This is a genomic window from Microbacterium sp. NPDC091382 (genome assembly GCF_044757025.1).
Taxonomy (GTDB): domain Bacteria; phylum Actinomycetota; class Actinomycetes; order Actinomycetales; family Microbacteriaceae; genus Microbacterium.
The window spans coordinates 281291-1179138 of record NZ_JBIVUD010000001.1 but is presented as its reverse complement, the minus strand read 5'-3'; the positions used below and the strand labels follow the sequence as shown (position 1 = coordinate 1179138).

Here is an 897848-nt window from a genome sequence, read left to right as displayed (position 1 = left end):
CCCTACCTTGTTCCGATGGAAGACGGCTCCTTCAAAATCCTGGACGACGAGGATCGATACGTCGTAGATCTCGGCGCGCCGTGGGCAGTCGACGCAACGGGCAAGTACCTGGAGACTTCCTACACTCTGGACAATTCAGTACTTACCCAGAAGATCGACTACACGGATGCGGTCTTTCCCGTAGTCTCTGATCCCGCTTGGAACTACTACCTGGATCATGGGCTGAACGGCGTCGTGGCTCACGGCAAAGAGAAGGCAACCCCGAAGCGGGTGATGGCTGAACTTCGGCGATGCTTCAACTGCAGCTTTCCCGTCGCAGGAGCTCCGAAAGCGTTCCCGAAAGTCGGGCAGTTGATCCCCCTGGACGCCAGCCCCTTCACATGCATCGTGAAGATCAACGCTGCCGTGAAGATGAACTACGTTACCTCGACCACCTTCGCCTTCATTGCCGCCCCGGGGCATTTCGATGGCGCGGGGTCGACCATCTCTTTTACTTTCTACAACGACAAATCTGGGTATCTCCATCTGGCGGTGGGAGCGCACATCCTGAAGGACAACGGGGCTGTTGCGAACGAGGTAAATAAGCGAGTCGCTAGCCAAACATGGCTCAACTTCCTCGGAAATCTCATCCGCCGGAACTCGCTCTGACCGGCGTATCGTGAAGTCGTGATAGCAACCTCGATTCGTCGATTCGTCCTCGCCGGCGTGACCGGCGCTGCGACCGGTGTCGTGTTGGCGGCGGTGACGATCGCGAGCGTCTATGCCTCAGAGCCCATTCCCTGGGGCTTGATGGTTTACGGCGCACCCTACGGTGCTGGGGTCGGGGCCGCCTGTGGCCTGGCGGTGTGGCTACTTACTCGGCAGGCAGTCGCGACGGGCCGGCGATTCGGATATATGCGAGCGCTCGTTGTGGTGGCATCAGTTCTCGCGGCCACAGGTTGCGCTGTACTCGGTTACGTCACCCTCGAGGCGGGCTTACCCACAGTGACTATATGCGGCACGGTTGCACTGGGATTGCTGGCGGGTGCGGGGTCTCTTGCTGAATCGTCGAGGCGCGCCAAAAGCGACGTCCCCGGCCGGACCTCCTCCCCGAACCGAGCGGCGGCCAGTCAATAGTGCGAGTGTCCCGCGCACGGCACCGCGGGACACTCGCCAACCGACGAACCCGGAACCGTCGCTCGCGGACCTTTGCCGTGCAGTGCAGTGCAGCGACCCGGCGCTTCCAGGGTCTCTCCGAGATCCGGCAGGCGGATCGGGATGTGCCGCGCGAAAGCGTCAGACAACTCGCCAAGGGCAGCCAAGCGCTGCGTCTCGGCTTCGGTGATACCTTGAACCACCGCGTTCCCTACGGCGGCAAACTGTTCGCGTGCGTCCGTTGGCTCGCGAATCATTCGATCGCTTCGAAGGAAGTCAGGATCACCAGGAGGCAACGGATAGTTGACTCGTCGAGCTCGTGCGTGGCGGAGATCCTCGTGATCGTCTCCGCGGATGGTCTGCCGGCGAACCTCGCGAGCGCCCTTGCGAGCTCGGGGCGCTCAGGGAGGAGAACGTTGAGTGCGGCCTCGCAGCGTTCCGCTCTCTCGGCCCGTTGACGTTGGCGTCGCCGGCGGGTGGCAGCGAGCTGTAGCTCTGCCCTGCGACGGCGGCGGAGGTTTGTCTGACCGTCGGGCGTTGATACAAGTGCGAGCCACGCGTCGAGCTCGTTGACCTCCCGCTGCACAAGTCCGCGCCAGGATGATGCCACACGGTGCGACAACGTGATGGCCTTGTCCCTCGGGCGGCGGGCGCGTTCTACCCCCCCAGCCGAGAGGAGTGTCGTCGTCCACCCACACCAGCGGACGTCCCGCCCACCGCGGGTCCTCGCCGAGCTGCGCGACCTCCCACTCCGACGGCTCACGAAAGAAGGAACCGTTGTCGACGACCGCAATAGGCAGTTCCGGAAACCCGAGGACAGGACTGAAGTAGGTGTTGGCGTGGTGCTGCCATGTCGTGGCCCACACAACCTCGATACCGCGACGGATGAGGTCGTGGACCCATGCCACTCCAACACCCGAGAACTCTTCGCCATCCTCATCGCTGAACTCATCGACCTCATCCCAAGGCGGCTGAGAGTGATGCAGGGTGGGATAGGCCTCGCGGCGGTAGGTGATCTGCGCGGAGATGATGCCCTCGCGCACAGGATTTCCTTCGCGAGTGGGGGGTACGCGGAGTACGCCGTCGAGGTCGATCGCAACCACGGGCCGGAATCGCTGGACGTTCACAGCCGGGTGCCGCCTTCTCCAGTCGCGCGGCAGGACTCAGAACCGTATTTCATTTTTGTCATTCCGTCCTCACGCGCGTCAGCGTTCTCGCGAACCGTCCCTCGAGAACTCGATAGTCGACCCGCGAAGTCGTGACCGGGGGTAGCCGGGGTGGACGCGGACGCGTCGGGCTCGACGATGCGAGAGTCGCTCCGGCGAAGCGTTCGCGCGATCCATGGCTGTTGGTCATGACGACCAGGACGTCGCTGTGTGTCGTGCTTCTCGGACGATCGACGCGGTGTTCCCCGCGGCGAGCTCGTCGATACGCCGGCGGGGCGCTCCCCCCGGTCGCATGATCGGCGCGTTGAGCCATTGCGCCCACATCCACGGAGCCTGAGGGCCTCTCGCGAGCTCCTGGAGGACTGGGTGAAGGCCGGTGATTAGTCGGCCCGCTCGAGTCTGGAACGCTGGGTACAGATCGACGCCATCCGAGGTAGTAAGACAGATAAGCCGTAGCTCGCGCACCGCGACCTCGACCTCCGCCGGCGTCATGTCCAGCTCGCGTTGCAGCGACTCGGCGATGTAGCACGGACCGACTACCTTCGCCCACGGGTTCGCGCCCGACGATTCAGTCATCGCTGCTCTGCTGGTCATCGTCGCTGCGTTGAACCGCACCCTTTTTGGCGCGATCGACGCTCCGCTGGACGGCTCCGGTGATGTCACGGGTCCGGAGAAGATCGATCTTGAACCATGCGTCGAGACGGTCGCCGAGTCCCTGCCGAAGCACTTCGGCGATCACGTTGTAGGTCACGATCTGATCGGCACTGAGGCCGCTGCTCGCGGCGAGACGGTCCTCTTCGGTCGGGCGCCGACCTGCGTCCAACCACGGGTGCTCCTCACCGTGGAATGTTCGCGCGCGCATCGCTCTGAGGTGCTCCCTGCCGCGCCGTTTGTGGTGCTGGCGAAGGCGGGCGAGCTCCTTCTGGCCTTCCAGGGTCGTCGTCATTTGGAGCCACTCCGTGACCTCGGCGAGGTCCTCGGGCATCGCGGGGGCATACCAGGGGAAGGCCGCGACCATGGTGATCGACCGATCGCGAGGATGACGAGCCATTCCGAGCGCGTCTCCACCCTCGGGCGCCGGGTCGTCCAAGGTCAGCAGGATGGGCCTTCCCGGGTACCGCCTCGCAAGGGTCGCGATAGAAGCATCGGCGGCCGACGTCGTCGCGGCCATGGAAGGGTCATAGACGTTCTCGAAGCGTGGGAGGCCGAGGCGCTCACCGAAGTACGTGTTGACGTGCTCCAACCACACCGAGCTCCACACCACCTCGTAGCCCCGTGCGACCATCACCTTCACCCACTCCACGCCCGGCCGGTTGAAGCAGTACGCCTTGACGCTCCGGCCGTGCTCGTCCCACTCAGGCTCATCGAGTGTTTGCGGCCACCTCTGTTTGGAGAACTCCACCTCAGCAACGACGGGGTTCGGGAACAGCGGGTTGCCGTCGGGGTCGTTGGCATGCGAGGTCAGCAGCCCGGACACCTCGATCGCCACGACCGGCCGGTACCGAGGGTCACTCACCATCGTCGATGCCTCACCAGCCACGGATAGTCTTGAGGGATGGGAACTCAACGGAGAGGTCCCTGAGGTCGAGGATGCCGAGGCTTCCCTCCTGCTCATTGCATCCGAACGAGATCACCCGGCGCCCGTCCTCGGTCTGACCAGCCCCCGGGGCGTGCATATGCCCGTTGCAGAGGAGGTCGGGGCGCACCGCGTCCCATACTTTGCCGAGTCGGACGCGTGACGCGGCTGACTCGATGATCGATTCTCGAGGGAACCCGTGCGGGTTCGTGCGGAGTATTTGCCGAACAGCCTTTACCGGGGACTTCGCCGGGCTCTCGTGCGTGAGCATGATGTCGGCTGGCCCGCCAGCGATCGCCGCCGCAACCTGCTCGTCAGTGATGGTCTCCTCGGGGAACCACTCGGCCGGCGTCCGCCAGTACCGGTCGACCGACGTCGCGCCCCCGAACGCGAGGATGTCCCTCCCCATCCCCCGGATGCGGAATGGTCTCGGGAAGATCCACGTGGACTTGCTCACTTGGACGGCCTTCCCCGGGTGCGCGTCGAGCAGATGCTGAAAGGCGGGATATGGGTCGTGGTTACCTGGGACCACCCCCACACGCTCGATATCGAACTCGGACGCGAGCTCGTCGGATGCGTCCAGGTCCATCCACCAGTCCCCGAGCTGGAGGATTGTCGTCACATCTGGCGCCTCAGACCGGACTGTTCGCATAACGTTCCGCAGCCATGACTCCGACCCATGTAAGTCACCAGCTACAGCGACCCGGGGCATCTCGAGCTCCCACGTGGCTGCCGTCGCGTACGTCTTCACCAATGACCTCCGCTCGTTCCAGGGACCCGGTCCCGGCATACCGGGATTCTGCCCGAATAGTTGACGCGGCGCAACGCTCATGCCCATGCGATCCACCGCCCTGAACCGGTCCCGTCCATTCACGGTTGGGAGCCGACTCGCTGCCATTCGTGAAGCCAGGGCGGGCGCCGGGACAGACGGTACAGTCGGGCTGCGGCCACCACACGTGCCACCGCATATGACTGTTTGAAAGCGAAGCCATGGTGAACCTGCTTCCCGGTGTCCGGGCGAATATCGCTGCGCAGCAAATCTCGGCGGCACGTCAGGAGGCAGGGGATCTCCTCACCTCCGGCAGGCTCTTCGCGAATCCCGTCAGTCTCTATACCGAGTGGGTATATCGCCAGGTCGCGGCGCTGCGTGACACGTTGGACGATGGCGATATCCGGGCGATCTTCCTTACCCACGAGTTCGACCTTGCGCGAGTTCAAACCGATCTTGGGCAGCGCAGTACTCACGACGCGGTCGACCATGCCATTCGCACCACAGTGCAGCACCTCGACGCGGCGTATACCTCTGTTGAGGCCGCGAGAGGCCTGTGGCGTGACAAGCAGGTCGTTGTCCTCGACACGAACGTGCTCCTCCGCCACTCCGCCGAGCTAGTCGAAATCAAGTGGGCGGGGCGACTGAACTGGGATCCGGATGAGCCGATCACACTTGGTGTCCCACTCGTCGTCGTTTCTGAGCTTGACAGCCTCAAATTGAGCAACTCTTCCCACGTTGCGGCGGATGGAACGAAGCAGCCGCAGAGGATGCTCGCCCGCAACGCGCTTCGACGCCTGTCGGAGCTCTTCCCAGGCAGCCACCTCCGGGACAACGACGTCGTAGACGGGCGCCTCAGTGCAGTGTTGATGATGGACGACCTTCGTCACATAAGGCTTCCGTCGAACGACGCGGCGATCGTTGACCGCGCACTGGCGGTGCTCCCGTATGTCGAAAAGGTCGCGGTCGCCAGCTACGACCTGTCCCTGCGCTTTCTCGCGGAGAAGCTCGGCTTGGCGACGCTCGTTCCTACCGACGCAGACTGAATGGTGGTCGTGCTGTCGTTCGCTGACGTCGGCCACACATCACGCGAAACATGGCCTTACCGTGGTCAGGTGACATCCGTTCAGCGGCCGCAGAGATGGATGGCGAAACGACCAGGTGGCGTCTGGTTGCCGGCCCATCAAGAGCACGTCCTTTACTCGCTCGCCCACATCGACGCGACGGTAGAGAGCCTGACGCTGGCCTTGGAAGGCTATCTCGCTCTCGACCCACTGCAACTGAAAGCGCGCTACACCAGCACTCACGAGGAGGTAGTCCTCGTCGGGACGCTTCCGTTGCCCGAAGCGGTGCCTCGCTTGCTCGCTGATGCTCTGAATCAGATGCGCAATGTGCTGGAGCACACCCTGTACGCCGAGGTACTACTACGGGTCGGTCGTGATCTGACAGAGGCGGAGGCGCGTGCACTTGAGGTGCCTGCTGCTGAGAAGGAGGAGGACTTCCACGGGTGGACGCGCCGGAAGGACAGGGTGTCGCTCGGGCTCTTCGACCTTGGCAGCGAACTGCGTGAGCGCCTGCATAGGCTGCAACCGCTGCATCGGCGAGACTCCGCGTCGCATCCGCTTCGCGCTCTCGTGGGACACACTAATTTCGCGAAGCACCGGGAGCCGGCTGTGGCTCTGACGCGTGTTGGTCGCGTCGATCTGGACTCCGATGTCGTCCGCAAACCCCTTGGACACCGAGACCACGTCCAGGTTGGCGACGTGCTGGCCTCCGTACCCCTCGGTGTGCGCGAAGGGGTGTCAGTGTGGCCGGATGTCGTCGTTCAACGCCCGAGCAGCGGCGAGTGGATCACCTTGATGAAGGAAGTCACCTACATCGAGGAATGGGTGCGGAAGCAGGCGATTCCAATCCTCATCGCCGGAACCACCGAGGGCCCTCCGATTCCGCCGCACCTCGACACTCTTGTTGGCTATGCGAACATACAATCCGCGTGGAGCGCGGCGGGCCCGTCATCTGCCACCCAGCGCATGGTGCGGCGGATGAGTGGCGAGGGGCTCCGGCGTGACCTATTGGAGATGTTGGCTGGTCAGTACGGGGAGGAGCATCGAGCGGCTTTCGAAGCGTGGCTGAGAAGCATGGACTCGGGGACCGTCTTGGATAGGTTCAAACCCGTGATCAGTGCTGTCTCTCGCGGGAACGAGGAAGCCTGGGACCGCGCAGTCTCAGAGTGGCTCGCGGAAGCTGGCGTGATTGCGTAGACCTCCAGTCGCTGCCGTGGCGAGAAGTGTCTCCGCGCGAAGGCCCGCCCGGCGCCCCCGCGGTGAACTATCTCGACATCACCTTCGGCCGCATACGCCGGTTCTCCGCTCGCTTCTGCCAAGGAAATGCAACGCAACCGCGCGATGCGTCGCGGCCCGAAACTGTGATCCATCATGGTGGCTCCTCGGCGGGCGCGGCGGAGGGGACATCTGATGGGGTTGGGATTCATTGCGCCCGACTTCGAGACCGCGAATCGATCGCATGCATCTAAGCATCGAGGCTCTGACTGCCGCTAGCACGACCCGATGAGGTCGGACCTAGCGCCGAGCCTGATGTTCTGAGCGCGCTATGCGTCGGCGACGCCGCCGCGGACGATCCAGATCCGATAACGATCCTGCGATGCGCTCCTCGAACGTGCGCGGCGTCACCCCCCTCGCAGCGCTCTACCCCGAGGAACGAGCGGCCATCACCTTCGCCAAGCTGATTCCAGCGTGCGCCTATGGCACGCGCTGTCGAGGCGAGGTCACTGCGCCGACCTCATCAACCGCACCCACCCATACCCAGCAACGGTGCTCGACCCCGTCTACCGTGAACACGATTCCCACGGCATCCGGCGTCCACCGGGCGGCGGTCGCATCGACTCGTATCGGGGTGTCGCCGAATCGCACCCAGGCCCGGACCTTCCTTCGCGGCCGCGGGTCGATCGTCAGGGGCCGCTCGTCGAGACGCAGCTCAGCCGCAGAAAGCGACCGTAGCGCACCCTTCGCGGCGACGCCCTGAAGGATCCGATCGTCCATGCGTGCATCGATGGAGGTGGAATAGCGCCTGTTCGTGCCCATCGACCGGTATCCCCTTCTCATGACGAGGATGTCAGGGTGCGCCGACACTGCAGCGGCGCCGTCTGATTGCGCCTGTTTACACTCGCCGCATGCCTTACGCGTCAGACGAGTTCGATGTCGGCGAGCAGCCGAACTGCCCAATGTGCGGGACCGTCATGTATGTTGCCGACGGAGGCTATGTGTGCCGGGCGGATTCTTCCGCCCGGTTGCATGGGCCGAACGGCCCGATGCCGGTGACGAGATCCCCAGCATCCGGGGCGGATGATCCTGACGGAGCTCGCACCGGATCGCCTCAGCCTTCGCTAGACCTCGGCGCGTGCGAGGACATCCGCCACCGAGAGGTCAAACACCGCGCAGAGTCTCGCCAGTGTTGCCATGCGGGGGTTCGAGGGCGCGGCGTGCTCACCAGCTTCAGCACGCCCCGCCTCAATGAGCTGGATCTGGTTCTTCGTGACGCCCGCTCGGTCCGAGAGCCCCTGCTGAGTCAGTCCCATGGACAGTCGGAGTTCTCGAAGCACGCCCCCGAGGCGCGCCGCGGACTTCGAGTCCCAGGTCACCGAGTCGCTCCCCGATCGGCACAGCAAGCGGCATCGACATATTGACTATCCAAGAAAACCGGGATTACGCTCCGGTGGCATGCTGAAGCTGAGCGGGAAACGACGTGCCTACTGATTGCGGCGCGTGTCACGGTTGGCGCCGTTCGCGCTCGTGGTCCGATAGCCGCCTTTGGTCCTGGACCCACCAGTCGAAGTACTCGCGCAGCCGCTCGACCACTTCGGGGAAATGCTCAGCCCAGAACGCCAGGTCCGCCATCGTCGCAAGCTGCTCGCCTCGGAGCACTCTGCCTACTCGGCCGATACTCAGACTGCGAACGTCAGCGTATGGCGCGAGGAATTCTTTCCGATGCCGGCCACGCAACTTAAGGCCGTCGTTGACAGTCCGAGAAAAGCGATGCTGCACTACGGCGGCGCGGTACCGCCAGTCATCGGCGCGCACTCCATCAGCAGGCGATGGAGTCGCGTTCACCACGCCGAAAGCTTTCGGCTGCGCGAACATATCGCGTGGCTCGAATCCCACCTCGGTCATCTCGCGCGGCATTCTGCGTCCTCCATCTGAGGACAGACTGCGTCACCCGGTTTACGACATTCAAATACAGTTGCCGTTATTTCGATTTGAATGCGTATATCGCTATCTGTGTCCGCGCGGCATGTCCACGTCGCCACGTTGTGGCAGGCGATGACGCGCGAGTACACGCCGACGTTCGCGGAGAACGAATGGCGACAGCTGAAGCCGTTTGTGTCGGATGTCGCCTCGCGGGTTGCGGAGCACGTGCGATATCCCGAAGCGGCGATTCTGCACTCGGTGGCGCACCACGCTCATTGGGCGCACCTCGTAGCAGGCATGCCATTGCGAGCGGAGGTGCTCTTTAGCCGAGATGTCATCGCCTACTCCGTGTCGATGATCCCCACCTCGCGGCCCTCCACCATGGCTCGGCACCGATCGATTCTCCTTCGAGTTGGCGAGGCCCTAGGAATCATCGACACTGACCGGCCACTGCCGCGATTGCGCGCTGCCGATCCTTCCGCGCCGTACTCGGCCGCGCAGATCCAAGAGCTACGAACGTGGGCAACATTGCAGCGCGACCCGGCGTCACGAAGATCCGCTCACGCTCTCATCACGCTCGGCATCGGCGCCGGTCTCCCAACGAGGGATCTCTCGCGAGTGCGCGCGGCGGATATCGATCTCGACTTTTCGCACCTCACGGTGATCAGTGGGAACAGCCCCCGCACGGTCAGAGTCGCGCGGGAATGGACCGAGGACCTGCGCGCCGTTGCCAGGCGCGCCGAGCATTGGGACGCATCGCTATTTCGGCCCGGCATCGAATTCCACAAGAACGTCGTGCACACTTTTGTGCAGCGGAGCGTCGCCCAGGAAATTGGGCCGACCACGCAACGCATGAGGGCGACCTGGTTAGTGCGAAACCTCAGCGTCGGAGTCCCGATGCAAGATCTTCTGCATTGGGCGGGACTCAAGTCGATGGATGCGCTCGTGCGTTATCAGCAATTCTTGCCTGCACCTGAGACAGCTGATGCTCGAGATACCCCTGCAAGTACTGCAGATTCTCCTTGCCCGACTCCCGGATCAACCCTGCGGCCGTAGCGGCCGCCAAGAAGCTCGCGCCGCTCACCGTGGACAGCAACAGGAGATCCTCCACGGACACCGGCGCCGCGCCGGACATTGCTCGCGAGAGCCTGCCAGAACTCCAGCCGAGTTCCCTTGCGAGACCCTCCTGGCTAACCCGTCTCGCTCGGAGAGAAGCGCGGAGACCCATCGCGATGTGGTGCTGGAGCATCGCGGCTGAGCGCCGCGACTCCGCCGCCGGCGACGCGTGGGCTACGGCCCAGGTAGTGCTGCGGCGGCCGAAGGCACCTGGTTGGTCGCAGAGATCTGCCGGGCTGTACTTCGCGACTCCCACCATCCTATTCTGCGCCTTCTCGACGATAAGCGACGACATATTGCGAGAATTGCAACACTCGCCCGAAATCGGCGCTCATTTAGCCGTCTGGCGCATAGCCCCACACATGACGGAGATTTCGGACCACATCACGAGCTACCGCGGCGACACACCAGCCGACCATTGGGATGCCATTGGGACGCTTGTTCGTACCCTCGCGACCGATTACGCCGCGAACCGCACCATCAACGTCGCGCGGAGCAGCATCATCGCCCTCGCCGGGTTCTTTGACTGGCTGTACTCGACAGGCGCGGCACCCGTTTCGCGGACGAGCCTTCGCGAAGACCTCGTGTTCGGATACGAGCTCTATCGGGCCACGGAGGTGTCGAGCCGAGTAGCGATTCAAGAGCGCAACCTGCTCCGCGCTGTCGCCGGACTCCCGAAAGCGACCCTTGGTAACGGCGTACGCAGCACCACCCCGACGAACCCGTTCCGTGTCTACGACCTGAAAGCGCTCATGCAGATTCGGGACTGGGCGACCTGGCAGCCGAACCACCTTTCGGGCATAACGGCCAACGGCTTCGCCGGCCTCACCCTCGGGTGCGGCTTGAGCGCGAGCGAGGTCGCTCAGGTTCACAAGGACCACGTCAGCGCCGCCGGTGACGCGGTCATCGTCAACATCCCCGGCACCCGCGCCCGCCAGGTACACGCAGACCCGGAGTGGAGAGAGCTTCTCGTGGCAGCGGCCGAGGTCACGCCCGGCTACCTCGTCTCCCCCACTGGTGGCCTTCGCACCACCGTCGCTGTCCTGGACGCGGTTCGCAACACGCACGGCGCGAGTCCCACAGCGGGACGCGCCCGGAACACCTGGCTGGTCGCGCGCATCAACGAAGGTCACAGCCCGCAGGCCCTCGCACAAATGGCAGGTCTCACGAACGTGCGGAGCCTCGCCCGCATCATCCGGACCCACGCCCCCCACCGTAAAGACCTCCTCGCCGTCTGCGACCCCGCATGAGCCGCAAAGCAGACTCGCTCGCGCTGCACGACGAGACGAAGCGCCCGCCCATCGACACTCTGACCATCAAGAAGGCTGCACACATCATCGACCAGTCGGACCTCCCCCGACTTTTGACACTTTGGCAGTCGCAGGACCGCAGCTATAAGGGCGGCCGTGAGGCGTTCATCTCCATGCGGACGGTTCTCATCGTCTGGCTCATCCTCGCGATGGAACAGCAGCCGATGCATTGCACACGCGTCACACTGGTCCTCCTAGAACGGCTCACACCGAAGACCGCCGCCATCCTCGGCTACGAGATGAACGCCTTCACCCGCCCCGAGGCCATCTACGACCGGGCACGGAGCGCAACCACCCGCATCTTCGACCTCGTCGATGCCGAGCCCCTTAGGAACCGGCACCGCCGCCTCACCGTCGCCGAGTACCGCGACGAACTGAAATGGCGAGAAGACAACGCGGACATCATCGAGAAGCGTCGCCGGCGCCGGGAGATTCTTCAGAACTCGATTCTCGAAGCGACCTACAAGATGCTGCCGGTCAAGTACCGGCCGAAGAAGATCTCCCTCGCCATCGACGCGACCAGGCTCAAGACCCACGCGCGCGGCATCGGCAAGGAACGCCTAGCTGCGCTCCCGGACAACGCCCGCGTCTCATCCGAGCCCGACGCTGGCTTCTACCTGCGCACCAAGAAGGGAACCCTCCCGAAGCAGGGGGAGCAGGTCCGCATCATCGAGTACGCCCAGGAGGCAGAGTTCGCCGTCACCGGCAGCAACGGCGGGAAAGTAACTGCGGGCGACGTCCCGAATTTGGTGGTGGGCTTCACGATGCATATCCCGAGCGCCGAACCAGCCGCCAACGCGCGACGACTCGTCGACAACCTCTGGGAACGCGGTCACACCATCGAGCACCTCGCCACCGACCGCGCTTACATGCCCGCAGGCGACGCCGAGCTCCTCCAGATCCCGCTCCGCCGCGCTGGTGTCAAACTCCTCATGGACTACCCCAAGGACGAACTCGGCATCCAGGGGTACAAGCACGGCGCGATCCTCATCGAAGGCACCTGGTACGACCCGCACACGCCAGAGGACGCCATCCACGCAACGAAGTACTACCGCGAAGGAATCGAGAACCTCGACAAGCTGCCGCTGACGAAAGACGAGCGCAAACAACGAGAGCGAGACCTCGAATCCCTCTGGAGAGCCCGCCTCGCAACTCGAAGCACCTACCGGTTCCGTGAGAAGGGTGCGATGAAACCCAATGGCAACATCCCTTTCAAGTGCGGGGCCGCCGGTCCCAACCCGCTCCTCAAATGCACACTCAAACCCGATGTCGTCGACACACGCAAAGACGGGCGTGCGCTGCTCCAGCTGGCACCCGACCCGAAGCACATGCCCGCGGTCTGCCAAAACCTGCACTCCACGACCTTCAACGTCGCGGACTCCGGCCGCCACGGACAGCACTACGAATACCAGAGCGACGAGTGGGCCAACCACTACCACCATCTACGCAACAACGTGGAATCAGTGAACGGCTTCGTGAAGAACGCCTCCGGATACAGCCTCGCTGAGCCAGCACGCTTCCGTATGCGCGGCGCGACCGCGAAGTCGATCCTCGTCGTCATCGCGGTTGCCGCAGCGAACCTCACGAAGATTCGCCAGTTCCTCGAGCACAAGGCCGAGCAGGCATTGGAGGGACAAGACGAGGTTACTGTCATCGACGAACGCAGCCGGCGCCAGCGCAAGACTCCCGCCCGCACCCGCCTGACGCACCGTCAGACTCGACGGCGCAACTCGGGTGACCGCGATGCCCCACCCAAGTCGAAGACCCAACTGCGCATTTAGCCGCACCGCGTCCCTGAACTGAATACCTGAACATCAGCTCTCCAGCCTCACGACTGGAGAGCTATTCGCCGTGTCTGAGGTCCAGTCTCGAGCGCCGATCATTACTACGAACACTCGCAGGGCTTGCTGAGAGCGGCCCTCAGAGCCCGAGAACGAGGAAGAGGACCACGGTTTTCACCGCGATCCTCTTCGCTCTGTTAGTTGTCCGAATAAATTTTGCGAGAAGGTCGAACAACCCATGGTGGCGAGTGAGGGATTCGAACCCCCGAATGCAATGCAGTCTGATTTACAGTCAGATCCCTTTGGCCGCTTGGGTAACTCGCCAAGTGCGCACCCGCCCGGCTTTCTCAGTCGACCGGAGGCGCGATCACCGATACTACCCTCCCGGAGGGCTTGTCGAAAACCGAGCCGTCAGGCGGCGGTCGCGACCCGCTCCACGAAGGACTCGAGACGGTGTCGAGTGCCGTCGATCCGTCGATCGACGCTCGCGCGGATCTCACTCGGCGCGAGCGGAGCGGCGATACGGACATTGTCGTGGCAGGTCAGATCCGCGCACACGTAGGTGCCGACGCTGTCACCGCGATCACCGGCGTCTCCCGCGCGGCGCGCGGTGAACATGGTCACCTGATTGCCCGGCTGCATCGTGTGGCAGATGTTGCACATCGCGGATCGGGCGTGGGCGGCGCCGTTCGCGGCCCGCAGCACGATGCCCGTGGGTTCGCCGCCGATCTCGGCGACGACGTAGCCCCGGCTGCGTGTCGTGGGGTCTCGCCAGGCGAGGAAGTCGAGGTGATCCCACTCGAGGATCGGAAAGTCGTGGGGCAGTTCGAGACGTTCCCGCTCGTCTCTCGTCGCATTGACGAGCACGTCGCGCAACTGGTCCTCTGTCAGCGGCCGCATCCCTCCAGTCTACGAAGCATGGGATGCCGCGGCTCCGTCGTCAGCGGCCGACCGCCAGGATGATCGAGGCGGCGCCGACGAGTCCGATCCCGAGGACCGTTCCGATCGCCGGCCAGAGGAAGCCGCTCCGTCGGATGGCGGCGAAGACGACCCCGACGAGGCCCGCGAGCATCGCCGCCGACCCGCCCGCGACGAGCAACGCGAAGGTGACGATGAGGAGCCAGCCGTACTGCTCGTCGACCGTCGCGACGAGCAGGAGGACCAGGAAGGTCGGCAGGACCGACAGGACGACGATGACGACGGCGGCGATGCCCCAGGCGCGCTGCGCGAGCCGAGGGGGTGCGGGCGTGCTCACCTGGTCAGGGTAGAGGCGCGAGCCGCGTGGTCACCGTCGGCGCGCGGCGGTCATCCCTTCGATTCGATCGATCGGCTCGTCGGGCGCAGCTGAACGCGGTCTCCGGGCTGGAGGACGCGCTCCGGCCCGCCTGCCTCATTGAGGTGCTGCACGGTGATCGCGTCGACGCAGAAACGGTCGCCGATGCCGCGGTAGGTGTCGCCCGGCTGAACCGTATAGACGGTCGGCGCACCGTCGACCTTCTCGACCGGACCCTCGGCGTACTCGCCCACACCGGTGTCGACGAGCTTTCCCGTCATGCTCACGGCTATCCGACCGGACGAATCCGGCTCGGACAGTTCGATCCGGGCGATCCCGTCGCAGTCCTGATGGGTGCGGTAGCCGCCCTTCTTCGCCTCGTTGAGTGCCACCGCAGTCTCCATGCCCTCGGAGAGGATCGCGAGGTAGTCGCCCTCGTAGATGTCTCCCGGCCCATCGAGTGCGTTCGCGGCGTTGAAGTCGCCGCTGTCGAGGCAGAAGCGCTCGACGATCGCCCAGTACGAGTCATTCGACACGACGCGGTAGACGGTGGCGAGCCCCTTCGCGTTCGACCGCTCCACGACTCCCGTCGCACCCGGCGAGATCGACCCGCGATCCTTTCCGGGCGCCACCCCGAGGCATTTGCTCTCGGGCGGGGCGGGAGTGGTTTCGACCGGAGCGGGCTGGGTCGGCTCAGGAATCCGCGTCGGTTCGGGCGTCGGCGTCACGACGAGCTCCGGGGTGGCAGACGGCGACGGCGCCTCCGCCACGACCTCGTCGGTCGGGATCATGCCGATGACCGCCGGCGCCGCGAGCGCCAGCAATCCCGCCACAGCCCCCACGGCGATACCGAGCATGATCTTCCCCCGACGATCCATGTCTCGACGCTAGCGGCCGGGGATCACGGGCGCGCAACGATATGGATGCCGGGACCCGCGGCATCCGCTCGGTGCAGCGGTACCCTCGAACGCATGGCATCAGACTCTTCGTTCGACGTGGTCAGCAAGGTGGATCGTCAGGAGGCGGACAACGCCCTCAACCAGGCGCGCAAGGAGGTCGAGCAGCGCTACGACTTCAAGGGCACCGGCGCCTCGATCGAGTGGAGCGGCGAGTCGATCCTCATCAAGGCGAACAGCGATGAGCGCGCGAAGGCCGTTCTCGACGTGTTCCAGTCGAAGCTGATCAAGCGCGGCATCTCGCTGAAGAGCCTCGAGTCCGAGGACCCGCAGCCGTCCGGCAAGGAGTTCCGCCTCGTTTCCACGCTGAAGGAGGGCATCTCCTCCGAGGACGCGAAGAAGATCAGCAAGCTGATCCGCGACGAGGGGCCCAAGTCCGTCAAGGCGCAGATCCAGGGCGACGAGCTGCGCGTGCAGTCGAAGTCCCGCGACGACCTGCAGGAGGTGCAGCGGATGCTGAAGGCAGCCGATCTCGACGTCGACCTCCAGTTCATCAACTACCGCTGACGCGAGGGTAAGTACCTCTGCGGGTTGTCAAGCCCGCGCGGGTGTCGGACCCCTCGCCTAGCGTGGTCGTTCAGCACCACGAGCAAGTGAGGTCCCCGTGCCCGAGCACCACTCATCCCCAGGCACGGTCTGGGCCCGCGTCGAAGACGGCTTCCACGTCGGTAGCCGTGATGGCAATTTCCTCGGCTACATCGAGCGACGCAAAGACGGACGATACGTCGCGTTCGACATGCGGTCCGCGGCGGTCGGCACCTTCGCCGATCTGGTCTCGGCGATGCGGACGCTCTCGTCCGCTCCGATCCCCGAGCCGGGCGTGAACGGCATCCTCACGATCCGGGAGAACCGATGACCACCACCGATGACACCGTGTTCTCCGTCGTGTATTCGAGCACCGCGACCGAGCCGTTCAGCGACGAAGCGTTGGGGGAGCTGCTGCAGCAGTGTCGGGCGGCGAATGCCGAGCGGGACATCACCGGGATGCTGCTCTATCGCAACGGGCGCTTCATCCAGATCCTCGAAGGCCCGGAGCAGGCGGTCCGCGAGACGATGGGCAAGATCGAGCGGGATCCTCGTCACGACCACCTGCGGGTCCTCATCGATGAGTTCACCGAGGAACGGAATTTCGCCGAGTGGACGATGGGCTTCGAGCCGATCGAGATGCCCCAGAACGCCGCCCCCGAGGGCTTCCGCGACACCTTCGACGACCTCGAGTCCCACGACGACCCGTCGGCCACCCTGCGCGCGGCGCGTGAGTTGAGTCTCTGGTTCCGCGTCCGCGCCAACCAGCCGCGCTGACCTGACACACCGACGGCCCGGACCCTGCGGGGGTCCGGGCCGTCGGTGTGTCAGCGGGTCAGAGCGTGCTGGCGAAGGGGTCGAAGTCGACCGGCACCGGCGGGACCGGTGCGACGGTGCTGTCGATCTCGAGGTACTGGCCGGTTTCAGCCGAGTCCTGCGCCGACAGCAGCACGTCGAGCACGTGGAAGCCGAGCTCGCCGGTAGCGACGTGGGTGCGGTTCTCCGCGATGGCGCGGACCATGTCGAGGACTCCGAGACCACGACCGACGACGGTGCCCTGCTGCTCCACGTCGATCCACTCCTGCTCGGTCTTCATCCCGTCGCGGAACACGCCCAGCGGCTTCACGTACCGGGTCGGGCCGTCGAAGCGGTTGGGGTCGGGCAGCACGATCGATCCCTCGGTGCCGTGAATCTCCACGACGCCGTGACGCTCGAGCGCCGAGTCGAAGCTCAGCAGGTGGGTGCCGTGCTGGCCGCCCTCGAAGGTCGACAGCACCTGCACCGACGAGGGGACCTCGACGGGGAAGGTCTCGCCGGCGCGGGGTCCGGTGTGGATGTGACGCTCCGTGCGGAAGCGCGAACCACGGGCCGCGACCCCCGCGATGGGCCCCAGCAGACTGACCAGCGCCGAGAAGTAGTACGGCCCCATGTCGAGGAGCGGGCCCGCACCCTTCGCGAACAGGAACGCGGGCTCGGGGTGCCAGAGGTCGGGCCCCTGGGTCTGGAACGCCGTCTGCACGAACAGCGGGGTGCCGATGACGCCGTCGGCGATCGCGCGCTTCGCGGATTGGAACCCGGGGCCGAGGATCGTGTCGGGCGCCGAGCCGACGCGGACACCCGCCGCCTCGGCATCCTTCAACAGCTGACGCGCCCCCTCGCGGTCGAGACCCAGCGGCTTCTCGGTCCACACGTGCTTGCCTGCGGCGACCGCCTGCGACGAGACCGCGATGTGCGACTCGGGGATCGTGAGGTTCACGACGAGTTCCACGTCGGGATCGGCGAGGACGTCCTCGAGCGTGCCCCAGGAGGGAACGCCGTGCTCCTCGGCTTTCGCCTTCGCGCGCTCGGGGATCAGGTCGCCGATCGCGACGACCCTCACATCGGGGAAGGATGTCAGGTTCTCGAGGTAGGTCTGGCTGATGACGCCGGCACCGACGATGCCGACTCCGACGGGGCCGGTCATGCGATGAACCCGCCGTCCTTCAGGAAGGCGTACGACGCAGCGATGTCCTCGAACACCTCGCCCGGAGCCTTGTCGTACTCGATGACGGCGTACTTGATCCCGGTGCCGGCGTTGAGCGAGGCGGCGAGCGGGACGTCACCGGTGCCGGCGCGCAGCTGCTCGAGCGAGTCGGAACCGAACGAGTCCGAACCGGGCGCCCAGGGGTTGGATGCCGGCGCGATGCCGTCCTTCACGTGCACCGCGACGAGGCGGTCGCCCAGCTTCTCGACGAGCGCGGGGACGTCCTGGCCGCCGGTGAGCGCCCAGAACAGGTCGAGCTCGATCTGGACGCGGTCGTCGGTGAGTTCGAGGAAGCGCTCGTAGGCGGTCTGCCCGTCGAAGGACTTCACGAACTCCTGCGCGTGGTTGTGGTAGCCGACGGTCATGCCGAAGCCGGCGGCCGTCTCGACGAGACCGTTGAGGCGCTCGGCGATGTCGGCGACACCCTCCTCGGTGAACCAGCGCTCGGCGGGCACGAACGGGTCGATGACCGTGGTCATGCCGATCTTCGCGGCCGCCTCGAAGACGATCTCGGGAGCGGGAGTGGGGATCGAGCCGTCCGGCGTCCAGAGCTCGTCCGACAGCAGCGGTGCGTGGCCGGTGGGTGACGCGAGACCGCTGGCGTCCAGGGCCGCGCGGATCTCGTCGGGACGGCGGACGAAGTCGAACGCCTCGACGTTGCGCAGACCGAGAGCGGCCAGCTTGTCGAGCGATCCGGACATGTCCTCGCTGAACTCTTTGGCGAGCGTGTAGAGCTGAACTGAGGCGAGTGGCAGAGCCATGGACCATCCTTCGTAACGTCGTTGTCGGATGCCGCGGGGCGGCGTGGCCCCGACGATATCAGAATTAACCTCCAGGTGGAGGTTTTGGTCTCGCCGCCCTACTCTGTCCCCATGGGCCAGGACGAGGACGAGGTGATCGGCCGTCGTGGATCGCGGCCGAAGGGCGTCGCGAGACGGCAGGAGATCCTCGACCGCGCCATCGAGGTGTTCCGCGAGCGCGGCGCCAGCGGCACGTCGCTCCGCAGGATCGCCGAGGCCATCGGGGTGTCGCACGCGGCGCTGCTGCACTACTTCGACTCTCGCGAGCAGCTCCTCGTCGCCGTCTACGCCCAGGCCGAGCAGAACCATGAGAATCCGCCGGACCTTCGACCCGGCATCGACACGATGATCCACGCGGCCCGGCGCAACGTCGGGATCCCCGGGCTCGTGACCCTCTACTCCACACTCCTCGCCGCGTCGCTCGAGAGCGAGGAGAGCGTCGGCCGGGACTTCTTCTCCGCACGATTCGAGGTCCTCCGCAGGACGATCACCGAAAGCATCCGGCAGCAGCAGGAAGAAGGTCTCGTGCGCGACGACGTGTCGGCTGAGCACCTGTCCGCTCTCCTCATCGCGGCATCCGACGGTCTGCAGATCCAGTGGCTCCTCGACCCCGCCGTAGGGCTCGAGTCGACTCTTCAGACACTCGGCACGCTGTTGCGCCCGCGGGCATGATGCCGCCGACGGCGCACCTCGAGCCGCTCGCAGGGTAGCGGTCAGCCTGACGCTCGGGCTCGCCGCGAGCCGCGCGAGCGGCCGAGCGCACCCCGTGTGAGCCACCGTTCGAGCGCCTCGTAAGCGTGGTGACGCGGCGTCGGTCGCGACAGGAAGATGTCGTGGATGCCGCCCTCGATGCGCACGAGCGTCACGTCTCGACCGATCCGGGGCGCAGCCCTGGCGATGTCGTCGACGACGAGCACGGAGTCGCTTCCCGTCATCTCCGCGTTCCACGCGAAAGGGTTCGTCGATTTCATCGAGAGCAGCACGATGGTCGGGCAGCCGACATCCACTCCCGCCGACACCCGCCGGTGCCCCTCGACGATCGCCGCCAACCAGCCGGGGTGGGTCGGGAAGCCGCGTTCGGGTCGCCACTCGCGCCGGTACCCGCGCACCGGCAGAGCCCCGACCTCGGTCTGCGCCCGCGTGTAGAACCCGAGATCGACGACGGGGTGGGCACCCAATGGGTCCACTCGTGCGCGCATCTGGACGAGTGGCGACAACGCCTGCCTGCCCAGCGTCCCGAGCTGCAGTTCCAGCCACGGACTGTTGAGGACGAGCGCATCGAGCCGGCCGTGATGACGGGACGCCCACAGCGTGGCCGTCAGACCTCCGGTCGAGTGGCCCATCATCGCGAGGCGACGACGCGTGCGCGGGCGGTCGAGCGGATGCCCCATGGCCTCGAGCGCCGCGGCGATGTCGGCGTCGTACACGTCGAGCGAGGTGACGAAGCCGGGGGTGTGACCGGGCCGCAGACTCCGACCGTACTTGCGGAGGTCCAGCGCGTGGAACCGCGCGCCGAGCGATGCCCAGAACCGCGCGAGCTCGACCTGGAAGAAGTAGTCCGACCAGCCGTGAAGGTAGAGCACGTCGACGTCGCGCAGCGGACCGGTGAAGCTCGCCAGCGTCGGCGGACCGAGCCGGACGAGCGTCGCAACGACCTCACCCTCGTGATCGCTGCCCAACGGCAGGGTGAGGCGCTCGAACGGACGCCCGAGGACGTCCCGTTCCCAGACGCCCGTCATCGCGGAATCACTCGCCGCGCGAGACCCGCACCATCTCGTCGCGGTCGACGACCTTGATGCGCTCGCGCTCGTGCGGAGCACCCAGCGAGACCTCGTGCTCGTCGAGCCGGTGCCAGCCGTCCAGGTCGGTCCAGGCGACCTGCCGCTCGGCCAGCAGGGCGACGATCGCGTCGTCGGACGGGTCCTCCGGGTTCCACCACGACGCCTGGTCGTTGATGAGGTGACGGATGGTCTCCATCGCGTCGGACTTGGTGTGACCGATGAGGCCGACCGGGCCGCGCTTGATCCACCCCGTCGCGTAGACACCCGGCACGCGCTCGTTCGAGCCTTTCTTCAGCACCTGGCCCTCGTGGTTCGGGATCACCCCGTGGCGCTTGTCGAACGGCACGTCCGGCAGCGGCGAACCGAAATACCCGACTGCGCGGTAGACCTGACCGACCTCGACTTCGCGGAGCTCGCCGGTGCCCTCGACCCCGCCGGAGCCGTCGGGGCGCGTGCGCTCGGTCACGATCGCCGCGACACGGCCGTCGGCATCCTTCTTGATCTCCACGGGACGCGCCCAGAAGTGCAAGTGCAGTCGGCGGCTCGCCTCGCCCCCTGCGTTGTTGACGCTCGGCCGCGTGCGCCACGACTGCAGGACGCGATCGATGACCATGACCTGCTTGTTGGAGGCGATGGCCGCCTTCGATGCCTCGTCGTAGTCGAAGTCCTCGTCGTAGACGACCATGTCGACGTCGCGCAGCTCGCCGAGCTCTCGGAGCTCGAGCGGGGTGAACTTCACCTGCGCCGGACCGCGGCGGCCGAAGACGTGCACGTCCGTGACCGGAGAGGCCTTGAGCCCCTCATACACGTTCGCGGGGATCTCGGTCGGCAGCAGGTCGTCGGCGTGCTTGGCGAGCACGCGAGCGACGTCGAGCGCGACGTTGCCGTTGCCGAGGACCGCAACGGATGCCGCCTCGAGCGGCCATTCGCGCGGGAAGTCCGGGTGCCCGTCGTACCAGCTGACGAAATCCGCCGCACCGTAGGAGCCCTCGGCGTCGATGCCCGGGATGTCGAGATCGGCGTCCTTGATCGCACCGGTCGCGAAGATGACCGCGTTGTAGTGCTTCTTGAGGTCGGCGAGGGTGATGTCGGTGCCGAAGCGGACGTTGCCGAAGATCCGGATGTCACCGCGGTCCAGCACGTCGCGAAGCGCGTTGATGATGCCCTTGATCCGCGGGTGGTCGGGGGCGACGCCGTAGCGGACGAGTCCGTACGGAGCGGGCAGGTGGTCGAACAGATCGATCGAGACGTCGAATTTTCGCTCTGCCTTGAGGAGGATGTCCGCCGCGTAGATGCCGGCGGGTCCCGCGCCGACGATGGCCAGCCGAAGCTTGGTCATGGGTGTCCTTTCCGAGAGCCCGCGCGCGGGCGTGACGACGCAGCGGCGAATCCGCCGGGTTTCAGCTGGAGCGGTCGACGACGACCTGGGCGAAGCGCGTCAGCGCCTCGCGTACCTGACCATCGGGCAGGGGCGCGAGAGCCGCGACGGCGCGGTCGGACCACTCGTGGGCGAGCCGACGGGTGGCCTCGGTCGCGGGGTGCTCGCGCAGCTGCGCGAGCGGCTCGTCGAGGATCGCGGGATCGGCGCCGTCCGAGATGCGGGCGACACCCTCGTCGATCGTGACCTTCAGCGACTGCGACGCCGGGTCGGCCGCGCGGCCGAGGAGGAGGTAGGGCATGGTCGGGACGCCCGCGCGCAGGTCGGTCCCCGGTACCTTCCCGGTCTCGGCGGCGTCCGCGGAGAGGTCGATGACGTCGTCGAGCAGCTGGAAGGCGACGCCCACCCGCTCGCCGAATTCGCGGACGGGAGCCGCGTACTCGTCGGACGCGTCGGAGAAGACGACGCCGGTCTCAGCGGCGGCGGCGATGAGCGAACCGGTCTTGTCGCTGAGGACCTGCAGGTAGAAGTCCACCGGATCATCGCCCGGCTGCGCGCCGACCGTCTCGTGCATCTGGCCCAGGACGAGGCGCTCGAACGTGTCGGCCTGCAACCGGATCGCCCGCTCTCCGACTTGCGCCATGAGCTGGCTGGCACGCGAGAACAGGAGGTCGCCCGTGAGGATCGCGACGCTGTTGCCCCACACGGCGTGAGCACTGGGGACGCCGCGCCGGCGATCCGCCTCATCCATGACGTCGTCGTGGTACAGCGACCCGAGGTGGGTCATCTCGAGGGCCGTGGCACCGGCGAGGACGTCGTCGGTGATCCCGGATCCGAGCTGCGCCGTGAGGATCGCGAGCATCGGCCGCATCCGCTTTCCGCCGGCCTCGTAGAGGTAGCGGGACGTGACGTCGGCGAGCGAGTCGCCGACCTTCAGCTCACCGGCGAGCCGGGCTTCGACGAGGTCGAGCCCTTCTTCGACCGTGGTGAGGAGCTTCCGCATCCGCGGTCCCACGAAGATGCGTTCGGTGACGCCGAGGCGGCTCGCGATCTGCGAGCCCGGAGTACCGGGTCGGGGGGTCATGGCTCCAGCGTACCCGTCGCGCTCTAGGCCTGGTTCGGGGTTGCGGGCTTGTGCGCGCGGTGCAGTGCGACGATCCCGAAGCTCAGGTCGCGCCAGGCCACCTGCTCCCAGCCCGCCTCGCGCATGCGTCCGGCGAGCGCACGCTGGTTCGGCCAGTCGCGGATCGACTCGTTGAGATAGTCGTAGGCGGCCGCGTTCGAGCTGAAAGCGCGGGCGACGACGGGCAGGATGCGGTCGTTGTAGAAGCGGTAGAGACTGCGCATGAGCGCTGCCGGCGGATGCGAGAACTCGCAGATCACGAGCGTGCCACCGGGCTTGGTGACGCGCAGCATCTCGCGCAGAGCCGTGTCGGGGTCGTTGACGTTGCGCAGACCGAACGAGATCGTCACGGTGTCGAACTCCTCATCGGCGAACGGCAGCGCCGTCGCGTCCGCCTCGACGAAGGACAGATTCGGGGTGCCGCCGTGCCGCCGCTTCCCCTCCGCGATCATCCCCGCCGAGAAGTCGCCCGCGACGACGTCGGCTCCGGAACGGGCGAGCGAGACCGAGCTCGCCCCGGTGCCCGCTGCCAGGTCGAGGATGCGCTGACCGCGGCGCGGTGCCACGGCGCGCGTCGTCGCGATGCGCCACAGCTTGTCGTTGCCCAGGCTCAGCACCGTGTTGGTGCGGTCGTAGGCCGGCGCGACCTCGTCGAACATGCCGCTGACGCGGGCGGGATCCTTGCCGAGGTCCGCGCGGGTGGACGGGGTGCGGGAGGGCTGTTCGGTCACATACCGAGCCTAATCGGGGCGGGATGCCGTCGGGCTGGGAGGCGCGGCCTGCCGCTCCGCGGCCGGATTAGGCTGGCGGAGTGACCACGTCTGCGCTCGGCATCCCGCGGCTGCGTGCCGTCACCCGCCGGATCGAACCGGTCGACGAGCCGCTCGTCTACGCCTCCCCCGACGACCCGACCGTGTGGTCGCGCCGCGGCGACCTCCTCGTCGGCGTCGGTCGTGCGGCCGAGCTCCCCGCCGGTGCGCCCGCGGCGCGGTGGTGGCGCGATGTGGCCGCCGTCGCGGAAGTCGACGACAAGGTGAGGATGCCGGGGTCCGGCCTCGTCGCCTTCGGCGCCCTGCCGTTCGACCCGGCGAACAGCTCCGCGACCGCCGCCCTGGCCGTGCCCCGCATGATCATCGGCCGCCGCGGAGACACGAGTTGGGTCACCCACGTCTTCGTCGAGGGCGAACCCGAGCGCGACGAACCGCAGGCGGTCACGCTCGGCCCGCACTGGTCCGCGACGGTCGGTCCCGGCGCATGCACGCCCGACGGTTATCAGAGCGAGGTTCGCGCCGGCCTCGACGCCATCGCCTCCGGCGAGGTCGCGAAAGTCGTCCTGGCCCGCGACCTCGTGGGCACCGTTCCGGCCGGCTCCGATCTGCGCCGCCTGGTGCGAGCGCTCGCGTCGGCCTACCCCGACACCTGGACGTTCGCCGTCGACGGCACGATCGGGGCGAGCCCCGAGACCCTGGTGACCGTTTCGGGCGGCACCGTGACCGCGCGGGTGCTGGCGGGGACCGCCGCGCGCGGGGCCGACGCCGATGCGGACACCGCAGCATCCGTCGCCCTCGCGACGAGCTCGAAGGACCTCGACGAGCACCGATACGCCGTGCAGAGTGTGCTGACGGCGCTGCGCGACCACACGACGGCGCTGGTCGCCGAGCCCGAGCCGTTCATGCTGAAGCTGCCGAACGTCTGGCACCTGGCGACCGATGTCGAGGGCTCACTGTCGGGCCACGCGTCGTCGCTCGACCTCGTCGAGGTGCTGCACCCGACTGCAGCCGTGGCCGGCACACCGACGCAGGCCGCCCTCGAGGTCATCCGCAGGGTCGAGCCGTTCGATCGCGGCCGATACGCCGGCCCCGTCGGCTGGATCGACGCCGCAGGTGACGGCGAGTGGGCGATCGCCCTGCGCTGCGCGCAGTTCGACGTGCACACGGATGCCGGCGCCGACATCCCGCTCATCGCCCATGCGGGCGCGGGAATCGTCGCGGGGAGCGACCCCGAGACGGAGATGCTCGAGACCCGGGTCAAGTTCCGCCCGATCGTCGACGCGCTCGCCTGACGGGCGCGTCGCTCACTCCCCGGCCGTCAGCTTCGACAGCAGCTCGGCGAGGGTGTCCCGCTCGTCGCGTGAGAGCGGTGCGAGGATCTGCCGCTCGGTCGCCAGGTGATCGGGCAGTACCGCGTCGAGGAGCTCCCGGCCGGCGTCGGTCAGGCGCACGAACTTTCCGCGGCCGTCGCCGGGATTCGGCTCGCGGACCACGAGGCCCAACCGGTCGAGGCGATTGAGTCGCTGGGCGACCGCACTCGAGGTGATCATGGCGTCCGCGGCGAGCTCCGCCGGGGTGATCCGGAAGGGAGCCCCCTGGCGCGCGAGCGTCGCGAGGACGTCGAACGTCCCGGCGTCGATTCCGTGCGACGCGAACGTCGCAGCGAGCCTCGCGTCGACGACGGCGGCCGCGCGGCTCAATCGACCGATCACGGCCATCGGACTCACGTCGAGGCCCGGGCGGGCGCTGTGCCATTGGGTGATGACGCGATCGACGTGATCCATGGTGCGACCATATCGCTAAGTGGTGAGCTATATTTGCTTAGTGCTTAGCAAAACGATGAGGGCCGTTGCAGCGACGGCGGTCGCACCGATCCTCTGGGGCACGACGTACATCACGTCGACGACTCTCCTCCTCGCGGACCACCCGCTTCTCACCGCGACCGTGCGCGCGCTGCCCGCCGGCATCCTGCTCCTGCTCATCGGGCGGCGACTCCCCCACGGGTCGTGGTGGTGGAAGGCCGCGGTCCTCGGCGCGCTCAACATCGCCGGGTTCTTCGCCTTCCTGTTCATCGCCGCAGATCGATTGCCCGGTGGCGTTGCGGCGGTCGTCGGCGGGATCCAGCCCCTGCTGGTCGCCGTACTGGCCTCGCGCTTGCTCGCCGAGAAGCTGACGGGGCGGGTCGTCGCCGCGGGGGCCGCCGGGGTGACCGGCGTCGCGCTCATCGTCCTGCGGGCTGCGGGCGGCCTCGATGCGATCGGCGTCGCCGCCGCCCTGCTGGGTGCCGTGTCGATGGCGCTCGGCGTCGTATTGACGAAGGCGTGGTCGCACGATCACCCACCCCTCGTGGTCACCGCCTGGCAGCTCATCGCCGGCGGTCTCATCCTCGCCGCACTCGTCGCCGTCTTCGAGCCTCTCCCCGAGCAGCCGCCCACGCTCACCAACATCGCCGGTTACGCCTACCTCACGCTCATCGGTACCGCGCTCGCCTACGCCGTGTGGTTCCGCGGGGTCGCCGCACTGCCGGCACGGGTCCCTGCCTTCCTCGGGCTCCTGAGTCCGGTCGTCGCGCTCACGATCGGCGGTCTCATCTCGCGAGAGACCCTCACCCCGACGCAGGTCTGCGGCGTCGTGCTGGTGTTCGTCGCCGTCGCGGCCGTCCTCGCCGGAGAGGTGCCGCGTGGCTCCCGGCGCGCGCTGGTCTCAGCCGAGCGGTCTGGAATCGACCGCGGACGCATCGGGAACCGAGACGTCTGAGCCGAGCCACGTCGCATCGGCGAAGATGTCCCGGAGCGCTTCGATGAGCCGGGCGGTGTGGAAGCCGTCCGCCGCCGCGTGGTGGACCTGCACAGCGAGCGGAAGGAAGGTCCTCCCGTCGCGCTCGACGTAACGGCCGAGCGTGAAGATCGGGGCGAGGTGATCCCACGCGCCATCGATGTTCAGGGTGAAGCCGGTGAAGCTGGTCCACGGCAGGCTCGAGATGTCGAAGGTGTTCGCCGGCGGCGCTCCCTGCGGGAAGAGCTCGGTCGCGTGCGCAAGGTCGGCGATGACCTGAACGGCGGCATCGTGGAACGCCGCGAAGTCGTCGTCGTAGCCCACCCACACGCTCGCGAAGGTCTCGCGGTCCGGATCGAAGACCGTGAAGGCCGGGTGCACACGCGACCACACAGCCGGCGCGCCGGCCTCGTCGAGCGTCAGCCGGAACTCCTCGTACCGGTTCACGGTGGTCGCGATCGCCCACACCTGCGCGACGTACGTGCGGCGCCGGGCGGAACGGACGCGGCGGACGAAGTCGGTCACATCGATCTCGACGGTGATCGCGTACGTGCAGGGCACGCGGCGGCGATAGTGCTCGAAGTGCGAGCGGCGCGGCCAGGAGTCGAGGTCGATCGGCACGGCGGTGTCCATCGTTCCATCCTCCGTCACGGCACCGCCTCGAGGAACTCGTCGACGACGACCGCCCGCCGTAGTCTCACGGGTATGCACGACGACACCTGCAGCTTCTGTCGGAACATCGCCGAGGGCAGCTTCGACGTCGTGGCCCGCGGCGAGCGCGTTCTCGCAGTCCTCGACCGGCATCCGATCAATCGCGGGCACGTCCTGGTCATCCCGCTCCGGCACGCGCCCGACTTCGCGTCGCTGACGTCCGATGAGGTGACCGAACTCGCGCTCGTCGCGCAGGCCGCGGACCGCGCCATCCGGGACGTCCTCGCGACGACGACCGGAACGAACCTCGTGATGTCGAACGGAGAGGATGCCGACCAGGGCACCCTGCACGCGCACCTCCACGTCATCCCCCGCCAGCCGGACGACGGCTACGAGTTCCGCGAGGATGCCACCCGCTACCCGCTCGAGCCTCTGAGCGACGGGGAGCGCGACGCATTTCGATCGGCCATGGGATCACGCACCCCAGGCTGACCCTGTGATCATGACCTTGCCCGTGGGCGATACCGAGAAGCACATTGTCGTCTTCTCCTTCGACAAGTTCTGGGGTCGGCTGACCATCACCGTCGACGGGCAGAGCGTCGTCGACACCGTCCGCGGATTCTCCGCGAGCACGGTGAAGACGTGGGCGTTCGAGGTCGGTCGATAGGAACGGCACGCTGTGCGCGTCGAGAAGCATCGCGCGACCTTCTTCGCGGGGTTCCGTCCGCAGCCCGTTTACGCCTTGGTCGACGACACCCTCGTCGCTCAGGGCGTGGCCTGACCCGCCGGACTCCCGTCGCCCTCCGACAGGGCGATCAGTTCCGCGATGACGCGGGGGTCCGCGAGCACCCGGAAGTGCCCGCCGGAGTCCAACCGGACGTTCTTCGCGGCGCCCGGCAGCTCGCTCCCCTCGGGGATGTGAGGGTCGAACCGTCCGTAGACCGAGACGATGCGGCCGTTGACCTCGTGCTCCTCCGAGAGGGCGACGATCGTGGCGCTGCGGGGTGAGAAGATCCGCAGCGAGGGGAGGACCATGACGCGCCCGTAGCGGGAACCCCCGAAGGGCGTCGCGACCGCGAGCATGCTCGCGATCCGATCCTGTGCGGCGTCCACGACCATGGCGCGCTTCCCGACGAGACCCCCCTTGCTGTGCGCCAGCAGCACGCAACCACGCAGGTCGTTGTGCGCGATGTACTCGACGACACTCGCTGCCGCCTCGTCGACGGGACGCCGGTTGCGTCGCAGGACCGGCAGGACATGGACGGGATGCCCCCGGTCGTGCATCGCGGTGATGAGCGGAATCATGAACCGCCAGGTCTCGTACACGCCCGGCAGGATCAGCACGGGCGTCAGATTCCCCGTCGCGAACTCTCGCGGATCGGTGCGGCTGAGTGCGGCATTCACCTGCCATCGGAGCGCGTAGAGGTAATCGCGGGCCCACCAGGCGGCGTTGCGGAGGAGCCGGCTCATCGGGAGACCCGGGGAACCGGTGGCGTCCGCGCCGCTACGAAGGCGCGGATGGCGTCCGCGGCATCCTTCGACGATCTGTCCTGGACGACATGGAAACCCCTCGGGATCTCGGCGACGGCCGCATCCGGGGCAGCGGCAGCCAACCTGCGGCACCACGGTCCACCGGCCACGGGATCGCGCGCTCCTCGGAGGACGAGCAGGGGCTGCGAGAGGGACCGGACGCGCTCGTCCAACGGGTAGGCGAGCATGTGCCGCAGCTGCCGCGAGTACCAGGGGATGCCGCATCGGAGGTAGTCGGTGAGCACGAGCCAGTTCGCCCTGGGCGACTCGCCGAACATGTCCACCGCGAGCGCACGGGCCTGCGCGAAGGCCGTCCGGTGTCGGTCGTCGGCCACCGGTCCCATCGCGATCGTGTGAGTGATGAGGTCGGGACGTTGCAGCGCCACCTCGACGACCCATTGGCTCCCCATCGAATGACCGACGGCGGTGACGTCCTGCAGGCCGAGGCGGTCGAGCAGTCCCGCGATCAACTCGGCCATTCCTGGGACATCGAGGTCCTGCCCGGGCTTGGGTGTCCCTCCGAATCCGGGCAGATCGATGGAGACGACCGCGTCCTCACGCGCGAGTTCGGTGTGCATCCGACGCAGATAGCGATGCGACATCCCGATCCCGTGCACGAGGAGGAACGTGCGCGTCGCGGCGGCGGGCCCTGAGCGCACGACGCGGAAGACCCGTCCGTCGACCGCCACGTCGTCCGCGATCGCACCGTGGGGTTCTCTCACGCGTTCCCTCTCGCCTGCCCGGTCCGCCGGGACGCCTCACGCTAGCCGCCGCAGCGGCAGGGATGCCGGGGGTTGACCTACCGCAGGCGACGCGTCAGGTGGACGGTGACCGTATCGCCGATGTCCTTCCCGAGCTTCTTGCGGACCGCAGCATTCAGGGACACCATGTGACCGCCGGTGCCCGTCACCATCAATCCGACGTTCGGCATCTCGACGTCATCGACGCGCAGGTCGACCCTCACCGAGCGACCGGTGCCGAAGAACTCGGCCGATCCCGGCATCTCGACGCAGGCCCATGTCTCGCCCTTCGCCTCCACTCCGATCGGAGCGGTGAAAGTGTGGTCGAGGGCGACGGGTTCGAAGGGCATGGTGTCTCCTCGGCTCAGCGGGCGGGCGACCGCAGCTCGACGCCGACGAGCGTGAGTCCTGCCGCGATCGCGGCCGTCCCGATGGCCGCGATGATGAGCCCGCCCCCGAGAGGCGCGAGGATGCCGAAGGCCGCCATGGCGACACCGAGGATGAGCAGGAGCGCGATGTAGGCCTTGATCATGCCTTCAACCTAGCCTCGACCTATGACTGTCGTCCTCCTCCACGGCTGGCCCGGACTCCCCTCGGACTACGACCGTGTGGTGGCGGATCTGAGCGGGGAGCGGGTGATCGTTCCTGACCTCGCGGGCTTCGGTGCGGGGTTCACCCGCGCGACGACCGCGTTCGACGCGACAGCGGCGGCGCACGCCGGGCGCCTCCTCTCCCTCCTCGACGACGCCGGGGTCGCGGACGGCGTCGTCATCGCCGGGTACGACATCGGCAGCCGGATCGCCCAGGCCGCCCTCCGCGCCGACCCCGGCCGATTCGTCGGTGCTGTGCTGACGCCCGCTTATCCCGGGATCGGCGACCGGACGGCATCCCCCGCCTTGGCCTCGACCTTCTGGTACCAGCACTTCCACCGCGAACCCGTGGCCGCCGCGCTCATCGACGGCGACGAACGCGCCGTTCGGACCTACCTCACCTACATCTGGGAGACATGGCGGGCGGGGGCCGCCCCTCCCCCGCACCTCGACGAGATCGTCGCCGCGTACGCGCGGCCCGGCGCCTTCGCCGCGAGCCTGCAGTGGTACGCCGCGAATCGCGGATACGCCGCGGGCGAGAACCCGGTCACGGTCCCGACGACGATGCTGTGGGCCGACCGCGACCCCCTCTTCCCGGTGGAATGGGCGGACGAGCTTCCGAAGCATTTCTCGGACGTCCGTCTCGAGATCGTCACCGACTGCGGGCACTTCGTTCCGGTGGAACGACCGGATGCCGTCGCCCGCGCGGTCCGCTCCCACCTGCCCTGACCGGCTCGAGTCGATGTCGGAGGTCGGTGGCAGAGTGCAGGTATGACGGACGCAGAGGAAACGCCCGGTAGCGAGGATTATCTTGCCGCCATCGCGGGGATCGTTGCGGACGTCGAGGACGCGGGCCGTGTCATCGCTTCGGGGCAGATCGCGGAGTTGCGTACGCTCGCCGCGGCGGGTCGGTTGGCGGAGGCACAGAGCCCTCGCGCGGACGCGAACGTCCTCCTGCACGACATGGCGCTGCGGTCGATCGCCGCGGAGGTCGCCGGGGCGATGCGGATGACCGACCGGACCGTGCAACGACGCATCGGCGAAGCCCGAGTGACCATCGAAGGGTTCCCCGCCGCAGTTGACGCGTGGGCGGCGGGACGGATCGTCCGCGGACACGTCTCGGCGATCGTGGATACCGGGGTGAACCTGCCCGCAGAGATGTGGGCGGAGTTCGAGAAGGTCGCGATCGAACGCTGCGAAGGCCAAACGCCAAACCGGGTGCGAGGCGAGCTGGAGATCCTTGCGCACCGTATGCACCCGCGCTCGTTCGCGGAACGACACGAAGAGGCGGCCGCGGGGCGGTGTGTGCGGCTCGTGCCGGGGCGGGATGGGATGAGCGACTTGATCGCGACCCTCCCGACGGTGATCGCCGAGGGCATCCACGATCGGCTCACGCAGCAGGCGCGAGCGATCGTCGACACCCGCGGCGAGCGCTCGGCGATCTCAGATGCGATCGCGACCGATGCGCGCTCGACGGACCAGGTCCGAGCGGACGTGTTCGCCGACCTGCTCCTCGCGGGAACGCCGTCGTTGGATGACACGCGGGACACGACCGCCGGGCCGCTCGGCGCGATCCGCGCCCGCGTACAGGTGCTGGTCCCCGCGGCGACGTTGTCGGGTGGCGACGACGGGCCGTGCGATCTCATCGGCCGCTCGCCCATCGATCCCGCGACCACCCGCACGCTTGCTGGCGACACCGGAGTCTGGGAACGCCTGTTCCACGACCCCACTACCGGGGTCACCGTGTCGACGGATTCATACCGTGTGCCGTCCGGGATGCGCCGATTCCTGCAAGCGAGGGACCAGCATTGCCGGTTCCCCGGATGCCGGGTCGCCGCCATCCGCTGCGAGGTGGATCACACGCATGATCACGCTCTCGGCGGGCGGACAGAACTGTCCAACCTCGCGCATCTGTGCCAACGGCATCATTCGATGAAGCAATTCACGGCCTGGCGGGTCCGACAACTGTCGGGTGGAGTCCTCGAATGGACCTCACCCCTCGGCAGGACCTACAGAGAAGACGCACCCGTCCCGGCCGTCGCCTTCACTCCTGCCGAAACGCACCCCGGAGACCCGGCACCCTTCTGACTCGTCATGTTTCGGCGAGTCGCGCCTTCTCGGCTTCAACGTCGAAGTCAGCCGCCGGCCACCGCGGATCGATGCGCTCCAGCACGTCGATGAGGAGCGCCTGCACGGCGAGTCGTGCGTACCATTTCGCGTTGGCGGGGACGACGTACCACGGCGCCTGATCCGTCGAGGTCCGCTCGAAGAGCGTCTGGTACGCCTCCATGTACGCGGGCCAGAGCTCGCGCTCATCGACGTCGCCGGGGTTGTACTTCCAGTGCTTGTCGGGACGATCCAGCCGCTCCGCCAACCGTGACTTCTGCTCGGCGGCGGAGATGTGGAGCATCACCTTCACGATGTGCACCCCACGCCCGACCAGGCGCTCCTCGAAGTCGACGATCGCTCCGTAGCGACGCTCGATCTCGTCCGCCGGTGCGAGCTCACGGACCCGACCGATCAGAACGTCCTCGTAGTGCGAGCGATCGAAGACGCCGATGTACCCCGGCTCGGGGACCTCCTTCTCGACCCGCCACAAGAAGTCGTGCGTAAGTTCCTCCGGTGTCGGTTTCTTGAACGCCTTCAGGTGCACACCCTGCGGGTCGGTCGCACCGATCACGTGCCGAACGATGCCGCCCTTGCCCGCCGAGTCCATCGCCTGCAGCACGAGCAGGACCGCCGGGGACTCCGGCTGCGTCCGGCTCTGCGCATACAGCCGCTCCTGCAGTTGGTCGAACTGCCCGGCAGCCGCGGCGAGGTCGGCCTGGCCCGCTTTCTTGCCGCCGTCGTACCCGGGCGTCGCATCGGGATCGACGTCCGCCAGTCGGAACCCCGGACCGACGCGGAGGAGCGTCGTCGGCGAATCGGTCCAATGGCCGCTGGAGGAGTGGTGCGTCGCAGTCATGCGCCTCATCCTGCCGCGGGACGGCGCGTCACGCGATGGACTTGCGGACACCGCCGCTATCGCTCGAGCGGGACTTCGATGATCTGGCGTCCGCCGACCGGCGCCGTCAACGCCTGATCCAGTGCCCCCCGCGTCGTGACACGGCGGTACTCCCAGCCGTACGCGGTCGCGAGCTCTTCGATGCGCGCGGTCTGCGGCGTGTACTGGACCCGATCGAAGGCGTCCGTTCCTGCGACTCCCGCGACCTCGAGCCCGTCGAAGATGGTGCCGCCGCCGTCGTTGCCCACGATGACCTGGATGCGAGGTTCCTCCTCCGCGGACGGATGAAGGAGCGCTCCGACGTCGTGCAGGAAAGCGAGGTCGCCGAGCAGCACCCGCGTGAGGCCGGGAGTCGCGCCCCGCTGAGACGCCGCTGCGATGCCGAGGCCCGTCGCGACCGTCCCGTCGATTCCGGCGAGCCCGCGGTTCGCGTGGACGGGAACCTTCTTCCCGCCCAGGACCTCGTCGGCCACGCGGACGAGACGCGACGAGCCGAACATCAGCCGGTCGTGCGGCCACGTCGCTCGCCAGACGGCGTCGACGAGAGCCGCCCGGTCGAGGGGTGCGCGGATCGCGCCGAGCTCTGCCGAGATCGCCCCCAGGCGCTCGGCGGGAACCGCGGACGATAGAGCATCGGCATCCGGTGCGGCAGGGCTGAGATCGACGATCCGGTCGCGCGACGCTCGCATCCACGCCGCCAGCCACTCGCGATCGCCCTTCGTGGCGGTGACCGCGTCGACCGGGACCGTCGCACCGTTGAGGTTGAGGTTCTCCCCCGTGCCGCGCACCGCCAGGACCTCGATGTCGTCTCGACTGAGCAGGCGCGCCACCTCGCGGCTCAAGGTGGGGTGCCCGAAGACGACGACGCGTTCGATCCGCCCGCCGAGGTCGGGGTCGGAGAGCAGATGGCGGTACCCGTGCACGAGATGCCGCCCGAAGCGCGCGCCACTGACGATCTCTGCGATGAGCGGGAATCCGCCCTCGTGGGCGAGCTGTTCGGCATCCGCTCCGGCATCGGCACCCGCGACGACGACCGTCCGTGGACCGGCCTCGAGGACGACCGCCTCCGACCCGACGGGCTCGACCGCCGCGCCCACACCGCCGCCACCCTGGTAGTGCGCTCCCCATTCCGCCTCGGCGGCCTCGTCTGCGGCAGCAGGTTCGGATGCCGGGACGTCGCCCGGCGCTGACGGGAGCCACCCGGGCACTTCGCCGGCGAGCGGCTCGCGGGAGGGGACGTTGAGGTGCACGGGACCGGCGACGCGGGAACCCGCGCCGACCGCGGCATCCCATCCGTCGTCGGCGGCAGCCCGGAAGGCGGCGACCTCATCAGCGTCGAAGGAGTCGGCGACGCCCTCGGCCACCGGTAGATCGGATTCGAGGCGGACGAAGCCGGAGAACATACCGGGCTGACGGGTGGCCTGGTTCGCGCCGATGCCGCGCAGCTCCGGCGGACGGTCCGCCGTGAGGAGGAGGAGCGGCACGCCGGAGTGGTGTGCTTCAAGAACAGCGGGGAGGAGGTTCGCGACCGCCGTCCCCGACGTGCAGACGACGGCCGCCGGCATCCTGTCCTCGCGGCCGATACCGAGCGCCGTGAAGCCCGCGACGCGCTCGTCGATGCGGACGTGGAGGCGGACGAGACCGCGGGCCTCGAGCTCTGCCGCGACGAGGGCGAGTGCCTGCGACCGCGATCCGGGCGAGACGACGATGTGGCGAAGTCCCCGCTCGACGAGACGAGTGAGCAGCGCCGCTGCGGCGTCGGTCGCCGGTGCGCGTCCGGGTCCGGCAGTCGTCATGTCAGGAACGCGAACCGCGGGACTGCTCGTCCGTGTCGTCGTCGGACCGGGGATCGGCGAGCGGCGGCTCAGCAGGTCGATCGCGCGGGTCGGGAGACTCGGAGTCGAGCGCGGCCAGCTCCTCTTCGAGGCGACGGATGCGCTCGTCCTGGTCGCTCGAGGTGCTGATGCGACCGAGGAAGTCGGGATCGTCGTCAGGGGCTCGGAACGTCACGCGCTGCGACGACGCACGTGCGCGACCGATGACGAACCAGAGGACACCGCCGACGACGGGCAGCAAGATCACGATGAGCAGCCAGATCGGCTTGCTCACCCCGCGATGGCGGGTCGGCGGCTGAAGCGCGCAGTCGACGATGCTGTAGACCCAGAAAGCGGCGAACAGCAGCGCCAGAACGAGGTACACGCGCGCCATTCCTCCATCCTAGGCGCGCGGTCGCACCCCGAGGCGGCGCGGCTGCCGCTCAGCCTGGCCGCCGTAGAATGTGAGGATGCGTGCCCGGTCCGCCCTCGTCTACGCGCTGCTGCGGCTGCTCGCCTTCTTCGTCCCGTTCGGGGTCATGATGCTGTTCCCCGTGCTGCGGGAGCAGTACTGGCTCGCCGCGATCTTCGCCGCGTTGATCGGCCTCAGCCTGTCGATACTGTTCCTGCGCCGCCCGCTCGACGACGTGTCGATGGGTATCGCCGAACGCCGCGAGGCGCGCCGTCGCGACAACAGTGACGAGGCTGTCGAGGACGCGTTCCGCGATGAGGATGCCGCGGCTGACGACAGCCCCCGCTGATCATCAGACCGCGACGTACGCCCAGAGGATGAACCCGCTCCACGCGAGCGATGCGATCGAACTGAGCTGCAGCGCGACGATCAGCTCGCGCGGCGTCCGATACGTCCAGACGATGAGGGTGGCCGACAGCGTCACCAGCAGCACGAGCAGCGACAGCCACGCGACCGGGTAGACGACGCCGAGCACCGGCACCACGGCGAACGGCACGAGCATGAACAGCGTGTAGAGCACCTGCGATGCGCGCTTGCCGATGAGCACGGTCAGTGTGCGCTTGCCGGCGACACGATCCTGGGCGATGTCGCGCAGGTTGTTCGTGATCAAGACGCCGCAGGCCAGGGCGCCGACAGCGATCGACGGCAGCCAGGACTCCTGCGGCACGGAGCCCGCCTGCACGTAGGTCGTGCCGATCGTGGCGACGGGGCCGAAGAACACGAAGACGAACAGCTCCCCCAGGCCGAAGTAGCCATAAGGGCGTTTGCCGCCGGTGTAGAACCAGGCGGCGACGATGCAGACCGCGCCGACCGCCAGCATCCACCAGAACTGCGTGCGGATGACGACCGCGATCCCGACCAGGGCCGCGATCGCGAAGAAGATCAGGGCTGCGGTCAGCACGGCGCGAGGCGTGACCCGGCCCGACGCGGTCAGGCGCGTCGGACCGACGCGGTGGTCATCGGTGCCGCGGATGCCGTCGCTGTAGTCGTTCGCGAAGTTCACCGCGATCTGCAGCGAGACGGCCACGACCAGGCAGCACAGGGCGAGGACCCAGTGGAACCCGGCGCCGACGGCGATCGCCGCACCCGTTCCGACCAGGATCGGGCTGATCGCGAGCGGCAACGTCCGAAGGCGCGCCGCACCGATCCAGTCGCGGGCCGTCACCGGCGCGGGCTTGGGCGGCGCCGACGAGACGCGCGCCTTCGCCGGGTTGCCGCGCGGCGCGGTGCGCTTGGCGGCAGGCTTGCGGGAGGTCTTTCGGGATGCGGCCACGAGCAAGGATCCTATTCCCCGCGCGGCCCGGGCTCCCCGTCGTCTGCGAGCAACGAGCGGAGGAGCGCTCGGTCGGGCTTGCCGGTCGAGGTCATCGGCACCTCATCGAGCACGAGCAGCTCGCGGGGGCGCGCGGGCGCACCCGCGGCTTCGGCGACGACGCGGCGCAGGTCGTCGAGGAGATCGGGCTCGGCGTGGTTCCCGAGCGCTCGGCGCGAGAGGACGACGACGGATGCCTCGCCCCACCGCTCGTCGCGCGTCGGCACGACGACGGCGCCTTCGAGCCCCTCGATCGCACGAACGGTCTGCTCGACGCGATCGAGCGAGACGTTCACACCACCCGACACGATGACGTTGTCGCGGCGGCCCGAGATGCGCAGGACCCCGTCGTCGAACGACCCGGAATCGCCGGTCCGGTACCAGCGCGCACCGTCCACGCCGCGGACGAACGTCTCGGCCGTCCGTTCGGGATCGCCGAGGTACCCGTCGGCGAGCGTCGGGCCGCCGACCTGGACCTCGCCGTCCTCGACGCGAAGCCGCACCCCCTCCAGCGGGACGCCGTCATAGACGCACCCTCCGCTCGTCTCGGTCGACCCGTAGGTGCGGACGATGCGGGCGCCGAGAGCGGCGGCGCGCTCGGCGAGCGCGGGCGGCAGCGCCTGACCGCCGACGAGCACGGCGTCGAACGAGGCGAACGCGCGGGCGACCGCGGCATCCGTCTCCCCCGCCTCGACCAGGGTCTGCACCTGGGCGGGGACGAGGGACGTGTACGTCGGGACGCGGTGTCCGCCCTCGCTCGCCGCCATCGCGGAGGCGGCGGCGGTGAACGTCTGCGCCGTGAACGAGCCGGCCAGGATCGCCGGGTCGCGACCGGCCACGAGCGCCCGCACCATGACCTGCACGCCGGCGACGTAGGTCGCGGGGAGAGCGAGCAGCCACGAGCCGCTGCCGATACGGTCCGCCGTCGCGAGCGCCGACGAGGTCAGCGCCGACCGGCTGAGCGCGACGGACTTCGGGTACCCGGTCGATCCGCTCGTCGTGACGACGACGGCCGTCCCCGCGGGCACGTCGGCCGGAAGATCGGACGCCGCGCCGAGACCGACCGCGGGTCCCGCGCCGAGCACCGCGGCACGGAGCGCGCGGAGGACGTCACGCGGATCCGCGGAATCGAGGCGGCTCAGCTGCATGGTGCGGACTCAGTAGTGGTACGGGTACGGCGACCAGTCCGGATCGCGCTTCTCGAGGAAGGCGTCGCGTCCTTCGACGGCCTCGTCGGTGCCGTAAGCGAGACGGGTCGCCTCACCCGCGAACACCTGCTGGCCGACCATGCCGTCGTCGATCGCATTGAAGGCGAACTTCAGCATGCGGATCGCCGTCGGGGATTTGCCGAGGATCGTCCGCGCCATCGAGATCGCCTCGCGCTCGAGATCGGCGTGCGGGACGACGCGGTTCACGGCGCCCATCTCGTACGCGCGCTGCGCCGAGTACTCCTCGGCCAGGAAGAAGACCTCTCGCGCGACCTTCTGGCCGACCTGGCGAGCCATGTAGGCCGAGCCGTATCCGGCGTCGAACGAGCCGACGTCGGCATCGGTCTGCTTGAACCTGCCATGCTCGGCGCTCGCGATCGACAGGTCGCAGACGATGTGCAGCGAGTGCCCGCCGCCGGCCGCCCAGCCCGGGATGACAGCGATGACGACCTTGGGCATGAAGCGGATCAGGCGCTGCACCTCGAGGATGTGGAGCCGCCCCGCGCGGGCCGGATCGGGGGTCGTCGCGTCGTCGGCGGCGTACGTGTAGCCGTCGCGGCCACGGATGCGCTGGTCGCCGCCGGAGCAGAACGCCCAGCCGCCGTCCTTCGCGCTCGGGCCGTTGCCGGTGAGCAGCACGACGCCGATCCTCGGGTCCTGCCGGGCGATGTCGAGAGCGCGGTACAGCTCGTCGACGGTGTGCGGCCGGAAGGCGTTCCGCACCTCGGGACGGTCGAACGCGATGCGGGCGATCCGCCCGTCTGTCGAGACGTGCGCGGTGATGTCGGTGTAGCCCTGGGCGCCGGGCGCCTCGGTCCACTCCGACGGGTCGAAGAGCTCGGAGACGGTCACCCGGCCAGCCTACGCGCGAGGCCCGCGCGGGCTCCGATCGTGCGAAGCTTGTAGGGCGGCTCTCACCCCCGACGAGGGCTGCAGAGAGACCCCCGCATGAAGATCACGAGATCATCCGACTGGCGGGACGCTCTTCCGTTCGAGGTCCCCGTCCTCGCCGCCGACGCCGTGCCCGGCGAGCCGACGCGCTGCGTGAGCTGCCCCGCGGGCAGCGAGCCGCGGGAGCGGACCGAACTGTGGGCCGTCAAGCACCGGCATCCCAACAATCACGCCGGATTCGTGCGCTACTACTGCGCCGAGCACGCCCCCAAGACCGCGCCGCCGCCCCCGCCGTCGGTCGCCCGCCCGGGCAAGGCCCGCGGCACCGCACCGAAGCCGCGTCCCGAGCGGACCGTGGCACCCAAGCGCCCTGGAGCCTCGCTCGACGTCGTCCGCGCCATGTGCCCGAACTGCTTCGTCGAGGTCTCCGCCACCGGTGAGTGCGGGATGTGCGGCCAGCAGGTCGCCTGAGCCGGATTCAGGGCTCGGTCGGCTCGATGTCCGTACCGTGGAGGCGCCACCACTGCTCGATGTGATCGACCGCGACCACCGGAAGCAGGCCGGACGACGTCGAGCGCAGCCCGGGTGCGTCTGACAGACGGAGACTCTGGAACGCGAAGATCCGATCCCCTTCCACATCCAGCCGGAGGTACGGCTCGTCGCCGTCACGCAGTTCGAGCCGCTGTCCTTCGTCGGTGACGGCGGAGAGGACGCCGTCGCACGCGGTGACGGCGTCGACGAATGGGGCCTCCTGCGCTGCGGCGGGTGAGTCGAAGCGCCAGACCGACATGCGGTAGAGGAATTGCTCATCCCTCGTGCTGCGTCCCGATACCGAGGCCTGGATCTGCGACGTCGCTCCCGCCGCGAACATGTGCTCGGTCGGTGCGAGATACGCGGAGACGCCGTCCCGCGCGACCTGCAGGGCACACAGCGCGTTGACGGCCTCCGTTCCGGCGGGCACGCAGGCGCCGTCGCCGCGTTCGAAGAGAGCGACGCCGGCGGTGTACTCGGGACCGCGATCGACCCCCGGCATCCCGTCGATCGACTCCTCGACCGGCAGGGTCGTATCGCCCCCTCGTGTGCAGGACGGGTCGTCCGTCTCGCCATCGACGATCACGCGCGTCGGGCGCGGTGACGGCGAGGGCGACTGCTCCGATTCGAGGCTCGCGGTCGAGACGCAACCGGTCAGCCCGGCGACGAGCGCGGCGACGAGGACGACGGATCGAAGGGCACGCATCTCCGCAGTATGCCGTGTCCGAGCCCCCGCTTAGCGTCGGCACCGTGACGGAACCGGTGCGGTGGTGGTGGGAGCGGCGGCAGTTCTCGCGCGGCACCGACGTCCCGTACGCCGTCGGGACCTACCGATCCGCGTGGGCCGCATACCCGGAACTCGTCCGGCAGTACCACCCCGACCTCAACGGCGGCATCGTCCTGTCGCAGATCCCGCCGGCCGCCGACGTCCTGCTGTGCTGGGAATGCTCCGCCGGCCATCGGTTCGCCGCGACGCCGACCGAGCAGCGTGAACGCCCGGGACGCGTGCGACGCCGGTCGGCCTGGTGCCCGGAGTGCTCTGCGCTCGCGGCGCCCCGCCCCGTGAGGGTCGTCGAACGCATCGACGCGGGCGCGGCTCTCGCAGCCGTGCAGCAGGCGAAGGCGGTGCGGACGCCGGTGGCCCCCGCTCCGGCTCCGGCACGGAGGCGCGCCGCTCCGGCCGTCTGCGAGAAGACCCCGAACCTCCCGGCGGGCGAGCCGTTCGTCAGCGCGTGCGCTCCGCCACCGGCATCCGCCGCCGAAGCGCGGCTGCGCGCGGATCTGACCTCGGCGATCCTCTTCACCGAAGGGATGACGGCGGTCCGGGTGGCGCGGCCGTTCTTCCGCCATCGCGAGGTGTGGCCGGACATGCTTCTGCCCGAACTGCGCGTGGCGGTCGAGTACGACACTCCGGGTCGGCACGGACTCGAGCACGTGGGAAAGCGGGAGGCATCCGACCGACGCAAGGATGCGCTGCTGCGCGCGGCCGGCTGGGAGGTCGTTCGGGTCCGCACCGGAGGACTCGAACCGCTCGGACCGCACGACGTCGTCCTCCGGACGGCGGGGACGCGAACCGTTCCCGCGATCGTCGACGCGCTCCGCCGGATCCGGGGCGACCTCGTGATCGACGCGTACCTGCGGTGAGATCAGGTGTACGCGCGGTGCACGTGCCAATGGTCGCCGTCGTCGTAGATGTCGAAGACGAAGGCCTCCCCGGCGCGGTCGGTCGCCTGGAACCGCCACGCCCGGTCGGCGGACGCGGGCAACGGCGGCCACGTCCCTCGACCGAGGCGGGTGGGGGTGTCGGTCACGCTCCACCGCCGACCGCCGAAGAACATGCGGGCGGGCACGTCGTCGACGAACCACAGCGTCAGATCGTGTTCGAATGCCCGGGCTTCCATGAGGTCCAGACTAGAACATGTGTTCTTATCCGTCGAGTCCGACATTCGAATCAATGTCCTGCTCCCAGCCGATCACGTGGGCCCGGTGGAGCGGCACCGCTCCCGGCGCGAGGACGTGGGGGATGCCGTGGAACCACGCCCCGCTGACGCCGCGGCGCACCATCTCCTCGAGCCAGGCACGGTTCGCCGCGGGCACCTCCATGGCCGACGTGAACGATGCCGGATCGAACGGTGCGACCTCTGCCGACTCGATCGGGTCGCCGACCGCCGAGACCGTCCGGTCGAGGACGACCGTCCCGTGCGGCAGGTCGTCCGCCGGGATAGCCCAGAACTCCGCCCGCGGCAGCTCTCTGCCTCGGATCTCGCGCCACGCCCGCCAGATCGCGTGAGGGTGGACGGGACTCAAGAACACGACCTCGGTCCACCCCCTGCCGAGGCCCGGGATGACCGTGTCACGCAGTCGTCGGCGCTCCGGGGTGTCGTCGTACTTCGACATCGCCCGCCCGTACGCCGCGGGGTCGATGTCCGCCAGATCGGATGCCGGGACGAGCACCTCGCCCACGAGATCGGCACGCTGGTGGAAGACGAACCTCACGTCGCCGGCCGAACACCGTCGAACGGCGTGATCGTCCGCCACGTGCCTCCCTCGTCGTAGAGGAACAGGCGAAGCGGACCCGAGTCGAGCATCGGGTCGCCGTCGGCATCGCCGTACGGAGCGCCGCAGGCATCCGCGGTAGAGGCGACGCGGATCCGGTCGCCGGCCGCGATGTTGCCCTTCTCCGCCACGTCCACGGTGACGAGATACACGTTCGTGTCGTATTCCATGATCCGCGTCATGCCGTCCGGCTCGACCGAGCTCGTCACCACGACCGCCTGCGATCCGGCGGCGCGCTCCTCGTCGGTCTCGTACGACACCCACGATGCACAGGCCTGGACCTCCACGAAAGGGAGCCGGACACCGTCGCATCCGGCGAGCGCGACCCCCAGCACCACCAGCCCGACCGCGATCGTCATTCGTCGCCGCATCCCGCACCCCCTGCCGAGGAGTGTCCCATCCTGGGACATCGTCTCGCCAGGGTGCGGAACGCCAGGACTCAGCCGAGCGCGACCGCCGTCCACGACACCGGCGGGAGCGTGATCGTGAGGGTTCCGTCCTCGACGCGGGCCGACGCGTTCGGCCGCGGGGCGACGCGCTCGCGGTCGGCGAGGGTGTTCTTCGCGTAGACGTCATCGTCCGACAGCGTGTGCGTCTCGACGATGGAGCCGGCGCCGAGCCCCGACACGTCGACGGTGACCTCGATCGCCTCGGTGGTGCTGCGGTTCACGAGGAAGACGGCGCTCTGACCGGCCGCCTCGTCGCGCGTCGCGACGGCGTCGACGAGGGGCACCTCACCGAAGACGGCCGTCTCGTACGACGGAGCATCGACCAGGACGCGCATCGCCGTTCCCTGCGCGAGGCGCGACGTGAGCGAGAACGGGAAGAACGTCGTCTGGCGCCAGGCGGGACCGCCGGGCTCGGTCATGATCGGCGCGATCACGTTGACCAGCTGGGCGAGCGAGGCGCTCGCCACACGGTCGGCGTGCTTGAGCAGCGAGATCATGAGGCTGCCGAAGACCACGGCATCCACCACGGAGTACACGTCCTCGAGCAGGCGAGGCGCGACGGGCCAGTTGTCGATGCCGTCGATCTTCTCGACGTTCTCCCACCGCGACAGGTACCAGACGTTCCATTCGTCGAACGAGATGTCGATCTTCTTGGGCGACCGCTTCACGGCTGCGACGTGATCCGCGGTCGCGACGACGGTCTCGATGAAGCGGTCCATGTCGACGGCCGAAGCGAGGAAGCTGTCGATGTCGCCGTCCTTCTCCTCGTAGTACGCGTGGCACGAGATGAGGTCGACGTCGTCGTAGGTGTGCGTCAGGACGACGCGCTCCCACTCGCCGAACGTCGGCATGGTCGCGCCCGACGACCCGCACACCACGAGCTGGATCGACGGGTCGAGCTGCCGCATCCCCTTCGCGGTCCGCGAGGCGAGCTTGCCGTAGTCCTCGGCCGAGCGGTGCCCGAGCTGCCACGGACCGTCCATCTCGTTGCCGAGGCACCACATGCGGATGCCGAACGGGTCCGTCGCGCCGTTGGCGACGCGCTGGTCGCTGAGCGCGGTGCCCGAGCGGATGTTGCAGTACTCGAGCAGGTCGATCGCCTCGAGAGTCCCGCGGGTGCCGAGGTTGACCGCCATCATGAGGTCGCTGCCGACCTTGTCGAGCCACGATGAGAACTCATGCAGACCGACCTCGTTCGTCTCGGTCGAGTGCCAGGCGAGGTCGAGTCGCCGCGGGCGCTCGGCGACGGGGCCGACCGAGTCCTCCCAGCGGAATCCCGACACGAAGTTGCCGCCGGGGTAGCGGATCGTGTCGACCCCGAGCTCCTTGACGAGGTCGATGACGTCGGTGCGGAAACCCTCGGCATCCGCCGTCTCGTGACCGGGCTCGAAGATGCCGTCGTAGATGTGCCGGCCGAGGTGCTCGACGAACCCGCCGAAGATCTTGCGGCGGACCTCCCCGATGGGCGATGCGGCGTCGACGATGAGGCGTGCGGAGGTCATGAGCGTCCTTGTCCGAGGAAGGTAAACGTTGTAATTCATGATGGCGAGCGGGATGCCGGGCGTCAAGGTCCCGGACATGCCCGCACGCCGGGGCGTCGACTGCGGCGGGAAGCAGATGCGGTGGCGGATGCAATAAATCGGCCGCGACACGCCGGTACTGACCCCCGGTGCACGGGATGTCGCCCAGGATCCCTTCCATCCGCGAACAGGGACGGATGCCGAGGCCCGCGATCAGCCCCGCGTCGGACCCGGTGCCGACTCCCTCACTCGCAGCACGAACTCGGCCGACAGCACCCGGGAGTCACCGACCGATGCGCCGCCGACCCGCTCGAGCAACGAGTCGACGGCGGCCTGGGCGATCCATCGGCGGCCGGGATCGATCGTCGTGAGCGAGGGAATCGAGTAGCGCGCTTCGTCGAGGTCGTCGAATCCCACGACGGCGACGTCGTCGGGCACCCGCCGCCGCGCCTCCTGCAGGGCGCGGATCGCCCCCAGAGCGAGGGTGTCGTTGAGCCCGAAGACGGCGTCGAACTCAACACCCCGGGCGACGAGGTCGCGCACGGCATCGGCACCGCCCGAGCGGTCCCAGAAACGCGTCGCCACGACGAGCGCAGGATCGAAGGGGACACCCGCGGCGGCGAGCGCAGCACGGTGCCCCTGCAGACGCAGCCCCGCGGCACCGTCGGCGGCCCCCTCGTGCGCGCCGAGCACGGCGACCCGGCGGCGCCCCGACGCCAGCAGATGGCTGGTCGCGGCCCGCGCCGCCTCGGCATTGCGCATGGTGACGTGATCCAGAGGGGCGTCGAACACCCGCTCGCCGAGGAGCACCGTCGGGTACGAACCGGGTCGCGCGGCGAGGTCGGCCGCGTCGAGACCGAGCGGGCTCAGGATCAGACCGTCGGTCAGGCCGAGACGGGGACTGCGCAGCAGTTCGCGCTCGCGCTCCCGCTCGCCACCGGTCTGCTCGACGAGGACGACGACGCCGCGCTCCTCGGCGCGCGCGATGACCATGCCGGCCAGCTCGGCGAAGTAGCTGAGGGCGAGGTCCGGAACCGCGAGGGCGATGGCCCCCGTGCGGCCGCTGCGCAGGTTCCGCGCCGTCAGGTTCGGCGTGTACCCCAGCTCCGCGACGGCCCGCTCCACGGCGTCGCGCGTCGAAGGACGCACGTGCGGGTGCCCGTTGACCACGTTCGAGACGGTCTTGATCGACACGCCCGCCAGCCGCGCGACGTCGTGCAGTGTCGGTGTCATCCGCCCTCCCGGGCGTCACTGTACCGTCCGCGCAACCCCCGCGCGGATGCGCGCCGCCCTCACTACGCTCTCGGGATGACCTCCTCGGCCACCAGCGCGGCGCACAGCGCGAAGAACAGCAGAGCAGTCCATCTCCTCGCACGCGCAGGCTTCGCCGCCAGCGGAGTGGTGCACATCATCGTCGGCGTCATCGCCATCGCCCTCGCGTTCGGCCAGGCCGGCGGCGAGCAGGCGGACCAGTCCGGCGCACTGGCCCAGCTCGCGGCGGCGCCGGGCGGTGTGTTCCTGCTCTGGGCCGCGGCCCTCGGTCTTGCCGCGCTCGGCCTATGGCACCTGCTGAGCGCCGTCCTCGACCGGAGCGCCGACTCCGGCAAGGACCGCATCGTGCACATCGTCAAGAACGGCGCGAAGGGCGTCGTCTACCTCGTGATCGCCTTCTCTGCGGCGACCTTCGCCGCCGGCGGGTCCACGAGTTCGGCGGGGTCGACGCGCTCTCTCACCGCCGATCTGATGTCCACCCCGGGCGGGGTCTTCCTCGTCGTCGCGATCGGAATCGTCGTCATCGCCATCGCGGCGTACCTCGTCTTCAAGGGTGCGACCCGCCGCTTCGAGCGCGACCTCTCCACCCCCTCCGGCTCGACGGGTCGGATCGTGCGCACCCTCGGAACGGTGGGCTACATCGCCCGCGGCGTGGCTTTCGCCGGCGTCGGCATCCTCTTCATCGTCGGCGCAGCGACGAACGACCCCGACAAGTCCACGGGACTCGACGGGGCGCTGCGGTCGTTCGCCGAGCTCCCCGCCGGCAAGATCCTCCTCGTCGTCATCGGCCTCGGCTGGATCGCGTACGGGGTCTACGCGTTCTTCCGCGCCCGCTACACGCGGCTCTGACGTGCGATCGGCGCACCTGCCGCGCAACGGTCCGCGGGCGGGCCAGGATGGGGTCATGCCCCTGCCCTCGCTCACCGATCTCCGCGCGACGGCGCGCGTCGTGTCGCTCCCCCTCCACACCCGGTTCCGCGGCATCGATGTCCGCGAGGCGATGCTCCTGGAAGGACCCGAGGGCTGGACCGAGTTCTCCCCGTTCACGGAGTACGACGACGTGGAGTCCGCCGCCTGGCTGACGGCCGCGATCGAGTACGGCTGGCAGCCGACTCCCCCGGGCGTCCGCGACGCGATCCCGGTGAACGCGACGGTGCCGGCGGTGGCCGCGGCATCCGTTCCCGAGGTCCTCGCCCGCTTCGACGGATGCCGCACGGCCAAGGTGAAGGTCGCCGAAGCCGGTCAGGTGCTCGCCGAGGATGTCGCGCGCGTGCGAGCCGTCAGAGAGGCGATGGGCCCCGAGGGCCGCATCCGCATCGATGCGAACGGCGGCTGGAACCTCGACGAGGCCGAGCACGCCGTCCACGCCCTGGCCGAGTTCGACCTCGAGTACGTCGAGCAGCCCTGCGCGACCGTGGCCGAGCTCGCCGAATTGCGCGCCCGCATCCGCTACTTGGACATCCCCATCGCCGCCGACGAGAGCGTTCGGAAGGCCGATGACCCCATCGCCGTCGCGAGGGCCGGGGCGGCGGATCTGCTGGTGATCAAAGCGCAGCCGCTCGGCGGGGTGCGGCGGGCCCTGTCGGTCGTCGCCGACGCCGGGCTCCCCGCCGTCGTCTCGAGCGCCCTCGACACCTCGGTCGGCCTGGCGATGGGCGTTGCCCTGGCGGCATCCCTCCCCGATCTCGATTACGACTGCGGACTGGGGACGGCGTCACTGCTCGCAGCAGACGTCACCGACGCGCCGCTGCGGCCGCAGGGCGGCATGCTCCCCACCGGCCGGGTGGGGGTGGATGCCGCACTGCTCGACGCGCACGCGGCGTCGGCCGAGCGGACGCGGTGGTGGCTCGAACGACTCGATCGGTGCCACGCGCTCCTGTCGGCGAGGTCGTAGCGATCAGGAGGACGCGATGAGCAACGGCACGATCTGCTCGAGCCGCGACTGCATCGCCCTGTTCGCCTGACGCTCCGTCAGCCGCTCGAGCGCGGACTGCACGCTGCACTGCTCGGAGACGTCCAGAAGCAACGCCGCCGCGTCCGCGACCGGCATCCGCAACGGCAGCCCGTGGAGCTCGCTCACCTCGCGGATGATCGTCTCGACCCGGCCGAGCATCTGCGCGCGCCAGGCGAGGAACGCCTCCGCCAGGCGCGGATCGCGAAGAGCCTGAGTCCGCACCTCGCTGAGCAGCTCGGGCTCCATCCGCTCGGCCAGCGACATGTCGGCGATCTGGCGCACGAGGTCGATCGGATCCTCGGTGCCCGAGAGTCGCTTCACGCGCACCGAGACCTCATCGAGCTTGTCCTCGGACAGCTGCGTGATGAGGGCGAGGAAGAGCTCGTCCTTCGACTCGAAGTTGGAGTAGAACGCACCGCGGGTGAAGCCGGCGCGCTCGCAGATGGTCTCGACGGATGCCGCGTCGAGCCCGACCTCGGCGAAGACCTCGTGTGCGGCTTCGAGCAGGCGAGCCCGCGTGTTCTCGCGACTTCTCGCCATCTCACACCCATCCTTCAGACTCGGCACCCGCGTGCGGGTCTACGATACACATGTGTATCGGATACAGCGCTGTATCGAACCCGTCCGACTCTGATCCAGGAGCGCCTGTGTCCACCATCCTCTTCACGCTCGGCCGATGGGCCTACCGCCACTCGTGGCGCGTGCTCATCGCCTGGATCCTGCTGCTCGGAATCGTCGGCGGTGGCGTCGCGCTCTTCATGAAGGGCACCGACAACTCCTTCGCGATCCCCGGCACAGAGGCCCAGCAGGGCCTCGAACTGCTGAACCGCACGTTCCCGCAGGCCAGCGGCGCGAGCGCGCAGCTCATCGTCGTCGCCCCGGAGGGCGACAAGGTGACGGACCAGCCCCTTCGCGGCGAGATCGACGAGCTCGTCACGAAACTCGGCGACATCGATGGCGTGACGTCGGCGACCTCCCCTTTCGACGAGATGGTGACCGGGCTCGTCTCGGACGACGACCGCGCGGCCCTCGTGCAGATGCAGTTCGACGGCACGTCCACGGAGGTCAGCGACACGACGATCGATGCGGTCGAGAAGACCGCTGCCGATTTCCACGACGCGCTCCCCGCCGGCGCGCAGTCCGCCCTCGGCGGTGACCTGTTCGCGGCATCCATCCCCGCGCTGTCGATCGTCGAGGTCATCGGGGTCCTCGTGGCGCTGTTCGTCCTGATCGTGACGTTCCGCTCGTTCGCCGTCGCCTGGTTCCCGCTCGTCAGCGCGCTCATCGGGGTCGCCCTCGCGATCGCGCTCATCTTCCTCGCGACGGCGGTGACCACGATCTCGTCGACGACGCCCATGCTCGCCGTCATGCTGGGTCTCGCCGTCGGCATCGACTACGCGCTGTTCATCGTGTCGCGACATCAGGATCAGGTGCGCGGCGGCATGGATCCCGAGGAGTCCGCGGCCCGCGCCGTCGGCACGGCCGGCTCGGCCGTCGTCTTCGCCGGCGTGACGGTCATGATCGCTCTGGTCGGGCTCAGCATCGCCGGCATCCCGTTCCTCTCCACGATGGGCATCGCCGCCGCCGTCGCCGTCGCGGTCGCGGTCGCGGTCGCCGTCAGCCTGACGCCGGCGCTGCTCGGCTTCGCGAAGGGTCGCGTCGTCGGCTGGGGCGGACGGATGCTGCAGCGCGGCGTTTCGACCCGTCGCCGCCGCCGCGGGCCCGACGCGGACGCGGCCGAGGACGCGGAGGACGGGCCCGCGCCCGTCGCCGGTCCGGTTCCGCCGGCTCGCCCCAACCGCTGGGTGACGGTCGTGACGCGGCATCCGATCATCGCGACGGTCGCCGTCGTCGTCGGGCTCGGCGTCATGGCTATCCCGTCGGCGAACCTGCACCTCGCCCTGCCGAATGCGGGCGTCCAGCCGCCGTCGAGCCAGGCGCGTCAGGCCTACGACCTGAACGCGGACTATTTCGGCGCCGGCTCGAACGGGCCGCTCGTCATGACGGGCACGATCGTCACGTCGACCGATCCGCTCGGACTCATGGACGACCTCAAGAAGGAGGTCGAGGCGATTCCCGGCGTCGAGCGCGTGGCCCTCGCCACCCCCAACGAGACCGCCGACACGGGACTCATCCAGATCGTGCCGACGACGGCGCCGGACGACCCCGCGACCGCCGATCTCGTGCGCGAACTGCGCTCTCACCACGACGAGTGGCAGAAGGAGTACGGCGTCGACCTCAAGGTGACCGGCTTCACGGCCGTCGGCATCGACGTGTCCGACCGGCTCGGCGCCGCCCTGCTGCCCTTCGGCATCTTCGTCGTCGGCCTGTCGTTCATCCTGCTGATGATCGTCTTCCGCTCGATCTGGGTGCCGCTCAAGGCGACGCTCGGCTACCTGCTGTCGATCCTCGCCGCGTTCGGTGCCGTCGCCGCAGTGTTCGAGTGGGGCTGGCTCGCCGACCTCCTGCACGTCACCCGCACGGGACCGGTGATCAGCTTCATGCCGATCATCCTCATGGGTGTGCTGTTCGGACTCGCGATGGACTACGAGGTCTTCCTCGTCTCGCGCATGCGCGAGGACTTCGTCCACGCCGTTCGTGCCCGCGGCGGACGCGCGAACCGCGAGACCGCGATCGCCGCCGTCCGTTCCGGCTTCACCGCCTCGGCGCGCGTCGTGGTAGCCGCGGCCGTCATCATGTTCGCCGTCTTCGCCGCGTTCGTCCCCGAGGGTGACAGCTCGATCAAACCGATCGCCCTGGGCCTCGCCGTCGGCATCGCCGTCGACGCCTTCCTCGTGCGCATGACCCTGACCCCCGCGGTCATGGCCCTGCTGGGTGACAAGGCGTGGTGGATGCCGCGCTGGCTCGAGCGGCTCCTGCCGAAAGTCGACATCGAGGGTGAGGCGGTCGAGCACGAGCGGGCCCACGCTGAGTGGCCCGAGCCCGATTGGAACGGAGCGCTCGCTGCGGAAGACCTCGAGGTGCGCGCCGAGTCGACCGGCACCGACGTCGTCCTCTTCTCGGGTGCGAGCGCACGCGTCGCGGACGGCGGCACACTCCTCGTGACGGCCGCCGACCCGCACGCCTCCCGGGCGTTCCTGCTCACCGTCGCGGGGCGCATCGCGCCGACCGCCGGCCTGCTGCGCGTGTCGGGGCACCTACTCCCGGGCCGTGCCGCGTGGGTACGAGCCCATGTGGCCGTCGCCGATCTCGCCGGCGCCGACGCTCCGCTCACCGACCTCCGCCGCGCCCTCGCCGGTCGCACGCGGTTCGTCGTGATCATCGGCCTCGACGCTCTCACCGGCGCCGCCCGCGACCAGGCCGCCGCGCTCCTGCGCGACGCGACCAACGCTGTCGCGGCGAAGGCGGGCGCGCTCACGGTCGTCGCTTCTGCCCGCGACGCGGAATCGGCGCGCGGCATCCTCACCGATGCCTATCGACCCGACCCCGGCGTCCTGCGGCTCGCCGCCTCCACCCCCCGCACCGTCGACACCCCCACACAGGTGACACCCTCATGACTCTTTTCATCGAACGCGCGCAGACCCGGCGCCCCATCTCGTGGCTCACGCTCCTGGGCGTGCTCCTGCTGCCCGCCGTCATCGGCGGCCTCCTGGTGGCAGCGCTGTACAACCCCACCGAGCGCCTCGATGCGCTGAACACCGCGATCGTCAACAACGATGAGCCGGTCGAGGTGGACGGGCAGACGACGCCGCTCGGGCGCCTGCTGACCGCGGGGCTCGTGGAAGGGTCGAAGGACCTCGAGAGCAACCTCACCTGGACGATCTCCAACACGGCGGACGCGAAGGAGGGTCTCGAGGACGGCACCTACGACGCGATCGTCACCATCCCGAAGAACTTCTCGGCGGCCGCGACCTCCACGGCTCCCGGGAAGACCCCGGAGCGGGCCACGATCGAGCTGACCTCCTCACCCGACGCCCGAATCGTCGACGACGCCATCACGACACAGGTGACGTCGACCGCCGCATCCGTCCTCGGTCAGCAGCTCACCACCGGCTACCTCGAGAACGTGTTCCTCGGCTTCACGACCCTGAACGAACAGCTCGGCGAGGCGGCCGACGGGGCGACCCAGCTCGCCGACGGCGCGAAGGGGGCGGCCGACGGCGCCGCGAAGCTCGCGGACGGCGCCTCGAGCGCCGCCGACGGCGGGTATTCGCTCGCCGACGGCCTGCGCAAACTGCAGAGCGGAGCGAATCAGCTCGCCGGCGGCGCCGCAGCCACGTCGAAGGGGCTCTCGGAATGGTCGGCCGGCGCGCGTCCCATCGCCACCGGAACGCAGCAGCTCGCCGACGGGCTGAGCCAGGCCGCCGAGCAGACCTCGGCGATCCCGGCGATCCCCTCCGACGTCGTGGACGGCATCAAGGCACTCACTGCGGACGGCGAGCAGAACCGCGAAGCGGTGACCGGGATCGTCGACACGCTCTCCGCCGCCGCGAAGGCATGCGATCCCGCGCAGGCCGGTGCGGAGCTCTGCAACCAACTCACGGATGCCGCGGCCGACGCGACGTCCGCTCTCCCGGCCCTGCAGGCCACTGTCGGCGATTCGAAGAAGCTCGCCGAGAACATCGACGCGCTCGCGAACTTCGGCCCGAGTCTCACCGAAGGGCTGCGCACCTCGGCCGCCGCCGCCGAGAAGCTCGCCGGCGGCATGGGCCAGCTCGCGGACGGTGCTGACAAGCTTTCGTCCGGCGCGGGCCAGCTCTCGACCGGCGCCCGGGCGCTCGCGACAGGGGCGGGCTCCGCCGCCGACGGCGGTGATGAGCTCGCGGCCGGTGTCGACGCGCTCGCGAGCGGTGCCGGAGAACTCTCGACCGGTGTGGGCAAGCTCGCCACCGGCACGGACGACCTCGCCGGCGGACTCGACAAGGCAGTGGACGGAATCCCGTCGTACACGAAGAACGAGGCGAAGGACCTCGCCTCGATCGTCGCCGAGCCGGTGGTGGCCGACGGCGCGAACACGTCGCTGTTCGGCGCATCGGCCGTGCCGCTGCTGGCCGCCCTCGCGCTCTGGTTCGGCGGCCTCGCATCATTCGTGGTGCTGCGCGCGGTCCCGCGGACGGCACTGTCATCGCGCCGATCCTCGGCCGCCCTCGCGCTCCGTGCGCTCGCACCGGGCGCCGTGATCGGCGCATTGCAGGGCGTTCTCGTGGCCACGGTCGTCCAGCTCGCGGCCGGGTACGACGCCGACAAGTGGTGGCTTTTCGCGGCCATGTGCGTGCTCGCCGGTGTCGCGTTCGCCGCCGTCAACCACGCGCTGGTGGCGCTGTTCGGGGGCGTCGGCCGCTGGATCTCGGTGCTCGTCGGTGTGATGGCCCTGGCGACCGGGATCGTCTCCACCGTGCCGGGCACCCTGCTCGATGTCGCCGGCCTCCTGCCCACGGCACCGGCCTACACCTCGATGCTCGCGGCGCTGACGGATGCCGGGGGCGGCGCGACCGCAGCCGTCGGCCTCGTGCTCTGGACGCTCCTCGCCGTGGGCGCCGGCATCCTCGCCGTCGCACGGCACCGCTCGACCTCGGCCCGGGCCGTGCTCACGCAGCCGGCCTGACCCCGCGGCGGTGCGGGCGCGCCCGTGCGGCGCGCCCGTGCGGCGGGGTCAGCCGGTGAGATTGATCGACGTCGTCATCGTGAGCTGGATGCCGCCGGGCACCTCGCTCGCCTCGACGGCGACCGTCAGTCGCTCGATCCGCGCGAGGGACGTGAGGTGCGTCCCGCCGCACGGCAGCTCGACGACGCCCTCGGGCAGCTCGCAGCGCCACGATCGGCGACCGGCGAGCGTGTGGTCGTCGCGATGGATGCCGATGGCGCCCGCCGACCCCGCCCAACGCGCCAGCGTCGTCTCGATGCGCGTCTCGAGGGCCCCCAGGTCGTCGAGAGAGCCCGGGTCGAACCCTTTCTTCCGCAGCGATTTGCCGACGCGGTAGACGTCGACCGAGCCGTACGGCGTGATGCGGGACGTCTGGATCGCGAGCATGTCGAACGCGGGGTGCCCGGCGGCATCCGTCGGCACCTCTTTCGTCCAGGCGTCCGCGAGCGCGGCGTCGAGGGCGAGGGATGCCAGATGGCAGGCGGTGTGCCCGGCGGACAGGCCACGGCGAAGGTCGGCGTCGACGTGCGCTTCGACGTTCTCCCCGACGGCGGGCGGCGGACCGTCGACGACATGCACGACGACGAAGGTCCACCCCACGGTTCCCATGCGCACCGGCAGGTCCGCGCCGACGACGAGATCGCCCTCGTGGGCTCCCCCGGTCAGGGTGGTGACCACCGGGACCTCCCCGTCTGCGGTGCGCAGCACGCCGACATCGGCGGGCTGGTCCGGCCACGCGGTGTCGACGGGGTGGAACGGGGTGCGATCGAGCAGCACGCCCGTCCGGCCGCCCTCGAGCGGCACGGTGCGGACCACGGTCGCCGTCCCTGCGACCTCCCCATCAGGGTAGGTCACGACGGTCGCGGGGAGCTGCGCCACGGTATTCAGCTGGACAGGCCGCTGTACGAGTGCAGACCCTGGAAGAACTGATTCACGATCGTGAAGTTGAACAGCACGGCGGTGAAGCCGACGATCGACAGCCAGGCCGAGCGCGTCCCGCGCCACCCGCGGGTCGCCCGGGCGTGGATGTAGCCGGCGTAGACCACCCAGATCACGAACGTCCACACTTCCTTCGTGTCGAAGCCCCAGTAGCGGCCCCACGCGTCGTTCGCCCAGATGGCGCCGGCGATCAGGGTGAAGGTCCACAGCACGAAGCCGATGATCGCGAAGCGGTAGGCGAGTGACTCGAGGACCTCGGCGCTGGGCAGCGTCCGCAGGAACGGCAGACGCGTGCGGGGAGCGGCATCCGTTCCCACCGCGGCCAGCGCGCGGCGCTCCCGTCGGGACTGCAGCAGCTGCACGACCGACAGCGCGAACGCGAGCGCGTAGAACGCCGAGGCGAGCGAGGCGACGAACACGTGGATGACGAGCCAGACGCTCTTCAGCGGATCGGACAGCGGCACGACCTCGACGTAATACGCCAGCGCTGCTCCGCCGAGGAGGACGACGATGAGTCCGTTGATGAACGCACCGAGGAAGCGCAGGTCGTACTTGACCAGCACGGTGAGGAAGACCATCACGACGAGCATCGTGCCGGTGAGGGCGAACTCGTAGTTGTTCGACCAGGGAACGCGGCCCGCCGCGATCCCGCGCGTGACGTCGGCTCCCACGTGGAAGAGGAACGCGATGGTCGTGAGCACGACGCCGAGTCGCGCGAACAGGTACCGACCGCGCTGGGACGGAGCGGCCTCGAGGGCGACCTTCGCCGCCGCCTCCTCCGCACGGATGTCCTCGATGGTCTGCCCGCCGCCGGCGGCGACGAGCGTGCGCGCCTGCGTCTTGGCGTCCTGCGCCTTGATGGCGAGCTCGGAGCGACGAGCGAGGTCGACGGTGAAGGCGAGGAAGCCGAGCGTGTAGATCGCGATCGCGGTCCACAGCAGCAGCACGGAGATGTCATCGAACGACATGGAGGTCCTCCGGAGGAGATCGGTGAGTTCAGTTTACGTTCGCTGCGGGAGCGGGGGCGGATGCCGCAGGCTCGCCCAGCGCGCTTGCGTGCCGCTTCGCGAGGTCGGCCACCGCGACGCCGATCGCGGGGTCCTCACCGCGCGCGAGGCCCGCGTACTCGAGGCGCACGTGGTCGCCCTCGGGCGTCGCCTTGACCCACATGCGGCGACGCGGGACGAACAGCGCGGTGAACAGGCCCAGCATCGCCAGAACCGCGAACACCAGCACCCAGGTGGCGCTCGAGTCGTTGTGGATCGACAGTGAGACGTAGCGCTTGACGGACTCCGGTGCGCCGGTGCGCGTCTCGTCCTCGAAGGTGACCGTGCCGCGTCCCCCCGGAAGGTCGACGGTCTGCCCCGGCGAGAGCTCCAACGACGGAGACGGTGCGTTTCGGCCGGCGATCTCGGTCATGCCGTCGGTGTCGAGCGCATAGACCGAGCGCGGGGTGCCGTCATCTATCCCGAGGTCGCCCTCGTAGACGAAGAAGGTGAGGCGCGGGTCGAGCAGGTCTCCGTAGCGAGAGGTCAGGGCACCGCTCGGGAGCTGTGCGACCGTCGGGTAGAAGAAGCCCACGAGACCGAGCTGCTCGCCCCCCGTGTCGGGGATCTTCACGACGCCCTGCGAGGTCATCGTGGGGCTCTGCGGCAGGAACGGGACCGACTCGCTGAACACGACGTCGCCCTTGCCGTTGCGCACCGTGATCGTCGGGGCGTATCCGTTGCCCATCAGGTAGACCCGGTCGCCCGCCATCGTGATCGGGTGGTTCACCTCGATCACCTGGTCCTCGGCCTTCTGCCCGGGGAAGCGGGTCGTGACATGGGCCTCGAAGCCACCGGCCTGTCCCGACGGCGGAGCGTAGGTGACGTCGAAGCGGTCGAGGGTGATCGAGTACGGCGTCAGCGCCTCGGTGTCGACGAAGCGTCCCGGATTGAAGGACGTGTAGCCGAGGCCGAGCGAGTTCACGAATCCGTCGCCCTCGGTGATGACGGTCTGACCGGTGTAGGTGAACCCGCCGCCGATCCCCACCGAGATGAGGACGCCGACGAGCGCGCCGTGGAAGAGCAGGTTCCCCGTCTCGCGGAGGTAGCCGCGCTCGGCCGACACGGAGGCGACGCCGTTCCGGTCGTAGCGCTCGACGCGGTACCGGGCGGAGCGCAGCTGCGCCTCGGCGAGGTCGACCGCGTGCGCCGCGTGACCGTCGGCATCCTCCCCCGCCGGCACCGCGATGGTCGTCTCCGCGTGGTCCGACAGCCGCGACAGGCGGGCCGGCGTCCGCGGCGGACGGGCGCGCAGCGCCTTCCAGTGGTGCTTGGTCCGCGGCAGGACGCAGCCGATCAGCGAGATGAACAGGAGGATGTAGATGGCCGAGAACCACACCGACGTATAGACGTCGAAGAGCTGGAACGCGTCGAACGTGGGGTACAGATCGGGGTTCGTGACCCGCCACTGCGAGACGCCGTTCGGGTCGGCGCTGCGCTGCGGCACGAGCGATCCGGGGATCGCCGCGATCGCGAGGAGCAGGAGCAGCACGAGGGCCGTCCGCATGCTCGTGAGCTGGCGCCACCCCCAACGAAGCCACCCGACGACGCCCAGCGCCGGCTGGGCACCCGAGAAGACGGGCTCGTCGTCGCCGGTCTTGTCGAGGTGGTCGCTCGGTCGCAGCGGTCCGTCGACCGTCTGCGCGTCGTCAGAGGAACGTCGGGACACCGGAGACCACCCCCTGGAACGCGGACATGAGAGAGGTCCACACCCCGGTGACCATCAGAGCGCCGAGCGCGATCAGGAGCGCGCCGCCCACGATGTTCACGACCCGGATGTGTCGACGCACGAAGGCGACCGAGCGGGTCGCCCAGCCTGCGCCGAGGGCGAGGAGGACGAACGGGATGCCGAGGCCCAAGGAGTACGCCAGGGCGAGCACGCCCGCGCGAAGCGGGTCGGCCTGACTGTAGGCCATCGAGAGGATCGCCGCGTAGGTGGGGCCGATGCACGGCGCCCAGCCCACGCCCATCGCGACGCCCAGAAGCGGAGCACCGATGAGGCCGGCGTTCTGCTTCAGCTGCGGCCGGTAGATCTTCTGCGCGAAGCCGAAGACACCGATGAAGACGAGGCCGAGGGCGATGACGATGAGACCGAGAACCCGCGTGATGAGGTCCTGGTACTCGATGTACACCCGGCCCAGCACCCCGGTGAAGACCCCGAAGGTCAGGAAGACGGCCGTGAACCCGGCGATGAACAGGGCGACACCCAGGAGCAGGCGACCACGAGGGGGAGCCTCCGCGCCAATCGCGGTGCGCGTGCCACCGCCGACACCGCCGGCATCCTTCGACGTCCTCGGCTCGCGCGGCGCGACGGCGCCGCCCAGGAAGCCGAGGTAGCCGGGAACGAGCGGGAGCACGCAGGGCGAGAGGAACGAGGCGAGCCCCGCGAGCGCTGCGATCGGGATCGCGATCCACAGCGACCCGCCCACGACGATCGACCCGGGGTTCATCCCTTCTCCGCGAGAGCGTCGTCGACGAGGTCGCGCAGCGTCGTGGCATCGGGCAGCTGGCCGAACAGACGGGCCGCCACCCGGCCCTCCCGGTCGACGACGAGTGTCGTGGGGGCGGCCTGGAGCGACGTCCAGTCGGCGAACGCGAGCTTCAGGTCGACGTCGCCCCGGGCGAGGATCGACGGGTACGTGATCTTGTACGTCTCGTCGAACGAGGTCGCCTGCTCGGGACCGTCGTAGATGTTGACTCCCAGGAAGTGAGCGCCCTCGCCCTTCGTGTCCTGATAGGTCTGCTCGAGGACGGGGGCCTCGGCCCGGCACGGCCCGCACGCGGCGTACCAGAAGTTGAGGACCAACACGTCGCCGGTGAAGTCCGTGCTCGAGACCTTCGCCCCGTCGACGTCGGTGCCGGTGAAGGACAGGGCCTCGCCGCGCTGCGCGGCCGGGATCGTCTCGACGCGGCCGTCGCTGGAGATGAAGCCCTGCGTGTTGCCTTCGCGATACAGGTCCGACAGGTTGTCGTTCTCGCTCGAGCACGCGGCGAGTCCGGCGACGAGGGTCACCGCCGCGAGGGCGGCGAGGATGCGGCGTCTCATACGGCCCCCACGTCCACGGCGCCGGACGTCGCGGCCGGCTCGGCGTACTCGACCTCGCGCCACACATCGCCCTCGAGCTCGAAGCTCGTGATGCTCGACAGGTCGCAGCGGCGACGGCGCGGATCGTGGCGGAGCGGAAGGCCCGCGACCGACAGGTGCGTGATCCAGATCGGGAGCTGATGCGAGACGATGACCGCATCCCCGGAGGGCGTGCGGTTCCACGCGTCGAGCATCGCCGCCTGCATGCGCTCGACGACCTCGAGGTAGGCCTCGCCCCAGCTGGGCAGCGCGGGGGTGCGCAGGTGCCACCAGTTGAACGGGTTGCGCAGTGCGCTCCGCATCCGCTTGCCCTCGAAGACGTTGGTCGGCTCGAGGACGCGGGCATCGATGACCGGGGTCAGCCCGTACAGTTCCGCGATGGGAGCCGCGGACTCCCGTGCGCGCTCGAGCGGTGACGAGACCAGCGAGCGGACCGGGCGCCCCTGCGCCTTGAGGTGCTCGGCGGCCGCGCGGGCCATGCCGCGACCACCGTCGCTCAGGTGGAAGCCCGGAAGTCGCCCGTAGAGCACGCGACCGGGGTTGTGGACCTCCCCATGGCGCACGAGATGGAGGCGGGCGGCAGGCACCCCTTCAGTCTACGTGAGGGGGTCCTATGCGGGGCCTGAGCGCGATCTGCGAGCGGGGCCTCAGCCCGCGGCATCCTCCGTCGACTCGCGGCGATGCCGGACGACGGCGCGGATGCGGACGAACAGGAACCACGCGACGAGGGCGACGACGACCACGATGACGATGTTCTGGAACACCCCGGCGTACTCCTCGACGATGTGCCAGTTCTCGCCGAGGAAGAAGCCTGCCAAGACGAAGATCGAGTTCCAGAGCAGGCTGCCCGCGGTCGTGAGCAACCCGAACTTCCACCAGTGCATCTTCGAGACCCCCGCCGGGATCGAGATGAGGCTTCGGAACAGCGGCACCATCCGCCCGAAGAAGACCGCGATCGACCCGTGGCGCTCGAACCAGCGGACGGTCTTGGTGATGTCCTCGCCCTTCATGAGCGGGAGCTTCTCGGCGATGCGCGTCAGACGATCGGCCCCGAGGACGCGGCCCAGCACATATAGGATGTACGCGCCGAACACCGAGCCGAAGGTGGTCCAGCCGATCGCCTCGGCCAGTGTGAAGGATCCGCGCGACGCGGCGAGACCCGCGAGCGGCAGCACGACTTCGCTCGGGATGGGCGGGAAGAGGTTGTCGAGGCCGACGGCCACGGCCGCACCCGCCGGACCGATGGTGTCCATCAGCGAGACGACCCAGTCGGCGAGCGCCGAGAGCCAGGATCCGTCTCCGGAGGAGGTGGCGGCAGTGTTCATGACGGTCATCGGGTGCTCTCTCGCGCTCGGTGACGGATGCCCGGCCGGGCCCCCCGTCGCGCCAGCCTACGGGGCCGCGATCCGCGCAACCTGGGTGCCGCGTAGACTCGTCCCTCGTGAGTGAACGCACCCTCGTCCAGCAGCTGCAGTCCCGTGAAGACGGTCCCGTCTCGGTCTCCGGATGGGTCGAGACCGTCCGTGATCAGAAGAAGGTGCAGTTCGTCATCCTCCGCGACGAGACGGGTGCGGTGCAGCTGGTGAACCCGGCGACGCGTCCTGCCGAGGACGGCAGTGAGCAGGATGCCGCGGCCCTGGCGCTCACGGACCTGATCTCGAACCTGTCCACCGGCACCTTCCTGACCGCCACCGGTGAGCTCAAGCACGATGAGCGCGTCAAGCTCGGCGGCGTCGAGATCAAGATCGGCGGCCTCGACATCGCCGCCGCTGCCCTGCCCGAGACGCCCATCGCCGCGGATTCCGGGCTCGACAAGCGCATGGACTGGCGTTTCATCGATCTGCGTCAGCGCCGCAACAACCTCGTCTTCCGCATCCAGACCACCCTCGAGCACGCCATGCGCACCTACTGGGTCGAGCGCGACTACATCGAGGTCCACTCCCCCAAGCTCATGGCCTCGCCGTCGGAGTCGAACGCCGAGCTGTTCGAAGTGCCCTACTTCGAGGACAAGACCGCCTACCTCGCGCAGAGCCCGCAGTTCTTCAAGCAGATGGCACAGGTCGCCGGCTTCGGCAAGATCTTCGAGATCGCCCCGGCGTTCCGCGCCGACCCGTCGTTCACCTCGCGCCACGCGACCGAGTTCACCTCGATCGACGCCGAGATCAGCTGGATCGACTCGCACGAGGACGTCGCCCGGATGCAGGAGGAGCTGCTCCAGACCGCGATCCGCGCCGTCGCAGACAAGCACGGCGACGAGATCAAGGCCCTCTTCGACATCGACGTGGTCGTCCCCGAGCTGCCGTTCCCGCGCATCCCCCTCTCCGAGGCTCGCGACATCGTCGCCGCGCGCGGCTACGAGATCCCCCGCACCGACGGCGACCTCGACCCCGAGGGCGAGCGTCAGATCGCCGCTCACGTCCAGGAGACCTACGGTCACCAGTTCGTCTTCATCACGGACTACCACCCCGAGATCCGCGCGTTCTACCACATGCGCGACGAGGAGACCGGGCTGACCAAGTCGTACGACCTGCTCTTCAACGGTGTCGAGATCACCACGGGCGCCCAGCGCGAGCATCGCGTCGACGTCCTCATCGAGCAGGCGAAGGAGAAGGGCCTCGACCCCGAGCACCTCGACTTCTACCTCGACTTCTTCCGTTTCGGCGCCCCGCCGCACGGCGGCTTCGGCATGGGCCTGGCCCGCGTGCTGATGCTGCTGCTCGGGCAGGACTCGATCCGCGAGGTCACCTACCTCTTCCGCGGGCCCACGCGCCTGGCCCCCTGACACGACGCCCCGTCGTCTCGGCAACCGCTCGGCTCCGGCCGGGCGGTTGTCGTATGGTGGCTGATCCCCCGATGGAAGGATCAGCTGCATGTGGGATGGATGGGTCGATTTCGGCGTGGCGGCATCGATCGGTATCGGCGTCGCGGTCGTCGTCGCCGTCGTCGCGACGATCGTGCTGGCGATCATCGCGCGCCGCCGCAGGTGGGCGGGAGTCCTCAGCCGGCAGTCCCGCGCGCCCTTCCGGATGCTGCTGCTCGTCGTCGCGCTCTGGGTCGCCGTTCGGGTGGCGTTCCCGGATGACACGTGGCGCGGCATCCTGGGTCAGATCCTGACGATCCTCATCATCGCGGCCAGCGCGTGGCTGCTCGCCTCGCTCGTCGTCGTGGCGACCGACATCGCCCTCGGTCGCTACCGCATCGACGTGCCCGACAACCGGGTGGCCCGCCGCATCCGCACGCAGACGTTGGTCGTACGGCGCCTGGCGATCGCGATCATCGTCATCATCGGGATCGGGGCGGTCCTGCTGACCTTCGACTCGGTCAGGGCGATCGGCGCGAGCGTGCTCGCATCGGCGGGCATCGCGTCGATCGTCGCAGGCCTCGCCGCGCAGTCCGTGCTCGCCAACGTGTTCGCCGGGCTGCAGATCGTCTTCAGCGACGCCCTGCGCGTCGATGACGTCGTGGTCGCGGACGGCGAATGGGGGCGGGTCGGCGAGATCACCCTGAGCTACGTCGTGCTCGACCTGTGGGACGACAGGCGCCTCGTCCTGCCGTGCACGTACTTCACGACGACCCCCTTCGAGAACTGGACCCGCAAGGGATCCGAGCTCCTCGGCGCGGTCGAGATGGACCTCGACTGGAACGTCTCGCCCACGCTCATGCGCGCCCACCTGCGCGAGGTCCTCGAGCGCACCGACCTGTGGGACGGACGGACCTCGGTCCTGCAGGTGACGGATGCCGTCGCCGGCTACGTGCGCGTCCGCATCCTCGTCACGGCGAAGGACGCGCCGACTCTCTTCGACCTGCGCTGCCTCGTCCGCGAGGCCATGGTCGCGTGGGTGCAGGAGTCGATGCCGCAGGCCCTTCCCGTTCAGCGCGTGCTGATGACGGATGCCGCGGCCCCGGCCGTGCGGACCGTCACCGATCCGACCCCGACCGGTGACGGCCTGTTCACCGGCAGCGCCGACGCGGAGCGCCGCGCGAGCACCTTCACGAACGCGATCCCGATCCTGCGCGAAGACGATCCGCAGCCGTCGCAGTGACGCGGTGGGATTCGTCAGACCTCGAAGTCGACGGCCATCCGGCCGCCCGTGACGCTGCGGATGTACCCGGCTACCTCCTGGTGCGCGGGGTGGGCCTGGTAGGCGTCGAGCGCGTCCAGGTCGTCGAGGTCGATCACGAGAGCGACGTCGGCATTGCTCTCCGGAGCGGCGACGTTCACGCCGACGCTGAGCGAGCGGATGACGGGCACGACCCCGACCAGTCCCTCGAGCAGGCGCGCGACCTCGGCAGCGTGCGCAGAGCGCGTCTCGGCATCCTCGGCGGCCATCTTCCACATGACGACGTGGCGGATCATGCGCGGCCCCTCTCCACCAGAGCAGTGCGGAGTCGATCGGCCGACACACGCCAGTGTGTGTGCAGGTCGCCATCGATCAACACGACCGGGATCTTCTCCCACCACGTCGCGTACAGCTCCGCGTCGTCGGCGATCGACAGCTCCTCGACGTCGACCTGACCTTCGGGAAGGTCCGAGACGACGGTGTCGACGATCTCGCGTGCGACGTCGCAGAGATGGCAGTCGGGTTTGGAGATGAGGGTCAGTGCGGTCACGGCATCCATTCTCACCTGGGAATGGACGCCGCGGACGCAACACGAAGCGCCCCGACGACCGGCGAGCCGGTCGGGGGCGCTTGGTGTGCGATGCCGCTTACTTCTTGTTGCGGCGCTGGTGGCGAGTCTTGCGAAGCAGCTTGCGGTGCTTCTTCTTCGCCATGCGCTTGCGGCGCTTCTTGATGACTGAACCCACGGTAAACCTCACTAAGTCGGGGTCTGGACGCGAAGTGTCGACGTCCGGGAACGGCAAGACGGAAAAATGCCTCGGATCAGTCTAGCCGACGTCGGCGATAGGACGTTGCAAAGCCGCCGAGACCGCTGTCTCGGGGACGCGATAGCTCCGCCCGAAGCGGACGGCCGGGAGTTCGCCGGAGTGCACGAGGCGATAGACCGTCATCTTCGACACACGCATGAGGTCTGCTACCTCAGCGACAGTGAGAAACCGCACATCCGAGATGTCCGACATGTCTGTCCCCTTATGAATTTGCGATCCCCCGCAGATTTCTCCCACATTAGGGGTTCTGCGGGACGCGTGTAAACCTGTGTGGCTCGTGGGACTCGAGGGGCTCAACGACCGGGCAGCTTGTTGAAGACGCTGGTGACCGCGTGCTTCGCCGAAGCGGCCGCCCGCCCCACCACCTCTGCGGCATGCGCGGCGCTCTCAGTCAGAGCGTGCGGGGCCGTTGCGTCGTCGTCATCCACGGCGAAGAAGGGGAACAGCCAGTCATCGACGGCGTCCAGCGGTGCCGGGGAAAGGCTGTAATAGCGATGCTGGCCGTCTTCGCGGACGGAGACGAGGGATGCCTCCCGCAGCACCTTCAAGTGCTTGGAGACCGTCGGCTGGCTCACACCCAGGGCCGACACGATCTGGGAGACGCTCGTCCCGTTCTCCCCCGACGCCCCTCGTTCACGGAGCAGCTGGAGGATGTCCCGACGGGTTCCGTCGGCGATCACGTCGAAGATGTCCGCCATGGCATTAGGTTAGCCCGCCCGCGCGCGGGAGTACCATGACAACGATCCGAACGAGGAAGGGGCGCTGATGACGGGCCTGGCCGTCGACGAGCGCGCGCCCCGGCGCGGACCGGCGTGGCATCGCCGCGCGTTCTCCGCGATGCGCGACCTCGCGACCGCATCGCCGTCCCGCTTCGCCGTCCTCATCTTCTCGACGCTCATCCTGGTCTTCACGGCGGTCTTCTCCCTGCCCGTCATGGCCTCGGACGGACAGGTCACGCCACTGCCCGATGCGCTCTTCACCGCGGTCTCCACGATCTGCGTCACGGGATTGGCCACGGTCGACATGGCGACCCACTGGTCACCCCTCGGCCACGTCGTGGTGTTCATCGGCGTCAACGTGGGCGCGCTCGGCGTGCTGACGCTCGCCTCGATCCTCGGCCTCGTCATATCGAAGCGACTGGGCCTGCGGGCGAAGCTCCTCGCCGCCGGCGACAGCAACCCCATGCGCGCTCACGGCGGGCCCGTCAACGAGGGTCAGGCCGTCCGCCTCGGCGAGGTCGGCCAGCTGCTGTCGACCGTCGCCCTGTCGACCCTCGTGATCGAGGGCGCTCTAGCGGTCCTGCTCTACCCGCTATTGCTGTCGAGCGGTGTCGACGCCCTCACAGCCCTGTGGGAGGCGCCGTACTACGCCGCGATGGCCTTCACGAACACGGGCTTCTCGCCCAATGCCGAGGGGCTCACGCCGTTCGCGCAGAACTACCTCCTGCTGAGTGTGCTCATGATCGGCGTCTTCCTCGGCTCGATCGGATTCCCCGTCATCTACGCCCTGTGGAAGCACCACTGGCACGTGCGCAAGTGGTCGATCCACGTGAAGCTCACGCTCATCACGACCGTCGTCCTGTTCATCGCGGGGGCGATCGCCTTCGTCATCCTCGAGTACGGGAACCCGAAGACCTTCGGCACGATGGATGCCTGGGACACGACCTTCCAGGCGCTGTTCCTGTCGGCGATGACCCGCTCGGGAGGGTTCTCGATCATCGATATCGGCGAACTGCACGAGTCGTCGATCGTCGTCGGATCCATGCTCATGTTCGTCGGCGGCGGATCGGCCTCGACCGCGGGGGGCATCAAGGTCACGACCCTCGCCGTCCTCGCCCTCGCGGTGTGGTCGGAGGCGAAGGGACGTCCCAGCGTCTCGGCCTTCGGCCGCCGCATCCCGAGCGACGTTCAGCGCGTCGCGCTGTCGGTCGTCGCCTGGGGCGCGACGATCGTGGCCCTGTCGACCATCACCATCGCGCACCTGACCAAAGCTCCTCTCGACGAGGTGCTCTTCGACGTCGTCTCGGGGTTCGCGACGGTGGGCCTGTCGACCGGCCTCACTCAGGACCTCCCCGACCCCGCCGTCTTCGTCATGGCCCTGACGATGTTCATGGGCCGCGTTGGTACAGTCACACTCGCGGCCGCCGTGGCCGCGACCAGCCGAACGCAGCATTACGCGCTGCCCGTGGAAAGGCCCATCGTTGGTTGAGCAGCTCCGCAGCGATTCGCCCGTCCTCGTCATCGGTCTCGGTCGCTTCGGTGCCGCCTGCGCCGGCGAGCTCGATCGACTCGACCGCGACGTGCTCGCGATCGACGACAGCCTCGATCTCGTCCAGAAATGGTCGGAGCGAGTCACCCACGCCGTCCAGGCCGACGCCCGCAACATCGAGGCGCTGAAGCAGATCGGCGCGCAGGACTTCCAGGTCGCCGTCGTCGCAGTGGGCTCCTCGATCGAGGCATCCGTCCTCATCACCGCGAACCTCGTCGATCTGAAGGTCCCGCAGATCTGGGCGAAGGCCGTCTCGCAGTCGCACGGCAAGATCCTCGCCCGCGTCGGGGCGAACCACGTCATCTACCCCGAGCGCGAGGCCGGCGAGCGCGTCGCCCACCTCGTGAGCGGCCGGATGCTCGACTTCATCCGCTTCGACGACGATTTCGTGCTGGCCAAGATGTACCCGCCGCGCTTCATCCGCGGCGTCGGCCTCAACGAGTCGGGCGTCCGCTCGAAGTACAACGTGACCGTGGTGGGCGTGAAAAGCCCGGGCAAGCCGTTCCGGTACGCGGAGGCGACCACCGTCGTCACGAACCACGACCTCATCATCGTCTCGGGGACGAACTCCGACATCGAACGGTTCGCCTCGCTCGACCGCTGACGCCGCGTGCCTCAGATCTCCCGCTGCGCGTTGGCGAGGAGGCGCGCGAGCATGGCTGCCAGCGCCTGCCGCTCACTGCCGCTGAACCCGTCGAGCAGCCGCTCGTCGTGTGCCAGTGCGCGGGGCATCTCGCGCTCGACGACGGCGCGCCCGGCATCCGTCAGCGACAGCTGCACCGCCCGCCCGTCGCGCTCGGAGCGCTCGCGACGCAGCAGGCCGGCGGACTCGAGCCGTGTCGTGAGTTTCGTGGTGGCGGCACCGCTGAGGAGGGTCTCGGCGGTGACCTCGCTCGCGCGCAACGGACGGTCCATCCGGGCGAGGACGCAGAGGACGTCGAACTCCGACCGCGAGACACCGCTGTCGGCGAGCAGCCGTTCGATCTGAGCCGTGGCGAGGGCGCTCGTCCGGTTGAGCCGGCCCCACACGTCGATGGGCGACGTGTCCATCGACGGCATCGACGCCGCCCACGCAGCGCGGATGCGGTCGATCAGATCGTCGGTCACGACTCCACTGTATCCGTCGGCGTGAATTAGTTCACTAGTAAATTATCGGTGTACAATGGGACGAATGACCGCCCTCGACACCGGAACCGCAGCGATCCCCTCAGTCACCGAGACCCCGTCCAGCGCCGGGACCACCGCGCCGCGCCTCTTCTCGCAGCCGCCCGCGGTGTGGGCCATCGCGTTCGCCGCGATGATCGCCTTCATGGGGATCGGCCTCGTCGGCCCGATCCTGCCGACGGTCGCCGCCACCCTGCACGCGGCCCCGGTCGAGACGTCGTTCCTGTTCACGAGCTATCTGGCCGTGACCGCATCGGCGATGTTCTTCACGAGCTGGCTGTCCACCCGCATCGGGACGCGCGCGGTCATGATCCTGGGCCTCTCCGTCATCGCCCTCGCCGCCGTCGGCTGCGCCCTGTCACCGACGATCGGCGCCCTCATCGCATGCCGCGCCGTGTGGGGCCTCGGCAACGCCCTGTTCCTCTCGACCGCGCTCGCGTCGATCGTCTCGGCATCCGGAGGGCGCAGCGAGCACGCCGTCATCTTCTACGAGGCCGCACTCGGGATCGGGCTGGCCGTCGGCCCGCTCGTGGGTGGCCTGCTCGGCGAGATCGGCTGGTTCGCCGCGTTCTGGGGCACCGCCTCCCTCCTCGCCGTCGGCGTCGTCGCCCTTCTCACCCTCGTCCGCGACCCCGGGCACGCCGCGCAGCGCAGCTCGATCGGCGCACCTTTCCGGGCCTTCGCCGACAAGGGACTGCTCGCCATCAGCGTCGTCGCCTTCCTCTACAACGCCGGCTTCTTCGTCACCCTGTCGTACACGCCGTACGCCCTCGAGCTGCCGGCCGTGGGCATCGGCCTGGTCATGATGGGCTTCGGCATCGGTCTCGCGATCGCCGGCGTGCTCATCGCCCCTCGACTGACGAAGCGGTACTCGGTCGTCTGGGTGCTTTTCTGGTTCCTCGTCGCCTTCGCCGCGACGCACCTCGCCGCATCGCTCGCCGCCGGCTCGCGCCCGCTGCTCATCGTCTGCGTCGTGCTCCTGGGTGTCGAGATCGGGGCGGTGAACACGATCCTCACCGAAGCGGCGATGGAGGCGACCACGCTGCCGCGCACCGTCGCGAGCTCGGCGTACTCCGGATTCCGCTTCTTCGGCGGAGCGATCGGCGCCCCCGTCGGCACCGCCCTCGCGGTGTACGGCGTCGGCGCCCCCTATGCGGCCGCTGCGGCGTCAGCTGCGGTGGGCGCCATGATCCTGTTCGCCGTGCGTCGCGTCGTGGGCCGAGCCGACCACTCGGCGGTGCTCAGCGAGCGCACGACTGCCGAGGATCTCACCCTCGGCGACGCCTGAGCGCCGGCGTCAGACCCCGGTCGCGAGCTCGCGCGCGCGGGCGAGCGCCGCGTCCGTCGCCTGAGAGAAGAGCCCGTCGAGGTTCCCCGTCTGCAGGACACCGATCGCGCGCTCCGTCGTCCCCTTCGGGCTCGTGACGCGTCGGCGCAGTTCCGCGGGATCCTCTCCGGATGCCGCGAGCAGGGCGGTCGCGCCGATGAAAGTCTGCTCGGCCATGAGGCGCGCGTCTGACTCGTCGAACCCCTTACCCCGCGCGGCCTCGGTGAGGGCCTCCACGAGGAGGAAGACGTAGGCGGGACCCGAGCCCGAGATCGTCGACAGCGCGTCGATCTGCGCTTCGGGAACCTCGATGACGACACCGCACGTCTCAAAGAGCCGCCGCACGAGAGCGACGTGCTCCGGCGTCGCGGTGGTTCCGGCCGCGAGCCCGGTGACCGCCTTGCCCACGACCGCCGGGGTGTTCGGCATCGAGCGGACGACGGGGATCTGCGGCCCGACGATCGCTTCGAACGTCTCGATGGTGACCCCCGCCGCAAGGCTCACCACGATCGTCCCGGGACGCAGCGCGCCCGCGATCTCGCGCAGCACATCGGGGACCATGGCCGGCTTCACGCCGATCAGGACGATGTCGGCGGATGCCGCGGCATCCGTGTTCGCGGTCGGCTCGTCGGCCAGCGCGAGGCTCGTCACCGCGTCGAGCTCGTCGAGCTCGCGCGCCTTGGCGGCGCTCCGGTTGGTCACGACGACCGACGACGCCTCCCCGGAGCGCGAGATGCCCTGGGCGATCGCGCCTCCCATCGAACCTGCTCCGAGAATGGCGACGGGCGGGAGGTGGTGCGTCATGCCCCCATCCTGTCATCGACCGTGCGCCGCGCGCCGGATGCAAGACGCTGGGACCCTCCGAGGAGCCCGGCCTATCATCGGGTCATGACCCTCCTCGACGGAATCTCGTCCCGCATCATCGACACGGACCGCCTGGGCGTCAACATCCTCGAGCGCATCGGCGACGCCCCCGACACGGCGCCCGACCGGACCGTCGTCCTCCTGCACGGAGCGCTCTCATCCGCCCTCGTGTGGCAGGAGCTCATGCAGGACCTGCCGGCCGAGTTCCGCGTCGTCGCGATCGATCTGCGGGGCTTCGGCGGAACCGAGCACATGCCCGTCGACGCGAGCCGCGGCGTCCGCGATCTCAGCGACGATGTCGCGGTGACGCTGTCCGCGCTCGGCATCGAGGCGCCGCATCTGGTCGGCTGGGACCTCGGCGGAGTTGTCGCGCTGCAGTACGCGCTCGATCACCCGGCCCGGACCATCCTGCTGGAGTCCCCCGTCTCCCCCTACGGCCTCGGCGGTACGCGCCTGGACGGCACACGACTGACCGACGACGACGCCGGCTGCGGCGCGGGCATGGCGAATCCGGACTTCGTGCGTCGACTCAACGCCCGGGAGTCCCGCGACGAGGCCCCCACCTCCCCGCGCAGTGTCTTCCGCGCCTCGTTCGTGGCGGAGGATTTCACCACCGAGCACGAGGACCTCTGGGTCGAGGCGATGCTGTCCACCTCGACATCCACCGGCAACTACCCCGGTGAGTCCGTCGCGAGCCCGCACTGGCCGGGCTACGCGCCCGGCCGATTCGGCGTGCTGAATGCGCTCGCGCCGTCGAACTTCGACGTGTCCACGATCGTCGAGCTGCCTGCGAAGCCTCCGATCCTGTGGGTGCGCGGCGTCCTCGACCCGATCGTCTCGGACACGTCCTTCTCCGACCCGAATCACCTCGGCGCGCTCGGGATCCTGCCCGACTGGCCCGGCGCCGACGTCGCCCCCGCTCAGCCGATGGTCTCGCAGACCCGCGAGGTCCTCCGTCGCTACACGGATGCCGGGGGCACCGCGACCGAGCTCGGCCTGCCCGGCGTCGGCCACACGCCCCATCTCGAGCGCCCCGCCGTCTTCCGGCGTGCGCTGCTCGAGCTGACGGGCTACATCGGATCTCCGGCATCCCCCGCACCGCCGACCGAGGCGATCATCCTCAGCTCGTCGGACTGAGGCGGGACCTCACCGCTTCGCGTCGAAGAAGGCGCGCAGCAGGGCGGCCGACTCCCCCGCCCGCACCCCGCCGAGGACCTCGGCGCGGTGCGGCATCCGTCGATCGCGCAACAGGTCGTGCACGGACCCGGCAGCGCCCGCCTTCTCGTCCCACGCTCCGAACACGACCCGGCCGACGCGCGTCTGCAGGATGGCGCCCGCGCACATGACGCATGGTTCGAGGGTGACGACGAGGGTGCAGTCCTCGAGGTTCCACGATCCGAGAGCCGATGCCGCGGCCCGCAGTGCGACGATCTCGGCGTGCGCGAGCGGGTCGCCGTCACGCTCGCGCAGATTGCGTCCCTCGCCGATGACGCCGCCCGCTCGCGTCACGACGGCGCCGACCGGGACGTCGCCGTGAGCCGGGGCGCATGCCGCGAGTTCCAGGGCCCGGGCCATCGCCGCATCATCGGCGGCGGGAACGGGCAGACTCACGAGGTCAGCGTAGCCCCGGTACCCTTGGGCTCATGCGTGTGCACGTCGCCGACCACCCCCTCATCACCCACAAGCTCACGGTTCTGCGCGACAAGCGCACCACCTCGCCGGTCTTCCGCCAGCTGACCGAGGAGCTCATCACACTTCTCGCTTACGAGGCGACCCGCGGCGTCCGCGTCGAGGAGATCGAGATCGACACCCCGGTCACCCGGACGACGGGTCTCAAGATCAGCGAACCCCGGCCGCTCGTCGTGCCGATCCTCCGCGCCGGCCTCGGCATGCTCGAGGGGATGACGACCCTGCTGCCGACGGCCGAGGTCGGCTTCCTCGGCATGGCGCGCAACGAGGAGACGTTCGAGCCGTACACCTACGCCGAGCGCCTTCCCGACGACCTGAGCGACCGTCAGTGCTTCGTGCTCGACCCGATGCTCGCGACGGGCGGCTCGCTCGGTGCGGCGATCGACTTCCTCTTCGCGCGCGGCGCGCAGGACGTCACCGCGGTCTGCATCCTCGCCGCCCCCGAGGGCGTGGCGGCCATCGAGAAGCAGGTCGGCGATCGCGATGTGACGCTCGTCCTGGGCGCGATGGACGAACGCCTCAACGAGAAGGGGTACATCGTCCCCGGTCTCGGCGACGCGGGCGACCGTCTCTACGGCACGGTCTGAGGCGACACGGTCTGAGCCTCGTCCTGCGCGGTCGCTGACGTGGTGTCGACCAGTCGCGCGAACGCGCTGAGCCTGGCCACCCCGTCGGGCGTCCGCGGGAGGTCGTCGAGCAGGCCCGTGCTGTACACGAGGTACGCCGTGTGCATCGCCCGCGAGACGGCCACGTTGATGCGGTTCTGCAGCAGCAGGAACTCCAGTCCGCGTGGCGCGTCGCGCCCCGACGAGGCCGCGAGCGACACGATGACGACGGCCGCCTCCTGCCCCTGGAACCGGTCGACCGTGCCGACCCGCACGCCCGGGAACCCGGCCGCGACGAGTGCCTCCTCCACGAGCACCTGCTGCGCGTTGTAAGGCGTCACGACGATGACATCCTCAAGCGCGAGCGGACGGATGGTGTCGCCGTCCGACCAGGGGATGCCGCTCAGCTCCCCGACGATGCGCACGACCTCGTCTGCCTCTTCGGGCGACTGCGTGGCATTGCGGGTGTGCGTGAGCGGCACCGGGATCACGCCGGCGCGCACGCCCTCCAGCCGCCGCAGCGCGGTGTCGGGGTGCGCCTCGAGCTGCCCCTCATAGGCGAGTTGCGAGACGGGCTCGGCGACCTCAGGTCGCATCCGCCGCGTACGGGCGAGGAAGTACCCCCGGTCGGCAGGGATGACGGCGTGACCGTCCATGACCCACCCGAGAGCGGACGTGTCGACCGGCTCGGGATGGGTCCCCTGGCTCACCTGCGGCAACTGCTGCGGGTCGCCGAGCAGCAGCAGGCGCTTCGCGGCTGCCGAGACGGCGATCGTGGAGGCGAGCGAGAACTGGCCGGCCTCGTCGATCACGAGAAGGTCGAGCGAGCGGCGGGTGACGCGCCCCGAATGGGTGAGGTCCCAGGCGGTGCCGCCGACCACGAAGCCGGCAGGCTGCGCATCGATGAAGGCGGCGAGCTGGTTCTTCGCGATGACGGTGAAGCGCTCCCGGCCCGTCGCAGGCCCCTTCGGCGCTTTGGCGACCTGCGCGCCATCCACTCCGGCCTCGACGATGCGGTCCAGCATGTGCTCGACGACGTTGTGCGACTGCGCGACGACGCCGACGCGGAACCCGCGTTCGCGGACGAGGCGCGTCACGACGTGCGATCCGACGTAGGTCTTACCCGTTCCGGGCGGGCCCTGGACGGCGAGATATCCCTCGGACAGGCCCGCGAGGGCGGCGGCGATGTCGGCGACGTCGTCACCCGTGCGAGGCAATGGCTCCTGCAGCCGAGGCGGACGACGCACCAGCAGATCGGTCGCGGGATCCGTGGGCAGTGCCGGGGCTGCGGCCAGAACGGCATCGGCCCATTCGTCGATGGCGGCCTGCTGGCTTCCTGCGCGCGGCGGAGCAGGCGGTGTGAGCGCGACGGGCAGTTCCTGCCAGGTGAACCCCTGGTAGGCGTTCTCCTCGATCACCACGCCGTCTTCGAGCACATCGACCACCGAGACGGACCGCGCCGCATGGATCCAGCGCGGGCTCGTCTCGATGGGGAAGGGGGCAGGCAGCTCGTACAGGCCGTACGGATTCTGACCGACCGTGATCCGCGTACCCGGCGCGAACTCGCCGCGGATCTCGACGACGCGGCGAACGGCGGTGAGGCCCTCCGGTCGATGCCAGTCGGTGAGCACGCGACACCGGTCGCGGTCGATCACGACGACGTCGCGCGTGTCCTCCCACACCGACACCGGTTCGCGCAGGCGCAGGAAGTGCGTGGCCCAGAAGGTCTTCGCCTCGCGCGGGTAGTAGTCGATCGCCGCCGCCCCGAGCCGGAGCGCCTGGGCGACCGCGTCGTCCTCGGCGTCGTCGGCGAAGCGCGAGAGGGCCTCGGCCCGCGGCGAGGGCTCGTACACGGCTTCGCCCGCGTCGGGCTCGCGTGAGGGCACGAGCTTCGCCTCACGGGCACGATCCACGAGCCAGTCGCGCAGGCGCCGCGTCGACACGCAGTCGTAGCGGTTGTAGTCGGCGAGGTCGTCGAGGATCACGCCCGCGGCCGCCTCATCGCCGGCATCCTGCAGAGCGCGCGCCTCGACGTACCGGACGATGGAATCGTCGCCGCGCTGCACGTCGCTCGTGCGGACCTCGTCGCCCATGTAGAGCGGTTCGAGTTTCTTGATGGAGTACGACCGCGATCCGACCCGCAGCGCGCGCCGCACGATCGGATAGAGGTCGACGAAGACGCCGTCGCGGAGCAGCCGGTCGACCGCGGCCTCGCCCGTGCCGTGGCGTGCCGCCATCGCGAGCAGGTGCGTGGGCTCGTACGGCGCGTAGTGGTAGATGTGCAGGCCGGGATGCGCCCGACGCCGGACCGCCACGAACTCGAGGAAGTCCTCGAGAGCGCGCTTCTCGTCGGCGAACGAGTGAGCCCAGAGGGCGGAATACTGCTCCGTCTCGTCGACCCAGCCGAACAGGTAGTCGATCCCCCAGTGCACAGCCGCACCCTCGGTGTACAGCGGATCGCCCTCGAAGTCGAAGAACAGATCGCCGTGATCCGGTCGGGGCAGGGCCCCGAGCGCCTTGGGGAAGACGACGTCGAAGGTCGGAACGGCCGGTCCGGTCGCGGCAGGCGAGTCGTCGACGCCGCCGGCGGGGCTCTCGAGCTGCAGCCGCGCCTGCGTGCGGAGTCCCGAGAAGGTGTCCCACGACATCCGAGGCGGCGCCTCGCGGGATGCCGCGAGGTCGTCGATCGTCGTGATGCCCGCCGCGCGCAGACGGTCCCGCTGAACGGGACGCATCCCGGCGACCAGGAGCAGATCGCGGTGAGCCACGACCTCGAGATCGCACGTCGCGCAGCGTCCGCAGGCGATCACTCGGAGCTCGCCGCGGTCATCGCCCCACGGGATGGGTTCGCCGGCCGCGCCGGCGGCCAGGTCGCGGTCGGCGATCAGCGCGCGGAGGCGGTCGCGGCGGAGCGAGAAGACGGGCATCAGGTCACGGACGGCGTGGGTAGAGACCGATCCGTCGCCGAGCAGCAGCTGGACCTCGTCGGCCCGCGGGGCCCCGAGCCGGTCAAGCTGATCCACGTATGCCGCGAGCTGCATGAGCGCGGTGACGCGAGCGTGACGCGCGAGCTTGGTGTCCTGCACGATCCACCGCTGGTCGTCGTCCCGGACGAGGAAGTCGGCGAAGCCGACGAACTCCTCGGTCGAGAAGGCCGCCTGGTAGACGACGTGGACAGCGGGGTCCGCGAGCGCCGCATCCGTGGCGGCGACCGCGGCCGCGAGACCCGCGGCATCCGACGACCTCGTCTCGGGGATCTCGACGACCGCACCCGGGTACGCGGCGCGGTAGGCCTCGTAGACGCGTCGCTCGTGCTGGGTCCCCAGTCGCCCCGCCCGCTCGAGGGTCAGGTCTTCGGGGTCCTCGACGGGCGCGATCCGGCCGAGCTTCGCGTCGATCGCCCGCAGCCAGGCGAATTCGCACTCGGCCGCAGCCTTCAGGTCGCTCGCGCTCCAGACGATCCGGCCGTCGTCTTCGATGTATCGCATGATCCCCTTTCGGGAATCGACACTATCCGCGGTCTCCGACACTCTCGCCGAGCATGCCGCGACGCCAGGAGTCCATGCGCCGCTGAGCGAACGTCGTCCCGAGCTCGTGGCGCGCCTCGGGGTGCTCGGCCCAGAACCGGATGGACGCGTAGATCAGCCACGCGTGGGCCCGGAAGCCGCTGATGTTCAGGTCGAGCAGGAGCTCGTCGTCGGCGGTCCGGAGTTCCACCGAAGGCGTGAAGTCCCCCGTCTTCTCGTCGACGGCGGACACCGTGGGAGCGACGCGCGCGATTCGGGACCAGTCGATGTCGTCGGTGTCGTCGAGGTAGTAGCGGGTCACGCCCGATGGTCCGATCCCGACACCGATCGGCAGGCGTCCGAACGATGCCGCGCGCCAGGTCGAGACGATCGCGAGGACACCGGCCAGCACCAGGACGAGGGCGAGAAGGAGGAGCGGGATCAGCCAGATGAGCGCGAAGGCCGCATCCACCATGACGGAGCGGACGACCGCCCACCCGAAGGCGCAGGCGCCGATCGCTCCCGCGGCGGTGAAGCAGCCGCTGAGCCACGCGCCGGCACCCCGCTCGCGGAAGAAGTGCACCCACGAATCGCGCGGCCGCTCCTTCGCCCGGGTGAGGGCGACCGCGTTGAGGAGCTCGGGCAGGTCGCGTTCCCCGCCCGCACGCTCGAAGTGGACGCCGAAGCCTGCGGTCGCGGCCAGGAAGACGAACGCCCGCCAGGTCGCCGAGCCGACGTCGTCGGCCAGCACGGCGAAGACGACCGAAACCCCGCTGGCGAGCACCACGACCGAGTAGGCGACGACTGTCCACGCGCGGATGCGGGCGGGGGTGCCGACCCGCCAGTCCTCCGGCAGCGGATACGGCGGTGGGAGCACGGGACGTCCGGCGGCGCGGGTGGGCACCAGACGATGAAAGCACAGGCTGACGCGCGCGGGCGGGCACCTGACAGACTGGAGCCGTGACCCAGGACCTCCCCTTCGAGAACCCCTATCGGCACGGGTTCGCACGCGTCGCCGCGTGCACGGTGCCGGTCGCGATCGCCGACCCCGCGACCAACGCCGAGGCGGTCCTCGAAAGTGCGCGCGCCTGCCACGACGAGGGTGTCGCCGTGGCCGTGTTCCCCGAGCTCTGCCTCTCGGGGTACGCGATCGAGGACCTCGTCATGCAGGACGTCGTGCTCGACGCCGTCCTCGCGGCCATCGAGCGGCTGACCGCGGCATCCGTCGACCTCGCGCCCCTCCTCGTCGTCGGAGCGCCGCTGCGGATGCAGAACCGGCTCTACAACTGCGCCGTCGTGATCCACCGCGGACGCGTTCTCGGCGTGGCTCCGAAGTCGCACCTGCCCACCTACCGCGAATTCTACGAATCCCGCTGGTACGCCCGCGGCGACGGCGCCCCGGACACCGTGACCCTCGCGGGCGACGAGGTGCCCGTGGGCACCGGCCTGCTCTTCGAGGCGACCGACGTTCCCGGGCTCGTCGTCCACGCCGAGATCTGCGAGGACTTCTGGGTGCCCGTGCCGCCCTCCTCGCACGCGGCCCTCGCCGGCGCGACCGTCCTCCTCAACCTCTCGGGCAGCCCGATCACGATCGCCCGCGCCGAGGACCGTCGCATCCTCGTGCAGTCGCAGTCCTTCCGGTGTCTCGCCGCCTACGTCTATGCCGCCGCAGGGCAGGGCGAATCGACGAACGACGTCTCGTGGGACGGTCAGACGATCATCTACGAGAACGGCACGCTCCTCGCCGAGACCGAGCGCTTCCCCGACGGGCCGCGGCACGCGATCGCCGACGTCGACCTCGACCGCCTGCGCCAGGACCGCCTGCGCCAGGGCACGTTCGAGGACAACGCGCGCAGCGAAGCCTCGTGGCCGACCCGCATCCCGTTCACGGTCGACCCGGCAGTCTCCGTCCGCGGGCTGCGGCGCCCCCTGGACCGCTTCCCCTTCGTGCCGGACGACCCCGCCCGACTCGACCTCGACTGCTACGAGGCGTTCAACATCCAGGTGTCCGGCCTCGAGCAGCGGCTGCGGGCGATCGGGCAGCCCAAGCCCGTCATCGGCGTCTCGGGTGGCCTCGACTCGACGCACGCCCTGCTCGTCGTCGCCCGAGCCATGGACCGGATGGGCCGGCCGCGAAGCGACATCCTCGCCTTCACGATGCCCGGCTTCGCGACCGGCGAGCACACGAAATCGAACGCCATCGCCCTGGCCGAGGCGATCGGCGCCACGATCGAGACGATCGACATCCGTCCGATGGCGACGGAGCTGCTGACCGGGCTCGGGCATCCGTTCGCGCAGGGCGAGCCCGTCTACGACGTCACCTTCGAGAACGTGCAGGCCGGTGCCCGCACCGACTTCCTCTTCCGCCTCGCCAACCAGCGCGGCGGCGTCGTCATCGGCACGTCCGACCTCTCCGAGCTCGCCCTCGGCTGGGCCACGTACGGCGTCGGCGACCACATGGCGCACTACGGCGTCAACGCGGGTGTGCCGAAGACCCTCATCCAGCACCTCATCCGCTGGGTCATCGCGAACAGCGACGAGTCGGGCGCGACCCTCACCGACCGCGCCAAGGAGGTGCTGCAGGCCGTCCTGGACACCGAGATCAGCCCCGAGCTCGTTCCGGCCGGACAGGACGGCAAGGTGCAGTCCACCGAGAGCACGATCGGGCCGTACGCCTTGCACGACTTCACGCTCTTCCACGTCCTCCGCTACGGCTTCCGTCCGTCGAAGATCGTCTTCCTCGCCGAGCACGCCTGGGCGGATGCGGATGCCGGTGCGTGGCCTCCCGGCTTCCCCGTCGACGACCGGTTCGCCTACGACCGCGGGACGATCGTGCGATGGATGCGGGTGTTCCTGACGCGCTACTTCGGGTTCGCGCAGTTCAAGCGCAGTGCCGTCCCGAACGCGCCGAAAGTCTCGCCCGCGGGCTCGCTGTCGCCGCGCGGCGACTGGCGGGCACCGTCCGACGGGAACGCGACGGCGTGGCTCGCCGAACTCGATGCGGCCTTCCCCGGCGAAGCGTCCTGACCCAGGGGTGGGATGATGGTTCGGTGAAGCTCCTCGTCGCTGCCCTCGATTCCGAACTCGTCGCCTTCCCCGAGGAGCTCCCGGGCTTCGACCGGCTCGTCACCGGCCCCGGCAAGATGCAGGCGACGTACGCATTGACACGTGCTCTCGACCGCGCGACCTACGAGGAGATCGTCGTCGTGGGCACAGCCGGGTCGGTGGATACCGAGACGGTGGGCGTTCACGAGGTGACCACGGCACTGCAGCACGATGTCGCGGACGTCGACGGCGTCGCCGGCCAGCACGTCTCGCTGCCCACGACCGTGTCGATCGCCGGCCGCGAAGGCACGACGATCGCAACGGGAGACCACTTCGTCGACGATGCGGACACCGTGGAGCTGATCCGCTCGCTGGGCGGCACGCTCGTCGACATGGAGGCCTACGCCTACATCTGGGTGGCGCAGCAGTTCGGGGTGCCGATCCGCATCCTGAAGGCGGTCTCCGACAATGCGCAGGATGATGCGATCACCGATTGGCGGGACACCGTCGCGATCTGCAGCGGTCAGCTGCGCGAGCGGATCGCAGCACTCTACGGCGTCTGACGTCCGCGGAGATGCTCAGGCGTCTCGGCGGCTGAACAGCGAGCGCAGCACGAAGAAGACGATCAGCGCCACGACGGCGACGAGCAGCAGCTTCCCGACCAGGAAGATCGCCTTGAGCGCGATGTCGACGACGATCCATGCGATGATCACCGCGACGACGACGCCGAGGATGGTCCAGATCGTGCCTTTTCTCATGCTCTCAGCCTAGGGGCTGTGTCACGACGTCCTGGCGGACGATGCTCGGCCCTTCGGGTGTCGCCTCGACGACGAGCTGTGCAGGGATCTGTTCCTTCATCGCCTCGACGTGGCTGATGACGCCGACGATCCTGCCTCCGGCGCGCAGCTCGTCGAGAGTGCGCATGGCGAGCTCCAGTGTCTCGGGATCGAGGGAGCCGAACCCCTCGTCGATGAACAGCGTGTCGAGCCGGATGCCGCCGGCGCGGGAGGTGACCACCTCGGCGAGCCCCAGGGCGAGCGCGAGCGAGGCCAGGAAGGTCTCACCTCCCGAGAGCGACTGCGGCGAGCGGAGTCTGCCGGTGTGCGCGTCGAGGACCTCGATCGACAGACCGGATGCCGCGCCTCGAGCCTGCTTCGCGTCGGAGTGGCGCAGGGTGTAGCGGCCCGACGACATCTCGGCCAGCCGCAGGTTCGCGGCGGCCACGATCTCCTCGAGCTCGGCCGCGAGGACGAAGGTCTCGAGATCCATCTTCATCGTGTTGGGTGCTCTACCCGCGACGGTGTCGGCCAGGCGCGTGACCGCGGCGGCGTCCTCGGCCTGCGTCGCGACCGCGCCGGCGGCGGCGTCGATGCGCTCGACGAGGTCGCGCAGGCTCTTCGCGAGGTTCGCGGCATCCGCTTCTGCGGAGATCGCGGCGGAACGGGCATCATCCGCCTCTGTCGCGGCGCGGGCTGCGGCGTCCACGGCCCCGGGTTCGACCTGCTGATCGACGGTCTCGAGCTCGAGCTCGAGCGTGCGCGCGCGTGCGGCGGTGACCGCAGCAGCGTGCTCCTCTACGCGGGCCGCGAGCAGGCCGGCCTCGTCGACCGGCAGGAGCGCCGCGAGGACGTCGTCGGGGGTCTCGAATGCCGTGTCCGCGATACGTGTGTCCCGGTCGCCGTCGGCGGCGGCCGCAGCGTCTCGACGAGTCTGCTCGTTCCGGCGAGCGTCGAGGAGCCGTGTGGCGAGCCGGCGCAGATCCTCATCGGCGGCGATGCGCGCCGCGACGCTCTCGTGCTCGCCTCGAGCGGCATCCACCGCTCGCTGCGCGGTCTGCAGTGCGCCCTCGACGGTTGCCAGCTCCTCGCGCACGGCCCCGGCACGCTCGCGCAGGGCGGCCGCCTCGCGGACGGCATCGGCCTCGAGTGCATCGATCTGTTCCGCATCGCGCGTCAGGTCGTCGACGCGGGAGCGCGCGGCCTCGGCGGCGGCGAGCTGGTCGTCGAGGTCCGCGAGCGCGGCCGCCAACTCACCGGTCTCACGGCCACCCGCCGTGGCAACAGCGGCAGCGACGGCCTCCCTCGCCGCGGCGGCTGCCCGCCCGGCATCCTTCTCGGCGACGGCGGCGGCGTCACGCGCCTTCTCAGCGGCGGCGAGGTCGTCATCGGTCACCGGTTCGTCGTCGTGCACCGCCGGACGGGGATGCGACGTCGATCCGCACACCGCGCACGGTTCCCCATCGACGAGGGATGCCGCGAGTTCCCCCGCGTAGCCGCGCAATCGCCGCCGGAGCAGCTCTCCGACACGCGCGGATGCGGCAGCGGCGCCCGCGTTGGCTTCGGCGTACGCCGCGTCGGCCTCGACCAGGCGAGGGATGAGCCGCTCGAGCGATCGAGCGGCATCGAGCCGCGTCGCGAGGTCGGTGCGCGACGCGGCGAGGTCGTCGTGGCGGCCGGCGACGGCGCGCGCTTCGGCCAACCGGCGCGCGGCGTCCTGGCGGCGCTCGGGGACTGTCTCGAGGACCGCCTCCAGGTCGAGGAGCGCCTCGTCGAGGCCGGCCAGCTCCTCGCGGCGCAGATGCTGCGCGTCGCCCAGCGCAGCGGCATCCCGCTCCGCCTCCGCGGCAGCCTGGGCACGGGCGATCCGCCCGGTCAGATCGTCGATCACGGTGGCGAGATCATCGTCGGCGGAGCCGCCGGCCTCGACCCAGGCGTCCTCCGCGACGCGGCCCTCGTCCCGCGACGCGACCCACTCGGCGCTCGCGCGGATCGCGTTCTCGACGGGAGCCCTCAGGGCCTCTGCCGCGCGTGCGCGTTCGACGCGCCCGCGGAGCTCCTCGATCGCGGTCGCCTCCGCCTCGCGTGCGGCGAGCTCAGCGCGGGCCCTCTGGAGGTCGGCGAGACGCTCGGCGATCTGGACGAGCCGTCGATGCTCCGCAGCCGCCCCCTCGGCCCGCGAGGTCGCGACGGCCCGTTCGTTCCCGCGCGCATCGACGCGGTACAGCGCCCGCGCGAGGGCGCGCTCGACGGCCTCCTTGCGCCCGAGCACGTCCGCCTCGAGGGGCGCGTCGCCGGTGTCGGCACCGTGGAGGTCGTGCGCGGAGATCTCGCGCTCGGCGACCTCGAGCAGCGCGCGAACGCGTGCACCGGTCTCGTCGAGCCGCCTCTGCGCGTCCTTCCGACGTTCGTCGAGGGCGTCTTTGTAGACCTCGAACCGCTTCGTCCCGAAGAGGGTGCGCAGCAGCTGCTGACGCTCGGCGTTGGCCGCGAGCAGGAACCGCGAGAACTTGTTCTGCGCGAGCAGGATGACCTGCTGGAACTGTTGAGCGCTGAGCCCGAGCACCTCGTCGAGGGCGATTCCGACCTCGCGCTGCTTGGCTGCGCGGCCGACCCACCGGTCGCCTACCCGCTCCTCGAGCTCGGCTCGCGCCGGTTCGAGTGTGAGGCCCCCGCCGCGCTTGGCGGGGCGCTCGTACTCGGGCGCGCGGGTCACCCGCCAGCGCGTGCCGCCGACGGTGAACTCGAGACGCACCTCGGTCGGATCGGTGAGGAAGCTGTGGTCGCTGCGCAGCCTCCGGTCACCCCCCTCGTACCGGGGCACCGAGCCGTAGAGGGCGAAGCTGACGCCGTCCAGGATGCTCGACTTGCCCGCACCGGTGCGCCCGGAGATGAGGAAGAGCCCGTCGTCGTCGAAGGCATCGAAGTCGACGATCTGCCGTTCGCGGAAAGGCCCGAAACCCGTCAGCTCGAGCCGGTGCAGCTTCACGCGAGGGCCTCCTGGCGCACGCGATCGTCGAGTACCTCGTCGATGAGGTCCGTCTCGCGGTCGGTCGCCCCCTGCCCCTCGCGCACATGGACGAGGAAGGCCTCGACGAGCTCGCGGTCGGAGCGGGCGGCGCGGACCCGCTCGACGTAGGTCGCCGCGTCGCCGGTGCGGACGGTCGACGGTGCGTGCACGACCTTCGCGCAGAAGGGGAACCGCTGCTGCAGCCGACGGAGCGGATCCGCCTCGGGCAGGTCGTCGGTGTACTCGACGCAGACCCAGGCATCCTCGTGGACTGCGTAAGCCTCGTCGGACAGGATCTGGGCGAACGGGCCGCGAAGGGTCACGAGACGGCGCGGTACGGGCAGGTCGAGCCATGCGACGGCGGCGAGTCCGTCGGCATCCAGGTCGATGAGCCAGGACCCGCGGGGCTTGTCGCCCTCGCCGAAGCTGTAGTGCAGCGGCGCGCCGGCGTAGCGCACGTTCTCGGACAGTCGCTGTCGCCCGTGGATGTGACCGAGTGCCATGTAGTCGACGCCGTCGAAGGTCGACAGCGGCACCACATCGAGACCGCCCTGCTGGATGTCGCGCTCGAGGTGCGGGGTGGGCTCGACCCCCGCGGCGAAGCAGTGCGCGATGGCGACGGACCGGCCGCCGCGCTCGGCGAGGTCCGCGCGGACGAGGTCCATGGCGCGGCCCAGCACCGCCGCCTGGGTGCGCACGCCCTCCCACCGGTGCCGCAGCAGCGCCGGCTCGAGGTACGGGATGCCGTAGAAGTGGACGGGCCCGTCGGCGTCGTCGATCGTGAGGGGCGTACCCACGGCATCCGGATCGGTCAGGACGTGGATGCCGTCGCGCAGCAGCCCTGCCTGGAACCCGAGCCGCGCCGCGGAGTCGTGGTTGCCGCTCGTGACCAGGACGCGTGCGCCCGCGTCGGCGATGCCGCGCAGCGCGTCGGACAGGAGCGTGTAGCAGGCGGCGGCCGGCGTCGCCGAGTCGAACACGTCACCCGCGACGATGACGACGTCGACGCCGTGCTCGCGGACCTGGGCGATCAGTTCATCCAGCACACCGCGGAGCGCATCGAGCGTGGAGTGACCGTGGAAGGTCCGCCCGATGTGCCAGTCGGAGGTGTGCAGGATGCGCATGCTCACACGGTAGATCGGGGCTCCGACATCGCCGACGAGGCATGCCGGGCGGGCGTCACTCGGCGATCGGTGACACCGCTCCCCGACGCCGCAGGTTGATCAGGTCGACGACCGAGATGAGGGTCGCAAGCGCCAGGAAGACGCCGACCGCGGCCATCCCGTAGGCGTACGCGTCGTGGAAGATCGCGAGGGATTCGAGCCCGGCATCCGACTCGCGGTAGATCGTCGCGTAGAACAGGGACAGTCCGATGGCCGTCCCGACCGCGGTTCCCACGCGCTGGCCGAGCTGGCCGACCGATCCCGCGAGTCCGCCTTCGCGGACGGGGATCTCGGAGAGCGTGAGGGTCTGGTTCGGCGAGACGACGAGGCCACCGCCGGCGCCGGCGACCAGGAGGGCGGCGGCCATGCCGTAGACGACCGTCTCGGGCGGCATCGTGTACGCGACGATCGTGAGAGCGACGACGCTGACGAGGACGGTCAGCAGCCCGATCGTCACCAACTGACGGCCGAACCGGTGCACGAGCAGTCCGCCGTAGTACGACGACACGGCGCTGGCGACCGCGAAGCCGATCGACACCATCCCCGCGAACACCGGCTCGAGGCCGATCCCGATCTGCAGGAACAGGGTGCCCAGCAGGAACATCGGCGGGATCGCCGTGAAGTACGCCACGACCACGAACGTGCCGTTGCGATAGGAGGAGATGCGGAACATCCGGAAGGGGATGAGAGGCTGACGACCGGACGCCGCGTACCGCCGCTCCCACCAGAAGAACAGGGTCGCGAACAGGACGAAAGCCGTCAGCAGCCACCAGCGGTTGGGGTCGTCGTCCGGCGAGCCTGTGGTGAACAGGAACGGCCACATCAGCGAGACGATCGTGAGCCCGAACAGCACGATGCCGATCGGGTCGAGTTGCAGCGGCTGGCCGGTCGCCTTCCGTGTCTGCGGCAGCAGCCAGATGACACCCGCGAGCACGAGCAGGCAGAGAGGCACGTTGAACCAGAAGATGCCGCGCCACCCGTCAGCCTCGCCGCCCAGGGCGATCATGAGACCGCCGAGGGTGGGCCCGAATGCGGTGGCGATGCCGATCGTCGCGCCGAACATACCGAAGGCGCGGCCGCGCTCCTTGCCTGTGAAGAGCTGCTGGATCGTGCCCATCACCTGGGGCATCTGAATGCCGGCCGCGATGCCCTGCACCAGCCGGGCGGCCATCAGGATCTCGATGCTCGGAGCGAGCGCGCACACGGCGCTCATGACGGTGAACAGGCTGAGCCCGATGATGAAGAGCATCTTGCGGGATCGCTGATCACCGAGGCGGCCGAACGGGACGAGTGCGAGACCGAAGGTGAGGATGTACCCCGAGACGACCAGCTGCAGCTGAGTCGAGGTCGCATCGAGCGATTTCTCGATCGCCGGCAGTCCCACGTTCACCTTGCTGAGGTCGAGGATCGTGAAGGCGGCGACCGATACGCAGACCCAGAACGCCCGCCAGCGCTGAGAAGAGGAGAGAGGGATGCTGGCGGTCACAGGCGATGTCATGGCCGTCCCACGTTAGCGGCAGCCCTGCGGAGGAGGGTCACTCGGCCCGGCGGTCCGCCTGCTCGTCCGTGAGCACGTCGGGATCGAGGCCCTGCTGGATCTCGGCGCTCTCGACGAACGGGTCGGGCGCGGCATCCGGCATCGGAGCACCCTCGCCCCGACCGCGGTCGGCGTCGTCCTCGGCCTCCTTCTGCTCGTTCGTCACCCCGCCGGAGGCGACGATGGAGCTGTCTTCCTCCGACCACCCGCCGGCTGCCGCCGCTTCACTCGTCCGGTCTTCTGCGTGGTCGTCCATGGCCGTCTCCTCGTCGTGGTCGTGCGTTCATGGTGGCCCCCCGGCACCGTCAGACGCACGGGCTTGACCGCATCGGTGCGGCACGACTACGAACGAGGAGGACGCCACGAAGGGAAGAGGATGTCGGGACACGGTCGGGACACGGCGAGCGGGCCGTTCGTGGTGACGCTCGTCGTCGATCTGCCCATCACCAAACCCGACGCGCTCGAGACGATCGCGTTCGCCTGCGACGGCGTCGTCGAGCACGCGCGCACCGCGTACCCGCGTGTGAGCCTCTCCCCCGGCGCCTGGGCGGAGGTCCAGATCCCCAAGTTCGCCGACCCGCCGCCGCTGGCCATCGACGTGTGCTCAGACGAGTCGACGGACACCGCCCGCGCAGCGGCCGACCGGCTCAGGGGCGCTCTCGAGAAGCTCGGCTGGAGGATCCGGGATCCGCGTCCCGGTGAGGCCTAGGCGGTCCGCCGCTCCTTCAGCAACGCCTCGTGGCCGGGGTTCGCGTCGAACCAATCGGCGACGTACCAGCAGACCGGGATGACGCGGCGATCGCCGCGGCGCTCGAGATCGGCGACCGCACGGCGCACGAGCTCCCCCGCGTACCCCGACCCGCGGAAGGTGGGGATCGTGTACGCCCGGGTCAGCGCGATCGTCGTGCCGTCGTCGTTGTAGTCGAGGATGCTGACGAGGTCCTTGCCGCGGTGCAGGCTGTACCGCGCGGCATCCTTCTCGTCGGTGAAGATCAGCTCGCTCATGCGTTCACGGTACGCCGCTCGCGGGACGTCGCACACGATCCCCGGCGGATTGAGCAATCTGTCACATTCCGTCATGCACACGCCGCCGGGCGCGGGCGGTTTGACACATCCCGACGCGGTTCGTCATAATCGGCCACATGACTGACTTCGCACGCACTCTGTCCGCCCGGGAGGCGAACGGAACTGCCGGCATCATGATGCCGCAGCGTGTTGTCATGTGTTGCCGAATGTGTCGCTGACACGGTGATCCCCGCCGGGTCGCGCCGCCGTTTCTGAACACAGCGATCCGACCCCCGAGACTCCAGCACGCCCGCCCACAACGCGGATGCCGGTTTCTCGCACATCGGCCTATCGAGGCCACCCGCGCAACACTCTCGAACCCGCGTCCCGCTCCGGGTTCCCCTTCGAAGGACATCGCCATGTCGACCTCCGCTCTCCTCTCCGCACCCGCCGCTCCCCGTCACCTCCGCGCTGTCGAGGACATCCCCACCCCGCCTGCGACCGAGCGCCCCGCACCCAAGGGCCTGCCCGCCGGCACCGCCCCGCGCGGCTTCGCCCTCTACGTCGGTCTCGACGAGCTCAAGGCCGCCGCCGACGGCGTCAGCCTCTCGGTCATCGTCGACGCCCTCCGCCGCACGATCGCCGACCTCGCCCCCTCCGCCGAGACCCACGCGACGGTCGCCCTCGCTCCGGTCGGCACCGGCGGCCGCGACGTCGACGTCGTCCGTCTAGCCCTGCACGAGCCCGCTGCCGTCGCCCGCACGAAGCCCGAGGAGCCCCTCGACGAGCACGTTCCCGGCGGCGTCACGATCGACATCTCCCGCCGCCGTGTGCACATCGACGGCGAGACCGCGTCGCTCACCTTCAAGGAGTTCGAGCTGCTGCAGTACCTCGTCCTGCGCGAGGGCCGCACGATCGAACGCACCGAGCTCGTCTCTTCGCTGTGGAGCCACGCCGACGACGGCGAGGCCCCCGGCGAGCGCACGATCGACGTGCACGTCCGGCGTCTGCGCTCCAAGCTCGGCCGCTACGAGGACATCGTCCGCACGGTCCGCGGCATCGGCTACCGCTTCGACCGGCACGCCGACGTCGTCATCCGTTACGGTCACGGCACCCCCTCGCCCGACCGCTTCTGATCAGCGGACTGTCGGCACCCGGACGTAGGGTGTCGGCATGAGATCGGGACTGCGTGAACGGATGCCGCATCCGTCGCCGTCCCCGCATCTGAAACCACTCGAGGCGGAGTACCACCCGAAGGCCCCGACCGACGTGCGGGGGGCCATCCGGTACCAGCAGCGCGGCGCGCACGACCCGTCGCAGACCACCGCGGACGGCGTGATCTGGCGCGCGACCCGCACCCCCGAGGGCGTCGCGACCATCGCGATCCGTCCCGGGCTGCGCACCGTCCGGGCGGCCGCCTGGGGACCGGGGGCGGCGCGGACGCTCGATCAGCTCCCGCGGCTGTGCGGCGCGGACGATGACCCGGGCGAGTTCGACGCGTCGCGGCATCCCCTCATCGAGGACGTGCACCGGCGCCACCCGGACCTGCGGATGGGTGCGACGGACCTCGTCTTCGATGCGCTCGTCAGCAGCATCTTCGAGCAGAAGGTCACCGGGTTGCAGGCGTTCGGGGCGTGGCGCTGGATTCTCACCCACCACGGCGAGCCGGCTCCCGGACCGACGCCGCGACCGATGTACGCTCCGCCGGCCGACTGGCGGATGATCCCGAGCTGGTCGTGGCATCGCGCCGGTCTCGAACCGCCGCAGTCGCGGACGATCGTCGACGCCGCGCGCCGCCGCCCGTCGATCGAACGTGCCGCGGTCGCAGCGACGACCGGGGACGACCGTGATCGGGTCTTCATGAGCCTGCCGGGTGTCGGGATCTGGACGAGCGCCGAGGCCCGCATCCGCGCCTTCGGCGACCCCGACGCGGTCAGCTTCGGGGACTACCACGTCGCCCATCAGGTCGGGTACGCGCTGACCGGCTCGCGCGTCGACGACGACGGCATGGCGGAGCTCCTCGAGCCGTGGCGGGGGCAGCGGCAGCGCGTCATCCGCCTCATCTGGGCGAGCGGTGTCGTGGAGCCCCGCCGCGGACCGCGCCTCGCGCCGGAGGACCACCGGAACCGCTGAGGTCAGAGGCCGCGGAGCGCAGCGAGCGCCGTCGACAGATGGTCGAGGACCGCGACGTGTCCGACGGCGGGGATCCGCAGGAGCGTCGCATTCGGGATGCCGTCGGCGATCGCCGTCGCGTGCGACGGCGGGATGACGCGATCGAGCTCACCTTGCACGACCATCACCGGAGCGACGACGTCGGCGAGCGCGAACCCCCAGGGCCGCGTGAAGGCGATGTCGTCGTCGACCAAGCCGTCCGACCCCCACTGCGCGGACGCCGCGACGTCCTCACCCAGCGAGGCCCACGTCTCGTCGAGCGCGCGGTAGTCCGCCTCGACGAAGCTGGTCGGATCGAACTGCTCGACCTCGAGGTGGGCCGTGCGCGACGCGATCCCCGACGTGGCGGATCGAAGAGCGGACGGATCGGCCATGCCCGAGAACCACGAGGCGTCCCCGGGACGGAACGGAGCGATGGACGCGAGGGTGACGACGCCGACGACGCGCTCGGGTGAGAGCGCGGCGACGCCGAGCGCATGGGGGCCGCCCCCGGAGGCTCCCACCGACACGACGTCCCGAAGATCGAGGGCGTCGAGCACGTCAGCGGCCCGCGCGGCCGCGTCCCGTACCGACCGCTCGCGCAGGCGAGGCGCTCCCCCGTAGGCCGGCCGGGCGATCGAGACGACGTCGAGACCCGCGGCATCCGCCATCGCGACCACCGGCGGAAGGACGGCCCCGGTCTGCGGGGAGCCGTGATGCCACAGGAGCACGGGGCGCTCCACCCCGGGCTGTTCGACGCTGGCGTGAACGACATGGTCGGCCAGCTCCGGACGAATGAGCCTCATGCGCGTCACGGTAACGCCCTACGGTCCGATGCGCGAGCGCCGGGCGACGGTAACCGTAGGCTGGCCGCATGGCTCAGCGACAGCGGGGACGCGGGTTCTGGATCCTCGGGACGGTTCTGCTGTTCGCCGGCGGCATCGTGTTCGGGGTGATTCTGCAGAACGTGTGGGTCGGGCTCGTCCTGGCGGCGGCGATCTCGATCGGGTGGCTCATCGCCTACGAGTCGCGCCGCGGGCGGAATCAGGGCATCTACGACCGCGACGACGACGGCGCACAGCTCTGACGTGGACGCGCGAAAGGATCCGCCCGTGGAGTTCCGACCGCTGCGCGAGAGGGACCTGACCTCCATTCCTGCGTGGCTGGCGGGGCATGAGCTACGACCGGATCTGTGGCGCGGCGAGCACACCCGCGCCGCGGTCGCCGAGACCGATGAGATCGTCGCGGTCGGGATCATGTGGACGAGCCGCGTGCACGGCGACCGCTACTGGGTGGATGTCGTGGTGCACCCGGGGCATCGTCGCCGAGGGATCGGGACGGCGATGGCTCATCACCTCGCGGCGCTCCGCGCGGCGCCGCTGGCCCTGATGACACGCGGGTATGTGGACGACCCGGGGCTCGCCTTCGCCGATGCGCTCGGTGCGCGGACGATCCAGATCGTGCCGCCCGCGAAGACGACGACGGCGGCGCGGACCGCGCTGCGCGCAGGTCCGGCGACGATCGCCGTCGGTTCCGTCGACCGCGCGGTGATCGAGGCAGCCAACGCCCGGATCTACGAGTGGACGCACGCGTCCTGGAGCCCGGTCGCCACCGGGTTCGCCGACGCGCTCAACGAGGACCTGTGGGACGAGATCGACCCCGAGGCATCCTCCGTCGTGATGGATTCGACCGGCCGTGTCCTCGCACTGGCCCTCGTCTACCTTGACGGCGAGACCCCGCTGCTGACGGCCGAGACGACGGATGCCGCGACCCCCGACGGCGAGCGCCTCGTCGAAGCCTGCATCCTCCGCTCGCTCGACGTCCTGTCGGACCGTGGCGTCGTCGACGTGGAGTTCGACGGGCACGTCAGTGACCCGCACTTCCTTCCGGTTCTCGCGCGCGTGAAGCCGACCGGTCGTTGGTTCCGCCTCGTCGAGATCCCGGTGCTGTGATCAGGATTCCGCTCGACCTGGACGCCGATCCGGACCTGCCCGACGCGATCGCCGTGCGGGTGGTCGCCGAGATCGACGGCACGATCCACGGCCTCATCGTCGACACGGGCGGCGCGCGCAGCGGCCTCGCCGACGGGCCTCTGACGGAGACGCTCGAGCGGCTCGCCCCGCAGGATCCGGGCGGCGGCGGGGTGTTCTCCTGCGCCGGCTCGACGGAGCGCGTCACCGCGCGTGAACTGCGGATCGGCGACCTCGTGATCGACCGGCCGGTGTTCGACCTCGAACCGAATCCCGCCGCGCCCTCGCTGCTGGGGCTCGACGTTCTCCGCCACCACCGGCTCGACTTCAACTTCAGCGACGCGCAACTCGTCCTCGACGTCGAGTCGCCCGTGGACGAGCGGCGCGCGCTGGTGCAGTCCTCGCGCGGGCATCCGTACGTCGAGGTCGCCTGGGCGGATGGCGCGTGGCCGGCCATCTGGGACTCGGGCGCGAGCGTGAGCGTCATCGACCGGGGTGTCGTGGCGCGGCATCCGGAACACTTCCACCCTGCGGGCGAGGCGGCGGGGACGGATGCCTCGGGTGCCGTGGACGAGCTTCCGCTCGTCCTGCTGCCGGAGGTGAGCATCGAAGGTCGCCGGTTCGCTCCGTCGATCGCCGCCGTGGCCGACATCGCCGGGCTCGCCCGCCCCGGCGACCCGCCGTTCGAGCTCATCCTCGGGATGCCGGTGCTCCGCCACGCGGATTGGGCGCTCGACCTGCGCGACGGCTGGTGGGGCTACCTCGTCTGACCCTCAGCCCACGCGGGAGCGGCGGTCAGCGGCGTCCTCGCCGCCGTGCCGCGCGGCGAGCCGCACGATCCAGTAGATCCCCCAGACGAGCAGCGCGATCATCGCGACGACTCCGAGGAGGATCAGCAGATGCCAGCCGACGAGTCCACCCATGCTCACATCTCCTCGTGGGTGTCGGGGTCGCCGTCCCACAGCCGGCCACGCTCGAGGGCGGAGATCGCGGCCACCTCACCATCCGTCAGCGAGAACTCGAACACGTCGGCGTTCTCGGCCTGGCGGGCGGGGTCGGCGGACTTCGGGATCGGGGTGGTCCCCAGCTGCACGTGCCAGCGCAGCACGACCTGGGTGGGCGTGACGCCGTGGGCGGCGGCGGCATCCGTCACCACCTGCTCGCTCAGGAGCTCCGACCGGCGCGCGAGCGGGCTCCAGCTCTCGGTGCGGATGCCCTGCGAGGCGTGGAAAGCCCGCAGGTGCGCCTGCGGGAAGTAGGGGTGGAGCTCGACCTGGTTCACCGCGGGAACGACGCCGGTCGCCTCGATGATGCGGGCGAGCATCGGCTCGGTGAAGTTGGAGACGCCGACCGATCCGACACGTCCCTCCTTCTGCAGGTCGACCATGGCGCGGTAGGTGTCGACGTACTTGTCGACGCTCGGGTTCGGCCAGTGGATGAGGTACAGGTCGATGCGCTCGAGCCCGAGGCGCTCCAGCGACCCCTCGGCGCTACGACGCGTCTCGTCGTACCCGTGGTCGCGTCCGGGCACCTTCGTCGTGACAAGGAGGTCATCACGGATGCCGCTGCGCCGGACGGCCTCGCCGACCTCGCGCTCGTTCTCGTAGTTCACCGCCGAATCGAGCAGGCGGTAGCCGCCTTCGATCGCGGTCACGATCGACTGCGTCCCCTCCTCGCCGCGCAGGTTGTAGGTGCCGAGACCGAGCTGCGGGAACGCGGTGCCGTCGTTGAGGGAGACCGTGGGGATGCTGACCATTCCGCCACCGTACGCCCGATCCGGACCCTTGGGGGATAACCCGAACCGAGGTCTCCGGACGGCCCGGATGTGGGGCGCGGACCTCGCCCCTAGCGTGGGTGACATGACTTCCGACACCTCCTCGCCACCGCGACGGCTCCGGCCGTTGCAACGGCTCGGCGCGCTCGCGCAGCTCGCCGCCGTCGCCCTGGTGGGCATCGGCATCCTGACCACCGTCGTCACCCTCTTCGGCACCGGTGTGGGGCTCGCGCTCGTCTTCGGCATCGGCATCCCCCTGATGATCGCCGCGGTCTACCTCGCCTGGGCCGGCGCCTGGCTCGAGCACGAGCGGGCCGAGGGTCTGTACGGGCATGGCATCCCGCCGCTGGCGATCCGTACGAGCGGCGAGCCGGGCTTCCGCGGATTCCTCCGCACGCTGTGGCTCCAGTTCATCGACGGGGCGATGTGGCGGGGCATCGGCAGCTTCGCGATCGCGACGGTCCTCGGCTGGATCGTCATCGGCGCCGCGTCGGCCGTCGTCACCGGCATCGGGCTCGCCGTCTCGCCCCTCGGCAACGCCGCGGGCGGGCGGCTGCCCATCTTCGGCATACCCGTCGCCGACGGCTGGGCGGTCGCGGGCGGCATCCTCACGGTCCTGGTGAGCCTCGGCATCCTGTTCGGCATCTCGCTCCTCGACGACCTGTTGACCCGGTCGATCCTCGTCCCCTCGCGGGAGGCCGTCCTCGCCGAACAGGCACGCACCGCGGGAGCCCAGCGGGCCGGCGCCGTGCGGGCCAGCGAGGTCGAGCGCACCCGCATCGAACGCGATCTGCACGACGGCGTCCAGCCGCGGCTCGTCTCGGTCGGGATGACCCTCGGCATGGCGCAGCAGAAGATCGACTCCGACCCGGTCGCGGCCAAGGCGCTGATCGACGAGGCGCACACCTCGACGAAGGCGGCCATCACCGAGCTGCGCCAGCTAGCCCGCGGCATTCACGCCTCGGTCCTCGACGACCGGGGACTGGATGCCGCCCTCTCGGCCCTCGCGGCACGATCGCACGTCCCCGTCGCACTCGACGTCCGCCTCGACGAACGCTGCAGCGCGACCTCGGAGGCCGCCGTGTACTTCGTCATCGCCGAGTCGCTCACGAACGCCGCCAAGCACGCCCGCGCCACCGAGGTGCGCGTCGTGGCCCGCAGCCGCGGCGACGCCGCCACCGGGCGCCTCATCTGGGCGCGCGTCGAGGACAACGGCATCGGCGGCGCCCGGGTGCTCCCCGGTGGTGGTCTCGACGGGATCATGAACCGGGTGCTCGCCGCCGGCGGCACCGCCACGCTCGACAGCCCGGCCGGTGGGCCGACGGCTCTGGAGGTGACGGTCCCGTGCGCATCCTGATCTGCGAGGACTCGACGCTGCTGCGCGAAGGCCTGGTCCGCGTGCTGGAGGACGCCGGCCACTCCGTCGTCGCCGCGCTGCCGAACGCCGACGGGATCGTCGAGACGGTCACCGAGACCGCCCCGGAGCTCTGCATCCTCGACGTGCGACTGCCGCCGACGTTCACCGACGAGGGCATCCGGGCGGCGCTGACGCTGCGGGCGCAGCATCCGTCTCTCCCCGTCCTGGTGCTCAGTCAGTACGTCGAGGAGCGCTACGCGAGCGACCTCATCACCGGGCAGAACGCGGCCCTCGGGTACCTGCTGAAGGACCGCGTGGCCGATGTGAAGGACTTCCTCGACTCGATCGACCGGATCGCCGCCGGCGCCACGGTCCTCGACCCCGAGGTCGTCGCCCAGCTGCTGACCCGACGGGCGCGGGACGAGCGGATGTCGCGCCTCACCGACCGGGAACGCTCCGTCCTCGCGCTCATCGCCGAGGGCAAGAGCAACGCGGCCATCGCCGTCGCGCTCTTCGTCTCGGAGGCGAGCGTCGAGAAGTACATCACCTCGCTCTTCTCGAAGCTCGGCCTCGAACAGGACGAGCACGGCAACCGACGGGTGCTGGCCGCACTCGTCCACCTCGAACACGGCACACCACCCGCCACCGGCCATCCCGATCAGAACGGAACGCTCCGATGAGCATCGACCTCACTCCCCCTCCCACGCCGTCGCCGACCCCCGACGCGCAGCCGCCGCAGCAGCCGCGGCGTGCGTCCGCGCAGATCGTCTCGATCATCGCCATGTCGCTCGGCGGCCTGCTGCTGCTCGGGACGCTGGTGTCGGGCATCGGCTCGATCGCCTACGCGACCGCGGATCGCGGCGAGGGTGAACGTTCGGCCGATGTGGCAGGCGTCACGGGCCTGTCGCTCGATGTCTCGGCCGGCCACGTCGTCGTCGAATACGCGGACGTCGATCAGGCGATCCTCGCCGTCGACGGGAATCGCGACTGGAAGCTCGAGCGACGCGGCGAGACGCTGTCACTTTCCAACTCGCGCCCGTGGTGGATGCTGCAGGTGGGCTTCGACGCGACCGATAACCGAGCGACGTTGACCCTCCCCGAGGAGATGGCGGACCAGAAGCTGAATGCCGACGTCAACGTCGCGGCAGGATCGGTCACGGCAGACGGCACCTACGGGCTCCTCGACGTGTCGGTCGGTGCGGGCGACGCGACGGTGACCGGCACCGCGGACGACGTCCGGGTCGATGTCAGCGCCGGTGATGCCGACGTCGCAGTCGACGGGGTGCAGCGCGCGAATCTCACCATCGGCGCGGGTCAGATCACTGCCGACCTCCGCGGCGAGGCCCTCGATGACGTCCGTGTCGACGTCAGCGCGGGCACCCTCGTGGCGTCCCTCCCTGACGAGGCGTACCGCGTGAGGTCCGACGTCTCCATCGGCACGTTCGACAACCGTCTGCAGACCTCGACGAGCGCCACCCGCACCATCGACGCCACCGTCTCGGCCGGCACGGTCACCCTCCGCCCCGGCGTTTAGCCCCGCTGCACGCGGCGAGCCGTCGCAGATGGTCGCCCCCGGAACGGGGAAGCGACCATCCGCGACGGCTCGTGATGTGTGAGGCGTCAGCCGACAGCGGCGATCTCGTTCGGGACGTGGTCGAGCTTGACGGTCTTCGCGATCGTGTCGGCGTCGAGGTCGACGACGACGATCTCCCTGTCGGCCGGGTCGGTCACGTAGGCGAAGGAACCCGCGACCTTCACTGACGGGTGCGGATCCTGCCACTCGGCCGGCCCCTCCCACGGGTCCACGACGGCAAGCGACGAGACGACCTCGCCCGTGGCCGGGTCGATCGTGTGCAGCTTGCCGTCCGTCCCGATCAGCACAGCCTCGGCATCCGGGCCGCGACCGACGCCGCGGTAGGTGTACTCGACGCCCTCGGGCAGCGCGACCTTCTCGAGCGTGTTCGCCTCGGTGTCGATCAGGGTGATGTTGCGCAGGAGGTACCCCTCGGCGTCCGGGTCGTCCTTGTAGTCCATGACCACGAGAGGGCTCTTCTCGGAGACGTACGCGTTGCCCATGCGGCCGTACACGTCGGGCGAGGTGAGCTTCGTGATCTCGCCGCGCTTCACGACGAGAGCGCCGTTCTCGCAGCCGAACACGACGACCTCGTCCTTCGCGGTTCCCTCGCCGTGGACGCCGGGGCATTCGTCGTTGGTCGCGATCTCGTTGCGGTCCTCGTCGAGGACGCGGATGCCGGTGCGCCCCGAGTCGTCGCCGACGGTCGTCAGCAGGGTGCCGTCCTCGAGCTCGACCGAGACGCCGTGGTGTGCCGTGACGCCGGGGATGACCTCGGCCTCCGGGAGGGCGTCGCCGGTCTTCGCCAGCTCGGCGGAGTCGAAGATCGTCGTGTCGCTCGTCGCGTCGTCGTACAGCACCGTCTTCCCGGCGTGCGAGACGACGTGACCCGCGGTGTCCGCGGGAACGACCAGGTCGGTCAGCTCGGGCTCCTGCACGTCGAGCAGCTGGAAGCCCTTCGATGTGGTGACCATCACATGCCGACCATCGCCGGCCGGATTGAGACGGATGAAGTCCTCGGAATCGAACTCGCCGAGGTTCTCGTAGTCGTCACCGCCGAGGACGAGCACGCCGCCCTCGTAGGCGACCGCGATGCGGGGTCCGGCGGGCGCTGTCTGCGCGGCGCTGTCGGCCGGGTCGGATGCCGGCCGCTCGGCGGACGCGCAGCCCGCGAGGATCAGGGCAGCGCCACCCGCCAGGGCGGCGAACTGCAGGGTCTTCTTCATGGGTTTCCTTTCCAGGGAATGCCTCATGGAGTGAGGCCGTCGGCGATGCTCTGCAGGTTGCGTCGCATCATGTCGAGGTATGTGCCGCCCGGCGAGCCTTCGGGGGCGAGCGATTCGGTGAACAGCGAGACGACGTCGACGTCGCGGCCCGCCTCGTCGGCGAGCACTTGCATGAGCCGGTCAGGCTGCGAGGAGTCGGCGAAGATGGTCGTCACCCCGGCCTCGTCGATCGCGTCGACGAGGCCTTGCAGGTCGGACGCGCTGGGCGCGGCGAGGGTCGTCCCGCCGGGGATCGCGGCGCCCAGGATCCGCACGTCGTAGCGTCGCGCGAGGTAGCCGAACACGTGATGGTTCGTGACGAGCGCGCGGTGCTCAGCGGGAATCGCACCGAGGGTGTCAGCCATCTCGGCATCCAGCGTGGCCAGCTCGTCGAGGTAGGTCGCGGCCGCCTTCTCGACGACGGATGCCTCGACCCCGTCGATCTGCGCGAGCCGCGGCGCGAGCGCCTCGACGACGCGGGCGGTCTGCGTGGGGTCGGTCCAGAAGTGCGGGTCGACGGCGTCCGAGTCGGCGTAGTCGAGCGGCTCGATGTGGTCGCCGGCCACGAACGAGGCGACACCGTCGGCGGTCGCCGCGTCGACGTGGTTCTGCACTCCCTCCTCCAGCCCGAGGCCGTTCGAGACGAGGAGGTCAGCGGTGCGCATGCGAGCGGCCTCGCGGGCCGACAGTTCGAAGGAGTGCGGGTCACTGCCCCGCGGCATGAGCGTGACGACGTCGACCTCCTCGCCCACGAGATTCGCGGTGATGTCGCCGAGCAGGTCGGTCGTCACGACGACGGTCGGGCGGTCGGGTCCGGCGGCGGCGCACCCGGCGAGCGCCGCGACGGCCGCGACCACGACCGCGGCGAGCGCGCGCCTCATCGGCCCGTCTCCGCGACGAAGGCGGGGGCGTCGGCGTCGAACGTGCGCGCGATGCGTGCGGAATCGGCGTGGTCGATCTCGAACATGACGTTCTCGGCGGGTCCGTTCAGGTAGGTGCGGTTCGCATCGATCTGCAGGGTGACGCCCGCCGCGAGAGTGGGATCGGCGAGGGATGCCGCCACGAGCGGTTTCGAGCGGGCGAGCGTCTTCCCGCTCTCGCCGTCGATCACGAGCACCTCGCCCTTCTCCGTGAGAGCGACCACGTGCTGGTCGGCGTCGTCGACCGCGGCGACCCGCGCGAGCGGCTCGCCGGCGTCGATGCGGCTCCACGCCCGTTCGCGGGTGTCGAGCAGCCAGAACGCCCCGCCGCCCGTCGCACCGGCGACGGTCGGTCGGCTCTCGCGCGCCGCGAACGACAGGGCGCGCCCCTCGGCGCCGTCGGGGTACGGGATCCGCTCGAAGGTGGTGCCGTCGGCATCCGTCACCGCCATGACCGCGCCGCCGGCGCATCCGACGACGACGCCGACGTTGGTGGCGATCGAGCCGGCCGGGTCGTCGCAGGCGATGGTCTCGATGTCGGTGCCCGTCGCATCGACGTATCGAAGACCGTCGGCATCCGTCACGAGGGCACCCGTCGGGAGGGGGACGACCATGCCGGCGCCGGCGGGCACGTCGAGCCGGAAGCGCTCCTCGATGCGGCCCTTCTTGAGCGCGTCGAGGTCGAGGAGCATCGCCTCTCCGCCATCGAAGGACACACCGGCACCGAGGTCGCTTGCGACGACGGTCGGTTCGCCGTCACCGGAGAGCTCCCCCAGCACGGCCGCGGGAGCCTCGTAGTAGTGGAAGTGGTCGACGTGGTTCCACGTCCAGACGCCGCTGTCGACGATCCCGACACCGCCGTCGCGGCCCGCGTAGAGGAACCGTCCGTCCGTCTGCAGCGAGGTCGGCGGAGTGATCTCGCCGAGGGTCTCGCTCGTCTCGTCGAGGAGGTCGAGGTGGTGCACGTCTCCGGTCGGGGTGACGCTCGTGAGGTGCAGCGCCGGCTCGGCGAGCTCGGTCGCACCGGCGATGGCGCCGTGACCGCCACGGGTCGGTTCGGGGGCGGCTGCCGGCGCGGACTGACAGCCGGCGAGCACAAGGGCGAGAACGGGCACGAGGGCGAGAGGGGCGCGACGGTTCATGCGGTCCTTTCGTCGAGGGCGGGGCGGGTGGTACGGATGAGCGCGCGGATGCCGGTGGACACCGCGCCCGAGCAGATGGCGGTGAAGGCGACGGTGGCTCCCGCGGCGGTGCCGAGGTGCCAGGACAGGACCAGACCCACCGCGACGGCGACGGTGCCGATGAGGGCGGCGAGCGCCATGGTCGGCACGATGCGGCGCGTCCAGGATCCGGCGGCGACGGCGGGGCCGAGGAGCATGCCGACCACGAGCAGCGATCCGACGGCCTGGTAGGCAGAGACGACGGCGAGGGTGACGAGACCGACGAGCAGGATGTGGGCGAGGCGGGGTCGGAGGCCGAGCAGCTGCGCCTGCCGCGGATCGACGGCGAGCGCGACGAAGGAGCGGTGCCCCGCGGCGGCGACCAGCAGGGTCACGGCCGCGGCGAGGGCGAGGAGCACGAGGTCGCCCCGCTCGATCGCCAGGATGTCGCCGAAGAGGATGGCCGAGGCATCCGTCGCGAAACTGCGCGAGGCGGAGATGACGATGACGCCGAGCGACAGACTCGCGACGAAGAGCAGGCCGATGCTGGTGTCGGCCGAGAGCCGGCCGCGGCGCTGCAGCGCTCCGACGCCGACCGACATCGCGGCGGCGCTGACGGCGGCCCCCGCGACGGGCGGGACGCCGGTGAGGGTGGCGATCGCGATTCCGGGGAGCATGCCGTGGGCCATCGCCTCGCCGAGGAAGGCCATGCCTCGAAGGACGACCCACGTGCCGACGACGGCGCAGACGACGGCGACGAGGGCGCCTCCCACGAGGGCGCGCTGCACGAAGGCGACGGCGAAGGGGTCGAGGAGAAGGGACACGGTGCCTGACTGTACACGTAATTGAGAACGGTTTTCATTTGCAATACTGGTCGGATGCTCAGGGATCCGGTCATCCGCCTCCGCGGCGTTCGCGTCGACATCGAGGATCATCGCGCCCTCGACGGCGTCGACCTGGACGTCGCCGCCGGGGCGCTGACCGCGGTGGTGGGCGCGAACGGGTCCGGCAAATCGACCCTCATGTCCGTCCTCTCCGGGTTGCGCGCTCCGACGTCCGGCACCGTCGAGGTGCGCCGGGGCACCGCGATCGCGCTCGTGCCGCAGCACACCGCCGACAGCGCGCGGCTGCCCCTGACGGTGACGGATCTGGTGTCGATGGGGCGATGGCGCGAGCGCGGCGCCTTCCGTCCGCTGCGGCGGAGCGACCGGGCGATCGTCGCCGAGGCGATCGACGCGGTCGGGCTGACGCCCCATGCGGCGCGTCCGCTCGGCGCCCTGTCGGGGGGCCAGCGTCAGCGGGCCTTCCTCGGCCAGGCCCTCGCGCAGCAGGCGGATCTCCTGCTGCTCGACGAGCCGACGAGCGGTCTCGATGACACGTCCCGACGAGCCGCGGCATCCGCTCTGCGCGTCGCGACCGACCGCGGTGCGGCGGTCGTCGTGGTGACGCATGACCTCGGCGAGCTCGGCGACGTCGACGACGTCGTGACGCTCGCGGCAGGCCGGATCGTGGATGCGACGACCACGGACGACACGCGGGGGCGGAGGGGCCGGAACGTGAGTAGCGTTGAGGCGTGACCAACGCTCCGATCGATGCCACCACCACGTCCGCCTGGGCTGAACTCGAGTCGCTGAAAGCCGGCTTCACCCCTGATCTGCGCGGCTGGTTCGCGGCAGACCCGGAGCGCGTCGCCAAGCTGACGCACGACGTCGCCGACCTTCACGTCGATCTGTCGAAGAACCTCGTGACCGACGAGATCGTCGCCGCCCTCGTGCGCCTCGCCGAGCAGACCGGCGTCGCCGAGCGGTACGCGGCGATGCTCGCGGGCGAGCACATCAACACGACCGAGGATCGCGCGGTGCTCCACACGGCGCTTCGCCGACCCGCCGACGCGACGCCGTCGCTGACGGTCGACGGCCAGGACGTCGATGCCGACGTGCAGGGCGTGCTCGACGCGATGGCGGAGTTCGCCGGTCGGGTGCGGTCGGGCGAGTTCACCGGCATCACGGGTAAGAAGGTCGAGACGGTCGTCAACATCGGCATCGGCGGCTCGGACCTCGGCCCGGTGATGATCTCGGCGGCCCTGGAGCCGTATGCGGATGCCGGCATCTCGGCGCGCTTCGTCTCGAACATCGACCCGTTCGACATCGCGTCGAAGACGAAGGACCTCGACCCCGAGACGACGCTGTTCATCGTCGCGTCGAAGACCTTCACGACGCTCGAGACGCTGACGAACGCGCGCCTCGCGCGGGACTGGCTGTGGGAGGGTCTCGCGTCGGCGGGCGCCATCGACGGCAGCGACGAGCAGAAGAAGGATGCCGTCGCCCACCACTTCGTCGCCGTCTCCACCGCACTCGACAAGGTCGCGGACTTCGGCATCGACACCGCGAACGCGTTCGGCTTCTGGGACTGGGTGGGTGGCCGGTACTCGGTCGACTCCGCGATCGGGCTGTCGCTCGTGATCGAGTTCGGGCCCGACACGTTCCGCGAGCTGCTCGCCGGCTTCCACGCTGTCGACGAGCACGTGCGGACGACGCCGCTCGCGCAGAACGTGCCGGTCCTGATGGGCCTGCTGAACGTCTGGTACACGAACTTCCTCGGCGCGCAGTCGCACGCCGTGCTGCCCTATGCGCAGCAGCTGAGCCGGTTCGCCGCGTACCTGCAGCAGCTGACGATGGAGTCGAACGGCAAGTCGGTGCGGTGGGACGGCTCCCCCGTCACGACCGACACCGGCGAGGTGTTCTGGGGCGAGCCCGGCACTAATGGGCAGCACGCGTTCTACCAGCTGATCCACCAGGGCACACGGCTGATCCCGGCGGACTTCATCGCATTCGCGAACCCCGCCTACGCACTGACCGATGGGGACCGTGACGTGCACGGGCTGTTCCTGGCGAACTTCCTGGCGCAGACGAAGGCGCTCGCGTTCGGCAAGACGGCCGAGGAGGTCGAGGCTGAGGGCACGACCGGCGCGCTCGTCGCGGCGCGGACGTTCCCCGGCAATCGTCCGACGACGTCGATCTTCGCGCCGTCCCTGACCCCAGCCGTGCTGGGTCAGCTCGTCGCGCTCTACGAGCACATCACGTTCACGCAGGGCGCGATCTGGGGCATCAACTCGTTCGATCAGTGGGGCGTCGAGCTCGGCAAGCAGCTCGCCATGCAGATCGCGCCCGCGATCGAGGGCGACAGCGACGCGTTCGATTCGCAGGACGCTTCGACCAGGGCGCTGCTCGAGTACTACCGCGACCACCGCGCCTGAGGGTCAGTCGACGAACTCCGCCCGGATCTCGGCGACGCCGTGAAGCTCAGTGCGGAGACGCCGGACGAGCTCGTGTCCCCGCGCGCGCCAGCGTGGCTCGTGATCGGTGGAGTTCTCCCAGAGCGGGAGGTCGGTGCCGTCCTCCGAAAAGACCCGGATCAGACGCCGACCGTCAGCGAGGCGCGGCGGCTTGCGGTTCCTCACCTGCCGATCCTGCTTCGCCCACAGCGCTCGCCTGCGCGCTTCTGTCTCGTTCCCCACGGAGCCACCGTACCGACCGCTAGAACGGTGGTGGGTCGGTGGTGAACCGCGGGACCCGGCGTTCGGGGTGGACGAGGTAGACCCGGCCTGCGGGTGAGGTCCATTCGAGCGCGCCGCCCGGTTGGGCTGTGACCTGCCAGTCGGTGTGGTGCTTGAGAGTGTGGTGCCCACGGCAGAGGGGTGCGAGGTTGCTGGCGTCGGTGTGGCCACCGTGGTGCCAGTCGACGGTGTGGTCGATGTCGCACCGATCCGCCGGGATCCCGCAGCCGGGGGCCATGCACCGGGCGGCCCGCCAGCTGACGAGGCGGCGAAGGTCTGCGGGTGGCCGGTAGTGCTCACGGCCGACGGTGAGGACGACTCCGGTGTCGGGGTGGGTGAGGACCCGCATCCACCCGGATGCCGCCCCGCACAGTTCGCGGGCACGGTCGAGCGGGATCGGCCCGACGCCGTCGACCTGCGCGGCCGGGCCGTCACTGGTCAGGAGCGTGAGAGCGGGCACCGTGACCGCGACCGTCGGGCGGATCCCGCGCACGATGTCGGGAAGGGATTCGGTTTCCCCGTCGATCAGCAGGTCTCCGAACACGTCGGCGCGCTTCTGATCGAGCGACCGTTCGTCGTCGAGGGTCTTCGCGATCGCGGTGAGCCTGCCGTGGATCGCGTGCGCTTCGACCGCGGGGAGGTGCGCGGTCAGCCACGCCATCCCGTCCACGCCGGGTTCGACGCGCACGTGCCGGTGGGTGAGGGCATCCGCGTGACGTTCCGCGATGGTCGCTTTACGTTCCCGGTCGACGATGCGCCGCAGTGCGCGGCGGAACGGTCCGGTCGGCATCTCCTCCGCCAGCGTCAGCACCTCGGTCACCAGCTCTCCCCGGACCGTCTCGAGCTCATCGAGCCCGTCGACGATGAGCGTCGCGTGGGTGTCGGTGATGTCCGCGTGGCTCATCGCCTCCCACACCGCCGGATACCGCGTCACCAACGCGCGCCCGACCCCCATCAACCGTCCCGCGGCGTGCTCGGTGATCCGCAACGCCGACGCGACTTCGAGGCGCACCGACCGTTCCACGAGCACCGACGCACCCTCACCCCGGGTCGCCGCGCGGATCGCGTCATCCCACAACTCGACGATGCACGCATACCGCTGCGCCGCGTGGATCGTCGCCATGTCCGCGCTCAACACAACCCAGTCCAGGGTCGTCGGGATCCCCTCGGGGACCTCATCGACGTACGGGGAAGGGCTGGACATACTCCCAGACTAGAAGGGGGTTCCGACATCGGTTCCGACACCGGCCCGACCCCGCATCCACCCCTTCCCCTGTCGCAACCGACCGCATCCCACGGCACGTTGCGACGGGCGAGCTTCGCCCGCAGCCCGGCCGCCTGACCACCGCCCGCCGACCTCACCCGGTAGCGTGCAGGCATGCGCGGACGCAGACTCACCTGGACCATCGGCGGCGCCGGACTGATCGCGTGCGGGGTGGCCGGCATCCTGCTCAGTGCCACCCTGGGCTCTTCGCTGACCGACGTCCTGGCATCCTCCGTCGACCTGCTCTGGGCGGCTGCGGTTCTCGTTTTCGCGATCGGCACGTCACCCCGCGACAGCGTGGTCGCTCGTCGCCCCCTCGGGATGATCACGCTCGCGCTCGTCGCCCTCTGGCCCCTGGCGTTGCGGATCGTCGGCCTGTTCCAGGACCCCATGAACCCCATCCCGCTCATCCCGTGGGAGGTATCCACCTTCGTTCCGCTCGCTCTGAGCCTCGTCGCCGTCGTGCAGATCGGCCGCGCGTCCGTCGCGCCGCGCGCGTGGCGGTGGGCGCCGGCGATCGCCCTCGCCGTCTCGGTCGCATGCGACGCGCTCAGCCTGGTGGTCGTCGCGGGTGCCGACCAGGCCACGGCCATCCAGTTCGTCGGTCTCTCGTCGGCGCTCGGCGTGATCGGATTCCTCGTCCGCACACTGGGACTCGGGATCGTGGCACTCCTCGCCGTCGCGTCGGAGCGACCGGCATCCGTCCCGGTCTACTCGTCGCCCTCGGAGCCCGCGCCGGGCTCCTGACCGTGCGCCGCCCGCCGCCGTGCGGAGATCTGCGTTCGCGCGGACGTTCGGGGCGCGGAGCCTCCGCGGGAGCGCAGATCTCCGCGCGAGCGCAGAGGAACGGCACCCTCTCCCTGGACAACTCCCGCGCAGAGCGCGACCCTGGTCGCATCCCCGGACGAAGGAGACGACCATGTTCCAGAACGACGCCGCGTACAGCGGGTTCGCGGTCGACGACCTCGACGTCGCACGAGCGTTCTACGCCGACACCCTCGGCCTCGACGTGTCGACGCTCGACAGCGGCTTCCTCCACCTGAACCTCGCGTCAGGCGGCACGGTGCTCATCTACGGCAAGCCGCACCACGAGCCCGCGAGCTTCACGATCCTGAACTTCCCCGTCGACGATGTCGACGCCGCTGTCGACGATCTCAACGCGAAGGGTGTGCAGACCGCGATCTACGACGACATGCCCACCGATTCGAAGGGCATCATGCGAGGCCACGGCCCGACGATCGCATGGTTCCGCGATCCCGCCGGCAATGTCCTCGCCGTCCACGAACGCTGATGCTCAGGGCTCCCAGTACCCCACGGCGCAGAGCAGCCGCGTCTCATCGTCGGCGTCGGCCGGCGGCTCGATCGCGGGTGGGAACACACCCCACTGCCGCCACTCGTCGGCGTTCGGGACGACGTTCTCGTTCAGCCCCGCGATGAGCTCGGGAGACAGGTGGAACGGGATGCCGAGATGTTTGGCGATCAGCCACGCCTGGAACGCGCGATACGTCGCCAGGTGCGCGAACCCCTCTTCGGCGGAGTAGTCGCCGTACTGGAACCGGAACATCGTCGCCGCAGAGCCCTCCCGAACCGCAGCCGTCGCGGTGTCGTTCAGGCGGTCGTAGGACCCGATCGGGTCGTCTCCGAGCAGGTCGGCGTTCCGGAATTCGTCACCGTCGGCGGGCGACTTCCCGGCGAGCACGTCGGGGACCCAGGCCTCGTCGTAGGCGTGCGCGAAGACGATGTCGCGGAAGGTGGGATCGGGAGTGGACGTCCACTCCTTCGGAGCCGGCTTCGCCAGGTCGGCCGGATCGATGCGATCGATGACGGAGCGCAACGCGGCATCCGCTTCGAGAAACAGTTCGTCGGTTCTCATGGCGACACCGTACGACCGGCCGCCGACACGGTCACGAGCCGTGGACGTGGATGCGCTCGCCCGACGCACTGAAGATGCTCACCACCTCGGCCGGCCCGTCCTCCGATGCACTGATGCTGTGCGGCAGACGGGTGTCGAACTCCGCTGCCTCGCCCACGCCGATCCGGTGCTCCTCACCATCCAGCGTCAGCCGGATCGTGCCGCTCAGCACGTAGAACCACTCGACGCCGTCGTGCACCTTCGGCGGCGGAGCAGCGGAGGCCGCGGCGTACCGGATCTTGTAGGTCTGCACCGGCGAGTGCTCCAGGGTCAGCGGAGCGACGACCATGCCGTGCCGGCGCTCGGTCGCGCGGCGCACCCGCGGATCGACGGGCTCCCCGCGCACGAGGTCGTCGAGACGCAGGTCGAGGACCGAGACGAGCGGCAGCAGCAGTTCGAGGGATGCCTGCCGTCGCCCCGCCTCGAGGCGCGACAGCGTGCTGATCGACATCCCCGCCTTCTGTGCGAGATCGGCCAGCGTCCACCCGCGCTGCTGCCGCGCCGCCCGAAGTCGCGGTCCCACCCGGGTCAGATCCGTCGCCATGCCCCCGAGTTTGCCACTTTCGCAAACGATGTTGCAGGAACCGCACGAATCGAGGGACCGTAAAGGCATGACAGACACCCTCTATGACGCCGTCATCGTGGGCGGCGGCACCGCCGGGCTCAGCGCTGCGCAGATGCTCGGACGCGCCCGCCGCCGCGTGCTCGTGATCGACGCCGGCTCCCCCCGCAACCGCTTCGCCGCGCACATGCACGGCGTGCTCGGTCACGATGGGCTTTCCCCCGCCGAGCTCCTGCGCGTCGGCCGGGCAGAAGCCGAGGCGTACGGTGTCGAATTCCTCGACACCACCGTGGCCTCGATCGACGACGCTGGCGACCATCTCACCGTTGCATACGACGGCGGCACGCTCGCCGCGCGCGGCGCGGTCCTCACCACGGGGGTCATCGACGACCTTCCCGACGTCCCGGGCCTGCGTGAGCAGTGGGGCCGCGGCGTGATCCACTGCCCGTACTGTCACGGGTACGAGGTCGCCGGACGCCGCCTGGGCGTCCTCGCCACCTCGCCCGCGAGCCTGCACCAGATCGAGCTCGTCCGGCAGTGGAGCGACGACGTCACGGCGTTCACGGCGGGTCTCGGCACGATCGACGACGCAGCCGCGGTCCGCCTCACGGCCCGCAGCATCCGCCTCGTCGACAGCGAGGTCGTCGAACTCCGCACCGAGGACGACGTCGTGACCGGGGCGGTCACGACGGACGGCACCGCCCACCCGATCGATGCGCTCTTCGTCGCGCCGACGCCGCGCCTGCACCTGGACTACGCAGCGAACCTCGATCTCGCCGTCTCTACCGAGCCCGGCGAGGGCCTGCGTGTCGACATGCGCGGCGCGACGAGCCACCCCCGCGTATTCGCCGCAGGCAACGTCGTGACCCCGTTCGGCAACGTCCCGCTCTCGATGGGCCAGGGCTCGATGGCCGGGGCCGGTCTCAACGCGGCGCTCGTGATGGAGGACGCCGCTGCGGCCTCACTCCTGCGCAGCTGAGGCGGCCGCGGCGGCGCGGGCCAGCCACGCCGGCGGTTCACCGTACCGCTGGAACGGCACGAGCCTGCCCGCCGCGCAATCCTCGACCAGCGTCGCGAGCCGGTCGACGCGGGTCTGCTCGCGCTTCGCGCTCTGCAGCCAGTTCGCCACGGCCCGCCGGTACGACGGGGTCGCTTCGTCCCAGAACGCCTGGGCGGCCGGGTTCGCGGCGAGGGATGCCGCCTGCTCCGGCGTGAGCTCATTCCGCTGCTCGTGCGAGTAGACGCCTGACAACTCCGGGGTCCGCCGCTCGAACGCGGCGAGCCCTGCAGGATGCATCCGCCCCTCGGCCTGCAGCCGCTCGATGTGCGCGATGTTGACGGCGCTCCAGATCGACCGCGGCTTGCGCGGCGTCCACCGCTGGATGCGCGCGCCATCGTCGATGCCGCGGCTGACCGAGTCGATCCACCCGAACCGGAGCGCCTCGGGCACCGCGTCGGCCCAGGTCAGACCCTGCCGCGGATCGCCCTTCTTGTAGAAGATCGTCCACACCTCGGCGGCCGTCTCATGATGGGTCTCGAGCCAGTCGCCGAACTCCGTCGCCGAGGCGAAGAAGATCGGGTCGGATGCCGGTTCCACCATGGTCGCGACGGTACCACCGGCATCCGACGCGGTCAGCGCAGCTGGAGGCTGTTCCAGGCGCCCGGCTCGTCGAACTCGCCGTACACGACCTCGGCGCCGCTCGTGGAGACCGTTGCCGCGCAGACGAGGAGCGACAGCGTCGGGTAGCCGTGCGGGCGGTTGTCGCGGATGATGGCGCGGTCGTCGGTGGGAGGCAGTGCGGTCGTGCGCTCGAGGGCGCCGAGCCACTCGGCGATCCAGTCGTCGCCGGACGGTGCCGGGAAGGCGTCGTGCCACGCGACGATGCGCGCGGTCCGGGGGTCGTCGACGTCGTCGTGCGCGATCATGTGGACGCCCGGGGCGAGATCGACCGCGCGCACCGACTCGCCGTCCCACATCGCGACGCGGGCGCGACCCGGAGTGACCGTCAGCAGGTTGAAGCCGTGCGTCGGCGGCACCTCGGGCAGCCCGCGTCCGGCCGCGGCGTCGAGCACCATGTGCCCGCGCGAGCCGGTCGCGAGCGAGTCGTCGATCAGGTCCGCACGGTTGAGCACGACCACGAGGCGCGAGGACGGCGGATCGGCCGCGAGCCAGGCGCCGCCCGCGCGGGTGTCGCGCACGCCGATGACGCCGGGGAGGTCAGGCCACCACTCGCCGAGCGGATCCCATGCACGGGCGGGATCCTCGTCGCGGACGGCCAGAACGCGGATCGCCGCCGCGGGGTCGTCGGGCACGTGGACGATCACGGTGCACATCGTTGCGGCCTTTCGCGTCCGACCCCGTGGGAGGATCGGACCATGTTCGTCGTCGTGGGCGTCTCAGGCGGCATCGCCGCCTACAAGACGGTGCAGGTGGTCCGTGCATTGGTGACGAACGGGCACGAGGTGCACGTTGTTCCCACCGAGGACTCGCTGCGGTTCGTGGGGACCGCCACCTGGGAGGCGATCAGCCGCCATCCTGTCACGACGAGCGTGCACGACGACGTCGCCGAGGTGCGCCACGTCGCCCTCGGCACGAGCGCCGACCTCGTGATCGTCGCCCCCGCGACCGCGAACACCCTCGCCAAGATGGCCGCCGGGATCTCCGACAACCTCCTCGGCGTCACGCTCCTCGCCACGACCGCCCCGGTCGTCGTCGCCCCCGCGATGCACACCGCGATGTGGGACCACGCCGCGACGCAGGCGAACATCGCGACCCTCCGCGGGCGCGGGGTGCACATCGTCGGGCCGGCCGACGGCCCGCTGACCGGTGGCGACAGCGGTCCCGGACGCATGGTCGAGCCCGACGAGATCGTTACCGCGGCGCTGGACGCGGCCGGGGCGCCGGCATTCGAACTCGCGGACCTTCGCGTCGCGGTCTCGACCGGCGGCACGCGCGAGCCGATCGACCCGGTACGCTTCCTCGGCAACCGCTCCAGCGGAAAGCAGGGGGTGGCCGTCGCCCTCGCCGCCGCCGACCGTGGCGCGTACGTCCACCTCGTCGCCGCGCACGTCGACGAGGGCGTCCTCGAGAAGGCCCTGCACCACCCGCGGATCGCCGTCGAGCGCGCCCTCACCGCTGTCGAGATGGATGCCGCGATGCGCGCCGCGAGTGCCGAGGCCGACGTCGTCGTCATGGCCGCCGCGGTCGCCGACTTCTCGGTGCCCGAGGTCTCGGACGTCAAGATCCGCAAGGAGGACGGCACCGTCACCCTCGACCTCGTCGAGAACCCCGACATCCTCGTCGGGCTCGTGCAGGAGCGGCGCCCGGGCCAGACGATCGTCGGGTTCGCTGCCGAGACGGCCGCCGACGACGCGGAGCTGCGCGAGCGCGGCATCCGCAAGCGCTCCCGGAAGGGTGTCGACCTGCTCGCCGTGAACCGGGTCGGCTGGCAGGAGGGCTTCGAGACGGCCGACAACCGGGTGCTGTTCGTCGACACCTCTGACGAGGTCGCCTCGCAGGCCGCGGGGACCAAGCGGGTCGTCGCCGACGCGCTCTGGGATGCGGTGCTGCGGCTGCGCTGAACCTCCGGCGCTCGCGCGCAAGATAGCGGCATCCGATTCGGTTCGGGCTCCGAATCACCTGAGTGCCGCAGATACACACTCCTCTTCTCGCGCCCGTGGACGGGCATCGCAACGTCACGGACCTGCTCGTCCGCCGTGCCGAGGAGGCTCCCCACCATGCTGCGTTCGACGTCGCCGTCGGCGACGGCACGTGGCGGCAGGTCTCCACCGTCCGATTCCTCGGCGAGGTCCGCCGACTCGCGAAGGGTTTCATCGCCGCCGGCGTCGCACCGGGTGACGCTCTCGCGATCATGGCCTCGACGCGATACGAGTGGGCCGTCACCGATCTCGCCGCCTGGTTCGCCGGCGCGGTGGTCGTGCCGGTCTACGAGACCTCGTCCCCCGTCCAGGTCGCCGGGATCGTCGCCGACGCCGACGTGGTCCTCGGCGTCGGCGGCACCGACGCGCAGACCCGCCGTCTCGCCGACGCGTTCGCCGAGACAGGCGCCGGGCGCCTCGGCGCGTACGCGATGGACCCGGCCGACCGGGTGACCGGCGGCATCCGCACCCTGGACGACCTGCGCTCGCGGGGCGACGACGTGACGGATGCCGACCTCGAGCGACACCGCACGGCGGCCGACCTCGACGCGGCCGCGACGATCGTCTACACATCGGGCACCACCGGCGAGCCCAAGGGCGCCGTGCTCACGCACCGGAACTTCCTCGGTCAGGTGCTCAACATCGCCGCCGCCTACGGCGAGGTCGTCCACGAGCAGGGCAACACGATCATCTTCCTGCCCCTCGCCCACGTGCTGGCTCGCGGGCTGCAGCTCATCTGCCTCGCGAACGGCATGCGCATCGCGCACCTGAGCGACCCGAGCACTGTCGTCGAGACGCTGTCGGTCCTCCGCCCGACGTTCCTCGTCGTCGTGCCGCGCGTGCTCGAGAGGATCCAGGCGGCCGCGGCGCAGAAGGCCGAGGCCGCGCACCTGACAAGGGTGTGGCGCGCGGCGGTGGCGACTGCCGTCTCGGGCGGACGCGCGGCCGAGCGGAGCGCGGACGGGCGGGCACCGGCATCCGTTCGGCAGCGCCTGTTCGAGGCACTGTTCTTCCGCAGGCTGCGCGCCGTGATGGGCGGACGCGTCGATTACATCCTTTCGGGCGGCGCCCGGCTCGACCCCGAGGTGTCGCTCTTCTTCCGCGGCATCGGGGTGCCCGTCATCGAGGGGTACGGCCTCACCGAGACGACGGCACCTCTCACCGGCAACCTGCCCGGCGACATCCGCGCCGGAACGGTCGGGCGCCCGCTGCCGGGCTCCACCGTCCGCATCGGCGACGACGGCGAGATCCTGGCGAAGGGGATCGGCGTCTTCCGCGGCTACCGCGACCCCGCGCACGACGCCGAGGCGTTCATCGACGGGTTCTTCCGCACCGGGGACCTCGGACGCTTCGACGCCGACGGACGCCTGATCATCGAGGGCCGTTCGAAGGACGTCATCGTCACCTCGACCGGCAAGACCGTCGTCCCCGCCCCGTGGGAGTTCGCCGTCGAGGCGGACCCGCTCGTCTCGCACGCCGTCATGGTCGGCGAGGGACGGTCCTACCTGAGCGCGCTCATCATCCTCGACCCCGAGGAGGTCGCGAGGCGCGGCGATGCGCCCACCGCCGGTCAGCTGCGAGAGATCCCCGACGAGGATCTGCGCACACGCATCCAGCGGAGCATCGACGCCGCCAACGCGCTCGTCTCGCGCAGCGAGCAGGTGCGGCGATTCGTGCTCATCGCCGCCGACCTCGCCGACACCACCATCATCACGCCGACGCTCAAGATCAAGCGCCGCGTCCTGCTCGAGCGCGGCTCCGACGTCGTCGCCGCCCTCTACCGCTGACTCCCCTTCCGAAAGGCCATCATGTCTTCGCAGAACCGTTCCGCCGTCATCACCGTCATCGTGGGGCTCGTCATCGGAGCGCTGGTCGCGCTCGCGGGCAGCCAGGGAGGCGCGACCGTCGGCGGCATCCCGGTGTTCGCCCTCGCCGTCGCCGCCGCGTTCGCCGTGCAGGTGCTCGTCTACATCCCGTCGGCGATCGCCCGTACCGAGCGCTTCTTCGATGCCACCGGCAGCGCGACCTTCATCCTCGTCACGCTCGGCGTGGTGCTGCTGTCGCCCTCGCCCGACGCGCGCTCCATCGCCCTGGCGGCGATGGTGATCATCTGGGCCGTCCGACTCGGCTCGTTCCTCTTCATCCGCATCCACCGGTCCGGCAGCGACGACCGATTCGACGACATCAAGGTCAACCCGCTCTCGTTCCTGCGCGTCTGGATCATGCAGGGCCTCTGGGTGAGCATCACCGCCGCGGCCGCCTGGATCGCGATGGCGACGGAGCCGGCGGACCGCGTCTCGTTCGACGTCTTCGCCGGCATCGGCATCGTCGTGTGGATCGTCGGCATGCTGTTCGAGGTCGTCGCCGACCTGCAGAAGAACGCGTTCAAGGCCGACCCCGCCAACAAGGGACGTTTCATTCGGACCGGCCTGTGGTCCCGTTCGCGCCACCCCAACTACTTCGGCGAGATCCTCGCCTGGGTCGGCGTCGCGATCGTCGCCGCACCGGTCTTCGAGGGCTGGCAGTGGATCGGCCTGCTGTCGCCGGTGTTCGTGATCCTGCTGCTGACCCGGGTCAGCGGCATCCCCCTGCTCGAGAAGAAGGCCGACAAGCGGTGGGGCGGAGACGCCGACTACGAGGCGTACAAGACCGCGACGCCGGTGCTCGTGCCGACGCTCGGACGCACGAAGGTCGCCGCGCCCTGACGCCGGCGAGCCGGGCTCGCCTCAGCCGAGCCCGGCGACCTTCGGCGCGGGCCTGCCGTGCACGTGCTCGCCGAGGAAGCCGAACACCGTCTCGTACCAGACGACGGCGTGCTGCGGCTTGAGCACCCAGTGGTTCTCGTCGGGGAAGTACAGGAACCGGTGCACGGTCGAGCCGTCCTCCTCGCCGAAGTGCTCGTTGAGCTCCGACCACAGCCGCAGGCTCTCACCGATCGGCACGCGGTAATCGCGGTCGCCGTGGATGACCAGCATCGGGGTCGAGATATCGGTCACGGAGCGGTGCGGTGAGTTCTCGGCCATCGCCTCGGGCGTGAAGATCTCCTGCCAGTACGACGAGCTGTCGGTCGTCCCGGCGAACTGGTCGAGCGCCCACAGGCTCGCGTGGGTCACGATCGCGCGGAACCGGTCGGTGTGACCGGCGACCCAGTTCGCCATGTACCCGCCGAACGAGCCGCCCATCGCGGCCGTCCTCGTCTCATCGATGTCCTCGCGCGCAACGACCTCGTCGGTGATCGACATGAGGTCGGTGTACGGCTTCTCACCCCAGCTGTTCCACCCGCGGGCGATGAACTCGAGCCCGTAGCCGGTCGACAGCGCGGGATCAGGAAGCAGCACCGCGTAGCCGCGGGCGAGCGCGAGCTGCGGGCTCCACCGCCAGCTCCAGGCGTTCCAGCTGTTCAGCGGCCCGCCGTGGATCCAGAGCAGCAGGGGTGCGGGGGATGCCGCATCCGCCCCCTCCGGCAGCAGCAGCCAGCCGCGCACCCGGGCGCCGTCCTCGGCCGTCGTCTCGACCTCGGTCATCGTGCCGGCGGGCGTCGGCAGCGGAGCCGGCGTCGCGAGCGCGGTCACGGTACCGTCGGGGTCGATGCGGACCGGGTGCGGCGGCACCATCCACGACGAGCGGAGCGCGACGAGCGCGCCCGTCGCGGGGTCGACCGACACGTTCGAGTACGCGTGGTCGTCGGTCGTCAGCTGGACGGGTGCGCCGCCGTCGAGCGGTACGCGGAACACCGGGCCTCGGCCGTCCTGGTCGGCCGTCACGATGAGCGCCGTGTCGTCGTGCGCGAAGGCGATGCTCGTCGGCCAGCGATCCCAGCCCTCGGCGAGCCGGCGCGGCGCGGAGCCGTCGATCCCGGCGACCCACAGCTCCTGATCTGCGGGGCCCGTCGGGTCCGAGAACGTTGCCCGCCCGTACGCGATCAGACGGCCGTCATGACTGATCGCCGGGGACTCGAAGTAGGTCGAGCGCTCCTCGAACAGGGTCGTGCGCTCGCCCGAAGCGACGTCGATCGACACGATCGCGAAGCGCTCGGCGCGGCCCTGCGGGAAGCGCATCGCGGCGATGAGCGTGCGTCCGTCGGGGGTGAGGGCCGCACCGGCGGTGTCGGCCGTGCGGCCGGGGGCGGGCGTCAGGTCGCGCGGACGCGGGAGCGATGCCGGGTAGGGGGTCGTGGCATCCGGTTCGTCCTCCGCCGTGTCGGACGCGGCGAACGACCCGATCGTGTCGGCGAGAGCATCGAGGTCGAGCGAGAGCAGGTGGGGCTCGGCGGGTCCGAGGTCGTGGTCCCAGTAGCGGACCGGGTAGGTCGAGTGCAGGATCGCCGAGAGCTTGCGCTTCTTGCGCTCGGCGCGCAGCGTCGCGTCGGCCTCGAGCGAGTCCGCCGACGGCAGCAGGTCGGCTGCGAGAACGGCGACGGATGCCGCGTCCGCGACGGCGGCGATCCCCGACGCTCCCCCGGCCAGACGCGTGATCGCTCGCGCGTCACCGCCCCCGGCTGGCAGCAGCCAGAGTTGCGCCGCCTCGTCCTCACCGTCCCCTTCGGCATCGGGCCGCGCGCTCACGAACAGCAGGTCGCCGTTGGCCGTGAAGGCGGCGCCCTGCTCGCCCTTCGCGGAGCGGGTCAGCCGCCGGGGCGTGCCACCGCCGCTCGCGGGGACCTCCCACAGCGCCCGGTCGTACCCGGTCTTGTCCTTGTTCAGCGTCGCGACAGTGAGGACGGCGCGGGTGCCGTCGGGCGAGAGGGCGACGGCGTCGATGCGGGGCAGGGCGATGTAGTCCTCGAGCGAGGCGAAAGGGTTCTGCGGCATCCCTCCACGCTAACCGGGCACCCCGCCGGGGCAACAGGGCGGGTTCAGCCCAGCAGGTCGGCGGTCGAGCAGACGGTGGCGAACTCGCCGTCGAGGTTCGTCGCGGTGACCGCTGCAAGGGTCGCCGCGGTGATCACGGTGCCGTCGGGCGCAGTCCGGTCGAACGAGTGGGTGGCGTCGAGGGCGAAGTACACGGCGTAGCCGAGGTTGCCGCCCACGCGGGCGGTCGTCTCGCAGCAGTGGTTCGTCGAGATGCCCGTGACGACGATCTGGTCGATCCCGTTCTCGCGCAGCCACGCGTCGAGGTCGGGCGCGCCGTGGAACGACGAGTTCACGCTCTTCGTGACCAGGAGGTCCGGGATGCCGGTGATCGAGTCCTTGAGGTCGTTACCCGGCTGACCGGGTCGCAGCGGCGACACCGGCGACGTCGAGTCGTGCCGGACGAAGACGACCGGCCACGCGCGCTCGCGCCAACGGGCCAGGAGCGACGCGATGTTCGCCTCGCAGAGGGGGTTGTCGCGCTCGCCCCAGTACGCGGTGTCGTCAAACCCGCGCTGCACGTCGATGACGACGAGGGCAGCGCGGTCGAGGGTGAGGTGTCGCGGCGGGATCTGCACGCATCGAGCCTGGCACGGGGCGCGCGCCCGGGTCGGCCAGGATGCAGCGGGATCCTGCCAGGCGCTGTCAGTGACCGGACGGATGCCGCGACAGCAGGTCGCGATGAGCGTTAACGAAATCGCTGGTGAGGCGCGTGTAGCCGACGATGAGAGGAAAGACCACACGGACGACCCTACGAGGCACGATCAAAGATCCGTGCAGTCGGGCGGTGACAGGTCGCGATGAGCATCTACGAACTCGTCCCGCTCTCGGGATGACCCGAAGATGATGTCGACGCCGTACCAGAAGGGGCAGAACGCCCACGAGACTTCGGCATCCGTCAAGACGAAGTAGCCCTCCTCCAGCGCCGCCTTCACCAAGACCGCCTCGATCACATTCCTGTCGTGGATTGTGCCCGCCCAGTAGTAGGCGGTTCCGGCGCGGTACTCATCGCGAGGTATCCGCCGCCATGCGAAGAGGTCGGTGGGCAGCGCCTTGGACCACCCGCCCGACAAGTCGTTGATGCCATATTCCTCGACGATGAGGCGCATCGGTTCGCCGCGCTTCTCAGGAAGGTCGCGGAGCAGCGCGCGGAGGTTCTCAAAGGCCTCCAGATCCGAAGCAGTGGCCCCCGGTCCCCGGACGTGGAATCGCGCCCACCGGTCGGGGAATTGCCAGCGAAGGTCCATGTTCGGGCGATCATTCCCGAAGGTGCGCGACCACTTCACCTCCAACTGTTCGCGCCGCGCGCTCTCCTCTGGCCGAACGAAGCCGCGATGCTTACCTCGGACGATGCTCATCGCGCGGCTCGCGAGGTATGAGGGTCGAAGGAAGTGCACGCCCCGACTTTAGGGCGGCGATCATCACTCGGCCGAAATTGTGCCGGACAACGGTTTACCGACGCACGCGAGCCGTGGCCGCGCTGGACCGAGAATGCGTGGCGTACCCGCTCTTGCTGCCCGTCACCTTCACCGAGATCTTGTCCCCGACGAGGCCGGAGGTGAGCGTCAGCGACGAGCGAGTCGCCCCCTTGATTCGCACTCCGTCGGCATACCACTGGTACGTGAGCGACGTCCCACGCGTCCAAGCGCCGGGCTGGACGGTCAACGTCTTGCCGCGAGCGGTCACCCCGGTGATCCGCGGGGTCGACGAGGTCAGGGTGCCGTGACCGACCGCCTTCGCCGCGCTCGTGCGCGACGCAGTGGCGTAGCCCGCCTTCTTCCCTGTCACCGTGACGGTCAGCTTCGCACCACGGTCGGCAGCGACCGGCGTGTAGGACGACTTCGTCGCCGAGGCGATCGGCTTCCCGTTCCGGCGCCATTGATACGTGACGGTTGTCCCGGACGTCCAGCCGGTGGTCCTCGCGGTCACGGAGCGACCGACGGCCGGCGCCGTGGAAAGGGTCGGTGCCGGCGTCGCGAGCACTCGCGTGAGGGCCACCTCGTGCGTCGAGATGCGCCCGTTGGCAACGGTTACTGGCGCTGCATACCTGGTCGTCGTGGATCGCGCGGCGATCTCGACCGTCGCGGTCTGGTTGCCGTCGACCCATGCCTCGAACCGGCCGGACGAGTCCGTGCGCACGGTGGACTCGTTGCTTCTCCCCCGAAGCGTCACGACAGCGCCCGCGACCGGCTTGCCCCCCTCACGGACGACCCCGCGAACCGTCGCGTGATGAGGTTGCCCCGTCACGTTCGGCATCTTCTCGTTGACCCGGACGGTCTGCCCCTCGGCGAGGGTGAACACGCGCGAGCTGCTCCAGTCACCCTCCGAAGCCAGCCACACGGGGGCCACACCGTCCTTCCAGCGGGGATGATCGTCCATCTGCAGGTGGTAGCGCCCGGGAAGCAGACCGACTATCTCGAAGTGTCCCTTGGCATCGACGACGCCTGTGCCGGCCCGTGCGACGGTGTTCCTGGTCTCCGCCCACGCTATGACGCGTGCGCCGTTGAACAATTCAGGCAGCTTCGACGAGAGGGTGCCGACGATCGTTGCCGACTCCGGCGGGAGTGTGCGCGCGAGCGTCGGCCTGACAGCCGTTGTCTTGCCGGCGTCGACGTGGATGAGGGTGGCATCCGTGAGGTCACTGCCGCCCAACCAGGTCGTCGTGTAAGGGTGACGATATTCCCACTTGCTCTCCGCGAAGCGCAGCCGGTAGTCGCCGGGCGGGAGTGAGGGGAAGGTGACCGGGTCGACCTGCAGAAGGTCGTACCCGCGGACGAGACCGTCCGCGTCGTACAGCCAGACAGCCGAGTCGGTCACCGGTTCTCCCTGTGGTCCGACCGCGGCGACGGAGATGCTCCCGCTGTTGGCCGCAGTCGCACGGCGCAGCCGATAGTCGACAGGCGTACTCGTTCCTGGCGCAACGGTCACGGCTCGCGCTCCCGCGCTCGTCGATGCGCCGTCGTACCAGCCGCCCAGGACGGCGCCGTTACCGTCAACCTCAACGAGATACTCGCCGACATTGAGGTCATCGAAGATCACTTTCTCGGACTTCCCGCGCTCGACGAGCTGGCGAGAGGTGACCAACTTCAAGGCTTTGTCGTAGACGGACACTCTCTGGCCAACGACCATCTCCGGAGAGGTGACGGTCACGGTCAGACCGCCGAGCAACGGGAGCTGAAGATCCAACCGGGTCGTCACACCGAGTTCGACGGCAGCGGTGGTCGAGAACTTCGAATGGCGTGGCCCGGACGAGACCACCGTGTACTCCCCCGTGCGGAGAGACGCGATCCGGTAGTGACCCTCACCGTCAGCCTGAGACCATCCTGCCTCGACACCCGCGTCCGTGTACGCAGTGACGAAGGCCTCCGGGACGGGTGTGCGCGTTCCCGCTGAGACGACCGTCCCCTCCAGGACCCCACCTGGGGCGAGGTTCGCAGCGATGACGGTCGTCTGACCTGATCGGATTGTGATCGCTTCCGCCTCCGCCCGCGTTCGGCCGGCCGGCCACCAGGTCTCGACGAAGTCGTGCATGCCGCGGTTAGGGCTGATGCGCAGGAGATAGTCGCCCGGCGGCACGTTCTCTACGAGGATGTCGCGGCCGTCGGTTGACGCATAGATCTCCCGTTGTTCACCCACGGGGGAAAGATAGGCCTGCACCGAAGAGGACTGGCCTGTAGTAACGCGCAGAGTGCCCATGGGCTCGAGGGCGATGGACCACTCCGCGAAATCGTCCGCCACGGTGATTGAGGAGGTCGCGACGGCATACCTGCCGCCCCCTGGGAAATCGACTCTGATCTCGTACTCCCCAGGAGGAAGCAACGAGAATCGGTACCGACCGTCGCGATTGGTGTAGCGCGAGGGACTCCCCGGCTCTTCGAGCGAAACAGTCGCGCCCACCACGGGACGCCCCGTGACCGCATCGCTGATGACCCCGGTGATACCCGGTCCACGAGTCCCCAACCGCCATGATGCGTCGATCGTCCGTCCCGCCGGCAGCGAGATGATCTGCGCCTCTTCCGCGGTCCCCACACCCGGATACCAGAGGTCGTCATACGTGGCGAACGCCGAAGTAGGGTTCGAGGACAAGGACACCCGATACGCACCCGCGGGCAGGTCGCTGCCGAATTTTCCATCGACATCGAGAGGGGCGATCCAGGCTCGGCCCGTGTCGACGCTTTCGAATCGGATAGTCCCGTACCGGACCACGTCGCCGTCGACGTCGGTGAGCACCCCGGTGATACGCGTCGGTGCAACCTCGGCGGCCTGTGCGGGGAGACCGGTGAACACGAGCGCCACGACGGCGATCAGCGCGCCGACGAACCGAAACCGAAACCGAAACCGCATGCGTCCCCCAGGATGACGTGCCGAACCCCTCGACCGGCATCTGAATACTACGGGCGTGTCAAGGGTGTCCGCGGATGCAGATTCCTCGACGACCGTGGAGGGATGTCACGCCGCTCCACCCCTGCATCGTCCGCCCCCGACCGCGCCGAGGTGGAGCGCGTCGCCGCCGAGCGGTTCGGACTGACGCACCTACGGCCTGCGCAGCTCGACGCGATCGAGGCGGCCGCCGGCGGACGCGACGTGCTCGTCGTCTGGGCGACGGGGTCGGGCAAGTCCGCGGTCTACCAGGTGACCGCCGCGCTGCGCCCGGGCGTGACCGTCGTGGTGTCGCCACTCATCGCCCTGCAGGAGGATCAGCTCGCCGGCCTTGAGCACGCCCCCGACGCGCCGCGGGCCGTTGCGCTCCACTCCGGGCGAGGCGAAAAGGCCCGCGCCGAGGCGTGGCGCCGCCTGCGCGAGGGGGAGGCGACTTACGTCCTCCTTGCACCCGAGCAACTAGCCAACGACGAGGTCGTCGCCGAGCTGGCCACTTTCGACATCGCCCTCCTCGCCGTCGATGAGGCGCACTGCATCGCCTCGTGGGGGCACGACTTCCGCCCCGACTACCTCGGTCTCGGCGAGGTCGCCGAGCGGCTCGGACGGCCGCCGATCCTCGCGCTGACCGCGACGGCATCCACCCCCGTCCGCGAGGAGATCTCGGCCCGCCTCGGACTCGACGACCCCTCCATCCACATCGGCGACGTCGACCGACCATCGATCCGACTCGGCGTCCGTCGGCACGGCGACGACCGCGAGAAGCGCGCCGCCGTCGTCGACGAGGTCGCCTCGCTGCCGGTTCCCGGATTGCTCTACACCTCGACCCGCCGCTCGGCCGAGCAGTACGCCGATGACCTCATCGAACGCGGACGGCGTGCGCGGGCGTACCACGCGGGGTTGCCTGCCAAAGAGCGCGCCGAGGTGCACCGGCAGTTCCTCTGCGACGAGCTCGACGTCGTCGTCGCGACGAGCGCATTCGGCATGGGCATCGACAAGGAGAACGTGCGCTTCGTCATCCACGCCGACGTCCCCGAATCGATCGACGCCTACTTCCAGGAGCTCGGGCGCGCCGGCCGCGACGGCGAGGAGGCCCACGGCACGCTGCACTACCGTGCCGAGGACCTCGCGCTGCGGCGCTACTTCGCGACGAAGAATCCGGATGCCGCCGAGCTCCGCCGCCTCATGCGGGCGATGTCGACGCGGGCACGCCTGAAGTCCGCTCTCGCGAAAGAGTCCGGACTCTCGCCGCGCCGCGTCACGGGACTGCTCACCCTGCTGATCGACACCGGGTCGGCGCGCGCATCGAAGTCGGGAGTGTCGCTGCGGCGCAACCTCGACGAGCGCGCGGCGGTCAAGGCGGCGCTGGAGCGGGTCGAGGAACGCGAGCGCATCGAGCGCTCCCGCATCGAGACGATGCGGGAGTACGCCGAGACGCGGCGCTGCCGGCGCCAGGTGCTGCTCGGCTACTTCGGGCAGGACCTCGACGAGCCCTGCGGCAACTGCGACACCTGCGCGGCGGGGGCAGCCGACGCTGGGCGGCACGCGGCGTCCGTCTCGGATTCGGGTTTCGAGATCGACGAGAAGGTGTCGCACCGCGAATGGGGCCCGGGCACGGTGGTCTCGATCGACGACGACCGCATGCGGGTGTTCTTCGACAGCGAGGGCTACAAAGTGCTCTCGCTCGAGATCGTCGAGCGGGAGCACCTGCTCAAGGCCGGCTGACCTCGCCCTCGGATTCGGACGAGGCCGCCGGATTCGGACCGGGGAACGCTTCCCGGTCCGAATCCGTGGCGCATCCCCGAATCCGGCCCGGGTTCAGACCTCGATGCCGACGGCAGCCGAGCAGCGGGCGAGCTCGTCGGCCGAGAGCTCGAGGTCCCGCGCCTGGAACGAGTCGGTGATGGATGCCGGGCGGCTCGCTCCGGGGATGGGGATGACGGTCTCGCCGAGCGACAGCTCCCACGCCAGGACGACCTGCTGCGGGCTGACGCCGTGCGCCCGGCCGATCTCGGCGAACACGCTGAACCGCTCGCCGATCGAGCCGGCGCCGCCGATGCCCCCGAGCGGGCTCCACGGCAGGAACGCGATGCCGTTCTCGGCGCAGTAGGTCAGTTCGCCGTAGCTGCCGGGATGCCGCGGCGAGAACTCGTTCTGCACGCTCACGAGGTTGCCCTCACCCAAGACCTCCTGCGCGATCTGGATCTCTTCGACGCTCGCGTTCGAGATGCCGACCGAGCGGACGAGACCCTCTTCCTGCAGCGTCTTGAGGTTCTGCATGATGTCGCCGTAGACCATCCAGCGGTCGGGACGGTGGTACTGGTACACGTCGATGACGTCGACCTGCAGGTTCTTCAGCGACTTCTGTACCGCACTGCGGAGGTACTCGAGCGAACCGTCACGGCCGAAGTCCTTCTCCTGCGTGCGCGTGATACCGCCCTTCGTGGCGACGACGATCGACGACCGGTCGCCGTCCCAGCCGGCGAGCGCGTCGGCGACGATCCGCTCGTTGTGGCCCATCTCGTCCCAGCTGGGGGCGTAGATGTCGGCGGTGTCGATGAGCGTCACGCCCGCGTCGAGCGCCGCGCGCACCGTCGCGACCGCGTCGTCGTGCGAGGGCAGGCCGTTACCGTTCATCGACACCGGCATCGCGCCGAGTCCGATGGCCGAGACGGTGAAGGGTCCGAGGGTGCGCTGCGTCATGAGTCTCCTTCGACGGGGTGGGGTGCGGCATCCACCCTGCCAGTCGACGCCGGACGGCGCGACGACCCTTGACAGATCAGCTCAGGGAGGTCAGCGCGCGGTCAGCTGCTCCCGCACCTGCCGCCGCAGGACCTTGCCGATCTGCGAGCGCGGCAGATCATCCAGCTGTACGACCTTGCGCGGCACCTTGTACGACGCGAGGTGCGACCGGGCGAAGTCCTTGAGGGCGGATGCCTCGAACGCGGTCCCCTCCTTCATCACGACGGCGGCGACCACGTCCTCGCCGCCCGTCGGCCGAGGGACGCCGACGACCGCGGCGGACTCGACGTCGGGGTGCAGGGTCAGCACATGCTCGACCTCGCTCGGGCTCACGTTGAACCCGCCCGTGATGATGAGCTCCTTGACGCGGTCGACGACGGTGACGAAGCCGTCCTCCGAGACCGTGACGATGTCGCCGGTGCGCAGCCACCCGCCGTCGAGCAGCACCGCAGCCGTGTCTTCGGGGCGTCGCCAATAGCCCTGGAACACCTGCGGACCGCGGATGAGCAGCTCACCCGCCTCACCGGCGGGCCGGTCGACAGCTGGATCGTCGGGGTCCACCACCCGGATGTCGGTGCTCGGGAACGGCACGCCGACGGTGCCGGGGCGCCGCGTCGGTCCGATCGGGTTGCCGAGTGCGACCGGGGAGGTCTCGGTCATGCCGTACCCCTCGACGAGCAGGCCGCCCGTGACCTCCTCCCACCGCGTGACGGTGGGCACCGGCAGGCTCATCGCGCCCGAGATCGCGAAGCGGATGCTGGACAGGTCGACGCCCTTGCGGGTGCTCGCCCGCGACAGAGCGTCGTAGATGGGCGGCACACCGGGCAGGAAGGTCGGCGGCGACTTCTTCAGCGCTCCCACCACGAGGTCGACGTCGAACTTCGGGAAGAGCACGATCCGCGCACCGATCGACACCGCGAAGGTGAGGCAGAGAGTGAGCCCGTAGGCGTGGAACATCGGCAGGACGGCGTAGAAGGTCTCGGCGCCTTCCGTGAGCCCCGGCACCCAGGCGCGCCCCTGCTCGGCGTTCGAGCGGAGGTTCCGGTGTGAGAGGACGGCAGCCTTCGGCATCCCGGTCGTTCCGCTTGTCAGCTGCAGGAGAGCGGTGTCGTCGAGGACGGGCCGGGCGTACTTGCGCGGCAACCGGCGTGTGTTCGTGAACTGCGACCACCGGATGACGCCGCGGGCGGTGGGCTTCGAGGTCATCGCCTCGCGTCGCTCCCGGAGTGCGGGCACAGGCACGCGCAGCGCGGTGCGCATCGCCCACGGCAGGGCCTCGGTCATGTCGACGGCGACGATCGCGGCGGGGGCCACGTCGCTCGGGAACTCGGCGACCATGTCGGCGACCTTGTCCCACACAATCGCCACGACCGCCTCGTGCACCTCGAACTGGTGGCGCAGTTCACGCGCCGTGTAGGTCGGGTTGTGCTCGACGACGATCGCGCCGATCCGCAGCGCGGCGTAGAACGCGACGATGTGCTGCGGGCAGTTCGGGAGGACGAGGGCGACGCGGTCACCGGCGGTGACGCCGAGCTTGCGCAGGGCGTTCGCTGCGCGCGAGACCTGCTCGCCGAGTTCCGCGTAGGTGGTCTCGGCACCGAAGAACTCCGTCGCCACCTTCGAGCCGTAGCGGGCGACCGAGTGGTCGAGCAGATCGACCAGCGTCTCGTCGACCGGGTCGATGTCGGTCGGGACGCCGGGCGCGTAGGCGGCCCGCCAGGGACGGTCCTGCAGATCGGATGCCGGCGGTGTCGAAGTCATCGTCGTGTCCTCCTCGGTGTTCCGCCAGCGTAGGGCGGGTTTCCGATGGGTCTCCTGTGCGTCTGCTACGCGCGTTCGAGTCCGACGAGCCCGGTCGAGAACGCCCGGACGACGTCGTCGACGTGCTCGTCGTCGCCGGTCGCGAGCCACCACGCGGCGAGCCCCTCGGCAGCCGCGTGGATGATCGCCACCAGGCTCGTCGTCGGAACGGTCAGCTCGGTCTTGCGGGCCGCCGCCCACGCCTCGACCAGGCGCTCGATCTCGCCGCGCACCGCGTCGATCTCGGCGCGCGCCGCACCGACGAGAGCGTCGGAGGAGCGAGCCATCGCGGTGAGTTCGGCCAGCCGCTCGTGGCGTACCCGGTCGAGGCGCAGCTCATCGACGAAGGTGTGCAGCGCTGCGCCGACGGCATCGACGAGAGGGGCCGGGGCGAGCGGCTCGGCCCAGAGTCTGCGGGTCAGGAGTTCAGACTCCCGCTGCAGCAGGGCGGTCACGAGTTCGCCCTTCGAGCCGAAAGCGTAGCTGACGACACGGTGGGCGACGCCGGCGCGTTGAGCCACGGAGCGCAGCGAGAGCGCGGCCACGCCGTCGTGCACCATCACCTGCACCGCCGCATCGAGCAGTTGCCGACGTCGGTCGTCGACGTCGAGGTATGTCCGGCGAGGTGAGGGTTCGTTCACAGCGATCTCCGAGCGTGCGGCGCGTGGGCACCGTCCATACTAGTTTTATCCACTTGGACCAATTGAGGAGACATCATGATCAGCGTGACCCCCGCCCGCGTCAGCGACCTCGTCCCGGCCGCCGGGATCCTCGCCGAGGCTTTCGCGCAGGACCCGGTGATGTCGTCCATCGTCCCCGGACCGACGCGTCGACGAGACCGGCTCACCGACCTCTTCCACGCACTCCTCGCCAGCGGTCCGTATGCGACCGGCACGGTCGACCTCGCCCGCGACGCCGAGGGCACGATCCTCGGCGTCGCCGCGTGGGAGGGCCCCCACTCCGGGCAGGGTTCCCTGGCGCGGCAGGCTGCCGAGCTACCCCGCTTCGCCCGTGCGCTCGGTTGGCTCGGGATGCCGCGGGCCGTTGTCCTGCTCTCGCGCCTCGCGCGCCACCGGCCGCGCGCTCCGCACTGGTACCTCGCGGAGATCGGCGTGATCGACGCGGCGCGCGGCAGCGGCGTCGGCAAGGCGCTGCTGTCGGCTCAGCTCGACACTCTCGACACGACGCGTCAGACCGCGTACCTGGAGTCGTCCACTCCCGACAATCGGCGGCTCTACCGTCGCCTCGGATTCGAGGAGATCAGCCCGATCGAGGGCGTGCCGGGAGCGCAGCCGGTCGCCATGCTGAGGCTGCCCGCGCCGCGATAGCGTGCTGGGATGGCGCGATCGAACGACGACCAGTGGCGACCGCTCATCGCGGCGCTCGCGAACGACCGCGCCCGTGAGGTGTTCGCCCGGCTGACGCTCGGTGCCGACGCGGACGACGCCCTCCAGGACTTATCGCCGTCCCGCCGGCGCCACGTCGTCGAGACGCTGCGACGCGCCGGTCTCATCACGGACGACCTGCGTGCAGACGGCGGTGCGTTCGGCCGCGTGCTCGCCTCCGCACCCGCGGCGCCGAGGCCGACGGGCGTCGAGCGGTACCTCTCACGCGACGGCCGCCTCACCGGGTATCCGTCGAGCCCGAACCAACGCCGCGAGCTGCTGACCCTCCTCGCCCACCGCGCGCTGGAACCCGGGGAGGTGCTCGACGAGCGCGGGCTCAACCAGCGGCTCGCAGCGCTCACCGACGACGTCGCCGCGCTCCGGCGGCACCTCGTCGACCACGAGCTCGTCGAACGCACGCGCTCCGGTACCGAGTACGCGCTGGCCGCGGAGCAGACTCCGTCCGAGTAGACGTCCGCAGCGCGTCGTCAACCGCTGTGCCGATCACACGCTCCGGGTGTGCACTGGTGCGGTGAACTCGCTTCCGTTCTGGCTGGTCGTCATCGTCTTCGTCGCGGCCGCCGCCGTCGTGTGGGTCGCCGGCATCCAACTCTCGAAGACCACCGACGTGCTCGACGCGCGCTGGCACATCGGCAGCGCCTTCGGCGGGCTGATCATCCTCGCTGTCGCGACGAACCTGCCCGAGATCGCCATCACGGTCAGCGCCGCCGCGGCGGGCAATCTCGGGGTCGCCGTCGGGAACATCCTCGGCGGCATCGCGCTGCAGACCGTCGTCCTCGTCGTGCTCGACGCGTTCGGCCGCCGGGGCCGCGGGGTGAAGCCGTTGACCTACCGGGCGGCATCCCTCGTCCTCGTGCTCGAGGGGCTCGTCGTGGTGGCCGTGCTCGCCGCCGTCGTGGCCGGCAGCCAGCTGCCGCAGGGGCTCGTCGCCCTCCGCCTCACGCCGGACGTGGTTCTCATCACCGCGCTCTGGATCGGCGGTCTGCTGCTCGTGCAGCGCGCCGGCCGCCACCTGCCCTGGAGCGGCAACGGAACCGCCGACGGCGCCTCGCCGCACACCCCGGGCCACCGGCGCTCGAAGCCGCAGCATCCCCACAAGAGCCGGCCGACGTGGCTCGTCGTCACGATCTTCCTCGTCGCCGCGGCCGCGACCCTCGGCGCCGGCGTCGTCCTCGAGCGCGCCGGCGACGCGATCGCGGAGGACATCGGACTCTCGGGCGTCCTGTTCGGCGCCACGTTCCTGGCTCTCGCGACCGCGCTCCCTGAGATCTCGACCGGCCTGCAGGCCATCCGCCAGGGCGACGACAACCTCGCGATGAGCGACATCTTCGGCGGCAACGCGTTCCTCCCGGTCCTCTTCCTCATCGCGACGGTCATCTCGGGGCAGGCGGTCCTGCCGCGCGCGGGCGCGACGGACGTCTACCTCACCGCCCTCGCCGCCCTCTTGACCCTGGTCTACGTCGTCGGGCTCATCTTCCGTCCCTCGCGGCGGGTGCTGGGGATGGGCGTCGATTCGCTGGCGGTCCTCGTGCTCTACGCCGTGGGGATCGCCGGGCTGTTCGCCGTCGCCTCGGGCTGACCCAGGCTCAGTCGTACGACGCGAACACGCGCCGCTCGACGCCGTCGAGGCGCATCGTCCCGCCGTACGGCACGATCCACTGGGGACGCGTGTGCCCGAACGGCACGCCGACGCAGACGACGGCGTCGGGGTTGTACCGGGCGACCAGCCTGGTGACCACCTCGCGCTGCGCCTCGCGGCGCGCGCGGCGCGTCTCGGCATCCGGCTCGTCGCCGAACGTGCTCACGGGCGGACGCGCGACGAGGACACCGGCAACCGCGTCCAGGACTCCGCGCTCCCCCAGCGCACGTACCCAGCGCGAGACGAGACGGGGCGAGGGCAGTTCCTCGCTCGTCTCGAGCAACAGGATGCCGCCGCGCAGGTCGTCGAGCTCCGGCATCCGTCCCGCCAGCCCGATCTCGTCGAGCACGTCGAGGCACCCGCCCCACGTGCGCCCCTCGACGACTCGCGCCGGGCCGGACCACGACCACGGCTCGGTCGGGCCGCGATCGCCGTACGAGGTCAGCGCCCGCGGGTCGAGCCAGTCGACGCCGGTGTCCTCGGACTCGCCCGGCTCGGTCAGCTCGAGTTCGCCGCCGTCGAACAGCGCGGCGCGCAGCGACTGCAGATGGATGCCGTCGATTCCCGGTCCTGCGCCGATGTGCACCTGCGTCGACCCGCCGTAGAAGCCAGGGACGCCCGACTGCCACAGCGCGTTGAGCAGGTGCGTGTTGTCGCTGTACCCGACGAAGGGCTTCGGGTGGGCGAGCGCGCCCGCGAGGTCGACGTGCGGCACGACCGTGATCTGGTCGTCGCCGCCGATGCTCGCAAACACGGCACGGACGTCGGATGCCGCGAACGCCGCCATGACGTCGGCCGCGCGGGTGCGCGGGTCGGCGCCCAGCATCCGCGTCGTCGAGAACTCGAGGGGCTCGAGTTCCAGCTCGTCTCGGATTCGGCGGAGCGCCTGCTCGTGCACTGCGGGCGCGAAGCCGGGGGCGGCGAACGACGGCGACAGTACAGCGACGCGGTCGCCTCGGCGCAGTTTCGGGAGGGGCCGGAACGAGGCGGGCATGACCTCATCGTGGCATCCGCGCGACCGTCACCCGGTGTTCACCGGCGATTCACTCCGACGCAGGGACGCCGACGCATCCTGGAACGGATCTGCACGAGAGGACCCCCTGTGACCACTGTGGAACCCCCCACCACCCGCACGACGCTCCCCCTCGCGGCCCACGCCGTCGGCAAGCGCTCGGCGGTGACCTGCCAGTTCAAATGCGCGAACGCGTGCCTCGGCCCGGAATGCAACGGGTCCGACAACCCGACGTTCCGCAGCATCGCCGAGATCGCGCTGTCGCGTCGCATGCTGATCGGCGCCGCCGCCGCGAGCGCGGTCGTCCTCGCCGCCGACGCGTTCGGCGTCGTCAGCCCCTCCTCCGCCTCGGCGCACCCCGGCGGACCTGTCGAGTCGACGTGGGGCTGGGGACACCACAGCCTGCCGTTCCAGCCGATCGCCCCCGTCGCGGCATCCGTGGACGCCCTCACCGTGCCGAAGGGCTACACGTGGTCGCCGATCATCCGCTGGGGCGACCCGCTGTTCTCGGACGCGCCGACGTTCTCGCTCGAGGGACAGAGCCGCGCCGCACAGGAGCGGCAGTTCGGCTACAACAGCGACTACCTCGACATCCTCGCCGACCGCAGCGGCAAGACGGGCGTGCTCGTCAACAACCACGAGTACGTGAACCCGAACATCATGTTCCCGCCGTCGACGGACGCCGCCGAGCTCCGCCGCCGCGGCGAGGTCTACAAGGCCGCGCAGGGGATGTCCGTCGTCGAGATCACGCGGCGTCGACGGGGCGCTCCCTGGCGCTACACGATCGACGGTCGCCGTAACCGCCGCATCACGGTCGAGACGGTCTTCGAGCTGACCGGCCCCGCCGCCGGCTCGGATCTGGTGAAGACGGCCGCCGACCCCGAGGGCCGCTGGGTTCACGGAACGCTCGGCAACTGCTCCGGCGGCACCACCCCGTGGGGCACGATCCTCTCGGGCGAGGAGAACTTCACCGGGTACTTCGCGTGGGCGGCGGACACCGCCGGCCAGAAGCGCTATCAGGCGAGCGCGTCTCGGACGACCTCCACCGGGTGGGAGCAGTACGACCCTCGGTTCGACTCGTTCGACCCCGGGTACGTCAACGAGCCCAACCGCTTCGGCTATATCGTCGAGATCGACCCCGAAGACCCCACATCGACGCCCAAGAAGCACACCGCGATGGGCCGCTTCAAGCACGAGGGAGCGAACGTGATCGTCGCCGAGGACCGCCGGGTCGTCGCGTACATGGGCGACGACGAGCGCAACGACTACCTCTACAAGTTCGTCTCGAAGAACCGCATCAGCTCATCACGCAAGAAGAACATGACGCTGCTGTCGGAGGGCGACCTGTTCGTCGCGCGATTCCGCGGCGACTCCCCCGTGAGCCAGATCGACGGCTCCGGCAGACTCCCCGCCGACGGTGCGTTCGACGGGACCGGCGAGTGGATCGCCCTCACCAGGAACGGCAAGAGCGTCGTGCCGGGCATGACGACCGAAGAGGTCCTCGTCTACACGCGCCTCGCCGCCGACAAGATGGGCGCGACGAAGATGGACCGCCCCGAGGACGTGCAGCCGAGTCTGCGTACCGGCAAGATCTACGTCGCCCTGACGAACAACTCCGACCGCGGCAAGACCTCGATGGTGGATGAGGCGAACCCCCGCACCGGCAACCGCTTCGGACACGTGCTCGAGATGACCGAGCGTCGCGGGCAGGCGGGCACGTCGTTCGGCTGGAGCATCCTGCTGCAGTGCGGCAACCCGTCCGATCCGAGCACCTACTTCGCAGGCTACCCGAAGGACAAGGTGTCGCCGATCTCGTGCCCCGACAACCTCGCGTTCGACGAGGACGGCAACCTCTGGATCTCGACGGACGGGGCGCCCAGCACCATCGGGTTCAACGACGGCCTGTTCCGGGTGCCGCTCACGGGGCGCGAGCGCGGACACGTGCAGCAGTTCCTCGCCGTCCCGCGCGAGGCCGAGACCTGCGGTCCCGTGATCCACGCGCGCGAAAAGCTCGTGTTCGTCGCCGTGCAGCATCCGGGCGAGAACGGCACCGTCGCAGCGCCGAGCTCGCTCTTTCCCGACTACGGCTCGACGCGTCGCGGCGACGTGCCGAACGCGCCGCGCCCATCGGTCGTGCAGGTCTACCCGGCCTGATCAGGCGGAAGGGAGGGGGTCGACGTCCGGTCGACCCCCTCCCTTCGTCAGCGCGCGCCCTTCGTCAGCGCGCGACGCTGATCGGATCGCCCGTACGTGCCAGGTCGGCTTCGAGCTCGCGGACGATCGGGATGACCTTCTCGCCGAACGCCTCGAGCTCCTCCTGGAAGTGCAGGAAGCCGAGCAGGAAGAGGTCGACCCCGCGCTTCTTGTAGGCGACGATGCGCTCGGCGACCTGCTCGGGCGGACCGAAGAGCTGGGTGCGGAAGCCGTCGTTGTACTGCACGAGATCCTCGAACGTGGAGTCGGCCCACATCCCCTTGCGGTCCGCGGTGGATGCCCCGGCCTGCTGCACGGACCCGCGGAACCCCTCCACCGACGCGCGATCCGCCTGCGCGATGATCTCACGCAGCTGCTCGCGCGCCTCCGCCTCGGTGTCGCGGACGATCGCGAAGCCGTTGAGCCCGAATCGCACCGTCCGGCCGTGCTCGGCGGCGACCCGCGTGACGTCGTCGTACTGCTCGGTGAAGCCGTCGAAGTCCTTGCCGTTGGAGAAGTACCAGTCGGCGTGCGCACCACCGTTGAAGCGGGCGGCCGTCGAGTTTCCGCCCTGGAAGATGTCCGGGTGCGGGCGGCCGGGCACCGGGTACGGACCGGGGCGCAACGTGAAGTCGTTCACCCGGTAGAAGTCGCCCCGGAACTGCACGTTCTCTTCGGTCCAGAGCTTGCGCAGCACCTCGATGAACTCGGCTGAGCGACGGTAGCGCTCGTCGTGCTCGAGCCAGGGAAGGCCGAGCTTCGTGTACTCGTCCTTGAACCAGCCCGAGACCACGTTCACGGCGGCGCGCCCCTTCGAGAACTGGTCGGCGGTGAGGATGAACTTCGCGAGCACCGCCGGCTCCCAGAGGCCGGGGTGCACCGCGGCGATGACCTTCAGCTTCTCGGTCGCGAGGAGCAGCGCGAGGCTGATCGACGTCGACTCGTGCTGCTGCGCGGCGCCGTAGCTCGACAGGTAGCGCACCTGGCTCAGCGCGTACTCGAACCCGACGCGCTCGGCCGTCTGGGCGAGCTTCACGTTGTAGTCGTAGTCCCAGTACGTCCGCTGCTCGATGTTCGAGACCACGAGCCCGCCGCTGACGTTGGGGACCCAGTAAGCGAACTTCAGGGGCTCGTGGGACGAGGCCGGATCGTGCGAGGACGTCTGCTCGGTCATGAGATCTCCGGAAAGTGGGCTGCGCCGCGAGACGGCGGTATCGGATGCGTTCCCGGGAACCTTCCGCCTGAGGCGATAGGGGTGTCAATCGATGTGAACCCATGTGTCGCACCGTGACGTATTGCGTCCATGAGGCGACCTGCTGAACGCGCTGCGTCGATCGGTGGTGCAGCCCGGCTCTCGTACGTCAGGGCACGCCCGGCCACCACGCAGGCATGAGCCGGAACAGGCGCCCCTCGGCGGCATCGACATCGATGTCGTCCTCGTGGATCCACTCTTCGAGGAGTCCGGCGATCCCCCCGGCGAGGTACGCGGCGGCCTCCTCTTGATCCCGCTCCCCTCGAGGCGCTCCCATGACGCCGGCCGCGGCGACGTCGTCGAGTGCGATCCTGGCGCGCTCGCGAATTCGGTGACGCAGAGCGGCGTTCAACGCGCCTGCCGCCGACGAGGCGAACAGTGCACGGTAGATGTCCCGGTGCTCGACGAGGGCGGCCATCAATCGACGCGTCGCGGAGTGATAGGCCCGCGCCGCACGCTCGCCGGAGGACACGTCGTCATCGACGGTGGCCAGCCGGTCGATCTCCTCGGCGAGGATGCCCACCGCGAAGGCATCCACCCGGTCGGCGTGCTTGTAGAACGTCGTCCGATGAACTCCCGCCTCACGGCAGAGCTGTGAGACCGTGATCGACTCGAGCGGCTGCGCGGAGAGCAATCGCACGAGCGCCGCGCGGAGAGCGGCGCTCGTGCGGGCTTGCCTCGGGTCGACCGTCACGCGCCGTAGTGGGCCAGGCCGGCGGTCTCACCACCGTCGGCGACGAATTCAGCACCGGTCGAGAAGCTGGACTCGTCGCTCGCGAGGAACAACACGAGTCGCGACAGCTCGACAGCTTCGCCCATGCGGTGAAGCGCGACGTGGCTCTGTGATGCGTCCAAGCCCTCCGTCATGGGCGTGCGGATCGCACCCGGGTGCACCGAGTTGACCCGAATGTTGTACCGCCCCAGGTCGAGCGCCGCGTTCTTCGTGAGGCCACGAACCCCGAACTTCGACGCGTTGTATCCGGGCAGCGCCTCGTATCCCTGCAGCCCGGCCGTCGAGGACACGTTGATGATCGACCCGGCGCCACTGCGCTTCAGCGGCTCGATCGCCGCCTTGATGCCGTGGAAGACCCCCGTGAGGTTGATGCCGATGATCCGATGCCACTGATCGATCGAGTAGTCCTCGATCGGTGCGAAATCCGCGATGCCGGCGTTGTTGACGACGATGTCGAGCCGACCGAACTCCTGCTCGGCGACGGCGACGGCCTTCTCCCAGTCGTCGTAGTTCGTGACGTCGAGGTGCACGTAGCGCACGGCATCACCGAGGTCGGCGGCGAGCGCCTGCCCCTCCTCGTCCAGCAGGTCTCCGATGACCACCTGCGCACCCTCCTCGACGAAGAGTCGTGCGTGCTCGGCACCCATGCCTCGCGCGCCTCCGCTGATCAGGGCGACCTTTCCGCTGATTCGTTCCATGGGGAACTCCTTTCGATACACCTAATCTACATCTGTCGATTAGATGTGTCTCCGGCGTAGAGGAGACGCAACGCGGGCTCATCACAAATTGATAACAGGAATCTCTTGCCACCGTTATCTCGTCGTTATACAGTCATTGCACGGTAGATGTTTTGCTGTGGCAGCTACCGACATGTGATTGCAGGACACTCTTGGTGCAAAGGGACAAGGGCCGGCTGGATGCCTCTCCAGCCGGCCCTTACTGCGTGACGCGTCAGACGGTTCCGCTCCGGCGGCGGCGCATCAGCAGCACCACACCGAGGGCGAGGAGGGCCGTTCCCGCGCTTCCCGCGATCCACAGCGGAGCCGACTGGCCGCCCGCCGACGCCAGCTCCCGATCGTCGATCGCGGCGGCCTCGCCATCGGCGACCGTCACCGTGGCCCAGCCGACGAGATCGCCGGACTCATCGACGACGGCGACGCGGTGCGTTCCCCCTTCGAGGTCGGCCGGGAGCGCGAAGGTCGCCGAACCTGCGGCATCCGCCGTCACCTGTCCGAGCGCGGTCGGGGTCGAGTAGATGAACCCGTAGTACTGCTGCCCGGCCGTCAGACCCGAGACCACGATGCGGTCGCCGCGGACGGATGCCTGGATCTTTCCCTGCGCTGCAGCGGGGAGGTCGTCACCGTTGGCGACGGGTGCACCCGGTGCGCCCCCCGTCGACGGGAGCGTGGGCTGGGGAGCCGGAGTCGGCTCCGGAGCCGGAGTGGGCTCGGGGTCGGGAGTCGGCTCAGGGTTCGGAGTCGGCTCCGGGTCGGGCGTGGGCTCGGGGTCCGGAGTGGGTTCGGGGTCGGGCGTGGGCGCGCCGATCACGACGGACCCGTCCTCGCGGACGGTGACCTTCGCGGCCATGGCGGCCGCGAGGTTCATGCGCTGCCAGCTCTCCTGCTCCCCCACGTCCAGCGGGTTGCCGGAGTCCGTCGCCGTCACGGCGAGCACCTGACGGCGCTGCTGGGGCGTCAGTTCGGGGTGAGCCGAGACGAGCAGCTCCTCCGCGCCCGCAGGCACGACGACGGGAACGCCCTTCGGGCCGGTGGCGGGGAACCCGTAGCCCAGGTGCTCCTGGTAGTACGCGAGCGCCTTGTCCGTCGTCAGGTACGGGACGTCCTTCTCGATGCAGTTCTCGAGGGTGTCGCCGCAGCCGCGCTCGAGGACACCGCGGAGCTCGGCGGCGGCCTCGTCCACGAGCTTGCGCATAGAGGGATCGGCGAGCCGGAGTGCGATGATCTTCTGGCCCATCATGCGGCCGCTGATGACGTCGAGCGGATAGTGAGCCGCCATCACGATGCGGTTGTTGCCGGCCTCGGCCGTGCGCGCGAGGATCTGCGGCGCGAGCTCGGGCAGCATCTCGGCGAGCGCCGTGCCCTGCCAGTACGCCTGGGACGTGTGCCCCGACGGGAACGACCCGCTCTTGGAGCCCCACGCGTCGCCGCCTTCCTTGTCCCGGTAGACGAGGTCCTTCGTGGTGTCGAGCCGCAGATAGGGACGCTTGTAGTCGAAGTAGTTCTTCGGCGGGTTGCTCGACGAGGTCGACCCGAGCTTGCCGCCTTCCTTGTTCAGGAGCCACGTCAGCTTCGGCAGCTCGCCGTCGGCGACGGCGCCGGCGTAGATCGCCCCGAGCTTCTCGCCGAAGGCGTCGCCCATGCTGACGGACATGTCCTGGTACTGGTCGACGATGGCGCGCTCCACCTGAGCATCGGATGCGGTGAGGTTGATCTCGCTCGTCAGCTCGTCGTTGTAATCCATGACGGCTGCGTTGCCGCCCTCGCCGCGATCCGTGCGGAGATCCTCGAAGACGTCCATCATCTGCACCGACCAGTTGTCGGCGCTGGGTGCCTTCGAGTCGCCGGTCGACGCGGTGGCGTCCGACGCGTAGGTCGCGGTCATCTGCTCCTCGGTGAAGCCGGCGGCCGCGAAAGCGGGCCCGGCCGTCAGGGTGCAGGCGACGAGGACTCCGAGTCCGCCGATCGCCATACGGGCACGAGTGCCTCGTCGTCTTGTCTGTGTCATCACGCTCACGGGCGCGCCTCACTTCCATTGGTTGCGGGAGTCGTCGCAGACTATCGATGACGAGGATATTTGTCAGGACATAGCGACAACCAGGTCCATGAGAATGCTCTCCTGAAGGGGGAAACACCGCGTGACGTGCGGGTGACCGCAAGGCGACCGATCGCGCTCGTCGTGGAGGCACGCGGCGATACAGTGGACGCCATGACCGACCGACGCCTCGCCATCGCCGCATGGGAGAGCCTCTTCCGCGCGCAGCACGAGGTCATGGCCGAGATCTCGCAGGACTTCGACGACGACGAGCTCTCGAGCGCCGAATACGACGTCCTCCTCACGGTGACCCGGTGCGACGAGCACACCGCGCGCCTGCGCGACGTGACCGCCAACATGCTGATCAGCCAGCCCAGCGTCTCGCGCCTGGTCGATCGGATGGTCGCGCGCGGCCTCGTCTCGAAGTGCCCCGACCCGCAGGACGGACGCGGCGCGATCCTGCGCGCGACGGACAAGGGCGCCTCGACGTTCCGGCGCGTCGCGACCATCCACGGGCGCACGATCGCCGAGCGGATGTCGGTGCTCACCGACGACGAACTCTCGCAGCTCGAACAGCTCACCGCCCGGCTGCGCGGGTTCTGACCGCAGACGAATCGCCCCGCATCCGGCACGGGATGCAGGGCGATTCGTCACTGCGGGACCGGCGATCCGGTCACTGGTCGATCGGCTGCGGCTCGCTCTCGCGGGTGGCGATCGTCGGGGCCGAACCCTCGGCGACGACCTCGACCTTGCGCGGCTTGGCCTTCTCGCTCACCGGGATGGTGACGGTCAAGACGCCGTTGTTGTAGGTCGCGGTGATCGCCTCGGTGTCAATTCCCTGGCCGAGGTTGAGCTGGCGGAGGAAGCTCGCGGTCTCGCGCTCGCGCGTGATCCACTTCACTCCGTCGGCCGCCCCCACGGTGCGCTCAGCGCGGATGGTGAGCAGCTGGCCGTCGACGTCGATGTCGACCGAGCCCGGGTCGATGCCCGGAAGGTCGGCGTTGAGGACGTAGTGGTCGCCGTCGCGGTACAGATCCATCGGCATCCGTCGCGGGCCGCGGCGCGTGTCGAAGAGGGTCGACGCGATGCGGTCGAGGTCACGGAACGGGTCGTAGGTCGCCATGATTCTCTCCTTCGGTGATGTGGTCTCAAAGTTGAGCCTCGGCGGCTCAAGTACGTTCAGATTAGCACTCTCGATATGCGAGTGCCAACGGTTCTCGCACGGCGAACGCACCCCGCGGACCGCCCCGTAGGCTGGCGGCATGAGCGCCCCTGAGATCGCCCCCGAGCCCGCCGATCCCTTCCTCTGGCTGGAGGTCATCGACGGATCCGAGGCCCGCGCGTGGGCCGCCGAGCAGACGGCCGAGACCGAATCGGCCTTCGCCGGAAACGCCCGGACGTCGCTCGAGAGCCGGCTGACCGGCATCCTGCAGGACCCCGATCGGCTCGTCGTCCCGAGTCGGCACGGCGATCTCATGTACGACCTGTGGCGGGATGCCGAGAACCCCCGCGGCCTGTGGCGTCGCACCTTGCGCGCCTCGTTCACGGCGGGTACCCCGGCCTGGGAGGTCCTGCTCGACATCGATGCTCTCGGCCGCGAGGAGGGCACGGCTTGGGCGTTCGCGGGCGCGGCCCACGGTCCGGCAGGCAGCGGCCGGGCCCTCGTGCGGCTGAGCCCCGACGGCGGCGACGCCTCCGTCGTGCGCGAATTCGACCTCGAGACGCGTCGCTTCGTCGACGACACCCCGTTCGCTCTCGACGCCGAGAAGACGATGATCGCGTGGATCGACCGCGACACCCTGCTCGTCGCGACCGCCCTGCACGGCGGCGGCGTCACCGACTCGGGCTACCCGATCAATGCCCGCGCATGGCGCCGCGGCGAGTCGCTCGAGGACGCGCCGCCCATCGTCACGGGTGTCGCGTCGGACGTCGGCGTGTTCGCGCACGTCGACCACACCGGCGGCACGGCGACCCCGATGGTGATCATCGCCCACGACTTCTTCCACTCGGAGGCCTGGGTGTGGGACGGCGGCGAACCGCGCCTCATCGCCGTGCCTCAGGACGCGAACGTCGACGTGCACGGCGAGATCGTCACCGTCCGCACGACGACACCGTGGCAGATCGGCGACACGACGCATCCCGCCGGCACCCTGCTGATCGGACCTCTCGACACCGTCACAGAGGGGGATGGCTCGGACCTTCGCGTCGCGTTCGCCCCGACCGACACCGCCGTCCTCGAGACGTGGACCTGGACGCGGAACCGGCTCGTCCTGACGGTGCTCGACCGGGTGCAGAGCCGGCTCGTGTCGCTGGACCCCGACACACTCGTCGGGAGCGACATCGACCTGGGAATGGGCGACGCCGACCTCTTCAGCGCGAACATCGCGACCGCCGACGACGACGAGGACGACGAGCTGTGGGTGGTCGCGCGCGGCTTCCTCACGCCGCCGACCCTGCTCGTCCTCGAGCCGGGTGCGGAACCGCGTGTCGTCGATCGCAGTCGCGCCACCTTCGATGCGTCCGGCCTCGTGGCCGAGCAGCACTGGGCGACGTCGGCCGACGGCACCCGCGTGCCGTACTTCGAGGTCGGTCCGCGCGAGCGCTCGGGCGCCCTTCCCGTGCTCATGAACGGCTACGGCGGGTTCGAGCACGCGCTGACGCCCGAGTATCCGACGATCGTCGGTCCCGCCTGGCTCGAGCAGGGTCGTGTCTACGTCGTCGCGAACATCCGCGGCGGCGGCGAGTTCGGTCCCGAATGGCACCTCGCCGCCCTGCGCGAGAACCGCCATCGCGCCTACGAGGACTTCGCCGCCGTCGCACGTGACCTCGTCCGCCGCGGCGTCTCGACCTCCGACCGGATCGCCTGCCACGGCCGCAGCAATGGTGGCCTGCTCGTCGGCAACATGCTGACCCAGTATCCCGACGACTTCGGGGCGATCGTCTGCGGCGTGCCTCTTCTCGACATGAGGCGGTACACGCGGCTGTCGGCCGGTGCCAGTTGGATCGCGGAGTACGGCGACCCCGACGACCCGGCCGAGTGGGAGTTCGTGAAGACCTTCTCGCCGTATCACCTCATCGAGCCCGGGCGGCGGTACCCGGCATCCCTCATCTACGCGGCCGCGAGCGACGACCGGGTCGGCCCCGTGCAGGCGCGCAAGATGGCGGCGCGGTTGGCGGACGAGACGGATGCCGAAGTGCACTACCTCGAGCCGATCGAGGGCGGTCACTCCGGAGCGATCGACGCGGCCTCCACCGCGGCGCTGCACGCGACGATCCACGCGTTCCTCGACCGCACGGTGGCGCGCGCCGACTGAGACAGCGCCGGCCCGCCCTCTACGCTGGGGGCGGGAGGTCCACCGCATGAGCACCATCGGGGCCGCCGAGGATGACCTCGCGGCGACGCTGTCGGCCGTCGCCGATCGCGTCCGCGTCGACGATGCGGCGGCGGAGCGGATCCGCGCGAACCTCCCGACGCTGCTCGCGGCGCTGGCCCGACGCGGAACGGCCGCGGATGAGCTCGACCTCGTGACGGCGGCGGTCGTCGCGGCGAACGGACGCTCGCTCGACCTCAAGGTGCACGGCGAGCAGCGTGCCGCGAACTCCGCCCGGACGAGTTCGCGATTCGCCCTCGGCGCCGCCTGCTACGCCGACAGGTACGCCGGGAACCTGGCCGGCCTCCGCGACGAGATCCCCGCCCTGCGCGACCTGGGTGCGAGCGTGCTCCACGTGCAATCCCCGTTCGCCCGTCGCGAGGACGGCACCGTCGACCTGCGGCGCGGCGACCCGGGCCTCGGTTCGATCGACCGCCTGTCGGACCTGGCGGCCCAGCTCCGACTGTCGGGCATCTCGCTCGCGGTCGACGTCCCCGCGCGCGACGATCTGGCGGGGCTGATCGACGACCTGCTCTTCCTCGCCGGGCGCGGCGTCGAGGTCTTCCTCCTCCCGCATCGTGACGCGGTGGACGTCATCGCCGCCGTGCTGGCGATCGGTGCACCGGGGGTCGATGTGCTCCCGGCATCCCCCGGTTCCGCTCCGCTGTGGCACGCCCTCGCCACCGGCGACGCCGCGCCCCTGCAGCGTGCTCTCGAGGCGCGCGCCGGCAGCATCGATGTGGCCGCCGTGCGGGACGCGGATGCCGTCGTGTGGCAGACGGATGCCGCCGAGCTCACCGCTCGCTACACGGACGGCTCGTCGTTCGGCCGCGGCCTGCCGACGGCCGGCGGCGTGGCCGGGACGACCGCATCCCTCGCCGGGGTCGAGGCCGGCGATCCGCTCGGCGAGGCGCGCGTCGTCCTCGCGCACGCGCTCGCACTGAGCGTGCCGGGCCTTCCCATGCTGTGGCTGGGCGACGAGGTCGGGCAGCTGAACGACCCCACGTTCCGCGACGATCCGGAGCGTCAAGACGACCCGCGCTGGACGCACCGCGGTCAGAAGCCGCGCGACCGCTACGCGCAGAGGACGGATGCCGCCACCTCGGCCGGCCGCATCCACCGCGACCTCACCAAGCTCATCGCCGTCCGGCACACGACGCCCGAGTTCGACGGGACGCGCCTGATCGGTTTCGGCGTGCCCGCGGCATCCGTCGTCGGGTATCAGCGTCCCGGAGACGACACCGTCGTGCTCGTGCTCGCGAACGTGTCGTCCGAGCCGGCGCACGTCCCTGCGGAGACGCTGTCAGGATTCGCCCCGACGGCACTCGATCTGATCGAGGGCGTGGAGCTCGGAATCGACGAAGGGCTCACGCTGCCCGCCTGCGGTTTCCGCTGGCTGCGCGTGAGCCCTGTCGTCTGAGTGCGGCCCTCTGAGACCGGCCGAGGTCAGTCCTCGACGACCGTGACCGTGACCTCGATGTTGCCGCGCGTGGCGTTCGAGTAGGGGCACACCTGGTGTGCGGCGTCGGCGAGAGCCTGCGCCTGGTCGTGCGGCAGGTTCGGGATGACGACCTCGAGCTGCACGGCGAGACCGAAGCCGCCCTCGCCGTTGGCGCCGATGCTGACGCGCGAGCCGACGCTGGTGTCCTCGAGGGTCACCTTCTGAGCGCGGGCGACGGACTGCAGGGCGCTGTGGAAGCACGCGGCGTAGCCGGCGGCGAAGAACACCTCGGGGTTCGGAGCGCCACCGGCGCCGCCCATCTCCTTGGGGACGCGGACGTCGGTGTCGACGAGGCCGTCCAGGGAGCGGACGTGGCCGTTGCGGCCGCCTCCGGTCGCGAGTGCTTCTGCGGTGTAGAGAGCTTCCATGATGTCCTTCGGGTCAGGAGGCGATCGCCTCGTCGGTGGTACGCATGACGCGGTTCAGGTCGTGGACCACGTCGAGCAGCATCCGCGCCTTCTCTTCGTCCAGTCCGGTGCAGCGCGCGATCTCCGCGCCGACGACGGAGAGCTCCGAGCGGAGCGCACGGCCGTCGTCCGTCAGCGAGACCTCGACGACACGGTCGTCGTGAGGGCTGCGCGAACGGGAGACGATGCCGCGCGCTTCGAGGCGGCGGATGAGCGGCGACAGTGTGCCCGAGTCGAGGAAGAGCTCTGCGCCCAACTCCTTGACCGACCGGGGCTCCTGATCGCCGAGAGCGACGATGACGAGGTACTGCGGGTACGTCAGCTTCCACGGCGCGAGCACGCGCCGATACGCCTGCCCGAAGGCGTGGCTGGCCGAGTACACCCCGAAGCACACCATCTGATCGGTCGCTCTCATACCGATATGGTTGCACGCAATCGAGTTGTGCACAACTTAACTGAGGGTGAACGACGGTCGCGGCCATACTGAGGTAATGGGGACGACGGATGCCGCGATGGCCGACGCATTCGACCGGGCGGCGGTCGTCGGCACCGGACGCGCTGCCCGGCCGTTGCGGTCCGCCCTCGAACGCGACCCTCACGACGCCGACCTGAGAACCGCGCTGGTGGTGCTCTACCGCGCCGGCGGAGCGCGCGAGCAGGCCGGTCGATACTCCGTCGCCGCGCCCGACGCGGACCCCGACGAGGTGTCCGCCTACCTGCGCTGGGCGATCGCGCAGGGAGCCGACGAGGCGCGCGTCCGGCGCCTCAGCCTCCTCGATGACAGCCAGCCGCTGCCGGACGGCTTCGTCGCGGATCTCGCGGCCGGCAGGGCGCGACGCACGCCCGCCGAGGCGTGGGAGACGCGGGGCGGTACCGCGATGTTCGTTTTCGGTGCGCTGATCGTCATCACGCTCGTCGCGACATTCGCGGCCGTGATCTTCTGGGCACCGGCCGCGCCGTTCATCGCTCATCTGGGGTCGCGCCTGGTCGCGCTGGCGTGGGCCGTCGCTTTCGCCTGCTTCACTGTCGCCGATGCCCTCCGACACCGGAGTAAGAATGCCGCGTTCAAAGGCGTCGTATCCGCGGTGCTGTTCACCTTCGGCTCGGCGGGTCTGGTGAGCCTGTTCACCGGCGGGGCCTGAATGAACCGAGTACTGCTCTTCTCGGGCGGAGCGGATTACGCCGACCCGTGGCATCCGTTCGCCGAAACCAGTGCGATCGTCGCGCAGGTGCTCCGCGAGGAGGGTGACGTCACGGTCGTCGACACGCTCGACGACCTCGCCGCGCGGATCGACGCTACGGACCTGCTCGTGATCAACGCCGGCGGAGGCACCGCGCCGCATCCGCTCGACGCGCGCCTCGCCGAGATCCTCACGGGATACCGCGGTCCGCTGCTCGTCCTGCACGTCGCCGCAACGCTGCTTCCGGAGCACACGGCGTGGGAGGCGCGCCTCGGCGGGCGCTGGGTGCGCGACGTGACGTTCCACCCCGAGCGCGGCCCGCTGCGCGTGCGTGCCGTCTCGGCATCTGTGGCGGATCTGGCCGACCTCAACACAGTGGACGAGGCGTACACGGCACTGAGGGTCTCCCCCGGGGCCGACGTCCTGCTTGTGCACGACGACGCCGACGGGGTCGCGCATCCGCTCGTCTGGACGCACGAGAACGACGGATGCCGCGCCGCGTACAGCGCGCTCGGCCACGACGCGGAGGCCTACGCGTCGCCGCTCGCATCGGAGCTCGTACGCCGACTCACCCGCTGGCTGCTCGCCCGACGGGTGGAGAACGAGAGATCATACGCGTGAAGCAGCGGCCCGTAATCGGAGTATCGGTACTCAGAGAGGACGAATCGGCGACGTCTCCCGTCAGGTCCGGCAGCGACCGGCGAGCGCTCACCGCTTTCGCCGCGTTGACAGTGCTCGCCGTGGTCGCGTTGCCTGGTTGCGCCTCTCATCTGCCTGCGCCGGGCGCAGCCCCTTCCCCTCGAGAGTCGGCGTGCGCGATCGCCGAGAACCCACATGGGGAGCCGCCGCCCGAGGGTTGCGTCGTCTACGACCCCGAGCAGAACATGGCGGACAACCAGCGCTGGCGTGATCGCGTCGCGATCTCGAATGACGCTGACACCGCGGGAGGCGCGTACGTCGAATCGGTGACGCGCGGCCTTACCGATCTGCGAAACTCCGGCACAGTCACCGCGGAGTCAGTTCGACAAGTCTTTCTCGACGAAGGGTTCCCCGCCCGATCCATTGAGACGCTCGGGGATCTGGGGAACGTAGGTTTCGGAGTGACCGTCGGTTCCCCCAGGAGCCAGGAGTTCACCGCATGCCTCTTCGGTGCGGTCGGACCGGACGGCGTCAACGTCGATGTCGGCGGCCCCATCATGGACGGTGGCTGCCTCGAGGGCTTAGGAGGGCACTAGGTCGCGGAGTCACGGTCCGACCGACGCGCGCCAGCCCCGACCGAGCGCACGGTTGCATGCTCACCCTCCGGAGCTCGCGATCGAGCTGATCCGTCTGTGGCATGGGCATTGGCGATGGATGCCGCACCTGACAGCCGAGGCAGAACGAACGGCGGGCGCAGTCCGGAAGACAAGAAAAGCCCCGCCGAAGCGGGGCCGTTCTCAGACTGTCTCAACACAGTGTGCGCCCGAAGGGACTCGAACCCCTAACCTTCTGATCCGTAGTCAGATGCTCTATCCATTGAGCTACGGGCGCATGGCCTGTTTCCGGGCCGAGGAACAGCATACTTCACGACTGGCCCCAATCCGAAATCGAGCCGCTACTCCAGCTCGCCCGGGTCGATTCCGGCGGGGTCGGACTCGAGGATGGGCTCGGGTTCGACGCCGCCGTCGCGGAGCGCCTGCTGCTTCGCGACGCTCCGGCGGTGGGCACGAAGCTTCGGCAGATCGACGAGGCGCAGCGCCTGCATGCGGGCCACCCGCATCCGCTCGTAGTCGGCGTCCAGGTCGGGACGGGCGGCGGCGATCCGCAGCGAGCGGTCGATGTTCTTCGACACCTCGGCCCAGGCGGCATCGCGCGCATCGGCGATGAGCTTGCGCAGCTCCTCCTGGTCCTCCGACCGGGCGCGCAGCTCCTTCGCGACGTGAAGCGACTGCTTGCGGCGTCGGCGCAGGTTGCGGACATCGCGACTGCGGTAGTCGTGCGTGCCGCTCGAGTCGGAGTACCGGTTGCGGGCGGCCTTGCGCTCGCGCTCGGTGCGGGCGGCATCCGCTTCTGCTTCTTCGGCGAGCGAGATCAGGATGTCGCGGGCATCACCGAGGAAGCGGTCCGAATCGAAGTCGTCGCCGTCGACGAGGATGTCGACCAGGATGCGGTTCTTCAACGCCAAACGTGTCGCCGCGGACGCGATGTAGAGCCCCTCGGCGACGACCTCTCGGGTCTTGACCCGTTCGTTGTCCGTCACGCTCACCCCTCGACTCACAGTCTACCGAGACAGGGGTGTCGGATGCCGGTCAGCCGAGCGACGGCAGCGCGTGACCGACCGGACCGTCACCGCGCAGCGGCGGGAACCGCCATGCGAGCGACGTCCTGCCGCCGGGAGCGATGTCGACGTGCAGGGTGTGCGGCGTCTGGATCATGCGCAGACGTGCGTGCCACGCACCGTCCTCCCCCACGCCGGCGACGGATCGGAACGGCACCTCGTCGAGGCCCTCGGCGGGTGCGGGCCACTCCCCTGCGGCCCACTCCCTGCGCCCGACGGGCAGCGTGACGTCGACGCCGCGGCCCGTGAAGCGGATGTTCCAGCCGCGGTCGGTCCCGGTCACCTCGACGCGCTCGGCACCCGGCACGGGGCCGTTGCTCGTGAACGGTCCCGGAGGGTAAACGGTCGCATCCACGTCGAACACGCCCGAGAAGTCCGCGCCGCTGTCGTCCGGCAGAGGGAGGGCCAGCGACGACAGCTTCTCGGCGAGGGCGGCATCCGCTTCTGCCGTTCCGGGCGCCGCCATCGCGGGACGCAGGTGGTCGGTGATGAGGCTCAGCAGGGTCTGCATGTCGATGGTCTCGGCCGTCGTGATGATCACGGCGTCCTCCTCGGGCCACACGATGATGAACTGCCCGTACGCGCCGTCGCCGCGGAACCCGTGCCGGTTCATCCAGTACTGGAAGCCGTACCCCTGCTGCCAATCGATCGGGTCGGGGGCTCCGGGACCGCGGTGGGCGGTGTCGTTGTCCATCTGCTTGGAAGTCGCCGCAGCGACCCACTTGTGGTCGAGGATCTGCTCGCCCCGCCAGCGGCCGCCGTCGAGCATGAGCTGACCGGTCTTGGCGAGGGATTCGGTGAAGACATGGATGCCGCTGAAGCCCATCTCGACATCGCCGATCATCATCCACTGCGCCTCATCGATGCCGAGGGGCTCGAGCAGCCGCGGGCGCAGGTAGTCGAGGATCGTGCCGCCGGTCGTCTTCGCGACCAGGCGCCCGACGCCGTAGATGGTCGGCTGGCTGTAGGCGAAGACCGCGCCGGGCTCGCGGTCGGGCGCGACGCGGAAGAACCCGCCCAGCACGTCGCCGCCGACCGCGCGCGAGGCGGCCGCCGCACGGTCGAGCGCCTCGGACTCGTGGCCGCTCGCCATCGTCAGCGCGTGCCGTACGAGGTATCGGCGGTACTTCTCGTCGAGGTCGTCGGGGACGAGCTCGGGGAAGTGATCGACCATGACGTCGTCCAGCCCGAAACGCCCCTCCGAGATCGCCAGACCCGCCGCGGCTGAGGTGAACGTCTTCGACAGCGAGTAGACGAGGTGCTTCAGGTCGGGGGCGAACGGCGCCCACCAGCCCTCGGCGATGACGTGTCCGTGGCGCAGCACCATCAGGCTGTGCATCTCGGTGTCGGTCTGCCCGATGGCGTCGATCAGGCGGTCGACACCGGCGGCATCCACCCCCTGCGCTGACGGAGTGGACCGGGGCAGGGAGGAGGACGTCGGCGTCATGCCGCCATCCTAGGGACGGCCGCTATCAGAGGGCCGAGATGCGCCAGGATGCCGCGAACGTCGCGCCGGGCGACAGCACGAGCAGTCCCGCGTCGTAGTCGTAGGCGCCCGCGTTGAAGGCGTCGGGCGCGCACGTCATCGGCTCGACGGCGAGGCCCTTCCGGTGGCCCGGGTGAGCTGCTCCGGACGGCTTGTCGGCGGTGTGCACCTGCACCCACGGGCACTCGGCGCCCCAGGTGACCGCGACGCCGACACCCGACGGGTCGGTGACGCGGACCGTGGCGGTGCCGTCGGCATCCGTCTCGATCCCGGTGAACGCGTGGTCGAGCTCGACGTCGCCGAGGACCCGCGGCGCGCGTCGGTCGAAGCGGTCGGGCTCGTAGTCGGTGACCGCGTGCACGGCGACGGGACTGAGCCGGTCGGGGGTGACCTCGAGGACGGATGCCGCGGGCAGCGCGAGCGTCCATTCATCCAGCGGCGCGGGGCCGGCGACGACGTAGGGGTGAGGACCGGTGCCGAAGGGCGCCGGCCTGGTGCCGAGGTTGCGCGCCCGGACGGTCTGGGTCAGGCCGTCGGCGGCGAGCACGTACGTCGTCTCGACGCGGACCCGCCACGGGTACCCGGTCTGGGGCTCGATGACCGCGGCGAGCGTCACACTGTCGTCGGAGCGCTCGACCTCGGCGAATTCGAGCCACGCGACGAGTCCGTGGAGCGCGTGCGACCGGTTCGGCTCGGTGAGCGCGGTGACCAACTCCTCGCCGTCGAAGGCGTAGGTGCCGTCGACGATGCGGTTGGGCCACGGGGCGAGGGTCGCTCCGCGGTAGTCGGGACGCACCTGATCGGCCTCGAACGGGACGACGAGGTCGCGCCCGTCGTGGCGCAGCTCGCGCAGCGTCGCCCCCACCGAGGCGATGATGGCGTCGTACGCGCCGGAGCGCAGCGCGAACTGGACGCCCGAGAGCGGGGCGGGGGCTGAGGTCACGGGCGGAGCATCACTTTCAGGGCGGCGCGGTCATCCATCAGGCGGTAGCCGTCGGCGGCCTCGCCGAGGCCCAGCTCGCGATCGAAGACGGCCCCGGGGTCGACTGTACCGTCGAGCACGCCCGGCAGGAGACGGTCGATGCACGCGCGGACGGGAGCCACGCCGCCCGTGACGGTGACGTTTTTCTCGAACTGCTTCCGCTGGAGCGGAGCGTCGGTGTACTGCGGAGCGCCGACGCGCGACATCGTGCCGCCCGGGCGGACCGCACCGAGGGCCTGCTCGTAGGCCGGGAGGTGGCCGACGGCGTCGATGACGACGTGCGCGCCGAACCCGCCGGTGAGGTCGCGGACGGCGGCGACGCCCTCGTCGCCCCGCTCCGCGACGACGTCCGTCGCGCCGTATCGGCGGCCGAGGTCGGTGCGCGCCTCGTGGCGCCCCATCAGGATGATGCGCTCCGCGCCGAGCTGTCGCGCCGACAGGACGGCGAGCAGGCCCACCGCGCCGTCACCGATGACCACCACGTCCTTGCCGGCCGCAGCGCCGCCGGTCACGGCGGCGTGCCAGCCCGTGCCGTACACGTCGCTCAGGGTGAGGAGTCCCGGCATCCGCTCGTCGTCTTCGGCGACGTCCACGCGGTACAGCGTGCCGTCGGCGAAGGGGGCGCGGCGGCGTTCGGCCTGCGCGCCGCCGGCGCCCGTGGGCTTCGTGGTCCCCGCATTCACGCACGAGGTCTGGAGGCCCGCACGGCAGAACTCGCACTCGCCGCACGAGAAGACGAACGGAACGATGACGACGTCTCCGGGCTTGACGGTGCGGACGTCCGCGCCGACCTCCTCGACGACACCGATCATCTCGTGCCCCATCGAACGGCCCTCGTCGCTGGGCTTCATCGAGTGGTACGGGTGCAGGTCGCTGCCGCACACGCACGCCACGACGGTGCGGAGCACCGCGTCGGTGGGCTGTTCGATCCGGGGTTCGGGTGCGTCGACCACGCGAACGTCGCCGGGGCCGTACATGTAAGCAGCTCGCATCCTTCGATTCAACTACGGATGCCGCGTCCGTGCGCTGTGCGAGTCTGTCGCCATGACCGCTGTCCACGATGTCGCGATCGTCGGTGCGGGCCTCGCCGGGCTGCGCGCCGCGACCCTGCTCGCCCGCGCGGGACGCGACGTCGTCGTGGTCGAGGCGCAGGACGAGGTCGGCGGGCGGCAGCGGACCGACGTCGTCGACGGGTTCCGTCTCGATCGCGGGTTCCAGGTGCTGAACCCGCGCTATGACGCACTGGCGCGGGCGGTGGACCTCGCCGACCTCGACCTGCGGCCGTTCCCCGTCGGCGTCCGGGTCGTGCGCGGTGCGCGCTCGGATGTCCTCGCGCATCCTGTGCGGCACCCGGGGATGCTCCCTGCCACCCTCGCGGGCGCCCTGTCAGGTCTCGTATCGCCCGCGGATGCCGCGGGCGCGGCGCGGTGGCTGCTGCCCGCGCTCGTCCGTCCGGCATCCGTCGCGAACGGACCGGATGCGACGCTGCACGAGGCGTGGGACCGCGCCCGGCTCAGGGGGCCCCTGCGCCGGTCGGTGCTCGAGCCGTTCCTCACCGGGGTGCTGGCCGACGACGGCGCCGGTACCTCCGCTGTGTACGCGACGCTGCTCGCACGGCTGTTCGCCCTCGGCCGGCCGGGAGTCCCGGCGGACGGGATCGCGGCGCTGCCGCAACGGCTGGCGGCACTCGCACGTTCTGCGGGGGCGGACATCCGCCTGTCGCAACCGGTGCGCGGCATCGACGTCCGCGCAGACCGCGTCGAGATCGGCGTGGCCGGCGGAGACGCCGTCTCGGCCCGCGAGGTGGTCGTCGCGGTCGGCGGCGAGGCCGTGGCCGGGCTGATCGACGCGCCGGCGCCCGCGATGCGCGGGCTGCAGACATGGTGGTTCGGGGCGGATGCCGGGGCCCCGGCATCCGCTCTGCTCGCCGTCGACGGCGAGCGCTCGGGCCCCATCGTGAACAGCGTGGTGATCTCGCGGACCGCTCCGGGATATGCGCCGTCGGGCCGACATCTCGTGGCGGCGAGCTGCCTGCTGCGGGATGGCGCCGACGAGGCGGCCGTGCGCGCGCAACTCGCGCGGATGTGGGGCGGCGAGGCGGCGGCGTGGGAGCTCGCGCGACGCGACGACATCCCGCACGCGCTGCCCGCGCTGGGGCCGCCCATGCGGCATCCGTCGCCGGTCAGACTGTCGGAGCGCGTCGTCGTCGCGGGCGATCACCGCGAGACGCCGTCGATCGCCGGGGCGCTCGTGTCAGGTGAGCGCGCGGCAGCCGCGGTGCTCGGTCAGGGCTGATCGCCGGTCGCGACCGGGCGGTCGGCGTGATTCGACCACTGACTCCACGAGCCGCCGTAGAGAGCCGCGTCGATGCCCGCGAGGCTCAGCGCTAACGCCGCCTGCGCGGCCGACACCCCCGAGCCGCAGCTCACGCCGACGGTCGTGTCGTCGGTGACCCCGAGCGTCTCGTAGCGCGCGCGCAGTTCCTCCGGCGAGCGGAACCGCCCGTGCTCGTCGACGTTGCCGCCGGTGGGGGCGTTCACCGCGCCGGGGATGTGACCGGCGCGCGGGTCCATCGGCTCGACGTCGCCGCGGTAGCGCTCCGGTGCACGCACGTCGAACAGGATGCCGGTGGTCGGCAGCTCCGCGGCCTCGTCGATGCTGAGGCGGGCCAGGTGGCTGGGCGTGAGGGCGACGTCGCCGCGCGCGGCGTGCACCGGGCCCGACTCGAGCGGCAGACCGGCATCGCGCCAGGCCTGCAGACCGCCGTCGAGGACGCGGACGTCGGAGACACCGGCATCCACCAGAACCCACCAGGCACGAGCGGCACCGAACGTCTGCCAGTCGTCGTAGACGACGACGGTGTCGCCCCTGTCGATCCCCCAGCGCCTCGCCGCCGTCTGCAGGTCGGCGATCTCGGGAAGCGGATGCCGCCCGTCCTCCGGTCCGCCGTGGGCGGCCAGTTCGTCGTCGAGACTGACGTAGACGGCCGTCGGGATGTGACCCGCCTCGTAGTCCGCGCGGCCGTCGGGCTCGTCGAGACGCCATCGGACATCGAGGACCGTGAGCGGACCGGCATCCCGGATCAGGTCGTCGAGCTCGGCGGGGGTGATCAGTCGCGCACGCGTCATGCCCCGACCCTACGTCGGCGGCGGGTGCCCGCGCTCCGGTGCCCCGAGCCGTCGCGGATGGTCGGTCCCTGTCACCCGCGGCGGCCATCTGCGACGTCTCGGGGACAAGACGATGCCGGGACCCCGATAGCGGGGCCCCGGCATGAGTCAGGGGTGCGGGGTCACCGCATGCGGACGATCAGCGGCCCAGGACGCCGTCGACCAGGTCGTTGACGCTCGAGGACACGTCGCCGACGGTGCTGTCGACGTCGCTCGTGATGTCCTTCACGAGGTCGCCGGTCTTCGACGAGACGTCGGTCTGGGGAGCGACGTCCGTGTTCGGCGAGACGTTCGTGTCGTTGCCCGAACCGACGTCGTTGCCGTTGCCGACCTCGTTGCCCGAGCCGACGGGGGCGTCGACCGAGGTGTCGTTGCCGGAGCCGATCGGTGCGTCGACGCTGTTGCCGGAGCCGATCGGCGCGTCGTTGCCCGAGCCGATGTCGCCGACGGACAGGTCGCCGGTCGACACGTCGCCGATCAGCTGGCTGTCGAGCAGCGACGAGACGGACGCCGCGAGCGTGTCGTTCGCGTCGAGGAAGTCAGTGAACCCCTCGGCTGCCGTCGTGGTGTTGGTGGTGGTGTCCTCGCTCTGCGCAGCGTTCGCCGGAAGGGCGAATCCCGCGGTGAGGGCGACGGCCGCGAGGCCGGTCGATCCGAGGACGATGGTCCGCTTCAGGTTGGTACGCATGATCTGTTTTCCTTCCTTGAGTGCGGCTTTCGCACGGTGGGTTGTCCGGAAACACCCCTCGAATCGGATTGGACCGGATGCCGCTGGAGCCGCCGCCCGGAGGGTGATCAGCTCGTGTCTCCCGCGTGTTTCCGGGCGACGATCGGCATCCTGAACGTTTCTTATGAGGACCGCCGCGACGCCACCGAGCCGACGCGAACTGCGGCTCCGGATGCCGGTTGGCAGCGCATCCCGCCGGATCGTGCAAGTCTTCATGCGGGAGGTTCCGTGACCACGCCGACGCACATCATCCAGGAGAACGGCTCGAGCAGATTCCCGCTGATCGACAACCTGCGGTCGTTCGAGGAACAGATCCGGTTCACCGTGGCGCAGATGGACGGCTCCTCCTTTTGGGCACTCAGCCTGTGGCGCGCGCCCGAGGGAGCCAACCTGCGCGCGAGCCTGCCTCGCTCAGAGGACTACATCCAATGCGCCGGTGACGCCGGAGGCGTGACGATCGAGGTCCGTTCCACCGACGCCACCGGCACGGCGCACCACTACACCGTCGGCAAGCCCGGTACCCACGCAACGGGAGAACCAACCGAGACGATCCGCTGGGACAGCGGGCGACGCGGCACGCAGGTCCATACGAACGAAGTGTTCACCATCGACGAGGCCGCAGAGCTGGTCATTGCCTACTACCGCGACGACCGCCTGCCCGCCGAGTACACCCTTCGGGAGCTCCGCGCGGTCTGACACCCGCCGACCCGACGCTACCGGCATCCATTTCTCGCGGATGGCCGCCGTTCCGGTCGGCTCGAGGCGTCTCGGATGGTCGTCTCGCGAGAGGCGGGGCGACCATCGGCGACGGCTCGGCGTCGGGTCAAGCGCGCAGCGCGTCGGGCGTGACGCCCAGGAGCGCGGCGAGCGCGCGGCGGGTGAGGTCGGTCCGGGACGGATCGGCGCGCCAGCGGACGAGACCCTGCGCGCCGAGGCCGTCGATGATCGCGAGCAGGTGCCAGGCGATCGCGTCGGCGTTGACGGCGCCGAACTCCCCGCGCGCGCGGCCGCGGTCGATCTCGGCGGCGAGCGCGCGCTGCCACGCATCCATCTCGGCGCGCACCCGCACGGCCAGCTCCTCGTTGCGGGTACCCAGCGCCCACCCCTGCACCCAGACGAGCGTGACGTCGTTCGGCTCCTCACCGAACACGGTGTCGAGCAGGATGCCGAGACGCGTCGTCGCGGCATCCGTCACCCGCATCGCGGCCAGCACCGCGCGCAGCTCCTCGGCGACGACGGCACCGAAGGCCTCGGCCACGAGCGCGTCCATGCCGTCCGCGTGATGCGCGACGAGCCCGGGCGCCACACCGACGCGGGCGGCGACGGCGCGCAGCGTGACGGCGTCGAGACCGTCGGCGAGCGCGATCTCGCGAGCGGCGAGGGCGATTTCCTCGCGCCTCTCGGCGGGGGTCTTCCGCGCTCGGCGGACGGTTGACGTCTCGGTCATCTCCTCGGTAGCCTCCCCTGTTGATCAAACGATCAATAAGCTACCCGACACCCGAGGGAGACGCCATGGGCTGGCGCATGCCGAGCGAGACCGCAGCACACGAGCGCACCTGGATGGCCTTCCCTCGCGAGGGGTTCACCCTCGGCGACACCGACGCGGAGCGCGAGGAGGGCTACGCCACCTGGACGGCCGTCGCCGCCGCCGTCGCCCGCTTCGAACCGGTCACGATGGTCGTCGACCCCACCGAGGTCTCCCGCGCGCGCCGCATGCTCCCCTCCGACGTGACCGTCGTCGAGGCTCCCGTCGACGAATTCTGGATGCGGGACCACGGCCCCACCTTCGTCGTCGACGATGAGCGGCCTGGCGTCCTGGGCGCCGTCGACTGGATCTTCAACGGCTGGGGAGCGCCCGACTGGGCCGAGTGGAAGGACTCTGCAGAGCACGCCCGCATCATCGCGGCCGAGGTGGGCGCCGAACTGGTCTCGTCCACGCTCGTCAACGAAGGCGGCGGCATCCACGTCGACGGCGAGGGCACCGTCCTCCTGACGCAGACGGTGCAGCTCGACCCGCGACGCAACCCCTTCGCCGACCGGGCACGCATCGAGGCGGAGATGGCCCGGACGCTCGGCGCGACCCGCGCCGTCTGGTTGAGCCGGGGGCTCACGCGCGACTACGACGACCTGGGCACGAATGGCCACGTCGACATCGTCGCGACGATCACCTCGCCCGGACGCCTGCTGCTGCACGATCAGCGCAACGCGTCGCACCCCGATCACGCGGTCACCGCGACACTGCGCGCCGAGCTCGACGGGCAGACGGATGCCGCCGGCCGCCGCTTCGAGATCGTCTCCCTGCCCGCGCCTGAGACCCTCGCCGACGCCCATGGCCCCCTCGACTGGAGCTACGTGAACCACCTCGTCGTGAACGGCGGCGTCATCGCCTGCGGCTTCGGCGAGGAGCGCGCCGACGCGCAGGCGCGGGCGATCCTCGCCGAGGCCTACCCGGGCCGAGAGGTCGTCACCGTGGACGCCCGTCCGCTGTTCGATCGCGGCGGCGGCATCCACTGCATCACGCAGCAGCAGCCGAAGGTCACCCGATGATCGACGTCGTCGAGGCGACGATCGCCGGCCTGAGGGCGGCGCTCGAGTCGGGCGCCGCGACGGCGGTCGACCTCGTCGACGCCTACCTCGCACGCATCGACGCGTACGACGGACCGGAGACCGAGACGGCGCTGAACGCCGTCGTGGTGCGGAACCCCGACGCGCGCGCCGAGGCTGCGGCATCCGATGCCCGCCGCGCCCGCGGCGAGACGCTCGGTCCGCTCGACGGCATCCCGTACACCGCGAAGGACAGCTTCCTGGTGCGAGGGCTCACCGCGGCGGCCGGGTCGCCCGCTTTCGCGGACCTCGTCGCGCAGCGTGACGCCTTCACGATCGAGCGCCTGCGCGCCGGCGGCGCGATCTGCCTCGGCCTGACGAACATGCCGCCGATGGCGAACGGCGGCATGCAGCGCGGCGTGTACGGCCGCGCCGAGAGCCCGTACAACGCCGAGTGGCTCACGGCGCCCTTTGCCAGCGGCTCGTCGAATGGATCGGGCACCGCGACGGCGGCGAGCTTCGCGGCCTTCGGCCTCGGCGAGGAGACCTGGTCATCAGGCCGCGGCCCCGCCTCGAACAACGCCCTGTGCGCGTACACGCCCTCGCGCGGCGTGATCTCGGTGCGCGGCAACTGGCCGCTCGTCCCGACGATGGACGTCGTCGTGCCGCACACGCGGACGACAGCCGATCTGCTGGAACTCCTCGACGTGGTCGTCGCCGACGATCCCGAGACGCGCGGGGATTTCTGGCGGGTGCAGCGGTGGGTCGAGCTTCCCGCCTCCTCGACCGTGAGGCCGGCGTCGTACCCGGCGCTCGCGCAGGGCGCCTCGCTCGAGGGGGTCCGTCTCGGCATCCCCCGCATGTACATCAACGCCGACCCGGATGCCGGAACCGGCACGGGCATCGGCGGTCCGACCGGCCGGCGAATCGAGACCCGGGAGTCCATCCTCGAGCTGTGGCGCGCGGCGCGTGCCGACCTCGAGGCCGCCGGAGCGACGGTCCTCGAGGTCGACTTCCCCGTCGTGAGCGACTACGAGGGCGACCGAGCCGGCGCTTCGACCATCGCCGAGCGAGTCCCCGAAGGATACCTGCACCGCGAGATTCTGGACCTGTCGGCATGGGCCTGGGACGACTTCCTCGCCGCCAACGGCGATCCGGCACTCTCGACCCTCGCCGACGTGGACGGCGCGACGATCTTCCCGTATCCGCCCGGCGCCCTCCCCGACCGCTACACCGGCTTCGACGACGACATCGCCGAGTATCCGGGCTGGGTGCGCGAGAACCCCGGCGCGACGCTCGACGACATGCCCGAACTCGCCGAGGGTCTGCGTGCTCTCGAACAGTTGCGTCGCACCGACCTCGAGGAGTGGATGGATGCCGCCGGCCTCGACGCGGTCGTCTTCCCCGCCGTCGCCGACGTGGGACCCGCCGACATGGACGTGAATGCCGCGTCGGCAGACCTCGGATGGCGCAACGGCGTGTGGATCGCCAACGGCAACCTCGCGATCCGACACCTCGGCATCCCCACCGTCACCGTTCCGATGGGCACGATGAGCGACACCCGGATGCCGGTGGGCCTCACCTTCGCCGGTCGCGCCTATGACGACACCGCCCTGCTGCGCCTCGGCGTAGCCTTCGAACGTCTGGGTACCCGCCGGACGCCACCGCCGCGCACACCCGCGCTCCCCCGCACCACCCCGGAGACCCGATGACCCAGCCCGCCCGCATGCACGACGTGACCGACGAGACCCGCCAGATCGTCGATCTCGTCCTCGATTACTCCCGGCAGCGCCTCCTCACCGACGACAATCCGCTCGACAAGCCGCTGCCCCCGGCAGAGCTGGCGCGCCTGGCGGGCGTGACCATCAGCGAACAGGGCATCGGCGCGCGCAAGGCGCTGGGGATCTTCGAGCACGTGCTGGCGCCGGCCTGCATCACGACCGATGACCCTCGATACCTGTCGTTCATCCCGAGCGCGCCGTCGAAGGCCGCTGCCGCGTTCGATCTCGTCGTCTCGGCGAGCGCGCTGTACGGCGGCTCCTGGCTCGAGGGCGCGGGCGCCGTCCACGCTGAGAACGAGGTGCTCCGGTGGCTCGGGAACGAGTTCGGACTCCCGGCGACCGCGGGTGGGGTGTTCGTGCAGGGCGGGACGCTCGGCAACCTGTCGGCGCTCGTCGCCGCGCGCGAGACGGCGCGGGAGCGCGGCATCCGTCCAGACCGGTGGCGCGTGGTCTGCTCGGCCGAGGCGCACTCCTCGATCGCGTCGGCGGCCCGCGTCATGGACGTCGAGGTCGTCACGGTCGCGCCCGATGCCGGCGGAGTGCTGCACGGCGACGCGGTGCGCGCGGCTCTCGAGGAGCACGGCGACAGCGTGTTCGCGGTCGTCGCGACCGCGGGCTCGACGAACTTCGGCATCGTCGACGACATCGCCTCCGTCGCCGAGGCGACGCGGGAGCTCGGCGTGTGGCTGCACGTCGACGGTGCATACGGGCTCGCCGGTGCCCTCTCGCCCGAGGCGCGGCACTTCTTCGCCGGGGTGGAGCACGCGGACTCGCTCATCGTCGATCCGCACAAGTGGTTGTTCGCGCCGTTCGACGCATGCGCGCTGCTCTACCGCGACCCGGAGCTCGGGCGCCGCGCGCACACGCAGCACGCCGAGTACCTCGACACGCTGACCGAGACGAGCGACTGGAGCCCGTCGGACTTCGCCGCGCACCTCACGCGCCGCGCACGGGGTCTGCCGCTGTGGTTCTCGCTCGCGACGTACGGCGCCGAGGTCTACCGCGAGGCGATCACGTCCTCCATCACGCTCGCTGAGCGCATCGCCGCCGAGATCGAGTCACGCGACGAGTTCGAGCTCGTCCGTCGTCCGCAGCTCAGCGTCGTCGTCTTCGAACGGCGTGGCTGGTCGAAGGACGACTACACGGCGTGGTCGAACCGCCTGCTCGACGACCAGCACGCCTTCGTCACGCCGTCGAGCCACGCCGGTCGCACGAACGCGCGGTTCGCGATCCTGAACCCCCGCACCACGTTCGAGGACCTGGTGGGGATCCTGGACACGATGCGCTGAGCGGGTCGCCCCGGCTCAGGCGATGACGTTGCGCCGCGTGAGCTCGGGCTCCCGCGGCGGCACGAGCCAGTTCACGGCGGCGATGCCGACCGGCAGAGCTACGGCGAGGGCGGCGAGCAGCCACCACGGAATATCGGCGAGACTCATCGGCTCGAAGGACGTCTGCGACTGCAGCCAGAACCCGATGGGCGGAAGGATGCCGGCGGTCGCCCCCGCGAAGGTGCCGAACCCCGCGATCACGAGTCCCTGCCACAGACCGATCCGGCGCCGAAGCCCCGGCGTGCCGCCGACCGCGGCGAGCGTCGCATCATCGGGCCGCCGCTCGAACCGAGCGAGGCCCAGCGCGACGGCGCTCGCGCCGAGGACGAGGACGGCGACCGCGGCGAGAAGGGGGACGAGCCAGACGGACGGATCGGCCGGACCGGTCTCACGATAGATCCAGACGCCGTACGTGTCCGTGCTCATCGACTCCGAGAGCGCGTTGAGCCGGTCGGTGGTCGCGACGTCGACGTCACCGGGGAACGCGGCGTAGACGCCGGAGACGGCGACGCGCAGCCCCCATTCCTTGGCGGTGGCCGGCGCGATCGCGACGGCGACTCCCTGCTCACGGGCGTCGATGCCGATCGCGGGGACCTGCCGTCGCCACGACGGCTCGTCCAGGTCCTGCCCCGAGGCCGGTACATACGCATTGTCCGGGACGCGACCGGACCGCCAGGCCCGTTCCGGCCAGGATGCGACCTCGATCGCACCTTCGACGATGAGCCGTTCGTCGGCGACGAGAGCGGCGCCATCGAGGTACGCTGCCCGATCGGACGCGGACAGACTGATCCCCATGACGATCGGGAGGTCGTCCGGGGCGATGATCTGAAGGTTGTTGCTCGGGTCGCCGAAGTGAGTCCAGCCGCCCTCCAGGTCATTCTGACCGATGAGGAAGGACGCCGGCGTGACGGCAACGGCTCGCTCGGCGTCCGCGGGGATGTCGTTCTCGTTCTCCGCCCACACCGCCGTCTGTCGTTGGACCAGGGCGGTCTCCGTCGCACCCGATGTGCGCAGCGCGCTCTCGATCTCGCCGGTTGCGGAGGCCACCTCATCCGCGGTGAGCGGCGTTTCGGTCATGGAGGAGATGTCGGCGTAAGCCGACCCCAGCGGGGCTGTGTAGGAATAGGTCCGCTCCGATTGACCCGCCGCCATCATTCCAAGGCCGACGGCGAAGACCCCGACGAAGACCGTCGCACCTATCGCGGCGAATGCCGGCACGGTCCGCGCGCCGTTGGCCACCGCGTCCCTCGCGGCGATGCGCGCCGCGATCCCGAGACGCGACAGCAGCCGCGAGGCGAGCCAGAGCAGCCACCGGCCCGAGATGAGGATGCCGACCTGCGCGAGCACGGGGCCTGCGATGATCCCGATCGTGGGCAGCCAGCGCAACGGCGAGTCCCAGGCCAGGCTGATGTCGGTGGCGACCGCTGCGGCAGCCAGGCCGCAGAGGACTGTGACGGTCGCGCCGATGAGGATGAGGAGCGAACCCCAGAGGGGACGAGACGCGCCTACCCGCTGCGGGCGCCGCGCCCCGCGGAGCGCGCTGATCGTGTCGGACCGGCCCACCGAGCGCGCTGGGACGAAGGCGGATGCGGTGCCGACCAGCATCGCGAAGACGAGGATGCCGACCAGCAGGGCCCAGGGAACATGGAACCCCCAGAACTGCGTGGCGGAACCGTTGTCGGCGATCTGCATGACCATGGCGGCGAGTCCGATCCCGGCGAGCATGCCGATGAGCCCGCCCACCAACCCGAGGACCGTGCCTTGGAGCAGGACGACGCTGCGCAGATCACGCGGCTCGGCCCCGACGCTCGCCGCGATCGCGAGCGCCCGCTGCTGACGCCGCGCGCTCACCGCGAACGCCGCACCCGCCAGCATCACGACCATGTATCCCGCCGCGAGGCCACCCGCAGCGAGCGCACTGGCGAGCGCGAGGAGTCCCTGCGTCGCCCCGGTCTCAGCGGTCCACGGCTCGCTGCCGTCGGGATAGGTGAAGCTCGGCGGATCGAGCACGACCTCGCGCGAGTAGACGCCCAGACCGTCCATGTTGAGCGCCTGGATCTGCGACCACGAGACCGGGGTCTCGGGGAGGTACCACTTCGCTTCCTCGAAACGGTCAGCGTCGGCGAACGCCACAGCACTGTCGGCGTCGGGGCGCGTCGCGTCGTCGAACGTGCCGACGATGGTGACCGTCTCGGCGGAGTCGACGAGTTCGAGTCGACCACCGAGCGACACCCCGACCCGCTCGAGCGTCGCGGGAGTGACCATGACCTCATCTGCGGCCTTCGGCGCCGAGCCCGAGGTCACCTCGAAGCGACCGGCGAACCGAGGGTCGCCGACGTCGCCGGCCCATGCGGGGACGGCAGCGATCCCCGTCGCTGTCGCGATGCGTTCGCGCCCCTCCGAGACCTTCACGATCTCCGTTCCGGCCGGCAGCGCCGAGGCCGGGTCGACAGCGGTGATCTGCTCTTGCCCGGTCGCCCAGCTGCTGCCGTATCCGGACGAATACGGGTCGGTCGGGACCTGCCAGAACCCCGCGTCCGCGGTACCGAGCGGCGCGACCCAGGCCTCCATCCGCCCGAGTTCGACATCCACCCGCTCGGCGGCGGTCGAAAACGTGCTCGAGACGAACACCGCCACCCCCGCCATCCCGGCGATCGGTAGCGCGATGAGCGCCATGATCAGCAACGACGACACCCACGTGCGCCGCACCTGACGCCGCGCGATGCGCACGGACACCCGCATGCGCGCGGTGCGCGAGGACTTCGGCTGCTCGGCGCGACGCCGCGCCCCGGCATCCGCTCGGGGTCGGTCCTGCACCGCGGTCATCGCGCGTCCGACAGGAGCGCGTCGGCGCCGCGGCGCTGAGACTCGTCGATGATGCGGCCGTCTCGAAGGAACACGATCCGGTCGGCCCACGCGGCGTGCCGCGGCTCATGGGTGACGAGGATGCCGGCAGCCCCCTGGTCGACGCGGTGCCGGATCATCTTCATGACCGCCTCCCCCGTCACCGAGTCGAGCGCGCCGGTCGGTTCGTCGGCGAGGATCAGCCGGCGCCCGCCGACCACGGCACGGGCGATCGCCACGCGCTGCTGCTGACCTCCCGACAGGTCGTCGGGGTAGGAATCGAGCTTGTCCTCGAGCCCCACCGAGGCGAGGGCATCCCGACCCGCACGGCGCGCCACCCGGGCTCGGAAGCCGTCGAGCTCGAGCGGCAGCGTCACGTTCTCGACGGCCGTGAGGGTCGGGATGAGATTGAAGTCCTGGAAGACGAAACCCAGGGAGCGCCGCCGAAGCTGCGCGAGGTCGCGACGTGTCGCCGTCGAGAGGTAGGTCCCCTCGACGACGACTTCGCCGCTGGTGGGCTTCTGCAACCCGCCCGCGATCGACAGGAGCGTGGATTTGCCCGAACCGGACGCTCCCATGATCGCGACGAGCTCACCCTTGTCGACCGTCAGATCGACGCCTGACAGTGCTGAGACGCTCGTCTCGCCCTCGCCGTACTGCTGCGTGACCCCCACCAGCTGCAGAACGGCGGCGCTCATCCGACGACCGCCTCGGTGTCGCTCGCCTCGGATTTGGCGGGCCTCCCCCGTTTGGGAGTCTCTGTGGACAGCTCGAGCCCCATCGTACGATGCGGATGCCGCGCGAGCCGCTGCTCGGTGTGATCGAGCCATCGGGTCTCGGCCTCGGCCGCGAAGATCATCGAATCGACGACGAGCGACCAGGCGAGCTCCTCGGGACCGTCGGGATTGGACCCGGCGTACTTCGCCCGATTGAGTTCCTGAAGCTGACGCAGCGACGCCGAACGCTGTCGCTGGATGACGGCGCCGAGGTCGACGCCGGGCAGGGTCGCGGCGACCGCGAGCTTGATCGCGAGTTCGTCGCGCGTTCCCTGCGCACGCTCGACGGGAGCGTCGAGCCAGGCCTGCACCTCGGCTGATCCGGCATCCGTGATCTGCCAGTAAACGTGGCCCTGCTCGTCGACGTCGCCTTTCTCCACGAGGCCGTCGCGCTCGAGCCGGTCGAGCGTGTTGTAGATCTGACCCACGTTGAGGGGCCACGTCGACCCGGTGCGGCGGTCGAACTCCGCCCGCAGCTGGTAGCCGTAGCAGGGACCCTGATCCAGGATCGCCAGCAGGCTCTGTCGTACCGACATCGGAACTCCTCGCTGCATACCGGGTATGTGTTTTCTGAGTATATGCATACCGGGCAACATCCACACAACGCCGTCCCGACCTACGCTGGAGGCATGGCCGATGACCGCGCCGCGAGCGAAGACCCCCGCCTCCGTGCGGCACGGTATCGCGTCGAGCAGGTGGCACAGGAGAACGGTGACGAATCTCCCACCGAACCGGAGCGCCATGCCGGCACCCCGACCGGCGCGGAGCGGGCGATGTACGTCGAGACCGCGATCCAACAAGCGATCCGCCGCGGCGAATTCGACGATCTCCCCGGCGCCGGCAAGCCCCTTGAAGGCCTCGGCGGCTCGCATGACCCGGACTGGTGGATCAAGCGCAAGATCCAGACGGAACAGCTGAGCGGGCTCGGTCCGCCGGCGCTGCGGCTGCGCATCGAGCACGCCGAGTTCGACGAACGCGTCGACGCTCTCCACCGCGAAGAGGACGTCCGCGAGTACACCGCCGACTTCTCCCGCCGCGTCGTCGAGGCGCGGCGGCAGCTGCAGGGCGGACCGCCCGTCGTGACCCCGACGCGCGACCCCGAGACCGAAGTCGCGGCGTGGCGGGAACGGCGCGCAGCGCGGGCCGCGGCATCCGCTCCTTCCGAAGAAGCGCCGAAGCGGCGCCGTCGCTGGCGGCGCCGGTAGACCTCAGCCGAACGCCGCGCGCCACTCGGCGAGCAGTCGCGCGATCGTCTGCGTCTCGGCCCACGGGACCTCGGGCGCTTCGGTCCGCCCCTCTCGGAGCGCGCGGATCGTCGCGTCCGCCTCGGCCGCCATCGGCTGCACGGTCGACACCTCGATCTCCTCGCGGGTGCCGTCGGTCCGGATGAGGATCGCGGCCTCGGTGCTGTCGGTGCGGCTCCCCCACACGTTCGGGATCTCGAGCGTCGCATCCCGTCCGACGATGCGCGTCAGCCGCGGCAGGTCGTGCACGATCGCGGTGCGGATGTTCGCCGACGCGCCGCCCAGATCGATGGATGCTGCCGCGCTCACATCGACGCCGGTCTCGCCGATCGTGCCCGCCGCCGCCTGCACGGCCAGCGCCGAGAGGTCCCGTCCCGTCCAGGCTGCAACGCCGACGACGAGCGACAACGGATAGCAGCCGACGTCGAGGATCGCGCCGCCCGCCGTCGCGGGGTCGAACAGCCTGCCCGTGTGCGAGCCGTCGGCGAAGCCGAGCGACGACTCGATCTCGACGAGGTCGCCGAGGGCGCCGCCGCCGACGATGCCCCGCAGACGGTCGGCGAACGGGCCGAAGCGGTATTTGAACGCCTCGACGAGCGGGAGGCCCGCTTCGCGGGCGGCTCGGACCGCGGCATCCGCCTCCTCGAGCGAGACGCCGAGCGGCTTCTCGCAGAGCACGGCCTTGCCGGCGGCGAGCGCCTGCTGCACCAGGGCGGTGTGAGTGGTGTGGACGGTGCCGATGTAGACCGCATCGATGTCGTCCCGGTCGAGGATCTCGTCGTAGGTGCCGATGACGGCCGCGCCGTGCGCCGCGGCGAACTCCTCCGCCCGCGACACGTCGCGCGCAGCGACGGCGTGCAGGCGTCCGAGCTCCGAGTCGGGGAGCGCGTGGGCGAAGTCGCCGCTGATCGCTCCGGCACCGAGGATTGCCCAACGCGCGTGTGTCATCCGGCCACGCTATCGCCCGAGGGGCGGACGGGCGGGTTCAGCCGACGTTTCGGCGCCTTCGGCGGTCCGACGGAGTCGACCTCCCTGCACTCGGCACGAATCGCCGCCGTCAGGCCTCAAGCGCCTGTGCGATGTCGGCCCGCAGGTCGTCGATGTCCTCGATCCCGACCGACAGACGGACGACCTCGACGGGTACGGCCGCCTCGGTCCCGCGGACCGAGGCGTGGGTCATCGCGTCCGGGTAGTTCACGAGCGATTCGACGCCGCCGAGCGACTCGGCGAGAGTGAACAGCCGCAGCGACTCAGCGAAGCGCCGCGCCGCCTCGCCCGATTCGAGCGCGAGCGACACGATTCCGCCGAAACCCGACATCTGCCGCGCGGCGAGCTCGTGGCCGGGGTGCGACGCCAGGCCCGGGTAGTAGACCTTCGCGACCCGGTCGTGTCCGTCGAGGAAGGATGCCACGGCCAGCCCGTTCTCACTGTGCCGCTGCATGCGCACCGCGAGCGTCTTGATGCCGCGCGTCGTGAGCCAGGCGTCGAGCGGACCCGAGACGGCTCCGACGGCGAACTGGATGAAACCGATCTTCTCAGCGAGTGCGTCGTCGTTCATCACGAGCGCACCGCCGACGACGTCCGAGTGGCCGCCGAGGTACTTCGTGGTCGAGTGCACGACGACGTCGGCACCGAACGAGAGGGGACGCTGCAGCGCGGGCGTCGCGAACGTGTTGTCGACGACGACGAGCGCCCCGGCCGAGTGGCCGACCTCGGCGAGGCCGGCGATGTCGGTGATGCGCAGCAGCGGGTTCGACGGCGTCTCCACCCACAGGATGCGGGGCGCCCGCTCCGCCACCGCGGCGCGGACGGCGTCGAGGTCGCTCATGTCGACGACGCGGAGCTTCACGCCCCAGTCGCCGAGCACCCGCGAGATGAGGCGGAACGTGCCGCCGTAGACGTCGTTGCCGAGGAGCACCTCGTCCCCCGGCCGCAGCACGGCGCGCAGCAGCGCGTCCTCCGCCGCGAGGCCCGAGGCGAACGACAGTGCGTGCGCGCCGCCCTCGATCGCCGCGAGCTGCGTCTGCAACGCCGTGCGGGTCGGGTTGCCGCTGCGGCCGTACTCGTAGCCGCCGCGGAGCCCCCCGATGCCGTCCTGGGCGTAGGTCGTGGAGAAGTGGACCGGGGGGATGACGGCGCCGGTTGCCTCATCGGGCTCCTGACCGGCGTGGACGGCGAGGCTCGCGAATCCGCGGGCGGAGGACTGTGCACTCATGCGGGGCTCCCGGTGGTCTCGGTGTCGGTGGCGATGGAGAAACCGTGCTCGGTCATCCATTCGTCGTTGTAGATCTTGCTCAGGTAGCCGCGGCCGTGGTCGGGCAGGAGGACGACGATGACGGCGTCGGCGGGCAGCTTACGGGCGACACGGAGTGCCGCGACGACCGCCATCCCCGACGAACCACCGACCATGAGCCCCTCTTCGCGGGCCAGCCGGCGCGTCATGGCGAACGCCTCGGCATCCCCCACTCGCTCGTATGCGTCGACGACCGTCGGATCGAAGGTCGCGGGCATGAAGTCCTCGCCGACGCCCTCGACGAGGTAGCCGTGGATGTCCCCGCCGGAGTAGATCGATCCCTCCGGATCTGCTCCCACGACGGTGACCCGACCCGACGACGCCTCTTTGAGGAACCGGCCGGTGCCGCTGATGGTCCCGCCCGTGCCGACGCCGGCGACGAAGTGGGTCACCGCGCCATCGGTGTCGCGCCAGATCTCGGGCCCGGTCGTCTCGTAGTGACCGCGCGGCCCGTTGGAGTTCGCGAACTGGTTCGGCTTGAATGCGCCGGGAATGGTCGCTGCGAGCCGGTCCGACACGCTGTAGTAGGAGTCGGGATGCTCCGGCGGGACACTCGTCGCGGTCATGACGACCTCGGCGCCGTACGCCTTCAGGACGGCGACCTTCTCGCCGGCGAACTTGTCGGGGACGACGAAGATCATGCGGTAGCCGCGCTGCTGCGCGATCAGGACGAGACCGACGCCCGTGTTGCCGCTGGTCGGCTCGACGATCGTGCCGCCGGGCTTCAGGTGGCCGTCGCGCTCCGCGGCGTCGATGATGTTCCGCGCGATGCGATCCTTCGCGGAGCTACCGGGATTGAAGTACTCGACCTTCGCGAGGACCGTGGCGGCGATGCCCTCGGTGACGGTGTTCAGGCGGACGAGCGGAGTGTTGCCGACGAGATCGGCGATCGAGGTTGCGTAACGCACGTGATTCTTCCTGACGGGATGCCGCACGCTCAGAGGTGCGGTCGCTGTGTGGGGTCGCGGATGTCGCCGGGGAACCGGCGGTCAGCGACGACAACAGCGAAGGGTCAGCACCCGACCAGAGTAGCGGACCCCCGGCATCCGCGGCGGGCGTCATCCGGCGCAACAGAACGAAAGCTTCGGACACATGGCCCTCGCCCCTCCCGCGCGAACGTAGGTTCGTCGTATGACTTCCGCCGCATCTGCCGCATCGGACGACCGAGCCGCCTCCGGGTTCACGGAGTCGCTCTCGGCCGAGGAGTTCAAGGCCGTCTTCCGCGGGCACCCGGGCGGCGTCGCCGTCATCACCGCCGACGCGGGAGAAGGACCGGTCGCCCTCACGGCGACCTCGGTATCGTCCGTCAGCGCAGATCCGCCCCTGCTGATCTTCTCGGTGTCCGCACAGTCGTCGGCCGCGCCCGTGCTGGCCGCAGCGGAGACGCTGGTCGTCCACCTGCTCGATGCCGACGACCTCCGGGTCGCCGAGGTGGGCGCGACGAGCGGGATCGATCGCTTCACGGAACTGCCGTGGTCGCGCCTGGTGACCGGGGAGCCGGTGTATCACGGCGTCCGCGCGTGGGTTCGGTGCGCCGTCATCGACCGGATGGATGCTGGTGGCTCCACCGTCATCGCCGCGCACGCCATCCAGGCGAACATCTCTCGCGAGTCGTCGACGCCGCTGGTCTACCACAACCGGACCTGGCACCGGCTCGGGCCCGACACCGCTATCTGATCGGGCACACCGCCATCTGATCGGGCACCGCCATCTGATCGGGCACCCGTTCGGTCTCACGACCGGCGGGCGAGCTCCTCGAGAGCCCCGGCGATCCGCCGGATCGTCTCCGCGGTCGTCGCCGCGTCCTTCTCGTCGAGGCTGTCGATCACCGACACGACGGCCGCATGGTGAGCGCCGTACACCTCGTCGACGAGATCGTTCGCCGATTCGGTCGGTAGAAGGTAGTGGGCACGCCGATCGGTGGGGTGCTGCTCGCGCAGGACATAGCCCTTGCCGACGAGTCGCTCGATGACGTTGGTGACCGTCGCGCTGGAGGTGCCGAGCATCACGATCAGGTCCTTCGGACTGATCTCCCGCTCCTCGCGGCGGGCCTGCACCAGATAGCGGAGCGCAGTGAGGTCGATGCCACCAAGGCCGGAGATCCGCTGCGACCGGTCGGCCTGCACCTGCTCGGCGTGACGGAGCTCGAGGATCGCGCTGCTGAGAAGCCGGCCGGCTTCGGTCTGAGGCTCTGCGGCGTAAAGGTGGGTGTGCTCGTGTCTAACGATCGACTGAGGCATGTCAACTCCTCGGCTCGTGACGGGTCGTGAAGGTCATCCGATCGCCGCCCGAGCCTCGGCCGCATCCGGAAACTTCCCCACGAGTCGCGCGGCGTGATCTCGGGCGATCCAGCCGGTGCGATCCTTCTCGACGGTTCCTACGAACCGCCCGTGGGTGTTGCCAACCCAGAAGCCCGCCTCCACCTCGTGCCACGTCGCGATCTCCTCACTGACGTCCACGGAGCTGAACAAGTCGAGCACCTCCATCGGCTTCACCACCTTACATGTCTAGATCTGTGACATTTCGTGTCCTTGTCGAAATCAATGATAGACATGACTTGTGAAATCTACTAGATGTATTGTTTAGCTAGTAATTCAGGAACGGATCGATGACACCTACACCCGCACACCCCATCCCGGCACCCTTCGCGGCGCTCGGCGTCGCACTCATCCCCGAGCAGCGCACGGGCCTGCGGGCGCGCATCCTCGATGCGCTCTCACGACAGCGTCCGCACCGCACAACGGCCCGCGCCGTCGGCCACTGACCGCATTCACCCCGCACCCACACCAGGAGAACGTCATGGGAAGCCTCTACTACGGGAACGTCGAATCCCCCATCGTCATGCCCGACCGCATCCTCGCCCACCTCGCGGCGATCGCGACGACCAAGTTGCGCCGCAGCGAGAGCTTCGTCGTCTCCTGGAAGGGAACCGGTGAGGATGGCGAGGGCCGCACCACGCTCTGGTTCCAGCCGGCGATCCCCCTGCGGTTCGTCTACGAGCAGTCGGCCGCGATCGCGCTGAACCCGGCGACGCTGCGCGAGATGGCCGACCAGGCCACCTCCAACGGCGGTCTGGTCCTCGACGCCGACCTGGACATCCCCGAGATCTCCGCGGCGCGTGCCGAGACGCGGCGCGCGGTGGTGGCCGCGTGAGCCACCCCGACCTCATCGACGAGGCCGACGCCTACGAAGACGCGCTGGCCGCCGATTTCACCGAGCGATTCGGGACCCCGCCCCTGCTGGTCTGATCGCGCCGACCCGCTACCTGCTCGTGCCGCCCCATCCGCCGCCCCCCACGGTGTCGATGGGGCGGCATCTTGCTGTGGAGCGGATGCCGCGCCTCAGGCGCCGGCGTCAGCATCGCCCGCGTCGGCGGGCTCGGGGACGAGGTGGAGACCCGCAGGCGAGTTCGCCGCGTACATAAGAGCCTCGGACCATGCGCGGTTGATGCGCGACTGACGGCTGCCGTAGTACTTGAACACGAGTGACGCGTGCGGGTGGAGCCACACGGAAGTTCGCCCCTCGCCGATGCTCTTGTCATCGCGCCAGGTGAAGTGGAACGACTCACCGCGACGGAGCTTGTTGCCGATCACCTGCTGCAGGTGCGCCAACGTGCGGTCCTCGAAGTCCACCTTGATGGAATCCTCATAGATGAACTTGCCCACAACGGCTCCTCGTCTCGTCATCCCGGTCTCGAGAAGACGTCCTCCCATTATGGTGTCCCCATGGGCCTGATCTACTACGGCGGCACGGCGATGCCCATCCGCATCAACGACCGGGCGCTCGCTCACCTGAAAGTCGTAGTCGCGACCAAGCTCCGTCGCGCGGAGAGCTTCACGCTGTCCTGGCAGCACCCGGACGATTCGCCGGCCGGACGGACGACCGTGTGGCTGCACCCGGCGATCCCGCTCCGATTCGTCTTCGATGAGGCGGAACCGCCGACGCTCGACAGGGAGTGGATCGAGGAACTCGCGGCGTCGGCCAGTTCCTCCGGGGGGATCCAGCTGACATCGCGGATGTTCGACGCTGAGGTGGACGGCGGTCACACGGAGTGACGGAACGCCATCGCGGCGAGCCCCACGTGGGGCTCGCCGCGATGTGAGTGCTACGAGGTGCGCGATCCGGATGTCACCGGGGCGTGCGGTTCTCGGCGCTGATCATCCACGCGAACTGCTCAAGGCTCTCGAGGATGCTGTGCAGGATGTCCGCGCTCGTGGGGTCCTCGTCGTCGACCTCGTCGTGGACCTCACGGCACGTACCGATGACGGCTTCGAGCCGCTCCGTCACCAGGTCGATGACGTCGGCGGTGAGGACTTCGCCATGGGGGAACTCGGGGAGCGTGGTCGTCTCGGCGACCGTGTCGCTGCGACCGTCGGGAACGGCGTGGAGAGCCCGCATCCGCTCGGCGATCGTGTCGCTGAACTCGCGCGCCGCATCGATGATCTCGTCCAGCTGCAGGTGCGTGTCACGGAAGTTCTTGCCGACCACGTTCCAGTGCGCCTGCTTGCCCTGGATCGAGAGCTCGAGGAGGTCGACGAGGACAGCCTGCAAGTTGTCACTCAGCTTCTTCGACGCCGTGAAGCCGCGCTCGGCGTTCTGCTCGTCGGTCAGCTGCGCACCCGACTTCGCGGGGCGGCGCTTGTTGCGGGTGGCGGGCTTCGTCTGCGTGGTCGTCATGGGACAACACCCTTCTGTCGCGGAACGTGATGGTGCCACGGTAGATCGGGAATACGGAGGTCGTCAGCGGGTTGCGTGGCCCCTGCGGCGGTGATAACCCGACGTGCGGATCAGGCGTGGACCCGGGCTACCGCCGCGGCCATCTCGTCGTCGGTGAGGTCGATGCCGGCGTCACTCAGCCGTCGAGCGAGCACACTCGCGCCGTCGACCCCGTCCTGACCCGCGAGGTCCGCGCGCGTCTGGACCACGATGCCGTCGACCTTCTGCGCCACGTCGGCGGGATTCTGCGACATGGCGGGCTCGGATTGGATCGGTTCGCCGGGACGACCGGCATCCTGTGGATCGCTCATGAGCCCCAGTGTCTCCTCAACCAGGCGCGACATCAGCCCCTTGACCGGCTTGCGGGGTGCGGGTAGCCCTCAGTGGCGACGGGGCCGATCCGGGTGGATCGTCGGGCCGTTCCACAGCGGGGCGAGGCCCTCGTGCTCGTTGTCTTCGAAGGCGCCGGTGTGTTCCTCGATCTGGGTGTCGCGGGGCTCCGGCACGGGGATCACGGCGATCGGCACACCCGGGGTGATGAAGAGATAAGCCGGGCTGGCGCTGCCTTCGCCGTCGTTCACGGCGAGCCAGTACTCGCCCCCGCGGGCACCCTCCTGTATCTCCCGATGGACGTCCTCGAGGGTGCGGTCGCCGACGCTGTACCACTGGCCGCCGTAGGAGATGTCGATGCGGCTCATCGCGTCCTCTCGACTGCGGTCGGATTAGATGGTTCAGCTTGAGACCGTGCGCGGCAGCCTGTCACCTTCTTGACACGTCGCCGGACTCGGGCTTAAAGCAGGGTCAGAGGGCGGCGAGGGGCGGCCGATGTGCGATCGGCTTGGGCTTCCTGCGCCGGGAGGCGCAGGCGGCGAGATGGTGGGCCGCACCCACCAGCAGCTCGTCCATGCCGCGGAACCACGCGGTTCCCGCCCCTCCGTGCACCCAGGTGACGTCGTAGCCACCGCGTTCGGACTCCTCCACGTAGGCGAGGACACTCGCGGCGTCGGATCGGGGAACACGGGTGTCGCAGAGACGCCATGTCGTCGGCGACAGCGGCTCCAGCGACAGATGAGGGACGGGGTCCGCGCTCATGATGCACCTCCGAGGTGACGCGAGCGGCAGTCGACGATGACCGCCGCGGGGCGAGGCTTGTTGTGGTCCTCACCATCTCCCCGGGAACGCCGGATATTGAGGGGCTTGACACCGCGCAGAAGCGGAGTTAGCGGTGACGAATGATCTACCAGACAGCGAGCTCCCGAGTCAATGGCCCCGTCCCGATTCCCCGACGCACGTACGGTGGTGACCGCAAGGTAAGTAGGCGAACGGTCGAGACGTGAGGTGTTCGGGTCACCGATCCTCTCCCACGCTTATGACAGGCCCCGGCGATCGGGCTTATCGCCGGGGCCTCCCCTTTGCAAGGCCCTCCGTACCGAATGCTCCGGCGCTTACGTTCGGAGCAACGAGAGGAGCTCTCATGACCGATCACCAGCCCGGCCCGGAGTCGGACGCCCCCACCACCGGCGGGGACCTGCCCGACGAGGATCCCATCGAGGCGGTGTCGCACGCAGCGGCGAACGATGACGCGGTTCCGATCGAGCACATCGAGCCGGGAGTCGACCCGGATTCCGCGGACTCGAGTCGGTCGCTGAAGCGCACCGACGACTGACCACGGACCCGAGGGCCGTGCCGTGAGGCACGGCCCTCGTCGCGTCAGCTGACGGCCACGCTCTGGGCGTACTGGTTTGCGCGGGTCGCCACGTCGTCGATGTAGCGGGTCAGCGGGTTGTACGTGAACACGGCATCCCGCCACGCGGTCTCGGTCACCATCGGACCGCGACGGCAGAGATAGCGCGCCGCCGCGAGTGCCGCGTCGTCGATCTGGTTCGGATCCCGCACGCCGTCGGCGTTGCCGTCCGCGCCCCATCGGCGCCAGGTCTCGGGAATGAACTGCAGCGGACCGACGGCCCGATCCCACTGGTCGTCGCCGTCGAGGTCGCCGCCGTCGGTGTCGTCGATCGCCGCCACGCCGTCACCCGTCAGGCGCGGTCCGAGGATCCGCGGCGACACCAGGCCGTCCTCTCCGAGGCGCGCACCGCCGTAGAACCCGTGGCGGGATTCCACCGACCCGATTCCGGCGAGGGTGTTCCAGGCGATGGCGCACGAGGGCTGTTCGTGTGCGACGGTGAGGTCGGCCGCCGCGTAGGCGATGACGGCACGACGCGGGATGCCGGTGGCATCGGCCACTCGCGTCGCCCACGCACCGTCGACGAGGTCGACAGCCGGCGCGCGCGACGGATCGGCGCCCGTGACGGCAACGGCCGGCGGAGGGGCGTCGGCCCACCGCGACGACACCGGGGGCAGCGGCGTCCCCTGCGGCTCGGACGGGGTCCCCACCGCGGGCAGACAGGCCGCGAGAAGAACGACGACCGCGGCGGGTACGACGCCGATCCCGACGGTGAGAGCCGCGAGTCGTCGCCCCTCCGTGCGTGCCGAGGGCCGCGTGCGCCGTCGAGCCATGCGCGTCCTCCCCCGGTTCGATGCCCGGTCCACGCTAACCGCATCCGGTTGCGCGCGTGGCACGGGGCGGTCAGCTCGTCAAGGCCCCCCACCGGCCACGCGGCGGGCGCCTACGGTCCCCGAACGCGACGCCGATGCATCCGGCATCCTTCCCCGTCGCTCGGATCGGACAGGAGAAACGATGTTCTTCCACAGGCAGGAACTGCAATTCACCGCGACACCCGACAAGCCGGACGCGATCTTCGCGCGGCGGATGCAGGAGGTTCTCGGCGGGCAGTACGGAGAGATCACCGTCGCCATGCAGTACGGCTTCCCAGTGGATCCGGGCCGCGCAGGAACTCCGCGAGGAGGGTGTCGAGGACATCCCCGTGCCCCTGAACTTCCCGCTCTCCAACGAAGCCCGTGAGCACTCGTACCAGTACATCAACTTCTCGGACGGGCAGGCTGCCGCGGAAGGCTCATGGGCGAGCGGCCCGACCCCCGACGGCAAGGGCGAATTCACCTATCTGAACGGTCCCGACACGTCGGTGCCGATGCCGCCGCCGACGCAGCCGGACCCGCGCTTCTATGGGACGGACGCGAAGCCGAACCTCATCGACAAGGCCGAGGGCGTGATCAAGGACAAGCTCTCCTGAGCGAGCGGGGATGCCGGGCGGCGAGACCCGGCATCCCCTCCTCATATCGTCTCGATGGCGCCCGTGCCTTCGTCATGCGGCTCGGACATGATGAACAGCCCGCCCGTCGAATTGGCGGCGTGCGCCAGCTTCTCGAGCCACGTCCTGTTCATCGCAGGCGCCCGGGACCCGTAGTACTTGAAGTCGAGGTCGGCGGCCGGGTGGATCCAGACGGATCGTCGCCCGTCGCCGATGCTCGCATCGTCTCGCCACGTGAAGAAGAAGGACTCGCCGCGGCGCAGCTTGTTTCCGATGGCGACCTGCACGTGGGCGAGCGCCCTGTCCTCGACCTCGGTCTTCACCTGACTGCTGTAGTTGAATCGGCCCACGAGTCGGCCCTCCGAACGAGGAGCCCGCTACCCACCGTGGACACACCGTGGGAACGGCGCTGCGGATCCGCGGGGTGGCGCTCCTCCGTTGAACAGCCACGTTCCTCGCGTCACGCGCACACGGCAACCCCCGGCGCGTTGCGCGCCGGGGGTTGATGTCGGCCCGGGCGTGTCGCTCCCGCCGATATCAGCGGCGGGATGCCGGCACGAATGGCGCGCGCACGAGGCGGAACACGACCACGGCAGCCACGACCCACGGTCCCACGACGAGGAGCGGGTCGATCCAGGTGTGCTTCACGTCGACGCGGCCTCGGCCGAACCTCGACGCGATCGGGCGCCGTCCACGTTCGCCGAACACCCCGGACTGAGTGACGGGGTCGTCGGGATGCCGCGAGAACAAAGATCTGACGTGCGCACCGGATGACTCGACACGATCGCCGAGGATCAGCAGCATCCAGTGCGGAGTCTGGCCCTCGCTGTAGCGCGCGTAAGCGATGCGGCGGATGAGGCCCGAGAGCCCGTGGAGGGGCTGGGCCGTACCGAAGACCGGCGTGAGGCGCTGGTGCTCGATCGAACGTTCGCGTCCGGCGCCTCCCGGCTGCTGCTCGGGGATCTCCCAGTGCGCGCCCGTCTCGATCCCGGGCTGCTCACGCGGGAAGGCGGGGCGGTCCTCCGGATCGAGGTCTGCGCCCCACCCGGGGATGCGGCCGCGGAGCTCATCGGGATCGGGGGTCTGGCCGGGCTTGTCTGCGGTGTAGGGCATGGTTCCTCCTCGGTCAGGCACCGAACGTGACGACGGGCTTGACGATGCCGTCGAGCTTGGACGAGAACACGTGGTAACCCTCGGCGATGTCGTCGAGGTCGAAGCGGTGGGTGATGAGTCCGCGCGGGGCGATGCGACCCGCGCGGATGTGCTCTAGCAGGCGCGGCCACTGACGCTTCACCGGCGCCTGATTGGCGCGGATCGTGAGCCCCTTGTTCATCGCATCGCCGAACTTGACGGCGCTGAACAGCGGTCCGTAGGCACCCATGACCGAGACGGTGCCGCCCTTGCGGACCGCGTCGATCGCCCAGTTGAGCGCGATCGGCGAACCGCCCTGGAGCTTGAGCTTGGCTGCGGTGACGTGCTGCAGCACGTGACCATCCGCCTCGGCGCCGACGGCGTCGATCACGGAGTCCGCGCCGAGCCCGTCGGTCATCTTCTTCAGCGTCAGCACGATGTCGGCGACCTCGCCGAAGTGAACGGTCTCGGCGAACGCGAACTCCCGCGCCTTCTGGAGGCGGTAGTCGAGGTGATCGACGACGATGACGCGTCCGGCGCCCATCAGCCAGCACGACCGGGCGGCGGCGAGCCCGACCGGGCCCGCACCGAGCACGACGACGGTGTCGCCCTCGACGATGTCGGCGAGCTGCGAACCGAAGTACCCGGTCGAGAACGCGTCGGTGAGCAGCAGAGCGTCTTCCGAGGCGATGTCGTCGGGGATCACCTGCGGGCCGACGTCGGCGAAGGGCACGCGCACGAGCTCGGCCTGTCCACCGTCGAATCCGCCGGTCGAATGGGAGTACCCGTAGATCCCGCCGATCGCCGTCGCATTGGCGTTGACGTTGTGGCAGTTGGAGTACAGCCCCCGTGCGCAGAAGAAGCAGGACCCGCAGTAGATGTTGAACGGGACCATGACGCGGTCGCCGGGCTTCAGATTCCGCACCGACGGGCCGACCTTCTCGACCCACCCGATGAACTCGTGTCCGAAGGTGTGCCCCACCCGGGTGTCGGGCATCATGCCGTGATACAGGTGCAGGTCGGAGCCGCAGATCGACGCCAGTTCGACGCGCACGATGGCGTCGTTCGGGTGCGCGATCACGGGGTCGGGCTTGCTGTCGACGCGGATCTTGTACGGGCCGCGATAGGTCATCGCCTTCATCGATCCTCCTCAGGTTCCGGGCGAGCCTGGTCGCCGCGTCACCGGGGAGGGAGGGGGTTGCGCCGTTCGTGCGAACGTGTCAGGCCGAGGAGGACGCGCCGAGCTCGAAGCGGTATCCCATGCCCGCTTCGGTCAGGATGTGCCGGGGCTGCGTCGGGTCCTCCTCGAGCTTGCGTCGCAGCTGCGACACGTACAGGCGGAGGTAACCGGTGTCGCTCACGTGCTCGCTCCCCCAGATGGACGTGAGGATGGTCTGGCGGGTCACGAGTTTGCCGGGGTTGCGCAGCAGGATCTCGAGCAGCTGCCACTCGGTCGGCGTCAACCGGACGCGCTCGGTGTGCTCGCCCGCCGTCTTCGTGACGCTGCGCGCGGCGAGATCGACCGAGATGTCACCGAACTGCGTGATCGGGTCGGGTTCCTGCTGCGGCGCACGACGCGTCAGCGCGCGGATGCGCGCGAGCAGCTCCTCGATCGAGAAGGGCTTCGTCACGTAGTCGTCCGCGCCGGCGTCGAGCGCGTCGACCTTGTCGGCCGCTCCTGTCCGTCCCGACACGACGAGGATCGGCGCCTCGGACCAGCCGCGGATCGCATGGATCACTTCGATGCCGTCGAGCTGCGGCATCCCGAGGTCGAGCAGGAAGATGTCGGGGTGGTGGTCCACGGCGGCAGAGATGGCCTGCGCGCCGTCGGCCGCGGTGAACACCTCGTACCCGCGAGCCGAGAGGGTGATGCGGAGCGCCCGGACGATCTGCGGGTCGTCATCGGCGATGAGGATCCTCATGCGCTCTTCTCTCCCTCGGCGACGGGCAGGGACACGACCATGGTCAAGCCTCCGCCCGGGGTGTCTTCGGGGGTGAGCGTACCGCCCATCCCCTCGACGAACCCCTTCGACAGCGCGAGCCCCAGCCCGAGCCCGGTGCTGTTGTCGGTGTCGCCGAGACGCTGGAACGGGACGAAGACGTCGTCGCGTCGCTCGGGCGGGATGCCGGGGCCGTGGTCGATGATCCGGATCTCGACGACCCCGCCGAAGCTGCTCGTCGCGACGCGGACCTTCTCCCCCTCGGGAGAGTGACGCAGCGCATTGGCGAGCAGATTCACCACGACGCGCTGCAAGAGGACCGGGTCGGCCAGGACGGCTGCATCCGGTTGGAGGTGGATGTCGACGGATGCCGGACCCGCATCGAGCTCCTCGAGGGCCGGGAGGATCGCGTCCGCGGGATCGATCGCCAACAGCGACACGGCGAGCGCGCCGGCCTGAAGTCGGCTGACGTCGAGAAGGTCCGTGACGAGCGAGGCGAGCGTGCCGAGGGATTCGTCGGCGGTCTGCAGGAGCTCGTCGCGATCACGGTCGCTGTAGGTGCCGCTGCGGAGCCCGCCCACTGCAGCCGTCGCCGCCGCGAGCGGCCGTCGCAGGTCGTGGCTCAGGGCGGACAGCAGGGCACTCCGCACGCGGTCGGAGGCCTCGAGGGGAGCGAGACCGCTCGCGACCTCGACGAGATCCTGGCGCTGCAGCGCGGCGTCGAGCTGGGAGACGATTGCGGCGAGGATGCGGCGCTCGGACGCCGGCAGGTCGTGGCCGTGGAGTTCGAGCACCGCCCGATCACCGACGGGCATCGCGGTGTGTCGCCCGTCGCGCAGCGGTTCGCCGCTCGAGGCGAGCGTCGTCTCACCCACCACCAGGCGGACGCCGGCCAGCCGGAACGCCTCGCGAGTCCACTCCACGAGCGCCTCGATCGCACCACCGCCGCGCAGGACGCTGCCGGCGACCGTCTGCAGGAGCTCCGCCTCGGCTGCGGCCCGCCGCGCGACGCGGGTGGTCCGGGCGGCGCGGTCGACGACGACGCTCACGAGGATGCCGATGATGACGTAGAGGGCGAGTGCGAGCACCTCGCGCGGGGACTTGACCTGCACGGTGTAGAGCGGTTCGACGAAGAAGAAGTTGAGGGTCACCCCGCTGAGGACGGCGGCCCACAGAGCCGGCCACATCCCGCCGATGAGAGCGACCACGACGACGAGCAGCTGGTAGCTGAGGACGTCGCTCGTGATCGACTCGGTCGAACGGAACGTCACCAGCAGCCACGTCAGCAGCGGCCCTCCCAGGAAGGCGAGCGCGAAGCCCGCGACCTGGCGGCGCATCGAGAGCGCGCCGCCGAGCCGGGGCAGGGCGAACCGGCCTCCCGCGGCGGAGTGCGTCACGATGTGGACGTCGATGTCGCCGGACTCGCGGATCACGGTCGCGCCGATCCCCGGTCCGGCGACGAGTGCCGCGAGGCGGCTGCGACGGCTGACGCCGAGCACGAGCTGCGTCGCGTTCACGGAACGCGCGAACTCGACGAGCGCGGTGGGGACGTCGTCACCCACCACCTGATGGAACGTCCCGCCGAGCTTCTCGACCAGGGCTCGCTGCTCGGCGAGCGCACTCGGATCGGCGCTGCGCAGGCCGTCGTTGCTCGTCACGTGCACGGCGAGCAACTGGCCACCGGCCGACCTCGCCGCGATACGGGCGCCGCGCCGGAGCAGCGTCTCCCCCTCCGACCCTCCGGCGAGCGTGACGACCACCCGCTCGCGCGCCTCCCAGCGTCTGTCGATGCCGTGCTCGGCTCGATAGGACGTCAGCGCCTGATCGACCTCGTCGGCCAGCCAGAGGAGAGCGAGCTCGCGAAGGGCCGTGAGATTGCCGAGCCGGAAGTAGTTCGAGAGGGCGGCATCCACCCGCTCCGCCGGGTAGACGAGTCCGCCCGCGAGCCGATCGCGCAGCGCCTGTGGAGCGAGGTCGACCACCTCGACCTGGTCGGCTCGGCGCAGGACTTCGTCGGGGACCGTCTCGCGCTGGGGAGCGCCGGTGATCTCCTCGACGACGTCGTTCAGCGACTCGATGTGCTGAATGTTCACGGTGGAGATGACCGAGATCCCGGCATCCAGCAGCAGCTGCACGTCCTCCCATCGCTTGTCGTTCGCGGAGCCGGGCGCGTTGGTGTGGGCGAGCTCGTCGACGAGCGCGACGTCGGGACGCCGGGCGATGACGGCCGCGAGGTCCATCTCGGTGAGGGTCACGCCCCGGTGGGTGATCTCGCGACGGGGAACCTGGTCCAGGCCCTCGGTCATTCTCGCGGTGGCCGCGCGGCCGTGGGTCTCGACGACGGCGATGACGACGTCGGTCCCCTCGCCCGCCAGTCGCCGGCCCTCCTCGAGCATCGCGTAGGTCTTGCCGACACCGGGGGCCGCGCCCAGCAGTACGCGCAAGCGTCCCCGTCCACCCACTGTCAGCCTCCTAGCCGGTCGAGGGCGAGATTGAGCTCCACGACGTTGACGGTCGGTTCGCCGAGGTATCCGAGATCGGGTCCCCGGGTGTACTCCGCGACGAGGTCGCGGACCTTCGACACCGGGAGCTCCCGGGAGGTGGCCACGCGCTCGACCTGGATCGAAGCGTACGCGGGGCTGATGTCGGGGTCGAGTCCGGATGCCGAGGCCGTCACAGCGTCGGCGGGGACCGCCGATTCTGCGACTCCCTCGCGCTCGGCGATGACTTGCTTGCGCTCCGCGATAGCGGCGATGAGGTCGGCGTTCTCGGGACCGAGGTTCGACCCCGACGAGGCCCCGGCGTCGTAGCCGTCGCCCGCCGCCGACGGCCGGGGCTGGAAGTACTGCGCGAGCGCGGCACCATCGGCATCCGTGAAGGACTGACCGATCAGCGACGAGCCGACGACCCGACCCGAGGCATCGTGCAGGAGGGACCCGTTGGCCTGTGCCGGAAGGGCGACCTGCCCGACCAGGGTGATGAGGGCCGTGTAGCCGACGCCGAGGACGACGGTGAGGACGACCATGGCGCGGACGGCGACGAGGACGGTGCGCCCGGTGGCGCGGGAGGAGGTGTTCATGACGGACGGTCCTTGGTTCAGAAGCCGGGGATGAGTCGGATGAGGAGGTCGATGAGCCAGATCCCGACGAAGGGTGCCACGACGCCGCCGAGACCGTAGACGGCGAGGTTGCGTCCGAGGATCGACGAGGCACCACCGGGCCGGTACCGGACGCCCCGGAGGGCGAGCGGGATGAGGACGACGATGATGAGCGCGTTGAAGATGATCGCCGACAGGACCGCGGATGCCGGTGAGTGCAGGCCCATGATGTTGAGCGCCCCGAGCTGGGGGAAGACGCCCATGAACATGGCCGGGATGATGGCGAAGTACTTGGCGATGTCGTTCGCGATAGAGAACGTCGTGAGCGCGCCGCGCGTGATGAGCAGCTGCTTTCCGATGCGCACGATGTCGATGAGCTTCGTTGGATCGGAGTCGAGGTCGACCATGTTGCCGGCTTCCTTCGCCGCCGACGTCCCCGAGTTCATCGCGACGCCCACGTCCGCCTGCGCCAGCGCGGGAGCATCGTTCGTGCCGTCACCTGTCATGGCGACGAGGTTGCCGCCCTCCTGCTCCTTTCGGATGTAGGCGAGCTTGTCCTCGGGCGTGGCCTCGGCGAGGAAGTCGTCGACGCCGGCCTCCTTCGCGATCGCCGCCGCAGTCAGCGGGTTGTCGCCCGTGATCATGACGGTGCGGATCCCCATGGCGCGGAGCTCGGCGAAACGCTCGCTGAGCCCGTCCTTCACGACGTCCTTCAGGTGGACCACGCCGAGCACGCGCCCCGCGCCGGCGGCGTCCTTCGTCGCCACCACCAGGGGCGTGCCACCGGACTGCGAGATCTCCTCGGTGCGCGCGGTCAGGTCGCTCCGGACTCCGGCGGGCAGCGGGTCGCCGCTCTGCTCGAGCCAGCCGATGATCGCCGAGCCGGCACCCTTGCGGATCGACGAGCCGTCCGGCAGGTCGAGACCGCTCATGCGGGTCTGCGCCGTGAACGGCACGATGACGCCCTGCGCGTCCCCGGTGACATCGATGCCGCGGCGGGAGGCGAGATCGACGATCGAGCTGCCCTCCGGCGTCGGGTCGGCGAGCGACGACAGGGCCGCCGCACGCGTGAGCTCGGCCTGAGCCATCCCGTCGAGCGGGACGAACTCGGACGCCTGGCGGTTGCCGTAGGTGATGGTGCCGGTCTTGTCCAGGAGCAGCGTCGTCACGTCGCCGGCGGCCTCGACCGCGCGACCGGACATCGCGAGGACGTTCCGCTGCACGAGGCGGTCCATACCCGCGATGCCGATCGCCGAGAGCAGGGCGCCGATGGTCGTCGGGATGAGGCAGACGAGGAGAGCGACGAGGACCGGGATGCTGACGGGCGCCGCCGCGTACGAGGCGACCGGATTCAGGATGAGAGCCACGACGACGAAGATGATCGTGAGGCTCGCGAGCAGGATGTTGAGCGCGATCTCGTTCGGCGTCTTCTGCCTGGCGGCACCCTCGACGAGTGCGATCATCCGGTCGACGAAGGTCTCTCCGGGCTTCGACGTGATGCGCACGACGATGCGGTCCGACAGCACACGCGTGCCGCCGGTGACGGCGCTGCGGTCACCACCGGATTCGCGGATGACGGGGGCCGACTCGCCGGTGATGGCCGACTCGTCGACCGACGCGATGCCGTTCACGACGTCGCCGTCGCCCGGGATGAGATCGCCCGCCGCGACGACGACGACATCGCCGAGGGAGAGGTCTGCCGACGAGACGTCGTCGATCGTGACGCGCTCGGCCGCGGCATCCGTCTGCTCGTCGTAGTCGGCGACGCGATGGGCCACCGTGCTGGTGCGGGTCTTGCGGAGCGTCTCGGCCTGCGCCTTGCCGCGACCTTCGGCGACCGACTCCGCGACGTTCGCGAACAGGACCGTCAGCCAGAGCCAGACCGCGATGATCGCGGTGAACGAGACCGGCACGGGTGTGCCGCCGGATTCACCCGGCCCGCCGAGGAAGGGTTCGGCGATCGCGAGCACCGTGGTCAGCGCGGCGCCCAGCCAGACGACGAACATGACGGGGTTCCGCCACTGCGCCCGCGGGTCGAGCTTGCGCAGCGCTCCGGGAAGGGCGGCCGCAATGGCAGCGCCGTCGATGCCGCGCCGGGGGCCGGCGCCGGTCGCCGGGGCGGTGGTCTGCGGTTCGGGAGTGATGAGTGTGGACATGGGTCAGATCAGTCCTTCTGCCAGGGGACCCAGCGCGAGTACGGGGAAGTAGGTGAGGGCCGTGACGATGACGATCACACCGACGAGGAGGCCGATGAACAGCGGCCGATGAGTCGGGAGCGTGCCCGCCGTCGCCGGGACGCGATCCTGCGCGGCGAACGAGCCGGCGAGGGCGAGGACGAGCACGATCGGCACGAAGCGACCGAGCAGCATCGCGACGCCGAGAGCCGTGTTGAGCCACGGGGTGTTCGCCGTGAGCCCGGCGAACGCGGAGCCGTTGTTGTTCGCCGCCGAGGTGAACGCGTACAGCACCTCGCTGAAGCCGTGGATGCCGGGATTCCAGATCGAGGTCGACGTGACGTCCTCGCGGACTCCGGGGATCGCGAAGCTGAGCGCGGTGCCGGTGAGGACGAGGATCGGGGTCACGAGGATGTAGATGCTCGCGAGCTTGATCTCGCGCGGACCGATCTTCTTGCCGAGGTACTCGGGGGTGCGACCCACGAGAAGGCCGGCGATGAAGACCGCGATGACGGCCATCACGAGGATGCCGTAAAGCCCGGACCCGACGCCGCCGGGAGCCAGCTCGCCGAGCATCATGTTGAGCATCGGCATCATCCCGCCGAGCGCTGTGTACGAGTCGTGCATCGAATCGACGGCACCGGTCGAGGTGAGGGTGCTGGTCGAGCCGAAGATCGTGGACCCCACGATGCCGAATCGCGCTTCCTTGCCCTCCATCGCCGCCCCTGCGAGCTGCGGCGCTGTGCCGCGACCGCCGAGTTCGAAGGCGGTCAGGGCGAGCGTCGAGGCGAGGAACAGCACGCCCATCGCACCGAGGATCGCGTAGCCCTGGCGCTTGTCGCCGAGCATCGTGCCGAACGTCCGCGGCAGCGAGAACGGGATGACGAGCATGAGGACGATCTCGAAGAGGTTCGTCCAGCCGGTCGGGTTCTCGAACGGGTGGGCCGAGTTCGCGTTGAAGAAGCCTCCGCCGTTGGTCCCGAGCAGCTTGATCGCTTCCTGCGACGCGACGGGGCCGCCGGGGATGCTCTGGGTCGTCCCGGCGACGGTCGTGACGTCGATGAAGCCGGCGACGTTCTGGATGACGCCGCCCGCGAGCAGCACGATCGCCGCGATCACCGAGAGGGGCAGGAGCAGGCGGAAGGTGCCGCGGGTCAGGTCGACCCAGAAGTTGCCGATCGTGCCGCTGAGACGGAACGCGAGACCGCGGACGAGGGCGACGGCGACGGCGAGACCGACGGCGGCCGACACGAAGTTCTGCACCGCGAGGGCGGCGAACTGCACCGTGTAGCCGAGGGTCACCTCGGGCGAGTACGACTGCCAGTTCGTGTTGGTCACGAACGACACCGCGGTGTTGAACGAGAGCGCCTCGCTGGGAGCGGGCAGCCCGAGCGACCAGGGCAGCCACTGCTGAATGCGCTGCAGCCCGAAGACGAGGAGCACTCCGATCGCCGAGAACGCGAGGACGCTGCGGGCGTAGGCCTGCCAGGTCTGTCCGGATGCCGGGTCGACACCGATCAGCCGGTACAGGCCGCGTTCCGCCGCGGCATCCTTCGGCGCACTGTAGACCCACGCCATGTAGTCACCGAGCGGGCGATAGGCGACCGCGAGGATGAGGACGAGCGTGGCGAGGGTGAGGACTGCGGGGAGCCACGCCATCAGAACTTCTCCGGCTTCACGAGAGCGACGAAGAGATAGGCGAGGACGGCGACGCCCAGCACGGCGGCGCCGATGTCGAAGGCGCTCACAGCCGGTCCACCGCCTTGGCGAACAGACCGATGATCACGAACAGGGCGAGGACGCCCAGGACGTAGACGATGTCGAGCACGAGTGAGGCTCCGTTTCGAGGACCGCAGGCCCTGCAGGGGCCGTCACGCCGACGTGGCGCATCCCCGATGGAACACCCCGGCCGAGGCCGCTCCCCCGGTCCTCACGGAATCCATACGCCCCCGAGCGCGCTCCTCACGGGATCCTCATGCGTGCCCGTCCGGATCGCGGCTCAGTGCAGATCGGCGTCGGCGACGCCCCGCCGCCAGGCGGCGAACGGCACCGTCAGCCCCGCACGGGAGGGAGCGCACACGAAGGGCCCGGCGGACGCTTCGAGGTCCGCCGCGAACGGGACGACCCGCACGAGCCGCAGCTCCTCTCCCGCCGCGCCCGCACGCACTGTGAGCGCGGTCCCGTCCCGGCTGACCCGCACGGTGATGCGTCGACCGCTCCAGTCGGGGACGGGCGCGAGCGACCAGTCCGACATCCCGTCCGTCACGACCGCTCCGAGCTGCAGCGCGCCGTCGGCGTACTCGATCCCCGCCTTGACCCAGCGGGCGTCGTCGACGCGGACGAACAGCCCCGCCTGGTCGAACTGCGCTTCGAAGGGGATCTCGAACTCGACCTCCATCGCGGATCCGTCCGGCAGCGGTGCGACCAGAGCGTGCTCCGTGTCGTGCACGAAGCCGTAGGAGGTGAGCCGCCAGGCATCGCTTCCCTCGGCGGCGGTGACGAGCAGCATCCCGTCCCGTTCCTCGGCGGCCACCGGCGGTGTCGTCCACGTGCCTTCGGACCAGTCGACGGATGCGGCGGCGCGGACGATCTCGCTCATCCCGCCAGGCTAGCGGTGCGGCTCAGCCGAGGCGGATGCCGGCCGAATCCCGCGCGCGGACGGCGACCTCGAGCACCGCCGCGCTGTGATCGAGCCGACGGTCGCGCTCGTCGGGATCGGGCTCGTCGATCATGCGGGCGAAGGCGCGGAACTCCGCCACCATCCGGTGCGGTTCGTCGTCGAGCGCGAATCGCTCGTGGGTCCCGTCGCGCAGCTGCAGCTCGACGGCGGCGATCTCGTTGGGCGGACCGTCGAACACCATCACGCCGTCGACCCCCTGGATCTTGGTGCGGGAGGGGCCCGGCGAGTCCTTCGCGCACACGCAGACCGCCGTGAGGTCGCCGTAGCCGAGGACTGCCACCCCCGACGTGTCGACGCCGCGCTCCATGCGGGGCGTGTACCCGACAGTGTCGGGAGCGCCCAGCAGGCCGATGACGAGGTGCAGCGTGTAGATACCGAGGTCCGTCAGGGCCCCGCCGCCCGCCGCCGGATCGAAGGCCGGCGCGATCGTTCCGGCGCGGAACGCGTCGTAGCGGGACGAGTACTGCGAGTACTCGCACTGCACGAGTCGCAGGTCGCCGAGACGAGGCAGGTTCTCGCGCATCCAGACCATGCTCGCGAGGTACTGGTTGTTGATCGCTTCGACGAGGATGAGCCCCCGCTCGGCTGCCAGGGCGCGGAGCTCCGCGAGCTCCTCGGTCCGCAAGACGAACGGCTTCTCGCAGATCACGTGCTTGCCCGCCCGCAGCGCACGGCGGGCGACGTCCGCGTGCAGCACGTTCGGGAGCGCGATCCACACGGTGTCGACACGGCTGTCGGCGAGGCACTCGTCGAGGTCGGTGAAGACGAGGGGGATGCCGTGGGCCGCCGCCAGCTCGTCGAGCTTGCCGCGGCTGGACTCGCGTCCGACGATCGCCCCGAGGGTCAGGCCGGGGACGCCGGAGGCGTGGGGAAGGAACTCGGCGACGATCTTCCCCGCCCCGACGACGGCGAGCTTCACGTCAGACGGCCAGCCCGATGGCCAGGAGCACGACCCCGATGAGAGGCGCGGTGAGCTGGATCAGCGCCGCACGCGCCTTCGATCGGTCGGACAGCAGCAGGACCAGACCCGCGGCGAGCATCGAGCCCGCGCCGACGAACACGAGGGTCGCGCCGACGGCCGTTGCTCCGGTGGCGACGAAGACGATGCCGAGGAACACGGCGATCGCGAGGAACAGGTTGTAGAAGCCCTGATTGAACGCGAAGGGCTTCGTGATGTCGACCGTCGCGTCGGTCGTGCCGAAGGTGCGCCGCGCTGCGGGCCCGGTCCACGCGATCGACTCGAGGAAGAAGATGTAGACGTGAATGGCGGCGCCGAGCGCCGCGAACACCAACCCGGCGATGATCATGGCGTCATCTTCGCAGATGACGGTCGCGGATGCCGCCTGCCGCGTCAAGCGACGGGGCGGAGGCCGCGAGCAGAGCCCGCGCCGGAAGCGGGTCGGTGATCCCCGCCGGCTCCGCGCCTGCCCCGGGCGACCCGACGAAGGCCAGCACGACGGGCTCGCCCGCTCGATCATGGACGATGCGGCCGGCGTAGTGCGGCGCGGCGAGCAGCAGGCTCGCATCGTCGACCGCGGCGTCCCGGGGCACGGCATCCGCTCGGACGATCCAGACACCCTCGGTCCCACCCGTCGTCCGCGGGGCGCTGAAGAGGAGGACGGAAACACCGTCGACCTCCGCCACTTGGAAGACCTCGAGGTGAGCGAACGTCCGCGACGGATCGTTGAGCGGGGGCTGAACCGTCCACGTGTCAAGGTCCGGCGACCAGGCGTGCCCGACGACGCCACCGGCGGTCATCGTCCCGGCTGCGCCGCGGGCGGTGATCAGCATGTGCCAGCCGTCGCCGGCGGGGTCGCGGAACACCCACGGGTCGCGCCACGCTTCCTCGTGCCACGCGGTGTCGCCGAGCTTCTCGTAGTACTCCTCCGCTGCCCGCAGGACGAAACCGTCGCGCTTGTCCCATCGGTGCAGATCGGCGGAGGTGGCCATCCCGATCGACTCGACGTTGCGAGCCGACCCCTGCTCGAGGAAGACCGACCCGGTGTAGAACATCCGCCAGAGTCCGTCGTCGCCCCGGATGACGGATCCCGTCCAGGTGGCGGTCGCATCGAAGTCGCCGGGTGCGCCTGGGCCGAGCACCTCGCCGTGGTCGGTCCATACGGCGAGATCCGTCGACGTCGCGTGGCCGATGCGCGCGTGCCGGTGGCGCAGCTCCGGATCACCCAGCGACTTTGGCGCGCGCAGGTAGAAGAGATGGAACATCTCCCCGTCGTCGGCCACCCAGAAGTCCCACACCCAATGGGTGTCCAGCGCGAAGGCCATCTCAGCCCTTGAGCGAGCCCTGCAGCAGCGCCGAGACGAAGTGCCGCTGGAAGACGAGGAAGATGATCAGCGTCGGCGTCAGGATGAGAAGGGACCCGGCGCACAGCAGCGGGATGTCGGTCCCGTACTGGCCCTGGAAAGCTCCCAGTGCGCCCGCCATCGTCCGCTTCTCGGGGTCGTTGACGAGCACGATCGCGAGCAGGAACTGGTTCCAGGTCCACAGGAACAGCAGGATCGCGAGCGAGGACAGCGCCGGCACCGACAGCGGGATGTGGATGCGCCAGAAGAGCTGCCACGTCGTTGCACCGTCCATACGGGCGGCCTCGGAGAGGTCCTGCGGCATCGTGATGAAGTGCGCGCGCATCCACATGACCGCGAACGGCATGAACAGGCCGATGAGGGGCAGGATGATCGCCCACCGGGTGTTCAGCAGACCCATCTCGCGGATCTGGAAGTAGAGCGGCGTGATGATCCCCTCGAACGGCAGGGTCAGGCCGAGGATGAAGGCGACGAACACGATCCGGCCGCCCGCGGGGCGCAGCTGACCGAGGGCGAACCCGGCGAGCGTCGCGAAGAGGACCGCCGCGGGGACAACCGCGATCTCGATGAGGAAGCTCGAGCCCAGGAGCGCCGCCATGTTCGCGGATTGGAAGGCGGTGACGAAGTTGTCCCACCGCGGCTCGGCCGGCCACTCCAGACCGCTCGGGTACGTCCCAGGCGCGTGGAGCGCCGTCACGAACAGGCTGATGAACGGCATGACGGTGACGAGCATCAGGACGACCAGCAGGATGCGGCCGACCCACTTCTCACGGGCGCGGACGATCACGATTCTTTCCCTCGGAGGATGCGCTGGAGCGGCAGGACGATGAGCAGGACGAGGGCCATGAGGACGATGGCGAACGCCGACGCCGTGCCGACCTCGCGCTGGTAGAACGCGAGGTAGAAGATCTGGAGGCCGGGGACGAGCGTGCTGTCGCCGGGACCGCCCTGCGTCGCGATGTAGATGATGTCGAAGCTGGCGAGCGCCGCGATGACGGTGACCGTGACGCAGACGGCGACCTCCTGGCGGACGCCGGGCAGCGTCACGCTGAAGAACTCTCGGAGGGGTCCGGCGCCGTCGATGCGCGCCGCTTCGTAGAGGGCGGGGTCGATCTTCGTCATGCCCGCGAGGATCAGGACGAGGCAGAGCCCCACTTGGACCCACGCCCCGATGACGCCGACGGCCGGGAGCGCGGTCGAGAAGTCGCCGAGCCAGGCGCGTGTCACCTCGCCGAGGCCGAAGAGCCGGAGGAACTGGTTGACCACGCCGTTGGTCGACAGCTGCCAGCTCCACATGATGCCGGCCGCGACGAGCGGGATGACCTGCGGCAGGAAGAGGACGGTGCGCGAGATACCGGCCAGTCGGCTCGCGGCGATCGCGCGGATCATGTTGGCCGCGATCAGCGCGATGCCGACGGGGATGACGCTGAAGTAGATGATCAGCTCGAAGGCGTTGAGGATCGCGCCGGTGAGCTTGGGGTTGCTGAACACCTCGACGTAGTTGGCGAATCCGACCCACGTGGCGGGGCCGATCCCGTTCCAGTCGTAGAACGAGTACTGCGCCGACAGCGCGATGGGGCGCAGCACGAAGAAGACGTAGAAGCCTGCAGCGGGCAGCACCAGAAGGTACGCCGCGAGACTCGCCCGGAGCTTGCGCCGGCGGCGGCGCTGCGCCGCCGCCGGGTCGAGCGCTGCTGCGCCGGTGGCGACCACCGGCGCAGCAGCGGGAGGAGCAGAGACCATCACTCAGTTCCCGATTTGGCTTTCGTAGTCCGACTGCACCGACGACAGGAGCCCTTCCGGGGTCTGCTCACCGGCGACCAGCTTCTGCAGGTTCGGCGTCCAGCTCTGCGCGTAGATGGCACCGGTCGCGTTGGCGATGAAGTCCATCGCGCCGTTTGCCTTGCTGAGCTCCGCCCCGGCCGCGAGGGTCGCGGCGGTCGTGGAGCCCTCCTCGACAGGGGGCATGAACGCGTCGGCAGGGCCCATCGGGTGCGAGCCGCCGACCTCGACGCCGATCGTGCGTGCCTTCTCGTTGGTCGCGGTCCAGTTGAGGAAGAACGCGGCGCAGTCGGGGTGCTCGGCCGTCGCAGCGACTCCGAAGGTCAGCGGAGCCGACATCGCGCCGATCTGACCGCCCTCTTCACGCGGGGGCATGAGGAAGAACCCGGCCTCACCCGGCATCTGGGTGTCGAGGTTGCCCGACTCCCAGTCGCCGTCGAACATGAAGAGGGACTCGCCGCCGATGAAGCGGCTCATCATCTGCGAGTAGTCGAGCGAGTTGATGTCATCGGCGAAGAAGCCCTCGTCGATCCACTTCTTGAGGTGCTTCGCGGCCTCGAGGTTCTCGGGGGTGTCGATCGTCGCGTCCGGCTGCTGGAAGATCCAGTCGTTGATCTTGGCGGGGTCGCCGTACGAGGCCATCAGCGCCTGCAGGGGGAAGGCGAGACCGCCCGTGGCGCCGCCGTTGAACTGGGTGATCGGCGTGATACCGGCATCCTTCGCAGCCTTCAGGTCCGCGTCGAACTCATCGAGCGTCTTCGGCGCCTCGGTCATGCCGATCTTCTTGGCGAGGGTCTTGTTGTAGAAGACGCCCGTCATCGAATAGTTGAGACCGAGCGCATACAGCGGCCCGTTGCCGCGACGGCCGTCAGCGTCCACACGCAGCTGCTGCAGCTGCGAGGCTGGCCAGTCCGTCCACCCGAACGCCTCTGCGTACGGGTCGAGGTTCAGGAGCAGACCGTCCTTGGCGAGTTCGGACATCTGCGGCAGACGCATGAGGTCCGGCGGCGAGTCCTGCAGGACGCGCGGCGCGTTCTGGGTGATGACGGCGAACTGGTCCTCGCGGATGTCGAAGGTCACGTTCGGGAACTGCTTCGTGAACTCGGCGGTCAGGTCCTTCGGGAGGGGGAACCCGGTCTCGAAGTACCCGCTGAGGACGACGTCCTCGTCACCGCACGTCGGTCCGTTCGCGCCGAAATCGGCCGTGGAGGATGCCTGCGGTGCGGCGGTTCCGCCGGGAGGGGCGCATGCGGTGACGGCCACCGCGAGCGAGGTGAGGACCCCGGCGAGGATCAGCGGGCGAAGGGGGCGCTGTGTGAGGCGAGACATCACTGTCTCCTTTCGGAAAACCACGGTGTTCGGGACCGAGGCTCCGTGGAGTCTCGGTGCTAAATCGCGTTAGCAAGGTCATGATGCGTCACGTCACCGCACCGTGTCAATGGGCGCCGCCCGGGGATCACCGCGGCCGGACGGTCGATCTCGACACCCCGTTAGGATCGCGGGAGACAGGAGGCCCACGTGACGAAGAACCGGGTGACGCTCGCCGACGTCGCCCGCGCCGCAGGGATGTCGCGGACGACGGCGTCGCTCGTCCTGTCGGGGCGCGGCGACGAGATGCGGATCGCGGAAGCCTCGCAGGAGCGCGTGCGCCTCGTCGCCGCCGAGCTCGGCTACCGGCCCAACATGATCTCGGCCGGACTGCGCAGCGGGACGAGCCGGACGCTGGGGTTCATCTCGGACTCGGTCGCCACGTCCCAGCTCGCGGGCGACATGATCAAGGGCGCGCTCGAAGGAGCCCGCCGGCACGGGCACATGCTCTTCATCGGCGAGTACGAGGGCGACGAGTCCGAGGGAGAACGCCTCGTCCACGCGATGCTCGATCGCCAGGTCGACGGCGTGATCATGGCGTCGATGTTCACCCGGAAGCGGTCCGTCCCGGCGGCCCTCGCCAACCGGAACGTCGTCCTGCTCAACACCCTCCCCGACGGGCCCACGAACCACGCGCACGCGATCCTGCCGGACGAACTGGATGCCGGTCGTCGCGCGGCGCGTCTGTTGCTCGATCGCGGCCATCGCGACATCCACCTCATCGGCGCCGGCCCGACGACGGCGGAGGTCCCCCGCGAGACGGTGGCGGGACGCGAGCGGCTGGAGGGGATCCTCGCGGAACTCGCCACGGCGGGCGTCTCGCCCGCATCGGGACGCATGCTGAGCATCTGGCTGCCCGTCGATGGATGGAAGGCGACCGCGGACCTCATCTCCTCGGGTGTGCGCTCGGGTGCGATCATCGCGTTCAACGACCGCATCGCCTTCGGCGCATACCAGGCGATCGCGGAAGCGGGCCTCACGGTGCCGGACGACTTCTCGATCGTCTCCTTCGACGACCATCAGCTGGCGAGCTGGGTCCACCCGGGTCTCACGACGTTCGCGATCCCCCATTTCGAGCTGGGGCTCCACTCGGTCGAGACGCTGTTGACGACGTCGCCTGATGCCCCCACCTCGGTCGAGCGGATCGCGATGCCCCTGCGCAGCCGCGGATCCGTGCGCGCCGTGTCGGCCGGCGACTGAACGGGCTGCGACCCGCGAGATCGGCTATTCTCTCGGCTAACGCGATTTAGCACCGGGGTGCTCACATCGCGTCGAGGAGACCACATGGAGCAATGGAGCCCCCGCGCGACCGGCGCCCTGCCTGCGCGACCGCCCTTCGATCCCGACATCCGGCGAGCGCTCGTCGAACGGGACGACGTCGTGACGGGCCTCGCGCCCGAGGACATCCCCGCCCTCCGCGCGAGTGCCGTCCAGCCGCCGAGGGACGCGTGGACCCTCGGCGGCCGATTCGACGATCGCGAGGTCGAGACCGTAGCCGCCGACGGCGCCGGTGTGCACCTCGTCGTCCTCACCCCCGCGGACCGCCGCGGACCGTTCCCGGTGCTCCTGCACGTCCACGGGGGCGGGATGATCGTCGGCAGCGCCTACGACGTGCTCCCCGACCTCGGCATCCCGGCTCTCGAGCTCGGTCTCGCCATCGTCTCCGTCGAGTACCGGCTCGCCCCCGAGCACCCCTACCCGGCAGCCCTCGACGACGTCTTCGCCGGCTGGGAGTGGATCATCCGGGAAGGGGCGGCGTACGGGCTCGATCCCGCCCGCATCATCGTCCAGGGGGTGAGCGCCGGAGGCGGCCTCGCCGCCGGCGCGGTCCTGCTCGCCCGAGACCGCGGCGGGCCCGCGGCGCTCGGCCAGATGCTCGTCTACCCGATGCTCGATCACCGCAACGACTCGGCATCCTCCCACCAGATGGACGGCGTCGGCGCCTGGGACCGTCGCGCGAACGCGACCGGCTGGGCGGCCTATCTCGGGCGCATGGACCGGGACACCGTGCCGGTGTACGCCTCCCCCGCTCTCGCCGAGGACCTCGGAGGACTCCCGCCGACCTTCCTCGACGTCGGTTCGGCCGAGACCTTCCGCGACGAGGACGTGGACTACGCCCGCCGCATCTGGGCGGCGGGCGGCGACGCGGAACTCCACGTCTGGCCGGGCGGGGCGCATGCCTTCGACGCCCTGTCCCCCGACGCCGCCCTGTCGCGCGATGCGCGCGATGCCCGAGTGAGGTGGCTGCGGCGCCTGCTCGCGCGGTGAGCAGCGGCATCCGGCACCGCGGAACGGGGAAGTGATCAGCTGCCGGGGACCAGAACCCGGTCGATCGTGTGCATGACGCCGTTCGACGCCGGGATGTTGATGGCGCGGAGCACGAGCTTGGGGTTCTTCAGCTCGGGCGACTCATCGCGCAGGACGATGCCGCGCGGCTTGATCGTGCCGCCGTTCGCCATGTCGATCGACCGCGCGAAGAGCACCTTCAGGGGCGACAGCTTCTTGCCTGCGACCACGTGATACAGCAGCACGTCGCTGATCTCCTCCGTGGTGAAGGTCGAGGTGATGGCCTCGAGCGCCGCCTGCTCGGAGGCGGGTGCCGTCCCCGTCAGGTCCGTCACGAGCCGCTCGAAGGCACGGTCGTTCGGGGCGAACACCGTGAACGTCGCCTTCGTGTCGTCGAGGGTCTTGTCCAGACCGGTCGCGACCAGCGCCTGCACGAGGATGTCGTAATCCGACCCGTTCGCGTCGGGGGTGCCGCCGCCGGATGCCGCGACGGCGACGTCGACGATCGTCCCGGTCGACTTCGGTGCCTGGTGCGCGGATGCGGGGGATGCCGTCAGTGCGAGCGCACCCGCGACCACGGTGGCGAGCGCGATTCCCAGCTTCTTGTTCATCACGTTGCTCCTTCGATGAGAAGGGTGACGCCCGGCGGACGTGCCGGGCGCCACTGATGTATTCCGCCCGAGTCGCGCCTGCGGATGCACCTGGCGGGAATCACCGAACGACGAGCCTGACGACCCGCGCCGCGAGGGACGGATCGTCCGTGCCGACCTCGAGAACGCCGTCCGCGCTCGACCAGGTCGAGTCCCACGCCGACCCGGCGTCCGGGAAGAGCACCTCGAGATCGAGGTCGACACCGGCGAATGCGGGCAGGGGGATCCGAACCGTCGGCGGAGCGCCCTCCTGCCGCCACAGCGTCAGGACGGTCACGGCCGAGTCGCGGAGCGCCAGAGCCTGCCAGGGCTCGTTTCGCTGATCCAGACCCAGCGGCCATGACGGTGTCGCGGCGCGGATGAACGGCCGGAGGTCCTTGTGGACGCGGACGGCTGCGGCGACGAGTGCGGTCTGCTCGTCGTCGAGCCGGTCGAGGAAGCCGGAGAGGTAGAACCTGCCGAGGATGCCCGTCGCCAGCGTGAACGCCGTCTTCTCGAGGGACATGTCCGCGGCGGGGTACGCCCAGTTCGCCGCCTGCTCGGGAAGCATCGAGAACGGGGCGGATGCCGCGATCGCCGAGTAGTACTCCGCCTCCTGCTGGTCGCTCGTGGACTGCAGCTGCGTCACGCCGAGGAGCGCCCAATCGGCACGCATCGCTCCGGAGCCGCAGTTCTCCAGCGTGACGCCGGGGTGACGGTCCAGGACGCCGGCGAGCCAACCGACGTGCGCGCGGTTGGCGGCGAGCAGACCCGCACCCGAGCTGTCGGCATCGCGATCGGTGCCGAGGCTCATGTTCACGTTGTAGTCGAGCTTGAAATAGGTGATCCCGAACTCGCCCACCAGCCGGTCGACCACCTCGTCGAGGTGCTGCCGGGCGGCGGGGTGACGCAGATCCAGGTGCAGCCGCTCGCTTTCGACTCGCGGCTGCGATCGGAACTGGAAGAACGCTTCCGGGGGGAGCGTCTTCGCGAGAGGCGAGTCGACGCCGACGAACTCGGGCTCGAGCCAGATCCCGGGTCGCATACCGCGCTCGCGAATGCGATCGAAGACGACGCCCATGCCATCGCGGAACCGGACGTCGGACGGTGTCCACTCGCCGACCGTCGTCCACCAGTCATCGTCGTCGGCGTACCACCCGGCATCCATCACGAAGGTCTCGGCGCCGGCATCGGCTGCGGCGTCGATGAGAGGGAGCAGCTTCTCGGTCGTCGGGTCGCCCATGAGCGTGTTCATGTAGTCGTTGTAGACGACCGGGAGTTCGACGTTGTCGGGATGCGGTCTGCGGCTGAGGCGGCGGAGGCCGGTCATCGCCCCGATAGCCTCATCGAGGTCGCGTCCGACGGCGAGCGAGACGGGCACCGTCGTGAAGCTCTCGGCGGGCTCGAGGACGGCGATCCAATGATGGTCGTCGTCGGTGGGGCCACCGAGGGCGAGGGAGGTGCCCTGGGCATTCTCGGCGAGATCGAACCGCCACCCGCCGTTGTGCTCGATCTGCCACGTCAGCGCCGAACCGTCGGCGGTGTTCCACGCAGCGCCGGCGGGAAGGTAGGTCCCCGTCGACCAGGTACCGGACGAGGCGAACGTGACGTGGCCCCGACTGCCGATGTCCCGGTAGCTCAATCCCAGATCCTCGAGGCCCGCAGTCCGCAACGGGGCGACGCTCCACCGGGACTCGCCCATCCAGTCGTTCCGGGCCGTGGCGAGGGTGAACGCATCCGGCATGGCCTCACCACTCGGCCCGAGCGAGAGGTGCAGGGCGAGGCTCGCCACCGACGTCAGTGTGCGTGCACCACGGGCGTCCGGAGCGTTCGTCACGGTCACCGTCGAGCGCAGCGCCGCCCCGCGCGGAGGGATGCTGATGCGCAGGACGGCCTCGATGCCGCGGCCCTCGACGAGGCCGAGACGTTGCGCCGGGCCGTCGACCTCTTCAGACGTCGTCAGAACCAGCTCCGTCCACCCGCGGTCTCGCTCGTGGATCTCGTGGCCGACATAGCGAAGACGGCCGCTGAGTTCCCCGTACGTGATCCGCGTGGTCGACGGGGCGTGACCCGAGTCGGTCGTGACGATCTCGATGAGCGGCTGCCCCGGGGGGATGTCAGCCGTGGCACCCCTCGGACCGCAGCGGAGGAGCCGGGGCGCCGCATCCTCTTCTGCGACGATGACGACCTCGATGTCCGGGTTGCCGGTCTCGATTCGAGTGCTCACGAGGATGCCTCCAGTCGCCGCCCGGGTGAATACATATGACCGGACATATTGTCATGCCAACTCTAGGACGTCACCCGAACAGCGGCGCCACCGGAACGTCGAGATTCGCGCCGCCTCGGTACCGCGCGGCGATGTGGCTGGTGGGCAGCAGCGGCCCGCGGTCGAACAGCCGCTCGCGCAGCGTCGGACCGCCCTCCCGCAATCGGCCGCGTCGACGCAGCTCGGGTACGACGAGCTCGGCGAAATCGCGGGCGGTGTCGAAGGAGTGGTACTGCCGGAGGTTGATGCCGTCGATGCCGTCCTCGTCGAGCCACCGCTCGATCTCGTCGGCGACGACCGTGGGCGTCCCCGCGACGAAGAAGCGCCCTTCGCGGCCTGTCGCGATCCCGTCGAGGAGCTCGCCGATCGTGGTGTCGGGACCCGCCGTCGGCACGGAATTCGCGGCGACACCCACCTCGGCCAGGGCATCGCCGACGAGGGTCTCGCGAGGGAACGCGGTCGGGTCGAACGGGAATCCGGCGTGGGCGAGGATGCCGTCGACGCTCGTGTTCTCGCGGTAGGTCCGCCACTTGTCGGCCGCCTCCTCCTCGGTGCGACCGACGACGACTCCCGCCTGCACGATGAAGCGCAAGTCGTCCGCTTCGCGGCCGTGCCGGGCGGCTGCGGAGCGCATCTGCTCGACGTTGCGGATGAAGTCCGCCGTCGTGCGCCCGCCCGTGAAGACCAGTTCCGCGTGGCGTCCGGCGAACTCGATGCCGGCGGGCGACCCCGTGGCCTGATAGAGCACGGGGGTCCGCTGCGGCGACGGCTGGCTCAGGTGGGGACCCGCGACACGGAAGTTCTCGCCCACGTGGTCGATGTATCGGACCTTGGACGGATCCGTGTACGTGCGGGTCGCGGCATCCGCGATGACCGCGTCGTCGTCCCAGGAGCCCTCCCAGAGTTTGTAGACGACGTCCAGGAACTCGTCGGCGATCGCGTAGCGGCGGTCGTGCGGGATCTCATCCGCCAGACCGAAGTTGCGAGCGGCGTTCGGCAGGTACGAGGTCACGATGTTCCAGCCCACCCGGCCCCGGGTGAGGTGGTCGAGGGTGGACATGCGGCGCGCGAACGAGAACGGCGGCTCGTAACTCGTCGAGAAGGTGACGCCGAATCCGAGACGCTCCGTCACGGCGGCCATCGCGGGGATGACCAGCAGCGGATCGTTCGACGGGATCTGCAGCCCCTCGCGGATCGCGGTCTCGGGCCCGCCCCGGAACACGTCGTACGCACCGACGACGTCAGCGAGGAAGACCCCGTCGAACCCGCCGTGCTCGAGGATCTGCGCAAGCTCGAGCCAATAGGAGATGTCGTTGATGCGGTGCCGGTTGTTGCCCGGCAATGACCACAGCCCGTGGGTGATGTGGCTCACCGTGTTCATCTCGAACAGGTTGAGGATGAGCTTCTTGGGCTCCGCCATGCGGGTCCTTTCTCGGCGTGCGTCTTCAGGGACGGCTCAGGCTTCGCCCGTGCTCCACCACCCGGGTACGGGCGTGTCGTTGAGCAGGAGGTCGCCGAGAGCGCGCGCCTTGTAGGCGACGGGGTTGTGGGATGCCAGGGTCCGAGCATTCCGCCAGTGTCGGTCGAGTGCGAGGTCGGCGTCGACGGCGCTCGCGCCCCCGACCTCGAAGAGCAGGGTGGCAGCCTCGAGTACGGCGGGGAGTACCACGAGCTGCGCGCGGGCGGTGGCCGCCTCGACGGGGGCGATCACTTCGCGCAGGGCCTCGCCCGAGAGACCGGCCGACTGAGCGGCGACCGATGCGTCGAGCCCGGCGACAGCGGCGGCGAGAGCGGCATCCGCCGTGAAAGAGAGTGCCGACAGCCGACCGATCGTCTCCTGGACGAGCGGATCCTCGCGGGCCGTCGCGGCCGCGGCATGGCTATAGGTCCGGGTGCGCTTCTGCACGAAGGCGACCGCATCATCGACGATCGCGCGCCCGATTCCCGCGGCGGCGGCCAGCAGGACGAGCTGGACGAATGCCCCGCCGTGCGACGGGCCGCCGATGACGCGGCGGGCGACGGCATCCTCGTCGACGACGACCGATCGGAAGACCGTGGTCCCGCTGCCGGTGAGACGCTGCCCGAACCCACGCCAATCGTCGACGACGTCGACGCCCTCAGCCGTGGTCGGCACGAGCGCTGCGACGAGCGCGCCCTCGTCGTCCTGCGCGGCGACCGAGACGAGATCGGCGAAGAGGGTACCGGTGCTGTAGTACTTCGTGCCGTCGAGTCTCAGGCCGCCGTCCGACGCCGTCAGCGTCGTGGACAGGGCACCGACCTTGGCTGCGGAGCGCTCGTGAGTGGCGTTGCCGATGATGGCCCCGTCCGCGACGAGGCCGAGCCTCCGGGAACGCTCACCGGACGGCGGCGCGAGGACCGTCCGATCGACGAACGAGAAGTGGGAGCGGAGCAGCTGCGCGAGGTTCGGATCGCGCCGTGCCAGTTCGGCGAGCAGGGCGAACAGCACCGACGGCGGCTCACCGCCGCCCCCGAACTCCTCCGGCACCGTCACCCGGGTGAATCCCGCGTCTCGGAGCAGGGCGACCTCCTCGTGCGGCAGCCTCCGCGAGAGTTCGCGGGCGACGGCATCCCGGCCTACCTCGTCGAAGACGGGTGCGAAGCGTGCGACGGCGTCGGTGATGCGGGTCATGCGAGCGCAGCCTCGGCGGGCCGTGAGGCCTCGGCTCCCGGCGCCTGCCGCTCCGGCAGGGTCCCAGTGAGTGCCACCTGACCGAGCGCACGCGTGCGCTGGATCACCGGGTTGTGGGACGCGATCGTGCGGACGTTGCGCCAGTGCCGGTCGAGTCCGCGGCCCGCGCCGACAGCCGACGCGCCCCCGACCTCGAAGAGGCGGGTCGTGGCGTCGAGGACGAGCCGGGGTACGAGCTCCTGCAGCCGGAAGACCTCGAACTGGATCTCGCGCATCTCCGCCGCGCTCGCACGACGGTCGGATGCCGCGCCGAGGGCCGCTGCGACCGAGAGCACCAGCCGTCGCGTCGTCGCCGCCACGACGTCGAGCTCGCCCACGACGAGCTGCACGAGTGGGTCTTCGCGCGGGAGGGTCTCGCCCGCGAACCCGAAGGTCCGCCGCCGCGGGACCACGAAGTCGACGGCGTCGTCGAGGGCGCGTTGCGCGATGCCGGCGACGACGGCGAGCAGGGTGAGTTGAAGGATCGACCCGAGGTGGTGCCCGCGCGCGTCGGCGCCCTCTTCGGGCGAGACGAGAATGCCGCCCTTCCCCACCGGCGCGCGGTCGAACACCGTCGTCCCGCTGCCTGTCAGCAGCTGCCCGAATCCGTCCCAGTCGTCGGTCGATCGGACGCCCGGATGATGAGCCGACACCGTGACGGCCACCCGCTCGTCGCCGTCGAGGGCAGCCAGGTGTATCCAGTCCGCGTAGATGCTGCCGGTCGTGTAGTACTTCGTCCCCGACAGCAACGGCTCCCCGCTCGTTCGGTCGATCCGGGTCTCGAGGTGCGCGGTGTCGTGCCGTTCGGACTGGGCGTTGCCCACGAAGTCCCCTCCGAGGATCCGCGCGAACCACGGCTCCGCCTGCGCGGCCGGCAGCAGCCGGAGCGACTCGACGAAGGCGAGGTGCCCGCGCCAGACGTGGCCGAGGCTCGCATCCGCCGCAGACAGTCGGATGAGGCGGGCGAACTGCTCCTCCAACGGGATGGGCGACCCACCGAATGCTTCCGGCACCCGCCACGTGCCGAAGCCGATCTCGCGCAGTTCGGCCAGTTCCGCGGTCAAGAGACGCCGCTCGCGCTCGCGCTGTGGCGCGTCGACCGCGACGCGGGCGAGGAAGTCGTCGAAGCGCCCGGTCACCGGTGCATCACCTTCCGCGCGACCGTGTTGCCGAGCAGTTGCGCGAGCTGGACGAGGACGATGAGGGCGAGGACGACGATGCCGACCGAGATCCAGTCGAAGCGCTGGTACCCGTAGTTCATGGCGAGCGACCCGAGCCCGCCGCCGCCGAGCACCCCCGCGACCGCTGTCGCGTCGACGAGCGCGACCAGGATGTAGGTGAGCCCGAGGGTGAGCGGGCCGAGCGCTTCGGGTACGACGATGGTGAACAGCACGCGGGCGGGGCTCGCACCCATCGCGGCGCCCGCCTCGATCGATCCCGGGCTGACGGCGACGAGGTTCGACTCCGACACCCGGGCGATGGCGACGCACGCGACGATGATCAGCGGGATGGTCTGCGGCAGCGGGCCGAGGCCGGTACCGAAGAGGAAGCGCGTCAGGGGGATCAGGGCGATGGCCACGATGAGGAACGGGATGGGCCGGATCACGTTGATGATCAGGTTCAGCACCGAGAAGATCACGCGGTTCTGCAGCAGGTTGCCGGGCCTGCTCGCGTAGAGCAGGAGGCCGAGGAGCACACCGATGACGGCGGCGCCTGCGAATGCCACCACCACCATGAGACCGGTCTCGCCGATCGCATTCCAGAAGCGGGGGAAGAATGCGGCCGGATCGAACTCACGCATGGACGACCTCCTTCGGAGCCCTATCGGCCCCGGGTATCTCGGAGACGGTGGCCGTCCGCCGAAGCCCCTCGATCGCGGCATCCACTGCGGCATCCGTTCCGAGCAGTTCCACCGTCAGACTGCCGAACAGGCGTCCCTGAAGCTCGTCGACGCCGCCGAAGACCACGTTGACGTCCACGTCGTGTTCGCGGGCGACCCGCGAGAGGAACGGGTGGTTGGTGTCCCGGTCCTCGACGTGCAGCTGAACCAGCCGACCGTGATGGACGGCGCGTATCTTCTGCAGCGCCGCAGCCGACGGCAGGTGGTGTAGCACCGACGACACGAACCGCTGGGTCGTGGGATGCCGCGGCGAGGAGAAGACGTCGTAGATCGACCCGTGCTCGACCACCTCCCCGTTCTCCATGACCGCGACCTTGTCTGCGAGTTCACGCACCACGTCGATCTCGTGCGTGACGAGGAGGATCGTGACTCCGTACTCCTCATTCACACGCCGCAGGAGATTCAGAACCTCCCCCGTCGTCTGCGGGTCGAGTGCGCTCGTCGCCTCGTCGGAGATGAGGACGTCGGGCCGGGTGGCCAGCGCGCGGGCGATGCCGACGCGTTGCTTCTGGCCGCCCGACAGCTGCGACGGGTACGCCAGGGCCTTGTCGGTGAGGCCGACGAAACGCAGCAGCTCCTCGACGCGATCGAGGGTCTCCGCCTCGGACAGGCCCGCGAGTCGCAACGGATACGCGATGTTCTTGTAGACGTTCCGCGACTCGAGCAGGTTGAACTGTTGGAAGACCATCCCGATGCGCTGCCGGGCCGCGTAGAGCTCGCGCCCCCGCAGGGCCGAGATCTCGCGACCGTCGACGACCACCCGGCCGCTCGTCGGCCGCTCCAGCGCATTCACGGTGCGCAGCAGCGTCGACTTGCCGGCGCCCGAGAAGCCGACGATTCCGAAGATCTCCCCCTTCTCGACCGTCAGGCTGACGTCGCGGAGGGCGTCGACCGTGCGGCCCTTCGACCTGAAGGACTTGGAGACGTTCTCGAAGGCGATGGCGGTGCTCATGGATTCCTCATCTCGGGCCGGGTGCAGTCGCGAGTAGCCGCGGTCAGTTCTTCGCGGCCTGCTTCTCGAGGTCGGCGAGCTTGGTCCGGAGCTGCTCCACCGGCACGTCAACGAGCACCACGGAGCCCTGGTTCTCTTTCTCGTTGGCGGCCGCGACGCGCTCATCGGCGTAGACGTCCTTGAGGATCTTCCACGCGGGGTTGTCCTTGTTGTCCTCGCGGGTCGCGATGACGTTGACGTAAGGCAGGTTCTGCTCGGAGAGCGCCTTGTCGAGGAAGAGCGCGTCGTCGGAGCCGATGTTCTGGCTCGGGTCGAAGTACGACGTGCCGACGACGACCGCAGCCAGGCTCGGGTCGGTGAACTGCTGAGCGATCGACGTCGCCGGGATCTCCGCGAACTGCAGCTTCTTCGGGTTGGCGGTGATGTCCTCGACCGCCGGGAAGTCGCCCTTGTCTGCCGAGAGGGTGATGAGACCGGCGGCTTCGAGGATGTTCAGCGCGCGGCCGCCGTTGGAGGGGTCGTCGGGGATGGCGATCTTCGCACCGTCGGCGATGTCGTCGAGGGACGTGGCCGTCGCGGAGAAGATCCCCCACTGCGTGATGAGCGTCGAGAAGACGGGGGTGAGGTCCGCGCCGTTCTCGGTGTTGAAGGCGCTGAGGTACAGGATGTGCTGGAAGGCGTTGGCGTCGACCGTGCCGGCGGCGAGCTCGGTGTTCGGCAGCACCCAGTCCTCGACGTTGACCCACTCAATGTTGAGGCCCTTCTCGGCGGCGACCTCCTTGACGGCGTCTTGGAACGGGCTGTCCTCGGACACGGCGATCTTGACGCTGATCGGCTTCGCGGGGGCGTCACCGCCGGACGCGGCGGCATCGGCGGGGCGGAGCGCGGGAATCAGGAGCGCGGCCCCGCCGACGATCGCGGCGATCGCCACGACGGCGATGGCGACGGTCCAGCCGATGCGGGTGCGCTTCTTGTCTCCCGCAACGGCGGCACGGAGGTCGCTGGGCGGAGTCTGGTTCTGGTCGGACATGGGGTGGTCTCCTCGGGGTGCGCTGAGCGTGGATGTTCGCTGTGACTGCGACCTTCCTAGCCCGACACCCTGTCGAGGACGACTTTCGAGACGCTCCGTGACCGGGCGTTACCTTCCTTGACGTGAACCGACGAAACGGGTCGAGATCCGATCCCGAACCGTGGTAGTCGCGTGCGCGGAGCGCTGCTACAGCGACAGATCGACCTCGAGCCGGTCGAGGAGGACCTCGAGAGCGGTGTCGAACTCCTCCGCACTGTGGTCCTCGCTCAACAGGGGTCGAAGGCGACGCACTTCGGGAGCGTCATCCAGAGACGAGCTCTGCGCGCCGTCGGCGGCGACCGGCCCGGTCTCCGCCTGACCCACGACGGTTCCACCGACGTCAGCGCCGCGGACGGCGGCCTCCAGCAGCAGCTGACCGATGAGGAAGCTGCTGAAGCCTCGATAGGCGACGACCGCCTGCTCGTCGGTGAAGCCCTGCGCCAGAAGCACCCGCAGGAAGATGTCGACGGCCTCGATGCTGCGCAGCGGCGGACGGAGCCACGGGGCTGCGGGATGCCGCGTCGCGATCAGTGGGAAGGCCCGAGGATGCGCGACGGCGATGTCGCGAACCTCGTGAGCGACGTTCTGCAGGAACGTCTGCCAGTGCGCCTCGGCCTCACGCTCCATGACGACGACGAGTTCGGCGGTCAGCTCGTCCACGATGCCTTCGAGCAGGTCCTCCTTGCCGTGAACATGACGGTAGAGCGACATCGCCTCGACGCCCAGCTCGGCCCCCAGGGCGCGCATGGAGAGCCCCGATGGGCCTTTGCGGTCGACGAGACCCAGTGCGGCCTCGATGATCACAGCGCGACTGAGCCGCGACCAGGAAGATCGGTCGATCTGATTGCTCATGGGAGCCTCCACGTCGATCCTGCCCCTTAGCACTCCCCCGTGTCTGCTTACGCCGTAAGCTTGGTGGAATGGGACGCTTGGCCTTCGGCAGCGAGACGGTCACCCTCGACGACCGCCTCCTCAGTCATCTCGAGGTCGTGATGGTGACGAAACTCCGACGACGTGAACCGTTCATCCTCACGTGGACGGTCGACCCCAGCCTCGGCAGCGGGCGCGTCTCGCGCTGGATCGGGGTGTCGACGAGCTGGGACATCCGGTATCACTCGCGTGCGACCGGGCCGCTCAATCCGGCGTGGATCGAGGCACTCATGTCGACGGCGAACTCGCCGGGCGGACTGCGGATCGTGCCCGAGCCCGATCAGGACGACGCGGCTACCGGTTGACGCCGGCGCACCCCGCGCAGTCATGAGAAAAGCCCCGGATGTCCGGGGCTTTTCTCGTGGCGGAGACGGAGGGATTTGAACCCTCGGTCCCCGTGAGGGGACTCCACCTTAGCAGGGTGGTGCACTAGGCCTGACTATGCGACGTCTCCAGGCATCCGACCGCGAACGGCGCGGACGCACCAGCCAAGCATAACGGGTGCGGGACGCCGATCCGAACCGACCGTCACTGCTGGGCGACGGTGCAGGTCACCTCGTTCGCCGACTGACCGGTGATCTGGGTCGGAAGGTCGACGGTTCCGGCCTCGCTCTGATCGGGCGCATCGGTCTTGTCGGGCGTCGCCTCTCCCGTGGCCTCGCCGGTGGCCTTCGGGGTATCGGTCGGCTTCGCACCGCCGGGCTCGCCGGCCTCACCGACGACCTCGACACCGCCGCCGCCGCTGGCTTCGCCTGTGACACGGATCGGCTTGTTCTCGGACAGTGCCGTGAACAGCACGTCCGCCGCCGACGTGACGGGCAGCACACGTCCGCCGCCGGGCGCGTAGACCGTCGGATACTGCACGAAGACGATGTCCTTGTAGGGGACGTCCGCGACGGCCATCGCGATCTGGACCATGCGCTGCGGGTTGGCGAGGGACTCGCTGAGGACCAACTGCTTCTCGTTCACCTGGCGCACGGCGGTGTTCGCGAGGTTCAGCAACGCGGGGTAGTCCGAGAGCACCGCGCCGGACTGCAGCTTGCGCACGAGCGAGCTCATGAACTGCTGCTGGTTCGAGATGCGACCCAGGTCGGAGCCGTCGCCGATGCCGTGCCGGATGCGCAGGAACTGCAGGGCCTGCGCGCCGACGAGGTTCTGCTCGCCCTTCTTCAGGTGCAGTCCCGTGTGCCGGTCGTTGATGTCGGCGCTGAGGCAGACGTTCACGCCGCCGATCGCGTCGGACATGTTGATGACGCCCGTCCACCTGATGGCGCCCGCGAACTGGATGTCGACTCCCGTCAGGGCTTCGACCGTCGCTACCGTGCAGCCGAGCCCGCCGTAGCCGTAGGAGGCGTTGATCATCTGGGCGCTCATCGCCGAGTACGAGCCGCCCTCGGGGTTCTTGCACGAGGGGATCGGCACGATCATGTCGCGCGGGAACGAGACGACGGTGACCCGGCGGGGCGCGTCGCTGATGTGCACGAGCATCGTGACGTCGTTGCGCTCGCCGCCCTCGTCGTGCGCGCATCGGGGGAAGAGCTTGAGGTCCTGCCCCTCGCACGAGTCGGTGCCGACGATGAGCATATTGACGCCGCCCTCGATCTCGCCGATGTGCGGCGGGAGGGCCTTGCCCTCATCCCCGATCGAGACGCCGTTGTCGCTCAGGCTGCGCGCGGCATCCCACACGTAGAACCCACCGATCGCCGCGGTGCTGACCAGCACCACGGCTACGACCGCGGCCAGGATCGTGAAGACCTGACGAAGCGGATGCGGAGAACTCAGCGCTCCGTGACGGGCCACGGGTTGGCGGCGGAACTTCGTCGCCTTCGCGTCTCGCCTTGCGCTCACGGATCACCTTTCGGACTATGCGGAGGGTGTGGGATTCGAACCCACGGGACATTGCTGCCCACCGGTTTTCAAGACCGGATCCTTCGGCCGCTCGGACAACCCTCCCGACCGCACCGAGTGGCACCGGTCGAACAGGCCGAGTCTAGCCGACCCCAGAACCCGTCCATTGTGGCGGGATCGCCTGGATGAGCCCTGAATGAGCCGGTCAGAGGCCCTTCAGCACCGTCGTGACACCGCCCTCGGTGACGGATGCCGTGAGTTCAGACGCCTCCGACAGCACCTCGTCGGGACCCTGGCCCATGGCGATCGCGCGACCGCCGTGGGCGCGTGCCCACCGGAACATGCCGATGTCGTTGCGCCCGTCCCCGATGACGACGACGTTCTGCGGCTCGACGCCGAGCCAGCTGCGGACGAGTTCCAGCCCGGTCGCCTTGTCGACGCCCTGCGGGGCGATGTCGAGCCACGCCGACCACCCGACGGCGTAGGACACCTTGTTCAGACCGATGCGCGATACGAGGTCGACGAAGTCCTCGTCGGTGTTCTGCTCGGAGACCACGACGACGCGTGAGACGGGGTTCGCCGACAGCTCCTCGAAGTCGACCCGATCGGCCTTGGCGAGGCTCCAGTCGTCCATGTGGTGCGTGAAGAGGCGGCGGCCGCTCGGGAGCTCGACCATGTAGCGCGCCGTCGGAAGGTGGTCGCGCAGGAGGGTGAGGACCTCGGTCGCGTCGAACTGCTCGGTGTGGAACCGCTCGTACATCGGCGACTCCACCGGTCCTGTGCGCTTGAGGATCACCGCTCCGTTCGAGCAGACGACGTACTCGGGCGTGATCGCGAGGTGCTCGACGATGCGCCCGGTGCTCTCCCATGAGCGCCCGGTGGCGAGCATGACCTCGTGGCCGGCGCGCTGGGCGTCGGCGATCGCCTCGACCACGCCGGGGCTGTAGGTCTCGTCCTCGAGCAGGATCGTCCCGTCGACGTCGAGCGCGATGAGCAGGCGCTCGCGCGGGGGCTCGGCGGCATCCGTCGCGATCTCTTCGACGACCTCGGCCGCCTCGTCCGCGGAGAGACTCACGCGATCGGCTCCGCCACCTCGAGGCCGCCCAGGTAGGGGCGCAGGACCTCGGGGATGACGACCGAGCCGTCTTCTCGCTGGTGGGTCTCGAGCAGGGCGACGATCCACCGGGTCGTCGCGAGGGTGCCGTTCAGGGTCGCCACCGGAGCCGTGCGACCGCCCTCGGGACGGTGGCGGATGTCGAGACGACGCGCCTGGTACGTGGTGCAGTTCGACGTCGAGGTGAGCTCGCGGTAGGCGCCCTGCGTCGGCACCCACGCCTCGACGTCGTACTTGCGCGCGGCGGACGAGCCGAGGTCGCCGGCGGCAACGTCGATCACGCGGTACGCGAGCCCGAGATCCTGCAGCATCCGCTCCTGCATCTCGACGAGGCGCAGGTGCTCCGCCTCGGCGTCCTCGGGCGTCGTGTAGACGAACATCTCGAGCTTGTTGAACTGGTGCAGCCGGATGATGCCGCGGGTGTCCTTGCCGTAGGACCCCGCCTCGCGGCGATAGCAGGTCGACCAGCCGGCATAGCGCTTCGCGCCGCCGTCCAGGTCGAGGATCTCGTCCATGTGGTAACCGGCGAGGGGCACCTCGCTCGTGCCGACCAGATACAGGTCGTCGTCGTCGAGGTGGTAGACCTCGTCGGCGTGCTGGCCGAGGAATCCGGTGCCGCGCATGACCTCTGCGCGCACGAGGGTCGGCGGGATCATCGGGATGAAGCCGGCCTCGAGTGCGCGCTGCATGCCGAGGTTCATGAGGGCCAGCTCGAGCCGAGCGCCGATGCCGGTGAGGAAGGTGAAGCGCGCGCCCGAGACCTTCGCGCCACGCTCGGTGTCGATCGCACCGAGCATCTCGCCGAGGGCGAGGTGATCGCGCGGCTCGAAGTCGAAGGCGGCGGGCTCCCCGTGCGTGCGCAGCGTGATGAAGTCGTCCTCGCCGCCGGCGGGGACGCCGTCGATGACGATGTTCTCGATGCGCGCGAGGGCTGCCGACGCGGCATCCTCCGCGATGGTCACGGCCTGCTGCGCGGCCTTCACCCGCTCACTGAGATCCTTCGCCTCAGCGACCAGCGCGGCCTTCTCGTCCTTCGGCGCCTTGGCGACGCGCTTGCCGTGCGCGTTCTGCTCGGCGCGGAGCTCCTCGAACGTCGTGATGGCGGTACGACGTTCGCGATCGGCCGCGAGGGCCTCGTCTACCGTGTCAGGCGACTCGCCGCGGGCCTCCTGCGAGCGCTTCACGAGGGCGGGGTCGTCACGAAGGAGGGCGAGATCGATCACCTCTCGAGTCTAGTCGCGGCCTCCCGGCCCCCGCCCTGGTGCGGATGCGCCGAGAGCGCAAGGGGGCGTGGCAGGCCGGATGCCGAGCCCTATCCTGTACGCATGGCGACCGACCCCGGCACGACGCACCGCTCCGACGACGCGCAGGACCCGGCCACCGCAGCCGAACCCGACGGGGTGATCCGCGAGCCCGAGGACATCGCACCCGACACGCAGGACGGCGGGACCGGCGAGGCGCGCCGCGTCGACCGCAGCGGGTCTACCGAGCCGATGCCCGACGAGGACGGCCGTCCGAGCCCCAAGGCGGCTCTCGTCTACAACCCGGTCAAGGTGGACGGCGACGAGCTGCGCGAGCAGGTGGCTCAGGCGGCCAAGGATGCCGGCTGGTCCGAACCCCTCTTCTACGAGACGACGGTCGACGACCTCGGCGACGACGTCGCGCGTCAGGCGCTCGCGGAGGGCGTCGACGCGGTGCTCGTGGCGGGCGGCGACGGCACCGTCCGCGCCGTCAGCGAGGCGATGACCGGTTCGAGCGTTCCTCTCACGATCGTCCCGAGCGGCACCGGGAACCTCCTCGCCCGCAACCTGCGGCTCCCCCTCACCGACCCCGCGGCGATGATCGCCGCGACCTTCGACGGTGACACCCTCGCGATCGACGTGGGCCTCGCGCAGCTGCGCCGGCCCGATGGCGAGACCGCCGAGCACGCCTTCGTCGTCATGGGCGGCATGGGTCTCGACGCCGCGATGATCGCCAACACGAACAGCGACCTCAAGAAGAAGGTCGGCTGGGTCGCCTACGTCGACGGCGCCGCCCGCTCGATCGCGCAGGCGAAGCCGTTCCCCGTCGTGTATCAGGTGCCCGGGCACCGCATCCACCGCGCCGACGTGCAGAGCGTCCTGTTCGCCAACTGCGGGTCGCTGCAGGCGGGACTCGAGCTCATCCCGGAGGCATCCATCACCGACGGCGAACTCGACGTCGCCATCCTGCAGCCGCGCTCCGCCTTCGGCTGGCTGCTGGTCTGGCGACGCCTCGCCTGGGACAACAGTGTGCTGCGCAAGTTCCGCGCCGGCCGAAAGATCCTCTCGGTGCGGACGGCAGACAACTCGGTCCGCTATTCGCGCGGCGAGGGCATCGATCTGGCTGCAGAGGAGGCGCATCCCGTCCAGCTCGACGGCGACGAGTTCGGCGAAGCGACCCGCATCGCCGTGCGCGTCGTCGCCGGAGGCCTGACCCTCGCGATCCCCCGCGGGCATTCGGTCGACGCCGTCTGACCCGACCCGCAGAGCGATCCGACGGCGGATTGCAAGGGGCGGATTCGCGACGCCCCGACGGTCAGGATGAGGGGATGCCGTCCCCTTCGATCGTCTGGTTCCGCGACGACCTCCGCCTCGCCGACCATCCGGCGCTCCGCGCCGCCCTGGATCGCGACGAGCCGATCATCGGGCTGTACGTGCTCGACGAGGAGAGCGACGGCATCCGTCCTCTCGGCGGCGCCGCCCGATGGTGGCTGCACCATTCCCTCGCGTCCCTCGCTGAGCGGCTCGCCGACCGCGGTTCGCGCTTGATCCTCCGTCGCGGACCCGCCCACCGAGTGGTGCAGGACGTCGTCGACGACACCGGGGCGGGTGCGGTGTTCTGGAACCGAAGGTACGGCGGGCCCGAGCGGGAGATCGATGCGGCGCTCAAGTCCGACCTGCGCGAGGGCGACGTCGAGGTCGCGTCGTTCGCGGCATCCCTCCTCTTCGAACCGTGGACCATCACGACCGGAGCGGGGAAGCACTTCTCGGTGTACAGCCCGTTCTGGCGAGCCTGCCGCGCCCAACCGGCGCCGCGTGCTCCGCTGCCCGAACCTCGCGAGGTCCCCGGCCCGTCGCGCTACCCGGCCTCGGACGATCTCGACGACTGGGGGCTGCTGCCCACCGAGCCCGACTGGGCGCAGGGCCTGCGCGACACGTGGGAGCCCGGCGAACCCGCGGCGCAGCGGCGGCTGAAGCAGTTCCTCGAGGAGGACCTCGGGCACTACGACGACGCCCGCGACCGGCCGTCGGCCGGCGCGACGTCGCTGCTGTCACCGCGGCTGCGCTGGGGCGAGCTGAGCCCGTACACGGTGTGGCACGCCGCAGTCGAGACCCCCGGTGCCTCGGGCTTCCTGTCCGAGATCGGCTGGCGCGAATTCGCCTGGCACACGCTGTACCACTTCCCCGATCTGGCGACGAAGAACCTCCGCCCGGAGTTCGATGCGTTCCCGTGGCCGCGCCTCAAACCGACCGCCCTGCGTGCCTGGCAGAAGGGGCGGACCGGCTACGCGATGGTGGATGCCGGGATGCGGGAACTCTGGGAGACCGGGTACATGCACAACCGCGTGCGGATGATCACGGCATCCTTCCTCATCAAGAACCTCCTCATCGACTGGCGCCGCGGCGAGGAATGGTTCTGGGACTGCCTCGTCGACGCCGACGGAGCGAGCAACACCTTCAACTGGCAGTGGGTGGCCGGCTCCGGCGCGGACGCGGCGCCGTACTTCCGGGTCTTCAACCCCGAGCTGCAGGCCGAGAAGTTCGACAAGCGCCGCGAGTACATCCGGCAATGGGCGCCCGAGTACACGGATGCCGACGGCCAGCCCCCCATGCCGATGGTCGATCTGAAGGCGACGCGGCAGAACGCCCTCGCCGCCTACGAGAAGGTCAAGCAGGCCTCGCGTCAGGACTGACCCCGCACACACGACCGCGCCGCGGACCGGAGCCCGAAGGCCCGACCCGCGGCGCGGATGCGTTTTGTCAGCGAGTGATCACTCGGCGACGGGGATGGACTGCGCCTTGAGGGCGTCGACCGTCTTGGTCTGCGCGGACTCCAGTGCCTCGAGCAGCGTTCCCTGACCGCTGGCGGCCTTCTGGAAGCCGTCGGAGACGTCGGCGTAGGTCTGCGTCATGGTCGGGCCCCAGACGAAGTCGGGGTTGACCTCGGCGGCTGCCTGGGCGAAGACGTCGTAGATCTTCTGACCGCCGTAGAACTCGACACCCTCCTGCAGCGAGGGGAGCTTCAGTCCTTCGGTGGTGGCGGGGTAGATGTTCGCCGACTTGTTGAGAGCAGTGAGAGCCTCTTCGGACGTGTTCAGCCACAGCGCGAACTTCGCAGCCTCATACGGGTGCTTCGTGCCCTTGAAGACGGCGACGGACGAACCGCCCCAGTTACCGGAGGCCTTCTCGCCTGCGGCCCACTGCGGGGAGGGCGCGACCGACCACTTGCCGGCGGTGTCGGGAGCACCGGACGAGATGGAGTTGGCGCCCCACACGGCCGAGTTCCAGCTCCAGACCTTGCCGGAGTTGTAGGCGTTGTTCCACTCCTCGGTCCAGGCCGGGTAGGTGGAGACGAGGTCCTCGTCGATCAGGTCCTGCCAGTAGTCGGCGACCTTCTTGGACTCGTCGCCCGTCAGGTTGACCTTCCACTCCTTGCCGTCGTTGGCGAACCAGTCGCCGCCGGTCTGCCAGACGAGGCCGGCGAACTGGTTGATGTCGGCGGTGGAGAAGTTGGTGATGTAGCCACCGGCCTTGCGGACCTCCTTGGCGGCTTCCTTGTACTCGTCCCACGTGGTGGGAACGGCGATGTTGTTCTCCTTGAACAGGTCCGAGCGGTAGAACAGGGCCATGGGGCCCGAGTCCTGCGGGATGCCGTACACGCCGTCGGAGCCGAGGGTGACCTGGTTCCAGGTCCACGGGATGAACTCGTCCTTCGCGGCGACGACGTCCTTGCATGCGGACAGGTCCTCGAGGCCGTCCTGCACGCGGAAGCTCGACAGGGCGTCGTACTCGATCTGGCCGAGGTCGGGGGCGTTGCCGGCCTCGAGCTGGCTGAAGAAGCTCGCGTAGGTGCCGGAGTTGCCGTTGGGGCCGGTCTGGACCTTCACCTGGATGTCGGGGTTCTCCTCGTTCCACATCTTCGCGGCGTCCTCGATGCCCGGGATCCACGACGTGAAGTCGAGGGTCACCTTGCCGTCAGAGGGGGCGCACGCGGCGGGGTCTGCTGCCCCGTCGCCGCTGCCGCCGCCGTTGCCGCCGGCGCAGCCGGCGAGGGTGAACGCAGTGAGCAGTGCGACGCCGGCGACGACTGCCTTCTTGGTGTGCTGCATGGGTTTTCCAATCTGATCGTTGATCGGGTGACAGGTAGTGGTACTGCAGGGATGCCGAGGGGTCCGCCCGCGGCAGGAGCTCACTTCACGGAACCGGTGCCGAGTCCGTTGCGCCAGAAGCGCTGAAGCAAGAGGAAGGCGATGATGAGGGGCACGATCGACAGGAACGCGCCGACGAGGACGTAGGTGCGCAGCTCGGGGATCTGGTTGAGCTGGGTGTTCCACGTGTAGAGGCCGTAGGTGACCGGGAACAGATCCTGGCTGCGGAGCATGATCAGCGGCAGGAAGAAGTTGTTCCAGATGGACACGAACTGGAAGAGGAAGACCGTGACCAGCGCCGGGGCCATGAGCCGCGACGAGACCGTGAAGAAGGTGCGGACCTCGCCCGACCCGTCGAGGCGCGCAGCCTCGATGAGCTCGTCCGGCACCGACGACGCCGCGTAGATGCGGGCGAGGTAGACGCCGAAGGGGCTCACGATGCTCGGCAGGAGGACGGACCAGAACGTGTTGGTCAGGTTCACCTGGCTGAACAGCAGGAACAGCGGCAGGGCCAGCGCGGTCGCGGGGACGAGCACGCCGCCGAGGACGATGTTGAAGAACGCCTCGCGGCCGCGGAACCGGTACTTGCCGAGGGCGTAGCCCGCCATACCGGCGAACACGGTCGCCAGGAGAGCTCCGAGGCCCGCGTAGCCCAGGCTGTTGAGCAGCCAGCGGAAGTAGATGCCGTGGTTGTACGAGATCAGATCGCCGATGTTGGCGAAGAGGTTCCAGTCGGCGAACCACAGCGGGTTGGTCGTCAGCAACTGTCCGCGGTCCTTCGAGGACGCGACGAACAGCCACCAGATGGGAACGAGGAAGTAGAGCGTGAAGACGCCCATGATGAGGAAGGCAGCGGTGCGCGACATGATCGACTCGCGCGGTCCGCGCGTCGTCGGCAGATCGGTCGCGGTGGCGCCGCGGGTACGGGTGAGGAGGCTCATTGCTCGGCCTTCCGCTGGGTGAGCTTCAAGAACGCGAACGACAGGACGCACGTGGCCAGGGCCAGCACGACCGAGAAGGCCGCCGCGAGGTAGGGGTTCGGCACCGAGCTGGTCGCGTAGATCGTCATGTTCGGCGTGAACGTGGAGGAGACGGCCGTGCTGAACGAGCGGAAGACCTGCGGTTCGGCCAGCAGCTGCAGCGTTCCGATGATCGAGAACACCGCGGTGAGAATGATGGCCGGAGCCACCATGGGGATCTTGATCGACCACGCGATGCGGATCTGACCGGCACCGTCCAGCCGCGCGGCCTCGTACACCTCTGCGGGGATCGCGAGGAGCGCCGAGTAGATGATGAGCATGTTGTAGCCCACGAAGACCCAGGTCACGACGTTCGCGATCGACCAGAGGACCATCTCGGGCGAGAGGAAGTCGACCGCGTTCGTCAGGCCGGTGAACGGCGACAGGTTCGGCGAGTAGAGGAAGCCCCACATGATCGCGGCGATCACGCCGGGAACGGCGTAGGGAGCGAAGAAGGCCAGCCGGAAGAACCGCTTGCCCTTCAGGACCGGCGAGTCCAGCAGCAGCGCGAACAGGAGCGCGAGGCCGAGCATGATCGGCACCTGCACGACGCCGAACAGCAGGACGCGGCCGACCGACTCCCAGAACGGCGCGTTCTGGAAGACCTGGATGTACTGCGTCAGCCCGCCGAAGACCTCGGTCGGCTCGCCGTACAGCCCGTCGCGCTGGACCACCAGCAGCGATTGCCAGATGGCGTAGCCGATGGGCACCAGGTAGAAGAGCAGGAAGAGGATGCCGAACGGTCCGGTGAAGACCGCGATCGCCCCCTTGTGCGGGGTCTTGGCCCGCGGGATTCGCTTCGCGCGCGGCGGCTTGGCCGACGAACGCGTCACGAGGACTTCCGTGGCGGTCATGCTGCCGCCTCCTCTCTGATGATGCGCACCGCGCCGGCGGGCACGGTGGCGCGACCGGCGACGGGTGCGCCGGTCACGAGGTCCACGCCGTCGGACTCGACGTGGACCTCGGTCTCGCCGTGGTTGATCACGAAGAGATAGGACGAGAGCTCGCCGCGTCGGCGGACGATCTCGAGATCGCGCGAGCGGGGCTCGACGACGGCAGCGGGAGCCGCTCCCGCCGCGTCGGCGACACGCGCGACGAGGTCACGGTAGTCGGCTTCGCTGGGAAGAGTCGCGAGGTACCACGCGGCACCCTGCCCCCACTCGTTGCGGGTGAGGGCGGGCATTCCCGCGGCGGGACCGTCTGTGAAGGATGCCGCCACCTCGGCCGTGACCGTGCGCGACCGCTCGGACCACAGCCGCGCGGTCGACCCGTCGCTCAGGGTCAGCGAGACCTCGGGGGCGACTGGGGCGAACTCCTCGATGTGGAGTCCGAGCGCCTCGCGGAGCGGGCCGGCGTAGCCGCCGGTGTACACCCGGTCGTTCTCGTCGACGATGGCGCTCGAGAAGGTGACGAGCGCGGTGCCGCCGGCGGCGATCCACCCGGTCAGGACCGCGGCGTCGGCTTCGCTCATGAGGTGAAGGCCCGGGACGACGACCATGCGGTAGTCCGAGAGGTCGGCGCCGGGCGCCACGACGTCGACGGTGAGGCCGTTCGCGTGAAGGGCGCGGTACGCGGCGTGCACCTGGTCGAGGTAGCCGAGCGCCTGGCTCGGCCGGGTCTCGCTCTGGGTGGCCCACCAGGACTCCCACGAGAAGAGGACGGCGACGTCGGACACGACGCGGGATCCTGCGACCTCGCCGAGCCGGTCGACGATTCCGCCCAGCTCGACGACCTCGCGCCAGACGGCCGAGTCGGTGCCGGCGTGGGGAAGCATCGCGGAGTGGAACTTCTCGCTCCCCTGCACCGACGCGCGCCACTGGAAGAAGCACACGCCGTCCGCGCCGCGCGCGACGTGCGTGAGGGAGTTGCGGATCATCTCGCCGGCGGCCTTGGGCTTGTTGAGCGGCTGCCAGTTGACGGCACCGGTCGAGTGCTCCATGAGGATCCACGGGGACCCCTGCGCGAGCCCGCGTGAGAGGTCCGCGGCGAACGCGAGCTCGGACCGCGGGTCGCCGAGGCGGTGATCGAGGTAGTGGTCGTTCGCGATGACGTCCATGTCGCCCGCCCACGACCAGTAGTCGAGGTTCTCGATGTGGGCGGTGACCATGAAGTTCGTGGTGATCGCGACATCGCTGTGAGCGCGAATCGCTGTCGCCTCGGCGCGGTAGTGCGCGAGGAGGGCGTCGCTGCTGAAGCGGTGGTAGTCGAGCATCTGCCCCGGGTTACGGCTGGACAGTGTCGCCTTCGGGGTGAGGATCTCGTCCCACTCGTAGTAGGTCTGGCTCCAGAACGCGGTGCCCCACGCCCGGTTGACGGCGTCGACGGTGCCGTAGCGCGACTGCAGCCAGGTGCGGAAGGCCGCGGCGCTCTCGTCGCAATGGCAGAGCGCGTTGTGGCAGCCGAGCTCGTTCGAGACGTGCCACAGGGCGATGGCGGGGTGCGTGCCGTAGCGGGCGGCGACGGCGTCCACGAGCGCGAGGGCGGCTTCGCGGTAGACGGGAGAGCTCGGGCACCAGGCCTGGCGCCCGCCCGGGTAACGGCGCGTGCCGTCCTCGACGACGGGGAGGATCTCGGGGTGGGCGGTCGTGAGCCACGCAGGGGTGGAGGCGGTGCCGGTGCCGAGGTTCACCCGGATGCCGGCGGCGTGCAGCCGTCCGATGATGTCGTCCAGGCGGGCGAAGTCGTATTCGCCGGCGCGGGGCTCGATGTGCGCCCAGCCGAAGATGTTGATCGCGACCAGGTCGACTCCGGCTTCACCCATGAGGGCGATGTCCTCATCCCAGACGTCGGGCGTCCACTGTTCGGGGTTGTAATCGCAACCGAACGCGATGCCATCGTGCGCGAAGGGGCGGGCGGGGACCGACATGTTCTCCTCTGAATCCTGTGAACGTGCACAGGATCAAGCGGTGTTCCTCCGCGTTGAGGCTCTGTGAACGTGTACAGAGTAGGCCGAGCGAATCTCGGATGTCAACACGGCCGGGGCAACACCCCCTCGACCCGCGGAATCACGGGAGTCGCGGCATCCATTCGCCACCGACTCGCGGATCGTTCAGCGCACGCGACGTGTGTGCGTGCACATACGATGAACGCGTGAGCAGCGACCGCACGGATGTCATCGGCCGGCGCCGTCGCGCGACCGTCAAGGATGTGGCCAACGAGGCCGGCGTCTCGCGGGGCACCGTCAGTCGCGTGCTGAACGGTCAGCCCTACGTCTCGGACGAGGCGCGCGAGGCCATCGAGGCGGCCATCGCGAAGGTGGGCTTCGTCCCGAATCGCGCCGCACGCAGCCTCGTCATGCAGAGCTCGCAGGCGATCGGTCTGATCGTCCACGAGCCCCACTCGCTCTTCGTCGAGGACCCGAACATCGGCTCCATCCTCCTCGGCGCGAACGCCGCCCTGTCCGAAGCGGACTACCAGCTGTCGTTCATGATCGCCGACACCACCCGCGACATCGAGCGCCTGGCCCGTTACCTGAGCGGTGGCCTGATCGACGGCGTCATCATCGTGTCGGCGCGCGTGGGTGACCCCATCACCCGCGCGGTCGCCGAACTGGGCCTGCCCGCCGCGTTCGTCGGGCACCCCCGCGACATCGGCGATGCCGCCTACGTCGCGATCGACAACCGCGGCGCTGCGCGCGAGATCACCAACCGTCTCGCCGCCACGGGACGTCGCCGGATCGGGATGATCGCCTCCGCCCTCGACCGCGACTCGGGATCGGACCGGCTCGCCGGCTTCGTCGACGCCCTCGGCAACCGCTTCGACCCGCAGCTGGTGGAGCGCGTGCCGCTGTACTCCTACTCCGACGGACAGGAGGGCATGCGCGCGCTGCTCGAACGCGCACCCGACATCGACGGCGTCTTCGCGTCCAGTGACGCGGTCGCGGCCGGCGCGTTGGACGTCCTGCAGGCGGCCGGGCGGGTCGTGCCGGACGACGTCGGCATCGTCGGGTTCGACGACAGCTCGTGGGCCCTCCGGTGCGATCCGCCCCTGTCGACCGTGCATCAGCCCGCTGGCGAACTCGGCCGAGCGGCGGCGGAATCGGTGCTTCGCCAGCTTCGCGGCGAGGATCCCGGCACGAGCGGACGCGTGCTCGAATGCCCCGTGGTCTGGCGCGCTTCCGCCTGACGAGCGGCGACTGACGCCCTATGCGTGCACATATGCGCACGCCGTTCCCTTCGCGTTGACATCACGGCCCCGGCGATGCCACTCTCTGTGTGCACGTTCACAGCGGACTCATCACCGATTCCGTGAACGTGCACAGTCACACCGGGCGTCGATGCCCGGCATCCCACAAGGAAGTAGGAGCCCGTGAATCCTCACGTCCCTCGACGGCGCCGTCTGGTCGCCGTCACCGCTGCGGCCGCGGTCGCCGCATCGCTGTGCATCGCCACCCCCGCACTGGCCGCCCCGGTCGCTCAGCCGACGTCCGCCGACACCTCGGCCGCAGCAGGCCCGAGCGTCTCGCTCGACCTCGGCGGCACCTGGAAGTTCGCGAAGGGCGACGACCCGTCCTACGCCTCACCCGACTTCGACGACTCCTCCTGGCAGGACATCACCGTGCCGGGCGACGGCACTCCGTTCGACGACTACGACGGGTTCGGCTGGTATCGCCTGACGTTCACCCTCCCGGCCGACGCCTCGGGCACGAACCTCGTCGCCTCGCTCGGCTTCCTCGACGACGTCGACGAGGCTTTCCTCAACGGACAGCGCATCGGCGGTTCCGGCACGATGCCGCCGGCTGCCAGCAGCCAGTGGTTCGAGAAGCGGCTCTACCCCGTCCCCGCCGACGCCCCCAACTTCGGCGGCGAGAACACCCTCGCGGTGCGCCTGTACGACATGAACGGCGGCGGCGGCTGGTACGAGGGCCCCGTCGGGATCTACTCGAAGGATGCCGTCCGCGCGAACGTCTACGGCATCACCGGGCCCCGCGCCTCGGCCACTCAGTCAGCCGCCGTCGCCGACGTCCTCGAGACGCAGCGGAAGGCCCTCGCCGACGGTGACGTCGACGCCTACCTGAAGACGCTGGACAAGACGTACTTCCACGACGGCCGGTCGAAGGACCGTCGCGCCCGCGAGATCCGCGAGTGGATGAAGGAGTCGGGCACCCTGACCCTCACCGACAGCGAGGTCGAGGTCGTCACCGGCGAGAACGGCGCCCTCATCGTCGACACGAACCGGACGATCACCGGCACGCGCGACGGCAAGGCATACACCTTCCAGCCCGCATCGCAGCAGTTCCTGCACATCGACGGCACGTCGCTGCGCGAGACCGGCAACGACTCGCGGTTCTTCCGCGAGACGGTCGACTCCGACCTCGAGGGCCAGCCGCGCGAGTTCGCGACCTATCTGCCCCCGTCCTACCTGACGGAACCGAACCGCGAGTACCCCGTCGTCTACCTGCTGCACGGCATCAACGGCGGCAGCCGCGAGTGGGAGCCGCGCGACATCGACGACGTCCTCGACGGCCTGTGGAAGCAGGGCCTCGCCGAGTCGATCGTCATCATGCCCGACGGCGAATCGCTCTGGTACTCCGACCAGCCCAACGGCGGCACGCCGTGGCGCAGCATGTTCCTCACCGAGATGGTGCCCCTCGTCGACAAGGAGTACCGCACCCTCGAGAGCCGCGACTTCCGCGCCCTGACGGGTGTCTCGATGGGCGGGTTCGGCGCGTGGTCGCTGGGACTGTCGAACCCCGGCATGTTCTCGTCGATCGCCTCGCACATCGGTTCGCTCAGCTACTCCGGCTCGGCTCTGCCCACGCCGCTGAAGCAGGCGGGCGACATGACGGCGAAGCAGCTGAAGAAGTTCGATCTCTACTTCGACGCGTGCGAGTTCGACGAGTACCGCTTCGACGACGCCGCTCGATCGATGGACACGATCCTCACCGGCAAGGACGTGCCGCACACCTGGGCCGTCTACCCCGAGGGCCGCCACAACGACGCCTGCTGGATGCCGCACCTGAAGGACTCATTCGGCATGCACTCGACGCACTTCCGCGAGGCGGGCCTGCGCGAGGACTTCGTGAAGCCCGAGATCAGCGTCCCGGCATCCACCGTCGTCCGCTTCGGATCGGCCTTCGACGCTCTCGCCGGTGTGACCGCGCGCGATGCGGTCGACGGCGACCTCACGGCGAACCTGTCGGTCCGCGGCACGGTGGACACCAGGAAGCTCGGCACCTACACCCTGCGGTACGTCGTGAAAGATGCTGCGGGCAACCGTGCCCGCGTCGACCGCGAGGTCACGGTGGCCCCCGCCGCTCTGACCGTCGGCACGCCTACGGTCTCGGGGACGGCGAAGGTCGGGTCCACCCTCACGGCGAAGCCCGGCACATGGACGAAGGGAACGGCGCTCGCGTACCAGTGGATGCGCGACGGCTCGCCCATCCGGGGCGCCGTCACCGCGACGCACCGACTGACCGCCTCCGACGCAGGGGCGCGCATCTCGGTGCGCGTGACCGGCACCCTCTCCGGGTACGCGACCGCGGCGAAGACCTCGGCTCCGACGGCCAAGGTCGCGAAGGGGACCCTCCGCACCGCCGCGCCGATCATCACCGGCACGGCCAAGGTCGGCAGGATCCTCACCGCCCGGCCGGGCTCGTGGACCGAGGGGACGCGGCTCAGCTACCAGTGGCTGAACAACGGCACGGCGATCCCGGGAGCGACGAAGGCGACCTACACGGTCGCACGCGGCGACCGCGGTGACCGCATCTCGGTGCGCGTGACGGGCAGCCTCGGCGGCTACGACACGGCGAGCCGGACCTCCGGAACCGCGCGGATCGCCCGCTGAATCGGCGGCGGCGCGGAATGCGCCGCCCGTGGCCGGGGTTGCAGTGTTCGTTATGAGCACCGCGACCCCGGCCCTTTCCGTTCTCGACCTCGTCCCCGTCCGCACGGGGCAGACCAGTAGCCAGGCGATCTCCGCGTCGATCGCGGTCGCGCAGCGAGCCGATGAGCTCGGCTATCGCCGGTACTGGTTCGCGGAGCACCACAACATGCCGGCCGTCGCCTCCACGACGCCGCCCGTGCTGATCGCGGCGACCGCCGCTCGGACCCACCGCATCCGCGTCGGCTCCGGCGGCGTCATGCTCCCGAACCACTCGCCGCTCGTCGTCGCGGAGCAGTTCGCGGCGCTCGAAGCCCTCGCGCCGGGACGCATCGACCTCGGCATCGGGCGCGCGCCGGGCTCGGACCCGGTCATCACCCAGCTGCTCCGGCAGTCGGGGACCACGAGCGACGTGGAGCGCTTCCCGAACCACGTCACCGACATCCGGTCGCTGGTCTCCTCCGAGGGCGCGACCCTGCGCTTCACGTCGGGCGGCACCTACGACGTGCACGCGACACCCGCCTCGACCAGCGCCCCCGAGGTGTGGTTGCTCGGATCGAGCGACTACTCCGCCCAACTCGCCGCGGGGATGGGCCTTCCCTACGTCTTCGCCAACCACTTCTCGGGCGATGGCCTCGAGCGTGCGCTCGACCTCTACCGCGGACAGTTCCAGCCGTCGGAGACTCTCGACGCGCCCCGGACCTTCGTCACGGCCAACGCGGTCGTCGCCGACACCGAGGACCAGGCTCGCGCCGCCGCCCTGCCCCAGGCCCGCATGATGGCCCGACTGCGCGGCGGAAAGCCGCTCACGGCCCTCGAGACCGTCGAGCAGGCCGCGGCGGCCGAGGCATCCGACTCCCTCGCCGCCCCCGTCTTCGACGCGATGATGTCGCGCTGGTTCGTCGGAACCGGGCCCGAGGTCCGCGCGCGTCTCGCCGAGTTCGCGGCGCGCCACGGCGTGGACGAGGTCATGGTCTCGCCCGTCGCCGGAGCGACCGACGCCGAACCGATGGATGCCGCCCCGTCCCGCATCCGGACGCTGGAGCTCTTGGCCGCCTGAGGCGCAGCTCGCGGGCGGGCGGCAACGACCGAGGAGATCCGTCACTGAAGCGCGGTGGTAACCGGTTCCAGCCGCCCGGCGCCCCCCGATCTCCGCGATCGTTGCCGCGCGGGACCGGACTGCCGAGCGGGACCAGATCGCCGCGCGGGACCGGATTGCTCCACGACAGGGTTTCGCGCGGACCGGGTCAGGCCTCGGGCTCGCCCGAGACGAGGCCTCGGAGCCAGTCGCGGGCCTCGACGAAGACCTCGTCGGAGTATCGCTCGGGGTAGCGGACGATCGCACGGTCGGCACGCGGATAGGAGCCGAGGTAGAGCACGCGCGGCGAGAAGCGACGCAGGCCCAGGAGCGCATCGGCCATCCGCTCGTCCTCGATGTGCCCGTCGGCGTCGATGACGAACCGGTACCGGCCGAGCTCATCGCCGATCGGGCGCGAGGCCAGCAGCGACAGGTTGATCCCCCGAGTCGCGAATTGCTCGAGGAGCTCGAGCAGGGCGCCCGGGTGGTCCTCGGGGAGTTCGACGATGAGAGACGTCTTGTCGGCCCCGGTCGGTGCGGGCGGCGGCGCGGTGCGACTCACGAGCACGAATCGCGTCACGGCGTGCGCGTTGTCGCCGATCTTGTCGGCGAGCAGCTCGAGGTCGTGGAGCTTCAGGATGCCGGGCGGGGCGATCGCGGCATCCGCGTCGATCACGCCGTCGACGATGCCGACAGCGGCGGCCACGTTGCTCGCGGCGGGGATGTGCGAGTGTTCGGGGAGCGCCTGGGTCAGCCACGTGAGGCACTGCGCATAGGCGACGGGGTGGGCGGCGACCACGGAGACGTCCTCGAGGCGCACGCCGGGCTTCGCGACGAGCACGAACTCGACGGGGACGAGGTACTCCCCCACGATCCGCAGGCCCGGGACGGTCGCGAGGGCGTCCTGCGTCGTCGAGACACCGCCGTCGACCGAGTTCTCGATCGCGATCATCGCGGCATCCGACCGGCCCTCGATGACGTCGGCGAGCGCCTCGCCCACGTTGCGGACGGGGCGCCAGTTCTGGTCGCGCGCTTCGGGGACCTGCGCGAGGGCGGCCTCGGTGAAGGTGCCTGCGGGTCCGAGGAAGCTGTACGTGCGACGGGTGGGGGAAGCCGGGGGCTCGGATGTCACGCGGACAGCCTAGTGGGCACCCCCATGACGTCTGCGAGCTCGACGGCTTGCGCCGCCCGCTGCCGACGGCGGATGCCGCTGACCAGCACGCCCGCGACGAGCACCGCTCCGCCGACCACCTCTCCGACGCTCGGGCTCTCGCCGCGGAGCAGCGCGGCCGAGGCCATGGCGACGACGGGGGCGAGCAGGATCCACGGGACGACGGCCGCCGACGGATTGCGGCCGAGCAGCCCGTTGAAGACGGCGTAGGCGAACAGCGTGCACAGACCCGCGGTGTAGAGCGTGGAGACGATCGCCTGCGGGCCGATCGCGGCGAGTCCTGCGCCGATCGCGACGGGACCGTCGACCACGAAGGACAGCGCGAGCGCCGGCACCGGGACCACGAGCGACGACCAGACCGTCAGCGACAGCGTGCCCCCGCGACCGATTCCGGTGACGACGCCGGCGCGGCGCGAGACGACGTTGCCGACCGCCCACGACAGCGCCGCGGCGAGCGCGAGGCAGACGGCGAGGACGGGCGCGTCACCGCCGCGGAAGACCGCGACGATCGCGAGTCCGACGATCCCGAGACCCACCCCGACGACCTGCATCGCGGAGGGACGCTCGCGGAGCGCGATCGCCGCGATCACGATGGTGAAGACGGCCTGCGCCTGCATCAGGAGCGCGGCGAGACCGGGGCTGAGGCCCAGCGCGAGCGAGGTGTAGAGCAGGGCGAACTGGCCGAGGCTCATGAACAGTCCCACTCCGACGATCACGCGCCAGCCGGTCTGCGGGCGCGGCACCACGACGACGGCGAGCGCGACGACGGCGAACCGGATCGCGGCGAACAGCAGAGGCGGGATGCCGCTCATCCCCCAGTCGATGACGACGAAGTTCAGCCCCCACAACGAGGCGACGAGGGCGGCGAGGAGCATGTCACGGCGGGTCACGGGACCAGTCCACCCGCGGCATCCATGAAGGACAAGCAATCATTCGGCGAGGCGAATCGGTAGCATCGCTTCATGATCGATCTCGAGGCCGTCGTCTCCCTGCGTGCCGTCGCGACGGAGGGGAGCGTCGCCGCCGCCGCCACGGCCCTGGGATTCACGCCCTCGGCGGTCTCGCAGCAGATCAAGCGACTCGAGCGCGATACGGGCGTGGCCCTGCTCGAGCGAGTCGGGCGAGGAGTGGTGCTCACCGAGTCCGCGACGCGCCTCGTCGTGTCGGCCACGCCGATCCTCGCCGACCTCGAGCGGGTCCGCGCGGATCTCCACGGAGGCGGCGAGCCCGACCGTGTCGCCGGCGAGATCCGCATCGGGGCGTTCTCGACGGTCGTGCGCGGCGTCATGGTGCCCCTGCTCGCGGACCTCGGCCAGCGGCATCCGGATCTTCGGCTGCCGCTGCGCGAGAGCGAGCCCTGGGAGACGGTCGCCCTCGTCGCCTCCGGTCAGCGCGACCTGGGGATCGTGCACCGCTGGGGGAACGTCGCCCTCTCGATCCCGGACCACCTCGTCGAGGTGCCACTGTTCACGGACGTCGCCGACGTGATCCTCCACCGCGAGCACCCGCTCGCGGATTGCGCCGAGCTGCGGCCTGAGGAGATCGGCGGCGAGCCGTGGGTCGCGACCTTCGAATCGACCATCTGCCGCCAATGGCTGCGACGCCTCTTCGACGGCGTGGGCGGCGCACCTCGGATCGCGCACGAGTCCATGGAGTTCGAGAATCACCTCGAGATCGCACGGGCAGGCCTCGCCCTCGCCCTCGTGCCGCGGCTCGGCCGCCCTCCCCTCGGGCCGGACCTCGTCGCGATCCCGACCGTCTCGCCGGAGTCGATCCGCGAGGTCTCGGCGATCCACCGGCGGACGATGTCGGACTCCCCCGCGCTTCGGACGGTTCTCGACGCCCTGGCCGAGCGTGCCGAGGGCATGACGACGGATGCGGGGCGGCTCCCCGCCTGAACAACCGTCGCGGATCCGCGACACGCAGGCGCCGACGCCCGTGTTCCCTGGCAGACTGGGCGGATGAGCCGCGCAGGACAGCCAGCCGAAGCCTCTGACCTCGTCGATGTGGACGCCCTCATCGGCGCGTACTACGACCTGAAGCCCGACCCCTCCGTCGCGGCGCAGCGGGTCGCCTTCGGGACGAGCGGCCATCGCGGCTCCTCGCTCTCACGCAGCTTCAATGAGGACCACATCCTCGCCACGACCCAGGCCATCGTCGACCACCGCGCGGCGCAGGGCATCACCGGTCCGCTGTTCCTCGGCCGCGACACGCACGGACTCTCGCTGCCCGCCGAGCACACCGCGATCGAGGTCCTCGTCGCTAACGGGGTCGACGTGCGCGTCGACAGCCGCGACTCGTGGGTGCCCACCCCGGCCCTCAGCCACGCGATCCTCGCCTACAACAGGGGGCGCGACGAGACGGATGCCGGTCGCGCCGACGGCATCGTCGTCACCCCGTCGCACAACCCGCCGCGCGACGGTGGCTTCAAGTACAACCCCCCGCACGGCGGCCCGGCCGACACCGACGCCACCGGCTGGATCGCCGACCGCGCGAACGCGCTCATCGAGGCGGGCCTGGAGGGCGTGAAGCGTGTGCGCCACGCCGACATCGACGACGCGACGCTCGGCCAGTACGATTTCCGCGAGGGGTACGTCGCCGACCTCGCGTCGATCATCGACGTCGAGGCGATCGCGCGTTCGGGCGTCCGGATCGGCGCCGACCCGCTGGGCGGTGCGTCGGTCGAGTACTGGGCCCTCATCGGCGAGCGCTACGGACTCGACCTCACGGTCGTGAATCCCGAGGTCGACCCGACCTGGAGGTTCATGACCCTCGACTGGGACGAGAAGATCCGCATGGATCCCTCCTCCCCCTCGGCGATGGCCGCGCTCGTCGCCCGTCGCGACGAATTCGACATCCTGACGGGCAACGACGCCGACGCCGACCGGCACGGCATCGTGACGCCCGATGCGGGCCTCATGAACCCGAACCACTTCCTCGCCGTCGCGATCGACTACCTCTACCGCCACCGCGAGGGGTGGCCGCAGGATGCCGCGGTCGGCAAGACGCTCGTGTCGTCGATGATCATCGACCGGGTCGCCGCCTCGCTCGACCGCACCCTCCTCGAGGTGCCCGTCGGATTCAAGTGGTTCGTGCCGGGCCTGCTCGACGGATCGGTCGCCTTCGGCGGCGAGGAGTCGGCCGGCGCGTCGTTCCTCCGCAAGGACGGCACGGTCTGGACGACGGACAAGGACGGCATCCTCCTCTGCCTCCTCGCCTCCGAGATCCTCGCCGTCACCGGCAAGACCCCCTCGCAGCGCTACGCCGAGCTCGAGGCGGAGTTCGGGGCATCCGCCTATCAGCGCGTCGACGCTCCCGCCTCGCCCGAGCAGAAAGCGGCCCTGTCGAAGCTGTCGGGCGACGCCGTCTCGGCGACCGAACTCGCGGGCGACCCGGTCACCGCCAAGCTGTCGCACGCGCCGGGCAACGGCGCGGCGATCGGCGGCCTCAAGGTGCAGACCGAGTACGCCTGGTTCGCCGCGCGCCCATCGGGCACCGAGGACGTCTACAAGCTGTACGCCGAGAGCCTCAAGGGTCCCGAGCACCTCGCGCAGGTGCAGGAGCAGGCCCGCAAGGTCGTCGCCGCCGCACTGGGATCTTGAGGCTCGTAGCGCCGGGATCATGCGGCTCGCAGCGCCGGGATCCTGAGGCTCGCAACGCTGGGTTCCTGAGATCCGCGGCGGTCGGGTGACGCGCGCCCGCGCCAGTAGGCTCGGACGCATGAGTTGGCTCGTCACCGGAGGCGCCGGGTACATCGGCGCGCACATCGTCCGCGCTCTCGCCGAGGCGGGTCTCGACCCCGTCGCCCTCGACGACGTCTCGAGCGGCCACGAGTCGTTCATCCCCGAGGGCGTGCCGTTCGTCCGCGGCACGATCCTCGATCAGGATCTCGTCGCCCGCACCCTTCGCGAGCACGGCGCCGAGGGCGTCATCCACGTCGCCGGATTCAAGTACGCGGGCGTCTCGGTGCAGCGCCCCCTGCACACCTACGAGCAGAACGTCGAGGGCACGCGCGTCGTCCTCGCAGCGATGGCGGATGCCGGCGTCTTGAACATCGTGTTCTCCTCCAGCGCCGCCGTCTACGGCACCCCCGACGTGCCCCTCGTGACCGAGGACCTGCCCAAGCGCCCCGCGTCACCGTACGGCGAGTCCAAGCTCATCGGCGAGTGGCTGATCGCGGCGCAGGGCGTCGCGACCGCGGCATCCGACTCGCCCCTGCGCCACACGGCGCTGCGGTACTTCAACGTCGTCGGCTCGGGCGACCCCGCCGTCTACGACACGAGCCCGCACAACCTCTTCCCGATCGTGTTCGAGATGCTCCTCGACGGAAAGACCCCGCGCATCAACGGCGACGACTACGACACCCCCGACGGCACGAATGTCCGCGACTACGTCCACGTGTCGGACATCGCCGCCGCGCACGTCGTCGCCGCGCAGCGCCTGAGCGCCGGCGAAACGGTCGAGCCGGCCTACAACCTCGGGTCGAAGAACGGTCTGTCGGTCCGCGAGATCATGGACGCCGTCGCCCGCGTCACGGGCATCGATTTCACACCCGAGATCGCCCCGCGCCGCGCCGGCGACCCGGACCGCATCGTCGCGACCGGCGAGCTCGCTGCGCGCGACCTCGACTGGCAGATGCGGTACACCCTCGACGAGATGGTGCGCAGCGGCTGGGAGGCCCGCCGCAACGCCGGCTGACCCCGTTCCGTCCTTCCGGCCCCACCCCCTCCGCGCCGCGTGGACAGGGTGGGGTCGTTCGTGCAGGCCGGTTCGGCGTCAGCCCGACGCGCGGGCGACCAGCGTGGTCGGCACGACCGTACGCGTCACAGGAGTGCCGTCGAGCGTGGCCGCGAGCGCCGCGACGGCCGCCTCGCCGAGCGCGTCGAAATCCTGCCGGACGGTCGTGAGGGGCGGACGATAGTCGGCGGCGTCGGCCACGTCGTCGAATCCGATGACGGCGACGTCGTTGCGGTCCGCCTCGGCGAGGGCCCGCAGGACGCCGAGCGCCATCTGGTCGTTCGCAGCGAACACGGCGTCCACCGCGGGGTCGGCGGCGAGGACCTTCCCCGCCTCGTGACCGGATGCCGCTCCCCAGTCCCCCCGCAGCGGTTCGAGCCCCGGCGGCCCATCGTGCGCGGCGCGCCAGCCGCGCTCGCGTTCGGCCGCCGCGTACGACCCGGCGGGACCGGCGACGTGCGCGACACTGCGACGCCCGGCATCCCGCAGCCGGCGCGTCGCGGCCTCGGCTCCGCCCGCGTGGTCGGACTGGACCGTCGCGAAGGCTCCGCCGGGAGAATCCACCGCGACCAGGGCGAGTCCCTCGGGCGGGGTGACGCCCTGAGCGATCGCGGTCGCCTCGTTGAGGACGATCGCCCCGTCGACGCCGAGGTCGTGCAGCCGGTCGAACGCCGCGGCGATGTCGACGCGCCCGGTGAGCGCGATGAGGGTGACCGCGAGATCGCGCTGCGCGGCAGCGGATGCCACAGCCTCGAGCATCCGCGAATTGCCGACGGTCGCAAGGGTCGCCACGATCACGCCGATCGTGCCGGAGCGCCCGGTACGCAGGGCCCGGGCAGCACGGTGGGGACGGTAGCCGAGGTCCGCCATCGCTGCCTCGATGCGGGCACGCGTCTCGGGGTCGACTCGCGGACTGCCGTTGACGACCCGCGAGACGGTCTGCCCTGAGACGCCGGCGGCGGCGGCCACGTCGGCCATCGAGACGCGTCGTTGCACGGCAACCTCCCCCGCGGCGTCGGACCCAACTCCTCAGATCCGCGTGATGTTGACGATAACACGGCCCTCGAGTACCGTGTTGACGTGAACATGACGGAGTTCGAGCCCACCCCCGCCGAGACCAGCGACCTCGGCGCCGGCGTCGTCAAGCGCAGCACCCGCCTGGCCGACGGCCGCGAGCTGATCTACTTCGACGACCCGGGTACGACCCTGGGCGAAGACCGCGCCGTCGACACCCGCGACCTCGGGGCCCGACCCGAGACCGCGACCATGCGGCAGGACGTCCTGACCGGCGACTGGGTCTCGATCGCCGCCAACCGCCAGAACCGCGCCTTCCTGCCTCCTGCCGAGCTCGACCCGCTCGCGCCGCAGACGGCGACCAACCCCTCCGAGATCCCCTCGGTCTACGACGTCGCCGTCTTCGAGAACAAATCGCCGTCGTTCGGCCCCGCCCTCGCCGAAGCGACCGACGACGTTCCGGAGGGGATCGACCCGCCGCGCGGGCTCGACGACCTCGCCCACCTCGGGCTCGGCCGCACCCGCACGAGCGTCGGGCGCACCGAGGTCGTCTGCTTCTCGCCCGAGCGCACGGGCTCGTTCGGCACTCAGACCGTCCCTCGGGCCCGCACGGTCATCGAGGCGTGGGCGGATCGCACCGCAGCCCTGTCGGCACTGCCCGGCATCGAGCAGGTCTTCCCGTTCGAGAACCGCGGCGAGGCCATCGGCGTCACCCTGCAGCACCCGCACGGGCAGATCTACGCCTACCCGTACATCACGCCGCGGACCACCCGCCTGCTCGACTCGATCGACCGCACCGCCCCCGACCTGTTCCAGCGCATCCTCGAGTTCGAGCAGGCCGGGCCCCGCGTCCTCCTGCGCGGCGAGCACTGGACGGCATTCGTCCCGTTCGCGGCGCGGTGGCCGCTCGAGATCCACATGCTCCCCCACCGCCACGTCGCCGACTTCGCAGGGCTCTCCGAGGCGGAGAAGGACGAGCTCGCCCCGCTGTACCTGCGCCTGCTCCGCGGGGTCGATGCGCTCTACGAGTCCGAGACGCCGTACATCGCCGCCTGGCACCAGGCCCCGGTCCGCGTCGGCCGCGACACCGTGCGCCTCAGCCTCCAGCTGACGAGCCCGCGCCGCGCCGCCGACAAGCTCAAGTTCCTCGCCGGGTCCGAGGCCGCCATGGGCGCCTGGATCGGCGACGTCCCGCCCGAAGACGCCGCTGCGCGCCTCCGCACCGCCATCGAAGGAGTCACGCTGTGACCGCTGCCACCGAGGCTCAGAGCCTCTTCGCCACCCTCACCGACGCCGAGCCGGCCGGACTCTGGTCTGCGCCCGGCCGGGTCAACCTGATCGGCGAGCACACCGACTACAACGACGGGTTCGTGTTCCCGTTCGCGACTCCGCACCGCACGCACGTCGCGCTCGGCCGCCGCACGGACGGTCGCATCCGCGTCGTGTCGACCTTCGACACCGCACCCGTCGAGGTCGCGCTCGACGAGCTCGAGGCGCTCTTCCCCGAGCGTCGCGACGAGATCGTCGAGTGGGCACGCTACCCTCTCGGCGTCGCGTGGGCGCTGCTGCAGGCGACCGGGATGGATGCGGCATCCGTCCCGGGTGTCGACCTCGCGTTCGCCTCGGATGTCCCCGTCGGCGCCGGGCTGTCCTCGTCGGCGGCCATCGAGGGCGCCACCGGCTCGGCCCTGAACGACGTGTGGGAGCTCGGCCTCGACCGGGTCGCGCTCGCGCAGGCGGGACGCCGCGCCGAGAACGAGGCCGTCGGCGCTCCGACCGGGATCATGGATCAGATGGCGTCGATGCTCGGTGAGACGGACGCCGGCACCTTCCTCGACTGCCGGAGCCTCGACGCCCAGGTGGTCGAGCTCGGCTTCGACGCGGCGGGCCTCGAGCTCATGGTGATCGACACGCGCGTCGCCCACGCTCACTCGACGGGCGGCTACGGCGAGCGCCGTGCCGCCTGCGAGCGCGGCGCCGAGGCGATGAACGTGCCCGCACTCCGGGACGTGCGTGTCGACCAGCTGGACCGCGTCGCGGAGCTCGTCGACGAGCAGACCTACCGGCGCGTGCGTCACGTCGTGACCGAGAACCAGCGCGTGCTCGACACCGTCCGCACCCTGCGCGAGCAGGGGCCGCGCGCGATCGGCGACCTGCTCTACGCATCGCACGCCTCGATGCGCGACGACTTCGAGATCTCGGTCCCCGAGCTCGATCTCGCCGTCGAGACCGCACGCGCGAACGGGGCGATCGGCGCCCGCATGACCGGCGGCGGCTTCGGCGGCTCGGCGATCGCCCTCATCGAGCGCGAGGCGGTGTCCGCGGTGCGCGACGCGATGCTGGCGGCCTTCGCCGAGGCGGGGCACACCGAGCCCCACGTCTTCACGGTCCGCCCCTCCGAGGGCGCCCGCCGCGACAGCTGAGGCACCCGGGTCGTTACGGCTGGGTAAAGCCGGGCGATCCACTCGTGCGCGGACGGCGGGCGGAGGGCAGGATGGGGGAATGCCCTTCGAGACCTCCCCCGCCCCCGGCGCGCCCCTCCTGCAGGTCCGCGACCTCGCCGTCGAGTTCCAGACCATCGACGGTCCCGTGCGGGCGGTCGAGGGCGTCGACCTCGATCTCGCCGCCGGCGAGACGGTCGCGATCGTCGGCGAGTCCGGCTCGGGGAAGTCGACGACGGCGATGGCCGTCATCGGACTCCTCGCCGGCAACGGCCGCGTCGCACAGGGCAGCATCCGTCTCGACGGGCAGGAGCTCGTCGGCGCGACCGAGTCCACGATGCGCGGCATCCGCGGTGCGCAGATCGGACTCGTCCCGCAGGATCCGATGTCGAACCTGAATCCGACGTCGAAGATCGGCACGCAAGTCGCCGAGACGCTCCTCGCCCATGGCCTGGCGACGAAGAAGGACGTCGATCGGAAGGTCGTCGAGACCCTCGCCGCCGCGGGTCTGCCGAACGCCGAGGACCGGGCGAAGCAGTACCCGCACGAGTTCTCGGGTGGTATGCGCCAGCGCGCGCTCATCGCGATCGGCCTCGCCTGCAACCCGCGCCTCCTCATCGCCGACGAGCCCACGAGCGCGCTCGACGTCACGGTGCAGAAGACGATCCTGGATCAACTCGGCCGCATGACGACCGAGCTCGGCACCTCCGTCCTCCTCATCACGCACGATCTGGGGCTCGCCGCCGAGCGCGCCGCCCGTGTCGTCGTCATGCACCGCGGCCGGATCGTCGAGCAGGGCCCCGCGCGGCAGATCCTCGAGGATCCGCAGCATCCCTACACCCAGTCCCTTGTGCAGGCGGCGCCTTCGGTCGCCGTCGCGCGGTTGCGTCCCGAGGCGTTCACCGCGCCGACTCCGGATGCCGCGCCCAAGCCGGTCGACAACATCGTCGAGGTCGAGGGGCTCACCAAGCTCTACAACGTCCGCGGGCAGAAGGAGGACTTCGCCGCCGTCAGGGACGTGTCGTTCGCGATCCCGCGCGGCGAGACCGTCGCGATCGTGGGCGAGTCCGGCTCGGGCAAGACGACGACGGCACGGATGCTGCTGAAGGTCGTCGATCCCACGGAAGGTGTCATCCGCTACGACGGCGTGGACGTGGCATCCCTCAAGGGACGTCAGCTTCGCGAGTTCCGTCAGAAGGTGCAGCCGATCTTCCAGGACCCGTACTCGTCGCTGAACCCGATGTTCACGATCGAGCGCATCGTCCAGGAGCCGCTCGACTTCTACAACCGCGGCTCGGCGAAGGATCGTGCCGCCCGCGTGCGGAAGCTCCTCGACGACGTCGCCCTTCCCGAGTCGACGCTGCGGCGGTACCCGTCGGAGCTCTCGGGCGGCCAGCGCCAGCGCGTCGCGATCGCCCGCGCCCTCGCCCTCTCGCCGGAGCTCATCGTCTGCGACGAGCCGGTGTCGGCGCTCGATGTGCTCGTCCAGGACCAGATCCTGACGCTCCTGCGCGACCTGCAGACCGAGTACGGCCTCAGCTACCTCTTCATCTCGCACGACCTGGCCGTCGTGCGCCTGATCAGCGACTACGTCTGCGTCATGAAGGACGGCGCGCTCGTCGAGGCCGCCTCGAGCGAGGAGATCTTCACCAACCCGCGCGACCCGTACACGCGCAACCTGCTCTCCTCGATCCCCGGCAACGAGCTCGACATCGCCGTCTGACCCGCCGCCCTGACCCTCGCTGCACGCGTCCGCGCTGCGCACGCGTTCCGTATTCAGTCTCGCGAGGGCCTTTCACGACACCAGCGCGCGGAATCAGGCACGCAGCACGCGCTCCGCACCCCACGCGGACTGGATTCGGGACACCGCCGCCGCCCGCTCGCCCGGGCAGCGAAGCGCTCCTGGTGGGTCGGGGAAGAGGCCCCGTTGTCCCCCTCGCCGGGGTCCCGCAGCGGTAGGCCGAACCGCCCGGGAGCGACTCAGCGCCCGCGCGTCCGCGGGTCCATCGCCTCGCGCAGGGCTTCACCGAAGAGCGTGAACCCCAGCGCGGTGACGGCGATGCAGATACCGGGGAGGAACGCCAACCACGGCGCGATGGCGAGCTCCGCCTGCGCGTAGGTCAGCATGCGGCCCCACTCCGCCGTCTCGGGGCGCCCGCCGCCGAGGCCGAGGAACGACAGCGCCGCGGCGTCGATGACAGCCGTCGCGAGCGACAGCGTCCCCTGCACGATGACCGGCCCGACCGCGTTCGGCAGGACGTGGGTCATCGTGATGCGACCGCGGCCGAGGCCGAGGGTCTGCGCCGACAGCACATAGTCCGCGGAGCGCTGCTGCAGCATCGAGGCGCGGAGCAGGCGCGCGAAGATCGGCACCTGGGCGACACCGATGGCGATCATGACCGAGTTCTGGTTCTGACCGAGGATCGCGGCGATCGAGACGGCGAGCAGCAGGCTCGGCACGGAGAGCAGGATGTCGACCAGTCGCATGATGACGTTGTCGACCCAGCCGCCGAAGGTTCCGGCGATCAGGCCCAGCAGCATCCCGCCTATGAGGCCGTAGGCGGTCGAGACGACTCCGATGAGAAGGGATGCCTGGGCTCCCCAGATGAGCTTCGACACCACGTCTCCGCCGAAGCGGTCGAGGCCCAGCGGGAATGCGGCGATCTCGCCGGGCCCGGGGATGTACGTCGGGGTGATCTCGCGGGCGCCGGGCAGGGCCGTCTCGGGATAGGGCGCCAACAGGGGCGCGAGGAGGGCGACCACGACGAACAGCAGCACGATCGCGAGGCCCGCCCAGGCGGTGGGACTGCGACGGAGGCGGCGGAAGACGTCGTGCCAGAAGCCGCCGCGCGGGGCCCCGCCGGTGCCCGCGGTGAGGACGGCGACGGTCGAGTCGTCGGCGGCGCTGCCGCCGGCGGCAGGGGGAAGGACGGTGCTCATGAGACCCTCACTCTCGGGTCGATCAGGCTGTACGAGACGTCGACGAGCAGGTTGATGAGCGCGTAGACGATCGCGATGAAGATGATGAAGCCCTGCAGGACCGCGAAGTCGCGGTTGAAGATCGCGCCCGAGAGGAACGATCCGATGCCCGGGAAGGCGAAGACGGTCTCGGTGAGGATCGCGCCGGAGAGCAGCAGACCCGCCTGCAGGCCGATCGTGGTGATGACCGGGAGCATGGCGTTCCGGAGGATGAAACGGTTGCGCAGCAGGGCGCCGGGGACTCCCTTGGCCTTGCCGGTGCGGACGTAGTCGGCGTTCTGCACTTCGAGGACGGACGCCCGGGTGATGCGCACGATGATCGCGAGGGGGATCGTGCCGAGGGCGACGGCCGGCAGGATCAGGTGCAGGATCGCATCCCATGCGGCGTCGAATTCGCCGGTGATGAGGCCGTCGAGCACGTAGAAGTTCGTGTAGTGGGTGGCCTCGATGCGAGGGTCCTGACGTCCGTCCGACGGAAGCCAGCCGAGCTGGACCGCGAACACGTACTTGAGGATGAAGGCCAGGAAGAAGACCGGCACGACGATGCCGAGCAGGCTGAAGACGACGGCAGTGCTGTCCGCCGCCTTGCCGTGCCGCCGCGCGGCCCAGTAGCCGAGAGGCACACCGACGCCGACGGCGATGATGAGGGCCGCGACCGAGAGCTCGATCGTCGCCGGAAAGCGGCGGAGGAACTCGTCGAGCACCGGCTGGCTGGTGCGCAGCGATGTGCCGAAGTCACCCGAGAGCAGTCGGCCGATCCAGGTGAAGTACTGCTCGATCAGGGGGCGGTTGAAACCGTAGAGCTCGTTGATCCGAGCCACGGCTTCGGGGGTGGCCTTCTCGCCCAGGAGAGCCTGGGCGGGACCGCCGGGTAGGGTTCGGACCCACCAGAAGAGCAGGATGCTCAGGCCCAGGAGAGTGGGGATCAGCAGCAGGAGCCTCCTGCCGATTGTTCGCAGCACGGGTGTCGCTTTCGTGGAGGTCGGTGCGGGGCGGGAGGTCATCCCGCCCCGCACCGGTCAGACGGCCGGAGCCGCCTCGATCGGCTTACTTCGTGAGGACGATCTGGTTGAACACCTCATCGTTCACGGGGCTCGCCGGGTAGCTCTCGACGCGGGAGTCGAAGGCCAGCGTGGGAGCCGGGTGGGCGAGCGGGACGCCGGGGATGAACTTCGCGACCTCTTCGTTGATCTCCGAGTAGAGCTTCGTCTGCTCGTCGAGGTCCGCGACGCCACGGGCGTCGGTGAGGTCCTGGAACAGCTGGGGGTTGTCGAAGCCCCACTCAGCCGACTTCTGACCGAAGAAGACGCCGAGGAAGTTGTCGGTGTCGTTGTAGTCACCGGTCCAGCCCAGCAGGTGGATGCCGTGGTCCGTGCCGCCCGTGATGAGGTCGAGGTACTCGCCCCACTCGTTCGACTTCGGCGTGGCCTCGACTCCGACGGCCTTCAGCTGCGACGACAGCACCGTGAAGATCTGCTCGGGGTCCGGCATGTAGGGACGCGAGACGTTGACCGGGTAGTTGAAGGTCAGCTTCAGCGGGTTGGCCTCGGTGTAGCCGGCCTCGGCGAGGAGCGACTTCGCCTTCTCGGGGTCGTAGTCGTAGGTCGTGACGTCGGCGTTCCAGCCGTTGACGCTCGGCGGCATGAACTGGGTCGCCTTCTCGGTGCCCTCGGGGAGGACCTGCGAGATGAGGGCGTCCTTGTCGACGGCGTACGAGAGCGCCTCGCGGACCTTCGGGTCCTGCAGTTCCTTGACCGCCTGGTTGAAGGCGAGGTACAGGATCGTGAAGGGCGGACGCGAGACCATCGTGAAGCCGGCCTCGTCGAGCGCGCCCGTGTCGGCGGGACCGACCAGGTCGTAGCCGTCGATCGAGCCGGACTCGAGCGCCTGGCGGCGAGCAGTCGGGTCGTCGATCGTGCGGAAGATGATCTTGTCGATCTGGCCCTTGTCGCCCCAGTAGTCGGCGTACGAGCTCAGCGTGACCTGCTCGCCCCGGGACCACTCGTCGAACTTGTAGGGGCCGGTGCCGACCGGGTGCCCGGTGGCGTACTCGCTGAGGGTCGGAGCCTCGGCGGTGCCGCCGACCTCGTCCGCCTTGTACTCCTCGAGCGCCTTCGGCGACTGCATCCCGAAGGCGGGCAGCGACAACGCTGCGACGAAACCGGCGAACGGCTTCTTCAGAGCGATGGTGACGGACGAGTCGCCGTCGGGCGTGCACGAGTCGTACACGGCCGAGTCGGGGCTCGACGCGTAGCCCTTGAAGAGCTTGTTGTAGTAGTAGCCGAGCGCTTCGCTGGCTGCCAGGCCCTCCCAGTTGTACCAACGGTCGAAGTTGACGCAGACGGCCTCGGCGTTGAACGGGGTGCCGTCCTGGAAGGTGACGTCCTTCTTGAGCGCGAACGTGTAGCTCAGCCCGTCGTCCGACGGCTCCCACGACTCCGCCAGGAGCGGAGCCGGGTCGGCCGTTCCGGGCTTGGTGCCGACGAGGCCCTCGAAGATCTGGCGCGAGACGCGGAACGTCTCACCGTCCTGGGCGAAGGCGGGGTCGAGGCTGGCGGGGTCGGACGAGGCCGCGAAGACGAACGTGCCGTCGACGTCGGCGGGTCCTTCCGCGTTGTCGTCGCCGCCTCGCTGACTGGCGCACGCGCTGAGCGCGAGCGCACCGATGACGAGGGCCGCGGCGCCCGCGACCACCCGCTTCCGGGAAATGGGGAGCATTGCTGTGCACCTTCCGATGTGGCTCGTCGGCGGCGCGGCGGGAGGCGGCGCTGCCGAAGGGATGCGGCTGACGCTACCGTCCACACTGCCGGTAAGCGGTTACAGCTGTATCTCGATCGTGTTTCTTCCTGCGGGCTACCGTAGTCGGATGGCCCGCTCCCGCGCCCCCCTCGACCCGCCTGTCGCCAGACTGTCCGACGGGAGGCAGGCACGCATCATCCCGGGCCGGTTCGCCGGCGGCTGGGAGCTGGTCGTCGAGACCACCCCGCAGTCGCACGTCGATCTCGACGATCCGTCGCACCTCCACTTCGAGTACGTCGCCCGCATGGGGGCCGTCATCGACCAGATGGGGATGCCGGGGGAACCTCTGACCGCCGTGCACCTCGGCGCGGGCGCGATGACCCTCCCCCGCTACGTCGAGCACACCCGACCGGGGTCGCGGCAGCAGGTCATCGAGCTCGAGCAGGCCCTCGTCGACCTCGTGCGGGAGCACCTGCCGCTGCCGCGCACCGGCCAGCTGCGCGTCCGGATCGGCGACGCGCGCGACGTCGCCGCGCGCCTGCCTGCGGGCATCGTCGGCCAGGTGGACCTCGTGGTCTCGGACGTGTTCGCCGGCGCACAGACGCCCGCGCACCTCACGAGCGTCGAGTACTACCGGATCCTTGCGGGACTCCTCGCGCCGACCGGCATCCTGCTGGTCAACATCGCCGACGGCAGCGGGCTCGCCTTCGCCCGCCGGCAGGTCGCGACCGTGCGCTCGGTCCTCGAGCACGTCGTCGTCCTGGCCGAGGTGCGGACGCTCAAGAGCGGGCGGTTCGGCAACATCGTCATCGCGGCGTCTCCCTCCGAGCTGCCGATGGACTGGCTCCCGCGTCTGATGGCGGCGGGCCCCCACCCGGCGAAGGTCGCGCACGGTGCGGAACTGGAGGCGTTCGCGCGCGATGCGCGGATCATGACGGATGCCGATTCCACCCCGTCGCCGAAACCTGCGGCATCCGTCTTCGACCGCTGAGGCCACGACGCACGGCGCGCCCTCAGCGCATTCCGGGCGAGCCGCGGCGACACTGGATGCACACGTTGCAGGGTCGGAAGGAACAGCTGTGGGCTTCATCAAGGGATACGACCCGGAGACTCTCCGAGAGATCGTCGACCTCGACGAATGCCAGGCTCGCCTCGTCGAGCTCGGCGAGCAGCGGAGCCTCGCCGCGATGCTCGAGAAGGTGTGGCTCCTGAAGGTCCTCGGTCGCCTCGACGACGCGCTCGTCGTCTCGGAGGAGTCGGTGCGGGTGGCCCGCATGGCCGGCACCCGCAAGGATCTGCTGCGTGCCCGGATGCTCCACGCGACCGTGCAGCAGTTCCGCGGCGCGTACGCCGCCGCGATCCACGAGCTGAACACGTGCGTCGAGGAGGCCGAGGGCCAGGGCTGGTCGGCGGTCGCCGCCTTCGGGTGCCAGCACCGCGGCAAGGTCCACTTCGACGCGGGCGACGACGCCGCGGCGCGCGCCGACTTCAAGAAAGCGCTGTTCCTGCGGCAGGAGGCAGGCGCTCCCGAAGATCAGCTCGAGTCGACGCTGCTCGCGATCGACGCCGTCGACCGCCGTCGCAACAGCACGACGGTCGCCGGCTAGGGCCTTCGACCCGAGTGTCGTACCTGGGTTCTATCGTGCTGGCATGAGCGACCTCATCGACGTACGCCGCGAGGCGGAGTCGCTGCTACGGCAGCTTCTCGACGACTCGTGGAGCTTCGCATTCGACAACGCCAAACGCCGCGCCGGTGCGTGCGACTACCTGCGCAAGCGCATCACGCTGTCGCGATACCTGGCCGCGCGCTACGACGCCGAGACGAACCGCCAGACGATCCTGCACGAGATCGCCCACGCGATCGCCGGGTCCGCCGCCGGGCACGGCGCGGAGTGGAAGCGCATCGCGCGATCACTCGGATACACCGGTGGCGTCACCCACCGCGGCGAGACGGCGACGGAGCTCGCGCCGTGGGTCGGCGAGTGCCCCGCCGGTCACGTCGCCTACCGGCACCGCGCGGCGACGCGGGCCACCTCGTGCGCGCGGTGCGCGCCGACGTTCGACGAGCGCTACCTGATCACCTGGCGGCGACGCGAGATCACCGCTGCCACCCGACGCGAGGCCCTCACGCCGCGCTGATCGCCTCGTAGGCGCGCCACACGCCGTCACGGAGGACGGGAACCGTCTCGTCCGCGTCATGGACCGCGGCGGCGAGCACCTCGTCGCGACGGCCGGCGTCGAGGAGCTCTTGGCCCGAGCCGCTCGCCGTGAGGAGGTGGCGGACGGCGGACCGAAGCCCACGGAACGCCTCGGATGCCGCTGCCGCCTCCGGCGACGAGTGGTCGAGACCGATCGTCTCGAGAGCGGCGAACACCGCGCCGGCGCCGAGCTGGTCCTCGACGGAGAAGCGGAGGACCGCGGCATCCCCCGGTCCGTCCAGTTCGCCGGCGGCGACAATGCTCACGCTCGTGCGCGCCGCGCGGCGGTTCTGCTCGGCGAGGACTGCCTGCGCGACCGCGGTCGCATTCCGGAGGCTTCCGAGGAAGACGGTCGCGCCCGTTTCCACCGCAGCCGACGCGACGGCAGCGCCGTTACGCGACACGGCACGAGCGGCGTCGTCGTGCGGCACCGTCTCACCGGCGGCGACGCGCGCCGAGACCGTCGACGAGAACCGCAGCACATCGACGACGACGATCACGTCCGCGGGCGCGAGCCGGGTCAGCCCGTCCCGCCCCCAGTCGAAGCGCAGCTGGTAGCGGGACTGATCGAACGGGCTCGCGGTCATCCCTCCAGCGTACGAGCGTCGACGACCGGCTTCAGCGAGATGACGAGGCCGAGGACGTTCCGTGCGGTCCGCTGGAGTTCGCCGCGCGTGATCCCGTCCTCTCGGGCGAGCGAGTCGAGGATCGTCGTGTCGGCCTGCGCCTGGGGCGCGGCATCCCGTTTCACACCGCCGGGCATGAGGACGTCGACCTGCGCACGGACGCGGTAGGCGTTGTCCTCGAGGGCGGGGAAGTCGGGATCGACGGCGTTCTCGATCCACCAGTCGGTGATGACGACGCCCTCGTAGCCCCACTCGTCGCGCAGGACGACCGTCGCGAGGTCGTCGTGGTAGTGCGCCCACACGCCGTTGATCTGGTTGTACGACGTCATGATCGTGCGGGGTGCCGCCTCGCGGACGCAGATCTCGAACCCGCGCAGGTAGATCTCGCGCAGAGCCCGCTCGGAGACACGCGAGTCGTTCCGCGTGCGGTTGGTCTCCTGATTGTTCGCGGCGAAGTGCTTGGGGCAGGCCGAGAGTCCCGTGCTCTGCACCCCGCGCACGACGGCTGCGGCGATCCGCCCCGTCACGACCGGGTCCTCGCTGAAGTACTCGAAGTTCCGCCCGCACAGCGGGTCGCGGTGGATGTTCATGCCCGGGCTCAGCAGGACGTCGGACCCCTTCCGCAGCATCTCCTCGCCGTGGAGCGCGGCGAGCTCCTCGATGAGGGCCGTATTCCAGGTCGAGGCGAGCGCCGTCCCCGAGGGAAGCAGCGACGCGTACGCCGAGAGACGGATGCCGCTGGGTCCGTCCGTCGTCGTGACGGGCGACACGCCCCTCGCGCGGAGCGACTCCGAGACCCCGCCGAGTACGCCGGCGTTGCCGGGCGCGCCCAGCGGGCTGTCCATCGTCACGTCGCCGCGGGCGAGGAGCGAGAGCTCCTCGTCGGTGAGCTGAGCGACGAAGTCGTCGAGGGATGCCGCGCCGCGAGCGACGTCGGCCAGGTCGATGCCGCGGTCCCCGGTCTGCCGAATCTCGGACGGCAGCGCGCCGAGGATGCGCTCCGCCCGGGAGACGGTGCGGGTCGGGACCGGCTCGTGCGAGACGACGGCGGAGCCGTCTGCATCGCGGGCAACGGTGAGGCGCTCGAACGCGTGGACGGGGGCCGCCACCTCGGTGGCGGTGCGGACGACGCGCGTCTCGGGCACCTCGAAGGCGGCGACGCGCGACGCCGAGCGGACGTCCGTCCCGATGTACACGGGGTACTCGCCCGCTTCCAGGACCCAGGCGCTCCGGGTGCCGGTCGCGCCGCCGTCGTCGTACGAGGCGAGCTCGTCGAGGCGGACCTCGAGCCGCACGGTCTCACTCTCGCCGGGGGCGAGGAGACCGGTCTTGGCGAACGCCGCGAGATGGCGAGCGGGCTTGCCGAGGGCGCCGTCGGGAGCGCCCGTGTAAACCTGCACGACCTCCTTGCCGGCGCGGTCGCCGGTGTTGGTCACGACGACCTCGAGCCGGATCGTCTCGGCATCCGTCGTCGCCTCGGAGACGAGGTCGAACGTCGTGTACGAGAGGCCGTGTCCGAAGGGGAAGAGCACACGGTCGGGAGCGAAGGTCTCGAAGTAGCGGTAGCCGACGAAGACGTCCTCGGCGTACACGTTGACGTGGAGGTCGCCGAAGTTCGGCGCGCTCGGGTAGTCCTCGTAGCTCAGGGCGATCGTGTCGGTGAGTTTGCCGCTCGGGGCCGACTCGCCCGCCAGCACGTCGGCCACGGCGCGCGCACCCTCCATCCCGCCCTGCCACGCGAACAGCACGGCGCCGATCCGGTCGCCGTAGTCGACGACCCAGGACAGGTCCATGACGTTGCCCGCGTCGATCACCACGACGGTGCGGGCGAAGTGCGAGGTCACCGAGTCGAGCAGCGTCCGCTCGTCTGCTGTGAGGTAGTAGCTGCCGGCTTCGAGGATGCTGTCGCGCGCCTCACCCGCGGCGCGTCCGATGGCGACGACGGCGGTGTCGGCACGGGATGCCGCGGCGGCGACGTCCGCGTCGTCGATCGTCATCTCGGGGAAGTGGTGCGGCCATTCGCCCCACGTCGCGGCGAAGGAGGGACGGTTCGCAGCGCACCACGTGGAGTACTGCGTCGCCAGCTCGTCGTCGACGCGGATGCCCGCGTCGCGCAGGCCCGCGAGCAGATTCCAGATGTAGGGGACCTTCACGTCGCCGCCGGAGCCGTAGCCGACAGCGAACCAGTCGATCTGCACGCGCCCGAAGACGGCGACGGCGCGCTCGCCCAGCGGGAGCGTCCCGTCGTTCGTGAGCAGGACCACTCCCTCGGTGGCCGCGACCCGAGCCGCCTCGGCGAGCGCCGGGTCGAGGGTCGGATCGGTGTCGAGCAGCATCGAGGAGATCTGCGCGACCGACTCGACGGGGGCGAGGGTGTGCGAGCGGTCGCCGGATTCGATGGCGGGTTCGAGAGGCATAGCGGTCTTTCCGGAGGGTCGACGATGACGCCGAGAGAATGGGAGCGCTCCCAACGTATCGAGTGCCGCCGCGGAATGCGAGAGTGGTCCGATGCGGATCCTCCTGAAGCTCGAACTCGACTGCACCGCGGATGCCGCCTGGCGGGCCCTGCACTCGCCCCGCGCCGTCACCGAGCTCTACGGGCCGCTGCTCGCCATGGCGCCGATGGCCGGCGAACTCCCGACCACGTTCGAGCCCGGGACCGACGTGCCGGTCGAGATCCGTGCTCTCGGCGTGATCCCCGCCGGCCAGCAGCTCATCCACGCGAGCGACCGGTACACCGAGGACGCGAACGGCCCGGTACGGATCTTCCGGGACAGCGGCATCCCACTCACCGGCGCTCTGGCCGCTCTCGACGTCTGGGACCACCAGATGGCGGTGAGCCCCCTGCCGGGCGATCGGACGAAGACGCTCTGGCGGGACCGCCTGACGATCGGCGGCCCCGCGGCCTTGCCGCTGTGGCCCGCACTGTGGGCCGCGTGGCAATACCGGGGGCTCCGCCTGCACGCACTCGCACCCACGTGGTCCTACGACCCGCCTGCCGCCGAGACCGACTGACGAACGGATGCCCCCACCGCACCCATCGAGGGCGGGAGGGGGCGGCAGGGCGTCACTCCGAGAGCGCCTCGACGGGCGCGGTACGCGTCGCGATCCGCGTCGGCGCGACCGCTGCCGTGAGGGTCAGCGCCGCGGTCGCGACGATCACGATCGCGACCGGCAGCAGCGGGATCGCGGGGGCGACGAAGGTCGGCGACATCCACAGCGGCGGCATCGCGACGGATCCGAGGAGCGACTGGGCCGCGACCCAGCCGTAGAGGACGCCGAGCGTCAGACCGAACAGCAGCGCCGTGACGGTGACGTGCGCCGCCTCGATGAGGACCATCCGGCGGATCTGCGCGGAGGTGAGACCCAGGGCCCGCAGCAGACCGAGCTCCCGCTTGCGCTGCACGACGCCGATCGTGAGGAGGTTCACGAGGCCGACGGCGGCGATCACGGCGCTCACGGCGACGAGGCACATCATGACCGTCGAGAACACGTCCATCATCTCGTTGAAGCCGGCGTCGGGTACCCCACCCGCGGACGCCGCCACGAGGGACTTGGCCGACTCCGCAGCGACGGCGAACATCACGACGAGCGCGACACCCATGACCACGCCGATCGCCATGCGGCTCGAACGCTCGGGGTAGCGGACCGCGTTCTGCGCGGCCAGGCGCGCGGTCACGGACTTCCCGAACAGTCGCCCGGTCGCCTTCAGGAGCGGCGGCATGATCGACACCGCACTGATGGACACGGCCGTGAAGGAGAAGAGACCGCCGAAGAACGCGACGAGCACGCCGAGGGGGTGCAGCAGGCCGAGGAGCAGGCCCCCGACCAGGAGTGCGACTCCGATCGCCCCGAGGACGACGCCACCCGCCCGCCGGCCGCGCTTCGCGGCGATCTCCTCGCGCGAGCGCTCGACCGAGCCGCCGAGCGCCTCGAGCGGCGTGACGGCGAGCACCCGGCGCGACCCCGACCAGGCGGCGATCCACGTGGTCAGGGCGACGGCGGCGGCGGGCACGAGCAGCACGGGCTGCACAGGCGACCAGTCGGAGGTGATCTCGAGGGCGCGGTTCAGCAAGGGGACGGCCACGACCATCCCGATCGTGGACAGCACGAGTCCGATGACCGCGCCGATCGCGCCCACGACGAGCCCCTGCGTCGCGACCTCGCTGCGCTGCGACCGCGCGGTCGCGCCGATGAGACGCATGAGGGCGATGCGGCGGGTGCGCCCCGCGATGATCGTGGAGAAGGTGTTGGCGGTGACGATCGCGGCGACGTAGACGGCGACGCCGAGCAGGATGCCGCTCAGCAGCGCGAGCACGAAGATCATCGTGTCGGACGACCCGTAGTCCGGATTGGACCCCAGCGCGACGGCGAGGTACCCGGTCGCCGAGAGCAGGACGACGCCGAACGCCGTCGAGATGGCCGAGACGAGGATCGTCGCGCCCATGCCGCGCTCACGCAGCCACGCGAGCCGGGGCGTGCGGGCAGCCTCGGGGACGATGGTGTCCACGACCGACGGAGCGAGGGCGGTCACGCGGTCACCTCCGTGCTGAGCATGTGAGCGGAGATCTGCTCGGCGGTCTGACGGGGCTTGTCGGCGACGATGCGACCGTCGCCGAGGAACAGGACACGGTCGGCGTACGAGGCGGCGACGGGATCGTGGGTGACCATGGCGATCGACTGACCGTGCTCGCGGCTGGCGGCGGCGAGGAGTGACAGGACTTCACGGCCCGACCGGGAGTCGAGGTTGCCGGTGGGTTCGTCGGCGAAGACGAGGTCGGGCGCGGTCGCGAGGGCGCGGGCGATGGCGACGCGCTGCTGCTGGCCGCCAGACAGCTGGTGCGGGCGGTGCCCGAGCCGCGGCCCCAGGCCGAGGGTCGCGACGAGGCCGTCGATCCGAGCCTTCTCCTGCGACGTGGGGCGGCGTCCGTCGAGGTCGAAGGGCAGCGTGATGTTGCCGATCGCGTCGAGGGTCGGGACCAGGTTGAAGGACTGGAAGACGAAGCCGACGCGGCGGCGGCGCAGGATGGTGAGCTCGACATCGGAGAGCCCGGTGATCTCGGTGTCGCCGATCCAGACCGAGCCGGAGGCGGGCGCGTCGAGGCCCGCCATGATGTGCATGAGCGTCGACTTGCCCGAGCCCGACGGTCCCATGATGGCGGTGAACTCGCCACGACGGATGCCGACGGTGACGTCGTCGAGCGCGCGGACGGCGTTCTCGCCGCCGCCGTAGGTCTTGGTGAGGTTCTGGACGCGGGCGGCGAGGCCCATCTCGGTGGTCGTGATCTGCATGTCTCCGACGCTACGGACGACCCCCGGGACGCCGCGTCGGTCGCTCGTCTCGCCCGACTACATCGGGAGGATGATCCCGCGTGCGCCGATCAGGCGAGCCCGTGCTCGAACGCGAAGACGACCAGCTGCACCCGGTCGCGGAGAGCGAGCTTCGCGAGGATGCGCGAGACGTGCGTCTTCACGGTCGCCTCCGATAAGAACTCGCGCGCCGCGATCTCGGCGTTCGAGAGCCCGCGCGCGGCGAGCGCGAAGATCTCGCGCTCGCGTTCGGTGAGCTCGCCGAACGCCGGCGGGACGGCACGGACGGGCTCGTTCAGCTGCGCGAAGAGCTCCCGCGTCGCGGCCGCCGCGATGACCGACGATCCCGCGTGCACCGTGCGGATCGCGGCGAGCAGGAATTCGGGGTCGGCGTCCTTCAGCAGGAACCCGCTGGCGCCGCGTTGGATCGCACGGGCGGCGGCCTCGTCGAGGTCGAAGGTCGTCAGCATGACGACCTTCGGCGGATCGGCGTCGGCGAGCAGGGCCTCGGTCGCGGCGAGCCCGTCCATCACCGGCATCCGGATGTCCATGAGGACGACGTCGGGGCGCGTCTGACGGACCACCTCGATCGCCTGTGCTCCGTCGGAGGCCTCGCCGACGACCTCGAGGTCCGGTTGCGAGGCGACCACCATCCGGATGCCGGCGCGGAACAGGGCCTGGTCGTCGACGAGGACGACGCGGATGACGCTCACCGAGCGCTCCTCTCGAGGGGGTCGGGATTCTCGGACGCGGAGCCGGTCGGCAGCGACGCCTCGACGGTGAAGACGCCGTCCGCGGCAGCGGCATCCAATCGGCCGCCGATCAGCTGCGCGCGCTCGCGCATGCCGATCAGGCCGTGACCGCCGCCGCGTCGCTCGGCACCCTCCGGGACGGGGGCGATGTCGTTTCGGACGTGCAGATCGACACGATCCGGGTGCCACTCCAGCGAGACGTCGACGCCCGCGGGGGTGCCGTGACGGAGCGCGTTCGTGAGGGCTTCCTGCAGGATGCGGTAGACCGAGAGCTGCACGGATGCCGCGACCTCGCCGCGCGGAGCGGGGTCGACGTCCACGCGGAGTTCGACGCCCGCCGCGCGCACCTGGGCGTAGAGCTGTTCCAGGTCGGCGAGGGTCGGCTGCGGCCCCTCGGCCTGCGAGTGGCGCAACTGAGTGAGGAGCAGGCGGACGTCCGAGAGCGCCGAGCGCGCGGTGGACGAGATGGTGCCGAGCGCCGCCGCCTGCGCCTCGGGGTCGGATGCCGCGGCGTACCGCGCCCCGTCGGACTGGGCGATGATCACCGCGAGCGAGTGCGCGACGATGTCGTGCATGTCGCGGGCGATGCGGGTGCGCTCCTGCTCGGCGACCGTCTGCTCCTCGGCGCGCGCCTGCGCGGCACGGTTGGCACGGGCGCGCATCGCCGTCCGGACGAGCGCACCGGCGGTCCACGAGAGTCCGAGGGCGAACAGCGCCGCCAGCAGGACGAAGATCAGCGTCGGGACATCGGAGAGGGAACCGCTCCCCAGGAACGCCCACCGGAACAGGTAGACCGTGATGGTTCCGGATCCGACGACGACGGAGGCGAGCCCCAGCCAGAACACCAGGCGCGTGCCGTAAGCCGCCGTCGCGTAAAGGACCGCGAAGATCGCGATGTCGGCGAAACCCGGGCCGCGCCCGAGCCCCATCTGCACGATCGCTCCGCCCCACGCCACCGCGAGCGCAAGACCTGGCGAGAATCGGCGGATCCCGAGTGCGGTGGAGAGGAGCAGGATGACCGGGATCGCTCCCCAGGCGCCGATGCCGTAGCCGTCGACGCGGGTCGTCAGCTCGTACGGCAGCGATACCAGCGCGAACAGCACCGCCAAGGCCGCGTCGACGGCGACCTGATAGGGGCGGAGCGAGCGGAACACCCTTGAACGCTACGCGGTCACGGCGCGGCGAGGCATCCGTCTCGGGATGTATCCCTCAGCCCGCAGGAAGGTAGACCCGCAGTCCGTCCGGGATCGCGCGGACCCGCAATCGGAAGCCGTCCTGACCCACCTCCTCGAGCTCGCCGTCGTGGACCCAGATGTCGGGGGCGCTGCCGGCGCGGACGTGGATCTCGAAGTCGTCGTCGAGGATGCGTTCGATGTCGGATGCCGGGGGCATGACGCGGAGCGCCCGGAGGACGGTGATGGTCCTCTCGCCGAAGGCGAGCGACGCGATGGCCCGCGCCCGCGTTCCCCGCGCGTGGTGCACGCGGACGTCGATGATCGGGTCGCCGAGTGTCGCACGCTGCATCGTGGCGATGCGGTCGGGATCGTTGCGCCCGACACCGGCGAACACCGACCAGACCGAGGCGCGCCTGCCGTTTCTCACGATGTCGACGGCATGGGCGTCGTGCATCTCGCGCCACGCGGCGACGGCACCGCCCCACCACTTGCCGAGGCTCGTACGCCGCTCGCGCTCGGCGAGGAACTCGGGGTAGGCGCCGAGCGACACGGCATTGAGCACGGTGATGGGCTCCGCGTCGTTCACCGTCGCCTCGGCGACCGCGACGGGCCGGATGTTCGCCGCCGCGTAGGCGTCGAGGCCGGCATCGACGTCGGGGATGCCGGCCGATCGTGCGAAGTGGTTGAAGGTGCCGTGAGGCAGGACGAGCAGCGTGAGGTCGTGCCGCCGGGCGAGATGCGCCGCACGCGAGACGGACCCGTCACCGCCGAGGATCGCCAGCACGCTCGGCGGGTCCTCCCCGGCCATCGCGTCGGCCACGACGTCGTCGAGGGTCTCGGTCTCGGCGAGTTCGTGGACGGTGGCCCCCGGCATCCGCCGGCGCACGTCGGGAACCCGGTCGGGCCGTCCCAGCGAGGCGCCAGACCGACCGTTGGCGACGACGAGAACCTCGCGGCCGATGGGGGTGTCGCTCATGCCTCCACGCTACGCAGGGCGGGCGGGGCGCGCCGCCCCTTGACACCCCTCGGCCGCGGGCGGTCAGGCGGGCGAGATCGGGCGGTGCTCGAAGAAGGTCTGCAGCACGACGGTCGTGCGGGTGTTGACCGATGCGGCGGAACGGATGTCGCGGATGAGCCGCTCGAGGTCGCGGGGCGTCGCGACGCGCACGAACAGCATGTAGGCCGCATCACCCGCGATCGAGTGGCATGCCTCGATCTCGTCGAGGTGCGCGATGAGTTCGGGGGCGTTGTCGGGCTGGCCGGGATCGAGGGGGGTGATCTCGACGAACGCCGCGAGCGGCTTGCCGGCCACCTCCGGATCGATGACGGCGCGGTACCCGGCGATCAGCCCCCTCGCCTCGAGCCGTCGGACGCGCGCCTGCGTGGCCGAGACGGACAGGCCCGCAACGGCCGACAGCTCCGCGAGCGTCGCCCGCGCGTTGCTCGACAGCGCGGCGATGATCGCGGAATCGGCGGGGTCGGTCTCGTCTGCGGGCACGCTCCGACGCTACCGCAGGCAGGTTGCACACGATATCCTTACGGCCTTACGCTGAAATGACAGGAAATCTTCCCGCGTTGTCGCGAGGAGACCGTGAGGAACCGATAGGAGGTCCACCATGAGCACCGTCACCACATCGACGATCATCGGAATGCCCGAGGTCGTCGAAGACGCCCGCCGGGCCGAGACTTCCGCTGCCTGGGCGATGCTGCGGGATGCCGCGACCGCCCTGCAGGACCTGCAGGCCAGTGACGGCTCGGTGCCCGACACGGCCGACCACGAGGCCGCGCGCGAGCACGTCGAGACGATCACCGCCGGCATCCGCGCCCTGTCGCCCGCGTTCCCGCACGATGCCGCGTACCTCGAGGCGAGCGTCGCCGACTTCGATCGCTGGGTCTCGGGGGGCTTCGGCGTGCCGGACTTCCTCGACTCGCTCATGGCGTTCCAGCCGCAGGAGAACCGCGTCGACGGCCTGCGGCACCTCGTCGTGTTCCCGATGTACACGCAGAACGGCACACGCGACCGCAAGGTCGAGGCCGTCCTCGTCGAGACCATCTGGCCGGAATTCATCGCAGAGCTCGAGCAGACCTACACGAACCGGCTGTTCGTGTCGTTCCGCCTGCTCGACTTCACGCCGGGATACGACACCAACTCGGCCGTCCTCTTCCCCGAGACGGTCGCGATGCGCGAGGTGCCGACCTTCACGTGGGGCGCGATCTTCCAGGACCGCGAGGCCGCACGCTACCGCCGCGTCGTGCGCGCGGCATCCGAGATCACCCGTCTCGACCTGCCCGAGGACGCCGCGCGTCTGCTCGACGACCAGCGCCTGGCCGAGAAGACGTTCGTCATGTGGGACCTCATCCACGATCGGACGCACATGCGGGGCGATCTGCCGTTCGACCCGTTCATGATCAAGCAGCGGATGCCGTTCTTCCTCTACTCGCTCGAGGAGCTCCGCTGCGACCTCACCGCGTTCCGCGAGTGCGTGGCGATCGAGAAGGACCTGTCGGCGAAGGTGTCGCTGACGGATGCCGAGGGCGAGATGCTCGAGCATGCCGGCCTCGTGCAGTACGCGGTGCTCTTCGACCGCATCTTCCGCTTCGCGATCACCGGCACCCGCGTCCGCAACTACGACGGGCTGGGCGGTCAGCTGCTGTTCGCCTGGCTGCACCAGCGCGGCGTGCTGCACTGGACCGACACGTCGCTCGCATTCGAATGGGACCGCGTCGCCGACGCCGTCATCGCCTTGAGCGACGCGATCGACCGTCTCTATTGGGAGTCGATCGACCGCCCCAAGGTCGCGCACTGGCTCGCCGCGTACGACCTCGTGCGCACGACCGTGACGCCGCACCCCGCGTCGCAGTGGGCCCGCGGGCTGTCCGACGAGATCCTCGCCGGCCCGCCCAAGGGATACACCGACGCGGTCCTCGACGACGAGTTCCCGCTGTCGATGTTCTTCGAGGCGCTCGAGAAGAAGATGCGTCCCGTCATCGCCGGCGTAGCCGGCATCCGCGCCTCCGACGCCTGACGTCGGAACGCCACTTCGGCGCCTGGGGTTCTGGGGGACTCAGGCGCCGAAGCTGCGTCCGCCGCGGTGTCAGTCGCCGGCGACACCTCCTGCCGCTTCGCGCGACGACGAGGGGATGCCGGGGGCCGGGTCCGGCACAGCGGCATCCGCTTCGCTCGCCTGCGGTGCCTCGCGGTACTCGTCCGAGAGCGTGCGGTACGCCCGCGTGAGGAACGCGGCGAGCGCTGCCGCGACCATGATGAGACCACCGACGAGGAAGATCAGAGCGATACCGCGCATCTCGCCCTCGCCGAGCAGCCACGACCACGTCCGCTCCCCCTCCTCGGTGCGGAGGTACGGGATGACCCAGAACTCGGCGATCGGGGCGATCGCGAACGACGTGATCGGACCGGTGGAGACCTCGAGAGCCGTCGCCGCGCCGAAGACCCGACCCTGCCGCTCGAAGGGGACGACCCTCTGGATGACCGTCTGCTCCGCGGACTCGATGACGGGCACGAGCGTCATGTACGCCCAGATGCCAACGGCGTAGAGCCACCACCACTCCCGCAGCGTGAAGACGGCACCGAGGAGGCCCATGACCGCGACCGCGAGCAACAGCGTACGGATGGGGTTCTTGCCCAGGCCCTTCGCGGCGACGATGCCGCCTCCGATGAGGAAGCCCGTGGCCGTCACCGCGAGGACGACGCCCCACATCTTGACGTCGAACAGTTCCAGGCCGTACGGATCCATCAGCGCCATGTACAGCCCGCCGATGAGGTTGTTGAACGTCGAGAAGAGGATGAGCGCGAAAAGGCCCGGGACGGCTCGGATCGCCGCCGCCGCCCCTCGGATGTCGAGGATCTTCGACCCGGGATCGGGGGTCGGCGCGTCCTCGGGGATCCGCACGAACAGCAGATGGACGAGCGGCACGGCGGTGAAGGCGATCGCGACGGCGAGCGTCCACCCCATGCCGACGAGCCCGATGGCGAGGCCCGAGAGCGCGCTCGTCACGATGAAGGCGATGCCCTGCACCGTGCCCACCAGCCCGTTGGCGTTCGCGTGACGCTCGGTCGGCACGAGGAGGGTGACCGTCGTCGACAGGGCGATGTTGCGCAGGTTCTCGACGACGGCGCCGGTCAGGACGATGCCGGAGAAGAGCCAGAACCACGGCCCGCCGAGGTCGAGGATCGCGGACTCCGGCTGCGACACGTAGATCGCTCCGGCCGCGAGGAAGGCCGCGAGCGTGAAGACCCCGGAGAACACCATGACGGCGTGCTTGCGGAAGCGGTCGACGAGCGTGCCGAAGACCATGCCGAAGACCGCCAGCAGCAGCATGTAGGCGCCGCCGATGATGCCCGTCGCGAGGACCGACTTCGTCTCGAGGTACACCCAGAAGGTGAGGGCGAACCACAGGAAGCTCGTCGTCACGTTCGCGACGGCCGTGTTCACCAGGACATGCAGGAACGTGCGCATCCCGCCCGGAGGAACGGTGCGCGACGACGGTGTCGCTCCACTCATGCGGCGAGGGTATCGCCGGGCTCCGACACGGGAAAGAGGGGCCGCGCGCGACCTAGGCTTAGGGGGTGACGACGCTCCACGACCCGACGATCCGTTCCTTCGCCAGCGACAACTACTCCGGGGTGCACCCCGAGGTGCTCGCGGCCATCGCGGCCGCCAACGACGGCCACCAGATCGCCTACGGCGAGGACGTGTACACCGCACGCCTTCAGGAGGTGTTCGCACGCCACTTCGGCGAGGATGCACAGGCGTTCCCCGTCTTCAACGGCACCGGCGCGAACGTAACCGGCCTGCAGTCGATGCTCCCCCGCTGGGGCGCGGTGGTCGCGGCATCCACCGCCCACATCAACGTCGACGAGGGCGGCGCTCCCGAGAAGGTCGCGGGCATCAAGATCCTGAACGTGCCGACCGACGACGGCAAGCTGACGCCCGAGCTCGTCGACATGGAGGCGTGGGGCTGGGGCGACGAGCACCGCGCGCAGCCGCTCGTCGTCTCGATCACGCAGTCGACCGAGCTCGGCACGCTCTACACGCCCGACGAGATCCGTGCCCTCGCCGACCACGCCCACTCGCGCGGCATGCGGCTGCACCTCGACGGCGCGCGCCTGTCGAACGCCGCCGCGGCCCTCGACCTGCCGATCCGGTCCTTCACGAAGGATGCCGGTGTCGACCTCGTGAGCGCCGGAGGCACGAAGAACGGCGCGCTCGCGGCCGAGGCGATCGTCGTGCTCGACCCGGCGGCATCCCAGGGACTGCCCTACCTCCGCAAGCTCAACATGCAGCTCTCGTCGAAGATGCGCTTCGTCTCGGCGCAGCTCGTCGCGCTGTACGAGGGCGATCTGTACCTCCGCAACGCCCGCCACGCGAACGCCATGGCTGCGCGACTGCGCGCGGCCATCGAGTCGGGGCTCGCGGACGGGTCGATCTCAGGCGTGGGCTTCAGCCAGCCGACGCAGGCCAACGGCGTGTTCGCGACCCTGCCCGACGGCGTCGCCGACCGCCTGCGCGAGTCGTTCCGCTTCTACGACTGGGATGCCTCGAAGAACGAAGTGCGCTGGATGTGCTCGTTCGACACGACCGAGTCCGACGTGGACGCGTTCGTCGCGGCGCTCTCGCGCCTCACGCACGACTGACGCGGAGCCGCGCCGGCTCAGCGCAGCGCGCCGACCGAGGCGAGGGCCTGGCGCACGAGTGTCGAGCGGCCGCCCTCCATCTCGGCGGCGAGGGCGTCGGAGGAGGCCTCCTCGGGCGACATCCAGGTGACCTCGAGGGCGTCCTGACGCGGTTCGCAGGTCCCCGTCACGGGCACGACGAACGCGAGCGAGACCGCGTGCTGCCGGTCGTCGTGGAACGCGCTGACACCGGGGATCGGGAAGTACTCCGCAACGGTGAAGGGCGCCGGCTGCGGCGGCAGCAGCGGGAAGGCCATCGGCCCGAGGTCGTTCTCGAGATGACGGAACAGCGCATCGCGGACGGTCTCGCCGTAGCGCACGCGACCGGACACGATCGTGCGGGAGATCTCACCCATCGGCGTCGCCCGCAGCAGGATGCCGACCTCGGTCACCGCACCCATGCCGTCGAGGCGCACCGGCACGGCCTCGACGTACAGCATCGGCAGGCGGCGCCGCGCCTCGGCGAGCTCGACGTCGCTCAGCCAGGCAGGGTTGCCCGCGGAGCCGGGACGGCCCATCGACGACCCCAGCCCCCGGAGCGGATCTCGCGAGGCGCCCTCGTCGCCCTGCTCGTTCGGGTCGGGGTCGGGAGTGCGGACGGCCATGCCTCATGTATACCCGAGCCGATGCCGGGGTGCCCCGCCCGCGGCCCCTCGCCCGCGTCCGAGGGCTGGGGCAGGATGGACGCATGGTGGCCGCCTCTCCGCTCGATCCCGACGCCGTCCTGTGGTCCGCACCCGCCGAGGAGCGGGGCGACCGTCCGCTGCTGGTGCTGCTGCACGGCTACGGATCGAACGAGGCCGACCTCTTCGGCCTCGTTCCGCACCTTCCCGAGGAGTTCGTCGTGGCAGCGGTCCGCGCGCCGCTCGCGCCGCGCTTCCCGATGCCCGGGTACTCGTGGTTCACGATCGACGGCGTCGAGAGCCGCGACCACGGCGAAGTCGTGGCATCGACCGAGGCGGTCTGGGAGTGGGTGGACGACGTCCGGAAAGGCGCGGCATCCGTCGGTCTTCTCGGCTTCTCGCAGGGCGCGGTCATCGCCCTCCAGATGCTGCGGACGCGGCCGCAGGGCGCCGCCTTCGCTGTGAACCTCGCCGGCTATGCGTTCCCCGAACCCGCGGACGGGGACGCCGAGCTCGCCGACGTGCGTCCGCCGGTGTTCTGGGGACGCGGCGCGCGCGACGAGGTGATCCCGCCCCGCTTCGTCGAGCACACCGCGCAGTGGCTGCCGAGCCACGTCGACCTGAGCGGGCGCGTCTACCCGGATCTCGCGCACAGCGTCTCGACCGAGGAACTCGGCGACGTACGTGTGTTCCTCGAGAAGCAGCTGACCGGGTCGAAGGGCTGAGACTCAACCTCGTGCCGCGAGGGCGACGAGAAAAGCCGCGCGACCCCGCGTCTCGAGCGGGCTCAGGCCTGTCAGCGACTCGATGCGACCGACCCGCTTGCGCACGGTGTTCACGTGGACGAAGAGTTCCTGGGCGGTCGACTGCACCGAGCCGTCGTGGTGGCAGAGACGCTCCAGAGTCTCGACGAGATCCGTTCGGTGGCGGGCGTCGTAATCGACGACGGGAGCGAGCAACCGGTCCCGAAACGGTGCGAGCTGCTCGGGCGTGAGTCGTTCGATCAGCCCGTCCCACGTCGCGAGATCCTTCGGACCGCGCGGCGCACCGTGTCGGGACGCGAGGGATGCCGCAGCCACCGCTTCCCGGAGCGCGCCGGCGAGCGCGCCGGGCTCGACGGGTCCGCTCCAACCGACGTCGCCGCCGAGAAGATCCCCCGGGGGCGGACCCGGCTGGGTCGCCGGAACGATCGCGATCGAGTGCCCGCCGGTCGTGCCGACGAGAGACCGCCCTCCGGGACGCAGGACGCGTCCCCGTGCGGCGAGGACCCAGACCCCGGGCACCTCGCCCACCGCCGCCTCGAGCGGCTCCCGAAGGACGATCGAGCTGGCGTGGCCACGTCGGACCATGTCGAAGATGGCCCCCACGGATTCACGGGCGAGTTCCTCGGCATCGTGACGCTGCTGCTCATGCGCGATCCGTCGGGTGATCTCGAGAAAAGGGACGTCGGGCGGCACGGAGAGCACCGCGAGCCCCGCCGCGTTGGCCGCCGCGACAAGAGCCGTGGGGACGGTGGACTCCACGACACCGAGGGCGTACCCGATGGCAGCGGGGCGAGTGCGCCGCACCGACGTGACGAACGCGCGCTGCGACGCGGCATCCCGCATCGAGATCCCCGACGTCAGCACGAGCTCGCCGCCGCGCAGGTACGGCGAGGGGTCGAGCAGATCGGTCGGCAGTCCCCACCGGACCGTTCGGTCCAACCCCACGGGCTCGCCGACGAGGTCCACGCGCGGCTCCCCCCAGTGGATGAGGTCGGACACCCGCAGGACGTCGACGTCAGCGGACGCGAGGCGCGGGTCGACGGTGGGCACGCCGTCACGCTACGACCGGCCCGTTTCCCTGTGATGACACGGTGATTTCGGGCAGGTGGAGATTGCCACACCGACGGCCGCGCCGCCCTGTCATGGGGTCCACTCTTCGAGGCTGCGCAACGGCGCCGAAACATGCGGCGCGTTCGATGTGACCACTCGGAAAGGAGTGCTCATGACCTCGACCACAGCGGCATCCGCCGCCCCGGCGCGCGTCGACCGCGACTACCCGCTCGGCCGCGTCCCCCAGAGCGCCCGGCAGGGCTGGTTCGCCATCCTCGTCGTCGTCGCTGGCTTCATCTTCTTCACCCCCACGATGGTCACCGGCGGCCAGGTCGCCGGTGCGTTCGGTTTCGCCGCCTTCGTCGGCCTCGCCGCCGTCGCCTCGGTGGTGCTCGCCCTCTACATCGCCACGCTGGGCGCCACCAGCGCCGCGACGGGACTCTCGACGGTCCTCCTCGCCCGCTTGGCGCTCGGCCGCGTGGGGGGCAAGTGGGCCTCGATCGTCCTCGGCGGCACCCAGGTCGGCTGGTACGGCATCACGGTCGGGATCTTCGCCGACCTCCTCGCCTCAGCGATGGGATGGGACGTCTCGTGGCCGCTCGCGATCCTCGGCGGCGTGCTGATGGCGACCACCGCCTACTGGGGCTTCAAAGGCATCGAGATCCTGTCGTGGGTCTCCGTCCCCCTCATGTTCGCGCTCTGCATCTGGATCACCGTCGTCTCCGTTGACGAGGTCGGCGGGTGGACCTCGATGTTCGCGACGAGCGGGGACGGCTCGCTCTCGCCGGGCCTGGCTCTCACGATGATGATCGGCACATTCATCTCGGGCGGCACCCAGGTGGGCAACTGGACCCGGTTCGCGAAGAGCCCGCGTACGGCGTTCCTCATCTGCCTCGGTGTGCTGCTCGTCATCGAGACGGCCATGCTCGTCTTCGGCGGGATCGGCGCCATCGCCTTCGGGGAATCCGACTTCACCGCCCTGCTGTTCACCATGGGGCTCGCGGTCATGGGTGTGCTGCTGCTGACCTTCAATCTCTGGACCACGAACGACAACACCGCTTACGCCTTCGGCGTCGCCGGTGCCGAGTTGGCGAACCGAAACGACAAGCGGCCGTTCATCGTGATCGGCGTGATCGTCGGCATCGCCCTCGCCGTCACCGGTGTCGCGAATGCGCTGACGGGGTTCCTCGTCACCCTCGGCACCGTCATCCCGCCCCTCGGCGGCGTCATCATCGGCACCTACCTCTTCGTCTGGCGCCGCCGCGACCCCGGCACCGACGTGACCCGCGTCAGCGCGTTCATCTGGCCCGGCGTCATCGCGTACCTGCTCGGCACGGCGGCCGCCGCGTTCGGCGCATTCACGGGCATCGGCAGCCCCGCCGTCCAGGGGATCATCGTGGCGATCATCGCCGCGCCCGTCTGCCATGTCCTCGCGCGTCGCTCCGCGAACACGCCGACGGATGCCGGGCGCACCGACGAGGCATCCGTTCCCGCCGCGAGCGAGGTCGGCGCATGACCGGCACCCTCATCCGCGGCGCCCAGGTGATCACGATGGACCTCGCGACCGCATCCACCCCCGTGACGCGCGACCTGCGGATCGAGGACGGCGTCTTCACCGAGATCGGCATCGAGCTCGAGCCGCGTCCCGGGGACGAGCTGATCGATGCCGCGGGCCTCCTGGTCACACCCGGATTCGTGAACGCCCACACCCACTCGTGGGAGTACCTCTACAAGGGCCGTTACGACAACATGCCCCTCGAGCTCTGGATGCTCTACGCCTATCCGATCCTGGGCGGGACGCCTACCAGCCCCGACATCGTGCGCCTGCGGACTCTCATGTTCGCGATGGAGTCGATGAAGAACGGCGTCACGACCCTCGTCGACGACGTGCTCGAGACCCCGGGGCAGGACCTCGACCAGCTCGCGGCCGTCGCGGGAGCCTACGAGAGCATCGGCATCCGGGCCAACGTGTCGGGGCACGTCATCAACCGCCCCTTCGTCGACACGCTCCCCTTCGTGACGGACTGGCTGCCCGACGACCTGGTCCGGCGGGTGCGGGCGCAGCCCGTGCTGTCGGCGGACGAGTACCTCGACTACTCGCGGACCGCGTTCGAACGTCACCATGCGACCGCCGGCGGACGGATCCGATACATGCTGGCCCCCTCCGGTCCGCAGCGATGCACGGACGATCTCCTCGTCGGCGCCACCCGGTTGGCGGCGGAGTTCGACGCCGAGGTGCACATCCACGTCCTCGAGACGAAGACCCAGGCCGTGACGGGCGACGAGCTCTACGGCGGGCAGACCCTCGTCGAGCACCTCGACGGGATCGGCGCGATGAGCGAGCGGACGACCTTCGCGCACGGCATCTGGGTGACCGACGAGGATATCGAGCGCATCGCGCGGCGCGGGACGTCCGTCTCGCACAACGCGATCTCGAATCTGAAGCTCGGCTCCGGGGTGCTGCCGTGGCGGAAATACCACGACGCCGGCGTCAACCTCGGCCTGGGCACCGACGGGTGCTCGTCGAGCGACACCCCGCGCCTCATGGAGGTGATGAAGACCGCGGCCCTGCTGCACAAGGTGACCGAGCCCGACATCGCACGCTGGTCGACCGTCGATGAGGTGCTCCGCGCGGCGACGATCGGCGGCGCACGGAGCGCCGTCCTCGACCGGTCCGTCGGCTCGATCGAGGTCGGCAAGCGTGCGGACCTCGTGATGTTCGACACCGAGACGCTCGCCTTCCTCCCGACGAACAAGCTCGAGAACCACCTCGTCTACAGCGAGAACGGATCCTCCATCGTCCGCGTGATGGTGGACGGGGTCACCACCGTGCGGGACGGCCGCCTCACACTCATCGACGAGGACGCCGTCATCGCCGCATTCCGCTCCGAGATGCCCGGCATCCGGGAGGAACAGGATCGCCTCGACCGCGTGAATGACGCTTTCGCGCCGGCCTTCTCGCGGATGTACGAAAAGGCAGCCGGTCGCTCGACCGCGGTCAACAGGTGGACGGGCGACGAGCGGACCTGGGTGCGCCAGACCGTGTGACCCGTGCCGACGAGCGGATGCCGGACCCCTGGCATCCGCTCGTGGACGCCGCTAGCATGGTCGGCGTCCTGTCCCGAGTGTGAGGAAGAGCCGTTGAAGGCAATCGACGCGATCGCGCTGTGATCCCGCGCTGACCCGTCGACCCTCCTCGAGGACGATTCGACGGTCCGCCCGGTGATCGATTCACCGACCGGCGCGGACCGTCCCCTTCGACGCAGCACATCGTGCTGCCCGGCCGCACCGAGCGCTGCGGACCGGGTCGTCGACGCCGGCGTCCGCGCACCCCGAACAGGGAGGCGCACATGCCCACCGCACTCACCTCAGCGGTCACACTCGACCGCGTCACCTTCGCCTGGCCCGACGGCACCGTCGCGCTCAGCGATGTCAACGGAGCCTTCGGCGGCGGCCGCACCGGACTCGTCGGCCGTAACGGCTCGGGCAAGTCCACACTGCTGAAGCTCATCGCCGGGTCTCTCGAACCGGCATCCGGATCGATCTGGACGGCGGGACGCGTCGATCTGCTGCCCCAGCAGCTCACGCTCGACACGGCGCGGCGCGTCGCGGACCTCCTCGGAATCGGCGAGATCCTCGACGCGGTACGCGCGATCGAAGGCGGCGACGTCGCCGAGCGCCACTTCGACACGGTCGGCGACGATTGGGACGTCGAGGCGCGCGCGACGGCGGCCCTCGCCGACGTCGGCCTGCCCGACGGCGCCCTCGACCGCTCGGTCGGGGAGCTCTCGGGAGGCGAGGCGGTCCTCGCGGCGCTCGTCGGCGTGCGCCTGCGCGGCGCCGAGATCGCCCTGCTGGACGAGCCGACGAACAACCTCGACCGAGACGCGCGCGCCCGCGTGCACGAGCTCGTTCGCGCGTGGCGCGGCACCCTGATCGTGGTCAGTCACGACACCGCGCTCCTCGAAGAGCTCGACGACACCGCAGAGCTCTACGGTTCGGAGCTGTCGGTGTTCGGAGGACCGTACTCGGCCTGGAAGGCGTGGCTCGACACCGAGCAGGCCGCTGCGGTGCAGGCGGAGACGGCGGCCCGGCAGGTGCTCAAACGCGAGCGGCGGGACCGGCAGCAGATCGAGTCGGCGATCGCCTCGCGCGATGCGCACGGCAGGAAGCTCGCCGCGCGCAAGGCGGCGCCGAAGATCGTGCTGGGGGCCATGAAGCGGTCCGCGCAGGTGACGGCGGGCAAGCTGCGCGTCGAGGCGAACGAGAAGGTGGATGCCGCGCGTGCCGCGGTCGACACCGCCGGACGACGCGTGCGCGACGATGACTCGGTCCGCATCGACCTGCCCGACCCGGACGTCGGCACGGGCCGCCGGATCGCGACGATCGGCGACGGCGAACGCTCGTGGATCATCCGGGGGCCGGAGCGCGTCGCGCTGATCGGACCGAACGGCGCCGGCAAGACGACGCTGCTCGAGCGACTCGCAGCGTCGGCCGACGGCAGGGTTGTTCCGAATTCAGTCTCCGCGGGCGCCGTGCCCGTGGAAAATACCGGAACGGCGCGGGCTGCGAGCGATGCCCAGTCAGCGGGACTGAATTCGAAACGCGGGGCAACGGTATCCGCGGCGCCGCTCTCCGGCGAGGAAGCGACCGATCCTGCCGAGGGGGGTCCGGAGCCGGCATTCTTCCGGAGTCCGGTGCGCGCCGAGGCGCACACCGACCGGATCGGTTACCTGTCGCAGCGAGTCGACGGCCTGGACGAGGAGACCTCGGTGCTCGAGAACATCCGCGCCGCGGCACCCGGGGCGGGTGATGTGGACCTGCGGAACCGGCTGGCGCGATTCCTCATCCGGGGCGACACCGTGCACCGCCCCGTCTCGGCGCTCTCCGGTGGGGAGCGGTTCCGCGTGGCACTTGCCCGCCTGCTGCTCGCCGACCCGCCGCCGCACGTGCTCGTGCTCGACGAACCGACGAACAACCTCGACCTCGACACGGTCGACCAGCTCGTCGCGGCGCTGTCGGCGTACCGTGGCGCGGTGCTGGTCGTCAGCCACGACGACGCGTTCCTCGCACGCATCGGCGCGGGCCTGACGCTGGAACTGCGCGACGGACGGATGACGGAGCTCTGACCGTCGGGCCGGGGCGCAAGCCCCGGCCCGATGTCGGTGGTCCGCGCGATGATAAGAGGATGGCGGATGTCCTCGAGCGGTTCAGTCCTGCGACGCAGGACTGGTTCCGCAGCGCCTTCCACGCCCCCACCGCCGCGCAGGCGGGTGCGTGGCAGGCGATCTCGGCCGGCAAGCACGCGCTCGTGGTCGCCCCGACCGGCTCGGGTAAGACACTGTCGGCATTCCTCTGGGCGCTCGACCGCATCTTCCGCGACCGTGCCGCCGAGAAGCCGGCCGCCGAAGGGGAGAAGCCGGCACGGGGCAGGAAGAAGCGAGCGGATGCCGCGCCTCCCCGCACGCGCGTCCTGTACGTCTCGCCGCTGAAGGCCCTCGGCGTCGACGTCGAGCGCAACCTCCGGTCCCCGCTCGTGGGCATCGGGCAGTCCGCCCGCCGACTCGGGCTGCCGGCGCCCGACGTGACCGTCGGGGTCCGCTCCGGCGACACCCCGTCCGGAGATCGTCGCCGTCTGCTCGCCGACCCGCCGGACATCCTCATCACGACGCCCGAGTCGCTCTATCTGATGCTGACCTCGCAGGCGGCCGAGACGCTCCGCGGCATCCACACGGTCATCGTCGACGAGGTCCATGCGGTCGCGGCGACCAAGCGCGGCGCGCACCTCGCCGTCAGCCTCGAGCGGCTCGACGCTCTCCTCGACACCCCGGCGCAGCGCATCGGCCTCTCGGCGACGGTGCGTCCGATCGACGAGGTGGCGCGGTTCCTCGGCGGGGCGGCTCCGGTCGACATCGTGGCGCCGAAGGCGACGAAGGCGTTCGACCTGTCCGTGGTCGTGCCGATCGACGACCTCACCAACCCGCCTCCCCCTCCCGGCGCACCGGAAGATGAGCAGCCCGCCGCCGTCGATGTGGACGACGACGACGGCGATGGGGGCAACTGGTATACGCCGCCACAGTCGTCGGAGATGACCGGATCGGTCTGGCCGCACGTCGAGGAGGCGATCGTCGACCGCATCCTCGCCCACCGGTCCACGATCGTGTTCTCGAACTCGCGCCGCCTCGCCGAGCGTCTCACCGGCCGGCTCAATGAGATCTACGCCGAGCGGGTCGGCATCGAGGTACCCGATCAGACGGTGCCGGCGGCAATGATGGCGCAGGCGGGAGCATCTGCGGGGGTCGAGGCGATCCTCGCGAAGGCGCACCACGGCTCGGTGTCGAAGGAGCAGCGCGCGCAGGTCGAGGACGAGCTGAAGTCCGGTGCGCTCCGCTGCGTCGTCGCGACGAGCAGTCTCGAGCTCGGCATCGACATGGGCGCCGTCGACCTCGTGATCCAGGTCGAGGCGCCGCCCTCGGCGGCATCCGGTCTGCAGCGGGTCGGTCGCGCCGGGCACCAGGTCGGCGAGGTCAGCCGTGCGGCGCTTTTTCCCAAGCATCGCGGCGACGTCCTGCACACGGCCGTGGTGACCGAGCGGATGCTCGCGGGTCAGATCGAGGCGATCTCGGTCCCCCAGAACCCGCTCGACATCCTCGCGCAGCACACGATCGCGGCCTCCGCGGTCGCCGTGCTCGACGTCGAGGGCTGGTTCGAGACGATCAAACGCTCGGCTCCGTTCCGCTCACTCCCCCGATCCGCGTACGAGGCGACGCTGGACCTGCTCGCGGGCCGCTACCCCTCCGATGCGTTCGCCGAGCTGCGGCCGCGCGTCGTCTGGGATCGGGATGCCGGGACCATCACCGGGCGGCCGGGTGCGCAGCGCATCGCGGTCACCAGCGGCGGAACGATCCCCGATCGCGGGCTGTTCGGCGTCTTCATCTCGGGAGAGGCCCGGAACGCCCGCGTCGGCGAGCTCGACGAGGAGATGGTCTACGAGTCCCGCGTGGGTGATGTCTTCACCCTCGGCACGACGAGCTGGCGCATCGTCGAGATCACCCACGACCGGGTGAACGTCCTCCCCGCCTACGGCCAGCCCGGCAAGCTCCCGTTCTGGCACGGCGACGGTCTCGGCCGTCCCGCCGAGCTCGGGGAGGCCCTGGGCAGGTTCTCGCGCGAACTGTCGACGTCGAAGCCCGAGAAAGCGACCGCGCGACTGCGCGAGTCCGGCCTCGATGACAACGCGATCGGCAACCTGCTGGCCTACATCGGCGAGCAGCGCGAGACCACCGGGAGCCTTCCGACCGACAAGACCCTGACCGTCGAGCGCTCGCGCGACGAGGTCGGCGACTGGCGTGTCATCCTCCATTCCCCCTACGGCATGCACGTCCACGCGCCGTGGGCCCTGGCCGTCAACGCCCGGATCCGCGAGCGTCTCGGCGTCGAGGGCGCAGCCGTCGCGAGCGACGACGGCATCATCGCCCGCGTGCCCGACACCGACGCGGAGCCACCGGGCGCCGAGCTGTTCGTCTTCGACGCCGACGAGCTAGAACAGCTCGTCACCTCGGAAGTCGGCGGGTCGGCTCTGTTCGCGTCGCGGTTCCGCGAGTGCGCGGCGCGCGCACTGCTCCTTCCCCGGCTCAACCCGAACAAGCGCTCGCCCCTGTGGCAACAGCGACAGCGTTCCGCGCAGCTGCTCGAGGTCGCGAAGGAGCACCCGACCTTCCCGATCATCCTCGAGACCCTTCGCGAAGTCCTGCAGGACGTCTACGACCTCCCGGCTCTGCTGCGCATCGCTCGGAGCATCGCGGACCGCCGCATCCGCCTCGTCGAGACCACGACGAGCTCGCCCTCGCCCTACGCCCGCGACCTGCTCTTCGGGTATGTCGGCGCGTTCATGTACGAGGGGGACTCCCCCCTCGCCGAGCGGCGGGCGGCGGCGCTGTCGGTCGACCCGGCGCTGCTGAGCGAGCTGCTCGGCAAGATCGAGATGCGCGAGCTGCTCGATCCCGGGGTCATCGAGCAGTACGAGCGCGAGCTCCAGCGCCTCGACCCCACGCGCCGCGTGCGCGGGGTCGAGGGTGTCGCCGACCTGCTCCGCCTTCTCGGCCCCCTGTCGGTCGCCGAGGTCGCCGAACGTCTCGAGGGGGCGACGACCGATACGGACGCGCCGGCACCCGCCGCGACGGGGGCGGATGCCGCGGATCTGCTCGACGAGCTCGTCGACACGCGTCGCGCCATCCGCGTCACCTTCGGCGGCGTCGCCCGCGTCGCGGGGATCGAGGATGCGGGCCGCCTGCGCGACGCGCTCGGAGCGGCGCTGCCCGTCGGCATCCCGACCGCCTTCCTCGAACCGGTCGCCGATCCGCTCGCCGACCTCGTCGCCCGATACGCGCGCACGCACGGACCGTTCCGGACCTCCGACGTGGCGACCCGGCTCGGCGTCGGAGGCGCCGTCGCCCGCCAGACGCTGCAACGACTCGAAGCCCAGGGCCGGCTCGCAAGCGGATTCTTCCTGCCGGCGGACTCGGCGCACCCGGACGATCTCGAGTGGTGCGACAGCGAGGTGCTTCGCCGCATCCGCATGCGCTCGCTCGCCGCGATCCGCGGGAGTGTCGAGCCCGTCGAACCCGAGGCGCTCGGGCGGTTCCTGCCGGTCTGGCAGCATCTGACGCGTCCGCTCGAAGGGGTCGACGGCGTCCTCGCCGTTATCGAGCAGCTGGCCGGAGTCCCCCTTCCCGCGAGCGCCTGGGAATCGCTCATCCTCCCGTCGCGTGTGCGCAACTACTCCTCCGCCCTGCTCGACGAACTGACCGCGACCGGCGAGGTGCTGTGGTCCGGACACGGGTCGCTGCCCGGACGCGACGGCTGGATCGCGCTGCACCCCGCGGACGTCGCGACCCTCACCCTGCCGACGCCCGAAGACGAGCCCACGCCGTTCGAGCAGTCGATCCTCGACGCGCTCGGGGTCGGCGGCGCGTACTTCGCGGGCCAGCTCGCCGGCATGGTCGACGCGCCGAACGAGCAGTCCGTCATCGAGGCGCTCTGGAATCTGACCTGGTCGGGGCGCGTCACGAACGACACGTTCGCCCCGGTCCGCGGCCTCCTCGCCGGCGGGTCCCAGGCGCACCGCGTCACGCGGCGGACCCCGCGAACCCGGATGTTCCGCGGCACGCCGATCGCCGCCGCCGCGCGTCCCGCCCCGCAGCGGCCTGCGATGGTCGGTGGGCGCTGGTCGCTGCTGCCGGTCCCCGACGACGACGCGACCCTCCAGGCGACCGCGACAGCCGGCATGCTGCTCGAGCGCTACGGCGTCGTCACCCGCGGGTCGGTGCAGTCCGAAGGCGTGCCCGGCGGCTTCGCGCAGGTGTACCGGATCCTCGCAGGGTTCGAGGATGCCGGGCACTGCCGGCGCGGCTATTTCGTCGAGAAGCTGGGCGCCGCCCAGTTCGCCACCTCGGCGACCGTCGACCGGCTGCGCGAGTTCGCGTCGGTGTCCGAGCCGGCGCCGCTCACGGCTCGCACGCTCGCAGCGACCGACCCCGCCAACCCGTACGGCGCGGCGCTGAACTGGCCGTCCATCGAGGGGGTCAGCCACCGTCCGGGCCGAAAGGCCGGCGGACTCGTGGTGCTCGTCGACGGCAGACTCGTCCTCTACCTCGAGCGCGGCGGACGCACCGCGCTCGCCTTCACGGACGACGAGGACGTCCTCGCCGCCGCCGCGAGGAGCCTGGTCGAGACCTCGCGCGCCCGAGGGCTCGACACCCTCACGATCGAGCAGGTGAGCGGTGCCTTCGTCTACACGACCGCCGCCGGCCGCGCCCTCCGCGACGCCGGCTTCGTGGAGTCGCCGAAGGGCCTCACCCTGCGGCGCGGCGCACGGGAGCCGCAGCATGCATGAGCCGGAGGCCGCCGATGCCTGAGCCGGAGGCGACCGATGCCTGAGCCGAAGGCGACCTATGCCTGAGCCGGAGGCGACCTATGCCCGAGGGTGACACCGTGTTCCGCGCCGCGCGGAAGCTCCACGAGGCCCTCGCAGGACACGAGGTGACGCGCTTCGAGGTCCGCGTGCCGCGCAGCGCCACCGTCGATCTGCGCGGCGAGACCGTGCGCGAGGTCGTCCCGCGCGGCAAGCACCTGCTGATGCGGATCGGCACGCAGACGCTCCACTCGCACCTCAAGATGGAGGGCCGCTGGCACGTCTACCGGCCGGGTCAGAAGTGGCGCGCCCCCGCGTTCCAAGCCCGTGCCATCGTCGGCACGCGACCGGCGGATGCCGTCGGCTTCGAGCTCGCGATGGTCGAGGTCCTGCCCACCGCCGACGAGAGCCGGGTGGTCGGTCACCTGGGACCCGACCCGCTGGCCGCCGACTGGGACGCGGCGACAGCCGTCGCGAACGTCGCGGCGGACGAGCGCGCGATCCACGTGGCGCTCCTGGACCAGCGGAACGTCGCCGGGTTCGGGAACGAGTACGCCAACGAGCTGCTGTTCGTGCGCGGCATCCGTCCCACCGCGCTCGCAAGAGAGGTCGACGTCGCGGGACTCATCGAGACGGGCGTCCGCATGATCCGTGCGAACCGGGATCGGCAGGGTCGCACGTTCACGGGAGACAACCGCCCTGGGCAGCAGACGTGGGTCTACGGACGAGGCGGCAAGCCCTGCCGACGATGCGGAACCCTCATCCAGGGGTCGGAGCTCGGTGCGCGCGCCACGAGCGAGCGCATCGTGTTCTGGTGCCCCGTCTGCCAGCCGTGAGTCGATCGGCAGGTCATTCCTCGGGCGGAAGCCCTTCGACCTTGTAGCGGCGCTCGATCCCCGCCGTCGCGCGACCCCACTCGCTGTCCGCGGCGCGGCGCTGATGCTCCCGGAACGCCGGCGCGTCGGTCCACAGCTCCTCGACCGACCACGCACGCCCACCGCCGAGCGGCGTGATCTCGAACAGGAGGCAGCCGTCCTCGGCCCGCGTGCGCGCGATGTGCGCGTCGAGGTGGCGACGCACGGCGTCCGCTTCGTCTTTCGTCGCGCAGATCATGCGTCCCGACAGGCGCACTCCTCCGATGTCGACCATCATCAGTGGCCGATGTACCGGCCGGGCCGGTGGTTGAGAGCGAGCACGAGATTCAGCACGACGGCTCCGGCTGCGCTGAGCAGAACGAACTGCCAGGGCACGACGAGGAGTGCGAGGAGGATGACGAGGACATCGAAGACCATCATGGTCCACCCCACGCGGATGCCGGTCGCATCCTGGATGACGAGGGCGACGACGTTGATCCCGCCGAGGCTTGCGCCATGGCGGAACACGATGAGAAGACCGATGCCGGCAAGGAGGTTCCCCGCGACCGTTCCGAAGATCGGATCGATCCGTTCCACGAGGAAGAGGTGCTCGATGAGGACCGAGAAGCCCGACACCGCCCCGATGCAGACGAGGGTGCGAAGAGCGAAATTCCACCCGCGCTTCCACACGGCGAGCACGCCGAACGGCAGATTGACCACGGCGAACAGCGCCCAGAACGGCCACTCGAGCGCATAGTTCAACAGCAGCGAAAGGCCGGCGGTGCCTCCCGTGACGGCCATGCTCATGTGCAGCAGGAACAGGCCGAGCGAGACGGTGAAGGTGCCCGTGGCGAGTCCGACGATGTCGTCCAGCCACGAATGCGGCGCGGCTTTCTCCTCGAAGACGAGCGATGGCCCCGTCTCGGGTGCGGCGGGGTCGGCCGTCTCTTCGTGCGCTGTCACCGAATCAGGTTACAGAGCCGCGGTCAACCCCGTGATTTGCACGCGGAATCGGGAATGAAATGCCTTGTGGGACGTTGTATCCGTCAAGGAGGACCCGTGGGCAAGAACTACATCGACATCGAGAACGACCGAGGCGAGACGCTGCGCTACCGCAAGCACGCCAACGGGCGTGGCTTGATCGCGAACGGCGCCAAGGTGCACCCGAGCGCGATCGTCGAAGCAGGCACCTACGTCGAACCCGGGGCGCAGATCGCGGCGGGAGCCCGAATCGGCCGCGGCGTGTGGATCGAACCGGATGCCGTCATCGGCCCGAACGTCGAGATCGCCCCGCACGCGCACATCGGCCCCGGAGCGGCGATCGGCGCCGGCGCGAAGATCGGCGTCCGCTGCTTCGTCGGCGCAGGAGCACGCGTCGCCAGCGAATCGCTGATCGGCGACGACGAGAGCATCCCCGACGGCGAACGCGTCGCGACCGATCGACGCGGATTGCGTCTGGCGGCCTGATCGCACCCCCAGCACGACATCGAGGCCCGACCCCTTTCCGGGGCCGGGCTTTCGTCTGTGGTCGAGGCTAGCCTCGGCGGATGATCACGTCCCGCCGCCCGACCCGAGCCGCCGTCGCCGGATTCGTCGGTGCGCTGCTGCTCGCCGGGATCTGGGTGGCGGCATCCGCTCTGCAGCGGGCGCCGCGCGACGGCATCCCCGCAGACGCGATCGTGGTCACGGTCGGACGCGTGGTCGACGGAGACACGCTCGTGACGGCGGAGGGAGCACGGGTCCGGCTGATCGGCATCGACGCTCCCGAGGTGCGGCCGGAGACCGAATGCGGAGCGGATGCCGCGACCGCCCGCCTGCGCGAGCTCGCACCCGAGGGGGGACGCGCCTGGGTCCTCGCCGACAGTGAGGGTCTCGATCGCTTCGACCGCGACCTGCGATACCTGTGGACCGAGGACGGAATATTCGTCAACGAGGCGCTCGTGGCGGAAGGGCGCGCCCGGACGCTCCGCATCGCACCGAACGTCCGGTACGCGGACCGGTTCGCTGCCGCCGAATCCGACGCTCGGACGAACGGGGTGGGCCTGTGGGGCGTCTGCTGAATTGCGCCGTCCCGCGGCGACCCGAGGCGCGCGGCTACGCTGGCAGCCATGGCGACACGCGGCGGACCCCAGCGCAAGGGCGGCCGTCCGACGCCGGGAAAGGCCCGCGCGGGGGGTGCCAAAGCGGCACCGAAGCGGAAGGCCGCCCCGGCACCGATGCCGCCGCCTCCGTCCGGCCCGTTCCGCCTCGGCGCGATCCCGGGCGCGACGCCGGGGAAATGGATCGACATCTGGAAGACGCGGATGCCGCGCAACCCGCTCGAGCTTGTGCCGGTGACCGTGGCGGGTCAGCGCGACGCGGTCACCGGTGACGTCGTGGACGCCGCGATCGTCCGGCTGCCGATCAAGCGTGACGGGCTGAATGTCATCGCGCTCTACGAAGAGCAGACGGTCGTCGTATGCGCCGCCGACTCCCACCTGACCGCGGCGGACGAGCTGGCCGCCGACGACCTCGTCGGAGAGGTCCGGATCGTGCCCGGCGACGACGTCCTGTCGTTCGAGGTCCCGGGAACGGAGCCACCGCGCTTCGCCGCGCCGGCGACGACGGGCGACGCGATCGAGACCGTCGCCGCGGGCATCGGGATCGTCCTCGTCCCGATGTCGCTCGCGCGGCTGCACCACCGCAAGGACGTCGCCTTCCGCCCGCTCGCCGAGGCGCCGACGTCCGCGGTCGCAATCGCGTGGCCCGCGGAGGGTGCAAGTGAGCTCGTCGACACGTTCGTGGGCATCGTGCGCGGCCGCACCTCGAACTCGTCGCGCTGACGCACGGCGTTGGCCCTCCGACCGGGCATTTAGACTCGAAGAATGGCTCCGCTCGTCTACCTGTGCGTTCGCCCGCAGGTGGATGCCGCGGACGGCGAGTACGCGTCCTTCCATCAGGCGATGGGCGTCGGCGAGATCGGCCTGGAACGCTGGGACCTCGTCGATCACGACCTGCCCGCGGATGCGTTCGATCGCTGGCGAGGATTCGTCGTCGGCGGCAGCCCGTTCAACACCACCGACCCCGACGACACCAAGCCGGTCGAGCAGGCCCGGATCGAATCCGGGCTCCGAGCCGTGGCACAGGCCGCGGCCACGGGTCGGACGACGGCGCTGTTCACGTGCTTCGGGATCGGGGTAGCCTCACGCGCCCTCGGCGGCGAGGTCACACGCGACTACCCGGAAGGGACGGGGCCCACCGGCATCCGTCTCACTGACGCCGGTCGCGAGGATCGGCTTTTCAGCGGGCTGACGGCGGAATTCACCGCTCTGACAGCGCACAAGGAAGCGATAGAGCGGCTGCCCGAGGGCGCCGTACTCCTGGCGACGAACGATGACTGTCCCGTTCAGGCGTACCGGTTCGGTGATCGGCTGTACGCGACGCAGTTCCATCCCGAGCCGACAGGGATCGCGTTCACGGAGCGGATGACGATCTATCGCAATCACGGGTATTTCGACGCCGACGAGTACGACACGGTGGCGGCCCGGGTTCTCGCCGCCGACCTCGACGAACCGCAGCTGCTCCTGCGCCGATTCGCCGAGATCTTCTGACCGTTCAGCGGCGCGCGAGGGCGAGTTCGCCTCGGCGCCCGCGTGCCCACAGGACGAGCGGTACGACGACGACGACCGCCGCGGCGATCCACGCCGTGATGGCGATCGGGGTCGATTGGGGCTCGGTCGCGAAACGACCGATGCCGATCCACAGCAGGCCCCATGCCGAGGCGAGGGCGGGGGCGAGGCGGCCCCGCGTGCCGATGGCACTCGAGGCGGCGATGAGGACGACCACGACGATGACGGCGATCCCCCATGCGGTCGCCGCGGTACCCCACGACCGCGGGGCGACCTCGGCCGTGAGCCACGCCGTCGTGTTCGCGACCGTCGCGAGAGTGACCCAGCCGAGGTGGAGACCGACGGTGACGTCGGTGAAGAACGACTCGGCGAACGTGCGGGGCGGGTTGAGCACGAGGATGCGGATCGTCCATCCGAGCGCGACGAGAAGTGCCGCGATCGTCAGGACGGTGACCAGAAGCGTCGTGTACTGGGCGGCGAGCAGCCACAGTCCGTTGAGGACGGCGGTCACCGCGATGGGATACCCCGCCTTGCGCTGACGATCACTGTCACGCTGTGACGGCAACGCCTGCCAGACCGTGTAGGCGATCATGAACAGGTAGATGACGCTCCAGATCGAGAACGCCTGAGCCGCGGGGGCGAGCACCGTCGACGTGGCGGAGAGTGCGCCGCCCTGGAGGTCCTGCACCGGCGTCCCACCGAGCACGCCCGCGCCGAACAGCGCGGCGATCAGCATGAAAGTCACTGCCGAGATCACGACGATCTGACGGGTGAGATCCGAGGAACGGGATGCGGTGGAGCTCATCATGTCGTCACGGTACGTTTCGCCGAGGTGCGGCGGCGAGCTCTTGACAGGTCTGGGGCTGAGGATCGAGAGAGCTTTCCGGCACCCCCGCGAGCCCGCCGTCGGATGAGAGCCTTCTCACCTCCGGGTCGGTCCACAACGTGTGTATTCGACGATTCTCGGGGTCTGAATGTCGGAGGTTGGTGCGAGAGTGCAGGTATGACGAACACCGCGAAAACCCCCGATGGCGAGGCGTATCTCGCCGCCATCGCGGGGATCGTTGCGGACGTGGAAAACGTGGGCATCGAGTTGGCGCGCGTGCAGATCCGGGAGCTTCGCGTGCTCGCCGCAGCCGGATGGCTCGCGGATGAGCAGACCGCCCCTCGGAACGCCAGAGTCCAGATGCACGACATGGTGCTGCGCTCGATCTCCGCTGAGGTCGCTGGTGTGATGCGGATGACCGACCGGACCGTGCAACGACGGATCGGGGAAGCTCGACTCATCATCGAGGGGTTCCCCGCCGCGGTCGCCGCGTGGGAGGCCGGGCGGATCGTGCGCGGTCATGTGCTGGCAATCGTGGATGCGGGATCGAACCTCCCCTCAGAACTGTGGGGCGAGTTCGAGACCATCGCGATCGAACGCTGCGACGGTCAGACACCGAACCGGGTTCGAGGTGAGCTCGAGATCCTCGCCCACCGGATGCACCCCCGATCCTTCGCGGAACGACATGAAGAGGCTGCCGCGGGGCGGTGCGTGCGCCTCGTGCCCGGGCGGGACGGGATGTCGGATCTGATCGCCACGCTGCCGACGGTGATCGCCGAGGGCATCCACGACCGGTTGACGCACCAGGCACGGGCGATCATCGACACCCGCGAGGAACGAGCCCCGGAATCGGTGGTCGTTGCGACCGACGCTCGCTCCACCGATCAGGTCCGCGCGGACGTGTTCGCCGACCTGCTCCTCGCCGGCGCACCCGCCCTCGACGACACCCGCGACACCACCGCCGGACCGCTGGGGGCGATCCGCGCACGGGTGCAGGTGCTCGTTCCCGCGGCGACGCTCACCGGGGCCGACGACGGACCCTGCGACCTCGCCGGACGCTCCCCCATCGATCCCGCCACCGCGCGAACGCTCGCCGGCGGCACGGGGGTCTGGGAGCGCCTCTTCCACGACCCGGTCACCGGGGTCACCGTGTCGACCGACTCGTACCGGGTCCCGTCCGGCATGCGACGTTTCCTACAAGTGCGGGACCAGCACTGCCGGTTCCCCGGATGCCGCGTCGCCGCCATCCGCTGCGAAGTCGACCACACCCACGACCATGCGCTCGGCGGGAAGACGGAACTCTCGAACCTCGCTCACCTGTGCCAACGGCATCACTCGATGAAGCAGTTCACCGCCTGGAGAGTCCGACAACTGAAGGGTGGAGTCCTCGAATGGACCTCACCCCTTGGCAGAACGTATCGCGAAGACGCACCCACCCCGGCCGTCGCCTTCACCCCTGCCACCACGCACTCCGGAGACCCGGCGCCCTTCTGAGGCCTGCGCGCGGGTCGCGAGACGCGGGTTAGGGCGTGGTCAGATGGCTGCAAATTCGAGACCTGACCGAGGCGAACTGTGAACAACCCACGACTCCCTCTCCGCTGTCGCAAAATACGACGACTTGAGGCGCATTGCGACAGGGGAACGACGAGCGGGTCAGCCGACGACCACCGCCGACTCCGGCGCGACGACCACACGGTCCCCGGCAGACGTCGGCTCGACCGACGCGATCCAGACATCGCCGCCGACGACCTCCCACGGCTCGGACGACAGATTCACGAGCACCCGCGCCGCGCCGCGGTGCAGCACGTACCGCGGACCGGTCGACGTCGGGTGCACCTCGGCATCCCGCCCACCAGGGCCGGGATGCGTCAGCTCGGGGCGCGAGCGACGCAGCTTCGCCAGCCGCCGGTACAGGTCGAGCAGCCGCGCGTGATCGCCGGCACCGAGTTCCGACCAGTCGAGCTTCGATCGCTCGAAGGTCGCGGGGTCGTTCGGATGCGGCACGATGCTCTCGTCCCACCCCATCTTGACGAACTCCTCGATGCGGCCCTTCGCGGTCGCCTCGGCCAGCTCGGGCTCGGGGTGCGAGGTGAAGAACTGCCACGGCGTCGACGCGCCCCACTCCTCGCCCATGAACAGCATCGGCGTCCCCGGCGCGGTCAGCGTCAGCACCGCTGCGACCGCCAGACGGTCCGCCGACAGCGTCGCGGTCAGACGATCGCCCGCCGCACGGTTGCCGATTTGGTCGTGATCCTGTGCGTACGTCACGAGCCGCCAGGATGCCGCCTCCTCGGGCACCGGCTTGCCGTGATCCCGCTCGCGGAACGACGAGTACGTCCCGTCGTGGAAGAAGCCCTTCGTCCACACCTTCGGCAGCGCCTCCGGATCGGCGAAGTCCTCGTAGTAGCCGACCGCCTCGCCGGTCAGCGCGACGTGCACCGCATGGTGCCAGTCATCCGACCACTGCGCCGTCAGTCCGTATCCGCCCGCTTCGCGCGGCAGGAACATCACCGGATCGTTCATGTCGCTTTCTGCGATCAGCGTCAGCGGACGCCCGACGTGCGCGCTCAGCGCGTCGGTCCGCTCCGCGATCTCCTGCAGGATGTGCACCGGCTGCGTCCCGGACTCGTGCAGGGCGTGCACGGCATCCAGCCGCAGCCCGTCGACGTGGAAGTCCCGCATCCACATGAGCGCGTTCTCCACGATGAACGACCGCACCGCCGCCTCATCGAGATTGAGGCTGTCGCCCCACGTGTTCCGTGACCCGTCACGCAGGTACGGACCATACTCGGGCAGGTAGTTCCCGCTCGGGCCCAGGTGGTTGTAGACCACGTCCTGGATCACCGCGAGGCCTGCCGCGTGCGCGGCGTCCACGAACCGCTGATACGCCTCCGGCCCGCCATAGGTCTCCTGAACGGCGTACCAGAGCACACCGTCGTAGCCCCAGTTGTGGGTGCCGTTGAAGGCGTTCACCGGCAGCAGCTCGATGTGCGTCACGCCGATGTCGATCAGGTGGCCGAACCGCTCGATCGCCGCGTCGAGCGTGCCCTCGGGCGTGAACGTGCCGAGGTGCAGCTCGTAGATCAGCCCGCCGGCGAGCTGCCGCCCGGTCCACTCCTCGTCGGTCCACGCGAAGGATGCCGCGTCAAACCACGCCGACGCCTCGTGGACTCCGCGCGGCTGCCGCCGTGAGCGCGGATCCGGACGCAGATCGTCGCCGTCACCCAGGACGAAGCCGTACTCGTCGCCGTCCGCGAGCGCGACATCGGCCGCCCACCAGCCGTCGCCCGCCGCGGTCATCGCGACGTCATCCGTACCGGGACGACGCAGCCGCACCCGCTCGACCCGCGGAGCCCAGACCTCGATCACGATGCATTCCCCTCGATGACGTCCGCCGGCGCCAGCAGCGCGACGGGATAGGTGTCCAGCAGATCGGCGAGACGAAGGCGTCCGCCCTCGAAGCGGCGCCCGGTCAGCACGTCCACCGTCGGACCGACGTGCGTGAGGAGCTCGGCGTCGCCCCAGCCGCCGCGGTCGACGAGCCCGGCGGGCAGCCGCGTCGCCACCGCGACGACGCCGCCGCGGTCGAAGGCGACCGCGTGATCCGCGGCCGCGCCCACGACCGTCGTCGGCGTGTATCGCGTGAACAGCTCCGGGTGGTCCCGCTTCAGCCGCAGCGCCCGCGACACCACGAGCAGCTTCGCGGCGCCCGACGCGTCGACCGGCGGCATCCACCCCTCGTCGAGACGTGCGAGCAGCCGTCGACGTTCCGCGAAGTCGACCTCGCGACGGTTGTCGGGGTCGACGAGCGAGTGGTCCCACAACTCGGTGCCCTGGTAGACGTCGGGAACGCCCGGTCCCGTCAGCTGCAGGAGCTTCAGCGACAGCGAGTTCGACCGGCCGAGCGGCGTGATCTCGTCCACGAACCCCTCGACGAGCCACCGCGCATCGCCGAAGGCGGCGTCGACGAGACGATGCATCTTCTCCTCGAAAGCCTCGTCGGGGTCCGACCACGTCGTGCTGTTCCCGGCCTCGCGCGACGCCTTCTCGGCGTAGGCGTGCAGGCGCTCGCGCGACGCGGGCCACGCACCGATGATCGCCTGCCAGAGCAGGTTGTCGAACGGTCCATCGCCGGTGGAGGCGACCGCGCGCAGCTCGCCGAGCACCTCGGCCCAGCGCTCGGGCATCTCGGCCAGCACCGACAGGCGCGTGCGGACGTCCTCGCTGCGCTTCGTGTCATGCGTCGACAGCGACGTCATCGCCGCCGGCCACGAGGCCTGACGATGAGCGGATGCCGCGTGGAACCCGTCGACGTCGACCGCGAACTCCGTCGGGTCGCCGCCCACCTCGGTGAGCGTGCCGAGCCGGGTCCAGCGGTAGAACGTCGTGTCCTCGACGCCCTTCGCCATGACGGGACCCGTCGACTGCATGAACCGACGCGTGAACTCGCTGTCGGGGCCGGTGACCAGGCGCCCGGCGATCGTCGCGAACGCGTCGGCCAGCTCGGGCCGGCGCGATGACGCCAGCGCGACCGCGGAATGGACCTCCTCCGCACCCGCCGGCAGGTAGGCGCGGTACACCGGGAACGCCGCGAGCATCTCGGCGAGTGCATCGAGCCACTGGTCGTCGGGCGCGCCGCCCCGCTCTCCCACGGGAACGAGCGCCGCGAGGCGCAGCACCTCGGCGTGGAGCCCGTCGGTCGCCCACGAGAGCTTCGCCTCGTGCATCATGTCGGCGTAGTCGGCGGCATCGCCGCCGCGCAGCTGCGTGTCGAGCGCGGTGAGTCCCGCCTCGCCGGCCGGATCGATCAGCACGCGGTCGAGGACCGCCATCGCGTCGTACCCGGTCGTGCCCTCGGTCGCCCACCACGACGGCAGTTCTTCGCCGTGCTCGAGGATCTTCTCCACCAGCACGTACGCGCCGCCTGTGGCGTCCGCCAACAGGTCGAGGTAGCCGCCCGGATCGGCGAGACCGTCCGGGTGGTCGACACGAAGGCCGTCGGCGAGTCCCTCGTCGATCCAGCGCACGATCTCGCCGTGGCTCGCATCGAAGACCGCCGGGTCCTCGACGCGCACACCCGCGAGGGTCGTCACGGCGAAGAAGCGCCGGTAGTTGAGCTCCGCGTCGCCGCGGCGCCAGAACAGCAGCTCGTAGTGCTGCCGCTGGAGCACGTCGCGCACGTCGCCCTCACCCGTGCCGTCCGCGAGCGGGAACTCGTGGTCGAAGTACCGCACGACGCCCGCGTCGGTGTCGACCGTGATCTCGCCCGCGTCGATCGCCGCGTCGAGCTCCGACCCGAGGACAGGGAGCCGCAGCCGCCCGCCGAGCGCCCAGTTGACGTCGAAGGCCGCCGCATGCGGCGACGCCTGGCCCTGGCGGAGCACGTCCCTCCACCACGGGTTCTGTCGGGGGTCCGACACGCCCTGGTGGTTGGGCACGATGTCGATCAGGACGCCGAGGCCCGCCTCGCGCGCCGCAGCGGCGAATCTCGAGAGGCCCTCGGGACCGCCGCGCTCGGGGTCCACGACCGTCGGATCGACGACGTCGTAGCCATGATCCGATCCGCTGGTGGCGGCAAGGATCGGCGACAGGTAGGCCCAGTCCACGCCGAGGTCGCGCAGGTAGTCGGTGAGCTCGGCCGCGGCATCCAGATCGAAGCCGGCGCGGATCTGCAGCCGGTACGTCGAGCGCGGCGTCTTGTGCGCGTCGGTCATGAGTGGGGCAGCTCGATCTGCGGCGCCTCGGCGGGGATCACGTCGATCGTCCCCGTCATCGCGGCGAGCGATGCCGCCACCGACGGATCGGGTTCGACGGTCTCCTCCTCGTGGTCGCGGAGGACGACGAGCGCGCGACCTCCGACCGACACCGTGCCGCCCGGGTCGACGATCGGCGCGTCCGCGGCACCGCCGGCGGTGTCGACGATGATCTCCCACTTCGGGCTCGCCGACGCCGTCGGCACCGTGAAGTCGATCGTCTCGTCGCCCGCGTTGAAGAAGACGAAGAAGTGCCGATCGTGGATCTCCTCGCCGCGGCGATCGCGCTCGCGGATGCCGTCGCCGTTGAGGAACACACCGACCGCGCGGCCGAAGCCGGAGTCCCAGTCCTCCGGCTGCATCTCGGAGCCGTCGGGGCGGATCCAGGCGATGTCGGGCAGCGGCGCCCCCTCTTCGCGGCGCACCGGGCGACCGTCGAAGAAGCGGCGACGACGGAACGTGGGGTGGTCACGACGCAGGCGGGCGAGCACCGAGGTGAACTCGATGAGCGGCTGGTCGATGGAGCTCCAGTCGATCCAGGTCAGCTCGTTGTCCTGCGCGTACCCGTTGTTGTTGCCGTTCTGCGTGCGGCCGAGCTCGTCGCCGTGCGAGATCATCGGCACGCCCTGGCTCAGCAGCATCGTCGCGAGGAAGTTGCGCTGCTGCCGTGCCCGCACCCGCAGGATGTCCGGATCATCCGTCGGACCCTCGACGCCGTGGTTGTACGAGCGGTTGTGCGATTCGCCGTCGTTGCCTTCCTCGCCGTTGGCCTCGTTGTGCTTCTCGTTGTATGAGACGAGGTCGCGCAGGGTGAACCCGTCGTGCGCCGTGACGAAGTTGATGGATGCCACCGGCCAGCGCCCGTCCTGCTCGTACAGGTCCGCAGAGCCCGTGAGGCGCAGGGCGAACTCGCCGAGGGTCGACGGCTCACCGCGCCAGAAGTCGCGGACCGTGTCGCGGTACTTGCCGTTCCACTCGGTCCACTGCGGCGGGAAGTTGCCGACCTGGTAGCCGCCGGGGCCGATGTCCCACGGCTCGGCGATGAGCTTGACCTGGCTGACGATCGGGTCCTGCTGCACGAGCTCGAAGAACGCCGACAGGCGGTCGACGTCGTAGAACTCGCGGGCGAGGGTCGAAGCGAGGTCGAAGCGGAAGCCGTCGACGTGCATCTCGAGCACCCAGTACCGCAGCGAGTCCATGATCAGCTGCAGCGTGTGCGGGTTGCCGACGTTGAGGCTGTTGCCCGTGCCGGTGTAGTCCGTGTAGTAGCGCTTGTCGTCGTCCTCGAGCCGGTAGTACGCGAGGTTGTCGATACCGCGCATCGAGAGCGTCGGGCCCATGTGATTGCCCTCGGCGGTGTGGTTGTAGACGACGTCGAGGATGACCTCGATGCCCGCGGCGTGGAGCGCGCGCACCATCGCCTTGAACTCCTGCACCTGCTGGCCGACGCCACCGGCGGACGAGTACGTGTTCTGCGGGGCGAAGAAGGCGATCGTGTTGTAGCCCCAGTAGTTGGAGAGGTCCTTCTCCTGCAGCGTCGAGTCGTTCACGAACTGGTGCACCGGCATGAGCTCGAGAGCCGTCACGCCGATCTTCTTCAAGTGCTCGATGACGACCGGGTGCGCGATCGCACTGTACGTGCCGCGGATGTCGTCGGGGATGTCGGGGTGCGTCATCGTGAGGCCCTTGACGTGGGCTTCGTAGATGACGGTCTCGGCGTACGGCGTCTTCGGCTGGCGATCGCCCTGCCAGTCGAAGTACGGGTTCACGACGACGCCCTTCATCATGGCGCCGGCGGAGTCGTCGTCGTTCGTCGAGTCGGGGTCGCCGAACGTGTAGCTGAAGACGGACTGGTCCCACTCGATCTGGCCGTCGACGGCCTTCGCGTACGGATCGAGGAGCAGCTTGTTCGGGTTGAACCGCTGACCGTTCTCGGGATCGTACGAACCGTGGACGCGGTAGCCGTAGCGCTGGCCCGGCTGCACGGACGGCAGATACGCGTGCCAGACGAAGGCATCCACGTCGATGAGCTCGACGCGCGTCTCCTCGCCGTTCTCGTCGAACAGGCAGAGCTCGACTTTCTCAGCGCATTCGCTGAACAGGGCGAAGTTCGTCCCATTGCCGTCGAAGGTCGCTCCCAAGGGGTAAGCGGAACCGGGCCAAACCTGCATGCGAACTCCCGTGATAGGTGGAAGGCCACAGTACCCAGGCGGGGTTTCCGACCCCCGGCCCTTGACAGGTCACCGCAACGACAGCATGTCGTCGAGGTAGCCCGCGAGCGGCCTGGGCGGGCCGGTGTGGCTCCAGGCCACGTGCGGCACGCCGTCCCTGAGCGAGAGGATGCCGGAGCTCCCGCCGCTGTCGACGGCGGCGGCATCCATCTCGGTCCAGCCCAGGTGGAGAACCTCCCCCTCGGCGAATCCCCCGCGGAAGGCGGCCGCGGCCCGCTCGGACCGCGCACGCTGCGCCTCGGCGGTGTAGCCGCGGACTGCTTCATGGCGCGCACGGAGGACCTCGCCGGTCGCGAACACCCGGTCCTCACCGATCAGCAACGCGCCCACGTGCCACGCCTCCGTCACCGGAACGATGCGGGGAGCGCGTCCGATGCCGAGGATGCGGCGGTTCGCCGCCCACTCCCCCAGTCGCTCGCGCGGCGAGCCCGCCAGTCGCTCCCGCGCCGCCTGCAGCAGGCCGATGACGGTCGACACCGTCAGACGAGGCGCGTCGGCGCGGCCGCCCCGGCACCGCGGATCTGCTGGTGCAGGCGGGTCATGCGGGCGTCGAGCTCGGCGGCCGCATCGGCGGCATCCTTCAACTGCCCCAGCAGGGAGTCGGGGACCTGTCGCTCGTACTTGTAGTAGATCTTGTGCTCCAGGCTCGCCCAGAAATCCATCGCGATCGTGCGGAACTGCACCTCCACCGGGACGTCGACGCGGCCGGTCGACAGGTAGACGGGCACCTCGAGGATCGCATGCAGGCTCTTGTAGCCGTTGCCCTTGGGTGTCGCGATGTAGTCCTCCACCTCGCGCACGGTGATGTCGTCCTGCGCGCTCAGCAGATCGAACAGGCGGTACACGTCGTTCACGAAACTGCACGTGATGCGGATGCCGGCGATGTCGGTGATGTGCGCGCGCACCGACTCGAAGTCGGGGTCGATGCCGCGTCGCTGGATCTTCTCGACGAGACTGTCGGGCGACTTCACACGGCTCGAGACGTGCTCGATCGGGTTGTAGTCGTGCATCTCATGGAACTCCTCGCGGAGGATCGAGATCTTCGTCTCGATCTCCTGCAGCCCGAACCGGTACTCCATGAGGAACCGCTGGAACTCGTCGCGCATGCTGCGAAGGGAGGAGGCCGACACCGTGATCTGCTGCTCGTCGAGCGGAGTGGACATGAGGCGACGCTACCGGGAACCACTCCGAGCGCGCTGAGAAGGATGTCTCATCCCGCCGTGGGTGGGGCGGTCGTCGCCCGGGGCACGAGTGCCGTCGGCAGTCGCAGGTGGGTCGCGGCCGGACGGCCCCCGCCCATGAGCTCGAGCAGCATCGTGACCGCCTCGGCCCCGAGGCGCTGCATCGGCTGGCGGACGGTCGACAGCGCGGGAACCGACTGCGAGGCGTCCGGCACGTCGTCGAACCCGATCACGGAGAGGTCCTCCGGCACCGACAGGCCGTGTTCGTGCGCGACGCGGATCACCGTGAGCGCCGAGACGTCGTTGGCCGCGAACACGGCGGTGGGCCGGTCGGTGCGCCGCAGCAACCGCGTCGCCGCCTCGCGCGAGATGTCCTCCACATAGCGTCCGACGCCGACGAGACCCGGATCGAACGGGATGCGGGCGTCTTCGAGAGCCCGTCGGTAGCCGCCCTCGCGCAGCATCGAGGAGCGGAGGTCGGGGCGGCCCGCGACGAATCCGATGCGCCGGTGCCCGAGCGAGACGAGGTAGGCGACCGCGTGCCGCGCGCCGGCGAAACTGTCGGACTCGACCGTCGGGAGGTCGGCGGGCCCCGTGTGCGGGTCGATCGCGACGACGGGGACGTCCGCCGTGACGTTCACGACCGTGGGGGTGACCATGATCACCCCGTCGACGAGCGTGCCGCTCAGCCGGCTCAGCGACCGCCGCTCCCATCCCTCGCTCGAGACGGCCCGCGACCCGCTGTAGGCGAGCAGATCCAGTCGCGAGTCGCGCAGAGCCGCGCCCACCCCTTTGAGCACCTCGGCCGAGAACGGCTCGAAGTCGGCGACGAGGACGCCGACGACGCCGGTCTGGCGCGCGCGCATGCTGCTCGCGACGAGGCTCGACTCGTAGCCGAGTTCCTCGACGGCGCTCAGCACGCGCTGCACGGTCGCAGGTGCCACGCCGTACCGTCCGTTGACGGCTTTGGACACGGTGGCCACCGAGACGCCCGCCGCAGCGGCGACGTCGTGGATGGTGGCGCGGCTTCGCATGCGTCGAAGCGTAGCGGTATGGAAAACATTTTCGAAAACGTTTGACGTGGGCGGCAACAATTCCGACACTGGGGACCGAACTCCTGGCACGCACCGCCGGGACCACCCGCACCTCGAGGACCGAGCGTGCACTCAATGAGGAGATTGGTGATCACATGAGGACCAGAAGGATCATGGCGGGGCTCGCGGCAGTGGCCGCGGCGACACTCGCACTCAGCGCCTGTTCCGGCGGCAACGGCGGCGGCAGCGGCGACGGAACCGTCGAGATGACGCTGTGGCAGAACTCGACCACCGGCCCCGGCCAGCAGTTCTGGAAGGACGCGATCGCGGCCTTCGAGAAGGAGAACGACGGCGTCACCATCAAGATGCAGTCCGTCCAGAACGAGGACATGGACGGCAAGCTGCAGACCGCGCTCAACGCGGGAGACCCGCCCGACATCTTCCTGCAGCGCGGCGGCGGCAAGATGACCGCGATGGTCAACGCCGGCCAGCTGATGGATCTCACGGACATGATCTCGGACGACATCCGCGGCGAGATCTCGGAAGGCTCGTTCGCCGCGGAGACCTACCAGGACAAGGTGTGGGCGATGCCGCTCTCCGTCCTGCCCGGCGGCTTCTTCTACAGCCAGGACGCCTTCGACGAGGCGGGCATCTCCGACACCCCCGCGACGATCGACGACCTCAAGAGCGACGTCGAGGCGCTCAAGGGCACTGGCATCGCCCCCATCGCCCTCGGCGCGAAGGATGCGTGGCCCGCCGCGCACTGGTACTACTTCTTCGCCATCCGCGAGTGCAGCCCGAAGGTGATCGAGGAGACCGGCGACTCGAAGGACTTCAGCGACGACTGCTGGACCCGCGCCGCTCAGGACCTCACGGACTTCGCGGCGATCAAGCCGTTCAATGACGGCTTCCTCACCACCGCCGCCCAGCAGGGCGCGGGAAGCTCGGCCGGTCTGGTCGCCAACCGCAAGGCCGCGATGGAGCTCATGGGCGCGTGGGACCCGGGCGTGATCGCCTCGCTCACCCCCGACGAGAAGCCCCTCCCCGACCTGGCCTGGTTCCCATTCCCCGAGATCTCGGGCGGTGACGGCGAGCCGGGTTCGATGATGGGCGGCGTCGACGGGTACTCGTGCGCCGCGCAGGCACCCAAGGAGTGCGCCGACTTCCTGAACTTCATCGCCGGGTCCGAGCAGCAGACGAAGTACTACGAGGCGTTCCAGTCGCCGCCGGTCAACTCGGTTGCTCAGAAGTCGGTGAAGGAGCCCTACCTGCAGCAGATCCTCGAGGCCTACAACAGCGCCCCGTTCGTCTCGCAGTGGCTCGACACCGTCCTCGGTCAGAACGTCGGCAACGCGCTGAACGTCGCCGTCGTCGACATGCTCGCCGGTGGCAGCGACCCGAAGAAGTTCATCGACGCCGTCAACGCCGCAGGCGCGCAGGGCTGACCATGACCGTTCGCGAGATGTCCGTCTCGGACGCTTCCGGTCTCGCGGCGCACGCCGGGGGCGGCGACACGCCGCCCCCGGCTCGGCCGCGGTCCCGCCGTCGGCGGGGCCTCGGCTGGTCGGGGCGACTGGAGGTCCTCCTCCTCGCCGGACCCGCCGTGATCTTCTTCGTCGGGTTCGTCATCGTGCCGGTCCTGATGGCCGCCTACTACGGCTTCTTCCGGTGGTCCGGTTTCGGTCCCGCCACCGACTTCGTCGGACTCAAGAACTACATCACGATCTTCAGCGACCCGAACTTCCAGAGCGCCCTGCTGCACAACGCCTTCATCGTCGTCATGTCGCTCGTGCTGCAAGGACCGATCGCGATCCTGTTGGCGCTGCTGCTGAACCGCAAGATGCGGGGACAGTCCGTCATCCGCGTCCTCATCTTCGTGCCGTACGTCATCGCCGAGGTCGTCGTCGGCACCGGGTTCAGCCTGCTGCTGTCGACCAACGGTGCCGCCAACGGGATGCTGGAGAACCTCGGCCTGGGCGGTCTGACCCAGGACTGGCTCGCCGACCCGTCGATCGCCATCTGGACCCTCATGGCGATCCTCACCTGGAAGTACGTCGGCTTCGCCGTCATCCTCTTCCTCGCGGGGCTGCAGGGGATCCCGGAGGAGCTCTACGAGGCCGCCGCCATCGACGGCGCGTCGTACTGGCAGATCCAGCGACAGATCGCCCTGCCTCTGCTCGCACCGACCCTGCGCATCTGGGCGTTCCTGTCGATCATCGGTGCCCTGCAGCTGTTCGACCTGGTCTACATCATCTGGGGCCAGTACGTCTCGTCGGTCGCCGGGACCAACACGATGGCGATCTACATGGTCGTGACCGGCCGCAACGCCGGCAACTTCGGCTACGGCAACGCGGTCGCGGTCGTCATCTTCGTCATCTCGCTCATCGTCGCGCTGTTCTATCAGCGCTTCGTGCTCCGCCGCGACACCGCGGGAGCCATCACAGAGAGGGGCGTGCAGTGAGCGCCACCATGACCCTCGTCACCGCGCCGTCGGTCGAGACCCGCGCACGACGCGCGCCGAAGCCGAAGCTCCCGTGGGGTTCGCCCGTCGTCTACTTCGTCGCCCTCGCCGTCATCGCTCTCATGCTCGGCCCGGTGATCTACATCATCATCGGCGGCTTCCGCTCGAACTCGGCGATCACCGTCGATCCGGCGGGCTTCCCGAACCCGTGGAACGTCGAGAACTACGTCGGCGTCATCTCGAGCGGGCAGTTCTGGGGGCAGGTGGGCAATTCGACCTTCGTCGCCCTCGCCACCACGGTCGGCGCGGTGGCCCTCGGCATCGCTGCGAGCTACGTGATCGCCCGGTACAGCTTCCGGGGGCGCGGGTTCCTCTACGCCCTCTTCGCGTCAGGACTCATGTTCCCGATCACGGTCGCGATCACGCCGCTGTACATCGTGATCCGCTCGCTCGGGCTGATGAACACCCTGCCGGGCATCATCCTCCCGCAGATCGCCTTCGCCCTGCCGACGACCGTCATCATCCTCGTCCCGTTCCTTCGGGCGATCCCCGACGAGATCCAGGAGGCCGCGTCGATCGACGGCTGCAGTCGGCTCGGGTTCTTCTGGCGGATGGTGCTGCCGCTCGCCGTGCCCGGTGTCATCACCGTCGGCATCCTGGCTTTCATCGGCAGCTGGAACGCGTATCTCCTCCCCCTGTTCATCCTCAACAACGAGGCGTCCTTCACGCTCCCGCTCGGAGTGCAGGCCTTCTCGTCGCAGTACTCCGTCGACACGGCGCGCGTGCTCGCGTTCACCTCGCTCTCGATGCTCCCCGCACTGCTGTTCTTCAGCCTGTTCGAGCGTCGCATCGTGGGCGGTCTCACCGGAGCCGTGAAGGGCTGACATGACCGACCTCCACCCGCAGGCTTCGGCCCGCGTGCACGATCTGCTCGCGCAGATGACCCTCGAAGAGAAGGCGGCGCAGCTCGTCGGCTACTGGGTCGACCAGGGCGGCGAGGTCGTCGCTCCGCTGGCCGACGAGATGGTGACGACCACGAAGTACGCGGATGCCACGGCTCACGGCCTCGGCCATCTCACCCGCGTCTACGGCACGCGCCCCGTCGATCCGATCGAGCGGGCCGAGTGGCTCTGGGCGGAGCAGCGACGTCTGCGCGCCGAGACCCGGCTCGGGATCCCGGCGATCGTCCACGAGGAGTGCCTCACCGGCCTCGCCGCGTGGAAGGCGGCGACGTATCCGACCCCGCTCGCGTGGGGCGCCTCGTTCGACCCCGAGCTCGTCGCCGAGATGGGCGCCGCGATCGGCGACTCCATGCGCGAACTCGGCATCCACCAGGGTCTCGCTCCCGTGCTCGACGTCATCCGCGACCCCCGCTGGGGACGCGTCGACGAATGCATCGGCGAAGACCCGTACCTCGTCGGGACCGTGGGGACGGCCTATGTGCGCGGTGTCCAGTCGGCAGGGGTCGATGCGACCCTCAAGCACTTCGTCGGGTACTCGGGGTCGCAGGCGGCGCGCAACCACGCGCCCGTGCACGCCGGTCCCCGCGAGGTCGCGGATGTGCTGCTGCCGCCGTTCGAGATGGCGGTCCGCGACGGCGGCGCCGCATCCGTCATGAACTCCTACGCCGAGATCGACGGCGAGCCCGTCGGAGCGAGCTCCCACTACCTGGACGAGGTGCTGCGCGGCCGGCTCGGCTTCACGGGTCCGGTCGTGTCGGACTACTTCTCGGTCGCCTTCCTGCAGACCACGCACGGCGTGGCAGGGGATCTGGGCGAGGCCGCCGAGCTCGCCCTGCGCGCCGGCATCGACGTCGAGCTGCCCACGGGCGACGCGTTCGCCGCACCGATGCTCGAGCGAATCCGCTCCGGCCGGATGGATGCCGCGCTGCTGGACGCCGCCGTGCTCCGCGTCCTGGCGCAGAAGGAGCGCCTCGGGCTGCTCGACGAGACCTTCGAGGCGCCGCCGACCGAGGTCGACCTCGACAGCCCGCGACACCGCGACCTCGCCCGGCGCCTCGCCGCCGAGTCGGTCGTCCTGGTGAGCAACGACGGGACGCTGCCGGCGGCATCCGCTCGTCGCATCGCCCTCATCGGGCCGAACGCCGACTCGTCCGAGGCGCTGATGGGCTGCTACTCGTTCGTCAACCACGTGCTCGCGCACCACCCGGGTACGTCTCACGGGATCGAGCTGCCGACCGTCCGTGAGGCCTTCGGCGCGGAGTACCCGGATGCCGAGATCACGTACGCGCGTGGCTGCGGCGTCGAGGACGACGACGAGTCCGGCATCGGCGACGCGGTGGACGCGGCGGCTGCGGCCGAGATCGCCGTCGTCGTCGTCGGGGACCGAGCGGGTCTCTTCGGACGCGGCACCGTCGGCGAGGGCAACGACGTCGACGACCTCGAACTGCCGGGCCGGCAGCGGCAGCTCGTCGAGCGGGTCGTCGCGACGGGCACCCCCGTCGTGCTCGTGGTCCTGTCGGGCCGCCCGTACGCGATCGGCTGGGCCCTCGACGGCGAGCGCCGCGTCGCTGCCGCGCTGCAGTCGTTCTTTCCCGGCGAGGAGGGCGCCGACCCGATCGCTGGCATCGTCTCGGGGCGGCTCTCGCCCTCGGGCCGCCTCCCCGTCACCCTGCCGCGGTCGGCCGGCGCGCAGCCCTACAGCTACCTGCACCCGCGCCTGGGCGGACCCATCGACGTGACGAGCGCCGACCCGACCCCGGTACGGCCGTTCGGGCACGGGCTGACGTACACGACGTTCGTGCACGAGGACCTGCAGGGTCCCGGCTCGGTCACGGCGGGCGAGACCCTCGAGGTGTCGGTCGTCGTCCGCAACACGGGTGAACGCGCCGGCGCCGACGTCGTGCAGCTCTACGCACACGATCCGGTCGCATCGCTCACCCGGCCGGTCGCACAGCTGATGGCCTACCACCGGATCGAGCTCGCGCCGGGCGAGAGCGCCCGTGTCGTCTTCGCTCTGCCCACGGCCCGCTTCGCCTTCACGGGGCGGGACGGCCGCAAGGTCGTCGAGCCGGGACGGATCGGCCTCTGGGTGGGTTCGTCGTGCGACGACCGCGAGACCGTCGCCGCCGTCGAGGTCGCCGGCGAGCACGTCGTCACGGCCGACGACGCCCGGATCGTGCCCGTCCGCGTCGTGGCCGACGCCGAACTCGTCAGTCCGTGACGGTGAGCGTCGTGCTCACCCCGAGCGCGTCGGCCGAGGCACCCGCCGCGAGGCGGTAGTCCCCCGGTTGCACCCGCAGCGCCTCGCCGTCCCAGACGGCGAGGCGCTCGACGCTGAAGCGGATCCCGGCCGTGCGGGTCTCACCCGGCTCGACGCGGACGCGCGCGTACCCGAGCAGCAGACGGCGCGGCGCGGCGATCGGCAGCTCCGGCGCGACGGAGTAGAGCTGCACGAGTTCCTCCACCGCGCGCTCGGACGGGTTCGCGAGCGTCACCGTCGCGGTCATGACGCGCTCGTCGCCCCGAGGGTCGAGGGCGGGATGCCGGAGGGTGGGCGCGGGGGCCGTCACCCGCGCCGCATCCACCTCGACGGCCTCGTACACGACGTGGCCATAGCCGAGCCCGTGCCCGAACGCGAAGGCGTACGGGGCTGGCTGGTGACGGTAGGTCGCCTGCTGGCGCCGCGTGTCGTAGTCGAAGAGGTCGCCCGCCTGGTCGGGGTGCGCGGGCCAGGACTGCGCGAGGCGGCCGGTCGGCTCGCGGTCGCCGCTCAGGACGTCGAGCAGTCCGTGGCCGAGCTCCTGCCCGGCGTGACTCGACCAGACGACGGTCGCCGCGTCGGCGGCATCCGCCAGCACGTAGGGGAAGCTCGAGACGATCGTGAGGATCGCGCACGGGTTCGCCGAGCGCGCCGCTCGCCACAGATCGGTCGCCGCGCCCGGCAGCAGCAAGTGCGGGCGGTCCGCGGTCTCGCGGCCCGACAGGTGCGGGTCGTTGCCGACGGCGACGAGGACGACGTCGGCGGATGCCGCGGCCCGGGCCACCTCGTCGAGGCCCGACCTCACCGTCTCGGCCTCGAACCGCGCCGCGTCGTCGAGGGTCACCCCCTCGGCCACCAGCAGCCCCACGTCGCGGACGACGCGGACCCAGCGGCCCGAGCCGAGGTGCAGCAGCGACCATGAGCCGTCGTCGTGGACGTGGCGGCGGAAGCTCTCCTGCACGACCCAGCCGCCCACTCGCTCGGCGTCGGCGCGCATGGGCCAGGCCCCGCCCGTGAGCAGTCGCCCGCTCGCGTGGGAGCGGAGGGTCAGGATGCCGTCGCCCCAGTCCGTGACATCGAAGAGGGCGGCGTCCGTCCGGGTGTCCGCCACCGCATCGACGGCTCCCTCGGCCGTCGCGGCGACGTAGCCCGACGGGGCCAGGAGGGCGACGGTGTCGGCGCCGGTGACCACCTCGACGGACGCCGACGGGTATCGGTCGCGGACGCCCTGGGCGAGGCCGACGGCGTACGGAGGCGTGCCGGAGTACCAGTCGGTGAGGACGACGTCGCCGAGCGGACCGACCACCGCGACGCGGGCGGGTTCGGTCAGCGGCAGGATGCCGTCGTCGTTCCGCAACAGCACGACCTGTCGGGCGACCGCCTCACGGGCGAGCTCGCGGGCGGCGGCGGTGTCGATCTCATCCGCCCCGATCGCGGCGTACGGATCGTCGTCGCCGTCGAACTCCCCGGTGCGGATGCGCATCTCGAGGAGTCGCAGGACCGCGGCATCCACGTCGTCCTCGGTGAGCAGCTCCTGCGCGAGTGCCGCGCGGACGGCCTCGAGGCTCGGCGCCGGGTCGGGGCCGTCGTCGGTGAACGAGTCCATGCCGCTGCGCACGAGCGCCGCGGCGCCGTGGACCTTGTCGGGCTGCGCGCGCTGGATCGACACGAGGAAGGTGGGAGCCCCGGCATCCGAGACGACGGCGATGGACTCGTCGCTCCAGCTGCGGGCTTCGGCCACGAGCTCGGGCTGCGTGTGCGCCGGCACGCCGTTCACGCGGTTGTAGGCGAGCATCATGCTGCCGGCGACCTTCTGCTCGATCGCCGGACGGAACGCGGGCAGCTCCTCTTCGTGCAGCGCGCGCAGCGACATCTCGGACGAGGTCGCGGACCGGTCGGTCTCGTTGCTGTAGGCGAGGAAGTGCTTGAGGGACGGGACCGTCTTCCACACGCGCGGGTGGTCGCCGCGAAGGCCGCGGCTGTAGGCCGCGCCGAGCTGGCCCGTGTAGTGCGGGTCCTCGGAGTACCCCTCCTCGTTGCGACCCCACGCGGGGTGGCGGAGCGTGTTGACGACCGGCGCCCACACGTTGAGGTCGACGTCGGTCCCCGACGCCCGTTTGGCCCGGACCTCGGTCGCGACGAGGTCGCCGACGCGCGTCACGAACTCGGGGTCCCACGTCGCCGCGAGCCCCACCGGCTGCGGGAACACCGTCGCGATCCCCACCCAGGCGAGCCCGTGCAGCGCCTCGCACCCGGTGTGGAACGGACGCATGCCGAGACGCTCCACCGCCGGCATGGCCTGGTGCAGCATGGCGATGCGCTCGTCCGGGGTCAGCCGATCGAGCAGATCGCGCGAGCGCTCGGGCAGCGGCAGGTCGACGCGGCGGAACGCCTCGGTCGCCATCAGTCGACCTCCAGCGAGACCGTCCCGGGGCCCACGACCGATGCCGTCCGGTCGCCGACCTGCAGGCTCCAGGGCGCACGCGCGTCCGACGACTCCGCGACGATCCGTCCACCCTCGCGCCGCACGCGGAACACCGTCGCCGCCGCACCGTCGTGCCCCGGGATGACCGTCTCGGCGTCGTACCCGTCGGGCAGCTCGAAGCACCGGAGCGTCACGCCGTCGGCCCAGTCGTAGTCCGGCCGGTCCTCGCGGGCACCCCACGGCAGCACCGTGCCGGGGCGCACGCGCAGGGGCACGGAGTCGTAGCCGTGGCGCTCCGCGTGCCACGTCCGCCCCTCCGCGACGTCATGGGTCAGGAGCGAGGTCCACCGCCCTTCGGGCAGGTAGTACTCGACGCTGCCGTCCTCGGCGAACACGGGCGCCACCATGAGGGAGTCGCCCAGCATGTACTGGACGTCGGCGTCGTGCGTCGACCGGTCGCCGGGGAACTCGAGCACCAGGGGGCGCATCATCGGGATGCCGCTCGTGTGCGCCTCCTCCGCGATCCGGGCGAGGTACGGCATGAGCCGCAGCTTCAGCCGCGTGAACCGGCGGGTCACCTCGACCGCCTCGTCGTCGAACGCCCACGGCACCCGCACGGTGCCCGACCCGTGCAGGCGCGAGTGCGACGAGAGCAGACCGAACGCGAGCCAGCGCTTGAAGACACCGGCATCCGGTGTCCCCTCGAAACCTCCGATGTCGTGGCTCCAGTAGCCGAACCCGCTCATCGCGAGCGAGAGGCCGCCGCGGAGCGTCTCGGCCATCGACAGGAGCGTCGAGTCGTTGTCGCCGCCCCAGTGCACCGGGAATTGCTGTCCCCCCGCCGTCGCCGAGCGGGCGTAGAGGACCGCCTCGCCGACCCCGCGCTCCTCTTCGAGCACCCGGAAGACGATCTCGTTGTACAGCTGCGGGTAGTAGTTGTGCATGCGCTGCGGATCGGAGCCGTCGTGCCACACGACACCCTCCGACGGAATGCGCTCGCCGAAGTCGGTCTTGAAGCTGTCCGCTCCCTGTCGCACGAGGCGGCGCAGATGCTCGGCGTACCACTCGGCGGCCTCGGGGTTCGTGAAGTCGACGATCGCCATGCCGGCCTGCCACATGTCCCACTGCCAGACTCCGCCGTCGGTCGTCTTGAGCAGGAACCCGCGCTCGGCCGCCTCGGCGAAGATCGCGGAGCGCTGCGCGATGTACGGGTTGATCCACAGCGAGACCTTCAGCCCTCGCTCCCGCAGCCGCGCGAGCTGCCCGTCGGGGTCGGGGAACATGCGCGGGTCCCACGTGAAGTCGGTCCACTGGAACTCGCGCATCCAGAAGCAGTCGAAGTGGAACACCGACAGCGGCAGGTCGCGCGCGGCCATCCCGTCGACGAATTCGGTGACGCTCGCCTCGTCGTAAGCGGCCGTGAAGGACGTCGTCAGCCAGAGCCCGAACGACCAGGCCGGTACGCGAGCGGGCCGGCCGGTGAGCGCCGTGTACCGACGGAGCACGTCCTTGGGCTCGGGGCCTGCGATCACGTAATAGTCGAGGGTCTCGCCGGGGACGGAGAACTGCACACGCGAGTTGATCTCGGACCCGACCTCGAACGAGACCGCGTCGGGGCTGTCGACGAGGACGCCGTAGCCGCGACTGGTCAGGTAGAACGGCACCGACTTGTAGGCCTGCTCGCTCGAGGTGCCGCCGTCCGCGTTCCACGTCTCGATCGACTGCCCGTTCTTCGTGAAGGCGCCGAAGCGCTCGCCGAAGCCGTAGACGCGCTCGCCCGGTTCGATCGACAGCTGCTGGTGCACGAAGGTGCCGTCGGGCCCCGTCATGTGGCCGATCGAGCGGGGCAGCGACGTCGTGAGAACCCGGCCGCCCTGTTCGAACGCCACCCGCCACGCTCCCTCGCGCGAGACGCGGACACGGAGGTCACCGGCATCCAGCACCGCCTCCGCGTCGTCGACCGAGACGGTCGGTCGGTAGCCCTCCTCACGGGTCACGGCGAAGTCCGGACCGCGGTGACGCGCGCCGGCGTGACGCTGCACCCGCACCTTGACGACTCCGGGAGCGGGAGCCGAGAACGTCGTCGTGATCATGGCGCGGTTGAGCGTGTCACCGCGGTGGCGGATGACGGCGGTCGGCGCGAAGACGGTGAGGCTGCCCGCGTCGGCGTCCACGCGCACGTCGTCCACGGTGCTCGCGTACAGACCGGTCACTCCCGGCCTCATGAGCCAGTAGCCGTCGGTGAACTTCATGTCCTTCGCCTTTCTGTCACGACGCGCGCGTCCCCCCGGGGGATCGTCACGCGGTCGTCGATCTCGTCATCCGTCAGCAGGTCGACCCAGGCTCCCGAGAGCGGTATCGTCACGTCGTCGTCGCCACGGTTCAGCAGGAACAGCGCGTCGCCTCGGCGTACGGCCTCGACCCCGTCGACCGGGTCGGCGAGATCGCCGACGACACCCGCGGCATCCAGGACGTCGGCGAGCACCGCGTCGATCAGGTCGTCGGCGAGCACCGCCCCCACGTACCAGGCCGAGCCGTTCCGCGTGACGACCGGGAGCCCCGCGAGGTCGCCCGACGCGAAGCTCGCCAGCACGTCGGCGCCGTCGGTGCGGAGCTTCTCGCCGAGGGTGTGAGCGAGCGATGCCGCCCACCGCCCGTCAGCAGAGGCGACGGCGACGCCGTCGTCGGGGAGCCCGGCCCACTCCTCGCCGCTGACGCCGAGCATCTCGCGCAGGAGCGCGGGCGAGCGACCCGCCAGGATGTGCCCGCGCTCGTCGGCGACGCCGCTGAACGGGCCGACGACGACCTGCGCACCGCGCGCCGCCGCCTCGCCGAGGCAGGCGGTGTCCTCGGGACGCAGGACGTATCCGTGGGGCAGGAGCACGACGTCGTAGGCCGACAGGTCCGCGCCGAAAGGAACGACGTCGACCGGGATGCCGCGCCGCCACAGCGGGCGATAGAACCGTCGCATCTGCTCGAGGCCGTCGAAGCGCGACGTCGGCCGGGCAGGCTCGTCCGACGCCCACCACGACGGCCAGTCGAAGAGCACCGCCGTCCGCGCGGCGACGCGGCCGCCCACCGCGGGACGGAGCCGCTCCAGGTCCCGCCCCTGACGGCAGACACCCTCGAAGACCTCGGTGTCGGCCCCCGCGTGCGGCAGCATCGCGGAGTGGAACCGCTCCGCTCCCGCGGTCGACTGCCGCCACTGGAAGAAGCAGATCCCGTCGGCCCCTCGCGCCACCGCCTGCAGCGTGTCGAGCCGCGCTCGCGCGGGCGTCTTCGGGAGGTTGTGCGGCCGCCACTGGACGGCGCTGATCGCCTGCTCCATGAGCACCCAGGGCCGCCCGCCGCCGAGGCCGCGCATGAGGTCCTGCACAAAAGCCATGTCGAGCGGGCTGTCGGGGTCGGCGGGGTCGGGATACTGATCGTCGCTCACGACGTCGACGTGGTCCGCCCACGACCAGTAGTCGACGTGCGCGAAGGCCCCCATGAAGTTCGTCGTGATGGGCTGCGTCGCACCCGCCTCGCGGATGGTGTCACGGAGCTCGCGGTAGCAGTCGCGCAGCTCGTCGGAGGTGAACCGACGGAAATCGAGCGATTGCGTCGGGTTGATCAGGTACGGCGCACGCCGGGGCGGCAGGATCTCGGCGACGTCGGAGTAGCGCTGCGCCCAGAACGCCGTGCCCCACGCGCGATTGATCTCGTCGACCGAGCCGTAGCGTCGCAGCAGCCAGGCGCGGAACGCGCGTGCCGCCTCGTCGCCGTGGTCGACCTGCCCGTACTCGTTGCCGACGTGCCACATCCGGACGGCGGGATGCCGCGCGTAGCGCGCCGCGATGTCCGCCGTGATCGCGCGCGCGGCCTCGCGATACACCCGTGACGACGGGGAGAACTGGTTGCGCGACCCGGCGACGAGCCGCACGCCGTCACGGTCGACGGGGAGGGTCTCAGGATGCCGGATCCCGAGCCACGGCGGCGGCGAGGCCGTCGGCGTGGCGAGGTCGACCGCGATCCCGCCTTCGTGCAGCAGATCGAGCACCTCGTCGAGCCACGCGAACTCCCGCGCCCCCGGGGTGGGCTCGATCTCGGCCCAGCTGAACACGCCGACGGTGACGAGGTTCACGCCGGCGCGCTGCATGAGCTCGACATCCTCGCGCCAGACGTCACGCGGCCACTGCTCGGGGTTGTAGTCGCCGCCGAAGAGGATGCCGCGCTCAGCCGTCAGGGCTGCGAAGGCCGAATCGGGGGCGGAGTTCATGACCGGGAAAGGCCTTTCAGCGAATGTAGACGACGGTGTCGAAGCGCTTCAACGATCTCAACCTATACTAGCGATCACGGCCGTGTCCATCGGCCCGCGGGGGCCGCTTCGGAGCGGCCGGGCGAGCCGATACGCTCGACCCGTCCGCGGTGTCGAGGTCGATGCCGCTGGAGAAGGAGGGGTCCATGACCACGATCGCCGACGTCGCTCAGGCCGCGGGGGTCTCGATCTCGACGGTGTCGTACGTGATGAGCGGCAAGCGCGCGATCTCGCAGGAGACGCGCGAGCGCGTGGAACAGGCGATGGCCGACCTCTCCTACAGTCCCCAGGCCAGCGCACGCTCGCTCGCCTCGCGCTCTACGAGCGTCCTCGGCCTGCAGGCGCCGATCCGCGCGGGCGTCGACGTGCACGTCGTCATGCAGATCGTCGCCGGGGCCCTCAAGGAGGCACGCGCGCATCACCACGACGTCCTCCTGCTGACCAGCGACGACGCCGCGGGGGTGGAACGCGCCGCGCGGGCGGGCATGGTCGACGGCGTCCTCATTCTCGACGTCGAGACGAGCGACCCGCGCGTCGGTGCGCTGGCCGAGCTCAGCATCCCAGCCGTGCTCATCGGCCTCCCCGCCGCGGCCGACCAGCTCATCTGCGTCGACTTCGATTTCGAGGCCGCCGGCCGCCTCGCCGCCGAACGTCTCGCCGAACGAGGACACCGCACGGTCGCCCTCCTGGGCGCCCCTCCCCAGGTGCAGGCGCGGCACACCTCGTACTCCGACCGCTTGACCCGGGGCTTCCTCGCCCGCAGCCGCGAGGTGGGCCTCGCCGCGACCGTGCATCCGTGCCCCGCCGGCCCCGGGGCGACGGAGGTCGTCGACAGCCTGCTGACGGATGCCCCCGGGACGACGGCGCTCTTCGTTCACAACGAGGCGGCGCTGCCGTTCATCGCGGCACGACTGATGAGCACCGCCTCGGCGCCGCCGATCGAGATCGTCGCCCTGAGCCCGGCCGAACTCGCCCTGCACGTGCCAGGGGTCTCCGACGTCATCGACCTCCCCGCCGAGGAGCTCGGCGCAGCCGGGGCCCGCGCCCTGCTCGCCGCGATCCGGGGCGACAGGCCGCTCGGCCCGGAACTGCTCGCCCCTCGATTCGCCCATGCACCGGCGGAACCGGCGACGGTCTGAGACATGAGGATCGACCCGGAGAACCGCGCCGTCCAGGGCCTGTCGTCATTCCTCGAATTCGTCGCCCTCAACATCGTGTTCCTGCTCTGCTGCGTGCCGATCGTGACGATCGGTGCGGCCACGAGCGCTCTGCTGGAGGTCACGCGACGGTACGCCGACGAGGAGGGCGGCCGTCCGCTGCGCGACTTCCTGCCCGCCCTGGCGCGGAACTTCCTGCCCGCAACGGGCCTCAGCCTCATCCTGCTGACGGCCGGCGTCGCGCTCGCCTTCAGCGGGGTGTTCTGGCTGTCGGCGCCCGAGCCGCTTCTCACGGGTCTCGCCGCCCTCGCCTTCGCCGCGGCCGCCTACTCCGTCGCGGCCTTCATCCACGCGATGGGGCTCGTCGCGGCATACCGCGCGCCGTTCCGTCAGACCCTGAAGAACGCCGTGCTGCTCCCGGCCGCTGAGCCGCTGCGCACCCTCGCGCTCCTCGTGATCCCCGTCACCGTCGCGTGCCTGGTCGTCGTCTTCCCGCCCACGATGTTCCTCGTCGCCACGATCGGATTCTCCGTCGGCGCCTATGGCTGCGCGTTCCTGTTCCGGAGCATCTACCGCCGCCGTTCCAGCACAGTCACCTGACTCCTCGCCGCACTCAGCACCGCCGTCGCCCTCGAGGATGGTTGCCGCGCGGGGAGCTGACGGGGGACTCCTCCTGCAACAAGCGACTCTGACACAACGCCGATTATCGGTGTATGCGAAAAGGGACGGCGCGGAGCGGCGTTCGTTCGGAGTCGACAGCCGCAGCCGCAGCCGCAGCCGCAGCCGAGGTCAATCTACTGGCCCGGCTCCCACTGTCGGCAAGCGCTCTCACCAGCGGGCCGGCCGTTCCGCGGCCCTCCTGGGCGAGGCCGGCGAGGAGATCCTGACCGGCGCTGTCGAAGTAGGCATCCCCGCAACGGTCTCCAACGCGGGGGCCCGCGACCGGCCACCGAGAAGGGCCCCGCCGAAGCTCGGCAGGGCCCTTCCCTGAGTGTCGGTGTGCGGTCAGTCGCCGAACTCCTCCGCGACCGCCTTGCGGGCGGCATCCTGCGCTTCGGCGTTGGCCATGTCGACCTCGAGCACCTTGTCGTACCCGAGGCCTTTCGCGGTCTCCTGCATCGAGGCCAGCAGCGAGTCGAACTGCGCATCGCTCTCGGCGAAGACCATCTGCCACGAGGTCTGCACGATCGTGGCCTTGACCTGATTGCGGAGCGTCTCGATCTCGGAGGAGTCGGTCGGAGCGGTGAAGCTCGCGCCGGCGCCGACCATGAGCTGGTCGTTGTCGCGCAGGTAGTCCATCGTCGTCGGAGCACCCATCTTCGCGGTCCAGTCATCGGTGAGCGGGTTGCTCGTCTCGGCCTGGTAGCTCGGCCACATCTTGTAGCTGTACGGGAAGCCGGTGTTCGGGTCGGTGTCGATCGGCAGGACGGCGCTGATGTTCAGCTGCGACGCACCGTCGATGTAGCTGCCGCCACCCCATTCGGCCGGAACCTCGGCGTCGCCCTCGAAGAAGACCTTGTGGCCCAGGTCGGTGAGCGCAGGCTCCTTGTCGGCGTTCAGCTCCCACGTCAGCCCCTCGGGGCCGGCGGCCCCCTGGGTCTGACTGTTGTTGGCGAGCGCACCCTCTGGCGAGAACAGCCAGTCGATGAACGCCGCGATGCGCTCGGGGTCCTCGGCCTTCGCACCGATCGCGAACACCTGCTTGCCGCCGTAGGCCTCGGCGCCGTACGAGAAGACGTTCATGTCGTTCATGGGAGCCATCATGAAGCCGCGACCCTCGTCGACGTTCTTGTCCGTGTTGTACGCGGCCTGTCCCAGCCACGGCCAGAACGAGAAGAGCACCTGACCGTTCTGGTACTTGTTCCACAGGGTGTCGTAGTTCTGCGTCGTCGAGTCGGGGTCGAGGATGCCGAGCTCGTTCGCCTCGTGGAAGAAGCGCAGCGCGCGGACGTACTGCCCGTCCTCGTCGAGGATGCCCTGGAACTCCGAGCCGTCGCCCTTGGCGAGTGCGAAGCCGACCTCGTCGAACCCGAAGTAGGTGGTGGGCTGCTTGGCGTTGTTCAGCATGTTGCCGTCCCAGTCCTTGAACAGCGAGACCGCGTAGGTCTTCTGCCCGTTGGGGGCCGTGGGCTCGGCATCCTGCATCTTCTTCAGCACGGGCAGGAGATCTTCGAGCGTGCCGATCTCGGGGTAGCCGGCCTCTTTGTAGAGATCCCAGCGCAGGTACGGCCCGAACGTCGGGTCGAGACCCTCGGAAGGCTCGGTGGGCTTCAGCGACGAGACCTGCGACGGGAAGGCGTACGTGCCGTCGGCGCCCTCGTTGATCTTGTCGACCGCGGCGTCGAACCGACCGACGTTCTTCATGGCCGGGTAGAAGCTCGCCGAGTCGAGCAGCAGGCCGCCCTCTCGGAGCTCCTCGAGGCGCTGACCCTTGTCGGTGATGATGAGGTCGCCGAGGTCGCCCGCCGTGACGCGCGTGTTGAACAGCGTGTCGCCGCCGCCGGCGACGTTGGGGGCGATGATGTTCAGCTTCATGTTGAACTTCTTCTCGACGAGGTCGCCGAACCACCCCTCCTGCATCCCCATGTAATTGGCGAGGCCGTCGAAGACGTCGATCGTGATGGGCTCTTCCCACGATGTCGGGAACGCGGTGATCTCCTCGCGTTTCTCGGGGGCAGCCGGGCCGGTGCAGGCGCTCAGCAGCCCGACCATCGCCACAGCGGCGACGGCGCCGATGGCCTTGCGTGATAGCTTCATTGCTTTCCTCTCGGTGGTGTGACCGTGCTGGTCGGGTGTCAGCCCTTGACTGCGCCGAGCATGATGCCCTTGACGAAGAAGCGCTGGAACAGCGGGTAGACGAAGATGATGGGCAGGATGACGATGACCGAGATCGTCATCCGGATCGACGTCGGCGTCTGACTCGTGGCCGCGTCGACGATCGAGCTGATATTGCCGCCGTTCTGCATGGCCTGAGCCAGACTGTTCGCCTGATTGATGAACATGTAGAGCAGGTACTGCAGGGTGTAGAGGCTCTGGTCGGTGATGTAGATGAGGGTGTCCTGGAAGCTGTTCCACTGCGCGACGGCCGAGAAGATGGCCACGGTCGCGAGGATCGGCGTCATATTCGGCAGGTAGACCCGGAAGAAGATCTGCAGGATGTTCGCCCCGTCCATCTCGGCGGCTTCCTGCAGTTCGCTGGGCATCGCCTCGACGTAGGTCTTGACGAGGATGATGAAGAACGGCTGCACGACGAAGGGCAGCACGTAGACCCAGAAGTTGTTCGTCAGCCCGAGGTTGCGGATGATGATGAACACCGGGATGAGGCCTGCGCTGAAGTACATCGTGATGATGACGAAGCGGTACCAGAACCGGCGCCCCCACATCCGACTCTGGGTGAACATGAACCCGAGGAAGGCGGACGCGAGGACGGCTGCGACCGTGCCGAGGACCGTGCGGCCGACCGAGACGATCGCGGCCTGCGTGAGCCCGCCGAGCTGGAAGACCTGCTCGTAGTTGGACAGGTGGATGCCGGTGGGCAGCCACCGGACCTGGCCGAGGGCGGCGAGGTCGTTCGAGCTGATCGAGTTGATGATCAGGTAGTAGAACGGGTACGCGCAGACGAAGGCGAGCGCCAGGAACACCGAGTAGTTGACGATCGCGAAGACGACGCGACCCGACAGATCGGCGTCGCGCCGCACGGCACGGCGGCGGGTGGGAGTCGTGGTGACCATGTGCGGGGCTCCTGCCTCAGACGATGGATTCGCCGCGGACGCGCTTGGCGATGCCGTTGACGGTGAACAGGAGGATGACGGAGATGAGGCTCTTCAACATGCCGATCGCCGTCGCCATCGAGAGGTTGTTGCCCGTCATTCCGATGTTGTAGACGTACAGGTCGAGGACCTGGATGTACTCCTTGTTGAAGGCGTTCTGGAAGACGAAGTACTGCTCCATGCCGTTGTTGAGCAGATTCGCGATCGACAGCAGCAGAAGCACCAGGTAGGTCGGCATGAGCTGGGGCACCGTGATGTACCACATCTTCTGGAAGCGTCCGGCGCCGTCGATCTCGGCCGACTCGTAGAGCGACTGGTCGATGCCGGCGATCGCGGCGAGGTAGATGATCGCACCCCAGCCGAGCCCCTTCCACACCGACCACAGGGTCATCGTGAGCCAGACGTTCTGATCGGTGTCGAGGAACTTCACCGGCGTCGTGATGAGCCCCGCGTCGCTCAGCACGCCGTTGACGAGTCCCGAGCTCGAGAACAGCGAGAAGGCGATCATGTAGACGAGCACCCACGAGATGAAGTTCGGCAGCGTCGTCAGCGTCTGCACCGCGTTGCGGAACCACGGCGCCCGGATCTCGTTGAGGAAGATCGCGAACGCCAGCGGCAGGACCGAGGTGGCGATGCCGAGGAAGCTGATCGCGAGCGTGTTGGTGAGCACCTGCCCGACCTGCGCGACCTGGGTCGGCGAGCTCACGAGGAGCTGGAACCACTGCAGGCCGACGAAGTCGCTGCCGGCGAGCCCGAGCGCGGGGCGGTAGTCGTACAGCGAGTAGATCCACCCGTAGAGAGGGAAGTACGAGAAGAGGAACACCAGCACCAGGAACGGCACGATGCACAGGAACATCCGGAACGAGCGACGGCTCTTTGATGCCCGGCGCTCGGCGCGAGGGGGCGTCTTGTCTTCGATCGTCGTGGCCGCGACCTCGGTGACGATCGCCTGCTGCGTCATCGGTCGCGCCGTTCGAGGCGCTCGCACGTGTGCCGGGTCATCTCACTCCTTTGTGATCGAAGCGCTTCCGCGAACAGCAGTCGAACCGCTTCGATATGAAGATAACGCCCCGGGGTGAGGGCGTCAAACATCACGTTCCGGTCACACGAGAACGCCGCCCCGGCCGGTGGGCGGGGCGGCGTTCTCGAGACGGCGGGCGGGTCAGCCGCCGATGTGCGCCCACTCCGCGGCAGCGGAGAAGGGCACCAGCGGCGGCCGCTCCACCGTCGTGTCGATCGCGAGACGGCGCCCCTCGGCCGAGGAGCGCAGCAGGCTCTCCATGACATCGAGCACGTGGAGCGCGACGGCGCCGCCGGCCCGACCCGCACCGCCGGACGAGACGGCATCGATCAGGCCGATGCCCCGGCCGGAGCCGTCGTAGCCCGCGGATGCCGGGACGGACTGCCACCCCTGCCCGCCGAGCGCCGCGAGGCGGACCTCGCCGTCGAACATGTTCGGATCGGGCACCGCCAGCGAGCCCTGCTCCCCGTGCACCTCGATCGGCGGAGCGGACGTCGCGACGGCGTCGAAGCTCGTGACGATCGTCGACACCGCGCCGTTCGCGTGCTCGAGGAGCCCGCTCGCGTGCGTGTCGACCTCGACGTCGATCCGTTCGCCGGCGCGCGGACCCGTCGCGATCGTCCGCTCGGCGCGGGCGCGGCGGGTAGCCCCCGTGACGGCGACGATCGGCCCCAGCAGGTGGACGAGACTCGTGAGGTAGTACGGCCCCATGTCGAACAGCGGTCCCCCGCCGGGCGCGTAGTAGAACCCGGGAGCGGGATGCCACAGCTCGTGACCCGGCGACACCCACGTCGCGCTCGCGGCGATCGGCCGCCCGATCGCCCCCTCATCGACGAGGCGACGTGCGGTCTGGATGCCGGTGCCCAGCACCGTGTCGGGGGCGGCCGAGACGTGCACGCCGGCCGCGGCCGCGGCATCCATCACCGTCTGCCCTTCCGCCACGGTCAGCGCCAGCGGCTTCTCGCCGTGGACGGACTTGCCGGCGGCGATCGCGGCGTGGGCGACCTCCGCGTGCGCGGCCGGGACGGTGAGGTTCAGGACGGTCTGCACCTCGGGGTCGGCCATGAGCTCGTCGACCGTCAGCGCTCGCGCGCCTGGAATGCCCGCGGCGACCTCCGCTGCCCGGCCGGGCATCAGGTCGGCGACCGCGGCGACCCGTATCGAGGAGCTCCGTGCGAACAGGTCGAGGTACTGGCGCGAGATGACACCGAGCCCGACGATCCCTATGGCGTGCGGGCTGCCCACAGCAGTCCCCTCTCGACGATGGTGCGGACGTTCGGATCGGCGAGGACCTCGGGCGCGTGCCCCGGCGTTGCGACGAAGACCCGACCGGCACCCCAGAGCCGGGTCCAGACGGCCGGACTCACGACCGGCCGGTGCCAGGGGTGGTACTCCTGCGTCGGGTGCGTCGTGGTCGCCAGCACGTCGATGAGGTCGTCGTGCAGGACCCAGTACTGCTCGGTGTGCAGGACGAAGTCGTCGATGCCGGCCGTGATCTCGTGCGTCCGGCCGAGCTCGCTGATCTCGACCGTGTAGTCGAGGTAGTTGTCGCGCTCGTCGCCGGGGCGGTCGTCGGGACGGCGTCCCGGGTGGGTCGCGAACTGACCGCCGACCAGCTGCAGGTAGTCCGAGCTGTTCCGGTACGAGTCCGCGATGCCGCCGTGCCACCCGGCGAGCCCCGTGCCCGCTTCGACCGCCGCTCGCAGACCCCGGAGGGCCTCGTCCGAGATCGACGACATCGTCACGGCCTGCACGATGAGGTCGACCCCCGGCATCCGCTCGGCGTCGGCGTAGACCTCGTTCGAGTCCTCGACCTCGACCTCGAAGCCGTTCCGCTCGAGGAACGGGACGAACATGTCGGTCGCCGCGATCGGATGGTGGCCGTCCCACCCGCCCCGCACGATGAGCGCGCGGCGGGTCATCGGGCCTCCTCCGCTCGCCGCGCGGCCACGGCGTCGTAGCGCTCGCGGACCTCGGGACGGGGGTCGGACGCCGCCTCCCGATCCATCGCGACGGACCAGTCCGGCCACGTCCCGGCGAGCACCGCGGCCGCCTGACGCGCAGCGCCCTGCGCGACGTACTCGCCCGGCGCGGGGACCGCCACCGGCGCGGCGAACACCTGCGCGGCGACCGCGGCGACCGCGGCATTGCGCGCCGCGCCGCCGACCAGCAGCACGCGCTCCGCGGTGACGCCGAGACCGCGGATCGCGTCGAGGCCTGTCGCAAGACCTGCCAGCATGCCCTCGATCGCGGCGCGGGCGAGGTTCTCACGGGTGGTGTTGCCGAGCGAGAGTCCGTCGATCGACGCGCGCGCTGTGGGCAGGTTGGGGGTGCGCTCGCCTTCGAACCACGGCACGAGCACCACACCGCCGGCTCCGGGCTCGGCCGCCGCGGCGAGCTCGGTGAGCCCGTCGTGGTCGACGCCGAGCAGACGCGCGGTCGCATCCAGGACGCGGGCGGCGTTCAGGGTCGCGACCAGCGGCAGGAACCGTCCCGTCGCGTCCGCGAAACCGGCTGCCGTGCCGGTCGGGTCGATCGTGCGGGTGTCGCTGACGGCGAAGACCGTGCCCGACGTGCCGATCGACACGACGACGTCGCCCGCCGTCGCACCGACCCCGAGCGCGGCGCCCGCGTTGTCGCCCGCGCCCGGCCCGACGCGGCGACCGGCGGCATCCGTCACCGATTCGAGCGGACCGAGCACGCGCGGCACGATCGCATCGTGACCGAGCGCAGACACGAGCAGCTCGCGGTCGTACCCGCCCGTCTCGGGGTCCCAGTAGCCGGTACCGGACGCGTCGGAGCGATCGGTGATCAACTCCTCGAGGGCGGCGTTGTCGGGTCCGAAGCCGCGGAGCCGCCACGTCAGCCAATCGTGCGGCAGTGCCACCGCAGCTACCCGCGCGGCGTTCTCGGGCTCGGCATCGCGCAGCCACCGGAGCTTGGTGATCGTGAACGACGCGACCGGGACGAGTCCCGTGCGCTGCGCCAGTTCTTGGGCGCCGAACTCGATCGTGAGATCGGATGCCGCCTGCCCCGAGCGCGTGTCGTTCCACAGCAGTGCGTCGCGCACCACCTCGCCCGAGGCGTCGAGCGCGACCATGCCGTGCTGCTGGCCTCCGATCGACCACGCCTCGACGTCATCGAGACCCCCGGCATCCGCGATCGCACTCTGCAGCGCGATCCACCACGCCTCGGGGTCGACCGACGTGCCGTCCGGGTGCGACGCGCGACCGGAGCGGACGACCGCTCCGGTCGCGGCGTCGACGATGACGACCTTGCAGGACTGCGTCGACGAGTCGACGCCCATCACGAGGGTCACGTCAGCGCGCGCCCAGCAGGTGCTCGGTCGCCAGCTGCTGCAGACGGACGAACCCGGCGCCCTTGCCGCCGAGGTAGGCGCCGGCGTCGAAGTCCTCGTATGCCGACCGGTCGGCGAGGAAGTCGTCGTAGCTCTCGCCCGGGTTCAGGGTCGGGGTGGCGAGCTCGTCCACCTTCGCGGCGGCGAGCGCCTCCTGCACCTCGGGGTCGGCGCGGAACGCCTGCGCGCGCTCCTTGAGGAGCAGGTACGTGCGCATGTTCGCGGCGGCCGAGTCCCAGACGCCGGTCTCGTCCTCGGTGCGGCTCGGCTTGTAGTCGAAGTGACGGGGACCGTCGTAGGCGGGGACGCCGTCGGGGCCGCCGTTCTCGAGCAGATCGACGAGCGAGAACGCGTTGTGCAGGTCGCCGTGACCGAACACGAGGTCCTGGTCGTACTTGATGCCGCGCTGACCGTTGAGGTCGATGTGGAAGAGCTTGCCGTGGTACAGCGCCTGAGCGATGCCGGCGGTGAAGTTCAGCCCGGCCATCTGCTCGTGGCCGACCTCGGGGTTCACACCGAACAGCTCGGGACGCTCGAGCGAATCGATGAAGGCGATCGCGTGCCCGAGGGTGGGCAGCAGGATGTCGCCGCGCGGCTCGTTCGGCTTCGGCTCGATCGCGAAGCGGATGTCGTAGCCCTTGTCGGTGACGTACTGACCGAGGAGGTTGACGGCCTCGCGGTAGCGCTCGAGCGCCTGGCGGACGTCCTTGGCCGAGTCGTACTCGGCGCCCTCGCGGCCGCCCCACATGACGAACGTCTTGGCGCCGAGCTCGGCACCGAGGTCGAGCTGGCGGAACACCTTGCGCAGGGCGAACCGGCGCACGTCGCGGTCGTTGGCGGTGAAGCCGCCGTCCTTGAAGACCGGGGCGCTGAAGAGATTGGTCGTCACCATCGGGATGATCATCCCGGTCGACTCGAGCGCACCCTTCAGGCGGTCGATCTCGCGTTGACGGTCGGAGTCGCTCGAGCCGAAGGCGAACAGGTCGTCGTCGTGGAACGTGAGACCGTACGCGCCGAGCTCGGCGAGCTTCTCGACGGCGTGGACGACGTCGAGCGGGGGACGGGTGGGGCCGCCGAACGGGTCGGTGCCGTTGTAGCCGACGGTCCACAGACCGAAGCTGAACTTGTCTGCGGGGGTGGGGGTGACCATGACGCTCCTTCGCGAGCCGGACAAAATGTTGTTATCAGCAACGTATACCAGGCGCGGCGCCCCGACAAACCCCTTGCGGTGGCTATGGTGGGGTCGTGAGCGAGCAGGGGCGAACCGTCGAATCCGTGCGGCGCGCGAACCTGGGGAGCATCCTCGGCATCGTGCACCGTGAAGGTCCGCAGTCGCGCGCCGCCCTCACCGAGTCGACCGGCCTCAACCGCTCGACGGTCGCCGACCTCGTCGGCTCGCTCGTCTCGTTCGGGCTCGTCATCGAACGCGCGCCCGACCCCTCGCGCCGCGTCGGACGCCCCTCCCCCGTGGTCGCCGTCGACCCCGCCGTGGTCGCCATCGCCGTGAACCCCGAGGTCGACGCCCTCGAGATCGCCGCCGTCGGCCTCGACCGCGAACTCCGCGCAGTAGTGGTCCTCCCGCAGGACCACCTCCTCACCCCCGAACGGACCGCGGAGCTCATCGCCGAGCAGATCTCCGCGTGGCGTGCCACCGAGCTGGCGGACGCCCGCCTCCTCGGCGTCGGCCTCGCGGTGCCCGGCCTCGTCCGCATCGAGGACGGCCTCGTCCGCGACGCGCCACACCTCGGGTGGGTCGACGCTCCCCTGCGCGACCTCGTCGCGGCGGCCACCGGCATCCCCGTCGTCCTCGGCAACGACGCGACGCTCGGCACCATCGCCGAGCACCTGTTCGGGGCGGCCCGCGGCATCGACCACGCGGTCTACCTCAACGGCGGCGCGAGCGGCATCGGCGGCGGGATCATCGTGAACGGGATGCCGGTGGCCGGCGCCGGCGGCTACGCCGGCGAGTTCGGGCAGAACCGCCCCGGCATCGCGACCCTCGCCGACCGCCGCGCGCGCGACGGCGTGCTCGAGGACGAGGTCAGCCGTGCACGCCTCCTGTCGGTCGTGGGGCTGACCCGCGGCGACGACCGCGAACTCGCCGAGGCGCTCGCGGCGGATCGCGACACCCCGTCGGTCGCGGGAGAGGTCGACCGGCAGCGCCGCATCCTCGCCACCGCTCTGGCCAACGCGGTCAATGTCCTCAACCCGTCGGCCATCGTGCTGGGCGGATTCCTCGCCGTGCTCGCAGGGCTCGACGTCGCCGCGCTCGAGCATGCCGTCCGCGCCCAGGCGATGCCCGCCTGCGGCGAGGACCTGCAGATCCTGCCCGCCGCCCTTGCCGAGCACCGGCTGCTCATCGGCGCCGCCGAGGCCGTCTTCGAGGGTGTGCTCGCGAACCCGCAGGCCGTCTGAGCGGGGCTCGGCTGCGCGCGGCGTGCGGCCGTGTTCGGTATTCAGTCCCGATCGATGCTGCGGGCGCGAGGACCCGCCGATCTACGCCATCGGAGCGAGCACGACGCGCTTCACGGACTGAATGCGGAACGCGGGCCGATCCAGGGATCGGCGGCCGTCAGACCTCGAGACGCCAGGTGACGAAGGGGATGCCGGCGACGCCGTCGCGCGTGCGGTCGGTCGCCCGCCAGCCGCGCGCCGCGTAGAACGCCTTCGCGCGCGCGTTGCCGTCCCACACTTCGAGCTCCGCAGGACGACCGGCGCGGATCTCGTCGAACCGCTCGTGCAGGGCCGAGCCGATCCCCTGTCCGAACAGGGCCGGAGCGACGTACAGGCTCACCAGCTCGAGGGTCTTCCCCAGTCGCACGTGCAGAAACCCGGTCAGCGCGTCGGCTTCGGCGACGAACGTGAGCCGCCCGTCCTCGGCGACGAGTCGACGCCACATCGGCTCGCGGTCACGCGCCGCGTCGGTCAGGTCCAGATGCTCGCCGTAGTACGCGGCGCGCGCAGCGACGTGGATCGCAGCGATGTCCCGCGCATCCTCGAGAGTCGCTGCGCGGATCACGGTCAGCGCGGGCCGGGCTTGACCGACACGTCGGTGATGGCGGCGTCGCGCGGCAGATCGAGGGCGGTGAGCACGGCGGTCACGACGGATGCCGGCTGGATCCAGGCATCCGCGTCGTAGTCCCTGCCCTCCTGCGCGTGCACCTGCGCCTGCATGGGCGTTGCTGTCCGGCCGGGGTAGACGGTCGTGACGCGCACGCCGTGCTCGGCCTCCTCGCCGCGGAGCGCATCGGCGAGCGCCTTGAGCCCGTGCTTCGACGCGGCGTACGCCGCCCACTGCGGATGCGCTGTCAGCCCGGCGCCGGAGTTGACGAAGAGCACCTGTCCGCGCGCGGCGCGTACTCGCGGCAGCAGCAGCCGCGTCAGCTCGGCGGGGGCGACGAGGTTCACGGCGAGCTGGTCCTGCCAGGACTCCACCGTCAGGTCGGCGACGTGCCCGAGGTCGACGACCCCCGCGCCGTGGACGACCGCATCGATCCCGTCGGGAAGATCGGATGCCGCGACCGCCGCAGCCAGCGATTCCGGCCGTGCGAGGTCGGCGACGACCATCGCGGCCCCGGGGTGCTCGGCCCCGAGGTCCCCGGCCCGGTCGGCGTCGCGAGCGACGAGGACGAGCCGGTCCCCGCGCTCGGTCAGACGGTGGGCGAGGAGTTGCCCGATGCCCGATCCGGCACCGGTGAGGACGATGGTGTGCGGCATCCACTCATCCTGTCATCGCGGTCCGCGTCAGTCGCCCAGCAGCGCGCGCCGCGCCATTCCCGCGAGGATGCCGCCCGCTCGCTGGCCGCTGGGCGCAGCCGAGTGCGGGGTCGAGTTCAGCAGGCCGAAAGCGGCGAGCAGGCGCGTCTCGCGCTCGTCGGCCGCGAGGTCGGGGCGGAGGGCGGCGAGCGGTCGATCCCACTCCTGCACGTACGCGCGTTGCAGCCGGCGGACCTGCTGGTTGACGTCCGCGGGAAGGTTGGCGAGCTCGCGGTCCTGCACCCGGATGACGTCGGCGTCGCTCGTCGCGAACTCGAGATGGAAGGCGATGAGCGCGTCGAAGATCGCGCCCGGCTCGTCGCCTGTCGCCGCGATCGCCCGGCCGCCCTCGAGGAGCCGCTCGCTCGCATCGAGCAGCAGGTCGCAGAGCAGCGCCTCCTTGCTCGCGAAGTGACGGTACAGAGCGGGCCCGCTCATCCCGACCGCGTCGCCGAGGTCGGCGGTGGACACGGCGGCGAACCCGCGTTCGGCGAACAGGCGTGCCGCCGAGGTCATGAGCTCCGCGCGTCGGTTCGCCTTCTGCGTCGCCCGCCAGGTGGTCATCGCGACAGCGCCCGGCGCGCCTGCCGCAGCACCGGCTCGTCGATCATCCGTCCGCGGAACCGGAACACCCCCGGCTGCCTGGTCGCTTCGTCGAGGACCGCCTCGGCCCACTCGAGCTCCTCGGGCGTCGCCGCGTACGCCCGCCGAATGGTCTCGACCTGCGAGGGATGGATGCAGGCCGTCGCCGCGAACCCCGAGGCCGCGGCATCCGTCGCCTCGGCGAGAAGGCCCGCGGTGTCGGCGATGTCGAGGTGCACGGTGTCGATCGCGTCTATCCCCGCCGCAGCAGCGGCGATCAGCACGCGCGACCGGGCGTAGCGCGCGACGTCGCGATAGCGGCCGTCGCCCGTCCGGCTGGAGCGCCCGCCGATCCCCGCGACGAGGTCTTCGGCGCCCCACATGAGTCCGTCGACGAGCGGATGCCGCGCCAGGGCGCCCGCGTTCTCGACCCCTCCCGGCGTCTCGCAGAGCGCGACGACCCGGTACCCGTCGAGCGCATCGACCTCCCCGGCCTCTTCGGCCTTCGCCAGCATCAACCGGCGGAACGGCGTTCCGCGGAGCGCGTCGAGATCGCGGTCGAGTTCGAGAGTGGATGCCGGGTTGACCCGCACGATCACGCGTGAGGCGTCGACCTCGGCCGTCGCGAGCGACTCGCGCGCCCCGGCTTTGTCGGCGGGCGCGACAGCGTCCTCGAGGTCGAGGATCACGGCATCGGCGGCGGCGAGCGCTTTCGCGTACCGCTCGGGCCGGTCGGCCGGGCAGAACAGGAGCGCCGGACCGAGGCTCATGACGGGGCCCCCGGCGCCATGCGCATGAGCGTCGAGCGTCGCGCCGTGGCGACCACCTGGTCGTGCTGGTTGCGCATCGTGTGCACGAACTCGACGACGCCCTGGCCGGGCCGCGAGCGCGATTCGCGCTTCGACGCGACGACGGTCTCGGCGTAGAGCGTGTCGCCGTGACGGACGGGCGCGGGGAAGGACACCTCGGAGAACCCGAGGTTGGCGACGATCGTCCCCTGCGTGAGCTGCGCGACCGAGAGCCCGACGAGCGTCGACAGGGTGAACATGCTGTTGACCAGCCGCTCGCCGAACTCGGTCTGCTCCGACCACGCGGCATCCAGGTGCAGCGACTGCGTGTTCATCGTCAGCGTCGTGAACAGCACGTTGTCCGCCTCCGTGACGGTGCGGCCCGGACTGTGGACGTAGACCGCGCCCTCCTCGAGCTCGTCGAAGTACAGTCCGCGCTGCACGATGCGCCGCGGGGTGTCCTCGCTCATGCGTCCTCCTCCGGGATCGGGGTCACGACGGCCAGGGTCTGCCCGCGGCCGACGCTGTCGCCGGTCGCGACGCGCAGCGCCACGGTACCCGCGACCTCCGCTCTCACCACATGTTCCATCTTCATCGCTTCGACGACCACCACCGCGTCACCTGCGGCGACCTCGTCTCCCTCGGCCACCGAGGTCATCACGACCACCCCGGGCATGGGCGAGACGAGCTCGGGCGCCGCCGACGCATCCGCATCCCGGCGATGGTCGAGCCGCACCCGTCTCACTTCGTGCGCACGTCCGCCCGCCGCGAGCCAGACGACGTCGCCGTCGACGGCCGCGACGACCGTGAGGCTCCGGTCCGCGATCCGCACGATCGACCGCTCGCCGGAGGGACGGACGGATGCCGGGACCTCCGCGCCGTCGACGATCACCCGGTCGCCGACCAGCTCGACGGTCCGCTCCTCACCTCGCGCTTCGAGCCGGTACCGCCGAACGGCAGGCGGACCGAGGCGCCACCCGTCCGCGCGCCGCCACGGATCCCCGGTCCGCGGCGCCGCGGCATCCATCAGCAGCGCGGCCTCGACGAACACGTCGGAGTGACCGGAACTGACGAGCCCGTCGAGCTCGCGGGCGATGAGCCCCGTGTCGAGGTCACCGGCCGCGACGGCGGGCAGGTCGAGCAGCGCCCGCAGGAAGGGCACGTTCGTCTCGAACCCGAGCACGACCGTGTCACCGAGCGCGGCGATGAGCCGTCGCCGCGCCTCGTCGCGGGTCGCGCCCGTCGCGATGACCTTGGCGAGCATCGGGTCGTAGTCGAGCGAGACGTCGAGTCCGTCCGCGAGAGCGCTGTCGACGCGTACGCCGGGGGTGGCCGGGTGCACGACACGCAGGACGCGCCCGCCCGTCGGCAGGAAGCCCGCACGCGGGTCCTCGGCGTAGACCCGCGCTTCGATGCTGTGGCCGGTCAGCACGACATCGCCCTGCTCGAATCCGAGGGGCTCGCCGGCCGCGATGCGCAGCTGCGCCGCGACCAGGTCGACACCGGTGACCTCCTCGGTGACGGGGTGCTCGACCTGGAGTCGGGTGTTCATCTCCATGAAGAAGAACTCGTCGGGGCGGTCAGCAGCGACGATGAACTCGACCGTCCCGGCACCGCGGTAGTCGACGCTTCGCGCCGTTTCGCATGCGGCCTGTCCGATGCGGGCGCGGGTCGCCTCGTCGAGGAGGGGCGACGGCGCCTCTTCGACGACCTTCTGGTGCCGGCGCTGCAGCGAGCACTCCCGCTCGCCCAGGTGCACGACGTTCCCGTGCGCGTCGGCGAGCACCTGCACCTCGATGTGCCGCGGCGTGTGCACGTAGCGCTCGAGGAACAGCGTGTCGTCTCCGAAGCTCGCGCCCGCCTCGCGCCGGGCGGCCGTCAGCGCCGAGGGCAGGTCCGCGGCATCCGTCACGACGTGCATGCCCTTGCCGCCGCCGCCGGCGGACGGCTTGATGAGCAGCGGATAGCCGACCTCGGGAGCGGCGGCGATCAACTCGTCGTCGGTCATCCCCGCTCGGGCGACCCCCGGCACGGTCGGCACGCCGCGGGCCTCGACCGCGTGCTTCGCGGCGATCTTGTCGCCCATGACGCGGATGGCGTCCGCGCTCGGCCCGATGAAGACGATGCCCGCCTCCTCGCACGCGGCGGCGAAGGCGGTGTTCTCGGAGAGGAACCCGTATCCGGGGTGGATCGCCTCGGCGCCGGTGGAGCGAGCCGCGGTGATCACCGCGTCGATGTCGAGGTAGCTCCGCGCAGCGGGCGCGGGACCGAGGCGCACGGCGTCGTCGGCGAGCGCGACGTGGCGGGCACCGGCATCCGCATCGCTGTAGACGGCGACGGAGCGGATGCCGAGCTCTCGCAGCGTGCGGATGACACGGCAGGCGATCTCGCCGCGATTCGCGACCAGGACGGTGGAGAACATGCGCATCACATCCGGAAGACGCCGTAGCCCGGCGCGTCGTAGGGAGCTCGCAGGCAGACATCGAGCGCCAGCCCCAGGGCGTCGCGGGTCTCTTCGGGTGCGAGGATGCCGTCGTCCCACAGGCGCGCCGTCGAGTAGTACGGGCTCCCCTGCTCCTCGTACTGCTCACGGATGGGCGCCTGGAACGCCGCCTCGTCCTCGGCGGACCATTCGTCGCCGCGCGCCTCGATCTGCTCACGGCGCACGGTGGAGAGGACGGATGCCGCCTGCGGACCGCCCATGACCGACACCCGCGCTCCGGGCCAGAGCCACAGGAACCGCGGCGAGTACGCCCGACCGCACATCGAGTACGTCCCCGCGCCGAAGGATCCGCCGACGACGACGGTGAGCTTCGGGACCGACGCGCACGCGACCGCGTTCACCATCTTCGCGCCGTGCTTTGCGATGCCCGACGACTCGTACTCTCGGCCGACCATGAACCCCGTGATGTTCTGCAGGAAGACGAGGGGGATGCCGCGCTGATCGCACAGCTCGATGAAGTGCGCGCCCTTGAGCGCCGACTCCCCGAACAGGACGCCGTTGTTCGCGACGATGCCCACGCGGTGCCCGTGCAGGCGGGCGAAGCCGGTCACGAGCGTCTCGCCGTACTCGCGCTTGAACTCGTGCCAGGTGCCACCGTCGACGATCCGGTCGACGATCTCGCGCGCGTCGTAGGGCGTCGTCAGCTCGACAGGCACCACCTCGACGAGCGTCGCAGGGTCGGCGGCGGGAGCGACCGCAGGCTCGGGCTGCTCGCGCAACGGAGCCGGCGCCGGCAGGGTCGCGACGATGTCGCGCACGATCTGCAGCGCATGCTCGTCGCTTTCGGCGAGATGGTCGGTGACGCCCGAGACCTTCGTGTGCAGGTCGCCGCCGCCGAGGTCCTCCGCCGAGACGACCTCCCCGGTCGCGGCCTTCACGAGCGGGGGTCCGCCGAGGAAGATCGTGCCCTGGTTCCGGACGATCACGGTCTCGTCGCTCATCGCCGGCACGTACGCCCCGCCGGCTGTCGACGAGCCGAGGACAGCCGCGATCTGCGGGATGCCGTCCCGTGACATCCGGGCCTGGTTGTAGAAGATGCGCCCGAAGTGGTCACGGTCCGGGAAGACCTCGTCCTGCATCGGCAGGAACGCGCCGCCGGAATCGACGAGGTAGATGCAGGGCAGCCGATTCTCGGCGGCGATCTCCTGCGCGCGCAGGTGCTTCTTGACCGTGATCGGGTAGTAGGTGCCGCCCTTGACCGTCGCGTCGTTCGCGACGACCATGACGTGCCGGCCGTGGATCAGGCCGACGCCGGCGACGACACCGCCGGCGGGGCAGTCGTCGTCGTACAGATCGAGTCCCGCGAGCGCGCCGACCTCCAGGAAGGGACTGCCGACGTCGAGCAGGGTGTCGACGCGGTCGCGGGCGAGGAGCTTGCCGCGCGCGGTGTGCCGCTCGCGCGCCCGCTCAGGACCGCCGAGCGCGGCGTCGGCGCGACGTCGCTCGAGGTCGGCGATCAGGTCGGGATACGTCGTGGGGGCTGTCATCGTCGACCGCACCTCCGAAAGAGTGCTTCAGTTATCGATTGATAACTCAGACGAACGATAACACCGCCGCCCCGTCCCGGGAAGGCCTCGGTCAGCCCTCGAGGATCGCGCGCAGGGCCTCCAGGTCCGCCTCGATCGCCGCGGCATCGTCGGCGAACTCGGCGTCCGTGACTCCGTCGCGGCGGAACAGGGTGAAGACGACCTCGCTGCCGGCGTCGTTGCGCAGCACCCGCAGCGGGTTGTGCACGACCGTGCCGTCGGGAAGACGGACGTCGTGGTCGAGCACGCCCGCCTCGACCGGCCCCGGGAACGCCACCTCGATGTCCCCCGAGGGCGAGTCCGCGAGCCAGCGTCCATCCTCGTTCCGGATGCCGGTGCTGAGCCCCGCCGCCCAACGCGGCAGGTTCGCGGGGTCGCCGGCGAACGCGATCACGTCGCGTGGCGCACGATCGATCGTGCGGGTCAGGTGCACGGCGGGCCACGTCATGACCGGGACGCTACTCCGCCTCGACGACACCCGCCTCGGAAGCGGCGAGGATGGAGGGATGACGACGTTCGACGATCCGGTCCTGCAGGCGATGGCGACACGGCGATCGCTCGCGAAGGTCGGCCCGGGCGCCCCGTCCGACGACGAGCTGCGCGATCTGCTCGCGGCGATCACGCCCGTTGCTGACCACAAGGCCCTCCGCCCGTGGCGCCTGCTCACTCTGCGCGGCGACGACCGCGCGCGGCTCGGCAGGGCTCTCGACGCCGCCGCCGGAACGGAGCGCGAGCCCGGTGACGCCAACAAGAAGCCCTTCCGCGCCGACCTGCTGATCGCGGTCGTCGCGAGCCCGAAGGAGCACCCGGCCGTCCCTGTGTGGGAGCAGCACGCGACCGCCGCGGGCGCCGCTCACCTGTTGGAGCTCGCCCTTTGGCGCGCCGGATGGGGCGTCATGTGGCGCACGGGCCTTGCCGTGAATTCACCCGAGGTCCGTGCGCTGCACGGTCTCGCCGACCACGAACTGCTCATGGGGTGGCTCTACGTGGGAAGCGTCGACGCAGACCTCCGCGCGCGGATCGAGGAAGCACCGAGGAAGACGCTCGATCCCGCACCTTTCCTCAGCGCCCTCCCCGACTGATATCCGGCCGGTCAGCCGCGGCGCATCGTCGCGGTCATCGGGCAATCGAACGGATCGCGAGCCGCCAGGCCCACCCGGTTCAGGTAGTCGATGACGATCGCGTACGACCGGCCGAGGCTCGTCTCGGTGTAGGGGACACCGAGGGTCGCGCAGTGCTCCCGAACGATCTCGCGGGCTTTCGACAGGTGGGGGCGGGGCATGTTCGGGAACAGGTGGTGCTCCACCTGGTAGTTCAGGCCACCCATGAGCCAGGTGGCCCACCAGCCGCCGCGGATGTTGCGGGAGGTGCGGACCTGCTTGCTGAAGAAGTCGAGCTTTGCGTCAGGGGCGATGACCGGCATTCCCTTGTGGTTCGGCGCGAAGGACGCACCCATGTACACGCCGAAGACGGCGAGCTGAACGCCGACGAACGCGAACGCCATCCCGAGGGGCAGGAGCAGGAACACCGGGACGAGCACGACGGCCAGACGCAGGGCGATCATGCCGATCTCGAGCCAGCGCGCCTTCACGTCCTTCTCGGTGAACAGGAACTTCAGCCCCAGGAAGTGCAGGTTCAGACCCTCGAGGGTGAGGAGGGGGAAGAAGAGCCAGCCCTGACGCTTCGTGATCGCACGGCGCAGGCCGCGGGCGGAGGCGGCATCGGTCTCGATGAACGAGATCGTGTCGATCTCGATGTCAGGGTCCTTACCGACCCGGTTCGGGTTCGCGTGGTGACGCGTGTGCTTGCCCGTCCACCAGGCGTAGCTGATGCCGACGACACCTGCTGCGAGGATGCGGGCGAGGCGATCGTTGGCCGGCCCCGAACTCAGGATCTGCCGATGCGCGGCCTCGTGGGCGAGGAAGGCGACCTGCGTGAAGATGATGCCGAGGGCGCCGGCGATGAGCAGCTGGAACCAGCTGTCGCCGAGCAGGATGAAGCCCGTCACCGCGCCACCGAAGGCCAGCGTGAGCGCGATGCCGACCAAGAGGTAGAAGGCGTGGGTCCGGTGCAGCAGCCCGGTTTCACGGACGATGCGAGAGACGTCGGTGAACGCTTTCGCCATCGGGGGGAACTGCGCTGTTCCGGCGTATGTCTGGCGAACGGGACCGAGACGCGACTCGGTGGCGGTTGAAGCGATGAAAGCACCTGCTCGAAATCGGGTGTCCGCCTGCGGCGGAGATGAGCGAGCAGCGGATGCCGATCACGTGTGGGCCACGCTACGGTGCGACGCATCGCCGCGACGGCATGCATCGGCGATGCCCACGGGACTGCCAGGCCCCGCCCAGGCTCGGGCCTAGCTGTCACCCGATCGCGCGGACGCCGTCTCGGGGAACTCGCGCACCGGGATGACGACGACGTCGTGCATCTTCCAGTCCAGTCGGCCGCATTCGACCCTCGCCCGTTCGAGCTGGGCGAGGCGCGGCATCCGGCCCCTGCGAGGCCTGACGAATGCCTCGACGTGGAAGAACTGGCCCTGGTCGCGCGTGCGGGTGCGGACCTCATCGACCCAGCGGAGCGACGACAGGTGATCGTGGATCCGATCGATGTCCGGATGCGGCTCGGCGTCGTCGAAGGTCGTGGCGCGGGTGTCCATGAGGTCGGTGATCGCCCCCTTCGTGTTCTTCACGCCGTCCCACAGGATGCTGCCGGAGATGAAGATCGCGGCCGCGGCATCCGCCCACCAGAGCCCCACGCCGATGCCGCCGACACCGACGATCGAGCCGACCGCCGTCATCCAATCGGCCTTGTTCATGTCCGCGTCGGCGTACAGCACCTTGTTGTGCAGCTGCCGCGCCAACCGCATCTTCACCCGGCCGAACCAAATGGGGAGCGGAATCGTCGCCGCCATGACGGCCATCATGAACCAGCCGAGCCACACCGACTGTCCGAAGAGCTCGACCGAACCGATCGGCGGACGCTCCCCCCGCAGGAGCGTCGTCGCGGACTCGACGAGCAGGAAGGCGCCCATGGTGAGCAGCGCGACTCCCGCCACGAGATGGGCGACACCGACGGAACGGAAGTAGCCGTAGGGATAGCGAGGGTTCGCCGCACGGGACATCACGCGGACGGCGACGAGGAAAGCGATCGGCGGGGCGAGCGAGAGCATGTCTTCGATCCACGCAGCGCGCATCGCCTGCGAACTGCCGGTGACGATGCCGACGACCGGGATGGTGACGGCGAGAAAGGCGATCGTCGCCCACTCCATCCGCACGGCTCGGCGCAGCGCCTTCCGCCCAGCTCCGTCGAGTCCCTGCTGCAACGCGGTCCGCGTCATCGGCTCCCCTCCTCGCGCAGGAAGACCTCGAGGTCCATGGGGAATCCGTTCTCACCGGCGCGGGCGAGCATGACGTGCTTCTCGGTCTCGCCGGACGCGTTCGTCACCTCGCGATACACGTCGGTGACCGCGGCCTCGTCGACCCACGGCGTCGTGTCGGTGAGGCCGCCCACGACGATGTCGAGCTCGCCTGCACGCAGAGCGTCGACGAGGACCTCCTCGGTCCCCTCCCGCCATCGGACCTCGGCGCCGTGCCCGGCTGCGAACTCCTCGACGAGCGCCACCTCTGTGCCCGATGGCTGCTCGCGGAGCTCGGTCCACGGCGGATTCTCGGTCACGCCCACCCGGAGGACACCGCCTTCCGAGATGCGTTCGAGGGTGCTGTCGGCATCGGCGGGGCGGACTCCGCAACCAGCCAACGTGAGTCCGACGATGAGGGATGCGGCCGCGGCCGCGCGCACACGACGTGACATGGGAACCTCCACCGGCACCCTACGAACCGGACGTCGCCTCCCCCGCCGGGGTTGACAGTCCCCCGTCGTCGCGTCAGCCCACCCGCTGCTCCGCGATCGGCGAGGACGACGAACGCCCGTTCAGGTCGAGGTACAGCTGGCGCTCGGTGACCGAGACCGTGACCTCGTTACGCCGTTCCAGAGCGGATGCCGCATCCTCGACGAAGTCCCGGTCGAAGCTGAACACCGGGATGTCGGCCGCGCGGTGGATGGTCTTGCCCGCCCACGCCTGAGCGAGCCGGTTCGGTTCGCGCTGCGTGTACACGGCCACGCGGTCGGCCGCCTTGCTGCCGGCGTGCAGACGCGCGGCATCCGGCGCACCCACCTCGATCCACGCCGTGAGCCGACCCGTCGCGTCGCGGACGAGGACGGCGGGCTCGTCGGTCGCCGAGATGCCCTCGCTGAACGCGATGCCCTCCTCGTACTCGAGGGCGTACGCGAGCACGCGCAGGAGGACGTTCGCCGCCGTCTCGGACGCGTGTCGCGCGAGGCGGAGGGAGAGCTGCTCGTACACGCCGCGATCGACGTCGGCGACGTGCACGGTGAAGGTGTGCATCGTGGATCCGATGGCCATCCCCCGAGCCTAGGCGGGCGATGCCGCATCCAGACGCACGGGTCATAATGGTGGCACCCATCCGGCACGCTCAGTCAGGGAGTCCTGTCATGCCCTTCCACAGCAAGGAGATGCTCGAGCAGTGGCTCGAGGAGTTCGCCGCGCTGGGCTACTCCATCAGCGACCGAGTGAGGGTCATCCCGCAGGACGGCGCCGATGGACTCGACACCGGGCTCATCTCGCTGAACCTGCTCGACTCGATGACCCTCACCTACATCCAGCCCGAACCCCTGGGCTCCATCCACTGGGGCATCACGTTCGAGGCGCGCGACATCGACCTGAAGATGAACCCCGGACGCACCCTCGAACTCTCGGGAGAGCTCGCGATGGTGTCGATCCTCTGCACCTTCCTCCAGACCAAGTCGCTCGCCGAAGTCGAAGCGGTGGCCGGCACGGTCGAGCCCGAATCGCTCGGTCTCTGATGGACGACGACCTGCGGGGCGAGCTGCGAGCACTGCAGGCGAGGGCGTACGGTCCCGGCGGCGGCCTCGATGACGACCCGGGTGCGCGACGACGTCTGATCGAGCTGGAGGCCCGCGCTCGTGACGATCGACGGCGACCTCCGATCGTCGACCAGGTCCCCCCTCCTTCCGCCCCGCCGGCGCACCTGCCGCCGCCCCCGACCCCGAGCGTGCCCGCCGCCGTCGCCGCCACCGCGCGAGCCGCGCAGCCGCAGGCGGCGCCCGCCGACGCGAGTCCGCGGAAACGCCGGCTCCTGACGGGTATCGCCTGGGCCGGATCGCTGGCGATGGTCGCAACGGTGGCCGTCGGCATCACCGCGGCGGCGAGCGCGCGGGTCAGCGGAGCGGGTGCTCCGACCACATCGGACGCAGCCGTGACCCACGTGGCGACACTTGGGCTCGACGCCGACCGGGCCTGGCCGGAGGTGCTCAGCGCCCGCCCCGAGGATGGGCGCATCTTCACGACCCTCGCCGGAATGACCCCGATCGTGGCGCAGTACGACACCGGATACGGGGACAAGGCACGGTGCATCCAGATCCTCCCGGACGAGGCGTGGAGCGCCTCCCCCGAGGACGGGTGGTCCGGCGCGTGGTACACCAGTTGCGCCGCCGAGCCGTTCGCTCCGGCATCGAGCGTCATCGTCTCGGAGGCCGCGCCGTCCGGACTCCGCGAGCGCTTCCCTGACGGCACGCGTCTGCAGTTCGTCCTCGGCGACGGGGTCGTCGAGGTCTATTCGGCCGAGGCCCCCACCGGAGAAGCAGCGGACTGATCGACGGGCACGGGCGTCAGGCGCGGCACCCAGCACCTCACCTGGTCGCGATAGCGGCGGAACGGCTCTCCGAACCGCGCCTCGAGATCGCGCTCTTCGTGCGGTCGGATCGCCGCGTTCCACACCACCGACCCGCAGACCGCGTACAGCACGACGATCCACGACGAGAGCATCAACCCGACGGCGATGCCCTGCGTGATTCCCGCGACGGCCATCGGATTGCGGACGAAGCGATACGGACCGCGGACCACCAGTCGCCGCGCCGTCGCGATCGGAAGCGGCGTGCCGTCACCGTACGCGGACATGACCGCACCGGACCAGAGACCGATCGCGCTGGCGGCGACGAACAGGACCGCCCCCGTGATCCGCACCCCGGCGGGAACCGACAGGTGCAGCATCCACATCGTCTCGACCCACGCCAGCAGCGCCGGGACGACCCCGAGCGCGAGCCCCCAGAACACGACGATCTGAGCCGCCGTCGCGCCGACATGTCGCCTGGCCGATGCACCGGCGACCGCCGGGCGGATGCGGAACGGGCCGATCATGAGCCAGTGCGTCGGCACCGTGCCCCGCAGGATGACGAGGCCGGCCAGTACCGATGCCGCCGCTGCCGCCGTCATGAGCACCGCTCCCCACCCCGCGGTGGCGGTGAGGAGAGCGAAGACACCGAGGGATGCGGTGACGAGGATCGTCCACACGGTCGCGACGATCACCGCGATGCGCTGGCCCGTTGCCGCGATCGCCGACGCGACGACGAAAAGGGGAACGTCCCACGCCGCCATCGCGACGGGGTCGATGGTCGCGAGCGTCGCCTCGCGGACGACGGGCACCGTGAAGACGAGGGCCCACCAGAGAGCTCCGGCCGCCGCCTGCAGGGCGAAGTAGACGCGCGCGACGGCGGGTGTCAGGCGGCCTGGTAGGTGAGGCAGTCTGCCGACTCCGCTCCGGGCCCGACGCGCACCGTGGCCGCGGTGCATTCGAGCGACGAATTGAAGACGCACTCCGACCGCTGGCAGGCGCCGACGTGGCTGACGACCTTGTCGAGACCGCCTTTCGTGCCGAGCGGGATGAAGGTCGCGCATTCGGCGTCGCCCGGCGTTCCACCGATGGTGACGGCAGCCGCATGGCAGTGCGAGTGGTCGTTGTACGAGCATCCGAGGGCATTGCACTCGGACACGCGGGGCAGATCGTCGAGAGTCATGCTCATGAGAGCCTCCTTCAGTGGTCGTGGCACGAGGTTAACGCCGCACCCCCGGGGATTGGACAGCCTTAGTTCGCGATTTTCTCCCAGATCAGAGGCGCCATCCAGGTTAGGTGAGCCTGGCCTGCAGACGCGGCCTACCACACGCGTTCAGTTATCAACAAGCCAGGGAGCATCAGGGAGCGCCACCCTGGTATATTCCGTGCAATCCGTCCCGGACCGGCCGCCACAGGAACCCGAACCGCACGTGGCCGAAGGGGACGTCGATGAGCACGTCGACAAGAAGGGGGATCCGATGACGCATCCCGGGCTTGCCGACGACGCGCCTCGCGGGCTCCATCTCTGGCCTCGACTCGCGCTGTCGCACGTCGACGAGGCACTGCAAAATGAGGACGCTCCGCTGCGGCTCGTCGTGGTCGGTCCGGCCGGTTCCGAGAAGACCCCGCTCCTCGCGGAGATCCGACGTCGCGCGAGCGACCCGGAGCGGACACTCATCGTCGACGACGCCCACCTCCTGCCCGATACCGAGATCACCATCCTCGATGCGCACCTGGACGACCCGAGGGCCGGCCTGGTGCTCGCCTGTAGGCCATGGCCGTGGAGCGACGCCCTGGTCCGACTCATCCGTCGCCTGGAACGCACTCGTCCGATCCTGGCGCTCGGGCACGTGGATGCGCAGGACGTGACCCTGGCTCTCGAGCGCGCGGAGTCCACGATCACCCCCCGGTGCGTCGAGTCGCTCGTGGATGTCGCGTCCTCGGTGACCTGGCTGACGAAGGAGCTTCTCACCGCCCACGGCACGGGTTACTGCCCCGACCCCGCGCACGGAGCTCAGCTCCGTGCGGTCGGTGAAGTCATCTCCGTGCGCCTGGACACCCTTCCACCCGAGACGGCCACTGTCGTCCGGCAGACGAGCCTGGGCAGCGACGGCGATGAATCCTGGTTCGCCGCCGACGCCCTCGCCGGCGGCTACGCGTCAGGCCTGCTCCTCCGCGGCGGACACGCCATCCCGATCGTGCGCGACACGGTCCGGCGCATCACGCCGATCGGCGAGATGATGGATCTCCTGCAGCGCACGCCACGGGGATCCCTCGATGTGGACCTCCTCGCATCTCTCGGCGATCGCCATGACGAGCGGATCGCCCTCGCGCTCCGCGCACACGCAGACGACGCGGCTCTTCACGATTCCGATCGTGCGATCGCACTCTACGACGCAGCCGTCGCGGCCGGCGCCGATCCCACCGCGGTCGCGGTTCGGAAGGCGCGACTGGCCTGGGCTCGCGGGGACGTCGACGAGGCCGCTGCATTGATCGACGGGATCGGGGTCGATGCCGACGGCAGAGACCGGGATGACGCCGTTCGGATCCTCGGCTCGGCGTGGAGTGCGCGTGGATTCCTGCGAGCGAGCTCCGTCGCCTATCGCACGCACGTCGGCGACGATCCGGTCCTGCGCGCCCAGGGCGCGATCGTCGCGCTGGGCATCGGTGATCCGGCGCCCCTCCTCGCGGCGGTGCGTGCGGACGACTTCGGGACGACGGGGCTGCCCACGACGGTGCGTATCGCGCACGCGACGATGCTGCGAGGGCTGGCGGCATCTCTGGGCTCTCCCGCGAGCGGCGCCCTCGACGACCTCGTACGAGCCAGCGACACCTACGGCGACTCCGATGACACCGGTCCGATGCCCGAACTGCCGGCGGTGATCGCGGCCACCGTCGCCCTCAACCTCGGCGAGATCGACACGGCCGCGAACATCATGAGCGACGCACTGATGGAGGAACATGGTGGACCGTGGGCGCGTTCCCGACTGCTGCTCTGGTCCGCCTGGATCGCAGTGCACCGCCAGAACCCCGACGAGGCCGCCGCTCGACTCGCAGATGTCGACGCGTCCATCCTCCCGCTGAGCGGGCGTGAGGTCCTGATCCGCGACGCCGTGGTGCTGGCGCACGTGAGACGGTATGGAACTCCGGAGGAGTTGCAGGCCGTATGGGAACGCGTGCGCGACTCGGTGCGTCAGGTCGAGCCCGACCTCTACATCCTTCATCCCCTGCGCGACTTCATCGAGACCTCGGCGGCGGTCGGCGACGGAGAGCGGGTAGCCCCGGCGATCGACGCGCTGAGGGGGATCCTGGCCGGTCTGGGTGATCCCCCGCTCTGGCGCGTCCCGTTGCTCTGGTCCCGGTATCACCGCGCGATACTCGCCGGCGACTCCCACGGGGCGTCGCACGTCAGCCGTGCCCTCAGCACCGCAGCACGGGACTCACGGGTCGCCGCGGCCATGACCGCCGCCGCCACCGAGTGGTCGCGGACGCGCGTGGACGAGGGCGACATCGAGAGGGTCGAGCGGACGGCCTCGCGGCTCGCATCGCTGGGGTACGCCTGGGACGCCGCCCGGCTGGCGGTGGTCCTGTCGGAGCGCGTCCGGGATCGACGCGCGGGCACCAGGCTCGCGGCGGTCGCCCGACAGATCCATCCCCATGCCGCCCCGGTCAGCACAGCGCAGTCGGATGCCTCCTTCGACGAGCGCGGTCTGCTCAGTGCGCGCGAACGCGAGGTCGCTCGGCTGGTGCTGAGCGGCATGACCTACGCGGAGATCGGCGAAACGATCTTCATCTCCCCCCGCACGGCCGAACATCACATCGCGCGCATCCGCCGGCGCTTGGGCGCGACGTCCCGCACCGATCTGATCGCCAAGCTGCGGTCGATCGTCGGGCCTGACGACGGTCGGGAATGAGGGATCGGGGCGCACTGACCCCTGACCGCTCGCCCGAGGCCGCCGCACATAAGAGAGCGGACCCTCTCGGGCCTGTTCAGTGGGGACTGAGGCGTGAGAGGGTCCGCAGAGCCATCCGGACACCCGGGGACAGACAGAGTTTGGGGACAGTGCACGTCCATGCCGCTTGGGGAACGGTCGGAGTCCGTTGGGGATGGCTATCCCATGCTAACGGAAAGGCCTCTCCCCCGACAGACGCTGAGCCCGATCTCCCCCGACAGATCTCCGGAGCGCCGCCGGCGATCAGCCCCGGACGGGACGGCGGCGACGAGCGACGAGGAACGTGCCCGCGACGACGGCCGCAGCCCCGCCGAGCGCTGCGGCGATCGGCAGCTGCCCGCCGGTGTATGCGAGGCTGCCGCCTCCGGTACCCGTCGAGGCGACACCCGCCGGCGTCGCGCAGCCGTCGACGTAGCCAGGGTAGGTCACAGGAACGCTGCGCATCTCATCCCCGACCCGCAGCTGGGCCGTGATGTCACCGGTCGTCCAGGCGGCCGCATCGTCCCTGGGCTCCCACTGATCGCCGACGCGCTTCCATCCGGGGAGCGCGGTGACCGCGCCGTCACCGGACACCACGACGCCGGGCCACAGCACGCTGCCCGATCCGCTACCCGCGGCATCCGTCGGCAGCGGGACGACGATCTGCCGCCCGCCCCCCGACAGCACGAGCTCGGGCGACGCGACGCGCTGCGCCGATGCGGTGCGTGCAGTCGCCGCACCGTCCATGCGATCGATCGAGTACTCGATCGACGGTGCCTCATGAATGCACGACGACTGCACGACCAGCCCGCCCAGTCCCGGCTCCGGGGTGCTCGGGACGTAGGTCCCCTCCGATGCGAACGCCGGCGTCGAACCGGCACCCGCGGCAACTGCCACCACGATCGTGGCGCGCCAAACAATCCCCCACATATCAGCCTCCCCAATGGCTTCAGAGTCGCGCTTCGAGTCAGCGCGCTCGTGGTTGACGTTACATCTCGCCGCCGGCGCACGACCTCCCCGAAGGTCTTTCTGAGCCCCTAATCACACCCCTATTCTGTCCCCCGATTGGGGGACACGAGATTAGGTTTGTTCCCCTATTGGTGGACCCGACGCGCGCCGGTACCTTTCAGTTATCGCCACCGAGAAGGCTTTGGGGAGTCGAACGGCATCAGGCGGCTGCAGAGGAAGTGGGGGCGTGCTTGGGGGCCGCAACCATGTCTGCCTGGGCTCTTCGTACGGCCTCGTTCGCGCAACGAGTTCGTACGAAGAGACTCAGAAACCTCACGACCGGCAGGGGGCCGGACGTGGAGGCCGAAGTGGCCAGGAGAGGGAAGGAACAACGGAGCGCCGTGGGGTCGGCGCACCGGGACGACGTCCTGGGGACGGGCGTCGTGAAGGAAGGTCGCGGATCCGATCCGCACTTCGGGCACATGCAGGTTGGGGCCTGCGTTCATGTGGGGGGACAACACGTTCATGGGGACAGAACGGAAGACGGGTGCGCGCCCTCGTGGCCGCGCCCGCGGCGCAGAGCCCATCTGCGTCACGACGGATGCGCGATTCATGCCGACGGGCCCGAACCCGAAGGCACAGGAGTCGCGTCACCCCCTCGTGCCGAAGCTGCAGCGCGCAGCCGGTGCACTCCGTCACCAGCGTCCGTGCCGTCGGAGCATCGCGTTCAGCGCGGCCTCCGACGGCACGACGCGGGAGGGGAATCCCGCTGAACTCCCGCGCCGCCCGCGGCGTGGTATCTCTCTTCTCGGTTCGGGTCCGGCGCGCACGTCATCGGCGACGTCGCGCGAGACCCGATGGAACGTGGCGGCTCATGCTCGAGCCGGCTCGATCGGCGAATCGGTGCCTCGTCGAGGCACCCGCGGCCTCACTGGCCGTCCGCTGATCCTCGGCTCGTCACACAGCTAGATCCGTCACCCGCACGCGGGCACGGCCGGACCTCCCCCCGTCCGTCCGTGCCCGCCTGGTGGTCCGTGAGGCTTACGCCGCCACCCCACCCGCGCGAAGCTGGTCGGGGAGGGGCTGAGGCGCACCGAACGCCGCGAGGCTGTGTGCGGCGGCATCCAGGACAGACAGCACCCGGAGACCCGCGGCACCGCTCGTCCGAGCATCTCTGTGCCCGTGGATGGCTGCGGCGAACTCGGCGACGACGGCAGCGAGAGCTTCACGCTCTTCCGCGGCCGAGGCGCGGGCCTCCCCGCTCCGGTACGGGACGTTGGCCGCGCGACGGTCCTTCGCGGTGGCGTGCGAGATCGACGAGAGATCGACGCCGCGGTCGTAGACACTCAGCCGTTGCTGAGGGTTCAGGTCGTCCCAGACCAGGGTGTGACGGGTGCCTCCGATGACGATGCGGCGGGTCCTGGTCGGGTTCAGCCAATTGACGTGCAGGTGAGCCATGACCCCATCGGCGAGGGGCATCGACAGATGACCGATCGACGACGTGCCGGAACTCAGCGGGTCCGACCCGTGCGCTGCGACCGACGTCGCGCGCAGGCCCCCCGGAAGGATGAAGTCGAGGATCGACAGGTCGTGGGGAGCGAGATCCCAGAAGACGTCGATGTCGGGTTGGATGAGTCCGAAGTTGACACGAAGGCTGTCGACGAAGAGCACATCCCCGATCTCCCCCGCCGCGATCAACTCTCGCATCTTGAGCACAGCCGGCGTGTAGCACGAGGTGTGGTCGGCCATGAGGACGAGTCCGCGCTCGGCCGCACGAACCACCATCTCGAGTCCGTGCTCCGGCGTGTCGGCGAGCGGCTTCTCGACCATGACGTGCTTGCCGGCCTCGAGAGCCGCCATCGCTATCTCGTGGTGGGTCTTCGCCGGCGTGGCGATCGCGATCGCATCGATGAGCGGGTCGGACAGCACGGACTGCAGATCCGCCGTCACCGATGCGCCCCCCACGGCGTCGGCGACGCGACGGGCGCGGTCGATGTCGAGATCGCAGATGGCGGCGAGGTTCCACTCGCGGCTCGCGCGCAGATTCCGCCCGAGGTGCGGTCCCCAGTACCCCGCACCGACGACGGCGACATTGAGTCGTTTCTTCACTTCTTCCCCAGATTCCCCAAATTCCCCAAGTTCCCCAGAGCGGAGGAACCCCCCACGGGCACCATCCGGACCCGCCCACCGCCGTTCGGGCAACGGCGAGCACGCCACTTCGCATGGCGTTCGGAGCGACCCACCGGTCGGATGGAGCCCTCTGGGGAGGAGTCAGCCGACTCCCAGGGAGCGGCGCCTGCGCGCGATGTCGCAGCGGCGCGTACGCGCGCGGCGGCGTGTACGGCGAATGCCCTCGGTGTCCCCACGCTCTTCCCCCGTCGCACGCACCCCGAGCAAGAGATGCGGGCCGTAGACCGGCGCGGTCGACGATCCCACTCGTCGCCGTTGCGCGCGCCTCCCCAGGCGGGCGCGACCGGTGTCCCCGCCGCCATGAAACCAGATCCGGGCGGCCGATACAACACGACCCCGCGGCGAATGCCGCGTCGACGGCGGCGAGGGGGTCTCAGCCCCAGCCGCCCAGGTACGCAGCGACGTCGGGCTCCTCGTCGAGGGGCCGGATGCCGTCAGCGCGTTCCGAGACGCGGCGGAAGAGGTCGTTCCGCCCCCATCGAGCCTCGCGAGCCACCGCACGCAGTGCACGGACCCGCAGCAGCGTCCTGTCGGCGTCGTCGAGGACGGTGAGCGTGCCGAGGCCCTCGCGTCCGACGCGTTCGACGAGTGGTCGCAGACCCTCTCCCACTCGGATCGGCCGCACGATCTCGACGTGGATCCGCACTCGATCGAGCGACGCGCTCCCGACGCTCAGCTCCGCTGCGGGCACGGATACCGAACCCGGCACATCCGCGATGACCGAGTCGACGCTCACGAACGAGGCCGCCGGCGACGCATCCGCCGGCGGTGTGACGGCGATGTCGACGTGCGACGTGGGGAGCCCTCGCGGCCGGGTGCCCGGGACGGGGATGAGGTCGGCGAGGAGGACGGCCTCCGCGTTCCGGGTGACGCGGTCGTGGTCGTCGCGAGCCCCGGCATCCGGTCCGTCATGCCAGGCGACCGCCTCCGGCACGTGAGCGAGCAGCGCGCCCCGCAGCCATGCACGGTAGGTCCACTCCCAGTCCTCGCCGCCGTAGCTGCGGAACGTCTCGTCGAATCCGCCGGTCGCATCGAAGATGAGGCGGCTACAGGCCAGGACCGCGCCGATCGTGTGCCGGTAGCTCCGATCGTCCGCGTCCAGCAGGTTGCGCGAGCGTCCGTATGCCTCGGCCAACCATGCGGGCTCGGCCAGTTCGCGTCCCGCGACCACGGTGCGGACGTCCGCGACAGGGGGAACGCCTGCCAGGTCGGCGTGGCGCCGCCGTCCGACCGCGACCACGTCGGGGGCGAGCCCCGGCATCCGTGTCAGCTCGCCGACGAAACCGGGTTCGGGAACCGTGTCGGCGTCGAGGAACACCAGGACCTCGCCGGTCGCGTGCGCCGCACCCAGGTTGCGCACCGCCGCGAGCCGGAACCCCTCGTCCGGTTGGCGGACGAGGCGGACCCCGGCCGGGACCACCGGCTCGCTCACCGAGCCGTCGTCGGCGACGATCACCTCGAGGCGGTCTGCGGGGTGGTCCTGCCCTGCCAGCGCCGCGAGGCATCTCGCAAGCTGCTCGGGCTGCTCGTAGTGCGCGACGATGACCGAGACCGCCGGCGCGACGTCCGGCGCGCGCCCGGCCAGGAGGTCCCAGCGGTTCCCGGGCAGTGCGATGCCCGGCGGCGTCATGCGCCCCACCAGTCGAGGTAGGCGGCGGCGACGTCCTGGAGCGTCGGGGCGAGCGAGGCTCTCGCCGCCAGTCGGGTGGATGCCGGGTCGCGCCACGCCTCGACGAGCCGGTCGGCGAGGTCCTCGGCCGTGTACCGGGCGAGCGTCCCGGGACGCAACTCGTCCATCTCCGCGGCGTAGCGGGAGTCGACGACGAGCGGGCGCCGCCCCGCTTCGACCCAGTCGAGCATCGAGCGCGACGCCGAGACGTGTTCGTGCGCCGCGAGCGGGATGCCGGGGGCGGCGAGCTCCCGCGCGAAGGCGGCGTCGCTCAGGAATCCGGTGACCTCGAGGGCGACACCGAGGGCGACGGCTTCTTCACGCAGCTGTTCGACGTCTGCCTCGTGACCGCGCGAGGGCGCGCCGATGACGCGGACGGCGACCATCTCCGGCGCCTCGCCGCTCTTCCGCAACGCCTCGGCGGCGCGAGCGGCGGCGAGGACCGCCGGACGATGCCCTTTGCCGGGGTAGAAGAAGCCGGCGATGAGGACACGCAGGTCGCGGTCGGCAGCGACGGGCGTCACGGGCGGGATGCCGGTGCGCGCCCCCAGGGCGATGGCGTGCGCGCCGGCAGTGCCCGGCAGGAACTCCTCCAGCAGGCGCTGCTCGTGACGGCTGTTGACGACGACGCGGTCCGAGGCGGCGATCATGCGCGCGTAGGCGGCACGGCGTCGATCGAACATGGTGCCGTCGGAGGGCTGCGGCACGTCGTGGAGCGTCAGGGTGAGGCGGCATCGCCGAGCCCATCGCTCGACGACCTCGGCGGCGTCCTCGGGCCGGGAGCCGAACAGGCGATCCGTCGCGTGCAGATGGACGCGGGTCGCGGCATCCATGCCCTCGAGCTCCCGATCGCCGGTGTCGACGTCGGCGACGCGGACGGTCGTCGCATCAGGGCGCGCGGCCGTCACCGCCACGGCGACGTCGTCCCCGTAGCGGGTGACCCCGTGCCCCTGCGGACCGAGGACGAGCAGGAGGGGAGGCGCAGAGATCACCCGGCATGGTTATCCGTCCGTGACGGCGAGGTCAAGCCCCCCTGTCCTTCGCCGCTCCAAAGCGTACGGTCGGGGCGTTCAGGCGCACCCATTCCACACTGGTCGGCGCGTTCCCCTCTGCTCGGCGCGATGGCGTCGGAAGGAGCCACGTGGATACGACCATGCACATCGATCTGCCGACGGATGCAGGATCCGCGGCGGTCGTGACGATCGTCTCGGTGCCCGCAGGGCACCCGTATGTGCAGCAGGCCACTGCGGACCCGCGCGTGGCGGTCCTCGACGACCCGATCGCGCCCGGTTCGGATCCCGCGGTCTGGTGGCCGCCGGCGGCCCTCGATCCGGCATGGATCCGTGCCTACGCCGATGAGGCGTCGCTCCTCCACATCCACTTCGGCACGGAGTCGTTCCCCGCCGGGCACCTGACCGCGTGCCTCGACGCGGCCCACGCCGCCGGGTGGCCGGTGGTGTTCACCCTGCACGACCTCGAGCACCCGCAGCTCGGCGACAGCTCGGACTACCTGGCCCAGCTCGATGAGATCATGGCGGGCGCCGACGCCGTCACGACGCTGACAGTGGGCGCCGCCCACGCGGTGCGCGATCGGTGGGGTCGCCAGGCGACCGTCATCCCGCACCCCTCGGTCCTCCCCCGCGACGCGGCGATCGAACCGGCCGTCGGCGCGGGACGCGTCGTCGGCGTCCACCTCAAGGACCTCCGGCCGAGCGTCGACGGGCCGGGAACGGTGCGGACCCTCGATGCGGCGCTCACCGCGCTCCGCGACGCAGGCCACGACGTCCGCGGCGAGGTCCGTCTGCACCCGCGCGTTCGCGACGCAGATGCCGCCGCCCAGGTCCGCGCGTTATGCGAGGCATCCGACACCCTCGACCTCGTCGAGCACGAGCGGCTCGACGACGCGGAGCTCTTCGCGGCCCTGTCGCGGCTGGACGCGTGCGTCCTGCCCTACCGGCACGGCACGCACTCGGGATGGCTCGAACTGTGCTGGGACCTGGGCGTCCCCGTCGCCGCGCCGACCGTGGGATTCCTCGCCGAGCAGCACGACGACGGCACGGTCGCATCGTTCTCGCGCGGGAGCGCGCCCTCGCTCGCGGACGCACTGTCGATGCTCTGGACGGCGCCGGCGTCGCGTCCGGCGAGCCCGGCACGCGATGCGCTGGTCGAGCAGCGTCGCGGCGTCCGATCCGTCATGGATGCCGCGATCGCCGAGCGCCACGCGGAGCTGTACCTCTCGCTGCTCGAAAGCCGCACCGCGTGAGTGCCCGTCCGCTCCGCATCGTCGTGATCGCACCGCTGCGCTTTCCGATCCGCCGTCCGCACGCCGGCGGTCTCGAGTCGGCCGTCTGGGCCGAGGTCGACGCCCTCCGCCGTCGGGGGCACGAGGTGACCTTCATCGCTCCGGAGGGGTCGGACTTCCTCCCCGACGCGAACGTGTTCCGTCTGCCGCCGGTGGTGTGGCCCGAGGGGGCGCGCCCCACCGACAAGACCTGGCCCGAGAGCTACCACCGCGACAGCGCACCGGCGCTCGGCCGCGCCCTGGACGAGGTCGCGTCTCACCCCGAGCGGTACGACGTGATCTCCAACCACTGCCTCGATGCCCTGCCGCTGCGGCGCGCGCCGCAGCTCGGTGTGCCCATGGTCACGACCCTGCACACGCCGGTCGACGGGTTCGCGGTCGCCGCGCACACCGCGGCGGGCGGAGCCGGATCGCACTTCCTGTCCGTGAGCACGCACACGAAGACGCAGTGGGATGCCGCCGGTGTCCCCTCCACCCTGCTGCCCAACGGCGTCGACCCTCGTGCGTGGCCGCTGGGCCCCGGCGGTGACGACCTGGTGTGGTTCGGACGGATCGTTCCCGAGAAGGCGCCGCACATCGCGGTGGAGGTCGCTCGGCGTCTCGGCCGTCGTCTCGTGATCGCCGGCAGGATCGGCGACGAGGAGTACGCCCGCGATGTCGTGTTCCCCCTGCTCGGCAGGGACGTCGACTACGCCGGGGAGCTGGCGCCCGAGCCCCTGGCCGACATCGTCGGCCGCAGCGGCCTCGCGCTGGCGACGCCGGCGTGGGCCGAGCCGTTCGGGCTCGTCGGCCCCGAGGCTCTCATGTGCGGTACCCCCGTCGTCGGCTTCGCCGTCGGGGGCGTCCCCGAGATCGCCGCCGCGACGATGGGCATGCAGCTGGTCGCGGCGGACGACGTCGACACGATGACGGAGCGCGCGGCCGCCATGCTGCCGAGTGGAAAGGATGCCGCGTTCCGGGCCGTCGTCCGCGAGACGGCCGAGCGCCGATTCTCGCTCGACCTGCGCATCGACGCCCTCGAGGCGAGCTTCGCGCGGCTGCTCGCGACGGAGAGCGCGGCGTGAGCGGCGGCGCTCCCCGCCTCGGGTGGTACGTCCACCACCACGGCCGCGGACATCTCACCCGACTGCTGGCGATCGCTCCTCACCTGGACGCCCGGGTCGACTGCCTCAGCAGCCTCCCCGCGCCTCCCGACCTGCCCGCGGGATGGACCTGGACCGTCCTGGAACGGGACGACGACGGAGGCGAACCCGTCGATCCCACCGTGAGCGGGCTCCTGCACTGGGCCCCCATCGGGCACGTCGGGCACCGCTCTCGACTCTCGGTCATCGCCGCCGCGGCGACCGACCGCCGGTGGGACGGAATGGTGGTCGACACGTCCGTCGAGGTGACGCTCCTGGCACGCCTGCTGGGGCTCCGCACCGTCGTCGTCACCCAGCCCGGCCACCGGGTCGACCGCCCGCACCTGCTCGGCTTCGCCGCCGCCGACACGGTGCTCGCGCCGTGGGCGCGCGGCATCCTGTCACCCCCGCACCTCGAGGTTCTCGGCGACAAAGTCGTGCACACCGGCGGGATCAGCCGCTTCTCCGGCCGTTCGCCGGTGGGCGACCGGACCGACGAGGTGGTGCTGCTCTCAGGCGCGGGCGGGTCCGCCGTGGGTCCGGCGGCGATCCGGGATGCCGAGAAGGCGACGGGTCGACCCTGGCGGGTTCTCGGCGCGGGCGGCACCTGGGCAGACGACCCCTGGGAGGCGCTGACGTCGGCGGCCGTCGTCGTCTCGTACGCCGGCCAGAACGCGGTCGCCGATCTCGCCGCCGCACGCGCACCCGCCATCGTCGTTCCGCAGGATCGACCGTTCGACGAGCAGCGCGAGACCGGACGCGCCCTGCGCCGCGCCGACCTCGCGCAGGTCTCGGACGAGTGGCCGGGCACCGCGGCGTGGCCGGAGCTCGTCGAGCGCGCGTCGAGCGCCCGACCGGAGTGGGAGCGGTGGGAGGTCGCCGGCGCGCCGCAGCGCGCGGCTGCGGCGATCATCGAGACGGTGCGGGGCGACCGGTGAACGTCGCCGTCGTGAGCATGTGCTCGCTGCCGCGTGTCGGGCACCTGCGCGCGCAGTTGCGGGCGCTGGCCGGTGCGCCGGACGTCCGGCGCGTTGTCGTCTGGATCGGCGACGACGATCCGCCTCCACTCGAGGCCGAGACGGTCGTGCGGGTCCCCCCTGGCCCCGCCGGCCTGCGGCTGGCCGCCGGGCGCAACGCGGGGGCCGCCGCGGCCGACGGCGTCGACCTGCTCGTCTTCCTCGACGCGGACTGCATCCCCGGACCCGACCTGTTGCGCCGCTACCGCGAGGCCGCCGAGCGCCATACGGGTGCCGTGCTGTGCGGACCGGTCACCTACCTCGCTGAAGGGGTCGCGGCATCCGATCCCGTCGAACTCGTCGCCCACACTTCGCCGCACGCGGCTCGTCCGATGCCCCCCGACGGCGCGGAACGGATCGCCGCCGCCACGGAATACGCGCTGTTCTGGTCGCTGTCGTTCGCCCTCACACCCGAGACCTGGCGGTGCATCGGCGGGTTCGACGAGGCCTATGAGGGGTACGGCGGCGAGGACACCGACTTCGCGTTCCGGATGCGGTCCCGCGGAGTCCCGCTCGTGTGGACGGGCGGAGCGCACGCGTACCACCAGTACCACCCGACGACATCGCCTCCCTGGCAGCACGTCGACGACATCCTCCGCAACGGAGCCCTTTTCCACCGGCGCTGGGACGAGTGGCCGATGACCGGATGGCTCGAGGCCTTCGAGCGCGGGGGCGTGGTCGTGAAGGATGCCGCCGGCTGGCGTCGTGCCGACGGCATCCGCTCATAGGTGGTTTTTGATCTTCGCAACGGGATGACCCGCCGAGCACCGCAGGTCGTATCCTTCGCTCATGACAGACACGGGGGCGAAGAGATGGTCCCGGGGCCAGCGCACCCGGGAGCTGACGCGCGTGCTGCGACCGGCCGGCTTCGAACGTCGAGGCGACGAGTGGGTCAGGGACACTCCCGAGCTCCGGTGGTGGGTCCATCTCGCTACCGCGAAGTGGGATCCTCACGAGCATCAGCTGGCCGTCGGCTCTCTGATCCTCCGGGACGGCGAGCCCGACTACGATGCCCCTCAGCCGGCGACCTTCGGTCTTCACGACCTGCCCGGCGCATCCCGCCGTGTGTACGTCGACACGGACGACGCTGAGCGGGACCCCCTCGTCCTCGACACCGAGGCACTGCTCATCCCGTTGCTCGCACGGCTGCAGACGATCGATTCCGTGATCGAGATGTGGCTCGCCGGCGAGGTCGCGGCCGGAACCGTCTCGGACAATCGCCCCCTGCAGATCTGGCACGCCTGGATACTGGCGTCGAGGACGGACCGGCGGGCGCTCGCCGACCGAGCGCTCGCAATGGCCGAGACCGTGCGATGGACACCCGACGCGCGGCGGATCCTGGCCGACCTGGGGATGCCCATCACCCGGCCGGCGGGGGACGTCACGCACCTGACCGTCGTGGACCGTCTCGTCCAACGGGCTTACGTCCGCAGGTTCAGCCCCTACGCCGACGCAAAGCGCCTGCCGCTGTAGTGCGGGACCGCTCACCCCCGCGAAAATCGTCCGACTGCCGCTCGGAGATCGGCGGCGACGGGTTCGGGCGCGAAGCGACCGACGCCGGCTGCGGCGCGACGGGCGCGGGTGCGGGCAGCGTCGGGATCGTCCAGGACGCGTGACACCGCCTCGGCGAGGGCTTCCGGGTCCGCCGGAGCCACCTTGAGGCAGTCCGCACCATCGGTGCAGAAGTCGTCGAATCCGCTGCCGGAGGTCACGATCAGCGGCGTCCCGGTCGCCATCACCTCGACGGCCACGTTGCCGAACCCTTCCCACCGCGAGGGACACAGGACGACGTCGGCCGCGGCTATCGCTCCGTAGAGGTCGTCGCCGGCGACGTGCCCGAGGAAGGTCACACGACCTCGAGCCGGCGGCGGCACCCGCTCGAGCAGCTCCTCCCGCGACGGCTCGAACCGGTCGTCACCACCCGCGCCGGCGAGGACGAACCGCGCCGACGGATGCCACGTCCACATCCGCGCGAAGGCCTCCACCCCGTCGACCACGCCCTTCCGCCTTTCCGCCCGCCCGAGGAAGAGGATGATCGGGCCGTCCTCGGCATCGGGCCACCCCCGTGGCAGCTCGGATCGCCCCGCCGCGCGTCGGATCACCCCGACGTCCACGCAGTTGCGGACGATCTCGACGGGGGGAAGGCGCCCCCAGATCCGCTCCGACCGTTCGGCCATCGCTCTCGAGATCGCCACCAGCCCCGCCGACCGCCTGACCTGTCTCGCCTCCAGGGTCTCCTGCAGCCGCACGACCGGACGGCTCCAGACCGGCAGGTCCGCCGATCGCAGCCCCGACACCTCATTCGCGAGCCGCACGCCGGTCGCGAGGTTCGTCACGAGCGGCGCGCCCTGGGGAAGCAGCGAGCCGAGGCCCATCCACTCCGGAAGGAAGACACGGTCGTACGACGCTCGTCCGTACGCTCGGCGGACGATGACGGCCCGGTGGAGCAGGGCGGGCAGGCGCGGCATCCCGTCGGTCCGGTGGACGAAGAGCCGACGGATGCCGGGAGTCGCCCGCACGTCGACGGGACCGTCCGTGAGGACGACCAGATCGATCTCGGCACCCTGGGCGGCAAGGGCGGGGAGCAGTGCGGCGTAGTGCCGTCCGATGCCGCCGGTGTAGGCGGTCACTCCGGCGTACTCGGTCACGGCGACCAGCCAGCGCTCGGCCATCGGGACCGCTTCGGCGCGTTCCGGTGACGGCCGGTTCAGAACGACTCCTCGAACCAGGGGTCGTCCTCCTCGTAGGGATATTCGCCGACCGATGCCGGCGGATGGACGAGCCGATCGTTGCGGCTGAGGAGATCCATGACGGCCGACTCGTCGTCCAGGCGCACAGAGAACCCGGTGTGCGGCGTCGTATAGAGCTGACTCGCGGGCCCGATGAGCATCGACGAGGTCGCAGCGCCCTCAGTGGTCGAGATCGGAACGGTGATGAGGTCGGAGGCCTTCTGCTCCGCGAGGGTCTTCGCATACCGCATCACCGCGTCCGCGACCGCGTCCGTCGTCACGACGTAGCCATCGGAATAGTGAAGCTCGAGCATTGCTCGATGGTGCGCGACGGTCGGGCCACGCGAATGGGGGTCGCGCCCCCGGCATCCGTCTCCTACACTGCGGCGTCGGCGGGCCGCGTCATCGGCACGTGCGGGATGCGGTCCTCGACGTAGGACGGACCGCTGATCGCGAACCCGAACCGGCCGTACCAGTCGGCGAGGTGCTCCTGCGCGTCGAGGACGAACGGCCGCGACGCGTCCTGAGCGATCGCGTGATCGATCGCGCGGCGCATGAGGTCCGCGCCTACGCCGCGGCCGCGGGCGGCGGCACTCGTGACGACGCGTCCGATCCGCCACCGTGAGCTCTCGTCCAGCAGGCGGAGCGTTCCGAGCACGTCGCCGTCCTCCTCCGCCCATGCGATGAGGGCACCGGGCTCGATGTCCCGGCCGTCGAGCTCGGGGTAGGCGGCCTCCTGCTCGACGACGAACACGCCGACCCTCAGCCACAGGATCCGGTAGAGGGTCGTCGCCGGGATCTCGGCGAGTGGAGACAGATGGATGCCGACGGTCACCGTTTCACGCTACGCGACCCGGGACACGGCTCAGGCCCGGTGGAAGGGACAGCGCGTGCCGCTTCCTGCCGATCCGGCCACCCGGACGCGACCGCCGGCTCGGGGCTTGGTCGGCATGCGGCGCTCGTTCACGTCGAGACCCGTCGGAAGGATCGTGAGTCGCGGGTCGCTCATCGCGCTGATGGATGCCGCGAGCCCGGCGATCGCGAGCTTCTCACCCGGGCACCGGTGCCCCGTCGCGACGTCGGCACCGCCGTGCGGGACGAAGGCGGCGATCGCCTCGTAGTCGTCGACGCCGACGAAACGCGCGGGGTCGAAGGTCTCGGCGTCCTCCCACGACCGCTCGTCGGTGTCGGTCCCGAGGATGTCGAGCACGATGCGTCCCCCGGCGCGCACGATGCGGCCGTCGACCTCGATGTCCTGCGTCGCGAACGCGGGAAGCATCGGGACGAACGGCGACGTGCGGCGGATCTCCTGCGCGAACGCGGTCGCGAGCGGACCGCCCCCGAGCGAGCCGCGCTCGGCGACCTCCGCCGCGATCCGCTCCCGCCACTCGGGATGCTCCTGCAGACGCTTCGCCGCGAAGGCCGTGAACCTGGCGACGGCGATCATGGGTCGAAAGCTGTTCTGCAGCTCGATGCCGGCGAGGCGTGCAGGCAGCAGCCGACCGCCGCGGTCGCGGTGCCACGCCCAGGCGTTCAGCGCCGTCCCGGGCTGTGCATCGAGGCGTCCCGCGCGCACCGCCCGGATCAGCCGCTCCGCGTGACGGTCGGACCAGCGTCGGTTCGCGAACGCGAGCAGGTACTCGGGCGAGTACGGCACCCCGAACCCGTCGACGATCTGCGCCTGCCGACGAGCCCACCTCGTCTTGGCGTCGCCGGTTCCCGGCAGACCTGCCCACCGCATGACGGCGCGTCCGAGCGCACCGACCGCCGCGTCGTACGCCGTGTGCTCACCACCGGCGATCCATTCGCCGACCTCGTGCCGCCACTCGCGTTCGAGGTGGGGACGCAGCCGCGCGACCTGCTCGTCCTCGTAGAGCGCCGAGACGAACGTGGCCTTGCGGTGCCGGTGCTCGTCACCGTCGAGGCTGTGCACCGAGTCGTGCCCGAAGAGGGTCTCCTGGATGAAGGGCGGCATGGCCCCGTGCCGCGCGACGCGCTCGTCGTCGTAGAACGCCGCCACGCCCTCGGCGCCGCGGACCAGCAGAGCATCCGAGAACAGCAGCCGCATCGGCGCCGATCGGGCACCCCGCGGGGTGCGCTGCCAGATTCGCTCACCGAATCGGTAGCCGCGGGTCAGGAGCGACGCGGAGTCATCGCGCCAGGCGGGGCGGGAGACGACACCGAGCGTCGGGTCCGTAGAGCGCTCCGCGCGGATCAAGGGGATGGAGGTCGAGGGCTCATCGATGGTCGACATGCCCCGACGCTCTCAGCGAGCAGCGGCCCCGGCCAGGGGTGTGCGTCCGCGGATGCCGTGTGGTACCGGGTTTCAGTCGCAGCCCGCGCGTGCGCCTGAGTAGTACCCGATCGCGGCATCCTCGGGGGATGCGACGGTCCTCTCCACCCCGAGCGCCGACACGGTCACCCGCGGCGCCCTCGGGATGAACCCCGAGCACGCCTCGTATCCGTCGGCGTCCTCGGGGTTCGCCTCCAGGACGACGGTGAACGACTGCTGCCCAGCGGCCGGCACCGGCATCCCCTCGATCGCGAAGACCGCGCCGTCCTCGGCGTCGACGAGCCTCGTCTGACCGTTCGGATTGACCATGGTCGGGCGGACCAGAGAAACGAACTCCTCCTGCATGCCGGGGAGTTCGACCCGCACCGCATCCACGTTCGCCCAGCCGTCGTTCACGACGAAGAACCGCAGTCCGCACGTCATCCCCGCCTCCACCCCCACGACGGGTGCGTAGAACGTCTCGTCCCAGCGGACGTCGCCCGCGCCGAACCAGTCGGACTCCCCCGACGGATCGAGGGTCACCTCGGCGCCCTCACACACGATCGGACGCGCGTCGTACACGATGCGGACCGACCCCACCGCCGTCCACGCCGCGATCTGCCACCCGGCGATCACCACCGCGATGACGCCGACGGCGAGCGCTGTGATCAGAACGGCGCGACGGCTCAGCGTCCATCGCGTCTTCTCCGGCGCCGTCTCGATCCGCGCCGCGAGCATCGTCTCCCCCATGCGCCCATCATGGCAGGCGGATCCCCTAACCTGCGAACGAATCCCCGTCCACCCCTTCCGCGATCCCGCTTCGCCGCGCCACAGTGAGCGTGTGCGATTCGACGACGACCTCGGCGCCTGGGTGGCGCGACAGCGCTGGTACGCGGGCAAGAGTCACGATCCGCGGTTCCGCATCCTCGATGCGCAGCCGGGGCCCGGCGGTGCCACGAGATATCTCCTCATGGACGACGCCGGCGCCCTGCCGACGCTCTACAACGTGCCCCTCGCGGAGGCCGCCCACGCGCCGGACGAGGAGGTCGTCACCACGACCGAGGACGGGCACCGGCTGATCGATGCGACGCGGCATCCGGGGTTCACCGTCGGGCTCCTCGCGCAGATGGGCGTCGACACGAGTCGCGTCACCGGCTCCCGCGTCCTGACCGGCGAGCAATCGAACACGTCGATCGTGTACGAGGTCGACGGATCGCCCACGATCATCCTCAAGCTCTTCCGGACGCTCCACCACGGCGAGAACCCCGACGTGACTGTCCAGCGCGTGCTCAGCGATGCGGGATCGCCGTACGTTCCGACGTTCTACGGCAGCGCGGATGCCGACTGGCCGGACGTCGGCCGCGAGTCCGGCACTGCGCACGGCACCCTCGGGTTCGCGCAGGAGTTCCTGCCGGGCGTCCGCGACGGGTGGGCGATCGCCCTCGACGCGGCTCGGGAGGGACGCGATTTCACCGACGCCGCACGCGATCTCGGTGTCGCCGTCGCCGGGGTCCACGGCGCACTCGGCGAGGCTCTCGAATCCGCCGACGCCACGACCGACGAGGCCGCCGCCGTGGGCCGCGCGTGGCGCCGGCGCCTGGCGATCGCCTCGGCCGAGGTGCCCGCCGTCGCCGATCGTCTCGCCGCCATCGACGCCGTCTACACCGAGGCCCTCGCGCGTCCGTGGCCGCGCCTGCAACGCATCCACGGCGACCTGCACCTGGGGCAGGTGCTCGCCGTACCGAACGGCGGCTGGCGCATCGTCGACTTCGAGGGCGAGCCGCTCCGCCCGATGGCCGAGCGCGCGGTCCCCGATCTGCCGCCGCGCGACGTGGCCGGCATGCTGCGGTCGTTCGACTACGCGGGGGCCGTGGGAGCGGGACCGGATGCCGCGGCGTGGGCGGCCTCGTGCCGAGACGCCTTCCTGTCGGCGTATGACGCTGCGCCGGGCGCGATCGAGCCCGACCCCGTCCTCCTGCGCGCACTCGTGCTCGACAAGGCCGTCTACGAGTCGATCTACGAGGCACGGAACCGCCCGGACTGGCTGCCCGTGCCGCTCGCCGGCATCGACGCCGCGCTCGTCTGATCCGGCGAGCGCGACGTCGGTCGCGTCAGTTCGAGGCGCCGCGGCCCGTCGCCTGCTGCAGGCGATCGATGTGCTCGGAGGCCTCGGCCTTGGTCAGATTCGCGGGGATCTCTTCACCGGCCTCGCGCGCGAGGGTGTCGAGGTAGCTGCGCTGCGCGCCGGTCATCGGCTCGTCGCCGGTGACCCACTCCTCCGGGTCCTTCACGGCGGTGTCGCCGCTCGGTCCGCCCAGCATCTCGGGCGCGTCGGCGTCGGCGGGGTCGTTCTCGGGAAGACTGCTCTGATCGGTCATGACCCGACGGTACGCACGGTCTCCGACATCGCGCGGGGGCTTGCGCTCGGTCCCGTCAGTCCTCCTCGACCTGCGGCTGCAGGAGGAGGAATCGCGCTCCGTAGGGGGGCAGCGACACCGAGAAGCTCTGCAGGTCGTCGACCCGACCGACGACCTCGCCCTGCGCCGCGTCGAAGACGTCGCTCTGCGGCGTCAGGTGCTCGGAGCGCACCGTACCCTCGATCGGCTCGGCCGTGAAGTTCAAGACGGTCACCTGCAGAGGAGCGTCGCCCTCCGGCATCCCCTCGTCGAGACGGTGGACGAGCACGAGCATGCCCGCGTGCGCGACCTCGGGGATGTCGACGGCCGTCGCGGTCGCGATGCCGTACTCGCGGCGCAGGTCGAGGATCGCCGACAGCTTCGAGGCGAACGACTCCGGGTCCTCGAGCTGGGCGGGAAGCGGTCCGTACAGCGCGCGGCCGCGGGGCATGCCCGACGTGGAACGGGTCGCCTCGGGGGCGACATCGAGCAGGTCGTGCGCACCGCGCTCGATCCAGCGCGTGTCGCCGACGCGGATCAGGTCGGCCACCTCGTCGCCGGGGAGCGTCAGCATGCCGACGAGATCCCAGCCCGACAGGGCGAACACCCCCGGCTGCCACGCGTTGTAGGCCGAGAGCAGCAGGTGCGCGTCGCGGATGGCGGGGATCTCGGCCTCGGTGATGTCGTCGAGGGTCGGGATGCCGCGGGTCGCCGCGATGAGCGACGTCGTCGTGCAGGCGATGCCGTTCTGCGTGAAGACGCGGTTGTAGTCACCGGCATCCACCAGCTTCTCGGTCAGCTCCGCGCGGACGACCTCGGCGAGGTCGGCGCCCGTGATGGTGTCGCCGCGGAAGGCGTACTCCTCGTCGGCGTGGCGGGTGGCCCAGTGGACGAGCTCGTATGTGAGCTCGTCGTGGTTCTGCAGACCGTGCACGAGCTGCACCGGCGCGACGCCGAGCGCGAGCGACGACGTGAGCGCGAGGCGCAGGAACTCGGTCTGGCCGGTCGCGAGGGCGTGGTGGTAGCCGGGGCGCCCGATGAAGTCGTACGACAGGTCGGCGCCGACGGCACCGGTGTCGCGGATGTCCTCCATCGTGAGGTTCAGCTCCTGGAACGTGAACCCGCCGACCTTGCGCACCATGCCCGCGATGATGTGGTTGGCAGCGTGCGAGAGCGGGTGACCCTCGGACCACGCCGGCAGCCCCTCGGCGCTCTTCTCCACGCCCAGAAAGCCGTTCGCGTCGAGGCGCAGGGCGCTCGTGCCGAGCTCGCCGAGCGAGTGCAGCGCGTCGCCGATGACGAGGCGCATGCCCGCGAAGGTCGGGTCGAGCCAGTTGATCGAGGGCTGGCCCTGCTTGAAGTAGTGCAGGTACACCCAGCGGCGGGTGACGCCGTCGGGCCCGATCGCGGGCGCCGTCGCGCTCCAGTTGGTCTCCTTCACGCCCGGCGTGTAGAAGATGACGCGCTGCAGGGCGCCGATGATGTACCCGTGCTCGGCGAGAGTGTGCTCGGTCGCGGGGTCGAGGTTGACGCTGTCGTACCCCTCGGGGACCTCGGGCAGCAGGTGCCAGTCCTCGGGCGGGATCGCGACCATGTGGTAGATCCCGGGATAGTCCTTGAACCCCATCTCGGCCAGGCGGAAGTCCGCTCCTTTGCCGGTGTGACCGGGGACGATGTCGTCGATGATGCTGCCGCCGTGCGTGTCGGCCACGTCGCACAGGGCGCGGAACTCGTCCTCCGTGCCGAAGGTCGCGTCGATCGCGGTGCTGATGCGGTCGAAGTGGCCGTCGACGCTGGGCGTCTCGCCCCAGCCCTCGATGCCGCCGGCCCGCTTGACGGGGCCGGTATGGACGGCGGTGATGCCGATCCGCTCGAACACCGACCACAGCTCCTCGTCGCCGAGCGCCGAGAGGAACGACTGCCCGGGTCGCGTGATGAGCGAGATCGGGTACGCCGTGAACCAGACGTCACTGGTCGCGATGGCGCGACGCGCATCGGGCCGCGCGTAGGCATTCCGCCACATGGTCGGCTGGCCGGACAGCTGACGGGCGAGGACGTCGGCATCCTTCAGCATCGACTGCCGCACCAGCCACTCGACGTACGACGGGTTCGTCCCGTTCGCGGTGCGAGGGTCGGTGCGTATGCGGCGCACGCTGCTGCCGCGCAGGTTGTCGCGGGGGCGCAGGCGGCGGGGACGGGCCGGGTAGCGCTGCTCGTCGTAACTGATCTCGGGCATCTCGAGATCGCCGTCCTCGGCCGCGGCGAGCGCCGACAGGTCGATGGGTCCGGTGTAGAGATCCTCGGGTCGGTCGTCCTCATGCGCCATGGAGACCACGCTACGAACTCGCGCGGGTCGGCCGGAAGGGGTGGTGCCGAGTTTCTCGCCGCGATATGGGATGCCTCACTGCCACGCGACCGGCGGCGGGTCAACGGGCGGCCCGGGGATGGATTCACGTGCATAGGCTGGAGGCATCCCTACGGCCACATCGCCGCACGGGCGCGTATCGAAAGGACCATCACCCATGACCACGACCGCCCACGCCGCCGTCCTCCACGACAAGGACGCTCCGTTCACCTTCGAGGACGTCACACTCGACGACATCCGCCCGAGCGAGATGCTCGTCAAGGTCGCCGCGACCGGCCTCTGCCACACCGACCTCGCGATCCAGCACGGCGACATCCCCGCGCCCTTCCCCTACGTCCTCGGCCACGAGGGCGCCGGGATCGTCGAGCAGGTCGGCGACGCCGTCACGGGGTACGCCGTCGGCGACAAGGTCGCCGTCTCGTTCGCCTCGTGCGGCCACTGCGCCAAGTGCGTGAGCGGCCAGGAGGCCTACTGCCGCAACTTCATGGCCCTCAACTTCGCCGGTGCGCGCGAGGACGGATCGTCGACGATAACCGCAGCCGACGGCTCGGCCGTCCACGGCTCGTTCTTCGGACAGTCCTCCTTCGCGAGCCACCTCATCGTCGAGGCGCGCAACGCCGTGAAGCTGCCCGAGGACGCCGACGTCGAGATCGCCGGCCCCCTCGGATGCGGTGTCCAGACCGGAGCGGGCACCGTCCTGAACTCGCTCGACGTCCCCGCCGGCGCCTCGATCATCGTCAGCGGGACCGGCGCCGTGGGCCTCTCGGCCATCATGGGCGCGAAGGTCGCCGGCGCGACGACCATCATCGCGGTCGACATCCTGCCCGAGCGTCTCGCGTTCGCCGAGAAGCTCGGCGCGACCCACACGGTCAACAGCAAGGACGAGGACGCGGTCGCCCGCATCCACGAGATCACCGGCGGCATCGGGGCGGACTACGCCGTCGACACGACCGCCGTGCCCGCGGTCGTCGAGACGCTCGCCGCCGCGACCGCCTTCGGCGCGAAGATCGCCCTCGTCGGCGTCCCGAAGCCCGGCGTCACGATCCCGCTCGGCTCGGTCTCGGGCGCCGGCAAGAGCTACATCGGTGCGATCGAAGGCGACGCCGTGCCGCAGACCTTCATCCCCGAGATGCTCGCCCTGCACGCTGCGGGCCGGTTCCCGTTCGACGAGCTCATCACGAAGTACGCGTTCGCCGACATCGAGAAGGCGATCGCCGACACCCAGTCCGGCAAGGCCGTCAAGGCCGTCCTCGTGATGCCCTGACACCCGCCCTCGTGCGCCGAAGCGTCGCAGATGGTCGCCTACCCGGTCGAGACGCGACCACCTGCGACGGCTCGACGTCGTCTCCGGCCTATAGGCGTGGGTCGATCGGGTCGGACTCCAGGGCGAGCACGCCGAACACCGCCTCGTGCACGCGCCAGAGCGGCTCGCCGGCGGTGAAGCGGTGCAGGGATTCGATCCCGAGGGCGTACTCCCGGGCGGCGAGCGAGCGCTTGTGCCCGACGTTGCGGTCCCGCAGGCGCGCGAGGTTCGCGGGGTCGGTGTAGTCCGGCCCGTAGATGATCCGCAGGTACTCACGCCCGCGCACCTTGATGCCCGGCTGCACGAGCCCCTTCTCGGTGCGCGTGAGGTTGGCGAACGGCTTCACGACCATCCCCTCCCCGCCGACCGCGGTGAGCTCCTCCCACCAGTGGACGGCCGCGGTGACGGATGCCTCGTCTCCGAGGTCGATCCGTCGTCGCCGCGTCGGCGTCACGAGATCGGGCGCGGCCGCGACGAGGCGGTCGGCGACTCCGAGGTGCCAGCCGTGGTCGCGCGTCTCGAACGTCACCTCACCCGCGGCGAGCACCTGGAACGGTGCGACGCGCGCGTCGGACTCGTCGCCGACGTACCGGCGATAGGCCGCGCGGAATCCGCGCGCGCCCTCGGCCCGTACCCGGTTCCGCGCAGCGAGGGCGCTGACGTCGATTCCGGATGCCGCGGCCCGGGCCAGCACGGTGGACGCGGCATCCGTGGCGGTCTCGGCCGCCGCAGCCACCGAGGCGTACAGATCGCGGATGAGGTCACCGGCTTTGAGCGACCAGGGCAGGATCTCCGCGTCGAGGAGAATCCACGACGAGCCGAACTCGTCCCACAGTCCGGCGCGCTCGATCGCCGCGTCCAGGCGGCCGAGCAGGTCGGCTTCGACGTCGGGCGCGAAGAAGGGACGACCGGTCCGCGTGTGGATCGCGCCGCGCCACCCCTCGGGCGCCGAGAACCGGGCCGGATCGCGCGAGACGAGCACGAGGGCGCGCGAGCCCATGTGCTTCTCCTCGGCGATGAGATCGGTCGCGCCGTTCGCGCGGTACGTCGCGAACGCCTCGTCGGGGTGCTCGAGGTATCCCTCGCGCGCCGACGTGTTGGGCGGTGACATGGTCGGCGGCAGGTGGATGAGCCAACGCGGGTCGGTCGCCCACCGGCTGATCGTCTCGAGCCCTCCGGCGGCCTGCTCCTCCTGGATGCCGACACGGCCGTGGAGGCTCGTCTGCACGATGATCTTGCCCTGCACATCGGCGAGGTCGAGCACGCCGGGGGCGCGCTGGGGCGCAGCGGGGGCGAGCGGACGGATCGGCTCGTACCAGACCTGCTCGGCCGGCACCGAGACGACCTCGCGCTCGGGGTACCGCATCGCCGAGAGCGCCCCGCCGAACACGCACCCGGTGTCGAGGCAGGCGGTGTTGTTCACCCACTCCACGGTCGGCACCGGCGTGTGCCCGTAGAGGACGACGGCCTTGCCGCGGTAGTCCTGCGCCCACGGATGCCGGACGGGCAGCCCGTACTCGTCGGTCTCACCGGTCGTCTCGCCGTAGAGCGCGAAGGCGCGCACCCGTCCGGACGCGCGACCGTGGTACTGCTCCTTGAGCCCGGCGTGGGCGACGACGAGGCGCCCCTCGTCGAGGATCAGGTGCGACACGAGGTCGTAGCAGAACGCCGCGACCTGCTCGCGGAACTCGGCGCTCTCGCCCGCCAGCTGGGCGAGAGTCTCCTCGAGTCCGTGCGAAACGGTCACCTTCGCGCCGCGGAGCGCGCGGACGAGCTTCGCCTCATGATTGCCCGGCACGGCGAGCGCGCTCCCCGAGGCGACCATCCCCATCGCGAGGCGCAGCACGCCGACGACGTCCGGGCCGCGGTCGACGAGGTCGCCGACGAAGACGACACGACGCCGCTCGGGATGCCGCGCGTCGACCGCGCGGCCCTGCTCGTCGCGCACGAGCTCGTAGCCGAGCTCGCCGAGCAGGGTCTCGAGCTCGCTGCGGCATCCGTGCACGTCTCCGATGACATCGAACGGGCCGCGCTCGTCGGTACGGTCGGTGAGCAGGCGCGCGCGTTCGATCGTGGCGCCGGCGACCTCCTCGGGGCTGCGGAGCACGTGCACCTTGCGGAATCCCTCGCGACCGAGGTGGCGGAGCCCGCGGCGCAGTTGATCGTTCTGCCGCTTCACGACGCCGGCGGGGATGTGCCGGTCGCTGCGCGCCGCGTTGCGTTCGACGGAGACCGCTTCGGGCACGTCGAAGACGATCGCGACCGGCAGCACGTCGTGCGCCTTCGCGAGCTCGACGAGCTTGCGTCTCGCCTCGGGCTGCACGCTCGTCGCGTCGACGACCGTGAGCAGGCCCGCGTCGAGGCGCTTGCCCGCGACGTACTGCAGCGCGTCGAAGGCGGCAGCGGTCACGGACTGGTCGGACTCGTCGTTACCGACCATGCCGCGGAAGGCGTCGCTCGAGAGCGTCTCGTACGGACCGAAGTGCTCCCGTGCGAAGGTCGATTTGCCCGAACCGGATGCCCCGACGAGGATGACGAGCGACAGGGCGGGGATGTCGAGGACGGTCATGCCGCGACCTCCTTCCGGAACAGGGCGAGCTGCGTGGGAGCGCCGCGGTCGGCATCCGCCTCACCCACCGGGCGGAACTCCACCGCGTACCCGTGGCGGGCCCCGACCGCCTCGGCCCACGCGCGGAACTCCTCGCGTGTCCACTCGAACCGGTGATCGTCGTGGCGGAATGCACCCGCGGGCAGGTCGGCGTAGAGGACGTTGTAGTCGGCGTTGGGGGTCGTGACGACGACGGCACCGGGCGCGGCGGAGGCGAACACCGCATCCTCGAGCGCGCCGAGCCGTGACGGATCGACGTGCTCGACGACCTCCATGAGAACCATCGCGTCGAAGCCGCGCAGGCGCTCGTCGCGGTAGACGACCGAGCCGTGGAGCAACTCGATGCGCTCGCGTTCGGCATCGGATGCCTCGGGCAGACGCAGCATCCGTGCCGCCTGATCCAGCGAGCGCGCCGAGACGTCGACGCCGACGATCTTCGTGAAGGAGCGGTCCTTCGCGAATCGGGCGAGGAGTGCTCCGGGACCGCACCCCATGTCGACGACGCGGTGCGCCCCGACGTCGGCGAGCGCGGCGAGAACCGCCTCGGCCCGGTGCTCGCGCAGCGGTGTCGGGCGGTCCGCCGGGGCGGACTCATCGAGCAGCGCGCGCTGGTGCACGAGGTAGCGCCGCGTGATGAGGTCGCGCTCGGGGTGGTCGGCGAGCCATCCCTCGCCGGCGCGCTCGAGCTTGCCGACCTCGTCGTCACCGACCCAGTAGTGCTTCGCGTCGTCGAGAACGGGGAGGAGGACGTAGAGCTGGCGGAGAGCCGCGGCGAGCCGGACCTCCCCAGTCAGCACGACCGAGCTGTAGCGCGAGTCGCCCCACTCGGGGTGGTCGCCGTCGAGCACGATGCGGGCCTGTTCGACCGTCCACCCGCAGGGTTCGAACAGCCGCCGCACGAGGCCCTCGTCACCGCGGGCCGATACGACCGGGATCTCGATCCGCAGGGGCAGGGCGGATGCCGCCAGCTCGGGGTACGTGTCGCTGCGCCCGGTCATCGCGGTGCGGAAGACCGTCCCGATCGCGACAGCGAGCATGCTCGAGGCGACGTACGGACGGTCGTTGACATAGTGCCCGAGAGCCCCGGCATCCCCTCGAAACCGCTTGTTGCGGACGAGCGCGATCGGATCGACCTCGAGCATCACCGCGACGGTGCAGCGCTCGGGAGTCGCCTCGGGGTAGAAGACGTGGATGTCGCCGACGGGCGCCGAGAAGGTCTGCACCTTGGCGGGGTGTTTGTGCACGAGGAATCCGAGCGCGGTCGCGTCCTGACCGTCGGTCGGCGCATAGGTCACCGTCACGAGCATCGTCGCCTCCCCCGTCGTGGCATCCGCCCCACTCTAGGGCGGCGGGGTTCGCTCGAGACGTCGCAGATGGTCGCCGTCGCCCGCGTCGCGCGACCATCTGCGACGGCTCGGCGGGGTTCAGACGGCCAGGAAATCGGCGACGCCGGTGAGCGCGCCGGGCTGAAGGCGGTAATACGCCCACGTGCCGCGCTTGGAGCGGGAGAGGAAGCCGGCCTCGGTCAGCACCTTGAGGTGGTGCGACACGGTGGGCTGCGAGAGGCCCACCGGCTCGATGAGGTCGCAGACGCAGGCCTCCTGGTCGGCGGACGAGGCGACGATCGAGAGGAGCCGCAACCGCGCCGGGTCGGCGAGTGCCTTCATCCTCGCCGCGAGACGCTCCGCCTCCGCCTGCCCGATCGGCTCCTTCACGAGCGGCGCGCAGCACACGGCGTCGCCGGTCACAGGACTCGGGATCACGGGAAGGATCGTCACCATGCATCGATGCTAATCGATATTGACAGTCATCGATAGATAACCGCATACTTTCATCGACATCCATCGATACGGAGGACCGGATGACGCTTCTCGACCTGACGCCCCGCGCGACGACGACGCCGCGGCTCGACACCCTGCCGGTCGTCGTCATCGGCGCCGGCCCCGTCGGGCTCGCCTCCGCCGCCAACCTCGTCGAGCGAGGGATCGATGTCATAGTCCTCGAAGCGGGTGACACGCCCGCCGCCGCCGTCCGGCGATGGGGCCACATCCGCCTCTTCTCACCGTGGCGGCATCTGATCGACCCGGCATCCCGTCGACTGCTCGCGGCCGCGGGGTGGACAGAGCCCGACACGGATGCCGCGCCCACCGGACGCGAGCTGGTCGAGTCGTACGTGACCCCCCTGGCCGAGCTCGACGCGCTGCGCCCCCGCATCCGCTACGGCTCCCGAGTGGTCGCCGTCGCTCGAGAAGGCATGGACCGGACTCGCAGCACCGGACGCGAGACGACCCCGTTCCTCGTCCGCTACGTCACCGCCGACGGGGCCGCCGAGCTCACGGCGCGGGCGGTCATCGACGCCTCCGGCACCTACAACTCCCCGAATCCACTGGGCTCGACCGGCCTCGCCCCGCTCGGCGGCTCGGGTCTCGGCGACCGACTCGTCCACCCACTGCCCGACGTCCTCGGCGTCGACCGTGCGCGCTTCGCGGGACGGCACACGACCGTTGTCGGCGCGGGACACTCCGCCGCGAACACGCTCCTCTCCCTCGCGACGCTCGCCGAGTCCGAACCCGGCACCCGCATCACCTGGCTCATCCGCAACGCATCCGCGATGCGCGTGTCGTCGTCTGCGGACGACGAGCTCGCCGATCGCGCCGCGCTCGGATCACGCCTGGACGCTCTCGTGCGCCGCGGCACGATCGAGAAGATCGACTCGTTCGAGATCGGCTCCGTCGAACGACACGGCGACGGAGTCCGGCTGTGCGGGATGCGGCGGGGCGCGGCATCCGTCCATGACGCCGACCTCGTCGTCGCGGCGACGGGGTTCCGACCCGATCTGTCGATGCTGCGCGAGATCCGTCTCGGCCTCGACGACATCGTCGAGGCGCCGGTCCGGCTCGCGCCGCTCATCGACCCGAACGTCCACTCGTGCGGGACGGTGGAACCGCACGGGTTCGACGAGCTGCGGCATCCCAAACACGGCTTCTTCATCGTCGGCATGAAGTCCTACGGACGCGCACCCACGTTCCTGCTGGCGACCGGCTACGAGCAGGTGCGCTCGGTCGCGGCATGGATCGACGGCGACATGCGCGCCGCGACGCAGGTCCGCCTCACGCTGCCGGCGACGGGCGTCTGCTCAACGGACCTGGGCGGGTGCTGCTGATGATCCGGGTGCGTCCGATGATGGCGCTCGACTGGCCGGACGTGGAGCGCATCCTCGCCTCAGGGATCGCGGGAGGGGAGGCGACCTTCGAGACGGCGACCCCGACGTGGGAGGCGTTCGACGCAGGAAAGGTGACGGACGCGCGCCTCGTCGCCGTCGACACCGACGACCGCACTGTCGGATGGGTCGCGGCATCCCGCGTCTCCGCTCGCGAGGTCTACCGCGGCGTCATCGAGCACTCGGTGTACGTCGACCCGGCGCACACCGGCCGGGGCGTGGGGCGCGCCCTGCTCGACGCGTTCATCGACGCCGCCGAGGCCGCCGGGTACTGGACGATACAGTCGAGCGTCTTCCCCGAGAACGACGTGAGCCTGCGCCTGCACGAGAGCGCCGGCTTCCGTGTCGTCGGGCGCCGCGAACGGATCGCCCGCTCGATGCTCGGAGCCCACGCCGGACGGTGGCGCGACACCCTCCTCCTCGAACGCCGATCGACCCGGAACGGACACGACACCCCATGACCGACACCCCCACCGTCCTGTTCGTCTGCGTCCACAACGCGGGGCGCTCGCAGATGGCCGCCGGCTACCTGCAGCACCTCGCGGGCGACCGCGTCGAGGTGCTGTCGGCCGGCTCCGAGCCGAAGGACGCGATCAACCCCGTCGCGATCGAGGCGATGGCCGAGGAGGGCATCGACATCGCGGCGAACACCCCGAAGCTGCTGACCGTCGATGCGGTCCGCGAGTCCGACGTCGTCATCACGATGGGATGCGGCGACGCCTGCCCGATCTTCCCCGGCAAGCGCTACGAGGACTGGCAGCTCGACGACCCCGCGGGCCAGGGCATCGCCGACGTCCGCCGCATCCGCGACGACATCCGCACCCGCGTCGGGGCGCTCCTGACCGAGCTGCTCCCCTGACTCACCTCGAGCGACGGCGGATGCCGCGGCTCGGTGCGCATGAAAGCGAAAACCCCCGCATCAGCGGGGGTTTTCAGAGCGGTGACGGTGGGATTTGAACCCACGGTAGGGGGTTACCCTACACAACTTTTCGAGAGTTGCACCTTCGGCCGCTCGGACACGTCACCGTCGTCCAGCTTACGACACGAGAGCGGATGCCGCGAACCGAGCGTCGTCCCGCCTCGCCGACGCGTCGCAGGTGGTCGCTTTCCGCCCGGGATCGCGACCATCCGCGACGTCTCGACGAGCGTGCGGACGGGTAGCGTCGCCGTGTGATCACCACCGGGGTCGACCTCGCCGCGCAGCCGGCGCGCACGGCGGTCGCGGTCGTCGACTGGCGCGCGGAGGGCGCCCGCCTCACGACGCTCCGGCTCGACAACACCGACGACGACATCGTCAGGCTCGCGGCGGGCGCGACGCGCATCGGCGTCGACTGCGCCTTCGGCTGGCCCGACGAGTTCGTCGCCTACGTCGCGGCGAACGCGCGAGGCGAGGGTCCCCACACGGACCTACGCGGCATCGCGGGACGCCGCCGACTCGCCTACCGCGCGACCGACCGCGTCGCGCACCGGATCACCGGCCGCCTTCCGCTCAGCGTCTCGACCGATCGCCTGGGGCTCACCGCGATGCGCTGCGCCGACCTGCTGGCGACATTCGCCGACGCCGGCGACGACGTCGACCGATCCGGCGCAACGGGACGACTCGTCGAGGTCTACCCCGCGGCATCCCTCCGACTCTGGGGAGTCGACGTCTCCGGATACAAGACGGATGCCGCGGCCCGGCAGACCGCGACGGCGAATCTCCTCACCGCGGCACCGTGGCTCACCGTCTCGCCCGATCAGCGCGCCCTGATGTCGACATCCGACGACGCGATCGACGCCGTCGTCGCCGCGCTCATCGCTCGGGCTCATGCGCTGCGCGCCACGCACCCCGTCCCGCCCGCCGAACTGGATCGCGCCCGCCGCGAGGGCTGGATCGCCCTGCCCGCCACCCCGCTCGCCGACCTCGACCCGACGTGACCCGTCGCTTCCCTCTCGGAATGTCGCCAGTTCCCGTCGGCTCGACTCTCCCCCGCCCCGAGCCGGGCCCGGGGCGTAACGTGAGCCTGTGAGCGTGCCTACGACATCCCCCCGTTTCGGGCTGATCGTCGCGATCGCCGCCCTCGCGTCGGCCGTCGCATTCCTCGACGGCACCGTCGTGAACGTCGCGCTCCCCGCCATCCGCGACGAGTTGGGCGGAGGGCTGTCCACCCAGCAGTGGGCGGTGGATGCCTACCTCCTCACCCTGAGCTCGCTCATCCTGTTCGCGGGGTCGGTGAGCGACGCGTTCGGGCGCGTGCTCGTCCTGCGCATCGGGCTGATCGGCTTCGGCATCGCCTCGATCGGTGTCGGGCTCGCGCCGGATCCGGTCGTGCTGATCATCGCCCGGGCGCTGCAGGGGGCCGCCGGCGCGTTCCTCGTGCCGAGTTCGCTCGCTCTCATCACGTCGCTCCTGAACGGCCCCGCCCAAGCGCGGGCGATCGGCCAGTGGACCGCGTGGACCACGGGCGCGAATCTCGCCGGCCCCCTCATCGGCGGGCTGTTCGTCGACCTGTTGTCGTGGCGCTTCGCCTTCCTCGTCAACATCCTCCCGATCGCGGTGACGTTCGTCCTCCTGACCCGCCTCGGCGATGTCGACCGTCGGCGCGACGACGCGCACATCGACCTCGTCAGTGCGGCCCTGTGCACACTGGGCCTCGGCGGCATCGTCTTCGCGCTCATCGAACAGCCCAACCTGGGGTGGGGGCATCCGGCGATCTGGATGCCGCTGGTCGCCGGCATCCTCCTGTTCACGGCGTTCCTGCTGCGTCAGCGCACGGTCCGCTCACCCATCCTCCCGCTCGGGATCTTCCGTGTCCGGAACTTCTGGACCGGCAACCTCGCCACCTTCTTCATCTACGCGGCACTCTCGTTGAACGGCTTCGTCGTCGGGGTCTACCTGCAGCAGGGCGCGGGACTGAGCGCGACCTTCGCGGGCCTCGCGAGCCTGCCCACGACCCTCGCCCTGATCGCGCTCAGCTCCGTCGTCGGCGGTTGGGTGAACAGGTTCGGTCCGCGCCTGTTCATGACCGTCGGTCCGCTCGTCATGGCGGTCGGGGCGCTCATGCTCCTCGCCGTCCGCGAGGACTTCGACTACTGGACGCAGGTCCTCCCGGGTCTCGTCGTCTTCGGCCTGGGACTCGGCATCACGGTGTCGCCGCTGACCTCGACGATCCTGGGGGCGATCGGCGGCGAACGCTCCGGCATCGCGTCGGCGACGAACAACGCCGTCTCGCGCATCGCCGGGCTCGTCGTCATCGCGATCCTCGCCGTCATCATCGGCGGGGCGCTCGATCTCGACGGGTTCCACCGGGCCGCCATCGTCACCGCCGTGCTGATGGCGGCCGGTGCGGTGGTCTCTTTCCTCGGCATCCGCAGGCCGGCCACGGCCGACGAGCCGGCTCCCTGATTTCCACGGCCGGATCCGGGCCTGCGGCATCCGTCGACTGCCACACTGGCGGTATGAGCGTCATCGAGAACTCGAAACTGACCGTCGTCGGCGCGGGCGCCGTCGGATCGAGCGTCGCCTACGCCGCCCTCATCCGCGGATCGGCGCGGCACGTCGCGCTGTACGACATCGCGGCCGAGAAGGTCGAGGCGGAAGTGCTCGACCTCGCCCACGGCGCGCAGTTCACCGGGTCGAGCGACATCTCCGGCGGGTCGGACGTCTCGGTCGCCGCCGGTTCGCACGTCGTCGTCATCACCGCCGGAGCGAAGCAGAACCCGGGCCAGACCCGCACCGAGCTGGCCGGGGTGAACGCCGGCATCCTGAGGCGGATGCTGCCCGAGCTGCTCGAGGTCGCTCCGAACGCCGTCTACGTCATCGTCACGAACCCGTGCGACGTGCTCACCGTCATCGGGCAGGAGGTCACCGGGCTGCCACCCGAGCGGATCTTCGCCTCGGGCACCGTGCTCGACACGTCGCGACTGCGGTGGAAGCTGGCGCAGCGCGCCGGGGTGTCGACCTCGAGCGTTCACGCATACATCGTCGGCGAGCACGGCGACACCGAGTTCCCGCACTGGTCTCGTGCCACGATCGGCACCGTCCCGATCCTCGACTGGCAGCCGCTCGACGGCCAGCCGCCCTTCACGACCGAGGAGCTCGACCGGATCGCTGTCGACGTGCGGGATGCCGCCTACACGGTGATCCGCGGAAAGGGAGCCACCAACTACGCGATCGGCCTCTCGAGCGCCCGCATCGTCGAGGCGATCCTCGGCGATCAGCACGCGGTGATGCCGGTGTCGACCGTCCTGAGCGACTTCCAGGGGGTCGACGGGGTGGCGCTCTCGGTGCCTTCCGTCGTCAGCAGCGCGGGTGCACGCCCCATCCTCGAGACCTCGTTCTCTGACGACGAACTGGCGCTCTTCCACCGTTCTGCCGATGCCCTGAGGACGGTCGCGGCGTCGTTGCGCTGAGCTCGTCGGGTCAGCGCCGGGAGCCTGCGGCGTCGGCGATGACCTTCGCGACCGTGTCGGCCTGCGAGATGAACAGCGCGTGGCTGCCGGGAACGTTCGTGATCTGCGCTCCGACGCGCGAGGCCATGTGCTGCAGCATCGCCTGGTCGAACGCCTTGTCCTCCGTGGCGATGACGGCCCAGCTCGGCTTGTCGCGCCATGCCGCTGCGGTGACGGGCTCGGCGAAGACCGACATGTTGACGGGCACCTGGCTGTCGGCGAGGAAGGCGGCATCCGCTTCGTCGATGTCGGCGGCGAACCCGGCGCGGAAGTGCTCGCGTGCGAGGTAACCGTACCCGTCCTCGCGGACGTCGATGACGAACTCCGGCGTCGCGGCGAAGCCCTCGTACTGCTGCCCGGACGACTCCCCCACGTCGGGGATCAGCGCCGAGACGTAGACGAGCCCGGCGACGTTCGGGTGGGTCCCCGCCTGCGTGATGACGGTGCCACCCCACGAGTGGCCGACGAGGATGGCCGGTCCGTCCTGCTGGTCGAGGACGCGCGTGGTCGCGGCGACGTCGGCCTCGAGAGAGGTCAGCGGGTTCTGGACGATCGATACGCGGAATCCGCGGGCCGTGAGGAGGTCGTACACCCGGCGCCAGCCGGAGCCGTCGGCGAAGGCTCCGTGGACGAGGACGACGTTCGTGATGTCTGCGATGTTCATGAATCTCTTCCTTTGCTGTCGTGGTCCCCCGATGGGGGTGTGGGGTGCAACGCTTCCGATACGCAATATATTGCATGCTAAGTACACGCACAAGAGCGGCTCAGAGAGGATGTCGGATGCCGCGATTAGCCTGAGGACATGGCTTCACGACGACCCGCCCCGACCGCGGCGTTCCGCTGCACAGAGTGCGGGTGGACGACCGCCAAGTGGGTCGGTCGGTGCGGCGAATGCCAGCAGTGGGGCACCGTGGTCGAGGCAGCGACGCAGACCGGGATCACGGCGTCCGTCACCCCCGTCAGCCCGACGCGCAGCGCGCGCCGCATCACCGAGATCGATACGCGCGAGACGCCGCGACGCTCGAGCGGCGTCGGCGAGTTCGATCGCGTCCTCGGCGGGGGAATCGTCCCCGGCGCGGCGATCCTGCTCTCCGGCGAGCCGGGCGTGGGCAAATCGACCCTGCTCCTCGAGGTGGCCGCGCAGAGCGCGCGCGCTGGACGACGCGTCCTCTACGTGAGCGCGGAGGAGTCCCTCAGCCAGGTCCGACTGCGCGCCGAACGCACCGGCGCCCTGCACGACGAGCTCTACCTCGCGAGCGAGACGGACCTCGCGACGACCCTCGGGCACGTCGACGACGTACGGCCCGACCTCCTCATCGTCGACTCCGTGCAGACGGTGTCATCGAGTCTGATCGACGGCGCGGCCGGACAGCCGAGCCAGGTGCGGGAGGTGGCATCCACCCTCATCCGCGTCGCGAAGGAACGCGACCTCCCCGTCGTGATCGTCGGACACGTCACGAAGGACGGCCAGGTCGCCGGACCCCGCATCCTCGAGCACCTCGTCGACGTCGTCTGTCACTTCGAAGGAGATCGTCAGACCTCCCTGCGGTTCGTGCGAGCCCTCAAGAACCGGTTCGGCGCGACCGATGAGGTCGGATGCTTCGACATGGCCGGCGACGGCATCGCCGAGGTACCCGACCCCAGCGCGCTCTTCCTCAGCAACCGTCCGAGCGAGCCCGGAACGTGCGTGACGGTCGCCCTTGAGGGGCGGCGTGCACTGCCCGTCGAGGTGCAGGCCCTGACGTTGCACACGTCGGCTCCGAACCCGCGGCGGATCGTGAGCGGTGTCGACGGCGCGCGCGTCGCGATGGTGCTCGCCGTACTCGAGAAGCGAGCCGGCATCAAGCTGTCGGATCAGGACGTGTACGTTTCGACCGTCGGCGGGGTGCGCCTCACCGAGCCGGCCGCCGATCTCGCCATCGCCCTCGCCATCGCGAGCGCCGCGGCCGAGCGCCCGAACCCGCCGAAGCTCGCGGCCATCGGGGAGCTGAGCCTGTCCGGTGAGATCCGTCGGGTCACCCAGCACGACCAGCGGCGGTCCGAAGCGGCGAGGCTCGGCTACCGCGCCGTCATCGACGCCGGCGCCGGCACTCTCCGGGACGCTCTCGCCCAGCGCTCACGCCACCACGCGCCCCGACCCGACGACCGGCCCGACTTCTGAGCGGATCAGGCATCCAGAGCGGCGATCAGGTCCGCCGGCGCTGCCTGCATGGGGTGGGGACCGGCGATGTCGAAGAAGACGGTGGTGATCTCCTCGCCGTACGTGCCGAGGAAGGCGCGCAGCCAGGCGGGAGACTGCAGCCCCACGCCCGGCGGAAGCGTCGCAGGCTTGTTGGCCGCGTCGCTGAAGAGAAGCAAAGCGACGTCGCCGGTGGCGGGGTCCCGGTACGTCCAGACTTCGCCCGAGTCCCGAGGATCGTCTCGCGCACCCGGACCCAGGAGCGGCACGACGGTCGGACCGTGGCGCAGCGCGAACGCGAGCGCCGCCATGTCCTGCGTCTGAAGGGCATCGGCCAGAGCCGTGTTGCGGAACTCGAGCGGCTTCTTCTCGCGCTTCTTCCCAGCCATCCCCACAGCCTAGGCGGGATGCCGCGCATCACCGCGCCGAGCCCGAGAACGTAAGGGGGCCCCCTCGAACTCCCCATTGGGGACTGGAGAAGTCGAGAGGGCCCATCGCTCGCCGGCAGCCGGGGGATCCGAAGTCCCGCTTCTGGGGGGTGGCGGGACTCCGTCGCTGGGGACGACGGGGGGGGGTGACCGCCGGGAGCTGAACCCCAGGGTACGCGCCGACTGTTGCCGCGGGACAGCCCGAGACGGCCCCGGGAGATGAGAATGTTCTCAGAAAGTTCGATGCGTCAGGTGCGTCAGCGAATCGTGAACGACGCCGGCTCGGCAGAGCCGATTCCACCGATGCTGACGGCGAGGTTGTACCAGCCGGGCAGCGCCTTCTGCCGGTCGCCATCGCACGTGTCGACCGAGGACCGGGTGCGATCCCAGACGATGGGGCTCGCGCTCGTGACCGTCTTGCCGGCGTCCAGCTGAACGACCTGATCGCTCGGCTCCGTCTGACAGTCGGTCGAGCGCCACCACGTGTCGGTGCCGCTCGTGATCTCGAACGTCTGCGCCGCCGTACCGACGTTGATGAGGCAGGGCTCTTCGGTGTCGTTGACGAGGGTGATCGAGAGCTTCGGCATCTCACCCGCGCCGTACGAGGTCTTGTCGACGTTCGCGGTCACCGTCACGTCGCCGGTCGTGCAGACGGGCACATCGCTCGGCTTCGCTTCGTCGGCATCTCCGGTGTCACCGGTGTCGCCGTCCGCTGACGTCGTCACGCGGGGGCTGGGCGTTCCCGAGGGCGTCGCAAGGTCGTCACCTGGACTCGGCGTCGGCGTCTGCGTCGAGGGCGCGGATGCCGGGGCTCCCCCGGTCGATGGGGAGGCGGCATCCGTCATCGCACGCCAGGGCTGCCAGATGACGAGCGCGACGATGCCGCCGACGATGAGGACCGCGAGCAGCAGCACCGCCAGTCGGCGACGGCGGTACACGGCCGGCGACGGCCGGCGGCGCGGGGAGTTGCTGCTCACGGGTCCAGGGTATGCGCGGGCTCCGAGCTCACCGGCCCGGCGCGCCTACAACTGCTTGAGCATGCGGGTGTTGCCCAGGGTGTTGGGCTTCACGTGCGCCAGGTCGAGGAACTCGGCGACGCCCTCGTCGGGGCTGCGGAGCAGCTGCGAGTAGACGTCGGGGGCGACGACCTGCTCGCCGATCTCGGCGAAGCCGCGGCGCGAGAAGAAGGGCACCTCGAAGGTGAGGCAGAACAGCCGGCTGAGTCCGAGGGTGCGGGCGTTCTCCTCCAGCAGGTCGACGACGGCTCCGCCGACACCGCGGTGCAGCCAGTCATCGGCGACGATGAGGGTGCGCACCTCACCGAGGTCCTCCCACATCACGTGCAGGGCACCGCATCCGACGAGTCGGTCTCCGGCTTCGGCGACGACGAACTCCTGCACGGTCTCGTACAGGGTGACGCGCTCCTTGCCGAGGAGGATGCGTCGCTGCACCCACGGCTCGAGAAGCTCCTGGATGCGGGGGACGTCCGAGGTCCGCGCGGGGCGCACGGTGTAGGTCGCGTCCGGTCCCGTCATGCGTTCCACTGTATTCGCCCCGCACCCGCCCCGACGCGCGGAGCCGGGGGTGCGGTGCCCCTACGCTGGACGCAGGGAGGGGACCCCGTGAGTGTGCTCCGTGACTACGCCGCGGCCGTGTCGCAACCGACGCTGCCGTTCGCGTCGACGACGTCGCGCTACGACGAGGTCGTCGACCCCGACGGCTCGTTGCGCCCCGCATGGCAGGGTCTCGCCTCGCTCGCCCTGGGATTGACGCGCGACGAGCTCGACCGCGTCGACGGCGAGATCTCGCGCTTCCTCGCCGACGACGGCGTCTCGTACGCCCGCGCCGGCGATGACCTGCAGCCGTGGCAGCTCGACCCGATGCCGTTCGTCCTCGATGCCGCCGGATGGGCACGCCTCGACGTCGGCCTCGCGCAGCGGGCCGAGCTCCTCGGCGCCCTCCTCGCAGACCTGTACGGACCGCAGGTCGTGATCCGCGAGCGGATCGTCCCCGCCGCGGTCGTGCTCGGCCACGCCGGGTTCCTGCGCGCGATGGCGCGAAGAGGCGACGAGAGCCAGGCGCCCGACCTGCTGCTCTCGGCCACCGACCTGGGTCGCGACGCCGCGGGCGAGTGGCACGTCCTCGCCGACCGCGTGCAGGCCCCGTCGGGTCTCGGCTACGCCGCCGAGAACCGTCGCGTCATCTCGCAGGTGCTGCCCGATCTCCTCGACGAGGGCGCCCTGCACCGCATGGACCCCTACTTCGCCGCTCTCCGCGCGGCGCTCATCGCAGCCGCCCCCGACGAGACGAGTACTCCGCGGATCGTCGTCCTCTCGCCCGGACCGTTGTCCGAGACGGCGTTCGACCAGGCGTTCATCGCGAACGCGCTCGGTTTCCCCCTCGTCCAGGGCAGCGACCTCGTCGTCCGGGACGGCGCCGTGTGGATGAAGCCCGCGGGGTGGCCGCAGCGTCGACCCCGGGAGCGCGTCGACGTCATCCTCCGTCGGGTGGATGCCGAGTGGTGCGACCCGCTGGAGCTCCGCTCCGGATCGCGACTCGGCATCGCGGGCCTCGCCGAGGCCGTCCGCCGCGGACGCGTACGGGTCGTGAACGGGCTCGGCGCGGGCGTCCTCGAGAACCCTGCGCTGCTCCCCTACCTTCCGGCGGTGTGCGAGCGGCTCCTCGGCGAGCAGCTGCGCCTCCCCTCCGTCCCCGCGTGGTGGCTGGGCGACGCCGTGGCGCGCGCCGAGGTGCTGCCGCGGCTCACCGCCGGCGACCCGACGCTCGCTGTCGGGCTGATCGACGATCCCCGCCGCCGCCTCGTCCCCGCCGATGCGACGCTCCTCGCGCGAGTCGACCGCGAGCCGCACCGCTTCGCCGCGGTCGAGCAGCTGCCCCTCTCGCAGGTTCCGGTGTGGGATGCCGGGGGCGCGGCATCCGCTCTTCCCGTCACCCTGCGGGGTTTCACGATCCGCTTCGGCTCGACCTACCGGCCGCTCGTCGGCGGCCTCGCGACGATCCGCACCGCATCCGACGCGGCGCCGCGCACGAAGGACGTGTGGGTGCTGAAGTCGGACGAGGCGGAACCCGACCAGGGGATCGCAGACGTGGCGTCCTCGCCGTCGACCCGGAGCGATCCGACGCTCGCGCCGCGCGCGCTGTCGGACCTCTACTGGACGGGGCGGTACGCCGAGCGCGCGGAGGATCTGCTGCGGCTCGTGATCGCGACGCAGGCGGCGCTCGACCAGCCCGGCGCGCACACCGCCGCGCGCGCGAGTGACAGCGTGCGAGTGCTGCTCGCGGCGCTGCACACACTCGCCGGCACGCGGGCGAGCGATCCCGAGGCGGAGTTCCGCTCGCTGCTGCTGGATTCCGCCCGTCCCGGCTCGGCGGCGCACTCGATCGCACGACTGCGCGACGCGATGGAGGGGGTCCGCGACCAGCTCTCCGGTGACACGTGGCGCGTGTTCTCGAACATCGAGCGCGCGGTGCGGGCGCTTCGCACCTCGGCGCATGCGCACCGAACGGCTGAGTCGGCCGGGCGCATGCTCGCGTCGATGCTGTCGCTGTACGGGGTGACGGCCAACATGATCCGCGACCCCGGCTTGCACATGATGGAGGCAGGGCGCTACCTGGAGCGCGGGCTCCAGCTGACGACACTCCTGTCATCCGCGCTGTCGGCCAGCCGCAACCCGCGCACCGACCGCGAGGTGCTCGAGTCGCTGCTGCTGTCGGCCGAGAGCGTGGTCACGCACCGTCGCCGCTACCGCGGGGCGATGCGCGCGGCTGACGTCGCCGAGCTGCTGCTGCTCGATCGCGGCAATCCGCGCTCGCTCGCATTCTCGTTGCAGACCCTCCGCGAGCATCTCGCGGCGATGCCCGCGTCGACGGGCTCCTCCCGGGCCGAGCGTCTGCTCGACCAGCTCGAGACCGAGCTCGCCGAGGTCGAGGTACTCGAGATGACAGCCGTCGTCGGCGGCCGCCGCGACCGGCTCGTCGAGGGTCTCGACGGGGTGCGCAGCCAGCTCGAGCAGCTGTCGGACGCCATCGGCGACCTGCACTTCGAGGCCGGGCCGCCCGCGGTGTCGATGACCGAGCTGTCGCTCGTCGAGCTGATGGGTGCACGCGCATGACCCGGTACCGCGTGTGGCATCGCACGGCGTACACCTACAGCGATGCCGTGCAGGACAGCGTCGGCCAGTTCCACCTGCGGCCGCGCGAGCTGCCGTGGCAGGCCGTCAGCGCATCCGAGGTGACGGTCGACCCGATTCCCGGCGACGTGTCACCGCGAACGGACTGGTTCGGCAATTCCTCGACCTACTTCCACGTCACCGACCCGCACGAGGCGCTGACGATCGAAGCCACGAGCGAGGTGACGGTCGCGGTGCCCGACTACGACGCCGAGGCGCTCGCGCAGCCGTGGGAGCTCGCGCGGCCGCTGCGGCATCCCGATCTGCCCGGTGCCGTCGAGGCCACGGAGTACGCACTCGAGTCGGCTCGGGTCGCGCACGACGAGGCGGCTGTCGCCTATGGTGCGGAGTCCCTGACACCGGGGCGCCCGATCGGCGAGGCCGCGACGGATCTGATGCAGCGGATCTTCCGCGACTTCGACTACGACAAGACGGCGACGACCGTGACGAGCACGGTGGGCGACGCGATGGCGAAGCGTGCGGGCGTCTGCCAGGACTTCGCTCATGTCGCGATCGCGTGCCTGCGCGGCCACGGCGTCGCCGCCCGCTACGTCTCGGGATACCTCGCGACGCAGCCGCCGCCCGGCAAGGAACGCGTGTTCGGTGCGGATGCCTCGCACGCGTGGCTCGCCGTCTGGCTGCCGGGCACCGACCAGTGGCTCGCGATCGACCCGACGAACAACCAGTGGGCGAACGACCGCTACGTCACGGTCGCGTGGGGTCGCGATTACGGCGACGTCTCGCCGGTAACGGGCATCATCTTCACCGAGGCGAAGACCTCGACCCTGCGCGTGCAGGTCGACGTCGCCCCGATCGACTAGGTCCCGGGCAGCGTTCGCGGATGCATTGGTTCAGCCCCGACGCGCCGTCGCCGGGCGAGCGGATGCCGCATGGCGCCCGGCATCCCTTGCATCCGCCACCGGGTGGGTCACGCGCTAGTGTGCAGCCATGGACACCGGACGCCGGCGGCTCGTGACATGGATCGTGGTCGTCGGGGCGGCCGCGGCGGTTCTGCTCGTCGCGCTCGTCGGCGCGACCGTGACCGCAACGGTCCTCGTCGACAGCGTTCCCGGAGCGGATGCGGGCATCGCGTCGTCGCCCGCATTGGACGCCGCTTACGCGACCATGGCCTGGACGTTCCCGGCCCTGCTCGCCGTCGTGCTCATCGGCGTCGCGATGCCCGCGATCGCGCGCCGCCGTTCGCGGATGCAATAGTTCGGCCCCGACACGCCGTCGACGGGCGTGTGGATGCCGCGTGTCGCCCGGCATCCCTTGCATCCGCTGACGCCGGCCCGATGCCCTCCGGGCCCTCAGCTCCGAGGTTCGCCCAGCGGCAGCACGCGCGAGCCGAAGTCGAGGATCGTGTACCGCCCGCACTCCACCCTGTCCGCAGCGACCGCACCGGCGGGCAGCACGAACGGGACGGAGGCGGCATCCTGCAGCAGGAAGGTCACCGGCCCCCGACCCTCCGCGCGATTGATGAGCCAGTCGTACGGGCGCAGGGTGTTGTCGACCTGGATCAGCTGCGACGGATCGGCGAGCGTCAGCTTCGGCGCGCGCACGGTCCAGAACTGGCCGGCGCCGGTCCGTCCGGACTGCTCCACCCACCGCGTCACGCAGGCGAGGTCGGCGTCGCCGCGTCCGGCTGCGGCAATCGCGAGAGGCACGGCGACGACCCCGCCGACGGCGAGCGCGCCCGCGACGACGGCGCTCACCGCGCGCGGCAGGGAGAGGACCGGCGGGCGGACGGCCAGCACGAGGATCGGCAGGAACGCCCACGGCTGCAGGTAGCGGTCGGCATCCGTTCCCGCGATGACGACGAGAGCCGTCGATGCGGCAGGGCCTGTCACCGCCACCGCACACACCGCGATGGTGACAGCGTCGTGTCGGCGCCACGCCCGCAGCCCCACGACGACGCACGCGGCGAGAAGTGCCAGGAGGGCCGCGGTCCAGAGCACTCCGTTCCACCTCGACACGGTCGCGCCGCTCACCTCGGCGAGGTGGCCGACCGCGGCACCGGCCCGATCGGGGCGCAGGTAGTTCCCCCCGGCCGCGACGATGTTCGCCGCGAACGGCGCCCGCACGAGGTAGCCGGCCGCCGCCGAACCCGCGACCGCCAGCACCGTCACGAACGCGAGACGCGGCGCGATGCGGCGACCGAGGAGCAGGATGCCGAAGACTCCGACGACCGGCAGGACGCACCACACGACGAACAGCGGGTTCGTGAGCGTCGACACAGCGGCGACGATGACGACTCCCGGGATCCCGCGCACCGCCGGCGCACCGTCGAGCATCCGCCGCAACAGACCGACGATCACCAGCGTGCCGACCACCGTCGCCGAGTAGTAGGTCGTCGTCGCTGTCAGCAGCGCGAGGTGGAACCCCGGCATCCCACTCGGTCCTTCGAGCAGGGTCAACGCGACGAATGCGGCGAACGCGAGGACGCTCCCGCGCACGGGACGCGCGCCGGGTCTGAAGCGCCCCGCGACCAGGCGGAGGCCGCCGTAGACGGCGAGCAGGTTGACGACGGCGTTGAGCGTGAGGGTGCCGGTCGTGCCGAGTCCGAGGAATGACAGCACCGTGTAGACCGCGGTCTCGGGGAGGAACAGCACCGGCGACAGTGCCCAGTCCTGCGGATCGCCGCGCCGCAACGAGTCCGCCATGAGCGCGACGACGACCGAGTCTCCGTCGCGGTACAGCAGCCACGAGCTCGTCGAGGCGACGACGGCCACGGCGATGAGCGCGAGCGCGAGCGCCGCACCCCATCCGGCCGCCTCGGCCGCAGGTCGACGCATCACCACGGCCACCGCATCACCACAGGCCGCTGCATCACCACAGGCCGCTGCATCACCACGGGCCGCTTCATCACCGCTCAGCACACCAGATTCCCCGAGGCGGCACCAGTCGGATGCGCGGCCGCCGGTTGCGCACCCCCGCACGCGGATGCGAGGAATCCGATGCGACACGCCGGTGACGGCACCGCGGATCCCGCGTGTCGCCCGGCATCCCTTGCATCCGACGACGCCGCACACCCACCCGCCGGCCGGCGCCCGCGATCTCAGCCCAAGAAGCCCCGCAGCAGGGCCTCGGACCCTGCGAGATGATCGAGCACGGCGGCCTCGGCGGCATCCGGCTTGCCCGCCAGGATCGCGGCGACGATCCGCTCGTGCTGCGCGTCGGAATGCTCGATGTTGCGCGGCAGCAGCGGGAACGTGTCGAGCCAGGCGTTGATCCGAGCCCGGTTCTCGACGACCAGCGGCAGCAGTGACGGGATGCCGCTGGCCTCCGCGATCGCCAGGTGCAGCAGCGAGTCGAGCCGACGGTACTCCCCCTCGTCGGCGCCGACGGTCGCTCGGTGGCGTTCCTCGAGCGCGGAGCGGGCGGCATCCGTCAACTCGTGAGACGCCGCGGCGCGCGCTGCCCCCGCCTCGAGCACGCGGCGCAGGCCCAGGATGTCGTCGAGTTCGGTCGCATCCACGGGGCCGGTCGGCACGGGCAGCGGATCGGCCACGAATGTGCCGCCGTACCGACCGCGGCGACGCTCGACGTACCCGGCGTCGGCGAGCTCGCCGATCGCCTGCCGCACGGTGTCGCGGCTGACGCCGTACCGCTCGGCGAGGTCGCGCTCCGAGGGGAGCGACTCCCCCGGCGCGACGACGCCGAGCCGGACGGTCTGCACGAGCCGCGCGACGGTGTCCTCGAGCGCGTTGCCGCCGCGCACCGGCCGGTAGACGGTGCGGCCGAGGCCCGGCGACGACGCGGCGCGGGTCACAGCGGCGTCACGTAGGCGTTGGTGATGCCGCCGTCGACGACGAAGGCGTTCGCGGTGATGAACGAGGCATCGTCCGAGGCGAGGAACGCGACGGCAGCGGCCAGCTCCTCGGGCTCGGCGAAGCGTCCCATCGGAACGTGCACGAGGCGGCGCTGCGCGCGCTCGGCGTCCTTCGCGAACAGCTCGCGCAGCAGCGGGGTGTTCACCGGCCCCGGGCAGAGGGCATTGACGCGGATGCCCTGCCGGGCGAACTGCACGCCGAGCTCGCGGGTCATCGCGAGCACGCCGCCCTTCGAGGCGGTGTAGGAGATCTGCGAGGTGGCCGAGCCCAGCAGCGCGACGAACGATGCGGTGTTGATGATCGACCCCCTGCCGGTCGGCACCATGTGGCGGAGCGCCGCGCGGGAGCAGAGGTACACGCTCTTGAGGTTGACGTCCTGCACCTTGTCCCACGCGGGCAGCTCGGTCGTCTCGATCGAGTCGTCGTCGGCGGGCGAGATGCCGGCGTTGTTGAACGCGATGTCGACCGAGCCGAGGTCGGCGGCGACGCCGTCGAAGAGCGCGTCGACGGATGCCTGGTCTGCGACGTTCACCTGGCGGAAGACGCCGCCCACCTCGTCGGCGGCCTTCTGGCCGGTCACGGGGTCCAGGTCGGCGATGACGACGCGGGCGCCCTCGGCGGCGAACCGGCGGGCGGTCGCGAGACCGATGCCGCTGGCACCGCCGGTGATGATGGCGACGCGGTCGCGCAGGCGCTGGGTGAGGTCCATTCGGGGGGGTCCTTCCGGGTCAGGAGGTGGCGTAGAAGACGTTCTTGGTCTGGGTGAAGTGCTCGGCCGCATCGGGTCCGAGTTCGCGACCGAGGCCCGAGGCCTTCATGCCGCCGAAGGGGGTCGTGTAGCGGACCGACGAGTGCGAGTTGACCGAGAGCACGCCGCTCTGCACGCCGCGGGAGACGCGGATGCCGCGGCCCAGGTCGCGCGTCCAGATCGAGCCCGCGAGGCCATAGACGGTGTCGTTCGCGAGCGCGATCGCGTCGGCCTCGTCGTCGAACGGCAGCGCCGCGACGACGGGTCCGAAGACCTCCTCGGTCGCGATGCGGTCGCCGCGTCCGGCGAGGACGACGGTCGGCGCGAACCAGAACCCGTCGCCGTCGGGCGCGGAGCCGCGGAACGCGACGTCAGCGCCGTCGACGTAGCCCGCGACCCGGTCGCGCTGGCCGGCGGAGATGAGCGGTCCCATCTCGGTGCTCTCGTCGTTCGGGTCGCCGACGCGCCACGCGGCGACGGCGGGCTCGACGAGCTCGAGGAACCGGTCGAACACCGAGCGCTCGACGAGCAGGCGGCTGCGAGCGCAGCAGTCCTGCCCGGCGTTGTCGAAGACCGAGCCGGGGACGGCGGCGGCGGCCGCCTCGAGGTCGGCGTCGGCGAAGACGATGTTGGCGCTCTTGCCGCCGAGTTCGAGCGTCACGGGCTTGAGCTCGCGCGCGCAGCCAGCGGCGACCTCGGTCCCGACGCGCGTCGATCCGGTGAAGACGACCTTGCGCACGTCCGGATGCGTCACGAATCGCTCGCCGACGACGGGGCCAGCGCCCGGGATGACGGTGAAGACGCCGTCCGGCAGCCCCGCCTCGAGCGCGAGGTCGCCGAGGCGCATCGCGGTCAGCGGGGTCATCTCGGCGGGCTTCAGCACGACGACGTTGCCGGCGGCGAGCGCAGGTGCGAACCCCCACGCCGCGATCGTCATCGGGAAGTTCCACGGCACGATGATGCCCACCACGCCGTACGGCTCGTGGTAGGTCACGTCGAGTCCACCGGCGACGGGGATCTGGCTGCCGATCAGGCGTTCCGGCGCCCCCGCGTAGTAGTTCAGGACCTGCGCGACGTGCGACGCCTCCCACCGCGCAGACGAGATCGGATGCCCCGCCTCGAGCACCTCGAGCTGGGCGAGCTCCTCGACGTGCTCCTCGACGACGCGCGCGAAGTTCCGGAGCGCATCGGCGCGGGCGACGGGGGCGAGCTCGGCCCAGGCGCGCTGCGCCCGGACGGCGCGGGCGATCGCGGCATCCGTCTCCGCCACGGAGGCGAGGTCGATCTCGCGCACCGCGGCGCCGGTGGCGGGGTTCAGGACGGTGAAGACGCTCATGCGGCGACCCCCCGGTGCGAGGCGGCGTACGCGTCGGCGGCGGCGACCAGGCCGAGGAAGAGGCGCCGGTCGGCGGAGTTCTCCTCGGGGTGCCATTGCACCGCGACGAGGTAGTCGTCGCCCGGCGTCTCGAACGCCTGCACGAGGCCGTCGTCGGTGCGCGCGGTCACGACGAGCCCCTCGCCGAGGCGGTCGATGCCCTGGTGGTGGTAGCTGTGGACGCCGTACGGACCGGCGCCGATCAAGCCCGCGAGCGTCGTCTCGGCATCCACCTCGACGGTGTTCTCGGCGAACACGCCCCCGCCGATCTTGTAGCGCTCGGTGCCGAGGGCCTCGGGCAGGTGCTGGTGCAGCGTGCCGCCGTAGGCGACGTTGATCAGCTGCAGCCCGCGGCAGATGCCGAAGACCGGGATGCCGCGTTCGCGGGCTCCGGCGAGCAGGGCGAGCTCCCACTCGTCGCGGTCCGCGCGAGCCGGGTCGGTGAGCGGATGCCGCTCCGCACCGTACAGCTCGGGTTGCACGTCGAGCCCTCCCGTGAGAATCAGCCCGTCGAGCCCGTCGAGGACGACGTCGGCCGCCGCCTGCGCCGACGGCTGGGGCGGCAGGAGGACCGCGACGCCGCCCGACGCGGTCACGGCGTCGAAGTACTGCTGCGGCAAGAAGCTCGCGCGCACGTCCCACACCCCCTGCACCGCACGCTCCAAGTAGGTGGTGAGTCCGATGACGGGGCGGCGGCCGCCCGCGGAATCAGAGACGTTCGAAGCCACGGATGCGCTCCCAGTCGGTCACGGCCGCGTCGTAGGCGAGAACCTCGACGCGCGCCTGGTGCAGGTAATGGGCGACGACCTCGTCGCCGAAGGCGGCGCGGGCGATCTCGGACCTCTCGAAGAGGTCGGCCGCCTCCCGCAGCGTCGTCGGCAGGTGGTCGACGTCGGAATCGTAGGCGTTGCCGGTGAGCGGCGCGGGCAGCTCGAGCTCGTTCTCGATGCCGTGCAGGCCGCCCGCGATGATCGCCGAGATGGCGAGGTACGGGTTCACGTCGCCGCCGGGCACGCGGTTCTCGACGCGGAGCGACGAGCCCGTGCCGACGACACGCAGCGCGCACGTGCGATTGTCGACGCCCCACGCGATGCCGGTGGGAGCGAACGAGCCCTTCGCGAAGCGCTTGTACGAGTTGATCGTCGGCGCGTAGAGGAGCGTGAACTCCTTGAGCGTGGCGAGGATGCCGGCGATCCAGTGCTCCATCAGCGGGCTGAACCCGTGCTCGCCGTCGCCCGCCATGACGGCTTCGCCGTCCTCACCCCGGACCGACAGGTGGATGTGGCAGCTGTTGCCCTCGCGCTGGTCGAACTTCGCCATGAAGGTCAGCGACTTGCCGTGCGCGTCGGCGATCTCCTTCGCGCCGTTCTTGTAGATCGTGTGCTGGTCGGCGGTTTCGAGCACCTCGGCGAACCGGAACGCGATCTCCTGCTGGCCGTCGTGGCACTCGCCTTTGACGCCCTCGCAGTAGAGACCGGCGCCCTCCATGCCGCGGCGGATGTCGCGCAGCAGCGGCTCGAGGCGGGTCGTGGCGAGCAGGTTGTAGTCGACGTTGTAGTCGGTGGATGCCTGCAGGCCGACGTAACGCTTGGCCCAGGCATCCCGGAACGAATCGTCGAAGACGATGAACTCGAGCTCCGTGCCCGAGTAGGCGACGAGGCCCCGGTCGGCGAGGCGCTGACGCTGGACGTTCAGGATGCCGCGCGGCGACTGGATCACGGCGCCGCCGCGTACGTACTCGAGGTCGGCCATGACGAGCGCGGTCGCCGGCTGCCACGGGATGCGGCGGAGGGTCGCCATGTCGGGGCGGAGGACGAGGTCGCCGTAGCCCTTGTCCCAGCCCGACATCTCGTAGCCGTCGATCGTGTTGACGTCGACGTCGACCGACAGCAGGTAGTCGCAGACCTCGGCGCCATGCCCGGCGACCTCGTCGAGCCAGAACCGACCGGCGACGCGCTTGCCGACGAGGCGCCCCTGCGCGTCGGGGAAGGCGACGATCACCGTGTCGATCTCGTTGGCCGCGATCGCATCGGCGAGGTCGTCCACCGTCAGGTTTCCGGGCATCCGTGGTCCTTCCGTCGTTGCACTGTGCGGGATCGCCGTGGGTCTGTAACGAGAACGCTACATCCCAAAGGTAGACACGGCATACCAATAGACGCCACACTCTTCCGCAAGGCGTGAGCCAGCGCGTCCGACCCGAACGGCGCGCTGAGCGCCGACCCGCAGCCAGGAGGTCTCATGACGAATCCGAGCACCACCCCCACCACGACCGGCGGCGTCCGCTACGCCCGAGCCGAGGACGGCTACTTCGAGAAACGCACGCTGAAGCGGTCCGCCGGCGTCTGGGGGCTCTGGGGCCTCGCCGTCGCCGCCGTCATCTCGGGCGACTTCTCGGGCTGGAACTTCGGCATCGGGTTCGCCGGCTTCGGCGGCATGCTGATCGCCTTCGCCGTGCTGGTGCTCATGTACTACGGCCTCACCTTCTCGATCGGCGAGATGGCGGCGGCCATGCCGCACACGGGCGGCGCCTACTCGTTCTCTCGCTCGGCGATGGGGCCCTGGGGAGGGCTCGCGACGGGTCTCGCTGAGACGATCGAGTACGTCGCCACCACCGCGGTGGTCGTGTACTTCTCGGGCCAGTACGCCGACAAGGCGCTGTCGCTGCTCACCGGAGCGAGCCTGCCGCCGTGGCTGTGGTGGGTCATCCTGTACGCGCTGTTCATCGGCCTCAACGCGGCAGGCGCTGCGGTGTCGTTCGGCTTCGCGATCGTCGTCTCGATCATCTCGATCGGCATCATCGTCGTCTTCGGCGTGATGGCCCTCGCCTCGGGCGCGTTCCACTGGAACGCACTGTGGAACATCGCGCCGGACCCGGCCGCGTTCGGCGCATCGGAGTTCCTGCCGCACGGGATCGGCGCCGTGCTGCTCGCGCTGCCGTTCGCGATGTGGTTCTTCCTCGGCATCGAGGAGCTCCCGCTGGCGGCCGAGGAATCGCACAACCCCGCCCGCGACATCCCCCGCGCCGGCCTTTGGGCCCGCGGAACGCTGATCGTGACGGGACTCATCGTCCTCTTCCTCAACACCGGCGTGCTGGGCGCCGAGGCCACCGCGCCGTCGACGGAACCGCTGCTGGAAGGATTCCAGGCGTTCCTGCCCGACCAGGCCGCCGCCATCCTGTCGCTGCTGGCGCTCATCGGCCTCTTCGCCTCGCTCATGGGCATCATGTTCGCGTACGGGCGCAACATGTACTCGCTCTCCCGCGCGGGCTACTACCCGCGCTGGCTGTCGCTCACAGGCAAGCGTCAGACCCCGTGGGTCGCGCTGACGTTCGGCGCCGTGCTCGGATTCATCGCGCTCGTCATCCTGCAGGCCGCCGGCGGCGACACGAGCCCGGCCGGAGCGATCGTCCTGAACATCGCGGTGTGGGGCGCGGTGCTCGCGTACTTCCTGCAGATGGTGTCGTTCATCATCCTGCGCCGGAAGTTCCCGAACGCCGAGCGGCCCTACAAGAGCCCGTGGGGACTGTTCGGCGCCTACTCGGCCGGCATCATCGCCGCGATCGTGTTCGTCGGACTGCTGTTCAACCCGTCGTATCTGCTGGCGATCGTGGCGATCATCATCGTCTACGTCGTGATCTTCATCGGGTTCGCCGTGTACGGCCGCAAGCGCCTCATCCTCTCGCCCGAGGAGGAGTATGCCCTCTCCGGCGGCCTGCACGGCGACCCGCAGCGAGAGGGTTATGACGCGATGGAGAAGGACGTCTTCGGCGGCCACCGCTCCTGACGGACCCGGACGGGCCGGGCGCTGCTGAGGGCGCGCCCGGTCCGTTCGCACGTGCGGCCGCCGCTGTCCACGAAGAGGCCCTGCTCTCGGCTCGAATCTCTGCCGGCTGGAGAAAACCTGCCGTTCGGACACCCGTGCCGTTACGGTGTGGGGATGAGCCACGCCGGAGCGGGGATGCCCCTGCGCGACTATCGCGTCCATCGATACGTGAACGCATTCTGCCCGACCTGCCACGAGGAGGACCCGGACCGCCCGCTCAGCGAGGTGCGGCGATTGTCGGGATGGCTCGCCGACCGTGAGGGGACCGTCTGGCTCGAACGCGGATGCCCCGACCACGGCCTCGTCCGCACCCTGTACGACGAATCGGCGGAGATCCTCTCCTACCTCGAGCAGTGGACCGCGCCGACGAAGGTGCACGGGCCCGACACGATGGGCAACTTCAAGCCGGTTCCGTCGGCCTACGAAGACGGCCTGCCGCAGATGCAGACCCAGCACACCTGCATCCTGCTCGAGGACCTGCTCGACCACTGCAACCTGAAATGCCCGACGTGCTTCGCGGAGTCGAGCCCCGCCGCATCCGCGATCGCGCCGCTCGCCGAGGTGCTCGCGTCGGTCGATGCGCGTCTCGCCAGGGAGAACAACCGCATCGACGTGCTCATGCTGTCGGGGGGCGAGCCCACCCTCTATCCGTGGCTCGAGCAGCTGCTCGAGCACCTCGTCGCGCGCCCCGTCGTCCGCATCCTCCTGAACTCCAACGGCCTCCGCATCGCACAGGACGACGCCTTCGTCGAGGTGCTGAAGAAGCACCGCGAGCGGGTCGAGGTGTACCTGCAGTTCGACGGCGTGACGGCCGAGGCATCCGCTTTCCACCGGGGCGCCGACATCCGCCGGTTCAAGGAACGCGCGATCGGGCGGCTGTCGGATGCCGGGGTCTTCACGACCTTGACGATGACGGCGACCCTCGGCGTCAACGACGGCGAGATCGGCGCGGTCATCCGGAAGGCGATGGAGACGCCGTTCGTCGGCGGCGTCACCGTCCAGCCGGTCTTCGGGTCGGGCCGCTCGTCGGGCATCGACCCGAACGACAGACTCACCCACACCGGGGTGCTGAACCGGCTCGGCCCGCAGACCGATGGTGAGGTCACCTGGCGCGACCTCACCGCACTGCCGTGCAGCCACCCGCACTGCTGCTCGGTCGGCTATCTCCTGAAGGACGACGCGGGCGACTGGAAGTCTCTCGTCGGGCTCATCGGCCACGAGCGGCTGAAGGACTTCCTGGATCTGCAGCCCGACATGATCGCCAATCGCATCGCGGACAGCAACGTCAACAAGGCGATCCGCGAGGTCGTGAAGGGGTCGCTCCTCGATCTGCTCAGCGAGCAGTCGTCGCTGTCGCACCCGTCGATGAGCTCGATCTGGCGCGACATCTGCCAGAACTGCGACCTCGGCATCGGGACGCTGGCGACGCTCGCCGCCTCGAAGCTTCCCGGCCAGCACGCTCGGCTTCGCAAAATGATGGGCGAGCGGGTCCTCCGGATCACCGTGAAGCCGTTCATGGACATCAACACGATGATCGAGGAACGTCTCACGCAGTGCTGCGTGCACGTCGCGACGGTCAACGAGTCGACCGACGCGCACCAGTGCGCACCGTTCTGCGCGGTTCAGGCGTGGGCACCCCTCGGCCGCACCCGGCTGTCGACCGCGACGGGCGGTCGGCGGCAGATCCCGGTGAGCGTCTCGTGAGTACCGCCGGATTCGGGCACCTCAACCAGCGTGACGAGAGCGTCGCCGATCCGGTCGCGCCGTTCGACCCCCTCCGGCTGTGCGTCTTCGCGACGATCGCCGCGATCGCGGCCGTGACGGGGCCTCTCGCGGTCGCCGTCTTCGCCGGTGTCGCGATCGCGGGGTACGCGCGCGCGCGGCGCGCGGGGCTGCTCCGCTCGCGTTGCAAGCTCGGCGACACCCGGCTCGTCCTGGCCTACCTGTGCGTGCTCGAGGTGATCGCCCTTGCGGCGATCCCCCTGTGGGTCATGCTCTGGATGCGGCTGCTGGGCTGACCGTGTTCCCACTGCTGAGCGACCTCGCCCCCTGGCTGCCGCCGATCGACACCCACGCCGTGTTCGTGGGCCTCGGGCTGCTCGCTGCGGGGGTCGTCTTCCTCATCGAGAAGCGCCGACGCGGCGTCAGCGACCCGCGGATCGCCTATCTCGTGCTCGGCGCACTCGTCGGCGCGGCCGTGCTCTCGCGGCTCGGGACATGGGCGCAGCACCTCGACCCGTCGAAGAACCTGTCGCTCATCGATCAGCTGGCCTACGGCAACGCGTCGATGTTGTCGGCGCTCGTCGGCGCCTGGCTCGGGGTGCACGTCGCCAAGCGGATCGCGCGCTACCCGGACCGGTCCGGCGACCTCTTCGCGCCTGCCGTCGCGCTGGCCATGGCGATCGGACGGATCGGATGCCTCCTCACCGAGCAACCCGGAACCCCGACCGGCGCCGGGTGGGGCATCGTCCTCGACCCGGCCGCGGCCGCGCGCGTCGGGGCGCCCGCGGGCGTGCCGCTGCACCCGAGCTTCGTGTACGAGATCGTCTTCCACGCCGCGGCCTTCGCCGTGCTGTGGTTCTGGTTGCGGCACCGGCCCATCGCGCCGGGCGAGACCCTGACGCTGTACATCGCGGCGTACGCCGTGTTCCGCTTCGCCGTCGAGTTCGTCCGCGGCAACGAGGTCGCCTGGCTCGGCCTCACCCGGCCGCAGCTCTTCCTCGCCGTGACGATCCCCCTGCTGTTCGCCCGCCTCGCCTGGATGGCCGCGCGCGGGCGCCTCCGCCTCAGTGAGACCCCACCGATCGGAAGGATGGCCGCCGATGTCCCCCGAACCTGACCGTCCCGAGGACGCCGACCCGACGCCTCCCCCGCGCGAGGGCGCGCCAGCCGTGCCCCCGGGCCCGCCGGTCGGCGGGCAAGAAGGTCCGCCGCACCCGACACCGCCGCCGCCCGGTGCGCCCGGGATCTCGCCGGAACCACCGGGCTACGCACAGCCTCCGAGGCCGCGACCCCGGAGCTTCGGCGCCGGCGTGGGGATCGGAGCCGGCATCGGGTGCGGCGCCTACGTCCTCGGGGGTCTGCTCGCGATCGGGCTGATCTCCGTCGGCCTGATCGGCTTTCTCGCCCCGTTCGTGATCATCGCCGTCGTCGGCATCGCGCTCATGTTCTCCGCTCGCACCCGCGGCATCGGCACCGGCATACTGATCGTCACCGCCGCCGCGTGGATCCTCGTCCTCGGCCCCTGCGTCGCGCTCCTGTCGCCCGGCGGCTTCGCCTGACCCTGCCCCGCTCGCGGATGCTGGACTTCGGGCGCGACACGCCGACGATCGCATCACGGATGCCGCGTGTCGTCGGGATTCCGTTGCATCCGCCACCGGCGACACCGGGTTGAATGGACGAATGCCCTGGACCACCCGCCCCTCGACGCCCGACGACGCGACGTGGATCGCCGAGCTCCGAGCCGTGGTCTTGCGCCCCGACCTCGAGCGCCTCGGCCGGTATGACGAGGTCCGCATCCGACAGCGCTTCCTCGACGCATTCGATCCCGCGCTCACCCGGGTGATCGTCGTCGACGGAGCGGATGCCGGTTCGGTCGTCGTGCGCCCGGCGCACGACGGCACCTGGCTCGAGCACTTCTACCTCGACGAGGGAGTGCAGGGCCACGGCGTGGGCACGCAGATCCTGCAGTCGGTTCTCGCTGAGCGGCACCCCGGCCCGTGGCGCCTCAACGTCCTGCAGGGCAGTCCCGCCCGCCGCCTGTACGAGCGGCACGGCTTCACGCTCGACAGCGAGGACGAGGTCGACGTCTTCCTCGTACGCGGGGACTGAACGACGAAGGGGTCGGACACCTCTCGGCATCCGACCCCTGTCACTCCGGTCGTTACGACCCGGCGATGATGTCCGGGCTCGCGGTGATCTCGCCCGCGGCTCCCACGCCGACCGCTTCGCGGGCTTCCTGGCGCGTGGTCTCGAAGACGAATGCGTTGTTCTCGACGTCGACCGCGACGTGGTCGCCGGCGTTCAGCTCGCCCCGGAGGATCCGCTCGGAGAGCTGGTCCTCGACCTCGCGCTGCATGGCGCGGCGCAGGGGCCGGGCACCGAGGGTCGGGTCGAACCCGATCTCGATGAGGCGGTCCTTGGCGGCATCCGTCAGCGCGACCGTCATGTCACGGTCGAGCAGACGCTCGCTGAGGCGCTTCGTGAAGAGCGTCACGATCTGACGCAGCTCCTCCTTGTTGAGCTGCGGGAAGACGATGACGTCGTCGACGCGGTTGAGGAACTCCGGCTTGAAGTGACGCTTCAGCTCCTCGTCGACCTTGCCCTTCATCCGCTCGTAGGTGGTCTGCGAGTTGCCCTCGACCTGGAAGCCGACCGGTCCACCGGCGATCGCCGACGAACCGAGGTTCGTCGTCATGATGATCACGGTGTTCTTGAAGTCGACCACGCGGCCCTGACCGTCGGTCAGGCGACCCTCTTCGAGGATCTGCAGCAGCGAGTTGAAGATGTCGGGGTGGGCCTTCTCGATCTCGTCGAACAGGACCACGGAGAACGGCTTGCGGCGCACCTTCTCGGTGAGCTGACCGCCCTCTTCGAAGCCGACGAATCCGGGAGGGGCACCGAACAGTCGCGAGACCGTGTGCTTCTCGCCGAACTCCGACATGTCGAGGGAGATCAGCGCGCCCTCGTCGTCGAAGAGGAACTCGGCGAGCGCCTTGGCGAGCTCGGTCTTTCCGACACCCGTGGGGCCGGCGAAGATGAACGAGCCCGACGGGCGGTTCGGATCCTTGAGCCCGGCACGCTGGCGACGGATCGTGCGGGAAAGGGCCGCGATGGCCTCCTCCTGACCGATGACGCGCTGGTGCAGGGCCTTCTCCATGAAGACGAGACGGCTGGTCTCCTCCTCCGTGAGCTTGAACACCGGGATGCCGGTGGCCTGAGCCAGGACCTCGGCGATCAGGCCCTCGTCGACGACCGCGTGCGACGCGACGTCACCCGAGCGCCACTGCTTCTCGAGGCGCAGACGCTCGGCCAGGAGCGACTTCTCCTCGTCGCGCAGGGCGGCGGCCTTCTCGAAGTCCTGCTCCTCGCTGGCTGCTTCCTTGTCCTCGCGGACCTTGGCGATTTTGTCGTCGAACTCGCGCAGCTCCGGCGGGCTCGAAAGGATCGACAGGCGCAGGCGGGCGCCGGCCTCGTCGATCAGGTCGATGGCCTTGTCGGGCAGGAAGCGGTCCGAGACGTACCGGTCGGAGAGGTTCGCCGCGGCGACGATGGCACCGTCGGTGATCTGCACCTTGTGGTGCGCCTCGTAGCGGTCGCGCAGGCCCTTCAGGATGTTGATCGCGTGGGGCAGGCTCGGCTCGGCCACCTGGATCGGCTGGAAGCGGCGTTCCAGCGCGGCATCCTTCTCGAAGTGCTTGCGGTACTCGTCGAGCGTCGTCGCACCGATCGTCTGCAGCTCACCGCGGGCGAGCAGCGGCTTCAGGATGCTGGCGGCGTCGATGGCACCCTCGGCGGCACCCGCACCCACGAGGGTGTGGATCTCGTCGATGAAGACGATGATGTCGCCGCGCGTGCGGATCTCCTTGGTGACCTTCTTCAGTCGCTCCTCGAAGTCGCCGCGGTAGCGGGAACCGGCGATGAGCGATCCGAGGTCGAGCGAGTAGACCTGCTTGTCCTTCAGCGTCTCGGGCACCTCGCCCTTGACGATCGCCTGCGCGAGGCCTTCGACGACGGCGGTCTTGCCGACGCCGGGCTCACCGATGAGGACGGGGTTGTTCTTCGAGCGGCGCGACAGGATCTGCATCACGCGCTCGATCTCCTTCTCGCGCCCGATGACGGGGTCGAGCTTGTTGTCGCGCGCGGCCTGCGTCAGGTTGCGGCCGAACTGGTCGAGGACGGCCGAACCGCCCTGCGCCGTGGCCTGGGCCTGCTCGCCGGCACCGGCGGAGACGCCGGCGGGCTCCTTGCCCTGGTAACCGCTGAGCAGCTGGATGACCTGCTGGCGGACCTTGTTCAGGTCGGCGCCCAGCTTGACGAGCACCTGAGCGGCGACGCCCTCGCCCTCGCGGATGAGCCCGAGCAGGATGTGCTCGGTGCCGATGTAGTTGTGGCCCAGCTGCAGCGCTTCGCGCAGTGACAGCTCGAGCACCTTCTTGGCACGCGGCGTGAACGGGATGTGACCCGTCGGCTGCTGCTGCCCCTGCCCGATGATGTCCTGGACCTGCTCGCGCACTGCGTCGAGCGAGATGCCCAGGCTCTCGAGGGCCTTGGCGGCGACGCCTTCGCCCTCGTGGATCAGGCCGAGGAGGATGTGCTCCGTGCCGATGTAGTTGTGGTTCAGCATCTTCGCCTCTTCTTGGGCGAGCACCACCACACGACGTGCACGGTCTGTGAATCTCTCGAACATCGTCTCCACCTCCACTCGACGCACTGGCGGCGTCTTACGTAGAGGCTAACGACGGCGGGATGCCGGTATGCCCGTGTTCGCCGTGGGCATACGGGATGCCGGGGCTTGCGGCCGCGGTCCCCGTGGGCATAACGTTTGTCGATAACAACGAAAGTCGTTATGGGGGCGGGAATGGTTTCAGGGACGGATCTGCCGACCGTGCTGCTGTGGAGTGGTGTCGGACTCGCGATCATCGGGGCGCTGATCGCGTTGATGGTGTGGGACGCGCGGCGGCGGAAGTCGCCGTCGGTCCTCCTCGACGTGATTGCAATGATGGCCCGCGTGTGGGTCGCGATCGTGCTGCTCGGGGTCGGGCTCTTGATCGTCCGCGGTTTCACCACCGCGCCGTACGACATCGCCGCAATGCCGATCTCACTGGTATGGCCGACGGACCTACCGTGTCAGACGAGCCGCGACGACTCCGCCGGTGCCGTCGAGTTGTACTGCACGTCGGCGGACACCGCCAGGGCCACGATCACCGGACTCAGCGGTGGGCTGCGCGCCCTCCTCGTCGCGGGGGATGCCATATCGCTGCTCGTGGCCGGCATTCCGGGCCTCGTGGTCGCAGTACTGAGCCAGCGCGCAATAACGGGACCCGCTTTCGCGACCAGAACGTCCCGGTGGCTGCTCGGCAGCGCGATAGTGGTGCTCATTGCGGGGACGCTCGGCCCGCTCCTGACGGACATCGGAGCCGCCCTCGTCGCGCAGGAGGTGCTCCCGGCCGCGGGAGCGGACGCGGCGGTGACCGCGGGCCGGACTTTCGCCATCGCCCCGCCTGCGTGGCCGCTGGGCGTGGCGCTGGGACTCGCGGCCTTGAGTGTGATCTTCCGACAGGGCGCACGACTGCAGCGCGAGACAGAAGGGTTGGTGTGACGTGGCACGGTGGATGTTGATCGTCGGGGCGGTTCTCGTCGTCGTCCTGATCGTGGGGACGATCGTGGTGTTCGCCCTGGCGACCGCGAGGAAGCCGCGATCGGGGCAGGACGCCACGAGCCTCGTGCGAGTTACTCGCGTCGTCGCCGTCGTCTGGACGGGCGTCGCCGCCATCGGAGCGGTCATCGCCCTGTTGACCTCGTTGCTGGCGCCGGGCGTCGCCATCACGATGCCAATCCGCGAGTTCTGGCCGCAGCTGCCCGACACCGTGACCCTCGATGTGGATACGGCTCGACGGGTGTCGGGAGGCTTTACCGAGGTGACTCTGACGCTCGAGGGACTCGACCCGACCGCTCGCGTGCTCTGGGCGCTGAGCCAAGCGCTCGCGTGGGGCATTCCCGGCTTCGTCGCCGTGTTCGTCGCCATCGCCTGCTCTCGACTGCTCGTCGGCGCCGCCTTCGCCCCCGTCGTCGCGAAGATGGCGGTCACCACGGGCGCGGTCATCATGCTCGGCGGCATCGCCGCTCAGGTGACGGGCGACATCGCGGGAACCATCGCTTCCATGCAGTTCTTCGGAGCGCGAAGCGGCTCGTGGTCGGGGGACTTCCCGGGCATCGACAACGCCTTCGACGCGTGGTTCCCTTTTCCCACCGTGCTTGTCACGTTGCCCTTCTGGCCGATCGCGGTCGGCCTCGCGTTCGCCGCCCTGGGGGCGATCCTCCGCTACGGCTCTCGCCTGCAGAACGACGTGAAGGGGCTTGTGTGATGGCGGCGCCATCCCGGACCGCCGGCGCACTCGACCTCATCGTCTACGGCGTCGCCGCCTCCCTCACGGCACTGGCCGTCGCGGTCTATCGGATCACCGAGATCGTGAGCCCGGCGGGCCCCGCTGTGACGGTCGGGGCCGACGCGGCATCCGCGGCGCTCAGGCTCTCACCGGGCGCGGCGGTGGACGCGGTCGTCGTCCGCGCACCCGACCTCGGCGCGGGCGGTCGGGCCTGGATGATCGCCGCGGTCCTGATCGCCGCCGTCGCCGCGATCATCGTGGCCGCAGCGCTCATGCGCGTCGCCTTCGCCGTACGCCGCGGTCGTGTGTTCACGGGCGGCGCGACACGTGCGCTCACGGTGATCGCCGCGACCCTGACGATCGCGGCGTTCGCCTGGCCGATCGTCGACGGGATGGGGCGACAGCACGCCGTGCAATCACTCGGCATCCGATTCGAGACGCTGTCGATGCTCGATCTGCTGCCCCTGCTGCCCGTCATTCTCGTCGCCGTCGCCGCGGCGGTGCTGGCCGGTGCCTTCGCGCAGGGCGAGCGTCTGCAGCGCGACACCGAGGGGCTCGTGTGAGTCCCGCCGAGGAGGACGAGCTCACCGGCATCCACTGTCGCCTGGACGAACTGCTCGCGGAGCGGAACATGACGCTGACCCGCCTGTCTGAGATCGTCGGCGTCTCGGTCGTGAATCTGTCGATCCTCAAGAACGACCGCGCCCGTGCGATCCGATACTCGACGCTGTCCGCGATCTGCCGCGCGCTCGACTGCGAAGTCGGCGAGCTGCTGGTGCGCGCGGACTGAGCCGCGGCGTTCCAGGGACCCAACCCGCCGCCCGGACCGCGCACGCGCGACACATCGGGTCCCTGGAACCCGGCCGCCCCCCTCAGCGGATCGGCACCGTCTCGTCCGAGCCGGTCACGCCGAAGCTCAGCGTCGCGTCACGGTCCACGACGGCATCGGGATCGAGCTGGACCACCGTCAGCTGCGGCGCCACGTCTGCCGTGCAGGCGCGATCGGCATCCAGCTTCGCGAAACTGACGATGACGGATGCCGGTGACTCCTCCCTCGTGTCCGCGACGATCGGCGGGCACGTCGACGACCCCCAGGTGCGGAGCGCGATCGTGCGGTCGCCGACCCACGCCGCCTCAGGGGTGAACTCCTCGACCTGCCCGCCCGCGTGCGCGGCGAGGTCGACGTCGGCACGCGACGGGCCGAGGGACACTCGCAGCGAGAGCCCGTCCGCGGGGTCGACACCTTGCGGCACCGGCACCTCGAGCCCGCGGGCGACCAGATCGTCCGTGCACGGCCCCGGCTCGGGTCCGCGGAGCGAGACGATGAACGTCGAACCGTCGAGGCGCGTCTCGTCCACCGCCGGCACGCACGACGAGCTGCCCCACGTCACAAGCGCGATCGTCCGCCCGCCGTCGAGCCAGCCCGCACCCACGGCCCACGCCGGAGCCGTCTCGCCCGCTACGGTACCGGGATCCGCATCGCCCGCCCCAGGCGTCGCACAGGCGGCCAATGCCAGGGCGACGAGGGCGGTGCCGGCGAGCGCGGACAGTAAGCGGGTGCGCATCGGGGTCTCCTCCACAGCGGCGGACACCCGGGGAGTGTCACCGCCCGCCGGATCGTCTCACTGCAGCGCCGACGTGAGGCGCGCCAGGTTGTCGAGGACGACGGAGCGGATGGGGCGCTGCTCCCACTCCTCGATCGTCAGCTCGCGCGACATGCCGCGGTACTGATCCTCGACGGTGCGCAACTGGTCGACGAACTCGGACCCTCGGACGAGCATCGTCACTTCGAGGTTGAGGCCGAAGGAGCGCATGTCCATGTTGCTCGATCCGACGACGGCGACCTCGTCGTCGATCGACATGGACTTGGAGTGCAGGATGTAGGGCCGCTTGTACATCCAGATCTTCACGCCGGTGGCCAGCAGCTGCTCGTAGTAGCTCCGCTGCGCGTGGTAGACCATCGCCTGGTCGCCCTCTTCCGAGACGAACAGCTCGACCTCTACGCCCCGGTGGCAGGCGGTCTGGATCGCGAGGAGCAGTCCCTCATCGGGCACGAAATACGGGCTGACCATGACGATCTTCTTCTTCGCGCCGAAGATGAGGCTGAGGAAGAGTTTGAGGTTGTTCTCGTATTCGAACCCGGGACCGCTCGGGACGATCTGGCAGTCGAGGTCGCCGGTCCCGGCATCCGTCGAGAAGTCGGACTCCACCGCGAACACCTCGCCGGTCTCGCCATACCAATCGGACACGAAGACTGCGGAGAGGGATGCCACGACCGGGCCGTCGACGCGCACCATGAGATCCACCCACTGCAGTCCGCGCCGCAGGTTCGTCTTCAGGTTGTAGCTGCGGTCGGTCACATTCTGCGACCCGACGAAGCCCACGACGCCGTCGATCACGAGGAGCTTGCGGTGGTTGCGCAGATCGGGCCGCTGGTACTTGCCCTTCAACGGCTGCACCGGAAGCATCAGATGCCACTGCGCGCCCATGCGCTCAAGGCGTGAGATCGTCGCGTGGTAGTTCGGCTTCCACCGGTTGGCCCAGTGGTCGAGGAGTACGCGGACCGTCACCCCGCGCGCCGTCGCGCGCTCGAGTGCCTCGAAGAACCCGTCGGTCGCCCCGTCGGACTGCAGGATGTAGAACTCGACGTGCACGTACCGGGTGGCGCGATCGATCTCGGACGCCATCGTGTCGAGGCTGCCCTGATAGTCCGAGATGATCTGGGCGCCGTTGTCGCCGGCCATCGGAAGGGCGCCGAGCTTGCGGTTGAGTCCGACGAGCTGCTCGAACCACTCCGGCGCATCGGGGCGGAGGGTGCCGAAGTCGAGCCCCTCACTCGCCTCGCGGAACGCGTCGTTGATCGACTGCTGCTCCTTGCGGCGTTTGCGCGGAAGGCGCGGGTTCCCGATGAGGAGGAACAGCAGGATGCCGATGATCGGGATGAAGTAGATCGCCAACAGCCACGCCATCGCCGCTGTCGGGCGACGGTTCCGCGGGATGATGAACACCGCCATGATGCGCACCGAGATGTCGAACGCCAGGACGAGGACGATCCACCACGTCCACGTCCAGTCGACGCTGATGCTGATCACGCGGCCCCCAGAGAGTGTGGGGTCAGCCTATCCTTTGGCGGGTCGACCGGCGGTTTCGTCGCGCGGGGGCAGACCTCGCTTGCGGCGTTCCTCCGCCTCGACGCGCGCATAGAGCTTGCGTTCGGTGCGGTCCATGCGCAGGATGCTGCGGATCACGAAGGCGAAGAGGCCCGCGACGACGATCGTGGGGATCAACCCCCAGATGACCGCGGTCCAGATCTCACCCATGCGTCCATCGTAATCCGCTCGCGATACCCCGAAGCCTTCTCCACCGAGGCGCCCGCGTCGATGCCTCTCCGCAGACCCTCACGCTCACGCCTGTGCGGGCAACGACGCCGCGAGGGTGAGGCGATGTCCACCATCATCACCGTCGCGGATTCCGCGCACTTCCTCGCCCTCGTCCCCCGCCTGCTCGGCTTCACACCCACCGAGAGTCTCGTCGTGGTCCCCATGGCCCGCGGCCGCAGCCTCGGCGCTCTGCGGGTCGACCTGCCGCCCGCCGACACCCCGCTCGACGCGGTCGCGTCCACCGTCATCGGCATGCTCTGCCGGGTGTCGGATGCCGATGGCTTCGCCGGCGTGGTCTTCACCGCGGCATCCGCTCTCGACGGCCTGCCGGGAGCGGACCTCGCCGTCGCGCTCGAACAGTCGGCGGACGCGTGCGGGCTCGAGGTCGTCGACATCCTGACGGTGGCGGGCACCGGATGGGGGTCGCACTACGACGAGCGGATGCCGCCGGGCGGGCGACCGCTCGCCGAACTCGAGCGGCATCTCCCGCCGCTGGAGGGCGACCAGCTCGAGGGGGCGTCCCTGCCCGCCGCCGAGCCGGCTGCGACGGCGAGCGTCGAGGTCGCGCTGCGATCGCTCGAATCCGCTCTCGCCGTCCTGTGCGGCATCCCGGCCGTCGACGAAGCCGCCGAGCGCATCGATCCGGCGGCGCTCGAGGCGGGATGCGCGCTCGACGACCTTCCAGGGCTGTACGAAGGATGCCTCGCCTGGAACCCGGTGGACCTCGATCCGATGCGCACGGCGGTCCTGGCGTGGTGCCTCGCCCGCCCGTCACTCCGGGACGTCGCGCTCGTGCAGTGGGCGACCGACCGAGCCGGCGGCGACACGGCGCTCGACGCGCAGCGCCGCTGGGAGGACGGCGAGGACTACCCCGCCGACCTGGCTTCGGTGATGTGGGGAGAAGGGCGACGCCCCGATCCGAGGCGACTCGAGGCCGCGCTCGTCCTCGCGCGCCGCGTCGCGTCGACGACGTCCGATGCGCATCGCGCGGGGAGTCTCGCCACCGCGGCATGGCTCGCCTGGTCACTCGGCCGGTCCACGCACGCCGACCGTTATGCGGCAGATGCCCTGCGGGTCGAACCGGAGCACGGCCTGGCCGAGATCGTCCGGTCGTTCGTCGCGCACGCGCACCTGCCCGATTGGGCGTTCCGGCGCTGACCGGGCCGCGGCGCCCATCGCGGCCCGGTCGGCGTCGTCACCGTTCGACGATCGCGAAACCACCGGCGGGAAGGGTCACAGCACCGGAGCGGTCCTTCGTCACACGGACCTCGCGGCCGCGGTCGTCGTAGACCGCGAGAGCGCCTGCCCCCACCGCGACCCTCTGCGGCGAGCGCGCCGCGGAGTGTACGAGCTCGGTGCGGGCACCGCCGTCGCCCTCGAGGACGAGGCGCGAGACGAACGGCCGGATGAGGATGCCGTCGAGCTGCAGGTCCCCTCGGGTCGACACGACGCGGACCTCTCCGCTCGACCGCGGCAGCGCCTTCTGCAGCGTGTGAGGGTGCATGGCGCCCGGGGCCGGCGAGATCCCCTGCCGCGGCCCCGTCAGCTGCAGCGCCCCCAATCGGGCGCGGCCGCCCGTCCAGGTGGAGGAGGTCCGTTCGCCGGTCTCCGACCAGACCACCGGCTCGACCCACCGATCGGATGCGGCCGTGTCGACGTCGAACACAGCGATGTCCCCCCTCGACAGGGTGAGCTTGTCGCCCGACCAGCTCGATTCGCCCGTCCATGACTCAGGGGTCGAGATCTCGCCCGTCGTGTTCACCGCGTCCTCGGCTTCGATCCACGACAGACCCTCTCGGTCCGTGACCTCGGTCAGGGCGACCGCCTGACGCCTGACCGCCGGGTTCGCATCGAGCGCGAGAGCGGTGAGCAGCCCGTGGATGGTGGACTCCGCGCCGCTGTTGCGGTTGACGGTGCCATCCGGCTGCAGGCCGTCGAAGGTCACTCCGGTCGCCGGGTCGTACATCCGCTGCCCCGCGTGGTTCGCACCGAAGAACCAGGCAGCCTGCATCGCGGCGAGGCTCTCGAACCCGTCCGAACCGGTCGCCTTCGTGACACCCAGCAGCGACTGCACCCGTGAGTCCGCGCCGTAGGCGATCTGCACCCGATCGACGGGACTCGGGTTCCACCCGTTGTCGGGTCCACCGGCGGTGAGGAGGGTCGGCGTGAAGGTGGACGCGTCCGCGATCGCGGGGCGAGCGAGCGCCCGATCCTTCAGCGCGACGGATGCCGCGGCCAGCGCGGCGGGCATCTGCGAGCCCCAGGCGTGCCAGATCGCCGGGGATTCGGCCCATGGCAGCACGGCGTCGTAGGGCCACTCCCGGGCGGAACCGTCGGACATCGCGGCGATGCCCGTAGCGAGCTGGCGCAGCGCCTTCGCGGCCGCTCGGTCAGGGCCCGCTCCGACACGTGCCGCCAACCCGAGCACGGCCTCTGCCGAGGCATCCGCTCCGTTCGTGATGAGCCACGTCGGGACGCGTTTGCCGTCCGAGACCGTCCACGTGCCGTATCTCGAGAGGACCTGACGGTTCAACGCGCCGAGGGAGAGGTCGAACCGGTCGTCGAGGAAGGCGGCGAAAGCGGGGTCCTCGTCCTTGAACGCGGCGTAGCCCTCGCCGAGAGCCCAGAGGGTGCGGGCGAGCCAATAGCTCGGTCCGCTGTCCGACGGGTCGGGGAGCTCGACCGGTTCGGGCGAAGGGTTGAAGGTGCCGTCGGGCTGCATCCACAGGACGACGTTGCCGGCATCCGGTCCCTCGGTGGTCTGGAAGTACGCGACCGAACGGAGCAGCTCGTAGGCGGTGTCGCGGCTGTCTTCGTCGCCCGTGAGCTCCCAGTGGCGGATGTAGACCACGGCGGCGCGGGTGATGTCGTCGGCGTTGTACGCCCCCTGCCCCCAGTACCCGGTCTCGGGATCGAGGGGTCCGCCGCCCACCCGCTCGAAGGTCCCGCCGTCGCGGGCGTCGGCGTAGGTCCACGGCATGACGAGGGCGGGCTCGTCGGACTGCCGGTAGGTGCTGTGCCCCTCGACGTCGGCGGGCGGCGTCGCTTCGTCGAGCAGGAAATCGAGGTGCGCGAGGTTCGTGACCGGCGGATCGGCAGGCGCGGCGGCGGCGGAAGTGACGCCGAGCGGGACGGTGAGGGCGAGCGCGGCCACCGCGGTGAGGCCGACGGTCCTCGCACGACGGTGTGCAGAGGTGTTCACGGAAGGTTCCTTTCGGGTGCGGTGCCGTTCTCCGGATCAGTCGTCCGTTCGCCGCCCGGGGCGGGTGGAGCGAGCGATCTCTCCGGAGAACGGCACGCGATCAGTCGGTGCGCTCCAGCAGGGCGACGCCGATCTTGGAGTCGGCCATGCCGTAGAACACGAACAGGCGACCGTCGACCTCTTCGATCGCGGTCGGGAAGACGACGTTCGGCACGATGCCGCTCCGCTCGTCGTCTGTCTCCGGGGCGAGCAGCGGCTCCGGAGTGCGGGCGACGACCTTCGAGGGGTCGTCGGCGTCGAGGATGATGGCGCCTGCGGCGTAGTTGACCTTCTGCTGCTGCGCGAACGCGCTCTCGAGGACGCCGGTCACACCGTGGTGGAGCACGAGCCATCCCTCGGGAATCCGTCGCGGCGGCGGCCCGCCGCCGATCTTGAGCGCCTCGAACGGGAACTCCGGGCCGGCGACGAAGCGGTGCTGCTCCCACAGGGTCAGCGCGGCGAGGTCCTCGCGCACGGCGTCGAGCGGGATGTAGCTGATCCAGATCGACTGCCGCTCGTCGTCGACGCCTGCGGGCACGCGCACACCCTGTCCGGGCTTCGTCTCGCCGAGGTCCCACATGGGGCGGTGCAGGACGGCGAGCGCCTCGCGTCCGTCGGGTGCGGTGACCGACTCGGGGAAGAACACGGTGTCCTTGTTGTGGAACAGGTTCAGATCCATATCGAGGTCGTCCTGATAGCGGAACAGCGCCGGCCCCAGTCGGCGCCACTCCCTCAGGTCGCTCGACACCGCGACCGCCGTTCGGGGGCCGAGCGGCCCGTACGCGACGTAGGTCATGACGTGCAACCCCAGGGTTTCGACCCAGGTGACCCGGGGGTCTTCGACGCCCGCGTTGCCGACCCCGCGTTCCCACCCGCGGTCGGGTTCGAGGACCACGCCCTCGCGCTCGACACCGGTCGGCACGCCGTCCTCGACGACGACGCGGGCGAGGCCTACGCGCGAGACGTTGCCGTCGGCGACGAGTCGGGGCAGCAGGTACAGCTCCCCGTCGGGGCCGCGGCCGGAACCGGGGTTCAGCACCCCCTCGACTTCGTTCGGATCGCCCGCGGCGGGGGTCATCACGACCCCCACGCGGGTGAGTCGGTAGGGCACGTGGGTCTCGGTGGGCATGGTCAACCTTTCACTCCGGATCCGAGGTCGTTGGACGTGAAGTAACGCTGGAACACGAGGAACAGCGCCACGGCGGGCGCGGCCAGCACGACGGCGCCGGCCATCATCGCCCCGAACGGGTTCGCGGTGGATGCCGCGATGTTCGAGATGAAGTTGGCGAGGGACACCGCGAGCGGCTGCATGCCGGCATCCTTCGTGATGAGGAACGGCCAGAGGAACTCGTTCCACGGACCGATGAAGGTCAGCAGCACGACCGTCAGGAGGGCCGGTCTCACCAGGGGCAGCGCCACGCTCCACAGCAGACGGAACTCGTTCGAGCCGTCGATGCGAGCGGCGTCAAAGAGCTCCTTGGGGAGCTGCAGGAAGTACTGCCGGAAGATCACGACCGCGGTCGAGTTGATGAAGAACGGCAGGATCATTCCGAGGTAGCTGTCGGCCAGGCCGTAGTCGCGGGCGATCATGACGTAGAGCGGGATCATGAGCAGCTGGAACGGCACGACCTGAACCAGGAGCGCCAGCGCGAACGTCGCCCCCCGTCCCCGCCAGCGCAGGATCGCCAGGGCGTACCCGGCCAGGACGCCGAAGACGACCGTGCCGAGGATCACCCCGCCGGTGAAGATCCCGGAGTTGACGAGCCCCTGCAGCAGGTCGATGCGGCCGTTGATGGCGGCGTAGTTGTCGAGGGTCAGGTTCGCCGGGTTCGGGAACGCGCCCGCCGGCGACGGGTCGACGTTCGTCTGCAGCGAGCCGACGATCATGTAGAAGAAGGGGAACAGGAACGCCAGCGCGCCGATCGACAGCGCCGTGTACATCGCGATCTTCGAACCGAGCGCACGCTTCATCGCTCCTCGCCTCCCACGAGCTTGCGCTGCACGGCAGCGATGACGAGCACGAAGACGATGAGCACGACCCCGATCGCCGCGGCGACATCGGGATTCTGCTGCTCGATCCCGCGCTGATACATGAGCAGCACCGGCGAGGTCGAGGCCCCGTTGGGACCGCCGCCACCGGTGAGAAGGTACGGCTCGGTGAAGAGGTTCGCCCCGGTGATCGTGGCGAGGAGCACGACCAGCAGGGTCGCCGGACGGACGCTCGGAACGGTCACCGAGAAGAACTGGCGAAGCCTGCCGCCGCCGTCCATCGACACCGATTCGTACAGCTCACGGGGCACGTTCTGCAACGCCGCGAGGTACAGCAGGATGTAGAACCCGAGCCCCTTCCACGTCACGAAGAACGCGATCGTCGGCATCGCGAGCGCCGAGTTCACAAGCCAGGACGGATCCGGGGCGAGCGGCCCGAGCAGGTTGTTGACGAGCCCGCCCCGAGCGAAGAGGAAGAGCCACACCGCGACGACGGCGACGGATGCCGTGACGTACGGCACGTAGTAGCTCACCCGGAAGAACGTCCGCGCCTTCGTGACCCGGTCGAGCGCCGTCGCCAGCAGGATCGACAGCACGACCGTCAGCGGCACGTTGATGACCAGGAAGATGCCGACGTTGCCGAACGACCGCCAGACCTCGGGGTCGCTGAGCGCCGTGACATAGTTCGCGAAGCCGACGAACGGGCGATCGACGACCGCGCCGGGAGCGGCGAAGAAGTAGTCCTGGAACGACATCCATACGGCGAACACGACCGGGTAGGCGAAGACCACCAGGACGAAGACGATGTACGGCGCCGAGAAGAGCAGCCCGTGCGGCTGAGCGCCGAAGAGCCGGTGGAGGATGCCGCGGCGAGGCGCGGCATCCTTCCCGCTCTTCTCGGGGGCGGGACCGCGGGCCGCGCCGGGATCGGACCCGGCGCGACCCGGGACGACGGCAGTCATCTCAGCCCGCCGACGCCAGCTTGTCGACCTCTGCCGCCGTGTCGGAGAGGAACTGATCGACCGGCGTCTCGCCGAAGATGACCGACTTCGAGTAGCCGTCACGGAAGGCCTGCCAGATCTCCACCGACCCGATGACGTTCGGGACCTCGACCGTGCGCGCTGCCTGGTCGCCGAACTGCTCGTAGGCGGGGTTGTCGGCGAAGTAGTCCGGGTACGTTCCGGTCAGGTCCTTGCGCAGCGGCATCTGGCCGGTGGCCTTCAGCCACTCGCCGTCCTGTTCCTCGCTCGTGGCGAACTTCAGCAGGTCCCACGCCGTGCCCCTGTTCTTGCAGGCGGTGAACATGCCGACGTTCTTCGCGTCGCTGAAGGTCCAGGTGTCGCCGGCCGACGTGCCGTCCTTCGTCGGCACGGGAACCGCTCCCCAGTCGATGGAGTCGCCGTACACGCTGATCGCCCAGGGCCCGACGATCGCCATGGCGGCGTACGCGTCGGCGAACGCGTCGCCCTGGTACTGCTCATTGCCGGCGAGCTGCTCTTCGTAGAGGGTCCGCCAGAAGTCGGCGACCGCCTTGCCGTTGTCGTCGTCGAAGGTGGCCTTGCCGTCCTCGAGCAGCGGAGTCCCACCCGTCTGCGCGGCGTACAGCGGATAGAAATCGAACCAGGACTGGAAGAACTCGCTCGTCGGCGCCGGGTTGATCGCGTACTCCGAGACGCCCTTCTCCTTGAGCGTCCGGGCGGTGTCGAGGAACTCGTCGTAGGTGGACAGCTTCGGGTTCTCCGGGTCGAGCCCCGCCTTCTCGAAGAGGGTCTTGTTGTAGAAGATCATCACCGGGTTCGACTTCCACGGCAGCTGGTAGAAGTCGCCGTCGTCGGAGCGGTACTGATCCGCGAGGTCGCCGCTGCGCGCGGTGATGTAGTCGTCGCCGTCCTCGAACGTCGAGAGGTCGACGAGTCCGCCCTGACGCTGGAAGCCAGGCACGGCCGCCGGGGAGGTGTTGAACACGAGACAGGGTGCGTTTCCGGCGGTGATCGCGGCACCGATGACCTCTTCGCTCGACGCGCCGGCGGGGATCTCCTGCGCCGTGACCTGTTCGTCGGGGTGGTCGGCGTTCCATGCCTCGACCATCTTCTTGCCCCAGCCGATCTCGGCCTCGTTGTTGGAGTACCAGATGGTGATGTCGCCGCGGCTCTCGAGGTCGCCGCCACCACCTCCCCCGCCACCGCCGCACGCGGTGAGGGCGAGCACACCGGCTGCGCCGGCTGCCGTGATGAGGATGCGTCGTTGCATGTCCTGCTCCTTCGTTCGTGTCCTGTCGTGCTCTCTTGCTGTCGGCGGGCGCGCGTCACGCGGCCGCGGGAGGTGCCGTCGAACCCCGGACGGCGAGGGTGGGATCTGGCAGGTCGATGTGGGCGGGCGCGTCGCCGGCGATCGCGGCGAGGAGCGTCCGCGCGGCGACGACGCCCCATCCGCGGGCGTCCGTCGCCACGCTCGTGAGGGCGGGGTGCACCCACCGCCCGATCTCGGTGTCGTCGAACCCCGTGATCGCGAGGTCCTCGGGCACGCGCAATCCGCGCCGGTGGGCGACGCCCATCCCGGCGACCGCCATGCTGTCGTTCGCGTAAATGATCCCCGTCGGTGGAGCGGCCCCGTCCAGAAGGGATGCCGTGGCCCGGGCGCCGTCGGCGGCGCTGAAGTCGGTCTCCACGACGGCGACGTCGAGACCGGCGACATCCGCAGACTCGAGGAACGCGTCGCGACGGTGCTGAGCGTGGAGCATGCCGGCGGGGCCCGCGACGTGAGCGACGCGGCGGTGCCCGAGGCCGGCGAGATGCTCGACGGCGAGGCGAATGCCGGCGCCGTCGTCCGACGAGACCGAGGCGAAGGGCGAGTCGATGTCGGGGACGCCGAGGGTGACCGCAGGGATGGACAGCTCGGCGAGGAGCGCGATACGCGGGTCGGACACGCGGATGTCGGTGAGGATGACGCCGTCCACCCGGCGGTCGGCGGCGAGCGACCGGTAGGTGTCCGCCTCATGCCGACCCGGGTTCGCGACGGCGAGCACGAGAGCCTGCCCTGTGACGGAGAACTCGTCCTCGAGCCCCGCGATGAAGGACGGGAAGAAGGGGTCGGCGGCGATGACGTCGGGGCTGCGACCGATGACGAGCCCGCACGCGAATGCGCGACCGACGCTGAGGGAGCGGGCGCTCAGGCTCGGGGTCCACCCGAGGTGGGCGGCTGCCTCCATGATGCGCTGCCGCGTGTCGGCGGCGACGCCGGGACGGCCGTTCAGCGCAAAGGAGACGAGGCCCTTGCTGACGCCCGCCGCGCGCGCGACATCCGCGATCGTGGGACGGGTCTCCGGCGGCATCGGTCACTCCTTCGTGGCGAACCCGTTCTACTAAACCGGTTCAGGCGACGAAAAAGCAAGACCTTGACTTTCGAGGGAGGCGCGCGAGTGCGCCCGCGATCACCGCGGGCGCACCGCGACCACGCCCGCATCGCCCCGCATCGCCCCGTGCAGCGCACCAGGTGGCCCGCCATGCCCGTCGGCCACATCATGTGCGCCGGACGAGACCCCATCTTCCGCACCGCGCACGACGTGTGGTCTCGTCGCGAGCACATGATGTGGACCGAGGAAGACCCGGCCGGGACACGCGGGACCTGCGCACGCGCGGACGTGCCGCGACCGCTACTTGACGAGCGGGAAGAGGATCGTCTCGCGGATGCCGAGTCCGGTGATCGCCATGAGCAGTCGGTCGATGCCCATGCCCATGCCGCCGGTGGGAGGCATGCCGTGCTCGAGGGCGCGCAGGAACTCCTCGTCCACGCGCATCGCCTCGTCGTCACCGCGCGCGGCGAGCTTCGCCTGCTCGACGAAGCGTTCGCGCTGGATGACGGGGTCGACGAGCTCGGAATAGCCGGTCGCGAGCTCGAAGCCGCGGACGTAGAGGTCCCACTTCTCGACGACGCCCGGGATGCTGCGGTGCTCGCGCACGAGCGGAGAGGTGTCGAGCGGGAAGTCCATGACGAACGTCGGACGCTCGAGGCCGCCCTTCACGAAGTGCTCCCACAGCTCCTCGACGAGCTTGCCGTGGGTCGCGATCTTCTCGGGCACCTCGACGCCCGCCTCGGTGGCGAGTGCCTGCAGGTCCTCGAACGACGTCTCGGGCGTGACCGTGCGACCGGCGGCATCCGACAGCGACTCGTACATCGAGATGCGGTCCCACTGACCGCCGAGGTCGTACTCGGTGCCGTCGGCCCACGTGACGGTGGTCGAGCCGGCGACCGCGATCGCGGCGTTCTGGATCAGCTCCTGGGTCAGGTCGGCGATCCCGTTGTAGTCGCTGTAGGACTGGTACGCCTCGAGCATCGCGAACTCGGGGCTGTGCGTGGAGTCGGCGCCCTCGTTGCGGAAGTTGCGGTTGATCTCGTAGACGCGGTCGATGCCGCCGACGACGGCGCGCTTGAGGAAGAGCTCCGGCGCGATGCGGAGGTACAGCTCGGTGTCGAACGCGTTCGAGTGCGTGACGAACGGGCGAGCCGCGGCGCCGCCGTGCTGCACCTGCAGCATCGGGGTCTCGACCTCGAGGAAGCCGTGCGCGTCGAACGTGCGACGCAGCGACGCGTTGACCTTGGCACGCGCGACGACGGTCTCGCGGGCGGTGTCGCGCACGATCAGGTCGAGGAAGCGCGAGCGTACGCGGCTCTCCTCGCTCAGCTCGGAGTGCAGGTTCGGGAGGGGCAGCAGCGCCTTCGCCGCGATGGTCCAGTCGGTGACCATGATCGACAGCTCGCCGCGCCGGCTCGAGATGACCTGGCCGGTCACCGAGAGGTGGTCTCCGAGGTCGACGAGCTCCTTCCACGCCTGCAGCGACTCGTCGCCCACCTCGGCGAGGGAGACCATGGCCTGGATGCGGCTGCCGTCGCCCGCCTGGAGCGCGGCGAAACAGAGCTTGCCGGTGTTGCGGCTGAAGACGATACGCCCGGCGACCGACGCGGTCTCACCGGTCTCGTCGCCCGCCTCGAGCGAGGCGAACCGCTCACGCAGGGCCGAGATCGTGTCGGTGACGGGCACCGAGACCGGGTAGGCACCGCCGGCGGCATCCGTTCGTTCGCTCAGCAGCCGGTCCCGCTTGGCGAGACGGACCGCCTTCTGCTCGATGACGTCCTCTTCGGTCGTCTCTGCGGGCGTGGGCGCGGACGCGTCGGTCATGTTCGGGGGCTCCTCGGGGATTCGACCCTTCAGTCTATCGGCGGGGTCCCGTGCGGTTTCCGAGCGGATGCCGGTCGCCGCCGCGCCCGCACCCCGGACTCAGCGGCGCGGGGTCCAGCCGGGCGGACGGGGATCGCCGCCGGCCGCGCGCTCGGCGTCGAACGCGGCCGACCAGCCCTGTGCGGCATCCACCGCGTCGAAGCCGCCCCGCGCGACGCGGAACCCGACGTCGTCATGCGTCATGCGCGGGCCGCCGCCCCGGCGCGTTCCAGCTCGGACGCTCCAGGCATCGTCGGCGAAACCGCCGCCGCGGAAGACCCGGTAATCGTCGTAGCGCTCGGTGTCGAGGAAGTCCCAGCACCACTCCCAGACGTTCCCGAGGGTGTCGAACAGGCCGTTCAGGTTCGGGAGCTTGCCGCCGACCGGCTGCGGCGACGTCACACCGTCGCCCGCCGTCCACGCGACCTCGGCGAGCGGACCGTAGTGCGGTCCGGTCGAACCCGCACGGCACGCGTACTCCCACTCGGCCTCAGTCGGCAGCCGGAAGCCGTCGCTGTCGACGTGCCACCGCACCTCTTCGCCGTCCACGGCATAGGCAGGGTCGACCCCCTCCCACTCGGACAGCGCGTTGCAGAATCGGACGGCACGCAGCCAGCTCACCCCGACGGCGGGACGGCGGGGGTGGGATGCCGAGACCCCGATCACCTCGGAGAGCTGCTCCTCCGTGACGGGGTAGACGCCGATCTCGAACGGCTCGAGCGCGACGCTCCAGCGTCGGCGGCGGCGGGCGTCATGGAGTTCCACGCTGCCCGCCGGGATGCGGGCGAGCTCGACGTCGCTCACGGCAGCGGCGGTCCGTCACCGAGCGACGGGGCCGCAGCACTCAGCGCCCGGTCGATCGTCGTGTGGACGAGGGCAGACAGGTATCGAGACGGATCGTCGACGCCTGCCCCGCGCAGCAGATCGGCCGCCTGCTGGACGATGGAGGACGAGAACGCGGTCGCCGTCGAGATCGCCTCGCCGTACGCGGCCCGGTCGGCGTCGGCGACGACGACCGGCTCGCACCCCATCTCGACGGCGAGCGCCTGCGCGATCGGGAGGACGGCGGCGGGCGCCGTCACCGCGGCGTACGCGTCCTTGAGGGCCCGCAGGTCGGTCGAGGTGCCCGTGAAGGCGATGGCGGGATGAATGGCGACGGGAATCGCCCCTCGTCCCGCCGCCGGGGCGAGCACCTGAGTGCCGTGCGCGGCATCCGTGTGCATCACGATCTGCCCCACCTGCCAGGCGCCGAGCTCGGCGAGGCCCGACACGAGGCCGGGCAGTTCATCGTGCGGGACAGCGAGGACAACGAGCTCGCTGCGACGGATCACCTCTTCGGCGCTGACGCGCGGCACGTCGGGGAGGATCGCCTCGACCCGGTCGTCGTCGGAGCCCGCGGTGATCCCGGTGAGCGCGTGCCCTGCCCCCGCCAGCGCCGCAGCCACGACGGGACCGACGCGACCGGCGCCGATGACACCGACACCGAGGCGTCCCTCCCGGGTCACCGGTCCACCGCAGGTGGCGCCGGTGGCGCAGACGGCGCCCACGCCGACGGCGCGGACGAGCCGGGCGCCTCGGGCGGCGTGAGGGACGGCGCGGCTTCCGGCCACTCCACCTCCACCGCTTTCCGCTCGCCCCCGTCCGTCGACGACGAGCTCTCGGCGGATGCCTCGGCCACCGCGGCGGCCGTGATCGCGTTCCACTGGGCATAGGCCTGCTCGTGGTCGAGCGACTCGATCGTCCCCGAGACCGGTCCCATCACGGTGTGGCCGGTGATGGCGGCGAGCCCCAGACGTCGAGCGAGTGGCCCCTGCGAGATGCGCACCGACTGCAGCCGCGCGAGCGGCAGGATCGTGAGCTTCGGCCAAAGGCGCCCCGTGCGCATGAGCACCGCCTGCGGCAGGACGAGGATGCCGTTGCGCCGCCACGTGAGCGGATCGATGACACGCGCCCGAGCGGGCGATGTGAGGTACCCGTCACCGTCACGCGGACCGTGCAGGCCCGCGTCGAGGAGCGCCGCGTCGATGGGCAGCGAGGGCAGGAGCAGCCGCAGGACGCGCTCGACGTCGGTCTGCGTGCCGATGGGCAGCACATCGCCCATCTGCGCGGCCGACGCGTCACTGGCGGAGCGCCCCGACAGCTTGTTGACACGGATGCGGTACCAGCCGCCCCACCGCCACAGCAGCGGCTGGCGGATGTCCACGGCGTGCACCCGCCCCGGCGGCAGGGTCTCGGTGACGGTGGTCAGGAGTCCGAACGTGATGCGCACCCCCGCCGACGACGGCGCGATCGAGTACCGCACCGTCTTGATGAACTGGCGGATCGCGTACGTCCCGAAGCCGATCGCGGCCGGAATGGAGGCACCGAGGGCCGGGATGATCCAGACCGGCTGTAGAACCAGGCCGACGATCACGGCGACCACGATCAGCACGAACCAGATTGTCGACCCCGACAGAAGTCCCGCCAGGATGAGGCGCGACATCGGCACACGCACGATCGATTCGGGCGCCGTTCCGTCGTCGTCGACGCCGTCCACGATCTCGCTGAGACCGGCGCTGACCCGTGAGCTCAGGCGGCCGCCCGCAGCGGCGGGACGGGTCTCGGCATCCTTCGCCCGATGCCCCGACGCGAGACGGAGGATGTCGCCGCGCACGGTCTCGGCGTTGCGGGTCGACAGGTACTCGAGCTTGACGTTCGCGTCGAGGCCCGCGCCGACGACCTCGAGCTTCGCGAGCCCGACGAGACGGGCGAGGGCCGGACGGGTCAGGTTGACGCCCTGCACGCGGTCGAGCGGCGCGCGGCGATGCGTGCGGAACAGCACGCCGCTGCGCACCTCGACCTCGTCGCCCGTGATGCGGAAGGTATGGAACCGCCACGCCATCCAGAAGATCGCCACGAGGACGACGAGTCCGACGACGACCACGACGATCGCCTGCACGGCGATGCCGTTCTGCAAGACGAAGTCGACGGGATCCTCCTCGTCGTACCTGAAGTTCTCGGGCAGGAAGAAGGCGATGAGGCGGTCGCGCAGGTTGGCGACCAGGATGCCGATGATGACGATGAGCGTCAGTCCGCCGCGCAGGAGGGGCGACAGCGGATGCATCCGGTGCCACTCGCCGTCGCTCATGTCGGAGTTCACCGCAGCAGGCGGCGGTGCCGACGCGTACTCCGCGGGCGGGAGCTGCGGGTCGAGATCGCTCACAGACCGGTCCGCCGGGTCTCAGCCACCTCGATGAGCGTGTCGCGCAGCTGCTCCGCATCGGCCTGCGGCAGGCCGGGGATCGTGACGCCGGTCGATGCCGCTGCGGTGACGAGCTTCAGCTGGGCGATGCCCAGCATCCGATCGAGAGGACCGTGGGTGATGTCGACGAGCTGGAGACGACCGTACGGGACCGACACCATGCGCTGCCAGAGGATGCCGCGACGGAAGACCAGGTCGTCCTCCCGCAGCTGGTACCCGATCGACCGCGCCTGGCGTGGCGTGACGATGAGGGCGACGAGCGCGACGGCGAACATGATGGCGCCGGGGATGAAGGGCCACGTCGCCTCGAACATGAGCCAGAGGGTGAGGACCGCAGCGGCCGCCAGCACCATCAGCACGAGATAGCCGACGATCTGCCCGATCACGTACTTGCGTGACAGCTGTCGCCACTCGCCGTCGCCCAGCGGCAACCGGGACGCCCCGCGAGGCTCGAGGATGGAGGTGAAGGTCTCGTCAGTCGGAGTGGGAGAGCCCGTAGCCGGGTTCCTCGGGTCCGGGCTGGTCGTCATCATCGTCCTTCCGGATGGTGCACAGGTGTTCGGCGACGAGGGCGGCGCCGACGAGGAGCAGCCCGCCCCCCAGCGCGGCGACCACCGCACCCGTCGAGCCTAACGACGGCGACACCGGTCGTGTGAGAACGAAGACGAGAAGTCCCCCGGCGAAGCCGGCGACGAGCGCCCCGACGATGCTCGACGCCTTCGCCATCATGGCGATGCGGAGCGCTTGAAAGGGGTCCACCGGAGCCGCCGCGCCCACCGTCGCGCGGCGAACGGGGATGGCGGCGATGACCACGGCAGCCCCCAGGGCGACCAGCAGGATGGGCAGCAGGGGCGACGGCGTGAAGCTCGGATGCCCCATCCCGGTGAGGATCTGGTCGACGAAGAAGCCGGCGATACCGGCGACGACGGCGACCGCGATCAGCAGGAGCGGCTTCGTGCGGGTCATGCGGTCCCCCCGGGCAGCACGGCCCGCAGGTCGGCCACCCTGCCGACGCCAGGCAGAACCGCATCCGGGTCGATGCTCAGCCACGGGTCGAGCACGAAATCCCGCTCCGCGGCGCGAGGGTGCGGCAGCACGAGCGCCGGATCGTCGGAGCGCACGTCCCCGTACGCGATGAGGTCGAGGTCCAGGGTGCGGCTCCCCCACCGCTCCCGGCGTTCCCGCCCGTGACGCCCTTCGATCGCGTGCAGATACCCGAGCAGCAGGCTCGGAGCGAGCCTCGTGTCGACCAGCGCGACCGTGTTCAGGTATCGGGGGGCGTCGGCGTCCGGCCCTCCGAGGGTGATCGCGACGGACTCGATCGGATCGGCGGCGGCGACCAGGGTCGTCAGCGGCAGCCGGCCGAGGTCGGCGATCGCCTCGTCGATGGTGCCGGCGCGGTCACCCAGGTTCGCCCCCAGCGCGATGACGGCGCGGTGGGCGGGACCCGCCGCGCGCGGTTCCCGCGGCGGCATGCCTTCAGCCAGTCGGCGATTCATGCGCGGGACCTCCGCACCGTGACGGCGACGTCGCCGAACGGGACCGGGATCGGTGCGGCCGGCTTGTGCACCGTCACCGCGACGGCGTCGACCAGCGACCAGCCCGATAGCACGGCGGTCGCGATGCGCTCGGCGACGGTCTCGATGAGATCGACCGGGTCGCCCGCGAGGATCGCGGCTACCCGCTCGGCGACCTCGCCGTAGTGGACGGTGTCGGTGACGTCGTCGGTGGCGGCGGCTCGAGCCAGCGACAGCGAGAGGGTCAGGTCGGCGACGAACTCCTGCCCGTCACGGCGCTCGTGCTCGTAGACGCCGTGGAACCCGGTGGCGCGGATGCCGGTGATCGCGATCTCGTCGGTCGTCATCCTTCACCCTCCCACGCCGTCCGCACCGCGAGGGCGAGGCGCGTCGCGGCGACGTCGTGCACGCGCACCGCCCAGGCTCCGGCCTGCGCGGCGAGGACGCTGGTGACGGCCGTGGCGAGGTCGAGGTCGCCCTCGCCGGTGAGGTCGATGCCCGCGCCGGATGCGGCGACCGCCAGCATCCGTTTGCGACTCGTCCCGACGAGCACTCGGTGTCCACCGCCCACGAGACGACCGAGGCCGCGGACGACCTGCCAGTTCTGCTCGGGCGTCTTGCCGAAGCCGAAGCCCGGGTCGACGATGATGCGCTGATCCGGGATGCCGGCCGCCCGAGCGGCGGCGACGCGCTCACCGAGCTCACCGATCACCTCGGCGACGATGTCGTCGTAGACGGCGGTGCCGTACATGTCGGCGGAGTGCCCGCGCCAGTGCTGCAGGACGACATCCGCGTCGGTGCCGGCCACCGCCGTGAGCATGTCGGGATCGGCGAGTCCGCCCGAGACGTCGTTGACGATGTGCGCACCGGCGGAGACCGCAGCGACCGCTGTCGCGGCGTTCATCGTGTCGACGCTGATCGTCGCGCCATCGGCGGCGAGAGCCTCGATGACGGGCAGGATGCGTGCCTGTTCGTCGGCGGGTGCCACCCGGGTCGCACCGGGGCGCGTCGATTCCCCGCCGATGTCGAGCAGGTCCGCCCCACCGGCGAGGAGCGCACGGCCGTGGGCGACCGCGGCGTCGTGGGACGCATACCGTCCGCCGTCGCTGAAGGAGTCCGGCGTGACGTTCACGACCCCCATGACGAGGGTCACGTCCGGCCGCCCGTCAGCAGCGCGATCGCCTCGGCGCGCTCGGCCGGCTCGGTGAAGCGCCCGCGGGCCGCGACGGTGACGGTGGATGCCGACGGCTGCCGTCCCCCGCGCATCGTGACGCACTCGTGCACGGCGTCGAGCACGACGAGCACTCCGCGGGTGTCGATCGATCCGGCGATCGCATCGGCGATCTGCTCCCCCAGGCGCTCCTGCACCTGCGGACGCGCCGCGAGGATGTCGATCACCTTCGGCAGTGCGCCGAGCCCGACCACCTGCTCGCCGGGGAGGTAGGCGACGTGCGCGTACCCCGCGAACGGGAGGAGATGGTGCTCGCACATGGACCGGAACCGGATGTCGCGCAGCATGACCGCACCCGACGGCAATGTGTCAGGGGCCGGGCCGCGGCTGACCGAGATGGTGTGCGCGAGCGGCTCTGCGGCATCCTCACCCACACCCGAGAAGAACTCCGCGTACGCATCGGCGACACGCTGCGGAGTGAGCTTCAGGCCGGGACGTTCCGGGTCCTCGCCGATGGCGACGAGGAGTTCCCGCACCAGTTCGGAGACGCGCTCGCGGTCGACCGCCATGCGCGCCGCCTCAGGCCGTCGCGGGTCGAGCCTGCCCGGTCGCGTGACGCGCCGGCGAGGTCTCGGGTGCCGTCTGCTCTGCCTCGGTGTTCGCCGCGACCGGAGCCTCGGCCCGACGCGGCACCTCGACCGGCGGAAGCGTCGAGACGGGACGCTCGCTGCTCGAGAGCCACTGCGGGCGCGGGGGCAGGCGCTTGACGTCCTTGAAGATCTCGGCGAGCTCGATGTGGTCGAGCGTCTCCTTCTCGAGCAGGGCGAGGGCGAGGCGGTCGAGGACCTCGCGGTTCTCGTTGATCACCTGGTACGCCTCGTTGTGCGCCTGCTCGATGAGGCCGCGCACCTGGGAGTCGACGCGCTCCGCGATCCGCTCGCTGAAGTCGCGGCCGTGACCCATGTCGCGACCCATGAAGACCTCACCCGACGACGAGCCGAGCTTCACCGGTCCGACCTCGGTGGTCATGCCGTACTCGGTGACCATCTTGCGGGCGATGCCGGTCGCCTTCTCGATGTCGTTCGAGGCGCCCGTGGTCGGGTCGTGGAAGACGATCTCCTCGGCGACGCGGCCGCCCATCGCGTACGTCAGCTGGTCCTGCAACTCGTTGCGGGTGACGGAGTACTTGTCGTCCAGCGGCAGCACCATGGTGTATCCGAGGGCCTTGCCGCGCGGGAGGATCGTGACCTTCGTGACGGGGTCGGTGTGGTTCATCGCCGCGGCGGCGAGGGCGTGGCCGCCCTCGTGATACGCCGTGATCAGCTTCTCCTTGTCCTTCATGACGCGCGTGCGCCGCTGCGGACCGGCGATGACGCGGTCGATCGCCTCGTCGAGTGCGCGCATGTCGATGAGCTGAGCGTTCGAGCGCGCCGTCAGGAGAGCGGCTTCGTTCAGGACGTTCGCGAGGTCGGCACCGGTGAAGCCGGGCGTCTTCCGCGCGATGACGGCGAGATCGACCGAGGGCGAGAGCGGCTTGCCGCGGCCGTGCACCTCGAGGATGCGCTGGCGGCCCTTCAGGTCGGGCGCATCGACACCGATCTGACGGTCGAAGCGGCCCGGGCGCAGGAGCGCAGGGTCGAGGATGTCGGGACGGTTCGTGGCGGCGATGACGAGCACCGACACCTTCGGGTCGAAGCCGTCCATCTCGACGAGCATCTGGTTAAGGGTCTGCTCGCGCTCATCGTGCCCGCCGCCCATGCCGGCGCCGCGGTGGCGACCGACGGCGTCGATCTCGTCGATGAAGATGATGGCCGGAGCGTTCTCCTTGGCCTCCTTGAAGAGGTCGCGGACGCGGCTCGCGCCGACACCCACGAACATCTCGACGAAGTCCGAACCCGAGATCGAGTAGAACGGGACGCCTGCCTCGCCGGCGACGGCGCGCGCGAGCAGGGTCTTGCCGGTTCCGGGAGGGCCGTAGAGCAGGACGCCCTTCGGAATGCGGGCACCGACGGCCTGGAACTTCGCCGGGTCCTTCAGGAAGTCCTTGATCTCCTGCATCTCCTCGATGGCCTCGTCCGAGCCGGCCACGTCGGCGAAGGTGACCGTCGGGGTCTCCTTCGTCACGAGCTTGGCGCGCGACTTGCCGAACTGCATGACCTTGCTGCCGCCGCCCTGGGCGCTCGAGAGCAGCCACCAGAACAGCAGACCGAGGATGAGGATGGGGAGGAGGATCGAGATCAGGCTGCCAAACCAGCTGGTCTGCGGCACGACGTCGTTGTAGCCGTCCTTCGGGGCGGCGGAGTTGACGGCCTGCACCACGGCGTCGGCGCGCTCGGTCACGTAGTAGAACTGGACGTTCGTGGAACCCTCGAACGCCTTGTCCAGCGTGAGGTCGACACGGTTGTCGCCGTCGGTGATGACCGCCTTGCTCACGGTCGTCCCGTCGAGAAGCTTCAGACCCTCCTGCGTCGTGATGCTCTTGGCGCCGGTGAGGTTCGAGATCAGCGTCATGCCGATGATCAAGAGCACGCCGATGAGCACCACGTAGACGAACGGGTTGCGGGAGAGCTTCTTGACGTTCATGGTGCGTTCAGGCTACCCCCGCGGCGCTATGCGAGGTCTGTGCGTTCGTTTTGGGCGTATCAGGAGTACACGTGCGGCGCGAGGACCGCCACGTCGCGGAGGTTCCGGTACTTCTCCGCGAAGTCCAGCCCGTAACCGACGACGAACTCGACGGGGATGTCGAAACCGACGTAACGGCAGTCGATCTCGACCTTCGCAGCCTCCGGCTTGCGCAGCAGCGCGAGCACCTCGATCGAGGCCGCGCCGCGCGAGGCGAAGTTCTCGAGCAGCCAGCTCAGAGTGAGACCGGAGTCGATGATGTCCTCGACGATCAGGACGTGCTTGCCCGAGATGTCGGTGTCGAGGTCCTTCCGGATCTGGACGACACCACTCGACTTGGTACCGGCGCCGTAGGACGACACGGCCATCCAGTCCATTTCCATGGGGCGCTTCAGCGACCGTGCGAAGTCGGCCATCACCATGACGGCACCCTTCAGCACTCCGACGAGCAGCAGATCCTTGCCCTCGTAGTCCGCTTCGACCCGACGGGCGAGCTCTTCGAGCTTGGCCTGGATCTCCTCCTCGGTGACGAGGACATCGGTGAGCTGGTCGGCGATCTCGGCTGCGCGCATTGCAGAAGTCTAAAGACCGAGATCGGATGCCGGTGCCGCGGCGTCCGCTCCGACGCCCGTGAACTCGATCATCGCGCCCGTGCGGCGGGCGCGGCATCCGGGCAGGTCGATCGGGCCCTGGCCCGCCCAGTCGGTGACCAGGCGCGCCACCTCGAGGGTCTGCGTGCGTGTGAGCGAGACGTGGAACTCGCTCGAGACGACGTGGCGGATGATGCGGTGCCGGAGGGCGGGCGGGTTCGCAGCGAGAGCGGCGACCGAGACGGCGATCCCCGCCTCGGCGTGCTCGACGATGTCCTCGATGGTCTCGTCGATCATCTCGTCGAAGGCCGCGGCGTCCTCGCGCAGCTGCGCCGCGGTGCGCACCAGCGCCTCGGCGATGCCTGGCCCGAGCTCCGCCTCGAGCATCGGGAGCACCGTCTCGCGGACGCGGACGCGGGTGTACTTCGGGTCGCGGTTGTGCGGGTCGTCCCACGGCTCGAGTCCCTGCGCGGCGCAGGCTTCTTGTGTGATCGCGCGACGCACGTCGAGCAGGGGGCGCAGCAGGGCGATGCCGCCCAGATCGGATGCCGTCGCCATCCCCTGCAGGCTCCCCGCGCCGGATCCGCGGGCCAACCCCAGGAGCACCGTCTCGGCCTGGTCGTCCAGCGTGTGGCCGACCAGGATCGCCGCGGCCCGGACGTCGTGCGCGGCATCCCTCAGCACGCGGTACCGCGCGTCACGCGCCGCCGCTTCGGGCCCGCCCTCGGTCCCCACCTCGACCCGCACGATCAGCGGGTCGAGTCCGAGCGTCGCCGCGGCACGCCCCGCGGCCGAGGCGACCTCGGCGGAATGCGGCTGCAGGCCGTGATCGACGGTCACGGATGCCGCACGCAGACCGAGCTTCGGCGCCTCGAAGCCGACGGCGGCGGCCAGGGCGAGCGAATCGGCGCCTCCCGAGAGCCCGACGATGACGACGGACCCCTCGGCCAGACCGCTCAGAGCGGCGCGGACGGCGCGGCGGACCTCGGCGACAGCGGGATGCAGTGACGGCACGGCTCCACCGTAGCTTCCGCCGCAGGCCTCTCCCCCGGGGCGGCGTGCCGTTCTCCGGATGAATCACCCGAACAGGAGTCAGGAAGCACGGCGGCCGGCGGTTCTTCCGGAGTTCGGCCCGGCGACGCGCGCCAGTAGGCTGGTCGGCGCATCCCACCGGACTTTCAAAGGAGCACAGGCATGGGCGCGTACGACGCCGTCATCGAGATCCCGCGCGGCAGCCGCGTGAAGTACGAGGTCGACCACGGCACGGGCCGCGTCTTCCTCGACCGCGTTCTGTTCACCCCCATGGGGTACCCCGCGAACTACGGCTTCTTCGAGAACACCCTCGGCGAGGACGGCGACCCGCTCGACGTGCTGGTCCTCCTCGACCGCGAGATCTACCCCGGTGTGCTCGCCAAGGTCCGTCCCGTCGCCGTCCTCAAGATGAGCGACGAGGCGGGCGGTGACGACAAGGTCGTCGCGGTCCTGGCGAAGGACCCGCGCTGGGCGCACATCCAGGACGTCGACGACATCGACGAGTGGACCAAGGGCGAGATCGGCCACTTCTTCGAGCGCTATAAGGACCTCGAGCCCGGCAAGTGGGTCAAGGTCGACGAGTGGGCGAACGCGGCCGAGGCCGAGCGTCTCGTCGCCGAGGCGTTCACGCGCTTCGACGAGCACGAGGGCGAGACCCGTACGCAGGGTGAGGGCGAAGCTCCCAACAGCCTCTGAGGCTCGCAGACGAGAAGGTCGGATGCCGCGCGGCATCCGACCTTCTCGTTTCGGGCACCGCGTCAGACGCTGATGCCGCGTGCGCGCAGGAACGGCGCGGGGTCGATGCGGATTCCGCCGCGGTAGACCTCGAAGTGCAGGTGGCAGCCGGTCGATGCTCCGGTGCTGCCGATGTAGGCGATGGTCTGACCGGCGCGGACGTAGTCGCCGATGCTCACGGCGTATCCGCCGTCGATGATGTGCGCGTAGCCGGTGATGGTGCCGTCGCTGTGGCGGACCTTCACGAAGTTGCCCCATCCGCCGCTGTAGCCGGCGAAGACGACGGTGCCGGGAGCGGCCGCGTAGATGGGCGATCCGCAGGAGCTGGCGAAGTCGATGCCTCGGTGACCGCTCGCCGTGCAGCCGCTCGGGGTGCAGATGCTGCCGCGGACGCCGAACCAGGAACTGATGTAGCCGTGCGCGGGGCGCACCCAGCCCGAGGGCTGGACGACGCCGCCGGTGCTGCCGCCACCGCCGCCACCGCCGCCACCGCTGGATGACCCACCGCCACCGCCGCCGGACGAACCGCCACCGCTGTTGTTCTTGGCTTCTTCCTCGCGCCGACGCTTCTCTTCGGCGAGTCGGCGCTGCTCCGCGAGCTTCGCCCGGCGAAGGGCCTCGGCACGAGCCTTGCGGGCGGCCTCTTCGCGGCGCTTGCGCTCGGCCTCGACGCCGGCCTTGTAGCCGGCGACGGTCTTCGCGGTCGTGTCCCGCAGCGCCTGGAGCTGCGCCTCGAGGACTTCGCGGTGCTCGTTCTGCGCGGCCAGCGCGGCCTGGGCGGCTTCGGCGGCATCCTGTGCTGCCTGCATCTTCTGCTCGGCCTCGGCCTTGCGCTTGTCCCGCTCGTCGCGGGCGACCTGCGCCTGCGCAGCGAGGCTCTTGGCGCTGTCGCGCGCACCGACCGCGTCGGCGTAGACGTCACGGTTGGCCTCGACGAGGCGATCCATCGTCCCGAGGCGACCGAGGAGGTCGTCGGCGGTCGCGGACGAGTCCGAGAAGAACAGGTCGAGGGTCGCGTCGCCCTTGCCCGAGCGGTACTGCTGCGCGGCGAGCACTCCGAGCTTCGACGCGGCCTTCTTGGCCCGTTCCTCTTCGGCGTCGGCCTGAGCCTGGCGCTGATCAGCGAGCGCGGCCGCGTCCTCGTAGGCGATGAGGGCGTCCTGGTACTCGACACCGAGGCGCTCGGCCTCGGCCTGTTTGACGACGACGTCGTTCTCGAGCGAGGAGATGAGGTTCTGGATGCGGGTGATCTCGGCGCCCTTGGCGGACTCGTTCTTGCGCGCCTTCTCGACGTCGTCCCAACTCGGGTAGGACGTGGCGGCGAACGCGGGGAGGGCGAAGCCGATGCCGGTGGATGCCGCAGCCACGCCGAGCGCTCCGAGCCCCAGGACGTTGCGACGGCTGATGCGCGACGAGATCGATCGCATCTCGTCGGCGGTGGGCGCGCAGCCGCAGTCGACGTCGGTCGCTTCGGGTAGGTCGGTCACTGCACACACCCTTCCCTCTGCCAGATGGCGTGGTGATCCGCCCATCACAGTAGCAACACTGGTCACATTCGTCACAGGAAAGCTCGCCGGGGGCGTCGCCATCCTGCCCTCGTCTCGGGCCTCGGAGAGGTCGGCGCGCCCTCGATTCGCACATTCGCGAGGGATCGCATATGCTTGACCCTCGGTAAGCGTGATCCCCCCGGGGTCGCTCGGCCCCATCGTTTAGCGGCCTAGGACGCCGCCCTTTCACGGCGGTAGCACGGGTTCGAATCCCGTTGGGGTCACTCCCACAATTTAATAAGCATGGCCCTGTAGCGCAGTTGGTTAGCGTGCCGCCCTGTCACGGCGGAGGTCGCGGGTTCAAGTCCCGTCAGGGTCGCTCCGAGCGACAGGCCCTTGTCTTCAGCTTCTGTTGAATTCACGGGCCTTTCGTCTAGGACATGGCACCTCTGATGCCATGCGGCTCTGTAGCTCAGTTGGTAGAGCGCACGACTGAAAATCGTGAGGTCACGGGATCGACGCCCGTCGGAGCCACACGGACCGTCGTTACAACGGTCCCAGAAACCCTCGCCTAGCTTCTACATGGCGGGGGTTTTGCTTTGCCCTGGTGAGGGGCTATTTCCACGGACACACAGCGGGCGTCTCCCCGGTCGTTGAGCGAGCGAAGCGAGTCGAAACGGTCCCTCCCGAGGGAGCCGATCCGCGGGCCCCGTCGGCGACTTGGGCCGGTCTGGGGCCGGTTGACGCTCCGATACGGTGCAAACATGGACGCCTCATCGCCTACTGTTCGACAGCTCGCCGACGAACTCGACGTCGACCCGAGGGCTGTTCGCGCGTGGATGCGGCGACAGAACTGGCGGCACCCGGTGGAAGCCGGCACGGCTTGGGCGATGACTGATGGGCAGGCTGAACTCGTTCGCCAGCACTTCGCGCACAGCGACGTTCAATCACCGATAGCAATCCCGACCGATGTCAGCGACGAGCTCGCCGAGATCACCGTGGGTCAGCTGCTCCGCCGCTATGCCGACATCCTGGCGGAGCTCCGCCACCGCGGGCTCGTCCGCACCAACAACGCACCGATTGGCGACCTGGCCGAGTACTGCGCCGCGATGGTGTACGACGGGCTCCTCGCGCCGAATTCCGAGAAGTCCTACGACCTCGTCGCCGATGACGGACGCAAAGTTCAGGTGAAGGTGCGCGCGATTCGTTCAGACACCAGCCCGTCCGCGGTGTTCTCGCCGATTCGCTCCTTCGGCTTCGATGTGTGCATCTTCCTGCTCGTAGACGGCGACAACGACGGAATCATCGCCGCACGCGAGTGGACAGCCAGCGAGGTCCAAGAAGCTGGCAAGCACCGCGCCCACACGAACGGCGTGGTGGTGCGCGTGGGTCAGGTGAGATCCGCCTCCGCTCGCGGGCTCGATCGCATCAGCGAGTTCCAGCGAGCTTGGCAGAAGCTAACCGAGCAGACCCGCTGACCCATCCTCTGCGAGCGTCGCTGTCGCGGATGTCAGTTCAAGTTCATGCCGTGAGCGCGTGAGTCGAGCGCCTGCTTCCAGAAGGCCTCGCGTTTGAGGATGACCTCGTCCTTTGTCTTCGGATCGAAGATCTCGAGAATCGAATACTGGAAGTTGCCGACGATATGGCCGTCTCCGAGATCGAGTCGCATCCTCTCGAGTTCGCGATTGCCACCCGTGAGGTTCTTCAGGTGCGCGTATGCCGCCCAACGCTGCCATAGACCGTTCGCCTCGCCCGAGGCGGATCCAACGTAGAGGCGGCCGTCACTGAGATCAGTAATCACGTACACGCCCTTGACGCTCGAGAGCGCGTCACGCCAGCTCGGCTCGTCATTGGCGATGATTCTCTGGAGCTCGTGATGCCGGAGTCTGACGTTCTGGTAGCCAGGGAACGTTCCAAGCTTCGTGTCTGGTGCGAGTTCGTACACCTCCGGGCCCAGTTGATCCTGAACACTCTCGTACTTGCGGAGATAGACATCTCGGCCGATCGGACGCTCGAGCTTGATGATCAATCGCTTGATGAACTCCGAATGCAGAGGCAGGGCTTCAAGCTCGTACCCATACGCGTTGATCGCCGCCGGAACAATCGGTGTGACTTTGAAGAAGCCGCCGAAGATGAAGTACTGCGGGCCGTAGGGGTAGTACTGCGCCCAAGCGAGCAGGTACCGGGAATTCCCGAGATTGTTGTTCGCCTGCTTCGTGCGCCAACGACTCATGTTGAGCCATTCCTCGTGGTCGTCCATGAGGAGGTCCCACGCTTCGCCGCCACCACCCCCCGCTCGCATGTTGAACTTCAGCTTGGTCGAGGAGGGCTCGGGCACCGGCAGGAAATCGGTCAGTCTGATCATCGTCACCTCGTTGAGCGTCTACGACCGAAGGCTATCGGCGACGCCTGGAGGACGGGGGTCAAAATGCGCAATCAGCCGTTCGCACTCGATGCAGCGGGCGCTGCCTCCACAATGGCGGCGTAATCCTCGTCTGTGAGCAGATCGGAGATGTACGCGTGCTTGACCGCGTCGAAGCTGTTCGGCACCGACTCCCAGTCATCGGCGAGCCCGGTTGTCTTGTACTGCGGCTCGTAACGCCAGGTCTTGAGGATGCGCACCAGCTCGTCGTGATCGATCTCGCCCTCGGCAGCTCGCCTCACGATGTCCATCGCGGTTTCCATGACGACCTCCTCACTCTTCACATTCGCGTGAACGGAGGACACGGCGTAGCGATCGAATAATCGATCTGCGCCGGCTGGCTGAAAGGCGCTTACGTCCGGTCACGGATCGACGTCATCCGCGATGGCCCGCTCGAGGAACGCTTCGACGTCTGCATCCGTCTCGCGAGGCAAAGGCAACATGTCGATCGGGCAGTAGTCTTCCGGCTCGGCGCGCTTCGCGAGGGCCGCGTAGAACCGTTGCATGTTCTCGTCCACCTCGGACACTCCTTCCACGTTCTGCCCGCGCAGAACGCACCAGGGTACGCGCAGATTGCACGCACCTACACGGAACCTCGATCGCCCGAGGGTGCTACAAGCTCGTTCGCCCAACGCACGAGCGCCTCGAGTTCTACGCGGTCGAGCTCCACAGACGCCTCGCCGCCGTGCGCCCGTCGGACTCATCGCTCTACTCTCCGCTGCGAGCTGCGAGGATCGACCCCGGACACGAACGCCGCGAGGATCCGCCGGTCAGTCGCCGAGTCGCCGGAGACGACACTCTCACCGACGTAGTAGAGCGTGAAGAAATCGCGGCCCAGCCGATCGTCATACCGCGCCGACGTGGGGCGTTGTCCCCGACCCGGTTCGCAACGTCCTTCAGCGACTCAAGGAGCGAGCCGCTGCCGGGGTCGAGGCAATGGACACTCAGAAGATCAGCGGCGAGACCCCGCAGAACCACGACGAAGCGTTCCTGCAGATGTCGTGGGCAGCCGAAGCCGCCGATCGAGCCACGCGGGACTATCGCAGCGTCTTCAACGCCTACACGCACAAGTTCCACCAACCGAAGCCGCCGATCGGCGAACTCGCTGCAATGCAGGGAGCGATCACACAGTCATTCGCGAAGCGGTACACGCCGAAGACCGTCGAGGCGATCGAGGCATTGCTCTCGTAGGAACCCAACCTTGACGCGATCCGTTCGGGCATCCGCGCCCTCGGCTTCGAGGATCTCCGCAGTAACTCCGACGCGCTCGACCGAGCGATGGCAGCCGCCGAGTCTGAGCCTGGCTTTCACCCATGGCTGCCGGCTGCCGGCTGCCGACAAGGCTCGTGCCGCGAGCCGCGCCCTACAAGACCTCGGCGACGACGAGCTGTGAGAACTTTCTTTACTCGTTCAAGGCCGGCCTCCGGCCGGCAAGGTGCATCACCCCTGCGGTGCGTCCGGTCCTCGCTCCGCTGCGGTCCGGGCGCTCCTCGGGGCGCTGCACAGCCCCACCACTGGGCCGACTACTCTTTGGGAACCTCTGCGAGTTGACGTCGCTTCTTGCGTAACGCGCCGACTGCGAACTGATGCAATTCTGCTCTGAGCCCTGCTGGACCTTTCGCACGGTAGTTCGCCAGCGAATCGCCATCGAGTAGCACGATCTGAATCGCAGTCGCCTCGGCTGCCTCACGCGCATAAGCGATGACCGACTTGGCAAAGACGCCGGTGGTGAGAATCACGACAACCTGTGCACGTAAGAGCGTGGCCATGCCGATCTCCTTCGCAAGCACAGTGAGCGACACGGGCGCCACCTGGTTCTTGCATTGGAAGAGCCACCTGGAGAAGTGGAGATGCGCGCCCTCAGCGACGAGGTCGACCTCCGCGCCGCCGGTCTGTGCACTGCGGAGCCTCATTTCGGCGGGCATCAGGCCCACGTCAGCAGCGACTCGCAGTGCGAGCAATTCAAGCGCGACACCCTTGACTCCGGTGTCGACTGAGCCGAGGTCCCCCAGGATGCTATCGGTCGAGCGATTCAACTCCGCCTGGAGATCTGCCGGAACGTCTCCCAGTTCGAGACCATCGATGAGCACGACATCGAGGTCTAGGGCCTGCCGGGTGAGTTGAACGGTTCCGCCCTTGCCTCCCCTGCCAGCCTCCTTCAACGTTCGTTCGATGAAGCCTGCGGCGACTAGGGGCTCATAGATCTGCTTGCCGACGAGCCCCGCGTTGAACTCGATACCTCGCTGGCGAAGGAGCTCCAGCAACTCAGCCGATTGAATCGGCGTCCGGTTACCCAGACCCCTTACTCTCAGCACTTCAACGACTGCTCGCTGTGGAGGCGTGAGCCCTCGCCAGCTTCGAATCTCTTCTGGAGTCGCGCCACCTAACTCGAGAAGAATCTGATGATCGACGTTCCAGTACATATCGACCACACCAGAGGGCTCGAGCCACTGCCGAAGCTTCCCCGCGTACGAACTGTTGGTCGATACCTGGTACCCGCGGGCACGCAGTTCATCGTCAACCTGCTTCTTCGTCACAGCACCATCGCGCGCCCGAACATCGACGGCAATCTGCAGCAACTCCATCCCATGACGTTCGCGAAGCAAGAAGCTCGAGAACAACCGGTGTCCTTCGGCGGGCCGACTCGCCAAGTCGAGCAGTTTGAGACCCAGCTCTGTCGGCACCAACGGGTCGCGTGATGGGTGAAGGAGGCCGTACTGCTGCATGCCAGTAACAACGTTGCTCGCCCGCTTACGCTGCTGATCGAGCTGCGCAGCCGGGTCGTGCGCTCGCTTCTCGGCAGACGTCGCGAACCATCTGCCGCGTATCCACTCGACCACCCGCGTGCGATCGCCCCCGACCTGCTGAATGTGCGCGAGGATCTCGAACACTGCATCAGGAGAACCCAACTGACCCGGCGTGAACTCGTTTGGTGCAGGAAGCTTGGGCACTTATCAGGCAGCCCTTCGCTCTGAAGCCACCGCCCGGAGGTGGGCCGCTAGTTCGGTTCCGAGGGCGTTCGCCAGCTTGGGAGGCACAGCATTTCCGACCTGACGCCACTGCTGCTCGACGTTTCCTGCGAGATACCAGTCGTCGGGGAAGGTCTGGATACGCTTCACTTCCTCAATACGCAGGATCCGACTCCGCCAATGGAAGGGACCCATGTTGTTCGAGCGGCGTGCCTGAATCGTCCATGCCGGCATGTCAGGACTGAGCTTCAGAAGAAACGACCAGTAACGCTTTCGCCACTCGAACTGTGGGTCAGGGTGGCCGCGTTTGGCGGTGAAGTAGAGATAGTTATCCCCGGGTGGAATCTGCTCCAGGAGATCGTGGTGCTTGCCTCCGGCGACATGACCTTCGTCTGACGCATTGGCTTCCGTGTCAAGATCTCTGAGGACTGAGCCTGCTGTCTCCCACGGAGGCAGCACGTCGCTAGTTCCTGATTCCGCGTGCGTTGCGGCGGGCCACGCGAACTCGCCCTCGAGCGTTCCGACGATGAAGAATCGCTGACGAATCTGCGGTACTCCGAAGTCGGCTGCGTTAAGAACCCGGTACTGGCAGCGATACCCATAGCTCTCTGCTGTAGCGAGGATGTGATCGAGAGTTTCCCGATGCACTTTAAACGCCATACCCGCAACATTCTCAAGGAGAAAGGTCTTGGGGCGGAGCCAGCGAAGTGTCTCGAGATATCCGGAGATCGTAACTTCGCCGACCGGATCCTCCATCGCGCGTGGCTTATCCGTGCGGTAGAACCTGCTCTTCGAGAACGGAGGACACGGTGGGCCGCCCACGAGCAAATCGACATCCTCGAGCCGCGCCGCACCCACCAACTCCGTCACTTTCTGCTGAGTGAAGTCCGAGATGCTCCCGTTGAAGAACGCGGTCTCAGGGAAGTTCCGCTCGTGGCTGCGCGCGGCGTAGCGATCAGTATCCACCGCCGCAATGATCTCGAACCCGGCCTCCCTCATGCCGAGATCGAGCCCCCCTGCACCCGAAAAGAGACTCACAGCGCGCATAGACGCGCTCATGCGGCTACCTCAGAGCGCGATACCGACGCAATGACTGAGGCGACCATCGCTTCGGCCATCACCGACGGCACAGCGTTGCCGATCTGTCGCACCTGCTCGCGTCGAGGGCCCGCAAACGTGTACCCAGCCGGGAACGACTGCAGCGCAGCAAGCTCATCGACCGACAGGCGACGGCTGTCCCAGTGAAACGGCCCAGTCCACGGACCGGGGCTGGCGGGAATTGTCCAGGACGGACGGTCCGGCGAAAGCTTGAGCAAGAAGTTCCAGTAGCGCGTCTCCGCCTCGAACGTCGGGTTCGGGTGTCCCGCCCATGCCGAATGAAACTTGTAATTCATGCCCGGTGGTATTTCACGGAGATGCTGAGCCCAACGACCCTCGACTGCCACCGCGTCGCGTGAAACGAGAAGTGGGTCGACCTCGGCGAGAGCGTCCCCAGCCGTGCGCCACTTCAACAAGCCGATCGACGGAACCTCTGCGTGGGTGACCGTCGGCTCGGCGGGCGTCTGCTCAAGCGAGCCCAGCAAGAACACTCGCTGCCGCGACTGAGGCGCGCCGTAGTTTGTTGCAGTAGCAACCACTGTCCGAGTGAAGTAGCCTGCGGCCTCCGCGTCCGCGCGCAGCGCTTCGAAGATGTGCTTGTTGCGCGGATGAAGAATGCTCGGAACGTTCTCAAATACGAACGCAGACGCATCGGTTTCGAGCACGAGACGCAGGAACTCATGGACCAGCGTGCGCCTACTGTCCGGACGGGCAGCGGGCGTCTCCTTGGGCCGGTCCGCGGACTCTCCGCGAGCTCGTGCGCGTCGGTACGCAGCCTCTTCACCCTTGTCGACCCAGTAAGCCGCCTTGCTGAACGGCTGACAAGGCGCGCCCCCGATAACGACTACATCCTCGCTCGTGCGCAACCCTGCGTCGGCTCGAAGCTGACGACCGGTCAAAGCAGTCACGTCTCCGACCATCGAGCGCCCGGCGTGAAGTGTCGGATTCTGCGCCATCGTTTCGCACGAATAGGAGTCGTTGTCGACGGAGAGTCGCAGATCAGCGCCGGCGCGCTGCGCGCCTATGCCAAGGCCGCCCGCACCTGCGAAAAGATCGATCACAGGAAGCTCTTTGATCACGGGATACCTTTCGTACTGACCGGCGAGAATGCTGTGACGGTACGCGGAAGCTCCGACATCGCCCGCCAGCCACATCCGAGCGTACCTTCGGTCGCGGCGCGTACCCGGGAGCGTCGCCAGCGGGTCGACGACGAGGCGCGATAGGGTCAGCGCCGTGGCCCCCGATGAGTCGTCCCGTCTGCTGTCGCCGCGCCAGTTGCACGAGTGGGTCGAGAAGAGTCTCGTCGCGTCCGGCCTCCCGATCACCGCGTTGCCACAGGAGGCCGCGAAGCCCTTTCGATACGCAATCGGAGGGAACCGCCTGGCTGAACCAGCGCTCATCCGGATCTACGCGTGGAATGCAACGCACGGAGGTGGCCACGTACGTGCACCGGATGAGTTCCGCATCCAGTTGACCACCTACCTGCCCACACCTCGGGCAGGTGAAGTCCTGATCATCATCGGCTGGAGCGAGCAACATCGCGTGTTCGTTGGATGGGACCCGACGATCCACGATCATCGCAACTCGTACTCTCCTTCCCTCCAGGTGCGAGAGGAAGTCATGAACCGCGCAGCCGAGCGTGGATTCGCCGCGGGAACACGAGCGAGTGGGGACGTAGTAGTCGCGTTCCGGCCCCAACTGCTGGCCGCCTATTGCCTCAATGTCCGGGAACTCCATGAGAGCCAGGAATCGGCGAGCGAGTGGACAGCATCAACCCACGACGCAGTGTCGGCGACATCGCCCGATGTTGAAGAACAAGTTCGCACGACCGTCGAGCGCAGACTGAAACTAGCGTTTCGGGCGTGGGACTTCAGTCATCGCATTCGCACGGCGTATCAGCATCGGTGCGCAATCTGTGGACTTGGCCTCGACCTGATCGAGGGCGCCCACATCGTTCCCGTCGCTTGGCCGGGCAGTTCTGACGAGACCGACAATGGTCTGGCGCTGTGCAGGAACCATCACGCTGCGTACGACCGCGGGATCATCTCGGTGTCGCCTGAGTACGAAGTCCAAGTCGCCAACGGTGTGCGCAGTCGTGACCGTCTGAACGCGCTCGACAGAACTTGGATAGACGATCTCGACGGGCGTTTGCTGAGAATCATTCCCGCCGACGATCAAGAGCGACCGAGCCCGCAGAACCTTGCGATCGGGAGACAAGCGCGCCGCTGGGGGAGCTAACAGACCCACCCTTGACGCGCTGGACTTGGCATAGCAGAAGCCCTCATCGGGGCCACGGTCACCAGAGGGCGATCTGTTGCACACCGTCCGCTGAGATCAGCTAGGGAAAGAGATGAGAGTCAAATGACCGCAAGCACGATCGATTTCGGCCTCGCTGGGATCGGCGCCCAACTGAAGCAGCGATTGCTGAAGGTGCCGATCTATCAGCGCTCCTACGCCTGGGAGAAGGACCAAGTGGAGGAGTTCTGCGCTGACATTCGCGGCGCATTTAACAGCGAGCCGCGCGAGCACTTCATGGGGACCATCGTCCTCAGCGAGGATGCCTCACGCGCGACGATCATCGACGGACAGCAGCGTCTGGCAACGACGGCGCTTCTACTTTGTGCGCTGCGCGACCACTATCGCGAGCAGCAGGAAACGAACCGCGCCGACAGCATCAATCGCGACTTCCTGAACTCCTACTCTGATGACGAGGACGACTTCATCCCACGTTTGACTCTCAACTCTGAGGATGACGAATTTTTCCGCCAGTTCGTCGTCGAGGGATCCGCGCCGGTGGCACCGACACGTGCCTCGCATCCCCTCATCGGGGCTGCGTACCGGCGACTTCGAGAGTTCGTGGCGGAGGAGGCTACGAATGCCGGCTCTGGGTGGGTGAGCCGCCTCGTTGCGTGGCGAAAGTTCATCGAGGAAGGCCTCAACGTGATTCACGTCTCGGTGGCGACCGAGTCGGACGCATTCCTCATCTTCGAGACGCTGAACGACCGCGGGGCGAAGCTCACACTTGCCGATCTGCTAAAGAGCTACCTCTTCGGACGAGCCTCGCAGACGCACGGCGGTTTGGATCAAGTGCGAGAGCGCTGGCTTATCGCGCTGGGCGCACTGGACACAGATCAAGACCTCTTCATCACGTTCCTACGCCAGTACTGGAGTTCCATGCATGGAGCGACCAGAGAACGCGACCTGTACAGACGAATCAAGGAGAGTGTGACGACGTCCGCTCAAGCGATCTCTTTCGCGGGTGAGCTAGAGAATGCGTCGGTGCTGTATGCGGCACTGCTTGACCCGGGTCACGGGTACTGGCAGGGGTGGGGAACCGAGACGAAGGCCAACATAGAAACTCTGAATCGTCTCGGGCTTGAGCAGAACCGCCCTCTTCTTCTCGCCGTCCTCCAGCACTTCGGCCGGAGCGAAGCGCAGAAGGCGCTGCGCTTGGCGGTCAATTGGGGCGTCCGCGGTCTGGTAGTTGGCGGCATCGGCGGCGGCACGGCGGAAAAGGCGTACTGCGAAGCCGCGATCAACATCCGCCAGGGCACGGCGAAGCAGGCGTCTGAACTGTTGCCATCCTTGAGCGCGATTGTTGCCACCGATGAAGAGTTCGAGAATGCGTTCAGCACGATCCGCGTGCCCAGGACGAACATCGGACGGTACTACCTGCTCGCTCTCGAGCGAGAGTCGCAGGGGCAGGCGGAGCCGGAGCTCGTGCCGAACGCTGACGAGAATGCCGTCAACCTCGAACACGTGTTGCCAAAGCGAGCAACCGCGTCGGAGTGGCCGAGCTTCACAGGCGATCTCCGAGCCGATTGGGTGGATCGCCTGGGCAATCATTGCCTCTTGAGGAAGTCCGAGAACGACGCGATTGGCAATCAGGCTTTCACTGTTAAGAAGCCTGTGCTGCTCGCCTCCACGCTCAGTCTCACATCGGAGATCGGCGAAGAGGACGATTGGACGCCGGCATCGATTGCCGATCGGCAGCGCCGGCTCGCGAGTCTCGCTGTTCAGGTATGGAAGCGAAGCCTCTGAGGCTACTTGCGGGCCGGTCCTGGGCCGGGAACCCGGCTGACACCACCCACGACCAGCCATCACCATCGAGCACAACTTCCGCGGAACCACGCGGCGAACGAGCGCTCGTGAGCACCCACGAACCCCGCGCATACAACTGAAAATCGTGAGGTCACGGGATCGACGCCCGTCGGAGCCACACAAACCGTCGTTACAACGGTTCTAGGAACCCTCGCGAAGCTTCTATTCGCGGGGGTTTCGCCTTTTCCCGGTGAGAGGCGCGTCAGTCGCTCAGCCCGCGTCGACTCGCTGGCTCTCCGCCGCCAGACGCGCCTCCTGGATGCCGTGCGCGACGGCCTTACGGATGGTCCAGTAGAGGACGTACGAGCCGGCGGCGAACACGGCGACGAAAAGCACGGCGCTCGTCAGGGGATCCATGTGACCAGTGTGGCCGCCACCGACGCGTCTGTCGACCGTCGCTACTCGCAGCCGACGCCGTCGCCGTCCCGGTCGAGGTGCGTCGCGTAGCCGGGGTCGCCGACGTGCACGGGAGCTGCTCCCGCCTCGCGGGCGGCGGTGCAGTTCTTGTAGTACACGTCCGCGGGCGGCGCAGGCTTCGCGGGAGCAGGAGCCGGTGCGGGCTTCGACTCCTGCGTCGGCTGGGGCTTCGGCGCCGGCGCGACGCTCGGGCTGGGCTTCGACGCGGGGTCCGCCGCGATCGCCATGGCGTCGGCGGCGTACTCCGACGTCAGCAGCGGCTCGGCCGGGCATTCCGTCAGGATCCGCTCGATGGCATCGCGTTCCGCCTGGGTCACCCAGAGCTCGTAGGCGACCTTCACCGACACCTGGCGGGCGACATAGGTGCACCGGAAATCCTTGTTCTTCGGCAGCCACGTCGCAGCGTCACTGTCGCTCTTCTGCGCATTCGCGGCACCGTCGACGGCGAGCAGGTTCAGCGGGTCGTTCCCCAACGTCTCGCGCTGGTGCGCGGTGAGTTGCTGCGCGCCCTTCTGCCAGGCATCCGACAGCGGAACGATGTGATCGATCTGCACGAGGGCAGAGGTGTTCTGGCCGCGCACGAACTCGATGCGGTCACCCGTGAACGGATCATTCAGGATGCCGGAGGTCACGACGCATCGGCCGTCCTTCTGCACGGCTGTGAGATCACGCGCGAGGACGTCGTCCCGCTGTCCGCACCCGTTGCGGTCGATGTCCTTCCAGCGCTGTCCGAACTCGTCGCGGTCGTAGCCCGTCTTCGGTGCGCGACCCTTCACCTCGAGGGTCGCGAGAGCCGCCAGAGCAGTACTCGCGTCGGCCGTCTCGGGCGTGACGGTCTCGGTCGGCGTCGGGGACGCCTGCGGACCTTCACCGACCGCGACCGTGTCGTCGGCGGCCGGGGATGCCGACGCGAAGGCGACGGGCGCCTCATCCACCGTGTCCGCCCGCGGCAGCACGAGGTTCGCCATGCCGGCCGACAGCAACGCGACGACGACGGAGAGGATCAGCGCGCGCGTGGCGGCGGCCGGTGTCGTGAATCGCAGGAACGTCGGCGTCTTCTTGCCGAGTGAGACTCCTGCGGTGATCGCGACGGCGAGCGCGAGGGTGCAGATGATCGGCGAGAGGACGATGATCGCGATCACCAGGACCAATGCGAGAGCGATCCACCAGAGCTTCTTGTGGCGCCCCGCCTTCCCGGGCGTGGTGTCGGGGGCCGGGCGGGGCGGGGTCAGCGAGGGCATGGTGGTGCTCCTTCGAGCGAGGAAAGACCGCACGAAGGCGCGCGATTGCTGAGCGGACTGGCCACGGATCCGTGGCAGTGGCAGATGCCGGAGCGTCGTCGGGAGGGACGGTCGGGCATGGCCGGGAGCGGGCTGGAGTAGCCCGTCATCCTCGACCGTATCCCGACGTTCGGGCGCCCCGTTGATCAGACCGTCAGCGTGTCGCCGTCCTCCGGAACGAGGACGGATGCCGAGATCCCGTGAGCCGCCGCGACCGCGCGCACATCGGCGCGGGTCACGGTGCAGTGATCGAGCGACTCCATGTGAACCGCGACGATGCGCGCGTCGGGAGCGAGACCGTGCACGCGCACGACGTCCTCGGCTCCCATCAGGATCGGATCCAGCCCCGGGAGAACGGCTTCACCGGTGTTCAGGACGACGACATCCGGACTGTGCGCGTCGAGCGCTGCCTCGACGGCCGGGTGGTAGACGGTGTCGCCCGCGACGTACAGGGTCGGCTCTGCGGAGTGCGCGATGACCACACCCATGACCTCGCCGAGTCGCGGGGCCGCGGCGAGCGTCGCATCCGAGCCGTGCTGTCCGCCCGTGCGCGTGAAAGTCACGCCGCGCACCGTTGTCGGCTCATCGAGGACGATGACGCCCGTGAAGCCGGCCTCGGCGACCTTGACGGCGTCCTCATCGTGCTGGACGAGCACGGCAACGTCCCTCGGCAGGAGCGCGGCCGCGGCGGCATCCCAATGATCGGAATGCGTGTGCGTCACCACCACGACGTCGGGCTCGAGCAGGTCAGCGAGCGGCACGACCAGGTCGACCAGCGGATTGCGGCGCTCGCTGGCGAAGCCCGGCTGCGACGCCTTCGCCCCCAGCATCGGATCGACGAGGATGCGGATGCCGCCGACCTCGAGCAGCAGGGTGGCGTTTCGCACCTGGGTGATCTTCACTCCGGGATCGTCTCACGCCCACGGCGGTCGATAGCCTCGCAGGGTGACCCGCACGACCGCCGCCTACTCGCACCGGGCGGCGGAGTACGTCGACGCGCTCGGGTCCCTCAGCGCGATGCACCACGCCGATCGCCACCTCATCGAGACGTGGGGAGCAGCGGCATCCGGTCGGCTCATCGACGCAGGCTGCGGTCCGGGGCACTGGACACAGCATCTCGCGGAGCGCGGTGCTGACATCCGCGGCATCGATCTCGTGCCGGAGTTCATCGACCACGCCCGCGCGACCCACCCGGGTATCCGATTCCATGTCGAGAGCATCGAGTCGATCGACGAACCGGATGCCGCGATCGGCGGCATCCTCGCCTGGTTCTCGACGATCCACCACGAGCCGTCGACGATCGCAGTTCCGCTCAGCGAGTTCGCGCGCGTGCTGCGGCCCGGCGGTTCGCTGCTCCTCGGTTACTTCGACGCGGACGAGACGGAGGCGTTCGACCACGCCGTCGTGCTTGCCTACCGCTGGAACACGCGCGACCTGCAGCGGGTCCTCGAGTCCGCGGGCTTCGACGTCGTCGCCGTCCACCGCCGCGCCGAGCGCGGAGCCCGAGCTGTCGCAGCGATCATCGCCGAGCGCCGGAGCTGATCAGCGTGGCTCCGTCACGCGCACCAACCCGCAGTTCAGGCACGACCACGCGACGGTGAACCGCTCGTCGTCGAGGATCTCGAACCGCAGCGGATCGCCGCAGGTGGGGCACATGACCGCCGGACGCTCGCTCACGCAACGAGCCTAGGCGCGCCACGGCACCCGGTTACCCTGAGCGCATGCCGCAGTTGCTCAGCGCCGAACGACGGTCGCTCCTGATCGAGATGCTCGCCGAATCCGGCAGCGTCCGGCTCGAGCCGGCTGCTGAGGCGCTCGGGGTCTCGGCGATGACCGTCCGCCGCGATCTCGACGACCTCGTCCGCGAGGGTCTCGCGCGACGCGTCCGCGGCGGTGCGGTCGCCGCCATCGTGCCGCAGGATTTCACCGCTCGCATCGCTGCGCGCGGCGGCGCCAAGGCCGAGATCGCCCGCAAGGCGCACCATCTGCTCCCCCACGGCGGTGCCGCGGCGATGGACGCCTCTTCCACCGTCGGCGCGCTCATCTCGACCCTCGACGACACCGACGAACTCCTGGTCGTCACGAACTCGTACGACAACCTCCGCGCAGCCCAGGGACGACCCGCCGTCGACGCGATCCTCCTCGGCGGACACCTCGAACCGCGCACCGGCAGCTTCGTCGGCGCGCAGGCATGCGAGAGCGCCGGGCGCTTCCACTACGACCGCTTCTTCACGAGCGCCGCCGCCCTCGATCCGTCGTTCGGCACGAGCGAGACGACCCTCGAAGAAGCCGAGGTCAAGCGCGTCCTCTCGACCCACGCCGACGAGACCGTCGTGCTCGCGGACTCCTCCAAGCTCGATCGCCTCGCCGTTGCCCGCGCCCTCACCTGGGCCCACGTCGACCTGCTCGTCACCGAGCTCGACCCCGCCGACGACCGGCTCGACGCCTTCCGGGGACTGGTCGACATCCGCTGATCCTGTTAGATTGTGAAAGGTTTCACAATATCTTTCACGTCTGAGCCTCGCAGGAGAGTCGATGTCCCCCACGCCCACGGCCGCCGCCGAACTCATCGCGCGCAGCAACCGCCTCGGCTCCGACCCCAAGGTCACCAACTACGCGGGCGGCAACACGTCTGCGAAGGGCACTGACACCGACCCCGTCACCGGCGAGCCCGTCGAGCTCCTCTGGGTCAAGGGCTCCGGCGGCGACCTCGGCACGCTGACGCCCGAGGGCCTCGCCGTCCTCCGCCTCGACCGCATGCGCGCGCTCGTCGACGTCTACCCGGGCGTCGAGCGTGAGGACGAGATGGTCGCCGCCTTCGACTACTGCCTGCACGGCAAGGGCGGCGCGGCGCCCTCGATCGACACCGCCATGCACGGACTGGTGGATGCCGCCCACGTCGACCACCTGCACCCCGACGCCGGCATCGCCATCGCGACCGCCGCCGACGGCGAGAAGCTCACCGCCGAGATCTTCGGCGACAAGGTCGCCTGGGTGCCGTGGCGTCGCCCCGGCTTCCAGCTCGGCCTCGACATCGCGGCGATCAAGGCCGAGAACCCCGACGCGATCGGCTGCATCCTCGGCGGACACGGCATCACCGCGTGGGGCGACACCTCCGAGGAGTCCGAGCGCAACAGCCTCTGGATCATCGAGACCGCCCAGGCCTACATCGACCAGCACGGTGCGGCCCGGCCCTTCGGCGAGATCCGCGCGGGCTTCGACGCACTGCCCGAGGCTGAGCGCCGCGCGAAGGCCGCCGCCCTCGCGCCCACGATCCGCGGCCTCGCCTCGACCGACAAGCCGATGGTCGGCCACTACACCGACAGCGACGTCGTCCTCGACTTCCTCGCCGCCGAGAAGGCTCCGGCACTCGCGGAGCTCGGCACGAGCTGCCCCGACCACTTCCTGCGCACGAAGGTCAAGCCGCTCATCCTCGACCTGCCGGCATCCGCCTCTGTCGAGGACTCGATCGCGCGCCTGCGCGACCTGCACGAGGCTTACCGCGCCGACTACCAGGCGTACTACGACGCGCACGCGACGGCGGACTCCCCCGCCATCCGCGGCGCCGACCCGCTCATCGTGCTCGTCCCGGGTGTCGGCATGTTCAGCTACGGCGCGAACAAGCAGACCGCGCGGGTCGCGGGCGAGTTCTACGTCAACGCGATCAACGTGATGCGCGGCGCCGAGGCGCTCTCGACCTACTCCCCCATCTCGGACGCTGAGAAGTTCCGCATCGAGTACTGGGCTCTCGAAGAGGCGAAACTGCAGCGGATGCCGAAGCCCAAAACGCATCAGGGTCGCATCGCGTTCGTGACCGGCGCTGCATCCGGTATCGGCAAGGCCATCGCCACGCGGCTCGCCGCCGAGGGCGCGTGCATCGTCGTCGCCGACCTCGACCTCGAGAAGGCCCAGGCTGCCGCGGCCGAGCTCGGCGGCACGGACGTCGCGATCGGCGTCGCGGCGAACGTGGCGGATGCCGCGGGGGTGCAGGCCGCGATCGACGCGACCGTCCTCGCCTTCGGCGGCGTCGACCTCGTCGTCAACAACGCGGGCCTGTCACTGTCGAAGCCGCTGCTCGAGACCACCGAGAAGGACTGGGACCTGCAGCACGACGTCATGGCGAAGGGCTCGTTCCTCGTCGCCAAGGCCGCCGCGAAGGCGCTCATCGAGCAGAACATGGGCGGCGACGTCATCTACATCTCGTCGAAGAACTCGGTCTTCGCCGGCCCGAACAACATCGCGTACTCGGCGACCAAGGCCGACCAAGCCCATCAGGTGCGCCTGCTGGCCGTGGAGCTCGGCGAGCACGGCGTGCGCGTCAACGGCATCAACCCCGACGGCGTCGTGCGCGGGTCGGGCATCTTCGCCGCCGGCTGGGGCGCCAACCGTGCAGCGACCTACGGCGTCGAGGAGAAGGACCTCGGCCAGTTCTACGCGAACCGCACGATCCTCAAGCGCGAGGTCGTGCCCGAGAACGTCGCCGACGCCGTCTACGTGCTGACCGGCCCGGAGCTCTCGCGCACGACGGGACTCCACATTCCCGTCGACTCCGGCGTCGCCGCCGCGTTCCTGCGTTAATCCCGGCCCGCGTCGGATCACTCCAGAGGAGGATGGTTGCCATGGTGCAGCGTCAATTCCCGAAGCCGGTCGAGCTGCTCGAGCTCATGCAGTTCAAGAAGCCCGAGCTGAACGGCACGAAGCGACGGCTGGATGCCGCGTACACGATCGCCGACCTGCGGAAGATCGCGAAGCGTCGCACCCCGAAGGCCGCGTTCGACTACACCGACGGCGCCGCGGAGGGCGAGACCTCGCTGGCACGCGCGCGTCAGGCGTTCGAGGACGTCGAGTTCCACCCCGACGTGCTCCGACCCGCCGCGGACGTCGACACGTCGGTGGAGATCCTCGGCGGACCGTCGGCGCTCCCCTTCGGCATCGCGCCGACCGGCTTCACCCGGCTCATGCAGACCGAGGGCGAGACCGCGGGCGCCGGAGCGGCGGGGGCCGCCGGCATCCCGTTCACCCTCTCGACGCTCGGCACGACCTCGATCGAGGGCGTGAAGGCGGCCAACCCACACGGGCGCAACTGGTTCCAGCTGTACGTCATGCGCGACCGGGAGATCTCGTACGGTCTCGCGAAGCGCGCCGCCGAGGCCGGCTTCGACACCCTGCAGTTCACCGTCGACACCCCCGTCGCCGGCGCACGCCTGCGCGACAAGCGCAACGGCTTCTCGATCCCCCCGCAGCTCACCCTCGGCACGATCGTCAACGCGATCCCGCGGCCGTGGTGGTGGATCGACTTCCTCACCACCCCGAAGCTCGAGTTCGCCTCGCTCTCGGCCACCGGCGGCACCGTCGGCGACCTGCTCAACGCGGCGATGGACCCGACGATCAGCTACGAGGACCTGAAGGTCGTCCGCGAGATCTGGCCGGGGAAGATCGTCATCAAGGGCGTGCAGAACGTCGAGGACTCCAAACGCCTCATCGACCACGGCGTCGACGGCATCATCCTGTCCAACCACGGCGGACGTCAGCTCGATCGCGCTCCGATCCCCTTCCACCTGCTGCCCACCGTCGTGCGCGAGGTCGGCAAGGACGCGACGGTCATGGTCGACACCGGCATCATGAACGGCGCCGACATCGTCGCGGCGATGGCGCTCGGCGCGAAGTTCACCCTCATCGGCCGCGCCTATCTTTACGGCCTCATGGCCGGCGGGCGGGCGGGCGTCGACAAGACGATCGAAATCCTCCGCAGCGAGATCGAGCGCACCATGAAGCTGCTCGGCGTCGCCTCGATCGCCGAGCTCGAGCCGAGGCACGTCACGCAGCTCACGCGCCTCGCGCCGGTGCCCCGTTCCGACGCCTGACCGCGATCGTCGTCCGATGAGCGACGTCGTCCGCTTCTGCCGCAGTCGCAGCGCTGGCCGCCGATGCACGCGCCCCCTCGACCACCCCGGACTGCACCGCCACCGCACGATCATGTGGACGGATGCCGCGGCCGACCCGTCGCGGTGCCCCGGCTCCGGCGAATACGGCACCCCGGCCGCCGCACTCTCCGATGGATGGCCCCACGGCCGAGCCCTCTGCCCCGTCTGCCATCGCTTCGTCCCGCTCGAGAACGCCGTGCTCGCGGAGCACGAGACCTCGGATGAGGGCGAGACGGATGCCGAGGCATCCCGTCGTCGGGAATGGCTCAACACCCACGGGTGGTGACGGCCCCCGCTGTCCGGGACGCGTGCCATGCTGACGGGATGCGCATCGCCGTCACCGGTTCGTCCGGAAAACTCGGGTCCGTCGTCGTCCGCGAACTCGCCGCCGCCGGCCACGAGGTGATCGGCCTCGACCAGCACGGCACTCGCGGCCCGGGCTTCGTGCAGATCGACCTCACCGACCACGGCCAGGTCGTCGACGCACTGACCGGAGTCGGCGATCAGCACGACGGCCTCGACGCGCTCGTCCACCTCGCCGCGATCCCGGCACCCGGCATCCGCCCCGACGTCGCGACCTTCCACAACAACATCACGACCACCTTCAACGTGTTCTGGGCCGCGCTCCGCCTCGGGATCACGAAGATCGTCTACGCCTCGAGCGAGACCGTCCAGGGACTCCCGTTCGACGTACCGCCGCCCTACATCCCGGTCGACGAGGACTACCCGGCGCGACCCGAATCGGTCTACTCCCTCGTGAAGCACCTCGAGGAGCAGATGGCGATCGAGCTGACGCGGTGGTACCCGGAGGCATCCATCACCGCCCTGCGGTTCTCGAACGTCATGTGGCCCGAGGACTACGCCGAGTTCCCGTCGTTCGACGCCGACGCGTGGCAGCGCAAGTGGAACCTGTGGAGCTACATCGACGCGCGCGACGGCGCTCAGGCCATCGATCGCGCCCTCGAGGTCGCAGGCCCCGGGTTCGATCACTTCCTCATCGCGGCGGCCGACACCGTGATGAGCCGCCCGAACGACGAGCTCGTCGCCGAGGTGTTCCCCGACGTCGAGCTACGCGGCGACCTGGGCGTCAACGACTCCCTCTTCTCGACCGCGAAGGCGCAGCGCCTGCTCGGCTACCGCCCGCAGCACTCCTGGCGCGACGCCGTCGACTGAGGTCAGCCGCCGAACTCGGCGAGGACGTAGACCTCGCTGTGGTTGACCGCGCAGAGCTGGGCGATCGGGTTCTGAGCGTCCCAGAACTCCTGCACCTCGGTCATTCCGCCGGGGATCGGCGAGCGCTCCGCGAGAACCGTGTGAAGCGACCGGAGATAGGGCGCGAGGGCCGTCGACGACGACGCGGCGAGCATGTCCGCCGCGTCGGCCGCGGCATCCAGTCGGCGGTTCCATTCGTCTGCGCCGAAAGCCGCGTAGAAGCCGTAGCCCTCGTCCGCGTTCGTGACCTGGCTGTATACGCCCGAGAACAGCTCGCACTCCTCGGCGAGCACGGCATCCTGCGGGAACGGTTCGGACGAATACGAGACGGATGCCGACCACTCGACCTCCGGGGTCAGCCCGAGCGTGAGGTCGGGAGCCGACCGGGCCTCCCACGGCCAGGAGAGCACGCGCTCCGGGTCGCACGGCCCGGACTGCGGCGCCTGCCCGAGCATCATCGAGTCGCCGAGCTCCGCCGTGAAGCGCTCCGCGGGATCGCACGTCAGCTGGATCTGCACCGAGCGCGTGCCAGCCGGCACATCGAGGGTGACGGCGCCGGGACCCGAGCCCGCGATCTCCTGCGTCGCGATGACCGACGAGGACGCCGGGGAGGGCTCGGCCGTCGGCGAGGGGGACGGCGACGGTGCCGCAGCGATCACCGGCACCTCCGCGGTCGGGGAGGCGCCGGCCGCGGGGTCGACGGCCGTCGACGCGCATCCCGTCGAGAGCATCACCAGCGCGGTCGCGAGGACGCTCGCCTTCGCGCGCCGGCGCGTGCGCGGCGCAGCGGCATCCCCCCAGATCATGTGATCTGTCTATCAGACCGCCCGAGACACCGTCAGCGGATACCTGACGTTCGCCGGGGACATCCCCAGTCGACGCCGCCACCGCACGGCTAGGCTGAGACGTCCCCGAGCCCGCCGCCGAGCATCGCGAGCCCCGCCATGGATCTGTCGATCATCGTTCCGACCTTCAACGAAGGTCCGAACGTCGATGAGCTGCTGCGGCGCATCGGCGACGCCCTCGAGGGACGCGTGTTCGAAGTCGTCTTCGTCGACGACTCGACCGACGACACCCCGCAGATCATCACCGCGGCGGCCGCGCGGGCGGGCTTCCCCGTGCGGCTGATCCACCGGGAGCACCCCGTCGCAGGCCTCGGCGGCGCGGTCGTCGCGGGGTTCCAGGCGGCGACCTCGCGCTGGTGCCTCGTCATGGACGGCGATCTGCAGCATCCCCCCGAGGACATCCCCCGACTGATCGACCGCGCCGACCGCGGCGACGTCGACGTCGTCGTCGCGTCCCGCTACGCCTCGGGCGGGACCTCCAAGGGCCTCGCCGACGCAACGCGTACCGCTGTCTCACGGGCCTCGACGGCGCTGACCAAGGCGATGTTCCCCCGCAAGCTGGCGAACTGCTCCGACCCGATGACCGGGTTCTTCCTCGTCGACACCCACGCCGTCGACGTCGACTCGCTCCGACCCCGCGGCTTCAAGATCCTGCTCGAGATCCTCGCTCGGCGTCAGCTGCGCGTCGACGAAGTCCCCTTCGACTTCGCCTCGCGCCACGCGGGAACCTCCAAGGCGACCTTCACTCAGGGCGTGCGCTTCCTGACGCAGCTCGCGATGCTGCGCTTCGGCCGGATGTCGGCGTTCGCCCTCGTCGGCGGGTTCGGCGCCATTGCGAACCTCGTCATCATGTGGGGGCTGATCCGGTTCGGGATGGACTACGTCCCCGCCGCGATCATCGCGAGCGTGATCACGATCGTCACGAACTTCCTGCTCCTGGAATACCTCGTCTTCGCCGACATGCGCTCCGAATCCGGGCGGATGCTCACACGGTTCGTCAAATCGTTCACCTTCAACGGGCTCGAGGCGATCGTCCGCATCCCGATCCTGTCGATCCTCGTCGAGGGCGCCCACATCCCGGCCGTCCTCGCGGCTGCGCTCACCCTCGTCGCGGCGTTCGTGCTGCGCTTCGTCTTCCACGCGCTCGTCGTCTACGCGCCGCGCCGCCAGGGCGCGCCCTCCGCGGCGACGGAGCCGGCGCCCGCCCCGGCAGGCAGGCGTACCCTGGAGTGATGACCGACACGTCCGCTCAGATCACGATGTTCGGCGCCGAATGGTGCCGCGACTGCCGCCGCACCAAGGCGCAGCTCGACAGCCTCGGGGTCGACTACCGCTACGTCGACCTGGAAGCGGAACCCGACGCCGCCGAGGTCGCCCGCGAGATCTCGGGACGCACGAACATCCCCGTCGTCGTCTACCCCGACGCGACCCACCACGTGGAGCCGAGCAACGACGATGTCGCCGCGAAGCTCCGCGAGCTGTCGCTCATCTGAGCCCACGGGCACAGCGACGATGACGACGACGTCACCGGCCCCACCGCACGAAACCCGGGAACGGCTCGACGCAGCGCTCACCCGCCTGCGCGCCGGCGCCACCGACTGGACGGCGCTCACCGCCGCCGGTCGACGTGACCTGCTCCGCCGGGTCCGCGCGGCCGTCGCCGACTGCGCCGACGACTGGGCCCGGATCGCGGCCGCCGGCAAGGGCCTCAGCGCGCGGCATCCGCTCGCCGGCGAAGAGTGGCTCGCCGGCCCCTACGCCGCGATCGTCGCCCTGGACGCCTACGCCGACACTCTCGACGCCCTCGCCCGAGGCCGCAGCCCGCTCGGCGGCATCCGCACGGGAACGGCACCCGATGGACGCACCGTCGTCCACACCTCGCCGCTGCGCCTCTCGGACCGGATCCTGCTGTCGGGCTACACGACCGAGGTGTGGTTGCAGCCCGGTGTCACGTCGCACGCGGCCCGGGATGCCGCGGGTCTCGGTTCGCGGCATCCGCTCCGGAGCACCGGTGTCGGACTCGTCCTCGGGGCGGGGAACGTGACCTCGATCCCGTTCCTGGACGTGCTGTACGAACTGCTGGCGCAGGGACGGGTCGCTCTGCTGAAGGTGAACCCGACGCAGGATGCGCTCGTCCCGGTCTTCGAGCGGGTGTTCGCTCCGCTCATCGACGCCGGGTTCGTCGCCGTGGTCAGCGGAGGCGGTGACGTCGGGGCCTACCTGACGCGCCACCCCGAGGTCGACCACGTGCACATCACCGGGTCGGAGGCGACCTTCCGCGCCATCGTCGGCTCGGACGATGACCGCCTGCGCGTCCCCATCACCGCCGAACTCGGCGGGGTGTCCCCGATCATCGTGGTGCCGGGCCGCTGGTCGAGAGCCGACCTCCGCTTCCAGGCCGAGCACGTCGCCACGATGCGACTGCACAACAGCGGGCACAACTGCATCGCCGGACAGGTCGTCCTGCTCAGCCGCGACTGGGACCAGCGCGAGGACTTCGAGCGCGAACTGCGACGCGCTTTCGCGCGGACCCCGAAGCGCCCGGTCTGGTACCCGAATGCGCCTGCTCGGCTGCAGCAGGTGAGCCGGACCTACCCCGACGCCGACTGGTTCGCGGGCGGCACGCGCGCGATCGCCGTCGGCGGCGGGGAGATCGAGACGACGGAATACTTCGCGCCGGTGCTGGGGATCGTCGATCTCCCGGGCACGGGGGCGACCTTCCTCGATGCGGCGATCGATCACGCGAACGACCGGCTGACCGGAACGCTCGGCGCGAACGTGCTCGTCGACCCGGTCACGGCGCGCGCACTCGGCACCGCGTTCGAGCGGTCGATCGCGCGCCTGCGCTATGGCACCGTCGCCATCAACGCGTGGACGGCCTTCGGCTTCCTCACGCCGACCGCCACGTGGGGGGCGTTCCCCGGCGGCTCGGTCGACGATGCGCCCAGCGGGATCGGGATCGTCCACAACGCGCTGCTGCTCGACGACGTCGAGCGGACCGTCGTACGCGGACCGTTCCGCCCCTTCCCGCGTTCGCTGACCGGCGGGAGGTTCTCCGTGCTCCCGAAGCCGCCGTGGTTCGTGACCTCGCGCACCGGCCGCGCCGTGTCCGAGGGGTTCACCCGCTTCCGCATCGACGGGCGGATCGCCCCCCTGCTGGCCACTCTCGCACGGGCCTTCCGCGCCTGAGTCGCCCCCCGCAGGGGGATGCACCGGGGACGGATGCCGGGCCGCGGCATCCGTCGACGTGAACAGCGGTTTACATCGAGTTAACGTCGCGTGCTCGCACGACCGCCCGTCGCGCGCTACAGTTGCCCACGAGCGGAACGTGCGGCCGGGGGGTCGCGCGGAGGTCCTTGGGGGACCGTGACGCTCGCTTTGGGGAAACATGCATCCGCCGTGGGGGCGGGTGCAGTGACGCACAGTGCTTGGGGGCATGATGCGGCGGCTGTCCGTTGTCTGTGGGGGCGCTCGGTGAGCGCAGTCGAGGGCCTGTCACCCTCGTTCACCTTGTCGGGGCTCGGCCCGCTGACCGCTGTCCGCGACCTGGCCGGCGCCGCACCGCGCGCGTCCGCCGCCCTCGTGAGTCGTCAGCAGTGGGAGCGCCGCTTCCGCGTGCGGCTGCGTGCCAGCGACACCGCCATCGTCGCACTGGCGTGCGCCTTCGCGACCGCCGCCTCGGTGCCCGTCACCGCCGCCGGCACGATCGGCACGATCCCTTACAGCGCGGCCGCCATCGCCGTCGCGACCGGGACGCTCTGGCTCGCCGCACTGCTCCTGTTCAACACCCGATCGTCGAGCATCATCGGGTCGGGCGCGGTCGAGTACGCCCGCGTCGCCCACGCCACCGGGCTCGCGTTCGGACTGCTCGCCATCCTGTTCGTCGTGTTCGAGTGGGACGGCATCCGTGCTCAGCTCTTCACGGCGCTCCCCCTCGGCACGCTGGCCCTTCTGCTGTCGCGGTGGGCCTGGCGGAGGTGGCTCATCGGTCAGCGCGCCGAGGGCCGGTTCGCCTCGCGCACCGTCGTCGTGGGTTCGCGGGACGACGTCGAGTACGCCATCCGCACCCTCGGTCCCGCCGGACAGCTCGGCTACCTCGTCGTCGGCGTCGCCCTTCTCGAGGACTCGAACGAGTGCGTGCGGGTCGACGGCGTCGAATACCCGGTTCTCCACGGCGAGGACGCCGTCCTCCGCGCGGCGGAGATCTACGGCAGCGACACCATCGTCGTCGCCAGCCAGCCCGCCGGTGACCCGACGTACGTCAAGCGACTCTCCTGGTCGCTCGAGGGCACGGCCGCCGAGCTCGTCATCTCGAGCCGGCTCGCCGACGTGGCCGGCCCGCGCATGTCGCTGCGGCCGGTCGAGGGCATGCCCCTCATCCACGTCAAGATCCCGACCTTCGAAGGGGCGTCCTACTACGTCAAGCGCGCGCTGGACATCCTGGTCTCGTCCGGCGCACTGCTGGCCTTCGCGCCCGTCGCACTGGTCATCGCCCTCGCTATCAAGACGAACGACGGCGGGCCGGTGTTCTTCCGCCAGTCCCGCGTCGGCCGTGACGGCCGCGAGTTCGCGATGCTCAAGTTCCGCACCATGAGGGTGGATGCCGAAGCACAGCTGGCCGCACTCCTCGAGCAGAACGAGGGCTCGGGCCCGTTGTTCAAGCTGAAGCGCGACCCCCGGGTGACCCGGGTCGGGCAGGTCCTGCGCAAGTTCTCGCTCGACGAGGTGCCGCAGTTCTGGAACGTGCTGCGCGGCGACATGAGCGTCGTGGGCCCGCGTCCGCCGCTCCCCGCAGAAGTCACCGCATACGACGGCACCGTCTTCCGCCGGCTCTACATCAAGCCGGGCATCACCGGTCCGTGGCAGGTCGGCGGGCGGAGCGACCTCTCCTGGGAGGAGAGCGTCCGCCTGGACCTCCGTTACGTCGAGAACTGGACGGTCATGACGGACCTCGTCCTCATGTGGCGCACCGCGAAGGTCATGATCGCACCGCAGGGGGCCTACTGATGACGCTCTACTCGAATGGGCGGGTGGATGCGGCGGGCAACCCTGTCGCCGCCGATGCGCACGACCATGCGACGCGCACGCTCCAGATCGCGATGATCGGCACGCGCGGCGTGCCCGCCTCGTACGGCGGGTTCGAGACGGCGGTCGAGGAGATCGGACGCCGGCTCGTCGAGCGCGGCCACGAGATCACCGTGTACACGCGCGGATCCGAGAGTCGCGAGCGGGAGTACCTCGGCATGAGGGTGGTCCACCTGCCCGCTGTTCCGGTGAAGCAACTCGAGACCCTCAGCCACACGGGCCTCTCCGCCGTCCACGCACTGTTCCGGCGTCGGCCCGACGCCGCCTTCGTGTTCAACGCCGCGAACTCGCCGTTCCTGCCACTGCTGCGCGCCCGCGGCATCCCGACCGCGCTTCACATGGACGGCCTCGAATGGAAGCGCTCGAAGTGGGGGCGGCGCGGCAAGGCGTACTACCGATGGGCGGAAGAGTTCGGGGTGCGAACGGCCGATGCGCTCATCGCGGACGCACCCGGCATCGGGGAGTACTACGACCGCGAATTCGGCGTGCCGACAGAGCTGATCCGCTACGGAGCGCCCCTCCTCGAAAGCGCGCCGGCCGACGGCATCCGCACCCTCGATCTGGAACCCGGTGGCTACCACCTCGTCGTCGCCCGGTTCGAGCCCGAGAACCACGTTCTCGAGATCGTCGAAGGGTACCGAGCCAGCGCGGCCGCGAAACCGCTGGTGGTCGTCGGTTCGGCTCCGTACGCCGCCGAGTACACGGAACGGATCCGCGCTGCGGCCGGCGACGATCCCCGCATCCGCTTCCTCGGCGGCGTCTACGATCAGGATCTGCTCGACGCCCTCTACTTCCACGCGTTCACCTACGTGCACGGTCACTCCGTCGGCGGGACGAACCCCTCGCTCCTTCGGGCGATGGGGGCGGGCACGGCCGTCCTCGCGTACGACGTCGGTTTCAACCACGAGACCCTCGATGATCACGGGCTCTTCTTCGCGGACGCCGCGGAGTCGACGCAGCGCTTCACCGCCATGGAGCGGGACCCCGATCGCACCGTGGCCTCGGGGGTACGGGTGCGAGCGCGAGCCGCAGTGGCCTTCCGCTGGGATGACGTGGCGCTCGCCTACGAAGACCTCGCGCTGCGACTGGCGCTCCGGGAATCCATGCACGAACTCGGACGCCGTGCGCGGCGACGGTCCGGCTCAGAACGGAGCGCCGGATGACGGCATCCCATACCGCCCCGACCGCCGACGTCGACGCGATCGACGAGGTAGAGAGGGACGTCGACGCGGGCCTCGAGCGGCGGCTCGCCACGCGACGAGGGATGCTCGCGTCGGTCGGCGGCAGCGCGGTGGCGCGACTGCTGGTGATGCCGGTGAGTGCGCTTCTCGGCATCGTCGTCACCCGACTCATCCTCGACACCTACGGTGAGGCGACGTACGCCCAGTACACGCTCCTGGTCGGCATCGCCGCCCTCCTGCCCTTCGCGGACCTCGGGCTGTCGGCGGCTATCCTCAATGCCGTGTCTGCAGCGGGTAACCCCCGGACCGATTCGAGGCTTCGCGGCGTTCTGGTCTCCTGTATGCGCCTGCTGGCGTGCTGCGCGATCACCCTTCTCACGGTCGCAGGCGCCATCTACGCGCTCGGGTACTGGGACACGCTGCTCGGCGATGGATTGAGTCTGGGATCGGGCGCGCTCGCAGCGACGCTCTGCCTTGCGATCTTCGGGCTCAACCTGCTCATCTCCTTCGGCCAGCGCATCCTGATCGCTCTCGGGCTCAACACGCTCGTCGTCATCCTCGGCGCGCTGCAGACTCCGCTGGTGCTCGTGGCGCTCTGGCTGACGATCTCGCTCGGGGCAGACGGCGGATACATTGCCGTCGCGTCCTATGCGAGCACGTTCCTGATCAGCGCCATCGCTCTCACCATCGCAGTGAGGCGCATCTCGCCCGCGTTCGGCGTGGCGCTTCGCCGGAGCCTCAACCCGCGCGTGCGCGGAGAGCGGGTCTTCAACGTCGCCTGGCCGATGCTCGTGCAGATGATCGCTCTCCCGATCGCCATGTCCTCGGACCGACTCGTCCTCAGTCACCTCGGCTCACTCGACGACCTGACCGAGTACAGCCTCGCCATGCAGATGTTCACGCCCGCCCTCGGCGTCCTCGCCACCGCCGGCATGTCGCTGTGGCCGGTCTTCGCTCGCGCGCGTGCGGCGGGCACGGCCACACCATTCTCACCGCACGCCATGGCCGGGATGTTCGCGGCACTCGCGTTCGCCGGCAGCGTCCTCATCTTCATGCTGTCGGGCTGGCTCGCCGACCTCGCATCGGGCGGCCGGATCGAACTGGGCTGGCCCATCCTCGTGGCGGGTGGCGTCTTCATCGTCGTTCAGGCGGTGAAGCAGCCCTACGGCATGGCGCTCACCGATGCCCGCGGGCTCACCTTCCAGGCTGCGTGCGCGATCGTGTTGCTCCCTGTGAGCCTCGGTCTCACGATCGCGCTCACTCCCGGTCTCGGAGCACCCGGTCCGCTCATCGGCTCGATCGTCGCCGTCGTCACGTGCCAGCTCGTTCCCAACATCCTCCTCGTCCGGCACCGCAGGCGCCGCGCTGCCCTCACGGATGAGGCCCTCGAGTCAGGAGCGCATCATCGGTGACGTGTCTGCAGTCAGGACAACGGCGCGGACGACAGCCGTGCAGCTCGCCCAAGTCGGCGACTCCTCCGCGTCCAACTGGGGCGACCAGTTGTATCCGCGGGTCACGAGCCACCTCCTCCGGCTGATAGGGCTGAAGGCCGCGGTCACCCACTTCGCACCTCTCGCAGGCACCACTCTCGACGGGGAGCCGATCCGGCCGATCCGAGAGATCCGGAGAACTAATCCGGACGCCGTTCTCGTGGGAGGTGGGGACCTCGTCCGCTTCGACACGACCACCGTGGCTCTCGACCACATGGCCATTCCGGAGGATCAGCGGCACGGTCGTCTCGTTCGGCTGCGGGCCGCATTGTTCGCGCGGCGGCATCTCCTGAGGGGTCCCGGAGCCTGGCTGCCGGAAGAGGACTGGGTGCCCGGTGCGCCGACCGTGCTGGTGTCCGTCGGCGCTCGCCGGGTGACTCACGATGCTCGCACCCGCGCGGCGGTGAGTCGTCTGAAGGGAGTCTGGGTCCGCTCGTCCCACGCCGGCCGCCAGCTCGCGGACATCGGCGTCGAATCCGAACGCATCGTCCGCGCACCCGACATGGTCTTCGCCCATCCCGCGCTTGCGGACCAGCCGGGATCGAGTCAGCGCGGTCGCGAGATCGTGCGGGACCGGCTGGGCCTGGACGAGCCGCTCGTCGTCTTCCACGCAGCGACGTTCCACGGCTGGCCGGAGGCCCGCGTCGAGGCCGCACTTCGCTCCCTGGCGGGTCTGCCGGTCGCCGTCCTGTCGCTCGGGACACGCTCGGGTGAGGACCGCGCGCTCGCGGCGGCTGCTCAGCGAACGGCGACTCACGCTCTCATCGGACTGGGGGCGGACGAGATCGTCTGCGTCCTTGCAGCCGCAGGTGTCGTGTTCACGACGAGCATGCACGTCGCCATCGTCGCCGGGTCGTTCGGCACACCCGTGCTCACCCCGGCCGTCGCGAAGACAGCCGAATCGTTCGAAGCCTGCCCTGCTCCACCCCAGGTCGAAGGTGTCAGCGACGAAGATCTCGCCGACACCGTCCGTGCCCGCAGCGGAAAACGCACCCACCACGACCCGGCTCCCAACGCGGTCGCGGCAGCGGAGGCCCTGAGGTCCGTCCTGACGATGGCCGGTGTGCCGTGACCGCGGCGCAGACGGTTCTCGCCGCACACCCGGGGGCCGAGTTGTTCGGATCGGACCGGATGTTCCGCGAATCCGTCGCGGGACTGATCGAGGGTGGAGCCCGGGTCGTCGTCGCGGTTCCCGCGGCCGGTCCGCTGATCTCGGAGCTTCGCTCGCTCGGCGCTGAGGTGGTCATCGCGCCCGGGCTCGTGCTGCGCAAAGCGCTGCTTCGTCCCTCCGGGTGGATGCGGCTCATCAGGGAGACCTTCCGCGGGCTCGGTTCAGCCTGGCGCATCATGCGTCGAGCCCGCCCGGACGCGGTGTACGTGAGCACCATCACCATTCCCCTCTGGCCGTTCGTTGCGCGGTTGCGACACGTGCCGGTGATCAGTCACGTGCACGAGGCGGAGGCCTCGGGGAGCGACTTGCTCAACCGGCTCCTGTACCTGCCGCACATGCTCTCGGACGAGATCCTGGTGAACAGTCGGTTCAGCCAGGCGACCATCCGACAGGTCCTGCCGAGGCTCGCGTCGCGGACGGAGGTCGTCCTCAACGGCGTCGTGGGACCCGCGACCCCGACCCCGTTGCGAGCCGGCCCGGACGGCGCACTCCGCGTGCTCTACATGGGTCGACTGTCACCTCGGAAGGGACCGGACCTGGTCATCTCCGCAGCCGCGCTCCTTGCCCGCGAGGGCGTGCCCGTCGAGGTCACCCTCGTCGGCGACACCTTCCCCGGATACGAGTGGTTCGGCGAGCAGTTGAGACGACAGGCCGAATCGGCGTCAGACCACGTGTCTGTCACATTCGCCGGGTTTCAGCCCGACGTCTGGGCCTTCGTCGCCGACGCGGACGTCGTGGTGGTGCCGTCTCGCATTGACGAGCCCTTCGGCAACACCGCCGTCGAAGCTGTACTCGGCCTCCGACCCGTTGTGGTCGCCGACACCAGCGGTCTCCGAGAGGCGGCGGGCAGCTACGCCACCGCGCGCATGGTTCCGGTCGACGAGCCTTCCGCCATCTCCGACCAGCTACGGGCGCTCAAGGAGTCCTGGACGTCCCTGCGAGCGGACGTCGTGGACAGTCGCGCTGAGGCTCTGCATCGGCATGCTCCCGAGTCCTACCGCGCCGCCGTGCGCCGTCATGTCGAGCGGGCCGTGGTCTCCGGATCGTCGACGCGGGCGGCCTCGTTTCGCCGCCGGGGCAGCAGCCGGTAGGTGCGCAATCCGCGACCCTTCGCGACGTCATTCGGAAGATGGTCTACGCCGCGAAGATACTCGCGTCCTTCCTCCTGCGCGGCATCCCAGGAATAGGTGCTCGCGACCTTCCGGCTTGCGTGCACGACGGCCGCGGCGTCGATGACACCCATCCGCAGACCGGCCCGCTCCACGAGATGCGCCCACTGGAAGTCCAAACCCCAGCCCCACCGGAGGTCGGGCGGGAAGGGCAGAAGCAGTCTGGCCGCGTCCGCTCGGATCAGAGTGACGGGTCCGATTTCGACGAACCTCGTCCTTCTGGCGACACTCAGCAGTCGCCGTTTCGCAACGGTCCAGTTGGCGTTGCTGAACCGCGTCTGCGCCGGCTGAGCGAGGGCGAGGTCGAGCCGCTCGCACACCTCGATGGCGAGGTCGAGGAAGCCGTCGGGGAGGACGACGTCGTCGTCGATGATCACCAGCCAGTCCACTGTGGGCAGATCCCGTACGAGGACGTTGAGGTTCTGGAACTTTCCGGCCGTCAGGTGGCCCGCGCCCGTGTCCGCAGCCATCTCGGCGGGGATCTCACCCATCGCTCCGACATTGACGATCACGTCGTGATGCGAGGCTCTGAGTCGAGCGACAGCCGAACGGATGGGCTCGGTCTCCCGGTAGATCCCGACTACTCCGACAGACCGTCGCGGTCCGGTGCGCAGGGCCCGGAGACGTCGCGCGTACAGGGTGTCCAGAGTTTCGGCTACTCGGCGTCCCGCCCGCTTGATGCCATAACCGCTCGTTCGCATACGACTCCCCCAGTCTGCGTGTCCCCGATCCGAGGATACCGGTCGTCGAGTCGATTCGCCCATCCCTGGCACGGAGAGCGCGGGATACGGCATAGAATGCCGGAAACAGAAGCGCCTGCCGGAGTCGTTGGGGGCGGACCGGGTGCTGTGGGGGGGACCTGTCATCGTGAATGACGTCGAACGTGCGCTGAACGTGCTCGCAACTGAGTCGGGGTTCGGTTCGTGAGCCTGAACGACTACTTCCTGGCTCTTCGCAAACAGTGGGCCGCCATCGTTGCACTCGTCATCCTCGGCGCCGCCATCGCTTACGGCTACGCGCAGACACAACCGGACGTGTACCGCGCACAAGCATCGGTCGTCGTCCTGCCGGCGCGCGGTGACAGCACGGCCGAGCTGGTGCAGGGCTCGAGCTACGTCCAGAGCCTCGTGAGCACGTATGCGCTCGTCGCAACGTCGCCAGTCGTGCTCGAGCCTGTGATCGACCGCCTGGGGCTGACGACCACCCCGCGCGCCCTCGCCGGCCAGGTCGTCGTCGAAACGCCCTTGGACTCGGCGGTACTCAACATCTCGGTGACCGGAGGGTCCTCGAAGGGCACGGCGAACATCGCGAACGCGATCGCCGACGAACTCGCCGATGCAGTGGAGGGCCTGTCTCCGCAGACGAGCACGTCCGGTCCTGCTGTGCGTATCGAGACGATCAGCCCTGCTGCCGAATCCCGGAACCCCATCGCACCCAACACGCGCCTGCTGATCGTCGTGGGGGCGCTCGTCGGTCTGGCCATCGGGATGGTTTACGCCTGGCTGCGACGGCTGCTCGCCACGCGACTGCAATCCCGAGAGGACGTCGCCGCGCTGACGGAGACGCCGGTACTGGGTGAAGTCGCCAACGTCTCGCACGGGGCCACCCTGCCCGACGCCGTGCGCCGCGCTGAGACCGGCCTGGCCGCCGAGTCGATCCGGGGTGTGGCCGCCGGGCTCCGGTTCGCGAACGTCGACGGCGACACGAGCGTGATCCTCGTCACGTCGGCGACGTCGAACGAGGGGAAGTCGTCGGTCGCTCTGTCGACCGCCCTGATCCTCGCGGAACAAGGCCAGCGTGTCCTCCTCATCGACGCCGACCTGAGGCGTGGGTCCATCGCGAAGATGACCGGGCTGGAGGGCGGCGTCGGTGTCACGACGATCCTCGTGGGGGACATCGATTTCGCCGACGCGATTCAACACTGGGGAACCAGCAATCTGAGCGTCCTCCCCAGCGGAACGATCCCACCGAACCCGGGCCAGCTGCTCACATCGGACCACCTGCGAGACCTGGTCGGGGAAGCGCGCAAGCGATTCGACGTCGTCGTCATCGACAGTCCGCCGGTTCTGGCTGTCAGCGATCCGCTGTGGCTGGCCCCTGTGGCGGACGGCATCCTCGTGGTCGCGCGCTATCGGTTCACTAAGCGGCACGCGCTCCGTCGCACGCTGGATGAACTCGAGTCGACCCGAACGAGGATCCTCGGCGTCGTCCTCAACGCCGTCAAGCGGATCGACTCCAGCCCCTACCACGACAACACCGCGTCGGTGACTCAGCCGTGGCGGTGGCGCATGAGCGATCGCCGGGGTGGGAGATCGAAGCCGCGGCCATGAGTCCGCGGACGACGATGACCGGTGGCGTGGACATCCTCCGCCGGAAGTGGACAGCGGAACCGGTGTTCGCGATCGCTCTGTGCGTCGTCGTCGGCCTGCGCCTTGCACTCCCGTTCAACGTGCCGGTGGGGGGTGTCCTCGGACTGGTCCTGGTGCCCCTCTGGCTGCCCCTGTTGCAGCGAGCCCGCCTGTTCATCACCCTCGCGAGCCTCCTGGTCGCAGCGACGATCACGGGCGTCCTCCTCACGTGGTGGATGTCGGCCGAGCGACTCTTCCTCCCCTCCAGCCTGGTCGAACGCAGCGCACTCGCGCTGGGTCTGCTCGGCGCCGTCGGCGCGCTCCTCTGGGCCCGAACCGTCATCGGGCTCTCCGCGGTGTCGATCGCGTATGGGACGGGAATGACCCTCGGCATCCTCGGGGAGATCGATGCGACCTCGACGTGGCGGTTCACTTTCTCGATACCGCTCACGATCCTCCTTATGGCCATAGCCGCCCGGGGCGACCGTCTCATGCCGCAACTGGTCATCGTGGTTCTGCTTGCCGCGGTCGGGGCCGTGAACGACGCGCGCTCGAACACCGCGATGCTGCTCCTGGCGGGCGTGGTCCTGATCTGGCAGCGGATAGGTCGGGGCGCTGGTTCCGCCCGGCGCCGGGCGGGCAACATCGTCGGCGTCGTCCTCTTCGGCGTCGCCGTCTTCTTCGTCGCGCAGGCGGCGATCCTCGAGGGCTTCTTCGGTGAGGCCACGAAGGATCGAACCCAGGCGCAGATCAGCACATCGGGCTCGCTCCTGCTCGGGGGCCGCCCCGAGATCGCGGCATCGGAGGCCCTGGTCCGCCTGCACCCCTGGGGCATGGGATCGGGCATCATCGCCTCCCCCGCCGACATCGCTGCGGCCAAATCCTCGATGGCGGCAATCGGCTACGACCCGCACAACAATTACGTCGACAGGTTCATGTTCGGCGGTGGCATCGAGGTCCACTCGATGGCAGGCGACTTCTGGCTCTGGTTCGGACTTCCCGGGCTCGCGTCGTGCGCCATCATCGCGGTCATCGCTGGCATGGGACTGGACCGCTCGTTGCGCGAGGGGGCATGCACCGCGCTCGCGGTCTACCTCGCCACACGACTGGTGTGGGACCTCGCCTTCAGTCCTGCGGTGTCGGCGATGAAGACGCTCCCGCTGGCACTGATCGTGCTGGCTGTGCCCGTGTCTGCCATCATCGCGCAGCGCTCGTCGGCCCGGCCGGGGACGCTACCAGAAGCCGCGGCGGCGGATCGAAGAGCCACCTGAGCGGTCCTCGTCGCGAGATCCGGTGAAGACCGAGCGAAAGTCCGATCGCGGCGAGCGCGGCCGCCGGGGGCAGCGCTGGGGCCGCGGTGCGGACCACGGCGTGGTCTGCCAACAGCGAGACAGCGGCGGCGAGCAGGATGACGATCGGCGTGTGCGCGAGGTAGACCGGCAACGTCCGAGAGCCGAGGCTCACGATCCAGGCGGCCCGCTGCAGGACCTGGCTGATGGCAATGCCCGCGAGCACCCCCAGGCACGCGAGGGCGGGGTACACCCCGGGGACCTGTCCCAGATCGAACACGGTGACGGCCCACGCCGCCGCGGCCCAGGACGCGAACACGAGGGTGCGGAGAACCCATCCGCTGCGCGCCGCGTACGCGAATAACGCACGCCGCCACGTCATCCCGATGAGGAAGAACACGTAGTACTTGCAGACACCCGTCCAGCTCGGCGAGGGCAGCGGGAGGATGCCGGTGAACCCGATGATCGAGATCAGCGCGGCAACGGAGAGCGTGACGACAGCGGGCACCGCGCGCAACGCCCTGTTGAGGAGGAAGAACAGCGCCAGCGCCCAGATGAACCAGAGCTCGAAGCGAGGGATGAGGGGGGAGATCGCGGTGTCGAAGATCTCCCTCCGTGGATTGATCTCGACCCCATGAGCCGCCTGACCGAGGAGATACGGACCGAGACCGAGCACCTCCCAGAGGAGGAAGACCCATACGAACAGGCGGAGCTTGGCGTTCCAAAGCCGGCCGAGTGACGCCGTCGCCCACTTGGCGGCGAACAACCCGGCCAACGTGAAGAACAGCGGCATCCGCATGGTGGCGAGCAGGTCATTGACCCACAGCCAACCTGAGACATCGCCCGCCACGCCCGCGAACCATCGCGCCGAATGGAACAGGACGACGAGCGCGATCGCCAGACCTTTGCCGGCATCCACCCATTCGACCCGACCGCCGTGCCCCACCTGGTCCGGTCGCCACAGCGAACCCCACACGATGACCCCCCATCATCAGCGCGGACCAAGCCCCGTCCGCAACGCTGTGCACCCCTGCACAGATGAAAAGTGTCTCATGGCTGACGGCGGAGAGCACGCCCCGTGTTCTGATGGGCATCCGTCCGCGCCACCCCACCCGAAGGCGACCCGCTGATATGTCATATACCCCTGCCCTCACGCGCGCCCGATTCCGCGCCCGGGTGATCGCCACCGCCGTGGCCGTCACCCTCATCGCTGCAGGATCGGCCGCGACATCGCCGGCAGCGATGGCTGCCACTCATGTCCAAGACTCCTTCAGCCGGACCGTGGCGGAGGGATGGGGGACGTCGACCTCCGGAGACGCCTGGACCGCCTCGGCCCCGCGCTCCACGAGCGTCCGCGACGGCGCCGCCGCGATCGCGCTGACGCCTGGTGCATCGACGGAACAGTCGATTCGGTCGACCTCACTCACCGACGCGGTCCTGGCGGCTACCGTCTGGCCCGAGAGGCCGACGACGGCAGGGAACGGCTCGACCGTCTCGTTCGCCCTTCGATCCGATGGCAAATTCTCCTACCAAGCCCGGGTCGGGTTCGGAAAGACGGGCGTCAACCTTTGGATCAGCCGGTTCGACGGCAGCAGCGGCCGCGAAGTCGTGTTGCGCTCGATGAAGCCGATCTCGAGCCTCCCCGCCGGAACGCGGGTCAACGTCGAGTTCTCCGCGACCGGTACCTCGCCGGTTCAGCTGCGCGCCCGCATCTGGCCACAAGGAGCGACCAAGCCCGCGTGGCAGGCGACCTACGATGACGCCAGCTCCCAGCGCATATCTCGAGCAGGGTACCCGGCCATCACGTCCTACCTCTCGGGGAGCTCACCGTCGACGACCGTGCGCCTCGACGAGGTCGGGATCGCAGATCCCCCCTCCACCACCTCTCCCACGCCGACGACTCCCCCCTCTGACGACGGCGAGACGGTGGGCAGCGCTCCCGTCGGCACGACGACCTATCCCGTCCCGACCCGCGCGATCTTCGTCGCCCCGAAGGGCACCCAGACCGGATCCGGCACCGCAGGCGACCCTTACGGAAGCGCCGCGTACGCCGTATCGAGAGCGCCGTCCGGATCGATCATCATTCTCCGGGGCGGCACGTACCGCGAGTACGTTCACGTCGACTTCAACAAGGCTCTGACGATCCAGGCCTATCCGGGAGAAGCGGTGTGGTTCGACGGGAGCTCACCGGTGACCGGCTGGGTCAAATCGGGCAACGTCTGGGTCAAGTCCGGCTGGACCCACCGATTCGACCACACGGTGTCGTTCACCGCCGGCAAGGACGAAACCCGCCGGTTCGTCGACGGTGCAAACCCGCTCGCCGGCTATCCGGATCAGGTGTGGATCAACGACAAGGCCCTCACCCAGGTCGGCTCTGCGGCGGCGGTGACGGCCGGCACGTTCTACGTCGATGAGAGTGGGAAACGCCTGCTGGTCGGCTCGGACCCTACGGGCAAGCGGGTGGAGGCCAGCACTCTCGCGCGTGCCTTCAAAGTCCAGGGCAAGCACACGACGCTGCGCGGATTCGGAGTCAAACGCTACGCGACGACTCTCTCGATGATGGGGGCGGTCACTGCGGAGGTCGACGACATCACCCTCGAGAACATGGTCGTCCGCGACAACGCCACGGTCGGTGTCTTCGCCTGGAACGACGTCAAGAAGTTCCACCGCGTCACTCTGCAGGACAACGGCTTGATGGGCCTCGGTGCCAACAAGGTCGCTGACTTCGCTCTGACCGACTCCATCGTCAGAGGTAACAACACGCAGAGCTTCAAACCCGCACCGGTCTCGGGAGGGGTGAAGATCACCGACTCGAGCGATCTCCGCATCGATGGCAACATCATCGACGACAACCACAGCGCCGGTGTCTGGTTCGACATCAACTCGCGCAACATCAGAGTCACGAGCAACACCGTGGCGACCAACAAGACCGCCGGTGTCCAGCTCGAACTCAGCCAACGGGCCGTCGTCGCGGACAACGTATTCTCGCGGAACGGGGCCGACGTGCACGTGATGAACAGCGGCGACGTCCGGATCTGGAACAACACCATCGATGCGGCCGGACGAGCCATCCTGTTCTGGCAGGACGAACGTCGGCAGACGAACTCGGCGTTGACATCCCTCGTCCCGTGGATTCTCGACGACGTCGTCGTTCGGAACAACGTGATCTCCTACAGCACGGGATCGGGTTCGTGCCCGATCCTCGCCCAGGACACCGAACGCCGCCTCGTCGGAGCGGGCGTCGGAGCCTGGATGGAGAACAACGTGTACTACCGGCGCGACTCGGCGACGCCCGCGAACCTCGCCTGCTGGGCGAACGGATCCTCCGGAACCAAGAGCCTGAAGACCCTCTCGGATGTGGTGGCTTTCACAGGGAACGACAGGATCTCCGCGCTGTGGACGGGCAGCCCGATCCTCACCTCGTCGCTCGCGCTGCGCAGTGACGTGCTCGCCTCCCCGCGCGCGTCCCTCGGCGGACTGCCGTCGGACATCGCCGCGACTCTCGGCGTCGCTGCGGGCACCAAACGGCCCGGCGCGTTCACCGCCCCGTTGGACCGATGAGCCAGCTCCGTAGCCACGCGTCTGTCGCGACGCATACGATGTGACCGTGGCTACGGGGGGTGGTGCGGGCGTCGTCGTCTTCTATCCCGCCGGCCGGGACCTCCCCGCATGGCGTGAGCGCCATACGGCCGGGGCAGCACCTGATCGGTGGCCGTACGGACTGGACCGACTCGACCGTTTCCTCCCCGTGGTCACCGCTCGGAACCTGCCGAATGTGTCATCCGCGGGCCGCGCCGCCCGCCGCCTGAAAGCCCTCCTGCCCCCCGGGCGTCGACCGGGTCGCCCTGTGGGCGTCACCTGGGACGAGAACGCGGGGGTGTTCCTGTCGACGACCGGGGCGCTGAGTGCGCGTTACTCGGGTGTCGTGTGGCTCACCGACAGCGTCGCACGACAAGGGGGATCAGCATTCCATGGGATGCGGCGCGCGATGCGACGGATGGATGGGCTCTGGGTTCTCTCGGATGCTCAGGTCGCTCCTCTCACCGACTTCCTCGGCTCGGGGGCACCGCCCGTCCACTACGTCCGTTTCGGGGTGGACCACGACTTCTTCCGGCACGTGACATACCCCGCGCGCCCACTCGTCGTCAGCGTGGGCGGTGACCGCGACCGCGATCCGGAGACCCTGCTCCGAGCGATGACGGCAGTGCGCCGCGCGCGTCCGGATGTCGACATCGTGGTGCAGAGCAAGACGAGCATCGATCCACCTGAGGGGGTGACCGTCATCCCGTATCTCACGCACGCCGAACTCCGCGACCTGTACGCGCGCGCATCAGTGGTCGCCATAGCGACCCGCCCGAACCTCCACGTCTCAGGCATGACAGTCGGCCTGGAGGCCCTGTCCACGGGGCGTCCGCTGGTGATCACGCGCACACCCGGTATGGATGACTATTTCGGAGGTACCACAGCAGCGCGCATGATCGATGTCGGTGACGCCGACGGGCTTGCTCGGGAAACCCTGGCCATGCTTGACGACCCGGTGTCGGCGTCCGTCGCGGGAACTGCGGGGCGCGCCCACGTCGAGGCGGGTTTCACCACGGCACAGCTCGCCGGTCGCATAGCCGACGTCATCCGATCGCGGTAGATTCGCCGGCCCGATGCATCCACTCGTGCGCCGCCTGCCGCCCATCGACGGGAGGGAGGTCCGAACGCACGTCGCCGGGTTCGCGAGAGCTGTTGACGGCCTCAATGAGCGCCGCCCCGAGGGCGGCCGAGACCTCCCGCTCCGGGATCACCCAATGGCCGTGGCGCGCGAGCCATTCCGAGATGCCGGTCTCCGTGGTCGTGACGACCAGGCATCCGGCCGCCAAGCCCTCGACGATCGGCAGCCCCACCTGCTCCCGCCACAGGGGCCGGCGGCGGGACGGCAGGACGAGGACCTTCGCGTTGCGGAGCAGCCGCGCGATGTCCGCCCGAGGAGGATCGATGACGGCGGTGACCCTGTCATCGGCTGAGGCAAGAGTCACCGCTTCCTCTGCACCGGGGCCGCGGCCGACGATCACAAGACGGGCATCGGGAAGAGCAGCCCTCACCTGAGGCCATGCAGCGATGACATCGGGGAACCCCTTCCGTTCCGAAAGATCCCCGAGGAAGAGGATGACCGGGTGACGGGCGGCATCTGCTCCATCCACCGGCGCCGGGAGCGCCTCGATCAGCGTGCTCACGGGCTGGCGCCCTGTCGTGCCGAAGGCCTTGCCGTAAACCACTCGCGCTTCCGAGGTGCCGTAGACGATCCGGTCCAGCGACCGCCACAGCACCGGCGTCGCGAGGTGCCTCAGGCGGTGACGCATCCTTGCCTTCAGCGGGAGGTTCCGCACCAGCACGTCGGGATCGAAGTTCTCGATGGCGTAGGAGACGGCCAGGGGGCGCGGTCGTCGTCGGAGCATTGCTCGGAACCGTGCCGCGGCGATGAACGACACGCTCGGCAGCGATGAATCGCCCGAGAGCGGCTCGTTCACCTCGACGATGTCGACGTCTGTGGACAGGGCATAGACGACCGACCGCCACAGGTTCCGGCGCTGCGCGTCGGATGCCGCGACGAGAGCCGGGTCGAAGTCGTATCTGTTGCGGCGGTACAGGATGACGGGCCGCGGCTCGACGGCCGCGGCCCGCTCCAGATGCGCGCTCCGCACGACCTCGTAGAGCTGGACGACACGGAGGTCCCGAGCGGTCGGATTCACTCGGCCCGCTCGCCTTCCACGGTCACGGTGCCGTCACGACCTCGACGTCGTCGAAGGTCAGCGCGACCGGCACATTGACCGTGGCGCTCGGAAGATAGCCGTAGAACCCGACGGATCCCGCCCCCTGCAGCGCAGCGGTCGCGTCAGTGCGCTCGATTTGCCAGGCCGTCGGCTCTGCGTCACCGGCCTTCCAGAACTTCGCGGCGATCGTCGTCGTCGTCGTCGTCTTGGTGTCGATCTCGAAGCGGTAGGTCTGCCCTGGGGCGATCGTCAAGCCCGCCGGTGATACGGCCGCTCCGACCGAGGTGCTGTCACCGCGGAGGACGTTGAGCTTGACGGTTCCGTCGGCCGCGACCCGAACCCGCACCAGCCACTGGGTGGTGCCCACTCGTCGAGCGATGACGCCGACGTACATGCCCTCATTTACCTTGTCGACGGAGAACGCCCCGGTCAGCGACGTGGACGTGCTGTCGATCACGGGCGTGTCGGCGAAGAGGGACGTCCCCGCCCCGACGGACATCTTGCCCACACCATCGGCAACCGAGAAGCGGTTCGCCGTACCGCGCGTCGTCCACGCTGCCCCGCTGTCCGACGTCCCCCAGCCTCCTGTCGTCGAACGACCGAAGGCATCGGCGAAGAGGACACCGGCTGCGGGCGCCGTCACCGTCACCTGCTGCGTCTTCGTGTCCGTCGCCCCGTCATCGTCGGTCACGGTCAGGCTGATCGTGTAGGTGCCGGCGGCTCGATATGTGTACGACGCCGTGGCACCTGTCGCGGTGCCCGCGTCGGAATCTCCGAACTGCCAGGCGTACGACGCGATCGTCCCATCGGAATCACTCGATGTCCTCCCGTCCACGGCGACCGTGAGACCCGTCGGCGTCCGAGTGAACGCCGCCGTCGGCGCCGCGTTGAGTGCGGGAGCGGCAACCGTCACATCGTGGGTGACCGTGGCCGTCGCCCCGTCGTCGTCCGTCACGGTGAGCCGGACGGTGTAGGTACCCGCCTCCGTGTACGTGTGCGACGCGGTGGATCCAGTGCCGGTGGCCCCTGCCGGGTCGCCGAAATTCCAGGCGTACGACGCGATGGAACCGTCGGAGTCAGATGAGCCGGTGCCGTCGACATCGACCTTGAGCCCTGCCTTGGTGTGCGTGAATGCGGCCATGGGTGCCGAGTTGCCCGTCGGGGGCACCGCGGCATCCGGGTCGACAGCCACGATGCGGTCGAAGGACACGGTCACCGGATCATTCGTCACCGCAGAAGGAAGGAATCCGAAGACCCCGATCCGGCCGGGTGCCTGCAGCGCTGCCGTCGTGTCGGTCACTTCGCGCTGCCACGTCGGTTCGGTGCCGGTAGCCGGCCACACCTTCGCCTTGAGCGCGGTCGGCGACGTTCCGGCGACCTCGAACATGGCGTGGTACTTCGGGCCGGCCTGAATGGTGAACGGCAGCAGGAGCGAGGAACCGATCGCCGTCGATCCGTTGCGCAGAACGTAGAGGCGGGCAGCGCCGTCGGCGCTGATCCTCACCCGGAGCACATAGCTGTCGGAACCGATCTGACGTCCGGTGACGGCGACGTACGTGCCCTCGGCCAGCTTGTCGACGGAGAAGACGGTGTCGACACGGACCCGGTCGGTGTTCACCGACGTCGCGTCGGCGTACACGGTGGTCGCCTTCGGCAGAATCAGGTTCCCGCTTCCGTTCGCGACCGAGTACCGGCTCGCCACCGAGCGAAGCGACCAGTTGCCCCCGATGTCGGCGGTGCCCCACCCCGAGCCCGCCGTCCGCGAGAACTCGTCCAGGAACAAGGGGGTCGTCGTCGAGGGTGCGGTCACCGTCACGGTTGCGGTCTTCGAATCCGTCGCCCCGTCGTCGTCCGTCACCGTGAGCGTGATCGTGTACTCGCCTGCGCTCTTGTACTCGTGCGACGCCGTCGCGCCGGTGGCGGTGCCGCCGTCACCGAACGCCCACGCGTACGAGGCGATGGAGCCATCGGTGTCGGTGGACGCCGCGCCGGTGACGGCGACGGACAGATCGGACACGGTCGAGGTGAAGGCTGCCGTCGGCGCCGCGTTGGCGGGTGCCGCGACGACGACATCGAGGGTCGCCTTGGCTGTTGCACCGTCGTCGTCGGCGACCGTCAGTGTGACGGTGTATGAACCCGCCTCGGCGTAGGTGTGGCTCGGCGAGGGTGAGGTGTCGGTGCGCCCGTCGCCGAAGTCCCACGCGAAGGAGGCGATCGAGCCGTCGCTGTCGGTCGAACCCGATGACGAGAACGTCGCATCGAGGCCGACAGCGCTCCAGAAGGCCTGGGCGGTCGGCGGCTGATTCGCCACCACCGTGATCGGCACCTGCATCGTGTTCGTGGCGCCGTCATCGTCGGTCACCTTCAGAGTGACGGTGTAGTCCCCCCCCGACTGATAGCGGTGCGACGGATCGATGTCGGTCGACGTGCCACCGTCGCCGAAGTCCCAGGCGTAGGAGGCGATGGTGCCGTCGGGGTCCGATGACCCCGACCCCTGGAAGGATGCCGCGAGGTGGTCAAGCGAGTAGGTGAACTGAGCGGTCGGAGCCAGATTCGGCGTCTGTCCCGTCGAGCCGACGGAGTAATGCTGTGACACCTCGGCCGCCGTGAGTGCGCGACTGTAGATCGCGGTCTCGTCGTAGCTCCCGGCGAGGAACGGCGACGACGAGCCCCAGGTGGTGTCACCTCCCACCCGCCAGTAGCCGTTGTACCCCTGCGCCTGGGTCTGCGGATTCGTCCCCACAGAGACACCGTCGACGTACATCGCCATGCCGGCGGGTCCCTGCGTGGCGACCAGGTGGTGCCACTGACCGTTGTTGTACGCGTTCTGCGAGGTGATCGTGTTCGCCTGACCCGTCCACGTACCGAACACCAGCTGCCCGTTGTCCTGCATGTAGACGTGTCGGTCGTAGTTCGACGACGTCCCTGACTGGGCATCCCCGAAGCCGACGATCTTGCCGCCCTGCGTGGAGGTCGTCTTGAACCAGGTCTCCGCGGTGAAGGCGCCAGGGGACCCGAACTGGGCGACCGAGTAGACGTTGGACCACCCCGAGAGCGAGATGCCGGGGTCCGACGTCCCCGAGATCGCACCGGGGACGTCGCGCGTCACCGTGCCCGCGATGGCGCCGGCGTATCCCGAGGTGCCGCTGTCCGCCACGCTGGTGCCCGACGTCTCGCTGTAGCGCCAGTAGAGGTCCGGTTCGGAGCTGTAGACGACTGCGCCATAGGCGTCCGTCGGAGCCTCCGGCACGTCCAACATCCGGCCCGACTTGCGGTAGTGCGACTGCACCTCGGCGAGCGTCAGCGCTTGTCCGTAGACCGCCACATCGTCGATGGTGCCCGTGAGGCGCGAAGAAGACGGCTGGTTCGGCCATCCGCCGATGTTGTCGCCTCCCACACGCCAGAATCCGGAGTACGCCTGACCCGAGGTCGTGTCCGCGCGCTGCGCGACGCGTTTTCCGTCGAGGTACAGCTTCATCCCGTCGGTGCTCAGGCTCGCCACGATGTGGTGCCACTGACCGTCGTTGTACCCCGCACCGGAGTTCACCGTCCGCACACCGCCGGGATAGACACCGAACCAGATGCGGCCATCGTTGTCCATGTAGACGTGCCGGTCGTAGCTGCTCGAATCCCCACTCGAGCTGTTGCCGAACCCGATGATCTTGCCGCCGGCGGTCGAGGTCGTCTTCACCCAGCTCTCGACCGTGAAGACGTCGGACCCCTCGATCGAGTCCGTCGTCGCGGCGAACGCCCCGTTCGCGAAGGACTTGGCGGTGTCGGGATCGGAGCCGATCGCGCCTGCCGACGACTCGACGGTGCCGCTGATGGTCAGGTCGGACGTGCCCGCCCAGTCGCTGGAGGTGGAGGAATCCGGGTCGGAGAGACGCCAGAAGTGCTCGGCGTCGTCCTTGAAGACCTCTTTCGCATAGTCACCAAGGGTGGCGTCCGACACGGTGAGTGTGACCCAGCTCGACTTCGCGACGTTCCCGTAGGGATCGGTCGCGACCACGCGGTAACGGTGCGAACTGCCCGGCTGCAGACCGGTGTCGGTGAGGGTCTCGGTCTGCGGCTTCCAGAAAACCGTCGAGATGGTCTTCTCCGAGATGGGCGCGGATGCCTCGGAGTCCCGGTAGACCCGGTACGTCAGGGTCGTGTCGTCCCGATCCCAGTTCGTCGGGTACTTCACGCGGACCTCGCCCGCCGAGAAGGACTTCGCAGAGAAGTTCCACGCGTCGCCCGACAGACGCGGGCCCTGTTTGTTCGGCGCGATCGCGCGGGTTCCGTACCGGACGAGGCCCTGCTGCCGAGTGCCGTTGACCACCGGGAACTCGCCGCCGTAGATGACGTAATCGGAGTTGCCCGTGACGGTCCACACCGCCTGTCCGGTGCCGGTGAAAGTGCCCGGCGTCGTCTGCGGGAACCAGTTCAGGAGCTCGGGTCGCGGGGTTCCCGGGTGGTCGGGATAGCCGTAGATGTCACGTGTGTTGGTGCCTCGTGCATCGGTGGTCCAGGCGGTGGAGTGGTAGAAGCTCCACGGATCCGTCTGGGGGAAACCGCCGCTGTTCCCGCAGTAGTGCTTGTGGCTGGCCGAGTAGGCGATGTCGTTGACGATCGCGATGTCGTAGGTGTCACCGTGGCAATCCTCGATCCAGGCGATCGCACCGTCCGCCCAGTTCACGGCGAAAGTGCCCTCGGTATTGCCGGTGCCGTTGAAGTGCCACCCGGCTCCGTAGAACTTCGTTCCATCGGTGTCGAGGCTCATGAAACCCGCAGTCTCACCTGCGTTGCGCACCTGGGTGTTGGCGGGAAGCGGCAGTCCCGCGCCGCTGGATCCGTCGGCGAGGTAGAGCCCGAACCCGGGGTTGTCGCCACCGCCGACGGACGTGAAGTTCCCCGAGATGGCGACACGGTCACCGGTGGGGTTCACGGCGATGCTCTGCACCTGGCCGTTGTCGATGGGCACCGCGAAGGGCTGCACGGCGGTGCCGGCGGCGTTCAGCTTCACGATGCGCTGGCGCGCCTGGCCGGCGACGGAGGTGAAGTACCCGCCGACGTACACGCCGGTGGACGTCGCGTAGACCGTCTTGCCGATGTTGTTGAGCCCAACGGTTCCCGACACGAGGCTGCCGCTGGGGATGTCGAGCACAGCGAAGCGCTGCCGGCTCTGGCCGTTGACCTGGCTGAAGGAGCCGGTGACGTAGAGCTTCTTGCCATCCGGAGAAGCGGCGAGCTCATTGATCCGGTTGTTGAAGCTCGGGGCGAACGAGGTGATCAATGCACCCGTCGTCAGGTTGTAGGCGAGGATGTTGCCTCGCGCCGAGAGGTTGGTCCCGGGTGCGGCGCCTGCCGGCCTCGCGTTCGAGAACTGCCCTGCTGCGTAGACCGTGTTGCCCACGATCACCTGCGACCACACGACGCCGCCGTCGATCTGAACGGTGGGCAGCGCATCGGCAGTCACCGTCTCGGGCAATGCCGCAGCCGCGGCCGCCGCCGGCGGATCTGCCGCCACTGCCGCTGAGGGCACCAGTCCGAACGTGAGTCCGGCCGCGACGACAGTCGCGATCATCATTGACAGAGCCGCTCGGCCCGCAGAAATCGTCCCCACGATTTGCATCCCCTATATACGCGCCTGCACGCACGCAGAGCGCGCGATGCCGACGGGTCCCCAGAAATCCCCCCAAAGGATTTCTCGCACAACATACGCCATAACGAGTGTTCTGCGCGAACTGTTTTCGAGAATTGCTTCTCAGCGATCAGCCGATATCGCCCTCGAAGGCGATAAGGGGGTCTGAAACGGACAGATCGACTTCGATCCTGACGTCCGTTCGTTGGCTCTCGGGCAGCTCGAAGACGAAGGCTCCCTCGACTGTCTTGCCCGGCCCGACCTCGGAGGGGAAGGCCCGGCCCGCCGGCTTCGTGATCGGGCTCGCCTGGAGGTCCGTCGACCCCGCATACAAGGTGACGGCAGCCGTGGTCAGATCGATCGACTTCTCGGAACCGTTCTTCACCTCGACGGTGACGCGGACCGCTGGACCGCTCACCTCCCCGGGGAGGACGGCTTCGCCCCGGACGCTCTCGATGCGGCTCACCGACACCGTCGGCCCCCCGGCGACCGCAGCGGGGGCGTCGAAGTCAACCGGCGGAAGAGTCTCGCGGGCATCCGGCGTCGCCCTGCCGGGAGCCGACGATCCGTTCCCGTCGGCGACGGGCGTCGCTGTCGACCCGCCGGGAGCCGAGCTCTCACTCGGCGTGGGCCTCGCAGACGCGTCGTCAGCCGTCGGCGAGGAGCTGGAACCCGCGACTCCCGGCGACTCGGACCCTCCGCCGCCGCTCAGGCCCACCGCGAGCGCGATGCCGGCCCCGACCACCACCGCGGCGGCCACCGCGATCGCGACGATCGCCTTTCGCGGAGCGCGGCGCGGCTCCTCTCGGAGTAGTTCCTCGAACTCGTCGCGGTCTCGCGCGAACGCTTCGTCGTCCTTCATCCTGACTTCGTCCTCCCCCATGAACGTGCCGTCCTCCCCAGTGGACGCGCCGCACGATTCGCACAGATACTAGCCCCTGGCGGCCGCCCTCACACGGCCGAAATCGGCTCCCAACCGCTCGTCCGCGATACGACGCGCGTCGCGCACACCGCGGAAGTAGGCCCGCCATGGTGCCGACGACCTGAGCAGTTGTGCGCGCCCGCCACGGAGGATCACCTCACGAGCGGATGCCGTGACACCGGCTCGCCAGCGACGGATCCCTTCCTCGTCGAGGAAGCGCGTGGCGAAGAGCATCCGATTGCGGATGTTGAAGTAGTAATACGTCTCGGACTTGGCGCGGTTCGGCTGGCGACGCGATCGATGCGTCGCGCCCTCGTCGTGCACGGCGACCGAGTCCGTCACCACCTTCACCGTTCCGCCCGCGAGCACGACCCTGCGGGAGAAGTCGACATCCTCCCAGTACAGGAAGTAGTCCTCGTCGAAGCCACCCGTCGCATGCCAGAGCGCTGCCGTGAACCACAGGCAGGCGCCCGTCAACCACTCCCACGTCGCCTCGCCCGGATGCTGTGCACGCTTGGCGTGACTGCGGGTGCGGCCATCGACGAGCGAGACGTCCGATCCCGCGAACCAGACGGCGCCGGCGGGCGTGACGATCCGCGGCGCGCACAGGACGAGCGGTGCGTCGGCGGTCGCCTTACGGAGAACGTCGATGGAGTCTCCTCCCATCTGCGCGTCGGGGTTGAGAAGGAGCAGGCCGCGTGCTCCCGCTTCGAGAGCGGCCGCCACGCCGAGATTGACTCCGCCGCCGAAACCGGTGTTCGTGTCCGGCTCGACGAGCGTCCAGCCTTGCCGATGAGCGAGATCGCGCATGCGTTCGCGCTCCGCAGAAGTCGTGGGGTTGTCGACCACGACGACGATGTCGGGCGTCGCCTCCGCGACGGTCGCGGCGAGATTCACCTCGAGGAGCGCGCTGGAGCCGTAGTTGACGACTACGACAGCCCATTCGCCGCCGTCAGCCGACACGGCGCATCTCGCGGAACCACTTGACCGCCGCGGCGACCAGGAAGAGCACGTTCACCGTGAACAGCGCGGCATAGACCACCAGGAACAGCGGCGACACCCCCCAGAGGAGGAAGACGAGACAGACCGCCCCGAAGTCGGTCGGCAGGAGCAGCAGCGACCGACCGAGTGTGCCACCGGCACGCTCGTGAGTCGATGCCACGCCCCGCGCACCCTTCAGAAGATCGTTCAGGATCATCCCGAAGAAGGTGACGGTCGCGACGATCGAGTAGCCGATCGGTACGAGCAGAGCGGCCTCGTCGAGGCCGCCGAATCGGTAGAGCCCGATGAGGACGGCGAGATGAAGACTCGCGATCTTCAGCGCATCCACGAAATGGTCGAGCCACTCGCCGGCGACCGTTCCGCCGCCGAGCAGCCGAGCGACCTGACCGTCGGCAGAGTCCCAGGCGTAGCCGGCCACCAGCAGAGCGGCGATGAGGATCCCGGACCACCAGGTCGCCGGCACCGAAGCGGCGAGCGCGATGCCGACGAAGGTGTGAGCGGCACTGACCAGAGTGACCTGATTGGGCGTGAGGCCGAACCGGTACGCGATGGCGGCGAACAGACGGCCGATCCGGCGGTTGACGTACACGGAGTAGGCCGGTGCTCCGCGGGCATGTCCCTTCTGCGCCCCGCGCAGTCTCGCCATCGTCTCGGCGAGACTGGTCGCGGCGGAGTCCGTGGTCGTCATCTGAGTGCTCCTCGCAGGTGTCGTGCGCGTGGGTTGCGAAGGGGTGCCGGAGCACGGACCGGCACCGCTGTCCTGGCGTCGAAACGGCGTTCCCGAGTGCACCCGTCGAAGGGCGTCCGCACCGGTGCGGTGACGCGCGACAGTGCCTTCCTCGCGCTCGTGTCCCCTACGAGCGAAGTCATTCGCGCCACCCCCAGCAGCTCGACATTCGCGGGCGCCGGAGGCGCCCATCCCCACGGACAGTATGACGTGCGAACCCGATGTTGTCTCGCGCGTGTGCCAGCAGTGTCCGGTGGGATGCGGAAGGGGAGGCTGAAATCGGGTGGAGCCGCCGGGCTCCCCCGACCTGCCAGACTGTCCGCTATGTCGACCGGCGACCGCCTGCGCGTGATGCAATCTTTTGGAGCACCGCGACCCACGTCCAATCCCTACATCCATATGCTGGATGCCGCGTTGGAGTCCGAACCCGGAATCGAGCACCTGCGATTCGACCGTAGGACCGCGTTGCTCGGACGCTACGACGTCCTGCATCTCCACTGGCCGGAGACTCTTTTCGGCGGAGCGACGCCGACCAAGCGGGTCGCCCGACGCCTGTTCGGCACCATGCTCGTCGCCCGTCTCCGACTCACCCGGGTCGCGATCGTCCGCACGATGCACAACGTCGAACTCCCCGACGTCGATTCGCGCTGGGAGCGGCTGCTCCTGCAGTGGATCGACCGTCGCGCCGACTTCCACATCCGCCTCAACGAGTCGACACCGGTGCGCAGCGGCATCCCGTCGGCAGTGATCCCGCACGGCCATTACCGCGACTGGTTCGCCGACGTCGATCCCGTCCCCACGGCGACGCGATCGCTCGGTTTCGTCGGTCTGGTGCGCCGTTACAAGGGGGTCGAGACGCTCATCGAACGGTTCCGGGGGACGGCATCCCGCCTCCCGGATTGGACCCTGCGGATCTCGGGGAGCCCGTCGACCCCGCAGCTCGCCGCCGAGATCCGGGAGCTCGCGTCGCCGGATGATCGCGTCTCAGTGGACCTGCGCTACCTGTCGGAGGACGACTTCGCCCGCGCGGTCATGTCCGCGGCGGGCATCGTCCTGCCGTACCGCTTCATGCACAACTCGGGCACCGCCCTCGCGGCGCTCTCGCTGGACCGTCCCGTCCTCGTCCCCCGCAACGAGGTGAACGAGGCGCTCGCCCTCGAGGTGGGCGAGGAGTGGGTGACGATGTTCGACGGCGACCTGACGGCGGACGCACTGACGGCCTTCGCGGAAGCGAGGAGCGACGTCCCCGCGGCCGGGCCCGATCTGAGCGACCGCGGATGGTCACTCGTCGGCGCCCGCCATCGGGAGGCGTACGCAGACGCAGTGCGGGCGCGGCGGGGGCACCCGTGAGCTCATGGGCGCGGGTGCTGATCGCGGTGCCGTCGTACCGCCGGCCCGAGCGCCTCGCCCGCCTGCTCGCCGCTCTCGCTGCTCAGCGGGAGGACGTCATCCCTCACCGCGCAGAGGTGATCGTGATCGACAACGATCCGGCGGGGAGTGCCGAGAAACCCGCTCAGACGGCGTCGGTGCATTACCGGCTCGAGCCCCGCCCCGGACTCGCCGCGGTCCGGAACACCGCGCTCGACGAGGCCCTGTCGAGAGACGTCGACGCCCTCGTCTTCATCGACGACGACGAGGTCCCCGCCCCCGGATGGCTGCGGGCACTGATCTCGCCGTGGGCGGCGGGGACGGCGGATCTGGTCTCGGGCCGCGTGGAATCCGAATTCGACGTCGCCCCCGACGAGTGGATCGTCGCCGGAGGGTTCTTCCGACGCGTCCGGTTCGCCGACGGTGAGCGGATGCCGGCGGCCCCGACGAACAACCTGTTGATCGACGTGTCCGTGCTCCGCACGACAGAGGTCCGCTTCGACGAGGAGTTCGGGCGCACCGGCGGTGAGGACATCCACTTCACGTCCGCGCTCGCCCGGCGCGGCGCGCGCATCGTGGCAGCTCCGCAGGCCGTCGTGACGGACCACGTCCCGGCGGACCGGGCGACGGCCTCGTGGGTCCTGCGCCGCGCCTTCCGCGTCGGGACGACGACTGCCCGCAGCGACATCCGGCTCACCGACGGCGCCGCGCGCACCTTCCGGCGCCGCCTCCGCTGGCTCGCGGTCGGGCTGGCTCGCGCTCTCGCCGGCACCGGTCGCTGGCTCCTCGGCGTCGTCACGCGTTCCACGGTGCACCGGGCCCGCGGTGCGCGGCTGGCGGCGCGCGGGGCCGGGATGGCCGCGGGCGGCGCGGGGTTCCGCTACCTCGAGTACCGGCCGCGGAAGGCCCCGTGACGCTCACGACCGCCGTGGTGTAGTGTCCAGGCATCGGGCTTTGGGGGCCCGGTTCGAGTTGGGGCTCGATTTAGCTGGCTGGGGAGCTTGCTATGACTGTGCGTATCGGATACGCCGCGGGGGCGTTCGATCTGTTCCACGTGGGACACCTGAACATCCTTCGACACGCGAGGGAGCACTGCGACCTGCTCATCGCGGGCGTCGTCAGCGACGAGATGCTGCGCGAGGTGAAGGGCGTCGACCCGTTCATCCCGACGGCCGAGCGGGCAGACATCGTCCGCGGCATCCGCTTCGTCGACCACGTCCACGTCGAGCGCGTACCCGACAAGCTGGCCGTCTGGCGCGAGGTCGGGTTCACGCACTTCTTCAAGGGCGACGACTGGCGCGGGACCGAGAAGGGGAACCGTCTCGAGCGCGAGTTCGGCGAGGTCGGTGTCGAGGTCGTCTACTTCCCGTACACCGCGCACACCTCGAGCACACAGCTCCGTCGCGCCCTCGAGGTCGCCTCTGCCGAGACGCTGTACGAACAGCGCCGTTCCGAGCCGGCGTGACCGCCGCGCCTGGCGACGCCTCGCGCTCGTCGGACTCCGACGGCGTCATCGAGCTGTTCGTCGGGCAGGTGCTCGCCCTCTACCCGGTGCGCATCAAGCACGGACCGACCGCGCGGATCCCGCCGCCGACGCTGCCTCGCATCTTCCCGCGTTCACCCGAGCCGGGCACGCCGATCGGCGACGGGAGCGCGCGGTCGATGCGCACGCGGACGTACACCGTCTTCGTGGACGCGCCGGGCCACGGCATCCTCACGGTCGGCGAATTCCAGATCGAGGTCGTCCTGCTCCCCCTCGACACCGAGACCCCGATGCAGGCCACGGTCTTCCGCGTCGCGACCATCACGGGTCGGATCATCGAAGTCACCGGAGTGGTCATCGACCCGCAACTGGATGCCGCCGGCTGAGTCGTCGACCTTTCGAGACCTGTCCCGCCCACCGTCGTGCGGGGCAGACGGCGAGAGCCGCACCCCTGTGGACGGGGTGCGGCTCTCGACCTGGATGCTGCGGCTCAGCGGCCGCCGCGGCGACCTGCACCGTTCTGACGGACCACCGATCCGACGGTGAGCGCACCGCCGCCGGTCGCCCGACGGCCGGTGCGACGGGTGCCACCGGTCGGAGCGGCCTTCGGGGTGCCGTGCGTCGTGGGCTGGCCGGCCGAACGCGCGGCCTGGCCGTCGCGGCGCGGCGCGTCGGAGGAGCGACGCGAGGCGTCGGACGTGCGGCCCTGACCGCGTCCGCGACCACCCTCACCGCGTCCGCCGCCCTGCCCGCGGCCGCCGCCCTGGCCCTCGCGGGCGGCGCGCTTGCGCTGCGCGTTCGCGCCCTGACTCTGCCCACCACCGCGGACCTGCGGCTGCTCGGGTGCCGGGGTCACGTGCGGGGCGATCTCGCCGACGAGCTCGACGACCGACGCGGATGCCGCGGTCACGGTCTCGGGCGTGACGGAGATCGACGCCTTGCGCAGCAGCTGGTCGACGTCGCGACGCTGCTCGGGCAGGACCACTGTGACGACGGCGCCCTCGGCACCGGCCCGGGCGGTACGGCCCGAGCGGTGCAGGTACGCCTTGTGCTCCATGGGCGGGTCGACGTGGACGACGAGTTCCACATTGTCGACGTGCACACCTCGTGCGGCGACGTCGGTCGCGACGAGCACGCGGGCGGAGCCGTCCGAGAACGCGGCCAGGTTCCGGTCGCGCTGCGGCTGCGAGAGGTTCCCGTGCAGGTCGACCGAGGGGATGCCCTGCGACGTCAGCTGTTTGGCGAGCTTCTTCGCGGCGTGCTTGGTGCGCAGGAACAGGATGCGGCGACCGGTGCCCGAGGCGAGGAAGCGAACGAGCTCCTTCTTCTCATCGGAGCCGGGCACGTGGAAGACGTGATGAGTCATCGCGGCGACGGGCGAGTGCGCCTCGTCGACCGAGTGCAGCACCTCGTTCTGCAGGAAGCGGTTCACGAGCTTGTCGACGCCGTTGTCCAGCGTCGCGCTGAACAGCATACGCTGCGCGCCCTGCGGGGTCGCGTTCAGGATGCGGGTGACGCCGGGCAGGAAGCCGAGGTCGGCCATGTGGTCGGCCTCGTCGATGACGGTGATCTCGACGGCATCCAGGCTCACGAGCTTCTGCTGCATGAGGTCCTCGAGGCGGCCGGGGCAGGCCACGATGATGTCGGCGCCGGCGCGGATCGCCTCGACCTGACGGTTCTGGTTCACGCCGCCGAAGACGGTGGCGGTCTTCATGCCGTAGGCCGCGGCGAGCGGTGCGAGGGTGCGGTCGATCTGCGTCGCGAGCTCACGGGTGGGCGCGAGGACGAGACCCAGGATGCGTCCGCGGCGACGCGTGCCGCCGGCGAGGCCCTGCCCGAGACGGGCGACCATGGGGATCGAGAAGGCGAGGGTCTTTCCCGAGCCGGTGCGACCGCGGCCGAGCACGTCGCGACCGGCGAGCGTGTCGGGCAGGGTGTCGACCTGGATCGGGAACGGGCTGGTCTTGCCCTCCGCGGCGAGCGCGGTGATGAGGGGGGCGGGCACGCCGAGCGTGCCGAACGTGGGTTCAGTCATGACAGAGCTAACTCGGGCGTGTTCGCCCGGATCGGTGTCCCGAGTGCGGATGCGCAGACGGGTGCGCCGTGAGAAGGAGTCGCCAGCGACGATCAGAGGATCGGCAGCGGATGATGCGTTCTACGACGCGAGGGGCACCAGGAAAGGCGCCGCAACCCGTTCAGCCTATCAGGCGCCTCGGGGAAGGGCCTCTCAGAGGTCTCGGCTCGAGACGGCGAACGTGTCGCACGCTGACGGGCCGCCCTCGTATCCGGCCATGAACCAGCGTTGACGCTGCTCGCTCGAGCCGTGGGTCCAGCTCTCCGGGTTCACGCGCCCGGACTGCGCCTGGATGTGGTCGTCGCCGACGGCCGCGGCAGCGGAGAGCGCGTCGTCGATCTGCGCGCGCGTCGGTTCGAGCAGGTAGGGCTGGCCGGCGGCATCCGTCTGCTCCGGGGCGTCGGCCGCCCAGGCTCCCGCGTAGCAGTCGGCCTGCAGCTCGGTGCGGACGGCGTTGCTGTCTTGGCCCGTGCCGTCCCGGGGGTGGTCGTCGAAGACGCCCGTCAGATGCTGGACGTGGTGGCCGTACTCGTGGGCGAGCACGTAGAGCTGGGCGAAGTCGCCGCCCTCGGCGCCGAGCTGTCCGCGGAGGATGGACCAGAAGGTCGGGTCGATGTAGACGGTCTCGTCGGTCGGGCAGTAGAACGGGCCCGTCTGATTGGATGCCGTGCCGCACGGCGTCTGCGTCTGCTGATCGACGATGACGAGGCTCGGCGCCCGGTAGTCACCGCCGAACTGACCCTCCCAGTAGGAGTTGATGACCTCTTCTCCGGCGTCGAGCCGGCATGCATCGTCGTTGTTGGCGTCGCTGCCGGTCTGGCAGTTCGTCAGTGCGGTCCCCTGCTCCTGGCCGCCGCCGCCCGGCGAGCCACCGAGCAGGCCGCTGAAGTCCTGGCCCGTGAAGAGGGAGAACAGCAGGACGGCGATGCCGATCACCCCGACCCCGGCGCCACCGGCGATCATCGGACCGCGGCCGCCGCGACGGGTCGCGCTCTTGCCCCGCACATCCGCGTTCGGGTTGAAGGTCATGCGGCGACGGTACTCCCGGCGCTGCGTCGGACGACACGGGTTGCGTCCGCGGCCGGAACCGTACTCGCACCTCCGCGGCACCGGCTATCGGACACAATGGGGCGATCGGACACAATGGAGTGCGACGGCGCTGATCGCGTCGTCGCACGCGGAGGAGATCACAGTGGACGCACGCGCGGACGAACCGGCGCCCGGGGACTACGCGGAGTCTCGCCTCATCGCGATCCCCGACGATCCCACGACGGATGCCCCCGGCTTCGCCGCCCTGCACCCCAACCCCGAATGGTGGCTGGCCCTCCCCGCCGGCTCGCGGCTCGTGGGTCTCGTCGTCTCACGCCCGGACATGCCGAGCGTCGTCGCGCAGCGTGAGGCGCTCGCGCAGTTCGGCGTGCCGATCGAAGGGTTCCGGCATCCCGCCCCGGACATCGGCGAGACGTGGGAGGAACGGCTCACGCGCCTGTTCGGGCGCCTCGGCGCCGGAGACGTGCTCGTCGTGACCGACGTGAAGGCGCTCGGCCGCGACACGCACGAGGAGACGCGGACGGTCGCGGAGCTGCGCCGCCGCTCGGTCATCGTGAAGGTGCTCGACCGGGCCTGATCCGTCGGGTCAGGACGTCGCGCAGATGCGGAGCGGGTCGCTCGTCGAGCCGTTCTCGCGGCGCACGCTGACGTCGATGCAGACCTGCGTGTCGTTGCCCAGGGAGACCGTGACGCTCGTCTCGGGCACGTTCGCGGCCGTCGCCTCGCCGCCGTCGAGTCGGACCTGCTGCCACAGGTAGGTGTCGCCCTCCTGCGGATCGGGGTTGATCCACCGGAACGTCGCCTTGCCCCCGGCCACCGAGCTCTCACCCTCGGTGGGCGGCGCGATGTACTCCGAGACCGGGTCCTGGGGGATCGGTGCGGCCGAGGGCGACGTCGACGGTGCCGCCTCGTCGGCGGGCGGCGTCAGCAGCGACGCGACGATGACCGCCCCCACCACCACGATGGCGACCACCGCCGCGGCGATCAGTCCGATCCACAGCCCCTTGCGGGACGGCGCCGGAGCGGAGGGTGTGACAGCGGGCGGAGCCGTCGTCTGGGGCGACCCGGTGTCCATCGGCGGGACCGGCGCCGTCGGCGCCGTGGCTGCGGGGATGCGCTGGGGTCCCCGCACGATCGTCCCCTCGTCCGCCGCGGTGGTGACCGGAGCCGACGGCGGGATCGCGGTCGGCGGGCGCAGCATGGTCGCGTCCGAGCCGGTGTTCGTTCCCGTGTCGGCAGGAGCCCAGGCCGACGTGTCACGGCGAGCCGTGGCATCCATCCCTGCGGCGAGTCCACCCGCGAGAGCGGAACGCTCCCAGGTGGGCCCCGCGGCCGGAGCCGTGTGCGGATCGATGCTGACGATGCCGCGGACGCGGGTGAGCTCGCCGTCCTCCTCCTCGTCCTCGACAGGAGGGGCGTCGTCGAGGATGTCGATCGGGGTGACGGAGTGCGCCAGTTCGATCTGCACCTTCTGCAGCGCGCGAGCGAAGGCCACGGCGGACTCGTATCGGTCGCCGGGCCGCTTCGCCATCGAGCGTTCCAGCACGTGGAACAGGGACGCAGGCACGTCCGCGCGCTCGAGGCGCGCGAGCGGCTCGGACTCGATCCGGCGGATCAGGTCCGCACCGCCGTTGCGGCCTCCGGGGACCTCGAACGGAGACCGACCCGCGAGCAGGTTGTAGACGGTGGCGCCCAGGGCCCAGACGTCCGAGCGCACGGTGAAGTCCGGCGCGTCGGCGAACGACTCCGGCGGGGACCACGGGATCGACATCCCCGCCGAGGGGTCGGTCCCCTCCGCGGTCGTCGCGATGCCGAAGTCGGTGAGCGCGGGGCGGTTGTACTCCGTGACGAGGATGTTCGCCGGCTTGATGTCGCGGTGGAGGATGCCGGCTCGGTGGGCCGTCTCGACGGCGGCGGCGACCTGGATGCCGACGCGCAGCGACTCCGCGACCGAGATGGGCGCCGACCGGGCCCGGACTTGCAGGTTCGGCTTGGAGCAGTACTCCATCACGAGGTACGACCGGCCGTCGTCCGAGACGCCGGCCTGGTAGATCGTGACGATGGCGGGATGCGTCGACAGCATCGCCATGACGTTGGCTTCGGCCTGGAACTGCTCGGCCACGCCGCTGGTCATCTTGTCTGCGAGGAGGACCTTGACCGCGACCCGACGCCGCGGCAGCGCCTGCTCGTACAGGTAGACGTCGGCGAAGCCCCCGGATCCGAGGACCTGGACGTACGAGAAGCCGGGGAGTTGGGGCGGCGGTGCGGGCGCGCGCTTGGAGCTCACGGAAGATCCTCGAAGGTGAGGGTGACGCCGTCACCGAGATCGAGCACATCGGCGTCGATCACCATGGTCGGCTCGTTCGGATGCAGGCGGACGGGGTCGTGACCGCCGCGCAGGAGCACGGTGCCGTTCGTGCTCGCGAGGTCGACGGCGAGCACGTGCTCACCCTCGGCTCGGATCTCCACGTGGTTGCGGGAGATGTCGTGCTGCGGCCCGTCGACCGCCACGAGCGTGGGGAGGTCGTTCTCGGCCGGCCGCGTGGAACGGGGACGGCGCCCGACGATGACGGTGCGCTCGAGCTCGACCACACGCCCGTCGGCGAGGCGGATGCGTCCGCGAGAGGGGCTGCGCGGCGGCACGTCCTCGATCGGGTCGTACGAGGCGGATGCCGCGCGCATCGCGCGGGCCTCGGCGACCGACACCGTCGCGCCGTCATGATCGCCGAGAGACTCGGCGCCGGTCGTCTCGTCCGGCAGGGGCGGCATCGGCGGTACGGGCGGCGCCGGGTGCGGCGGGACGAACGGCGGGAGGGCGGGCACGGGCGCCGTGCCCTTCGCGGCTGTGCGCGGGCTCACGATGGTCGCACCCATCTCCGGGTCGTCGTGGACGCCGGAGATGGTCTCGGAGTGGTCCGCGGGGCTGTGCGACTCGGGCTCGGACGACGGCGTCGACACCGGCGATCCGCCGAGAGTGTTCAGGGGCGGCACGCCGGTGACGAGACCGGGCGGGGACGAGGCGACCTCGGAGTCACTCGCTCGAGCGCGCGGCGAGGCGATGGTCTCGCCGAGATCGTCCGCGTCAGCGGCGTCCGGGGCAGCGGCGTCCGGGGCAGCGGACTCGGGGGCAGCGGATTCGGGGGCGGAGGGCGATTCGGGGGCAGCGGGCTCGGGGGCGGAGGGCGACCCGGGAGTCGAGGGCGGCTGCGCTGCGGACGTGGGCTCCGACGGGGCTGCCGGCTGCCGGCCGGCGATGGGCTCTGACTCGGCCGCAGGCTCCGGCTCAGGTGCGGACTCGGGCTCGGGCTCGGGCACGACCGCAGGCTCAGGCGCGGGCTCCAGCACGGCCGCAACGGCAGCAGCGGACGCCGACGGCACCGCGACGGCGGCGGGCGTGGACGCGTCGCCTCCCGTCAGGTCGAAGACGACCTCGGCCGCGAGCACCACTCCCGATCCGATCGGCAGCAGGTCGGCATCCGTCCCCCTCCCGAGGTCGACGCTCACGCGGCGGACGCCGGGCAGGAATCGCTCGGTCCAGGTGGCGACGCCGGCTCCCGAGATCGCGTCGGTGCCGTCGGCCGTCTCGACGACGAGTGTCACCGGGCCGCGGACGGCGACGCGAACGCCGTCGCCTTCCGCGACCGCGAGACCGAACGGCGGGATCGCCGCGAGGGAGGTCCCGAACGCACCGGTGAGCGACTCGAGCACGGCACCGATGCCGCCGCTGTCCAGCCGACGCCAGACGCCCTCGACCGCGTGCGGGGTGACCGCGGGAGGCAGGACGGCGAGCGCGGATCCGGTCACGGCCGCACGCCACGCCTCGGCGTTGCCGTCGGGCCGGTATCGCACAGAGCGCATCAGGCGTCTCCTCCTGCCGCTGCACGCGGCCGTGTGTCCTCGTCGGCATGCGACACGCCCCCGGCAGGCGACGTGTCGTACGCATCATCATCCTGCCCTGACACGCGGACGGCATCGACCACGACAGCCGTGATGTTGTCGCGCCCGCCGTGGAGCATCGCCTCGTGCACGAGGCGGGTCGCCGCTTCGCCGGGGTCGCTGACGTCCCGCAGGATGCCGCTGATCCGCTCCTCGGGAACCTCACCCGACAGGCCGTCCGAGCAGATGAGCATGCGGTCTCCGGGCTCGGCCGCGACGAGCCAGAAGTCGGCCTCTCCGCCGCTTCCCGCGCCGATCGCCCGGGTGATCTCGTTGCGGCGGGAGTCGCGGGAGGCGGCGTCGCCGGTCAGCTCACCCGCGTCGATCAACTCCTGGACGACGGAGTGGTCGACGCTGATCTGCTCGAGCTCGCCCTCGGCGTATCTGTATGTGCGCGAGTCGCCGACATTGATCGCGAGCCAGTAGCCGTGTCCGCCGACCTCGGTGACCCCGACGCCGGTGAGCGTCGTCCCGGCCGCACGTCCTTCATGGCTGATGCGGAGCACGGCGGCACGCGCGCGGGCGAGCGCATCCCGCATCCCCTCGATGCCGACGGACTCGAGGCCGACGAGGGTGCGGAACTCGGCGACGACGGCGGAGCTCGCGGCAGCGCCCGCATCGTGGCCGCCCATACCGTCGGCGACCAGGAACAGCGGATACTCCGCGAGGTGGGAATCCTCATTGACTCGTCGCCGCAGACCCGGATGCGTCGCCGCCCCGACCTCCACCTCGATCGCGCTCATCGGGCGCTCTCCACGGTGAGGCGTCGATCGCCCAGTTCGAGGACGTCGCCCGACCAGATGCGCGCGGACTCGCCGGGGACGAGCCGCTGCGGCTGACCGCCGCGGACGATGACGACACCGTTCAGCGAGTGCCGGTCGACGACCCAGGACCCGGCCGCATCGACGCCGATCTCGAAATGGGTCTTCGACATGGAGAGGGTCTCGTCCCGCACGGCGACGCTGCGCCGACCATCCTGCTGCCCCGGGCCGCGTCCGAAGAGACTCGGCTCGTAGACGTTGTGGCGAGTGCCGTCATCCCACCGGAGGATCGCGATGACCGGCGGGTTCGCGTGCTCCACTGCCCCGGGCTGGGCCTCGCGGTGTGGAACGCCCGGGACCGTCGAGATGACGTCGACAGGCAGGGTCCGCGGGATGCGTCGGTTCGCCGGAGGGGATGCCGGGGCCCAGGCGGGTGCGCGCAGAGCCGCGCCCCGCGGAGCGAGATCGGCAGGAGCGGGGGCGACCACGGGGGCGAGCGCGGGCGTGCTCACGGGAACGGACGCGACCGCGAGCGACGGCTCCGGCGCGGGAGCCGCCGACGGTGCGACGACCGGTGACGGTGCGACGACCGGTGGCGATGCGACGACCGGCGCCGAGGCGACCATCGGCGCGGAGGACGGCACCGTCGCGACCCGCTCACGCCCTCCGACGCGGGAGGACTCGACCACGACCGCTCCGGAGGCGATGTCGTGCCATCCGCGCCGCCACCGCGACGCATCGAAAAGGGGCGAGAACACCCCGACGATGACGCTGCCGGTCAGACCCCAGATCAGGTTGCGTCCCAGCGCGCGTCCGAAACCGAGGTCGGCGTCGTCCGCGGCGTGGGCGAGCCGGATACCGAAGAGTCTCATGCCGAGGGAGCCCCGTCCGCCCTGCATCGCGGTGTGGACCAGGAACCACGCGATCGACGCGAGGGCGACCGCGGGAGCGAGCGAGAGAAGCACCACCCGGCTGCCTGCGAGGACGGATGCGGTCGCGACTACACCCGATACGAGCGCGATGACGACGCCCGCGATCACGGAGTCGATGACGACGGCGAGGATGCGGTGAGGCATCGTCGCCGGGTGACGCTCGTTCATCTCCGACGCATCCGAGCCATCGCCGAGAGACTCGCCCACAGGTTCTTCCGGTCGCGTCGCAGCGATCGCAGACTCAATCGCGCCCGCAGCCGCTGCCAGAACGTCGCGCCGCCGGCCATGCCCGCGACGATCTCGTCCACCTCGCGCCAGAAGGCGTCGACGTCCTCGGGGCTGGGGTCGCCGGGCCCGTAGACGTCGGCGTCGGCGCGATGCGCGAGCGTGGTGACCCGGGCGCCGTCGAAGCTCTCGCCGACGACCGCGGCGCTCTCGGCACGCGTCGCGCCCGGGGGCACGCTGATGCGGTAGTCCACGGCGCGGTCGACGAGCTCGTCCCATCCGCCCGACACGCGGTCCGCGGTCCGCTCCGCGTGCAGTCGGCGCGTGCGCCGTGCGGCCTTGATCCCACCGATGACGAGGAAGGGCGACAGGAGCAGGAGGATGCCGCCGAGGCCGACACCCGTCCATAGCAGAGCGGACAGCAGCCATCCCAGATCGGACTCGGGCTGTTCGTCCTGATCGCGCTCCTCCGCCAGGGCGGGCGGGAGCTCGGCGGGCTCCTGCGCAGGCGGAGGCGGCTGCAGCACCTGCGGCTTGGGGTTCGCCCGCGGCTTCGTGTTCTGCTGGCTCGGCTCGTTGTCCTCGTCGGGGGTGGGGTCGAACGGCACCCACCCGACACCCTCGAATGCGATCTCCACCCACGCGTGGATGTTCTCGCCCGTCGCGGTGAAGACGCCACCGGCATCCTTCTCGCCCTGGTCGGGATGCCAGCCCATCACGACGCGCGCGGGCATACCGAGCTGGGTCGCCATGAGCGCCATGGTCACGGCGTACTGCTCGTCGTCGCCAATCATCTGCTCGTTAGAGACGAGCATCGAGATCCGCGCGGCACCGTGGCCCGACGGCGAGTACACGTCGCTGGCGAGGCCGTGGCTGAAGTATCCGTCGGTCTTCAGGTACGTCTCGAGCGCGCGCGCCCGATCGATGGGCGTCTCGGCGTCCTCGGTGGCGTCCGACGCGATCTCGCTGAGAGCCTGCGGGATGCCGGACTGCTTGGGCATCTTCAGCGAGGCGAAGGGCGTGTCCGCGAGCTGCTCGTCCTTGATGACCGGGGGGACGACGGTGTCGATCGTGTACGCGTCGCCCGAGCGGACACCCGCCGTGGTGACGGCCGTGCCGGTTCCGTCGTTGAAGTGCGCGCCCCGTCGCAGATCGGTCGCACGGGACCCGGCGAAATCGAACTCGCGGGCGGCGCCCACGGTGGGCAGCCAGACGCCCGAGAGGTTCTCGATGTCGACGCGCACCGTCGTCTCGGTGCCGGTCACCTCGGGGGACATATTCGAGCGGATCGAGGTGAAGGCGCTCGACGATCCCGCGCCGTCCTCGGCGACGTTGTAGACGACTCCGTCGTAGGAGTCCATCGTCGCCAGGCGCACCCGGCCGTCCTTCGGCAGGCCCGAGACGGTGAACAGCGGGTCGGTCGTGTAGTCGCGGACGTACTTGCGCCAGGCCTGCAGCGGACTCGCGTAATCGCGGATGTCGAAGGGCGGGACGACGAAATCCCGCAGGATGTAGCGCTGCGTCGGGGGCGCGGCCGTCGCCGCGACCGCGGCACCCGCGCCCGTCGCGAGAGCAAGGACGACACCACCCGAGATGAGCCGACGCAGCCGCGCGGCGCGCGAGGCATCCGCTCCCGGCGTCGCCGCTTCGACAGCGGGGCGCTCCGGGCTCCACATCGTGCGCAGGGCGAGCCAGACGACCGCGACGACGGTGAACATGACACCCTGGACGATCGGGACGATGGCCTGCGCCGTCCCGAGGAGGATCTCACCCGCGATGTACAGGGACGCGGGGATCAGCGCCCAGGCCGCGCGCTGCAGTCGGAGCGCGAGCGAGGCGGTCAGCACCGACGCGACGAGCGTCATGAGGAACGGCACGATGAGGTGACCGTCGCCGGGGTCGACGGGCGGCACCGTCGTGAGCAGGTCCTTCCACGAGGTCACGACGCCGACCGCGAGCTGCCGCCACGTCTCGAGCGTCGGAACGACCCCGAGGAACGTGGTCCGGGGCAGGGCGAGCGCGCCGCCGAAGAGGAAGTAGACCGCGATCGTCGCACCCGTGAGGGTGAGCACCCCCCAGCGCCAGCGAGCCCCGACCCACGCGAGCACGAGCCCCAGCAGGAGCGCACCGATCGCGGCGACGAGGTACGACGCCCCGTCGAAGGTGGCGGCGAAGCCGATGATGCCCACAGCCAGGAGGAGGATCACGGCGCCGACGTCGGCGACGACACGGCGCCAGGTCATGCCCGGGAGCATCAGGGAGGCGAGACGATTCACGAGAGGACCTTGCGGAGGGCGTTCGGGAGCTGGTCGAGGTGGCCGAGAGCGACGACGTCGGCGTCGCCCACGCGGCGCAGCTCAGGCGAGTCGAGACGGCCGTCCGCGATCACCGCGATGGTGCGCACACCGAACGGCACACGCGAGCAGGCCAATCGGATCTGGCCCGCGTCGACCGTGGACCCGCAGATGAGGACGGCCACGGCGGCATCCGGCGAATGGGCGGCGAGGATGCCGGCGAGCGCGACGATGCCGCCGTCGCGGGGCTTGGTGGTCTCGAGCGCAGACAGCGAGTCGAGGAACCGGCGGCCGGTCTCGGCGCGGATCTTGCCCTCGGACGTGCGCACGTCGAGGGAACGCGAATCACGGAGCGCACGAAGACCGACGGAGCCGGTGACGGAGATCGCCGTCTCGAATTCCTCGGCGTCCCGGTACTCGCCCGGGTGCGTCGACAGCGCGACGACGAAGTGGGACCTGCGGGTCTGCTCGTACTCGCGGACCATGAGCGTGCCCGTGCGCGCCGTGGACTTCCAGTGGACGTGCCGGAGGTCGTCGCCCGGCTGGTAGTCGCGCAGGGCGTGGAACGACACGTCGTCGCGGGCCAGGTGCTGGTCGGGAAGTCCCTCGAGGTCGCGCATCTGGCCCAGCGAGAGGCCCTCGAGCGGAAGGGTCCGCGGGTGGACGAACAGATCGACCGCCTGACGGCGATCGTGCGTGCGCTCGAACAGGCCCAGCGGGTCCCCCCGGAGCACGCTCACGGGGCCTACGGACAGGACCGACCTGTGCGTCGTGGGGATCGCGAAGAGTTCCTCGTGCTCGCCGCCCGCCGGCAGACGCGGCACCTGGAAGACGCCGCGTCCTGATCCGACCGGCAGCACGATCTCGGACGGCAGCAGAGCGCGGGAGGTGCGGTTGGCCAGTGTGAGTGCGCCGACGGCCCGCTCCCCCACCACGACGCGGGTGCGCGTCAGGTCGAGGTCCACGTCGTACGCCGTGCGCCCGAACAGGAAGGCGACGCATAGAAGTGCGAGGACCGTGGCCACGATGGCGGCGACGAACGCCTCCTGCCAGCCGAGCGTGAGAGCGGTCACCCACAGGACGATCGCGACGGCGATCACGACCCAGCCGGTGACCTGGATCACCCCGGCGACGACGGCGATCTGCGCGCCGGCACGCCGCCCCCACACCGCAGCGCCTTCGCGCAGCCTCTCGAGGGTCGTCGCCTGTCGCGGCGCGAATGCGGGAGCGTCGTCGGCGGTGTCGGCGGGCGCGCCGGAGGGGCCGGGCGCGTCCGGCGCGGCGACCGTCTCCGGCGTCATCGTCATCAGGCCGACGCCCTCGCGAGGGGCGCCTCGACCTGCGTGAGGGCACGTTCGATGACCGACTCGGACGTCGTGCCCGAGAACTCGGCCTCGGGGTCGAGGACGAGGCGGTGGGTCCATACCGGAGCCGCGAGAGCCTTGACGTCGTCGGGGATGACGTAGTGACGACCTTGGGATGCCGCGACGACGCGTGCGATGCGCATCATCGAGATCGCGCCACGGACCGAGACGCCGAGCTTGGTGGCATCCGACTCGCGCGTCGCTTCGACCAACTGCGCCGCGTAGCGGGCCACGGCCGGGTCGACGTGGACGGTGGCGGCGAGGTCGGCCATGTCGGCGACGGCCTTCGTCGTGATGACCGGGCTGAGCTTCGACGACGGGTTGCGCTCGACGTCCCCGGCGAGGATCCGCTCCGCCACGGCGAGCGAGGGGTAACCGATGGAGGTCTTGATCATGAAGCGGTCGAGCTGCGCCTCGGGAAGCTTGTACGTACCCGCCTGCTCGATCGGGTTCTGCGTGGCGATGACGAGGAACGGGCGACCCACCTCGTGCGCGACACCGTCGACCGTCACCCGCGACTCCTCCATCACTTCCAGCAGGGCCGACTGCGTCTTCGGCGAGGCGCGGTTGATCTCGTCGGCGAGGACGATCGAAGAGAAGACGGGTCCCTTGTGGAACTCGAACTTGTGGTTCTGCTGGTCGTAGATCGTGACACCGGTGACGTCGGAGGGCAGCAGGTCGGGCGTGAACTGGATGCGGGTGGACGTTCCCTGCACGCTCGCGGCGAGCGCCTTCGCGAGGCTGGTCTTGCCCGTACCGGGAGCGTCCTCGAGGAGGACGTGGCCCTCGGCGAGCATCGCGGCCAGTACGAGGCCCACGATCTCGCGCTTGCCCATCAGGGCCTGGTCGACGTTGTCGACGAGGCGCGTGAAGGTGTCACGGAACCAGGCCGCCTGTTCGGGGGTCATGCTCATTCGTTCAGTCCTTGCTCTCGAAAACTCTTCACCGACTCATCCACGTGGCCACCACTGCTTCTCCGTATCGACGGCACCACCCCAACCCTGGATGTCCACCCAGACGTCGTAGCCGTCGGCACCGAGCCAGCACTCGATCTGCTTCGAGCCGTTGGCCGGGAGGTCGTAGGCATAGGCGTTGTTGCTGACGTTGCCGCTGCCGCCGCTGTACTTGCAGGCGACGTTGTACCGGCCGGCCGGGAAGTCCCGGGTGTTGACGACGAACTTGTAGCAGCCGTTGGCACAGCTCTGCGGAGCGCGATCTCCACGCGTGACCCACACCCGGGGCTGCGGCGGCGGCGGCGCATCCACGCTGCGCGCACTCGCCTGGGCGGTCGTGGTCGCGCTCCCGTCCGCGCTGGTGCGGACCTCGATGGTGCGCGTCGTGCTGTAGTCCACGCGGTAGTCCTCCGTGCCGGACGCGGCGACCTTGCGCCACCCGTTGCCGTCGCCGGTGCGGATCTCCGTCGTGACCGGACGGCCGTTCGCGGCAGGCGAGGACCAGCTCATTCTGATGGTCCTGCCGTCGCCGACGGTCGATGCGCTCGCAGACGGGTTCCCAATCTGACCGTAGGGCCGGACCTGGTTGGATGCCGCCGACGCCGCACCCTCGTAGGTCGTCCCGTCGGCGGTCGCCACGGCGCGGATCTGCACCGTGTAAGCGCCGTTGTTGTTCACGACGCCGTTGCCGATCGTGCCCGACGTGCCGGAGCCGCCACCGGAGACCCAGTCCGCACGCCAGCCGCCGCCGTTGACGTTGTACTGGTACTGGATCTCGCTCGCGCTGGCGCCGTTCGATGCGCCCGGCTGCCACTGGACGGTGACCCGGTTGTCACCCTCGCGAGCCGACACGCCGGTCGGCGCGCCCGGGGGCGTGAAGGCACGACGCGGCGCCGACTGCGCGCTCCACTCCGCCCATCCGGCCTTGTTGCGCGCACGGACGCTGTACGTGTAGTCGGTCTCGGACGTGTCGACGACGACCGCCTGGCTGGTCTCGCCTGCAGAGATCGACAGCGTGTCGACGACGTTGCCGCCGCGGATGACACGGAGCTCGTACCCCGAGATCGCGTCGCCGTTGTCGGCCGGCGCGTTCCACGAGACGCGCATCTGCGCGCGATTGCCCACCGGCTCCATGCGCGCCACGGTGGGCGCGGCGGCAGCCGACGGCGGCGCCGCCGGGATCTCGCCGGCGGACCACTGCGAGAAGTCGGACGGCTCCGGCGCCCGGTTGTGGGCGCGGACGCGGACCTGGTACTCGGTGCCGTTCTGCAGGCCGTCCCACGTCACGCGCGTCGCGGCGATACCGGTCTTCTGCGCGACACCGGACGGCGGCGCCGGCGAGATCTCGAGCGTGTAGCTCTCCACCGGGGACCCTTCGGTGCGCGGCGCCGTCCAGCTGACGTCGAGGCTGCGGTCGCCGAACTTGAGGGTCGGCGGGGCGGGCTGATCGGGCCGCACGTCGGGCCGAGCGGTCTCGGACGGGACCGACGGGTCGGACTCGCCGACGCTGTTGGTCGCGGTCACGACGAAGTTGTACTCGACGTTGTTCGTCAGGCCGTCGAGGGTGCACGTCGTCGACGGGCAGTCGCGCGTGTAGCCGCCGGCGGTCGAGGTGACCGTGTACTTCTCGATCCGGCGTCCGTTGTCGACCGGGGGCGTCCAGCTGAGCACCACGGTTCGGCTCTCGACCGTCGTGACCGTCGGCTTGCCGGGGGCATCGGGGCGTCCCTGGACGGTGATGCGGATGCGGCCATCGACACGCCGATCGGGGTCGCCCGTGGCATCCTGCACCGTGTAACGGACCACCACGTTGCCGACGAAGTCCTTGTCGGTGGTGACACGGACCGTCCCGCCGGACTGATCCACGCTCGTCACGTCGCCGGTCTCGATCTGGGTGTTGACGATCTCGAGCGGCTTCTCGGGGAAGGGGTTGACGTCGTTCTTCAGGACGTCGATCGACACGGTCTCACCCTGATCGGCCTGGGCGACGACGTCGTCGTTCACCGACGGGAGCTCGCGAGTCGAGGCCGTCACCGTCACCTGGATGGTGGCCTCGACCGGTTCGGTCTGGCCGTCGGTGGCGCGCACCGTGAGCGAGAACCGCGTGCCCTTCTGGACATCCGCCTGCGCGGACACACGCAGGGTCTGACCGTCGATCGAGGCGTCGACTCCGGCGGGCGCGTCGGACGCGAGCGAGAACTGCAGCTTCTCCATGTCACCCGGGTCGGGGTCGGAGGCCAGCTCGCGCAGGCCGAGAGTCGTCGGGTCCTCTCCCGGTGCGACGGAGATCGACGCGCCCGTCATGGTCGGCGGAACGTTGTCGGGCGGAAGAACCGTGATCGGGATCGAAAGGGTCGACTTGCGCCCCTCCGGGTCGTCTGGACCGTTGCCGTCGGTGACCTCGAAGGTGAGGGCGTCGGAGCCGAAGTAGCGCTCCGCCGACGTGTAGGTCAGCGTCGACTCGTCCTTGACGAGGTTCGCACCGTTGCTGTGCGCCGCGGCGACCTTCTCGGCCTCGGTGATGACGACATCGCCGCCGCCGGAGGCGCGGACGTATTCGGACAGCGGCAGGTCGATCGTCTCGCCGCTCTTGACCGTCACGGGCTCGGTGGAGATGAGCGTCGGGGGCAGGTCCTGGAACGACGGTACGTGGATGAACGCCGCCGCGACCTGGTCGTCCTCGTCGGTGACGAAGTAGGTGATGAGCTGGCGGTCGTCGGTGATCTTCAGACTGACCCTGCCACCCGAGCCGACGCGGGCGTTCTCGCCGCCGGCACCGAGCGACACTCTCAGCGCGGACCGCGTGCCGTCGGGATCGTCGTCGTTCGCCAGCACGTCGACGACGGCGCTGCCGTCCTCCTCGACCTGCTCGGGGAGGACGCGGTCGTCGCGTGCGATGGGGCGGGCGAGGGGAACGTCGGGGTCGACCGTGATCTGCACGGAGGTCGTCGCGCTCAGGCCGCGCTCGTCGGCGATCGTGTAGAGCACGCTCGTCTGCATCGGCTCGTCGGGGGCGGTGATCAGCAGCTGCTGCCCCGAGACCTTCGCGCCGAGACCCGGGACGTCCGGCACCTGGACGGCGTTCTCGGCGAAGCCGAACTTGTCACCGTCAGGGTCCGAATCGTTCTTCAGGACGTCGACCGCGACGGTGCGCCCCGGGCGCATGGTGATCGTGTCGCGCACGGCGTAGGGAGCCTGATTGGTGCTGGGCGAGGGCGCGATGCCCACCTCGACGGTGGCGGTCGCCTCCTTGCCGAGCGCGTCGCGGACCCGGTACTGGAATCGGTCGACACCCACGGCGTCCTCGAACGCGGTGTAGGTGAAGGAGTCGGCCTCGATCGCCGACACCTGGCCCTTCTTCGGCGCCGAGGCGAGACCGACGAGCTCGACCGAGTCGCCGTCCGCGTCGATGCCGTTCAGGTCGATGGGCACCGTGACGGCGGAATTGCTGAGCGTACGGACGGTCACGTCGCGCGGACGCGGAGCGGCGTTCGCCTTGTCGTCGCGGGGAAGGATGCGGATGGTGACGTAGCCGGCATCCCGCTGCCCGCCCTCGTCGACGACCTCGTAGGTCGCATTGACCGTCTTCGCCTCGGGCCCGGCGCGGAAGCGGAGCGTGTCCTCCGAGACGAACAGGTCGCCGTCGGCTTCGTCGATCAGCGGGGGCACGAGGGTCGGCGAGACATGGATCTCGCTGTTGCTCGGGCTGTAGTCGTTGTCCATCACGGGGATGGTCACGACGTCGCCGGCGCGCACGACGACCTCGTCGTCCCCGGCGATCGGCGGCCGGAGCTTCTCGGGTGCGGGCACCGGGATGACGATGATCTCGCCCTCCGCGGACTGCTCCCCGTTCGAGATCGTGTACGTCAGCCGGACCTGCGTGTCGAGCGAGGCCTGGTCGCTCACGCGCACCGTCTCATGCCCGAGCACGGCTGCAGCGACGCCCGCGTCGTCGTCGACCGAGACGGATTGGACGACCAGGATGCCGCCCTGCGGATCGGTGTCGTTGCCGAGCACGTTGACGAGCACGTCCCCACCGGCCGGGAGGAGCGCGACATCGCGCACCGCGATCGGCGCGGCATCGGCATCCTCCTCGGGCAGGACGTCGATGCGGACGATGCCTGGAGCCGAGTTGGGACCCGCCGAGGCGAGGTAGGTCGCGTAGTAAGTGCCGACCTTGGACGACTGGAACGTGAAGGACTTGTCAGGGTAGTCGCGAGTGACGGTACCGCCCTCGACGTCGTCGACGCGCGTGAGGCGGAGCGGCTCGGAGCCGGTGCTCGTGTCGTTCGTCAGCGGACGGACCATGACCGGACGGTCGGGACGCGTCACGACGTGGTCCGCGTTCGTGACCGGGAGCGTCGTGCCGAGGGGACGGATGTCGAAGCGCGCGACACCGGTGGTGCTCTCGCTTCCGTCCGAGACGGAGATGGCGACGTCCTTGCGCCCCTGGGTGCCGCCGATGGCGCGGTAGGTGATCTGGCCGTCAGGAGTGAATTCGGCCTCATCTCCGCCGTCCGTGGTCACGGACTGGAGGAAGATGTCGTCACCGTCGGGGTCGACCCAGTCGCTGAGGACGTTGTACGAGACGACGCCGTTCGTCTCGACCGTGATGGCCGTCTTGCGCTTCTGCACGGGCGGGGAGTTCTCGGAGAGCGGCTTCACCGTCAGCGAGACCCGGGCGGTGTCCTTTCCGCCGCGGCCGTCCGAGACCTCGTAGGTGAAGTTCGTCGTCCCCGTCGCATCCTCGGGCATGGCGATCTGCAGGGCGGTGCCGTTGTAGATGGGGATGACCTTGCCGGTCGACGGCGGTGTGACGACCTTCGCGACGAGCACGTCGCCGTCGGCGTCGAGGTCGTTCTCGAGCACAGGGAGGACCGTGGTGCGGCCCGGACGGACGCCGTAGCGGTCGTCCTCGGCGATCGGCGGAGTGTTCTGCTCGCTGCGCTCGGGGAGAGTCGTCTGGATCGTCTCCTCGGTCGTCTCCTCCTCTTCCTCGCCCTCGCCCTCGGGAGGCGTGAGGTCCTCCCAGTTGTCGACCTGCTGGAGCGCGTCGCTGGCCATCCACGCGCCGCCTCCGAAGACGTCGTTGAGGACCACGACGTCGCGGTTCACGCGGAAGCGAAGGTCGCTCTTGCCGTCGACACCCTTGATTGTCTTGGTGAGGTCGTTCTCGTCGCCCGCGCAGTCACGGATGAACGCGCCCGTGCCCGACCAGGCGCCGTAGGCGCAGCCGGCGACGTACACGGGCTGGGCAGGGTTTCCTCCGCCGGCGTCGGCATCCGTCACGACCGGGTCGCCGCCGGCGAGCGGGACGCGCACCAGCTGCGTCGGCGTCGCGAGCGTGACGGTGTCGGTGACGTTGGACGGCTGCTGGAGGACGGCCTCCGTGGGGACCTCGGTCTGGAGACCGTCGCTCGAATAGAGCACCGAGGTGGTCCGGTCGAGGACGACGCTGACGCCTCCGACGGCGCTGATCGCGAGCTCGTCGCCCTTGTCGATGCCCTCGAGGTCGCGCTCCGCCGTCTGGACGAAGCTGCCGTCCGCACTGGGGCCGTACGCGAAGAGCTTGCCCTTCGTCGGAGAGACGGCATACACGATGCCGGCGGTGCTGACGGTGACGACCGCGCCCTTGCCGAGTTTCGCGATCGGATCGCCCGCTTCTTTGCCCACCGCGGCGATCGACGTGAACGGCGCCGCGCGGAGTCCTCCGTCAGCGTCCACCGTGGCCACCGTCGGACCGCCGAGAACCGTCGTCGCGCCGGAGGCGAGGTCGGCGCTGTCGGAGAGGACCACGCGGGCGGGGTCGACGGCCGTCGCGGTGTTCTCGGTCTGGTCCGTGACGAGGACGCGATTGCCTGCCTGCTGGATGTCGTAGTCGGGCGAGAGCGTCCGGAGTCCGTTGTCGAGGACCCGGGACTCGTTGTTGAAGTGCCCGACGAGCAGACTCGTCTGCTTCGTCAGCCACACGCCGCCGTCGTTGAGCTCGACCTCGGTCGTCGGCTCGCCGTCGTAGGTGAGGGCCAGGACGCTGATGGCGACGACCGCCGCGGTCACGGCGCTGATGGACGCGAACGTCTTGGGGCGTGATCGCAACCAGCCGAATGACATCATGAGTGCTCTGACTTCCCCCCAGGCAGACGCGCATGCAGTACCGACGGCGCGCGGCTGTACGGGCCCCGTGCGGCGGTGTTGTGGACGGGAATAAGGATAAATGAGTGAGGAATATAGGGCGAGCGCGTGACGTGGGGAGTTCTCCCCATCTATGCTTCTGGGCCCGATCCGATCCCGGAGTCAGACCGTCCCGACGTACCGGGCCAGATGCTCCCCCGTCAGCGTCGATCGGGCATCGACCAGCTGGGCGGGAGTCCCCTCGAAGACGATGCGACCACCCTCTCGTCCCGCTCCGGGCCCCAGGTCGATGATGTGGTCTGCGTGAGCCATGACCGCTTGATGGTGCTCGATGACGATGACGGAGTTGCCGGCATCCACCAGCCGATCCAGCAGCGCCAGCAGGTTGTCGATATCGGCGAGGTGCAGGCCGGTGGTCGGCTCGTCGAGGACGTAGATCGCCCCCTTCTTCGCCATGGCGATCGCGAGCTTGAGACGCTGCCGCTCGCCGCCCGAGAGGGTGTTCAGCGCCTGTCCGAGAGTGATGTACCCCAGGCCGACGTCGATCATGCGCGCGAGGGTGGTCTTCGCCGGCCCCGTCGTGAAGCCGTGGGCCTCTTCGGCCGACATCGCGAGGACCTCGGCGATGTTCTTGCCGTCGAGGGTGTATTCCAGGACCGCGTCGCTGAACCCGGACCCGTCGCACACCTCGCATCGCGTCTCGACGCTCTGCGTGTACCCGAGGTTCGTGATGATGACGCCGAGCCCCTTGCACGCGGGGCATGCGCCCTCGGAGTTCGCGCTGAACAGGGACGGCTTGACACCGTTGGCCTTGGCGAAGGCGGTACGGATGCCGTCCAGGACGCCCGTGTAGGTGGCGGGGCTCGATCGGCGCGATCCCTTGATCGGCGACTGGTCGACGACCACGACATCGTCGAAGGCCGGCACGTTCCCGTGGATGAGCGACGACTTGCCCGAGCCGGCGACGCCGGTGACGACCGTCAGCACTCCGAGCGGGATGTCGACGTCGACACCGACGAGATTGTGCTGGGTCGCGCCGCGGATCGGCAGGGAGCCGGTCGCCGTGCGCGTGCTCGTCGTGAGCGCGGCCCGGTGGTCGAGGTGCCGCCCGGTGAGGGTGTCGGAGGCGCGCAGGCCGTCGACATCCCCCTCGTACATGACCCGGCCCCCGCGCGATCCCGCCTGCGGGCCGAGATCGACGACGTGATCGGCGATCGCGATGACCTCGGGCTTGTGCTCGACGACGAGGACCGTGTTCCCCTTGTCGCGCAGCAGCAGGAGCAGATCGTTCATGCGCTGGATGTCGTGCGGGTGCAGTCCGGCGGTCGGCTCGTCGAAGACGTAGGTGACGTCGGTGAGCGCCGAGCCGAGGTGACGGATCATCTTCGTGCGCTGCGCCTCACCGCCCGAGAGCGTTCCCGACGAACGGTCGAGCGACAGATACCCGAGGCCGATGTCGATGAACGAGGCGATGACACGCTTGAGCGACGACAGCAGCGGACCGATCGAGGTCGGGTCGACGGTGTCGAGCCACGCCGAGAGGTCGGTGATCTGCATCGCGGAGACCTGGGCGATGTCGACGCCGGCGATCTTCGAGGAGCGCGCGCCGTCGTTGAGGCGACTGCCGCCGCAGTCCGGGCACGACAGGAACTTCACCGCGCGGTCGACGAACGCGCGGATGTGCGGCTGGAGGGCTTCACGATCCTTCTGCAGGAACGACTTCGTGATCTTCGGGACGAGACCCTCGTAGGTCATGTTCATGTTCTGGAGCTTCACCTTGGTGGGCTCCTTGTAGAGGAAGTCCGCGCGTTCCTCCGCCGAGTAGTCGGCGATCGGCTTGGCGGCATCCAGGAAACCGGACTCGGTGAAGATGCGTACCATCCAGCCGTCCACGTTGTAGCCGGGAACGGTGATGGCACCCTGCGACAGCGACTTCGAGGTGTCGAAGAGTTCGTCGAGGTCGACGTCGCTCACCTCGCCGAGTCCTTCGCAGCGCGGGCACATGCCGCCGGTCACCGTGTCGGCGCCCGGTGCGGAGGGGATGTTGAACGAGAAGGCCTGCGGCGACCCGATGTGCGGTTCGCCCAGCCTGCTGAACAGCAGACGGAGCATCGCATACGCATCGGTCACCGTCCCGACCGTCGAGCGCGCGTTCGCCCCCATCCGCTCCTGGTCGACGATGATCGCGGGGCTGATGTTCTCGAGGCCGTCGACGTCGGGTCGGCTCAGCTGCGCCATGAACTGCTGCACGAAGGTGGGGTAGGTCTCGTTGATGAGACGTTGCGACTCGACGGCGATGGTCCCGAAGACGAGCGACGACTTGCCCGACCCGCTCACCCCGGTGAACACGGTGAGGCGTCGCTTGGGGATCTCGACGTCGACCCCCTGGAGGTTGTTCTCACGCGCGCCGATCACGCGGATGACGTCGTGTGCGTCGGCGACGGGCGAATCGGATGCCACGGCTCAGGCCTCCGGCGCGGACCACGGCATCGGCCGCTCGTCGCGCGTGGCATCCGAGGGGACCTCGGGCAGCTCCTCGCCGCCGGCTCGGATGCACAGCCACCGCAGCTGACCCGGGCTCTCGGGATGGGCGCGCCATGTCCGCCACACCCCCTGGCCGACCCGGACCACCGAGCCGGGGCCGACGTCGACGAGGTCGTCGTCGAGCCCCATCTGGCCGCGACCCTCGAGGAAGACGTAGAGCTCCTCGACCCGGGAGTGGGTGTGCCAGTAGCCCGCTTCCTCCCCGGGCTCGAGAGCGTTGGCGGTCAGCCCGATGTACTGCATCCCGAGCTCGTGGTCGACGACGCGTCGACCGTCGCGCGAGCGTGCGGGGGCGAACCCTCCGAAGTGGTCGCGCCAACGATCGAGTCCGCCGATCTCAGTGATCTCGTAGTCCGCCATGCTCACCCTTCCGCCGTCGTTTCCACATGATCGCGGGAACGGGAGCCCCCGGACAAGGGGCCTCCCGACGCGGATCCCTCCGACGAAGAGGACTCCGCGCGGTGGCATCCGACGACGTGATCGTCGACCATGCCCGACGACTGCATGAGCGCGTACATCGTGGTCGACCCCACGAACCGGAACCCTCGCTTGCGCAGCGCCTTCGACATCGCGTCGGACTCGGGAGTCGTCGCGGGCACCTCCGCGAAGGACGAAGGACGACGGTGGGATGCCGGTGCGAACGACCACATGAACGCGTCGAGCTCTGCCGGTTCCATCTCGGTGACCAGACGCGCGTTCCCGATCGTGGCGAGGATCTTCGCACGGTTGCGGATGATCCCGGCATCCCCCATGAGCCGCTCGACGTCGGATTCGTCGAATGCAGCGACGGCCTCCGGCTCGAAGGCGGCGAACACCTCGCGGAAGCGGGGGCGTTTGCGGAGGATCGTGATCCACGAGAGCCCTGCCTGGAACCCCTCGAGACTCATCTTCTCGAAGAGGGCCCGGTCACCGTGCAGGGGCCGGCCCCACTCCTCGTCGTGATACCGGCGGTACTCGGCGTCGTCGCCGACCCAGCCGCAACGAAGGAGGCCGTCGGGCCCGAGGCGTGTATCCACGCGTTCAGGCTACCGACGGCCTCCGACGCTCACTTCTTCTTGAGCGACTTCTCGGGCACGGGCGCCTCACCGCGTGCGGCGAGGTCGGCGTAGTGGGCACGGGCCTCGTCCTGGCGCTGCCGCTCGACGCCCGACGCGATGGGGGCGCGCACGTGCTCGGGCGCGAACCCGAAGGCGTCGACGAGGTCCTGCGCGTGGGGACGAAGTCGCGCGCAGAGACGGTCGATGTACTTCGACACCGCCGCGCCGCGCTGGGTCGACAGACGCCCGTTGATGAGGTGCCACGCGAGGTGCTTCTCGATGAGGTGCAGACCGAAGAGATCGCGCAGCCACGTGAGGACCTGTCGGGTGCTCTCATCCGTCGTCGCCTTCACGGCGTCCGAGAACGCCTCCCACTGCAGCAGCTCACCGTGCGCGCGCGCCGCCTCGATGAGCTCCGCCTGGTGCTGGTTGAAGAGCGCCGCCGCCTGATCCGCGGGCAGCTTGGATGCCGGGCGCAGCGCCCCGGCGATGTCGGCGACCATCTGCTCGACGCGACCGGCGAGCAGTTCGTGCTGCTGCTCGGCGCGGAGGCCGAGCTCGACCGAACGGGCGGTCGACCCGAAGTCGGCGACCGTCTGGCCGAGGCTTCGCAGGCCGGCGCCGTGGAACACCTTGCCCGCTGTCTGGCCGACGGCGAACTTGGCAAGGGTCGCGGCATCCGCTCCCTTGAACTGCTTGGCGAAGTCGGCGAGCAGACGCTTGCCGACGAGCTGGAGGAGGACGTTGTTGTCGCCCTCGAAGGTGACGTAGACGTCGAGGTCGGAGCGGAGCCCGACGAGACGGTTCTCGGCCATGAAGCCCGATCCGCCGCAGGCCTCGCGGGCCTCCTGGATCGTGTTCAGCGCGTTCCAGGTGCTGAGGGGCTTAAGCGCCGCGGCGAGGGTCTCGAGGTTCTCGCGCTCGGCCGGGGTGTCGGCCTTTCCGCCGAAGACGCCGTCGAAGGTGCGGAGGAGCTCGTCGTGCGCGAAGTACTGCGCGTAGTTCTGGGCGAGGAGGGGCAGGAGGCGCCGCTGGTGCTTGCCGTAGTCGAGCAGCACGACCTCGTCGGTTCCGGTGCCGGAGTCGAACTGGCGGCGCTGGTTCGCGTACGTCAGAGAGATGTACATCGCCAGGGACGACGCGATCGTCGCCGCACCGTCGAGCGACACACGGCCCTGCACGAGAGCGCCGAGCATCGTGAAGAACCGGCGACCCGTGCTCGCGATCGGGCTCGAGTACGTGCCGTCCGGGGCGACGTCGCCGTAGCGGTTGAGGAGATTCGTGCGCGGCACGCGGACGTGGTCGAAGGCGAGGCGGCCGTTGTCGATGCCGTTGAGGCCGCCCTTGACGCCGTCGTCCTCGCTCTGGACTCCCGGGAGCAGCTCGCCGTCGGTCGTACGGATGGGTACGAAGAAGCAGTGCACGCCGTGGTTCACGCCGTTCGTGATGAGCTGCGCGAAGACCGTGGCAGCCTGCCCGTGGACCGCGGCGTTGCCGAGGTAGTCCTTCCACGCCGCGCGGAACGGGGTGTTGATCACGAACTCTTCGGTCTCGGGGTCGTAGGTCGCCGTCGTCCCGATGGCCGCGACATCCGATCCGTGACCGATCTCGGTCATGGCGAAGGCGCCGGGAAGCTTCGCGTCGCGGATGTCGGGGATCCAGCGATCGTGGTGCTCCTTGGTGCCCAGCTGCAGGACGGCCGAGCCGAAGAGCCCCCACTGCACGCCGGACTTGATCTGCATGCTCGGGTCGGCGAGGACGAGCTCCTCGAATCCGGCGAGGTTCGCGCCGTTGTCCTCCTCGCCGCCGTACTCCTCGGGCAGTGCGCGGGTGGAGCCGCCGTTCTTCGCCAGCAGGCGGACCTGGCCCATGACGCGCTCACGGTGGTCGGCGACGCTCTGGCCGTCGATGCGCCAGTAGGCCGGGTCCTTGATGAGCTCGCGAACGGTGAGTCGCGTCTCGCCCCAGGTGCCGCGCAGCATCGCACCCACGGCGCCGATGTCGATGCGGGGCTCGTGCGCCTCGTCGGCGGTGTGCGGCGCGGTCGGAGCGCCGCCGGCGGGGGTGCGCTTGTCGGCGGCGGGAGTGGAGGAGCGGACGACGGTGTCGGTCATCACTGGCCTTTCTGAGGACGCCGGGGTACGGCGACGGGACAGGGAAGTTCGACAATCACGGTAGGAGTCCTCCAACGCCGCACCAAGTTGCTTGTGCCCTCGCGACAATCCCCGCCGCCGACGTCCTCTCGTCGGGTTGTGCAGCGCCTACACGCGCAGGGTGCCGGGAGCCCGCGGGACCCGCCACGACACGAGATGTGTGCACGTTCACGGAAGCCGGCTGACAGACTTGAGGGATGCCCGTTCTCCCCTCCGACCCGAGCGTCGTCCACCTCCGTTCCGGCGGCACCAGCGTCGTCGTCGACCTGGAGCCCGGCTCCGTTCCCGTGATCGTCCACTGGGGTGCCGATCTCGGCGACGCCGCGCACGACACGCTCGTCTCGCTCGCGACGGCCTCGCGCCTGCAGCGGATCTCTGGCGGGCTCGACCGCACCGTGCGACTCGGCGTCGTCGGTACCGCGGCATCCGGCTGGGCGGGAACACCGACCCTCGAGGGCCACCGCGATGGCGAGGACGTGGGCGCCCTCTTCACGCTGACCGACTTGCAGGCAACCGAGGACACCCTCGAACTGCACTTCACGGATGCCGAGATGCAGCTGTCGGCTCGGTACGTGTTGCGGGTGACGGGATCGGGTTTGGTGCGGGCGCGGACGACGGTGCGTAACGATGGTGCGGGCGACTACACCGTGCAGGCTCTCCACACGACCCTGCCGCTGCCGTGGGACGCGACCGAGATCCTCGATACGACGGGGCGTCACCTGCGGGAGCGGTCCGCGCAGCGGCATGAGCTGACGTTCGGCACGCATGTGCGGGAGTCGCGTCGTGGCCGTCCGGGCGCGGATTTCACCCTGCTGCTGGCTGCCGGCACCCCCGGGTTCGGTTTTGAGCGCGGCACGGTCCACGGCGCCCACCTCGCGTGGAGTGGGAACTCCCGGATCTTCGCGGAGCGGACCCCGACGGGGGAGTCGTTCCTGGGGGCGGGCGAGCTGTATCTGCCGGGGGAGATCCGTCTCGCGCCGGGTGAGGAGGTCTCCTCGCCCGAGCTGCTGGGCTCGTGGGGCGACGGTCTCGACGAACTCGCGGGGCGGTTCCATGGGGAGTGGCGTGCTCGTCCGCAGCACCCGACCCGCCCCCGCCCGATCACCCTCAACACGTGGGAGGCGGTCTACTTCGACCACCGTCTGCCGAAGCTGATCGCCCTGGCCGATGCGGCGGCGGAGATCGGGGTGGAACGGTACGTGCTCGATGATGGCTGGTTCCGTCACCGTCGCGATGACACCGCGGGCTTGGGCGACTGGTATGTGGATGACACGGTCTGGCCGGACGGCCTGCACCCGATCGCCGACCACGTGGTGGCGAAGGGGATGGAGTTCGGCCTGTGGTTCGAACCCGAGATGGTCAACCCGAACAGCGACCTCGCCCGCTCCCACCCGGACTGGATCCTCCGCGGTCGCACCGACCTTCCCCCCTCGGCCCGGCAGCAGCAGGTGTTGAACCTCGCCCACCCCGACGCGTACGCGTACATCCGCCAGGTCATCTCGGACATCATCGCCGCGTACCCGATCTCGTACATCAAGTGGGATCACAACCGGGACCTCGTCGACGCGGCCGCCGGCCCCGGCGGCGCGGCTCGCGTCCACGCGCAGACCCTCGCCGTGTACCGCCTGATCGACGAACTCAAGACCGCCCACCCGGGCCTGGAGATCGAAAGCTGCGCCTCCGGCGGAGCACGCGTCGACCTCGGCATCCTCGACCGCACCGACCGCATCTGGACCAGCGACTGCCTCGACCCCATCGAACGCCTCGAGAACCAGCGCTACACCGCCCTGGTCGTCCCGCCCGAGATGATGGGCATGCACCTCACGACCCCGCACGTGCACTCCACCGGCCGCACCGTGACCCTCACCCTCAGCGGCGCCGTCGCCCTCTTCGGCCACTTCGGCATCGAATGGGACGTCACGACTCTGTCCGACACGGATGCCGCCACGGTCGGCGCGTGGGTCGCCCTCGCCAAACGGGTCCGCCCCCTCGTCGCAACGGGTCGCCTGGTGAACGCGGACGTCGCCGACCCCGGGCTCGACGTCCGCGGCGTCGTCGCAGCAGATGCGGCATCCGCGTTCTTCACGATCACGCAGACCCAGACCCTCATCTCGTCGCCGGCCGGTCGCGTGCGCCTGCCGGGGCTCGACGCGGACCGCGTCTACCGCGTGCAGCTCGTCACGCCGGGCGGGATCGTCGACACCCCCGCGCAGTCGCCGCTCGAGTGGGCGCACCACGACACGGTGCTGACCGGGCGTCAGCTCGCCGTCGTCGGCCTGCGTCCGCCCGTGCAGAACCCGCAGCAGTCGGTCGTCGTGGAGGTCACCGCGATCTGAGAGCCGTCAGATGCGTTCGAGCTGGTCGAGGAACTCGTCGGCCATCTCGACCTGACGGCGGAGCTTCTCGCGCCGAGCCGCAGCCTCGGCGCGGACGCCGTCGAGGCGGGCACGGCTCTGCGGGTCGTCGGCATCCTCAGCCATCGCGTCGACGACCTCGAGGAGTTCGCGCATCTCGTCGAGGGTGAACCCGAGCGGCTTCATGCGCCGGATGAGCAGGATGCGGGCGACGTCACCCTCGGTGTAGAGCCGGAACCCGCCGTCGGTGCGCGCCGACGGGGTGACGAGGCCGATCTCGTCGTAGTGACGAAGGGTGCGGAACGAGAGCCCGGTCCGCTCGGCGACCTCGCCGATGCGCATCGTGTCGTCGGTCATGCGGTTCCCTCCGGGTGGACAGCAAACCTCACGTTACGTTAGGTTTGGTCGTGCGCGATCTGCGCGCCCCCATTCTTCCGCGCCGCCCCCGGGCCTGTGCGCACCCCTCCCCCGACGGAGTCATCATGACCACCACCACTCCCGTGCGCCCGCGCATCGAACCGACGGTGCTGCAGGCTCTCCGCAGCCCGCGCCTGCTGACCCGAGAGGTCCTCGCCGGTCTCGTCGTCGCGCTCGCCCTCATCCCCGAGGCGATCGCGTTCTCGATCATCGCGGGCGTCGACCCGCGCGTCGGACTCTTCTCGTCGTTCATCATGGCCGTCGCGATCGCCTTCCTCGGCGGTCGCCCCGCGATGATCACCGCGGCGACCGGCGCTGTCGCCCTCGTCATCGCGCCCGTCGTCCGCGAGTACGGGATGGACTACTTCATCGCGACCGTCCTCCTCGGCGGGGCGATCCAGATCGTCCTCGGACTCGTGGGCGTCGCGAAGCTCATGCGCTTCATCCCCCGGAGCGTCATGGTCGGCTTCGTCAACGCGCTCGCGATCCTGATCTTCGTCGCGCAGCTGCCGCAGCTGTTCGGTGACGGCATCCCCTGGCTCGTCTGGCCGCTGCTGGCCGTCGGGCTGGTCATCCTCTACGCGATGCCGCGGCTCACTAAGGCCGTCCCGGCTCCCCTGGTCACCATCGTGCTGCTGACCGCGGCCGTCGTCGTCTTCGCGTGGAACGTTCCGACCGTCGGCGACCAGGGTGAACTCCCCGAAAGCCTGCCGTCTCTGTTCATCCCGAACGTGCCGCTCACGCTCGAGACGCTGCAGATCATCGGCCCGTTCGCCCTCGCGATGGCGGTCGTGGGGCTCCTCGAGTCGCTCATGACCGCCAAGCTCGTCGACGACATCACCGACACGCACTCCTCGAAGACCCGCGAATCGCTCGGCCAGGGCGCCGCGAACATCCTCTCGGGGGCGTTCGGCGGGATGGGCGGCTGCGCGATGATCGGCCAGACGATGATCAACGTGAAGGCCTCCGGGGCCCGCACGCGCATCTCGACGTTCCTCGCCGGCGTGTTCCTGCTCATCCTCGTGCTGGCGCTCGGCGACATCGTTGCGATCATCCCGATGGCGGCCCTCGTCGCCGTCATGATCATGGTCTGCATCGGCACGTTCGACTGGCACAGCATCCGCCCGGCCACGCTCCGCCGCATGCCCAAGAGCGAGACCGCCGTGATGCTCATCACCGTCGTCGCGACCGTCTGGACCCACAACCTCGCGATCGGCGTCATCCTCGGCGTCCTCGCCGCGATGGTCATGTTCGCCCGCCGGGTCGCGCACGTCGTGACCGTCACGCGAACAGTGGACGCCGCGGCATCCACCGCCCATTACACCGTCGACGGCGAGCTGTTCTTCGCCTCGAGCAACGACCTGACGACGCAATTCTCGTACCCGGACGACCCGGCGAACGTCGTGATCGACATGTCGCGCTCGCACGTGTGGGACGCCTCCACCGTCGCAGCCCTCGATGCGATCACGAGCAAGTACGAGCGGATGGGCACGACGGTGACGATCGTCGGGTTGAACGACACGGCATCCGCGTTCCACAGTCGCCTCAGCGGCCAGCTCGGCGCCGGCGAGTGACGGACCGGGGGTGACCGCGCACCGGGGTTGACCGTCGTGCGGGATGCCTGAAGGATGCCGGGGGCGCCCTGCTTCGGCGCGTCACGACGAGGGGGTCCCATGGCAGAGCCGGCACGATTCGCGATCATCGGCACGGGGTGGCGCTCGGAGTTCTTCCTGCGCATCGCCGCGGCGGCTCCGGACCGACTGCAGGCGGTCGGCGTGCTCGCCCGGTCCGACGCCTCGGCGGCACGGGTCGCCGGCTGGAACGTGCCGATCCACCGCTCGCTCGACGACCTGCTGGCCGCGCGACCGGACTTCGTGATCGCGTCGGTGAGCTGGCCCGCGATGCCGGGGGTGATCACCGAGCTCGTGGAGCGCGGCGTGCGCGTGCTCGCCGAGACGCCGCCCGCTCCCGACGCGGACGGACTGCGCAGGCTGTGGCGCGACGTCGGCACGAGCCGCCTCGTGCAGGTCGCCGAGCAGTACATGCTCATGCCGGGACACGCCGCCCGACTCGAAGTGGTTCGCTCCGGCGCACTCGGCACCGTCGGCGGGGTGCAGGTCTCGTCGACGCATCTGTACCACGCGACCTCGATGATCCGAACGTTCCTGGATGCCGGCAGGGCCGAGGCGACCGTGTCGGCCCGGACCTTCACCGCACCGCTCGTCGATCCGTTGACGCCGGCCGGATGGTCGAACGACCTCTCACCGAAAGAGCGGACGACGACGATCGCGACGCTCGACTTCGGCGACGGGCGGATGGGCCTGTACGACTTCGTCGACAACCAGTGGTGGAACCCGATCCTGTCACGGCGGATCGTCATCCGCGGCTCGCACGGCGAGCTCACCGACGACACCGTGCGCCGGTTCGAGGGTGCCGAGGTGATCACCTCGCCGATCACGTACCGCCGCACGGGTGTCGATCTGAACCTCGAAGGCAACGACGTCGTGTCGGCTGCCTTCGAGGGCCGGATCGTCTACCGGAATCCCTGGGTCGGAACGCGGCTGTCGGAGGACGACATCGCCGTCGCGTCGCTGCTCGAGCTCACGGGACGGTGGTCCCGCGGCGATGGACCGGAGCCCTACCCGCTGGCCGACGCCTGCCAGGACCACCTGCTCGGGCTGGCGATCGGCGAATCAGCCCGGACGGGGGCCGACGTTCGGGTCGCCCACGACGTCTGGACCTGACAGGGCTCAGGCCTTGTCGTGCAGGGTGATCCGGTAACCGTCGGGGTCGGCGAAGGTGAACGTCCGGCCGAAGGGGCCGTCGATGGGCGCGGCGACGATCTCGTGACCATCCGCGGAGAGCGCGTCGTGGATGTCCTGGACATCGGTCGCACGTAGCCAGATCGCGGCGCCGATCCCGGGGTGCGCGGCGGACGCGAGATCCGTCCCGGGCACGATGTCGCGGAGCGCGAAGGCGATCGGGGCGGTGTCGAAGACGACGGCATGCGGGGGGCCGGCTGGCGAGCGGACGAGGCCGAGGTAGCGCTCGTAGAAGCGCTGCGAGGCGACGAGGTCGCTCACCTGCAGGGAGATGAAGTCGGGTCCGATGGCGGGCATGAGGCATCCTTTCGATTGTCAGTTATCTGACACTTCTGATCGTATGTCAGAATACTGACATGGGCCAATCCGGCGAGATCGATCTGCCGACGTCGCTCGGCTACCTGCTGAAAGAAGCGGCGACCGCGCTGCGGGTCGCAATGGAGGACGCCCTCCGTCCGCTCGAGCTGACCGTGACCGCGTACTCGTGCCTCGAGATCCTGGCGCAGCGTCCCGGGTCGTCGAACTCGGATCTCGCTCGGGGCGCCTTCGTGACGCGGCAGAGCATGAACGTCCTGCTGCAGACACTGGAGCGCGAGGGGCTCGTCGCCAGGCCGGCGACCGCGGCGGAGGGTCGTGTGCTGCCGGTCACGCTGACCGACGCCGGAGCGCGGCGGCGGGAGCAGGCGAGCGCCGTGGTCAGAGCGGTGGAGGATCGGATGCTCAACGAGTTGTCGGCCGCGGAACGGGCTCAAGCGTTCGACGTGCTCACCCGCATGACGCGGGCGCTGCAGGAGAACTGATGCGGGCTGCCCCGCGAAGGCTCAGGCGTTCGCGATGACGGCGACGACAGCCTCGCCGTAAGCCTCACGCTTCTTCGCACCGATGCCGGTGATGCCGTCGAGTGCTGCGACCGACGTCGGACGGTGCTCGGCGAGCGCGCGGAGGGTCGCGTCGCCGAAGACGATGTACGCGGGGACGCCCTGCTCGCGCGCCTGCTCGGCGCGCCACGCGCGGAGCGCCTCGAAGAGGTCGCGGTCACCCTCGGGCAGCGAATCCGCCGTCGACGACCTCTTCGCGCGAGTCGGTCCGCCGCCGGTGCGACCGAGGACGTCGCGCCGGAGCGGCACGGGCTCCTCGCCGCGGAGCACCGGCATGCCCGCCTCGCCGACGGCGAGGACGCCGTACTCGCCCTGTGCGACCAGGATGCCGCGCGCCAGAAGCTGGCGGACGACCGAACGCCAGTCCTGCTCCGACAGGTCATTGCCGATCCCGTAGGTCGAAAGCTTGTCGTGTCCCTGCTGACGGATGCGCTCGGTCGATCCGCCGCGGAGGATGTCGATGAGGTGCCCGGCGCCGAAGGCCTGGTTGCGCTCGCGCTGCAGGCGAACGATCGTCGAGAGGAGCTTCTGCGCCGCGACGAGTCCGTCCCAGGTGTCGGGCTGGGTGAGGCAGGTGTCGCAGTTGCCACAGGCATCCGACGACTGTCCGAAGTAGCCGAGCAGGTTCTGCCTGCGGCACGAGACCGTTTCGCACAGGGCGAGCATCGCGTCGAGGTGCTGCCCCATGCGCATCTTGTAGGTGCGGTCGCCGGGCGACTGGTCGATGAGGCGGCGCTGCTGCACGACATCGCCGAGGCCGTAGGCCATCCAGGCGACGGCGGGCTCGCCGTCGCGGCCGGCGCGACCGGTCTCCTGGTAGTAGCCCTCGACGGACTTCGGCAAATCGATGTGGGCGACGAAGCGGACGTCGGGCTTGTCGATGCCCATGCCGAATGCGATCGTGGCGACCATGACGACGCCGTCCTCCCGCAGGAAGCGCGACTGGTGCCGGGCGCGGATCGAGGCATCCAACCCCGCGTGATACGCGAGGGCGTCGATACCCTGCGTGCGCAGGTACTCCGCCGTCTGCTCGACCGACTTGCGGCTGAGCGCATAGACGATGCCGGCCGAACCCTCGGGCTGCGACCGCACGAACTGGACGAGCTGACGCCGCATGTCGACCTTGGGCTCGATGCGGTACTGGATGTTCGGACGGTCGAAGCTCGCGACGAAGTGCCGGGCGTCCGGAAGGTGGAGGCGCTCGGTGAGCTCGGTGTGCGTCGCGCGGGTCGCGGTCGCGGTGAGCGCCATGCGGGGAACGCCCGGGAACCGCTCGGCCAGGTCGCCGAGCGCGAGGTAGTCGGGGCGGAAGTCGTGCCCCCACTGCGACACGCAGTGCGCCTCGTCGATCGCGATGACGCTGAGCTGCGCACGCTGCAGGAGCGCGGTCGTCGCAGGGACCGACAGGCGCTCGGGCGCGACGTAGAGCAGGTCGAGTTCGCCGTCGAGGAGCGCCTGTTCGACGCCCGCACGCTCGGCGGGGGTCTGCGTCGAGTTGAGGAAGGCGGCGCGGACGCCGTTGGCGATGAGCGCGTCGACCTGGTCGTGCATCAGCGCGATGAGAGGGCTGACGACGAGGCCCGTGCCGGGACGCACGAGCGCGGGCACCTGGTACGTGATCGACTTGCCGCCACCGGTCGGCATGAGCACGACCGCGTCGCCGCCCGCGATGACGTGCGAGACGATGTCGCCCTGATCGCCGCGGAACGCCGTGTAGCCGAAGACCTCGGTGAGCACCTTCACCGGGTCGTCGCCGACGTGGTCGCGCCGCTCGAGGCGGAGGACGGATGCCGGCGGCGCGGCGGGGCGCTGGTGCGCGGCTCGTGCGGCCTGGGTGCGTGTCGCGCGGGCGGGGCCGGCGAGTGCGGGGTCGGCGCGCGTGGCGCGAGCGACGGACGCGGCGTAGTCGTCGTACCGCGGGTCGGGCGGGGGCGGCGAGTCGTCGTCGTCCGGCGGCGGAACGTCGTCGGGATCCCACACGAGATCGGCGTAGGGGTCGTTCTGCCATCCGCCGTCACTCACCCGGTCAACCCTAGCCGCGGCATCCGACACGGTCTGCGGATGTGGAGGGTCTCAGCGCGCTTGAGAGGATGGGGAGGAGGAGCGCGCCTGTCCGCGAGACTGCACCGGCGCGCCGAGGATGCGGCGCGACGGCACGGTCTCGGTGCAGGCGTGCAGTCTCGGTGGCGTCGGGGCGCTGTCGAGGAGAGCCATGGAACCGACCAGGTACACGACGGCGGATGCCGGTGAGCTCGAGGCGTTCCTGCGCGAGGTCGACCTGACGGTGACCGGGCTGGACTCGCCGGCGGTGCGCCTGTGGGTCGCGCGCGATGGCTCGGGGCGAATCGTCGGGAGCACGGGGTACGAGCTGAGCGGCGATGGGAAGCACGCGCTGATCCGCAGCGTCGCGGTGACACCTGCATCGCGCACCCGCGGTCGCGGAACCGAGCTCGCGAGGTTCGCCCTCGATCGCGCTGCAGACGAAGGCGCGTCGACCGCGTGGCTGTTCAGCCGTCGCTCGGGCCGGTTCTGGCAGTCGCTCGGGTTCGTCGGCGCGGATGTGTCGGAGCTCGCGCACGTACTGGGAGAAACGCACCAGGTGAGGACCTTCGTCGCGACGGGACAGATCACGCGCGAGGTCGCGTGGATGCGGGGGCTCGGCGCGGTCTGACGGGTAGCGCCGAGACGTCGCAGATGGTCGACACGCGACGTCGGAAGGGACCATCTGCGACCTTTCGACAGAGGTCGGCGGATGCCGGGGGGCAAGGCGGCGACACCGCCGGTCCCACGTTGCGTCAGGCCCGGACCATCCGCGCTTCGACGATCCCCGGCGTTCCCGGGTCCGTCTGCTCTGCGCCGTCGACGATGAAGGCGTTGCGACGGTAGAACGCGATTGCCCGCGGGTTCTCCTTCGCGACCCACAGGACTGCGGGACCCGGCGGGAGCACCCCGTCGAACAGCCTCTGCCCGACTCCGGTCCCGTGGTGCTCCGCCGCGACGTACAGCATGTAGAGCTGCGGCATCCCACCGTCGGTGATCCCCGACATCGCGAAACCGACCAGTTCGCCGTCGGCCTCCGCCACTCGGACGACATCCTCCCGGCGCGGCTTCGTGAGGATCTGCGTCCACATCCGTCGACGGCGGCCCACGACCTCGTCGCCGAAGAAGTCGTCGGACAGCAGGTGCCCGTACGTCTCGCGCCACGTCGCGACATGCAACGCCGCGATCGTCTCGGCATCCGCCGGCCGCGGCTCACGGATCACCGCGATCACTCGCCGCACCACTTCTCGGCCAGAGTCAGGACCACGCTCGCGTTCCGGTTCGTCGCGACGCCCAGCAACGACGCGGCTCCCAGCGGGTCGACGGTCCCGTCCTGATATCCCGGTTCGAGCAGCGCGTGCGCGGCCCGGCCCCGCACCACCATCCGCCCCTTGTCCGACGCCCTCGACTCGACCTGCCGGATCTGCGCCGCCGTCAGCTCGTCCTTCAGCAGGTAGACGTAGTGCCGTGCGAGCCCGGGATTCGCGTCGTCCAACCGGCGGGTCTCCCCTGCCAGCGCGGCGAACTCCTTCGCGGAGTACACGATCGTCGGCACCTCGAACCCACGGTCCGCCAGGAACGCGGTCTCCAGCGTGCGCTCGATCCGATCGCGCGACCGCATCCGCGACTCGAAACGGACGTTGCCGGTGTTGATGTGGGTCACGACCTCCTCGAAGCCGACGCTCTCGACGGCTCGACGGATGTCCTCCTTCGGGAAGACGCGCTTCGCGCCGAGATTGATCGCCCGCAGGAACGCCAGGTACGTCGTCATCCGCCCAGTCTGCCCGTCACGCCCGACACCGCAGAAGGAGCAGGATGAAGACATGAACGAGCTCACGCGTTGGCTCCGCGACCGGCCCTCCCTGATGGGAACCCCACCGCCGCTCGAACCCGACTTCCCCACCGACCCGCACGACCTCTTCGACCGCTGGATCCGCCACGCCGCCGATGCCGGTATCCCCGAAGTACGTGCAGCCACCCTGGCGACAGCGGATGCCGCGGGCCGCCCCGACGCGCGCACGTTGATCCTCAAGGGCGTCGATGCGAGCGGCTGGCAGTTCTCCGGCCTGCGGTCATCGGCGAAGGGGCGCCACCTCGCCGAGAACCCCGCTGCTGCGATGAACTTCTGGTGGCAGCCGATCATGCGCGCGGTGCGCGTGCGCGGGATCGTGCGGGAGGCGACGCCCGACGAGAGCGCGGCGGACTTCGGAGCGCGACCCGCATCCGCCGATGCGGCGCCGACCGACTGGGTCCTCTGGCGCCTCGTCCCCGAGCGCATCGAATTCTGGCAGGGCTCAGCCGACCGCCGTCACGTCCGCATCGTCTACACGCGCGACGGCGACGCCTGGCGGCACGAGAACTGAAGCCCACGGCCGCGAGGCATCCATCGACGGATGCCCCGCCGTCGACACGTCACCGCCAGGAGGCGGCGCGGCCGACCGGTCGCGCAGGATTGCCCGCCACGATCGCTCCGGGGGCGACGTCGCGAGTCACGACGGCACCGGCTGCGACGATCGCGCCGTCGCCGATCGTGACGCCCTTCAGGATGATGGCGCGTGCTCCGATGAGCACGTGACGACCGATGCTGATCGGCGCGGAGCGCACGTGGCGTCGTCCGTCCTCGAACTCGATGTCGTGGAAATCCGTGTCCATGATCTCGACGTCCCACGACAATTCGGCGCCCTCGTGCAGTGTGACGCCGGTCTCGATGTTGATCGTGTTGCGCGCGCCGACGGCCGCTCCCGGCATCACCGTGAGCCGAGCCCCGGATCCGACGTGGATCCGCGCACGCCTGCGGATGATCGCGCCCGGACGCAGATCGTAGGTGCCCCGCCCGGCCATCTTGACGCCGGGCTGCAGCCTGACCCCGTGGTGCCCCCGCGCCGAGGCGCGCAGCCTGTTCATGATCCTCTTCAGTACGCGCATGATGTCCCCTCGATCGCGCGATATCGCCCCGTCGCGATTATGACGCCGCGAGCCGATCCGCGCGAGCAGCGCACGGTCACAGCGCCGAAGCGCCGAGGGATCAGAGCCGCACGACCTCGGTCCCCCGCACGACCGCGGCGCCCTCCTCGACGGATGCCTCCAGGTCGACCTCCGCGCGGATCCGCCAATCGTGGTCGCCCGCCGGGTCGTCGATGATCTGCTCGACCCGCCAGACGCCGTCGGGCGCCGACGACTCGTCGATGACGCACAGCGCAGGGCTGCGGGCCGCGCCGCCGGTGAGAATCTCGTCGTGGTCATCGAAGTACCGGTCGAGGACGTCGGGCCAGGCGGCATCCGGATCCAACTCGACCAGCGCATCGTCGTTCTGCAGCGCGGCGAGCTGCACCCGCCGGAACATCTCGTTGCGCACCAGCACGACGAACGCCCGCCGGTTGGCGACGATCGACGGCGGTGCGGGCGGCACGACCGGCGCCTCGGGATCGTCGGCGGGGTTCACGAGCGCGTTCCACTCGTCGACGAGACTCGAGTCCACCTGACGCACCAGCTCGCCGAGCCACTCGATGAGGTCGAGCAGCTCGTCGGTGCGGGCCTCGGCCGGCACCGTCTGCCGGATCGCGCGGTACGCGTCGGACAGGTACCGCAGCACCAGCCCCTCGCTCCGTCCGAGCCCGTAGAACGAGACGAACTCGCCGAACGACATCGCCCGCTCGAACATGTCGCGCACGACCGACTTCGGCGACAGCTCGAAGTCGCGGACCCACGGCTGGCTGGAGGCGAACGTCTCGTACGCCTGTGCCAGCAGCTCCGCGAGCGGCTTCGGCCACGTCACCGCCTCGAGCAGCTCCATGCGCTCGTCGTACTCGATGCCGTCGCGCTTCATCGCCGCGACCGCCTCGCCACGCGCCTTGTACTCCTGCTGCGACAGGATCGCGCGCGGATCGTCGAGCGTCGACTCGATCACGCTCACCACGTCGAGCGCGTAGTGACCGCTGCCGGTCTCACCGGCGTCCGGGTCGAGCAGATCGATCGCGGCGAGCGCGAACGGCGACAGCGGCTGGTTCAGCGCGAAGTTCGGCTGCAGGTCGACGGTGAGACGGATGCCGTCGGCATCGGCCACGACGATGTCCGCCGCGACGAGGGTCCGGAACAGCGCGATCGCCCGGCGGGCCAGCTCGTACCGCCGAGCGCGAGGTTCGTGGTTGTCGAAGACGAGTGAGCGGACGTTCGCGAAGACGTCGCCACCCCGCCCGATCACGTTGATGAGCATCGCCGACGTCAGCTTCAGTTGCGGCGACAGCGGCTCGGGCTCTGCCGCCACCAGGCGCTCGAACGAGCCCTCGCCCCAGTTCACGACGCCGGTCGGCGCCTTCTTGCGGACGATCTTCTTGCGCTTCGCGGCATCGTCCCCCGCTTTCGCAAGGGCGACCGCGTTCTCGATCTCCCATTCGGGCGCCATAACGACGACGCTCCCATGCGTGTCGAATCCGGCGCGCCCCGCGCGGCCGGCGATCTGGTGGAACTCGCGCGCCGACAGCTGCCGCATCTTCGTGCCGTCGTACTTCGACAGCGCCGTGATCAGCACGGTGCGGATCGGCACGTTGATGCCGACGCCGAGTGTGTCGGTGCCGCAGATGACACGGAGGAGGCCGCGCTGCGCGAGCGTCTCGACGAGCCGCCGGTACCGCGGCAGCATCCCCGCGTGATGCACGCCGATGCCGGCACGGACGAGTCGCGACAGCGTCTTGCCGAAGCCGGTCGTGAAGCGGAACCCGCCGATCGCCTCGGCGATCGCGTCGCGCTGCTCGCGCGTCGTGACCTTGACGCTCGACAGCGCCTGCGCCCGCTCGAGCGCCGCCGCCTGCGAGAAGTGGACGATGTAGACCGGGGCTTCGCCGTTCTCGAGCAGCCCCTCGAGCACCTCGTGGACCGGGCGCCGGGCGTACGAGAAGTCCAGCGGGACAGGGCGCTCGACGCCCGCGATGTGCGCGACAGTGCGACCCGTGCGCCGCTCGAGGTCGGTGGTGATCGCCGAGACGTCGCCGAGGGTCGCCGACATCAACAGGAACTGCGCTCCCGGCAGGAGCAGCAGCGGCACCTGCCACGCCCACCCGCGATCGGGGTCGCCGTAGTAGTGGAACTCGTCCATCACGACCTGGTCGATTGGGCCCACGCGGCCAGAGGCTCCGGGCGGCGCGTCAGCGCCGTCTGGAGAAGCCGTGGGGAGCGCGTCGGGACCCAGGCGCAGCGCGACGTTCGCGAGGATCTCGGCGGTGCAGCAGACGATCGGCGCGTCGGGGTTCACCGACGAATCGCCCGTGACCATGCCCACGGCATCCGGTCCGAAGATGTCGACGAGGGCGAAGAACTTCTCGCTGACGAGGGCTTTGATCGGAGCCGTGTAGTACGTGCGGCCGCCGCGGGCGAGGGCTGCCGCATGTGCGGCGACCGCGACGAGCGACTTGCCCGTGCCAGTCGGCGTCGCGAGGATCACGTGCGAGCCCGACGCGAGCTCGAGGACCGCCTCGTCCTGCGCGGGGTACAGATCGATGCCGCGCTCGATCGTCCACTCGAGGAAGCCCTCGTACACGGCGTCGGGGGTCGACCCCGCCGGAATGCGGTCCCGGAGCGTCGAGGTCATCCCTCGAGTCTGCCTCACCGGGCACTCGGCACACAGCCGAGAACGGTCAGGGCATGTCGGCCTTCGCCGCGAGCACGCGGGCCGCGGCGGCGTCGACCTGTGCAGCGAACCTCGGGTCGGTCTTCGCCTTCGCGAGCACGGCGTCGTACATCGCCGGGAAGACCGACGGCTTGGCCGAGACGAGCACCACGTCGACGCCGGCCGAGATCGCCGTGACGGCGCGGTCGGCCGGTGACCAGGCCGAGACGGCGACCGCCGCCGACAGGTCGTCCGAGAACACCACGCCGTCGAAGCCGACCTCGCTCCGCAGGAGTCCGACGACCTTCGGCGAGAACACGGCCGGGGTGGACCCGTCGATGCGGTCGTAGATCGCCGACGACACCATGACGGCGGAAGGACCCGCCGCGATGAGCGGACGGTACACCTCGACATCCGGTCCATCGGCCGTCACCGTCGTGTCGACGACGTCGGCCGCGGTGTCGGTGTTCGCGGACACGTGGCCGAGACCCGGGAAGTGCTTGAACGTGGGAAGGATGCCGGCATCCCGCATCCCCTCGGCGAAGGCGCCCGCCTTGTCTGCCACGGTCGACGCGTCGTAGCCGTACTGCCGGCCGTAGCCGCCGATGGGCGGGTTGTCGAAGCGGGTCGCCCTGCTCGTGACGATGTCGGCGACGGGGGCGAGATCCAGGTTCACTCCCGCGTCGGCGAGCTCGCGCCCCCACGCCTCGGCCTTCGATCGCAGCCGACCGGACGGCAGGTCTGCCTGGCGGATGCCGTAGGGCATCGCATCGAACCCCGGTCCCCGCAGCACCTGGACCTCGCCGCCCTCCTGATCGGTCGCGACCCAGAGCGGCAGGTCAGGATCGGCGAGCGACGTGAACCGCGACACGACCTTCGCCGTCGCCGCCACCCCCGCCGTCGACCGTCCGCTCAGGAAGATGCCGCCGGCATGCCGGTCCTCGACAGCGGCCAGCGCGCCCGGCGACGCCGCGGTCGCCGGGGTCCCGACCATGAAGAGCTGGCCGACACGCTGCTCGAGCGAAAGGGCCGCGACCGGGTCCGGGGTCCGAGATGAGGTCGGAGAAGGTGAGGGCGACGTCGCGGGAGCGGATGCCGACGGTGACGCCACCGGCGAGGGTGAGACGGTCGGCGACGAGGCGGACGACGCAGGAGACGCCGGAGGCGAGGCGGCGCACCCCGCGAGTATCGAGGCGGCCATCACCGTGACGAGAGCAGTCCATCTCCACGACCGACGCACACCGACATTCTGCGCCTGCTCCGGACGTCGGGGGCCGGGATCGGCGTTCCGTATTCAGTCTCGTCGGCAACTCAGGAGGACGCGCGGTCCGGGCTTTCGCGGAGTCACACGTCACACGTCTGCACGGAGACGGAATACCGGACGCACCGGATCGCTGATCGGCGCCTGGCGTCGCGCGCCGAGCGGCTCAGCTGCGGCCGGGGGTGTGCAGCCTCGCGAGATAGGCGCCCGCGCGCACGGGCGCGCCGGCGCGATCGGTGAGCGAGACGACGACGGTGACGGCGGTCGCGAGAGGGATCGTCCATGCGGCCGGCTGGGCAAGGAGCGGCGCCGCGACTCCCACCCCGCCGACGGCGCTGTGCACGAGCAGGGCGACCCCGCACGCGACGGCGCCGGTGACCATCCCGGCGATCGCACCGCGGGCGGTCAGCCGGTCCCACCAGATCGCGAGCAGCAGCACCGGCGACAGGGCGGATGCCGCGAACACGAACACGGCGCCGACCGAGGCCACGAGCCCCGCCGGCTGCGTCAGGAGCGCGATGGTGAGGGGGACGAGCGCGACGAGCAGCGCCGACAGTCGGAACGAGCGGACGGACCCGCTGAAGACGTCCTGGCTGATGACGCCCGCGAGCGAGACGGTGAGCCCCGCCGAGGTCGCGAGGAAGGCGGCGAAAGCCCCCGCGACGACGAGGGCGGTGAGCAGCTCGCCGACGAACCCGGGGAAGACCCGGGTCGGCAGGACGAGTGCGACGGTGTCGGCGACGCCGGGCCGCGCCAGATCGGGCGCCACGATCCGGGCGAGCAGGCCGATCACGCTCGAGACGGCGTAGAAGACGCTCACCATCACGATGACGAGGATCGTCGTCCGCCGCGCCGAGCCGCCGGTGGGGCTCGTGTAGAACCGGACGAGCACGTGCGGGAGCCCCATGGTGCCGAGCAGCAGCGCCAGCAGCAGCGAGCCCGCCGCGTAGGCATCCAAGCCTGCGGGTCCCGCCTCGGCGGGGAACACGACGAGCGGATCGATCTCGCGCGCTCCGCCGCCGACGGCGAACGCGATGAGCACGGCGGGTACGAGCAGCGCGGTCAGCTTCAGCCAGTACTGGAACGCCTGCACGTAGGTGATCGCCCGCATCCCGCCGGCTGCGGCCGCGGCCGCGACGAGCACCGCCACGAGCACGGCGCCGACCCACGGCGGGATGTCGGCGACGACCTGCAGCGTGATCCCCGCGCCGTGGAGCTGCGGCACGATGTACAGCCACCCGATGAGCAGGCAGGCGACGCTCGTCACCCGGCGCGCGCGTCGCGAGTCCAGCCGCGCCTCGATGAAGTCGGGGATCGTGTACGCGCCGCTGCGTCGCAGCGGCGCGGCGACGAACAGCAGCACGAGCAGGTATCCGGCGGCGTAGCCGATGGGGAACCAGAAGCCCTCCGACCCGCTCAGCAGCACCAGCCCCGACAGTCCGAGGAAGGTGCCCGCAGAGAGGTACTCCCCGCTGATCGCCGAGGCGTTCCAGACCGGCCTCACGGTGCGGGATGCCACGAAGAAGTCCCCCGTGGTCCGTGAGACCCGCAGGCCGTAGACCCCGATGAGCGTCGTCGCGCCCACGACCAGCGCGACGGCGACGAGATCGAGGACGGCGTTCACCGTTCGTCCTCCTCGCGGAGCGCGCGGTAGCGCCGCTCGTTGCGATTCGCGCCGCGGACGTAGAGGATCGCGAACCCCGCGATCGCCGGATAGAACCCGAACGCGTGCAGCAGCCACGACAGCGGCACGCCGAACCACACGATCCCGTCGAGCTCGGGGATCAGCGTGAGCGCGCCGTACAGGACGAGCACCACGACGACGAAGCCGAAGAGCGTGCCGAGCGCGAGGCGCAACTGCGACCGGCGCAGCGCCCGCGCGTAGGCCGCCTCGACGTCGTCGACAGGTGCCCCCGGCAGGGCGATCCCGCGCGTCGGTGCGCCGGGCCTGCCGGCGCCCGCCGAGACGCGGACGCGGCCCGCGCTCACGCGCCGCCCCGGCCGATCAGCGCCTCCCGCACGAGCGGCGCGAAGCGGCGGCTGACGGGGAGTGCGGTGTCGCCGACCCACACGGCGGGTTCGGCACCCGAGAGGCGGACCTCGGTGACGGATGCCGCACGCACGAGGAACGAGCGATGTATCCGGACGAAACCGGCGTCCGCCCAGCGCGTCTCGAGCTCCGAGATCGGGATGCGGACGAGGTGCCCCGCGTCGCCGTCGGTCTGCAGCCTCGTGTAGTCGCCCTCGGCCCGCACCCAGCGGACGTCGCGACGGTGCACGAAGCGGACGGTCGACCCGACCGTGACGGGCAGGACCTCATCACCGTCCGCGGGCGGGTCGGTCACGACGATCCGGTCGACGGCGCGGCGCAGGCGATCGGCGCGGACCGGCTTGAGCAGGTAGTCCAGGGCCCGCAGCTCGAACGCGTCGACCGCGTGCGCGTCGTCGGCGGTGACGAACACGATCGCGGGCGGACGCGCGAGTGCGCCCAGAGCGGCGGCGAGGTCGAGGCCCGCCAGCCCCGGCATGTGGATGTCGAGGAAAGCGGCGTCGACCGCGTGCTCCGTCAGCAGCCGGAGCGCCTCGGCACCGGAGGAGGCGGTGATCACCTCGCCGATCCGCTCGTCCGCGCGCAGGAGGAAGGCGAGCTCGTCGAGCGCCGGCTTCTCGTCGTCGGCGACGAGGACGTCGATCACGGCGGTCACCTCAGCCCTGCCGAATCGTGATGCGGCTGCGACTTCGGCACGCGCATCCGCACCAGGGTACCGGCGCCCGTGTTCGTCTCGACGACGAGCCCGCCCTCCGCACCGTAGAGCTGTCGCAGGCGCGTGTCGACGTTCCGGAGCCCCACGTTCACGGCGTCGCCGGTGCGCGTCAGGAGCGCGTGCAGTTGGCCCGGATCCATTCCCGCACCGTCGTCCTCGACCGTGATCTCGGTGTGGGTCGCGGCATCCTCCGACGCGATGAGGATCGTCCCGCCGCCCTCCCCCGGCTCGAGCCCGTGCCGGACGGCGTTCTCGACGAGCGGCTGCACCGACAGGAACGGGATGACGGTGGCCAGCGTCTCGGGCGAGATCCGCAGCGTCACGGTGAGCCGGTCGCCGAAGCGCGCCCGCTCGAGCTCGAGGTAGGAGTGGATGCTGCGGAGCTCCTCCGCCAGGGTCGTGAACTCGCCCTGGCGTCGGAACGAGTAGCGCGTGAAGTCGGCGAACTCCAGCACGAGCTCGCGGGCGCGCGGCGGATCGGTCGTGATGAACGAGGCGATCGCGGTGAGGGCGTTGTAGATGAAGTGCGGCGAGATCTGCTGCCGGAGCGCACGCAGATCGGCTTCGGCGAGCGCGGCGCGCGAGGCATCCAATTCCCCGAGCGTCGCCTGCGCGGCGCACCACTCGGCGACCTCGCCCGCGGCGCGGACGAGCGCCGCCCGGACCGGTGCCGCGAACGCGACGAGCACACCCGCGACGGCACCGTCGACGCGGATCGGTGCGCCGACGGCCTCGAGCCCGTCCCCGCCCTCGGCGCGGGGGAAGACGCGGCGCTTGCCGGTCTCGGCGACCTGCGCCGCGATGCGGCGGGCCGCGGCATCCAATCCCTCGGACTGGCCGTCGCGCGCGACGATCACGTCGCCGACCACGAGGACCACGGCCGTGCTGCCGAGGACGGCCCGCAGGTGCCGCGCAGCGCGCGCGACGTCGGGGGTGTCGAGCCCGCCGCGCAGGTACGGCGCCGCGAGGCTCGCCTGGTGCAGCGCCCGGTAGGTGGCCTCCTCGGCCTCGCTGCCGAGCGCCCCCGCCCCGCGGGCGTAGCGGCGGGCGAGCAGCAGCAGCGCGGACAGCACGATGCCGCCGACCACGCCGAGCAGGGCGGCGAGGACGACGGCATCGGTCATGCGACGAGCCTAGATCCCGGGCGTCAGCAGCAGCGGGCGCCCGGGTTGCGGTCCTGGTCGTCCATCTTCTGGCGCCAGAACTGCCGCTCGGTCATCGGCTCCTCATCCGGGTGCACCCGGCGGTGGTGCGCGACGTACGTCGCGTACGCCGTGTCGCCCATGAGGGTCGTGACGTACCAGCGGATGCCGCGGCCCGCCCGCACGACGAGGTCGAGCATCGCCCGCATCGGCGTCACTGCGGCATCCGTCCGAGTACTCATCTCAACGCCTCTCAGTGCCGGTTCGCGGCGCGCTCGTCGGCGAGGATGGGCTCCCACTGCTTCTCGAGCTCGCGCTCGGAGGCGGTGCCGATGAAGCCGGCGGGAGCGAAGCGGCGCGAGGGCACCGGCTCTTCCTCGTGGTTCTCGCCGCCGCCGCGACGGATCGCGGCGATCGTGACGATCACCGCGGCGATGATCACGATGATGGCGAGGACGACGAACACGATCGACAGGGTGCCCTGCACGAAGGTGTTGCGGATCACGGCCTCCATGACCTTCGGCTCACCGAGCTCGGTGTTCCCGGCGGCGAGCGCGTCGCGGTAGCGGAAGTGGTTCGACCAGTATCCGATCGCCGGGTTCGGCGAGAAGATCTTGTACGCCGAGGCGGTGATCGTCACGACCGCGGCGAACGCGAGCGGCAGCGCGACGATCCACAGCCACCGCACGTACGACGGGCCGCGCTTCGCGATGATCGCGAGGACCACGGCGAGCGCGATCGCGGCGAGCAGCTGGTTCGCGATGCCGAACAGCGGGAAAAACGTGTTGATGCCGCCGAGCGGGTCGGTGACGCCGAGGATGAGGATCGCTCCCCAGCCGGCGACCATGATCGCCGTCGTGATCCAGACGCCCGGACGCCACGAGACGTCGCGGAACTTCGGGACCCAATGGCCGATCGAGTCCTGCAGCATGAAGCGCGCGACGCGGGTACCGGCATCCACCGCCGTGAGGATGAACAGGGCCTCGAACATGATGGCGAAGTGGTACCAGAAGGCCATCATCGCGGGGCCCCCGAGGGCCTGCTGCATGATGTGCGCGAGACCGAGCGCGAGGGTCGGCGCACCGCCGGTGCGCGAGACGATCGACTCCTCGCCGACCGCGGCGGCCGTGCTCGTGAGCATGTCGGGGGTGAGGTTCACCCCGGTGATGCCGAGCGAGTTCACGAAGGCGACCGCGCCCTCCACGCTGCCCTGCGTGGCCGCGGCCGACGCGTTCATCGCGTAGTAGATGCCCTGGTCGATCGAGATCGCGGCCACGAGGGCCATGATCGCGACGAAGGACTCCATGATCATGCCGCCGTAGCCGATGAAGCGCGTCTGGCGCTCCTTCTCGACGAGCTTGGGGGTGGTGCCCGACGAGATGAGCGCGTGGAAGCCCGAGAGGGCGCCGCAGGCGATCGTCACGAACAGGAACGGGAAGAGGGGACCTGCGAACACCGGCCCGGTGCCCTCGAGCGCGAAGTCCGTGACGGCGGGGACGGTGATCTCGGGGCGGACGAGGACGATCGCGCCGGCCAGCATCACGATGACGCCGATCTTCATGAAGGTCGAGAGGTAGTCGCGGGGGGCGAGCAGCAGCCAGACCGGCAGGACCGCGGCGATGAAGCCGTAGATGATGATGCCCCACGCGATGACGCTGCGGTCGAGGTGCAGGTACTCCTGGCCCCACGCGGTCTCGGCGACCCAGCCGCCGGCGATGATCGCACCGATCAGGAGGACGAAGCCGATGATCGAGACCTCGGTGACCTTGCCGGGACGCAGGTAGCGCAGGTACAGGCCCATGAACAGGGCGATCGGGATCGTCATCGACACCGAGAAGACGCCCCAGGGGCTCTCGCCGAGCGCGTTGACGACGACGAGCGCGAGGATCGCGACGATGATCAGCATGATCAGCAGCGACGCCACGATCGCGGCGGTGCCGCCGATGCGGCCGAGCTCCTGTCGGGCCATCTGGCCGATCGTCCGGCCGCCGCGGCGCATCGAGAAGAAGAGGACCGTGTAATCCTGCACGGCACCGGCGAGCACGACGCCGACGATGATCCAGATGGTGCCGGGCAGGAACCCCATCTGCGCGGCGAGCACGGGACCGACGAGCGGGCCGGCACCGGCGATGGCGGCGAAGTGGTGCCCGTAGAGCACGCGCCGGTCGGTCGGGACGTAGTCCTTGCCGTCCTGCTTGACCTCGGCGGGCGTGGCGCGACGGTCGTCGGGCCGCAGCAGGTGCTTCTCGATGACCTTCGAGTAGAAGCGGTAGCCGATGAGATAGGTGGCGACGGCCGCGAACACGAACCAGATCGCGTTGACGGTCTCGCCGCGGACGATCGCGAGCATCGTCCAGCCGAGACCGCCGGCGAGCGCGACCAGCGCCCAGATGACGATCTTCAACGGCGTCCAGCGGCCGTCCTTGGTCTTCTGCTCCTCGGTGAGGGCGACGGGGGGAAGCGAGGGATCGGGTTCGAGCGTGGCGGCCTTGCCACGGCGCGACGGTGCAGACATGGGGCGACTCCTTCGGGCGCGTCTTTGCGTACACGTCAGGGTAGGAAGAGGGATGCCGCGGCCCGGGGCGCACGAGGAGCGCATGCGACGAGCGGCGCGGCCCGTGCGACGAACGGCGCGGTGCCCGGTTGTCCAGTCCTGGCGGCGAGACGTTCGGGACGCTTACGGTTGACCCACACGACAGAGGGAGTCCCCGTGGCACACGACGCCGCACCGACGGTCACGCGCAACGACGAGAAGAACCGCTACGAGATCCAGGTCGACGGAGCGGTGGCCGGGTACACCCTCTTCACCGTGGACGCCGCGGGTCGAACCGTGATGCCCCACACCAAGGTCGACCCCGCTTTCAAGGGCCAGGGCCTCGGCTCGACCCTGGTCGCGGACGCGCTCGCCGATCTCGCTCGTCGCGGCGACGAGGTCGTGCCGCAGTGCCCGTTCGTCGCGGGCTACCTCGCAGAGCACGACGTCCCCGGCCTCACGGTCGCCTCGCCCGACGCGGAGTGAGGGATGACCCGCCTCGACGCCGACCCGACCGAGACGGTCGACGCCCCGGCATCCTGTGACGGTCCGAGGGCGCTTCTGCTGACGGCGCGCGAGGTGCCCCTCGGCGGGGTCCGCGGCATGCAGGTGCACCGTGCTCTGCCGCAGCGCGAGCTGCCGATGGTCGGCGCGTGGTGCTTCCTCGACCGGTTCGGACCCCAGGTGACGACGATGCGCGTCGAACCTCATCCGCACATCGGGCTGCAGACGGTCACGTGGCCCTTCGCCGGTGAGACCCGCCACCGCGACACGATCGGCTCCGACGTCGTCATCAAGCGCGGGCAGCTGAACATCATGACCAGCGGTGCGGGCATCGCCCACTCCGAGTACTCGATGGGCGACGAACCGACGGTCACCGACGCCCTTCAGCTGTGGGTGGCGCTCCCCGAGTCGCGTCGCCACGGCGGGCCGGACTTCGAGCGGCACACCGACCTGCCGGTCGTCGACCTGGGCGACGGTGCGGCGGCCGTCGTCGTGGTCGGCGAGCTCGCCGGCATCCACTCTCCTGCCACGATGTACACGCCGATCGTCGGAGCGGAGGTCTTCATCCCCGCCGGCGCCCGCGTGCGGATCCCCCTGAACCCGGCGTGGGAGCACGCCCTCGTCGGAGTGGACGGCTCTCCCGTCGTCCATGCCACCGACGAGGAGTCGGTCGGTCTCGGCGACCACGACCTGCTCTACCTCGGCCTCGCGCGCGAGGAGATCGAGGTCGAAGCGCCGACCGACGTCACCGTCTTCGTGCTGGGCGGGGAGCCCTTCGAGAGCGACATCGTCATGTGGTGGAACTTCGTCGGGCGCAGCCACGACGAGATCGTCGCGGCTCGCGAGGAGTGGGAGGCCGACTCGCCGCGCTTCGGACACGTCGTCACCCACGGCGACGAGCGCATCCCGGCGCCGCCCCTGCCGACCGTCCGCCTCACGAAGCGTCGCCGGCGGCTCTAGTCCTTTTGCACGGCCGGACCGGCTCCCGCCGCGGATAGCCTTGGATCCGTGGCCCGAAACCCCCTCCTCCCCACGCCGTCCTGCTCGTGTGCGCGGCGCTCGGGGTCGCGACGGGCCTCCTCGGCGGTGTCGCGGGAGCCCTCACGCCGCTCGTCCTCGCGGCGGCACCGTGGGCGTACGGACTGGTGCTCGGCTCGCATGTGCTGCCCGGGATCATCGCGCAGCAGGTGTTCCGGATGCCGCTGGTCGCCCTCACGACACACGTCCTCGCTGCCCTCGTCGCCAGCGCCGTCAACCCCGCGTGGATCGCTCGCTTCGTCGGCACCGCGCTCCTGTTCGGTGCGATCCAGGAGGGTGTCGCCGCCCTCACCCGCTACCGCTCGTGGGGAGCGTGGCGCTTCTTCACCGCCGCGCTCGTGATCGGCATCGTCGTCGCGGCCGTCGTCTTCTTCGCGGCGAACCTCGGCACCCTGGCGCTGTGGGCGCAGATCGCCTACCTCGTCATCGCCCTCGCCGGTCCGGTCGTGTGGACGGCCGCGGGACTCGGCGTCGGCGAACGCCTGCGCCGCGCCGGCGTGGCGCGCGGAGTCAGGGCCGGCTGACGTGACCGATGACCGGGCGCCGCTGCTGCATCTGCGGGGCGTCGCGATCACCCATGAGGGAGCGGATGCTGCGGCCCCGGCATCCGTCACCTTCGACGTCGCGGCCGGCGAGGTCGTCCTGCTGCTGGGCCCCAGCGGGTCGGGCAAGTCCACGCTCGCCCTCGCGACCGACGGCCTGATCCCGCAGGCCGTCCCGGCGCGGCTCGAGGGGGCCGTCGCGGTGCGCGGTCTGTCCACGCGCGAGACACCCGTCGCAACGCTCGCGCGTCACGTCGGCATGGTCTTCCAGGACCCCGACACGCAGCTGGTGACGGGGAGCGTCTTCGATGAGGTCGCCTTCGGTCCCGAGAACATGCGGATGCCGGTCGTCGAAGTGCTGGCCCGCGCCGAGCGCGCGCTCCGTCAGGTCGGCCTGTGGGATCGGCGCGGCGAGAACCCCGATCGGCTGTCGGGCGGCGGCAAGCAGCGGCTGGCGATCGCCTGCGCGCTGGCGATGGGGTCGGAGCTGCTCGTCCTCGACGAGCCGACGGCCAACCTGGACCCGGCCGGCATCGAGGACGTGTACGCGGCGCTTCACGACGTCGCCGCCGACGGCCGATCGATCCTGCTCGTCGAGCACAACCTCGACGCGGCCGCCGGTCTGGCCGATCGGATCGTCGTGCTCGACGCCGACGGTCGGACGGTCGCCGACGGCGGGGTCGACGAGGTGCTGCGCGAGCGGGCGGAAGAGCTCGAGGCGCTCGGCGTCTGGCTTCCCGTCTCGACGATGGCTGCACTCGCGCTGCGACGGGCGGGCTGGGACCTGCCACGGCTGCCGCTCACCCCTGCGGAACTGACCGAGGCGCTTGAGGCTGCCGAGGCGCCGGTGGGCCGGAGCGGCGGACCGTTCTCCGGATCGATGGGTCGTTCTGCTCCCGATGACGCGCCGTCAGTGGCATCCGTCCGGAGTACGGACCACGCGGCGATCGAGGTGCGGGGACTGACCCTCCGGCGCGGGCGCCGGACCGTGCTGCACGACATCGACGTGACCGTCGGGGCAGGCGAGTTCGTCGCCGTCATCGGTGCGAACGGGGCGGGGAAGACCACACTCGTGCAGGCGATCGCGGGCGTTCTCACCCCGCCCCGCGGAACGGTGCGGGTCGGTGGTGCGGACCCGGCTGCCATCGCCCTCCGCGATCTGTCGCGGCGGATCGGCTTCGTCTTCCAGAACCCCGAGCACCAGTTCATCGCGCACACCGTCTTCGACGAGCTCGCCCACGGGCTGCGCCGCCGCGGCCTCTCGGACGACGAGGTGCGCGAGCGGACGATCGCGATGCTCGAGCGGTTCGGTCTCGCGGGCAAGTCCGAGGTGCACCCGTTCCTCCTGTCGGGTGGTCAGAAGCGGCGGCTCTCGGTCGGGACCGCGCTCAACGCGGGTGCGCCGATCCTCGCCCTCGACGAGCCGACATTCGGCCAGGACCGCGCCCGCGCCGACGAGCTGCTGCGCCTACTGCGCGACCTGAACGAGGTGGGTACGACGATCGTCGTCGTCACGCACGACATGCAGCTCGTCACCGAGTACGCCCATCGCGCGATCGTCGTCCACGACGGCCGGATCCGAGCGGATGCCGCCCCTGCCGACGTCTTCGCCGATGAGGAGCTGCTGCGCGAGACGGGACTGCGGCGCCCGCCCCTGCACCAGGCGCTGCGGGGCGTCACCCGGCATCCGTTCCTCTCCGGCGTCACCGCGCTCCGAGAGCTTCCCGCGCACGGCCCGCGCGGAGGACGCGCATGACCGCCGTCGCGGACCCGTATGCGCCGGGCACCGTCGGGCGGGGACTGCTGAGCCGCATCGGCCCGCTGGCGAAGCTCGCGGCGCCTCTTCCGGCGATGATCGCCCTCGTCTTCGCCCGCGACCTCGCCACCCCGCTCGTGTTCCTCGGGATCGCGTACACGCTGATCCTGTTCGGAGCCCGCCTCTCCGCTCGCCTCATCGCACTCCTGCTCCTCGTGCCCGTGGGGGCGGCGATCCTGGGACTTTCGCTGGGACTGTGGGTCGACCCCGCCCTGGTCGCGGACACGCCCGCCCTTCTCACTGCCGGTGCCTGGACGCTCCGCGCCGGCGCCGTGGAGGTCGGCCTCGCGACGGGTGCGCGTCTGGCCGCGATCCTCGCGCTCGGCCTCGTCGCCGGGCTCACCACGACCGGCCCCGACCTCGTGCGCGCCGCCGTGCAGCAGCTGCGCGTGCCGTACCGCATCGGGTACGCGGCGCTCGCGGCGATTCGCTTCGTGCCGCGGTTCGGGTATGAGCTTGAGGTGATCCGGCAGGCGCACCGGGTACGCGGTGCACACGGCGGCCGTGGACCGTTCGCGACGATCGGCCGCTGGGCGGGCTACGTCGTGCCGCTGCTCGCCGGGGCGATCCGGCACGCGGAGCGCGTGGCCCTCGCGATGGACGCCCGCGCCTTCGGCGCCCATCCCGATCGCACCGAACGCCACCTCGTCCCGTGGCGCAGGCGCGACACCGTATTCGTCCTGGTGTTCTGGGCGGTCTCGGCGACGATCCTCGCGGCGCTGTTCCCCTGGGGGCTCTGACCCGACCGATCGGGTGAAATCGGGTCTCGTGCGGCGCGGAACTCCGGTGCTACTGTGAGGCACCCTTCCCGCGAGGCCGGCACTCCCGAGGCCGCCGACCGCACCCCGCGCGGGGGCGTTTCGCGTTTCTGAGGAGGCCCGCGTGACCACGACACCCGTTCACCTGACCCGGCCGGACGGCAAGGGTCTCGCCGCCGGCACTCTCGGCCTCTGGGGCTCGACCGTCATCGGTCTCGCGTCGACCGCGCCGGTCTACTCGCTCGTCGCGACGCTCGGCTACGTCGTCCTCGCCGTCGGCGGCCAGGCACCGATCGCGTTCGTCATCGCGTTCATCCCGATGCTGCTCATCGCCTTCGCCTACCGCGAGCTCAACAACGCGGTGCCCGACTGCGGGACGGCGTTCACCTGGGCGACGAAGGCCTTCGGGCCCTGGGTGGGATGGATGGGCGGCTGGGGCGTCGCGATCGCGGGCATGATCGTGCTCGCGAACCTCGCGCAGGTCGGTTCGATCTACTTCTGGGCTCTCTTCGGGCAGGAGTTCGAGGAGCAGAACGACTGGCGGATCATCGTCGTGGCCGTCGCCTTCATCGCGGCGATGACCTGGATCTCGTGGCGCGGCATCGAGATCGGCGAGCGCGTCCAGAACGTCCTGCTCGGCATCCAGTATCTCGCCCTCGTCGTCTTCGTCATCGCCGCACTCACCCAGTTCTTCACCTGGGGCGCTCCGGGCGCGACGCCCTTCAGCTGGGAGTGGCTGAACCCGTTCGCGTTCGGCGACTGGGGCGGGTTCGTCGAGGCGATCCTGCTCGCGATCTTCATCTACTGGGGCTGGGACACCTGCCTCGCACTCAACGAGGAGACGAAGGACCCGAAGCGCATCCCCGGGCTCGCCGCTCTGCTCACCTGCGTCCTCCTGCTCGTCACCTACGTCTCCGTCACGATCGCGGCGATGATGTACGCGGGCCTCGGCGACGAGGGCGGTGGGCTCGGAAACCCCGAGAATGCCGACGACTTCTTCCTCGGCATCCGCGACGGACTACTGGGCCCCTGGGGCTGGCTGCTCGTCGTGGCGGTCCTCATCTCGGCGGTGTCGTCCACCCAGACGACGATCCTGCCGACCGCCCGCGGCACCCTCGCGATGGGCGTTTATCGGGCGCTCCCCGCGAAGTTCAAGGACGTCCACCCCGACTACCGGACCCCGTCTTTCTCGACGCTCGTCATGGGCGTCGTCGCGATCGTCTACTACGTCGCGATGACGACCATCAGCGACGCCATCCTGCAGGACACGATCCTCTCGCTCGGCCTCGCAATCGCGTTCTACTACGCCCTCACCGGCTACGCCTGCGTCTGGTACTTCCGCGCCGATCTCTTCCGCTCCGCGCGCGACTTCTTCTTCAAAGGGCTGTTCCCGCTCCTGGGCGCGATCATGCTGACCTACGCGTTCATCCAGTCGGCGATCGACATGCTCGCCCCCGATTACAGCTACTACGGCACCCTCCTCGGGATCGGCTCGACGTTCGTCGTCGGCATCGGGGCGCTCGCGCTGGGGGCGGTCCTGATGGTCGTCTGGTTCTTCTTCCCGCGGGCGAAGCGGTTCTTCCGTGGCGAGAGCCTCAACCGCGACACCCCCGTCCTCGTCCCCGACGACACGAGCTCGCTCCCCCGTTCGATCGACGGCGGCATCTGACCGCCCGAAAGGAACCCGCATGCGCATCCTCATCATCGGCGCGGGCGGTGTCGGCAGCGCTGCCGCCCGCATCCTCCGCCGCCGCGACTTCTTCGAGGCCGTCGTCATCGCCGACTACGACCCGGCCCGCCCGCAGGCTCTCGTGGACGAGCTCGGCGACGAGCGCTTCGCCGCCGCGCAGGTGGATGCCTCGAACGCCGACTCCGTGGCATCCCTCCTCCGCGAGCACTCCGCCACGCACGTTCTCAACGCGGTCGACCCGCGGTTCGTCATGCCGATCTTCGACGGCGCGTTCGCGGCCGGGGCGACGTACCTCGACATGGCCATGAGCCTGTCGCAGCGGCATCCGGAGCGCCCCTACGAAGAGGTGGGCGTCAAGCTCGGCGACGCGCAGTTCGCGAAGGAGGACGAGTGGGCGGATGCCGGGCGCCTGGCGCTCGTCGGGATCGGCGTCGAGCCGGGTCTGTCGGACGTGTTCGCCCGCTACGCCGAGGACGAGCTGTTCGACGAGATCGACGAGCTGGGGGTCCGCGACGGCGCCAACCTCGTCGTCGCCGGCTACGACTTCGCGCCGTCGTTCTCGATCTGGACGACGATCGAGGAGTGCCTGAACCCTCCCGTGATCTACGAGGAGGGGAAGGGCTGGTACGTCACCGAGCCGTTCAGCGAGCCGGAGGTGTTCGACTTCCCCGACGGCATCGGACCGGTCGAGTGCGTCAACGTCGAGCACGAGGAGGTGCTCCTCATGCCGCGGTGGACGAAAGCCAAGCGCGTGACGTTCAAGTACGGTCTCGGCGACGAGTTCATCGAGGTGCTCAAGGTCCTGAACAAGCTCGGGCTCGACAGGACCGACCCGCTGACGGTGAAGGGCGTGCAGGTCTCGCCGCGCGACGTCGTGGCGGCAGCGCTCCCCGACCCCGCGACCATCGGCGACAAGATGAGCGGCAAGACCTGCGCTGGTGTGTGGGTCACGGGCACCGGCAAGGACGGGCAGCCGCGCTCGACCTACCTGTACCACGTGGCCGACAACGAGCAGACGATGCGCGAGGACAACTCGCAGGCCGTCGTCTGGCAGACGGCGATCAACCCCGTGATCGCGCTCGAACTGCTCGCCCGCGGTACCTGGTCGGGAACGGGCGTGCTCGGTCCCGAGGCGTTCGATGCCAAGCCGTTCCTCGAGCTACTCGCCGCGCCCCAGCCCGAGGGGTACGGCTCGCCGTGGGGCATGCGGGAGCAGCCGCATCCCGTCGCGAGCGACGCCTGAGCCGGGCGAGGTCTCGGGCGCAGGGGGCCTAGGTAGCGGCGAGGTCCCGATCCGGCCGGTAAGCGCGTGCGCACACCCGGCCCGATCGGGACCTCGAGTCCGGCTCAGGTCAGGTCGACGGCGACCGACACGCCCTCGGTCGCGGAGCGCTGCGCCGCGTCGGCGAGCAGCAGGGCGGCGCGGCCGTCGTCGAACGTCGGGCTCGCGGACTCCTCGCCGCGCACGAGCTTCAGGAACTCCGCGAGCTCGGCCCGGTACGAGGGGGTGTAGCGGGTGACCATGGATGCCTCGAACGGCGCACCGGCTGCGACGCCGTTCGCGTTCGACAGGCTCACGAGGCTCGTGCCCTGGTTGGCGACGGTGAGGTCGCCCTCGCTGCCGTAAACCTCGATGCGCTGGTCGTAGCCGGTCGTGCTGTGCCGCGAGTTGATGATCGTGACGAGCGCGCCCGAGGCGGACTTGAGGATCGCGGTCGTCGTGTCGAAGTCGCCGTGCTCGCGGGCGCCGTCGTCGAAGGTCGTCGTGCCGAAGGCGGTGACCTCGATGATGTCGGGAAGGAAGTAGCGCGCCATGTCGAAGTCGTGGATCGTCATGTCGCGGAAGATTCCGCCCGAGACGGCGACGTACGACGCCGGCGGCGCCGAGGGGTCGCGGCTGATGATCGTCAGCTGCTCGAGTCGGCCGATCTCGCCTGCCGCGACCCGGGCGCGCGCGGTGTGGAAGCCGGGGTCGAAGCGGCGGTTGAACCCGAGCGCGACGGGGACGCCGGCAGCGGCGACGACGGGGCGGAGCGCCTCGACGCGGTTGATGTCGAGGTCGATCGGCTTCTCGCAGAGCACCGGGATGCCGGCCTCCACCGCGGCACGGATGAGGTCGACGTGCGTGGGGGTCGGCGAGGCGACGAGCACCGCGTCGACCTCGCTCGAGGCGAACACCTCCGCCGGGTCGGTCGTGGTCTTCCCGCCGTACTGCGCGGCGAGGCGCTCGGCACCCTCGGTGAAGGGGTCGGCGATCCAGGCGAGCTCGGCGTCGGGTGAGGCGGCGATGCTCGCGGCGTGCACCTGACCGATGCGTCCGGAGCCGAAGAGTCCGAAGCGGACGGGGGTGGCGGTCATGTCGTTCCTGTTCGTCGAGAGAAGGTGATGGGGGTCAGACCCACGCGCGCAGGGCGTCGCGGTTGGTGATCTGATCTGCGGATCGGGCGGTGACGAAGGCGTCGAGCGCGACGTCGGGGCCGTTGAGCACGTCCTGCTCGACGACGACCCACCCCTCGTACCCGCGGGCGTCGAGGGCGGACATGACCGATGCGAGGTCGATGTCGCCCTGCCCGAAGGCGACGAACGAGCCGCCCGACCAGACCTCCGGCATCCCGCCTCCGGCGGCGAGCACCCGGCGGAGCGCGGCGAGGTCGACGTCCTTGAGGTGCAGGTGGTTGATGCGGTCGCCCCAGCGCTCGACGGCCGCGAGCGGGTCGCCGCCTGCGATGAAGAGGTGGCCGGTGTCGAGGGTCAGGTCGATGTCGGTGTCGGCGATGAACCGGTCGATCTCGTCGGGCGACTCGACGAAGGTTCCCGCGTGGTGGTGGAACGTCGGCTCGAAGCCGGCGTCACGGACGATGCGTGCGGCGCGGGCGACGTTGTCGGTGAGGCGACCCCAGGCATCCGCGTCGAGCCGGTCGACCTCGGCGCCGCGACCGGGAGCACCGCGGCGGAGCGACGACCCGTCGTCGGCGAGGGTCGGCAGCGGCAGGGGTCCGGCGCCGGCGTCGGCACCCGCCGAGAACTGCCGGAGCGCCGCGCGCAGGTCGGGGAGGGCGGCGGCGAAGGCCTCGTCGTCCGAGAACGGCAGCTGCACCCAGCCGCCGGCGAGGCCGAGACCGAATCGCTCGAGGCGGTCGCGGAGGGCGGCGTCCTCACCGAGGAACCCGAGCGGCCCCAGGTCGATGCCGGCGTAGTCGGCCTCGGCGAGCGCCGCCATCATCGCCTCCGGTGAGATCGTCTCGGCGCCCTCGGGCGTCAGCTCGAACACGCCGAAGCTGACCGGCGCGCCGGCGACCGTCGCCTTCATCGGGCGCCTCCGCCGAGGAGCGGGCGCTGGGCGACGCGTTCGCCGACGTAGGCCTCGCGGGCCTGCTGCGTGGACTCGATGGTCGACACCTCCGGGACGGGCACGTCCCACCACCCGGCGCCGTCGGGCGCGTAGACGAGGGGATCGCTGTTGATGTGTATGAACGTCGACCGATCGGATGCCTTCGCGGCGGAGACCGCGGCGGTCAGGTTCGCCGCGGCATCCGGTCCCTCCGCGATCTCGACGACCTCGAGACCGTAGCTGCGCGCGTTCATGGCGAGGTCGACGGGCAGGACGTCGCCGCCCTGGAAGTTCTTCGCCGTCGCGTCGTAGGTGCGGTACTGCGTACCGAAGCGCTGCGAGCCGACCGTCTCGGAGAGGTGTCCGATCGAGGCGAAGCCGTGGTTCTGGATGAGCACCACGATGATCTTGATGCCCTCGGCGACCGCCGTGACGAGCTCGCTGTTGAGCATGAGGTACGACCCGTCGCCCACCATCACGACGACGTCGCGGTCGTCGCCGGCGGCCTCGAGTCCGCGCTTGGCGCCGAGGCCTCCCGCGATCTCATAGCCCATGCACGAGAAGGCGTACTCGACGTGGTACCCGAGCGGATCGCGCACGCGCCACAGCTTGTGGAGGTCCCCGGGCAGCGAGCCCGCCGCCTGCACGATGACGTCGCGCGGATCGGTGGCGGCGTGCACGGCGTGGATGATCTCGGGCTGGCCGGGGCGGTCCGCGCCCGACGGGGCGAAGGCGCGGTCGACGATGTCGTCCCACTCCGCCTTCTGCCGAGCGACCTGCTCGGCGTGGTCCGCCGCGACGCGGAAGCCCTCGAGCTCGCGCGTCAGGGCGATGAGCGCCTCGCGGGCGTCGGCGACGACGGGCAGCTCGGACCCGTGCTTGTAGGCGTCGAAGGCCGCGACGTTGATGTTGACGAAGACGACGTCCGGGTTCTGGAACGCGGTCCGCGATGCCGTCGTGAAGTCGCTGTACCGGGTGCCGATCCCGATGACGACGTCGGCCTCGGCCGCAAGACGGTTGGCGGCGAGCGAGCCGGTCGCCCCGACGCCGCCGAGGTACTGCGGGTGGTCCCAGGCGAGGGATCCACCGCCCGCCTGCGTCGTGCCGACGGGGATGCCGGTGGCCTCCACGAAGGCACGGAGCTGCTCCTCGGCCTCGGAGTAGATGACCCCGCCGCCGGCGATGATGAAAGGCCGCTTCGCCGAGCGGATCGCGGCGACCGCGCGCTCGAGCGGTCCGCGCTCGGGGAGCGGACGGCGGATGTGCCACTCGCGGTCCTGCAGGAACTCGATAGGCACGTCGAGCGCCTCGGCCTGCACGTCCTCGGGCAGGGCGATCGTGACGGCGCCGGTCTCGGCCGGGTCGGTCAGCACCCGCATCGCGGCGAGCGCGATCGAGTACAGCTGCTCTGGCCGCTGCACGCGATCGAAGAACTTCGAGAGCGGGCGGAAGGCGTCGTTGACCGTGAGTCCGATGTCCCACGGCTGCTCGAGCTGCTGCAGCACGGGGTCGGCGACGCGGGTCGCGAAGGTGTCGCTCGGCAGCAGCAGCGCCGGCAGGCGGTTCGTCGTGGCGAGGGCAGCCCCCGTGAGCATGTTGGCGGCGCCCGGACCGACGGATGCCGCGGCCGCGTACGTCCCGCGGCGGCGGTGCATCCGCGCATAGCCGACGGCCTGGTGCACCATCGCCTGCTCGTTGCGGGCCTGGTGGTACGGCATGAGGTCGGGGTCGTGCACGTTCAGCTGCGTGAGCGCCTGCCCGATGCCGGCGACGTTGCCGTGGCCGAAGATGCCGAAAACGCCGGGGATCGTGCGCTCCCGCACATCGCCGTCGACGGTCCACTGGTGGGCCAGGAACTCGATGAGCGCCTGGCTGACCGTCATCCGCTTCGTCGCTGCCATCAGGATCGGCCTTCCTCGGTCGGGTACGGGAGTCGCGGATCGGTGCCCTGATCCGCCCACGTGTCACGGACCCACGCGTGCGCGGGGTCGTCGCTGATGAGCCATGCCCGGTCGGGGTCGGGACCGGCCATGACGTTCAGGTAGTAGAGGTCGTACCCGGGCGCCGCGACGGCAGGCCCGTGGTACCCGTAGGGCACGAGGGCGATGTCGCCCGTGCGGACCATCGCGGTGATGTCGATCTCGCCTGCGCGCGACGAGTACGTGCTGAACATGCCGAACGCGCTGTCGGCGGATGCCGCGGACCCGGCCACCGGCGCGGACTCGAAGTAGTAGATCTCCTCGAGGCGCGATTCGTGCCCCGGAACGTGCTCGTCATGCTTGTGCGGTGGGTACGACGACCAGTTGCCTTCGGGGGTGATGACCTCGCAGACGATCAGGCGGTCGGCTTGCAGCGCCTGCGGCGTGCCGAAGTTGTGCACCTGGCGGCTCGACGATCCCGCGCCGCGCAGCTCGACGGGCGTCTCTTCTGCGGCGATGTGTCGCCACGGGTGGCGGACGGATGCCGGGGCCTCCGCGACGGCCACGCGGCCGAGGCCCGTGAGGGTCGCGGTGCGTCCGACGGGCAGGTAGAGCACGTCCGTCGGGCCGTCGAAGACCGACCGACGTCCGCGCAGCGTGGTCCGCTCGTGGTCGTCTCCATCACGGTGGTCGACCTCGAACGAGCCCGCGAGCGGCACGATGATCCGCTCGACGTCGCTCTCCGACAGCTCGACGGCGTCGCCGTCCGTGAGGTGGGCGACACGGATGCCGGTGTGCTGCCAGCCGGGGGTGCCCCGATCGACGACGCTCTCCCAGCCGCCCGCGGCGAGGTCGCCGCGGGCGTGGAACCAGGTGTTCTCGATGCTCATCTTCGTGCTCTCGGAGGACCGCCGCCGGGCGGCGGGCGATCAGGTGTTCTGGGGAAAGCCGAGGTTGATGCCGCCGTGCTCGCCGAGGGCGCGCGTGGCGGGGTCGAGCCACCGGCTGGTGATCGCCTTCTCACGGGTGAAGAAGTCGAACCCGTGGACACCGTACGCTTTCGCGTCGCCGAACAGCGACTTCTTCCAGCCGCCGAAGGAGTGGTACGCGACGGGGACCGGGATCGGCACGTTGATGCCGATCATGCCGACCTGCACTTCGTGCTGGAACCGGCGCGCCGCACCGCCGTCGTTGGTGAAGATCGCCGTGCCGTTGCCGAACTCGCCGGAGTTGATGAGCGCGAGGCCCTCGTCATAGCTCTCGACGCGCACGACCGAGAGGACGGGGCCGAAGATCTCCTCGGTGTAGGCGCGGGAGGTCGTCGGGACGTGGTCGAGGAGCGTGGGTCCGAAGAAGAAGCCGTCCTCGTGGCCGGCGACCGTGAAGCCGCGACCGTCGACGACGACCGTCGCCCCGTCGGCCTCGGCGATGTCGACGTAGGAGGCCACCTTGTCGCGGTGGACGTCGGTGATGAGCGGTCCCATGTCGGGCTCGACGCCGTCCTGACCCGCGCCGTTGCCGATGCGGAGCTTCGCGATGCGCTCGGTCACCTTGGCGATGAGTTCGTCGGCGACCGGCTCGACGGCCAGCACGACGCTGATGGCCATGCACCGCTCCCCCGCCGCGCCGAAACCGGCGTTGACCGCCTGATCGGCGACGAGGTCGAGGTCGGCGTCGGGGAGGACCAGCATGTGGTTCTTCGCTCCGCCCAGGGCCTGCACGCGCTTGCCGTTCCGCGACGCGGTCTCGTAGATGTACTGCGCGATCGGGGTCGACCCGACGAACGAGATCGACTGCACGATCGGGCTGTGCAGCAGCCCGTCGACGGCGAGCTTGTCGCCCTGCAGGACGGTGAAGACGCCGGCGGGGAGGCCCGCCTCCGCCCACAGCTCGGCGAGCCAGAGCGCGGCCGACGGGTCCTTCTCGCTGGGCTTGAGGACGACCGCGTTGCCGGCCGCGATCGCGATCGGTGCGAACCACAGCGGCACCATGACGGGGAAGTTGAACGGCGAGATGACCCCGACGACACCGAGAGGCTGCTTGATGGAGAAGACGTCGACGCCGGTCGAGGCGTTCTCCGAGTACGCGCCCTTGATGAGGTGCGGGAACCCGGTCGCGAGCTCGACGACCTCCTGACCGCGCAGGATCTCGCCCATGGCGTCGGAGACGACCTTGCCGTGCTCGCTCGTGATCAGCTCGGCGAGTTCCCCCTTGCGGGAGTTCAGCAGCTCACGGAACGCGAACAGCACGCCCTGCCGCTTCGCGATCGAGAACGCGGACCACGCCCGGAAGCCCTCGTCGGCCGCAGCGATCGCCTCGTCGATCTCGACCTGGTCGGCCAGGGCGACCTCGGCCTGAACGGCACCTGTCGCCGGGTTGTAGACGGGCGCGGTCCGCCCGCTCGTCGAGGCACGGTGCGCGCCACCGATCCAGTGGCCGATGACGCGGGTCTGGGTGGAGGGGGTGCTCATGACGGGTCCTTCGCGAGGAGTGAGGAGTGGACGAGGCCGGCGGCGATGTCGACCGCCGCAGCAGTGTCGCCGTCCGGCGGGTAGAGAAGGGTCCGGCCGACCGTGAGGCCGCGGACGCCGGGAAGCGCGAGGGCGTCCTGCCACGAGGCGAACGTCTCGTCGGGGTCGTCGCCGGAGTCGCCGCCCAGGAGCAGCGTCGGCAGCGTCGTGGCCGCCATGACGCGTTCCATGTCGGGCACGACCGGGAGCTTCATCCAGGTGTACGCACTCGATCCGCCGAGGCCCGAGGCGATCGCGACCGACAAGACCACAGCATCCGTCGACAGATCGTTGACGATGCGACCGTCGCGCCACGTGCTCATGAACGGCTCGAGCATGATCGGGATGCCGGCGCCCGCCGCCGCGGTCACCGCATGCGCCGTCGCCTCGAGGGTCGCCGCCGTGGCCGGGTCGCCGAGGTTGATGCGGACGAGCGCCTTGGCGAAGTCGAGGTTCGCCGAGATCATCGACGGCACGTCGTAGGCGCCGTAACGGTCGTCCATCTCGAACGAGGCGCTACGGAGTCCGCCGCGGTTCATCGAGCCCACGACGATCTTGCCGTCGAGCAGACCCAGGGCGGCGAGGTCGTCGATGACGTCGGGCGTCCCGAGGACGCCGTCGACACCGGGGCGACTGAGCGCGATGGCGAGGCGCTCGATCAGCTCATAGCGGTCTGCCATGGCCGTGGCATCCGACCCCACCGCCAGCGCACCACGGGCCGGGTGGTCCGCGGCGACGATGAAGAGGCGGCCGTCGCCGGCGTCGAGGTGCCTGCGGGTGCGGGTCGCGACGGCGTGACGGATCGCCTCGGGGTCGAAGGCGCGCAGTTCGCGCAGACGCGCGAAGGCCGCCTCGCTGATGACTCGGTCGCTCATGCCGCGCTCCCCGCGCTCAGGATCGCCTCGACCTCGTCGGTCGTCGGCATCGCTGTCGAACATTCCAGGCGCGACGCGACGATGGCGCCCGCCGCATTCGCGAAGCGCAGGATCCGCTCCAGGTCCCAGCCGAGAAGCAGGCCGTGGCACAGGGCGCCGCCGAACGCGTCGCCCGCGCCGAGCCCGTTGACCACCTCGACGGGATGCGGCGGCGCGACGACGATCTCGTCGCGGGTCTTCGCGAGCACTCCCTCCGGCCCCTGCTTGACGATCGCGAGCTCGACACCGCGCTCGAGCAGCGCGTCGGCGGCACGCATCGGGTCGGTCTCGCCGACGGCGACCTCGCACTCCTCGCGGTTGCCCACCGCGACGGTCACGTGCTCGAGGGCAGCGGACACCTGCGCGCCCGCCTCGGCGGGGTCGGGCCAGAACATGGGCCGGTAGTCGAGGTCGAGGATCGTGTGGCGGGCGCGTCCGCGGCGATGCAGGGCGTCGAGGTGCGTGGACCGGCTGGGTTCCTGGCTGAGCCCGGTGACGGTGAGCCAGAAGATGGATGCCTCGGCCAGCACGTCGGTCGGCAGCTGGTCCGGCGTCACCTCGAGGTCGGGGGCCTTGGGTTCGCGGTAGAAGTACAGCGGGAAGTCGTCGGGCGGGAAGATCTCGCAGACGGTCAGCGGCGTCTTGTACGTGGGGTCGACAGCGACGAGGGCGGGATCGACCGAGAGACGGTCGAGCTCGTTGCGGAGGTACCGGCCGAACGGGTCGTCGCCGACGCGGGAGACGAGCGACACGTCATGCCCGTAGCGGGCGGCCGCGACGGCGACGTTCGCGGCGCTGCCGCCGAGGAACTTGCCGAACGACGAGACCTCTTCGAGGCCCACACCGATCTGCAGCGGGTAGATGTCGACGCCGAGACGTCCGAGCGACAGGACCTCCGGGGCGGTGGCGAGAGAGGTCATCCGGCGGTCGTGTCTCGAGGCGCGAACATGTCCTAACAATATCACATGGAGAAATCCGGGGTCCAGACGCGAAGTGCCGTTAGCCTGACACGTGATGTTGTCGGTACAAATGCCGGCGACACCCGACATCCACCAGAAGGAGCGTGAGGGCTGTGGTCGACGCCGACACCTACTGGCCCGCGGAACTCTTCGCCGATCTCGATCGCACCGGACCCGTCCCGCTCTACTTCCAGGTCTCCAGCCGGCTCGAGGCCGCGATCCACTCCGGCGCGATCCCCGCCGGTGGTCGCCTCGAGAACGAGATCGCCATCGGCCAGCGCCTCGGCCTGTCGCGGCCCACCATCCGCCGCGCCATTCAGGAACTCGTCGACAAAGGTCTGCTCGTGCGACGCCGCGGCATCGGCACGCAGGTCGTCCAGGGACAGGTGACCCGTGCGGTCGAGCTCACGAGCCTCTACGAGGACCTCAAGAACTCCTCGCATGTGCCCGCCACCCGCGTGCTGGGGCACGAGGTCGTGCCGGCGTCCGAGGTCGTCGCGCAGAGCCTCGGTCTGAGCGTCGGCGACGACGTGGTCTTCGTCCGGCGGCAGCGGAGCACCGACGGCGTGCCGGTCGCGGTTCTCGAGAACTACCTGCCGCCCGAATTCGCCGACATCACCCGGGAGCAGCTCGAGGAGCACGGGCTCTACGAGATCCTCCGCGCGCGAGGTGTGACGATCCGGGTCGCCAAGCAGAAGATCGGCGCGCGCAGCGCGACGGGCGACGAGGGCGACCTGCTCGACATCGAGTCCGACGGGCCGGTGCTCACGATGGAGCGGGTCGCTTTCGACGACTCCGGCCGCGCGTTCGAATACGGCCACCACTGCTACCGCCCCGATCTCTACAGCTTCGAGACGACGCTCGTCGCCAAGTAGCCGCTGCCCACCCCGCACCGGACACGCGAGGTCCCGATCGGGCCGGGAAACGTCGCATCGTTTCCGGCTCGATCGGGACCTCGCGTGTCCGATCAGCGCTTGCCGGCGATGCGGCGCGACACGATGTCGCGCATGATCTCGTTCGTGCCGCCGTAGATGCGGTGGACCCGAGCATCGAGGAACGCGCGGGCGATCGGGTACTCCATGATGTAGCCGTACCCGCCGTGCAGCTGCACGCACGCGTCGAGCACTTCCCACTCGCGCTCGGTGGCCCAGAACTTGACCTGGGCGGCATCCTCCGCGGAGAGCTTGCCCTCGCCGTACAGCGTGATCGCGCGATCGATGTAGGCCCACATGACGTCAACGGTCGTGACGAGGTCGGCCATCGCGAAGCGCGTGTTCTGGAAGTCGATGATCCGCTGGCCGAAGGCCTCGCGATCCTTCGTGTAGGCGATCGTCCATTCGACGCCGGCCTGTGCGGCGGCGGCGCCGGCCACCCCGATCGACAGGCGCTCGAGCGGCAGGTTCATCATCAGCTGGATGAAGCCCTTGCCCTCCTCGCCGCCGATGAGGTTCGCGTCGGGGACGAAGACGTCCGTGAAGCTGAGCTCTGCGGTGTCGTGTCCGTGGAAGCCCATCTTGTGCAGCTTCTTGCCGTGGTCGAACCCGGCCATGTCGGCCTCGAGGAGCAGGAGCGAGAACGCGTCGGGGCGGTTCCCCTCACCCGTCTTCACGAAGACCACGAAGATGTCTGCTGTCGCGCCCGAGGAGATGAAGGTCTTCGCACCGTTGACGATGTAGCCGCCGTCGGTCTTCTTCGCGGTCGTGGAGATGCCGCGCAGGTCGGAACCCGCACCGGGTTCGGTCATGGCCAGCGCGCCGATGATCTCGCCGGTCGCCATCCGCGGGAGCCAGGTCTCCTTCTGCTCCCGCGTGCCCATGTGCACGAGGTACGGAACGGCGAGGTCGTCCTGGATGCCGAAGGCGCCGGCGAGCGAGCCGGCTCCGGCGCGGATGATCTCCTCGTTCACGACGGTGCGGAAGCGGTAGTCCTGCAGCATGCCCGCGCCGCCGAACTCCTCGGGGACGCTCAGGCCGATGACGCCGGCCTCGCCCGCCGCGCGCATCGTCGCGCGGTCGATCTCGCCCGCGGCATCCCACTGTTCGCGCTTCTCGTTCGTGACGTACCGCTTGACGAACTCCTTGACGACGTCGCGGAACGCTTCGTGGTCCTCGTCGTAGATGTTCCGCTCCATGCGCGGACCCCCTTCGTATCAGCGCGACGCTGCGCTCGTGGGCGGCGTCGCCACCGTCCACTGTACGCGCGTCGTGGGATCGGATGCCAGGGCGGGCGCGACTGAGTTCCGTCGCGGCTCAGCGGTAGTCGGGTGCGGGCTCGAGGCCGAAGAACTCCTCGAGAGTGCGGAAGTCGCCGTCGTTGTACGCGGCGGCGAGCTCGCGCCCGATGAACCTCAGGTGCCACGGCTCGGCGGAGTAGCCCGTGATGCCCGTCTGGCCCTCCTCGTACCGGACGATGAAGCCGTAGCGCCAGGCGTTCTCGGCGATCCAGTCCGACTGGGGGGTGCCGCCGAAGCCGTCGTGGTCGCCGCATCCGGAGTCGCACGCCACCACATCGACGGCGAGTCCCGTCTGGTGCTCGCTGTGCCCCGGGCGGGCGCTGCGAAGATCGGCCGCCGCCTCGCCGCGCATGGCAACGTACCGCTTGTAGGTGTCGACCTGGAAGTCGTAGGGGCGGTATCCGCTGCTCACCCCGATCGTGCCCGCCGCCGTACGGACGTCGGCGGAGAGCTCGTCGAGGGCGGCCGCCGTCTGGTCGAGCAGCCATCCGCCCGCGATGATCCGCGTGCCCTGCGGGCGCGCCTGCGGCGTCGGCCAGTAATCGATCGGATCCAGCGGATGCCGCTTGTTCGCAACCACCCAGACGCGGCCCGCTTCGTGCAGGTCGATACAGGTCGCCTGACCCTCGGCGACCGCAGCGCGGAACGGTTCGCCGCCCCCGAAAGCCGCGATCACGTCGCCGTCGGAGCCGTCCGCGAGCGCGGAGGTCACGGCATTCGTCTCGCAGATCGGCACATGCTCCGGAGTGGGTTCGACGGGCGCGTGGCTCGAGGGGGGCACGGACGGAGTGGATGCCGGTTCCGCGACGGCGTCGTCGGGGACGAATGCCCGCGTCAGAACGAGGACGAGGGCGATCACGACGGCGGTCGCGAACGCCAGGAGGACGACGGCACGTCGTTGACGACGCCTGCGGAGCACTCGTCGTCGGAGGGCGCTCCTCGACTCTGACATCCAACCAGTCTCTCAGGGCATCGCGATGTCCACGTCGTTCGATAATCCCGTATGTATGGTTGACCCGGTTTCGAATCTGTGTTCGAATCGTTCCATGCGATGGCAGGGGCAGAACATCTCGACGGTCGACGACGCGGCCCTGCCCGGCCTCGAGTCGATGGGAGGTCTCGTCCGCTCGGTCACGACCCCGGAGTTCGCCGGGATGACGTTCCACGAGGTCGTCGCGAAGTCGGCCCTCAACCACGTGCCGAGCGGATCGGCGATGTCGTTCTCGTGGACCGTGAACCCCTATCGGGGCTGTTCGCATCGTTGCGTGTACTGCTTCGCTCGCAACACCCACACCTACCTCGATCTCGACGCGGGCGCCGATTTCGATTCGCAGATCGTCGTGAAGGTGAACGTCGCCGAGGTGCTCGCGCGGGAGCTCGCCAAGCCGTCGTGGCGGCACGAGCCGGTCGCCCTGGGTACGAACACCGACCCGTACCAGCGCGCCGAGGGACGCTACAAGCTCATGCCCGGCATCATCGATGCGCTGGTCTCGAGCGGCACACCGTTCTCGATCCTCACGAAGGGAACGCTGCTCCGCCGCGACCTGCCGCAGCTGACGGATGCCGTGACCCGCGTCCCGATCCACATCGCCATGTCGATAGCGATCCCCCACGAGCCGCTTCGGCAGCTCCTCGAAGCGGGCGCACCGTCGTTCCAGGCGCGACTCGACACCGTCAAGGCCGCAACGGATGCCGGTTTCTCGGTGACCGTCTTCCTCATGCCGATCGTGCCGCACCTCACCGATGGGGTCGACGTGCTGGACGATGCGATCGAACGGATCGCCGCATCCGGCGCCCGGAGGGTTGTCTTCGGCGCGTTGCACCTGCGACCGGGCGCGAAGGAATGGTTCTGGCAGTGGCTGGAACGCGAGTGCCCCGATCTCGTGCCTGCGTACCGCGGCCTGTACCCGGGGGCATCGGTGTCGGCACCGAAGGGCTACCGCTCGTGGCTGTCGGCGCGCGTTCGTCCGCTGCTGCGGCGACACGGTCTGCACGGGAGGCTCGAAGAGGAGGACGTCCCGCCGCGCGGAATGGGTCCGGTGCGGACCACGGGGCCGGTCATGAAGACCGCGACGCGGGAACAGGCATCCGCCATGCTGTTCTGACTCAGTCGTCCGGGATCAGACGCTTGCCGAGGACCGAGGTCGCATCGCGGGCGTAGCCCAGGGTGTCGTAGAAGTCGGTGACCCCGCCGTTGCCGTCGCGGACCATGAGCATCACCTTCGGGCAGCCGAGGGCCTCGAGTCGGCGCTCGGCCTCGGCGACCAGCATCCGCCCGATGCCCTCGCCGCGGCGCTCCGGGTCGGTCGCGAGGTAGTACAGCCATCCGCGATGGCCGTCGTAGCCGGCTATGACCGACCCGACCGGGCGGTCACCGTCCGCCGCGACCAGCAGCAGGTCGGGCCAGACGGCACGGGCCCGCGCGATGTCGCGGTGAGGGTCGTTCCAGGGACGCGTCAGACCGGCCGTCTCCCACAGCGACACGACCTGCTCGACGTCGGGATCACCGAGGGGGCGGATGACGACCGGCATCCGCCCACCCTAGTGAATCGCTCAGGCGTCGACGTTCGCGGCCTGACGACCGCTGAGCTCCTCGAGCACGTCGTCACCGATGCGTGCCTCCTCGAACGGGGCATCGATCTCGGCGCGGTCGAGCATCTCGGTCATCCGGCGACGACGCTGACGCGTGATCAGCGTGACGACCGTGCCCGAGCGACCCGCACGGCCCGTGCGACCGGAGCGGTGCGTGTACGTCTTGTACTCGTCGGGTGCGTCGGCCTGGACGACCAGGTCGATGTCGTCGACGTGGATGCCGCGGGCCGCGACGTCCGTCGCGACGAGCACGTTGACCTTGCCGTCGGTGAGCCGCTGGAGGTTGCGCGTGCGCTTGGCCTGGTTCAGGTCTCCGTGGAGGGCGACAGCGGCGATCCCGGCGTCCTCGAACTGCTCGACGAGCATCTCGGAGTAAGCCCGGGTCCGCGTGAACACGAGCGTCTTGCCGTCCCGGTCGACGAGCGAGGTCAGGATCTCGGCCTTGTCGCGGTGATCTATCACGAGCACGCGGTGGTCGATCGTGCTGGTCTCCTGCGTCTCGCCGGCGACCTCGTAGACGGCAGGGTCGACGAGGAACTCGTCGACGAGCGCCGCGACCTCGCGGTCGAGGGTCGCCGAGAAGAGCAGCTTCTGCGCGTCATCCTGCACGAGGCGGAGGATCCGCTGCATCGGCTCGAGGAAGCCCAGCTCGCTCATGTGGTCGGCCTCATCGAGGACGACGATCCCGATCTCCGAGAGGTCGAGCTTGCCCTGCTTCTCGAGGTCCTCGATGCGGCCGGGGGTGCCGATGACGATGTCGACACCCTTCTTCAGCGCACCGACCTGTCGACCCTGCGGGACACCGCCGTAGATCTGGGTGGTGAAGAGGCCGACGCTCTGAGCGAGCTCCTGGACCGTGCGGTCGATCTGCAGCGCGAGCTCACGGGTCGGCGCGAGGATCAGCGCCTGCGGCGACCGGCCCCACGCGCGGCGCTTGCCGGCCTGACCGCGCAGGACGCGCTCGACGAGCGGCGCACCGAACGCGATCGTCTTGCCCGAGCCGGTGCGGCCACGGGCGAGGACGTCGCGGCCCTCGAGGATCGGTCGGACGGTGGCCGCCTGGATCGGGAACGGGCTCGTGGCACCGAGCCCCTCGAGGGTGCGGACGATGTTCTGGCCGAGACCGAGGTCGGCGAACGACGCCTGCTCGACGGATGCGGCATCCACCGCCTCGGCCTGCAGCCGCTCGTGCACGACGTCGACGTGCTCCTGGTGCGCCTTCGACTTCTCGGCGGCCTTCCAATCCGACCGGTTCGCGCGCTCGTCTCGGCGGGGACGGTCGTAACTCCTCGCATCCTGGCCGGGACGCCGGAAATCGCCGCCCTGCGCGCCGCGACGTCCCGAATCCGAGGAGTTACGGCTCGCGTTGCGGTCGAATCGCGGGCGCTCCGTCCGGTCATCACGACGCGGACGGTCATCGAACGACCGAGCAGGACGCTCATTCCGATCGAACCGGGGACGCTCCGACCGGTCATCACGACGCGGACGATCATCGAACGACCGAGCAGGACGCTCATTCCGATCGAACCGGGGACGCTCCGACCGGTCATCACGACGCGGACGATCATCGAACGACCGAGCCGGACGCTCATTCCGATCGAACCGGGGACGCTCCGACCGGTCATCACGACGCGGACGATCATCGAACGACCGAGCCGGACGCTCGCTACGGTCGAAACGCGGGCGCTCGGCCCGGTCGAAACGCGGACGTTCGCTCCCGGCGTCGCGGCGCGGGCGGTCGTCGAAGCGACTGTCGCCGCGGGCGTTCGAGCGGATGCCGCGGGCCTCGGCCCGGCCGGCGCGATCCTGCTCGGTCCAGCGGCCCTTGGCGGGCGCCGACTCCTCGGCGGCACGGAAGCCGCGGTGCTTGGGGCTCTTGCTGCCGGCGGTGCCGGCGGAGGCCTGACCGGGGCGACGCTTCGCGTCCTGGTACGAGGTCTTCTTGCCGTAGCGGGGTTCGAAGTTCTGCGCGCGGCCGCCGGCCGGCTTCTTGTTCTTGGGCATGCGTGTGCTTTCCGAGTTCTCGCACGAAACAGCGCCGTGCGCGCACGCACGGTGATACCCGGACTTCCGTCGGCCGGGGGCCATTCCAGTTACTGGTTCCGAAACCGCGGATCGGGTTTCGAGATCGGCCCCGAGGACTACACAGGATGCCCGCGCACAGCGCGGTGTCCTCCGCCGACTGGTCCACGATACCGGCCTCACCTGTGAAGCGGCCGCGCGGATACGCTGGCCGCATGGCCGCCGACCCCACCGGAACCCGCTTCAGCCTCCACGCCGCCGACGTCTCGGCCGAGATCACCGAGGTCGGCGCCGCGCTCCGCGCGCTGCGCGTCGGCGGCGTCGACCTCGTCCCGGACTACCCCGACGACGTGCCGACACCCGCGGCATCCGGGATCGTCCTGGTGCCGTGGCCGAACCGCATCCGCGACGGCCGCTGGGAGGACGACGGTGAGCTCCGCCAGCTCGCGATCACCGAGCCGAAGTTCGGCAACGCGTCGCACGGGCTGCTGCGGTTCGCGCCCTACCGGGCCGAGGAGCGGACGGATGCCTCCCTCACCCTGCGAGCGGACGTGTTCCCGCAGTCGGGGTACCCGTACCACCTCGAGAACCGGGTGACGTACGCGCTCGCGGAGCGCGGCCTGCGCGTCTCGCACGCGATCACGAACGTCGGAACGGGAGAGGCACCCGTCGCCGCCGGAACCCACCCCTACTTCCGTATCTCCGACGTCGAGACCGCCGACCTGTCGCTGCAGGTCGAGGCGCGGACGTGGTTCCGTCTCGACGATCAGAACATCCCCGTGGCTGAGGAGCCGATCGACGACGACCACGACCTGAGCTCCCCGCGTCGCGTCGGCGACCTGTCGCTCGACGTCGCGTTCGCCGGGCTCCCGCGCCGGGACGGTCGCGTCGAGGCTCACCTCATCGCGCCCGACTCCCGCCGCCTGACGGTGTGGGCGGGGGAAGGGTTCGAGTACGTGCAGGTGTTCACGACCGACCGCTTCCCCGGCCACGACGTCGCCGTCGCCATCGAGCCGATGACCGCGCCCGCCGACGCGTTCAACTCCGGGCGGAGTCTGCGCCGGCTCTCGCCCGGCGAGACCTGGACGCTCGAGTGGGGCGTCGACCTCGTCGAGGCCGACTGACCCTCACTCCTCGCGCCGCGGCTCCTGCCCCGTCGGCTCGTCCACGACCGCCTGGTCGGCTGCGGCAGGCGCGTCCATCGCGATCTCGATGTCCGGGGCCTCCTCGATGACGAGCGCCGTGTCGACGGCCGCCGCACCGGTGACGGCAGCGGATGCCGCATCCCGCCGTGCCCGTCGCGTCAGCGGAGCCTGGCTCGCAGTCGACGCCTCCGCCGGGACGACGTCGCCGCGCTTCGCGGCTCGACGCTCCTTGGCACCCTCGACGAGGTTGTAGAGGGCGGGCAGCACGAGCAGCGTCAGGACGGTCGACGACACGAGACCGCCGATGACGACGATCGCGAGCGGCTGCGAGATGAAGCCGCCGTGCCCGGTGATCCCGAGCGCCATCGGCGTGAGCGCGAAGATCGTCGCCAGCGCCGTCATGAGGATGGGCCGCAGACGGCGAGCGCCACCGGCGAGCACCGCCTCGGGGGTCGACAGACCCTTCTCGCGGTATTGGTTGACGAGGTCGATGAGGACGATCGCATTCGTCACGACGATGCCGACGAGCATGAGCACGCCGATGAGCGATGCGACGCCGAGGGGCACACCCGAGACGATCTGGAGGAGGATCGCGCCGGTCGCCGCGAACGGGACCGAGATGAGCAGCAGGATCGGCTGGCGGAGCGACTTGAAGGTCGCGACCATCACGATGTAGACGATCAGGATGGCGGCGAGGATCGCGAGACCCAGCTGCGCGAACGCGTCCTGCTGCTGCGTCACGACACCGCCGACCTCGGCATCGGCGCCCTGCGGCAGCTTCGCGTCGGCGAGGGCGGCGGTCACGGTGGCACTCGCGGCGTTCAGGTCGTCGCTCGACGGGGTGACGGTGACCGTCGCGGTCCGCTGGCCGCGCTCGCTCGTGATCGACGAGGGCCCCTCGGACTGCTCGACGGTCGCGACCTCGTCGAGACGGATGAGTCCCGACGCGCTCGCGATCTCGAGTCCGCGGAGCTTCTCGATGGTGTTCGGGATCTCGGCGGCCTTCAGGTACACGGTCAGGGTCGAGTCGTCGATCTCCACCGTGCCGATCTGGCGAGGCTGCATCGTGTTCGCGACGAGCCCGCCGACCGCGACCTCCGACAGCCCGAGCTTTGCCGCTTTGTCGCGGTCCACCGCGACCGAGACGAACGGGAGGGATGCCGAGAGGTTCGAGTCGACCTGATCGACGCCGTCCGCGTCCTTCAGGGCCGCGACGACCTTGTCCGTGGCGTCGCGGAGGACTCCGGCGTCGGGCGCCGTGACGTCGACCTCGACGTCGCTCGATCCGAAGCCGCCCTGAGCGGCTGCGACGGTGATCTCGCCGGCATCCGTCAGGTCGGCGACGGCCTTCTGCACGTCGGTGCGGATCTGCTCCTGGTCGGCATCGGGGTCCGTCGTGATCGAGTAGGTGATGCCGGTGCCGCCACCTGAGAAGGCGTCACGGAGCGCGGAACCGGTGGACCCGATCGAGGTCTGCACGGTGTCCACACCATCGACGTCGAGAAGGGCCTTCTCGACGCGCTCGGCCGCGGTGTCCTGCGTATCGAGGCTCGCGGTCGCGCCGATGTCCTGGCGGACGGTGAAGGTGTTCTGCCCCGAGTCGCCGAGGAAGTTCACCTTCATGAGCGGGGCGGCGGCGATCGTCCCGCCCAGCACGACGACAGCGAGCAGCAGCGTGACCGCAGAGTGGCGGAGCGTCCAGCGCAGCACCGGAAGGTAGGACTTCTGCAGGCGGCTCGGCGGCGCCGAAGGGTCTTCGGGGTCGATCGCCCGACCCGCGGCATCCAGGACCGGTTTGCCCGGCCGCAGGAACCAGTACGCCAGCACGGGCACGATCGTCAGTGCGACGAAGAGCGAGGCGAGCATCGCGATCGTGACGGTGAGCGCGAACGGACGGAACAGCTCGCCGGTGAGGTCGCCGACGAAGGCGATGGGCAGGAACACGGCGACGGTCGTGAGGGTGGATGCCGTGATCGCCGACGCCACCTCGCGAACCGCCAAGCGGATCGACGCCAGCTTGTCCGCATCGCCGACGTAATGCCGCTTGATGTTCTCGATGACGACGATGGAGTCGTCGACGACGCGGCCGATCGCGATCGTGAGCGCGCCGAGCGTCAGGATGTTGAGCGAGTAGCCGAACGCCTGGATGCCGATGAAGGTGATGAGCACGCTCGTCGGGATCGAGATGGCGGTCACGAGCGTCGAGCGCACGGACAGCAGGAAGATCAGGATGACGACGACCGCGAAGGCGAGGCCGAGCAGCCCCTCCTGGGCCAGGGCCTCGATCGACTGCTCGATGTAGGGCGCCTGGTCGAAGACGACCGTCACGGTCGCGCCGTTCCCGAGGTCGTCCTTGATCTTCGCGAGCGAGTCGCGGACGAGGTGCGAGACGTCGACCGTGTTCGCGGCGGGCAGCTTCGTGATCGACACGGTGAGGGCCGGCTTGCCGTCCACGCGCGAGATGGAGGTCACCGGGTCGGTGTCGAGGACGACCGAGGCGACGTCGCCGATGGTGACGTCGCCGGCGGCGATCTGGTCGGCGTCGGTGGGAACGAGCGGGAGCTTCGCGATCCCGTCGACGGAGTCGAGCTTCGTGCCCGTCTGCACAGTGAGGGTCTGGTCGCCCTCTGCGACGGTGCCGCCGGGGAAGAGCTTGCCGTTCTGGTCGAGCGCGTCCGTGATCGCCGTCTGAGTGAAACCTGCGGCGGCCAGCTTCTCCTGATCGGGGGTGATCGTGACGCGCGAGGTGCGCCCACCGACGATCTGCGCCGCGGCGACCCCCTCGAGATCCTCGATGTCGGGGATCACGGCGTTCTCGAGCCGGCTCTGCACAGCGGTCTCGTCGCTGTACCCGGTCACGGCGATCGAGATCACCGGCAGGTCGTCGGTCGAGAAGGCGAGGACGTTCGTGTCGAGGTCGTCGGGCAGCGAGTCGAGGCGGTTGATCGCCTGGAGGATCTTCTGCTCCGCCGTCGCGAGGTCGGTGCCGTAGGCGAAGGATGCCTGGACGATCGATGCGTTCGTCGTGCTCGTCGACGTCGTCGACTCCAGGTCGGGGACGGCCTGGATCGCCTGTTCGATCGGGGTCGACACGTCGTTGTTCACGACGTCGGGCGATGCACCGGGGTAGGTCGTCAGGATCGACAGCTGGGGAAGCTGGATCGGCGGGATCAGCTCCTGCTTGAGGCTCGTGAGCGCGAGGCCCCCGAAGATGGCCGCGACGATCGTGATGAGGGCGATGAGCGCGCGGTTCTTGAGGCTCAGGACGGCGAGGTGAGACAACGGAAGCCCATTTCCACGGTGCAGGTGACGGGTGCGGGGATGCGCGCAAGTATTTCACGCGCTCCAGGGGCCGCGGCTGGGAGGCGTCGTCAGGCGAGGATGAGCGTGCGGATGGCCGATTCGGGCGACACCGAGGTGTCGAGGACCACACCCCGTCGATACCGATCGAACACCCTCGGATCGATGTACGAACTCCGCGCGACGGAGGGGGTGTTGCCGAGGGCCTCGGCGGTGACCTTCACGGCGAGCACCTCGGCTCGCTTGAATTCGCTCTTCTTCGCCGCCGGGCCGATCCGGGCGAGCGCCTCAGCGGCGGTGATCGTGCCGCGGAGGGTCCGGAAGTCCTTGGCCGTGAAGGTCCCCCCGGTCATGGAACGGACGTAGAGGTTCACGTCCCTGGGGCTGAGCGCCACACGCCGTCGCCCGCGCAGGTAGGCGAGGAGGGGTGAGCTGGGGCGCCCTCCCCGGAGAAGCTCGATCGCCGCGGCGAGGTCGACGTCATCAACCTCCATCTCCTGCCGCTGACCGCTCTTGCCGGGGAACCGCAGCGCGACCACGGTGCCGTCGACGACGGCGTCGCGTCGGATCAGCGTCGTGAGTCCGCGGCTGCCGTGCTTGACGAGGTATCGCTCGGCTCCCACGCGCGGGGCGGCGAGGTCGAGCAGCCGGAAAGCAGCGGCGAGCACGCGCTCCTGGTCGATGTCTTCCCGCCGCAGCGATGTGGTGACCCGCCCGCGCGCCCGCGGCAGAGCCTCGGCGAGCTGCAGCGCCCGCGCGTATTTGCCCTTGTCCCGGCCGGCGGTCCACTGCGGGTGGTACCGGTACTGGACACGTCCGGCCTCGTCGACGCCGGTCGCCTGGACGTGGCCGTTGGCGTCGGCGCAGATCCACACGTCCTGCCATGCCGGCGGCAGCACGAGGGCGCGCACGCGATCTGCCTCCGCCTTCGGCAGCGGGTTGCCGCCGGCATCCACATACCGGAACCCGGTGCCCGAACGCATCCGGCGGTAGCCGAGATCGACGCCCGGCCGCACGCGCTTCAGACGTGGCACGTCAGTGCGACCGGAGCATGTCGATGAGCTCCGCCTTGCGGGCGCGCGAGTACCCGCTGAGCCCGAGCTCCTTCGCCCGACCGCGGAGATCGGCGACCGTCCAGTCCTCGTAGTCGCCGGCCTCGCCGCCCCGTTTCCCGACCGCTTTCCGGCCGTCCCGGGCGGCCGCGTTGGAGATGCGCGCGGCCTTCTCCTTCGACGCGCCGTCTGCGCGGAGCTCTTCGTAGAGTTCGGGGTCTTTCAGGCTGTTCGAGCCGCGTCCTGCCGGCATGGTGCATCCGCCTCACGTGTCGATCACGAGCAAGGATCGCCCGCGTGCGGCCACGTTATGTCACCGCGGGGCCGACCTGTCAAGGGCCTGGGATCACCTGAAAGAACGCTGATAACAATGTCAGGACGCACACCCGCGTCACCCCCGCTCCGGCGGACAACGGAGACAAACAGAGGGAGCCTCCAATGAACCTCGCACTCATCATCATCATCGTGATCGCCATCGTGCTGGCGATCGTGGGTGGCATCACGGAAGGCCTCCAGTTCCTGCTGTGGGTCGCCATCATCGTCGGTGTCATCGCGCTGATCGCCTTCTTGCTGCGGGTACTTCGCAAGAACACATGATCGTCTGACGCGCTCCCCCAGGCGTGTCAGCGGCGCTCTCCCCCAGGAGCGCATCGAGGCCCCCTCCCGTCCACGGTCGAGGGGGCCTCATCATGTCCGGCCGCCGATCACCCGCCGACGTGATGGCGGATCGCCTCCCTGACCAAAGTCGCACCGGTCGGGCCGCCGTAGTTCGCCGCGAACCGGTCATCGGTCACGTACATGTCGGCGAGCCCGAGCACATAACCGCGGACGTCACCGCCGTCTGCGGCCGGCGTCCCGGGGATGCCACGCAGCCACGCGACGTGCCGGGCGGCGAGCGCCTGCGCCTCGTCCGAATCGGGACGGATGCCGCGCCTCGCCGCGTCCGTCCATTCGCGGGCGAGCTGGGCGGTCTCCTCCTGCCACCGCTCCTTCTCGACCGGCGGCATGCCCCGCCACCAGGCATCCGAGCGCGCATAGGCATCCGCGCCCCACCTCGCGGTCACCTCCTCGCGGTGGACCGTGTGGTCGAAGCCGTCGAACATCTTCTCTGCCATGGGTTCCTCTCCTCTCCGTCTCGCGTCGAGAGTCGACGCGACGGCGGCGATCTGCCGCCCGATCCGTTCCTGCTCCGCCTTGAGCCAGCCGAGGTGGGCGGTGAGCACCGTCTCCTCCGGCACGTCCTCCGCGAGGATCTCGGCGATGCGGGGCAGGCCGAGTCCGAGCTCGCGCAGCAGCAGGATGCGCTGCAGCCGTCGCAGAGAGGCGGCGTCGTAGAGGCGGTGCCCACCCGCGCCTGTTCGCGTGGCCGGGAGCAGACCGATGTGGTCGTAGTGCCGCAGAGCGCGGCTCGTCGTCCCGGCGAGCCGGGAGAGCTGTTGGATCGACCATTCGTCTGCCATGTCGACCACGGTAGGAGTTGACGCGGCGTCAAGGTCAAGCCGATCTTCCATCTGAACCCTCGACACTCGAGATATATCGTGTTATCGTCCCCTCAACGCGATATATCTCGATTCGCGCTCGACCGCAGGAGACCACATGACTCTCGAAAAGTGGCTGATCCAGCCCGGGGAGACCCGCGTCATCGACCTCGACGGCATCCGTCGACTCAAAGTAGGACTCGTCGGCGGGCAGATCGACGTCGTCGGTCACGACGAGCCCGGCGTCCGCATCGAAGTCCATTCGGTCACGCAGAAGGAGCTCCGCATCGAGGCGCAGAACGGCGCGATCGAGATCGACCACGCGCAGCTGCGCTGGGACAACTTCCTGACGTCCTTCCGGAACTTCGGCAGCGGCGGCCCGCAGGCCGAGATCAGCATCGCCGTACCGCGCGACGTCGCCCTGACCCTCGGGGTCGTCAGCGCGAGTGCACTCGTCGCCGGCCTCACGACCGACGCGAAGCTCAACACCGTCTCGGGCGACGTCATCGTCGACGGTCTCAGCGGAGACGTGACGGCGAACTCCGTCTCGGGCGACGTGCAGATGCGCGGCCTCACCGGCACCCTGAACGCCAACGCGGTGTCGGGAGCCATCACCGCCGCGGGAACGATCCGGACCGCCTACGCCGACACGGTCAGCGGAGCCGTCCTCATCGACTCGAGCGGACCGACGCAGAACGTGTCCTTCAACACCGTCAGCGGTTCGGCCACGCTCCGCCTCGACGAATCGGTGGCCGCGAAGTACACGCTGCGCACCGTCAGCGGAAAGCTCAACGTCGATGGGATCGACCGCTCGCAGAGCGGCATCGGCTCGAACTACTCCGGCACCGTCGGCGAACTGAGCGGCTCATTCGCCGAGGTGCGGGCCAACACCGTCTCGGGCGATGTCACCGTCATCCGGCGCGTCCCCGCGGCCATCTCCGAGGACACCCCGGCCGGAGAGGAGTACTGACATGCCCCCCGTCTTCTCCCACGGTGATCTGCGCATCTACCTCCTGAGCCTCCTCGACGAGGCACCGCGTCACGGATACGACCTCATGCAGGCCCTGTCCGATCGCACCGGCGGCACCTACACACCCAGCGCCGGCACCATCTACCCCCGGCTCTCCAAGCTCGAAGAAGAGGGGCTCGTCACCAAGACCGTGGACGGACGCAAGACCGTCTACGAGATCACGGATGCCGGTCGCGCCGAAGTCTCGGCTCGCTCGGGCGACCTGGCGGGGATCGAGGCGGGGCTCGCGGACAGCGTCCGGCTCATCGCGGACGAGGTGCGCGCAGGCGTCCGCGAGGCGATGCGGAGCCTCCAGGCCGACCTCGCCGCCGCCTCCCAGCCCACGGCACGCCCGACCTCTCCCCCGACCCCCGACCCGCGCGCGTCCGCTCGCGAACAGGTCCGGCGCGCGGACGAGCTGCTCGCCGAGTTCCGCGCGGAGGTGCGAGCCGATCTCCGCACTCACGTCGCGCGGGGCGGCGACCTCGCGGCATCCATCATCGACGAGCTGAAGAGCGCGCTCGACGAGGCGGCGGCGGCCGTGCGGCGCGCGACACGCGGCTGATCAGCCGCCGGGCCAGAGCTCCTCGGGCCAGCTGTGCTTCTCGCGCCACGGGTCCTCGTCGTCGCTCGTCGGTTCGCCGATGGGCACGACGAGGATCGGTCGCGCTTGACGGTGGGCCAGCCGGGCGGCGACCGAGCCGGTGAAGAACTCGCGGATCGACTCGCCGATCCCGCGCTTGCGGGTCCCCACCACGATCAGGCGCGCATCGGTGCGTTCAGCCAGATCCTTCATGGCGAGCGCAGGGTCTCCTGCGAGCATCTCGAGCTGCCAGGCCATGTCCGCACCCTCCAACGAGCGCGCCGCCTCATCGCGCAGCTGCGTCTCGAGCGCTTCGCCGGGGATGGCATCGAGGTTGATGGGCGCCGTGTGCACGTAGCCGTCGGGATCCTCGTACGAGACGAAGCGGGTGACGTCGACGTGGGCGACGAGCAGCGGCGCCCCGTGCATCCGGGCGTACTGCGCCGCCTCGCGCAGCACCCGGGGCGACTGTCCGGGCACGATCCCGGCGATGACGGGGCGATGCGGGCGACGGGCCGTGGGCTGCGACTCGGCATCGGGCATGGCGGATCACCTTTCCTGGATCCCCGCCCGCGAGGGCGGCGGGAACGCTCCGTGGTACCCTGAATGCTACTCTTCCCGGCCTCTGCCGGACTGTGACTGCGTCGGGCTGCCGGACCAAGCCCGCACTCGTGAAATGAGGGGGTTACGCATGGGGCGTGGCCGTCAAAAGGCGAAGAACACCAAGATCGCCCGTGAGCTGAAGTACGACACCTACAGCTTGAACATCAACGCGCTCGAGCGTGAGCTCGGCGCGCCCGGTGACGAGCAGTACGAGGACAAGTGGGCCGACCAGTACGACGATGAGGACGACGAGGACGACGAGTCCGAATCCCCCTCTCCGTCACTCGAGAAGGCCTGACCTCCCGGTCGCACTCACCACGATCCGTGGCGCTGTTCCCACTCCTGCTCGACCGTCTTCCGTCGTGCGATCACGAGGCCGGCGGGGAGCGCCAGCAGTGAGATCCCGATGAGGATGACGAGCGGCGCCGTCCACGAATCGGTCGCGTCGTGCAGCACGCCGACCCCGATCGGCAGGAACATCGTCACGCCGTAGCCCATGCTCTGCGCGAAGGAGCTGAGGGCGACGGTCGCGTCGTGCGTCCGCGTGCGGAGGCCGACGGACGTCAGCACGAGCGGGAACAGCAGCGGGAGCGTTCCGAGGAGCGTGACCCACAGCCATGGAGCGGATGCCGGGGCCACCAGCAGCCCGCCGGCTCCCACTACCCCGGCGGCCGAGGCGATGATGAACAGGGGCATCACGATTCCCCGACGTGCCACCAGGGCAGGCACGACGAGCGAGGCCGGCAGGCCGATGAGGGCGAACAGCGACAGCAGGACGCCGGCGACCTGAGGGGTGACCCCCGCGGTGTCGACCAGGATCTTCGGCAGCCACGCGAAGGACGTGTACGCGACCGCACTCGAGGCGAAGAAGGTGGTCGCGAGCGCCCAGGCGGTGGGCAGCCGCCACATCCGCCCGAAGACGCGCGTGCTCGGAGCCTCCAGGTCCACGTCCGCGACGGCGGCTCGCCGGGATCGCACCGCCAGAACGACCCACGGGATCAGGCCCGCGAGTGCGAAGACGGCCCAGACTCCGAGCGACGCACGCCACCCCGCGGCATCCGCGATGGGGACCGCGATCAGCGGCGGAAGGAACGTCGAGACGGCCATGGTCGTCGTGTAGACGGTCGTGAGCAAGCCGATCCGGTCGGGGAAGTACTTCTTCACGAGCGCCGGGACCAGGACGTTTCCGACGCCCACGCCGGCGAAGATCAGTGCGGAGCCGAGCAGCAGGCCGTAGGCGTCGATCGCTGCGGCGCGGGCGACGAGGCCGACGGCCATCGCGCCGAGCGCGACCAGCGTCGTCCGTTCGAGGCCGAATCGCCGCTCGAAACCGGCGGCGAGCAGACCGAACACCGCGAAGCAGAGCGGCGGGATCGTCCCGATGAACCCCAGCACTGCGGCGGGGAGATCGACGTCGTCACCGATCGCGTCGAACAGCGGCGAGAGCGATGCGACCGCCGAGCGCAGCGAGAAGGCGAGCAGAACGATGCCGACGAGGGCGAGGATCCGACCCCGTCGCACGGCGAGGGGATCAGGTGTCGTCACCGATCCAGCCTATGCGGCTCAGGACTCCTGGGTGCCTTCGACCCAGGCCAGGTACTCGTCGCTGACCGTGCCGGTGACGTAGCGGCCGTCGAAGCAGCTCATGTCGAGGTCCTCGACGTCGGGTGCGCCCTCGAGGATCGCCGCCTTCAGGTCGTCGATCTCCTGGTAGACGAGGTAGTCGCAGCCGAGCTCCTCGGCGATCTCGGGGATCGTGCGGTTGTAGGCGACGAGTTCGTGACGCGACGGCATGTTGATGCCGTAGACGTGCGGGAATCGGATGGGGGGCGCCGCCGACGCGAACGTCACCGATTTCGCCCCGGCATCCCGCGCCATCTGGATGATCTCACGCGACGTCGTGCCACGGACGATCGAGTCGTCGATGAGGAGGACGTTCTTGCCCTTGAACTCGGTCGACATCGCGTTGAGCTTCTGGCGCACGCTCTTCTTGCGGATCGCCTGCCCCGGCATGATGAACGTCCGGCCGATGTAGCGGTTCTTGTAGAAGCCCTCGCGGTACTCGATGCCGAGCTTGCGGGCGACCTGCATGGCCGCGGGGCGCGACGAGTCCGGGATCGGCATGACGACGTCGATCGAGCCCTCGGGGGTGTACTTCGCGATCGTGTCGGCGAGGCGCTCGCCCATGCGCAGGCGCGCCTCGTACACCGAGATGCCGTTCATGACCGAGTCGGGACGCGCGAGGTAGACGTACTCGAACGAACACGGCACGAGCTTCGGGCTCGGTGCGACCTGCTGCGTGAACAGGTTGCCGTCGAGATCGATGAACACGGCCTCGCCGGGCTCGACGTCGCGGACGACCTCGAAGCCGCCGTTCTCGAGGACGAGGGACTCGGAGGCCACGGTCCACTCGTACCGGCCGTTCTCGCCCTGCCGGGTGCCGAGGATCAGGGGACGGATGCCGAAGGGGTCGCGGAAGGCGAGGAGTCCGTACCCGGCGATCAACGCGATCGCGGCGTAGGAGCCCTCGACGCGCTGGTGGACGCGGGTGACGGCCTCGAAGATCTGCTCGTGGTCGAGCTCGAGACCCGAGATGACCGCCTGCAGCTCGTTGGCGAGCACGTTGACGAGCAGCTCGGTGTCGGAACTCGTGTTGAGGTGACGACGGTCGGTGCGGAAGAGCTCCTCGGTGAGCTCGCGCGTGTTCGTGAGGTTGCCGTTGTGGACGAGCACGATGCCGTAGGGCGCGTTGACGTAGAAGGGCTGCGCCTCTTCTTCGTTCGACGCCGTGCCCTTCGTCGCGTACCGCACGTGGCCGAGGCCGATCGTGCCGAGGAGGGACCGCATGTCGCGGGTGCGGAACGCCTCGCGCACCATGCCGCGGTTCTTGGCGATGTGGAAGATGCCACTGGATTCGGCCGTCGCGATGCCGGTGGAATCCTGACCGCGGTGCTGCAGCAGCAGGAGGGCGTCGTAGACCTCTTGGTTGGCGGGCCCCTGAGCGACGACGCCGACGATTCCGCACATAGGTGTAGCTCAGTCCGTTTCTGCGTAGGAGCCGACCAGGCGCACTGCGCCACCGTCGACACCCTTCGCGCCCTGCTCGTAGTCGCGGGCCGGGAGTGCCGCATCCGACACCGTCCCGACCTGCCAGGTGTGGATGCCCTCCGCCGAGAGGGTGGATGCCGCGGCCTCAGCAGCCTCGGCCGAGACGACGGCGAGGAAGCCGATGCCGAGGTTCCAGGTGCCCTCGGTCTGCTCCAGCGACAGCCCGCCGATCTCCGCGAGGACGCGGAACACCGGTGACGGCGACCAGGTGGAACGGTCGACGTCGACCCACGTGCCCTGCGGCAGCACACGCGCGAGGTTCGCCGCGATGCCGCCGCCGGTGACGTGGCTGAGGGAGTGGATCGCCCCCGGGTGCGCGTCGATCGCGCGCAGCAGCGGTGACGTGTAGAGGCGCGTCGGCTCGAGAAGCTGTTCGCCCCACGTGCGGCCGAAGTCGGCGGCGTGGTCGCCGTAGCCGATGCCGGCGTTCGCGATGATGTGCCGGATGAGCGAGTAGCCGTTGGAGTGCGGACCGCTCGAGGCGAGCGCCAGGACGACGTCGCCCGACCGCACGCGGTCGGCGCCGAGGACGGCATCCGCTTCGACGACCCCCGTCGCCGCACCCGCGACGTCGTAGTCGTTGATGCCGAGGAGGCCGGGGTGCTCGGCGGTCTCGCCGCCGACGAGCGCGGTGCCCGTGGCGGAGCAGCCGTCGGCGATGCCGCGGACGATGTCGGCGATGCGCTCGGGGAAGACCTTTCCCGTCGCGATGTAGTCGGTCATGAAGAGCGGCTTGGCGCCGACCACGACGATGTCGTCGACGACCATGCCCACGAGGTCCTGGCCGATCGTGTCGTGCTTGTCGATCGCCTGCGCGATCGCGACCTTCGTGCCGACGCCGTCGGTGGAGGTTGCGAGCAGCGGCTTGGCGTAACCGAGCAGGGCGGATGCGTCGAAGAGTCCGGCGAAACCGCCGACGCCGCCGAGGACCTCAGGGCCCTGGGTGCGACGGACGGCCGATTTCATCAACTCGACGGCGAGGTCCCCCGCCGCGGTGTCGACGCCGGCAGCGGAATAGGGATCGGTGGGAGTCGAGGCCACTCGCACAGCCTACCGGCCACCGGACCGGCTGATCCGCCACCGTCGTGACGGGACGCCGACCACAGCCGAGCCATAGGATGTCGCCATGAGCGGGGCTGAGCGGCCCGAATGGGTTGTGCGGGAAGACGCGAGCGCGACGGTGATCGTCGCGCTGTACGTGCGCCAGGCCCTCGGCATCCGGGCTCCCGAGGAGCTGCCGCACCTCCGCGGCGCCCCCGCAGCGCAACCTGTCGACGACGACGACGCAGCGGTGCTGCAACGGCAGTGGCTCGCGTACTGGGCGATGGCGGTGGAACCGCAGGCGCACCCGTCACCCGTCCCGCTCGAGCTGGTGGACGGGTTCGAGACCCTCGCCGTACTGCCCGTCGAGGGGTACGACGAGCTGCGGGCGGCCATGGTTCCGCTGGCGGAGGACGCCGTCGCCTACGCCGCCTGGGCGAGCGATCGCTACGCCGCCCAGACCCGTTCCGGCTCGGCCAGCAGCTACCGCGCCTACGCGAGTGCGATCGCCGAGCACGAGCGACGCGTCGGTCGACGGGCTCACTCCTTCGAGCTCAACGTGCAGGTGCTCCCGTTGACGCAGCGCGGCGTGTGGTGGATCGGCTCGCTGACGATCGCCGTCACCGACGGGCTTCGCGGCGACGTGGCGGCGTTCGACCCTGCGATTCAGCCGATCATCGCCGAACTCGCCTGATCAGTCGGTCTCTTCGACGCGTTCCCGCTCGATCCGCACCGTGGTGCTCTTGCGGCCCAGCGCGCGGTCGAAGACGAGCGCGACGAGGCCGCCCAGCGCCACCCCCGCCGGCACGCAGCCGAGCAGGAGGAAGCCGAAGACCTGGCTCTGCGAGTACGTGGCGCCCGTGCTCTCGCTGATCTGACCGTCGCCGAACGCGTACGTCAGGATGAGGGCGACGACGATGCCGAGGGCCGCGCCCGCGGCGAAGAACGCGGCGAATCGAGGAGTGCGCCGCAGCTGCGCGGACTCGACGTGCGTTTCGGAGTGCTCGGCCATGGTTCCATTGTCCACCCGCGCCTCACGGACGCGGGTCGTCGACCATCTCCGGCTGAGCCGCGCGGGCGCTGTTGCGCTTGCGCCGCTGCACCGATCCGACGGCGAGGAGCGCGGCGAGGACCGCCGCGACTCCCACAACGATGACGGGGACGAGGATGCCGGTGCCCCCCGCATCCTCCGCGTCGTCGCTCGGAGCCGCGGCACCGACGGCGGAGGGTTCGGCCGTGGTGCACGTGGCGACGACCGTGAGGTCGAGCGTGCCGCCCGCACCGGCCGACAGGACCTCGCGACCTTCCGAGGTGAGCTCGGTCGCGGCGCCGACGCCGTCGAGGTTGACGGTGTCGCCGGATTCGGAGACCGCGGCGGCAGCGAGGTCGATCGTGACCAGCGGCGCTTGCGGCATCTGGTCCGCGCCGTCCGGCTGAACGTCGAAGAGAAGGGATCCCTTCTCACCGTCGACGACGAGCGTCGGTGCCGAGAGGGTCGCTCTCACGCCGGCTGAGCTCGTGACGTCCAGTGAACCGTCGAAGCTGACGCTGCCGGCCGGAGCGACCGGTTCGAGCACGCCCTTCCCGTTGTCGAAGGTGAGGATGCCGTCGGCTGAGGCGACCGCGCCGTTCGCCTGCACGTCGGAAAAACCGGCATCCCACACGACCTTCGCCTCCGACACCGTGCACGTGCGGGGGGCGGCGTGAGCGGGACTCGCGCCGACGAGGGGAACGGTCGCGGCGAGGGCGATCGCGAGGATCGCGGCCACCCCGAGGTGTCGTGCCTGCATGCGGTTCCTCTCCGCAGGAGATCGTACCGGCGGCTACGGCACTCCCAGGTCCCGGCGCGAGACCGCCGATGCGGGCGCATCCAGCATCGGTCGCAGGGCGGTGGCGACCGCGCGGGTGCGTTCCCGGTCCTCGCCGAACCACTCCTCGCTCGCCGCGACGACGGGCCATGCCTCGGCCAGCAGTGCCGACCCCTGCGCCGTCAGCCCCAGCCGGGAGTGCCGGCCACGACCGGGGGCGGTCCGGCGCTCGATCAGACCCCGGGTCGTCAGGCTGGCGAGAAGCGGGGTGACGCTCTGCGGACGGATCCCGACCGCGCGGGCGAGGTCGGCCTGGCTGAGACCGTCCGCCGCCGCCAGCTGAGACAGGACACCGAACTCGACGGGCGTCAGCTGCAGCGGCGCAAGCGCGTCGCCGAGTCGGCGCGCGATCTCGCGCGCGGCGCGGACGACGGTCCAGGCGGTGATCGCGTCGATCTCTTTACGGGTGACGGAGTTGACGGACATGGGTTCAGGATAGGTATCGTTGTCGAGTATCAGTTATCTGATTCTAGGAGGAATGATGGGAAACATCGTGGCAGTGACCGGCGTGACCGGCGACGTCGGCGGCAAGACCTTGTCACTTCTGCACCAGGCGGGCGTCCCGGTCCGGGCGATCGTCCGCAAGCAACGCCAGGGGAACGACTTCGCGGCGCGCGGGATCGACGCCCGCGTCGCCGATCTCGGCGATCCGCACGCAACGACCCGTGCGCTCGAGGGCGTCGATCAGCTCTTCCTCGTCACGGCGGTCTCGCCGGAGCAGGCGGAGCACGGTGCTGTCGGGGTGGCCGCGGCACAGGCCGCCGGGGTCCGCGCGATCGTGCACCTGTCCGCGTCCGACGCCGCCGAGGACTCCCCGCTCCCCTGGGCTGCCGCCATCTGGAAGACCAATGAGCTCGTGCGTGCGAGCGGACTCGAGTGGACGATCCTCCACGCGTCGGGGTTCATGTCGAACCTCGCCTCCTCTGCACCGGCGCTGCGTCGCGGCTTCCTGCCGCAGACGATGGGCGAGGGACGAATCCCATGGATCGACACGGCGGACATCGCCAGGGTCGCAGCACGCGTCCTCGAAGACGGCGTCCACCGCGAGGCGGAGCACGTCCTCACCGGACCCGAGCTCCTCGACGGCCGAGCTCTCGCGCGCGCCCTCGGTCGGGGACTCGGGCGCGAGGTCCGTTACGTCCACCTGCCCAGTCGCGTGTTCGCCGGGATGCTGCGAGTGACCGGCGTGCCGGCCTGGTTCGCCGAGGGCCTGCGCCAGCAGTTCGGACGCGTCGCACGCCGCGCGCTGGACGGGATCGACCTGCGCACCGACGACGTCGAGCGTCTCACCGGCCAGCCGGCACGGTCGGTGACCGCATGGGCGCGGGACAATCGCGCGACTCTGCTCGGCGCCGGATGAGGAGAGGATGCCGGCCGTCACGGCCTCAGCGGCAGGAGCCCGTCGAGATTGGCCCGTACGCCCGAGGCGCGGACGGTGCCGGCTGTGACGGCTTCGGCCCAGGATGTCTGGCCGGTCGCGAGCGCGATCCACGTCGCAGCATCCGTCTCGATGACATTGGGCGGGGTGCCTCGCGTGTGGCGGGGGCCTTCGACCACCTGAACGGCGCCGAACGGCGGCACGCGCACCTCGACCGAGTTTCCGGGCGCCTTCTCGACGAGGAGCTGCAGGAGGTAGCGGACCGCGGTCGCGAGGTCCGTGCGTGCCGCGGAGCCCGCAGCGACGGCGGCGAGCGCGTCGCGACCGTCTCCGGTGCTGATGGTGCGGGCCATGGATGCCACCGTAACGCGCGAGCGCCGCTCGGTAGTCTGGCGGGGTGAAGATCCTGGTCCTCGGCTCGGGCGCGCGCGAGCACGCCATCATCCTCGCTCTGGTCGCCGAAGGCGCCGGGCACGAGATCTTCGCGGCCCCCGGCAACGCCGGCATCGCCGCGGACGCGACCCTGGTCACGGACCTCGACCAGAACGACCCCGCCGCCGTGACCGCTTTCGCGAACGAGCAGCACATCGACCTCGTCGTGATCGGCCCCGAGGCGCCCCTGGTCGCCGGCGTGGCCGATGCGCTGCGCGAGCGCGGCATCCCCGTCTTCGGCCCCGGCAAGGCGGCCGCGCAGATGGAGGGGTCGAAGGCGTTCGCGAAGCGGATCATGGATGCCGCCGGTGTCCCGACCGGACGCGCGGCGCGCGCGCAGACCCGCGACGAGGTCGCCGCAGCGATCGACGAGTTCGGCGCCCCGTACGTCGTGAAGGCCGACGGGCTCGCCGCCGGCAAGGGCGTCATCGTGACGTCCGATCGCGACGCAGCGCTCGCCCACGCCGACACCTACCTGCCGAGCGGCCCCGTGCTCGTCGAGGAATTCCTCTCCGGTCCCGAGGTCTCGCTCTTCTTCCTGAGCGACGGCGACACCGTCCGCGCGCTCAGCCCCGCACAGGACTTCAAGCGCGCGATCGACGGCGATGAGGGCCCCAACACGGGCGGTATGGGCGCGTACTCGCCGCTCCCCTGGCTCGCTGACCGCTTCGGCGGTGAGGAGGCGTTCGTCGCACAGGTCACGACCGAGGTCGCCGAGCCCGTCGTCCGGCAGTTGGATGCCGAGGGCACGCCGTTCATCGGGCTGCTCTACGCCGGGCTCATCCTGACCGACGCGGGCGTGAAGGTGATCGAGTTCAACGCGCGCTTCGGCGACCCCGAGACGCAGGTCGTCTTGCCGCGCCTGACGAGCCCGCTGTCGCGGCTGCTGCTCGCCGCCGCGAGCGGCACGCTCGAGTCCGAGCCCGCGCCGCGGTTCTCAGACGAGGCCGCGGTGACGGTGGTGCTGGCGAGCGAGGGATACCCCGAGCACCCGATCACGGGTCGCCCGCTCACGGGAACGGATGCCGCGGCATCCGTCGACGGCGTCCACCTCGCCCACGCGGCGACGCAGAACACCGACCAGGGACTCGTCGCGACGGGTGGTCGTGTGCTCAACGTCGTCGCCCTCGGCGCCGACCTCGCCGACGCACGCAGCCGGGCGTACGCCGCCCTCGAGCAGATCTCGCTCGAGGGGGCGCACTACCGCCGCGACATCGCGCTCAGCGCATCGGAGTAGCTCGCGCTGAGCGCGCCGCGGTGAGCGTCAGCGCGTCGCTGTGAATATCAGCGCTTCGCGAGGATCATCAGCGCTTCGCGAGGTGCGCCGGCCGGCGCAGGAACAGCACGAGCACGACGCCCACCGCGATGACGGCGGCCGGCAGCAGCATGGCCTGGCCCATGGCCGTGGAGAATCCCTCGGCGACGGCCGGCGGCAGCCCGCCACCCCCGCCGAAGTCACCGCTCGCCGCGTCGCCGGCACCGGGCAGGTTCGCTTCGAGGCGCGCCTGCATGACGGCGGCGATCGCGGCCGAGCCGATGACCGAGCCGATCGTCCGCGTCGTGTTGTAGATGCCCGAGCCGGCACCCGCCTGCTGCGGAGGCAGGTTGCGGGTCGCAGTGGTGGCCAGCGGACCCCACATGCCGGCGTTCGCGACGCCGATGATCGCCGACGGGATGAGGAGCAGCAGGATGGGCGCCTCGGTGTTCATCAGCAGCACGTAGCCGACGAGACCCACCACCATGAGCGACAGCCCCGGGACGAGCAGCACGCGCGGGTCGACACGATCGAGGATGCGCCCGGCGAAGGGGGCCAGCACGCCCGAGAGCACCGCCATCGGGATGAGGAGCAGTGCGGACTCGGTCGGGGTGAGGCCGCGGGCGAGCTGCGTGAAGAACGACATCGGCAGCGCCATGCTCGTCACGGTGAACCCGACCGCGGCGATGGCGAGGTTGGAGATCGCGAAGTTGCGGTCGCGGAAGAGCTCGAGCGGAACGAGCGGCTCGCTCTTGGTTCGCGCCTGCGTCCAGACGAAGACGGCGAGGACGGCGACGCCGGCGACGATCATGACCCACACCCAGGGCGCCCACTCGTAGTGCTGACCCTCCTGCAGACCGAAGACGATGAGGAACAGCGCGACGGCGCTCAGGACGACGCCGAGCACGTCGAAGCGGTGCGGGTGCGTCTCGAGCTGCGGGACGAGCCGGACGGCGAGCACGAACGCGATGATGCCGACGGGGATGTTGACGAAGAAGATCCACTCCCAACCGAAGCCGTCGACGAGCAGGCCGCCGGCGAGGGGGCCGACGAGGGTGGCGACACCGGCGGTGGCACCCCACAGGCCCATCGCCGCTCCGCGCCGCTCGGCGGGGAACGTGCGGGTGATGACGGCCATCGTCTGCGGCGTCATGAGAGCGGCGCCGAGGCCCTGCGCGGCGCGCGCGAAGATCAGCATCTCGAGCGAGCCCGACAGACCGCAGGCGAGCGAGGCGAGCGTGAAGATCGCGAGGCCGATGAGGTAGATGTTCTTGGGCCCGAACCGGTCACCGAGTCGGCCCGTGACCAGCAGCGGGACGGCATAGGTCAGCAGATAGGCCGAGGTCACCCACACGACGTTGTCGAGGTTGCCCGTGGAGGGATCCAGGGCCGCCTTGATGGCGGGGTTCGCGACCGAGACGATCGTGGTGTCGACGAGGATCATGAAGAACCCGAGGACGAGCGCCCATAGAGCGGGCCAGGGATTCGTGGGGGCGGATGGGACGCCCGGGGTGCGGACGGTGGTCGTGCTCTCGCTCATGCGCGCGCGGCTTCTCTCTGTGCCAGATAGCGGTCGGTGGCCGGGATGTCGATGACTCCCCAGACGGTGTCGGGATGACGGATGAACTCGACCGCGTCGTCGAGCCAGGCGATGTCCGCGGCGAGCAGGGCCGTCTGCCGGTGGACCTCGATGAGGAACTGCGGGTGCGACCCGTGCGAGATCGCGGTGTCGCGGGCCGCCCGGTGCGCATCCAGAGATGCCACGAGCGCCTCTCGACGCGTTGCGAGTAGCGCGAGCACCTCGGCCCGATCGATGTTGTGCGCCTCGGTCAGGGCGATGCGGAACCGTTCGGGACTCTCGATGGAGGGCAGCTCGCGTCGCACCCACGCCAGGAGCGCGCGATCCCCGGCATCCGTCAGCGTGTACGTCGTCCGCTCCGGGCGATTGCCCTCACGGTCGCTTCCGGCCTCGGCGATGAGCTCCTGACGCTCGAGCCGGGCCACGGTGTGGTAGATCGTGCCGTGCGTGAGGGCGATCAACCGATCGGCGCGGCGGTCGCGCAGCAGACGCACCATCTCGTAGGGGTGCATGTCGTCCTCGTGCAGCAGCGCGAGGAGCATGATCGCGGTCGGGGTGAGCCGGGCGACGGCATCCGTCATGAGGACCCCCTTCGCGCGATTAGTCCATGTGGACTATACGCTTCTTTCCCCTCAACCCGTCGACTCAGCCGCATGGAGGACGGCCCACGCGTGATCGACTCCGTCGGCGATCGCCGCGATCTGGACGCCCACCATCCGGCTGACCGTGATCCCGGTGACACGCCCCGGGGCGCCGCATCCCTGCGTCACGGTGATGGGTCCTTTGATCGTCACCGGTGGATCATCCTCTCCCGCTGCGGGACTGAGCGACAGGGTGATGGTGGCGTCTCGGGGGATGCAGTCGAAGTCGAGTGTGTACTCCTGATCGCGCACCGCACTGGCGGCCACGTTCAGCTCGGTGCGCGGCTCGACGCCGACCGCATCCGCGTCGAAGACGAGGCGGGTCGCCTCGAGCGGGTTCTCGTCCGGAACCCGGTACGACGGGTCCGGCTCCTCGGCCGACGGGGACGGCGACGGCGTGGGCGTCGGCGACGGCGACGGGACGGACGCGGATGGGCTTGGAGAGGGGGCCGCATCGTCGACGCCCGTCGTCGAGATGCACCCGCTCAGGCCCAGCACCAGCGCGAGAGCGATCGGGGCGAGGAGCGGGCGGCGCATGACGACAGGGTACGCACGGTCACGCGCCGCCCGCGATAATGGCGGGGTGACGGATGCCGCGACTGCCCTGCCCGGATGGATCCACGTGTACTCGGGCAAGGTCCGGGACCTCTACCGGCCCGCCGACGACTCGAACGGCCGGATGCTGGTGGTCGCCAGCGACCGCGTCAGTGCGTTCGACCAGGTGCTGGACCCGGGCATCCCCCGAAAGGGCGAGCTCCTCACCCGCCTGAGCCTGTGGTGGTTCGCCCAGCTCGCGGGCGCCGACGGCGGACGTCCCATCCCGAACCACCTCATCGCGGGCGCGGAGCCGCCCGCCGAGGTCGCCGGGCGCGCCATGGTCGTCCGCGAACTCGACATGCAGCCGATCGAGTGCGTCGTCCGGGGGTACCTCACCGGGTCGGGATGGGCCGAGTACCAGGCCGACGGCACCGTCTGCGGCATCCCGCTCCCGTCAGGCCTGCGCAACGGCGACCGCCTGCCCGAGCCGATCTACACCCCCGCCTACAAGGCGCCTCTCGGCGAGCACGACGAGAACATCTCGTTCGAGCGCAGCGTCGAGCTCGTCGGCGAGGATCGCGCGGTCGCGCTGCGCGACGCATCGCTCGAGGTCTACCGCCGCGCCGCGGCTCTGGCTGAGGCGAAGGGACTCATCCTCGCCGACACGAAGTTCGAGTTCGGCTACGACGCCGACGGCGTCCTGACCCTGGCCGACGAGGTGCTCACGAGCGACTCGTCGCGGTACTGGGATGCCGAGACCTGGCGCACCGGCGAGACGCCGGCCGCGCGCATGGCGAGCTTCGACAAGCAGATCGTCCGCGACTGGCTGGCCGCGAATTGGGACAAGCAGGGCACCCCGCCCGTGGTCCCCGAGGACATCGTCGCGAAGACGGCGGCCAAGTACCGCGAGCTCCTTGAACGCGTCACGTCCTGACGGCGTCGCTTCCGCGCACTCAGCCCGCTCCCAGGTAGCCTGACCCCAGGCACCCCCCACCATCTGAGGAGCACGCGCATGCCCATCTGGACCCTTCACGGCGACGGACGCCGCGTCGCCCCCGGAGCCGTCGTCACCCCGAGCGAGCGCCTCGGCTGGGGCAGCACGATCGCGATCGGCGCCCAGCACGTCGTCGCCATGTTCGGCGCGACGTTCCTCGTCCCGCTGCTGACCGGCTTCCCTGTCAGCACGACACTGCTGTTCTCGGGCCTCGGGACCCTCCTGTTCCTGCTCCTCACGCGCAACAAGCTGCCCAGCTACCTCGGGTCGTCGTTCGCGTTCATCGCTCCGATCACCGCGTTCGGGCCGGGCCAGGGCAAGCCGCTCGACAGCCCCGAGCAGATCGGTCAGGCGCTCGTCGGCGTGTTCGTGGCCGGCATCCTGCTCGCCGGCATCGGCTTCCTCGTGCAGGCGACGGGAACGCGCTGGCTCGAGAAGCTCATGCCGCCCGTCGTCTCGGGCGCGATCGTCGCCCTCATCGGCCTCAACCTCGCGCCGGCGGCGTGGAACAACTTCCAGACCGACGCCGTGCTCGCGACCATCACGCTGGTCGCCTGCATCCTGTTCGCGGTCCTGTTCCGCGGCATCCTCGGACGCGTGTCGATCTTCCTCGGCGTCGTCGTGGGCTACATCGCCGCGCTGATCATGGGCAAGGTCGACTTCTCGGGCGTGACCGCGCTCATCGAGAACGGTCAGTGGATCGGTCTGCCGACCTTCCACCTCCCCTCGTTCGGCGATCCGGTCGCGTGGGGCCTCCTTCCGATGTTCCTGCCGGTCGTCCTCGTCCTCGTCGCCGAGAACGTCGGTCACGTGCGCGGCGTCGCGACCATGACCGGCGACCCCACGGTCAACAGACGCACGGGCCGCGCGCTCCTCGCCGACGGCCTCGCGACGACCCTCGCCGGGGCCTTCGGCGGCTCGGGCACCACGACCTACGGCGAGAACATCGGCGTCATGGCGGCGACCCGCATCTACTCCACCGCGGCGTACTGGGTCGCGGGCATCATCGCGGTGCTCCTGTCGTTCTCGCCGGTCGTCGGCGCCGTGCTCTTCACGATCCCGAACGGCGTCATCGGCGGTGTGACGACCGCGCTCTACGGCCTCATCGGCGTCATCGGCATCAAGATCTGGGTCGACAACCAGGTCGACTTCTCGCGTCCGGTCAACCAGTACACGGTCGCGGTCGCGTTCGTCGTCGCCATTGCGAACTTCACGATGGACCTCGGCCAGCTGCAGTTCGGCGGCATCGTGCTCGGCACGGTCGCGGCGCTCGTGATCTACCACGCCGGAAACGCGATCGCGCGGGCTCGCAAGACCGGGGCGGATGACGGCGGTCCCATCGTCCCGATCGGTCAGCTCGGCGGCGACCCGGACTGACGGGAACAGATCCGGCGCGGTCGGCGTTGCCTATTCAGATGAATAAGCCCGTACCCGACCGGCTCGCGCCCGCCACCTCGATGGGGGCCGTGACATTGCTCGTCGGCGACCTCGACGGCATGACCCGCTACTACCGCGACGTCGTGACGCTCCACGTCCTGGACGCAGAAGGGGACACCGTCACGCTGGGACGGGCCGGACGCGCGATCGTGATCCTGCGACACGAGCCGAGCCTGCGGCACGCCCCCGCCGGCGCCGCCGGACTCTTCCACACCGCCATCCTCTTCGAGTCGCAGACGGCTCTGGCCGGGGCGCTGTTCTCCCTCGCGCAGCACGCTCCGCAGTCGTTCACCGGCAGCGCCGACCACCTCGTGAGCCAGGCGTTCTACGCGACCGACCCCGAGGGCAACGGCATCGAGCTGTACTGGGACCGCGACCGGACCGAGTGGTCGTGGACTCACGGCCAGGTGGAGATGGACACCCTCTACCTCGATCCCCACGCCTTCCTCCGAGAGCACCTGACGGATGCCGCGGCTCAGGGCGCGACATCGGACGACACCGCCTCCGTCGGTCACGTCCATCTGTCCGTCGGCGACGTGAGCACCGCGCGGGCGTTCTACGTCGACGCGCTGGGCTTCGATGTGACCGCGGAACTGGCCGGCTCGGCTCTGTTCGTCAGCGCCGGCGGCTACCACCACCACATGGCGATGAACGTGTGGAACTCCCGCGGAGCCGGACCGCGGATGCCGGCCCTCGGCCTCGGCCGCGTCGACCTGGCGCTGCCCGACCAGGACGCGCTCGGCGAACTCGTCGAGCGCCTCAGCCACCACGGTGTGCAGGTCGCCGACGACGGCCGGACGGTCTCGTTCAGCGACCCGTGGCGCAACATCCTCCACGCCGGCGTCGTCCGGTAGCCCGGCGCCGTCGTCCTCAGGCGGATTCGCGGACGACGAGCTGCGTCTCGAGCAGCGTCTCGTGCGGCGGGAAGCCCCCGGCGAGGAGGGTCAGCAGCACGTTCGCCATGACCTCGCCCTGCTGGAGCGATGGCTGTCGCACCGTCGTCAGCGTGGGCGAGACCGACGTGGCCACGGGCGAGTCGTCGTACCCGACGATCGCGACGTCCTCGGGAACCCGGAGCCCCGCGCGCGCGAGCTCGACGAGGATTCCCCGCGCCATGAGGTCGCTCGCCGCGAACAGTCCGTCGAACTCGACTCCGGAATCGAGGATCCGCCGCACAGCCGCCGCGCCGGCCGCCGCCGTGAAGTCGCCGTCCTCGACCGCGACGGGTGCGAGCCCCGCGGCATCCATCGCCTCGAGGAAGCCCGTCAGACGGTCGATGCCACCGGGCATGGTCCTCGGGCCGGTGATGGTCGCGAGCCGCATGCGGCCCAGGTCGATCAGATGCTGCGTCGCGAGGCGGCCGCCCTCGACGTTGTCGACGTCGACGTAGTAGTCGCGTTCGCGCTCACGGACGGGACGGCCACCGTAGACGACGGGCATCGCGGCGGCGATGCGGTCGATGAACGCGTCGCTCGTGTGGTGCGAGACGATGATCGCGCCGTCGACGGCACCGCTGCGGAGGTATTCCGTGGCCTTGTCGTCGGGGTCGTCGCTCGCGATGATCAGGTTGAGCACGTAATCGGACTTCGAGACCCGCTTGTTGATGCCGCTGACGATCGCGGCGAAGAACGGGTCGCCGAAGAAGCGCGTCGTGTCCTCGGGGACGACGAGGGCGACCGCCATCGTCGCCCGGCTCGCGAGCGAGCGCGCAGCGCGGTTGGGGACGTAGTTCAGCTCGTCGATCGCGCGGCGGACAGCCGCGAGCGCGGCCGGACTGACGGCCGTCGACCCGTTGACCACGCGCGAGACCGTCGAGCGCGAGACCCCCGCCGCAGCCGCGACCTCCTCGATCGTGACCGACGATGCGGGGTTCCCGGTCGAGGGGAGCGTCACCGAAGGATCACTCGTCGCCGGCGAGTGCAGGGTTTCGGACACGGTCACCTCGGGGAGTGCAGTCAGTCGATCGCTCGGTCGGCGATGACCCGACGATACTCCAGCGCGCTGTCCTTGAACGTCCGTTCCTGGGTGTCGTAGTCGACGCGGATGAGCCCGAACCGCTTGTCGTACCCCCACGCCCACTCGTAGTTGTCCATGAGCGACCAGTAGAAGTAGCCGCGCACGTCGACGCCGGCGTCCGCCGCATCGAGGATCGCCCCCAGATGACCGCGCAGGAACTCGACCCGGTCGGCGTCATGCACCCGCGTCTCGCCGCCCTCATCGACGACCTCGTCGTCGAAGGCGGCGCCGTTCTCGGTCACGAACAGCGCGGTACCGGCATCCTTCGCGTACTCGTCCCACACCCGCTCGAGCAGCACCGTCAGCCCCGCCGGCTGCACCTCCCAGTGCATCGCCGTGCGCGGGAGTCCCCGCTCGTACCAGTGGATGCCGTCGCCCGCCGGCCAGGGCGAGCCCACGACGCGGTCGGTCGGGGCATCGCCCGGCAGCGGCGGGTCGGCGGGAGCCGTGCCGCCGACGAATTCGCCGTGGTAGTAGTTGACGCCCAGCACGTCGAGCGGCTGCGAGATGGTGTCGAGGTCGCCGGGCAGGACGGCCGCCTCGAAGCGTGCGACCTCGGCGGCGTCGACGGCGCGGATGTCTTCGACGATGTCCGCGGGATAGCCCCCTCGGAAGATCGGGTCGAGGAACCAGCGGTTGAACTGCCCGTCGATGCGACGCGCGGCATCCACGTCCTCGGGCTTGGCCGGATCGGCCGCCTCGGCGACCGTGAGATTCAGAGTGATGCCGAGGTTCAGCTCGGGGTCCCGGCGCCGCAGTTCCTCGACGACGAGGCCATGTCCGCGCAGCAGATGGTGGGAGGCCAGCATCCCGTCTCCGATGCTGAACCGGCCGGGTGCGTGGATCCCGCCCGTGTAGCTGAGGAACGACGAGCACCAGGGCTCGTTGAGCGTGGTCCAGTCGGCGACGCGGTCGCCGAGGGCGTCGTGCACGGTCAGCGCGTACTCCGCGAACCGCTCGCTCGTCTCGCGCGCCGTCCACCCGCCGCGCTCTTCGAGCGCCTGCGGCAGGTCCCAGTGGTAGAGCGTGAGCCAGGGACGGATGCCGGCGGCCAGGAGCTCGTCGACGAGACGCTCGTAGAAGTCGATGCCCTTGGGATTGACGGGACCACCGTCGGGCCGCACGCGCGACCAGGACGTCGAGAAGCGGTAGGTGTCGAGGCCGAGCTCCTTCATGAGCGCGACGTCCCCGCGGTAGCGGTGGTAGTGGTCGCAGGCGACGTCTCCGTTGTCGGCGTTGATGACCGCGCCGGGCACGCGGCTGAACGTGTCCCAGATCGATGCGGTGCGACCGTCCTCGAAGGCGGCTCCCTCGATCTGGTAGGCGGCGGTCGCGGCGCCGAAGAGGAAGCCGGTCGGGAACGGACGAAGGGTGGGGACGGGCACGGGGGCAGAGTACTCCAGCGAAAGGACGTTCACCGCGAGCCCGTCAGCCCTTGACCGCGCCGGCCATGATGCCGCTGACCAGCTGCTTGCCCGCGAAGACGAAGAGCAGGATGAGGGGCACGGTCGCGAGGAGGACCCCGGCGAGCACCTTCGAGTAGTCGACGAAGTAGTTCGCCTGCAGCAGCGAGAGGGCGACCGGCAGGGTCGGGCTCTCGCGGTCGAGCACGATGAACGGCCAGAAGAACTGGTTCCAGGCACCCACGAAGGTGAACAGGAACAGCATCGCGGCGGCGGGCCGCGCGGCGGTCACCCCGACGGTCCAGAACGTGCGGATCTGGCTGGCCCCGTCGACGCGTGCCGCCTCGATGAGCTCGTCGGGCACCGTCTGGCCGATGTACTGCGTCATCCAGAACACCCCGAACGCGCTCGTCAGGGCCGGGACGATGATGGCACCGATCGTCCCGGTCCACCCCATGTCGGCGAAGAGGATGTAGAGCGGTACGACGCCGAGCTGCATCGGCACCGCCATCGTGGCGACGACGAATGCGAGAAGGAACTTGTTCCCGCGGAAGCGCAGCTTCGCGAATGCCCACCCGGCGAGCGTCGAGAACACGACGACGGATGCCGCGATCAGCGTCGAGCTGAACACCGAGTTCCACAGGGCGAGCCAGAAGTTGACCGCCGGATCGTTCATGACCGAGAGCGCATTGGCGACGAAGTTCGCGCCGGGGATCCACGACATGTTCGGATCGTTGATCGTGAACTGGTCACCGGAGCCGATGAGGAACGACCAGTAGTAGGGGAAGATCGCCGAGACGGCGACGACACCGAGTCCGACGTAGACCCAGAAGCCGGCGCGGACGCCGCGGATGCGGGTGGTCCGCTCCCCGCGACGACGCCGAGCGGCGTTCGGGATGTTCTCTTCGACGATGGCCAGGGGCGGCTCGCTGACGGTGGTCATCGTGCGGCATCCTTCCGTGCGCGTCGCGGCATCTTCACGCCGCGGCCGCCCTCGTCGCGGACGAGGCGGCGGGTGATGAGGAGGTTCGCGAGACCGATCACCACGATGATGATGAAGAGGATCCACGCGAGGGCGGCGGCGCGACCGAAATTGAACTCGCCCCAGCCGATGTTGTAGAGGTACAGCGTGATCGTCAGCCACTGCTGAGCGGGTCCGCCCTCGCCGGTGTTGTCGAACATGCGGGGCTCGTCGAAGATCTGCAGACCGCCGATCGTCGAGGTGATGATCACGAAGATCAGGGTCGGCCGCAGCGACGGCAGAGTGATGCTGATGAACTGGCGGAACGCGCCGGCGCCGTCGACGGTCGCCGCCTCGTAGTACTCGCGCGGCACGGCCTGCATGGCGGCGAGCAGGATGAGGGCGTTGTAGCCGGTCCAGCGGAAGTTCACCATCGTCGAGATCGCGACGTGGCTCCAGAACGGATCCTTGTGCCAGGCGATCGGCTCGAGGCCGAGGCTGGTGAGCGCGTTGTTCACGAGGCCGTGCACGTCGCCGAACATGTTGCTGAAGATCAGCGCCACCGCAACGGGGGCCATGACGAACGGGAGCAGCACGCTCATCCGCCAGAACGTCTTGGCGCGGATGTTGCGGTCCAGCATGGCGGCGATGAACAGCGCCAGGAGGAGCTGGGGGACCGTGGAGAGCAGGAAGATGCTGAAGGTGTTGCGGAGAGCGACCCAGAACTTCGGGTCGTTCAGGATCCAGGCGTACTGGTCGAATCCGACGAAGGTGCCCGAGTCGCGGATGAGATCCCACTCCTGGAACGAGATCACCGCGGTGAACCCGATGGGGAACAGGCCGACGATCGCGAACAGGATGAAGAACGGGGAGATGTAGAGGTAGGGCGAGACCTTCACGTCCCAGCGGCTGAGCCGCTGACGGAAGGAGAGCACACGGATCGGACGGACCGCGGCGGTGGGCCGGTCCTCCACGGGGGTCTGTGGGCGGATGTCGGTGGTGGTCACGAGTCGTCTCCGTGGTGGTCGAACGATGGTGGGGATGCCGGCCGCCGCAGAGCGCGGCCGGCATCCCGGTCAGGGACGGATCAGAAGGCTTCGACCTCGGAGACCCAGGTCTTCCACGCGGCATCCTCGGATTCCGACTTGTCGAAGACGCGGTTCACGGCGTTCTGGAGGGCGTCGTGGTACTTGAAGTAGTCCGCGCTCTTGAACGGGAGGACCGTGACGGCCTCGGCGCGGTCGGCGCCGATCTCGCCGGTCTTGGCGCCGCCGAAGTAGTCGTTGACGTAACCCGTGAGGTCGGCGTTCTCGTATGCGTCGACCTGGCTGGGGAAGGCGCCCACGTTGACGAACGCCTCGACCTGCTGCTCAGGGGCGGACAGCCATGCGGCGAGCTTCTGCGCTTCCTTCACGTTCTTGCCGTTCGCAGGGATGGTCAGGTACGAGCCGCCCCAGTTGCCGCCGCCGTTCGGGAACGTGTTCGCGATCTTCCAGTTCTTCTGGTCCGGCGCGTAGCCGGAGATGATGCCCTGCATCCAGCCGGGGCACAGCACGGTCGCGAAGTCGTCGCCCTGGAAGGACGCGATCCAGTCGTCACCCCACTGCGCGGAATAGGCGGAGTTGGGGACGGCGCGCTCGACGACGCTCTTGTAGGCATCGGCGATCTCGGGGTTCGAGGTCGCGATGACGGAACCGTCCGGCTTGTCGTAGGTGTACTCGATCTGGTTGACGATGCCCTGCAGGACCGAGTTGGCCGAGTCGATCATGGCCTTGCCGGATGCCTTTCGGTAGGTGTCCGCCACGTCGAAGTAGTTGTTCCAGTCGCCGTCGAACAGCGCCTCGACCTCGGCGGGCTCGGAGGGCAGACCGGCGGCCTCGAACAGGTCCGACCGGTAGCAGATGGCCTGCGGGCCGATGTCGGTGCCGTACCCGATGAGGTTGCCCTCGGGGTCTGTCGCTGCCTTCTCCTTCCAGTCCAGCCAGCGACCCTTGAGGTCGTCGGGGACGGGCGCCAGCAGGTCGGAGTACTGCATGGCCTCGCTCAGCCAGTCGACCTCGACGGCCTCGATGTCGGCGAGGCCGCCCTTGCCGAGCTTCTGGAAGAAGTTCTTGCGGGCGTCGCCGGACTCGGCCGCCTTGTTGTGGACGATCGTGACGTTCGGGTTGGCGTCCTCGTACTTCTGGAGGAACTCGTCGGTGTAGCCGAAGTTGTTGAAGGTGGCGATGGTCAGCGTGACCTTCTCTCCCTCGGCTCCGGTTCCGCCCTGGTTGCCCCCGCCGGCGCAACCGGCGAGGACGAGAGCGGAGGTGGTGGCGACGCCGGCGATCAATCCGACGCGGCGCAGGGCGCGTGCGTTCACAGAACACTCCTTTGTGGTGTGGCGAGAGCGAGGTGCAGTGTCTCCGCATGGGAGCGCTCTCATCGAGTGGTGCCGACGCTATGGGATCGCTCCCACGAGTGTCAAGGGAGCGCTCCCACAACTGCGGTCACGGTTTGGTCACGGGCTGGATGCACTGCGCACGGTGCGCGAGCCCGGCGGGCTCTAGACTGGTCGCGCACCCCTGCCCGCGACATCCCGGAGCTTTCTGATGCCCACCATCGTCGTCGACGTCATGCCCAAGGCCGAGCTCCTGGACCCGCAGGGGAAGGCCGTCGCCGGAGCGCTGCAGCGCCTCGGCCACGCCGGATTCGGCGACGTGCGCATCGGCAAGCGCTTCGAGCTCACCGTCGAGACCGCCGACGAGCAGACCCTCAGCGCGGTCCGGACCATCGCCGAGGAAATCCTGTCGAACTCCGTCATCGAGGACGTCGTCGGCATCGAGGTCGTCGAGTGACCGTCCGCGTCGGGGTCATCACCTTCCCCGGCTCGCTCGACGACGGCGATGCCCGCCGCGCCGTCCGACTCGCCGGAGCCGAGCCCATCGCACTCTGGCACGGCTCCCACGATCTGGAGGGCGTCGACGCCCTCGTCCTTCCCGGTGGCTTCAGCTACGGCGACTACCTGCGCGCCGGCGCGATCGCCGCGCTCGCGCCGATCATGTCCGAGGTGAAGGATGCCGCGGCCAAGGGCATGCCCATCCTCGGCATCTGCAACGGCTTCCAGATGCTCGTCGAGGCGCACCTGCTGCCCGGCGGACTCATCCGCAACGCGCACCAGCAGTTCATCCGCCGCGACCAACGACTCGTGGTCGAGAACGCCGACACCGCCTGGACGAACGAGTTCCGCCGCGGCCAGGAGATCGTGATCCCCCTGAAGAACGCCGACGGCGGCTACATCGCCTCCGACGAGACGCTCGCCCGCATCCAGGGCGAGAACCTCGTGGCGTTCCGGTACGCGGGTGTCAACCCGAACGGGTCGATGGACGACATCGCGGGGCTCACGAACGAGCGGGGCAACGTCGTGGGGCTCATGCCGCACCCCGAGCACGCGATCGAGCCCGGATTCGGGCCCGACACAGCGGCCGCGATGCGGTCCGGCGTCGACGGACTGAAGTTCTTCTCCGCGGCCGTCTCGGCCGTCGTGCACGCAGCCGCCTGATCCTGTCAGCCGCCCGATCCGGCTCAGCCGCCCAGCCTGCGGGCGAGGTGCGGGGCCGTGCGACTGCCGGGTTCCGCCGCGACCGCTTCGGGTGTCCCCTGCGCGACGATACGACCCCCGGCGTCCCCGCCCGACGGACCGAGGTCCATGACCCAGTCCGCGGCCGCGACGACGTCCATGTCGTGCTCGACGACGACGACGGTGTCGCCGGCGTCGACGAGGGCGTGCAGCTGAGCGAGCAGCAGCCGGACGTCCGCGGGGTGCAGGCCGGTCGTCGGCTCGTCGAGCAGGTAGAGGGTGTGACCACGCCGCGCGCGCTGCAGCTCGGTCGCGAGCTTGATCCGCTGCGCCTCACCACCTGAGAGCTCCGTCGCCGGCTGACCGAGGCGCAGGTATCCGAGACCGACGTCCTGCAGCGTCCGGAGGCTCCGGAATGCCGCGGGCACCGCCGCGAGGAACGTCGCCGCCTCGTCGACCGTCATCGCGAGCACCTCGGCGACGTTCTTGCCCCTGAAGGTGACCTCGAGCGTCTCGGGGTTGTAGCGCGCGCCGTGGCAGGTCGGGCACCGGCCGTAGCTGCCGGGCAGAAAGAGGAGCTCGACCGTGACGTAGCCCTCTCCTAGGCACGTCTCGCACCGGCCGCCCGCGACATTGAACGAGAACCGGCCCGGCGTGTAGCCGCGTTCGCGCGCGAGGTCGGTGTCGGCGAAGACGGTGCGGACGGCGTCGAACAGCCCGGTGTAGGTGGCGAGGTTCGAGCGCGGCGTACGGCCGATCGGCTTCTGGTCCACGCGGACGAGCCGGTCGACGGCGTCCAGCCCGGTGACCGAGCCGACCCGCAGGGTGTCGGTCGACGTCGATGGGAGCGTCGCCTCGGCGATGCGCTCGGATGCGTCCTCGACCTCGAGCGCCGCGACGTCGGCATCCGCCTCATCGACGGACCCGCCGCGCAGGTGACGCTCGACGACCTCGCGCAACACGCGGCTGACGAGCGTGGACTTGCCCGACCCCGAGACACCGGTCACGGCGGTGAACACGCCGAGGGGGACCTCCACGTCGAGGTCGCCGAGGTTGTGCAGCGAGACGCCATGGAGCGCCAGGATGCCCACGGCCTCGCGGCGCTCGCGGCGCCCAGCCGCGTCGTCGTCGGGGAACAGGAACGGACGCGTCGCCGAGTCGGCGACGGCGGCCAGGCCCGCGACCTCGCCGGAGTAGAGGACGGCGCCGCCTGCCTCACCCGCGCCAGGACCGACATCGACGATCCAGTCGGCACGCCGGACGACGTCCATGTTGTGCTCGACGACGAAGACCGAGTTGCCCGAGGCGCGGAGCTGTTCGAGCACGTCGAGGAGCGGTGCCGCGTCGTCGGGATGCAGGCCCGCCGACGGCTCGTCCAGGACGTAGACGACACCGAACAGACCCGACCTCAGCTGGGTCGCCAGGCGCAGCCGCTGCATCTCGCCGGGCGAGAGCGTCGTCGTCACGCGGCCGAGTCCGAGGTAGCCGAGACCCAGGTCGAGCAACACCTGGATGCGGGCGACGAGGTCGGTCGTGATGGCCACGGCGACATCGGTGCGCTCACCCGACTCGGTGGTCGGCAGGGCGGGCGCGGCATCCCGGATCTGCGTCGTCGGACGCAGGACCTCGGCGAGTTCACGAATCGGCAAAGCGTTCAGCTCGGCGATCGAGTGCCCCGCGAAGGTGACGGCGAGCGTCTCGCGGCGCAGGCCTGTGCCACCGCAGAGCGGGCACACGCCGGTGCGGACGAAGCCGAGCACGCGGTTGCGCATCGACGCGCTCTGCGAATCGGCGAGCGTGTGGAAGACGAACTTCTTCGCGCTCCAGAACCGGCCGTTGTAGGGCTTCGCGACACGGTCCCGCTGCGGCGTGATCTGCACGACGGGCTGCTCGTCGGTGAACAGGAGCCAGTCGCGGTCGGCCTGATCGAGCTCGCGCCACGGGCGATCGACGTCGTAGCCGAGGGCGATCGTGATGTCGCGGAGGTTCTTGGCCTGCCACGCCCCCGGCCAGGCGGCGATCGCACCGTCGCGGATGCTCAGCGACGGGTCGGGCACGAGGGTGTCCTCGGTCACGGTGTGCGCGACGCCGACGCCGTGGCATTCGGGGCAGGCGCCGGCGGCCGTGTTCGGCGAGAACGCGTCGGAGTCGAGGCGCGTCGTGAATCCGGCCGGGAACGTGCCCGCTCGCGAGAACAGCATGCGGAGGGAATTCGACAGAGTCGTGACGGTCCCCACGCTGGAGCGCGAACTCGGCGCGCCCCGCCGCTGCTGCAACGCGACGGCCGGCGGCAGGCCCGTGATCGACTCGACGTGCGGGTCGTGGCCCTGCTGGATGAGCCGCCGCGCGTACGGTGCGACCGACTCGAGGTATCGGCGCTGCGCCTCGGTGAAGATGGTGCCGAAGGCCAGCGAGGACTTGCCCGAACCCGAGACGCCGGTGAAGGCGACGATGGCGTCGCGGGGGACGTCGACGTCGACGTCCCGCAGGTTGTTCTCGTTCGCCCCGCGCACACGGACGAAGGAATCGGCGTCGCCGCGGGGGTTTTCAGGCATCGAACCAGCCTAGGTGTCGGCCGGGTCACCCGGGCCGAGCGATAGCCTCGGACGCATGGCTTCGATCAGCGTCAGCGTCCCTTCCGCCCGCCTCGCCGAGGACCTCTCAGACATCGACGGAGCTGACGTCTTCGTGTGGAAGATGGATGCTGCGTCCCCCCGTCCGCACATCGATCTCGTCGTCCCGCCCTACATGGCGGGGAACCCTCTCGGCTGGCTCGAAGGCGTCGAGGTCGGACTCGTGCAGGGGCAGGCGATCGGCTACGAGGGCATCGAGGACCGCCTGCCCGCCGGCACGGTGTTCGCGAACGCGGCGACCGTGCACGAGGCGGCCACCGCGGAGCTCGCCGTCGCCCTGACGCTGACGGCGCAGCGCGGGATCGACCGGTTCGTCCGCGCACAAGCATCCGGGGATTGGGCACCGTTCCAGGCCACCGGCCTCGCCGACCGTCGCGTTCTGCTTCTCGGCTACGGCGGCGTCGGCAAGGCGATCGCGGCGCGCCTCGCCCCCTTCGAGGTGGAGCTGGTGCCGGTCGCCTCACGTGCCCGCGACGAGGACGGCATCCACGTGCACAGCGTCGACGAGCTGTCCGACCTGCTGCCGACGGTCGACATCGTCGTGGCCTCGCTCCCCGGCGGCGAGCAGACCCGTCACATCATCGACGACGCGTTCCTCGCCGCTCTGCCCGGGGGCGCGCTCGTCGTCAACGTGGGGCGCGGGTCGCTGATCGACACGGACGCCCTCGTCGCACACATCCGGAGCCGCGGCATCCGGGCGGCTCTGGACGTCACCGACCCGGAGCCGCTCCCCGCCGATCACCCGCTGTGGTCGCTCGAGGGCGTCGTCATCGCGCCGCACGTGGGCGGGGCGACCGACGCGATGCATCCCCGGATCGTGCGACTGCTTCGTCGGCAGATCGGTCACCTGCTCGCGGGCGAGGAGCCCGAGAACGTCGTGATCCGGACCTGATCAGACCGTGAACACGCTGTGCACGGGGCCGCATACGCCGCGGCCTCCGAGTGCGGTGAGCTCCATGAGCACGGACGTGCCGGCGAGGCTGTAGCCCAGCTGCTCGAGAAGCTGCTGCCCGGCGCGGAGAGTGCCACCGGTGGCGAGGACGTCATCGACGAGAAGCACGCGCGCACCGCTGGCGAGATCGCCCGACATCTCGATCGTGGCACTGCCGTACTCGAGGTCGTAGCTCACCGAGCCGGCCGGGCGTGGCAGCTTGCCCGCCTTGCGGATCGGCGCGAGGCCGGTGCCCGACGCGATCGCGATCGCGCCCGCGAGCAGGAAGCCGCGCGCTTCGACACCGGCGACCACGTCGAACGAGCCGACGAAGGGCTCGGCCATGGCCATCGCGATGGTGCGCAGGGCCGCCGGGTCGGCCAGCAGCGGCGAGATGTCGCGGAAGAGGATGCCGGGCTCGGGGAAGTCGGGGATCGTCGCGATGAGCGATTCGGCTCGGGTGAGTGCGTCGGGATTCACTGGGTCCAGGGTACTCGACGGCGCCTGGGCTCCCCCTGCTGCGGCCTGGATCCGGAGATCGGCGCTGGATTCGGACCCGATCGCGACCCACCATCCGAATCCGCGGGACATCTCCGAATCCGAGGGCTCGCCGGCGACGCCTCGCGCAGGTCCCATGCGGCGCGGAGTGCGCAAGCGCTTGCGCTAGGCTGACGCGCATGACTTCGACCACCTCCCCGACCGCCACCTCGACGCTGGCCCCGATCGGCGAGAGCCGCCCCGGCGCCGAATGGTGGCGCACCGCCGTGATCTACCAGATCTACCCCCGCTCCTTCGCGGACGCCTCGGGCGACGGCATCGGCGACCTCCCCGGCATCACGTCCCACCTCGACGACCTCGCCTCGCTCGGCGTCGACGCCGTGTGGCTGAGCCCGTTCTTCACCTCTCCGCAGAAGGACGCCGGGTACGACGTCGCCGACTACCGTGACGTCGACCCGCTCTTCGGCACGCTCGGCGACTTCGACGACATGCTCGAGGGCGCCCACGCCCGCGGCATCCGGGTCATCATCGACCTCGTCCCGAACCACTCCTCGGACAAGCACGTCTGGTTCCAGCAGGCCCTCGCCGCCGAGCCCGGCAGCCCCGAGCGCGCGCGCTACATGTTCCGCGACGGCCAGGGCGAAAACGGCGAACTCCCGCCCAACAACTGGGAGTCCGTCTTCGGCGGCCCGGCATGGACCCGCGTCCACGACGGCCAGTGGTACCTGCACCTGTTCGACAGCTCGCAGCCCGACTTCGACTGGACCAACCCCGAGGTGCGCGCCGAGTTCGAGGCGACCCTGCGCTTCTGGCTCGACCGCGGCGTCGACGGCTTCCGCGTCGACGTGGCGCACGGTCTCATCAAGGCCGACGGACTGCCCGACTACACCCCGCCGGCCGAGGCCGACTCGATGGGCGGGGCCGAGCCCGTGCCGTATTGGGGCCAGGAAGGCGTCCATCAGGTGTGGCGCGAATGGCACCGCGTGCTCGACGAGTACGAGGGCGACCGCGCCCTCTGCGCCGAGGCGTGGCTGCCGACGGTCGACGAGACCGCCAAGTGGGTGCGCTCGGACGAGATGCACCAGGCGTTCAACTTCCCCTACGCGATGAGCGAGTGGGATGCCGCGCAGCTGCGCGAGGTCATCAGCGAGTCGCTGCGGGCCTTCCCCGCCGTGGGCGCTCCGGCGACGTGGGTCCTCTCGAACCACGACGTCATCCGCCACGCGACCCGGCTCGCGATGCCCGGCCATCCGCAGGGGCACGGCGTGGGGCCGAGCACGCCCGGCAAGCCCGACCCGGCGGCGGGCCTCCGTCGCGCCCGCGCGGCGACCGCGCTCATGCTCGCCCTCCCCGGCTCGTCGTACCTGTACCAGGGCGAGGAGCTCGGACTCCCCGAGGCGATGGAGCTGCCCGACGACGTCCGCGAGGACCCGACCTGGTTCCGTACGAACGGCGAGCGCTACGGCCGTGACGGATGCCGCGTCCCGCTGCCCTGGACCGCTGATCAGGGCGCCTTCGGCTTCAGCCCGACGGGCGAGAGCTGGCTGCCCCAGCCCGCCGAGTGGACGGCCCTGGCCCGCGACGTGCAGGAGGACCAGCCGGATTCGACGCTGTGGCTCTACCGCACCCTGTTGGCCACCCGCCGCGCGCACGACCTCGGTTCGGGCACGCTCGAGTGGCTCGACGGCTACGGGGACGACGTCATCGCCTTCCGCAACGGCGACGTCACCGTCGTCGCCAATGTGGGCACGACGCCTGTCGCGCTGCCGAAGGGGACGCTGCTCGTCGAGAGCGACGCGTTCTCGGGGCGCGAGCTGCCGGCGGACACGACCGTGTGGATCGCCGCGGACTGACGTGACCGGCATCGACGACGTCGCCCGCGCCGCAGGCGTCTCGGCGGCGACCGTCTCACGCGCGCTCAGCGGGCGCGGGCGCATCTCGGATGCGACCCGTGCCCGCGTACGCGCGGCCGCGGCCGACCTCGGCTATGTGGTCTCGGCCGCGGCGTCCGCTCTGGCAACAGGGCGTGCCGCGAACATCGGCGTCGTCGTCCCGCTGCTCGACCGGTGGTTCTTCGCGAACGTGCTCGACGGCATCGCGAGCCGCCTGGCCCCGCAGGGCTATGACATGACGCTCTACAGCATGAGTTCCGATCGGGCGCAGCGCGACGGCGTCCTGGACGTGTCGCTCCGGCGCGGCCGGGTGGACGGGCTCATCGTCCTCTCGGTGACCCTCGACGACGATGAGGTCGACCGGCTCCTCGCACTCGATCTGCCCGTCGTGGGTCTGGGCGCGACCACCCCGCGACTCCCCGCCCTGCGCGTCGACGAGATCGCCGTCGCTCGTGCCGCGACCGAGCACCTGCTGCGCCTCGGTCACCGGAGCATCGCGCACATCGGTGCGGGACGCGCGGGAGACCCGGGCCTCGACATCCCGTCGCTGCGCAGACACGGTTTCACCACGGCGATGATGGATGCCGGGATGCCCGACGCACCCTTCGCCGCGGCGGACTTCACCATCGAGGGCGGGCATCGCGCCGCACTCGCCCTGCTCGAGAGTGACGAACCGCCGACGGCGATCTTCGCGGCATCCGACGAGATCGCGTTCGGCGCCCTTTTTGCGGCGAGGGACCGGGGACTCGACGTGCCGAGGAACCTCTCGGTGATCGGCGTCGACGGTCATGAGATGGGCGGTTTCTTCGGGCTGACCACGATCGCGCAGTTCCCGCACGACCAGGGGGAGCGCGCCGCCGCCGCCATCCTCGCCGCACTCGAAGGACGACAGGAGCTCGGCGACCTCGCGTTCCGCCTCGTGGAACGGACGTCCACAGCGGCCCCGTGGAGGACTCACTGAGGTAGCGGAGGCCCTGTCCCCGTAGGCTCGTCGTCATGCCTCTCGATCTCGAAGCGATCTACACCGACCTGCACCGGCACCCGGAACTGTCGTTCCAGGAGACCCGGACGGCCGGCGTCATCACGCGCGAGCTCGCAGCGCTCGGCCTCGACTGCGAGGAGGGCGTCGGGCGCACGGGCGTCGTCACCGTCATCCGCAACGGCGACGGACCCGTGGTCTGGCTGCGCGCCGACATGGACGGTCTCCCGGTTCCCGAACAGACCGGCCTCCCGTATGCGAGCACCGCCCGCGGTGTCGACCCCGCCGGGCAGGACGTCCCGGTGATGCACGCCTGCGGGCACGACATGCACGTGACGGCGATGCTCGGCGCTCTCGAGAAGCTGCAGGGGAGCCGCGACGAGTGGTCGGGAACCGTGGTCGCGGTCTTCCAGCCCGCCGAGGAGTACGGCGCCGGTGCGCAGGCGATGATCGCCGATGGCGTGTTCGACCGGTACCCGAAGCCCGACATCGTCCTCGGTCAGCACCTCACCCCGTTGCCGGCCGGCACGATCGGCGTGCGACCGGGCACCCAGATGGCGGCATCCGACGGCATCACCGTGACCCTGCACGGCCGCGGCGGCCACGGCTCTCGGCCCCATTCGACGATCGATCCGATCGTCATGGCGGCCGCGACCGTCATGCGTCTGCAGACCGTGGTCTCGCGCGAGGTCGACCCGCGCGAGATGGCGGTCGTCACGGTCGGCTCCATTCACGCCGGCCTGAAGAACAACATCATCCCGGCCGAAGCGACCCTCGAACTGAGCCTGCGCTACCCGAACGACGAGGCGCGCGCCGACATCCTCGGACGCGTCGAGCGCGTCGTGCGGGCGGAGGCCGCGGCATCCGGCGCGGAGCAGGAACCCACCATCACCACCCTCCACACCCTGCCGCCCACCATCAACGATGCGGACGCGACCGCTCGTCTGACGTCGGCGATGGACCGCGCGTTCGGCGAAGGCACCGTCGTGGATCCCGGTATGTTCACCGGAAGCGAGGACGTCTCGTGGTTCGCCCGCGAAGCCGGCGTTCCGCTCGTCTACTGGTTCTGGGGCGGCGTCGACCCTCAGCAGTACGCGGATGCCGCCGCTGCCGGTACGATCTCGCGTGACATCCCGACGAACCACTCCCCGTTCTTCGCCCCCGTTCTGCACCCGACCATCGAGCGCGGCGTCGACGCACTGACCGTCGCCGCGCGGGAGTTCCTCACGTGAGCAACGACGACTGGCTGCCCTTCGCCCCCCTCGACCCGCAAGAGCACGAGAAGCCCGAGCGGGCCGAGAACCCCAACCGCGTTCCGATGATCCTGGGCGCGGTCGCCGGCGTCCTCCTCGTCGCCGTGATCGTGGTCGTCAGCGTGTACCTGCTGCGGGCGACCGAGCCGACCACGGCGGCGCCGCCGCCGGCGAGCTCGGCGGCTGCGCCCCAGCCGTCGCCCTCGACGCCGCAATCCCCCAAGCCATCCGAACCCGTCGAGGAGGAGCCGCCCGCTCCGGCATCCACCATCGAACTGAACGGGTCGGGCTTCACGGTGAAGACCCCCGACGGGACGGTCACGCACACCTGGGCCGATGACTCCGGCCCCGTGATCGCCGCCCTGACGAAGGCCTTCGGCACCGCGCCGAAGGAGGACTTCGTCAACGGCGACGCCGAGAACTGGGCGTACGACATCTACGTGTGGCCGGGCTTCCGCCTCTACGACGTCTTCCTCGGCGACGGCGGCCGTTCCCGAGGCGAGGTTCCGGCGCCCACCTGGGTCACGGTGACCTCAGGACTCCCCCAGGACGTCCAGATCACGAACGAGTTCGGCGTCTCGGTCGGCGACTCGCTCGACCAGGCGCGGAGCAAGGGACCGTTCGACGAGTTCACGCTCACGAACGGGCGCGTGCGTCTGACGTACGGCGAGGGCCGGGGGAAGTTCTACAGCAACGGGTCGCGCGAGTTCAGCGCCTTCGTCGAATCCGACGAGTCCGGCCAGAAGGTGGCTTCGATCACCTACACCTTCCGCGCCCGAGGCCAGTGATCGCCCGGAATCGGTGATCGCCCGGGGTCAAGTGATCGTCCAGGTTCAGTGATCGTCGGAGTCCACTGAGCGCGCGTCGGCCAGCCGGCGACCGCTGAGGACCCCGGGCAGTCCGCGTCCCGCGGGGGTGGCGAACAGCAGGACGATCCACGTCAGCACGAAGAGGCCGACGAGGACGCCACCCACGGCCCCCAGCTCGCCGAGCACGAGGTAGCCCCCGATGCCGCCGACGAAGCGCAGCGCCCGGGCGAGCGGTTCCGGGAATCGCCCGCCCTCGTACCGCAGCTCCACACACAGGTCGCCGACCGTGCGACCCGTTGCGAGGACGACCGCGAGCCAGACGGCGATCGGCACCCATCCCGAGGCGATGTCGGCGATGACGCCGTCGGCGACGAGGTCGCTGCGGCGGAGCGCGTACTGCAGGAAGAGCTGGACCGTCGTCCCCGCGGCGCCGGCCAGCACGGCGGTGCCGAGCAGGTCGCACGCGGCGCCGAGCAGCCGGCGCCCGCGTGTGACCGGGCGGGGAGCCCCGGCATCCGCCGCCTTCTCGACGCCGCGCAGACGCGCCGGGACGAGCAGCCCGAGGACCGACCCGACGAGGGCGCCGAGCGTGTTCGTCAGCAGATCGCCGACGTCGAAGAGCCGGTACCCGCACGGGAAGATCCCCCAGACGCCGGTCAGCTGGGTCGTCTCGATGAGCAGCGACACGACGAACCCGGCGAGGACGCCCACGAGGATGCCGCGGCGGGCCACGACCCGGATCAGGAACCCGAGGGGGACGAAGAACAGCACGTTGAACACGACCTGCAGCAGACGCACATCGGTGAGCGGCGAGCCGTCGGCGAACGCGCCGACCACGTCGTCGATGGTCGGCGCGAGCGAGAGGACGGCACCGGAGCAGCGGTAGTCGTCCGATGCGGGGAGAGGAAGGAGCGTGTAGCTCCAGATCGCCAGGAAGTAGACGAGGGATGCCGCCCAGAATCCCACGCGGCCGATGCTGAGGCGACCGCGGCGACGGTAGCTGACGGCCACGACGGGGACGAAGAGGATGAGGCCCACGACGGCTCCGAACAGGATCGCGACCACCGCCGGGAAGACTTGTCCGCTCATCTCGCGAGTCTAGGGAATACTCCGGGACCCGCCCGCGTTGCGGCGGGTTCGCGGGAGGCGTAATGTCGCCCGCCGTGACAAGTGACAGCCGCGACCCGAACGCGGTCCCCTCTCCCGCCGTGAAGCGCATGCTCATCGGCGAACCCCTCGACACCGAGAAGCTCGAAGGTCAGCTGCTTCCGAAGAAGCGTGCGCTGCCGATCTTCGCGTCGGACGCACTGTCTTCGGTGGCCTACGCGCCCCAGGAACTGCTGATGATCCTGCTCATCGGCGGTACGGCGTTCATGGCGTTCGCGCCGCCCGTGGCCGCCGCGGTCGTGGTGCTGCTCGTCGTCGTGGTCCTCAGCTACCGGCAGCTCATCAAGGCATACCCGTCGGGTGGCGGCGACTACGAGGTGGCGCGCACGAATCTCGGCGAGAAGGCCGGGGTCGTGGTGGGGTCGGCCCTGCTCGTCGACTACGTCCTGACCGTCGCGGTCTCGGTGTCTTCCGGGGTCGACAACATCATCTCGGCACTCCCCTTCCTGAACGCCTGGCGCGTGGAACTCGCCGTCGGATTCGTGATCCTGCTGGTCATCGTCAACCTGCGCGGCGTGCGCGAGGCGTCGCAGGCGTTCGCGATCCCCACCTACGTCTTCATCGGCTCGGTCGCCCTCATGATCGGCACGGGCCTCTTCCGCTGGGCGATCGGCGACGCTCCCGTGGCCACGAGCTCGGCCTACACCGTCGAGCCCGAATCGCTGTCGCAGGTCGCCTTCATCCTGCTGCTGCTGCGCGCCTTCTCGAGCGGCTGCTCCGCCCTCACCGGCGTCGAGGCCGTCAGCAACGGCGTGCCCGCCTTCCGCACCCCCAAGGTCAAGAACGCGCAGACGACACTCGTGCTCATGGGCGGCATCGCGATCGTCCTGTTCGCGGGGCTCACCGCGCTCGCGCTCATCGCGGGCGTGCACTACGCCGAGAACCCCTGCAAGCTGATCGGCTTCGACTGCGCCGCCGGTCCGCAGCCGAGCCTCATGGCCCAGGTCGCCGCAGCCACCTTCGGGGGCGACTCGGTCTTCTTCTTCATCATCCAAGCCGCGACCGCCTGCGTCCTGCTGCTGGCGGCCAACACGGCGTTCAACGGCTTCCCGCTGCTCGGCTCGGTGCTCGCGCGCGACAGCTACGCTCCGAAGGCACTGAACTCGCGCGGAGACCGCCTCGTCTTCTCGAACGGGATGCTGATCCTCGGCGGCGCGGCGATCGCGATCCTCGTGGTCTTCCAGGCGAACCTGACCACCCTCATCCAGCTCTACATCATCGGCGTGTTCGTGTCGTTCTCGCTGGGTCAGATCGGCATGGTCCGGCACTGGCGCCGCGAGCTGCGGCTCCTGAAGGGTAGTTCGGCCGCGCGTCGCGGCGCGCTGTCGGGCCTCGTCATCAACACCGTCGGGGCGGCGTTCACCGTCGCGGTGCTGGTCATCGTGACGATCACGAAATTCACGCACGGCGCCTGGCTGGTGTTCCTGGCGATGCCGGTGCTCGCCTTCCTCATGATCGGCGTCAACCGGTACTACCGCGACGTCGAGCACGAGATCGAGATGGACGACACGGTGAAGTTCGGCGCCTCCGGCGACCTTGCGATCATCCTCGTCGGCAGGCTGCAGAAGCCCGTCGCGAAGGCGATCGACTACGCCCTCGCCGCGAAGCACGAGAAGACCCTCGCCGTCCACGTGGCGGTGACCACCGACGACATCGCCGAGCTGAAGGCCGATTGGGAGTACCACCGGATGCCGGTTCCCCTGGTCGTGGTCGACTCGCCCTATCGCCACTACGCCGCGCCGCTCATCGGTTTCATCGAGAAGTACCGCGAGAAGCACGGGCCCTCGGTCGTGACGGTCTACCTGCCGCAGTACATCGTCGGCCACTGGTGGGAGACGCCGCTCCACAACCGCCGTGCGCGCCGGATCGCGCAGCAGCTCATGATGGTCCACGGCGTGACCGTGACCCTCGTCCCGTGGCTGCTCGACTCGTCCGAGATCGTCTACGGTCGTCGCTCGCGGCCGCTGCCGGGAGACGACCGCGGCGGTCGCATCGAGCAGCGTCATTACGGTTTGGTGGAGCATTCCGAGAGCTGACGGGTCGGGCCGGGCCATCGCGCACCGGCGTAGCCTAGAGGGGTGACTTCTCCCGCCCTGCCCGAGTCGACCGCGCTCGACGCCGCCCGGCTGCGCGAGGACTTCCCGATCCTCCAGCAGGAGGTCAACGGACATCCGCTCGTCTATCTCGACTCCGCGGCGACGAGTCAGAAGCCCCGCCAGGTGCTGCAGGCCGAGTACGACTTCCTCACCCGCAGCAACGCGGCCGTTCACCGCGGCGCCCACACCCTCGCCGCCGAGGCGACGGACCTGTTCGAGGATGCCCGGGCCACGGTCGCGCGCTTCGTCGGCGCGCGCGAGGAGCAGCTCGTCTGGACGAGCGGCGCGACGCAGGGGCTCAACCTCGTGGCGTACTCGATCGGCAACGCGACGCTCGGGCGGGGGGCACCGGCATCCGCTCGTCTCGCTCTTCAACCGGGCGACGAGATCGTCGCGACCGAGGCCGAGCACCACGCGAACCTCATCCCGTGGCAGGAGCTCGCCGCGCGCACCGGGGCCGTGCTGCGGCACATCCCCGTGATGGACGATGGCCGGCTCGACATGGATGCCGCGGCGCAGATCATCGGCGAGCGCACCCGCATCGTCGCGTTCTCGCACGTGTCGAACGTCCTCGGGATCGTGAACCCGGTCGCCGAGATCGTCGCGCTCGCGCAGCAGGTCGGCGCGCTCACGGTGCTCGACGCCTGCCAGTCCGCTCCCCACATGCGGCTCGACCTGCCCGCGATGGGCGTCGATCTGGCGGTCTTCAGCGGACACAAGATGCTCGGGCCGTACGGCGTCGGCGGGCTCTACGGCCGGAGCGAGATCCTCGAGGCCATGCCGCCCTTCCTGACGGGGGGCTCGATGATCACGACCGTCACGCTCGACGAGGCGGGCTACCTGCCGCCGCCGCAGCGCTTCGAGGCGGGCACGCAGCCGATCGGCCCCGCGATCGGACTCGCCGCCGCAGTGTCCTACCTGGAGGAGGCCGGCATGCCCGCCGTGCACGCGCACGAGGCGCGTCTGGCCGCCCGTATGCGCGAGGGACTCGTCGACATCCCCGGCATCCGGCTGCTCGGAGACGCCGACGGCGCCGAGCGCGTGGGCCTCTGGAGCTTCGTGGTCGACGGCGTTCACGCGCACGACGCCGGCCAGTTCCTCGACGCGCAGGGCATCGCCGTCCGCGTCGGACACCACTGCGCGGCGCCCCTGCACCGACGGTTCGGCGTGACGGCATCCGTCCGCGCCTCGGCCGCCCTCTACAACATGGACGCCGACGTCGACGCCCTGGTCGATGCCGTCAGCGGCATCCGGTCCTACTTCGGAGTGAACGAATGAACGGTCTCGACTCGCTGTACCAGGAGCTCATCCTGGACCACTCGAAGCACCCGCATGGGCAGGGCCTGTCCCCCGAAGAGGGCCGCTCGGCCAGCTCGCACCAGCACAACCCGATGTGCGGCGACGACATCACGCTCCGTGTGCGCGTCGACGACGCCGGCGAGCGCATCGTCGACCTGTCGTGGGAGGGGTCGGGCTGCTCGATCTCGCAGGCGTCCGCGTCGATGCTCGCCGCGCTGATCGAGGAGGACGGCGGCGAGACAGGGATGCCGCGCGAGGACGCCGTGAAGCTCATCGACGGGTTCCGCGAGGCGCTGCGCTCGCGCGGCGCGATCCCGCTGGACGAGGAGACGTTCGCCGACGCCGCCGCACTGTCGGGGGTGTCGAAGTTCTCGGCTCGCGTCAAGTGCGCGATGCTCGCGTGGGTCGCGCTCGAGGACGCCCTCGCCCGGGCCTGAGCCGGCGGACGAGGACGTCGCTTCGAGCAGGCCTCACGCCGCCTGCAGCACCTCGCGCTCGAGACGAGCGTAGGACGCTTCCATGCCGTCGACCATGCCGGTGGCGAGGATCATGTCGCGAGTCTCCCTGTCGGGGTACTCGATGAGGAGGGTGAGCAGCGTCGCGCCGTCCTCCTCGTAGAACTGCAGGTCGTTCGTCGTCGACGGACCGTCCATTCCGATCATCTTCTCGGTGCTGACCGACCGTCGCGGCTCGTCGAGCAGGAGCGTGTCGCCCTCGAAGCCGAAGCGGGTCTCGGGCTGCCCGTCCTGCTCCCAGACGTTCCGGTAGTGCTCGCCGACGACGCACTCGACCATCGACCAGCCGTCGGGCCCCAGCATCCACTTCCTCATCAGGTCGGGATCGTGGTGAGCGCGCCACACGATGTCCCGCGGACCGTCGACGAGGCGCGTGATGCGGACGTGGGTGTCGTCGAGCAGCTCGACGTTCGTGCCCTTTCCCTGGAACCAGTCGCGCAGATCGTGGAGGACGGTGTCGAGCTGGTCCATCGCCAGGCGGGAGCCTTCGACGGCGCCCATCGCGACGACCTGCTCGAGAGCCTCGGCCGAGGTGAAGTACGTGATGTTCGAGAGCCGCGACCCGGTCTCGGTCTCGTCGAACGAGAAGCGCATGCGCATGGACGGGAAGTCGGCGAGGGGCTCGCCGTTCTCGTCGGCGAACGCATCGAGGACCTCGAAGGCGCGGCCCTCGTCGATCGCGAGGAACTCCCATGTGCCGTGAGAGGTCTCGCCCGTCGGGCTCGTCATCGCGTAGTGGGCGTGGCCGCCGACGGCGAAGTCGAAGGCGGTGAAGGTCGCCGGCCATCCGGGAGGACCCCAGAACCGCTCGAGCTGGCGTGGCTGTGTGAACGCGCGCCACAGCCGGTCGACGGGGGCGTCGACATCGGCCGTGAGCGTCATCGTGAGGTTCTCGGTGTCGGTCGTGATGTCGGTGACGGGCATGTCTCACTCCTTCGTGGGATGGGTCAGTTCTCGGGCTCGGACAGGAGGGCGTCGAGGCGGTCGATGCGGGAGCGCCACAGGTCCTCGTATCGCGCGAGCAGGGCGCGGGCGCGGGCGATCATGTCGGGGTCCGCTCGGACGAGGCGCTCGCGCCCCTCGGCGCGCTTGACGACGAGCTCGGCCGCCTCGAGCACGGCGACGTGCTTCTGGACGGCCGCGAACGACATGTCGTAGTCCGCAGCGAGCGCGGACACGGACTGCTCGCGCTCGAGCGTGCGACGCAGGATGTCACGCCGCGTCGCCGTCGCCAGGGCGTGGAAGACGCGGTCGATCTGGTCATCGCTGAGCTCCGTTTGTGCAACCATTTGGTTGTACGTTAGAGCAGTGGACGCCGGGCGTCAATGCTCCGCTGCGATCGCGCGGCGATGAATCCCGGCGGCGCCGAGACGTCAGCCCCGCAGCGCGCGGAGCAGCTCGCCGACGGCGTGGTCGCTCTCGATGGGATGCCGCATCGGAAGGTCTTCGACGCATTCATACCGGTTGCGTCGACCTTCCTTCTCGCGGCGCAGGTACCCGTCATCGACGAGGTCGCTCAGGATGCCGTGGGCCGTGCGTTCGGTGATGCCCACCGCGTCCGCGATCTCGCGAACGCGGGCACCGGGGTCGCGAGCCACGTAGATGAGCACATGGGCGTGTTCGTCACGCCGTCGAGGCCGTCGAGGCCCCAGGGGTCGGTTGCGTCCGTCACCCGGCCATTATGGAGCGTCCGCATCCACCCGATCGAGTCGATGACGTGTGCGGCCCGCGAAGAAGAGGTGATCGACGCGCCTGCTTCGACGAGTCAGTCGTGGAACTGGACGTCGTCCTCGGTTTGCTGCCCGCTCGCGTCTCGTAACCGCGGTGAGACGAGCGGGACGGGCGATGACGCCGGGAGGAAGTCGAGCTGTTCGAGAGTTCGTTCCCGGGCTGAGCTGCGGCTACGGCGTGAAAAGGTGACGCGACCGCCGCCATGGGCACCCGGAACGGCTACTGGTCCCGGCCGAGCGGATGAAAGGTTTCTCATCTACGAGCAAGTTCGTAACGTGTGGTCACGACACTTTCCGGGGTCTGAATGTCGGAGGTTGGTGCGAGAGTGCAGATATGACGAACACCGCGGAAACCCCCGATGGCGAGGCGTATCTCGCCGCCATCGCGGGTATCGTTGCGGGCGTCGAGGGCGCGGGGCGTGTCATCGCCGCCGCGCAGATCGCGGAACTACGCATGCTTGCGGCAGCCGGTCGGTTGGCGGATGAGCAGAGCGCACCTCGGAACGCGCGAGTGCAGGTGCATGACATGGTGCTGCGCTCGATCGCGGCGGAGGTCGGTGGGGTGATGCGGATGACCGATCGGACCGTGCAACGACGCATCGGAGAAGCCCGGCTGATCATCGAAGGATTCCCCGCCGCGGTCGCCGCGTGGGAGGCCGGCCGGATCGTGCGCGGGCATGTCATGGCGATCGTGGATGCGGGATCGAACCTGCCCGCAGGACTGTGGGCGGAGTTCGAGACCATCGCGATCGAACGCTGCGACGGTCAGACACCGAACCGGGTTCGAGGTGAACTGGAGATCCTCGCCCATCGGATGCACCCCCGATCCTTCGCCGAACGACACGAGGAGGCTGCCGCGGGGCGGTGCGTGCGCCTCGTTCCCGGGCGGGATGGGATGAGTGACCTGGTCGCGACCCTCCCGACGGTGATCGCCGAGGGGATCCACGACCGGCTCACGCAGCAGGCGCGCGCGATCATCGACACGCGCGCAGAGCGCGCCGCGGGTTCAGAGGTCGTCGCGACCGACGCGCGCTCGACCGATCAGGTCCGAGCCGACGTGTTCGCCGACCTCCTCCTCGCCGGCACACCGCCCTCGACGACACCCGCGACACCACCGCCGGACCGCTCGGAGCGATCCGCGCACGGGTGCAGGTCCTCGTCCCCGCCGCGACACTCACCGGGGCCGACGACGGACCCTGCGACCTCGCGAGTCGGTCGCCCATCGATCCCGCCACCGCGCGGACACTCGCCGGCGGCACCGGGGTCTGGGAACGCCTCTTCCACGACCCGACCACCGGGGTCACCGTGTCGACCGACTCGTACCGGGTGCCGTCCGGCATGCGACGTTTCCTGCAAGCGCGCGACCAGCACTGCCGGTTCCCCGGATGCCGCGTCGTCGCCATCCGCTGCGAAGTCGACCACACCCACGACCATGCGCTCGGCGGGAAGACGGAACTCTCAAACCTCGCTCACCTGTGCCAACGGCATCACTCGATGAAGCAGTTCACCGCCTGGAGAGTCCGACAACTGTCGGGTGGCGTCCTGGAATGGACCTCACCCCTCGGCAGAACTTATCGCGAAGACGCACCCACACCGGCCGTCGCCTTCACCCCTGCCGCAGCCCCACCGGGAAACCCCGCACCCTTCTAGGACTCGAGTGTCCGGATGCGTCCCGGCCCGCCGCCGCTGCGTTCCCGGCCCAGGTCGCGCGCGCACCCCCGTCAACCCGACGCCGCGCACTCCGTCGTCAGCCGAGCGCCGCACACCGTCGTCAGCCGAGCGCCGCACACCGTCGTCAGCCGAGCGCCGCACACCGTCGTCAGCCGAGCGCCGCACAGGCGACGCACATCGTCGCCTGCGGGCGCACCTCCAGCCGCGCCTCGGGAATCGGACGGCCGCACCGTTCGCAGATCCCGTAGGTGCCGGCATCCACCCGCTCGAGCGCGGTTGCGACCTGCGCCAACTCGTCGCGCGTCGACGCGCGCAACGCGTCCACGCGCTGCCACTCGCCCGACAGCGTCGAACCCTCGGGGTCGTGCTCGTCGTCCGCCGTCGCATCGGCGCGATCGACCCGAAGCGCAGCATCGTCGGCCTCGAGACGCGCCAGCTGGCCCGTCAGCTCCCGCTCCCGCGCACGCAGCCGTTCGATCGGATCCATCCGGTCAGCGTAGGCCTACTCACCGACACGGCGACCGTCAAGACCGTCGCGACACCGGCACCGCGCCTCCAGAGTGGACGCAACGGAAGGAGCCCCCGTGGCTGACAACGACGACACCGAGCACGCCGACACCGAGCACGACAACCCCGAGGAGATGCCCGACACCGAGGAGCTCGAAGAGCCGAGCGTCGCGAAGGAGCCCGGTGATGAGCCGAAGGCTCCGGCTCAGCAGGACGAGGAGCCCAGCCACCACGCCGTCGGCATCGGCGTCATCGACTCCGACCCGGACGACGCCGAGGAGTGAGGCGGACTATTCGCCGACACCCCTCAGCGACCCGGTGAGCGTCTCGCCCTCGGGCGCGATCAGGATGCAGGACACGAGGCGGTCGTCCCGGTACTCCCACGTCTCGCGCGACGGCGAGTAGTAGGAGAAGTCGTACCGCGAATCGTCATAGCTCACACCGACGTAGTCCTCGAAGGCCGGCAGGCACTCGCCGGCCGCCGCATCATTGATGACGTCCACCGTCGGATACTCACCCTCGGGGAGCGCGAAGTCGTGGTACGCCTCGAACGCATGCTTCTCGTCGCAGGGGACGGCGCGGACCGTGCTGGTCTCGCCTTCGGTCTCCGATGCCAGAGCATCGTCGAAGAAGCAGTCGCCGACCTTGATGGTGAACACGTCGAGGTCACCGCCGGAGTTGATCTGCCCCTCCTCGTCCCGCGATGCGCCGCCGAGCAGCGCGGTCAGCGACGTCGCGCACCCCGACAGCATGACGGCGGCAACGGCAAGGGCGACGACAGCACCCGAACGACGAACAGACATGATCCCCCCGGACCGAAAAGCGACAGCGACGGTTCAGCGTATCGAAGCCGTCATGACGTCGACTGCCCCGAGCCTGCAGCGCTTCCCACGACGGTCCCGTCCTCATGTCCGACGACGCATCGGGCGATGCGATCCCCCTGCGCCCAGGACTCCGCCGTCGGCACGTAGTACCAGTACTCGAGGACCGAGTCCTCGTACGACTCCCCCACGTAGTCGGCGAACGCCCCGTAACAGACCTCGTTGGCAGCGTCTTCCACGTCGTCGTCGCCGGGGAACTCCGCCGTCGGCGACATCGCGTCGGGGAAGTACGACATACCCAGGTCGTCCTTCGCGTACATCTCGAACCAGTGCGCCTCTTCGCACGGGATGAGGAGGATCGACCACGCGCCCTCCGGATCGGATCCGTCGTAGGCGTTCGGATCGTCGAAGCAGTCGCCGACCCCGAGGTGCACGAACAGCATGTCGTTGTCGACGTCTTCGGCTTCCGCCGGCGGCTGCGGCACGGGCTGTTCACCCCGCACCTCGAAGATCGCGCCGGCGACGGCGGACGCCACCTGCGTGCACCCCGACAGCATCGGCATCAGCGCGACAGCGCCGACGACAGCGGCCGCGACGGCACAGCGCCGCAGATGACGAGTCGACATGAATCCCCCAGGAGTGCTCGTCGAGCGATGGCGTCAGCGTATCGGAGCGGAGCCCCCGTGAACACGACGGGATGCCGGTGCCCCGCCGATAGGATGAACGCGTCCCCCGGCATCCCGAGTCTTGGAGCCCAGCCGCGTGAGCACCCCAGTCGCAGACACCGTCGAGAACGCCATCGCCACGCCGGAACGGGAGCAGCCGTACGGCGCCCTCGGCCTGAAGCCCGACGAGTACGACAAGATCCGCGAGATCCTCGGCCGCCGTCCCACCTCGGGCGAGCTGGCGATGTACTCCGTCATGTGGAGCGAGCACTGCTCCTACAAGTCCTCGAAGATCTACCTGCGACGGTTCGGCCAGAAGGTCTCGGACGAGATGAAGGAACGACTCATGGTCGGCATGGGCCAGAACGCCGGCGTCGTCGACGTCGGCGAGGGCTGGGCCGTCACCTTCAAGGTCGAGTCCCACAACCACCCGAGCTACATCGAGCCGTTCCAGGGCGCCGCGACCGGCGTCGGCGGCATCGTCCGCGACATCATCTCGATGGGCGCGCGCCCCGTCGCGGTCATGGACCAGCTGCGCTTCGGCGACATCGACGACCCCGACACCGCCCGCGTCGTGCACGGCGTCGTGAGCGGCATCAGCTTCTACGCGAACTGCCTGGGCCTGCCCAACATCGGCGGCGAGACCGTCTTCGACAAGGTCTACCAGGGCAACCCGCTCGTCAACGCGCTCGCGGTCGGCGTCCTCCGCCACGAGGACATCAAGCTCGCCAACGCGACCGGCGCCGGCAACAAGGTCGTCCTGTTCGGTGCGCGCACCGGCGGCGACGGCATCGGCGGGGCATCCATCCTGGCGTCCGACACCTTCGCCGACGGCGGCCCCACCAAGCGTCCCGCCGTGCAGGTCGGCGACCCGTTCGCCGAGAAGGTGCTCATCGAGTGCTGCCTCGAGCTTTACAAGGGCGAGCTCGTCGAGGCGATCCAGGACCTCGGCGCCGCCGGCATCTCGTGTGCGACGAGCGAGCTGGCCGCGAACGGCGGGTCGGGCATGAAGGTCGACCTCGAGAAGGTGCTGCTGCGCGACCCGTCGCTCACGCCCGAGGAGATCCTCATGAGCGAGAGCCAGGAGCGCATGATGGCGATCGTCGCTCCCGAGAAGCTCGATGCGTTCCTCGCCGTCGTGCAGAAGTGGGATGTCGAGACGAGCGTCCTCGGCGAGGTGACCGGAGACGGCCGCCTGCAGATCTTCTGGCACGGCGAGCAGATCGTCGACGTCGACCCCTCGACCGTCGCCGTCGACGGCCCCGTCTACGAACGCCCCGTCGCCTACCCGACCTGGATCGACGCGCTCCGCGACGACTCCGCCGCCACCCTCGAGCGCAGCGACGACCCCGAGGTGCTGCGCGAGCAGTTTCTGAAGCTCCTCGGCAGCCCGAATCTCGCCGACACCTCGTGGGTCACCAACCAGTACGACTACTACGTCATGGGCAACACGGCCCTCAGCTTCCCCGACGACGCCGGCATGATCCGCGTCGACGAGGAGTCGGGACTCGGCTTCGCCATCGCGACCGACTGCAACGGCCGCTACTGCCAGCTCGACCCCTACGCGGGAGCGCAGCTCGCCCTCGCCGAGGCGTACCGCAACGTCGCCGTGACCGGTGCCGAGCCGACCGCGGTCACCGACTGCCTCAACTTCGGCAGCCCCGAGAACCCCGAGGTCATGTGGCAGTTCGGGCAGGCCGTCGACGGCCTCGCCGACGCGTGCTTCGAGCTCGGCGTCCCCGTCACCGGCGGCAACGTCAGCTTCTACAACCAGACCGGCGACCAGCCCATCTTCCCGACCCCTGTCGTGGGCGTCCTCGGCATCATGGACGACGTCTCGCGTCGCATCCCGAGCGGCTGGCAGGATGCCGGCGAGAACATCTACCTGCTGGGCACGACCGCCACGGAGCTCGACGGCTCGGCCTGGGCCGACACGATCCACGACCACCTCGGCGGCCGGCCGCCGAAGGTCGACCTCGCCGGCGAGAAGACGCTCGCGGGCCTGTTGCAGGCAGCGCGCGACGAGATGCTCGTCTCGAGCGCCCACGACCTCTCCTCCGGCGGCCTCGCGCAGGCCCTCGCCGAGGCGACGACCCGGTTCGGCGTCGGCGCCCGCGTCTGGTTGCGCGAGATCATGGAACGCGACGGTGTGGATGCCGCGACCGCCCTGTTCAGCGAGTCGACCGGCCGCGTCATCGTGTCGGTGCCCCGCGAGGAGGACGTGAAGTTCCGCGGCCTCTGCGAGGGACGCGGCTACCCCGTCCTGCGTATCGGCGTGACCGACGACGCCCCCGAGGGCGAGCCGTCGAGCCTCGAGATCCAGGACGTCTTCACGATCCCGGTGGGCGAGCTGCGCCGCGTCGCCAAGGCCACGCTCCCGGCCGCGTTCGGCGCGATCGTCGACGAGGTTCCCGCGTGAGCGACGACCCCGAATACGCCGAGTTCGTCGGGCGCAAGCGCGCCCGTACGAAGGTGATCGCCTGGACCGTCATCATCGCGATGGTGCTCGTGGGCGGCGGCGCTACCGTCCTCACGCTGCTGTTCGGCTGACCCGGGTGATGGACGCCACCGCGCCTGCCCTGCCGGGTCGCGCGGTGCTGCAGCAGCGCTGGAGCGGCGCCTGCTTCCTGCACTGGCGGGTCGATCCCGCCCAGGTCGCCCCGCTCCTGCCGCCCGGAACCGAACCCGACGTCTTCGACGGGTCGGCCTGGGTGGGCCTCATCCCGTTCGTCCTCAGCGAGTTCCGCTTCCTGCCGCTGCCGCCGGTCCCCTTCGTCGGCCGGTTCGTCGAGATCAACGTCCGCACCTACGCGAAGGATGCCGCCGGTCGCCGCGGCGTCGTCTTCCAGACGCTCGAGGCCGAGCACCTGCTGCCGGTGCTCGGTGCCCGCGCCGTGTTCGGCCTGCCCTACCGGTGGGCGAAGGCCGCGATGCGGACGGACGGCGACGCGGTCGAGTACGCGTCGCGGCGGCATCCGGGATTCGGCGATCGCGTGCGCACCCGCATCCGCGTCGTCCCCGGAACCGAGGTCGTCGACGACGAGCTGAGCCGCTTCCTCACCGCGCGGTGGGGCTTCCACGAGCGTCACCTCGGGCGCACGATCTGGGCCGCGAACGAGCACGAGCCGTGGCCGCTCGTCCGCGCCGAGGTCGATGGTCTGGACGACGGCCTGCTGGCCGATGCCGGGTTCCCGGGTCTCACCGACCGCGCACCCGATTCCGTGTTCGCGATGCCCGCCCGGCATCCCGGCGTCGTCACCCGGTTCTCGGGCGCGCGCCTCGTGCGCTGACGACTCAGGCGGGAAGCGCGTCCCGCACGCGAGCGAGAGTCGCCCGCCACTCGTCCAGCTCGTCCGCATCGGCCCAGAGCTCGGCGAGCTCGGACTGCCCGCCGACCTTGTCGAGGGCCGCACGGGCCGCCGTCGCGGCGGATGCCGGTGGCGCTCCGACACGAGCGAGGAAGCCTTCCACCGACTCGGTGTCCTCCGCCTCGGACAGCGGCAGACCCGCGCCGTGCGCGACGACGGCAGCGGCGGCGACCGCTACTTCGTCGGCGCCCGCGTCCGTCTCGTCGTCACCGAGATACTCCTGGAGTGCATCGGCGACGACGTCCCATGAATCCGCCTCGTCGAGCTCCCATGCCCAATCCGCCGCGGTGTCGTTGCCGAACGGTTCTTCGCTCCATGTGCCCATGCGGCAGAGCGTAGCGAGCGGAAGCGACATTCAGAACGCCCGATCCCTGGGAGCGCATCCACCGGTCGCGGATACCATGGCGGCATGCAGCTCTGGATCGTGGGGATCGGAGCCGCGCTGGCGGAGTTCTGGTGGGTCGCCCCCGCCGCCGCAGGAGCCGGCGCGGTCGGGTTCGTCGGCGTCCGCCGCGGCCGGACGACCCGCGCCCGGCGCCTCGCCCTCACCGCCGCGCAGCGCGAACTGCAGCAGGCGCGCACCGACGCCGTCGGTGCACGTGCCGCAGCGCGCGTCGCGCAGGCCGAGCTCAGCCGCGTCGACGCCGAACGCGCCACCGGCCGCGCCCGCCCCGACGACGTCCGCGCCGCGCGTCGGGCGCTCGAGACCGCGCAGCGCGCGAAGGCCGCAGCGCACGCGACGATCCGCGTCGCCCGCGCCCGCGTCAGCGCCGAACGCGCCGCCGTCCCCGCCCGCGGCACCGACCCGAAGCACCTCCCCCTCGCCCGCCTCATGGCCGCGCACGATGCCATCGCGGCGCGCTGGATGGAGTACGAGACGGATGCCGCCCGTCGCCTCGCCTTCCCCGCGCTCAGCGACGTGCGCGTCCCCGCCACGGCCGAGTTCCTGCGTCTCGAGGGCATCGCCCGCGAGCACCGCCCGGCATCCCCCACTGCTCCGCTCACCCCCGAGCAGTTCACGGCGTACCGGTCCGCCGTCGACGACGCGGGCCGAGCGTTCGCGGTCGCGGAGCAGGAGGCCTGGCGTCTCGCCGGCCACCGTCCGCACGACGCGCCCGCGGACTCGGCAGCGCCGCTGTGGAGCGTCATCGCGTCCGAGGCGATCGCGCGATCGGTCGACGGCATCGCGCGCGCGGCGGAGGGCGCGGCATCCGCTCTCGACGCCTACCGCTCGCGCCGTGACGGACGCGATCGTGACCGGCCGCGCCCGTAAGGTGTAACGAGTGGACGGATTCTGGGCCTTCGCGGGCAACTACTGGTGGCTCGTGTTCCCGCTCTTCGGGCTCGCCTCTGCAGCGAGTGGATCCTTCGCCGCGGCCTCGAAGCGCCGCCACAAGCACCGCCTCGAGATCATGAAGGCGAAGGCGGAGCTCACCGCCGCCCGCGCCGCCGCGAAGCGCGGCATCGGCTCGGCCGCGGCGGCCGAGGTCGACACCCCGTCACGGTCTCTCACCGACCAGGCCGATGATCTCCGCGCCGTCCACGACGAGGTCACCCACCGCTGGCTCGACTACGAGCTCGACGTCGCCAAGCTCATCGCATTCCCGTCGATGAGCAACGGGCGGGATCCGCTCACCGCCGGATTCCTCCGCGCCAAGAAGATCGCCGACCGCGCCCGGCCCGCCGACGCCTCCAAGCCCACGGCCGAGCAGGTCGCCGAGTACCGCCGGGCCGTCACCGACTTCGAGGTAGCCTTCGACCTCGCCGAGCGTGAGGCCCGCCGCACCCGTGACTCGGGACTGACCGACGCGGAGCGCAAACGGCTCGCGACGGCATCCCGCATGCTCGCCGTCGCCACCGACGACGCGGCGACTCCGGCGGAACGCCACCTCGCCTACCAGCGGGTCCGCGAGGAGATCGACGGGCTCATCGCCCTGTCGGACGAGGCGGTCGAGGTGCTCGAGAAGAAGGTCGCCCAGCCGCTCACCGAGCGCCGGAACGACGAGGGGGACCCGGCCGGAGCCGGATCCCCTTGACATCGCCGACCGCTCAGTCGGTGATGATCGTGTCGTAGGCGTCGGGGTTCTTCGTCAGCCACTCGTCGATGGCCTCGGCGTACTTGCCCTCGCCGTAGGTGTTGACGACGGTGTCCTCGAGGCTCGCGTACTGCTCGTCGTCCAGCTTGATGCCGGCGATGAGCTTGGCCGCCTCGGGGTACTCCTCCGTGAAGCCGTCGGTCGCGAGGAAGTGCAGGGCCTCAGCCTTGCCCATGGCACCCTTCGGGTCGTCGAGGTCCTTGAGGTTGTAGGTGTCGTTCGCCCAGAACGGACGCCACGACGTCACGACGATGTCGCGCTTCGCCGCCTCGGCGCTGTCGAGCTCGGTGAGCATCGCCGCGGTCGACGAGGTCACGAGCTCGTAGCTGTCCTCGAGGCCGTACCCGGGAATCATCGACTCCTGCGTCTGCTTCGTCAGACCCGCGCCCGGCTCGATGCCGTAGATCTTCCCGCCGAAGCGGTCGGCGTTCGCCTTCAGGTCGTCGATCGAGTCGATGTCGACGTAGTCGGGCACCGCGATCGTCAGCTTCGCGCCCTCGTAGTACGCACCGAGGTCGTCGATCTTGTCGCCGTACTTGTCCATGTAGGACTTGTGGGTCAGTTCGGGCCAGGCCGACGGGTAGATGTCGACGTCGCCCTGCGCGAGACCGGCGTAAAGCGGCCCCGCCTCGGTGAGCTCCTGCATCTTGACGGTGTAGCCGGCCTTCTCGAGCTGGTCCTCGAGCAGGTAGGCGGTGCTGAGGCCGTCGGTCCAGGAGGGGAGGAAGCCGAGCGTGATCGTGCCGAGGCTGTCCTCGCCGCCCTCGTTCGAGCCACCCTCGGTCTGGTTGCCCGTGGCGCAGCCGGCGAGGGCGAGGGATGCCGCAGCCCCGATCGCGAGGATTCCGGTCAGGTGTCGCTTGTTCATGAGTGCCTTCCGTATGTGATTGCTGGTTCCGTATCGTGCAGGTCCGGGTGCAACCGGACCGTGCGGCGCGGGGCCGCACGTGTGTGGGGTCAGATGCCGCCCGTGGCGATCGGCGCCCGGCGCGGCGACGCCTTCTCGCGCTCCGCCTCGGTGGCCGCGTCCTGCGCAGCATCCTGAGGATGCGACGTCTCGCCGCCCTTCTGACCGGGTCCGCGGCGGCGCGCGATGGCGCCGAGTAGCGAACCGCGCTGGTTCTTCAGCGCACCGAGCGCGCCGGTGAGGCGGTCGAGGTAGACGGCGAGAATCACGACGCTGAGGCCGGCCTCGACGCCCTTCGCGATGTCGACGGTCGACATGGCCTGGACGATCTCCTTGCCGAGACCGTCGGCGCCGGCGATGCCGGCGATGACCGCCATCGACAGCGCGAGCATGATCAGCTGGTTGATGCCGGCCATGATGCTCGGCATGGCGAGCGGCAGCTGCACACCACGCAGGATCTGACCGGGCGTGGCGCCGAACGCGTGACCGGCTTCGACCGTCTCGCTGTCGACACCCCGGATGCCGAGCTCGGTGAGACGCACACCCGGGGGCAGCGCGAAGATCACCGTCGCGACAACGCCCGGCACGACGCCGATGCTGAAGAAGACGATGGCGGGGATCAGGTACACGAACGCCGGCATGCTCTGCATGAGGTCGAGCACGGGGCGCAGGATCGCGCTGAACGTGTCGTTGCGAGCCGCCGCGATGCCGAGCGGAACCGCGATGACGACGGCGATGATCGCCGCCACGAGGACGAGCGCGAGCGTCTGCATCGAGGTCACCCACTGGCCGACGCCGAGGATGAGGACGAACCCGACCACCGTGCCGATGGCGAAGCGCCACGACCGCAGCAGCCACGCGAGGGCGGCGAAGATGACGATGACGGCGACGATCGGCAGCGACAGCAGCGCGTTCGCGAGCGCGTCGACGAACCAGCCGACCACCGCCGAGATGCCCGACAGCAGCCAGCCGAGCGTGTCGCGGATCCAGTCCACGCCGGCGTCTGCCCACTCACCGATGGGAATGCGGAAACCATCCATCAGCGCACCTCCTCCTTCTCGATGGCCGGTCCGTCGACCGCGCCTCCCGCGAGCGCTTCGTCGATCACGGAGCCGGGCACCGGGTCGAGGATCACCGTGATCTCGGTGGTCTCGGTGGTCGAGGGCCCGAGAGCGGTGAGGAGCGTGATGCGCGGGATGACGCCCACGAGGCGACCCTCGGCATCCGTCACCGCCAGCGGCAGCGGCGACTCGGCGGCCGGGACGAACAGGTCCATGAGGACGTCGTCGCTGCCGACCGCCTGCGGCACCGGACGCAGAAGCGACGAGATCGTCGTCTCGCCGCGGCGGACGAGCTTGAGCGCGTCGCGGTCGCTGATCATGCCGAGCAGCTTGCGACTGCGGTCGGTCACGTAGACCGCCGCCATGCGAGCGTCGCGCATGGTGCGCAGCGCCGTGCGGGGACCGGCGGCATCCGTCACCGCGACCGAGCTCGGGCGCTCCATGACGTTCGCCGCGGTGAGGACGCGGGCGCGGTCGACGTCCTGCACGAACTGCTCGACGTAGTCGTTGGCCGGGTCGGTGAGGATGTCCTCGGGCGTGCCGATCTGAACGATGCGGCCGTCGCGCATCACCGCGATGCGGTCGCCGAGGAACATCGCCTCGTTGAGGTCGTGCGTGATGAAGATGATCGTCTTCTGCAGCTTCTGCTGCAGGTCGAGCAGCTGCTCCTGCATCTCACGTCGGATGAGCGGGTCGAGGGCGCTGAACGCCTCGTCCATCAGGAGGATGTCGGTGTCCGCGGCGAGCGCGCGGGCGATGCCGACACGCTGCTGCATTCCGCCCGAGAGCGCCGACGGCAGCTTGTCGCCCCACCCCTCGAGCCCGACGAGGGCGAGGATCTCCTCGGCCTTTGCGAGACGCTCGGCCTTGGGGGCGCCCTGCAGCTCGAGCGGGTAGGCCACGTTGGCGGCGACCGTGCGGTGCGGCAGCAGGGCGAAGTGCTGAAACACCATCGCGATGCGCTCGCGACGGATGCCGCGCAGCTTCGCGGCCGGGATGCCGGTGATCGGCTCGCCGTGCACGAGCACCTCTCCGCCCGTCGCGTCATGCAGCCCGTTCAGCATGCGGATGATGGTGGACTTCCCCGAGCCCGACAGCCCCATGATCACGAAGATCTCGCCCCGCTCGACGCGGAAGCTCGCGTCGATGACGGCGGCGGTCCCGGCATCGCGGACCTGGTCTCGGGGTTCCCCGGCCTTCAGGCGTTTGACCGCCTGGCCGGGGTTGCGTCCGAAGACTTTGAACAGATTCTTCGCTTCGACAGCGGCAGTTGTCACGTGCTTCCCTCGGCGGGCGCGCACGCGTCCGCATCGGTAGCGTCCGGGTGGCGATCACCGGCAACCGCACGAGCGCAACGTCACTCAAGTGCAGTGCTTCGACGACGAACATCGGGCTCGTCGTCCAGACCGCCGACCATACGAGCGCTCGTCGCCGACTCCCCAGGAAGTCGGTTCGAACGGCCGCGGACTGGTCGTCGAGGGCACCAGGCCCACGTCCGACGGTAACGAAGATCGTTGACGAGGATCAAATCGATCCATGAGGTTGCATGAATCCGCGACAGTCGGTATCACGCGCGCGCCCCGGGGCTCGACCCGGGACCGCCCCCGGGGGTGCAGAGTTGAGGGAACACCGATCCCGACCGAGGAGCCCCCACGCATGAGCGAGTTCGCGCGACGCATCGACGCCACGACCATCGACCACCTGCGGTCGACGGGGGCGACCAAGTGGTCGGCGGATGACGGGACGCTCGGCGCCTTCGTCGCCGAGATGGACTTCGGGATCGATCCGACCATCACCGCCGCCCTGCACCGTGCCGTGGACTCCGGCTCGTTCGGCTACATGCCGCTCGGGATCAGCGCTGACCTGTCCGAGGCGACCGCAGAGTTCCTCGATCGCCGGTACGGGTGGCAGGTGGCGGCATCCGACGTCCAGCCGATCCCCGACGTCATCATGGGTCTCGAGCTCGCGATGGAGCACTGCTCCGCACCGGGCTCGAAGATCATCGTGCCGACGCCGTCGTACATGCCGTTCCTCTTCGTGCCGCCGATGCGCGGGCGCGAGGTGATCGAGGTGCCGCTCGCCGTCCGCGACGGTAGGTACGAGTTCGACCTCGACGCCCTGCAGCGCGCCTTCGACGACGGGGGCGATCTCCTCTTGCTCTGCAACCCGTACAACCCGGTCGGACGCGTCTTCTCGCGGGACGAGCTCCTCGCGATCTCAGAGGTCGTCGACCGCAACGGCGGCCGCGTCTTCTCCGACGAGATCTGGGCGCCGCTCGTCTACAGCGGCTCGACCCACACCCCCTACGCGACGGTCTCCCCGGCCGCGGCGCAGCACACGATCACCGCGATGAGCGCATCGAAGGCGTGGAACCTCCCCGGGCTCAAGTGCGCCCAGCTCGTGCTCACGAGCGACGCGGATCGCGAGACCTGGGAGCGGCTCGGCCCCTTCGCCGGGCACGGAACCAGCAACCTCGGCGCGATCGCGAACGCCACGGCCTACCGCGAGGGCGACCCGTGGCTCGCCGACCTCGTGCCGTACCTCGAGCACAATCGCGACACCCTCCGCGAGCTGATCGCCGAGGAGCTCCCCGGCGCGTGGATGCCGAAGCCCGAGGGGACGTACGTGGGCTGGATCGACTTCCGCACCGTCGGGCTCGGCGACCGCCCGGCGGAGTACTTCAGCCGCGAGGCCGGGGTGACCCTCACCGAGGGCTCGATGTGCGGTGTCGCCGGCACGGGATTCACCCGGCTGATATTCGCGACGCCGAAACCGATCCTCGAGCAGATCGTGCGTCGCCTCGGCGCGTCCCTCCGGGCCTGACCGCCCGACGAACGGATCCCGCGGCGCCTTCGGGCATCGCGGGATTTGTCGTATCCGGTTGACACCCTGCAGGTTCAGTGGTTACCTACTCATGTAACTAACCAACGAACAAGAACGCGGAGTCGGAATGGTCGACGAAGGACGCCCACTCTTCCTGCAGATCGCAGAAAGCGTTGAGGACTCGATCATCGACGGCAGCCTGTCCGAGCAGGAGCAGGCACCGTCGACGAACGAGCTGGCGGCCTTCCACCGCATCAACCCGGCCACCGCGGCGAAGGGAATCGCGATGCTCACCGACAAAGGCGTCCTCGTGAAGCGCCGCGGCATCGGCATGTTCGTCGCCGACGGTGCGCGCGAGCTGCTCCTCACCGAACGACGCTCGGCCTTCGCCGACCGCTACCTGGATCCGCTTCTGGACGAGGCCCGCAAGCTCGGCCTCGGACCCGACGACCTCGCCCGCCTGCTGGCGGAGCGCGCTGAGAACACCACCACGAAAGGAATCGCACGATGACCGCCGTCATCGAGGTGAAGAACCTCACCAAGCGCTACCGCGACACCACCGCCGTCGACGACGTGTCGTTCACGATCGAGCGCGACTCGATCTACGGACTGCTGGGCCGCAACGGGGCCGGCAAGACGACGGTCATGTCGATCCTCACGGCGCAGAACTTCCCCACGTCGGGCGAGGTCCGCGTGTTCGGTGAGGCCCCCTACGAGAACGCCGCCGTGCTCAGCCGCATGTGCTTCGTCCGCGAGAGCCAGAAGTACCCCGACGACGCGACGCCGACGCACGCCTTCCGCACCGCGCGGTTGTTCTACCCGAACTGGGACCAGACCGTCGCCGACCGGCTCATCCGCGAGTTCCGTCTTCCCGTGAGGACCCGTATCAAGAAGCTCTCCCGCGGACAGCTCTCCGCCGTCGGTGTCATCATCGGCATCGCCGCCCGCGCCGAGGTCACCTTCTTCGACGAGCCGTATCTGGGACTGGATGCCGTCGCCCGCCAGATCTTCTACGACCGCCTCCTCGAGGACTACGCCGAGCATCCCCGCACGATCATCCTGTCGAGCCACCTCATCGACGAGGTCGCGAACCTCCTGGAGAAGGTCATCGTCATCGAGGGCGGCCGGATCATCATGGACGAGGACACCGAGTCCATCCGCGGGCGGGCGTCGACGATCGCCGGCAACACGGCACTCGTCGAGGAGTTCGTCGCCGGTCGGGAGGTCATCCATCGCGAGAGCCTCGGACGCATCACGAGCGCCACCGTGATCGGTGCATTGACCGCCGAGGACCGCAACGAACTCGCGATGGCGGGCCTCGACGTCCTGCCGGTCTCGTTGCAGCAGCTCATCGTGCGGCAGTCGCAGAACGCCGCCCGCACCGACGAAGGAGCACTCCGATGAACCGCACCCTGAACGTCGTGCGCATGCAGCTGGTCAACCGTGCCACCTACATCTGGGTGCCGCTGATCATCCTCGGGGGCACCCTCGCCATCAGCCTCGCGATCTTCGGGCTCATCGCCGGCAGCGGGGCGGACGCGCAGATGTTCGGCGGCGGCGCCCAGGCACCGCTGTGGTACTTCGGCGTCGTCGGCGTGCAGGCATTGACGCTGACCTTTCCGTTCTCGCAGGCGATGAGCGTGACCCGGCGCGAGTTCTTCCTCGGAACGCTCCTCACTGCCGCTCTCACGGCCTTCGTTCTCGCGGCGCTGTTCGTCGTGGGCGGGCTCATCGAGCAGGCCACCGGCGGATGGGGCATCGGGGGCTACATGTTCTATCTGCCGTGGGTGTGGTCGCAGGGACCGCTGGTGGCGGGCCTGTTCTTCTTCGGCCTCGCGATGCTGTTCTTCGTCGTCGGGTTCTGCGCGGCGACGGTCTACAAGCGCTGGGGCAATCTCGTCCTGACGATCGCCCTGGTGTCGCTCGGCTTCGTCCTCATCGGCGCGATGTGGCTGGTCGGGCAGCTGCGGGCGTGGGAGGACCTGTTCTCGTTCTTGGGCTCGCTGACGCCGATCGCGCTCACCGGCGTCATGGTCCTTGCGGGCGCGGTGCTCGCCGCTCTGTCGTACCGGATGCTGCGTCGCGCGATCGCCTGAGCCTGCACCACCCACCGGCGCGGCCGGGGATCGCATCTGCGGTCCCCGGCCGCGCTACGATGCGGATCACCGACCCGACGCTGGGAGCCCCATGGCACGTCTGAGCCCTGATCCGACCATCGATCTGGATGCGGCCAGAGCCGCCGTAGACGATGCACTGGGCGGATCTGATGCCGAGTTCGACGCGCGACTCGCCGGCGCCCTGCCCGTCCTGCACGACCTTTTCCGGCAGCTCTACGGCGAGCGCGAAGACGGCCGGGAGGCTCTGGCCTCGGTCGTCGCTGCGGCGGCGGCGAGCTGGCGCGACCGACCGGCGGACCTGAAGGCGCTCGACCGACAACGGCTCGCCGAGCCGGACTGGTTCCTGTCGGAGAAAATGCTCGGCGGTGTCTGCTATGTCGACCGGTACGCGGGCTCGCTCCGCGGCATCCGCGACCGCATCCCGTACTTCCGGGAACTGGGGCTCACCTACCTGCATCTGATGCCCCTGTTCGACTCCCCCGAGGGCAACAACGACGGCGGCTACGCGGTGTCGAGCTACCGAGCGGTCGACGACCGCCTCGGCACCATGGCGGACCTCGCCGCCCTGTCGGCGGACCTGCGCGAGGCCGGCATCTCGCTCGTGGTGGACTTCATCTTCAACCACACGAGCAACGAGCACGAGTGGGCGCGTAGAGCGGTCGCGGACGACCCCGGGTACGAGGACTTCTACCTGATCTTCCCCGACCGAACGATGCCCGACCTCTACGAGCAGACGGTCCGCGAGATCTTCCCGGACGACCACCCGGGCTCGTTCGTCCGTCTTCCCGACGGCCGCTGGATCTGGGCGACGTTCTACCACTTCCAGTGGGACCTGAACTACGCGAACCCCGCGGTGTTCCGCGCCATGGCCGGCGAGATGCTGTTCCTTGCCAACCAGGGTGTCGAGGTGCTGCGGATGGATGCCGTCGCCTTCATCTGGAAGCGGCTCGGCACGACGTGCGAGTCGCTGCCCGAGGCGCACCTGCTGCTGCGCGCGTTCAACCAGGTGCTCTCCCTCGGCGCGCCCTCGGTGCTGTTCAAGTCCGAGGCGATCGTCCACCCCGACGAGGTCATCACCTACATCTCCCCCGAGGAGTGTCAGCTCTCCTACAATCCGCTGCAGATGGCGCTCGGCTGGGAGGCCCTCGCCACCCGCGACGGCCGGTTGCTGCAGAAGGCGCTCGACGAACGCCACGCCCTGCCCCCGGGCACCGCGTGGGTGAACTACGTCCGCAGTCACGACGACATCGGCTGGACCTTCGCGGACGAGGATGCCGCGGCCCTCGGCATCGACGGATACACCCACCGCCGGTTCCTCAACGATTTCTACGTCGGCCGCTTCGCCGGCACCTTCTCGCGCGGCGTGCCGTTCCAGGAGAATCCGAAAACCGGAGACGCCCGGGTGACCGGCACGACGGCGTCGCTGGCCGGAGTCGAGGCGGGAGACGCGGGCGGCGAGGACCGCGTCGTCCTCTCGCATGCGCTCGCGCTGTCGACCGGCGGCATCCCCCTCCTCTACCTGGGCGACGAGCTCGGTCAGCTCAACGACTACACGTATCGGGAGGACCCGGCCCACGCCGACGACAGCCGGTGGGTGCACCGCCCCGCGGCCGACCCGGCCGCCTTCGCGTCGCGGCACGATCCGTCCACCGTCGCGGGCCGCATCCATTCCCGGCTGACCGCGCTGATCGAGGCGCGACGGCGGACGCCGGAGTTCTCGGGCAACCCGCTGACGCCGTTCCACACGCCGCATCCGTCGGTCGTCGGGTTCCAGCGCCACGGCGAAGGCGTCGTGCTGGTGCTCGCGAACGTCGGCGATGACGCGGTCACGATCGACGCCGGGACCCTGTCGGGGTTCCGGGCCGACGCCGCCGATGTCGTGACCGGGGAGAGCGTCGACCTGTCGAGGGGGCTCGAGCTGCCCGCGCACGGGTTCCGCTGGCTGCGGGTGCGACCGGTCTGACGCCTGTGCCGGCACGCGACGGCCGATCGGTCAGAGGTACTGGTCTCGGGCGGCGCGCCGGATGGAATTGTCCCGGATGTCGTCCCAGTCGAGGACGACGACGCCGTGCTGGCCCACGGGGTCGTCGCACCGGTCCAACAACCGCTCGGTGAGAGCGGAGACGTCGCCGCACTCGCTGACGTCGAGGAACGTGACCTCGACATCGCGCGCGTTGTCGCGCTCGAGATCGGCGTGGACGCGCGCGCCGATCGCCGAGGCGATGCGGTCGAACGCGGATGAGTGCCGCGGTGCCAGCATGACGGCGAAGACGAGATGACGGATGCCGTTGTGCCGTTTCGTCTCGACGGCCGCCAGGGAGGTGATGGCGCGGAGTCTGGCCTTGCCGCTCTGCCGAGTGTGCTCCCGCAGATCCGCGAAGGCGAGGACTGCGCGAGGACGTTCGCTGCTGCGGCCGTCGAGAGTGTGCTGAGCATTGGTCAGCGCCGTGATCCCTCGGGCTACGGTGGTGTCGGTGTCGCCGAGGGTGAGGACCGCGTGTTCCATCACAAGCTTTCGTTCGAAGGGAACGGTCGTCCGACCGCTGCCGACCAGACTTCCCGGCTCACCATTCGTTGCCTGAGAGACCCTACTCCGTCGTCCTCATTTCCGCGCGAGGCGCGTCCTGATAGATGTCGGGCGTGCCGTCGCCATCGTCGTCGATCGCCTCCGCGGCTGCGATCTGCCGGTAACGGCGGTTGCGCGAGGCCAGGAGGCCGGAAGCAATCAGGGCCGCGAGCAGCGAGGCGATCATGATCGCGATCTTGGCGTCGTCTCCCTCGGTCGACGCCGCCGAAAAGCTGAGCTCCGAGATGAGGAGCGACACTGTGAAGCCGATACCGGCCAGCAGCGCCACGCCGAGCATGTCGACCCACCGCAGTGCGGGGTGCAGACGGATCTTGGTCACCAGGGTCAATGTTCTCACCGCGAGGAGGATGCCGATGGGCTTGCCGAGCACGAGCCCCGCGACGATCCCGAGGGCCACCGGGTCAGTGGCGGCTCGAAAGATGCCGTCTGTCCCGCCGACGGCGACACCCGCGGCGAAGAACGCGAACACCGGGACGGCGAAGCCCGCGGACAGCGGACGGAACCGGTGCTCGAACTCGTGCGCCAGATCGGTCGCGCGGGGGCCGTCGGTCGCGCCGCGCGCAGGCTTGACGGGGATGGTGAAGGCGAGGGCGACGCCCGCGATCGTGGCGTGCACGCCGGAGGCGTGCAGGAATGCCCAGGCGACGAATCCGATCGGGAGCAGGACCAGCCAGGCGGCGAAAGGGCGGTTCGCGAACAGCGACCGATAGCGCTGCGCGACGACGCCGTAGACGGCGACGACGCCGGCCGCGACGACGAGCGGCAGGACCGCGATCTCCTCGGTGTAGAACACGGCGATGATGCCGATGGCGATGAGGTCGTCCACGACGGCGAGGGTCAGCAGGAAAATGCGCAGGGGGCTTGGCAGGTGTGAACCGACGAGCGCGAGGACCGCCACGGCGAAGGCAATGTCGGTGGCGGTCGGGATCGCCCAACCTTGCGCGAGGCCCTCTTGCCCGCGGACGACGGCGACGTAGATCAGGGCCGGCACGGCGACTCCTCCAAGCGCGGCGGTGACCGGGACGACAGCGGTGCTGAAGCGCCGCAGGTCCCCGACGACGAGCTCGCGCTTGAGTTCGAGGCCCACGAGGAAGAAGAAGATGGCCAGCAGCCCGTCGGCCGCCCACGCACCGAGCGAGAGTTCCAAGTGCCACGGCTCGTAGCCGAACCGGAAGTCCCGCAACGCGAAGTACCCCTCAGATGCCGGAGAGTTGGCCCACACGATCGCCGCGACGGCGGCCACGACCAGCAGTGCTCCGCCGACGGCTTCCTTGCGGAGGACCGCCGACACCCGCGCGGCTTCGGCGTAACCGCGCCACCGCGGCGCGCGCAGGTCAGTACGGTCAGGGCTTGGCGCAGTCACAGGTGTTCCTCCGGAGGATCGACAGACAGAAGTGTCGACCAGACTTCCCGACGCGCCGTGCCAATTCTATCCGACGGGCCCGGGAGAACTATGCGAGGGCCGTCCGCTCAATTACCGTGGGCATCCATGACTCTCGGTCCCGATCCCCGCAGCGATGCGGCGCTCGCGCGAGGGCGGATGAGGTCCTCGCTCCGTTCTGTCGAGACGTTCCTCAGGCGTTCACCGGCCCAAGCCGCGGTCGGCATCTTCGTCGCCGCGGCGGCCGTCTTCTCGCTGTTGCTCGCACTGCCGATCGCGACCGTGGAAGGTCGGTCGATGCCGGTGCAGGATGCCGTGTTCACGGCGGTATCGGCCATTACCGTCACCGGCTTGACCACGGTGGACACGGCCGCCGCGTGGTCGCCGTTCGGCCTCGGTGTCATCCTCGTGGCCATCGAAGTCGGCGGCCTCGGCGTCATCACCCTGGCTCTGCTTCTCGCCCGCGCCATCACGCGGAAACTGGGACTCGGCGGTCGGGTCTTCGCGCAACAGAGCATCGGCGCGCCCGAGCTCGGCGAGGTGCGAAGTCTGCTGACCATCGTCGTGGTGACGACCGTGAGCGTGCAGGGCGTCCTCGCCGTCGCGCTCGCACCACCCTTCATCATCGCGGAAGGGTGGGCGGAAGGTCTCTGGCATGCGGTCTTCTACGCGGTCTCGTCCTTCAACAATGCCGGCTTCACGACGCATGTGGACGGTCTCGGCATCTACGAAGGCAATCTCTTCGTGCTCGTCCCCATCATGATCGGTGTCTTCGTCGGCTCCCTCGGGTTCCCGGTGTTCCTCACACTGATCAAGAACCGCTGGGATCACTCCCGCTGGACCCTCCACGCCAAGCTCACTCTGTCGACTGCGGTCATCCTGATGCTGGTCGGCGCGGTGGCGTGGTCCGTGTTCGAGTGGTCGGATCCAGCCACGGTGGGTGACATGTCGCCGGGCGAGAAGATCTTCCACGGCCTGTTCGCCTCGACGATGATGCGTTCGGGCGGTTTCGCCATCACGGATTCAGCGGCCTCGACGACGACCACCCTGCTGCTCAGCGACGCGCTCATGTTCGTGGGCGGCGGATCAGCATCTACCGCGGGCGGAATCAAGGTCACCACCCTGGCCGTCCTCTTCCTCGCGATCGTCGCGGAGGCACGGGGCACGAAAGATGTCCGGGTGGCGCGGCGCACCATCCCCGACAGCATCCTCCGGGTCGCGATCAGCGTGACGTTCCTCGGCGCCTCGCTCGTGCTGACGGCGACGACGCTGTTGACCCTCACGCACGACGCGCCGCTGGACCGCATCCTCTTCGAAGTCATCTCGGCCTTCGCGACCTGCGGACTCTCGGTGGGACTGTCGGCCGAGCTCGACCCCTTCGGCAAGTACGTTCTGTCAGTGCTCATGCTGGCCGGCCGCATCGGACCGATCGGCCTGGCCGCCGCCTTGGCCGTCCGGCATCGCAATGTGATGTACACCTACGCGAGTGAGCGACCCATCATCGGATGATGCTCACGAGAGGGCGGCGAAGCGCTCCGTCTTCTCGACCGGCCCGATCACGATCAGCAGATCGCCGCGACCGACCACGGAGGAAGCCCCCGCGGCGTGCCACTCGCCGTCCGCGCCCTTGATCTTGACGACCGTGACACCGTAGCGGCGACGGACGGCGGCCTGCTCGAGAGTCAGCCCGACCATCTCGCCGGGTGCGACGGTCTTCGCGACGACCAGGTCGCGGTCGAACTCGACGTAGTCGAGCATGGCGCCGCGCACCAGATGGGCGATCCGGCGACCCATGTCGGCCTCGGGGAAGATCACGTGTTCGATGCCGAGCTGCTCCAGGATGAGCCCGTGCTGCTCGCTGATCGCCTTCGCCCAGATGGAACGCACCCCCATCCGCTTCAGCAAAGAGGTCGTGAGGATGCTGGCTTGGATGTCGGTGCCGATGCCGACGACGACGCGGTCGAACTCAACGACGCCGAGCTGTTCGAGGGCGGCCTGTTTGGTTGAGTCGGCTCGCACGACATGCGTCAGCACGCCGTTGAGGGACTGGACGATGTCCTCGTCCGTGTCGATGCCGAGGACTTCGGTGCCGGAGCGCGCGAGCTCGGTCGCCAGAGCGTTGCCGAAGCGTCCCAGGCCGATGACGGCGACCGAGGCCGCCGACGCGTCGCGCCCGCGGCGCCGGGTGAACAAGTGGGTCGGGTTATCCAATGATCGGACGCTCCTTCGGCAGTTCGTACATGCGTTTCTCCGTGGTGAGGGCCAGCGCGGACCCGAGCAGGACGGGTCCCAGGCGGCCGATGAACATCAGCAGGATGAGGATCAGTTGACCCCCGACCCCGAGGTCGGCGGTGATGCCGGTCGACAGTCCGACCGTCCCGAACGCGGAGATCACTTCGAACAGCACTCGTTCGAAGCTGAACGAGGTCATGAGCATGATCGCGAGCGTCGACCCCACGACCAGGGCGACCGACAGGAGCGCCACGGTGAGGGCCTCTCGGTGCGTCGAGCGGGGCAGTCGCTTGTTGAACATGTTGACCGCGGTATCGCCCCGCAGCTCCGCCACGATGATGAAGAAGAGGACCGCGAAGGTCGTGATCTTCAGGCCGCCCGCCGTGCCCGCCGGGCCGCCGCCGATGAACATGAGGATGTCGGTGACGAACCAGCTCTCGGAATGCATCTGGGAGACGTCGATCGAGTTGAAGCCGGCAGTGCGCGGCATGACCGACATCGTGAAGCCGGCGAGGAGGCGACCGCCGGGCGAGAGCGGTCCGAGCGTTCCCGGGTTGTCCCATTCGAGCGCGGTGAGGGAGACGGCCCCGAACACCAGCAGGACAGCGGAGCCGACGATCACCGTCATCGTGTTGAGGGTCCACCGACGCGGGAGGAGGATGCGGCGACGCAGTTCCATGATGACGGGAAACCCGAGTCCGCCGAGGATGATGGCGAGGCAGATCGGCAGGCATATCCACGGGTCGGCGACGAACGACATGAGGTTGTCGCTGAAAAGGGCGAAGCCGGCGTTGTTGAAGCTCGAGACGGCGTGGAAGACGCCCAGCCAGACCGCGCGGGGTCCGTCTTCGCCGTAGCCCAGCCAGAATCGCAGGGCGAGCACGGTCGCCACGAGGGTCTGGGTGATCAGCGTGATGAGGGCGACGCCGGTGAGGACGCGCCGGACGTCGCCCACCGCGACCGTGTGGGTCTCGCTCACCGCCGTCAGGCGTGTGCGCAGACCCAGCCGGCGCGCGACGAGCAGACCGAGCAGCGTCGCGAGCGACATCACCCCGAACCCGCCGATCTGGATGAGGGCGAGAATCACGACCTGACCGAACGGAGACCAGAACACCGGCGTGTCCACCACGACGTGCCCGGTGACGCAGAGGGCGCTGGTCGCGGTGAACAGGGCCTCGATGAGCGTCGCCGACTTGCCCTGGACGGCGATGGGAAGACTGAGCAGGAAGGTTCCCAGCGCGAGGACGCCTCCGAAAGCCAAGGTGATGGCCCGCCCGGGTGTGAGCCGTGCGGGAAGGATGCGGCCCCGCCCGGGTGCGAGGTCGAGCCGGGTCTGTCCTCGACGTGCGCTCACGTCGTTACAATCTCACACCGCGCGCCGGTTACGACGACAACGTCGCCCGCACTGCGCGTCGGGAGGCTTCGTCGGGCGCGCTGTCGCCGAGCGCTGTGGAAGAGGACGCGGGTCGGTGTCACGCGATGCAACGGATGCCGCGCGGCGCGCCGCGGCATCCGTCCGATCACCGGCGTGTCGCCGCCGGACTATTGCATCCGCTGACGCCGGACATGACGGGACTCAGCTACCGGGGGCCCGTGACGCCGCGAGAGATGATCTTGAGAGAGACGGCGACGTGTTCGAACGGCTGACCGGGCCGCACGGGGTCGCAGCATCCCGGCGCCGCGCAGCGAGCAGCCCGCACCTCGACCCGGCGGGCCGGGACTCAGCGCTCCTCGGCGGCCTCGGTGTGGTGACGGATGACCTCGGCGACGACGAAGTTGAACCACTTCTCGGCGAACTCCGGGTCGAGGTCGGCCTCGAGGGCGAGGCGACGCAGCCGCGCGGTCTGCTGCTCCTCGCGGGAGGGATCGGATGCCGGCATCCCGTGCTCCGCCTTGAGGACGCCGACCTGCTTCGTGCAGCGGAAGCGCTCGGCGAGCATGAAGACGAGCGCGGCGTCGATGTTGTCGATGCTGGATCGCAGGGTCTGCAACTGGACGTTCGGGTCGGTCATGATTCCTCCGGCGACGAGCGTATCGCGGTTGATGATGGGGCTCAGCCGTGCAGGAAGTCCTTGCGCGCGGGCTCGTCCACGGGTTCGAGGAAGAGCTTCACGACGACGCCGACGGCGGACGGCGGGGTCTCGGGCAGCGTGACGCGGAGGGCATCGGCATCCTGCGTCCACTCGGCGGACCCGTGGCCGAGGACCGTCAGCTCCGCGATGCCGCGCTCGAGGAGCCCGCTCCCCCGGCCCCACGATCGGATGCGTGCGACGCCGTCCTCGGGCCAGCGCAGCACGATCGCGTAGACGTAGTCGCCGGTGACGTCGGTGCGCGTCGTGAAGCGGACGTCCTCCGATGTGTACGGCGCGAACGCGTCGTCGATCATCGACCCGGCGACGACCTCGGTGGGCCCCTCCCCCGGGATGAGCCACGGCCGCGAGCCGAAGATCGCCTCGCCGTTGACCGTGAGCCAGTCGCCGATCCCCTCGAGCAGCTCCCGCTCGGCGGGCGCGATCGTGCCGTCTGCTCTGGGGCCGATGTTGAGCAGCAGGTTGCCGTTCTTCGCGACGACGTCGACGAGTTCGCCGACGAGGTCGTCGAGGCTCTTGTAGTCGTGGTCCTCGATCCAGCCCCACGACGTCTTGCCGACCGAGCTGTCGTTCTGCCAGACATCGGGACGGATGCCGGGCATCGCCCCGCGTTCGATGTCGTAGACCGCGCTCCCCTCGGCGAACGCCGTCCACTTGTAGTTGATGACGACGCCGCGGCCCCATTCCGCGGCGCGGTTGTAGTAATACGCCGCGAGCAGGCGGATGTACGGCTCGAACGCCGGCTGCTCGAGCCACCAGTCGAACCACAGCACCTGCGGCCGGTACGCGTCGATGATCTCGACGGTCCGCAGCAGCCAGTCCTCGAGGAACAGCTCGTTCGGCGCGGTCTCCTCGCGTTGCGCCGGACCGTACAGGTCGAAGAAGCGCGCGTCGCGGACGTCGGAGTCGAACCGCATCCCACCGTTCATGAAGAACCAGTGCTCTGCTCGATGCGACGACGCACCCCGCACCATCCAGGCGTCGTCGACGGCGGTCATCAGCTCGCCGAAGACATCCCGCCGCGGCCCCATCTGCGCGGCGCTCCATCGCGAACGGGCGGTGTCGTACATCGCGAAGCCGTCGTGGTGCTCGGCGACCGGGACGACGAACTGCGCTCCCGCACGGCGGAAGACCTCGGCCCACTCAGCCGGGTCGAAGCGGTCCATCGTGAACGACGGGATGAAGTCCTTGTAGCCGAACTCGTCGTGCGGTCCGTACGTGCGGCGGTGGTGCTCGAACGCCCGATCGGCTTCGAGGTACATCGTCCGCGAGTACCACTCCCCCTGCGCCGGTACCGAGGGGATGCCCCAGTGGATGAAGATCCCGAACTTCGCATCGCGGTACCAGAGCGGCGCCTCGTATGCACGCAGCGATTCCCAGGTCGGGTCGTACGGCCCCGCGTCGACGACCGCCCGCACAGCAGCGAGGGCCGCGGAGTTGTCGCTCACATCGACGCGAGGGGGAAGGGATGCCGGGTCGAGCGGCTCGAGCGAAGAGGCGGCCATGCCACGATCCTGGCTGCGAGCTCGGCCGATTGCAACGTTGGAAACGGCGTCGACCGCAAATCCGTCAGAGATCCACACGACGCCCGAAGCGTCGCTCGCCCCGCGGCCGCGGCGAGCACGTCGCCGCCGAGCGCAGGCGGACGATCTCGTGCGGCTGAAGGCCTGCGGCCTCGCCGAAGTCCTCGACCGAGACGAAGCCGCCGTTCTTGGTGCGGACCTTCACGGCGCGACGAGCCGTGGTCCTGTTGAGACCGGGCAGGTCGGCGAGTTCGTCCGCGGTCGCGGTCTGCACGTCGATCGGCTCGGCGGCATCCGTCGTCTGCAGGAGGTCCGAGGAGGTGGCACCCAGAGCATCCGCGATGGGCACGGGCTCGGGCAGCTGTGCGACCTTCGTCGCAGAGCGGGTGCGGCGCGAACCGCTGTTCGAGGCCCGCAAGTCCCGACTCGAGGATCGGTCCGACGACCGCTTCGACGACCGACTCGAGGCCCGGCTCGACGACGTAGCGCTCCCGCCCGCGACCCGGCGCTCCCACCGGGCCCGCAGCCAACCGGGGTTGAGCATGAGCGCGCCGACGATGCCGCCCAGGTGGGTGACCGCATTGACGATGCCTGTCAAAGAGCCCCACAGCTCGAAGAGAACCGTGAGCGCGAGCACGCCGCTGGCTGCTCCGATGACCCACGCCGCCCGCCGGCGGGAGACGATCGCGACGACGAGGAAGCCGAGCCACGCGACCGACGGTCCGACGAAGGGGAGCAGGAGCCACGAACTGGTGCCGATCAGCCAGCCCCAGCCGGGCACGTCGTCCTCGCGAGAAGAGCTGGTCACGCGTAGTCCCGCACGTTCAAGACCATCGTGACCGTGTCGTCCTCGTCCCTGGTCTCGGAGACGAGCTCGAAGCCGGCCTGATCGGCGCGCGAGCGGATGCGCTCGGCGACCGCGCGCTGCACGTGCCGGGCGTAGGCGGCATCCAGCTGCGTCATCAGCGCGGTGGCCTCGGCCTCGGTCACCTCGTGTCCGTCCACGCGGGAGAGGTGGGCGCCCCAGACGCCGTCCTCGGTGCGCGACATCGTGACCTCGACGCCGTCGATGGTCGCGGTGAGGACACCGTCGGAGACCGACGCATCGGTGGCGCCCAGATCGGCGAGTGCCGCCGCGAGCAGGTCGGGGTCCTTCATCCGCGTCTGCACCGCGATCGGCACCGCCTCGGGCTGGCCCGAACCGGGGTCGTTCTTCGCGCCCGAGTTGAGGGCGATCGCACCGAGGGCCCCCGTGCCGCCGACGGCTGCTGCGGCGGCGAGCGCGGCGGGCAGAAGGATCAACGAGATGCTCATCGGGTGGTTCCCTTCCCCACGGACGCGGCGCGGTCACCGCGCACGCCCAGATCGTCCAGCAGTGCGGCGAGCGCGGCATCCGTCGCCCACCCGTTGACGGCGACGGCACCGTCGGCCGTGATGCGCACCTCGAGCGAGTCGCGTCCCTCGCCGCGCACGATGCGCTCGACATCGGCCGCGTACCGAGGCGTGAGGGCGCGGATCGACTGGTTGCGAGAACCGATCCACGGTCGTCGCGTGTCGGGGAGGTCGGCGAGATACGGCCCGTCGCACAGCAGGTCCGTCGCGGCGAGCAATCGCGCGACGTCGTCCCGGTCCGCCGACCAGGTCCGCAGCCGGTCGAGCGTGTACCCCGAGAAGGTCATGACGCCGAGACCTGCGGCGCAGAAGGCTTCGGCGACCACCGCGAGCGCACCGGCCTGATCGAACGGTTCCCCGCCGAGCAGCGTCACCCCTTCCGCGCCGGCCGCGTGCGCGTCCGCGATCCAGCGGGCGGCGAGTTCGGCAGGGTCGTCGAGGCGTGCGCCCCGGGCCGCCCACAGGTGGGGGTTGAAGCATCCCGGGCACCGCACCGCGCACCCCTGCACCCAGACGGCTGCGCGCAGCCCCGGTCCCTCGGCGGCCGTCGCGGGCACGAAGCGCGACCAGCGCAGCGCCGCGTCGGCCCGCGGAGGAGGCGTCGTGCCGAGAAGGCTCGCCTCGCCTCCGACGCCGGGCGATTGGATGACGCTCATCGGTCCCGGTCCTCCTGGTAGAAGGAATCGGATGCCGCCGCGCTGGTGCGCGTGTAGTCCTCGGTGAACTGCGACGAGGTCGTCTCGGCGTCCAGCAGTGCTTCGAGCTGCTGGATGTAGTCGAGGCACTCCGCCCCGGTCATACCGAAGGTCTCGGCCGCGACCGACCCGTCGGGCCGCAACTGCACCACGAGCTTCTTCATGTCCGCTCCGTTCCCGTGCCGGCGATCAGTAGTCCACGGTACGTCCGCCGCGGCGGGACGCCAGCGGAGCGTGGCCCTCCGCTGCGACCCCGGCGACGTCGAGGGCATCGAGGTCCTCCGTCCCCGTCGCCCCGACAGCGCGTTGCGCCGCCCAGGCGCGGATGCGCTGGACCTCCTCGGCCTGGGTCACCGCGAGGGGGATCATCAGCTCGACGACCCGTGTCACGACGTCGGTCGTGATGGTCTTCCGCTCGCCGAATCCGTCGTAGAGCGCCGCCACGACGGCCTGCTCGATCTCGGCTCCGGAGTGGTTCTCACTGGCGTCGACCAGCGCCGCGATCGCGGCGCGATCACGGGCGATGTCGTCGAGCCCGTTCGCCGGCGTCGCGTGGGCGGCGAGCTGAAGCATCCAGATCGCCTCCCGCTCGACGGCGGTGGGCAGGTCGACGAAGAAGATCTCGTCGAAGCGTCCCTTGCGCATGAACTCCGGCGGCAGGGCGTCGATGTTGTTCGCCGTCGCGACGACGAAGACGGGGTGCTTCTTCTCCTGCATCCACGTGAGGAAGGTGCCGAACACGCGTGCCGTCGTCCCCGAATCGCCCTGGCCGGTGGTGTTCGAGAAGCCCTTCTCGATCTCGTCCACCCACAGGATGCAGGGTGCAACGGCTTCGGCGGTCGCGATCGCGGTGCGGAGGTTCTGCTCGCTCGAGCCGACCAGGCCCGAGAAGATCCGGCCGATGTCGAGCCGCAGCAGCGGCAGGCCCCACGACGCCGCCGTCGCCTTCGCCGTCATCGACTTCCCGCATCCGGGCACGCCTGTGATCAGCACTCCCTTCGGCGACGGCAGGCCGTACTCGTGGGCGCTCGGCAACCAGGACCCGTTGCGCCGCGCGAGCCAGCGCTTCAGGTTGTTGAGGCCGCCGACGTCATCGAGGTCGAGCTCGCCGGTGACGAACTCCAGCACGCCGGACTTGCGCACGACCTGGCGCTTCTCATGGAGGACGATCGTGATGTCAGCGGCGCTGAGCCTGCCGTCGTTGACCATCGCCTGCGCGAACGCGTTCTCGGCCTCGGACATCGTGAGCCCGAGGGCGGCCTGGACGAGCGCCTCCCGCGCCGCGTCGTCGGCATCGACACGGATGTCACCGGCGTTGTTGGCGATCATCGTGTCGAGCAGCTCGCGGATCTCGGCGGCGGTCGGCAGGGGGAAGTCGAACAGGTGGGTGAGCTCATCGAGCTCGGGCGGGATGACGCGCACCGGCGCGGTGACGACGAGGGTGCGCGACACGTCGCCGTGGCGGAACTCGAGCGCCGTCTCGCGGACGGTCCGCACGATCGCAGGGTCTCCGGGTCGGTGCTCGCTGCCGAAGTACGCGTGCAGGTCGCAGAAGATGAAGACGCTCGGGTCGCTCACTCCTGCCGCGTGCTGCAGCGCCCGGGCGGGGTTCGTCGTGTTCGAGACGCCCTTGCCGTCGGGGTCGATGAGTCCCAGGGCGGAGGTCCACGTCCACACGCGGCGGCGGTTGCGCTGGGCGTGCGCGGCATCCGTGATCGCGGCGACGGCCCGTACCTCCTCGGCCGTCTCGAGGTACAGCAGCGGCAGGCGGGCCTTGAAGGCCGCATCCAGCGTGGCGTCGAAGGTCACGTCGGTTCCCTTTCGTGTGGTGGTCATGGTGAGTCGGATGCCGGTTCGTCGAGTCGGATCGTCCACGTCCCCGAGCCGTCGTCCGAGTCGACACGGAAGACGACCCGGTCGCTCGGCGGCCAGGACGATCTCGTGTCGACGTCGTCGAATCCCTGCGCGACGTCGGTGGCGGCCTCGCCGGGGTAGAGCGCTTCGACTCCGAAGAAGCCGTCGCCCCGGTAGACGAAGCGCCCGCTGAGGGCCTCGCCGTCGTAGACGAGGAGGGCGGGTCCGTCCCCCGACACCGTCCTGCCCTCGATGGGCGTCGGCGTCTTCCGCACGACCGTCGCACGCCAGTCCGTCAGCCGCGGGGCGAACCAGAGACGACTCGTGTGGTCGCCGGCGACGAAGGTGAGCGAGCGCGACCCGGTCGCGAGGCCGATGTACGTCGGCCGGTCCTCGGTGGTACTGACGTCGACGTCGGTCTGCTGATGGACACTGAGGGAGTTCGGCTGGCCCTGAGTGAGCGGGCCGATCACCCAGACGTCGTCGCCGGCCGGGAGGTCGAGGTACCCGCTGCCCGCCGTGCCGATCAGCGTGTCGCCGTCGACGCGGACCTCCTGCGCGCCGGGGTCCGCCCACGGGCGGTACTCGTACTCGTTCGGGTTGGTGAGCAGCAGGTCTCCCGTCGCGGGGTTGACGCCCACGAACGGCACGACGATGAACGCCACGACGATCGCGACGACCGAGCCCGCGAGGAAGGTGATCGTCGAGAAGCGCCGGATCCGGGCATCCGCGGCCGTCACGGCGTCACCGTCGGCGTCGGCGTGGATGCGGCGTCGGGTGGGAACTCGATCCGCCACGAGGTGTCGTGCCAGGACTCGACGTAGAAGAGGACGAGGGGTGCGTCGCGCCAGGCGATGGAGCGGTCGAACGGCGAATCCGCGAAGAGCCGGGGTTCGCTGCCGTGCGCCGTGACGGCTTGGATCGACAGGTTGTCGCCTCCGCGGGCGCTCACGCGCGCCGTGGTCGCACCGCCGTCGTGGGTGAACATGAGGGTCTGCGAGCTCGTCAGGACGTCGTCGGCGCGCAGACCCCGATCGAAGCGCAGCGACGCCTCCCAGGTCTCGTCACGGGAACCGTCGATCCACAGCTCGACATCGGGCTGCTCGACGAGGACGACGATCTGCCCATCCCACAGGGTCGTGAAGCGGGGCGGCTCACCGCCCTCGCCCTCGGTGACGATGCGGCCGTCGGGACCCGTGACCCAGACGGCGCTGAGGCGGGCGCCCTCCGCGGGGGTGAGGACGATCGGGGTGTCGACGTCGAGGCCGCTCAGCCGGATCACCGCGCCGTCCGGACCCCGGTACGTGTCGGCTTCGGGCTCCTCCGCGACGACGGGTTCGGGGTTCGTCCACGGCGACAGCGCGTACTCGCCACCGGCGCGACCGATCGGACCGGCCTCGAAGTCGCCGGCATCGGCGTACCCGAGCGCGATCAGCCCGGCGATGACCAGGCCGACGGTGGTGATCAGCACGGTGAACCCCTCGAGGCTCGGCCCCCTGGACCGGGCCGCCCTCGTCCGTCCACCCGCGCTCATGAACCCCTCCGGTCCGACACGTTACCGCGCCGCTGGATCAGGCCGGGAAGGCTAGGAGCGCCGTCGGTGACGGTGCTATTGTCCGGTGCCGCACACGGCCCGGGACCCCCGTCCGCTCGTCGATGGCGAGCGAGACGATCTCGTCGGCATGCTGACCTGCGACGAGCACCGTGTCACGGGCGACGACGTGGTGTCGGGGCCAGACGGTGCCGGATTCGGCGAGCGCGACCGGCTGAAGCGTCTCGCCCCCGCCGCGCACCTTGACCGTCGCGATCGTGTCGCTCCCCCGCAGGCCCGCGTAGAGGAACACACCATCGCGCGACATCGCGAGCTCAGCCCCGGCATCCTCCGGGTACGCGCCCAGCTGCGCACCGCCGACCATCCGCCACGCCCCCGACGCGTCGGACGCGAGCGCGAAGACCTCGTTGGAGTGCTCGGTGACAACGTAGAGGTGACCGCTCGGGTGCGCGCGCAGATGTCGCGGCCCGGTCCCCGCCGGCAGCTCGAGCCGCTGGATCTCGCGTCCGCCGCGCCAGAACCGCACGAGGTCGAGTCCGGTGTCGGTCGTCGCGATGAGTCCGCCGGCGAGGGATGCCGCCTGGTGGGCGCGCGAGGGACGTCCCGATGCCTCGGGCTGAGGCTCGTCGTCCGCGTACGGCACGACATCCGCGTACTCGTCTCCGACGACCGCCCGCAGCGCGCGCGCCGCGGACGCGAGATCGGATGCCGGGGCTCCCGCAGCGACGTCCGCCCACCGCGTGGTGGTGCCGAGACTGCCGTCGGAGGACACTGCGACCCGGCTGACGCCGCCGTCGCCGTAGCAGGACACGATCAGTGCGTCGTCGAGCGCGAGCACGTGGCACGGGCTCTCGCCGACGGCGACCTCCGCACCGAGAGGCGCATACGAGGTGTCGCCGGTGCGGCGGTAGGCACGGACGGCGCCGCGCCCCTCGAGGGCGGCGTAGACGACGTCCCGGGACGGATGCCGCGCGATCCACGACGGCGACTCCGCCGCGACGACGTCACGGCCGACCCCGAGCGGACCGCTCGCGAGAGGCGAGTCCGGACCACCGGCATCCAGCAGTCCGATGCCCGTCGCCGAACCGCCCATGTCGGCGGAGTAGCCGCCGAGCAGGAACCGCACGGGTCAGTCGAGCAGGTCGTGGCGCACGATCACCGCGTCGCGCGCGGGGCCGACACCGATCACCGAGATACGGGTGCCGCTCATCTTCTCGAGCGCGAGCACGTAGTCCTGGGCGGTCTGGGGCAGATCCTCGAAGGTGCGTGCCGTGGAGATGTCCTCGTCCCAGCCGGGGAAGTGCTCGAGGATCGGCGTCGCGTGGTGGAAGTCGGTCTGGTTGACCGGCACCTCGTCGAAGCGTCGTCCGTCGACGTCGTACGCGACGCAGACGGGGATCTCCTTCAGTCCGGTGAGGATGTCGAGCTTCGTGAGCACGAGGTCGGTGATGCCGTTGATCCGCGTCGCGTAGCGCGTGATCGGGGCGTCGTACCAGCCGACGCGGCGCGGACGGCCGGTCGTCGTCCCGAACTCGAAACCGCGCGAACGCAGGAAGTCGCCGTTCTCGTCGAACAGCTCGGTCGGGAAGGGGCCCGAGCCGACGCGTGTCGTGTAGGCCTTCACGATGCCGACGATGCGGTCGAGGCGGTTCGGGCCGATACCCGAACCGGTCGAGGCGCCGCCGGCCGTCGCCGACGACGAGGTCACGAACGGGTAGGTGCCGTGGTCGATATCGAGCATCGTCGCCTGGCCGCCCTCGAAGACGACGACGTCACCGGCGTCGAGCGCATCGCTCAGGAGCAGACCGGTGTCGGCGACCATCGGGCGCAGGCGCTCGGCGTACGAGAGCAGGTCCTCGACGACCTCGTCGACGGTGATCGAGCGGCGGTTGAAGACCTTCACCAGCAGGTGGTTCTTCTGGTCGAGGGCGCCCTCGACCTTCTGGCGCAGGATGTTCTCGTCGAACAGGTCCTGCACGCGGATGCCGGTGCGGTTGATCTTGTCGGCGTAGGTCGGGCCGATGCCGCGACCGGTCGTGCCGATCATGCGCTTGCCGAGGAAGCGCTCGGTGACCTTGTCGAGGGTGCGGTGGTACTGCGTGATGATGTGGGCGTTCGCGCTGACCTTCAGGCGCGACACGTCGAGGCCGCGGGCCTGCAGGGCGCCGAGCTCGGCGAAGAGCACCTCGAGGTCGATGACCACGCCGTTGCCGATGACGGCATTGACGCCGGGCGACAGGATGCCGCTGGGCAGCAGGTGGAGCGCGTACTTCTCGTCACCGATCACCACGGTGTGGCCGGCGTTGTTGCCGCCGTTGAACTTGACCACCCAGTCGGTGCGCTCACCCAGGAGGTCGGTGGCTTTGCCCTTGCCCTCGTCTCCCCATTGAACTCCGACGATCACGATGCCTGGCATGGGTCTCCCCCGTTATCGGACGGTTACACCCCATCCTATCGGGCCTGGTGACACGGACCGAAGGCGGGCTGGTGCATACTCTGCCCGTCAGAGTATGTTCGTCTCATGGCACAGGAGATGAGGGAACCCACGTTCCTCATGCTGACGGCTCTCGCTGACGGCGCCAAGCACGGCTACGCCCTGATCGAGGAGGTCGACCGTGTGTCCGGCGGACGGGTGCACCTCAAGGTCGCGACCCTCTACGCCGCCCTCGACCGGCTCGAGAGAGAAGGAACGATCCGCATCGCGCGCGAGGAGCGGGTGCAGGGTCGGGTTCGTCGCTACGTCGAGCTCACCTCCGACGGCGTCGCCCTGCTCTCCGAGGAGGTCGCCCGGCGAGAGGTGACGGTGGCCGAAGCCCGCCGGCGCCTTGCGCTGAGGCCCGCACGACCTGCATTCGGAGGTGCCCTGTGACCACGATCGACGACACCCCGTGGCGTCGCGCACTCCGCGTCTATCCGCGCTCGTGGCGCGAACGCCACGGTGAGGCCATGCTCGGCACGCTGCTCGATGAAGCCGAGGCGCAGGGGCGGAAAGAACCGTCCCGCGGCGAGCGCATCGCGCTGATGCGGAGCGGCCTCGCGGTCCGCATCCTGGGGTGGATGCCGCAGCCCGCCCGCGAGGCCCTCGCCACCGCGTCCGCGGCCACCGGGTTCGCCCTCGCCGCGGCGTTCGCGGTCTTCGGCGGGTTCAGCGCGCGCGTGGACTCGCGTCTCCCCACCGAGGGGCAGGATCTCGACCTGCAGGCGAGCCCGGGACTCGTGCCCGCCGGCCTCTGGGTCATCGCCTTCGCCCTCGTGCTCTTCGGCGCGGCCAGGGCGGCCCGCGTCGCCCTGGCGCTCACGGCCGTCGCCGGCGCTGCGGCGTTCGTCTATGCGCAGATCGACCCGTTCGCGGGTCCGCGCGCGATCGTGACGGTGACGCTCACGGTCTTCGCGCTGCTCGCTCTGATCGCCCCGGTCCGGGCCCGCCTTGCGGCGGGCGCGACGGCGACGGTGACGACGGGCGTCCTCGTCTTCTTCCACCTGTTCTTCGACGTGGGCCCGGGCGGATCCTCGGACGCCATCTGGCTCCGGGTCCTGACCGAGGAGTTCACCGGCTTCCTCGCCGGGGCGGTGTGGGTGCTCGCCCTTCTGGCGGTCCTCGTACGCGCACGCCCGGTCGCACGTCTGCTCGCAGCGGCGGCGGTCGTCTGGACGATCGTCTGGCTGATCCGCCTCCTGGTGTGGGACCCCACGATCGGGATGCTGGGGGTCCTCGCTGTCATCTCGGTCAGCGCCGTCGGGGTGGGTGTCTTCCGCGCCGGGGCCCGTTGGGGGCGCGAAACGCGCTCGCGGGAAGGCACCGCCTGACCCCGCCCGCCGCACGCTAGGGTTCCGACATGCGTACCCGAACGTGGCCGACGGGGTGGTCGGTCCTCAGACTGATCGCGGCCGCCGTCATGATGTCCGCCGTCGTCACCCAGTTCGTGACGACGGTCCGTACCGCGATCGCGAACGACCGCGACGTCACGACGACGATCGCGAACTTCTTCAGCTTCTTCACGATCCTCTCGAACATCGTCGGGGTGCTGGCGTTGCTCGCGGCGGTCATCTGGTTCTGGATGCGGCCGCCGCACGAGTCGCACGAGCCCGCCGGCGTCGCCCTCGCCCTCGCCGCCGCGACGACGTACCTCTTCATCACAGGGGTCGTCTACAACCTGCTGCTGCGCGGCTACCCGACCTCCGACGACCACGTCGCCTGGGCGAACGAGATCCTCCACGTCGTCGCGCCGCTCTTCCTGCTGCTCGACCTGCTCCTCTCGCCCACCGTCCGCGCCCTGCCGTGGCGCTCGGTGCTCGCGATCCTCGCTGTTCCGATCATCTGGATCGGCTACACCCTCGTGCGCGGACCCCTCGTGATCGACCCGACGGACGGAGTGGCGTTCTGGTACCCGTATCCGTTCCTCAACCCGAACGGCGTGGGCGGCTGGGGCGGAGTCGTGGCGTACATCATCGGGATCGCGATCGCCTTCGTCGCCGTCGGCGCGCTCGTGGTCTGGGTGAGGCGACTGCGCACGCGGTCCTCGCGCGTGGCTGTCACGGCCTGACGGCGACGGAGGACTCCCGCACGATCAGGTGCGTCGGAAGCGGCGTGTCCTCGGTGAGGGCGTCCGGCTCCTCGACCGCGAGAAGAACCTTCTGCATCATGAGTTCGCCGAGCGCCCGGAAGTCCTGCCGGACCGTGGTGAGGGGCGGCGACAGGTAGGCGGCTTCGGGCACGTCGTCGAATCCGACGACGGCGACATCCTCCGGAACCCGCAATCCGCGGGCGCGGAGAGCCGAGAGCAGACCGATCGCCATGTGGTCGTTGCCCGCGAACACGGCGTCACCGGGCTCGAGCTCGAGGCGCCGGCCGATGTCGGCCCCGCTGGCCGCCGTCCAGTCCCCGTGGACCGGTTCGACGACCGCGAGCTGATGCGCCGCGAGCTCGTCCCGCCACCCGCGGATGCGTTCGACGGCGTCCGGGTTCCGGGACGGGCCGGCGATATGGAGGATGCGGCGGTGGCCGAGCTCCACGAGATGACGCACCGCCGAGCGCGCACCGCGGTACTGATCGATCGACACGAGCTGTCGGTTCCGGCGCTGCGTCGCCGCGGCGGCGACCATCGGCACGCCGAGGTCGAGCCCGCGGACCGCCTCGAGGACACCGAGGTCGGTCACGACGATCACGATGGCGTCGACGCGTTGGCGAAGGAGGCCCTCGACGACGGAGCGGATGCCGGCGGCATCCGTGTCGGCGGCCGTCACCGAGTCGACCGAGTACCGCTCGACGCGCGCCGCGACGTTGAAGTGCATCGCGATCGAGGTAGGGCCGAAGTCGGCCGTGCCGGGGGTGATGAGGCCGATCGTGCGGGTGCGCTTGGTGACGAGCGCGCGCGCAGCGGGCGAGGGGCTGTAGCGCAGCTGCGCCATCGCCTGCTCGACGCGGGCTCGGGTCGCCGGACGCACGTTCGGCAGGTCGTTGAGGACGCGCGACACCGTCTGGTGCGAGACGCCCGCAAGGCGCGCGACGTCGAAGATGTTCGCGGACTTCGCGCCGCGCTCGTCGCTCACGACTCGTCCTCCGGGCGCGCGACGAGCGCGAGCAGCGAGTCGACCGTGAGCGAGTCCGCCGGGATCGTGTCGACGAGGCGCCCCGCGCGCATGACCGCGATGCGGTTCGAGACGCGCAGCACCTCTTCGAGCTCCGCCGAGATGAACAGCACCGACAGCCCGTTGTCGGCGAGGTCGGCGACGAGCCGCTGGATCTCGACCTTCGCGCCGACGTCGATGCCGCGCGTCGGCTCGTCGAGCACCAGAACCCGCGGCGACAGGGCGAGCAGCCGCGCGAGCAGCACCTTCTGCTGGTTGCCGCCCGACAGCGTCCCGGCGGGGCGGTCGGGGTCGGCGGGCCGGATGTCGAGCGCCTCAATCCAGCTCATCGCCAGTTCACGTCGGCGCGCATTGCCCAGCCGGTGCAGGATGCCGCGGTCCGCCTGCAGTGCGAGCGTGATGTTGTCCTGCACGCTGAGCTCGCCGATGATGCCCTCGGTGCGGCGGTTCTCGGACGAATAGACGATGCCCTGGCCGATCGCCCGACGCGGGGTCGGCAGGTGGGCGGAGGCACCGCGCACCTCGAGGACACCGGCATCCGGTCGATCCACACCCGTGAGGGCGCGGGCCAGTTCGCTCCGACCCGAACCGAGCAGCCCCGCGAGTCCGACGACCTCGCCCTCGCCGATCGTCAGGGTGGCGTCGGTGAGGCCCGTGCCCGAGGCGAGTCCCCGTCCGGCGAGCGCGACGGGGACGGATGCCGCGGCATCCTCTCTCTGGTGGACGTCCATCTCGTCGGCGCCGCGACCGAGCATCTTCTCGACGAGGTCGATGCGCAGGAGCTCGGCCGGGACGTACTCGCCGATGAGCCGTCCGCCGCGGAGGACCGTGATGCGGTCGCAGATCTCGTAGACCTGGTCGAGGAAGTGCGAGACGAACAGCACGGCGACGCCGCGGGAGGTGAGTTCGCGGATGACCCGGAAGAGCTCGGCGACCTCGTCGAGGTCGAGGCTCGAGGTCGGCTCGTCGAGCACGACGACGCGCGCGTCGACCGAGATGGCGCGCGCGATGGCGACGAGCTGCTGCACCGCGAGCGAATGCCGTGATAGCCGGGTCCGCGGGTCGATGTCGAGCCCGAGCCCCTCGAGGATCTCGGCCGCGCGACGGTGGGTCTCGCGCCAGTCGATCGCACCGAAGCGGCGGCTCTCCCGTCCCAGCAGCACGTTCTCGCCGACGGAGAGGTTCGGGAGCAGGTCGATCTCCTGGTAGACCGCGCTGATCCCGGCGGCGAGGGCATCGGCCGGCGAGGCGAAATGCACCACCTCGCCGCCGACGCGGATCGTGCCGGCATCCGGCCGGAGCGCTCCCGTGATCGCCTTGATGAGCGTCGACTTGCCGGCGCCGTTCTCGCCCATGAGCGAGTGGACCTCGCCCGGGAGCAGCCGGAAGTCGACTGCGTCGAGCACCGTCTCGGCGCCGAAGCGAACGGTCGCGCCGGTCACGTCCACGACCGGCGCGACCGCTGCTTCGCGCGCATCCATACGGACCATCATGCCCGCGGTGGGCCTCCCCCGAGACTCACCGCCGTCATCACCGCGACGTTCGCGCCGTCCGCGCGACCAGCAGGCGCTGGACGACCACGAAGACGAGCAGCAGCGCGCCGATCGTGATGCGCGTCCAGGACTGGTCGACGCCGAGGAACGAGATCGCCGTCTTGATGGTGCCGTACACGAACACGCCGATCATCGAGCCGAGCACGAACCCGCTGCCGCCCGTGAGCAGCGTGCCGCCGATCACCACGGCGGCGATCGTGTCGAGCTCGGTCCCGATGCCGTTCAGCGGGTACGACGCCCCGGTGTACGCCGTGAAGACGACGCCCGCGAGCCCCGCGCACACGCCGCTGATGACGTAGGCCAGCAGCTTCGTCCGCACGACCGGCAGGCCCATGAGGCGTGCCGACTGCTCGTTGCCGCCGATCGCGTAGATCGTGCGACCGAACCGCGTGAATTGCAGGATCAGGATGCCGACGACCACCACGACGAGCGCGAGGATGCCGGTCGGGGTGATGTAGAAACTGCCGGGACCGCCCTGCATGCGGGTCGACTGGAGCCACAGGATGGCCGGCTCCTCGACGCGGATCGAGGACAGGCTGACCATGAACGCGAGCCCGCGGGCCGCGAACATCGCCGCGAGCGATGCGATGAACGGCTGCACTCCGAAGTACTGCACGAGCACCCCGACGAACAGTCCCATGAGAGCCCCGAGGACCAGCATGACCGGGACCACCAGGGCCACCGGCATCCCCTGGCTCAGCATGCTGGCACCCAGCATGCCGGTGAACGCCATGACCGCACCGACCGAGAGGTCGATGCCGCCGGTGAGGATGACGAAGGTCATGCCGACCGCGAGGATCAGCAGGTACGCGTTGTCGAGCAGGAGCGCCGACAGCACGCGCGGGGTGACGAAGTTGCCGAAGTAGGCCTGCGCCCCGATGAGCATCGCGATGAGGATGACGACGGCGGCGAACACGGGCACCCACGACGCGTGCCGGCTGCGGAAGCGCTGGATCGTGTCGGCGAACCCGCCGGTCCGGCCGAGGTCTGCGGTGACGGCGCTCATGCGGAGACCTCCGCGGTGCGACGGCCGCCGCCCCGGACGGCATCGACCCCCTTGGCGAACAGCGACCGCGTTCGCGGCGACTGGACGAGCACGACGATGACGACCACGATGGCGAGGAACAGCGGGCTCACCGCCGGCGGCACCCCGAGGAAGGTGATGGTCGACTTGAGCGTCTGGATCGTGAAGACGCCGACGACCGTGCCGGCGATCGTGAACTTGCCGCCCATGAGGCTCGTCCCGCCGAGGACGACGGCGAGGATCGCGTCGAGCTCGATGTAGAGGCCGGCGGCGTTGGCGTCGGCGGCCATGATGTTCGACGAGTAGAGGATGCCGGCGAAGCCCGCCAGCAGGCCGCTCGCCGCGTAGGCGCCCCAGATGATCCCCCGCGAGCGCACGCCCGCGAGGCGGCTGGCCTCGGGATTGATGCCGACCGCCTCGGTCAGCACGCCGAGGGCCGTGCGGCGCTGCAGCACCGCGACGATGACGATCGCGACCACCGAGACGTAGAACGCGAAGGGCAGACCCACGAGGTACCCCTGCGCCATGAAACGGTAGGGCGCGCTCGTGATGGTCGTGATGAAACCGCCCGTGATGAGGAGGGCGACGCCGCGGCCGGCGAGCATGAGCACGAGGGTCGCGATGATCGGTTGGACGCCGACGACGGCGACGAGGAAGCCGTTCCAGACACCCAGCACGAGGGCGACCCCGACGGCGAGCGCGATCGCGATGAGCACCGTCGAGAGGTCCTCGGGTGCCGGCGACGACGAGATGAAGGTGAGGGCCACCGCGCCCGAGACCGCCATGATCGCGCCGACCGAGAGGTCGATGCCGCGCGTCGCGATCACGAGCGTCATACCCAGGGCCACGAGCATGAGCGGAGCGCTGTTGCGCAGGATGTCGAGCAGCGGGCCGTAGAGCTGCCCGTTCTGCACGGTGATCGAGATGAAGGACGGCCGCGCGATCGTGTTGACGATGACGAGCACGAGGAGTGCCGCGATCGGCCAGACGAGGCGGTGCGCCAGGAAGCGCTTCAGGGTCGGGTTCATGCCGCTGTCTCCGGGTTGAGGCGAGACGACGTCGTCTCGCCGGACTCTTGCGCGATGAGGGCGACCAGATCGTCGACCGTCACGTCGGTGGCGTCCAGTTCGCCGATCTTAGAACGGTCGCGCAGCACCACGATGCGCTGCGCGATGCGGACCACCTCCTCGAGCTCCGAGGAGATGAAGACGACCGAGAGGCCCGCCGCCGCGAGCTCGGCGACCTTGCGCTGGATGTCGGCTTTCGCGCCGACGTCGATGCCGCGGGTGGGCTCGTCGAGGATGATCAGCTGCGGCGCGGTGGCCAGCCACCGCGCGAGCAGTACCTTCTGCTGGTTGCCGCCCGAGAGGTTGCGCACGAGCGCGTTCGGGTCGGCGGGCCGGACACCGAGCGCCGAGATGTACTCCGAGACGATGGCATCGCGCTCGGCCTTGCCGATCGGACGCATCGCGCCGCGCTTGGCCTGGATGCCGAGGACGATGTTCTCGGAGACGGTGAGGTCGGCGATGATCCCCTCGGCGCGACGATCCTCGCTCGAGAAGGCGATGCGCTTGTCGATCGCGTTCCGCGGGGTCGTGATGCGCGCGGCATCCCCCCGCACCTCGTGCGTGCCGGCGTCCGCCCGGTCCGCGCCGTAGACGAGGCGGACCAGTTCGCTGCGGCCCGAGCCCAGCAGGCCGGCGATGCCGACGACCTCGCCCTCGTAGACCTCCATGTCGACGGGCTCGATGACGTTCTTGCGGCCGAGCCCCGCGATGCGCAGCACCGGCGTCGCGGTGCGGTCGATCTCGCGCTCCGACGTGCGGGACAGGGCTTCGAGCTCGTCGAGCTGGCGGCCGATCATCTTGGCGATGAGCTCGCCGCGCGGCAGCTCGGCGGGCAGGTACTCCCCCACGAGCTGGCCGTTGCGCAGGACCGTCAGACGGTCGGAGATCTCGTAGACCTGGTCGAGGAAGTGCGTGACGAAGAGGATGGCGACGCCCCGGTCGCGCAGCCCCCGGACGACGGTGAAGAGCTGCTCGACCTCGCTGCGGTCCAGGCTCGAGGTCGGCTCGTCGAGGACGAGCACGCGCGCATCGGCGACGGTCGCCCGGCTGATGGCGACGAGCTGCTGTACGGCGATCGAGTGCGACGACAGTGCGGAGCGCGGGTCGATGTCGAGTCCGAGGGCGGCGAGGTAGCGCGTCGCCTCGCGGTGGGTGGCGCGCCAGTCGATGAAGCCGGCCCGCCGCACCTCGCGGCCGAGCATGACGTTCTCGCCGACCGACAGGTTGGTGCAGAGGTTGACCTCCTGGTACACGGTCGAGATCCCGGATGCCTCGGCGTCTGCGGTCGAGCGGAAGACGCGCTGCTCGCCGGCGACCTCGATCGTCCCGCCGTCGATGGCGTACACGCCCGTGAGCGCCTTGATCAGCGTCGACTTGCCGGCGCCGTTCTCGCCCATGAGCGTGTGGACCTCACCGGCGCGGAGCGTCAGGTCGACCCGGTCCAGGGCGAGCACCCCGGGAAACCGGATGGTGACGTCCCGCATCCGCACGACCTCATCGTGCTGCGGAACGGTGGCCGGGGACTCCGGCGTGGCTGCGACATCGACCATGAGCGCGCCTTTCCGTGATGACCGCCGGGGACCGGAATCCGGTCCCCGGCGGTGGTTCGGTGATCCGAGCGGATCGTGAGGGGTGGCGATCGATCAGTACGGGCGGGAGTCGAGGACCTCGGCGGCCTGCTCCTGCGTGAACGACTGGTCCTCGACGATCGTGCGCTTCTCGACGGTCTTGCCGTCGACGACGGACTTGACGAGCTCGGCGGCCTTCTCGCCCAGGAGCGGGTTGCACTCGACGATGAAGTTGAACTCACCGTTCGCGAGGGCGGTCATGCCGTCCTTCACCGCATCGATCGTGACGATCTGGATGTCCTTGCCGGGGGTCAGACCCGCCGCCTTGATGGCGTCGAGTGCACCCAGGCCCATGTCGTCGTTGTGCGCGAACAGGACATTGATGTCCTTGCCGTACTTCTGGAGGTAGCCCTCCATGACCTTCTTGCCACCGTCGCGGGTGAAGTCACCCGTCTGCGAGTCCATCACCTTGACGTCGGTGCCCTCGATGGCCTCGTTGAAGCCGGTGGCGCGGTCGAGCGCGGCCGACGAGCCCGTCGTGCCCTCGAGGACGACGAGGTTGGCGCCCTTGCCGTCGAAGTTCTCCTTGACCCACTCGCCGGCGGTGCGACCCTCCTGCTCGAAGTCGAGGCCGACCCACGAGGCGTACAGGTCGTCGCTGGCCGAGACCGTGCGGTCTTCGAGGATGACCGGGATGCCGGCATCCTTCGCTTCCTTCAGGACGTCGTCCCAGCCGTCCACCGTGATCGGGGCGATGACGATGGCGTCGACACCCTGGTTGATGAAGTTGCGGACGGCGGAGATCTGCGCCTCCTGCTTGTTGTCGGCCGCGTTGAACGTCAGCTTGAAGCCGTTCTCCTCCGAGAACGCCTTCTTCATCGATTCGGTGTTCGCTGCGCGCCAGCCGGACTCGGAGCCCGTCTGCGCGAAGCCGACCGTGATCAGGTCGCCGTCACCCCCGTTGCCGCCTGCTCCGGGCGCGCCGTTGCCCGCGCATCCGGTGACGACGAGCGCCAGGGCCCCCAGCATGGCCGCTGCTGCGAAAGCAGTCTTCTTCATCCCAAAACCTCCTTGTTCGGGTCCGGCTCACCGCCGGTGTTCCGGGCCGCCGTGGCCTCCGGTTGCTCGAATGTTAGCCTTCACATTTCGCGCGGCGCTAGATTGTGAGCGGTAACATTTGCGTAACGCGGCGGCCGGTGGCGGCGGTCGTTCCTCCGGCAGGTCGGTCCCGGTTCCCTCCCGATGTGAGCACTCACATGACGCACACTCCGGTCCACGCATGGCCCGCGTAACCGCGCCGATCGCGGCGCGGCCCCCTCGATAGGATGGGAACCATGTCGAAGGTCCTCCAGTCCCTGCCCGTCGGCGAGCGCGTCGGCATCGCTTTCTCCGGAGGTCTCGACACCTCGGTGGCGGTCGCCTGGATGCGCGACAAAGGCGCCGTCCCCTTCACCTACACCGGCGACCTCGGCCAGTACGACGAAGACGACATCGCGTCGATCCCCGGTCGCGCACTGCAGTACGGCGCCGAGGGCTCGCGCCTCATCGACTGCAAGCCGATGATGGTCGAGGAGGGCCTCGTCGCCCTCTCGTGCGGCGCCTTCCACATCCGCTCGGGCGGACGCACCTACTTCAACACGACCCCCATCGGCCGCGCGGTCACCGGCACGATGCTCGTGCGCGCCATGAAGGAGGACGGCGTCGACATCTGGGGCGACGGCTCCACCTACAAGGGCAACGACATCGAGCGGTTCTACCGCTACGGTCTGCTCGCCAACCCTGCGCTCCGCATCTACAAGCCGTGGCTCGACGCCGACTTCGTCACCGAGCTCGGCGGACGCACCGAGATGAGCGAATGGCTCGTCGCCCACGGTTTCCCGTACCGCGACTCGGTCGAGAAGGCCTACTCCACCGACGCCAATATCTGGGGCGCTACCCACGAGGCCAAGACCCTCGAGCACCTCGACGTCTCGCTCGAGATCGTCGAGCCCATCATGGGCGTCCGCTTCTGGGACCCGGCGGTCGGGATCGAGACCGAGGACGTCTCGGTCACGTTCGAGGCGGGACGTCCCGTCGCGATCAACGGAGTCGAGTACTCGGACGCCGTGGCCCTGGTCATGGCCGCGAACGAGATCGGCGGGCGCCACGGCCTCGGCATGAGCGACCAGATCGAGAACCGCATCATCGAGGCGAAGTCGCGTGGCATCTACGAGGCACCGGGCATGGCGCTGCTGTTCATCGCGTACGAGCGCCTGGTCAACGGCATCCTCAACGAAGACACCCTCGCCACCTATCACGAGCAGGGCCGCCGCCTGGGCCGGCTCATGTACGAGGGTCGCTGGCTCGAGCCGCAGTCGTTCATGCTCCGCGAGTCGATCCAGCGCTGGGTGGGCTCCGCGATCAGCGGCACGGTGACCCTGCGGCTGCGCCGCGGTGAGGACTACACGATCCTGAACACCGAGAGCCGCAACCTGTCGTACTCCCCCGAGAAGCTCTCGATGGAGCGCGTCGGCGATGCCGCCTTCGGTCCGACCGACCGCATCGGTCAGCTGACGATGCGCAATCTCGACATCGCCGACTCCCGCGCCCGCCTCGAGCACTTCGTCTCGCTCGGCATGATCGGCGGCGCGACCGCGGATCTCGTCGGCGAACTCGAGCAGGGCGGCGCGGACGCCATCACGGGGAACTCCGGTGAGGTCGACGAGCTGGCGGGTGCCATCGACGAGGCCGGGGACTCGGCATCCTTCGACTTCGGCGCCGACTGAGAGGTCGCCGAATTAAGTTGCACACTATTGTGCAACTTCGTATGATCGTGGCGTGACCACGACTGCATCGCCGCGTCGTCCGAGAAAGGATGCCGCGGCGAACCGCGCGGACATCCTCGCGGCGGCAGCGGCCACCATCGCCCGAGACCCCCACGCTCCGATCGATGCGATCGCGCGCGCTGCGGGGCTCAGCCGCCGCGCCCTGTACGGGCACTTCGACGACCGCGACGCCCTGCTGCGGGCCATGATCCTGGGCGGCGCTGAACGCTTCAACGCGCTCGCGAGCGGAGTGGCGGACACCGGTCCCGCGCCAGTAGCGCTCGCCCGGCTGGCTCTCGCACTGTGGGACGGGGCCGCCGACGTGCAGTTCGCCGCGACCGTCGCGCTCGACGACTCGCACATCGAGGAGACCGCGGCGGTGCTGACCCCGGTCCGCCGTCGCGTCCTCGCGATCGTGACGCGGGGCCGCGAGGAGGGCACGATCCGCACCGACATGCCCGCCACGACCGTCGCCCGCCTGATCGAAGAGGCGGCGCGCACCGTCATCACCCGACTCGACACCGCCCGTCCCGAAGCCGCGTCGGTCGCGGTGCGGGCGATCCTCAGCGTCGCCGGCCTCGGCTGGCGAGAGGCCGACGTGGTGCTCGAAGGAGCGCGCTCATGAAGATCGTGCTCGACGACGTCTCGAAGGGCCGATCCGGCGGCATCCTCCCCGCGACGGACGTGGCATTCGCATCCGGTCGCGTGACCCTCACCACTGCGGAGACCGAGCAGCGGCCGTCGGTCCTCGGCCTGATCGCGAGCGGCCGCATGCGCCCCGACACCGGCGCCGTGACGATCGACGGCCGCCGCAGCCCGCGCCGGATACGCAAGGTCGTCGCGCTCGTCGACGCCCCCGACGTCAACGACCCGGCACCCGACATCGCCGTCGTCGGCGTCGTCGAGGAGGAGCTCATGTTCGCCGGGCGCCGCGCCGACCCGCTGTCGGCCCGTCGGTGGCTCGACGAGCACGGGTGGCGCGCCCTCGGTCGCACTCCCATCGGGCAGCTCGACGCCGATGACCGCATCCGGATGCTGCTCGAGCTCGCCGCCCTCAGGCGTGGCATCGAGGCGCTCGTCCTCGTCTCACCGGACCGCCACGGCGGCGATCCCCGCCACTGGCAGCGCATCGCTCAGGACTTCGCCGCGCGCGGCTTCGCCGTCCTCGTGATCGCCGGCACGGCCGCCGCCACCGCCCTCGAGGCAGAACCGCCCGCACCCCGCGGGCGCATCGGCCGGCCCCGCCTCCGGGCCACCTCGGCGCTGCGGCCGCGCAGCCGAGCCCTTACCGACTCTTCAACCGAAGGCATCCTCTCGTGAAGATCCCCGCTCTGTTCGCGGCCGAGCTGCGCCGCCTCACGTCCACCCGCATGCGGGTCATCGCACTCATCGCTCTCGTCCTCGTGCCGGTGCTCTACGGCGGCCTGTATCTCTGGGCGAACCAGGACCCGTACGGCAACCTGTCGGAGGTGCCGGTCGCCCTCGTCGTGCAGGACGACGGCGCCACCCTCAACGGCATCGATCGCAATCTCGGCGACGAGGTCGCGGACTCGCTGCTCGAGGACGGCAGCTTCGACTGGCACGAAGTGGATGCCGCCGGAGCCCGCCGCGGCCTCGATGACGGCACGTTCGACTTCGCCGTCACACTCCCCGCCGACTTCACCGCCGCCGTCGCCTCCATCTCATCAAAGGACCCGCGCCAGGCCGAGATCGACCTGACCACCAACGACGCGAACAACTACCTCGCCTCGACCATCGGCAGTCAGGCGGTCTCGCGGATCCGGACGACCGTCACCGAGAAGGTGGTCCGCGAAGCCGGCCTGACGATGCTCGACGCGCTCAACACCGTGCGGGTGAAACTGCTCGACGCGGCGGACGGCGCCGGTCAGCTCACCGACGGACTGGCGAGCGCCGGTGACGGCGCCGACACTCTCGCCGACGGCGCCGCCACCCTTGCGGACGGGACGACGAAGCTCCGCAGCGGAGCGGACTCCCTCGCCTCGGGGGTCGACACGCTCGCCGAAGGGCTCCAGTCCCTCACCTCGGGCGCAGAGCAGGTCTCGGGCGGTACGGCGAAGCTGCGAAGCGTCGCCGACCGGGTGGGCTCGGCCGCGGATCGCGTCGCCTCCGCGGTCCCGTCGCTGCGCAACGACCTGACCGCACGGCTCCAGGAGCAGGGACTCGACGCCACCCAGATCGCGAAGGTCCTCGACGTCGTCGATCCGATCGGCACCCGCGTCGCCGACCTCGACACCCGGGTGCAACAGGCCGTCGCCCAGATCGACAGGCTCGACGACGGCGCTGCGCAGGTCGCCGGCGGCAGCGCGAAGCTCGCGTCGGGAGCGGCGACGGCGGCGACCGGTGCGCACACACTCGCCGACGGCGTCACCTCGGCGGACGCCGGCGCGCACAAGCTCGACACCGGCGCCCACACGCTGGCCTCCGGCGTCCACAAGCTCGACGCCGGCGCCGCGAAGCTCCGCGACGGGCTGCAGGACGGTGCGAAGAAGCTGCCCGATGACAGCGCCGACACCCGCAAGGCGCAGGCGTCGACGCTGTCGGACCCCGTCGGGATCTCCGAGGCGTCGGTGACCCAGGCGCAGAACTACGGCGCGGGACTGGCGCCGTTCTTCGCCGCCCTCGCCGGCTGGATCGGCATCTACGCCCTGTTCCTCATCGTGAAGCCGATCTCCAGGCGCGCGGTCACGGCGCTCCGCTCCCCCATCCGCGTCACCCTCGCGGGGTGGCTCACACCGGCCGCCCTCGGCGCGGTGCAGATGGTGTCGCTGTTCGGCGTGCTGTCGATCGCGCTGGGCTTCTCGTTCACGCATCCGCTGCCGACCCTCGGCATCCTGCTCCTGGCCTCGGCGACCTTCGCGGCGATCATCCTCGCCCTGAACGTGTGGCTGGGATCGGTGGGGCAGTTCGTGGGACTCGTGCTCATGGTGCTGCAGCTCGTCACCGCCGGCGGCACCTTCCCGTGGCAGACGCTGCCCGCACCTCTCGCGGCGCTGCACCACGTGCTGCCGATGGGCTACGTCGTGGATGCGATGCGGCAGGTCATGTACGGCGGGATGGCGTCACGCGCGTGGACGGATGCCGCGGTCCTGGCGACCTGGCTGGTCGGTGCCCTCGTGATCGCGATCGCGGGAGTCACGCGCATGACGTTCCGGCGGACGATGCGCGACCTGCAGCCGAGCCTGATCGGCTGAGTCAGCCGCCCGACCCGGGCGGGGTCTCCTTCGCGTCGGCCAGTTCGTCGACGTGCAGGTTGCGGCGATCGATCGTGCCGTTGCGGTAGGCCTGGCGACCGACCATGTGAGCCGACAGCGGCGCGGTCGCGAACTGGATCAGCAGGACCGGGACGAGGAAGGCCACGACCGTCCACGACTGCAGCTCGATGCCGACGGCGATGGCGATCAGCAGCAGGCCGAGCACCTGCGGCTTCGTGGCGGCGTGGAGCCTCGTGGGCACGTCCCGGAAGCGGATCAACCCGATGGCCGCTGTGAGGCACAGCAGCGCCCCGACGAGGATCAGGACCAGCGCGACGACATGGAGGATCTCGGTCATCGGTCCACCTCCGAGTCCCGGCGTGCCACGAAGCGGGCGATCGACACCGATCCGAACACCCCGACGGCCGCGACGATGAGCAGCACCGGCAAGGTACGGGTGTGGTGGTTGATGGCCATCTCGGCGCCCAGCGCGCAGATGAGAAGGGTGAGGAGCACGTCGGAGGCGACGGCGCGGTCGAGGATCGACGGGCCGATGATGATGCGCCAGACGGTCATGAGGGCGGCGACGCCGAAGACGGCGCAGATCACGGCGATGAGCATAGCGGTCACGAGCTCTCCTCCTTCGCGCGGGTGCGGACGTCCGCAGCGGCCTGCGAGGCGCGGATGGCCTCGAGCTGCGCCCGCGAGCCGACCGCGCGTACGAGCCGCGCCTCCCAACGCTGGACCATCCGACGCTGCCGCTCGACCTCGGCATCCGTGGAGGCTCCGAGGACGTGCAGGTAGAGGATGCGGCGGTCGCGATCGGTTTCGAGGACGAGCGATCCCGGGATGAGGGATGCCGTGACCCCGACGTGCGCCATGATCAGGTCGTCGTCGGTCACGAGCGGCACGGCGACGACCGAGACGCCCGGGTGCCGGCGCGGCGAGACGACCTGCAACGCGACGACGAGGGAGCCCTTCACCACCGCGCCGAGGAACTGCAACGTGAAGACGAGCAGCCACCAGGGGTTGAGTCGTCCCGACAGCTCGACGGGCGGCAGACGGAAGACGCTCGTCACGAACACGGCGACCACGACGCCGGTGAGGAAGGCCAGCACCGTGAACTGACCCCACAGCAGCATCCAGAGCGCGACGAGCCACACGAAGAACGGGAGCTGCCGCCAGATGCCGGTCAGCGCACTGCGCTGGAGGTCAGTTCCCATCGTTCACCTCGTCCTGCAGCTGGGTGAGGCTCACCGGGTACGGCAGGGCCGCGCCGATGCTCGCGCACAGGTGGTACAGCGGGCCCGCGAAGACGGTGAGCGCGACGGTGACGGCCACCATGCCCGTCGTCGAGGCGGTCATGATGCGCGGGATGACTCGGCGCTCGGTCTGCACGCCGGCGGCGGGGGCGTCGCCGAGGTACGAGATCCGGTCGACGACGCCGGACTCCTCGGCCTGGTCCTCCTCTTCGCGCCAGAACGACAGATTCCACGCGCGCATGAGGGCATAGAGGGTGAGGAGCGAGGTCAGGATGCCAGCGACGATCAGCGCGTACATGATCGGCGTGCCGACGGCGGCGGCAGCATCGAAGAGCGCGTACTTGCCGATGAACCCCGAGAAGGGCGGCAGCCCGCCGAGGTTGATCGCCGGGATGAAGTAGAGCACGGCCAGCAGCGGCGCCGCCCGCATGAGCCCTTTCACCTTGAGGATCGACGTGGACCCTGCGCGACGCTCGACGAGACCGACCGCGAGGAACAGCGTCGTCTGCACCACGATGTGGTGGACCATGTAGTAGATCGTGGCCCCGAGCGACGCGGGCGTCGCGATCGCGAGACCGAACACCATGTATCCGATGTGGCTCACGAGGGTGAACGACAGGATGCGCTTGAGCTCAGCCTGCGCGACCGCGCCGAGGATGCCGACGACCATCGTGGCGAGCGCGACGATGAGCAGCAACTGGTTCACGTCGTTGTCGCGGAAGATCTGCGTCTCGGTGCGGATCATCGCGTAGACGCCGACCTTGGTCAGCAATCCGGCGAAGACCGCGGTGACCGGCGCGGGTGCGGTGGGGTACGAGTCCGGAAGCCAGAAGGACAGCGGGAAGACGGCGGCCTTGATGCTGAAGGCCAGCAGCAGCATCAGATGCAGGACGAGCTGCACCTCGTCGGGCAGCTCACCCATCCGGTCGGCGAGCTGCGCCATGTTCACGGTGCCGAGCGCACCGTAGATGGCCGCGATGGCCGCCAGGAAGAGGATCGACGACACCAGTGAGACGACGATGTAGACGACTCCGGTGCGGATGCGGGACTCGGTCGACCCCAGCGTGATGAGCACGTACGAGGCGACGAGCAGGATCTCGAACCCGACGTAGAGGTTGAACAGATCGCCCGCGATGAACGCGTTGAAGATGCCGGCCGCGAGGATCAGGTACGACGGATGGAAGATCGAGACCGGCGTCTCCTCGTCGCCGTCGGCGGCGCCCTGGCCCACGGAGAAGAGGAGGACGGCCAGGAGCACGATGCTCGAGACGAGCACGAGGAGCGCGGCGAGACGGTCGACGTAGAGGACGATGCCGAACGGGATCGGCCACCCGCCCACCGAGACGGCCAGCGGCATCCCGCTCACGTCGACGTAGTACAGCAGAACGGCGGCGATGGCGGCGGCGATCGTGAGCGTCACGATGGACACCCCGACCTGCACCCGACGGCGGCGACCGAAGATCAGCGCGATGCCCGCTCCCAGGAGCGGCAGCGTGACCAGCAGCGGGACGAGGGCGGTCATCGCGGCCCTCCCGGCTTGTCGGTGGGGGCGTCGTCGCGCAGTTCGGCGATGTCCTGCGCGTGGAGGATCACGATGGGGGAGGTCTCCGTCCCGATGAAGTCCGTCGTGGCGTCGTCATCCTCTTCGGTGATCTCGTCATCCATCGTCTCCTCGTCGCGAAGGCCGCGCTCCCGCACCTCGCGGTCGGCCTCGTCGTCGGTGACCGTGTCGGCCTGTCCGAGTTGCCACGAGCGGTAGATGAGGGCGAGCAGGAACGACGAGATGGCGAAGGTGATGACGATGGCCGTCAGCGAGAGGGCCTGCGGGAGCGGGTCGCTGAACGTCTCCCCGCCGCCGTCGCTGCCGTGGAAGGGAGCGACGCCGGGGGCTCCCATCACGATCAGGAGGAAGAGGTTCGCGGCGTTCCCCAGCAGCAGGAAGCCGATGAGCACGCGCGTGAGACTGCGCTCGAGCATGGCGTAGACACCACCGGCGAACAGCACACCCATGATGATGACGAGGACGAGCGAGACGGTCATGCGCTCACCCGCTCCCGCTGGGCCTGCGTCTGGCGGTCGACCTCGGCGCCGAGCGAGCGCAGCACATCGAGGACGAGTCCGATGACCACGAGGTAGACGCCGACGTCGAAGATCGTCGAGGTCACGAATTCGACCTCGCCGAGGAGGGGGATGTCCGCCTCCCAGAACGTGCTCGTCAGGGGGGCTGCGCCGAAGAAGAGCGGCACGATCGCGCACGAGAGGGCGAGGACCATGCCCGCGCCCAGGAGCCGACCGGCATCCGTCGGCGCCGCCGCGCCCAGCTCCCAGCGCCCGCCCGCGACGTAGCGCATGACGAGGGCCATGCCGGCGACCAGGCCGCCGGCGAACCCGCCGCCGGGGAGGTTGTGGCCGGCGAAGAGCAGGTAGACCGAGACGACGATGATCGAGTGGAAGAGCACGCGCACGATCACCTCGAGCAGAAGCGACCTGTTCTCGGGCTTCACCTTCAGCCCGCCCACGAGCCACGCCTGACGCGTCGAGCCCGGCGCCGTCGAACGGGGGCGCGGGCCGTCGGCCGTCTCGACGAGGGGCCGGCGGCTGCGTCCGGTGCTCGTCGGGAGTGACGGCAGGACGCGACTGTCGGAGCGGTTGGTGACGAAGACGAGGGATGCCACGCCGGTCGCCGCGAGGATGAGGACCGAGAGCTCGCCCATCGTGTCCCACCCGCGCAGGTCGACGAGAGTCACGTTGACGACGTTCTTGCCGTGGCCGATCTCGTAGGCGAGGTCGGGGAACGGACCCGAGACGGGATCGGCCACGCGGGCGCCCGTGGCGATGAGGGCGACGGCCGCCATCGTCACGCCCACGCCGATGCCGATGACGGCGCGAACGACCGGGAGCACCGAGGCGTTGTGGTCGCCCATGCGGCTGGGGATGCGGCGCAGCACCAGCGCGAACGCGACGAGGGTCACCGTCTCGACGAGGATCTGCGTGAGCGCGAGGTCGGGGGCGCCGCTGGTCGCGAACAGGAGCACCATGCCGAGACCCGTGACCGAGACGAGCACGACACCCGTGTAGCGCTTGCGGGCGCGGATCGCGACGATGCCGGCCAGGATCATGACCGGAGCGGCGAGAAGCTGGGCAGGGCTCTGCCACGCGTCCACCGCGATCCGCCACTCGGTCGACGCCACCAGGGCGGTCGCCTCGGCCGCGATGAAGACGACGAAGATCGTGCCGACGTAGAACGGCAGCGAACCGCGCTGCGTGAGCGAGGTCGTCCAGACCGAGACCTTGGCGACGCCGCGGAGCGACAGGTTGTACACGTCGTTCGCGGTGAACGGCAGCACGCGGGCCTTCAGCGGGCGGCGCTGCGTGATCCAGAACAGAAGCGCGCCGAGGGCGATCGACCCGAGCGAGAGGAAGAGCGCCGGCTCCCACCCGTGCCAGAGGGCCAGGTGGTACGCCTTGCCGCCCTCGTCGAGCGGAATGGTGTCGGCGTAGCCCGCGAGACCTGCGTCCAGCCACGGCGACGTGGCTCCGGCGACCATCGTCAGTCCGCTGAGGACGACGGGAGCCACGAGGAACCCGATGGGAGGGTCGGGCCATCCGGTGCGCTCGCGCAGGTCGCCAGCGGCATCCTTCTTCGTCCAGAAGGCTCCCCACACGAAACGGATGCCGTAGGCCGCCGTCAGAGCGGAGCCGCCGAGGATTCCGATGAGGGGGATGAGAGCCGCCGGCGATGCGCCGCCCTCGAGGAACGAGGTGAGTGCCGCCTCTTTCGCGACGAAGCCGACCGTGGGGGCGACGCCGGCCATCGAGGCGATCGCGATGATCGAGAAGGTCGCGAGCGTCGGCGCCTGACGGCCGACGCCCGAGAGCTCGCCGATGTCACGCGTGCTCAGCTGCCGGTCGATGACGCCGACGATCAGGAACAGCGCCGACTTGAACAGGGCGTGGCCGACGAGCAGGGCGAGACCTGCGAGCGCGCTGTTGCGCTCCCCGTACCCGAGGACGACCGTGAGCATGCCGAGCTGGCTGACGGTGCCGAAGGCCAGGATGCGCTTCAGGTCGGACTCGCGCATCGCCTGGAGGCCGCCGAGGAGCATCGTGAAGATGCCGAGCCCGATGACGATGGGACGCCAGGGATCGGTGTCGGCGAAGGCGGGGGCGAACCGGGCGATGAGGTAGATGCCGGCTTTCACCATGGCGGCCGCGTGGAGGTACGCGCTCACCGGAGTCGGGGCCGCCATGGCACCGGGCAGCCAGAAGTGGAACGGGAAGATGGCGGACTTGCTCAGCGCGCCCACGAGCAGCATGACGACCGCGGCATCGAGCGCAACGGCCTCCCCGCCCTCGAAGACGGGTCCGGTCTCGATCATCGTCGCGATGCTCGTCGTGCCGTAGAGGACGACGAGCATGACGACGCCGATCAGCATGACGAGTCCACCGAGTGTCGTCACGAGCAGGGCCTGGAGGGCTGCGCGGCGGCTCGCGCCACGCCGGTGGTAGAAGCCGATGAGCAGGTACGAGAGGACGCTCGTGACCTCCCACAGCATGATGAGCACGACGATGTCGTCGGTCAGCACGAGCCCGTACATGGCGCCGGCGAATGCGAGGAGGACCGCCGAGAACGTCGCGAGTCCCTCGCGCTTGCCGGCGAAGTACCAGCGGCAGTAGAGCATCACGAGGGCGCCGACGCCGGTGACGATGAGCGCCATGACCCAGCCGAGCACGTCCATGCGCATCGACAGCTGGACCTTCAGGTCGGGGATCCAGACGTATGTCTCGAGCGGGATATCACCGCCCAGCACGCGAGGCGCCTGCAGCGCGGCGTGCACGAAGGCGGCGATCGGGACGAGCGCCGCGACCAGGAAGGTGCGGGATCCGAACCGCGCGACCAGAGCCGGCAGAACGAGCGGCACGAGCGCGAACGCGGCGAGGAGGATCAGCAACCTGGCCTCCTTGTGCAATCGCGGGGGTCGAGGACTCCAGTCTACCGGCTGACGGATAGGCGGCGCCCGGCTGGCTCCCAGGTCACCCCGGTACCGCTGCGGTCGTGTTCCCTCTTCGGAATGTGCAGGTGAGGGTGAGGGATGCCGGCTCCCGCCCCTCGAGCATCGCGACGACGGCCTCGCCCGCGGCCCGGCCCTTCGCGCTCGCGTCCTGCGCGAGTGTCGTGAGTGCGTACGGGGCGAGACCGTCCACCGCGACCCCGTCGAAGCCCGTCACGCTCAGGTCCTCGGGAACCCGGAGCCCCGCCTCTTCGGCGGCGCGGATCACTCCGGCCGCGAGCAGGTCGCTCTGGGCGATGATCGCGGTCGGGCGAGGGCCCGAGAGCAGCACGCGTCCCGCGGCGAGGCCCTCGTCGATCGAGCTCTCTCGGACTGCGTACGCGGGCGCGGCGGGGAAGACCTCGCGGGCGCCGAGCAGTCGATCGCGCGTCACGTCGACGGTGATCTGCGAAGGATCGTCGATGAAGCCGCGAGGACGCGCGGCATCCTTCGTCAGCGTCACCAGCGCCACGTCCTCGTGCCCGAGGGACCGCAGGTGCTCCGCGGCCGTCCGCTGCGCCTCGACGTTGTCGAGCAGCACGCGCGGGACGTCGGCCCCGGCATCGCCCTCGATGACGACGACGGGGATGCCGCGGCGGCGGAGCACGTCGACCGAGGACTGCAGGATCTCGTTGCATCCGAGAAGGATCGCCGCATCGAGGGGCGCCGTCGTCAGCGTGGGACCCGACTCGGCCGGCCCGTCGTCGGTGAGGAGGAGGATGCCGGCGCCGATCGGACTGAGGGCGTCGGTGAGTCCGTCCATCATCTCGGTGGTGACCGGATCTCGGAACGCCGTGCCCAGGCGTTCACGGAAGAGCACGGCGACGACGCCGGCGCGGCCGGTGCGCAGCGACGCCGCGCGCGGATCGGGTCCGGTGTACCCGAGGGCGTCGGCGGCCTGCATCACCTTGGCACGGGTGGCGTCCGAGACCGCCACCTTGCCGCTGAAGACGACGGATGCCGTCGAGGCCGACACCCCGGCTTCGCGCGCGACATCCGAGATCGTCGCTCGGCGGTTGCTCATGGGTTCGATCGTAACCGCAGAATCTCGATTCTCGAATCGATTCGGCGATCCCGCTAGAGTGACCCGCATGACTCTCGAGCTCACCTCCGCGCGCCTCTGGACCTGGCGCCTCGCCGTGTTCGCGATCTTCACCGCGAGCGGGTTGAGCATCGCGACGTGGGCGTCGCGGGTGCCGTCGATCAAGGCGACGCTCGACATCGACAACGCCACCATCGGCCTTCTGCTCCTCGGAATGGGTGCGGCGTCGATCATCGGCCTCTCCCTGGCGTCGCTCATCGCGGCACGGCTCGGCACGAGGCGCGGCATGCTCTGCGTGATGCTGGTCCTGTCGGCGGGCCTGTTCCTGGTCGGACTCGGCACCGACGTCGTCCCCTCCCTCCCCCTCGTCCTCATCGGGCTCGCGCTGTTCGGCTTCGGCAACGGCACCCTCGACGTGCTCATGAACGTCGACGGCGCGGCGATCGAGGTCGAGGTGAAGAAGACGATCCTGCCGCTGTTCCATGCGTTCTTCAGCCTGGGGACCGTGATCGGCGCCGGCATCGGGGCTTTCGCGGCGGGCGCTCGCATCGCTGTGTTCCCGCATACAGCGGTCGTCGCCGTCTCCATCGTCGTCCTCGCATTCATCGCGTTCGCCTACGTGCCGCACCGCGAGTTCGGCTCGGCGGAGGATGCGCCGACCGGCTGGCGGAACCGACTCTCGACGGCGCTGTCCGCGTGGCGGGAGCCGCGCACCTATGTCCTCGGCATCGTCATGCTCGGCATGGCGTTCGCCGAGGGCGGTGCCAACGACTGGCTGGCCCTCGGGGTCAGCGAGGACCACCGCGGCGGCCCGGCGCTCGGTGCGGCCGCGCTCACGGTCTTCTCAATCGCGATGACCGTCGTGCGCGTGTTCGGCGGCCCGCTCGTCGACCGTTTCGGCCGGGTCGCGACGCTGCGTGTCCTCGCCGCGACGGCCGTGGTCGGCATCCTGCTGTTCATCCTCGCACCGAACCTGCCGCTCGTCTTCGTCGGCGCGGCACTGTGGGGCGTCGGAGCCTCTCTCGGCTTCCCGCTCGGGATGTCGGCCGCGGCGGACGACCCCGCTCGCGCTGCGGCGCGAGTGAGCGCGGCGGCGACGATCGGCTACGTCGCGTTCCTGTGCGGGCCGCCGGTGCTCGGCGTGATCAGCACGCACATCGGCCTGCTGAACACCCTGCTCATCATCGCGGCCCTCGTCGCCGCGTCCGGGTTCGCGTCCGGTGCGGCGAAGCCGTTGCCGGGTACCCGCGGCACGACCCACTGAGTCGCGTCAGAAGAGGCGCGGCGCCCCCGATTCGATGCCCTTCATCTCGTCGTAGTCCAGGGTGACGCAGCGGATGCCGCGATCGGTCGCGAGCACCTTCGCCTGCGGCTTGATCTCCTGAGCGGCGAAGACCCCCGTGACGGGAGCGAGGTGCGGGTCGCGCCCCAGCAGTTCGAGGTAGCGCGTGAGCTGCTCGACACCGTCGATGTCGCCGCGTCGCTTCACCTCGACGGCGATCGTGCCGCCCTCGGGGTTGCGCAGCAGCAGGTCCACCGGTCCGATCGCGGTGGGGAACTCCCGACGGACCAGCGTCAGGTTCTCGCCGATCACGCCCACCTGCTCGGCGAGCAACCGTTGCAGGTCGGCCTCGACGCCGTCCTTCACGAGACCGGGATCGACACCCAGTTCGTGCGAAGAGTCGTGGAGCACCTCGTAGATGCGGATGGTGAGCTCGTCGCCCGTCTTGGCATGCGTCACGCGCCACTTCTCGACCACGTCGATGTCGTCCCCACTGGGCTCGATCACCGTCAGGGTGCAGGGCGGGCTCATCCAGTTCAGCGGCTGGTGCTGGATGTCGCGGTGGAACGCGACCGTGCCGTCCGCCTTGACCATGATGAGGCGGGTGGCAGGGGGCAGATGCGTGTTCAGGCGACCGGTGTAGTCGACGGAGCAGCGGGCGATGACGAGACGCACGGCGACGAGCCTACCCGCGGCATCCGTCGCCGTAGGCTGGACGCATGACGACGCGCTCCCCCTGGTCCTGCATCCTCTGGGACGTCGACGGCACGATCGTCGACGCGTCCGTCGGCATCCTCAGCCGCCTCGACCGTTGCCTCACCCACTTCGGGTACCCGGCGCCGACGCGCGCGGAACTGGTCCACTGGATCGGTCCGCCCATGTACGACTCGTTCCAGAGGAACGTGGGGATGACTCCGGAGCAGGCGACCGAGGCGGTCAGCTACTACCGCGCGCTCGGGAAGGCAGACGGCTACACCGCGAACGTCGAGCTCTACCCCGGCGTGGGGGAGCTGATCGCGGACATCGCGGCAGCGGGCATCCCGCAGGCCACGGCTAGCTCGAAGCCCGAGGTCCAGGTCGTCGCGCTGATGGAGCACTTCGGTCTGGCCGAGCACATGCAGGCGATGGCGGGCGCGACACCGGACGAGAAGACTCTGGCCACGAAGGCCGACATCGTCGCAGAATCGCTTCGGCGTCTCGCCGCGGCGGGAGCCGACACGAGTCGTCCGATCCTCATCGGCGATCGCCACCACGACATCGACGGCGGCGCCGCGAACGGCGTCCCCGTCGTCTTCGTGCGGTGGGGCTTCAGCTGGCCCCACGAGTCAGAAGGAGCGCAGGCGGCGGTCGACACGATGGTCGAACTCCGCCGCCTGCTCCTCACTGACGAGGTGTGAAACCTCAGAGGGGACGGATGTTCTCCGCCTGAAGACCCTTGGGGCCCTGTGCGATGTCGAACTCAACCCGCTGGTTCTCTTCCAGCGAGCGGTAGCCCGACGATTCGATGGCCGAGTAGTGGGCGAAGACGTCGGCGCCGCCCTCATCGGGAGCGATGAACCCGAAGCCCTTCTCCGAGTTGAACCACTTGACGGTACCGCTGACGCTCATGAACTGCCTTACTGATTGATGCCGACGACACGTCCGTCGGTCGTTCCCCAACCTAGCCGTCAACACCTGTAGAGTCACCCCCCGCGTTCGAAGGTGACACAAACGTTGCCCGGCGGACACCCGCACGTGCGCGATGCGACGCGTCCTCGCAACCCTGCGATACCCCCTAGGGGTACCCTCGGATCATGCGCACCATCATCATCGGGGGCGTCGCCGCCGGAATGTCCGCGGCGACGCGCCTGCGCCGGCTCGACGAGGGCCGCGAGATCGTCGTGATCGAGCGAGGCCACTACGTCTCCTTCGCGAACTGCGGGCTCCCCTATTACGTGGGCGGTGTGATCGAGGACCGGTCCTCGCTGCTGCTGCAGACACCGGCATCCCTGGCCGCGCGCTTCGCGCTGCAGGTGCTCGTCCGCCACGAGGCCGTCGGAATCGACACGGACGCGAAGACCGTGACGGTTCGCGACCTCGAGACCGGCGACGAGCGGTCCGAACCGTTCGACGATCTCGTCCTGGCGATGGGGGCGACGACGCGCGATCCGATCCCCGGCGAGGGGATGCCGGTGATCACCCTTCGGAGCGTCGAGGACGTCGACGCGATCACCGCCGTCCTCGCCGGTGTCGACGCGCCGCGGGTCGTCGTCGCCGGCGGAGGGTTCATCGGGATCGAAGCAGTCGAGAACCTCGTCGCCCGGGGTGCGCACGTGACGCTCGTGCAGCGCGGCGGTCAGGTCCTGAGCCCGCTCGACCCCGAGATGGTCGCGCCCGTCCACCGCGCCCTCGCCGTCGCCGGGGTCGACGTCCGGACCGGGGTGACCGTGTCGGGGGTCGGCGCAGGCAGCGTCACGCTGTCCGACGGGGCCGAGGTCTCCGCCGATCTCGTCGTCGACGCCCGTGGCGTGCGACCCGACGTGCAGCTCGCGCAGAGCGCGGGGATCGCCCTCGGACCCACGGGCGGGATCGCCGTCGACGACCGGCACCGCACGAATGTGCCCGGCGTGTGGGCCGTCGGGGACGCCGTCGAGAAGACCGATCACCTCGACGGCGCACCGACCCTCGTCACGATGGCCGGGCTCGCCAACCGCCACGGCCGCGCGGCAGCCGATGACATCGCCGGCGCTGCCACCGTCGTCACGACCCCCGCCCTGGGGACGACGATCGTCGGGGTGCTCGGCCTCACCGTCGGACTCGTCGGCTGGAGTGAACGCCGGCTCGTCGCGGCCGGCCTCCCGCATCGCGTCGTGCACACCCACCCCTTCTCGCACGCGACCTACTACCCGGGGCGGAGCAGATGGCGATGAAGCTGCTGATCGATCCCCGCACCGATCGGATCCTCGGCGCGCAGCTCGTGGGACGCACAGGTGTCGACAAGCGGCTCGACGTCTTGGCCGTCGCGATGACGGCCGGACTCACGGCATCCGCTCTGTCTCATCTGGAACTCGCCTACGCACCGCAGTACGGGTCCGCGAAGGACGCGATCAACATGGCCGGGTACGTCGCCGAGAACCTGGCGACGGGCGCCGATCGCACGATCCAGTGGCACGAGGTGGATGCCGCCCGCGCGGCCGGCGCCGTCGTCGTCGACGTCCGTACGGCCGACGAGCACGAGGCCGGCTCGATCCCCGGATCGATCCTCCTGCCCCTCGACGAACTCCGCGAGCGGCACGGCGAGCTCCCCGATGCGCCGCTGATCGTCCATTGCAAGGTGGGGCAGCGTGGCCACACGGCCAGCCGCCTCCTGCAGCAGCTCGGCCACGACGTTCGCAACCTCGACGGCGGGTGGCTCACGTGGACCGACGGCGTCGAGGCGGATCTTCCGCGGGGCGGATCCGCCCAATAGCGTGACCGGATGACCGGACTCACTCCATATCTCCACTTCCCCGGCGTCGCGCGCGATGCCCTCACCTTCTATCAGCAGGTCTTCGGCGGCGAGCTCGTGCTCCACACCTTCGCCGACTTCGGGCGGGACGACGGCCCCGAGGACTTCGTCGCGCATGGCATGTTGAGCGGGCCCGTCGAGCTGTTCGCCGCCGACGGTGGGCCGGGCGACCAGCCGTTGGAACTGCGCGGCGTCATGTTCTCGCTGCTCGGGACCGCCGAGCCCGCCGAACTCGAGACCTGGTTCGCGAAGCTCGCCGAGGGAGGCAGCGTCGTCGATGCGCTGCAGCTGCGCGCCTGGGGCGATCACGACGGCACGGTGACCGACCGCTTCGGGGTCACCTGGCTCATCGGCTATCAGGGCTGACCCTGCTTTCAGGGCTGGTCAGGGCCGGCCGCGTGAGTATGCTCGGCCGCATGAGCGTTCTCGGAATCGGCGGGGTGTTCTTCCGCAGTCGTGATCCGCAGGCGCGTGCCGACTGGTACCGCCGACACCTCGGCATCGACGCCGGTGCCGAGGGTCAGGGCGCCGTCTGGCAGCAGGATGCCGGGATGACGGTGTTCGCGCCGTTCTCCGCCGACAGCGACTACTTCTCGTCCGAGCAGCCGTTCATGCTCAACCTGCGCGTGAGCGATCTCGACGACCTCGTCGCAAGTCTGCAGGCGGCGGGGGTACCCGTCGAGACACGGCCGAAGTGGGACACCGAGTACGGCCGGTTCGTACGGATCGTCGACCCCGAGGGCCTCGAGATCGAACTGTGGGAGATCGCAGGCGAGGGGTGACCCCGCACGATGTGGTCGGCGTGTGACCGTCAGCGGCTCGCGATCCGCCGACGTCGCGCGAGCGCCGATGCGACCGCAACGGCGGTGCCTGCCACGATCCCTATGAGGGTCTCCAGCAGTCGGTCGCTGAGCAGGACGCTGACGGTGGTGGGCGCCGCGAGCTGAACCATCAAGAGGGCGAGCGGCGTGATGAAGACCATCGCGATGGCGTAGTTGCGTCCCACGAACAGTTCGGCGGTCGCCTGCAGCGCGACGGCGATCAGGATCACACCGAGCGGAGGCACGCCGAGAGCCAGGATCGCAGCGGCGACCAGCACCCCGAGCACCGTCCCGATGAGTCGCTGAATGCCGCGGATGACGCGCGCTTTCACGTGCGGTCCGCTCACCGCAGCGACGGCCCCGACCATCGCCCAGTACCAGTGCGAGTCGAGCAGGACGAACCCGGCGACCCCGCCCAGAAGGGTGGCCACCGCGACGGTGATCGCCATCTCTCCCGCGACGGCGCCGACCGGGATGCCATTCTTCGTCCGCGAAAGAGGGGGGATGCCGCGGACGGACACGGCCCCATGGACGAGCGTGACGAGGATCGAGAAGATCACCGCGGCGAGGCCGATGGCGAGGACGTCGATCAGGCGGGCGGCATCAGCGGGAACGGAAGCCGTGGCCCCCGCGGCGAACACGATGAAGAGGGCACCCGGCGGATGCCACTGCGCCGCATACGCAACCAGGGTGACGACCGAGGCGACGGCCGACACGATGACGATCGCCCACGGCGCCGCCAGGTCGGCGACCGAGGTGGCGGTGCCGATGAGCATGGCGGCGACCAGGACCGCACCGGCGGCCGCCTGCATCCTGACCCGATCCCCGATCGGATCGGTGCGCCCATAGAGCGCGGCGAATGCTCCGAAACTGGCATAGATGCTGAGATCGAGCCGACCGGTCGCCCAGAGGACGAGGAGCGGGACACCGACGCTGATCGCTGCGCGTATCGCGACCGTGTGATCGCGGTCGTAGGGCGCGACGCGGATGACCCCGGTCCAGATCCGGCCACGCGATGCACTCACCCGAAGAGCCTACGCGCGGCGGACGGCCGTTCGAGGGGCTCGTGCGCGGGTGGAAGCCGGGCGCGTCACCGGAAGATGCCCTTCACGAGGATCGGATGGTGATCCGAGCCGAGGGGCGTGACGAACGCGCCGTTCTTCATCTTCCCGGCGTTCTCCCACGACGTCACGATGGTGCGGGAGGGCTTGACCATGACCTTGTCGACATGGGCACCCCACGTCACTGAGACCACAGGCTTGGCACTCATCTTCGGGTTGGCCGAGTTGTAGTGCTGACCGCGGAGGCTGCGTGCCTGGTCGAACGCGTCAGCCCATCCGCGCGACAGAAGGACCGATGCCGTCGCATCGCCCTCTCGTCCCTTGCTGACGTTGAAGTCGCCGAGAAGGACAGGCGAGGCGTTACGGAGAGCCGGGTGGGACGTGCCGAGCCGCGTCATCGTCTGGTTGACGAACGTCGCGAGCTGGTCCGCTTCGTACTGGCGCTGCTTCGTCGACGCCGTCGACGTGCCGACGACGAGATGCGTGTTGAACACGACGACGTGCTGCCCGGAGCTGTGCCGGAGTGCTGCCCACGCGACACCCTTGCCCGCTGAGGCGAAGCGACTGCTGAACCTCTTCGTGCCCGAGGTCTCCTGCTTCGCCTTCGCGGGCACCTTCGCGAACGTGCCGTTCCGGACGAGGATGTCGTTCTGCCCGTTCACGGCGAAGGAGTAGCCGGCCGGCGCCTTCGAGTACTTGGACGCTTCCTGCAGCGCGACGACACCCGGGGCCAGCTCGCGGATCCGGGAGTCGATGACCGGCTTCCGCTTCGCGATTCCAGAGCACGCGTTCGAGCAGATGTTCCAGGTCATCAGCGAGTATGCCTTCGCCGCGCCAGGGGTGGTCTCCGCGGTGATCGTCCGGTGGGCGACCCGGGCGGATCCGACACCAGGACCGACGTTGTTGGTCGGGACGACTCGGACGAAGTAGTCCTGACCCTTGCGAAGGGCGGGGATCTTCGCAGACGAGCCGCGCACCGTCATGGTCGGTTCGGTCATCTTCGCGACCCCCTCGAACGACGTCGCGGCGTAGACGTCGTAAGCGGTGGCTCGCTTCACGTCCGGCCAGTCGATCGTCAGGGTCGCGCCGGATCTCTCGAGCGACGCACCGACGAAGGTCACCAGTCCGGCGGCGTCGGGCCGGGAGGTGTACCAGGGGTAGGCCATGTCCGCCTGGGTACGGGCGATGTGGGTGATGCGGTTGGCGCTCTGCCCGCGGCCCAGATTGTTCCGGGCGGCGACGCGGATCGTGTATGTCGTTCCGGGCCTGAGGCCGGTGATCTGGGCCGTCGAGCGGGCGACGTTCTTCGTAGGTGTCGTCATGGTGAACACGCCGTCGAAGCTCGTGGACACGAACACGTCGTAGGAGTTGGCACGCGAGACATCCGCCCAATCGAGCGTCATCGCGGACCCGCTCTTCGTCCACGACGCATCGACGACGGTCACCTGGCCGGTGGCACCGGGAGACGCCGTGTACCACCGCTCACCCTGGCGTAGCGTGACCTGGCGAATGCGCGCGGAGCCGACGCCCCGCCCTGCACTGTTGACCGGCACGACCCGGAACGTGTACTCCTTGCCGCCCACGAGCCCGGTCACTTCCGCCGTGGTACTCGTCACGGTCGTGGTGGGGGTCGACATGGTGGGAATGGCGTCCCAGTCCGGCGAGGCGAAAACGTCGTAGCTCGAGGCCCCGACGACCTTCGGCCACGACAGCGTGACCGCGGCGCCCGCCGTCGTCCATTCCCCGCCTGAGACAGTCACCACGGACATCGCCTCAGGCCGAACGGTGACGCCGGCCGCGACCATGTCCGGAGTCACTGCCTCGGCCGTCGACGTCGGGATGACGAGAGCGCCGGCGAGCAGCAGACATGCACCGATCCGCAGGGCGCCGTGGCGCAGGCGTCGGGTCACGGACATGAAGGCCTCCTGGCGGTCTGTGCAAGGGTACAGCGCCGCGAGCTCTCGCAACAGCTCCGCGAATTCGACCTCTGGCCTGCACAAACGACGACGCCAGTGCCGTGCGCGAGGTCTGGCGCGGCGGGTGGTGATCGGCACGCGGATGCACCCGCGAACGACGAAGCCGGTCGGGGTTCTCACCACCGACCGGCTTCGTTTCGCACTGTCTGTGCGCGAGGGGGGAGTTGAACCCCCACGCCCTTTCGGGCACTGGCACCTGAAGCCAGCGCGTCTGCCTATTCCGCCACTCGCGCGAACCCGCGTCGCCACGGGATCAACTTTCCGAGGATATCATGGCGCGAGCCCGCCGGAGAAACGGCCGCAGCTGTGTTCCCCAGACCCTGCCAGGGTCGACAACTAGCATGTGAGCACCGGTCCAGACTGCCTGAGGAGCCCCGTGGGACTACTTGACAGCTTCGAGAAGGGAATCGAACGCGCCGTGAACGGTGCGTTCGCGAAGACCTTCCGCAGCGGTGTGCAGCCTGTCGAGATCGCGTCGGCCCTCCGATCCGAACTCGACGCGAAGGCCGCCGTCGTCTCGCGCGACCGCATCCTCGTCCCGAACACCCTCGTCGTCCGGCTCGCTCCTGCCGACCACGAGCGGATGAGCTCACTGGGCCGCGCTCTTCACGATGAGCTCGTGCAGCTGGTCGAGGGCCACGCCAAGGCGCAGCAGTACAGCTTCGCGGGGCCGGTCTCGCTCTCCATCAACGCCGACGACTCGCTCCCGACCGGAACCGTCCGGGTGGACTCGCACTCCGCGAGCGCCGAGGAGGTCTCCTGGCACGGCGTCGTCGAGATCGACGGCACGCAGCATCCTCTGACCTCCAGCCGCACCGTCATCGGGCGGGGAACGGATGCCGACATCACGATCCCGGACGCCGGCACCAGCCGTCGGCACGTCGAGATCCTGTGGGACGGTCGACGCGCGATGGTCCGCGACCTGGGCTCGACCAACGGGACCCAGCTCAACGGCGTGAAAGTCTCGGAGGCGGCACTCGAGCCGGACTCCGTCGTCACCATCGGGCGCACCCGCATCACGTTCCGCGTCGTCGCCCAGGCGTCCCGCATCCCCCCGCGGCCGCAGGATCCGGCGACCCGCATGTTCGACCTCGGAGGCCAGGCATGAGCGAACTCACACTCCTGCTGCTGCAGATCGGATTCCTGATTCTGCTGTGGTTCTTCGTCTTCGCGGTCGTCTACTCGCTGCGCGCCGACCTCTTCGGCGTGAAGGTGCGGAAGATGCCCGAGCCGGCCGCCGCAGCCCCCGGTCCCGTGCCGACGGCCCCAGCGAACGCCGAGACCTCCATCGTCTCGCCGATCATGAACCGCCCGGCCGCGCCCAGCGGCCCGCAGAAGGCCACGAAGAACACGGTCGCTCGCATCGTGATCACCAGCGGGCCCAAGGCCGGCCTCGAACTGCCCCTCGGCGACGAGCCGCTCACCATCGGCCGCTCGAGCGAATCGGGGCTCGTCATCCGCGACGACTACACCTCGAGCCACCACGCCCGGCTGGTGCTGTGGGGCGAGCAGTGGATGATTCAGGACCTCGACTCGACCAACGGCACGTGGCACGACGGCGAGCGCGTGGCATCCCCCGTCCCCGTCATCGTCGGCGCACCGATCAAGGTCGGCGCCACGACGTTCGAGCTGCGGAAGTAGCGGCCCGCTCCGATGGTCTTCGAGGGCTCGAGCGCCGCCATCTCCCATACCGGGAAGGTGCGCTCCAACAACCAGGACTCGGGCTTCTCCGGCTCGAACCTGTTCGTGGTCGCGGACGGGATGGGCGGCCACGCCGGCGGTGACATCGCCTCGAGCATCGCCGTGCACCACCTCGAGGGACTCGACCACGCGTTCCCGACGCCCGCCGAAGCGGAACGGGAGCTCCGCGAAGCGATCGTGGATGCCGCGCACGTCCTGGTCGACACCGTCGCCGAACGCCCCGAGCTCGCCGGCATGGGAACGACCGTCAGCGCCGTCCTCATGGTCGACGACTACGCCGTCATCGCTCACATCGGCGACTCGCGCGTCTATCTCTTCCGCGACGGCGTCTTCACCCAGATCACGACGGACCACACGTTCGTTCAGCGACTCGTGGACTCGGGTCGCATCACCCCCGAAGAAGCCCGGTACCACCCGCGGCGCTCCGTCCTCATGCGCGTCCTCGGCGACATGGGCACCGACCCCGAGGTCGACGCGTTCATCATGCAGACCCAACCGGGCGACCGCTGGCTGATCTGCTCCGACGGCCTGTGCGGCGTCGTCGACGACGCCCAGACCGCCAAGGTCCTGCGTCAAGACCTCGCCCCCGGCCGGTCCGCCGACATGCTCCTGAAGCTGGCATTGGATGCCGGGGCCCCGGACAACGTCACGATCGTCCTCGTCGACGTGGGCGGCCGCCACCCGATGTACAGCGGAACGGCGACCGTCGTCGGCTCCGCCGCCACCCCGAAGGGCATGGAGATCCCCGTCGCCCGGCCGGCGCGCACCGGCTGGTTCCAGACCGGACGACAGGCGGCGAACGAGCCGAGCCACTTCGAACCCGCGGCCGAATACCTCGAGGAGCTCATCGAGGAGGACCGTCGCCGCGCACGCCGCAGGCGAGTGTGGTGGTTCGTCGGTTTCATCGCGATCGTCGCCGTCATCGCGGCCGGTGTCTTCGCCGGCTACGCCTGGACGCAGACCCGCTTCTTCGTCGGCGCCGACGACGACAGCGTCGTGATCTACCGCGGCATCCAGCAGGACATCGGTCCTATCTCGCTGTCGACGCCGTACGAGGACACCGACATCCTCCTCGCCGACCTCCCCGCGTATCAGCGCCAGTCGGTGGAACAGACCATCTCCGCCCGATCGCTCGCCGACGCCGAGGCGATCGTCGACAACCTCCGCCAGGGGACCCCATGACAGCCTCGGTCGAGACCGACACCACGGTCATCAAGGCACTGCGCAAACTGCGGATGCCGGCCACGCAGCGCAACCGCGAGCTCGGCCTGCTCCTGTTCGCCATCCTCGTCACGACGGTCGCCGTCGTGCTCGTCCAGCTGGGTACGCGCGGGGAGATCGACCCCACGTTCCTCTCGTACTGCGGCGGGCTGGCCGGCCTGGCGCTGGCTCTGCACATCGTCACCCGCATCTGGGCTCGCGACGCGGACCCGTTCGTCCTCCCCATCGCAACCCTCCTGACGGGTATGGGCGTCGCGATGATCTACCGGCTCGACATCGCCGAGGACAGGGTGGGGTGGGGCTCGCTGGGCTTCCGTCAGCTGGTGTGGGCGGCCATCGCGATCGCGGGTGCGATCCTCATCGTGGTCTTCCTCCGGAACTACCGCGTGCTCTTCCGGTACACGTACGTCTTCGGGCTGAGCGGCATCCTGCTCCTCCTGCTCCCCTTCGTGCCGGGTCTCGGCATCAAGGCGGGCGCGGACGTGTGGGTGTCGATCGGCGGCGTCTTCTCTTTCCAGCCCGGTGAACTCGCGAAGATCTGCCTCGCCGTCTTCTTCGCCGGCTACCTCGTGCGGACGCGCGAAGCGCTCAGCTCCGTCGGCACGAAGTTCCTCGGCATCACCTGGCCGAAGGCCCGTCAGCTCGGCCCGCTGCTGATCATCTGGGGAGTCTCGCTCGGGATCATCGTCCTGCAGCGCGACCTGGGCACCGGCATCCTCATCTTCGGCATGTTCATCGCGATGCTCTACGTCGCGACGGGCAAGGCGAGCTGGGCGATCCTCGGCCTGCTGCTGGCGGCGGCGGGCGCCCTGGTCGCCTCGCGCGTGCTCCCCTACGTCGGCCTCCGGTTCTCGAACTGGCTCGATGCCTTCAACCCCGACTACATCAACGGCAGCAGCTTCCAGCTCGTATCGGGGATCTTCGGTCTCGCCCACGGCGGACTGATCGGCACCGGCTGGGGTCTGGGCCGCCCCGACCTGACGCCGCTGGCGCACAACGACTACATCCTGCCGAGCCTCGGCGAAGAGCTGGGGCTCGTGGGCGTGTTCGCGATCCTCGCGCTCTACATGGTGTTCGTCAGCCGCGGCATCCGCATCGGCATCGCCGGTCAGGACGACTTCGGCAAGCTCCTCGCGACGGGATTGTCGTTCACGCTGGCGCTGCAGGTGTTCATCATGGTCGGAGGCGTCACCCGCATCATCCCGCTCACGGGTCTGACGATGCCTTTCCTCGCGGCGGGCGGATCGTCGCTCATCGCGAACTTCCTCATCATCGCGATCCTGCTTCGGATCTCCGACGCGGTTCGCTCCAGGCCCCGGGTGGTGATCGGATGACCAAGCAGCTGCGCCGACTGAGCGTCGTCGTGCTCCTCATGTTCCTCAGCCTCTTCGCGGCGACGAGCGTCATCCAGGTCGCTCTCGCCGGCCAGCTGAACGAGAACCCGAACAACCGTCGCACCCTGTACGACTCGTACGCGGTGCAGCGCGGCACGATCTTCGCGGGCAGCACCGCGATCGCCTCGTCGAAGCCGAGCAACGACGTCTACAGCTGGATCCGCACGTACCCGGATGCCGAGATGTGGGCGCCCGTGACGGGGTTCATCAACCCGGTTCTCCGTTCCTCCACGGGTCTCGAGTATGCGATGAACGCCGCCCTCGCCGGAACCGGCAGCCGGCAGTTCCTCACCCGCTTCGACCAGATCGTGAGCGGCCAGCCGCCGCGCGGGTCGAACGTGCTCCTGTCGCTCGACCCGGAGATCCAGAAGGTCGCGTACGACTCGCTCGACGGGCTCGAGGGCGCCGTCGTCGCGATGGAGCCCGACACCGGCCGGATCCTCGCGATGGCGACGAGCCCGAGCTTCGACACGAACCTGCTCGCCTCGCACAACAGCTCGGCCGTCAATGCGGCCGACCAGAAACTCGAGGCCGACCCGCTTCGCCCGCTGACCAACCGCGTGACCCGCGAGACCGAGCCGCCGGGGTCGACGTTCAAGCTCGTCGTCGCGTCGGCCGCGCTGTCCTCCGGCAAGTACACGCCCGATTCCGAGTTCGACAACCCGGCAACCTTCACGCTGCCGGGGACCAGCAGCGTTCTGCACAACTTCGACCGCGGCACCTGCGGCCCCGGCGAGAAGACGACCCTCGCGACCGCCCTGCGGCTCAGCTGCAACATCCCGATGGCAGAACTCGCGTTGGAGCTCGGCACCGATGCGATCCGCGAGGAGGCGCAGAAGTTCGGCTTCAACTCGACCTTCGAGATCCCGCTCAACGTCGCCGCCTCGAGCTATCGCGAGGGCTTCAACGAGCCGCAGACCGCCCTGAGCGGCATCGGACAGACGGACGTCCGCGCGACTCCGCTGCAGATGGCCATGGTCGCGGCGGGCATCGCGAACGACGGGGTCGTCATGAACCCGCGCATGGTGGACCGCGTCGTCGCACCGGACCTGACGGTGCAGGACGAACCGGCCGACACCGAATTCGGTCGCGCCGTGAGCCCCGAAGTGGCCCAGACGATGACCGAGCTGATGATCGCCAATGTCAAAAACGGCGCGGCGTCGGGTGCGAGAATAGACGGCGTCGACGTCGCCGGGAAGACCGGAACGGCGGAGCACAATCCGGGGGATCCGTACACGCTGTGGTTCACCGGGTTCGCGCCCGCTGAAGACCCGAAGGTGGTCGTCACGGTGATGGTGGAGAACGGTGGTGGGCTCGGTCAGAACGGCACGAGCAACGGGATCGCGGCCCCGATCGCGAAGAAAGTGATTGAGGCGGTGCTGAGCGAATGAGACCGACGCAAGGTGTGAGCTTCGGCGGACGGTACGAACTGGACTCCCGGATCGCCATCGGCGGCATGGGCGAGGTCTGGGAAGCCACCGACCACGTCATCGGGCGTACCGTCGCGATCAAGATCCTCAAAGACGAGTACATGGGCGACCCCGGGTTCCTCGAGCGCTTCCGCGCCGAGGCGCGGCACGCTGCTCTCGTCAATCACGAGGGCATCGCCAGCGTCTTCGACTACGGCGAGGAGAACGGTTCCGCCTTCCTCGTGATGGAGCTCGTCCCGGGTGAGGCCCTGTCGACGATTCTCGAGCGCGAGGGCGCCCTGTCGACCGACAAGACGCTCGACATCGTCGCGCAGACCGCCTCGGCCCTCCAGGCGGCGCACGCCGCCGGCCTGGTCCACCGCGACATCAAGCCCGGCAACCTGCTGATCACCCCCGACGGTCGCGTCAAGATCACCGACTTCGGTATCGCCCGCATCGCCGACCAGGTGCCGCTGACGGCGACCGGCCAGGTCATGGGAACCGTCCAGTACCTCTCGCCCGAGCAGGCGTCCGGGCACGCGGCATCCCCGTCGACCGACATCTACTCGCTCGGCATCGTCGCATACGAGCTGCTGGCGGGACGCCGGCCGTTCACGGGCGAATCGCAGGTCGCGATCGCGATGGCGCAGATCAACGACACCCCGCCGCCGCTTCCTGACACGGTGTCGGAGCCGGTGCAGCGGTTCGTGATGAGCATGATCGCGAAGAAGCCCGATGAGCGCCCCGCGTCGACCTCCGCCGTCGCCCGGGCTGCGGGAGCCCTGCGCCGCGGCGACATCGCCGGTGCAGCCGCGATCGTCCCGGCCATCGCGGGCGCCGCGTCCCCCGACGCGTTCACCCAGCTGCTGACCTCGAACACGGGGTCGGATGCCACGACCCGCCTGCTGCCGTCGGCCGGGGCGGGTGCCGCCGCCGGCGCCGCAGGCGTCGGGACCGGCACGGCCGCCCTCGCGACCGACCAGGCCGCCTCCGAGCAGAAGGCCAAGAAGAAGCGCAGCCCGTGGACGTGGCCTCTCATCGGTCTCATCGCGCTGCTCGCCGTCGTGCTCATCGGCACGCTCATCGCCCTCTTCGGCCCGAAGGAAGGGACGCCGGAGCCCGCTCCGGCCAGCTCGGCGCCGGTCCAGTCCTCGGCGCCGCCCTCCTCTCCGGCACCGCCGCCCTCGTCCGCGCCCCCGGAGAACACCGCGCCGAACCCCGCATCCCTCGGTCTCGAGGGCAAGTCGTGCGACGAAGCGACGCGGATCCTCAACGACAACGAGTTCGACAACGTCCAGTGCGACGACGGCGACCCCGCCCCCACCGACGCCCAGGTCGGTCAGGTGTACCGCGTCAACCCGACCGGGAACGTGGCGACCAGCAGCCTGATCACCCTCCTGCGCTACACGGAGGCGCAGCCGATGACGACGCCGTCCGCCCCGAGCATCCAGGGCGGGAACGCCGACGGCACGGTGACCGCCGGGTCCACCGTTCGCATCATGTGGGACAGCTACACTTGCCCCGCAGGCGCCCCTCAGGCGACGAGCTACACGATGACCCTCTCCGGTGGCGTGTTCGGCAAGAACGGCGAATCGACCGCGAGCTTCGCCATCGGCGACCGCCCGCAGGAGGTCGTCGTGGACGACAACGGCAGCCAGGCGCTGTCGGTCACCTACACCGTGACCTGCAACGGCGAAGGCACCGAGCGGGTCTCCGGAGACTCGGCGGAGGCCGCCGCATCCATCGTCCCGGCGCAGGAGCAGACCCCGCCGCCGGCCGAGGGCGGGACGGACGAGGGCGCCCAGGGCTGACGCGAGGACGTTCAGCGGGCTTTCGAACGCGGTCGGATAGGCTGTCCGGGTTCCATTCCGGGGAGTGAAGTGTCCGCTACGTCACGTGTGCTGTCGGGCCGCTACCGAGTCGATGACCTCATCGGCCGGGGCGGCATGGCTTCGGTGTACCGCGGACAGGATCTGACCCTCGGGCGCCCCGTCGCGATCAAGATCCTCGAACCCGACCTCGCGGCCGACGGAGCCTTCCGCACCCGGTTCCGCCTCGAGGCGCAATCGGCCTCGCGCATGTCGCACCCCGCCATCGTCCGCGTCTACGACGCCGGTGAGGAGACGCGGACGGATGCCGCCGGCCGCCCGCACCCCGAGCCGTACATCGTGATGGAGCTCGTCACCGGGCACCTGCTCAAGGACATCATCAGCGAGGGACCGGTGTCCGTCGAGGACGCGCTGCGCTACACCGACGGCATCCTCGAGGCGCTCGAGTACTCGCACCGCGCGGGGGTCGTCCACCGGGACATCAAGCCGGGCAACGTCATGGTGACCGATGCCGGGCAGGTGAAGGTCATGGACTTCGGCATCGCGCGAGCGGTGTCCGACTCGTCCTCGACCGTGGCCGAGACCACCGCGATCATCGGGACCGCGTCGTACTTCTCGCCCGAGATGGCCAAGGGCGACCCGGTAGACGCGCGCGCAGACATCTACTCGGCCGGCATCGTCCTGTACGAGCTCCTCACCGGCCAACCGCCGTTCCGCGGCGAGAACCCGATCGCCGTCGCGTATCAGCACGTGTCGGAAGCCCCCATCCCTCCGTCCGAGGTCGTCGACACCGTCCCGCGGTCGCTGGACGCGCTCGTGCTCCGCGCCCTGGCGAAAGACCCCTTCCAGCGTCCGCAGACAGCGGTCGCCTTCCGCGACGCCCTCGCTGCCGCGACCGGTCGCAAGGCGCCCAGCAAGCGTCGCGTCGAATCCCTGAGCAACGAGCTGTACGGGCCGGACCCGAAGCAGGCCGCCGAGACGGCCCGGTCCCTCCGTCAGCTCACGAGCGACGACACCATGCGTCGGACACAGGCCGGCCCTCCCGCAGCGTGGGTGTGGGCGGGCATCGCGATGCTGGCCGTCCTGCTGGTGTCGGTCTTCATCTGGGTGAACAGCATCCGCCCGGACGAGGGGACGGTCACCCCGAACGCCCTCGTGGTGCCCGACGTCGTGACGATGACGTGGGAGCGCGCCGACGAGGTCATCGGCAAGGCGAAACTCGAGGCCCAGCAGGTCTCCGAGACGAATGCGGACGTCCCCGAGGGCGCGGTCATCAGGACCGAACCGCTCGCCGGCACGACCGTTGCTCCCGGTGACCAGGTCACGGTCTACGTATCGAAGGGCGTGGAGAAATCCGCTCTTCCCACCCTGGCGAACCTGACGGTTCCCGAGGTCACGGCCTCGCTCGAACAGGCCGGGCTGAAGCTGGGGTCGATCACTCGGCGGAACGACCCCGACCTCGCGGCCGATGTCGTGATCAGCGGGTCGATCGACGGCGCCGAAGTCGCCGCCGGTGATGAGATCCCGGAGGGCACGGCGGTCGATCTGGTCGTCGCGACGGGAACCGTCACGGTGGAGGACTTCGCCCTCAACTACACCGTGGACAAGGCGGTCGAGATCCTGAAGTCGGACGAGTACGGCTTGAACCCGATCGTGCAGGAGGATCCCTCGTGCCCGGCGACCGACCCCCGCATGGTGAAGGTCCAGTCCGCGATCGGTGAGGTCCCCGTCGGGTCCGACATCACCCTCACCACCTGCAGCGGCTGACGGACGTCACCCGACGGTGCGATGCGGCGAGAGCAGCGCACCCCGGTGCGCCGCTCCCGTGAGACCGGTGCTCTCGAGCCACGTCCCGAGCAGCAGGTAACCGCCCTCGGTCAGCACGCTCTCGGGATGGAACTGCACGCCCTCGATGGGCAGTGAGCGATGAGCCAGCCCCATCACGGTGCCCGACGCGGTGCGTGCCGTGACCCGGAGGTCGTCGGGCAGCGAGTCCTCGCGGACGGCGAGCGAGTGGTAGCGGGTGGCGGTGAGCGGTGTCGTCAGCCCCGCGAACACCCCGGCCCCGTCGTGGTGAACGGGCGAGGTCCGGCCGTGCATGAGGTCGGGTGCGTGGGAGACCACGCCGCCGAAGGCGACAGCGATCGCCTGATGCCCGAGACAGACGCCGAGAAGCGGTGTCCGCGTCTGCGCGCAGCGGCGGACGATCTCGATCGACGCACCCGCATCCTCGGGCGTGCCCGGTCCCGGCGAGATGAGCACGCCGTCGGCCGTGTCGACACGGAGGGCGGCACCCGCGGCATCCGCCTCGACCATCTCGACGTCCGCGCCGAGTTCGACGAGGTAGCCGATCAGGGTGTGGACGAAACTGTCGTGATTGTCGACGACGAGAATGCGGACGCCGGCGGTCACCCGCCGCCGCCGACGGTGGACTCCTCGCTCGGCCATACCGTCTGGAACACCCACGGGAAGGCGTAGAAGTACAGCAGGTACAGGATGACCGCCGCCAGGACGAGCAGGATGAGCACCCTCACCCACCAGGGCCCGGGGAGGACCCGCCACAGTGCGGCGTACATCAGGCGCCCACCCCCGCGGTCAGCGACGCCGGCGGTCCGGCGGATGCGGGAGTGAACTCGTCGAACACGGCGTAGGCGATGATGCGCTCCAGGGAGTTCAGTTTCGGGGCACAGCTCGTCAGCGTCAGGTAGCGACCGTTCGGGGCGACGCCCTCCTGGTTCGGCACCGGGAGGAGGACCTGCACCTGGCTGGGCTGTACGTACTCGAACGAGCGGAACCGGTACGTGTACCACCCGGCCTTGGTCTGGATGACGATCGCGTCGCCGATGACGAGCCTGTCGATCGGGTCGAAGGGGGCACCCGAGGTCCACCGGTGCGCGGCGTACGCTGTGTTGCCCACGGCGCCCGGCATGGCGGTGTCGGGGTAGTGCCCGATCTCGCCGCGGTCCATGATGTCGGGACGCGTGACACCCGAGGCGATCTTGAACTGCCAGTCCGTGCCGAAGCGAGGCACCTTCATGATGCCGAAGACCTCGGCATGCTTCTGCTCGCCGAGCACCGGAATCGCTTGGACCTCATCGGGACCCTGAGTGGGTGCGGGAGCGGGGGATGCCTCGGGGGACTCCTCCGCCTCGTTCGCCCACTGGTCGGCCAGCGCCTGTGCCGCAGCGTGCTGCTCGCTCTGCACGATCGCGTCACCGATCCAGGTGTGCCATGTCACGTAGAGGAGCACCACGACGCCGAGCGTCAGCAGGATCTCACCCAGGACGCTTCCGACGGTGGCGCGCGGGCGCGGGCGGGTTCGACGGGTGCGTCGGGTCGGGTGCTCCGTGGGCGAGGAGTCGGTCACGATCGGAGTTTAGCCAGCGAAGGCTGAATCGGGGCTGGCAGGTAGACTTCTCGCCATGGCACGTGCAGACAAGGACGACGACCGTCTGGTCCAGCCCGAGGGCGAAGCCGCCCCCAACCCGGTCTGGTTCAAGCCGATCATGCTCGGCCTGATGCTGATCGGACTCGTGTGGATCATCGTGTTCTATCTGAGCGGTCAGGCCTTCCCGATCCCGCAGATCGGTCCGTGGAACCTCGCGATCGGCTTCGGCATCGCCTTCATCGGGTTCTTGATGACCACGCGCTGGCGCTGAGTCCCGGCATCCCCCACTCCGAATTACACCGGTGTGATTCATCCCCAACCTGGGGATGAACCTGTGGATAACTCAGAGGTAGAGCAGCGCCGGGACCGTCGCGGTCACCGCGAACAGAGCGATCCCGAGCGCGACCAGGAGCACCGCCTGCACCGTCTGGCGCTTCGGTGAGCGGGTCCTCGAGAAGATGAATCCCACGAGCAGGCCGACGAGGCCACCGCCGATGTGGGACTGCCAGGAGACACCCGATCCCACGAACGAGAACACCAGGTTGATTCCGAGCAGGATCGCGATCGGCAGGATGTTCGCGCCGACGTGGCGACCGATGATGAGCATCGCCGTGAGGAGTCCCCACACCGCGCCCGAGGCACCGACGACGGCGCTGTCCGGCGCGATGAGGGCCACCAGGGCCGACCCGCCGATCGCGCTCAGCGCGTAGAGAGCGAGGAAGCGCACCTTGCCGAGCAGCGGTTCGAGACTGCGACCGAGAGCCCAGAGCGCGAGCATGTTGAGGGCGACGTGGAAGGGGAGCGGCGTGGAATGCACGAAGGCGACCGTCAGCATGCGCCACGGCTCGAACGGAGCGAGGGTTCCGGGAACCGCGTAGGCGGGGACGAAGGCGAGCGCGTTCGTCACCCTCTCGCCGACGACGGGGATGAGCTGCACGAGATACATGACGAGCGTGAAGATCACGATCGCATAGGTGACGACCGGGCGGTCGCTGCGCATCTTGCGCGCGAAGCGCCCCGGCATCCTGCGGACCTCAGCCGACCGGACCCCCTTCTGCTGTTCCGCCAAGCACTCCGGGCAGATGACACCGACCGGAAGCGGCGTCTGGCACTCGGGGCAGATGGTGCGGAGGCACCGCTGGCACAACACGAAGCTCTGCCGGTCGGGATGCCGGTAGCAGAAGTTGTCCGGATTGGTCCGGGGGTCGGCTGAGGTCACGAAGGGATCAGGCCTCGACGACGTCGATCGACGAGATGACGACGGGCTCGACCGGGCGGTCCTGGGCACCGGTGGCGACCGCGCTGATCTTGTCGACGACGGCCCGCGACGCGTCGTCGGCCACCTCGCCGAAGATCGTGTGCTTGCCGTTCAGCCACGGGGTCGGGTCGGTCGTGATGAAGAACTGCGAACCGTTCGTGCCCTCGGCCTTGCCGGTGATCGCGTTGCGTCGCAGGCCGGCGTTCGCCATGGCCAGCAGGTAGGGCTTCGCGAAGGTCAGCTCGGGGCTGATCTCGTCGTCGAAGTTGTACCCGGGGCCGCCGATGCCCTGACCGAGCGGGTCGCCGCCCTGGATCATGAACCCGGGGATGATGCGGTGGAAGATGACGTCGGTGTAGAGCGGGCCCTCGCCGGGCTTGCCCGTGGCGGGGTGCGTCCAGGCCTGCGATCCGTCGGCCAGACCGGTGAAGTTCTTGACCGTGCGGGGCGCCTGATCGCCGAACAGGTTGACGACGATGTCGCCGTGGGTGGTGTGCAGTGTCGCGACAGCGGAGTGAATCGGCATACTCATCATCCTCTCACTTGCAACCCCCCGCGCCGCCTGAATGCGTCTGGCAGTATGGACCCACTACGTCCCCGGATGAACCCCGAAAAGGGAGGGCCCCGTGAGCCTCAACCGCAAGACCAAGAAGGAACTCCGCAAGCTGCAGAAGCAGGCAGCGAACCTGTGGGAGTCGCAGCAGGTGCTCGTCGGTCAGGCCGGTGACGTCGCCCGTGAGGCGGGTCGCCAGCTCGGCAAGTACAACCACGACCACGTGGTGCCCGCCGCCAAGCACTCCTACGAGCGCTACGCCGCTCCCTACGTCGACCGTGGTGTCGAGACGGGACGCAAGGTGCTCAACGGCGCTCTCGTCCCGGCCGCCGGCGCTGTCGTCGGAACCGCTCTGTCGGTGTGGGACGTCGCGAACGACCAGCGGCACCGCATCTCCAAGGGCAAGGGCCTCGGCGGGTTCGACGCCGACTCCTTCCGCAAGAACGCCGCCAAGGCGGGCAAGAAGGCCACGAAGAAACTGTCGGTCCCGCAGAAGAAGAAGGGGCTGGGCGCCGGCGGCGTGCTCGCCATCATCTTCGGCGTCGCCGCCACGGCCGGCGTGCTCTACGCGGCGTGGCAGACACTCCGTGCGGACGACGAGCTCTGGGTGGCGGACGACCCGCTGCGCGCGCCGGATGCCTGAATCCAGGCCCGTACCGTCGGAGCGCGTCGCTGAAGCGGCGCGCTCCCGGTCTTTGTCGGTGGAGTTCGTCGCCCGTCCCGCGGCCGACAGCCTCCAGGCGGCTGCGGCACTGCTCGGGCTCGCGGCATCCGACATCGTCAAGACGCTCGTCGTCAAACGCAGCGACGACACCTTTCTGTTCGCCCTCATCCCCGGTGACCGGGCGATTTCGTGGCCGAAGCTCCGAGCCGTCGTGGGCGTGAACAAGCTGCGCCTTCCCGAGCCGGAGCTGGCCCTCGCGGCGACGGGATTCGAACGCGGGACCATCACCCCGATCGGCAGCACGACCGACTGGCCCGTCTACGCCGACGCGAGCATCGTCGGCAAGCGGATCGCCATGGGGGCCGGCGCACACGGATTCAGCCTGTTCGTCGACGCCGATGACCTCATCCGCTCCTACGACGCGACGGTGGCAGACATCTCGCAGCCAGCGGGCGAGCGGCGGTCCTGACCTCAGGCGGGGAGCCCCGCCATCCGCATCGCCGTGTCGACCAGCCCGACGCGGGTGAGCGACGGGACATCGCTGATCGGGAACCAGGCCGCCTCGTCCGTGGAGCCGTCCTCCTCGTTGCGGAGCTCGCCGCCGACGACGTGCGCCCGATAGACGATGCGGAGAGCCTGGATCGGCCCGCTGCCGTGGAACCTGTCCTTCTCGGCGATCACCTGCGAGTCGGTGCCGAGGATGCCGTCGAGTTCCACGTGGAACCCCGTCTCCTCGAGGACCTCTCGGACCGCGGCATCCATCGGGTCCTCACCGGGATCCAGACCGCCGCCCGGCATCGTCCACGCGGGTCGCGTGGGGCTGTTCCAATGGGCCAGCAGGATGCGGTCCTCGTCGATGATGACGGCGTACGCAGCAACGCGGATGTCCACGCGTTCACCCTAGAGGATCGACGATCCCGGAAGGCGACCGCCTGGGACGCAGGATCCCCAACCATGCGTCCCAGGCCGATGTCGCGAGCATGACCCCAAAGATCCCGCTACCCACGCGGGACTCCTGCTCATCGCTGGACCGAAGCTGCGGGTCATCGGCGCCATCGGCGACACCATCATCGTGCTCAACCGAGCGCAAGCGAAGCGCAACGCTGCCTCAAGATTCGCGCAAGATGACCTGAAGACGACGCCAGAAGAGGAGAAAGCCGGGATCCGATGCGGATTCCGGCTTTCTGACTGTGGAGCCTAGGAGATTCGAACTCCTGACATCCTGCTTGCAAAGCAGGCGCTCTACCAACTGAGCTAAGGCCCCCGGTGCGGTGACGGTGGGGCTACCAGGACTTGAACCTGGGACCTCTTCATTATCAGTGAAGCGCTCTAACCGCCTGAGCTATAGCCCCGTCGTTGCCGACTCACGCCTGCAACCTCCAAGACTTTACCCGACGATGGCGCTGTTTGACGAATCCGCGCGACAGATGAGCTGCGGCATCCCGTCGTTCTGCTTCACTGGGCTCATGAGCACGACCACGCACACCGAACCGCAGGGCGCCGGCCTCGGGCAGCGACTGAACTGGCTTCGCGCCGGCGTACTCGGCGCGAACGACGGGATCGTCTCGGTCGCGGCCGTCGCGGTCGGTGTCGCGGGCGCGACGACCGACCTCGGCCCCATCGTCACGGCGTCCTCCGCAGCACTCGTCGGCGGGGCCATCTCGATGGCCCTGGGCGAGTACGTCTCGGTGAGCAGCCAGCGCGACACCGAACGCGCCCTCATCGAGAAGGAGAAGCGCGAGCTCGCCGAGATGCCCGAGCAGGAACTCGCCGAGCTCGCCGAGCTCTACCGCGAGAAGGGCCTGTCAGAGGAGACCGCGCGCACGGTCGCAGAGGAGCTCACCGCGCACGACGCGCTGGGCGCTCACCTCGACATCGAACTCGGCATCGACCCGGACGACCTCACGAGCCCGTGGCAGGCCGCCCTCTCGTCGGCGATCGCCTTCACACTCGGCGCGCTCCTGCCGTTCCTCGCGATCATGCTCCCGCCGGCGGAGTGGCGCGTGCCGACCACGTTCGTCGCCGTGCTCATCGCGCTCGCCCTGACCGGCACGATCTCCGCCCGCCTCGGCGGCGCCGGTAAGCGTCGCGCCGTCGTCCGCCTGGTCGTCGGCGGGGCACTCGCCCTCGCCGCGACCTGGGGGCTCGGATTCCTGTTGGGCACCTCCGTCACGTGACGGGATGCCGCAGCATCCGACTCAGTTCGAGGTGAAGCCGACGAGCAGGCCGCCGGTGACCTTGACCATGAGGTTGTAGATGCCGGCCATGACCGCGCCCAGCACCGTCACGACGATGAGGTTGAGGATCGCGACGACAGCGGCGAACGCCATGACCTGGGGGAGGTTGATGACCGATCCGAGCGTGAACGAGTTCTCACCGTTGACGGCCCCGAGCAGCTCGTCGACCTGGCCGATGAGGTTCGTCGAGCTGATGACGAGGTAGATCAGCAGCGTGGAGACGACCGTCACGATCGCGAGAGCGACCGCGGCCAGGAACGACAGCTTCACGGCCGACCAGAAGTCGACGTAGACGAGACGGAGGCGGACCTGCTTGGCGGTCGTCCGGCTCGAGGACTTCTTGGCCAGTTTGTCGGCAACAGAGCTCATGCGTCACTCTCTTCGGTGGTCTCAGGAGCCGAGGCGGCTTCAGGATCGGCTGCGGCTTCGGCCAGTCCTCGTTCACCGTTGCGGGCGATCGCGAGGATCCGGTCGTCGTCGTCGGGCCGGGCGAAGACCACGCCCATCGTGTCGCGGCCCTTGGCGGGCACCTCGGCAACGGCCGAGCGTACCACCTTGCCGCTGGCAAGAACCACGAGGACCTCGTCGTCGGCGCTGACGATCAGCCCGCCGGCGAGCTCGCCGCGGTCATCGTGCAGCTTGGCGACCTTGATGCCCAGACCGCCGCGGCCCTGCACCCGGTACTGGTCGACCGCCGTGCGCTTGGCGTACCCGCCCTGGGTGACCACGAACACGAAGCCCTCGTCACGGACGACGGATGCCGACAGCAGGCTGTCCCCGTCGCGGAACGACATGCCCTTCACACCCTCGGTCGACCGACCCATCGGGCGCAGGGACTCGTCGCTCGCCGTGAAGCGCAGCGACATACCGAGGCGCGACACGAGCAGCAGGTCGTCGGTCGAGTCGACCAGCATCGCACTGACGAGCTCGTCGCCGTTCTCCTCGTCCTGACCGCGCAGACGGATCGCGATGATGCCGCCCTGGCGGTTCGTGTCGTACTCGGTGAGAGCCGTCTTCTTGATCTTGCCGTCGCGTGTGGCGAGCACGAGGTACTCGGCGGCGGCGTAGTCGCGGATGTCGAGGATCTGCGCGACATCCTCACCCGGCTGCAGCGCGAGGAGGTTGGCGACGTGCTGACCCTTGGCGTCGCGGCCGCCCTCGGGGAGCTCGTAGCCCTTCGCGCGGTAGACGCGACCCTTGGTCGTGAAGAACAGGAGCCAGTGGTGCGTCGTCGAGACGAAGAAGTGCTCGACGACGTCGTCGGCGCGCAGCTGCGCGCCCTTGACGCCCTTGCCGCCGCGGTGCTGCGACCGGTAGTTGTCGCTGCGGGTGCGCTTGACGTAACCGTTGCGCGTTACGGTGACGACGATCTCCTCTTCGGGGATCAGGTCCTCCATCGACATGTCGCCGTCGTACCCGTGCAGGATGTGCGTGCGGCGCTCATCGCCGAACTTCGCCACGATCTCGCCCAGCTCGTCGCCGATGATCGTGCTCTGACGATCGCGCGAGACGAGGATGTCGTTGAGGTCTGCGATCTTCAGCTCGAGCTCGCTCGCCTCGTCGACGATCTTCTGACGCTCGAGAGCTGCCAGGCGGCGCAGCTGCATCGTGAGGATCGCGTCGGCCTGCGCGTCATCGACGTCGAGGAGCGATTTCAGGCCTTCGCGTGCCTCGTCGACCGTGGGGGAGCGGCGGATGAGGGCGATGACCTCGTCGAGCGCATCGAGGGCCTTGAGGTAGCCGCGGAGGATGTGCATCCGCTTCTCGGCCTCGCGCAGGCGGTACCGGGTGCGACGGACGATGACCTCGAACTGGTGCGTCAGCCAGTAGCTGATGAAGCCGTCGATCGGCAGCGTGCGGGGCACGCCGTCGACGATCGCGAGCATGTTCGCGCCGAAGTTCTCCTGCAGCTGGGTGTGCTTGTACAGGTTGTTGAGGACGACCTTCGCGACGGCATCCCTCTTCAAGACCACGACGAGGCGCTGACCCGTGCGGTCGCTCGTCTCGTCGCGGATGTCGGCGATGCCGCTGAGCTTGCCCTCGCGCACGAGTGCGGTGATCTTCGCCGCGACGTTGTCGGGGTTGACCTGGTACGGGAGCTCCGTGATCACCAGGCAGGTACGGTTCTGGATCTCCTCGACGTTCACGACGGCGCGCATCGTGATCGAGCCGCGGCCGGTGCGGTACGCCTCACGGATGCCCTTGGTGCCGAGGATCTGCGCGCCGGTGGGGAAGTCGGGGCCGGGAATGCGCTCGATGAGCGCATCGAGGAGCTCTTCGCGGGAGGCATCCGGATTCTGCAGCGCCCACATCACACCGTCGGCCACCTCGCGGAGGTTGTGCGGCGGGATGTTCGTCGCCATGCCGACGGCGATGCCGACCGAGCCGTTGACCAGCAGGTTCGGGAAGCGCGAGGGGAGGACGACGGGCTCGCGCGTGCGGCCGTCGTAGTTGTCCTCGAAGTCGACGGTGTCCTCGTCGATGTCGCGCACCATCTCGAGCGCGAGCTGTGCCATCTTCGTCTCGGTGTACCGGGGAGCGGCGGCACCCATGTTGCCGGGCGAGCCGAAGTTGCCCTGGCCGTCGGCGAGCGGATACCGGAGCGACCACGGCTGCACGAGGCGGACGAGCGCGTCGTAGATCGCGCTGTCGCCGTGCGGGTGGTACTGGCCCATGACCTCGCCGACGACGCGAGCGCACTTGGAGTAGCTCTTGTCGGGACGGTAGCCGCCGTCGTACATGCCGTAGATCACGCGGCGGTGCACGGGCTTGAGACCGTCCTCGACGCGCGGCAGCGCGCGACCCACGATCACGCTCATCGCGTAGTCGAGGTAGCTCCGCTGCATCTCGACCTGGAGGTCGACCTGGTCGATGTTGCCGTGCTGGTAGCCGGCGTTCGGGTCGGGACGCTCTTCGTCAGCCATGTTCTCTCAGTCTTCGTTCGTCGTCGTCGGAGTGCCGGGGCGGATGCGATGGACTCAGATGTCCAGGAACCGCACGTCCTTGGCGTTGCGCTGGATGAACCCGCGCCGCGCTTCGACGTCCTCGCCCATCAGCACGGAGAAGATCTCGTCGGCCGCGGCGGCGTCGTCGATGGTCACCTGACGCAGCGTGCGCGTCTCGGGGTCCATCGTCGTCTCCCACAGCTCCTTGGCGTTCATCTCGCCGAGACCCTTGTAGCGCTGCACACCGTTGTCCTTCGGGATGCGGCGGCCCGCTGCCGCGCCCTCGCGCAGCAGTGCGTCGCGCTCGGCGTCGCTGTACACGTACTCGTGCGGCGCGTTCGACCACTTCAGTCGGTACAGCGGCGGCTGCGCAAGATACACGAAACCGGCCTCGACCAGCCCGCGCATGTAGCGGAACAGCAGCGTCAGCAGGAGGGTCGTGATGTGCTGGCCGTCGACGTCGGCGTCGGCCATCAGGACGACCTTGTGGTAGCGCGCCTTCTCGATGTCGAAGTCCGGACCGATGCCGGCGCCGAAGGCCTGGATCATCGCCTGGATCTCGGCGTTGCCGAGCGCACGGTCGAGCCGCGCCTTCTCGACGTTGAGGATCTTTCCGCGCAGCGACAGGATCGCCTGCCGCTCGGGGTCACGGCCGGAGACCGCTGAACCACCGGCCGAATCGCCCTCGACGAGGAAGATCTCGCTGATCGACGGGTCCTTGCTCGTGCAGTCCTTGAGCTTCTCGGGCATGGATGCCGACTCGAAGACGCTCTTGCGTCGGGCCGTCTCGCGCGCCTTCCGCGCAGCCATGCGCGCGGTGGCCGCCTCGATGGCCTTCGTGATGATGAGCTTGGCCTGCTGCGGGTTGCGGTCGAGCCAGTCCATGAGCTGATCACCGACGACCTTCTGCACGAAGGCCTTGGCCTCGGTGTTGCCGAGCTTGGTCTTCGTCTGACCCTCGAACTGCGGTTCGGACAGCTTCACCGAGATGACGGCGGTGAGGCCTTCGCGGATGTCCTCACCGGCGAGGTTCTCGTCCTTGTCCTTGAGGAGGCCCTTCTCCTTCGCGTAGCGGTTGATGTACATCGTCATCGCCGCGCGGAAGCCCTCCTCGTGCGTGCCGCCCTCGTGGGTGTTGATGGTGTTCGCGAAGGTGAAGACGTTCTCGGTGTAGCCCGAGGTCCACTGCATCGCGAGCTCGAGCGAGATGTGACGGACCGTGTCCTCGGACTCGATCTCGATGATCTCCTCGTTGATGACCTCGGCCTTGCGGACCTTGTTGAGGTACTCGACGTAGTCGACGAGCCCGCGCTCGTACAGGAAGTCGTCGTGGCGCTGAGTCGTCTCGGACCCGCCCTCGGGCAGGTCGACGACGTCGACGGCATCGGGGCGCTCGTCGGTCAGCGTGATGCGAAGCCCCTTGTTGAGGAAAGCCGTCTGCTGGAAGCGCGTCCGCAGCGTGTTGTAGTCGAACTCGGTTGTCTCGAAGATCGATCCGTCGGGCCAGAACGTGATCGTCGTCCCTGTTCCGTCGCTCTGCTCGCCCTTGGCCAGAGGTGCCTGCGGCTTGCCGCCGTCGGCGAAGGTCTGACGCCACACGTGTCCCTGACGCGCGATCTCGACCTCGAAGCGGGTCGACAGCGCGTTGACCACCGACGATCCGACGCCGTGCAGACCACCCGAGACGGCGTAGCCACCGCCGCCGAACTTGCCGCCGGCGTGGAGCACGGTGAGGACGACCTCGACGGTCGACTTGCTCGGGTCGGATGAGTGCGGGTCGACGGGGATGCCGCGACCGTTGTCGACGACGCGGAGACCACCGTCTTCGAGGATCGTCACATGGATCGTGTCGCAGTACCCGGCGAGGGCTTCATCGACGGAGTTGTCCACGATCTCGTACACGAGGTGGTGGAGGCCGCGCTCACCGGTCGACCCGATGTACATGCCGGGACGCTTGCGAACCGCCTCGAGGCCTTCGAGAACCTGGATCTCGGAGGCGCCGTACTCGGCGGGAATCCGGGCTTCGACGGGAGTTTCAGGGTCTTCGGGAACGGAGTCCGGGGTTTCTGACGTCATCGGTTTCGTGCGCTCCACATCCATCGTTCAGGCCTTCCTCCCAGTCTATCGGAAAGGGGGCCTCATGAGCGGCTGAACGGCGCTGTGAGCGCGTGAAAGCTTCTCGAAGGGTGCGGGACGTGCCTCAGCCGTAGGTATCGCGAGGGCCGCGCCCTGGAACGGCTCTGGGGCCCCATTTCCACGAGGGGACGTCCGGGCCCACGAAACGGACCGATTCCACCCCGGCCTCGGGGAAGCGGCGGATCAGCTCCGTCACGATCGTCGCTCGCATGAGATGCAGGTTCTTCGCCCATGCCGTCGAGTCGCACTGCACCGTCAGCACACCATCGCTCAGCGCCACCGGGTCTGCATGGCGCGCGGTCTCCTCGCCGGCCACCTCGGCCCACTTGAGGACGAGGTCCTCCTTGGCGAGTTGGACGTCCCATCCCGACTGACGGGTGAGGTCCGCGAGCAGATCGCCGACGCCCTTGGGGTCGCGGCCCGACATGAACGGCTGATTCTCGTCGTCGTCGTTCCGGCGTCGCTTACGGCGCTTCTTCGCCGCGGAGGGCTCGAGGCCACGCAGGCGCAGATACGTCGCGACGGTTTCGGGGATGCCGGCGAGATCAGACATCGGCATCCGTCACGATCGTGCCCGCCTCGACCCGGACGGTGCGGACGCGGAGCGCCTCGGGCACGTCACCCTCGACCGCGGCGGTCACGATGACCTGCTCGAAGTCGGCCACGACACCTGCCAGCCGGACACGACGATCGGCATCGAGTTCGGCGAAGACGTCGTCGAGGACGACGATGGGGTCACCCAGGCGCAGTTGGTCGCGCAGAAGCTGCGCGGACGACAACCTCAGCGACAGCGCCGTCGACCACGACTCGCCGTGCGACGCGTATCCCTTCACCGGAAGGCCCCGCAGTCGCAGGAGCAGATCGTCGCGGTGGGGGCCGACGAGGGTGACGCCGCGCTCGAGTTCCTGCGCGCGCTTCGCGGCGAGACCGGCGCGGAAGGACGCCGCGACGGCGTCGGCTCCGATGGCCGAGCCCGCCCGGGTGACCGCCGCACCGTCGTCCTCCGGGTCGGCGCCCTCCACTGTCAGCACCCACTCGAGCTGCGGGTCGTGATCGGCGCCCGCGATCGCCTCGTACGCGTCGCGCATCGGCTGCGCGAGATCCTCCGCGAGCCGCAGACGGGCGAGGATGATCTCGGTGCCGAGGGAGACGAGCTTGTCGTCCCAGACATCGAGGGTCGTGAGCTGTTCAGCTTTGAGGCTCCGAGCGCGCGCGGATTTGAGCAGAGCCGTCCGCTGTTTCAACACACGGTCGTAGTCGGCGAGCACTCCGGTCATGCGCGGCGACCGCTGCACGAGCAGTTGATCGGCGAAGCGCCGTCGCGACGAGGGGTCACCGCGCACGATCTGCAGGTCCTCAGGGGCGAAGAGGACGACCTGCGCGTAGCGCGGGAGTTCCGAGGTCCGCACGGACGAGCCGTTCACGCGTGCCTTGTTCGATCCGGACCGATTCAGTTGCGCCTCGAGCTGGATGCGACGGTCGCCGTAACCGAGACGGGCGCGGACGAAGGCGGCATCCGCCCCGTACCGGACCATCGGGGCATCCTGTGAGACGCGGTGCGAGCCGAGAGTGGCGAAATAGCCGATCGCCTCGGCAAGATTCGTCTTGCCCTGACCGTTCCGGCCGACGAAGACGTTCGGACCGGCGACGAGACTCACCTCGGCCGACGCGTAATTGCGGAAGTCGACGAGACTCAGATGCTCCACGATCATCAGATCACCTCCTTCGAGGCACCGACACGCCTCGAGGTGGACGGCCGACGGGATCAGCGCAGCAACAGGTTCGGCTGCAGCAGGTACTTGAACGTCTCGGGAGTCCCCGAGGTCTGCGGAGTGATGAGAACCGGGCTCAGCTTGTTCGCGTTCTCGCTCGAGGTGAACGTCACGCGTGTGAACTCGCTCTTGACCGCACCGAGGGCTTCGAGCAGGTACTGCGGGTTGAGCCCGAGGGTGACCTCCTCGCCGGCGAGGGTCGCGTCGACCGACTCGGTCGCGCGAGCCTGCTCGGTGCCGGCGGCATCCATCGACACGCCCTCGTCCGAGAACGTGAACCGCAGCGGCGCGGAGCGGTCGAGCACGAGCGACACACGACGCACGGCTTCAGCGAGCTCGGCGGTGTTGACGACCGCGTAGTGCTCGGTCTGGGCGGGGAAAAGGCGCCGGACCGGGGGAAAGTTTCCCTTGATGAGGAGCGACGTGACGGTCTTGTTGCCGGCGGTGAACGCGATGATCTCGCGATCGCCGGACCCCGAGAACGAGACCTGGATGTCGCCGGCGTGGGCGAAGGTCTTGCCGACCTCGGTGAGGGTACGGGCGGGGACCAGCGCCGTGGTCGCCTCTTCGCGTGCGACGGCACCGCTGTCGAAGTTGATCTCCCGGAGTGCGACCCGGTAGCGGTCGGTCGCGACGAGGCTGAGATCGTTGCCGGTCACCTCGAGCTGGACACCGGTGAGGACGGGCGTGACGTCGTCGCGGGACGCTGCGAACGCGACCTGCGCGATGGCGGTCGAGAAGTCGTCGCCCGGAACGAGACCCGAATCCCCCGAGACCTCCGGGATCGCGGGGTATTCCGCCACGGGCATGGCCGCGAGCGTGAATCGAGCGGAACCGCAGGTCAAGAGGATCTCGCCGTCGGCGTCCTGCGCGATCTGGATGGGAGCGTTCGGCAGGCGGCTGGCGATCTCGGAGAGGAGCCGGCCGTGCACGAGGATCGTGCCCGGTTCATCGACGGTCGCATCGATGCGCGTACGAGCGGATGCCTCGTAGTCGAATGCGGCCAGCGAGAGGCCGTCGTCGGTTGCTTCGATGAGCACACCGGCCAGGATCGGCTGCGGGTTCCGCTGCGGGAGCAGCTTCACCACGAACGACACGGCTTCGCTGAACACATCGCGGTTGACGTGGAACTTCACGGATGCTCCCTTGACGGCGAGATGGGCCCTCTCATGCTAGTGCCCAGATGACGCGGCTCCGGAAGCGCTCTTCGCGACGCGGCACGGGGTCCACCCCACCCCTCGGTGTGATCGGATCGGATTTCTCTTAGATAGTTCTCTGTCTTCTTGTTAACAGGTGTGGAAACTGTGGATAAGTCGGTGGATCCCAGTCGCCGAGCCGGAACCACATCCGTGTAACTTGTGCACAGGCTGCGGAAAGACGCGGGAGAACGCGGACTCGCACGGCGTCGAGTTCAGGCCGTCATCCACAGGTCGACGCCGTTCGTTCACATCTGAGGGCCGCCGCCGCACAGTTATCCACAGGCTTTCCACACTGTGGGAAACCGCATTGTGGGGGTCGGCCCCGGAGCGTGTCAAGTACGCCCGACCGGTCGGGCGTGTACGCGCGTCAGCGGCCGGAACGGCCCAGCTGCGAGGTGATCTCCGACACCTGGTTGTAGATCGAGCGGCGCTCCTTCATGAGTTCGCTGATCTTCTTGTAGGCGTACATGACCGTCGTGTGGTCGCGGTTGCCGAAGAGCTGTCCGATCTTCGGCAGGGACAGGCTCGTCCGTTCGCGGCAGAGGTACATCGCGATCTGCCGAGCGGTCGCGACCGATTGCGACCGGCTCGATCCGTAGAGGTCGTCGACCGTGAGACGGAAGTACTGCGCCGTCGCGGAGATGATGTCGGTCGGCGAGATGACGTTGGCGTCGTCCTGATCCACGATGTCGCGGAGCACGGTCTGTGCGAGCGAGATGTCGAGGTTCGAACGGTTGAGGCTCGCGAAGGCCGAGACGCGGATGAGCGCGCCCTCGAGTTCGCGGATGTTGCTCGACACCTTCGTCGCGATGTACTCGAGAACCTCGTCGGGTACCTGAAGTCGCTCCGATTGGGCCTTCTTGCGGAGGATCGCGATGCGCGTCTCGAGGTCGGGGGCCTGCACGTCGGTTATGAGACCCCACTCGAAGCGGCTCCGCATCCGGTCCTCGAACCCGGTGAGGTGACGCGGCGGCACGTCGCTCGTGATCACGACCTGCTTGTCGTGGTCGTGGAGCTGGTTGAAGGTGTGGAAGAACGCTTCCTGGGTCTCCGCGCGGCCTTGGAGGAACTGGATGTCGTCGATGAGGAGGATGTCGACATCGCGGTAGCGAGCCTGGAACGCCGATGCCCGGTTGTTCACGATCGAGTTGATGAAGTCGTTCGTGAACTCCTCGCTCGAGACGTATCGGACCTTGATTCCCGTGTAGAGGTTGATCGCGTAATCGCCGATCGCGTGCAGGAGGTGCGTCTTGCCGAGTCCCGAGTCGCCGTAGATGAACAGCGGGTTGTAGGCCTTGGCCGGAGCCTCGGCGACGGCGACGGCGGCGGCGTGTGCGAACCGGTTGGACTGGCCGATGACGAAGTTGTCGAACGTGTACTTCGGATTCAGCCGGGTGTCGTTGCGGGATGCCGGTGCCGCCTGCTCGCTGTAGTCCTCGGCGTTCGGACGGGTCGGCGCCGTCGGCGTCGGCGCGAGCGCGGACTGCACGGGGACCGGGGCCGTGAGGTGGGCGTCCCCGAGCTCCGGATTGACCACGACACGGAACGTGCTCGCAGCCGGCTCGGCGTCGACCTGAGCGAGGGCCTCCATGATCGGCCCGCGCAGACGCTTGTTGAACTGCCCGGCGGTCAGGTCGTTGGGCACGTCGAGATAGAGGGTGCCGCTCATGACGCCCTGGGCGACGGCGAGGTTCACGAACCCGTGCAGCTGCGGAGTGACGCGGTCGTCGTGAGCGAGGACGTCGAGCACAGCGGTCCAGACCGGGACATCTGGAAGTTCGTGCTCGGACATGACCCTCCCGGGGTGTGGACAATGGTGTGTACGGGACTGTGTACAACCTGTGGATAAGTGTCCGGATCACGCTAGTCATCTGGGCAGCGCAAGGCAAAACCCACTGTAGAACCGGCCCGCGTGTCGTCGCCAGCGGCCTCGGGCGACCGGTGGATAATGGCCGGTCGGTGTGACGGGTTTGGGATTTCAGGAATCTCGACGTATCCTAGGTCGGTTGACTTGCGCCTCTTCGGCGTGGGTCCCCCATGTACCTGTGTCCCCGGTCTCGAGCGTTCGGGTGACCCCGCCTTTCCGGAGTGATCTTCATGAGCAAGCGCACGTTCCAGCCCAACAACCGCCGCCGCGCCAAGAAGCACGGCTTCCGCGCCCGCATGCGCACCCGCGCCGGCCGCGCCATCCTCTCGGCTCGTCGCTCCAAGGGGCGCACCGAGCTCTCGGCCTGACGCCACACGGTGCTGGCGCGCGGGAATCGCATCACCCGCGGGGCGGACTACCGTTCCGTCGTCCGCGGAGGTTCTCGCTGTGCAGCAGCGCATACCGTGACCCATGTGGTCAGCACGTCTGAGCAACGCCCCCCACGTTTCGGCTTCATCGTGAGCAAGCGCGTGGGGGGCGCTGTCGTGCGCAATACCGTTCGACGCCGGCTCAAAGCGATCTGTGCCGAGGCTCTGGAGGACGTCCGACCCGGTGCCGATGTGGTGATCCGCGTCCTGCCGTCCGCGGCGTCCGCCGACTATGCGGCGTTGCGCGCCGAGGTCGTCCGGTGCCTCGAGCGGAAGGCCGCCGCGTGAGTTCGGCACCTCTCCCCTCGTACACCCGAGGAGAAGCGGTGATGGATGCCGCAGCACTCCCGGCATCCCTTCTGCTGCTCCCCCGCAACGCGGTGATCGGTCTCCTGCACGGATACCGGGCCACGATCTCCCAGGTGTACGGCGATGTGTGCAAGTACTATCCCTCGTGTTCGGCCTACGCACTCGGTGCGGTGCAACAGCACGGTGTCATCAAAGGGTCTGCCCTCGCGGCCGTGCGCCTCGCCCGATGCCACCCGTGGGCAGCGGGCGGCATCGATGACGTTCCCGCTCACTCGCACTTCCGGCATGACCTGACTTCGCACGGCTACGTCGTGCCCCGCAGAAAGGACTGATCCTTGGTGGATCTCTTCGCCGCCGCGGCGACCCTCCCGCCGCTCCCGAACCCGACGACTCCGAAACCGGGTGGCACGGACTTCTTCAGCATCATCCTGTGGCCGTTCAAGTTCGTCGTCGAGGCGATCCTCGTCTTCTGGCACTGGGTGTTCACGTCCATCGGGATGCAGCCGGATGCCGGTCTGACCTGGGTTTTGTCCATCATCGGTCTTGTCATCGTGGTGCGCTCGGCGCTGATTCCGCTCTTCGTGCGGCAGATCAAGAGCCAGCGGAAGATGATGGAGCTCGCGCCCGAGATGCGCAAGATCCAGGAGCGGTACCGCGGCAAGCGGGACCAGCTCTCGCGGGAGGCCATGAGTCGCGAGACCATGGCGATGTACAAGAAACACGGCACGACACCGCTGTCGAGCTGTCTACCGCTGCTCGTGCAGATGCCGATCCTCCTCGGCATGTTCTACACGTTGAGTGAGGTGAAGAGGCACGCCGAGTGGGGAGTCGGCGGAACCGGTCTCCTCGATGCCACCCTGACGCGCGAGTTCTACAACGCCGAGCTCTTCGGTGTCGCTCCGCTCCACGTCAACATGATCGACGCGATCAACACGAATCAGAGCGCGACGGTCGTGATCCTCGTGATCCTGGTCATCCTGATGATCCTGTCGCAGTTCTTCACGCAGCTGCAGATCATCTCGAAGAACCTCTCGCCCGAGGCCAAGACCGGGCAGGCGTACCAGATGCAGCGCATCATGCTGTACGTCCTCCCCCTCGCCTTCATCTTCTCGGGTGTGTTCTTCCCCCTCGGCGTGGTCATGTACTGGTTCACGTCGAACATCTGGACCATGGTCCAGCAGTTCATCGTCATCCGGAACCTGCCGACCCCCGGGTCGGAGGCCGCGAAGGCACGTGAGGAGCGTCTCGCGAAGAAGGGCAAGGCGCTCGACGCCACGGGCAAGGTCGTTCCCATGGCCAAGTACGAGGCCGAGCAGCAGCGTCTGCTCGAAGAGACCGAACGCGCGAAGGCAGCTGCCCCCAAGCGTCAGCAGCCCGTGGGAAAGAACCGCGCCAAGAAGCAGGCTCAGAAGGGCAAGCAGGACAGCTCGTCCTGACGAGGACTCGAGGATCATCATGACCACTACTGACAACACCGCCGGCGCCCGTCCTGCGCCCACCGTCGAAGAGCTCGAGCAGGAAGGCGACATCGCGGCCGACTTCGTCGAGGGAATCCTCGACATCGCGGACATCGATGGCGACCTCACCCTCGACGTGCGCGCCGGTCGCGCGTACGTCTCGGTCGAGAACGAGCAGGCCGGCGCGCTGTCGGTGCTCGCCGACCCCGACACGGTCCAGGCGCTCCAGGAGCTCACCCGGATTGCCGTGCAGACGAAGACCGGACGCTTCTCGCGACTGATCCTCGACGTCGGTGGATCCCGGGACGCGCGGCGGGGCCAGCTGCAGAAGCTCGTCGAGCGCGCGGTCGAGCGCCTGGACGATGGCGCTTCGCAGGCATCGCTGCCGCCGATGTCCAGCTATGAGCGGAAGCTGGTGCACGACATCGCCGCTGAGCACGGCCTCGTATCCGAGTCGTACGGCGAAGGTGCAGACCGGCACACGGTTCTCCGCCGTGGCTGATGTTTCACGTGAAACACCCGAGCAGGAGCCGGATGCCGCGACATCCGTCTTCGGCGATCGAGTGCACCTCGCTCGCCGTTTCACCGACGCGCTGATCGCGCAAGGTGAGGAGCGGGGGCTCATCGGCCCCCTGGAGCCCCCTCGCATCTGGACGCGACACATTCTGAACAGCGGCGTTGCGGCTCCGCTGTTCACGACGGGCGCCCGTGTCGGCGACATCGGTTCGGGCGCCGGACTTCCCGGTCTCGTTCTCGCGATCGCGCGGCCGGACGTGCGTTGGGTGCTCATCGAGCCGATGGAGCGACGCATCGCGTGGCTCACTGAGCAGGCAGGTGAGCTGGGGCTAGACAACGTCGAGATCGTCCGCGCGCGGGGCGAGGACTGGGCTGAAGGTCCCGTACTGGATGCGGTGACGGCTCGAGCGGTCAGCGCGTTCCGCACCCTCATTCCCATCACTGCTCCGCTTGTTCGAGACGGCGGTGAGCTCGTCCTCCTGAAAGGCGCCAATGCAGCGAACGAGATCTCTGCTGCAGACAAGGCGATCCGGAAGTTTCGACTTTCCGACGTCCGCGTGGAGCCGGTCGGTGAGGGTGTCATCGACGAGCCGACTCGGGTGATCCGCGCGACGGTGCGCTGAGCACACGTGTTTCACGTGAAACGGTTGGGCACCGATGGTAGGTGGCGTTTCACGTGAAACATCGCATCCACCTACCGATCGTCCGTTTCACGTGAAACATGCGACCGGTCCGGCTGTGGGGATGGCCTCGACTACAGTGGAACAGTCCTCGATACGACAGGAGTAACAGGTGCCGGATTCGGAGAACACGACCTCTCCCGCACCCTTCTCTTTCGACGACAGTCCGATCGCCCGGGAGCTGGCGAATCTGACGTCGCGCCGGAAGGCATTGGCGGCGGTCGAGGTCGAATTCGATGGGACGACGCGGGTGTTCACGGTGTCGAACCAGAAGGGTGGCGTCGGCAAGACCACCACGACGGTCAATCTCGCCGCAGGGCTCGCGTCGGTGGGTGCCCGCGTCCTGGTGATCGACTTGGATCCTCAGGGCAATGCATCGACAGCACTCGGTATCCCCCACAGCGCTGAGATCGCCAGCATCTACGACGTCATCATCGACGACGAGCCGCTCGCGGACGTCATTCAGACCAGTCCGGAGTCCCCGAACCTGCTCTGCGTTCCTTCGACGATCAACCTCGCGGGCGCCGAGATCGAGTTGGTCTCCAAGGTTGCCCGTGAGCACCGCCTACGGACAGCCCTGGACGCATATCTGACCGAGAATCACGTCGATTTCGTCTTCATCGACTGCCCGCCGTCGCTCGGGCTCCTCACCATCAACGCCTTCACCGCCGCGACAGAGGTCCTGATCCCGATCCAGTGCGAGTACTACGCGCTCGAGGGTCTGAGTCAGCTGCTCGGCAGTGTCTCGATGATCCAGAAGCATCTCAATCCCGCGCTGCACCTGTCGACGATCCTGTTGACCATGTACGACGGCCGCACCCGCCTCGCGCAGCAGGTCGCCGATGAGGTGCGCGAACACTTCCCGGAACGGGTCCTGACCACCGTCATCCCGCGATCGGTCCGCGTCTCCGAGGCCCCGAGCTTCGGGCAGACGGTCATCGCTTACGACGGACAGTCCGCCGGCGCCGTCGCCTACCGCGAAGCCGCGGTGGAGATCGCGCGCCGCGGCACCACGCAGAAATCACAAGAAGGAGTCGGCTGATGGCCAAGCGAACCGGACTGGGCCGAGGCATCGGCGCTCTCATCCCCACTCAGGACTCCTCGGAAGCGCGTCCCGTCGATGTGTTCTTCCCGGGTGCGTCGCTGTCGGAGACGAAGACCGACGTGGCCGAGGAGCAGTCATCCGCGGGGGAGGAGACGGATGCGGATCTGGTCGCCGTCCCCGGGACTCGACTGATCGACGTCGATCCGAACGCGATCGTCCCGAACCCTCGCCAGCCTCGGACGAACTTCGACGCCGACGACCTGGCTGAGCTCGTTCACAGCGTCCGGGAGTTCGGCGTCCTGCAGCCCGTCGTGGTCCGGCGCAACGAGGACGGCGACTACGAGCTCATCATGGGTGAACGTCGTACCCGCGCGGCCCGAGAGGCGGGCCTCGCGGCGATTCCCGCGGTGCTCCGCGAGACCGAGGATGAGAACCTGCTGCGCGATGCGCTGCTGGAGAACCTGCATCGGTCGCAGCTGAACCCGCTCGAAGAAGCATCGGCCTACCAGCAGCTCCTCGAGGACTTCGGCATCACGCAGGAGGAGCTCGCGACCCGCATCGGCCGGTCCCGGCCGCAGATCAGCAACACCATCCGCCTGCTCCGCCTGCCGGTTCCGGTGCAGCAGCGGGTCGCGGCCGGCGTGCTGAGCGCCGGCCACGCGCGTGCGATCCTCTCGGTCGACGACATCGACACGATGCAGCGTCTCGCAGACAAAATCGTCAACGAGGACCTGTCGGTGCGCGCGGCGGAAGCGGCGGCTAAGAGCATCGGCAATCGGGTTCGTCCGCTTCCGAAGGCGGGGACGCGTCGCGCGCACCTGGATGACGTCGCGGAGCGTCTGGGCGACCGACTCAACACGAAGGTGAAGATCGCGCTGACGGCACGGAAAGGCCAGATCACGATCGATTTCGCGACGATCCAGGATCTCAACCGGATTCTGGGCGAGCTGGGGGAGACGGAGTTCGGCGCGTCCTGATCCGCGGTGGTCCGGCCTCGCGTCCAGTCTTCGCGCGTAGGCTTGAGGAGTGAGTGAACGCCCCAATCTGCCCCGACGCGCGAGCCTGGAGGTTCTGCGCGCCGAGGCGTCGGATGAGCTCTCCGTGCTGGTCGAGGAACGGATTCGCGACGGCGAGGACCCTTGGGCGTTCATGGAGGATCTGCCGACGGTCGACGAGCTCGTCGTCCTGACTCTCCGCGCTGAGAACATCGCTGCAGACGGCGGACTCCGTCCGACCGAGGCACGCAACTACCGCGTTCTGCGACAGATCGCGCTCGACTACCCGGCTCTGAGCCGCGCGGTGTGGCGTCTGCTGGGCAGTGAACCGCACCGTACCTGGAACGTGACCGTCCGCGCGTCCTGACCGTTCCACGTGAAACATCCGTGTTCACGTCCCGGGGCTACGGTCAGCAGATGTCCGCTCGAATCCTGATCGCCGATCTCGACATTCGCGGGGAACGAGACCTGTCCTGGAAGCGGGTCGCGGCATCCCTCAGCGCGCGACGCGTGCCCGCCGTCGTCACGCCGGCCGACAGCCGGATCATCGCTCGTGTCGGGACGAATGCGACGGGTCGGATCATCCTCGCCGACGCCGCCGGCGGCCTCCTCGCGTCGGACGCTGCAGAGCTGGTCTCCGCGCTCGCGGAGGAATGGCGGGCGGATGTGCGGCTGGAACGGGGGGATACGGTTCTCGCGGCGTCCACTCGACGCCCAGGCGCTGCCCCGCGGGTGCCGGTCCAGGAACCCACGGAAGTGAACATCATCGTCATCGGCGGGATCGTGCCGATCGACCCGCAGCGTCGGCGCGGCCTCGCATCTCAGCTGGAATGCTCGCTCAGCGTCCTGCCGGCCGGTGACATGCACCTCGTCCAGACGCACGGTGATCCGCAGATGGATTGGCCTGCGGCGCAGCGTCCGGTCGTGCGACTGACGTCCGCGGGCGACATGCTCTTCGTCGAGGTGTACAGCCGGGGTGCCCTGGAGGACGAACCGGTCGAGACGAGGTGGGCGATGCGCGGCATCCCGGACATGACCGTCGCGTGGCGGGCGCGTTGGGAGCGCGTTCTGGCCGACGAAGGCGAGGTCGCCGACGTGCAGCGGATGCTGGGGCGTGCGGAACTGACCTCGAGCACACTCCGCGGGCCGCGGCATCCGGATCATGCGTTCTCGGAGCTGGCAACGGATGCGGCCTCCGTCGACGCCCTGCGGGATCACCCGAACGATACGACGCTGTTCGACGCGGCCGTCACGACGCTGAACCTTCCCGCGGAGACGGCGCTGCTGCTGCGGGGGAGGGTCGGGCTCGATGACCTGCCCGGAGCGCAGCACATCGAGCGGACGAACCTCGGACGGTCGGTGTGGGATCAGGTCCATCCCGATAGGCCGTCGGTGTGGACGCGCATCGTGCGTGCCGTTCGTCGGCAGCGGCCGGGAAACGACGAAGGACCCGGCGACCGGGGTCGCACGGGTCCTTCGTGAAGCGGTGTCTCAGCCGATGTAGTCGGCGAGGTCCTGCTGGAGGGCGAACTTCGGCTTCGCACCGATGATCGTCTTCTCGACCTCACCCTTGTTGAAGACCTTCATCGCCGGGATCGACGTGATCTGGTACTGCATGGCGAGCTGCGGGTTCTCGTCGACGTTGAGCTTCAGAACCGTGATCTTCTCGGGGTTCTCGGTCTGGATCTCGTCGAGGATGGGCCCGACCATGCGACAGGGTCCGCACCACTCGGCCCAGAAGTCCACCAGAACGGGGCCTTCGGCGTCGATGACGTCCTGCTGCCAGGTGCTCTCGCTCGTTGCCTTGGCGGTCATATGTCTGTCTCCTTAGGGGTCGACACGATCGTGTCAGTGATGAGAACGCAGCGGATGCCGCGATTGTTCCGCGGTCAGGCCGGGGTGGGCAGGCCGTCGATGATCGAGACGTCCTCGGCCGGTGCGCCGGCGTCGCCGCGGGCGGCGAGGTAGTGCTCGAGGTCGAGGGCGGCGACCGTACCGCTACCGGCGGCGGTGACCGCCTGACGGTAGGTCGGGTCGATGACGTCTCCCGCGGCGAAGACGCCGGGGACCGACGTCTTCGAGGTGCGACCGTCGACCCAGACCGTGCCGTGCTCGGTGATGTCGAGGACGTTGTGCACGAGGTGGGTGCGCGGGTCGTAGCCGATGGCGACGAACACGCCGTCGAGGGCCAGGTCGCGCTCGGAGCCGTCGACGGTGTCGCGGAGGCGCACGCCGGTCACGGCGTCCTCGCCCAGCACGTCGATGACTTCGCTGTTCCAGACGAACTCGATCTTCTCGTTGGCCTTGGCGCGGTCCTGCATGATCTTGGAGGCGCGGAGCTCGTCGCGACGGTGGATCACGTAGACCTTCGATGCGAACTTGGTGAGGAACGTCGCCTCTTCCATCGCCGAGTCGCCACCGCCGACGACGGCGATGACCTTCTCGCGGAAGAAGAAGCCGTCGCAGGTCGCGCAGTAGGAGACGCCACGACCCGAGAGGCGGGTCTCGCCCTCGATGCCGATCTTGCGCGGAGCGGAGCCGGTGGCGAAGACGATCGCCTCCGCCTCGTGCGTCTCGCCACGTCCCAGGGTCACGCTCTTGGTGTCGCCCGAAACATCCAGCGAAACGACATCGTCGTAGACGACCTCGGCGCCGAACTTCTCAGCCTGCTCCTGCATCTTCGCCATCAGGTCGGGTCCCATGACACCCTCGGGGAACCCGGGGAAGTTCTCGACCTCGGTGGTGTTCATCAGCTCACCACCGGCCTCGACCGAACTCGCCACCACGAGGGGCGACAGGTTCGCGCGGGCTGCGTAGATGGCCGCGGTGTACCCCGCGGGGCCCGAGCCGATGATGATGACCTTGCGCACGATGAATCCCTTCTCCATCGGGGCGAAATCCCTCGCCCCGACACGTCCAACCAATGGTAGCCGCGTGGCATTCCACGTCGCCTGGGGACGCGCTTCGTGTCAGCGGCCGGGCAGGAATCGACGAAGGGCGCGGCCCGCCGTCGCGAGTTCCGGAGTGCGGAACGCTGCGAGGATGGCCGCGTAGACGATGAGGGTGACGCCGCCGATGAGGGCGGCGCCGACGAAGCCGAGGAGACGATCCGAAACCGCCCACCCTTGCACCCCGCCGAGGAGCAGGAAGACACCCCATCCGGCCGCGGCGGCCGGAATCGCCGCGAGCAGGAAGCGCAGGATGCCGCGGAACGCGCCGCCGAGCCCGAGCGGGCCGATCTTGCGTCGCAGCAGCGATACGGCGAGAGCGAACTGCACGATGTTGGCAACGGACTGACCGAGGGCGATGGCGACGGCGAGCCAGGTGAGCGGCAGGACGCCGGCGCTCAGCAGGGCGGAGGCGGCCACCGCCGTGGCGATGACCATCGCAGCCTGGACCAGCGTGTAGAGGAACGGCGTGCGCGTGTCCTTGAGTGCGTAGAACGTGCGTTGGATGCCGAATTGGAACGACAGGGGCAGGAGGGCGACGAGATAGGCCGCGAGGACGAAGGCGAAGGCCACCGCCTTCTCGGGCGAGGGGGTGAACAGACGCGAGAGCGGCACGGCGGCAACGGACATGGCAGCCAGGATGCCCACCATGAAGATGCCGACAGTCCGGGTGAGGGAGGACAGGTCGGCGGTGACGGCGTCCGTCCGTCCCTCGGCCACGTGCTCGCTGAGCTTCGTGTAATAGGGGGTGCCGAGTGACAGGACGATGACGGAGAACGGCAGCATGAACAGGAGCCACGCGTTCTGCAGGGTCGCCCCGGCGGCTGCAGGGCCCGACGCGGCACCGACGATGTTGACCTGGAAGGCCCCCGCGACCTGGCCGACGACGACCATGAGGAAGGTCCAGCCGGCCAGTCGGCCGATCTGCCGCAGACCGATGCCCCGCCAATGGAAGTCGGGCCGCACGTGAAGACCCGCGCGTCGCCAGAACAGGAAAAGGATGCCGGCCTGCACGACGATGCCGAGGGTCGCGGTACCACCCATCAGCGCGATCATCCCCGCCGTCCAGCCCGTGGCGGCTTCGTACGTCCCGAAGAGCGCGATGAAGACACCGAAGCCGGCGATGGAGATCACGTTGTTCACGATCGGAGACCAGGCGAACGGTCCGAAGACGCGGTTCGCATTGAGGATCTCGCCGACGAGCGCGTACAGGCCGTAGAAGAGCAGCTGCGGCAGACACCAGTACGCCAAGGCGAGCGTCAGGCTCTTCGCCTCTTCCGTGAACTCGCCTGCGTAGATCTCGACCAGCAGGGGGGCGGCGACCACGGCGATCGCCGTGACGACCAGCAGTGCGAGCACGCCGAGCGTCAGCAGCTTGGACACGAAGGCGTCACCCCGGTCGTCGTGTGTTTTCACCGCCTTGACGATCTGGGGGACGATCACTCCCGCGAGCAGTCCGGAGGAGATCAGCGCGAAGACGGAGTTCGGCAGCTGATTCGCGATGGCGAAGGAGTCGGCCGCCCTCGCGCCGACGGTACCGACCGCGACGGTCAGCACGATGTTGCGGATCAGCCCGGTGACCCGGGAGGCCATCGTCCCGGCGGCGACGGTGGCGCTCGCGCGGCCGAGGCCGGCCATCAGGCGACCACCGGCATCCGTCGGCGGCGTCGGATCGTGCGCACCACGCCGAAGACCAGGAGGGCGGTCACGAGGACCCCGAGGACGATGATCGAGACGGACTCCCACTCGGCGCGGACGGACACGTCGACGGTCTCGCTCGGGCCGATATCGACGCCTGCGGGTGTGCGCAGCTGCAGATCGACGGAGGACTCGCCGCTGCCGACGAGGGCCGAGACGGGCACCGCCACCCGGCTGGTCTGCTGGGCGCCGACCTCCACCTCGGTCGAGGACTCGATCACGAGACGGGCGTCACCGGGCGAGGCGAGCAGATCGAGCCGCGCCGGCCAGGGGAGGTCGTTGCGGACCGTGAAGACGAGCGGAGCGGACGAGCCCGCGAGAGTGATGGGTCCGCCCAGGACCAGAGCGACCCCGTCGGTCCAGGCGGCGAGTCGTTCCCGCTGGGCCTGCACCGCGGCATCCCAACCGTCGCGGTCGTCGAGCCACGCATTACCGAGCAGCTGCAACTCCGTGGCGCGCTCGGACGACGCCAGCAGGGCCGGGTCCTCGAGAACGCCCGAGATGCGCCGCAGTCCGGGCTGGGCGGCGAGGAACTCATCGATCATCGCCACCCGATCCTCGTCCGGCGCGACCGAGAGGAGCCGGACAGCCGCCGGCTTCTCGGAGAGGAGGTCGTCCAGGTCGGTCGTGGTCCAGCCGGGCAGCACCGTGGCGGCTTCGATCGCGTCGCGGAGCGCTGCCTCGGAGCGTCCGGTCGCGCGGTCCACCGTGACCAGGAGGGGACCTGCGGGAGCGCTCAGCTCCGCGCGGGCCGTGTACTCGGCGAGGGCACTGTCACGGGCGGTCTGGTCATCGGAGGTCGACGCCCGCGCGAGCAGGGCCGACAGATCCTCGGTGTAGACGAGCAATTCGGCGCCGTCCGCCGTCGCGTGGGCCGTGGCATCCGATCGGACCACCGAGCTCGGAAGGAGCGTCACCGGGGTGTCCTCGGTGCCGGTGAGTGCACCGAGGACCGACGCGGTCTCGGCGCCCGCCGTGCCGGTGGCGGGCCAGAAGACCGCGTCACGGTCGGCGCCGAAATCGAACAGCTCGTCGAGCGTCGGCAGAGTGACCTCACCCGGCGTCGGAGTGGGGGCCGGAGTCGCGCCACCGGCTGCGGCACCCGTGGCGGCGAAGTCGGCGGCATCGAGGTAGGCGGCGTAAGAGCTGAGCCGTGCCGGAGCGCTCGCACCCGCCCCGATCTGCGCCGCCAGGTCGGCGTCGCCGTATTGGAGGGCGAAACGATCGTTCGGCAGCGCCATGAGTTGATCGAGCCATGCGACGGCATCGGCGGGAGCGGCCGAGCCGAGGGCCCGGATCGACGCGACGATCGCCGGATCGACCGCGAGGATCGCGTCGGTGCCGGCCACCGCCGTGAGCTGGTTGCGAAGGTCGCCGCCGTCCCCGGTCAGTTCTCCGAGCACGTCTGCGCTGAGCGACCCCGTCGACTGCGGGCCGGCGGTGATGGGGACGACGACGCCGACCTTCTTCGTCGCGTCCGCGGTACGCGGGACGACGATCACGGTTCGGGCCAGGACCGTGTCCCCGCCCGCGCGGTACACGACGCGCGCGGGGTAGACCCCGGGACCCATCCCGTCGAAGACCTCGTCCTCGGTGTCGACCGAGACCGAGGGGGATGCCGACTGCTCCGACGCGATCCCGGGCACAGCGGTCTCGCCCACGGTGTCGAAGGGGACCGCGGCGTTGCCGCTGTCGAGCCACGCACTGAGCGCGCCGCCGGTGGTCAGCGGCCGGGTGCCGAGTTCGAAGGTCGCCTCGCCCTCGGGGAGCGCATCCGTGCCGGGGTTGCTCGCCGTCACGGTCAAAGTGAGGGATCCGGATGCCGGGACGATGCCGTCGTTCGTCGGAGCGAGCACCGCGGTCGGCTCCGGATCCTCGCCGGGATCCTCCACGGCGGCGAACGCAGCGGGCGCCGGGGCGGCGAGGGCGAGGGCTGCGCTCACCGCGGTCGCCGTGCGCAGCCAACGGGATCGGCGCGGCGGACGTCGGCCCGGATCAGGCGAGATGAAGGTCATGAAGAGGTCGATTCCTGTGCGATCCATGACCGCACCATCGGGAGCGATTCTAGGGTCACCGCCCTGCAGACCCCCTGATTGGGCCCGGGGGCCGGTTGAATGGGAGGGTGAGCGACTCCCGGCATCCCGACCCGTCTTCGATCGCTGCGCTGCGTGCGGACCTCGCCGCCGCGGGGTACACGGCCGATGCCGTGCGGGCGGCGTGGGGACCTCTCGCCGACGATGCGATCGGTCGCGGCCTGCTCGCTCCCGCCCGCCGAGCACTGTCCGATCGCACCGATGCGCTGGCGGTGCTGAGCAGGCTCCTGTTCCTCGGCGACCCGGTATCCGTGACGGAGGTGGATGCCGCGCTGCCCGTCGCCGGCGCGGCGGGCCTCGACCGGCTGGGCCTGGTGCGCATCGACGGTGAGGCGGTCACCCCGACCGCGCTGCTGCGTCCGCAGGACTACGCGGATGCCGCGGGCTCCGGTCAGTGGTGGATCGTGAGCGACCTCGACGAGGCGGCACTGGGCGGCGCGCTCCCGACGGGCCACGTGCTCGGTGTCGGCGGCGCATCCCTCACTCTGGCGGGGCTCCAGCTCGACACCCCCGCCCAGCGCGTCCTGGATCTCGGGACGGGATGCGGCATCCAGGCCCTCCGTGCCCGGCGCAGCGCACCTCGCGTCGTCGCGACGGACGTCTCGGAGCGCGCACTGCGGCTCACCCTGCTCAACGCGGCCCTCAACGACGTCGACGGGGTCGAGGTGCGCCACGGGAGCCTGTTCGAGCCGGTCGCAGGTGAGGGGTTCGACCGCGTCGTGTCGAACCCGCCCTTCGTCATCACTCCACGCGTCGCCGGCGTGCCCGAGTACGAGTACCGCGACGCCGGTTTCGCGGGCGACGACCTCGTCGCGGCGTTCGTGTCGGGCGTGAGCGACGTGCTCGCCCCCGGCGGCACGGCACAGCTGCTCGGCAACTGGGAGTACCGGGAGGATGCCGACGGCCTCGAGCGTGTGCGCACGTGGGTCGCGGCATCCACTCACCCGCTCGACGCATGGATCGTGGAACGCGAGCGCCTCGACCCGCTCGCATATGCCGAGCTGTGGGTGCGCGACGGCGGGACGACGCCCGGCAGTCCCGACTACGCGCGACTCATCGACGCCTGGCTCACCGATTTCGCCGAGCGCGGCGTGACCTCGGTCGGCTTCGGGTACCTGCTGCTGCGGCGTACGCCGATCGGGATGCCGCCCCTCGCCCGCTACGAACGAGTCACCCAGCCGGTGCCCGGCACGCTCGGGACGCACCTCGGTGAGGCGCTCGCAGCGTGGGACCGGCTCGGACTGCTCGACGACGAGGCGCTCGCCGACGCGACCACCGTCGTGAACCCGGACGTCACCGAGGCCCGTCACCACCGCCCCGGCGCGGAGGAGCCCTCGGTCATCGAGCTGCGCCAGGGCGGCGGGTTCGGACGGGTGCTGAACGTGGATCCGGCGCTCGCGGCGCTCGTCGGGGCCTCCGACGGCGACCTGCCGGTCGGCGTGCTCATCGACGCCATCGCCGACCTGCTGGAGGTGGATGCCGCCGCGCTCCGCGGTGACCTCCTGCCGCGGGTGCGCGAGCTCGTGTTCACCGGATTCCTGCGCCTGGCCTGATCGGCCGGTGCACGGCGCGGCGTTCGCCGATGCAAGGGATCGGCGACGACACGCCGCTGACGAACGCCGCGGCTCGGGGTGTCGCGCGGAAACCCTTGCGTCCGCGCGAAACGGACGCACCCAGCGTGCGTACCCAGCGCTCACCCACCGGAGCCCCCGGCGCCGCTCGGTAGGCTCGTAGGCATGCTGAACATGGCCGAGGGTCTCGCGCGCCTGGGCGCGCTCGCCGAGGCCCCGGTGTCGGCGGCTCTCGCCCGCGCGTTCGCGGAGGCCGGGTTCGAGCTCGCGATCGTCGGCGGGCCGGTCCGCGATGCGCTCCTCGGCCGGAGGGTGAACGACCTCGACTACACGACGAACGCGCGCCCAGACGACATCCTGCGCATCGTGAAACCGCTCGCGACGGCGACCTGGGACATCGGTCGCGCGTTCGGCACGATCGGGGCGAAGGTCCGCGGCGAGCAGGTGGAGGTCACGACCTACCGCGCCGACAGCTACGACGGCACGACCCGCAAGCCGACGGTCGAGTTCGGCGACACCCTCGAAGAGGATCTGGGCAGGCGCGATTTCACGGTCAATGCGATGGCCTTGCGGATCCCCGGTCCCTCGCTCGTCGATCCGACCGGCGGCGTCGAGGATCTCGTCGGCGGGTCGTTGCGCACCCCCGCAGACCCCGACGTCAGCTTCGGCGACGACCCGCTCCGCATGCTCCGCGCCGCGCGCTTCGCGAGCCAGCTCGGCATGGACGTCCACGCGGCGACGGTCGAGGCGATGACCCGCCTCGCGCCGAGCCTGTCGATCGTGAGCCCCGAGCGCGTCCAGGGTGAGCTGGTGAAGCTTCTCGCGACCGAGAGCCCGGACCGCGGCATCCGCCTTCTCGTCGACACCGGCCTCATGGAGCTGTTCCTGCCCGAGGTTCCGGCTCTGCGCCTCGAGGTCGACGAGCATCACCACCACAAGGACGTGTACGAGCACTCGCTGACGGTGCTGGCGCAGGCGATCGACCTCGAGAAGCAGCGGCACCCGGGTCACGTGCCCGACGTGACGCTGCGCCTCGCCGCCCTCCTGCACGACATCGGCAAACCGGCGACGCGAAAGCTCGAGCCCGGCGGTGCGGTCAGCTTCCACCATCACGACGTCAAGGGCGCCCGCATGGCGCGCAAGCGGCTGAAGGCACTCAAGTTCGACGGTGCGACGACGGATGCCGTGTGTCAGCTCATCGAGCAGCACCTGCGCTTCTTCGGGTACGCCGAAGGCGCGTGGACGGATTCGGCCGTACGCCGTTACGTCCGCGACGCGGGCGACCAGCTCGAGCGGCTGCACATCCTGACGCGGGCCGACGTCACCACCCGCAACAAGCGCAAGGCGGGACGCCTGCGCTCGGCCTACGACGACATCGAGGCACGGATCGCTCAGCTCGCCGAGCAGGAGCAGCTCGAAGCGATGCGCCCGGCGCTCGACGGCAACCGGATCCAGGAGATCCTCGGCATCCGTCCCGGCCGCGAGGTCGGCGAGGCGTACCGGTTCCTGCTCGACATCCGCCTCGACGAGGGCGTCATCGAGCCCGAGGTCGCGGAGCAGCGCCTGCGCGACTGGTGGGCCGCGCGAGGCTGAGTCAGTCGGCGTCGTCGGGAGCGGACACGGTCTCTGTCGACGTCTCCGCCGCCGACCGCGACGGCGAGGAGCAGGCCGACCGACCAGCCGTCAGCGCCGCAGGCGTCGAGCGGCGGTCAGGTCGATGACGAAGAGCGCGGCGCCCTGGATGATGACGGCGAGGCCGTGTCCGCGCGCATGCGCGGCGCTCAGACGGCCGCCGAGTGTCGGCGTCCGCACGGCGAGGTGCGCCCCCGTCGCGACGTAACCCACGTCGAGCACGGCATTGGCGAGGAGGATGCGACGCAGCATCCGCCTCTTCGGGATCTCACCGCGCTGACGGGTGAACACCGCGAGGGCGACGTCGATCGCGCCCCACATCAGCGTCTGCAGCCCGAAGGCACGGGTGCGCCGCGGGAGTGCGAGCGCGCCGCCGATGAGGACGGATGCCGTGCCCCACCGCGTGAGCCGATCGACGACGATGCCGGTGACGCTCTTCGCTGATGCCATTCCCCCATGATGGCCTGGCCCGGGGCCGATCCGGCCACTCGCGCGCACGCGGATGCAAGGAATCCGGGACGGCACGCCGCGTCGAGGGCGCGTGACGCGGCGTGTCGTGCGCGAACTATTGCATCCGCGCACGCCCCCGGGCACCGGCGCACGACCGGCGCACGAGAACGCCCCCCGTCCGTGGGACGAGGGGCGTTCAGGCTGTGTGCGGTGACGGATCAGCTGCAGGCGGTGCTGATCTCCTTGGCGGCGTCGGTGAAGCCCGAGATGCCGTCGGTCAGGTCGTTGGCCGCAGCCTGGAGGGCGGTGTTGTCCTTCGCGTCGACCGCGTCGCTGATCTTGACGAACGTCTTCTCGAACTCGTCCCACGCGGCCGAGTACGACGCGTACGCCTCGGAGACGTCGGGGTTGGTGATCATGCCCGAGATCTCGTCGATGCGGTCGCCGATCTTCGTGAACATGTCGCGCGCACCCGACGTGTCACCCGACTGGACTGCAGACGAGAGCTCGCCGCTGGCACCGTTGACCTCGGTGTTGAGGTCGGTCAGCTCGGTCTGGAGGATCTGGCAGGCGTCGGCCTTGCTCTGGTCGCCTGCGGGGGCCTCCGCGGCGGGCGACTCTGCCGCAGGCGACTCGGCGGCGGGCGAGCTGACCGGCGCGGGGTCGGTGGTGGTCCCCGACTCGGACGAACCGCAGCCGGTCAGTGCGAAGAGGGCGATCGTGGCGACGGCGAAGCCCGTCGACAGGGTGGTCTTGCGCGACATGTGAGGTCTCCTTGGTGTGCGAAGAGCGGGGACACGCACCAGAATGAAGCGCCCCCCGACGATCGACCACGATAGCCGAGTCCTCTGAACCGGCCAGCCGGTGGACCGGGGGCTGCCCGTGTGCTAGCCGCCACCGGTGATCGACCGGAACCGTTCACCCTGCCGCCACCTCCCGGTCACACCCGCTTGTTTGGATCGCCGCGTGTCCTCTCCGATCGTGACCGTCATCCTGCCGGCCAAAGACGCCGGGCCGTACATCGGCACGACCGTGACGACCCTGGGGCGCCAGTTCGAGGACCCGTCACGGGTGCGGCTGGTCGTCATCGACGACGGGTCGACCGATGACACCCGGGTCCAGGTGCAGCACTTCGCGCGGGACATGCCCCACGTCGAGCTCATCTCCAACGCGCAGCCCGTCGGCCTCGCCGCGGCGCGCAATCAGGGCCTTGAACGCGTCGACACGGACTACTTCTGCTTCGTCGACGGGGACGACTGGATGCACCCGGAGCGGCTCGAGAGCCTCGTCGCGTCGATGCGCCGCTTGGAGTGCGACTTCGTCCGGACCGACCACGTCACTGACACGGACGGCCGTCGACGCCTGATGAAGGCCCCGTTCGCCTGGCGCGGGCGCGTGGCCGATCCCCGCGACGCGATCCTGCCCGCCGACGAGACCACCATGGTCGACTACCCCTATGCCTGGGCCGGCATGTTTCACCGCCGAGTGATCGACCAGGGGCTCGCGCACTTCGAGCCAGGACTGTTCACCGCCGAGGACCGGCCCTGGATCTGGCGTCTCCACCTGCGGGCGACCTCGTTCGCGGTCGTCGACGCGCCCGCGATCCTCTACCGCCGCGGGGTGACGACCTCGCTGACGCAGGTGCTGGACCGACGCCAGCTCGACTTCCTTCCCGCCTTCGCCGAGGCGATCCGGGTGGTGGAGCAGGATGCCGACGCCGACCGCTTCCTGCCGAAGATCGCGACCACCACCATGTCGGTCTGCGCGTATCACCTGTTCCGCGCGCGGGCGATGTCGGCCTCCGACCGCACGGCGCTGCGTCACGGCATCCGGGATCTTCTGCGGGCCATCCCGGAGGATCAGATCGACCCTGCGCTGCTGCGACTGTCTGACCGCCGTCGCCGCATCCTTGCGCGTCTCGTGCGCGAGGTGCGCACCGCATGACCCAGATCTTCGTCCTCAACTCGGCCTACGGGCTCATGACGGCCGTGGCGGCGATGGATGCCGGTGCGATCCCGGCCTCCGCGGCGGGCCGCATCCTCGTCGCCGTGAACGCGGCGATCGTCCCCGAAGCGGGCGACGGAATCGGGGACGCCTCGCACCTCGCCACCCTGCGCGCGCGATTCGACCGCGTCGTCGATCTCAACGAGCTGCTCGCCCCCGAACGTCCGCCGCACTGGCGCACGACCGTCGCCGAGGCCGCGGTGCTCGAGCGGCTGCTGCGTCAGGCCTGGGGCATCGGCGACGGCGAGGTCGAGCTCTACCTGCAGAGCCCGCAGGTCGCTCCCTCGCGCGTCTTCATCGACGTCTTCGACGGAGCGCCGGTGTCGATCATCGGCGACGGTCTCATGACGTACTCGCCCATCCGCAACAAGTGGCCGCACGCCGTCGCCGGCCGAGTCGTGGGCGTGGTCTACGCCGACGCGGTGCCGGACGTCGAGCCACTGCTGTTCGCCGGGACGCCGCGTGTGCCGGTAGCCGCGTCCGCTCTGCGTTCTGTGGTCGAGGAGGTGTCGGCGGCGACCGTCGACCCCGACCTCGACGCGCTGGCGGACGTGCCGCGTCCCGCGCTGGTGCTGGGGCAGTACCTTTCGGCGCTCGGGCTCATCTCGGCCGACGAGGAGGCTCGGATGCAGCGCGACATGGTCGATCGTGCGCTCGCGTGGTCGCCGGGCGCGATCGTCTTCAAGCCCCACCCCTCGGCCACCCCTGCGCTCATCGACGATCTGGCAGCGCACGCGGCGAGCCGCGGCATCCCTCTGACGGTGTTCCGCGGCGGCACCCCGGCCGAAGTGCTCGCACTCCGGCTGCCGTTCGTGGGCGCGGTGGCGGGATTCTCGACCGCTCTGCCGACCCTGCGCGCGCTCGCCGGCCTCCCGATCGCCGCCGTCGGCACGGAGCTGCTTCTCCAGCGGCTGACGCCCTTCGAGAACGGCAACCGCATCCCGGTCACGATCATCGACGCCCTCACCCGCCCCGGATCCCCTTACGAGGGGGACCGCATGCAGCTGCTCGTGGATGCCGTCGGTTACGCGATGCAGCCGGTCATCGCGGCGCCGCTGCGTGCCCGGGCGGAGGAGTTCCTGGCCGCGGCATCCGTCGCGGAACGCGAGCGCTACTTCGCGCGGACCCGCCTGAGCGCGCTGGGCCTCCGCGGCGGAGCGGCCCCCGGACTGCTCGCCCGTGCGCTCGCGCCGCGCGGCGGCGCGTCCCGCGTCGTCGAGGTGCAGTTGGCGCTGCGCGGTGCGCGGCGCCGCGGAAAACGCGCGTGGAAGGCCCTGCGAGGAGGATGACCGTGACCGACGCCGTCGACACCGTGGCCGTGATCCCCGCCCGCGGCGGGTCCAAGGGTGTACCGGGGAAGAACGTCGCCCGCGTCGGCGGCATCCCGCTCATCTCTCGAGCGGTGCACGCCGCGCGGATGTCGGGGGTCATCGACCTCGTCGTCGTGTCGACCGACGACGACGCGATCGCATCCGCGGCTCGCGGCGCGGGTGCCCGGGTCGTCGACCGACCCGCAGACATCTCGGGCGACACCGCCACCTCCGAGAGCGCGGTCCTGCACGCCCTCGACGCGCTCGCCGCCGACGGCATCCACCCCCGCGTGACCGCCTTCCTGCAGGCGACGAGTCCCTTCATCCCCAGCGACGCGCTGGCCGAGGCCGTCGCTCTCGTCCGCGACGCCCGGGCGGACTGCGCGTTCGCCGCGCGCGAGAGTTACGAGTTCGTCTGGCGACGGGATGCCGACGGTGCCGCGGCCGCGATCGGTCATGACGCGGCGCGTCGCCCCCGGCGGCAGGAGCGTGAGCCGCACTACGTCGAGACGGGCGCGTTCTACGTCTTCACGACGGACGGGTTCCGGCGGGCGGGACACCGCTTCTTCGGACGCACCGAGATCGTCGAGGTCCCCGAGGCGACGTCGATCGAGATCGACGATCCCGGGCAGCTGCGCGCCGCGCAGGCGCTGGCGCATCTGGTCGCCCCCGCCGAGCCCGTGACGGCGACGGTCGTCGTGACGGATTTCGACGGGGTCCACACCGACGACAGCGCGTGGGTGGATGCCGCCGGCACGGAGCACGTGCGGGTGAGTCGTTCCGACGGGATGGGCGTCGCGCTGCTGCGCCGCGCCGGGGTCCCGATGCTGATCCTGTCGACCGAGCAGAACGCCGTCGTCCGCGCCCGCGCCGAGAAGCTGCGGGTCGAGGTCGTGCACGGGGTCGAGGACAAGGCGTCCGTCCTCCGGCAGTGGGCGCTCGAGAAGGGTGTCGACCTCGCGGACGCCGCCTACCTCGGCAATGACGTCAATGACCTCCCTGCAATGGCTCTCGTCGGCTGGCCGATCGCGGTCGCCGACGCGCACGCGGACGTGCTGGCGGCTGCGCGCGTCGTGCTGGGCCGTTGCGGCGGTGACGGTGCCGTGCGCGAACTCGCCGACCGCATCCTCGCGGCCCGCTGACCGCACGCACCCGTCAGCCAGACGTCCGGTGCGGGCCATGCGGGGTTCATCCGTCATTCACAGTCGGAACCCACGCTGAGGGGAGTAACGACGAAAGGACTCGCCATGACGGTGACCATCGGAAACCATGTACTCGGCGGCGGACACCCGGTGTACGTCATCGCCGAGATCGGCCTCAACCACAACGGCGACGTCGAGCTCGCCAAGCGGCTGATCGACGTCGCCGCCGACGCCGGCGCCGACGCGGTGAAGTTCCAGAAGCGCACGCCCGAGATCGCCACTCCGGTGCACATGCGTGACACCCCGCGAGAGACGCCCTGGGGCACCATGACCTACCTCGAGTACCGCTACCGCGTCGAGTTCGACCGCGACCAGTACATCGAGATCGGCGACCACGCCACGATGCGCGGGCTCGACTGGTTCGCCTCGCCGTGGGACGTCCCGAGCGTCGACTTCCTCGAGGACCTGGGCGTCGTCGCCCACAAGGTCGCCTCGGCGAGCCTCACCGACATCGAACTGCTCGACGCTCTCCGAGCCACGGGCAAGCCGATCATCCTTTCCACGGGCATGTCGACCATCGAGCAGATCGACCGCGCGCTCGAGGTCCTCGGCACCGACCGCACAGTCCTCATGCACGCCACCTCGACGTACCCGATGGAGCCCGAGGAGGCGAACATCAAGATGATCGCCTCGCTGCGCGACCGCTACGCCGGCATCCCCATCGGATACTCGGGGCACGAGCGCGGCCTGCAGATCTCCCTCGCCGCCGTTGCCCTCGGCGCCGTGGCGGTCGAGCGTCACATCACCCTCGACCGCACCATGTGGGGATCCGACCACGCCGCGTCCCTCGAGCCGACCGGTCTGGAGCACCTGGTGCGCGACATCCGCGTCATCGAGACGGCCCTCGGCGACGGCGTCAAGCGCATCTACGACGGGGAACTCGCCCCGATGGCGAAGCTGCGCCGCGTCCCGGCATGACCATGCCGGGTGACCGTCGGGGACGACTGCGCGTCGTCGCGATCGCCGATGCCGACTCCTTCGTGAAGTGGTCGGCGGCTCTCATCGACTCCGCGCCGTCGGTGGACCCCCATCTCGTGCTCGTGCAGACGCCGCTCGTGGTGAGCGTCGCGCAGGAGCACGCGGCTCTGGCGGGCACCGGCATCCGTCCCGAAGCGGTCACCCGCATCGCCTACAACGATCTCTCCGGCTGGCTCTCCACGGATCGACCCGACGTCGTCGTCATCGCAGGACGCGGGCCGTTCGTCCGCCTCGTGATGCGGCAGATCGATCGGGTCGCTCCGCGGCCGGTGGTCGTGTCGGGTCTGCCCGGCATGTCGATACCCGCGCAGCGCGGGGCCGCCCTCTACCGGCGTCACTGCGATCTGATGGTCCTGCACTCCAAGCGCGAGCTGCGTGCCTTCCGGCAGCTCGCCGGTCGGCTCGGGGTCACGATGCGCTTCGGTCTCGCGACCCTTCCGTTCGCCCGACCGGCGGCGGAGGCGACCGGTGGAACGGACCTCGTCTTCGCTGCGCAGGCGATCGTCCCGCGAGAGCCGGAGGAGCGCCGGCAGCTCGCCGAGCTGCTGCGGGCGGCGGCCCTCGCCGATCCGACCCGGCGCGTCGTCCTCAAGCTCCGTTCACGCCCCGAACTCGGCGAGGTCGAGACGCACTTCGAACGCACCGAACTCACCGATCTGCTCCGCGACCGACCCGACAACCTGGTGTTCTCGCACGAGCCGATGTCGCGTGCGCTCGAGACGGCGGAGGGGCTCGTGACCATCAGTTCCACGGCCGCTGTCGAAGCCATGGCGATGGGCGTGCCCGTCATCGCGCTCACCACGTTCGGCGTCTCGAAGACGCACCTCAACACCGTCTTCAACGGCAGCGGGGTGCAGGGGAGCGCCGAGGATGTCATCGCGCGGCGGTTCCGGCATCCTCACCCGGGCTGGATGGCCGACAACTACTTCCACGACCCGAGCGAATCCACGTGGTGGTCCGACGTGGAACGGCTCGTCGACACGCGGCGGCGAGGCGTCCTGGCTCCCCGCTTCGTGCCGACCGCCCGCGGCGGTGCGCTGCACGAGGCGTGGCAGCGCAAGGCCGTGCTCGGGTACCGGGATCGCTCCCTCCTCGGAGCGGTCGCGCTCAGCGTCGGCGCCCCCCTCGTGTGGGGCATCCTCAGCGCCCGCAAAGTGCTCGGTCGGCGCGGTGCGGAATCGTGGTCCGACGACGGAAGCGACATCACCGTCACGCCGGCCCGGTATCAGGACCCGATCGTCCGTCCACGGCGATCGGTCCTTGCGACCGTCATCGACTGAAGAGCGCGTCCATCACGCCGCTCTGCAGCGCGATCCACACGACGACGACGGCTCCGCCGATGAGGATCGTCGCCCAGGGGACGGCTGTCTTCAACCGGCGGCCGCCCGGGGCGACACCGGGCGGCGGACGCAGCGCCTCGACGGGCGGTGTGAACGGCAGAGCCCCGGCGACGGACGATGCTGAAGCGGATGCCGGGCCTGCCGCGGCGGGCATCGTCAATCGATCGTCGCGCCACCGCTCCCACTGGGCGAGCTTGTCCATCAAGGCTCCGACGACGGAGAACAGCCATCCCCACGTCCGGGGGTCGAGGGTGGAGAAGTCGCGCTTGCCGTAGAGGAACAGCCAGTCGTCGACGATCTCGACGTCGAGCTGGGCCGCGTTGTCGATGAAGCGGGCCATGATGTCGGGCGTGAACAGGTACAGCGCATCCTGCTCGTAGCCCTGCGGGCAGTAGAGCGAGAAGTACCTGTCGAAATCGCCTTCGAGGCTCAGGCGCTGATGCCGGTCGAAGCTCTGCGGCAGGTTCGTGCCGAGGAAGGTGTTGTTGCCTTCGGCATCCAGCACGATGTGGGGCAGCGGGGTGCCGAGACGGATCGCGACGTACCCCCACCGGTGGGTGGTGCGGTTCTTGCCGGATCCCGTCGTGTACCGGTAGTTGCCGAATTCGACCATGCGGGGCTGCTCGCCCCGAAGGATGTCCGTCGCCGTCCGAGAACTCCCGATCGAGAAGATCATCCCCGGGAGAGGGGGATCGGATGCCTGGGGGAACCAGGTCATCCCGTTCGCCCGGGCGAAGTGGTCGAGGCGGTACCAGCGCACGCCGCCGTTGCGATACGCCTTCACGATGAGGGCGGTCACCCCGGCTGCGATCAGTGCGAGGACGACGATGATCGCGATGGATCCGGCTCCGTCGGACGACGACACCTCGAAGAACGGGGCGAAGACGAGCCGGAAGATGAGGTTGACGACGACGAGACCGAAGACGCCCACGACACCGACGATGAGGCATCCCGCAGCCCAGCCTGCGGTCCTCGGCGCGCGGCCCGTCTCGATCAGTTTCGTGCGGTACGCCCGTGCCGTCGCGCCGTCGACGGGGTCGGTGAGCGGGCGGGCGTCGAAGGCGGGGGTGCTCACCATGCGGCCACGGTACCGAAATCGCCACCCCGCGGAGGATCGTCCTCGCGGGGTGGCGTCCGGTGCCGGTCTGTGTCAGGCGGTGTGCGCGGCTCGTACGTCGACCACCCACGTGACGCCGAACCGGTCGGTGAGCATGCCGAAGCCGGCGCTCCAGGGTGAGGCAGCCAACGGCTCGATGACGGTGGCGCCGTCGGCGAGAGCCTCCCAGCGGGTGGCGACCTCGTCGAGCGTGTCGCCCTGCAGCGAGACGAAGAACGCACGGTCGGTGATGGTCGCGCCGTTCTCGCGGCGCGTGGTGCCCGCGACGGCGTCTGCGCCGAGGCTCTCGCCGGGGACGTCGTACGCCATGAGGCGGAAGCCGTCCGCGGCGACGAGCAGGCCGAAGATCACCTTGTCGGCTCCCGGTGCATCGGCGGGCATGCCGACCTGTGCGTAGGTCGTCGCCGAGACCGTACCGTCGAACACCCGGCCGTAGAACTCGAGTGCGGCCCGGGCGTCGCCGCGGAAGTTGAGGTGCGTGGTGGTGGAGAGGGTCATGATCGTCCTTCGTTCGGTGGCTGACTGCCGAGAACCACTCTTCGCCGCATAGAGGACCGTTTCTGTCCGCTTCTGTCGCAGGATGGAGGAATGTCGTCACCGTCGCATCGGATGCTGGACCTGCTGTCCGTCCTGCAGTCCCGTCGCGACTGGGGCGGGCAGGAACTGGCGGATCGTCTCGGTGTCACCGTTCGCACGGTGCGCCGCGACGTCGACCGGCTCCGTGAGCTCGGGTATGCGATCAGCGCCGCGAAGGGTCCCTACGGCGGGTATCGCCTCGCGCCCGGAGACGAGCTGCCGCCCCTCCTGTTCGATGACGAGCAGGCGGTGGCGATCGCGGTCGCGCTGCAGTCGGCATCCGGAGTCGACATCGCGGATGCCGCGGCCCGAGCCCTCGCCACGATGCGGCAGGTCATGCCGTCGCACCTGCGTCATCGCATCGACGGGATCCGGTTCGAGACGGGGACGCCGGACGCGCAGGTCGAGGTCGGGGCGCTCGAAGCGGTGAGCGCCGCCGCCCGCGATCGCCGCACCCTCCGCATCGAGTACCGCGGGGACGACCGTTCCCGACGGATCGAGCCGCACGCCGTCGTCGCGCGCGACGGCCGCTGGTACGTCGTCGCATGGGAGGTGGACGTCGCGGATTGGCGCATTCTGCGGCTCGACCGGGTCCGGGTCCGTCAGGGTGGCGGCGTCCCGTTCGAGCCGCGGGCGATCCCCACCGGGGATGCGCGCAGCTATCTCTCCGCCAGATTCAAAGGGTCCGACGAGCAGGACCGTTGGCCCGTGACCGCCGACCTGATCCTGTCGACGCCTGCGCGGCGAGTCGTGCGGTTCCTGGGTGACGCGGAGCTCCAGGACCTCGGCGACGGCCGCAGTCGCGTGCGTGTCGGCTCATGGTCGTGCGCGGGAGCGCTCGCGTGGGCCCTGCGCTTCGACGTCCCGTTCGAGGTCGTCGGGCCCCCGGAGCTGGCCGAGGCCGCCGTGGCGCTTGCGGGGCGACTGGCCGATTCCACGGGGACCCCCGGCATCCGCTAGACTGTTGTGGTTGTCCGTCTGCGCTCATGCGCGGAATCAGCGGACACGTGCATCAACCCTCCTGGTGCCGGGAAACGCCCGGCATCCGTTCTAGTCCGAAGGAGGTGGGTTAGTGACGCACATCCACCAGTACGAACTCATGGTGATCCTCGACCCCGAGATCGACGAGCGCCAGGTCGCTCCCAAGCTCGACGGGTTCCTGAAGGTCATCACCGCAGACGGTGGCTCGATCGACAACGTCGACGTCTGGGGCAAGCGCCGTCTCGCCTACGAGATCCAGAAGAAGAACGAGGGCATCTACGCCGTCGTCAACTTCACCGCCACGAGCGAGGCCACGCAGGAACTCGACCGTCAGCTCAAGCTGAACGAGCAGATCATGCGTACCAAGGTCCTCCGCGCCGAGGAGGCGATCGCTCAGGTCGCCGCCGAGAAGGAGCGCGCTGAGGCCAAGGCCGCCCGCAAGGCTGCGAAGGCCTAAGGCTCATGGCCGGCGAGACCATCATCACGGTCGTGGGGAACCTCACGGCGGACCCCGAGCTGCGCTACACGCAGAACGGCCTGCCCGTCGCGAACTTCACGATCGCATCGACGCCGCGCAGCTTCGACCGTCAAGCCAACGAGTGGAAGGACGGCGAAGCGCTGTTCATGCGCGCGTCGGTCTGGCGCGAGTTCGCTGAGCACGTCGCAGGCTCGCTCACCAAGGGCATGCGGGTCGTCGCGACCGGCCGCCTGAAGCAGCGCTCCTACCAGGACCGCGAAGGCAACAACCGCACGGCGATCGAGCTGGAGGTCGACGAGATCGGCCCCTCGCTCCGCTACGCCACTGCCCAGGTCACCCGGGCCGCCTCCAACGGCGGTGGCGGTGGCGGCGGCAGCTTCGGCGGCGGTCAGCAGCAGTCGCGTCCGCAGGTGCAGCAGGACGAGCCCTGGGCCACGCCCGGGTCTTCGGCCCCTGACGCCTGGAGCGCGCCCGGGACGAGCTACGGCGACGACACCCCGTTCTGATTCGAATTCCGGATGCCGCGGGCCGCGGCATCCATCTCTCTTAAGGAAGACACATGGCTGGAAAGGCAACCGGCGACCGCCGCAAGCCGCGGAAGGGCGCGAAGAACGCCGCTCCCGCGAAGGCGATCCGCGTCGGCGTCATCGACTACAAGGACGTCGCGACGCTTCGCAAGTTCATCTCGGAGCGTGGGAAGATCCGCGCCCGTCGTATCACCGGAGTCTCGGTGCAGGAGCAGCGTCTGATCGCCAAGGCGATCAAGAACGCCCGTGAAATGGCTCTCCTGCCCTACGCCGGCGCTGGCCGGTAAGGAGTACCGACATGGCAAAGCTGATTCTCACGAACGAGGTCGCCGGGCTCGGTAGCGCCGGCGACGTCATCGAGGTCAAGAACGGGTACGCCCGCAACTACCTCATCCCCCAGGGCTTCGCTGTGGCCTGGACCCGCGGTGGCGAGAAGCAGGTGGCGTCGATCCGCGCCGCTCGCGAGTCCCGCGCGATCCACGACCACGAAGAGGCTGTGGCGCTCAAGAACACGCTCGAGTCGAACACGGTCAAGCTGACCGTCACGGCCGGCGCCGAAGGCCGTCTGTTCGGTTCGGTCAAGCCGGCCGACGTGGCCGACGCCGTCAAGGCCGCCGGTCTCGGTGACCTCGACAAGCGCAAGATCCACATCACCTCGCCGATCAAGGCCGTGGGCGAGCACGAGGCGACCGTTCGCCTGCGTGACGACCTCACCGCCGTGATCACCCTGCAGGTGGTCGCCGCCAAGTAATCCTGGCGCGCGGTTCGGATGCCGCGGTCCCTTCCCTTCGAGGTCGGGACCGCGGCATCCGGCGTTTCGGGGTGCGTTCTCGCTGTGGGGCATTCGCCGATGCAATAGTCCGGGGTCGACACGCCGTTTGTCGAGCCTCGACGGCGGGGTGTCGCGCGCGGACTATCGCATTCGCGCACGCCTCTGGGGCGGATGCCGGTGATCGAGCCGCGGCATCCGCCCCATTCGGGCTGCCTCAGGCGGTGCGACGACGGAGGGCGAGCACAGCCCCTGCGAGGATCAGCGCCGCAGCGGCCAACGGGAGCCACGTCACCGGCACACCGCCGGCCTGAGCCAGGGCCCGGGGCATCTCGGACGCGGTGGCCTGCGGGGCCATCGCTGCGCCGGGAGCCGCGGGGATCTGGTCATCGGTGCCCAGACCCGGGGTGTCGCCGGGGACCGTGCCCGGGTCCGACGGTTCGGTCGGGTCGACCGGGTTCGTCGGGTCCACGGGGTCCGTCGGGTCCACGGGGTCGGTCGGGTCAACGGGCTCGACCGGGTCCGTCGGGTCCGTCGGGTCGACCGGGTCCGTGCCGGGACCCGTTCCCGGGTCGGTCACCGTGCTGTCGCCGATGACCGATACGGCGGTGTCACCGACGGTGATCGGGATGCCGATGGGCAGCACGACCTGCGTGCCTCCGCCGATCCCGTTCTCCCCCGACGTGGTGGGCGTGCCGATCGTGCCGGAGCTGGGCGCTGTTCCCGCTCCACTACCGACGCTCGAGCTGTCGCCGATGACGGAGACGGCCGTGTCGCCGACGGTCACCGGGACGGTGATCGGAGCGACGACCTGCGTGCCGGACGCGACGCCGTCGGTGCCGTCGGTGGACGGCCCTTCGGTTGTGGCCGTCGCCGGCGCGCCCGGAGCCGCGGTGCCCGTCGTCTCCGTCGAACTGTCGCCGATGACGGAAACGGCCGTGTCGCCGACGGTCACCGGGACCGTGATCGGAGCGACGACCTGCGTGCCGGACGCGACGCCGTCTGCGCCGCCTGTGGTGGGCGCCGAGGAGGTGTCTCCCGAGACCGGCGTCGCCGATCCCCCTGTGCTCTCGGTGGAGCTGTCGCCGATGACGGAGACGGCGAGGCCGCCGACGGTCACCGGGACGGTGGTGGGAGCGACGACCTGCGTGCCGGACACGATGCCGTCCGTGCCACCGGTGGATGCCGACGGAGCGGAGGATGCCGGTGCGGCCGGGGCCGCGGCATCCGTGCTCTCCGTCGAGCTGTCGCCGATGACCGAGACGGCGGTGTCCGTCACGGTGACCGGGGCCGTCACGGGGGCGACGACTTGGGTGCCCGAGGCGAGGCCGTCCGAGCCGTCCGTCGAGGCTGACGGAGTCGCTGCCGGCTCCTCTGCGGGGGCAGCCGGCTCAGCGGCTGCGGCGGGTGCGGCATCCTCACTCTTGGTCGAGCTGTCGCCGACGACGGAGACCGCCACATCCTGCACCGTGACGGGGACGGACACGTCGATGATCGCCTGTGACCCGGATGCAGCCCCGCTCGACCCGTCGGTGGACCCGGATGCGGTCTCACGCGGTGCGGGCGACGAGTTCGCGTCGCTCGAGGTGCTCGACGAGTCGCCGATGAGCGACACCGCCGTGTCACCGACGGTGACGGGGACGTCGACGTTCAGGAGCGCCTGGGTGCCCGAGAGCAACCCGTCCTCTCCGGACGTCGTGGACTCTGCGGCCTGCGCGGCCGCCGCGCCGAAGAGCGTGATGCCTCCGGCGACGAGCGTACCCAGGAGGGCACGCGACAACATGGTGTTCATTTCTCTCTCCTTGAACATGACTGGGGATGGCGCGAGCGCGCCGTCACGTGGGACGTGCGGTGGCGTGCCGCGGATGCGCGGCGCGATCCCCGTCAGTCAGGAGAGACGTCGGTGTCGAAGAAGGGCGCAGGCAGCCCGTGCTGATCGCGCGGACGGCCCCGTCGTGCCCAGGCACGGTGCACGAGGGGGAGTCCGAGCGGGAGCACGGCGAACAGACCTGCGGCTCCTCCAGAAGATGCAGAGACCAACGCGCCGGTGCCCGTCGAGGGCGCGGCAGGCGCGGGAACGTCGTCGGGGGCGACGGATGCCGCGCCTTTCACGGCGATGACCGACACGTCGACGACAGTGCCGACCGACACAGCGGCGAGGAACGCCTCACGAGTGGCGATGGTCGATGCCCCCGTGGGCTGCAAGGCCGCAGCAGGGGAGACGGCGGCGGGGGCGTCGTCCGATCCCGCGATCTCGATGATCGGCGCGGGGGACCCGGTGCCCACGGCGGCCGGGACCTCGATAACCGGAGGGGCGGCCGGAGCGGCCTGAGACCCGCCTGCATCCGTTCCCGGCGTCCCGGTGTCGACGATGGGCGGGAGGACGGTGTCGATGACCGGGTCGACGACGTCGACGACGGGGTCGACCACAGGACGCACGGCGTCGACGACCGGTGCGACGACAGCGCCGGTGACGGGCTTGACGGTGGCGACGACCCGGTCGGTGACGGGCTTGATCACCTTGTCGGTGACGGGCTTGACGACCTTGTCGGTGACGGGCTTGACGACCGTGTCGGTGACGGGCTTGACGACCTTGTCGGTGACGGGCTTGACGACCGTGTCGGCGACGGGCTTGACGACCGTGTCGGCGACGGGCTTGACGACCTTGTCGGTGACGGGCGCCAGGAGTTTCTCGCTCACGGGCGCCACGACCGCGTCTGCGACCGGCGCCGCGGCATCCTCCACGATCCTGGTCACCCCGCCGAGCAGCCCGCCGTCCGACCCGTCGTCGGCGCGAGCGTCAGACGTGTCGAGAACGATGGCCGCAGCGGTCCACAGCAATGCGAATCCGAATCCGACCGCCACGAGGCGACCCAGCCGGATGGACGCGCGGTGCGTCGTGTGCATAGGTCACCTCCACGATGGAATCATCGGAACACGCGCCGTTACGGCCGCATTCGCGGGGTGCCTGGACCGAAAACGGTACGGCATTCCTATGAATCTGACAAGAGGTCATCTGCTCGTTGTCGGTCGGCCGGAACGGTGAGACTTTCTCATTTGACAAATCGCAGATTTTCCACGTGTGTGGGGATAACCCTGAACCTTCAACCCTCACTTGAAGTCGGTTGGTCATCCACAGGCTGTGGGAAAGCAAATACCAGATCATAGCGTTATTCAAGAGCGCACATCCCCGAGATTCCACGCGTTGTCCACAGCCTCTCTGCACAGGGTGTGCGGCGTTTCACGCAGATTCTCCACATAGTTATCCACAGGCCGGTTTGCGTGTGTCCGACCCCCTCCATAACGTGTGCGAGGGCCTTCCAGCGGGCCCGGAAGAGGGGCGTGTATGTCGATCGCGGATCTGTCGGACGACCGAATCGGCGGATCCCGCGGACCCGAACGCACCCCGCCGCACGACATGCTCGCCGAGCAGAGCACCCTGGGCGGCATGCTGCTCTCGGGCGACGCGGTCGCCGATGTCATCGAGGCCCTCCGGGGGACCGACTTCTACGTCCCCAAGCATGAGCTGATCTTCGAGGCTGTCCTCTCGCTGTACTCCCACGGTGAGCCGACCGATGTCGTCGCTGTGACGGATGAGCTGATCAAGACCGGCGATCTTCAGCGCGCCGGCGGTGCCGACTACCTGCACTCCCTCACCTCTATCGTCCCTACCGCGGCGAACGCGGCCTACTACGCCTCGATCGTGCGGGAGCGGGCTCTGCTCCGCCGCCTCGTCGAAGCCGGCACCCGCATCGTGCAGATGGGGTACAACGGCCAGGGCGAGGCCCTCGACCTCGTCAACAATGCGCAGGCCGAGATCTACTCGGTCACGGGGCAGGAGCAGTCCGAGGATTACGTCCCCCTTCAGGTCGCCGTCGACGCCGCCGTGGAGGAGATCGAAGCCGCCCGCGGGCGCGACGGACAGATGACCGGCATCCCCACCGGCTTCGCCGCCCTGGACCAGCTCACCAACGGTTTGCACGGCGGACAGATGGTCGTCGTCGCCGCTCGTCCCGCCATGGGTAAGTCGACTCTCGCACTCGACTTCGCCCGCGCGGCCGCGATCAAGAACAACCGCCCGACCGTCTTCTTCTCGCTCGAAATGGGGCGCAGTGAGATCGCGATGCGCCTCATGAGCGCGGAGGGTGCTGTTCCGCTGCAGAGCATGCGCAAGGGCATGCTCGACAGCCGCGACTGGACGACGATCGCGTCGACCCGCGGCCGGATCAACGACGCCCCGCTGTACATCGACGACAGCCCGAATATGACGCTCGTCGAGATCCGTGCGAAGTGCCGCAAGCTCAAGCAGCGCGTCGGGCTCGAGATGGTCGTCATCGACTACCTGCAGCTCATGACGAGCGGTAAGCGCGTCGAGTCGCGTCAGCAGGAGGTCTCGGAGTTCTCGCGTGCGCTGAAGCTGCTGGCGAAGGAGCTGCAGGTTCCCGTCATCGCCCTGTCGCAGCTGAACCGTGGCGCCGAGCAGCGCGCCGACAAGAAGCCCGCGATCAGCGACCTGCGTGAGTCGGGCTCGATCGAGCAGGATGCCGACATCGTCATCCTCCTGCACCGCGAGGCCGCCTACGAGAAGGACAGCCCTCGTGCCGGCGAGGCCGACCTGATCGTCGCCAAGCACCGTAACGGCCCGACCGACACGGTCGTCGTCGCGTTCCAGGGCCACTTCTCGCGCTTCACCGACATGGCCGTGGGGATGGACTGAGCGACTGTCGCGTTTCTTCACGGTGAGGGTGACGACCGAGCACGAACCTCGACGAGGGAGTGGACGAACGGGAGGATGCCGGACAGGTAGGGAGTAGAACCAGATCACTCCCGGAGGCATCATGACCCCTGATCCACTCGATTCGATCCTCAAGCGCTCCGCGCCCGCGACGCGAGCGGCTGACGCGAGCGACCTCCGGGCGATGATCTCGGCGGCTCGTACCGAGTCGCGTCCGCGTCGACATCGACGTGTCGGCATCGTCGCCGGCGCTCTCGCGCTCGCTCTCGCCGGTGGAGCGAGTTTCGCGGCTGCGTCCTCATCGTGGGACTGGAACGCCGGGATGAACCCGAACCGCAGCCACACGTACACCTCTCCGACCTGGGGCGAGTGCGAGCTGAGGGTGGGCAACATCGTCGCCGCGAACCCGCTCCGCCAGTTCGAGCTCGATCGGGCCATCGACGACTGGTTCGCGACCGCAGACGTCGCCGCGGAGGTGGAGCCGTACATCGCCGGGCACCTCGACGCCTTCGAAGAGGAGCAGTCGAACTCGCCGGACCCGCGTGCGGCCGACCTCTACTACGGGGTCGCCGTCGATCAGGCGCTCGGGGATGCGATGTCCGCCGGACTCCAAGATCGGGGATTCGACAACGCGAGCATCAGTACCGGCGAGGGACAGGTGCACTGCGACGGCGAGCAGTGGAAGTGACTCGCGCACTCGACGCGGCGCTGGCCGCGGCATCCCCCTCTCTCCTGGCCTACCTTCAGCGGCGCGTCGGGTTCAACGACGCGCCTGACCTGCTCGCCGAGACGATGGTCGTCGCGTGGCGTCGGGAGCGCGACCTGCCGAACGATCCGGAACGGGCGCGCATGTGGCTGTTCGGGATCGCCCGTGGAACCCTGCTGAACCACGCTCGCGGCGAGCGGCGTCGGTGGGCGCTCGCCGATCGCCTCCGGCGGTTGACGGGGGCCGAGTCGACATCCCTCGCGGCCGATGACGGCGCCGAGGTGCGGGATGCGATCGCTCGGCTCGACGCGGGCCGCGCCGAGCTCGTCAGGCTGCTGCACTGGGACGGCTTCACCCTCGTCGAAGCGGCCGAGCTTCTTGGCATCCCGTCGTCCACCGCCCGCAGTCGGTATGCGCGGGCCAAGGAGGAACTGCGCGCCTCGCTCGGCGCGATGAGTGAAGCGCCGCGCTGACGCCGGGACTCGAAGGGCGGAAGGCGAGAGACAGGGAATACGCGACGGGCCGGCAGGCTTATGGTTGACCAAACACAACTTCTTCTGCCGGCACTGCCGGCTCTCCCGTCGCGTGAGACCCGCCGCGCGGCATCCCTATCGGCCTTCACCCCTTCGAGGAACCGTGACCACTGCTGCCGTGTCGAGCCCGACCACCCGAAGCACCCCGGTGATGACCCACCGCCAGATCCTGTTCGTCATCTTCGGGCTCATGGCGGGCATGTTCCTGTCTGCGCTCGATCAGACCGTCGTCGGCACCGCGATCCGCACGATCGGCGACGACCTCAACGGCCTCAGCCAGCAGGCGTGGGTGACGACCGCGTACCTGATCGTCTCGACGATCTCGACGCCCATCTACGGCAAGCTCTCCGACATCTTCGGGCGGCGGCCCCTGTTCATCATCGCCATCGCGATCTTCATCGTCGGCTCGGTCGCTGCCAGCTTCGCGACCTCGATGATCGAGCTCTCGGCATTCCGAGCCATTCAGGGTCTCGGCGCCGGTGGTCTCATGTCGATGCCGCTGGCGATCATGGGCGACATCCTCGCCCCCCGAGAGCGTGCGAAGTACCAGGGATACTTCCTCGCCGTCTTCGGCATCTCGTCGGTGATCGGCCCGCTCGTCGGCGGCCTGTTCGCCGGCTCGGGTGAGATCCTCTTCATCGCCGGGTGGCGCTGGGTCTTCTTGATCAACGTGCCGATCGGCCTCATCGCCCTCGCGGTCGTCCTGCGGTTCCTGCACATCCCGCGTCACCCCCACGGTTCGGTGCGCATCGACTGGTTCGGTGCGGCGGCGGTCATCGTCGCGCTCGTTCCGCTGCTGCTCATCGCCGAGCAGGGTCGCGAGTGGGGCTGGACCTCACCCATCGCCATCGCCTGCTACGTCATCGGCGCGATCGGCATCGTCGCCTTCATCCTGATCGAGCGCGGCATGAAGGACGACGCGCTCATCCCGCTGAAGCTGTTCCGGTCGTCGACGTTCTCGATGGCGACGATCATCGGCGTGTTCGTCGGTTTCGCGATGTTCGGCGCAATGCTCACGCTGCCGCTCTACCTGCAGCTCGTGCTCGGCTCGACCCCCACCGAGAGCGGCATCCAGCTGCTGCCGATGATCCTGGGACTCATGATCTCGTCGATCGTCAGCGGCCAGATCATCGCGCGCACCGGCCACTACCGGATCTTCCCGACCATCGGCACCGCCCTCATGGTGCTGGGCTTCCTCACGCTGACCTTCGTCCGGTACGACTCCTCGTACTGGCACCTCGCCGGGTCGATGCTGCTCATCGGGCTCGGCCTCGGTCAGCTCATGCAGACCCTCACGATCGCGTCGCAGAACTCCGTCGGCCCGCGGGACATCGGCGTCGCCACCTCGGGCTCGACGTTCTTCCGTCAGATCGGCGGAACGCTCGGCACGGCGGTGCTCCTGTCGCTGCTGTTCACGCTCGTACCGCTCAATCTGCAGACCAACTTCAAGGACCAGGGAACGCTCGGCGACGCGCTGGACGCGGCCCTCGATCCGACGGTTGCGACCGCGCCCGCGAACGCCGGCATCATGTCGAAGGTCTACGACCCGTTCGTCGCCCAGCTCTCCGACAGCGCCCTCGACGGTGCGCAGAAGGGCGTCGACGAGGCGAAGGCCGCGGCTGCCGACGCTGTCGCCCAGCAGGTGGCATCCGGTGCGATCCCCGCCGCCGCGCAGCAGCAGGCCACCGCCGAAGCCGAGCAGCAGGCCATCGCGCAGGCGGGGGTGAGGATCGCCGAGCAGCTGCCCGTCGCGAAGGTGGCGGCCGACGGTACGGTCACCCTGGACTTCACGGATGCCGCTGCCCGCCGCGCCTTCGTCGACCAGGCGGTCCCGAAGATCGTCGACGGGATGTCGGGGTCGTCGAACTCGTCGTTCGACGACAGCACGATGAACGACACGTCGTTCCTCAACGGCGCCGACCCGCGCCTGACGAAGCCGCTCCTGGTGTCGTTCAACCAGTCGACGGTGAGCGTGTACTGGGCGGCCATGGGCGTCGCCCTGATCGCCTTCGTGCTGACCCTGTTCTTCCGCACTCCGCCGCTGCGCCAGAAGTCGGCGCTGCAGGAGTCCGCCGACGCCGAGCGTCAGCCCGAGCCGATCGCCCTCGGCTGACACTCGACCTCGAACAGATTCGCTCGATGGCGGGTACCGCGCACTCCGTCGCGCCATGATGGATCGATGGGATCGGGTGAGGGGCCGCGCTGGAACCACAACATCCACCTGCACAGGGTGGTCATCGGCGCCATCCCGCCTCAGGCGCGGTCGGCCCTCGACGTCGGTGCCGGGGATGGGATGCTTTCCGCAGAACTGCGGCGCGCGCTGCCCGACGTCGTGGGAATCGACGTCGACGGCGGGGTTCTGGCTCGCGCCGCCGCCGATCACCCTGGCATCCGTTGGATCGAAGGTGACGTCATGACGCATGAATTCGGTCGAACCTTCGACGTCGTCGCCGCCGTCGCCACCGTCCACCACCTGCCGGACCTCCGAGCAGCGATGGGCCGACTTGCCGAGCTCACCGCACCCGGTGGCGCGCTGGTGATCGTCGGCCTTGCTCGCCCGACGACCCCGTGGGATCACCTGCTGTCGGTCGTGGGCGTCATCCAGCACCGATGGATGGTCTCGAAGCGAGGACTCTGGGAGCACACCGCCCGCACTACCGTGCCTGCGGAGTCGTATCGGCAGGTGCGTCGCGTCGCGCGGGACGTCCTGCCGGGCGTCCGGTGGCGTCAGCATGCCCTGTGGCGCTACTCGCTGATCTGGCGCCGGGACGCACAGTGAGCGAACCGCGCCTGCCCATGTCTCGCGCCCCGTCGCGGGCGGTACAGGTCGTGATCGTGGTCATGGCGGTGGGCGTCGGCGTTCCGGTCGGCATCGGCGCATGGATCGGCGGCATCCTGCTCGCCGAGAATCTCGGGGTGCGGATGCCGCCCGAGCAGGTCTTCGCATGGATCATCGCCGCGCTCGTCGGAGTCGTCCTCTGGCCCCTCTCTCTTCGCGGCGCACGACGGGGCTTCTCGAATGCGACCGGCGACGCTCCCGGGAACGCGGCAGCGTCGCGAGGCGAGCGAGCCCTGCGCGCGCTCATCATCACGGTGGGTGCCGTCGCACTCGTGGCCCTGTGCGGGCCGCGCGAGACGGCGAGCACGGTGGCCACGGCATGGGAGGCTCTCGCGATCGGCCGACGCGAGAGCGGTCTCTTGATCCAGCTCCTCAGCCTCGTCCTGGTCGCCGTCCTCGCCGCACCTGTCGTGTTCTTCACGCATCGCGCGGCGAGGACGCTGTCGCCGGACGATCCGCGCCGGCGCATCCTGCAGGAACGCGAAGCGTGGACCCTCGCGGCCGCCACCGCATGGACGGTCTCGCTCATGCTCGGCCTCGTCCTGGCCATCGCTATCCTGTTGTGGCTCTGACGGGCTGACACCAATGAAGGAGACCCCATGAGAGATCTCGTCTACTACGTCGCCGTGAGCATCGACGGCTGCATCGCCGACGCGAACGGCGGATACGACGCCTTCCTCACCGAGGGCGACCACAACGCCGTCATCTTCGGCGAGTACGCCGATGCGCTGCCCGGGCACGTGCAGCGAGCGGTCGGCATCCAGTCCACGAACACGACGTTCGACACGGTGGTCATGGGATGGAACACCCTGATTCCCGCACTGGATGCCGGGATCACGAGCCCGTACCCGCACCTCCGGCAGGTTGTCGCCAGCCGCCGGAAGCGCGAGGTCGACTCATCGGTCACCCTGACGAACGATCCGGTGGCCACCGTCCGGTCCCTCAAGAGCGAGGACGGCGCGGACATCTGGCTGTGCGGTGGAGGGGAGCTCGCCGGGGCGTTGCTGTCCGAGATCGACCGGCTCGTGCTGAAGCGGCATCCCGTGGCCCTGGGTTCCGGCATCCGCTTGTTCGGCGAGGCCGCCCCGGCGGAGTACCCCTTCACGCGCACGCGGGTCCAGGAGTTCGCCTCGGGCGTCGCGATCGAGGAGTACGTGCGCCGCACGGCCTAGCGGCTTCAGGACTTCCCGCGCTTGACTCCGCGCGGACGCCAGCTCCACCACATGACGTGGTGGTCGCCCTGCTCGACGTCGTAGATGCGCCCGCAGATCGTGCACTCGCACTCGTAGGTCATCGACCAACCGGGTTCGCTCGTCGACAGGATCCGGACGTTCCCCGCCTTCTCTTCGAGCGCCGGATCCCAGTGGAGAGGGCCGGGGTAGTCCGCGCACCAGCACAGGCCCCGCCCGCGGTGCTCGAGCTTCATGATCGCGAACTCGACGTTCGCCGAATTGGGCCGGATCAAGCCGCCGAGATCGAGCTTCTCCGTCGCCTTCCTGATGCGGGCGGCATGCGGCACGAGCGGATCCACGAGGTCCGGGTCGCGACTGCCGAGGACCTGCCACGTCGCGTGGAGCACGCGGTCGGTCTCGCCGGAGAGGAAGTCCTCGAGCAGGGTCACGCGGGATGCCTCCTGAGCAGTTTCTCGGTCACCATCATCGCTCCGCCGAGCACGGCCGGGATGCCGCCGCCGGGGTGCACCGAAGCACCCACGCGCCACAACCACGGGGTCCGCAGATCGTGGTGCGCCGGCCGGTGGAACGGCCCGCTCATCCACAGCGGACGCGCGGCGCCGTACAGCGCGCCGTGGCGCTCGCCGAAGGTGCCGAAGTAGGCCGGATCGAGGACCGCGGCATCCGTCATCGCATCGGTCAGGAGCCCGTCGAGGCCCATCGTCCGCGAGATCCGCTCGACCTCGCGCCGCACGAACGGGTGCTCGAGGCTGTAGCCCGCCCCATCGGCGGGTGCGGTCAGCAAGACGGCGAGCGTACTGCGGTCGTTGGGGTAGACCTGACCGGCGCGGTACAGATTCACGAACGCCATCGTGTCGGCGGGCTCGTCGCCGGCGGCGAGACTCCGATGCAGCGCATCGGGCTTGGTCGGGAGGATGACGCTGTGCGCCGCGATCCGATCGGGCAGGGGCTCGCGCAGCGCGCCGTAGATCGCGACCGCCGAGCACGACAGGGCTCTCGGGGTACGCCGCCGCCTGCCGAGGAGACCGTCGACCCGGTCCGCGTCGAGCGCGCTCACGACGATGTCGGCCTCGAACGACCCGCCCGCCGTCGTCACCCGTCCGCGCTCGATGCGGGTCACAGTCTCACCCGTGCGGATGTCGACCCCCGCGGCATCCGCCATACGCTCCAGCGCGAGCGGAATCTCGTACACGCCGCCGCGCGGAACCCAGACACCGGATGCCGCCATCACGGCCGGCATGCTCGCGTAGAGCGCGGGCGTCCGCTGGGGCGGAACGCCGGCGTTGAGCGTGTGGATCGCGATGATCTCGCGGAGGCCGTCGGGCATCCACGTGAGGCTGTCGAGGTAGGCCCGCGTGCTCAGCCGCGGTCCGTAGACGGCGAGCAGACGGCGCAGTGCGGGGAGCGAGTGCCGGTCGAGCGGATCGGCGATGAGCAGCGCGGTCACGTCGTCGGCGAGCGGGGCGTGCTCGTCGCTGAAGCGCTTCCACGCCGGGTACCAGCGGTGCTCGGGTGGTACGGGGAGGGTGACCTCCTCGCCGTCGTAGTAGTACCGGCCGACCTCGGGCAGCCGCTCCAGTTCGAGCGCGCCGGGGTCCGCGCCGAGGCGGGCGCACAGCTCCTCCCACACACCGGGGAAGGTCACGAGCGAAGGGCCGGAGTCGATGCGCTCGCCGTCGACCTCGAGCCGCCGGCTCTTGCCGCCGACCGTCTCCGCCCGTTCGAGCAGGGTCACGTCGTGTCCGGCACGGGCCAGCAGAGCGGATGCCGCCAGCCCGCCGAGTCCTGCGCCGACGACGACGATGCGGCTCATCCGTACACCTCGAAGAACATCTTGGCGAGCTGTAGTCCGCTCGCGACCGAACCGGCCACATAGGGGAAGGCGATCGAGACCGGGTAGAGCCGGCGTCCGGTCGCGGGGGTCGGGCGCGCCATCATCCACCCGACGAGGACGCCCGCGATCGCGAGGTTGACCGCTGCGACGGGGATGCTCACGAGCGCGAACAGGACGGTGGAGGCCAGCCACCAGCATCCGCTCCACACCGCGGTCCCGCGGGGGCCGAGCAGGACGGCGGTCGTGCGGATGCCGGCCTCGCGATCCTCGTCGATGTCCTGCACGGCGTCGTAGGCGTGCTTCGCGACACTCCAGGCGAGAAGGCCGACCACGGCGGGCCAGAGCGGCGGCTCGCCGAGGGCGACCGGGAGGATCAGCAGGGGCAGGCCGTAGGCGGCGTTGCTGAGCGAGTCGAGGAACGGACGCTGCTTGAACCGCAGCGGCGGTGCCGAGTAGAAGACGAACACGAGGGTGTAGAGGAGGATCAGCAGGGCGGCCGCAGGCGGGTACGCGATGACGAACCAGACGAGGAACGGCACGTTCGTGACCGCGACAGCCCACACGATGAGTCGCACCTCGCGCGGCTCGATCCGGGCGCCCTCGATCGTGCCCTTGCGGGAGTTGAGGGCGTCGGTCTCCTGGTCGAAGATGTCGTTCACGCCGTAGATCAGCAGGTTGAACGGCAGCGTCAGCCACAGCAGGAGCGGGATCGCCGCGGCATCCAGTAGCTGTCCTGTGAGCCACATGCCGAGCACGCCGGTGCCGATCGTGTTGATCCAGAGGACCGGGCGCGAGATGTGCACCAGGCGGCCGAGCGTCGACCACGCCGAGGCGCGGCGAGTCGGAGCGGGCTGATGGTCGATGGCGGTGCTCCTCGAGTGGCGACGGCGCGGACGACCGTGTTCCGCGATTGTATGCGGGCTGCGGGTCAGGCTTGCGAGCCGGCCAGCCAGGGCTGCAGGATGTCGCGGGCCGTCGTCCAGGTCTGACGCCCGTAGCGGTCGTTGTCGACGTGGCGCAGCTCCCCCTCGCCGCTGAACATGCTCACGAAGTACTGCATCCCCTGCCAGGCGGGAAAGGTCTCTTCGGGGTCGCGAGACAGACGGCGCCCCACCGCGGCCATGGCCGAGAGTGTCCCCGTCGTACCCGCCCACTGCAGTTTGAAGGTCTCGCCGCTGAGCTCGGTCGCAAGCGCAGCCACCTGACGGGCGGTCACCCGGTCGCCGGCGACCTCGACGACCCGCGGGGCATCGGCATCCATGGCGACCAGCGCAACGGTGCGCGCGGTGTCGTCCTTCGTCGTGACGTCGAGCACCTGATCCGCTGACGACCAGTAGAGCACGCGCTTGCGATCGCGGAGGATCATGGGCGCCTGGCCCGCGAGCAGCTCGGTGAACATTCCATTGAGCACGGACGTCGCCTGGATCGGCGCGGCATCGAGGTCCGCGGCGAACTCGCGGCGCAGCTCGAGGTTGCGGTTGGTTCCCGGGGTCAGGCGCCGGTAGTCGGCCGAGTAGTCCGACGGGATGAAGCGGGGCACGCCGGCCGCGACGGCGGCGGCGAGGAGCGCGCGCTGCGCATCGACGATGACCGGTCGCGTCCCGCTGACCGCCGAGACGACGACGTCGGCACCGGATGCCGCGGCCACGAGCGCGTCATGGTCCGCGTACGCGGCGGTCACGACCTCGACCCGCGGGTCGTCGCTGAAGTGGTCGGCCGCGGTCGAGCTCTCGGGACGGGTCAGCACCCGAAGCTGGACGTCGTGCGAGAGGAGCTCGCGGGAGATACGGCTGCCGAGGTCGCCGGTCGCTCCGGCGACGAGAACGGTGGTGGTCACGGCGAGCAGTCTGCGGGCGGCCGGGCGATCCGGGCGAGGGGTTGCGCTCCGCTCGCGCGTCAGCCTCAGCCCGCGGGCTCGTCGAGCGCGATGCGCGAGCGGCGGGCGACGTCGAGGATGCGGCCGACGTTCTCGACCGCGACGCCCGGCTCGTCCTCGCCGAGGTGTTCGAGGGTCGCGAGCTGCGAGGCGAGGAGCGCCGGCGGCATGAAGTGCTGCCGCGACCGCATCCGACGATCCAGCTCCTCGGGTGAGACGACCAGCTCGACGAAGCGGACGTCGGGGGCCGCGGCTCGGATCCGGTCGCGGTAGCGGCGCGCCAGCGCGGAGCACGCGACGACCAGGCCGGGTGCGTCGGCGAGGGTCTGTCCGACGATGTCGAGCCAGGGGGCGCGATCGTGGTCGTCGAGGGGGTGGCCGGCCTCCATCTTCGCCACGTTCGCCGCCGGGTGCAGATCGTCGGCGTCGACGAAGTCCACGCCGAGATCCACGGCGAGGGCGGCTCCGACGGCGGTCTTGCCCGACCCGCTCGGTCCCATGACGACGATGCGGGGTGCGGTGCTCACGAGGCCACCTTCGCAGAGTTCATCGCGACGACGACCTTGCTGCTGTCGGCGGGGCGCCGCGCCGTCTCGAACGCCTCGATCGCGTCGGCCGGCGCGAACTCGTGAGTGATGACGGACTCGATCTCGGGGCGACGGTTCAGGACCTCGATCGCATGGTCGATCTCGTCGAGGAACCGGAAGGCGCCGGTGAGGGTCGCCTCCTTGGAGATCAGCGGGGCGATGTTCACGCCGACCGGCTGGTTCGGCAGCATCCCGATCTGCACGACGGTGCCGCGGCGGCGGACGGCAGCGATCGCCGACGACACGGCGGGCGCTGCGCCGGAGCACTCGAGCACGACGTCGTAGGCGTCGGAGGGGATCTCGTCCTCGCTCACCCGCCAGACGCCGTCGGCGGCGAGCGCGCGGGCCCGGTCCAGCGGCTCGGGCAGCAGGTCGGTGATCTCGACGCTCGCAGCTCCCGCCTCCTGCGCGGCGACGACGGCGAGCAGCCCGATGGGACCTGCGCCGCAGACGAGCACGCGCGCCCCGGCGAGCGACCCCGCCCGACTCGCGCCGTGCAGGGCGACGGCCAGGGGCTCGGCGAGGGCGGCGCGCCGCACGGGCAGCTCCGCGGGCAGCGTCCGGATCATGCCGGCGTCCACCACCAGGTATTCGCTCATCGCACCCTGCGTGTGCGGGGTGGTCGCGGCGCTGCCGAGGTAGCTGCCGCCGGGGCGGAGGTGCGGCTCGACGGGAGTCGGCCCCTCCGGGCCGAAGCGGGCGGGATGCACCGTCACCGGGGTTCCGGGGGTGAAGCGCCCCTCGGGGTCGAGGTCGACCCACCCCGACACCTCGTGCCCGGGAACGAGGGGCTCGGTGACGACGAACGCGCCGTTCGCGCCCTCGCCGTAGTAGTGCAGGTCGGATCCGCAGATCCCGACGTATCCGACGCGGATCCGGACCTGCCCGGCGTCGGGCTCGGGGACCGGATGCTCCGCCACGGTGAGGTCGAGCTTTCCGTTGATGACGACGGCGTCCATGTGTCTCTCTCCTCGGGTCAGACGACCGCGGTCATGCCGCCGTCGACGAACAGGTTCTGGCCGTTCACGAAATCGCTGGCCGCCGAGGCGAGGAACACGAGCGGTCCGCGCAATTCCGCGACGTCGCCCCAGCGACCGGCCGGGGTGCGCTGGGCGACCCAGTCCGAGAAATCCGCGTCGGCGACGAGCGCCGCGTTCATCTCGGTGGCGAAGTACCCCGGCGACAGCGTGTTGACCTGGATGCCGTGGCGCGCCAGATCCGCGGCCATTCCGCGGCTGAGCTGGGCGATGCCGCCCTTGCTCGCCGCGTACGGTGCGATGGTCTGCCTCCCGAGCAGTGACTGGACCGAGGCGATGTTGATGATCTTGCCGGAGCCGCGCGCGATCATGCCGGGCGCGACGAAGCGCGACACGTAGAAGGCGCTCGACAGGTTGCTCGAGATCACCGCGTCCCAATCCGCGACGGGGAACTCCGCGAAGGGTGCCCGCCGCTGGATGCCCGCGTTGTTGACGAGGATGTCGGGGGTCCCGACCCGCTCGATGAGCTCGCCGATCGCGGCCTCGACAGCCGCGGCATCCGTCACGTCGAACAGGGTCGTCTCGGGACGGATGCCGGTGCGCTCCGCGATCGCGTCGGCGCTCCGCTCCGCCGCCTCGGCGTCGCGGCCGTGCACGATCACCCGGGCTCCGGCCTCGGCGAGGCCCACGGCGAGGCTCTGCCCGAGCCCCCGCGACGATCCCGTCACGAGGGCCAGGCGGCCGGTCAGGTCGAAGACGTCAGACAAGGGACACCAGACCGAAGATGCCGAGCACGATGAGGAAGCCGACGAGCGACTCGATGGCCTGCTGCACCGTCCAGGTCTTGAGCGTGGTCTTGACGTCCATGCCCATGAGGCGGCCGACGAGCCAGAAGCCCGAGTCGTTCACGTGGCCCGCGAAGACGGAGCCCGCCGCGGTGGCGAGGACGATACAGGCGACCTGCAGCGGGTTGAAGCCGCCCGACACGACCGCGGGTGCCACGAGCCCTGCCGCCGTGACGAGGGCGACGGTCGCCGACCCCTGCGCCACGCGCAGGAGCACGGCGATGATGTAGGCGGCGAAGATGACAGGAACGCCGATCGAGGCGAGCGAGTCCGACAGGGCGTCGCCGATGCCCGAGGCGCGCAGCACGCCACCGAACATGCCGCCGGCGCCGGTGATGAGGACGACCGAGCAGATCGGTCCGAGGGCGGACTCGACGATCTTGTCGAGGGCGCTGCCTCCGACGCCGCGGCGGGTGCCGAGGACGAACAGGGCGACGAGGACGGCGATCAGCAGGGCGACCTGGCTCGTTCCGATGAGACCGAGCGCCTGCACCCAGACGGCGGTGCCGTCGACGGCACCCGACGAGACGAGCGCGGCGGAACCGGTGTTCAGCAGGATCAGGACGAGCGGGATGGCGATGACGCCGATGACGGTGCCGGCCTTGGGCGGGTTCGTGGGTTCGACGTCCTCGCCGAACAGGCGGGGGATGGCGAGCGGGATGCGGCGGTCGATGAAGCGCGCCCAGAGATAACCGCTGAGGTACCACGTGGGGATCGCCACGACGAGACCGATGAGCAGCACGAGCCCGAGGTTCGCGCCGTAGGTCTCGCTCGCCGTGATGGGGCCGGGGTGCGGCGGGACGAAGACGTGCATGACCGAGAACGCGGCGGCGGCGGAGATGCCGTAGAGCAGCATGTGCTTGCCGCCGATGCGGCGGGCGACGGCGAAGATGATCGGCAGCATGACGACGAGCCCGGCGTCGAAGAACATCGGGAAGCCCATGAGGAGCGACGCCACGCTCAGGGCGATGGCAGCGCGCTTCTCACCGAAGACGGAGACCATCTTCTCGGCCAGCACGCGGGCACCGCCCGAGCTCTCGATGAGGGCGCCGAGCATCGCTCCGAAGCCGACGAGGAGCGCGACCGTGCCCACGGTCGAACTGAAGCTGTCGATCAGCACCTTGCCGATGCTGCCGACGGGGATGCCGGTGGCCAGTGCCGTCAGCAACGAGACCAGCACGAGCACGATGAACGCGTGCAGGCGGACCTTGATGATGAGCAGCAGGATCAGGGCGACCGCTCCGGCCGCGATCAGAAGCAGGGGCCCTGCTCCGAGTGTTTGCGTCCACTCGTCCATGGGTGTGTTCTCCAGTGAATCGTCCCGGTGCCGGGGCCTTTCCCGGCAGCGAGCCCACGGTGTCACATAAGTACTACTTTTCGCAAGCGAATGATCGTACTTTTAGCGGTAGCGTGAGCATCGCTACGAAGGACACCGATGCCCACGCCTGCCACCACCGCATCCCACGCTCACATCGTCGAGACCCTCGGCCGGAGGATCGTCGGCGGTGAGCTGCCGCCCGGAACGGGGCTGACCCTCGCCGGTCTCGAGGAGTCGTTCACCGCGTCGCGGACCGTCGTGCGCGAGGCGGTGCGCGTACTCGAGGCGCACGGGCTGTTGACGTCGCGTCGCCGGGTCGGGCTCGTCGTCCGACCGCGGGCGGAGTGGGACGCCCTGAACGCCGACATCATCGAGTGGTCGCTCGACGGTCCGAACCGACGCGACGTGATCATCGAGCTCACCGAGCTCCGCGTCGCCGTCGAGCCCGTTGCGGCGCGGCTCGCGGCCGAGCGCGCGTCGGCGACCGAGCGCGATGAGCTGCTGCGGTGGGCCACGATGCTGAGCGACCTCGGCAGCCAGGGGCTCGGCGACTCGGACGAGTACCTCGAGGCCGACATCGCGTATCACCGACTCCTGCTGCGCACGTCGGGCAACCCGCTCTTCCTGCAGCTGAGCGAGCCCATCGCCGAGATCCTGCGCGGCCGATCGGTGCGAGGGCTCACGCCCGGGATGCCGCGGGTCGGCACCCTCGAAGCCCACCTCGCGACGGCCCAGGCGATTCACGACGGCCGGGGTGCTGACGCCGAGGCCTCGGCACGGGAGCATCTGACCCTGGTGTCCGACGAGGTCGAGGAGGCCTGACCGCTTGACGCGTATACCCTAGGGGGGTACCGTATCCGCCATGAACGGGTACGACGCGAACAAGGACGACCTGCAGAAGCGGCTGCGCCGCGTCGAAGGCCAGGTGCGGGGCATCGCGCGCATGGTCGACGAGGACAAGTACTGCATCGACATCCTCACGCAGGTCTCCGCCGCGACGAAGGCGCTCGAGACCGTCGCGCTGTCCCTGTTGTCCGACCACCTCAGCCACTGCGTCGCCGAGGCGAGCGCCGAAGGCGGGCAGGTCGCCGCCGACAAGATCCGCGAGGCGAACGACGCGATCGCGCGTCTCGTCCGCTCCTGACACCTGGAGGAAATGACATGACCGACCGCAGACAGCTCGGACTGACCGACGTCTCCGCATCCGCGACGCCTGCCGCACCGGCATCCCAGGCACCGGCATCCGCCGTGACCGAAGAACTGCTCGTCACCGGCATGACCTGCGCGCACTGCGTCGCGAGCGTGCGCGAGGAGCTCGCCGAGATCGACGGCGTCGAGGCCGTATCCGTCGACCTCGTCGCCGGCGGCACCTCGCACGTCACCGTGCACAGCGCGACCCGCCTCGACGACGACGCCCTGACCGCCGCCATCGAGGAGGCCGGATACACCCGGGTGTCCGCGTGAGCACCGACGTCGAGCTCGACATCTCGGGGATGACCTGCGCCTCGTGCGCCACCCGGATCGAGCGGAAGCTCAACAAGCTCCCCGGGGTCGAGGCATCCGTCAACTACGCCACCGAGAAGGCGCGCGTTCGCGCGGACGGTGTCGAGACGACGCAGCTGATCGCGACCGTCGAGGCCGCCGGCTACGGCGCGACGGTGCCGGCACCCGAGCCTGAACCGACCCAGGCGGATGACGAGACGAAGCCGCTCCGCCAGCGGCTGCTGATCAGCGCCGCCCTGTCGCTGCCGGTCGCGCTGATGTCGATGATCCCGGCGCTGCAGTTCGAGAACTGGCAGTGGCTCGCTCTGACGCTCGCGGCTCCCGTCGCGGTCTGGGGCGCGTGGCCGTTCCATCGGGCGGCCGCCGTCAACCTCCGTCACGGCGCGGCGACGATGGACACCCTCATCAGTCTCGGCGTCATCGCGTCGTTCGGCTGGTCGCTGTACGCCCTCTTCTTCGGTGGCGCCGGAATGCCCGGCATGACGATGACCTTCACGCTGGTGGGTGCGCCGCGGGGGGGCGGGCATGAGATCTACCTCGAGGTCGCCGCACTCGTGACGGTTTTCATCCTCGCGGGTCGCTACATCGAGGCCCGCGCGAAGCGCGCGTCGTCCGAGGCGCTGCGCGCGCTGCTCGAACTCGGGGCGACGGATGCCGCGAGGCTGCAGAACGGTGTCGAGACGCGCGTGCCGGTCTCGCAGCTGGTCGTCGGCGACATCGTCGTCGTCCGTCCGGGCGAGAAGATCCCCTCGGACGGTCTCGTCACGGCAGGGATGAGCAGCGTCGACGCGAGCATGCTCACGGGTGAGTCGATGCCCGTCGAGGTCGCCGAGGGTTCCCGCGTCGTCGGCGCGACGATCAATGTCGGCGGACGCCTCGAGGTGCAGATCACCCGCGTCGGCGCCGACACAGAACTGGCGCGAATGCGGCGGCTCATGGAGGAGGCGCAGACCGGCAAGGCCGAGGTGCAGCGCCTCGCCGACCGCGTCTCGGCCGTCTTCGTGCCCGTGGTGATCGTGCTCGCGCTCGCCGCCCTCGTCGGGTGGACCATCGCCGGTGCGCCGTGGGAGCTCGCCTTCACCGCCGCGGTCGCGACGCTCATCATCGCCTGCCCGTGCGCGCTCGGACTCGCGACCCCGACCGCTCTGCTGGTGGGAACCGGACGCGGATCGCAGCTCGGCATCCTGATCCGTGGGCCTCAGGTGCTCGAGCAGACCCGCACCGTCGACACGATCGTGCTCGACAAGACCGGCACCGTGACGACGGGACGCATGAGCGTGACCGACGTGCTGCCTGCGGGCGTGTCCCGCGAGGAGCTTCTCGCGGTCGCGGCGGCCGTCGAGTCCGGGTCGGAGCACCCCGTCGCCCGCGCGATCGTCGCGGCAGCGGCTCCGGGACGCGTCGAGTCGTTCCAGTCGCACGCCGGCTTCGGTGTGCAGGGTGTCGTCGACGGCGCGGCGATCGTCGCCGGCCGGCCATCATGGCTCGCGGAGCAGTGGGCCGTTGCGGTGCCCGCCGACCTGCCCGAGGGGACGGTCGTGGCCGTGGCTCGCGACGGTGCGTACCTCGGTGCGATCGTCGTCGCCGACACGGTGAAGGACACGAGCGCCGCCGCGATCGCCCGGTTCCGCGAGCTCGGGCTCGAGCCCATCCTGCTCACCGGCGACACGGCGTCGTCTGCGGCGCGCGTCGCCGCCGCGGTCGGCATCTCCCGCGTCGAAGCAGGGGTCACCCCGGCGGGCAAACTCGACACGATCCGCCGGCTGCAGGGCGAGGGCCGGATCGTGGCGATGGTGGGCGACGGCGTCAACGACGCGGCAGCGCTCGCGGCTGCCGATCTCGGGATCGCGATGGGCGGCGGAACGGATGCGGCGATCGCGGCATCCGACATCACCGTCGTCTCGGGCGATCCGATCGTCGTCGCCGACGCGGTGCGCCTCGCGCGGCGGACCCTCGGCATCATCAAGGGCAACCTGTTCTGGGCGTTCGCGTACAACGTCGCCGCGATCCCGCTCGCGATGGCCGCGCTGCTCAATCCGCTCGTCGCCGCGGCGGCCATGGCGCTCTCGTCGGTGTTCGTGGTGACCAACAGCCTGCGCCTGCGTGGCTTCCAGGCGGGCGCGCGGCGCTGAGGGTGTGCTCGGTGCGCGGGCGGCGTGCCTCTGTCCGCGGATGCAATAGATCGGGCGCGACACGCCGAGGCCCGGCATCCGTCACCCGCGTGTCGCCTCGGATCCATTGCATCGGCGTACGCCGAAAGCAGTGACACGATCGGACCATGACTGACGCCGTCTACGCCGAGCTCGACCGGCTGCTGGCCGAACGCGACCGCGACGACATGGCGCCGACGCTGGCGGCCCTGAAAGTCATCTTCGACGCGCATCCGACGGACGCCCGGGTGCTCTACGAGTACGCCGGCGCGCACGACACGGCCGGTCAGGAAGAGGCGGCCGCCGAGCTCTACGAGCGAGCGCTCGCCGCCGGCCTCGAAGGAGACGTCCGACGCCGATGCCTGCTGCAGTACGGCAGCACACTGCGCAACCTCGGTCGCTTCGACGAGTCGATCGAAGTGTTCGGTGCCGCCCGGGTGGAGTTTCCGGATGCCGCATCCCTCGCCGTCTTCGAGGCGATCACCCTGCACGCGGCGGGGCAGGTCCACGCCGCGCTCGGTTCCCTCCTCGACGTGATCGCCAACCACGTCGACTCCGCCGAGCTCGAACGCTACAAACCGGCGATTCGCGGCAACGCCGCATACCTCCGCGACCTGGACGCCAGAGTCGACGCCGACTAGATCCCGGTCTCGCCGTGCCGGGCGCCGGATCCAAGCGCCGCCCCCATCTGCACGCGGCGCCCGTACCGGTCGAGTCCGAGGCGTGCCTCGACCTCGATGAGTGAGCGATGGAAGGCGGTCGCAGGCTCCTCCTCGACGAAGCCCGCCGTCGCGTAGAACGGCGCGTTCCACGGCACGTCCGCGAACGTCCGGAGAGTGATTCGGGAGTGTCCGCGTTCAGCAGCGTGATGCGTCGCGGCATCCGTCAGGGCCCGACCCAGGCCTCGCCGCGCGAACGACGGATCGACCGACAGCTGCTCGAGATGGCAGGCGCCGTCGATCTCCAGGACGTGCACGAAGCCCGCGATGTCCTCGTCGATCTCGGCGACGAGGACGAATCCCGGGTCGGCGATGTGCTCCGCACCCGAGGGAGCCGGCGGCCATGCTTCGGGGTGGAATCGGTCGATGAGCAGACGGTCCGCATCGTTCTCGATCCGCTCGACCGAGGTCGCGTCCGCCGTCGTTGCGAACCTGATGTGGGGCGACACCCGACCACCGTACAAGGGAGCGGCCGCCGGGTTCATGGCGGGTGGACCGCGAAGCCAGCCTGTCGAGTTGACCTTCCGGCCCCGCCGGTGACGGATGCAATAGCCCAGGGGTGACGCGCCGGTGAGGGATGCCGGTGCGCGGCGTGTCGCGCGGCATCCCTCGCATCGGCGTATCGCGCACGGCGGTCAGCTCGAACCGCTCGCCTCGGATAGGGTCCCGGAGTGTCCACAAACCCTTTCGGCGAGGTCCCCGTCCTGCCCGTGGCGATCCCGCTCGGCGTCGCACTGTTCGTCCTGTTGATCGCCCTGCTGGCGCGCCGCAAGAAGCTCACGTGGGCTCGCGCCGTGACGGCCGTCATCGTCGCCGTCTATGCCGCCGGGATCTTCGCGAACACGATCTTCCCGATCTACCTGACTCCCGTCGACAGCGGTGAGCCGTGGACCCCGAAGCTCGCGCTGGTGCCGTTCTACGACTACGAGGTCGACGACGCGCTCATGAACATCGCGGTCTTCGTGCCGCTGGGAGTCCTGATCCCCCTCCTCATGCGTCGCCCGTCATGGGTGAAGGTTCTCCTGACCGCCGTGTCGGTCAGCCTCGGGATCGAGCTCGCGCAGCTCGCGGCGCAAGCGTTCTTCGCGGGCGGTCACATCGCCGACGTCAACGATCTGATGTGGAACACGGTGGGCGGCGTCGTCGGCTACGCGGTCTATCTGCTCGCCCTGCGGACTCCGGGCCTGTCTTCGCTCGTCCGGATGTTCCGCTGGCATGACGACTCGTCTGCACCCGATGCCTCGCAACGCCGGCGCGCGGCGAGGACGGCGGCATGACGATCAGCGAACCGAGCTGGGCGCACCCGGACCCGGCGACCGCCGGCATCCGACTCGACCTCATCCCGAGCGAGGTCCTGCAGGCGCTGGCGCGCGGCGAGACCGACGCGATCGGCTCCCCGTACCTGGCCGGACCCGCCTGCGCCGGCCTGTGGCGTGTACGCAACCAACAGATCCTCGCAACGCCGGCAGACCACCCGTGGGTGACGCGGCTCATCGTCGACCCGTACGTCACCGAGCCCGTCGGCGTCGCCGGGTTCCACGGCGCGCCGGACGAGAGGGGCATGGTCGAAGTCGGGTACCGCGTCGATCCCGACTGGCGTCGTCGCGGCTACGCCCGGGGCGCTCTCGAAATCCTCATCTCCGAGGCCCAGCGGCACCCGGACGTGAAGCTCGTCCGGGCGACCATCAGCCCTGACAACGCTCCGTCCATCGCCCTCGTCACGGCCTACGGGTTCGTCGCCGACGGCGAGCAGTGGGATGACGAGGACGGCCTCGAGATCATCTACGAGAGGGATGCCTGACGTCGCCACGCGAACGAGGGGCCCCAACGGCTGACCGGCGGGGCCCCTCGCGCGTTCTCCGGCTGGCTTACTTGAACGCGTCCTTGACGTTCTCGCCGGCCTTCTTGAGGCTCGCTTCGCGCTGGTCGGCTTCGCCCTCGCGGCGGAGGTCCTCGTCACCGCGGTGCTCGCCCAGGGCTTCCTTCGCCTTGCCGGCGATGTCCTGCGCAGCGTTCTTGATCTTGTCGTCCAGACCCATGTCGCACTCCTCAGTTCGTGGGAATCCCAGAATCCGACTCACCACGATTCTGCTCAACCGCTTGATTTCGGCGCAGATCGGTGGAAGCCGGAGCCCGCGCACCACCGCCCGCCTAGGGTGAGGACATGTTCACGGTCACCGAGTCCGTCACCATCGACCGCCCGGTGGCCGAGGTCTTCGACTTCTTCACCCAGGGACGCGCTCGCTGGGACGAGTCCGTCATCTCCGAGGAAGTCACGTCGCCGCCGCCCGTCGGTGTCGGCTCGACGCTGCACACGCGGATGCGGGCGATGGGCCGCGAGGTCGACTTCGACTGGCGCGTCACGGCGTACGACCCCGGCGCGCGGATGGCCGTCACCAGCACGAGCGGCATCATGGCGACCTCGTCCGACCTGCAGTTCGCCGACGCGAACGGAGCGACCGTCGTCGCCGTCCGCATCGACGCGGAACCGACCGGCATCATGCGTCTCGCCGAGCCGATGATCGCCGACTCGATCCGCTCCTCCCTGTCAACGTCGCTCGGCCGGGCGAAGCGGATGCTCGAGGCCGCCTGACCGACGTCATCCTTCCGGCTGACGCGGATGCCTCTCCGGGCCGACGACCGGCCTGAGACGCGTGCGTAGACAGGACGTATGAAGCGCACACTGGCCGCCCTGCCCCTCGTTCTCCTCGCCGCCGGGATCACGACCGCCTGCTCGCCGACCGCCGGTGACGTCGAGGAACGCCTCGTGACCACGGTCGACGGCGCCTCGACGATCCCGGTCGCCGACCTCGCCCCCGACGATGCGAAACGGTTCACGATCGTCTGCCCCTACGAGAGCGTCGATGACGTCGCCGAGCGCCTGGGCGTCGCGAGCGCGACCCTCCCCGATCTCTCCGAGCGCGACGACGCGCAGGCATTCGTCACCGTCACCTCGGACGGCGTCGATTCAGCGGAGTTGCCCCGCGACCGGGTCGATCTCTGCTCCTCCGGCGGGCCGTGGCCGGTCTTCTACAAGGGGGACGACGCGACCGCCGCCGTCACGCGAAACGACGACGACGTCTACGTCGTGACGCGGGCGGGCTGACCGCCGCTCACCTGACGAGCGGGCGCACCGTCGTGAAGCCGCCGTCGACGGGGATAACCTGACCGGTGATGCGACCGGCATCCGTCGACAGCAGCCAGTCCATGACGGCAGCGACCTCGTCGGCGGTCTGCACGCCGCCGAGCGGGTACTGCTTCTCGGCGCCCTCGCGTTGCATCGGGACACTCAGCATGCCGGCCGTCATCGGAGTGTCGGTCATGCCCGGCGCGACCGCGTTGACTCGGATGCCACGCGCGGCATACGTGGCGGCGGCGCTGCGCACGAGCGCCTCGACGCCGCCCTTCGCGGCCGCGATCGCCTCGTGGTTGGCGACACCGATCCGCGCGACGACCGAGCTGGCGAAGACGGCCGCGCCGGGCTCCTTGCCGGTCGCGTCGAGCCAGGCCTGCAGGACCCAGATGCTGCTCTCGAGGTTCACCCGCAGGATGTCGCGCGCCGCGTCGGCCTTCGTGCGGTGCAGCGGGGTGATGAGCGTGCTGCCGACGGCGTGCGCGAGCCACGCCGGCGCATCGCCGAGCTGGGAACGGCACCCCTCGAGCGCCGCGGCGGCGCCCTCGGGGCTCGTCACGTCGGCTTCGATGTGCGCGTCCGCATCGACGGGGGCGAGGGATGCGGCATCCCGCCCCACGGCGGCGACGCGCAGTCCACGCGCCCGCAGTCGTGCGACGAGAGCGCTGCCGACGCCCCCGCGGGCGCCGGTGACGAGGGCGATGTCGGTCGAGGTCACGGTGATCTCCTTGCTCAGGGGTGCGGAACCGGGATGTCGCCGCGGCGGATCGCGTCGGCGCGTTCGCGGATGCCGGTGATCTCGTCGTCGTCGAGGCGCGACACGTTCTTCACCTGCAGCGACATCCGGTGGTTGGCGGCGAGCGGCTCCTCGCGTCGGATCAGGTAGTCCCAGTACAGGGTGGTGAACGGGCATGCGTCCTCGCCGATCCGCTTCGCGGGGTCGAACGGGCAGGTCTTGCAGTACGGGCTCATGCGGTCGATGTACTTGCCGGTCGCGGCATACGGCTTGCTGCCCATCAGCCCGCCGTCGGCGTACTGACTCATGCCGAGCGTGTTCGGCAGCTCCGCCCATTCGACGGCGTCGACGTAGACCGCCAGGTACCAGGCGTGGACCTCCTTCGGATCGACGCCGAGCAGCATCGCGTACAGGCCGGTGACCATGAGCCGTTGGATGTGGTGCGCGTACCCGTTCTCGAGCGTCGTACCGATGGCGTCCTGCAGGCACGCCATCGCGGTGTCGCCGCTCCAGTAGAAGTCGGGGAGCGGTTCGAACGCCTCGAACGCGTTCCGCTCGAGGTAGCCGGGCATCTGCGTCCAGTAGATGCCGCGGACGTACTCGCGCCATCCGAGGATCTGCCGGATGAACCCCTCGACCGCAGGCAACGGCGCCTTCTTCTCGCGGTAAGCGGCTTCGGCCGCAGCGACGACCTCGCGCGGGGTCAGCATCTTCAGGTTCATCGATGACGAGAGGTGCGCATGCCAGAGCCAGGGTTCATCCGGCCACATCGCGTCCTGCGTCTCGCCGAAGCCGGGCAGGCGTTCCTCGATGAAGAGATCGAGCGCGTGAAGCGCCTGCGTGCGGGTGACCGGCCACGCGAACGAGTCGAGCGAACCGGGGTGGTCGGCGAACTTCCTCTCGACGAGGGCGATGACCTCGCGAGTGGTCTCGTCGGGCTCGAAGCGAGCGCGCGGGGGGACGAGCCCCGGACCCTGCTTCGGGAACGCCTTGCGGTTGTCGGCGTCGTAGTTCCACGAGCCGCCGACCGGCTGACTGCGCGTCGTCATCAGCACATCGTGCTTCTTGCGCATCTCGCGGTAGAAGTACTCCATCCGCAGCGACTTCCGCCCTTCGGCATGCGCGGCGAACTCGGCGACGGTGCTGAAGAAGTGGCGGTCCTCACGGATGTCCAACGGGATGCCGCTGTGCTCGGCCACCTCGCTCAGCGCTTCGCGCACCCGCCACTCGCCGGGCTCGGTCACGACGAGTCCCTCGGGCCTCAGCTTCCCGACATCGGCAGTCAACTGCGCGGCCAGCGAGTCCTTCGTGGACCGAGCGTCGAGCTTCGCGTAGTGGAGGGGCCGCCCGGCATCCGTCAGCTCCGCCGCGAAGTGCCGCATCGACGCGAGGAAGACGGCGGTGCGCTGCTTCGTGCTCCAGACGTGCTCGGACTCGCCCGCGACCTCGGCCATCCAGACGGCGTCCTGATCGGGGTCGAAGTCGTCGAAGGCGCTCGACCCGTGATCGAGCTGATCGCCCAGCACGATGACGAGGTGGCGCAGCATGGCGCCAGCGTAGGAAGGGGGCCCGACGGTTCCCACCGCTTGTGTCAGGCGGTCGGGCGCGCTAGCGATGGCGGCGGACCTGGCATCCTGGGGACATGCCCGCGACCGACGACGCCCCCGACGTCGACGTCGAGCACGTCGGACGCGGCACCCACCGCACTCGTGTGACGCGGGTCGAGACCACCGCCGGTGACTCCGGCCGCCCGTTCGTCCTCGTCGCCGGTGTCGGCGTGGCAGCGACGTACTTCGAGTTCCTGGCGCCCTCGCTCGCCGAGCACGGCGATGTGTTCGCTCTCGACCTGCCGGGATTCGCCGGGATGCCGCGGCCCGGCGACCAGCCCACGGCGGAGTTCTTCGCGGACCGCGTCGAGGAGGTTCTCGACCACTACGGCCTCGAGGACCCGGTGGTCATCGGCCACTCGATGGGCACGCAGGTCGTCACCGAGGTGCTGATCCGGCGGCCGCGGCTGCGGCACGCGGTGCTCGTGAGTCCCGTCGTCAACGACCAGGAGTCCTCGCTCCCGATCGTCGCGCTCCGCTTCGCGCAGTCCGCCACGCGAGAGACGTTCCACCTCGCGATGACGGCGCTCTCCGCGTACGTCCTCTGCGGCTTCGTCTACTTCGTGCAGGTCCTGCCGCACATGCTGCGGTACCGGCTGATCGAGCGGATGCCGCGGGTCGAGGCATCCGTCCTGTTCATCCGCGGCGAGTACGACGCGACGTCGCCGCGCCGGTTCCACTCCCGGCTCGTCGCAGCGGCGCGGAACGCCCGGCGCTGGGAGATCCGGGGCGCGGCGCACTCGATCATCAACGCGCACGCGGTCGGGGCGTCCGAGCTCATCGTGAGGCACGCGAACGATGCGCTGCCGCCGAAGGGACGGATGCCGGCCGAGGAAGCCGCCGTCCCGCCGCCGCCGCACGCGGGGATCGGCATCGTCTGGAGCGCGCTGCGCGAGCGAGCCGCCGAGTGGTGGTCCGCCGCGCGCCGCGACGAGGCGGGCGTCGAACGCGCGAAGGAACGGCACGCCCGCATCCTGTGGCGCGCGTACACCCGTTCGCGTCAGGACCCGCGCCGCGAGATGCGCTGACGCGGGCGGCACCCCCTCACCGCGCCGCGGCGTCCCACACGTCGAGCGCGCGCTCGCGCGCCGAGGCCACGGCGGCGGCGATCGCTCCGGTGACCACGACGTCGCCGCCCAGGGTCGACGCGACCAGCTCCGGCGCGGGCAGGTCGATATCCGTCGGCAGCGAGCGACGCGCGGCGGCGACGACCTCGTGCACGCCGTCCGCGATGGCGCCCGAGACGACGACGCGCTCGGGGTCGAACATGCTCCCCAGGACGCTGACGATGCGGGCGAGCGCGAGGCCCACGCGGTCGACGATCCGCAGCGCGTCGGCGTCTCCGCGCGCGGCCATCGCCAGCACGGTGCGGGCATCGAGGGAATCGGGGGAGGCCCCCCGGAATCCCGCGGTCGCTTCGCCCGACTGCGCGAGCTCGACGGCCCACGACGCCACGCGGGATCCGAGGCCGTCGGCGCCGCGCACGCCGTCGACGTGGTCGAATGCGACCATCTCGCCCACCCCGCCGTGGTGACCGCGCAGCAGATGTCCGTCGACGACCACCCCGGCACCGAGACGCGACCCGGCCAGCAACGCGATGTAGTCCTGGCATCCTCGGGCGGCGCCGGCCGACCCCTCGGCGACCGCGGCCAGTGATGCGTCGTTCTCGATCCGCACGATGGGGGCCCACGAGAGGACCTCGACGAGGTCGGGGTTCATCCGCTCCCAGAACCCGGTGGGATGCCGCGGCGACCGGCCTGTGCGGTCGACCGGTGCGGGCACGCCGGCGCACACCGCGAGCACGTCCGCGCGCGGTCGACCCGCGGCGGTCAGGGCACGGTCGACCGTGTCGACGACGACGCGGGCACGCTCCGCCGCGTCATCACGATCCAGGACGAGGCGGGCATCGGCATCCGCCATCGGCTCTCCGCGCAGGTCGGCGACCCGCACCGATACGTGTTGGTGGCCGGCATCGACACCGACGACGACGGCGGCATCACGGCGAAGTGCGAATCGACGCGCCGGACGACCCTTCCGGTAATCCCCGGCGAGGCGCGCATTCGGCAGCTCGGCGAGCAGCCCACGGGCGACGAGGGCGGCGGTCGCTTCGATGGTCGTCGACCGCGTCAACCCCGTGGACTCCATCGCGTCGGTGGCGGTGAACTCGAGCGTCTCCCACGCGAAGGCGAGCACGGCGTTCTGGCTCGCCGGGCGAGTCGGGGGAGGCGCGAGTGTCGACATCGGGGTCTTGACCTTTCGAGATCTGCCCTGCAATATTGCCTGCATCGTATTGATTTGGCGACTAAATATAGTCACCGGGTCCGGCGATGAGGGAACTTTCGTCCGCAACGACGCGATCGGATACACATGTCATCGACCCCTTCCCGAGCACGGCGGATCGCCGCTGCGCTCGCCGTCACCGCGCTGGGCGGTGCGCTGCTCGCCGGATGCTCCGCCGACGGCCGCGAGACCCTGCGGTTCACCTTCAGCAAGCGCGAGGCGCTGCCGTTCGTGCAGGACGTGGTGCAGAAGTACAACGCGTCGCAGGACCGGGTCACGGTCGAGATGGACACCTCGGGCGTGGACGTCGTCTCGGCCAGCTTCGTCCGCGGCAATCCACCCGACATCATGCTGGCCAACTACAACTACGAGGTCGCCCGCTTCGTGCAGCGCTGCGCGCTCAGCGACCTGAGTGGGACGGATGCCGCCGGCACGGTGCGCGATGACCTGCAGCCGCTCATGGAGCAGTACGGCACGTGCGAGGGCCGCACGAGCGCACTGCCGTACTCGGTGATGGCTTCGTCGGTCATATACAACACCGAGATCTTCGAGGAGAACGGCCTCGAGGTGCCGACCACGTGGGACGAGCTCATCGCCGTCTGCGATGCGCTCGAGGAGGCCGGGGTCACGCCGTTCTACGGCACGTTCAAGGACGACTGGACCGTGGCCCAGGGCTGGTACGACTACGCGATCGGGGGATCGGTCGACGTGATCGACTTCTTCGACCGCCTCGCCGCGGAGGGCGCCGAGGTCGACGGGTCGTCGGAGGTCTCGTTCGAGAAGACCTTCACCGGGCCGGCCGAGAAGATGCTGCAGCTCGCGACCGAGTACACGAACGAGGATGCCGACAGCCGGGCCTACGGCGACGGCAACCTCGCGTTCGGCGAGGGCAAGGCTGCGATGTACCTGCAGGGGCCGTGGGCGTTCAGCGAGATCGCCAAGACCGCGCCCGACGCCCCCCTCGGAACGTTCCCGCTTCCCATGACGGACGATCCCGACGACCGGGCGATCCGCGTGAACATGGACCTCGCGGCCATGATCCCCGACGCGTCCACGAAGAAGGATGCCGCACGGGACTTCCTCGAGTACCTGTACCAGCCCGAGATCATCGAGGCCTACAACGAGTCGCAGCTCGGCTTCGCGCCGACGACGGATGCGGCCCCACCCGGCGACCCGCGGGTCCAGGGGATGCAGGAGTTCTATGACGCGGGCGCGATCTACCAGGGGCCCTCGGTCCTCGTCCCGAAGACGATCCCCGTCTTCGCCTACGCCCAGGCGCTCATGTTCGGCCAGGACCCGGCGAGGACGTTCGCCACCATGGACAGCGACTGGTCGCGACTCGCGTTCCGCCAGCCCGTCCTCACCGACGAGGCCGAGGAGGCAGCGCGATGACCACCACCACCGGGTCGACGACGACCCTCCTGACCCAGGGCGACCGGAAGGCCAGGCGCAGTTCGAACCGCGTCGAGCCGATCTACTACTTCTTCCTCCTGCCGACGGTGCTGCTGTTCACCCTCGCGATCACGGTCCCCGGACTCATCGGCATCTTCTTCAGCCTCACCGACTCCATCGGGCTGGGGGAGTGGAACTTCATCGGGTTCACGAACTACATCGCCCTCTTCAGCGACCCGGCGATCCTGCAGAGCTACCTGTTCACGGCGGGGTTCGCGATCGCGACCGTCATCGTGGTGAACGTCGCGGCGTTCCTGCTCGCAGTGGGGTTGACCTCCCGCATCCGCTTCAAGACGGGCCTCCGGACGATCTTCGTGATCCCGATGGTCATCTCGGGCATCATCATCGCCTACGTCTTCAACTTCCTGTTCTCGAACTCGCTGCCCTCCGCGGGGTCGACTCTCGGCATCCCATGGCTGCAGGAGAGCCTGCTGGCCAACCCGGATCTCGCATGGATCGCGATCGTCATCGTGACTGCGTGGCAGGCGATCCCGGGGACGCTGCTCATCTACATCGCCGGGCTCCTCTCGGTCCCGGGCGACGTGTACGAGGCGGCCGACATCGACGGCGCCTCGAAGCGGCAGCAGCTGCTGCGCATCACCGTGCCGCTCGTCGCGGGGTACGTCGTCATCAACGTGATCCTGGGCTTCAAGGGCTTCCTCAACGCCTACGACATCATCGTCGGCCTCACCGGCGGCGGCCCCGGCACGGCAACCCGCAGCGTCGCGATGACGATCATCGCGGGCTTCAACGGCGGCGACTACGCGTACCAGATGGCCAACGCGACCATCTTCTTCATCGTCGCCGTCCTCATCTCGCTCCTCCAGCTCTCGCTCACGCGGGGAAGGAACAAGGTCTGATGTCCACCACGCAGCCCGCGCTGGCCTTCGAGCAGGCCGACGCCGTCACCGCCCCCGACCGTCCCGCCGACCCGCCGCGCCGTCGGCGCAAAACGGGCGCCGAACGACGCAACTGGTCGGGCACCGTCATCCTCTTCCTCTGCTCCGTCACCGTGCTCCTGCCGCTCTACGTCACCATCTCGATGTCGCTGAAGACGACGGGGCAGGCGGTCGACGGCAATGCGTTCTCGCTGCCGGCGCCGTTCAGCTTCGACGGGTTCGTGCAGGCGTGGAACCTCACGCAGTTCCCCGTCGGCGCGGCGATCTCTTTCTTCGTGACCGCCGGCACCGTGATCGCGACGATCATCCTGGCCGCGTTCGCGTCGTACGCGATCGTCCGCAACTGGGATCGCAAGCTCTTCCTGTACTCGTTCTTCTACCTGCTCGCGGCGATGTTCATCCCGTTCCCGGTCGTCGCACTGCCGCAGATCCAGTTGACCGGCCGGCTGGGGCTCGACAACCCGGTGGGTGTCATCCTGCTGGCGACCATGTTCCAGCTCAGCTTCAGCGTGTTGCTGTTCACCGCGTTCCTGCGCTCGATCCCGATCGAGCTCGAGGAGAGCGCCCGCATCGACGGCGCGACGACGTGGCAGACGTTCTGGAAGCTGATCTTCCCCCTGCTCGCTCCGATGAGCGCGACGGTCGGCATCTTCGCCTTCCTCTACGCCTGGAACGACTTCATGCTGCCGTCGCTGATCATCTCGGACCCGTCGATGCAGACCCTGCCCGTGCGGCAGAACCTGTTCCAGACGCAGTTCAGCAACAACTACAACGTCGCCTTCGCGTCGTACCTCATGGCCATGGCCCCCGCGATCCTCGCGTACCTCTTCACCCAGCGCTGGGTGATGGAGGGCGTGACGCAGGGCGCCGTGAAGGGCTGACCGATCCCGACCCCCGAAAGGACCCCCGTGACTTCCGACCTGCAGACCGCAGCCGAGACCACCGACGAGACCGTGGCCCCCGAGTGGTGGCGCCAGGCCGTCGTCTACCAGGTGTATCCCCGCAGTTTCGCGGACGCCGACGGTGACGGCATCGGCGACCTGCGCGGCATCCGATCCCGGGTTCCCTATCTGAGGGAACTGGGGGTGGATGCCGTCTGGCTGAGCCCGTTCTATCCCTCCGACCTCGCCGACGGCGGCTACGACGTCGCCGACTACCGGGACGTCGACCCGCGGCTGGGGACACTCGGCGACGCCGACGCGATGACCGCCGCGTTGCACGACGCGGGCATCAGGGTCGTCATCGACATCGTCCCGAACCACACGTCCGACCGGCACGCGTGGTTCCAGGAGGCGCTGGCGTCCGAGCGCGGGTCGGCCGCGCGAGCGCGCTACATCTTCCGCGACGGGAAGGGCGAGAACGGCGAGGAGCCGCCCGCCGACTGGCAGTCCGTGTTCGGCGGACCGGCGTGGGAACCCGTCGGCGACGGTCAGTGGTACTTCCACAATTTCGCCGTCGAGCAGCCCGACCTCGACTGGTCCAACCCGGAGGTGCGCGCAGACTTCGTGCACACGCTGCGGTTCTGGTCGGACCGGGGCGTCGACGGCTTCCGCATCGACGTCGCGCACATGCTGACGAAGGACCTCCCGGACGCGCTGCCCACGCAGGCCGAGCTCGACGCGATGCCGCGCGACGGGCAGCATCCCATGATCGACCGTGACGACGTGCACGAGGTGTATGCCGAATGGCGTCAGGTGTTCAACTCCTACGATCCGCCGCGTACCGCCGTCGCAGAGGCGTGGGTCGATCCGTCACGGATCCCGCTGTACGCGAGCGCAGAGAGCCTCGGCCAGGCGTTCAACTTCGACCTGCTCGAGGCCGACTTCGACGCGGGCCAGTTCCGGCGGATCGTCGCCGACAACCTGGCGCTCGCCGCCTCGTCGGGGTCGTCGACGACGTGGGTGCTGTCGAATCACGACGTCGTGCGTCACGCGACGCGCTACGGATTGCCGCATCCGGAGCGGGATGCCTCCGGTCGCCCCACGCACAAGCACGGCAACGCGTGGCTGCTGTCCGGCGGCGCCGAGCCGGCGGCGGACGCCGAGTCGGGACTCCGTCGAGCGCGTGCGGCGAGTCTGTTCGTGCTCGGGCTGCCGGGATCGGCCTACCTCTACCAGGGCGAGGAGCTCGGTCTGCAGGAGGTCGCGGACATTCCGGATGCCGAGCGGCAGGACCCGACCTTCTTCCGCAGCCCCGGCGAGGACATCGGCCGGGACGGATGCCGGGTGCCGATCCCGTGGACCGAGTCCGGGTCGTCGTTCGGTTTCGGCTCGGGGGGTGCGCACCTGCCGCAGCCGGAATGGTTCGGCGGGATGTCGGTCGAGGCTCAGGAGGGCGACCCCGCCTCGACGCTGAACCTCTACCGCCGCGCGCTGCACCTGCGGCACGAACTGCAGACGGCGGAGGAGCTGACGTGGCATGAGACGGGGCGTGCTGATGTGCTCACGTTCGCCCGGCCGAACGGCTGGACCGTCGTGACCAACTTCGGGGACGAGCCGGCTGAGGTGCCGGCGGGGGAGATCCTGCTCGCAAGCGCCGAGCTCTCGGGCGACCGGCTGCCCGGGGCGACCACGGTCTGGCTGCGCGCGGCGCGCTGATCCGCTCCCGCGGGGTCCGCAAGCCGTCGACGGACGGTTGCGGACCCCGCTACGGTCGTCCGACGGAGGTGAGCGGATGCCGGAGGGCGACAGTGTGTTCCGGCTGCGGCAGCGGCTGGCCGCGGCATCCGCCGGTCACACGATCGCGTCAGGTGAGCTGCGCTCAGGCGGCGCGGCGGGTACGCCGCTCGCCGGTGCCCGGATCGTCGGTTACGACACCCACGGCAAGCACCTGCTGACCCGCCTCGACACCGGGCACACCCTGCACACGCACCTGCGGATGCAGGGCAGTTGGACGGTCACGCGACCCGGTCGCCGCATCCCTTCCCGCGAGGACCACCGGGTGCGCGTGCGGATGCGCCTCGACGACGGGTCGACGCTGTGGGGCATCGACCTGCCGGTCGTCGAGCTCGTCGCGACGGCGGACGAGGTCGCGCTGCTCGGCTACCTCGGTCCGGATCCGTTGCGGGAGGACTGGGATGCCGCCGAGGCGGAGCGCAGGCTCGCGATGCGCTCCGACCGGCCCCTCGTCGCCGCGCTGCTCGACCAGCGCAACATGGCGGGCCTCGGCAATCTGTGGGCGAACGAGACCGCCTTCCTCTCCGGGGTGCACCCGTTCGCGCCGATCGGGTCGGTCGAACTGACGGCCCTCGTGGAGAGGGCGTCGCGGATGCTGCGGATCTCGGCGACCGTGCCGGGCATGTACCAGGTGACCACCGGTTCGACCCGGAAGGGAGAGTCCCACTGGGTCGTCGGTCGCGCCGGGCGGCCGTGCCTGCGCTGCGGCACGCGGATCCTCGTGCGCGACGAGGTCGCGAACGACCCGGAGCGCCGTCGCACCTGGTGGTGTCCTCGGTGCCAGCCGGAACGATGACGGCTAGGTTGGGCGCATGATCGAGATCGCCGATTTCGTCCCCCATGCGCCCGTCGAACCGGAGGTCATCGCGGCGTACCGCGACCGCGTTCCGGCGGAGATCGTGGAGCTCTGGGAGACCTACGGCTACGGGACGTTCGGCGACGGCTTTCTCCGAGTGATCAACCCCGCGGTGTACGAGGCGGAGCTCGGCGACCGGATCGGCAAGACGCAGGGCGACGGCATCGCGATTCCCGTCATGGTGACGGCGCTCGGTGACCTGATCACATGGGAGCCGAGCATAGGAGGACTCGTGGCGCTGATGTTCCGCGAGCAGCGGGGCCTAGGCCTGGGCAACGCGGACACGTTCTTGTTCCTGCTGCGCCTCGACGGCGCGGACCACCTCGCGGAGGAGTTCCACTGGGACGTGTTCCCCGAAGCGGTCGCCCAGCAGGGGGCGCCGGCGTTCGACGAATCCTTCATCTTCGTGCCGCTGCCGTCCATGGGCGGCCCGGGCACGGCGGACACGCTGAAGAAGCGTCAGACCATCTCGGCGATCCAGGTCATGGTCGACCTCCAGGGTCCGATCGGTCACTGAGTGGCGCCCGCCGGCATCCGCAACCCCTTCGTGCGTGTCGGCCGGTCGACGTAGCGTCGCCGCATGGCTTCGACCCCGGCACCCAAGACGTGCGCCTCGTGCGGACGCGAGATCCAGTGGCGCAAGAAGTGGGAGAAGAACTGGGATGACGTGAAGTACTGCTCCGATGCCTGCCGGAGGCGCGGCATCCGTCCCGTCGACGAGAAGCTGACCGCGTCGATCCGCGAGCTGCTCGATGCACGTGCGGCGTCGGCGACGATCTGCCCGTCCGAGGCCGCTCGCGCCGTCGGCGGCGAGGACTGGCGCGACCTCATGGAACCCGCGCGGCGGGCGGCACGGCGACTGGTCGCGGCGGGCGAGGTCGAGATCACCCAGCGGGGGCAGGTCGTCGATCCGTCGACGGCGAAGGGGCCGATCCGCATCCGGAAGGCGCGCTGACGTGCAGACCTTCGTCCCGTTCGACGACCTCGCCCGCGGCATGGCTGCGCTCGACACCAAGCGGCTCGGCAAGCAGCGCGTCGAGACGCTGCAGGTGATGCGCGCGCTGACGATCCCCGACTACGGCTGGCGCCATCACCCCGCGGTCGCGATGTGGCGCGGCCATCGCGCCGCGCTCATGGTCTACCAGGACCTCACGGTCGACGAATGGGTCCGCCGCGGCTTCGCCGATACGACCCGTGCGTCCACGCTGGCGACCCTCGACGAGATCCCCGAGGACGGTGCCGAGTACCGATCCGGGACGGTGAGGATGCCGCCGTGGTTCGGCCGCGAGGACGTCCACCGGTCGCACCGGTCGAATCTGCTCCGCAAGGACCTCGAGTTCTACCGCGCGCAGGGCTTCGACGACCCCGACGATCTTCCGTACGTGTGGCCGAAGGCCGAGCCGGAGTGACTCAGACGGATGCCGCCCACGCCCGCACCTCGGCGAGGAGGTCCGCCTTGCGCCCGGCATCCGCGAAGGACGCCTCGATCGAGTTGGCGGCGAGCTGCGCCAGTTCCGCCGTGTCGAAGCCGAGTGAGGCGACGGCGGCGTAGTTGTCGCCGATGTAGCCGCCGAAGTACGAGGGATCGTCGGAGTTGATCGTCACGACGACGCCCGCATCGACAAGTTCGCGCAGGGGGTGGGCGCTCAGCTCGGGCACGGCGCGCAGGCGCACGTTCGACAGCGGACACACCGTCAGTGCGACGCGGTGCTCGGCGAGGTGTGCGAGCAGTTCGGCGTCGTCGATGGAACGGATGCCGTGGTCCACCCGCTCGACCTCGAGAAGTCGCAGCGCCTCCCAGACGTACGCGACCGGTCCCTCCTCACCGGCGTGGGCGACGCGACGCAGTCCCAGCTCGGCGGCCCGGCGGAACACGCCCTCGAACAGCGACGGCGGGTAGCCGACCTCCGCGGAGTCCAGGCCGATGCCGACCAGCTCGTGCGCACGCGGTGCGATCTCGTCGAGCATGGCCTCGGCCGAGGCGACCGGGTGGTCGCGGACGATGCAGACGATCAGTCCGCCGGTGATGCCGAACCGCGCCCGCCCGACGTCGAGCCCCGCGCGGAGCCCGTCGATGACGATGTCGACCGGAACGCCGTTCGCCGCGTGGACCTGCGGGTCGAAGAACATCTCGACGTGGCGGACGCCGTCGGCCGCGGCCCGTTCGAGATAGGCGACCGCGAGATCGATGAAGTCCTGCTCGGTCCGCAGCACGGCCATGCAGGCGTAGTAGAGGTCGAGGAACGACTGCAGGTCGTCGAAGTCGTAGCGGCGTCGCAGATCGTCGACGTCGTCGAACGGCAGCGTCACCCCGTTCCGCTCGGCGAGAGCGAACGCGAGTTCGGGTTCGAGCGTGCCTTCGATGTGCAGGTGCAGCTCGGCCTTCGGAAGAGTGCGCAGATCAGGGCTCGTCACGGGGAGCCATCGTACGCACCTGCGTCGGGGCGAAGCGCGAAACCACGCGCCTCGCCCCGAGCCCGCGGCTCAGCGCGCCGCGCGCTTGCGCCCGAACAGCGCGCCGTAGATCAGCAGCACGATGAGCGAACCGCCGATCGCGAGGAGCCATGTCGACAGCGAGAAGAACTCGTTGAGGTTGACGTTGAAGATCAGCCCGCCGAGCCAGCCACCGAGCAGCGCGCCGACGATGCCCAGCAGGAGCGTGACGAACCAGCCGCCGCCCTGCTTGCCCGGGAGGATCAGCTTCGCGATGGCGCCGGCCAGCAGGCCGAGGATGAGGAAACCGAAAAAGCCCATGATGACTCCTTAGTGATGCTGACTCTTGTCTCCGAGTCGGCGGATGCCGTCAGTTCACTCGCCTGCGGACGTCCCGCGCTACGTCCTTGACGGGAAGGCGAACACCCTGTTCGCCTTCCGCCTCGTGGATAGGAGGGGTGAAGCGCACGAAACGTCACAAAGAAGTGCCCGCGGGATACCCTCGAAGCATGACGATCACGGCACGCTACCGCCTCGAGCGCGCGCTGCCGTCGGCCATCGGCATCCGCACGCTCAGCGCACCGCAGCATCCGGGGACGAACGGGTGGGTGAGCGAGTGGGGCACCAACGCACACGGCGAGATCGCCGGCTGCCCGCCGTCGGGGGCCTGACCCGCACCGCCCGTCGGTGCGTTTTCGGCGACCCCTGATCCCCCGACGCGGAAAGCGATCCGTCATGTCCTCTTCTTCTTCCTCCCGCACCGCTCCCCACGAGATCTGGCGCGGCATCCGCCAGACCGTCCGCACCGACACGTTCGGCGGCATCCTGCTGCTGGCGGCGACCGTCGCGGCGCTGGTCCTCGCGAATTCGCCCGCCGCGCCCTGGTACGTCGGTCTCCGCGAGACCTCGTTCGGCCCGGAGGCCCTCCACCTCGACCTGACGGTTGCGCATTGGGCCGCCGACGGTCTGCTCGCGGTCTTCTTCTTCGTCGTCGGCCTCGAGCTGAAGGAGGAGATCGTCGCCGGACGACTGCGCTCGCCGCGCGTCGCCGCAGTGCCGGTGATCGGGGCGCTCGGCGGCGTCATCGTCCCCGCGCTCATCTTCGCCGCCTTCACGGTGACCCTCCCTGGCGACGCCGTGCGCGGCTGGGCGATCCCCACCGCCACCGACATCGCCTTCGCCATCGCGGTGTTCGCCGTCGTGGCGAAGGGGCTGCCGCCCGCGCTCCGCGTGTTCCTGCTCACCCTCGCCGTCGTCGACGACCTCTTCGCGATCACGATCATCGCGACCGTCTACACCGATGACCTCCAGCCGCTGTGGCTCGCGGCCGCGGTCGTCCCGCTGGCGCTGTTCGCCCTCGCGGTGCGGCGCGGCATCCGTCATTGGTGGGTGCTCATGCCGCTCGCGATCGTCACGTGGGGCTTCGTCCACGCCTCGGGTGTGCACGCGACGATCGCCGGCGTCGTCCTCGCGTTCATGGTCCCGGCGACCGTGACGCCGCGTGCCCGCGTCCAGGTGGGAACGGATGCCGACGGTTCCCCGATCCACGATGCGTTGACCGCGCACTTCGCCGACCGTTTCGGGCCGATCTCCACGCTGGTCGCGCTCCCGATCTTCGCGTTCTTCTCCGCGGGGGTCACGATCGGCGGCTGGGAGGGGCTCACGGCGGCGTTCGCCGACCCGGTGACCCTCGGCATCCTGGTCGGACTCGTCGTCGGCAAGCCGGTCGGCATCCTGCTGGCGGTGTTCCTGCTGACGCGCGTCCCGGCGGTGCGGCGGACGTTCGAACTGCGGTGGGGCGACATGGTCGGCGTCGGCCTGCTGGCCGGCATCGGGTTCACGGTCGCCCTGCTCGTCGGGGAGCTCTCGTACGGCGTCGGATCGCTCGAGGACGATCACGCGAAGATCGGCATCCTCGCCGGTTCGGTCGTCGCCGCGATCCTCGGCGGCGCCGTTCTCGCCTGGCGTGCCCGTCGCGTGCGTCAGACTGGAACGACACCCCTGTCCTGAGGAGCCCCGTGAGCCGTACGCAGCCGACGCCCGCGACGTACCAGCGCAACGCCCTCGCGCCGAGCCTGCTCGCCGCGGCGGTCCTGTTCGTCGCGCCGGCGCTGCTCGAGAGCGACTGGTTCCTGACGGTGCGGTTCGTCGCGACCATCCTGGCGCTGATCATCGGGTGGTTCGCGTTCCAGGCGAAGCACTGGTGGTGGCTGCCGGTGATGCTCGCGATCGCGGTGGTCTGGAACCCGGTCGTTCCGTTCGAGTTCTCGGGCCCGATCTGGAGCGCCGCCCAGGTCGCCGCCGCGTTCGTCTTCCTCGGTGCCGGGGCGACGATCAAGACGCGTCGCGAGGCCTGACTCAGCGCAGTTCGAGCGTGACCTCGGGGTGGTCGGCGAAGACCTCGAGCACCCGGTCGAAGTAGGTCGCGCCCGTACCGGCGCGCAGCTCGCCCAGCTGCCGCCGCAGGTCGTCCGACCGGAACGGCCCCGGCTGCGCGAGCTTCTCCCGCAGCCAGCGCTCCGTTTCGGCGACCCCCAGCGCGTCGCGACTGTGCGCGGCATCGCGCCAGATCATTCGGACGGCGTCATCCCCGGACAGTGCCCCGTACCCGCCGTAGAGCAGGTCGTCGAGCGCGTCGAGGCTGGTGCCGAGCCGCCAGTCCTCGCCGGTCATGAAGAGCCGGTTGAGTTCTGCATAGAGATCGGGGATGCCACTGATTCGGCCGCCCTCGATGACGTACTCGGCCATGAGGCTCAGGGGACCTTGTGCCCTGCCGCGGTGATCAGGCCGTACCACTCGGGTCGGGTCAGCGGGATGTCCGAGCCGGCGGCGGCATCCGCGACGCGCTGCGGATTGGTGGTGCCGAGGACGACCTGCATGTGCGCGGGATGCCGGGTGATCCACGCGGTCGCGATGGCGGTCGGCGTCACGTCGTACTTCGCGGCCAGCCGGTCCATCAGCTCGTTCAGCTCGGCGTACTCGGGGGCACCGAAGATGACACCGTCGAAGAAGTTCTTCTGGAACGGCGACCACGCCTGCAGCGTGATGCCGTTGATGCGCGAGTAGTCGACCAGCCCGCCGCCGTCGCGTGTGATGGAGTCGTCCTCGCCCGCCATGTTCGAGGCGAGCCCCTGCGCGACGATCGTGGAGTGCGTGACCGAGAGCTGCACCTGATTGGCGACGATCGGCTGCGTCACCGCGGTCTTGAGCAGGTCGATCTGCCGCGGCGTGTGGTTCGAGACGCCGAAGGCGCGGACCTTGCCGGACGACTCGAGGTGATCGAAGGCGCGCGCGACCTCGTCGGGTTCGACGAGCGCGTCGGGACGGTGGAGGAGGAGCACGTCGATGCGGTCGGTGTTCAGCGCCTGCAGCGACTCCTCGGCCGACGCGACGATGTGCTCATAGGAGTGGTCGAAGTGCCATTCGTCGGGCACGATGCCGGTCTTGGTCTGCAGCGTGATCTCGTCGCGCTCGGCCGGGCTGAGGTTCAGCGCCTCGGTGAAACGGCGCTCGCAGCCGTGGCGGCTGCTGCCGTAGAGGTCGGCGTGGTCGAAGAAGTCGACGCCGGCCGCGCGACACGCGTCGTACAGTGCGCGGATCGCCTCGTCGGACATCTCCTCGATGCGCATCATCCCGGCGACGACGTTGGGAACCTGCTGGCCGGTTCGGCCGAGGGGGACGAGGCGCATCATGCTCCGTTTCTGCGTCCGGTGGACGCGGTCGAGTGACCAGTCTGATCGGTGACGGCCCGCACGTCGAGGAGGGTGCGCGACAGGATCGTCGAGCCGGCGACGGCGGCGGGCATCGCGATGACGGCGCCGAGCGGCACGAGGAAGCACAGCTGGGTCGCGACGCCGAACCCGAGCACGCGCGCGCGGTTGCCCTTGCGCAGGGCCCGGCGGGCCGCGGCATCCAGTCCCCGTGCGACGAGCGCGCGCGAGGTGAGCTCGTCGGCGAGCAGCCACCCCGTGAGGAAGGCGGCGACGACGGCGCCGAGAGCCGTGCCGATGAGCGGGATGAGGCCGATGAGGCCGGCGACGATCGCGGCGACCAGCCCGCGGAGGATGAGGCCGACGCTGTCGCCGATCGAGCGCCAGAATCCGTAGTCGGATTCGACCGGAGCATCGCCGAGATGCTCCTCGACGGAGCGCCAGATGCGCTCGTAGAAGGGATCGCCGACCAGCAGGGTCAGCGCGGTGAAGGACACGACCGCGAGGACGATCGCTCCGCCGAGGATGCCGGCGCCGATGCCGAATCTCGCGAGTGACGCCGCGACGTCCGACCACCCGTCGGCGAACCCCGTCAGGGCCGTGACGATGTCACCGAGGAACATCGCGAGGGTGACGATCCCGGCGAGGAGGACGAGGCCGACGATGGCGGCGGGGATCAGCCCGAGTGCCATCCGGGCCGGCAGGCGCCCCCAGAAGCCGAATCCGCGACCGAGGTCGCCGACGCCGCGGAAGAACGAGCCGAGCGGATGCCGCGAGGCGGCGGGCGTGGTCATGTCCCCATCCTGCCGTGCTGACGCCATACCGACTCTCGACACGGGACTCTGTTTATCGATATACATAGATCGAATAGCGATAGATTGGGGTCGGCGTGATCGCGCTCGCAAAAGCAGGGGCCGGCATCATCTTCACCGCGATCGTGATCCTGCAGGTGTGGGTCGTGCCGGGCATCGCCGATGTCGTCGCGCAGCGGATGCCGGAGCTCGCCGGGCTTCGGGATGCCGGCGTGCTGCTCACCGGCATCCTCTCGTCCTGTGCCCTGGCCGCCCTCGTCTGCCTCTGGCGGTTGCTCACGCGCGCCGATCACGGGCGGCTTTTCGAGGACGGTGCGACCCGCTGGGTCGATGGACTGGTCGGATGCGCCGCCGCGACGATGATCGTGGTCCTGGTCGGCTGCGTGGTCGTCTTCGGCGCTGGGGCGGGGAGCCGGGCCGTGGTGCTGCTGACCGGCGTTGCGCTCGTTGCCGGTCTCGGCATCGCGCTGCTTCTCGGCGGGCTGCGCGAGGTGCTCAGGCTCGCGATCGTGCTGCAGGATCAGGTCATCGGAGTCGCGCACGCACAGGAGGACCCACCGCGGTAGGGGTTGCATCCCCCGCGGGACTTCGTTGAAGTGGTGCGATGACAAACGACACCTCGGCTCCACCTGCTCAGGAAAAGCCCGGTCTGAAGCGTGCTGTCGGCACCTGGCTGCTCTTCGCCTTCATCGTGGGCGACACCCTCGGTGCAGGCATCTACACACTCGTCGGAACGATGGCGACCGACGTCGGCGGGGTCATCTGGCTGCCGCTGCTGATCGCGCTCGTCGTCGCGTTGCTCACGGCCGGCACCTACGCCGAGCTCATCACCAAGTACCCGCACGCCGGAGGCGCCGCCCGCTACGTCGACAAGGCGTTCGGCATCCCGTTCCTGTCGTTCCTCGTCGGCTTCCTCATGATGGCGTCCGGCATCACGACGGCGGCGGCCCTCGCGAACGCCTTCGCAGGCGACTACTTCACGGCTCTGGTCGACATCCCGCCGATCCCCGTCGCCATCACCTTCATCGCACTCCTGACCCTCATCAACCTGCGGGGCGTGAAGGAGTCGCTCGCGACGAACATGGTCGCCTCGATGATCGAGGTCTCCGGACTCGTCATCGTCATCGTCATCGCGGCGATCGTCTTCGGCAGCGGTGGCGGCGAGCCATCGCGTATCTTCGAGTTCGCGCCGGACGTGCCGCCGCTGCAGGGTGCCTTCGCGGCATCCATCGTCGCGTTCTTCTCGTTCCTCGGCTTCGAAGCAGCGGCCAACATGGCCGAGGAGGTCAAGAATCCTTCGCGGGCGTACCCGCGGGCGCTCTTCGGTGCGATCCTGACCGCCGCCGTCGTCTACCTGCTCATCGCGATCGGCGCCGTCATCGTCGTCGAGCCGACGACGCTCGCGACCTCGACGGGGCCGTTGCTCGAGGTCGTCACGGCGAGCGGCCTCGCCGTCCCGGGATGGCTCTTCAGCCTGATCGCCCTCGTCGCGATCGCCAACGGCGCCCTGCTGTTCATGGTGATGGCCAGCCGCGTCGCGTACGGCCTGGCCGAGAACGAGCTGCTGCCGCACGCGTTCGGAAAGGTGCTCCCGAAGCGGCGCACCCCGTGGGTTGCGATCGTCGTCGTCGCGGGCGTCACGATGCTCCTCACGGTCGTCGGCGACATCTCGACGCTCGCCAACACGACCGTGCTGCTCCTGCTGCTGGTCTTCCTGACCGCGAACGTGAGCGTGCTCGTGCTGAAGAAGGACAAGGTCGCCCACAAGCACTTCTCGGTCCCGCGCATCGTGCCGATCCTCGCGATCATCGCGTCGATCGTCCTGCTCACCCAGCAGGACTGGCCGGTCTGGCTCGCGACCGCAGGGTACGTCGTGGTGGGCACGATCCTGTTCTTCGTCGCGCGCTACGGCCGACGCCGCGGTGACCGCAGGATCGCCGAGCGGACGGGCGCGATCCCGACGGTGGGCACCTCGCGCGACTAGGAGCCGTGCGCCGGCAGTCTCACCGTCGCGCGCAAGCCGCCGGCTGACCGTGCTGCGAGCGTGAGCTCGCCGCCGTGCGCGCCGACGATCGCGGTCACGATCGCGAGTCCGAGCCCGTTCCGCTCGTGATCGGACCGACGGATGCGGGCGGCGCCGCGCTGGAACGGCTCGGCGAGCGTCGAGACCACGGCGGGGTCGAGGCGATCGCCGCCGTTCTCGACGATCAGGATTGCGGCGCCCCCGTCGCGGTGGGTCGTGACCGTCACGGGCTCTGTCGCGTCGCCGTGGATCAGGGCGTTCTGCAGGAGGTTCAGCGCGACCTGCCCGAGCAGGCTCGATGATCCGAACGCCGCCGCCTCGTCGCCGCGGACGACCAGCTCGACGCCGCGAGCTTCGGCGAGCGGAAGCAGCGTTTCGGCGGCGTCCTCGGCGAGGAGGGACAGGTCGACGGATGCCTGGGGGAACCCGCCTCGGTCGGCGCGGGCGAGGAGCAGCAGGCCCTCGACCAGTTCGACGCCACGCTCGTTGACGGCGGCGAGCCGGCTCAGCAGGTCGTCGACGTCGCGATCGGGGTCGGACCGCGCGACGTCGAGGAGGGTTCGCGTGATCGCGAGCGGCGTGCGGAGCTCGTGCGACGCGTTGGCGGCGAACCGCCGCTGCTCCCCGACGTGCGATTCGATGCGCTGCAGCATCCCGTCGAACGAGTCGGCGAGCTCGCGGAACTCGTCCTGCCGGCCCGCCATACGCACCCGTGTCGACAGGTCGCCGGCATCCGCTCGGCGGGTCGCCTCGGTCAGCGCATCGAGCGGCGCGAGCATACGGCCTGCGAGGAACCAGCCACCGACCGCGCCGAGGAACAACAGGGCGACCATCACCGCGCCCGCCGGGCCGGCGAAGGCGCGCAGCAGGTCGCGCTGGCTCGGGGCGAAGCCCGTCCCGGTGAAGAGGGGCTCGTCCGGCACGTATCGCAGGAGGAACAGCCAGACGACGGTGAGGATGAGCGCGCCCGCGACGAGGACGAGCCCGACGTAGCTCAGCGTCAGGGTGACCCGGGCGCTGAGCCCGCGCGGGCGCGTCACGTCGGCGCCTCGACGCGGTAGCCCACGCCCGGTTCGGTGACGATCACCCACGGTTCGCCGAGTCGCTTTCGCAGCGCCGACACGGTGATGCGCACCGCATTCGTGAACGGGTCGGCGTTGGCGTCCCAGGCCTGTTCCAGCAGGGACTCCGCACTGACGACCCCGCCCTCGGCTGCGACGAGGACCTCGAGCACGGCGAACTGCTTGCGGGTGAGCGCGACGTAGCGTCCGTTCCGGAAGACCTCCCGGCGGAACGGGTCGACACGCAAGCCCGCGTACTCGCGCACCGGCGGGCGGACCGAGGCGCGGCGGCGGTCGAGGGCGCGTAGACGCAGGACGAGTTCGCGCAACTCGAACGGTTTGGTGAGGTAGTCGTCGGCTCCGATCTCGAAACCCGACTCCTTGTCATCGAGCCGGTCCGCGCCGGTCAGCATGAGGATCGGCATCCCGCTGCCGGACTCGACGATCGAGCGGGCGACCTCGTCTCCGGACGGACCCGGGATGTCGCGGTCGAGGATCGCGATGTCGTACGAGCCGACCGTGAGGAGCTCGAGTGCGGTGTCGCCGTCGCCCGCGATGTCGGCGGCGATCGCCTCGAGGCGCAGGCCGTCCCGGATGGCACCCGCCATCAGGGGTTCGTCCTCGACGATCAGCACACGCACGACTCGATCGTACGAAGCCGGCTGTATCGCCGGCGTATCGATTTCCGCGTACGCCCTCGCAACACCGGGCCCCGTGGGATGGGGGCATGAGATCCACCGCTCCCGCCGTCGCCCTCCTCGCCCTCGCCGTCGTGCTCGCCGGATGCGGTGCGGAGGAATCGGCCCTGGGGCCCGGCATCCGTCCCGTCCTTTCGCCGATCGACCAGGGCGAGGTTCCCGACGGCACGACCGTCTACGACACCGATGTGCCCGCCGTCGCGCGCCTCGACGGCGATCTGCGCGCTGCGTTGACCGCGGCATCGGATCGCGCGGCGGACGAGGACGTGATCCTTCTCGTCAACAGCGGGTGGCGCTCGCCGGAGCTGCAGGAGCGGCTGCTTCGGGATGCGGTGACGACGTACGGATCTCGGGAAGAGGCGGCTCGGTGGGTGGCGACGCCGGAGACGTCGGCGCACGTCTCGGGGGATGCCGTGGATGTGGGTCCCTTCGACGGTGCCTACTGGCTCGATCTCCACGGGGCGGAGTTCGGGCTGTGCCGGATCTACGTCAACGAGCCCTGGCACTTCGAGCTGCGGCCGGAGGCGAGGAGTGCGGGGTGTCCGCAGCAGTACCTCGACCCCACGGAGGATCCGCGCTTGGCGGGCTGACCGGAGCCGGGGTGTGCGGGGCGCCCGTAGGCTGGCTCGCATGAGCGACGGCGCAGGCGAGAACTGGTCCCGGAACATCCGCTACACGGCCGAGCGGTTCGTCGCGCCGCGGACGGTCGACGAGCTGCGCGAGGTGGTCGCGGCATCCGATTCGGTGAAAGCCCTCGGCTCGCGTCATTCATTCACGCGCATCGCCGACACGGACGGGACGCTGGTCTCGACCGCCGAGCTCGACCTGCCGATCCAGGTGGATGCCGCGCAGAAGCGGGTGCGCGTCGGCGGAGGCGTGCGTTATGGCGAGCTTGCGCAGGAGCTGGACCGGCAGGGCTGGGCGCTCGCGAACCTCGCGTCGCTGCCGCACATCTCGGTGGCCGGTGCCGTCAGTACGGGCACGCACGGGTCCGGCGTGGGCAACCGATCGCTTGCCGCTGCGGTGACGGGGCTCGAGCTCGTCACCTCGACCGGGGAGCTGGTGCAGCTGACCGAGCGCGACGACGCCCTCGCCGGCGCGGTCGTGGGGTTGGGGGCGCTCGGGATCGTGACGACGGTGGAGCTCGCGATCGAGCCGACGTACGAGGTCGCGCAGACGGTGTACGAGAACGTGCCGCTCGAAGCCGTCCGGAAGAACTTCGACGTGATCGCGGGGTCGGCCTACAGCGTCTCGTTCTTCACGACGTTCCGCGATGACATGTACGTCGACCAGGTGTGGCGCAAGGAGCGCACGGATGCCGCGGCGACGCCGATCCCCGCGGCGCTGCGCGATCGGCAGGCGTCCGGGGCGAGGCATCCGCTCCCCGGTGTCTCGGCCGCGTCGTGCACGGTGCAGGGCGGCAAGGCGGGTCGCTGGCTCGACCGATTGCCGCACTTCAAGCTGGAGTTCACTCCGTCGAACGGCGAGGAGCTGCAGTCCGAGTTCCTGTTGCCGTTCGCCGACGCGGTGGCCGCGTTCGACGCGGTGCGGGAGCTCGCGGATCGGCTGAAGCCGGTGCTGCAGGTGTGCGAAGTGCGCACGATCGCCGGTGACGACCTGTGGCTGTCGCCGAGCTCGGGTCGGGATTCGGTCGCGTTCCACTTCACATGGACCGATGACGAGGCCGGGGTGGCGGAGGTGCTGCCCGAGCTCGAGGCCGCGCTGGCGCCCTTCGGTGCGCGGCCGCACTGGGGAAAGGTGTTCACGCCGCGCGATCCCGCGGAGCTGTATCCGCGGTGGGCGGAGTTCGTCCAGTTGCAGCGCGCGATGGACCCGCGCGGTGCGTTCCTGAACGACTACCTGCGGGCGCTCGGGCTCTAGGGCGGGTTGGCGGGCCCTCAGGGACGGTTCGCGGAAATCGCGCCAGGGCGGCGCTCCGCGTGGCGCGAGAGACCACGGCTCGCCGAGGCGATCCCGGTCGCGTCCCTGATGTCCCTGCGTCTCGACCTAGAAGGGTGCGGGGTCTCCGGGTGGGGCTGCGGCAGGGGTGAAGGCGACGGCCGGTGTGGGTGCGTCTTCTCTGTACGTCCTGCCGAGGGGTGAGGTCCACTCGAGGACTCCACCCTTGAGCTGTCGGACTCTCCAGGCGGTGAATTGCTTCATCGAGTGATGCCGTTGGCATAGGTGAGCCAGATTCGGGAGTTCGGTTCGTCCGCCGAGGGCGTGATCGTGGGTGTGGTCGACTTCGCAGCGGATCGCGGCAACCCGGCATCCGGGGAACCGGCAGTGCTGATCCCGGGCTTGCAGGAACCGTCGCATCCCCGACGGCACCCGGTACGAGTCAGTCGCGACGGTCACCCCGGCGGTGGGGTCGTGGAACAGCCGCTCCCACATCCCGGTGCCGCCTGCGAGGGTGCGGGCGGTCGCGGGGTCGATGGGGGACCGACCCGCAAGGTCGCAGGGTCCGTCGTCGGCGCCGGTGAGCGTCGCCGCGGGAAGGAGAACCTGCACCCGTGCCCGGATCGCCCCCAGCGGTCCCGCCGTGGTGTCGCGGGTGTCGTCCAACGCCGGTGTTCCGGCAAGGAGCAGGTCGGCGAACACGTCCGCGCGGACCTGATCGGTCGAACGCGCATCGGTCGCAACGACGACCGATTCCGGGGCGCGTTCCTCGCGGGTGTCGACGATCGCGCGCGCCTGCTGTGTCAGCCGGTCGTGGATGCCCTCGGCGATCACGGTCGGCAGGGTCGCGAGGAGGTCGCTCATCCCATCCCGCCCGGGGACGAGTCGCACGCACCGCCCCGCCGCTGCCTGTTCGTGTCGTTCGGCGAACGAGCGTGGGTGCATCCGGTGGGCGAGGATCTCGAGCTCGCCCCGTACCCGGTTCGGTGTCTGGCCGTCGCATCGTTCGATCGCGACCTTCTCGAACTCGGCCCACAGTTCTGCGGGCAGGTTCGATCCTGCGTCCACGATCGCGAGCACGTGGCCGCGCACGATCCGGCCCGCCTCCCACGCGGCGACCGTGGCGGGGAACCCTTCGATGATCAGCCGAGCTTCTCCGATGCGTCGTTGCACGGTCCGGTCGGTCATCCGCATCACCCCGCCGACCTCCGCCGCGACGGAGCGTAGGACCATGTCATGCACCTGGACTCTCGCGTTCCGGGGCGCGCTCTGCGTGTCTGCGAGCCGGCCGGCGGCGGCGAGCACGCGAAGCTCCGCGATCTGCCCCGCCGCGACCTGGCGGCTCACGGATTCGACGTCCGCAATGATCCCCGCGACGGCGGCGAGATACGTCTCACCATCGGGGGTTTCCATCGCTTCCGTCATGCCTGCACTCTCGCAGCGACCTCCGACATTCAGACCCCGAAAACCGCCGAAACCACACGTTACGAACAAGCTCGTAGATGAGAAATCGCTCATCTGACATAGGCCTGACGTCCACCGGCTCGACCACGGCTTCCCGAGCCACCCGGTCGCCTCTATCGTCAGACGGAATCCCCGTCCCACCGACGACGGACTCTCAGGGGGCGGTCATGCCGAACCGGCCCAGCAGGCTGAGAAATCGAGATGGCTGGCGGGTCGCCAGCTCTCCGAGGCCTAACCAGAGACATATACAGTTCCTCCGCAGTGCGCGGGCAGACGAACCACGCGGGGTCGAGCTGATCCACCAACGCCTCGAGAAGGCGCCCCTCGTCGCGGCATCCTGGAACGTACCCGACGACCTCCGAACGGAACCCATGCCGCATCTTCACACCCGCCCCGGCGACCACGACACCACGGTCAGCTTCTTCATCGTGCGCACCGACGGTGCCGAGCCGCGACTGACGTTCCACCTGCACCTGAGGGTGCAGAAGCTCATGATGTTCGGCGGGCACATCGAGCGCGACGAGGCGCCGTGGGCCGCGGTCCTGCGCGAGCTCGTCGAGGAATCCGGCTACCAGCCCTCGCAAGTGCGGGTGCTGCAGCCGCGCGTCAGGATCCGACAGGTGACGGATGCCGCGGCCCACCCGGTCCCGGTGATGTCGTCCACCGCCTGCACGGCCGCGGACCCTGCGCACTTCCACACCGATCTGCTCTACGCCCTCGTCACCGACGAGGAGCCCTCGGGCGCGCCTGAAGAAGGCGAGTCCACCGACATCCGCCTGCTCTCCCGGACCGAGCTCGATCTCGTCCCCGCCGAGGACATCGTCGAGATGTGGCGCGAGGCCGGTCGGTTCATCCTCGACGAGATCCTCGGCGCCTGGGAACCCGTCGCCGTGGCCGATTACCGGAGCGTCGCGCCGCTCGTCGGGTGAGCCCCTACTCCGTCTCGATCTCGCCGTTGGCGATGGCGTCGGCGTAGGTGCGCAGGTCGGGACCCGGCTCCCAGTCGATGAACTGGTCCTTGAGCTTCCCGGTGAGCGCGGCGAACGCCTCGTCCGAGGTCATCTCTTTGCCCGACCCGGCCAGGTCGACCACGGCTTCTCGGAGCACTCGGTCGGCGTCGTCGAGGATCTTGGCGTGTGCTTCGTCGTTCCAGCGGATCTCTGAGCTCTTCATGCCGAGACGCTAACCCGGTCGCGGATGCCGCAGCGCGGGGTTGCGCTCCCGGGCCGGATGCGCTTGCGCCCCGTAGCTCATCGCGCCACCCCTGGCAAGCGCGTACCTCCGACGCGACCCAGGCCGAAAGATGGCCGAAAGCGGTCGAAGCACGACCCCTCGGGCAGAACCGCCCGGTCGGGCACCGCAGGAGGAGTCGCCGTGAGCAGCACTACATCCCGAGGCGTCGCCGTCGTCACCGGCGGCAGCGCCGGCCTCGGCCGCGCCATCGTCCGCGACCTCGCCGATCGCGGCTGGGATGTCGCCGTCCTCGCCCGCGGCCGCGACGGGGTGGATGCCGCCACGGCCGAGGTCCGCGCGAAGGGCCGCCGCGCCCACGGGGTCTCCGTCGACGTCGCCGATCACGCCGCCCTCGACGCCGCCGCGTCCGAGGTCGAAGCGGAGCTCGGCGAGATCGATCTGTGGGTCAACAACGTCATGTCGGGCTCGATCGCTCCGTTCCTCGACACGACCCCCGAGGACTACGAGCGGGCCACACAGGTCACCTATCTCGGCACCGTGAACGGGACGCGTTCCGCACTGCGACGGATGCGGCCCCGGAACCGCGGCCACATCATCCAGATCGGATCGGCCCTCGCGCATCGCGGCATCCCGCTCCAGGCGGCCTACTGCGGCTCGAAGCACGCCGTCCACGGGTTCACCGACTCGGTCGTCTCGGAGCTCACGCACGAGGGCAGCGCCGTCGCCGTCTCGATCGTCGACATGCCGGCTCTGAACACGACGCAGTTCGGCTGGGTGAAGTCACCCTTCTCGACGCACCCGCAGCCGGTCCCGCCGATCTACCAGCCCGAGGTGGGTGCGCGCGCCGTCGGCGACGTCGCCGACAAGCCGCGTCGACGCACTTGGGTGGGCGAGTCGACCGTCGGTCTCGTGCTCGGCACCCGCGTCGCGGGGCGGTTCATGGACTGGTACCTCGCCAAGAACGCCTGGGAGGGCCAGTTCGCCGACGACAAGGGCTCGTCGACGACCCCACCCAACCTCTACGAGCCGGTCCCCGGTGATCACGGGGCCCACGGCGCGTTCGACGACCGCGCGCGCGGTGAGAGCATCCAGACCCGCGCTCTGCGGCACCGGCCCGAGCTGTACTCCGCGGCATCCGTCGCCGTCGTCGCCGCGGTCGCCGGGGTCGTCAAACTCCTGCGTCGCTGATCCTGCAGCGGCGAGGTGGCCGCGGGTAGCATCCGTACTCGTGCCCGCCTACTTCGATCGGATCGATGCGACCAGGTTCCAGCCGACGTCCTTGAGCGGGGGCGCCTGGAACGTCACCGAGCAGCACGTCGCCCCGCCGATCGGCCTGCTCGCCCACGCGATCGAGGTCGATCACGCGGCGCGCAGCCCGCAGCCGATGCAGCTCTCGCGGCTGTCGGTGGACATCCTCGGCGTGATCCCGATCGACGAGGTCGAGGTGACGTGCCGCGTGCTGCGCCCGGGCCGGAGCATCGAACTCGTCGAGGCGACCCTCGCGCACGCGGGTCGTCCGGCGCTCAGCGCTCGCGCGTGGCTCATGCACACCCGCGACACCGAGGCGCTCGCGGGGTCAGCGCACCCCGCCATGCCGCCGCGCGACGCGATCGAGCGCGTCGACCCGTCGTCGGCGTGGCCCGGCGAGTTCATCGCGACGGTCGGCGAGGTGCGCCGCCGGCAGGAGGCGCCGGGTCGCGCCTGGACCTGGATCCTGCCCGCCGTGCCGCTGCTCGAGGGCGAGCCGGTCTCGACGACGGCGCGCCTCGTGTCGCTCATCGACATCGCGAACGGCGTGACCCCGCGCGTCGACCCGCGCGAGGTCGCGTTCCCGAACCTCGACCTGACCCTCCACCTCGTCCGCGCCCCCGAGGACGGCTGGATCGGCTTCGACACGACCGTCACCTTCGGGGCGACGGGCCTCGGGATGACGCACACCGTCCTGCACGACGAGCGCGGCGTCGTCGGCTCGGTCGTGCAGTCCCTCACCGTGAGGCCGCACCGATGACCGCACCCCTCGCCGGGAAGACCGCCCTCGTCACCGGCGTCTCGCGCCGACGCGGAATCGGGTTCGCCGTGGCGACGCGGCTGGCGCAGCTCGGCGCGAGCGTGTTCATCCACCACTGGCGCCCCCACGACCTCGCGCAGCCGTGGGGCGGCGACGACCTCGATGCGGTGCGCACCGGCATCGGCTCGGCCCTCGTCGGTGACGCGAGCTTCGGCGACGTCGAGGCCGATCTGACGGATGCCGCGGTGATCCCGGGTCTCATCGACGCCGCCTCCGCGCTGACCGGACGCCTCGACATCCTCGTCTGCAACCACGCGAAGAGCGGCGACGACGGCAGCATCCTCGACATGACCGCCGACCGGCTCGACGCGTTCTGGGACACGAACACCCGGTCGACGCTGCTGCTGACGACGGAGTTCGCCCGCCGCCTCGCACCGCCGCAGTCCGGTCAGCGCCGTCCGGGCGACGCGGTCGAGGGTTCGAAGCCCTACGCCGAGCCGACCGGTCGGGTGTTCTGGATGACTTCGGGGCAGGGCCACGGCGCGATGCGCGGCGAGGTCGCCTACGCGACGAGCAAGGCGGCGCTCGCGGGCATCACCCGCACGGTCGCGGCGGAACTGCTCGATCTCGGCATCGTCCTCAACACGATCAACCCCGGCCCGGTGAACACCGGCTATCTGGACCCCGACACCGCCGACCGTGACACCTCCGGCCTCGACGAGTGGCTGCGGACGACCGCATTCGGCCGGGTCGGCGTGCCCAGCGACCCCGCCGCCCTCATCGGCTGGCTGTCGACGGCCGAGGGCGCCTGGATCGTCGGCCAGGTGCTCACGAGCGACGGCGGTTTCAGCCTGTAGCGGTGACATCCGCACGATCGGTGGGCAGGAGTCACCCCGCCGCGCCGGGCACGCCGCACCCGCCCCGCCGGTCGTGCATCCGTGCGCGAAACCCTGGCGCGAACACCCTCCGATGTGGTCGGATCCCCCCATGGGTGCGGGATCTCCGACGCGGGCGGTGCTGTGGGGAGCGGGCGCCCTCCTGCTCGCGACGATCTTCCTCGCCCCGATCTTCGGTTTCGGACGCTGCCTCGACTCGCCCGATCCGGAGAAGTCCTCCTGCGAGTCGTACACCGCGTCGTACGCCGGTCTGCGCGTGGACATCTGGCCATGGGCCGTGGTCTCCGCGGTCATCGTGGTCGTGACCGTGGTCGTCGCGGTGGGCCGACACCGCCGCCGTCGCGCCGAGCGCGCCGCATCCGCTTAGAGTCGCTTCAGCACCCGTCGGCGTCGACGGGATCGTCGAAGGGGACGCACGCATGACAACGGATGCCGCAGACGCGATCGTCGTCGGAGCGGGGCTCGCCGGACTGGTCGCCGCCGCCGAGCTCCTCGACGCGGGCAAGCGCGTGCTGATCGTCGAGCAGGAGCCGGAAGCGAGCCTCGGCGGGCAGGCGTGGTGGTCGTTTGGCGGGCTCTTCCTCGTCGACTCGCCCGAGCAGCGCCGACTCGGCGTGAAGGACTCGCTCGCGCTCGCGCGGCAGGACTGGTTCGGCTCCGCCGGCTTCGACCGTCCCGAGGACCGGTGGCCGCGAGCGTGGGCCGAGGCGTACCTCGAGTTCGCGGCCGGCGAGAAGCGTGCGTGGCTGCGGGAGCGCGGCATCCGCTTCTTCCCCGTCGTGGGCTGGGCCGAGCGCGGCGGCGACCGCGCCACGGCGCACGGCAACTCGGTGCCGCGGTTCCACATCACCTGGGGCACCGGCCCCGGCGTGCTCGCCCCGTTCGTGCGGCGCGTGCTCGAGGGGGTCGCCTCCGGCCGCGCGCGCATCGCGTTCCGGCACCGCGTCGACCGACTCGAAGTCGAGGGCGGCGCGGTCGTCGGCGTGAGCGGAGCGGTGCTCGCGCCCGACTCCGCCGAGCGGGGCGCGCCGAGCAACCGCGACGAGACGGGCGAGTTCTCGTTCCGCGCGGGCGCCGTGCTCGTCTCGAGCGGCGGCATCGGCGGCAACCACGACCTCGTCCGCGCGCAGTGGCCCGCCCGCATGGGACGCGCCCCCGAGACAATGCTCTCGGGCGTGCCCGCCCACGTCGACGGACGGATGCTGGGGGTCGCCGAGTCCGCGGGCGCGCACCTGATCAACGGCGACCGCATGTGGCACTACGTCGAGGGCATCCAGAACCACAGCCCGGTGTGGCCGCGCCACGGCATCCGGATCCTGCCGGGACCGTCGTCGCTGTGGCTGGATGCCACCGGGCGCCGCCTGCCGACTCCGCTTTTCCCCGGATTCGACACGATCGGCACGCTCGAGCACATCGTCGCCACCGGACACGACCACAGCTGGTTCGTGCTGAACCAGGCGATCCTCAAGAAGGAGTTCGCGCTCTCGGGCAGCGAGCAGAACCCCGACCTCACCGGCAAGGACCTGAAGCTCCTCGCGGGCCGGCTGAAGGCCGGGCGGGCCACGCCGCCGGTCGAGGCGTTCAAGGAGCGCGGCGCGGACTTCATCGTCGCCGACACAGTTCCGCAGCTGCTCGAGCGGATGCGGGCGGCATCCGCTCTGCTCGACATCGACCGCGTGCGGGTCGAGCTCGAAGCCCGCGATCGCGAGATGACGAACCCGTTCACGAAGGACGCGCAGGTCACCGCGGTGCGGCAGGCGCGACGCTACCGGGGCGACAAGCTGCTGCGCGTCGCGACGCCGGGCCCGATCGCCGACCCGAAGAACGGGCCGCTCATCGCGGTGAGGCTGCACATCATCACGCGCAAGAGCCTCGGCGGCATCGAGACCGACCTGTCCGGTCGCGCGCTCTCGGCGACGGGGGAGCCGATCCCGGGTCTGTACGCCGCGGGCGAGGCGAGCGGTTTCGGCGGCGGCGGCGTGCACGGGTATCGCGCGCTCGAGGGCACCTTCCTCGGAGGCTGCATCTTCTCGGGTCGCGCCGCCGGCCGCGCGATGGCGACCGCGGTCTGAACCGGATGCCGCTACGCAGCGGCGCCTGTGGGAGGCGGCTGGATGGGGGTCGAACCGGTCAGGGGGAGCGCGATCGACCCCGCGAGGGGCAGCGCCACCTCTCGGAGCTGATCGAGCGCGCTGCGGGTGCGCGACTTGACCGTGGCGAGAGGGGTTCCCGTCATCGCCGCGATCTCCGGTTGGGTATGGCCGCCGAAATAAGCGAGTGAGACGGCGTTCTCCTGCTCGTCCGCCAGCTTCCGCAGCGCGCGGTGGCTGGCGGCGGTGCGGTCGGGTGCGTGCGGTTCCCCGTCCGCGGGCCGCGACGCGCGCAGGCCGGCGACAGCGTGACGATGCACGATCGCCAGAATCCAGGTGCGGGCCGGCGTTCGGCGCGGCGCGTAACGGCTCGCCTCGTTCCACACCGACACGAAAGCGTCCTGTAGCACCTGCTCGGCGAGATCCCGGTCGACGGTCACGCGCACGGCGAGGGCGAAGGCCGCCGCCGATGTCGCGTCGTAGAGACGGGCGAACGAGGCGACGTCGCCGGAGGCCGACCGGGCGATGAGTCGCCCCAGTGCGGCATCCGTCTCGGACGCGGGTGTGTCGGACATGACTGAATGGTGCGCTTCTGCGCGGCCCGGTACGAGCTCTTGCCGAGGGGCGGGACGAGTGCTAGGAGATTCCATTCATGTGAATCACTTCACATGTCGTCAGCGCAGCGCGGTCCCGATCGTGGCGCCCACGCGCGCCACCTGCCGGCCCTGTTGCCGCATCCGTCATGATTCGTCAAGGCATAGGGATCGCTCGTACAGCGGTGGAAAAGTGGGGCACATGACCGTTCCCACACTCACACTCAACGACGGACACACCATTCCCCAGCTGGGCTTCGGCGTCTTCCAGGTCGATCCCGACGAGGCCGAGCGCATCGTCAGCGTGGCGCTCGAAGCCGGCTACCGCCACATCGACACCGCCGCCGTCTACGGCAACGAAGAGGGCGTCGGGCGCGCGATCGCGGCCTCCGGCATCCCTCGCGACGAACTCTTCATCACCACGAAGCTGTGGAACTCCGAGCAGGGCCGCGACACCGCTCGCCCGGCGATCGAGACGAGCCTTCAGAAGCTCGGGCTCGACTACGTCGACCTGTACCTGATCCACTGGCCGCGCCCCGACAAGGACCGCTACGTCGAGACGTGGCAGCAGTTCGAGACCTTCCAGGCCGACGGCCTGACGCGCTCCATCGGCGTCTCGAACTTCCACCAGCCGCACCTGCAACGGCTGTTCGACGAGACCGACACGGTTCCCGCCGTCAACCAGATCGAGCTGCACCCGGCGTTCGCCCAGCGCGAGCTCCGCGGCTTCCAGGAGCCCAAGGGCATCCACACCGAATCGTGGGGCCCGCTCGGTCAGGGCAAGTACGACCTGTTCGGCGAGAAGGCCGTCGCGGATGCCGCCGACGCGCACGGCGTGAGCCCGGCGCAGGTCGTCATCCGCTGGCACCTGCAGGAGGGCCTCATCGTCTTCCCGAAGTCGTCGACGCCCGAGCGCATCCGCACCAACTTCGATGTCTTCGGCTTCGAGCTGACCACCGAAGAGATCGACGCCATCAACGCACTCGACCGCGGTCAGCGCGTCGGCGCCGATCCGGACACCGCCACGTTCTGATCGATCCGCAGAGAAGGGGCGCCGAGGAATCGGCGCCCCTTTTCTGTGCGACCCCCCTTACGGCTCACAGGGTGACCTCGATACAATCGATCGACCTCGAATCGATTCGAAATCCCGAAAGCCCGCATGGCCACCTCTCTCACGACGGGCCGCCCCTGGCGCGTCATCCTTCTTTTCACCCTGCCGCTCATGATCGGCAATGTGGTGCAGCAGCTGTACCACTTCGCCGACACGATCGTCGTCGGGCGCCTGCTCGGCGTCGACGCGCTCGCCGCCGTGGGCGCGACGGGCAGTCTGCTGTTCCTGCTTCTCGGCTTCGCCTGGGGACTCACGTCCGGCTTCGCGATCCCCACCGCGCAGGCCTACGGGGCGATGGATGCCGACGGTGTCCGCCGCTCGGTCGCCACCGGCGCCTTCCTCAGCGGCATCACGACGATCATCCTGACCGTCGGCGCTCCCCTCATCGCCGAGCCGGCACTCGTCGCCCTGCAGACTCCGCCCGAGCTCCTCGCGGACGCGACGATCTTCACACAGGTCAGCTTCCTCGGCGCCGGCGCGCTGATGTTCTTCAACTTCCTCTCAGCGGTCATCCGAGCGATCGGCGACTCCCGGACGCCCCTCATCTTCCTCATCGTGTCGTGCGGTCTGAACGTCGTCCTCGTGATCGCCGCCATCGCGTGGCTCGGTCTCGGCGTGGCGGGCGCGGCTCTCGCGACCGTCATCGCCCAGGCGACGTCGGTGCTGCTCTGCCTCGAGTTCGTGCGCCGCCGCATCCCCGAGCTGCACCTGCGGCGCGAGGACTGGCGCATCACCCGCGCCGACATCGTCGCGCACCTCCGCCTCGGGCTCCCGATGGGGTTCCAGGCGTCCATCATCGCGATCGGCGCGCTCACCGTTCAGGTCGCGCTCAACACGCTCGGCGGCGAGGCCATCGCGGCCTACACCGCGGCATCACGTGTCGACGGCCTCGCGGTCGCCCTCCTGCAGTCGATGTCGCTCGCGGTCTCGATGTACGTCGCCCAGAACTACGGCGCCGGCCGTCCCGACCGCATCCGCCGCGGCGTCGTCCAGGCGACGTGGATCGCCCTCGGTGCGGCGGTGGCCCTCGGCATCCTGCTCATCTCGCTCGGCGGACCGATCGTCCGCATCTTCGTCGGCGACGGCGCGGACGAGGTCGTTCACCTCGCGGTGTCGATGCTCGTGATCAACGGCCTCAGCTACACCGCGCTCGGCGTGCTGTTCGTCACGCGCGGGGCACTGCAGGGTCTCGGCAACGCCGTCATCCCCACCGTCACGGGGGTCGTCGAGCTGATCGCTCGCGCCGTCGCGGCGATCCTGCTCGGATCGCTGTTCGGCTTCATCGGCGTCGCGTGGTCGAACCCGCTCGCGTGGATCTCGGCGGCCGTCATCCTCATCCCGTCGTACATCCGCGCGCACAAGCGGCTCGCGACGATGCCGATGGCGCCCATGACGATCACGCCGACGACGCCGATCGCGGTCATCGGTCCGGTCGACGGTTCCATGACGGTCGAGACCGTCGTGACGCAGCCGGTGCCGCTGCCGCAGGTGTCGTCCCGGATGCGGCGGGCCCTTCGCCGGCGCCCCGGTGCCGCACGGCGTCTCGCCCGCAAGCGCTGAGGCCGCCCGGACGCACCACCCGCGGGCCGTGACGCAACCGATTCCTGAGAGCCGCCTGAGGGGTGCATGATCGGGGGATGACCACCGTTTTCCCCGCGCTCACCAAGATCCCCGACCCGCAGTTCGTCATGGTCGGCGACGGGTATCGCGTCGCGACGTACGAGTGGGGACCGGCGGATGCCCCGACCGTGCTCCTCGTCCACGGCTTCGCCTCGAGCGCCCGCGACAACTGGGTGAACACGGGCTGGGTGCGCGACCTGCTGCGCGCCGGTCATCGCGTGCTCGCCGTCGACCAGCGCGGACACGGCGCGAGCGACAAGCCCCACGAGTCGGCGGCGTACGCCTTGCGCACCATGGTCACCGATGTCGAGGCCGTGCTCGACACCTACCTCGTCGACGAGGCCCTCTACGTCGGGTACTCCCTGGGCGCCCGCGTCGGGTGGGAGGTCGCACGCGACCTGGAGCCCCGCATCCCGCGCGTCGTCCTCGGCGGCGTCCCCGACGGCGTGCCGCTCGGACGCCTCGACCTCGACCAGGTCCAGGCGTACGTCGACGAGGGGACCCCGGTGACGGATGCCGTGACCCTGAACTACATCACCCTCACCGAGCGGGTGCCCGGCAACGACCTGCGCGCGCTGCTCGCCATCGCCCGCGGCATGCGCGCGACCGGCACGGTCGACCCCGACCCGGGCCGCGCGCCCGGGCAGCCCGTGCTGTTCGCGACGGGGACGAAGGACGGCATCATCGAGGGCTCCCGCACCCTCGCCGCCGCGACGGCGCAGGGCCGGTTCGTCGAGATCCCCGACCGCCACCACTTCAACGCGCCGGGTTCCCGGGCGTTCCGCGAGGCCGCGCTGGCCTTCTTGGCCGAGTAGGTCGCGCCGCGGCATCCCTCGCGCCCTCGGATTCGGACATCCGCGCCGGATTCGGATGCTCACGCGCGGCAAGGTCCGGATCTCCGAATCCGCCGCGCGGTCGGGCACCGCGTTACGCTCGCGCCATGACCGATCTGCCGTCCTGGGGTGTGGCGTCCGATTCGCCGACGGCGCAGCACTACCGCACGTTCGGCGCGCTCGAGGCTCGCGGCTCGTCGGCGGCGTACGAGGACTGGGCGCTCGGGGTCGCGGACGATGCCGAGATGCTCGCGCTGATCGACGAGCTGCCGCGGTCGAAGCGACAGGCGAACCTCGTCTTCGCCGCGATGCGGGTCGCCGGTGTTCCCGTCGTGCCGTGGAGGGATGCCCGTGGTGACGCCATCGCGCGCTGGCCCCGCATCCGCGAGGTCGCCCTCACGCACGCGACCCAGACGAATGAGGCCGCGCGCTGCGCCGTACTGCTGCCGCAGCTCGCGCGGATCCCGGGGCCGCTCGCCCTGCTCGAGGTCGGCGCCTCGGCCGGACTCTGCCTCTATCCCGACCGTTACGCCTACCGCTACACCGGGGACGACGGCACCATCACGGCGCTCGACCCCGACCGGCCCTCGGGCGTCGTGATCGACTGCCGGATCGAGAACGCCGAGGCGCCGACCCGGCTGCCCGAGGTCGCCTGGCGCGGCGGCATCGACCTGAACCCGCTCGACCCGGCCGATCCCGACACGCTCGCGTGGCTCGACGCCCTCGTCTGGCCCGAGCACGACGACCGCCGCGCCCGCCTCGCCGCCGCGGCGCGGGTCGCGGCATCCGATCCCGCGCCGATCCGCGCCGGCGACCTGAACGACCTGATCGCGGATGCCGCGGCATCCGCCCCCGCCGACGCGACGCTCGTGGTCTTCCACAGCGCGGTGCTCGCGTACCTGAGTCCAGAGGATCGCGAGCGCTTCCGCCGCACGATGGCGGAGACGGACGCTGTCTGGCTCTCGAACGAGGGGCTCGGCGTCTTCCCGGAGTTCGAGCGAGTGGTGCCGCCCGGGGAGCGGCACCGGTTCGTACTGGCGGTCGACGGCGAACCCGTCGCGCTCACGCACCCGCACGGCCGCAGCTATCGCGCGCTGTGACACGCTCCGGGGACGCGAATCGCCGCCTCCCCGCGTCCGAACCGGCACGGAGCGTCCCCGGAGCCGGCTCTCGCCCCGCGGACCGGTGAGTGGCAACATCGGCAGCAGACCGGAAGGAACCACCATGGCAGGCAAGACCAGCGAGGGCGTCGGCTTCAGCGACGCCGAGAAGGCGGCGATGCAGCAGCGCGCCGACGAGCTCAAAGCGATGAAGGGTCTGAAGGGCCTCGCGAAGATCGAGAAGGAGAACCAGGCCTGTCTCGATGCGATCGGAGCGCTCGAGGGCACCGACCGCATCATCGCGGAGCGCGTGCACGTCATCGTCCTCGAAGAGGCGCCGCACCTGAACCCGAAGACGTTCTACGGCTTCCCGGCCTATGCCAGGGACGGCAAGGTCGTCGTCTTCTGGCAGCCGGCATCCAAATTCACGACCCGTTACGGCACCGTCAGCTTCGACGAGACCGCGCAGCTCGACGACGGCCCGATGTGGCCCGTCTCGTTCGCGGTGATCGAGATGACGGATGCCGTGGAGCAACGCATCCGCGAACTGGTCAGGCGCGCGGCACCGCGAGACTGACGATCCGGTCGTCGCCCTCGCGGGGCGACCCCCGCCCGTCCGTGTTGTTGGTGAGCACGAACAGCGTGCCGTCGGGGCCGACGGTCACGTCGCGGAGCCGGCCGTACTCGCCGGCGTAGAGCTCGGTCGACGTCGACGGTTCCGCCACCGGGACCGCGCGCAGCACCCGGCCGCCCAGGTTGGCGATGAGGATCGTGTCGTTCACGATCGCGATGCCGCTCGGGCTCGCGGCATCCGTCGGCCACGTCTGCACCGGATCGACGAACCCGTCACCCTCGCCGCCGGTGCCCTCGACGTACGGCCAGCCGTAGTTGCCGCCCGCCTCGATGATGTTGAGCTCGTCGCGGTGGTTCCGACCGAACTCGCTCGCGAACATCGTGCCGTCCTCGGCCCACGCGAAGCCCTGCACGTTGCGATGCCCGAGGCTGTAGACGGGGGAGGTCGGGTCGGGGTTGTCCGACGGGATGCCGCCGTCCGGCGCGATCCGCAGGATCTTGCCCGCCAGTGAGCGCGGGTTCTGCGACGCCGGTTCGTCGCTCGTGTCTCCGTTCGCGATGTAGAGCATCCCGTCCGGCCCGAAGGCGATGCGACCGCCGTTGTGGTGGGTGCCCGCAGGCATCCCGTCGATCACCACGGCACGTGCGCCGAGGCCGTACGAACCCGGCGCTCCAGTCAGCGGGTACCTCTCGACCCGGTTGCCGCTGCGTGCCGTCGAATAGACGAAGAGGGAGTCGCCGTCGGTGGCGAGTCCGAGGAGTCCGCCCTCGGCGCTGTGCGCGACGCCCTCGATCGTGCCGATCGCGCGCGAGGTGCCGTCGGCGGCGACTTCGAGGATGCGGGCGGTGTCGCGCTCGCTGACGAACACGGTGTCCCCGACCACGGCCATCGACCACGGCGCGTCGAGTCCGCTGGTGACGGTCCGCGGCGTCTCGGGCGCGGGGACCGGTGTCGGGGTGGGGGTCGGCGACGGCGAGGGCGTCGGGCTCGGGGACGGTGACGCCGACGGGGCGGGCGGCTCGGCAGCGGTTCCCCCGGATGGTGTGCACCCGCTGAGCGCGAGAGCCGCGGCGACGCCGACCCCGACCATGGAGGAGGCGGTGCGACGTCGCGAGATCATGCGACCAGTCAACCGCATCCCGGCCCGCGGAGGACGGGATCAGGTGAACGACCTAAACTGGGGGCATCCCGTTCCCGTCTGTGAGAATCCCGCCTGTGTCTGACGTCGCCCCCCGCGCCTTCGAGGTGCGCCACCTGCAGATGGGGCGCGCGCTCTTCGCGGCGTTCGCGGCGGTGATGATCACCTTCTCGGCTGATCACTCCGCCCAGGTCGGCATGTCGGTGTTCAGCGGCTTCGCCGTGGCGACCGCCCTCATCCTGATCCTGTCGGCGTGGCTCGTGTTCCCCGCGGGGCAGCGCTGGCAGGCGGTGCTGCTCGGCATCCTCACCGTGGTCGCAGGGATGATCGCGACCCTTCCCGCCCTCCGCACCGTCGACGGCTACTTCACGACCGTCCTCGTCTGGGCGCTCGTGACCGGTGCCGCAGAGCTGATCATCGGCATCGTCGGACGTCGTCATCAGGATCCCGCTGCGCGTGAAGCGGTGTTCGTCGGCGGTCTCACCATCATCCTGGGTGTCGCGCTCGCGCTCATCCCACGTGATTACATGCTCGAGTACTACATCGAACAGGCGCAACGGTCGTTCACCCTCACGGGTTCGACGATCGGCGTCGGGGTCTTCGGCGGGTACGCGGCGATCGTCGCCGTGTACCTCGGGATCGCTGCGTTCTCGCCCCGACCCGACGCGGCGGCTGCCGTCGAGACGGCCGACACGGATGCCGCTGGAGGCCGCTCATGAGCGAGAAGAACCCCACCCGTCGCGACCTGATGCGCCCGGTTCACCTGCTCGGCTTCGCCCTGCTGGCCGCCGTGTTCGCCGGAATCGTCACCCTCGTGTCGATGGGCGTCCTGCAGGAGCAGCGCGCCGGAGCCGCCGACATGCACCTGCGCGCGTGGGTCGTGGCCGGCATCGTGGCCGGTATCACGTTCATCGCGACGCTCGTGGTCATGGCGCTGTCGCTGCTGGCCGTCGACCCGGCGAAGACCTCGACCCCCGTCTCGCGCGGGGTGCTGCTCGACCCCGAGGGCGAGACCGCGCCCGGCGAGGGTGACGCGGGCCGCCGTCCGGCGCCGCCGTCCGGCCACTGACGGGCTGATTCCGGAGGCGACACCCCGGTTCAGCGCCCGCGCGCCGCGCGGAACTCAGCGCCGCAGGTCGATTCAGCGCAGCAGGTCGACGAGCCGGTCCGCGAGACCCGCGTAGCCGGCGGGTGTGAGCGCGAGCAGGCGCTGCTTCGCGGCATCCCCGATGTCGAGCCCGCTCACGAACTCGGCGAGCTCGGGCGCACCGACGCGGCGGCCGCGGGTGAGGTCCTTCAGCAGTGCGTACGGATCGGTGATCTGCGAGCGACCCGCCACGATCTCGGCCCGGACGACGGTCTGGATCGCCTCGGCGAGGACCTCCCAGTTGGCGTCGAGGTCGGCGAGCAGCACGTCGCGCGACAGCGAGATCTCGGTGAGACCGCGCTGCAGGTTGTCGAGGGCGAGCAGCGAGTGACCGAACGCGACGCCGATGTTGCGCTGCGTCGTCGAGTCGGTGAGGTCGCGCTGCTGACGGGAGGTGACCAGCGTCGCTGCGAGCGTCGTGAACAGGCCGCCGGCGATCTCGAGGTTCGCCTCGGCGTTCTCGAAGCGGATCGGGTTGATCTTGTGCGGCATCGTCGACGACCCGGTCGCGCCGGCGACGGGGATCTGGGCGAAGAAGCCCATCGAGATGTAGGTCCACACGTCGGTGGCGAGGTTGTGGAGGATGCCGCCCGCGTGCCGCACGCGGTCGTACAGCTCGACCTGCCAGTCGTGCGACTCGATCTGCGTCGTCAGCTCGTTGAAGCCGATCCCGAGGCCTTCGATGAACCCGCGCGACAGGGTCGGCCAGTCGACGTCGGGCTCGGCAGCCAGGTGCGCCGACCACGTGCCGGTCGCGCCCGAGAACTTCGCGAGGTACTCGCCCGCGGAGATCTGGGAGGCGACGCGCTGCAGGCGCCAGGCGAAGACGGCGAGTTCCTTGCCCATCGTGGAGGGGGTCGCCGGCTGCCCGTGCGTGCGCGAGAGCATCACGGCATCCCGATGCTCTTCGGCCAGTGCCGTCAGCGAGGCGATGACGGCGTGGAGCTTCGGCAGCCAGACCCGCTCGACGGCGCGCTGCACGGTGAGGGCGTAGGACGCGGAGTTGATGTCCTCGCTGGTGCACGCGAAGTGCGTGAGCTCCGCGATCGCATCGAGTCCGAGGGATGACAAGCGGTCGCGCACGAGGTACTCGATCGCCTTCACGTCGTGGCGGGTGACGGCTTCCTCCTCGGCAAGCCAGCCGATCTCGTCGGCACCGAAGTCGCGATAAAGGGCGCGGAGCGATTCCTTCTGGGCGTCCGTCAGTGCCGTGGACCCGAAGAGGCCGCGGTCGGTCAGCGTGATGATCCACTCGACCTCGACCTCGACCCGGGCGCGGTTCAGTCCGGCCTCGGAGAGGTACTCGGCGAGGGGCGCGACGGCGGCGGAGTAACGACCGTCGAGCGGGCTGAGGGACATCGAGGGCAGGGAGGACACGCGACTCCGTTCGGTGGGGGGTGCGCTCACCGGCGAAGCGCGGGTTCGAGCTGCCGGAACAGCGCCCGGCTGGCGCTCTCGATCATACCGAGCACCTCGTCGAACATCGGAGGGCCGCCGTAGTAGGGGTCCGGGACGTCCAGCGCACCGTCCGCCCGAGCGTCGAAGCTCAGCAGGAGGGCGAGCTTGTCGACGTCGGCGGGGCTGCGCGCCCACTCCGAGAGGATCCGCTCGTGCGATCGGTCGAGGGCGATGACCAGGTCGTTGCGATCGAAGTCCTCGCGTGAGAACTGCCTCGCGCGGTGGCGGGTGCCGTCGTAGCCGCGACGGTCGAGCGCGTCGAGGGTGCGGCTGTCGGCGCGTTCGCCGACGTGCCACTCACCGGTCCCGGCGCTGGTCGAGACCACGCGGTCGCCGAGTCCCGCCTGATCGGCGAACCACCGGAAGACCACCTCCGCCATCGGGGAGCGGCAGATGTTCCCGGTGCACACGAAAACCACGCGGAAAGCATCATCGGGCGCGGGCACTCCTCCATTGTGCTGATCGAAGCGCCTTCTGCACAGACCGTCACTCGCCCCGCAGCATCCCCTGCTCCGTGCCGACCGCGGTCGGAGCGGATGCCGTCGGGCACCGTCGAGGCATGTCCGATGTCGTCGCGCCGTCCCCGTACCTCTGGGGCGCCCCGCTCGAGGAGCGCCTCGCCACCCTCGATCAGGCGCTCGCGCTGCTGCGGATCGCCGATGCGCAGGCTCTGCGACTGCTCGACCAGGTCCGACGCCTCGCGCCCGTCGTGGACTGGAGCGCACCCGCCGCGGACGCCTTCCGCGCCGCGGTCTCCGCCTGGGAGGGCGAGGTCGGGCGCCTGACCGCCTCGATCCCGTCGGTGATCGATCAGACGCAGCGCGATCGCCAGTGGATGCAGGCGGTGGGCTGAGTGGGCGATCTCGAGATCCGCAGCGGCCGCGTCGTCGCGGTCGACACGGAGACCCTGCGCGACGCCGCGGCCCGGGCGGAGCTCGCGGCTGCGGATGCCGAGGATCTCCGCGCGACGCTGGTCCAGGTGGACCGGCTGCTCGGCATCTCGATGATCGGAGGCGCCGCCGCCCACCCCGTCACCCTCGCCACGACGATCCGCGAGCAGGGCGACATGCTCGTGACGGCTCTCCGCGACACCGCCACGGCCTACGAGCTCGTCGACCTGCGCGCCCGTCAGGCGGCTGCAGCGGTCGGAAGCGTCGACGACCGGCGGGAGGCGGTGCTGCTCGGGCGACGCATCGAGGCTCTCGAGCTGGCGTCTCCGGCTGCCGCGGACCTCGCGGACCGGGCGCGGGCCGACGCGCCGAACCCCTTCGCGACGGTCGCGGGTGAGCTGTTCTGGAGCACTGTGGCGATCCCGTTCGTCGGCCCGCTCACGATGTTCGCCTACGGGACGGCGGCATCGAAGATCCAGTCGATGGGCAAGGGGACGCTGCCCGTCGGCAGCAGACTCACCGGGACCCCGAGGACACCGACCGTCACCTTGATCACCGTCACCGAGGGCACGGCGCCCGGATCGATGTCGGCTCTTGCCCGTCGGCAGCCATCGACGGAGCGCCCCGGTGACATCCGGGTCGAGCGGTACACGATGCCGGGGGGAGGTCAGCGTTTCGCGCTCTACGTCTCGGGGACGCGGACCAAGGGCGACGTCGGGACGTTCGGCATGGCGACGAATGTGCCGCTGTACTTCGGGGCGAGCTCATCGTCGTACGAGTCGGTTCGGATCGCGCTCGAGAAGGCGGGTGCGAAACCGGGCGACTCCGTGATGGTGAGCGGTCATTCGCAGGGGGCGATGATCGCGAGCCGCGTCGCCCTCGAGGAGGAGTACGAGGTGCCGATGCTGGTCGGGTTCGGCAATCCGGTGCAGGCCGATGTCGGCCCCGACACCGTGCAGGTCGACTTCCGTCACAGCGACGACCTCGTCCCGCTGCTGGCAGGCGGAGGGCACGACGCGTCGATCGGCGCCCCGGGCAGCATGGTCGTCGAACGGAACGTCAACCCGTGGCCGTGGATCGACTCCCACCAGATGGGTGCTTACACCGCGACCGCCGAGATGCTCGACGCCTCGTCCGATCCGCGGATGGATGCCGTGCGGCAGCGCCTCGCCGAGTTCGGGCAAGCCGAGAAGGTCGAGGTGTTCGTCTACGACACCGAGGAAGGCGTCACGCCTTCGTCTGCGGACGCAGGATGATCCCGAAGACGAAATTGATGATCGAGATGATCAGGGCGGCGACGACGCCGAGCCAGAAGGACTCGACCGTGAGGCCCCAGCCCCACCACTCCGTGAACCACCCGGTCAGCCAGAACAGGAACCCGTTGATCACCAGCGAGATGAGGCCGAGCGTCAGGATGTAGAGCGGGAACGCGAGAATCTTCAGCACCGTCCCGATCACCGTGTTCACGATCGCGAACACCGCAGCGACCGCCAGCAGCGACAGCACGAGCTGCAGCGTCTCGCCGGGCGCGAAGGGGGTGACCTCGACCCGCAGCGGCTGGATGAGGGTGACGACCCAGATGGCGAACGCGTTGATCACGACGCGGACGATGAAGCGCATGCCCGCAGTCTCCCACGCGGGCCGGCCCGCCGCTCGTAGACTCATCGCGTGACCGACATCCCCGTCCGGGTTCGCCCCGAGATCGCCGCGCTTCCCTCGTACAAGCAGGGCAAGCAGGCCGGCGCCACCGCGTACAAGCTCTCCAGCAACGAGAACCCGTTCGATCCGCTTCCCGGCGTCGTGGCCGCGGTGCGCGACGCCGTCTCCTTCAACCGGTACCCCGATGCGCTCGCCGGGCGCCTGCGAGCGCGGCTCGCCGAGCGGTTCGGCGTGAGCGACGACCGCATCCACATCGCCGCGGGGTCCGTGTCGATCCTGTATCAGCTGGCCCAAGCCGCGGCATCCGTGGGTGACGAGATCGTCCTGCCCTGGCGCTCTTTCGAGGCCTACCCCGGCATCGTGACGGTCACGGGTGCGACCCCCGTCATGGTGCCCCTGAACGATGACGCCGCCGTCGACCTGCCGGCACTCGCCGAGGCCGTCACCGACCGCACCCGCGCCGTCTTCGTCTGCACGCCCAACAACCCGACCGGCGCCGTCGTCACCCAGGCCGACTTCGACGCGTTCGTCGCCGCCGTGCCCTCCGACGTGCTCATCGTCCTCGACGAGGCGTACGTCGAGTTCGTGACGGATGCCGCCGCCGTCCGGGGCGAGCAGGTCATCGCCGCCGGGCACGACAACGTCGTGATCCTCCGCACCTTCTCGAAGGCCTACGGGCTCGCGGGCTTGCGCATCGGCTACGCGGTCGGGCACCCCCGCATCCTCGACGCCGCCCGCAGCGCCGGCATCCCCCTGTCGGTCACCGCCCAGGCCGAGGCCGCGGCGCTCGCCAGTCTCGACGCCGAGGACGAGCTCCGTGAGCGGGTGGCGATCGTCGCGGACCGGCGCGACCGGCTCGTGAACCGCCTGCGAGAGATCGGCTGGGACGTCCCCGCCGCGCAGGGCAACTTCGTCTGGCTGCCCGCGGGCGAGCGCTCCCTCGAGGTCGCGGCGGCGTTCGAGGCTGCCGATCTCGTCGTCCGGCCCTTCGCCGGCGACGGCGTCCGGGTGTCCGTGGGTGAGGACGAGTCGATCGAGCTCGTCGTCTCGGTCGCGGCATCCGTCCGTCCCTGACCGGGTCGGCACCGACAGCGTCCCCGGAGCCCTGAGCGGGCGTTCCGGGGACGGGTCTCGTCTGAGCGAGGCGGTTCCGGCGACGTCTCGCGTCCCCGGAACCGGTTGGAGGCTCAGCGCGAGGACGTCGACTTCTGTTTGCGCACGAACAGCGTCTCGGTCTGCTCGAGCTCCATGCCCTTCGTCTCGGGTACGCGCCAGGCGACGTAGACGAACGACAGCGCCGCGAACAGGGCGTACATGCCGTAGGTGAGGGGCAGCGACCAACCCGACATCGCCGGGAACGACACCGTGATGAGGAAGTTGGCGATCCACTGCGCTGCTGCGGCGACGCCGAGCGCCTTGCCGCGGATGCGGCTGGGGAAGATCTCGCCCAGGAGCACCCACACGAGCGGGCCCCACGAGGCGCCGAAGCCGACGACGAACAGGTTCGCGGCGACGAGGGCGATCGGACCCCACGCGCCGGGCAGCGACACCTCGCCGTCGACGGTCACCGCGAACGCGAACGCGAGGGCCATCGTCGCGAGCGACAGGGTCATGAGTACCGAACCGGTGAGGAGGATCGGCTTGCGGCCGACGCGGTCGACGAGCCAGATCGCGATGAGCGTGACGACGACGTTGGTGACCGAGGTGATGACGCTGATGAGCAGCGAGTTGCTCTCGTCGAAGCCGACGGCCTTCCAGAGGGTGGTCGAGTAGTAGAAGATCACGTTGATGCCGACGAACTGCTGGAACGTCGACAGGATGATGCCGACCCACACGATGCCCTGCAGGCCGAGGACCGGGCCGCGCAGCGATGCGCCCTTGCTCTTGCGGTCCTCCTCGATCGCCGAACGGATCTCGTTGACGGACTTGTCGAGGTCGGCCTGGGGGACGAGCCGCGAGAAGATCTCGCGGGCTTCGTCGTTGCGACCCTTCGCGAGGAGGAAGCGGGGCGACTCCGGCATCGTGAAGGCGAGGATGCCGTACACGGCCGCCGGGATCACACCGACCAGGAACATCCAGCGCCAGGCTTCGAGGCCGAGCCACAGCTGCTCGGCGGCGCCGCCGGCGCTGTTGGCGAGGACGGCATCAGACAGGAGCGCGGCGAAGATGCCGAGCGTGATCGCGAGCTGCTGCAGCGAGGCGAGGCTGCCGCGGATCTGGCGCGGAGCGATCTCGGCGATGTAGGCGGGGGCGACGACAGAAGCGATGCCGATGCCGATGCCGCCGACGACGCGCCACACGATGAGGTCGGGGACGCTGAAGGTGAGCCCGGATCCGATCGAGGACACGAGGAACATCACCGCGCCGAGCATCATGGTCTTGAGGCGGCCCCAGCGGTCCGAGAGGTTGCCGGCGATGACGGCACCGACGGCGCAGCCGAGCAGGGCGACAGCCACGACGAAACCGGTGAGCACCTTGTCGAGCTCGAAGTTCCCCTCGATCGCGTCGACCGCGCCATTGATGACGGAGGAGTCGAAGCCGAAGAGGAAGCCGCCGACCGCTGCGGCGATCGACAGGCCGATCGCTCGTCGCCCGTAGGGGCTCTTTATCGAGAAGGCGTCAGCGGGAATCGTGCCGGTAGTGCTCATGAGGGACGAGGGTACCCCCGCTCACGCGGGCGCGACTCGCCCTTGCGCCCGCGACGAAAACCGATACGGATGCCGGGGCGTTCTCAGCTCGACAGCCGCCGGAGCGCGTCGCCCAGCCAGCGGTCGTAGGCGGCCCAGGGTTCGCCGACGCGTCCCCGTATCGCGTCGATGTGGGTCACCAGGGGGTCGGTGAGGGTGAACCACTCGCCGCCTTCGCGGAGCGCGGCGAACTCGATGTGCCGCGCGCGCTCGACGTGGCGATCGCCCGCTTCGAAGGCGAGGAGTTCGTCGTGCATGATCGCCGCGAGGCGGCGTCGAGGTGTCGCGGAGGTTCCGATCTTCACCCTGTCCCGGTACCGCAGGTAGTAGACGACGTCGATGCGAGGGCGGGGCAGGTCGGCATCCGGCGCATCGCCCAACCGCCACCCGCACCGGCCGCAGTGCCACGCGTCGTCGACGCGCTCCCCGATGTCGCCGCCGCATACGCGGCAGGGCGAAGGCAGTGAGGCAGGCACGACGTCATCCTCCTCGCCGGCTCCGACATCGCGCCGTCCGGCGGGAGGGCCCCGGACGCGAGCCGCGGGGGGAGGGCGGGTCGACGGCCGGGGCTCCGGACGCGTCACCATGACGATCGGGAACGCGATCCCGCGCGGACACCCGGGGCTGGGTTGCCGGCGACGATACGCCTGAGCGGGTCGAAAGAGAAGGCATTCGATGATCCGGCTGGAGCGGGGTCTCCCCCAGACCCCAGCCGGATCTTCACGCTGCAGCGTGGCCCGCACGCGGGAACGCCTGAGCCCCCAGAAAGCAGTCCGAGTGCAGGCTAACCAGCTCCCCAACTGTTGGGCTGCAGCGTGATGAATGTAGCGCCGGTGCGGCGCACGCTTGTCCCCCTTTCGGGGGACAAGCTCGGTGTGCTAGAAACTTCTCCCGGCTCGCCGCGCGGAACAATGGAGGGGTGTCCATCCTGATCGTCGTCGCCCACCCCGACCCTGACTCTCTGACCCATAGCGTGGCAGCGAGGCTCGCCGCCGCGCTCCCTGATGACCGAGTCGAGATCGCCGATCTCGCCGCCGAGGGCTTCGATCCCCGGTTCACCGTCGCCGACCGGCACTCCTTCCTCGTCGGGAAGGACTACCCCGACGATGTCGCGGCTGAGATCGCGCGCGTAGAGCGCGCCGACCACATCGTCCTCATTTTCCCGGTCTTCTGGTGGTCGATGCCGGCAGTCCTCAAGGGCTGGATCGACCGCGTCTTCGTCAATGGCTGGGCCTTCGGCGTCGGAGAGGGGGAGGGCATCCGGCCGGGGCTCGGTCGCCTCACTGCGCATATGATCCCCGTCGCGGGCTCGGACGCGGACCTGTACGAGCGGCGCGGGTACGACGCGGCGATGGCGACGCAGATCGGCACCGGGGTCTTCGACTACTGCGGCATCCGTCGCGGCCGTACGGAGTTCATCTACGACGCGGACAGCGGGGCCGCCGCCGACGCCGTCGACGACGTGATCGAGCGGATCGCGGACGCCATCCGCGACTGACCGGCCCTCGGCCGCCGCTCAGCGGAGCACGTCGGACCGTTCACCCGCCGCTGCAGCATTCCTCCTCGCGAACCGATGGGCGAACGGGCGCGGATCCCGCAGGACCCGCGCCCGGAGCGGTGCCGACGGCATCCGGTCAGTCGTCGATCTCCGTCCCGATGACGGTGCCCGAGGTGTCGAGGGTGATCTCGACGACCCGGCGGTCGCCCGTGAGCACCGACACGTCGAACGGGGAACGGCTGTCGTCGTCGGCGTCGATCTCGAGGATGCGGCCCGGCTGCTCGGCGAGGGCGGCATCCACGACGGTCGACAGCGTCGCCGCATCGAGCACGTTCTTCGGGGCGCGGTCGTCCGCCTCGGCGGCCTCGGTCTCGTCGACGGTGGCAGTGCCGTCGTCGGCGACCCGCACCTCGGTCTCGGAGCCGTCGCCCGCCGTGAACGTGATGTCCCAGCTGCCGTCGCGGTTCGCCTCGATCGCGGTCGGCGCGCCGGTGGCGACACCCGCGGCGGCGTCGACGAGAGCCGACAGCTCTGCGGCATCCGCTGCTCCGGCGTCTGCTGCCGGCGCGGACGGCGCGTCATCGTCCGAGCGCTCGATCGCGGCGGCGACATCGTCCGACGTGGTCTGCGCACGCTGGCTCGACGCGAGGCTGTCGAACCCGTCGTCGTCGCGGTCGTCCGCGGCGGCGGTGCCGATGGCGACGCCGCCGCCCACGAGCAGCAGCGCGCCGAGGGTGGCCCCGCCCGCGAGCAGTGCGGTGCGACCGCGGCGCTTCGGGGAGGCAGGAGCGGCGACGGGCGCCTCGGTCTCTGCGATCGGGGTGGTGGGCTGGTCGGGGGTGGTGGTGTTCTCGCTCATGACCCCAGAGTGCCGGGCAGGCACTGAAGCAGACCTGAAGCGACCTGAAGCCGTCTTCAGGATGCCGGGGTGAGAAGATCGAGGGATGTCCGAGAGCCTTTCCTCCGCCGCCTTTCCGCTCGATCGAGACGCCGCCGACCGGATGTGGGCCGACTATCGCGCCGCGCATCCTGCCGCCGCCGCGGCCGGTCCGGAGTACACGGTCGAGCATTTCGGCGACAGCCCGCGGCTCGCGGATCAGCTGCTCGACGCCGTGCTGAACGGGCCGAAGCGGGCGACCTCGGAGCTCGTCGCCGAGTTCTTCGAGCACGGCGACGCCCTGCCGCGGATCGGCTCGCACTGGATCGCCTGCGACGGCACCGGCGCGCCGCGGATCATCATCCGCAGCACCGAACTGCGCGTCGGACCCTTCGCGAGCGCCGACGCGGCCTTCGCCTTCGACGAGGGCGAAGACGACCGCTCCCTCGAGAGCTGGCAGCGCGAGCACCGCCGCTACTTCGCGCGGGTCGCCGCCGCCCGCGGCGCGGACTGGTCCGAGGACGACGAGATCGTCTTCGAGCGCTTCGCCGTGGTGTGGCCGCCCGAGCACGCGGACTGAGGGTCGGCCCCGCCGTCAGTCGGCGGCGGGCAGGCGGACCGTGAAGCGCGCGCCGCCCAGCGGCGACTCGCCCACTGCCACGGTGCCGCCCGAGGCCCTCACCACGCCGGCGACGATCGCGAGGCCGAGGCCGCTGCCCCCGGCATCCCGCGCCCGTCCTTCGTCGAGGCGGACGAACCGCTCGAAGACGCGTTCGCGCTCCGACGCGGGGACGCCTGTGCCATCGTCGTCGACCGTCAGCACCGCCTCCGACCCGTCGCGTGCGACTCCCACGGCGATCCGGGATGCCGCGTGCCGGGCCGCATTGTCGGCCAGGTTGCGGGCGATCCGCCCCAGCAGGCGTTCGTCACCGGCGACCTGCACCGCGGTGATCGCCGAGCCGTCGACGCTGACGCCGGTCGCCCGCAGACGCGACACCTCGGCGAGGGCGAGGTCGTCGAGGTCGACGACGCCCCGCGGAGAGGGTGCACGCTCGTCGAGCCGGGCGAGGACCAGCAGGCCCTCGACCAGGTCCTGCATCCGAGCGCCCTCCTCGGTCACGACCTCGGCGAGGTCGTCGAGGTTCGTCGCATCGGGGTGGGCGCGTGCCAGCTCGGCATGCTGCCGCATCGTCGCGAGCGGGGAGCGCAGCTCGTGCGAGGCATCCGACACGAACCGGCGCTGCGCCGTCGCGGACGCGTCGAGGCGGTCGAGCATCCTGTTCATCGTGACGGCCAGCGCGGCGATCTCGTCTCCCGATGACGGTTCCGCGACGCGTCGGTCCAGCCGATCCGCGGTGATGTCGTCGACCTCGCGACGGATCCGACCCACCGGACGCAGGGCCCGACCGACGACCCACCAGGTCACTGCGGCGACGACGAGCACGACGAGCAGAGTGGATGCCGCGAGCAGCCACCCCGCCGTGGCGAGCGTCGCCTCGTCGCCGTCGACGGGGACCGCGAGGACGATGCGCACGTCGTCCTCGGCCTCCTCCACGACGATCAGGACGGGATCGCCGTCGTAGCTCACGACCTCCCCGTCCCGGTCGCCGGGCAGGGGGCCGTCTTCGGCGTCCTCGGATGCCGCGACCACCCGACCGGATGCGTCGATCACCTGCACGATGTCGTCGTCGAGGTCGGGGATGCCGGCGGTGCCGGATTCCTCCACGCGGGTGGCGATCTCCTTCGCGCGGGCCTCGGCCCCGCGGGCTGTGGCGTCCCGCACCTCGGAGCTCAGCACCGCGCCGAACCCGATCGATGCGAGCACCATGACGACCGCGACGATGGCCGTGGCAGCGGCGGTGATGCGCGCTCGCAGCGACCGGAGCCCCGGCATCCGCCCCGTCGTGGGGATCGGTTCACCCACCGTCGGCCGCCAGCCGGTACCCGGCGCCGCGCACCGTCTCGATCGCGTTCCGGTCGAACGGCCTGTCGAGCTTGCGGCGCAGGTGCCCGACGTAGACCTCGACGATGTTCGGGTCGCCGTCGAAATCGTCGTCCCAGACGCCGGCGATCAGGTCGCGCTTGGAGACGACCTGCCCCTTGTGGCGGATGAGGTGCAGCAGCACCGCGAACTCGCGCGAGGTCAGCTCGATCACCGTCCCGCCTCGGCGGACGCGCCGCGCAGCAGGGTCCACGTGCAGGTCGCCGGCTTCGAGCGCGACGGGACGCTCGACACCGCCACGGCGGATGAGCGCGCGCAGACGAGCGACCAGCACGGGATACGAGAAGGGCTTGGTGACGTAGTCGTCCGCGCCCGCGTCGAGCGCGTCGACCTGGTCCCATTCGCCGTCCTTCGCCGTCAGCATGAGGACCGGAGTCCAGTTCTCCTCGGCGCGGAGAGCCTCGCACACCTTCCAGCCGCTCATCCCGGGCATCATCAGGTCGAGCACGATCGCGTCGTAGCTCGTCTCGCGGGCGCGCCAGAGCCCGTCGACACCGTTGTGCGCGACGTCCACGGCGAAGCCCTCGGCCTCGAGCCCCCGCCGCACCCCGTCGGCCAGGCGCACCTCGTCGTCGACCACCAGAACACGCATGCGCCCAGTGTGGCGTGCGCACGCTGAAGCAGGGCTGAAGCGGACGCCGGCGTGAGGGCGGGTTGTCCTGAACGCACGGCGAATCGCGGCATCCGTTGTCGACCTCATGCAGAACGGGCCATGCGAGGGGGTTTAGCGTGGGAGGGTGACCCCCTCGTTCGAGGCTCCGGCCGAAGCACCCGACGTCGTCCGCGTCCTCGCCGCCGACGGTTCGTACGCGCCCTCCGAGGCAGCCGAGCGCTACCTGCCCCTCATCGACGCGCTCACCGACACCGAACTCGAGACGTTCTACCGCGACATGGTCGTGGTGCGCGCCTTCGACCGGCAGGCGACCAACCTGCAGCGGCAGGGTCAGCTCGCCCTGTGGCCTCCGTCCCTCGGGCAGGAGGCGGCGCAGGTCGGTTCGGTGCGCGCCACCCGCGCGCACGACCATGTCTTCCCGTCGTACCGCGAGCACGTCGTCGTCACGACGCGCGGCGTCGATCCGATCGACATCATCCGCCTGATGCGCGGTCTCACGCACGGCGGCTGGAACCCCGCCGAACACCAGAACACGCATATCTACACGCTCGTCCTCGGCGCGCAGACGCTGCACGCGACCGGTCTCGGCATGGGCCTCGTCTTCGACGGCCGCACCGGCACCGGCGACCCCGAGAAAGACGAGGCGGTGATCGTCTACTACGGCGACGGCGCCTCGAGCCAGGGCGACGTCCACGAGGCGATGGTCTTCGCCGCGAGCTATCAGACGCCGCAGGTCTTCTTCCTGCAGAACAACCACTGGGCGATCTCGGTGCCCGTCACGACCCAGTCGCGCGTGCCCCTTGCTCGCCGCGGCGAGGGCTACGGCATCCCCTCGATCCGTGTAGACGGAAACGACGTCCTCGCCAGCTACGCCGTCAGCAAGCTCGCCCTCGACGAGGCGCGCGCCGGCGGCGGTCCCCGCGCGATCGAGGCGCTGACCTACCGGATGGGCGCGCACACCACGAGCGACGACCCGACGAAGTACCGCACGAGCGACGAAGAGCAGTCGTGGGCGCAGCGCGACCCGATCGCGCGCATGCGGGCCTTCCTGCAGAACCGCGGCGCGTCGGCATCGTTCTTCGACGAGGTGGATGCCGCGGCCGCCGCGTATGCAGACGATGTGCGCGTGCGCACGAACGCGCTCGGCGACATCCCGACCGGTGTGATGTTCGACCACGTCTACGGCGACGTCCACCCGCTCGTGCAGGAGCAGCAGCGCTGGCTCGCCGAGTACGAGGCATCCTTCGAGGAGGGGAACGCGTGAGCGACATCCAGACCCTGCCCTTCGCGAAGGCGCTCAACGCGGGTCTGCGCGCCGCGATGACGGCGGACGACCACGTCCTGCTCATGGGTGAGGACATCGGCCCGCTCGGCGGCGTCTTCCGTGTGACCGAGGGCCTGCACGCCGAGTTCGGCTCGCAGCGCGTCCTCGACACACCGCTCGCCGAGTCCGGCATCGTGGGCACCGCCATCGGGCTCGCGATGGCCGGGTTCCGCCCCGTCGTCGAGATCCAGTTCGACGGGTTCGTCTTCCCCGCGTTCGACCAGATCACCTCGCAGCTCGCGAAGCTCACGAACCGGCACGAGGGCACCGCGAACTTCCCCGTCGTCATCCGGATCCCCTACGGCGGGCACATCGGTGCGGTCGAGCACCATCAGGAGAGCCCCGAGGCCTATTTCGCCCACACGCCGGGGCTGCGGGTGGTGTCGCCGTCGACGCCGAACGACGCCTACTGGATGATCCAGGACGCGATCGCCTCGCCGGACCCGGTGATCTTCCTCGAGCCGAAGGCCAAGTACTGGATGAAGGGCGAGGTCGACGTCGCCGAGCGCGCCCTGACGCTGCATGCCTCCCGCGTCGTCCGCCGCGGCACGGACGTCACTCTCGTCGGCCACGGCGCGATGGTGACGACCTTGCTGCAGGCCGCCGCGCTCGCCGAGGGCGAGGGCACGTCGTGCGAGGTCATCGACATCCGCTCGCTCGCGCCGATCGACTATGAGCCGATCATCGAGTCCGTCCGCCGCACCGGCCGCATGGTCTACGCGCAGGAGGCGCCGGGCAACGTGTCGGTCGGCTCCGAGGTCGCCGCGACGGTCATGGAGCGCGCGTTCTACGCGCTCGAGGCCCCGGTGCTCCGGGTGTCGGGCTTCGACGTCCCGTTCCCGCCCGCCAAGCTCGAGGGCCAGTACCTCCCCGACGCGGACCGCATCCTCGAGGCCGTCGACCGCGCCCTCGCCTACTGACCCGCATGGCCCCCTACCCGCGACCCCCTCACGTCCGCGAGACTGCACGTGTGCATCGAGACTGCGGCGCCAGCCCGCTGTCTCGGCGCGCGGCTGCAGTCTCGCGGGGATGGAGATGACATGAGCACGCAGACCTTCCACCTGCCGGACGTCGGCGAAGGACTGACCGAGGCCGAGATCGTGCAGTGGCGCGTCGCGCCGGGCGACAGCGTGGACGTCAACGACGTCCTCGTCGAGATCGAGACGGCCAAGTCCCTCGTCGAGCTGCCGTCCCCGTTCAGCGGCACGGTCGGCGACATCCTCGCCACCGAGGGGACGACGGTCGAGGTCGGCGCGGCGATCATCACGATCGCGGGTGGCGAGGGACAACCGGATGCCGACATCGGACGCTCCGAGCACGGTGAGAAGCCCGCCGAGGAGCCCGGCGGCTCGGTGCTCGTCGGCTACGGCACCGGCGGCGAGGTGAAGTCCCGTCGCCGCAAGCCGGCCGAGAAGCCCGTGACCCGCGCGGTCGGCGTCGTCGCGAAGCCTCCGATCCGCAAGCTCGCGCGCGACCTCGGCGTCGACCTCGCCGACGTGTCGCCGAGCGGCACCGCCGGCGAGGTGACCCGCGAGGACGTCGTCCGTCACGCCGAGCAGGCGTCGGTGTTCCGCAACCTCGGGACCCCGGAACTGCCCGAGGAGCGCGAGCTGTCGATCCCCGTCGCCGCGGCCCCGGCATCCGTCCCCGCACCTGCGGCGCCGCCGGCGGACGCGCGCGAAGAGGCGATCACCGTCAAGGGCGTGCGCAAGGCGACCGCCAATGCGATGACCTCGAGTGCCTACACGGCGCCGCACGTGTCGGTGTGGACCGACGTCGACGCGACGCGCACGATGGAGCTCGTCAAGCGACTGAAGGCCTCGCCGGACTTCGCGGACGTCAAGATCTCGCCGCTGCTGATCTTCTCGCGCGCCGTCATCTGGGCTCTGCGTCGCACGCCGATGATCAACGCGGCCTGGGTCGAGACCGAGAACGGCGCCGAGATCCGCGTTCGCCACTACGTGAACCTGGGCATCGCCGCGGCGACGCCGCGCGGCCTGCTCGTCCCGAACATCAAGGACGCGCAGGACCTCAACATGCGCGGCCTCGCGAAGGCGCTCGAGAAGCTCACCGTCACCGCGCGCGACGGCAAGACGACTCCCGCCGATCAGCAGGGCGGGACGTTCACGATCACGAACATCGGTGTCTTCGGGATGGATGCCGGGACCCCGATCATCAATCCGGGTGAGTCCGGCATCATCGCGATGGGCACGATCCGGCAGAAGCCGTGGGTCGTGGACGGCGAGGTCCGTCCGCGTTTCGTGACCACGGTGTCGGGCTCGTTCGATCACCGTGTCATCGACGGTGACGGCATCAGCCGTTTCATCGCCGACGTCGCGTCGGTGCTCGAGGAGCCGGCACTCCTGCTCGACTGAGGCCGACGATCGTTCAGCGCTACGGCTTCGCGTTCGACTCCGCCGCGATGATCGAGCGGAGCACGTCGAGGGGCAGTTTGGGCGTGCGATCCTCGAAGGCCAACCCGTTCGCCTCCTGCATCGTGTCCGTCAACTGCGTGTAGCAGAAGCCCGCGATCACCCTGCTGTCCAGAAGCGCACCGAAGAGCCCCCTCAGGTGAGCCTCGAGCTCCTCTGTCGTCGCGCTCGTGGAGTACCCCCACGACGGCGCCGCCGGTGATCGCTCGAACTTGATCCCACCGAACTCGCTGACCATCACGGGCGCGCGACCGATGTCCGCCGTCCCCTCGGCCATCATCATGCGATCGGACGGTCCGTACCCGCCGAAGAGCGTGGCGAGTGCGGCGTTGTCCGCGTACCGGGCACGGAACCGGTCCGGATCCGCCTCGTAGTCGTGGACGGTCAGGATGTCGGACTGCGTGTGCTCCCACCCGTCGTTGGAGATCACCGGTCGCGACGGGTCCACGGCGCGGGTGAGATCCGACAGTCCGCGCGAGAACGCCCGTTGCGCCGGATCGACCAGCAGGTCGCGGATGCCCCAGCTCTCGTTGAAGGGGACCCAGGTGACGATGCTGGGATGCGACCGGTCGCGCCGCACCAGCTCGAGCCACTCCTGCGTCAGAGCGTGCATCGCGGAGGTCGTGAACTCGAACGCGCCGGGTGCCTCTCCCCAGATCAGCAGGCCGAGTCGGTCGGCCCAGTAGAGGAAACGCGGGTCTTCTGCCTTCTGATGGATGCGGGCGGCATTGAAGCCCATGGCCTTGATCAGCTCGACCTCCGCTCGCAGGGCGTCGTCGCTGGGTGCAGCCAGGTGCGACTCCGGCCAGAACCCCTGTTCGAGGACTGCCCGGACGAAGTAGGGACGGTCGTTGAGCAGGAATCTCCCGTTCGCGGTGCCGACCGTGCGGAGCCCGACGTACGAGTGGGCCTCATCGCTGAACCCTCGGTCCGAGACGGTGACGACCGCATCGATGAGACGAGGGGTCTCCGGCGTCCACACGAGCTTCTCGTAGTGCTGGCCGTTCCGCTGGTCCCGCAGGGGGATGTCGATGATCGGCATCCCGGTCGCCGGGGTCGTCACCGTCATGTCCGCCAGGACGCGACCTTCGAAGTCTAGCCGCACGTTCACTACCGCCTCGGGGCTCAGCGGGCGGTTGGTCAGGAGCTCCAGGATCACGCTGTCGGTGCCGCGAGTCGTCCTCCAGACGAGGTCCGTGATGTGGGTCTCGGGCACCTCCTCGATCCAGACGGGCTGCCAAATCCCAGTGGTCCGGTGGTACCAGATCTCGTGCGGCTCGAGGAGCCAGTCCTGCTTGCCCCGGGGCTGCCCGACGTCGTGGAACCGGTCGATGGCCCGGACCACCAGAACGTCGGTTCCGTCACCACGGACGTGATCGGTGATGTCGGCTGTGAACGGGGTGTGGCCGCCGACGTGAGATGCCGCCTGGCTGCCGTTGATCCACACGGTCGCGGCGTAGTCGACCGCTCCGAAGTGCACGTGGAGGCGTGAGGACGAGTGGGTCCGTCCGACCTGTTCTGCGGTCAGTGCCGTGGAGTACCACACCACCGAGTGCTCGCCCACGTCTCCGATCCCCGATGCGGGGGACTCCGGCGGGAAAGGAACCTCGATCGTGCGATCGAAGTCCGGGTCGAGGAACCAGCGCTCGGCCGCCCCGACCTCGTCGTCGTCGTAGGCGAACCCCCACCGGCCGTCGAGGCTGCGCCAGGAGTTCCGTCGCAGCTGCGGCCGGGGATGGATGGGGCTCTGATTCGGCGTCGTCGTCGAAGCGGTCATGATCTCAGCGTGGCGTAATTGCTTCTGTTATGCAACGAATACGCCGTTCCACACGCCGCGACGCGTTCATGCGACCTCCACGACGAGCAGGGCGAAGTGGTCCGGTCGATAGCGACGGCGGTCGTATCCGATCGGTTCACCACCGACATCGAACGTCGTGACCGAAGACAGCAGCACGGGTGATCCCGGGGCCAGGCCCAAGATGCGCGCGTCCTCCGGACCCGCGGCTTCCACGACGATGCGGATGCCGCGGGTCCAGGTGTCCGCATCGCGTCCGTGCGCGAAAGTGGTCATGATCTCTCGCGTCGTCACTCGATCCCCCGCGGCCGGTGACATGCGCCGGAAGGACTCGGCGACGGCGACGGGCACTCCGGAGGCGTAGAGGACCCGCTGTACGTTCACGACACGTGTGTCGGTCGCCAGTCGGAGCGCTGCGGCGACGTCCGCGTCCGCGGGAACGTGCTGGATGCGGGCCGTCCGCAGTGTCGACCTGGCTCGAGAGGAGAGTTCGACCTCGTGGAGGCCGGGACTGGCTGACGGTCCAGGGGAAACCGGCCGGAGCACCCGCGTGCCGATGCCGCGGTCTCTCTCGACGAGGCCCAGCAGGGTCAGCTCTCGGATCGCCCGCCTGACCGTGGAGCGCGAGACGCCCCAGGTGTCGCTGAGGGTGGCTTCGCTCTCGAGGTGCGACCCGGGTGGGAGGGCGCCGGAACTGATCCCATCGCGCAGAGTCGCCGCAATGCGTTGCCATCGGAACGAAGGCGGGGTCGCGCGCGAAGCGGATGCCCCCGCAACCCCGGGGAGCGCGGGTGGTGATGATCCCATGACTCGTCCTCTCCGACGCGACAGGTTCGCGCGTCTCGACCGACGCTGCGAAGAAAAATATTGACCAGTCCGAAATTATTGTCCTAACATGCCGGTGACATCAATCGACAGACCGGCAACGCAGCCGACGGATTGAGATCAGAGAGGCATCCCGATGAAGCGAACTCATGCACTCGCTGCGTTCTCCGCAGCACTCGTCGTGGCCGGGGTCTCCGGCTGCTCCGCCGCCGGCGGCGACGACGGAACCGACGGCCCGGTCACGATCAGCATCATGGAGACGAAGCAGACCAACATCGATGCGATCAACAAGGTCATCCCCGGCTTCGAAGCCGAGATGGCCAAGCAGGGCAAGGACATCAAGGTCGACCTGATCGCCGATCAGCTCACGGACGAGCAGTTCAAGACGAAGATGACCCAGCAGCTCGTGGCCGGCCAAGCACCGGACGTGCTCGACATCGGTGAGAACATGGCGATCGCCTGGTCGGCGGCCGGCTACCTGACCCCGCTCGACGAGTACCTCGAGAAGTGGGATGGCTGGAGTCACTACTACCCTGCCGTCAAGGAGGCCATCACCCGACAGGACGGGCACGTCTACAACTTGCCCTCCGGAGCCGGGGTGCAGAACTTCTTCTTCCGGAAGGACGTTCTCGAAGAGGTCGGGGTCGAGACCTCGCAGCCCAAGACCTGGGACGAGCTGATCGACCGACTGGTCCAGGTCAAGGAGGCCACGGGTGACACCCCCATCGTGATCCCCGCCGGGACCGCATGGGGTGGAGGCACGTGGAACGAGGGGTTCCAGCCGCTCCTCGGCGGCACGGACACTGAGTACTACGACCGGGACAGTGCGACGTGGAACCTGCAGAGCCCCGGATGGCTCGCCGTCTTCGAGCTCTACGACGAGCTGGTCTCCAAGGGGCTCATGCCCGTCGAGGATCTGCAGAACCCGAACCCGTGGGAGCCGACGAAGTACGTGAAGTTCCCCGCCGGTGACATCCAGGTCGCCGCGCAGGGCACCTGGGGATGGCGTTTCGACTGGGGTCCCGAGGGTGCGACGCCGATCGAGGGTCTCGACGAGAAGGTCTCGACGTGGCAGTACCCGGCCCTGGCCGCGGGGGATCAGCCCTACGGGTGGAGCAGCACCGGCGGCGGTTATGCGATTCCGGAGAAGTCCGAGAAAAAGGAGGCCGCGATGGAATTCATCAAATACCTCTCGAGCGGCAAGCCGCTCGCCGAGCAGCTCACCGCCTCGGGCGCCGCATCGGCGCGGGACGACCTCGACGACGTCGCGCCGTACTCCGAGGAGCCGCACCTCCTGCAGGCAGGCAAGGACCTCGCCGACAGCGTCTACGTCGTGACCGGCGACGGTGCCGACCAGATCGCCCAGGCGGTCTCCACCGCCACGGAGAAGATCCTCAGCGGCGAAGCTGACGGGCGGCAGGCGTACGAATCGTTCGTGAAGGATGCGACGGACCTGCTGGGGCCGAGTCTGGTGAAACAGTGACGACGATCGTCGATCTGCCCGCCGCTGCGCAGGATGCCACCCGGCAGCCTGCGCGGCGGCGTCGCCGAGTCCGGAGTACCTGGCCGATCGTCGCCGTGCTGCTGGGGCCCTCGGCCATCCTCATCTCGCTGTTCATCGTCCTGCCCGCGGTCTACGGCCTGTGGCTCAGCCTGACGAACACGCAACTGACCGGATTCGCGGCACGCGATCCGAAGTTCGTCGGTCTGGACAACTACGTCTACCTCCTCACGAGCAGTGACTTCCTCGCGTCGCTCGGGCAGACCGGCACGTTCCTGCTGTTCTCGGCCATCATCGGGCAGACGGTCCTGGGCATGGTCGCCGCGATCCTGCTGAGCCGGCCGTGGGTCCGCGGCAAGGGTGTCTTCGGTGCGGCGATCCTCATGCCGATGGTGGTCCCCGAGGTGGTGGCGTCCCTGGCGTGGGCGAGCGTGCTGGCCACCAGCCCGGAAGGAACCCTGAACCGTCTGACGTCGCTCTTCGGCGCGGAGCCGACGAGCTGGCTCCAGACGGTCCCGATGGTGGCGATCATCCTCGTCAACGTCTGGCGCGGCCTCGCGTTCGCGATGATCATGTTCCAGGCTGCGCTCGAAGATGTCCCGGTCGAGCTCATCGAGGCGGCGCGGGTCGACGGTGCCAGCGCGACACAGGTCTTCCGTCATGTCACGCTTCCGTTGATCCGCGGGCCGGTGTTCCTCTATCTGCTCCTGACCACGATCAGCACGGTCGGCGTGTTCGGCCTGGTCTACTTCCTCACGCGAGGCGGCCCCGGCGGACAGACCCGGCTCGCAGCCATCTACATCTACGAGCGCGCGCTCCAGTTCTCCCAGATCGGTATCGGGAGCGCGGCCTCGATCATCCTCCTCGTCATCGTCCTCGTCCTCGGAGTCGTGTACGTGAGACTCGCGAAAGTGAAGGTGTGACATGAGCGCCGTCAGTGAGAACCCGCTCGTTCCGATGCAGCGCCGCAGACCGTTGCAGCCGGTCGACGTCGTCCAGCGGACCATCGGGTACATCCTGCTCGTCCTCCTCGTAATCTTCTGCCTGGTCCCCTTCGCCTGGGTCCTCCTGAGCGCGGTGGATCAGAACGCCGGTGCGACCGTGCAGTGGCCGACGTGGTCGTTCGACAACTTCACCCGCTTCTTCGCCGCCCCCGGCACGCCGATGCTCGTGATCAACAGCCTCGTCGTCGCCATCGGCTCCACCGTGCTCAACCTCGCGCTAGGCGTCGCGGGCGGCTATGCGCTCTCGCGCTTCGATTTCCGGGGTCGCCGGTTCTTCATGTTCAGCATCCTGCTCATCCGCGTCGTGCCGGCACCCGCGACGATCGTGGCGCTGTACCTGATCATGGTGAACCTGCAACTGACGAACACCCTGCACGGCCTCATCCTGGTTCAGGCGGTGGGCGGTCTGCCGGTGACCCTCTGGCTCATGAAGGGCACCGTCGACGCGATCCCGCTCGAGCTCGAGGAGGCCGCGTGGGTCGATGGGAGCACGCGCCTCCAGGCCATCCGGCGGGTCGTCCTGCCGCTCATCGGGCCGGGCCTCGGCGCCGCGGCGATGCTCCAGTTCATGGGATCGTGGGGGGACTTCCTGACGCCGTTGGTGATGCTGCAGAGTCAAGAGCTCTATCCGCTCGCCATCGGATTGTTCCGGGCGTTCAGCGAGCGCGACCACGTCGATTGGGGCCTGTTGGCCGCCAGCGCGATCGTCTACGTCCTGCCACCGGCGATCCTGTACATCTTCGTCCGCAAGCACCTGCTGCGGTCGAGCCTCGGCGGGGCGTTGAAGGGATGAGCGGAGACGTGGACGGACGCCTGCGGGTCGCATTGGTCGGAGCGGGAGCGATGGGGGGCGAGTGGCTGCGGATGCTGGCGGCATCCTCGATCGCGGTCCCTGTCGCCGTCGTGGACCTCGACATCGAATCCGCGCGACGGACGTGCGGCTCGGCCGGCCTCGACGTCGCGACCGGAAGATCCCTGACCGAGGTGGAGGATGCGGGAACCGAGGCCGTCATCAACGTCACGGTGCCCCAGGCACACCGGATCGTCAACGAACAGGCGATGCGCGCGGGACTGCCGGTGCTCTGCGAGAAGCCTCTCGCGCCGACCGTGTCGGAAGCACTCCGGCAGGTGGCGCTCGCGAACGTGACCGGACAGCTCCTGATGGTGAGCCAGTCGCGGCGATACTTCGGGCCACTGGCGACGTTCGCGACGGTCGCGCGGGAGGTCGGGCCGGTGAACACGATCCTCGCGGACTTCTTCCACGAGGATCACGAACCGGGGTTCCGCGAACAGATGGAGCATCCTCTTCTCGTGGACATGTCCGTGCATCACTTCGACATGCTGCGGTACGTCACCGACGATCTCCCCGTCAGCGTCCGGTGCGATGCGTGGAATCCGCCGTGGAGCTGGTTCGCGGGCAAGGCGTCGGCGGTCGCCACCTTCGAACTGGCGTCGGGCGCTCGCTTCGTCTATTCCGGGAGCCGGGCGACGCCGGGGGCGGAGACCTCGTGGAACGCCGAATGGCGGATGCATGGTCTCGGGGGTGTTGCGACGTGGGACGGCGAAAAGTCGGTCACGCTGCGCTCCGAGCGGGTCGTCGCCGAGCCGATGTCGGCGGGCGAGAGCATCGAAGGGTCGCTGGCGGAGTTCGTCTCCTGTGTGAGAAGCGGCCGAACGCCTCAGAACGAGGTGCGCGACAACGTCCTGACCCTCGCGATGATCGAGGGCGCCACGGTGAGCAGTTCGCGTCAGGGCGAGCGCGTCGTGATCCGGGAGCTCCTCGACGAGGCGCTGATCCGAGCGCTCCGCGACGAGACCCGCGAGGACGTCGCGGCCGAACTGCAGTCCTGGCCGGACGCCGTCCACGGACTGTCCACGACCCCCTGGGGCTCCGAGCCCGCGATCGCGTCTGGAGGCGCCTCATGACCGATTCCGTTCCCGCCGGAGCCCCCTCGGGGCGACCCATCCGCGTCGTCGTCTGGGGGGAGAATCGCCACGAACAGGTGAACCCCGTCGTCCAGGGGATCTATCCCGACGGCATGCACACGACGATCGCGCGAGGCATCACCGGGCATCTGGGCGACCGGGCCGTCGTCACCACCCGGGTCCTCGAGGATCCGGAACACGGCATGACCGACGAGCTGCTGGCGGAGACCGACGTCCTCGTGTGGTGGGGACACGCAGCGCACGACGAGATCGATGACCGCGTCGTCGATCGCATCCACGCGCACGTGCTGGAGGGCATGGGCATCATCGTCCTGCACTCGGGGCATCACTCGAAGATCTTCCGACGTCTGATGGGGACGACCTGCAGCCTCCGGTGGCGCAACGACCGGGACAGGGAACTGGTCTGGACCGTCTCGCCGACGCATCCGATCGCGGCGGGGGTCCCGCAGCCGCTGATCATTCCGGCGCAGGAGATGTACGGGGAGTTCTTCGACGTCCCGGAGCCCGACGAACTGGTCTTCATCAGCAGCTTCAGCGGCGGCGAGGTCTTCCGCAGCGGCATCACCTATCGACGCGGCTACGGCAAGGTGTTCTACTTCAGCCCGGGAGACGAGATCTTCCCCGTCTACCACGACCCGAACATCCAACGCGTCATCGCCAACGGGGTGGAGTGGGCGCACACCGACCGGCCGCGGACGTCGTACCTCGTCACCCCGATGTATCTGACCGGTCGCTTCGACACCCCGGTCCTGGAGTCCGACGACGGCCTCATCGACTACCACACGCGGGAGCCCGTCGACTTCGGCGACGATCCGGCCTGATGCGAGGGGCGGGCGAGAGCGCCCGCTCCTCGCATCACGGTCACTGACGACGGCTGCGCATCCTGTCCATCGTCGATTGGATGGCGACCGCTGCGGCGCCTCGTGCCCAGGCGCGGAAGCCCGACCCGTCGACGATGAGGTCGATCGGGTTGGCGTGCGGGTCGCGACCGGCAGCAGCCGCGGCAAGGACCCGGTCGTGAACGATCGTGAGCAGGCTGACCCCCTCGCCCGAGAGCACCACCGTCGACTGCAGGCTGAGGTTGGTCGCCAGTGCGATCAGTCTGCCCAGCGCGTCGGCTGCGCTGCCGACGATCGCGCTGACGGCGGGATGCCCGTCCTCAGCGAGGCGGAGGATCTCGTCGTACCCGACCGGGCGGGCGAGTGCGGCCGACGCCTGGGCGGTGATCGATCCGGACGTGAGCAGCGCCTGGGCGCAGCCGCGGTGGCCCTCGGAGCAGATCGGGCCGAACGGGTCGAGGGGGATGTGGGCGCCCGTACCGGCCGTCGCATCCGGTGTCCGGATGACCTCGTTGTCCACGACCAGCCCGTAGCCCACGCCCGCACCGATCGTGATGACCGCGAACCCGGAGAGTCCGCGCCCCGCGCCGAACCACCGCTCCGCTTCGGCGAGGGCGACCACATCGTTCTCCACGCTCACAGGAACCCCGAGCCGCGCGCCGAGATCCGTCGCGACATCGACGTCGTCCCACTCCAGGAACGATGCCCGGACGGCGACGCCGTCGTGGACGACGCCACCGAGGCTCACGCCCACGGCGACGAGGTTCGGGACGTCGAGCTCGCGCACCGCGCGGTCAACGAGCGCGAGGACCGCCTCGGGCGATGTGTCCGCGATGGGCCACTCGCCTGCGGCGATCTGCTCGGCTCGGATGTCGGTGGCGACCGCGATGACGAGATCTCCGGTGATCTTCACTCCGACGAACGACCCCAGGTTCGGCGCGATGTCCAAGGGCCGGCTGGGGCGCCCGACGGTGCCGTCGGCCACCTCTTCGAGCTCGACGAGCAGGCCTCTCTCGACGAGTGGCTTCGCGAGGCGGGTGAGGCTCGCCGGCGACAGTCCCAGCTTCACGCCGAGATCTCGCCGCGACAGCGGGCCGTAGATCAACACCGTGCGCGCCAGGGCGGCTTCGCTGTCGCTCATCCCCACCTCCTCGATGCAGTCACAGTGGCACAGCGGGGGCTCCCGGAGACGCAGCCACGCTCGGTAACCCATTGTTCTTGACGCGATAATATTTTACGTCGAAACTAATCCTATGCCCACGCCCGACGTCGTCCATCTCCGCGCCGGCGGCACCAGTGTCTGCATCGATTCGTCCACGGGGGTACCGCGGATCGTGCACTGGGGTCCGGACCTCGGACGGGTGTCGCAAGAGACCCTCGACTCCCTGGCCCGCGCTGACCGTCTGCAGCGCGCCTCGGGCGGACTCGATGAGACGGTCGGGCTGAGCGTCGTCAGCACGGCGGCATCCGGCTGGGCGGGAACGCCCGCACTGGAGGGGCACCGCGACGGCGACGCGGTCGGCGTGCGATTCGAGCTGCACGCGAGTGAGGTGACGAGCACCTCCGTCCGTTTCGATCTCACGGATGCCGAGATGGAGCTGTCGGCTCGGTACGTGTTGCGGGTGACGGGATCGGGTTTGGTGCGGGCGCGGACGACGGTGCGTAACGATGGTGCGGGTGTGTACGCGGTGCAGGCGTTGCATGTGATGTTGCCGTTGCCGTGGGAGGCGACGGAGCTGCTCGATACGACGGGGCGTCACCTGCGGGAGCGGTCGGCGCAGCGGCATGAGCTGACGTTCGGCACGCATGTGCGGGAGTCGCGACGCGGCCGTCCGGGGGCGGATTTCACCCTGTTGCTGGCGGCGGGGACGCCGGGGTTCGGTTTTGAGCGCGGCACGGTCCACGGCGCCCATCTCGCGTGGAGTGGGAACTCACGGATCTTCGCGGAGCGGACCCCGACCGGGGACTCGTTCCTGGGTGCGGGTGAGTTGTATCTGCCCGGCGAGATCCGTCTCGCGCAGGGTGAGGAGATCTCCTCGCCCGAGCTGCTGGGCTCGTGGGGGGACGGTCTCGACGAACTCGCGGTGCGGTTCCACGAGGAATGGCGTTCGCGTCCGCAGCACCCGAGCCGCCCGCGGCCCATCACGCTGAACACGTGGGAGGCCGTCTACTTCGATCACCGCCTGCCCAAACTCATCGCCCTGGCGGATGCGGCGGCGGAGATCGGGGTGGAACGGTACGTGCTCGATGACGGCTGGTTCCGTCACCGTCGCGATGACACCGCGGGCTTGGGCGACTGGTACGTCGACGACACCGTCTGGCCGGACGGGCTGCACCCGATCGCCGACCACGTCGTGGCGAAGGGGATGGAGTTCGGCCTCTGGTTCGAACCCGAGATGGTCAACCCGAACAGCGACCTCGCCCGCTCCCACCCGGACTGGATCCTCCGCGGTCGCACCGACCTTCCCCCCTCGGCCCGGCAGCAGCAGGTGTTGAACCTCGCCCACCCCGACGCGTACGCGTACATCCGCCAGGTCATCACGGACATCCTCGCCGCGTACCCCATCTCGTACGTCAAGTGGGACCACAACCGGGACCTCGTCGACGCAGCCGCCGGCCCCGGCGGCGCGGCCCGCGTCCACGCGCAGACCCTCGCCGTGTACCGCCTCATCGACGAACTCAAGACCGCCCACCCGGGCCTGGAGATCGAAAGCTGCGCGTCGGGCGGAGCACGCGTCGACCTCGGCATCCTCGACCGCACCGACCGCATCTGGACCAGCGACTGCCTCGACCCCATCGAACGCCTCGAGAACCAGCGCTACACCGCCCTGGTCGTCCCGCCCGAGATGATGGGCATGCACCTGACCACCCCACACGTCCACTCCACCGGCCGCACCGTGACCCTCACCCTCAGCGGCGCCGTCGCCCTCTTCGGCCACTTCGGCATCGAATGGGACGTCACGACCCTGTCCGACACGGATGCCGCCACCGTCGGCGCGTGGGTCGCGCTCGCCAAACGCGTCCGCCCCCTCGTCGCAACGGGCCGCCTCGTCAACGCGGACGTCGCCGACCCCGGGCTCGACGTCCGCGGCGTCGTCGCAGCAGATGCAGCATCCGCGTTCTTCACGATCACGCAGACCCAGACCCTTATCTCCTCACCCACCGGCCGCGTCCGGCTGCCGGGACTCACCCCCGACCGCGTCTACCGCGTGCAGCTCGTCACCCCCGGCGGGATCGTCGAGACCCCCGCGCAGTCACCCCTCGAGTGGGCTCACCACGACACGGTGCTGACCGGGCGTCAGCTCGCCGTCGTCGGCCTACGCCCACCGGTGCAGAACCCTCAGCAAGCCGTCGTCATCGAGGTCACCGCGATCTGAGGCTCGAACCGCCGTTGACGCGACGATGCCGGGAGCGATAGGCATCTCCCATGGCGATCATCAATCGCGGGTTCGGCGGTCGACGCGGCACGAGTGATCCCCGGTTGCCACCGGGTCAGACGCTCGTCGGCGACTGGCCCGTTCTGACGGCCGGCCCGACTCCGGACATCTCGACGGACGAGTGGTCTTTCACGATCACCACCGAGACGGGCGTCCAGCATCGCTGGGACTGGGGCACCCTGCACGAGGTCGGCGTGGAGGACGTCGTCACCGACATCCACTGCGTCACCCACTGGTCGCGGCTCGGGATGCCGTGGCGCGGGGTCTCCGTGGACAGGCTGTTCGAGGACGTCGAGACATCCTGCGACTTCGTCATGGTGCGCACGCATGACGGATACACCACGAATGTGCCCCTCGACGATCTGCTGGAGGGTCAGGCGTGGATCGCGACCGAGGCGGACGGCGAGGCGCTGACGGCGGAGCACGGCGGCCCGGCGCGGCTGCTCGTGCCGCACCTGTACTTCTGGAAGAGCGCGAAGTGGGTCGCCGAGATGCGGATGATGCCCACCGACCAGCCGGGGTTCTGGGAGCAGAACGGCTACCACCTCCGCGGGGATCCGTGGCGGGAGGAGCGCTACTGGTGACGGCCGGCTTCCGAGCGGCATGGCACGTGGGCCGCGTCGTCTCTCGGCGCGCCGAGACCCGCTCCGCCGTCCGCCTCGAGATCGAGGTCCCGACGTGGCCGGGCAATCACGCCGGCTCGCATCTCGACATCCGACTGACCGCGCCCGACGGCTATCAGGCGTCGCGGTCGTATTCGATCGCCTCGTCGGGACCGGCCACGCGGGTCGTCCTCGCGGTCGACGAAGTCCTCTCGGGCGAGGTCTCGCCGTACGTGGTCCACGATGTGCGAGAGGGTGACGAGCTGGAGGTGCACGGACCGCTGGGCCGGTACTTCGTCTGGACGCCGGAGGACCCCGACCCCGCGCCGGTGCAGCTCATCGCGGGCGGCTCCGGCGTGGTGCCCCTCTTCGCCATGGCCGACGCGCGGGAACGGCAGCCCCACGGGACGGACTTCCGGCTGTTGTACTCCGCCCGCACGCCCGACGACGTCTTCTTCGCGAGCGAACTGGGCGCGTTGACGAAGACGCGGGTCGATATCGTTCACTCACGCCGTTCTCCGCTCGGATCACCGCGTCCGCCGGGCCGACTGACCCAGGAGTCACTGGCCGAGCTGACGTTCCCCGCGGGGGTGGCACCGCGCATCTTCGTCTGCGGGCCCACCCCGTTCGTGGAGACCGTCTCCCGGTGGCTCTCGGAGCTGGGGCAGGACCCCGCGCGGATACGGACCGAGCGCTTCGGAGGCAGCGGATGACGCACGTGGACGGGAACGCACTGGCCGGGACGCTCGTCGACGTCCTCGGCTTCGACTCGACCGACGCGATCGGCGAATGCGCGGGATGCCGCCACCGGTCCGAGCTCGCGAGGGCGCACGCCTTCGTGACGGCGATGGGTGCGATCGTTCGGTGCGAGGCCTGCCAGGGAGTGCTCGCGGTCGTCGTCCGCACGCCCACGGACGTGCACGTCAGCCTGTCCGGACTGGCGCGTGTGTCGATCGGGCGACGGTGAGCGCGAGGGGTCAGTCGCGCTCCGCGCCCGCCTTCTCCCTGAACCACCCGCCGAGGGCGTCTGTGGACTCGCGCGTCGACGCGTCGTCGGTCGCCGACTGGATCGCAGCCACGGCCTCGCCGGATCCGTCTCCGGGAGTCGTCGGCTCGTAGCCCATCGACCACGTCGAGTACTTCCGCTCGCTGACCTGCTCCTCGAGGAGGACCCGGACGTCCGTGTGCCGGGGATCGCGACCGATGCGCTCGAGGAGCGCTCGGACTGCGGCATCCGGTCCTTCGAGGATCTGGATGAAGTCGGGATCGCTGTAGACGAGCATCCCGGTGATCCCATCGCGCTCATTGTTCGCGCGGCTCTCGGCGAGGAGCTTGACGAGGCGCGCATGGTCGAACGGTTCGGTGGCACGGCTCGCGTAGGCAATGAAGGTCAGCTGATCGGTCATGCTCGAGCTCTCCCGGAGTAAGGCGCCGAGTCGTTCGGATGCCGCTCGGTCCGACGACAGTAACACCGGGTGAGGAGCCGTTCCGCCCCTTGCGCAACCCCTTGGAAGAACTCCGTCATGACGGGCACCGTCGAGGAATGGACGCCGACGAGCAGCAGCAGATCAAGAAGGACTTCGATGATGCGGTCAATATGACGGCCGCCGAGATCGAGAAATGGCTCGACACCGACGAGTCGAAGGACGTGGGTCAGAAGTCCGGGGGAGGCGAGTCCACCGGGCATGCCTCCGGACGCCGGATCGTGAAGATCCTGCGCAAGAAGAAGGACGATCTGACAGATGCCGACTACGAGCACATGAAGAAGGTCCACGGATACGTCGCTCGGCACTCGAAGCAGCGCCCGAAAGGGGACGTGACCGACACCGATTGGCGCTACTCCCTCATGAACTGGGGCCACGATCCCAAGAAGTGATGGTGATGGATCGCCTGTGGGCTGGCCGCTGAGTTTGAGAACCGTTATCAACAGGTCGTAGACTCGCGGTCATGACCTCTCGCGTGCCCGCCCTCGTCGCTCTCGCGGCGGGATCCGTCCTCGTCCTCGCCGGCTGCTCCACCGCGACCGACCCCGCCGCGTCCTCAGGGGGCGCGGATCCTCTCAAAGTCGTCGCGTCGACGAACGTCTACGGCTCGATCGCCGAGGCCATCGGGGGGAAGGACGTTCAGGTCACGTCGATCATCAGTTCGATGTCACAGGACCCGCACTCCTACGAGGCGTCCGCGCGCGACCAGCTCACGGTGTCGCAAGCCGACCTCGTGATCGAGAACGGCGCCGGGTACGACGCGTTCCTCGACGGACTCATCGAGGCGAGCGGTACGAAAGCTCCGGTCATCACGGCCGTCGAGTACTCGCACGATTACCCCGGCAATGAGGGGCACTCCGAACAGACGCACGCCGAGGGCGAGGGACACGATCACGCGGAGGACGGTGATCACGCAGGGCACGACCACATCGAGGGGTTCAACGAGCACGTCTGGTACGACCCGCACACGGTGGAGCATGTCGCCGAGGAGATCGCTCACGAGTTGGGTGAACTGGATGCCGCCAAGGCCGACACCTTCGAGGCCAACGCGAAGAAGCTCATCGACGGAATCGCGGGGCTCGAGACCTCGCTGGAGAAGCTCTCCGCCGCACACGCGGGTGAGAAGATCTTCGTCACCGAGCCCGTCCCGCTGTACCTCACGGCTGCGGCCGGTCTCGAGAACGCGACGCCGGAGGCCTTCAGCGAGGCCGTAGAAGAGGGTCAGGACGTTCCCCCCGCCACACTGCTCGAGGCGACGAAGATCCTCGACTCGGGCGAGGTCCGAGCCGTCATCGTCAATGCCCAGACCGGCGGTGCCGAGACCGCCGAGGTGGTCAAGCTGGCCGAGAAGAACGACATCCCGGTTCTGAAGTTCACGGAGATCCTGCCGGACGGTCTGACGTACGTCGAGTGGATGCAGAAGAACATCGACGAGCTGGCGGGTACGCTGACCCGGTGACCCGGCACGCACCAGCCCCCCTCGAGATCCGGGGTGCCGCGCTGCGGCGCGGCGGTCGCGAGCTCTGGAGCGGTCTCGATCTGACGGTCGAACCGGGCGAGTTGATCGCCGTCCTCGGTCCCAGCGGCTCGGGCAAGACCACTCTGCTGCGCGCCATCCTCGGACTCGAGGACCTCAGCGAGGGCTCGGTCGAGGTCGACGGCAAGCGGGTCTCCCGCGCGGGGAATCGCGGCATCGGCTACCTGCCGCAGACCCGACCGCTCCCGCGGGACACCGCTCTCCGCGGACGCGACCTCGTCGCCCTCGGCGTCAACGGGCATCGGTTCGGCCCGCCGATACCGCGCCGCAAGGACCGCGAGCGGGTCGACCAGCTGATCGCGGCGATCAACGCCACCGACTTCGCCGACCGGCCCGTCGGCGTCCTGTCGGGCGGAGAGCAGCAGCGCCTTCGCGTCGGACAGGCCCTCGCGGACGACCCGCGACTGCTGCTCTGCGACGAGCCGCTGACGAGCCTCGACCTCGCGAACCAGCAGGCGGTCGTCGGTCTCATCGACCGGCACCGGCGGAGCGGGGCCTCGGTCCTGCTCGTCACCCACGACATCAACCCGCTGCTCGGCAAGGTCGACCGCATCCTCTACATCGCAGGCGGGCGCTTCACCCTCGGCACCCCGAAGGACGTCCTCACCTCCGAGGTCCTCACCGACCTCTACGGCGCCCCCGTCTTCGTGCTCGAAGCGGGTGACCGCGTGGTCGTGGTCGGCGCGCCCGACGCCGAGGCATCCCACCACCATCACGAGGACCACGCATGAACTGGGATGACATCGCGAACGCCATGTTCGGCGGCGTGCCGGTGTACGGGCAGATCCTCGCGCTCGTGCAGAACTCGGTGTGGGCGGGCGCGATCCTCGGCCTCGTGGGCGGTCTCATCGGGGTGTTCGTGCTGCAGCGCGACATGGCGTTCGCGGTGCACGGCATCAGCGAGCTGTCGTTCGCGGGAGCGGCCGCGGCGCTGCTGATCGGGGCCGACGTCGTCACCGGATCGATCGTCGGGTCGATGGTCGCCGCGGCGCTCATCGGGTGGCTCGGCTCGCGGGCGCGGGACCGCAACTCCATCATCGGCGTGCTCATGCCCTTCGGGCTGGGCCTCGGCATCCTCTTCCTCGCCCTCTACAACGGGCGAAGCGCCAACCGGTTCAGCTTGCTGACGGGGCAGATCGTCTCAGTGCAGTCCGACCAGCTCACCTGGCTGATCGCGATCTCCGCCATCGTGCTGGTGGCCCTCCTCCTCATCTGGCGGCCCCTCCGGTTCGATTCGCTCGACCCGCAGTCGGCGGCGGCGCGGGGTGTGCCGACCGGTCTGATCTCGCTCGCTTTCATGCTGCTGCTGGGTCTCGCGGTCGCCGTGGCCGTGCACATCATCGGCGCCCTCCTCGTCCTCGCTTTGCTCGTCACGCCCGCAGCCGCGGCCGCGCGCGTCGCCCACGGTCCGGTGGCCGTGCCGCTGCTCGCCGCGCTCTTCGGCGTCGTGTCGGCGGTCGGCGGCATCCTCCTCGCGGTCGCCGGCACACTGCCGGTGAGCCCCTACATCACGACCATCTCGTTCGTCATCTACCTCGTGTGCCGCGTCGTCGGCGATCGGCGGGGCCGGGTGCAGCGGACGGATGCCTCGCGGGGCACCCAGCCCGTCGCTAGCGTCCGCGCGTAGAATCCGCGTCATGGCCCAGCGCAACACCTGGCAGCGCGAGCGCGTGCGCGCGGCGCTCTCCGACGCCCCGGGATTCGTGAGCGCCCAGGATCTGCACGCCGCGCTCCGCGATGAGAACACCGGGATCGGCCTCGCGACCGTCTACCGGGCTCTCGCCACCCTCGCCGCCAGCGGCGAGGCGGACCAGCTGCAGTCCCCCGAGGGCGAGGCGATCTACCGCGCCTGCGCCAGCACCGGCCACCACCATCACCTCATCTGCCGCGTGTGCGGCAAGGCCGTCGAGATCGAGGCCACCGAGGTCGAGACGTGGGCCAAGCGCACGGCGGCCGCCAACGGCTTCACCGACGCCGAGCATGTCGTCGACATCTTCGGCACGTGCGCCGAGTGCAGCGCGCGGCTCGCGCGGGGTGCCGAGCGGCCCGAGGCCCGTGCGGACTGAGGTCCGCCCCGCGGCATCCCGGACGTCGTCGACATCCTCGCCGGGGTCGGCTGCGCGCGGCGCGCTCTGGCTGGGGCTCGGACTCATCGCCGTCCTGGCGCTCATCGGCGTTGCTCTGTGGAGTCCGTCGCCGGAGCTCCCCACCCGGGCGCAGGACGGTCTGACGCTCGCCCTCAGCGTGCTCATCGAGTCGCTGCCGTTCGTCATGCTCGGCGTCATCCTCTCGATCGTCGTGCAGGTGTGGGTGCCGCCGGGGGGCATCGAGCGGTGGATGCCGCGGAACCCGTGGGGACGACGAGCCGTGCTGTCGCTGCTCGGCATGCTGATCCCCGTGTGCGAGTGCGGCAACGTCCCATTCGCCCGCGGCCTGATGATGCGCGGCTTCTCGGTCGCCGAGACGCTGACCTTCCTCGTGGCGGCGCCGATCGTCAACCCGATCGTCATCATCACGACGCACCAGGCGTTCGGGTTCGACGACGGCATCCTCATCGCGCGTCTGCTCGGCGGGTGGCTCATCGCCAACGTCATCGGGTGGCTGTACAGCCGGCATCCGGATCAGGACGCGCTCATCACCGACCGGTTCCGCGACGCGTGTCTGGCCGAGCGGGGCGTCACCGGCGACCGCGGCCGGCGCAGCCTCGCGCAGTTCGTCGTCGAGCTGCGCGCCGTCATGCCGGCCCTCATCATCGGTTCCGCCGTCGCGGGTGCCGTGCAGGTGATCGTGCCGCGCGACGTGCTGCTGTCGATCGGGTCGAACCCGGCCCTGTCGATCGCCGCGATGATCATGCTCGCGATGATCGTGTCGATCTGTTCGAACGTCGACTCGTTCTTCGCTTTGTCGTTCGCTTCGACCTTCACACCCGGTGCCATCGTCGCCTTCCTGCTCGTGGGGCCCCTTGTCGACGTGAAGATGCTCGCGCTCCTGCGCACCACGTTCCGCACGCGCGTGCTCGGCGTCCTGGTCGTCGCGGTCGTCCTCGCGGCGGCCGCGATCGGAGGGGTGGTGAACCTCCTTGCGTGACACCGTGTGGTTCCGGATGCTGGGGGTCGGCGCGGTCGCGCTGATCTCCGCCTTGACGATCGCCCTCGCGCTGACCGGACGACTGGGCCTCTACATCAACCCGGAGTCGTCGTGGTTCGCCGTCTCGATGGCCGCGCTCGCTCTCGTCGGCAGCGTCATCAGCTTCCTGCTGCCGCTCGGCGCAGCCGAGGACCACGGGCACGACCACGGCGACGAGCCCGCCGCCGGTCACGATCACGATCACGATCACGATCACGACGAGCATGCGCAGCGGACGCCCCGGCAGCTTGCCGGCGCGACGGTGACCGCGGCCGGGGGAGTCCTCGCGCTCGGCCTCGCGGGCACGATGCTCGTCGTTCCGCCGGCGACCCTGTCGGCGGAATTGGCGGCCTCGCGCACCACCGGTGCCGCGCCCCTCTTCCAGAACGCCGACACGGTCGCTCTCGCCATCACGGGTGACACCGCCTCGTTCGGCATCGGCGACTGGGCGAGCGTGTTCGCGACGGCGACCGATCCCGAGGTGTTCGACGGCACCGAGATCTCGTTGACCGGCTTCGTCGCGCCCGGACCGAAGGGTTTCGACCTGACCCGGCTCATCATCACGCACTGCGTCATCGACGCGCAGCCCGCGAGCCTCCCGGTCGCCGCCGCCGACATCCCTCGCGCGGGTCAGTGGGTGACGGTCACCGGCACGATCCGCGACGTCGACGGTCAGCTGCAGGTGAAGGCGGCCTCGGTGGAGCCGATCGACGAACCCAAGGACCCGTATGAGTTCTGACAACCGGCGCGCGCAGCGTCGGCGACGGCAGGCCCGCGGATTCTCGGTGCGGGTCGTCGCTGTCGTCGCGGTGCTCGGCGTCGTCGCGCTCGCCGCCGGCGTCGTCACGACCCTGCAGGGACCCCGCGTCACGTCGGTCGAATCCGATACGACCGCCGCCGTGAGTTCGCCCGGTTCCCGCGTCATCTTCGAGACGACGCAATCGCTGCAGAAGGTGGATGCCGCGCAGGTCACCATCACGCCGAAGGCGCCGTTCAGCGTCGACACCTCGGGTCGGAGCGTCGGCATCCGCTTCACCGATCCGCTCTGGGACGATACGACCTACACGATCCGCATCGACCGGCTCGCCGGGCTCGGCGGCGGGCCGACCGCCACCGTCGAGGAGTCCTTCTCGACCCCGAAGCTGCACTCCTACGTGCTGCAGCGCAGCGACGGCGGTGACAAGATCTACCGGGTCGATCTCTCGGGTGACGCCCAGCCGGTGTTCGAGCACGAGCACATCGAGGACTTTCGTGCGACAGCCGCCCACCTCGTCGTCTCGACGCTCGAGAACGGGGTCTCGCACCTGATCGTCACCCGCACCGACGGCTCGGACCCGAAGGAGCTGACCCTCCCCGGCAAGGGTGTGGTCACGAACCTGCAGAGTGCGGAGCGGGGCAACACGATCGGCTACACCTTCACGGATGCCGACATCTCGGCATCCGGCGGACGCGAGAGCCTGCTCTTCACCGGGTCGACCGCCGACCCGGCGGCCAAGCCCGCCGAGATCACCATCACCGGTGCCGATCCTCGCGTCGAGGACTGGCGGTTCGTTCCCGGCACCGACACGATCCTCATGCTCACCTTCGACGGTGCGCTCAGCCTCGTGTCGTCGGCGGGAGCGCCTCCCGTGGAGCTCGGCAATGCGATCGGCATCGACGACATCGCGGGGACGACGGCCTACATCGAGCGCGTCGCCGGTCCGGCTGTCGTCGACCTCAGCTCGGCCAAGGAGAAAGCTCTCGCGGCGACGGCGCCCGAGCTCGGACAGACGGGGTCGGTCCTCGCGATGTCCGACGGCTCGACGCTCCGGGCCCTCACCCCGTTCGACGGACTGAACCCGCTCGGCACGAATCTCGTGCGCGTCGACGCCACAGGCAGGACGCGTGTGGTGGCGAAGGTCGACCCGTCCGACGGCCTGCTGCAGACGTGCGTCTCGCCGAGCGGCCGGTACGCGGCCCTCGTGATCGCACCGGACGTCGTGAACAACCCATACGACGGGTACACGCTGCCGCTCCCGAAGAAGCTCGAGACGCGCATCTACTCCCTCGAGGGGAAGCAGGTCACCGTCACAGAGGGGTTCGACGTGGCGTGGTGCCGGAAGGCTCCGTCGCTGTGACGGACCTGATCCCCGCGACGCGAGAGGCGCTCACGGATCTGCCGGCCGTCGTCGCGCCGAACCTGCTCGGGGGCGAGCTGCGCGTGGGGACTCCGACCGGGAGCGTCGCCCTGCGCATCACCGAGGTCGAGGCGTACCACGGCCGCGGCACCGGGCCACAGGCGGACCCGGGCTCGCACGCCCGCATGGGACCGACCGCCCGCAACGCGACGATGTGGGGCGAGCCCGGCCATCTGTACGTGTACCTGAGCCACGGCATCCATTCGTGCGTGAACGTCGTGTGTGGTCCCGAAGGGGTCGCGGGCGGAATCCTGCTGCGCGCGGGCGAGGTCGTCGAGGGAGCGGATGCCGCACACGTCCGCCGGCCCGCGGCGCGCACCGCGCGTGACCTGGCCCGCGGACCGGGCCGGCTCGGCGACGCGGTGGGGCTGCGGCATCCGATCCACGACGGCATCGACGCGGTCACGGGCGAGGAACGGGCCGGCGCGAGCGCGCGCCTGTTCCTGCGTCCCGAGCCGCTGGCCGAGATCGCGACGGGGCCGCGGGTAGGTGTCGCGGGGATCGCGGGGACGGACGCGTTCCCGTGGCGCTTCTGGATCCCCGGCGACCCGACCGTGTCGGCGTTCCGGTGGGGTCGAGGGGCTCGGGAGGCGGCCGGCTGAGGTGTCGCTTCGCGAGGTGATGCCGGCTGCCGAGGACGGCTGCGCGACGAAACGTCCTCGCGAAGCGGCATCTCCTCACGAACCGGCCTGCCGGGAACACTCGCGCCGACCGGAGCGTTCCAGAGGAGGTGGGATGCCTCATCCCACCCGACCCCGTGAGGTGACCATGTCCGAGACGTCAGCAGCCGACCGCCTCGAGGCCGCCCTCGCGTCGATGGATCCGTCGTCGCGTGTGCAGGCCGCGATGACGGCCGGTACCTACCCGCAGCCGGAGTACGTCCCCGTGCTCGTGGCGCAGTGCCGCATCGAGCCGCAGTTCCTCGTGCGCGAGATGCTGACGTGGGCGTTGACCCGGCATGATGCGGACGAGGTCATCGACCGGCTCCTGATCGAACTGGGCTCGCGCGGTGCGCAGATCCGCGCGCAGGCGCTTCACACGATGTCGAAGATCGGAGGCCCGCGGGTGTGGCCGGCGATCACCCCCGACCTGCTGAAGGATGCCGACGACTCTGTCGCGCGTGTGGCGTGGCGTACCGCGGCTCGGCACGTGCCGGTGGCCGAGGCATCCGCTCTGGCGACGACCCTGGCGACGCAGTTCGCCCGCGGCGAGGACGAGACCCGGCGGAGCCTCAGCGAGGCGTTCGCAACGCTCGGTGAGCCCGCGCGGCCGCAGGTCGACTGGGCGCTCGCGACGGGCGGCCCGTACACGCGTGCTCACGCTGCCGTCACCGCCCGACTCATGGACGACCCGGAAGCGACGTACGCCGAAGCCGTCGCGGCGGTGGCGGACTCCGCCTGAGTCAGGGCGACACGCCCGGCCGTGCTAGACTGACTCTTCGTCTGCGCGCACTCCAGCACGCAGTTCGCATCCCACCCTCAGAAGACGGCCTACACCCGTGTCCGTGAGCGGGGTGCAGACAAGGGATCTTGGGTGGCACCGTCCGGTGTCACGGTAACTGCCTTTTCGAAGGCTTGAGGGAGAATCACAATGGCAGCAGTGTGCCAGGTGACTGGAGCTGTTCCCGGCTTCGGTCACAACATCTCGCACTCGCACCGCCGGACGAAGCGCCGCTTCGACCCGAACGTGCAGAAGAAGACCTATTTCGTTCCTTCGCTTGGTCGCAAGATCACGCTGAACGTCTCGGCTAAGGGCATCAAGGTCATCGACGCCCGCGGCATCGAGTCGGTCGTGAAGGACCTCCTCGCGAAGGGTGTGAAGCTCTAATGGCGAAGAAGGCTCAGGACGTTCGTCCGATCATCAAGCTGCGCTCGACCGCCGGCACGGGGTACACCTATGTGACGCGCAAGAACCGCCGCAACAACCCCGACCGCATCGTGCTCAAGAAGTACGACCCGGTGATCCGCAAGCACGTCGAATTCCGAGAGGAGCGCTGATCGCATGGCGAAGAAGAGCAAGATCGCGCGCAACAACCAGCGCGAGGTCATCGTCGCCCGCTACGCCGAGAAGCGTGCCGAGCTGAAGAAGACCCTCGTGGACCCGAACGCGACCGACGAGGCCCGCGAGGCCGCCCGCGTCGGCCTGCAGAAGCTTCCCCGCAACGCGTCGCCGGTCCGCCTGCGCAACCGCGACGCGATCGACGGACGCCCCCGCGGCCACCTGTCGAAGTTCGGCATCTCGCGTGTCCGCTTCCGCGAGATGGCACACCGTGGCGAGCTGCCCGGCGTGACCAAGTCGAGCTGGTAAGCACCACTTCCGCACGAAGCCCCCGTCTCCGGACGGGGGCTTCGTCGTTTCCTTGGGGGCAACGTCGAGGTGAAATGCTGGGCGTCAGTTCATCTGGGCCGAGGGAGGGATGCCGATGACGGAAGACACCGGTCCTGACGACGAGCGCTGGCTCGTCGTCAACGGGCGCCGATGGCGGCGCACAGATCCGTCCTTGCCCGCCGACCTCGTGTCGGCGTTGACGTCCCATCTCGGACGCGGCCGATCAGGTGCGCGGCGCGCGCAGGGTGATCCGGATGCCACGTCGGCGGCCCGCCGACGAGTCGACCTCGCAAAGCACGGGCTCGGCGAGCGAGGTCCGTACTGGTGGGACGAGCCGGAGGGCGACCGCCTGCGCCGAGCGAAGGAAGCCCTCGCCGAGCTCGAGGATCTCGAAGACTGAGCGACCTTGACCCAGTGCACGATCCCAGCCGGGCTCGCCGGTCGGGGGCACGGACCGCCCGCCGTCGGACGCGCGCCTCGCAATCAGTTCCCGTCCCCTACGCCGCAAACTGCGTCTGGCGGAAGGTGATCTCAGAAAAGGGCGCCACGGCAGCACAAGATGCTGGAGTGACAGTCAGAAAGGCCAGCCGGAACCCGGCTTCGGTGACCGTTTCCGACCCGGACGCTCTCGCTTCGTGCGGAATCTGAACTCCCGCACTCTGGAGTGCGCAGGGTCGCCGTCATGCAGTCCCTTCGCGACAGGGAGGTGAGTGAAGGGCGGCTCGCCTTCCACCAGCGACGGGACGCCGACCAGGGGAAGATTCTCCGCGATACCGATCGATTCGAGTTGGGATAGGTCCGCGAGATGAGAAACGTCCACGACGTCTCCGCCAACGAGGACAGAGGAGTTGTCTATGTGGAGACTGCGGAGCGCGCGGCAACGGTTCAGCGCCGACAGGTCTCTGCACCGCATCCAGATCATGAGCAGCCACTCGAGCTCGGACGGCGGATCGACCCAATCCAGCGCGACCGTCTGGTGCATCCCTTGCAGCTTGAGACTGGTCAGCCGAGGACAGCCGTCTCCTGCCGATACGACATCACTGTCGACACGACCGAGGACGAGTTTCTCGAGTCGAGGAAGATCCGTCCAGCCGTTCTCGGCGAAACGAAAATCCTCGGAGTTGATGATCTCGAACGATTGCAGGTCGGATGTGGGTACCGATCGCGCACGGTTCGTCGCGACCACGAGAGTGCGGATCGAGGAACCCTCGACCGATGACAGAGCTGGGGTATCGACCCGCCCCCTGATCTCTAGCGCGCGCAGCGTGGGCACTTCTCGCGTCCACCGGAGAGACGTTCCCGCGCGGAGGGTTCCCCCGTCGATGATGATCGTTCGATAAGCGCCCTCGACCAACCTGTCGATATCGGCGGCGGTGATTTCGCCGGTCAGAATGGCGGCTCGCTCTATGGCGTCTCGCTCATAGATGAAGCTCATCGGCTCGTCTCCTTCACGGTCGAGATCTCAGCGCCACGTCCCTGGGGCCGGGCGCTCTCTCGCCTCGACGTAGGCCGTCAAGGATCGCGTCCAGCGGCTCATCCATCTCGTCATCGAAGCCGACTGCACCGGACTGGTAGGCGCCCCGGTGACGCGCATATGCGTCAAGCGGCTCTGGTGGCGATGAAAACCGGGTCGCGTCTGACACGTCCCCATTCTGTGACAACCAGTGCTCCGCGCCTCGTCCGATCTCATCATCGGTCTTGAACGCCAGCATTGTTGGAGCCGCCGAGAACGATCGTTTGTGGCGTGCATAGGTCGATGAGGTGGCGCGGCGCACAACGATTTAACGACGTCATCCTGCGCCGGAGGCAACGACCGATATTGTCGCGCCATGCGTCCCATTCGATCCTGGTTCACGGGGATCTGCGCCATCGGAGTCGTCGCGCTAACTGGATGCCAGGCCGTGCATCCGTCTGCCATTCGCGTGAACTTCGATGGGTCGATTGACTACGTCACATGCGTGCCCGACGCGAACGACTGGGTGGCCGTCTCAACGGACAGGAACAGCGAAGATATCGACCTGCCGCCCGTCATTGAGCTTGGGCCCGCATCCGCAGGTTCCGTCACGAGGTTTCATCGCCCGCAGGGCGCTTGGACGTCGATACACATCGGAGCATCGTTCCACTCGAGCGTTCAGGTTGAGTCCGGTGATGTCTCGCTCGGCGTGTGGCGATGGAACACGGACGGAGATTGGTTGAGTGGCGATGACACAGCTCGCTGTTCTGTCGACGAGTGATCGTGCTCTGAGCAATTGAGAGCCGCTCGCGGTCCTAGGCAGACAGCGGGTTGTCTAGCCCAGCCGAAAACGATCGTTTCCGGCGCCTGTGCCCGAGGTGCCGAACTGGGCGCGCCACAAACGGCGCCCGCTGCCGGGTTGTGGCAGACGTCTCTGGCGGAATTGCGACGGTGCAGGCTGTCAGAGCCGGTCAGTTGTGCCGCTCACTTGTTGCGATGAGCGGCGAGTAACAGGCCCGCGTGAACGGCGGCGATGATCACACCGCCAACGATCAGAACCAACGCCGCTGTTGAGGATCCGAGAAGCAGGCCGATCAGCGCGAAGACGATCCCGACCGCCAATCCGCCCCACCTCTGTGAACTAGTCACGGTTGGTGGTTTCCCGGAGTCGTCTGCGGCGCGTCACGCTGTTTCAGTCGGACGAAGAGAATGAATCCGAAGATCAGGGCGATCGCGCCCCCGGCGACGAGCAGCCATCCCCACGGGAGGTTGAACACGATCGCGAGGCCGAATCCCACGCCGACGCCTCCTCCGCCAACGAGGAGCAGAAGGATGACTTTTAGCCGGAGGCCCATCGGACGATGATGGCAGGGATGCAGGCGTAACGGTGCGCGAATACGCGTTCCTGCGGCATGTTTAACCTGCTTTTTTCGCGGCAGAGGAACCATTTTGCCCGCCGAGCGCTACCAGCTGACATAGTCAAGGCATGAATGGGGAGCGCGCGGCCCGTCGCAGGCCACTTCGTACGCTGTGGATCGTCCTCCTCGTCGCCGCGAGTGTCGTCGCAGTAGCCAGCGTTGTGCTTATCGTTCTCGACCCGAGAAGCGTCGGGCCCTATTTCACACTCGTAGGTCAGCTCTGCCTGATTTTTGGGGGCGTTACCGCTCTGCGCCATATGCGCTGAGAGGCGCCACACCCTGAGCGCTTCTACGTCCGCTTGTTTACGGCGCTAGCAATGGCCGCTCCGGAGCCAGTAGAGAGGTCACGCACCGGGCCGCCGAAAACGATCCTTTTAGGCGGAGATGCCTCCTGGGCGCTTCAGGTGCGACCAGAAACGACGCCCGATACCCGGTTTCGGTGGACGTTTACGGCGAGGTGTCGGCGGCGGATGACTCTTGGCCGGTGCCAGCCGTCTGACCCTTTGCGAACGCTCAGTCACCCCGCGCGCGGTGTCCAGGCCAACACTCCAAGAACGGCGGCAGCGGTCGACGCGAGGAGCACGACTGCCACACCGACCAGAACGGCAAAATGTCGACGTGGACGGGCGAAGTTCACTCGCGCCGATACCGATGCGAAGGTCACTGCAAGGGAAGGCGCAAGGCAGACGAAAGATCGCAGCCAGACGGTCCAGCGCCAGTCGTTGAGAGGCTCGTCTATGGTCGCGAACGAGGACGCCGCCACCATGATTGCGCCGTAGACGAGTGTGAACACGCACGGGATGACGTACGCAGCAGCGAGATACGTCGGGCTCAGGAGCCGCATGATCGGCCTGGCCATCGTTGCGATCCCGAGGGCTGCGGTGAGAAATATCGCGAGGAAGGTGAGCGTGATGGCCACCGTCGCGTCGCCTCTACCTGTGGCGGAAAAGATCAGGGAGCTGATCATCGCGGCGGCGATCGCGGCGGCGGCGTAGATGGCCACATAACCGACGCCGACTAGCGCTCGCACGAGCCGCGCTCCCTGTGGCCGTGGTGGGACAGGCTCCGCGTGAACGTGACTCACTGGATCACCGCGCTCCGCTGTCCCCGCCATGGGCACCACTATCTCAGGTCGTGCTTCATCGGTGTCTACGGCATGATGCGCCGTCTTCTCGGAACTGCTGGCGAGATTCTCGAGTACGCCCTAGACCCTTGGGCCGCGTCGTTCTCGTCGTGAACAGTTGCTACTTGCGGGTCGAGAGCGGGCCCGGCGGAGACGCACCCCGATCGTTGTCTAGTGTGACGAAACGGTTCGGGTCGGTGCGGACATGAACTGAGTGTTCAGACACGATGGGAGCGCTCATGAAGATGATGTCCGACGACGAGCTGATCGGCGCCCTGCGGGCGGCCGACCCCGCATCGCTGGCGACCGTCTCCGACGGTGATGCGCTTCGGGCGGTGCGCCGCGCACGTCGCGAACGTAAGCGGCCACGCTGGGGGCTGATCACGGGGGCGATCGCTGCAACGCTGGTGGTGGGGATCCCCGCCGGTGCGGCTGCGGCAGGTTTCATGGCGCGGACGGGATGGTTCGGATCCCCGAACCCCGGCGACCATCGCGATCACTGCGTCAGCGCTGAGGTCACCGAGTATGACTGTGACGATGAGTGGATCGACCTGAGTGCGCCCGATCTCGACAAGGTCGTCGCATCGGTCTATCCCACGTGGATGCCGCTCGCGCCGGGAGTCACCCGTGAGGACCTGACCGCACGTGTCATCGGCATTTCGTCCGCTGACGCACTCACCCCGGTCACGTCGCTCCGACGTACCTACGAGTCGGAGTCATACAAGGACTGGCTGACCGCATGGATAGCCGCGAATGACCGCGGTGACGCCGCCGCGCAGGAGACCGCGTCTCGTGTCATCACGGAAGCAGCTGATTGGCCTGCGATCGTAGCAACTGACGGTGGTCGGATAACAGACATCATGCGAGCGTTTGCAGAGCGGATCGCAGCGGGCGACCGGGAAGCGGCACAGGCCGCGGCTGAGTTCGAGGGAGCTCCCGGGTGGGATGGGATCGACCGCCACGAGCTCACGGATGAGATTTTCGACGAGGTCTATGGGGATGACCGATGACCGCGGCCAGAGCAGCCGGGAGCGAGCTGAAGCCGCCCTCTGATCAGGTTCTGAAGGATGAGACAGCCGACGTCGCACAAGCTGCGGACCGGGCATTCGAACAAGCAGTGGCGCCCCTCGTCCCGTTGCTTCTGAGGTACTTCGCTCGGCGCGTGACACCGACGGACGATGCCGCAGACTGCACATCGGAGACACTCGCTGCGCTGTGGAAGCATCGCTCACGACTCCCGGCGGTAGATGACGAGCGTCGGGCGTGGGCGTACGGGATTGCTCGCAAGGTGCTCTCGAACCACCATCGCGGCAGAGCTCGTCGAGACCGGGCGGACGAGGCCCTGCGGGCCGCGGCCGCGGTGACATCAGTCGAGGACGTTCCGGATGAGGCGTTCATCGCGGCCGAGGCTTTAAAGCTTCTTCCCGCACGCGATCAAGAACTCGTCCGGCTCGTTGTGTGGGAGGAGCTGTCGATCGCCGCCGCAGGAAGAGTGATGGGCGTCAATCCGGGGACGGCACGCACCCGGTATGCGCGCGCACTCGGCAAGCTCCGCCTCGCCTACAGGGCAATCGACTCATGACAGGCTGAGTTCCTGCCGAAAACGATCGTTTTCGGCGGGCGTTGCCAAGTGGACTCGGTGACACTCGACACGCCGCAGATCGAGTCACCGAAAACCCCTGCCGAAACCCCGGGGCGCCGAAACCCCGCTCGAACGTTTTCGGTGCGGCCTCCCGAGCCGCTCACACCTCGAGCAGGGACCCGCGACGAGCGGGCGTCAAGAGCGGCCCCGTCGCTGCCGCCCGGCGATAGCCTCGATTGGTCGGAGGGAGTCGCATGCCACTGGACCCGTTCTTCCGCGAGCGGCTACGCACGCACCGCCGGTACCTCGCGAAGAAGGCGTGGACCGATCTGACCGCGCGGTTCCGGCCGGCGACGCCGGCACCGACGGCATCCGCTTCCGGAAAGAAGACGAAGCCGATAACTCCACGCGAACGGCACCGCCGCGCCGCACTCAACTGGGACCGCATGGAGCTGCGCACCGCCGGCACCCCCGGCCCCGACATGCAGACCACCGACGTCACAGTGCCTGTCGACGGCTACCCGGACGTCCGCATCCGCATCTACCGCCCGGCATCCGCCCCGACCCCGGCGCCCGCGTGCCTCGTGATCGGCGGCGGAGCGTTCCGCATCGGCGGCATCGACTATCCGACCGCGGATGCCTCGTGTCGCCGCCGCGCCGACCGTTCCGGCGTCGTGCTCGTCACCGTCGGGTACTCGCTCGCGCCGGAGCACCGCTACCCCACGCAGATCGAACAGGTCCATGCGGCGTGGGTGTGGCTGCACGCGCACGCCGTAGAGCTCGGGATCGATCCAGGGCGGATCGGCCTGAACGGTGCGTCAGCCGGCGGATGCCTCGCGGCATCCCTCACCCTCCTCAACCGTGATCGCGGCACACCCCAGGCGACGCTGCAGATCCTCGAGGTGCCCGTCACCGACCTCACCGGCCGGTGGATCGATCTGCGCGCGACCTACGCGCTGTGGGTCCCGGCGTTCATCGCGCTCCGCGAGCTGCGCTCGGTCGCGAGCACCTACCTGGGCGATCGGTCGCGGGCGCGCGAGCAGTACGCGTCGCCCATGCGCGCAGCCTCGCACGCGGGCCTGCCGCCCGCCGTCATCCTGACCGCCGAGTACGATCCGCTTCGCCGAGACGGCGCCACCTATGCCGCGAAGCTCCGTGACGCGGGGGTCGATGCGAGCGCGACCCGCTACCTCGGCGTCACGCACGACACTCCTCTCTATGTGGGCGCTCTTCCGGCCGCGCGCCGCTGGGAGGACGACGTCATCGCCGCGCTCCGTCGCATCTGACGCTGCCCAGCACCAGCCGCGGAGATTCGGGCCTGCTCCGACCTTCGAGCAGCGTGGGCGCCCAGATCTCGTCGGATCTCCGCGGTTGTTGCCGCCCCCGCGATCTGCCCCGCCCTGCGACCTGCCCCGCCCCGCCCGCCCGTCCGCGGCGCGCCCGGCCTGGTAGCGTGCCCCGCGTGCATCCGCAGATCGAGCCCCACACCTCCGGAATGCTGGACCGGCCGGATGGCGCCCGGCTCCACTATGAGGTCTCGGGCTCCCACACCGGACGTGCGGCGCTGTACCTGCACGGTGGACCCGGCGGCGGCCTCGGCAGAGGCGGCTACCGACGCGTCTTCGATCCCGACCGCTACCGCATCGTCGGTCTCGATCAGCGCGGATGCGGGGCGAGCACGCCCTGGGCGATCGACGACCTCGGGCGACTCGACACCAACACCACGCCGGCGCTGATCGCAGACATCGAAGCGCTGCGCGAGCACCTCGGCATCGATCAATGGCTGGTCTACGGCGTCTCGTGGGGCTCGACGCTCGCGCTCGCCTACGCGCAGCAACATCCCGAGCGGGTGAGCGAGATCATCCTGCTCGCGGTGACCGCTGGTGCGCGCCATGAGATCGAATGGATCAGCGACGGCGTCGGCCGCATCTTCCCCGAGGCCCGGGCGCGGCTGGGCGAGCTCGTCCCACCCGCAGAGCGGGTCATCGACGCGTATGCACGGATGCTTCGCGACCCCGACCCGGCGGTGCGCGCCCGGGCCGCCGACGCATGGGACGACTGGGAGTCGTCGCACATCGGCCTCTCGCCCTGGGCGCAGCCCGGGCCGTTGCACGAGGACCAGCGCGCGCGGGAGAACTTCGCCACCCTCGTCACGCACTACTGGTCGCAGGATTGCTTCCTCGAGCCCCCCATCCTCGAGCGGATGGATCGACTGGCCGGCATCCCGGGCATCCTCATCCACGGCCGGCGTGACGTCAGCGGACCGGCCATCACCCCGTGGCTGCTGCACAAGGCGTGGCCAGGCAGCCGATTGCACATTCTCGAGGAGGAGGGGCACGGCGGACCGGCCTCCGCGCAGCTCGCCTGCGACGCCGCCGACGCGTTCGCGCGCGGGTGACGCCGGATTCGGACAGCCGCGCCGGATTCGGACCCGCAAGCGCTGCCGCATCCGAATCCGACGACACCGTCCGAATCCGATGACGGATGCCGTCGGCATGACCGCCCCGAAAAGCAACCCCCCCCGCAGAAATCCGCGGAATCCCGCCGAAACCGCCTCATCCGCCCCAAAAAGCACATCCGACACGCGACACGCCGCCCAATTGCCGCGCAGATGACCCAAAATCCGCGGAAACACGCGGTTCGTGGGTATATTCGGGACCGGTCGCAACGACCAGCCGGCGGTCACCCCGTCGGTCCGAGTAACTGAAGACGGCGATCCGCCGTCTGGAGGAGCACCATGGCCATCACCAAGACCGAACTCGTCGCCAGCATCGCCAGCGCCACCGGCGAGAGCCAGGCCACCGTCTCGCGCGTCGTCGACGGCCTGTTCGCGTCCGTGTCCGAGGCTGTCGCCAAGGGCGAGAAGGTCTCGATCCCGGGCTGGATCGCGTTCGAGCAGGTCGAGACCTCCGCTCGCACCGGCCGGAACCCGCAGACGGGTGCCGAGATCAACATCCCCGCCGGCAAGCGCGTCAAGGTCAGCGCCGGCTCGAAGCTGAAGGCTGCCGTCAAGTAAGACGCTGCAGTCGTACGAAGGGGGATGCCGAGAGGCATCCCCCTTCGGCGTTCCCCCACCTGCCCGCGCGTAGGCTTGCAGGGTGAATCCGCGCGCTCTCCGCTTCGCCGGGCCGGCGATCCTCGCGGGCGCGGGTCTCATCGCGCTCCTGCTGGGACTGGCCTACGGCGGTGGCGCTGCGCCCCTCGTGATCGGCGACCCCGGCCCCGTCGTCCGGTGGCTGCTCCCGGTCGCCGAGCTCACGGTCAACCTGTCGGCGGCGCTCCTCGTGGGATCCCTCGTCCTGGCCCTCTTCTCGCTGGTCGCGGGGTCGAAGGAGTTCGACTTCGCCCTGGATGCCGCCTCTGCCGGCGCCGCGATCCTCACCGTCGCGAGCGCGGTCACCGGCTACCTGACGTTTCTCAAGGTGATCCCCGCCCGCCCGAGCGGTGACGCCGCCTTCGGCGAACAGCTCGGCCGGTTCCTGGTCGACACAGATCCTGGGCGCGCCTGGCTCATGACGACCGTCGCCGGCGCGGTGCTCACCGTCCTGGCGTTCGCCGTCCGCGGCTGGCTGGCGACCCTGCTCGTCGCACTGCTCGCGATCGCGTCGATGGTGCCGATGGCGACCGCCGGTCACACGGGCAGTGAAGCGAACCACAACATCGCTGTGACCTCGCTCGCCCTGCACATCATCGCGGCGGCCGCCTGGCTCGGCGGCCTGCTGATGCTCCTGCTCCTGCGTCCGCTGCTGTCCCGCGATCGTCTCGCGACGGTCCTGCAGCGCTACTCCAGCATCGCCCTCGCCGCCTTCGTCGTGGTGACCCTGTCGGGCATCGCTCGGGCGGCCATCGGCATCCTCTCGTTCCAGAACCTGTTCTCGGCCTACGGCGCCCTGCTGATGGTGAAGGTCGCCGCGCTCCTGGCGATGGGTGTGCTGGGGGCGTACTACCGACGCCGACTGATCGCCGGGATCCGCGACACGGCCGTCGCCGCCCGATTCTGGACGCTCGTCGTGCTCGAGGTCGCCTTCATGGGAATCGCCTCGGGTGCGGCCGTCGCCCTGTCTCTCACGCCGCCGCCCGTCGACACCACTCTGCCGTTCGATCAGACCCCGGCCGAAGTCCTGACAGGTTCTCCGCTGCCGCCGGCGCTCACCGTCGACCGGTTCTTCACGGCGTGGGACATCGACCTCATCTGGGCCTTCGCCGCCGGATTCGGTCTGTTCTTCTATCTCGCGGGCGTACGCCGACTCCGCCGCCGCGGCGACACCTGGCCCCTGGGACGCACGGTGCTGTGGGTCACGGGTCTCGTCCTGCTGTTCTACGTGACCTGCGGTCCGGTCAACGCCTACCAGGACTATCTCTTCAGCATGCACATGACGGCGCACATGCTGCTGTCGATGGCGATCCCCATGTGCCTCGTGTTCGGGGCGCCCGTCACTCTCGCCTCGCGTGCCATCCGCAAGCGCGACGACGGGACGCGCGGCGGCCGGGAGTGGATCCTCTGGGCCGTGCACAGCCCGTACGCCAAGGTGATCACGCATCCGCTCGTGGCGGCCGCGCTGTTCATCGTCTCGCTGTGGGCCTTCTACTACACGGATCTGTTCCGGTGGACGCTCTACGAGCACCTCGGGCACGAGTGGATGGTGATCCACTTCCTGACGGTCGGATACCTCTTCGTGCTGTCGCTCGCGGGGATCGACCCGGTGCCCTACCGCCTTCCGCACGCCGGCCGCCTGCTGACTCTCATCGGCGTCATGGCGATGCACGCCTTCTTCGGTATCGCGATCATGATGGCGTCCGGGCTCTTCGTCGCCGAGTGGTTCGGATCGATGGGGCGCACCTGGGGTCTCGACCCGCTCGCGGACCAGTACACGGGCGGCGGCATCGCCTGGTCGATCGGCGAGATCCCGACGCTCATCCTCGCGATCGTCGTGGCCGTGCAGTGGAGCCGGTCGGATGAGCGGCGTCAGCGCAGCAACGACCGCCACGCCGACAGGTCGGGCGACGCGGAGCTCGAGGCCTACAACGCCCGCCTCGCGGCGATCGCCGCCCGCGACGAGAGGGATGCCCGGCGGCAAGCCGCGCGCTGAGCCCGGTCAGTCTGCGGCCGAGACCGCGATCGACGCCGTCCCGTCGGGGAGGATCGTGATCTTGCCGGTGAGGAAGAACGGGACGAGCTCCTCGACGTCGTAGATCGAGCCGTCGAAGATCGATCGGATCTGCACGTCGATCTTCGCGACCGCCTGCGTGCGCGTGATGGCCCAGCCGGCACCGTCGGGCTCGAGCGTGACGACGGGGTTCTCTTCGATCTTCCAGCTCGGCGGCTCGACGATGCGATTGCGCACGTAGTAGCCGAAGGGGCAACCGGTCGGCTGGAGGACCTTCTGCGTCGCGCACTGCGCGAGGAAGTCATCGACCTCCTGCTGCACGACGCCGATGAACTTCTCGGTCGGTTGAGCCTGGAACGACACCGGGATCTCGGCGAGCGGGGTGTCGGAGAGGACGGCGACGCCCGGGCTCGTCGTCGCCGCGGTGTCGACCGTGATGGAGTACAGCCCGGGCGAGAAGGCGAGCAGAGGAAGGGGATCGAGCGGGTCCGCGCCGTCGCCGTCGGGGGAGACCTGTCGCTTGTCGACCGAGAACCCGTTCACCTCGAACTGCATCGAGCCGCGGACCTCGAGCTCGATGACGGCGAGCGGGCTCTCGGCGAAGCGCCAGCGCGGCAGGAGTGCGCCGTCGTCGTCGCGCTCGACCTCGAAGGTCGTCGTGCCCGAGTGGCCGCCGACGCGGTAGGTGACGGTCACCGTGGTCGTGCCGTCGGCATCCGTCGTCTCGGACACCGGTTCGACGTCCGTCAGACGGCTGAGGGCGTTTGCGCGCAAGAGCGCGCCGCTCGCGTCGGCGGGGAGCTTCGCCGCGGCGAGCTCGCTCGACGATGCGGAGACCCCCGGGAGCCGGAGGGCGTCGGTAGCCCGCCCATCGGCGAGCAGATGCAGGTAGTCGAGGACGAACGCGGTGGGGCTGTAGAGCTGCCGGTAGAGCACGGCGCCGGTCGCACCGATCGCACCGATCAGGAGGATGCCGATGACGCCGAGAGCGGTGAGGTCGATTGCGAGCCGGCGGCGGCGGCGCGGCCCGGCCACCGTCTCGGTCCGCGTCGGGGCAGCGGGAGCGGCGGGCTCGGCGGCATCCGCCCTCACCTCGCCGCCATCGTGTTCCACGTGCTCAGTCTAGGAAAGGCCGCCTGGTAGCTAGCATGGTTCCGGTGAGCCTGCCGCCCCTGTCTCCCGAACAGGACGCGCTCTTCCGACTGATCGAGGACACGCGCGAGCACGTGTTCGTCACCGGCCGAGCGGGAACCGGCAAGTCGACGCTGCTGCAGCATCTGTCGTGGAACACGAGCAAGCAGATCGCGGTGTGCGCGCCGACGGGCGTGGCGGCCCTGAACGTCGAGGGCCAGACGATCCACTCGCTGTTCAAACTGCCCATCGGCCTCATCGCCGACAGCGAGATCGAGCAGACCGACGCGACCCGCAAGATCCTGAACGCGATCGACACCCTCATCATCGACGAGGTCTCGATGGTCAACGCCGACGTCATGGACGCGATCGACCGATCGCTCCGGCAGGCGCGGCGCAAACGAGCCGAAGCGTTCGGGGGCGTGCAGGTCGTCATGTTCGGCGACCCGTACCAGCTCTCCCCGGTCCCGCCGCGAGGCGACGAGCTGCGCTACATCCAGGACCACTATCGCTCGTTCTGGTTCTTCGACGCGCAGGTGTGGGCGGGCCCCCGAGCGGATGCCGGTGCCATCCGCTCCGACGGACTGCTCGATCTCGGTCGGGTCGGCGCCCCGCTGCACATCGCCGAGCTCCGCAGCATCCACCGGCAGTCGGACGACGCGTTCAAGGCGATGCTGAACGCCGTGCGCCACGGGATCGTGACCGCCGACATCGCGGAGGCGCTGAACACGGCCGGCGCGCGGAAGCCGCCGGAACCGGCGCCGGGCGAGGTGCCCATCATCACCCTCGCGACCCGGAACGACATCGTCTCCCGCATCAACCAGCGTCACCTCGACGCCCTTCCGGGGCCGGCGCAGACAGCGCGCGCCGAGATCAGCGGCGACTTCGGTCGCGGCGACGCCTACCCCGCCGACCAGGAACTGCAGCTGAAGGTCGGCGCGCAGGTGATGTTCCTACGCAACGACATCGGCGGATTCGGCGGGGACGGTCCGCGCTGGGTCAACGGATCGATCGGCACCGTCACGCGCATCGCCGGTGGCACCGTGCGCGTCGAGCTCGACGGCGAGGAGCACGATGTCGAGCCGACCGTGTGGGAGAAGTTCCGCTACGCGTACGACCCGGGCACGCGCAAGCTGACGCGCGAGATCGTCGCGGAGTACACGCAGTTCCCGCTCCGGCTGGCGTGGGCGGTCACGATCCACAAGTCGCAGGGCAAGACCTACGATCGAGCGATCATCGACCTCGGCAACGGCGCGTTCGCCCCGGGGCAGACCTACGTTGCGCTGTCGCGACTGACCTCGCTCGACGGGTTGTACCTCTCGCGTCCGCTGCGCCCCGCCGACATCCTCGTCGACCGAGATGTACGGCGCTTCATGGCCGGCGTGCGGGCGGCGCAGAACGCGGGCTGAGCATCGGCATCCGTCACCGTGCGAGGCGCAGCCGGGCAGACGCGACGGGTGTGCTGTAATCGATGGGACGAAAACCGGGGGTGATCTGCGCGTGTCAGGACGTGTGTCGAGGCGAGTGCTCGCTGCAGTGACGGCGCTCGGTCTCGCGATCGGACTCGGCGCGTGCGCTCCGAAACCGGAGCAGATCGACATCGGCGTCGACCAGGTCGACGGCGCGCTGCCCGCGGACCTCGCAAAGCAGATGCAGGCGCTCACCGAGACGGCGATGACCTCGGTCGGAGCCAGCGGCGCGATCGTCTCGGTCTCGGTCCCCTGGTCGGGAGAGTGGGTCGCCGGCCTCGGCACGTCGGGCGTCGACGGGCCCGAGGTGAACCCCGACATGACATTCAAGAGTGCGAACGTGACGCGCGCCATGACGTGCGACGTGCTGTACGCCCTGGTCGAGAAGGGCACCGTCCGTCTCGACGAGACCGTCGGCGACTGGCTCGATGCGTATCCCGGCCAGGCGTCGATCACGCTGGGCGATCTGTGCGACGGAACGAGCGGTCTGGCCGGCTACATGAGTCGGATCTTCTCTCGCGTCGTTGCAGCTCCCGACCGCGTGTGGAACGCGCGCGAGCTCGTCGCCTACGGCATCGCGCGCCCCACGACCGGCCAGCCGGGAGCTCAGTTCGGCGACGCCGACACCGGATACGTGCTGCTGGGGCTCGTCCTCGAGCGCGCGGGCGGAGAGTCGCTCGCCGACCTCTACAGCGATTACGTCTTCCAACCCCTCGGGATGTCGTCGAGCTCATACCCCGCCGGCGTCGGCGAAGGAGATCGACTCAAGGGCGCCTACATCCCCAACGGCAAGGACAAGAAGCCGGCGTGCGATGCCGCGACCGACGTGACCGCGGTCACCTCGAGCGTCGGATCCGCCTCCGGCGGGGTCGTGTCGACCGTGGGCGATCTGTCGACGTACGTGCGCGCTCTCGCCGTCGGCGCCCGGCCGTACGACGCGGATACGCGCTACGCCGATCCCCGGCCGGTGAACTCCGATCAGCCGGCATGGTTCACGGCGGACGGCGGCACCTACCAGGCCGGAAGTCTCGTCGGTCAGTTCGGTTCGCTCGCCGGGTACATGGTCGCGGCATTCGCAGACCGGACGACGGGCATGTCTGTCGTGGTCGTCCTCAACGACTCGCGCGCCTCGGCCAACGCCGTGCGCGTGCTCGCCTGGCAGCTCGCGGCGCTCGCGTCGAAGGCGCCCGCCGCTGACGGTCGCACGGCACCCGAGATGGGCCTGCCGTGGACGGCGGAGAGCCTCGCCCCCGAGCTCGCCCGTTACGCCATCTGCGGCGGGTGAGCACCCGCAGCACGTCGACGGCCGCGGTGACGCTGGTCGTCGTCGGTCTCTGCTGCCAGGAGGTCGGCGCCTCGCTCGCGGTGTTCCTGTTCCCCGAGGTCGGACCGCTCGGCATGGTGATGCTGCGCCTCGTGTTCTCCGCGCTCATCCTGGGGGTCATCGCGCGGCCCTCGTGGCGCGGCCACACCCGCGCAGCGTGGGTCGCCGTCGTCCAGCTCGGTCTGGCGCTGGCGGTCATGAACGGATTCTTCTACCTCGCCCTCGAGCGACTCGCCCTCGGGGTGACGGTGACGATCGAGGTGCTCGGCCCGCTCGCGCTGTCGATCATCGCCAGCCGGCGCGCCTCCGCCTGGCTTTGGGCAGGGCTCGCGCTGGTCGGCGTGATCGCACTCGGCGGCGGCGGGCTGGACCGGCTCGATCCGCTGGGCGTCCTGTTCGCCCTCGGCGCGGCCGTCAGCTGGGCGTTCTACATCCTGTCGTCGGCGAAGGTGGGCGCCGCGTTCCCGAAGCTCGACGGGTTGGCGCTCGCGATGGCGGTGGGCGCGTTCCTTGCACTGCCGTTCGGGATCGTGGACGCCGGGGGCGCGCTTCTGCGCCTGGATCTCATCGCGTTGGGTGCGGCGGTCGCGCTCCTGTCCTCGACCATCCCGTACGCCCTCGAGCTGATCGCGCTGCGGCGGCTGCCGGCCGCGGCCTTCGCGATCCTCATGGCACTCGCTCCCGCCACGGCGTCGCTGGCGGGCTTCGTACTGCTCGGACAGCGCCTCACTCTTCTGGAGATCATCGGTGTCGCGCTCGTCATCGCGGCCTCGATCGGCGCCGTCCGCACCGCGGGCCGCCGCGCGGACGATGTCGTCGAGCCGGTCGGCTGAGGCCGCTCAGGCGGATCGGATGTCCGGGGTCACTCCTCGTGCCCGACGGAGCGGGCCTCGAGGTAGGCGCAGAGCTCCGCGGCGACGGCGAGTTCGGCGGCCATGCCGTGGAGCTGGTGGCTGTTGAGGATCGTCGTGTCGGGCTGCGGTTCGAACGTCACACGCCAGGAGGCCTCGCCGATCTCGACGGGCTCCATCGAGATCGCGACGGTCGCATTCTCGAGGGGGACGATGACGAGCCCCGTATCGGATCCGTCGGATCCATCCTGGACGATGACCTTGATCAAGTCGCCCGCGCCGCGCGCGTCGTGGAAGTCGGATACCCACGCCTCGAGGGTTTCTTTACTGCGGAACGGCATCGGGACTCCTTCCCGGGTCGGGGGAGGGTAGCGGATCGCCGGACACGTCGCCACAGGCATGCATGCGCCCTCACTCATCCTCTATTCTCGACGAGATCGCCGGGAACGGCATTACTACCGGGGAGTGGATGTGGCGAACGGCGACGCGCAGGCCGGCGAAGGGCCGTCGACGACGGTCGGATACTGGTACGACGAGGCGCCCGGCCAACGCGATCGGGCACGACGGGTCCTCGAAGCTCTCCGCACCTATCGTGCCGCCGAGTCCGCGATGCGTCGTCGGACGCGCGACTCGATGTCGATGGGCGAGAACGAACTGCTCGCGTTACGCTTCCTGCTCCGTCAGCCCGATCACTCCGCCCGTCCCGCCGAGCTCGTGAAGTATCTCGGTGTGACATCGGCGTCGATCACCACGATGCTCGACCGACTCGAGAAGTCGGGGCGAGTCGAGCGTGTCGCCAACCCGACGGACCGTCGCAGCATCTTCGTGAGAGCGACGGCGCACGCCGACGACGAGGTGCGCGAGACCCTCGGCCGCATGCACGGGCTGATGTACGACGTCGCCGTGGCGATGGAACCCGAGGCGCAGGAGCACGTCGTGGATTTCCTTCGTCGTATGTCGGATGCCGTGGATGGCGTCGCACCGGTGGTCGTCACCGAGTCCTGACGCGCTCGCCGTACCTGGCTCGAGCACCGAAAGCAACTGGTCAGTCGAAACCGGGTTCGCGGCGCATAGTGGTGACATGAGATGCATCACCTACGCCGGCGAGACCGTGGTCACGACCGACGACGTGGCGGAGGCACTCATCACGCTCACCGCCGCGGTCGCCGAGGTCGGACGGGCCGACGCGGTCACGATTCCGATTGTGTTCGAGAAGAACGGGGAGATCGGCGAGGCATCCCTCGTCATCGGTGTCGGCAACGATGTCCTCTCCGTCGCGACCGACTGGGAGGGAGTCGAGCCCGACTTCTCCTTCGCGGCGGCGCAGTTGCGTCGGCACCCGCATTTCCCGCGAGAAGACACCGGGCCCGTGGACGTCGAGTACGACGACGGCCCCGAGGCGTACTGGGATCCGGACCTCGATGGCTTCGGGCGGTCCTGACCTGCCGTAGGTCGTGTCATCGGAGGGTGTTACCCTCGCGACTGAGCACGATATCGACTCGCCGGACTCGCCGGCCCGCCTGTCGCGCGAGAGAGACGACCATGCCGTACCGCAGCCGCGCCACCCTTCAACGGTGGTTGGACGAATTCATCGTCGCGCACGGCGGTGGAGACCTCATCAAGGTCGTCATCCAGGACGACTCCTGGGGCGACGATGGGGGTCTCGTCGTCGTTCCGCTGCACAATGCGTCGACGACCGTCTACGTGCGTCCCCCGATGGGTGAGGACTCGCGGTGGCGCGTCGTCTTCGAGCCGCAGCTGAATGAGATCGCTCTCTCGGCCGAAGACACGGCGGCGCTCGTCGCCGAGCTCGCGACCGCCGCCGAGTTGTGCGGCTACCTCGAGGTTCGCTCCGTCGCCCACATCGAAGCAGCGCCCACGGCCTGAGGCCGCGAGCGCTGCGTGGGGCGATCCTGCGCCGCGTCAGTGCGCGGAGTAGCCGCCGTCGACGAGGTGGTAGCTGCCCGAGATGAAGGACGCGTCGTCGCTGAGCAGGAACAGCGTGAGCGCCGCGACCTCGGCATCCGTCCCGAGCCGTCCTGCCGCGTGCTCCTTCTCGAGGGCGGAGAGCGCGTCGTCCGACAGGCTCGCTCGTACGAGCGGCGTGTCGATGAAGCCGGGACCGACGGCGTTCGTGCGCACGCCCTGAGCGGTGTACTCGAGGGCCGCGACCTTCGTGAGGCCGACGAGGGCGTGCTTGCTGGCGACGTAGGCCGCGTTCTGAGCGATGCCGACCGAGCCGAGGACCGAGGCCATGTTGACGACGGCGCCGCCGCCGGCCGCGACGATGGCGGGCAGCTGGAACTTCAGGCCGTAAAAGACGCCGTCGAGGTCGACTGCGCGCACACGGTCCCACGCCTCGATGTCGTAATCGCCGATGTTCTGGGGTGCGGCACCGATGCCCGCGTTGTTGACGGCGAGGTGAAGGGCGCCATAGGCGTCCTGCGCATGACGCACGGCCGCCTCGGAGTCCTCCCATTTCGCGGTGTTCTGCGCGAAAGCGGATGCGGTACCGCCGGCATCCGTGATCTGCGTGACGACGGCCTCGGCGGCCTCGAAATTGATGTCGGTGACGACCACCGATGCGCCCTCGGCTGCGAGCTTGCGAGCGATCTCTGCGCCGATGCCGCTGCCGCCGCCCGTGACCAGAGCCGTCTTGCCGTCGAACCGTGCCATTGCGTTACCTCTTTTCGCAGGGCCTGACGCCGTGACTCTCGCGACCGATGCCATGCACGTGAATACAACGGACAACCGGCGGGAGAATTCCCGCGATGGGTCGACGCCGCCATGCGTGCGCCTACTCCTCATGGTCGTGCCGTGCAACCCCGGTACGAGTCCTGCGAGATGGCTCGGAAAGTAGCGCTCCCAGGACAGACATCCCAGCAAAGGAGCAACTATGTCAGTCGGAAATGGACCGGCCGGTACCGGTGGAACTGAGACGGACTCGGGCAAGGCCGAGACCGTGAAGCAGGAAGCTTCCGCTGTCACGGGCACGGCGGTCGATGCAGCGAAGGATGTGGCGCACACTGCCAAGGATGAAGCGGCTTCCGTCGCCTCCGAGGCGAAGACGCAGCTGAAGGACCTCTATTCGCAGAGTCGCACGGAGCTGTCGGGACAAGCCGCACAACAGCAGGAGCGTCTCGCCGGTGGCCTGAAAGCCGCAGGTGATGAGCTCGGCGCGATGGCGCGGAACTCCGAGGGGAACGGTATCGCGACCGACCTCGTTCAGCAGGTGTCCACGCGTTTGGCCGACGCCGCCTCGTGGTTGGGGGAGCGCGACCCCGCCGAGCTGCTCGACGAGGTGAAGAGGTTCGCACGCCGTCGTCCGCTGGCCTTCATCGCGGGAGCCGCGGTGGTCAGAAGTCCGGACCCGAATCGTCGGGCGCGCTACTGGCGAATCGACGCAGATGCACATGCCGGGCGAGACGGATCACGGGGCGGATGAGCAGTTGGACGCTGCCCAGCAGGAAGAGCCAGGTACCGATCGTCGTCGTCGATTCCGAGAAGAACAGGATGCTGCCGACGATGAACCAGGCCGCGACCATGACGTCGTTGAGGATGCTGACGACCTCATACTTCCGGCGGATGACGATCTCATCCGGTCCGATGGAGAATCGGATAGTCCGGTCGTGGGACGCGTCGCGCGATGTCATGTCTCCATGAGATCAGGTATGTGAGACGGCGCCGACCGCGAGTGCGGAGCCGAGGTGGGCTCCGGCCCTGCCGTGACCCTTCCTGCACTTTTGTTCGGTGCTCGTGCAAATCAGGCCGCGTCCCCTCCGCGGCTGACGAAGTTCCTGCACACGTGTGCATTCGGTGCCGCCCTTCATAGGAATCTCCATAGATTGGCGGTCGCGTGTCGGGAATGAGCCCGCCGCAGATGTCGGGCCCGACGTGGGGTCCGCGTATGAAGGAGCACCTTTCCGATGAGGCCACGGACTTTTCGTCGCAACAGCTTCTGGCTGGCGATCTCCCTGGTGCTGATGCTGGTTTCCAGCGTCGGCGCCTCGCTCGTGCAGACCGTCGGCGGCAGTGTCGCCGTCGAGGACCTGCGCTGGGAGGCCGCGTCGGGGCGCCAGATGAGCGCTCTGCTGTTCAAGCCGTCGAGCGTCTCTGCCGAGGATCCGCGCCCAGCGATCGTGGTCAGCCACGGGTGGTGGAACAACCGCGAGATGCAGGACGCCAACTACGTGGAGCTCGCTCGACGCGGCTACGTCGTACTGGCGATCGATATGTACGGGCACGGCAACTCCGACCCGCTCCCCGCCGGCCAGGAGCCCGTCGGCGGCACCGGCATGTACGACGCCGTGAAGCTCATTGCCGACCTGCCGTACGTCGATCCGGCCCGGATCGGGGTCACCGGTCACTCGAACGGCGCGCGCGCGGCGAACTTCTCCGTCGCCCTCGACAACGCCGCCGAGACACCGCTCATCGCCTCGGTCCTGCTCGTCGACAACGATCCCGTCTACGTCGACGACGCGGGTGCGTTCACGAACATCTACGGCGGCCGCGACACCGGTGTGATCCAGGCGCAGTACGACGAGTTCTTCTTCCGCAGCTACGACGCCGAGGGCAACGCGCTGACCCCGCCGCGTGAGTACCTCTCCACTCCCAACGCCCAGTCGTTCCTCCACTTCGGGCAAGACCCCTCCGAGGCGACCGATGTGCGCGAGGCCGGTCAGGTCTACACCCAGGACGTCGACGGCACCGAAGCGATGCGCGTCGTCTGGTCGCTGCCGCAGACGCACCCATGGTCCACGATCTCGAGCACGGCCGTCGGGCACCTCGTCGACTTCTTCGACGAATCGCTCGGCGCGCCCAACCCGTTGCCGGCAGGCGACCAGAACTGGCAGCTCAAGGAGGTCCTGACGACGCTCGGTCTGATCGGATTCGGCATCTTCCTCGTCGCGTTCACGCGCGCTCTGCTGGCGACCCGTGCCTTCGCGGGCCTGCGCGTCTCCGAGCCGGTTGCGGCAGTGGCGAACACGCGCCGTGGGCTGGTCTGGTTCTGGGGCGGGCTCGTGGTCACGGCCGTCTTCTCGATCGTCAGCTACGTGCTCCTCAGCCAGGCCGAGTGGGCCGGCGCGATCGCATTCGGTTCGGTGAACCTCATCGCCCCCGGTGTGCCGTGGTTCATCGGCATCTGGGCTGCGATCAACGGTGTCGCGGGGCTGATCATCATGGTGGTCTCGTACCTGTTGTTCGGGCGCCGCAGCGGCCAGGACCTCCGGGCTGTAGGTGTCATCCCGGGCTGGCGGCGCTTCGGTCTCGGCGTGGCGCTTGCACTGACGACGACCGTCGCAGCCTTCGGCATCGTGTTCGTCTTGGACTACTTCTTCAAGACCGACTTCCGGTTCTGGGTGATCGCCGTCAAGGCCTTCAACCCCGAGATGATCGGGTACTCGCTGATCGTCCTGCCGCTGTTCCTCGTCTACTTTGTCGCGAACTCGGTGGCGATCAACTCGTTCAACCGCTTCACGCTGCGGGGACGTGAATGGGTGAACACCGCACTGCTGGCGCTGTTCAACTCGCTCGGGCCGATCGTGTTGGTCGTCGCGCAGTACACGACGTTCTTCATCACCGGTGAGACGATCGACGGCTTCGGCGGCATCTTCAGCATCTGGCTGTTCCCGGTGGTCGTCATCCTGGCTGTCGCCGCGGTCATCAGCCGCAAGATCTACCGCGAGACGAACAACCCGTACATCGCCGGGTTCCTGAACGCGGCGGTCGTGACGCTCATCAGCGTGACGAACTCCCTCGTGTTCACCTACTGAGGCACAGCGACGTCGACCGGGCGGGTGCCCGTCCGCCCGGTCGACGCGTTCCGCGAGGACGGCTCTTCGGGATGCCGGTCAGCGCCCGGATCGTTATCCGGTCGTGTCGTGCCGCTGCCGTCGCAGCCGATAGGTTTCGACGCAAATGCGAGCATCGACTATTCCGGCGGCAGTCGTGACTGCGGTGTGCGTCGTTGCTCTCTCCGGATGCGCGCTTCTCGTCGAGAAGAGGTCGCTCGGGATCGCCGCGGACGAGGTGGCCGTCGTCGAGTACTACGAGTACCGCTGGGGCGATGCGCCCGAGACGATCGAGCGATTGACGATCGACGATCCCGAGGTCGTGGCCGAGTGGGTGCGTGCCTACACGGACATGCCCGTCAGCGACGTGGATCCAGCGGAGCTGGGCACCCCGACCGGTGAGCAGATCCAGTCGACCCGATTCACGTTGGAGGACGGTCGACGGGTCGAGATCAGCAGGATCTTGCTGGGGCCGAAGAACGTGGTGGTTCTCTGGCCCGACGGCACCGCGAAACGGACCGTGTGGGGATCGCCCGGGCTGCTCGAGGCGTACGAGGGTGTCGGCGTCGTCGATGAGGTCGACGCGGCCGAGCGCCCCGACGTCGCACTCCCCGGCTGATGCGCGGGGCGGTCTCGGAACGACGTGAATATGGAGGGGCTGACGGGAATCGAACCCGCGCTATCTGCTTGGGAAGCAGATGTTCTGCCATTGAACTACAGCCCCAGAGCGTCCGGAGGCGCCTCGTAAGCCTAGCAAGGCTCAGAGGCGTCCGTCCGTCGACGCGCTCAGTCGCCGGTCGGGGGCGTCTGCGGGGGCGCGGCGGGCGGAACCGGCGGCTGTCCTCCCATCGGCGGCTGACCGGGACGCGGGGGCTGACCCGCCTGCGGCGCCTGGCCGGGGTACGGCGGCTGAGCGCCGGGCTGCCCGGGCACGGGATAGGGCGCGCCCGGGCGCGGTGCGAAGATCATCCCGCTCTCCTGCATCGCTCGCAGCATCCCGTTCTTCACCGCGGTGCGCTGGATGAGGTAACCGATCCAGATCGCGAGAGCGAAGAAGCCGATGTAGAGAATGATCAGGAAAATGATCACGCCGGCGCCGAGTCCGGCGTATCCCCCGTAGTTGTCCATGCCGGGCACTGTAGCGAATCCGCTGGACTCAGTCCCGGACCTTGACGGACGCGACCACGACCAGCACACCGAGCGCAGCGACGAGGCCGGCGAGCGCGAGCCACCCGCCCGTCGTCCACGCCGCCGCCCCGACCGTCCCGAGCGCGCTCGAGCCGATGTAGTACGCGACGCTGTACAGCGCGACGGCGTGCTGTCGTCCCGATCCACCTGCACGCGCGGTCGCGGCGTTCGCCGTCGCATGGGCGAGGAACATGCCGGCTGTGATGAGAAGGATGCCGAAGACGATGACGGCGACGGGTGATGCCAGGGTGATGACCGCGCCGATCGTCATCGCCGCGCCGCCGGCGACCAGCGGCATCCGTGTTCCGAAGCGCCGAACCAGGGCTCCCGACATCCGCGACGTCACCGTGCCCGACAGGTACGTCAGGAACACGAGCGAGACAGCGGTCGCCGACAGGAAGTACGGCGCGGCTTCCAGCCGGAAGCCGAGGGCGTTGAAGACGGCCACCATCGCCCCGACGACCATCGCGCCGATCGCGTAAAGCGGCAGTGCGCGCCGGTTCACGGCCTGCCGGCCGAGGATCCGAAGGCTGACGCTCAACGACACCGCACGGTGTTCCACGGTCGGCGGCAGCAGCACGGCGAACAGCGCCGTCAGCGCCGCGGCGAGGATACCGAGCAACTCGAGCGACAGTCGCCACCCGACGAGCTCGCCCACCGGTGCCGCGACGAGCCGCCCCGCGAGCCCGCCGACGCTCGTCGCGGCGACGTACGCACCTGCCGCGACCCCCGCTCGTTGCGGACCGGCAGCTTCGTGCAGGTACGCGACCGCGAGAGCCGGGATGCCGCCGAGCGCCGCGCCGAGCAGGAATCGGCCCACGAGCAGCCCGGCGAACCCGGGCAGCAGGGGCGATGCGACGGCGATCACCGCCGCGGCCACGGCGGCGACGCGCAGCATCCGTCTGCGTCCGAAGCGGTCGGCGGCGAGCGCCCACGGCAGGATCGCGAGGGCGAGTCCGAGGGTCGCCGCCGACACGACCCACGACGCGTCGGCGGCGGTGAGTCGGTACGTCTCGGCGATCCCCGTGAGCAGGCCCTGCGGCGCGTAGAGCACCCCGAAGGTGGCGATCCCGGTCGTCCACATCGCCGCTCCGAGGCGGCGGGGTGAGGCGGTGAGAGGAGGGATGCCGACAGTTGTCACTCGTTCTACGGTAGGCATCCTTCACATGCGAATCCAATACCGATGCGCACCGAGCGATAGCGTGGACGCATGAGTCGCGATCGCCTGGCCGACCTGCTGCCCCACCTCCCGCTGCTCGAGGCGCTGGGTGCGGATGAGCACGTCACCCGTGCCGCGGAGACACTCGGTGTTCCGCAGCCGACAGTGAGCCGCGCACTGCGGCACCTCGAGTCCCGGCTCGGCGTCGCCCTCGTGGCGCGGGACGGTCGCGGCATCCGGCTCACCGACGCCGCCCGGCGGATGCTCCCCGGCATCCGCGTCGCCCTCCGCGCCGCGCAGGACGCGCTCGACTCGCTCGACGACGCCCGTTCGACCGTCGGACTGGCGTTCCAGAACTCTCTCGGCGAGCACCTCGTGCCTCGACTCGTCCGGCGGCTGCGCGAAGAGCGTCCCGATATCCGCGTACAGCTCTGGCAGGGCGCCCGCGACGGCTGCCTCGCCGAACTCGACTCCGGACGGACCGACCTCGCGATCGTCTCGGGGGCCGCCGCGACGCATCCCTCCGGAGGAACGCTCCACCTCTACGACGAGCCGCTCGTGGTCGTCGTCCCCGAGGGGCATCGCCTCGCCACTGCCGCGCGGGTCACTCTCGCAGACGTCGTCGGCGAGACGCACGTGACGCTCAAACCGGGCTACGGCCTGCGCCGAACGCTCGAGCAGCTCTTCGCCGCCGAAGGCATGCCGCTCGACATCGCCTTCGAGGGCGATGACCTGCGCACACTTCACGGCCTCGTCGCGGCGGGCCTGGGAATCGCCATCGGGCCCGAGGTGCCGCATCCGCTCGACGGGTGCGTCCAGCGGCCGATCGACGATCCTCGCGCCGCGCGCGACATGGGCGTCGTCTTCCGGACCGGACCTCGTCCGCCCGCGGTCGACGACGTCATCGCCGTGCTCCGCGGGCTCACCCGGTCCTGAGGGCCCGCCCTCGCGCGGCAGAATCGGAGGATGCGCGCGATGGTCATGGAACAGATCGCAGGACCGCTCGTCGTCACCGGGGTCCCCGATCCGGTCGCGCCCGTGGGCGGCGCCGTCATCGAGGTGCACGCGACCGGACTGTGCCGCAGCGACTGGCACGCCTGGATCGGACACGACGACATCGCCCTGCCGCACGTTCCCGGACACGAGCTCGCGGGCGTCATCGTCGAGGTCGGCGCCGGCGTCGAGAAGTGGTCGGTCGGCGACCGGGTGACGGTGCCGTTCGTGTGCGGATGCGGCCGGTGCCAATGGTGCGGCAGCGGCAACGCGCAGGTGTGCCCCGCCCAGGAGCAGCCGGGCTTCACCCACTGGGGATCGTTCGCCGAGCGGGTCGCTTTGCACGCCGCCGACCGCAACCTCGTCGCCGTGCCGGAGTCCATCCCGTTCGCCGCTGCCGCCGCACTCGGATGCCGCTTCGCCACCGCCTACCGCGCGCTGACCGCTCGCGCGCAGCTGGCCGACGGTGAGTGGGTCGTGATCGTCGGTGCCGGCGGCGTCGGTCTCAGCGCCGTCATGATCGCGAAGGCGCTCGGCGCGAAGGTCGTCGCGGTCGACCGGTCGGCCGCCGCGCTCGAGGCCGCGCGCGCGCTCGGCGCGGACCAGGTGATCGTCGCGGCCGGCCAAGACGTGCCCGAGGCCGTCCATGCGGTCACGGGCGGCGGTGCGCACGTCTCCGTCGACGCCGTCGGCAGTGAGCAGACCTGCGCGGACGCCATCCACAGCCTGCGCCGCCGGGGTCGGCACGTCCAGGTCGGACTGCTGCCCTCGGCATCCGGCCTCACCCCCGCCCCGCTGGCACGCGCCATCGCGTGGGAGCTCGACATCCTCGGCAGCCACGGCATGGCTGCGGAGGACTATCCCGGGATGCTGCAGCTCATCGCCCGCGGCGCGCTCCGCCCGCAGGATCTCATCGAGCGGACCGTCTCGCTCGAGCAGGCCGCCGAGCTGCTGCCGGTCATGGACTCGGCCTCGCCGGCGGGGATGACGATGATCGACCCGCGGATCACCCGGCAGGCGTGAGCAACGCGTCGAGCGCGACCCGCATCGCGGCGACGGGATCCGTGCCGTCGGCGAGCCAGCGCACCTGGATGCCCTCCCACGTCCCGATGACGAGGTCCGCGAGCATGGTGGCGTCCTCGGTCGTCGTCACGCGGCCGGCCGTGCGGTCGTGCTCGATCGCGCTCGCGTAGTCGGGGATGACGGCGGCATATCGCTGGCGGAGCCACGCGTGAGCCTCGTGGTCGGCGTGCGTCGCCTCGGCCTGTACGACGGTGAACATGCGCACCAGTTCGCGCCGGCCGATGTTGCGCTCGACGATCGCGAGCACCGTCGGGATGAAGCCGTCGCGGGCGGAACGCTCCAGGAAGTCCGTGTCGGCGGCATCCTCCTGCGAGAGGACGGCAGCCAGCAGCGACACCTTCGTGGGGAAGTGGTGCATGACGGTCGTGAGGCTCAGATCGAGCTGCTTCGCGATCTGCCGCAGCGACCCGCCCCGGTACCCGTGCGTGCCGAAGACGGCCGTCGCGGTCGCGATGATCTCGCTGCGCCGCGCGGCGGACTTCGCGTATGGTCCGCGAGCCGGTGCATCGGTCATAGTCGAACAGTAGATCACGCGAAACCGTGCAGGTGCACGTTTTTGAGCTAGCGTGGTCGCGTGCAGAACTATCGCTGGGTGAAGGACGGCTCGCAGGAGCCCGGGACCATGCGCTACGGCGCCGACTACAACCCCGAGCAGTGGCCTCGCGAGGTGTGGGACGACGACATCCGGCTCATGCGCGAGGCGGGCGTCAACATCGTCTCGCTCGGCATCTTCTCGTGGGGCCTCCTCGAACCTCGTCCCGGCGAGTTCGACTTCGCGTGGCTCGACGAGATCATCGAGCTGCTGCACGCGAACGGCATCGACGTGGACCTCGCGACCGCGACGGCCTCGCCGCCGTCGTGGATGGCCCGGCGGCATCCCGAGATCCTGCCGCAGACGGTCGACGGCACGATCCTCTGGCCGGGCGCCCGCCAGCACTGGCGGCCGACGTCGCCGATCTTCCGCGAGTATGCCCTGCGTCTCGTGCGTGCGCTCGCCGAGCGCTACGGCGACCACCCCGCCGTCGTCGCGTGGCACATCTCGAACGAGCTCGGATGCCACAACCTCTACGACTACTCCGACGACGCCGCGCGGGCGTTCCGCGTCTGGCTCGAAGCGCGCTACGGCACGATCGAGGCCCTCAACGACGCGTGGGGCACGGCGTTCTGGTCGCAGCACTACGAGGAGTGGGACGAGATCCTGCCGCCGCGTTCGGCGCCGACGATCCGCAACCCCGGGCAGCAGCTCGACTTCGAGCGCTTTTCGTCGGATGCCGTCCGCGACCACCTGCGCGCCGAGGCGGCGGTGCTCGACGAGGTGACCCCCGGCATCCCGCGGACGACGAACTTCATGGTCGCGCAGAACGTCCGCGACATCGACTACTCGTCGTGGGTGGGCGACGTCGACTTCGTCTCGAACGACCACTACCTGCGACCCGGCGAGCTCGGCCGCGACGACCTCTCGTTCTGGGCGAACCTCACGGGCAACCTCGCGGGCGGGCGGCCCTGGTTCCTCATGGAGCACGCGACGAGCGCCGTCAACTGGCGCGAGGTCAACCCGCCCAAGCGGCCCGGCGAACTCGTGCGCGACGCCCTGACGCACGTCGGCCACGGTGCCGACGCGGTCTGCTACTTCCAGTGGCGGCAGTCCCGCGCCGGCGGGGAGCGGTACCACTCCGGCATGGTTCCGCACGCGGGCGAGAACAGCCGCGTCTTCCGCGACGTGGTCGCCCTCGGTGGAGCGCTGCGCGACCTGTCGACGGTGAACGGCTCGCGGCGAGAGAAGGCGCGCGTCGCGATCGTGTTCGACTACGAGTCGTGGTGGGTCAGCGGCCGCGACGCCCACCCATCGGACTCGCCCGCCTACGACGACGAGACCCTCGCCTGGTACCGGGCGCTTCTCGACCTCGGCGTCCGCGCCGACGTCATCCCCGTCGGCGCGGCGTTCGACGGGTACGAGGTGCTCATCGCCCCGATGCTGCACGTGGTGCCCGACGACCTGCGGTCGCGTCTCGAGGCGTACACGGATGCCGGTGGCCACCTCGTCACGACCTACTTCTCGGGCATCGTCGACGAGAACGACCGCGTCTGGCTCGGCGGCTACCCCGGCGCGCTGCGCGAGCTGCTCGGCGTCATGGTCGAGGAGTTCGTGCCGCTGCTGCCCGAGGAGCGCATCGCCCTCGCCTCGGGAGCCGTCGCGCACGGCTGGACCGAGCGGATCGTGCACGTCGGGGACGACGTCGCGGTGCTCGACACCTACGCCGACGGAGACCTCGCCGGTGCGCCGGCGGTGACCCGGCGGAGCCTTGCCGCGGGTGGCACCGCGACGTACGTCTCGGCCGACATCGGCCGCGACGGCGTCCGCGCGGTGCTCGCGGGGCTCGGCCTCGAGGCGCTCGCCGGTGACGCGCGGTCGGCCGACGGCCGGCTCGATGTCATCGAGCGCGGCGACAGCGAGGCCCGGTACGTGTTCCTCTCGAACCGGACCGACGACGAGGTCGTGGCGCCGGTGGTCGGCGACGTGCTCGTAGGGGAGGCCGCGGCATCCGGTGTCGTCGTGCCGCCGCGGGGAGTGGTGGTCGTCCGCGCCGCGCGCTGACGGTGCAGGCGGACAGTAGGCTGGCCGCGTGCTGCTCAGCGACCGCGACATCCGACTCGAGATCGACGGAGGCCGCATCGGTCTCGACCCCTGGGACCCGGCGATGGTCCAGCCGTCGAGCGTCGACGTGCGGCTCGACCGGTACTTCCGGCTGTTCGACAACCACAAGTACCCGTTCATCGACCCGTCCGAGGATCAGCCCGAACTGACGCGACTCATCGAGGTGGCGCCCGACGAGCCGTTCATCCTGCACCCGGGGGAGTTCGCGCTGGGAGCGACGTTCGAGCAGATCACCCTGCCCGACGACGTCGCGGCGCGGCTCGAGGGCAAGAGCTCGCTCGGTCGCCTGGGGCTCATCACCCATTCGACGGCGGGGTTCATCGATCCCGGATTCTCGGGTCACGTGACGCTCGAGCTCGCGAACGTCGCGACGCTCCCGATCAAACTGTGGCCGGGGATGAAGATCGGTCAGTTCTGCTTCTTCCGCCTGAGCTCGCCGGCCGAGAACCCCTACGGCACCGGGCCGTACAAGAACCGGTATCAGGGGCAGCGGGGGCCGACGGCATCCCGCTCGTTCCAGAACTTCCACCGCACCGACGTCGGGACGACCGACGCCGGTGCGAAGGGGAACTGACCGCGTTCAGTCGCGCTGCGCCTGCTCGTAGCCGCGGGTGAATCCGCGCTCGAAGGCTTCGGCGACGGCGGCGTGCTGCGCGAAGCCGCGCCGCTCGCCGTGACCGTGACCGTGCCCGTGCCCGTGACCGCAGTCGCGATCGTGCTCGGCGTGCCGGTCGTGGTGATCGAACCGGTGACCGTGCCGCGGGCCGAAGCCCTCGCCGCGGTGCGGACCGAAACCGCGCCCGAAGCCACGGCCGAACCCGCCGCGGCGATGACCGCGTCCGGGGCGGGGCGGCATCGGCTGTGATTCGTCCCAGCCGAGCTCCCGTGCGATCGCATCGAGCGACCGGAGCAGGGTGTCGTAGTCGTCCTCGTGAACGGCGGCCGAGATCCGGGTCTGCACGGCGGCGACGATATCGTCCCGCTGAGCTCCGGGCCCGGCGTGCTCTGCCTGCTCACGGAGCGCGCGTGCCACCAGGCGGTGGACGAGCTTCAGGCGGAATCCGAGGGTGTCGTTGATGGAGGTGTTCATGGGGTGTCCTTCCGAGACGTCGTGTCATCGGCGGACTCTCCGCGATGACCATTGCATGTCATTGTGCAAGTACATGCAGTGTGACATGCAATGCCGGTGCATGTCAAGTGACATGGATGCCGCCTCTGCCGGTATCGTCGAAGGGTGACCGATCCCACCGGCGACCTCGACGCCCTGCTGGCCGCCTTCGCGCAGATGCGCGGACGCGGTGGCCCGCAGCGGCATCACCCCGGCGGCCCGCACGCCCACGGCCCGCACTCCGACGGCGGCCCGCCCTGGATGCGCGGGGAGCGCGGCTTCGGCCCGGGCGCGCGCCTGGCGGGCGCACCCGCCCGCATCCGTCTGCTCGACGCCCTCGTCCACGCCGAGCATCCGCTGTCGGTGAGCGAGATCGCCGACGCGATCGGCGTCGACCAGCCGCGCGCCTCGCGCCTGGTACAGCAGGCCGTCGAACTCGGTCTCGTAGCTCGCGAGGCCGACCCGGACGACGCCCGTCGCACCCGCATCGCGCTCACCGCCGAGGGCCGGCGCCGCGCGGGCGACTTCCGAGGCGAGCGTCGCGAGCGGCTCTCCCGCGCGCTGGCCGATTTCACGAACGACGAGCGCGCGGAGCTCGTCCGCCTCCTCGGCAAGCTCGCGGCATCCTGGCCCCGCGACTGAGCCTCTAACCCGATCGGCGTCCCGCGCGCAAGAAGGTGACCGGATGGACGCTCGGTGCCACCCTGGAAAGGTGAGCACCGAGCAGCAGCAGTCCTCCGCGGAAGCAGAACAGCCGTCCGCCTCGACGCCCGTCGTCCCCGACTCATCCGGAGGCGGGACGACTCCAGCGGGCTTCACGCGGGCGATCGCCCCCTGGGTGTTCTGGCCCGCGGCGGTCCTGATCGTCGGCTTCAGCCTCTTCGCCATCCTGCTCCCGAGCCAGGCCGAGGCGTTCTTCGGCGGGGTGCAGACGACGATCGTCAACGCCTTCAACTGGTACTACGTGCTGATCGCCGCATTCTTCGTCGCCTTCGCGATTTTCATCGGCTTCAGCCGGTTCGGCGACATCAAGCTCGGTCGCGACGACGACGAGCCCGAGTTCTCCACGGGCGCGTGGTTCTCGCTGCTGTTCGCTGCCGGTATGGGCATCGGTCTCGTGTTCTACGGCGTGAGCGAGCCGCTCAGCCACTTCGTCACGCCGCGACCGGGTGTCGAGGGCAACTCGGCGCAGTTGGCGAGTGCCGCCCTCACGCAGACCTACCTCCACTGGGGGGTGCAGGCATGGGCGATGTACGTCGTGGTCGGCGTGGCCCTCGCCTATGCCATCCACCGACGCAAGCGCCCCATCTCGATCCGCTGGGCGCTCGAGCCTCTGCTCGGCAAGCGGGTCCACGGCGGCGCCGGCAACGTCATCGACGCGGTCGCGCTCGTCGGGACGCTCTTCGGGGTCGCCACCTCCCTCGGCCTGGGTGTGACGCAGATCGGCTCGGGACTGACCGCCGCCGGGATGCCGCAGCTCAACGAGTTCACCGAGATCATCCTCATTTTCGTGATCTCGCTCTTCGTCCTCATGTCGGTGATCTCCGGCGTGACCAAGGGGATGAAGTGGCTCTCGAGCCTCAACCTGATCCTCGCGGGCCTGCTCCTGCTGTTCCTTCTCTTCGCGGGCAGCACGGAGTACCTTCTGCGCGAGTGGGTGCAGTCGATCGGCGCGTACATTCAGAACTTCGTCGGGCTCTCGTTCACCGTCAGCGCGTTCCAGGGCACCGCCGGCGAGGAGTGGCAGGCGTCGTGGACCTCGTTCTACTGGGGCTGGTGGATCTCGTGGGCGCCCTTCGTCGGCATCTTCATCGCCCGCGTGAGCAAGGGGCGCACCGTGCGGCAGTTCGTCGCGGGGGTGCTGCTCGTCCCGACCCTCGTCGGTGTCATCTGGTTCGCCGTCCTCGGCGGCTCGGCGATCCTGAAGGAGACCACCGACCCCGGCTCGATGCTCGGTGCCGACGGCAAGGTCGATCTGCAGGGCGCACTCTTCCAGCTCTTCTCGTACCTGCCCGGCGGCGCGGTTCTCACCATCGGCGCAATCGTCCTCATCGCGGTGTTCTTCGTCACCTCGGCCGACTCGGGCGCGCTGGTGATGGGGATGATCGCCTCGGGCGGCAACCCGGAGCCCAAGCGCTGGGTCCGTGTCTTCTTCGTCGCCCTGACCGCTGTCCTTGCCAGCGCTCTCCTGTTGGCCGGAGGACTCCAGGCGCTGCAGACGGCGGCCATCCTCATCGCTCTGCCGTTCTCGGTGGTCATGCTGCTGATGTGCTGGTCGACCGTCCTCGCCTTCCAGCGGGAGCGGGCCGCGTATGCGCGGGCCGAGCGGCGTCGGTTCGTCGCGGACATCGGCGACCACTACGGCCTCGAGGTCGAAGAGCCCAACGAGCGCGGCCTCAGCCTGCCCGCGTTCGTGCGGCGGGCCATCCCCGTCAAGCCGCCCAGAGGCGACGCGGAGGGCCGGAAGCGGGTCGACTGACCCGCCCCGGGCCCGTCCGGGATCAGACGGTCTCGAACAGCAGCGCGAACGACGCGTCGCGCGCCGGCAGGCGGTGACGGGGCAGCACGCCCGGCCCGCACGTCGCGGTGCCGACGCCGGACTGCGCGATGTCGATCGACACGTGCGTCGCGGTCGGTGTCGGCAGCAGCGACGCGTGCGACGTCGTGCTGAGCGCCGTGCGGTCCCACGGCGACACCGTCAGTGCGACACCGGCATCGAGCGCCTCACCGCCGACGACGCTCACGCGCACGGCGCCCTCGGTGGTGCGGATGACGGCGGTGCGCACTCCGCGTCGCGATCCGCTCTCCTGCGGTCGGACGTGCGGGGTGACCAGGTCATCGGGGCCAGCCTCGAACCAGCCGAAGTGGACGCCCGAGGCGGTGTCGGGGTAGCTGGGACCTGGGCCGAGACCGGCGAACTCCATCCCGACCGGCGCCCCGGCGAACGTCACGTCGATGCCCAGGCGCGCCCAGTCGACGGTCCACGAGAACGGCGCCTTCTCGATCCACGAGTTGTCCCATGAGCCGATGCTGCGCAGGTCGAGCTCGAGCAGCAGGCCCTCGGGGACGGACGACCATCGCCACAGCGCGTCGACGCCGCTGTCGAACGACGGAGCCCCCACCCGCGTGTCGACGATCAGGGCCGCGGTATCCGACTCGATGCTGCGGACGCGGGTCTGCATCCGGTCGATGCGCGCCAGAGCCCATCGCTCCGCCATCGGGGGCAGGGTCGGCTCGTCCCAGCCGGGGAAGAGGTCGTTGTCGGTCGGCGCACGCCAGATCCCGATTCCGGGACCCGCGACGACGTCGAGCGAGCCGAGCCGCAGCGGCCGGCCGCGGCGGTCGAAGTCGTCGGGGTCCGGAACGCTCGCGGCACCCACGCGAGGCGAGCCGGCGGCGATGTGCTGGCCCGTCGCGACGACGTGCCCCGCCGGCGCCCAGTCGGTCTCCTGCCGCAGCGCGGCGTCGATCGTCAGCGCATCGGCCACGACCGCGCCCGTCACGGTGCGCGCTTCGTGAGGAAGCTCGATCTCGGTGCGCTCTCGCGGTCCCACGGCGGGGACGGACAGCTCGCCCTGCGCGACGACCTCGCCGTCGGCCTCGCGGCGCCACCGGTAGACGAGGTGGCCGGTGTCGACGTGGTCGTAGCGGTTCTGCAGCCGGATGCGGCGACGGTCGGCATCCACCTCCATCACGACCGGAGCGATGATCGCCGCGTAGTCGACGAGGCCGGGGCGCACGTCGCGGTCGGCGCTGATCAGGCCGTCGATGACGAAGTTGTGGTCGTGGACGGACTCGCCGAAGTCGCCGCCGTAGCGGAACGCTCGGCGGCCGTGCTCGTCCTCGATCGCGATGGCGTGCTCGATCCACTCCCAGATGAAACCGCCGGCGAGGCGCGGGAAGCGCTCGTAGAGGTCCCAGTACTCCTTCACCCCGCCCGGGCTGTTGCCCATCGCGTGGCCGAACTCGCAGTGCACGAACGGCAGCGAGCGGCGGCGCAGCTCGGCGGCGCCGATGTCGGCGGGCGGGATCTCGTCCGCCTCCTCGCCGATCCGCCGGACCTCGTCGTGAGACGCGTACATCCGCGAATACACGTCGGTGTCGCGGCTGGAGTGGTCGCCCTCGTAGTGGATGAGCCGGGTGTCGTCGTTCTCGCGCACCCAGCGGGCCATCGCGCGGATGTTGCAGCCGGCGCCCGACTCGTTGCCGAGCGACCACATGATGACGCTCGGGTGGGTCCGGTCGCGCGTGACGGTGCGGCGGATGCGGTCGACGAAGGATGCCTCCCACGCCGGGTCGTCGCTCGGGTTGCCGCGCCACGACACGTACTCGTACTCGTGCGTCTCGAGATCGCACTCGTCGATGACGTAGAGACCGAGCTCGTCGGCGAGGTCGAGCAGCTCGGCGTGCGGCGGGTAGTGGGACGTCCGGATCGCGTTGATGTTGTGCTGCTTCATGAGCACGAGGTCGCGCCGCGCGAGCTCGGTGGTGTGCACCCGGCCGCGGTCGGGGTCGTGCTCGTGGCGGTTCACGCCGCGGAGCATGATCGGGCGACCGTTGAGGGTCAGCACGCCGCCCTCGGCGCGGACCCGGCGGAAGCCGATGCGCACCGAGACGGTCTCGGATGCCGTCGCGAGCGTCGCGTCGTAGAGGCGAGGGGTCTCGGCGGACCAGGGTTCGACCTCACCGGCATCCACCGTCGTGCGGCCGGCGGCCACGTCGACGCGGACACCGAGCTCGGGCACCTCGAGCACGGCATCGATCGATGTGGTGACCGCGACGGAGCCGTGGCCGGTCTCGTGGTCGTAGTCGCCGGTGATGACAGCGTCGTCGATGCCGCCCGCGGGCCGGGCGAGGAGGGCGACGCTCCGGAAGATGCCGGGCAGCCACCACATGTCCTGGTTCTCGAGGTAGGTGCCGTCGGAGAACTGCGCGACGCGCACCGCGATGACGTCGCCCTCGCCGGTGAGCTGATCTGTGACGTCGAACTCATGGGTCAGGCGGCTGCCGCGGGTCGAGCCGAGACGCACCCCGTTGACGAACACGTCGGCGGCGGACTCGATCCCGTCGAAGCGCAGGAGGACGCGGCCCCCGGCATCCCTCACCCGTCGAAGCGCGTCGTCGACGTCGATCCGGCGCACGTAGTCGCCGACGGGGTTCTCGTCGGGTGGGTAGGGCGGATCGATCGGGAACGGGAACTGCACGTTCGAGTACGCCGGGGTGCCGAACCCGCTCATGTTCCAGTGCGCGGGGACGGCGATCTCGTCCCAGTCCGCGGTCTCACCTGAGATCCAGCCGTCGTGCGGCGCGAGCGCGGGGGACGGCGAGAGGCGGAACCGCCACCGGCCGTCGAGAGACTGGGTGGGAGCGTCCGAGCGCAGCCGGGTGCGCGGCGGCACTGACCCCTCACCGGGACCGATGCGGGCGACATCGAAGACGGGAGCGGTCATCGGGCGGCCTCCAGGCGAAGCGACGCCGGGTTCAGCCGAGAGGCTGCCGCCGCGTCGAGGACGAGGGTGACGCGGTCGTGACGCTGCAGGAAGGATGCCGGGAGCTCCGCGGTCTGCGGTCCCTCGACGGCTCGCGCCACGGCGTCGGCCTTCGACTCACCCCACGCGACGAGCACGATCTCGCGGGCGTCGAGGATCGTGCCGATCCCCTGTGTGAGCGCGTGGGTGGGAACGCGACCCGCGTCGCCGTCGAAGAACCGGCTGTTGTCGGCGACGGTCCGCGGCGCCAGCTCGACCACCCGGGTGCGCGAATCGACCTCGGAGCCGGGCTCGTTGAAGCCGATGTGGCCGTTCGCCCCGATGCCGAGGATCTGCAGGTCCACGCCGCCCGCTGCCGCGATCGCCCCCTCGTACCGTGCGGCTGCCTCCGTCGGATCGGCGGAGGCACCCTCGGGCACGTGCACGCGGGCGGGGTCGAGGCCGAGCGGGCCGGTCACCTCGCGGGCGATGACGGAGTGGTAGCTCTCGGGGTGGTCGACCGGCAGGCCGACGTACTCGTCGAGAGCGAACGCGGCGGCGCGGGAGAGGTCGAGACCTGCCCGGACGCGCGCGCCGAGCGCCCGGTAGAGCGGCTGCGGGCTCGACCCGGTCGCGACGCCGAGCACGGGAGCGGGACGGTCGCCGATGGAGGCGGCGATGATCGCCGCGGCGGTCTCGCCGGCGCCGGCGGCATCGGGGGAGAGCAGGATCCTCACGAGAGCACCTTTCGGGGGGAGGGGGCGTCCGAGTGGGCCAGGGCCAGCGCGAGCGCGCCGGCGACCGGGGGTTCGTCGAGCACCTGCAGCCGCAACGACGCATCGCGGACGTGCAGCTCGGCGCGCAGGAGGTCGGCGAGCAGCGGTTGTGCCGTCATGACACCGCCGGCGGCGATGACGTCGCTGCCCAGCGCGCCGCGTCCGCGGACGGCGGCGACCGCGTCGGCCAGGTGCGCAGCGGATGCCGCGATCACCGCGCGGGCGATGGGCGAGCCCTCGGCGACCGCGTCGAAGACGTACGGGGCGAACCCGCCCCATGCCGCCTCGCTCGCGGTCGCCTGGAACCGGAGGGCGAGATCGACGTGGTCGAGGGCGTCGAACGCGGCGAGGAACCGGGTGGCCAGCGGGTCGGTCATCGCGGCCGCACCTTCGCGGTCGACGGTGCGGAGCAGGGCCACGGCGGCGCGGCGCGAGATGCCGGGTGCGCTGGCGTCGTCGGCGATGAGCCACCCGTAGCCGTCGGCCGTCACGGCCTCGCCGTCGGAATCGAAGCCGACGATCGCCGAGCCGGTGCCCGCGATGACGCAGACGGCGGCCTCGAGACCCATGGCCGGGGCGAGGAGCACGGCGTCGTTGACGACCGCGACGACCCCCGGCATCCGCTCGTCCAGCAGGTCGGTCGCCTGATCGCGCTGCCGCGTGCTGTCGACGCCGTGTGCGCCGACGACGGTCACCTGGGGTGCCGCGCCGACGGTGTCGACGACGAGCCGGGCGAGGCGGTCGAAGTTGCGCACGTCGTCGAAGATCGCGCCCGCACGCCACAGGTCGCTCGGGACGATGCGGTCGACGACCTCGCCGTCCACGAGCGCGCGCAGGTGCGTTTTCGTGCCGCCGACGTCGACGCCGACGACCGCACCGGGGGTCGGGTACCGGGTCTCAGGCAAGGTAGACCGCCCCTTTCACGTGATCGATGATGAGCTGGCCGATGCCGACGAGCGCCGCGTCCTCGCCGAGCTCTCCGACGACGAGCGACGGCGGCCGCGGGATGCGGCCGCGGAGCCGCCGCGTGACGCCGTCGATGAGCCGGTCGGTGCGCTGCGGCAGGCGGCCGGCGAGGATCACGACGCGGCAGTCGAGGATCACCGCGAGCGCCGCCACCGACATCGCGATGTGGTCGAGCAACCGCTCCGCGCGATCATCGTCGCGCTCGTCGAGCACGGCCATCGTCGACGCATCATCGGCCGAGGCGGCGCCGAGTGCGAACACGCGGGTCTCGAGGTCGCCGCCGGCTCCCGGGTCCTGCGCGAACGCGGTCGGATCCGTGACGAGGTAGCCGATCTCGCCCGCGGCGGAGCCGGCCCCGCGCACGAGACGGTCGCCCGAGACGATCCCGGCGCCGACGCCGACGCCGAAGACGAGGGTCGCGAGGTCACCCGTGCCCTGCCCGGCGCCGCGCGTCCACTCGCCGATCGTGACGGCATTGGCGTCGTTCTCCACGACGACCGGCAGTCCGGTGCGCTCGTGAATCAGGGCGCGGACCGCGACCCCGTTCCAGTCGAGCTCGACCGAGTCGCTGACGGAGCCGTCCGGGTCCACGACGCCGGGGACCGACAGCCCGATCCCCTGCGCGGGCGTTCCGGCCTGGGCGGCCGCCTGGATGAGACGGTCGACGAGGCGCCCGATCCCCTCCAGTCGGGAGGATGCCGACAGCTCGCCGTCCTCCCCGTGCAGCCGTTCGTTCGCCTCGTGGCGGACTGCGCCGTTCAGGTCGATGAGCGCGCCTCGGGCGACGCCGGAGGTGACGTCGAGTGCGACGACCGTGCGGGCTTCGCCGAGGGGGCGGTAGCGGTGGGTCGGCCGTCCGATCCCGCTCGCGTCGCGCTCGACGGCGAGCAGTCCGTCGGCGACCATCCGGGCGCAGAGGCGATGGACCGTCGCGGACGCGAGCCCTGTCGCCTCGATGAGCTCCGCGCGGGTGAGGGAGCCCTCGGCCTGCAGGGCGTCGAGGATGGCGGTGCGGTTGATGCGGGTGACGTCGGCGTTGGTCGCCGTGCCCCTGCTCGCCACGCGTTCGCCGCTCATCATTCCCCTGACGCTCTTTTCGTCTTACTCTGAGATAAAACCAGACGGATGCCGCTGCCGCAAGACCGGCGGCGCCACCCCCGACATCGGAGCAACCGTGCCCTCCACCACTTCCTCACCCACCGGATCCCTGCGTGGCGCCGGGCGGTTCGGCCTCGGCGCCGCGCCCCTCGGAAACCTCTTCCAGGAGATCGACGACGCCGAGGCGGCAGCGATCGTCGACGGCGTCTGGGACAGCGGCATCCGTGTCTTCGACACCGCTCCCCACTACGGACTCGGCCTCAGCGAACGGCGGCTGGGTGCGGCGCTCGCGGGCCGACCGCGCGACGAGTACGTCCTGTCGACGAAGGTCGGGCGGCTGCTCGAGCCGGACCCGAACGGCGCGGGCCGGCTCGACGACGAGGGGTTCGTGGTCGAGGCGACCTTGCGGCGGCGATGGGACTTCTCGGCGGACGGCGCCCGCCGCTCGCTCGAGGCCTCGCTCGAGCGCCTCGGCCTCGACCGGGTCGACGTCGTGCACCTGCACGATCCCGAGGGGCGCGTCGACGAGGCGATCGAGGGGGCGCTGCCCGCCCTCGTCGCGCTGCGCGAGACGGGCGTCATCTCGGCCGTCGGCGTCGGATCCAAGGACCCCGCCACCCTCACGCGCATCATCGAGACGGGGATGGTCGACGTGGCGATGGTCGCCGGTCGGTACACCCTCCTCGAACAGCCCGCCGCGCTGGATGTGCTGCCCGCCGCCCTCGCCCACGGGGTCGACGTCATCGCCGTCGGGGTCTACAACTCGGGGCTCCTCGCGACACCTCATCCGGATCCCGCCGCCCCCTATGAATACGGTTCTGCGCCCGAAGCCGTCTATCGTCGAGCTGTACGGCTCGCAGACGCGTGCGCGGCGCGTCGAGTGCCGTTGCCCGTCGCCGCCCTGCACTTTCCGCTGCGGCATCCGGCCGTGGTCAACGTGACGGTGGGGCTCGGCAAGGCGGCGCACGTCGCGCAGACGGCCGGATACATCAACGAGCCGCCGACCGAGGAGTTCTGGCGCGGCCTCGAAGAGGAGGGCCTGGTGCCCGGAGGAGAACGATGACCGAGCACGTCCTGTGGTACCGCCGACCCGCGGAGACCTGGAACGAGGCGCTGCCCCTCGGCAACGGTGCGCTCGGGGCCATGTGCTTCGGCGGCGTGACCGACGCGCTCCTGCGCCTGAATGACGAGACCCTCTGGTCGGGGAGCCCCGCCAGCGAGCTCGCCGCCCCGGTCGTCACAGCGGAAGAAGCGCGCGACGCTCTCGCCGAGGCCCGCGCCGCGGTCGCCGAGGGCCGCGAAGAGGATGCCGACCGTCACGTCCGCCGACTGCAGCACAGCCACGCGCAGTCGTTCCTCCCCTTCGCCGACCTGCGGCTCCGCATCGACGGGGCGAGCGCCGACGAGGTCGAGGACTATCGTCGCGAGCTCGACCTGGCGACGGCGACCCACGTCGCCACCGCCACGCGCGCCGGGGCGGGGCTGCGCCACCGCACCTGGATCAGCGCCCCGCACGGCGTGCTCGTGCACGAGCTCGAGAGCGACGAGCCGATCGACGTCCGCGTCGAGCTCGAGACCCAGCTGCGCGAGCTCGGCCGGGTCGAGATCGACACCGCGACGACGCTGCTCGTGCAGGCGCCGTCCGACGTGACGCCGCCGCACGACGAGGTGGACGAGCCCGTCGTGTACGAGGACGACGCCGTCTCGGTGCGGGGCGCCCTGCACGCCCGCATCGTCACCGACGGCACGCCGGTCCGCGGCGGACGGGTCCTGCGCGCGACCCGCGTGACCGTCGTGCTCGCCACGGCGACCACGTTTGCCGGGATGGGGCGCATGCCGGCCGGCACCGAGCGTGCCGCCGCCCGCCGCGCGACCGGGCTCGTCGACGCCGCGATCGCCGCCGGCCTCGACGAGGTGCGGGCGGCGCAGGTGGCCGATCACGCCGCCCTCTACGGCCGGGTCGAGCTGTCGCTGTCGCCGATGCCGGACTCCGACCGCGACACCGCCGAGCGGCTGCGCGACCTCGGCCACGACGGCACGGTCGACATCCGCCGCGACCCGGGGCTGGCCGCGCTGCTCTTCCACTACGGTCGCTACCTGCTCGTCTGCTCGTCGCGCCCGGGCGGTCTTCCTGGCACGCTGCAGGGCATCTGGAACCAGGACCTGCGCCCCGAGTGGAGCTCGAACTACACGACGAACATCAACGTCGAGATGAACTACTGGGGCGCGCACACCGCCAATCTCAGTGAGACCGAAGAACCGCTCCTCGACCTCATCGAGGCGCTCGCCGACAGCGGTGCCGAGACCGCGCGCCGCCTGTACGACGCCCCCGGTTGGGTCGCGCATCACAACACGGATGCCTGGGGCTACACCCAGCCCGTCGGCGACGGCGTGCACGACGCGGCCTGGGCGTTCTGGCCGATGGCCGGTCTCTGGCTCGGTCTGCACCTGGCGGAGCGCGACGCCTTCGGCGTCGCCGACCAGGCTGAGCGCCGCCGCGCGTTCCGACTGCTGCGCGGCGCGACCGCGTTCGCGCTCGCCTGGGCGGCGCCGGACGGCGACGGCCGGTGGGGCACCGCGCTGTCGACCTCGCCCGAGAACACGTTCCGGACCGGGGCGGGTGGATCAGCGGCCGTCTCGCCGTCGGCCACGCTCGACATCGTGCTGCTGCGTGCGCACCTCGACGAGTTCCTGCGCCTCGCGGACCTCCTGGGCCACGACGACGACCGTCTCGTCGCCGAGGCCCGGACCGCGAGGGAAAACCTGCCCGAGATCCCCGTCGCGGACGGCTCGATCGCCGAGTGGCCGGGTGGCCGCGAGGCCGTCGACCCGCATCACCGGCACCTCTCGCCCCTCGTGTTCGCCTACCCCGGGACGGAACCGCTCACGCCCGAGCTCGCGGCCGCGGCATCCCGCTTCCTCGACCTCCGAGAGGACGAGTCGACCGGCTGGTCGCTCGCGTGGAAGCTCGCGCTGCGCGCGCGCCTCGGCGAGGCCGAGCGTGTCGCCGACCTCCTGGCGCTGGTGTTCCGCGATATGTCGGTCGATCGCGGCGATCAGTCCGGCGGCCTGTACGACAACTTCCTCGCGGCGCACCCGCCGTTCCAGATCGACGGGAACCTCGGGTACGTCGCCGGTCTCGCCGAGTGCCTCGTCCAGTCGCACGGCGACGCGATCGCGCTCCTGCCCGCCTGGCCGGCTCCGCTCGGCGCGGGTTCGGTGCGTGGTCTCGTGGCACGGCCGGGTGTCGAGATCGACCTCTCCTGGGACGACACCGGCGCGGTGACCTCGGCTCGCGCGCGGGCCCGGGTCGCCACGGCGCACGGGGCGCACGTCTTCCGGGCTGGGGACCGCGAGATCGAGGCGACGCTCGACGGCGCGTGGAGCATCCTCATCGGCGAGTGATCGCATTCGCATAGGCGTCGGCGGGAATGCCCGCGCGGCCGACGCGTTCCCTCGTCGTATGACACACGTAGGAATCATCGGAGCAGGTCACATCGGTTCGGCGGTCGCGCGCGGACTCGTCGCACAGGGGCACCAGGTCGCGATCAGCAATTCTCGCGGTCCCGAGACGCTCACCGATCTCGTCGCAGAGCTGGGCGAGAACGCCCGGGCCATGACCGCGAAGGATGCCGCGACCTTCGGCGAGTGGGTCGTCGTCACCGTTCCGCTGAAGGCGATCGACGAGCTGCCCGTCGAGGAGCTCGCCGGCAAGTTCGTCGTCGACACCAACAACTACTACTGGGAGCGGGACGGCCACATCGCCGAGCTCGACGAGAAGAAGACCACGACGTCGCGCATGCTGCAGGAGCGCCTGCCCCAGTCGACCGTCGTGAAGGGCTTCAACCACATCCCCGCCGCCGACATCACCACCGACGGCGCTCCCGCAGGCACCCCCGACCGCCGTGCTCTCGCGACCTCGAGCGACTCGGCCGACGCCGTCACCTTCATCACGAAGGTCTACGACGACTTCGGCTTCGACACCGTCAACGTCGGTGGCCTCGACGAGAGCTGGCGCGTCGAGCGCGACCAGCCCGCCTACGTCGTCCGGCAGACCGCCGACGAGCTGCGCGAGAACCTGGCACGCGCCGAGCGCTGAGCCCCGGCATCCGCTCACGAGCCGACGCGAACGGCGCTCATCTTCGCCGGATGGATGCCGAACGCGTCGGCTCGCCGTGTGTCGTCAGGAGATCTCGCTCTGACGCGCCTTCACGGGGAGCATGAGCAGGAAGCCGGCGGCCAGGACGAGCACGATTCCGAGGATGCCGAGGCGGGTGTCGCCGGAAAGTCCGACGAACAGCGCGAACAGGCCCGGCGCGAGGAACGACACCGCGCGTCCCGTGGTCGCGTAGAGGCCGAAGATCTCACCCTCGCGTCCTTCGGGGGTGATGCGCGCGAGGAAGGTGCGCGACGCTGACTGGATCGGTCCGACGAAGGCGCACAGGATCAGCCCCGCGATCCAGAAACCGATCTGCGCCGTGCCGATGAACAGGACGGCGGTACCTGTGGCGATCAGCGCGACGAGCGAGGCCATGATCACGTTCTTCGAGCCGAAGCGGTCGTCGAAGCGGCCCGCGACGATCGTCGAGATCCCGGCGACCACGTTCGCGGCGACGGCGAAGTAGAGGACGCCGGACGAGGTGAAGCCGAACACCTGCGCGGCGATGATCGCACCGAAGGTGAACACACCGGCGAGCCCGTCACGGAAGACCGCACTCGCCAGCAGGAAGGCGAGCACCTGACGGTCGCGGCGCCACAGCTTCACGAGCGTCTCCCACAGCACCCGGTAGGACCCGAAGAAGCCCACCCGGTTCGCGCGCTCGCGCGCGGGGATCTCGGGAACGCGCACCAGGACCGGGATCGCGAAGATGCCGAACCAGACGGCCGAGGCGAGGACGGCGAGGCGGATGTGGAGTCCGCCGTCGGTCGTGACACCGAGGGGGCCGGGGCTGTCGACGAGTCCGATGAAGCCGACGAGCAGGATCACCAGCAGCACGATCCCGCCGACGTAGCCCATGCCCCAGCCGAAGCCCGAGACGCGGCCCATGTTCTCGCGGCTCGACACCTGCACGAGCATGGCGTTGTAGTTGACGCCCGCGAACTCGAAGAACACGTTGCCGACCGCGAGGAGCGTCGCACCGAGGATGAGGTAGCCCGGCGCGCCCTCGACGAACACCATCGCGGCCATCGCGAGGACCACGACGAAGGTGTTGATCCCGAGCCAGAGCTTGCGGCGCCCCGATCCGTCGGAGCGCTGTCCCAGCACCGGGGCCAGGACGGCGATGAGGATGCCCGCGATCATGAGTGCCGTGGCCACGACGCTCGCGTTGCCGGCGAGGGCGCGGACGAGAGCGGGGTCCGACGGGTCACCGTCCGCGGCGGAGACGATCGCGGGATCCACGAAGAGGGAGCTCGCCAGGAAGGTGCTGAAGACGAAGGTCGTGACGACGGCGTTGAAGGCGGCCGACCCCCAGTCCCAGAGAGCCCAGGCCAGTACGCCCGGTCGGGAGGGTGCTCGGGTCGCGGGGGTCTCGGGCGTCCCGCCGGTGGTGCGCGTCATGAGCCGCACCCTACCTCCCGGCCGGGTCTCACCGGTGACGCCGCGTCAGAGCTTCGCCGGCGCGAAGCGGTAGCCGATGCCGCGGACCGTCTCGATCCATCGGCAGCGCCGGGCGGTGCCGCCGAGCTTGCGGCGCAGGTTCATGACGTGCACCTCGACGGCGTGCAGATCGTGGGCGTTCACGTGGTCCCCGTTGCCGCCGTTCTGGCGGCGCAGCAGCAGCACGATCCAGGACTTCTCGAGCACGACGTCGGGGTTGCGTACGAGCGCCAGCAGCAGGTCGAACTCCGAGCGGGTGAGGTCGATGCGGTGTCCGGCGAGCTCGGCTCGGCGGGATGCCGGGTGCAGCCGCAGCCCGTCGACGACGAGCCAGTCGGACTCGGTCGGCGGCAGCATCTCCACGGCACCCAGCGTGCGGCGCAGGATCGCGTCGAGGCGGGCGCGCAGCTCGAAGGGGCGCCACGGCCGCAGGATGTAGTCGTCCGCTCCGCTGCGGAACGCCTCGACGGCGGCGGTCTCCTCGGTCATGTCCGAGATGATGACGACCGACCCGGCGTGGAACGAGCGGATGCGGCGCACGACCTCGAAGCCGTCGATCCCCGCGAGCCGGGTGTCGACGGTCACGAGGTCGGGCTGCAGGCGGTCGACGGCCTCGACCGCGGCGAAGCCGTCCGAGAAGGAATGCACCTGGAAGCCGTGCTGCTGCAGCGTGGCGGAGAGGCGGTCGCGTGCCGTGCCGCCGTCCTCGACGAGGACGGCCACGCGTGTGACCGGTCCCAGGGTGCGGGCCGGTGCGGGGTGTTCGAGAAGAGTCATGTGAGGTCCATAGGAATCCACGACCGTCGCTTCCCCCCGCTTTCATTAAAATGCATTAATCTTCCGGCGCAACTCAGCACGCCCCAGCGCCACCTCAGCTTCTCCTCAGTTGGCGGCGCCACCGTGTGTCGTTCCGACCCCGCTGTCTACTCTGGCGAGGCGTGCTCGGACTGGGTGGGCACGTGCGCGCCCAGACCGAGGTCCCGGCCGCCGATACAGGGGGTGGCAGGATGCGGGGGATCGCGCAGACGCTGGTGCTGACCGGCGCGGTGCTGGCGGGCGAGGTGGCGACGCTCGTCGACGAGTACGGCGAGACGGACGAGCTCATGCAGCAGTTGCTGACTCGCGGCATCGTCTCGCCGAACCAGCTGGCAGAGGCGGTCGCCCTGCACACCGGCCACCGCTACATGGACCTCGCCGGCCGTCAGCTGGATGCCGCTGTCGTCGCGCTCCTCCCCGGCGGCATGTGCCGCAAGCATCGCGTGCTCCCGGTCGAGCGCACCGGCGACCGGCTCGTGCTCGCGATGGCGGACCCGTCCGACATCATCGCGCTCGACGACGTCGCGACGATCACCGATCTGCACATCTCCCCGGTCGTCGTCGCCGTCGATGCGCTCGAAAGCGCGTTCCAGCGCTACGTCCGATCCGACGACGAGATCTCGGACCTGTCGGCCGCGCTCGAGGAATCCGCTGCGGCGGAGGTCTCGGTCGAGGAGCTCGACCAGTCCGACAGCGATGCGCCCATCGTCCGATTCGTGAACCTCCTCATCACGCAGGCCATCGACGACCGGGCGAGCGACATCCACGTCGAGCCCGGCGAGACCCACCTCGCCGTGCGCTACCGCATCGACGGCGTGCTGCACGAGATGCAGCGCGCCGACCGTGCCATCCAGGACGGCGTCGTCTCGCGCCTGAAGATCATGGCCTCGATCGACATCGCCGAGCGTCGCAAGCCCCAGGACGGCCGCCTCTCGGTGACGCACGTCGGTCGCAAGATCGACCTGCGCGTGGCGACCCTACCCACCGTGTGGGGCGAGAAGATCGTCATGCGCATCCTCGACAACACCGGCGTGAGCCTGTCGCTGCGCGACCTGCAGATGGGGCGGGGGAACCTCGGCCGGTTCCGCACGGCCATCACCCGCCCGCACGGACTGGTGCTCGTGACCGGGCCCACCGGTTCGGGCAAGTCGACCACGCTCTACACGGCGCTCCGCGAGGTCGCGAACCCCGCCGTCAACGTCATCACCGTCGAGGACCCCGTCGAGTACCGGATCCCCGGCATCAACCAGGTGCAGGTCAACGCGAAGGCGGGTCTCACCTTCCAGTCCGCGCTGCGCAGCATCCTCCGCTCCGACCCCGACATCGTCCTCGTCGGTGAGATCCGCGACACCGAGACGGCGATCATCTCCATCGAGGCGGCGCTCACGGGCCACCTGGTCCTCTCGACGCTGCACACCAACGACGCCCCCGGCGCCGTCGCGCGTCTCACCGAGATCGGTGCCGAGCCCTTCCTCGTCGCGACCGCGCTGTCGGCCGTCGTGGCCCAGCGTCTCGCGCGGCGGCTCTGCACCGCGTGCCGCCAGCCCTACCGCGAGGACCCTGCCGTCCTCGAGCGCCTCGGGTTCCCGTTCGACCCCAGTGATCCGCCCGAGCTGTTCCGCAAGGGCGGATGCCCCGAGTGCTCGGGCACCGGTTACCGGGGCCGCGTCGGCCTGCACGAGGTGATGGCGATGTCGGACGAGATCGAACAGCTCGTCGTGTCCCACGCCACGGGCAGCGACGTCCGCGCGGCGGCGCTCCGCGACGGCATGACGAGCCTCCGCGAGGACGGCTGGTCGAAGGTCGTCCTGGGGGCGACGACGATCGAGGAGGTCCTGCGTGTCACGGTCTGAACTGCGAGCCCGGGCCGTCGCCGCCGACGCCGGCGCGACCGCCCTGCTCGACGGCATCCTCGGCACTGCTGCGGGAATGGGATCCTCCGACATCCATTTCTCCGCGGATGCCGTGACTCTCCACCGTCACGACGGTCACCTCATCCCGGTCACGGGGTACGAGGCGCCGATCCCCGGGGCGACCCTGCTCGACGCGCTCGTGTCGATCATGACGCCGTCCCACCGCGAGTCGTTCCACGCCACCGGTGACGTCGACCTGTCGTACACGGTCGCGGGCGTCGGGCGGTTCCGCGTCAACGTGTTCCGTCAGCTCGGTCAGGTCGCGGCGGCGTTCCGACTCATCGCGAGCCGGGCGTTCACCCTCGCCGAGCTCGGCGCCCCCGAGGTCGCCGGGGAGCTCGCCCTGCGCCCCCGCGGGCTGGTCCTCGTCACCGGCCCGACCGGCTCGGGCAAGTCCACGACCCTCACGGCGATGATCGACCTCATCAACCGGACGAAGCAGGATCACGTCGTCACGGTCGAGGACCCGATCGAGTTCGTCCACACGTCGCGGCAGTCGCTCATCCACCAGCGCGAGGTCGGCGCCGACACGAGCTCGTTCGCCGAGGCTCTGCGTCGTGTGCTGCGTCAGGACCCCGACGTCATCCTCATCGGCGAGCTCCGCGACCCCGAATCGATCTCGACCGCGCTCACCGCCGCCGAGACCGGTCACCTCGTGCTCTCGACGCTGCACACCCAGGGAGCGGCGAAGAGCATCAACCGTATCGTCGACGCCTTCCCCGCCCATCAGCAGAACCAGGTGCGCACCCAGCTGGGCGACGCGCTCCAGGGCGTCATCAGCCAGACCCTGCTGCCGCGGGCCCACGGCGGCGGCCGTGTGATCGCGACCGAGGTGCTCGTGTCGACCCCCGCCGTGGCGAACCTCATCCGCGAGAACCAGATCGCCCAGCTCTACAACGCGATGCAGGCGGGCGCCGGGCACGGCATGCACACGCTCGACCAGTCGCTGCGGCTGCTGGTCGAGCGCGGCGAGCTGAACCTCGCCCTCGCGAAGCACTACCTGACCGACCCGAAGGCCCTCGACGGCGTGCGTGTGCAGCCGGCCGGCGTTCACGCCGACGCATGGGCCGACCCGATGGATGCGTGGACGCGCTGATATGGCACTGCAGGAGTACACCTACCGAGCCGTCGGCACGTCCGGTGGCCCCATCGTCAAGGGCACCGTCGAGGCGGCCAGCGAGAGCGCCGTCGTCTCGAAGCTGCGCGCGCAGGGTCTCGCGCCCCTGCAGGTCGCACCGATGTCGACGACCGGCCTGCACCAGGAGATCTCGATCCCCGGGTTCGAGAAGGGCGTCAAGGTCGAGGACCTCGCGATCTTCGCGAAGCAGCTCTCCGGCCTGATCAACGCGGGTCTGCCGCTCATGCGCGCGCTCGCCGTCATCTCGGAGCAGACCGAGAGCAAGAAGCTGGCGTCGGCTCTCACCGCCGTGCAGACCGACATCGCCGCCGGCAAGTCGTTCTCGGCCGCCATGGCGGCGCAGCCCAAGGTGTTCCCTCCGCTGATGGTGAGCCTCGTGAACGTCGGTGAGACCGGCGGCTTCCTCGGCGAGTCCCTCGTCGCCGTCGCGAAGTCGTACCGCTCCGACGTCGACCTGCAGCAGAAGATCAAGTCGGCGATGACCTACCCGATCGTCGTGCTCGTCATCGCGATCCTCGGCGTGCTGGCGATGATCACCTTCGTCGTGCCGATCTTCGAGAAGATGTTCGCCAGCATGGGTGGCGAGCTGCCCATCCCGACGCAGATCCTCGTGACGCTGTCGCGGAACATGATCTGGATCGGCCCTCTGCTCGTGGTCGCCGTCGTGGGCGGGGTGGTCTGGTACCAGCGCGTCAAGGACACCGACCGCTTCCGCGGGGCGGTCGATCCCTTCCGGCTGAAGATGCCGATCTTCGGCGCATTCATCACGAAGATCGCCGTCGCCCGCTTCGCCCGCAACCTGTCGATGATGCTCAAGGCGGGCGTGCCCCTGCTCCAGGCGCTCGAGCTCGTGGGCAAGGCATCCAACAACAAGGCGATCGAGGATGCGCTCGGCGAGGTGCGCGAGTCGGTGCGCCACGGTCGGTCGTTCTCGACGCCGCTGGCCAAGGCCGACGTATTCCCGGCCATGGTGTCGCAGATGGTGTCGGTCGGCGAGGAGTCGGGCACGCTCCCCGACATGCTCGAGTCGATCGCGGACTTCTACGAGACCGAGGTCAAGGCGGCCTCCGAGCAGCTGACCAGCATGATCGAGCCGATCATGATCACCCTGCTGGGGGTGCTCATCGGAGGTATGGTCGTCGCCCTCTACATGCCGATGTTCACGATGTACGAGCAGCTGGGCAGCTGAGCGGTACGCGAAAAGCCCCGGACCCTCGAGGTCCGGGGCTTTCGCGTGTGCCGGGGCTCTTGCGTGTACCGCGGGCGTCAGCCGGCGACGTAGAACGCGAGCAGAGTCACCTCGGCGGTGACAGTCCCGTCGTCGTCGGTCGTGATGCCCGCGTTCGTGATGGCGACCGCGCGGGGGCCCTTGCGCAGCTCGTCGATCACGGCGGTCGCCTTCGTGCTGTCGGGCGCCGAGATGCTGAGGGTGATGCTCACCTGCTGCGGCCCGTCGCCGGCCGGGACGGCAGTTCCGTCGGCGGCAGCAGGGGCGTCGGTCGGGGCCGCATCCGACTCCTGCGTCTGCTCGGTCGTCTCGGTGGTCGTCTCCGTCGCGGCGGCGCCGTCAGCGGTTCCCGCTGCGGCTTCGGCGGTGCGCGCCGCGAAGGGCGTGGTCTCGCCGACGGTGACGGCGACGACCTTCCCGCCCTGCGTCGAGGCGGCGTCGGCCGCGAGCTGGACGATGTCGTCGGCGCGGACGGATGCCGGCACGACACGACGGAGCTTCGCGACCTCCGCGTCGAGCGCGGTCATGTCGGCCGCCTGCGCGGCGAGACCGTCGAGCACGGCCTGCTGGGTCGCGTTGGACTGCTCGACGGAGGCCGCGTCCGCGCTGATGCGCTGCGCGCCCGTGAACTGCGGCAGGGCGAACAGGAGTGCGCCGGCGAGCAGGATGCCGACGGACACGACGGCCCCGATGAGGTTGACCAGCTGCTTCGTCATCGTCACTCCGTCTCGGTCGTCTGCTCGGGAGCGAACGCCCCCGAGTAGATGGTCTGGTCGAGCTGCACCTCGACGGTGTAGGTGTAGACGCCCTCCTCCTCGGCGAGGGTCTGGACGCTCACCTCGAGGATCGCGTCTACGCCGCGCAGCGCCCGAGTCGCCTCGACGAGGCTGATGGGCTCGTCGCTGACGACGGTGACGGTGCCCGCTGCGCCGACGGTCTCGTCCGGTGCGGTCGATCCCGGTACCTGGCCCGCGGCCAGGGCGTAGTCGGTCACGGTCACGCCGGCGGGGAGCGCCTGCGTCACCGTCGCCACGGCCTTCCGCCAGGCGATGTCGCCGGACATGGCCTGCGTGATGAGACCAGACAGCTCCGTCCGCTGCGCGACCGCCTGGCTCACGGGTGCGAGCTCGGCGATCTCGGCGATGACGCGCTCCGTGTCGGCGTTCGCGGAGACGAGGCGGAGTGCGGCCTGCACGTTCATCGCGAACGCGCCACCGATCAGCAGGAGCGCGACGACGAGCGAGCCGAGTCCGATCGTGACCCATGAGCGCCCGAGGCGGCGGACCTCCCGGCGCCGCGTCTCGGACAGCGGGAGCAGGTTGGCGCGGGGGAGGGACCCGGGCTTGAAGGCGGGGGTGCGCGCGAGCGTGCTCATTTGTGTCCTCCCAGGAGCAGGGCGACGGTGGGCGCGATGCGCTCGTCGACGGCGGGGTGCAGTCCGTTCTTGACCCGGACGAGGTCGGCGCCCGTGATCCGGCGGATCTCGGTGCCGGCGACCTGCGCGAGCGCGGCCTGCAGGCGCGGGTGGTCGGTGTGCAGTCCGGTGACGAAGGTCGCCGCGACGGGCGCGGCATCCGTTCGATCCCGGTAGAACGAGACCGTGCCGCGCAAGCGGGTGACGAGGTCGATCAGGACGTCCTGCAGGTCGGCCGACATCGCGTCCGTCGCCGGTGCCTCGGGCACTCCCGCGGGCGGCGTCGCGACGGCGGTGCGGGCGCGACGCAGGTCGCCGCGGGAGCGCGGGGCGCCGTCGACGGAGTCCTCGACTCCGCCCGCGCGGAATCCGGTGAGCGTCTCGAGCGGGCTCGCAGCGGCCTCGACCTCGGCGACTCGGGGTTCGCCGCGCGGGACGTCGATGGGGATCGCGCGGGCGAACTGCGGGATGCCGTCGGTCGCGATCACGACCTGGGTCGTGTGCTCGCCGATGCCGATGAGCATGCCCGTCACGCCCTTCGGGGCGAGTCCCGCGAGCGCGCGGCAGTAGCCGAAGGCGAGCAGGTCGATCGAGTCGGCGGTGAGACCCGCCTCGGCGAGCACCGAGACGAGGTCCTCCATCTGCTCCGAGACCGCCGCGACCATGAGGCCGTGCATGCCGTCGTCGTCGACGTGCGTGGGGATGAAGTCGAGCACGGCCTGGTCGACGGGGACCGGCAGGCGGTCCTGCACGTCGAACGGCAGCGCCTGGCGCACGAGAGCCGTCTCGCGCAGCGTCGAGCTGTGCTCGCGGACGAGCACGCGGCGACCGCCGACGCCCAGGACCACGTTGCGGCCCTTGATCCCGGCATCCGTCCACAGCCTGCGCAGCGCTCCCACGACGATGTCGCGGTCGACGATCTCGGAGTCCTTCGCCGCGCCCTCGGGGAGCATCACCTCGCCGGCGGCGAGCAGGGTGGGGGAGCGCCCGTCGGTCACCTCGACGGCGCGGACGCTGTCTTCGGTGATCTCGAGCGCCACTCGTGTCTTGGCCATCAGAGGACCTCCTTGCCTGGGCGACGGGTCATGACATCAGCCGACCGTCGAGAAGTGTGAGGTAGCCGTCGGCGATCACGTCGCCGGCGACGATGCCGACCCACGCGCCGAGGATGATCCACGGGCCGAACGGGATGGCGGTGCGGCGACCCGCCCGCCGTGAGAACAGGAGCGCGACCCCGTACACGCCGCCGAGGACGAACGCGGCGAACGCGCCGACCACGAGCGGTCCCCAGCCGAGCCAGCCGAGCAACAGCCCGGCGTAGGCGGCCAGGCGCACGTCGCCGCCGCCCATGCCGTCGGGGCGGACGAGTCGGAGGAGGCCGTAGAAGACGTACAGGACGACGAATCCGATGCCCGCGCGCACGAGCGCCCACGCGTCCGCGCCGAGCAGGACGGCGCCGACGAGCAGGGCGAGCGTGACGAGGATGCCGGGGGTGGTGATCGCGTGAGGCAGCCGGCGGGTGTCGAGGTCGATGAGGGTCAGGACGATCCCCGCCGCCGCGAACCAGAGGAACGCGGCGAGCACGAGCGCCTGCGCGGCAGTCGGTCCGGCGAGGCCGTCGGCGGCGGCGATGGCGGCGAACGCGGCGCCGACGGAATCGAGCGCGGGTGCGGCGGGGAGCGGGATGCCGGAGCCCGGCCGCCCCGTCGCGAACAGCCAGACGAGCGCCACGGCCGCGAACGCGACGCCGGTGGCGAGCTCGACGAGTGGGTAGCGCGCGCCGATCGCGGAGCGGCACGATCCGCAGCGGCCGCGCAGGAGCAGCCACGACAGCACGGGGACGTTCTCGTACCAGCGGACCGGCTGGTCGCACGACGGGCAGCGGCTCTCGCGCAGCAGCGAGATGCCGGCGGGCACCCGGTAGGCGACGACGTTGAGGTACGAGCCGATGATGAGGCCGAAACCGCCGGCGATGACGCCGACGAGCGTCACGATGAGCGCCGGATCGAGGAGCGCGGTCATCCCTTGCCGTCCGTCCTCGAGAGGAGCCCGCCGAGGCTGACCGTCGTGGTACCGCCGCCGGGCGTCGAGCCGGGACCCGACGATCCGCCGCCCTGACCCGGCAGCAGCAGCGGACGACCGTAGAAGTCCATCAGGCCACCGTGGTTGAGCCCGCCGCCGTAGAAGGTGCCGTGCCACTCGCCGCCGCCGGTGATGCTGATGCGGCACGGCGTGTAGATCATCGCCGAGATGCCCTCGCCCATGACGGTCGTGTTGATGTTGACGGTGCCCGCGGGGCTCACGCAGCTCGGCGTGCCGTCGGAGATGCGGTCCTCGACGATCCACCAGACCTTCGGGGTCTTGCCGGCGGCGGCCTTCATCGTGAGCTGCGTGATGTCGTAGTTGTTGGCGAGGAAGGCGACATCGGTCTGCAGCGTGACGACGGGCTTCGAGCCGTTGTTGGAGCTGAGCGTTCCGCAGGGGCGCGCGTCGACGACGGTCGGGGTCGTGAGCGCCGACAGTTCGCGCCAGCCCGCGGCGTTGCCGGTCGACGGGTTGTTGTTCTTGAACCGGTTGCAGGTCCACGCGCCGTCGCCAGAGGTCGCGAGGGTCTTCACGGTGAAGCCCGGCCAGTCGGAGGCCTTGTACGTGTAGTCGTACCAGCTCTGGAAGGTCGGCGCGGTGGGCGGGACGGTCGAGGTCGGCCACTGCAGGCCGCCCGCGGCGCCCTTCGCGACGCGCGCGTGGGCGGAGGCCGGGTACTTCACCTGCAGGTGGCCGTCCAGCTTGACGGTCGACGTGCGCGGCAGGGTCAGCTTGCCCGCGATCGACACGCTCGTCATGTCGACGTCACCGCCGGCGAACACGTTGCCGGGGTAGGTGAAGCCGCTCCACCCGAAGTCGATGGGGCCGCCGACGTGGATGTCGCCGCCGATCATGCCCGAGACCTTCGCCGTCCCGGTGCTCGACGCGTAGAGGTTGCCCTTGATGGTGTCGCTCGAGTTCGTCATGGTGATCGATCCGCCGGTGGCGACGGTGCCGTCGACCGTGCACTGACCGTTGGTCTTCACGTCGCCGCCGGCGAGGATGTTGGCCGGCACGTGGTTCTGACAGACGAAGGTGCCGCGGGGCATCATGATCGTCAGCAGGCGGTCGTCGAGCTCGTGCGAGCGCACCTCGCTCGTGAAGGTCGCATCCCCGAAGAACACCATGTCGGCGCCGAGTCCGGGTGCGGCCGTGGTGGTCTTCTTGAGCTCGTAGCTCGCGCTCGTCACGGTCTTGCTGCCGTCGGAGCCGGTCCCCGTCGAGACGAACGTGACGACGTCGCCCGCGCACGAGGCGGTGACGGCGTACCTCGGCGCCGAGGTGGATGCCGGTTTCACGGTGCACGGGTCCGCGCCGGTCGCGGTCGACGAGGCCACGGCGGCAGCGAGGCCTGCATCCGAGGCCGCCTGCGAGTCGAGGCTGCCGCGCACCCCCGCGGTGGTCTGCGCCGTCGCGACGACGGCGCCGGCGAGGGTCACCGCGAGGAGCCCCAGCACCATCACGATCACGAGTACCGACACGAGCGTCGAGCCCTCGTCCCCCGAGCGGCGTCTGCGTGCGTTCACCAGCATTTCTTCCCCGATCCCCCAGCGGACTTGCCCAGCGGCACGGCGGATCCCGAGATCGACGCGGCGGGCGCGGATGATGCGGCGGCGTCGAGCCGCGGCACGGCGATGTTCCAGGTCAGCGGTGCGTCCGCCGAGGCGAGCGCGGCGAACGGCCGCGCGGTGCCGGACGAGGTCACGACCTGGCGCACGCGCGGCGCGAGCACGCCCCACGACGAGCCCGGCGCGGGAGCGCTGCCGGTCGTGAATGCGCTGTAGGTGACGACGCGGACCTCGCGGATGCCGGTGGCCGCCCCGGCGGGTGTCGTGAACGCCCACGCCGAGCACCGGTCGCCGGGCAGGGCGGCGCGGACGACGGTCGTGCCGCCGCTGGTCTCGACGCGCACGGCGGAGGCGGAGCGGACGGTCGTCGACAGCGAGGTCGAGACGGCCTGCAGCTGGCCGGTCGCCAGGTCGCGTTCGCGGGTGACCGAATCAGCGCGGAGCGCGCCGACGAAGACGGCGCCGAGGATGCCGAGGAACAGCGCCCCGACGAACATGTAGACGAGCAGCTCCACGAGAGTGAGCCCGGCGTCGTCGCCGGGCCGGTCGTCGGTGGGTCGGTCGTCGGTGCGGGCGGGGATCATGGGCCGGTCACCACGATCTGCGTCGAGAGCGTCGCCGTCGGTGTGCCGGTCGCGGCCGCGGAGGAGTAGACCTTCGCGCGCACGGTCGCGACGCTGACGCTCGCGGCGGGGCAGGTGCTGTCGGCAGTGAGGCGGGCGGTCTGACCCGAGCCCGCCGGGTCGGTGATGACGCCGGCGCTGCCGCGCGTCGAGAGGAAGTTCCTGACCTCGGCGCACGTCTGCAGGTCGGTGTCGCGGAACTCGGCGCGCACCTCGGCGAGCAGGCCCGAGGCGAACGCGCTCGCGCTCGAGGCGTCGCGGTTCGTCGAGCTCAGGGCCTGCGCCTGGATGGCGAGGGGGAGGATGGCGACCGCGAGCAGCGCGAAGAGGAACATCGCGATGACGACCTCGACGAGGCTCACGCCGTCGTCGTCGCCATTCGGCTCGTGCGCGCGGGACATCGGGTCGTCCTTCGGTCGCGGGGTGGTGGCTGGAACGGGGATGCCGGGTCGGCGAGCTGCGAGCTCCGCCGACCCGGCGAGGTGGTGCGGGTGCTCAGCAGGCGGGGCCCGACTCAGCAGGCGTCTTGTCGCCTTCGACGACCTTCACGCAGTAGTCCGTGATCGTGGTGCCGGTGACGGTGATCGTGTACTTCTTGTTGTTGGAGAGGTTGTCGAGACCGAGGTCGGCAGCCTTGTTCTGCGACAGGTTGGAGGCCACCTGGGTCGCGGCGTTCGCGGCGACGGTCTGACGTGCGTTGTCCTCAGCCTGCGCCTGCAGACCGGTGAACACGGGGACGGCGATCGCGGCGAGGATGCCGAGGATCACGACGACGACGATGAGCTCGATGAGCGAGAAGCCGGACTCGCCGGTCTCTTCCTTGCGGCGGTTGCAGGCGGCCATGTAGTTCTTCAGCGATGCACGCATGTGCAGATCTCCTTGCTGGTCCGATGTGTTGGGACACGAGGCGACGCGGACAGCAGGGCGCGCCGCAGCGGCGCTCACCCGGAGACTCCCCAGCCGACCACCCCAGTGCGGTCACGGGCTCCCCAGGGCAGGGCCCCCGCGCATCCCACTATGCCCAGGCGAAGGGCCGAAAAGGGGGCCGCGCGCTCAGTCGTTGCTCAGCCTTTCCTCAGTCCCCGGCGTGGGGCGTGGAACGGCCCTCGGAGACCCGATCCATCCCCCTAAGCTCGGGTCTCGGTGCGGGGGAGAGACCCCGGATCGCCGACGGGGAATCGCGGGCTGGGGTCCGCATCCGATCGCCCACGCATCCATCGCGTGATCCGATCACCCCTGTCCGGCCGCACCGACCGAGGGGGAGAGCGAGCGTGGCGGAACACGTCATCCTGTTCGCCGGGCCGATGGGCGCCGGCAAGACGACGGCCATCCGCAGCCTGAGCGAGATCGACGTCGTCTCCACCGAGGCCGCCAACACCGATCGTGCACAGGCCGACAAGGACACCACGACTGTCGCGCTGGACTACGGCGAGCTCACGCTCGGACCCGACGAGAAGGTGCGCCTCTACGGCGCCCCCGGTCAGAAGCGGTTCGACTTCATGTGGACGGTGCTCGCCGAGCGGGCCAAGGGCCTGCTGCTGCTCGTCAACAACGACCTGCCCGACCCCATCGCGAAGGCCATCGAGTACCTCGGCGAGTTCGAGGAGCTCGTCGCGGGCGGCGCCGTCGTCATCGGCGTGACCCGCAGCGACGTCGCACCCACTCCCGACCTCGGCGCCTACGCCGACGCGCTGTCGCAGTGGCATCCCGACCGCACCATCCCGGTCTTCACCGCCGACCCGCGCAGCACCGACCACATGCGCACCCTGCTGCTGACCCTCGTCGCGAGCGTCGAGGCAGCCGAGATCATCGCGTCCGCCACGAGCGGCGCCGCCGAGACCGCCGCCTGAGACGCGAGGACGACACACCACCATGAGCACCCCCCTGCATCAGGACGCCGACGTCATCGCACTCGCGACCGACGTCCTCGGGGCCTTCGCCGCCCACAGCACCTCCCTCACCTACGCGAGCGTGCTGACCGACGACGGCTTCGAGGTCGCCTCGCAGCACGGCGCCGTCGCGCAGAACGGCGGCCGTTTCGCCAGCATCGCCAGCTCGCTGCAGGCACTCGGCGAGGCCGCCGTGCGGGAGCTCCGTCTCGGCGGCGCCTCGTCGGTGCTCGTCTTCAGCGACGCCGGTCACATCGTGCAGGTGCGCGTCGAGGGCAGCACGCTCGTCCTCGCCGCCCTCTTCGGCTCGGGCGAGACGCTCGGCCACGCCCTCGCCCTCGCCCGGCGCGCGGCATCCGATCTCGGTCGCAGCCTGCCCCGCACCGGGTGATGCCTTCTCTGCGACTCACCCCGCGCCGTACGGCGGGCGCGACCCGGCGGGAACGCCGACAGACCACCCGAACGCCATCTGACAAAGGACACGACATGGCAAACATCCACGACTCCCTCGCGAAGCTCATGACGATCGACGGCGCCATCGGCGTCGCGCTCGTCGACTCCGGCTCGGGCATGGCCCTCGGCACCCAGGGCACCGGCCTGGACCTCGAGCTCGCCGCCGCCGGCAACACCGAGGTCGTCCGCGCCAAGCTCAAGACGATCGCGGCCCTCGGCCTGAACGAGTCGATCGACGACATCCTCATCACGCTGTCGTCCCAGTACCACATCATCCGTCCGCTGGCCGCGGCCCCCGAGGTCTTCATCTACATCGCCCTCGACAAGGCACGCGGCAACCTCGCCCTCGCCCGTCTGTCGACCCGCGAGGTCGAGAAGCAGCTCGAGCTGTGATCGACCGCGACGGCGGACCCCTCAGGTCCGCCGTCGCACCGCCCGAACCGTCGCACCGGCCCACACGAGGAGACGAGATGACCACTGACCCGCAGACCGCGGCCGAATGGCGCGCCGACCCCCTGGGGATCGCCGCCTACCGCTGGTGGGACGGCTCCGGCTGGACCGGCTACACCTCCGACACGGATGCCGGGGCTCCGGCAGCCGTCGACCCCGCCGCCCGTGCGGGTGTGCAGCGCGAGGTGCACGTCTCGGCGCCGGCAGCGACTCCCGTGGCCGCCGAGCAGCCGGCCGCGGCCTTCGTCGCTCCGGGCTACGTCGCTCCGCCCTCCGCCGCGGAGACCGCGGCTCCCACGATCGGCGGGCCGACCCGCGGGCCGTGGCCGGCATCCCTCCCCGACACGCCGATCCGCCGGGCGACGACCCTCGAAGAGGCGGCGGCCGGTCTCGGCGCGATGCCCGAGGGCGTCGCCGACGACATCGACTGGTCCCGCCTCGCCCTGCGCCTGCGGACCGCGATCGAGGGCGGCGAAGGCGACCTCATCGAGGTGCGCGCGGGCGATCTGCCGCCCCTCGTGCTCGACGTGGCGCAGCACGCCTACTGGTGGGACCACCCGCTCGCCGACGTGCCCGGCCGGGTCACGTCCATGACGATCCTCGACCTCGACCGCGAGGCGCACCTGGTCGCCGAGCCCGGGCGCGATCTCGACCCGCTGCTGTGGGCCGTCGCCCACGCGTCGTTCGAGGCATCCGCTGCACCGTGGATGCGGGCGGGCGACCGCTACCGCCTGCACCGGTGGCCCAACCTGACCACGTTGCCGCACCAGCCGCATCACCTGCGGGCGATCTCGCTGCTCGGTCAGGCGGCGCTCACCGAGGACGAGTTCTCGCGGGTCGCCGACCTCGACGCCCATGAGGCTCGCCGACTGCTCACGACCTTCAGCCTGATGGGGCTGTTGCGGGTGAGCGCGGCCGAGGGACGCTCGGTCTTCGTCTCGAAGCCGAAGCCCGCCGGCGGCGGCCTGCTCGGCCGGCTCGCGAAGTTCTTCGGCGCGCGCTGATCCGCGCCGCGCTCAGCCGTCGGTCGGGACGTCCCAGACCACAGGCGTGACGGTGCCGTCGCGCCAGTCGCGGCGCAAGATGCTGTAGGCGACAGATGCCAGGAGTCGCCCGTCGTCTGCGGGCCAGCCCTCGCGGTAGTAGGCCTCCTGCACCCAGCCGCAGCGGACGAACACCCGCCGCATCGCGAGGTTGTCCTCCCGCGTCTGCCCTTCGAATCGGTTGACCTCGGGCATCGTCGTGAAGACGTGGTCGGTCGCCGCCCGCAGAACGTCCGCCGCGAGCCCGTGGCCGCGGTGCGCCGCGTCCAGTCGCAGGTCGAACAGGGGAGCGCCGTCGCTCAGGTCTTCCAGGCGGAAGAATCCGATCCGCCCGTGCTCGTCGGAGTCGATCCAGAACGACGCGTGATCCTCGTCGGCGTACGCGCCGTCGTCGATGGCCTCGGCGATCTGCTCCGCCGTGGGATCGGTCCGCACGTGGAACGGGAACGACTGCGACGTCATGAACGAGACCAGCGCCTCGCGGTCGGCGCCGGTGGGATCGAGCGGGGTCAGGCGGATCGGCATCCGTCCACGCTAACGACTGCTTGGGGCGGCGCCGAGTCTGCAAACTTGATATGAGTCGGCTCAAGTTGGTTTGACCCGCGGCGGGTGTCGGAGTAGCGTTGAGTCATCGCGGCTCAGGTTGTGGCCAGGGCCGCCGAGAGACTTCAGATCTACGCAATCGCCACACGAAGGAGAATCACATGGCACGTGCAGTGGGAATCGACCTCGGAACGACCAACTCGGTCGTCGCCGTCCTCGAAGGTGGCGAGCCGAAGGTCATCGCCAACGCCGAGGGCCTCCGCACGACCCCCTCGGTCGTCGCGTTCACGAAGGACGGCGAGGTGCTCGTCGGCGAGACCGCCAAGCGCCAGGCCGTCACCAACGTCGACCGCACCCTGACGTCGGTCAAGCGCCACATGGGCACCGACTGGAAGACCCAGGCGATCGACGGTAAGAACTACACGCCGCAGGAGATCTCGGCCCGCATCCTCCAGAAGCTCAAGCGCGACGCCGAGCAGTACCTGGGCGACACGGTGACGGACGCCGTCATCACCGTTCCCGCCTACTTCAACGACGCCGAGCGTCAGGCCACGAAGGAGGCCGGTGAGATCGCGGGCCTCAACGTTCTCCGCATCATCAACGAGCCCACCGCCGCCGCCCTCGCGTACGGCCTCGACAAGGGCAAGGAGGACGAGCTCATCCTCGTCTTCGACCTCGGTGGTGGAACCTTCGACGTCTCCCTCCTCGAGGTGGGCAAGGACGACGACTTCTCGACCATCCAGGTGCGCTCGACCGCCGGTGACAACCGCCTCGGTGGCGACGACTGGGACCAGCGCATCGTCGACTACCTCATCAAGCAGTTCAAGGACACGAGCGGCGTCGACGTCTCGAGCGACAAGATCGCGCTGCAGCGCCTCAAGGAGGCGGCTGAGCAGGCGAAGAAGGAGCTCTCCAGCTCGCAGTCGACCTCGATCAACCTGCCGTACCTCTCGCTGACCGACTCCGGCCCCGTCTCGCTCTCCGAGACGCTCAGCCGCGCGAAGTTCGAGGACCTCACCAAGGACCTGCTCGACCGCACCAAGAAGCCCTTCGAGGACGTCATCCGCGAAGCCGGCATCAAGGTCGCCGACATCGACCATGTCGTGCTCGTCGGTGGGTCGACGCGTATGCCCGCCGTGAGCGAGCTCGTCAAGAAGGAAGCCGGCAAGGAGCCCAACAAGGGCGTCAACCCGGACGAGGTCGTCGCCGTCGGCGCCGCCCTGCAGGCAGGTGTCCTCAAGGGTGAGCGCAAGGACGTGCTGCTCATCGACGTCACCCCCCTGAGCCTCGGCATCGAGACCAAGGGCGGCATCATGACCAAGCTCATCGAGCGCAACACGGCCATCCCGACCAAGCGCAGCGAGACCTTCACGACCGCCGACGACAACCAGCCGTCGGTCGCCATCCAGGTCTTCCAGGGCGAGCGCGACTTCACCCGCGACAACAAGCCGCTCGGCACGTTCGAGCTCACCGGCATCGCACCGGCTCCCCGCGGCATCCCCCAGATCGAGGTCACCTTCGACATCGACGCGAACGGCATCGTCCACGTGTCGGCGAAGGACAAGGGCACCGGCAAGGAGCAGTCGATGACGATCACCGGAGGCTCGTCGCTGCCGAAGGACGACATCGAGCGGATGGTGCGCGAGGCCGAGGAGCACGCCGCCGAGGACAAGAAGCGCCGCGAGGCCGCGGAGGTCCGCAACCAGGCCGAGACGCTCTCGTACTCGATCGAGAAGCTCCTCACCGAGAACGCCGACAAGCTGCCCGAGGACGTGAAGACCGAGGTCCAGGCCGACGTCGACGCGCTCAAGACGGCGCTCGCGGGCGACAACGACGACACCGTCAAGGACGCCTACGACAAGCTGAACGCGTCGCAGACCAAGATCGGCGAGGCGATCTACGCCGCGAGCCAGGCCGACGCCGCACAGGCGGGGGCCGATGCTCCGGCCGGCGAGCAGGCGGCATCCTCCGATGAGGACGTCGTGGACGCCGAGGTCGTCGACGACGAGGACGAGAAGAAGTAAGCATGGCGGACAAGGACTTCGAGAAGCCGGACGAGGGCGACGACGTCGCCGCGACCCCGGCCGAGGAGTCGGTGGAGCCCGCCGGGGATGCCGACACGGAGCCGGAAGCGCTCACGGTCGACGACATCCTCGGCGCGGCCCAGTCCGACGAGGCCGCCGTCGCCGACGCGCCGGAGGAGGAGCACGACCTGCTCCTCGATCTGAAGCGCGTGCAGGCGGAGTACGCCAACTACCGCCGGCGCACCGAGGAGCAGCGCGAGGTGGAGATCGCGCGCGCCAAGGGCGCCGTCGCCAAGGGGATGCTCCCCGTGCTCGACGACCTCGACCGTGCCGAGAAGCACGGCGACCTCGCCGAGGGCAGCGCGCTCGCCGCGATCGCCGAGAAGATGCGGGCCGTCGTGGCCCGCCTGGGAGTGGAGCGCTACGGCGCGGCGGGCGACACGTTCGACCCGCAGCAGCACGAGGCGATCTTCCAGGCGCCCACGCCCGGCACGACCGAGCCGACGATCCTCGAGGTCGTCGAGGTCGGTTACCGCCTCGGGGACCTCGAGCTGCGTCCGGCGAAGGTCGTGGTCGCCGTTCCGGCCGAGTAAGGGAGCGCGCCCATGGCCAGTCAGGATTGGTTCGACAAGGACTTCTACAAGGTGCTCGGGGTGTCCAAGGACGTCTCGGACGCCGACCTGAAGAAGACGTACCGCAAGCTGGCGCGCACCTATCACCCCGACTCGAACGCGGGAGACGCCGCGGCCGAGGCGAAGTTCAAAGAGGTCAGCGAGGCGTACTCGGTGCTCAGCGACAAGGAGCAGCGCGCCGAGTACGACCAGCTGCGCGCCATGGGGTCGGGGAGCGCTCGCTTCCAGCCCGGGGCGAGCGGCGGCTTCGAGGACGTGTTCAGCCGGTTCCAGCCCGGCGGCACCAGCCAGCAGGCGGACTTCGACGACCTCTTCGCGATGTTCGGCCAGCAGGGCGGTGGCCGCTTCGGCTCCGGTCGCTTCGGGCAGTCGAGCGGCGGCTTCCGCGGCTTCGGCGGCCCGCAGCGCGGTGCCGACGTCACCGCCCGCACGACGCTCGACTTCACGACCGCTGTGAAGGGCGACACCATCACGCTCCAGGGCGAGGACGGCAAGCCCATCAAGGTCAAGATCCCCGCGGGGGTCTCGGACGGTCAGAAGATCAAGCTGCGCGGCCGGGGCCGTCCCTCGCCGGACGGCGGGGAGGCGGGCGACATCGTCCTCACGGTCGGCGTGCGCCCGCATCCCGTCTTCACGCGCGAAGGGCTGAACCTCCGCATCCATGTTCCCGTCACGTTCACCGAGGCGGCGCTGGGCGCGACGATCGAGGTGCCGACGCTCGGCGGAGACACTGTCAAGCTGCGCGTCGCGCCGGGGACGCCGTCGGGACGTGTGCTGCGCGTCAAGGGCCGCGGGGTTCAGACGGCGAAGGGCACCGGCGATCTGCTCGCCGAGGTCCAGGTCGCCGTTCCGACGCACCTGGACGGTCCCGCGCGCGAAGCGCTGGAGCGCTTCCACGAGCTGGAACCCAAGGAGAATCCCCGCGCCGACCTGATGTCCAAGGCGCGCGAGTGAGGTGAGACGCATGGCGAACGAGCAGGTCGACGAGGACGCCCCGATCCTGGCGATCGCGGTGGCCGCAGAGCTCGCCGGCATGCACCCGCAGACGCTGCGTCAGTACGATCGACTGGGACTCGTGGTACCGGCGCGCACCCGTGGCGGGTCGCGCCGGTACTCCCTCCGGCACGTCGCGCAACTGCGCGAGGTCGCGCAGATGTCGGCCGACGGCGTGAGCCTGCCGGCCATCTCGCGCATCATCGAGCTCGAGAACCAGGTGCGGATGCTGCGCCGCGAGGTCACGGGACTGCAGGGTCGCCTGCGCGACGAGGTCGCCGCCCGCCGCGGTGCCCGCGTGTTCGCAGCCGGCGCGACCGGCTCGGTCGTCACGCTCCGCCAGGGCACGCGCGTGCGCCGCGCGACAGACGTCGTGCTGTACCGCCCGCACCCGCCCACCGACTGACCCGCCGCGCGACGGCGCGTCGCCGAGCCGTCTCACATGGTCGCCTGACGGCGTCGAAAGCGACCATCTGCGACGGCTCGGGCGTTCTGCCCGGGCTTCTGCCCGCGGGGTCGACGGTGGTGACTGTCCACAGATCGGGTGACGGGGCGGGGCGTGAGCGGTCAACCGCACGACGGTGTACGGATGCCGACTGTTCTTCCCCCGGATCTTCCCGACCATTTCCCCGTCTCGCGGGCGCTCGACGCCGGCGTGACGCGCCGCCGATTGCGGCATCCGTCACTGGCCGCACCGTTCTACGGCGTCCGTTCGCGCGAGCAATCGAGCGACGTGACGGGGCTCGCACGCGGGTACCTGACCAAGCTGCGGGCCGGGGAGTATTTCTCTCACGCAACGGCGCTCGTTCTCGCGGGTGGTTGGTGTCCTGACCGACTCCGAGCCGCTCTCGATGTGACCGCGATCCCCCCGACGGTACGGGCTCGCGGGGTAGGCGTCCGCGGGCACCAATCGCAGGTGGCTCGCCTCCGGCTGGTCGACGGGATGCCTGTGGCCGAGCCGGCCGCTGCGTGGTGCCAGGCGGCATCCCTTCTCACCGACCGGGAACTCGTGGTCGCAGCGGACTCCCTTCTCCGCAGGCACGATCCCGTGCTCACCGTCGATGCTCTCGAGGCGGAGGTCGACAGCCGAGTCGGGTCTCGCGGTGTGCGTCGCCTCCGACGTGCGCTCGCGCTCGCCGAGCCGCGCACGGATTCGGTCGCCGAGACGCTCCTCCGACTGGACGCGCGAGAGGCCGGACTCCCGCGCTTCGAAGTGAACGCCGCGATTCGGGACGCGCGCGGCCGGTTCCTGGCCGTCGGCGATCTCGTCCACGCGCCGACGAGAGTCCTCCTCGAGTACGACGGGCAACAGCATCGCCTGGATGACCGCCAGTACGCCCGCGACGTCGACCGCCTCGACGACCTCGCCGCCGCCGGCTGGCGTGTGACGGGTGAACCGCTCGCATCGCGGTCCCGCCCGCCGAGCCGTTCTGGAACGCGTGCGCAGCACCATGCTCCAGCGGGGCTGGCGCGTCGAGACGGCCCAGATGGTCAGTCCGCGGCGGCGAGAATGACCATCTGCGACGGCTCAACGGTACGAGGCGACCGGCAAGCGGATGCCGGGCGTCAGGCGGGGTCGATGCGGAGGGTGCCGGGGCCTTCGCCGACGGTCAGGTCGGTCACGAGGCGGAGCGACCGTGCCAGCGCGTCGACGGCGGGGATGACGGTGCCGAACCGCTCGCGGTCGGAGATGACGGCGGTGAGGGTCACGAGGTGCGTGCCGGTGTCCCAGGTGTACGAGGCGAACGGCGTCTGGCGAGGGTTCGGGGGCAGGGGCATCTCGAGCTTCTCGCCGACGCCGAGCGGCGACCCGGTGAACGCGACGGTGTCGTCGTACTCGATCGGCATGCTGGCGCGCATCGTCCGCAGCTGCGGGGTGAGCTCCTGAACCTGGGCCATCGCGACGAGCAGCTCGGGGTCGTCCTTCCACACCCATGCGAGCAGACGTCCGTCGGCGCGGCGCATCAACGCGGGGATCGCCTGACTCATCGCCCACGCGGCGACCCTGCTGCCGGGCTGCTCGCGACCGAACGCGGCGTTCGCCTGGGCGAGCAGCATCCCGATCGCCTTCTTGCGGGCGCGGCGTCCGCGGAACCCGAACGAGCCGGTGATCGGTACCCACTGCGCGGGGTCGGCCTGGGCGGAGATGCGGGTCATGCCGACAAGCGTAGGGGCGACGCCTCCGACGGCCCTGAGCCCGGGGCGCGCCGACCTCCCAGCGGGTCGCGAACGGCACCCGGGCTAGAATCGAGCCCCGGCGCCCCGCACATCCCTGCGCCCCACCGGCGAGAGCCCCCTCGCCTCCGACGCACAGATTGGCCCGTACCCCGTGACCATGACGCCCCCGGACAGTCCCGCCTCCGAGCGCCGCCCCCTGACCATCATGATCGCGGCCGACACGTTCGCGCCCGACGTCAACGGTGGAGCGCGCTTCACCGAGCGCCTCGCCGCCGGCCTCGCCGAGCGCGGCCACCGTGTGCACGTCGTGACGCCCAGCGTCGGCCACCGCAACCACGGTGTGTTCACCGAGGACATCGAGGGGCAGCCGCTGACCGTCCACCGACTGCCGGGATGGCGGTGGCACCCGCACGACTGGCTCCGTTTCGTGCTCCCCTGGATGGGCAAGCACTACTCGCGCCGGCTCCTCGACCAGATCGACGTCGACGTCGTCCACAGCCAGTCGCACATCGTGATCGGTCGCGCGCTGACCCGCATCGCGAACCAGCGCGGCATCCCGGTCGTGGCGACGAACCACATCATGGCCGACAACATCCTGGACTTCACGCTGCTGCCGAAGTTCCTGTACGACATCTTCCTCAAGCTCGCGTGGGACGACGCGAAGCGCACGTTCGCCATGTCGCGGGCCGTCACGACGCCCACGCGCAAGGCGGCGGAGTTCCTCGAGAACACGATCGACATCGACGGGGTCGTCCCGATCAGCTGCGGCATCCGCAAGAGCAACTACACGCCGAACCTCGAGCCGCGCGAGAACCGCCGCCGGGTTCTGTTCGTCGGGCGCCTCACGACCGAGAAGCACGTCGAGGTCACCCTCGAGGCGATCGCGAAGCTCCCCGACCTGAACCTCGAGTTCGAGATCGTCGGCGGCGGCGACCAGCGCAAGAACCTCGAGCAGGCCACGCAGCGGCTCGGCCTCACCGACCGGGTCACGTTCCGCGGGCGCGTGTCGGAGGAGGAGCTCCGCGCCGCCTACACCCGCGCCGACGTCTTCGTCATCGCCTCGGTCGCCGAGCTGCAGTCGATCGCGACGATGGAGGCCATGGCCTCGGGTCTTCCCGTGATCGCGGCCAACGCCGTCGCGCTGCCGCACCTCGTCCACGACGGTGAAAACGGCTATCTGTTCGAGCCGGGGAATGCCGACGAACTCGCCGAGAAGATCCGCACCGTGCTCACCGCCGACCAGGCCGAGTACTCGCGCATGCAGCAGGCCTCGCTCGACGGCGTCGAGATCCACGACATCGAACGCACCCTCGACACGTTCGAGAAGCTGTACCGCGGCGAACCGCTCGACGGCTGACATGCGGCTTTTCTTCGACGCGCGCTACATCCGCACGGACTTCCACGACGGCATCAGTCGCTATTCGGCGGAACTCGCGCGGGCGGTGTCGGATGCCGCGGCCTCCCACCGCACCGAGGTCACCTTCCTGATCCACGACGAGCGGCAGCGCGCGTTCCTGCCGGACGGCGCGGTCACGCTGAGGATCCACGCGCCGACATCGGCCGCGGAGCCGTTCTCGTCACTGATGCTGAACCGCCACCGACCCGACGTGGTGTTCTCGCCCATGCAGACGATCGGCTCCGCGGGGAGGCGGTTCCGCCTCATCCTGACGCTGCACGACACGATCTACTACCGGCACCGCACCCCGCCTCGCGCCCTGCCCTGGTACGTGCGCCTCGGCTGGCGACTGTTCCACCTGTCGTACTGGCCGCAGCGCTGGACACTCAACGCCGCCGACCTCGTCGCAACGGTCAGCGAGACGAGCGCGCGCCAATTCGCCCGCGTGAGGCTGACGAAGCGCCCGGTGGTCGTCGTCCCGAACGCGCCGCAGCGCCTCGCCGAACTGCTGCCCGAGGGGACCGTCGTCGGCGCGGGGCCGGTGCGGAACCTCGTCTACATGGGTTCGTTCATGCCGTACAAGAACGTCGAGACTCTCGTCACCGCGATGCGGCAGCTGCCTGACCACACCCTGCATCTGCTGTCGCGCATCTCGCCCGAGCGGCGGAGGGAACTGACGTCCCTGGCCGCGGGTGCCTCGGTCGTCTTCCACGACGGGGTGACGGATGCCGCCTATGCGGCGCTCCTGGCCGATGACGCAGCGCTCGTGACGACGAGCCTCGACGAGGGCTACGGCCTGCCGGTCGCCGAGGCTCTCGAACTCGGTGTGCCCGCGGTCGTGACGGACATGGAGATCTTCCGCGAGGTCGCCGGTGACGGTGCGCTGTACGTGGATCCGCTCGACCCGGAGGCCGTTGCGCAGGCCGTGCGCTCGCTCGACGAACCGGGCGTTCGGGAGCGTCTGGTGGCGCGCGGTACCGCTCACATCCGGTCGTTCGACTGGGTGCGCTCGGCGCGGATCCTGCTGGCCGCGGCGACCGACCTGACGCGCCGCTGAGGCGGAAGCCCGGGACGGGGCCGGGTCAGACGCCGCCGGCACCGCCCGCGTGGCTGCGGTTGTCGACGTAGACCGCCGTGGCCTTCGCCATGCGGGCTTCGGAGTCGGCGCCTCGGCGTGCGGCCGCGCCGTGACCCTCTTCGTCGATCGCGGACCGATCGAGTCGTGCACGTCGACGTGCGACGGCGAGGCTCAGAGCGACGATCCCGACGACGACGGCAGCGAATCCGAGTTCCATGTCTTCAACCTCGCCGTCAGAGGAATTGGCTGCCGATGGTGGATGAGGCGAACCCCAGCACCGTTCCGACGAGGGTCGCGGCCGAAAGTCCGATCGCGATCCCGCCGAGGAGGCGAGCCCCGACATCCCGCCGTATCGCGACGAGCCCGAGGATGAGCGCGACGACGGCGAGGGCGCAGGTGAAGAGCGAGAAGACGGCGTTGACGATGCCGTACAGCTGCGGGTCGTAGGACGTCCGGTAGAGCTGGATCGTGATGGCGGGCCAGACTCCGCCCAGGAGAACGGGAGCCGCGGCCACGAGCAGTGCGGCGATGGCCATGCCCCGGCTGGATCCCGGGCCGGCCACCGTGGGGGCAGCGGCGAGCGGATACGGCGCGTATCCGGGCGGCGGATACTGCGGGGGCTGCTGCGCGTACGGCGGAACGGGCTCGCTCATGGGGTGTCCTCTCGCGGAGACCCGAGTCTAGGGGCGGGGTCCGGCGGGGCGGTAGGGGATGTCGGGCGCGCTCCCCCGAAGCGGGCAGGTCGGCCTGGCGCGATAACCGTCGGTGACGATCGTCCGAATGGCGGCCACGGCGGCGAGGGTGACGAGGAGGGCGAGAGCGAGGAGGAGGAATGCAGCGGTCATGGCAGGAACGCTATGCTTGGCGTCATCCTGCCACGAGTGGCTGTATCGTCACCGGTCGCAGTAATCCTGCCAGCGTGGCGTTCGCCCTGCTCCTCGGAGGTCTCATGATCCGCACCGTCGCCTGCGTCGTGCAGCCGGGTTTCGCCCCGTTCGAGTTCGGACTCGCCTGCGAGGCATTCGGCCTCGATCGGAGTGACGAGGGCATCCCGAACTTCGACTTCCGCATCGTGACCCCGGACCCCGGCGCGATCCCGAGCAACCTCGCCTTCTCGATCAACGTCGACGCGGATCTGACCTTCGCCGACGACGCGGACGTCGTCGTCATCACGCCGATCCCGCGAGAGGCGTGGGGGAACGTCGACCCGCGGGTGATCGACGTCATCCGTCGGGCGGTCGAGCGGGGCGCGTGGGTGCTGACGGTGTGCAGCGGGTCGTTCGCGGTGGCGGCATCCGGCGTCCTCTCGGGTCGTCGCGCGACGACCCACTGGCGGTACGCCGAGACGATGGCGAGCATGTACCCCGACATCGAGGTCGACCCGAATGTGCTGTACGTGCAGTCCGGTCGGATCATCACGAGCGCCGGCACGGCGGCGGGGCTCGACGCGTGCCTGTACCTGCTGCGGATCGAGCTCGGAGCCGAGGCGGCGAACACGATCGCGCGTCGGATGGTGGTGCCGCCGCAGCGCGACGGCGGGCAGGCGCAGTTCATCGCCGCACCGCTGCCGGTGTCGACCTCTCTGTCGCTGACGCCGGTGACCGAGTGGATGCTGGCGAACCTGCGACTCGATCTGCCGGTCGATCAGCTGGCGAGCAAGGCGCACATGTCGCCCCGGACGTTCGCGCGGCGGTTCAAGGCCGACTACGGCACGACGCCGGGTGCATGGCTCGGCCGGCAGCGGATCCTGCACGCGCAACGACTGCTCGAGCAGACCGACCTCGGTCTCGACGCGATCGCCTACGAGTGCGGGTTCGGTTCGGCGGCCGTGCTGCGGCAGAACTTCTCGCGGGTGCTCGGGACGACGCCGACGGCGTACCGCGCCCGATTCGCCTGCGCCACCGATATGGCATCGTGATAAAGTTGAGCCAGACGGACTCAAGTTTCTCGCGATCCCTCAGGAGCAGACGATGAACGCACAACCGGCCCCCGGGCAGGGGGAGCAGGGCAGCGCCCTCGAGCAGTTCGGCATCAACCTCACCGACCGCGCCCGCCAGGGCAGGCTCGATCCCGTGATCGGACGCGACGGCGAGATCCGGCGAGTCAGCCAGGTGCTCACGCGCCGCACGAAGAACAACCCGGTGCTCATCGGTGAGCCGGGCGTCGGAAAGACGGCGGTGGTCGAAGGGCTCGCGCAGCGCATCGTCGCGGGTGACGTCGCGGAGTCGCTGAAGGGCAAGGAGCTCATCGCCCTCGACATCTCGGCGCTCGTCGCAGGCGCGATGTATCGCGGTCAGTTCGAAGAGCGGCTGAAGAGCGTGCTCAAGGAGATCACCGAGTCCGACGGCCGCGTGATCACCTTCATCGACGAGCTGCATACGCTGATGGGCGCCGGCGGCGGCGAGGGGTCGGTCGCGGCATCCAACATGCTGAAGCCGATGCTCGCGCGCGGCGAGCTGCGCCTGATCGGCGCGACGACGCTCGACGAGTACCGGGAGTTCATCGAGAAGGATGCCGCCCTGGAGCGACGTTTCCAGCAGGTGTACGTCGGCGAGCCGAGCGTCGAGGACACGATCGCGATCCTCCGCGGGCTCAAAGGTCGGTACGAGGCCCACCACGGTGTGACGATCAACGACGGTGCTCTCGTAGCCGCCGCCGCGATGGGAGACCGCTACATCCCGGGTCGGCAACTCCCCGACAAGGCCATCGACCTCATCGACGAGGCGATGAGCCGACTGAAGATGGAGATCGATTCCAGCCCCGTCGAGATCGACGAACTGCGGCGCCAGGTCGAGCGCATGCGACTCGAGGACTTCGCGCTGAAGAAGGAGAAGGACGACGCGTCCAAGGAGCGTCGCGCGAAGCTGCGGGACCAGATGGATGCCGCTCAGGCCGAGCTCGCCCTGCTCGAGGCGCGCTGGGAGCGTGAGCGGGCGGGTCTGAATCGCGTCGGCGACCTGAAGAAGCAGTACGACGACGCGATCACCGAGCGTGATCGGGCTCTGCGCGAGGCTGACTACGCCCGCGCCTCGAGGCTCGAATACGAGACCATCAAACGTCTGCAGGAGGAGATCGCGGACGCCGAGCGGGCAGAAGCGAACCCCGCTGAGGAGCGCATGGTCAACGAGCAGGTGACCGACGAGGACATCGCCGCCGTCATCGCGGCGTGGACCGGCATCCCGGTCGGAAAGCTGCTGCAGAGCGAGAGCGCTCGACTCGTGCACCTGGAGTCCGAGCTCGGCAAGCGGCTGATCGGGCAGAAGCGGGCCGTGAAGACGGTGGCGGATGCCGTGCGCCGGTCGCGGGCCGGGATCAGCGACCCGAACCGGCCGACGGGATCATTCCTGTTCCTCGGGCCGACCGGTGTCGGCAAGACGGAGCTCGCAAAGGCTCTGGCGGAGTTCTTGTTCGACGACGAGCGCGCGATGGTGCGCATCGACATGAGTGAGTACGGCGAGAAGCACGCCGTCGCGCGGCTCGTCGGCGCTCCTCCGGGATACGTCGGTTACGAGCAGGGTGGCCAGCTGACCGAGGCGGTGCGGCGTCGCCCCTACTCCGTGGTGCTGCTCGATGAGGTCGAGAAGGCCCACCCCGAGGTGTTCGACGTGCTGCTGCAGGTGCTCGACGACGGACGGCTGACCGACGGTCAGGGTCGAACGGTCGACTTCACGAACACGATCCTCGTCTTGACGAGCAACATCGGGTCGCCGGTGCTGATCGATCCGACGCTGACGGACGACACGAAGCGCGAGCAGGTCATGGCGATGGTGCGGCAGGCCTTCCGACCGGAGTTTCTGAACCGTCTCGATGACGTCGTGATGTTCACGCCGCTGACCGAGTCGGATCTGGCGCAGATCGTGGAGTTGGCGGTCGACGCCCTGCAGCGGCGGCTGCACGCGCGCCGGCTGACTCTGGCGGTGACGCCGGATGCGCGGGCGTGGCTCGCCGAGCGCGGGTACGACCCGCTGTTCGGGGCGAGGCCGCTGCGCCGGCTGATCCAGTCGGAGATCCAGGACCGGCTCGCGATGGCGCTGCTGTCGGGCGGTGTGCACGACGGCGACGTCGTGCGGGTGGATGTCGCGGTCGACGGCTCGCAGCTGGTGCTGACGAGCAGCGGCCCGACACCTCCAGAAGAGTCGGGCGATGACGTCGTCGAGGCGGAGCTGCTCGACTGATGAGGCGCGTCTCGCTGGGACGCGGTGTGGTCCTGCGGGATGTCGCCGGATCGGATGCGGGGGCGCTCCCGGATGCGTATCGCCGCAGCCGGGGAAGGCTGGCGCCGTGGGAGCCGGAGCGGGACGAGCATTTCTTCACCGAAGCGGGACAGGCAGCCGCGATCGATTCGATGCTGCGCGACCGCGATGCGCCGTCTCAGCCGGTGCTGCGGAGGAGCGGTGCAGCGCAGGGCGGCGCGGGGATGCCGCGGCTCGGGGGTGGCACCGCTCGGGTGAATGGCGCGCTGCGGAGTGAAGCGGGAGGGTGTCGCTTCGCGAGGGTCACCGCAGTACGGGGCCGTCGCAGGGCGGAGACGCGCGAGTGCGACTCGATGCCACGGTGTGGGGCAGTCTGCCGGCCGCGGCTCGGTGGCGAGACTCAGAAGGGTGCCGGCTCTCCCGGTGGTGCTGCGGCAGGGGTGAAGGCGACGGCCGGTGTGGGTGCGTCTTCTCTGTAGATCCTGCCGAGGGGTGAGGTCCATTCCAGGACGCCACCCGACAGTTGTCGGACTCTCCAGGCGGTGAACTGCTTCATCGAGTGATGCCGTTGGCACAGGTGCGCCAGGTTCGGGAGTTCGGTGTTGCCGCCGAGGGCGTGATCGTGGGTGTGGTCCACCTCGCAGCGGATCGCGGCGACGCGGCATCCGGGGAACCGGCAGTGCTGGTCCCGCACTTGTAGGAAACGTCGCATGCCGGACGGCACCCGGTACGAATCCGTCGACACGGTGACCCCGGTGGTCGGGTCGTGGAACAGGCGCTCCCAGACCCCCGTGCCGCCGGCGAGCGTTCGCGCGGTGGCCGGGTCGATCGGTGAGCGGCCAGTCAGATCACACGGCCCGTCGTCCGCCCCGGTGAGCGTCGCCGCGGGAACGAGCACCTGCACCCGTGCCCGGATCGCTCCGAGCGGCCCGGCGGTGGTGTCGCGGGTGTCGTCGAGTGCGGGTGAGCCGGCGAGGAGCAGGTCGGCGAACACGTCGGCCCTGACCTGATCGGTCGAACGAGCGTCGGTCGCAACGACGACCGATTCCGGGGCTCGTTCCTCGCGGGTGTCGACGATCGCCCGTGCCTGCTGGGTGAGCCGGTCGTGGATGCCCTCGGCGATCACCGTCGGCAGCGTGGCGATCAGATCCGACATCCCGTTCCGCCCGGGGACGAGGCGCACGCACCGCCCCGCGGCAGCCTCCTCGTGTCGTTCGGCGAAGGATCGTGGGTGCATCCGGTGGGCGAGGATCTCGAGCTCACCCCGAACCCGGTTCGGGGTGTCGCGTTCGCAGCGTTCGATCGCGACCTTCTCGAACTCCGCCCACAGTTCTGCGGGCAGGTTCGACCCCGCATCCACGATCGCCATGACATGCCCACGGACAATCCGCCCCGCCTCCCACGCGGTCACAGCGGCGGGGAACCCCTCGATGACCAGCCGGGCTTCCCCGATCCGGCGTTGCACCGTCCGGTCGGTCATCCGCATCACCCCACCGACCTCAGCGGCGATCGAGCGCAGCACCATGTCATGCACCTGCACTCGCGCGTTCCGAGGCGCGCTCTGCGCGTCCGCGAGCCGGCCGGCGGCGGCGAGCACGCGAAGCTCCCGGACCTGCACGCGCGCCAACTCGATTCCCACGTTCTCGACGTCCGCAACGATGCCCGCGATGGCGGCGAGATACGCCTCGCCATCGGGGGTTTCCGCTGTGTTCGTCATACCTGCACTCTGGCAGCAACCTCCGACATTCGAACCCCGAAAACCGCCGAGACCACACGTTGCGAACCGCCCTGCGTATGAGAAATCTCTCACTCACTCCCACGACGTGACTACGACCTGGGAAGACCTCAGCCAAGCCCTTCTCCGCGCGTGAAAAGATCGAGCATGCGAACCGTTCGGGCCCTGTGGGGTGCCACTCACCCGGGTCCCTCGCTCGTCGTCACGGTCCTGTCGCTCGCTCTCGGCATCGCCGCCGGTGTGGAGCCCTGGCGGATCGTCCTCCTCGTCATCGCGGTGTTCGCAGGTCAGGTCTCGGTCGGTCTGTCGAACGATGCGATCGACCTGTTCCGCGATGCGACCGTCGGTCGCGCCGACAAGCCGCTCGTCCGAGGCGACACCCGCGTCCGCACGGCGTGGATCGCCGCTCTCATCGCTCTCGGGGTCGCCGTCATCCTCTCGGCCGTCCTCGGGTGGGCGATGCTCCTTGCTCACGTCATCGCTCTCGCCTTCGCGTGGAGCTACAACGCGGGCGTGAAGGCGACCCCGGTGTCGATCGTCCCGTTCCTCGTCAGCTTCGGCATCTTCCCCTCGCTCGCGACGCTTTCGGAGCCGTCCCCGCAGCCGGCGGCGCTCTGGGCCGCATTCGCGGGCGCCATGCTCGGTGCCGCCGTGCACCTCACCAACGTGCTCCCCGACCTCGACGACGACCGCCGCACCGGGGTCCGTGGCCTGCCGCACCGGATCGGGCCCGCGGCATCCGTCGTCCTGGCCGTCGCCGGGATCGTCGTCGCTGCGATCGCGGTCCTGGTCGGCAGTCTCACCGAGGGCGCCCCGGCCGTCCTGATGATCCTCTTCGCGGTGGTCGTGATCGCGATCGCCGGGGCCGTCATGCTCCGGATGCGGCGGCGCGGCGCCGATCGCACCGGCTTCCGGCTCGTGATGTCTGCGGCCCTGGTCCTCGCTCTGCAGCTCGTGGTGGCGTCCGGCACGGCATGATCCGCGTGGTCCTCCGCGCCCTGATCCGTCACCGCCCGGCGGCGTCGAGCCCCATCGCGTAGGCGTGTGGGACGAGCGACCCCGTCGCGGCGAGCACGGAACCCAGCACCCGCGACCGCACCGCGTGCGCCCTCCGCGACACGGGGCGGCCGAGGCCCATGTTCACGGCGGCGAGGCGTCCGGCGGCCCGCGCCGATCGCAGCCGGTCCCGCTCCCACTCGTCCAGATCCGCCTCGGGCGCCGAGCCCACCCGGATCCACGCCGCGAGCAGGGGTGCGAGGGTCGCGGCATCCAGCAGCCCCAGGTTGAGACCCTGCCCGCCGATCGGACTGATCTCGTGCACCGCGTCGCCGATGACGAACAGTCGGTCGCGCCGCATCGCGGGGGCCAGCACCCGCCGCACGCCGAAGGCGGTCGCCTCGGTCACCATCTCGGCGGCGTCGGCCTCACCCCGCGCCCGCATCGCGTCGCGCAGCCGTGACGCGAGAGCGTGCGGTTCGAGCGACCCGCCCGCGTCCCAGGCGACGAAGCGGCGGCGCCCGTCCGGCAAGGGGAAGGACTCGAGCACTCCGTCCGGAGCGAGATGGACGAGCGCGGTCTCGCCGTCCTCGCGAGGCGGGAGGGCGGCATCCGTCATCAGATACCGATCGGGGTATGCAGTCCGCCGGAGGCCCTCCGAGCGGAAGACGAGGTCCCTCACACCCACGCCGCCGGCGACGACGACGATCGGCGCGTCGCGCGCGCCCGCGTCGGTCTCGACCCGCACCCTCGCGCCGTCAGGAGCGATCCGCGTCACCGTCACGTCTCGCTCCGGCTCCGGTCCCTCGCCGCGGAGCGCTGCCTCCGTCTCGACCTGCGGCAGCGTCGCGACATACGGATGCCGCGCGTCCAGACGCCCGAAGTCGACGACACCCAGCGTCCGACCGTCGCTGCGCGCCTCGCCCCGCCGCACCCGCACGGCGCGGGTCAGGATCCGCTCCGTCGCCCCGCCGGCCTCGAGCGCCGCGAGCGTCGGCGCGTGCAGCCCGATCGCCCGTGACCCGCCGCCCGCGGCCGGCCTGCGCTCGAGCACCGCCACCTCGACCCCGAAACGGGTGAGTTCAGCGGCCAGGAGCGTGCCCACCGGGCCCGCTCCGACGACGATGACCTCAGGCATCGCCATCCGCCACCGCGAGCAGTCGGAACGGTGCCGGCGACGCCACCCGCCAGGGCGCGCCGAGCGCCTGCTCGAGCTCCGCCGCCCAGTAGCTGCGCCGGATCGACCGCAGGCCGTCGGTTCTGAGGAAGGTGCCCCGCTCGAGCGCCGTGATCCCTATGCCATAGAGCGCATACGCCAGCGCGCCGCGCTCGATGTCCGCGTGGAGGACGGTTCCCGACGACAGAGCGCGGGTATCCGCGGCGAAGTTCTCGAGCTCATCCGCGTCCAAATGGTGCAGTACGTGGTTCGAGAGGACGAGGTCGAACGTGTCGCCCGCACCCCGGAGCTCGGCGGCATCCGTCGCGGCGAACGACACGGTCTCGCTCTCGCGTGTCCGAGCGACCTCGAGCGCACGCGGATCGGGGTCGATCCCGAGCCACTGCACCTCGAGACCGTCGCGCTCGGCCCACGCGGCGAGTCGCGCCACCACGTCACCGCCACCGCTGCCGACGTCGAGCACGCGTGCCGGCCGCGCAAGCTGTCGGAGACGGGGACGGATGCCGCGCCGCCAGACCCGGCCCCAACCGCCGATCGCGCGGTTCACGAGGTCGAACCGCCGCAGCGTCTCAGCCAGGGCGACGGGGTCGCAGTCGGGATCGTCCATCAGCTCCCGGAGCGCGGCGTCGCGCACCGCGAGGTTCACGCGGCGGCCCGTCGGTACGTCAGGCGGGCCGCCTCGAGCGTCAGGCCGGGGCCGAAGGCGAGAGTCGCCACGCGGTCGCCGTCGGCGAGGTCGGCCGCGAGCATCTCCTTCAGGATGAAGAGGATCGTCGCGCTCGACATGTTCCCGTAGTCGCGGAGCACGTCGCGCGAGACGCTCAGGGCGTCGTCGGCCAGCTCGAGACCGCTCTCGACCCTATCCAGCACGCTGCGGCCGCCGGGGTGCACGGCCCAGGTCTCGACGCCTTCGTCCCCGAGGAACGACTCGACCGCGCCCCGGATCTCGCGTCCGATGATGCGCGGCACCTCGGCGGACAGCACCATCTCGAATCCCGTGTCGCCGATCGTCCAGGCCATGTCCTTCTCGCCCTCGTCGGTCAGCACCGTCGCGAACCGGTCGAGCTCGAACGCGGCCCCCGTCGCCCGCGAGGCGTCGGCGCTGACGACGGCCGCCGCGGCCCCGTCGGCGAAGACGGAGGCCGACACGATCTCGTCGTGGTCTGCCGGCGTCCGCACGTGCAGCGAGCACAGTTCCGCGCACACGACCAGCACGACCGCGTCCGGATGGGCCGCGCAGATCTGGCTCGCCGTTCGGAGCGCGGGCACGGCGGCGGCGCATCCCATGAAGCCGAGATGCGACCGCGCGACGGTCGTCGGCAGGCCGACGTCGCGCACGAGCCGGTAGTCAGGCCCGGGTGCGAACATCCCGGTGCACGAGACGGTGACGACGTGGGTCACGTCGGCGGGATCGACGGATGCCGCGGCCAGGGCGTTCCGCGCCGCCTCGGCGAACAGGGGCGGTGCGAGCCGGATGTAGGCGTCGTTGCGGGCGCCGGTCGACGGAGTCAGCAGAGCACCGGTCTCGGTGACCGTCGGCATCCGCTCGTCAGCGCGCGGCGAGGCGGTCGCCGCTGCCGCGGCCGCGAGATCGCCCAGGACCGTATGCCGGGTCTCGATGGCAGAGGCGTCGAACGCGGCGCCGATGAGCCGCTTCGTCAGTCGGTCGGCGCCGGGCTGACCGGCGAAGAGGTCGCGCACCTCGGCCTGTCGCAGGCGGGCGCGGGGCACGGCGGTGCCGATCGACAGGATGCGGGGGGTCATTGCCTCACCGTAACCGCCGAACGACCGCGTGGCGTCGCGGGTTGACCTCGGCTGCCCTCTGTGTGGGGGCCGCGGACGGCGCGCCTCGTGTCAGCGAGCGGCGACCCACACCTCCACGCCGTTCTCGCCGAGCGTGAAATTGATCGCCGTCCCCAGGGCGTAAGCGTCTTTCGCGGCCTCGGGGCTGAGGTCGCTGACCACCGCCGTCACCGCGACGGGGAACGGGCCCGCCCCGCATGTCGACAGTGTCTCGCCGATGTCGGGCTGGGCTGCTTCCTGCGGGCTCACGATGCTGAGGCAGCGCACCGGATTGGGGTCGGCCGGCGTGCCGACGACCGTGGCGAAGACCGAGAATCCGCGGAAGTCCGTGTAGCGACGGCTGTCCGAATCGCTCTCCGGCGGCCAGGCCTCGAGCTGCGTGAGCGTGGTCACCCGCTCCGCGTCGGGGTAGCGGGGAGTCTCGCGCGGGAGCGACAGGGTGATCGCCGCGGTCCCGACCACGAGCGCCCCGGCGCACGCGACGAGGCCGAGGCCGGTCGCCCACCGCGGCCAGTGAGCGGGCGCGCCGTACGGGCGCTCCGGGTCCGTCGCGGGCGCCTGCGGACCCGCTGGTGCCTGCTGCAGCTCCGCGGGCTCCGTCGCGGGCGATTCAGCCGATGGCTCCGCCGTAGCCTCGGCGTCGGCTGGGGTCTCCGACGCACGCACCTCGAGTTCGCGCAGGCGCGCAAGGGCCGCGGGATCCCCCGCGATGTCGGCACTGCGCCCATACGCGCGTTCGCGCAGTCGGGCCAACTCGGCGGCGTCGTCGTCGTCCATCGGGACCACTAAACCAACAGTTCGCCCCTGCCGGGCGCATGCGGCCGTCGCCGCGCCGGATCAGTCGTCGACGAGGATCGACTCGGCGACGGGCCGACGCTCCCGAGGGGCGTCCTCGCGGGCGCGGAGATCTTCCGACGCGGCCTCGATGTCGCCGAGAGGTCCCACAGCCATCACGGTCAGCGCGCGCTGGTTGCCCGCCAGGTCGAAGGCCTCGGCGATCTCGGCGGCGCGGAACCCGCCCATCTGATGCGTGCACAGTCCGTTCGCGTGGGCCTGCACCGTGAAGTGCGCTGCGGCCTGGCCGACGTCGTACGCCGCCCAGCGCAGTTCCTTACCGTCGAGCTCGGTGTTCGCGACGAACACCACGAGCGCGGCGGCGTCGGCCGCCCACGCGCGGTTGAAGCCCATGAGGCTGTCGACGACGGCGGTGTGGGATGCCGATCCCCGTCGCGCGACGATGAACCGCCACGGCTGCGTGTTGGACGCCGAGGGGGACCAGCGCGCCGCTTCGAGAGCGGACTGCAGGGCCTGCTCGTCGATCGGTGCGGACGCGTCGAAGATCCGCGTGCTCCAGCGTTCGGTCAGGACGTCGAGGATGGGTGCGTCGGTGGATGCGGTGCGATTCGGCATCCCTCTATTCCATCACCGCCCGGGGGACGCCGGCGTCACAGGGCTCAGGACGTCGCCCAGTCCGCGGGACCCGAGCTCCCCGCCGCGTACTCGTCGAGCGGGACGCGGCCGTCGCGCCATGCGTCGATCACCGGCTGGACGATGTGCCAGCAGTCCACGGCGGCGTCACCGCGGACCGACAGCATGGCGTCGCCGTCGAGGATCCCCGACAGCACTTCGGCGTACGCCTTCAGGGCGCCCTCGCCGAGGTGCGCCTCGAGGGTCGCCTTCTCGAGCTCGAGTGGATCCGCCTCGCCGTTGACGTTGAGATCCAGAGCGATGGAATCCGGCCCCAGCGAGAAGCGGAGCACCGTGGGCCCCGGATCGCCCGTGAACCCGCCCGGCAGGTGCCGGACGGGGTGGAAGCGGACCTCGACCTTGGCCTCGGCGTTCCCGAGGGCCTTGCCCGAGCGGAGCGTGATCGGGACTCCCTGCCATCGGGCGTTGCGGACCTCGACGGTCATCTCGGCGAGCGTCTCGGTCTCACGGGTCGGGTCGACGCCCGGCTCGTCGACGTACGACGGGAAGTCGCGACCTTCGACCTCTCCCGCGGTGTACCGCGCGCGCCGCGACGACGCGACCGGGTCGTCGCGCCAGATGGCCGTGGCCCGGAGCGCCGCGCCGGTCGCGTCGCGGAGGTCCCGCTGGTCGAGGGATGCCGGGGGCTCCATCGTCACGAAGGCCATCACCTGCAGCAGATGGCTCTGGATCATGTCGGTGAGCGCGCCGGCCTTGTCGTAGTAGCCCGCGCGGCCTTCGAGCCCGAGCGGCTCGTCGAACTGCACGAGGATCGACGCGATGTGATCGGCCGACCACGCGGGCTCGATCAGCCGGTTCGCGAAGCGGACCCCCAGCAGGTTCAGCACCGTCGAACGGCCGAGGAAGTGGTCGACGCGGAAGACCTGCCCCTCGGGCACGAGCTCGGCGAGCGTCGCGTTCAGGTGCTCGGCGCTGGCCGCGTCGAATCCGAACGGCTTTTCGAGCGCGAGGATCGTCCCCTCGGGAATCGTCACCGAGCGCAGCGCCTCGCACGCCTTCGCCGCGACCGCCGGCGGCACCGCGAAGTAGAGCGCGGGCCGGCCTTCGGCCGCATCCAGCAGCTTCTGCAACTGGTCGGGGTCGGTGATGTCCGCCTTCGTGTACGTCGTGTCCGAGAACGCCTCGAACGCGGCCTCGGATCCGGTCGTCGCGAACGCCTTCCGCACCGTGTCGCGCCAGGCGTCGTCGCTCCAGTCCTCCGCGCCGGCCCCCGCCAGGCGGACCTTCCGCTGGGGCTCGCGGACGAGCAGCTGCCCGAACGCGGGGAGGAGCAGGCGGGAGGTGAGGTCCCCCGAAGCGCCGAGGATGAGCAGGGTCGTGTCGGCCGTCATGGGCGTCACCCTAACCCGCAGAGGCCGGTCGGAGCGGGGAGCGGCTCGTCTCTTGCCCCGCCGTCGGCGGAGCGTGACAATGACGACGATGTCTGCCCCGATCGAGTCCTACGCCCTGCTCAGCAACTGCCGCACCGGCGCTCTCGTCTCGGATGCGGGGAGCATCGACTGGCTCTGCCTGCCGCGCTACGACGACGCGTCGATCTTCGGCGCACTGCTCGGCGACGAGCAGCACGGTCGCTGGAGTCTGCGCCCCGCAGATCCCGGATCGACCGCCACGCGGCGCTATGACGGCGACACCTTCGTGCTGGTCACGCGCTGGCGAACGGCCGACGGCGTCGCGGACGTCGTCGAGTTCATGCCTGCCGCCGAGGAGACGGATGCCGTCGTCCGCCGCGTCGTCGGCGTGGAGGGGGCCGTCGCGTTCGAGAGCGAGCTCCTCCTGCGCTTCGACTACGCCCGCGCACTGCCCTGGGTCCGCCAGATCGGGGATTCCGCGGCTCCGGTCCTGCTCGCCATCGCCGGCCCCGACGCCGTCGCGGTCCGCGGTCCGCGGCTGCACCCCGACGGGAAGACGCACCGCGCGGCGTTCACCGTCCACGCGGGCGAGACCGTCGATTCGGTGCTCACGGCGGATCGGTCGTACCACCGGCATCCCGTCGCGATCGACGTCGACGCGGCGCTGGACCGCACCCGGTCCTGGTGGACGGAGTGGGCCTCGCGTGTCGACCGCGGCGGAGCGTGGGACGCCGCGCTGATGCGGTCGATGCTCGTGCTGCGCGCGCTGACGCACCCCGAGACCGGCGGGATCGTCGCCGCCGCCACGACGTCGCTCCCCGAGGACCCGGGCGGATCCCGCAACTGGGACTATCGCTTCGTCTGGCTCCGGGACGCCGCGCTCACCCTCGAGGCCTACCTCGCCCACGGCTACACCGAGGCGGCGAGGCGGTGGCGGGACTGGCTGCTGCGCGCCGTCGCCGGCGACCCCGCCGACGTGCAGATCATGTACGGCCTCGGCGGCGAGCGCGACCTGCCCGAGCGCGAGCTCTCGAGCCTGCCCGGCTACCAGGGGTCAGCTCCCGTCCGCGTCGGCAACGGCGCGGTCGACCAGTACCAGGGCGACGTGATCGGCGAGGTCCTCGTCGCGCTCGAAGCCGCCCGACTGGCGGGCGTTGCGGAGACTCCATCCTCCTGGTCTCTGCAGCGGGCCCTCCTCGCGCAGGTGGTCGAGTGGGCCGACCGTCCCGACAACGGCATCTGGGAGATGCGCGGCGACCTGCACCACTTCACGCACTCGCGCGCGATGGTGTGGGCGGCGCTCGATCGGGGCGTCCGCGCGGTGCGCGAACACGGCCTCCCCGGAGACGCCGGCACGTGGGAGGCGCTGCGGGATCGGGTGCGATCCGAGATCGACGAGACGGGAGTGGATGCCGCGGGTGGTCACTTCACGCAGCACGACACCACCGACGAGGTCGACGCCTCACTGCTGCTCCTGCCCGTCGTGGGCTTCTGCGCCGCTGACGATCCGCGGATGCTCGCCACCGTCGCCCGTATCGAGCGGGACCTGCTCCGCGACGGCTTCGTCATGCGGTATCGCACGGCCGCGGGAACCGATGGGCTACCCGGCGACGAGCATCCGTTCCTCGCGTGCTCGTTCTGGCTGGCCCAGCAGTACGCGGCGACGGGACGCATCGAGGACGCGACACGCCTCATGAACCGCCTCTGCGCCGTCGCGAACGACGTCGGGCTGCTGTCGGAGGAGTACGACCCGGCGACCGGTCGTCACATCGGCAACACCCCGCAGGCCCTCAGCCACCTCGCGCTCGTCGGCGCGGCGGACGCGCTCGCCGGACACACCGGCCGCGCCGCCCACCGCACCTGAGCCCGGTCAAGAGCATGTCGGTCACAGCCGGCCGCGGGTAGCCTCGACCGCGACGATGCGAGAGGAGGACGCGATGACGGAGACACCCGAGCCCCTGCCGGGAGACATGCTGGCGGAGCGCTACCGCCTCGTCGCGCAGATCGGGCAGGGCGGCATGGCGCGCGTCTTCCGTGCGGACGACACGGCGCTCGGTCGCACCGTCGCCGTCAAGGTGCTCCGCCCCGCCGTCGAAGAGGCCGTGAGTGCCCCCGAGCGCGCGCGCAGCGAGGTCACGCTCCTGGCCTCCCTCAACCACCCCTCGCTCGTCACGCTCTTCGACGCCCACCTCAGCGGGTCGCCCGAATACCTCGTCATGGAGCTCGTCGACGGCCCCACCCTCAGCGCCCGCATCGCCGACGGGCCCGTGCCGCCCGCAGAGGTCGCGGCCCTGGCCGCCGAACTCGGCGAAGCCCTCCACGTCGTCCACGGCTCCGGTGTGGTGCACCGCGACGTCAAGCCGTCGAACGTCCTGCTCGCTCCGCCGCACCTGCCCGGAGGGCGGCCGCGCGCGAAGCTCGCCGACTTCGGCATCGCGCTCCTTCTCGACAGCGCGCGGGTGACGACGCCGGGCACGATCATCGGCACCGCCGCGTACCTCGCCCCCGAACAGGTGCAGGGGCGCGATCCGGCGCCGGCGTCCGACGTGTACGCCCTCGGCCTCGTCCTGCTCGAAGCACTCACGGGTGAGCGCGCCTATCCGAACACCGACGGTGTCAGCGCGGCCATCGCCCGGCTGACGTCGCCCCCTGCCGTGCCCGACACGCTCAGCGCCGGATGGCGTTCGCTGCTGTCGAGGATGACGGCGACCGCGCCCGAGGATCGGCCGACGGCGCTCGAGGTGGTCGAAGCCGCCGAGCGTCTGCGGACCGAGCCGGTGGATGGCGCGCCGCCCCTGCCGCCCGTGCGTGCAGCGGTGGCCGCCGGCATCCCGGTCGCACCCGTCGCCGATCTCGATCCGGCACGCGGCGACGAGACGACGGGGGATGCCCCGACCCGGCAATACCCGACGGCCGCCACCGTCGCGCTCGCCGGAGCCGGTGCCGGTGCCGGAGCCGGTGCAGAAGCGGTGCGCGACCGTCCGGACACGGTCCGATCACGGCGGCCGCTCGTCATCGGACTCGCGGTGGGTGCGGTCGCGCTGATCGCGGCGGGGAGCATCTGGGCGGGGTCCCTCGCCGGGGCGCCCCAGCCGACCTCGACCGACCCGGCGCAGACCGAACCGCGGCAGTCCGCTCCGGCCGAGGTCGTATCGACCGATCCGACACCGTCTCCGACCGTCGCGACGACGACCGACGATCCCGCTCCCGACGACGAGGCGATCGACGACGAAGCGACGAAGGATGCCGAGAAGGCGGCCAAGGATGCCGAGAAGGCGGCCAAGGACGCCGAGAAGCGCGCCGAGCGCGACGCGAACAGGGATCGCAAGGGGCCGAAGGACAAGCCGTGAACCCACGAACCGCCCCGCCGCAGAAGCGGAGGGGCGGTTCGGTTCCGAGTACTCAGCGCGAGAGCGCCTCGCGGAGCTTGACGCGAGCGCCCATCCGCAGGAGCGAGTTCTCGTAGATCTTCGCGCCGACGAGGATCGCGCCGATGCACGCGGCGAGCATGACGACGAGCGCGAGCAGGGGCTCCCACCACTGCGCCTCGCCGACGAAGATGCGCACCGGCATTCCGACGGGTGCCGAGAAGGGGACGTACGACATGATCGTCAGCACGACGGGGTTGTCGTTGAAGAAGATCACGAGGAAGTACGGCGCCATCACGATGTAGGTGAGCGGGGTGATCGTCGGGCCGATGTCCTCCTGGCGCGAGACCAGTGCACCGGCCGCGGCGAACAGCGCTGCCAGCAGCACGAAGCCGAACAGGAAGAAGACGGCGAACCAGGCGATGGGGCCGCCGAGGCCGGCGATGAGGAAGTCCTGGCCCGTCACCGTCAGCCCGACGATGGCGACCGCGGCGATGCCGACGATCTGCCCCATCGCGAGGATCGTGTTGCCGAGCACCTTGCCGGCCAGGAGCGCCCGGGTCGGGATCGCCGAGATGAGCAGCTCGACCACGCGGGTCTGCTTCTCCTCGACGACGCTCGTCGCGATCGTCGTGCCGAAGGTCAGCGCGGCGGCGAAGAACACACCGCCGAAGGCGATCGCGATGATGTACCGCAGGAAACCGTCGGTGCTCGCCGGCTCGAGGATCTCGACCTTCGGCGCGATGCTGAGCTGCTGCAGAAGGCCGCTGGACACGGACTCGTCGAAGACGACGGTGTAGCCGAGCGGCTCGTCGCCACCGGGGACGACGGCCGCGTCGACGTCGCCGTCGCGGACGAGCTCGCGCGCCTCCTCGGCTGACGCGGCCTCGGTCACGTCGAACGCCTTCGGGTCGGTGATGGCGGACGCCGTCTCGGAGGTGACCGCGATCGGGGTGCGACTGTCGCTCTGCGCCGTGAAGCCCGCCCAGAGGACACCGGCCAGCACGATCAGGAACATGACCGCGGTGGAGATGATGAAGGACTTCGAGCGAAGCTTCGAGCCGAGCTCACGCTCGGTGACGAGCCAGACGCTCTGGCCGAACGAGGGGGAGACGGACGTGTTCACTGGATGACCTCCGTGAAGATCTGGGCGAGGGTCGGGCGGCGCGGCGCGAACGTGGTCACGTCGCCCGCAGCGATCGCGCGGTGCAGGACGCGCTGCACGGTCTCGTCGGAGTCGGCTTCGAAGAGGGCGTATCCGCCGTCGAAGTCGACGACCTCGACGCCCGGCTCGTCGCGGAGCCAGCCGGCATCCGTCCTGGAGACGAGCTCGAAGCGGCGGGTCGCGTGCTCGGCGCGGAGTCCCTCGCGGGTGCCGGCCGCGCGGATCGTGCCGCCCGCGATGATGACGAGGTCGTCGCACAGACGCTCGACGACGTCGAGCTGGTGCGACGAGAACAGCACCGAGACGCCCTGCGCCGCGCGCGTCTGCAGGACGTTCGCGACGACGTCGACGGCGATCGGGTCGAGGCCCGAGAACGGCTCGTCGAGGATCAGCACCTCGGGGTCGTGGACGAGCGCGGCGGCGATCTGCGCGCGCTGCTGGTTGCCGAGCGAGAGGGTCTCGACGTTGTCGCTCAGGCGCTCGCCGAGCCCCAGTTCTTGAAGCAGGGCCGTCGCGCGGGTCGTGGCATCCGCCTTCGAGAACCCGTGCAGGCGAGCGAGGTAGACGATGTGCTCGAGCACCTTCATCTTCGGGTAGAGGCCGCGCTCCTCGGGCATGTAGCCGAACAGGCGCCGGTCGGCGGCGGTGACGGGCTCCCCGTTGAGGGTGACCTCGCCGGCGTCGCGGCCGAGCACGCCGAGCATGATGCGCATCGTCGTGGTCTTGCCGGCGCCGTTGCCGCCGACGAAGCCGGTCAGCCGGCCGGGTGCGACGTCGAAGGCGATGTCATCGAGCACGCGCCTCGATCCGTAGCTCTTGGTGATCCCGCGTAGCTGCAGCATCCGTTCCTCCTGTGGTCTGTGCGCCACCGGCGGCGGCACGTGTCCCACGCTAGGGAGATCGGATGCCGGGGGCCTCCCCCCGGCGGGTGAAACCCATCCCCGCCGAGCGGGGGAGAGCGGTTGTCGGTGCATTCATAGGAATACGGATGCCGGGGCTCTCGTTGGAGTGTGCGATGCCCTCCGGCATCCCTTTCGATTCTCTTTTGGAGGACTCATGACGGACCGCACCATCGGCTACATCGTCGGCAGCATCTCGTCGACCTCGATCAACCGCCGCCTCGCCGAGGCGCTGAAGCGTCTCGCCCCCGAGGGCACGACGCTGGTCGAGATCCCGATCGCAGACCTGCCCTTCTACTCGGTCGACCACGACGGGAACTTCCCCCAGGTCGCGGTGGACTTCAAGCAGGCGATCGCCGACGTCGACGGTGTCATCATCGTGACCCCCGAGTACAGCCGCTCGATTCCGGGCGTCCTCAAGAACGCGCTCGACTGGGCTGCCCGTCCCTACGGTCAGAACGCGTTCAACCTCAAGCCCACCGCCGTCATCGGCACGTCGGGCAGCGGCATCGCGACGGCCGCGGCGCAGCAGCACCTGAAGACGATCCTCAGCCACTTCAACGCTCCGACGCTCGGCCAGCCCGAGGGCTTTATCCAGAGCACGCCCGGCCTGTTCGCCGACAACGGCGAGGTCACCAACGACGAGACGGCCGGCTTCCTCGTCGGCTACCTCGAGGCCTTCAACGACCTCGTCGACCGCTACGCCAAGGTGCCCGCAGGCGCCTGACGCCCGGTCCCTCCGGCCGGAACGGCCCCGCCCCGACTCGGGCGGGGCCGTTTCTCGTGCGTCGTCGGGTCAGGTCAGGCCGTAGCGGTGCGCCCAGACGACGGCGGCGACGCGGTCGCGGGCGCCGAGCTTCTGCAGCACGTTCGACACGTGTGTCTTCACCGTCGCCTCGCCGATGAAGAGCTCGCGGGCGATCTCGCCGTTGCTCATCGCCTGCGCGAGCAGGCGCAGCACCTCGACCTCGCGGTCCGTGAGGTCCACCGGCAGGGCGGGCGCGGCATCCGTCTCTCGGGGGAGGAATGCCGCCGGTTCGGCCCCGGTCTGCGCGAAGCGCTCGATGACGCGGCGGGTCACGGAAGGCGACAGCAGCGCATCGCCCGAATGAGCGACACGGACCGCGTTCGTGAGCTCCTCGGGTCCCGCGTTCTTCAGCAGGAACCCGCTCGCTCCCGCCGACAGCGCCTGGAACAGGTAGTCGTCGCGGTCGAAGGTCGTCACGATGACGACGGATGCCGCGACCCCCGCATCTGCCACGATGCGCTGCGTCGCCTCGAGGCCGTCCATGTCGGGCATCTGCACGTCCATGCAGATGACGTCGGGCTGGAGCGTGTGCGCGGCCTCGATGGCGGCGCGACCGTCGCCGGCCTCACCGACGACCTCGATGTCGCCCGCCGCCTCGAGGATCATTCGGAACCCGGCGCGCATGACGGCGTGGTCGTCGACCAGCAGAACTCGGATCATGCCGGCACCGCCTGCGACAGCGGCACACGCACCCGCACGAGGAATCCGCCTCGAGGCCGGGCCCTCGCTTCGAGCGTTCCTCCGGAGGAATCGGCCCGTTCGCGCATCCCGACGAGGCCGAGGCCCGCTCTTCCGGAGATCGGTCCGCGGCCCTCGTTCGAGACCTCCAGCTCCACCGCGTCGTCGGCGTATCGCAGACGCACATCGGCCGTCGCCCCGGGCCCGCCGTGGCGTCGGGCGTTGGTCAGAGCCTCCTGCGCGATGCGGTACAGGTTCACCTGCACGAGCTCGGGGACCGGAACCGGGTCGCCCACGATGGAGAGCGCGGTCGGCAGGCCGTTCTCGTTCGCGTGCGCGACCAGGTCGGGCAAGGCGTCCAGGCGCACCGTCGACCCGCCGGGCGCCTCGGTCTCGGGCGTCCGCAGGGTCTCGAGCAGCTGGCGCAGTTCGGTCAGCGCCTGGCGCGCCGAGGACTCGACGCCGGTCAACGCGGTGCGCGCGGCATCCGGATCCCGGTCGAGGACGGTGCGCGCAGCGCCCGCCTGCACGCCCATCGCCGAGACGTGGTGTGCGACGACATCGTGCAGCTCGCGGGCGATGCGCACCCGGTCGAGCGCGACGGCCTGGGCGGCCGTCCGCTCGCGTTCCCGCTCGAGCTCGGCGGTGCGCTCCTCGAGGGCGGTGCGCTCCATCGCGCCCGTGTATGCGCGCTCGCCGAACAGGTACGCCCCGCCGAAGAACGCCACGTTGACGAGGAACTGGATCATCGCGAAGGCCGCGAACGGCGAGAACGGCCCCTCCCGAGACAGGCCCTCTTCGGGGGACGCCGCGGTCTGGAAGATCGTGATCATGAGCCACACGAACATCGCGACGATGAGCAGGATGCGCACGAGCGCCGCGCGGCGACGGTCCGACACCCACGCGCCGACCGTGTACATCCCGACGAACAGGGCGACGTTGCCGACGTAGAGCTCGGGGATGCGCGCCGAGACTCCCACGAAGAACACGACGGACACCGCGATCAGCGCCGTCATCGGATACCGCCGCCGGAAGGCGAGGGGCGCCGTCATCGCGACCGAGTAGAGCAGCCCCCAGATCAGGTCGGGGTGGTCGCCGTTGTAGACGCCCGAGACCGAGCCCAAGGCGGTGCTGATCATGGCGGCGACGAACAGTCCGGCGGCGAGCCAGGCGTCCTGGCGTCGTTCGGCCACGGTCGCCGGACGGCGGAGCAACGATTCGGGCATGCTTTCCACGCTAGAGGGGGCCGCGGGTCGCGGCATCCGCCCTGCGGGGGAGACGCCCGATCAGAAGATCATCGGACGGTCGTCGTCGTCCTCGCCGTCGAGGTCCAGGTCGACCACGACGGGCACGTGATCGCTGGGGATCTCGCCCTTGCGCTCGTCCCGGTGGATGGATGCCCCGACCACGCCGTCGGCGAAGGCCGCCGATCCGAGGATGAAGTCGATGCGCAGCCCCTCGTTGCGGGGGAAGCGCAGCTGCTTGTAGTCCCAATAGGTGTAGCCGGTGGGGACCAGCGGACGCACGGTGTCGCTGAGGCCGGCGTCGAGCAGTGCCTGGAACGACGCGCGCTCGTCGGGGGAGACGTGGGTCGTCACGCCCTCGACCACGGTCGGGTCGCCGTTGTCGGCATCCGTCGGGGCGATGTTGAAGTCGCCGACGAGCGCGAGCGGCAGATCGGGGTGCGCGGCGAGCGTGGACTGCGTATACGCGCGCAGCGCCTCGAGCCAGTGCAGCTTGTAGGTGAAGTGCGGGTCGTCGAGGCCGCGGCCGTTGGGGACGTAGAGGCTCCAGACCTTCACCCCGTCGATCGTCGCGCCGAGGGCGCGAGCCTCCTGCGGGGCATCCGGACCCTCGTGTCCCTTCAGAAAGCCGGGCATGTCGGGGAAGGCGTACTCGACCTCGGTGATCGGCGAACGGCTCGCAATGGCGACGCCGTTCCACTGATTCAGGCCGTGCGCCTCGACGTGGTAACCGGCCTCTTCGAACGCCTCGTAGGGGAACTGCTCGGGCTTGCACTTGATCTCCTGCATCGCGAGCACGTCGATGTTCTCGCGCACGGCGAAGTCGACGGTGCGCACGACGCGGGCGCGGATCGAGTTGACGTTCCAGGTGGCAAGCCGCATGGTCTCCAGCCTAGATCGGGCGTCGGACGTGCCCGGTCGTAGACTCGGTGCCGTGACCGTCGCCTCCACGCCCGAACTCGAAGCCGACCGCCGGCGCCTCATCTCGCTCATCCAGGAGGAGGCCGTCTTCCACGGCGACTTCACCCTGTCGAGCGGTAAGAAGGCCTCGTACTACGTCGACATGCGCAAGCTGACGCTCGACCACCGTGCGGCTCCCGCGATCGGGCGCATCATGCTCGACCTCATCCGCGACGTCGACGGCATCGTCGCGGTCGGCGGACTCACTCTCGGTGCCGACCCGATCGCGAACGCCGTCATGCACGAGTCGGCGCGCACCGACGCTCCGCTCGATGCGTTCGTCGTCCGCAAGGAGCCCAAGGACCACGGCCGCGGCCGTCAGGTCGAAGGAGCGGACGTCGTCGGCAAGCGCGTCGTCGTCGTCGAGGACACCTCGACGACCGGCCAGTCCGCCCTGAAGGCCGTCGAGGCGCTGCGTCGCGAAGGTGCCGAGCCCGTCGCCGTCGCCGTCATCGTCGACCGCAAGACCGGAGCGCAGGCCGCCGTCGAGGCCGAGGGGCTCGCCTGGCTCGCCGCGATCGACCTCGACGACCTGGGGCTGGCGCCGCAGTAGCCCTATTGGGGCTCGGGGTCTACTTGGGTTCGAGGTCGTCCCACGGATTGCGGTCGTCCTCGTCGTCGCGGCGCCGCCGCACCATCTGCACGACGACGAGCACCAACGACGTGACCATCGTCAGCCCGACGACGGCGAACAGCAGGTTCTGCTCGAGTCCGTTCATCCGTCCACTCTCCCACGCGGGCCTCTCGACAAGAGCTCCGCAAGGGGATGCCGCGCACAGGCGCCGAGCGTAGGGTCGAGGATGTGGCGCGCGACGACTGGGACCCCGACGATCTCCCCGATCTGAGCGGCCGCCGCTACCTCGTCACCGGTTCGAACACCGGCCTCGGCTTCTTCTCGTGCCTGCAGCTCGCGGGAGCCGGCGCGCACGTCGTCATGACGGCGCGCAACCCGTCGAAGCTGTCCCGCGCCCGCGCGGCGATCCTGGCGCAGGTGCCGGATGCCGACCTCGAAACCCTGGCGCTCGACACGAGCAACCTCGGGTCGGTGCGCGCCGCCGCGGCGACCGTCCGCGGCCGTGTCGGACTGCACGGCGTCATGCTCAACGCCGGGATCGTGCATCCGCCGAAAACGCGACAGCTCACCCGCGACGGGCACGAGCTCGTCATCGCGACGAACGCGCTCGGCCACTACGCGCTCGCCGGAGCTCTGCTGCCCGCCCTCGCGGCGGCCCGTGGTCGCATGGTCTGGCTCGGCTCCGTCGCCACGAAGCTCTTCCCCTGGGATCCCGTCGATCCCGAGCTCGTCGACGATTACACCCCGTGGCGCGCGTATGTGCAGTCGAAGGTCGCGACCGCAGCCATCGGGTTCGAAGCCGACCGGCGGCTGCGGGCGGCATCCGTCCCCGTCGCGAGTCTCGTCGCGCACCCCGGCTATTCGCTCGGCGGGCGGACCCGTCGGATCGCCGGTGTCAGCACCCCGTCGCGACGCAAGCGGTTCGTCGGCGGCCTGCAGGCGGCGGTCGCGCAGTCGAAGGAGCGCGGGGCGTGGGCCCCGGTCCGCGCGCTCGTCGATCCCGAGGCCGAGGGCGGCCAGTACTGGGGGCCGGCGCACACGTACACCGGCGCGCCGGTGCTGGTCCGCCCCCCACGGGTCACGGTCGATCCCGACATCGGCGCCCGCATGTGGCATTACGCCGAGCACGCCACCCGCTCCGAGTGGCCCTACCTGAAAGGTCGGCGACTGCGCCTGCGCTGAGGCCGCCTCTGGCGCGGCTCAGTCGGGTGCGGCGACGGATGCACGACCCGCGGTGCGGGAGTCACCTCCACAGGTCGCGGGCGCATCATCCGCAACACCGGTCGGGCATTCGTCCTCACCGTGCCCGTGCTGTCGTCGGGTGCCGGCCCTGGTCGGCGGCGGGTCCGGCTCGCCCCCGAGCACTCGCGGCTGGAGTTCTGGGTCCGGGCGGCACTGCGCCGTCCGCCGAAGACTCTCAGGCGGTGAGCCACACCGCCCGCGCGGCGGCGGGCGGCAGGTCGATCGTCGGTCCGCCGTCGATCTGCACGGCGTCACGGCCCGTCGCGGTGACGGTGTGGCCGACGCCGATCCCGGCCTCCTCGAGTGAGCGCAGGAGCGCGGGGTCTCGGTCCGAGACCCGCAGCACACGACCGGTGTGTCCGATCGTCGCCTCGGCGAGCAGGACGAACGGCTCGCGCTCGACCGAACCGTCGGGGCCGGGGATCGCGTCGCCGTGCGGGTCGAACCGAGGGTGCCCGAGGCGCGCGTCGATGCCTGCGAGCAGCCGGTCGCTGATCGTGTGCTCGAGCACCTCGGCCTCGTCGTGCACCTCGTCCCACGCGTAGCCGAACTCGCGGACGAGCCACGTCTCGATGAGGCGATGCCGGCGGATCACCGCGGTGGCACGGCGGGTCCCGGCATCCGTCAGCGAGATCGGACCGTACGGGCGGTGCGACACGAGGCCCTGCGCGGCGAGCTTCTTGACCATCTCGGTCACGGACGACGGCGCGAGTCCGAGTTCGGCGGCCAGCACCGAGGGGGTGACGGGATCGGTCTGCCACTCGGTGTGGTGGTAGATCGTCTTCAGGTAGTCGTCGACCGTGGACGCGGGCACGCGCCCCAGATTATCCGGCGAAGAGGGTGAGCCAGAGCAGCAGGCCGTTGAGTGCGACGAGGAAGACCGACGCGAGGATGCCGGCGGCCGTCGTCCACGCCCGGTTGCGGTACGCGCCGAGCACGTCGGTCTTCGCGGTGAGCGCGATGAGTGGGATGAGGGCGAACGGGATGCCGAAGCTCAGGACGACCTGACTGATGATCAGCGCGAGTGTCGGGTCGACGCCGATGGCGAGGATCGCAAGGGCGGGGACCAGGGTCACGAGGCGGCGCACGAGGAGCGGGATTCGGATGCGCAGGAGGCCGTGCATGATCTCGGCGCCCGCGTAGGCGCCGACGGCGCTGCTGGCCAGGCCGCTGGCGAGCAGTCCGACGGCGAACAGCGTCGCGACGACGGGCCCGATCCCGGACTGCAGCGCAGCGTACGCCCCCTCGAGGCTGTCGGTGCCGGGGACCCCGGCGAGGTTCGCCGCCGCGAGCAACAGGATGCAGAGATTCACGGTGCCGGCGATCGCGAGGGCGATCGTCACGTCCCAGCGGGTCGCGCGGAGCACGCGGCGGGTGTCGATCGCCGCGTCGGCGGCCGCGGCATCCGTCCGGCGGTTCTCGCTGGGTCGGAAGCGGTCGCGGGCGAGCGAGCTGTGCGCGTAGATCGCGTGGGGCATGATCGTCGCGCCGAGGATGGATGCCGCGAGCAGCACCGAGTCCGTGCCGTCGAAGCGGGGGAGGAGGCCCTCGACGACGCCCGTCGCCTCGGGCGGGCCGACGAAGACGCCGTAGGTGAAACCGAGGGCGATGACCGCCATCAGGCCGATGATCACGAACTCGAAGCTGCGCGCACCGCGGCGGGACTGCACGAGCAGCAGCGCGATCGAGACCGCGCCCGTGATGAGCCCGCCCCACAGGAGGGGCACGCCGAACAGCAACCAGAGCGCGACCGCGCCCCCGATGATCTCGGCCACATCGGTGGCCATCGCGACGAGCTCGGCCTGCAGCCAGTACGCCCGGCGAGCCGTGTTCGTGCGCAAGCGCGCGCCGAGGAGCTCGGGCAGGCTCCGACCCGTCACGATGCCGAGCTTGGCGGACAGGTACTGGATCAGCCACGCCATGACGTTGCCGAGCACGACGACCCAGACCAGGAGGTAACCGTACCGAGCGCCGGCGGTCATGTTGCTCGCGACGTTGCCGGGGTCGAGGTACGCCACTCCCGCGACGAGCGCCGGGCCGAGGAGCCAGGCTGCACGCGTGCGGAGCCCCGCTGTCTCGCGATTTTTCGGCATGCCGAAAAATCTAGCGCAGGAGGGGGTGCGCGCGGCGCCCATTAGCCTGGACCGGTGCCAGACCCGCTCGATCCCGTCGGCGACGCCGAGCCGCAGCTCCCCGTCGGCGTCGGGCCGTGGCCGGGCGAGTGGCCGGACGACCCGCGTTACGACCGCGACCTGCTCGAGCACGGCGACCGGCGCAACGTCGTCGACCGGTACCGGTACTGGACGATGGCCGCGATCGTGGCGGATCTCGACGAGAAGCGGCATCCGTTCCACGTCGCGATCGAGAACTGGCAGCACGACATGAACATCGGCTCGATCGTGCGCAGCGCCAACGCGTTCGGCGCCGCCGAGGTGCACATCATCGGCAAGCGGCGCTGGAACCGGCGCGGCGCGATGGTCACCGACCGGTACCAGCACGTCCGCCACCACGAGGACGTCGCGGCCTTCACGGCGTGGGCGGATGCCGCGGGTCTGCCGGTCCTCGCGATCGACAACGTCGACGGGTCGGTGCCGGTGGACCGCGCCGACCTGCCCGAGCGGTGCGTCCTGCTGTTCGGGCAGGAGGGGCCGGGGCTGTCGCCGGAGGCACTCGAAGCGGCATCCGGCGTCGTCGAGATCACCCAGTACGGCTCGACCCGGTCGATCAACGCCTCGGCCGCGGCAGCCGTCGTCATGTACGAGTGGTGCCGCCGCCACGCGTGAGCCTCAGGTGGTGATCGTCGCGCGACGGTGCTCGTCCCCGACTCGGCGGTGTCTGTCGTCCGGGTGCGCGGCACGGCGACCTCAGTCGAACATCCCGAACTCCGCCGCCCCGTGACCGTCGGCGACATCGGCCGCGGCGTCTCCTCCGAACAGCACCCGCGAGATGCCCCGGGAGTCGTCGAGCATCGCGGTGAGCACGACGTCGAGATCGTCGTCGGTCACGTCGCGGTCCTCGCCGACGGCGCGCAGCACCGCCCGGCGGATGACCTCCTTGACGAAGGATGCCGTGACCCCGTCCGCGCGCTCAGCCGCCGTATCGAGCGCCGCGGCGGAAAGTGGCAGGTCGCCGCCGTACACCTGGAACAGCCGGGACCGCGCGGGCAGATCGGGCAGCGGGATCTCGAGCGCCAGGTCCACCCGCCCGGGGCGTGCGGCGAGGGCCGGCTCGAGGATCTCCGCCCGATTCGTCGTCAGGACGAACGCCACATCCGCGTCCCCGTCGAGACCGTCGAGGGCATCGAGCACCTCGAACAGCAGCGGCTGCAGGCCGTAGTCGCCGCGATCGGCGGCCACGAGGTCGACGTCCTCGAGCACGACGAGCGCCGGGCTCATCGCCCGCGCCAGCTGCGCCGCCATCCCGATGAGGCCGAGAGCCGCACCCTGAAGCAGGACCACCGTCGTCCCGGGCGTCTGGGCGATGAGATGGCGGATCGTGAGGGTCTTGCCCGTACCCGGCGACCCGTACAGCAGGACGCCGCGCTTGAGGTGCTGCCCCCGGGCTCGCAGCTCGGCGGCGTTCTCGCCTATGCCGACGACGTGATCGCGGATGCGGGTGAGCAGGCCGTCGGGGAGGACCACGTCGTCGGCGCTGACCTTCGGGCGTTCGAGGAACGTGATCCCGCCTACGCCCTCGCCGTACTCGCCGCGCGCGAAGCTCACCACGTTGCCGCGCACGACACTCATCTCGTTCATTCGGCGACGGGTCTCCGCGAGGAGTGCGTTCGCCGCCTCGGCGTCGGCGGCGAGAACCTCGAGCTGCGCCCCCTCTCGACCCGATCGCGGATCGGAGCCGCGCTGCAGCACGGCGACGGGGGAGCCGGCGTGACGGAACAGCCGGAGCGCCGTCGTCTTGGTCTGGCGGGACGTGCCCGGTCCGGTCGCGGTCGAGACGTACTCGACGGGTCCCGCCTCGATGCGGGCGTAGGGCGAGACGATGATGCCGGTGAAGTCCTCGTGACGCAGGTGGTGTCCCCCGCGGATGCCTACGGTCCGGGCGTCGGGGTCGTCCGCCGAGAGGGCGTCGAGGGCGATGTCGGCGTCGACCAGGCGATGCGGCAGCACGGGCTCCGACACGAGCGGCAGCCCGGCCGGATCTTCCCCGAGATGCTCGCGGATGATCTCGCCGAGCGGTGTGAGTGTCGTCGCCACCGGTTCCGGCATCCGGTTCATCCGCTGGATCAGGCGGTGGAAGTCGGCCATGAGCTCGTCGTCGCGAGGGTCCATGCCCGCACTCTAGGGGACGGCGGTGAGCCTTACTCCGTCGCAGCGAGCCGGAAGCGGTGCTCGGGGCGGCCCGTCGTGCCGTACCGCAGGCTGATCTCCACGATGCCGCGCGCAGCCAGAGCGGTGAGGTGCCGTTGCGCGGTGGCGCGGGAGATCCCGCCCCGATCCGCCACCTCGCTGGCAGAGGCCTCGCCGTCCGACAGGGCGGCGAGGATGGTCCGCTCGGTGGCCGACCGGGACAGCGACGCCTGCTCGGGTGCGCCTCGCAGCGCCGTCGCCGCCCGATCGATCTGGTCCTGCGTGAGCGGAGCCGCGTCTGAGAGCAGGTTGCGATACCGTGCGTATCGTCCGAGCCGATCGACGAGGGTGCGGCCCTCGAACGGTTTGACGAGGTAGGCGAGCGCTCCGGCGCGGAACGCGCGGCGCACGGTGGCAGCGTCGGTCGCGGCGGACAGCACCAAGGCGTCGACACCGCACGAGCGGACGACCTCGATGCCGTCGCCGTCAGGCAGGTAGACGTCGGCCAGGATCAGGTCGGGTGCATCGGTGCGTACCGACTGGATCGCCGCGGCCGCCGTCCGCGCCGGCTCGAGTGCCACGAACCCGGGCGTTGTTGCCACGATGTCGCGATGGACGCCGGCAACCCGGAAGTCGTCGTCGATGATCAGCACGCGGATATCAGGCATCCTCGTTCTCCTCTTTCTCGCCGGGTCCCGCCGGCCCCATGACTCCCGGCAGGCGCGCGCCGAACATCGCGCCGCTGCCCTCGCCACCCGGGTCGATGATCCAGACCTCGCCGCCGCGGCGCCGCGCGATCTCGCGCGACAGGGGCAGGCCGATGCCGTGCCCGTGCACCGCGGTCTCGGTGTCGGAACCCGCCCGGCCCGCGAACACGTCCCCGGACCCCGCCAGGCCGGCACCGGAATCCGCGATCGTCATGACCAGTTCGCCCGCGCCGCCCTCGTCCAGCGCGTCGAGGAGCGTGACCTCCACCCACGACGGGGTCGCCGGAGAGGATGCCGCGGCGGTGACCGCGTTCCCGACGAGGTTCCCGAGCACCGCCAACGTGTCCTCCACCTCGCGCAGTGAGCTGCGCAGCAGCGTGTCGGCGCCCACGCACAGCTCGACGCCGCGCTCTCGCGCGCTCTCGGCCATCGCGCCGAGGAACGACTGCAGGACCGGGTCGGTCACGGCATCCGCTCCCGCGACGCGAAGGTCCACGGCGCCACGGCCCGACACGTCGCGCAGGAAGTCGCGGGCCTCGCCGACGCGGCCGGCGTCGAGAAGACCGGATGCCGCGTGCAGCCGGTTGGCGAACTCATGACGCTGGGCGCGCAGGGCGTCGGTCAGCGTCCGCACGCCGTCGAGACGCTCGGTCAGGGCGAGCAGGTCCGTTCGATCGCGCAGGACCGCGGCCGTCCCGAGCGCGTGGGACCGGCGTCGGACCGGGCGGACGTCGATGTAGACGATGCGGTCATCGACCGAGATCCCCGACGGGGCCCCGGCCGCGAGCGCCTGGCGCACCGCGTCATCGAGAGGTGCGTCGATGAGCGCCGATCCCGGCTCGACCCGGACACCCAGCATCCGTGTGGCCGCATCGCTCCACACGCGCACGACCCCGTGCGGATCGACGGCGACCACGCCCTCATCCGCGCTCTCGAAGACGGCGGTCTGCGTCTGGACGAGTGCAGCCAGCTCCTCGGGCTGCAGGCCCAGGGTCACCCGCTCGAGGCGTCTGCGCAGAAGCAGCGCCGCGATCGCACCCAGCGCAAGCGCGAGGAGGACGGCGACAGCGATCCCGGTGAGAAGGGCCGGGAGGTCACGGAACACGCTGGCGCGCTCGAAGCCGACGCTCACCTCGCCGGCGGGGCGATCCGTCCCCGGAGCGTAGACCGGAACCTTTGCACGCGCCGACTCGCCGAGGGTGCCCGACTCCCACGTCACCACCTCGCGACCGGCGAGCGCGTCGTCGAAACTGGTGCTCACGACCTCGCCGAGTCGATCGGGATCGGGGTGGGCGAGCCGGATCCCGTGGTCGTCGGTGATCACGACGAACAGCACGTCGGTACGGGACGTCACCCCGGCGGCGTACGCCTGGAGCGGTCCCTCGCGCAGAGCCGCGGCATCCGGGATGCCGGGATCGGCGGAGTAGTCCGCGACGAGCTCTCGGACGTCCGGGGTCGTCGCGACGGTGCGGGCGATGTTGAGCGCGGACGACTCCGCCTCGGCGCGCAGCTGCTGGACCCCCAGGAAGAGGAAGACGCCGGCGCATGCCGCGACGACGCATACCTGCGTGACCAGCTGGAGGACCAGCATCCGGCTTCCGAACCGCATCCGTCACCTCCTGCGCACAATGAGCGAAAGCCACGTTACGCGCACAACGACGGGGAATGCGCCTTAGCGCGCGTTCCGCCCCGACCTGTCTCTACTGTCACGAGACAAGGTGCCCGGCTCCGTGGGTACCGCTTCACGACGAGGGAGTCGCGATGAGCATCGTGCAGACCGCCGCAGCCGAGTACCCCGTGGCGTTCACGCCGCCCGACACCGTTCTGGTCGTCCTCGGGTTCGTCATGGTGCTGACGTTCATGGCCCTGATCATGACGCGGCGTCTAACGCCGATGGTCGCGCTCATCACCGTGCCGACGATCTTCGGTCTGTTCGCCGGCGCGGGCCTCGGTCTCGGCGACATGGTCATCGATGCGATCGGCGATCTGGCACCGACGGCCGCGCTGCTGATGTTCGCGATCATGTACTTCGGCATCATGATCGACGTCGGCCTGTTCGACCCGCTCATCCGCCTCATCACGCGCCTGCTGGGCGACGACCCCGCGAAGGTCGTGCTCGGCACGGCGATCCTCGCCGGCGCCGTCTCGCTCGACGGCGACGGGTCGACGACGTTCATCATCACGACCTCGGCGATGCTGCCGATCTACCTCCGCCTGGGTATGAGCCCGGTGGTGCTGACGTGTGTCGCCGGCCTCATGAACGGCACGCTCAACATCGTCCCCTGGGGCGGGCCCACGGTCCGGGCCGCGTCGGCGCTCGGACTGCAGCCCACCGACATCTTCGTGCCCATGCTGCCCTCGCTCGCGACGGGCCTCGTCATCTCGCTGCTGTTCGCCTGGTTCCTCGGCCTCTCCGAGCGACGCCGCCTCGCCGGATCGGTCGACACCTCCCGCCTCGAGGCCGCGACCGGCGACGGACGTCTCGGTGCCCCGCGCCTGTTCCGCGGCGCGGAGAACAAGCCCGGCGCTCTCGCGCACCTGCGCACCGGCAACATCGTCACCGTGCGCGGCGCCCGCACAGCCGTCGACGCCGCGAAGCTCGTCGACACGGCCGACACCGCGATGGCCGACACCCTGCTCGACCCGAACCGGGCGAGCCTGCGCCCCAAGCTCATCTGGTTCAACCTCGTGCTGACGATCGCCGTGATGGTGATGCTCGTGCTCGACATCTACCCGCTGGCCTACGTGTTCATGGTCGGGGCGGCCATCGCGCTGATCGTCAACTTCCCGCGGCTCAAGACGCAGGCCGACGAGATCGTCGCCCACGCCCCGAGCATCGTCGGGGTCGTCTCGATGGTCCTCGCCGCGGGTGTCCTCGTCGGTGTGCTGAACGGCACCGGCATGGTCACGGCGATGGCGAGCTGGGTCACGCAGGTGATCCCGCCGTCGCTCGGACCGTTCATGGCCGTGATCACCGGCATCCTCTCGATCCCGTTCACGTTCTTCATGTCGAACGACGCGTTCTACTTCGGCATCCTCCCGATCCTCGCCGAGAGCGCGACGACTTACGGCATCGACCCCGTCGAGATGGCGCGCGCCTCGATCACCGGTCAGCCGGTGCACTTGCAGAGCCCGCTCGTCCCGGCGATCCTGCTGCTCGTGTCACTGGCCGGCGTCAACCTCGGCGACCACCACAAGAAGGTCCTGTGGCGGGCTGTGATCGTGTCGCTCGTGATGCTCGCCGTGGGTGTCCTGGTCGGCTCGATCCCGCTGATGGCCTGAGGCCGGGTGGGTCCGCCCCGGCGATCGGCGGTGTCACCGCCAGCGTGAAGCGGTGTCGATGTTCAGCCGAAGACCAGCGCGGTCGTCTCCGTGCGGTCGACGGTCACACCGGACTGGAAGACGGCATACTGCCACCGCAGACCGTCATCTGACTGCTTGAGTTCGAAGCTGTCGCTCACGGTCGCATAGGTTGCGCCGCCGGTCGCCACCGCCTCGCGAACGGCTGTGCCGTCACGGATGGTGTCGGTGCCGACCTTGGTGCGAACGAGGCGGAACTGAACCTCTGCGCCGGGATCCAATCCATAGAGGCGGACGACGACGGTTGAATTGACCATGCATTTCCCGCTGGCGAAGGAGGTTCCCCCATCCTCGCTGAGGGCGACGTTGTACCAGGTGCCCGACGTGAGCGAACGGCTCCGGGTATCGATGTAGCGAACGAATGCGGGCATGTCATCCTCTGTGGGGTCGTTGGATCCTGGACGGGGGGCCTTCCCGACCAGCGGATAGGGATCGAGAAGAGTGTCGAACGGTCGCTGGTTGTTCCAGTTGCCTTCACCGATCTCGATATGCAGGTGGGCCCCGTTGGCCTTGCCGGTGCTGCCCATCCGTCCGAGAGGTGTCCCGTTCGACACCGTGTCATTCCGGCCGACGGTCAGCGACCCGTCTTGCATGTGCGCGTACAGCGACCAGTAGTCGTCGTGTTGGATGACGACCACCTGGCCGAGTTGCCCGCCCGCCCAGGTTTCAGTTCCGGCGTGGACGACTTTGCCTGGGCGCACTGCCCTGACGCGTATGTCTCCCGATCCGATGAAATCCGAGCCTCGGTGGCGGTGGGGTGACGATGTGTAGATGTCCGGACGGTAACGACCGAAGGGATTGTCGTCGTTGTACTGGGCTCGCTCGGCGAACGGGTGAGTCCACCCGGCCGCAGCAGACGCGGACTGGAGGGGGAGCTGACTCGCGACCACCGCCATGCCGACGGATGCGAGCGACAGCGTCACGAGCTGGCGTCTGCTGAGGCCTGCGACGACAAGAGGCTCGCCGGTACCCTGTCGTTCGCTCACAGTCCGCCTTCCTTGTTGCGCGCTGATGCCCAGACTGCGAAGTCATCTACGGCAGGTTTCTCGCGGACGGCCGCCATCTCCACCGCGCCGTCAGCGCGGATGAGGCACTGCAGCTCGTCGAGTTGTGCTGCGGGCGCCTTGGGGTCGTCCAGGGGCACGGCGAGGTACCAGACGTCGTCTGGCCGCAAAGCCGTGCGCGTCTTCGAGGGCATCAGGTCGGATCTCTCGAGCTGGCGAGCAGGGCCCGGGCCTGAAGCGGATGCCGTCGCGATGCACTCGGAGAGCATGGCCTCTGTCGTCGGTTCCGAACCAGTAGCCGTCGGCGGCGGGGAGGCGGTCGACACCGCGGCGCCCGGCGACTGCGTCGCGCACCCGACGAGCGTCACTGAGACGACGGAGAGAGCTGCGAGTGCCGCAGCGAACTTGGAAGGCACGAGGTGCCAGTAACTCAACTCGATGAAGTAACGGAAGCGATTTTTGCGAGCGCGGGTTCCCGCAGGAAGGTAGGCGCGAACCTCACCGAACTCGCCGCGATCGAGGGGCGGATGCCGCTACGGTGAACCTTGCGCGCGCTGGGGGTGCGCACGATGTGGGGGAGACATGTCACTGCAGGCTTTCGAGCGTTCGCCGCTCGTCGGCGCACCGGTCGTGCGCGAGATTCTGGGAGCGGTCGTGATGACGGCCGTCGCCGTAGCGGTCGTATGGGCGGCGACGAGCACGTCGCGGCGGGTGTGCGAACCCGCACCGAATGACTGGTACCCGCCGATGCCGGACGAGCGGTGCGCGAGCCTGCAGCTGGAACCCAGCCCGCTCGTGGCGATCGCACTGGTCGTCGTTCTCGTGGTGTCGATCTGGTGGGTGCTCCGTCGAGCGTCGACGGCTGATCAGAGCCGTCGGATCCTCTCGCGAGCCGTCACCGCCGTCGTCGTCATCACTGCGGGAACGGTCGTCGTCAGTCAGGTCTGGCTGTGGTGGTTCGGATACCTGGGATACGCCGCCGACGGCAACCTCATGACGATCGCCCCGCCCTTCCCTTTCGCGGGCGGATCGGTCGACGATGACACGCTGGGGGCATTCATCCTCGGCTGACGAGGGGTCTCAGACCGTCGCGGTCATCCACTCCGAGCGGCGTACGCGCCAGCCGAGGGTCCCGAGACGGGCGAGCATGTAGACGCCGAAGAAGCAGGCGGCGAGCCACGCGAGTCCGCCCGATCCGGCTGGGTGCAGTGCCGCGACCACCGCGAGCGCTGGGACGTACGGCACCAGGTTGAGGCCGCCCGCGATCGCGAGGTACTTGGCATCGCCGGCGCCCATGAGCACGCCGTCGAGCACGAACACGACGCCGCACACCGGTTGCGCCACGGCGAGAACGAGAAGCGCCGGCACGATCAGGGCCGCCAGGTCGGGGTCGCCGGTGAACGCGAGCCCGATGATGCCCGAGAGCGCGGCGATGAGGACTCCCACGATGACGCCGAACCAGGCGCCCCAGGCGACCGTGCGGCCGAGTACGCGTCGCACGAACGGTTCGTCCTGCGCGCCGAGTCCCCGCCCGATCAGCGCCTGCGCCGCGATCGCGAGGGCGTCGAGCGCGAACGCCGCCGTCGAGAAGATCGTGAACGCGACCTGCCAGCCGGCGAGTTCCGCGGTGCCGAGACCCGTCGCGACCGCGACCGTGGCGAGGAACGCGGCGCGCAGCGACACCGTCCGGAGGAACAGCCACCCGCCCGAGCGGGCCGACCCTCGCACCCCGTCGCGCTGAGGGAGGACGGATGCCGCGTGGCGTCGCGCGAGCCGTCCGATGACGACGACGTAGGCAGCGACCATGCCCCACTGCGAGGCGACGGTGCCCGCGGCCGATCCGGCGATGCCCCACCCGAATCCGTAGATGAACAGCCAGTTGAGCAGGGCGTTCGCGCCGAAACCGAGGCCCGCGATCCACAGGGGTGTGACGGTGTCCTGCAGGCCGCGCAGCAGGCCCGTGGCCGCGAAGACGATGAGCATGGCGGGCAGACCCCACATCGACAGTGCCAGGTAGGAGACCGCCTGCTCCGCGACATCGCGACTCGGCCCGAACAGGTCGACGAGCCACGGTGTCGCGAGGGTGCCGAACAGCGCGAGGAGGGCGCCGAGGCCGAGCGCGAGCCAGAGCCCGTCGATGCCGACGCTCACCGCGCTCTTGGTGTCGCCCGCCCCGAACCGGCGGGCGACGGCGGGCGTCGTCGAGTAGGCGAGGAAGACCATGAGACCGACGATCGTCTGCAGGATCGCCCCTGCGATGCCGAGACCGGCGAGCGGGACGACACCGAGGTGGCCGATCAGGGCGGCGTCTACGATGAGGAACATGGGCTCGGCCACCAGCGCGCCGAGCGCCGGCACGGCGAGGCGCAGGATCTCGCGGTTCAGGGTCGGCGCAAGCATGATTTTCAGCCTAGGGGTGAGCGGCTGTCCGGCAGGCCCGGCGCCAACTCCTCACCTTCACGGGGCGCAGGCTCGAAACCGGGCTGGACGGGCCGAATCAGACGAGATCCGAGGAGTCAGCGCGCCGTCGGCTCGTACCGACGGGGTTCGTGCGTGCGGGCGACGAGGTCGCGCAACGCGTCGAGCGAGCCGGTCACGAGGCTCGCGGCCCGCGCCTGCACGAGGATGTTCCCGAGCGCGGTCGCCTCGACCGGACCCGCGAGCACGGGGACCCCCGCCCGATCGGCGGTGCGCCGGCAGAGCAGGTCGTTGAGCGATCCGCCGCCGACGATGTGGATGACGCGCACGTCGACGCCGCCGATACGGCCGGCCTCGTGCGCGGCGTCGGCGAAGGCCTGCGCGAGGGACTCGATGATGCTGCGGGCGATCTCGGCCCGGCCCCGCGGCGCGGCGACGCCGTGCTCCTCGCACCAGGCGGCGATCCGCGTCGGCATGTCGCCCGGCGGCAGGAATCGCGGGTCGTCGACATCGAAGACGGCGACGGGGCCGGGTACTGAGGCCGCGGCATCCAGCAGCTCGCCGAGTTCGACCTCGTGCCCCTCGCGCTGCCAGCCGCGGACCGTCTCGCTGAGGACCCAGAGGCCCATGACGTTGCGGAGCAGGCGGGTGCGTCCGTCGACGCCGCCTTCGTTGGTGAACTTCGCCTCACGGGCGGCGTCGGTGAGCACGGGGTGCTCCACCTCGACGCCCACGAGTCCCCACGTGCCGCACGAGATGTACGCCGCGTCGCCTGAGGTCATCGGGACGGCCACGACGGCGGATGCCGTGTCGTGCGACCCGACGGCCGTCACCGCGGTGCGGGTTGCACCGAGGCTCGCGGCGACGTCGGCGGTGAGGTGCCCGAGCGGCTCGCCGGGGGAGATGAGCGGCGGCAGCAGGTGCTGCGGGATGCCGAGGGCGGCCGTCAGGTCCGCATCCCACTCGCCCGTGTCGGCCCGGAGGAGGCCGGTCGTCGAGGCATTCGTGCGCTCGGCGCGCGCCTGGCCGGTGAGCCAGAACCCGACCAGGTCGGGGATGAGCAGCGCGTGCTCGGCGAGGCGCAGTACGGAGCGGTCCTCGGCGGCCAACTGGTAGAGCGTGTTGAACGGCAGGAACTGCAGGCCGTTGCGGGCGAACAGCGCCCCGTGCGGGTGCGACGCGTGGACCGCCTCGACGCCGCGCGCGGTGCGCTCGTCGCGGTAGTGGAACGGCTCGCCGAGCAGGCGCGAGCGCGCGATCAAGCCGTAGTCGACCGCCCACGAATCCACCCCGATGCTCGCGATGTCGCCGCTCCGCGATGCCTCGCGGAGGCCGTCGAGCACGGAGCCGTAAAGGCCGAGGATGTTCCAGTGCAGGCCGTCGGCGAGGCGCACGGGATCGTTCGCGAAGCGGGCGACGGTCGTGGTCTCGAGCGTGTCGCGGCCGACGCGGCCGACGATCACCCGGCCGCTCGTCGCACCGAGGTCGACGGCGGCGACGGCGCGCCGCGCGATGCTCACGGCGTGAGGTCGGCCAGGCGTGCGGCGAAGCGCGCCAGGGTCAGGGATGCGGCATCCCCTTCGTCGGGACGGTTGAGGTGGCCGTGATCGGTACCCGGCTCGATCACGTGTTCGACCTCGCGGCCGGCGGAGGCGAGGGTCCGCGCGAAGTGCTCGCTCGAGACGCGCAGCTCGTCGACGTCACCGGCGACGATGAGCGTGGGCGGGAACTCGGCGAGATCGTCGCGGCTGGCGAGCCCCGGGACCGCGGCCAGTGGTGCGTCGACGACCGACCCGCCGAGGTAGTTCTCGTACATGCCGCGGACGGCATCCGGGCCGAATCGGTCGGCCTCCGGCCGGGCGTCGAGCGCGGCACGCAGCTCGCCTTCGGGTGCGGGCTGCTCGGCCAGCAGCGTCGGGTAGGCGAGCAGGACGAGCGCCGGCAGATGCCGGTCGTTCTGGATGAGGCGCAGAACGGCCCCGGTCGCGATGTTCGCGCCGGCGCTCGCTCCGCCGATCGCGAGGCGTGCCGGATCCACCCCCAGCGTCGCGGCCTCGGCGAGGAGCCAGTCCCAGGCCGCGAGGGTGTCATCGGATGCCGCGGGGAACCCGGCGCGCTCGCGACCGGGCTCCGTCGCGGGAGCGTCCCACCCGTCGGGCAGGGGTGCCAGGCGGTAGTCGACGGAGAGGACCGTGGTCCCGGCATCCGCCAAGGTCCGTGCGACGTGATCGGCTTCGGGCATGTCGATGTCGCCGGCGGCGAAACCGCCGCCGTGCAACCACACGAGGCCCGGAGTCGGGCGCTCGAGCACCCGGGCGGGGTAGACGCGGACGAGGCCGCCGGCGGCGCCGTAGGGGGTGGGGATGTCGCTCATCGGTCGATCATGCACCCCAGCCGGCCTGCGTGCCGCCGACGCGCTCGTCGGCGATCTTCTGCAGATGACCGGATGCCGCGTACGCGGCCATCGGGTCGGCGGGGAGCCCTCGCGACTCGCGCCACTGCGCGAGGGCGGGGCGGACGTCGGTGTAGAACGCGTCCATGAGGATGCCGTTGGCCCCGAGCACGTCGTTCGCCTGCTGTGCGGCGGTGAGCGCCTCACGGTCGACGAGCAGCGCTCGCGCCGTCATCTCCTGGACGTTCAGCACGGAACGGATCTGGCCGGGGATCTTGTCCTCGATGTTGTGGCACTGGTCGAGCATGAACGCGACATCGGGGTTGTTCAGCCCACCCCCGCGGATGACCTCGGTCAGGATGCGGAACAGCTGGAACGGATCGGCGGAGCCCACGATGAGGTCGTCGTCGGCGTAGAAGCGCGAGTTGAAGTCGAATGAGCCGAGCTTGCCGAGGCGCAGCAGCTGCATGACGATGAACTCGATGTTGGTGCCGGGGGCGTGGTGGCCGGTGTCGAGGCAGACCATCGCCCTGTCGCCGAGGGCCGCGACCTGGGCGTAGGACGTCCCCCAGTCGGGAACGTCGGTGTGGTAGAAGGACGGCTCGAAGAACTTGTACTCGAGCACGAGGCGCTGGGCGTCGCCGAGCCGCGCGTAGATCTTCTGGAGCGAGTCCTGCAGGCGGTCCTGGCGTCCGCGCATGTCGTTCTGGCCCGGGTAGTTCGAGCCCTCGGCGAGCCAGATCTTGAGGTCGCGCGATCCCGTCTCGTCCATGATGTCGATGCACTCGAGGTGGTGGTCGATCGCCTTGCGGCGGATGCGCTCGTCGTGGTGGGTGAGAGCACCGAACTTGTAGTCCTCGTCCTGGAACGTGTTCGAGTTGATCGTGCCGAGCTGCACGCCGAGATCCTCGGCGTGGCGGCGCAGCGCCGCGTAGTCGTCGACCTTGTCCCACGGGATGTGGAGGGCGACGGTGGGAGCCAGAGCGGTGTAGCGGTTGACCTCGGCGGCATCCGCGATCTTCTCGAACGGATCACGCGGGGTGCCGGCCGTCGCGAAGACGCGGAATCGGGTGCCCGAGTTGCCGAACGCCCAGCTGGGCAGCTCGATGGCCTGCCCCTCGAGCCGGCTGAGGATGTCGGAGGACAGCGTGATCATGAGGGGTCGCTTTCTGAGGGTGCCGCATCTGCCGCCAGCTGGTCGTGCAGGTTGAAGACTTCGGCCAGCGGCGTGGCCGCCTGGTCGGGGCGGCCGTCGAGCCCGACGAAGAAGGGGGCCATCTCGGCCTCCCAGCGCGCCGCGACCGGGGACGCGGCGAGGTAGGCCTGCGCCGCGGTGTCGTCGTCGACCTCGTAGTAGCCGAACAGGCGGCCGCCGTCGCCGAGGAAGAGCGAGTAGTTGCGACGTCCGGCGGCCTCGATCTCGGCGAGCATCTCGGGCCACACGGGCGTGTGGCGGGCGACGTACTCGTCGATGAGCGCGGGGTCGATCTGGAGCTGGAAGGCGACGCGGGTCATGTCACTCCTTCGTGAGGCCGGTCGAGAATTGGGGAAGCGTTTCATGAAACGATTCAAGATCTTGAACAGTAACGTGGGTCCGAAGCATCCGTCAAGGCAGGTCACGTGGCAGTCAGTGTGAAGGACGTCGCTCGCGCGGCGGGAGTGTCGGTGGGGACCGTGTCGAACGTCCTCAACCGGCCCGAGAAGGTCTCTCCGGCGACGGTGGATCGCGTGCACGCGGCCATCACCGACCTCGGATTCGTGCGCAACGACGCCGCGCGGCAGCTGCGGGCGGGACGCAGCCGGACCGTCGGCCTCGTCGTCCTCGATTCGGCGAACCCGTTCTTCGCCGAGGTCGCCCGCGGGGCCGAGGAGCGCGCCGCCGAGCACGGGGTGACCGTCCTCCTCGGCAGCAGTGGCCAGGATGCCGCCCGCGAGAACGCGTACCTCGACCTCTTCCGCGAGCAGCGGGTCAATGGCGTGCTGCTCACTCCGCTCACCCTCGATGAGGCGCGGGCCGAGACGCTCGAGACTGCGGGCGTGCCGATCGTGCTCGTCGACGCCGAGGCCGACGGCGACCTGCCGTCCGTGGCTGTCGACGACGTCGAGGGCGGATACCTGGCCGTGCAGCACCTGCTGGAGCAGGGACGTCGCCGCATCCTGTTCGCCGGGGGCCCGGCATCCGTCCGCCAGGTCGCGGACCGTCTCGAGGGTGCGCAACGCGCGCTCGCCGAAGTGGCAGGCGTGACGCTCGAGGTGGCATCGACCGACGAGCTCACGGTGCTCGCGGGGCGCCTCGTCGGCGAGGAGCTCGCGCGGCGCGACCCGGCCGAGCGGCCGGACGGCGTGTTCTGCGCGAACGATCTGCTGGCCGTCGGCGTGCTGCAGGGCGCCGGCATCCTCGGCTCGCTGCGGGTGCCTGAGGACCTCGCTCTCATCGGCTACGACGACATCGACTTCGCACAGTCGACGGTCGTGCCGCTCAGCTCGGTCCGACAGCCCGCGCGAGAGATCGGGGCCGCCGCGGTCGACGCGCTGTTCGCGACGCTGTCGGATCCGGATGCCGCGCCGCAGCGCATCCGCTTCCGCCCCGAGCTCGTCGTCCGGGCGTCCACCGGGGGCTGACGCGCGCCGCGGCACCGTCCGGGTGCGGGTGCGGGTGCGGGTGCGGGTGCGGGGTGTGCGGGGGGTGCGGGGGGTGCGGGGTGTGCCCGGCGCTCGCGGTCCACATCATGTTCTCTCGTCGAGACCACACGCTGTGCTGCGCGCAGAACGTGTGCGCTCGACGACAGAACATGATCTGGTCCGAGAAGGGGCCGCGGGATGCCGGGGCTCCCGCGGCCGCGCTGTGCGACGCCCGGCATCCATTGACACGATTCAACAAGCCACCTAGGCTCGGCGGACGACTGGGGAAAACGCATTCCATCACGAGTTCAAGGGTGAACAGCATGAGAAAACCCGTCCGCACATCCGTCGTCGCCGCGCTCGCCGCAGCGGCCCTCATCGTCCCGGCGCAGGCCGCGATCGCACACCCCGGCCACGGTCCGGGGAAGCCGAAGCCCGGCGCCTCGCCACAGCTCGAGAAGCTCGACCGGGGTCTCGTCGCGCTGCCCGGTGAGGACGGCATCCATCTCTCGTGGCGTCTGTTCAAGAGCGAAGCGACCGGCGCCTCGGAGACGGGCCTCACCGGCACCGACTTCGTCGTGAAGCGCGACGGCAAGCGCATCGCGACCGCCACCGACTCGACGACCTACGTCGATCCCGACGGCACCGAGCGCTCGCGCTACACCGTCTCGCCGCTGCAGGGCAAGCGCGAGGGCAAGCCGTCCGAGAAGGTGACGGTGCAGGGGTGGCCGTTCCTCGACATCCCGCTCACGAAGCCCCAGGACGGCGTCACTCCTGCTGGTGAGGCGTACACCTACTCCGCGAACGACGTCTCGGTCGGCGACGTGGACGGCGACGGTGCGTACGAGTACGTCGTCAAGTGGGACCCGTCGAACTCGAAGGACGTCTCGCAGGTCGGCTACACCGGTCCGGTGTACATCGACACGTACGAGCTCGATGGCACGCTGCTCAACCGCATCGACCTGGGCGTCAACATCCGCGCCGGCGCGCACTACACGCAGTTCCTCGTCTACGACTTCGACGGGAACGGCAAGGCCGAGATCATGATGAAGACGGCTCCGGGCACGAAGAGCACGGAGTTCAAGAAGGGCAAAGCCAAGAAGTCCGAGTTCGTCACCATGCCGAAGGCCGACCGCAAGGCCGGCTACTCGCACTCCGACGACTATCGACTGAGCGCCGACGACTACGCGGCGCATCTCGCCGACGTGTTCCAGGGCTGGTCGGAGCGAGACGAGGTCGTGTCGGGTCAGTGGCCCGCCACCATCGAGGAGGCGCTCGGCACCGAGCCGACGCACGACTACCCGCTGAGCCGCGCCGACGCCGAGGAGCTCGTCGACTACTTCATCGACGTGTACGCACCCTCGCGCTCGGCCCGCAACGTGCTGCGGAACTTCGAGGGCTTCATCGTCGACGGACCCGAGTACCTCACGGTGTTCGAGGGCAAGACCGGCAAGGAGCTCGAGACGGTCCGCTACGCGCCGGGCCGAGGCGACGACGGTCTGCTCTGGGGTGACTACGCGATGTCGCGCATCGAGCCGGGCAACCGCGTCGACCGCTTCCTCTCGGGAGTCGCGTATCTCGACGGGACGCGTCCGTCGGCGGTCTTCGCCCGCGGCTACTACACGCGTTCGACGGTCGCGACGTACGACTGGAACGGCAAGCATCTGACGAAGCGCTGGTTCGTCGACAGCGGGCACCTCCCGATGACGAACCCGTTCAACGACGGTCCGCACGGCCGCGACGGCACCGACCCCGAGTACGGCACGCTGACGACGCAGGGCTTCCACAGTCTGAGCGCGGCGGACGTCGACGGCGACGGCAAGCAGGAGATCGTCTACGGCTCGGCGACGCTCGACGACGACGGCAGCCTGCTCTACTCGTCGTTCGACACGATGCCCGAGGGCAGTGCGACTCCGGGCGAGAACGTGCGTCTCGGCCACGGCGACGCGATGCACGTGGGTGACTTCGATCCGAACCGCCCCGGCAAGGAGATCTTCACCGTCCACGAGGGTGGGGCGTACGCGCCGTACGGCACGGCGATGCGGGATGCCGCGACGGGCGAGGTGCTCTTCGGTGCCTACTCCGGCCGCGACACCGGCCGCGGCATGGTCGGCGACGTCCGCCCCGACGTCCCGGGCATCGAAGCATGGTCGAGCATGCCCGCGGGAACGGATGCCTCCGGCCTCCTCTCTGCCGACGGCGACGTCCTCCAGCCCACGAACCCGGGGACGAACATGTCGATCCGCTGGGCGGGCGACCTGACGACGCAGATCGTGAACGGGGCGCAGACCGTGACCCCGACGATCGACGACTGGACGCGCGGGACGATGCTCACGGCATCCGGCACCCTGACGAACAACGGCACGAAGGGCAACCCGTCCCTCGTCGCCGACGTCTTCGGTGATTGGCGCGAGGAGCTGATCGTGCGGACCGCCGACTCGTCGGCGCTGCGCATCTACGTCTCGATGGAGCCGACCGAGCACAAGCTCTACACGCTCATGCACGACCCGCAGTACCGGGCCGAGATCGCGCGTCAGCAGACGACGTACAACCAGCCCGCGTACACGGACTTCTACCTGGCGTCCGACATGTCCTTCGCGGACGTGCCGCTGCGCTGATCGGGTGAGGTGAGAAGGGGCGGATGCCGGTGGCATCCGTCCCTTCTTCGTTGCCGGCGCGGGTGCGCGGTGTGCGTGCGTCGCGAGCGTGCGTGCGTGTCTGCGTGCGTGCGTCGCGCGCGTGGCCACATCATGTGTTCTGGGTCACCCCACACGATCCGAACCGTCCGGAACGGGTGTTCTCGTCCGGAGCACATGATGTGGTCAGGGGGGCGGGCGCGCGCGGGCGCGCTCGCGTCAGTCGGCCTTGCGGCGGCGCGCGCTGGCGGAGCGCGGTGGGGCGGCGCGCATGTGATCGCGGACGCGCCCGAGGACGTCGGCGAGCGTGCGGGCCTCGCCGGGGGCGAGGGGGGAGAGGAAGTAGCCCCGGAGGATCTCGAGGTGCCCGGGAAAGACCGTCGCGAGCAGGGCGCGCCCGGCATCCGTGATCGTCACCGTCACGCTGCGCTCATCGTCGACCGAGGGTGCGCGCGTCACGAGGCCGCGCGACTCGAGCAGCTGCGCTTGGTAAGTGAGACCGCTCCTGCTGTACACGACGCCGTCGGCGAGGTCCGTCATGCGTGCGCTCCCGGCGGGCGAATCGCCCAGGGTTGCCAGGACGTGGAACTGCACATAGCTGAGGCTGCCGGCATCCTTCAGCTGCTGTTCGACGGCGTGCCGCAGGAGATTGCCCACCTCGGTCACGGCGAAGTACGCACCCAGTTCGACATCGCTGATCTCGCTCATGCTCAGACGATATCAATGTTTCGAGTTCGAATTACTTGCTTCGAACTCGAAACAGCGCTACCGTCGTCTTATTGCTTCGGATTCGAAGCACCTAAGGAGAGGAAAGATCATGAAGACGATGCGATTCTTCGAGACCGGCGACCCGTCCGTGCTGATGCTCGACGAGGTCGAGACGCCGACCCCGGCGGCCGGGCAGGTGCTGCTGCGCGTGGCAGGGGCGGGCGTGAACCCCGCCGACAACGGCATCCGCTTCGGTCGGCTGCCGATCCCGATCACGCTGCCGCACACTCCGGGATACGACGCGTCGGGAACCGTCGTCTCGTTCGGCGCCGGTGTCACCGGGCTGACCGTCGGTGACGAGGTGGTGGGGTTCCTGCCGATGACCGACGACGGCGCTGCGGCCGAGTACGTCCTCGCCCCCGCCGACTCACTGGTGGCGGCTCCGGCCTCGATCGCGTTGTCGGATGCTGCGGGCCTCCCGTCTGTGGCGCTGACCGCATGGCAGGCCCTGTTCGAGTACGCCGACCTGCAGGCCTGCCAGCGCATCGTGATCACCGGGGCCGGGGGTGTCGTCGGCCTGCACGCTGTGCGTCTCGCCAAGCGTGCCGGCGCCGAGGTGATCGCGACGGCGAGCGGGCGCAGTCGCGCCGCTGTGACGGATGCCGGGGCTGACCGTGTGATCGACCGCACAGCGGGCTCGGCGGCATCCGTCATCGACGAACCGGTGGATGTCGTGCTCAACCTCGCGCCGCTCGCGGAGGAGGAGTTCTCCGCATTGACCGCGCGGGTCCGCGACGGCGGTGTGGTGGTGTCGACGACCGCATGGATGGCGACCCCGTCGGACGAGGCGCGCGGCGTCCGGGGACTGACGGTGTTCGTCCGCAGCGACCGAGATCAGCTCGCAGAGCTCGTCCGTTTGGTCGACGCCGGCGAGCTGCGGGTCGACATCGCCGAGCGCGCTCCGCTCGTGCAGCTGCCCGAGGTCCACGCCCGGCTCGAGGCGGGGCAGGTGCACGGGAAGATCGTCGTCACACCGACTGCGTGATTGCCCGGCTCAGTGCGTGCGCGCGTGCGAGCCGGTGGGCGGCCACATCATGTGTTCCCGACCACCGCACACCATCCGAACCGTCCGGAACGGGTGTTCTCGTCCGGAGCACATGATGTGGGCAGGGTCGGCCAGGTCCCGCGCGCCGCCCGTCAGAGCGAGCGCACGAGCGCGTTGACGTGCTGCTGCCACTCGCGCAGCTGCCACATCGGGTGGTGCGGGGCGGCGTTCGAGCACAGGACGACGCCCCACGCGCCGCGCTGGAGGGCGGTGCGGATGCCGTGTTCCGCCAGCTCGCGACCGGTCTCGGACTCCTCGAACCCACCGTGCAGCGGCGTGTACCCGACCCAGCCCTCGCCGATCACCGCGGGCAACCCCTGCCAGCGCGCCCACTCTGCGATCGCGATGACGCGGGACTCGATCTCGCGGTGCATGACTTCTGCGTAGCGCGGATACTCGGCATCCAGCCACGCGTCCCAGGCTGCCGCATCCACCCAGTCGTAGCCGTAGATCATCTGGTCGGTGACGACCGTCGCCCGCAGCTTCCATTCGGCCGGGCGGCCGTACTCGGCGGGAGTCGGCGCATCGGCTCGGAGCAGGGCGCGCAGCTCGGAGTTCGGGAAGCCGTCGCTCCCCTCCGAGCGGATGTCGGCACGGCTCTGCAGCGCATCGAGCACGCCGTAGCTGTAGACGTGGAACTGCGCCGCGCCGAGGCCCACGGGCACCCGGTGCATCGCCAGGTGGGGCGGCTTGCCGTAACTGGCCGTGATGAGCAGATCCGGATGCCGCACCCGCAGCCGCTCGATCTCGGTCGCCCCGCCGTCGCTCAGCGCCGGGAGGATCGAGAAGTCGACTTCGTTGTGCAGCTCGACGAGGGCGACGAGATCACGGAAGCCGCGCTCATCGATCCACGCGAGCATCCGGTCCCACGCGTCGGCGAGCAGACGGTAGCGGTCCTCGAGCGGCACCGCATCGATGGCGTCGAACCACTCCGGCGACGCCGCGAACGCGGGCGACTGCTGGTACTCCCAGCTCGCGAGGATCAGCACCAGCCCGTGCCGCCGCGCGGCGGCGAAGAGCGCCTCGAGGTGCGCGTACAGGTCGAGCGCGTAGCCACCGGGAGCGTCGTACCAGCGGGTGCGCTGGCCGTAGTAGCCGCCGAAGGCAGCGGCTCCGAGCCCCTCGATCTCGAGGTTCCGGGCGAGATCGTCGAGCCCCAGGCCGCCGAAGAGCAGCAGAGGTGCCGCGCAGATGCGGATCGCGTTGTAGTCGAGCGCAGCCGCGTCGGCGCACGCGGCATCCAGGTCGGCGTACACGTCGCCCGCGCCGGCGCGGGTGTACCAGGAGAAGTCCCACAGGGTGATCGCGAGCCGGTCGGGCAGGTGCGAGGGCACGGGGCCGGTCGGCCCGTAGGGCACTTCGGCGACGGTGCCCGAGCCCAGGTAGCGGTCGGTCATGGCCTCATCCTCTCGCGCGTCACCGCGCGGCCGGTCGCCGCCAGTTCGCGCAGCGCGGCGGCCTGCGCCCCGCGGCGCTCGGCGGTGTCGAGATCGAACACGAACAGCTCCGGGAGGGACGTCGCGAAGTAGTCGACCTCGTCGGGCGCGGCCTCGATCTGTGCGGCGCGCGCGTCGAGCTCATCCCAGACCGCGTCGGCTGCGGGGGTCTCGCCGAGGCGGGTGCGGGCGACACCGATCCAGAACGTCGCTTCATCGGCGGGACGCGGAGCGACCGCGAGCGGCGTCGCGGCACATGCCCGTTCCCAGGCGGTGCGCGCGGCGGCGTCGTCGCCGACGAGAAGGTGCGCGTCGCCGAGGATCACGAACCGTTCGGCCTGCGGGACGGCAGGATGCCGCCCCTCGCCGAGATTCGCCGGAGCGTCGATCCCCGCCTCGAGCAGCGCGATGGCGGCATCCGCTCGTCCCTCGGCGCAGAATCGCCGCGCGATGAGGCAGGCCGCGCGATCGTAGGCCGCCAGCACGATCCCCTCGCCGCCCTCGAACGGACGGAACACGCGCGTCGTCAGGATCCGCCACGCGTCGTCGAGCCGGTCGGCATCGAGCAGCAGCCCGATATGGGTGACGGCGAGGTCGTCGCGGGCGTCGAGCGCGACGGGGTGGCGCTCCATGAGTGCGAGGCGGGCCGCGGCATCCGTTCCCGTCAGCTGTGCGAGCAGGTCGCGTTCGAGGACGAGACGGGGGTCGGGGCGGTGAGCGAGCGCGGCCTCGTAGAGGTCGGCCGCCTCGGCGGGGTCGCCGCCGGTGCGGATCGTCGCGAGGGCGAGGTTGCGCAGCACGACGGGATCGTCGGAGTTCAGAGCCCGTGCCCGCTGGAGGGCCGCGAGGGCGTCGTCGTCGCGCCCCGCGTCGAGCAGCCAGGCGCCGAGCATCGCCGGGGCGGCGGAGGACCCGGCCGCGGTTCCGGCAACGAGCGCATCGTGCTGGTCGAGCCCGGCGGGGAAGGCGCCGCCCAGGTCGAGGAGGTCGGCAGCGGCGCGCTCGGCGGCGGCCAGATCGGGGTGCCCGGCGGCATCCGCCCACGCTGCGCGGAGGATCAGTCGGACCGGCTCGAGGTTGCCGAACCCGGCTTCGCCGGTCGCCTCACGCTCGGTCGTGACGAGGGCCTCGTGGGGCGCGCCGACGCGGGCGAGCTCGGCGCCGGCGTCGAGAGCGGCGCGCGGATCCGACGGTGCGGAGCCCGTGAGACAGGCGGTGATCGGGTCGAGTGGGTCCGCCGCGACCAGGGCATCGAGTGCTGCAGCGTCGTCGCAGCCGAGTCGGCGCAGCGCGAGCACGCGAAGGCGCTGGGCCTCGGCGATCGGCCCGGCGGCGTCTGCCCGTCGAAGGGCGTCGGCCGGTCGACCGTCCGACAGGGCGAGACGGGCGCGAGCGAGGGATGCCGGTGCCGCCCACGCCGCGTTCCACGCCGCGCGCGCGAACCGGCGATCGGCGTCGGCGCACTCGCCGAGACGTTCGAGCACGAGCCCGAGCAGGTAGTGCGCCTCGCCGTCGCGGGGGTTGAGGTTGCGTCTGGTCTCGCGGGCGACGGCGGCCTCGAGGTGCTCCCGCGCCGCGGCATACTCGCCGCGCGCGAGGTGCCACGAGCCGAGCATCGTGCGAGCGCGAGCATCGTCAGGGTCGCGCCGCACCACCTCGCGCAGGTAGGGGAGGGGCGACCGGGTGGGATGCCGGTACTGCACCAGATGGGTCGCGGCGAGGACCAGCTCGTCGCTGCCCGCGATGCGCTCGGCCGGCTCGGGCGCCGTCGCGACCCAGGGCTCGACCGACTCCGTGTCGCGCCGGACCCAATGGACGAGCGTCGCGTCGTCGGCGATCACCGCGACGTGGGTCGCCGTCCCGTCGACCTCGACGACGACGGGCGAGTGGGGGCCGACGACGATATCGAACGACGTGCTGCCGCCCTCGAGGCCGACCTCCACGCGCGCTGCGCCGTGCGCGCGGGTCGTGATCACGCCGATGCGCGATCGGCCGACTTCGGTCGCGACCGAGACCGCGGCATCCGTCGTCGCCTGTCGGACCGGACCGATCTCGTGGACCGGGAACCAGTGCTGCGAGAACGCCTTCGTCTCGCCGGGCATGAGCCACGCGAAGTCGGGCTGGTTGTCGGTGTAGACGCCGGCCATGAGCTCGACGTAGGGGCCGTCGGTGTCGGTGAGCTGGTCGTCCCACGCGCGGCCGATCGGTCCGTCGCCCCAGGTCCACTGCTTCTTGCCCGGGGAGATCGCGGGGTCGGCCCAGTGGACAAAACCGGCGTCCGCGGTGTGGTCGTACCCGCCGAAGAAGCCGTCGTCGGTGTCGGTGATCATGTACGACGTGGGGACCGGGATGTTGCTGTAGACGTCGATGCGGTCGGCGTCGGGGCGCTCGGTCGTGAGGGCAGGGTAGTCGACGCCGTAGTACGGCCGGTCGGC

Annotated in this window: 861 protein-coding genes, 12 tRNA genes and 4 pseudogenes (2 of these 877 running past the window's edge); 393 read left to right on the top strand and 484 right to left on the bottom strand. The window is 69.8% G+C overall.

Translation table 11 applies throughout. From position 1 onward, the window contains the following. A protein-coding gene (locus ACIQLK_RS05715) for a hypothetical protein (RefSeq protein ID WP_400363339.1) crosses the window boundary here: on the top strand, nt 1-648 show its 3' portion. It extends 438 nt beyond the left edge of the window; only the last 648 of its 1086 coding nucleotides appear in the window; its start codon lies off the left edge, out of view; it ends in the stop codon at nt 646-648. A 2220-nt stretch (nt 649-2868) separates the two neighbouring features. On the opposite strand, the gene ACIQLK_RS05710 is transcribed toward ACIQLK_RS05715, so the two are convergent. After that, entirely contained in the window at nt 2869-3819 is a 951-nt protein-coding gene (locus ACIQLK_RS05710) for a hypothetical protein (RefSeq protein ID WP_400363338.1), read from the bottom strand. A 10-nt stretch (nt 3820-3829) separates the two neighbouring features. Continuing rightward, complete coding sequence (locus ACIQLK_RS05705; protein WP_400363876.1) at nt 3830-4588, bottom strand: metallophosphoesterase; 759 nt, start codon at nt 4586-4588, stop codon at nt 3830-3832. A gap of 278 nt (nt 4589-4866) precedes the next feature. Here ACIQLK_RS05705 and ACIQLK_RS05700 point away from each other — a divergent pair, with 278 nt between their 5' ends. Together ACIQLK_RS05700 and ACIQLK_RS05695 are read left to right on the top strand one after the other, a co-directional pair. Then, a complete protein-coding gene (locus tag ACIQLK_RS05700; protein ID WP_400363337.1) occupies nt 4867-5691 on the top strand; it encodes a PIN domain-containing protein in 825 nt (274 codons plus the stop codon). A 69-nt stretch (nt 5692-5760) separates the two neighbouring features. After that, a complete protein-coding gene (locus ACIQLK_RS05695) occupies nt 5761-6906 on the top strand; it encodes a hypothetical protein (RefSeq protein WP_400363335.1) in 1146 nt (381 codons plus the stop codon). Between the two features lie 1142 nt (nt 6907-8048). Here ACIQLK_RS05695 and ACIQLK_RS05690 read toward each other — a convergent pair. Further along, the gene (locus ACIQLK_RS05690; protein ID WP_400363874.1) at nt 8049-8264 is read right to left on the bottom strand and encodes a helix-turn-helix transcriptional regulator; all 216 of its coding nucleotides are present in this window, start codon (nt 8262-8264) and stop codon (nt 8049-8051) included. A gap of 166 nt (nt 8265-8430) precedes the next feature. Then, complete coding sequence (locus ACIQLK_RS05685) at nt 8431-8844, bottom strand: hypothetical protein (protein ID WP_400363333.1); 414 nt, start codon at nt 8842-8844, stop codon at nt 8431-8433. 138 nt (nt 8845-8982) lie between these two features. Between ACIQLK_RS05685 and ACIQLK_RS05680 the strand changes: the two genes are divergently transcribed. The 3 genes from ACIQLK_RS05680 (at nt 8983) to ACIQLK_RS05670 (ending at nt 13057) form a co-directional block, all read left to right on the top strand. Next, complete coding sequence (locus ACIQLK_RS05680) at nt 8983-9906, top strand: hypothetical protein (protein ID WP_400363332.1); 924 nt, start codon at nt 8983-8985, stop codon at nt 9904-9906. Between the two features lie 422 nt (nt 9907-10328). Continuing rightward, complete coding sequence (locus ACIQLK_RS05675; protein WP_400363330.1) at nt 10329-11216, top strand: hypothetical protein; 888 nt, start codon at nt 10329-10331, stop codon at nt 11214-11216. Between the two features lie 209 nt (nt 11217-11425). Beyond that, nucleotides 11426-13057, top strand: a complete 1632-nt coding sequence (locus tag ACIQLK_RS05670; RefSeq protein ID WP_400363328.1) for a hypothetical protein — start codon at nt 11426-11428, stop codon at nt 13055-13057. Between the two features lie 239 nt (nt 13058-13296). Here ACIQLK_RS05670 and ACIQLK_RS05665 read toward each other — a convergent pair. From ACIQLK_RS05665 to ACIQLK_RS05650, 4 genes are all read right to left on the bottom strand, one after another. Continuing rightward, nucleotides 13297-13381, bottom strand: a tRNA-Tyr gene (locus ACIQLK_RS05665). An 87-nt stretch (nt 13382-13468) separates the two neighbouring features. Then, a complete protein-coding gene (locus ACIQLK_RS05660) occupies nt 13469-13957 on the bottom strand; it encodes an FBP domain-containing protein (protein WP_065571409.1) in 489 nt (162 codons plus the stop codon). Nucleotides 13958-13997: 40 nt separating this feature from the next. Beyond that, entirely contained in the window at nt 13998-14312 is a 315-nt protein-coding gene (locus ACIQLK_RS05655) for a hypothetical protein (RefSeq protein ID WP_400363326.1), read from the bottom strand. Between the two features lie 50 nt (nt 14313-14362). Next, on the bottom strand, nt 14363-15208 hold the full coding sequence (locus tag ACIQLK_RS05650; protein ID WP_400363324.1) for a LysM peptidoglycan-binding domain-containing protein: 846 nt from the start codon (nt 15206-15208) through the stop codon (nt 14363-14365). A 93-nt stretch (nt 15209-15301) separates the two neighbouring features. On the opposite strand from ACIQLK_RS05650, the gene ACIQLK_RS05645 reads away from it, so the two are divergent. The 3 genes from ACIQLK_RS05645 to ACIQLK_RS05635 all read left to right on the top strand — a co-directional run bounded on the left by ACIQLK_RS05645 (nt 15302) and on the right by ACIQLK_RS05635 (nt 16588). Continuing rightward, nucleotides 15302-15793: a YajQ family cyclic di-GMP-binding protein gene (locus ACIQLK_RS05645; protein WP_400363323.1), complete on the top strand. Its 492-nt coding sequence runs from the start codon at nt 15302-15304 to the stop codon at nt 15791-15793. A gap of 97 nt (nt 15794-15890) precedes the next feature. Then, nucleotides 15891-16142, top strand: coding sequence for a hypothetical protein (locus ACIQLK_RS05640; protein ID WP_400363321.1), 252 nt, complete (start codon nt 15891-15893; stop codon nt 16140-16142). Then, nucleotides 16139-16588: a BLUF domain-containing protein gene (locus tag ACIQLK_RS05635; RefSeq protein WP_400363319.1), complete on the top strand. Its 450-nt coding sequence runs from the start codon at nt 16139-16141 to the stop codon at nt 16586-16588. Before ACIQLK_RS05640 ends, ACIQLK_RS05635 begins: the two co-directional genes overlap by 4 nt. Before the next feature lie 58 nt (nt 16589-16646). Here ACIQLK_RS05635 and ACIQLK_RS05630 read toward each other — a convergent pair whose 3' ends face one another. Both ACIQLK_RS05630 and ACIQLK_RS05625 read right to left on the bottom strand, forming a co-directional pair. Further along, nucleotides 16647-17774: a Gfo/Idh/MocA family protein gene (locus tag ACIQLK_RS05630; RefSeq protein ID WP_400363318.1), complete on the bottom strand. Its 1128-nt coding sequence runs from the start codon at nt 17772-17774 to the stop codon at nt 16647-16649. Continuing rightward, nucleotides 17771-18595 (bottom strand): sugar phosphate isomerase/epimerase family protein, encoded by an 825-nt coding sequence (locus tag ACIQLK_RS05625; protein WP_400363317.1) that lies wholly within the window; start codon nt 18593-18595, stop codon nt 17771-17773. Before ACIQLK_RS05625 ends, ACIQLK_RS05630 begins: the two co-directional genes overlap by 4 nt. A gap of 111 nt (nt 18596-18706) precedes the next feature. On the opposite strand from ACIQLK_RS05625, the gene ACIQLK_RS05620 reads away from it, so the two are divergent. After that, nucleotides 18707-19306 (top strand): TetR/AcrR family transcriptional regulator, encoded by a 600-nt coding sequence (locus ACIQLK_RS05620; protein WP_400363316.1) that lies wholly within the window; start codon nt 18707-18709, stop codon nt 19304-19306. A gap of 41 nt (nt 19307-19347) precedes the next feature. Here the strand turns inward: ACIQLK_RS05620 and ACIQLK_RS05615 are convergent, their stop codons facing one another. The 4 genes from ACIQLK_RS05615 to ACIQLK_RS05600 all read right to left on the bottom strand — a co-directional run bounded on the left by ACIQLK_RS05615 (nt 19348) and on the right by ACIQLK_RS05600 (nt 23647). Further along, on the bottom strand, nt 19348-20373 hold the full coding sequence (locus tag ACIQLK_RS05615) for an alpha/beta hydrolase (RefSeq protein WP_400363315.1): 1026 nt from the start codon (nt 20371-20373) through the stop codon (nt 19348-19350). Nucleotides 20374-20380: 7 nt separating this feature from the next. Continuing rightward, nucleotides 20381-21754 (bottom strand): FAD-dependent oxidoreductase, encoded by a 1374-nt coding sequence (locus ACIQLK_RS05610; protein ID WP_400363314.1) that lies wholly within the window; start codon nt 21752-21754, stop codon nt 20381-20383. A 61-nt stretch (nt 21755-21815) separates the two neighbouring features. Then, the gene (locus ACIQLK_RS05605; protein ID WP_400363313.1) at nt 21816-22877 is read right to left on the bottom strand and encodes a polyprenyl synthetase family protein; all 1062 of its coding nucleotides are present in this window, start codon (nt 22875-22877) and stop codon (nt 21816-21818) included. A gap of 23 nt (nt 22878-22900) precedes the next feature. Then, nucleotides 22901-23647 carry a demethylmenaquinone methyltransferase gene (locus ACIQLK_RS05600; protein WP_400363312.1) on the bottom strand — a complete coding sequence of 249 codons (747 nt, stop codon included), beginning with the start codon at nt 23645-23647 and terminating at the stop codon, nt 22901-22903. Nucleotides 23648-23727: 80 nt separating this feature from the next. On the opposite strand from ACIQLK_RS05600, the gene ACIQLK_RS05595 reads away from it, so the two are divergent. Further along, the gene (locus ACIQLK_RS05595; protein WP_400363310.1) at nt 23728-24978 is read left to right on the top strand and encodes an isochorismate synthase MenF; all 1251 of its coding nucleotides are present in this window, start codon (nt 23728-23730) and stop codon (nt 24976-24978) included. Nucleotides 24979-24990: 12 nt separating this feature from the next. On the opposite strand, the gene ACIQLK_RS05590 is transcribed toward ACIQLK_RS05595, so the two are convergent. Continuing rightward, on the bottom strand, nt 24991-25470 hold the full coding sequence (locus tag ACIQLK_RS05590) for a MarR family winged helix-turn-helix transcriptional regulator (protein ID WP_400363308.1): 480 nt from the start codon (nt 25468-25470) through the stop codon (nt 24991-24993). A 55-nt stretch (nt 25471-25525) separates the two neighbouring features. On the opposite strand from ACIQLK_RS05590, the gene ACIQLK_RS05585 reads away from it, so the two are divergent. Beyond that, a complete protein-coding gene (locus ACIQLK_RS05585; protein WP_400363306.1) occupies nt 25526-26443 on the top strand; it encodes an EamA family transporter in 918 nt (305 codons plus the stop codon). Here ACIQLK_RS05585 and ACIQLK_RS05580 read toward each other — a convergent pair. Continuing rightward, entirely contained in the window at nt 26390-27094 is a 705-nt protein-coding gene (locus ACIQLK_RS05580; RefSeq protein ID WP_400363304.1) for a CatA-like O-acetyltransferase, read from the bottom strand. The genes ACIQLK_RS05585 and ACIQLK_RS05580 overlap by 54 nt on opposite strands. A 72-nt stretch (nt 27095-27166) precedes the next feature. Here ACIQLK_RS05580 and ACIQLK_RS05575 point away from each other — a divergent pair, with 72 nt between their 5' ends. Both ACIQLK_RS05575 and ACIQLK_RS05570 read left to right on the top strand, forming a co-directional pair. Beyond that, on the top strand, nt 27167-27604 hold the full coding sequence (locus tag ACIQLK_RS05575; protein WP_400363302.1) for an HIT family protein: 438 nt from the start codon (nt 27167-27169) through the stop codon (nt 27602-27604). 10 nt (nt 27605-27614) lie between these two features. Next, a complete protein-coding gene (locus ACIQLK_RS05570) occupies nt 27615-27779 on the top strand; it encodes a hypothetical protein (RefSeq protein ID WP_400363300.1) in 165 nt (54 codons plus the stop codon). 98 nt (nt 27780-27877) lie between these two features. Here the strand turns inward: ACIQLK_RS05570 and ACIQLK_RS05565 are convergent, their stop codons facing one another. From ACIQLK_RS05565 to ACIQLK_RS05550, 4 genes are all read right to left on the bottom strand, one after another. Next, complete coding sequence (locus ACIQLK_RS05565) at nt 27878-28582, bottom strand: esterase/lipase family protein (RefSeq protein WP_400363298.1); 705 nt, start codon at nt 28580-28582, stop codon at nt 27878-27880. Beyond that, nucleotides 28579-29364: an alpha/beta fold hydrolase gene (locus ACIQLK_RS05560; RefSeq protein WP_400363297.1), complete on the bottom strand. Its 786-nt coding sequence runs from the start codon at nt 29362-29364 to the stop codon at nt 28579-28581. The genes ACIQLK_RS05565 and ACIQLK_RS05560 overlap by 4 nt, the downstream gene beginning before the upstream one ends. 77 nt (nt 29365-29441) lie before the next feature. Beyond that, complete coding sequence (locus ACIQLK_RS05555) at nt 29442-29732, bottom strand: DUF1905 domain-containing protein (RefSeq protein ID WP_400363295.1); 291 nt, start codon at nt 29730-29732, stop codon at nt 29442-29444. A gap of 14 nt (nt 29733-29746) precedes the next feature. Further along, a complete protein-coding gene (locus tag ACIQLK_RS05550) occupies nt 29747-29914 on the bottom strand; it encodes a hypothetical protein (RefSeq protein WP_400363294.1) in 168 nt (55 codons plus the stop codon). Nucleotides 29915-29936: 22 nt separating this feature from the next. Here ACIQLK_RS05550 and ACIQLK_RS05545 point away from each other — a divergent pair, with 22 nt between their 5' ends. Both ACIQLK_RS05545 and ACIQLK_RS05540 read left to right on the top strand, forming a co-directional pair. Beyond that, nucleotides 29937-30701, top strand: a complete 765-nt coding sequence (locus ACIQLK_RS05545) for an alpha/beta fold hydrolase (RefSeq protein ID WP_400363293.1) — start codon at nt 29937-29939, stop codon at nt 30699-30701. A gap of 42 nt (nt 30702-30743) precedes the next feature. Then, complete coding sequence (locus ACIQLK_RS05540; RefSeq protein ID WP_400363292.1) at nt 30744-32060, top strand: DUF222 domain-containing protein; 1317 nt, start codon at nt 30744-30746, stop codon at nt 32058-32060. 4 nt (nt 32061-32064) lie between these two features. On the opposite strand, the gene ACIQLK_RS05535 is transcribed toward ACIQLK_RS05540, so the two are convergent. From ACIQLK_RS05535 to ACIQLK_RS05525, 3 genes are read right to left on the bottom strand one after another with little or no spacing between them, the layout of a single operon-like run. Further along, the gene (locus tag ACIQLK_RS05535) at nt 32065-32937 is read right to left on the bottom strand and encodes a PPK2 family polyphosphate kinase (RefSeq protein WP_400363291.1); all 873 of its coding nucleotides are present in this window, start codon (nt 32935-32937) and stop codon (nt 32065-32067) included. Nucleotides 32938-32993: 56 nt separating this feature from the next. After that, on the bottom strand, nt 32994-34772 hold the full coding sequence (gene menD, locus ACIQLK_RS05530) for a 2-succinyl-5-enolpyruvyl-6-hydroxy-3-cyclohexene-1-carboxylic-acid synthase (protein ID WP_400363290.1): 1779 nt from the start codon (nt 34770-34772) through the stop codon (nt 32994-32996). A gap of 1 nt (nt 34773) precedes the next feature. Further along, nucleotides 34774-35184, bottom strand: coding sequence for a PLD nuclease N-terminal domain-containing protein (locus ACIQLK_RS05525; RefSeq protein WP_400363289.1), 411 nt, complete (start codon nt 35182-35184; stop codon nt 34774-34776). Between the two features lie 76 nt (nt 35185-35260). Here ACIQLK_RS05525 and ACIQLK_RS05520 point away from each other — a divergent pair, with 76 nt between their 5' ends. Beyond that, a complete protein-coding gene (locus ACIQLK_RS05520) occupies nt 35261-35551 on the top strand; it encodes a DUF4229 domain-containing protein (RefSeq protein WP_400363288.1) in 291 nt (96 codons plus the stop codon). 3 nt (nt 35552-35554) lie between these two features. Here ACIQLK_RS05520 and ACIQLK_RS05515 read toward each other — a convergent pair whose 3' ends face one another. Genes ACIQLK_RS05515 through ACIQLK_RS05505 form a run of 3 tightly spaced genes read right to left on the bottom strand, consistent with a single transcriptional unit; the run spans nt 35555 to nt 38634 of the window. After that, the gene (locus tag ACIQLK_RS05515) at nt 35555-36535 is read right to left on the bottom strand and encodes a 1,4-dihydroxy-2-naphthoate polyprenyltransferase (protein WP_400363287.1); all 981 of its coding nucleotides are present in this window, start codon (nt 36533-36535) and stop codon (nt 35555-35557) included. An 11-nt stretch (nt 36536-36546) separates the two neighbouring features. Beyond that, on the bottom strand, nt 36547-37722 hold the full coding sequence (locus ACIQLK_RS05510) for an AMP-binding protein (protein ID WP_400363286.1): 1176 nt from the start codon (nt 37720-37722) through the stop codon (nt 36547-36549). A gap of 9 nt (nt 37723-37731) precedes the next feature. After that, on the bottom strand, nt 37732-38634 hold the full coding sequence (locus tag ACIQLK_RS05505) for a 1,4-dihydroxy-2-naphthoyl-CoA synthase (RefSeq protein ID WP_400363285.1): 903 nt from the start codon (nt 38632-38634) through the stop codon (nt 37732-37734). 96 nt (nt 38635-38730) lie between these two features. On the opposite strand from ACIQLK_RS05505, the gene ACIQLK_RS05500 reads away from it, so the two are divergent. Then, a complete protein-coding gene (locus ACIQLK_RS05500) occupies nt 38731-39144 on the top strand; it encodes a glucose-6-phosphate dehydrogenase (RefSeq protein WP_400363284.1) in 414 nt (137 codons plus the stop codon). 7 nt (nt 39145-39151) lie between these two features. On the opposite strand, the gene ACIQLK_RS05495 is transcribed toward ACIQLK_RS05500, so the two are convergent. After that, nucleotides 39152-39910, bottom strand: a complete 759-nt coding sequence (locus ACIQLK_RS05495; protein WP_400363283.1) for a hypothetical protein — start codon at nt 39908-39910, stop codon at nt 39152-39154. 44 nt (nt 39911-39954) lie between these two features. Between ACIQLK_RS05495 and ACIQLK_RS05490 the strand changes: the two genes are divergently transcribed. After that, nucleotides 39955-40848, top strand: coding sequence for a zinc-ribbon domain-containing protein (locus tag ACIQLK_RS05490; RefSeq protein ID WP_400363282.1), 894 nt, complete (start codon nt 39955-39957; stop codon nt 40846-40848). A 2-nt stretch (nt 40849-40850) separates the two neighbouring features. Here ACIQLK_RS05490 and ACIQLK_RS05485 read toward each other — a convergent pair whose 3' ends face one another. The 5 genes from ACIQLK_RS05485 to ACIQLK_RS05465 all read right to left on the bottom strand — a co-directional run bounded on the left by ACIQLK_RS05485 (nt 40851) and on the right by ACIQLK_RS05465 (nt 44962). Beyond that, entirely contained in the window at nt 40851-41105 is a 255-nt protein-coding gene (locus tag ACIQLK_RS05485; RefSeq protein ID WP_400363281.1) for a hypothetical protein, read from the bottom strand. A 25-nt stretch (nt 41106-41130) separates the two neighbouring features. Then, nucleotides 41131-41700, bottom strand: coding sequence for a hypothetical protein (locus ACIQLK_RS05480; protein ID WP_400363280.1), 570 nt, complete (start codon nt 41698-41700; stop codon nt 41131-41133). Continuing rightward, a complete protein-coding gene (locus tag ACIQLK_RS05475) occupies nt 41697-42119 on the bottom strand; it encodes a hypothetical protein (protein WP_400363279.1) in 423 nt (140 codons plus the stop codon). Before ACIQLK_RS05475 ends, ACIQLK_RS05480 begins: the two co-directional genes overlap by 4 nt. Nucleotides 42120-42199: 80 nt before the next feature. Beyond that, on the bottom strand, nt 42200-43711 hold the full coding sequence (locus ACIQLK_RS05470) for an alpha-N-arabinofuranosidase (protein WP_400363278.1): 1512 nt from the start codon (nt 43709-43711) through the stop codon (nt 42200-42202). 231 nt (nt 43712-43942) lie between these two features. After that, entirely contained in the window at nt 43943-44962 is a 1020-nt protein-coding gene (locus ACIQLK_RS05465) for a LacI family DNA-binding transcriptional regulator (RefSeq protein WP_400363277.1), read from the bottom strand. Between the two features lie 75 nt (nt 44963-45037). On the opposite strand from ACIQLK_RS05465, the gene ACIQLK_RS05460 reads away from it, so the two are divergent. Beyond that, complete coding sequence (locus ACIQLK_RS05460) at nt 45038-45850, top strand: DUF1206 domain-containing protein (protein ID WP_400363276.1); 813 nt, start codon at nt 45038-45040, stop codon at nt 45848-45850. 55 nt (nt 45851-45905) lie between these two features. After that, nucleotides 45906-46895, top strand: a complete 990-nt coding sequence (locus ACIQLK_RS05455; protein ID WP_400363275.1) for an o-succinylbenzoate synthase — start codon at nt 45906-45908, stop codon at nt 46893-46895. Between the two features lie 3 nt (nt 46896-46898). Here the strand turns inward: ACIQLK_RS05455 and ACIQLK_RS05450 are convergent, their stop codons facing one another. Beyond that, nucleotides 46899-47495: a TetR/AcrR family transcriptional regulator gene (locus ACIQLK_RS05450; RefSeq protein WP_400363274.1), complete on the bottom strand. Its 597-nt coding sequence runs from the start codon at nt 47493-47495 to the stop codon at nt 46899-46901. A gap of 107 nt (nt 47496-47602) precedes the next feature. Here ACIQLK_RS05450 and ACIQLK_RS05445 point away from each other — a divergent pair, with 107 nt between their 5' ends. After that, entirely contained in the window at nt 47603-50473 is a 2871-nt protein-coding gene (locus ACIQLK_RS05445; RefSeq protein WP_400363273.1) for an MMPL family transporter, read from the top strand. Continuing rightward, entirely contained in the window at nt 50470-52521 is a 2052-nt protein-coding gene (locus ACIQLK_RS05440) for a YhgE/Pip family protein (RefSeq protein WP_400363272.1), read from the top strand. The genes ACIQLK_RS05445 and ACIQLK_RS05440 overlap by 4 nt, the downstream gene beginning before the upstream one ends. A 48-nt stretch (nt 52522-52569) precedes the next feature. Here ACIQLK_RS05440 and ACIQLK_RS05435 read toward each other — a convergent pair whose 3' ends face one another. From ACIQLK_RS05435 to ACIQLK_RS05405, 7 genes are read right to left on the bottom strand one after another with little or no spacing between them, the layout of a single operon-like run. Next, entirely contained in the window at nt 52570-53439 is an 870-nt protein-coding gene (locus ACIQLK_RS05435) for a metal-dependent hydrolase (protein ID WP_400363271.1), read from the bottom strand. A gap of 5 nt (nt 53440-53444) precedes the next feature. Beyond that, complete coding sequence (ccsB, locus tag ACIQLK_RS05430; RefSeq protein WP_400363270.1) at nt 53445-54467, bottom strand: c-type cytochrome biogenesis protein CcsB; 1023 nt, start codon at nt 54465-54467, stop codon at nt 53445-53447. Between the two features lie 28 nt (nt 54468-54495). Then, nucleotides 54496-56214, bottom strand: coding sequence for a cytochrome c biogenesis protein ResB (locus ACIQLK_RS05425; RefSeq protein WP_400363269.1), 1719 nt, complete (start codon nt 56212-56214; stop codon nt 54496-54498). Next, complete coding sequence (locus ACIQLK_RS05420; RefSeq protein WP_400363268.1) at nt 56195-56995, bottom strand: cytochrome c biogenesis CcdA family protein; 801 nt, start codon at nt 56993-56995, stop codon at nt 56195-56197. The genes ACIQLK_RS05425 and ACIQLK_RS05420 overlap by 20 nt, the downstream gene beginning before the upstream one ends. Beyond that, a complete protein-coding gene (locus ACIQLK_RS05415; RefSeq protein ID WP_400363267.1) occupies nt 56992-57591 on the bottom strand; it encodes a TlpA family protein disulfide reductase in 600 nt (199 codons plus the stop codon). The genes ACIQLK_RS05420 and ACIQLK_RS05415 overlap by 4 nt, the downstream gene beginning before the upstream one ends. After that, entirely contained in the window at nt 57588-58217 is a 630-nt protein-coding gene (locus tag ACIQLK_RS05410; protein WP_400363266.1) for a histidine phosphatase family protein, read from the bottom strand. The genes ACIQLK_RS05415 and ACIQLK_RS05410 overlap by 4 nt, the downstream gene beginning before the upstream one ends. A gap of 60 nt (nt 58218-58277) precedes the next feature. Next, complete coding sequence (locus ACIQLK_RS05405) at nt 58278-58964, bottom strand: DedA family protein (protein ID WP_400363265.1); 687 nt, start codon at nt 58962-58964, stop codon at nt 58278-58280. A gap of 107 nt (nt 58965-59071) precedes the next feature. On the opposite strand from ACIQLK_RS05405, the gene aspS reads away from it, so the two are divergent. After that, on the top strand, nt 59072-60412 hold the full coding sequence (aspS, locus tag ACIQLK_RS05400) for an aspartate--tRNA(Asn) ligase (protein ID WP_400363264.1): 1341 nt from the start codon (nt 59072-59074) through the stop codon (nt 60410-60412). Nucleotides 60413-60500: 88 nt separating this feature from the next. Next, entirely contained in the window at nt 60501-61673 is a 1173-nt protein-coding gene (locus tag ACIQLK_RS05395; protein ID WP_400363263.1) for a mechanosensitive ion channel family protein, read from the top strand. A gap of 14 nt (nt 61674-61687) precedes the next feature. Here the strand turns inward: ACIQLK_RS05395 and ACIQLK_RS05390 are convergent, their stop codons facing one another. The 5 genes from ACIQLK_RS05390 to ACIQLK_RS05370 all read right to left on the bottom strand — a co-directional run bounded on the left by ACIQLK_RS05390 (nt 61688) and on the right by ACIQLK_RS05370 (nt 63216). Then, complete coding sequence (locus ACIQLK_RS05390; protein ID WP_400363262.1) at nt 61688-61987, bottom strand: Dabb family protein; 300 nt, start codon at nt 61985-61987, stop codon at nt 61688-61690. After that, nucleotides 61984-62241 (bottom strand): glutaredoxin family protein, encoded by a 258-nt coding sequence (locus tag ACIQLK_RS05385; protein WP_400363261.1) that lies wholly within the window; start codon nt 62239-62241, stop codon nt 61984-61986. Before ACIQLK_RS05385 ends, ACIQLK_RS05390 begins: the two co-directional genes overlap by 4 nt. A 97-nt stretch (nt 62242-62338) precedes the next feature. Beyond that, a complete protein-coding gene (locus ACIQLK_RS05380) occupies nt 62339-62437 on the bottom strand; it encodes a 30S ribosomal protein bS22 (RefSeq protein ID WP_003792170.1) in 99 nt (32 codons plus the stop codon). A gap of 81 nt (nt 62438-62518) precedes the next feature. Beyond that, nucleotides 62519-62710 (bottom strand): helix-turn-helix domain-containing protein, encoded by a 192-nt coding sequence (locus ACIQLK_RS05375; RefSeq protein ID WP_400363260.1) that lies wholly within the window; start codon nt 62708-62710, stop codon nt 62519-62521. Nucleotides 62711-62811: 101 nt separating this feature from the next. Further along, nucleotides 62812-63216 carry an ArsR/SmtB family transcription factor gene (locus ACIQLK_RS05370; RefSeq protein ID WP_400363259.1) on the bottom strand — a complete coding sequence of 135 codons (405 nt, stop codon included), beginning with the start codon at nt 63214-63216 and terminating at the stop codon, nt 62812-62814. Between the two features lie 67 nt (nt 63217-63283). Between ACIQLK_RS05370 and ACIQLK_RS05365 the strand changes: the two genes are divergently transcribed. Next, on the top strand, nt 63284-64726 hold the full coding sequence (locus tag ACIQLK_RS05365) for a TrkH family potassium uptake protein (RefSeq protein ID WP_400363258.1): 1443 nt from the start codon (nt 63284-63286) through the stop codon (nt 64724-64726). Next, a complete protein-coding gene (locus ACIQLK_RS05360) occupies nt 64719-65390 on the top strand; it encodes a TrkA family potassium uptake protein (protein ID WP_036310225.1) in 672 nt (223 codons plus the stop codon). The genes ACIQLK_RS05365 and ACIQLK_RS05360 overlap by 8 nt, the downstream gene beginning before the upstream one ends. Nucleotides 65391-65401: 11 nt before the next feature. On the opposite strand, the gene ACIQLK_RS05355 is transcribed toward ACIQLK_RS05360, so the two are convergent. Then, a complete protein-coding gene (locus tag ACIQLK_RS05355; protein WP_400363257.1) occupies nt 65402-65893 on the bottom strand; it encodes a MarR family winged helix-turn-helix transcriptional regulator in 492 nt (163 codons plus the stop codon). 64 nt (nt 65894-65957) lie between these two features. Between ACIQLK_RS05355 and ACIQLK_RS05350 the strand changes: the two genes are divergently transcribed. Beyond that, a complete protein-coding gene (locus ACIQLK_RS05350; RefSeq protein WP_400363256.1) occupies nt 65958-67238 on the top strand; it encodes an MFS transporter in 1281 nt (426 codons plus the stop codon). Between the two features lie 9 nt (nt 67239-67247). Here the strand turns inward: ACIQLK_RS05350 and proC are convergent, their stop codons facing one another. Beyond that, nucleotides 67248-68081: a pyrroline-5-carboxylate reductase gene (proC, locus tag ACIQLK_RS05345; RefSeq protein ID WP_400363255.1), complete on the bottom strand. Its 834-nt coding sequence runs from the start codon at nt 68079-68081 to the stop codon at nt 67248-67250. 84 nt (nt 68082-68165) lie between these two features. On the opposite strand from proC, the gene ACIQLK_RS05340 reads away from it, so the two are divergent. Beyond that, on the top strand, nt 68166-69278 hold the full coding sequence (locus ACIQLK_RS05340) for an alpha/beta fold hydrolase (protein ID WP_400363254.1): 1113 nt from the start codon (nt 68166-68168) through the stop codon (nt 69276-69278). A gap of 9 nt (nt 69279-69287) precedes the next feature. Here ACIQLK_RS05340 and tadA read toward each other — a convergent pair whose 3' ends face one another. Further along, nucleotides 69288-69716 carry a tRNA adenosine(34) deaminase TadA gene (tadA, locus tag ACIQLK_RS05335; RefSeq protein ID WP_400363872.1) on the bottom strand — a complete coding sequence of 143 codons (429 nt, stop codon included), beginning with the start codon at nt 69714-69716 and terminating at the stop codon, nt 69288-69290. A gap of 68 nt (nt 69717-69784) precedes the next feature. Here tadA and upp point away from each other — a divergent pair, with 68 nt between their 5' ends. Then, nucleotides 69785-70417, top strand: a complete 633-nt coding sequence (upp, locus tag ACIQLK_RS05330) for a uracil phosphoribosyltransferase (RefSeq protein ID WP_018186834.1) — start codon at nt 69785-69787, stop codon at nt 70415-70417. Here upp and ACIQLK_RS05325 read toward each other — a convergent pair. Both ACIQLK_RS05325 and ACIQLK_RS05320 read right to left on the bottom strand, forming a co-directional pair. Continuing rightward, entirely contained in the window at nt 70402-73923 is a 3522-nt protein-coding gene (locus tag ACIQLK_RS05325; RefSeq protein ID WP_400363253.1) for a TM0106 family RecB-like putative nuclease, read from the bottom strand. The genes upp and ACIQLK_RS05325 overlap by 16 nt on opposite strands. Before the next feature lie 22 nt (nt 73924-73945). After that, a complete protein-coding gene (locus ACIQLK_RS05320) occupies nt 73946-74845 on the bottom strand; it encodes a hypothetical protein (RefSeq protein WP_400363252.1) in 900 nt (299 codons plus the stop codon). Nucleotides 74846-74901: 56 nt separating this feature from the next. Between ACIQLK_RS05320 and ACIQLK_RS05315 the strand changes: the two genes are divergently transcribed. Continuing rightward, the gene (locus ACIQLK_RS05315) at nt 74902-76968 is read left to right on the top strand and encodes an NAD(+) synthase (RefSeq protein ID WP_400363251.1); all 2067 of its coding nucleotides are present in this window, start codon (nt 74902-74904) and stop codon (nt 76966-76968) included. Between the two features lie 23 nt (nt 76969-76991). Further along, nucleotides 76992-77549, top strand: a complete 558-nt coding sequence (locus ACIQLK_RS05310; RefSeq protein WP_400363250.1) for a nucleosidase — start codon at nt 76992-76994, stop codon at nt 77547-77549. 15 nt (nt 77550-77564) lie between these two features. On the opposite strand, the gene ACIQLK_RS05305 is transcribed toward ACIQLK_RS05310, so the two are convergent. From ACIQLK_RS05305 to ACIQLK_RS05285, 5 genes are read right to left on the bottom strand one after another with little or no spacing between them, the layout of a single operon-like run. Further along, the gene (locus tag ACIQLK_RS05305; RefSeq protein WP_018186829.1) at nt 77565-77744 is read right to left on the bottom strand and encodes a hypothetical protein; all 180 of its coding nucleotides are present in this window, start codon (nt 77742-77744) and stop codon (nt 77565-77567) included. Between the two features lie 4 nt (nt 77745-77748). Further along, the gene (locus ACIQLK_RS05300; protein ID WP_400363249.1) at nt 77749-80751 is read right to left on the bottom strand and encodes an AAA family ATPase; all 3003 of its coding nucleotides are present in this window, start codon (nt 80749-80751) and stop codon (nt 77749-77751) included. Further along, on the bottom strand, nt 80748-81896 hold the full coding sequence (locus tag ACIQLK_RS05295; protein ID WP_400363248.1) for an exonuclease SbcCD subunit D: 1149 nt from the start codon (nt 81894-81896) through the stop codon (nt 80748-80750). Before ACIQLK_RS05295 ends, ACIQLK_RS05300 begins: the two co-directional genes overlap by 4 nt. 55 nt (nt 81897-81951) lie before the next feature. Then, entirely contained in the window at nt 81952-83433 is a 1482-nt protein-coding gene (locus ACIQLK_RS05290; RefSeq protein ID WP_400363247.1) for an MFS transporter, read from the bottom strand. 37 nt (nt 83434-83470) lie between these two features. Next, on the bottom strand, nt 83471-83728 hold the full coding sequence (locus ACIQLK_RS05285) for a hypothetical protein (protein ID WP_400363246.1): 258 nt from the start codon (nt 83726-83728) through the stop codon (nt 83471-83473). Nucleotides 83729-83848: 120 nt separating this feature from the next. On the opposite strand from ACIQLK_RS05285, the gene ACIQLK_RS05280 reads away from it, so the two are divergent. After that, on the top strand, nt 83849-84181 hold the full coding sequence (locus ACIQLK_RS05280; RefSeq protein WP_400363245.1) for a hypothetical protein: 333 nt from the start codon (nt 83849-83851) through the stop codon (nt 84179-84181). Here the strand turns inward: ACIQLK_RS05280 and ACIQLK_RS05275 are convergent. Next, nucleotides 84178-84477: a GNAT family N-acetyltransferase gene (locus ACIQLK_RS05275; RefSeq protein WP_400363244.1), complete on the bottom strand. Its 300-nt coding sequence runs from the start codon at nt 84475-84477 to the stop codon at nt 84178-84180. The genes ACIQLK_RS05280 and ACIQLK_RS05275 overlap by 4 nt on opposite strands. Nucleotides 84478-84896: 419 nt before the next feature. Here ACIQLK_RS05275 and ACIQLK_RS05270 point away from each other — a divergent pair, with 419 nt between their 5' ends. Then, entirely contained in the window at nt 84897-85613 is a 717-nt protein-coding gene (locus ACIQLK_RS05270) for a winged helix-turn-helix domain-containing protein (RefSeq protein WP_400363243.1), read from the top strand. Nucleotides 85614-85674: 61 nt separating this feature from the next. Continuing rightward, complete coding sequence (locus tag ACIQLK_RS05265; protein ID WP_400363871.1) at nt 85675-86610, top strand: DNA-3-methyladenine glycosylase family protein; 936 nt, start codon at nt 85675-85677, stop codon at nt 86608-86610. A gap of 2 nt (nt 86611-86612) precedes the next feature. Here ACIQLK_RS05265 and ACIQLK_RS05260 read toward each other — a convergent pair whose 3' ends face one another. Then, nucleotides 86613-87434: an alpha/beta fold hydrolase gene (locus ACIQLK_RS05260; RefSeq protein ID WP_400363242.1), complete on the bottom strand. Its 822-nt coding sequence runs from the start codon at nt 87432-87434 to the stop codon at nt 86613-86615. Nucleotides 87435-87502: 68 nt separating this feature from the next. Between ACIQLK_RS05260 and ACIQLK_RS05255 the strand changes: the two genes are divergently transcribed. The 3 genes from ACIQLK_RS05255 to ACIQLK_RS05245 are packed head-to-tail and all read left to right on the top strand — an operon-like array spanning nt 87503 to nt 89368. Then, nucleotides 87503-87715, top strand: coding sequence for a hypothetical protein (locus ACIQLK_RS05255; RefSeq protein ID WP_400363241.1), 213 nt, complete (start codon nt 87503-87505; stop codon nt 87713-87715). Nucleotides 87716-87740: 25 nt separating this feature from the next. Beyond that, a complete protein-coding gene (locus tag ACIQLK_RS05250) occupies nt 87741-88580 on the top strand; it encodes a GNAT family N-acetyltransferase (protein ID WP_400363240.1) in 840 nt (279 codons plus the stop codon). Further along, on the top strand, nt 88577-89368 hold the full coding sequence (locus tag ACIQLK_RS05245) for an aspartyl protease family protein (protein ID WP_400363239.1): 792 nt from the start codon (nt 88577-88579) through the stop codon (nt 89366-89368). Before ACIQLK_RS05250 ends, ACIQLK_RS05245 begins: the two co-directional genes overlap by 4 nt. Nucleotides 89369-89371: 3 nt before the next feature. Here ACIQLK_RS05245 and ACIQLK_RS05240 read toward each other — a convergent pair whose 3' ends face one another. Together ACIQLK_RS05240 and ACIQLK_RS05235 are read right to left on the bottom strand one after the other, a co-directional pair. Beyond that, nucleotides 89372-89521, bottom strand: a complete 150-nt coding sequence (locus ACIQLK_RS05240) for a hypothetical protein (protein WP_400363238.1) — start codon at nt 89519-89521, stop codon at nt 89372-89374. A gap of 2 nt (nt 89522-89523) precedes the next feature. Then, entirely contained in the window at nt 89524-90354 is an 831-nt protein-coding gene (locus ACIQLK_RS05235) for an aldo/keto reductase (RefSeq protein WP_400363237.1), read from the bottom strand. Nucleotides 90355-90457: 103 nt separating this feature from the next. Between ACIQLK_RS05235 and ACIQLK_RS05230 the strand changes: the two genes are divergently transcribed. From ACIQLK_RS05230 to ACIQLK_RS05220, 3 genes are read left to right on the top strand one after another with little or no spacing between them, the layout of a single operon-like run. Further along, nucleotides 90458-91729, top strand: a complete 1272-nt coding sequence (locus ACIQLK_RS05230) for a histidine kinase (RefSeq protein WP_400363236.1) — start codon at nt 90458-90460, stop codon at nt 91727-91729. Continuing rightward, complete coding sequence (locus ACIQLK_RS05225) at nt 91717-92409, top strand: response regulator (protein ID WP_400363235.1); 693 nt, start codon at nt 91717-91719, stop codon at nt 92407-92409. The genes ACIQLK_RS05230 and ACIQLK_RS05225 overlap by 13 nt, the downstream gene beginning before the upstream one ends. Beyond that, nucleotides 92406-93263, top strand: coding sequence for a hypothetical protein (locus ACIQLK_RS05220; protein WP_400363234.1), 858 nt, complete (start codon nt 92406-92408; stop codon nt 93261-93263). The genes ACIQLK_RS05225 and ACIQLK_RS05220 overlap by 4 nt, the downstream gene beginning before the upstream one ends. A gap of 86 nt (nt 93264-93349) precedes the next feature. Here ACIQLK_RS05220 and aztD read toward each other — a convergent pair whose 3' ends face one another. Genes aztD through aztB form a run of 4 tightly spaced genes read right to left on the bottom strand, consistent with a single transcriptional unit; the run spans nt 93350 to nt 97471 of the window. Next, complete coding sequence (gene aztD, locus ACIQLK_RS05215; protein ID WP_400363233.1) at nt 93350-94528, bottom strand: zinc metallochaperone AztD; 1179 nt, start codon at nt 94526-94528, stop codon at nt 93350-93352. 23 nt (nt 94529-94551) lie between these two features. Beyond that, nucleotides 94552-95448 (bottom strand): metal ABC transporter solute-binding protein, Zn/Mn family, encoded by an 897-nt coding sequence (locus ACIQLK_RS05210; RefSeq protein ID WP_400363232.1) that lies wholly within the window; start codon nt 95446-95448, stop codon nt 94552-94554. Continuing rightward, nucleotides 95445-96629 carry a hypothetical protein gene (locus ACIQLK_RS05205; RefSeq protein WP_400363231.1) on the bottom strand — a complete coding sequence of 395 codons (1185 nt, stop codon included), beginning with the start codon at nt 96627-96629 and terminating at the stop codon, nt 95445-95447. Before ACIQLK_RS05205 ends, ACIQLK_RS05210 begins: the two co-directional genes overlap by 4 nt. Beyond that, nucleotides 96626-97471: a zinc ABC transporter permease AztB gene (gene aztB, locus ACIQLK_RS05200; protein WP_400363230.1), complete on the bottom strand. Its 846-nt coding sequence runs from the start codon at nt 97469-97471 to the stop codon at nt 96626-96628. Before aztB ends, ACIQLK_RS05205 begins: the two co-directional genes overlap by 4 nt. A gap of 54 nt (nt 97472-97525) precedes the next feature. Between aztB and aztA the strand changes: the two genes are divergently transcribed. Further along, nucleotides 97526-98224 (top strand): zinc ABC transporter ATP-binding protein AztA, encoded by a 699-nt coding sequence (gene aztA / locus ACIQLK_RS05195; RefSeq protein WP_400363229.1) that lies wholly within the window; start codon nt 97526-97528, stop codon nt 98222-98224. After that, a complete protein-coding gene (pgi, locus tag ACIQLK_RS05190) occupies nt 98221-99903 on the top strand; it encodes a glucose-6-phosphate isomerase (RefSeq protein ID WP_400363228.1) in 1683 nt (560 codons plus the stop codon). The genes aztA and pgi overlap by 4 nt, the downstream gene beginning before the upstream one ends. 3 nt (nt 99904-99906) lie before the next feature. Here pgi and ACIQLK_RS05185 read toward each other — a convergent pair whose 3' ends face one another. Continuing rightward, nucleotides 99907-100164: a hypothetical protein gene (locus ACIQLK_RS05185; protein ID WP_400363227.1), complete on the bottom strand. Its 258-nt coding sequence runs from the start codon at nt 100162-100164 to the stop codon at nt 99907-99909. Between the two features lie 19 nt (nt 100165-100183). Next, a complete protein-coding gene (locus tag ACIQLK_RS05180) occupies nt 100184-101407 on the bottom strand; it encodes a DUF222 domain-containing protein (RefSeq protein WP_400363226.1) in 1224 nt (407 codons plus the stop codon). 174 nt (nt 101408-101581) lie between these two features. Between ACIQLK_RS05180 and ACIQLK_RS05175 the strand changes: the two genes are divergently transcribed. Beyond that, entirely contained in the window at nt 101582-102214 is a 633-nt protein-coding gene (locus ACIQLK_RS05175; protein WP_400363225.1) for a hypothetical protein, read from the top strand. 172 nt (nt 102215-102386) lie between these two features. Then, complete coding sequence (locus ACIQLK_RS05170) at nt 102387-102758, top strand: VOC family protein (RefSeq protein WP_400363224.1); 372 nt, start codon at nt 102387-102389, stop codon at nt 102756-102758. Nucleotides 102759-102761: 3 nt separating this feature from the next. On the opposite strand, the gene ACIQLK_RS05165 is transcribed toward ACIQLK_RS05170, so the two are convergent. Together ACIQLK_RS05165 and ACIQLK_RS05160 are read right to left on the bottom strand one after the other, a co-directional pair. Beyond that, nucleotides 102762-103340: a hypothetical protein gene (locus ACIQLK_RS05165; RefSeq protein WP_400363223.1), complete on the bottom strand. Its 579-nt coding sequence runs from the start codon at nt 103338-103340 to the stop codon at nt 102762-102764. Between the two features lie 31 nt (nt 103341-103371). Next, the gene (locus ACIQLK_RS05160) at nt 103372-103923 is read right to left on the bottom strand and encodes a helix-turn-helix domain-containing protein (RefSeq protein ID WP_400363222.1); all 552 of its coding nucleotides are present in this window, start codon (nt 103921-103923) and stop codon (nt 103372-103374) included. A gap of 67 nt (nt 103924-103990) precedes the next feature. On the opposite strand from ACIQLK_RS05160, the gene ACIQLK_RS05155 reads away from it, so the two are divergent. Further along, complete coding sequence (locus ACIQLK_RS05155; protein ID WP_400363221.1) at nt 103991-104920, top strand: NAD(P)/FAD-dependent oxidoreductase; 930 nt, start codon at nt 103991-103993, stop codon at nt 104918-104920. On the opposite strand, the gene ACIQLK_RS05150 is transcribed toward ACIQLK_RS05155, so the two are convergent. Together ACIQLK_RS05150 and ACIQLK_RS05145 are read right to left on the bottom strand one after the other, a co-directional pair. Then, entirely contained in the window at nt 104903-105541 is a 639-nt protein-coding gene (locus ACIQLK_RS05150; RefSeq protein WP_400363220.1) for a YdeI family protein, read from the bottom strand. The genes ACIQLK_RS05155 and ACIQLK_RS05150 overlap by 18 nt on opposite strands. Before the next feature lie 32 nt (nt 105542-105573). Beyond that, nucleotides 105574-106275 carry an NRDE family protein gene (locus ACIQLK_RS05145; protein WP_400363219.1) on the bottom strand — a complete coding sequence of 234 codons (702 nt, stop codon included), beginning with the start codon at nt 106273-106275 and terminating at the stop codon, nt 105574-105576. Nucleotides 106276-106317: 42 nt separating this feature from the next. Between ACIQLK_RS05145 and coaBC the strand changes: the two genes are divergently transcribed. The 3 genes from coaBC (at nt 106318) to ACIQLK_RS05130 (ending at nt 110306) form a co-directional block, all read left to right on the top strand. After that, nucleotides 106318-107523 carry a bifunctional phosphopantothenoylcysteine decarboxylase/phosphopantothenate--cysteine ligase CoaBC gene (gene coaBC / locus ACIQLK_RS05140; protein WP_400363218.1) on the top strand — a complete coding sequence of 402 codons (1206 nt, stop codon included), beginning with the start codon at nt 106318-106320 and terminating at the stop codon, nt 107521-107523. 62 nt (nt 107524-107585) lie between these two features. Then, nucleotides 107586-109388, top strand: coding sequence for an AMP-dependent synthetase/ligase (locus ACIQLK_RS05135; protein WP_400363217.1), 1803 nt, complete (start codon nt 107586-107588; stop codon nt 109386-109388). A gap of 21 nt (nt 109389-109409) precedes the next feature. After that, nucleotides 109410-110306: a DUF1295 domain-containing protein gene (locus ACIQLK_RS05130; RefSeq protein WP_400363216.1), complete on the top strand. Its 897-nt coding sequence runs from the start codon at nt 109410-109412 to the stop codon at nt 110304-110306. Between the two features lie 21 nt (nt 110307-110327). Here the strand turns inward: ACIQLK_RS05130 and ACIQLK_RS05125 are convergent, their stop codons facing one another. From ACIQLK_RS05125 to ACIQLK_RS05110, 4 genes are all read right to left on the bottom strand, one after another. Further along, nucleotides 110328-112412 carry a S9 family peptidase gene (locus ACIQLK_RS05125; protein WP_400363215.1) on the bottom strand — a complete coding sequence of 695 codons (2085 nt, stop codon included), beginning with the start codon at nt 112410-112412 and terminating at the stop codon, nt 110328-110330. Nucleotides 112413-112456: 44 nt separating this feature from the next. Then, a complete protein-coding gene (locus ACIQLK_RS05120) occupies nt 112457-113029 on the bottom strand; it encodes a cysteine hydrolase family protein (RefSeq protein ID WP_400363214.1) in 573 nt (190 codons plus the stop codon). Nucleotides 113030-113215: 186 nt separating this feature from the next. Further along, complete coding sequence (locus tag ACIQLK_RS05115; RefSeq protein ID WP_400363213.1) at nt 113216-113809, bottom strand: hypothetical protein; 594 nt, start codon at nt 113807-113809, stop codon at nt 113216-113218. A 94-nt stretch (nt 113810-113903) separates the two neighbouring features. Then, a complete protein-coding gene (locus tag ACIQLK_RS05110; RefSeq protein WP_400363212.1) occupies nt 113904-116795 on the bottom strand; it encodes a carboxypeptidase regulatory-like domain-containing protein in 2892 nt (963 codons plus the stop codon). 102 nt (nt 116796-116897) lie between these two features. Between ACIQLK_RS05110 and ACIQLK_RS05105 the strand changes: the two genes are divergently transcribed. After that, nucleotides 116898-118553, top strand: a complete 1656-nt coding sequence (locus ACIQLK_RS05105) for a RecQ family ATP-dependent DNA helicase (protein ID WP_400363211.1) — start codon at nt 116898-116900, stop codon at nt 118551-118553. 93 nt (nt 118554-118646) lie between these two features. Here ACIQLK_RS05105 and ACIQLK_RS05100 read toward each other — a convergent pair whose 3' ends face one another. From ACIQLK_RS05100 to ACIQLK_RS05090, 3 genes are all read right to left on the bottom strand, one after another. Next, entirely contained in the window at nt 118647-119531 is an 885-nt protein-coding gene (locus ACIQLK_RS05100) for an aldo/keto reductase (protein WP_400363210.1), read from the bottom strand. Nucleotides 119532-119621: 90 nt separating this feature from the next. Next, complete coding sequence (locus tag ACIQLK_RS05095; protein WP_400363209.1) at nt 119622-121331, bottom strand: long-chain-fatty-acid--CoA ligase; 1710 nt, start codon at nt 121329-121331, stop codon at nt 119622-119624. Between the two features lie 65 nt (nt 121332-121396). Next, nucleotides 121397-122011 (bottom strand): TetR/AcrR family transcriptional regulator, encoded by a 615-nt coding sequence (locus ACIQLK_RS05090; RefSeq protein WP_400363208.1) that lies wholly within the window; start codon nt 122009-122011, stop codon nt 121397-121399. A gap of 75 nt (nt 122012-122086) precedes the next feature. Between ACIQLK_RS05090 and ACIQLK_RS05085 the strand changes: the two genes are divergently transcribed. The 3 genes from ACIQLK_RS05085 to ACIQLK_RS05075 all read left to right on the top strand — a co-directional run bounded on the left by ACIQLK_RS05085 (nt 122087) and on the right by ACIQLK_RS05075 (nt 124355). Next, on the top strand, nt 122087-122698 hold the full coding sequence (locus ACIQLK_RS05085) for a GNAT family N-acetyltransferase (protein ID WP_400363207.1): 612 nt from the start codon (nt 122087-122089) through the stop codon (nt 122696-122698). Between the two features lie 9 nt (nt 122699-122707). Continuing rightward, nucleotides 122708-123226: a DUF2087 domain-containing protein gene (locus tag ACIQLK_RS05080; RefSeq protein ID WP_400363206.1), complete on the top strand. Its 519-nt coding sequence runs from the start codon at nt 122708-122710 to the stop codon at nt 123224-123226. Nucleotides 123227-123287: 61 nt separating this feature from the next. Continuing rightward, entirely contained in the window at nt 123288-124355 is a 1068-nt protein-coding gene (locus ACIQLK_RS05075) for a sodium:calcium antiporter (protein WP_400363205.1), read from the top strand. Between the two features lie 7 nt (nt 124356-124362). Here ACIQLK_RS05075 and ACIQLK_RS05070 read toward each other — a convergent pair whose 3' ends face one another. Next, complete coding sequence (locus tag ACIQLK_RS05070; protein WP_400363204.1) at nt 124363-125409, bottom strand: LD-carboxypeptidase; 1047 nt, start codon at nt 125407-125409, stop codon at nt 124363-124365. 117 nt (nt 125410-125526) lie between these two features. On the opposite strand from ACIQLK_RS05070, the gene ACIQLK_RS05065 reads away from it, so the two are divergent. Then, nucleotides 125527-127581, top strand: a complete 2055-nt coding sequence (locus tag ACIQLK_RS05065; protein ID WP_400363869.1) for a PhoX family protein — start codon at nt 125527-125529, stop codon at nt 127579-127581. Between the two features lie 64 nt (nt 127582-127645). Here ACIQLK_RS05065 and sfnG read toward each other — a convergent pair whose 3' ends face one another. From sfnG to ACIQLK_RS05045, 4 genes are all read right to left on the bottom strand, one after another. Beyond that, on the bottom strand, nt 127646-128794 hold the full coding sequence (gene sfnG, locus ACIQLK_RS05060) for a dimethylsulfone monooxygenase SfnG (RefSeq protein WP_400363203.1): 1149 nt from the start codon (nt 128792-128794) through the stop codon (nt 127646-127648). Nucleotides 128795-128981: 187 nt separating this feature from the next. Next, nucleotides 128982-129566, bottom strand: a complete 585-nt coding sequence (locus ACIQLK_RS05055; protein ID WP_400363202.1) for a TetR/AcrR family transcriptional regulator — start codon at nt 129564-129566, stop codon at nt 128982-128984. Beyond that, a complete protein-coding gene (locus ACIQLK_RS05050) occupies nt 129563-130303 on the bottom strand; it encodes an SDR family oxidoreductase (RefSeq protein WP_400363201.1) in 741 nt (246 codons plus the stop codon). Before ACIQLK_RS05050 ends, ACIQLK_RS05055 begins: the two co-directional genes overlap by 4 nt. A 253-nt stretch (nt 130304-130556) precedes the next feature. Further along, on the bottom strand, nt 130557-132350 hold the full coding sequence (locus tag ACIQLK_RS05045) for a phosphatase PAP2 family protein (RefSeq protein ID WP_400363868.1): 1794 nt from the start codon (nt 132348-132350) through the stop codon (nt 130557-130559). 201 nt (nt 132351-132551) lie between these two features. Between ACIQLK_RS05045 and ACIQLK_RS05040 the strand changes: the two genes are divergently transcribed. Beyond that, nucleotides 132552-132980 carry a MarR family winged helix-turn-helix transcriptional regulator gene (locus tag ACIQLK_RS05040; protein ID WP_400363200.1) on the top strand — a complete coding sequence of 143 codons (429 nt, stop codon included), beginning with the start codon at nt 132552-132554 and terminating at the stop codon, nt 132978-132980. 70 nt (nt 132981-133050) lie between these two features. Here ACIQLK_RS05040 and ACIQLK_RS05035 read toward each other — a convergent pair whose 3' ends face one another. Further along, a complete protein-coding gene (locus tag ACIQLK_RS05035) occupies nt 133051-133500 on the bottom strand; it encodes an Hsp20/alpha crystallin family protein (RefSeq protein ID WP_400363199.1) in 450 nt (149 codons plus the stop codon). Between the two features lie 139 nt (nt 133501-133639). Here ACIQLK_RS05035 and ACIQLK_RS05030 point away from each other — a divergent pair, with 139 nt between their 5' ends. Beyond that, nucleotides 133640-135691, top strand: a complete 2052-nt coding sequence (locus ACIQLK_RS05030; protein WP_400363198.1) for a prolyl oligopeptidase family protein — start codon at nt 133640-133642, stop codon at nt 135689-135691. A 46-nt stretch (nt 135692-135737) separates the two neighbouring features. Then, nucleotides 135738-137168 (top strand): hypothetical protein, encoded by a 1431-nt coding sequence (locus tag ACIQLK_RS05025; RefSeq protein WP_400363197.1) that lies wholly within the window; start codon nt 135738-135740, stop codon nt 137166-137168. A 26-nt stretch (nt 137169-137194) separates the two neighbouring features. Here the strand turns inward: ACIQLK_RS05025 and ACIQLK_RS05020 are convergent, their stop codons facing one another. After that, nucleotides 137195-137617, bottom strand: coding sequence for an organic hydroperoxide resistance protein (locus tag ACIQLK_RS05020; protein ID WP_400363196.1), 423 nt, complete (start codon nt 137615-137617; stop codon nt 137195-137197). 13 nt (nt 137618-137630) lie between these two features. Beyond that, on the bottom strand, nt 137631-138053 hold the full coding sequence (locus ACIQLK_RS05015) for a MarR family winged helix-turn-helix transcriptional regulator (RefSeq protein ID WP_020097976.1): 423 nt from the start codon (nt 138051-138053) through the stop codon (nt 137631-137633). A 94-nt stretch (nt 138054-138147) separates the two neighbouring features. On the opposite strand from ACIQLK_RS05015, the gene ACIQLK_RS05010 reads away from it, so the two are divergent. Genes ACIQLK_RS05010 through ACIQLK_RS05000 form a run of 3 tightly spaced genes read left to right on the top strand, consistent with a single transcriptional unit; the run spans nt 138148 to nt 140072 of the window. Further along, nucleotides 138148-138798, top strand: a complete 651-nt coding sequence (locus ACIQLK_RS05010; RefSeq protein ID WP_400363195.1) for a DUF6584 family protein — start codon at nt 138148-138150, stop codon at nt 138796-138798. Then, nucleotides 138799-139458, top strand: coding sequence for a ThuA domain-containing protein (locus ACIQLK_RS05005; RefSeq protein ID WP_400363194.1), 660 nt, complete (start codon nt 138799-138801; stop codon nt 139456-139458). Further along, nucleotides 139455-140072 carry a hypothetical protein gene (locus ACIQLK_RS05000; protein ID WP_400363193.1) on the top strand — a complete coding sequence of 206 codons (618 nt, stop codon included), beginning with the start codon at nt 139455-139457 and terminating at the stop codon, nt 140070-140072. Before ACIQLK_RS05005 ends, ACIQLK_RS05000 begins: the two co-directional genes overlap by 4 nt. 222 nt (nt 140073-140294) lie before the next feature. Here the strand turns inward: ACIQLK_RS05000 and ACIQLK_RS04995 are convergent. The 5 genes from ACIQLK_RS04995 to ACIQLK_RS04975 form a co-directional block, all read right to left on the bottom strand. Further along, nucleotides 140295-140367 (bottom strand) — tRNA-Arg (locus tag ACIQLK_RS04995). A 64-nt stretch (nt 140368-140431) separates the two neighbouring features. Next, nucleotides 140432-141076, bottom strand: coding sequence for an asparagine synthase (locus ACIQLK_RS04990; protein WP_400363192.1), 645 nt, complete (start codon nt 141074-141076; stop codon nt 140432-140434). A 49-nt stretch (nt 141077-141125) separates the two neighbouring features. Next, the gene (locus ACIQLK_RS04985; protein WP_400363191.1) at nt 141126-142601 is read right to left on the bottom strand and encodes a serine hydrolase domain-containing protein; all 1476 of its coding nucleotides are present in this window, start codon (nt 142599-142601) and stop codon (nt 141126-141128) included. Between the two features lie 25 nt (nt 142602-142626). Next, a complete protein-coding gene (locus ACIQLK_RS04980) occupies nt 142627-143583 on the bottom strand; it encodes an aldose 1-epimerase family protein (RefSeq protein ID WP_400363190.1) in 957 nt (318 codons plus the stop codon). Then, the gene (locus tag ACIQLK_RS04975; protein ID WP_400363189.1) at nt 143580-144614 is read right to left on the bottom strand and encodes a zinc-binding dehydrogenase; all 1035 of its coding nucleotides are present in this window, start codon (nt 144612-144614) and stop codon (nt 143580-143582) included. The genes ACIQLK_RS04980 and ACIQLK_RS04975 overlap by 4 nt, the downstream gene beginning before the upstream one ends. 52 nt (nt 144615-144666) lie before the next feature. Between ACIQLK_RS04975 and ACIQLK_RS04970 the strand changes: the two genes are divergently transcribed. Further along, entirely contained in the window at nt 144667-145917 is a 1251-nt protein-coding gene (locus ACIQLK_RS04970; RefSeq protein WP_400363188.1) for an NAD(P)/FAD-dependent oxidoreductase, read from the top strand. On the opposite strand, the gene ACIQLK_RS04965 is transcribed toward ACIQLK_RS04970, so the two are convergent. After that, the gene (locus ACIQLK_RS04965; protein WP_400363187.1) at nt 145908-146750 is read right to left on the bottom strand and encodes a sulfurtransferase; all 843 of its coding nucleotides are present in this window, start codon (nt 146748-146750) and stop codon (nt 145908-145910) included. The genes ACIQLK_RS04970 and ACIQLK_RS04965 overlap by 10 nt on opposite strands. A gap of 178 nt (nt 146751-146928) precedes the next feature. Further along, nucleotides 146929-147477, bottom strand: coding sequence for a hypothetical protein (locus tag ACIQLK_RS04960; RefSeq protein ID WP_400363186.1), 549 nt, complete (start codon nt 147475-147477; stop codon nt 146929-146931). A gap of 267 nt (nt 147478-147744) precedes the next feature. Between ACIQLK_RS04960 and ACIQLK_RS04955 the strand changes: the two genes are divergently transcribed. Further along, nucleotides 147745-148212: a hypothetical protein gene (locus ACIQLK_RS04955; RefSeq protein WP_400363185.1), complete on the top strand. Its 468-nt coding sequence runs from the start codon at nt 147745-147747 to the stop codon at nt 148210-148212. 127 nt (nt 148213-148339) lie between these two features. Here the strand turns inward: ACIQLK_RS04955 and ACIQLK_RS04950 are convergent, their stop codons facing one another. Next, a complete protein-coding gene (locus ACIQLK_RS04950; protein ID WP_400363184.1) occupies nt 148340-148963 on the bottom strand; it encodes a TetR family transcriptional regulator C-terminal domain-containing protein in 624 nt (207 codons plus the stop codon). A 65-nt stretch (nt 148964-149028) separates the two neighbouring features. Here ACIQLK_RS04950 and ACIQLK_RS04945 point away from each other — a divergent pair, with 65 nt between their 5' ends. Genes ACIQLK_RS04945 through ACIQLK_RS04935 form a run of 3 tightly spaced genes read left to right on the top strand, consistent with a single transcriptional unit; the run spans nt 149029 to nt 153130 of the window. After that, nucleotides 149029-150063 carry an agmatine/peptidylarginine deiminase gene (locus tag ACIQLK_RS04945; RefSeq protein ID WP_400363867.1) on the top strand — a complete coding sequence of 345 codons (1035 nt, stop codon included), beginning with the start codon at nt 149029-149031 and terminating at the stop codon, nt 150061-150063. Then, the gene (locus tag ACIQLK_RS04940) at nt 150060-151772 is read left to right on the top strand and encodes an amidase (RefSeq protein ID WP_400363183.1); all 1713 of its coding nucleotides are present in this window, start codon (nt 150060-150062) and stop codon (nt 151770-151772) included. The genes ACIQLK_RS04945 and ACIQLK_RS04940 overlap by 4 nt, the downstream gene beginning before the upstream one ends. Continuing rightward, complete coding sequence (locus tag ACIQLK_RS04935) at nt 151769-153130, top strand: pyridoxal phosphate-dependent decarboxylase family protein (protein ID WP_400363182.1); 1362 nt, start codon at nt 151769-151771, stop codon at nt 153128-153130. The genes ACIQLK_RS04940 and ACIQLK_RS04935 overlap by 4 nt, the downstream gene beginning before the upstream one ends. A 15-nt stretch (nt 153131-153145) precedes the next feature. Here the strand turns inward: ACIQLK_RS04935 and ACIQLK_RS04930 are convergent, their stop codons facing one another. The 3 genes from ACIQLK_RS04930 to ACIQLK_RS04920 are packed head-to-tail and all read right to left on the bottom strand — an operon-like array spanning nt 153146 to nt 157325. Beyond that, complete coding sequence (locus ACIQLK_RS04930; RefSeq protein ID WP_400363181.1) at nt 153146-155995, bottom strand: FtsX-like permease family protein; 2850 nt, start codon at nt 155993-155995, stop codon at nt 153146-153148. Next, on the bottom strand, nt 155992-156711 hold the full coding sequence (locus ACIQLK_RS04925) for an ABC transporter ATP-binding protein (RefSeq protein WP_400363180.1): 720 nt from the start codon (nt 156709-156711) through the stop codon (nt 155992-155994). Before ACIQLK_RS04925 ends, ACIQLK_RS04930 begins: the two co-directional genes overlap by 4 nt. Continuing rightward, nucleotides 156708-157325: a PadR family transcriptional regulator gene (locus ACIQLK_RS04920; protein WP_400363179.1), complete on the bottom strand. Its 618-nt coding sequence runs from the start codon at nt 157323-157325 to the stop codon at nt 156708-156710. Before ACIQLK_RS04920 ends, ACIQLK_RS04925 begins: the two co-directional genes overlap by 4 nt. 93 nt (nt 157326-157418) lie before the next feature. Between ACIQLK_RS04920 and ACIQLK_RS04915 the strand changes: the two genes are divergently transcribed. Further along, nucleotides 157419-157994 (top strand): DUF1992 domain-containing protein, encoded by a 576-nt coding sequence (locus ACIQLK_RS04915; RefSeq protein ID WP_400363178.1) that lies wholly within the window; start codon nt 157419-157421, stop codon nt 157992-157994. A 3-nt stretch (nt 157995-157997) separates the two neighbouring features. On the opposite strand, the gene ACIQLK_RS04910 is transcribed toward ACIQLK_RS04915, so the two are convergent. The 3 genes from ACIQLK_RS04910 to ACIQLK_RS04900 form a co-directional block, all read right to left on the bottom strand. Continuing rightward, nucleotides 157998-158981 carry a Gfo/Idh/MocA family protein gene (locus ACIQLK_RS04910; protein ID WP_400363177.1) on the bottom strand — a complete coding sequence of 328 codons (984 nt, stop codon included), beginning with the start codon at nt 158979-158981 and terminating at the stop codon, nt 157998-158000. A 109-nt stretch (nt 158982-159090) separates the two neighbouring features. Then, the gene (locus ACIQLK_RS04905; protein ID WP_400363176.1) at nt 159091-160248 is read right to left on the bottom strand and encodes a cystathionine gamma-synthase; all 1158 of its coding nucleotides are present in this window, start codon (nt 160246-160248) and stop codon (nt 159091-159093) included. After that, on the bottom strand, nt 160245-161234 hold the full coding sequence (locus tag ACIQLK_RS04900) for a pyridoxal-phosphate dependent enzyme (protein WP_400363175.1): 990 nt from the start codon (nt 161232-161234) through the stop codon (nt 160245-160247). Before ACIQLK_RS04900 ends, ACIQLK_RS04905 begins: the two co-directional genes overlap by 4 nt. Before the next feature lie 223 nt (nt 161235-161457). On the opposite strand from ACIQLK_RS04900, the gene ACIQLK_RS04895 reads away from it, so the two are divergent. Then, complete coding sequence (locus ACIQLK_RS04895) at nt 161458-162003, top strand: flavin reductase family protein (RefSeq protein WP_400363174.1); 546 nt, start codon at nt 161458-161460, stop codon at nt 162001-162003. Nucleotides 162004-162059: 56 nt separating this feature from the next. On the opposite strand, the gene ACIQLK_RS04890 is transcribed toward ACIQLK_RS04895, so the two are convergent. Both ACIQLK_RS04890 and ACIQLK_RS04885 read right to left on the bottom strand, forming a co-directional pair. Next, on the bottom strand, nt 162060-162566 hold the full coding sequence (locus tag ACIQLK_RS04890) for a MarR family winged helix-turn-helix transcriptional regulator (protein ID WP_400363173.1): 507 nt from the start codon (nt 162564-162566) through the stop codon (nt 162060-162062). A 33-nt stretch (nt 162567-162599) separates the two neighbouring features. Next, nucleotides 162600-162824, bottom strand: a complete 225-nt coding sequence (locus tag ACIQLK_RS04885; RefSeq protein WP_400363172.1) for a hypothetical protein — start codon at nt 162822-162824, stop codon at nt 162600-162602. A 110-nt stretch (nt 162825-162934) separates the two neighbouring features. Between ACIQLK_RS04885 and ACIQLK_RS04880 the strand changes: the two genes are divergently transcribed. Then, on the top strand, nt 162935-163090 hold the full coding sequence (locus tag ACIQLK_RS04880; protein ID WP_400363171.1) for a hypothetical protein: 156 nt from the start codon (nt 162935-162937) through the stop codon (nt 163088-163090). A gap of 35 nt (nt 163091-163125) precedes the next feature. Beyond that, the gene (locus tag ACIQLK_RS04875; protein ID WP_400363170.1) at nt 163126-163479 is read left to right on the top strand and encodes a hypothetical protein; all 354 of its coding nucleotides are present in this window, start codon (nt 163126-163128) and stop codon (nt 163477-163479) included. A 188-nt stretch (nt 163480-163667) separates the two neighbouring features. On the opposite strand, the gene ACIQLK_RS04870 is transcribed toward ACIQLK_RS04875, so the two are convergent. Beyond that, entirely contained in the window at nt 163668-163991 is a 324-nt protein-coding gene (locus ACIQLK_RS04870) for an ATP-dependent DNA ligase (protein ID WP_400363169.1), read from the bottom strand. 60 nt (nt 163992-164051) lie between these two features. Between ACIQLK_RS04870 and ACIQLK_RS04865 the strand changes: the two genes are divergently transcribed. Continuing rightward, nucleotides 164052-164381 carry a hypothetical protein gene (locus tag ACIQLK_RS04865; RefSeq protein ID WP_400363168.1) on the top strand — a complete coding sequence of 110 codons (330 nt, stop codon included), beginning with the start codon at nt 164052-164054 and terminating at the stop codon, nt 164379-164381. Between the two features lie 73 nt (nt 164382-164454). Here ACIQLK_RS04865 and ACIQLK_RS04860 read toward each other — a convergent pair whose 3' ends face one another. From ACIQLK_RS04860 to ACIQLK_RS04845, 4 genes are all read right to left on the bottom strand, one after another. Then, nucleotides 164455-165003 (bottom strand): Dps family protein, encoded by a 549-nt coding sequence (locus ACIQLK_RS04860; protein WP_400363167.1) that lies wholly within the window; start codon nt 165001-165003, stop codon nt 164455-164457. 110 nt (nt 165004-165113) lie between these two features. Next, complete coding sequence (locus ACIQLK_RS04855; protein WP_400363166.1) at nt 165114-165353, bottom strand: hypothetical protein; 240 nt, start codon at nt 165351-165353, stop codon at nt 165114-165116. A 69-nt stretch (nt 165354-165422) separates the two neighbouring features. Continuing rightward, the gene (locus tag ACIQLK_RS04850; protein ID WP_400363165.1) at nt 165423-165740 is read right to left on the bottom strand and encodes a hypothetical protein; all 318 of its coding nucleotides are present in this window, start codon (nt 165738-165740) and stop codon (nt 165423-165425) included. Nucleotides 165741-165843: 103 nt separating this feature from the next. Then, nucleotides 165844-166134 (bottom strand): hypothetical protein, encoded by a 291-nt coding sequence (locus ACIQLK_RS04845; protein ID WP_400363164.1) that lies wholly within the window; start codon nt 166132-166134, stop codon nt 165844-165846. A gap of 382 nt (nt 166135-166516) precedes the next feature. Between ACIQLK_RS04845 and ACIQLK_RS04840 the strand changes: the two genes are divergently transcribed. Next, nucleotides 166517-166708 (top strand): hypothetical protein, encoded by a 192-nt coding sequence (locus ACIQLK_RS04840; protein ID WP_400363163.1) that lies wholly within the window; start codon nt 166517-166519, stop codon nt 166706-166708. Between the two features lie 44 nt (nt 166709-166752). Here the strand turns inward: ACIQLK_RS04840 and ACIQLK_RS04835 are convergent, their stop codons facing one another. Then, nucleotides 166753-167559 carry a lytic transglycosylase domain-containing protein gene (locus tag ACIQLK_RS04835; RefSeq protein ID WP_400363162.1) on the bottom strand — a complete coding sequence of 269 codons (807 nt, stop codon included), beginning with the start codon at nt 167557-167559 and terminating at the stop codon, nt 166753-166755. A gap of 181 nt (nt 167560-167740) precedes the next feature. On the opposite strand from ACIQLK_RS04835, the pseudogene ACIQLK_RS04830 reads away from it, so the two are divergent. Next, nucleotides 167741-168194 (top strand): annotated as a pseudogene (locus ACIQLK_RS04830) (manganese catalase family protein). 41 nt (nt 168195-168235) lie between these two features. Here ACIQLK_RS04830 and ACIQLK_RS04825 read toward each other — a convergent pair. From ACIQLK_RS04825 to ACIQLK_RS04750, 16 genes are all read right to left on the bottom strand, one after another. Then, nucleotides 168236-168562, bottom strand: coding sequence for an ATP-dependent DNA ligase (locus tag ACIQLK_RS04825; protein ID WP_400363161.1), 327 nt, complete (start codon nt 168560-168562; stop codon nt 168236-168238). Between the two features lie 187 nt (nt 168563-168749). Then, nucleotides 168750-169325, bottom strand: coding sequence for a hypothetical protein (locus tag ACIQLK_RS04820; protein ID WP_400363160.1), 576 nt, complete (start codon nt 169323-169325; stop codon nt 168750-168752). Nucleotides 169326-169338: 13 nt separating this feature from the next. Further along, nucleotides 169339-170484, bottom strand: coding sequence for a zinc-dependent alcohol dehydrogenase (locus ACIQLK_RS04815; RefSeq protein ID WP_400363159.1), 1146 nt, complete (start codon nt 170482-170484; stop codon nt 169339-169341). 79 nt (nt 170485-170563) lie between these two features. Then, entirely contained in the window at nt 170564-171265 is a 702-nt protein-coding gene (locus ACIQLK_RS04810; RefSeq protein ID WP_400363158.1) for a response regulator, read from the bottom strand. Continuing rightward, complete coding sequence (locus ACIQLK_RS04805) at nt 171262-173745, bottom strand: ATP-binding protein (RefSeq protein WP_400363157.1); 2484 nt, start codon at nt 173743-173745, stop codon at nt 171262-171264. The genes ACIQLK_RS04810 and ACIQLK_RS04805 overlap by 4 nt, the downstream gene beginning before the upstream one ends. A gap of 2 nt (nt 173746-173747) precedes the next feature. Continuing rightward, nucleotides 173748-174362 carry a K(+)-transporting ATPase subunit C gene (gene kdpC, locus ACIQLK_RS04800; RefSeq protein ID WP_400363156.1) on the bottom strand — a complete coding sequence of 205 codons (615 nt, stop codon included), beginning with the start codon at nt 174360-174362 and terminating at the stop codon, nt 173748-173750. Between the two features lie 17 nt (nt 174363-174379). Further along, nucleotides 174380-176536 carry a potassium-transporting ATPase subunit KdpB gene (gene kdpB / locus ACIQLK_RS04795; protein ID WP_400363155.1) on the bottom strand — a complete coding sequence of 719 codons (2157 nt, stop codon included), beginning with the start codon at nt 176534-176536 and terminating at the stop codon, nt 174380-174382. 3 nt (nt 176537-176539) lie between these two features. Beyond that, nucleotides 176540-178213, bottom strand: a complete 1674-nt coding sequence (kdpA, locus tag ACIQLK_RS04790; RefSeq protein ID WP_400363154.1) for a potassium-transporting ATPase subunit KdpA — start codon at nt 178211-178213, stop codon at nt 176540-176542. Continuing rightward, complete coding sequence (gene kdpF, locus ACIQLK_RS04785) at nt 178213-178302, bottom strand: K(+)-transporting ATPase subunit F (protein WP_400363153.1); 90 nt, start codon at nt 178300-178302, stop codon at nt 178213-178215. Before kdpF ends, kdpA begins: the two co-directional genes overlap by 1 nt. Before the next feature lie 251 nt (nt 178303-178553). Next, a complete protein-coding gene (locus ACIQLK_RS04780; RefSeq protein ID WP_400363152.1) occupies nt 178554-179153 on the bottom strand; it encodes a DUF1349 domain-containing protein in 600 nt (199 codons plus the stop codon). A 22-nt stretch (nt 179154-179175) separates the two neighbouring features. Next, the gene (locus ACIQLK_RS04775; RefSeq protein ID WP_400363151.1) at nt 179176-180153 is read right to left on the bottom strand and encodes a Gfo/Idh/MocA family protein; all 978 of its coding nucleotides are present in this window, start codon (nt 180151-180153) and stop codon (nt 179176-179178) included. Nucleotide 180154: 1 nt separating this feature from the next. Further along, on the bottom strand, nt 180155-180541 hold the full coding sequence (locus tag ACIQLK_RS04770) for a DUF1304 domain-containing protein (RefSeq protein WP_400363150.1): 387 nt from the start codon (nt 180539-180541) through the stop codon (nt 180155-180157). 4 nt (nt 180542-180545) lie between these two features. Next, complete coding sequence (locus ACIQLK_RS04765; protein WP_400363149.1) at nt 180546-181517, bottom strand: glycosyl hydrolase family 32; 972 nt, start codon at nt 181515-181517, stop codon at nt 180546-180548. Between the two features lies 1 nt (nt 181518). After that, nucleotides 181519-182343 (bottom strand): carbohydrate ABC transporter permease, encoded by an 825-nt coding sequence (locus tag ACIQLK_RS04760; RefSeq protein WP_400363148.1) that lies wholly within the window; start codon nt 182341-182343, stop codon nt 181519-181521. Further along, nucleotides 182340-183299, bottom strand: a complete 960-nt coding sequence (locus ACIQLK_RS04755; protein WP_400363147.1) for a carbohydrate ABC transporter permease — start codon at nt 183297-183299, stop codon at nt 182340-182342. The genes ACIQLK_RS04760 and ACIQLK_RS04755 overlap by 4 nt, the downstream gene beginning before the upstream one ends. A gap of 3 nt (nt 183300-183302) precedes the next feature. Continuing rightward, complete coding sequence (locus ACIQLK_RS04750; protein ID WP_400363146.1) at nt 183303-184667, bottom strand: ABC transporter substrate-binding protein; 1365 nt, start codon at nt 184665-184667, stop codon at nt 183303-183305. 189 nt (nt 184668-184856) lie between these two features. Between ACIQLK_RS04750 and ACIQLK_RS04745 the strand changes: the two genes are divergently transcribed. Both ACIQLK_RS04745 and ACIQLK_RS04740 read left to right on the top strand, forming a co-directional pair. Further along, complete coding sequence (locus ACIQLK_RS04745) at nt 184857-185906, top strand: LacI family DNA-binding transcriptional regulator (protein ID WP_400363145.1); 1050 nt, start codon at nt 184857-184859, stop codon at nt 185904-185906. A gap of 84 nt (nt 185907-185990) precedes the next feature. Beyond that, nucleotides 185991-186974 carry an alpha/beta hydrolase gene (locus ACIQLK_RS04740; protein WP_400363144.1) on the top strand — a complete coding sequence of 328 codons (984 nt, stop codon included), beginning with the start codon at nt 185991-185993 and terminating at the stop codon, nt 186972-186974. 35 nt (nt 186975-187009) lie between these two features. On the opposite strand, the gene ACIQLK_RS04735 is transcribed toward ACIQLK_RS04740, so the two are convergent. The 9 genes from ACIQLK_RS04735 to ACIQLK_RS04695 all read right to left on the bottom strand — a co-directional run bounded on the left by ACIQLK_RS04735 (nt 187010) and on the right by ACIQLK_RS04695 (nt 197349). Beyond that, the gene (locus ACIQLK_RS04735) at nt 187010-187603 is read right to left on the bottom strand and encodes a fasciclin domain-containing protein (RefSeq protein ID WP_400363143.1); all 594 of its coding nucleotides are present in this window, start codon (nt 187601-187603) and stop codon (nt 187010-187012) included. Nucleotides 187604-187703: 100 nt separating this feature from the next. Next, entirely contained in the window at nt 187704-189848 is a 2145-nt protein-coding gene (locus ACIQLK_RS04730; protein ID WP_400363142.1) for a glycoside hydrolase family 36 protein, read from the bottom strand. A gap of 70 nt (nt 189849-189918) precedes the next feature. After that, nucleotides 189919-191307, bottom strand: a complete 1389-nt coding sequence (locus tag ACIQLK_RS04725) for an NtaA/DmoA family FMN-dependent monooxygenase (protein WP_400363141.1) — start codon at nt 191305-191307, stop codon at nt 189919-189921. Nucleotides 191308-191343: 36 nt separating this feature from the next. Beyond that, a complete protein-coding gene (locus ACIQLK_RS04720) occupies nt 191344-192537 on the bottom strand; it encodes an acyl-CoA dehydrogenase family protein (RefSeq protein ID WP_400363140.1) in 1194 nt (397 codons plus the stop codon). Further along, entirely contained in the window at nt 192534-193715 is a 1182-nt protein-coding gene (locus ACIQLK_RS04715; protein WP_400363139.1) for a hypothetical protein, read from the bottom strand. Before ACIQLK_RS04715 ends, ACIQLK_RS04720 begins: the two co-directional genes overlap by 4 nt. Further along, entirely contained in the window at nt 193712-194377 is a 666-nt protein-coding gene (locus tag ACIQLK_RS04710) for a methionine ABC transporter permease (RefSeq protein WP_400363138.1), read from the bottom strand. Before ACIQLK_RS04710 ends, ACIQLK_RS04715 begins: the two co-directional genes overlap by 4 nt. After that, a complete protein-coding gene (locus tag ACIQLK_RS04705) occupies nt 194370-195428 on the bottom strand; it encodes a methionine ABC transporter ATP-binding protein (protein WP_400363137.1) in 1059 nt (352 codons plus the stop codon). Before ACIQLK_RS04705 ends, ACIQLK_RS04710 begins: the two co-directional genes overlap by 8 nt. A gap of 43 nt (nt 195429-195471) precedes the next feature. Next, nucleotides 195472-196458 (bottom strand): MetQ/NlpA family ABC transporter substrate-binding protein, encoded by a 987-nt coding sequence (locus ACIQLK_RS04700; protein ID WP_400363136.1) that lies wholly within the window; start codon nt 196456-196458, stop codon nt 195472-195474. A 186-nt stretch (nt 196459-196644) separates the two neighbouring features. Continuing rightward, on the bottom strand, nt 196645-197349 hold the full coding sequence (locus ACIQLK_RS04695; protein WP_400363135.1) for a TetR family transcriptional regulator: 705 nt from the start codon (nt 197347-197349) through the stop codon (nt 196645-196647). Between the two features lie 68 nt (nt 197350-197417). Between ACIQLK_RS04695 and ACIQLK_RS04690 the strand changes: the two genes are divergently transcribed. After that, the gene (locus tag ACIQLK_RS04690; protein ID WP_400363134.1) at nt 197418-197732 is read left to right on the top strand and encodes a hypothetical protein; all 315 of its coding nucleotides are present in this window, start codon (nt 197418-197420) and stop codon (nt 197730-197732) included. Nucleotides 197733-197789: 57 nt separating this feature from the next. On the opposite strand, the gene ACIQLK_RS04685 is transcribed toward ACIQLK_RS04690, so the two are convergent. The 5 genes from ACIQLK_RS04685 to serS form a co-directional block, all read right to left on the bottom strand. Further along, nucleotides 197790-197881 (bottom strand) — tRNA-Ser (locus tag ACIQLK_RS04685). A 74-nt stretch (nt 197882-197955) separates the two neighbouring features. Beyond that, nucleotides 197956-199275 carry an LCP family protein gene (locus tag ACIQLK_RS04680; protein WP_400363133.1) on the bottom strand — a complete coding sequence of 440 codons (1320 nt, stop codon included), beginning with the start codon at nt 199273-199275 and terminating at the stop codon, nt 197956-197958. A gap of 20 nt (nt 199276-199295) precedes the next feature. Further along, nucleotides 199296-199380: transfer RNA gene (locus ACIQLK_RS04675), tRNA-Ser, on the bottom strand. A 100-nt stretch (nt 199381-199480) separates the two neighbouring features. Then, nucleotides 199481-200350, bottom strand: coding sequence for an HAD-IIB family hydrolase (locus tag ACIQLK_RS04670; protein WP_400363132.1), 870 nt, complete (start codon nt 200348-200350; stop codon nt 199481-199483). Then, nucleotides 200347-201612 (bottom strand): serine--tRNA ligase, encoded by a 1266-nt coding sequence (gene serS, locus ACIQLK_RS04665; RefSeq protein WP_400363131.1) that lies wholly within the window; start codon nt 201610-201612, stop codon nt 200347-200349. Before serS ends, ACIQLK_RS04670 begins: the two co-directional genes overlap by 4 nt. A 102-nt stretch (nt 201613-201714) precedes the next feature. On the opposite strand from serS, the gene ACIQLK_RS04660 reads away from it, so the two are divergent. Both ACIQLK_RS04660 and ACIQLK_RS04655 read left to right on the top strand, forming a co-directional pair. Next, a complete protein-coding gene (locus ACIQLK_RS04660) occupies nt 201715-202884 on the top strand; it encodes a diacylglycerol/lipid kinase family protein (protein WP_400363130.1) in 1170 nt (389 codons plus the stop codon). Between the two features lie 74 nt (nt 202885-202958). Continuing rightward, a complete protein-coding gene (locus tag ACIQLK_RS04655; protein WP_400363129.1) occupies nt 202959-204323 on the top strand; it encodes a cryptochrome/photolyase family protein in 1365 nt (454 codons plus the stop codon). 78 nt (nt 204324-204401) lie between these two features. Here ACIQLK_RS04655 and ACIQLK_RS04650 read toward each other — a convergent pair whose 3' ends face one another. From ACIQLK_RS04650 to ACIQLK_RS04635, 4 genes are all read right to left on the bottom strand, one after another. Then, nucleotides 204402-205739: an extracellular solute-binding protein gene (locus ACIQLK_RS04650; protein WP_400363128.1), complete on the bottom strand. Its 1338-nt coding sequence runs from the start codon at nt 205737-205739 to the stop codon at nt 204402-204404. Between the two features lie 80 nt (nt 205740-205819). After that, nucleotides 205820-206719: a carbohydrate ABC transporter permease gene (locus ACIQLK_RS04645; protein WP_400363127.1), complete on the bottom strand. Its 900-nt coding sequence runs from the start codon at nt 206717-206719 to the stop codon at nt 205820-205822. Next, nucleotides 206716-207651, bottom strand: a complete 936-nt coding sequence (locus ACIQLK_RS04640) for a carbohydrate ABC transporter permease (protein ID WP_400363126.1) — start codon at nt 207649-207651, stop codon at nt 206716-206718. Before ACIQLK_RS04640 ends, ACIQLK_RS04645 begins: the two co-directional genes overlap by 4 nt. Continuing rightward, the gene (locus ACIQLK_RS04635; RefSeq protein ID WP_400363125.1) at nt 207648-209663 is read right to left on the bottom strand and encodes a beta-galactosidase; all 2016 of its coding nucleotides are present in this window, start codon (nt 209661-209663) and stop codon (nt 207648-207650) included. The genes ACIQLK_RS04640 and ACIQLK_RS04635 overlap by 4 nt, the downstream gene beginning before the upstream one ends. Nucleotides 209664-209887: 224 nt before the next feature. On the opposite strand from ACIQLK_RS04635, the gene ACIQLK_RS04630 reads away from it, so the two are divergent. The 3 genes from ACIQLK_RS04630 to ACIQLK_RS04620 all read left to right on the top strand — a co-directional run bounded on the left by ACIQLK_RS04630 (nt 209888) and on the right by ACIQLK_RS04620 (nt 214679). Next, nucleotides 209888-210922 (top strand): LacI family DNA-binding transcriptional regulator, encoded by a 1035-nt coding sequence (locus tag ACIQLK_RS04630; protein ID WP_400363124.1) that lies wholly within the window; start codon nt 209888-209890, stop codon nt 210920-210922. A 183-nt stretch (nt 210923-211105) separates the two neighbouring features. Next, a complete protein-coding gene (locus ACIQLK_RS04625) occupies nt 211106-213583 on the top strand; it encodes an alpha/beta hydrolase-fold protein (protein ID WP_400363123.1) in 2478 nt (825 codons plus the stop codon). 52 nt (nt 213584-213635) lie between these two features. Then, on the top strand, nt 213636-214679 hold the full coding sequence (locus ACIQLK_RS04620; RefSeq protein WP_400363122.1) for an LLM class flavin-dependent oxidoreductase: 1044 nt from the start codon (nt 213636-213638) through the stop codon (nt 214677-214679). Nucleotides 214680-214866: 187 nt separating this feature from the next. Here the strand turns inward: ACIQLK_RS04620 and pheA are convergent, their stop codons facing one another. Both pheA and ACIQLK_RS04610 read right to left on the bottom strand, forming a co-directional pair. After that, nucleotides 214867-215829 (bottom strand): prephenate dehydratase, encoded by a 963-nt coding sequence (gene pheA, locus ACIQLK_RS04615; RefSeq protein WP_400363121.1) that lies wholly within the window; start codon nt 215827-215829, stop codon nt 214867-214869. Further along, nucleotides 215826-216758 (bottom strand): EamA family transporter, encoded by a 933-nt coding sequence (locus ACIQLK_RS04610; protein ID WP_400363120.1) that lies wholly within the window; start codon nt 216756-216758, stop codon nt 215826-215828. The genes pheA and ACIQLK_RS04610 overlap by 4 nt, the downstream gene beginning before the upstream one ends. A 72-nt stretch (nt 216759-216830) precedes the next feature. On the opposite strand from ACIQLK_RS04610, the gene ACIQLK_RS04605 reads away from it, so the two are divergent. The 3 genes from ACIQLK_RS04605 to galE all read left to right on the top strand — a co-directional run bounded on the left by ACIQLK_RS04605 (nt 216831) and on the right by galE (nt 220566). Next, nucleotides 216831-217766 carry a LysR family transcriptional regulator gene (locus ACIQLK_RS04605; RefSeq protein WP_400363119.1) on the top strand — a complete coding sequence of 312 codons (936 nt, stop codon included), beginning with the start codon at nt 216831-216833 and terminating at the stop codon, nt 217764-217766. 63 nt (nt 217767-217829) lie between these two features. Beyond that, nucleotides 217830-219470, top strand: a complete 1641-nt coding sequence (gene pgm, locus ACIQLK_RS04600) for a phosphoglucomutase (alpha-D-glucose-1,6-bisphosphate-dependent) (RefSeq protein ID WP_400363118.1) — start codon at nt 217830-217832, stop codon at nt 219468-219470. Nucleotides 219471-219588: 118 nt separating this feature from the next. Next, nucleotides 219589-220566, top strand: a complete 978-nt coding sequence (galE, locus tag ACIQLK_RS04595; RefSeq protein ID WP_400363117.1) for a UDP-glucose 4-epimerase GalE — start codon at nt 219589-219591, stop codon at nt 220564-220566. Nucleotides 220567-220644: 78 nt separating this feature from the next. Here the strand turns inward: galE and ACIQLK_RS04590 are convergent, their stop codons facing one another. After that, complete coding sequence (locus tag ACIQLK_RS04590; protein ID WP_400363866.1) at nt 220645-221583, bottom strand: LacI family DNA-binding transcriptional regulator; 939 nt, start codon at nt 221581-221583, stop codon at nt 220645-220647. A 108-nt stretch (nt 221584-221691) separates the two neighbouring features. Between ACIQLK_RS04590 and galT the strand changes: the two genes are divergently transcribed. The 3 genes from galT to ACIQLK_RS04575 all read left to right on the top strand — a co-directional run bounded on the left by galT (nt 221692) and on the right by ACIQLK_RS04575 (nt 225783). Beyond that, the gene (gene galT / locus ACIQLK_RS04585) at nt 221692-222867 is read left to right on the top strand and encodes a galactose-1-phosphate uridylyltransferase (protein ID WP_400363865.1); all 1176 of its coding nucleotides are present in this window, start codon (nt 221692-221694) and stop codon (nt 222865-222867) included. Then, nucleotides 222864-224042 carry a galactokinase gene (gene galK / locus ACIQLK_RS04580; RefSeq protein ID WP_400363116.1) on the top strand — a complete coding sequence of 393 codons (1179 nt, stop codon included), beginning with the start codon at nt 222864-222866 and terminating at the stop codon, nt 224040-224042. The genes galT and galK overlap by 4 nt, the downstream gene beginning before the upstream one ends. A gap of 79 nt (nt 224043-224121) precedes the next feature. Further along, on the top strand, nt 224122-225783 hold the full coding sequence (locus tag ACIQLK_RS04575) for an ABC transporter ATP-binding protein (protein ID WP_400363115.1): 1662 nt from the start codon (nt 224122-224124) through the stop codon (nt 225781-225783). Between the two features lie 257 nt (nt 225784-226040). Here the strand turns inward: ACIQLK_RS04575 and ACIQLK_RS04570 are convergent, their stop codons facing one another. The 3 genes from ACIQLK_RS04570 to ACIQLK_RS04560 all read right to left on the bottom strand — a co-directional run bounded on the left by ACIQLK_RS04570 (nt 226041) and on the right by ACIQLK_RS04560 (nt 229757). Further along, nucleotides 226041-227000 carry an ABC transporter permease gene (locus ACIQLK_RS04570; protein WP_400363114.1) on the bottom strand — a complete coding sequence of 320 codons (960 nt, stop codon included), beginning with the start codon at nt 226998-227000 and terminating at the stop codon, nt 226041-226043. Further along, on the bottom strand, nt 226997-228001 hold the full coding sequence (locus tag ACIQLK_RS04565; RefSeq protein ID WP_400363113.1) for an ABC transporter permease: 1005 nt from the start codon (nt 227999-228001) through the stop codon (nt 226997-226999). The genes ACIQLK_RS04570 and ACIQLK_RS04565 overlap by 4 nt, the downstream gene beginning before the upstream one ends. An 85-nt stretch (nt 228002-228086) precedes the next feature. Next, entirely contained in the window at nt 228087-229757 is a 1671-nt protein-coding gene (locus ACIQLK_RS04560) for an ABC transporter substrate-binding protein (protein ID WP_400363112.1), read from the bottom strand. A 148-nt stretch (nt 229758-229905) separates the two neighbouring features. Between ACIQLK_RS04560 and ACIQLK_RS04555 the strand changes: the two genes are divergently transcribed. From ACIQLK_RS04555 to ACIQLK_RS04545, 3 genes are all read left to right on the top strand, one after another. Continuing rightward, nucleotides 229906-230769 (top strand): spermidine synthase, encoded by an 864-nt coding sequence (locus ACIQLK_RS04555; RefSeq protein WP_400363111.1) that lies wholly within the window; start codon nt 229906-229908, stop codon nt 230767-230769. Nucleotides 230770-230857: 88 nt separating this feature from the next. Then, nucleotides 230858-231385 carry a hypothetical protein gene (locus ACIQLK_RS04550; protein WP_400363110.1) on the top strand — a complete coding sequence of 176 codons (528 nt, stop codon included), beginning with the start codon at nt 230858-230860 and terminating at the stop codon, nt 231383-231385. A 43-nt stretch (nt 231386-231428) separates the two neighbouring features. After that, entirely contained in the window at nt 231429-231917 is a 489-nt protein-coding gene (locus tag ACIQLK_RS04545) for a SprT-like domain-containing protein (RefSeq protein ID WP_400363109.1), read from the top strand. Here the strand turns inward: ACIQLK_RS04545 and ACIQLK_RS04540 are convergent. Beyond that, nucleotides 231904-232563: a 2-phosphosulfolactate phosphatase gene (locus tag ACIQLK_RS04540; protein ID WP_400363108.1), complete on the bottom strand. Its 660-nt coding sequence runs from the start codon at nt 232561-232563 to the stop codon at nt 231904-231906. The genes ACIQLK_RS04545 and ACIQLK_RS04540 overlap by 14 nt on opposite strands. Then, nucleotides 232560-235019, bottom strand: coding sequence for a glycoside hydrolase family 3 C-terminal domain-containing protein (locus ACIQLK_RS04535; protein WP_400363107.1), 2460 nt, complete (start codon nt 235017-235019; stop codon nt 232560-232562). Before ACIQLK_RS04535 ends, ACIQLK_RS04540 begins: the two co-directional genes overlap by 4 nt. A 91-nt stretch (nt 235020-235110) precedes the next feature. Between ACIQLK_RS04535 and ACIQLK_RS04530 the strand changes: the two genes are divergently transcribed. Beyond that, entirely contained in the window at nt 235111-235617 is a 507-nt protein-coding gene (locus tag ACIQLK_RS04530; protein WP_400363106.1) for a hypothetical protein, read from the top strand. Nucleotides 235618-235669: 52 nt separating this feature from the next. On the opposite strand, the gene ACIQLK_RS04525 is transcribed toward ACIQLK_RS04530, so the two are convergent. From ACIQLK_RS04525 to ACIQLK_RS04500, 6 genes are all read right to left on the bottom strand, one after another. After that, nucleotides 235670-237136: an FtsX-like permease family protein gene (locus tag ACIQLK_RS04525; protein ID WP_400363105.1), complete on the bottom strand. Its 1467-nt coding sequence runs from the start codon at nt 237134-237136 to the stop codon at nt 235670-235672. After that, nucleotides 237133-237894: an ABC transporter ATP-binding protein gene (locus ACIQLK_RS04520; protein WP_400363104.1), complete on the bottom strand. Its 762-nt coding sequence runs from the start codon at nt 237892-237894 to the stop codon at nt 237133-237135. The genes ACIQLK_RS04525 and ACIQLK_RS04520 overlap by 4 nt, the downstream gene beginning before the upstream one ends. Before the next feature lie 89 nt (nt 237895-237983). After that, complete coding sequence (locus ACIQLK_RS04515; protein WP_400363103.1) at nt 237984-238625, bottom strand: response regulator; 642 nt, start codon at nt 238623-238625, stop codon at nt 237984-237986. Further along, the gene (locus tag ACIQLK_RS04510; RefSeq protein ID WP_400363102.1) at nt 238622-239818 is read right to left on the bottom strand and encodes a sensor histidine kinase; all 1197 of its coding nucleotides are present in this window, start codon (nt 239816-239818) and stop codon (nt 238622-238624) included. Before ACIQLK_RS04510 ends, ACIQLK_RS04515 begins: the two co-directional genes overlap by 4 nt. Nucleotides 239819-239873: 55 nt before the next feature. Continuing rightward, complete coding sequence (locus tag ACIQLK_RS04505; RefSeq protein ID WP_400363101.1) at nt 239874-240815, bottom strand: diacylglycerol/lipid kinase family protein; 942 nt, start codon at nt 240813-240815, stop codon at nt 239874-239876. A gap of 63 nt (nt 240816-240878) precedes the next feature. Beyond that, the gene (locus ACIQLK_RS04500; RefSeq protein ID WP_083199544.1) at nt 240879-241337 is read right to left on the bottom strand and encodes an Lrp/AsnC family transcriptional regulator; all 459 of its coding nucleotides are present in this window, start codon (nt 241335-241337) and stop codon (nt 240879-240881) included. A 118-nt stretch (nt 241338-241455) separates the two neighbouring features. On the opposite strand from ACIQLK_RS04500, the gene ACIQLK_RS04495 reads away from it, so the two are divergent. Further along, a complete protein-coding gene (locus ACIQLK_RS04495) occupies nt 241456-242865 on the top strand; it encodes a DUF6421 family protein (protein ID WP_400363100.1) in 1410 nt (469 codons plus the stop codon). A 69-nt stretch (nt 242866-242934) separates the two neighbouring features. Here the strand turns inward: ACIQLK_RS04495 and ACIQLK_RS04490 are convergent, their stop codons facing one another. Next, on the bottom strand, nt 242935-244362 hold the full coding sequence (locus ACIQLK_RS04490) for an MFS transporter (protein ID WP_400363099.1): 1428 nt from the start codon (nt 244360-244362) through the stop codon (nt 242935-242937). A gap of 65 nt (nt 244363-244427) precedes the next feature. Here ACIQLK_RS04490 and ACIQLK_RS04485 point away from each other — a divergent pair, with 65 nt between their 5' ends. Further along, nucleotides 244428-245495 carry a threonine aldolase family protein gene (locus tag ACIQLK_RS04485; RefSeq protein ID WP_400363098.1) on the top strand — a complete coding sequence of 356 codons (1068 nt, stop codon included), beginning with the start codon at nt 244428-244430 and terminating at the stop codon, nt 245493-245495. Between the two features lie 17 nt (nt 245496-245512). Here the strand turns inward: ACIQLK_RS04485 and ACIQLK_RS04480 are convergent, their stop codons facing one another. Continuing rightward, nucleotides 245513-246139, bottom strand: coding sequence for an NUDIX hydrolase family protein (locus tag ACIQLK_RS04480; protein WP_400363097.1), 627 nt, complete (start codon nt 246137-246139; stop codon nt 245513-245515). Between the two features lie 83 nt (nt 246140-246222). On the opposite strand from ACIQLK_RS04480, the gene ACIQLK_RS04475 reads away from it, so the two are divergent. Continuing rightward, nucleotides 246223-246882, top strand: coding sequence for an alpha/beta hydrolase (locus ACIQLK_RS04475; protein WP_400363096.1), 660 nt, complete (start codon nt 246223-246225; stop codon nt 246880-246882). A gap of 3 nt (nt 246883-246885) precedes the next feature. On the opposite strand, the gene ACIQLK_RS04470 is transcribed toward ACIQLK_RS04475, so the two are convergent. Then, on the bottom strand, nt 246886-247971 hold the full coding sequence (locus ACIQLK_RS04470) for a PucR family transcriptional regulator ligand-binding domain-containing protein (RefSeq protein WP_400363095.1): 1086 nt from the start codon (nt 247969-247971) through the stop codon (nt 246886-246888). Between the two features lie 172 nt (nt 247972-248143). Between ACIQLK_RS04470 and codB the strand changes: the two genes are divergently transcribed. The 5 genes from codB to ACIQLK_RS04445 all read left to right on the top strand — a co-directional run bounded on the left by codB (nt 248144) and on the right by ACIQLK_RS04445 (nt 258720). Next, on the top strand, nt 248144-249487 hold the full coding sequence (gene codB / locus ACIQLK_RS04465) for a cytosine permease (RefSeq protein ID WP_400363094.1): 1344 nt from the start codon (nt 248144-248146) through the stop codon (nt 249485-249487). After that, nucleotides 249484-251019, top strand: a complete 1536-nt coding sequence (locus ACIQLK_RS04460; RefSeq protein WP_400363093.1) for an amidohydrolase family protein — start codon at nt 249484-249486, stop codon at nt 251017-251019. Before codB ends, ACIQLK_RS04460 begins: the two co-directional genes overlap by 4 nt. A gap of 302 nt (nt 251020-251321) precedes the next feature. Continuing rightward, the gene (locus ACIQLK_RS04455; protein WP_400363092.1) at nt 251322-253100 is read left to right on the top strand and encodes an ABC-F family ATP-binding cassette domain-containing protein; all 1779 of its coding nucleotides are present in this window, start codon (nt 251322-251324) and stop codon (nt 253098-253100) included. 59 nt (nt 253101-253159) lie between these two features. Beyond that, nucleotides 253160-257866 carry an ATP-dependent helicase gene (locus tag ACIQLK_RS04450; RefSeq protein ID WP_400363091.1) on the top strand — a complete coding sequence of 1569 codons (4707 nt, stop codon included), beginning with the start codon at nt 253160-253162 and terminating at the stop codon, nt 257864-257866. Nucleotides 257867-257946: 80 nt separating this feature from the next. Beyond that, nucleotides 257947-258720: a DNA-formamidopyrimidine glycosylase family protein gene (locus ACIQLK_RS04445; RefSeq protein WP_400363090.1), complete on the top strand. Its 774-nt coding sequence runs from the start codon at nt 257947-257949 to the stop codon at nt 258718-258720. A 13-nt stretch (nt 258721-258733) separates the two neighbouring features. Here the strand turns inward: ACIQLK_RS04445 and ACIQLK_RS04440 are convergent, their stop codons facing one another. Both ACIQLK_RS04440 and ACIQLK_RS04435 read right to left on the bottom strand, forming a co-directional pair. Next, nucleotides 258734-259036 (bottom strand): putative quinol monooxygenase, encoded by a 303-nt coding sequence (locus ACIQLK_RS04440; protein WP_400363089.1) that lies wholly within the window; start codon nt 259034-259036, stop codon nt 258734-258736. Then, a complete protein-coding gene (locus ACIQLK_RS04435; RefSeq protein WP_400363088.1) occupies nt 259036-259701 on the bottom strand; it encodes a YitT family protein in 666 nt (221 codons plus the stop codon). Before ACIQLK_RS04435 ends, ACIQLK_RS04440 begins: the two co-directional genes overlap by 1 nt. 96 nt (nt 259702-259797) lie before the next feature. Here ACIQLK_RS04435 and ACIQLK_RS04430 point away from each other — a divergent pair, with 96 nt between their 5' ends. From ACIQLK_RS04430 to ACIQLK_RS04415, 4 genes are all read left to right on the top strand, one after another. Further along, the gene (locus tag ACIQLK_RS04430; RefSeq protein WP_400363087.1) at nt 259798-260205 is read left to right on the top strand and encodes a transferase; all 408 of its coding nucleotides are present in this window, start codon (nt 259798-259800) and stop codon (nt 260203-260205) included. Nucleotides 260206-260285: 80 nt separating this feature from the next. Continuing rightward, nucleotides 260286-260798 (top strand): thermonuclease family protein, encoded by a 513-nt coding sequence (locus tag ACIQLK_RS04425; RefSeq protein WP_400363086.1) that lies wholly within the window; start codon nt 260286-260288, stop codon nt 260796-260798. Between the two features lie 48 nt (nt 260799-260846). Beyond that, nucleotides 260847-261560, top strand: a complete 714-nt coding sequence (locus ACIQLK_RS04420; RefSeq protein WP_400363085.1) for a LysR substrate-binding domain-containing protein — start codon at nt 260847-260849, stop codon at nt 261558-261560. Between the two features lie 42 nt (nt 261561-261602). Next, on the top strand, nt 261603-262328 hold the full coding sequence (locus tag ACIQLK_RS04415; protein ID WP_400363084.1) for a GMP synthase: 726 nt from the start codon (nt 261603-261605) through the stop codon (nt 262326-262328). Between the two features lie 4 nt (nt 262329-262332). Here ACIQLK_RS04415 and ACIQLK_RS04410 read toward each other — a convergent pair whose 3' ends face one another. Further along, the gene (locus ACIQLK_RS04410; RefSeq protein WP_400363863.1) at nt 262333-263151 is read right to left on the bottom strand and encodes a tryptophan-rich sensory protein; all 819 of its coding nucleotides are present in this window, start codon (nt 263149-263151) and stop codon (nt 262333-262335) included. 198 nt (nt 263152-263349) lie between these two features. Here ACIQLK_RS04410 and ACIQLK_RS04405 point away from each other — a divergent pair, with 198 nt between their 5' ends. Next, nucleotides 263350-264666, top strand: coding sequence for a DUF222 domain-containing protein (locus ACIQLK_RS04405; protein WP_400363083.1), 1317 nt, complete (start codon nt 263350-263352; stop codon nt 264664-264666). Nucleotides 264667-264825: 159 nt separating this feature from the next. Here the strand turns inward: ACIQLK_RS04405 and treZ are convergent, their stop codons facing one another. From treZ to ACIQLK_RS04375, 6 genes are all read right to left on the bottom strand, one after another. Further along, complete coding sequence (gene treZ, locus ACIQLK_RS04400; RefSeq protein WP_400363082.1) at nt 264826-266541, bottom strand: malto-oligosyltrehalose trehalohydrolase; 1716 nt, start codon at nt 266539-266541, stop codon at nt 264826-264828. Further along, nucleotides 266538-268886: a malto-oligosyltrehalose synthase gene (gene treY, locus ACIQLK_RS04395; RefSeq protein WP_400363081.1), complete on the bottom strand. Its 2349-nt coding sequence runs from the start codon at nt 268884-268886 to the stop codon at nt 266538-266540. The genes treZ and treY overlap by 4 nt, the downstream gene beginning before the upstream one ends. Continuing rightward, nucleotides 268883-271096 (bottom strand): glycogen debranching protein GlgX, encoded by a 2214-nt coding sequence (gene glgX, locus ACIQLK_RS04390; RefSeq protein ID WP_400363080.1) that lies wholly within the window; start codon nt 271094-271096, stop codon nt 268883-268885. The genes treY and glgX overlap by 4 nt, the downstream gene beginning before the upstream one ends. A gap of 69 nt (nt 271097-271165) precedes the next feature. Further along, nucleotides 271166-271633, bottom strand: coding sequence for a glutaminase (locus ACIQLK_RS04385; RefSeq protein ID WP_400363079.1), 468 nt, complete (start codon nt 271631-271633; stop codon nt 271166-271168). A gap of 2 nt (nt 271634-271635) precedes the next feature. After that, nucleotides 271636-272319, bottom strand: a complete 684-nt coding sequence (locus ACIQLK_RS04380; RefSeq protein ID WP_400363078.1) for a GTP pyrophosphokinase family protein — start codon at nt 272317-272319, stop codon at nt 271636-271638. Between the two features lie 47 nt (nt 272320-272366). Next, a complete protein-coding gene (locus ACIQLK_RS04375; protein ID WP_400363077.1) occupies nt 272367-273371 on the bottom strand; it encodes a LacI family DNA-binding transcriptional regulator in 1005 nt (334 codons plus the stop codon). Between the two features lie 173 nt (nt 273372-273544). Here ACIQLK_RS04375 and ACIQLK_RS04370 point away from each other — a divergent pair, with 173 nt between their 5' ends. From ACIQLK_RS04370 to ACIQLK_RS04355, 4 genes are read left to right on the top strand one after another with little or no spacing between them, the layout of a single operon-like run. Beyond that, complete coding sequence (locus ACIQLK_RS04370; protein WP_400363076.1) at nt 273545-274816, top strand: ABC transporter substrate-binding protein; 1272 nt, start codon at nt 273545-273547, stop codon at nt 274814-274816. Nucleotides 274817-274818: 2 nt separating this feature from the next. After that, nucleotides 274819-275832 (top strand): carbohydrate ABC transporter permease, encoded by a 1014-nt coding sequence (locus ACIQLK_RS04365; RefSeq protein ID WP_400363075.1) that lies wholly within the window; start codon nt 274819-274821, stop codon nt 275830-275832. Between the two features lie 8 nt (nt 275833-275840). After that, a complete protein-coding gene (locus tag ACIQLK_RS04360; RefSeq protein WP_400363862.1) occupies nt 275841-276716 on the top strand; it encodes a carbohydrate ABC transporter permease in 876 nt (291 codons plus the stop codon). Nucleotide 276717: 1 nt separating this feature from the next. Further along, nucleotides 276718-279015 carry a beta-glucosidase gene (locus ACIQLK_RS04355; RefSeq protein ID WP_400363074.1) on the top strand — a complete coding sequence of 766 codons (2298 nt, stop codon included), beginning with the start codon at nt 276718-276720 and terminating at the stop codon, nt 279013-279015. On the opposite strand, the gene ACIQLK_RS04350 is transcribed toward ACIQLK_RS04355, so the two are convergent. Genes ACIQLK_RS04350 through ACIQLK_RS04340 form a run of 3 tightly spaced genes read right to left on the bottom strand, consistent with a single transcriptional unit; the run spans nt 279005 to nt 285737 of the window. After that, nucleotides 279005-281458 carry a glycoside hydrolase family 3 C-terminal domain-containing protein gene (locus ACIQLK_RS04350; RefSeq protein WP_400363073.1) on the bottom strand — a complete coding sequence of 818 codons (2454 nt, stop codon included), beginning with the start codon at nt 281456-281458 and terminating at the stop codon, nt 279005-279007. The two genes, ACIQLK_RS04355 and ACIQLK_RS04350, sit on opposite strands and share 11 nt — an antisense overlap. Then, nucleotides 281458-283731: an alpha-xylosidase gene (gene yicI, locus ACIQLK_RS04345; protein WP_400363072.1), complete on the bottom strand. Its 2274-nt coding sequence runs from the start codon at nt 283729-283731 to the stop codon at nt 281458-281460. Before yicI ends, ACIQLK_RS04350 begins: the two co-directional genes overlap by 1 nt. Next, nucleotides 283728-285737 carry a beta-galactosidase gene (locus tag ACIQLK_RS04340; protein ID WP_400363071.1) on the bottom strand — a complete coding sequence of 670 codons (2010 nt, stop codon included), beginning with the start codon at nt 285735-285737 and terminating at the stop codon, nt 283728-283730. Before ACIQLK_RS04340 ends, yicI begins: the two co-directional genes overlap by 4 nt. 185 nt (nt 285738-285922) lie before the next feature. Here ACIQLK_RS04340 and ACIQLK_RS04335 point away from each other — a divergent pair, with 185 nt between their 5' ends. Further along, nucleotides 285923-286915: a LacI family DNA-binding transcriptional regulator gene (locus ACIQLK_RS04335; RefSeq protein WP_400363070.1), complete on the top strand. Its 993-nt coding sequence runs from the start codon at nt 285923-285925 to the stop codon at nt 286913-286915. 3 nt (nt 286916-286918) lie between these two features. Next, nucleotides 286919-287533 (top strand): YesL family protein, encoded by a 615-nt coding sequence (locus ACIQLK_RS04330; protein ID WP_400363069.1) that lies wholly within the window; start codon nt 286919-286921, stop codon nt 287531-287533. Nucleotides 287534-287938: 405 nt separating this feature from the next. Here ACIQLK_RS04330 and ACIQLK_RS04325 read toward each other — a convergent pair whose 3' ends face one another. The 7 genes from ACIQLK_RS04325 to xylA form a co-directional block, all read right to left on the bottom strand. Beyond that, entirely contained in the window at nt 287939-289690 is a 1752-nt protein-coding gene (locus ACIQLK_RS04325; RefSeq protein WP_400363068.1) for an ABC transporter substrate-binding protein, read from the bottom strand. 38 nt (nt 289691-289728) lie between these two features. After that, a complete protein-coding gene (locus tag ACIQLK_RS04320) occupies nt 289729-290664 on the bottom strand; it encodes a carbohydrate ABC transporter permease (protein ID WP_091359133.1) in 936 nt (311 codons plus the stop codon). Between the two features lie 16 nt (nt 290665-290680). Next, complete coding sequence (locus tag ACIQLK_RS04315) at nt 290681-291664, bottom strand: ABC transporter permease (RefSeq protein ID WP_400363067.1); 984 nt, start codon at nt 291662-291664, stop codon at nt 290681-290683. Nucleotides 291665-291865: 201 nt separating this feature from the next. Further along, nucleotides 291866-292969, bottom strand: coding sequence for a Gfo/Idh/MocA family protein (locus ACIQLK_RS04310; RefSeq protein ID WP_400363066.1), 1104 nt, complete (start codon nt 292967-292969; stop codon nt 291866-291868). Beyond that, nucleotides 292948-293646 carry a ThuA domain-containing protein gene (locus ACIQLK_RS04305; RefSeq protein ID WP_400363065.1) on the bottom strand — a complete coding sequence of 233 codons (699 nt, stop codon included), beginning with the start codon at nt 293644-293646 and terminating at the stop codon, nt 292948-292950. Before ACIQLK_RS04305 ends, ACIQLK_RS04310 begins: the two co-directional genes overlap by 22 nt. Next, nucleotides 293643-295043, bottom strand: coding sequence for an FGGY family carbohydrate kinase (locus tag ACIQLK_RS04300; RefSeq protein ID WP_400363064.1), 1401 nt, complete (start codon nt 295041-295043; stop codon nt 293643-293645). The genes ACIQLK_RS04305 and ACIQLK_RS04300 overlap by 4 nt, the downstream gene beginning before the upstream one ends. A gap of 1 nt (nt 295044) precedes the next feature. Next, nucleotides 295045-296232: a xylose isomerase gene (gene xylA / locus ACIQLK_RS04295; protein WP_400363063.1), complete on the bottom strand. Its 1188-nt coding sequence runs from the start codon at nt 296230-296232 to the stop codon at nt 295045-295047. Nucleotides 296233-296327: 95 nt separating this feature from the next. On the opposite strand from xylA, the gene ACIQLK_RS04290 reads away from it, so the two are divergent. Continuing rightward, nucleotides 296328-297497 (top strand): ROK family protein, encoded by a 1170-nt coding sequence (locus ACIQLK_RS04290; RefSeq protein WP_400363062.1) that lies wholly within the window; start codon nt 296328-296330, stop codon nt 297495-297497. Nucleotides 297498-297654: 157 nt separating this feature from the next. Here ACIQLK_RS04290 and ACIQLK_RS04285 read toward each other — a convergent pair whose 3' ends face one another. The 8 genes from ACIQLK_RS04285 to ACIQLK_RS04250 form a co-directional block, all read right to left on the bottom strand. Beyond that, nucleotides 297655-298101 (bottom strand): GNAT family N-acetyltransferase, encoded by a 447-nt coding sequence (locus tag ACIQLK_RS04285; protein WP_400363061.1) that lies wholly within the window; start codon nt 298099-298101, stop codon nt 297655-297657. Between the two features lie 2 nt (nt 298102-298103). Then, a complete protein-coding gene (locus ACIQLK_RS04280) occupies nt 298104-298799 on the bottom strand; it encodes an SDR family oxidoreductase (protein WP_400363060.1) in 696 nt (231 codons plus the stop codon). Nucleotides 298800-298826: 27 nt separating this feature from the next. Further along, a complete protein-coding gene (locus ACIQLK_RS04275; RefSeq protein WP_400363059.1) occupies nt 298827-299402 on the bottom strand; it encodes a TetR/AcrR family transcriptional regulator in 576 nt (191 codons plus the stop codon). Then, on the bottom strand, nt 299399-300190 hold the full coding sequence (locus ACIQLK_RS04270) for an HpcH/HpaI aldolase/citrate lyase family protein (RefSeq protein WP_400363058.1): 792 nt from the start codon (nt 300188-300190) through the stop codon (nt 299399-299401). Before ACIQLK_RS04270 ends, ACIQLK_RS04275 begins: the two co-directional genes overlap by 4 nt. Further along, nucleotides 300187-300678 (bottom strand): MaoC family dehydratase, encoded by a 492-nt coding sequence (locus tag ACIQLK_RS04265; protein WP_400363057.1) that lies wholly within the window; start codon nt 300676-300678, stop codon nt 300187-300189. The genes ACIQLK_RS04270 and ACIQLK_RS04265 overlap by 4 nt, the downstream gene beginning before the upstream one ends. Further along, complete coding sequence (locus ACIQLK_RS04260) at nt 300675-302636, bottom strand: acetyl/propionyl/methylcrotonyl-CoA carboxylase subunit alpha (RefSeq protein WP_400363056.1); 1962 nt, start codon at nt 302634-302636, stop codon at nt 300675-300677. Before ACIQLK_RS04260 ends, ACIQLK_RS04265 begins: the two co-directional genes overlap by 4 nt. Continuing rightward, nucleotides 302636-304198 carry a carboxyl transferase domain-containing protein gene (locus ACIQLK_RS04255; RefSeq protein WP_400363055.1) on the bottom strand — a complete coding sequence of 521 codons (1563 nt, stop codon included), beginning with the start codon at nt 304196-304198 and terminating at the stop codon, nt 302636-302638. Before ACIQLK_RS04255 ends, ACIQLK_RS04260 begins: the two co-directional genes overlap by 1 nt. 91 nt (nt 304199-304289) lie before the next feature. After that, nucleotides 304290-304685, bottom strand: a complete 396-nt coding sequence (locus ACIQLK_RS04250; protein ID WP_400363054.1) for an SRPBCC family protein — start codon at nt 304683-304685, stop codon at nt 304290-304292. Nucleotides 304686-304743: 58 nt separating this feature from the next. On the opposite strand from ACIQLK_RS04250, the gene ACIQLK_RS04245 reads away from it, so the two are divergent. Further along, nucleotides 304744-305319, top strand: a complete 576-nt coding sequence (locus ACIQLK_RS04245; protein ID WP_400363053.1) for a nitroreductase family protein — start codon at nt 304744-304746, stop codon at nt 305317-305319. Between the two features lie 11 nt (nt 305320-305330). On the opposite strand, the gene ACIQLK_RS04240 is transcribed toward ACIQLK_RS04245, so the two are convergent. The 4 genes from ACIQLK_RS04240 to ACIQLK_RS04225 form a co-directional block, all read right to left on the bottom strand. Further along, entirely contained in the window at nt 305331-306362 is a 1032-nt protein-coding gene (locus ACIQLK_RS04240) for a fatty acid desaturase family protein (RefSeq protein ID WP_400363052.1), read from the bottom strand. Nucleotides 306363-306593: 231 nt separating this feature from the next. Then, complete coding sequence (locus tag ACIQLK_RS04235) at nt 306594-307574, bottom strand: cation diffusion facilitator family transporter (RefSeq protein WP_400363051.1); 981 nt, start codon at nt 307572-307574, stop codon at nt 306594-306596. Beyond that, a complete protein-coding gene (locus ACIQLK_RS04230; RefSeq protein ID WP_400363050.1) occupies nt 307571-308047 on the bottom strand; it encodes a transporter substrate-binding domain-containing protein in 477 nt (158 codons plus the stop codon). Before ACIQLK_RS04230 ends, ACIQLK_RS04235 begins: the two co-directional genes overlap by 4 nt. Nucleotides 308048-308120: 73 nt before the next feature. Continuing rightward, nucleotides 308121-308660, bottom strand: coding sequence for a YaeQ family protein (locus tag ACIQLK_RS04225; protein WP_400363049.1), 540 nt, complete (start codon nt 308658-308660; stop codon nt 308121-308123). An 89-nt stretch (nt 308661-308749) separates the two neighbouring features. Between ACIQLK_RS04225 and ACIQLK_RS04220 the strand changes: the two genes are divergently transcribed. Beyond that, nucleotides 308750-309121 (top strand): hypothetical protein, encoded by a 372-nt coding sequence (locus ACIQLK_RS04220; protein ID WP_400363048.1) that lies wholly within the window; start codon nt 308750-308752, stop codon nt 309119-309121. Further along, nucleotides 309121-309930, top strand: coding sequence for a hypothetical protein (locus tag ACIQLK_RS04215; RefSeq protein WP_400363047.1), 810 nt, complete (start codon nt 309121-309123; stop codon nt 309928-309930). The genes ACIQLK_RS04220 and ACIQLK_RS04215 overlap by 1 nt, the downstream gene beginning before the upstream one ends. Here the strand turns inward: ACIQLK_RS04215 and ACIQLK_RS04210 are convergent. Continuing rightward, nucleotides 309891-310712 (bottom strand): methyltransferase family protein, encoded by an 822-nt coding sequence (locus ACIQLK_RS04210; RefSeq protein ID WP_400363860.1) that lies wholly within the window; start codon nt 310710-310712, stop codon nt 309891-309893. The two genes, ACIQLK_RS04215 and ACIQLK_RS04210, sit on opposite strands and share 40 nt — an antisense overlap. A gap of 122 nt (nt 310713-310834) precedes the next feature. After that, complete coding sequence (locus tag ACIQLK_RS04205; RefSeq protein ID WP_400363046.1) at nt 310835-311137, bottom strand: DUF1540 domain-containing protein; 303 nt, start codon at nt 311135-311137, stop codon at nt 310835-310837. 289 nt (nt 311138-311426) lie between these two features. On the opposite strand from ACIQLK_RS04205, the gene ACIQLK_RS04200 reads away from it, so the two are divergent. Next, a complete protein-coding gene (locus tag ACIQLK_RS04200; protein ID WP_400363045.1) occupies nt 311427-313862 on the top strand; it encodes a LuxR C-terminal-related transcriptional regulator in 2436 nt (811 codons plus the stop codon). 282 nt (nt 313863-314144) lie between these two features. Here the strand turns inward: ACIQLK_RS04200 and ACIQLK_RS04195 are convergent, their stop codons facing one another. The 4 genes from ACIQLK_RS04195 to ACIQLK_RS04180 form a co-directional block, all read right to left on the bottom strand. Next, entirely contained in the window at nt 314145-314777 is a 633-nt protein-coding gene (locus ACIQLK_RS04195; RefSeq protein ID WP_400363044.1) for an LPXTG cell wall anchor domain-containing protein, read from the bottom strand. Between the two features lie 1092 nt (nt 314778-315869). Beyond that, a complete protein-coding gene (locus tag ACIQLK_RS04190; protein ID WP_400363043.1) occupies nt 315870-316937 on the bottom strand; it encodes a Gfo/Idh/MocA family protein in 1068 nt (355 codons plus the stop codon). 454 nt (nt 316938-317391) lie between these two features. After that, nucleotides 317392-318648, bottom strand: coding sequence for a glycosyltransferase (locus ACIQLK_RS04185; RefSeq protein WP_400363042.1), 1257 nt, complete (start codon nt 318646-318648; stop codon nt 317392-317394). Further along, nucleotides 318645-319679 (bottom strand): hypothetical protein, encoded by a 1035-nt coding sequence (locus tag ACIQLK_RS04180; protein WP_400363041.1) that lies wholly within the window; start codon nt 319677-319679, stop codon nt 318645-318647. The genes ACIQLK_RS04185 and ACIQLK_RS04180 overlap by 4 nt, the downstream gene beginning before the upstream one ends. Before the next feature lie 149 nt (nt 319680-319828). Here ACIQLK_RS04180 and ACIQLK_RS04175 point away from each other — a divergent pair, with 149 nt between their 5' ends. The 5 genes from ACIQLK_RS04175 to ACIQLK_RS04155 all read left to right on the top strand — a co-directional run bounded on the left by ACIQLK_RS04175 (nt 319829) and on the right by ACIQLK_RS04155 (nt 324599). Then, on the top strand, nt 319829-320950 hold the full coding sequence (locus ACIQLK_RS04175) for a hypothetical protein (RefSeq protein ID WP_400363040.1): 1122 nt from the start codon (nt 319829-319831) through the stop codon (nt 320948-320950). Continuing rightward, nucleotides 320947-322053: a glycosyltransferase gene (locus ACIQLK_RS04170; protein ID WP_400363039.1), complete on the top strand. Its 1107-nt coding sequence runs from the start codon at nt 320947-320949 to the stop codon at nt 322051-322053. The genes ACIQLK_RS04175 and ACIQLK_RS04170 overlap by 4 nt, the downstream gene beginning before the upstream one ends. Then, on the top strand, nt 322050-323048 hold the full coding sequence (locus ACIQLK_RS04165; protein ID WP_400363038.1) for a glycosyltransferase: 999 nt from the start codon (nt 322050-322052) through the stop codon (nt 323046-323048). The genes ACIQLK_RS04170 and ACIQLK_RS04165 overlap by 4 nt, the downstream gene beginning before the upstream one ends. Further along, the gene (locus tag ACIQLK_RS04160) at nt 323045-323854 is read left to right on the top strand and encodes a glycosyltransferase family 2 protein (protein WP_400363037.1); all 810 of its coding nucleotides are present in this window, start codon (nt 323045-323047) and stop codon (nt 323852-323854) included. The genes ACIQLK_RS04165 and ACIQLK_RS04160 overlap by 4 nt, the downstream gene beginning before the upstream one ends. A 61-nt stretch (nt 323855-323915) precedes the next feature. Then, the gene (locus ACIQLK_RS04155) at nt 323916-324599 is read left to right on the top strand and encodes a hypothetical protein (protein WP_400363036.1); all 684 of its coding nucleotides are present in this window, start codon (nt 323916-323918) and stop codon (nt 324597-324599) included. An 11-nt stretch (nt 324600-324610) separates the two neighbouring features. Here ACIQLK_RS04155 and ACIQLK_RS04150 read toward each other — a convergent pair whose 3' ends face one another. The 5 genes from ACIQLK_RS04150 to ACIQLK_RS04130 all read right to left on the bottom strand — a co-directional run bounded on the left by ACIQLK_RS04150 (nt 324611) and on the right by ACIQLK_RS04130 (nt 328877). Next, a complete protein-coding gene (locus ACIQLK_RS04150) occupies nt 324611-325798 on the bottom strand; it encodes a glycosyltransferase family 4 protein (protein WP_400363035.1) in 1188 nt (395 codons plus the stop codon). A 35-nt stretch (nt 325799-325833) separates the two neighbouring features. Beyond that, nucleotides 325834-326169 (bottom strand): hypothetical protein, encoded by a 336-nt coding sequence (locus tag ACIQLK_RS04145; RefSeq protein ID WP_400363034.1) that lies wholly within the window; start codon nt 326167-326169, stop codon nt 325834-325836. Nucleotides 326170-326231: 62 nt separating this feature from the next. Then, a complete protein-coding gene (locus ACIQLK_RS04140) occupies nt 326232-326690 on the bottom strand; it encodes a GNAT family N-acetyltransferase (RefSeq protein ID WP_400363033.1) in 459 nt (152 codons plus the stop codon). 30 nt (nt 326691-326720) lie between these two features. After that, nucleotides 326721-328109 (bottom strand): cytochrome P450, encoded by a 1389-nt coding sequence (locus tag ACIQLK_RS04135; RefSeq protein WP_400363032.1) that lies wholly within the window; start codon nt 328107-328109, stop codon nt 326721-326723. A 72-nt stretch (nt 328110-328181) separates the two neighbouring features. Continuing rightward, nucleotides 328182-328877: a hypothetical protein gene (locus ACIQLK_RS04130; RefSeq protein ID WP_400363031.1), complete on the bottom strand. Its 696-nt coding sequence runs from the start codon at nt 328875-328877 to the stop codon at nt 328182-328184. Nucleotides 328878-328968: 91 nt separating this feature from the next. Here ACIQLK_RS04130 and ACIQLK_RS04125 point away from each other — a divergent pair, with 91 nt between their 5' ends. Next, complete coding sequence (locus tag ACIQLK_RS04125) at nt 328969-330213, top strand: phosphotransferase (RefSeq protein ID WP_400363030.1); 1245 nt, start codon at nt 328969-328971, stop codon at nt 330211-330213. A gap of 25 nt (nt 330214-330238) precedes the next feature. On the opposite strand, the gene ACIQLK_RS04120 is transcribed toward ACIQLK_RS04125, so the two are convergent. Beyond that, entirely contained in the window at nt 330239-330448 is a 210-nt protein-coding gene (locus tag ACIQLK_RS04120) for a DUF3072 domain-containing protein (RefSeq protein ID WP_400363859.1), read from the bottom strand. A gap of 112 nt (nt 330449-330560) precedes the next feature. Further along, a complete protein-coding gene (treS, locus tag ACIQLK_RS04115) occupies nt 330561-332849 on the bottom strand; it encodes a maltose alpha-D-glucosyltransferase (RefSeq protein WP_400363029.1) in 2289 nt (762 codons plus the stop codon). Between the two features lie 196 nt (nt 332850-333045). Between treS and ACIQLK_RS04110 the strand changes: the two genes are divergently transcribed. Next, entirely contained in the window at nt 333046-334152 is a 1107-nt protein-coding gene (locus tag ACIQLK_RS04110) for an NAD(P)-dependent alcohol dehydrogenase (RefSeq protein ID WP_400363028.1), read from the top strand. An 88-nt stretch (nt 334153-334240) separates the two neighbouring features. On the opposite strand, the gene ACIQLK_RS04105 is transcribed toward ACIQLK_RS04110, so the two are convergent. The 3 genes from ACIQLK_RS04105 to ACIQLK_RS04095 all read right to left on the bottom strand — a co-directional run bounded on the left by ACIQLK_RS04105 (nt 334241) and on the right by ACIQLK_RS04095 (nt 338580). After that, entirely contained in the window at nt 334241-336760 is a 2520-nt protein-coding gene (locus ACIQLK_RS04105) for a polynucleotide kinase-phosphatase (protein WP_400363027.1), read from the bottom strand. Next, nucleotides 336757-338106, bottom strand: a complete 1350-nt coding sequence (locus tag ACIQLK_RS04100) for a 3' terminal RNA ribose 2'-O-methyltransferase Hen1 (RefSeq protein WP_400363026.1) — start codon at nt 338104-338106, stop codon at nt 336757-336759. The genes ACIQLK_RS04105 and ACIQLK_RS04100 overlap by 4 nt, the downstream gene beginning before the upstream one ends. 117 nt (nt 338107-338223) lie before the next feature. Further along, nucleotides 338224-338580 carry a metalloregulator ArsR/SmtB family transcription factor gene (locus ACIQLK_RS04095; protein ID WP_400363025.1) on the bottom strand — a complete coding sequence of 119 codons (357 nt, stop codon included), beginning with the start codon at nt 338578-338580 and terminating at the stop codon, nt 338224-338226. A gap of 80 nt (nt 338581-338660) precedes the next feature. On the opposite strand from ACIQLK_RS04095, the gene ACIQLK_RS04090 reads away from it, so the two are divergent. Genes ACIQLK_RS04090 through ACIQLK_RS04080 form a run of 3 tightly spaced genes read left to right on the top strand, consistent with a single transcriptional unit; the run spans nt 338661 to nt 340878 of the window. After that, a complete protein-coding gene (locus ACIQLK_RS04090; protein WP_400363024.1) occupies nt 338661-339962 on the top strand; it encodes an NAD(P)-binding domain-containing protein in 1302 nt (433 codons plus the stop codon). Further along, a complete protein-coding gene (locus ACIQLK_RS04085; protein ID WP_400363023.1) occupies nt 339962-340480 on the top strand; it encodes a GNAT family N-acetyltransferase in 519 nt (172 codons plus the stop codon). Before ACIQLK_RS04090 ends, ACIQLK_RS04085 begins: the two co-directional genes overlap by 1 nt. Further along, nucleotides 340477-340878, top strand: a complete 402-nt coding sequence (locus tag ACIQLK_RS04080) for an arsenate reductase ArsC (RefSeq protein ID WP_400363022.1) — start codon at nt 340477-340479, stop codon at nt 340876-340878. The genes ACIQLK_RS04085 and ACIQLK_RS04080 overlap by 4 nt, the downstream gene beginning before the upstream one ends. A 79-nt stretch (nt 340879-340957) precedes the next feature. On the opposite strand, the gene ACIQLK_RS04075 is transcribed toward ACIQLK_RS04080, so the two are convergent. Next, a tRNA-Ser gene (locus ACIQLK_RS04075) sits at nt 340958-341045 on the bottom strand. 144 nt (nt 341046-341189) lie between these two features. Here ACIQLK_RS04075 and ACIQLK_RS04070 point away from each other — a divergent pair. The 3 genes from ACIQLK_RS04070 (at nt 341190) to ACIQLK_RS04060 (ending at nt 344411) form a co-directional block, all read left to right on the top strand. Further along, nucleotides 341190-341936, top strand: coding sequence for a DUF429 domain-containing protein (locus tag ACIQLK_RS04070; RefSeq protein WP_400363021.1), 747 nt, complete (start codon nt 341190-341192; stop codon nt 341934-341936). A gap of 88 nt (nt 341937-342024) precedes the next feature. Further along, the gene (locus tag ACIQLK_RS04065; protein WP_400363020.1) at nt 342025-343404 is read left to right on the top strand and encodes an MFS transporter; all 1380 of its coding nucleotides are present in this window, start codon (nt 342025-342027) and stop codon (nt 343402-343404) included. A 53-nt stretch (nt 343405-343457) separates the two neighbouring features. After that, entirely contained in the window at nt 343458-344411 is a 954-nt protein-coding gene (locus tag ACIQLK_RS04060; RefSeq protein ID WP_400363019.1) for an L-lactate dehydrogenase, read from the top strand. A gap of 10 nt (nt 344412-344421) precedes the next feature. Here ACIQLK_RS04060 and ACIQLK_RS04055 read toward each other — a convergent pair whose 3' ends face one another. Continuing rightward, the gene (locus tag ACIQLK_RS04055; protein WP_400363018.1) at nt 344422-345114 is read right to left on the bottom strand and encodes an alpha/beta fold hydrolase; all 693 of its coding nucleotides are present in this window, start codon (nt 345112-345114) and stop codon (nt 344422-344424) included. Between the two features lie 138 nt (nt 345115-345252). Between ACIQLK_RS04055 and radA the strand changes: the two genes are divergently transcribed. Next, nucleotides 345253-346611 (top strand): DNA repair protein RadA, encoded by a 1359-nt coding sequence (gene radA / locus ACIQLK_RS04050; RefSeq protein ID WP_400363017.1) that lies wholly within the window; start codon nt 345253-345255, stop codon nt 346609-346611. A 5-nt stretch (nt 346612-346616) separates the two neighbouring features. On the opposite strand, the gene ACIQLK_RS04045 is transcribed toward radA, so the two are convergent. From ACIQLK_RS04045 to ACIQLK_RS04035, 3 genes are all read right to left on the bottom strand, one after another. Beyond that, nucleotides 346617-347018, bottom strand: a complete 402-nt coding sequence (locus tag ACIQLK_RS04045; RefSeq protein ID WP_400363016.1) for a dehydrogenase — start codon at nt 347016-347018, stop codon at nt 346617-346619. A 296-nt stretch (nt 347019-347314) separates the two neighbouring features. After that, the gene (locus tag ACIQLK_RS04040; RefSeq protein ID WP_400363015.1) at nt 347315-348034 is read right to left on the bottom strand and encodes a hypothetical protein; all 720 of its coding nucleotides are present in this window, start codon (nt 348032-348034) and stop codon (nt 347315-347317) included. 45 nt (nt 348035-348079) lie between these two features. Next, nucleotides 348080-348592, bottom strand: coding sequence for an amino-acid N-acetyltransferase (locus ACIQLK_RS04035; protein ID WP_400363014.1), 513 nt, complete (start codon nt 348590-348592; stop codon nt 348080-348082). Nucleotides 348593-348679: 87 nt separating this feature from the next. Here ACIQLK_RS04035 and ACIQLK_RS04030 point away from each other — a divergent pair, with 87 nt between their 5' ends. The 3 genes from ACIQLK_RS04030 to ACIQLK_RS04020 all read left to right on the top strand — a co-directional run bounded on the left by ACIQLK_RS04030 (nt 348680) and on the right by ACIQLK_RS04020 (nt 352462). Continuing rightward, nucleotides 348680-351190: a circularly permuted type 2 ATP-grasp protein gene (locus ACIQLK_RS04030; protein WP_400363013.1), complete on the top strand. Its 2511-nt coding sequence runs from the start codon at nt 348680-348682 to the stop codon at nt 351188-351190. Next, nucleotides 351187-352068, top strand: a complete 882-nt coding sequence (locus ACIQLK_RS04025; RefSeq protein WP_400363012.1) for a transglutaminase N-terminal domain-containing protein — start codon at nt 351187-351189, stop codon at nt 352066-352068. The genes ACIQLK_RS04030 and ACIQLK_RS04025 overlap by 4 nt, the downstream gene beginning before the upstream one ends. 127 nt (nt 352069-352195) lie before the next feature. Further along, complete coding sequence (locus tag ACIQLK_RS04020; protein WP_400363011.1) at nt 352196-352462, top strand: hypothetical protein; 267 nt, start codon at nt 352196-352198, stop codon at nt 352460-352462. 95 nt (nt 352463-352557) lie between these two features. Here ACIQLK_RS04020 and ACIQLK_RS04015 read toward each other — a convergent pair whose 3' ends face one another. The 6 genes from ACIQLK_RS04015 to ACIQLK_RS03990 form a co-directional block, all read right to left on the bottom strand. After that, entirely contained in the window at nt 352558-354042 is a 1485-nt protein-coding gene (locus tag ACIQLK_RS04015) for a hypothetical protein (protein WP_400363858.1), read from the bottom strand. A gap of 263 nt (nt 354043-354305) precedes the next feature. Further along, nucleotides 354306-355019, bottom strand: coding sequence for a FadR/GntR family transcriptional regulator (locus ACIQLK_RS04010; protein ID WP_400363010.1), 714 nt, complete (start codon nt 355017-355019; stop codon nt 354306-354308). After that, on the bottom strand, nt 355016-355789 hold the full coding sequence (locus tag ACIQLK_RS04005; RefSeq protein WP_400363009.1) for a 3-oxoacyl-ACP reductase: 774 nt from the start codon (nt 355787-355789) through the stop codon (nt 355016-355018). The genes ACIQLK_RS04010 and ACIQLK_RS04005 overlap by 4 nt, the downstream gene beginning before the upstream one ends. A 19-nt stretch (nt 355790-355808) precedes the next feature. Next, a complete protein-coding gene (locus ACIQLK_RS04000) occupies nt 355809-357164 on the bottom strand; it encodes an aldehyde dehydrogenase family protein (protein ID WP_400363008.1) in 1356 nt (451 codons plus the stop codon). Further along, nucleotides 357161-357931 (bottom strand): gamma-glutamyl-gamma-aminobutyrate hydrolase family protein, encoded by a 771-nt coding sequence (locus ACIQLK_RS03995; RefSeq protein WP_400363007.1) that lies wholly within the window; start codon nt 357929-357931, stop codon nt 357161-357163. The genes ACIQLK_RS04000 and ACIQLK_RS03995 overlap by 4 nt, the downstream gene beginning before the upstream one ends. Next, nucleotides 357912-359267 carry a glutamine synthetase family protein gene (locus ACIQLK_RS03990; protein WP_400363006.1) on the bottom strand — a complete coding sequence of 452 codons (1356 nt, stop codon included), beginning with the start codon at nt 359265-359267 and terminating at the stop codon, nt 357912-357914. The genes ACIQLK_RS03995 and ACIQLK_RS03990 overlap by 20 nt, the downstream gene beginning before the upstream one ends. 174 nt (nt 359268-359441) lie before the next feature. Between ACIQLK_RS03990 and ACIQLK_RS03985 the strand changes: the two genes are divergently transcribed. From ACIQLK_RS03985 to ACIQLK_RS03960, 6 genes are all read left to right on the top strand, one after another. Next, nucleotides 359442-360986, top strand: a complete 1545-nt coding sequence (locus tag ACIQLK_RS03985; protein ID WP_400363005.1) for an amino acid permease — start codon at nt 359442-359444, stop codon at nt 360984-360986. 153 nt (nt 360987-361139) lie between these two features. Further along, complete coding sequence (locus ACIQLK_RS03980; RefSeq protein WP_400363004.1) at nt 361140-362729, top strand: radical SAM protein; 1590 nt, start codon at nt 361140-361142, stop codon at nt 362727-362729. After that, on the top strand, nt 362726-363043 hold the full coding sequence (locus tag ACIQLK_RS03975; RefSeq protein ID WP_400363003.1) for a hypothetical protein: 318 nt from the start codon (nt 362726-362728) through the stop codon (nt 363041-363043). The genes ACIQLK_RS03980 and ACIQLK_RS03975 overlap by 4 nt, the downstream gene beginning before the upstream one ends. Next, nucleotides 363010-363864: a prolipoprotein diacylglyceryl transferase gene (locus ACIQLK_RS03970; protein WP_400363002.1), complete on the top strand. Its 855-nt coding sequence runs from the start codon at nt 363010-363012 to the stop codon at nt 363862-363864. The genes ACIQLK_RS03975 and ACIQLK_RS03970 overlap by 34 nt, the downstream gene beginning before the upstream one ends. A gap of 193 nt (nt 363865-364057) precedes the next feature. Continuing rightward, a complete protein-coding gene (locus tag ACIQLK_RS03965) occupies nt 364058-364306 on the top strand; it encodes a hypothetical protein (protein ID WP_400363001.1) in 249 nt (82 codons plus the stop codon). 121 nt (nt 364307-364427) lie between these two features. Continuing rightward, nucleotides 364428-364856, top strand: coding sequence for a GNAT family N-acetyltransferase (locus tag ACIQLK_RS03960; protein WP_400363000.1), 429 nt, complete (start codon nt 364428-364430; stop codon nt 364854-364856). Between the two features lie 52 nt (nt 364857-364908). On the opposite strand, the gene ACIQLK_RS03955 is transcribed toward ACIQLK_RS03960, so the two are convergent. Beyond that, nucleotides 364909-367434, bottom strand: coding sequence for an ATP-dependent Clp protease ATP-binding subunit (locus ACIQLK_RS03955; protein WP_400362999.1), 2526 nt, complete (start codon nt 367432-367434; stop codon nt 364909-364911). A gap of 171 nt (nt 367435-367605) precedes the next feature. Between ACIQLK_RS03955 and ACIQLK_RS03950 the strand changes: the two genes are divergently transcribed. Genes ACIQLK_RS03950 through ACIQLK_RS03935 form a run of 4 tightly spaced genes read left to right on the top strand, consistent with a single transcriptional unit; the run spans nt 367606 to nt 369923 of the window. Then, nucleotides 367606-368346, top strand: coding sequence for a hypothetical protein (locus ACIQLK_RS03950; protein ID WP_400362998.1), 741 nt, complete (start codon nt 367606-367608; stop codon nt 368344-368346). A 1-nt stretch (nt 368347) separates the two neighbouring features. Beyond that, nucleotides 368348-369112, top strand: coding sequence for a hypothetical protein (locus ACIQLK_RS03945; RefSeq protein ID WP_400362997.1), 765 nt, complete (start codon nt 368348-368350; stop codon nt 369110-369112). After that, complete coding sequence (locus ACIQLK_RS03940; RefSeq protein WP_400362996.1) at nt 369112-369696, top strand: hypothetical protein; 585 nt, start codon at nt 369112-369114, stop codon at nt 369694-369696. The genes ACIQLK_RS03945 and ACIQLK_RS03940 overlap by 1 nt, the downstream gene beginning before the upstream one ends. Then, the gene (locus tag ACIQLK_RS03935; protein WP_251577901.1) at nt 369693-369923 is read left to right on the top strand and encodes a helix-turn-helix domain-containing protein; all 231 of its coding nucleotides are present in this window, start codon (nt 369693-369695) and stop codon (nt 369921-369923) included. The genes ACIQLK_RS03940 and ACIQLK_RS03935 overlap by 4 nt, the downstream gene beginning before the upstream one ends. Nucleotides 369924-370005: 82 nt before the next feature. On the opposite strand, the gene ACIQLK_RS03930 is transcribed toward ACIQLK_RS03935, so the two are convergent. From ACIQLK_RS03930 to ACIQLK_RS03920, 3 genes are read right to left on the bottom strand one after another with little or no spacing between them, the layout of a single operon-like run. Continuing rightward, nucleotides 370006-370698 (bottom strand): hypothetical protein, encoded by a 693-nt coding sequence (locus tag ACIQLK_RS03930; protein WP_400362995.1) that lies wholly within the window; start codon nt 370696-370698, stop codon nt 370006-370008. 57 nt (nt 370699-370755) lie between these two features. Next, entirely contained in the window at nt 370756-372225 is a 1470-nt protein-coding gene (cls, locus tag ACIQLK_RS03925; protein WP_400362994.1) for a cardiolipin synthase, read from the bottom strand. A gap of 27 nt (nt 372226-372252) precedes the next feature. Then, entirely contained in the window at nt 372253-372453 is a 201-nt protein-coding gene (locus tag ACIQLK_RS03920; RefSeq protein WP_065571727.1) for a hypothetical protein, read from the bottom strand. Between the two features lie 123 nt (nt 372454-372576). Between ACIQLK_RS03920 and ACIQLK_RS03915 the strand changes: the two genes are divergently transcribed. Next, nucleotides 372577-373671, top strand: coding sequence for a DUF4192 family protein (locus tag ACIQLK_RS03915; protein ID WP_400362993.1), 1095 nt, complete (start codon nt 372577-372579; stop codon nt 373669-373671). A gap of 37 nt (nt 373672-373708) precedes the next feature. Here ACIQLK_RS03915 and ACIQLK_RS03910 read toward each other — a convergent pair whose 3' ends face one another. The 19 genes from ACIQLK_RS03910 to tilS form a co-directional block, all read right to left on the bottom strand. Further along, nucleotides 373709-375715 carry a hypothetical protein gene (locus tag ACIQLK_RS03910; RefSeq protein WP_400362992.1) on the bottom strand — a complete coding sequence of 669 codons (2007 nt, stop codon included), beginning with the start codon at nt 375713-375715 and terminating at the stop codon, nt 373709-373711. Between the two features lie 100 nt (nt 375716-375815). After that, nucleotides 375816-376883, bottom strand: coding sequence for a glycosidase (locus ACIQLK_RS03905; RefSeq protein WP_400362991.1), 1068 nt, complete (start codon nt 376881-376883; stop codon nt 375816-375818). A gap of 2 nt (nt 376884-376885) precedes the next feature. Next, the gene (locus ACIQLK_RS03900; protein ID WP_400362990.1) at nt 376886-377725 is read right to left on the bottom strand and encodes a carbohydrate ABC transporter permease; all 840 of its coding nucleotides are present in this window, start codon (nt 377723-377725) and stop codon (nt 376886-376888) included. Next, entirely contained in the window at nt 377722-378705 is a 984-nt protein-coding gene (locus ACIQLK_RS03895) for a carbohydrate ABC transporter permease (protein WP_400362989.1), read from the bottom strand. Before ACIQLK_RS03895 ends, ACIQLK_RS03900 begins: the two co-directional genes overlap by 4 nt. 1 nt (nt 378706) lies before the next feature. Then, nucleotides 378707-379993 (bottom strand): extracellular solute-binding protein, encoded by a 1287-nt coding sequence (locus ACIQLK_RS03890; RefSeq protein WP_400362988.1) that lies wholly within the window; start codon nt 379991-379993, stop codon nt 378707-378709. Between the two features lie 55 nt (nt 379994-380048). Continuing rightward, the gene (locus tag ACIQLK_RS03885) at nt 380049-381074 is read right to left on the bottom strand and encodes a LacI family DNA-binding transcriptional regulator (protein ID WP_400362987.1); all 1026 of its coding nucleotides are present in this window, start codon (nt 381072-381074) and stop codon (nt 380049-380051) included. A 321-nt stretch (nt 381075-381395) separates the two neighbouring features. After that, entirely contained in the window at nt 381396-382919 is a 1524-nt protein-coding gene (gene lysS / locus ACIQLK_RS03880; RefSeq protein ID WP_400362986.1) for a lysine--tRNA ligase, read from the bottom strand. Between the two features lie 99 nt (nt 382920-383018). After that, nucleotides 383019-383762, bottom strand: a complete 744-nt coding sequence (locus ACIQLK_RS03875) for a formylglycine-generating enzyme family protein (RefSeq protein ID WP_400362985.1) — start codon at nt 383760-383762, stop codon at nt 383019-383021. Next, nucleotides 383759-384463 carry a DUF2520 domain-containing protein gene (locus tag ACIQLK_RS03870; RefSeq protein WP_400362984.1) on the bottom strand — a complete coding sequence of 235 codons (705 nt, stop codon included), beginning with the start codon at nt 384461-384463 and terminating at the stop codon, nt 383759-383761. Before ACIQLK_RS03870 ends, ACIQLK_RS03875 begins: the two co-directional genes overlap by 4 nt. Next, on the bottom strand, nt 384460-386160 hold the full coding sequence (locus ACIQLK_RS03865; RefSeq protein ID WP_400362983.1) for a PH domain-containing protein: 1701 nt from the start codon (nt 386158-386160) through the stop codon (nt 384460-384462). The genes ACIQLK_RS03870 and ACIQLK_RS03865 overlap by 4 nt, the downstream gene beginning before the upstream one ends. Continuing rightward, nucleotides 386157-386729, bottom strand: a complete 573-nt coding sequence (locus ACIQLK_RS03860; RefSeq protein ID WP_400362982.1) for a PH domain-containing protein — start codon at nt 386727-386729, stop codon at nt 386157-386159. Before ACIQLK_RS03860 ends, ACIQLK_RS03865 begins: the two co-directional genes overlap by 4 nt. Further along, nucleotides 386674-387165 (bottom strand): DUF3180 domain-containing protein, encoded by a 492-nt coding sequence (locus ACIQLK_RS03855; RefSeq protein ID WP_400362981.1) that lies wholly within the window; start codon nt 387163-387165, stop codon nt 386674-386676. Before ACIQLK_RS03855 ends, ACIQLK_RS03860 begins: the two co-directional genes overlap by 56 nt. Continuing rightward, the gene (gene folK / locus ACIQLK_RS03850) at nt 387162-387698 is read right to left on the bottom strand and encodes a 2-amino-4-hydroxy-6-hydroxymethyldihydropteridine diphosphokinase (protein WP_400362980.1); all 537 of its coding nucleotides are present in this window, start codon (nt 387696-387698) and stop codon (nt 387162-387164) included. The genes ACIQLK_RS03855 and folK overlap by 4 nt, the downstream gene beginning before the upstream one ends. Next, entirely contained in the window at nt 387695-388063 is a 369-nt protein-coding gene (gene folB, locus ACIQLK_RS03845; RefSeq protein WP_400362979.1) for a dihydroneopterin aldolase, read from the bottom strand. Before folB ends, folK begins: the two co-directional genes overlap by 4 nt. Then, nucleotides 388060-388869, bottom strand: coding sequence for a dihydropteroate synthase (gene folP, locus ACIQLK_RS03840; RefSeq protein ID WP_400362978.1), 810 nt, complete (start codon nt 388867-388869; stop codon nt 388060-388062). Before folP ends, folB begins: the two co-directional genes overlap by 4 nt. Further along, on the bottom strand, nt 388866-389456 hold the full coding sequence (gene folE / locus ACIQLK_RS03835; RefSeq protein ID WP_400362977.1) for a GTP cyclohydrolase I: 591 nt from the start codon (nt 389454-389456) through the stop codon (nt 388866-388868). The genes folP and folE overlap by 4 nt, the downstream gene beginning before the upstream one ends. Before the next feature lie 10 nt (nt 389457-389466). Next, complete coding sequence (gene ftsH, locus ACIQLK_RS03830; protein WP_400362976.1) at nt 389467-391470, bottom strand: ATP-dependent zinc metalloprotease FtsH; 2004 nt, start codon at nt 391468-391470, stop codon at nt 389467-389469. A 59-nt stretch (nt 391471-391529) separates the two neighbouring features. After that, nucleotides 391530-392081 (bottom strand): hypoxanthine phosphoribosyltransferase, encoded by a 552-nt coding sequence (gene hpt, locus ACIQLK_RS03825; protein ID WP_018185762.1) that lies wholly within the window; start codon nt 392079-392081, stop codon nt 391530-391532. 9 nt (nt 392082-392090) lie between these two features. Then, nucleotides 392091-393113: a tRNA lysidine(34) synthetase TilS gene (gene tilS / locus ACIQLK_RS03820; protein WP_400362975.1), complete on the bottom strand. Its 1023-nt coding sequence runs from the start codon at nt 393111-393113 to the stop codon at nt 392091-392093. Between the two features lie 180 nt (nt 393114-393293). On the opposite strand from tilS, the gene ACIQLK_RS03815 reads away from it, so the two are divergent. Further along, on the top strand, nt 393294-393827 hold the full coding sequence (locus ACIQLK_RS03815) for an inorganic diphosphatase (protein ID WP_400362974.1): 534 nt from the start codon (nt 393294-393296) through the stop codon (nt 393825-393827). 62 nt (nt 393828-393889) lie between these two features. On the opposite strand, the gene ACIQLK_RS03810 is transcribed toward ACIQLK_RS03815, so the two are convergent. Further along, nucleotides 393890-395353, bottom strand: coding sequence for a peptidoglycan DD-metalloendopeptidase family protein (locus ACIQLK_RS03810; RefSeq protein WP_400362973.1), 1464 nt, complete (start codon nt 395351-395353; stop codon nt 393890-393892). 211 nt (nt 395354-395564) lie between these two features. Between ACIQLK_RS03810 and ACIQLK_RS03805 the strand changes: the two genes are divergently transcribed. The 4 genes from ACIQLK_RS03805 (at nt 395565) to ACIQLK_RS03790 (ending at nt 396831) form a co-directional block, all read left to right on the top strand. Beyond that, a tRNA-Glu gene (locus ACIQLK_RS03805) sits at nt 395565-395637 on the top strand. A 21-nt stretch (nt 395638-395658) separates the two neighbouring features. After that, a tRNA-Asp gene (locus ACIQLK_RS03800) sits at nt 395659-395732 on the top strand. 82 nt (nt 395733-395814) lie between these two features. Continuing rightward, nucleotides 395815-395887: transfer RNA gene (locus tag ACIQLK_RS03795), tRNA-Phe, on the top strand. 332 nt (nt 395888-396219) lie between these two features. Further along, nucleotides 396220-396831 carry a DUF6998 domain-containing protein gene (locus tag ACIQLK_RS03790; protein ID WP_400362972.1) on the top strand — a complete coding sequence of 204 codons (612 nt, stop codon included), beginning with the start codon at nt 396220-396222 and terminating at the stop codon, nt 396829-396831. Nucleotides 396832-396863: 32 nt separating this feature from the next. Here ACIQLK_RS03790 and ACIQLK_RS03785 read toward each other — a convergent pair whose 3' ends face one another. From ACIQLK_RS03785 to ACIQLK_RS03775, 3 genes are all read right to left on the bottom strand, one after another. After that, nucleotides 396864-397718 (bottom strand): GIY-YIG nuclease family protein, encoded by an 855-nt coding sequence (locus tag ACIQLK_RS03785; protein ID WP_400362971.1) that lies wholly within the window; start codon nt 397716-397718, stop codon nt 396864-396866. A 71-nt stretch (nt 397719-397789) separates the two neighbouring features. After that, on the bottom strand, nt 397790-398038 hold the full coding sequence (locus tag ACIQLK_RS03780) for a hypothetical protein (protein WP_400362970.1): 249 nt from the start codon (nt 398036-398038) through the stop codon (nt 397790-397792). A 99-nt stretch (nt 398039-398137) separates the two neighbouring features. Next, nucleotides 398138-398293: a hypothetical protein gene (locus ACIQLK_RS03775; RefSeq protein WP_400362969.1), complete on the bottom strand. Its 156-nt coding sequence runs from the start codon at nt 398291-398293 to the stop codon at nt 398138-398140. A gap of 418 nt (nt 398294-398711) precedes the next feature. Here ACIQLK_RS03775 and ACIQLK_RS03770 point away from each other — a divergent pair, with 418 nt between their 5' ends. Continuing rightward, nucleotides 398712-398966, top strand: coding sequence for a hypothetical protein (locus tag ACIQLK_RS03770; RefSeq protein ID WP_400362968.1), 255 nt, complete (start codon nt 398712-398714; stop codon nt 398964-398966). Nucleotides 398967-399298: 332 nt separating this feature from the next. Here ACIQLK_RS03770 and ACIQLK_RS03765 read toward each other — a convergent pair whose 3' ends face one another. The 3 genes from ACIQLK_RS03765 to ACIQLK_RS03755 form a co-directional block, all read right to left on the bottom strand. Then, nucleotides 399299-400666, bottom strand: coding sequence for a restriction endonuclease (locus tag ACIQLK_RS03765; protein ID WP_400362967.1), 1368 nt, complete (start codon nt 400664-400666; stop codon nt 399299-399301). A 63-nt stretch (nt 400667-400729) separates the two neighbouring features. After that, a complete protein-coding gene (locus ACIQLK_RS03760) occupies nt 400730-401803 on the bottom strand; it encodes a DNA cytosine methyltransferase (RefSeq protein ID WP_400362966.1) in 1074 nt (357 codons plus the stop codon). Beyond that, nucleotides 401800-402996, bottom strand: a complete 1197-nt coding sequence (locus ACIQLK_RS03755) for a DNA cytosine methyltransferase (protein ID WP_400362965.1) — start codon at nt 402994-402996, stop codon at nt 401800-401802. The genes ACIQLK_RS03760 and ACIQLK_RS03755 overlap by 4 nt, the downstream gene beginning before the upstream one ends. A 79-nt stretch (nt 402997-403075) precedes the next feature. Here ACIQLK_RS03755 and ACIQLK_RS03750 point away from each other — a divergent pair, with 79 nt between their 5' ends. Beyond that, nucleotides 403076-404080 carry an HNH endonuclease gene (locus ACIQLK_RS03750; protein WP_400362964.1) on the top strand — a complete coding sequence of 335 codons (1005 nt, stop codon included), beginning with the start codon at nt 403076-403078 and terminating at the stop codon, nt 404078-404080. 123 nt (nt 404081-404203) lie between these two features. Beyond that, entirely contained in the window at nt 404204-405883 is a 1680-nt protein-coding gene (locus tag ACIQLK_RS03745) for a DUF262 domain-containing protein (protein ID WP_400362963.1), read from the top strand. Between the two features lie 270 nt (nt 405884-406153). On the opposite strand, the gene ACIQLK_RS03740 is transcribed toward ACIQLK_RS03745, so the two are convergent. From ACIQLK_RS03740 to ACIQLK_RS03730, 3 genes are all read right to left on the bottom strand, one after another. After that, nucleotides 406154-406300 carry a hypothetical protein gene (locus ACIQLK_RS03740; protein ID WP_400362962.1) on the bottom strand — a complete coding sequence of 49 codons (147 nt, stop codon included), beginning with the start codon at nt 406298-406300 and terminating at the stop codon, nt 406154-406156. Nucleotides 406301-406341: 41 nt separating this feature from the next. Beyond that, nucleotides 406342-407601, bottom strand: coding sequence for a DUF1524 domain-containing protein (locus ACIQLK_RS03735; protein WP_400362961.1), 1260 nt, complete (start codon nt 407599-407601; stop codon nt 406342-406344). Nucleotides 407602-407786: 185 nt separating this feature from the next. After that, nucleotides 407787-408542 carry an MBL fold metallo-hydrolase gene (locus ACIQLK_RS03730; protein ID WP_400362960.1) on the bottom strand — a complete coding sequence of 252 codons (756 nt, stop codon included), beginning with the start codon at nt 408540-408542 and terminating at the stop codon, nt 407787-407789. 43 nt (nt 408543-408585) lie between these two features. On the opposite strand from ACIQLK_RS03730, the gene ACIQLK_RS03725 reads away from it, so the two are divergent. After that, on the top strand, nt 408586-409182 hold the full coding sequence (locus ACIQLK_RS03725; RefSeq protein ID WP_400362959.1) for a class I SAM-dependent methyltransferase: 597 nt from the start codon (nt 408586-408588) through the stop codon (nt 409180-409182). On the opposite strand, the gene ACIQLK_RS03720 is transcribed toward ACIQLK_RS03725, so the two are convergent. Then, entirely contained in the window at nt 409183-409317 is a 135-nt protein-coding gene (locus ACIQLK_RS03720) for a hypothetical protein (protein ID WP_262981985.1), read from the bottom strand. Between the two features lie 44 nt (nt 409318-409361). On the opposite strand from ACIQLK_RS03720, the gene ACIQLK_RS03715 reads away from it, so the two are divergent. From ACIQLK_RS03715 to ACIQLK_RS03695, 5 genes are all read left to right on the top strand, one after another. Beyond that, nucleotides 409362-410114, top strand: coding sequence for a DeoR/GlpR family DNA-binding transcription regulator (locus ACIQLK_RS03715; protein WP_400362958.1), 753 nt, complete (start codon nt 409362-409364; stop codon nt 410112-410114). Between the two features lie 61 nt (nt 410115-410175). Next, entirely contained in the window at nt 410176-412218 is a 2043-nt protein-coding gene (locus ACIQLK_RS03710) for a bifunctional aldolase/short-chain dehydrogenase (protein ID WP_400362957.1), read from the top strand. Nucleotides 412219-412259: 41 nt separating this feature from the next. Beyond that, complete coding sequence (locus tag ACIQLK_RS03705) at nt 412260-413504, top strand: alpha-hydroxy-acid oxidizing protein (protein ID WP_400362956.1); 1245 nt, start codon at nt 412260-412262, stop codon at nt 413502-413504. A 16-nt stretch (nt 413505-413520) separates the two neighbouring features. Then, nucleotides 413521-413850: a hypothetical protein gene (locus ACIQLK_RS03700; protein ID WP_400362955.1), complete on the top strand. Its 330-nt coding sequence runs from the start codon at nt 413521-413523 to the stop codon at nt 413848-413850. Nucleotides 413851-413888: 38 nt separating this feature from the next. Next, on the top strand, nt 413889-414737 hold the full coding sequence (locus ACIQLK_RS03695; protein WP_400362954.1) for an NAD-dependent epimerase/dehydratase family protein: 849 nt from the start codon (nt 413889-413891) through the stop codon (nt 414735-414737). 2 nt (nt 414738-414739) lie between these two features. Here the strand turns inward: ACIQLK_RS03695 and ACIQLK_RS03690 are convergent, their stop codons facing one another. Further along, nucleotides 414740-415582 carry a hypothetical protein gene (locus ACIQLK_RS03690; protein ID WP_400362953.1) on the bottom strand — a complete coding sequence of 281 codons (843 nt, stop codon included), beginning with the start codon at nt 415580-415582 and terminating at the stop codon, nt 414740-414742. 138 nt (nt 415583-415720) lie between these two features. Here ACIQLK_RS03690 and ACIQLK_RS03685 point away from each other — a divergent pair, with 138 nt between their 5' ends. The 8 genes from ACIQLK_RS03685 to ACIQLK_RS03650 all read left to right on the top strand — a co-directional run bounded on the left by ACIQLK_RS03685 (nt 415721) and on the right by ACIQLK_RS03650 (nt 425639). Further along, nucleotides 415721-416854 (top strand): glycosyltransferase, encoded by a 1134-nt coding sequence (locus tag ACIQLK_RS03685; RefSeq protein WP_400362952.1) that lies wholly within the window; start codon nt 415721-415723, stop codon nt 416852-416854. Beyond that, the gene (locus ACIQLK_RS03680; protein WP_400362951.1) at nt 416854-417114 is read left to right on the top strand and encodes a glutaredoxin family protein; all 261 of its coding nucleotides are present in this window, start codon (nt 416854-416856) and stop codon (nt 417112-417114) included. The genes ACIQLK_RS03685 and ACIQLK_RS03680 overlap by 1 nt, the downstream gene beginning before the upstream one ends. A 19-nt stretch (nt 417115-417133) precedes the next feature. Next, nucleotides 417134-418810: an aldehyde dehydrogenase family protein gene (locus tag ACIQLK_RS03675; protein ID WP_400362950.1), complete on the top strand. Its 1677-nt coding sequence runs from the start codon at nt 417134-417136 to the stop codon at nt 418808-418810. Between the two features lie 285 nt (nt 418811-419095). Beyond that, nucleotides 419096-420628, top strand: a complete 1533-nt coding sequence (locus ACIQLK_RS03670) for a sugar transferase (protein ID WP_400362949.1) — start codon at nt 419096-419098, stop codon at nt 420626-420628. Continuing rightward, on the top strand, nt 420628-421869 hold the full coding sequence (locus ACIQLK_RS03665; RefSeq protein WP_400362948.1) for a glycosyltransferase: 1242 nt from the start codon (nt 420628-420630) through the stop codon (nt 421867-421869). Before ACIQLK_RS03670 ends, ACIQLK_RS03665 begins: the two co-directional genes overlap by 1 nt. Continuing rightward, nucleotides 421866-423299 carry a lipopolysaccharide biosynthesis protein gene (locus ACIQLK_RS03660; RefSeq protein WP_400362947.1) on the top strand — a complete coding sequence of 478 codons (1434 nt, stop codon included), beginning with the start codon at nt 421866-421868 and terminating at the stop codon, nt 423297-423299. The genes ACIQLK_RS03665 and ACIQLK_RS03660 overlap by 4 nt, the downstream gene beginning before the upstream one ends. Before the next feature lies 1 nt (nt 423300). Next, nucleotides 423301-424449, top strand: a complete 1149-nt coding sequence (locus ACIQLK_RS03655) for a polysaccharide pyruvyl transferase family protein (RefSeq protein ID WP_400362946.1) — start codon at nt 423301-423303, stop codon at nt 424447-424449. Then, the gene (locus ACIQLK_RS03650) at nt 424446-425639 is read left to right on the top strand and encodes a glycosyltransferase family 4 protein (protein WP_400362945.1); all 1194 of its coding nucleotides are present in this window, start codon (nt 424446-424448) and stop codon (nt 425637-425639) included. The genes ACIQLK_RS03655 and ACIQLK_RS03650 overlap by 4 nt, the downstream gene beginning before the upstream one ends. Here the strand turns inward: ACIQLK_RS03650 and ACIQLK_RS03645 are convergent. Beyond that, nucleotides 425564-426229 carry a hypothetical protein gene (locus ACIQLK_RS03645; RefSeq protein ID WP_400362944.1) on the bottom strand — a complete coding sequence of 222 codons (666 nt, stop codon included), beginning with the start codon at nt 426227-426229 and terminating at the stop codon, nt 425564-425566. The two genes, ACIQLK_RS03650 and ACIQLK_RS03645, sit on opposite strands and share 76 nt — an antisense overlap. 411 nt (nt 426230-426640) lie before the next feature. Here ACIQLK_RS03645 and ACIQLK_RS03640 point away from each other — a divergent pair, with 411 nt between their 5' ends. After that, on the top strand, nt 426641-428047 hold the full coding sequence (locus tag ACIQLK_RS03640) for a polysaccharide biosynthesis tyrosine autokinase (RefSeq protein ID WP_400362943.1): 1407 nt from the start codon (nt 426641-426643) through the stop codon (nt 428045-428047). Continuing rightward, on the top strand, nt 428044-429336 hold the full coding sequence (locus ACIQLK_RS03635; protein WP_400362942.1) for a hypothetical protein: 1293 nt from the start codon (nt 428044-428046) through the stop codon (nt 429334-429336). The genes ACIQLK_RS03640 and ACIQLK_RS03635 overlap by 4 nt, the downstream gene beginning before the upstream one ends. Here ACIQLK_RS03635 and ACIQLK_RS03630 read toward each other — a convergent pair. Continuing rightward, entirely contained in the window at nt 429263-430330 is a 1068-nt protein-coding gene (locus ACIQLK_RS03630) for an acyltransferase family protein (protein WP_400362941.1), read from the bottom strand. The two genes, ACIQLK_RS03635 and ACIQLK_RS03630, sit on opposite strands and share 74 nt — an antisense overlap. Nucleotides 430331-430485: 155 nt before the next feature. Between ACIQLK_RS03630 and ACIQLK_RS03625 the strand changes: the two genes are divergently transcribed. Continuing rightward, a complete protein-coding gene (locus ACIQLK_RS03625) occupies nt 430486-432915 on the top strand; it encodes a right-handed parallel beta-helix repeat-containing protein (RefSeq protein ID WP_400362940.1) in 2430 nt (809 codons plus the stop codon). 46 nt (nt 432916-432961) lie between these two features. Next, nucleotides 432962-433996, top strand: a complete 1035-nt coding sequence (locus ACIQLK_RS03620) for a glycosyltransferase family 4 protein (RefSeq protein ID WP_400362939.1) — start codon at nt 432962-432964, stop codon at nt 433994-433996. Here the strand turns inward: ACIQLK_RS03620 and ACIQLK_RS03615 are convergent. From ACIQLK_RS03615 to ACIQLK_RS03595, 5 genes are all read right to left on the bottom strand, one after another. Then, on the bottom strand, nt 433980-435092 hold the full coding sequence (locus tag ACIQLK_RS03615) for a glycosyltransferase (RefSeq protein WP_400362938.1): 1113 nt from the start codon (nt 435090-435092) through the stop codon (nt 433980-433982). The genes ACIQLK_RS03620 and ACIQLK_RS03615 overlap by 17 nt on opposite strands. 22 nt (nt 435093-435114) lie before the next feature. Continuing rightward, complete coding sequence (locus tag ACIQLK_RS03610; RefSeq protein WP_400362937.1) at nt 435115-440682, bottom strand: PKD domain-containing protein; 5568 nt, start codon at nt 440680-440682, stop codon at nt 435115-435117. A gap of 184 nt (nt 440683-440866) precedes the next feature. Continuing rightward, nucleotides 440867-441598 carry a DUF4352 domain-containing protein gene (locus tag ACIQLK_RS03605; protein WP_400362936.1) on the bottom strand — a complete coding sequence of 244 codons (732 nt, stop codon included), beginning with the start codon at nt 441596-441598 and terminating at the stop codon, nt 440867-440869. A gap of 69 nt (nt 441599-441667) precedes the next feature. After that, on the bottom strand, nt 441668-442621 hold the full coding sequence (locus ACIQLK_RS03600) for a glycosyltransferase family 2 protein (RefSeq protein ID WP_400362935.1): 954 nt from the start codon (nt 442619-442621) through the stop codon (nt 441668-441670). Further along, on the bottom strand, nt 442611-443348 hold the full coding sequence (locus tag ACIQLK_RS03595; protein WP_400362934.1) for a CDP-alcohol phosphatidyltransferase family protein: 738 nt from the start codon (nt 443346-443348) through the stop codon (nt 442611-442613). The genes ACIQLK_RS03600 and ACIQLK_RS03595 overlap by 11 nt, the downstream gene beginning before the upstream one ends. Nucleotides 443349-443711: 363 nt before the next feature. On the opposite strand from ACIQLK_RS03595, the gene ACIQLK_RS03590 reads away from it, so the two are divergent. From ACIQLK_RS03590 to ACIQLK_RS03575, 4 genes are all read left to right on the top strand, one after another. Further along, entirely contained in the window at nt 443712-444737 is a 1026-nt protein-coding gene (locus tag ACIQLK_RS03590; protein WP_400362933.1) for a glycosyltransferase, read from the top strand. Beyond that, nucleotides 444734-445669, top strand: coding sequence for a glycosyltransferase family 2 protein (locus ACIQLK_RS03585; RefSeq protein WP_400362932.1), 936 nt, complete (start codon nt 444734-444736; stop codon nt 445667-445669). The genes ACIQLK_RS03590 and ACIQLK_RS03585 overlap by 4 nt, the downstream gene beginning before the upstream one ends. A 92-nt stretch (nt 445670-445761) precedes the next feature. After that, the gene (locus ACIQLK_RS03580) at nt 445762-446220 is read left to right on the top strand and encodes an adenylyltransferase/cytidyltransferase family protein (RefSeq protein WP_400362931.1); all 459 of its coding nucleotides are present in this window, start codon (nt 445762-445764) and stop codon (nt 446218-446220) included. Continuing rightward, entirely contained in the window at nt 446217-446624 is a 408-nt protein-coding gene (locus ACIQLK_RS03575) for a hypothetical protein (protein ID WP_400362930.1), read from the top strand. Before ACIQLK_RS03580 ends, ACIQLK_RS03575 begins: the two co-directional genes overlap by 4 nt. Before the next feature lie 104 nt (nt 446625-446728). On the opposite strand, the gene ACIQLK_RS03570 is transcribed toward ACIQLK_RS03575, so the two are convergent. After that, nucleotides 446729-448273: a DEAD/DEAH box helicase gene (locus tag ACIQLK_RS03570; protein ID WP_400362929.1), complete on the bottom strand. Its 1545-nt coding sequence runs from the start codon at nt 448271-448273 to the stop codon at nt 446729-446731. A gap of 192 nt (nt 448274-448465) precedes the next feature. Next, a complete protein-coding gene (locus ACIQLK_RS03565) occupies nt 448466-449341 on the bottom strand; it encodes a neutral zinc metallopeptidase (protein WP_400362928.1) in 876 nt (291 codons plus the stop codon). Nucleotides 449342-449504: 163 nt separating this feature from the next. On the opposite strand from ACIQLK_RS03565, the gene ACIQLK_RS03560 reads away from it, so the two are divergent. After that, on the top strand, nt 449505-449939 hold the full coding sequence (locus tag ACIQLK_RS03560; RefSeq protein ID WP_400362927.1) for a recombinase family protein: 435 nt from the start codon (nt 449505-449507) through the stop codon (nt 449937-449939). A 9-nt stretch (nt 449940-449948) separates the two neighbouring features. Here the strand turns inward: ACIQLK_RS03560 and ACIQLK_RS03555 are convergent, their stop codons facing one another. The 12 genes from ACIQLK_RS03555 to ACIQLK_RS03500 form a co-directional block, all read right to left on the bottom strand. Continuing rightward, the gene (locus ACIQLK_RS03555) at nt 449949-451649 is read right to left on the bottom strand and encodes a protein kinase (RefSeq protein ID WP_400362926.1); all 1701 of its coding nucleotides are present in this window, start codon (nt 451647-451649) and stop codon (nt 449949-449951) included. Continuing rightward, a complete protein-coding gene (locus tag ACIQLK_RS03550) occupies nt 451646-453220 on the bottom strand; it encodes an FHA domain-containing protein (RefSeq protein WP_400362925.1) in 1575 nt (524 codons plus the stop codon). The genes ACIQLK_RS03555 and ACIQLK_RS03550 overlap by 4 nt, the downstream gene beginning before the upstream one ends. Next, nucleotides 453220-454041 carry a PP2C family protein-serine/threonine phosphatase gene (locus ACIQLK_RS03545; RefSeq protein WP_400362924.1) on the bottom strand — a complete coding sequence of 274 codons (822 nt, stop codon included), beginning with the start codon at nt 454039-454041 and terminating at the stop codon, nt 453220-453222. Before ACIQLK_RS03545 ends, ACIQLK_RS03550 begins: the two co-directional genes overlap by 1 nt. Next, on the bottom strand, nt 454038-455159 hold the full coding sequence (locus tag ACIQLK_RS03540) for an RDD family protein (protein WP_400362923.1): 1122 nt from the start codon (nt 455157-455159) through the stop codon (nt 454038-454040). Before ACIQLK_RS03540 ends, ACIQLK_RS03545 begins: the two co-directional genes overlap by 4 nt. Continuing rightward, nucleotides 455156-457459 (bottom strand): transglutaminaseTgpA domain-containing protein, encoded by a 2304-nt coding sequence (locus tag ACIQLK_RS03535; RefSeq protein ID WP_400362922.1) that lies wholly within the window; start codon nt 457457-457459, stop codon nt 455156-455158. The genes ACIQLK_RS03540 and ACIQLK_RS03535 overlap by 4 nt, the downstream gene beginning before the upstream one ends. A 29-nt stretch (nt 457460-457488) precedes the next feature. Next, nucleotides 457489-458817, bottom strand: a complete 1329-nt coding sequence (locus ACIQLK_RS03530) for a DUF58 domain-containing protein (RefSeq protein ID WP_400362921.1) — start codon at nt 458815-458817, stop codon at nt 457489-457491. After that, a complete protein-coding gene (locus ACIQLK_RS03525) occupies nt 458817-459788 on the bottom strand; it encodes an AAA family ATPase (RefSeq protein WP_400362920.1) in 972 nt (323 codons plus the stop codon). The genes ACIQLK_RS03530 and ACIQLK_RS03525 overlap by 1 nt, the downstream gene beginning before the upstream one ends. A 36-nt stretch (nt 459789-459824) precedes the next feature. Further along, nucleotides 459825-465941 (bottom strand): Ig-like domain-containing protein, encoded by a 6117-nt coding sequence (locus ACIQLK_RS03520; protein ID WP_400362919.1) that lies wholly within the window; start codon nt 465939-465941, stop codon nt 459825-459827. Nucleotides 465942-466121: 180 nt separating this feature from the next. Then, on the bottom strand, nt 466122-468419 hold the full coding sequence (locus ACIQLK_RS03515; RefSeq protein WP_400362918.1) for an ATP-binding cassette domain-containing protein: 2298 nt from the start codon (nt 468417-468419) through the stop codon (nt 466122-466124). Between the two features lie 3 nt (nt 468420-468422). Continuing rightward, complete coding sequence (locus ACIQLK_RS03510) at nt 468423-468863, bottom strand: cupin domain-containing protein (RefSeq protein WP_400362917.1); 441 nt, start codon at nt 468861-468863, stop codon at nt 468423-468425. 2 nt (nt 468864-468865) lie between these two features. Continuing rightward, complete coding sequence (locus ACIQLK_RS03505) at nt 468866-469519, bottom strand: DNA-3-methyladenine glycosylase I (protein ID WP_400362916.1); 654 nt, start codon at nt 469517-469519, stop codon at nt 468866-468868. Nucleotides 469520-469548: 29 nt separating this feature from the next. Beyond that, nucleotides 469549-471654: an acyl-CoA dehydrogenase gene (locus ACIQLK_RS03500; protein WP_400362915.1), complete on the bottom strand. Its 2106-nt coding sequence runs from the start codon at nt 471652-471654 to the stop codon at nt 469549-469551. Nucleotides 471655-471890: 236 nt separating this feature from the next. On the opposite strand from ACIQLK_RS03500, the gene ACIQLK_RS03495 reads away from it, so the two are divergent. Continuing rightward, entirely contained in the window at nt 471891-474029 is a 2139-nt protein-coding gene (locus ACIQLK_RS03495; protein WP_400362914.1) for an alpha-galactosidase, read from the top strand. Nucleotides 474030-474035: 6 nt separating this feature from the next. Here the strand turns inward: ACIQLK_RS03495 and ACIQLK_RS03490 are convergent, their stop codons facing one another. Continuing rightward, nucleotides 474036-474404, bottom strand: coding sequence for a MerR family transcriptional regulator (locus ACIQLK_RS03490; RefSeq protein ID WP_065571858.1), 369 nt, complete (start codon nt 474402-474404; stop codon nt 474036-474038). Nucleotides 474405-474529: 125 nt separating this feature from the next. Here ACIQLK_RS03490 and ACIQLK_RS03485 point away from each other — a divergent pair, with 125 nt between their 5' ends. Both ACIQLK_RS03485 and ACIQLK_RS03480 read left to right on the top strand, forming a co-directional pair. Continuing rightward, a complete protein-coding gene (locus ACIQLK_RS03485; protein WP_400362913.1) occupies nt 474530-476038 on the top strand; it encodes a SulP family inorganic anion transporter in 1509 nt (502 codons plus the stop codon). A 99-nt stretch (nt 476039-476137) separates the two neighbouring features. Next, a complete protein-coding gene (locus ACIQLK_RS03480; RefSeq protein WP_400362912.1) occupies nt 476138-477208 on the top strand; it encodes a Gfo/Idh/MocA family protein in 1071 nt (356 codons plus the stop codon). Nucleotides 477209-477214: 6 nt separating this feature from the next. Here the strand turns inward: ACIQLK_RS03480 and ACIQLK_RS03475 are convergent, their stop codons facing one another. Then, on the bottom strand, nt 477215-477583 hold the full coding sequence (locus ACIQLK_RS03475) for a VOC family protein (protein ID WP_400362911.1): 369 nt from the start codon (nt 477581-477583) through the stop codon (nt 477215-477217). 59 nt (nt 477584-477642) lie between these two features. Between ACIQLK_RS03475 and ACIQLK_RS03470 the strand changes: the two genes are divergently transcribed. Further along, nucleotides 477643-478086: a MarR family winged helix-turn-helix transcriptional regulator gene (locus ACIQLK_RS03470; protein WP_400362910.1), complete on the top strand. Its 444-nt coding sequence runs from the start codon at nt 477643-477645 to the stop codon at nt 478084-478086. 21 nt (nt 478087-478107) lie between these two features. On the opposite strand, the gene recQ is transcribed toward ACIQLK_RS03470, so the two are convergent. After that, on the bottom strand, nt 478108-480186 hold the full coding sequence (gene recQ, locus ACIQLK_RS03465; protein ID WP_400362909.1) for a DNA helicase RecQ: 2079 nt from the start codon (nt 480184-480186) through the stop codon (nt 478108-478110). 190 nt (nt 480187-480376) lie between these two features. On the opposite strand from recQ, the gene ACIQLK_RS03460 reads away from it, so the two are divergent. Further along, nucleotides 480377-480835, top strand: a complete 459-nt coding sequence (locus ACIQLK_RS03460; protein ID WP_400362908.1) for a GNAT family N-acetyltransferase — start codon at nt 480377-480379, stop codon at nt 480833-480835. Nucleotides 480836-480959: 124 nt separating this feature from the next. Here ACIQLK_RS03460 and ACIQLK_RS03455 read toward each other — a convergent pair whose 3' ends face one another. Further along, entirely contained in the window at nt 480960-481445 is a 486-nt protein-coding gene (locus tag ACIQLK_RS03455) for a GNAT family N-acetyltransferase (protein WP_400362907.1), read from the bottom strand. After that, complete coding sequence (locus tag ACIQLK_RS03450; protein ID WP_400362906.1) at nt 481433-481975, bottom strand: DUF1697 domain-containing protein; 543 nt, start codon at nt 481973-481975, stop codon at nt 481433-481435. Before ACIQLK_RS03450 ends, ACIQLK_RS03455 begins: the two co-directional genes overlap by 13 nt. Before the next feature lie 52 nt (nt 481976-482027). Here ACIQLK_RS03450 and ACIQLK_RS03445 point away from each other — a divergent pair, with 52 nt between their 5' ends. Continuing rightward, a complete protein-coding gene (locus tag ACIQLK_RS03445; RefSeq protein WP_400362905.1) occupies nt 482028-482567 on the top strand; it encodes a pyridoxal 5'-phosphate synthase in 540 nt (179 codons plus the stop codon). Between the two features lie 49 nt (nt 482568-482616). Here the strand turns inward: ACIQLK_RS03445 and ACIQLK_RS03440 are convergent, their stop codons facing one another. The 9 genes from ACIQLK_RS03440 to ACIQLK_RS03400 form a co-directional block, all read right to left on the bottom strand. After that, the gene (locus tag ACIQLK_RS03440) at nt 482617-483108 is read right to left on the bottom strand and encodes an acyltransferase (RefSeq protein ID WP_400362904.1); all 492 of its coding nucleotides are present in this window, start codon (nt 483106-483108) and stop codon (nt 482617-482619) included. Between the two features lie 121 nt (nt 483109-483229). Continuing rightward, nucleotides 483230-485788, bottom strand: a complete 2559-nt coding sequence (locus ACIQLK_RS03435; RefSeq protein ID WP_400362903.1) for a DEAD/DEAH box helicase — start codon at nt 485786-485788, stop codon at nt 483230-483232. A gap of 46 nt (nt 485789-485834) precedes the next feature. After that, a complete protein-coding gene (locus tag ACIQLK_RS03430; RefSeq protein ID WP_400362902.1) occupies nt 485835-487007 on the bottom strand; it encodes a glycoside hydrolase family 3 N-terminal domain-containing protein in 1173 nt (390 codons plus the stop codon). Between the two features lie 226 nt (nt 487008-487233). Further along, the gene (locus tag ACIQLK_RS03425) at nt 487234-488691 is read right to left on the bottom strand and encodes a cation acetate symporter (protein WP_400362901.1); all 1458 of its coding nucleotides are present in this window, start codon (nt 488689-488691) and stop codon (nt 487234-487236) included. After that, the gene (locus tag ACIQLK_RS03420; RefSeq protein ID WP_400362900.1) at nt 488688-489056 is read right to left on the bottom strand and encodes a heavy metal transporter; all 369 of its coding nucleotides are present in this window, start codon (nt 489054-489056) and stop codon (nt 488688-488690) included. Before ACIQLK_RS03420 ends, ACIQLK_RS03425 begins: the two co-directional genes overlap by 4 nt. Beyond that, nucleotides 489053-489772, bottom strand: a complete 720-nt coding sequence (locus tag ACIQLK_RS03415; RefSeq protein WP_400362899.1) for a LytR/AlgR family response regulator transcription factor — start codon at nt 489770-489772, stop codon at nt 489053-489055. Before ACIQLK_RS03415 ends, ACIQLK_RS03420 begins: the two co-directional genes overlap by 4 nt. Then, nucleotides 489769-490956, bottom strand: coding sequence for a sensor histidine kinase (locus ACIQLK_RS03410; protein WP_400362898.1), 1188 nt, complete (start codon nt 490954-490956; stop codon nt 489769-489771). Before ACIQLK_RS03410 ends, ACIQLK_RS03415 begins: the two co-directional genes overlap by 4 nt. Nucleotides 490957-490979: 23 nt before the next feature. Then, the gene (locus tag ACIQLK_RS03405) at nt 490980-491216 is read right to left on the bottom strand and encodes a YbdD/YjiX family protein (RefSeq protein WP_400362897.1); all 237 of its coding nucleotides are present in this window, start codon (nt 491214-491216) and stop codon (nt 490980-490982) included. An 11-nt stretch (nt 491217-491227) separates the two neighbouring features. Next, nucleotides 491228-493489, bottom strand: a complete 2262-nt coding sequence (locus ACIQLK_RS03400) for a carbon starvation CstA family protein (RefSeq protein ID WP_400362896.1) — start codon at nt 493487-493489, stop codon at nt 491228-491230. 195 nt (nt 493490-493684) lie between these two features. On the opposite strand from ACIQLK_RS03400, the gene ACIQLK_RS03395 reads away from it, so the two are divergent. The 7 genes from ACIQLK_RS03395 to ACIQLK_RS03365 all read left to right on the top strand — a co-directional run bounded on the left by ACIQLK_RS03395 (nt 493685) and on the right by ACIQLK_RS03365 (nt 501098). Then, entirely contained in the window at nt 493685-493993 is a 309-nt protein-coding gene (locus ACIQLK_RS03395; protein WP_400362895.1) for a GNAT family N-acetyltransferase, read from the top strand. Nucleotides 493994-493996: 3 nt separating this feature from the next. Beyond that, nucleotides 493997-494971 carry a pirin family protein gene (locus ACIQLK_RS03390; protein WP_400362894.1) on the top strand — a complete coding sequence of 325 codons (975 nt, stop codon included), beginning with the start codon at nt 493997-493999 and terminating at the stop codon, nt 494969-494971. Between the two features lie 86 nt (nt 494972-495057). After that, the gene (locus tag ACIQLK_RS03385; RefSeq protein WP_400362893.1) at nt 495058-495573 is read left to right on the top strand and encodes an ECF transporter S component; all 516 of its coding nucleotides are present in this window, start codon (nt 495058-495060) and stop codon (nt 495571-495573) included. Between the two features lies 1 nt (nt 495574). Continuing rightward, nucleotides 495575-497347 (top strand): ABC transporter ATP-binding protein, encoded by a 1773-nt coding sequence (locus tag ACIQLK_RS03380; protein ID WP_400362892.1) that lies wholly within the window; start codon nt 495575-495577, stop codon nt 497345-497347. Further along, the gene (locus ACIQLK_RS03375; protein ID WP_400362891.1) at nt 497344-498147 is read left to right on the top strand and encodes an energy-coupling factor transporter transmembrane component T; all 804 of its coding nucleotides are present in this window, start codon (nt 497344-497346) and stop codon (nt 498145-498147) included. Before ACIQLK_RS03380 ends, ACIQLK_RS03375 begins: the two co-directional genes overlap by 4 nt. Nucleotides 498148-498289: 142 nt before the next feature. Then, nucleotides 498290-499834, top strand: a complete 1545-nt coding sequence (locus ACIQLK_RS03370; RefSeq protein WP_400362890.1) for an APC family permease — start codon at nt 498290-498292, stop codon at nt 499832-499834. Nucleotides 499835-499853: 19 nt separating this feature from the next. Beyond that, the gene (locus ACIQLK_RS03365) at nt 499854-501098 is read left to right on the top strand and encodes a saccharopine dehydrogenase family protein (RefSeq protein ID WP_400362889.1); all 1245 of its coding nucleotides are present in this window, start codon (nt 499854-499856) and stop codon (nt 501096-501098) included. 104 nt (nt 501099-501202) lie between these two features. Here the strand turns inward: ACIQLK_RS03365 and iolG are convergent, their stop codons facing one another. The 7 genes from iolG to iolC are packed head-to-tail and all read right to left on the bottom strand — an operon-like array spanning nt 501203 to nt 509449. Then, on the bottom strand, nt 501203-502213 hold the full coding sequence (iolG, locus tag ACIQLK_RS03360) for an inositol 2-dehydrogenase (protein WP_400362888.1): 1011 nt from the start codon (nt 502211-502213) through the stop codon (nt 501203-501205). A gap of 34 nt (nt 502214-502247) precedes the next feature. Beyond that, a complete protein-coding gene (locus tag ACIQLK_RS03355) occupies nt 502248-503165 on the bottom strand; it encodes a sugar phosphate isomerase/epimerase family protein (protein ID WP_400362887.1) in 918 nt (305 codons plus the stop codon). Continuing rightward, a complete protein-coding gene (gene iolD, locus ACIQLK_RS03350) occupies nt 503162-505087 on the bottom strand; it encodes a 3D-(3,5/4)-trihydroxycyclohexane-1,2-dione acylhydrolase (decyclizing) (protein ID WP_400362886.1) in 1926 nt (641 codons plus the stop codon). Before iolD ends, ACIQLK_RS03355 begins: the two co-directional genes overlap by 4 nt. Beyond that, nucleotides 505087-505995, bottom strand: a complete 909-nt coding sequence (gene iolB / locus ACIQLK_RS03345) for a 5-deoxy-glucuronate isomerase (protein WP_400362885.1) — start codon at nt 505993-505995, stop codon at nt 505087-505089. The genes iolD and iolB overlap by 1 nt, the downstream gene beginning before the upstream one ends. Before the next feature lie 39 nt (nt 505996-506034). Beyond that, the gene (locus ACIQLK_RS03340) at nt 506035-507576 is read right to left on the bottom strand and encodes a CoA-acylating methylmalonate-semialdehyde dehydrogenase (RefSeq protein ID WP_400362884.1); all 1542 of its coding nucleotides are present in this window, start codon (nt 507574-507576) and stop codon (nt 506035-506037) included. Beyond that, on the bottom strand, nt 507573-508490 hold the full coding sequence (locus tag ACIQLK_RS03335; protein WP_400362883.1) for a deoxyribose-phosphate aldolase: 918 nt from the start codon (nt 508488-508490) through the stop codon (nt 507573-507575). Before ACIQLK_RS03335 ends, ACIQLK_RS03340 begins: the two co-directional genes overlap by 4 nt. Then, nucleotides 508487-509449 (bottom strand): 5-dehydro-2-deoxygluconokinase, encoded by a 963-nt coding sequence (gene iolC, locus ACIQLK_RS03330; RefSeq protein WP_400362882.1) that lies wholly within the window; start codon nt 509447-509449, stop codon nt 508487-508489. The genes ACIQLK_RS03335 and iolC overlap by 4 nt, the downstream gene beginning before the upstream one ends. A gap of 152 nt (nt 509450-509601) precedes the next feature. Between iolC and ACIQLK_RS03325 the strand changes: the two genes are divergently transcribed. Next, nucleotides 509602-510363, top strand: coding sequence for a GntR family transcriptional regulator (locus tag ACIQLK_RS03325; RefSeq protein ID WP_400363857.1), 762 nt, complete (start codon nt 509602-509604; stop codon nt 510361-510363). A gap of 92 nt (nt 510364-510455) precedes the next feature. On the opposite strand, the gene ACIQLK_RS03320 is transcribed toward ACIQLK_RS03325, so the two are convergent. After that, nucleotides 510456-511619: an acyl-CoA dehydrogenase family protein gene (locus ACIQLK_RS03320; protein WP_400362881.1), complete on the bottom strand. Its 1164-nt coding sequence runs from the start codon at nt 511617-511619 to the stop codon at nt 510456-510458. Nucleotides 511620-511737: 118 nt separating this feature from the next. Beyond that, on the bottom strand, nt 511738-512673 hold the full coding sequence (locus ACIQLK_RS03315; protein ID WP_400362880.1) for a D-alanyl-D-alanine carboxypeptidase family protein: 936 nt from the start codon (nt 512671-512673) through the stop codon (nt 511738-511740). 94 nt (nt 512674-512767) lie between these two features. Here ACIQLK_RS03315 and ACIQLK_RS03310 point away from each other — a divergent pair, with 94 nt between their 5' ends. Beyond that, nucleotides 512768-513826, top strand: a complete 1059-nt coding sequence (locus ACIQLK_RS03310) for an Rv2578c family radical SAM protein (protein WP_400362879.1) — start codon at nt 512768-512770, stop codon at nt 513824-513826. 1 nt (nt 513827) lies between these two features. Here the strand turns inward: ACIQLK_RS03310 and ACIQLK_RS03305 are convergent, their stop codons facing one another. Further along, nucleotides 513828-514253 (bottom strand): GNAT family acetyltransferase, encoded by a 426-nt coding sequence (locus ACIQLK_RS03305; RefSeq protein ID WP_400362878.1) that lies wholly within the window; start codon nt 514251-514253, stop codon nt 513828-513830. 21 nt (nt 514254-514274) lie between these two features. Next, complete coding sequence (locus ACIQLK_RS03300) at nt 514275-516317, bottom strand: DEAD/DEAH box helicase (RefSeq protein WP_400362877.1); 2043 nt, start codon at nt 516315-516317, stop codon at nt 514275-514277. A 233-nt stretch (nt 516318-516550) separates the two neighbouring features. Here ACIQLK_RS03300 and ACIQLK_RS03295 point away from each other — a divergent pair, with 233 nt between their 5' ends. After that, nucleotides 516551-517459, top strand: coding sequence for an aldose 1-epimerase family protein (locus ACIQLK_RS03295; protein WP_400362876.1), 909 nt, complete (start codon nt 516551-516553; stop codon nt 517457-517459). A gap of 3 nt (nt 517460-517462) precedes the next feature. On the opposite strand, the gene ACIQLK_RS03290 is transcribed toward ACIQLK_RS03295, so the two are convergent. The 3 genes from ACIQLK_RS03290 to ACIQLK_RS03280 form a co-directional block, all read right to left on the bottom strand. After that, nucleotides 517463-520762 carry an efflux RND transporter permease subunit gene (locus ACIQLK_RS03290; RefSeq protein ID WP_400362875.1) on the bottom strand — a complete coding sequence of 1100 codons (3300 nt, stop codon included), beginning with the start codon at nt 520760-520762 and terminating at the stop codon, nt 517463-517465. Between the two features lie 89 nt (nt 520763-520851). After that, the gene (locus tag ACIQLK_RS03285) at nt 520852-521814 is read right to left on the bottom strand and encodes a DNA topoisomerase IB (protein WP_400362874.1); all 963 of its coding nucleotides are present in this window, start codon (nt 521812-521814) and stop codon (nt 520852-520854) included. Between the two features lies 1 nt (nt 521815). After that, complete coding sequence (locus ACIQLK_RS03280; protein ID WP_400362873.1) at nt 521816-522085, bottom strand: Rho termination factor N-terminal domain-containing protein; 270 nt, start codon at nt 522083-522085, stop codon at nt 521816-521818. 185 nt (nt 522086-522270) lie between these two features. On the opposite strand from ACIQLK_RS03280, the gene ACIQLK_RS03275 reads away from it, so the two are divergent. Further along, complete coding sequence (locus ACIQLK_RS03275; protein ID WP_164499361.1) at nt 522271-522429, top strand: hypothetical protein; 159 nt, start codon at nt 522271-522273, stop codon at nt 522427-522429. A gap of 107 nt (nt 522430-522536) precedes the next feature. Here the strand turns inward: ACIQLK_RS03275 and ACIQLK_RS03270 are convergent, their stop codons facing one another. Further along, nucleotides 522537-523292, bottom strand: coding sequence for a TipAS antibiotic-recognition domain-containing protein (locus ACIQLK_RS03270; RefSeq protein WP_400362872.1), 756 nt, complete (start codon nt 523290-523292; stop codon nt 522537-522539). 136 nt (nt 523293-523428) lie between these two features. Between ACIQLK_RS03270 and ACIQLK_RS03265 the strand changes: the two genes are divergently transcribed. Continuing rightward, complete coding sequence (locus tag ACIQLK_RS03265; RefSeq protein ID WP_400362871.1) at nt 523429-524280, top strand: DUF4097 family beta strand repeat-containing protein; 852 nt, start codon at nt 523429-523431, stop codon at nt 524278-524280. Nucleotide 524281: 1 nt separating this feature from the next. Continuing rightward, complete coding sequence (locus ACIQLK_RS03260) at nt 524282-524884, top strand: helix-turn-helix transcriptional regulator (protein ID WP_400362870.1); 603 nt, start codon at nt 524282-524284, stop codon at nt 524882-524884. Here the strand turns inward: ACIQLK_RS03260 and ACIQLK_RS03255 are convergent, their stop codons facing one another. Beyond that, a complete protein-coding gene (locus tag ACIQLK_RS03255; protein ID WP_400362869.1) occupies nt 524885-525445 on the bottom strand; it encodes a universal stress protein in 561 nt (186 codons plus the stop codon). Nucleotides 525446-525593: 148 nt separating this feature from the next. Between ACIQLK_RS03255 and ACIQLK_RS03250 the strand changes: the two genes are divergently transcribed. Then, nucleotides 525594-525803 (top strand): DUF3073 family protein, encoded by a 210-nt coding sequence (locus ACIQLK_RS03250; protein WP_065571896.1) that lies wholly within the window; start codon nt 525594-525596, stop codon nt 525801-525803. A gap of 14 nt (nt 525804-525817) precedes the next feature. Here the strand turns inward: ACIQLK_RS03250 and ACIQLK_RS03245 are convergent, their stop codons facing one another. The 3 genes from ACIQLK_RS03245 to purM are packed head-to-tail and all read right to left on the bottom strand — an operon-like array spanning nt 525818 to nt 529660. Next, on the bottom strand, nt 525818-527050 hold the full coding sequence (locus ACIQLK_RS03245; protein WP_400362868.1) for an MFS transporter: 1233 nt from the start codon (nt 527048-527050) through the stop codon (nt 525818-525820). 18 nt (nt 527051-527068) lie between these two features. Further along, the gene (purF, locus tag ACIQLK_RS03240; protein ID WP_400362867.1) at nt 527069-528532 is read right to left on the bottom strand and encodes an amidophosphoribosyltransferase; all 1464 of its coding nucleotides are present in this window, start codon (nt 528530-528532) and stop codon (nt 527069-527071) included. A gap of 9 nt (nt 528533-528541) precedes the next feature. Beyond that, nucleotides 528542-529660: a phosphoribosylformylglycinamidine cyclo-ligase gene (gene purM / locus ACIQLK_RS03235; protein ID WP_400362866.1), complete on the bottom strand. Its 1119-nt coding sequence runs from the start codon at nt 529658-529660 to the stop codon at nt 528542-528544. 79 nt (nt 529661-529739) lie between these two features. On the opposite strand from purM, the gene ACIQLK_RS03230 reads away from it, so the two are divergent. After that, the gene (locus tag ACIQLK_RS03230) at nt 529740-530348 is read left to right on the top strand and encodes a zinc-binding alcohol dehydrogenase (RefSeq protein WP_400362865.1); all 609 of its coding nucleotides are present in this window, start codon (nt 529740-529742) and stop codon (nt 530346-530348) included. Here ACIQLK_RS03230 and ACIQLK_RS03225 read toward each other — a convergent pair whose 3' ends face one another. Genes ACIQLK_RS03225 through ACIQLK_RS03215 form a run of 3 tightly spaced genes read right to left on the bottom strand, consistent with a single transcriptional unit; the run spans nt 530349 to nt 531948 of the window. Then, a complete protein-coding gene (locus ACIQLK_RS03225; protein ID WP_400362864.1) occupies nt 530349-530666 on the bottom strand; it encodes a potassium transporter Trk in 318 nt (105 codons plus the stop codon). Between the two features lie 22 nt (nt 530667-530688). Continuing rightward, nucleotides 530689-531444, bottom strand: coding sequence for an HtaA domain-containing protein (locus ACIQLK_RS03220; protein WP_400362863.1), 756 nt, complete (start codon nt 531442-531444; stop codon nt 530689-530691). Between the two features lie 33 nt (nt 531445-531477). Continuing rightward, the gene (locus ACIQLK_RS03215; RefSeq protein ID WP_400362862.1) at nt 531478-531948 is read right to left on the bottom strand and encodes a MarR family winged helix-turn-helix transcriptional regulator; all 471 of its coding nucleotides are present in this window, start codon (nt 531946-531948) and stop codon (nt 531478-531480) included. Between the two features lie 55 nt (nt 531949-532003). Between ACIQLK_RS03215 and ACIQLK_RS03210 the strand changes: the two genes are divergently transcribed. Beyond that, entirely contained in the window at nt 532004-532882 is an 879-nt protein-coding gene (locus ACIQLK_RS03210; RefSeq protein WP_400362861.1) for an NmrA family NAD(P)-binding protein, read from the top strand. 17 nt (nt 532883-532899) lie between these two features. On the opposite strand, the gene ACIQLK_RS03205 is transcribed toward ACIQLK_RS03210, so the two are convergent. Continuing rightward, nucleotides 532900-533253, bottom strand: a complete 354-nt coding sequence (locus tag ACIQLK_RS03205) for a sterol carrier family protein (protein ID WP_400362860.1) — start codon at nt 533251-533253, stop codon at nt 532900-532902. 44 nt (nt 533254-533297) lie between these two features. Here ACIQLK_RS03205 and purD point away from each other — a divergent pair, with 44 nt between their 5' ends. Further along, on the top strand, nt 533298-534569 hold the full coding sequence (gene purD, locus ACIQLK_RS03200) for a phosphoribosylamine--glycine ligase (protein WP_400362859.1): 1272 nt from the start codon (nt 533298-533300) through the stop codon (nt 534567-534569). 67 nt (nt 534570-534636) lie between these two features. On the opposite strand, the gene ACIQLK_RS03195 is transcribed toward purD, so the two are convergent. The 3 genes from ACIQLK_RS03195 to ACIQLK_RS03185 are packed head-to-tail and all read right to left on the bottom strand — an operon-like array spanning nt 534637 to nt 537344. Beyond that, complete coding sequence (locus ACIQLK_RS03195; protein ID WP_400362858.1) at nt 534637-536127, bottom strand: MFS transporter; 1491 nt, start codon at nt 536125-536127, stop codon at nt 534637-534639. Beyond that, nucleotides 536124-536747, bottom strand: coding sequence for a PadR family transcriptional regulator (locus ACIQLK_RS03190; protein WP_400362857.1), 624 nt, complete (start codon nt 536745-536747; stop codon nt 536124-536126). The genes ACIQLK_RS03195 and ACIQLK_RS03190 overlap by 4 nt, the downstream gene beginning before the upstream one ends. Nucleotides 536748-536798: 51 nt before the next feature. Further along, on the bottom strand, nt 536799-537344 hold the full coding sequence (locus tag ACIQLK_RS03185; RefSeq protein ID WP_400362856.1) for a hypothetical protein: 546 nt from the start codon (nt 537342-537344) through the stop codon (nt 536799-536801). On the opposite strand from ACIQLK_RS03185, the gene ACIQLK_RS03180 reads away from it, so the two are divergent. From ACIQLK_RS03180 to ACIQLK_RS03170, 3 genes are all read left to right on the top strand, one after another. Then, a complete protein-coding gene (locus tag ACIQLK_RS03180; RefSeq protein WP_400362855.1) occupies nt 537343-538278 on the top strand; it encodes a phosphoribosylaminoimidazolesuccinocarboxamide synthase in 936 nt (311 codons plus the stop codon). The genes ACIQLK_RS03185 and ACIQLK_RS03180 overlap by 2 nt on opposite strands. Nucleotides 538279-538356: 78 nt before the next feature. After that, a complete protein-coding gene (locus ACIQLK_RS03175) occupies nt 538357-539715 on the top strand; it encodes a uracil-xanthine permease family protein (RefSeq protein WP_400362854.1) in 1359 nt (452 codons plus the stop codon). Between the two features lie 38 nt (nt 539716-539753). After that, a complete protein-coding gene (locus tag ACIQLK_RS03170; protein WP_400362853.1) occupies nt 539754-540629 on the top strand; it encodes a VOC family protein in 876 nt (291 codons plus the stop codon). 16 nt (nt 540630-540645) lie between these two features. Here the strand turns inward: ACIQLK_RS03170 and ACIQLK_RS03165 are convergent, their stop codons facing one another. The 5 genes from ACIQLK_RS03165 to ACIQLK_RS03145 form a co-directional block, all read right to left on the bottom strand. Continuing rightward, entirely contained in the window at nt 540646-541668 is a 1023-nt protein-coding gene (locus ACIQLK_RS03165) for a LacI family DNA-binding transcriptional regulator (RefSeq protein ID WP_400362852.1), read from the bottom strand. A gap of 62 nt (nt 541669-541730) precedes the next feature. After that, complete coding sequence (locus ACIQLK_RS03160; RefSeq protein ID WP_400362851.1) at nt 541731-543176, bottom strand: GH1 family beta-glucosidase; 1446 nt, start codon at nt 543174-543176, stop codon at nt 541731-541733. Between the two features lie 43 nt (nt 543177-543219). Next, nucleotides 543220-544137 carry a carbohydrate ABC transporter permease gene (locus ACIQLK_RS03155; protein WP_400362850.1) on the bottom strand — a complete coding sequence of 306 codons (918 nt, stop codon included), beginning with the start codon at nt 544135-544137 and terminating at the stop codon, nt 543220-543222. After that, nucleotides 544134-545162: a carbohydrate ABC transporter permease gene (locus ACIQLK_RS03150; RefSeq protein ID WP_400362849.1), complete on the bottom strand. Its 1029-nt coding sequence runs from the start codon at nt 545160-545162 to the stop codon at nt 544134-544136. The genes ACIQLK_RS03155 and ACIQLK_RS03150 overlap by 4 nt, the downstream gene beginning before the upstream one ends. Nucleotides 545163-545242: 80 nt before the next feature. After that, nucleotides 545243-546517 carry an ABC transporter substrate-binding protein gene (locus tag ACIQLK_RS03145; protein ID WP_400362848.1) on the bottom strand — a complete coding sequence of 425 codons (1275 nt, stop codon included), beginning with the start codon at nt 546515-546517 and terminating at the stop codon, nt 545243-545245. A 229-nt stretch (nt 546518-546746) separates the two neighbouring features. On the opposite strand from ACIQLK_RS03145, the gene purS reads away from it, so the two are divergent. Together purS and purQ are read left to right on the top strand one after the other, a co-directional pair. Beyond that, the gene (gene purS / locus ACIQLK_RS03140) at nt 546747-546992 is read left to right on the top strand and encodes a phosphoribosylformylglycinamidine synthase subunit PurS (RefSeq protein WP_400362847.1); all 246 of its coding nucleotides are present in this window, start codon (nt 546747-546749) and stop codon (nt 546990-546992) included. Then, nucleotides 546989-547696, top strand: coding sequence for a phosphoribosylformylglycinamidine synthase subunit PurQ (purQ, locus tag ACIQLK_RS03135; protein WP_400362846.1), 708 nt, complete (start codon nt 546989-546991; stop codon nt 547694-547696). The genes purS and purQ overlap by 4 nt, the downstream gene beginning before the upstream one ends. A 23-nt stretch (nt 547697-547719) precedes the next feature. On the opposite strand, the gene ACIQLK_RS03130 is transcribed toward purQ, so the two are convergent. Then, nucleotides 547720-550269, bottom strand: a complete 2550-nt coding sequence (locus ACIQLK_RS03130) for an ABC transporter (RefSeq protein WP_400362845.1) — start codon at nt 550267-550269, stop codon at nt 547720-547722. A 55-nt stretch (nt 550270-550324) separates the two neighbouring features. On the opposite strand from ACIQLK_RS03130, the gene ACIQLK_RS03125 reads away from it, so the two are divergent. Then, nucleotides 550325-551239: a 2-hydroxyacid dehydrogenase gene (locus tag ACIQLK_RS03125; protein WP_400362844.1), complete on the top strand. Its 915-nt coding sequence runs from the start codon at nt 550325-550327 to the stop codon at nt 551237-551239. Here the strand turns inward: ACIQLK_RS03125 and ACIQLK_RS03120 are convergent, their stop codons facing one another. Further along, nucleotides 551240-551758, bottom strand: coding sequence for an adenine phosphoribosyltransferase (locus ACIQLK_RS03120; RefSeq protein WP_400362843.1), 519 nt, complete (start codon nt 551756-551758; stop codon nt 551240-551242). Nucleotides 551759-551955: 197 nt separating this feature from the next. Between ACIQLK_RS03120 and ACIQLK_RS03115 the strand changes: the two genes are divergently transcribed. From ACIQLK_RS03115 to ACIQLK_RS03100, 4 genes are read left to right on the top strand one after another with little or no spacing between them, the layout of a single operon-like run. Continuing rightward, nucleotides 551956-553629, top strand: coding sequence for a glycoside hydrolase family 13 protein (locus ACIQLK_RS03115; protein ID WP_400362842.1), 1674 nt, complete (start codon nt 551956-551958; stop codon nt 553627-553629). A gap of 1 nt (nt 553630) precedes the next feature. After that, complete coding sequence (locus ACIQLK_RS03110) at nt 553631-554629, top strand: LacI family DNA-binding transcriptional regulator (protein ID WP_400362841.1); 999 nt, start codon at nt 553631-553633, stop codon at nt 554627-554629. Nucleotides 554630-554664: 35 nt separating this feature from the next. Beyond that, the gene (locus ACIQLK_RS03105; protein WP_400362840.1) at nt 554665-555879 is read left to right on the top strand and encodes an amidohydrolase; all 1215 of its coding nucleotides are present in this window, start codon (nt 554665-554667) and stop codon (nt 555877-555879) included. After that, entirely contained in the window at nt 555876-556688 is an 813-nt protein-coding gene (locus tag ACIQLK_RS03100; protein WP_400362839.1) for a hypothetical protein, read from the top strand. The genes ACIQLK_RS03105 and ACIQLK_RS03100 overlap by 4 nt, the downstream gene beginning before the upstream one ends. Before the next feature lie 45 nt (nt 556689-556733). Here the strand turns inward: ACIQLK_RS03100 and ACIQLK_RS03095 are convergent, their stop codons facing one another. Beyond that, nucleotides 556734-557798, bottom strand: a complete 1065-nt coding sequence (locus tag ACIQLK_RS03095) for a VanZ family protein (protein ID WP_400362838.1) — start codon at nt 557796-557798, stop codon at nt 556734-556736. A 62-nt stretch (nt 557799-557860) separates the two neighbouring features. Here ACIQLK_RS03095 and ACIQLK_RS03090 point away from each other — a divergent pair, with 62 nt between their 5' ends. From ACIQLK_RS03090 to sufU, 3 genes are read left to right on the top strand one after another with little or no spacing between them, the layout of a single operon-like run. Then, on the top strand, nt 557861-559912 hold the full coding sequence (locus ACIQLK_RS03090; RefSeq protein ID WP_400362837.1) for an APC family permease: 2052 nt from the start codon (nt 557861-557863) through the stop codon (nt 559910-559912). Between the two features lie 42 nt (nt 559913-559954). Continuing rightward, nucleotides 559955-561250, top strand: a complete 1296-nt coding sequence (locus ACIQLK_RS03085; protein WP_400362836.1) for a SufS family cysteine desulfurase — start codon at nt 559955-559957, stop codon at nt 561248-561250. Further along, nucleotides 561247-561708, top strand: a complete 462-nt coding sequence (sufU, locus tag ACIQLK_RS03080) for a Fe-S cluster assembly sulfur transfer protein SufU (RefSeq protein WP_400362835.1) — start codon at nt 561247-561249, stop codon at nt 561706-561708. Before ACIQLK_RS03085 ends, sufU begins: the two co-directional genes overlap by 4 nt. 33 nt (nt 561709-561741) lie before the next feature. On the opposite strand, the gene ACIQLK_RS03075 is transcribed toward sufU, so the two are convergent. The 3 genes from ACIQLK_RS03075 to ACIQLK_RS03065 all read right to left on the bottom strand — a co-directional run bounded on the left by ACIQLK_RS03075 (nt 561742) and on the right by ACIQLK_RS03065 (nt 563396). Further along, complete coding sequence (locus ACIQLK_RS03075; RefSeq protein ID WP_400362834.1) at nt 561742-562710, bottom strand: SRPBCC domain-containing protein; 969 nt, start codon at nt 562708-562710, stop codon at nt 561742-561744. 23 nt (nt 562711-562733) lie between these two features. Further along, nucleotides 562734-563075, bottom strand: coding sequence for an ArsR/SmtB family transcription factor (locus ACIQLK_RS03070; RefSeq protein ID WP_400362833.1), 342 nt, complete (start codon nt 563073-563075; stop codon nt 562734-562736). 84 nt (nt 563076-563159) lie between these two features. Further along, nucleotides 563160-563396, bottom strand: coding sequence for a helix-turn-helix transcriptional regulator (locus tag ACIQLK_RS03065; protein ID WP_400362832.1), 237 nt, complete (start codon nt 563394-563396; stop codon nt 563160-563162). Nucleotides 563397-563850: 454 nt separating this feature from the next. On the opposite strand from ACIQLK_RS03065, the pseudogene ACIQLK_RS03060 reads away from it, so the two are divergent. Further along, nucleotides 563851-565166 (top strand): annotated as a pseudogene (locus ACIQLK_RS03060) (DUF222 domain-containing protein). A 169-nt stretch (nt 565167-565335) separates the two neighbouring features. Here ACIQLK_RS03060 and ACIQLK_RS03055 read toward each other — a convergent pair. Beyond that, nucleotides 565336-565674 (bottom strand): TraR/DksA family transcriptional regulator, encoded by a 339-nt coding sequence (locus ACIQLK_RS03055; RefSeq protein WP_400362831.1) that lies wholly within the window; start codon nt 565672-565674, stop codon nt 565336-565338. A 97-nt stretch (nt 565675-565771) separates the two neighbouring features. Between ACIQLK_RS03055 and ACIQLK_RS03050 the strand changes: the two genes are divergently transcribed. Further along, nucleotides 565772-565978 carry a hypothetical protein gene (locus ACIQLK_RS03050; protein WP_400362830.1) on the top strand — a complete coding sequence of 69 codons (207 nt, stop codon included), beginning with the start codon at nt 565772-565774 and terminating at the stop codon, nt 565976-565978. Between the two features lie 6 nt (nt 565979-565984). Here the strand turns inward: ACIQLK_RS03050 and ACIQLK_RS03045 are convergent, their stop codons facing one another. Next, nucleotides 565985-566497, bottom strand: coding sequence for a septum formation family protein (locus tag ACIQLK_RS03045; RefSeq protein WP_400362829.1), 513 nt, complete (start codon nt 566495-566497; stop codon nt 565985-565987). A gap of 50 nt (nt 566498-566547) precedes the next feature. Further along, complete coding sequence (locus ACIQLK_RS03040) at nt 566548-567141, bottom strand: septum formation family protein (protein WP_400362828.1); 594 nt, start codon at nt 567139-567141, stop codon at nt 566548-566550. Nucleotides 567142-567277: 136 nt separating this feature from the next. On the opposite strand from ACIQLK_RS03040, the gene purL reads away from it, so the two are divergent. Genes purL through ACIQLK_RS03025 form a run of 3 tightly spaced genes read left to right on the top strand, consistent with a single transcriptional unit; the run spans nt 567278 to nt 570470 of the window. Further along, on the top strand, nt 567278-569599 hold the full coding sequence (purL, locus tag ACIQLK_RS03035; RefSeq protein ID WP_400362827.1) for a phosphoribosylformylglycinamidine synthase subunit PurL: 2322 nt from the start codon (nt 567278-567280) through the stop codon (nt 569597-569599). Continuing rightward, nucleotides 569596-569730, top strand: coding sequence for a hypothetical protein (locus ACIQLK_RS03030; protein WP_400362826.1), 135 nt, complete (start codon nt 569596-569598; stop codon nt 569728-569730). Before purL ends, ACIQLK_RS03030 begins: the two co-directional genes overlap by 4 nt. Before the next feature lie 8 nt (nt 569731-569738). Beyond that, complete coding sequence (locus ACIQLK_RS03025; protein WP_400363856.1) at nt 569739-570470, top strand: YqjF family protein; 732 nt, start codon at nt 569739-569741, stop codon at nt 570468-570470. Between the two features lie 4 nt (nt 570471-570474). Here ACIQLK_RS03025 and ACIQLK_RS03020 read toward each other — a convergent pair whose 3' ends face one another. Continuing rightward, nucleotides 570475-570873, bottom strand: a complete 399-nt coding sequence (locus ACIQLK_RS03020) for a DUF4259 domain-containing protein (protein WP_400362825.1) — start codon at nt 570871-570873, stop codon at nt 570475-570477. Nucleotides 570874-570957: 84 nt separating this feature from the next. Here ACIQLK_RS03020 and ACIQLK_RS03015 point away from each other — a divergent pair, with 84 nt between their 5' ends. Together ACIQLK_RS03015 and ACIQLK_RS03010 are read left to right on the top strand one after the other, a co-directional pair. Next, entirely contained in the window at nt 570958-571821 is an 864-nt protein-coding gene (locus tag ACIQLK_RS03015) for a hypothetical protein (RefSeq protein WP_400362824.1), read from the top strand. A 10-nt stretch (nt 571822-571831) separates the two neighbouring features. Next, the gene (locus tag ACIQLK_RS03010) at nt 571832-572584 is read left to right on the top strand and encodes a hypothetical protein (RefSeq protein WP_400362823.1); all 753 of its coding nucleotides are present in this window, start codon (nt 571832-571834) and stop codon (nt 572582-572584) included. Between the two features lie 13 nt (nt 572585-572597). Here the strand turns inward: ACIQLK_RS03010 and ACIQLK_RS03005 are convergent, their stop codons facing one another. The 3 genes from ACIQLK_RS03005 to ACIQLK_RS02995 form a co-directional block, all read right to left on the bottom strand. Next, entirely contained in the window at nt 572598-573512 is a 915-nt protein-coding gene (locus ACIQLK_RS03005; protein ID WP_400362822.1) for a glycine betaine ABC transporter substrate-binding protein, read from the bottom strand. Between the two features lie 89 nt (nt 573513-573601). Beyond that, on the bottom strand, nt 573602-574591 hold the full coding sequence (locus ACIQLK_RS03000; protein ID WP_400362821.1) for an ABC transporter permease: 990 nt from the start codon (nt 574589-574591) through the stop codon (nt 573602-573604). Next, nucleotides 574591-575889: a glycine betaine/L-proline ABC transporter ATP-binding protein gene (locus tag ACIQLK_RS02995; RefSeq protein ID WP_400362820.1), complete on the bottom strand. Its 1299-nt coding sequence runs from the start codon at nt 575887-575889 to the stop codon at nt 574591-574593. The genes ACIQLK_RS03000 and ACIQLK_RS02995 overlap by 1 nt, the downstream gene beginning before the upstream one ends. Nucleotides 575890-576268: 379 nt before the next feature. Between ACIQLK_RS02995 and ACIQLK_RS02990 the strand changes: the two genes are divergently transcribed. The 5 genes from ACIQLK_RS02990 to ACIQLK_RS02970 all read left to right on the top strand — a co-directional run bounded on the left by ACIQLK_RS02990 (nt 576269) and on the right by ACIQLK_RS02970 (nt 581515). Next, a complete protein-coding gene (locus tag ACIQLK_RS02990) occupies nt 576269-577435 on the top strand; it encodes a MalY/PatB family protein (protein ID WP_400362819.1) in 1167 nt (388 codons plus the stop codon). A 127-nt stretch (nt 577436-577562) separates the two neighbouring features. Beyond that, complete coding sequence (locus tag ACIQLK_RS02985; protein ID WP_400362818.1) at nt 577563-577946, top strand: GntR family transcriptional regulator; 384 nt, start codon at nt 577563-577565, stop codon at nt 577944-577946. Then, complete coding sequence (locus ACIQLK_RS02980) at nt 577943-578839, top strand: ABC transporter ATP-binding protein (protein ID WP_400362817.1); 897 nt, start codon at nt 577943-577945, stop codon at nt 578837-578839. Before ACIQLK_RS02985 ends, ACIQLK_RS02980 begins: the two co-directional genes overlap by 4 nt. Continuing rightward, nucleotides 578836-579531 carry a hypothetical protein gene (locus ACIQLK_RS02975; protein WP_400362816.1) on the top strand — a complete coding sequence of 232 codons (696 nt, stop codon included), beginning with the start codon at nt 578836-578838 and terminating at the stop codon, nt 579529-579531. The genes ACIQLK_RS02980 and ACIQLK_RS02975 overlap by 4 nt, the downstream gene beginning before the upstream one ends. Nucleotides 579532-579622: 91 nt before the next feature. Then, complete coding sequence (locus ACIQLK_RS02970; RefSeq protein ID WP_400362815.1) at nt 579623-581515, top strand: amylosucrase; 1893 nt, start codon at nt 579623-579625, stop codon at nt 581513-581515. A 30-nt stretch (nt 581516-581545) separates the two neighbouring features. On the opposite strand, the gene ACIQLK_RS02965 is transcribed toward ACIQLK_RS02970, so the two are convergent. Together ACIQLK_RS02965 and nhaA (ACIQLK_RS02960) are read right to left on the bottom strand one after the other, a co-directional pair. Further along, nucleotides 581546-582058 (bottom strand): hypothetical protein, encoded by a 513-nt coding sequence (locus tag ACIQLK_RS02965; RefSeq protein ID WP_400362814.1) that lies wholly within the window; start codon nt 582056-582058, stop codon nt 581546-581548. 82 nt (nt 582059-582140) lie between these two features. Continuing rightward, on the bottom strand, nt 582141-583502 hold the full coding sequence (nhaA, locus tag ACIQLK_RS02960; protein WP_400362813.1) for a Na+/H+ antiporter NhaA: 1362 nt from the start codon (nt 583500-583502) through the stop codon (nt 582141-582143). Nucleotides 583503-583628: 126 nt separating this feature from the next. Between nhaA (ACIQLK_RS02960) and ACIQLK_RS02955 the strand changes: the two genes are divergently transcribed. Then, a complete protein-coding gene (locus tag ACIQLK_RS02955) occupies nt 583629-585029 on the top strand; it encodes a TrkH family potassium uptake protein (protein WP_400362812.1) in 1401 nt (466 codons plus the stop codon). A 3-nt stretch (nt 585030-585032) separates the two neighbouring features. On the opposite strand, the gene ACIQLK_RS02950 is transcribed toward ACIQLK_RS02955, so the two are convergent. The 13 genes from ACIQLK_RS02950 to ACIQLK_RS02890 all read right to left on the bottom strand — a co-directional run bounded on the left by ACIQLK_RS02950 (nt 585033) and on the right by ACIQLK_RS02890 (nt 597274). Further along, a complete protein-coding gene (locus tag ACIQLK_RS02950) occupies nt 585033-585731 on the bottom strand; it encodes a potassium channel family protein (protein WP_400362811.1) in 699 nt (232 codons plus the stop codon). Next, entirely contained in the window at nt 585724-587106 is a 1383-nt protein-coding gene (locus ACIQLK_RS02945) for a TrkH family potassium uptake protein (RefSeq protein ID WP_400362810.1), read from the bottom strand. The genes ACIQLK_RS02950 and ACIQLK_RS02945 overlap by 8 nt, the downstream gene beginning before the upstream one ends. Nucleotides 587107-587473: 367 nt before the next feature. Next, nucleotides 587474-587764, bottom strand: a complete 291-nt coding sequence (locus ACIQLK_RS02940) for a chorismate mutase (protein ID WP_065572319.1) — start codon at nt 587762-587764, stop codon at nt 587474-587476. 41 nt (nt 587765-587805) lie between these two features. Further along, nucleotides 587806-589347: an alpha-L-fucosidase gene (locus tag ACIQLK_RS02935; RefSeq protein WP_400362809.1), complete on the bottom strand. Its 1542-nt coding sequence runs from the start codon at nt 589345-589347 to the stop codon at nt 587806-587808. A gap of 64 nt (nt 589348-589411) precedes the next feature. Continuing rightward, nucleotides 589412-590173 carry a ComEA family DNA-binding protein gene (locus tag ACIQLK_RS02930; protein WP_400362808.1) on the bottom strand — a complete coding sequence of 254 codons (762 nt, stop codon included), beginning with the start codon at nt 590171-590173 and terminating at the stop codon, nt 589412-589414. Beyond that, nucleotides 590170-590679: a hypothetical protein gene (locus tag ACIQLK_RS02925; RefSeq protein ID WP_400362807.1), complete on the bottom strand. Its 510-nt coding sequence runs from the start codon at nt 590677-590679 to the stop codon at nt 590170-590172. The genes ACIQLK_RS02930 and ACIQLK_RS02925 overlap by 4 nt, the downstream gene beginning before the upstream one ends. Beyond that, complete coding sequence (locus tag ACIQLK_RS02920; RefSeq protein WP_400362806.1) at nt 590676-591413, bottom strand: 4Fe-4S single cluster domain-containing protein; 738 nt, start codon at nt 591411-591413, stop codon at nt 590676-590678. The genes ACIQLK_RS02925 and ACIQLK_RS02920 overlap by 4 nt, the downstream gene beginning before the upstream one ends. Then, the gene (locus ACIQLK_RS02915; RefSeq protein WP_400362805.1) at nt 591410-591616 is read right to left on the bottom strand and encodes a DUF2997 domain-containing protein; all 207 of its coding nucleotides are present in this window, start codon (nt 591614-591616) and stop codon (nt 591410-591412) included. The genes ACIQLK_RS02920 and ACIQLK_RS02915 overlap by 4 nt, the downstream gene beginning before the upstream one ends. 25 nt (nt 591617-591641) lie before the next feature. Next, nucleotides 591642-593288, bottom strand: a complete 1647-nt coding sequence (locus tag ACIQLK_RS02910; protein ID WP_400362804.1) for an AAA family ATPase — start codon at nt 593286-593288, stop codon at nt 591642-591644. Then, nucleotides 593285-594103: a hypothetical protein gene (locus ACIQLK_RS02905; RefSeq protein WP_400362802.1), complete on the bottom strand. Its 819-nt coding sequence runs from the start codon at nt 594101-594103 to the stop codon at nt 593285-593287. The genes ACIQLK_RS02910 and ACIQLK_RS02905 overlap by 4 nt, the downstream gene beginning before the upstream one ends. Then, nucleotides 594043-594777, bottom strand: coding sequence for a hypothetical protein (locus tag ACIQLK_RS02900; protein ID WP_400362800.1), 735 nt, complete (start codon nt 594775-594777; stop codon nt 594043-594045). Before ACIQLK_RS02900 ends, ACIQLK_RS02905 begins: the two co-directional genes overlap by 61 nt. Before the next feature lie 100 nt (nt 594778-594877). Continuing rightward, on the bottom strand, nt 594878-595984 hold the full coding sequence (locus ACIQLK_RS02895; protein WP_400362798.1) for a lactonase family protein: 1107 nt from the start codon (nt 595982-595984) through the stop codon (nt 594878-594880). A 3-nt stretch (nt 595985-595987) separates the two neighbouring features. Next, nucleotides 595988-597274, bottom strand: a complete 1287-nt coding sequence (locus ACIQLK_RS02890; protein WP_400362797.1) for an adenylosuccinate synthase — start codon at nt 597272-597274, stop codon at nt 595988-595990. Nucleotides 597275-597379: 105 nt separating this feature from the next. Between ACIQLK_RS02890 and ACIQLK_RS02885 the strand changes: the two genes are divergently transcribed. From ACIQLK_RS02885 to ACIQLK_RS02875, 3 genes are read left to right on the top strand one after another with little or no spacing between them, the layout of a single operon-like run. After that, a complete protein-coding gene (locus ACIQLK_RS02885; protein ID WP_400362795.1) occupies nt 597380-597727 on the top strand; it encodes a PadR family transcriptional regulator in 348 nt (115 codons plus the stop codon). Beyond that, on the top strand, nt 597724-598665 hold the full coding sequence (locus ACIQLK_RS02880) for a hypothetical protein (RefSeq protein WP_400362794.1): 942 nt from the start codon (nt 597724-597726) through the stop codon (nt 598663-598665). Before ACIQLK_RS02885 ends, ACIQLK_RS02880 begins: the two co-directional genes overlap by 4 nt. Before the next feature lie 29 nt (nt 598666-598694). Next, the gene (locus tag ACIQLK_RS02875) at nt 598695-599402 is read left to right on the top strand and encodes a Pr6Pr family membrane protein (protein WP_400362792.1); all 708 of its coding nucleotides are present in this window, start codon (nt 598695-598697) and stop codon (nt 599400-599402) included. Here ACIQLK_RS02875 and ACIQLK_RS02870 read toward each other — a convergent pair. The 6 genes from ACIQLK_RS02870 to ACIQLK_RS02845 form a co-directional block, all read right to left on the bottom strand. After that, nucleotides 599392-600408, bottom strand: a complete 1017-nt coding sequence (locus tag ACIQLK_RS02870; protein WP_400362791.1) for a LacI family DNA-binding transcriptional regulator — start codon at nt 600406-600408, stop codon at nt 599392-599394. The genes ACIQLK_RS02875 and ACIQLK_RS02870 overlap by 11 nt on opposite strands. Beyond that, the gene (locus ACIQLK_RS02865) at nt 600405-601928 is read right to left on the bottom strand and encodes a sugar ABC transporter ATP-binding protein (RefSeq protein WP_400362789.1); all 1524 of its coding nucleotides are present in this window, start codon (nt 601926-601928) and stop codon (nt 600405-600407) included. The genes ACIQLK_RS02870 and ACIQLK_RS02865 overlap by 4 nt, the downstream gene beginning before the upstream one ends. Before the next feature lie 49 nt (nt 601929-601977). Beyond that, entirely contained in the window at nt 601978-603006 is a 1029-nt protein-coding gene (locus ACIQLK_RS02860; RefSeq protein ID WP_400362788.1) for a sugar ABC transporter permease YjfF, read from the bottom strand. Continuing rightward, on the bottom strand, nt 603003-604052 hold the full coding sequence (locus tag ACIQLK_RS02855) for an ABC transporter permease (RefSeq protein ID WP_400362787.1): 1050 nt from the start codon (nt 604050-604052) through the stop codon (nt 603003-603005). Before ACIQLK_RS02855 ends, ACIQLK_RS02860 begins: the two co-directional genes overlap by 4 nt. After that, nucleotides 604049-605641, bottom strand: coding sequence for a sugar ABC transporter ATP-binding protein (locus ACIQLK_RS02850; protein ID WP_400362785.1), 1593 nt, complete (start codon nt 605639-605641; stop codon nt 604049-604051). Before ACIQLK_RS02850 ends, ACIQLK_RS02855 begins: the two co-directional genes overlap by 4 nt. Nucleotides 605642-605734: 93 nt before the next feature. After that, nucleotides 605735-606718 (bottom strand): ABC transporter substrate-binding protein, encoded by a 984-nt coding sequence (locus ACIQLK_RS02845; protein WP_400362784.1) that lies wholly within the window; start codon nt 606716-606718, stop codon nt 605735-605737. 275 nt (nt 606719-606993) lie between these two features. On the opposite strand from ACIQLK_RS02845, the gene argG reads away from it, so the two are divergent. Genes argG through ACIQLK_RS02825 form a run of 4 tightly spaced genes read left to right on the top strand, consistent with a single transcriptional unit; the run spans nt 606994 to nt 611675 of the window. Next, nucleotides 606994-608424 (top strand): argininosuccinate synthase, encoded by a 1431-nt coding sequence (gene argG, locus ACIQLK_RS02840; protein ID WP_400362782.1) that lies wholly within the window; start codon nt 606994-606996, stop codon nt 608422-608424. A 52-nt stretch (nt 608425-608476) separates the two neighbouring features. Then, a complete protein-coding gene (locus ACIQLK_RS02835; protein WP_400362781.1) occupies nt 608477-609088 on the top strand; it encodes a TetR/AcrR family transcriptional regulator in 612 nt (203 codons plus the stop codon). Next, nucleotides 609085-609783 (top strand): hypothetical protein, encoded by a 699-nt coding sequence (locus tag ACIQLK_RS02830; RefSeq protein ID WP_400362780.1) that lies wholly within the window; start codon nt 609085-609087, stop codon nt 609781-609783. Before ACIQLK_RS02835 ends, ACIQLK_RS02830 begins: the two co-directional genes overlap by 4 nt. Continuing rightward, nucleotides 609780-611675 (top strand): YhgE/Pip family protein, encoded by a 1896-nt coding sequence (locus tag ACIQLK_RS02825; RefSeq protein WP_400362778.1) that lies wholly within the window; start codon nt 609780-609782, stop codon nt 611673-611675. Before ACIQLK_RS02830 ends, ACIQLK_RS02825 begins: the two co-directional genes overlap by 4 nt. Nucleotide 611676: 1 nt before the next feature. On the opposite strand, the gene mnhG is transcribed toward ACIQLK_RS02825, so the two are convergent. The 7 genes from mnhG to ACIQLK_RS02790 all read right to left on the bottom strand — a co-directional run bounded on the left by mnhG (nt 611677) and on the right by ACIQLK_RS02790 (nt 619012). Further along, nucleotides 611677-612033, bottom strand: coding sequence for a monovalent cation/H(+) antiporter subunit G (gene mnhG / locus ACIQLK_RS02820; RefSeq protein ID WP_400362777.1), 357 nt, complete (start codon nt 612031-612033; stop codon nt 611677-611679). After that, nucleotides 612030-612296 (bottom strand): monovalent cation/H+ antiporter complex subunit F, encoded by a 267-nt coding sequence (locus ACIQLK_RS02815; protein WP_400363854.1) that lies wholly within the window; start codon nt 612294-612296, stop codon nt 612030-612032. The genes mnhG and ACIQLK_RS02815 overlap by 4 nt, the downstream gene beginning before the upstream one ends. 5 nt (nt 612297-612301) lie before the next feature. Continuing rightward, entirely contained in the window at nt 612302-612898 is a 597-nt protein-coding gene (locus ACIQLK_RS02810; protein ID WP_400362775.1) for a Na+/H+ antiporter subunit E, read from the bottom strand. Beyond that, a complete protein-coding gene (locus ACIQLK_RS02805) occupies nt 612888-614459 on the bottom strand; it encodes a Na+/H+ antiporter subunit D (RefSeq protein WP_400362773.1) in 1572 nt (523 codons plus the stop codon). Before ACIQLK_RS02805 ends, ACIQLK_RS02810 begins: the two co-directional genes overlap by 11 nt. Beyond that, the gene (locus tag ACIQLK_RS02800) at nt 614456-614977 is read right to left on the bottom strand and encodes a Na(+)/H(+) antiporter subunit C (protein ID WP_400362771.1); all 522 of its coding nucleotides are present in this window, start codon (nt 614975-614977) and stop codon (nt 614456-614458) included. The genes ACIQLK_RS02805 and ACIQLK_RS02800 overlap by 4 nt, the downstream gene beginning before the upstream one ends. Next, on the bottom strand, nt 614974-617889 hold the full coding sequence (locus tag ACIQLK_RS02795) for a Na+/H+ antiporter subunit A (RefSeq protein WP_400362770.1): 2916 nt from the start codon (nt 617887-617889) through the stop codon (nt 614974-614976). Before ACIQLK_RS02795 ends, ACIQLK_RS02800 begins: the two co-directional genes overlap by 4 nt. Before the next feature lie 82 nt (nt 617890-617971). Next, the gene (locus ACIQLK_RS02790; RefSeq protein WP_400362769.1) at nt 617972-619012 is read right to left on the bottom strand and encodes a LacI family DNA-binding transcriptional regulator; all 1041 of its coding nucleotides are present in this window, start codon (nt 619010-619012) and stop codon (nt 617972-617974) included. 67 nt (nt 619013-619079) lie between these two features. On the opposite strand from ACIQLK_RS02790, the gene ACIQLK_RS02785 reads away from it, so the two are divergent. Beyond that, nucleotides 619080-620294, top strand: a complete 1215-nt coding sequence (locus ACIQLK_RS02785; RefSeq protein ID WP_400362768.1) for an MFS transporter — start codon at nt 619080-619082, stop codon at nt 620292-620294. Between the two features lie 6 nt (nt 620295-620300). Here the strand turns inward: ACIQLK_RS02785 and nucS are convergent, their stop codons facing one another. Continuing rightward, the gene (gene nucS / locus ACIQLK_RS02780; protein ID WP_400362767.1) at nt 620301-620987 is read right to left on the bottom strand and encodes an endonuclease NucS; all 687 of its coding nucleotides are present in this window, start codon (nt 620985-620987) and stop codon (nt 620301-620303) included. Between the two features lie 44 nt (nt 620988-621031). On the opposite strand from nucS, the gene ACIQLK_RS02775 reads away from it, so the two are divergent. After that, a complete protein-coding gene (locus tag ACIQLK_RS02775; protein WP_400362765.1) occupies nt 621032-621709 on the top strand; it encodes an HAD hydrolase-like protein in 678 nt (225 codons plus the stop codon). A 4-nt stretch (nt 621710-621713) separates the two neighbouring features. On the opposite strand, the gene ACIQLK_RS02770 is transcribed toward ACIQLK_RS02775, so the two are convergent. Beyond that, entirely contained in the window at nt 621714-621920 is a 207-nt protein-coding gene (locus tag ACIQLK_RS02770; RefSeq protein ID WP_064002832.1) for a cold-shock protein, read from the bottom strand. A gap of 185 nt (nt 621921-622105) precedes the next feature. Between ACIQLK_RS02770 and ACIQLK_RS02765 the strand changes: the two are divergent. The 3 genes and pseudogenes from ACIQLK_RS02765 to ACIQLK_RS02755 all read left to right on the top strand — a co-directional run bounded on the left by ACIQLK_RS02765 (nt 622106) and on the right by ACIQLK_RS02755 (nt 624581). After that, nucleotides 622106-623760: pseudogene (locus ACIQLK_RS02765) on the top strand (FAD-dependent oxidoreductase). Between the two features lie 9 nt (nt 623761-623769). Next, a complete protein-coding gene (locus ACIQLK_RS02760; RefSeq protein ID WP_400362764.1) occupies nt 623770-624165 on the top strand; it encodes a VOC family protein in 396 nt (131 codons plus the stop codon). Nucleotides 624166-624215: 50 nt separating this feature from the next. Then, a complete protein-coding gene (locus ACIQLK_RS02755) occupies nt 624216-624581 on the top strand; it encodes a VOC family protein (RefSeq protein ID WP_400362762.1) in 366 nt (121 codons plus the stop codon). 29 nt (nt 624582-624610) lie between these two features. Here the strand turns inward: ACIQLK_RS02755 and ACIQLK_RS02750 are convergent, their stop codons facing one another. The 3 genes from ACIQLK_RS02750 to ACIQLK_RS02740 all read right to left on the bottom strand — a co-directional run bounded on the left by ACIQLK_RS02750 (nt 624611) and on the right by ACIQLK_RS02740 (nt 627890). Beyond that, on the bottom strand, nt 624611-625645 hold the full coding sequence (locus tag ACIQLK_RS02750) for an FUSC family protein (RefSeq protein ID WP_400362760.1): 1035 nt from the start codon (nt 625643-625645) through the stop codon (nt 624611-624613). Between the two features lie 65 nt (nt 625646-625710). Next, nucleotides 625711-627597, bottom strand: coding sequence for a fibronectin type III domain-containing protein (locus ACIQLK_RS02745; RefSeq protein WP_400362758.1), 1887 nt, complete (start codon nt 627595-627597; stop codon nt 625711-625713). A gap of 209 nt (nt 627598-627806) precedes the next feature. Further along, nucleotides 627807-627890: transfer RNA gene (locus tag ACIQLK_RS02740), tRNA-Leu, on the bottom strand. A gap of 143 nt (nt 627891-628033) precedes the next feature. Here ACIQLK_RS02740 and ACIQLK_RS02735 point away from each other — a divergent pair. From ACIQLK_RS02735 to pknB, 7 genes are all read left to right on the top strand, one after another. Further along, entirely contained in the window at nt 628034-628765 is a 732-nt protein-coding gene (locus ACIQLK_RS02735) for an FhaA domain-containing protein (protein WP_400362757.1), read from the top strand. Continuing rightward, the gene (locus ACIQLK_RS02730; RefSeq protein ID WP_400362755.1) at nt 628762-629298 is read left to right on the top strand and encodes an FHA domain-containing protein; all 537 of its coding nucleotides are present in this window, start codon (nt 628762-628764) and stop codon (nt 629296-629298) included. Before ACIQLK_RS02735 ends, ACIQLK_RS02730 begins: the two co-directional genes overlap by 4 nt. Nucleotides 629299-629310: 12 nt before the next feature. Beyond that, complete coding sequence (locus ACIQLK_RS02725; RefSeq protein ID WP_400362753.1) at nt 629311-630540, top strand: PP2C family protein-serine/threonine phosphatase; 1230 nt, start codon at nt 629311-629313, stop codon at nt 630538-630540. Further along, on the top strand, nt 630537-631913 hold the full coding sequence (locus tag ACIQLK_RS02720; RefSeq protein ID WP_400362752.1) for an FtsW/RodA/SpoVE family cell cycle protein: 1377 nt from the start codon (nt 630537-630539) through the stop codon (nt 631911-631913). Before ACIQLK_RS02725 ends, ACIQLK_RS02720 begins: the two co-directional genes overlap by 4 nt. Further along, entirely contained in the window at nt 631910-633364 is a 1455-nt protein-coding gene (locus tag ACIQLK_RS02715) for a peptidoglycan D,D-transpeptidase FtsI family protein (RefSeq protein WP_400362750.1), read from the top strand. The genes ACIQLK_RS02720 and ACIQLK_RS02715 overlap by 4 nt, the downstream gene beginning before the upstream one ends. After that, complete coding sequence (locus ACIQLK_RS02710; RefSeq protein ID WP_400362747.1) at nt 633361-635193, top strand: protein kinase; 1833 nt, start codon at nt 633361-633363, stop codon at nt 635191-635193. The genes ACIQLK_RS02715 and ACIQLK_RS02710 overlap by 4 nt, the downstream gene beginning before the upstream one ends. A gap of 69 nt (nt 635194-635262) precedes the next feature. Continuing rightward, nucleotides 635263-636978, top strand: a complete 1716-nt coding sequence (gene pknB / locus ACIQLK_RS02705) for a Stk1 family PASTA domain-containing Ser/Thr kinase (protein WP_400362745.1) — start codon at nt 635263-635265, stop codon at nt 636976-636978. A 6-nt stretch (nt 636979-636984) separates the two neighbouring features. On the opposite strand, the gene ACIQLK_RS02700 is transcribed toward pknB, so the two are convergent. The 3 genes from ACIQLK_RS02700 to ACIQLK_RS02690 are packed head-to-tail and all read right to left on the bottom strand — an operon-like array spanning nt 636985 to nt 638578. Continuing rightward, on the bottom strand, nt 636985-637623 hold the full coding sequence (locus ACIQLK_RS02700) for an anthranilate synthase component II (RefSeq protein ID WP_400362744.1): 639 nt from the start codon (nt 637621-637623) through the stop codon (nt 636985-636987). Next, complete coding sequence (locus tag ACIQLK_RS02695) at nt 637620-637787, bottom strand: hypothetical protein (protein ID WP_400362743.1); 168 nt, start codon at nt 637785-637787, stop codon at nt 637620-637622. The genes ACIQLK_RS02700 and ACIQLK_RS02695 overlap by 4 nt, the downstream gene beginning before the upstream one ends. Beyond that, on the bottom strand, nt 637787-638578 hold the full coding sequence (locus tag ACIQLK_RS02690; protein WP_400362741.1) for a class E sortase: 792 nt from the start codon (nt 638576-638578) through the stop codon (nt 637787-637789). Before ACIQLK_RS02690 ends, ACIQLK_RS02695 begins: the two co-directional genes overlap by 1 nt. Nucleotides 638579-638633: 55 nt before the next feature. Between ACIQLK_RS02690 and ACIQLK_RS02685 the strand changes: the two genes are divergently transcribed. Further along, nucleotides 638634-638870, top strand: coding sequence for a cell division protein CrgA (locus ACIQLK_RS02685; protein WP_400362739.1), 237 nt, complete (start codon nt 638634-638636; stop codon nt 638868-638870). 72 nt (nt 638871-638942) lie between these two features. Here the strand turns inward: ACIQLK_RS02685 and ACIQLK_RS02680 are convergent, their stop codons facing one another. Then, nucleotides 638943-639818 carry a rhomboid family intramembrane serine protease gene (locus ACIQLK_RS02680; RefSeq protein ID WP_400362738.1) on the bottom strand — a complete coding sequence of 292 codons (876 nt, stop codon included), beginning with the start codon at nt 639816-639818 and terminating at the stop codon, nt 638943-638945. Between the two features lie 7 nt (nt 639819-639825). Continuing rightward, entirely contained in the window at nt 639826-640383 is a 558-nt protein-coding gene (locus tag ACIQLK_RS02675) for a peptidylprolyl isomerase (RefSeq protein WP_400362736.1), read from the bottom strand. 100 nt (nt 640384-640483) lie between these two features. Between ACIQLK_RS02675 and ACIQLK_RS02670 the strand changes: the two genes are divergently transcribed. Both ACIQLK_RS02670 and ACIQLK_RS02665 read left to right on the top strand, forming a co-directional pair. Then, nucleotides 640484-641053, top strand: coding sequence for a DNA helicase (locus ACIQLK_RS02670; protein ID WP_400362734.1), 570 nt, complete (start codon nt 640484-640486; stop codon nt 641051-641053). Next, entirely contained in the window at nt 641046-641543 is a 498-nt protein-coding gene (locus tag ACIQLK_RS02665; RefSeq protein ID WP_400362732.1) for an aminoacyl-tRNA deacylase, read from the top strand. Before ACIQLK_RS02670 ends, ACIQLK_RS02665 begins: the two co-directional genes overlap by 8 nt. Nucleotides 641544-641545: 2 nt before the next feature. On the opposite strand, the gene ACIQLK_RS02660 is transcribed toward ACIQLK_RS02665, so the two are convergent. From ACIQLK_RS02660 to ACIQLK_RS02650, 3 genes are all read right to left on the bottom strand, one after another. Then, nucleotides 641546-641965: an NUDIX hydrolase gene (locus ACIQLK_RS02660; protein WP_400362730.1), complete on the bottom strand. Its 420-nt coding sequence runs from the start codon at nt 641963-641965 to the stop codon at nt 641546-641548. Between the two features lie 300 nt (nt 641966-642265). After that, nucleotides 642266-642338 (bottom strand) — tRNA-Ala (locus ACIQLK_RS02655). Between the two features lie 14 nt (nt 642339-642352). Next, nucleotides 642353-642426: transfer RNA gene (locus ACIQLK_RS02650), tRNA-Ile, on the bottom strand. A 114-nt stretch (nt 642427-642540) separates the two neighbouring features. Between ACIQLK_RS02650 and ACIQLK_RS02645 the strand changes: the two genes are divergently transcribed. Continuing rightward, nucleotides 642541-643251 (top strand): VIT family protein, encoded by a 711-nt coding sequence (locus ACIQLK_RS02645; protein WP_400362728.1) that lies wholly within the window; start codon nt 642541-642543, stop codon nt 643249-643251. A 21-nt stretch (nt 643252-643272) separates the two neighbouring features. Here the strand turns inward: ACIQLK_RS02645 and ACIQLK_RS02640 are convergent, their stop codons facing one another. The 7 genes from ACIQLK_RS02640 to dnaA all read right to left on the bottom strand — a co-directional run bounded on the left by ACIQLK_RS02640 (nt 643273) and on the right by dnaA (nt 653155). Further along, the gene (locus ACIQLK_RS02640; protein ID WP_065572012.1) at nt 643273-643680 is read right to left on the bottom strand and encodes a DUF3566 domain-containing protein; all 408 of its coding nucleotides are present in this window, start codon (nt 643678-643680) and stop codon (nt 643273-643275) included. Continuing rightward, a complete protein-coding gene (gene gyrA, locus ACIQLK_RS02635) occupies nt 643677-646235 on the bottom strand; it encodes a DNA gyrase subunit A (RefSeq protein ID WP_400362726.1) in 2559 nt (852 codons plus the stop codon). Before gyrA ends, ACIQLK_RS02640 begins: the two co-directional genes overlap by 4 nt. A 54-nt stretch (nt 646236-646289) precedes the next feature. Continuing rightward, entirely contained in the window at nt 646290-648332 is a 2043-nt protein-coding gene (gene gyrB / locus ACIQLK_RS02630; RefSeq protein ID WP_400362725.1) for a DNA topoisomerase (ATP-hydrolyzing) subunit B, read from the bottom strand. A gap of 124 nt (nt 648333-648456) precedes the next feature. Further along, complete coding sequence (locus ACIQLK_RS02625; RefSeq protein WP_400362723.1) at nt 648457-648951, bottom strand: DUF721 domain-containing protein; 495 nt, start codon at nt 648949-648951, stop codon at nt 648457-648459. After that, the gene (gene recF / locus ACIQLK_RS02620) at nt 648938-650104 is read right to left on the bottom strand and encodes a DNA replication/repair protein RecF (RefSeq protein WP_400362721.1); all 1167 of its coding nucleotides are present in this window, start codon (nt 650102-650104) and stop codon (nt 648938-648940) included. Before recF ends, ACIQLK_RS02625 begins: the two co-directional genes overlap by 14 nt. Nucleotides 650105-650157: 53 nt before the next feature. Continuing rightward, nucleotides 650158-651300 (bottom strand): DNA polymerase III subunit beta, encoded by a 1143-nt coding sequence (dnaN, locus tag ACIQLK_RS02615; RefSeq protein WP_400362719.1) that lies wholly within the window; start codon nt 651298-651300, stop codon nt 650158-650160. Between the two features lie 430 nt (nt 651301-651730). After that, nucleotides 651731-653155 carry a chromosomal replication initiator protein DnaA gene (gene dnaA, locus ACIQLK_RS02610; RefSeq protein WP_400362718.1) on the bottom strand — a complete coding sequence of 475 codons (1425 nt, stop codon included), beginning with the start codon at nt 653153-653155 and terminating at the stop codon, nt 651731-651733. Nucleotides 653156-653460: 305 nt separating this feature from the next. Between dnaA and rpmH the strand changes: the two genes are divergently transcribed. From rpmH to ACIQLK_RS02560, 10 genes are all read left to right on the top strand, one after another. Continuing rightward, nucleotides 653461-653598 (top strand): 50S ribosomal protein L34, encoded by a 138-nt coding sequence (gene rpmH, locus ACIQLK_RS02605; RefSeq protein ID WP_064002918.1) that lies wholly within the window; start codon nt 653461-653463, stop codon nt 653596-653598. 9 nt (nt 653599-653607) lie between these two features. Beyond that, the gene (rnpA, locus tag ACIQLK_RS02600) at nt 653608-653946 is read left to right on the top strand and encodes a ribonuclease P protein component (RefSeq protein ID WP_400362715.1); all 339 of its coding nucleotides are present in this window, start codon (nt 653608-653610) and stop codon (nt 653944-653946) included. A gap of 41 nt (nt 653947-653987) precedes the next feature. Continuing rightward, nucleotides 653988-654299, top strand: coding sequence for a membrane protein insertion efficiency factor YidD (gene yidD / locus ACIQLK_RS02595; RefSeq protein WP_400363853.1), 312 nt, complete (start codon nt 653988-653990; stop codon nt 654297-654299). Nucleotides 654300-654305: 6 nt separating this feature from the next. Continuing rightward, the gene (gene yidC, locus ACIQLK_RS02590) at nt 654306-655403 is read left to right on the top strand and encodes a membrane protein insertase YidC (protein WP_400363852.1); all 1098 of its coding nucleotides are present in this window, start codon (nt 654306-654308) and stop codon (nt 655401-655403) included. Between the two features lie 19 nt (nt 655404-655422). Further along, nucleotides 655423-655926 carry a protein jag gene (locus ACIQLK_RS02585; protein WP_400362713.1) on the top strand — a complete coding sequence of 168 codons (504 nt, stop codon included), beginning with the start codon at nt 655423-655425 and terminating at the stop codon, nt 655924-655926. Next, nucleotides 655919-656563, top strand: a complete 645-nt coding sequence (rsmG, locus tag ACIQLK_RS02580) for a 16S rRNA (guanine(527)-N(7))-methyltransferase RsmG (protein ID WP_400362711.1) — start codon at nt 655919-655921, stop codon at nt 656561-656563. The genes ACIQLK_RS02585 and rsmG overlap by 8 nt, the downstream gene beginning before the upstream one ends. Before the next feature lie 169 nt (nt 656564-656732). Beyond that, nucleotides 656733-657662, top strand: a complete 930-nt coding sequence (locus ACIQLK_RS02575) for a ParA family protein (protein ID WP_400362709.1) — start codon at nt 656733-656735, stop codon at nt 657660-657662. Further along, nucleotides 657662-658642: a ParB/RepB/Spo0J family partition protein gene (locus tag ACIQLK_RS02570; protein WP_400362707.1), complete on the top strand. Its 981-nt coding sequence runs from the start codon at nt 657662-657664 to the stop codon at nt 658640-658642. Before ACIQLK_RS02575 ends, ACIQLK_RS02570 begins: the two co-directional genes overlap by 1 nt. A gap of 49 nt (nt 658643-658691) precedes the next feature. Then, nucleotides 658692-659027: a tryptophan synthase subunit alpha gene (locus ACIQLK_RS02565; protein ID WP_400362706.1), complete on the top strand. Its 336-nt coding sequence runs from the start codon at nt 658692-658694 to the stop codon at nt 659025-659027. A gap of 50 nt (nt 659028-659077) precedes the next feature. Further along, entirely contained in the window at nt 659078-660142 is a 1065-nt protein-coding gene (locus ACIQLK_RS02560) for a hypothetical protein (protein WP_400362704.1), read from the top strand. 9 nt (nt 660143-660151) lie between these two features. On the opposite strand, the gene trxA is transcribed toward ACIQLK_RS02560, so the two are convergent. From trxA to ACIQLK_RS02540, 4 genes are all read right to left on the bottom strand, one after another. Next, complete coding sequence (trxA, locus tag ACIQLK_RS02555) at nt 660152-660475, bottom strand: thioredoxin (protein ID WP_018187790.1); 324 nt, start codon at nt 660473-660475, stop codon at nt 660152-660154. A 74-nt stretch (nt 660476-660549) separates the two neighbouring features. Further along, nucleotides 660550-661548, bottom strand: a complete 999-nt coding sequence (trxB, locus tag ACIQLK_RS02550) for a thioredoxin-disulfide reductase (RefSeq protein WP_400362701.1) — start codon at nt 661546-661548, stop codon at nt 660550-660552. Nucleotides 661549-661629: 81 nt separating this feature from the next. After that, the gene (murJ, locus tag ACIQLK_RS02545) at nt 661630-663246 is read right to left on the bottom strand and encodes a murein biosynthesis integral membrane protein MurJ (RefSeq protein ID WP_400362699.1); all 1617 of its coding nucleotides are present in this window, start codon (nt 663244-663246) and stop codon (nt 661630-661632) included. After that, nucleotides 663246-665348: a DUF6049 family protein gene (locus ACIQLK_RS02540; protein ID WP_400362697.1), complete on the bottom strand. Its 2103-nt coding sequence runs from the start codon at nt 665346-665348 to the stop codon at nt 663246-663248. The genes murJ and ACIQLK_RS02540 overlap by 1 nt, the downstream gene beginning before the upstream one ends. 80 nt (nt 665349-665428) lie before the next feature. On the opposite strand from ACIQLK_RS02540, the gene ACIQLK_RS02535 reads away from it, so the two are divergent. Together ACIQLK_RS02535 and ACIQLK_RS02530 are read left to right on the top strand one after the other, a co-directional pair. Beyond that, on the top strand, nt 665429-666952 hold the full coding sequence (locus ACIQLK_RS02535; protein ID WP_400362695.1) for a methyltransferase: 1524 nt from the start codon (nt 665429-665431) through the stop codon (nt 666950-666952). A 183-nt stretch (nt 666953-667135) separates the two neighbouring features. Then, on the top strand, nt 667136-668563 hold the full coding sequence (locus tag ACIQLK_RS02530; RefSeq protein WP_400362693.1) for a CCA tRNA nucleotidyltransferase: 1428 nt from the start codon (nt 667136-667138) through the stop codon (nt 668561-668563). A gap of 90 nt (nt 668564-668653) precedes the next feature. On the opposite strand, the gene ACIQLK_RS02525 is transcribed toward ACIQLK_RS02530, so the two are convergent. Both ACIQLK_RS02525 and ACIQLK_RS02520 read right to left on the bottom strand, forming a co-directional pair. Then, nucleotides 668654-669052, bottom strand: a complete 399-nt coding sequence (locus ACIQLK_RS02525) for a DUF6992 family protein (protein ID WP_400362691.1) — start codon at nt 669050-669052, stop codon at nt 668654-668656. Between the two features lie 218 nt (nt 669053-669270). Then, nucleotides 669271-669816, bottom strand: a complete 546-nt coding sequence (locus ACIQLK_RS02520) for a hypothetical protein (protein ID WP_400362689.1) — start codon at nt 669814-669816, stop codon at nt 669271-669273. Between the two features lie 202 nt (nt 669817-670018). On the opposite strand from ACIQLK_RS02520, the gene ACIQLK_RS02515 reads away from it, so the two are divergent. From ACIQLK_RS02515 to ACIQLK_RS02495, 5 genes are all read left to right on the top strand, one after another. Beyond that, on the top strand, nt 670019-670996 hold the full coding sequence (locus ACIQLK_RS02515) for a glycosyltransferase family 2 protein (RefSeq protein ID WP_400362687.1): 978 nt from the start codon (nt 670019-670021) through the stop codon (nt 670994-670996). Further along, the gene (locus tag ACIQLK_RS02510; RefSeq protein WP_400362686.1) at nt 670993-672345 is read left to right on the top strand and encodes a polysialyltransferase family glycosyltransferase; all 1353 of its coding nucleotides are present in this window, start codon (nt 670993-670995) and stop codon (nt 672343-672345) included. Before ACIQLK_RS02515 ends, ACIQLK_RS02510 begins: the two co-directional genes overlap by 4 nt. Further along, complete coding sequence (locus ACIQLK_RS02505; RefSeq protein ID WP_400362683.1) at nt 672342-673508, top strand: cytidylyltransferase domain-containing protein; 1167 nt, start codon at nt 672342-672344, stop codon at nt 673506-673508. The genes ACIQLK_RS02510 and ACIQLK_RS02505 overlap by 4 nt, the downstream gene beginning before the upstream one ends. A 105-nt stretch (nt 673509-673613) precedes the next feature. Continuing rightward, nucleotides 673614-674486, top strand: a complete 873-nt coding sequence (locus ACIQLK_RS02500; protein ID WP_400362682.1) for an N-acetylneuraminate synthase family protein — start codon at nt 673614-673616, stop codon at nt 674484-674486. Continuing rightward, nucleotides 674483-675826, top strand: a complete 1344-nt coding sequence (locus ACIQLK_RS02495) for a DUF6716 putative glycosyltransferase (RefSeq protein ID WP_400362681.1) — start codon at nt 674483-674485, stop codon at nt 675824-675826. The genes ACIQLK_RS02500 and ACIQLK_RS02495 overlap by 4 nt, the downstream gene beginning before the upstream one ends. Here ACIQLK_RS02495 and ACIQLK_RS02490 read toward each other — a convergent pair. Both ACIQLK_RS02490 and ACIQLK_RS02485 read right to left on the bottom strand, forming a co-directional pair. After that, on the bottom strand, nt 675816-676961 hold the full coding sequence (locus tag ACIQLK_RS02490) for a hypothetical protein (protein ID WP_400363850.1): 1146 nt from the start codon (nt 676959-676961) through the stop codon (nt 675816-675818). The two genes, ACIQLK_RS02495 and ACIQLK_RS02490, sit on opposite strands and share 11 nt — an antisense overlap. Before the next feature lie 75 nt (nt 676962-677036). Next, on the bottom strand, nt 677037-677501 hold the full coding sequence (locus ACIQLK_RS02485) for a VOC family protein (protein ID WP_400362679.1): 465 nt from the start codon (nt 677499-677501) through the stop codon (nt 677037-677039). Between the two features lie 90 nt (nt 677502-677591). On the opposite strand from ACIQLK_RS02485, the gene ACIQLK_RS02480 reads away from it, so the two are divergent. From ACIQLK_RS02480 to rplI, 5 genes are all read left to right on the top strand, one after another. Continuing rightward, nucleotides 677592-678539 carry a helix-turn-helix transcriptional regulator gene (locus ACIQLK_RS02480; RefSeq protein ID WP_400362677.1) on the top strand — a complete coding sequence of 316 codons (948 nt, stop codon included), beginning with the start codon at nt 677592-677594 and terminating at the stop codon, nt 678537-678539. A gap of 112 nt (nt 678540-678651) precedes the next feature. After that, on the top strand, nt 678652-679017 hold the full coding sequence (gene rpsF, locus ACIQLK_RS02475; RefSeq protein WP_400362676.1) for a 30S ribosomal protein S6: 366 nt from the start codon (nt 678652-678654) through the stop codon (nt 679015-679017). A 5-nt stretch (nt 679018-679022) separates the two neighbouring features. Beyond that, nucleotides 679023-679544 (top strand): single-stranded DNA-binding protein, encoded by a 522-nt coding sequence (locus ACIQLK_RS02470; protein WP_400362674.1) that lies wholly within the window; start codon nt 679023-679025, stop codon nt 679542-679544. A gap of 53 nt (nt 679545-679597) precedes the next feature. Beyond that, a complete protein-coding gene (gene rpsR, locus ACIQLK_RS02465) occupies nt 679598-679852 on the top strand; it encodes a 30S ribosomal protein S18 (protein ID WP_005054609.1) in 255 nt (84 codons plus the stop codon). Nucleotides 679853-679863: 11 nt separating this feature from the next. Further along, nucleotides 679864-680316, top strand: coding sequence for a 50S ribosomal protein L9 (gene rplI, locus ACIQLK_RS02460; RefSeq protein WP_400362672.1), 453 nt, complete (start codon nt 679864-679866; stop codon nt 680314-680316). Between the two features lie 235 nt (nt 680317-680551). Here rplI and ACIQLK_RS02455 read toward each other — a convergent pair whose 3' ends face one another. Next, on the bottom strand, nt 680552-682126 hold the full coding sequence (locus ACIQLK_RS02455) for a hypothetical protein (protein ID WP_400362670.1): 1575 nt from the start codon (nt 682124-682126) through the stop codon (nt 680552-680554). A 92-nt stretch (nt 682127-682218) separates the two neighbouring features. Then, complete coding sequence (locus ACIQLK_RS02450) at nt 682219-683241, bottom strand: hypothetical protein (protein WP_400362668.1); 1023 nt, start codon at nt 683239-683241, stop codon at nt 682219-682221. A 439-nt stretch (nt 683242-683680) separates the two neighbouring features. Between ACIQLK_RS02450 and dnaB the strand changes: the two genes are divergently transcribed. The 7 genes from dnaB to ACIQLK_RS02415 all read left to right on the top strand — a co-directional run bounded on the left by dnaB (nt 683681) and on the right by ACIQLK_RS02415 (nt 690319). Further along, a complete protein-coding gene (gene dnaB / locus ACIQLK_RS02445; protein WP_400362666.1) occupies nt 683681-685051 on the top strand; it encodes a replicative DNA helicase in 1371 nt (456 codons plus the stop codon). Nucleotides 685052-685172: 121 nt separating this feature from the next. Further along, complete coding sequence (locus ACIQLK_RS02440) at nt 685173-685757, top strand: hypothetical protein (RefSeq protein WP_400362664.1); 585 nt, start codon at nt 685173-685175, stop codon at nt 685755-685757. Next, entirely contained in the window at nt 685754-686248 is a 495-nt protein-coding gene (locus ACIQLK_RS02435) for an RNA polymerase sigma factor (RefSeq protein ID WP_400362662.1), read from the top strand. The genes ACIQLK_RS02440 and ACIQLK_RS02435 overlap by 4 nt, the downstream gene beginning before the upstream one ends. A gap of 211 nt (nt 686249-686459) precedes the next feature. Beyond that, entirely contained in the window at nt 686460-688421 is a 1962-nt protein-coding gene (locus tag ACIQLK_RS02430) for an MDR family MFS transporter (RefSeq protein WP_400363849.1), read from the top strand. Nucleotides 688422-688487: 66 nt separating this feature from the next. After that, on the top strand, nt 688488-689087 hold the full coding sequence (locus tag ACIQLK_RS02425) for a class I SAM-dependent methyltransferase (protein WP_400362660.1): 600 nt from the start codon (nt 688488-688490) through the stop codon (nt 689085-689087). Next, nucleotides 689048-689719, top strand: coding sequence for a hypothetical protein (locus ACIQLK_RS02420; protein ID WP_400362658.1), 672 nt, complete (start codon nt 689048-689050; stop codon nt 689717-689719). The genes ACIQLK_RS02425 and ACIQLK_RS02420 overlap by 40 nt, the downstream gene beginning before the upstream one ends. A gap of 27 nt (nt 689720-689746) precedes the next feature. Next, nucleotides 689747-690319 (top strand): dihydrofolate reductase family protein, encoded by a 573-nt coding sequence (locus ACIQLK_RS02415; protein ID WP_400362656.1) that lies wholly within the window; start codon nt 689747-689749, stop codon nt 690317-690319. Between the two features lie 5 nt (nt 690320-690324). Here ACIQLK_RS02415 and ACIQLK_RS02410 read toward each other — a convergent pair whose 3' ends face one another. From ACIQLK_RS02410 to ACIQLK_RS02375, 8 genes and pseudogenes are all read right to left on the bottom strand, one after another. Next, nucleotides 690325-690768: a hypothetical protein gene (locus ACIQLK_RS02410; protein ID WP_400362655.1), complete on the bottom strand. Its 444-nt coding sequence runs from the start codon at nt 690766-690768 to the stop codon at nt 690325-690327. Then, entirely contained in the window at nt 690765-692282 is a 1518-nt protein-coding gene (locus ACIQLK_RS02405) for a phytoene desaturase family protein (RefSeq protein ID WP_400362653.1), read from the bottom strand. Before ACIQLK_RS02405 ends, ACIQLK_RS02410 begins: the two co-directional genes overlap by 4 nt. Continuing rightward, nucleotides 692189-693037: pseudogene (locus tag ACIQLK_RS02400) on the bottom strand (UbiA family prenyltransferase); the annotation flags it as partial. The pseudogene ACIQLK_RS02400 and the gene ACIQLK_RS02405, both read right to left, overlap by 94 nt. Nucleotides 693038-693102: 65 nt before the next feature. After that, a complete protein-coding gene (locus ACIQLK_RS02395) occupies nt 693103-694011 on the bottom strand; it encodes an NmrA family NAD(P)-binding protein (RefSeq protein ID WP_400362651.1) in 909 nt (302 codons plus the stop codon). A gap of 65 nt (nt 694012-694076) precedes the next feature. Further along, nucleotides 694077-694577, bottom strand: coding sequence for a gluconokinase (locus ACIQLK_RS02390; RefSeq protein ID WP_400362649.1), 501 nt, complete (start codon nt 694575-694577; stop codon nt 694077-694079). Beyond that, complete coding sequence (locus ACIQLK_RS02385; RefSeq protein WP_400362647.1) at nt 694574-695596, bottom strand: L-idonate 5-dehydrogenase; 1023 nt, start codon at nt 695594-695596, stop codon at nt 694574-694576. The genes ACIQLK_RS02390 and ACIQLK_RS02385 overlap by 4 nt, the downstream gene beginning before the upstream one ends. 17 nt (nt 695597-695613) lie before the next feature. Further along, on the bottom strand, nt 695614-696381 hold the full coding sequence (locus tag ACIQLK_RS02380) for an SDR family oxidoreductase (RefSeq protein ID WP_400362645.1): 768 nt from the start codon (nt 696379-696381) through the stop codon (nt 695614-695616). Beyond that, on the bottom strand, nt 696374-697756 hold the full coding sequence (locus ACIQLK_RS02375) for a GntP family permease (RefSeq protein WP_400362643.1): 1383 nt from the start codon (nt 697754-697756) through the stop codon (nt 696374-696376). The genes ACIQLK_RS02380 and ACIQLK_RS02375 overlap by 8 nt, the downstream gene beginning before the upstream one ends. Nucleotides 697757-697894: 138 nt before the next feature. On the opposite strand from ACIQLK_RS02375, the gene ACIQLK_RS02370 reads away from it, so the two are divergent. From ACIQLK_RS02370 to ACIQLK_RS02350, 5 genes are all read left to right on the top strand, one after another. Further along, nucleotides 697895-698599, top strand: coding sequence for a FadR/GntR family transcriptional regulator (locus ACIQLK_RS02370; RefSeq protein WP_400362641.1), 705 nt, complete (start codon nt 697895-697897; stop codon nt 698597-698599). Nucleotides 698600-698639: 40 nt separating this feature from the next. Beyond that, nucleotides 698640-698921 (top strand): metal-sensitive transcriptional regulator, encoded by a 282-nt coding sequence (locus ACIQLK_RS02365; RefSeq protein WP_018187744.1) that lies wholly within the window; start codon nt 698640-698642, stop codon nt 698919-698921. A gap of 17 nt (nt 698922-698938) precedes the next feature. Then, the gene (locus tag ACIQLK_RS02360; protein ID WP_400362638.1) at nt 698939-699241 is read left to right on the top strand and encodes a heavy-metal-associated domain-containing protein; all 303 of its coding nucleotides are present in this window, start codon (nt 698939-698941) and stop codon (nt 699239-699241) included. A gap of 29 nt (nt 699242-699270) precedes the next feature. Then, nucleotides 699271-701412 (top strand): heavy metal translocating P-type ATPase, encoded by a 2142-nt coding sequence (locus ACIQLK_RS02355; RefSeq protein WP_400363847.1) that lies wholly within the window; start codon nt 699271-699273, stop codon nt 701410-701412. Nucleotides 701413-701558: 146 nt separating this feature from the next. Beyond that, nucleotides 701559-702071, top strand: a complete 513-nt coding sequence (locus tag ACIQLK_RS02350) for a tetratricopeptide repeat protein (RefSeq protein WP_400362636.1) — start codon at nt 701559-701561, stop codon at nt 702069-702071. On the opposite strand, the gene ACIQLK_RS02345 is transcribed toward ACIQLK_RS02350, so the two are convergent. Next, on the bottom strand, nt 702068-702598 hold the full coding sequence (locus ACIQLK_RS02345) for a GNAT family N-acetyltransferase (RefSeq protein ID WP_400362634.1): 531 nt from the start codon (nt 702596-702598) through the stop codon (nt 702068-702070). The genes ACIQLK_RS02350 and ACIQLK_RS02345 overlap by 4 nt on opposite strands. Before the next feature lie 222 nt (nt 702599-702820). On the opposite strand from ACIQLK_RS02345, the gene ACIQLK_RS02340 reads away from it, so the two are divergent. Then, nucleotides 702821-703426, top strand: coding sequence for a VanZ family protein (locus tag ACIQLK_RS02340; RefSeq protein ID WP_400362632.1), 606 nt, complete (start codon nt 702821-702823; stop codon nt 703424-703426). Further along, complete coding sequence (locus tag ACIQLK_RS02335) at nt 703423-703950, top strand: GNAT family N-acetyltransferase (RefSeq protein ID WP_400362630.1); 528 nt, start codon at nt 703423-703425, stop codon at nt 703948-703950. The genes ACIQLK_RS02340 and ACIQLK_RS02335 overlap by 4 nt, the downstream gene beginning before the upstream one ends. 67 nt (nt 703951-704017) lie before the next feature. Here ACIQLK_RS02335 and ACIQLK_RS02330 read toward each other — a convergent pair whose 3' ends face one another. Continuing rightward, nucleotides 704018-704188: a CsbD family protein gene (locus ACIQLK_RS02330; protein WP_400362628.1), complete on the bottom strand. Its 171-nt coding sequence runs from the start codon at nt 704186-704188 to the stop codon at nt 704018-704020. 125 nt (nt 704189-704313) lie between these two features. Between ACIQLK_RS02330 and ACIQLK_RS02325 the strand changes: the two genes are divergently transcribed. Then, complete coding sequence (locus tag ACIQLK_RS02325; protein WP_400362626.1) at nt 704314-704742, top strand: SRPBCC family protein; 429 nt, start codon at nt 704314-704316, stop codon at nt 704740-704742. Nucleotides 704743-704820: 78 nt separating this feature from the next. Next, nucleotides 704821-705255, top strand: a complete 435-nt coding sequence (locus tag ACIQLK_RS02320; protein ID WP_400362624.1) for a hypothetical protein — start codon at nt 704821-704823, stop codon at nt 705253-705255. A 7-nt stretch (nt 705256-705262) separates the two neighbouring features. Here the strand turns inward: ACIQLK_RS02320 and ACIQLK_RS02315 are convergent, their stop codons facing one another. Together ACIQLK_RS02315 and ACIQLK_RS02310 are read right to left on the bottom strand one after the other, a co-directional pair. Further along, the gene (locus ACIQLK_RS02315) at nt 705263-706000 is read right to left on the bottom strand and encodes an SDR family NAD(P)-dependent oxidoreductase (RefSeq protein WP_400362622.1); all 738 of its coding nucleotides are present in this window, start codon (nt 705998-706000) and stop codon (nt 705263-705265) included. Between the two features lie 14 nt (nt 706001-706014). Beyond that, on the bottom strand, nt 706015-707565 hold the full coding sequence (locus ACIQLK_RS02310) for a cryptochrome/photolyase family protein (RefSeq protein ID WP_400362620.1): 1551 nt from the start codon (nt 707563-707565) through the stop codon (nt 706015-706017). A gap of 95 nt (nt 707566-707660) precedes the next feature. On the opposite strand from ACIQLK_RS02310, the gene ACIQLK_RS02305 reads away from it, so the two are divergent. Further along, entirely contained in the window at nt 707661-708653 is a 993-nt protein-coding gene (locus ACIQLK_RS02305; protein WP_400362619.1) for an alpha/beta fold hydrolase, read from the top strand. Nucleotides 708654-708669: 16 nt separating this feature from the next. Here ACIQLK_RS02305 and ACIQLK_RS02300 read toward each other — a convergent pair whose 3' ends face one another. Then, on the bottom strand, nt 708670-709866 hold the full coding sequence (locus ACIQLK_RS02300) for an ROK family protein (protein ID WP_400362617.1): 1197 nt from the start codon (nt 709864-709866) through the stop codon (nt 708670-708672). A 126-nt stretch (nt 709867-709992) separates the two neighbouring features. On the opposite strand from ACIQLK_RS02300, the gene ACIQLK_RS02295 reads away from it, so the two are divergent. From ACIQLK_RS02295 to ACIQLK_RS02260, 8 genes are all read left to right on the top strand, one after another. After that, complete coding sequence (locus ACIQLK_RS02295; RefSeq protein WP_400362615.1) at nt 709993-711297, top strand: ABC transporter substrate-binding protein; 1305 nt, start codon at nt 709993-709995, stop codon at nt 711295-711297. Then, nucleotides 711294-712217, top strand: a complete 924-nt coding sequence (locus ACIQLK_RS02290) for a carbohydrate ABC transporter permease (protein ID WP_400362613.1) — start codon at nt 711294-711296, stop codon at nt 712215-712217. The genes ACIQLK_RS02295 and ACIQLK_RS02290 overlap by 4 nt, the downstream gene beginning before the upstream one ends. Next, the gene (locus tag ACIQLK_RS02285) at nt 712217-713137 is read left to right on the top strand and encodes a carbohydrate ABC transporter permease (protein WP_400362611.1); all 921 of its coding nucleotides are present in this window, start codon (nt 712217-712219) and stop codon (nt 713135-713137) included. The genes ACIQLK_RS02290 and ACIQLK_RS02285 overlap by 1 nt, the downstream gene beginning before the upstream one ends. Nucleotides 713138-713164: 27 nt before the next feature. Then, nucleotides 713165-714853: a glycoside hydrolase family 13 protein gene (locus tag ACIQLK_RS02280; protein WP_400362609.1), complete on the top strand. Its 1689-nt coding sequence runs from the start codon at nt 713165-713167 to the stop codon at nt 714851-714853. A 76-nt stretch (nt 714854-714929) separates the two neighbouring features. Continuing rightward, nucleotides 714930-715727: an Fpg/Nei family DNA glycosylase gene (locus tag ACIQLK_RS02275; RefSeq protein WP_400362607.1), complete on the top strand. Its 798-nt coding sequence runs from the start codon at nt 714930-714932 to the stop codon at nt 715725-715727. A 16-nt stretch (nt 715728-715743) separates the two neighbouring features. After that, on the top strand, nt 715744-716304 hold the full coding sequence (locus ACIQLK_RS02270; RefSeq protein WP_400362605.1) for a GAD-like domain-containing protein: 561 nt from the start codon (nt 715744-715746) through the stop codon (nt 716302-716304). Nucleotides 716305-716367: 63 nt separating this feature from the next. Then, nucleotides 716368-716742, top strand: coding sequence for a DUF3253 domain-containing protein (locus ACIQLK_RS02265; RefSeq protein ID WP_400362603.1), 375 nt, complete (start codon nt 716368-716370; stop codon nt 716740-716742). 1 nt (nt 716743) lies between these two features. Next, entirely contained in the window at nt 716744-717196 is a 453-nt protein-coding gene (locus tag ACIQLK_RS02260) for an MSMEG_6728 family protein (RefSeq protein ID WP_400362601.1), read from the top strand. Between the two features lies 1 nt (nt 717197). Here the strand turns inward: ACIQLK_RS02260 and ACIQLK_RS02255 are convergent, their stop codons facing one another. Both ACIQLK_RS02255 and ACIQLK_RS02250 read right to left on the bottom strand, forming a co-directional pair. Continuing rightward, nucleotides 717198-718202, bottom strand: a complete 1005-nt coding sequence (locus ACIQLK_RS02255; RefSeq protein ID WP_400362599.1) for an adenosine deaminase — start codon at nt 718200-718202, stop codon at nt 717198-717200. A 69-nt stretch (nt 718203-718271) separates the two neighbouring features. Then, entirely contained in the window at nt 718272-718541 is a 270-nt protein-coding gene (locus ACIQLK_RS02250; RefSeq protein WP_400362597.1) for a GlsB/YeaQ/YmgE family stress response membrane protein, read from the bottom strand. A 188-nt stretch (nt 718542-718729) separates the two neighbouring features. On the opposite strand from ACIQLK_RS02250, the gene ACIQLK_RS02245 reads away from it, so the two are divergent. The 3 genes from ACIQLK_RS02245 (at nt 718730) to ACIQLK_RS02235 (ending at nt 720577) form a co-directional block, all read left to right on the top strand. Further along, entirely contained in the window at nt 718730-718891 is a 162-nt protein-coding gene (locus ACIQLK_RS02245; RefSeq protein WP_400362595.1) for a hypothetical protein, read from the top strand. Between the two features lie 64 nt (nt 718892-718955). Further along, nucleotides 718956-720230: a Na+/H+ antiporter NhaA gene (nhaA, locus tag ACIQLK_RS02240; protein ID WP_400362593.1), complete on the top strand. Its 1275-nt coding sequence runs from the start codon at nt 718956-718958 to the stop codon at nt 720228-720230. 8 nt (nt 720231-720238) lie between these two features. Beyond that, complete coding sequence (locus ACIQLK_RS02235) at nt 720239-720577, top strand: DUF6804 family protein (RefSeq protein WP_400362591.1); 339 nt, start codon at nt 720239-720241, stop codon at nt 720575-720577. Between the two features lies 1 nt (nt 720578). On the opposite strand, the gene ACIQLK_RS02230 is transcribed toward ACIQLK_RS02235, so the two are convergent. From ACIQLK_RS02230 to ACIQLK_RS02220, 3 genes are read right to left on the bottom strand one after another with little or no spacing between them, the layout of a single operon-like run. After that, a complete protein-coding gene (locus ACIQLK_RS02230; RefSeq protein WP_400362589.1) occupies nt 720579-720968 on the bottom strand; it encodes a ribonuclease inhibitor in 390 nt (129 codons plus the stop codon). A 5-nt stretch (nt 720969-720973) separates the two neighbouring features. Further along, nucleotides 720974-721909 (bottom strand): aldo/keto reductase family oxidoreductase, encoded by a 936-nt coding sequence (locus ACIQLK_RS02225; protein WP_400363846.1) that lies wholly within the window; start codon nt 721907-721909, stop codon nt 720974-720976. Next, entirely contained in the window at nt 721909-722724 is an 816-nt protein-coding gene (locus ACIQLK_RS02220; RefSeq protein WP_400362587.1) for an EI24 domain-containing protein, read from the bottom strand. The genes ACIQLK_RS02225 and ACIQLK_RS02220 overlap by 1 nt, the downstream gene beginning before the upstream one ends. A gap of 95 nt (nt 722725-722819) precedes the next feature. On the opposite strand from ACIQLK_RS02220, the gene ACIQLK_RS02215 reads away from it, so the two are divergent. After that, a complete protein-coding gene (locus ACIQLK_RS02215; RefSeq protein ID WP_400362585.1) occupies nt 722820-723308 on the top strand; it encodes a DUF2975 domain-containing protein in 489 nt (162 codons plus the stop codon). 38 nt (nt 723309-723346) lie between these two features. Next, the gene (locus ACIQLK_RS02210) at nt 723347-724726 is read left to right on the top strand and encodes an APC family permease (RefSeq protein ID WP_400362583.1); all 1380 of its coding nucleotides are present in this window, start codon (nt 723347-723349) and stop codon (nt 724724-724726) included. On the opposite strand, the gene ACIQLK_RS02205 is transcribed toward ACIQLK_RS02210, so the two are convergent. Continuing rightward, nucleotides 724723-725805, bottom strand: a complete 1083-nt coding sequence (locus ACIQLK_RS02205; protein ID WP_400362581.1) for a sensor histidine kinase — start codon at nt 725803-725805, stop codon at nt 724723-724725. The genes ACIQLK_RS02210 and ACIQLK_RS02205 overlap by 4 nt on opposite strands. Further along, nucleotides 725802-726467 (bottom strand): response regulator transcription factor, encoded by a 666-nt coding sequence (locus ACIQLK_RS02200; RefSeq protein ID WP_400362579.1) that lies wholly within the window; start codon nt 726465-726467, stop codon nt 725802-725804. Before ACIQLK_RS02200 ends, ACIQLK_RS02205 begins: the two co-directional genes overlap by 4 nt. An 86-nt stretch (nt 726468-726553) precedes the next feature. Here ACIQLK_RS02200 and ACIQLK_RS02195 point away from each other — a divergent pair, with 86 nt between their 5' ends. Continuing rightward, nucleotides 726554-727114: a M15 family metallopeptidase gene (locus ACIQLK_RS02195; RefSeq protein ID WP_400362577.1), complete on the top strand. Its 561-nt coding sequence runs from the start codon at nt 726554-726556 to the stop codon at nt 727112-727114. A gap of 40 nt (nt 727115-727154) precedes the next feature. Continuing rightward, on the top strand, nt 727155-728405 hold the full coding sequence (locus tag ACIQLK_RS02190) for an FAD-binding protein (RefSeq protein ID WP_400362576.1): 1251 nt from the start codon (nt 727155-727157) through the stop codon (nt 728403-728405). Nucleotides 728406-728531: 126 nt separating this feature from the next. Here the strand turns inward: ACIQLK_RS02190 and ACIQLK_RS02185 are convergent, their stop codons facing one another. After that, nucleotides 728532-729848, bottom strand: a complete 1317-nt coding sequence (locus ACIQLK_RS02185) for a DUF222 domain-containing protein (protein WP_400362575.1) — start codon at nt 729846-729848, stop codon at nt 728532-728534. Between the two features lie 410 nt (nt 729849-730258). On the opposite strand from ACIQLK_RS02185, the gene ACIQLK_RS02180 reads away from it, so the two are divergent. After that, nucleotides 730259-730816, top strand: a complete 558-nt coding sequence (locus ACIQLK_RS02180; protein ID WP_400362573.1) for an NUDIX domain-containing protein — start codon at nt 730259-730261, stop codon at nt 730814-730816. Between the two features lie 4 nt (nt 730817-730820). Here the strand turns inward: ACIQLK_RS02180 and ACIQLK_RS02175 are convergent, their stop codons facing one another. Next, nucleotides 730821-731060 (bottom strand): hypothetical protein, encoded by a 240-nt coding sequence (locus ACIQLK_RS02175; RefSeq protein WP_400362571.1) that lies wholly within the window; start codon nt 731058-731060, stop codon nt 730821-730823. A gap of 201 nt (nt 731061-731261) precedes the next feature. On the opposite strand from ACIQLK_RS02175, the gene ACIQLK_RS02170 reads away from it, so the two are divergent. The 5 genes from ACIQLK_RS02170 (at nt 731262) to ACIQLK_RS02150 (ending at nt 736057) form a co-directional block, all read left to right on the top strand. Further along, complete coding sequence (locus tag ACIQLK_RS02170) at nt 731262-732269, top strand: SDR family oxidoreductase (protein WP_400362570.1); 1008 nt, start codon at nt 731262-731264, stop codon at nt 732267-732269. A 40-nt stretch (nt 732270-732309) separates the two neighbouring features. After that, nucleotides 732310-733089: a thioesterase family protein gene (locus tag ACIQLK_RS02165; RefSeq protein ID WP_400362568.1), complete on the top strand. Its 780-nt coding sequence runs from the start codon at nt 732310-732312 to the stop codon at nt 733087-733089. After that, nucleotides 733086-733946 (top strand): SDR family oxidoreductase, encoded by an 861-nt coding sequence (locus ACIQLK_RS02160; protein ID WP_400362566.1) that lies wholly within the window; start codon nt 733086-733088, stop codon nt 733944-733946. The genes ACIQLK_RS02165 and ACIQLK_RS02160 overlap by 4 nt, the downstream gene beginning before the upstream one ends. 130 nt (nt 733947-734076) lie before the next feature. Then, nucleotides 734077-734352 (top strand): hypothetical protein, encoded by a 276-nt coding sequence (locus ACIQLK_RS02155; protein ID WP_400362564.1) that lies wholly within the window; start codon nt 734077-734079, stop codon nt 734350-734352. 52 nt (nt 734353-734404) lie between these two features. Next, a complete protein-coding gene (locus ACIQLK_RS02150; RefSeq protein ID WP_400362562.1) occupies nt 734405-736057 on the top strand; it encodes an FAD-binding dehydrogenase in 1653 nt (550 codons plus the stop codon). An 11-nt stretch (nt 736058-736068) separates the two neighbouring features. Here the strand turns inward: ACIQLK_RS02150 and ACIQLK_RS02145 are convergent, their stop codons facing one another. After that, entirely contained in the window at nt 736069-736650 is a 582-nt protein-coding gene (locus tag ACIQLK_RS02145) for a sigma factor-like helix-turn-helix DNA-binding protein (RefSeq protein ID WP_400362561.1), read from the bottom strand. A 220-nt stretch (nt 736651-736870) separates the two neighbouring features. Here ACIQLK_RS02145 and ACIQLK_RS02140 point away from each other — a divergent pair, with 220 nt between their 5' ends. The 5 genes from ACIQLK_RS02140 to ACIQLK_RS02120 all read left to right on the top strand — a co-directional run bounded on the left by ACIQLK_RS02140 (nt 736871) and on the right by ACIQLK_RS02120 (nt 741909). Continuing rightward, on the top strand, nt 736871-737701 hold the full coding sequence (locus ACIQLK_RS02140; RefSeq protein WP_400362559.1) for an aldo/keto reductase: 831 nt from the start codon (nt 736871-736873) through the stop codon (nt 737699-737701). A gap of 126 nt (nt 737702-737827) precedes the next feature. After that, nucleotides 737828-739339: an MATE family efflux transporter gene (locus tag ACIQLK_RS02135; protein WP_400362557.1), complete on the top strand. Its 1512-nt coding sequence runs from the start codon at nt 737828-737830 to the stop codon at nt 739337-739339. Nucleotides 739340-739416: 77 nt separating this feature from the next. After that, nucleotides 739417-740214 carry an alpha/beta fold hydrolase gene (locus ACIQLK_RS02130; RefSeq protein ID WP_400362555.1) on the top strand — a complete coding sequence of 266 codons (798 nt, stop codon included), beginning with the start codon at nt 739417-739419 and terminating at the stop codon, nt 740212-740214. A gap of 125 nt (nt 740215-740339) precedes the next feature. Then, complete coding sequence (locus tag ACIQLK_RS02125; RefSeq protein WP_400362553.1) at nt 740340-741332, top strand: DUF2332 domain-containing protein; 993 nt, start codon at nt 740340-740342, stop codon at nt 741330-741332. 124 nt (nt 741333-741456) lie between these two features. Further along, on the top strand, nt 741457-741909 hold the full coding sequence (locus tag ACIQLK_RS02120; protein ID WP_400362551.1) for a hypothetical protein: 453 nt from the start codon (nt 741457-741459) through the stop codon (nt 741907-741909). Here ACIQLK_RS02120 and ACIQLK_RS02115 read toward each other — a convergent pair. Continuing rightward, nucleotides 741884-743026 carry a PQQ-dependent sugar dehydrogenase gene (locus tag ACIQLK_RS02115; protein ID WP_400362549.1) on the bottom strand — a complete coding sequence of 381 codons (1143 nt, stop codon included), beginning with the start codon at nt 743024-743026 and terminating at the stop codon, nt 741884-741886. The genes ACIQLK_RS02120 and ACIQLK_RS02115 overlap by 26 nt on opposite strands. A 95-nt stretch (nt 743027-743121) precedes the next feature. Here ACIQLK_RS02115 and ACIQLK_RS02110 point away from each other — a divergent pair, with 95 nt between their 5' ends. Together ACIQLK_RS02110 and ACIQLK_RS02105 are read left to right on the top strand one after the other, a co-directional pair. Continuing rightward, the gene (locus tag ACIQLK_RS02110) at nt 743122-743763 is read left to right on the top strand and encodes an acyl-CoA synthetase (protein WP_400362548.1); all 642 of its coding nucleotides are present in this window, start codon (nt 743122-743124) and stop codon (nt 743761-743763) included. Then, complete coding sequence (locus ACIQLK_RS02105; RefSeq protein ID WP_400362546.1) at nt 743760-744113, top strand: hypothetical protein; 354 nt, start codon at nt 743760-743762, stop codon at nt 744111-744113. The genes ACIQLK_RS02110 and ACIQLK_RS02105 overlap by 4 nt, the downstream gene beginning before the upstream one ends. A 72-nt stretch (nt 744114-744185) precedes the next feature. Here the strand turns inward: ACIQLK_RS02105 and purB are convergent, their stop codons facing one another. Both purB and ACIQLK_RS02095 read right to left on the bottom strand, forming a co-directional pair. Beyond that, a complete protein-coding gene (gene purB, locus ACIQLK_RS02100; protein WP_400362544.1) occupies nt 744186-745568 on the bottom strand; it encodes an adenylosuccinate lyase in 1383 nt (460 codons plus the stop codon). A 26-nt stretch (nt 745569-745594) separates the two neighbouring features. Further along, nucleotides 745595-746095 carry a low molecular weight protein-tyrosine-phosphatase gene (locus tag ACIQLK_RS02095; RefSeq protein WP_400362542.1) on the bottom strand — a complete coding sequence of 167 codons (501 nt, stop codon included), beginning with the start codon at nt 746093-746095 and terminating at the stop codon, nt 745595-745597. A gap of 113 nt (nt 746096-746208) precedes the next feature. Between ACIQLK_RS02095 and ACIQLK_RS02090 the strand changes: the two genes are divergently transcribed. Next, nucleotides 746209-746502 (top strand): hypothetical protein, encoded by a 294-nt coding sequence (locus ACIQLK_RS02090; protein ID WP_400362540.1) that lies wholly within the window; start codon nt 746209-746211, stop codon nt 746500-746502. Beyond that, nucleotides 746503-747795: a hypothetical protein gene (locus ACIQLK_RS02085; RefSeq protein WP_400362538.1), complete on the top strand. Its 1293-nt coding sequence runs from the start codon at nt 746503-746505 to the stop codon at nt 747793-747795. It abuts the gene before it with no gap. Here the strand turns inward: ACIQLK_RS02085 and ACIQLK_RS02080 are convergent. Beyond that, entirely contained in the window at nt 747767-748159 is a 393-nt protein-coding gene (locus ACIQLK_RS02080) for a phage holin family protein (protein WP_400362536.1), read from the bottom strand. The two genes, ACIQLK_RS02085 and ACIQLK_RS02080, sit on opposite strands and share 29 nt — an antisense overlap. A 48-nt stretch (nt 748160-748207) precedes the next feature. Between ACIQLK_RS02080 and ACIQLK_RS02075 the strand changes: the two genes are divergently transcribed. Further along, a complete protein-coding gene (locus tag ACIQLK_RS02075; protein ID WP_400362534.1) occupies nt 748208-749272 on the top strand; it encodes a histidinol-phosphate transaminase in 1065 nt (354 codons plus the stop codon). A gap of 113 nt (nt 749273-749385) precedes the next feature. Here the strand turns inward: ACIQLK_RS02075 and ACIQLK_RS02070 are convergent, their stop codons facing one another. Further along, on the bottom strand, nt 749386-750846 hold the full coding sequence (locus ACIQLK_RS02070; protein WP_400362532.1) for a sugar porter family MFS transporter: 1461 nt from the start codon (nt 750844-750846) through the stop codon (nt 749386-749388). Between the two features lie 83 nt (nt 750847-750929). Continuing rightward, complete coding sequence (locus ACIQLK_RS02065; protein WP_400362530.1) at nt 750930-751361, bottom strand: GIY-YIG nuclease family protein; 432 nt, start codon at nt 751359-751361, stop codon at nt 750930-750932. A 443-nt stretch (nt 751362-751804) separates the two neighbouring features. Between ACIQLK_RS02065 and ACIQLK_RS02060 the strand changes: the two genes are divergently transcribed. Then, a complete protein-coding gene (locus tag ACIQLK_RS02060; protein ID WP_400362529.1) occupies nt 751805-752383 on the top strand; it encodes an NAD(P)H-dependent oxidoreductase in 579 nt (192 codons plus the stop codon). 136 nt (nt 752384-752519) lie between these two features. Here the strand turns inward: ACIQLK_RS02060 and ACIQLK_RS02055 are convergent, their stop codons facing one another. Further along, the gene (locus ACIQLK_RS02055) at nt 752520-753242 is read right to left on the bottom strand and encodes a PepSY domain-containing protein (RefSeq protein ID WP_400362527.1); all 723 of its coding nucleotides are present in this window, start codon (nt 753240-753242) and stop codon (nt 752520-752522) included. Between the two features lie 85 nt (nt 753243-753327). Here ACIQLK_RS02055 and ACIQLK_RS02050 point away from each other — a divergent pair, with 85 nt between their 5' ends. Then, complete coding sequence (locus ACIQLK_RS02050) at nt 753328-753840, top strand: ASCH domain-containing protein (protein ID WP_400362525.1); 513 nt, start codon at nt 753328-753330, stop codon at nt 753838-753840. A 15-nt stretch (nt 753841-753855) separates the two neighbouring features. Here ACIQLK_RS02050 and ACIQLK_RS02045 read toward each other — a convergent pair whose 3' ends face one another. Beyond that, a complete protein-coding gene (locus tag ACIQLK_RS02045) occupies nt 753856-755184 on the bottom strand; it encodes a sensor histidine kinase (RefSeq protein ID WP_400362523.1) in 1329 nt (442 codons plus the stop codon). Beyond that, the gene (locus ACIQLK_RS02040) at nt 755177-755854 is read right to left on the bottom strand and encodes a response regulator transcription factor (RefSeq protein WP_400362522.1); all 678 of its coding nucleotides are present in this window, start codon (nt 755852-755854) and stop codon (nt 755177-755179) included. The genes ACIQLK_RS02045 and ACIQLK_RS02040 overlap by 8 nt, the downstream gene beginning before the upstream one ends. A 145-nt stretch (nt 755855-755999) precedes the next feature. On the opposite strand from ACIQLK_RS02040, the gene ACIQLK_RS02035 reads away from it, so the two are divergent. The 3 genes from ACIQLK_RS02035 to ACIQLK_RS02025 all read left to right on the top strand — a co-directional run bounded on the left by ACIQLK_RS02035 (nt 756000) and on the right by ACIQLK_RS02025 (nt 759574). Beyond that, nucleotides 756000-757139 (top strand): thiamine pyrophosphate-dependent dehydrogenase E1 component subunit alpha, encoded by a 1140-nt coding sequence (locus tag ACIQLK_RS02035; protein WP_400362518.1) that lies wholly within the window; start codon nt 756000-756002, stop codon nt 757137-757139. Next, nucleotides 757136-758119, top strand: coding sequence for an alpha-ketoacid dehydrogenase subunit beta (locus tag ACIQLK_RS02030; protein ID WP_400362513.1), 984 nt, complete (start codon nt 757136-757138; stop codon nt 758117-758119). Before ACIQLK_RS02035 ends, ACIQLK_RS02030 begins: the two co-directional genes overlap by 4 nt. Nucleotides 758120-758239: 120 nt before the next feature. Then, nucleotides 758240-759574: a dihydrolipoamide acetyltransferase family protein gene (locus tag ACIQLK_RS02025; RefSeq protein ID WP_400362510.1), complete on the top strand. Its 1335-nt coding sequence runs from the start codon at nt 758240-758242 to the stop codon at nt 759572-759574. 19 nt (nt 759575-759593) lie between these two features. Here ACIQLK_RS02025 and ACIQLK_RS02020 read toward each other — a convergent pair whose 3' ends face one another. Both ACIQLK_RS02020 and ACIQLK_RS02015 read right to left on the bottom strand, forming a co-directional pair. Then, nucleotides 759594-761408, bottom strand: coding sequence for a glycoside hydrolase family 2 protein (locus tag ACIQLK_RS02020; protein ID WP_400362506.1), 1815 nt, complete (start codon nt 761406-761408; stop codon nt 759594-759596). A gap of 66 nt (nt 761409-761474) precedes the next feature. Then, nucleotides 761475-762233 carry a GntR family transcriptional regulator gene (locus tag ACIQLK_RS02015; protein ID WP_400362504.1) on the bottom strand — a complete coding sequence of 253 codons (759 nt, stop codon included), beginning with the start codon at nt 762231-762233 and terminating at the stop codon, nt 761475-761477. A gap of 154 nt (nt 762234-762387) precedes the next feature. On the opposite strand from ACIQLK_RS02015, the gene ACIQLK_RS02010 reads away from it, so the two are divergent. Genes ACIQLK_RS02010 through ACIQLK_RS01990 form a run of 5 tightly spaced genes read left to right on the top strand, consistent with a single transcriptional unit; the run spans nt 762388 to nt 767524 of the window. After that, entirely contained in the window at nt 762388-763734 is a 1347-nt protein-coding gene (locus tag ACIQLK_RS02010; protein WP_400362502.1) for an ABC transporter substrate-binding protein, read from the top strand. Then, entirely contained in the window at nt 763731-764675 is a 945-nt protein-coding gene (locus tag ACIQLK_RS02005; protein WP_223247111.1) for a carbohydrate ABC transporter permease, read from the top strand. Before ACIQLK_RS02010 ends, ACIQLK_RS02005 begins: the two co-directional genes overlap by 4 nt. 1 nt (nt 764676) lies before the next feature. Continuing rightward, nucleotides 764677-765549, top strand: a complete 873-nt coding sequence (locus ACIQLK_RS02000) for a carbohydrate ABC transporter permease (protein ID WP_400362500.1) — start codon at nt 764677-764679, stop codon at nt 765547-765549. Then, nucleotides 765546-766682, top strand: a complete 1137-nt coding sequence (locus ACIQLK_RS01995) for a Gfo/Idh/MocA family protein (protein WP_400362499.1) — start codon at nt 765546-765548, stop codon at nt 766680-766682. Before ACIQLK_RS02000 ends, ACIQLK_RS01995 begins: the two co-directional genes overlap by 4 nt. Then, the gene (locus tag ACIQLK_RS01990) at nt 766679-767524 is read left to right on the top strand and encodes a ThuA domain-containing protein (protein WP_400362497.1); all 846 of its coding nucleotides are present in this window, start codon (nt 766679-766681) and stop codon (nt 767522-767524) included. Before ACIQLK_RS01995 ends, ACIQLK_RS01990 begins: the two co-directional genes overlap by 4 nt. A 40-nt stretch (nt 767525-767564) precedes the next feature. Here the strand turns inward: ACIQLK_RS01990 and ACIQLK_RS01985 are convergent, their stop codons facing one another. Further along, complete coding sequence (locus ACIQLK_RS01985; protein WP_400362495.1) at nt 767565-768683, bottom strand: ROK family protein; 1119 nt, start codon at nt 768681-768683, stop codon at nt 767565-767567. 112 nt (nt 768684-768795) lie between these two features. On the opposite strand from ACIQLK_RS01985, the gene ACIQLK_RS01980 reads away from it, so the two are divergent. From ACIQLK_RS01980 to ACIQLK_RS01965, 4 genes are read left to right on the top strand one after another with little or no spacing between them, the layout of a single operon-like run. After that, nucleotides 768796-770919, top strand: a complete 2124-nt coding sequence (locus tag ACIQLK_RS01980) for an alpha-galactosidase (protein ID WP_400362493.1) — start codon at nt 768796-768798, stop codon at nt 770917-770919. A 50-nt stretch (nt 770920-770969) separates the two neighbouring features. Next, a complete protein-coding gene (locus ACIQLK_RS01975) occupies nt 770970-771563 on the top strand; it encodes a molybdopterin-dependent oxidoreductase (protein ID WP_400362491.1) in 594 nt (197 codons plus the stop codon). Continuing rightward, on the top strand, nt 771560-772294 hold the full coding sequence (locus tag ACIQLK_RS01970) for an FAD-binding oxidoreductase (protein WP_400362489.1): 735 nt from the start codon (nt 771560-771562) through the stop codon (nt 772292-772294). The genes ACIQLK_RS01975 and ACIQLK_RS01970 overlap by 4 nt, the downstream gene beginning before the upstream one ends. Then, the gene (locus ACIQLK_RS01965; protein ID WP_400362487.1) at nt 772291-772548 is read left to right on the top strand and encodes a DUF6510 family protein; all 258 of its coding nucleotides are present in this window, start codon (nt 772291-772293) and stop codon (nt 772546-772548) included. Before ACIQLK_RS01970 ends, ACIQLK_RS01965 begins: the two co-directional genes overlap by 4 nt. Nucleotides 772549-772558: 10 nt before the next feature. On the opposite strand, the gene ACIQLK_RS01960 is transcribed toward ACIQLK_RS01965, so the two are convergent. Further along, on the bottom strand, nt 772559-772987 hold the full coding sequence (locus tag ACIQLK_RS01960; RefSeq protein WP_400362485.1) for a BLUF domain-containing protein: 429 nt from the start codon (nt 772985-772987) through the stop codon (nt 772559-772561). A gap of 137 nt (nt 772988-773124) precedes the next feature. Between ACIQLK_RS01960 and ACIQLK_RS01955 the strand changes: the two genes are divergently transcribed. The 14 genes from ACIQLK_RS01955 to ACIQLK_RS01890 all read left to right on the top strand — a co-directional run bounded on the left by ACIQLK_RS01955 (nt 773125) and on the right by ACIQLK_RS01890 (nt 782633). Next, entirely contained in the window at nt 773125-773457 is a 333-nt protein-coding gene (locus ACIQLK_RS01955) for a DUF3140 domain-containing protein (RefSeq protein ID WP_400362483.1), read from the top strand. A 71-nt stretch (nt 773458-773528) separates the two neighbouring features. Continuing rightward, nucleotides 773529-774524 carry a metal ABC transporter solute-binding protein, Zn/Mn family gene (locus ACIQLK_RS01950; protein WP_400362481.1) on the top strand — a complete coding sequence of 332 codons (996 nt, stop codon included), beginning with the start codon at nt 773529-773531 and terminating at the stop codon, nt 774522-774524. Continuing rightward, nucleotides 774521-775333: a metal ABC transporter ATP-binding protein gene (locus ACIQLK_RS01945; RefSeq protein ID WP_400362479.1), complete on the top strand. Its 813-nt coding sequence runs from the start codon at nt 774521-774523 to the stop codon at nt 775331-775333. Before ACIQLK_RS01950 ends, ACIQLK_RS01945 begins: the two co-directional genes overlap by 4 nt. After that, nucleotides 775330-776229 carry a metal ABC transporter permease gene (locus ACIQLK_RS01940; RefSeq protein ID WP_400362478.1) on the top strand — a complete coding sequence of 300 codons (900 nt, stop codon included), beginning with the start codon at nt 775330-775332 and terminating at the stop codon, nt 776227-776229. Before ACIQLK_RS01945 ends, ACIQLK_RS01940 begins: the two co-directional genes overlap by 4 nt. Nucleotides 776230-776239: 10 nt before the next feature. Continuing rightward, complete coding sequence (locus ACIQLK_RS01935) at nt 776240-776668, top strand: Fur family transcriptional regulator (RefSeq protein ID WP_400362476.1); 429 nt, start codon at nt 776240-776242, stop codon at nt 776666-776668. After that, nucleotides 776658-777689 carry a permease gene (locus ACIQLK_RS01930; protein WP_400362474.1) on the top strand — a complete coding sequence of 344 codons (1032 nt, stop codon included), beginning with the start codon at nt 776658-776660 and terminating at the stop codon, nt 777687-777689. Before ACIQLK_RS01935 ends, ACIQLK_RS01930 begins: the two co-directional genes overlap by 11 nt. 4 nt (nt 777690-777693) lie before the next feature. Further along, a complete protein-coding gene (locus tag ACIQLK_RS01925) occupies nt 777694-778467 on the top strand; it encodes a TIGR03943 family putative permease subunit (protein ID WP_400363845.1) in 774 nt (257 codons plus the stop codon). Next, entirely contained in the window at nt 778457-779845 is a 1389-nt protein-coding gene (locus ACIQLK_RS01920) for a hypothetical protein (RefSeq protein ID WP_400362472.1), read from the top strand. The genes ACIQLK_RS01925 and ACIQLK_RS01920 overlap by 11 nt, the downstream gene beginning before the upstream one ends. Next, complete coding sequence (locus ACIQLK_RS01915; protein WP_400362471.1) at nt 779842-780507, top strand: DNA-3-methyladenine glycosylase; 666 nt, start codon at nt 779842-779844, stop codon at nt 780505-780507. The genes ACIQLK_RS01920 and ACIQLK_RS01915 overlap by 4 nt, the downstream gene beginning before the upstream one ends. Before the next feature lie 166 nt (nt 780508-780673). After that, nucleotides 780674-781306, top strand: coding sequence for a HEAT repeat domain-containing protein (locus tag ACIQLK_RS01910; RefSeq protein ID WP_400362469.1), 633 nt, complete (start codon nt 780674-780676; stop codon nt 781304-781306). Between the two features lie 189 nt (nt 781307-781495). After that, the gene (gene rpmB / locus ACIQLK_RS01905; RefSeq protein WP_018187658.1) at nt 781496-781732 is read left to right on the top strand and encodes a 50S ribosomal protein L28; all 237 of its coding nucleotides are present in this window, start codon (nt 781496-781498) and stop codon (nt 781730-781732) included. Next, nucleotides 781732-781902 (top strand): 50S ribosomal protein L33, encoded by a 171-nt coding sequence (gene rpmG, locus ACIQLK_RS01900; protein ID WP_005051772.1) that lies wholly within the window; start codon nt 781732-781734, stop codon nt 781900-781902. Before rpmB ends, rpmG begins: the two co-directional genes overlap by 1 nt. A gap of 4 nt (nt 781903-781906) precedes the next feature. Continuing rightward, complete coding sequence (gene rpsN, locus ACIQLK_RS01895) at nt 781907-782212, top strand: 30S ribosomal protein S14 (protein ID WP_018187657.1); 306 nt, start codon at nt 781907-781909, stop codon at nt 782210-782212. A gap of 115 nt (nt 782213-782327) precedes the next feature. Further along, nucleotides 782328-782633 carry a biopolymer transporter Tol gene (locus ACIQLK_RS01890; RefSeq protein ID WP_400362464.1) on the top strand — a complete coding sequence of 102 codons (306 nt, stop codon included), beginning with the start codon at nt 782328-782330 and terminating at the stop codon, nt 782631-782633. A gap of 174 nt (nt 782634-782807) precedes the next feature. On the opposite strand, the gene ACIQLK_RS01885 is transcribed toward ACIQLK_RS01890, so the two are convergent. The 4 genes from ACIQLK_RS01885 to ACIQLK_RS01870 all read right to left on the bottom strand — a co-directional run bounded on the left by ACIQLK_RS01885 (nt 782808) and on the right by ACIQLK_RS01870 (nt 786107). Next, nucleotides 782808-783668 (bottom strand): hypothetical protein, encoded by an 861-nt coding sequence (locus tag ACIQLK_RS01885; protein ID WP_400362462.1) that lies wholly within the window; start codon nt 783666-783668, stop codon nt 782808-782810. A 1002-nt stretch (nt 783669-784670) separates the two neighbouring features. Next, nucleotides 784671-784808: a hypothetical protein gene (locus ACIQLK_RS01880; protein ID WP_400362460.1), complete on the bottom strand. Its 138-nt coding sequence runs from the start codon at nt 784806-784808 to the stop codon at nt 784671-784673. 23 nt (nt 784809-784831) lie between these two features. Next, the gene (locus ACIQLK_RS01875; RefSeq protein ID WP_400362458.1) at nt 784832-785041 is read right to left on the bottom strand and encodes a hypothetical protein; all 210 of its coding nucleotides are present in this window, start codon (nt 785039-785041) and stop codon (nt 784832-784834) included. Between the two features lie 580 nt (nt 785042-785621). Further along, nucleotides 785622-786107 (bottom strand): hypothetical protein, encoded by a 486-nt coding sequence (locus ACIQLK_RS01870; RefSeq protein WP_400362456.1) that lies wholly within the window; start codon nt 786105-786107, stop codon nt 785622-785624. A gap of 359 nt (nt 786108-786466) precedes the next feature. On the opposite strand from ACIQLK_RS01870, the gene ACIQLK_RS01865 reads away from it, so the two are divergent. The 6 genes from ACIQLK_RS01865 (at nt 786467) to ACIQLK_RS01840 (ending at nt 792899) form a co-directional block, all read left to right on the top strand. Beyond that, the gene (locus tag ACIQLK_RS01865; RefSeq protein ID WP_400362454.1) at nt 786467-787237 is read left to right on the top strand and encodes a hypothetical protein; all 771 of its coding nucleotides are present in this window, start codon (nt 786467-786469) and stop codon (nt 787235-787237) included. Then, nucleotides 787234-787809: an RNA polymerase sigma factor gene (locus ACIQLK_RS01860; protein ID WP_400362452.1), complete on the top strand. Its 576-nt coding sequence runs from the start codon at nt 787234-787236 to the stop codon at nt 787807-787809. Before ACIQLK_RS01865 ends, ACIQLK_RS01860 begins: the two co-directional genes overlap by 4 nt. Before the next feature lie 254 nt (nt 787810-788063). Next, nucleotides 788064-789095: an alpha/beta hydrolase gene (locus tag ACIQLK_RS01855; RefSeq protein WP_400362450.1), complete on the top strand. Its 1032-nt coding sequence runs from the start codon at nt 788064-788066 to the stop codon at nt 789093-789095. A 176-nt stretch (nt 789096-789271) separates the two neighbouring features. Next, nucleotides 789272-790207 carry a prolyl aminopeptidase gene (pip, locus tag ACIQLK_RS01850; RefSeq protein ID WP_400362448.1) on the top strand — a complete coding sequence of 312 codons (936 nt, stop codon included), beginning with the start codon at nt 789272-789274 and terminating at the stop codon, nt 790205-790207. A gap of 339 nt (nt 790208-790546) precedes the next feature. After that, nucleotides 790547-790825: an HU family DNA-binding protein gene (locus ACIQLK_RS01845; protein WP_018187642.1), complete on the top strand. Its 279-nt coding sequence runs from the start codon at nt 790547-790549 to the stop codon at nt 790823-790825. A gap of 82 nt (nt 790826-790907) precedes the next feature. Next, nucleotides 790908-792899 carry a cytochrome c oxidase assembly protein gene (locus ACIQLK_RS01840; protein ID WP_400362446.1) on the top strand — a complete coding sequence of 664 codons (1992 nt, stop codon included), beginning with the start codon at nt 790908-790910 and terminating at the stop codon, nt 792897-792899. A 6-nt stretch (nt 792900-792905) separates the two neighbouring features. On the opposite strand, the gene ACIQLK_RS01835 is transcribed toward ACIQLK_RS01840, so the two are convergent. Continuing rightward, the gene (locus ACIQLK_RS01835; protein WP_400362444.1) at nt 792906-794030 is read right to left on the bottom strand and encodes a hypothetical protein; all 1125 of its coding nucleotides are present in this window, start codon (nt 794028-794030) and stop codon (nt 792906-792908) included. Nucleotides 794031-794065: 35 nt separating this feature from the next. On the opposite strand from ACIQLK_RS01835, the gene ACIQLK_RS01830 reads away from it, so the two are divergent. From ACIQLK_RS01830 to ACIQLK_RS01820, 3 genes are all read left to right on the top strand, one after another. Further along, nucleotides 794066-795457, top strand: a complete 1392-nt coding sequence (locus ACIQLK_RS01830; protein ID WP_400362442.1) for an ATP-dependent RecD-like DNA helicase — start codon at nt 794066-794068, stop codon at nt 795455-795457. Between the two features lie 115 nt (nt 795458-795572). Beyond that, nucleotides 795573-796802, top strand: a complete 1230-nt coding sequence (locus tag ACIQLK_RS01825) for a serine hydrolase domain-containing protein (RefSeq protein ID WP_400362440.1) — start codon at nt 795573-795575, stop codon at nt 796800-796802. Continuing rightward, a complete protein-coding gene (locus tag ACIQLK_RS01820; RefSeq protein ID WP_400362438.1) occupies nt 796799-797674 on the top strand; it encodes an EamA family transporter in 876 nt (291 codons plus the stop codon). The genes ACIQLK_RS01825 and ACIQLK_RS01820 overlap by 4 nt, the downstream gene beginning before the upstream one ends. 29 nt (nt 797675-797703) lie before the next feature. Here ACIQLK_RS01820 and ACIQLK_RS01815 read toward each other — a convergent pair whose 3' ends face one another. Continuing rightward, nucleotides 797704-798033 carry a hypothetical protein gene (locus tag ACIQLK_RS01815; protein WP_400362436.1) on the bottom strand — a complete coding sequence of 110 codons (330 nt, stop codon included), beginning with the start codon at nt 798031-798033 and terminating at the stop codon, nt 797704-797706. Nucleotides 798034-798163: 130 nt separating this feature from the next. Here ACIQLK_RS01815 and ACIQLK_RS01810 point away from each other — a divergent pair, with 130 nt between their 5' ends. The 3 genes from ACIQLK_RS01810 (at nt 798164) to ACIQLK_RS01800 (ending at nt 799579) form a co-directional block, all read left to right on the top strand. After that, nucleotides 798164-798697 carry a MarR family winged helix-turn-helix transcriptional regulator gene (locus ACIQLK_RS01810; RefSeq protein ID WP_400362434.1) on the top strand — a complete coding sequence of 178 codons (534 nt, stop codon included), beginning with the start codon at nt 798164-798166 and terminating at the stop codon, nt 798695-798697. 76 nt (nt 798698-798773) lie between these two features. After that, entirely contained in the window at nt 798774-799133 is a 360-nt protein-coding gene (locus ACIQLK_RS01805; protein ID WP_400362432.1) for a hypothetical protein, read from the top strand. Between the two features lie 101 nt (nt 799134-799234). Further along, nucleotides 799235-799579 carry a hypothetical protein gene (locus ACIQLK_RS01800; protein ID WP_400362431.1) on the top strand — a complete coding sequence of 115 codons (345 nt, stop codon included), beginning with the start codon at nt 799235-799237 and terminating at the stop codon, nt 799577-799579. Nucleotides 799580-799615: 36 nt separating this feature from the next. Here the strand turns inward: ACIQLK_RS01800 and ACIQLK_RS01795 are convergent, their stop codons facing one another. Next, nucleotides 799616-800368 (bottom strand): SDR family NAD(P)-dependent oxidoreductase, encoded by a 753-nt coding sequence (locus ACIQLK_RS01795; protein ID WP_400362430.1) that lies wholly within the window; start codon nt 800366-800368, stop codon nt 799616-799618. A 680-nt stretch (nt 800369-801048) separates the two neighbouring features. Then, entirely contained in the window at nt 801049-801345 is a 297-nt protein-coding gene (locus tag ACIQLK_RS01790; protein WP_400362428.1) for a YrhK family protein, read from the bottom strand. A 330-nt stretch (nt 801346-801675) separates the two neighbouring features. On the opposite strand from ACIQLK_RS01790, the gene ACIQLK_RS01785 reads away from it, so the two are divergent. Continuing rightward, entirely contained in the window at nt 801676-803466 is a 1791-nt protein-coding gene (locus ACIQLK_RS01785) for a dienelactone hydrolase family protein (protein ID WP_400362426.1), read from the top strand. A 145-nt stretch (nt 803467-803611) separates the two neighbouring features. Continuing rightward, nucleotides 803612-804103, top strand: a complete 492-nt coding sequence (locus tag ACIQLK_RS01780; RefSeq protein ID WP_400362424.1) for a hypothetical protein — start codon at nt 803612-803614, stop codon at nt 804101-804103. Nucleotides 804104-804134: 31 nt separating this feature from the next. Here the strand turns inward: ACIQLK_RS01780 and ACIQLK_RS01775 are convergent. The 3 genes from ACIQLK_RS01775 to ACIQLK_RS01765 all read right to left on the bottom strand — a co-directional run bounded on the left by ACIQLK_RS01775 (nt 804135) and on the right by ACIQLK_RS01765 (nt 805813). Then, nucleotides 804135-804208: transfer RNA gene (locus ACIQLK_RS01775), tRNA-Gly, on the bottom strand. Nucleotides 804209-804270: 62 nt separating this feature from the next. Then, nucleotides 804271-804612 carry a hypothetical protein gene (locus tag ACIQLK_RS01770; RefSeq protein WP_400362423.1) on the bottom strand — a complete coding sequence of 114 codons (342 nt, stop codon included), beginning with the start codon at nt 804610-804612 and terminating at the stop codon, nt 804271-804273. A 28-nt stretch (nt 804613-804640) separates the two neighbouring features. Then, the gene (locus ACIQLK_RS01765) at nt 804641-805813 is read right to left on the bottom strand and encodes an MFS transporter (RefSeq protein WP_400362421.1); all 1173 of its coding nucleotides are present in this window, start codon (nt 805811-805813) and stop codon (nt 804641-804643) included. 69 nt (nt 805814-805882) lie between these two features. Here ACIQLK_RS01765 and ACIQLK_RS01760 point away from each other — a divergent pair, with 69 nt between their 5' ends. Both ACIQLK_RS01760 and ACIQLK_RS01755 read left to right on the top strand, forming a co-directional pair. Continuing rightward, nucleotides 805883-806767: a LysR family transcriptional regulator gene (locus ACIQLK_RS01760; RefSeq protein WP_400362419.1), complete on the top strand. Its 885-nt coding sequence runs from the start codon at nt 805883-805885 to the stop codon at nt 806765-806767. A 30-nt stretch (nt 806768-806797) separates the two neighbouring features. Beyond that, entirely contained in the window at nt 806798-807847 is a 1050-nt protein-coding gene (locus ACIQLK_RS01755) for a zinc-binding dehydrogenase (RefSeq protein WP_400362418.1), read from the top strand. Here the strand turns inward: ACIQLK_RS01755 and ACIQLK_RS01750 are convergent. Further along, nucleotides 807831-808421, bottom strand: coding sequence for a TetR/AcrR family transcriptional regulator (locus ACIQLK_RS01750; RefSeq protein WP_400362416.1), 591 nt, complete (start codon nt 808419-808421; stop codon nt 807831-807833). The two genes, ACIQLK_RS01755 and ACIQLK_RS01750, sit on opposite strands and share 17 nt — an antisense overlap. Before the next feature lie 60 nt (nt 808422-808481). Here ACIQLK_RS01750 and ACIQLK_RS01745 point away from each other — a divergent pair, with 60 nt between their 5' ends. Continuing rightward, the gene (locus ACIQLK_RS01745) at nt 808482-810503 is read left to right on the top strand and encodes a beta-galactosidase (protein ID WP_400362414.1); all 2022 of its coding nucleotides are present in this window, start codon (nt 808482-808484) and stop codon (nt 810501-810503) included. A gap of 28 nt (nt 810504-810531) precedes the next feature. Further along, on the top strand, nt 810532-811137 hold the full coding sequence (dcd, locus tag ACIQLK_RS01740) for a dCTP deaminase (protein WP_400362412.1): 606 nt from the start codon (nt 810532-810534) through the stop codon (nt 811135-811137). 6 nt (nt 811138-811143) lie between these two features. Here the strand turns inward: dcd and ACIQLK_RS01735 are convergent, their stop codons facing one another. Further along, a complete protein-coding gene (locus tag ACIQLK_RS01735) occupies nt 811144-811653 on the bottom strand; it encodes a hypothetical protein (RefSeq protein WP_400362411.1) in 510 nt (169 codons plus the stop codon). A gap of 144 nt (nt 811654-811797) precedes the next feature. On the opposite strand from ACIQLK_RS01735, the gene ACIQLK_RS01730 reads away from it, so the two are divergent. Together ACIQLK_RS01730 and ACIQLK_RS01725 are read left to right on the top strand one after the other, a co-directional pair. Continuing rightward, on the top strand, nt 811798-812313 hold the full coding sequence (locus tag ACIQLK_RS01730) for a MarR family winged helix-turn-helix transcriptional regulator (RefSeq protein WP_400362410.1): 516 nt from the start codon (nt 811798-811800) through the stop codon (nt 812311-812313). Nucleotides 812314-812383: 70 nt separating this feature from the next. Beyond that, complete coding sequence (locus ACIQLK_RS01725) at nt 812384-814150, top strand: BCCT family transporter (protein WP_400362408.1); 1767 nt, start codon at nt 812384-812386, stop codon at nt 814148-814150. Between the two features lie 22 nt (nt 814151-814172). On the opposite strand, the gene ACIQLK_RS01720 is transcribed toward ACIQLK_RS01725, so the two are convergent. The 4 genes from ACIQLK_RS01720 to ACIQLK_RS01705 are packed head-to-tail and all read right to left on the bottom strand — an operon-like array spanning nt 814173 to nt 819943. Beyond that, the gene (locus tag ACIQLK_RS01720) at nt 814173-817121 is read right to left on the bottom strand and encodes a glycoside hydrolase family 2 TIM barrel-domain containing protein (protein ID WP_400362406.1); all 2949 of its coding nucleotides are present in this window, start codon (nt 817119-817121) and stop codon (nt 814173-814175) included. Further along, a complete protein-coding gene (locus ACIQLK_RS01715; protein WP_400362404.1) occupies nt 817118-817876 on the bottom strand; it encodes a glucosamine-6-phosphate deaminase in 759 nt (252 codons plus the stop codon). The genes ACIQLK_RS01720 and ACIQLK_RS01715 overlap by 4 nt, the downstream gene beginning before the upstream one ends. Then, a complete protein-coding gene (locus ACIQLK_RS01710) occupies nt 817873-818820 on the bottom strand; it encodes a BadF/BadG/BcrA/BcrD ATPase family protein (RefSeq protein WP_400362402.1) in 948 nt (315 codons plus the stop codon). The genes ACIQLK_RS01715 and ACIQLK_RS01710 overlap by 4 nt, the downstream gene beginning before the upstream one ends. After that, complete coding sequence (locus tag ACIQLK_RS01705) at nt 818813-819943, bottom strand: ROK family protein (RefSeq protein ID WP_400362400.1); 1131 nt, start codon at nt 819941-819943, stop codon at nt 818813-818815. Before ACIQLK_RS01705 ends, ACIQLK_RS01710 begins: the two co-directional genes overlap by 8 nt. A 112-nt stretch (nt 819944-820055) precedes the next feature. On the opposite strand from ACIQLK_RS01705, the gene ACIQLK_RS01700 reads away from it, so the two are divergent. The 3 genes from ACIQLK_RS01700 to ACIQLK_RS01690 are packed head-to-tail and all read left to right on the top strand — an operon-like array spanning nt 820056 to nt 824078. Beyond that, the gene (locus tag ACIQLK_RS01700) at nt 820056-821042 is read left to right on the top strand and encodes an aldo/keto reductase (RefSeq protein WP_400362398.1); all 987 of its coding nucleotides are present in this window, start codon (nt 820056-820058) and stop codon (nt 821040-821042) included. After that, complete coding sequence (locus ACIQLK_RS01695) at nt 821039-823384, top strand: glycosyl hydrolase family 95 catalytic domain-containing protein (RefSeq protein WP_400362397.1); 2346 nt, start codon at nt 821039-821041, stop codon at nt 823382-823384. The genes ACIQLK_RS01700 and ACIQLK_RS01695 overlap by 4 nt, the downstream gene beginning before the upstream one ends. A 58-nt stretch (nt 823385-823442) precedes the next feature. After that, the gene (locus tag ACIQLK_RS01690) at nt 823443-824078 is read left to right on the top strand and encodes an NADPH-dependent F420 reductase (protein ID WP_400362395.1); all 636 of its coding nucleotides are present in this window, start codon (nt 823443-823445) and stop codon (nt 824076-824078) included. An 84-nt stretch (nt 824079-824162) separates the two neighbouring features. Here ACIQLK_RS01690 and ACIQLK_RS01685 read toward each other — a convergent pair whose 3' ends face one another. Further along, nucleotides 824163-825539 carry an MFS transporter gene (locus tag ACIQLK_RS01685; RefSeq protein WP_400362393.1) on the bottom strand — a complete coding sequence of 459 codons (1377 nt, stop codon included), beginning with the start codon at nt 825537-825539 and terminating at the stop codon, nt 824163-824165. A 45-nt stretch (nt 825540-825584) separates the two neighbouring features. After that, nucleotides 825585-826355, bottom strand: a complete 771-nt coding sequence (locus tag ACIQLK_RS01680) for a response regulator transcription factor (RefSeq protein ID WP_400362391.1) — start codon at nt 826353-826355, stop codon at nt 825585-825587. A 230-nt stretch (nt 826356-826585) separates the two neighbouring features. Here ACIQLK_RS01680 and ACIQLK_RS01675 point away from each other — a divergent pair, with 230 nt between their 5' ends. The 3 genes from ACIQLK_RS01675 to ACIQLK_RS01665 are packed head-to-tail and all read left to right on the top strand — an operon-like array spanning nt 826586 to nt 830634. Beyond that, nucleotides 826586-828247 (top strand): GspE/PulE family protein, encoded by a 1662-nt coding sequence (locus tag ACIQLK_RS01675; protein WP_400363843.1) that lies wholly within the window; start codon nt 826586-826588, stop codon nt 828245-828247. Next, nucleotides 828234-829403 (top strand): type IV pilus twitching motility protein PilT, encoded by a 1170-nt coding sequence (locus ACIQLK_RS01670; RefSeq protein WP_400362389.1) that lies wholly within the window; start codon nt 828234-828236, stop codon nt 829401-829403. Before ACIQLK_RS01675 ends, ACIQLK_RS01670 begins: the two co-directional genes overlap by 14 nt. 1 nt (nt 829404) lies before the next feature. After that, nucleotides 829405-830634, top strand: a complete 1230-nt coding sequence (locus ACIQLK_RS01665; RefSeq protein ID WP_400362387.1) for a type II secretion system F family protein — start codon at nt 829405-829407, stop codon at nt 830632-830634. A 77-nt stretch (nt 830635-830711) separates the two neighbouring features. Here the strand turns inward: ACIQLK_RS01665 and ACIQLK_RS01660 are convergent, their stop codons facing one another. The 8 genes from ACIQLK_RS01660 to ACIQLK_RS01625 all read right to left on the bottom strand — a co-directional run bounded on the left by ACIQLK_RS01660 (nt 830712) and on the right by ACIQLK_RS01625 (nt 837230). Continuing rightward, nucleotides 830712-831389, bottom strand: coding sequence for a hypothetical protein (locus ACIQLK_RS01660; protein ID WP_400362385.1), 678 nt, complete (start codon nt 831387-831389; stop codon nt 830712-830714). Nucleotides 831390-831391: 2 nt separating this feature from the next. Beyond that, entirely contained in the window at nt 831392-832048 is a 657-nt protein-coding gene (locus ACIQLK_RS01655; protein ID WP_400362384.1) for a hypothetical protein, read from the bottom strand. Continuing rightward, the gene (pilM, locus tag ACIQLK_RS01650; protein ID WP_400362382.1) at nt 832045-833142 is read right to left on the bottom strand and encodes a type IV pilus biogenesis protein PilM; all 1098 of its coding nucleotides are present in this window, start codon (nt 833140-833142) and stop codon (nt 832045-832047) included. The genes ACIQLK_RS01655 and pilM overlap by 4 nt, the downstream gene beginning before the upstream one ends. Nucleotides 833143-833170: 28 nt before the next feature. Next, nucleotides 833171-834109: a prepilin peptidase gene (locus ACIQLK_RS01645; protein WP_400362380.1), complete on the bottom strand. Its 939-nt coding sequence runs from the start codon at nt 834107-834109 to the stop codon at nt 833171-833173. Next, nucleotides 834106-835698 (bottom strand): hypothetical protein, encoded by a 1593-nt coding sequence (locus tag ACIQLK_RS01640; protein ID WP_400362378.1) that lies wholly within the window; start codon nt 835696-835698, stop codon nt 834106-834108. The genes ACIQLK_RS01645 and ACIQLK_RS01640 overlap by 4 nt, the downstream gene beginning before the upstream one ends. Continuing rightward, nucleotides 835695-836324: a type II secretion system protein J gene (locus tag ACIQLK_RS01635; protein ID WP_400362377.1), complete on the bottom strand. Its 630-nt coding sequence runs from the start codon at nt 836322-836324 to the stop codon at nt 835695-835697. The genes ACIQLK_RS01640 and ACIQLK_RS01635 overlap by 4 nt, the downstream gene beginning before the upstream one ends. Beyond that, nucleotides 836321-836764, bottom strand: a complete 444-nt coding sequence (locus ACIQLK_RS01630) for a prepilin-type N-terminal cleavage/methylation domain-containing protein (RefSeq protein WP_400362375.1) — start codon at nt 836762-836764, stop codon at nt 836321-836323. The genes ACIQLK_RS01635 and ACIQLK_RS01630 overlap by 4 nt, the downstream gene beginning before the upstream one ends. A 94-nt stretch (nt 836765-836858) precedes the next feature. Further along, nucleotides 836859-837230: a type II secretion system protein gene (locus tag ACIQLK_RS01625; protein ID WP_400362374.1), complete on the bottom strand. Its 372-nt coding sequence runs from the start codon at nt 837228-837230 to the stop codon at nt 836859-836861. A gap of 404 nt (nt 837231-837634) precedes the next feature. On the opposite strand from ACIQLK_RS01625, the gene ACIQLK_RS01620 reads away from it, so the two are divergent. From ACIQLK_RS01620 to ACIQLK_RS01605, 4 genes are all read left to right on the top strand, one after another. Further along, entirely contained in the window at nt 837635-838213 is a 579-nt protein-coding gene (locus tag ACIQLK_RS01620) for a GTP-binding protein (RefSeq protein WP_400362372.1), read from the top strand. A gap of 22 nt (nt 838214-838235) precedes the next feature. After that, complete coding sequence (locus ACIQLK_RS01615) at nt 838236-838643, top strand: roadblock/LC7 domain-containing protein (protein ID WP_400362371.1); 408 nt, start codon at nt 838236-838238, stop codon at nt 838641-838643. Between the two features lie 95 nt (nt 838644-838738). Continuing rightward, nucleotides 838739-839098 (top strand): hypothetical protein, encoded by a 360-nt coding sequence (locus ACIQLK_RS01610; RefSeq protein WP_400362369.1) that lies wholly within the window; start codon nt 838739-838741, stop codon nt 839096-839098. Nucleotides 839099-839175: 77 nt separating this feature from the next. Continuing rightward, a complete protein-coding gene (locus ACIQLK_RS01605) occupies nt 839176-840159 on the top strand; it encodes a hypothetical protein (protein WP_400362367.1) in 984 nt (327 codons plus the stop codon). A gap of 12 nt (nt 840160-840171) precedes the next feature. On the opposite strand, the gene ACIQLK_RS01600 is transcribed toward ACIQLK_RS01605, so the two are convergent. Beyond that, on the bottom strand, nt 840172-840723 hold the full coding sequence (locus ACIQLK_RS01600; protein ID WP_400362366.1) for a GNAT family N-acetyltransferase: 552 nt from the start codon (nt 840721-840723) through the stop codon (nt 840172-840174). 179 nt (nt 840724-840902) lie between these two features. Between ACIQLK_RS01600 and dnaK the strand changes: the two genes are divergently transcribed. Genes dnaK through ACIQLK_RS01580 form a run of 4 tightly spaced genes read left to right on the top strand, consistent with a single transcriptional unit; the run spans nt 840903 to nt 844796 of the window. Beyond that, nucleotides 840903-842765 carry a molecular chaperone DnaK gene (gene dnaK / locus ACIQLK_RS01595; RefSeq protein WP_400362364.1) on the top strand — a complete coding sequence of 621 codons (1863 nt, stop codon included), beginning with the start codon at nt 840903-840905 and terminating at the stop codon, nt 842763-842765. A 2-nt stretch (nt 842766-842767) separates the two neighbouring features. Further along, entirely contained in the window at nt 842768-843358 is a 591-nt protein-coding gene (locus ACIQLK_RS01590) for a nucleotide exchange factor GrpE (protein ID WP_400362363.1), read from the top strand. A 12-nt stretch (nt 843359-843370) separates the two neighbouring features. Beyond that, a complete protein-coding gene (locus ACIQLK_RS01585; protein ID WP_400362361.1) occupies nt 843371-844351 on the top strand; it encodes a DnaJ C-terminal domain-containing protein in 981 nt (326 codons plus the stop codon). Between the two features lie 10 nt (nt 844352-844361). Then, nucleotides 844362-844796 (top strand): heat shock protein transcriptional repressor HspR, encoded by a 435-nt coding sequence (locus tag ACIQLK_RS01580; RefSeq protein ID WP_400362359.1) that lies wholly within the window; start codon nt 844362-844364, stop codon nt 844794-844796. A 276-nt stretch (nt 844797-845072) separates the two neighbouring features. On the opposite strand, the gene ACIQLK_RS01575 is transcribed toward ACIQLK_RS01580, so the two are convergent. Together ACIQLK_RS01575 and ACIQLK_RS01570 are read right to left on the bottom strand one after the other, a co-directional pair. Beyond that, complete coding sequence (locus ACIQLK_RS01575; protein ID WP_400362357.1) at nt 845073-845843, bottom strand: hypothetical protein; 771 nt, start codon at nt 845841-845843, stop codon at nt 845073-845075. Between the two features lie 113 nt (nt 845844-845956). After that, a complete protein-coding gene (locus ACIQLK_RS01570) occupies nt 845957-846547 on the bottom strand; it encodes a hypothetical protein (protein WP_400362356.1) in 591 nt (196 codons plus the stop codon). A gap of 178 nt (nt 846548-846725) precedes the next feature. On the opposite strand from ACIQLK_RS01570, the gene ACIQLK_RS01565 reads away from it, so the two are divergent. Together ACIQLK_RS01565 and ACIQLK_RS01560 are read left to right on the top strand one after the other, a co-directional pair. Further along, nucleotides 846726-847925, top strand: a complete 1200-nt coding sequence (locus ACIQLK_RS01565) for a glycosyltransferase (RefSeq protein ID WP_400362354.1) — start codon at nt 846726-846728, stop codon at nt 847923-847925. A gap of 1 nt (nt 847926) precedes the next feature. Further along, nucleotides 847927-849021 (top strand): glycosyltransferase family 4 protein, encoded by a 1095-nt coding sequence (locus ACIQLK_RS01560; RefSeq protein ID WP_400362352.1) that lies wholly within the window; start codon nt 847927-847929, stop codon nt 849019-849021. 25 nt (nt 849022-849046) lie between these two features. Here ACIQLK_RS01560 and ACIQLK_RS01555 read toward each other — a convergent pair whose 3' ends face one another. The 3 genes from ACIQLK_RS01555 to ACIQLK_RS01545 are packed head-to-tail and all read right to left on the bottom strand — an operon-like array spanning nt 849047 to nt 849887. Next, the gene (locus tag ACIQLK_RS01555) at nt 849047-849259 is read right to left on the bottom strand and encodes a hypothetical protein (protein ID WP_400362350.1); all 213 of its coding nucleotides are present in this window, start codon (nt 849257-849259) and stop codon (nt 849047-849049) included. A 16-nt stretch (nt 849260-849275) separates the two neighbouring features. Beyond that, nucleotides 849276-849695 carry a hypothetical protein gene (locus tag ACIQLK_RS01550; RefSeq protein WP_400362348.1) on the bottom strand — a complete coding sequence of 140 codons (420 nt, stop codon included), beginning with the start codon at nt 849693-849695 and terminating at the stop codon, nt 849276-849278. A gap of 27 nt (nt 849696-849722) precedes the next feature. Continuing rightward, nucleotides 849723-849887, bottom strand: a complete 165-nt coding sequence (locus tag ACIQLK_RS01545; RefSeq protein WP_400362346.1) for a hypothetical protein — start codon at nt 849885-849887, stop codon at nt 849723-849725. Between the two features lie 104 nt (nt 849888-849991). Between ACIQLK_RS01545 and ACIQLK_RS01540 the strand changes: the two genes are divergently transcribed. Both ACIQLK_RS01540 and ACIQLK_RS01535 read left to right on the top strand, forming a co-directional pair. Beyond that, on the top strand, nt 849992-850960 hold the full coding sequence (locus ACIQLK_RS01540; protein WP_400363841.1) for a GlxA family transcriptional regulator: 969 nt from the start codon (nt 849992-849994) through the stop codon (nt 850958-850960). Nucleotides 850961-851012: 52 nt separating this feature from the next. After that, complete coding sequence (locus tag ACIQLK_RS01535; RefSeq protein WP_400362345.1) at nt 851013-853217, top strand: ATP-dependent Clp protease ATP-binding subunit; 2205 nt, start codon at nt 851013-851015, stop codon at nt 853215-853217. 418 nt (nt 853218-853635) lie between these two features. On the opposite strand, the gene ACIQLK_RS01530 is transcribed toward ACIQLK_RS01535, so the two are convergent. After that, complete coding sequence (locus ACIQLK_RS01530) at nt 853636-854952, bottom strand: DUF222 domain-containing protein (RefSeq protein WP_400362343.1); 1317 nt, start codon at nt 854950-854952, stop codon at nt 853636-853638. Between the two features lie 165 nt (nt 854953-855117). On the opposite strand from ACIQLK_RS01530, the gene ACIQLK_RS01525 reads away from it, so the two are divergent. Continuing rightward, a complete protein-coding gene (locus ACIQLK_RS01525; RefSeq protein WP_400362342.1) occupies nt 855118-855948 on the top strand; it encodes a UbiA family prenyltransferase in 831 nt (276 codons plus the stop codon). Between the two features lie 28 nt (nt 855949-855976). Here ACIQLK_RS01525 and ACIQLK_RS01520 read toward each other — a convergent pair whose 3' ends face one another. From ACIQLK_RS01520 to ACIQLK_RS01495, 6 genes are all read right to left on the bottom strand, one after another. After that, nucleotides 855977-857104: an FAD-dependent oxidoreductase gene (locus tag ACIQLK_RS01520; RefSeq protein ID WP_400362340.1), complete on the bottom strand. Its 1128-nt coding sequence runs from the start codon at nt 857102-857104 to the stop codon at nt 855977-855979. Continuing rightward, nucleotides 857097-857789, bottom strand: coding sequence for a methyltransferase domain-containing protein (locus tag ACIQLK_RS01515; RefSeq protein WP_400362338.1), 693 nt, complete (start codon nt 857787-857789; stop codon nt 857097-857099). The genes ACIQLK_RS01520 and ACIQLK_RS01515 overlap by 8 nt, the downstream gene beginning before the upstream one ends. Continuing rightward, a complete protein-coding gene (locus ACIQLK_RS01510) occupies nt 857786-858907 on the bottom strand; it encodes a type III polyketide synthase (protein WP_400362336.1) in 1122 nt (373 codons plus the stop codon). Before ACIQLK_RS01510 ends, ACIQLK_RS01515 begins: the two co-directional genes overlap by 4 nt. 90 nt (nt 858908-858997) lie before the next feature. Beyond that, the gene (locus ACIQLK_RS01505) at nt 858998-859723 is read right to left on the bottom strand and encodes a hypothetical protein (protein ID WP_400362334.1); all 726 of its coding nucleotides are present in this window, start codon (nt 859721-859723) and stop codon (nt 858998-859000) included. Between the two features lie 60 nt (nt 859724-859783). Then, on the bottom strand, nt 859784-860356 hold the full coding sequence (locus ACIQLK_RS01500; RefSeq protein ID WP_400362332.1) for a nitroreductase family protein: 573 nt from the start codon (nt 860354-860356) through the stop codon (nt 859784-859786). A 44-nt stretch (nt 860357-860400) separates the two neighbouring features. Beyond that, complete coding sequence (locus ACIQLK_RS01495) at nt 860401-861765, bottom strand: glucose-6-phosphate dehydrogenase (RefSeq protein WP_400362330.1); 1365 nt, start codon at nt 861763-861765, stop codon at nt 860401-860403. A 79-nt stretch (nt 861766-861844) separates the two neighbouring features. Between ACIQLK_RS01495 and ACIQLK_RS01490 the strand changes: the two genes are divergently transcribed. Next, nucleotides 861845-863647, top strand: coding sequence for a glycoside hydrolase family 15 protein (locus ACIQLK_RS01490; protein WP_400362328.1), 1803 nt, complete (start codon nt 861845-861847; stop codon nt 863645-863647). A gap of 73 nt (nt 863648-863720) precedes the next feature. Continuing rightward, nucleotides 863721-865133, top strand: coding sequence for a serine/threonine-protein kinase (locus ACIQLK_RS01485; RefSeq protein WP_400362326.1), 1413 nt, complete (start codon nt 863721-863723; stop codon nt 865131-865133). A 52-nt stretch (nt 865134-865185) separates the two neighbouring features. On the opposite strand, the gene ACIQLK_RS01480 is transcribed toward ACIQLK_RS01485, so the two are convergent. Both ACIQLK_RS01480 and ACIQLK_RS01475 read right to left on the bottom strand, forming a co-directional pair. Beyond that, complete coding sequence (locus ACIQLK_RS01480) at nt 865186-866277, bottom strand: ABC transporter permease (protein WP_400362324.1); 1092 nt, start codon at nt 866275-866277, stop codon at nt 865186-865188. Continuing rightward, nucleotides 866274-867158 carry an ABC transporter ATP-binding protein gene (locus tag ACIQLK_RS01475; protein WP_400362322.1) on the bottom strand — a complete coding sequence of 295 codons (885 nt, stop codon included), beginning with the start codon at nt 867156-867158 and terminating at the stop codon, nt 866274-866276. Before ACIQLK_RS01475 ends, ACIQLK_RS01480 begins: the two co-directional genes overlap by 4 nt. 214 nt (nt 867159-867372) lie before the next feature. On the opposite strand from ACIQLK_RS01475, the gene ACIQLK_RS01470 reads away from it, so the two are divergent. Next, nucleotides 867373-867942, top strand: a complete 570-nt coding sequence (locus ACIQLK_RS01470; protein WP_400362321.1) for an NADPH-dependent FMN reductase — start codon at nt 867373-867375, stop codon at nt 867940-867942. A gap of 69 nt (nt 867943-868011) precedes the next feature. On the opposite strand, the gene ACIQLK_RS01465 is transcribed toward ACIQLK_RS01470, so the two are convergent. Genes ACIQLK_RS01465 through ACIQLK_RS01455 form a run of 3 tightly spaced genes read right to left on the bottom strand, consistent with a single transcriptional unit; the run spans nt 868012 to nt 870827 of the window. Continuing rightward, nucleotides 868012-868683 carry a response regulator gene (locus ACIQLK_RS01465; protein ID WP_400362319.1) on the bottom strand — a complete coding sequence of 224 codons (672 nt, stop codon included), beginning with the start codon at nt 868681-868683 and terminating at the stop codon, nt 868012-868014. Next, nucleotides 868680-869927: a sensor histidine kinase gene (locus tag ACIQLK_RS01460; RefSeq protein ID WP_400362317.1), complete on the bottom strand. Its 1248-nt coding sequence runs from the start codon at nt 869925-869927 to the stop codon at nt 868680-868682. The genes ACIQLK_RS01465 and ACIQLK_RS01460 overlap by 4 nt, the downstream gene beginning before the upstream one ends. 60 nt (nt 869928-869987) lie before the next feature. Further along, nucleotides 869988-870827, bottom strand: a complete 840-nt coding sequence (locus ACIQLK_RS01455) for an exodeoxyribonuclease III (RefSeq protein ID WP_400362315.1) — start codon at nt 870825-870827, stop codon at nt 869988-869990. Between the two features lie 52 nt (nt 870828-870879). Between ACIQLK_RS01455 and pyrE the strand changes: the two genes are divergently transcribed. After that, nucleotides 870880-871458: an orotate phosphoribosyltransferase gene (pyrE, locus tag ACIQLK_RS01450; protein ID WP_400362313.1), complete on the top strand. Its 579-nt coding sequence runs from the start codon at nt 870880-870882 to the stop codon at nt 871456-871458. 19 nt (nt 871459-871477) lie between these two features. Here pyrE and ACIQLK_RS01445 read toward each other — a convergent pair whose 3' ends face one another. Further along, nucleotides 871478-871624 (bottom strand): hypothetical protein, encoded by a 147-nt coding sequence (locus ACIQLK_RS01445; protein ID WP_400362311.1) that lies wholly within the window; start codon nt 871622-871624, stop codon nt 871478-871480. 83 nt (nt 871625-871707) lie between these two features. On the opposite strand from ACIQLK_RS01445, the gene ACIQLK_RS01440 reads away from it, so the two are divergent. Then, nucleotides 871708-872661, top strand: coding sequence for an SDR family NAD(P)-dependent oxidoreductase (locus ACIQLK_RS01440; protein ID WP_400362309.1), 954 nt, complete (start codon nt 871708-871710; stop codon nt 872659-872661). 235 nt (nt 872662-872896) lie between these two features. Here ACIQLK_RS01440 and ACIQLK_RS01435 read toward each other — a convergent pair whose 3' ends face one another. Next, on the bottom strand, nt 872897-873535 hold the full coding sequence (locus tag ACIQLK_RS01435; RefSeq protein WP_400362307.1) for a metal-dependent transcriptional regulator: 639 nt from the start codon (nt 873533-873535) through the stop codon (nt 872897-872899). A gap of 10 nt (nt 873536-873545) precedes the next feature. Then, a complete protein-coding gene (locus tag ACIQLK_RS01430) occupies nt 873546-874814 on the bottom strand; it encodes an Nramp family divalent metal transporter (protein ID WP_400362305.1) in 1269 nt (422 codons plus the stop codon). A gap of 54 nt (nt 874815-874868) precedes the next feature. Between ACIQLK_RS01430 and ACIQLK_RS01425 the strand changes: the two genes are divergently transcribed. Beyond that, nucleotides 874869-875504 (top strand): TrmH family RNA methyltransferase, encoded by a 636-nt coding sequence (locus tag ACIQLK_RS01425; protein WP_400362303.1) that lies wholly within the window; start codon nt 874869-874871, stop codon nt 875502-875504. An 81-nt stretch (nt 875505-875585) separates the two neighbouring features. On the opposite strand, the gene ACIQLK_RS01420 is transcribed toward ACIQLK_RS01425, so the two are convergent. From ACIQLK_RS01420 to ACIQLK_RS01410, 3 genes are read right to left on the bottom strand one after another with little or no spacing between them, the layout of a single operon-like run. Beyond that, nucleotides 875586-877007, bottom strand: coding sequence for an AAA family ATPase (locus ACIQLK_RS01420; protein WP_400362302.1), 1422 nt, complete (start codon nt 877005-877007; stop codon nt 875586-875588). A gap of 29 nt (nt 877008-877036) precedes the next feature. Further along, nucleotides 877037-877693 carry a response regulator gene (locus tag ACIQLK_RS01415; RefSeq protein ID WP_400362300.1) on the bottom strand — a complete coding sequence of 219 codons (657 nt, stop codon included), beginning with the start codon at nt 877691-877693 and terminating at the stop codon, nt 877037-877039. Further along, on the bottom strand, nt 877686-879323 hold the full coding sequence (locus ACIQLK_RS01410; RefSeq protein ID WP_400363839.1) for an ATP-binding protein: 1638 nt from the start codon (nt 879321-879323) through the stop codon (nt 877686-877688). The genes ACIQLK_RS01415 and ACIQLK_RS01410 overlap by 8 nt, the downstream gene beginning before the upstream one ends. A gap of 170 nt (nt 879324-879493) precedes the next feature. Between ACIQLK_RS01410 and ACIQLK_RS01405 the strand changes: the two genes are divergently transcribed. Next, nucleotides 879494-881014: a CitMHS family transporter gene (locus ACIQLK_RS01405; RefSeq protein WP_400362299.1), complete on the top strand. Its 1521-nt coding sequence runs from the start codon at nt 879494-879496 to the stop codon at nt 881012-881014. Between the two features lie 62 nt (nt 881015-881076). Here ACIQLK_RS01405 and ACIQLK_RS01400 read toward each other — a convergent pair whose 3' ends face one another. Both ACIQLK_RS01400 and ACIQLK_RS01395 read right to left on the bottom strand, forming a co-directional pair. Continuing rightward, a complete protein-coding gene (locus ACIQLK_RS01400; protein ID WP_400362297.1) occupies nt 881077-881988 on the bottom strand; it encodes a murein hydrolase activator EnvC family protein in 912 nt (303 codons plus the stop codon). 86 nt (nt 881989-882074) lie between these two features. Next, complete coding sequence (locus tag ACIQLK_RS01395) at nt 882075-882512, bottom strand: hypothetical protein (protein ID WP_400362295.1); 438 nt, start codon at nt 882510-882512, stop codon at nt 882075-882077. A 166-nt stretch (nt 882513-882678) separates the two neighbouring features. On the opposite strand from ACIQLK_RS01395, the gene ACIQLK_RS01390 reads away from it, so the two are divergent. Next, on the top strand, nt 882679-883167 hold the full coding sequence (locus tag ACIQLK_RS01390) for a hypothetical protein (protein WP_400362293.1): 489 nt from the start codon (nt 882679-882681) through the stop codon (nt 883165-883167). Between the two features lie 9 nt (nt 883168-883176). Here ACIQLK_RS01390 and ACIQLK_RS01385 read toward each other — a convergent pair whose 3' ends face one another. The 5 genes from ACIQLK_RS01385 to ACIQLK_RS01365 form a co-directional block, all read right to left on the bottom strand. Then, nucleotides 883177-884496, bottom strand: coding sequence for an MATE family efflux transporter (locus ACIQLK_RS01385; RefSeq protein ID WP_400362292.1), 1320 nt, complete (start codon nt 884494-884496; stop codon nt 883177-883179). A 116-nt stretch (nt 884497-884612) separates the two neighbouring features. Beyond that, complete coding sequence (locus ACIQLK_RS01380; protein ID WP_400362291.1) at nt 884613-886034, bottom strand: rhamnulokinase family protein; 1422 nt, start codon at nt 886032-886034, stop codon at nt 884613-884615. Further along, a complete protein-coding gene (locus ACIQLK_RS01375; protein ID WP_400362290.1) occupies nt 886031-886888 on the bottom strand; it encodes an alpha/beta hydrolase in 858 nt (285 codons plus the stop codon). Before ACIQLK_RS01375 ends, ACIQLK_RS01380 begins: the two co-directional genes overlap by 4 nt. Before the next feature lie 7 nt (nt 886889-886895). Further along, entirely contained in the window at nt 886896-888062 is a 1167-nt protein-coding gene (rhaI, locus tag ACIQLK_RS01370; RefSeq protein ID WP_400362289.1) for an L-rhamnose isomerase, read from the bottom strand. Continuing rightward, on the bottom strand, nt 888059-888421 hold the full coding sequence (locus tag ACIQLK_RS01365) for an L-rhamnose mutarotase (protein ID WP_400362287.1): 363 nt from the start codon (nt 888419-888421) through the stop codon (nt 888059-888061). The genes rhaI and ACIQLK_RS01365 overlap by 4 nt, the downstream gene beginning before the upstream one ends. A gap of 105 nt (nt 888422-888526) precedes the next feature. Here ACIQLK_RS01365 and ACIQLK_RS01360 point away from each other — a divergent pair, with 105 nt between their 5' ends. Both ACIQLK_RS01360 and ACIQLK_RS01355 read left to right on the top strand, forming a co-directional pair. Next, nucleotides 888527-889528 (top strand): LacI family DNA-binding transcriptional regulator, encoded by a 1002-nt coding sequence (locus ACIQLK_RS01360; RefSeq protein WP_400362286.1) that lies wholly within the window; start codon nt 888527-888529, stop codon nt 889526-889528. Nucleotides 889529-889851: 323 nt separating this feature from the next. Next, nucleotides 889852-892146, top strand: coding sequence for a rhamnogalacturonan lyase (locus ACIQLK_RS01355; protein ID WP_400362285.1), 2295 nt, complete (start codon nt 889852-889854; stop codon nt 892144-892146). A 237-nt stretch (nt 892147-892383) separates the two neighbouring features. On the opposite strand, the gene ACIQLK_RS01350 is transcribed toward ACIQLK_RS01355, so the two are convergent. Beyond that, nucleotides 892384-892872 carry a MarR family winged helix-turn-helix transcriptional regulator gene (locus ACIQLK_RS01350; RefSeq protein ID WP_400362283.1) on the bottom strand — a complete coding sequence of 163 codons (489 nt, stop codon included), beginning with the start codon at nt 892870-892872 and terminating at the stop codon, nt 892384-892386. Nucleotides 892873-892981: 109 nt separating this feature from the next. On the opposite strand from ACIQLK_RS01350, the gene ACIQLK_RS01345 reads away from it, so the two are divergent. Continuing rightward, on the top strand, nt 892982-893917 hold the full coding sequence (locus ACIQLK_RS01345) for an NADP-dependent oxidoreductase (protein WP_400362281.1): 936 nt from the start codon (nt 892982-892984) through the stop codon (nt 893915-893917). 152 nt (nt 893918-894069) lie between these two features. Here the strand turns inward: ACIQLK_RS01345 and ACIQLK_RS01340 are convergent, their stop codons facing one another. Further along, the gene (locus ACIQLK_RS01340; RefSeq protein ID WP_400362279.1) at nt 894070-895374 is read right to left on the bottom strand and encodes a cellulase-like family protein; all 1305 of its coding nucleotides are present in this window, start codon (nt 895372-895374) and stop codon (nt 894070-894072) included. After that, nucleotides 895371-897848, bottom strand: the 3' portion of a protein-coding gene (locus ACIQLK_RS01335) for a DUF5107 domain-containing protein (protein WP_400362277.1). Its footprint extends 744 nt past the window's final position; only the last 2478 of its 3222 coding nucleotides appear in the window; the start codon falls outside the window, past its right edge — the gene reads right to left on this strand; the stop codon is at nt 895371-895373. Before ACIQLK_RS01335 ends, ACIQLK_RS01340 begins: the two co-directional genes overlap by 4 nt.

Excerpts from the sequence above, each read along its gene's own strand:
- ACIQLK_RS03430 (WP_400362902.1), bottom strand. The coding sequence starts at position 487,007 with ATGGCCGCCTCGATACTCGCGGGGTGCGCCGCCTCGCCTCCGGCGTCT.
- ACIQLK_RS05240 (WP_400363238.1), bottom strand. The coding sequence starts at position 89,521 with ATGGGTGGACTCGTCGGCTGGCATCTGCTGATCCTCCTCGGAGTCGTC.
- ACIQLK_RS05105 (WP_400363211.1), top strand. The coding sequence starts at position 116,898 with ATGTCACGCCGCTCCACCCCTGCATCGTCCGCCCCCGACCGCGCCGAG.
- ACIQLK_RS02150 (WP_400362562.1), top strand. The coding sequence starts at position 734,405 with ATGACAACGGATGCCGCAGACGCGATCGTCGTCGGAGCGGGGCTCGCC.
- ACIQLK_RS02275 (WP_400362607.1), top strand. The coding sequence starts at position 714,930 with ATGCCGGAGGGCGACAGTGTGTTCCGGCTGCGGCAGCGGCTGGCCGCG.
- ACIQLK_RS04420 (WP_400363085.1), top strand. The coding sequence starts at position 260,847 with ATGGCGACACGCGGCGGACCCCAGCGCAAGGGCGGCCGTCCGACGCCG.
- ACIQLK_RS03205 (WP_400362860.1), bottom strand. The coding sequence starts at position 533,253 with ATGGCCCGCACCATCAGCACCGGAGACGGTCGCGACGCGCTCGCCGCC.
- ACIQLK_RS03685 (WP_400362952.1), top strand. The coding sequence starts at position 415,721 with ATGGATCTGTCGATCATCGTTCCGACCTTCAACGAAGGTCCGAACGTC.
- ACIQLK_RS03000 (WP_400362821.1), bottom strand. The coding sequence starts at position 574,591 with ATGGATGGTTTCCGCATTCCCATCGGTGAGTGGGCAGACGCCGGCGTG.
- ACIQLK_RS03990 (WP_400363006.1), bottom strand. The coding sequence starts at position 359,267 with ATGCCCGGAAACCTGACGGTGGACGACCTCGCCGATGCGATCGCGGCC.
- ACIQLK_RS01735 (WP_400362411.1), bottom strand. The coding sequence starts at position 811,653 with ATGAACACCTCCATCAACGACACCCTCGGATTCCGCCTGAAGCTCGTC.
- ACIQLK_RS02800 (WP_400362771.1), bottom strand. The coding sequence starts at position 614,977 with ATGACCGTCTCGCTCGTCCTCGTCATCATCATGGGTGTGCTGTTCGCC.
- ACIQLK_RS03545 (WP_400362924.1), bottom strand. The coding sequence starts at position 454,041 with ATGAGCGCGATCGAGGTGGAGGTCGGGGCGGCGACGCATCCGGGTCTG.
- ACIQLK_RS03690 (WP_400362953.1), bottom strand. The coding sequence starts at position 415,582 with ATGATCTGGGGGGATGCCGCTGCGCCGCGCACGCGCCGGCGCGCGAAG.
- galT (WP_400363865.1), top strand. The coding sequence starts at position 221,692 with ATGACGGAGTTCGAGCCCACCCCCGCCGAGACCAGCGACCTCGGCGCC.
- ACIQLK_RS04245 (WP_400363053.1), top strand. The coding sequence starts at position 304,744 with ATGACGACGTTCGACGATCCGGTCCTGCAGGCGATGGCGACACGGCGA.
- ACIQLK_RS04940 (WP_400363183.1), top strand. The coding sequence starts at position 150,060 with ATGATCGACGTCGTCGAGGCGACGATCGCCGGCCTGAGGGCGGCGCTC.
- ACIQLK_RS05210 (WP_400363232.1), bottom strand. The coding sequence starts at position 95,448 with ATGAGGCGCGCGCTCGCCGCGGTCGTGGTCGCGGCCGTCGCGGCGCTC.
- ACIQLK_RS02675 (WP_400362736.1), bottom strand. The coding sequence starts at position 640,383 with ATGCCGATTCACTCCGCTGTCGCGACACTGCACACCACCCACGGCGAC.
- ACIQLK_RS01635 (WP_400362377.1), bottom strand. The coding sequence starts at position 836,324 with ATGATCCCCGCCCGCACCGACGACCGACCCACCGACGACCGGCCCGGC.
- ACIQLK_RS02020 (WP_400362506.1), bottom strand. The coding sequence starts at position 761,408 with ATGACCGCTTCGACGACGACGCCGAATCAGAGCCCCATCCATCCCCGG.
- upp (WP_018186834.1), top strand. The coding sequence starts at position 69,785 with ATGCGTGTGCACGTCGCCGACCACCCCCTCATCACCCACAAGCTCACG.
- ACIQLK_RS03540 (WP_400362923.1), bottom strand. The coding sequence starts at position 455,159 with ATGAACGAGCGTCACCCGGCGACGATGCCTCACCGCATCCTCGCCGTC.
- ACIQLK_RS05680 (WP_400363332.1), top strand. The coding sequence starts at position 8,983 with ATGACGCGCGAGTACACGCCGACGTTCGCGGAGAACGAATGGCGACAG.
- ACIQLK_RS03915 (WP_400362993.1), top strand. The coding sequence starts at position 372,577 with ATGTCCACCATCATCACCGTCGCGGATTCCGCGCACTTCCTCGCCCTC.
- ACIQLK_RS04735 (WP_400363143.1), bottom strand. The coding sequence starts at position 187,603 with ATGAACAAGAAGCTGGGAATCGCGCTCGCCACCGTGGTCGCGGGTGCG.
- ACIQLK_RS04405 (WP_400363083.1), top strand. The coding sequence starts at position 263,350 with ATGACGAACACCGCGAAAACCCCCGATGGCGAGGCGTATCTCGCCGCC.
- ACIQLK_RS03255 (WP_400362869.1), bottom strand. The coding sequence starts at position 525,445 with ATGCCCGATGCCGAGTCGCAGCCCACGGCCCGTCGCCCGCATCGCCCC.
- ACIQLK_RS03635 (WP_400362942.1), top strand. The coding sequence starts at position 428,044 with ATGAGTCCGCGGACGACGATGACCGGTGGCGTGGACATCCTCCGCCGG.
- ACIQLK_RS04135 (WP_400363032.1), bottom strand. The coding sequence starts at position 328,109 with ATGTCGACCATCGATGAGCCCTCGACCTCCATCCCCTTGATCCGCGCG.
- ACIQLK_RS05020 (WP_400363196.1), bottom strand. The coding sequence starts at position 137,617 with ATGGAAGCTCTCTACACCGCAGAAGCACTCGCGACCGGAGGCGGCCGC.
- ACIQLK_RS01660 (WP_400362385.1), bottom strand. The coding sequence starts at position 831,389 with ATGACGAAGCAGCTGGTCAACCTCATCGGGGCCGTCGTGTCCGTCGGC.
- ACIQLK_RS02540 (WP_400362697.1), bottom strand. The coding sequence starts at position 665,348 with ATGGATCGCACAGGAATCGACCTCTTCATGACCTTCATCTCGCCTGAT.
- ACIQLK_RS04930 (WP_400363181.1), bottom strand. The coding sequence starts at position 155,995 with ATGACCGCGGTGCAGGACCGACCCCGAGCGGATGCCGGGGCGCGGCGT.
- ACIQLK_RS01550 (WP_400362348.1), bottom strand. The coding sequence starts at position 849,695 with ATGAGCGAGCCCGTTCCGCCGTACGCGCAGCAGCCCCCGCAGTATCCG.
- ACIQLK_RS01885 (WP_400362462.1), bottom strand. The coding sequence starts at position 783,668 with ATGAGCTTCATCTATGAGCGAGACGCCATAGAGCGAGCCGCCATTCTG.
- ACIQLK_RS05285 (WP_400363246.1), bottom strand. The coding sequence starts at position 83,728 with ATGGACGACCACGCAGAAGACCGGACGAGTGAAGCGGCGGCAGCCGGC.
- ACIQLK_RS04255 (WP_400363055.1), bottom strand. The coding sequence starts at position 304,198 with ATGACAGCCCCCACGACGTATCCCGACCTGATCGCCGACCTCGAGCGA.
- tadA (WP_400363872.1), bottom strand. The coding sequence starts at position 69,716 with ATGGCCCGGGCCCTGGAACTCGCGGCATGCGCCCCGGCTCACGGCGAC.
- ACIQLK_RS03355 (WP_400362887.1), bottom strand. The coding sequence starts at position 503,165 with ATGAAGGCGACGGTCGCCGGCGCGCCGGTCAGCTTCGGCGTGTTCGAG.
- sufU (WP_400362835.1), top strand. The coding sequence starts at position 561,247 with ATGAACGGTCTCGACTCGCTGTACCAGGAGCTCATCCTGGACCACTCG.
- ACIQLK_RS04210 (WP_400363860.1), bottom strand. The coding sequence starts at position 310,712 with ATGGCGGCGTGGGACGTTCCCCTTTTCGTCGTCGCGTCGGCGATCGCG.
- ACIQLK_RS04260 (WP_400363056.1), bottom strand. The coding sequence starts at position 302,636 with ATGCGCATGTTCTCCACCGTCCTGGTCGCGAATCGCGGCGAGATCGCC.
- menD (WP_400363290.1), bottom strand. The coding sequence starts at position 34,772 with ATGACGACTGCCGGACCCGGACGCGCACCGGCGACCGACGCCGCAGCG.
- ACIQLK_RS03170 (WP_400362853.1), top strand. The coding sequence starts at position 539,754 with ATGAATAAGCCCGTACCCGACCGGCTCGCGCCCGCCACCTCGATGGGG.
- ACIQLK_RS03155 (WP_400362850.1), bottom strand. The coding sequence starts at position 544,137 with ATGACCACCGTCAGCGAGCCGCCCCTGGCCATCGTCGAAGAGAACATC.
- ACIQLK_RS03705 (WP_400362956.1), top strand. The coding sequence starts at position 412,260 with ATGGTGCAGCGTCAATTCCCGAAGCCGGTCGAGCTGCTCGAGCTCATG.
- ACIQLK_RS04410 (WP_400363863.1), bottom strand. The coding sequence starts at position 263,151 with ATGAGCTCCACCGCATCCCGTTCCTCGGATCTCACCCGTCAGATCGTC.
- ACIQLK_RS03215 (WP_400362862.1), bottom strand. The coding sequence starts at position 531,948 with ATGTCCGTCAACTCCGTCACCCGTAAAGAGATCGACGCGATCACCGCC.
- ACIQLK_RS04060 (WP_400363019.1), top strand. The coding sequence starts at position 343,458 with ATGAGCGTCATCGAGAACTCGAAACTGACCGTCGTCGGCGCGGGCGCC.
- trxA (WP_018187790.1), bottom strand. The coding sequence starts at position 660,475 with ATGACCGCCAAGGCAACGAGCGAGAGCACCTGGCAGCAGGACGTCATC.
- ACIQLK_RS02185 (WP_400362575.1), bottom strand. The coding sequence starts at position 729,848 with ATGACGGAAGCGATGGAAACCCCCGATGGTGAGACGTATCTCGCCGCC.
- argG (WP_400362782.1), top strand. The coding sequence starts at position 606,994 with ATGTCGAAGGTCCTCCAGTCCCTGCCCGTCGGCGAGCGCGTCGGCATC.
- rplI (WP_400362672.1), top strand. The coding sequence starts at position 679,864 with ATGGCAAAGCTGATTCTCACGAACGAGGTCGCCGGGCTCGGTAGCGCC.
- ACIQLK_RS01975 (WP_400362491.1), top strand. The coding sequence starts at position 770,970 with ATGGCGATCATCAATCGCGGGTTCGGCGGTCGACGCGGCACGAGTGAT.
- ACIQLK_RS04640 (WP_400363126.1), bottom strand. The coding sequence starts at position 207,651 with ATGACCGCCACGGAAGTCCTCGTGACGCGTTCGTCGGCCAAGCCGCCG.
- ACIQLK_RS03895 (WP_400362989.1), bottom strand. The coding sequence starts at position 378,705 with ATGACTGCCGTCGTCCCGGGTCGCGCCGGGTCCGATCCCGGCGCGGCC.
- ACIQLK_RS04375 (WP_400363077.1), bottom strand. The coding sequence starts at position 273,371 with ATGCGAAGCCGCGCCACCATCCACGACGTCGCCGCTGCGGCGGGCGTC.
- ACIQLK_RS03300 (WP_400362877.1), bottom strand. The coding sequence starts at position 516,317 with ATGCCCAAGAACAAGAAGCCGGCCGGCGGCCGCGCGCAGAACTTCGAA.
- ACIQLK_RS05145 (WP_400363219.1), bottom strand. The coding sequence starts at position 106,275 with ATGTGCACCGTGATCGTCCACGTGCCCGACGACCCCGCGGCGGCGATC.
- ACIQLK_RS03310 (WP_400362879.1), top strand. The coding sequence starts at position 512,768 with ATGCGATGGCAGGGGCAGAACATCTCGACGGTCGACGACGCGGCCCTG.
- ACIQLK_RS05165 (WP_400363223.1), bottom strand. The coding sequence starts at position 103,340 with ATGAGAACCGACGAACTGTTTCTCGAAGCGGATGCCGCGTTGCGCTCC.
- ACIQLK_RS04895 (WP_400363174.1), top strand. The coding sequence starts at position 161,458 with ATGACTTCCGCCGCATCTGCCGCATCGGACGACCGAGCCGCCTCCGGG.
- ACIQLK_RS02850 (WP_400362785.1), bottom strand. The coding sequence starts at position 605,641 with ATGGTCGATGTCGCAGCCACGCCGGAGTCCCCGGCCACCGTTCCGCAG.
- ACIQLK_RS02320 (WP_400362624.1), top strand. The coding sequence starts at position 704,821 with ATGAAGCGCACACTGGCCGCCCTGCCCCTCGTTCTCCTCGCCGCCGGG.
- ACIQLK_RS05630 (WP_400363318.1), bottom strand. The coding sequence starts at position 17,774 with ATGACCGGCCCCGTCGGAGTCGGCATCGTCGGTGCCGGCGTCATCAGC.
- xylA (WP_400363063.1), bottom strand. The coding sequence starts at position 296,232 with ATGGTCACCCCCACCCCCGCAGACAAGTTCAGCTTCGGTCTGTGGACC.
- ACIQLK_RS03680 (WP_400362951.1), top strand. The coding sequence starts at position 416,854 with ATGACCGACACGTCCGCTCAGATCACGATGTTCGGCGCCGAATGGTGC.
- ACIQLK_RS04330 (WP_400363069.1), top strand. The coding sequence starts at position 286,919 with ATGAGGATCGACCCGGAGAACCGCGCCGTCCAGGGCCTGTCGTCATTC.
- ACIQLK_RS04080 (WP_400363022.1), top strand. The coding sequence starts at position 340,477 with ATGACCGACACCCCCACCGTCCTGTTCGTCTGCGTCCACAACGCGGGG.
- ACIQLK_RS01875 (WP_400362458.1), bottom strand. The coding sequence starts at position 785,041 with ATGGGCCTCCGGCTAAAAGTCATCCTTCTGCTCCTCGTTGGCGGAGGA.
- kdpB (WP_400363155.1), bottom strand. The coding sequence starts at position 176,536 with ATGTCCACACTCATCACTCCCGAACCGCAGACCACCGCCCCGGCGACC.
- ACIQLK_RS04700 (WP_400363136.1), bottom strand. The coding sequence starts at position 196,458 with ATGTCCGACCAGAACCAGACTCCGCCCAGCGACCTCCGTGCCGCCGTT.
- ACIQLK_RS04415 (WP_400363084.1), top strand. The coding sequence starts at position 261,603 with ATGGCTCCGCTCGTCTACCTGTGCGTTCGCCCGCAGGTGGATGCCGCG.
- ACIQLK_RS04710 (WP_400363138.1), bottom strand. The coding sequence starts at position 194,377 with ATGCGTGAGTTCGATCCGGCCGCATTCTTCCCCCGCTTCTGGAATGCG.
- ACIQLK_RS05495 (WP_400363283.1), bottom strand. The coding sequence starts at position 39,910 with ATGCGTGCCCTTCGATCCGTCGTCCTCGTCGCCGCGCTCGTCGCCGGG.
- ACIQLK_RS02845 (WP_400362784.1), bottom strand. The coding sequence starts at position 606,718 with ATGAAGAAGACTGCTTTCGCAGCAGCGGCCATGCTGGGGGCCCTGGCG.
- ACIQLK_RS02130 (WP_400362555.1), top strand. The coding sequence starts at position 739,417 with ATGACCACCGTTTTCCCCGCGCTCACCAAGATCCCCGACCCGCAGTTC.
- ACIQLK_RS01560 (WP_400362352.1), top strand. The coding sequence starts at position 847,927 with ATGCGGCTTTTCTTCGACGCGCGCTACATCCGCACGGACTTCCACGAC.
- lysS (WP_400362986.1), bottom strand. The coding sequence starts at position 382,919 with ATGACCGACGCGTCCGCGCCCACGCCCGCAGAGACGACCGAAGAGGAC.
- ACIQLK_RS03885 (WP_400362987.1), bottom strand. The coding sequence starts at position 381,074 with ATGCCGCCGGAGACCCGTCCCACGATCGCGGATGTCGCGCGCGCGGCG.
- ACIQLK_RS02335 (WP_400362630.1), top strand. The coding sequence starts at position 703,423 with ATGACGATCAGCGAACCGAGCTGGGCGCACCCGGACCCGGCGACCGCC.
- ACIQLK_RS05130 (WP_400363216.1), top strand. The coding sequence starts at position 109,410 with ATGTCTTCGCAGAACCGTTCCGCCGTCATCACCGTCATCGTGGGGCTC.
- ACIQLK_RS03390 (WP_400362894.1), top strand. The coding sequence starts at position 493,997 with ATGACCCGCCTCGACGCCGACCCGACCGAGACGGTCGACGCCCCGGCA.
- ACIQLK_RS03920 (WP_065571727.1), bottom strand. The coding sequence starts at position 372,453 with ATGGGTGAGATCTGGACCGCGGTCATCTGGGGGTTGATCCCCACGATC.
- ACIQLK_RS02295 (WP_400362615.1), top strand. The coding sequence starts at position 709,993 with ATGTCATCGACCCCTTCCCGAGCACGGCGGATCGCCGCTGCGCTCGCC.
- ACIQLK_RS03320 (WP_400362881.1), bottom strand. The coding sequence starts at position 511,619 with ATGGAGCGGAACATCTACGACGAGGACCACGAAGCGTTCCGCGACGTC.
- ACIQLK_RS03340 (WP_400362884.1), bottom strand. The coding sequence starts at position 507,576 with ATGAGCACCCCCTCCACCCAGACCCGCGTCATCGGCCACTGGATCGGT.
- ACIQLK_RS05265 (WP_400363871.1), top strand. The coding sequence starts at position 85,675 with ATGCCGCATCCGTCGCCGTCCCCGCATCTGAAACCACTCGAGGCGGAG.
- ACIQLK_RS03855 (WP_400362981.1), bottom strand. The coding sequence starts at position 387,165 with ATGACCCGCACGAAGCCGCTCCTGCTGATCGCGGTCGCCGTCGTCGCC.
- ACIQLK_RS05255 (WP_400363241.1), top strand. The coding sequence starts at position 87,503 with ATGGCTCAGCGACAGCGGGGACGCGGGTTCTGGATCCTCGGGACGGTT.
- ACIQLK_RS01680 (WP_400362391.1), bottom strand. The coding sequence starts at position 826,355 with ATGACTCTTCTCGAACACCCCGCACCGGCCCGCACCCTGGGACCGGTC.
- ACIQLK_RS04280 (WP_400363060.1), bottom strand. The coding sequence starts at position 298,799 with ATGCCGCACACCATCGTCCTCACCGGTGCCGGATCGGGCATCGGGCAA.
- ACIQLK_RS01645 (WP_400362380.1), bottom strand. The coding sequence starts at position 834,109 with ATGACCGCGCTCCTCGATCCGGCGCTCATCGTGACGCTCGTCGGCGTC.
- ACIQLK_RS04815 (WP_400363159.1), bottom strand. The coding sequence starts at position 170,484 with ATGAAGGCGATGACCTATCGCGGCCCGTACAAGATCCGCGTCGACAGC.
- ACIQLK_RS02875 (WP_400362792.1), top strand. The coding sequence starts at position 598,695 with ATGCGTACCCGAACGTGGCCGACGGGGTGGTCGGTCCTCAGACTGATC.
- ACIQLK_RS03700 (WP_400362955.1), top strand. The coding sequence starts at position 413,521 with ATGAGCGACGTCGTCCGCTTCTGCCGCAGTCGCAGCGCTGGCCGCCGA.
- hpt (WP_018185762.1), bottom strand. The coding sequence starts at position 392,081 with ATGCGCGCAGCCGAGATCGCCGACCAGCTCACCGATGTCCTCGTCACC.
- ACIQLK_RS03590 (WP_400362933.1), top strand. The coding sequence starts at position 443,712 with ATGTCGACCGGCGACCGCCTGCGCGTGATGCAATCTTTTGGAGCACCG.
- ACIQLK_RS04235 (WP_400363051.1), bottom strand. The coding sequence starts at position 307,574 with ATGACGCGGACCGCGTTGCAGCAGGGACTCGACGGAGCTGGGCGGAAG.
- ACIQLK_RS04440 (WP_400363089.1), bottom strand. The coding sequence starts at position 259,036 with ATGATGGTCGACATCGGAGGAGTGCGCCTGTCGGGACGCATGATCTGC.
- rpmB (WP_018187658.1), top strand. The coding sequence starts at position 781,496 with ATGGCAGCAGTGTGCCAGGTGACTGGAGCTGTTCCCGGCTTCGGTCAC.
- kdpC (WP_400363156.1), bottom strand. The coding sequence starts at position 174,362 with ATGAACACCTCCTCCCGCGCCACCGGGCGCACCGTCCTCGTCGCCGTC.
- ACIQLK_RS03525 (WP_400362920.1), bottom strand. The coding sequence starts at position 459,788 with ATGAGCATGACCCCCGAACAGGCGGCCTGGTTCCGTGACACCTTCACG.
- ACIQLK_RS01800 (WP_400362431.1), top strand. The coding sequence starts at position 799,235 with ATGCCGTACCGCAGCCGCGCCACCCTTCAACGGTGGTTGGACGAATTC.
- ACIQLK_RS01805 (WP_400362432.1), top strand. The coding sequence starts at position 798,774 with ATGAGATGCATCACCTACGCCGGCGAGACCGTGGTCACGACCGACGAC.
- ACIQLK_RS01420 (WP_400362302.1), bottom strand. The coding sequence starts at position 877,007 with ATGGACCCTCGCGACGACGAGCTCATGGCCGACTTCCACCGCCTGATC.
- ACIQLK_RS03785 (WP_400362971.1), bottom strand. The coding sequence starts at position 397,718 with ATGATCAGACTGACCGATTTCCTGCCGGTGCCCGAGCCCTCCTCGACC.
- ACIQLK_RS05635 (WP_400363319.1), top strand. The coding sequence starts at position 16,139 with ATGACCACCACCGATGACACCGTGTTCTCCGTCGTGTATTCGAGCACC.
- ACIQLK_RS05460 (WP_400363276.1), top strand. The coding sequence starts at position 45,038 with ATGACCTCCTCGGCCACCAGCGCGGCGCACAGCGCGAAGAACAGCAGA.
- ACIQLK_RS01565 (WP_400362354.1), top strand. The coding sequence starts at position 846,726 with ATGACGCCCCCGGACAGTCCCGCCTCCGAGCGCCGCCCCCTGACCATC.
- ACIQLK_RS03095 (WP_400362838.1), bottom strand. The coding sequence starts at position 557,798 with ATGAGCGGACAAGTCTTCCCGGCGGTGGTCGCGATCCTGTTCGGAGCC.
- ACIQLK_RS05125 (WP_400363215.1), bottom strand. The coding sequence starts at position 112,412 with ATGCCGCAGAACCCTTTCGCCTCGCTCGAGGACTACATCGCCCTGCCC.
- ACIQLK_RS02525 (WP_400362691.1), bottom strand. The coding sequence starts at position 669,052 with ATGGCATCAGCGAAGAGCGTCACCGGCATCGTCGTCGATCGGCTCACG.
- ACIQLK_RS05550 (WP_400363294.1), bottom strand. The coding sequence starts at position 29,914 with ATGATCAAGGCCTACATCGCGCTCCTGCTCATCCTCGGTGTCGCCATG.
- ACIQLK_RS04905 (WP_400363176.1), bottom strand. The coding sequence starts at position 160,248 with ATGAGTGCACAGTCCTCCGCCCGCGGATTCGCGAGCCTCGCCGTCCAC.
- ACIQLK_RS04960 (WP_400363186.1), bottom strand. The coding sequence starts at position 147,477 with ATGCGTACCAACCTGAAGCGGACCATCGTCCTCGGATCGACCGGCCTC.
- ACIQLK_RS02965 (WP_400362814.1), bottom strand. The coding sequence starts at position 582,058 with ATGGAACACGCGGTCCTCACCCTCGGCGACACCGACACCACCGTAGCC.
- dnaB (WP_400362666.1), top strand. The coding sequence starts at position 683,681 with ATGTCGATCGCGGATCTGTCGGACGACCGAATCGGCGGATCCCGCGGA.
- ACIQLK_RS02685 (WP_400362739.1), top strand. The coding sequence starts at position 638,634 with ATGGCACGTGCAGACAAGGACGACGACCGTCTGGTCCAGCCCGAGGGC.
- ACIQLK_RS04660 (WP_400363130.1), top strand. The coding sequence starts at position 201,715 with ATGGCGACCGACCCCGGCACGACGCACCGCTCCGACGACGCGCAGGAC.
- ACIQLK_RS04725 (WP_400363141.1), bottom strand. The coding sequence starts at position 191,307 with ATGGCGGAGCCCAAGAAGCTCATCCTCAACCTGTTCGAGATGAACACG.
- ACIQLK_RS04690 (WP_400363134.1), top strand. The coding sequence starts at position 197,418 with ATGGGACGCTTGGCCTTCGGCAGCGAGACGGTCACCCTCGACGACCGC.
- ACIQLK_RS02455 (WP_400362670.1), bottom strand. The coding sequence starts at position 682,126 with ATGAACACCATGTTGTCGCGTGCCCTCCTGGGTACGCTCGTCGCCGGA.
- ACIQLK_RS05415 (WP_400363267.1), bottom strand. The coding sequence starts at position 57,591 with ATGAGACGCCGCATCCTCGCCGCCCTCGCGGCGGTGACCCTCGTCGCC.
- ACIQLK_RS01695 (WP_400362397.1), top strand. The coding sequence starts at position 821,039 with ATGACCGAGCACGTCCTGTGGTACCGCCGACCCGCGGAGACCTGGAAC.
- ACIQLK_RS01865 (WP_400362454.1), top strand. The coding sequence starts at position 786,467 with ATGAAGATGATGTCCGACGACGAGCTGATCGGCGCCCTGCGGGCGGCC.
- ACIQLK_RS05365 (WP_400363258.1), top strand. The coding sequence starts at position 63,284 with ATGACGGGCCTGGCCGTCGACGAGCGCGCGCCCCGGCGCGGACCGGCG.
- ACIQLK_RS05570 (WP_400363300.1), top strand. The coding sequence starts at position 27,615 with ATGACCTTGCCCGTGGGCGATACCGAGAAGCACATTGTCGTCTTCTCC.
- ACIQLK_RS03950 (WP_400362998.1), top strand. The coding sequence starts at position 367,606 with ATGGTTTCAGGGACGGATCTGCCGACCGTGCTGCTGTGGAGTGGTGTC.
- ACIQLK_RS05110 (WP_400363212.1), bottom strand. The coding sequence starts at position 116,795 with ATGCGGTTTCGGTTTCGGTTTCGGTTCGTCGGCGCGCTGATCGCCGTC.
- ACIQLK_RS05670 (WP_400363328.1), top strand. The coding sequence starts at position 11,426 with ATGGAACAGCAGCCGATGCATTGCACACGCGTCACACTGGTCCTCCTA.
- ACIQLK_RS05685 (WP_400363333.1), bottom strand. The coding sequence starts at position 8,844 with ATGCCGCGCGAGATGACCGAGGTGGGATTCGAGCCACGCGATATGTTC.
- ACIQLK_RS03015 (WP_400362824.1), top strand. The coding sequence starts at position 570,958 with ATGCAGCTCTGGATCGTGGGGATCGGAGCCGCGCTGGCGGAGTTCTGG.
- ACIQLK_RS04335 (WP_400363070.1), top strand. The coding sequence starts at position 285,923 with ATGACCACGATCGCCGACGTCGCTCAGGCCGCGGGGGTCTCGATCTCG.
- ACIQLK_RS03735 (WP_400362961.1), bottom strand. The coding sequence starts at position 407,601 with ATGCCCTCGCTGACCCCGCCCCGCCCGGCCCCCGACACCACGCCCGGG.
- ACIQLK_RS04780 (WP_400363152.1), bottom strand. The coding sequence starts at position 179,153 with ATGAGCGAGATCGTCCGCGCCGCCGCATCCGTCGACTGGTCCGAAGGC.
- ACIQLK_RS01760 (WP_400362419.1), top strand. The coding sequence starts at position 805,883 with ATGAGTCGCGATCGCCTGGCCGACCTGCTGCCCCACCTCCCGCTGCTC.
- glgX (WP_400363080.1), bottom strand. The coding sequence starts at position 271,096 with ATGCAGGTTTGGCCCGGTTCCGCTTACCCCTTGGGAGCGACCTTCGAC.
- ACIQLK_RS02140 (WP_400362559.1), top strand. The coding sequence starts at position 736,871 with ATGACCGTTCCCACACTCACACTCAACGACGGACACACCATTCCCCAG.
- ACIQLK_RS01935 (WP_400362476.1), top strand. The coding sequence starts at position 776,240 with ATGGCCCAGCGCAACACCTGGCAGCGCGAGCGCGTGCGCGCGGCGCTC.
- ACIQLK_RS03980 (WP_400363004.1), top strand. The coding sequence starts at position 361,140 with ATGAGCCACGCCGGAGCGGGGATGCCCCTGCGCGACTATCGCGTCCAT.
- ACIQLK_RS03480 (WP_400362912.1), top strand. The coding sequence starts at position 476,138 with ATGGCAGAGCCGGCACGATTCGCGATCATCGGCACGGGGTGGCGCTCG.
- ACIQLK_RS04105 (WP_400363027.1), bottom strand. The coding sequence starts at position 336,760 with ATGACCGTCCTCGACATCCCCGCCCTGTCGCTCGTCATCCTCGTCGGG.
- ACIQLK_RS04305 (WP_400363065.1), bottom strand. The coding sequence starts at position 293,646 with ATGACCCGCCGCGCGCTCATCGTGCGGGGCGGGTGGGACGGCCACCAT.
- ACIQLK_RS03955 (WP_400362999.1), bottom strand. The coding sequence starts at position 367,434 with ATGTTCGAGAGATTCACAGACCGTGCACGTCGTGTGGTGGTGCTCGCC.
- ACIQLK_RS04850 (WP_400363165.1), bottom strand. The coding sequence starts at position 165,740 with ATGAGCCGCATCGACATCTCCTACGGCGGCCAGTGGTACAGCGTCGGC.
- ccsB (WP_400363270.1), bottom strand. The coding sequence starts at position 54,467 with ATGTCGTTCGATGACATCTCCGTGCTGCTGCTGTGGACCGCGATCGCG.
- ACIQLK_RS01780 (WP_400362424.1), top strand. The coding sequence starts at position 803,612 with ATGCGAGCATCGACTATTCCGGCGGCAGTCGTGACTGCGGTGTGCGTC.
- ACIQLK_RS01940 (WP_400362478.1), top strand. The coding sequence starts at position 775,330 with ATGAACTGGGATGACATCGCGAACGCCATGTTCGGCGGCGTGCCGGTG.
- ACIQLK_RS02760 (WP_400362764.1), top strand. The coding sequence starts at position 623,770 with ATGACCGGACTCACTCCATATCTCCACTTCCCCGGCGTCGCGCGCGAT.
- ACIQLK_RS04145 (WP_400363034.1), bottom strand. The coding sequence starts at position 326,169 with ATGCTCGAGCTTCACTATTCCGATGGCTACGTCGTGACGACGGACGCG.
- ACIQLK_RS02375 (WP_400362643.1), bottom strand. The coding sequence starts at position 697,756 with ATGGACGAGTGGACGCAAACACTCGGAGCAGGGCCCCTGCTTCTGATC.
- ACIQLK_RS04265 (WP_400363057.1), bottom strand. The coding sequence starts at position 300,678 with ATGAGCGAGGACACCCCGCGGCGCATCGTGCAGCGCGGACTGTACTTC.
- ACIQLK_RS04185 (WP_400363042.1), bottom strand. The coding sequence starts at position 318,648 with ATGACGCCGCCGGGCATCGCACTGCCCGGGAACCGCTGGGACCTCCTG.
- ACIQLK_RS02500 (WP_400362682.1), top strand. The coding sequence starts at position 673,614 with ATGACGGTGACCATCGGAAACCATGTACTCGGCGGCGGACACCCGGTG.
- sfnG (WP_400363203.1), bottom strand. The coding sequence starts at position 128,794 with ATGACCGAGCAGACGTCCTCGCACGATCCGGCCTCGTCCCACGAGCCC.
- ACIQLK_RS04535 (WP_400363107.1), bottom strand. The coding sequence starts at position 235,019 with ATGCCTCTCGAACCCGCCATCGAATCCGGCGACCGCTCGCACACCCTC.
- ACIQLK_RS05180 (WP_400363226.1), bottom strand. The coding sequence starts at position 101,407 with ATGTCCAGCCCTTCCCCGTACGTCGATGAGGTCCCCGAGGGGATCCCG.
- ACIQLK_RS05485 (WP_400363281.1), bottom strand. The coding sequence starts at position 41,105 with ATGGAAGCCCGGGCATTCGAACACGATCTGACGCTGTGGTTCGTCGAC.
- ACIQLK_RS04110 (WP_400363028.1), top strand. The coding sequence starts at position 333,046 with ATGACCACGACCGCCCACGCCGCCGTCCTCCACGACAAGGACGCTCCG.
- ACIQLK_RS02125 (WP_400362553.1), top strand. The coding sequence starts at position 740,340 with ATGACCGATCTGCCGTCCTGGGGTGTGGCGTCCGATTCGCCGACGGCG.
- mnhG (WP_400362777.1), bottom strand. The coding sequence starts at position 612,033 with ATGACCGAGATCCTCCATGTCGTCGCGCTGGTCCTGATCCTCGTCGGG.
- ACIQLK_RS04320 (WP_091359133.1), bottom strand. The coding sequence starts at position 290,664 with ATGGTCACCACGACTCCCACCCGCCGCCGTGCCGTGCGGCGCGACGCC.
- ACIQLK_RS01600 (WP_400362366.1), bottom strand. The coding sequence starts at position 840,723 with ATGCCGATCCGCCTGACCCCGCTCGATCCCACCGGCGCCGACCGCGAG.
- proC (WP_400363255.1), bottom strand. The coding sequence starts at position 68,081 with ATGACGCACCACCTCCCGCCCGTCGCCATTCTCGGAGCAGGTTCGATG.
- ACIQLK_RS04880 (WP_400363171.1), top strand. The coding sequence starts at position 162,935 with ATGACACCTACACCCGCACACCCCATCCCGGCACCCTTCGCGGCGCTC.
- ACIQLK_RS02645 (WP_400362728.1), top strand. The coding sequence starts at position 642,541 with ATGAGCACGACCACGCACACCGAACCGCAGGGCGCCGGCCTCGGGCAG.
- ACIQLK_RS05625 (WP_400363317.1), bottom strand. The coding sequence starts at position 18,595 with ATGGCTCTGCCACTCGCCTCAGTTCAGCTCTACACGCTCGCCAAAGAG.
- ACIQLK_RS05660 (WP_065571409.1), bottom strand. The coding sequence starts at position 13,957 with ATGCGGCCGCTGACAGAGGACCAGTTGCGCGACGTGCTCGTCAATGCG.
- ACIQLK_RS05580 (WP_400363304.1), bottom strand. The coding sequence starts at position 27,094 with ATGGACACCGCCGTGCCGATCGACCTCGACTCCTGGCCGCGCCGCTCG.
- ACIQLK_RS03755 (WP_400362965.1), bottom strand. The coding sequence starts at position 402,996 with ATGTGGCTGGCGGGCGATGTCGGAGCTTCCGCGTACCGTCACAGCATT.
- ACIQLK_RS02050 (WP_400362525.1), top strand. The coding sequence starts at position 753,328 with ATGTCCGAGAGCCTTTCCTCCGCCGCCTTTCCGCTCGATCGAGACGCC.
- ACIQLK_RS04970 (WP_400363188.1), top strand. The coding sequence starts at position 144,667 with ATGACCGCTGTCCACGATGTCGCGATCGTCGGTGCGGGCCTCGCCGGG.
- ACIQLK_RS04250 (WP_400363054.1), bottom strand. The coding sequence starts at position 304,685 with ATGACGTGGCCCGCCGTGCACCTGACCCGCACGATCGATCGTGCGCCA.
- ACIQLK_RS02080 (WP_400362536.1), bottom strand. The coding sequence starts at position 748,159 with ATGCGCTTCATCGTCCGCGTCGTGATCAACGCGTTCGCCATCTGGGTC.
- ACIQLK_RS03180 (WP_400362855.1), top strand. The coding sequence starts at position 537,343 with ATGACGACAGGGTACGCACGGTCACGCGCCGCCCGCGATAATGGCGGG.
- ACIQLK_RS02625 (WP_400362723.1), bottom strand. The coding sequence starts at position 648,951 with ATGCCGATGTCTGATCTCGCCGGCATCCCCGAAACCGTCGCGACGTAT.
- ACIQLK_RS03580 (WP_400362931.1), top strand. The coding sequence starts at position 445,762 with ATGACTGTGCGTATCGGATACGCCGCGGGGGCGTTCGATCTGTTCCAC.
- ACIQLK_RS02830 (WP_400362780.1), top strand. The coding sequence starts at position 609,085 with ATGAAGATCGTGCTCGACGACGTCTCGAAGGGCCGATCCGGCGGCATC.
- ACIQLK_RS02360 (WP_400362638.1), top strand. The coding sequence starts at position 698,939 with ATGACCGACCGCAGACAGCTCGGACTGACCGACGTCTCCGCATCCGCG.
- ACIQLK_RS05035 (WP_400363199.1), bottom strand. The coding sequence starts at position 133,500 with ATGGCGACCTACGACCCGTTCCGTGACCTCGACCGCATCGCGTCGACC.
- ACIQLK_RS01345 (WP_400362281.1), top strand. The coding sequence starts at position 892,982 with ATGAAGACGATGCGATTCTTCGAGACCGGCGACCCGTCCGTGCTGATG.
- ACIQLK_RS02855 (WP_400362787.1), bottom strand. The coding sequence starts at position 604,052 with ATGAACCCGACCCTGAAGCGCTTCCTGGCGCACCGCCTCGTCTGGCCG.
- ACIQLK_RS02810 (WP_400362775.1), bottom strand. The coding sequence starts at position 612,898 with ATGGGAACTGACCTCCAGCGCAGTGCGCTGACCGGCATCTGGCGGCAG.
- ACIQLK_RS02730 (WP_400362755.1), top strand. The coding sequence starts at position 628,762 with ATGAGCGAACTCACACTCCTGCTGCTGCAGATCGGATTCCTGATTCTG.
- ACIQLK_RS02010 (WP_400362502.1), top strand. The coding sequence starts at position 762,388 with ATGAAGCGAACTCATGCACTCGCTGCGTTCTCCGCAGCACTCGTCGTG.
- ACIQLK_RS03375 (WP_400362891.1), top strand. The coding sequence starts at position 497,344 with ATGACCGCCGTCGCGGACCCGTATGCGCCGGGCACCGTCGGGCGGGGA.
- ACIQLK_RS04655 (WP_400363129.1), top strand. The coding sequence starts at position 202,959 with ATGCCGTCCCCTTCGATCGTCTGGTTCCGCGACGACCTCCGCCTCGCC.
- ACIQLK_RS02640 (WP_065572012.1), bottom strand. The coding sequence starts at position 643,680 with ATGAGCTCTGTTGCCGACAAACTGGCCAAGAAGTCCTCGAGCCGGACG.
- ACIQLK_RS05605 (WP_400363313.1), bottom strand. The coding sequence starts at position 22,877 with ATGACCCCCCGACCCGGTACTCCGGGCTCGCAGATCGCGAGCCGCCTC.
- ACIQLK_RS01615 (WP_400362371.1), top strand. The coding sequence starts at position 838,236 with ATGAGCACCCCCCTGCATCAGGACGCCGACGTCATCGCACTCGCGACC.
- ACIQLK_RS03045 (WP_400362829.1), bottom strand. The coding sequence starts at position 566,497 with ATGTCTGTTCGTCGTTCGGGTGCTGTCGTCGCCCTTGCCGTTGCCGCC.
- ACIQLK_RS05575 (WP_400363302.1), top strand. The coding sequence starts at position 27,167 with ATGCACGACGACACCTGCAGCTTCTGTCGGAACATCGCCGAGGGCAGC.
- ACIQLK_RS01460 (WP_400362317.1), bottom strand. The coding sequence starts at position 869,927 with ATGCCCGAATCGTTGCTCCGCCGTCCGGCGACCGTGGCCGAACGACGC.
- ACIQLK_RS04015 (WP_400363858.1), bottom strand. The coding sequence starts at position 354,042 with ATGCGTCGACCTGCGGCCGAGGCGGCCGGATGGGGTGCGGCGCTCGCG.
- ACIQLK_RS02785 (WP_400362768.1), top strand. The coding sequence starts at position 619,080 with ATGACTCTCGAGCTCACCTCCGCGCGCCTCTGGACCTGGCGCCTCGCC.
- ACIQLK_RS02195 (WP_400362577.1), top strand. The coding sequence starts at position 726,554 with ATGAGATCCACCGCTCCCGCCGTCGCCCTCCTCGCCCTCGCCGTCGTG.
- ACIQLK_RS01985 (WP_400362495.1), bottom strand. The coding sequence starts at position 768,683 with ATGAGCGACAGCGAAGCCGCCCTGGCGCGCACGGTGTTGATCTACGGC.
- ACIQLK_RS04460 (WP_400363093.1), top strand. The coding sequence starts at position 249,484 with ATGACCGGCACCCTCATCCGCGGCGCCCAGGTGATCACGATGGACCTC.
- ACIQLK_RS02755 (WP_400362762.1), top strand. The coding sequence starts at position 624,216 with ATGAGCGTTCTCGGAATCGGCGGGGTGTTCTTCCGCAGTCGTGATCCG.
- rhaI (WP_400362289.1), bottom strand. The coding sequence starts at position 888,062 with ATGATCACGCTGTCCTCCGACATCCTCAGCCGGCTCGAGGGGCAGGCC.
- ACIQLK_RS04455 (WP_400363092.1), top strand. The coding sequence starts at position 251,322 with ATGCCCACCGCACTCACCTCAGCGGTCACACTCGACCGCGTCACCTTC.
- recF (WP_400362721.1), bottom strand. The coding sequence starts at position 650,104 with ATGATCGTGGAGCATCTGAGTCTCGTCGACTTCCGCAATTACGCGTCG.
- ACIQLK_RS02775 (WP_400362765.1), top strand. The coding sequence starts at position 621,032 with ATGACGACGCGCTCCCCCTGGTCCTGCATCCTCTGGGACGTCGACGGC.
- aztA (WP_400363229.1), top strand. The coding sequence starts at position 97,526 with ATGCTCAGGGATCCGGTCATCCGCCTCCGCGGCGTTCGCGTCGACATC.
- ACIQLK_RS05100 (WP_400363210.1), bottom strand. The coding sequence starts at position 119,531 with ATGACGCAGCGCACCCTCGGACCCTTCACCGTCTCGGCCATCGGACTC.
- ACIQLK_RS03490 (WP_065571858.1), bottom strand. The coding sequence starts at position 474,404 with ATGACCGACGACACGATGCGCATCGGCGAGGTCGCCGAGCGGACCGGG.
- ACIQLK_RS02155 (WP_400362564.1), top strand. The coding sequence starts at position 734,077 with ATGGGTGCGGGATCTCCGACGCGGGCGGTGCTGTGGGGAGCGGGCGCC.
- ACIQLK_RS02910 (WP_400362804.1), bottom strand. The coding sequence starts at position 593,288 with ATGACCACCACACGAAAGGGAACCGACGTGACCTTCGACGCCACGCTG.
- ACIQLK_RS02385 (WP_400362647.1), bottom strand. The coding sequence starts at position 695,596 with ATGGACGCCGTCGTCATCAACGGAAAGCTCGACCTCACCGTGGCGGAG.
- ACIQLK_RS03365 (WP_400362889.1), top strand. The coding sequence starts at position 499,854 with ATGCGCATCCTCATCATCGGCGCGGGCGGTGTCGGCAGCGCTGCCGCC.
- ACIQLK_RS03190 (WP_400362857.1), bottom strand. The coding sequence starts at position 536,747 with ATGACGGATGCCGTCGCCCGGCTCACCCCGACCGCGATCATGCTCCTC.
- ACIQLK_RS03625 (WP_400362940.1), top strand. The coding sequence starts at position 430,486 with ATGTCATATACCCCTGCCCTCACGCGCGCCCGATTCCGCGCCCGGGTG.
- ACIQLK_RS03410 (WP_400362898.1), bottom strand. The coding sequence starts at position 490,956 with ATGACCGATGCCGTCGTCCTCGCCGCCCTGCTCGGCGTGGTCGGCGGC.
- ACIQLK_RS03115 (WP_400362842.1), top strand. The coding sequence starts at position 551,956 with ATGACTTCGACCACCTCCCCGACCGCCACCTCGACGCTGGCCCCGATC.
- ACIQLK_RS02425 (WP_400362660.1), top strand. The coding sequence starts at position 688,488 with ATGGGATCGGGTGAGGGGCCGCGCTGGAACCACAACATCCACCTGCAC.
- ACIQLK_RS05470 (WP_400363278.1), bottom strand. The coding sequence starts at position 43,711 with ATGACCTCCGCACGCCTCATCGTCGACGCCGCATCGCCCATCGGGGAG.
- ACIQLK_RS05525 (WP_400363289.1), bottom strand. The coding sequence starts at position 35,184 with ATGGCGCGCGTGTACCTCGTTCTGGCGCTGCTGTTCGCCGCTTTCTGG.
- ACIQLK_RS01465 (WP_400362319.1), bottom strand. The coding sequence starts at position 868,683 with ATGATCCGAGTTCTGCTGGTCGACGACCACGCCGTCATGCGCGCCGGG.
- ACIQLK_RS02355 (WP_400363847.1), top strand. The coding sequence starts at position 699,271 with ATGACCTGCGCCTCGTGCGCCACCCGGATCGAGCGGAAGCTCAACAAG.
- ACIQLK_RS05095 (WP_400363209.1), bottom strand. The coding sequence starts at position 121,331 with ATGACTTCGACACCGCCGGCATCCGATCTGCAGGACCGTCCCTGGCGG.
- ACIQLK_RS02710 (WP_400362747.1), top strand. The coding sequence starts at position 633,361 with ATGAGACCGACGCAAGGTGTGAGCTTCGGCGGACGGTACGAACTGGAC.
- ACIQLK_RS04450 (WP_400363091.1), top strand. The coding sequence starts at position 253,160 with ATGGCGGATGTCCTCGAGCGGTTCAGTCCTGCGACGCAGGACTGGTTC.
- ACIQLK_RS05610 (WP_400363314.1), bottom strand. The coding sequence starts at position 21,754 with ATGACCAAGCTTCGGCTGGCCATCGTCGGCGCGGGACCCGCCGGCATC.
- ACIQLK_RS05230 (WP_400363236.1), top strand. The coding sequence starts at position 90,458 with ATGACTTCCGACACCTCCTCGCCACCGCGACGGCTCCGGCCGTTGCAA.
- ACIQLK_RS03025 (WP_400363856.1), top strand. The coding sequence starts at position 569,739 with ATGGACGCCACCGCGCCTGCCCTGCCGGGTCGCGCGGTGCTGCAGCAG.
- ACIQLK_RS03275 (WP_164499361.1), top strand. The coding sequence starts at position 522,271 with ATGAACCTCGCACTCATCATCATCATCGTGATCGCCATCGTGCTGGCG.
- ACIQLK_RS04130 (WP_400363031.1), bottom strand. The coding sequence starts at position 328,877 with ATGGGGGAGACGATGCTCGCGGCGCGGATCGAGACGGCGCCGGAGAAG.
- ACIQLK_RS01555 (WP_400362350.1), bottom strand. The coding sequence starts at position 849,259 with ATGGAACTCGGATTCGCTGCCGTCGTCGTCGGGATCGTCGCTCTGAGC.
- ACIQLK_RS01610 (WP_400362369.1), top strand. The coding sequence starts at position 838,739 with ATGGCAAACATCCACGACTCCCTCGCGAAGCTCATGACGATCGACGGC.
- ACIQLK_RS01475 (WP_400362322.1), bottom strand. The coding sequence starts at position 867,158 with ATGCTGCAGCTACGCGGGATCACCAAGAGCTACGGATCGAGGCGCGTG.
- ACIQLK_RS04555 (WP_400363111.1), top strand. The coding sequence starts at position 229,906 with ATGGCCCGCTCCCGCGCCCCCCTCGACCCGCCTGTCGCCAGACTGTCC.
- ACIQLK_RS01365 (WP_400362287.1), bottom strand. The coding sequence starts at position 888,421 with ATGACCCGCGTCGCCTTCCAGCTCCAGATCGACCCCGCGCTCATCGAC.
- yidD (WP_400363853.1), top strand. The coding sequence starts at position 653,988 with ATGGATGCCGCAGCACTCCCGGCATCCCTTCTGCTGCTCCCCCGCAAC.
- ACIQLK_RS01375 (WP_400362290.1), bottom strand. The coding sequence starts at position 886,888 with ATGAGCGACATCCCCACCCCCTACGGCGCCGCCGGCGGCCTCGTCCGC.
- ACIQLK_RS03510 (WP_400362917.1), bottom strand. The coding sequence starts at position 468,863 with ATGGCGGACTACGAGATCACTGAGATCGGCGGACTCGATCGTTGGCGC.
- ACIQLK_RS05010 (WP_400363195.1), top strand. The coding sequence starts at position 138,148 with ATGGGGACGACGGATGCCGCGATGGCCGACGCATTCGACCGGGCGGCG.
- ACIQLK_RS02105 (WP_400362546.1), top strand. The coding sequence starts at position 743,760 with ATGAGCGAGAAGAACCCCACCCGTCGCGACCTGATGCGCCCGGTTCAC.
- ACIQLK_RS01845 (WP_018187642.1), top strand. The coding sequence starts at position 790,547 with ATGGCCATCACCAAGACCGAACTCGTCGCCAGCATCGCCAGCGCCACC.
- ACIQLK_RS05325 (WP_400363253.1), bottom strand. The coding sequence starts at position 73,923 with ATGCGATACATCGAAGACGACGGCCGGATCGTCTGGAGCGCGAGCGAC.
- ACIQLK_RS02025 (WP_400362510.1), top strand. The coding sequence starts at position 758,240 with ATGAGCACGCAGACCTTCCACCTGCCGGACGTCGGCGAAGGACTGACC.
- ACIQLK_RS04000 (WP_400363008.1), bottom strand. The coding sequence starts at position 357,164 with ATGAGCGTCTTCACCGTCCTGAACCCCGCCACCGGCGCCGCGGTGCGC.
- ACIQLK_RS05540 (WP_400363292.1), top strand. The coding sequence starts at position 30,744 with ATGACGGACGCAGAGGAAACGCCCGGTAGCGAGGATTATCTTGCCGCC.
- ACIQLK_RS04035 (WP_400363014.1), bottom strand. The coding sequence starts at position 348,592 with ATGACGGGACCGGACGCGACCTACACCGTGCGCCCCGCGCGGACCTCG.
- ACIQLK_RS01665 (WP_400362387.1), top strand. The coding sequence starts at position 829,405 with ATGGCACTGCAGGAGTACACCTACCGAGCCGTCGGCACGTCCGGTGGC.
- ACIQLK_RS05030 (WP_400363198.1), top strand. The coding sequence starts at position 133,640 with ATGAGCGCCCCTGAGATCGCCCCCGAGCCCGCCGATCCCTTCCTCTGG.
- ACIQLK_RS02720 (WP_400362752.1), top strand. The coding sequence starts at position 630,537 with ATGACAGCCTCGGTCGAGACCGACACCACGGTCATCAAGGCACTGCGC.
- ACIQLK_RS05420 (WP_400363268.1), bottom strand. The coding sequence starts at position 56,995 with ATGAACCCCGGGTCGATCGTCGTGGGCGGGTCGCTGTGGATCGCGATC.
- ACIQLK_RS03500 (WP_400362915.1), bottom strand. The coding sequence starts at position 471,654 with ATGACCGACACCGTCGTCCGCTCCTCCACTCCCGCCGCCGACAAGCGC.
- ACIQLK_RS02250 (WP_400362597.1), bottom strand. The coding sequence starts at position 718,541 with ATGGGCTTTTTCGGTTTCCTCATCCTCGGCCTGCTGGCCGGCGCCATC.
- ACIQLK_RS04220 (WP_400363048.1), top strand. The coding sequence starts at position 308,750 with ATGCCCTTCCACAGCAAGGAGATGCTCGAGCAGTGGCTCGAGGAGTTC.
- ACIQLK_RS04755 (WP_400363147.1), bottom strand. The coding sequence starts at position 183,299 with ATGGTCTCTGCTCCTCCCGCTGCTGCGCCGGTGGTCGCCACCGGCGCA.
- ACIQLK_RS02505 (WP_400362683.1), top strand. The coding sequence starts at position 672,342 with ATGACCGTGACCGACGCCGTCGACACCGTGGCCGTGATCCCCGCCCGC.
- ACIQLK_RS04520 (WP_400363104.1), bottom strand. The coding sequence starts at position 237,894 with ATGCAGATCACGACCACCGAGATGGGCCTCGCCGCCCGCGTCCAGAAC.
- ACIQLK_RS04975 (WP_400363189.1), bottom strand. The coding sequence starts at position 144,614 with ATGCGAGCTGCTTACATGTACGGCCCCGGCGACGTTCGCGTGGTCGAC.
- ACIQLK_RS05395 (WP_400363263.1), top strand. The coding sequence starts at position 60,501 with ATGTGGGATGGATGGGTCGATTTCGGCGTGGCGGCATCGATCGGTATC.
- ACIQLK_RS03520 (WP_400362919.1), bottom strand. The coding sequence starts at position 465,941 with ATGATGTCATTCGGCTGGTTGCGATCACGCCCCAAGACGTTCGCGTCC.
- iolD (WP_400362886.1), bottom strand. The coding sequence starts at position 505,087 with ATGGCAGCGACGAAGCGGATGACGGTCAGCCAGGCGCTCATCGAGTTC.
- ACIQLK_RS03570 (WP_400362929.1), bottom strand. The coding sequence starts at position 448,273 with ATGACTGAACCCACGTTCGGCACGCTCGGCGTGCCCGCCCCCCTCATC.
- ACIQLK_RS05080 (WP_400363206.1), top strand. The coding sequence starts at position 122,708 with ATGGCGCGATCGAACGACGACCAGTGGCGACCGCTCATCGCGGCGCTC.
- ACIQLK_RS01720 (WP_400362406.1), bottom strand. The coding sequence starts at position 817,121 with ATGACCGCTCCCGTCTTCGATGTCGCCCGCATCGGTCCCGGTGAGGGG.
- ACIQLK_RS01855 (WP_400362450.1), top strand. The coding sequence starts at position 788,064 with ATGCCACTGGACCCGTTCTTCCGCGAGCGGCTACGCACGCACCGCCGG.
- ACIQLK_RS05705 (WP_400363876.1), bottom strand. The coding sequence starts at position 4,588 with ATGCCCCGGGTCGCTGTAGCTGGTGACTTACATGGGTCGGAGTCATGG.
- ACIQLK_RS04765 (WP_400363149.1), bottom strand. The coding sequence starts at position 181,517 with ATGGCCTTCGCGCTGGACACCCATTGGGTGTGGGACTTCTGGGTGGCC.
- ACIQLK_RS05675 (WP_400363330.1), top strand. The coding sequence starts at position 10,329 with ATGACGGAGATTTCGGACCACATCACGAGCTACCGCGGCGACACACCA.
- ACIQLK_RS05650 (WP_400363324.1), bottom strand. The coding sequence starts at position 15,208 with ATGGATCGTCGGGGGAAGATCATGCTCGGTATCGCCGTGGGGGCTGTG.
- ACIQLK_RS01995 (WP_400362499.1), top strand. The coding sequence starts at position 765,546 with ATGAGCGGAGACGTGGACGGACGCCTGCGGGTCGCATTGGTCGGAGCG.
- ACIQLK_RS02270 (WP_400362605.1), top strand. The coding sequence starts at position 715,744 with ATGATCGAGATCGCCGATTTCGTCCCCCATGCGCCCGTCGAACCGGAG.
- ACIQLK_RS01815 (WP_400362436.1), bottom strand. The coding sequence starts at position 798,033 with ATGCCGTTCCGCAGTAAAGAAACCCTCGAGGCGTGGGTATCCGACTTC.
- ACIQLK_RS02510 (WP_400362686.1), top strand. The coding sequence starts at position 670,993 with ATGACCCAGATCTTCGTCCTCAACTCGGCCTACGGGCTCATGACGGCC.
- ACIQLK_RS05220 (WP_400363234.1), top strand. The coding sequence starts at position 92,406 with ATGAGCATCGACCTCACTCCCCCTCCCACGCCGTCGCCGACCCCCGAC.
- ACIQLK_RS02520 (WP_400362689.1), bottom strand. The coding sequence starts at position 669,816 with ATGTCGCGCAAGACCACCCTGTCGACGGGCTTCGCCGTCGCCACGATC.
- ACIQLK_RS04085 (WP_400363023.1), top strand. The coding sequence starts at position 339,962 with ATGATCCGGGTGCGTCCGATGATGGCGCTCGACTGGCCGGACGTGGAG.
- ACIQLK_RS03005 (WP_400362822.1), bottom strand. The coding sequence starts at position 573,512 with ATGAACAAGCGACACCTGACCGGAATCCTCGCGATCGGGGCTGCGGCA.
- ACIQLK_RS01385 (WP_400362292.1), bottom strand. The coding sequence starts at position 884,496 with ATGCTTGCGCCGACCCTGAACCGCGAGATCCTGCGCCTCGCCGTGCCG.
- ACIQLK_RS04540 (WP_400363108.1), bottom strand. The coding sequence starts at position 232,563 with ATGACCGCGAGCCCGTTCGATCAGTCCCGCTACCAGCTGCGCTTCGAC.
- ACIQLK_RS04560 (WP_400363112.1), bottom strand. The coding sequence starts at position 229,757 with ATGCTCCCCATTTCCCGGAAGCGGGTGGTCGCGGGCGCCGCGGCCCTC.
- ACIQLK_RS01340 (WP_400362279.1), bottom strand. The coding sequence starts at position 895,374 with ATGACCGACCGCTACCTGGGCTCGGGCACCGTCGCCGAAGTGCCCTAC.
- ACIQLK_RS01755 (WP_400362418.1), top strand. The coding sequence starts at position 806,798 with ATGCGCGCGATGGTCATGGAACAGATCGCAGGACCGCTCGTCGTCACC.
- ACIQLK_RS02920 (WP_400362806.1), bottom strand. The coding sequence starts at position 591,413 with ATGAGCGTCATCCAATCGCCCGGCGTCGGAGGCGAGGCGAGCCTTCTC.
- ACIQLK_RS04635 (WP_400363125.1), bottom strand. The coding sequence starts at position 209,663 with ATGTCGGTCCCCGCCCGCCCCTTCGCGCACGATGGCATCGCGTTCGGT.
- ACIQLK_RS01920 (WP_400362472.1), top strand. The coding sequence starts at position 778,457 with ATGAGTTCTGACAACCGGCGCGCGCAGCGTCGGCGACGGCAGGCCCGC.
- rpsN (WP_018187657.1), top strand. The coding sequence starts at position 781,907 with ATGGCGAAGAAGAGCAAGATCGCGCGCAACAACCAGCGCGAGGTCATC.
- ACIQLK_RS04910 (WP_400363177.1), bottom strand. The coding sequence starts at position 158,981 with ATGACACACGCGCGTTGGGCAATCCTCGGTGCCGGAGCGATCAGCGGC.
- ACIQLK_RS02370 (WP_400362641.1), top strand. The coding sequence starts at position 697,895 with ATGCCCACGCCTGCCACCACCGCATCCCACGCTCACATCGTCGAGACC.
- ACIQLK_RS03295 (WP_400362876.1), top strand. The coding sequence starts at position 516,551 with ATGGCCGCCGACCCCACCGGAACCCGCTTCAGCCTCCACGCCGCCGAC.
- ACIQLK_RS04840 (WP_400363163.1), top strand. The coding sequence starts at position 166,517 with ATGACCGATCACCAGCCCGGCCCGGAGTCGGACGCCCCCACCACCGGC.
- ACIQLK_RS01625 (WP_400362374.1), bottom strand. The coding sequence starts at position 837,230 with ATGCGTGCATCGCTGAAGAACTACATGGCCGCCTGCAACCGCCGCAAG.
- ACIQLK_RS03440 (WP_400362904.1), bottom strand. The coding sequence starts at position 483,108 with ATGAACAGGCTGCGCGCCTCGGCGCGGGGGCACCACGGGGTCAGGCTG.
- ACIQLK_RS05275 (WP_400363244.1), bottom strand. The coding sequence starts at position 84,477 with ATGAGCGAGCTGATCTTCACCGACGAGAAGGATGCCGCGCGGTACAGC.
- ACIQLK_RS05710 (WP_400363338.1), bottom strand. The coding sequence starts at position 3,819 with ATGGTGAGTGACCCTCGGTACCGGCCGGTCGTGGCGATCGAGGTGTCC.
- ACIQLK_RS03185 (WP_400362856.1), bottom strand. The coding sequence starts at position 537,344 with ATGCGCCGCCCGCTCCTCGCCCCGATCGCTCTCGCGCTGGTGCTGGGC.
- ACIQLK_RS02000 (WP_400362500.1), top strand. The coding sequence starts at position 764,677 with ATGAGCGCCGTCAGTGAGAACCCGCTCGTTCCGATGCAGCGCCGCAGA.
- ACIQLK_RS04590 (WP_400363866.1), bottom strand. The coding sequence starts at position 221,583 with ATGGCCGACGTGGCCGCCGCCGCCGGCGTCTCAGGGCAGACCGTCTCG.
- ACIQLK_RS05370 (WP_400363259.1), bottom strand. The coding sequence starts at position 63,216 with ATGGCGGACATCTTCGACGTGATCGCCGACGGAACCCGTCGGGACATC.
- ACIQLK_RS03900 (WP_400362990.1), bottom strand. The coding sequence starts at position 377,725 with ATGAAGCGTGCGCTCGGTTCGAAGATCGCGATGTACACGGCGCTGTCG.
- ACIQLK_RS03260 (WP_400362870.1), top strand. The coding sequence starts at position 524,282 with ATGCCCCCCGTCTTCTCCCACGGTGATCTGCGCATCTACCTCCTGAGC.
- ACIQLK_RS01490 (WP_400362328.1), top strand. The coding sequence starts at position 861,845 with ATGACGACGATGTCTGCCCCGATCGAGTCCTACGCCCTGCTCAGCAAC.
- ACIQLK_RS04985 (WP_400363191.1), bottom strand. The coding sequence starts at position 142,601 with ATGACGCCGACGTCCTCCTCCCTGCCCCGGTCCACTCCGTCAGCGCAG.
- ACIQLK_RS02115 (WP_400362549.1), bottom strand. The coding sequence starts at position 743,026 with ATGATCTCGCGACGTCGCACCGCCTCCTCCATGGTCGGGGTCGGCGTC.
- ACIQLK_RS04810 (WP_400363158.1), bottom strand. The coding sequence starts at position 171,265 with ATGAGGATCCTCATCGCCGATGACGACCCGCAGATCGTCCGGGCGCTC.
- ACIQLK_RS01630 (WP_400362375.1), bottom strand. The coding sequence starts at position 836,764 with ATGTCCCGCGCGCACGAGCCGAATGGCGACGACGACGGCGTGAGCCTC.
- ACIQLK_RS02805 (WP_400362773.1), bottom strand. The coding sequence starts at position 614,459 with ATGACCGCCCTCGTCCCGCTGCTGGTCACGCTGCCGCTCCTGGGAGCG.
- ACIQLK_RS02495 (WP_400362681.1), top strand. The coding sequence starts at position 674,483 with ATGACCATGCCGGGTGACCGTCGGGGACGACTGCGCGTCGTCGCGATC.
- ACIQLK_RS02815 (WP_400363854.1), bottom strand. The coding sequence starts at position 612,296 with ATGCTCATCGCCGTGATCTGCGCCGTCTTCGGCGTCGCCGCCCTCATG.
- ACIQLK_RS02225 (WP_400363846.1), bottom strand. The coding sequence starts at position 721,909 with ATGCGCCTCGTCCCCCTCGGCCGAACCGGCCAGCAGGTTCCCAACGTC.
- ACIQLK_RS04475 (WP_400363096.1), top strand. The coding sequence starts at position 246,223 with ATGGTGGCCGCCTCTCCGCTCGATCCCGACGCCGTCCTGTGGTCCGCA.
- ACIQLK_RS02955 (WP_400362812.1), top strand. The coding sequence starts at position 583,629 with ATGACTCTCGGTCCCGATCCCCGCAGCGATGCGGCGCTCGCGCGAGGG.
- ACIQLK_RS03280 (WP_400362873.1), bottom strand. The coding sequence starts at position 522,085 with ATGCCGGCAGGACGCGGCTCGAACAGCCTGAAAGACCCCGAACTCTAC.
- ACIQLK_RS02310 (WP_400362620.1), bottom strand. The coding sequence starts at position 707,565 with ATGCTGCGCCACCTCGTCATCGTGCTGGGCGATCAGCTCGATCACGGG.
- ACIQLK_RS03055 (WP_400362831.1), bottom strand. The coding sequence starts at position 565,674 with ATGGATCCGATCGAACGGCTGCGTGCGCGGGAGCGGGAGCTGACGGGC.
- ACIQLK_RS01655 (WP_400362384.1), bottom strand. The coding sequence starts at position 832,048 with ATGAGCACGCTCGCGCGCACCCCCGCCTTCAAGCCCGGGTCCCTCCCC.
- ACIQLK_RS05350 (WP_400363256.1), top strand. The coding sequence starts at position 65,958 with ATGACCGCCCTCGACACCGGAACCGCAGCGATCCCCTCAGTCACCGAG.
- ACIQLK_RS02935 (WP_400362809.1), bottom strand. The coding sequence starts at position 589,347 with ATGGCCGCCTCTTCGCTCGAGCCGCTCGACCCGGCATCCCTTCCCCCT.
- ACIQLK_RS05085 (WP_400363207.1), top strand. The coding sequence starts at position 122,087 with ATGATCAGCGTGACCCCCGCCCGCGTCAGCGACCTCGTCCCGGCCGCC.
- ACIQLK_RS02365 (WP_018187744.1), top strand. The coding sequence starts at position 698,640 with ATGAACGGGTACGACGCGAACAAGGACGACCTGCAGAAGCGGCTGCGC.
- ACIQLK_RS02715 (WP_400362750.1), top strand. The coding sequence starts at position 631,910 with ATGACCAAGCAGCTGCGCCGACTGAGCGTCGTCGTGCTCCTCATGTTC.
- ACIQLK_RS04925 (WP_400363180.1), bottom strand. The coding sequence starts at position 156,711 with ATGAGCGCCGCCGTTCTGCAGCTGGTGGGGGTCACGCAGCAGTACGGC.
- nhaA (WP_400362593.1), top strand. The coding sequence starts at position 718,956 with ATGTCCTCTTCTTCTTCCTCCCGCACCGCTCCCCACGAGATCTGGCGC.
- ACIQLK_RS01405 (WP_400362299.1), top strand. The coding sequence starts at position 879,494 with ATGAGCATCGTGCAGACCGCCGCAGCCGAGTACCCCGTGGCGTTCACG.
- ACIQLK_RS03175 (WP_400362854.1), top strand. The coding sequence starts at position 538,357 with ATGCCCATCTGGACCCTTCACGGCGACGGACGCCGCGTCGCCCCCGGA.
- ACIQLK_RS05535 (WP_400363291.1), bottom strand. The coding sequence starts at position 32,937 with ATGACTGCGACGCACCACTCCTCCAGCGGCCATTGGACCGATTCGCCG.
- ACIQLK_RS04865 (WP_400363168.1), top strand. The coding sequence starts at position 164,052 with ATGGGCCTGATCTACTACGGCGGCACGGCGATGCCCATCCGCATCAAC.
- ACIQLK_RS04860 (WP_400363167.1), bottom strand. The coding sequence starts at position 165,003 with ATGACGACCACGCAGACGAAGCCCGCCACCCGCAACAAGCGCCGCCCC.
- ACIQLK_RS04325 (WP_400363068.1), bottom strand. The coding sequence starts at position 289,690 with ATGAAGCTATCACGCAAGGCCATCGGCGCCGTCGCCGCTGTGGCGATG.
- ACIQLK_RS01965 (WP_400362487.1), top strand. The coding sequence starts at position 772,291 with ATGACGCACGTGGACGGGAACGCACTGGCCGGGACGCTCGTCGACGTC.
- ACIQLK_RS05465 (WP_400363277.1), bottom strand. The coding sequence starts at position 44,962 with ATGACACCGACACTGCACGACGTCGCGCGGCTGGCGGGCGTGTCGATC.
- ACIQLK_RS03040 (WP_400362828.1), bottom strand. The coding sequence starts at position 567,141 with ATGTCGACTCGTCATCTGCGGCGCTGTGCCGTCGCGGCCGCTGTCGTC.
- ACIQLK_RS03270 (WP_400362872.1), bottom strand. The coding sequence starts at position 523,292 with ATGGCAGACGAATGGTCGATCCAACAGCTCTCCCGGCTCGCCGGGACG.
- pgm (WP_400363118.1), top strand. The coding sequence starts at position 217,830 with ATGAGCCGCGCAGGACAGCCAGCCGAAGCCTCTGACCTCGTCGATGTG.
- ACIQLK_RS05510 (WP_400363286.1), bottom strand. The coding sequence starts at position 37,722 with ATGCAGCTGAGCCGCCTCGATTCCGCGGATCCGCGTGACGTCCTCCGC.
- ACIQLK_RS05565 (WP_400363298.1), bottom strand. The coding sequence starts at position 28,582 with ATGAGCCGGCTCCTCCGCAACGCCGCCTGGTGGGCCCGCGATTACCTC.
- rpsR (WP_005054609.1), top strand. The coding sequence starts at position 679,598 with ATGGCTGGAAAGGCAACCGGCGACCGCCGCAAGCCGCGGAAGGGCGCG.
- ACIQLK_RS04605 (WP_400363119.1), top strand. The coding sequence starts at position 216,831 with ATGATCGATCTCGAGGCCGTCGTCTCCCTGCGTGCCGTCGCGACGGAG.
- ACIQLK_RS05340 (WP_400363254.1), top strand. The coding sequence starts at position 68,166 with ATGACCCTCCTCGACGGAATCTCGTCCCGCATCATCGACACGGACCGC.
- ACIQLK_RS03745 (WP_400362963.1), top strand. The coding sequence starts at position 404,204 with ATGACCGCAAGCACGATCGATTTCGGCCTCGCTGGGATCGGCGCCCAA.
- ACIQLK_RS03565 (WP_400362928.1), bottom strand. The coding sequence starts at position 449,341 with ATGACCTTCAACCCGAACGCGGATGTGCGGGGCAAGAGCGCGACCCGT.
- ACIQLK_RS03075 (WP_400362834.1), bottom strand. The coding sequence starts at position 562,710 with ATGCCCGTCACCGACATCACGACCGACACCGAGAACCTCACGATGACG.
- ACIQLK_RS02665 (WP_400362732.1), top strand. The coding sequence starts at position 641,046 with ATGCCTGAATCCAGGCCCGTACCGTCGGAGCGCGTCGCTGAAGCGGCG.
- ACIQLK_RS03760 (WP_400362966.1), bottom strand. The coding sequence starts at position 401,803 with ATGAGCGCGTCTATGCGCGCTGTGAGTCTCTTTTCGGGTGCAGGGGGG.
- ACIQLK_RS03960 (WP_400363000.1), top strand. The coding sequence starts at position 364,428 with ATGCCCTGGACCACCCGCCCCTCGACGCCCGACGACGCGACGTGGATC.
- ACIQLK_RS03660 (WP_400362947.1), top strand. The coding sequence starts at position 421,866 with ATGACGGCATCCCATACCGCCCCGACCGCCGACGTCGACGCGATCGAC.
- ACIQLK_RS04855 (WP_400363166.1), bottom strand. The coding sequence starts at position 165,353 with ATGAGCGATCCACAGGATGCCGGTCGTCCCGGCGAACCGATCCAATCC.
- ACIQLK_RS04350 (WP_400363073.1), bottom strand. The coding sequence starts at position 281,458 with ATGGCGACCGAGGCGTTCCGCCGCGTCGACCTGCCGCTGCCCGAGCGC.
- folB (WP_400362979.1), bottom strand. The coding sequence starts at position 388,063 with ATGACGACCGACGAGATCGCGATCACCGGCATCCGCGCCACCGGGTTC.
- ACIQLK_RS02145 (WP_400362561.1), bottom strand. The coding sequence starts at position 736,650 with ATGTCCGACACACCCGCGTCCGAGACGGATGCCGCACTGGGGCGACTC.
- ACIQLK_RS03665 (WP_400362948.1), top strand. The coding sequence starts at position 420,628 with ATGACGCTCTACTCGAATGGGCGGGTGGATGCGGCGGGCAACCCTGTC.
- folK (WP_400362980.1), bottom strand. The coding sequence starts at position 387,698 with ATGAATCGCCGACTGGCTGAAGGCATGCCGCCGCGGGAACCGCGCGCG.
- ACIQLK_RS02015 (WP_400362504.1), bottom strand. The coding sequence starts at position 762,233 with ATGGGATCATCACCACCCGCGCTCCCCGGGGTTGCGGGGGCATCCGCT.
- ACIQLK_RS04055 (WP_400363018.1), bottom strand. The coding sequence starts at position 345,114 with ATGAACATCGCAGACATCACGAACGTCGTCCTCGTCCACGGAGCCTTC.
- ACIQLK_RS03595 (WP_400362934.1), bottom strand. The coding sequence starts at position 443,348 with ATGACGACCACGGACTCCGCCGCGACCAGTCTCGCCGAGACGATGGCG.
- ACIQLK_RS04950 (WP_400363184.1), bottom strand. The coding sequence starts at position 148,963 with ATGACCGAGACGTCAACCGTCCGCCGAGCGCGGAAGACCCCCGCCGAG.
- ACIQLK_RS02175 (WP_400362571.1), bottom strand. The coding sequence starts at position 731,060 with ATGAAGAGCTCAGAGATCCGCTGGAACGACGAAGCACACGCCAAGATC.
- ACIQLK_RS01580 (WP_400362359.1), top strand. The coding sequence starts at position 844,362 with ATGGCGAACGAGCAGGTCGACGAGGACGCCCCGATCCTGGCGATCGCG.
- ACIQLK_RS03250 (WP_065571896.1), top strand. The coding sequence starts at position 525,594 with ATGGGGCGTGGCCGTCAAAAGGCGAAGAACACCAAGATCGCCCGTGAG.
- ACIQLK_RS01570 (WP_400362356.1), bottom strand. The coding sequence starts at position 846,547 with ATGACCCGCATCTCCGCCCAGGCCGACCCCGCGCAGTGGGTACCGATC.
- ACIQLK_RS05005 (WP_400363194.1), top strand. The coding sequence starts at position 138,799 with ATGAACCGAGTACTGCTCTTCTCGGGCGGAGCGGATTACGCCGACCCG.
- ACIQLK_RS04530 (WP_400363106.1), top strand. The coding sequence starts at position 235,111 with ATGCGGATCCTCCTGAAGCTCGAACTCGACTGCACCGCGGATGCCGCC.
- ACIQLK_RS01770 (WP_400362423.1), bottom strand. The coding sequence starts at position 804,612 with ATGGACAACTACGGGGGATACGCCGGACTCGGCGCCGGCGTGATCATT.
- ACIQLK_RS01520 (WP_400362340.1), bottom strand. The coding sequence starts at position 857,104 with ATGCCTGAGGTCATCGTCGTCGGAGCGGGCCCGGTGGGCACGCTCCTG.
- ACIQLK_RS01430 (WP_400362305.1), bottom strand. The coding sequence starts at position 874,814 with ATGCCGAAAAATCGCGAGACAGCGGGGCTCCGCACGCGTGCAGCCTGG.
- ACIQLK_RS04025 (WP_400363012.1), top strand. The coding sequence starts at position 351,187 with ATGACCCGGTACCGCGTGTGGCATCGCACGGCGTACACCTACAGCGAT.
- ACIQLK_RS04355 (WP_400363074.1), top strand. The coding sequence starts at position 276,718 with ATGACCGACCTCCACCCGCAGGCTTCGGCCCGCGTGCACGATCTGCTC.
- ACIQLK_RS05270 (WP_400363243.1), top strand. The coding sequence starts at position 84,897 with ATGTCGACCTCCGCTCTCCTCTCCGCACCCGCCGCTCCCCGTCACCTC.
- ACIQLK_RS04340 (WP_400363071.1), bottom strand. The coding sequence starts at position 285,737 with ATGAACTCCGCCCCCGATTCGGCCTTCGCAGCCCTGACGGCTGAGCGC.
- ACIQLK_RS01990 (WP_400362497.1), top strand. The coding sequence starts at position 766,679 with ATGACCGATTCCGTTCCCGCCGGAGCCCCCTCGGGGCGACCCATCCGC.
- ACIQLK_RS01690 (WP_400362395.1), top strand. The coding sequence starts at position 823,443 with ATGACACACGTAGGAATCATCGGAGCAGGTCACATCGGTTCGGCGGTC.
- ACIQLK_RS02985 (WP_400362818.1), top strand. The coding sequence starts at position 577,563 with ATGGTCGACGAAGGACGCCCACTCTTCCTGCAGATCGCAGAAAGCGTT.
- ACIQLK_RS02325 (WP_400362626.1), top strand. The coding sequence starts at position 704,314 with ATGTTCACGGTCACCGAGTCCGTCACCATCGACCGCCCGGTGGCCGAG.
- ACIQLK_RS04215 (WP_400363047.1), top strand. The coding sequence starts at position 309,121 with ATGGACGACGACCTGCGGGGCGAGCTGCGAGCACTGCAGGCGAGGGCG.
- ACIQLK_RS04445 (WP_400363090.1), top strand. The coding sequence starts at position 257,947 with ATGCCCGAGGGTGACACCGTGTTCCGCGCCGCGCGGAAGCTCCACGAG.
- ACIQLK_RS01955 (WP_400362483.1), top strand. The coding sequence starts at position 773,125 with ATGGACGCCGACGAGCAGCAGCAGATCAAGAAGGACTTCGATGATGCG.
- ACIQLK_RS02885 (WP_400362795.1), top strand. The coding sequence starts at position 597,380 with ATGGCACAGGAGATGAGGGAACCCACGTTCCTCATGCTGACGGCTCTC.
- ACIQLK_RS04480 (WP_400363097.1), bottom strand. The coding sequence starts at position 246,139 with ATGGCCGTCCGCACTCCCGACCCCGACCCGAACGAGCAGGGCGACGAG.
- radA (WP_400363017.1), top strand. The coding sequence starts at position 345,253 with ATGGCTTCACGACGACCCGCCCCGACCGCGGCGTTCCGCTGCACAGAG.
- ACIQLK_RS04695 (WP_400363135.1), bottom strand. The coding sequence starts at position 197,349 with ATGAGCAATCAGATCGACCGATCTTCCTGGTCGCGGCTCAGTCGCGCT.
- ACIQLK_RS05440 (WP_400363272.1), top strand. The coding sequence starts at position 50,470 with ATGACTCTTTTCATCGAACGCGCGCAGACCCGGCGCCCCATCTCGTGG.
- dnaA (WP_400362718.1), bottom strand. The coding sequence starts at position 653,155 with ATGTCCGAGCACGAACTTCCAGATGTCCCGGTCTGGACCGCTGTGCTC.
- ACIQLK_RS02860 (WP_400362788.1), bottom strand. The coding sequence starts at position 603,006 with ATGAGCGCCGTCACCGCAGACCTCGGCCGGACCGGCGGGTTCGCCGAC.
- ACIQLK_RS02120 (WP_400362551.1), top strand. The coding sequence starts at position 741,457 with ATGGCAGGCAAGACCAGCGAGGGCGTCGGCTTCAGCGACGCCGAGAAG.
- iolC (WP_400362882.1), bottom strand. The coding sequence starts at position 509,449 with ATGACCTCTCTCGCCACCGCCCCGGAGGTCCTGTCGCTCGGACGTCTC.
- ACIQLK_RS02220 (WP_400362587.1), bottom strand. The coding sequence starts at position 722,724 with ATGACCACGCCCGCCGCCTCGCGGCATCCGCTCGGCTCGTTCTTCCGC.
- ACIQLK_RS05450 (WP_400363274.1), bottom strand. The coding sequence starts at position 47,495 with ATGGCGAGAAGTCGCGAGAACACGCGGGCTCGCCTGCTCGAAGCCGCA.
- ACIQLK_RS03715 (WP_400362958.1), top strand. The coding sequence starts at position 409,362 with ATGCCGCAGTTGCTCAGCGCCGAACGACGGTCGCTCCTGATCGAGATG.
- ACIQLK_RS01535 (WP_400362345.1), top strand. The coding sequence starts at position 851,013 with ATGAACGCACAACCGGCCCCCGGGCAGGGGGAGCAGGGCAGCGCCCTC.
- ACIQLK_RS02925 (WP_400362807.1), bottom strand. The coding sequence starts at position 590,679 with ATGAGCATCTCGTTGATCCTTCTGCCCGCCGCGCTCGCCGCCGCAGCA.
- ACIQLK_RS03860 (WP_400362982.1), bottom strand. The coding sequence starts at position 386,729 with ATGACGACCAGCCCGGACCCGAGGAACCCGGCTACGGGCTCTCCCACT.
- ACIQLK_RS04750 (WP_400363146.1), bottom strand. The coding sequence starts at position 184,667 with ATGTCTCGCCTCACACAGCGCCCCCTTCGCCCGCTGATCCTCGCCGGG.
- ACIQLK_RS04230 (WP_400363050.1), bottom strand. The coding sequence starts at position 308,047 with ATGTCACGTCGTGTGCGCGCGGCCGCGGCCGCATCCCTCATCGTCGGA.
- ACIQLK_RS03230 (WP_400362865.1), top strand. The coding sequence starts at position 529,740 with ATGAGCGGGGCTGAGCGGCCCGAATGGGTTGTGCGGGAAGACGCGAGC.
- purF (WP_400362867.1), bottom strand. The coding sequence starts at position 528,532 with ATGTGCGGAATCGTCGGCGTCGTCGCTCAGGGGCCCGCCAACCAAGAG.
- ACIQLK_RS05305 (WP_018186829.1), bottom strand. The coding sequence starts at position 77,744 with ATGAGAAAAGGCACGATCTGGACCATCCTCGGCGTCGTCGTCGCGGTG.
- ACIQLK_RS04650 (WP_400363128.1), bottom strand. The coding sequence starts at position 205,739 with ATGCAGCACACCAAGAAGGCAGTCGTCGCCGGCGTCGCACTGCTCACT.
- ACIQLK_RS02305 (WP_400362619.1), top strand. The coding sequence starts at position 707,661 with ATGCCCGCGACCGACGACGCCCCCGACGTCGACGTCGAGCACGTCGGA.
- ACIQLK_RS04545 (WP_400363109.1), top strand. The coding sequence starts at position 231,429 with ATGAGCGACCTCATCGACGTACGCCGCGAGGCGGAGTCGCTGCTACGG.
- ACIQLK_RS03550 (WP_400362925.1), bottom strand. The coding sequence starts at position 453,220 with ATGCGCTCTGTGCGATACCGGCCCGACGGCAACGCCGAGGCGTGGCGT.
- ACIQLK_RS02450 (WP_400362668.1), bottom strand. The coding sequence starts at position 683,241 with ATGCACACGACGCACCGCGCGTCCATCCGGCTGGGTCGCCTCGTGGCG.
- ACIQLK_RS04275 (WP_400363059.1), bottom strand. The coding sequence starts at position 299,402 with ATGACCACCTGGCGGGCGACGCAGAAGGCGAACCGACGCGCGGAGCTC.
- treS (WP_400363029.1), bottom strand. The coding sequence starts at position 332,849 with ATGGCGCATGAGGACGACCGACCCGAGGATCTCTACACCGGACCCATC.
- ACIQLK_RS01830 (WP_400362442.1), top strand. The coding sequence starts at position 794,066 with ATGGTTCCGGTGAGCCTGCCGCCCCTGTCTCCCGAACAGGACGCGCTC.
- ACIQLK_RS03610 (WP_400362937.1), bottom strand. The coding sequence starts at position 440,682 with ATGATGATCGCGACTGTCGTCGCGGCCGGACTCACGTTCGGACTGGTG.
- ACIQLK_RS02230 (WP_400362589.1), bottom strand. The coding sequence starts at position 720,968 with ATGGCCGAGTACGTCATCGAGGGCGGCCGAATCAGTGGCATCCCCGAT.
- ACIQLK_RS05070 (WP_400363204.1), bottom strand. The coding sequence starts at position 125,409 with ATGCCCGCCTCGTTCCGGCCCCTCCCGAAACTGCGCCGAGGCGACCGC.
- ACIQLK_RS04120 (WP_400363859.1), bottom strand. The coding sequence starts at position 330,448 with ATGCTGGGCGGACCGAGCGGCGACACCGCCGTGAAGGACCCGGAGGAG.
- ACIQLK_RS02570 (WP_400362707.1), top strand. The coding sequence starts at position 657,662 with ATGGCCAAGCGAACCGGACTGGGCCGAGGCATCGGCGCTCTCATCCCC.
- ACIQLK_RS01540 (WP_400363841.1), top strand. The coding sequence starts at position 849,992 with ATGATCCGCACCGTCGCCTGCGTCGTGCAGCCGGGTTTCGCCCCGTTC.
- ACIQLK_RS05050 (WP_400363201.1), bottom strand. The coding sequence starts at position 130,303 with ATGGAACGAATCAGCGGAAAGGTCGCCCTGATCAGCGGAGGCGCGCGA.
- ACIQLK_RS03225 (WP_400362864.1), bottom strand. The coding sequence starts at position 530,666 with ATGGCCGAGCACTCCGAAACGCACGTCGAGTCCGCGCAGCTGCGGCGC.
- ACIQLK_RS02055 (WP_400362527.1), bottom strand. The coding sequence starts at position 753,242 with ATGAGCGAGAACACCACCACCCCCGACCAGCCCACCACCCCGATCGCA.
- ACIQLK_RS01585 (WP_400362361.1), top strand. The coding sequence starts at position 843,371 with ATGGCCAGTCAGGATTGGTTCGACAAGGACTTCTACAAGGTGCTCGGG.
- ACIQLK_RS02975 (WP_400362816.1), top strand. The coding sequence starts at position 578,836 with ATGAACCGCACCCTGAACGTCGTGCGCATGCAGCTGGTCAACCGTGCC.
- ACIQLK_RS03400 (WP_400362896.1), bottom strand. The coding sequence starts at position 493,489 with ATGTCTGCACCGTCGCGCCGTGGCAAGGCCGCCACGCTCGAACCCGAT.
- ACIQLK_RS05235 (WP_400363237.1), bottom strand. The coding sequence starts at position 90,354 with ATGGTCAGCATCCCCACGGTCTCCCTCAACGACGGCACCGCGTTCCCG.
- ACIQLK_RS01355 (WP_400362285.1), top strand. The coding sequence starts at position 889,852 with ATGAGAAAACCCGTCCGCACATCCGTCGTCGCCGCGCTCGCCGCAGCG.
- ACIQLK_RS04225 (WP_400363049.1), bottom strand. The coding sequence starts at position 308,660 with ATGGCCATCGGATCCACGATGCACACCTTCACCGTGCACGTCGCCGAC.
- ACIQLK_RS02890 (WP_400362797.1), bottom strand. The coding sequence starts at position 597,274 with ATGCCAGGCATCGTGATCGTCGGAGTTCAATGGGGAGACGAGGGCAAG.
- ACIQLK_RS04370 (WP_400363076.1), top strand. The coding sequence starts at position 273,545 with ATGGCGGGGCTCGCGGCAGTGGCCGCGGCGACACTCGCACTCAGCGCC.
- dnaK (WP_400362364.1), top strand. The coding sequence starts at position 840,903 with ATGGCACGTGCAGTGGGAATCGACCTCGGAACGACCAACTCGGTCGTC.
- ACIQLK_RS03195 (WP_400362858.1), bottom strand. The coding sequence starts at position 536,127 with ATGAGCGAGAGCACGACCACCGTCCGCACCCCGGGCGTCCCATCCGCC.
- ACIQLK_RS01890 (WP_400362464.1), top strand. The coding sequence starts at position 782,328 with ATGACGGAAGACACCGGTCCTGACGACGAGCGCTGGCTCGTCGTCAAC.
- ACIQLK_RS02725 (WP_400362753.1), top strand. The coding sequence starts at position 629,311 with ATGGTCTTCGAGGGCTCGAGCGCCGCCATCTCCCATACCGGGAAGGTG.
- ACIQLK_RS03105 (WP_400362840.1), top strand. The coding sequence starts at position 554,665 with ATGCCTCTCGATCTCGAAGCGATCTACACCGACCTGCACCGGCACCCG.
- ACIQLK_RS01545 (WP_400362346.1), bottom strand. The coding sequence starts at position 849,887 with ATGACCGCTGCATTCCTCCTCCTCGCTCTCGCCCTCCTCGTCACCCTC.
- ACIQLK_RS05015 (WP_020097976.1), bottom strand. The coding sequence starts at position 138,053 with ATGGTGTGCTTCGGGGTGTACTCGGCCAGCCACGCCTTCGGGCAGGCG.
- ACIQLK_RS02135 (WP_400362557.1), top strand. The coding sequence starts at position 737,828 with ATGGCCACCTCTCTCACGACGGGCCGCCCCTGGCGCGTCATCCTTCTT.
- ACIQLK_RS04835 (WP_400363162.1), bottom strand. The coding sequence starts at position 167,559 with ATGGCTCGACGGCGCACGCGGCCCTCGGCACGCACGGAGGGGCGACGA.
- ACIQLK_RS03940 (WP_400362996.1), top strand. The coding sequence starts at position 369,112 with ATGGCGGCGCCATCCCGGACCGCCGGCGCACTCGACCTCATCGTCTAC.
- ACIQLK_RS05545 (WP_400363293.1), top strand. The coding sequence starts at position 29,937 with ATGACTGTCGTCCTCCTCCACGGCTGGCCCGGACTCCCCTCGGACTAC.
- ACIQLK_RS01910 (WP_400362469.1), top strand. The coding sequence starts at position 780,674 with ATGTCCGAGACGTCAGCAGCCGACCGCCTCGAGGCCGCCCTCGCGTCG.
- ACIQLK_RS05455 (WP_400363275.1), top strand. The coding sequence starts at position 45,906 with ATGCCCCTGCCCTCGCTCACCGATCTCCGCGCGACGGCGCGCGTCGTG.
- ACIQLK_RS01960 (WP_400362485.1), bottom strand. The coding sequence starts at position 772,987 with ATGACCGATCAGCTGACCTTCATTGCCTACGCGAGCCGTGCCACCGAA.
- ACIQLK_RS03305 (WP_400362878.1), bottom strand. The coding sequence starts at position 514,253 with ATGCCGGTCGTCATCCGCCCCCTCGGTGATCCCGACGTCGAGCAGGTC.
- ACIQLK_RS05040 (WP_400363200.1), top strand. The coding sequence starts at position 132,552 with ATGACCGACCGACGCCTCGCCATCGCCGCATGGGAGAGCCTCTTCCGC.
- rpmG (WP_005051772.1), top strand. The coding sequence starts at position 781,732 with ATGGCGAAGAAGGCTCAGGACGTTCGTCCGATCATCAAGCTGCGCTCG.
- ACIQLK_RS04100 (WP_400363026.1), bottom strand. The coding sequence starts at position 338,106 with ATGCTCGTGACGGTGACCTATGCGCCGACCGACGGTCAGGACGCGACC.
- ACIQLK_RS04095 (WP_400363025.1), bottom strand. The coding sequence starts at position 338,580 with ATGGTGACGATCCTTCCCGTGATCCCGAGTCCTGTGACCGGCGACGCC.
- ACIQLK_RS03470 (WP_400362910.1), top strand. The coding sequence starts at position 477,643 with ATGGGCCAATCCGGCGAGATCGATCTGCCGACGTCGCTCGGCTACCTG.
- ACIQLK_RS05280 (WP_400363245.1), top strand. The coding sequence starts at position 83,849 with ATGTCGGGACACGGTCGGGACACGGCGAGCGGGCCGTTCGTGGTGACG.
- ACIQLK_RS02980 (WP_400362817.1), top strand. The coding sequence starts at position 577,943 with ATGACCGCCGTCATCGAGGTGAAGAACCTCACCAAGCGCTACCGCGAC.
- ACIQLK_RS02090 (WP_400362540.1), top strand. The coding sequence starts at position 746,209 with ATGTCCGATGTCGTCGCGCCGTCCCCGTACCTCTGGGGCGCCCCGCTC.
- ACIQLK_RS03435 (WP_400362903.1), bottom strand. The coding sequence starts at position 485,788 with ATGACCTCGACGCTCCGGGACCGCATTCCGGCGGGGTCGACCCCCGAC.
- ACIQLK_RS03450 (WP_400362906.1), bottom strand. The coding sequence starts at position 481,975 with ATGACGACGTACCTGGCGTTCCTGCGGGCGATCAATCTCGGCGCGAAG.
- ACIQLK_RS05115 (WP_400363213.1), bottom strand. The coding sequence starts at position 113,809 with ATGAGCATCGTCCGAGGTAAGCATCGCGGCTTCGTTCGGCCAGAGGAG.
- ACIQLK_RS04020 (WP_400363011.1), top strand. The coding sequence starts at position 352,196 with ATGGACACCGGACGCCGGCGGCTCGTGACATGGATCGTGGTCGTCGGG.
- ACIQLK_RS01350 (WP_400362283.1), bottom strand. The coding sequence starts at position 892,872 with ATGAGCGAGATCAGCGATGTCGAACTGGGTGCGTACTTCGCCGTGACC.
- ACIQLK_RS05555 (WP_400363295.1), bottom strand. The coding sequence starts at position 29,732 with ATGCCCTTCGAACCCGTCGCCCTCGACCACACTTTCACCGCTCCGATC.
- rpmH (WP_064002918.1), top strand. The coding sequence starts at position 653,461 with ATGAGCAAGCGCACGTTCCAGCCCAACAACCGCCGCCGCGCCAAGAAG.
- ACIQLK_RS04200 (WP_400363045.1), top strand. The coding sequence starts at position 311,427 with ATGACGCATCCCGGGCTTGCCGACGACGCGCCTCGCGGGCTCCATCTC.
- ACIQLK_RS02040 (WP_400362522.1), bottom strand. The coding sequence starts at position 755,854 with ATGCGTGTTCTGGTGGTCGACGACGAGGTGCGCCTGGCCGACGGGGTG.
- ACIQLK_RS04575 (WP_400363115.1), top strand. The coding sequence starts at position 224,122 with ATGCCCTTCGAGACCTCCCCCGCCCCCGGCGCGCCCCTCCTGCAGGTC.
- ACIQLK_RS04155 (WP_400363036.1), top strand. The coding sequence starts at position 323,916 with ATGACAGACACGGGGGCGAAGAGATGGTCCCGGGGCCAGCGCACCCGG.
- ACIQLK_RS02865 (WP_400362789.1), bottom strand. The coding sequence starts at position 601,928 with ATGGATGCGCGCGAAGCAGCGGTCGCGCCGGTCGTGGACGTGACCGGC.
- ACIQLK_RS03740 (WP_400362962.1), bottom strand. The coding sequence starts at position 406,300 with ATGGATCCCCTGACGAGCGCCGTGCTTTTCGTCGCCGTGTTCGCCGCC.
- ACIQLK_RS04365 (WP_400363075.1), top strand. The coding sequence starts at position 274,819 with ATGACCGTTCGCGAGATGTCCGTCTCGGACGCTTCCGGTCTCGCGGCG.
- ACIQLK_RS01530 (WP_400362343.1), bottom strand. The coding sequence starts at position 854,952 with ATGACGAACACAGCGGAAACCCCCGATGGCGAGGCGTATCTCGCCGCC.
- ACIQLK_RS02265 (WP_400362603.1), top strand. The coding sequence starts at position 716,368 with ATGGCTTCGACCCCGGCACCCAAGACGTGCGCCTCGTGCGGACGCGAG.
- ACIQLK_RS05405 (WP_400363265.1), bottom strand. The coding sequence starts at position 58,964 with ATGACCGTCATGAACACTGCCGCCACCTCCTCCGGAGACGGATCCTGG.
- ACIQLK_RS05520 (WP_400363288.1), top strand. The coding sequence starts at position 35,261 with ATGCGTGCCCGGTCCGCCCTCGTCTACGCGCTGCTGCGGCTGCTCGCC.
- ACIQLK_RS01605 (WP_400362367.1), top strand. The coding sequence starts at position 839,176 with ATGACCACTGACCCGCAGACCGCGGCCGAATGGCGCGCCGACCCCCTG.
- ACIQLK_RS03485 (WP_400362913.1), top strand. The coding sequence starts at position 474,530 with ATGACCACCACCACTCCCGTGCGCCCGCGCATCGAACCGACGGTGCTG.
- ACIQLK_RS04820 (WP_400363160.1), bottom strand. The coding sequence starts at position 169,325 with ATGCCCTACACCGCAGACAAGCCCGGCCAGACCCCCGATCCCGATGAG.
- ACIQLK_RS04490 (WP_400363099.1), bottom strand. The coding sequence starts at position 244,362 with ATGAGTGGAGCGACACCGTCGTCGCGCACCGTTCCTCCGGGCGGGATG.
- ACIQLK_RS01685 (WP_400362393.1), bottom strand. The coding sequence starts at position 825,539 with ATGACGCGCACCACCGGCGGGACGCCCGAGACCCCCGCGACCCGAGCA.
- ACIQLK_RS01750 (WP_400362416.1), bottom strand. The coding sequence starts at position 808,421 with ATGACCGATGCACCGGCTCGCGGACCATACGCGAAGTCCGCCGCGCGG.
- ACIQLK_RS03405 (WP_400362897.1), bottom strand. The coding sequence starts at position 491,216 with ATGAGTACTCGGACGGATGCCGCAGTGACGCCGATGCGGGCGATGCTC.
- ACIQLK_RS02415 (WP_400362656.1), top strand. The coding sequence starts at position 689,747 with ATGAGAGATCTCGTCTACTACGTCGCCGTGAGCATCGACGGCTGCATC.
- ACIQLK_RS01790 (WP_400362428.1), bottom strand. The coding sequence starts at position 801,345 with ATGACATCGCGCGACGCGTCCCACGACCGGACTATCCGATTCTCCATC.
- ACIQLK_RS01455 (WP_400362315.1), bottom strand. The coding sequence starts at position 870,827 with ATGCGGCTTGCCACCTGGAACGTCAACTCGATCCGCGCCCGCGTCGTG.
- ACIQLK_RS01415 (WP_400362300.1), bottom strand. The coding sequence starts at position 877,693 with ATGCCTGATATCCGCGTGCTGATCATCGACGACGACTTCCGGGTTGCC.
- ACIQLK_RS02180 (WP_400362573.1), top strand. The coding sequence starts at position 730,259 with ATGCCGCATCTTCACACCCGCCCCGGCGACCACGACACCACGGTCAGC.
- ACIQLK_RS04270 (WP_400363058.1), bottom strand. The coding sequence starts at position 300,190 with ATGAGCCTCGGTCCGGCGCTCCTGTTCTGCCCGGCCGACCGGCCCGAG.
- ACIQLK_RS04240 (WP_400363052.1), bottom strand. The coding sequence starts at position 306,362 with ATGGCGAAAGCGTTCACCGACGTCTCTCGCATCGTCCGTGAAACCGGG.
- gyrB (WP_400362725.1), bottom strand. The coding sequence starts at position 648,332 with ATGACGTCAGAAACCCCGGACTCCGTTCCCGAAGACCCTGAAACTCCC.
- murJ (WP_400362699.1), bottom strand. The coding sequence starts at position 663,246 with ATGGCCGGCCTCGGCCGCGCGAGCGCCACCGTCGCCGCCGGGACGATG.
- ACIQLK_RS05585 (WP_400363306.1), top strand. The coding sequence starts at position 25,526 with ATGAGGGCCGTTGCAGCGACGGCGGTCGCACCGATCCTCTGGGGCACG.
- ACIQLK_RS01785 (WP_400362426.1), top strand. The coding sequence starts at position 801,676 with ATGCTGGTTTCCAGCGTCGGCGCCTCGCTCGTGCAGACCGTCGGCGGC.
- ACIQLK_RS03780 (WP_400362970.1), bottom strand. The coding sequence starts at position 398,038 with ATGGAAACCGCGATGGACATCGTGAGGCGAGCTGCCGAGGGCGAGATC.
- ACIQLK_RS03930 (WP_400362995.1), bottom strand. The coding sequence starts at position 370,698 with ATGCGCACCCGCTTACTGTCCGCGCTCGCCGGCACCGCCCTCGTCGCC.
- ACIQLK_RS05155 (WP_400363221.1), top strand. The coding sequence starts at position 103,991 with ATGACAGACACCCTCTATGACGCCGTCATCGTGGGCGGCGGCACCGCC.
- ACIQLK_RS02560 (WP_400362704.1), top strand. The coding sequence starts at position 659,078 with ATGTCCGCTCGAATCCTGATCGCCGATCTCGACATTCGCGGGGAACGA.
- ACIQLK_RS01500 (WP_400362332.1), bottom strand. The coding sequence starts at position 860,356 with ATGCCGAATCGCACCGCATCCACCGACGCACCCATCCTCGACGTCCTG.
- ACIQLK_RS05290 (WP_400363247.1), bottom strand. The coding sequence starts at position 83,433 with ATGACATCGCCTGTGACCGCCAGCATCCCTCTCTCCTCTTCTCAGCGC.
- ACIQLK_RS01400 (WP_400362297.1), bottom strand. The coding sequence starts at position 881,988 with ATGGCGGTGGTCGCGAGTCAGCTCCCCCTCCAGTCCGCGTCTGCTGCG.
- ACIQLK_RS04380 (WP_400363078.1), bottom strand. The coding sequence starts at position 272,319 with ATGTCCACTCCGCTCGACGAGCAGCAGATCACGGTGTCGGCCTCCTCC.
- ACIQLK_RS02970 (WP_400362815.1), top strand. The coding sequence starts at position 579,623 with ATGGCACGTCTGAGCCCTGATCCGACCATCGATCTGGATGCGGCCAGA.
- ACIQLK_RS05025 (WP_400363197.1), top strand. The coding sequence starts at position 135,738 with ATGAGCACCATCGGGGCCGCCGAGGATGACCTCGCGGCGACGCTGTCG.
- ACIQLK_RS02190 (WP_400362576.1), top strand. The coding sequence starts at position 727,155 with ATGAGCGACGGCGCAGGCGAGAACTGGTCCCGGAACATCCGCTACACG.
- ACIQLK_RS03495 (WP_400362914.1), top strand. The coding sequence starts at position 471,891 with ATGCCCGTTCTCCCCTCCGACCCGAGCGTCGTCCACCTCCGTTCCGGC.
- ACIQLK_RS05620 (WP_400363316.1), top strand. The coding sequence starts at position 18,707 with ATGGGCCAGGACGAGGACGAGGTGATCGGCCGTCGTGGATCGCGGCCG.
- ACIQLK_RS03090 (WP_400362837.1), top strand. The coding sequence starts at position 557,861 with ATGTCGCCCGCCGTGACAAGTGACAGCCGCGACCCGAACGCGGTCCCC.
- kdpA (WP_400363154.1), bottom strand. The coding sequence starts at position 178,213 with ATGGCGTGGCTCCCCGCAGTCCTCACCCTCGCCACGCTCGTCCTCATC.
- ACIQLK_RS04845 (WP_400363164.1), bottom strand. The coding sequence starts at position 166,134 with ATGAGCGCGGACCCCGTCCCTCATCTGTCGCTGGAGCCGCTGTCGCCG.
- ACIQLK_RS05475 (WP_400363279.1), bottom strand. The coding sequence starts at position 42,119 with ATGACGATCGCGGTCGGGCTGGTGGTGCTGGGGGTCGCGCTCGCCGGA.
- ACIQLK_RS05700 (WP_400363337.1), top strand. The coding sequence starts at position 4,867 with ATGGTGAACCTGCTTCCCGGTGTCCGGGCGAATATCGCTGCGCAGCAA.
- ACIQLK_RS01950 (WP_400362481.1), top strand. The coding sequence starts at position 773,529 with ATGACCTCTCGCGTGCCCGCCCTCGTCGCTCTCGCGGCGGGATCCGTC.
- treY (WP_400363081.1), bottom strand. The coding sequence starts at position 268,886 with ATGACCGACGCGCACAAGACGCCGCGCTCGACGTACCGGCTGCAGATC.
- ACIQLK_RS05160 (WP_400363222.1), bottom strand. The coding sequence starts at position 103,923 with ATGGCGACGGATCTGACCCGGGTGGGACCGCGACTTCGGGCGGCGCGG.
- ACIQLK_RS04740 (WP_400363144.1), top strand. The coding sequence starts at position 185,991 with ATGGAGCAATGGAGCCCCCGCGCGACCGGCGCCCTGCCTGCGCGACCG.
- ACIQLK_RS04150 (WP_400363035.1), bottom strand. The coding sequence starts at position 325,798 with ATGGCCGAGCGCTGGCTGGTCGCCGTGACCGAGTACGCCGGAGTGACC.
- ACIQLK_RS04315 (WP_400363067.1), bottom strand. The coding sequence starts at position 291,664 with ATGACGCAGCAGGCGATCGTCACCGAGGTCGCGGCCACGACGATCGAA.
- ACIQLK_RS03265 (WP_400362871.1), top strand. The coding sequence starts at position 523,429 with ATGACTCTCGAAAAGTGGCTGATCCAGCCCGGGGAGACCCGCGTCATC.
- ACIQLK_RS05295 (WP_400363248.1), bottom strand. The coding sequence starts at position 81,896 with ATGCGCATCCTGCACACCTCCGACTGGCACATCGGGCGGACCTTCCAC.
- ACIQLK_RS04205 (WP_400363046.1), bottom strand. The coding sequence starts at position 311,137 with ATGAGCATGACTCTCGACGATCTGCCCCGCGTGTCCGAGTGCAATGCC.
- ACIQLK_RS04425 (WP_400363086.1), top strand. The coding sequence starts at position 260,286 with ATGATCACGTCCCGCCGCCCGACCCGAGCCGCCGTCGCCGGATTCGTC.
- ACIQLK_RS05615 (WP_400363315.1), bottom strand. The coding sequence starts at position 20,373 with ATGACGGGCGTCTGGGAACGGGACGTCCTCGGGCGTCCGTTCGAGCGC.
- ACIQLK_RS05175 (WP_400363225.1), top strand. The coding sequence starts at position 101,582 with ATGCGCGGACGCAGACTCACCTGGACCATCGGCGGCGCCGGACTGATC.
- ACIQLK_RS04005 (WP_400363009.1), bottom strand. The coding sequence starts at position 355,789 with ATGGACCTCACCCAGCGCCTGCGCGACCGCGTCGCCATCATCACCGGC.
- ACIQLK_RS02480 (WP_400362677.1), top strand. The coding sequence starts at position 677,592 with ATGTCGTCACCGTCGCATCGGATGCTGGACCTGCTGTCCGTCCTGCAG.
- ACIQLK_RS05590 (WP_400363308.1), bottom strand. The coding sequence starts at position 25,470 with ATGGATCACGTCGATCGCGTCATCACCCAATGGCACAGCGCCCGCCCG.
- ACIQLK_RS01860 (WP_400362452.1), top strand. The coding sequence starts at position 787,234 with ATGACCGCGGCCAGAGCAGCCGGGAGCGAGCTGAAGCCGCCCTCTGAT.
- ACIQLK_RS01675 (WP_400363843.1), top strand. The coding sequence starts at position 826,586 with ATGCGGGGGATCGCGCAGACGCTGGTGCTGACCGGCGCGGTGCTGGCG.
- ACIQLK_RS01445 (WP_400362311.1), bottom strand. The coding sequence starts at position 871,624 with ATGAACGGACTCGAGCAGAACCTGCTGTTCGCCGTCGTCGGGCTGACG.
- ACIQLK_RS03890 (WP_400362988.1), bottom strand. The coding sequence starts at position 379,993 with ATGCAACGACGCATCCTCATCACGGCAGCCGGCGCAGCCGGTGTGCTC.
- ACIQLK_RS03675 (WP_400362950.1), top strand. The coding sequence starts at position 417,134 with ATGACGACGACGTCACCGGCCCCACCGCACGAAACCCGGGAACGGCTC.
- ACIQLK_RS04705 (WP_400363137.1), bottom strand. The coding sequence starts at position 195,428 with ATGAGCACCGCCATCGCCTTCGAGAACGTCTCCAAGTCCTTCAGGTCG.
- ACIQLK_RS04770 (WP_400363150.1), bottom strand. The coding sequence starts at position 180,541 with ATGATCATCGCCGGGTTGGTGTTCGCGGCGCTCGGCGCCGCCATTCAC.
- ACIQLK_RS03315 (WP_400362880.1), bottom strand. The coding sequence starts at position 512,673 with ATGTCAGAGTCGAGGAGCGCCCTCCGACGACGAGTGCTCCGCAGGCGT.
- galE (WP_400363117.1), top strand. The coding sequence starts at position 219,589 with ATGAGTTGGCTCGTCACCGGAGGCGCCGGGTACATCGGCGCGCACATC.
- purS (WP_400362847.1), top strand. The coding sequence starts at position 546,747 with ATGCCCACCATCGTCGTCGACGTCATGCCCAAGGCCGAGCTCCTGGAC.
- gyrA (WP_400362726.1), bottom strand. The coding sequence starts at position 646,235 with ATGGCTGACGAAGAGCGTCCCGACCCGAACGCCGGCTACCAGCACGGC.
- ACIQLK_RS02695 (WP_400362743.1), bottom strand. The coding sequence starts at position 637,787 with ATGTACGCCGCACTGTGGCGGGTCCTCCCCGGGCCCTGGTGGGTGAGG.
- ACIQLK_RS02770 (WP_064002832.1), bottom strand. The coding sequence starts at position 621,920 with ATGAGCGTCAGCGGTACCGTCAAGTGGTTCAACTCGGAGAAGGGCTTC.
- ACIQLK_RS04360 (WP_400363862.1), top strand. The coding sequence starts at position 275,841 with ATGACCCTCGTCACCGCGCCGTCGGTCGAGACCCGCGCACGACGCGCG.
- ACIQLK_RS02430 (WP_400363849.1), top strand. The coding sequence starts at position 686,460 with ATGACCCACCGCCAGATCCTGTTCGTCATCTTCGGGCTCATGGCGGGC.
- ACIQLK_RS01390 (WP_400362293.1), top strand. The coding sequence starts at position 882,679 with ATGTCACTGCAGGCTTTCGAGCGTTCGCCGCTCGTCGGCGCACCGGTC.
- ACIQLK_RS05375 (WP_400363260.1), bottom strand. The coding sequence starts at position 62,710 with ATGTCGGACATCTCGGATGTGCGGTTTCTCACTGTCGCTGAGGTAGCA.
- ACIQLK_RS02470 (WP_400362674.1), top strand. The coding sequence starts at position 679,023 with ATGGCCGGCGAGACCATCATCACGGTCGTGGGGAACCTCACGGCGGAC.
- ACIQLK_RS05645 (WP_400363323.1), top strand. The coding sequence starts at position 15,302 with ATGGCATCAGACTCTTCGTTCGACGTGGTCAGCAAGGTGGATCGTCAG.
- ACIQLK_RS02940 (WP_065572319.1), bottom strand. The coding sequence starts at position 587,764 with ATGACCGACCCGAACGTCCAGTTGCAGACCCTGCGATCCAGCATCGAC.
- ACIQLK_RS02440 (WP_400362664.1), top strand. The coding sequence starts at position 685,173 with ATGACCCCTGATCCACTCGATTCGATCCTCAAGCGCTCCGCGCCCGCG.
- ACIQLK_RS03535 (WP_400362922.1), bottom strand. The coding sequence starts at position 457,459 with ATGACCTGGCGCCGTGTCGTCGCCGACGTCGGCGCCGTGATCCTCCTC.
- ACIQLK_RS02300 (WP_400362617.1), bottom strand. The coding sequence starts at position 709,866 with ATGTCGACACTCGCGCCTCCCCCGACTCGCCCGGCGAGCCAGAACGCC.
- trxB (WP_400362701.1), bottom strand. The coding sequence starts at position 661,548 with ATGGAGAAGGGATTCATCGTGCGCAAGGTCATCATCATCGGCTCGGGC.
- ACIQLK_RS03210 (WP_400362861.1), top strand. The coding sequence starts at position 532,004 with ATGGGAAACATCGTGGCAGTGACCGGCGTGACCGGCGACGTCGGCGGC.
- ACIQLK_RS02160 (WP_400362566.1), top strand. The coding sequence starts at position 733,086 with ATGACCGCACCCCTCGCCGGGAAGACCGCCCTCGTCACCGGCGTCTCG.
- ACIQLK_RS02485 (WP_400362679.1), bottom strand. The coding sequence starts at position 677,501 with ATGACCCTCTCCACCACCACGCACCTCAACTTCCGCGGCGACGCCCGG.
- ACIQLK_RS05170 (WP_400363224.1), top strand. The coding sequence starts at position 102,387 with ATGTTCCAGAACGACGCCGCGTACAGCGGGTTCGCGGTCGACGACCTC.
- ACIQLK_RS02070 (WP_400362532.1), bottom strand. The coding sequence starts at position 750,846 with ATGAGCACTACCGGCACGATTCCCGCTGACGCCTTCTCGATAAAGAGC.
- ACIQLK_RS01510 (WP_400362336.1), bottom strand. The coding sequence starts at position 858,907 with ATGACCCCCCGCATCCTGTCGATCGGCACCGCCGTGCCCCGCGCCCGC.
- ACIQLK_RS04890 (WP_400363173.1), bottom strand. The coding sequence starts at position 162,566 with ATGCCTCAGTCGATCGTTAGACACGAGCACACCCACCTTTACGCCGCA.
- ACIQLK_RS03335 (WP_400362883.1), bottom strand. The coding sequence starts at position 508,490 with ATGAGCGACCGAGTCATCAGCGAGGCGGCCTTCGCGCGTCTGCGCGAA.
- ACIQLK_RS03130 (WP_400362845.1), bottom strand. The coding sequence starts at position 550,269 with ATGCCTGAAAACCCCCGCGGCGACGCCGATTCCTTCGTCCGTGTGCGC.
- ACIQLK_RS02245 (WP_400362595.1), top strand. The coding sequence starts at position 718,730 with ATGACGATCACGGCACGCTACCGCCTCGAGCGCGCGCTGCCGTCGGCC.
- yicI (WP_400363072.1), bottom strand. The coding sequence starts at position 283,731 with ATGAAGTTCACCGACGGCTACTGGCTCATGAGGCCGGGAGTGACCGGT.
- ACIQLK_RS04620 (WP_400363122.1), top strand. The coding sequence starts at position 213,636 with ATGAGCACCGCGACCCCGGCCCTTTCCGTTCTCGACCTCGTCCCCGTC.
- ACIQLK_RS04720 (WP_400363140.1), bottom strand. The coding sequence starts at position 192,537 with ATGACCCGCATCACCGACGCCGTCGCACGCTTCGCACCCGTCTTCGAC.
- ACIQLK_RS03695 (WP_400362954.1), top strand. The coding sequence starts at position 413,889 with ATGCGCATCGCCGTCACCGGTTCGTCCGGAAAACTCGGGTCCGTCGTC.
- iolB (WP_400362885.1), bottom strand. The coding sequence starts at position 505,995 with ATGAGCATCGAGAACACCTGGTTCCACGCCCGCGGCGACCTCGCCGCG.
- iolG (WP_400362888.1), bottom strand. The coding sequence starts at position 502,213 with ATGACCGCCACCCCCGTCCGCTTCGGACTCTTCGGCTCCGGACGCATC.
- ACIQLK_RS02990 (WP_400362819.1), top strand. The coding sequence starts at position 576,269 with ATGAGCGAGTTCGCGCGACGCATCGACGCCACGACCATCGACCACCTG.
- ACIQLK_RS05150 (WP_400363220.1), bottom strand. The coding sequence starts at position 105,541 with ATGGTGGAACCGGCATCCGACCCGATCTTCTTCGCCTCGGCGACGGAG.
- ACIQLK_RS05390 (WP_400363262.1), bottom strand. The coding sequence starts at position 61,987 with ATGATCCGCCACGTCGTCATGTGGAAGATGGCCGCCGAGGATGCCGAG.
- ACIQLK_RS03770 (WP_400362968.1), top strand. The coding sequence starts at position 398,712 with ATGGACACTCAGAAGATCAGCGGCGAGACCCCGCAGAACCACGACGAA.
- ACIQLK_RS03905 (WP_400362991.1), bottom strand. The coding sequence starts at position 376,883 with ATGCCCACCGAGACCCACGTGCCCTACCGACTCACCCGCGTGGGGGTC.
- ACIQLK_RS04045 (WP_400363016.1), bottom strand. The coding sequence starts at position 347,018 with ATGGCTGGGAAGAAGCGCGAGAAGAAGCCGCTCGAGTTCCGCAACACG.
- coaBC (WP_400363218.1), top strand. The coding sequence starts at position 106,318 with ATGTTCGTCGTCGTGGGCGTCTCAGGCGGCATCGCCGCCTACAAGACG.
- ACIQLK_RS02285 (WP_400362611.1), top strand. The coding sequence starts at position 712,217 with ATGTCCACCACGCAGCCCGCGCTGGCCTTCGAGCAGGCCGACGCCGTC.
- ACIQLK_RS04090 (WP_400363024.1), top strand. The coding sequence starts at position 338,661 with ATGACGCTTCTCGACCTGACGCCCCGCGCGACGACGACGCCGCGGCTC.
- ACIQLK_RS04570 (WP_400363114.1), bottom strand. The coding sequence starts at position 227,000 with ATGAGCACCGTCCTTCCCCCTGCCGCCGGCGGCAGCGCCGCCGACGAC.
- ACIQLK_RS04915 (WP_400363178.1), top strand. The coding sequence starts at position 157,419 with ATGGCCGATGACCGCGCCGCGAGCGAAGACCCCCGCCTCCGTGCGGCA.
- ACIQLK_RS04920 (WP_400363179.1), bottom strand. The coding sequence starts at position 157,325 with ATGTCGGTACGACAGAGCCTGCTGGCGATCCTGGATCAGGGTCCCTGC.
- ACIQLK_RS03460 (WP_400362908.1), top strand. The coding sequence starts at position 480,377 with ATGGAACCGACCAGGTACACGACGGCGGATGCCGGTGAGCTCGAGGCG.
- ACIQLK_RS04965 (WP_400363187.1), bottom strand. The coding sequence starts at position 146,750 with ATGACGCGTGCGCGACTGATCACCCCCGCCGAGCTCGACGACCTGATC.
- ACIQLK_RS01525 (WP_400362342.1), top strand. The coding sequence starts at position 855,118 with ATGCGAACCGTTCGGGCCCTGTGGGGTGCCACTCACCCGGGTCCCTCG.
- ACIQLK_RS02585 (WP_400362713.1), top strand. The coding sequence starts at position 655,423 with ATGACCACTACTGACAACACCGCCGGCGCCCGTCCTGCGCCCACCGTC.
- ACIQLK_RS02350 (WP_400362636.1), top strand. The coding sequence starts at position 701,559 with ATGACTGACGCCGTCTACGCCGAGCTCGACCGGCTGCTGGCCGAACGC.
- ACIQLK_RS04875 (WP_400363170.1), top strand. The coding sequence starts at position 163,126 with ATGGGAAGCCTCTACTACGGGAACGTCGAATCCCCCATCGTCATGCCC.
- ACIQLK_RS03070 (WP_400362833.1), bottom strand. The coding sequence starts at position 563,075 with ATGGTTGCACAAACGGAGCTCAGCGATGACCAGATCGACCGCGTCTTC.
- ACIQLK_RS01795 (WP_400362430.1), bottom strand. The coding sequence starts at position 800,368 with ATGGCACGGTTCGACGGCAAGACGGCTCTGGTCACGGGCGGCGGCAGC.
- ACIQLK_RS04495 (WP_400363100.1), top strand. The coding sequence starts at position 241,456 with ATGAGCACCGTCACCACATCGACGATCATCGGAATGCCCGAGGTCGTC.
- ACIQLK_RS03220 (WP_400362863.1), bottom strand. The coding sequence starts at position 531,444 with ATGCAGGCACGACACCTCGGGGTGGCCGCGATCCTCGCGATCGCCCTC.
- ACIQLK_RS05045 (WP_400363868.1), bottom strand. The coding sequence starts at position 132,350 with ATGACACAGACAAGACGACGAGGCACTCGTGCCCGTATGGCGATCGGC.
- ACIQLK_RS03530 (WP_400362921.1), bottom strand. The coding sequence starts at position 458,817 with ATGACGATGACGCCGGAGACGGTCGCCGCGCCGGACGCGCCCGGCCCC.
- ACIQLK_RS01575 (WP_400362357.1), bottom strand. The coding sequence starts at position 845,843 with ATGGTGCTGCGCACGCGTTCCAGAACGGCTCGGCGGGCGGGACCGCGA.
- ACIQLK_RS04935 (WP_400363182.1), top strand. The coding sequence starts at position 151,769 with ATGACCCAGCCCGCCCGCATGCACGACGTGACCGACGAGACCCGCCAG.
- ACIQLK_RS03125 (WP_400362844.1), top strand. The coding sequence starts at position 550,325 with ATGGCTTCGATCAGCGTCAGCGTCCCTTCCGCCCGCCTCGCCGAGGAC.
- ACIQLK_RS03475 (WP_400362911.1), bottom strand. The coding sequence starts at position 477,583 with ATGCCCGCCATCGGACCCGACTTCATCTCCCTGCAGGTGAGCGACCTC.
- pilM (WP_400362382.1), bottom strand. The coding sequence starts at position 833,142 with ATGGCCAAGACACGAGTGGCGCTCGAGATCACCGAAGACAGCGTCCGC.
- ACIQLK_RS02745 (WP_400362758.1), bottom strand. The coding sequence starts at position 627,597 with ATGTCCGTGACCCGACGCCTGCGCCACGGCGCCCTGCGGATCGGTGCA.
- aztD (WP_400363233.1), bottom strand. The coding sequence starts at position 94,528 with ATGAAGAAGACCCTGCAGTTCGCCGCCCTGGCGGGTGGCGCTGCCCTG.
- ACIQLK_RS04945 (WP_400363867.1), top strand. The coding sequence starts at position 149,029 with ATGGGCTGGCGCATGCCGAGCGAGACCGCAGCACACGAGCGCACCTGG.
- ACIQLK_RS01980 (WP_400362493.1), top strand. The coding sequence starts at position 768,796 with ATGCCCACGCCCGACGTCGTCCATCTCCGCGCCGGCGGCACCAGTGTC.
- ACIQLK_RS03020 (WP_400362825.1), bottom strand. The coding sequence starts at position 570,873 with ATGGGCACATGGAGCGAAGAACCGTTCGGCAACGACACCGCGGCGGAT.
- ACIQLK_RS01470 (WP_400362321.1), top strand. The coding sequence starts at position 867,373 with ATGACGGACCGCACCATCGGCTACATCGTCGGCAGCATCTCGTCGACC.
- ACIQLK_RS03710 (WP_400362957.1), top strand. The coding sequence starts at position 410,176 with ATGTCCCCCACGCCCACGGCCGCCGCCGAACTCATCGCGCGCAGCAAC.
- ACIQLK_RS01485 (WP_400362326.1), top strand. The coding sequence starts at position 863,721 with ATGACGGAGACACCCGAGCCCCTGCCGGGAGACATGCTGGCGGAGCGC.
- ACIQLK_RS04645 (WP_400363127.1), bottom strand. The coding sequence starts at position 206,719 with ATGAGCCTCCTCACCCGTACCCGCGGCGCCACCGCGACCGATCTGCCG.
- ACIQLK_RS03985 (WP_400363005.1), top strand. The coding sequence starts at position 359,442 with ATGACGAATCCGAGCACCACCCCCACCACGACCGGCGGCGTCCGCTAC.
- ACIQLK_RS02330 (WP_400362628.1), bottom strand. The coding sequence starts at position 704,188 with ATGGGTCTGGACGACAAGATCAAGAACGCTGCGCAGGACATCGCCGGC.
- folE (WP_400362977.1), bottom strand. The coding sequence starts at position 389,456 with ATGGCGGTCGACCGCGAGCGCGTCTCCGAACTGGTGCGGGAACTCCTC.
- ACIQLK_RS03815 (WP_400362974.1), top strand. The coding sequence starts at position 393,294 with ATGGGCGCGTACGACGCCGTCATCGAGATCCCGCGCGGCAGCCGCGTG.
- ACIQLK_RS01495 (WP_400362330.1), bottom strand. The coding sequence starts at position 861,765 with ATGACGGCCGACACGACCCTGCTCATCCTCGGCGCTTCGGGGGACCTC.
- ACIQLK_RS01590 (WP_400362363.1), top strand. The coding sequence starts at position 842,768 with ATGGCGGACAAGGACTTCGAGAAGCCGGACGAGGGCGACGACGTCGCC.
- ACIQLK_RS05205 (WP_400363231.1), bottom strand. The coding sequence starts at position 96,629 with ATGAACCGTCGCGCCCCTCTCGCCCTCGTGCCCGTTCTCGCCCTTGTG.
- ACIQLK_RS01505 (WP_400362334.1), bottom strand. The coding sequence starts at position 859,723 with ATGGACGACGACGACGCCGCCGAGTTGGCCCGACTGCGCGAACGCGCG.
- ACIQLK_RS05260 (WP_400363242.1), bottom strand. The coding sequence starts at position 87,434 with ATGAGGCTCATTCGTCCGGAGCTGGCCGACCATGTCGTTCACGCCAGC.
- ACIQLK_RS05500 (WP_400363284.1), top strand. The coding sequence starts at position 38,731 with ATGAAGATCACGAGATCATCCGACTGGCGGGACGCTCTTCCGTTCGAG.
- ACIQLK_RS01410 (WP_400363839.1), bottom strand. The coding sequence starts at position 879,323 with ATGCTGGTCCTCCAGCTGGTCACGCAGGTATGCGTCGTCGCGGCATGC.
- ACIQLK_RS02915 (WP_400362805.1), bottom strand. The coding sequence starts at position 591,616 with ATGAAGAAGCTCGTGGTGCAGTTGCGGCCCGACGGGTCGGTCGCGGCC.
- ftsH (WP_400362976.1), bottom strand. The coding sequence starts at position 391,470 with ATGAACGTCAAGAAGCTCTCCCGCAACCCGTTCGTCTACGTGGTGCTC.
- ACIQLK_RS02790 (WP_400362769.1), bottom strand. The coding sequence starts at position 619,012 with ATGAGCAACCGCCGAGCGACGATCTCGGATGTCGCGCGCGAAGCCGGG.
- ACIQLK_RS02210 (WP_400362583.1), top strand. The coding sequence starts at position 723,347 with ATGACAAACGACACCTCGGCTCCACCTGCTCAGGAAAAGCCCGGTCTG.
- ACIQLK_RS02290 (WP_400362613.1), top strand. The coding sequence starts at position 711,294 with ATGACCACCACCACCGGGTCGACGACGACCCTCCTGACCCAGGGCGAC.
- codB (WP_400363094.1), top strand. The coding sequence starts at position 248,144 with ATGACCTCGACCACAGCGGCATCCGCCGCCCCGGCGCGCGTCGACCGC.
- ACIQLK_RS03605 (WP_400362936.1), bottom strand. The coding sequence starts at position 441,598 with ATGAAGGACGACGAAGCGTTCGCGCGAGACCGCGACGAGTTCGAGGAA.
- ACIQLK_RS04505 (WP_400363101.1), bottom strand. The coding sequence starts at position 240,815 with ATGAGCGACACCCCCATCGGCCGCGAGGTTCTCGTCGTCGCCAACGGT.
- ACIQLK_RS02530 (WP_400362693.1), top strand. The coding sequence starts at position 667,136 with ATGCTGAACATGGCCGAGGGTCTCGCGCGCCTGGGCGCGCTCGCCGAG.
- ACIQLK_RS03445 (WP_400362905.1), top strand. The coding sequence starts at position 482,028 with ATGAACGAGCTCACGCGTTGGCTCCGCGACCGGCCCTCCCTGATGGGA.